Genomic DNA, 911687 nt, shown 5'->3' with positions numbered 1-911687 from the left:
CGCTGTGCGGCGGCCCGCGCTCGCAGAACGACTACCTGGAATTGGCTTCGCAGTTCCATACGGTGATCCTGTCCGACGTGCCGCGCATGACGCCGCGGATGTCCTCCGAGGCACGCCGCTTTACCTGGCTGATCGACGTCTTCTACGACCACAAGGTCAAGCTGCTGATGTCGGCGGAAGTGCCGGCCGACGAGCTCTATACCGAAGGCCAGATGGCCAACGAATTCCATCGCACCGTGTCGCGCATCATCGAGATGCAGTCGCGCGAATACCTGGAGTCCGAGCGACGCACCATGGACACGACGCTGACCTGAGCGGTGTTTCCGGCCCGGCGCGACGTACCCGGGCCGCCTTGATCTATATCAAGTTCAAATCGGGGGGCGCCCTATATCCTCGACTGGGTAAAAAAAGCTTCCCATGTCGCCGCCCCCAGCCACCAGTCCTTCCGCCAGCTTGCTGGCGCCACGACCTCTCCAGCCGCCGCCGCCCATCGGGCGCGATGGCGCCGACACGGTCGCGCGCGGCGTTGGCGCACCGCTGGCCTGCTTCCATTGCGGTTTGCCGGTCACCGATGCCGAACCGCTCGCCGCCGACCTGGACGGCAGCCGCCGCGTATTTTGCTGCGGCGGTTGCCAGGCCCTGGCGCAGACCCTCCATGCGGCCGGCTTTGCCCACCTGTACGGCGACGAAGCCCGCTTCGCCCGGCCCATCGACGACGATGCCCGGCGCCAGGCCGAGCCGATCTGGGCTGCCTACGATGCCCCGGAACTGCGCGTGCAATTCGTCCGCCCGCTCGACGGCGGCCGCGCCGAGATCACGCTGGCTCCCGAGAATATCCGCTGCGCCGCCTGCGCCTGGCTGATCGAACAGCATCTGTCCCGCCAGCCGGGCGTGGAATCGGCGGTGGCCAACGTCGCCACGCGCCGCGTGGTGGTGCGCTGGCGCGACGGCGCCCAGACGGTGTCGGGGCTGCTGGCCGCGCTGGCCGGCATCGGCTACATGGCCTGGCCCTTCGAGATCTCGCGCACCGACCAGCAGGACCGCCGCGCGCGCCGCGGCCTGCTGATGCGCATGGCGGTGGCCATGCTCGGCATGATGCAGGTGATGATGTACGCGTGGCCAATCTACACCCACGAGGCCACCATCGATCCCGGCCAGCTACAACTGATGCGCTGGGCCAGCTTCGCGCTGACCTTGCCGGTGGTGTGCTATGCCGCCTCGCCGATCTTCGCCGGCGCCTGGCGCAGCCTGCGCCAGCGCCATATGGGCATGGACGTGCCGGTGGCGATCGGCGTCGCCGCGGGCTTTGCCGCCAGCGCGCTGGCCACGGTGCGCGGCGTGGGCGAGGTCTATTTCGATTCGGTGACGATGTTCGTCGCGTTCCTGCTGCTGGCCCGCTACCTGGAACTGCGCGTGCGCCAGGCCTCGCGCAGCGGTGCCGAAATGCTGGCGCGCCAGTTGCCCGCCACGTGCGAGCGGCTGTTCACGGCCGGCGCGGCGGGCGAACGTATCCCGGTCGCGCGGCTGCGCGCGGGTGACCTGATCCGCGTCAAGGCAGGCGAGATCGTCCCGGCCGACGGCGCGGTCACTTCGGGCACCAGCGAACTCGATGAATCCATGCTCACCGGCGAGAGCCGCCCGGTGCGCCGCTGCGCCGGCGACACCGTGCTGGCCGGCAGCTTTAATACCGCCAGCCCGCTGGAACTGCGCGTGACCCGCGTCGGCGCCGGCACCCGCCTGGCCGAGATCGTCGCGGTGCTGGACCGCGCGCTGGCGGAGAAGCCACGCCTGGCGACGCTGGCCGACCGCGTGGCGGGCTGGTTCGTGGCGACGCTGCTGGTACTGGCGGCACTGACCGGCGTGGTCTGGGGCCTCTGGATCGATCCGTCGCGGGCCTTGCTGGTGACGATCGCGGTGCTGGTGGTCAGCTGTCCGTGCGCCTTGTCGCTGGCTACGCCCGCGGCACTGGCCGCGGCCGGCGCGGCGCTGTCGCGGCGCGGCGTGCTGCTGGCGCGCGGCCATGCGCTGGAAGCACTCGCCCGTGTCACCGACGTGGTGCTGGACAAGACCGGCACCCTGACCGAGGGCCGCTTTGCCGTGGCGGCGGTCGAGCCGCTGGGAGAAGCCGATTCTGCCCGATGCCTGTCCCTGGCCGCGGCGCTGGAGCGCGGCGGCGAGCATCCGATCGCGCGCGCGCTAGTAGCGGCGGCGCCGGCTCCCGTCGGCCAGCCGCTGCAGGTCAGCGACATGCGCAACGTGCCCGGGAACGGACTCGAGGCAGTGGTCGCGGGCCGCCGCCTGCGTCTAGGCCGCGCCGATTTTGTCTTTGCGCTGGGCGGCGATGCCCGACCTGCGCCGGCTGCTGCCGACAGCCTGCTGCATCCGGGTGCCACGGTGGTCTGGCTCGGCGCCGAGACCGGCCCGCTGGCGCGCTTTGTCCTGGCCGACGTCGAGCGCGAGGAAACCCCGGCGCTGCTGGAGCGCCTGAGTGAACTCGGCGTGCGCTGCCACCTGGTCTCGGGCGACAACATGGCGGCGGTGCACTGGTGGGCCGCGCACTTCGGCATCGAGCGCATGGCCGGCGAAGTCACGCCCGAAGGCAAGCGCGACTACGTGGCGCGGCTGCAGCAGGGCGGGGCCGTGGTGCTGGCGGTGGGCGACGGCATCAACGACGCGCCGGTGCTGGCGCAGGCTCAGGTGTCGATTGCGATCGGCAGCGGCGCGCCGCTGGCCCAGGCCGGCGCCGACGCGGTGCTGACGCACGGCGGCGTGGCCGAGATCGCGACGGCGCTGGCCGTGTCGCGCCAGACGCGCCGGGTGGTGCGGCAGAACCTGGGCTGGGCTTTTTTCTACAACGTGGTCGCCATTCCGCTGGCGGCGACGGGGCTGGTGACAGCCTGGATGGCGGGCATCGGCATGTCGCTGTCGTCGCTGCTGGTGGTCGCCAATGCGTGGCGTCTGCTGGGCGCCGGCAAGTCGCGGCCTGCATCGCGGCATAACGGAGCCTGACGATGGAAACGCTTTACCTGCTGGTGCCGATGAGCCTGGTGCTCGTGGTCGTCATCGCGGGCGCGCTGTGGTGGGCGCTTCATGCCGGGCAGTACGACGACCTGGACCGGCCTGCCGAATCGATCCTGCTTGACAACGACAAGCCGTGAGCCCGCTGCGCGTGCCTCGGACCGGAGCCACCCGCGCAGGTTCAAGACGTGCCCGGAGCGGCTTGATAAAGATCAACGCACCCGTGGCATGGTTTTTCTAAAGTCACACTGTCAGTAGGTTTTTTATTTTCTCTAAGCATTGGGGGTCTGAATGGATGTCACTGCCGCGTCTTCACGCGTCGACACCTTCAATTACGGCGTCGTAAGACAGTTCGCTGTCATGACGGTAGTCTGGGGGATCGTCGGCATGGCCGTCGGCGTGCTGCTGGCAGCACAGCTGATCTGGCCCGAACTCAATTTCAATACACCGTGGCTGTCGTTTGGCCGGCTGCGTCCGTTGCATACCAATGCGGTGATCTTCGCCTTCGGCGGCAGCGCGCTGTTTGCCACCTCCTACTACGTGGTCCAGCGCACCTGCCAGGCGCGCCTGTTCTGCGGCCCGCTGGCCGCGTTCACGTTCTGGGGCTGGCAACTGGTCATCGTCGCGGCCGCCATCACGCTGCCGCTGGGCATCACCAGCTCCAAGGAATATGCCGAGCTCGAATGGCCCATCGACCTGCTGATCACCGCGGTCTGGGTGGCCTACGCCATCGTGTTCTTCGGCACCATCGTCAAGCGCAAGACCCGGCATATCTACGTCGCCAACTGGTTCTTCGGCGCCTACATCCTGACCATCGCGCTGCTGCATATCGTCAACAACATCGAGATGCCGGTGTCGCTGTGGAAGTCCTACTCCGCCTATGCCGGCGTGCAGGACGCGATGATCCAGTGGTGGTACGGCCATAACGCGGTCGGCTTCTTCCTGACCACCAGCTTCCTGGGCATGATGTACTACTTCATTCCCAAGCAGGCCGAGCGCCCGATCTTTTCCTACCGCCTGTCCATCGTCCACTTCTGGGCGCTGAACTTCACCTACATGTGGGCCGGCCCGCACCACCTGCAGTACACCGCGCTGCCCGATTGGGCGCAGTCGCTGGGCATGGTGTTCTCGCTGATCCTGCTGGCGCCTTCCTGGGGCGGCATGATCAACGGCATCATGACCCTGTCGGGTGCCTGGCACAAGCTGCGCACCGACCCGATCCTGAAGTTCCTGGTGGTGGCGCTGTCGTTCTACGGCATGTCCACGTTCGAAGGCTCGATGATGTCGATCAAGACCGTCAACGCGCTGTCGCACTACACCGACTGGACCATCGGCCACGTGCACTCCGGCGCGCTGGGCTGGGTTGCGATGATCTCGATCGGCTCGCTGTACTACCTGATCCCGCGGCTGTTCGGCGAGAAGCAGATGTACAGCGTGCGCCTGATCGAATGGCACTTCTGGATCGCGACCATCGGCGTGGTGCTGTATATCGCCTCGATGTGGATCGCGGGTGTGATGGAGGGCCTGATGTGGCGTGCCACCCAGCCTGACGGCACGCTGACCTATGCCTTCGTCGAAGCGGTCAAGGCCAAGTACCCGTTCTATCTGATTCGCCTGCTGGGTGGCATGTGCTTCCTGTCCGGCATGCTGCTGATGGCCTACAACATTGCCAAGACCATCGTCGGCAAGCCTGCCGTGGATGCGCCGATTCCGGCCAGCATCGCCGCCTCTGCCCACTGATCAATCCAGGATAGAAAGATGTCCGATAAACAACGCTTCTTTTCCCACGAAACGCTGGAGAAGAACATCGGCTGGCTGATCATCTGCACGATCCTCGTGGTCAGCATCGCAGGTCTGGTCCAGATCGTGCCGCTGTTCTTCCAGCACTCCACCACCGAGCCGGATCCGGGCATCACGCCGTATTCGCCGCTGCGGCTGATGGGGCGCGATATCTATATCCGCGAAGGCTGCGTCGGCTGCCACTCGCAGCAGGTGCGCACGCTGCAGGCCGAGACCGAGCGCTACGGCCATTACTCCACCGCCGGTGAATCGGTCTACGACCATCCGTTCCTGTGGGGCTCCAAGCGTACCGGCCCCGATCTGGCGCGCGTGGGCGGACGCTACTCCGACGACTGGCAGCGCATCCACCTGCGCAACCCGCGCGACGTGGTGCCGGAATCCGTGATGCCGTCGTACCCGTGGCTGGAAAAGGCCGAGCTGCCCACCAACGATATCCAGGCGCGCATGCGCGCGCTGGTCAAGCTGGGCGTGCCGTACACCGACGCCGACATCGCCAAGGCGCCGCAAGAGCTGAAAGGCAAGACCGAGGAAGACGCGCTGGTTGCCTATCTGCAGGGCCTCGGCACCAACCGCCGCAACGTGCGCGTCGATGCCGCCGCAGCGGCACCGAAGGAGTAAGCCATGGCCATGATCACCGCCATCGCGACCGTCGTGTCCATGGTCGTCTTCCTCGGCATCTGCTGGTGGGCCTGGTCCGCCGGCCGCCAGGTCGCCAACCGCGAATCCGCCATGCTGCCGTTCGCGCTGCCTGACGAAACTACGACAACATCGAGCCGGAACACCTAGCCATGAGCGATTTCATTTCCGATTTCTGGAGTTACTACATTGCCGCCATCGCGCTCATCGGCATCGTCTGGTGCGTATGGCTGCTGTTCTCCCAACGCAAGATCACCAAGACCCCTGCTGGTACGGAAGATACCGGCCACGTCTGGGACGGCGACCTGCGTGAACTGAACAACCCGCTGCCGCGCTGGTGGATGTGGATGTTCCTCTTGGCCTGCATTTTCGGTCTTGCCTACCTTGTGCTGTATCCGGGCCTGGGCTCGTACGCCGGCGTACTGAAGTTCTCCACGCAGGGCGAACTGGCGGCGCATCGCGCGGCGCAGGAACGCATGCAGAACGAGATCTACGGCAAGTACCTGAAGATGGACGTCAAGCAGGTGGCGGCGGACCCGCAGGCGCGCGAGATCGGCCAGCGCCTGTTCCTGAACTACTGTGCGCAGTGCCATGGCTCGGACGCGCGCGGCAGCAGGGGCTTCCCCAACCTGACCGATAACGACTGGCTGTACGGCGGCGAGCCCGAGACCATCAGCCAGACCATCGCCAAGGGCCGCAATGGCGTGATGCCGCCGTTTGGCGCGGTCATCGATGCCAAGCAGGCGGGCGACGTGGCGCAGTATGTGCGTTCGCTGTCCGGGCTGTCGTCGGATCCGATCCGCGTGTCGCGCGGCGAGGGCGCGTTCAAGACCACCTGCGTGGCCTGCCACGGCGCCGGCGGCAAGGGCAATCAGGCGCTCGGTGCGCCGAACCTGTCGGACAATGTCTGGCTCTATGGCAGCTCGGAAGCCAGCATCGTCGAGGCCATCCTGAAGGGCCACAACAACCATATGCCGGCACACGAGGAAATCCTGACGCCGGAACGCATCCGCATGCTGACGGCCTATGTGTGGGGGTTGTCCAATACGGGAGGCGGAGCTGGGCAATGATCGACGACTCATGTGAGCGAGCGCTCGAGGCTCGCGGGAGAACTCGCCCATGAATGCGCCCGGGACCGAAGAAGTGGCCCGGGCGGCCGACCTGCAACGGTCGGCCGCTGCGCCGGGCGAGACCTCGGAAGAAACCCTTTACGAGGTCCGCCGCAAAATCTATCCGCGCTCGGTGAAGGGCGCGTTCTCCAGCTGGCGGGTCTGGCTGGTGATCCTGACCCAGCTGATCTACTACGGCACGCCCTGGCTCCAATGGAACGGACGCCAGGCCGTGCTGTTTGACCTTGGCGAGCGCAAGTTCTATATCTTCGGCCTGGTGCTGTGGCCGCAGGACGTCATCTACCTGGCGGTGCTGCTGGTTATCTCTGCACTGGCGCTGTTCCTGTTCACCGCGATCGCGGGGCGTTTGTTCTGCGGCTACGCCTGTCCGCAAACGGTCTACACCGAGATCTTCATGTGGATCGAGCGGCGGGTCGAAGGCGACCGCATCGCCCGCATCCGCCTCGACGGCGATCCGTGGAGCCTGCGCAAATTCCGCATCAAGGCAACCAAGCATTTCCTGTGGGTGCTGATCGCACTGTGGACCGGCTTCACGTTCATCGGCTACTTTGCGCCGATCCGCGAGCTGGGCGGCGAGGTGCTGGCGCTGACGCTGGGCCCCTGGCAGGCGTTCTGGATGCTGTTCTATGCGTTCGCCACGTGGGGCAACGCAGGCTTCATGCGCGAGCAGGTGTGCAAGTACATGTGCCCCTACGCGCGTTTCCAGAGCGTGATGGTGGACCGCGACACTTTTGTCGTAACCTATGACGTCGGCCGCGGCGAGCCGCGCGGCAGCCGCTCGCGCAAGACCGACCATCACCAGGCCGGGCTTGGCGATTGCGTCAACTGCAGCATCTGCGTGCAGGTGTGTCCGACCGGCATCGACATCCGCGATGGCCTGCAGTACGAGTGTATCGGCTGCGGCGCCTGCATCGATGCCTGCAACCAGGTCATGGACAAGATGGAATACCCGCGCGGGCTGATCCGGTACACCTCGGAGAACGCGATGCGCAAGGGCCTGTCCGCTGCGGCATCGCGCAAGCGCCTGCTGCGTCCGCGCGTCATCATCTATTCGGTAATCTGGGTGGCGTTGCTGGCCGGGTTCATGGCGTCGATCATGCTGCGCACGCCGCTGAAGGTCGACATCATCCGCGATCGCGGTGCACTGGGCCGGGAAGTGGAAGGGCGCTGGATCGAGAACGTCTATCGGCTGCAGCTGATCAACACCACCGAAGCGCCGATGCAGATCCGCGTGCGCGCCGACAGCGATGAACTGAAGGACCTGACGGTCGAATACGACAAGCAGGCCGAATCGCTGGCGCCAACCTCAAACCGCTTGCTGCCGATCCGCATCCGCGTGCCGATCGAGGCCGCCAGGCAGGGCACCCACAAGATCAACGTAACGGTAACGAGCGAAGGCACGGAGCAGGGGCATGCCGAAATCCGGCAATCCACCAGCTTTATCGTGCCGCGCGATTTGTGAAGCTGGGCGACTCTGACGTAGTCGCCAGGACAAAGGGGGCAAGATGAGTCAGCAAGGCAATCCGTGGTGGAAGGAACCGTGGCCATGGCTGCTGATGGCCGGTCCGCTGGTGGCCATGGTGGCGTGCGGCGTGACGATCTGGCTGGCGTCGGCGCACCCCGACCTGCCGGTGCAGGGCGCGGCGCGGCATGGCCTGGTGGTCGAGAAGGTGGAAGCGGTGGCGCCCAGGGCCGCGGCAGCGAGGCAGCCATGAGGTTGCGCTGGCTGATGTGGGTGCTGTGGCCGGGCTTCCTGATGGCGGGCCTGGCGACGGCGACGGTTTTCTCCGTTGTCGATCCGGGCGACCTGAAATTCTTCGGCCATCCGATCGAATCGTCGCGCGAGTCGGTCTATACCGTCGGCTTCCTGCTGGCGTGGGTGTTCTGTGCGTTGTCCAGCGGGCTGACGCTGTACACCATGCCGACGCGGCTGGCGGATACGGACGAACTGGAATAGGGAAGGACCACCGCGTTGCCGGGGCCGCAGGCGGCGCGGCAACGCCGCTGTGGCTCAGCAGCTACGGCTGTAGAGTTGCTTGATGCCGTCGATGTCGATCAGCTTGACATGCCGCTGGCGGATCTGGATCAGCCCGGCCTCGGCAAAGCGCGAGAACAGGCGGCTGACGGTCTCGAGCTTCAGCCCGAGGTAGCTGCCGATCTCTTCTCGGCTCATGCGCATCACGAACTCGGACGCCGAATACCCGCGCGCCGACAGCCGTTCCGACAGGTTGATCAGGAAGGCGGCGAGGCGTTCCTCGGCGCGCATCGAGCCGAGCGTGACCAGCATCAGCTGGTCGTGGGTGATTTCCTTGCCCATCAGGCGCAGGAACTGCTGCTGCAGCGAAGGCAGGTCGGCCGACAGCGTCTGCAGATCGTTCATGCGGACCACGCATACCTCGGTATCTTCGAGCGCGGTCGCATCGGATGCATGCTGCATCTCGCCCAGGCCGTCGAGTCCGACGATTTCACCGGGCAGGTGGAACCCGGTAATCTGCGAGCGTCCGTCTTCGGTGGTGACATGCGTCTTGAGCGTTCCGAAGCGGATGGCGTAGACCGCGGTGAGCGGGTCACCCATGCGGTAGAGGGTTTCCCCCTTGTGCACGCGGATGCGTTCCTGCACCAGCGTGTCGATCTTGGCAAGGTCTTGCTGCGACATGCCAACCGGAAGGCACAGCTGTCCCATCGCACAGGTGGAGCAGCGGGGCGACATCTCGGTAATGGGGATGGAGGTGAGCAATTGGAACCTGCTAGAAATGGCAGCGGGGCACGATATGGTCATTTTACCGTGCGATGTGATCCGGCAGGGAGACAGAATTGACATTTGGAGTATTGATCAGCGTTTTCCTGCTCGCTCTGCTGGGCGGCGTGCACTGCGCCGCCATGTGCGGCGGGGTGGCGCTGGCCGTGGAGCAGCGGCGCGGCAAGGCAGCGCCGGTCAGCCTGGTACGCAGCCGCACTGCATGGCTTGGCGAGTTATTGGTGATGCACTTCGGCAGGATCAGCACCTATATGCTGCTCGGTGCCGCGTTGGGCGCCGCCGGCGCCACGGCGTGGAAGCAGGACTATCTGCCAGTGCAGCGCTGGCTGTTCGGTGCCGGCAGCCTGATGCTGCTGTGGTCGGGCTGGCGCCTGCTGCGCGGCAGTACCTTTACCGTGAACTGGCTGGAGCGGATGGCGGCGCGTGCCGGCACTGCGGTGGCCGGCCGGCTCGGCGGCCTCGCCGGCGCGATGCCGGCCTTCGTGCGGGGGCGCGGCGGGCTGGCCCGGCGTTATGGCGTGGGTCTCGCCTGGGGGCTGGTACCGTGCGGCATGGTCTACGGCGCGCTGACGCTGGCGCTGCTGGCAGGCAATGCCGGCTCGGGCGCGCTGGTGATGGGTGTGTTCGGGCTTGGCACGCTGCCGAACCTGCTGGTGCTGTCCGGGCTGTCCGGCTATCTGAGGCTTTGGTCGCGACGACCGGGTGTGCGCCTGGGCGCGGGTCTTGCCGTGATGGCGTTCGGCGGTCTTGGCATTGCTCGAGCGGTGCTGCTGCCACATTCGCTGGCGGAACAGGGCTTTTGCCTGGTGTTTTGATGCCGCACGCGGCATCCTGCGGCGTTGGCACCCCGCGCAAGCAGGATGATGGTTGCAGGCGGAGGCGGGAATGCCATACAATCGCCAGCATTGCGGTATCGCGCGGAGTCAGACAGGCTGCGGTAAGCAGCGGCGAACAGCGCCAGGCGGTCTTCCTATCCGAAGGCGCGCTCGGGACGCGGGAAGCGGAAGGCTTTCGATGAGCGCCAGTCCCCGCGGTCCATCCGGTTCAAAAGATCTGGTTCAAAAGTCCGGTTGGCGCTGCGGCGTGGTAGATGCCGGCCTTGCTCCCGATACCCGTATTTTCTTGCGTCCGAGGCGTTCAGTTCGCCGACCGCGATGTCCGTTTGTGCGGATGAGCGACGCAAGGGGTTCGCTGGCCGGTCCATGACGGCATGCGAACGATCTCCTGCCGGAAGCACCCGGCAACTCGATGCAAAGAAAGGGAAGTGCACGGCGGGGTACAACAGGTATCCGGCTCGCTGCGCAATGAGATGGCGGTGGCTCTGGCACCGCTGTATCCAAAATCTCCGGTGCCCCGGATCCGTCCGGGAGCAGGTGCAAAGACAGGCTGCACACCATCAACATGAATACCCAAGAGGCGAAGATCGTCCTCGAGACGGCGCTGATCTGCGCGCAGGAACCGTTGCGCGTCAACGATCTGCGCCGCCTGTTCGACGATGACGTCGGCGCAGACACCATCCGCGTGCTGCTGGACGAACTGCGCCAGGACTGGCGCCCGCGCGGCGTGGAACTGGTGGCGCTGGCCAGCGGCTGGCGGTTCCAGAGCCGGCCCGAAATGCGGGAATACCTCGACCGCCTGAATCCGGAAAAACCGCCAAAATACTCGCGTGCGGTGATGGAGACCCTGGCGATCATCGCCTACCGCCAGCCGGTGACCCGCGGCGATATCGAGGAAATCCGCGGCGTGACGGTCAGCACGGAAGTGATTAAGAAGCTCGAAGACCGCAGCTGGATCGAGGTCATCGGCCATCGCGACGTGCCGGGCCGTCCGGCGCTGTATGCCACCACCAAGGCCTTCCTGGACGACCTCGGGCTGCGCACGCTGGACGAGCTGCCGCCGCTGGAAGACGCCCAGGCGCAGGCGCAGGCCGCCTTGCTGGAGCAGCAGGCGATCAACTTCGAGGACCTGGCGGCGAACAAGCCGGCCAGCGCCGACGAGGAAGCCTTTGCCGATCCGGCGCCCGCGCGCGCAGGCGAAGCCGCTGCGCCCGAAGACGGCGCCGATGGCTTTGACGCACAGCCGGCCGCCGAGACGGTGGTTGAGGCGGGTGCGGACGATGCCACCGAACCGGCCGCAACTTCTGCGGACGGGGCGCGGGAACAGCTGCCGGACGACGGCACCCCGCCGCACCCGAGCGAGCACGACGAGCGCGTGCCGAACTGAACAACATGCAACATCCGATAGTGAATATCTTGTCTGATTCCGTTGAGCAAGACGCCCGCCATGCGGGCGCATCCGCCGATACCGGCGCCGCAGAACCCGGAACGGGCAGCGACGCCGCGCCCCGCCGCAAGGGGCTGCGCCGCGGTCTGAGGAACCTGGTGGCATCCCGCCGCCAGGCGGCGCAGGACCGCGCGGAGGGCGCCGAAGGCGCCGGCGCGGCCGGCCAGGTCGATGCCGCAGAGGCGGGTGCCGCCGCAAGCGCGGGCCCGGCTGGCGCCGGGCGTGGCGGCCAGCGCGGCCGCGGCAAGCGCAAGACGGGCCAGGGCGAAGCCGGGCAGGGCAGCCAGGGCGGCAGCAAGGCAGACAAGATCGACCGCGCGGCCCGCGCCGAAGGCGCCGACAAGCCGGAGCAGCCTGGCCGCAAGCGCAAGCAGGCCCCGCGCGGCGGCAAGCCCGCGACGTCCGGGGATACCCCGGGCGCCGGCGCGCGCCAGCAGGGCCGGCGCAAGGATGGCGGCAAGCCGCAGGCACCGCGCAAGGGCCAGGCCGGCGCCGACAAGTCCGCGGCCGGCAGCGAAGACCTGTTCCGCTTCGTCATTTCCGAGCAGTACGACAGTGAAGACACCGTCATCCCGCGCACCAAGGCCAAGCCCGTGCGCGAGCTGTCCGCCGATGACGACGCGCCCAAGCTGCACAAGGTGCTGGCCGAAGGCGGCCTCGGCTCGCGCCGCGAGATGGAAGAGCTGATCCTGCAGGGCCGCGTCTCGGTCAACGGGCTGCCGGCCCATATCGGCCAGCGCATCCTGCCGGCCGACCAGGTCCGCGTGAACGGCAAGCTGATCCACCGCAAGGTGTCGACCAAGCCGCCGCGCGTGCTGCTGTATCACAAGCCTGCCGGCGAAATCGTCAGCCAATCGGATCCGGAAGGCCGTCCGACCGTGTTCGACAACCTGCCGCGCATCAAGACCGGCAAGTGGGTCGCGGTGGGCCGCCTGGATTTCAACACCGAAGGCCTGCTGATCTTCACCACCTCGGGTGACATTGCCAACCGCTTCATGCATCCGCGCTACGGCGTCGAGCGCGAATACGCGGTGCGCACGCTGGGCGAGCTGGCCGAAGCCGACCGCCAGCGCCTGCTGCATGGCATCAAGCTGGATGACGGCGAGGCCAACTTCCTGCGTATTGCCGATGGTGGTGGCGAAGGCGTCAACCATTGGTACCACGTGGCCCTGACCGAAGGCCGCAACCGCGAAGTGCGCCGTATGTTCGAGGCGGTCGGCCTGACCGTGTCGCGCCTGATCCGCACCCGCTACGGCCAGTTCCTGCTGCCGCGCGGCCTCAAGCGCGGCCGTTGGCAGGAAGTGGAGCCGAACGACGTCAAGACGCTGATGACCAGCGTCGGCCTGAAGGTGCCCGGCAAGGGCGAACAGGCGCCCAAGGGCGCCACCAAGGTGGGCGGGCGCAAGCAGCGCACCGAGGCGGCGATTGCCGGCATGCCGATGCATACCGGCATGGACGGCCTGCCGCGCTTCGAACAGGGCGGTCCTCGTGGCGGTGGCGGTGGTGGCAGCCGCAGCAGCCAGCCGGATCCGATGAAGACGTCGATGGGCTATATCAGCCACGGGCCGACGCTGCTGACTTCGCACGCCGCCAACCTCGGCGGTGGCCGCGGCGCCGGTGCGCGCCAGGGACGTGGCGGCGGCGCTGGCATGGGAGGCATGGGCGGCGCAAGGGGCCAGGCCGGCCAGGGGCAGGGCAAGGCCCGTCGCAGTGGTGGCGAGGCCAATGGCAACGTGATGCCGAAGGCGGCAAAGGCCGGCGGCAACCGTTCGCCGCGTGGCGGCGGTGGCAATCGCGGTGGCAACCGCGGCGGCAATCGTTAAGCGCTGTATGCGGCGCACGGCGGGCGGAACGCCTGCCGGCGCTGCGTGCGGTCCGCGGTAATGTCTGGCTTTTGCCTTTTCGACATAATCCGCGTATAATTCAAGTCTATTCAAAAAGCCATCCTCGTCCGAGGATGGGCGAATGATGGGCATTGCGCCCATTTTTTTTTGGTTCGCCCGTTTTTCGGTGCTTCCGCATAGGCGGAAGGGGTGGCGGACAGGCAGCGCTGCAGCAGGGTCGTCCCGGACGGCACCGGCGGGTTTGCCTGCCACGGTGTTGATGGCCATTACTCGGGATAACAGTGCATCTGGCAGATTTGATCGAAACCACCCTAAGCGGCATGGGATATGAGCTGGTCGAGCTCGAGCGGGCCCCGGCCGGATTGCTGCGTGTCTATATCGATCAGCCTGAAACCGGCATTGCCATCGAGGATTGCGAAAAGGTGAGCCGCCAGCTCACCCACGTGTTTACGGTCGAGAACGTCGACTATGAACGCCTCGAGGTCTCGTCGCCCGGACTGGACCGGCCGCTGAAGAAGCTGGCCGACTTCATCCGCTTTGCCGGCGCCGAGGCGCGCGTGACGCTGCGCCTGCCCGTCAACGGACAGAAGAACTTCACAGGCATCCTGCGCGAGCCCACCGGCGCCGCGGGCGAAGAGAAGATCGGCCTGGAGTTCGAGGGCAAGGATGGCCCCGCGCTGCTGGAATTTGCCGTATCCGATGTCGACAAGGCACGCCTGGTGCCGGTGATCGACTTCAAAGGAAATCAAAGAAAAGGGAACAAGCAATGAGCCGCGAAGTTCTGTTGCTCGTCGATGCGCTTGCGCGTGAGAAGAACGTCGACAAGGATGTGGTATTCGGTGCCCTGGAGGCGGCGCTCGCCTCGGCCACCAAGAAGCGTTTCGAGGAAGACGTGGATATCCGTGTCGCGATCGATCGCGAATCGGGCGAGCATGAAACCTTCCGCCGCTGGCTGGTCGTTCCCGACGAGCTGGGCCTGCAGGAGCCGGACAAGCAGATCCTGCTGTTCGAGGCCCGCGAGGAAAACCCGAGCATCGAGCTGGGTGACTATATCGAGCAGCAGATCGAGTCGGTCGAGTTCGGCCGCATCGGCGCGCAGGCTGCCAAGCAGGTGATCCTGCAGCGCATCCGGGATGCGGAGCGCGAGCAGATCCTGAACGACTACCTCGACCGCGGCGAAAAGATCATGACCGGCACGGTCAAGCGCGCCGACAAGAAGGGCCTGATCGTCGAGTCCGGCCGCGTCGAAGCGCTGCTGGCCCGCGACCAGATCATCCCCAAGGAAAACCTGCGCACCGGCGACCGCGTGCGCGCGTATATCCTCAATGTGGACCGCGCTGCGCGCGGCCCGCAGATCGAGCTGTCGCGCACCGCGCCCGACTTCCTGATCAAGCTCTTCGAGAACGAAGTGCCTGAAATGGAACAGGGCCTGCTGGAGATCAAGGCGGCTGCCCGCGACCCGGGCGTGCGTGCCAAGATCGCGGTGGTCGCGCATGACAAGCGCATCGACCCGATCGGCACCTGCGTGGGCGTGCGCGGCACGCGCGTCACCGCGGTGCGTAACGAGATCGGCGGCGAGGCGGTGGACATCGTGCTGTGGTCGGAAGACCCGGCGCAATTTGTGATCGGCGCGCTGGCGCCGGCGCAGGTGCAGTCGATCGTGGTCGATGAAGAGAAGCACAGCATGGACGTGGTGGTCGACGAGGAAAACCTCGCCGTCGCCATCGGCCGCAGCGGTCAGAACGTGCGCCTGGCGTCCGAGCTGACCGGCTGGCAGATCAACATCATGACGCAGGAAGAATCGGCGCAGAAGCAGGCCGAAGAGAGCGATGTCGTGCGCAAGCTGTTCATGTCCAAGCTGGACGTGGATGAGGAAGTCGCCGACATCCTGATCGAGGAAGGCTTCTCCACGCTGGAAGAAGTGGCTTATGTCCCCATCAGTGAAATGATGGAGATCGAGGCCTTTGACGAAGACACCGTCAACGAGCTGCGCAATCGCGCGCGTGATGCGCTCCTGACGATGGAACTGGCCCGGGAAGAAAAGGTGGAAGAGGTGTCGCAGGACCTGCGCTCGCTCGACGGCCTCAACCCGGAACTGATCGGCAAGCTGGCCGAAGGCGATATCCATACGCGTGACGACCTGGCCGAACTGGCCGTGGACGAGCTGGTCGAGATGACCGGTGTCAGCGAGGAAGAAGCCAAGTCGCTGATCATGAAAGCACGGGAACATTGGTTCAACTGAGGGACACGCCCTGGCCGCTGAAACCGGGCAGGGCGCGCTTTCCGCAACAATTTGTCCCGACGTAGAAACCAAGCATTGAAAGGGTTTGAATGGCAAGCACAACAGTTGCCCAACTGGCCGCAGAACTGAGTCGCAGCGCAGCTGCCCTGCTGGAACAATTGCAGGCGGCTGGGGTGGGCAAAGCGACGCCAGAAGACATCATCACGGAATCGGATAAGACCAGGCTGCTGGATTATCTGAAGCGCTCGCACGGCCAGGCCGACGACAGCGCCCGCAAGAAGATCACACTGACCAAGCGCGAAACCTCCGAGATCCGCCAGTCGGATGCCACCGGCAAGACCCGCACGGTCCAGGTCGAAGTGCGCAAGAAGCGCGTGCTGATCAAGCGCGACGACGCTGCGCCGGAAGCGCAGGCCGATGGCGCCGAGGCCCAGGCCCAGGTTGTCGACGCTGCCGAGGAGGCGCGCCGCGAAGCGGAAGAGCGCCGCCAGGCCGAACAGCTGGCGCGTCAGGAAGCCGAGGCCAAGGCCGCCCGCGAGGCCGCCGAGCGCGAGGAAGCCGAGCGCCGCGCGCGCCAGGAAGCGCTCGAGGCCGAACAGCGCCGCCAGGCCGAACTCGCTGCCCGCAAGGCCGAGGAAGAGGCTGCCGCATCCCGCGCCGTGACCGAAGCCAACGAGGACACCTCGCGCAAGAAGGCCGAAGACGAAAAGGCCCGCGTCGCCGCCGAACGCGCCGAGGCGCAGAAGGCTGCCGACGAGGCCAAGGCTGCCGCCGACAAGGCCCGCGCCGAGCAGGAAATCGCCGCGCGCAAGCGCCGCGAGGCTGCCGAAGCCGAAGCCCGTGCGATCCAGCAGATGCTGAACGCGCCGGCACGCGTGCTGAAGGCGCCGTCCGAGCGCAAGGCCGAGGAAAAGAAGGCCGAGCAGACCGGTACGCTGCACAAGCCGGTCAAGCCGGCCGGCACCGAAGCCAAGCCGGGCGAGAAAAAGCCGGTGACCGCCACCGCCACCACCACCACCGACAAGAAGGGCAAGGTCGTCAAGACCGGCACCTCGTCGACGTGGCAGGACGAAGGCAGCCGCAAGAAGGGCAGCGGCCTGAAGACGCGCGGCGATTCGTCGGGCGGCGTGGGCGGCTGGCGCGGTGGCCCGCGCGGCCGTGGCGGCCGTCAGCAGCAGCATGACGACGGTCGCAGCAACTTCCAGGCGCCGACCGAACCGGTGGTGCGCGAAGTGCACGTGCCGGAAACCATCTCCGTTGCCGACCTGGCCCACAAGATGGCAGTGAAGGCGTCCGAGGTCATCAAGCAGATGATGAAGCTCGGCCAGATGGTGACGATCAACCAGGTGCTGGACCAGGAAACCGCCATGATCGTGGTGGAAGAAATGGGCCACAAGGCGTACGCCGCCAAGCTGGACGATCCGGAAGCGCTGCTGGTGGTCGACGGCGAAGAGCACGAGGACGCCGAGCTGCTGCCGCGTCCGCCGGTGGTGACCGTGATGGGTCACGTCGACCACGGCAAGACCTCGCTGCTGGACTACATCCGCCGCACCAAGGTGGCCGCGGGCGAAGCCGGCGGCATTACGCAGCATATCGGTGCCTACCATGTGGAAACCGACCGCGGCGTGATCACCTTCCTGGATACCCCGGGTCACGAGGCCTTCACGGCCATGCGTGCCCGCGGTGCCAAGGCCACCGACATCGTGATCCTGGTGGTCGCGGCCGACGACGGCGTGATGCCGCAGACCAAGGAAGCGATCGCGCACGCCAAGGCTGCCGGCGTGCCGATCGTGGTGGCGATCAACAAGGTCGACAAGCCCGAAGCCAACCCGGACCGCGTCAAGCAGGAACTGGTGGCCGAGCAGGTGGTGCCGGAAGAATACGGCGGCGATTCGCCGTTCGTGCCGGTGTCCGCCAAGACCGGCGCCGGCATCGAAGACCTGCTGGAGCAGGTGTCGCTGCAGGCCGAAGTGCTGGAACTGAAGGCACCGGTGGACGCCCCGGCCAAGGGCCTGGTGGTGGAAGCCCAGCTCGACAAGGGCAAGGGCCCGATCGCCACCATCCTGGTCAGCAGCGGCACGCTCAAGCGTGGCGATGTGGTGCTGGCCGGCAGCGCCTACGGCCGCGTGCGCGCCATGCTGGACGAGAACGGCAAGGCGACCAAGGAAGCCGGCCCGTCGATCCCGGTGGAAATCCAGGGTCTGTCCGAAGTGCCCGCCGCCGGCGAAGAAGTGCTGGTGCTGCCGGACGAGCGCAAGGCGCGCGAAATCGCGCTGTTCCGCCAGGGCAAGTTCCGCGACGTGAAGCTGGCCAAGCAACAGGCCGCCAAGCTCGAGAACATGCTGGAGCAGATGGCCGAAGGCGAAGTCCAGACGCTGCCGCTGATCGTCAAGGCCGATGTGCAGGGTTCGCAGGAAGCGCTGGTGCAGTCGCTGCAGAAGCTGTCGACCGCCGAGGTGCGGGTGCAGATCGTGCACGGCGGCGTGGGTGGCATCTCCGAGTCCGACGTCAACCTGGCGACGGCCTCGAAGGCGGTCATCATCGGCTTCAACGTGCGTGCCGATGCGGGCGCGCGCAAGCTGGCCGAGCACAACGGCATCGATATCCGCTACTACAACATCATTTACGATGCGGTAGACGAGATCAAGGCGGCGATGTCGGGCATGCTGGCGCCGGAGAAGCGCGAAACCACCACGGGTACGGTCGAGGTGCGCCAGGTGTTCCGCGTGCCGAAGGTCGGCGCGGTGGCCGGCTGTATGGTCACCGACGGCGTGGTCAAGCGCAATTCGCTGGTGCGCGTGCTGCGCAACAACGTGGTCATCCACGACGGCGAGCTGGATTCGCTCAAGCGCTTCAAGGACGACGTCAAGGAAGTCAAGCAAGGCTTCGAGTGCGGTCTGTCGATCAAGAACTTCAACGATGTTCAGGAAGGCGACCAGCTCGAGGTGTACGAAATCACAGAGGTGGCGCGCACGCTGTAAGGCGTCGCAAGCAACGGCAGGCTTCGGCCTGCCGTTGTCATCTCGACCAGACTGTATTGAATGGCCAAGAAAGGCAACATCTCCTCCCGCAATCTCCGCATCTCCGACCAGATCCAGAAGGACCTGGCCGAGATGATCCAGCGCGAACTGCGCGATCCGCGCCTCGGCCTGGTCACGCTGCAATCCGTCACGCTGACCCCTGACTACGCGCACGCCAAGGTGTACTTCACCGTGCTGGGCGCCGAGGCGGCCGAAGCCGAAGCCATCCTGAACGAGAAGGCCGGCTACCTGCACTCGCTGCTGTTCAAGCGCCTGCACATCCATACCGTGCCGACGCTGCATTTCCATCACGATACCTCGGTCGAACACGCGATCGAGATGTCGAGGCTGATCAACGAAGCGAACGCCACGCGTTCGAAAGACGAAGACTGACGCCGGCGCCCATGCCAGCCGGCATGGGCTTTCCTGGCGCGGTCGCCGCGCGTTGTGCACCCGCCTTCCGCTTGTTTCCCGATGACCGATTCCAACGCCAACCGTCCGCCGCGCCTGCCGCGCCGCGAGGTCCATGGTGTGCTGCTGCTCGACAAGCCGCTCGGGCTGTCGTCCAACGACGCGCTGGTGCGCGCCAAGCGCCTGTTGCGCGCGGCCAAGGCCGGCCATACCGGCACGCTCGATCCGCTCGCCACCGGGCTGCTGCCGCTTTGCTTCGGCGAAGCCACCAAGTTCTCGCAGGACTTGCTGGAAGCGGACAAGACCTATGACGCCGAAGTGCGGCTCGGCGCGCGTTCCAGCACGGGCGATGCCGAAGGCGAGTTGCTCGACGTGCGTGCGGTCACCTGCGACCGCGCCGCGGTGGAGGGTATGCTGGCAAGTTTTGTCGGCGAGATCGAGCAAGTGCCGCCGATGCATTCGGCGCTGAAGAAGGACGGCCGTCCGCTGTACGAATACGCGCGCGCCGGCCAGACCGTAGAGCGCGCGGCGCGCCGCGTCACGATCCGTTCGATTGCTTTGCTGGACTGCGCCTTGCCCGAGGCACCGTCGTTCACGATGCGGGTGACGTGCAGCAAGGGCACCTATATCCGCACGCTGGCCGAGGACATCGGCGAAGCGCTGGGTTGCGGTGCGCACCTGACCGGACTGCGCCGCATCGCCGTGGGCGACCTGACCCTCGACGGCGCGGTGACGCTGGCCCAGATCGAAGCACAGGATGATGGGCAGCGCCCGGCCATGCTGGCGCCGGTCGATGCCCTGCTGCAGAAATGCGTGCCGGTGCAGCTGGATGCGGCAGCGGCGGGGCGCTTCCTGCAGGGCCAGCGCATTGCCCAGCGCGACCTGCCGGCCGGCACCGTGCTGGCCGAGGAAAGCCTGGCCCGGGTCTATGCCGGCGAGCCGGCGCGGCTGCTGGGCGTGGCACGCATGCGCGAAGGCGCGTTGCGGCCGGAACGGCTGGTCAAGCTGTAAGGCGGCGGGCGGCGACCTAGCCGCCGCACCGACCGACAGCCCTTATTCCAAGGTGACCTTGGCCGTCTTGATCACGTCGGCCCACATCTTGCGGTCCTGCGCGAGGAACCCGGCAAAGTGCTCGGGCGTATCGCCCACGGGCTCGGAGCCGAACTCGGCCATCTTCTTCCTGACTTCCGGGTTTGCCAGCGCCTTGACCAGCGCCTGGTTGTAGCGGGCCACGATCGCCTTCGGCAGGTCCTTCGGCCCGAAGATGCCTTGCCAGGTCGGCATGTTGAAGTCCTTCAGCCCGCTCTCGGCCAGCGTCGGCACTTCCGGCAGCAACGGCGAGCGCTTGCTGCCGGTGACGGCCAGCGCCTTGACCTTGCCGCTCTTGGCGAGCGCCGCGGCGGTGGTGATGTTATCGACCGTCATCGCGATATGGCCGCCCATCAGGTCGGTGATCACCGGCGTTGCGCCCTTGTACGGCGCATGGACCATGTCGATGCCGAGCCGGTGCAGCATGGTTTCGGCGATCAGGTGGTTAGAGGTGCCGACCCCCGCGGTGCCATAGGTGACCTGCGGCGTCTTCTTGACGTACGCGGCGAAGTCGGCCATGGTCTTGACCGGCAGGGCCGGGTTGACGATCACGACATTGGGCTGCGTCGCCAGCATGGCGATGGGGGTGAAGTCATCCGCCTTGTACGGCGTGCCCTTGGGATTGAGCACGTGGGTCACCGCCATCGCGCCGGCGGCGCCCATGCCGATGGTGTAGCCGTCGGCCGGTGCCTTGGCCAGCTTGTCCGCGGCGATATTGCCGCCTGCGCCGGGCACGTTTTCCACCACCACCGGCACGCCCAGGCTTTCCGACAGCGGCGCCTGCACCAGCCGCGCCAGCAGGTCGGCCGAACCGCCCGGGGCAAAGCCCACCAGCAGGCGCACCGGCTTTGCCGGCTTCCATTCCTGCGCCTGCGCGGCCGGGACCATCGCAGCACCCAGGCTGATCCACATCATGCCGCGTGCCAGCGGCTTTCTCCACTTTCCTACCTTTTCCATGCCTTCCAGCTCCAGCAGTGTCATGGGCAATTTGTCAGCGGGCTTGCCCTTACCCGGAATGCGTTTGCTGCGTGCGCGAATTCTGTGAGCGGCATCAGGCCGCCGCGCCGCCGAGCACCTGTCCCAGCAGCCGTGCCACCATGCGGTTCGACAACAGCACCGGCGCCTGCGCATGACGTGCCACCGTGGCCCGCATGGCTTCGGTGTAGCCCATGCAGTGCATCACCACCAGGTCGCAGCCGCGCAGCGCCGCGCCCGCCTGCGCGAAGCGGCCGGTATCGCTGTCGGCGCTGTCTGTATAGGGCGATGCGTGCGTGACGCGCAGCTCGCAGGGCACCGGCTGGATCAGGTGAAAGCCGCTCACCTGCGCCTGCAGTGGCAGCACGATGCCGAGCCGCTTGCAGCCCTGCGCCAGCGCCACCGTCAGGTGATCCACCACTTGCTGCGGTTCGAGCACCAGGGTCTGCATCGGCGGCAGCGCGGTGCCGGTGCACAGCGGCACCAGCGCGTCGAAGCGGCCATCGTCGAGCGACGTCATCAGCCGCGCCAGCATGGCCTCGGCCACCGGCTTGCCCATCACCGCCTGCGTGCCGTCGCGCAGGCGGCTGGCGAAGCGGTACTCGCCGGCGGCAGGCGCCAGCGCGGCGATCTCGTCGGGGCCCAGCGCATCGAGGATGCCGAACTCTTCGACCTCCGCCGGCAGGCCCAGGTCGGCCATCATCTGCGGCACCACGTCGGTCCGCGGCGACTGCCCGATGGTGACGAAGGCCACGCGCGGCGGGCGTGGGGCGGCCGTGGTCATGCTTCGGTCCCGACGGTCTGCAGGTGAGCAAGCGAGCCGTAGCGCCGCTGCAGCTCGGCCCATTCCCCGGCATCGTAGAAGGCGCACTGGCCCTCGCCGAAGTGCTTGGCGACCTCGATGCAGAAGCGCGTCGCCACATCGATGTCGAAGGCGTTGGTGACGCCGGTGGCGCAGCCGGGCACGGTGGTCTGCGCGGTCAGCGCCACGCCCACCACCGGCGCCGCGGTGACGATGGCCGGCTGCATGATCGAATTGACATGCCACAGGCCATTCTCATACGGGGTGATGTCCTGGGTGGTCAGCGGCAGCACCATCGGCAGTTCGCCGCTGACCCAGCTCATCAGGTCCAGCATCCGCTCCGGCAGGCGCAGCAGCCAGCCTTGCCTGGCCACCGGCGTCAGTGCCACCCCGCGACGGTTGACGAAGCGGTTGCCGCGCGTGGTGTCGACCGACAGGATCGCTGCCATGTCCGGATGGACTTCGTGCGCCATCATCGTGCGCATCGCAAACGGCGATTTCATCATCGGGACCGGCTGGTGCGGCCGCGTGGCCGCGTGCGGGCAGATGTGGGTATGGATCCGCACCGGGCCGGCCAGCACATCGCCGCTGGCGGCCATGTCGGCCAGCTTGAGCGCGGTGGCGACGGCAACGATGGCGCCGTCGGCATCCGACACCAGGCCGGTCACGGCAGGGCGCGCGCCCACGCCGCCGAGGCGGCCGACCACGCCCAGCGCGGGCGCATCGGGGTTGCGGCCGGGCAGGGTGCAGGCGAGGAAGTCGGTGTAGAGGCCGTTCTCTTCCACGCGCGTCACCGTGACGTCGCGGATGCCGCGGGCGCGCAGCAAAGCAGCAACGGCTGCGCCGTCGACATTGGCTGCGGACAGCAGCTCGATCGATTCAATCACCTGCTTGATGGACATCTTGCTTGGGGTTCCTTGCTTGCGTTACGGAATGGCGATGACTCAGCTGGCAGCGGTGCAGGCCGGCACGGACAGGGCGCCGGGGGCGACGTCCACGATCTGCCGGCCAAGGAACCAGCGCGCGCGATGCGCGCCGCCCATCTCCATGCGATCGCCCGAGACGCGCACCCAGTTGCCTTCGGGCAAGCCCAGCACCGGTGTCTGCGGCTGCAGCACCGTGAATTCGGCCAGCCGCTGGTCGCGCGTTTCGCCGCGGAAGCCAGGCACCACCAGGTTGAAGTAGTGCGGGTTGATCTGGAACGGCACCAGCCCGAGCGCGTCGAGGCCGCCAGGGTCGGCGACCGGCATGTCGTTGGTGGTGCGGATAGTGGGGCAGGCGACATTGGTGCCGGCGCTCCAGGCGATATAGCGTGCGGCGCCCGCAGCCACCTGGCGCGCGATCACGGGCAGCAGGCCGCGCTCGCGCAGGCATTGCAGCAGACGGAAGGTGTTGCCGCCGCCGATGACGATCAGTTCGGCCGCTGCCACCGCCCGCACGCAGTCGGCATCGGAGAGCCGGTGCGGCGATTGCGCTGCGATGCCGGCCGGAGCCAGTGCGTCGCGCACCAGCGCTTCGTAGCTGTCCCAGTCGCGCGTGACGCCGGCGAACGGCAGGAAGCAGGCGCGGGTGCGCCCGCCGGCCAGTTCGCGGATCGCGTCGTGGGCATGGACGAGGTAGCCCGCGTCGCTGGAGGAGTTGCTGAGTAACAGGAGTTCCATGGGATTGAACTGCCGGGATGGCTAGTTGGCGGCGGTCTCGCCGGGATGGAGCCAGAGTGGATCGCCGAGGCGCTCCCCGAGCGGCGCCACCGCCTGCACCAGGGTTTCGCGCAGCGCGCGCGCCTGGGCCTGGCTGACCTGCATCGCGGTGAAGGACAGGCACAGCCCGCGCACGTCGCCGGAGAGTGGATCGGCCAGCGTGGTGGCAACAGCGCCGATGCCCGGCATGCCTTCGTTGACGGCGATGGCGCTGCGCTCGGCGCGGGCGGTGGCGACGCGCTCGCGCAGCTCGGCGACGGTGGCGGGGCATCCGGCCGGTGCGTCGGGAAGCTTGCGGGCGCCGCTTGCGCCATAGCGCGCGCTGAATTCGGTATCAGGCAGGCGCGACAGCAGCACGCGGCCCATGGCGGTGGTGAAGGCCGGCCGGCGCGCGCCCGGCGGCGACAGCACCTGCACCGGGTTGCTGCCGTTCAGGCGCTGCAGCACCACGGTGTCGGTGCCATCGAGCATCGACAGGTAGGCCGTGAAGCCGGTCGAATCCGACAAGGCGGCAAGGATCTCGCGGCACTGGTCGTCAAAGGGGTGCGCCTGCGTGGCCGCCTGCGCCGCGCGGATCACCAGTGCGCCGGGGCGATAGCGGCGCGTCGACGGCTGCAGCTCCAGCAGCCGGTAGCGCACCATCTGGGCGAGCAGGCGCGATGCCGAGCTCTTGGCCAGCCCCAGTTCATGCAGCACATCGTTGAACGTGATCTCGTGGCGGCCGTGACCGAACAGGTCCAGCACGCTTTCCACGCCTTCAAGAATGCTCACTTCGCCTCTCCATCCACGTTCATCGCCTTGGTTCCGTTTTGTGGAACTAAGGTTCCGTAATTCGGTTGGCAAATCATAGGGCGATGGATGGCGGAACACAAGGGGAAATTTCCCTTGCCGGATCGGGGCAAAAAAAATGGCCCCGAACCGGGGCCATTCCATGCATCACTGAAGCGGGCGCTCAATGCGCCGCCATCGCGTCCGCCGAGCCGCCACCGCCACCCCTGGCCGGCCGCGTCAGCCAGACAAAGCCGATCAGCACGAAGAACAGCATGCCCGAGATCCAGAAGATGTCGTTGGCGCCGAGCATGGCTGCCTGCTGGGTGATATTGCGCTCGATCACGCCGACCGCCTGCGCCTGGCTCATGCCCATCTGCATCAGGTGATTGAGCTGGTCGTGGTAGACCGGGTTATACGGGTTGACCTGCTCGACCAGCTGCGCGTGGTGCAGCGCCGAGCGGTTCTCCCAGACGGTGGTCGAGACCGACGCGCCGATGCCGCCGAAGGTGATCCGAACGAAGTTCGACAGGCCCGAGGCTGCGGGGATCTTCTCCGACGGCTGGCCCGACAGGATGATCGAGGTCAGCGGGATGAAGAACATCGCCATGGCCGCACCCTGGATCAGCGTCGGCACCATCAGGGTCCAGGTATCGACCTGCGTGGTGAAGCCCGCGCGCATCAGGCTGACGATGCCGAAGGTGATGAAGGCCGCGGTGGCCACCCAGCGCGCATCCATCTTCGGCAGGTTGCGACCGATCACCGGCGACAGCAGGATCGCGAAGATGCCGACCGGCGCCATCACGATGCCCGCGTCGGTCGCGGTATAGCCGACGATGGTCTGCAGCCACAGCGGCAGGATCACCAGGTTGCCGAAGAACAGCCCGTACGCCACCGAGATCGCGACCACGCCGGAACTGAAATTGCGGCCCTTGAACAGGCTGATGTCGACAATGGGATGCTTCTCATAGGTTTCCCACGCCAGGAAGAACAGGAAGCCGACGATCGTCACCAGCGTCAGCACCACGATCTCGGTCGAGTGGAACCAGTCCAGCTCCTTGCCCTTGTCCAGCATCAGCTGCATCGAGCCCACCCAGATCACCAGCAGCGCCAGGCCGATGCGGTCGATCGGCAGCACCTTGGTGGGCGTCTCGCGATCCTTGTAGATGGCCCAGGTGGCGTAGGCGGTGACGATGCCCACCGGCACGTTGATGTAGAAGATCCACGGCCAGGTCATGTTGTCCGAAATCCAGCCGCCCAGCAGCGGCCCCATGATCGGCGCCACCAGCGTGGTCATGCCCCACAGCGCCAGCGCCATGGTGCTCCTCGCGGGCGGATAGCTCGCCAGCAGCAGCGACTGCGACAGCGGGATCATCGGCCCGGCCACCGCCCCCTGCAGCACGCGTGCGGCCAGCAGCGTCTCCAGGTTGGGCGCGACGCCGCACAACCACGACGCCAGCACGAACAGCAGGATCGAGGTGATGAACAGCCGCACCGCGCCGAAGCGCGTGGTCAGCCAGCCGGTCAGCGGCACCGAGATCGCATTGGCCACCGCGAACGAGGTGATGACCCAGGTGCCCTGGTTCGGCGCCACGCCCAGGTCGCCGGAGATCGCCGGGATCGACACGTTCGCGATCGACGAGTCGAGCACGTTCATGAACGTGGCCAGCGACAGCGCGATGGTGCCGAGCACCAGCTTGCCGCCGGTCAGCGGCTGCGGCTGCTGGGGCAGGGCCCGCGCCGGCGCGGGGCCGGCGCCGGGCGCGGCCGGTGCAGCGGAGGGGGAGGTTGCCATGATCAGGTGTTGGCCGGCTTGGCGTTGGCGGCGCTGGCCGAGGACAGGCCGGTGCCGCGGCCGCCGTTGTTGGCGGCGATGATGCGCGCGATCAGCTGGTCCGCATCCTGCGCCACCTTGTCATAGACGTCGGTCTGCATCGGCCTGGCCGGCGCGGCGGCGGCCATGGCGGCACCTTCCTCGCGGCGCACGTCGACCTTGACCGTCATCGACAGGCCCACGCGCAGCGGATGGTCCTTGAGCTGCTGCGGGTCCAGCGCGATGCGCACCGGCAGGCGCTGCACCACCTTGATCCAGTTGCCGGTGGCGTTCTGCGCCGGCAGCAGCGAAAACGCCGAGCCGGTGCCGGCCGAGAAGCCGGCGACCTTGCCGCGGTATTCGACCTTGGAGCCATAGACGTCGGCTTCCAGCGTCACGGGCTGGCCGATGCGCATATGCGTGATCTGCACTTCCTTGAAGTTGGCGTCGACCCAGACCTGGTCCAGCGGCACCACTGCCATCAGCGGCGCGCCGGCGGCCACGCGCTGGCCGACCTGCACCGAACGCTTGGCGACGTAGCCGGTCACCGGCGCCGGTAGCGCCGAGCGCGCGAACGACAGGTAGGCCGACCGCAGGTTCGCGGCGGCGCGCTGCACGTTGGGGTGGTTTTCGACCGTGGTCTGGTCGGTCAGCACCTTGTTCGATGCCAGCTGCTCGCGCGCGGCCAGCAGCGCCGACTCGGCGCCCTTGAGCGCAGCCTGGGCATGCGAAATCTCTTCATTCGACACCGCGCCCGAGCCGGCGATGGCCTGGCGCCGGCGCAGGTCATCGCGGGCCTTGGCCACGTCGGCTTCGCGCAGTGCCACGTTGGCGGCGAGCGAGCCGTTGTTGACGTACAGCGTGCGCACTTCGCGCACGGCCTGGGCCAGCTGGGCCTCGGCCTGTTCCAGCGCCACCTGCGTGTCGGCGCGGTCGAGCTGGATCAGTGGCTGGCCGGCGGTGACCAGTTGCGTGTCGTCGGCGGCGATCGATACCACCGTGCCGGCCACCAGCGGCGTGACCTGGACCACGTTGCCGGCGACGTAGGCGTCGTCGGTGCTTTCGAAATGGCGGGCATACATCCCCCAGTACACGCCGTAGCCGATGCCGGCGACCACGATCGCCGCGCTCAGCGACAGCAGCATGCGCTTGCGCTTGCCGTTGGGAGGGGTGGCCGTGGCTTGCTGGGAAGCGTTGGTGCCGGCCGCTTGCTGATTGTTGCTCATGATGTCTTCTGGATAATCTTGTCTGCGATCACCGGGTGCGCGGATCAGCCGCGGGCGCCCGACTGGGTGTGGTCCTGGGTGTGGTCCGGCTGCCGTGCCTGGCCATGCGCCACGCTCTCGTGGCCTTCGGCCGGCTCCTGGTAGCCGCCGCCGAGCGCCTTCATCAGGCCCATCTGCAGGTCGAGCCGCCGCGCCTGCAGGTCGGTCGCCAGGCGGCGCTGCTGCAGCACGTTGCTTTCCGCGTTGAGCACGGTCAGCTGCGTGCCCAGCCCGGCCTTGTAGCGCGTGGTGGCCAGCACGTAGGCGTGCTCGGCCAGGTCCAGCGCTTCGCGCTGGGTCTGGATCTGCTGGTCGACGCTGCGGATGCTGGTCATGGTGTCGGCGGTCTCGCGCAGTGCATCGACCAGCGCCTGGTTGTAGTTGGCCACGGCGATGTCGTAGCCGGCGTACTTGCCCTTCAGGTTGGCGCGCAGCTTGCCGCCTTCGAAGATCGGCAGCCGGATGGTCGGGCCGATGCCGAAGGTGCGGCTGATGCCCATCAGCAGCTTGGACGGGTCCAGCGCGGCCAGGCCGGCGAACGCGCTCAGGCTGACGTCAGGCAGGAATTCCTTCTTTGCGACGTTGATGTCCTTCGACGCGGCCTCGACGCGCCAGCGCGCCGCCACCAGGTCCGGGCGGCGGCCCAGCAGGCCGATGGTCAGGTTGTCGGGCAGCGTCGGCGTGGCCTGCGCCAGCAGCACCGGGCGCTGGATCTGCAGGCCGCGGTCCGGGCCCTTGCCGAGCAGCGCCGCGAGCTGGTTGCGGGCCAGCGCGATTTCTTCATCGACGCGCTGCAGGTCTGTCTGCGAGGCCGCCACCGTGCCGCGCGCCTGGGTGGTTTCCACCTGGGTGTCCAGGCCGGCGGCCAGGCGCTGGCGCGACAGCTCGGTCAGGTCGCGGCGCTGGGCGATGGCGCGCTCGGCCACGTCGCGCTGCGCATACAGGGCGGCCAGGCGCGCGTAGTTGCGCGAGATAGACGTTGCCAGGATCAGGCGCGCGGCCTGGCTTTCGGCCTCGGCGGCGCGGTCGTCGGACAGCGCGGCTTCGAGCGCATCGCGGTTCTTGCCCCAGAAGTCGAAGTCATAGGACAGGCCCACCTGCAGGCGCGACTGGTTCTGCCACGAGCCCGCCAGCGGCGTGCCCTCGAACAGGTCGTTGTTGGAAAAGCGCTGGCGCAGCAGGCTGCCTTCGAACTCCAGGTGCGGGTACAGCGCGCTGCGGGTGGCCTCGGCCATCGCGCGCGACGCCTCGACGCGGGCAAACGCGGCCTGCAGGTTGGGGCTGTCGTGGATTGCCTCGTCGACCAGGGCATTCAACTGCGGGTCCTGGAACTGGCTGACCCAGTCCTGCGACGGCCACTGGCCGTGTTCGCCGGGCAGGGTTTGCGAAGTCGCCATCGCGGCCGGATCGGCCATGGTCTGGGTGCTGTGCGAATTGCCAAGCGCCGCGCACCCGGCCAGCGCCGCGGCCGCGATCGCGGTGAGCGCCAGCGTGCCGGCACGGCGGGCCAGCTTGCGGGAACTGGCAGGCCGGGTAAATCGGAAGGAAAGAACTGGTTTCATGGTGTTGCTCCATGGCGGAGCCATACGGTGTCTACGGGCTGCTGACGGTGTCCGGCCGGGCTGGCCGACGCGGACGATCTGGCGTGCCGGAAGTCCGGCGCGCAGCCTGCTACCCGCTGTTGTCGATGACCCGCCGCAGCATGCTGCGCAGCAACTGGATCTCGTCCTCGGAAAAACCGCGAAAGTGGTGCGCCAGCACCTTGCAGAAGATGGCCGGCAGTTGCTGCACCAGCTCCTGGCCCTGCGGCGTCACCGACAGGTCGACCACGCGGCGGTCGGCATCGCGGCGGCGGCGCTCGATCAGGCCGCGCTTTTCCATGCGGCTGAGCAGCCGCGTGACCGAGCCCATGTCGGTGTTCAGTTCGCGGCCCAGGTCGGTGACGGTCGAGGCACGCCCGGTGGCCAGCATCATCAGGCAGCTGGCCTGGGCCTGCGTGATGTCCAGGTTGCTGACCTCCTGCTCGACGCCGTGCGCCAGCATGTTCTTGGCCCGCTGCATCAGGTAGCCGACGCTGTCGCACATCTGGTACTCGGCGGGATCGAACGGGCCGGCCGTGGCAGGGGGTGGAGCGGAAGAAGGTGCTTGTGACATCTTTGCCTTTGCAATCTTTGCTGAGGCAAATATATGTTCACGTTCAACGATCCGCAAGAAAGGAAATTCGTCATTGCGAAATCAGCAAATATTTTCCCTATGCCAGGGGCGGTCCCGGTCAACGCTTCTTGCGCCGCAACATGCTAGAATGTTGGGTTACCTCAGATTCTCCGGCCCTCCTTGCGAGGGCCCCGTTCTTAGCGAGACGCAGCAATGACCCGCGCCATCCGAAATATCGCCATCATCGCCCACGTCGATCATGGCAAGACCACCCTGGTCGACCAGCTCCTGCGCCAGGCAGGCACCTTCCGCGACAACCAGCAAGTCGCCGAGCGGGTGATGGACTCGAACGACCTGGAAAAGGAACGCGGGATCACGATTCTCGCGAAGAACTGTGCCGTCGAGTACAACGGCACCCATATCAACATTGTCGACACCCCGGGCCACGCCGACTTCGGCGGTGAAGTGGAGCGCGTGCTGTCGATGGTCGACGGCGTGCTGCTGCTGGTCGACGCGGTCGAAGGCCCGATGCCGCAGACCCGCTTCGTCACGCGCAAGGCGCTGGCGCTGGGCCTGAAGCCGATCGTCGTGATCAACAAGATCGACCGCCCGGGCGCGCGCCCGGACTGGGTCATCAACCAGACCTTCGACCTGTTCGACAAGCTGGGCGCGACCGACGAGCAGCTCGACTTCCCGGTGATCTACGCCTCGGGCCTGAACGGCTACGCCGGCCTGACCGAAGACGTGCGCGACGGCGACATGAAGCCGCTGTTCGAGACCGTGCTCGACAAGGTGCCGGTGCGTGACGACGACCGCGACGGCCCGCTGCAGCTGCAGATCATCTCGCTGGACTACTCCAGCTACGTCGGCAAGATCGGCGTGGGCCGCATCTCGCGCGGCCGTGCCCGTCCGCTGCAGGACGTGGTGGTCAAGTTCGGTCCGGAAGGCAACCCGATCAAGGGCCGCATCAACCAGGTGCTTAAGTTCCAGGGCCTGGAGCGCGAAATCGTGCCGGAAGCCGAAGCCGGTGACATCGTGCTGATCAACGGCATCGAAGAGCTGGGCATCGGCTGCACCGTGTGCGCGCCGGAGGCCCCGGACGCGCTGCCGATGCTGAAGGTGGACGAGCCGACGCTGACCATGAACTTCTGCGTCAACACCTCGCCGCTGGCCGGCCGCGAAGGCAAGTTCGTCACCAGCCGCCAGCTGCGCGAGCGCCTGGACCGCGAACTGAAGTCCAACGTGGCGCTGCGCGTGGCCGATACCGGCGACGACACCATCTTCGAAGTGTCGGGCCGCGGCGAACTGCACCTGACCATCCTGCTGGAAAACATGCGCCGCGAAGGCTACGAGCTGGCGGTGTCGCGTCCGCGCGTGGTGTTCAAGGAAATCGACGGCGTCAAGTGCGAGCCGTATGAACTGCTGACCGTCGACGTCGAAGACAGCCACCAGGGCGGCATCATGGAAGAGCTGGGCCGCCGCAAGGGCGAACTGCTCGACATGGCGTCGGACGGCAAGGGCCGCACCCGCCTCGAGTACCGCATCCCGGCTCGCGGCCTGATCGGCTTCCAGGGCGAGTTCCTGACGCTGACGCGCGGCACCGGCCTGATCAGCCATATCTTCGACGACTACGCGCCGGTGCGCGAAGGCGGCCTGGGCGAGCGCCACAACGGCGTGCTGATCTCGCAGGACGACGGCGACGCCGTGGCCTACGCGCTGTGGAAGCTGCAGGACCGCGGCCGCATGTTCGTCAAGCCGGGCGATGCGCTGTATGAAGGCATGATCATCGGCATCCACAGCCGCGACAACGACCTGGTCGTGAACCCGATCAAGGGCAAGCAGCTGACCAACGTGCGCGCCTCGGGTACCGACGAAGCCGTGCGCCTGGTGCCGCCGATCCAGATGTCGCTGGAATACGCAGTGGAATTCATCGCCGACGACGAACTGGTCGAGCTGACGCCCAAGAGCATCCGCCTGCGCAAGCGCCACCTGAAGGAGCACGAGCGCAAGCGTGCCGCCCGCGAAGGCGCATAAGCGCCCAGGCACTGACGCTGCCCACAAAAAACCGCGCCTGCAGGCGCGGTTTTTTATTGCGTGCCCGGCAGCGTCGCCGGCACCGCGGCACGCGGGCTGCGCCATTCCGGCGGCTTCCACAGGTAGCGCAGGTCGCGGTCGCGCCAGGCATCGGCGAACATGTCGCGCCATTCGTGGAAGGTCAGCGTCAGCGGGTCATGGCTGCGCACCTGGCGCGTAATGCCGTAGACCGGCGCCTCGCGCTCGGGGACGAAGGTGCCGAACAGGCGGTCCCATAGCGTCAGCACGCCGGCATAGTTGCGGTCGATGTACTGCGGGTTCTTCGCGTGGTGCACGCGATGGACCGAAGGCGTGTTCAGCAGCCGCTCGACCATCGGCCAGCGTTGCCCCAGGCGCGTATGGACGAAGAACTGGAAGCCCAGGTTCAGGCCCACGGCGAGGATCACCCAGTCCGGCGTGAAGCCGATATACGCCAGCGGAATCCAGAACAGCCACATGCCGGACAACGGATACGTCAGGCTCTGCCGGAACGCGGTCGAGAAATTCATGCCCTCCGACGAATGATGCGTCACGTGCGAGGCCCACAGCCAGCGCACGCGATGGCTGGCGCGATGGAACCAGTAGTAGAGCAAGTCCTGCAGCAACAGCAGCAGCAAGAACGACCACAACGTCTGCGGCATGGCCTGCAGGCCGTGCTGGTAGCACCACGTGTAGACGGTGCGGACCATCAGCCAGAGGAAGAACGCGTCCGAGGCCTGGTGCATCAACGCCAGCGCGGCGTTGGAGAGCGTGTCGCGCAGGCTGTAGACGGCGGGGTCGCGGCGCGCCCAGTACCACGCTTCGGCGCCGATGGTCAGCACGAAGACCGGCGCGAAGGCCAGCAGCACGAGTCCGGGATCGAGCGATGCGGTGTTCATCCCGGCAGTGTGCCTGTTCGCCATGAAATTGCCACGAGGGCTTCCTCCAAACGGTGGTGTGCGCGCTGCATCCGCCACTTGATGGCGATGATGTACTGCCACGCAATTCTGTCGCGCGTGTGAAGGCGAGCAATACGGGTAAAGGATGCGGCACCGGCGCCGTAGTTGGACAGGGCAGCGGCGCGGCGCGCCGCCTTCATTCAGTTTCCTCATTCCTCCCGGAGCCTCATCCATGTTCAGGAACACGACCATCGGCGCCAGATTGTGGTTTCTCACTATCGTCATTAATTTGTTGTTGCTGATTGTCGGTGCCGTCGGCTGGCTTGGCATGTCGCGCAGCAACGAGGCCACGCACCAGATCTACGAGCAGCAGCTGTCGGCCGCGGTCCATCTGGCCGAGGCGCGTTCGAACCAGTTGCTGGTGCGCGTGCTGCTGGACCAGGCCACCTTTGCCGCCGATCCGGCCGACGCCAAGGCACGCGCCGCGACCGCGGAAGGCTTTGCGCGCGAATCTGAGAAGGCCTGGAAGGCCTATCTCGCGCTGCCGCGTTCGGTCGACGAAGCCAAGGTGGTCGAAGACGTCACCGCCAGGCGCGATGCGCTGTTCAGGCTGGGTGTCGCGCCCATGATCGCCGCGCTGCATGCCGGCGATCGCGACGGCGTGATGAAGGCGGTGCTGGAAACCATTCCGCAGCTCGATATTGCCTTCACCGCCGTCAACAACGAGCTGAACAAGCTGCAGGTGGCCAGCGCGAAGCAGGTCTACGAGGCCTCGCAGCAACGCTACCGTAACCTGTTCACGCTGTCGGTGTGCGTGCTGGCCGCGGGACTGGTGTTCAGCACCGTGGTGGCGTGGCGCCTGCGCCGTTCCATCGTGCAGCCGCTGGACACAGCGATTGCGCGCTTCGAAAAGATTGCCGGTGGCGACCTGAGCGTTGCCGCGTCTGGCGATGAAGTAGGGGGCGGCCAAGCGCTGGCCGACGAAGCGGCGCGCAACGAGACCGCGCGCATGCTCGGCATGCTGGGCCGGATGCAGGCCAGCCTGGTGGCAATGGTGGGCGATGTGCGCGGCGGCGCCGACTCGATCGCCGCGGCCAGCAAGCAGATTGCCAGCGGCAATGCCGACCTGTCGCAGCGCACCGAGCAGCAGGCGGCGTCGCTGGAGGAAACCGCTTCGAGCATGGAGGAACTGACCAGCACCGTGCGCCAGAATGCCGACAGCGCGCGCGAGGCGCGCGCGCTCGCCAGCGATGCCGCGACCCTGGCCGGACGCGGCAGCGATGCGGTGCTGCGTGTGGTCAATACCATGCAGTCGATCGACGCCAGCTCGGGCAAGATCGTCGACATCATCGACGTGATCGAGAAGATCGCGTTCCAGACCAATATCCTGGCGCTGAACGCAGCGGTGGAAGCGGCGCGTGCCGGCGAGCATGGCCGCGGCTTTGCCGTGGTGGCCGGCGACGTGCGCGACCTGGCGCAGCGCTGCGCCGGCGCATCCAAGGAGATCCGCGCGCTGATCGGCGCATCGGTGGCCAATGTGCGCGAGGGCTCGGGGCTGGTCGATGAAGCCGGGCGCGCGATGCAGGACATCGTCGACGCGGTGCAGCGCGTCAGCGCCATCATCGGCGATATCAGCGCGGCGTCGGACGAGCAGTCCAACGGCATCGAGCAGGTCAACGTGGCGGTGTCGCAGATGGACAGCATGACGCAGCAGAACGCGGCGCTGGTGGAGCAGGCCGCGGCCGCCGCGGCATCGCTGGAAGAGCAGGCGCAGCGGCTCACCTCGCTGGTGGCGACGTTCCGGCTGGCCTGAACGGGCAGGGCGCATGCGTGTCGGCATGCGCCGCAAGCTGCCCACGTGGGTGCGCGGGCCAAGGTGACTGGCGTAAAATTGCCAGTTGCATTGGAGGAGTACGACATGACTGAATTCGTCACGACCGAGGTCCGCGGTGGCATCGGATACCTGACGCTGAACCGCCCGCAGGCGCTCAATGCGCTGTCGCTGGACATGATCCGCGCCATCACGCAGGCGCTGCAGGACTGGGCCGCCGCGCCCGAGGTCGCCGCCGTGGTGGTGGCCGGTGCCGGCGGCAAGGCGTTCTGCGCCGGCGGCGATATCCGCTATTTCCACCAGGCCGCGCATGCGGGCGATCCGCTGCTCGACCAGTTCTTCGTCGAGGAATACGCGCTCAATTTCCTGATCCACCGCTACGCCAAGCCCTATATCGCGCTGATGGATGGCGTGGTGATGGGCGGCGGCATGGGCATCTCGCAGGGGGCGCGCCTGCGGCTGGTCACCGACCGCACAAAGATGGCCATGCCGGAGACCAATATCGGCCTGTTCCCGGATGTGGGCGGCGGCTGGTTCCTGGCGCGCACACCCGGACGCATCGGCGAATACCTGGGCCTGACCGGCACCGTGATCCACGCCGCCGACGCCTTGTATGCCGGCCTGGCCGACGCCTACCTGCCCGGCAACCGCCTCGCGGAACTGGTCGATTCGCTGCGCGCGCAGCAGTTCGCCAGCGGCGATGCGGTGCTGGCGCATATCGCAACCTTCACCGCACCGCACCGCGCGGATTGCGTGCCGGCGCAGAGCACGCTGGCCGGTCTGTCGGCGCAGATCGACCAGCTGTTCGCCGGCAATACCGCGCAGGACATTCTTGCCGCCGTCAGCGATGCCCCCGGCGACTGGGCCGCGCAGACCGCCGCCATGCTGCGCAGCCGTTCGCCACTGATGCTGTGCGTGACGCTGGAGCAGATCCGCCGCGCGCGCAGCATGTCGCTGGAAGACGAACTGCGCATGGAGCTGGACATGATGTACTACGTGTTCCGCAAGGGCGACGGCGTCGAAGGCATCCGCGCGCTGGCGGTCGACAAGGACCACAAGCCGCGCTGGCAATACGCGCGGCTCGATGAAGTCAGCCGCGAGAAGGCGCTGTCGTTCTTCGACAGCCCGTGGCGCCAGCAGGAGCACCCGCTGGCGGCACTGGGCAAGCCTGCCTGACATCGTTGCAGGGGACGCGCCGGCGCCGACTCGGGTAGAGTGGCGGGCAGGGCCTGGCGCCCGCGCACGACGATGCCGCGCGCGGACGCCGCCCGTGCCAATCCGTCCACACCGTCAAAGGAGCCGCAATGAGTGATCCTCGTGATGTCGTTGTACTGGTGGGAAGCCTGCGCAAGGAGTCATACAACCGCAAGCTGGCCAAGGCGCTGATTGCGCTGGCGCCGGCGCAGCTCAGGCTGGAAATCGTCGAGATCGGCAGCCTGGAGCTGTACAACCAGGACCTCGACGACAAGCCGACCCAGGCCTGGACCGCCTTCCGCGACCGCATTCGCCGCGCCGACGCCGTGCTGTTCGTCACGCCGGAATACAACCGCTCGGTGCCCGCGCCGTTGAAGAACGCCATCGATGTGGGTTCGCGCCCGTATGGCAGCAGCGTCTGGGACGGCAAGCCCGGCGCCATCATCAGCGCATCGCCGGGCGCCATCGGCGGCTTCGGCGCCAATCACCACCTGCGCCAGTCGCTGGTGTTCCTGAATATCCCCATCCTGCAGCAACCCGAGGCGTATATCAGCGGTGTCGACAAGCTGTTCGACGAGCAGGGCGGGATTGCCAACGAATCGACCAAGGGCTTCCTTGGCAAATTCATGACCACGTTTGGCGCCTGGATCGAGCGGAACGCGCCGCGCTGAGGAGGCGTGCAGCGTCAGCTTTCGAAAGCCTTGATCGAAAAACGGCGAAAAGCAAAACGGCGCCTGAATCAGGCGCCGTTTTGCAGGGAATTTTGGGGTGGCTGATGGGACTCGAACCCACGACGACAGGAATCACAATCCTGGACTCTACCAACTGAGCTACAGCCACCGTAGAGGTCATCAGCGAAGCGCTGATCGACGAAAAACAAGATTATACAAACAGATTTTCGAGATGGCTAGTATCCCGCACAAAAAATTTTGAGGGCATCGCTCAGGAACGGGACGGGCTCCACTTGGCCTCGAGCAGCACCGCCTGCTTGATCGCGGCGATGGTTTCGGCTTCAGTATCGAACTGGCCCAGCAGCCGGCGCGACTTGCCGTTCAGCACGGCTTCCTGCAACGCCTTGCCGGCCGCTTCCGAGGTGCCGGGGTGCCAGCAGTAGCGCGCGGTCCATTTGCCATCCTGGAGTTGCTCGGCCACCCAGATCACCCTGAAGTCTTCATAGACCACGCCGAACGGCGCTTCTTTTTCCACGTTGTCTTTGTCCATGCTGCCTCCCCTGCCGGCACGGTCCGCATACCGTGCCTGATTTCGCCTGGGGAGCGTGCGGAAATCGTATCACGGGTCCTCGATGACTTCCGACCACGCCCGCCAGCCAAATATGCTGGACACAGCCCCTACCTCTGCAGGGTTCATGCGGCACGTGCCCGAAGCGATACTCGAGTCCGAGGGACATTGACCCCCCTCGACCTTCCCGTCAGGCGGCCCGCCCCATGGGCCGCCTGCCTCTTTTTCCTTCCCTGCTTTCCTTCGCCCCGCGGCCGGCGTTTCCATGCCGCACCATGCCTGCAATGGAACCTCTTGGCCACGCGCGAGCCCAACCGAGGTTATCGACGCAGGGAACAGGCCATGCAGAACAAGTGTAGATGGACGGCGAGGATTCTTGCGGTGGCGGCACTGGCGGCCATGCTGGGCGGATGCGCCTCGGGCGGCAGTGCCGAGGGCAGGGAATCGAGCATCACGACTTACGGCACGCTGGACATCGGCATCAGCCATACGCGATAGGCCGGCGATGCGCCGTCAGCGGAAGCTATATTGCGTGACCGACGGAACGCTTGTCCGGAAGGCTGGTCAAATCGGTTCTTCGAGGTGGTGCCGGGCGAGCGCGCAAAAAAAGAGTCCGCAGCGCGGACTCTTAACTTTAGCGATCTCAAATGCCCTGAAGGCCGTTGCACTGTAACTGCCACGCGGGCAAAGCACCATTCGGGTAAACGAAGAGCGATGCCGCAAGCGCGAGATCGCCGACGAAAAAAAGCCCGCCGGAGCGGGCCAATAATCAGTTGAAGAAAGCCCTGTATTCGAGGGCAGGCACAGTGTAAGAAAGTGCCCTGCCTCAGCGAATTAGGGGAATCCCTTTCCGGACGCCGGTTTCCGGGCGATCTGGCATCTCATGTGCGGCGCGCGGAACCCGCGCGCCGCCATGCATATTTTCACGATTCGAAGTTAGAGCGAGGACTCGGCACGGCACCAGACGGTGCGCGCTTACGCGGCCAGCGGCTCGTGCGCGTGCGGGTGCAGATGCGTGCGGGCTTCTTCGAACAGCGCCTCGACATCCGCCCGCGTGCGCGCCGCATGCATGCGTTTCGCATCGGACAGCACGCGGCGCCAGCCCCGTCCCCCGGCGATGCCGCGATGCAGGCCGAGCATGTGCCGGGTCACGGCACCCATATATCCGCCTTGCTCGACGAAGTCGCCGATATAACGCTGCATCGCCAGTTCGACTTCGAGCCGCGACGGCACTGGCGCACTGGTGTCGCCATAGAAGCGCGCGTCCATTTCCGCGAGGATATACGGCTGGTGATACGCCTCACGTCCGATCATGACGCCATCGACATGCTCCAGATGAGCGGCGATTTCGTCATGGCTGACGACGCCGCCGTTGATCAGGATCTCGAGCTCCGGAAATTCGCGCTTGAGCTGGTACGCCACCTCATAGCGCAGCGGCGGAATCTCCCGGTTTTCCTTCGGGCTCAGGCCCTTCAGGATGGCATTGCGCGCGTGCACGATAAACGTGCCGCAACCCGCATGCGCCACCTTGCCGACAAAATCGCGGACGAAATCGTAGTGCTCGACCTTGTCGATGCCGATGCGATGCTTCACGGTTACCGGAATCTCCACCGCATCGCGCATGGCCTTCACGCAGTCCGCCACCAGGTCCGGCTCCGCCATCAGGCAGGCACCGAAGGCGCCGCGCTGCACGCGCTCGGACGGGCAACCGCAGTTCAGGTTGATTTCCGCATAGCCCCACTGCTGGCCAAGCTTCGCCGCCATGGCAAGATCCGCCGGCTCGCTGCCGCCCAACTGCAGCGCGACCGGATGCTCGGCCGCATCGAAGTCGAGGTGGCGCGGCACGTCGCCATGCAGCAGCGCACCGGTGGTCACCATCTCGGTATACAGCCAGGTGTGGCGGCTAAGCTGGCGATGGAACATGCGGCAATGACGGTCGGTCCAGTCCATCATCGGCGCAACCGAAATGCGGCGGGGATTTACGTTCATGAAATACGGCAATTGGGTACGGGCCGGGCGCGGCAGCGTCGGCTGGCCGCTGAGACTGACGCGGCGGCATATGCAGGTCACTGCACCCCGGCTGGAGCCAAGCGCGGGGCGGGCCAGCGAGAAAGCGTGAGTATAGGCTACCGCGACAAGGTCTGCTGCGGCACGATTCCGCAGCCCCAAGCCGCAAGCTAGCTGCGGCAGGGGATGCTATCCCGGTGCGCAGCGGCGTAACGCTTTGATACAGCGGCCAGCGATTCCGGTTGCTATGCTGGCCGCAATTTCGCTCCTGCTTTTTCTCTCATGTTCCGGACGCCCGCTACCGCTGTCTCCTTGCTACTGTGTTTGATGGCGCCACCGCTGGCGCAGGCCGACGATCGCGATTATCCCGGTGGCTATCGCCATGGCAGCGGCGAATACAAGGAGAAGTTCCGTAGCGGCGGCTGCGAGGTGGAACGCGAGCAGAAGCGCGATGGCGAATACAAGGAAGAGCGCAAGTGCAAGGGTGGGCCGCGCGGTTACGAGCGGAAGCAGAAATACCGCGAAGGCCATTGCCTGATCGAGCGCGAGTGGAAGAGCGACGGGGAATTCGAAGAGAAGATCGAGTGCAAGCGCTGGTAACCGGTAAGCGTCTTGCCATGCCAGACGCCGTTGCTGGCTAATGGCGAAGCTCGAGATGGCGCGTGGCCCGCGCGGGGGTTAAAATCCGCACCCGGCGCCCACAATACCTGCACTCCAAGGGCGCCGTTTTCATTCCCCGGGGGCGGTATGTTGGTTCGAACGGCACTGATTGGCGCAGCGATGGCAACCATGGTGGCAGGGTGTGCCACTGGCACTTCGGAGAAGGACGTGCGCGCTCGCCCGCCGATGCGCCTGAATACGCAGGCCAAGATGGCCGACGTTGCAAAATGCCTGCGCAACAATCTGGGCGATGAGGCTACGCTGGTCCAGTTGCCGGCGAAAAACCAGATCGAAATCCGTATCGGCCAGAGCGCCGCAAGCGGTGAATATCTATACGCCTACCTGATCTCGATGACGGCACAGGCCGACGGCACGGCGCTGGAATTGCGCAAGACCGATACCTGGTTTCCCCAGCTGACGCCGGCGGAACTGGAGGCCGAAGTCAAGGCCTGCGCGCGCAGCTAAGCGGGGCAGGGCCCGGCGACGCCAGGCGTCTGCGAGTATCCGTCACGCGGCCAGCTTTTCGGTAGTTTCAAGTTCCAGCATGCGGCAGATGGCCGCCATGCTGCCGACCATGGTACGGCGCTGCGTCCCCTGGTAGACGCGTACGCCCTTGCTCTGGCGAAACGGCACGGGCTTGACCGGACGGCGGGCGGCGACGTGGTGGATTTGCGGCATGGTGGCACCTCTTTTTAGGCAAAGCGGGGTCAACACCCGGCAAGCCGGGCGGCGTCTGCAAAGCAATGGAAGCGGGTGGGCCCGCGCAGGACGAATGCCTGCGATGGTGCCCGGCTAGAAGCCGGAAGAGCGGATCAGCCCGACGGCGATGCCTTCCAGCGAGAACTCTTCACCGGGCTCGACGATGATGTTGGTGAAGTCCGGGTTCTCGGCAATCAGTTCGATATGGCCGCCGCGCCGCTGCAGGCGCTTGACGGTGACATCGTCGCCCAGTCGCGCCACCACAATCTTGCCGTTGGCAGCCTCGCTGGCGCGGCGCACGGCGAGCAGGTCACCATCGAGGATGCCGGCGTCGCGCATGCTCAGCCCGCGCACGCGCAGCAGGTAATCCGGACGCTCATCGAAGACCGAGGCATCGACCTGGTACTGGCGATCGATATGCTCGGCGGCCAGGATGGGGCTGCCGGCTGCGACGCGGCCCACCAGCGGCAGCGTCAGCTGCAATACGCCGGCCATTGGCAACGAGAACTGGTCCGGCAGCTCCGAATCGCTGCGCGACACCTTCAGGCGGATGCCACGCGACGCGCCCGGCGTCAGTTCGATCACGCCTTTGCGGGCCAGCGCCCGCAGATGTTCTTCGGCGGCATTGGGCGAGGAGAAACCGAACTCCGCTGCGATCTCGGCGCGGGTAGGGGGAAAGCCGGTACGGCGGATCGTGTTGCGGATCAGATCGAAAATCTGCTGCTGCCGGGGTGTCAGGGTCGCCATGGGATCGCCGTTCCGTGCAGGGCCGCTGGCCTGGATGACGGAAGCTCTGGTCCGTTATCCAGCATCCGGCGGGCCGGGCACTGTATGTTTAAACAGTATGCTGTGATTTTATACAGTATCGGCGTCAGTGCAAGCAGAATTTTGAGGCGTGTCGCATGGACGCCGGCCAGGGCGCCTGATCCCGGCTGCGGCCGGGGCGTGTGCGCCCGCTACAATTGCCTTTCCTTTATCCAGAACAAAATCCTTGCGCGCTCCCATGACCCAATTGCCTCGCATCGTCGTATTGGCCACTGGCGGCACCATCGCCGGCGCCGCCGGCAGCGCCGCCAGCAGTGCCCGTTACCAGGCGGCGACCGTGCCGGTGTCCTCATTGCTGGCGGCGGTGCCGCCGTTGCAGTCGCTGGCCCGCATCGAGGCCGAGCAGGTGGCGCAGGTCGACAGCAAGGACATGACCTTCGCGCTGTGGCAAACACTGGCGGCGCGGGTCGGGCACTGGTCGGCGCAGCCTGACGTGGCGGGCATCGTGATCACGCACGGCACCGACACGCTCGAAGAAACCGCGATGGCGCTGCACCTGACGCAATCGTGTCCGGTGCCAGTGGTCCTGACAGCCGCGATGCGTCCGTCGACGTCGCTGTCGGCCGACGGGCCGCTGAACCTGCTGGATGCGGTGCGCGTCGCCGCCCATCCGGATGCGCGCGGCAAGGGTGTGCTGGTAGTACTGAACCAGCAGATCCACGCGGCACGGGACGTGGCCAAGGCGCATACGTCGGCGGTCGATGCCTTTGTCTCGCCGTGCGGGCCGCTGGGGTTCGTGCAGGACGACTACGTGCGCTTTGCCCGGACGCCCCGGGCACTTGCGCCCATCGGGCCGATGCCGGCGGCGTGGCCGATGGTGGAGATCGTGGCGAGCTACGCGCAGCCGGGCAGGGCGATGGTGGATGCGCTGGTGCAGGCCGGCGTCGCCGGCCTGGTTGTGGCCGCGACCGGCAATGGCTCGGTCCATGAGGTGCTGGCGGCGGCCCTTGCCGACGCGGCCGCGGCCGGGGTGGCGGTGGTGCGCAGTTCCCGCACTGGTACCGGGCATGTGGCGATCCCGCCGCTGCCCAGTCCTGCCGACGGTGTGTTCGTGGCGGCTGCGGACCTCAATCCCTACAAGGCGCGCGTGTTGCTGGCGCTGGCCCTCGCGGCGGATGCCGGGCTCGCGCGCGACCCGGCGCGGCTGCAGGCGGTCTTTGCCAGCGCCTGATTTGCCCGTGAAATCAGCAGCTTGCGTTGCTGGCGCGCGGCGGGCTATAATTTAAGGCTATTCAACCTTGCCACACCGGACTCGTGACGCCCGGGTGGCTAATCCCAAAAGGAGCGTCAATGCGTCATTACGAAATCGTCTTCATCGTCCACCCGGACCAGAGCGAACAAGTGCCGGCCATGATCGAGCGCTACAAGCAGCTCGTGACCTCGCAGAACGGCAACGTTCACCGCGTGGAAGACTGGGGCCGTCGCCAGATGGCTTACATGATCCAGAAGCTGGCCAAGGCTCACTACGTTTGCCTCAACATCGAATGCGGCAAGGAAACCCTGGCTGAACTGGAACACGCGTTCAAGTTCAACGACGCCGTCCTGCGCCACCTGATCGTGCAGACCAAGAAGGCCGAGACCGCACCTTCGCCGATGATGAAGGAAGTGCAGCGCGAAGAAGCCCGCAAGGCCGCGCAAACGACCACCGAAGGCCAGGCCGCCTGAGTGCGGACTGCGGTGCGCGCCGTGGCTGACAGCGTTGGCCGGGGCGCGAGCGGAAACCGCAACGATTGCAACCAGCAAGAGGCCCCGCGTTGAACCAGCTTCGGCTTGCCGCCACCCTGGCGGAACGCGATGCCCTGCGCTATACCCCGGCCGGGGTCCCCGTCGTGAACTGCATCCTGCAGTACAGCGGCGAGGCCGTCGAGGCGCAGACGCCGCGACAGGTCGAGTTTGCAATCGCTGCGATGGGGATCGGCCAGGTTGGCCAGCGTCTGGAGCGGCTGCCGCTCGGCACGCTGCTCGACTGCGAAGGATTCCTGGCCCGCAAGCACCGCAACAGCAAGGCTCTCGTCTTTCACATCACTGGATGTAAAGCATTCGAAAAGGATTGAATCATGGCATTCGTCAAACGTGACAACAAGAACAAGAAGCGCTTCCAGCAACAGAACCCGCTGTTCAAGCGCAAGCGCTTCTGCCGCTTCACCGTGGCTGGCGTCGAACAGATCGACTACAAGGATCTGGACACCCTGAAGGACTTCATCGGCGACAACGGCAAGATCACGCCGGCCCGCCTGACCGGTACCAAGGCTCACTATCAGCGTCAGCTGGATACGGCCATCAAGCGCGCGCGTTTCCTCGCGCTGATGCCGTACACCGACCTGCACAAGAACTGATCAGGCCCTAGGTCCGTCAAGGAGAGAACACGATGCAAATCATTCTGCTGGAAAAAGTCGTCAACCTGGGCAACCTGGGTGACATCGTCAAGGTGAAGGACGGTTACGCCCGTAACTTCCTGATCCCGGGCAAGAAGGCCCGCCGCGCCACGCAAAGCGCGATCGCCGAATTCGAAGTCAAGCGCGCCGAGCTGGAAAAGGCCGCTGCCGAGAAGCTGGCCGCCGCGCAAGCCGAAGGCGAGAAGCTGAACGGCCTGACCGTCCAGATCTCCCAGAAGTCGGGTGTGGACGGCCGCCTGTTCGGTTCGGTGACCAACGCCGACATCGCTGAAGCCCTGGCTGGCCAAGGCTACAAGCTGGAAAAGGCGCAGGTTCGCCTGCCGAACGGTCCGCTGAAGACGGTTGGCGACCACCCGGTCAGCGTTGCGCTGCACACGGACGTCGTGGTCGACGTGACCGTGTCGGTGGTGGGCGAGAGCGTCTAAGGACGCGACGCCCCGGCCGGCGCACGGCGCCGGCCAAAGCCCCGCAAGCATTGCAAAAAGGCAGGAGCCCCGGCTCCTGCCTTTTTTGTTGCCCGGTTGCCCTGGACGGCGCTGTCGCCAAATGTCCGGCGAAGTGTGTCCACCCGCCGTTATAATCCCTCCCCATGAACGCGCCCGTCGCCGACCCCCAACTCGATAACCTCAAGGTCCCGCCGCACTCCATCGAAGCCGAGCAATCGGTGCTCGGTGGCCTGCTGCTGGACAATGCCGCCTGGGACCGCATCGCGGACTTCCTGTCCGAGGCGGATTTCTACCGTTTCGACCACCGGATGATCTTCCAGAGCATCGCCCGGTTGATCTCGGCCACCAAGCCGGCCGACGTGATCACGGTCTACGAGATGCTGCAGGTGGCCGGCAAGGCCGAAGAGGTGGGCGGGCTGGCGTACCTCAATTCGCTGGCGCAGAACACGCCCAGCGCGGCCAATATCCGCCGCTACGCGGAGATCGTGCGCGAGCGCTCGGTGCTGCGCAAGCTGGTGACGGTGGCCGACGATATCGCCTCGGCCGCATTCGCGCCCAAGGGGCGCGAGGTGCGCGAGCTGCTCGACGAGGCCGAGTCCAAGGTCTTTGCGATTGCCGAAGAGGGCTCGCGCGGGCAGAAGGGTTTCCAGGAAATCCAGCCGCTGCTGACCCAGGTGGTGGAGCGCATCGACGAGCTGTATCACCGCGATTCGACCACCGACGTCACCGGCGTGCCGACCGGTTTCATCGACCTGGACAAGATGACCAGCGGCATGCAGCCAGGCGACCTGATCATCGTCGCCGGCCGCCCGTCGATGGGCAAGACCGCGTTCTCGCTGAACATCGGCGAGCACGTGGCGGTGGAGCAGGGGCTGCCGGTGGCGGTGTTCTCGATGGAAATGGCGGGCACGCAGCTGGCCATGCGTATGCTGGGCTCGGTCGGGCGGCTCGACCAGCACCGGCTGCGTACCGGGCGCCTGCTGGACGAGGATTGGCCGCGGCTGACGCATGCGATCCAGCGCATGAACGACACCCAGCTGTTTATCGACGAAACCCCGGCGCTGAACCCGATGGAACTGCGCGCCCGGTCGCGGCGCCTGGCGCGCCAGTGCGGGCAGCTGGGGCTGATCATCATCGACTACCTGCAGCTGATGTCGGGCTCCGGCGGCGGCGAGAACCGCGCCACGGAAATTTCAGAAATCTCCCGTTCCCTGAAGGGCCTGGCGAAGGAGCTGAATTGCCCGGTGATCGCGCTGTCGCAGCTGAACCGCAGCCTGGAACAGCGTCCCAACAAGCGCCCGGTGATGTCCGACCTGCGCGAATCGGGCGCTATCGAACAGGATGCCGACGTGATCCTGTTCATCTACCGCGACGAAGTCTATAACGCCGACTCGCAGGACAAGGGCACCGCCGAAATCATCATCGGCAAGCAGCGTAACGGCCCGATCGGCACCGTGCGACTGACTTTCCTCGGCCAGTTCACGAAGTTCGACAACTTCAGCGGCGGCCCGGCCTTCTTCGACAACGACACCTGACGAAGTCAAGCGGGTCGGCCCTCCGGCGTGCCTGCCCGTCTCGTTTGTGCCAAATACGCGGGCAATGTCCCGGTAACCCTGTAAAATATTGCGCTTTGATGACAGCCGCCATCCGCGGCGGTCATGCTCGCGTCCGCTTAATCCCGCAACACCATCCGCAGCGATACCACGCTGCCACAAGGAACATTCCATGTTCGGCCGATTCATGCCCACCGAGGGCAAGTTCTTCGAATATTTCAACCAGCACGCCGACTGCGCGGTGACCGCCGCCCATGAACTGCAGGCCCTGGTCAACGACCTGCCCAACGCCGAGGCCCATGCCCGGCGCGTCCAGGCCACCGAAAAGAAGGCCGACCGGATCACGCACGACACCATCGACCTGCTGCACAAGACCTTCATCACGCCGCTGGACCGCGACGAGATCCACAAGCTCATCACGACCATGGACGACATCCTGGACCTGATGGAAGACGTGGCCGAGACCATCTCGCTGTATGACGTGACCAACCTGACCGACGAGGCGCTGCGCCTGGCCGCGATCTGCGTGCAGTGCTGCGACCAGGTCAAGATTGCCGTGGGCCTGCTCGAGGACATGGGCAACGCCAGCACCATCCTGAAGACCGCGCAGCAGATCGACCAGCTGGAATCCGAGGCCGACCGCGTGATGCGCTCGGCGATGTCCAAGCTGTTCCGCGACGAGACCGACGTCAAGCGCCTGATCAAGCTGAAGGCCATCTACGAGCAGCTCGAGACGATCACCGACAAGTGCGAGGACGTCGCCAACATCATCGAAGGCATCGTCCTGGAAAACGCCTGAGGCGGCAATCGGCATGCAGACCATACAAATGAGCCTGTGGGTGATCGCCTTGCTGGTGGCGCTGGCACTGCTGTTCGACTTCATGAACGGCTTCCACGACGCGGCCAACTCGATCGCGACGGTGGTGTCCACGGGCGTGCTCAAGCCGCACCATGCGGTGGCGATGGCGGCGATGTGCAACGTCGTCGCGATCTTCGTGTTCCACCTGAAGGTGGCGGCCACGGTCGGCACCGGGACCATCCAGGGCGGTGTCGTCGACCACTATGTCATCTTCGGCGCGCTGGTCGGGGCGATCGCGTGGAACGTCATCACCTGGTACTACGGCATTCCGTCGTCGTCGTCGCATGCGCTGATCGGCGGGCTGGTCGGTGCCGCGGTAGCCAAGGCCGGCACCGGTGCGCTGGTGGCCAGCGGGCTGCTGAAGACGGTGGCGTTCATCCTGGTGTCGCCTTTCCTCGGCTTTCTGTTGGGTTCGCTGATGATGGTCATCGTCGGCTGGACCTTCTTCCGCACGCCGCCATCGCGCGTGGACCGCTGGTTCCGGCGGCTGCAGCTGGTCTCGGCTTCGCTGTACAGCCTTGGCCATGGCGGCAATGATGCGCAGAAGACCATCGGCATCATCTGGATGTTGCTGATCGCCAGCGGCCACGTGCTCGCCGGCGATCCGCCGCCGACCTGGGTGATCGTCAGCTGCTATGTGGCCATCGGCATGGGCACGCTGTTCGGCGGCTGGCGCATCGTGCGCACCATGGGCCAGAAGATCACCAAGCTCAAGCCGGTGGGCGGCTTCTGCGCCGAGACCGGCGGTGCGTTGACGCTGTTCTTCGCCTCGGCGCTGGGGGTGCCGGTGTCGACCACGCATACCATCACCGGCGCCATCGTCGGGGTCGGCTCGTCGCAGAAGATGTCGGCGGTGCGCTGGGGCGTGGCCGGCAATATCGTCTGGGCCTGGGTACTGACGATTCCGGCCTCGGCCTTCATGGCGGCGATCGCATGGTGGATCGGGCGCCATATCCTGTAACGCGGCACTAGCCGCTGATGCAAAAAGCCAGGCAAATGCCTGGCTTTTTTGTTTGCCGCGTGGCGGGTTAGCGGTTGGCGAAGGCGGCGATGGGATCGTCGTCGTCCGGCAGCGGGGCGGGTTCCGGCACCAGGGGCGCCGGGGCGGGCACGGGGACCGGCGCCGGTGTCGGTGCCGCCGGCGGCAGGTTGACCGCACCGGCCACCACGCGCCGGGCGCCGTTGTAGCGCGAGGCCCAGTAGGGCTTGCCCATGTCCTCCAGCCTTACGGTGCCGCCGGACGATGGCGCATGGACAAAGCGGTTCTGGCCTACGTAGATGCCGACGTGCGAGTTGGCGCGGCCGGTGGTGTTGAAGAACACCAGGTCGCCGGAAGCGACTTCGCTGCGGTCGAGCGAGCTGCCGCGCGTGCCCATGGCCTCGGTGGTGCGCGGCAAGCTGACATTGGCCGCGCGCGCGACCACATAGCGCACCAGGCCGCTGCAATCGAAGCCGGCATCGGGCGTATTGCCACCGTAGCGGTACGGGGTGCCGACCAGCGACATCGCCTGGATCGAGATTTCCTCCAGCCCGGCGCTGGGATCGGTCATGGGCTTGCCGGGCGTGCGCGGCAAGCTGCCATGGCGAGAGGGTGGGGAGCTGGCGCACGCTGCCAGCAGCAGTGCGGCGGCGCACAGCAGCGGCAGGCCGGCCCGGGCAAGCGGGCCGGGCAGTGCGGAAGGACTGGAAGAACTACGGGTACGGCGCAATGGCATCGCTGGATTCCGGTCGCCGGCCTGCCGGCGCACCGGAAGCCTTGCCGCTACCAGCGTAGCTGGGCGTTGCGCGTACCGGTGCTGACCTTGATCGACTTGGCCTGGCCCTTGTAACTGGCCTCGATATTGTAGCTGCCTTCCGGCGCACGTATCAGGCAGCGGGGCCCGGCGGCACGAAAGGTTGCGACTTCCTGCTCGTCGCGCACCAGCTTGACCGCGACATCGGACAGGAACTCGCCCGCGGCGCCCTGCGTGAACAGGATGCCGATATTGAAATCCTTCTCGCGCGTGGCCAGCGCCTGGCGCTCGTCTTCGGCGACGCCGCCGCAGACATAGCTGACCGGGCCCATGGTGCGGATCACCAGTTCGTCAGCCGCGGCGCGCGCCTGAAGCGGTCCGGCCAGGACCACGGCGACGCCGATCAGCGCGGCCCGGCGGAGATGCTGTGGGTTCATCGACGCCTCCAGTTGGGGGTGCGGGACAACAAGCGGACGTGCGGACATCATAGCCGCATTGCGCTTGCCGCTCACGGCAGCGGGCCCGGGCCCCTTCCGCATGGAAGGGTGCCCGGGCCCGCTGTCAGCGTCAGAGCACGTCGCCGGCGTGGTCGGCCAGGCGCGAGCGCTCGCCGCGCGCCAGCGTGATGTGGCCGCTGTGGCTCCAGCCCTTGAAGCGGTCGACCACGTAGGTCAGGCCCGACGAGCCCTCGGTCAGGTAGGGCGTGTCGATCTGCGCGATATTGCCCAGGCAGATGATCTTGGTGCCCGGGCCGGCGCGCGTCACCAGCGTCTTCATCTGCTTGGGCGTCAGGTTCTGCGCCTCGTCGATGATGACGAACTTGTTGACGAAGGTGCGGCCGCGCATGAAGTTCATGCTCTTGACCTTGATGCGCGAGCGGATCAGCTCCTGCGTCGCGGCGCGGCCCCAGTCGCCGGCGCTGTCGTCGCTCTTCTGCAGCACTTCGAGGTTGTCGTCGAACGCGCCCATCCACGGCTGCATCTTCTCTTCCTCGGTGCCGGGCAGGAAGCCGATGTCCTCGCCCACCGGCACGGTGGCGCGGGTGACGATGATCTCGTTGTAGAGCTTCTGGTCCAGCACCTGCTCCAGGCCTGCCGCCAGCGCCAGCAGCGTCTTGCCGGTACCGGCCTGGCCCAGCAGCGTGACGAAGTCGATGTCCGGGTTCATCAGCAGGTTGAGCGCGAAGTTCTGCTCGCGGTTGCGCGCGGTCACGCTCCACACGTTGTTCTTGTGGTGCGTGTAATCCTTCAGTGTCTGCAGCAGCGCGGTCTTGCCATTGATCTCCTTGACCTGCGCATACAGCGGCAGGCTGCCGTCCACGGGCTCGAGGTAGACGAACTGGTTGACCAGGAACGACGGCACCAGCGGACCGGTGAGCCGGTAGAACATGGCGCCGGACTTGGGATCCTGCCAGCTTTCTACGCCCTTGCCGTGCCTGGCCCAGAAGTCGCCGGGCAGCTGCATCACGCCCGCGTAGAGCAGGTCCTTGTCCTCGAGGACCTGGTCGTTGAAGTAGTCCTCGGCCGGCAGGCCCAGTGCGCGCGCCTTGATGCGCATGTTGATGTCTTTCGACACCAGCACTACCTGGCGCTCGGGATACTGCTGCTGCAGCGCGCTGACGACGCCCAGGATCTGGTTGTCGGCCTTGCCCTGCGGCAGGCCTTCGGGCAGCTTGATATCGTTCAGGCGCGTCTGGAAGAACAGCTTGCCCTGCGCGTCGCGGTTGCCCAAGCTGGCCAGCGACAGGCCTTCGTCGAGCACGCCGTCGGTGCCGCCCACCAGCGAGTCGAGTGTGCGGCTGACCATGCGCGCGTTGCGCGCGACTTCGCTCATGCCCTTCTTGTGGTTGTCCAGCTCTTCGAGCGTCATCATCGGCAGATAGATGTCGTGCTCTTCGAAACGGAACAGCGAGGCCGGGTCGTGCATCAGCACGTTGGTGTCGAGCACGAACAGCTTGCTCGGGCCTTCGGCCTTGCGCGCGCGGCGCGTGGTGCCGGTCGACGGCTTGACCAGGCTCACCGGCGCGGCGCTGACGGCCGGCGTCGATACAGCGGGCGTTTCGGTGCTGCGGGCGCGGGTGCCGCCGGCGGCGCGGGCCTTGACTTCAGGCACCTGCGTGTCGCCGGTTTCCAGCAATGCCACGCGCTCGAGCGCCGGCACAGGTTTCTTGCCCTGTGTGGCGGCTTTGGCCTTAGGCACCGCGGAAACCGGAGCAAACTCGCTCGGGTCCAGCAATTGGGCAGGCTTGGCGGGCATGGTAGGCAGCGGCATGCTTGGCTTTCCTTTCAGGGGGACAAGAAGGGGGCGGGGATGTCCGGTCCGCGGCGCCGCGCAAACTCGTCAGCGTGCGACGGCTTCGGGGCGGCGTGGCGGACCCGGGTCGGGGCATGCATGCGCGAGGCGCCCGGCGCGGACAACCATGAGGACAGACGTGGCTGCAAACAAAAAAGCCGCCATGCCTGCGGAACAGGGTTGGCGGCTCTTGGGCGGACTGCCGACATGGCAGGTCCGCTACCGGCCTGTGGCAGGAAGCGCCTGGGCCGGGGAGTCGAAACAGCGTGGCATCCGGAATCTGAACTCATTACGGGCCAATGTATCCGAAGGCTTTGGGTTTGGCAATTGGGTTTCCAACGTTTGCCACGGCGCGTCCGGATCGAAGCCTTTACGGGCAACGGCGGGGCAACGGCGCGCGGGCGATGCGTCAGAGGCCGCCCACGATCTCCAGCACTTCGTCGACGTGGTTGGGCACCTTGATGCCGCGCAGCTCGTGTCGCAGGATGCCCTTGCCGTCGATGACAAAGGTGCTGCGCTCGATGCCGCGGTGCTCCTTGCCATACAGCTTTTTCATCTTGATGACATCGAACAATGTGCACACATTTTCGTCGGCATCGGAGATCAGTTCGAACGGCAGTTCCAGCTTGGCCTTGAAATTTTCATGCGAGCGCAGGCTGTCGCGCGAGATGCCGAACACATGCACGCCGGCCTTCTCGAAATCCTCGTACTGGTCGCGGAAGTTCATCGCCTCCGTGGTGCAGCCCGGCGTGTTGTCCTTCGGGTAGAAGTACAGCACCACCGTCTTGCCGCGGTAGTCGGCCAGGCGGAAGGTGGCGTCGCCGGTCATCGGCGCGCTGAAGTCGGGGATGGCCTTGTTGAGACTGACGGTCATGCTTGTGGCTCCTTGGGGGAGGGGCAGGGGATCGGTGAGATCGTTGGAATCGGGAGAGGGGCTGCCGCCTCAGCGCGAGCAGATTGGGGCGCCTCGCCCGGACTTCAAGCGTGGCGACTGCTCAACTTTCGCCTGGGCCGCGTCAGCTGGCCTGGGGCTCGAGCAGCAGCACCGCCGCCACCTTGCGGCCCTCGGCCATCAGGATGTTGTAGGTGCGGCAGGCGGCCTGCATGTCCATGGCATCGACGCCGACGTGGCGGCGCGCCAGCGATGCGGTCAGGCGCGGGTGCGGAAAGCGCAGCCGCGAGCCAGTGCCGAGCAGCACGACTTCGGGTCCCAGTTGGGACAGCTGCTCGAAATGCGCGGGCTCCAGGTCTTCGAAGCGGTCGACCGGCCAGGGCCGCACTTCGCCCTCCGGCATGACCAGCACCGAGCTGGTGTGGCGCACGAGGTTGATTTCGATATACCCAGGCCCGTAGGCCGTGACGGTGTTGAGCGACTGGGGCTGGTCGGCGTGGAGTTTCACTTGGGGATCTCGGCGGTGGCCGGCGCGGGCTGGCGCGCGGGTCCGCGGAGCGGAGGGCCGGCGGGCCGGGCGGGCCGTGGATGGACGACAGCGGGCAGGCGGCCGCGGTGCGCGCGGACAGCGCACGCTGCAATGCAAGAATCCCTGCCGAAGTCTGTCATAATCCGATAAATTATAGCTTTTGCCTCCCTGTCTGCCACGTTTGCGTTGCATCGCAGCGGACGGCGCCTCCGCATTCTTTCAGATTCTGTCAGATCGCCTCGATTCCCTGTCCGGTGCCGCCGACGCGGCACGCCACGCTTGCCCGACATCGCCGTGAAACCCATCCAGAAATCCAACAAACTCAATAACGTTTGCTACGACATCCGCGGGCCGGTGCTGGAAAAGGCCAAGCAGATGGAGGAAGAAGGGCACAAGATCATCAAGCTGAATATCGGCAACCTGGCCGTGTTCGGCTTCGATGCGCCGGAGGAAATTCAGCAGGACATGATGCGAAACCTGCCAAATTCGGCAGGTTATTCCGATTCCAAGGGCATTTTCGCCGCGCGCAAGGCGATCATGCACTATACCCAGCAAAAAAATATCGAAGGCGTCGGCCTGGACGATATCTATGTAGGCAACGGCGCCTCCGAACTGATCGTGATGGCGGTCAACGCGCTGCTCAATACCGGCGACGAAGTGCTGGTGCCGGCGCCGGACTATCCGTTGTGGACCGCAGCGGTGAGCCTGTCGGGCGGCACGCCGGTGCACTACATCTGCGACGAGTCCAACGAGTGGATGCCCGACCCGGCCGATATCCGGGCGCGCATCACGCCGCATACCAAGGCCATCGTCATCATCAACCCGAACAACCCCACCGGGGCGCTATATTCGGATGAGCTGCTGCGCGAGATCGTCGCAATCGCGCGCGAGCATGGGCTGATCATCTTTGCCGACGAGATCTACGACAAGGTCCTGTACGACGGCAACACCCATACCTCGATCGCCTCGCTGTCGACCGACGTGCTGACGGTGACCTTCAACGGCCTGTCGAAGAACTACCGCTCGTGCGGCTACCGCGCCGGATGGATGGTGGTGTCGGGCGACAAGCGCCCGGCCATCGACTACATCGAAGGCCTGAACATGCTGTCGTCGATGCGCCTGTGCGCCAACGTGCCGGGCCAGTGGGCGATCCAGACCGCGCTGGGCGGCTACCAGAGCATCAACGACCTGGTCGCCGAAGGCGGGCGCCTGCGCCGCCAGCGCGACCTGGCCTACGAACTGATCACCGCGATTCCGGGCGTGACCTGCATCAAGCCCAAGGCGGCGCTGTACCTGTTCCCGAAGCTGGACCTGTCGATGTACCCGGTGCAGGACGACCAGGAGTTCATCTATGAACTGCTGCAGGAGTCCAAGGTGCTGCTGGTGCAGGGCTCCGGTTTCAACTGGGCCCGGCCCGACCATTTCCGCATCGTGTTCCTGCCGCACGAGGAAGACCTGCGCGAGGCCATCGGCCGCATCGCGCGCTTCCTCGAGGCCTACCGAAAACGCCACGGCAAGGCAGCGGCCTGATCCGGCCGGCCGCGCCGCAACCCATCCTTAGCAACTCAGAAGATTTGTCCATGAACCCCATCAAAGTTGGCCTGCTCGGCATCGGTACCGTCGGTAGCGGCACGTTCAACGTGCTCAAGCGCAACCAGGAAGAAATTCGTCGCCGCGCCGGCCGCGGCATCGAGATTGCCGTGGTGGCCGATCTCAACACCGAACGCGCGCGCGAACTGACCAATGGGGAAGTGGAGATCGTCAGCGATGCCAACGCGGTGGTCAACCGCCCCGACGTCGACATCGTCATCGAACTGATCGGCGGCTACGGCATTGCGCGCGAGCTGGTGCTCAAGGCGATCGAGAACGGCAAGCACGTGGTCACCGCCAACAAGGCGCTGCTGGCCGTGCATGGCAACGAGATCTTCGAAGCCGCGCGCAAGAAGGGCGTGATCGTCGCGTTCGAGGCCGCGGTGGCCGGCGGCATCCCCATCATCAAGGCGCTGCGCGAAGGCCTGACCGCCAATCGCATCCAGTGGATCGCCGGCATCATCAACGGCACCACCAACTTCATCCTGTCCGAGATGCGCGACAAGGGCCTCGATTTCGACGCGGTCCTGAAGGAAGCGCAGCAGCTGGGCTACGCCGAGGCCGACCCGACCTTCGACATTGAAGGCGTCGACGCCGCGCACAAGGTCACGCTGATGAGCGCGATCGCCTTCGGCATGCCGGTGCAGTTCGACAAGGCCCACGTCGAAGGCATCACCAGGCTGTCGGCCACCGACATCAAGTACGCCGAAGAGCTGGGCTACCGCATCAAGCTGCTGGGCATCACCCGCCGCCGCGACGACGGCGTCGAGCTGCGCGTGCATCCTACGCTGGTGCCGGCCACCCGCCTGATCGCCAATGTGGAAGGCGCGATGAACGCGGTGCTGGTGCAGGGCGACGCCGTGGGCGCCACGCTCTACTACGGCAAGGGCGCCGGCGCCGAGCCGACCGCCTCGGCGGTGATCGCCGACCTGGTCGACGTGACCCGCCTGCACACCGCCGATCCCGAGCACCGCGTGCCGCACCTGGCGTTCCAGCCCGACGAGCTGTCGAGCGTGCCGGTGCTGCCGATCGAAGAGATCAACAGCTCGTACTACCTGCGCATGCGCGTGTCCGACGAGACCGGCGTGCTGGCCGAGATCACGCGCATCCTGGCCGAGGGCGGGATCTCGATCGACGCCATGCTGCAGAAGGAATCGCGCGAAGGCGAGCCGCAGACCGACATCATCATCCTGACCCACATCACGCGCGAGAAGCACGTCAACGCAGCCATCGCGAAGATCGAGGCACTGCCCACGGTGCTGTCCGCGGTGACGCGCCTGCGCATGGAAGAACTGAACTAAGGGCCGGACCGGACCATTGTCATGAAATACCAGTCGACCCGCGGCCACGAGATGCCGCAATCGTTTTCCGAGATCCTGCTGGGCGGCCTGGCGCCGGACGGCGGTCTGTACCTGCCCGCGCAGTATCCGCAGGTCACGGCCGATGAGCTGGAAGCGTGGCGCAAGCTGCCGTACGCCGACCTGGCCTACGAGATCCTGCGCAAGTTCTGCGACGACATTCCCGCCGAAGACGTGCGCGCGCTGACGCGCAAGACCTATACCGCCGAGGTGTACTGCAACGCGCGCGAAGGCGACAACACCGCAGACATCACGCCGCTGCGCACGCTGGGCGAGGAAGGCGGCACCAGGCTGCAGCTGCTGGGCCTGTCCAACGGCCCGACGCTGGCGTTCAAGGACATGGCGATGCAGCTGCTCGGCAACCTGTTCGAGTACGCGCTGGCGCGCGCCGGGCAGGAGCTGAACATCCTGGGCGCTACCTCCGGCGATACCGGCAGCGCGGCCGAATACGCGATGCGGGGCAAGCGCGGCATCCGCGTCTTCATGCTGAGCCCGCACCGCAAGATGAGCGCGTTCCAGACCGCGCAGATGTTCAGCCTGCAGGATCCGAACATCTTCAACATCGCTATCGATGGCGTGTTCGACGACGCCCAGGACATCGTCAAGGCGGTCTCGAACGACCACGCCTTCAAGGCACGCCAGAAGATCGGCACGGTCAACTCGATCAACTGGGCGCGCGTGGTGGCCCAGGTGGTGTACTACTTCAAGGGCTGGCTGCTGGCGACCGACGGTCCCGGCCAGAAGGTCTCGTTCTGCGTGCCCTCGGGCAACTTCGGCAATGTCTGCGCCGGCCATATCGCGCGCATGATGGGCCTGCCGATCGACAAGCTGGTGGTCGCCACCAACGAGAACGACGTGCTCGACGAGTTCTTCCGCACCGGCGCCTACCGCGTGCGCAAGTCGGCCGAGACCTACCACACCTCCAGCCCGAGCATGGACATCTCCAAGGCCTCGAACTTCGAGCGCTTCGTGTTCGACCTGCTGGGCCAGGACGCCGGCAAGCTTGCAGCGCTGTTCCGCGACGTGGAAGAGCAGGGCGGCTTCGACCTGTCGGGCACGCCGGAATTCGACCGCATCCGCCAGTTCGGCTTTGTCTCCGGACGCAGCACGCACCAGGACCGGCTGGCGACCATCCGCGACCTGTCGTCGCGCTATGGCATCACCATCGATACCCATACCGCCGACGGCATCAAGGTGGCGCGCGAGCATCTCAGCGCCGGCGTGCCGATGGTGGTGCTGGAAACCGCGCTGCCGGCCAAGTTTGCCGACACTATCCGCGAAGCGCTCGGCCACGAGCCGGAGCGCCCGGCGAAGTTCGAGGGCATCGAGAGCCTGCCGCAGCGCTTCGAGGTAATGCCCGCCGACGCCGCACAGGTGAAGGCCTATATCGCCCGCCACACCGGCCTGTAAGCGCGCAGGTGCGGACCTCGGACGTGGCTGCGGCGCCGCCGCGTGCCGGGTCCGGTCCAACTCGCTACAATCAGGCTGCGGGCCCGATCCACGGTCCCCGGATTGCCAGCCCCGCGCGCGGGTGCCGGCAATGCGCGGGCCGTTTTTCGTGGGCCAACCCTTTCCCACATCGCACCATGACTCAAGCCGCAGCACCTTCCCGTCCCCCGATGCTGACCATGGCCCAGGCGCTCGACGCGCTGCTTGGCGCCGCCCGGCCGCTGGCGCAGGCCGAGTCGATCGACACGCTGGCCGCCAACGGCCGTGTGCTGGCCGCGCCGGTGACGAGCACGCTGCGCGTGCCGCCGGCCGACAATACCTCGATGGACGGCTACGCCGTGCGCGCCGCCGAGGTGCCGGCCGCGGGCACGCGTCTGCGGGTGTCGCAACGGATTCCCGCCGGCCATGTCGGCACCGCGCTGGAGCCCGGCACCGCGGCGCGCATCTTCACCGGCGGGCTGATTCCGCCCGGCGCCGATGCCGTGGTGATGCAGGAGCAATGCACGGCCGAGGGCGACGACGTGATCGTCAACCACGTGCCGCAGTCCGGCGAATGGGTGCGGCGCGCCGGCGAGGACATCGAAGCCGGCAGCGTGATCCTGCCGGCGGGCACGCGGCTGACGCCGCAGGCGCTTGGCCTGGCCGCGTCGGTCGGCCAGGCGCGGCTCGAGGTGGTGCGCCGCGTGCGCGTCGCGGTGTTCTTCACCGGCGACGAACTGGCCATGCCTGGCGAGCCGCTCAAGCCAGGCGCGATCTACAACTCCAACCGCTTCACGCTGCGCGGCCTGCTGGAAAACCTGGGCTGCGAGGTCAGCGACTTCGGCATCGTGCCCGATACGCTGGCGGCGACGCGCGAGACGCTGCGCCGCGCGGCGCAGGGCCATGACCTGATCATTACCTCGGGCGGCGTCTCGGTCGGCGAGGAAGACCATATCAAGCCCGCGGTCGAGGCCGAGGGGCGGCTCGATATGTGGCAGATCGCGATCAAGCCGGGCAAGCCGCTGGCGTTCGGGCAGGTCGGCAACGGTAGCGAGCCAGCGTTTTTCCTCGGGCTGCCGGGCAACCCGGTGTCCAGCTTCGTGACCTTCCTGCTGTTCGTGCGCCCGTTCATCCTGCGCCTGCAGGGCGTGGCCGAGGTGACGCCGCGGCGCCTGCCGCTGCGCGCCGATTTCGAGCTGAAGAAGGGGGACCGCCGCAACGAATTCCTGCGCGCGCGAGTCAACGCCGAGGGTGGTCTGGACCTGTTCCCGAACCAGAGCTCGGGGGTGCTGACCTCCACCGTGTGGGGCGATGGCCTGATCGACAATCCGCCCAACCAGGCGATCGCGCGCGGCGACACCGTGCAGTTCATTCCGTTTGACGGCCTGCTCGCGTAGCGGCCGGCATGACCAGGATGCAGAAGGCAGCGATGATCATCGAACTCCGATTCTTTGCCAGCGTGCGCGAGCAACTCGGCGTGTCCGCCGAGCGCGCCGAGGTGCCGCCCGAGGTGTGCACCGTCGGCGCGCTGCGCCAGTGGCTGCGCCAGCGCGGCGGCGCCTGGGCCGAGACCCTGGCCGAGGGCCGCGCCCTGCGCATGGCCGTCGACCATGCCGTGGCGCGCGCCGATACCGCGCTTGCCGACGGCTGCGAAGTCGCGTTTTTCCCGCCCGTGACCGGAGGCTGAGATGAGCGTCAGGGTGCAGCGTGAGGATTTCGATCTCGGCGCGGAAGTCGCGGCACTGCGCGCCGATAACCCGCAGGTCGGCGCCGTGGCCAGTTTTATCGGCACCGTGCGCGACGTCAGCGAGGGCAGCGCCGTCAGCGCGATGGAGCTGGAGCATTACCCGGGCATGACCGAGAAGGCGCTGGCGCAGATCGAGGCGGCGGCGCGCGCGCGCTGGGAACTGCTGGGCGTCACCGTCATCCATCGCGTCGGCCCGCTGCTGCCGCTGGACCAGATCGTGCTGGTCGCGGTCGCATCGAAGCACCGCGGCAATGCCTTTGCCGCCTGCGAATTCATCATGGACTACCTCAAGTCCGAAGCGCCGTTCTGGAAGAAGGAAGAAACGCCCGAGGGCGCGCGCTGGGTCGATGCACGGGTGACCGATGAAGACGCGCTGAAGCGCTGGGGCATCCAGTCGATCAACGCCAGCGGCGAGGACCAGCCCTGATGGGGCCATTGGGGTTTGTCGCCGTCGGTGTCGGCGCCGCGGCGGGGGCATGGCTGCGCTGGGGATTCTCGGTGCTGTGGAATGCCGTCAATCCGGCGATGCCTTATGGCACGCTCGCTGCCAACCTGCTGGGCGGCTACCTGATCGGCCTGGCGGTCGGCTTCTTCGATACCCATGCAGGCCTGCCGCCGGAATGGCGCCTGCTGGCCATCACCGGGTTCCTCGGCGGGCTCACTACGTTCTCGACGTTCTCGAGCGAGGTCGTGGCCAACCTGATCGCCGGCGACTACGGCTGGGCGGCGATGCACTTGCTGCTGCATCTCGGCGGCTCCTTGCTGCTGACCGCGCTGGGGCTCTGGACCTATCGCATGCTGGCCTGATCGGCGTCCCGGATCAGGGCCAGCAGCGCGGCGTTGAAGGCGGACGCCTGCTCCATATGCGGGCTATGGCCCGCCCCGGCCACCACGCTGAAACCCGCCGCGGGCTGCAAGGCGCGCGTGGCAATGCCCACTGCCGGCGCATACAGCCGGCTGGACTCTCCGTACAAATGGAACAATGGCAGCCGCGCCGCGCGCAGCGTGTTGCGAAAGTCCTGCCGCGCCATGTCTTCCCACAAGCTGGCCAGCGCCGCGGCATCGCACTGCTGCGCCATGTGCGCGACGCGCTGCGTCGCCGCTGCCTCCGGACGCCGGCCTGCGGCCCACAAGCCTGATGCCACCGACGGCGCCAGCCGGGGCCAGTCGGCGCGGACGCGCTCCGCCATCTGACAGGCATGAGCCCGGTCGTAATGGCCGTGCAGCCCATGCGGCCAGCCCTGATCAGTGACCATGCGGGGCGTCATGTCGATGCTGCCCACCGCCGCGAGCGGCAGTTGCGGCTGGTCGCGCAGCAGGGCCCAGGCCACCATCGCGCCCATCGACCAGCCCGCCACCACCACGTCAGCCAGCCCGAGGTGCGAGACCAGCGCGGCGACGTCGCGCGCGAGCGCCGCGATGGTCGCGCCGGCGCGCTGGCGCGACAGGCCGTGGCCGGCATGGTCGGGCGCGATCACGCGGAAGCCATCCAGCGCCAGCGCGCGCTGTCCGTCAAAGGCCGCGCCGCTGACCGACCAGCCGTGCAACAGCAGCAAGGGCCGTCCCTGGCCAGCCTCGCGCCAGCCGGGCAGGGCGCCGCGCGCCGGATGGAGCGCATAGGGCGGCGCGGCGGGGCTGGCGGGTACCGGATCGGAAGCGTCCAACGGCGTGTCTCGGCTGGCTGGAGGGGTAAAAGATGTCCCGGATGCCGCCCGGGGTGAGGGTGCCCCTCTATTGACATCCACGCTGCGCAATTTATACGATGAAACATGAATCAGATATCAGGTTTTGCCTGAATGTCGGTTCCGGGCGACGGCAAGTGGAAGGCAAATGGGCGGCAGGGGCGAGGAGGCGCCTGCCGACAATCTGCCGGCGCCGGCAGTACAGGTAGCGGTCGGCATTTCCATGACAAGGCGCGCAGCGCCACCGGAGACAAGATGTCCACCACCCAGACTGGCGACACCGGCATAGCCGACGTCGACGCCACCGGCCCCGCCGGCGGCATGGGCCCGCCCAAGACCGCGCGCGGGCAGAAGACACGCGAGGCGCTGCTGCGCGCCGCCGAGAAGGTGTTCGGCGAGAAAGGCTACTACGCCGCGTCGATTTCCGAGATCACGCAGGAAGCCAAGGTGGCGATGGGCACCTTCTACCTGTACTTCAAAGACAAGGAAGACATCTTCCGCGCGCTGGTCGCGCATATGCTGGAACTGGTGCGCGCGCACCTGCGCAAGCACGTGGCCGCCGCCGAAACCCAGATGGAGGCCGAGCGCCTGGGCCTGAAGGCGTTCCTGTCCTTCGTTTCGCGCCACAAGAACCTGTACCGGATCGTGCTGGATTCTTACTCGGTCGACGAGACCATCTACAGCAGCTATTTCCAGGTGTTCGCCGAGCTCTACAGCCGGCGCCTGACCCGCGCCGAAGAGCAGGGCGAAATCGTGCCGGGCGATGCCGAGGTGCGCGCCTGGTGCCTGATCGGCATCAGCAATTTCCTCGGCATGCGCTATGCGCGCTGGAAGCGTCCGCCGTCGATGGAGAAGGTGGTCGATACCGCCTTCGACCTGATCGCGCACGGCCTGCAGCCGCGCCAGACGCGATAGGTCCGATTGCGCCGTACCGGCCCGCATGCGCCGCCAGCCGGCATGCCACGCAGTTGCAGCAGGTTTCATCCCTACAAACACAAACGAGACCGAACCCAGGAGACCGCAATGCATCGCAACCCCCACGCCCTACGCGCCCTGGCCCTGGCCGCCGCGCTGCTCGGCACCGGCGCCGCGCTGGCCAAGGACATCCGCATCGCCCACGTCTACGACAAGACCGGCGCGCTCGAGGCCTATGCCAAGCAGACCCAGACCGGCCTGATGATGGGCCTGGAATACGCCACCAACGGCACCATGACCGTCAACGGCAACAAGCTGGTGGTGATCGAGAAGGACACCCAGGGCAAGCCGGACGTGGCCAAGGCCCAGCTGGCCGCGGCCTACAGCGACGACCGCGCCGACATCGCGGTGGGCCCGACGTCCTCCGGCACGGCGCTGGCGATGCTGCCGGTGGCCGAGGAATACAAGAAGGTGCTGCTGGTCGAGCCCGCCGTGGCGGACTCCATCACCGGCGACAAGTGGAACCGCTATATCTTCCGCACCGGCCGCAATTCATCGCAGGACGCGATTTCCAACGCGGTGGCGCTGGACAAGCCGGGCGTGCAGATCGCCACGCTGGCGCAGGACTATGCCTTCGGCCGCGACGGCGTCAAGGCCTTCAAGGGCGCGCTCAAGCACGCGAAGATCGTGCATGAGGAATACCTGCCGACCAATACCACGGACTTCACCGCCGGCGCGCAGCGGCTGTTCGATTCGCTCAAGGACAAGCCCGGCCGCAAGGTGATCTTCATCATCTGGGCGGGCGCCGGCAACCCGTTCAAGATCGCCGACCTGGACCCGAAACGCTACGGCATCGAGATCGCCACCGGCGGCAACATCCTGCCCGCGATGGCCAGCTACAAGAACTTCCCGGGCATGGAAGGGGCCACGTACTACTACTTCGGCATTCCCAAGAACAAGGCCAACGAGTGGCTGGTGTCCAACCACTACAGCAAGTTCAAGGCGCCGCCCGATTTCTTCACCGCGGGCGGCATGAGCGCGGGCATCGCGCTGGTCGAAGCCCTGAAGAAGACGCATGGCGAAACCGGCACCGAGAAGCTCATCGCGGCGATGGAAGGCATGTCGTTCGACACGCCCAAGGGCCGGATGACCTTCCGCAAGGAAGACCACCAGGCGATGCAGTCGATGTACCACTTCAAGATCAAGGTGGACCCGGCCTTTGCCTGGGGCGTGCCGGAGCTCGTGCGAGAGATCAAGCCCGAGGAAATGAACGTGCCCGTGCGCAACCACCGCTGATGGACGCGCCAGCCTCCTACGCCAGGACCGCGCCGGCGCCGTCGCAGCCGGCGGGCCAGCCCGCGGGCGCGGCGCCTTCCGCGGCGCGGCCGCTGCTGGAAACGCGCGGGCTCACCATCCGCTTTGGCGGCCACGTCGCCGTCAATGCGGTGTCGTGCGCGTTCCGGCCCGGCGAGCTGACCTGCATCGTCGGCCCCAACGGCGCCGGCAAGACCACGTATTTCAACCTGGTCTCGGGGCAACTGCCGCCCACTGCCGGGCAGATCCTGCTCGATGGCGAGGACGTGACGCGCCTGCCGGTGTCGCAGAAGACCCGGCGCGGCATCGGCCGCGCGTTCCAGCTGACCAGCCTGTTCCCGCAGCTGTCGGTGCTGGAGAACGTGCGGCTGGCGGTGCAGGCGCGGCAGCAGCGCGGCATCGACCTGTTTTCGATGTGGTCGCGCCACCGCGACCTGCAGGCGCAGGCCATGGCCATCCTTGAGCGCGTGGCGCTGGCCGGCAAGCGCCACCTGACCGTGGCGTCACTGCCGCACGGCGACCAGCGCAAGCTGGAGGTCGGCATCTTGCTGGCGCTGCAGCCGCGCGTGTTCATGTTCGACGAACCCACCGCGGGCATGAGCGTCGACGAAGTGCCGGTGATCCTGGACCTGATCCGCGAGATCCGCCAGGACCGCAGCAAGACCGTGCTGCTGGTCGAGCACAAGATGGACGTGGTGCGCTCGCTGGCCGACCGCATCATCGTGCTGCACAACGGCACGCTGGTGGCGGATGGCGATCCGGCCGAGGTGATCGCATCGCCGGTGGTGCAGCAGGCCTACCTGGGCCTGCCGGAAGAGGAGGGCAGCCATGGCTGAGGCGACCACGGCGCAGCCGATCCTGCAATTGCAGGACGTGCAGACCCATATCGGCCCGTACCACATCTTGCATGGCGTCAGCTTCACCGTGCCGCGCGGCGGCGTGACCATGCTGCTGGGGCGCAACGGCGCCGGCAAGACCACCACGCTGCGCACCATCATGGGCCTGTGGCAGGCCAGCGCCGGCACCGTCAGCTTCAACGGCGCCGATATCACGCGGCGCAGCACGCCGGCGATCGCGCAGGCCGGCATTGCCTACGTGCCCGAGAACATGAGCGTGTTCTCCGACCTGACCGTGGCCGAGAACATGCGCCTGGCGGCCCGCACCGGCGCCATCGATGAACGCCGGCTGGACTGGGTATTCCGCATGTTTCCGGCGCTGAAGACCTTCTGGCACCAGCGCGCCGGCGTGCTGTCGGGCGGGCAGAAGCAGATGCTGTCAGTGGCGCGCGCCATCATCGAGCCGCGCCAGCTGCTGATCGTCGACGAGCCGACCAAGGGTCTGGCGCCGGCGATCATCCAGAACATGATCCATGTGTTCCGCGAGCTGAAGCAGACCGAGGTGTCGATCCTGCTGGTGGAGCAGAACTTCCATATGGCGAAGTCGGTGGGCGATACGGTGGCGGTGATGGACGATGGCCGCACGGTGCATACCGGCGCGATGGCGGCGCTGGCGGAGGATGAGGCCTTGCAGCAGCAACTGCTGGGGTTGTCGCTGGCGGCGCACCAGTAGCGAAAGCGATCAGCGAGACCGATGGTTTGCTCCCCTCTCCCGCTTGCGGGAGAGGGGCAGGGGGTGAGGGCAGGTACTGGCATACCGACACGCATCACTGCGTCGACACGCCCGCCCTCACCCCAACCCTCTCCCGCAAGCGGGAGAGGGAGTACCCAGCGCGCGGAACGATATGCCCAAGGCAGGACGTAACCCATGACAACTTCAACGACCCTATCAAGCACCGCGCCGGCAGCCTTGCCCAAGGTCCGCCTCGACTGGACCCCGCTGGCACTCGCGCCCTTGCTGATGCTGCTGGCCTTTCCGCTGGTCGGCAGCCCGTCGACCTGGCTTACGCTGACCATTGCCGGCCTGGCGATGGGGATGATCATCTTCGTGGTGTCGTCCGGGCTGACGCTGGTGTTCGGACTGATGGACGTGCTCAACTTCGGCCATGGCGCGTTCATCGCACTGGGCGCGTATGTCGCGGCCTCGGTGTTGCTGCCGCTGGCGGGCTGGGTCGAGGCCGACAGTCTGGCGCTGAACCTGTCGGTGTTTGCGCTGGCGATCGCCGCGGCGATGGTGGCCGCCGGCGCGGTCGGGCTGTTCTTCGAGCGCGTGGTGGTGCGTCCGGTCTACGGCCAGCACCTCAAGCAGATCCTGATCACGATGGGCGGCATGATCGTGGCCGAGCAGCTGATCAAGGCGATCTGGGGCCCCGAGACCATCGCGCTGCAGGTGCCCACCACCTTCCGCGGCGCGGTGCTGCTGGGCGACGCGGCGATCGAGAAATACCGGCTGATCGCGATGGCACTGGGGCTGGCGATCTTCATCGCCATGCTGCTGCTGCTCAACCGCACCCGCATCGGCCTGCTGATCCGCGCCGGGGTGGAGAACCGCGAGATGGTCGAGGCGCTGGGCTACCGCATCCGGCGCCTGTTCATCGGCGTGTTCGTCGCGGGCGCAGGGCTGGCCGGGCTGGGCGGCGTGCTGTGGGGCCTGTACCAGCAGAACATCACGGCGGCGATCGGGGCGCAGGTCAATGTGCTGATCTTCATCGTGATCATCATCGGCGGGCTGGGCTCAACCACCGGCTGCTTTGTCGGGGCACTGCTGGTAGGGCTGATGGCCAACTACACCGGTTTCCTGTTCCCCAAGGTTGCTCTGTTCTCCAACATCCTGCTGATGATGCTGATCCTGCTGTGGCGCCCGCAAGGGCTGTTTCCGGTGGCGCGGCGCTGAGGGCACGACCATGATCCGACTTCTCTCCGGCGACCTGCCGCGCAGCCGCGTGCTGGCGGCGCTGCTGCTGCTGATCCTGGTGGCGCTGGCATGCGCCCCGTTTGCGTTCCCCGGCGCGCGCGCGCTCAACATGGCGGCCAAGATCTGCATCTTCGTGGTGCTGGTGGCCAGCTACGATTTGCTGCTGGGCTATACCGGCATCGTCTCGTTTGCCCACACCATGTTCTTCGGCATCGGCGGCTATGGCGTGGCCATCGCCATGTCTCGCATGGAGCCGGGCTGGGGCGCATTGCTGGCCGGCACGGCCGGGGCGCTGGCGGTGTCGGCGTTGCTGGCCTTCCTGATCGGACTGTTCTCGCTGCGGGTGAGGGCGATCTTCTTCGCCATGATCACGCTGGCGGTGGCCACCGCCTTCGCCACGCTGGTCTCGCAGCTGTCGGAGTGGACCGGCGGCGAGGACGGGCTGACCTTCAAGGTGCCCGAGGTGCTGCGCCCCGGCTTTACGCTGGGCGATGCCGAATGGCTGGGCGTGCCGCTGAGCGGCAAGCTGCTCAGCTACTACCTGGTATTCGCCGGCGCGCTGGTGCTGTTCCTGGCGCTGCTGCGCATCGTCAACTCGCCGTTCGGCCGGGTGCTGCAGGCGATCCGCGAGAACGATTTCCGCGCCGAGGCGATCGGCTACCGCACCGTGGTCTACCGCACGGTGTCGACAGTGCTGTCGGCCATGTTCGCGACACTGGCGGGCGTGCTGATGGCAATCTGGTTGCGCTACAACGGCCCCGACACCTCACTGTCGTTCGAGATCATGGTCGACATCCTGCTGATCGTGGTGATCGGCGGCATGGGCACGCTCTACGGCGCGGTGATCGGCACCGTGCTGTTCCTGCTGGCGCAGACCTACCTGCAGGACGTGATGAAGCTGGCCAGCGACGGCACCGCCGCGCTGCCGCTGCTGTCGGCGCTGCTGCATCCGGACCGCTGGCTGCTGTGGCTGGGTCTGCTGTTCGTGCTGAGCGTCTATTATTTCCCGCAGGGCGTGGTGGGGCGGCTGCGCGGCAGCAGGCCGGTCCAGGACATCGCCAGCTGAGCGGAGGCTAGCCCATGTACGTGACCGACTGGCTGCACCGGAACGCGCAGCATTTCCCCGACAAGGTCGCGCTGGTGGACGTGGAGAGCGGCCGCCACGTGACCTATCGCCACGTCGACGAGCGCGCCAGCCGTTTTGCCGAATTCCTGCGCGACCATCTGCGGCTGGCACCGGGCACGCGCGTGGCCGTGCTGGCGCACAACAGCTCGGACTATCTCGAGATGCTGTATGGCTGCGCCAAGGCCGGCATGGTGATGGTGTGCCTGAACTGGCGCCTGCCCGCGGCCGAACTGTTGCCGATCCTGCATGACTGCACGCCGCAAGTGCTGGTGGCGGGCGATGGCTTCCTGGGCGTGGCGGCGGAACTGGCCAGTGCGGTGCCGCTGCGCGCGGTGCTGCACCTGGCCGATGATGAAGCCGCCGACGTGCCCGGCGGCTGGACCGAATACGAGGCCGTGCTCGATGCCGCGTCCGGCCGCATCATCGAGATGCCGTGCCGCGACGAGAGCGAGATCTGGCACCTGCTCTACACCTCCGGCACCACCGGCAAGCCCAAGGGCGTGATCCAGACCTACGGCATGGTGTTCTTCAACGCCGTCAACGCGATGCTGGCCAACCAGATCACGCGCGACGACGTCTTGCTCAACGTGCTGCCGTTCTTTCATACCGGCGGCCTGAACCTGTACGCCAACCCGGTGCTGCACGCCGGCGGCACGGTGCACATCATGCGGCAATTCGAGCCGCAGGCCGTGCTGGCCCGGCTCGACCGCCGCAGCGGCGCGGGCATCACCATGTTCTTCGCGGTGCCGGCGGTGTACCTGTTCCTGAGCCAGCATCCCCGCTTCGCACAGACGGACTTGTCGGGCGTGCGCAATATGGCGGCGGGTGGCTCGCCGGTGCCACGGCCCTTGCTGGAAGCCTACCTGGCCAAGGGCGTGACCATCCGCTTCGGCTTCGGCATGACCGAGACCGGCCCCACGGTCTTCGTTTGCGACGAGGATACCGCGCGCCGCAAGCTCGGCAGCATCGGCAAGCCGGTGGGATCGATGCTGACCCGCATCGTCGATCCGCTCGGCGTGGACGTCGGCCCCGGCGAGCGCGGCGAACTGCTGATCAAGGGGCCGGGCGTGACGCCGGGCTACTGGAACCTGCCCGAGGCCACCGCGCAGTCGCTGCGCGACGGCTGGCTGCATTCCGGCGACATCGCCTATTGCGATGAGGACGGCGACTACTACATCGTCGACCGCGCCAAGGACATGTTTATCTCGGGCGGCGAGAACGTCTATCCGGCCGAGGTCGAGAGCGTGCTGTTCCAGTTGCCGGGCGTGGCCGAGGCCGCGGTGATCGGCACGCCGGACCCGCGCTGGGGCGAAGTCGGCATGGCGCTGGTGGTGCCGAGCCCCGGTGCCGCGCTCGACGCCGATGCCGTCCTCGCCCATTGCAAGGCGCACCTGGCCGGCTACAAGGTGCCGCGCGAGGTGCGCTTCCTCGACGCGCTGCCGCGCACGCCGTCCGGCAAGGTGGAAAAGCACAAGCTGCGTGCGGGCCTGGCCGGCAACAGCGGCTGAAGCGCGCACCAGTTGCCGTGGTTTGACGTTGTTCCCGTTGTTCGCGGTCGCGGTCTTTCGCAGTCTTCCATCGACGTATGTCTTGACGGCCCCGGGGCGGGGCCACAGAAGGAGGTTGACATGCAATCCACGCAGCATTCGCCGCGGCGTTACCGCGGCCTCAGGCTCACGGCGCTGGCGGCGGCCGCATCGATGCTGTCCGCATGCGGATCCAGCGACGACAACGGCAACGGCAACGGCGGCAACCCCAATACCAAGCCGGCCTATATCGGCGCGGTCACCATCAACAGCTACGACGGCGCCACCGACGATCTGCTGACCGCAGGGCTGGGCAAGGACGGCCTTGCGAGCAGCACCGCACCACTGCCGCTGAACCCGGCGGCGCCCACCGCGGCGGAATTGCGGCGCTATGCGATCTATACCAACTATCGCGCCATTGTCGACACCAGTGCCGGCGGCGGCTATGGCTCGCTCTATGGGCCCAATGTCGATGCGCAGGGCAATGTCACCGCGTCGGAGGGCAAGGTCGCGGGCGTCGAGTACGTGGCCTACTCCGACGACGGCTCCGGCCAGCAGAACGTGACCATGATGGTGCAGATCCCCAGCACCTTCAACACCGCGAAACCCTGCGTGATCACCGCGACCTCATCGGGCTCGCGCGGCGTGTATGGCGCCATCGGCACCGGCGAATGGGGCCTGAAGCGCGGCTGCGCGGTGGCCTACACCGACAAGGGCACCGGCTCGGCACCGCATGACCTGGACACGGACACAGTGCCGCTGATCGACGGCACCCGCACCACACGCGCGGCCGCCGGCAAGAACGCGCACTTCGCCGCGCCGGCCGGCGCCACCTCGCTGGCGGAATTCACCGCCGCCAACCCGCACCGGCTCGCGTTCAAGCACGCGCATTCGCAACGCAACCCGGAGAAGGACTGGGGCAAGTTCACGCTGCAGGCCGTGGAGTTTGCGCTGTGGGCCATCAATGACCGCTTCGGCGCCGTGTCGGCCAACGGCACGCGCCAGCGCACGCTGGACCAGGACAAGGTGCTGGTGATCGCCTCGAGCGTGTCCAATGGCGGCGGTGCCGCGGTGGCCGCCGCGGAGCAGGATGCCGGCGGCCTGATCGACGGGGTGGCGGTGGCCGAGCCCAACCTGAACATGCCGCCCAACACCGGCATCGTGGTGCGCCGCGGCGCGGCACAGGTGGCGGCCTCGGGCCTGACGCTGTACGACTACACCACCACGGCCAACCTGTTGCAGCACTGCGCCGGGCGCGCCACCGCGCTGACGCAGGCGCCGTTCTACACCAACCCCACCATGGCGCCGTTCTTCGCCGCGCGCTGCCAGACGCTGGCCGAGAAGGGTCTGGTCACCGGCGCGAACACGGACCAGCAGAGCGCCAGCGCGCTGCAGGCGCTGCGTGCCGCCGGCTGGGAAGCGGAATCGGATGACCTGCACCCGTCGCTCGCGGCATTCGACGTGGCCGCCGCGATCGCCGTCACTTATGCCAACGCCTACGCGCGGGCCAGCGTGACCGACCGGCTGTGCGGCTACAGCTTTGCCGCCACGCTGGCCGACTTCAAGCCCGCTGCGATTGCGCCGGCCGCGCTGGCGTCGATGTACGCGACCGGCAACGGCATTCCGCCGCAGGCGCCGGTCCAGCTGATCAACGACCGCGATCCGCAGCACGGGCCCTACCTGAACCTGCCGTCCGTCTCCGCCTCGACCCAGCGCGCCGACCTCAACTACGACGGCGCCAGCTGCCTGCGCGGCTTGCTGACCGGCTCGGATGCCGCGGCGCTTGCATTGCAGGACGGCCAGGCGCTGACGCTGCGCAACGGCAACCTGCGCGGCAAGCCGGCGCTGATCGTGCATGGGCGCAGCGACGCGCTGCTGCCGGTCAACCATACCTCGCGCCCCTACCTGGGCCTGAACCGCCAGCAGGAGGGCGTGACCAGCAAGCTGTCCTACGTGGAGGTCGAGAACGCGCAGCATTTCGATGCCTTCATCGGCGTGGTGCCGGGCTACAGCAACCGCTATGTGCCGCTGCATGTCTACCTGAACCGGGCTTTGGACGCGGTCTACGACAACCTGACCAGCGGCAAGGCGCTGCCGCCGTCGCAGGTCTTGCGGACCACGCCGCGCGGCGGCACCCTCAACACCCCGGCGCCGGCGCTGCTGCCGTCCAACGTACCTCCGTTCGCCGCCACGCCGGCGCCCGGCAACGCCATCACCGTCACCGCCAATACCGTACAGGTGCCCGACTGATGCACGACGACCCGCCGCGCGTGCTGTCGCAGCGCGATTTCGACCGCTTCGCCGCGCTGTCGCGCGACGATAACCCGATCCACTGCGATCCGGCCTTTGCCCGTGGCACGCATTTCGGTGCCACGGTGGCGCACGGCATGTTGCTGTTCTCGCTGCTGTGCGCGCATGGCGCGCGGCAACTGCCGCGGCCGGCCTTGCCGGTCGCGCAGACGCTGATGTTCCCGGCGCCGGCGTTCGTTGGCGATGCGGTGCAGTTTGCGCTGTCTGCGCAGCCGGCGCCCGTCGGGCTTGCCGCCTACGCCACCACGGTGAGCTGCGCGGACGGGCCCGGCCAGGCGCCGCGGGTGACGGCCGTGGGCGAGTCGCGCTGGCTGGCGGACGCGAGTCCCGCCGCACTGGCCGGCCAGCCAGCCGGAGCGGACCCGGTTGCGCAGGATGACGACACGGCCCTGTACGGCTTGCGTCCGGGCCAGCAGGCGGCCGCGGTGCGGGCCTTCACCGCGGCGGACCTGGACGAGTACATCGCGCTGACCGAAGACGCCAACCCGTTCCACGCCGATGCGGGTTTCGCCCGTGCGCGGGGCTTCGCGGGGCCGGTGGTGCCGCTGCCGTTGCTGGCAGGCATGTTCTCGGACCTGCTCGGCACCCGGCTGCCGGGACGCGGCACCGGGTGGATGAAGCAGTCGCTGCGGCTGGCGGCGCCGGCGTGGCTGGACGAGCCGCTGACGGCGCGGGTGCGCATCGTGCGGCTGCGCGCTGACAAGGATCTCGTCAACCTGGCCAGCGTGGTGACCGGCGCGGACGGCCGGGTGGTGGTGCAGGGCGAGTCGCTGGTGCTGGTGCGCAACCTGGCGGACAAGGGCGCCGACCGCGCCGCGTAGCGCACGCGTATCGCTGGCATCACATGCCGCCGCGGCAGTGCGCCCGCGCAGCGCAACGCCGGAGGGCGCGATCCCGTGCGGAATGCGGCCTTGAAATGTCACGGCAAAGCCTTATCTTTCGGTATGACATGAGTGTCCGGCAGGGCATACGGGCGCGGCGGCAAGCTTCGCCGGCGCCCCCGCCCCCCGCATCAGGACACGACCTATCCGAGAGAGGGAATCCTTATGCGTCTTGACAAGCTGACTACCCGGTTCCAGGAAGCGCTGGCTGATGCGCAAAGCCTGGCGCTGGCCAACGACAACCAGTACATCGATCCGCAGCACGTGCTGCGCGCCCTGCTGGCGCAGGATGACGGCGCCGCCAAGGCGCTGCTGGCACGCGCCGGCGCCAACGTGCAGGGCCTGCAGACCGCGCTGGACGCGGCCATCAAGCGCCTGCCGCAAGTGCAGGGCACCAGCGAGGTCCAGATCGGCCGCGACCTGGTGAACCTGCTCAATGCCACCGAGAAGGAAGCGATCAAGCGCGGCGATCAGTTCATCGCCAGCGAACTGTTTCTGCTGGCCGTCGCCGACGACAAGGGCGACGCCGGCCGGCTCGCGCGCGAGCACGGGCTCAACCGCAAGTCGCTGGAGTCGGCGATCCAGGCCGTGCGCGGCGGCGACTCGGTCAACAGCGCCGAGGCCGAAGGCCAGCGCGAAGCCCTGAAAAAGTACACCATCGACCTGACCGAGCGCGCGCGCATCGGCAAGCTCGATCCCGTGATCGGCCGCGACGACGAGATCCGCCGCGCGATCCAGATCCTGCAGCGCCGCACCAAGAACAACCCGGTGCTGATCGGCGAGCCGGGCGTGGGCAAGACCGCCATCGTCGAAGGCCTGGCGCAGCGCATCGTCAATGGCGAGGTGCCGGAAAGCCTGAAGAACAAGCGCGTGCTGGTGCTGGACATGGCCGGCCTGCTGGCCGGCGCCAAGTACCGCGGCGAGTTCGAGGAACGGCTCAAGGCCGTGCTGAACGACGTCGCCAAGGACGAAGGCCAGACCATCGTCTTCATCGACGAGATCCACACCATGGTCGGCGCCGGCAAGGCCGAGGGCGCGATCGACGCGGGCAACATGCTCAAGCCGGCGCTGGCGCGCGGCGAACTGCACTGCATCGGCGCGACCACGCTGGACGAATACCGCAAGTACATCGAGAAGGATGCCGCGCTCGAGCGCCGCTTCCAGAAGGTGCTGGTGGACGAGCCTAGCGTCGAGGCCACCATCGCCATCCTGCGCGGCCTGCAGGAAAAGTATGAGCTGCACCACGGCGTCGAGATCACCGACCCGGCCATCGTCGCCGCGGCGGAGCTGTCGCATCGCTATATCACCGACCGCTTCCTGCCCGACAAGGCCATCGACCTGATCGACGAAGCCGCCGCGCGCATCAAGATGGAAATCGATTCCAAGCCGGAGTCGATGGACAAGCTCGAGCGCCGCACCATCCAGCTGAAGATCGAGCGCGAGGCGGTCAAGAAAGAGACCGACGAAGCCTCGCTCAAGCGCCTGGAGCTGATCGAGCAGGAGATCGCACGCCTGGAGAAGGAATACGCGGACCTGGATGAAATCTGGAAGGCCGAGAAGGGCGCCGCGCAGGGCACGGCCGCGCTGAAGGAGGAGATCGAGAAGGTCAAGCTCGAGATCTCCAGGCTGCAGCGCGAAGGCAAGCTCGACAAGGTGGCCGAGCTGCAGTACGGCAAGCTGCCGGGCCTGGAAGGCAAGCTCAAGGCCGCGACCGATGCCGAGGCCCGCGAGCAGAAGCAGCCCAACAAGCTGCTGCGCACGCAGGTGGGCGCCGAGGAAATCGCCGAGGTGGTGAGCCGCGCCACCGGCATCCCGGTCTCGAAGATGATGCAGGGCGAGCGCGAGAAGCTGCTGAAGATGGAAGACCGCCTGCATGCGCGCGTGGTCGGCCAGGACGAGGCCGTGCGGCTGGTGTCCGACGCCATCCGCCGTTCGCGTGCCGGGCTGGCGGACGAGAACAAGCCTTATGGCTCGTTCCTGTTCCTGGGCCCGACTGGCGTCGGCAAGACCGAGCTGTGCAAGGCGCTGGCCGAGTTCATGTTCGACTCGGAAGAGCACCTGATCCGCATCGACATGAGCGAATTCATGGAGAAGCACAGCGTCAGCCGCCTGATCGGCGCGCCGCCGGGATACGTCGGTTATGAAGAAGGCGGCTACCTGACCGAGGCCGTGCGCCGCAAGCCTTACAGCGTGGTGCTGCTCGACGAAGTCGAGAAGGCCCACCCGGACGTCTTCAACGTGCTGCTGCAGGTGCTGGACGACGGCCGCCTGACCGACGGCCAGGGCCGTACCGTGGACTTCAAGAACACGGTGATCGTGATGACCTCCAACCTCGGTTCGCAGATCATCCAGTCGATGGCCGGCGAGCCGCAGGAAGCGATCAAGGGCGCGGTCTGGCAGGAAGTGCGCACGCATTTCCGGCCGGAGTTCCTCAACCGGATCGATGAAGTCGTGGTGTTCCACGCGCTCGACCAGAAGAACATCGAGTCGATCGCGCGCATCCAGCTGCAGCGCCTGCAGGCTCGCCTGGCCCGCATGGACATGACGCTGGAGGTCAGCGACATGGCGCTGGAGAAAATCGCCAGCGCGGGCTACGACCCGGTGTTCGGGGCGCGGCCGCTCAAGCGCGCGATCCAGCAGCAGATCGAGAACCCGGTGGCACGGGCCATCCTCGAAGGCAAGTTCGCCGCCAAGGATGTGGTGCCGGTGGATTACACCGACGGGGAGTTCACGTTCGGGCGGAAGCTGGACTGAGGCTGAGCGTCGCCTCCCCGCACACGGGGAGGCGTGGACAAGCGTTGCCATGCACAATCCCTGCGCGCGAGCGCAGGGATTTTTTCTTTTTGGTCCCCGTGTAATGCGGTCCGCACCCGTGCAAATATTTCACGCGGCATTTGAGACGGCGCTACGGCTGCCAAGGGATTGCAGGGTGATGCCAAGTGGCACGTTTTTCGCGTTGCAAAAGGGTTGAGTTTCCTTACAAGGCGCTGCGCCCACGCAGCCCCATCCCCCAGGAGCCCTTTATGAACGACAAGCCTTTCCTCACAGACGTCAAGACCCTGCGCGAGCGTGCCCGTCAGCACATCGACGAAGGGGCGGTGACCGCAGGCTACGCTGCCGACCGCGACACCGTGCTGAAGCTGCTGAACGACGCGCTGGCGACCGAACTGGTCTGCGTGCTGCGCTACCGTCGCCACTACTACATGGCCAAGGGGCCGAACTCGAAGAGCGTGGCCGATGAATTCCTGGCGCATTCGAACGAAGAGCAGGGCCATGCCGACCAGATTGCCGAGCGCATCGTGCAGCTGGGCGGCGAGCCTGACTTTGCCCCGGACGGGCTGACCAGCCGCTCGCATGCGGAGTATGTGGCCGGCACCTCGCTGACCGACATGATCAAGGAAGACCTGGTGGCCGAGCGCATTGCCATCGACAGCTACCGGGAGATCATCCAGTTTTTGGGCGAGCGCGACCCGACATCGCGCCGGCTGATGGAGTCGATCCTCGCCGTGGAAGAGGAGCATGCCGACGAGATGGCAGACCTGCTGAGCCGGCAGGGCGGCGGCTGATGCGATTGCCGCGCACTTGATATGGGTCAAGCCGCGGTCGCGGCCGGCCCGATAAGATCTGCCCGGTCATGGAGATGCGGGGGCGCTCTTCATGACTTGTCTACCCGTTTCCAGAATGGAAACTTCGCCCGCACCGGTTTGCCGGTGCGGGCGTTTTCTTTTTTGTACGTGCCGTTTGCGCCACCTGCTGCGCCACCTGCTGCGCCACCTGCTGCGCCACCTGCCCGCTGAACCATCGAGCCGGTAAGTGCGCCGCACCGGTATGCCCATATTTCCGCCGGATCTTATGCAGAAAACGGCGAAGGATCGGCGAAACCCTTCGTTCCGTTCGGATAGCCCCGTCGGTAGTCTTGCTCCTGACAACCAGCCCGCCCCACCGGCGGGCCACGCAAACAGGCGCAAGGCGCCATTCACGACACTGACGGGAGCAACACAAGATGATCCGCAAACTGGCCATCGGACTGGCCGTCCTGGCAGCAATTGGCGCGGCGCAGACCGCGGGCGCTGCCAACCTGCTGAACGTTTCCTACGATCCGACGCGCGAGCTGTATGTCGATGTCAACGCCGCCTTTGCCAAGGCCTGGAAGGCCCAGGGCGGCGATGCCGTGAACGTGCGCCAGTCGCACGGCGGCTCGGGCAAGCAGGCGCGCTCGGTGATCGACGGGCTCGACGCCGACGTGGTCACGCTGGCGCTGGGCTACGACATCGACGCCATCGCCGAGAAGGGCCTGATCAAGCCGGACTGGCAGAAGCGCCTGCCGCACAACGCCTCGCCGTACACCTCGACCATCGTGTTCCTGGTGCGCAAGGGCAATCCCAAGGGCATCAAGGACTGGGGCGACCTGGTCAAGCCCGGCGTGCAGGTGATCACGCCCAACCCCAAGACCTCGGGCGGCGCGCGCTGGAACTACCTGGCGGCGTGGGGCTATGCGCTGCGCCAGCCGGGCGGCAACGACGCCAAGGCGCGCGACTTCGTCGGCGAACTGCTCAAGCATGTGCCGGTGCTGGATTCAGGCGCGCGCGGCGCGACCACCACCTTTGTCGAACGCGGCCTGGGCGATGTGCTGATCGCGTGGGAGAACGAAGCCATCCTGGCGATCAAGGAACTGGGCCCGGACAAGTTCGACATCGTCGCGCCGTCGGTGTCGATCCTGGCCGAGCCGCCGGTGGCGGTGGTCGACAAGGTGGTCGACAAGAAGGGCACGCGCAAGGCGGCCGAGGCGTACCTGCAGTTCCTGTACACCGACGAAGGGCAGGAGATCGCGGCGAAGAACTACTACCGCCCGATCTCGCAGAAGGTCGCGGCCAAGTACGCCGCCAATTTCCCGAAAGTGAAGCTGTTCACCATCGACGAGGTGTTCGGCGGCTGGCAGAAGGCGCAGAAGACTCACTTTGCCGACGGCGGCTCGTTCGACCAGATCTACCAGCCCGGCAAGAAATAAGACCCCCAGGCCGGCGCGCCGGGCCGCGTGGGGCGGCTGCGGCGTCGACCGGTCCATCCAGACAAGGAAGCCCGATGTCCATCCTGACGCTCTCCGGCAGCCCGTCGGCCCAGTCCCGCTCCGGTCTCGTGCTGGCGCACCTGCGCACGGCGCTCGAGGCTGCCGGCGAACGCACCCGCCATCTCGACCTGCGCGACCTTCCGGCCGGCCCGCTGCTGGCCGCGCGCGCCGACGACCCGGCCATCGATGCTGCCACGCGTGCCGTGGCCGAGGCGCAGGTGGTGGTACTGGCCACGCCGGTCTACAAGGCCGCCTACAGCGGCTTGCTCAAGGCCTTCCTGGACCTGCTGCCGCAGACCGGGCTGCGCGACAAGATCGTGCTGCCGATCGCCACGGGTGGCAGCCTGGCGCACGCGCTGGCGATCGACTACGCGTTGCGGCCGGTGCTGGCTGCGCTCGGTTCGCGCCAGATCCTGCCCGGCATCTTTGCCGTGGACCAGCAGATCGAAGCGGTCGATGCCGCCGGCGCGCGCCAGGCGCGCTTCGATGCCGCGCTGACGGCGCGGCTGGACGAAGGCGTGCTGCGCGTGCGCGATGCGCTGGCGCATGCCCGCATCGAGGTGCCCCTCGACGTGGTGCCCGGCGCCTATGTCCGCCGCGCCGCCGCGATCGCGGTGGCCGAGCGATGTTCCGCCTGAACTGATGGCTTGACTGTAGTGGCGCCGGCGAGCCCGGCGCAACGGCAGCGACGCGATGCCACCCGCCACGCGGGGGCAGGGCGGTGTGCTGCCGCAACCATCCCGGACATCGATCTGGCCCGCAGCACATCGTCGCGGGCCATGGAGGACTTCACATGACAACGACCAACCCGCTGCGCACCGCAAGCCAGCGCCGCCGACTCATAACCGCAGCGCTGGTGCTTGCCACGGGCCTGGCCTACGGGCTGCTGCCCGGCCGTGCCCAGGCGCAGTCGAACAACATCGACCCCAAGGTGCTGCGCATCGGCTACCAGAAGTACGGCACGCTGACGCTGCTGAAGGCGCGCGGCACGCTGGAGAAGCGGCTGGCGCCGCAAGGCATCAGCGTCAGGTGGACCGAGTTCCCGGCCGGGCCGCAACTGCTCGAGGGACTCAATGTCGGCGCCATCGACTTCGGCACCGTCGGCGAGGCGCCGCCGATCTTCGCGCAGGCCGCGGGAGCGCAGCTGGCCTATGTCGGCAACGAGCCGCCGGCGCCGGTGGCCGAGGCCATCGTCGTGCCCAGGGGCTCGGCGCTGCGCTCGGTGGCCGACCTGCGCGGCAAGCGCGTGGCGCTGAACAAGGGCTCCAACGTGCATTACCTGCTGGTGCGCCAGCTGGAGCAGGCCGGCATCGCCTACAGCGAGATCCAGCCGGTCTACCTGCCGCCGGCCGATGCGCGCGCCGCCTTCGAGCGCGGCGCGGTCGACGCGTGGGTGATCTGGGACCCGTTCCTCGCCGCCGCCGAGAAGCAGTTGGGCGCGCGCGTGCTGGCCGATGGCCGCGGCGCGGATGGCAAGAACGTGGTCAGCAACCACCAGTTCTACCTGGCCTCACGCCCCTATGCCCAGGCCCGGCCGGAAATCGTCGGCCTGATCCTGGAGGAACTGGCGACGCTCGGCACCTGGGCGCAACAGCACCCCAAGGACGCCACCACGGTGCTGACCGGCGAAACCGGGCTGCCGGCCGATGTGCTCGCGCTTGCGGTGTCGCGCTTCTCGTACGGCGCGCGCCCGGTCAGTGCCGAGGTACTGGCCGAGCAGCAACGCATTGCCGATGCGTTTCACGCGCTGAAGCTGATTCCGAGACCGGTCAGGGTCGCCGATGCGCGCTGGGCCGCGCCGCAGCAGCAGGCCAGGCGCTAACCCGCCAGCCAAGAAGAACAGGAGCACGACATGCAAGTATTCTGGTTCATCCCTACCCACGGCGACAGCCGCTATCTGGGCACCTCCGAAGGCGCGCGCGCGGTCGGTTTCGATTATCTCAGGCAGGTCGCCGTGGCCACCGACACGCTCGGCTATGAAGGGGTGCTGATTCCGACGGGCCGCTCCTGCGAAGACCCGTGGGTAGTCGCATCGGCGCTGGCCGCGGTCACGCAGCGCCTGAAATTCCTGGTCGCGGTGCGCCCGGGCCTGATCGCACCGACGCTGGCCGCGCGCATGGCCGCGACCTTCGACCGCATCTCCAACGGTCGCCTGCTGATCAACCTCGTCACCGGTGGCGATCGCGCCGAGCTCGAGGGCGACGGCCTGTTCCTCGATCACACCGAACGCTACGAGGCCTCGGCGGAATTCCTGCGCATCTGGCGCCAGGTGCTGGCCGCCAGCCATGACGGCGACAAGGTCGACTACGAGGGCAGGCACCTGAGCGTGAAGGGCGCGACCGTGCTGTACCCGCCGCTGCAGCGGCCGCATCCGCCCGTGTACTTCGGCGGCTCGTCGGCGCCGGCGCATGCGCTGGCGGGCGAGCAGGTCGATACCTACCTGACCTGGGGCGAGCCGCCCGCGGCGGTGGCGCAGAAGCTGGACGACGTGCGCCGCCACGCCGCGCGCCACGGCCGCACGGTGAAGTTCGGCATCCGCCTGCATGTGATCGTGCGCGAGACCGATGCCGCGGCGTGGGCCGCGGCCGAGGACCTGATCAGCCGGCTCGACGACGACACCGTGGCGCGCGCGCAAGCGGTGTTCGCCAATATGGATTCCGAGGGCCAGCGCCGCATGGCCGCGCTGCATGCGGGCGGCACGCGCCGCACGCGCGAGGCGCTGGAGATCAGCCCCAACCTGTGGGCCGGTGTCGGCCTGGTGCGCGGCGGCGCCGGCACCGCGCTGGTGGGCGATCCGCATACCGTGGCCGAGCGCCTGCGCGAATACGCCGCGCTGGGCATCGACACCTTCGTGCTGTCCGGCTATCCGCACCTGGAAGAAGCCTACCGATTTGCCGAACTGGTGTTCCCGCTGCTGCCGCGCGCGGTGCGGGCGAAGTTCGACACGCTGCCGGGCAAGGTGCTGTCCGGCCCGTTCGGTGAAGTCATGGCGACGGGCATCGTGCCGCGCGCCGCGCAAAGCTGAGGAGGCCACCATGACCGCTGCGCTGATACCGTCGCCGAGCCAGGCGCCGCAGGCCTTGTGGCGCGCCGCCGCGCCGTGGATCGTGCCGGTGCTGCTGATCGTTGCGTGGCAGCTGGCGTCGCAGCACGGCTGGTTGTCCAGCCGCGTGCTGCCGGCCCCGCTGGCCGTGGTGCAGGCCGCGTGGGAACTCGCGCGCTCGGGCGAGCTGTGGCGGCACGTCGGGGTCAGCACCTGGCGCGCGCTGCTGGGGTTTGCCATCGGCGGCGGGCTGGGCCTGCTGCTGGGCCTGCTGACCGGCACCTTCCGCACCGCCGCCACGCTGCTCGACAGCACGCTGCAGATGGTGCGCAACATCCCGGCGCTGGCGCTGATCCCGCTGGTGATCCTGTGGTTCGGCATCGACGAGAGCGCCAAGCTGTTCCTGGTCTCGCTGGGCGTGTTCTTCCCGGTGTACCTGAACACCTACCACGGCATCCGTTCGGTCGATGCGGGTCTGGTGGAGATGGCGCGCAGCTACGGCTTGTCGGGCTGGCAGCTGTATCGCGAGGTGATCCTGCCCGGCGCGCTGCCGGGCATCCTGGTCGGCGTGCGCTTTGCGCTGGGGCTGATGTGGGTGGTGCTGATCGTCGCGGAAACCATCTCCGCGCAATCGGGCATCGGCTACATGACCATGAATGCGCGCGAATTCCTGCAAACCGACGTGGTGCTGGTCGGCATCCTGCTCTATGCCCTGCTGGGCAAGCTGGCCGACTGGCTGTCGCGCGGGCTGGAGCGCTACTGGCTGCGCTGGCACCCGGGCTACGCCGCGGCCTGAGCGGCGCGGCAACCAATCAAGGCAAGGAGAGCGAGATGCAGATGTATCCGGTGGAACGGGCGGCCCTGGCCGAGCTGGAAGCGGGCCTGGCGCGGCGCGAGGCGGCCGCTGCGGCGGTGGTGCCCGAGGTGCGCGGCAAGGACGCGGCGGGCGGTGTGGCAGTGCGCGTGAATCAGGTGGTCAAGCGCTACGACGGCCGCACGGTGCTGCACGAGGTGGCGCTGGAGGTCGCGCCGGGCGAGTTCCTCGCCATCGTCGGGCGCAGCGGCTGCGGCAAGAGCACCTTGCTGCGGCTGGTGGCGGGGCTGGAAGCGGCCGACGGCGGCAGCATCGCCATCGATGGCGAAGCCGCTGCCACGGGCTCCACGAGCCGCGCAAGGCCGGCCGACGTGCGCGTGATGTTCCAGGACGCGCGGCTGCTGCCGTGGAAGCGGGTGCTGGACAACGTGGCGCTGGGCCTGCCGCGCGCACGCCACGCCGAGGCGGCGCAGGTGCTGGCGCAGGTGGGGCTGGCCGACCGCGCGCAGGCGTGGCCGGCGCGGCTGTCCGGCGGCCAGCGCCAGCGCGTGGCGCTGGCGCGCGCGCTGGTGCATCACCCGCAATTGTTGCTGCTCGACGAGCCGCTGGGCGCGCTCGACGCGCTGACGCGCATCGAAATGCAGGCGCTGATCGAATCGCTGTGGCGCCGGCTGGGCTTCACCGCGCTGCTGGTCACGCACGATGTCTCCGAAGCGGTGGCGCTGGCCGACCGCATCGTGCTGATCGAGGACGGCCGCATCGCCATGGACACGCGCGTGGCGCTGGCACGGCCGCGCGAACGCGGTGCCGCGGGCTTTGCGCAACTGGAAGCCGAGGTGCTGCAGCGGGTGATGCGGCCGTCGCAGGCCGCTGCAGCGGCCGGCGCGCAGGCTGCCGTGCCCGCCGCACCGCCGCTGGATGTGAGCTGGGCTGCCTGACGGCGCATATCGACAGTTCTAAATCTTCATACGCCCGCGCCTGCCAGGCTTCTATCATGAGCAGGCAGGCCGCCACTGGCGCCGCGCTTGCCCTTATCAATCAGACCGCCGGCCCAGAATCTCCCGAATGGCCGGTCAACCCAAGGATCACCATGCCAGGCGTGCATGAACCCACGGGCGCAGCGTCTGCGCTCCAACGCTATCTCGAATCGCTGCCGCGCCAGCCGCTGGCAGACCGGCAGCTGTGGCGCGATGCGCGCGGCCAGGTGCAGGGCCAGTTCTTCAACTGCTCGCTGACCAGCGCGTTCGAGCCGCTGGTGACGCTGGCGGACCGGCAGGTGGTGGCGCATGAAGGCGCGATCCATACCTATGCCGAGGACGGCGTTGGCCTGGCGGCGTGGAAGCTGTTCGCGATGGCGGCAGACGATCACACGCTGGTGTCGCTGGACCGGCTCTCGCGCCTGCTGCATGCCATCAACTACTTTGCCGCCGACGGCGAGCACAAGCTGGTGCTGAACGTGCACAACCGCTTGCTGGCCGCGGTGGCAGACGACCACGGCGCGGCCTTCCGGCGCGCGCTGCAGTCGCTGGGGTTGCCGCTGGAGCGCTTTGTGATCCAGGTGCCGGCCAGCGCCAATGATGATCTCGGGCTGCTGCTGCATGTGGTCGGCAATTACCGTCGCAATGGTTTCGCAGTGAGCCTGCAGGCGTCGGATCCGGCCGAGGCGGGCGCGCTGATGGCGCATGCGCTGCCGGACTGGCTCAAGCTGGACATGCGCCGCACCTGGACCGACCGCCAGCTGTCCGGCCTGCGCGCCAGCGCCGCCAGCGCCGGCGTCACGCTGATCGGTAGGCGCCTGCAGGACGCCGAGAGCATCGAGCGCCTGCAGGCTGCCGGCATCGGCCTGGGGCAGGGCGCCTTTGCCGGCGGGCTGGTGAGCGCGGCCGGGCTGCGCGCGGTGGAGAGTACGGCTGGGCACGCCGCGCGACCACAGGCACTGAGCGGGGAGCCGGTATGACGCAAGCGGACAGGACCTTGCCGGGCCGCGCCATGCGGCTGGAAATTCCCCGCCACCTGCAGGTGCTGACGGTGCCTGGCTTGCACGGCAGCGGCCCGGGGCACTGGCAGAGCCGCTGGGAGCAGCAGTTTCCCGACTGGCAGCGGGTGGAGCAGCATGACTGGTCGCGGCCGAGCCTGCCGCTGTGGGCCGAGCGCGTTTCCGAAGGCGTGATGCGGGCCCGGCGCGTGGCCGCGCGCGGCGCCGTGCTGGTGGCGCACAGCTTCGGCTGCCTGGCGACGCTGCGCCAGGCGGCGCTGGACCCGGTCGGCATCGCCGGCGCCTTGCTGGTGGCACCGGCGGATCCGGACAAGTTCGGCGTGGCAGCGTTGCTGCCCGCCTACCGGCTGCCGTTCCCGACCATCCTTGCGGCCAGCCGCAACGACCCGTGGATGCCGCAGCGCACCGCATTCTCCTGGGGCACGCTGTGGGGCAGCGAGCTGGTCGACGTGGGCCATCTCGGCCATATCAATGCCGACTCTGGACTCGGCGAGTGGTCCGAAGGCCTCGCGCTGCTCGATACGCTGGTGCAACGGATCGCCCAGGCCGGCGACACCGGCCCACAAAGTGCCTCAAGCACCCCTTGGGAGGCAGGGGTAGAAGTCGCCTCTACGGTCCCTTATATCTAAACCGTCTAAGAAAATTCATAAAGATTCGTTCTTTTTATAAGGACGGCTCTGCAGAATCTGTCTCGTAGGCCGGCGATATGCGCCGGCGTCATAAAGAACGGCGTGCCGGACCCGGGCCATCGGCCTGATAGGGCACCGCTCAAAGACGAGACGACATGCCTCCATCCATCTCCCTGGCGGACACGCCGCCAGCCGCCCAGCGCACGCCCGGATCCGGCGCCGCGCCTGCGCCGCGCCAGCCGTCCACGCAGCGCTTCACCGTGCTGCCGGGCTTCGGCTTGTCGCTCGGGTTCACGCTGTTCTACCTGACGCTGATCGTGCTGGTGCCGCTGTCGGCCACGTTCCTGAAGACGTTCACGATGACGTGGGACGCATTCTGGACGTCGATCACGGCGCCGCGCGTGGTGGCATCGCTGCAGCTGAGCTTCGGCGCGTCGCTCATCGCCGCCATCGTCAATACGGTGTTCGGGCTGGTCGTGGCGTGGGTGCTGGTGCGCTACCGCTTTGTCGGCAAGCGCCTGATCGATGCGCTGGTCGATCTGCCGTTCGCGTTGCCGACCGCGGTGGCCGGCATCGCGCTGACCGCGCTGTTCGCCGGCAATGGCTGGATCGGCCGCTACCTGGAGCCGCTTGGCATCAAGGTCGCGTTCACGCCGCTGGGCGTGGTGGTGGCGCTGACCTTTATCGGCCTGCCGTTCGTGGTGCGCACGGTGCAGCCGGTGCTCGAAGACGTCGAGCAGGAACTGGAAGAAGCCGCGGCCAGCCTCGGCGCCAACCGGCTGCAGACCTTCCGCCGCGTGATCCTGCCGGCGATCCTGCCGGCGCTGCTGACCGGGTTTGCGCTGTCGTTCGCGCGCGCCACCGGCGAGTACGGCTCGGTGGTATTCATCTCGGGCAACATGCCGATGGTGTCGGAGATCGCGCCGCTGATGATCTATTCCAAGCTGGAGCAGTACGACTACGCAGGTGCCACCGCGGTGGCGGTGGTGATGCTGGTGATCTCGTTCGCGCTGCTGCTGCTGATCAACCTGCTGCAGGCCTGGACGCGCCGCCACCAGTCGGGTGCGCGCGCCGCGCTGGCCACGGAAGCGCCCGCCACGGGCAAGGAGTTCTGAGATGGCCGGAGCAATCTCGGGACGCTTGGGCGGGCACGGCAGCGCCAGGGGGCATCACCGCTTCGACGCCACCGGCGAGGCGCCATGGGTGCGCTACACGCTGATCGCGGTGGCGGTGCTGTTCCTGACGCTGTTCCTGTTCGTGCCGCTGGCGTCGGTGTTCTATGAAGCCTTGCGCAAGGGCGTGCAGACCTACTGGGAAGCGCTGATCGAGCCCGACGCGCTGGCCGCGATCCAGCTCACGCTGACGGTGGCGGCGATCGCGGTGCCGCTGAACGTGGTGTTCGGCGTCGCGGCGGCGTGGGCCATCGCCAAGTTCGACTTCCGCGGCAAGAACTTGCTGATCACGCTGATCGACCTGCCGTTCTCGGTGTCGCCGGTGATCTCGGGCCTGGTCTATGTGCTGCTGTTCGGCGCGCAGGGATGGCTGGGTCCGTGGCTGGAAGCACACGACATCAAGATCATGTTCGCGGTGCCGGGCATCGTGCTGGCCACCATCTTTGTGACCTTCCCCTTCGTCGCGCGCGAGCTGATCCCGCTGATGCAGGCGCAGGGCAGCGAAGAGGAAGAGGCCGCGATCGTGCTGGGCGCGTCGGGCTGGCAGACCTTCCGCCATATCACGCTGCCCAATATCCGCTGGGGCCTGCTGTACGGCGTGATCCTGTGCAATGCGCGAGCGATGGGCGAGTTCGGCGCGGTGTCGGTGGTGTCGGGCCATATCCGCGGGCTGACCAACACCATGCCGCTGCACGTCGAGATCCTCTACAACGAGTACAACTTCGCAGCCGCGTTCGCGGTGGCGTCGCTGCTGACCCTGCTGGCGCTGGTCACGCTGGGTATCAAGACCCTGGTGGAATGGCGCGCCCGCAAGGAAACCGAAGAGGCCGCACCGGAGCGGCCGCTGGCAAGCCTGCCGGCTTCAGTGCAAGGACAAGCATCATGAGCATCCAGGTCAAGAACGTAGAGAAGCGCTTTGGCGACTTTGTCGCGCTGGACAATGTCTCGCTCGATTTCGACGAAGGCGAGCTGACCGCGCTGCTGGGGCCGTCCGGCTGCGGCAAGACCACGCTGCTGCGCATCATCGCCGGCCTGGAGCGCGCCGACGCCGGCCAGATCGTGCTGGCCGGGCGCGATGCATCGGACCAGCATGTGCGCCAGCGCCAGGTGGGCTTCGTGTTCCAGCATTACGCGCTGTTCAAGCATATGAGCGTGTTCGAGAACGTGGCCTTCGGCCTGCGCGTGAAGCCGCGCGCCGAACGCCCGAGCGAAGCGCAGATCCGCGAGAAGGTGCATGCGCTGCTCGACCTGGTCCAGCTCGACTGGCTCGCCGACCGCTACCCGGCGCAGCTGTCGGGTGGCCAGCGCCAGCGCATCGCCCTGGCGCGTGCGCTGGCGGTGGAGCCGCGCGTGCTGCTGCTCGACGAGCCGTTCGGTGCGCTCGATGCCAAGGTGCGCAAGGAACTGCGCCGCTGGCTGCGGCGCCTGCACGACGAGCTGCATGTGACCAGCGTGTTCGTCACGCACGACCAGGAAGAAGCGCTGGAAGTGGCTGACCAGGTGGTGCTGATGAACCGCGGCCGCGTCGAGCAGTACGGCTCGCCCGAGGCGGTCTACAACCATCCCGCCACGCCGTTCGTGTTCGGCTTCCTCGGCAACGTCAACCTGTTCCACGGCCGGCTCGAAGTGGGCGAGAGCGGCGGCCTCCTGCACACCGGCGAGGCGGTGCTGCCGGTGGTCGGCAGCGGCCATGAGACTGCCGGCGATGCGGTCGCCTACGTCCGTCCGCACGACCTGGACCTGGAACGCTATGCACCCGGCGCCGACGGCATTGCCGTGACGCTGCGCCGCGCGCTGACGCTGGGCCCGGTGGCGCAGCTCGAGCTCGAGCGCGAAGACAACCAGGACGTGATCGAGGTGGCGCTGCCGCTCGAGCGCTTCCGCCACGCGGGCTTCCGCGAGGGCGAGCTGCTCGCCGTGCGCCCGCGCCAGCTGCGCGTTTTCACGCAAGCCAACGGCACCGCCCCCATCCAAAAACAAGAGGCCGCACGATGAACTTCCAGCAACTCCGTTCGATCCGCGAGGCGGTGCGCCGCCAGTTCAACCTGACCGAGGTCGCCAACGCGCTCTATACCTCGCAGCCCGGCGTGTCGCGCCAGATCCGCGAGCTGGAGGAGGAGCTGGGGGTGGAGATCTTCGAGCGCTACGGCAAGCGCCTGACCGGGCTGACCGAGCCCGGCCGCGAGATCGTGCGCATCGTCGAGCGCCTGCTTCTTGAAGCCGAGAACCTGCGCCAGGCCGGCGACGAATACGCCGGCCGCCACACCGGCCGGCTCACCGTCGCCACCACCCACACCCAGGCGCGCTATGCCCTGCCGCGCGTGGTGCAGGCGTTCCGCCGCGAATACCCGCATGTGACGCTGGCACTGCAGGAAGCGTCGCCCACGCATATCGTCGAGCTGCTGCTGACCGGGCAGGCCGATATCGGCATCGCCACCGAGGCGCTGGCGACCGAGGCCGGGCTGACCTCGTTCGAGGCCTACAGCTGGCAGCACGTGCTGGTGGTGTCGCCGGACCATCCGCTCACGCGCCTGCCGGAACCGACGCTCGAAGACGTCGCGAACTTCCAGCTGATCACCTACGACGCCGGCTTCACCGGCCGCCGCAAGATCGACAGCGCCTTTGCCGAGGCGGGGCTGCAGCCCGAGATCGTGCTGACGGCGCTGGATGCCGACGTGATCAAGACTTATGCGGAACTGGACCTGGGCGTCGGCATCATTGCGTCGATGGCGTATGACGAACGCAAGGATTCGGGCCTGGTGCGGATTTCGGCAGACCACCTGTTCGCGCCCAACACCACCAGCGTGGCGGTGCGCCGCGGCGCCTACCTGCGCGGCTATGCGCACGCCTTCATCAACATGTTCGCGCCGCACCTGTCGCGCGACACCGTGACCAGCGCGCTGTCCGAGCAGGACCGCCAGGCCCTGGCTGCCTGATCCGGCGCGCGGCGTCCGCAGCACCCCGCGCGGCCGGCGGGTGCGCCGTCCGCACCGGCCCGGTGCCGTTCGCACCCCGTGCCCGCCGTTCGTCGCAACAGACTTTCTTCCACCCCCGCCTCGGGGTACATTCCCTGCACGTGCCCGCGCTGCCATTCCGGCAAGCGCCGCACGTGTACCGCAGCGCAACAAAGTTTGCGCACGGCCGCCGGTCGGCAAGGACCGGGCAAGGGAGAGAGAGACGATCATGCGCGACGACGAACCGCTGCTGCGCTGGCAGTGGCGCGGCTATGCCCGCAACCACCAGCATCCCCGCAACCTGCTGCTGCATATCGTGGCGGTGCCGATGTTCATGGCCGGCACCGTGCTGGGCCTCTATGGCCTGCTGCGCCTGAACCTGCCGGCGATCGCGCTGGGGCTGGTGTGCATGGGCATGTCGATGGCGCTGCAGGGGCGGGGCCACCGGCTCGAGGCCCATGCGCCGGAGCCGTTTGCCGGACCGGCCGACATCGCCGGACGCATCCTGGCCGAGCAGTGGATCACCTTTCCGCGCTATGTGCTGTCCGGGCAATGGTGGCGCGCGCTGGCGGGCCGCGGCGCGGCGCCAACGGCTGCGCCCGCGCGGTCTGGCGACGCAACCGGGCAGGGTGGGTGATGCAGCCCATGTCGCCGTCCCATCACCCGCTGTATTGCGCATGGCGAAAGCCGCGCTAACATGAACGCCATGGACCGCTGCTTTACACACGCCTGCACCGCCATCCCGTCCCGCCTGAATATCCTGGGGCGCGACCTGCTGTTCGTGCTGTGCATGAACTCGGTGATCGCCATCAGCCTGAACTACGGCTTCCAGACCGGCGGCACGCTCTGGCACAACTTCGTCTACAGCCAGCTGATCGGGCTGTCGATCTGGGTGCTGATCGACATCCCGCGCGTGGTGATCTGGTGGAACGACCGCCCGCGCCGCTGGCCCTTCCTGCTGCTCGCCGCGGCGGCCGTGCCCGCCGGCGTGGTGTTCGGCAGCTGGGCCACGCGCGTGGTGCTGGACCTGCCGCCAAAGTCGGCCGACGAGGCCGGCGGCATGCTGCGCATGTGCCTGGTGGTGGGCATGCTGGCGGCCGCGTCGATGATCTACTTCTACTGGTCGCGTGAGAAGCTGGCGTCGCTGGAGCGGCAGGCGGCGCTGGACGCGCTGCAGCGCGAAGAGGCTGAAAAGCAGCTGGTGCGCGCGCAGCTGATGGCGCTGCAGGCGCAGATCGAGCCGCACTTCCTGTTCAACTCGCTGGCCAACCTCGACGGGCTGATCGCCACCGATCCGCCGGCGGCGCGGCAGCTGCTGCAGCGGCTGATCGGCTTCCTGCGCATGTCGCTGGCGCATACCCGCGCCGAGCAATGCACGCTGCGGCAGGAATTCGAACTGCTGCGCAGCTACCTCGAGATCCAGGCCATGCGCTTCGGCCAGCGGCTCTCGTACGACATCGACCTGCCGCGCGAACTGGCGAAGGTCGAGATTCCGCCGATGCTGATCCAGCCGCTGGTGGAAAACGCGGTCACGCATGGCATCGAACCCTGCATGATCGGCGGCCATATCCGGCTGTCGGCGCGCGCGGCCGGCGACAACGCGGTGCAGGTGGTGATCGCCGATACCGGGGTCGGTTTCGGCCATGCCTCGGGCAAGGGCTCGGGGCTGGGCATCACCCATGTGCGCGAGCGCCTGGCGCGTATCTTCGGCGCGGCGGCGACCATGCAGATGGAAGAGAATTCGCCGCGCGGCGTGGTGGTGCGGCTGACCTTGCCGCTGGAGCGCCCGACCGAGGCGCCCACCGTGACCCAGACCGTCACCGCGGTGCCGGAAGGCATGCCGGTATCCGCCCCGGCCATGCCACGGCTCTGACGCGCGCTCGCTGCGGGCTCGCCTGACAACAATATGCGCTGCAGGTTTGGCACCAGCCGGTGCGCCTGCAGTGCCAAGAATCCGCTTTCGCACACGCCCCCACGCCCCCCATGACCCCGACCCTGCTGATTGCCGACGACGAAGCGCTGCTTGCCCGCGTGCTGGAATCCGAACTGGCGGCCCTGTGGCCCGAGGCGCGGGTCGTGTCCGTGGTCCACGACGGCGTGGCCGCGCTGGCGGCGGCGCGCGAACACCAGCCGCGCGTGGCCTTCCTCGATATCCGCATGCCTGGCATGAGCGGCATGGACGTGGCGCGCGAGCTGATCGAATTCGATGCCCCGCCGCTGGTGGTGTTCGTCACCGCCTACGACCAGTTTGCGCTGGAGGCCTTCGAGCGCGCCGCGGTCGACTACGTGCTCAAGCCGGTGCAGCGCGAACGGCTGGAAGCGACCGTGCAGCGCCTGAAGGACCGGCTGGCCGCCTCCGCGGAAGCGGAAGACGGCGACGACGAAGCCGCGGTGGCCGAGACCGACCGGCTCGGCCAGCTGCTGGCGCGCCTGGAATCGCTGGAGCATGCCACGCCGGGCGCGGCCGGTGCGCCGCAGCGCCAGTACCTGCGCTTTATCAAGGCGCTGGTGGGGCAGGAGGTGCGCATCATCCCGGTCGATGAGGTGATCTACCTGGAAGCCACCGACAAGTACGTCAACGTGGTCTCGGGCGCCGGCGAGGCGCTGATCCGCACCAGCCTGCGCGAGCTGACCCAGCAGCTCGATCCCGAGCGCTTCTGGCAGGTGCACCGCGGCACCGTGGTCAACATCAGCTGTGTCGCCAGCGCGGTCAACCAGTCGCTGGGCCGGCTGTCGCTGCGGCTGCGCGACCGGCCGGAGCTGCTGCCGGTGGCGCGCCAGTACGCGCACCTGTTCAAGCAGATGTGACGGCGGGGGTGGGGCAAGATCGGCCGGCGCGGAGGCGGCGTGGCCGCCACCTGCCAGCAGCGGACAGGGGTTTTCCTCTATGATGCGGGCTTCGGCCCGTATTTTTTTGCCCGCCGCCCAGCCCACCGCATTGCCCCTCCGACCGCCCGCGCCATGTCCATCGCCGCCCTCGAGCCCACGCCCAATTCTCTTCGCCACGACGCCCAGGTGATCGGGCTGGTGGGGCTGGCGCATGGGGTCTCGCACTTCTACCATTTGCTGCTGGCGCCGCTGTTCCCATGGATCAAGGCCGAGTTCGGGCTGAGCTATGCCGAGCTGGGCCTGCTGATGACAGTGTTCTTCGCGGTGTCGGCGGTGGTCCAGACCGCGTCGGGCTTCGTGGTCGACCGCTTCGGCGCTCGGCCGGTGCTGTTTGGCGGGCTGGCCTGCCTGGGCGGCGCGGCCTTGCTGCTGTCGGCCAGCGGCGGCTATGCCGGGCTGCTATTGGGCGCGGCGGTGGCGGGGCTGGGCAATGGCGTGTTCCATCCGGCCGACTTCACGCTGCTGAACAAGCATGTGTCGCAGCCGCGGCTGGGCCACGCATTCTCGGTGCACGGCATTTCCGGCAACCTGGGCTGGGCCGCGGCGCCGCTGTTCCTGGTGGCGATCGCCAACCTGGCCAGCTGGCGCGTAGCGCTGGCGGCAGCCTCCGCGGTGGCCTGGATCGTGCTGGCGGTGCTGGTGGCGCTGCGCCACGTGCTGGACCCGCGCGAAGTGCAGGGCGCCGTGGGCCGGCCCGCCGCCCGGGCAACGACAGCTGGCGGCAGCGTGCTGGGCTTCCTGCGCCTGCCGCAGGTGTGGGTGTGCTGGGGCTTTTTCCTGCTGACCACCTTCTCCGCCGCCGGCATCCAGAGCTTTGCCCCCACCGCGCTGACCTACCTGTACGGCATGCCGTTCACGCTGGCGACGGCGTCGTACACCGTCTACATGCTGTGCAGCGCGGGCGGCATGATCGTCGGCGGCTTTGCCGCCAGCCGCACCAGCAACCATGACCGGCTGATCGCGGTCAGCTTCACCGTGTCGGGGCTGATGGCGGTGCTGGTGGGGCTGAACCTGGTGCCGGCACTGCTGGTGCCGGTGCTGATGGGGGTGATCGGCTTTGGCGCCGGCACCGCCGGGCCCTCGCGCGACCTGCTGGTGCGCGCGGCAGCGCCGGCCGGCGCCACCGGGCGCGTCTACGGCGTGGTCTACTCGGGGCTGGATATCGGCCTGGCCTGCGGCCCGCTGTTCTTCGGCGCGCTGATGGATGCCAGGCTGCCGGCCTGGGTCTTTTTCATGATCGGCGGCTTCCAGCTGCTGTCGATCTTCACCGCGGTCACCGTGGGCAACGGCAACCGCTCGCGCAGCCAGGCCGCGGCACGGGCGGAGGCCGCCTAGCCGAGCCCGCCAGTCCGCCCGCCCGCCGCTATCCGAATCCGCTTGCCTGAGGAACGTTTCCATGCCAATGACGCCGGCCAACGCCATCCAGCCTGAAGATACCGATCGCGGCGCGCCGCTGCCGGGCGGCCATATCCTGGTCGATGCGCTGCTGGCGCACGGCGCCGAACTGGCCTTCGGCGTGCCGGGCGAGAGCTACCTGGCGGTGCTCGACGGCTTCCACCGCCGCCGCGACCGGCTGCGCTTCATCGTCTGCCGGCAGGAGGGCGGCGCTGCGGTGATGGCCGAAGCCTACGGCAAGCTGACCGGCCGCCCGGGGCTGGCGTTCTGCACGCGCGGGCCGGGCGCCACCAATGCCAGCATCGGCGTGCATACCGCGTTCCAGGACTCGACCCCGATGATCCTGTTTATCGGCCAGGTCGGCACCGACTTCATGGACCGCGAGGCCTTCCAGGAAATCGACTACCGCCGCATGTTCGGCCAGATGGCCAAGTGGGTGGCGCAGATCGACCGGGTCGAGCGCATCCCCGAATACATCGCGCGCGCCTACCAGACCGCCACCTCGGGCCGTCCCGGCCCGGTGGTGCTGGCGCTGCCCGAAGACATGCTGGCGCAAACCGCCGCGGTGCCGCAGCTGCAGGCCTACCAGCGCGTCATGGCCTGGCCCGGCGAGGCCGAGCTGGCGCGGCTGGCCGACATGCTCGAGGCCGCCGAGCGCCCGTTCGTGCTGGCTGGCGGCAGCGGCTGGACCCCGCAGGCCTGCGCCGACCTGCAGGCCTTTGCCGAGCGCTTCGCACTGCCGGTAGGCTGTGCCTTCCGTGGCCAGGACCTGTTCGACAACCGCCATCCCAACTACGCCGGCGATGTCGGCATCGGCATCAATCCCGCGCTGGCCGAGCGCATCCGCGATGCCGACCTGGTGCTCGCGATCGGCCCGCGGCTGGGCGAGATGACCACCGGCGGCTACGCGCTGATCGCGGCGCCGCGGCCGGCCCAGAAACTGATCCATGTGCATGCCGGCGCCGAAGAGCTGGGCAGCGTGTACCAGGCCGACCTGATGATCCAGGCCGCGATGCCTGCCATTGCCGCGCGCCTGGCCGGCCTGCAGCCGCCGGCCGCGCCACGCTGGCAGGCCTGGACCGAAGCCGCGCACGCCGACTACGAACGCTACCTGCAGCCGCCGCCGTTCACGGGGCAGGGCGTCGACATGGCCGAAGTCATCCGCACGCTGGACCAGCTGCTGCCGGACGACGCGGTGGTGACCAACGGCGCCGGCAACTATGCCGGCTGGCTGCACCGCTATTTCCACTATCGCCCGTTCACCAGCGGCGGCCGCGGCCAGCTGGCGCCGACCAGCGGCGCGATGGGCTACGGCGTGCCGGCGGCAGTGGGTGCCAAGATCGCCTTCCCGCAGCGTACCGTGGTGGCGCTGGCGGGCGACGGCTGTTTCCTGATGAATGGCCAGGAACTTGCTACGTCAATGCAATACCAGGCGCCGGTGGTCATCATCGTCGTCAACAACGGCATGTACGGCACCATCCGCATGCACCAGGAACGCGAATACCCGACGCATGTGTCCGGCACCGAGCTGTGCAATCCCGACTTTGCCGCGTTGGCGCGCGCCTATGGGGCACGCGGGGCCACCGTGACCACGACCGAGGCCTTTGCGGCGGCCTTGCGCGAGGCGCTGGCGGCGCCGGTGTCGACGCTGATCGAGATCCAGGTGGACCCGGACGTGATCACGCCGCGCACCACGCTGAGCGCGATCCGGGCGCAGGCGCTGGCCACCCAGAAGTCGTAAAGCCGGACCGCGGGAATACAACCATTCTTTTCTGTCAGGAGACCGTAGATGAAGCCCGTCACCACCGACCTGTGCGACGCGTATGAAGACCGCCTTGCCGACGGCACGCTGCGCGTGATGGCGCCGGTGTTCCGCGCCTTCGGCAAGCAGCCGGCGTTTGCCGGTCCGGCCGCGACGCTCAAGGTCTTCGAAGACAACTCGCTGGTGCGCGCCACGCTGGAGTCGCCGGGCCGCGGGCGGGTGCTGGTGATCGACGGCGGCGGCTCGCTGCGCTGCGCGCTGGTGGGTGGCAACCTGGGCCTGCTGGCGGAGAAAAACGGCTGGGTCGGCATCGTCGTCAACGGCTGTATCCGCGATACCGCCGAGCTGGACGTGTGCGACATCGGCATCCGCGCGCTGGCCGCGCATCCGCAGAAGAGCCAGAAGCGCAACGTGGGCGAGAGCGAGGTCACGGTGCAGATGCCGGGCGCGGTGGTGCGCCCGGGCAACTGGATCTATGTCGATGTCGACGGGATCCTGGTCGCCGACGAAGCGCTGGAGCGCTGAACATGCCGCGCGTCTTCGTCTATGGCACGCTGCGCGCCGGCGAGGTCAACGACCTGAACGCAGCTGCGCTGCGCCACGGCATTGCCGCGCCCACGCTGCTGGGCAGGGGTACGGTGGCCGGCAGGCTCTATGACTTCGGCACCTATCCCGGTCTGGTGCCGGATGCCGGCGGCGGACCGGTGGTCGGCGATATCTACGAGATTGCCGACGCCCTGCTGCCGGTGCTGGATGAGATCGAGGAGGTCTATCCGGGCCAGGCCACGCTGTTCGTGCGCGAGGAACAGGCGGTGCAGCACAACGGCCAGCCCGTCGCCTGCCTGCTGTACCCGGTGGCCGACGCTGCGGCCGCCGCGCTGCCGCGCATCGACAGCGGTGACTGGGTGGCCTATCGCCGCGCCCGCGATACGGCCGCGGCCTGAATCCGGCACGCGTTTCAAACAGACGGCGCCCATTCGCGGCGCCGTTTGCTTTTGCGTACCATGGCCGACCATGACATCGAGCGATGGAACCGACGGCCATGCATGCTCCGCAAGTCCCCCAGCAAATCCCGCAGCAAATCCCGCCGCAAACGTGCTGCATCGATGCTGACGACGTGCGCCTGGCCGTTACCCGCTGGGGCGAAGCTGGACCAACGCAGCCGACCATTGTGCTGGTCCATGGCTATCCGGATAACAGCGAAGTCTGGCACGCCGTGGCGGCGCAACTGGCCGGGCGCTTCGACGTGGTGGCCTACGACGTGCGCGGCGCCGGGCGCTCGACCGCCCCGCACGCGACCCAGGCCTACCGGCTGCAAAAGCTGGCCGACGACTTCATCGCCGTGATCGACGCAGTGTCGCCGCGGCGCGCGGTGCACCTGGTCGGCCACGACTGGGGTTCGATCCAGGGCTGGGAATTCGTCACGGACCCCCGCCTGCAGGGGCGCATTGCCTCGTTCACCTCCTGCTCGGGCCCGTGCCTGGACCACGCGGCCATCGCGATGCGCGAACTGCGCGGGCAGCGCTCACCGGCGGCGCTCGGCCAGGCGCTGCGCCAGCTGATGGCATCGTGGTACATCGGCATCTTCCACCTGCCGTGGCTGCCCGAACTGACCTGGCGGCTCTGGCTGGGCCGGGCCTGGCCGCGCTACCTGCGCCTGACCGAGGGCGTGCGCGCCAGGCCGAACCCGACCCAGACCGCCGACGGCTGCCACGGCGTGCGCCTGTACCGCGCCAATATCCTGCCGGTGTTGCGCGCGCCACGCCGCCGTGTCGCGCATGCGCCGGTGCAGCTGATCGTGCCGCTGCACGACCGGTACGTAAAGCCCGCGGTGACAGAAAGCATGCACCGCTGGACCTCGCGACTGTGGCGCCGCACCGTGCCGGCGCAGCATTGGCTGCCGCTGGCGGACCCGCCGGGGTTTGCCGCCATGGTCGGCGAATTTGTCGACCATATCGAAGGCGCGCCCGCCTCCGCGGCGCTGAAGGCGAGTCGCCTCCACTAGCCGCTTGCGCCACGTCCGCTGATTTTCCACAATGTGGAAAAAGGTTTTGGACCGCAAAAATACCGGGTTTGCAAAGCACAACGCCATTTCTCATGATGAAAGACTATGTCCCGCATCATGAAAGCTGTTCTGCAAATATATGATTTTGAACAGAAATAAATCTTGGTCTGGTACGGAGTGCGGGGTTGTTGCAACGCGGTAGCGTTCCCTACACTCTTATATAAGACACAGGACACCGGGCACGAAAACAGCGATCGACACAGCGGCGATGCGACACAGCCCGGGTCAGGCGAGCACGAGATTCTCAGCCATCCCCAATCACGTTCAGGAGAGCGACCATGAACCGCCAAGAGCAGATCCAGGCCCTGCAAAAAGACTGGGACACCAATCCGCGCTGGAAGGGCATCAAGCGTAATTTCACGGCTGAAGACGTGGTGCGCCTGCGCGGGTCGGTTCAGGTCGAGCACACCCTGGCGCGCCGTGGTGCCGAAAAGCTGTGGCACCTGCTGCATACCGAGCCGTTCGTCAACTCGCTCGGCGCGCTGACCGGCAACCAGGCCATGCAGCAGGTCAAGGCGGGCCTGAAGGCGATCTACCTGTCGGGCTGGCAGGTCGCCGGCGATGCCAACCTGGCTGGCGAGATGTACCCCGACCAGTCGCTGTACCCGGCCAACTCGGTGCCGCAGGTGGTCAAGCGCATCAACAACACCTTCCAGCGCGCCGACCAGATCCAGTGGAGCGAAGGCTCGGGCGATACCGACTTCTTCGCCCCCATCGTCGCTGACGCGGAAGCGGGCTTCGGCGGCGTGCTGAATGCCTTCGAACTGATGAAGGCAATGATCGAGGCCGGCGCCGCCGGCGTGCACTTCGAAGACCAGCTCGCTTCGGTGAAGAAGTGCGGCCACATGGGCGGCAAGGTGTTGGTGCCGACCCGCGAAGCCGTCGCCAAGCTGACCGCCGCGCGCCTCGCTGCCGACGTGTCCGGCGTGCCGACCCTGGTGATCGCCCGCACCGACGCCGAGGCCGCCGACCTGCTGACCTCCGACATCGACGACAACGACAAGCCGTTCTGCACGGGCGAGCGCACCGTGGAAGGCTTCTACCGCGTCCGCAATGGACTGGAGCAGTCGATCTCGCGCGCGCTGGCCTACGCCGAGGTGGCCGACCTGGTGTGGTGCGAGACCGGCAAGCCGGACCTCGAATTCGCCAAGAAGTTTGCCGAAGCCGTGCATGCCCGCTTCCCGGGCAAGATGCTGGCCTACAACTGCTCGCCCTCGTTCAACTGGAAGAAGAATCTCGACGACGCCACCATCGCACGGTTCCAGCGCGAACTGGGCGCGATGGGCTACAAGTTCCAGTTCATCACGCTGGCCGGCTTCCACTCGCTCAACTACTCGATGTTCAACCTGGCCTACGGCTACGCCCGCAACCAGATGAGCGCGTTCGTGGAGCTGCAGGAAGCGGAGTTCAAGGCCGCCGAGAAGGGCTTCACCGCGGTCAAGCACCAGCGCGAAGTCGGCACCGGTTACTTCGACGCCGTAACCCAGACCATCGAAGGCGGCCAGTCGTCGACGACTGCGCTGAAGGGTTCGACCGAAGACGAGCAGTTCTTCGAAGACAAGAAAGTGGCCTGACTCTCCTGGTCACTCCCGCCGGCTCGTGGGTCCGGCGGGATCGGGAGGGCGTGCGACCATCACGCTCTCTCTTTTAGGCGACGCGCCGTTCTCTCTCAGGGACGGCGCGATTTTTTTATTCCGAATCCGACTGTCGTACAGGCGCCGGATACAGGAGCGCGTACCGGTGCTTCACTCGAAGGTGCCAGCCGCCTTGGAGAGCGTCCACCCCACGCCGAGACACAGACCCACCCATCCAAGCGCGATCAGCGCGACGTCGTGCCAGTTCATCGTGCGCCGCCCAGGTCGTCGCAATTTGAAAGTGTCCCGTGACGAAGGCATGGCCGTCTCCCTCGAAAGCATGGGAACAGGCTAGGGCACGGATCTGGGATTTCACGGACGGATTTGTAAAGGTTTGTTGCGGTGCGGATGGACCACCCAGCTTGAGCGAGCTTCTGCGGCCGGGGCCTCGCCTTCTCGCTGGGAGATCGCCGCAAACGCGCCCGGGGGGCTGCCGAATTTTTGCGCCTTTCGAACTGGAAGATTGTCCAAATGCAACAAATTGTCATTTTTGGCGGCTTGCAGCATTTGGGTGATTCCCTCACGCGGGCGGATGGCTTAAAGTGCCGGGGCCTTTATCGGCACCTCCGAGCCACTCCACCCAGAACAACATCATGAAAGCAACTCTCTCGCTCGCTGCCTGCGCCGTCGCGGCGGCACTGCTGGCCGGCTGTTCCGGCGGCATGCCCACCAATGTCGACGGCATGCTGAGCGCCGGCACCTCGCTGGCCAAGGCTGCCACGCTGTCGGACGCCGACGTCAAGAACCTGTCGGACCAGGCTTGCGCGGAATCGGACAAGACCAACAAGATCGCCGCTGCCAACAGCACCTACGGCAAGCGCCTGGTCAAGATCATGAGCGGGCTGAAGAACAGCGACGTGCCCAACGTCAATGCCAAGGTCTACATGACCAAGGACGTCAACGCCTGGGCCATGGCCAACGGCTGTGTGCGCGTCTACAGCGGCCTGATGGACATGATGACCGACGACGAAGTGCGCGGCGTGCTGGGCCACGAACTGGGCCACGTGGCGCTGGGCCACACCAAGAAGGCCATGCAGGTGGCCTACACCGCCACCGCAGCGCGCGGCGCGGCGGCATCGGCCGGCAATGGCGCGGTGGCGGCGCTGTCGCAATCGCAACTGGGCGAGCTGGGCGAGAAGCTGATCAACGCGCAGTTCTCGCAGTCGCAGGAAACCGCGGCCGACGACTATTCGTTCGACCTGCTGACCAAGAACAAGGCCAGCACCAAGGGCCTGGTCACGGCGTTCCAGAAGCTGGCCAAGCTCGACGGCGGCAAGTCCAGCATGTTCTCGTCGCACCCGGGTTCGGACGACCGCGCCAAGCATATCGAGCAGCGCATGAGCAAGGCTTCGTAAGCTGCCTGCGCCAGCAAAAAAGCGCCCGCACCGGTCATGCCGGTGCGGGCGCTTTTGCTTTGGCGCGCGCTGCGCCGGGGTTCAGCGGTAGACGATCACCGGAATGTCGGTATGCGTCAGCACCTTCTGCGTCTCGCTGCCGAGCAGCAGGCCGGACAGCCCGCGCCGGCCGTGCGAGGCCATGAAGATCACGTCACAGCCATGACGCTCGGCGGCGTCGATGATGCCAAGGTAGGGCACGGCAAAGGTCGACATGTCGGCATCGAAGGTCACGCCGGCCGCCGTGGCCAGGTTCTCGACCTCTTTCAGATACAGCTTGGCCTGGTTTTCGATGCGGTCTTTGAATGCCTGTGGGGCCTCGACGACGATCTCGCTGAACGGCGTGTACGGGTATTCCTCCAGGCAGACATAGGCCGTGACGCGCGCGCCGATGGCCTTGGCGAGCTCCAGTCCGCCGTTGATGGCTTTCTTGGAGAGTTCCGAGCCGTCGGTGGGAAGCAGGATATGTTGGAACATGCGGGGCTCCTTTGCTGACTAGGGGTCGGGGCAGGGCGGCGGCCCGCCGGTTCGCGGCATCGCCGCGGCGCGGGGCAGCGCCTGTCTTGAATGCATTGTAGTCAGTGTGCAGAGAAGGTCATTGCGTAATGTCAATGGCATCCGGCTGCCAGGCACGCCCGCGTTGGCGCCGCGTCTAGTCCGCCAGCACTTCCGCCGCAGGCAGCACGCAAGCCTGCTCGGCGCGCCGCCAGTAGGACGGGTTGCCGTAGGTGTTCTTCAGGTGGTCGATAAACAGCCGCACTCGCAGCGGCAAGTGCTTGCGCTGCGGGAACACCGCATGGATGCCAATCGGCGGCGCCTGAAACTCGTCCAGCACCGTCACCAGCCGTCCGCTGGCAATCTCGCTGCCGACTTCCCACCACGAGCGCCAGGCCAGCCCGTTGCCCTGCAGGCACCACTCGTGCAGCACCGCGCCGTCGCTGCATTCCATGGTGCCGCCCACCTTCACGGTTACCGCCCGGCCTTCTTCCTGGAACACCCAGCCGCGCTGCATGTTGGCGCTGGCGCCGAAGGCAAGGCAGTTATGGCGTTGCAGGTCCTCGGGCGTCACCGGGCGCCCGGCGCGCGCCAGGTATTCCGGCGCGGCCACCACCACGCGGCGGGTTTCGGCCAGCCGGATCGAGACCAGGCTGGAATCGGGCAGGTCGCCCAGGCGGATGGCGCAGTCGAAGCCTTCGTTGACCAGGTCGACCACGCGGTCGGACAGGTCCAGCGTGATCGATACGTCCGGGTGAGACTCGATGAACAGGGGCACCAGCGGCGCCACGTGCTTGCGCCCGTAGCCGGCCGGTGCGGTCACGCGCAGGTGGCCGCTGGCCTTGACGCCGCCGGCCGAGACGCTGGCCTCGGCGTTGTGCAGGTCGTTCAGGATGCGCTGGCAATCCTCCAGGAACGCCGAGCCCTCGAAGGTCAGGCTGATCTTGCGCGTGGTCCGCACCAGCAGCTTGACGCCCAGCCGCTCTTCCAGTGCATCGATGCGCCGGCCGATGATCGCGGGCGCCACGCCTTCGGCCGCAGCGGCGGCGGACAGGCTGCCGCGCGAGGCGACGGATACAAAGGTCTCCAGTTGTTTGAAATGGTCCACGAATGTTTCGCCTGAGTTGCACGGGAGGTCCCGCGGGGTGCCGCGCTGGCCACGCAAAGGGCGCCAAGGCGGGCCTTTGGTCCCCAGTGAAGAGGATTTGGTGCGGAGTTTTGTTTTAGTCAGCCAAGATTAGTTGTGTAAAAGTAAAAGATCAAGTGACCGACGGCCACTTTGCCGCACTGCAGCGTCTCCCTACAATTCGATGCATTCAATGGTGTACAGAGCCACGCAGCTGTGGTCTGGCCGCCGCCCACTCAGTCGCCCCGTACCGTTGCAGGTTGCCCAGGCTCCCATGAACAAGATCCGCGCCGTCGTCTTCGATGCCTATGGCACGCTGTTCGACGTGTATTCAGTCACCGCGCGCGCGGAACAGCTGTTCCCGGGCCGAGGCGAGGCGCTGGCGCTGCTGTGGCGCGAGCGCCAGATCGACTACACGCGCATCCGCACCATGGCCGCGCCCGACGGCGCGCACTACAAGCCGTTCTGGGCCATCACCGTGGATGCGCTGCGCTACGCCGCCGAGCGCCTGGGGTTGCCGCTGGACGAGGCCGCCGAGGCGCAGCTGCTGAAGGAATACGCGTGCCTGTCGGCGTTCCCGGAAAACCTGGGTGCACTGAAGCGCCTGCGCAAGGCGGGGCTGCCGCTTGGCATCCTGTCGAACGGCAATGCGGAGATGCTTGACATCTCGGTCAAGAGCGCCGGCATGCACGGGCTGTTCGACCATGTGCTGTCGGTCGATGCGGTGCGCCAGTACAAGACCGCGCCGGCCGCCTATGCGCTGGGGCCGCTGGCCTTCGGCCTGGACGCGCAGGAGATGCTGTTCGTCTCGTCGAACGGCTGGGACGCCTGCGGCGCCACCTGGTATGGCTACACCACTTTCTGGATCAACCGTGCCGGCCATCCGGCGGAGCGGCTCGACGTAGCCCCCGCCGGCACCGGGCACGACATGAACGACCTGCTCGAATTCGTCCGCGCCCATGGCGTGGCGGCATAGCAGGGCGCCCAACAACCAAAGCTATCGCTATCGTTTAACAGGAGAACACTGATGGCTATCACGCTGCCCGCGGGCATGAAGATTACCGGCGAAATCCTGCCGGCCTATGAAGATATCCTCACGCCGGAAGCCCTGGCCCTGGTAGACAAGCTGCACCGCGCCTTCGAGCCGCGCCGTCAGGAACTGCTGGCCGCGCGCGTCGAGCGTGCCAAGCGCCTCGACGCCGGCGAAGTCCCCGATTTCCTGCCGGAAACCAAGAGCATCCGCGAAGGCGACTGGAAGGTTGCGCCGGTGCCCAAGGCGCTGGAATGCCGCCGCGTGGAAATCACCGGCCCGGTCGAAGCCAAGATGGTGATCAACGCCTTCAACTCCGGCGCTGACAGCTACATGACCGACTTCGAGGATTCCAACACCCCCAACTGGCATAACCAGCTGCAGGGCCAGGTCAACCTGAAGGCCGCGGTGCGCCGCACGCTGACGCTGGAATCCAAGGGCAAGCAATACAAGCTGAACGACAAGATCGCCACGCTGCAGGTGCGTCCGCGCGGCTGGCACCTGGACGAAAAGCACGTCACCATCGACGGCAAGCGCGTCTCGGGCGGCATCTTCGACTTCGCGCTGTTCCTGTTCCACAACGCCAAGGAGCAGATCGCCCGCGGCGCCGGCCCGTTCTTCTACCTGCCGAAGATGGAAAGCCATCTGGAAGCGCGCCTGTGGAACGACATTTTCGTGATGGCGCAGAACGAAATCGGCCTGCCGCAAGGCACCATCAAGGCCACCGTGCTGATCGAGACCATCCTCGCCGCGTTCGAGATGGATGAAATCCTGTATGAGCTGCGCGAGCACAGCGCCGGCCTGAACGCCGGCCGCTGGGACTACATCTTCTCGTGCATCAAGAAGTTCAAGAACGACAAGGACTTCTGCCTGGCCGACCGCGCCAAGGTCACCATGACCGCGCCGTTCATGCGTTCGTACGCGCTGCTGCTGCTCAAGACCTGCCACCACCGCGGCGCGCCCGCGATCGGCGGCATGAGCGCGCTGATCCCGATCAAGAACGATCCGGAGAAGAACGCCATCGCCATGGAGGGCATCATCAGCGACAAGCGCCGCGATGCCACCGATGGCTACGACGGCGGCTGGGTGGCGCACCCGGGCCTGGTCGAGCCGGCCATGAAGGAATTCGTCGCGGTGCTGGGCGACAAGCCGAACCAGTTCGAGAAGCAGCGTCCGGACGTGCAGGTGAAGGGCGCCGACCTGCTGAACTTCCAGCCGGAAACGCCGATCACCGAGCACGGCCTGCGCATGAACATCAATGTCGGCATCCACTACCTGGGTGCCTGGCTGGCCGGCAACGGCTGCGTGCCGATCCACAACCTGATGGAAGATGCCGCCACTGCGGAGATCTCGCGCTCGCAGGTGTGGCAGTGGATCCGCTCGCCCAAGGGCAAGCTGGAAGACGGCACCAAGGTCACGGCCGAGCTGGTGCGCAAGCTGATCCCGGAAGAGCTGGCCAAGGTCAAGGAACTGGTTGGTGGCGACACCAGCACCTATGATCGCGCCGCGGAGATTTTCGAGCAGATGTCGACGTCGGAGGACTTTGCCGAGTTCCTGACGCTGCCGCTGTACGAAGAAGTCTGAGCAGGCCGGCACTTGCAGTCAGAAACCGCAGCTTCGGCTGCGGTTTTTTTTTGCTTTCCACGCGCCGGCGGCCGCGTTAAGCCCGCCTTACACCTGTCATGCAGTGCAGCAATACAGCGTAAGTACTTGTAACTTAGGCGCCGAAGGCTGCACCTTTCTTGTCCTGTCTTCAATACTTTTTGGGTTTATCCCTAGGGCCTGAATTGGAGAAAACACTCTAGGATGCGGGTTCGATGGTGCGCTGCAAGATTGGTGGCGCGGCACGCTGGGAACGCGTTGTCGTGACTAAGTGCCAGCGCCGGCGCGCCATTCCGTCCGATCCACCCACAGGAGATCTGCATGTCACCTTTTACGCCCGAACAATTTGCTGCGGCGCAGAAGTCCAACGTGAGCCATTTGTTCGCGCTGACGAACACGGCGTTTGAAGGTTTCCAGAAGCTGACCGAGCTGAACCTGCAGACCCTCAGGGCCACGCTCGCCGAAGGTCAGGAAAACGTCGAAGCGGTGCTGTCCGGCAAGGACGTGCGCGAAGTGTTCGCGGCCCAGGGCAACCAGGCCCAGCCGGCTGCCGAGAAGGCGGTGGCGTATGCCCGCCACGTCTATGAAATCGCCTCGAATACCCAGGCCCAGCTGAGCAAGGCCGTCGAAGCCCAGTACGAGCAGCACAACCGCAACGTCCAGGCCTTCGTCGACACCTTCGTGAAGAACGCGCCGGCCGGTTCGGAGGCGCTGACCGCGCTGCTGCAGTCGGGCGTTGCCGCGGCCAACACCACTTACCAGTCGTTCCAGGACGCCGCCAAGCAGACCGCAGAAGTCGCCAAGGCCAACTTTGCCAAGTCCGCCGCAGCCGCGTCGGCCACGGCCGCGAACGCTACGCCGCGCGCCGCGAAGGCGTAACAGCACGGCGCTGGCCCGGCAACACCGGCCAGCGCGCTACACACAGATCGCAGGCATGCAGGCCGGGAACCCCGCGTTCCCGTGCCCGCGGCACCGCGACACCATATCTTCCCGCCTCATCGATGCGCACCGGGACCGGCACGGTCCGTCCCGGCATGGCCGCGCTTTGCCTGCGCGACGGTAGCGGGAACTTGCTCGGGGACTACCGGGGGAATGTCCCTTCCTGCAAGGCAGGGGTCTTTCAACTCACGACAACGACGCAATCAGCATGACGAAGAGAATCGCATTGGTAACAGGTGGCATGGGTGGACTCGGCGAGGCTATCAGCATCCGGCTGCACGACGCCGGCCATGCCGTGGTGGTGACGCACTCGCCCGGCAACGCCAACGCCGGGGACTGGCTGGCCACGATGGCGGCCAGCGGCCGCGAGATGCGCGCCTATGAGGTCGACGTATCCGACTATGACGCCTGCCAGGCCTGCGCCACGCGCATCCTGGCCGACGTCGGCCACGTCGACATCCTGGTGAACAATGCCGGCATTACGCGCGACATGGCGTTCAAGAAGATGGACAAGCCGAACTGGGATGCGGTGATGCGGACGAATCTCGACTCGGTGTTCAACCTGACCAAGCCGCTGTGCGAAGGCATGGTCGAGCGCGGCTGGGGCCGCATCATCAATATCTCGTCGGTGAACGGCTCCAAGGGCGCGTTCGGCCAGACCAACTATGCCGCGGCCAAGGCCGGCATGCACGGCTTCACCAAGTCGCTGGCGCTGGAAGTGGCGCGCAAGGGCGTGACCGTCAACACGGTCTCGCCGGGCTACCTGGCCACCAAGATGGTCAATGCCGTGCCCCAGGAGATCATGGAGAGCAAGATCCTGCCGCAGATCCCGGTGGGCCGCCTCGGCAAGCCGGAGGAAGTGGCCGCGCTGGTTGCCTACCTGTGCTCCGAGGAGGCGGCCTATGTGACCGGCTCCAATATCGCCATCAACGGCGGGCAGCACATGCAGTAAGGAGGACGGGGCCGGGATCCCCGCATGGATCCTGGCCCGCTTCCGTTCACGCTTCCGCAAAGTCCACGCCGAAAGCGCCGGCCAGGCGCCGGCCGCTGGCCATCGTTGCGTTCCGCCGCAAGCCGGATTCTTGTCCATACTGAAGCTTGACCGGCGGAGCGCCTCACCTTCGCCGCGAACCAACGCTACCGCTGAAGGCGCGGGCGCGGGCGTGGGCGCGCAGGCCCGCGAAGCGGCCTGCCGTCGGACTCCATTGCACGGGAGGTGCTGCCATGGCGGACATCGAACAGGACAAGGTTGTCGGCGTCCTCAACCGGATCCTCGAGGCCGAGCTCGCCGGCGTGGTGCGCTACACGCACTATTCGCTCCTGATCTTCGGCTTCGGGCGCATCCCGATCGTGTCGTGGCTGCGCGAGCAGGCCAACGAGTCGCTGCTGCATGCGCAGCAGGCCGGCGAGTGGATCACCACCCTCGGCGCCTATCCTTCGCTCGGCATCGGCGAGCTGCTGGACGCCCACACTCAGGATATCGGCGCGATCCTGCGCGAGTCGCTGGCCACGGAGCGGGAGGCGCTGGCGTTGTACCGTGAACTGCTCGGCCTGGTCGAGGGCCGCTCCGTTGCGCTGGAGGAGTATGCGCGGCAGTTGATCCAGCTCGAGGAGCTGCATGCAGGCGAGGTCGAGAAGATGCTGCGCAAGCCCGGCGCGCCCATGATCCCCGATCCTGCCGGACGCGCCGACCCAGGATAAGGCTGGCATGGCATGACGGCCTGTTGCCGGCACGCTCACTTGCTGCCGTCGCGCGCATCCCCGCCGATCGCGTCGACGATGATCATGGTGCGGTCCAGCACGCCGCGCTCGTCGAAGTACGCGCTGAAGTGCGCCGGCTGGTACGCGCCGGCGTAGAGCCGGTACGACCAGGCCTCGCGTTTCATCATCGGGTAATACTCGACCGGCTCGCGCGGCAGGCCGAAGTGCTCGGCCACATCCTGCTTGGTCCACACGCCCGGGCGCGCGGCGTAGATTTCCTTCTCGGTCAGCATCTGGCGGAAGCTGGTCAGCTTGCCGCCGGCGTCGAAGTCGGCGGCATACACCTCGAAGCCGAGCGGCTGCTTGGAATAGATCCAGCGGCTGGTGCCGTTTGCGAGCGGATAAGTTTCGGAAGGCGCGCCGAAGGTATCGCGCACGGCGCTCTGCGGGCTGCCGATCATGTTCTGCGCGGTCTGCATGGGCTGCAGCGTTGCGCAGGCACTCAGCAGGGTTGCCGCGGTGGCGGCCAGCCAGACGGACAGGCGATGGCGCATGGTGGGTCTCCGGTAAGCAGTGCGGACGGGAATCCGTTCAGCATAGCGCAACGCATCCGGGCACGTGCTGCCGCTGCGGCTGTGCCGCGCGTTACCAGCCGAAGCGGTAATCCTTTGCCGGATGCAGCCGCCAGGTGCCGTCGCCCGGCAGTTCCAGCACCTGGTGGTGATACTTCAGCAGCGTGGGCCGGTGGCTGACGCTGACCAGCGTCGCTTGCAAGCCCGCCAGCAACTGGTACAGGGCGTCTTCGTTGCTGATGTCGAGGGCGCTGGTGGCCTCGTCCAGCATCACATAGCGCGGCCTGGCCAGCAGCACGCGCGCGATGGTCAGCCGCTGCTGCTCACCCAGCGACAGCACCTTGCTCCAGTCCACTTCGGTGTCGAGCCCGCCGAAGCGGCCCGCGATGTCGCGCAGGTTGACGGTATCCAGCAATTGCAGCAGCTCGTCGTCTGCGACCTGCCGGCCGACATGATTGGGATAGAGCAGTTGGCTGCGCAGGCTGCCGACCACCATGTACGGATGCTGCGGCAGGAACAGCATGTCCTGCGGCGCGGGCCGAACGATGCGGCCCGCGCCGCTGTTCCACAGGCCCGCGATCGCGCGCATCAGCGAACTCTTGCCGCCGCCGCTGGCGCCGACGATCAGCAGTCCCTCACCGGGGTGGATCGACACGCTCAGGTCGGTGACCAGCGTGCGCTCCTGGTTGGGCGTCTGCAGCGTGACATGTTCCAGCGCGAGCCGTGCATCCTGCCGGGATTCGATGGTGCTGGCCGCCCGCTGCGTGCTGGCCTTCTTGCCGGTCAGGGTGCTGGAGAACGTGTCCAGGCGGTCGAGCCCGGCCACGAACCGGCTCAGGTCTTCAAAGTTGTCGACGATCACCGTCAGCGCGTTCAGCACGGCGGCGAAGGCGCCCGCGGCGCGGATCGCGCTGCCGACCTCGAGCTCGCCGTCCAGCACACGCGCGGCCACGATGGCGCTGGGCAGCAGGATAGTCAGGAAGCCATAGCCGTACTGGAACATGTTCAACCAGAGCTGCCACCTGATAAGCCGCTCGAAATTCTGGAACGCCTTGCCGAAGCGCCCGCGGACATGGGAAGACTCCTGCGGCTCGCCGCGATAGAACGCAATCGACTCGGCGTTCTCGCGCACGCGGATCAGGCTGAAGCGGAAGTCGGCCTCGCGCTTGAGCTGGTAGAAGTTCAGGCCGATCAGCACCCGCCCGAAACAGGCGATCGAGACAAAGGTGCCGGCGATGGCGTACACCACCAGGAAATAGACCAGCTCCCTGGAGATCATCCACAGCACCGCGCTGAACGCGATCAGCTGCAGCAGCGCGCCGATACCGATCGACAGGAAGAACAGCGACTGCCGCGTAAACGTGTTGATGTCCTCGGAGATGCGCTGGTCGGGATTGTCGATGCCGGCATCCGCATTGAGCTTGTAGAAAATGCGGTTCTTGAAATATCCGTCCAGGTAATGGTGGGTCATCCAGCGCCGCCAGTGCAGGCCCAGCATGTTGCGGATGTAGTAATAGACCGCGTAGACGGGGATGGCGACGATCAGGATATACAGGCAAGTGCGGATCGAGGCCCAGAAGCGCTCGGCGTCGCGCGCTGCCAGCGCCGAGGTGAATTCGCCGGTCTGCTCGTTGATCAGCACCTCGGCCTGGGTCTGGCCCAGCAGCAGCAGGATCAGCACCAGCAGCAGTCCGGCGGCCTTCCATCGCTCCTGCGAGACCCAATAGGGTTTGGCGATCACCCAATAGCGGGTCCAGACGTGCCGCGTCGACGTGGCGGGGCGTTTGCCGGGGGGCGTAGTGCTGTCGGCCACCTGCGGCTCGGGCACGGCGCTCATAATCCACCTCCGGGGTGCTGAGCGGATTTCATTATCGTCACATGGCGGCACGGCTGCGGGCGCGGACCGCGGCGCGGCGGAAAATGACTATTGAAATATAGGCCAGCAAAATCGATGCCTGGCGCTTTTGCGCGAGCCCGGCCCGCGCGGGCGCCAGGCGCCACTGGCGTGGCTTGACGCGGGCGGCGAAGCTGATTCCAATCCCGGGTGACCGTTTCCCTATCACAGGCCGCCCCCGCATGGACCGCTTCGACGCGCTGCAACTCTTCACCCGGATCGTGGAACTGGGTTCTTTCACCCGCGCCGCCAGCGCCTTGGACATGCCGCGCGCCACCGCGACCCACGCGATCAAGGAACTCGAGGCGCGCGTCGGCGCCCGGCTGCTGGAGCGCACCACGCGGCAGGTGCGCCCGACGCTGGACGGGCAGGCCTTCTACGAGCGCGGCAAGCGCGTGCTGCAGGCGCTGGAAGACGCCGAGACCTCGCTCAGCACCCAGGTGGCCGACCCGCGCGGCACGCTGCGGCTGGACCTGCACGGTACCCATGCCACGCTGATCATCCTGCCGCGCATCGGCGAGTTCCGCGCGCGCTACCCGCATATCGACCTGGTCATCAGCAGCGGCGACCGCCTGGTCGATCTGATCGGGGAGGGCATCGATTGCGTGGTGCGCGCCGGCCGGCCGCGCGATTCGTCGCTGGTGGCGCGGCGCCTGGCGGAGATGCCCGAGGTGCTGTGCGCCAGCCCCGCCTACCTGGCGGAGCACGGCACGCCCCAGCATCCGTCGGAGCTGGCCGGACACGTCGGCGTGGGCTTCTTTTCCCGCAACCATGACAACCGCTACCCGTTCACGCTGACCGTCGATGGCGAGGTGCGCGCATTCAGGTCCAGCGGCTGGATCTCGGTCAGCGATGCCGAGTGCTATACCAGCGCGGCGCTGGCCGGCTGCGGCCTGATCCAGGTGCCGCGCTTCCGCATTGAAGACCATTTGCGCGCCGGGCGGCTGGTGCCGGTGCTGGAAGCCTGGCCATGCCCGGATTTGCCGGTGTCGGCGCTGTACCCGTTCCACCGCCAGCTGGCGCCGCGCGTGCGGGTGTTTGTCGACTGGGTGGCGAGCATCTATGCGGAACGGTTCGGGGCGCCGCGGGGCACAGCCGGCGCTGCGCATGGTGGAAACCCGGGCGTGTCCCCGGCCTGAACACTCACTAAGATGAAAGACCCGCCGCCGCTGCGGCGCACAACGACAATGCGGAGACTTCATCTATGGATCGTCGACAGTTCCTGAGCACCGCGGCACTCGCGGTGGCGGCCGGCGTGGCGCCGCACGCCCTGGCCCAGCAGTGGCCCACGCGCGCCATCCGGCTGGTGGTGGCCTATCCGCCGGGCGGCGGCACCGACGTGGTGGCGCGCCTGTTCGCCGACTACCTCGCGCGCGTGGTCGGGCAGTCGGTGGTGGTGGAGAACAAGCCCGGCGGCGCCACCATTCCCGCCACGCAGGACGTGATCCGCGCGAAGAACGACGGCCAGACCCTGCTGGTGACGCTGGGCTCTTCGGCCACCTCGGGCGCGCATATCAACCGTGTGCCCTACGATCCCTTGACCGACCTGACCGCGCTCGCCGAACTCGGCCGCGCGCCGGTGCTGCTGGCCGCCAACAAGGACGCGCCGTATAACACGCTGAAGGAACTGGTCGCCTACGCCAAGGCGAATCCGGGCAAGCCGATCCACTCGGCCTCGTACGGTCCGGGCACGTCGTCGCACTTCGGCCCGCTGCTGTTCAACCGGCTCGCCGGCACCCATCTCGAGCCGGTGCTGTACAAGGGCTCGGCACCGGCCACGCAGGACCTGGTGGGCGGCGTGGTGCCGCTGATGATCGACGGCCTGACCACCGGCGTGCCGCTGTACCAGGCCGGCAAGACCAAGGTGCTGGCCACTACCATCCCGGAGCGCTCGGAACTCGCGCCCGGCGCGCCCACGTTCCGCGAACTGGGGTACCCCGAGATGGAGCAGCTCAGCGGCTATTTCGCGCTGTTTGGCCCCAAGGCCATGCCCCGCGAGACGGTGGAGGCAGTCTCCGCCGCGGTGCGCAAGGTGCTGGCCGATCCCGCCTACCACAAGCGGCTGGCGGGCGTGGGCGTGCTGCCGCCGCAGGCGGTCACGCCGGACGCGTTCGCCGCGCAGATTCGCGCCGACCACGCGCGGTGGGGCCAGTTCATCAAGGACATCGGCTTCAAGATCGAGGGAAGCTGATGCCCCGGCGCTTCACGCGTCGTCTTGCTGGCCGGCCTGTGCCCGGGTGCGCACCGCCGCTTTTTTCTTCGCCTTGCCCTGGTTGAACGCGATCGCGGCGCGGACCAGGGCCTTGAGCGCGCGTGCGTCGATCTTGTCGCCCTCTGCGAGGTCGATCGCGCGCCATTTGTTGCCGCCCAGGCCGGCGTTGAAGAGGTGATCCGGGTCGGGCAGGCTGGCGCCGTTGGTAAAGGTAATCTTCACCTTGGCCTTGTGGGCATTGGCGACGGCGATCATGCCGTCGCGCGACCATACCGGGCTGCCCATCCATTTCCATTCCTCGACGATGCCGCTGTCGGCGGCGAGGATGGCCTTGCGCAGGCTGGCCATAGTCTGGCCGCGCCAGTCGGCCAAGCCCGCGATCAGCTGGTCGATCTGTTCAGACGGAGTCATCGATGCTCGTTCCTCAAGGTTCTGGCTGACCGGCTTATCATAGCCGCTCAGTGCGGTCTCGCCGACCAACGTCAACCAGGGGAGTTCGGCCATGGCCAACAGCACGTCCCGGACCCCGGCAGGGGGTGCGCGCAAGCCCGCGCGAAAAGCCAGCGGCGGGCCCGCCACCGGCAAGCCGGTGCTGCTGGCAGGCGGCAATCCGCAGATTCCGAAAGGCGATGGCGATGCGCCGGTGCAAGCCTATCTCGCGGCGATGCCGGGCTGGAAGCAGGATGCAGGCCGGCGTCTGGACGCACTGGTCGAGCGCAACGTACCCGATGTGAACAAGGCGGTGCGCTGGAATTCGCCGTTCTATGGCAGGGCGGGGCAGGGCTGGTTTCTCAGCTTCCATTGCATGACCCGCTACATCAAGGTGGCGTTTTTCCGCGGCATGTCGCTGGACCCGGTGCCGCCGGTTGAATCGAAGGACAAGGACACGCGCTATTTCCATATCCACGAAGGCGAGAACTTCGACGAGGCGATGCTGGCGCACTGGATCCGGCAGGCCGCGGCGCTGCCGGGGTGGAAGCCCTAGCCAGGCGCCGCGCGACCATCGCGTGCCAAAGCGCTTCCCCCGAACGGGGCGTTCCACGGCGGCGAAATTCGCCTACCCTCGCAAGCTTCATCGGCCGGCGGCCAGTTGCCGCAAGGCTGCGTCTTCACGATCGTGCCCGCGACGAGCGCGCATCCTGTCGGAGATTGCATGAAGGTAGACCCCCTCCGTGACTGGCAATACGCCGAGACCGTGCTGAACGCGCGCACGCCGCAGGAAGTGGCACAAGTGGCGCTGCGCGCGGCCCGCGCCATGGGCTTCAACCACCATGCCTATGTCATGAAGCAGCCCGTACTCGGCCCGCAGGACGACAACGACTTCGTCTGCTTCCACGATTTTTCGGCGGACTGGGCGCGGGCGCGCTATGAGCCGCTGCGCGCGAAGCGGCACGAGCATGGCGACGCGCGCGTGGCGCATGTGCGCGCGGGCATGCCGGCGACGTCGTGGAATGCGCTGGGCGAGGTCGACCACACGCGCCGCGATATCGGGCAGAGCGCGCGCAAGCTGCTGCGCAGCGCGGGCGAGCACGGGCTCAACGCGGGCCTGACCATTCCGCTATGGACGCCGGGGATCGACTGGGCCTTCATGACGCTGACCACCGATGCCACCTCCGACCTGCGCGCGCTGCGCACCACGCTGGCGCCGATGAGCTACTTCGCGCACTGCCTGCATTCCGCATTGCGGCGGCTGCAAGGCGAGGCCGCGCGCCCGGCGCTGAGCCGGCGCCAGCGCGAGATCCTGCAGTGGGCGGCGATCGGCAAGACCACCTGGGAGATCTCCACCATCCTCGGCATCAGCGAGAGCACCGTCTACTTCCACCTCAACGTTGCCGCCGACAAGCTCAATACGCGCGGGCGCCAGGCCACCTGCGCGCGCGCGGTGGCGCTGGGGCTGCTGTCGATCTGACACCGATGGCTTTAACCGGGCGGCCGGCCGTAAGCGCGGAGAAGCCCCCGGGGCAGCACCTTCCCCGGGGGCTTGCAGTCAGCGTGCGGTCAGCGCGACAACCGCGCGTCAGTTGGCCGGCGTGTAATAGCGGCCCGCGATACGGGTGCCGGCGTCGCTCCACTGGTTCCAGACCAGCGCCGCATTGCCGTTCTCGTTCACCGCCAGCGCGGGAATCGCGGCGGTGTCGCCGTAGCTCTCGCCCAGCGCGGCGGTGCCCCAGCCGGTGCCGGCGACATAGCGGTTGGTCCACAGGTCGGCCACGCTGCTGCCCTCGGGCTCCTGGGTCCAGGCGACAAAGCCGTTGCCGGCGCCGTCCAGGCCCACCGTCGGCAGGCTGGGCGTGCGCGTGCTGGCGCCGAGCAGCACGGTCGCGGTGCCCCAGGCGCCATTGGCCGGGGCCACGCTGGCCACCAGCGTATTGTCGTTGCGGCCCCAGGCCACCATGGCGTCGCCGCGCGCATTGACCGACAGCCGCGCCTTGCTGATAAAGGCCTCGGCCACCGGCGCCGCCACCGCTACCGGGTTCTGCCAGGCCGAGGTAAAGCGCCTGGCGTACAGTGTGCTGGCCACGCTGCCGTTGGCGACATCGGACTGGCCCCATACCAGCGTGGCGTTGCCGCTGCCGTCCATGGCGATGGCCGGATAGCCGAGCGAGCGGTCGATACTGTCGTCGCGCACCAGCTCGCTGGGCGCGTCCCAGCTGCCGCCGCTGAAGCGGCTGGTCCAGATGCCGTTGCTGGCGAGGTCGGTCAGTTCCCACACGGCAATCGCCTCGCCCGAGGGCGCCACGGCAACCTGCGGGCGCAGGTTCTGGATGCCGGCGTCATTGGGTGTCGCGAACATCGATTCCGTGCCCCAGCCGCTGGCGGCGGTGTAGCGGTTCGCGACGATCTTGAACGGGCCGAACTGGCCGTCGCGCTGGCTCCACACCGCGATCGCGTTGCCGCTGGCGTCCATGCCAACCTGCGGCTGCCCGGCCAGTCCGGCGCCGGTCTCGATGCGCGCCAGCGTGCCCCAGCCGGCGGCCGGGTCGAAGGGCCTGGCCCAGATGTCGTAGGCGCCCGCGCTGGTCAGCTGCGCCCACACCACCATGGCGCGGCCGCTGGCGCGATCCATCGCGATCTGCGGGCCGTCGGTGGCGCCGGCGGCGTCGTTTTCCAGCGCAACCGGCGCGCTCCAGCCGGAACCCGGCACGTAGCGGCTTGCCAGCACGCTTTCGTTCGCAGTGCCCGCATCGAGCTGCATCCAGACCGCGATGGCGTTGCCCGCGGCATCGATGGCGACGTTGACAGTGCCCGCGCCGGCCTCGGTGAAGGGCGCCGGATCGGTCCAGCCTGCCGGCGTGGGCGTGCCGGGGTTGCCGGGGTTGCCGGGGCCAGGGTTGCCGGGGTTGCCGGGGTTGCCAGGTGTTCCCGGGGTGCCAGGGTCGCCGGGATTGCCGGGGTTGGAGTGCGGTGTCGTGCTGTTATCGTCCCCGCCGCACGCGGACAGCGCCGCGCAAATCGCCATCAGCAAAATCGTCTTACGCATTGAGTCTTCCCTTTCGGATCTTGTTCTTCAACGATCAATTCGCGGCCGGGCCGGCATGGCGGCGCTGTGGAGGCCGCAGCGGGCGCGGCGCCTGGGCCTGGCGCGAATTGCCACTGGCGAGAATAGGGAAAGGCGGGCAGGGTGGCGCGCCGACCCTGTGGGATTCCACAGGGTGGCCGCAACGCGCGGCGGCGGCTCAGCGGCGCTGGCCGATGCCGTCGTGCCGCGCGATGGCAGGGGCCTCGACCCGGACTCGGAAGTGATCCGGCGCTACCGCGTCTGCTGGCGCCGGCGCTCAGAAGTCGACCTTCTCTCCCGGCTGCGGCACGATCACGGTTGCCGCGGCACCAGTACCCAGCGCCGCCTTGAATTGCTCCGGCGTGCCGCTGGCTTGCGGCGAGGTCTGGTAGTGGATCGGTATTGCAAAACGCGGCCGGATCAGGTCGCGCACGGCGATCGCGGCATCCTGCGGTCCCATGGTGGAATACCCGCCGATCGGGATCAGCACCAGATCCGGCTTGTAGATCTCGCTGATCAGGCGCATGTCGCCGAACAGCCCGGTATCGCCCATGTGCCAGATGCGGAAACCGTTCTCCAGTTCGATGATGTAGCCCACCGGCTCGCCGCCGTAGTGGGTTTCGTCCTTGCCGGTGGCCGGGTTCTTCAGCGCCAGTTCCGACGAGTGTTCCGCATGCACCGCCGTGATCTTCGGCCCCGCTGGGCCAAACGGCATCACCGTGCCGCTCTTGCCGAAGCGCTGCACCTGCGCCTCCGGCACCAGGCCGAGACTGACCAGCGCCCGGCCCAGGCCGCCGCCGTTGTACACCGGCGCGTTGGTCAGCCGGGCCAGCGCGGGGGTATCGCCCAGATGGTCATTGTGGGCATGCGTGACCAGGATCAGGTCGACCTTGCCGAGCGCGGGCAGCTGCCTGAAACCGGGCGGGGTTTTCGGATTGTTGGTCAGCCACGGGTCGATCACGATGACCTTGCCGCCCGGCGTGGTGATGCGCGTGGCGGCCTGGCCCAGCCACAGCACTTCGGCCTTGCCCGCGGTGGGCTGGCCGGGTGCTACCGGGCGCGGCGCGTCCGCCGGCGGCGTCGGCGCGGCACAGGCGCCGAGCAGGGCGGACAGGGTGATGAGGGCGGCGAGCATCCTCGCAGGGGGCGTGAGCATGTCCTTCCTCCGTGAGTGGGTCGATGCCGGATCGGTACCGGATCAAGACGTAAGGCAGCCTGGACCGCTACCGCACAAACATGCCCAGGCCTTCGTGGTCGTAGAACTCCAGCCACACGCGGTCGCTGGAAAACGCGGCCTGCGAGATCGTGCCCGGCATGGCGTTTTCATTGTCGAGCGTGAAGGTGAAGATATCGCCGTCCCAGTGGCTCAGCGGCAGCACCAGCGGCGTCGCGCCCAGCGTCATCACCAGCGTGCCGCCCTGGTCGGCAACCTGCAGCGGACCGTAGTAGTCGTTGCGGTAGGTGCCGGTGTAGGCCGACAGCGCGCGCGCCGGCAGCGGATTGGCCGGGCGCGGCTGCCCGACCAGCCGGCCTTCCGGCTCCAGCAGCGGTGCCAGCGCGTCGCCGTAGAGCTTGCCCCAGTCGCGGCGGATGGCGCCGTATTGCGCCAGGTCGAAGAACTGGGCGCTCAGGGTTTCCGGCACGCCGATGGGCTGCGCGTTGGTCAGCGTCACGATCGCCAGGTTGAGTTCCGGCACCGCCATGAAGCTGGTCGCGGCGCCCAGGGCGAAGGCGCCGGAGTGGTTGAGCGAGGTCAGGCCCAGTTCGGTCGTTCCGACATTGAAGCCATAGCCATAGTAGCCTGCAGGGCGGCCGCCGGCGGGCGGGTTGCTCTGCATTTGCGGACTCAGCGCCGGTGCCAGCGCTGCGGCGTCGACCACCCGCTGCCCGCCGGACTCGCCTTTGGCGAGCAGCATCGCCAGCCATTTGGCCATGTCGTTGACCGACGCACTGACGCCGCCCGCTGCCGATTGCGCATCGGGCATCCGCACCGCGCCCTGCACCCAGTTGCCGTTGACCCGCACGTGGCCGAGCGCGCGGTTGTCGCGCGCGGCATAGTCGGCAAAGCGCGAGCTGGTGCGCGTCATGCCCAGCGGCTGGTACAGCGCCTGTTCCGACAGCGTGGCCCAGTCGGTGCCGGCGGCGACGGCTACCGCTTCGGCGGCGGCGGTCATGCCGAAGTTGGTGTACGCGTAGACCGCGCGGAACGGATGCAGCGGCAGGAAGCGCAGGCGCGTCAGCACTTGCTGGCGGTCGTAGCCCATGTCCTCGAGACGGTCGCCGGCGTGGTCCGGCAGGCCGGAACGGTGGGCGTAGAGGTCGCCGATGGTCACGTCCGCCGACACCTCGGCATCGGCCAGCGTGAACCAGGGCAGGTGCGTATGCACCGGCGTATCCCAGCTGATGCCGCCGCGCCCGACCTGGCGCGCCACCACCGTGGCGCCGATGGACTTCGACACCGAGGCCAGCTGGAACACGGTGTCGGCATCGACCGGCGCGGGATCGGTCACCAGCCGGCGACCGAAGCCCTTGGCGTAAACGGTCTGGTTGCCGCGCACCACCGCGACCGCCATGCCGGGCACGCGTGAGCTGGCCATCAGGTCCGCGACCAGCTTGTCCAGTTGCGCGATGGCCTGGGTGATCTGTGCCGCGGGGACAGGCTCCGGCGGCGTAGGTGTGGGCGGCGGCTCGTCGTCGTCGCCGCCGCAAGCCGGCAGCGCAGGGACAAGCAGGCCGCCCAGCGCGGCTCCCAGGAAACGGCGACGCTCTTGCAGTTTGCCCACGGTAGTTCTCCGTTGTGAGGCGGAACAGGCTGAGGCGCGGCCGCGGCCTGTGGATGGAACTACTGTATGCGATCGATAGCGCGGCGGCGAAGGAGAGAGAGGTATCGATGCTGCAAAAGCAAAAGGCCCGCACTTCCGTGCGGGCCTTCGCCTGAATCGTGGTGCCCAGGAGAGGACTCGGTCACGCATGCGCGACCCCGGCTGCGCTGGCAAGCGCAGCCCTTCTCGTCCTCGCGAAAAGCGCTCAAGCGCTTTTCTTCCTGGGCGGAAAAGAAAAAAGGTCTGCATGCGCAGACCTTTTTTTTGAATCGTGGTGCCCAGGAGAGGACTCGAACCTCCACAGTGTTGCCACCGCTAGGACCTGAACCTAGTGCGTCTACCAATTCCGCCACCTGGGCAGGTGGTGAGCCGCGAATTCTACCGAAGGCGGCGGAATTTGCAAGCCCTTGCGCGGGCGCCGTGCAAAAAAACTTTGGCGATCGCGCTCAGCAGCAGGGGCGCCCGCCGGCAATCAGAACGAAGGCACCATCGCGCCCTTGTACTGCGCCTTCATGAACTGGCGCACGTCTTCCGACTGGTACGCGGCCACCAGCTTCTTGACCCACGGCTTGTCCTTGTCCTGGGTGCGCACCACGATGATGTTGGCGTACGGGCTGTGGATGTCTTCCAGCGCGATCGCGTCCCGGGTGGGCTGCAGGCCGGCGGCGAGCGCGTAGTTGGTGTTGATCACGGCAGCGCCGACATCGGGCAGCGCGCGCGCCAGCTGGGCCGCGTCCAGTTCCACGATCTTCAGCTTCTTGGGGTTCTCGGCCACGTCCAGGGGCGTGGCGTTGGACCCGTTGGCGCCGGCGCCGGCCTTCAGCTTGATCACGCCTTGCGCCTGCAGCAACAGGAGCGCGCGGTTTTCATTGGAAGGGTCGTTGGGCACCGCCACCTTGGCGCCCTGCGGCAGGTCCTTGGGCGACTTCAGGTTCTTCGAGTAGATGCCCAGCGGCGAGATATACGTGTAGCCCACGCTCTGCATCTTGTAGCCGCGCTGCTTCACCTGGCTGTCCAGGTACGGCTGGTGCTGGAAGCTGTTGGCGTCCAGGTCGCCGGCGTCGAGCGCGGCGTTGGGCTGCACGTAGTCGTTGAACTCGACCACCTTCACGTTCAGGCCGTTGCGCTTGGCCACCTTCTGAACCACTTGCCAGACTTCGGCGTCCGGTCCGCTGACCGTGCCGACACGGATGGTCTGTTCCTGGGCCGAGGCACTGCCGGCGGCGATAAAACCCACGGCGGACACAGCTGCCGCCAGACGCTTGATGAAAGACGTGCGCATAGGAGTGGTGAAGATCTTGTTGTGATGTGGCGAGTGAGAGGCAATCGCAGGGGCAGGGATCGCCTGTCCGGAGCGAGGGCACAGATTAACGCAATTGCGTACGGATGGCGTGGTGCGGACGATTCTGGCGTCTATTTCTTTTTCATAAGCTTATGAAGCCAGGCGGCGCCCGCCTGCCGGCATTTAATGCCCCGGTGCCGCGACTCAGTCCGCGAACACTTCGCGCAAGGTTCGCAAGGTGTCTGCCACGGTCCGGTCGCTCAGGCCGCCCGCGCGCTTCACCAGCCGGGACTTGTCGACGGTGCGCAGCTGGTCCAGCAGGATCAGGCCGGTCTTGCGCTGGAACGTCACCGGGATGCGAAACGGTGCCGGCCGGCTGCCGGTGGTCATCGGCGCCACGGTCACCGTGCGCAGGTAGTCGTGCATCTCGGGCGGCGACAGGATGACGCAGGGGCGCGTCTTCTCGATCTCGCTGCCGACGGTGGGATCGAGCGCAACCAGCCAGACGTCGCCGCGCGCTACCATTTCAACTCCGCGTCGTCGGCGTTGGACAGCTCGCCCAGCACCAGGGTGTCGTCGCCGTCCGCGGCGATTTGCCGGCTGGCTTCGGCCCAGCCTTGCCGGGGTGCCTGCCGGGGCCGGCGCAGCACCAGCGTGTCATTCACGATTTCCATTTCCACTTCATTCTCCAGACCCAGCTGTGCCAGGATTGTCTTGGGGATCAGGACACCTTGCGAGTTGCCCATCTTGCGGATCGTTGCCTTCATGTCTTGTCGCTCATGGTGTGGCCAGTATTGGCGGCAGCACAATGTTATTACACCGCGGGCATCAAGGAAACAGGCGGGCACGACCCTGCATGGAAATGTGACATCGCGGCGCAGCCGGCAACAGACGAATAGTCCGAAAACGCCCACCCCGCGCGCAGCGGCTGGCTCAGTCGACGACCGTCCCGTAGCCCTGGCCCTTCCATTCGATAAAACACAGCCCGTGCCCGAACGGGTCCGACAGCGTGGCCTGCCGGCCCCAGGCGAATTCCTGCGGCCAGTCCTCGATCTCGGCGCCGGCCTCGAGCGCGCGTTCGATGGCCTGCTCGAGGTCGGCGACGACGAAATCGAGGTGAACCGGGGTCCAGTGGCGGCGATAGTCGCGCCGGGTCGCGGCGCGCGTGGTCGGGCGCGTGCCCGCCGGCTTGGCGAGCAGGTAGATCGGGGCATTGCCGCCCAGCATTTCGGCGACGGAGCCGTCGAACAGCTTGCGGCCCAGCCGCAGTCCCAGCCCTTGCGCGTAGAAATCGATGCCGCGCGCCAGGTCGTCGACATCGATATTGATCAGCAACTCCATCACAGCCTCCTGCAGCGTTCCGTGTGAAAGCGGCCGCATTGTGCGCCGGGTCTCCTGACAGCTGCTGTCAGGAGTGATGTTTCCGCCGGGCGCGGCGTTCATACGAGGGGCTCCAGCCGGTGCGAGTCTGACCGATATCTGAACAAAGCGGGTCGGCACGATGTTGCAGTGCGCAGACAAAAAGGTCTCGCGAATACGCGGAGACTTCATAATATCGACTTATTGCAAATGGGAGATTGAAGTTGCGTTTCGAGCACTTGGTTGAGATCAATGATCCGGGCAACCCGCAGCTGGAACCGCTGACGGCCGAGCAGGTGTGGCAGGGCCTGGTGCTGCGCGCCGAATCTCCCGAGCTTTTCGTGCTGGGCCTGGACCGCGCCGAAGTGGTGGGCCGCGGCGACAACTGGATCGACCGCGTGCTGCATTTCGGCCAGGCTTCGATCGAAGATCGCGTGGTCTACGAGCCGCGCCGGCTGGTGCGCTATGAGACCGCGGCCACGGCCGAGCATGCCGGCGGCACGCTCACCATGGCGATCGAGACCCCGGGTCCGGGCGCGCTGCTGCTGCGCTTTATCTACGACACCACCATGCCGGCCGTCGACGCCAGCGGCGACGACCGCTACGCCGAGATCGTCAAGTCCGCCTACCACGCGGCCGACATCGACACCGTCCGCAAGATCCGCGAGATCGCCGACACCGGGCGGCTGGGGTGAGCGAGGGCCCCGCCACGCCGGAGGGTTCCGGCCAGCGGCCGGCTCTGCCGACCCGGCAGGCGCTGCGCGAGCGCTATGGCGAACGGCTGCGCTGGCTGGTGCTGGCGACGCTGATGCTGGGCACGATCTCGTCGATCGTCTCGTCCACCATCGTCAATGTGGCCATTCCCGACCTGAGCCGGCATTTCGTGCTGGGGCAGGAGCGCGCGCAATGGGTCGCGGCCAGCTTCATGATCGCGATGACGCTGTCGATGCTGCTGACCCCCTGGCTGCTGAACCGCTACGGGCTGCGGCGCACCTTCTTGGGCGCATCGCTGCTGCTGGGCGTGGGCGGGCTGGTGGGCGGTTTCTCTCCGACCTACGGCGTGATGATCGCGATGCGCGTGGCCGAGGGCATCGCCGCGGGCATCATGCAGCCGCTGCCCAATATCCTGATCCTGCGCGTCTTTGAAGAGCGCGAGCAGGGCAAGGCCATCAGCATGTTCGGCTTCGGCGTGGTGCTGGCGCCGGCGCTGGGGCCCAGCCTGGGCGGCTTCCTGGTCGAGGCCTTCGGCTGGCGCTCGATCTTCTTCGTGGTGGTGCCGCTGACGCTGCTGGCGGTGCTGATGGCGCGCCGCTTCATGGCGGTGGACTCGATCATGATGGGCGAGCGCCAGCCGCTCGACTGGCGCGGGCTGGGCCTGGCCGGCATCGCCACCGTCAGCCTGCTCAACGGCGTGGTCGAGATGCGCGAGAGCGTCACCGCGGGCCTGGCGCTGTCGGGCTTCGGCGTGCTGATGCTGGCGGCCTTCGTGATGTGGCAGCTGCGCGCGGCGTACCCGCTGATGAATATGCGGCTCTACAGCTACCGGCAGTTCGCGGCCGGGGCGGTGGTGGCCTTCATCTATGGCGCGGGCCTGTTCGGCTCGACCTACCTGTTGCCGGTCTACATGCAGATGGCGCTGGAATACACGCCCTCGCGCGCGGGCCTGGTGCTGTTCCCGGCGGGCGTGATGCTGGCGCTGACGATTGCGGTGGCGGGGCGCTTCACGCACCGGATCCCGCCGCATGTGCAGGTATCGTTCGGGCTGGCGCTGCTGTCGTTGTCGTTCCTGCTGATGGCGCTGGGCTCGCGCGCGACGCCGTACCTGGTGCTGGTGGCGCTGGCGGTGCTGGGCCGGATCGGCCTGGGCTGCATCCTGCCGTCGCTGACACTGGGCGCGATGCGCGGCGTGGACTTCACGCTGATCGCGCAGGGGTCCAGCTGCATCAACTTCCTGCGCCAGCTGGGCGGGGCCATCGGCGTGAGCCTGGCGGGCGTCGGGCTGCAGTGGCGCCTGGCCGAGCATGGCGCGTTGCTGGGCCAGGCCGGCGACAGCGCGCTCCAGGCGGCGCGCATCCGCGCCTTCGACGAGACCTTCCTCGCGGTCGGCGTGGTGATCGCCAGCGCGATGCTGGCGGCCTGGCGCATCCGGCCGCGTCCGGCGCCGGCGGCCTGAAGCCGCCGCGCCGGAATCATTCAGCTGGCGGCGCCGCTGCGCAATTCTTCCACCAGCGCGATGTACTGCTCCATCGCCTGCTCGCGCGCGGTGCCGCGCAGCGCTTCCCACGCCTCGAACTTGTAGCGCCCGACGAAATCGGTCATGCCGGGCTTGTCGCCGTGCGCATCGCCCTCGCTGCCTTGCTTGAACAGCGCGTACAGGCGCAGCAGGGACATATTGCTGGGGCGCTCGCTCAGTTGCTTGACGTCGATCTGGGCCTGTTCGAAGCGTGCCTGCAGGTCGCTCATGGGGTTCCTCCGGGTGGACTGTCTTGGATTGCGAAAATGCAGCCCGATGATAGCCGCCCCGCGCGGGCGCGCCGTCCGTATAAAACCGAAGAAGCCCTCGATTCCGGGCCCAACGGCTACAATCGCGCCATGTCCTGGATTCTTGCTGTTGAAACTTCTACGGAGTGGTGCTCGGTCGCGCTCGGACGCGCGGCAGGCGCCGGCCTCGAGTGCCTGGTGCGCCATGAGCACACCGGCGCACGCTCGTCGGCGCGCGTGCTGCCGGCCGCCGGCGAATTGCTGGCCGAAGCCGGCATCGCGCTGGCCGATTGCGCGGCCATCGCCTTTGGCGCCGGCCCAGGCTCGTTCACCGGCCTGCGCACCGCCTGCGGCGTGGCACAGGGGCTGGCGTTCGGCGCCGGCGTGCCGGTGGTGCCGGTCAATACGCTGATGGCCTGCGCCGAACGCGCCCGCGCCGCCACGCCGGCGCTGCCGGACGGCACCGCGGTGCTGGTGGCGCTGGATGCGCGCATGGACGAGGCCTATGCGGCAGCCTTCGGCTGGAACGCGGCCGCGCAGGAGTGGGCGGAACTGACGCCGATGCAGGTCGGCGCGCCCGAAACCGTGGCCTTGCCCGCCGGCGAATTCTGGCTTGCCGGCAACGCGTCCACGGTGTTTGGCGAGCGCCTGGCGGGCCTGGCCCGCGCCGCGCGCGTGCTGCCCGAGGCGATGCCCCATGCGCAGCCGATGGTTGCCCTCGCGCTGCGCGCGCTGGCGCGCGGCGAGGCCATCGACGCCGACCAGGCCATGCCGGTCTACCTGCGCGACAAGGTCGCCCAGACCATCGCCGAGCGCGAGGCCGTTGCGGCGGCGCGCGCGGCGGCCCAGCCGGGGAGCGCATCGTGAGCGCCGCGTATCCCCTTGCGGACCGCCACGACTGGCCCGAGGTGCCTCCCATGCCGGCGCTGCCGGACGGCTGGTCGCTGGGCCGCATGAGCGCGCTGGACCTGCAGGCGGTGGCGGGCATCGAGGCGCGCGCCTACAGCCATCCATGGACGCGCGGCAACTTCGAGAACTCGGTCAAGTCCGGGCATCTCGGGCTGACGCTGCGCGATCCGGCGGGCACGCTGGTGGCCTACGCCGTGCTGATGCCGGTGGTCGATGAAATGCACCTGCTCAACATCACGGTCGAGCCGCAGCGCCAGCGCCAGGGACTCGGACGCCTGATGCTCGCGGTGGTGCTGGCGACCTCGCACGCGCACCGCATCCACACCATGCTGCTGGAGGTGAGGCCCTCCAATACCGGCGCGATCGCGCTGTACCAGGCCGCCGGGTTTGCCGAGATCGGCCGCCGCAAGGGCTATTACCCGGCGCCCGGCGGCAAGCGCGAAGACGCGCTGGTGCTGCGCCGCGCCTGGCCGGCGCAGGCAGCCGCCAACGAAGGCACGGAGGGCCAGGCATGAGCCGCCGTGCGCAGTTCCTCGAGGTGCTGGGCATTCCGACCGAATGGGTGCCGCGCACGCCCGCGGCGGCGCCGGCAGAGGCGCCGCCGGACGTAGCGGTGCAGGCGGCCGCGATGCCAGTGGCCGAGCTGCCCGCGGCTGTGACGGCTGCTCCGGTGGTTGCAGCGGTTGCGCTTCCCGAGGCGCCGCTGGCTGCCCCGCTGGCACCGCCCACCCCCGAGCGCGCTGCGCCGGCGCTGGTTCCCGCCGGGCCGGCACCTGGCGCTGCGCAGGCGGAGCGTGAAGCGGCCATCGCCGCGATGGACTGGCCGGCGCTCGATGCCGCGGTGGCGGGCTGCACCGCCTGCGGCCTTTGCCAGACGCGCACCAACACGGTGTTCGGGGTGGGCGCGCGCCAGGCCGAATGGATGCTGGTGGGCGAGGCCCCCGGCGAGAACGAAGACCTGCAGGGCGAGCCCTTCGTCGGCCAGGCCGGCAAGCTGCTCGACAACATGCTCGGCGCGCTCGGGCTGGCGCGCGGGCGCAACGTGTTCATCGCCAACGTGCTCAAATGCCGCCCGCCCGGCAACCGCAATCCGGAACCGGAAGAGGTGGCGCAATGCGAGCCCTTCCTGCGCCGGCAGATTGCGCTGGTCCGGCCCCGCGTGATCGTGGTGCTGGGCCGTTTCGCCGCGCAGTCGCTGCTGCGCACCACCACGCCGATCGGCAAGCTGCGCGGCACCGTGCATGCGTACGAAGGCATCCCCGTGGTGGTGACCTACCATCCCGCCTACCTGCTGCGCACGCTGACCGACAAGGCGCGCGCCTGGGAAGACCTGTGCCTGGCCCGTGAGGTCCACGACCGTGCGGGAGCTGGGGCCTGACCTCTCGCTGACCCGCGGCGGCGACGGCCATGGGCCGTCGCACGCGCCGCTGTGGCGCCGCGCCGCGTCGGCACGCGCGCGCGACCTGGCCTGGACCACGCTGTCGCCTCCGCTGCTGGACGCCGTACCCGGGGCCGCGCTGGCGCGCTGGCCGGCCGGCACCCTGGAGGCCTGGCAGCGCTGGCTCGAAGGCGCGGATCCCGCCACGCTGCCCGCCACCATCGACGAACTGGCCGACGGCCACGCCGCGCTTGCCGCCGATGCCGACCACGACCCCGCCAACCGCAGCCTGCGCCTGGGCCGGCATGCCGAGCGGCTGCTGCTTTTTGCGCTGCGCCATATGCAGGGACTGTCTCTGCTGGCGGCCAACGTGCCGGTGCGGCGCGCCGGCCGCCACGGCGTGCGCACGCTGGGCGAGCTGGATTTCGTCTGGCGCGAGCTGGACTCGGGCGCGGTGGTCCACTGGGAGATGGCTGCCAAGTTCTACCTGATGGCCGCGGGCGGCGACCAGCCGCCGCGGGCGCAGGATTTCGTCGGCCCGAACCTGGTCGACCGCCTTGGCGACAAGCTCGGCCATATCGTGCACCGCCAGTTGCCGTTGGGGCATACGCCAGAGGCGCAGGCCGCGCTGGGCCACACCGTGGACCGTAGCGAGGTCTATCTGCTGGGCTGGCTGTTCTATCGAGATGGCCAGGTGCCGGCCGGGCTGGAGGCGCTGGGCATTGCGCCGGACCACTTGCATGGCTGGTGGTCGACGCTCGATGCCTGGGCCGCGCGGGCCAGTACGCGCCCGGGCCTGCGCTGGTGCCGCCTGCCCCGTACCGGGTGGCTGTCGGGCGCACTGGTGCCGGAGGCCGACACCGACGACGCCGGCACGCTGCACGCGCTGCTGGCGCAGCGCTTTGCCGATCCGCGCCATGACCACGGCTGGCGCCGCGAGTCGCCGGTGATGCTGTGCGAGCTGGAACCGGCCGGGCCGCAGGCGCCAGGCTGGTGGCGCGAATGCTCGCGCGGGTTCGTGGTACCGCCGGGATGGCAGGAGCGGGCGCTGGCCCGCACCGAAGCGCCGCCACGGGGCGCGCCAGCGGGGCAGGACGACGCCTGATGCGCGCTGGCCGGCCGCGGGCGGCAGGGCCGTGATGGTTCTAGTGGTGCTTGTCCTCGCCGATCATCGCCAGCGAGTTGAAGGTGCGCACGTTGTACTTGTGCAGCTTGAGCACCAGCGCCATGGTCACGCAGATAAACAGGCCGAGCGCGATGATGACCACGCCGATCGGCACGTTGAGCTTGATCAGCAGCGCGTACAGGCACAGCATCAGCAGCACCGAGACGTTCTCATTGAAGTTCTGCACCGCGATCGAGTGCCCGGCCGACAGCAGCACGTGGCCGCGGTGCTGCAGCAGCGCGTTCATCGGCACCACGAAATAGCCCGACATCGCGCCCACCAGCATCAGGAATACGTAGGCGATGGCCATGTACAGCGGCATGTGCAGGCCCATCACGTCGAGCGTGACCTGCGGCATCGCGTCCTTGGTGTAGAACGCCATCACCATCACCGTGGCGCCCATCGCCACGCCGAACGGCAGCACCGACAGCGATTTGCGCAGCGGGATGCGCGCCGCCGCCAGGATCGCGCCGACGGCCACGCCCACGGCCACCACGGCCTGCAGCAGCGCGCCCTGTGACAGGTTCAGGCCCAGCGATTTCTCGGCCCATTTCAGCACGATGAACTGCAGCGTCGCGCCAACGCCCCAGAACAGCGTGGTCACCGCCAGGGAGATCTGTCCCAGCTTGTCGCGCCACAGCGCCAGAAAGCAGTCGCCGAATTCGGCGATCAGCTTGATCGGGTTCTTTTCCTGCGCCGGATAGCGCGCGCCGGTGTCGGGGATGAACAGGTTGAAGACCGAGGCGATCACATAGAACAGCATGATCACCACCATCGCAGCCTCGGCCGGAGTGTCGATGCCGGTATTGACGAAGGGCAGGTCCAGGCGCAGCAGCATGCCCGAGACATGCACGGAGATCAGCGCACCGCCCACCACCGTGCCGAGGATGATCGAGCCTACCGTCAGGCCCTCGATCCAGCCGTTGGCCAGCACCAGTTTTTCGGGGGGCAGCAGCTCGGTCAGGATGCCGTACTTGGCCGGCGAATACGCCGCCGCGCCGAAGCCGACTACGCCATAGGCCAGCAGCGGATGCAGCCCGAACATCATGATGGCGCAGCCGACCACCTTGATAGCGTTGGTGATGAGCATCACCCGCCCCTTGGGCATCGAGTCGGCGAAGGCGCCGACGAAGGCGGCAAGAATGACGTAGGAGAGAACGAAGAACAGCTTGAGCAGCGGGGTCATCCACTGCGGGGAGTGCAATTCGGTGAGAAGGGCGATGGCGGCGATCAGTAAGGCATTGTCGGCCAGCGAGGAAAAAAACTGCGCGGCCATGATGGTGTAAAAACCCTTCTTCATGCTGTCGACTTTCTCTCCATCGCGCGCTCCATTCAGGGTGGCCAGGCCGGTGCCGGCCGCAGAGGCCATGGTTTGCAGGGAACCTTGTGCCGCGGCCGTGTCGAATTGTGTCGCAGGTGCTGCGCTGCGGCGCCGTGAGGCCTGCCTGACAGTCATTGACATAATGCTTCGCTTTTAGAACATGGCCGGAGCGTCCGGCTTTATATCACGAAAACATGACATTCCCGAACCCCGGCAACGGCTCTTTTTGACAGCAAATTGCCTTGCCGATTCCCTGATGACCCCCGGCAACAGCATCCGAATGTGTTCAAATAACGGCTGCCACCGCGGCCCGCCGGACCGGTCTTTCCCTGATCTGGTGTGCGCCCGGCGAGATATGGTGACTGGGATACCTGGACGTGCCAATTGCGGGCATCCCGCATATCCGTCACCACAACCGTCGCCGCTGCCGTCGCCCACATTGGTCGCCGGTCCGTGCTGCGGCACACCGACAGGTGACGTTTGCGCCATCGATACTGAGACAGAGCCGTCCCTCCAGCCCGCCGCGCGCATGAGCCGCCCGCGCCGCTGCCGGCTTTGTCCGCTACCCTGATGTGACTTCCAATGCCAAGACCGATCCAAGCCGTCATCCACCAACCCGCCCTGGCCAACAATCTCGACGTGATCCGCCGCAAGGCGCCCGATGCGCGCGTCTGGGCGGTGGTCAAGGCCAATGCCTATGGCCATGGCATCCGCCGCGTCTTTGCTGCACTGCGCGGAGCCGACGGCTTCGGCCTGCTGGACCTGAATGAGGCCGTGCTGCTGCGCGACCTCGGCTGGCAGGGCCCGATCCTGCTGCTGGAGGGCTTCTTCCAGCCGCAGGACATCGCCCTGATCGAGCAATACCGGCTCACCACTGCGATCCACTGCGACGAGCAGCTGCGCATGCTGGAAAGCGCGCGCCCCAAGGGCCCACTGGCGATCCAGCTCAAGCTCAACACCGGCATGAACCGGCTCGGCTTCCATCCGGCGCAATACCGTGCCGCCTGGGAGCGCGCGCGAGCCATGCCGTGCGTGGGCAGCATCGTCCATATGACGCATTTCTCCGATGCCGACGGCCCGCGCGGCATCGCCCACCAGGTCGAAGCCTTCGACGCTGCCACCGCCAACCTGCCGGGCGAGGCCAGCCTGTCGAATTCCGCCGCGGTGCTGTGGCACCCGCAGGCGCACCGCGCCTGGGTGCGACCGGGCATCATCCTGTACGGCGCCTCGCCCACCGGCCGCGATGCCGATATCGCCGGCACCGGGCTGCAGCCGGCGATGTCGCTGCACAGCGAACTGATCGCGGTGCAGGACCTGCAGCCGGGCGCTACCGTCGGCTACGGCTCGCTCTTCACCGCGGAGCGGCCAATGCGCATCGGCGTGGTCGCCTGCGGCTATGCCGATGGCTACCCGCGCCACGCATCGGGATGGGGCGAGCAGCGCGCGCCGGTGCTGGTCGACGGCGTGCGCACCGAGCTGGTCGGGCGCGTGTCGATGGACATGCTGTGCGTCGACCTGACGCCGTGCCCGAAGGCGCGCGTCGGCAGCCCGGTCACGCTGTGGGGCCAGGGCCTGCCGATCGACGAAGTGGCGCAGGCCAGCGGCACGGTCGGCTACGAGCTGATGTGCGCGCTGGCGCCGCGCGTGCCGACCACGGTGGCGACCATCACGGCATCAGATAGCGCCGCGCCTGCGATCGCCTGATGTAGCCTGACATGCGCGCGCGGGCAGCGGGGTGCGGGCGCAGCGCCGCACGGTTACGCTGGGCAAGCATGCGCCGCCTCGGGCCGCTTCGCACACTTCGCCACCTCCGCGGGCCGGGTCGCTTCAGGCCCGGCTCGATTCTTTCTGCAAGGACCTCCGTTGGCCAAGAGCAAGACTGTCTATACCTGTACCGAATGCGGCGGCACCACGCCGCGCTGGGCCGGCCAGTGCCCGCATTGCCAGCAGTGGAACACGCTGGTGGAGACCGTGGCGGAATCCGCCTCGAACAAGCGATTCCAGCCACTCGCGGCATCGGCCACGGTGCGCAAGCTGGCCGAGATCGAGGCCGCCGACGTGCCGCGCTTTTCCAGCGGCATCGACGAGTTCGACCGGGTGCTCGGCGGCGGCCTGGTGTCGGGCGGGGTGGTGCTGATCGGCGGCGATCCCGGTATCGGCAAGTCCACGCTGCTGCTGCAGGCGCTGGCCAACCTGGCCGGGCAGCGCCGCGTGCTCTATGTCAGCGGCGAAGAATCGGGCGCGCAGATCGCGCTGCGCGCACAGCGCCTGGGCGTCGAAAGCCCATCGCTGGGACTGCTCGCCGAAATCCAGCTGGAGAAGATCCAGGCCACGCTGGAGGTGGAAAAGCCCGAGGTTGCGGTGATCGATTCGATCCAGACGCTGTATTCCGAGGCGCTGACCTCGGCGCCGGGGTCGGTGGCGCAGGTGCGCGAATGCGCGGCGCAGCTCACGCGCATCGCCAAGAGCAGCGGCACCACCATCATCCTGGTCGGCCACGTGACCAAGGAGGGCAGCCTGGCGGGGCCGCGCGTGCTCGAGCATATCGTCGATACGGTGCTGTATTTCGAGGGCGATACCCATTCGTCGCACCGGCTGATCCGCGCCTTCAAGAACCGCTTCGGCGCGGTCAACGAGCTGGGCGTGTTCGCGATGACCGAGCGCGGCCTGCGCGGCATCAGCAATCCGTCGGCGCTGTTCCTGTCGCAGCATGAAGAGACCGTGCCGGGCTCGTGCGTGCTGGTGACGCAGGAAGGCACGCGGCCGCTGCTGGTGGAAATCCAGGCGCTGGTCGATACCGCGCACGTGCCCAACCCGCGCCGCCTGGCGGTGGGGCTGGAGCAGAACCGGCTGGCGTTGCTGCTGGCGGTGCTGCACCGGCATGCGGGCATCGCCTGCTTCGACCAGGACGTGTTCCTGAACGCGGTGGGCGGGGTCAAGATCACCGAACCCGCGGCGGACCTGGCGGTGCTGCTGTCGATCCACTCGTCGATGCGCAACAAGCCGCTGCCGCGCGGCCTGGTGGTGTTCGGCGAAGTGGGGCTGGCCGGCGAGATCCGCCCCAGCCCGCGCGGGCAGGAGCGCCTGAAGGAAGCGGCCAAGCTGGGCTTTACGCTGGCCGTCATTCCCAAGGCCAATGCGCCCAAGCAGAAGATTGACGGGCTCGACGTGATCGCGGTCGAGCGCATCGAGCAGGCCATCGACCGCGTGCGCCACCTGGACTGAGCCATGGACGACGGCATCGCCTTCGAGACCGGCCGCTTGCGGCTGCGCCAGTGGCGCGATCAAGACTACGCGCCGTTTGCCGCGCTCAATGCCGATGCGCAGGTGATGCGCTATTTCCCGGCACCGCTGACGCGCGCCGAAAGCGATGCGATGGCCGCGCGCTGCCGCAGCCTGATCGCGCAGATTGGGTGGGGCGTCTGGGTCGTCGAACGCAGCGCGGACGATACCTTCCTCGGCTTTGTCGGACTGCACGAGCCTGCCGCCACACTGCCGTTCGCGCCGTGCGTGGAAATCGCCTGGCGGCTGGCGCGGCATGCCTGGGGCCAGGGCTACGCCACCGAGGCGGCGCGTGGCGCGCTCGCCTACGGTTTCGGCCGCCTGGGGCTGGAGGAAATCGTCGCCTTCACCACGCTTGCCAATGCCCGCTCGCGCGCGGTGATGGAGCGGCTTGGCATGCGCGAGGATGCGGTGGGTTTCGACCATCCCGCCTTGCCGCCGCAGCACCCGTTGCGGCCGCATTGCCTGTACCGCCTGCCGCGCGCGGCGTGGCAGGCAGCGGGCGCATGATGCCGATGCGTCGATCCGCCGCGGGGCCGGCGCCGCATGTGGCGGCGGATGTGGCGCCGACGGCAGGCGCGGCAAAATGGGTAATAATGCGCAGCACAGCCGCGCCTTCCGACTGACGGCAACGATTTACCGGATCACCTGAGTTCCAATGATGCAAGCCAATTCCCGCGCCTATTTCCTGCTGATTGCCATCGTCTCCTTCGCCCTGGTCGGCGTCGCGCTCTACCTGCAGTTCGAAAAGGGCTACCAGCCTTGTCCGCTCTGCGTGATGCAGCGCTTCGCCTTTGTCGGCATCGGCGTGTTCTCGCTGCTGGCCGCGGTGGCGCAGAACACGCGCTCGCTGTGGCAGGGCCTGGGCATGCTGTCCGGCATCGCCGGCATTGCGGTGGCGGTCTATCACGTGTCGCTGCTGCTCAATCCCAAGGCTTCGTGCGGCATCGATCCGCTCGAGAACTGGGTCAATGCGCTGCCCACCGCCAAGGTGCTGCCGCAGCTGTTCTACTCCGACGGCCTGTGCACCGCGCCGCTGCCGCCGGTGCTGGGGCTGTCGGTGCCGGCATGGTCGCTGATCTGGCTGTTCGTGCTGACGTTGACGCTGGCGGTGGGGCTGATCCGCAGGGAGAAGAATTTCCGCTGAGCTCGGGATAAGCGAACGATATAAGCAGAAACGGCGCCATCGGCGCCGTTTCTGTTTTGCGGTGGTGCAAGGGAGGGGACTCGAACCCCAAACCGATCAGGCAATCTGCTCGATCTGCTCCTGCAGCTCCAGCCACTTTTCTTCCAGCGTCTCGAGCTCGCCGTTAACCTCGCCCTGGCGCTTGAGCATTTCCATCAGCTTCATCTTGTTGGCCTCGGCATAGCTGCCTTCATCGGCCATGAACTGGTCGATCTCCTCCCTGGCAGTCTGCAGCACCGCCATCCGCTTCTCGACCTTTTCCAACTCCCTGGTCAGCGGCTTGCGCAGCGCCGACAGGCGCTGGCGCTCGTCGGCCTCGGCGCGGCGCTGGTCCTTGCGGTTGATCGTGGTGGCGTCTCCACCGTTCTCCGCCAGGTGCGCGGCGGTGGCGGCGTTGCGCTTGGCCGCCGCCTGCTGCAGCAGCCAGTCGCGGTAGTCGTCGAGGTCGCCGTCGAAAGGCCGGATGGTGCCGTCGGCCACCAGCATGAACTGGTCGGCGGTGGCGCGCAGCAGGTGCCGGTCGTGCGAGACCAGGATCAGCGTGCCTTCGAACTGCGCCAGCGCCATGGTCAGCGCCTCGCACGTATCGAGGTCGAGGTGGTTGGTCGGTTCGTCGAGCAGCAGCAGGTTGGGCTTCTGCCAGACGATCAGCGCCAGCGCCAGCCGGGCCTTTTCGCCGCCGGAGAAGGGCTCGATCGGCGTGGTCGCCATGTCGCCGCGGAAGTTGAAGCTGCCGAGGAAGTCGCGCAGCTCCTGCTCGCGCACGTCGGGCGCCAGGCGCGCGAGGTGCTGCAGCGCGGAGTCGTGGTCGCGCAGCGTTTCCAGCTGGTGCTGGGCGAAGTAGCCGATCTGCAGGCCCTTGCCCAGGCGCAGGTTGCCCTTGAGCGGATCCTGCGTGCCGGCCAGCGTCTTGACCAGCGTCGACTTGCCCTGGCCGTTCGCGCCCAGCAGGCCGATGCGCTGGCCGTTCTGGATCGAAAGCGCCAGGTTGTGCAGGATGGTGACGGGCGGATCGGCTTCGGCGTAGCCGCAATCCACGCCGTCGAGCACCATCATCGGGTTGGGCGCGGCGTCGGGCTCGCGGAACTCGAAGGCAAAGCCGGCGGCGACGTGCACCGGCGCCAGCCGCTCCATCTTCTCCAGTGCCTTGACCCGGCTCTGCGCCTGGCGCGCCTTGGTCGCCTTGGCCTTGAAGCGGGTGATGAACGATTCCAGGTGCGCGATTTCCTTCTGCTGGCGCACGTAGGCGGCCTGCTGCTGCGCCATCTGCTGCAGCCGCAGGGTCTCGAACAGCGTGTAGTTGCCGCCGTAGCGGCGCAGCTGCTGGTTCTCGATATGCACCGTGACATTGCAGATCGCGTCGAGGAATTCGCGGTCGTGCGAAATCATCACCAGCGTGCCGGGATAGCGCGCCAGCCAGTCTTCCAGCCAGACGATGGCGTCGAGGTCCAGGTGGTTGGTCGGTTCGTCGAGTAGCAACAGGTCCGACGGGCACATCAGCGCCTGCGCCAGGTTCAGGCGCATGCGCCAGCCGCCCGAGAACGACGCCACCGGCTGCGACACCTGCGCCAGCGTGAAGCCCAGGCCCAGCAGCAGGGCCTCGGCCCGCGCCGGCGCGGTGTAGCCGTCGGCGTCGGCATAGGCGGCATGGGCTTCGCCTTCGGCGCTGCCGTCGCCGCTGGCCTGGGCCGCGGCAATGGCGGCCTCGATCTCGCGCACGCGGGTGTCGCCGTCGATCACGTAGTCGACCGCTGTGCGGCTGACCGCCGGCGTTTCCTGCGCCACGTGGGCGACGCGCCACTGCGCCGGGACGCTGACATCGCCGCCGTCCGGATGCAGCTCGCCGCGCAGCAGCGCGAACAGCGTCGACTTGCCGCTGCCGTTGGCGCCGACGAGGCCCACGCGCTCGCCCGGGTTGAGCGTCACGCTGGTGTGGTCGAACAGCACCTTGGTGCCGCGCTGAAGGACTAGCTGGTCGATTCGGATCACGGGAGGGGAAATGCCTGAGTGAAAAACAGAAAAAGCGCCGCAAAAGGCGGGCCGCCGCCGGCGCTGTGACGCTGGCCCGCATTGTAGCGTTTCCGGTGCGCGGCACGCCGTGCCGGTGCAAGGGGCGCGCCAAAGCGGGTCGAAGCGCGTCGATGCATGCACCGTGAACGTGCCGCTAAAGCCGGCGAATCTAGGGATTACCCTTGGTCTCGCAAAACTCTATTTTCTTGGAAGTCGGTTGCGTGTAAATTCATTTTCACAACGACGCGCCCCCTGATGCGTAGTCGCTCAACCGCTTCCACCATGCCCATTGGCCATTCGATCTCGGACCGCATTGCACGCAGCCTGCCGGCGCTGACGCCGGCGCACCGCCGCATGGCGGAATACGTGCTGGCCAACCTGTTTCGCGCAGCGACCATGCGCATCGATGAATTCGCCGCGGCGGTGGAGGTATCGGTGGCGACGGCCAACCGCTTTGCGCGCGCACTCGGCTTCGATGGCTATCCGCAGTTCCGGGCCGAGCTGGTGCGCGGTTTCGAAGCCACGCTGGCGCCGGTGGAGCGGCTGCGCAGCGAGCTCGAGCGGCCTGCCACCGCCGCCGAAGTGTTCGCGGCCTCGCTCGAAGACGCCGCCGCCAATGCGGAAGCCACGCGGCGCGGCATCGACCCGGCCTCGTGCGAGCGCGCGGTGGCGGCGATCCTCGCCGCGCAGCGCGTCTACGTGGCGGGCTTCGGCGCCAGCGGTTTCCTCGCCGGGCTGCTGCAGCACGGACTGGAAATGCATTGCCGCATGGTCACGTCGGTGGCAGGCGCGGGCGGTGCCTCGCATGCGGCGCGCCAGCTGTTCAAGCTGCAGCCAAGCGACCTGCTGATCGTGATCGCCTTCCCGCGCTACGTCACCGACACCATCGAGCTGGCCCAGCGCGTCAAGGCGCACGGCGGCCAGGTGCTGGCGCTGACCGACGGCCCGACCTCGCCGCTGGCGCCGCTGGCCGATATCGCGCTGTATGCGCAGGCCGGCAACCGGCTCTCGGCCAACTCCGATGCCACCGTGCTGGCGCTGATCGAGGCGCTGTGCGGCGCGGTGGCGCACCGGGCCGAACGCCCGGTCAAGGCCGCCGCCGAAATGACCGAATTCCTGCTGCCGTGGCTGTATGGCACGCCCGATGCCGAGCCCGCGCGCCGGTCCGCGCCGATACCAGTGCAACCCACCGAATCCAAGACCGGCGCGCGCCGCGCGCGGTCATCCAACACCCGCAAGTCCTGAGTCTCTGAGTCTCCTTATGCAAGCAGCTGTCATTGCCATCCACGGCGGCGCCGGCACCATCACCCGCGCGGCGATGGATGCGGCCCGCGAACGCGAATACATCGAAGCGCTGCAACACGTGCTGCAAGCCGGCCAGCGCATCCTGGCCGACGGCGGCAGCGCGCTCGATGCGGTCACCGAGGCGGTGCGCCTGCTCGAAGAGTGCCCGCTGTTCAACGCCGGCAAGGGCGCGGTGCTGACCCATGCCGGCACCTATGAACTGGATGCGGCGGTAATGGATGGTGCCACCCTCAATGCCGGCGCGGTGGCCTGCGTCACGCGCCTGCGCAACCCGGTGCTGGCGGCGCGCGCGGTGCTGGAGCACAGCGAGCACGTGCTGTTTGCCGGCGCCGGCGCCGAGGCCTTCGCGCAGGCGCAAGGGCTGGAGCTGGTCGCGCCGGAGTACTACTTCACCCAGGCCCGCCACGACCAATGGCAGCGTGCGCGCGGCAATTCCGGCATGGCGCTGCTCGACCACGACGCCGCCACGCTGGCCGCGCAGCAGGCGCGCGGAACGGAACCGATCGATCCCGACAGCAAGTTCGGCACCGTCGGCGCGGTCGCCTGCGACAGCCGCGGCAATCTGGCGGCAGCGACGTCCACCGGCGGCGTCACCAACAAGCAGGTGGGCCGCGTCGGCGATACCCCGCTGATCGGCGCGGGCTGCTATGCCGACGACGTCGCGGCGGTGTCCGCCACCGGCACCGGCGAGATGTTTATCCGTACCGTGGCCGCGCACGATGTTGCGGCGCAGATGCGCTATGCCGGCGTGTCGCTCGACGAGTCGGCGCGGCGCGTGGTGATGGAGAAGCTGCCCGCGATCCAGGGTCGCGGCGGCCTGATCGCGGTCGACCGCGCCGGCAACGTCACGCTGCCGTTCAATACCGAAGGCATGTACCGCGGTGTCGCCCGGGTGGGCGAGGCCGTCGACGTGTCGATCTACGGCTGACGCGCCGCGCGCCAGCCAGTCCCGCATCCCGCCATACAAGGAGTACCCGTGGTCACTACCGCAGCCCCCGCGCGCGTTCCCGTATCCGGCCTGGTCCTGCCGCCCGAGCGCGTGGTCCAGGTGGACGGGCTCACCGTGCGCTTCGCCACCTCGGAGCGCACCGTCGAGGCCGTGCGCAACCTGTCCTTCCATGTCGACCGCGGCGAGACGCTCGCGGTGGTGGGCGAGTCGGGCTCGGGCAAGTCGGTGACCTCGCTGGCGCTGATGCGGCTGGTCGAGCATGGCGGCGGCAAGATCGCGTCAGGCAGCATGGCGCTGCGCCGGCGCGGCGGCGAGGTGATCGACCTCGCGCGCACCGACAACGCGACGCTGCGCAGCGTGCGCGGCGCCGACGTGGCGATGATCTTCCAGGAGCCGATGACCTCGCTCAACCCGGTGTTCCCGGTGGGCGAACAGATCGCGGAATCGATCCGATTGCACCAGGGCAAGAGCCGCGCCGCGGCGCGCGCCGAGGCGCTGCGCATGCTGGAACTGGTGCGCATCCCGGAAGCGCGCCGCGTGCTCGAGCGCTATCCGCACCAGCTTTCGGGCGGCATGCGGCAGCGCGTGATGATCGCGATGGCGCTGTCGTGCAAGCCGGCGCTGCTGATTGCCGACGAGCCCACCACGGCGCTGGACGTGACCATCCAGGCCGAGATCCTGCAGCTGATCCGCGGCCTGCAGGCCGAGATGCAGATGGGCGTGGTCTTCATCACCCACGACATGGGCGTGGTCGCCGAGGTGGCCGACCGCGTGCTGGTGATGTACCGCGGCGAGAAGGTAGAAGAGGGCACCTCCGACGACGTGTTCCGTGCGCCGGCGCATCCTTATACGCGCGCGCTGCTGTCGGCGGTGCCGCGCCTGGGCGCCATGCAGGGCACCGACCTGCCGGCCAAGTTCCCGCTGCTGCGGCTGGACAGCGCCAGCCCCGAGCAGGCTGCGCCGCAGGATACCGTGCGCCCCGGCGTGGCGCCGATCCTGCGCGTGCAGGACCTGGTCACGCGCTTCGACGTGCCCGGCGGCCTGTTCGGCCGCGTCACGCGGCGCGTGCATGCGGTGGAGCAGGTCAGCTTCGATCTCTATCCCGGCGAGACGCTGGCGCTGGTGGGGGAGTCCGGCTGCGGCAAGTCCACTACCGGCCGCTCGCTGCTGCGCCTGGTGGAAAGCCAGAGCGGCACCATCGAATTCAACGGGCAGAACATCAGCCAGCTCGAAGGCGCGGCGCTGCAGACCCTGCGCCGCAATATCCAGTTCATCTTCCAGGACCCGTTCGCGTCGCTCGATCCGCGCGTGCCGGTCGGCTATTCGATCATGGAACCGCTGCTGGTGCACAAGGTCGCCAGCGGCAAGGAGGCCGAGCAGCGCGTGGCGTGGCTGCTCGACAAGGTGGGGCTGGACCCGTCGCACGCGGCGCGCTATCCGCACGAGTTCTCCGGCGGCCAGCGCCAGCGCATCTGCATTGCGCGCGCGCTGGCGCTGAATCCAAAGGTAGTGGTGGCGGATGAATCGGTGTCGGCGCTGGACGTGTCGATCCAGGCGCAGATCGTCAACCTGATGCTGGACCTGCAGCGCGAGCTGGGCATCGCCTTCCTGTTTATCTCGCACGACATGGCGGTGGTGGAGCGCGTCAGCCATCGCGTGGCGGTGATGTACCTGGGCCAGATCGTCGAAATCGGCCCGCGCCGCGCGATCTTCGAAAACCCGCAGCACCCGTACACCAAGAAGCTGATGTCGGCGGTGCCGATCGCCGACCCGGCGCGGCGCCACCTGCGGCGCGAGCCGCTGAACGACGAGATCCCCAGCCCGATCCGCGCGGTCGGCGACGAGCCGGTGGTGCAGCCGCTGGTGCCGGTCGCGGGCAGCGGGGCGCTCGGCCATTTTGTTGCGCGGCACGCCGTTGGCGGCGCCTACTGAAACGGAAGTCAATCCAAGGAGAATCGAGATGTCTGCACGTATGGTTTCGCCCCGATGGATGGCCGGCGCCTTTGCCGCCGGCGCCCTCGGCATGCTGGCCGCCGCACCGGCCTTCGCCGCCAAGGACGCCGTGATGGCGGTGTATTCGACTTTCACCACGCTCGACCCGTACGACTCGAACGACACGCTGTCGCAAGCCGCGAGCAAGTCGTTCTACCAGGGCCTGTTCGGGCTGGACAAGGACATGAAGCTGGTCAACGTGCTGGCCGACAGCTACGAGGCCAGCAAGGACGGCCTGACCTACACCATCAAGCTGAAGAAGGGCATCAAGTTCCACGACGGTACTACGTTTGATGCCGCCGCCGTCAAGGCCAACCTGGACCGCGTCACCAACCCGGCCAACAAGCTCAAGCGCTACACGCTGTTCAACCGCGTCGCCAAGACCGACGTGGTCGACGCGAACACCGTCAAGGTCACGCTGAAGGAGCCGTTCTCGCCGTTCATCAACGTGCTGGCGCATCCGTCGGCGGTGATGATCTCGCCGGCGGCGCTGCAGAAGTACGGCAAGGACATCGCCTTCCACCCGGTGGGCACCGGCCCGTTCGAGTTTGTCGAATGGAAGCAGCCCGACCACCTCAAGGGCAAGAAGTTTGCCGGCTACTGGAAGACCGGCTATCCGAAGATCGACACCATCACCTGGAAGCCGGTGGTCGACAACAACACCCGCGCCGCCATCATGCAGACCGGCGAGGCGGACTTTGCCTTCAGCATCCCGTTCGAGCAGGCCGCGGTGCTGAAGAACAGCGCCAAGGTCGACCTGATCGCCGCGCCGTCGATCATCCAGCGCTACCTGACCATGAACACCATGGTCAAGCCGTTCAACGACCCCAAGGTGCGGCAGGCCATCAACTACGCCATCAACAAGGAGGCGCTGGCCAAGGTCGCCTTTGCCGGCTATGCGGTGCCTGCCGAGGGCGTGGTGCCGCACGGCGTCGACTATGCCGAGAAGCTGGGCCCCTGGCCGTATGACCCGGCCAAGGCGCGCGCGCTGCTGAAGGAAGCCGGCTACCCCAACGGTTTCGAAACCACGCTGTGGTCGGCCTACAACCACACCACCGCGCAGAAGGTGATCCAGTTCGTGCAGCAGCAGCTGCAGCAGGTCGGCATCAAGGCGCAGGTGCAGGCGCTGGAAGCCGGGCAGCGCGTGGAGAAGGTCGAGAGCGTGCCGAAGCCCGAGGACGCTGGTGTGCGCATCTACTACGTGGGCTGGTCGTCGTCGACCGGTGAATCGGACTGGGCGCTGCGTCCGCTGCTGGCTTCGGAGTCGATGCCGCCCAAGCTGCTGAACACCGCCTACTACAAGAACGAGCAGGTCGACGCCGATATCGCCGGCGCGCTGCGCACCACCGACCGCGGCGAGAAGGCACGGCTGTACAAGGATGCGCAGGAACGCATCTGGAAGGATGCGCCGTGGGCCTTCCTGGTGACGGAGAAGGTGCTGTTCGCACGCAGCAAGCGCATGAGCGGGGCGTATGTGATGCCGGACGGGTCGTTCAATTTTGACGAGATCGACATCAAGCAGTAAATCGATGCGACGGCTCCAGGATGACCGTCATCCCCGCGAAGGCGGGGATCCAGTGTCTTTTTTGGTGGTTCACAAGCGAAAGACGCTGGGTTCCCGCCTGCGCGGGAACGACGAACAAGTCCACGGGTATCGCAGTACCTGGCAGCAAGCAGTAGAGCAGTAAGCCGACAGACGGCCGCCTGCCTCGCGACGCGGGGTTCGCAGGCGGGCGGCCCGCGGCCTTTCTTCATGGTGTGTGATGCTGAATTACTTCCTCAAACGTGTGCTGGGCGTGATCCCCACGCTGCTGATCGTGGCGGTGCTGGTGTTCCTGTTCGTCCATCTGCTGCCGGGCGATCCGGCGCGCCTGGCGGCGGGTCCGGAGGCTGACTCGGCCACGGTCGAACTGGTGCGCAAGGACCTGGGCCTGGACCGGCCCATGCACGAGCAGTTCGTCAATTTCTTCTCGAACGCGCTGCGCGGCGAGTTCGGCCATTCGCTGCGCACCAAGCGCCCGGTCAGCGAGGAGATCGGCGACCGCTTCATGCCGACGCTGCTGCTGACGGTGGCGTCGATGGCGTGGGCGGTGGTGTTCGGCATGGCCATCGGCATCGGCTCGGCGGTGTGGCGCAACCGCTGGCCGGACCGCTTCGGCATGACGCTGGCGGTTTCCGGGATTTCCTTCCCGGCCTTCGCGCTGGGCATGCTGCTGATGGAGGTGTTCTCGGTGCAGCTCGGCTGGCTGCCGTCGATCGGCGCCGATTCCTGGAAGCACTACGTGTTGCCGTCGGTCACGCTGGGCGCCGCGGTGGCGGCGGTGATGGCGCGCTTTACCCGGGCCTCGTTCGTCGAGGTGCTGCAGGAAGATTTTATCCGCACCGCCCGCGCCAAGGGCGTGCGCGAGACCCTGGTGGTCGCCAAGCACGGCCTGCGCAACGCCATGATCCCGGTGGTGACCATGATGGGCCTGCAGTTCGGCTTTTTGCTGGGCGGCTCGATCGTGGTCGAGAAGGTGTTCAACTGGCCGGGCCTGGGGCGCCTGCTGGTCGACGCCGTCGAGATGCGCGACTACCCGGTGATCCAGGCCGAGGTGCTGCTGTTCTCGCTCGAATTCATCCTGATCAACCTGGTGGTGGACATGCTCTACACCGTGATCAATCCCACCATCCGCTACAAGTGAGGCCGGCATGACTGAGCTTTCCACGCCCGCCGCAACGCAAGCGGCATCCGCCACCGCGGCCGCACCCGAGGCCGTGCGCACGCCCTGGACCGAGTTCTGGCGCAAATTCCGCAAGCAGCACCTGGCGCTCGGCGCTGGCGCCTTCGTGCTGCTGCTGGTGCTGGTCGCGATCCTGGCGCCGCATCTCGTGCCGTACGACCCCGAGAACTATTTCGACTACGACGCGCTCAACGCCGGCCCGTCGGCCGCGCACTGGATGGGCGTCGATTCGCTCGGGCGCGATATCTTCAGCCGCATCCTGGCCGGCACGCGCATCTCGCTGGCGGCGGGCTTCCTGTCGGTCATCATCGGCGCGGTGATCGGCACCGTGCTGGGGCTGCTGGCCGGCTACTACGAAGGCTGGTGGGACCGCATCGTGATGCGGATCTCCGACGTGCTGTTCGCCTTCCCCGGCATCCTGCTGGCGATCGGCATCGTCGCCATCCTCGGCAACGGCATGACCAACGTGATCTTCGCCGTCGCCATCTTCAGCATCCCGGCGTTCGCGCGGCTGGTGCGCGGCAATACGCTGATGCTGAAGCGGCTGACTTATGTCGAAGCGGCGCGCAGCATCGGCGCGTCGGACTGGACCATCCTGATGCGCCATATCCTGCCCGGCACGGTGTCGTCGATCGTGGTGTATTTCTCGATGCGGATCGGCACCTCGATCATCACCGCCGCCAGCCTGTCGTTCCTGGGCCTGGGCGCGCAGCCGCCCACGCCGGAATGGGGCGCGATGCTCAACGAGGCGCGCGCCGACATGGTCACCGCGCCGCACGTGGCGATCTTCCCCAGCCTGGCAATCTTCCTGACCGTGCTGGCTTTCAACCTGCTGGGCGACGGGCTGCGCGACGCGCTCGACCCCAAGATCGACCGGCGCTGAAGATGAATGTCTCCACCTCGGGCGCGCCGCACGTCGGCAGCCTTCCCGCGGGGCCGCTGGACAGCATTGCCGACGTCGCCGGCGTCACCGTCGGCCACTGCACGCTGGCCGAAGGCGGCGTGCAGACCGGCGTGACCGTGATCCGCCCGCATGGCGGCGATCCGTACCGCGACAAGGTGCCCGCCGCGGCCACCGTGCTCAATGGCTTCGGCAAGAGCGTCGGGCTGGTGCAGGTGGACGAGCTGGGCGTGCTGGAAACCCCGGTGGCGCTGACCAATACCTTTGCGGTCGGTGCCGTGGCGCAGGCGCAGATCCGCGCGGCGGTGGCGGCCAATCCGGAAATCGGCCGCGCGCTGCCGACGGTCAATCCGCTGGTGTTCGAATGCAATGACGGCTACCTGAACGATATCCAGCGCATGGCGGTCGCCGGGCAGCACTACGATGCAGCGCTGGCCGACGCGGCAGCCGGGGTCGCGCAGGGTGCGGTGGGCGCTGGCCGCGGCATGTCGGCGTTCGGCGTCAAGGGCGGCATCGGCTCGGCTTCGCGCGTGGCGGGCGGCCATCGGATCGGTGCGCTGGTGCTGGCCAATTTCGGCACGCCGGAATCGCTGACCGTGGCGGGCCGGCTGGTTGGCCCCGAACTGGTACGCCGGCTGGCGCTGCCTGATGGCACGCCGGAACCGGAGAAGGGCTCGATCATCATGATCGTGGCCACCGATGCGCCGCTGGACGCGCGCCAGTTGCGCCGGCTGTCGCTGCGCGCCGGCGCCGGGCTGGCGCGCACCGGTTCGGTGTTCGGGCATGGCTCGGGCGATATCGCGCTGGCGTTCTCGACGGCGTACACCGTGCCCGACGACGCGGCGCGGCCGATGCCGGCAGTCGCGCTGCTGCATGAAACCCTGCTTGACCCGCTGTTCCGGGCCGCGGCCGACAGCGTCGAGCAGGCCATCCTGCATGCCCTGTGGCATGCCGTGACGGTGCAGGGCCGCGACGGCCACGGCCGCGCCGCGCTGCTTGACCTGATGCCCGAACTGCGCCAGAGCTGCTGATGAAGATCCTTGTTTCCACCGATATCGAAGGCGTCGCCGGCGTGTTCCACCCCGAACAGACCCGTCCGGGCAACGGCGAATACGAACGCGCCCGCGCCTGGATGACGGGCGAGGCCAATGCGGCCATCGAGGGCGCCTTTGCCGGCGGCGCGGCCGAAGTGCTGGTCAACGATTCGCACGGCGGCTTCCGCAACCTGCTGCCCGACCAGCTCGACCCGCGCGCGCGGGTGGTGCTAGGCAAGCCGCGCTACCTGGGCATGATGGCGGGGGTCGAGGCCGGCGTCGACGGCGTGCTGATGATCGGCTACCACGGCCGCGCCCAAAGCCGCGGCGTGCTGGCGCACACCATCAACAGCGGCGCCTTTGCGCGGGTCTGGCTCAACGGCAAGGAACTGGGCGAGGCCGGGCTGTACGCCGCGCTCGCGGCCGAGTTCGGCGCGCCGGTGCTGATGGCCAGCGGCGACGACGTGTTCGTGCAGGAAACCCACGCGCTGATGCCGTGGGTGCGCTATGTCGAGACCAAGACCGCGGGCGGCTTTGGCAGCGGCGCGTCGCTGTCGCCGGCGGCCGCGCGCGCGGCCATTGCCGCGGCGGCAGCGGCCGCGGTGCGCGAGCGCGCGCAGGCGCAATGCCTGCGCATCGCCGCGCCGGTGGCGTGCACGCTGCAGACGCAGACCCCGGCGCATGCCGACCTGTTCTGCCAGTGGCCGACGCTGGAGCGGCGCGACGGCGTGACGCTGTCGTTCCAGGCCGATTCGGTGCAGGCCGCGGTGCGCATGCTGAACTGCCTGTCGGCGATGTCGTTCATGCTGAAGTAGGCTGGCGCAGCGTGGCGGTCCGGCCCCGTCCCGCAGATCGGCGACAATGGCGGGTCTAGCCATTTCCACGCATTACCGCAACGCATGACCCAGGCACACGACGACGGCTGGATCCCCGTCCGCAAGGACTTCGTCGATCCCGCCACACGCTGCCACGCGCGCGGCGCCAGCCGTCGCCATCACGGCTTTCCGGAAGGCCAGGCTTATATCCTGCGCGACGCCGCCGGGCACGAATACCCGTTCGGCGAGGACTGTGCGCGCGCCGCGCTGGCGCAGCCGGCGCTGCTGCGGCAGGTGCCCGACTACACCGAACGCGATGTGTTGCCGCGCACGGCCTTGCCGGAGCTGCCGTCCGGCACGCGCCGGCGCGATCCCGCGCAGGTACGTGCGGCCGAGCGCGCCGCGGCGATCCGCTACCTGGTGCTGCGCATGGAGAAGGTGGCGGCGGTGCCGCGCGTGCAGCCGACCGTGCGCTTCCCGGCGCTGGAGGACGTCTATACGCAATACCATCGCAGCGGCGACATCGCCCCGGCGCAGGTGCGCCGCATCCTGGCGATCGAGCGCAGCCCGTCCACGCCGCCGCGGCTGCGCGCGACCAACCTGCTCGACGTCTATACCGCGCATGTGAAGCTGGAACGGCTGATCGCGGCGTCGACCAGCGTCGACAACATCCGCTTCCTGCGCAGCCTGCATGACTGGCTGGCGCGGCACCTGGTGCTGACCGCGGGGCAACTGGCCGCGGCGGGGATCGCGATGCATCCGCAGGCGTTCACCTCGTCCGGCATCTGGGGGCCCGAGGCCGAGCCGCCCCCCGCGACGGGCAGATTCCAGTCCGGTTCGCTGTTCTAGCCGCGACTGGCGAGACCCGCCGAATTGGCGTCTAATGCCTGCATCGCATCCGCGGGTGACGCCATGAGCCATTTTTCTCGCAGCTACGCCGAAGCGCGCCAGACCTTCCTCGACGCCGCCCGCGCCGCGGGCGCCGCGCTGGCGCAATTTCCGCATCCCACCAAGCGCGGCAGCGCCGGCGAAGACCTGGCGATCGACGTCGCGCTGGCCGGCGCGCCCGAGGCCCGGCGCTGCATCATGGTGACCTCCGGCACGCACGGTGCCGAAGGCTTTGCCGGCTCCGGGGCGCAAACGGCGCTGCTGCACGACGCCGCGCTGCTTGCCGATTGCGCCGCCGCCGATGCCTGCCTGCTGCTGGTGCACGCGGTCAATCCCTACGGCTTCTCGCACCTGCGCCGGGTCAACGAGGACAACGTCGACCTGAACCGCAACTTCATGGATTTCTCGCAGCCGCTGCCGCATAACGCCGCCTATGCCGAAATCGCGCCGCTGCTGCTGCCGGCGCAATGGCCGCCGTCGGAGGCCGACCAGGCGCGGCTGATGAAGACGGTCGCCGAGCGCGGCATGGCGTGGTACCAGGCCGCGGTCAGCAGCGGCCAGTACCAGGATCCGGACGGCATGTTCTACGGCGGCGACAAGGCCACCTGGAGCAACTACACGCTGTGCCGCATTCTGGCGCGCTTCGGCGCCGGCCGCGCGGCGCTGCGCTGGATCGACATCCATACCGGCCTGGGCCCGTGGGGCTACGGCGAGCCCATCCACATGGGCCCGGACACGCCCGAGTCGATCACGCGCACGCGCGCGATCTGGGGCGAGCGCGTGACCTCGATCTACGATGGCTCGTCGACCTCGGCCAACCTGACCGGGCTGGCCTGGCACGCCGTGCCGCAGACGCTGCCGGCGCTGGACTACGCCGGCATCGCGCTCGAGTTCGGCACGCTGCCGGTGGGCGAGGTGCTCGACGCCCTGCGCGGCGACCACTGGCTGCACCGGCATCCCGAGGCCGACGAGAACCAGCGCGCGCTGGTGCGCCAGGCGATGTGGCGCGCCTTCTACGGCGATGCCGACGACTGGCGCGACGGCGTGGTGGCGCAGGTGAGCGACGCCGTGCGCAGCACCATCGCATCGGCCTAGCGAGCGGGGTTCAGGCCGCAGGCGTCATCTGGTATTGTCCGGGCTTGGCGGTAGAGTGCCGAGCCAGGCACTGCCGCCATGCCCGGGCCGGGGTGCCGCGGCCGGGCCAGAGCCAGACCAACACCAAGAACAAGACGGAAGCGGCCGCCGCGCGCGCTTCCGGCATCAGCTCGGCAGGGAGGCCGGCGCGATGACGCTCTACGAACTGAAACCCAGGTTCCAGGCCTGGCTGCGCCCCGTGGTGCAAGACCTGGCGCAGCGCGGCGTGACCGCCAACCAGGTCACGCTGGCCGCGGCCGCCGGATCGCTCGCGGTCGGCGTGCTGGCCACGCTGGGCATGCAGGTGGCCGAGACCCCGGCGCTGTTCCTGCTGTTTCCGCTGTGGTTGTTCGCGCGCATGGCGCTCAATGCCATCGACGGCATGCTGGCGCGCGAGCATGGCCAGCAGAGCGTGCTGGGCGCCTACCTGAACGAGCTCGGCGACATGGTGTCGGACCTGGCGCTGATCCTGCCGCTGGCCGCGCTGCCCGATTTCAGCCTGGGGCAGGTCGGTACCTTTGCGCTGCTGGCGCTGCTGGTCGAGGCGGCCGGACTGATCGGGCCGCTGGCCGGTGCCAGCCGGCGCTACGACGGCCCGCTGGGCAAGAGCGACCGCGCCTTCGCGGTCGGCGCGATCGCGCTGTGGGCCGGCCTGGGGCTGGGCTTCGGCGCGGCCGCCAGCTGGCTGTGGCTGCTGCTGTCGCTGTTGTCGCTGTTCACGATGGCCAACCGGGTGCGCCGCGGCATTGCCGAGGCCCAGTCCCGCCTTGCGGAGTAGCGCGATGGACCGACCGTCTTCCCGCCAGCCGCTGCAGCGGCAATTCGAGACCCACGACGGCCAGGCGCTGTTCTACCGCCACTGGCCCGCGGTGGAAGGGCCGGCGCGCGGCGCCGTGGTGCTGTTCCACCGCGGCCACGAGCATTCCGGCCGGGTCGCCCACCTCGCCGACGAGCTCAACCTGCCTGGCTACGACATCTTCGCCTGGGATGCGCGCGGCCATGGCAACTCGCCCGGCGAGCGCGGCTACAGCCCCAGCCTGGCCGATTCGGTGCGCGACATCCAGACCTTCACCGACCATATCGCCGAAGTCCACGGCATCCCGCTGGAACGCACCGCGGTGGTCGCGCAGAGCGTGGGCGCGGTGCTGGCCGCGACCTGGGTGCATGACTACGCGCCGCCGATCCGCGCGCTGGTGCTGGCGTCGCCGGCATTCAAGGTCAAGCTTTACGTGCCGCTCGCGCGGCCGGGGCTGAAGCTGATGCAGCGCTTGCGCGGCAAGTTCTTCGTCAACAGCTACGTCAAGGCAAAATTCCTGACCCACGATCCCGAGCGCATTGCCAGCTACGACAGCGATCCGCTGATCACGCGCCCGATCGCGGTCAATATCCTGCTCGACCTGTACCAGACCGCCGAGCGCATCGTCGCCGATGCCGCCGCGATCACGGTGCCGACGCAGCTGCTGATCTCCGGCGCCGACTGGGTCGTGCACCGCGGACCGCAGGACCGCTTCTACGAACGCCTGGGCGCGCGCACCAAGGAGCGCATCGTGCTGGACGGCTTCTACCACGATACCCTCGGCGAGCGCGACCGCAAGCCGGCGGTCGATGCCGCGCGCCGCTTTATCCTGCGCGAATTCGACACGCCGTCGGCGCCGCGCTCGCTGCTCGACGCCGACCAGGTCGGCCCGTTCCGCGAGGAGGCGGACCGGCTGGCGTCGGCGCCGGGCCCGCTGGCCGCCTGGTACTGGCGCGCGGCGCGGGCCAACCTGCAGCTGGGCGGGATGCTGTCGGACGGGGTGCGGCTGGGCCATCAGACCGGCTTCGACTCGGGTTCGACCCTCGACTACGTTTACCGCAACACGCCGTCCGGGCGCGGCGCGCTGGGCCGGCTGGCCGACCGGCAATACCTGGACGCGATCGGCTGGCGCGGCATCCGCCAGCGCAAGGTCAATGCCGAGGCGCTGATTGCCGAGGCAGTGCGGCGCCTGCGCGCGGCCGGCATGCCGGTGCGCATGGTCGATATCGCCGCCGGCCATGGCCGCTACGTGCTGGAAGCGCTGGACGGCGGTGCGGCCGCGGTCGAGTCGGTCCTGCTGCGCGACTACAGCGCGCTGAACGTGGAGCAGGGCCGCGCGCTGATCGCCGCCAAGGGCCTGCAGGGCGTGGCCCGCTTCGAGCAGGGCGATGCCTTCGACGGCGACAGCCTGGCCGCGCTGGCACCGGCGCCGACGCTGGCGGTGGTGTCCGGCCTGTACGAGCTGTTCCCCGACAACGCCATGGTGCGGCGCTCGCTCGACGGCCTGGCGCGCGCGGTGCCGCCGGGCGGCTATCTGGTCTACACCGGCCAGCCCTGGCATCCGCAGCTGGAGTTCATCGCACGCGCGCTGACCAGCCATCGCGCCGGCGCTGCCTGGGTGATGCGGCGCCGCTCGCAGGCGGAGATGGATGAACTGGTGCGGGCCGCCGGCTTCGACAAGGTCACGCAGCGCATCGACCCGTGGGGCATCTTCACCGTCAGCCTGGCGCGCAGGCGCGGCGCATGAGCACGGTGCCGACGCAGGCCGGCGCTGGTGTTCACTCGCGGCGGCCGTGGGGACTGGCGTGCCTGCTGCTGGCGCTGGCCGGCGCGTTTTTCTTTTCCAGCTATGGCTTCGCCAACTGGCTGGCGAGCCAGCGCGCCGACGTGCCCTCGTTCCACTACGAATGGGAGCGGGGCATTCCGTTTTTGCCCTGGACCATCGTGCCGTACTGGTCGATCGACCTGCTGTACGGCCTCTCGTTCTTCCTGTGGCGCACCCGCGCGGCGCTGCTGACGCACGTCAAGCGGCTGGTGCTGGCCCAGCTGGTGTCGGTGGCGTGCTTTATCGCCTTCCCGCTGCGCTTCAGCTTTGCGCGGCCCGCTGCCGACGGCCTGCCGGGCCAGCTGTTCACGCTGCTGGGTGGCTTCGACCTGCCGTTCAACCAGGCGCCGTCGCTGCATATCAGCCTGCTGGTGATCCTGTGGATTGCCTTCGCGGCGCATCTGCGCGGCGGCTGGCGCTGGCTGCTGCATGGGTGGTTTGCGCTGATCGGGGTCTCGGTGCTGACCACCTGGCAGCATCACCTGATCGACGTGCCCACCGGCGCGCTGGTGGGCTGGCTGTGCGTCTACCTGTTGCCGATGCAGTTGCCCGCCGCCGCCGCCGGCGTGCCTGATGCGCGCACGCGGCAGCTGTCGCGCCGCTACGGCGTGGGCGCGCTGGTGGCGCTGCTGTGCGCGGTGCTGGCGGTGGGCGCTTCGGTGGCGCTGGCGTTCCTGCTGCTGTGGGCCGCGCTGGCGCTGGCCTGCGTGGCGCGCATCTACGCGCTGGCGGCGCCGGCGTGGTTCCAGAAGGACGGCGACGGCACCATGGCGCCGGCCGCGCGCTGGGTGCTGGCGCCTTACCTGCTGGGCGCCTTCCTCAATTCACGCTGGTGGACGCGGCGCACGCCGCAGGCCAGCGCGATCGCGGCGGGTGTCTGGGTGGGGCGTTACCCGACAACGTCCGAACTGCGCGCGCTCGGCGCGGATGCGGTGCTTGACCTCAGCGCCGAGCTGCCGCGCGCGGCCAGCGGGCCGGGCCTCGCTTATCGCTGCGTACCGTTGCTGGACTTGACCGTGCCGACGCCGCAGCAGCTCGCGCAGGCAGTGGCGCAGCTCGACGCCTGGCAGCGGCAGGGACAGCGCGTGCTGGTCAGCTGCGCGCTCGGCTATTCGCGCAGCGCGCTGGTGGCCGCGGCCTGGCTGGCGCGGCAGCAGGGGCTGCGCGACGCCGGTGCCGCGCAGGCAGCGCTGCGCCAGCATCGGCCCGCGGTGGTGCTCGGGCCCGAACATGCCGAAGCGCTGCAGCGTTGGCTGGATGGTGCCGCTACCCGGGAGCCTGGCGATGGCCGCTGACCGGGACGCTGATGTCGTGCAAGGCACCGATGCCTGGATCGCGCATGCGGTGACGGGCGCGCTGGCGGGTGCCGCATGGATCGGCGCGGCCGGCCTGGCGTTCGCCATGCTGGCGGCCTGGCTGGGCGCGGGCACCGCGATGTCGCGCTGGCCGGCGGCGCTGGCGTTGCTGCTGGCGCTGCCCCAGCTGTGGTTGCTGCTGCGCGTCGCGATCGACCAGCGCCTGTTCGGTGCGCTTGCGGCCTGCGCGCCGGAGCAGCCAGAGCTGGCCAGGCTCGATGCGGCGCTGCTCGAACTGGGCTGGATGCCCGCCGCGGGCGCCCCACGCCCGTTGCCGGAGCGCGCCCGCGGCGCGCTGCGCCTGGTGCGCGCCAGCGCGGTGCTGACCGTGTGCCAGCTGCTGCTGGCCTTGCTATCGCTGATCCTGAGGTAACCAACCATGTGGCTTGCCCGCGCCACCGCGCGCGCCATTATCGTCTTCGCCCGGCTGCTGACCGGCATGCGCGCCAACTGGCAGGGGTGCATCCCGGCCGCGGTGCAGCGCGTCTACTTTGCCAACCACAGCAGCCACGGCGATTTCGTGCTGATCTGGGGCTGCCTGCCGCCCGACCTGCGCACGGTGACGCGGCCGGTGGCGGGCGCCGACTACTGGCAGAAATCGCCGCTGCGCCGCTTTATCGGCCGCGACGTGTTCCGCGCGCTGCTGATCGACCGCACCCGCAGCGAGCCCGGCAGCGACCCGGTAGCGCTGATGCAGGCCGGGCTGGCGGCGGGCGATTCGCTGATCCTGTTTCCCGAAGGCACGCGCAACACCACCGACGCGCGCCTGCTGCCGTTCAAGAGCGGCATCTACCACCTGGCGCGGACCTGTCCCGCGGTCGAGTTCGTGCCGGTGTGGATCGACAACCTGAACCGCGTGATGCCCAAGGGCGAAGTCGTGCCGGTGCCGCTGCTGTGCACCGTGACCTTCGGCCAGCCGGTGCTGCTTGCTGACGACGAAAGCAAGGAAGCCTTCCTCGCGCGCTGCCGCGAGGGCCTGCTCGCACTTGCCCCGGAACTGGAATGAACGCCATGCCCACCCTGCATTGGAGCCGCGAGACCTGGCTGCTGTTCGGCGGCCTGTTTGGCGTGCTGCTGCTCGCTTCCACCGTGACCGCGCTGCTGCGCTGGCGCGTCGCGGGCGGCGGCCAGCACGCGGTGATCGACAACCTGGGGCAGCGTGTGTCGGCCTGGTGGTGGATGATCGGCATCATGGGCGTGGCCTTTGCGCTGGGGCGCACCGCGGTGATCGTGCTGTTCTACCTGCTGTCGTTCTTCGCGCTGCGCGAGTTCGTCACCATCACCACCACGCGGCGCGGCGACCATCGCGCCATCGTCGCCGCGTTCTTCGTGTTCCTGCCGCTGCAGTACGTGCTGGTTTATATCGGCTGGTACGGCATGTTCTCGATCCTGATCCCGGTCTATGCCTTCCTGGTGCTGCCGATCCTGGCGGCACTGTCGTCCGAGACCACGCGCTTCCTGGAGCGCTGCGCCGGGGTGCAGTGGGCGGTGATGGTGTGCGTGTTCTGCATTTCGCACGTGCCGGCGCTGCTGACGCTGCCGATCCCGGGCTTCGACGGGCGCAACCTGCTGCTGATCGCCTTCCTGGTGATCGTGGTGCAGGGCAGCGACGTGCTGCAGTATGTGTGGGGCAAGCTGTGCGGCAAGCGCAAGATCGCGCCGCTGCTGTCGCCGTCGAAGACCGTCGAGGGCTTTGTCGGCGGGGTTGCCAGCGCCACCGCGCTGGGCGCGGCGCTGTGGTGGATCACGCCGTTCTCGCCATGGCAGGCCGGCGCGATCGCGCTGGTGATCGCGCTGATGGGCTTCCTCGGCGGCCTGGTGATGTCGGCGATCAAGCGCGACCGCGGCATCAAGGACTGGGGCCACATGATCCAGGGCCACGGCGGCATGCTCGACCGGCTCGACTCGGTGGTGTTCGCCGCGCCGGTGTTCTTCCACATCACGCGCTACTGGTGGGTGCCCTGAGCCGCATGGGGCCTCACAACGCCATCTCCGCGCACCACGCCACCACCGCATCGCGGAAGTCCTGGCAGATCGGTGACAGGTAGCCGTCGGCGCGCCACAACACCGCCAGCTCGTGCTGCCACGACGTGCCGGGGGCCTCGATCGCGGCCAGCCCCTGGCCTTCGGCCTGGCGCAGCATGCGCGGCGGCATGATGCCGAGCAGGTCGGAATGCCGCAGCAGTTCGCCGAACGCGACCGGCGACGCCGTGCTTTCCACCGCCACGCGCGGCGGTGGCAGCCCGACCGCGGTGAACCGTTCCTCCAGCCACTGGCGCAGGTACAGCGAACTGGCCGGCACCACCCAGCGTTCGCCGGCGAGGTCGGCCAGCGTGCGAAAGCCGTCGCGGCGCGGATGGGCGCTGCGGCACACGATCTGCATGCTGAGCGGGCCGAGCGGCAGCCAGGCAACGTCCGCCGGCACGCTGGCGGGGCGCGCAGCGAGGATCAGGTCGGCTTCGCCGTTCTGCAGCATCGCCATCAGGCGCGCGCTCAGGTGGGTCTCGATCGAGAACGTGGCCAGCGGCCGGCTCAGGAAGAAGCGCGCCAGCAGCGGCGACAGCAGCGACGGCAGCAGGTAGGGGATCGCGCCCAGGCGCACCGTGCCCGCGCGCGCCGCGCGCTGCTCGGCCAGTTCGCTGCGCATGTCGCCGGCGGCCAGCGAGATCCGGCGCGCATGGGCGGCGAGGGTGCGGCCCGCGCCGGTCGGCACCAGGCCGCGCGGGGTGCGCTCGAACAACGGCATGCCGGCTTCGCCTTCCAGCCGCGCCAGGGTCTTGGACAAGCCCGACTGGGTCATGCCCAGGGTCTCGGCGGCGCGGTGCAGGTTGCCCTGGTCGATCACGACCAGGAAAGCTTCTAGATCCTCGAATCGCATGGGGCGGGATGGCGCTGGGGGTGCGGGCCATTGTAGCGCCATGCCTGCCAGGACTTGGCTCGCGCCGCGCGGGAATCACGCCGGCCCGGACGCTGGCCTAGACTGCGTGGCATCCCTCGCGCACCGCATGGCAGTGGACACTGCGGCGGGCCCTACAGAAGGGAGCCAGACAGGAGACCCATCGATGCCATACCGTTCCGCATGGCTGCGCGCAGCCATGGCCGCCATATTGCTGGCCGCCGTTCCCACCGTGATGCCGGCCGCAGCCGCGGCCGCCGATCCCGCCTCTGCCGAACCCTATCCGTCGCGTCCGCTGACCATCGTGGTGCCGTCGGTGGCGGGCAATGTCAACGACGCCGTGGCGCGGCTGATCGGGCAGGAACTGACCAAAAGCTGGGGCCAGCCCGTGATCGTCGACAACAAGCCCGGCGCGGGCACCACCACCGGCACAAAGTATGTCGCCAGGGCGCCCAGGGACGGCTACACCGCGCTGCTGACCTTTACCGCGCACGTGCAGAACCCTTCCCTGTACCGCGGCATCGGCTATGACCCGATCGCGGATTTCACGCCGGTCAGCGAGGTCGCGATCTCGTCCACCATGCTGGCGGTGTCGCCGGACTTTCCCGCGCGCACGCTGCCGGAGCTGGTGGCGCTGCTCAAGGCCAATCCCGGCAAGTACGCGTATGGCTCCTACGGCGCCGGCACCACCGGGCATATCCTGGGCGAGCTGCTCAAGCGCGAGGCCGGCCTGCAAATGGAGCACGTTGCCTACAAGGGCGGCGCGCCGCTCGCCACCGACCTGGCGGCGGGGCATGTGAAGCTGGGCTTTATTGCCGTGGGCACGGCGATGCCGCTGCTGCAAGGCGGCAAGCTGGTGCCGGTGGCGCTTGCCGGCGCCGAGCGCTCGGCGCTGCTGCCCAAGGTGCCGACCTTCCGCGAAGCTGGCTACCAGGGCTTCGAGCCCGATGCGTGGATGGGCCTGCTGTTCCCGGCCGGGGTGCCGAGGGCGCGGGTCGACGCGCTGTCGCGCGAGGTCGCACGCATCGTGCGCCTGCCGGAGATCGCGAAGAAGATGCAGGACCTGAACCTGGTGCCGGTGGGCAGCACGCCGGAAGCCTTTGCCACGGTGATGAAGAACGACCGCGACAAATGGAGCCGCATCATCCGCGATGTCGGCATCACGCTGGAGTAAGGGATCGACCATGGAAGACAACGACTATCTGGGACTGGTCTGCTCGCGCTGGTGCCACTGGAGCGAACTGGAACTGCAGCGCCTGTCACGCAAGCCGCTCGGGCCGGGGCAGGTGCGCATCCGCGTGCGGCATGCGGGCGTCGGCTTTGCGCTCAGCCTGTTCGTGTCGGGCAAGTACCAGCGCAAGCCGCCTTTGCCATTCACGCCGGGCACCGAAGCGGCCGGCGAGATCCTGGAGGTCGCGCCGGATGTGACGCGGCTGCACGTGGGGCAGCGCGTGGCGGCGGCGCTGGACTGGGGCGGCTTTGCCGAAGAAGTCGTGACGACCGCGGACACGGTCTATCCGGTGCCGGACGGGCTCGCCCTCGCGCACGCCGCTGCGCTGCCCATCACCTGCGGCACGGTGTGGGCCGCGCTGGCGTGGCGCGCGGCGCTGCAGCCGGGCGACACCATGCTGGTCCACGGCGCCAGCGGCGCGCTCGGCACGGCGGCGGTACAGGTGGGCAAGCTGATGGGCGCGCGCGTGATCGCCACCGCCAGCACCGCAGCCAAGCGCGAAGCCGCGCTCGCCAACGGCGCTGCGCATGCGCTGCCAGCCGATGCCGAGACGCTGGCGGCATCGGTCAAGGCGCTGTGCCCGGCCGGTGGCGCCGACGTGGTGTTCGACCCGGTCGGCGGCGATCTCTTCGATGCCTCGCTGCGCTGCGCGGCGCCGGGCGCGCGGCTGCTGTCGATCGGCTATGCCGGCGGCCGCATCCCGTCGGTGCCGGCCAACCTGCTGCTGGTGAAGAACCTGACGCTGGTCGGCTTCAATTACGGCTACTACATCGGCTGGGGCCTGACCGACGAGCGCCGGCGCTTTGCGCCGCGGGTGCAGGCCATGGTCGCCGAGATCATGCAGGCGGCCGCCAGCGGCCGGCTGGCGCCGCCGGTGCTGCAGCACTTTGCGCTGGGCGACTGGCTCAACGCGGTCGACACCACCATGTCGCGCCGTGCCATCGGCAAGGTCATGCTGGATATCTGAACGGAGCCAACTTATGCACGATGCAACCACGGCGCGCGAGGACGATGCCATGTTCGACGGCCTGACCGTGCTCGACCTGAGCCAGGGCATCGCCGGCCCGTACTGCGGGCTGATGCTGCGCCAGCAGGGCGCGCGCGTGATCAAGGTCGAGCCGCCCGGCGGCGACTGGTCACGGCAGATGGGGCGCATCCGCGCCGGCCAGACCGCGATCGCGGTCGCGTGCAACGCGGGCAAGGAAAGCGTGGTGCTGGATGCGCGCAGCGCCGACGGCCGGGCCGCCATCGGCCGGCTGGCGCAGCGCGCCGACGTGGTGATCCAGAACTTCCGCCCGGGCGTGGCCGAGCGCATGGGCGTCGGCTACGAAGCCCTGGCCGCGCATAACCCGGCGCTGGTCTATGTCTCGATCTCGGGCTACGGCCATGCCGGGCCGCTGGCGCACCGGCCCGCGGTGGATACCACCATGCAGGCCTACAGCGGGCTGATGCACCTGAACCGCGATGCCGCCGGCCAGCCGCGCCGCATCGCCTTCTTCATGGTCGACCTGGCCACCGGGCTGTATGCGTCGCAGCAGGCGTCGGCGGCGTTGTACAAGGCCGCGCGCAGCGGCCGCGGCCGCCATGTGCGACTGTCGCTGCTCGAGACCAGCGCCGCGCTGCAGTCCTACCTGATGGTGGACGACGCCATGTTCCCCGACGCCGAACTGGCGGCGGCCAACGCGCCGACCGGGCTGTTCGAGGCGGCCGATGGCGCGCTGTACCTGAGCATGCTCAACGACGCGATGTTCCTGCGGCTCGCGGCGCTGCTGGGATTCAATGACTGGCTTGCCGATACCACGCTGCACAGCAGTGCAGGGCGGCTGCCGCGCGCGGCGGAACTCGGCTGGCGCGTGGCGCAGGCGCTGGCCGCGCAGCCGCTGGCGCACTGGGAGGCGCTGCTGACCGAGCACGATGTGCTGTTCGCGCGCGTCGGCGATGCGCGCGATCTGCTGCAAAGCGAGCAGTGCGCGCAGGCGGGGGTGTTTGGCCGGTTGCCGCTGGCGGGGATAGGCGAGGTACCGTGGGCCAACCTGCCCGGCATGGCGGGACGAGACCGGCCGGCAGGGACTGCGCCGACGCTTGGCCAGCATACCAAGGCAGTGCTGGCCGAGTTCGGCATCGGCGCCTGAAGCGGAGCCGCAAAAGAAAAACGGACGGTGCGCGATTGCGTACCGTCCGTGTTCCGTTGTGCGTTGGTAGGCTCGATTGGACTCGAACCAACGACCCCCACCATGTCAAGGTGGTGCTCTAACCAGCTGAGCTACGAGCCTAGCGAAGGCGCGAATTATAGAGAGCCCTTTACGATTGCGCAAGCACCCCGCGCGACATTTTGCGCAGGTGCCTGCCAGGGCGCGTCAGGCCGCTGCGATACGGTCGCGCAGTTCGCGCTTCAGCACCTTGCCGATGGCGCTGCGCGGCAGGCTCTCCACCTCGTGGATCGCGGCCAGCCGCTGGGTCTTGCCCAGCCGCTCGTTGGCCCATGCCAGCACCTGCTGCGCGCTGGCGCCGCCGTCTGCACGCAGCGCGACAAAGGCCACCGGCGTCTCGCCCCAGCGCTCCGACGGCACGCCGACCACCGAGACTTCGGACACCGCCGGGTGCTCGCCCACCACCGCCTCGAGGTCGCTCGGGTAGATGTTGAAGCCGCCCGAGATGATCATGTCCTTCTTGCGGTCCAGCAGCACCAGGAAACCGTCTTCGTCGAAGCGGCCGATATCGCCGGTGCGGATAAAGCGCTGGCCCTGCGCGTCATGCCATTCGGTCTCGGCGGTCTTCTCGGGCTGGTTGTGGTAGCCGTTCATCATCGCCGCCGAGCGGCCCACCACTTCGCCGGTGCTGCCAGGTGGCAGCTCGCGGCCATCCTCGTCGATGATGCGCACCTCGGCACCGGTGGCGGGGCGGCCGACGGTGTGCAGCTTGTGCGGGAACTGGTCGGCGAACAGCAGGCAGCCGCCGCCGCCTTCGGTCATGCCGTAGAGCTCGGTCAGCGCGCCGGGCCAGCGCCGCAGGACCTCGGCCTTCAGCGCCGGGCTGAAGGGTGCGCTGGTGCAGAACTTGTGCTGGAACGACGACAGGTCATGGCGCCCGAACTCCGGATGCGCCAGCAGGCGCTGGTACTGCACCGGCACCAGCATGGTGTGCGTGACGCGATGCCGCTGCGCCAGCGCAAGGTACTGACCCGCATCGAACTTCGCCATCAGGATGGCCGTGCCGCCCAGCCCGATAGTGGGAAAGAAGCTGGCCAGCGTGGTGTTGGAGTACAGCGGTGTCGACAGCAGCGTGACCGCATGGGGCCCATAGCCTGTCGCGGCGCCGCGCGACACATGGGCCCAGCGCATGCCGTGCGATTGCACGATGCCCTTGGGCGTGCCGGTGGTGCCGGATGAATAGATGATGTTGAGCGGCAGCTCAGGGCGGATGTCCGGTTCCGTCACCGGCGTGCCGGCGGGCGCCAGCCAGTCCGCGTACGGCACGCCCGCGTCGCTGCCGTCCAGCGCAACCATAGGCGTGTCGGCCAGTTTGGCGCGCACCGGCTCGATCACGTCGGCGACGCTGGCGTCGGTGAACAGGACGCGCGCGCCCGCGTCGGCAATCATGCCCGCCAGGCTGTCCGGCGTGGACGACGGCGCCAGCGGCGCCACCACCACGCCGGCGCGCACCGCGCCCAGGTAGACCGCGGCGTATTCGATCGACGACGCGGCGCAGATGGCGATGGCTTCGCCGGGCCGCACGCCGTCGCGCGCCAGCGCCGCGGCAATGCGGTCCATCGCGGCGTCGAGCCCGGCGTAGTCGAGCACGCGCTCGCCGTGCATCAGCGCGCGTTGCGCCGGGCGCTGCGCGGCGTGCTCGCGCACGAGCACGGACATGGTGGTGAAGGGGCGTTGGAGCGGAGTCGGTGTCGGTTGGGTCATGTCGGACAGTGTTGGTGGGTGCGGCAAGCCTTATTGGATCTGCGCGCCGGAGTCCTTCACCACCTTGCTCCAGCGGTTGATCTCGGCGTCGATATGGGTGCGCAGCGCGGCGGGCGTCGAGCCCACCGGTTCATAGCCGTTGGCCGCCAGCGTCGCCTTCAGCTCCGGCTGGCGCAGCACGGTGGCAATCTCGGTGCTGAGCCGCTCGATCACGGGCTGCGGCGTGCCGGCCGGCGCCAGCATCGCGTACCAGCCGGTAATGCTGATGCCGGGCACGCCGGCCTCGGCCAGCGTCGGCACTTCGGGGGCGACGGCGGCGCGCTGGCTGCCGGTGACCGCGAGCGCGCGCAGCTTGCCGCTCTTCACGTGCGGCAACGTGGTCGAGATGCTGTCGAAGGTCAGCTGGACTTCGCCGGACAGCATCGCTGTCACCACCTGGGCGCTGCCCTTGTACGGCACATGGGTCATCTTGATGCCCGCCACCGAATCGAACAACTCGCCGGCCAGGTGGCCGGTATTGCCATTGCCCGCCGAGGCAAAGGTCAGCTTGCCGGGCGCGGCCTTGGCCTCGGCGATCAGCTCCTTCACGTTGGTGGCCTGCAGCGACGGGCTGCCCGCGAGGATCATCGGCAGGTTGGCCACCAGCGAAACCGGCGCGAAATCCTTGCGGGTGTCGTAGGGCAGCCGGGGATACAGGCTGGTGTTGATGGCATGCGCGGCCAGCACCATGATCAGCGTGTAGCCGTCGGGTTTGGCGCGGGCCAGCGCCTGGCTGGCGATGGTGCCACCGGCGCCCGGGCGGTACTCGAGCACCACCGGCTGGCCCAGGCGCTCCTGCAGCTTCGCGGCGACGGGGCGCGCCAGCAGGTCGGCGCTGCCCCCGGGCGGGTAGGGGATCAGCAGCTGGATCGGACGCGCCGGCCAGGTCTCGGCGACGGCGCCGGCCGGCAGGGTGGCTGCGGCTGCGGTGGCCAGCATGGCCGCCAGCCATGCGCGGCGGCCCCGGACGGGGCGCGGAGTGGATGCCATCGGTTGTCTCCTTGTTTTGCGGCAGCGGGTGCGGCCGGGGGTCCTTCAGCCGGACGCGGCTGGGACGCAGTGTCACAAACGGTAAAGGCGCGAACCCGGCAGCGGAATTCTTAAATCGATAAGTCAGGCTTTTTGGCCGCGAAGCGATAGGGGCTCTCCACAAAAATCTTTACGCTCGGGGAGAATTCTTTGCCGGTTGGCGTCACGGGCTCAAAATCTTTGCGATTGGGGAGATTCCTTGATTTTCACGCCCTTGACGCCTAGAGTCTTTGCAATCAAGGAGATTTTTTCATGATTCTTACCCGACCCGGCGATATCGGCGCGGCCGTGCGCGCGGCGCGCAAGGCAGACGGCATGCGCCAGGACGACGCCGCCGGGGCCATCGGTGTCAGCGAAAACTTTATGGTCCGGGTCGAGAACGGTGCCGAAGGCATCCAGTGGGGCAAGCTGTTCCAGGTGCTGCAAGGCCTTGGCCTGCGCGTGACCGTCGACCTGCCGGAGGCCGCGGCACCGCTGGTGGAAGCCGAACTCGCCAAGCTCAGGCAGCGCCAGGCTCGCAGCCGCAACCGGCGCAATGCCAGGGGTGCCGACCAGCATGGCTGAGCGCGTGCTGGTGGCCAGCATCAACGGCACGCCCGTGGGCGAGCTGCAGGAAGCCGCCGACCTCTGGTCATTCCGCTATGACGCGGCCTGGCTCGCCAATCCGCACGCTTTCGCGCTGAGCCCGGCGCTGGCGTTGCGTACTGAGGCACTGGCCGATGGCAGCACGCTGCGGCCAGTGCAATGGTATTTCGACAACCTGCTGCCCGAAGACGGCCAGCGCGCACTGATGGCGCGCGATGCCAGCATCCGCAACGAAGCCGATGCCTTTGCCTTGCTGGAGCACTACGGGGCCGAGTCGGCCGGCTCGCTGACGCTGCTGCCTCCCGGGCGCGCGCCGGCCGGCGCGCCGGCCCTGCGGCCCCTGAGCGATGCCGCGCTCGATGCCCGCATCCGCAGCTTGCCCGGCATGCCGCTTACGCATGGCGCGCTCAAGCGCATGTCGCTCGCCGGCGCGCAGCACAAGCTGGCTGTTGTGCTGCAGGACGGCGCGCTGTTCGAGCCCGGCGCGGACACGCCGTCGACGCATATCCTGAAGCCGACCCATCAGATCCGGGAGACCTATCCGCATTCAGTCATCAACGAGTGGTTCGTGATGTCGCTCGCCGCGCGGCTGAAGCTTGACGTGCCGCCGGTACACCGGCGCTATGTGCCGGCCCCGGTGTACCTGGTCGACCGTTTCGACCGCCGCCTGGCGTCGCCAGGCCAGTGGCAGCGGTTGCATGCGATCGACGCCTGCCAGTTGCTGAACCTGCCGCGCACCTTCAAGTACGACCAGGGCAGCGTCGGCCGGCTGGCCGAACTGGCAACGCTGTGCCGCGCGCCCGCGGTGGCACGGGCGCGGCTGTTCGACTGGCTGGTGTTCAATATCCTGGTGGGCAACTCCGACGCGCACCTGAAGAACCTGAGCTTCCTGGTATCCAATGCCGGCATCGCGCTGGCGCCGTTCTATGACCTTGTCAGCGAGGCAGCCTACGCCACCCGTACCTATGACAAGACCGGCTGGCCGCAGGCACACCGCTTTGCGTGGCCGGTGCTGGGGGTCGAGTTCTACAGCGATTTCTCGCGCGCGCTGGTATTGGAAGCGGGGAGCGTGCTGGGCCTGAACCGAGCTACCGCCGAACGCCGGCTGGATGCGATGCTGCGCGGCATCGTGCCGGCGGCACAGGCGCTGTATGAACTGGCTGCGAAGCAGAACGGCGCGCTGGCGCGCGAGCAGCCGGCGGAGGCCGGCGGGTTTGCCGGGGAACTGGCCTGCCTGCGCGTGATTCGCTTCACCATCATTGCCGACATGGTGCGCACGCTGTCCCGCGGCTGAATCCGCCTACTGGCTGGCCGGGTGCGCCGGGCTGAACCAGTACGGCACCAGCGCGACGGCGATCAGCAGCGCTGCCGACAGGAAGATGGCCGCATAGGTGGACGGCAGCGGCCAGCCGCGCACATGGCCGGCATTGGCGATCAGACCGAAGGCCCATGAGGTCAGTGCCGAACCCAGGAACACGAAGGTATTGAGCAGCCCCAGCCCGCGCCCGCGCTGCGACGGCGGGATCAGCCCGCGGCCCTGCGCCATCACCAGCGGATGCAGCATGCCGATGGTCGACAGCAGCGCCATCATCGCCACCCCATAGCCGATGCCGCGGTCCGGCCACAGCGACAGCAGCACGCCCCCGGCCATGGCAAAGCACGACCAGCCGGCGATGGTCGCCTTGAGTGTGCCGCGCCGCACCAGCACCGGCAGCACAAAGGCGGTCAGGAAGCCGGCCAGGCTCAGCAGCGTCAGCGCCACGCCGCGCGGCGCCGAGCCCAGGCTGAATACGTCGGCCAGGTAGGGCCCGCTCCACGCATTGCGGAAGGCGGTGCCGGCGGCCATCGCCACGCACAGCGGGATCAGCGTCCACAGCGGTGCCAGCTTCAGCAGCTGCAGGCTTCCCGACAGCATCGCCGGCCACGACGCGCTGCGGGCCTCGGCATGGCCCTGGTCGCGCACGCAGCGCCACACGCCATAGCAGGCCGCCACCATGCCCAGCGCCGACACCGCCATCGACGGCCGCCAACCCACCAGCGAAATGGCCCAGCCCAGCGGCGCGGTCGCGCACAGCGAGCCGACCATGCCGGTCGCGTTGGAGCGGCTGACCACGCGGGTGTAGTCGCGCTCGGACAGCTGCTCCGAGGCGAAATGCAGCAGCCCCATGAACACCGGCGCGCACGCCAGCCCCAGGCCCACCTGCGCCAGCGTGGCCGCGGCGCCGTTGGGCGCCAGCACGAACAGGATCGACGACAGCGCGCCCACCGCCAGCAGCAGCGCGGTCGGACGACCCACGCCATAGCGGTCGAAGGCGATGCCCACCGGGATCTGCGCCACGGCAAAGGCCAGGAAGAACGAAGACGACAGCGCGCCGAAGCCCGCCGGCGACAGGCCGAAGTCGTGCTGCAGCTCGGGCGCCATCACCGCCAGGCACGAGCGGAAGAACTGGCTGAGCGCGAAGGCAAAGGTCAGGATGGCGATGCCGCGCACGGCATATGTGGCGGAGCTGGGCGCAGGGAGGGCGCGCGCGCCGGGAGGCGATCCGGGAGGGGGGATATTGCTGGGGGTCACGGCGTCAGTGGCGCTGTCTCTGCAGCGAGTGTAGGGCCTGCGCGCGTTGCCGGATCCACGGTTGGCCGGTGTTCGCCCAGATTGCGATTGGGTACTCCCTCTCCCGCTTGCGGGAGAGGGCGGGAGCTTTCACGGAGTGAAGGCCATCGCTATGCGCAAGCGCCGGCCCTATCCCCCGGCCCCTCTCCCGCAAGCGCGCGAGGGGAGCAAACAAGCGGTTCGCTGATCCGTTCAGCCCGGCAGCGCGTCGTACGTCAGCAGGAACACCTGCTCATCCCCGGCGTTGACCGGCAGCCACACGATCTCCAGTTCCGGGAAGGCCGCCTCCACATTGGCATGCTCGTTGCCGATCTCCACCACCAGCACGCCGCCCGGGTTCAGCCGCGCCTTGGCTCCGGCGATGATCCGCCGCACCACGTCCATGCCGTCCTCGCCGCCGGCCAGCGCGATGCGCGGCTCGGCCAGGTATTCGGGCGGCAGCGCCTGCATCGAGCTTTCGTTGACGTAGGGCGGGTTGGTCAGGATCACGTCGTAGGTGGCGCCGTGCGGCAGCGGCGCGTACAGGTCGCCCTGGTACAGCCGGATGCGGTCTTCCATCTTGTAGTCGGCCACATTGCGGTGCGCCACGGCGAGCGCGTCGGGCGAGATGTCGACCGCGTCGATCTTCGCATTCGGCCACACATGGGCAGCCACGATCGGCAGGCAGCCGGAGCCGGTGCACAGCTCCAGCACCGGGCCGATGCTGTCGCTCTCGCCGACCCAGGGCTCCAGCCCTTCCTGCAGCAGTTCGCCGATAAAGCTGCGCGGCACGATCACGCGCGAATCGACGTAGAAGCGCAGCCCGTGCATATAGGCCTCGTGCGTGATGTAGGCGGCCGGCACGCGCTCGTTGACGCGGCGGTCGATCACTTTCAGCACGGCCTCGACCTCCTCGGGCAGCAGCCGCGCATCGAGGAAGGGGTCGAGCGTATCGAGCGGCAGGTTGAGCGTATGCAGCACCAGGTAGGCCGCCTCGTCATAGGCGTTGGCGCTGCCGTGGCCGAAGGACAGGCGCGCGGCGGTAAAGCGCGACACGGCCAGGCGCAGCAGGTCGCGCACGGTGCGCAGGGGAGAGGGCGTTGCCATGGATTGGTTGTCTTTGCGAAAAAAAATCAGGCGATCAGGCGTTCCAGCACGCCGCGGTACACGTTCTTCAGCGGCTCGATGAAGCGCACTTCGACGTGCTCGTCGATCTTGTGGATGCTGGCGTTGGGCGGGCCGAACTCGATCACCTGCGGGCAGATCTTCGCGATGAAGCGGCCGTCGGAGGTGCCGCCGGTGGTCGACAGCTCGGTGTCGAAGCCGGTCTCGGCCTTGATCGCCGACGACAGCGCCTCGGACAGCTCGCCGCGCGGCGTCAGGAAAGGCTCGCCGCCCAGGGTCCAGTCGAGCGTGTAGTCGAGGCTGTGGCGGTCCAGGATGGCATGCACGCGCGCCTTCAGTCCCTCGGGCGTGCTCGCCGTCGAGAAGCGGAAGTTGAAATCGATGGTGACGTGGCCCGGGATCACGTTGGTAGCGCCGGTGCCGCCGTGGATGTTCGACATCTGCCAGCTGGTGGGCGGGAAGTACTCGTTGCCCTGGTCCCAGACTTCGGTGGCCAGTTCGGCCAGCGCCGGCGCGGCGTCATGGATCGGGTTGCGGCCCAGGTGCGGGTAGGCGATATGGCACTGGATGCCCTTCACCGTGAGCTTGCCCGAGAGCGAGCCGCGGCGGCCGTTCTTGACCATGTCGCCGAGCGCGTTGACCGAGGTCGGCTCGCCGATCACGCAGTAGTCCAGGCGCTCGCCGCGCGCGGACAGCGCCTCGACCACCTTGACGGTGCCGTCGTGCGCCGGGCCTTCCTCGTCGCTGGTGATCAGGAAGCCGATCGAGCCGGCATGCGCGGGATGCGCCTTGACGAACTCTTCCACCGCCACCACGAAGCCGGCGATCGAGGTCTTCATGTCGGCGGCGCCGCGGCCGTACAGCTTGCCGTCGCGGTGGGTCGGCGCGAACGGGTCCGAGTGCCACTGCTCCAGCGGGCCGGTCGGCACCACGTCGGTATGGCCGGCGAACACCAGCAGCTTGCCGTCCTTGCCCTGCGTGCCGCGCCTGACCGCCCACAGGTTGGTCACGCGGAAATCGTCGGGTCCGCTGACCAGCGCTTCGCAGTCGAAGCCGATTGCCTTGAGGCGGGTTTCCAGGATGGCCTGGCAGCCTTCGTCGGCGGGCGTGACGGAGCGGCGGCGGATCAGGTCTTCGGTAAGGGCGAGGGTGGGGTTCATCGGACAGCGGAATCGGAAATCAGAACTGGCTGGCGTACTGGTCGGCGGAGAAGCCGACCGTCACCTTGCCATCGTGGGCCAGCACCGGGCGCTTGATCAGCGACGGGCTTTGCTGCATCAGCGCGATCGCGCCGGCTTCTTCGTCGGCGCGGGCCTTGTCGGCATCGGACAGCGCGCGCCAGGTAGTGCCCTTGCGGTTGAGCAGCGTGGCCAGCGGCACGTGCCGCAGCCAGCCGCGCAGCATGGCTTCATCCACGCCCTGCTTCTTGAAGTCGTGGAAGGTGTAGGCCACGCCGTTGGCATCCAGCCAGGTGCGGGCCTTCTTGACGGTATCGCAGTTGGGAATGCCGTAGAGCAGGACGGTCATGGTAGTTCTCGTTACTTTCACTGTCATTCCCGCGCAGGCGGGAATCCAGCGTCTTTTGAAGCCACTGGGTTCCCGCCTGCGCGGGAACGACGAACTGGTCAGCGGAACAGCAGGTTCAGCGCGATCACCAGGCCGCCCAGGCCCAGCGCCACGCCGCCCATCGCCACCGCTGTCATCAGGCGCAGGCGCCGGTCCAGCCGGGCGGCTTCCTTGCGCAGCGCGTCGATGGTGATGGCATGCTGCTCGGCCAGCAGCTTGACCGCCTCGGCCTGCTGCACCACCACGGCTTCCAGCTCGGCGATGCGCGCCGCGGGATCGCGCGCGTCGGCCACCGCGCCTTCGGGCGAGCCGTCCTTGCGCTTGTTCTTCTTCAGTTTCTCGAGGGTCTTGTTGGCCTGCTCGAGAATGGTGGGCAGCAGGGAAAGCACGGTGCTGACGGTGGTGGGATCCAGGGCCATGAGTCGCTTGCGGAGGGAGGGCATGTTCAGCCAGGCCAGGCGGGTGACGACGGTAAAGCTGCCCCGGAGCCCGGCCCCGGGGCTGCGCGGCCCATGGGGGCCGCGACGCGCGCGATCAGTCGCCGCGCAGCAGGTCGTTCAGGCTGGTCTTGGCGCGGGTCTGCGCGTCGACCTTCTTCACGATCACGGCGCAGTACAGGCTGTACTTGCCGTCCTTGGACGGCAGGTTGCCCGCCACCACCACCGAGCCGGCCGGCACGCGGCCATAGTGGATCTCGCCGGTTTCGCGGTCGTAGATCTTGGTCGACTGGCCCAGGTACACGCCCATCGAGATCACCGAGTTCTCCTCGACGATCACGCCTTCGACCACTTCCGAACGCGCGCCGATAAAGCAGTTGTCTTCGATGATCACCGGGTTGGCCTGCAGCGGCTCCAGCACGCCGCCGATGCCCACGCCGCCCGACAGGTGCACGTTCTTGCCGATCTGCGCGCACGAACCGACCGTGGCCCAGGTGTCGACCATGGTGCCTTCATCGACATAGGCGCCGATGTTGACGTACGACGGCATCAGCACCGCATTCTTCGCAATGAACGAACCGCGGCGCGCCACGGCGGGCGGCACCACGCGGAAGCCCGCCTTGGCGAAGTCGTCGCCGCTCCAGTTGGCGAACTTGGTCGGCACCTTGTCGTAGAACTGGGCAAAGCCGCCGGCGCTCATCGGCGCGTTGTCTTCCAGGCGGAACGACAGCAGCACGGCCTTCTTGACCCACTGGTTGACGATCCAGTCCTTGCCTTGCTTCTCGGCCACGCGCAGCGTGCCGGCATCGAGCTGGCCGATGACGTTGGCGACGGCCTCGCGGATGTCGTTGGGGGCGGACTTCGGCGACAGGCTGGTGCGATCTTCCCAGGCCTGGTCGATCAGGGCTTGCAGAGCTTGCGTCATGGTTGGATTCTCAGGGTTGATGTTGATGTTCGGTCGTCGAGTCTCAGCCTCGACCTCTTGTTTGCTCCCCTCTCCCGCTTGCGGGAGAGGGGCAGGGGGTGAGGGTGGGCGGTTCTACTGGCGTGTTGCCTTGCTAAACCACCCCTCACCCCGACCCTCTCCCCTTGAGGGGAGAGGGAGAACACAAAGGGACAATCAGGCCTCAGCCCAGCGATTTGCAGAATTCCACGATCCGCCGCGCCCCCTCCAGGCATTCTTCCGGCGTTGCCACCAGCGCCATGCGCACGCGGTTCGCCCCGGGGTTGATGCCGTCGGCCTCGCGCGCCAGGTAGCTGCCGGGCAGCACGGTCACGTTCTGCTCGGCCAGCAGCCGCGCGGCGAATTCGGTATCGGAGAGTCCGGTGCGCGAGACGTCGGCCCACAGGTAGAAGCCGGCATCGGGCAGCGCCACGTCGACGACTTCCGCCAGCATCGGCGTGACTTCGCTGAACTTGCGCACGTAGGCGGCGCGGTTCTCGCGCACATGCGACTCATCGTTCCACGCGGCGATGCTGGCGCTCTGCACCGCCGGGTTCATGGCGCCGCCGTGGTAGGTGCGGTACAGCAGGAACTGCTTCAGCAGCGCGGCGTCGCCGGCGACGAAGCCGGAGCGCAGGCCCGGCACGTTGGAGCGCTTGGACAGGCTCGAGAACACTACCAGGCGCTCGAAGCCACGGCCCAGTTTGTGCGCCGCTTCAAGCGCGCCCAGCGGCGCGCGGCCCTCGTCGAAATAGATCTCGGAATAGCACTCGTCGGAGGCGATCACGAAGCCGTAGCGGTCGGACAGCGCGAACAGCTGCCGCCAGTCTTCCAGCGACAGCACCGCACCGGTCGGGTTGCCGGGGGTGCAGACAAAGAGCAGCTGCACCTTCTGCCAGACCTCGTCGGCAATGCGGTCGAAGGCCGGGGCGAAATTGCGCGCCGGGTCGCTGTTGGCGAACACCGGGGTGGCGCCGGCCAGCAGCGCCGCGCCTTCGTAGATCTGGTAGAACGGGTTGGGGCACAGCACCAGCGCGCCCGGGCGGGTGCCGTCGACCACGGTCTGGGCAAAGGCGAACAGCGCCTCGCGCGAGCCGGTTACCGGCAGCACCTCGGTGGCGGCATTGACCTTGGGCAGGCCGTAGCGGCGCTCCAGCCAGCCCGCGATGCACTGCCGTAGTGCATCGGAACCGGCCGTTGTGGGATAATTCGCCAGCCCCGCAAGCGACTCTGCCAGCGCTTGCTTGATGAACGCAGGCGTCGGATGCTTGGGTTCACCGATGCCGAAGCTGATGGCCGGCTTGTCGGCAGCCTTTACTTGCGCAAAGAGCACCCGCAGTTTCTCGAACGGGTAGGGCTGGAGCAGGTCGAGGCGCGGATTCACAGTGTCAGTCGGGGCCGGTTAAAACGACGCATTATAGAGGAACGGCGCGGGTTTCCGTGCGCCGGCCCGGCCCGCCAGGCAGTCTTTGGCGAGGGCTGGGCCGCCACGGATGGCGGGCATCACGCCACGGTGATGCCGCCGGCGCCGTCCGGACGCTGCCCGCCGCGCATGGCGGGCGCTCCGGCTCGCCTCGCACCGATTCCCTTTATGAGCACAAATTCAGTTGCGGCGCCGCTGGCGCCGGCCGACCGCCATGCGGTCAAGGCATCGCTTTCCATCCTGATCGGCGCCTCGGTGTGGGGCATCGCGTGGTTCCCGTACCGGGTGCTGGCCGGCTGGGGCCTGGGCGGCATGCATGCCGCGGCGCTGGTCAGCGCGGTCGCGGCGGTGCTGTCGCTGCTGGCGTTCCGTCGCCACCTGGGCGGGCTCCGGCCACACTGGCTGTTCCTGGCGATCGGCCTGGCGGCGGGCGTGACCAACGCAGGCTTCGTCTGGGGCAGCGTCAACGGGCACGTGATGCGCGTTCTGCTGCTGTTCTACCTGACGCCGGTCTGGACCGCGCTGTTCGCGCGGCTGTTCCTGGGCGAGCGGCTGTCGGCGGCCGGGCTGGCGCTGGTGGGGCTGGCGCTGTTCGGCGCTGGACTGATGCTGTGGACGCCCGCGGTCGGGGTGCCGCTGCCGGGCTCCGCCGCGGAATGGTCCGGGCTGATCGGCGGCATGGGCTTTGCCGTCAACAACGTGCTGTCGCGCCGCGCCGGGCAGCGCTTTCCGGACACCGACGCACGCGTACGCACGGTGGTGGTCTACCTGGGCTGCACCATGGTCGGCGTGCCGGCCGCGCTGCTGCTCGACGGCCCCGCGGTGGCGGTCGTGCCGGGCGCGCAGGTCAGCGCGGCGATGCTGGTACTGGGGCTGGCGGCGGTACTGGTGGTCAGCAACTCGGTGGTGCAGTACGGGCTGCAGCGGCTGCCGGCCAACCGCGTGTCGCTGCTGATGCTGTTCGAGATCGTGATCGCCGCGGTGTCGTCGTGGTGGCTGGCGACCGAGGTGCTGAGCTGGAAGGAAGCCGCGGGCGGGCTGTGCATCATCGCCGCCGGCGCCTTGTCCGGGCTGGTGCACCGCAGCCGCGCCGCGCCCGCGCCGGCCACGGGCGCCGAGGCGGTGGCCTGCCAGTAGCCCTCGGGCCTGGCCTTGGCACCGGCGCGGCTCAGTGCAGGATCACCCGCGACACCATCGCCACCAGCGGGGCGCGCACCGCGCGTTCCACGCCGCGGTGCAGGTGCAGCGGCCGTAGCAGCATCTTGACCGTCATCTCGATCGGGATGTTGCGGCGGATCACGCCTGACACCCGCGTATTGAGCGCGCGCACCTCCGCCTCGGGCACCGACTCGACGCCGCGTTCCATGCGCAGCACGTTGCGCAGCGCGATCGCCGCGTCCTCGTTCTTGATCTCCAGCAGCCGGCGCGCCAGCGCGCCCAGCACGCGCAGCCGGCCCAGGCGCTCGGCCTCGGCGAAGCGGTTGAAGAAGTGGAAAAAGTGCTTGTAGTGCCGCACCTCGTCATTGGAGATGCGCCGCGTCAGGTCGCGCAGCACCGGTTCGTCGCTGGCCTGCTCGAGCGCCCGGTAGTAGGCCGCCGTGCCGGTTTCGACCACGCAGCGGGCCGCCATCTCGAGCGCCTCGGTGGGCTCGAACTGGTCGATCGAGCAGGTCTGGCTGTACTCGTCGAAGAAGCGCGCATAGCCGCGCTCCCAGTCGAATTCCGGCCAGACATGCTCGACATAGCGCCGCAGCGCCAGGCCATGCTGCAGCTCCTCGGCCTCCCAGTGCTCGGACAGCCAGCCGGCGGCTTCGGGCACGCGGGCGTAATAGGTGGCCAGGTTGCCGGCATAGGTGTCGGAGCCGCTCTCGATGAACGAGGCCGACACCAGCAGGTAGAACAGGTCGCGGTCGCCGCGCACGCGCGCGACGTCGATCGCCTCGTATCGGATGTCGCTGACAGACCACGGCCGGGCGGCCGCTGACGATTCACTCATGCTCTGTCCTCCTGGCTCGCCCAAAGGCGGGCGAACGGCTGCGAAAAGGCTGCGGGGGCGTTCATGGTGCGTGGGACCGGAGCGCATCCGGCATCACGCCGACAGAGCAGAGACTAGCATTTACCCTGATTAGTTTCCGGTGCGTCACGCGGCAAGGGTGGCTGGCTGCCCGCGCCCGGCTTGCCAAAGTGCTTGCGAAACCTCTTGTAAGGGTCGGAAAGGCAAAGGAATTCCGCCACCGGGCGCCGCCCCCGGAAGGACCCCAAACGGGCCGGCGAAGGCATCTGCGATGGTATGATTAGCCCCAATTCTCGGGCTGGAGGGGTGTTTTGAGGTGCTGGCGTCACGCCGCGCCGGTCCCCGCGCAGCCCGGCATTTCCGAACCGTGCAATAGCCCCGATACCCGATACCAGGCCGCCCCCGCTTTGCTGCCGGAGTGGCCGATACCACACGAGAAACCGTGCGACTATCCTCGATCAAACTGGCGGGCTTCAAGTCATTCGTCGATCCCACCAATTTCCAGGTGCCGGGCCAACTGGTCGGCATCGTCGGTCCCAACGGCTGCGGCAAATCCAACATCATCGATGCGGTGCGCTGGGTGCTGGGTGAATCACGCGCGTCCGAGCTGCGTGGCGAGTCGATGCAGGACGTCATCTTCAACGGCTCGACCGCGCGCAAGCAGGCCGGCCGCGCCAGCGTCGAACTGGTGTTCGACAACGCCGAAGGCCGCGCCGCGGGCCAGTGGAGCCAGTACGCCGAAGTGGCGGTCAAGCGCGTGCTGACCCGCGACGGCACCTCGTCCTACTACATCAACAACCAGCCGGTGCGCCGGCGCGACATCCAGGACATCTTCCTGGGCACGGGCCTGGGCCCGCGCGCCTACGCCATCATCGGCCAGGGCATGATCTCGCGCATCATCGAGGCCAAGCCCGATGACATGCGCATCTTCCTAGAAGAGGCGGCGGGCGTATCCAAGTACAAGGAGCGCCGCCGCGAGACCGAGAACCGCCTGTCCGACACCCGCGAAAACCTGACCCGGGTCGAGGACATCCTGCGCGAACTCGGCAGCAACCTGGAAAAACTCGAGGGCCAGGCCGAGGTGGCGCAGCGCTTCAAGACGCTGCAGGCAGACGGCGAAGAGAAGCAGCACCTGCTGTGGCTGCTGCGCAAGCGCGAGGCCCAGCAGGAGCAGGAACGTCACCAACGTGCGATCGAGCAGGCCCAGATCGACCTGGAAGCGCAGACCGCGCAGCTGCGCCATGTCGAGGCCGAGCTGGAGACCATGCGCGCCGCGCACTATGCCGCATCGGATGGCATGCACGCGGCCCAGGGTGCGCTGTACGAAGCCAATGCCGAGGTCAGCAAGCTCGAGGCCGAGATCCGCTACGTGGTGGAATCGCGCAACCGCGTGCAGGCCCAGATCGCCGCGCTGACCGCGCAGCGCGAGCAGTGGCAGGCCAAGGCCGAACAGGCCACCGACGAACTGGCGCAGGCCGAGGAAAACCTGGCCGTTGCCGAAGGCCGCACGGTCGAGGCGCAGGAGGCCGTAGCGCAGCAGAACGACGAGCTGCCGACGCTGGAAGCGCAGTGGCGCGACGCCCAGCAACTGCTCAACGAGCAGCGCGCCGGCATCATGCAGGCCGAGCAGGCGCTGAAGCTTGAGGCCGCTCAGCAGCGCAGCGCCGACCAGATGCTGCAGCAGCTGGAGCAGCGGCGCGAACGGCTGTCGGCCGAAGACAAGGGCCTGGACCGTCCCGACGAGACCCGCCTGGAGCAGGCCCGCGCCGAGCTGGCCGAGCAGGAGGCGCTGGTCGAGGAAGCCCAGGCGGTGCTCGCCGACGCCGAAGAGAACGTGCCGCGCCTGGACGAAGCGCGCCGCGCCGCGCAGGCGCGCGTGCACAGCGAAGCCGCCGCCATCGCCACGCTCGAGGCGCGCCTGTCGGCGCTGCGCCAGCTGCAGGAAAACGTGCAGACCGACGGCAAGGTGCAGCCCTGGCTGGCCAAACATGAACTGGCCGAGCTGCCGCGGCTATGGAAGAAGGTGCATATCGAGCCGGGCTGGGAAAACGCGCTCGAATCCGTGCTGCGCGAGAAGCTGGCCGCGCTGGAAGTGTCGAACCTGGACTGGGTCAAGGCCTTCCTGTCCGACGCGCCGCCGGCCAAGCTGGCGTTCTACTCGCCGCCTGCCGCGGCCCGTCCGCTGGAAACGCCCGCCGGCCTGCGCCCGCTGATGGCGCTGGTGCAGATCACCGAGCCCGGCATCCGCGCGGTGATGCAGGACTGGCTCGCCGACGTCTATGTCGCTACCGACATGGCGCAGGCGCTGGCCGCGCGCAACACGCTGCCCGACGGCGCCTCGTTCGTGGTCGCCGAAGGCCACCTGGTGGGCCGCAACGCCATCCAGATCTACGCCGCCGATTCCGAGCAGGCCGGCATGCTCGCGCGCGAGCAGGAAATCGAGAACCTGCAGAAGCAGGCGCGCGCGCAATTGCTGCTGTCCGACGAAGCCAAGACCGAAGCGGTGCGCGCCGAAGCGGCCTACACCCAGGCCAGCCAGGCGCTGGGCGACGCCCGTGCCCGCGCCGAGCAGGCCACCCGCCGCGTGCATGCGCTGCAGATGGACGTGCTCAAGCTGTCGCAGGCGATGGAGCGCTATGCCGCCCGCAGCGGCCAGATCCGCGAGGAACTGGCAGAAATCCACGCGCAGATCGAAGAGCAGCGCGCCATCCGCGCCGAATCCGAAGCCAGCTTCGAGCAGCACGACGCCGCGCTGGCCGAGATGCAGGCCACCCACGAAGACCAGCAGATGGCCTTCGAGGCGCTGGACAGCAAGCTCTCCGGCGCGCGCCACCAGCTGCGCGACCTCGAGCGCGCCGCGCAGGAAGCATTGTTTGCCGAGCGCAACCTGGCCAGCCGCATCGACGAGCTGCGCCGCAATATCCAGGTGGCGGCGGACCAGGCCGAGCGCATCGCCGAATCGCTCGAGAACGCCCGCGCCGAACTCGAGACCATCAACGAGCAGACCGCGCACACCGGCTTGCAGGAAGCGCTCGAGCGCCGTGCCGAGAAGGAAGAGAAGCTGACCATCGCGCGCACCGAGCTCGATGCGCTGTCGGCGCAGCTGCGCCAGCACGACGAGCAGCGCCTGGCCGCCGAGCGCAGCCTGCAGCCGCTGCGCGACCGCATCACCGAACTGCAGCTCAAGGAACAGGCGGCGCGCCTGAACCAGGAACAGTTCAGCGAGCAGCTGGCCACCGCCGAGGTGGACGAGGCCGCGCTGGCCGACAAGCTGACCGGCGACCTGAAGCCGTCCTACCTGCAGGGCGAAGTCACGCGCATCAACAACGCCATCAACGCTCTGGGCCCGGTCAACATGGCCGCGCTCGACGAACTGGCCGCGGCGCGCGAGCGCAAGACCTTCCTCGACGCGCAGTCGGCCGACCTGAACGACGCCATCGGCACGCTCGAGGACGCGATCGCCAAGATCGACCAGGAAACCCGCGCGCTGCTGCAGGGCACCTTCGACCAGGTCAACCACCATTTCGGCGAGCTGTTCCCGTCGCTGTTCGGCGGCGGCCAGGCGCGCCTGATCATGACCGGCGAGGAAATCCTCGATGCCGGCGTGCAGGTGATGGCGCAGCCGCCGGGCAAGAAGAACTCGACCATCCACCTGCTGTCGGGCGGCGAGAAGGCGCTGACCGCGATCGCGCTGGTGTTTGCAATGTTCCAGCTGAACCCGGCGCCGTTCTGCCTGCTGGACGAGGTGGATGCGCCGCTGGACGACGCCAATACCGAGCGCTACGCCAATATGGTGGCGCGGATGTCGGACAAGACCCAATTCGTTTTCATCTCACATAACAAGATCGCCATGGAAATGGCTCATCAACTCATTGGCGTGACCATGCAGGAGCAGGGCGTTTCCCGGATCGTGGCGGTGGATATGGATGCTGCGGTGTCGATGGCGGAGGCAGCATGAAACTCAACATGGACCTGCAGACCGCGCTGATCGTCGCGGGCCTGGTTTTCGTGGTGCTGGTGTTCGGCTACAACCAGTGGCAGATCCGCAAGGCGCGCCGCCCGCGCGAGCTGCGGCCCGAAGACGACTTGCCGCCGATGCGCGAGCCGGTGGTCGGCCAGAGCACCGCGCCGGAAACCGCCGCGCGCCTGCACGAAGCCGCCGCCGAGCAGCCGCCGCGGCGCGAGCCCACCTTGTCGCAGGCACAGGGCAGCGCGGGTGCCGCCGTGGCCGACAACAACCACGCCGCTGCGGCCGCGGCCGCGGCAGCGAGCAGCGCCGATGCCGACGAAGCCGTCGCCGAGGAAGTCGCGGTCGGGGCCGCGGCGTCGCGCGCGTCGGAGGATGAGGCGGATGCCGCTATCGCGGTGGCGCCGGCGCCGGTGCCAGCTGCCGCACCCACGCCAGCGCCTGCGCCGGCGCCTGCACCGGCTCCGGTCGCTGCGGTACCGGACGGCCAGCCCGCGCCCGCAGTCGTCGATCCGCTGATCGACTGCATCGTGCCGCTGCACCTGGAACGCAAGGCCTCCGGCGACCGCATCCTGCCGTTGACTGGCCGGCTGCGCCGCGCCGGCACCAAGCCGGTCCACATCGAAGGCCTGCGTGCCGAAGCCAACGCATGGGAGCCGGTCACCGCGGGCCATCAGTACGAAGACCTGCAGGTCGGCGTGCAGCTGGCCAACCGCGGCGGCCCGCTCAACGCGCTGGAGTTCTCCGAATTCATCACCGCGGTCGAGTCGCTGGCCGAGTCGCTCGACGCCTCGGCCGACCTGCCGGACATGGGCGAGACCGTCGCCAACGCGCGCGAGCTCGACGCCTTTGCCGCCGCCTGCGACGTGCAGCTGGGCGTCAACGTGATCTCCGACGGCGCGCCGTGGTCGGCCGCCTACGTGCAGAACGTGGCGACACAGGACGGCCTGGTGCTGTCGCGTGACGGCACCCGCTTTATCCGCTACCAGGCCAATGCCGAGGGCGTGCAGCGCCCGCTGTTCACGCTGCAGTTCGGCGACACCAACTTCCTGCGCGACGACCTCACCGTCAAGGCCGGCCGCCAGATCACCCTGCTGCTCGACGTGCCGGTGGCCGACCAGGGCGCCAAGCCGTTCAAGACCGTGTGCGAGTACGGCCATACGCTGGCGCAGCGCATGGGCGCGCAACTGGTCGACGACAATATGCGGCCGCTGACCGAAGCCTCGTTCGTCGCCATCTTCAACCAGCTCGAGGCGCTGTACCAGAAGCTGGAAGCGCGCGGCATGCCGGCCGGTTCGCCGGTGGCGCTGCGCCTGTTCAGCAACTAGCCGGAGCCTGCCATGACCGCAAAACACCGCGGCGCGCAGGCAGATGCCTCCGCGCCCGCCGGCGCCTTGCCGGCCGACGCCGCAGCCAGCCGCGTGGCCTGGCTGCGCGAAGAGCTGGACCGCCACAACTACCAGTATTACGTGCTGGACGCGCCCACCGTTCCCGATGCGGAATACGACGCGCTGTTCAGCGAACTGATGGCGCTGGAGCTCGAGCATCCCGAGCTGCAGACGCCGGACTCGCCCACGCAGCGCGTGGGCGGCGAGCCGCTGGCGGCGTTCGACTCGGTGCGGCACCGCGTGCCGATGCTGTCGCTCAACAACGCCTTCGCCGACGATGACGTGCTGAACTTCGACCGCCGCTGCGCGCAGGGGCTGGGACGCAGCGCGCCCGCGGCAGGCGAGGCCGACCTGTTCAGCGCCGCCGACGCGGTCGAATACGCGTGCGAGCTGAAGTTCGACGGCCTGGCCATGTCGCTGCGCTATGAAGACGGCCGCCTGGTGCAGGCCGCCACGCGCGGCGATGGCGAGACCGGCGAGGACGTCACCGTCAACGTGCGCACCATCAAGGCGATTCCGCTGAAGCTGCGCGGCCAGGCGCCCGCGGTGCTGGAGGTGCGCGGCGAGGTCTTCATGTTCCGCCGCGACTTCGACCAGCTCAACGCACGCCAGGCCGAGGCCGGCGAGAAGACCTTCGTCAACCCGCGCAATGCCGCCGCCGGCAGCCTGCGCCAGCTCGATCCGCGCATCACCGCGCGGCGTCCGCTGTCGTTCTTCGCCTACGGGCTGGGCGAGCTGCAGGGCGTGGAGCGGCCGCCGACCCACAGCGCCATGCTCGACGGCTTTGCCGCGCTGGGTTTGCCGGTGTGCAAGGACCGTGCGGTGGTGAAGGGCGCGCAGGGGCTGCTCGATTTCTACCGCGATATCGGCAAGCGCCGCGACGCGCTGCCTTACGACATCGACGGCGTGGTCTACAAGGTCAACGCGCTGGCCGAGCAGGAGCGCCTGGGCTTTGTCTCGCGCGCGCCGCGCTTTGCGCTGGCGCACAAGTTCCCGGCTCAGGAAATGACCACCATCATCGAGGACATCGAGGTGCAGGTCGGCCGCACCGGCGCGATCACGCCGGTGGCGCGGCTCAGGCCGGTGTTCGTCGGCGGCGTCACCGTGACCAATGCCACGCTGCACAACGAGGACGAGATCCGGCGCAAGGACGTGCATGTCGGCGACACCGTGATCGTGCGCCGCGCCGGCGACGTGATCCCGGAAGTGGTCGCGGTGGTGACCGAGCGGCGACCGGCCGATGCCCGCGCCTTCGTGATGCCGACCGCCTGCCCGGTGTGCGGCTCGCATATCGAGAAGCTCGAGGACGAGGCCATTGCCCGCTGCACCGGTGGCCTGATCTGCGCGGCGCAGCGCAAGCAGTCGCTGCTGCATTTCGCGCAGCGGCGCGCCATGGATATCGAGGGCCTGGGCGACAAGCTGGTCGAGCAACTCGTCGACCAGGGCATCGTGCGCACGCCGGCCGACCTGTACAAGCTCGGCGTGGCCAAGCTGGCCGCGCTCGAGCGCATGGCGGACAAGTCGGCCGCCAACCTGGTGACGGCAATCGACAAGTCGCGCGCGACCACCATGAACCGCTTTATCTTCGCGCTCGGCATCCGCCACGTCGGCGAAGCCACCGCCAAGGACCTGGCCCGTCACTTCGGCAAGCTCGACGCGCTGATGGCGGCCGACGAGGCCGCGCTGCTCGAGGTCAACGACGTCGGCCCGGTGGTGGCGCAGTCGATCGCCAACTTCCTCGCCGAGCCGCACAACGTCGAGGTCATCGAGCAACTGCGCGCCGCGGGCGTACACTGGCCGGAAAGCGAGCCGATGGCGAAGGCGCCGGCGCCGCTGTCGGGCAAGACCTTTGTCCTGACCGGCACGCTGCCGACGCTGTCGCGCGAAGACGCCAAGGAACTGCTGGAAGCCGCCGGCGCCAAGGTGGCCGGGTCGGTGTCGAAGAAGACCGACTACGTGGTCGCCGGCGCCGAGGCCGGCAGCAAGCTCGACAAGGCCGAGGCGCTGGGCGTGCCGGTGCTGGACGAGGCCGGCATGCTGGCGCTTTTGGCGCAAGCCGGCGCCGCGCCGGCCGAGGAATAACCGGGGGAACGGAACCATGATCCGCGAGATTCTCAAGATGGGCGATCCGCGCCTGCTACAGGTGGCGCGGCCGGTGGAGCGCTTCAACACGCCGGAGCTGCGCACGCTGATCGAAGACATGTTCGACACCATGGACCACGCCAACGGCGCGGGCCTGGCCGCGCCGCAGATCGGCGTGGACCTGCAGGTGGTGATCTTCGGCTTCGACCGCAATCCGCGCTACCCGGATGCGCCAACCGTGCCCAAGACGGTGCTGATCAACCCGGTGCTGGAAATGCAGTCCGACGAGATGGAGGACGGCTGGGAAGGCTGCCTGTCCGTGCCAGGCCTGCGCGGCGTGGTGCCGCGGCACCTGCGGCTGAAGTACAGCGGCTACGACCTGATGGGCAACCGCATCGAACGCGTGGCCGAAGGCTTCCATGCGCGCGTGGTGCAGCATGAGTGCGACCACCTGCAGGGAATCCTTTATCCGATGCGGATCAAGGATTTTTCGAACTTCGGGTTTACCGAGGTGCTGTTTCCGGATTTGCCGGCGAACAGCGACGACTAATCAGACCCCTCAAAGAAAAAGCGGCCATCACGGCCGCTTTTTTTATCAGAACTTCTCGAACTGCCCCAGGAAGCGCCACTTGCCCGGCGGCAGGTCGCCCAGCACCACGCGTCCCATGCGCACGCGCTTGAGGCCCACCACCTGCAGCCCCACCTGTTCGCACATACGGCGGATCTGGCGCTTGCGGCCCTCGCGCAGCACGAAGCGCAGCTGCTCTTCATTCTGCCAGCTGACCTTGGCCGGCCTGAGCGGCACGCCGTCCAGCGACAGGCCGTGGCGCAGCAGTTCCAGGTCGTCGGCCGGGAATTCGGCGCTGATGTTGCGCTCGACCGGCCCGTGCGGCGAATGCCAGACCACGCGCACCAGGTATTCCTTCTCGACGGTCGAATCCTCGCCGATCAGCGCGCGCGCGACGCGGCCGTCCTGCGTCAGCACCAGCAGGCCGGTGGAGTCGATATCGAGGCGGCCGGCCGGCGCCAGGTTCTTGCGCTGCCACGGCGCGAAGCGCTTGCGCGTGGGGTCGCCTTCCCACTGGTTCTCGGGGACAAACAGCGCCGCGGCGGGCTCGTAGCCGTCCTCGGCCTGGCCCGAAACGTAGCCTACCGGCTTGTTCAGCAGCACCGTGACGCGCTCGCCTTGTTCGGAACGCGCTTCCTGCAGGATCTCGATCTCGGCGTCGGGTCGGATGCGGCTGCCGAGTTCGGTCACGGGCTTGCCGTCGACCAGCACCCAGCCGCGCGGGATCCATTCGTCCGCTTCGCGGCGCGAGCACAGGCCAAGCTCGGACATGCGCTTGGACAGTCGTACCAGGCCGTCGTCGTGGGTGGACTCCTCGCGGACCGGGGCAGGCTTGTCCTGGCGCGCGGCCGGCGCGTGCTGGCGTGCCGGACCGGCGGTGCGGATACGGTCGGCCGCGTCGCTGAAGCGGCGTGCCGGCGCCGTGCCTTCGCGGCGGCGCTCGCCCGACGGCGCGGGGCGCGGGCGCTTGTCGTCATCGCCATAGCGGCGCGGACGGGAGTCGGCGTTCTCGAAGCGGCGAGGGCGGTTGTCATCGTCGACAAAGCGGCGCGGGCGGGTGTCAGCGCCTTCGAAGCGGCGCGGTCGCGCTTCACCGCGATCGTCGCCAGTGCGGCGCGGACGGTTGTCGTCGTCGCCGAAGCGCCGCGGCGGGCGCGATTCGCTGCCTTCGAAGCGTCGCGGCCGCGCTTCGCCGCGGTCATCGCCAGTGCGGCGCGGACGGTTGTCGTCGTCGCCGAAGCGTCGCGGCGGACGCGATTCGCTGCCTTCGAAGCGTCGCGGCCGCGCTTCGCCGCGGTCATCGCCAGTGCGGCGCGGACGGTTGTCATCGTCGCCGAAGCGTCGCGGCGGACGCGACTCGCTGCCTTCGAAGCGTCGCGGCCGCGCTTCGCCGCGGTCATCGCCAGTGCGGCGCGGACGGTTGTCATCGTCGCCGAAGCGTCGCGGCGGACGCGATTCGCTGCCTTCGAAGCGACGCGGGCGCGCTTCGCCGCGATCATCGCCAGTGCGGCGCGGACGGTTGTCATCGTCGCCGAAGCGTCGCGGCGGACGCGATTCGCTGCCTTCGAAGCGACGCGGGCGCGCTTCGCCGCGATCATCGCCATGGCGGCGCGAACGGGTTTCGTCGTCGCCGTAGCGGCGCGGAGGCGCTTCGCCAGCATCCGCACGGCGCGGTCGCGCCTGGCGGGGCTGCGCTGGCGCTTCGCCCTGGCCACCACTGGCACCGGTCTTGCCGCCGGCACGCTGCTGGGCGCGCTTGATGCCCTCGGAAACGGACTGCACGCGCTTGCGGTTCAGGTCGGACACGCGCACGGGGCGGGTGCCGCCCTTGCGCGCGGGCGTGCCGGTATCGCTGGCGGCCTTGATGCCTAGCGTCTTGCGCTTCGGCGAATTGCTGTCGGTCATATGTTGATGCTGCCCGCCCGCCTCAGATGGCGAGAGCGGCGAGCAAGTCCTGTTCAAGCTGAATCTGCAATCGGTTGTCGGCGGCCAGGCGGCTGCCGTCTACCAGGAACACGTCTTCGACGCGTTCGCCCAAGGTGTTGATGCGTGCCGTGTGCACGGACACGCGATGCCGTGCCAGTACGCGGGCGATGGCGTACAGCAGGCCGGTGCGGTCGTTGGCGGACAGCGACAGCAGGTAATACTGGCCGCGCTCGTCCGGGCGCAGGTCGACGCGCGGCTTGATCGGGAAGCTGCGCGACTGGCGCGACAGCCGCCCCTGCGTGGGCTCGGGCAGCGCGCCCTGCAGGCGCAGCCGCTCGCACAGCTCGTGCTCGACCAGCGCGATGATGTCGCGGTAATTGCCGCCATCGCCGGCCATGCCGGGGTCGGTGACCTGGAAGGTATCGAGCGCGTAGCCGTGGCGCGTGGTGTGGATCTTGGCGTCCTGGATCGAGAACGCCTTGCGCTCGAAATAGCCGCAGATGCGCGCGAACAGGTCGGGCTGGTCCTTGATGTAGACCGCCACCTGCAGCCCTTCGCCGGCCGGCGACACGCGCGCCTTGACCACCGGCACCGGGCTGTCGACCTTGTTGTACAGGTGGCGCGTCAGCCAGGCGATATCGTGCGAATCGTGGCGCAGGAAGAAGGCCACGTCCAGCTGTGCCCACAGCGACTTGCCCAGCGCCGGATCGAACGCCTTCAGGCGCAGTTCCGAGATGGTGTCTTGCTTGCGCTGCGACCACAGCGAATGCGAGTCCACGCGCGCTCCGCCCAGCACGCGCAGCGTGATGTTGTAGAGGTCCTCCAGCAGCTTGCCCTTCCAGGCATTCCACACCTTGGGGCTGGTGCCGCGGATATCGGCCACGGTCAACAGGTAGAGCGCGGTCAGGTAGCGCTCGCTGCCGACCACTTCGGCGAAGGCGTGGACCACGTCCGGATCGGTCAGGTCCTGCTTCTGCGCGACGTGGCTCATGGTGAGGTGGTGCTCGACCAGCCAGCAGATCAGGTCGGCGTCCTCGCGCGCAATGCCGTGCTGCCGGCAGAAGCGGCGCGCATCGACCGTGCCGAGCCGCGAATGGTCGCCGCCGCGGCCCTTGGCGATATCGTGGAACAGCGCCGCCACCCACAGCACCCAGGGCTTGTCGAAGCTGGCCATCAGCTGGCTGCAGAACGGAAACTCGTGGGTGTGCTCGACGATGGCGAAGCGGCGCATGTTGCGCACCACCATCAGGATGTGCTGGTCCACGGTGTAGACGTGGAACAGGTCGTGCTGCATCTGCCCGACGATGCGCCGGAAGTTGATCAGGTAGCGGCCCAGCACGCTGGTCTGGTTCATCAGCCGCAGCGCGTGGGTGATGCCCTGCGGTTCCTGCACGATGGCCAGGAACAGCCGGCGGTTCTCGGGATCGTTGCGCCAGCGCGCGTCCATCACCGTGCGCGCGTTGTACAGGCCGCGCAGCGTGCGCGGCGCCAGCCCCTTCACGCCGGGCGTGCGCTCGTACAGCAGGAAGGTTTCCAGGATGGCGTGCGGGTCGCGCTCGTAGACGTCGTCGCTGGTGATTTCGAGCATGCCCTGACGCTCAACGAAGCGTTCGTTGAGCACGCGCGTCACCTGCGACTCGCTCGGGAACAGCATCGCCTCGATATTGAGCAGCAGCACGCTGTTGAGCTGGGTCACCGCCTTGGCGGCCCAGTAGTAGCGGCGCATCAGCTGCTCGCTGGCGCGCTTGTGGGCGTTTTGGCGGTAGCCGAAGGCCTCGGCCAGCGCGGTCTGCAGGTCGAACACCAGCACGTCCTGGCGGCGCCCGGCGACCAGGTGCAGGCGCGCGCGGATGGTCTTCAGCAGGCGCTCGTTGCGGGCCAGTTCCTGTGCTTCGCGCTGCGTCAGCAGGCCCTTCTCGAACAATTCCTTCCAGCTGTCGCCCAGGCCCGCGGCCTTGGTCATCCACAGGATCACCTGCAGGTCGCGCAGCCCGCCCGGGCTTTCCTTGCAGTTGGGCTCGAGCGCGTAGGGCGTGTCCTGGTACTTGGCGTGGCGCTGGCGCATTTCCAGCAGCTTGGCCTGGAAGAACGCCGCCGGGTCCAGGTCGGCCTGGTAGCGGCTGCGCAGCGCCTCGAACAGCTTGCGGTTGCCGGTCAGCAGGCGCGCCTCGAGCAGCGAGGTCTGGATGGTGACGTCCTGGCGCGATTCACGGATGCAGTCGTCGACCGTGCGCACCGCCGAGCCGATCTCGAGCCCCAGGTCCCAGCACAGGCCGATAAAGCGTTCCAGCTTGCCCGCGGTATCCCGGTCGGGCTCGGCCGGCAGCAACAGCAGCACGTCGACGTCGGAGTACGGGAACAGTTCGCCGCGGCCGTAGCCGCCCACCGCCACCAGCGCCGCGTCCGCGGGCATTGCCAGCCCGCGCCAGGCCTCTGCCAGCGCGGCATCGACGGCGCGGCGCAGCCGCGTGGTCAGCGTGCCGGCATTGGCGCTGGCGTTGAAGTCCGCAAACAGCGCCTGCTTGTCGGCTTTGAGCTGGTCGCGCACGCGCGCGGCCAGCAGCAGTTCCGGCGTGGTGTCCATGGAGAGGGCGGAAGGGTTCGTCGGCACGGCTGGAAAAAGAAGGGCGCCGGTCAGGCGCCCCTGGCTTCTGCGCGGCGTCAGGCCGCCACGGAATCGGTGATGAAGGCCGGCGGGGCCGGGGTGCCGGCGGACACCGTCAGCACCTCGTAGCCGGTCTCGGTAACCAGCACCGTGTGCTCCCACTGCGCCGACAGGCTGCGGTCGCGGGTCTTCACGGTCCACTGGTCGGGCATGGTGCGGATATCGCGCTTGCCGGCGTTGATCATCGGCTCCACCGTGAAGATCATGCCGGCCTTGATCTCGGCGCCGGTGCCAGGGCGGCCGTAGTGCAGGATCTGCGGGTCTTCGTGGAAGTTCTTGCCGATGCCGTGGCCGCAGTACTCGCGCACCACGCTGTAGCCGGCGGCTTCGGCGTGCACCTGGATGGCGTGGCCGATATCGCCCAGGCGCGCGCCATGGCGCACCTGCGCGATGCCTTTCCACATGCACTCGTAGGTCACTTGCGCCAGCCGCTTGGCCAGGATCGAGCCCTCGCCGACGATGAACATGCGGCTGGTGTCGCCGTAGTAACCGTCCTTGGTGATGACAGTGATGTCGAGGTTGACGGCGTCGCCGCTCTTGAGCACGCGCTCGCCGGGAATGCCGTGGCAGATCACGTCGTTGACCGAGGTGCAGATCGCGCCGGGGAAGGGCGGATACCCCGGCGGCGCATAATTCAGCGGCGCCGGCACGGTGCCCTGCACGTCGCGCATGTAGGCGTGGCACAGGCGGTCCAGTTCGCCGGTGGTGACGCCGGGCTGCACGAAGGGCGTGATGTAGTCGAGGACTTCGGAGGCAAGGCGGCAAGCCACGCGCATGTGGGCGATGTCTTCGGCGGTGTTCAGGTAAATGCTCATGCTGCGTCGCCAGAAAAAGTGATGGCGGGGCCACTGGCCACGCCGGAATCGTTGGGTCAATGTGGGATTATCGCACCATCGGGGCCGGCTCGCAGCCTGTTCCGGGCCGCCCGGAGCGGGGTGCCAGAGGCGGAACAGGGCGGGCCGGCTTGAGCGAGCGTTAGTTTTGTTGCTAGAATAGCGGGCTGATCTGGTTGCGCCGCAGCAATTGCGCCGGCCAGGTCGGTTATTTTGGCAGGATCCTTTCCTGTCGCTTGAAATCGCTGGCCCGCCTATCCGGGGTGTTCCTTTTCAGGAATGTCGGGGCGGGCTTCAGACCTAACCCTTTGGAGATTTACATGTCCGTGACCATGCGCGAAATGCTGGAAGCCGGTTGCCACTTCGGCCACCAGACCCGCTTCTGGAACCCGAAGATGGCCCCCTTCATCTTCGGTCATCGCAACAAGATCCACATCATCAACCTCGAAAAGACGCTGCCGATGTTCCAGGACGCCATGAAGTACGTGCGTCAACTGGCGGCCAATCGCGGCACCATCCTTTTCGTGGGCACCAAGCGCCAGTCGCGCGAAATCCTGGCTGAAGAAGCTGGCCGTGCCGGCATGCCCTACGTCGACGCCCGCTGGCTCGGCGGCATGCTGACCAACTTCAAGACGGTCAAGACCTCGATCAAGCGCCTGAAGGACATGGAAGCCGCCAAGGAAGCCGGCGCGCTGGAAACCATGAGCAAGAAGGAAGCGCTGATGTTCGAGCGCGAGATGATCAAGCTGGAAAAGTCGATCGGCGGCATCAAGGAAATGGGCGGCGTGCCTGACGCGATCTTCGTGGTCGACGTCGGCTACCACAAGATCGCCGTGACCGAAGCCAACAAGCTGGGCATCCCCGTGATCGGCGTGGTCGATACCAACCACTCGCCGGAAGGCATCGATTACGTGATCCCGGGCAACGACGACTCGAGCAAGGCCGTGGCCCTGTACGTGCGCGGCGTGGCCGACGCCATCCTGGAAGGCCGTGCCAATGCCGTGCAGGAAGTCGTTGAAGCCGCCCGCGGCGACGACGAATTCGTCGAAGTGCAGGAAGGCTGATAGCCTCCCGGCCCGCTGCTGAAAGGAACCCGATAGCGCGCACGTCAACACACGACAAGGCAGGCATCGCCTGCCGCCCGGCACGCCGGGCAGCGCGCAGGGCGCAAGCCGGGGTACTTCGGCGGCAGGGCAAAAAAAAGGGGGCACATCTGGCGCCCCCTTTTTTCGAATTTGAATTGTTGTCATCCGCCGCAGGCAAGATCTGCCGCGGGTGCGCTGAAGACCCACCGACCGGATGCCGCGGGCGACTGCCGGCAGCCGGCGCGAACCATTCAAGGAGTGACAAATGGCGGCAATTACCGCAAGCATGGTTGCAGAACTGCGCGCGAAGACCGACGCGCCGATGATGGAATGCAAGAAGGCCCTGACCGAGGCCGACGGCGACCTGAACAAGGCCGAAGAGCTGCTGCGCGTCAAGCTGGGCAACAAGGCCAGCAAGGCCGCCTCGCGCGTGACCGCCGAAGGCGTGGTCGCATCGTTCATCGACGGCACCACCGGCGTGCTGGTCGAACTGAACTGCGAGACCGATTTCGTCTCCAAGAACGACGACTTCCTGGCCTTCTCGGCCAAGGTGGCCGAACTGATCGCCAAGCAGAACCCGGCCGACGTGGCCGCGCTGTCGGCGCTGGAAATCGACGGCGTCAGCGTTGAGGCCACCCGTACCGCCCTGATCGGCAAGATCGGCGAGAACCTGACGATCCGCCGCTTCGTGCGCTATGCCAATGGCGGCAAGCTGGTCTCGTACCTGCACGGCACCCGCATCGGCGTGATGGTCGAGTTCGACGGCGACGAAGCCGCCGCCAAGGACGTCGCCATGCACGTGGCCGCGATGAAGCCGGTGTCGCTGTCGGCCGAGCAGGTCCCCGCCGACCTGATCGCCAAGGAGCGCAGCATCGCCGAGCAGAAGGCTGCCGAGTCGGGCAAGCCGGCCGAGATCGTCGCCAAGATGGTCGAGGGTTCGGTGCAGAAGTACCTGAAGGAAGTCTCGCTGTTCAACCAGCCGTTCGTGAAGAACGACAAGCAGACCGTCGAGCAGATGCTGAAGGCCGCCAACACGACCGTGAAGGGCTTCACCCTGTACGTCGTGGGCGAAGGCATCGAGAAGAAGCAGGACGACTTCGCCGCTGAAGTGGCCGCCCAGGTGGCCGCTGCCCAGAAGGGCTGATGTCCGGGGCGCCAGGGACTGGCCGTCGTGGCCGGCCCGGGCGCCTATAATGCCGCAGGGGCGCCGCAAGGTGCCCCTCTGCATAAGTAGTGCAGCACGGCGCGGCCGGCGTTGCACTGCAGCAGTCCGTTTCCGCGGTGGTCCGGTCCCGGCCGGGGCACCCCGAAAACCGGCTTTCCTCCTGCCGGCGGCACGATGACCCGTGCCGCCGGTGCCAAAACATACGTCCCAGTGTGTCTCAACCGAGTCGTCTCGACCGAGACGTCTCAACCGAGCGAACTGTTCCTTCCGAGGGTGAACATGCCAGCCTACAAGCGCGTCCTTCTGAAACTGTCCGGTGAAGCCCTGATGGGCGACGATGCCTTCGGCATCAACCGCTCCACCATCGAGGCGATGGTGAACGACATTGCCGAGATCGTGAAGCTCGGCGTGCAGGTGGCGGTGGTGATCGGCGGCGGCAATATCTTCCGCGGCGTCGCCGGCGGCGCTGCCGGTATGGACCGCGCCACCGCCGACTACATGGGCATGCTGGCCACCATGATGAACGCGCTGGCGCTGCAGGACGCGATGCGCCACGCCAATATCGAAGGCCGCGTGCAGTCGGCACTGCGCATGGACCAGGTGGTCGAGCCCTATATCCGCCCGCGCGCGATCCGCCAGCTGGAAGAGGGCAAGGTGGTGATCTTCGCCGCCGGCACCGGCAACCCGTTCTTCACCACCGACACCGCGGCCGCGCTGCGCGGCTCCGAGATCGGCGCCGAGATCGTGCTGAAGGCGACCAAGGTCGACGGCGTCTACACCGCCGACCCGAAGAAGGATCCGAGCGCCACGCGCTACACCACCATCAGCTTCGACGAGGCCATCTCGCGCAACCTGCAGGTGATGGACGCCACCGCGTTCGCGCTGTGCCGCGACCAGAAGCTGCCGATCAAGGTGTTCTCGATCGTGAAGCCGGGCGCGCTCAAGCGCGTCATCCTGGGCGAGGATGAGGGTACGCTGGTGCACGTGTGAACCTCGTCTGCGAGCCCGGTAACGGATGCCGCATCGCGGTGCTGGTATCCATCCGGGCAAAGAGTAGAATGATTCATTTTCGATCCCCACCAGAGGGGATCTTGGTTGGCTGATTTCCGGAGGTAAAAATGAGCGTCGCCGACACAAAGAAGAGCGTCGAGCAGAAAATGCAGAAGTCGATCGAAGCCTTCAAGGCCGATCTGGCTAAGATCCGCACCGGCCGTGCCCACACCGGCCTGCTCGACCACGTTCAGGTGGATTACTACGGTTCGATGGTGCCGATCAGCCAGGTGGCGGCGATCGGCCTGGCCGATGCCCGTACCATTACGGTGCAGCCGTGGGAAAAGAAAATGGTGGGCGCGGTCGAGAAGGCGATCCGCGATTGCGACCTGGGCCTGAACCCGGCCACCATGGGCGAAGTGATCCGTGTGCCGATGCCTGCACTGACCGAGGAACGCCGCAAGGAGCTGACCAAGGTCGTGAAGGGCGAGGCCGAGGGTGCCAAGGTGGCGGTGCGCAACCTGCGCCGCGATGCCAACGAGCAGTTCAAGAAACTGGTCAAGGACAAGACCATTTCCGAGGACGAAGAGCGCCGCGGCCAGGACGAGGTGCAGAAGCTGACCGACAAGTACGTGGCCGAGATCGACAAGATGGTCGCCGAAAAAGAGAAGGAGATCATGACGGTCTGACGCCCGTCCCGGCCTTGCCGGGTCTGTCAGCGACCGTCTCACGCCCATGCAGCACATCAGCTCGACGCTTGCCGTACCCGATACTTCCTACGTGCCCAGGCATGTTGCCATCATCATGGACGGCAACGGCCGCTGGGCGACCCAGCGGCACCTGCCGCGCGTGGCGGGGCACAGCCGCGGGCTGGACGCTGTGCGCGCGGTGGTGGAAGCCTGCGCCGCCCGGGGCGTGCAGTACCTGACGCTGTTCGCGTTCAGCTCCGAGAACTGGCGCCGTCCGGCCGACGAGGTCTCGTTCCTGATGCGGCTGTTCATGATGTCGCTGCGGCGCGAAGTGGTGAAGATGCACGCCAACAACATCCGGCTGCGGGTGGTGGGCGACCTGAGCCGCTTCAGCCCGCGCATCCAGCGGCTGATCAAGGATGCCGAGGCACGCACCGCCGGCAATACCGGCCTGACCGTCACCATCGCCGCCAACTACGGCGGACGCTGGGACCTGCTGCAGGCCATGCGCAAGATGCTGGCGCGCTCGCCCATGCTCGATCCCGAAACCATCGACGAATCGCTGCTGGCCCCGCACCTGGCGATGGCCTATGCGCCGGAGCCGGACCTGTTTATCCGCACCGGCGGCGAACAGCGCATCAGCAATTTCCTGCTGTGGCAGCTCGCCTATTCCGAGCTGTACTTCACCGACGTCTACTGGCCGGATTTCGACGCCGCGGAACTCGACAAGGCCTTTGCCTCGTACCGCCAGCGCGAACGCCGCTTCGGCCGCACCAGCGCGCAGCTGGTCGCGCCCGGACTTTCCGGTACGGCCTGAGCCAGGCCACTCCAACTTTTCACGGGACTGCAGCGCATGCTCCTCACCCGCGTCATCACCGCCCTGTGCCTGTTGCTGCTGATCCTGCCGATCCTGTTCCTGGCGCCGCCGGCGGGCCTGGCGGGACTGCTCGGCGTGATCGTCCTGCTGGCCGGCTGGGAATTCGGCCGCCTGATCGGACTGCGCGGGCCGTGGCCCTATGTCTATGCGCTGGCCTGCCTGATCGCCACCATCACCTGGCATGACCTGCCGCAGCGCCACGCCACCACCTGGCTGCTCGAGGCCGCGGTGGTGTGCTGGGGCGTGGCCGTGGTGCTGCTGGCGCGCGGCGTGCGCGCCGCCACCCCGGGCTTCACCGCGCTGGGCGCGGTGCTGGGGCTGGTGATGCTGCCCGCGTTTGCCCATGCCACCATGATCCTGCGCGGCGCCGGCATCGGCGTGCTGCTGACCGCCGCGGTGCTGGTATGGGCCGCCGATATCGGCGCGTATTTCACCGGCAAGGCAATCGGCCGGCGCAAGCTGGCGCCCGGCATCAGCCCGGGCAAGTCGTGGGAAGGCGCCATCGGCGGCTGGGTGCTGGCGCTGGCGATCGGCCTCGCGCTGGCCGCCACCCACGCCTTTGCCCCGACCTGGTTCTCGGCGATGGGCGACCGCGTCGGGCTGGGCTTCGTCGCCGCGCTGACCACGCTGCTGGTCGCGGCGAGCGTGGTGGGCGACCTGTTCGAATCCCTGCTCAAGCGCCAGGTCGGCAAGAAGGACAGCAGCCGGCTGCTGCCCGGCCATGGCGGCGTGCTGGACCGCATCGACGCTTTGCTGCCGGTATTCCCGCTGGCCGCCCTGATGCTGATTTTTCTCTGAAGCCGTCTGCTATGCATCGCATCACCATCCTGGGCGCCACCGGCTCCATCGGAGAAAGCACGCTCGACGTGATCCGGCGCCATCCCGGCCGATACGCGGCGCATGCGCTCAGCGCCCATCGGCAGGTGCGCAAGCTGGCCGACCAGTGCATCGAATTCCGCCCGGCACGCGCCGTGGTCGGAACGGCCGAGGCGGCGGGGGAGCTGGAAACGCTGCTGCGCGCTGCCGGCGTGCCGACCGAAGTCAGCTATGGCGAAGCTGCGCTGGAATCCATTGCCGCCGATGCGCAGACCGATGCGGTGATGGCCGCCATCGTCGGCGCGGCCGGCCTGCGCCCGACGCTGGCGGCGGCGCGCGCGGGCAAGCGCGTGCTGCTGGCCAACAAGGAAGCCCTGGTGATGTCGGGGCGCATCTTCATGGACGCGGTGCGCGAGCACGGCGCCACGCTGCTGCCGATCGACAGCGAGCACAACGCCATCTTCCAGTGCCTGCCCGCCGACGACCCGCGCTACGGCCGCGGCGTGGCCAGGGTGCTGCTGACCGCGTCGGGCGGGCCGTTCCGCACGCGCGACCCGGCCACGCTGCACGATATCTCGCCCGACCAGGCCTGCGCCCATCCCAACTGGGTCATGGGCCGCAAGATCTCGGTCGATTCGGCCACCATGATGAACAAGGGCCTCGAGGTGATCGAGGCGCACTGGCTGTTCGGCGCCCCGCCAGAACGCATCGAGGTGCTGATCCACCCGCAGAGCATCGTGCATTCGATGGTCGCCTACGCCGATGGCTCGGTGCTGGCGCAACTGGGCAACCCCGACATGCGCACCCCGATCGCCTATGGCCTGGCCTACCCGGAGCGGATCGACGCGGGCGTGACCCCGCTCGACCTGACCGTCGCGGGCGGCCTGCATTTCGAGAAGCCGGACCTGGTGCGGTTCCCGTGCCTGGGGCTGGCCTTCGACGCGCTGCGCGCGGCGGGGGTGGCGCCGGCGGTGCTCAATGCCGCCAATGAAGTGGCGGTGGAGGCATTCCTGGCCGGGCGCGTGCGCTTTACCGATATCGCCGGCATCGTGCGCCAGGTGCTCGAGGCCGCACCGAACGGCCCCGCCGATACGCTCGAGGCCGTGCTCGGTGCCGACGCGCTGGCGCGCGAGGCGGCCAGCGCCAGCGTCACCGTGCGCGCCGCGGCCCGCTGATCCGGCGGGGCGGTCTGCCGCATCTGCGACAATAGCGGCTGCGTCGGCCGGTCCCCCGGGGCCGCGCAGGCCGGCCCAGCGATCTTACCGACCTCCCGCACCATGCAAACCGTACTCGCTTTCATCGTTGCCCTGTGTGTGCTGATCTACGTGCACGAAATGGGCCACTACCTGGCCGCGCGCGCCTGCGGCGTGAAGGTGCTGCGTTTTTCGATCGGCTTCGGGCGGCCGCTGCTGCGCTGGATCTCGAAAAGCCGCGACCGCACCGAATGGACGGTGGCGGCGATCCCGCTGGGCGGCTACGTCAAGATGCTCGACGAGCGCGAGCTCGATCCCGCGCGCGACACTCCCATCGATCCGGCCGACCTGCCGCGTGCCTTCAACCGCCAGCCGGTGGGCAAGCGCTTCGCCATCGTCGCGGCCGGCCCGCTGGCCAATTTCGCGCTGGCGATCGTGCTGTATTTCGCGCTGTTCGCCGGCGGCATGCGCGAGCCCGTGCCGGTGGTGGCGGCGCCCGCGGCCGGCACCATGGCAGCGCAGGCCGGCGTGCGCGAGGGCGACCGGGTGCTGTCGCTGACCGCCAACGGCCACACCGAGCCGGTCCGCTCCTGGAACGACCTGCGCATGGCGGTGTTTGCCGAAGGCTTCGGCGATGCGCGCGCGGTGCTGCGCGTGCGCGGCGCCGACGGCGCCGAGCGCGACGTCACGCTGCCGCGCCTGCCCAATACCGGCGGCAATCCCGAGCAGGATCCGCTGGCCACGCTTGGCCTGAACCTGAAGGGCGGGCCGGTGACGATCACCGAGGTACTGCCCGATTCGGCCGCCGAACGTGCCGGGCTGCGCAAGGGCGACCGCATCGTGTCCTGGCAGGGCAGCCCGCTGACGCAGGCCAGCGCGCTGATCAAGGCGGTGCGCAGCCAGCCGGGCCAGGCCGTGACGCTGGGCATCGAACGCGACGGCCAGCGCCTGGACGTGCCGGTGACGCTCGACACCGCCGCTGCGCGCGACGGCGCCACGGACGCCAGCGCCAGCGCGCCGGCGCCCACTGGCAAGCTGGGCGCGGCGCTGACCCAGGCGGTGCAGATGGAGACCGTGCGCTACCGGCCGGACCAGGCGCTGGCGCGCGCCGCGGGGCAGGTCTGGGATACCAGCGCGCTGTCGCTCAAGCTGCTGGGCAAGATGCTGGTGGGGCAGGCATCGCTGCAGAACCTGAGCGGTCCGCTGACCGTCGCGGACTACGCCGGACGTGCAGCAAACCTCGGTGTACAAGCCTTTGTCAGCTTCCTGGCGCTGGTCAGCGTTAGTCTTGGCGTACTCAATTTGTTACCCATTCCGGTTCTGGATGGGGGGCATTTGCTGTATTATTGCGTGGAATTTTTGACTGGCCGGCCCGTCCCAGACCACTGGCAGGCAATGCTGCAGAAGGTTGGCATCGCCTGCATCTTGCTCCTGACTTCGCTCGCTTTGTTCAATGACGTCAGCCGAATGTTTCTGGCGAACGGCTAGAAACGTGTGTCGGCAAGGGGTGGTGGTGTCGTCGGACACCGTCGCCAGGGACGCCATTTGCCAGGCGCAGTCCAATGAGGCATCGGAGCGCAATCCTGGATGGAATCAAAGAGGGGATCAACATTGATCAGACATAAGCGCATTTCGCTGGGCTTGCTGGCGAGTGCCGTTATTGCAGCCTGGAGCCCGGCGGGCTGGGCTGCCGATCCGTTCGTCGTCAGGGACATCCGCGTTGAGGGACTGCAACGCGTCGAACCGGGTACCGTGTTTGGCTACCTGCCGGTGCGCGTCGGCGAAACCTTCACCGATGACAAGGGCGCCGATGCCATCCGTGCCCTCTACAATACCGGCTTCTTCAAGGACGTGCAGATCCGCGCCGAGGAAGGCGTGCTGGTGGTGCAGGTCGAGGAACGCCCTGCGATCTCGCAGCTCGAGTTCGTTGGCATCAAGGAATTCGACAAGGACACGCTGCGACGCTCGCTGCGCGCGGTCGGCGTGGCCGAGGCCCGCTATTACGACAAGGCGCTGATCGACAAGGCCGAGCAGGAGCTCAAGCGCCAGTACGTCGCCCGCGGCTACTATGCCGCCGACGTGCAGACCACGATCACGCCGGTGGACCGCAACCGCGTCTCGGTGGTGTTCAACGTCGACGAAGGTCCGGTCGCCAAGATCCGCCAGATCAATATCGTCGGCAACAAGGCCTTCAAGGAAAGCACGCTGCGCGACGAGATGCAGCTGTCCACGCCCAACTGGCTGTCGTGGTACACCAAGAACGACCTGTACTCGAAGCAGAAGCTCACCGCCGACCTGGAAGCGCTGCGCTCGTACTACCTGAACCGCGGCTACCTGGAATTCGCCATCGAATCGACCCAGGTCTCGATCACGCCCGACAAGAAAGACATCTTCCTGACGCTGAACATCAAGGAAGGCGAGCAGTACAAGGTGTCCGACGTGCGCCTGGCCGGCGAGCTGCTGGGCAAGCAGGACGAAATGGAAAAGCTGCTGCAGCTGAAGAAGGGCGATATTTTCTCGTCCGAGAAGCTGACGCAGAGCACCAAGGCCATTACCGACCTGCTCGGCACCTATGGCTACGCGTTCACCACCATCAACCCGCAGCCGCAGATCGACAAGGAAAAGCGTGAAGTCGCGCTGACCCTGATGGTCGATCCGGGCCGCCGTGTCTACGTGCGCCGCGTCAACGTGGTCGGCAACAGCAAGACCCGCGACGAAGTGGTGCGGCGCGAGATGCGCCAGATGGAAAGCTCGTGGTTCGACAGCGAAAAGCTGCAGCAGTCGCAGGCGCGCATCAACCGTACCGGCTACTTCACCGACACCAACATCACCACCGAGGACGTGCCCGGCGCGCCCGACCAGGTCGATGTGAACGTCAACGTGACCGAAAAGCCGACCGGCCAGATCAGCCTGGGCGTGGGCTTCTCGTCCACCGACAAGCTGGTGCTGCAGGCCGGCCTGCGCCAGGACAACGTGTTCGGCTCGGGCACCAGCCTGGGCCTGGACGTGAACACCGCCAAGTCGTTCCGCACCATCGCGCTGACGCAGTACGACCCGTACTTCACGGTGGACGGCATCAGCCGCTCGACCGATATCTACTACCGTACCTCGCGCCCGCTGTACTACACCGGCGACCAGGACTACAAGATCGTCTCGGCCGGCGGCGGCTTCAAGTTCGGCGTGCCGTTCTCGGAAGTCGATACCGTGTTCTTCGGCATCGGCTACGAACGCACCCAGGTGTACACCTCGGTCAACACGCCGAATCAGTACAAGAACTGGCTGAACCAGATCGGCAAGAACTCTGGCGACGGCATCAACAACTTCCCGTTCACGATCGGCTGGGCGCGCGACCGCCGCGACAGCGCGCTGGTTCCGACCAAGGGCCCGTACACCCAGGCCAACCTGGAAGTCGGCCTGCCGGGCGGCGATACCCAGTACTACCGCGCCAGCGTGCAGCAGCAGTACTTCTACCCGATCTCGAAGGCGTTTACGCTGGCACTGAACGGCGAGATCGCCTACGGCCACGGCTACGGCAACACGCCGTTCCCGGTGTTCAAGTACTTCTACGCCGGCGGTATCGGCTCGGTGCGCGGCTACCAGACCAGCACGCTGGGCCCGAAGGACCAGAACGGCAACCCGGTGGGCGGCGCTTCCAAGATGATCGGCAACGTCGAGTTCATCTTCCCGCTGCCGGGCTCGGGCGTGGACCGCACGCTGCGCCTGTTCACCTTCTTCGACTTCGGTAACGTCTATCAGGAAGGCCAGCCGCTAAGCTTCAGCGAGCTGAAGTACTCGACCGGCTTCGGCATGTCGTGGCTGTCGCCGATCGGGCCGCTGAAGCTCAGCATGGGCTTCCCGCTGCGGCGCGACACCAACGACAAGGTCCAGCGCTTCCAGTTCCAGATCGGCACGGCATTCTGATTCTGAAAAAGGATCTGTTTTCATGACTACAACATCCAAACTGGTCAAGTCCCTGGGCGCCGCCGCGCTCGCCACCGCGGCGCTGTGTGCCGCGCTGCCGGCCTCGGCCCAGGAAGCGCGCATCGCCGCGGTCAATTCCGAGCGCATCCTGCGCGATTCGCAGCCGGCCAAGGCGGCCCAGGTCAAGCTTGAGCAGGAGTTCTCCAAGCGCGACCGCGAGTTGCAGGACATGGCCCAGAAGATCAAGGGCATGGCCGACAAGCTGGACAAGGACACGGCCGTGCTGGCCGATTCCGACCGCCAGCGCCGCCAGCGCGAAGTGGCTGACCTGGACCGCGAGTTCCAGCGCAAGCAGCGCGAGTTCCGCGAGGACCTGAACCAGCGCCGCAACGAGGAACTGGCCCAGGTGCTGGAGCGCGCCAACCGCGTGATCCGCCAGCTCGCCGAACAGCGCAAGTACGACCTGATCGTGCAGGAAGCGGTGTACGTGAATCCGCGCATCGATATCACCGACGACGTGATGAAGGTGCTGAACGCCGGCAGCAAGTAAGCCGCCGCCGCTTCGTCGTTCGTTCCTTCGTTCGCTCATTCATCAGGAAGTACCGCCATGCAGACACCCACACTGGGTCAGCTCGCCACCGAGAACGGCGCGCAGGTTGTGGGTGACCCCGACCTGGCGATCACCGGCCTGGCCCCTCTGGACCAGGCCGGACCGGGCGAGCTCTCGTTCCTGTCCAATCCGCTCTACCTGCAGCAGGCGCTGGATGCCAAGGCCGGCGCCGTGATCGTCTCGGCCGCCGACCTCGAGCGCGTGCGCGCCGAGGGCAAGGCCGACGGCCGCAACTGGCTGGTGGCGCGCAATCCCTACGTATGCTTTGCCCGCGTGGCGCAGCGTTTCGACCGCGCCGCCAATACCGATGCGCGCACCGGCATCGACGCGCGCGCCACCGTGGCGCCCGACGCGGTGGTGCCGGCCTCGTGCTACATCGGCCCCAACGTGGTCATCGAAGCCGGCGCGCGCCTGGGCGAGCGCGTGCGCATCATGGCCAACGGCTATGTCGGCGCGCACGCCGAGATCGGCGACGATGCGTTGCTCTACGCCAATGTCTCGGTCTACCACCACTGCGTGGTCGGCGCCCGCGCCATCCTGCACAGCGGCGTGGTGATCGGTGCCGACGGCTTCGGCTTCGCGCCGGACATCAGCGCGACCGGCGTCGAATACGTGAAGATCCCGCAGACCGGACGCGCGGTGCTGGGCCAGGATGTCGAGGTCGGCGCGAATACCGCGATCGACCGCGGCGCCATGGCCGACACCGTGATCGAGGACGGCTGCAAGATCGACAACCAGGTCCAGATCGCGCACAACGTGCGGGTCGGCGCGCACACGGTCATCGCCGGCTGCGCCGCGGTGTCGGGCAGCACGCGCATCGGACGCTTCTGCGTGATCGGCGGCGCGGCCAACTTTGCCGGCCACCTGACCATTGCCGACCGCACCACGGTGTCGGGCGGCACCTCGATCACCAAATCCATTACCAAGCCCGGCGGCCATTTCACCAGCGTGTTCCCGTTCCTGCCGCATGGCGAGTGGGAACGCAACGCAGCCATCGTGCGCGGCCTCAGCAAGCTGCGCGAACGGGTGGTGGCGCTGGAACGCCGCCTGCGCGGCCAGGCCGCCGGGTCCCAACCCTCACAAGACTAAAAGAGAAATCATCATGAGCGCGGCCGAAATCGATATCCGCAAGATCCTCAAGCTGTTGCCGCACCGGTACCCGTTCCTGCTGGTCGACCGCGTGCTGGAGTTCGAGGCGCAGAAGCGGATCAAGACCCTGAAGAACGTCACCATCAACGAGCCGTACTTCCAGGGCCATTTCCCCGAGCAACCGGTGATGCCGGGCGTGATGATCCTGGAAGCGCTGGCGCAGTCGGCCGGCCTGCTGACCTTCGGCGCCGACATGGAGCGCAAGGAAGGCGCGCTGTACTACTTCGTCGGCATCGACGGCGCCCGCTTCAAGCAGGTGGTGTATCCGGGCGACCAGTTGCACATGAACGTGACGGTCGAGCGCTATATCCGCGGCATCTGGAAGTTCAAGGCGTTCGCCACGGTCGACGACAAGGTGGCCTGCGAGGCGGAGCTGATGTGCACCGTGAAGCAGGCCGAGTGAGGCCGCCCGCGGCCCGCGGCGCTGCCGCGGGCTGACTGCCGCATCCCCCGCGCCCCTTCGCGCCGCGGGGGCGCACGGCCCGGACGGGAACCTTTGCCCGGCGCATTGGCCCATCCTTCACCAGACCCATCACAGGACAGTACGCATGACGCAAATCCACCCCACCGCACTGGTCGACCCGAAGGCAGAGCTGGCCGCCGACGTCAGCGTCGGCCCGTTCTCGATCGTCGGTCCCAATGTGCGGATCGGCAGCGGCACCCGGATCGGCTCGCATACGACGGTCGAGGGCCATACCACGATCGGCGCGGGCAACACCATCGGCCCCTATGCCTCGGTCGGCGGCGTGCCGCAGGACATGAAGTACCGCAACGAGCCGACCCGGCTCGAGATCGGCGACCGCAACACCATCCGCGAATTCACCACGATCCACACCGGCACGGTGCAGGACCGCGGCCTGACCAGCATCGGCAACGACAACTGGATCATGGCCTATGTCCATATCGCCCATGACTGCATGGTCGGCAACCACACCGTGTTCTCCAGCAACGCGCAGATCGCCGGCCACGTCGAGGTCGGCGACTGGGCCATCCTGGGCGGCATGAGCGGCGTGCACCAGTTCGTGCGCATCGGCGCCCATGCGATGCTGGGCGGTGCCTCGGCGCTGGTGCAGGACGTGCCCCCGTTCGTGATCGCGGCCAGCGACAAGAGCGGCAACAAGGCCACGCCGCACGGCATCAATGTCGAAGGGCTGCGCCGCCGCGGCTTCGACGCCGGGCAGATCGCCGCGCTGCGCCAGGCCTACAAGCTGCTTTACAAGTCCGACCTCAGCTTCGACGAGGCGCGCAACGAGATTTCCGCATTGCTGGCGCAGGTGGATGCCGGCACCGCGGCGCCGCTGCAGGCCTTTGTCGACTTCCTTGCCGCGACCCAGCGCGGCATCGTGCGCTGAGCCGGACCCACATGGCTGACGCCGCGATTCGGAAGGACCTGCCCGCGGGCAACGGCAGCGCCGCGGGCAAGCGCGGCACCATCGCCATGGTGGCCGGCGAGGCCTCGGGCGACCTTCTGGCCTCGCTGATGATGGGCGGGCTGCAGGCCCGCCTGGCCGAGACCGGCGAGGCGGTCGACTACGCCGGCATCGGCGGCAAGCGCATGATGGCGCAGGGTTTCACCTCGCGCTGGCCAATGGAAACGCTGTCGGTCAACGGCTATGTCGAGGTGCTGGGCTCGCTGCGCGAGATCCTCGCCACGCGTCGCGCGGTGCGCGAGTGGCTGCTGGCCGAGCCGCCGCTGTGCTTTATCGGGGTCGATGCCCCGGACTTCAATTTCGGCCTGGAAGTGCCGCTGCGCCGCGCCGGCATCCCGGTGGTGCATTTCGTCAGCCCGTCGATCTGGGCCTGGCGCGGCGGGCGTATCCGCACCATCGCGCGCGCGGTCGACCACATCCTGTGCCTGTTCCCGTTCGAGCCCGAGATCTACGCCAGGGCCGGCATTCCGGCCACCTACGTGGGTCATCCGCTCGCCGACGTGATCCCGATGGTGCCCGACGTGGCCGGCGCGCGCGCGGCGCTGAAGCTGCCGCCCGGGCATCGCGTGGTGGCGGTGCTGCCGGGCAGCCGCCAGTCCGAGGTGCGCAACCTCGGCGCCACCTTTTTCGCGGCGATGGCTCGCATGCAGCGCATGGACCCGAAGCTGGCGTTCGTGCTGCCGGCGGCCAGCGCGCCGCTGCGCGCCATCGTCGAAGACCTGCACCACCAGCATCCGGAACTGTGCCTCACCATTGTCGACGGCAAGTCGCACCAGGCCATGGAAGCCGCCGACGTGGTGCTGCTGGCGAGCGGCACCGCCACGCTCGAGGCGGCGCTGTACAAGAAGCCGATGGTGATCTCGTACAAGGTACCCTGGCTGACCGCGCAGATCATGAAGCGCCAGGGTTATCTGCCCTACGTGGGATTGCCTAATATCCTTTCAGGGCGCTTTGTCGTGCCCGAGCTGCTGCAGGACGACGCCACGCCCGAGGCGCTGGCGCGCGAGACCCTGCTGCAGCTCAACGACGAAGGCAATACCGCCTTCCTCTACGAGCATTTCACCCGCATGCACGAGACGCTCAAGTGCAACACCGCGCAACTGGCGGCCGATGTCGTGGTCGACCTGATGCGCAGCCGGGGGACCGTCTGATGGCACGCCGCAATGCAGCCCGCAGTGCAACCTCTGCGCAGCTGGGACTGGACCTGGCGCCGGCCGCCGGCGCCATCCAGCGCCTGTGCGGCGTCGACGAGGCGGGCCGCGGCCCGCTGGCGGGGCCGGTCTATGCCGCCGCGGTGGTGCTCGATCCGAAACGCCCGATCCGCGGCCTGGCCGATTCCAAGATCCTGACCGCCGCCAGGCGCGAGGCGCTGTACGAGAAGATCTGCGAACGCGCGCTGGGCTGGCATATCGCCTTCGCCACGGTCGAGGAAATCGACACCATCAACATCCTGCACGCCAGCATGCTGGCGATGCAGCGTGCCGTGCAGGGCCTGGCCGCCAGCGGCGTGGTACCGGACCTGGTGCAGGTCGACGGCAACCGTTGCCCGCAGGTCGCGTACCCGGTCGAAGCCATCGTCAAGGGCGATGCGCTGGTCAAGGCGATCTCGGCGGCGTCGATCCTGGCCAAGGTGGCGCGCGACCGCGCCCTGATGGAGTTGCACGCAGCCTATCCGCAGTACGGCTTCGATTCGCATGTGGGCTACGGCACGCCGCAGCATATGGCGGCGCTGGCCGAATTCGGCGCGACCCCGCACCATCGCCGCTCCTTCGCGCCCGTGCGCGAGGCGCTGGCGCAACGGCCGCTGTTTACCGCCATGGTCGCCGCCGCGCCGGTGGCCCAAGACATGGCGGTCGCCGACGCCGGCATCTTCACCGGTGCCGCGCCCGGGGCCGCCACCCAGCTCGGCACCTTCCTGCCCCCCGAAGCATCGTGAAGCACGTCACCTCGCGCGACAACGCGCTGTTCAAGCACCTGAAGGCGCTTGCCGGTTCCACGCACCAGCGCCGCAAGGCCGGCCAGTCGCTGCTCGACGGCGTGCACCTGGCGCAGGCCTACGTGGCCGCGCGCGGCCAGCCCGTGACCTGCCTGGTGTCGGAGCGCCACTACGACCACGCCGAAGTGGCGCCGCTGCTGGCCCAGGTGGACAGCGAGCGCGTGGTGGTGCTGGCCGATGCGCTGTTCACGCAGATCAGCGGCGTGGTCAACGGCATCGACCTGATGCTGGTGATCGAGACCCCGGCGGGCCACCTGCCAGCACGTATCGAGCAGGACTGCATCATCCTGGACGGGGTGCAGGACGCCGGCAATGTCGGCTCGATCCTGCGCAGCGCGGCCGCGGCGGGCATCCGCGACGCCTTCCTCGCCACCGGCTGTGCCTTCGCGTGGTCGGTCAAGACCCTGCGCGCCGGCATGGGCGCCAACTTCCACCTGAATATCGTCGAGCATTGCACGCTTGAGGCCCTGGCGCCGCGGCTGGCGATCCCGCTGCTGGCGACCTCGTCGCACGCCGAGGCCGCGGTGTTCGATACCGACCTGCGCGGACCGGTGGCGTGGGTGGTCGGCAACGAAGGGGCAGGGGTCAGCGAGGGCTGGATGGCCCATGTCACGCGCAAGGTCGGCATTCCGCAACCCGGCGGGATGGAGTCGCTGAACGTGGCCGCGGCGACGGCAATCTGCCTGTTCGAGGCGGTGCGCCAGCGGCGCGCCGGCTGAACTCACCGGCTGACCGCGCGCCGGCGCGGCCAACAAAAGAAAGCGGCCCGTGCGGCCGCATTCTTTTTTCCTGCTTCAGTAGTTGTCGCGATCGACCTTGATCTCCTGCAGGATCGTGGTCGCGATCTCCTCGATCGACTTGTGCGTCGACGACAGCCACTTGATGCCTTCGCGGCGCATCATCGCCTCGGCCTCGTTGACCTCGTAGCGGCAGTTTTCCAGCGCGGCGTACTTGCTGCCGGGGCGGCGCTCGTTGCGGATCTCGGTCAGGCGCTGCGGGTCGATCGACAGGCCGAAGATCTTCGGCTTGAACGCATACAGCGCCGACGGCAGCCGGCCGCGCTCGAAGTCGTCCGGAATCAGCGGATAGTTGGCCGCCTTCAGCCCGTACTGCATCGCCAGGTAGAGGCTGGTCGGGGTCTTGCCGCTGCGCGACACGCCCACCAGGATCACATCGGCTTCTTCCAGGTTCTTGTGTGACTGGCCGTCATCATGCGCCAGCGAGAAGTTGATCGCCTCGATCCGGTTCTTGTAGGCCTCGGTGTCCGCATTCTGGTGGAAGCGGCCGATGGCGTGGGTGGACTTCAGGCCCAGCTCCTTCTCGAGCGGCTCGATAAAGGTCTGGAACATGTCCAGGATCATCGCCTTGGCGCGGCGCAGTGCCTTGTTCGCTTCCTGGTTGACCAGCGTGGTGAATACGATCGGCGGCACGCCTTCGTTGTGGAACGCCTCGTTGATCTTGCCGACGGCAATATGTGCCTTTTCCGGCGTATCGACGAAGGGCATGCGCACCTTGCGGAAGCGCATCTCGAACTGGGCCAGGATGGAATGGCTGAAGGTCTCGGCGGTGATGCCGGTGCCATCCGAGACGATAAACACGGTGCGCACCGCGGGGCGCTCGGCCGCCTGGGGCGCCGGCGCCGCAGGGGTTTCGGCTTGCGTTCCGGGCTGGGACCCGGGTGTCGCCGTTCCGGGCGCTTCTGGCTGGGACATGGGGAGGGTGGAATAAATAGATTGAATCTTCCGCAGAAAAGTGCGGCGCAGCACGGTAGAATAGCGGCGATCTTTTCGCTAAGCAATTCCATAGGGTGGCCCGCTCCGCAACAGGCCCGCGCCACAAACCGCGCCCGGAATTGTCGACAATGCGCGCTACGCGATGAGAGCCGTAGCGCCAGGTCCGCAGCGCCAGTTCGGGGTTGCTTAGCCAAGCGATCCGCCCGGGGACAGAACATCAACAACATACCGGGCATGCGCAACCAGTTTTCTACTTTGTTTTGAGGCTCTCATGACTAACCAGGCAGATAACGGCGCCTATGTGCTGCCGTTCGAGCAGTTGCGCATGGCTGACGTGGAAATCGTCGGCGGCAAGAATTCGTCGCTGGGCGAGATGATCTCCCAGCTGGCGGAAGCCGGCGTCCGGGTTCCGGGCGGCTTTGCCACCACCGCGCTCGCCTTCCGCGACTTCCTTGCCCACAACAACCTGACCGAGCGCATCTCGCAGCGCCTGAAGACCCTGAACGTCGACGACGTCAAGGCGCTGGCCGAGGCCGGCGCCGAGATCCGCAACTGGGTCGCCACGGCGCCGTTCCAGCCGCGCCTGGAACAGGAAATCCGCGAGTTCTATGCCCGCGTGGCCGAGCGCGAAGGCGCCGAGGCCTCGTTCGCGGTGCGTTCGTCGGCCACCGCCGAAGACCTGCCCGACGCCTCCTTCGCCGGCCAGCAGGAGTCCTACCTGAACGTCAGCGGCATCGACGACGTACTCGACAAGATCAAGCACGTGTTCGCCTCGCTGTACAACGACCGCGCCATCTCCTACCGCGTGCACAAGGGCTTTGCCCATGACGTGGTGGCGCTGTCCGCCGGCATCCAGCGCATGGTGCGCTCGGACCTGGCCGCTTCCGGCGTGATGTTCACCATCGACACCGAATCGGGCTTCCCCGACGTGGTCTTCATCACCTCCAGCTACGGCCTGGGCGAAACGGTGGTGCAGGGCGCGGTCAACCCGGATGAGTTCTACGTCTTCAAGCCGACGCTGCAAGCCGGCAAGTACCCGATCATCCGCCGCTCGATCGGCTCCAAGCTGATCAAGATGGAGTTCACCAAGCCGGGCGAAGCCGGCCGCGTGAAGACCGTCGACGTGCCGGGCGAGCTGCGCAACCGCTACTCGATCACCGATGACGACGTGACTGAGCTGGCGCGCTACGCAATGATCATCGAGAAGCACTATGGCCGCCCGATGGACATCGAATGGGGCAAGGACGGCAAGGACGGCAAGATCTACATCCTGCAGGCCCGCCCGGAAACCGTGAAGAGCCAGTCGGCCGGCAAGGCCGAGCAGCGCTTCAAGCTCAAGGGCACGGCCCCGGTGCTGACCAGCGGCCGCGCCATCGGCCAGAAGATCGGTACCGGCCCGGTGCGCGTGATCAACGACCCGTCCGAGATGGAGCGCGTGCAGCCCGGCGACGTGCTGGTGGCCGACATGACCGACCCCAACTGGGAGCCGGTGATGAAGCGCGCCTCGGCCATCGTCACCAACCGTGGCGGCCGTACCTGCCACGCCGCCATCATCGCGCGTGAACTGGGCGTGCCGGCGGTGGTCGGCTGCGGCGATGCCACCGACGTGCTCAAGGACGGCACGCTGGTGACGGTGTCGTGCGCCGAGGGCGACGAAGGCCGCATCTACGACGGCCTGCTGGAAACCGAAGTGACCGAGGTCCAGCGCGGCGAGATGCCGGAGATCGACGTCAAGCTGATGATGAACGTCGGCAACCCGCAGCTGGCATTCGACTTCGCGCAGATCCCGAACAACGGCGTCGGCCTGGCCCGCCTCGAATTCATCATCAACAACAATATCGGCGTCCACCCGAAGGCCATCCTCGACTACCCGCAAGTCGACGCCGACCTGAAGAAGGCCGTCGAAAGCGTGGCCCGCGGCCATGCCAGCCCGCGCGCGTTCTATGTCGACAAGCTGGCCGAGGGCATCGCCACCATCGGCGCGGCCTTCTACCCGAAGCCCGTGATCGTGCGCCTGTCGGACTTCAAGTCCAACGAGTACAAGAAGCTGATCGGCGGCTCGCGCTACGAGCCGGATGAAGAAAACCCGATGCTGGGCTTCCGCGGCGCCTCGCGCTATATCGCCGAAGACTTCGCCGAAGCCTTCGAGATGGAATGCAAGGCCATGAAGCGCGTGCGCGACGAAATGGGCCTGACCAACGTCGAGATCATGGTGCCGTTCGTGCGCACGCTCGGCCAGGCCGAGAAGGTGATCGAGCTGCTGGCCAGGCACGGCCTGAAGCGCGGCGAGAACGGCCTGCGCATCATCATGATGTGCGAAGTGCCGTCCAACGCGATCCTGGCCGAAGAGTTCCTGCAATTCTTCGACGGCTTCTCGATCGGCTCGAACGACCTGACCCAGCTGACGCTGGGCCTGGACCGCGACTCGGGCATGGAGCTGCTGGCCAAGGACTTCGACGAGCGCGATCCGGCGGTGTGCTTCATGCTGTCGCGCGCGATCTCGGCGTGCATCCGCCTGGACAAGTACGTCGGCATCTGCGGCCAGGGTCCTTCGGACCATCCGGACTTTGCCGCCTGGCTGGCAAAGGAAGGCATCAAGTCGATCTCGCTGAACCCGGACTCGGTGGTCGAGACCTGGCAACAGCTGGCTTCCTGAGGCATTTGACGTCACAATAACGATTGCCGGCGCCCTCGGGCAGCCGGCGTAGGCACCGGCCCTGCGTCAGGTGTTGCAAAGCCCCGCAGACGCTGTATGGCGCTGCGGGGTTTTTTACTTTTTCGGGAAATCCGTGGTCGAACGGGAGCTTGGATGGCGTACTACATCTGGTTCGTGGCGGCGGTGCTGCTGGTGATCGTCGAACTGAACACCGGCACCTTCTATCTGCTGATGGTGGCGGTGGGCCTGGCCGCCGCCGGGGTGGCGGCCTTGCTGGGCGCATCGCCCGCGGCGCAAACCCTGACCGGGGCGCTGGTCGCGGCGGTGCTGATCGCCGGGCTGCGCCGCACCCGCCTGGGCAAGCTGCGGCGCGGCAATGCCGCGGCCGATCCCAACGTCAATCTCGATATCGGCCAGGAGCTCGACGTGCCGGCCTGGGACGCCAACCGGCGCGCGCGCGTGCCGTACCGCGGCGCCGACTGGACCGTCGAACTGGCGCCCGATTGTCCCCCCGAGCGCGCGCTGGCGCCGGGGCGCTACCGCATCGTCGCGGTGCGCGGCAGCACGCTGGTGGTGTCGCCCCGCTGAAACCCTGTCTTCCGAATCCTTTGCGCATCGCGGCCGCGGCCGCGGTGTGTTCCGCCTGCCGCCGACCGGCGGCGCCGTACCGATGTGTTCTGCCTGGAGGGTCGTTACATGCTTGCTTTTCAGCTTGGTTTGCTGCCGCTGATCATCCTTATCGCCGTTATCGTGCTGATTGCCAAGGGCATCAAGATCGTGCCGCAGCAGCACGCCTGGGTGCTGGAGCGCCTGGGCCGCTATCACGCGACCCTGACGCCGGGGCTGTCGATCGTGGTGCCGTTCGTCGACCGCGTCGCCTACAAGCATGTGCTCAAGGAAATCCCGCTGGATGTGCCCAGCCAGGTCTGCATCACCAAGGACAACACGCAGCTGCAGGTCGACGGCGTGCTGTACTTCCAGGTCACCGACCCGATGAAGGCCTCGTACGGCTCCAGCAACTTCGTGGTCGCGATCACGCAGCTGTCGCAGACCACGCTGCGCTCGGTGATCGGCAAGCTGGAACTGGACAAGACCTTCGAGGAGCGCGAGTTCATCAACCACAGCGTGGTCAATGCCCTGGACGAGGCCGCCTCCAACTGGGGCGTGAAGGTGCTGCGCTACGAGATCAAGGACCTGACCCCGCCCAAGGAGATCCTGCATGCGATGCAGGCGCAGATCACCGCCGAGCGCGAGAAGCGCGCGCTGATCGCGGCCTCCGAAGGCAAGCGCCAGGAACAGATCAACCTGGCCACCGGCGCGCGCGAGGCGGCGATCCAGAAGTCGGAGGGCGAGCGCCAGGCGGCGATCAACAAGGCCCAGGGCGAGGCCAGCGCCATCCTGGCGGTGGCCGAGGCCAATGCGCAGGCGATCCAGAAAATCGGCAATGCGATCCGCACCGAGGGCGGCATGGACGCGGTCAACCTGAAGGTGGCCGAAGAATACGTGGCCGCGTTCGGCAACCTGGCCAAGCAGGGCAATACGCTGATCGTGCCGGGCAATATGGGCGAGATGAGCAGCATGATCGCCACGGCGCTGCAGATCGTGAAGGGGCAGCAGAAGGCGGCTTGAAGTAGGGCTGAATGAAGGGGGGGCTGAACGAGGGGCGCGCGGCGCGGCGGTTCAGTCCTTGTTGTCGCCCTTCATGATGCGGGCCTTCTCGCGTTGCCAGTCGCGCTGCTTTTCGGTCTCGCGCTTGTCGAACTGCTTCTTGCCCTTGGCCAGGCCGATCTCGCATTTCACGCGGCCGCGCGTGTAATGCAGGTTCAGCGGCACCAGCGTGTAGCCGCGCTGCTCGACCTTGCCGATCAGCTTCTTGATTTCGTCGGCCTTGAGCAGCAGCTTGCGCGTGCGCACCGGATCGGGCTTGACGTGGGTGGAGGCGCTTTGCAGCGGGCTGATATGGGCACCGATCAGGAACATCTCGGCGTCGCGCACGACCACGTAGCCTTCCTTGATCTGCACCCGCCCGGCGCGGATTGCCTTGACCTCCCAGCCTTCCAGCACGATCCCGGCCTCGTATCGTTCCTCGATGAAATAGTCGAAGAAGGCCTTCTTGTTGTCTGCAATGGTCATGCGTGCGGGTAGGGTGCGGTAGGGTGGATTCTGGCCGGTTCGCTGCAGCGCCGCATGGCGGGATGCCGCGGGGCGCGCGGGTCGGCTAAAATCGAGATTCTAGCAAACCAGCCCCCGGCACAGGCGCATGCCTGCCGCGCACAGCGCGCGGCAGGGCCGCAAGCCAGATTTCCCCTTACATGGCAGACGTCCATAAATCCGTCCTGCTCGGTTACTCCGCCGCGCAGATGTATGACCTGGTCACCCGCGTGGAGGACTATCCCAAGTTCCTGCCATGGTGCGGCGGCGTGGAGGTGTTCGAGCAGACCGAGACCAAGCTCGACGCCAAGATCCATATCCACTTCAAGGGCATCCAGCAGTTCTTCCATACGCGCAATACCCAGGAACGCCCCACGCGTATCGACATGAGCTTTGCCGATGGGCCGTTCAAGACCTTCAACGGGTCATGGCGCTTTACGCCGCTGCGCGAAGACGCCTGCAAGATCGAGTTCCACCTGCACTACGAGTTTTCCAGCCTGCTGCTGGAGAAGCTGATCGGCCCGGTCTTCAGCATGATCGCGAATACCTTTGTCGATGCCTTCGTCAAGCGCGCCGAGGTGGTCTATGGCACTAACTGAAGCACCAACTGAACGCAGCGCCGGCACGGTGCATATCGCGGTCTGCTACGCGCGTCCGGATGCCGTGTTCCTGAAGGCCATCGACGTGCCCGCCGGCACCACGATCGCCGCCGCGATCGTCGGCTCCGGCCTCCAGCAGGCTTGCCCGGAAGTCGATCCGGCCACCATGCGCGTGGGCATCTTCGGCAAGCTCAAGACCCCGGAGACGGTGGTGCGCGACGGCGATCGCATCGAGGTGTACCGGCCGCTGACGGCGGATCCGAAGCAGGCGCGCCGCAAGCGGGTACAGAAGCAGCGCGCCAGCGGCACGCGCGAGGGCCAGAAATGGTTGCGCGGCAACAGCTGAGCCGCGCATTGCCGCCAAAGCAAACGGGGCCCGTGCGGCCCCGTTATCGTTGCTTCAGTTGCAGTGCTTTTCCAGGTTGGCGCTGGTCTTGAGAATTTCCGCCTGGCGCTGCTCGCTGTTCAGGTGCTGCAGCGAACCATCCGGTCCGGCGACCGCGGCGCGCATGCCCTGCTGCAGTCCGGTGGCGTAGTTGCGCAACTGCGCGCAGCGCACGGCGCGCTCGGCCGCCTCGGTTTCCTTGCGGGCTTCTTCGGCGGCGGCCTTGAGGCTGGCTACGCGGCGCTTCTGGAACGCTTCCTCGGGCGTCGGCGCGGCAGGCTTGGCCGCTGCCTTGGCCGGAGCCGGTGCAGGTGTGGCGGCGTCGGCAGGCTGGGTTGCCTGGACTGGCTGGAAGTCGCCGGCCTGGCGGCCCGGTGCGCGCAGGACCCTTGCCGCGGCCGTGGACGGCGGCACGTCGCTGTAGACCATGTGGCCGTTGGCGTCGCGCCACTGCCAGTAGGCAAGGGCCGGCGCAGGCAGCACCAGGACGGCGGCAAGGGCAGCGGCAAGCAGGCACGGCGCGGACGATCGTAGCATGGCGGGACGTCTCAAAGTGGCTCTGGAAGCACGGGCCGCCGGCTGCCTGCGTGGCGATGCTGCGGCATGACCGCCGCGGCGATAGCTTGGGCGCCCCGCCTGCAAGGCAATGGGTCGCGCCGGTTTGACCCTGGGAAATGCGTTGTATTTTTAGGTGGCGGGGTGACCCCTGCGCCATGGTTCGCTAGTCTACGCAGACTTGTCGGTGGCGTGCAAGCGCACCGACCAGGCCACGCCGACCATCAGCAACACGATCGCCGCGATTTCCAGCGGGCGGGGCCAGCGCTGGTCGAAGACAAAGCCATAGGCCAGCGCGAACAGCGTTTCGAACACGATCATCTGGCCCGACAGCGTCAGCGGCAGGCGCCGGCTGGCGATATTCCAAAGGTTGTTGCCGATCAGCGAGGCCCCCAGCGCCACCGCGGCATTGACCATCCAGAACCATTGCCAGTCGCGGCCGCTGTCGGCGGAGGTCAGGGTGTCGCCGGCGATGACCCAGCCGACCAGCGCGAGCACCGCCGACACCGCGCCGGTCGACAGCCCGTACAAGGCCGACCATTCATTGCCGCTGTAATGCGGGTTGCGCTGCAGGTAGCGCGCGTTGTCGACCGCGTAGAGGGTCCAGCAGACCAGCGCACCGGCAGCGCAGCCGACCCCGGCCAGCTTCTGCCACACCGGCCGCGCCACGGCGCCGGCCGCCGCCGCATGGGCGCCCTGGCCGCCGCCGAACAGGTCGATGTTGATGCAGGCAATGCCCGCGGCCACCACCAGCAGCGGCCACAGCAGCCGCGCCAGCGGCACCGCGCCGTGGTCGCGCCGGCCCATGATGGTGACCGAGATCGGCAGGATGCCGATGATCAGCGAGGTCGGGCCGACCCCGGCCAGCTGCACGCCGAAGGCCAGCAGCACGTAGTAGAGCAGGTTGCCGGTAAACGCCTGGCGCAGCAGCGCCACGCAGTCGGCGCGGGTCAGCTTGCGGGCGATGCGCCGCAGCAGCGGCAGCGCCGCCACGCAGGCCACCAGCCCGTAGGCAAGGTAGCGGCCGATGGCCAGTTCCCATGGCGAAAACGCGGGCAGCAGCTTGGGCGCGATGAACACCATGCCCCAGAACGCGCCAGCCAGCAGCCCGCACAATACGCCGATTCCCATACTTCGCCGTGCCCGAATAAAAAGACGACGAGCATAGCAGACGGCACCTGGGAAAGCCCGTAGCCGGGCATCAGCAAATCGCGCATTCCTGTATAATTCGGTTTTGCGCCTAGAGGAATTGCTATGCGTCTTGTCCAGAAAGCACTCACATTCGATGACGTGCTGCTCGTCCCGGCCTATTCGGCCGTCCTTCCACGGGATGTTTCCCTCCGCACCAGCCTGACCCGCTCCATCGAACTGAACATCCCGCTGGTATCCGCGGCGATGGACACCGTGACGGAAGCGCGCCTGGCGATCTCCATGGCGCAGGCCGGCGGCATCGGCATCATCCACAAGAACCTGAAGCCCGCCGACCAGGCCCGCGAAGTCGCGCGCGTCAAGCGCTACGAGTCGGGCGTGCTGCGTGACCCGATCACCATTTCGCCGGACATGAAGATCCGCGATGTGATCGCGCTGTCGCAGCAGCATGGCATTTCCGGGTTCCCGGTGGTCGAGGGCAAGGCCGTGGTCGGCATCATCACCAACCGCGACCTGCGCTTCGAGGAAGAACTCGACGCCCCGGTGCGCGCCAAGATGACGCCGCGTGAAAAGCTGGTGACGGTGGCCGAGGGCGCGCCGCTGGAAGAAGCCAAGCGGCTGATGAACCGCCACCGCCTGGAGCGCGTGGTGGTGGTGAACCAGGCCTTCGAGCTGCGCGGCCTGATCACGGTGAAGGACATCCAGAAGGCGGTGGACAACCCGCTCGCCAGCAAGGACGACCATGGCCAGCTGCGCGTCGGCGCCGCGGTCGGCGTGGGCCCGGACAACGACGAGCGCGTCGAACTGCTGGTCAAGGCCGGCGTCGACGTGATTGTGGTGGATACGGCGCACGGCCATAGCCAGGGCGTGCTGGACCGTGTGCGCTGGGTCAAGCAGAACTTCCCGCAGGTGCAGGTGGTCGGCGGCAACATCGCCACCGGCGACGCCGCGCGCGCGCTGGTCGAGCATGGCGCCGACGGCGTCAAGGTCGGCATCGGCCCCGGCTCGATTTGCACCACGCGTATCGTTGCCGGCGTCGGCGTGCCCCAGATCACTGCTGTCTCCAACGTGGCCGAGGCGCTCAAGGGCACCGGCGTGCCGCTGATCGCGGACGGCGGCGTGCGTTACTCGGGCGATGTGGCCAAGGCCCTGGCGGCCGGCGCGCACACCGTGATGATGGGCGGCATGTTCTCGGGCACCGAGGAAGCGCCGGGCGAAACCTTCCTGTTCCAGGGCCGCTCGTTCAAGAGCTACCGCGGCATGGGTTCGGTGGGCGCGATGAAGGACGGCGCGGCCGACCGCTACTTCCAGGAAGACAACACCGCCAACGTCGACAAGCTGGTGCCCGAAGGCATCGAAGGGCGCGTGCCGTACAAGGGCTCGGTGATGGCGATCATCCACCAGCTGACCGGCGGCGTGCGGGCCTCGATGGGCTATTGCGGCAGCAAGTCGATTGCCGACTGGCACGACAGCGCCCAGTTCGTCCAGATCACGGCAGCCGGCATGCGTGAATCGCACGTGCACGACGTGCAGATCACCAAGGAAGCCCCGAACTACCATATCGACTGATGCCCCAGCGGCCGCGCACCGTCCCTGCAGGCGGTGCGCGGCCGCGGGCATCGGGGCGAGGGCGCGCCGGCGCGTGCCCGCGCCCGACCCGCCATCCCATCCGAACCTGGCCGCGCGCCATGCAGGCGTTGTCCTGATGCCCGCCGCACCACCGGCCGGGGCCAAGACGAGGAGCGCCAATGAAGGTGTTGCTGCGAGCCGTGCTGTTTTTCGATGCCCTGGTGGACCTGCTGCTGGGCATCTTGCTGCTGATGTCCCCGTTCACCACGCTGTACGCGGCGCTGCAACTGCCGCAGCCGCAGCCTGCACTGTTCGGGCAGCTGCTGGGCGTGGCGCTGGTGGGGCTGTCGGTGCTGCTGTGGCAGGCCGCCTTCAATGGCCAGCTGACGGTGCCGGTGGCGCGCACGGCAGGCTACGTGAACCTGGCCAGCGCGGTGCTAATCATCGCCTGGATGGTGTTCCTGGAGCTGCCGCTGGAAGGCGCCGGCAAGCTCTGGCTGCCGACCATGGCGGTGGTGCTGCTGTTCTTTGCCGTGGTGCAGATCCCGGCGGCCAAGCGCGTGCGCGTGCGCGAACAGCAACGGAAGATGGAACGCGCGCTGCAGGAACAGGAAAGCAGGAAGGAACCCGGCGTTGCCCCCGCGGCGCGCCCCATGAATACCCCAGAATACCGGCGCGAGCCGGTCATCACGCCGCCGCCGGGCTATGGCCCCGGCACGGAAGTCGTGACCGAGCCCATCCCGGAAGACACGCCATCGGCCCATCATGCACGACAAAATCCTCATCCTTGATTTCGGCTCGCAGGTCACGCAGCTGATCGCTCGCCGCGTCCGCGAGGCGCACGTCTATTGCGAAATCCACCCGAACGACGTCAGCGACGCGTTCGTGCGCGAGTTCGCCCCCAAGGCGATCATCCTGTCAGGCAGCCACGCCAGCACCTATGAAGACCACCAGCTGCGCGCGCCGCAGGCGGTGTGGGACCTGGGCGTGCCGGTGCTGGGCATCTGCTACGGCATGCAGACCATGGCGGTCCAGTTGGGCGGCAAGGTCGAGTGGAGCGACCATCGTGAATTCGGCTACGCCGAGATGCGCGCCCATGGCCATACCGAGCTGCTCAAGGACATCGAGGATTTCCGCACGCCGGAAGGCCACGGCATGCTCAAGGTGTGGATGAGCCATGGCGACAAGGTCACCGGCCTGCCGCCCGGCTTCAAGCTGATGGCGTCGACGCCGAGCTGCCCGATCGCCGGCATGGCCGACGAGACGCGCCACTATTACGCCGTGCAGTTCCACCCCGAGGTCACGCACACGGTCAAGGGCCGCCAGATGCTGGAGCGCTTCGTGCTGCAGATCGCCGGCTGCAAGCCCGACTGGGTCATGCGCGACCATATCGAGGAAGCGGTCGCCAAGATCCGCGAGCAGGTCGGCGATGAGGAAGTCATCCTGGGCCTGTCCGGCGGCGTCGACTCGTCGGTGGCCGCGGCCCTGATCCATCGCGCCATCGGCGACCAGCTGACCTGCGTGTTCGTCGACCACGGCCTGCTGCGCCAGGACGAAGGCAAGCTGGTGATGGAGATGTTCGTCGGCCGCCTGCACGCCAAGGTGGTCCATGTCGACGCCTCCGGTCAGTTCCTCGGCCACCTGGCTGGCGTCACCGACCCCGAGCAGAAGCGCAAGATCATCGGCCGCGAGTTCGTCGAGGTGTTCCAGGCCGAGGCCCGCAAGCTGACCAACGCCAAGTGGCTGGCGCAGGGCACGATCTACCCGGACGTGGTGGAATCGGGCGGCACCAAGACCAAGAAGGCCACCACCATCAAGAGCCACCACAACGTTGGCGGCCTGCCCGAAACACTGGGCCTGAAGCTGCTCGAGCCGCTGCGCGACCTGTTCAAGGACGAAGTGCGCGAACTCGGCGTGGAGCTGGGCCTGCCGCCCGAAATGGTCTACCGCCACCCGTTCCCGGGCCCGGGCCTGGGCGTGCGCATCCTCGGTGAAGTCAAGCGCGACTACGCCGACCTGCTGCGCCGCGCCGATGCCATCTTCATCGAAGAACTGCGCAAGACCATCGCCACCGAACACGACGCCGCCGCCGGCCTGTGCGAGCCCGATCAGGTCGGCAAGAGCTGGTACGACCTGACCAGCCAGGCTTTCGCCGTGTTCCTGCCGGTCAAGTCCGTCGGCGTGATGGGCGACGGCCGCACCTACGATTACGTCGTCGCACTGCGCGCCGTGCAGACCACCGACTTCATGACCGCGCACTGGGCGCACCTGCCGTATGCGCTGCTGGGCCGCTGCTCGAACCGGATCATCAATGAAGTGCGGGGTTTGAACCGGGTGGTGTATGACGTGTCGGGGAAGCCGCCGGCTACGATCGAGTGGGAGTGAATGCGCGGCCGGACTAACCCGGCGCCAAGGCGCACAAGACCGCCTTAAGGCCCGCGTCACCGCGGGCCTTTTTCAATTTCGGCACCGCTGAGCAGATGCGAGCCCGCGGCCCACTCAAGCCGACCACCCCAGACTCCCCACCCCAATCACCACCCCCAACCCGATCCGGTACCAGGCAAACACCCGCAGCGAATGCCGCGCCACCAGCCGCACCAGCGCGTTGACGACAAAGAGTGCGGAGAGGAACGCCGCGGTGAAGCCGGCGGCAATGGACCAGATGTCCTGCAGGCTGAGCAGGTGGTAGTGCCGCATGGCGTCGTAGGTGGCGGCGCCCAGCATGGTGGGGATGGCGAGGAAGAAGGAGAACTCGGTCGCTGCCTGCCGCGACACGCCTGACAACATGCCGCCGATGATGGTGGCGCCGGAGCGAGACGTGCCGGGGATCATCGCCACGCACTGCGCGAAGCCGATGCCGATGGCCTGTTTCCAGCCGAAGTCTTCGATGGCGTGGATGCGCGGCACGGCGCTGCGGCGCTCGACCCAGAGGATGACCAGGCCGCCCGCGATCAGTGCGGCTGCGACCACGGCCGGATCGAACAGATGGTGCTTGATGGGGCCGATGAGCAGCGCGCCGATGATGGCGGCGGGCAGGAAGGCGACCAGCACCGCGGTGGCGAAGCGCAGTGCGTCGGGGTCGCGCCGCACTACGCCTTCGCACAGGTCGGTGATCTTGGCGCGGTACAGCCAGCACACGGCCAGGATCGCACCCAGCTGGATCACCACGTCGAACACGCGCGCCTCGTGCGAGGTGAAGTCGATCCAGTCGCCGACCAGGATCAGGTGCCCGGTGCTCGAAATGGGCAGGAATTCCGTCAGGCCTTCGAGCAGGCCCAGAAAGAATGCCTTGCCCAGGTGGATCCAGTCGATCATGTGGCGGCTGCCTCGTGGTTGCTTTGTGGTTGCCCTGCGGTTCGGCGAAGCGTGGAGCAGGGGACCGTCAGGCCGCCAGGCTGTGGAGCAGCTGGGGCTCGCGCTCCTCCAGGTAGCGGCGGAACTGCGCGCCGGTTTCCTGGTGCTTGAGCGCGTATTCGACCGTCGCCTTCAGGTATCCGAGCTTGCTGCCGCAGTCATAGCGCGTGCCCTGGTAGCGATAGGCGAGCACCTGCTCCTGGCTCAGCAGCGACTGGATCGCGTCGGTGAGCTGGAATTCGCCGCCGGCACCGGGCTTCAGTGCGCGCAGGTGGTCGAAGATGCGCGGCGTCAGGATGTAGCGGCCGACCACGCCGAGGTTGGACGGGGCCTCTTCCGGCGCGGGTTTTTCGACGATGCCCGAGACCTTGATCACGCCCTCGGCCCACTCGCGACCCTCGACCACGCCGTAAGAGCGGCTCTGTTCCGGCAGGATCTCTTCGACGCCCAGCACCGAGCAGTTGTAGTGGTCGTACGCATCCACCATCTGCTTCATTACCGGCGGGTCGCCGTCGATCAGGTCGTCGGCCAGCATCACCGCGAACGGGGCGTCGCCCACCAGCTTGGCCGCGCACAGCACTGCGTGGCCCAGGCCCAGCGCTTCGGACTGGCGCACGTAGAAGCATTCGACGTTGGCCGGCTTGATCGAGCGCACCACGTCCAGCAGGGCGCGCTTGTTCTTGGCCTCGAGCTCCACCTCCAGTTCGAAGGCCTTGTCGAAATGGTCCTCGATGGCGCGCTTGGAACGGCCGGTGACGAAGATCATCTCGGTGATGCCGGCGGCGATGGCTTCTTCCACGGCGTACTGGATCAGCGGCTTGTCCACCACCGGCAGCATTTCCTTGGGGCTGGCCTTGGTGGCCGGCAGGAAGCGGGTGCCCAGGCCTGCGACCGGAAAGACGGCCTTGCTAACGCGACTTGTCATTTCAGTGGTTCCCTTCAAAGGTTCGGCAACGCTCGGTGCGATGGCGGCGACGTCTGCTTCATCCGCCGCCAAAGAAAGAGGGTGTAGGCGCAACAGGGAATCAATCGCCTACACCCTTAAGTCGGCACGGGGTGCCACCCGCGATTGTGCTGCGTCGCACCACCCGCGGTACCCCTCAGGGGTTGGGACGGAATTCGTTTCCACTCCGATGGGGGGATCGGAAACTTGGTAAAAACGCCGGCCGCGCCTTGAAGATGTAGTCCCGCGAGCCATAAACTTCGCCGGTCATTTACGGATGACGCAGTGCAGAAAAGAGCGCGCCCAGCGCGCCGGGCACAACCAGTCAACGCCGCCAGGTTCAGTTCCGCAGCCGTGCAGACAAGCGGACAGGCACCCCCGGTGCCATGCCGAACCAGCGGAGTCACCGCTGTGCGTTACGACAGGGGTGGCGGCGGGCCATGCGGGTCTTCTTGCAAACAAGGGAATCATCGAGAGTGCTAAAGCTTTCAAGCAGCTTGAGGTTTGGCAGGGCCGTCATGTGCCTGGGGATCGTTCCGTTGCTGGCATCGTGCGCGCTGGCGCCCGGCATGCGCTTCGACCCGCAGCGCCCGCTGGATCCGGAGGACCCGCAGTCGGTGCCCAAGGTCACGCAGATCACGCCGGCGCTGGTGCGCACGCTGAACGCCGCCACGCCGCCCGCGAACGCGGGGGTGGAAGCCTTGTTCGGCGAGCCCGGGCCCTATACCGTAGGGGTCGGTGACATTCTCTCGATCGTGGTGTGGGACCACCCGGAGCTGGTGTTCCCGACGCAGACCTACTCGATCGGCGCCGCCTACGAGATTCCCAGCTACAGCGGTGCGGCCAACATTCCGGGCTACGTGGTGAGCCCGGCGGGCACCATCCAGTTTCCCTATGCCGGCGTGGTCAAGGTGCTAGGCCAGACCGCTGACCAGATCCGCGGGCAGCTGAGCACCCAGCTCAAGCCGGTGGTGACGATGCCGCAGGTCACTGTGCGCGTGCTGGCGTTTCGCAGCAAGCGCGTCTACCTCGACGGTGAAGTGAAGACGCCGGGTCCGCAGAATATCGACGACGTGCCGATGACGCTGGTCGAGGCGCTCAACCGCGCCGGCGGCATCAATGTGCTGACCGGCGACAACAGCCGCATCCGCATCTCGCGCGAGGGCAAGACCTATTACGTCAGCCTGCCGGCGCTGCTGCAGCAAGGCATCGACCCGGCGCGCATCCTGCTGCGCAACGGCGACATCGTGCGCGTCGAGCAGCGCGAGGACAGCAAGGTCTTCGTCACCGGCGAAGTGGTCAGGCCGACGCCGGTGATGCCGCGCAACGGCCGGCTCACGCTCAGCGAAGCGATCGGTGAAGCCGGCGGCCTGAACCCCAATTCGGCCAACGCCAAGGAACTCTACGTGATTCGCAAGGCCGCCGACGGGCAGGCCGAGGTGTTCCACCTCGACGGCAAGTCGCCGGTGTCGTTTGCCCTGGCCGAGGCCTTCGAGCTGAAGCCGCGCGACGTGGTCTATGTCGATGCCGCAGGCGTGGTGCGCTGGAGCCGCGTGATCAACCAGCTGGTGCCGAGCGGCAACTTCTTCACGTCCACCGCGAACGCAGTCAAATGATCAAGACCGTACTCGTGGTCTGCATCGGCAATATCTGCCGCAGCCCGATGGCGCAGGGCCTGCTCCGGCAGGCGCTGCCCGAGGGCGAGGTGGTCTCCGCCGGCCTGGGCGCGCTGTCGGGGCACGCGGCGGATCCGCATGCGGTGGACCTGTTGAGCCGCCAGGGCGTGGACATTTCCGGGCACCGGGCGCAGCAACTCAATCACGTGCTGGTCCGGCGCGCGGACCTGATCCTCGTGATGGACGCCGCGCAGCGGCAGGAGATCCAGCGCCTGCACCCGGCCACCACCGGACGGGTGTTCCGCCTGGGCGAGCTGGAGAAGTTCGATGTGCCCGACCCTTACCGCCAGCCCCGTGCGGCATTCGAGAACGCGCTGCAGCTGATCCAGCGCGGCGTGGAGTCCTGGGTGCCGCGCATCCGGGCCCTGGGTTAAACCGATACTGTCCTGCCCGCCATGAAACAGTCCACTTATCTTCCCGTCGCGGCGCCGGCCCAGTCGGACGAGATCGCCGTCGTCCGCTACCTCGATGTGCTGGTGGCCAACCGCTGGCTGATTGCGGCCATCGCATTTGCCGTCCTGGCGCTCGGGGTCGCCTATGCGTTCCTGGCGCGGCCGGTGTACGAGGCCAACATCCTGGTGCAGGTCGAGGACAGCCAGAACAGTCCCAACGGCCTGCTGGGCGATGTCTCGTCGCTGTTCGACGTCAAGACCCAGGCGACCGCGGAAATCGAGATCCTGCGCTCGCGCATGGTGGTCGGCAAGGCGGTCGACAACCTGAGGCTCTATATCGATGCCAAGCCCAAGTATTTTCCGCTGGTCGGGCCGTGGCTCGCCAGCCAGTCGAAGGGCCTGTCCGAACCCGGCCTGTTCGGCATGGGCGGCTATGCCTGGGGCGGGGAATCGATCGAGGTGCCGACCTTCGACGTGCCCGAGGCGCTGCAAGGCGAGAATTTCGTGCTGGTGAGCCTGGGCGATGGCCGCTACCGGCTCGAGCAGGGCAGCCTGGACAAGCCCATCGTCGGCCGTGTCGGGGAAGCGGTCGAGGCCAGCCATGCGGTCGGCGAGATCCGGCTGCTGGTGACCGCGCTGAAGGCCAAGCCCGGCATTGCCTTCAACCTGGTGCGCCAGTCGCGGCTGAAGACGCTCGAGCAGCTGCAGCAGCAGCTGAACATCGCCGAGAAGGGCAAGCAGAGCGGCGTGATCGGGGCCTCGCTGGAAGGCAATGACGCCAGGCTGACGGCGGCGATCCTGAACGAGATCGGCGACGAATACGTGGCGCAGAACATCAACCGGAAGGCTGCGGAAGCGGAAAAATCGCTGCTGTTCCTCAACAACCTGCTGCCGCAACTGAAGGGCGAGCTCGAGCGGGCGGAAGTGAAGTACAACGCCATGCGCAACGAGCGCGGCACCTTCAACCTGAGCGAAGAGGGCAAGGCCTTCCTGCAGGAGAGCGTGACCGCCGAAACCTCGCTGCTGGAACTCAAGCAGAAGCGCGCCGAGCTGGTGACGCGCTTCGCGCCCGGCCACCCGTCGATGCAGGCGATCGACAAGCAGATTGCCGCGCTGGCCGCCAAGGCGGGGACGGTCGCCGGCCGGGTCAAGACCCTGCCGAACCTGGAGCAGGACACCGTGCGGCTGATGCGCGACGTGCAGGTCAACAACGACCTCTATGTCGGCATGCTGAACAATATGCAGCAGCTCAAGCTGGTCAAGGCGGGCAAGGTCGGCAGCGTGCGCCTGGTCGACACCTCGCCGGTGCCCGAGGAGCCGGTCAAGCCGAAGAAGGCGCTGGTGATCGTGCTGGCGGCAGTGCTTGGCGTGCTGGCCGGGGCGGTGGTGGCCTTTGTGCGCAATGCCCTGTACGGCGGCATCACCGACCCCAAGGACATCGAGGAGCACACCGGGCTCAACGTTTATGCGACGGTGCCCCAGTCCGAACACCAGCTCACCATCAGCAAGGACATCCAGGCGCGCAAGCGCGGCCACTACCTGTTGGCCGACCGCTTCCCCAACGAGCCCTCGGTGGAAAGCCTGCGCAGCCTGCGCACGTCGCTGCAGTTCGCCATGCTGGATGCGCCCAACAACCGCGTGCTGCTGACCGGTGCCACCGCCGGCGTGGGCAAGTCCTTCGTCTCGGTCAACCTGGCCGCGTTGTTGGCCTCGGGCGGCAAGCGCGTGCTGCTGGTCGACGCCGACATGCGCAAGGGCTACCTGAACCAGTATTTCGGCAAGGACCGCGAGCCGGGCTTGTCCGACGTGCTGGCCGGCAAGCTGGCGCTGGAAGACGTGATCCACCGCGACGTGGTGCAGGGACTGGACTTCATCGGCACCGGGACGATCCCGCCGAATCCAGCCGAGCTGATGCTGAAGGAACGCATGGTCAGGCTGCTGGAAGAGCTCAGCGCGCGCTACGACATGCTGATGATCGACACCCCGCCGGTGCTGGCCGTCGCCGATGCCGCGATCCTGGCCGAGCGTTGCGGCACGGTGTTCCTGGTGACGCGCTTCGGCAAGAGCTCGATCGGCGAGATCTCGGAATGCGCCAAGCAGCTGGCGCAGGTCAACGTAAGCGTGAAGGGGGTGATCTTCAACGGCCTCGACCCCAACGCCTTCCGCTACGGCTATGGCTCCAAGTACGGGCGCTATCGCTATGCCTACTACGGCTACTCGCAGAGCGAGAAGGCGTAAGCCATGCATGCCGCGCGACTGGACCGCGACTGGGTGCTGGCCGAGCGCGGGCTGGCCACGGTGGCGAGCCTGGTGCTGAGCCTGCTCTACCTGGTGATTTATTTCTTCGGGCGCGATGCGCTGCCGGAAAAATGGGTCACCGATTCCAACAAGATGCTGGAATTCCTGGTCAGCGGCTCGACCGACCTCGACGATTCGTTCGCCGCCACCGCCAAAGTGTTCTCGGTGTTCGGGGCGGAGTATGTGAATGTCGTCACCGCCACGGTCGGCGTGGCCTATCTTGCGCTGGCGTCGAGCCGGGTGGTGAGCCTGCGCGACCTGGCCACGCGCTGGCTGTTCGTGCTGCCGTGCATGCTGCTGAACCTGCTGTCGCCGGGCAAGGAGACCGTGGTGATCGCGATGTCGATCGTGCTGGTCATGGGCGGGATGTCGCGCGGCGTGTCGTTCCGCGCGCTGGTGGTCATGACCATGGTGCTGTACGGCTGCTACGCACTCTTCATCCGCAACTACTACGCGATGATCCTGGTGCTGGCGCTCGGCATCCGCGCAACGGCGCGGCTGAGCCCGGCATGGAAGGCGATCGTGCTGGCCGGCGTGGTGGGCGCGATCCTGGTGGCGCCGTCCGAGATCCTGTACATCCTGCAGTCACCGCGGGATATCTCGAACAACTATGCGCTGAGCATCGGCAGCGACAACCGCACCATGATCTGGAACCTGTATCCGCCCACGTCCGGTGTGAATTTTATCGTCAACTACCTGTACGCGGCGGTCATGTTCGTGCTGCCGGTGATCAGCTTCCGCGCGCCCGTCGACCTGGCCATGATGCTGATGCATGCGGCGATCCTGCGCGTGGCGCTGCGCGGCTTGTCCGGGACGCCGGCGGTGACGGGAGCCGAGCGCAAGCGCCGCTGGTTCGCCACGCTGGTGGTGGCGCATATCCTGGTGCAGTTTATCTTCGAGCCTGACCTGGGCAGCTATGTTCGCCATCTCACCTCGGTCAGCCTGTTCCTCATCCCTTTGCTAACTGCCTTCCCGGCCAGACAAGATGAAGCACGTCGTCATATGCGCGGTGCCATACAGTGACAACCTCGGCGACGCGGTAATCGCCGAAACGCTGGGCTACCTGATCCGCCAGGCCGTGCCGGATTGCCGGGTCAGCTTCCTGGATATCGCCGGTCGTACCCGGCTCGGAGAAAACTCGCTGAAGAAGGGTCGCCTGATGCGGATCTTCTCGCGGCTGCCGGGCTGGGCCCGGGTGCCGGTGCTGACCGCGGCCATCTGGCTGAAATACCGGCGGCAGTGGCGCGTACGGTGGCAGCAGCAACTGGCCGATGCCGACATGGTGGTGGTCGGCGGCGGCCAGCTGCTGTGCGACGTGGACCTGAACTTCCCGCTCAAGCTCTACCTGCTGGCCAGCTGCCTCGGCAAGGACGCGCAGGTCGCGCTGGTGTCGGTGGGCGTGGCCGCCGGCTGGTCGCGCCTGGGGCGCTACCTGGTGTCGCGCTTCTTCGCGCTGGCGGCGCCGCAATTCGTCTCGGTGCGGGATGAAAGCTCGCGGCGCAATATCGTCGGCCTGGGCGCGGGCGAGCCTTGCGATGTCGCCATCATTCCCGATCCCGCCATCCTCAGTTCGTCGCTGTACGCGGAGCACGGGCTGCAGAAGCGCTGGGACGTCGGCATCTGTGTCTCGGATGTCGAATCGCTGCACTACAACGCGGACCTCGTCGCGGTATCGGAGCAGGGCGCGGGGCTGGGCATGTTCGTCGAGCTGGTGCAAAAGCTGCGGCAGGGCGGGCAGCGCGTGGTGCTGTTCACCAACGGCGCGGAGGAAGACAATCTCGCGGCGGCGGTGGTCAGGAGTCGGCTCGGCGCCGATGTTGCGGAGGAGGTGGACTACATGCTGCCGAAGTCGCCGGCGGAGCTGGCCTCGATCATCGCCGGCTGCCACAGCATGGTCGGGCACCGCATGCACGCCAACATCATCGCCTTCAGCTTCGGCGTGCCTTCCGTCGGCATCGTCTGGGACACCAAGGTCGCGTCGTTCTTCAAGCTGAGCGGACGCGGCGATTTCGCGGTGCGGCAGAGCGCCGGCGCCGACGACGTGATGGAAAGGCTAACCTACGCGCGCTCGCTGGGCGCGGCGCAGTTCAAGCGCTCGGCGCGGCTGGGCCGCGATATCAGGCAGGGGCTGGCGCTGCTGTTCGACCAGAAGCTGGCCGTGCCGGCCGCGCCGGCGCCGCCGCTGCGGACGGCGCCATCGCTCGAGGGCACGCCATGATGCGACGCATGCTGCCGGCGCTGGGCGCGGTGTTCGAGCAGGCCGCGTATACGGCGGTGCAGTTCGGAATCAACGTGGCGCTGGCCCGATCGATGGACGTCGCCGGCTATGGGCTGGTGGCGGTGGTGCTGTCGCTGGTGGTGTTCATCAACATCTTCTACGTCTCGTTCCTGCACGAGCCGGCGCTGATCGAGGGGATCAAGCTGCGCGTGCGCTTTACGGCCGAGGTCGCGGTGCTGACGGTAGTGCCGGTCGCGGCCGGGTCCATCCTGTACCTGTACGGGCATGGCCTGAGCACGTCGGCCTGTGCGGCGGCGGCGGTGCTGTTCGCCAGCTACACCGCGTACTGGGTGCTCAGGACCGTGGGCGCGAAGACGCGCGGCTATGTCGGGCTGCTGGTGTGCCACACGCTGATCGGCGGCGGCGTGGCCATGATCGGCCTGGCCTCCGGCACGCAGCCGGCGCCGGCGGCGATGCTGATGCTCGCGGCCGCGATCCTGCTGCCGACCATGGTCGCGGCTGCCACGCTGCGCCGCCGCGGCCGCCTCGAACTGATCCCGGGCCGGCCGGAGTCGCCGCGCCAGTGGCTGGGGTTCGGCGCCAGCTCGGCCAGCGCTCAGCTGATGAGCTGGCTGGTCGGGCCGGGGCTGGTGGTGCTGCTGGGTTCGCTGGGACACTTTGCCGACTCGGCCAAGTTCCGCATCCTGCTGACGGTGCTGCTGCCGGCCCAATATGTCCTGATGGCGCTGGGCTACCACCTGATGCCGAGGTTTGCGGCGTCGTTCCGGCAGGACGACACGCGGACGCTGGCACGCAACGCGGCCGGGTTCGTGCTGGGCGGCGTGGTGCTGTCCGGCGCGCTGAGCGTGCTGCTGCTACTGTTCGGCGACCAGCTCGTGGTCATGCTGTTCGGCGCTGCCTATGGAGATCTCGACGTGCGCTTCTTTTCGCTGTTTCCGATCGTGTTTGCAGTGGTGATGTGCCTGCGCACCTTGCTGAAGTCGTTCGGCATGGCGCGGGCGATCTTCCTGGCAGCGGGCATCGGCCTGCTGGCGGGCATCGCGCTGGGGGCATGGCGTTATCCGCAGCTCGACTACCTCGTGGCGGCGCAGATCATGCTGGTGTCGTTCCTCGTCATCGCACTGTTCCAGACCGGTGCGCTCGCCATGGGCGTACTGCGCAGGCATGTTGCCGCATAGCGCCGCATCGCCGCGCCGCGGGGTGCAGACGCGCGCGCTGGCGCTGGCAGCGCTGATCGCGGTCTCGGGCTGGTGGCCGGTCCGGCAGGCGCATGCCGAGAACGGCGAGGCCTCCGGCCGGATTGCGTCGATGCCGGCCTTTGCCGTGCAGATCGATCCGGCCACGGTGTCGGCCCGCGACTTCGCCGAGATCCGGCGCCTGGGCTTTTCGCACGTGCGCTTCGGCGTGCGGCCCGAGGTGGTGCGCGGACACCTGGCGCCGCAGCGCTACGCACAGGTCATTGCGCAGGCCCGCCAGGCCGGCCTGCAGATGCTGGTCACGCTGTATGGCGGGCGCTATATCTGGGGCGACGAGGGCGAGGACGGCGGCAGCGATGCCAGCGAGGCCAGCTTCGCCGGGTTTGCCAGCCAGTTCATGCAGCGCAACGCGGGGCCGGACCTGTCGTACGAGATCTGGAACGAGCCCGACAACAAGACCTTCCTGCATCCGTCGGTACCCATCTCCCGGCTGCTCTCCACCGCCGGCAAGATCTGCGACGCGCTGGCGCAGGCCGGCACGGCGCCGCTGCCATCGGTTTACCTGTTCGGCCTGGCCCGGATGCCCGGGCCGGCAAATCCCGTGGCGGAGCAGTCCTTGTCGCGCCTGCTGACCGATCCGCGCCTGGGCTGCATCAAGGGGCTCAGCATCCATCCGTACCGCGCCACGCCCGAGACGCTGCTGCGCGACTATCGGCAGCTGGGCGGCCGCATCCGCAATTCGCCGCGACCGGGGGCACAGCTGATCATCAGCGAATGGGGCTATGCCTCGTACCTGCCGGTGCGCAGCGAAGCCACGCAGGCGACGCTGGTCGCCAGGCAGGTGCTCGCCGGCGTCATGGCGCAAGCGCCCATGCTCGGCATCTACGCGTGGCGCGACCGCGGCCAGGCGAGATGGGACCGCGAGGCGAACTTCGGCTTGCTCAGGAACGATGGCTCGGAGAAGCCGGTCATCGCCATGCTGCGCGACCTGCTGGGCCTGTTGTCCGGGGCGAAGGACGCGCAATGGCGCCAGCGCCAGGACAGCTTCGTGCTGTCGCTGCGCAAGGACGGCGCGGTGCATCGCATCTATTGGGGGCCGCAAGGCCGGGCGCTGTTGCGCGAGGCGCTGGGGCAGGCGGGGGCCGGGGCGGGGCCGGACGGCTGCAAGGTGAGGGCGCTGGGCACCGCCGCAGGCGCGCGCCCGTGCGCGGCGCTGCTGCAGGACGGCACCGCGCTTGCCGACGCGGAGATGCTGCTGGCCAGCTGGCCGGGCGGCCACGCGCCGCCCTGACCGCCGCCCTGACCAGCGCCGTCGGTGCGGTGCTAGGCGAGCACCGCGCGCGAGTAGAAGGACTCGAACTTCCTGGCCTGGGTCACGATGTTGAACTCGGACTCGGCGCGGGTCACGGCGTGCTCGGACATGGCCTGCCACAGCGTGGCGTCGCCGACGATGGCTTCGATCGAACTGGCCATGGAAGGGGCGTCGTCCACCGGCACGATAAAGCCGTTGTTGCCATCGACGATGATGTCCTTGATGCCGTCGACGTCGGTGCCGACCACCGGGATCGCCAGCGCATTGGCTTCCGCCAGCACGTAGCCGAAACTCTCGTAGTGCGAGGTCAGCACTACCACCGCGGCATGCGCCAGCAGTTCCAGCAGTTCGGAGCGGCTCATCCACGCGATCGCGGTGATGTCCTTGCCCTCGACCAGCCCGCGTTCCTGCAGCATGGCATCGAGCGTCGCGCGGTCGTTCTCGTAGTGGCCGTAGCCGACCAGCATGAACTCGATGTCGGCACGGCCCTGGAGCAGCTTTGCCACGTCCAGGAACATGGGGATGTTCTTCTGCGGGCTGATCCGCGCCACCATGATCACGCGCTTGACGCCGGCGCCCAACTGCCGTTCCGCCGGCACGGAGCGCGGTTCGACGGCGTTCAGGATGGAGTGCGCGCGCTCGCGCGGCAGCCCTACCTCATGGATGGCGCGGTCGCGCTCCGACGGCGAGGTCGCCAGCACCGCATCGGTAAGCCGGTGCAGGAAGCGCTCCGCCATCAGGAACACGCGCCGCTTGATGCCGCGCAGGCCCAGGTAATAGTAGGCATGCGGGGTGTAGACCACGCGCACGTTTAGCCCGATGCATGCCAGCCGTCCTACCAGGCCCGCCTTGGAGCTGTGCAGGTGGACGATCTGCGGCCCCACGCGCTTCACCAGCGCGCGCAGTTTCAGTGCCGCCTTCAGGTCGTTGAGCGGATCGAGCTTGCGCGGAATTGGCAGGTAACTGACGCCGAAATTGCGCGCATCGGCAACCGCCGACACCGAGCATTGCTTCGGCAGCGCGAAATGGAAGCTGATGCGCTCGTCGTTGATATGGGAGGCCAGCAGGTGCAGGTAGGTCTCGACACCTCCCAGGCACTCGGTGACATGCAGGACTTTGATCATTGGCTTGCGGTTCGATGGCGTCACGGGAAGCGGATGGCTGTGGCTCAGTAGGCGTTGCTGCCCATCCAGCCGCGGAACGCGGTCCAGAAAATGATGCGCAGGTCGAGCCAGAACGACCAGTTGCGGATATAGAAGATGTCGTGCTCGACCCGCTTGGCCATCTTGTCGAGGGTGTCGGTCTCGCCGCGATAGCCGTTGATCTGCGCCCACCCGGTGATGCCCGGCTTGACGCGGTGGCGCAGCATGTAGAAGTCGAGCTGCTCCTTGTACATGTTGTTGTGCGCCATCGCGTGCGGACGCGGGCCCACCACGCTCATCTCGCCCTTCAGCACGTTGATGAACTGCGGCAGCTCGTCGAGGCTGGTGCGGCGCAGGAAGGCGCCGATCGGCGTGATGCGGCTGTCGCCCTTGGTGGCCTGCGTAACCACGCCGTGTTCGGCATGCACCTTCATGCTGCGGAACTTGTAGACATGGATCACGCGTCCGTCCAGGCCGAGACGTTCCTGCTTGAAGAACACCGGGCCGGGGGAGTCGCGCTTGATCAGCACCGCGATCAGCAGGAACAGCGGCGACAGCGCCACCAGCACGAGCGCGGCGAAGGTGCGGTCGAAGATGGCCTTGATGGTGCCGCGCACACCCAGCGAAGGCGGCTTGTTCATCTCCACCGCGGGCATGCCGAGGAAGTTGCCGACGTTGTGGTTGAGCAGGTCGAAGTCGAGCACGCTCGGCATCCACTTGATGTCGATGAAGTCATTGCGCAGCGAGAAGGCGATCTCCTGCATCAGCCGGTGCTCGCTCATCGGCAGCGTCAGCCAGATCTCGGCAATGCCGTGCTCGCGCGCAAACGTGGCGATGTCGGCGCTGTCGTTGATGCGGCGGCGTCCTTCCGGCGTGGGCTCGCCTGCGGCGGCATAGATGCCGCTGATCTTGTAGCCGGTGGTGTGGCTGGCGGTGGCGCGGCGGTACATCTCCTGGCCGGTGCGGCCGAAGCCGACGATGACGACGCGCTTGTTGTTGGCGCCGGCCACGCGCAGCAGGTTGAGCACGGCCCGGCTGACCACGCGCAGCGCCACCAGCCCCGCCAGCGCGAACAGGTACCAGTACACCATCCACAGGCGCGACAGCGAGTCGGTCTGGTGCAGCAGGTAGGTCAGCAGCAGGCTCACCAGCCAGACCAGGCTCCACGCCGACAGCAGCCGCGCGGCGAGAGAGAACAGGCTGCGTCCGCGCCACGACGTGTATACATCGAAGCCTGGCAGCACGATGAAGGCAATGGCACAGGCAAAGTACTGGATGAACTGGTGGATTGGCGCCTGCGCGGTGTCGAACCGCACTTCACTGGCCAGGATTGCCGCCACCCAGATGGCGCCGGCGTCGAGCAGGCGAGCCATCAGCGCGAGCTGATCGTGGTGCCTGGCAAACATATCGCGATAGATACCCAATTGCTTCTCCCAGAAGCGTTGAGTAATGGGCGCTCATGCGAGTGCCCACGCCCTTGTTGTCTCCTCCGAACTCCCGGTCCGCGCGAAGTGGCGCCCAGGCTCGTCGCATGGCATGCATCTGCCTGTGCATGCTCATGGCGTGATCAAGCAGAGTCGTGCGGGGCCGCCTTGCGGCAGCGGTTCCATGGTGTGGCGACGGTCAGCGCATGACCTGCCACGGGCCGCATCGGTGACGGCCGTCCATGCAACTGCAACGCTCTCGTTCTGCCGGTGCGCTGAAGGCTCCGGCGTGCTCCGTGTTTTCAGGAGCGAATAGTGCGATGCGGCCAAAAGCGTCGGTACCCTGCATCGGAAGGGAAACTCCGGACGCGTGTGAAGCGGCCTCGCGCCGGTGCATGCAGCGCAAATCGTGGGGGACGTGATCGACTTTCGCGCGTTTTTTCGCGCGCGAAAATGCCGCCATTCGCGCTTCGGCGTTACCCCGCGCAAGGAGGGAAACGACAGGGCAGCGCACCCCTCGCTGCGGGGGTGAGAATAAAAAGCGATGACGAGCAGGTCCGGAACCGCCGCCCTGGTGCGAGGCACCGGCACGGCGGATGCGGTGCAGCGTCCGGGCATCCTTCACTCCACCGCGGTAGAGGAATGAGAAAGAACACAGAGCCACTGACGGTCTTCACGCGCGAACAGCTGGATTCGTATTTCGCGTCGTACGTAGGGATGGAAGGCGGCAATCCAGGCGCTGCGGTCTGGTTCTGCGACAGCTCTCCGCTTCCCGGCGTGGCGCCGCTGGCGGGTCCGCTGGTTCCGCATGCGCGGCCCACCGCCTGGGATGCCGCCTACCGCTACAAGTACCGGCACCACATGGAGCGCTGGCAATCGCACCAGAGGATCGCGCGCATCATGGCCGCCGCGCGCGCCAGGGTGTTCAAGACCACCATGGGCGAGCAGGACTGGAAGCATTACTTCGACCATCACCTGTACGGCCCGCAGGGCGCCGAGTTCAAGCTCAGCCTGTTTCCGCTGCCGGCGCGGGTGACCGAAGAAATCCCGTGGTCGAAGGCGTTTCGCGGCCAGCCGGAATTGTTTCCCCGGCAGCGCTATCTCGACCTGTGCCGCGAAGGCCGACGCTTTGCCTTCATCGACGGGATTCGCCGGTTGTGGAAGCCCAAGGTGGTGATATGCCTGGGCGAGCGCCATGCCGACGATTTCGCGCTGGCCTTCGGGCTGGCGCAGGCGCACGCCACCGACCACGTGCTGCAGCCGGCCGACCAGCCCAAGACGCTGCGCGTGCTGGAACGCGACGGCACCACGTGGCTGATCTGTCCGCCGCTGGCCGGTGCCGGGGGAATGATGTCCGACGTGCTGCTCGACGCGATGGGGCAGTACCTGTCGCGCTGGTTGCGCCCGGACGATTTTGCCGGTCACGTCATCGGCATGGCGCAGGAGCCGGTGAGCCAGCCATGAACCATCGCCAGCGAGCGTCATGGACGCCCTCACCATGTTTCGTCGTAGCGAAGTATTGATCTCAGGAGAGCAGCGTGCAAACCAAAACCCGGAACATCTTCATCCTTGGCATCATGGCAGGCGCGGCGGCAACGCTCGTGGCTTGCGGCGGCGGTGGCGACGATGCGCCAGCGCCCGGCCAGCCGTCCCAGCCGTCGGCCACGGTCAGCGGCAAGGCGGTGGACTTTTACCTGTCGGGCTCGACCGTCACCTTCCTCGACTGCGAGAACAAGACCGCGGTCACCAATGCCACGGGCGACTTCACGTTCCCGGCGGGCTGCAGCAAGAGCGCGCTGAGACTGACCGGCGGCACCGACGTCGGCACCAACCTGCCGTTCGCCGGAGTGCTGCAGGCGCCGGCAATCGATTTCCGCGAGGGCGTGACGCAGGTGGTCTCGCCGCTGACCACGCTGGCGGTGCAGCTTGGCGCGGGCCAGATCGCGCCGCTGGCAACGGGCCTGGGCCTGGCAGGCAAGGACCTGGCCACGCTTGATCCGATGCAGGATGCGGCCGCGCTGCGCGCGGCGGTGGTGGTGCAGCAGCTGGTCGATCATGTGTCCAAGACGCTGACCGGCCTGGGCGAGGGCGGCACGCTGACGCCGGCGGATTCGGCGGCGGCGGCGTCGAAGGCGGTCGCCACCGCGGTGGCGGGCGCACCGGGCACGGCGGACCTGGCCAGCGGCGCGCTGGTCGCGGGCGTGGTCTCGAGCGCCGTTCAGAACGCGCAAGCCGGGCTGCCGGCCACCCTGCAGTCGAACGTCGGCGCCGTTGCCGCCAACGTGGCCGCGCTGGCTGCGCCGGTGATCGCCAGCGAAGTCGCCAGCGTCAACACCGCGCTGGAAGCCATCGATATCAGCAGCAGCCCGGCCGAGACCCTGTCGGCGCTGATCGAAGGCGGCTCGATCAACGTGGTCACGCAGAGCGCGCAGGCCACTACGACCACGGCGCTGGTGCAGGCGGTCACGGCGGCCGCACTGACCAATGCCGCGAATGCGTCGGGGCTGGCGCAACTCGGCGACGCCGTATCGAGCGGCAGTGCCGCCGAGATCCAGCAGGTCGCCGCGAACCTCGGCGCCGTGGTGGACGCGGGCGCCATCAACAGCGTGGCCGACGCGGTCCGGCTGAAGAACTCGCTGGTGCTGTCGAACCTGACCATCAACGGCGTGACCCAGCCGATCACCGACACCATCACCGCCACCGGCGGCGCGCTCGATGCGATCCAGGTGGGCCTGGCGCAGAACGGCGATGCCTTCAACGGCGGGCCGACGCAGGTGCGCGCGGGTCTGAGCTACACCTATAACGGCAACCAGGTCGATGTCATCATCGAGAACGTCACGCTGACCTTCAACGGTTCGCAACTGGTCGATGCGGTGGTGCCGGCCAACACCGCGTATTCGTTCCGTGTCAGCGGCAACCTGTCGGTCGCGGCAAGCCTGACCAACGCCGCCGCCGACAGCCTGTTCTCCAGCGCCAACGGCGGCTCGCTCAACCTGCCGTTCACCACCTTCCTGGGCAAGCTGCGCTCCTCCGGCGCACTCAGCCAGGCGCAGGTCGACGCGCTCACGCCGAGGGCGACCAGCACCTTCCCGGTGACCTTCGCCACCACCACCGGCCGCCCCGGCAGGGATGTGCGCGTGGGCATGCTGGTCAACAACGACGTCGCCTTCGCCAAGACCGCTCTGGTCAAGACCGACGCCGAGATGGTGGTCGGCGACGGCCTCAAGACCACGGTCACGCTCAACCCGTGACCGGCGCGTAGCGCCGTAGCAAAGGCCTTCCGCCCACACGGGGAAGGCCACCGCCCCCGGTCATCCGGGCGCGTGGCGGGTGTTGCCTGCCGCGCGCCGGCGATGACCGGGTCATGTTGTGTCTGCGTCGGGCGCTTCCGTGGAGCGCCCCGCGCATGAGGCTCGCCCAGTGGCCTCGGAGTTTCCTATGCAGCTGCTTCGAAAGCGCCGGCTGGACCAGGCCTGCGCCCTGATGCTGGGGCTGTGTGCCGTCGGTACGGCCAGGGCCGCCCCGGACGATGTGTTCATGCAAGCCGAGCCCGCCACCGGCGAGTTCAGCTCGGTGCGGGTGGAGGCCAGCTACGACATGGTCAACCGCAGCGTCGATGTGTTCAACCTGCGCGGGCGCCAGGGCCCGGTGTCGGACAACGCGGGCGACTACCGCGGCGGCAAGCTGATGCTCGGCTACAAGTTCTCGCCGCACTGGTCGGGATCGGCCACCTACTGGCGCCGCGGGATCGACTACGGGCAGGACCGCAACCACATCGATACCTGGATGCTGGCGATGCACTACGACCCGCTGGCCGAGGCCGGCGCTCGCGATCGCATCATGCTGCGCTTCTCGCTGTGGGGCGACCACGCCGGCAGCCTGAACCGCTCGTCGCCGGTGATGGTCCGCAACACCACGTTCAACAGCCTCACCGTCAACAACGCCAATGATGTCCAGGCTCAGGCCGACGTGATCTTCTCCGGCGAGCTGAGCGAGCGCAACCAGCTTACCGGCTTTGTCGGGCTCGGCATCAGCCGCGTCACGGTCGGCAGCCTCAATACCCGGGTGCAGCGCGGCAACTGCAATTTCAATGTGGCCATCGGCTCCGACAATCTCGCCAACGGCCAGCTCGCGGCGCCGTGCAACGTCGGCAACGTCACGCTGCAGTCGGCTTCGTTTTCGGTCAATGCCAGCCAGTTCGGGCTGGATTTCAACGACGATTTCAACTACACCGCCGGCTACCTGAACCTGGGCGGGTCGTGGCGCTGGAAATACGAGCGCTTCGCCGCGCGCCTGGGCTACCAGTTCCAGTACTTGCTGCGCAGCAACGTCGACAGCCGCGCCGAAACCTATGGCAACGCGCCGATCCGCTCCAACCATACGCTGGGGCTGGAGTTGTCGTATGGGGTGGCCAAGAACGTGGAGGTGTTCCTGCGCGGGCAGGCCTCGCTGTACAACTTCGTCGGCACCATCCCGTTCCTCTACAACGCGACCACCGCCGGCAAGCTGGATCGGTATTACGGCTACGGCTCGATCGGCATCCGCTTTTCAGGATTCTGAGCCAGCAGCGCTGTAAAGCGCGATTCCGGTAATTCGTTCGCTGTTTTTTATCCCCTCCGTCGAGGGGATGGAAAATCGCACCCTGAATATATTGCATCGCAGCAGACCGCTTATTTCAGACCTAAGAAGATTGAAATTCCTATATCCGAAAGCTTTGGATAAAATCATCCCAATCAAGAAAGGGCGATAGACCCTATATCAGTCGGGCCGGCACCGGCATGGTGCGTTTGGTGAAAGGCGTGCTTGTTTATCGTGCATACGCTTTATTGTCGGTTCGAAATATCTGTAAATATCTGTAACTCTTTGATCTCTCTGGGGGAAGTAAAATAATGAATAAGATCGAGCCGTTTAAATAAGTCCGGGCGCACCGCGTCTAATCGAAGCCGGCCATGGCTTTCGATAATCCCACGACCGGTTGGCCTGGCAGGCGCCGCGTGCCGCGGCACGCCTGTCCCTATCATTCCAGTCAGCAGTTCAGGGCAATATAAAAACCGACGGAGTCATGTCGCTCGGGGGAGGGGCATGCCGCGTCCGTCGATATTCTGTCCTGCATAAAAAAAGAATATGCATATGACCACGGCAGTACGTACGCCTGTTGCGGCGGCGGCATGCTGCGGCATTAAATATTGGGGGTCCCACTAAGCAGCAAGGGATAAAATGCAGCATTCACGGATGTTCACGCGCGAGGAACTGGACCGCTATTTTGCCTCCTACGTCGGCATGGAAGGAGGCAATCCCAGGGCCGCCGTCTGGATATGCGACCGCAGCCCGGCGTGGTCCGAGCCCATCGTCGCACCGCTTCATCCACACCTGGCACCACCGGCATGGGATGCCGTGTTCCGCCAGCAGCATCGACAAGACATGGCCAGGTGGTTCGGCCACCAGTGCGTGGCGCGCATCATGGCGGCCGCGCGGGCCGAGGCGCTTGGGGTGCGGCTTGGCGACAACGACTGGGAACATTACTACTGGAGCCATCTGTATTCGCCGGCGGGCGCGGAATTCAGGCTCAGCCTGTTTCCGCTGCCCGCGCATGTCGACGGGCGGACCACGTGGTCCAAGGCGTTCCGGGGCCAGCCGGAACTGATTCCACAGAAGCGCTATGTCGCGTTGTGCCGGGAGGGCGAGCGCTTCCGCTTTATCGCCAGGACCTGCGAACGCTGGCGCCCGAAGGTGGTCATCTGCCTGAGCCACCGCCATACCGACGAATATATCGAAGCCTTTTCGCTGGACGGCATCGCCGGCGAAGAGCATGCGCTGCGGCCGGCGGACCAGGCCAGGCGACTGCACCTGTTCACCCGGGGCGACACGACGTGGATCATCTGCCCGGCGATCGGCGGCAGCGCCGGCATGACCTCGCAGGTCCAGCTCGATGCGTTTGGCAAGTTCATCGGCATGCGCCTCGCGGCCAGCGACTTCAAGCACTGCCTCGAGCTGGCAGCGCACGAGGCACCGGCGCGGCCGGAGCACGTGCCCGAGCCGTATGCCGCGAGCGTGGTGCCTGTCGCGGCCGCTGGACGCGATCCGGGCCATCGCCTCCCACCCGGTTTTGGCTGGGGTGAGCCCGTGCGGGCCGGCAATTGCGAATCCTTCGCCTAGGCATTTCGCCGGTTCCGGGAAGGCGCCCTTAGCGGCGCCTTTTTTTATTGGCCGGCGCGCGGGCAGCGCGTGCGTGGCCGCTGCCGACGTGCGCCTGCATGCAGGCCACCAGCGCATCGAACACGACCCTGCAACGGCGGCTGCCGCGCAGGTCGCCATGCATCGTGACCCACGTGTCGAGCGAAAAGGAGAACGCGTCGGGCAGCACGCGCAGCAAGTGCGGATCGCGTGCGGCCAGCGCCGCCTGGCAGATGCCGATGCCGCAGCCTGCGCGCAGCATCGCCAACTGGGCCAGGTCGCTGTCGCTGCGCAGTGCGAAGGCCTCGCGGCGCCAGGCCGGAAACTTTGCGGCGGCGGCGCGCAGGAACGGGGTTTCCTCATCAAAGCCGATCAGCGCATGCGCGGCCAGGCCGGCGACGGTGGCCGGCATGCCTTGCTCGGCGACGTAGTCGGCATGGGCGAACAAGCCCAGCTCGACGGCGCCGATCCGTCGTGCCACCAGCGCCTCTTGCCGCGGCGGCGACATGCGGATGGCGAGGTCGGCTTCGCGCTGGAGCAGATCCTGCACGCGGTTGGTTGCCACCAGCTCCACGCGCAGCAAAGGATGCTCGCGCCGCAGCCGCGCCAGCACCGGCGGCAACACTTCGATGCCGACGACCTCGCTGGCCGAGACCCGCACCGTGCCCTGGACGCCCTGGCCCTGGCTGAACGCCTCGCGCTCCAGCGCGGCCGCGGTGCTGTGCATGGCCTGCGCGTACCCCTGCAGCGCCGTGGCGGCGTCGGTGGGCACCAGCCCGGTCGGAGTCCGGGTGAACAGCGCCTGCGCGAATGCCGCCTCCAGCGCGCACACATGCCGCCCCACCGTGGGTTGGGTCAGGCCCAGCTTGCGCGCAGCGCCGGACAGCGACCCCTCCGTCAGCACGGCGAGGAAGCTGCGGTAGTACTCCCATCCGATGTTGTGTCCCATACAAAAACGTATAGCAGATAGTCTGCGATCGATAATTCCAGTTTAGCCCGGCGCGCGCGACCATGTCTCCAATTTCATGGAGAGGCCCGATGCCCGAACACAATGACGAAGCGATGCAGGCACTGGTGCTGGGCGCCAGCGGCGGCATCGGCGGCGAAGTCGCTCGCCAGCTGCGCGACGCCGGCTGGCAGGTGCGGACACTCAAGCGCGACCTGGCCGCCGGCACCGAATACCGCGACGGCATCAGCTGGCGGCACGGCGATGCCATGAACCGGCAGGACGTGCTAGAGGTGGCGCGGGGATGCCAGGTCATCGTCCATGCGGTCAACCCGCCCGGCTATCGCCACTGGGCCCAGCGCGTGCTGCCGATGGCGGACAACACCATCGCCGCGGCCATCGCGGAGGGTGCCACCATCGTGTTGCCGGGCACGGTCTACAACTACGGGCCCGATGCATTCCCGGAGCCGAACGAAGATGCGCCACAACAGCCGCAAACCCGCAAGGGCCGCATCCGGGTCTTGCTCGAGCAGCGCTTGCGCGAGGCCACCGCGCTCGGCGCCCGCGTGATCGTGGTGCGTGCCGGCGATTTCTTTGGCCCGCGCGCCGGCAACAACTGGTTTTCGCAGGGCCTGGTCCGGCCCGGCCGACCGTTGCGCAAGATCCTGCAGCCGGGCAAGCCTGGCGTGGGGCACCAGTGGGCCTATCTGCCTGACGTCGCGCGCACCATGGTGCGCCTGATCGAGCAGCGTGCCGGGCTCGCGCCGTTCGCAAGCTTCCACCTGGCAGGGCATTGGGATGCCGATGGCACCGCGATGACCGGCGCGATCCGCCGCGTGGCGCGACGGCATGGGCTCGATCCCGCGATCGCGGCCTTTCCCTGGTGGCTGACGGCACTGGCGGCGCCGTTCGTGCCCACGCTGCGCGAACTGCGCGAAATGCGCTACCTGTGGACCCGGCCGGTACGCATGGACGCCTCGCGCCTGGCGCAGTTTCTCGGCGAAGAACCGCACACGCCGCTGGACCAGGCGGTGGAAGCGACGCTGGCCGGACTGGGTTGCCTGTAGCCGGAACGTCCGCGCCAATGAAGGCGACGAGCGGGTTCAGCGCGGCCGCTTGGTGGTGCGCCGCCTCCGTGGGGCCGCGGTGCGGGTCGAGGGCGGTACCTTCCGCTCCATCCTCTGACCCAAGAGGCGGCGCGCCAATTTTGTATCGTCGTATGGGACCGTGCCGGCCGGATACACGGCGATACAGATGGCGCGATTTCAGACACATGCCGCTTGCGCCGGCCTCCTAGACTTGCGTTCGGGTTCTACCACGCAAACAGGAGAAAAACATGTCGAACGCCATCAATCTGCCCCGTCGGGGCTTTCTCGGTGCCGCCGCGGTGACGCTGGCGGCCGGTTCGCTGGGCCTGGCACGCGCGGCGCGCGCGCAGGCGGGTGTGTCGCCGGCGGACGCGCTGCCGACCCTCGCGCCGGGCACGCATACCAGCTTTGCCTCGATCCGGCAGGTCGATGCCGGCGTGCTCAACGTCGGCTACGCGGAGGCCGGCCCGGCCGACGGGCCGGTGGCACTGCTGCTGCACGGCTGGCCCTATGACATCCACAGCTTTGCCGACGTCGCGCCGCTGCTGGCGGCGCGCGGCTATCGCGTGATCGTGCCTTACCTGCGCGGCTATGGCTCGACCACCTTCCTGTCGGCCGACACGCTGCGCAACGGCCAGCCTTCGGCGATTGCCGCCGACATGATCGCGCTGATGGACGCGCTCAAGATTCAGCATGCCGTGGTCGCGGGCTTCGACTGGGGCGCGCGTACCGCCGACATCATGGCGGCGCTGTGGCCCGAGCGCGTGCGCGCGCTGGTGTCGGTCAGCGGCTACCTGATCGGCAGCCAGGCCGCCGGCCGCCAGCCGCTGGCGCCGGAGGCCGAGCTGCAGTGGTGGTACCAGTTCTATTTCGCCACCGACCGCGGCCGCGCCGGCTATCAGCAATACACGCACCAGTTCGCCAGGCTGATCTGGAAACTGGCCTCGCCGCAGTGGAACTTCGACGACGCCACCTTCGCGCGCAGCGCCGCGGCGCTCGACAACCCCGACCATGTCGCCATCACCATCCACAACTACCGCTGGCGCCAGGGGCTGGCCGCCGGCGAGGCCAGGTTCGACGCGATCGAGCAGCGGCTTGCCACGGCGCCCACCATCGGCGTGCCCACCATCACCATCGAGGGCGATGCCAATGGCGCGCCGCATCCGAAGCCGAGTGCCTATGCCAGCAAGTTCACCGGCTGGTACGAGCATCGAACCCTGAGCGGAGGGGTGGGCCACAATCCGCCGCAGGAGGCGCCCACCGCGTTTGCGCAGGCCGTGATCGACGTCGACCGGCATGCGCCGGCACGTGGCGTGCGCGGCGCGGCGTGACCGCAGGCCCTGAACGCAACGCTGCATGAGCTTGCAAAACAGGGCTTTCAATTCCGCGCAATCATGTTGTAGAATTCGCGCTTCGCTGAACGGCGATATGTTCCCTGATAGCTCAGTCGGTAGAGCGACGGACTGTTAATCCGCAGGTCCCTGGTTCGAGCCCAGGTCGGGGAGCCAGCATGCGGGAGTAGCTCAGTTGGTAGAGCGCAACCTTGCCAAGGTTGAGGTCGCGAGTTCGAGACTCGTCTCCCGCTCCATTTGATTCCGCGTGGTTCCACGCCGGAACACCCGCCCATGTGGCTCAGTGGCAGAGCACTCCCTTGGTAAGGGAGAGGTCGGCAGTTCGATCCTGCCCATGGGCACCATTCCCTCCCGTTTTATCTCGCTTCGGTTGATCGATGCCTGCGCTGGCCTCCGCCCGCGTTCACAGGTCCGCCTCGGCCCGCGCCGCCAGCCTGCGGTTGTGCCGACGCATGCCGTCGAAGATCGCGTCGGCCACATCCAGCGGAAAGTCCGCCGGCAATCCCGACGCAACCTTGTCGATGACCTGTGCGGTCTGCCCGGTCACGCGGTCCAGGATGGCCTCCACCTCGGCGGGAGCAAAGCCGATGCGCTGGCCCTGTGCAAACCAGTGGCGCGCGCGGATCTCATGGATCGCGTAGTGGGTGTTCCGGCCATGCAGCGCCATCGCCAGCCGCGCCTTCTGCGGCGCCAGCTGGTTGCGGCCGCGGCCGATCACCGGATGCGCCGACAGCACGTCGTACAGCGGCGTCGCCTCATACTGGCTGCCCGGCAGGTGGCTGATGCTGAAGTTCTTGGCATGGCCGTCGGTGGCGGCCAGCAGCCAGAACACCACCTGCGCCATGAAGAAATGCCGGCGGTCGGTCGCCGCCGCGCGCGAGCCGGACAGGATTTCGGCAATCTGCCGGATGCCGGGTCCGCCGTCGGACTCATATTTCTGCAGGGCCGAGGTGCCGGTGGCCTGGCACATGTCTTCCTGCGGCAGGCGCAGCAGCCAGGTGCCGCGGCTCGACGGCCTGCGGTCGAAGCGTTCGACCACCAGCGCCTTGGTGCCGGCAAAGCGGGCGATCTCGCACGGCGCCACCGGCAGGCCATAGGCGGCGACGATCTGCGCGCACAGCCATTCGTTTTCGACCGAGGTGCGCATGTCGGCGCGCATATTGCCCACCAGCCCGAGCGGCAGCTTGAAGATGTGCGTGGTCGGCGTGCTGCCCTGGGGTAGCTGCCATTGTCCGCGCCAGCGCAGCAGCGCGGTTTTTTCCTGCGCGCCCGCGATCGACAGCCGCAGGTCGTCGATGGGCTCGCGATGACCGAGCACGGGCGCCGACGTGGTTTCTTGCAGCAGCGTCGCAATGTCTTCGTCGCTTAGCGCGCGGCCGCTGACCGTCTGCAGCGCCTCGGGCGATTCGCCGGGCGGCAGCATCTGGATGGCGCCGACGCAATCGCGTCCCACCCTGGCCAGCAGCGCGAAGGCGTCGGTGCCGCCGGCCCGATAGCGCGCCGCGATGCGGCGGCGGATGACATCGCTGTCGGGCAGCAGGTTGTCGAAATAGTTGGCCACCGCCGGGCCGCGATGCGGCTGGTTGCCGGGCGTGAACGGCAGCGACAGCGACAGCGGCCGTCCCTGCGGGTCGGCGATCCAGTCTTCGCGATAGACCAGCCGGTCACCGCCGGCGCCGGTTTCCCAATGGCCGACCGGGATGCCGTTCATCCACAGGTCGAGGCGGTTGCCTTGCCGCGCGCGCACCATGGTCACCAGTCCTCGCGCGGGCGTCGGCCGGTCGCGGGGCGGGCCGGCCCGGTCTTGCCTGCCGGTGCCTCGGGCTTGGCCCGCGGGCGGGCAGGCACGGGCTGCGCGGCGGCGCCAGCCTCCGCCTGCGACAGCACGAGTTCGACGCCGAGCACGCGCAGCACCCGCAGCAGGCGTTCGACGCTGACGGCCGCGGGGTTGGCTTCCAGTTCGGCATAGGTCTGCTGCGTGACCCCGAGGTGCTCGGCCATCACGGCCTGGGTCATGCCGCGCGACTTGCGGAATCCCTGCAGAATCGGACGCAACTGGTGGACGGTCTTGATGGCGTAGTGCATGGCGCGGTCCCGGACCCGGCCGGCGGCCGGACAGATACAGGATATTGCCTGTTACGCGAATTTACAAGCTATGGCCTGTTATTTATGAAAACAGGCTATTGCCTGTATTGTTGGATTATCGGGTGAAACCTGTGAGATGTCAGGGCGCAGCCAGGCGGCCGCAATGGCGCCAACGCCACGCATGCCAGCCGTGTCAGCGTTGCGGCAGGCGGCGCGAGCGGTGCTTGCGCGCACGCAGCGCCAGGCCAGCTGCCACCGCTACTATCGCGAGGACACCCACGGCGACCAGGAAGTGCAGGGGCTGGTCGATGGCCAGGCTATCGCCCGCGACGACGATGCCGACCGCATAGCCCGCTTCGGCGAGGGCCATGGCCGCGAGGAATTTCAGGAAGGGGTAGTGCATGGTGCCGAACAGGTAACCGGGGATTTCCGAAGGCACCGCGATGCAGAACAGCAGCACCGCCCAGAACTTCATCCGCTTCGACACATAGCCCCGGTATTTCTCCAGCTTGTCCGCGTAGCCGACACGGCTGAGCAGCGGACCCGCCAGGCGGCCGATGCCGAAGGCCGCGCACGCGCCCACCAGCCAGCCGCCCCACAGCAGCAGCACCGTCAGTGGCTTGCCCCATACTTCGCTGGCCACCGGCACCAGCACCACGCTCGAGGCAAAGGCCAGCATCGCCGAAACGGCCGAGAACACGAAGAACACCAGCGCCCCGGCGACGGGGTGCTGTGCCATGATCTCGCGCGCCCAGTCGACCGCCTGTTCGACCAGGTCCTTGAAGGCGGGCGACATCGCGACCGCTACCACCAGCACGGCCACGGTGCCTACCGCCAGCCAGAACCAGATCGTGTGCCGGAGGGTGTGCCGCTTTCCAGACAATGTGGCAGACAATTTGCTCAGCATATGAAATTTAGAACGCGCGGCCGGAAGCAAAGTTTCGGCACCGGTGCAGTCGCTGCGGGTGGTCGCCGCGGGTGGCCGCGTCGCGGCGCAATCGCGTGGCGCCACTGCATTTCGCCTCCGGGTGCGGCGCGCTACAATCCGACGGTCTGGCATTTTCATCATTCTTGTCGTTACCCTTGTGCCGCCGCAGGCGAAAGGCAAGCATGCGCCCCTCACCGACCGCCCTGACGTCAGAGGACAAGAAGCTGCAGGCGTTCCGGGATGAAGTGATCTCCCTGTACGAGCAAGAGCCCGACCTGCTGGCGCTGCCGGACGTGCTGTTCCCCAGCGTGGCCAGGCTTACCGACGGCGACGTCGTCAGCTACGCCGAATTCCACCATCGCAGCCGGGAATTCCGCGAACTGGTCTCGGTGGACGAGCCCGCCGCGCGGGCGCACGGCAGGCAGGCCTTTGCCAGGCACCGCCACAGCCATCCGTTCTGGCAGTACGACCCCGCGTTCTATGGCGAACGCGCCTTGCGCGAATCGGATTTCTTCAACGACGACGAGTTCATGGCGCTGCCGATGGCGCGGGAAGCCTTGCTGCCGTCGAATGCGCGGCGGCTGCTGGCGATCGTGTTCCAGCACGAAGGCTATGCGGTCACCGTGACGAGCTTTCGTGTCAGCGGCAGCCCGCCGTTCAGCGATGGCGACCGCGACCGCCTGCAGGCGCTGCGCCCGCACTTGCTGCGCTGCTATCGCCAGGCGCAGCAGCGCACCGTCGCCAGGCTGGGGCCGGCCGAGCGCCTGCGGCTGGCATTCCCGACGTTGACGCCGCGCCAGCTCGAGGTGTGCGGCTGGCTGGCGCAAGGCAAGTCGAACGAGGACATCGCGACCATCCTCGGCGTCAGCGTCGACACCGTGAAGGTGCATGCGCGCGTGATCTACGACAAGGTCGGCACGGGCGGCCGGCACGGCGTGGTGGCGCTTGCCCATACCGTGCCGCCGTTCGCGCAATGGCCACCGCTGTGGACGCTGCGTACGGCCGCCCCCGCGCAAGGGACCCGCGCCTGACCGGCGCATGGCCGTACCCGCCCGGACCGCTACAGCCTGAGCGAAGGCCGCGACGTGCTCGCCTTGCCCGCCGGCGCGCTAGCCACGGTTTTCAGCGCGCGCTGGCTTTGCGGCGGATAGACCGTGGCGGCGATTTCCGGCAGCGGGTCCTGCACGCAGGCGCCTACGGTGTTCATGTTGTCGATCACCTGGAACGTCGTGATGGTCGGCAGGCCTTGCCACCAGACGCCGGTAGTCGTCACGTCCGGCTTGTCGATTTCAAACTTCTTCGCGATCGTGGTGGCCTCGCTGATCGACAACTCCTCGGTGTACGAGACCGAATAGGACAGCGTCAGGTTGATCTTGGCGCTGAACACGCCGATGTCGAACCCCGACTCCAGCCCCAGGCTGACCCCCAGGGTTTGCGTTTCGCTGTCGGTGATGCTGACCCCGGTGGTGACATCGACCTCATAGCCCGTGTCCAGGCCGGGCTGTCCGGTCAGTTCCACCAGTTGCTGCCAATCCTGGCTGATGCTGAGGATGGTGTAGGTGCTGCTGTCCGTGCCCGGCACCAGCATCGTGAACGGTGTGTTGGCAGCCACGGTGGCCGGCATTTGCTCGCCGACGTAGGTTGGCGCGGGCGGCTGCATCGGGGCGCCGTAGGGCGTCGCCGGCGGCGTGTCGAGCGTCACGGTGCTGGCGCCGCCGATGAATATCGGGCCGCTCGGTCCCCAGTTGCTGATCGCACCGGAGGGTTGCAGCGCAAAGCCCTGCGTGGCGGTCTGGTCGGCGCCGTTGGTCAGCAGCACCGACTGCACCATGCCGCAGAACGGATACGAGTATTTGTCCCAGAACGCGCCCACATAGCTGGTGCCGTCGGCAGCCGGCGGCTGCAGCGGATTGCCCGACACCGGCACCGATTGCACCTGCACCCCGTTGACCAGTCCCACCAGGCTCTGGCCCTGGGTCCAGATCATTTCCACCAGGCTCCACTGGTCGGTCGGGATCTGCCCGGCCTGGAAGGTGTAGCGGTTGCCGGCGTTGTCCCACACCTCCGGATAGAGCATCGGCACGTCGCCGCCGCGGGTGCCCACGCCCAGGATCAGCGATTGGCTCAGCGAAAACACTTTCTGGTCGGCGGGCAGTCCTGCGCTGTCCACGTAGATCCAGGCCAGCACATGCACGGTGCTTGCTTCCAGGATGATGGCTGGCGCGCCGGCATTGAACTGCACGGCGCCGGGCGATGAAAAGTCGAATGCACTGACGGTTGGAGCGTTCATGGTGTTACCCCTCGGATCTTGAATCGGTCATGAAGCAACGGGAACGGCATTCACCCCTGCAACAATGTGCCGCCTTATTGATCGGGATGCGGGACGGAAGCCCGGTTGGCGGCTGAGTAGTTGCTGTGGCCCGCGCTCCGTGCAGCGATGTCGCGTGGCGCGTTGCGCCGGACATGCATGCTGCTGGGGCAATATAGGATCAGGCCATGCCGGTCGCCATTACTCATCGGGATTAGGGCGACGGGGCAGGGCAAGTGCCGGTGCATGGCAGTAAGCGGTGTTTAATTCAGGCCTGCGCAACCCGCCATGGATGGCTCATCTCGCGGGCATCGGCGGCCTATGGACGCGGGGGAAATTCGCCGGTCAGCGCGATGCAGTACATCAGCGCAGTGTAAGGCTGCATGTTTTCGTGCGGCTGGCTGGCGCCGGCCGTGCCTACGGCCTGCGGCGACAACGTGGTCATGACCGGTGCCGGCGAGGCGTTGACGGGGATGCAGCTCTGGTTGTTGGGTAGCATGAAGCGGGCGGGCAGCCTGGCGCTGGCCTCGGTGGACACCGCGCGCGCGGTATCGCCGTAGACCAGGTGGTTGTGCGCGGGCATTTCCGCCGCGGTGAGCGTGACCGTGGCCGTGCCCTGCGGATTGCCCGGCTGGTTGTCGACCGGCCCGGTCACCGCGCGGCCGCGCAGGTCGGGCAGGGCGAAGTTGGTGGTGCCGTTGCCGCCGTACTGGGTGCCGAGCAGCGAGAACAGCGCCGGGTTCTGCTGGATCGCCAGCAGCTGGCCGTCGCACGCGGCCCAGCCGGCTGGCGGGTAGGCGCAGCCGAAGATGCGGATTTCTCCCAGGTACTGGTCTGACATATGGCCTCCGTTGTCCAGGTTGGCTTGCGCCCGGGTGCTCAGCTTTGCGACGGATAGATGCCATCCGTGGCGATGATGTAGTTCAGCGACAGCGTCGGCATCTGGTTGCTGTGTGGCTGGGTGCCGCCGCTCATGCCGACGGTGCCGGCCGCAAAGGCGTTCTTGCCGGGCGGGTTGGCGGTGCCGGCGTCGTAGAACGCGTTGGGCGACGGCGTGGTGCCGGGCAGTACGCCCGGCCCTGGCGTCACCGTCGAGGCCATGGTGTTGGTCGCCTGGATCGGATGGGTGTGCCCGGGGATCTGGCCCGGCAGCAGGGTCACGTTGGGGCTGCCGAAGGCCTGGCCGATGGTGCGTTCGCTCAGTCCCGGTCCCGCGCCCTGGCCCAGCGGCAGGTTGCCGCGCAGGTCGGGCAGCCTGAAGGTGGTGGTGCCGTCGCCGCCGTAGATGGTGCCCAGCAGCGAGAACAGCATCTCGTACTGGGCAATGCTGAGCGTCTGGCCAGCGCAGAACTGCCATCCCGCCGGTGCAAAGTTGCCGGCAAACATGCGGATCTCACCCACGAACGGTTGCGCCATGGTGTCTCCTCAACCCCGGCTCGGGTAGATGCCGGCCAGCGAAATGATGTAGTTCAGCACCAGCGACGGCTGCATGTTGTCGTGCGGCTGCCCGCCGCCGGTGCTGCCGCAGGCCTCGTCCAGCCACGGCGTGAGCGAGTCGGGCGTGCCGTACAACAGCTCGCCGGGGCCGGACACCGACGGATCGTGGGGGTTGTACAGGTTGCTGGCCGCCAGCATGCGGTCCTGCGATACGCCGACATTCAGCGCCGTCGCCGGGCTGGAAGAGACGTTGAACGGATGGATGTGGGCTGGCACCTGCGCGGTGGTCAGCGTGACCGCCTCGACCCCGCCGATCTGGCCCTGTGCGATGCCATCGGGATCGCGGTGCAGCGGTGTGCGGCCGCGCAGGTCGGGCAAGGCGAAATTGGTGATGCCGTCGCCGCCGTATTGCGTGCCGAGCAGGCTGAACAACGCCTGGTTCTGCGCGATGGGCAACAGGGCGCCGTTGCAAAGCGCCCATTCCTTTGGCGCAAACGCGAACGCGCACAGCCGGATTTCCCCCAGATACTGGTCCAAGATCTGCCTCCCCGGTTGAACAACACCCAAAAGACACGGCGCCTCCCTGCCAACGGCGTCGCATCGATACTGATTTAATTAAATTTGATATCTGGTATCAAATTTGATCAATTACGTATTGATAGATTTGACGTATTTTCTGCACCGGGCCGCGTCACTATTGCGGCCCGTTCCGCAGCCCATCCCGCGCGATTCACAGACAGACCGAAGTGTTGGCGATGCCAGCGGAAAGTCAACAAAAATAACAACGCCCGTCCCGAGCCGCGCCCGGCCACGCATCGGCGCGCCGCGCTCGACGACGGCAATGGCAACCCGCCGCAAGCCGCGGGTGTCGGGAGAAATCGGGTGTCAAGACAAGCCAGGGGTTGCGCCGGCGCTGAGCGCGCGGGGCGGACGGTGGGGGCCGTCGCACAAGTCCATCGGTGGTGGCGGGGCTGTCGTTGCGGGTTCGGATCGGTGCTGGTGGCACTGTGTCTGGGTTTGCTGCTGGGGTCGCCGGCGCCGGCATTTGCCGTCTCGTGCACGCTGAACATCGTCGCCACGTCCAACCAGCAGAAGGTCTATGCCTTCACCGCCGCGGATTACACCGCCTGCGATCCGAACCAGTTCGGCATCGCCTACGACGCCATCGGCAACGGCAACTTCGGCGCATCGACGCAGCTGACGCCCACTGCCCAGGGTGGCACGCTCTATGTCTACAACGGCAACCTGCCGAACGGACAGAACGAGAACGGCTTTGTCTACACGCCGCCCGCCGGTTTCATCGGCACCGACAGCGCTGTCTTCTATACCAGCGACAATGGCGCTACCTGGTCGCCCGCTGGCACGGTGTACTTCAATGTCGCGGCCGGCCCGCCGACCGTGACCGGCGTGACGCCTTCGTCCGGCCCGGCCAGCGGCGGCACCGCCGTGACCGTTACCGGCACAAACTTTGCCGGCGTGACCGCGGTCAGGTTCGGCGCCGCGGCCGCATCGTTCGTGGTCAACAGCCCGACCTCGCTGAGCGCCACCGCGCCGGCGGGTGCCGCTGGCACCGTCGACGTGACCGTGACCACCGCCGGCGGCACCAGCGCCATCAGCGCCGCCGACCGGTTCACCTATGTCTCGGCGCCCCCGGTGGCCAACAACGTCAGCGCCACGGTGGCGTATGGCAGCGCGGGCAACCCCATCACGCTGAACCTCACCGGCGGCGCGGCCGCCAGCGTCAACGTGGCGTCGCCGCCTGGCCACGGCACGGCGATCGCCAGCGGTACGTCGATCACCTATACGCCGATCTCGTCCTACGCGGGACCGGACAGCTTCACCTATACGGCCACCAACGCTTCCGGCACGTCCGCCCCCGCCACCGTGACGATTACGGTGACGAACCCGAATCTCATCTACGCGCCGGCATCTCCGCCGCCGGGCTCGGTGGGCGGCGCCTACAGCCACTCGCTGGCGGCAGCCACGGGCGGAACCGGGCCGTACACCTATGCGGTGGCGTCGGGCGCGCTGCCGACCGGCATGGCGCTGTCTGCTGCGGGTTTGCTGGTGGGTACGCCAACGGCGGGCGGCACCTTCAACTTCACCGTGCGAGCCACGGACAGCAGCACGGGAACCGGGCCGTTCAGCGTCACCAGCGGCACGCTGTCGCTGGTGCTGGGCGGGGCCGCGATGAGCCTGTCGCCGGCGCCCGGCGTGCTGAGCGCGGCGGCGGGCACGCCCTTCAGCCAGGCCTTCACCGCGAGCGGCGGCACCGGTCCGTATTCCTACTCGATGACCGTCAATGGCGGCACCATGCCGTCCGGGCTGGCGTTCAACAGCGCGACCGGCGTGCTGGCTGGCACGCCGGGAACGGCGGGCACCGTGTCGTTCACCATCCAGGCCAACGACAGCAGCACGGGAACGGGGCCGTACAGCGTGGCCGGCGCCTATACGCTGACCATCGCCGCCCCAACGATCACGCTGGCACCAGCGACGCTGGCCAATCCCGCGCTGGGCGTCGCGTACAGCCAGAGCGTGACGGCCAGCGGCGGCACCGCGCCCTACACCTACAGCCTGGCCGCGGGCGCCTTGCCGCCCGGACTGACGCTGAACAGCAGTACCGGCGCTATTGCCGGCACGACGGTGGCCGGCGGCAGCTACAACTTCACCGTACAGGCGACCGACAACCAGGGCTTTACGGGAAGCCGCGCGTACAGCCTTGCGATCGGTGCGCCGACCATCGTCATCAATCCGGCCACGCTGCCGCAGGCGACCGTCGCCACGGCCTACAGCCAGGCCCTTACGGCCGCCAGCGGCACGGCGCCGTACACGTTTGCGATCACGGCGGGCGCCTTGCCCGCCGGCATGTCGCTGTCGGCAGTCGGCGTGCTGTCGGGCACGCCGACTGGCGGCGGCACGCACAACTTCACCGTGAGCGCCACTGACAGCAGCACCGGCACCGGCCCCTATACCGGCAGCCAGGCCTACACGCTGACCGTCAGCGCGCCGGCGCTGAGCCTGTCGCCCGCGTCGCTGCAGGCGCCGGTGGCAGGGGTTGCGTACAGCCAGGCGTTTGCGGCGGGCGGCGGCACCGCGCCTTACACCTTTGCCGTGGCGGCCGGAACGCTGCCGGCAGGACTGTCGTTGAACCCGGCCACCGGTGTGCTCAGCGGCACGCCGCCGACGGCCGGCACGCATACCTTCACGGTGCGCGTGACCGACAGCAGCACCGGCACCGGCGCTCCGTACAGCATCAGCCGTGTCTATACGCTGGCGACGGGGCAGGGCATGCCTTCGGCCCCGCCGGTGGCGGTGACCACGCTGTCGAATGCGCCGGTGACGATCCATGCCGCCGCCAACGCCGCCAACGGGCCCTTCTCCGGTGTCAGCATCGTCACGCCACCGGGCAGCGGCAGCGCCGTGGTGAACGGACTGGACATCGTCTATACGCCGGTGCCGACCGCGTCGGGCCCGATCACGTTCACGTATGCGCTGGTCAACAGCGCCGGGACTTCGGCGCCGGTGCCGGTGACGGTCACGGTCAATGCGGTGCCGGTGCCGGTGGCGCAGAAGCAGGTGTCGACGCTGGCGGGCCGGCCGGTCGACGTGGACGTGACCGAGGGCGCCAGCGGCGGGCCGTTTACCGGCGCCGCAATCGTCTCGGTGGTGCCCGCCGATGCCGGCACCGCCACCGTCGCCAGCGCCGCGCCGAAGACGCCGGCCGCCGGCGGCAAGGAGCTCGCCGCCACCGCCTACACCGTCAACTTCGTGCCGGCCGCCGCCTTCGCCGGCACCGCGGTGGTGACCTATACGCTCAGCAATGCCGTGGCGACGTCGTCGCCGGCGCTGATCCAGGTGGCCGTGGCGGCGCGCCGGGACCCGTCCACCGACCCTGACGTGGTGGGACTGGTCAATGCCCAGATCCAGGCGGCCCGGCGCTTTGCCACCGCGCAGATCGCCAACTACAACCAGCGCCTGGAGGCGCTGCACGGCAAGGGCAGGGCGCCGTCAGGCAACCAGATCTCGGTGGTAATGCCGCGCGCCCAGGCCGATCCGGAGCGCTGCCAGGCGGTCGAAGGCTTCGCCGCGCGCGATGCCTGCCTGCGCGGCACGGCCTCGACAGCCCAGCGCGGACGCGCATCCGATCCCACGACCGGCTCCCGTGCCGCACGCGCGACGGCCGGGGCCAGCGCTGTCGCCGGCAACGTCCCGGACCTGCCCGGGGGCGCCGATCCCGGCAGCGGCGCCGACGCGGCTGGCGCGAACGACACCGACGACGCGCGCCTGGCATTCTGGACCGCGGGCACCGTCGATTTCGGCTTCGCCAACGCGGGGACGCAGCGCTCGGGCTTCCGCTTCACCACGGGTGGCGTGACCGCCGGCGCCGACTATCGCTTTTCCGACCAGCTCACGCTCGGCATCGGCTTCGGCTATGGCCGCGACAGCACCGACGTCGGTTCGGCCGGCACGCGCAGCACGGCGGACAGTTTCAGCGCCGCGCTGTACGGCAGCTACCGGCCGCAGCCGTCGCTGTTTATCGACGGCGTCGCCGGCTACGGCTCGCTCAGTTTCGATTCGCGCCGCTGGGTGGGCGACGAAAGCGCGTTCGCCTACGGCAAGCGCGACGGCCACCAGGTCTTTGCCTCGCTGTCGGCGGGATACGAGTATCGGCGCGAGGCCTGGCTGGTCTCGCCGTACGGACGGCTGTCGGTCTCCGACAGTACGCTCGACCCGTTCACCGAGACCGGCGCCGGCTTCAGCGCGCTGAAGTATTTCGGCCAGACCGTGACCACGGTGTCAGGTACGCTCGGGCTGCGCACGGAATACGCCACGTCGACGCGATGGGGCCTGTTCCTGCCGTTCGCGCGGCTGGAGTACCAGCATGATTTCAGCGGCCAGAGCGCGGCCGGGCTGGCGTACGCTGACCTTGCCGGCACCGGCCCTGCTTACACGGTGGTCAGCGCGCCATACGGGCGCGACCGCCTGCAGCTGGGACTGGGCGGCAAGCTGCGCACGCGCTCGATGACGTTCGGGCTCGACTACAACGTGATGGTCGGCATGGGCGGACGGCAGCAAGGCTTGCGGCTGACGTTCGCGGCGCCGTTCTAGCCGGAAGCGCCGTGCCCGTGCTGCTGTCCGCTCAGCTAGCGCGCTCAGCGCCCCATGCCGGTTCCGGGCGCGCCGCCCGAAGGTCCGGTGGTGCCGGTGCCGCCGGTGCCCGTGCTGGGCGCATCGAGTCCGCCGCCACGCGTGGTTCCCGACCCGGTGACCGACGGCGAACCGGTCGAGCCGGAGGGCGCGGCCACGCCTGACGCGCCCGCCGCGCGGCCCGCGCCGGCATCGGTGCCATGCCGCTTGCCGGCCGACGAGCGCGAACTGCCGTGCGTGTCGCCGCTGGCGGCCTTGCCGCCGCCGTCAGTCATGCTCGTGCCGGTGCCGGGCGTGCCCGGGCTGCCCGGCGTGCCGGTCGTTCCCGACGGGCCCGTGCCGGCGCTGCCGCCGCCCGAGCTGCCGCCCGAGCCACCGCCGGCACCACCGCCACCGGCGCCGCCGGCACCCTGTGCCAGTGCCGCACCGCTTGCCAGTGCCGTGCACGCCAACCATGCCATCATCCATGTCCGAGCTTTCATGGTCGTCTCCTTGCATTGGAAGCACGGTAGCCGCAAGGGACGTTCCAGCCCGGCGCGCATGCTCGCGCGCACACCGTTGCAAGGTTTGCCGGTGTGAGGTGGCAATAGTTACCTGAGGCCACATCGGCCGGTGTGCGCGGCAGGAGGCAGCGGCATAACGCTGCGCATGGCGCACCCCGGGCGACCGGCATGCGGATTGCTTATGAGAGATAGAAGTCATCTCCGCAGCGGCGGTATCTCGGGAGCACGCGATGGACGCGCCGGCAACCACTTTCAAGAAATTCGGCGGACTGGACGGCCGCATGCTGATCGTCGGTTTCGGCAGCATCGCGCGTTCCGTGTTGCCGGTGTTGCTGCGCCATCTCGACATCACGCCGGGGCAGATCACCGTGGTCTGTCCGGCCGGCAACGATCTCTCGGTTGCGCAGGCTTATGGCATTCGCGTGGTGACCAAGGCGCTGACCGAGGAAAACCACAAGCAGGTCCTGCAGGACCTCATTGGCGAGGGCGACTTCCTGCTGAACCTGTCGGTCAATGTCTCGAGCGAGGCGCTGGTGCGCTATTGCTGGGAGCACGGCGCGCTGTACCTGGATACCTCGATCGAACCGTGGGCGGGCGCGGCCACGGACCCGGCCGCGCCGCTGTCACGCCGCAGCAACTATGCTCTGCGCGAAGGCGTGCTGGCGTTCCGGCTCGACAAGCGCGATGGGCCCACCGCGATCCTGACGCAGGGCGCCAACCCCGGCCTGGTGTCGGCACTGGTCAAGCAGGCGCTGGTCAATATCGCGGCGGACAATGACGTCGACCATGAAGCGCCGGCCAGCTTCGAGGACTGGGCGGCACTGGCGCGTCAGCTGAATATCCGCGCCATCCATATCGCCGAGCAGGACACGCAGGTGGGCGACCGGCGCAAGGTTGCCAACGAGTTCATCAATACGTGGTCGGTCGACGCCTTCATCGAGGAGGGAATGCAGCCGGCCGAGCTGGGCTGGGGCACGCACGAGCGGCACTGGCCCGCGGATGCGAAGCGGCACGGGTTCGGCTCGGATGCGGCGGTGTACCTGACGCGGCCGGGATTCGGTACGCGCGTGCGCAGCTGGACGCCGCTGGGCGGCCCGTACCACGGCTTCCTGATCACGCACGGCGAATCGATCTCGATTGCCGACCACCTGACCCTGCGCGACAGCGGCGAAGTCGTCTACCGGCCGACCGTGCACTATGCCTACCGTCCCTGCGACGATGCGCTGCTGTCGATCGACGAGCTGATGGGCAACGGCGGGCGCAAGCAGGACCACCAGCGCATCCTGCGCGACGACATCGTCGCCGGCATGGACGAGCTCGGGGTGTTGCTGATGGGCAATGCGCGCGGCGTCTACTGGTACGGCTCAAGGCTGACCACGGAGCAGGCCCGGCAACTGGTGGAGCACAACACCGCCACCAGCCTGCAGGTGGCCGCCGGCATCCTGGGCGGCGTGGTCTGGGCGCTGGAGCATCCGCGCGCGGGCGTGGTAGAGCCCGACGACCTCGATTACGAATCCGTGCTTCGAATCGCGCGGCCCTACCTGGGCGAGCTGGTCGGCGTCTATGGCGAATGGACGCCGCTGGCGCAGCACTCGCAGCTGTATCCGGAAGCGGGCGATGAAGATCCCTGGCAGTTCGTCAACGTGCGCGTGCCATAGACGCGAGCCACGCGGAACCGGAGCCGAAGGCGATGTCGGGGCTGCTGCAAAAAGAACTGGGCGTCATCGAAAACTCGTACTACGAGGCGAGCGTCGCGCGGCCGGCGCCGAGCCCGCCGCTGCTGGGACGCACGGAGGCCGAGGTGTGCGTGGTGGGCGGCGGCTATGCCGGCCTGTCGTGCGCGCTGGAGCTGGCCGCGCGCGGTTTTCATGTGGCGCTGCTGGAGGCGCACCGGATCGGCTGGGGCGCTTCCGGGCGCAATGGCGGCCAGGCCATCGTCGGCTTCGGCGCCGAGGGGGAGGGCGCGATCGAGCGCCAGTGCCCGGCCGAGGTCGCGCAGGCCGCCTGGAATGCATCGGTCGAGGGCATGCGCCTGCTGGAGCAGCGCATCGCCACCTACGGCATCGAATGTGACCACGTGCGCGGCTACATGACACTGGCGCCGAGGGCGCACAAGGTCGACGGCCTGCGGCGCTGGGTGCGCCATATGCGCGAGCGCTATGACTATCCGCTCGAATGGATCGAACGTCCGCACCTTGGACGCCATGTCGCCAGCGACCGCTTTGTCGCCGGGGCGTATGACCCGCACTCGGGCCACCTGCATCCGCTCAAGTACTGCCTCGGGCTCGGCGATGCGGCGCGCCGGCAGGGTGTCGAGGTGTTCGAGAATTCGGCAGCCTATCGCGTCGAGCGCGACCAGGCGCCGGTGGTGAAGACCGCCGAGGGCGAAGTGCGGTGCCGGCAGGTGGTGCTGGCGGGCAACGTCTACCTGGGCGAGTTCGGCGACCATCTGGCGCCGGAAATCGCGGCGCGCATCATGCCGGTGGGAACGTACATGATCGCAACCGAGCCGATGGAGGCGCAACGTGCCGCCGCGCTGATGCCGAGCCGGGTGGCGGTATCCGACAACAACCTGATCGTCGACTATTTCCGTCTCAGCGCCGACAACCGCCTGCTGTTCGGCGCCGGCGAGACCTTCAGCGCGCGCCCGCCCGGCAACCTGGTGCAGCGCATCCGCGCGCGCATGCTGCAGGTGTTTCCGCAGACCGCGGATCTGAATATCGATTATTCCTGGGGCGGCTTCGTCGACATCACCATGAACCGGGCGCCCGACCTGGGCCGCATCGGCACCAATCTCTACTATGCGCAGGGGTTCTCCGGCCACGGGCTGTCGTTTGCGGGCATGGCCGGCAAGCTGATCGCCGAGGCGATGAGCGGCGATGCGTCGAGATTCGATGTCTTTACCCGCATCCGGCATCACCGCTTCCCGGGCGGCGCGCTGTTCAGGACCCCCGCGCTGGTGCTGGGCATGTGGTACTACAAGCTGCGCGACCTGCTGTAGGGTGCTGTAAGGGCCAGCGTTGTCACGGCAGCGGTGCCGGCGGCGTCTGCACGCCCACGCCATGGACATGCACCATCTTGCCGCCGAGCCAGCCGGACACCACCAGCAGGCCGATGGCGATCGCTGACAGCACGATGGCACCGACACCGGCGCCGCGCATGCGCCACCAGGCGTTGATCACATAGAGCGCGACCACCGTCAGGTTGATGCCCATGTGCAGCAGCGCAATGCGGCGGATGCCGCTGGGCAGCCACAGCAGGTCGATCAGGCCGGGCAGCGCCGCGATCAGCGCGCCAATGATGCCGCCGACCATGGCATAGAGCGCCACCACCGGCCAGTTGGGACTGTCGCCACCGAAATAGCGGATCAGGTCGCAGGCAAAGGAAAAGATCCACAAGCCGATGGGGATGGTGATCAGCATCGGATGGATCGGGTGCTTGGCAATGCTGGCGGGAGTGAGCATGGCGACTCCTTTGACGTTCAGGGCGCATTCATGGCGCGCAAGGGCCCCTGGGTTCGCCGCGCCGGCGCGGCGTGCCTCCCCGTTCAATGATGGCGCTGGTCGTCCCGTGTCACGTCGACGGGTTCCAGGCCACCTTTCGCCGGACCATGCAGCACCGAGCCATCGACGCCGAAGCGCGAGCCATGGCAAGGGCAATCGAAGGATTGCTCGAGGCTGTTCCACTGGACCAGGCATTTCAGATGCGGGCAGGTCGCGTCGAAGGTGTGCAGGCCGCCATCCGCATCGCGGAACGCGGCCACGTGGCGGCCGCCGGCCTTGACCACATGCCCGGTGCCCGGGGCGATGGCATCGAGCGTGACGCCGTCGTCCTTGCCGAGCCAGTCGGCGTACTGGGCCACCACATTCGCGTTCTCGCGCGCGTACTCGACCACGGCCGTCACCGACTTGCGCGACGGATCGTAAAGGTCGGCCCAGTCATTGGTGCGGTCGGTGATCTGGTCGCGGATCAGCATGCCGGCAATCGCGCCGTGGGTCATGCCATTGCCGGAATCGCCGGTCACGACATAGACGTTGGTATCGCCCGGGTTGCGCCCGATAAAGGCGACCCCGTCGACCGGCTCCATCACCTGGCCCGACCACGCGAACACGGGTTCGTCGACCACCGGGAAGCGCTGGCGGGTCCAGTCGACCAGCCTGGCGAAGCGCTGCCCGGCATCGTCGGCCTGGCCGACCTTGTGGTCTTCGCCGCCGCTGATCAGCAGCTGGTGGCCGTCGTCGAGGTCGCCGGCGATGCGCACGTAATGGTAGGGATCGAGGGTGTCCCAGAACTGGCACAGCGGCATGCTGCCGCGCGGCACCTTCATGCCCACCACGAAGGTCCGGTACGCGGCCTGCTTGGTATGGATGGCAAAGCGGTCGATAAACGGCGTATTGGTGGCGACGATGACGCTGCCGGCCTCGATGCGCACGCCGCTGTCGGTGCGCACGGTGGCTGGGCGGCCGTCTTCGACCTCCATGGCGCGGGTCTTGCCATACACCTTCCCGCCGCGGCGCTGGATCGCGTCGACCAGGCCGCCCAGGTACTTCAGCGGATGGAGCTGCCCTTGCCGCGGGAACCGCAGCGCCGAGCGCAGCGCCACCTTGCCGGTGGGCACGTCGCTGGCCCGCTCGACGTCGTCCAGGCCGGCCCGGTGCGCGGCGTCCAGTTCCTTCGACAGCAGCTCCTCGCCATCAGACGATTCGGCAAAGAGAAAGCCGTCGACGCGCCGGAAGTCGCAATCGATGGACTCGGCTGCGCAGATCGACTCGATCCGCGAGACCGCCGCCGCGTGGCTCTGGGCCACCTGCCGTGCCGCCTGATGCCCGAGGTGGCGTTCGATGTAGAAAAAATAATCATCGAAGGCCGTCATCAGGTGCGCGGTGGTCCGGCCGGTCTCGCCCGCGCCAGGCCCGTCCGCATCGATCACGATCACGGCCTGTCCGGCCGCAGCCAGTTCATAGGCGACCGACAGGCCTGCGATGCCCGCGCCGATCACGCAGGCGTCGCAGGTCGCGTCGCCGTCCAGGGGCGGGCTGGAAAGGGTTGTCCCGGCTGCCCAGTATGAAATCGTCATGCCGCCCCGCCTCTTTTGTTCTGCCTATGACTCAGTGATAGGTCAGAGGTGCCGTTGCAGGTATCGGACGCGGTCCTACACCCGATGGCGGGGAGCGACATAAATTACCCGGGTAATATTGACTTCTTATTTTATCCGGGTAATATTTGGCCGATATTCCTGTTTCTCTTTCGGACCTGCCATGATCATGCCGATGCCGCATCACTTCACCACCTTCGACGGCCACCGCCGCATTGCCTCGGGTCCGCTGCCGGACAACGCGCTGGCGTTAAGACGGGCCCTGGACCGCGGCGCGACCGGGCCGGTGCTGGTATTCGACGACAGCACCGGCCGCTCGATCGACCTGGATACCAGCGGCACCGAAGACGAGATTGTTGAGCGGTCGGCAGCGCGCGCGGCGCAGCTGGCTGCGCCGCAGCCAGCGGCCGGCGAGGGCGGCGATGTTGCCGATACGGCCGAGCCGCGCGGCCGGGGCCGGCCAAAGCTGGGCGTGGTGTCGCGCGAGGTGACGCTGCTGCCGCGCCACTGGGAATGGCTGGCCGCGCAGCCCGGCGGCGCCTCGGTGGCGCTGCGCAAGCTGGTCGAGCAGGCGCGCCGCGAACACGCCGGCAAGGACCGCAGCCGCGCCGCCAGCGAGCGCGCCTATCACTTCATGGTGGCGATTGCCGGTGACCTGGCCGGCTTCGAGGAGGCCAGCCGGGCGCTGTTCGCCAACGACCTGGAAGGGTTCGCCCGCCAGATCGCGGACTGGCCGGTGGATGTGCGCGAACACGCGCTGCGGCTGGCGGACAGCAAGTCCTGAGCGGCGCGCTCAGGCTCCGCCCAGCAGGTCGTGCGCATCGACGATCGCGTAGGCGATCTCGGGATGCGCCTCCATGCTGCGCCGGATCGCGGACGGAATCGACTGGCGGATCTTGCGGCACAGGCCGGGTTGCTCCAGCACCTGGATGCTGATGCCGCGCACGGTGCGCACGCCGCGGGCGCTGGGCGTGATGCTGAGCACGATGCCGAGCTGGGCCTGCATCAGGCCCTCGATCCGTTGCAGCTCGGCCAGGCTGGTCAGATTCTCGAGCCGTTCGACCAGCCGCTTTTCCTCGGCGCGCGTCAGGCGCAGCACGCGCAGGTCGGCATCGGGGTCGCTCAGCAGCGCTTCGCGCCCGCAGATGCAGGCACCGGGCGGGCATTCCGTGCGGAGAGGGAACGGCGCGTTCATGTCGGGCGCGGGGCTGGGCAGCAGGATTGCAGGATTGCGGGGGCGGTGGCTGGCTATGTTAAATCAGGTTGCCGGCCAGCGGGCGCATGGTCCGGCAGCGCAGGCCGATCCGGTCTATGCTCGCGGCTGCGGTCCGCATGCCCGAGGGGCCGCAACACAAGAAACCCGCCCCTGCACAGGAGACTCTCCATGGCACTTTCGATGTACGACGTTTCGATCCCTCCGTTTATCCGCGCGCTGGGCCACCTCGACGCGATCCTCGCCAAAGGCGCGGCGCACGCCCAGGCGCAGGGGATGGACCCGGCCGACCTGATCCAGACCCGCCTGATCGCCGACATGGATCCGCTGCCGGCGCAGGTGCAGCGCGCCAGCGATGCCGCCAAGGGCTGCGCCGCGCGGCTGGCCGGGATCGAAGTCCCGTCCTTCGCCGATATCGAAACCACCTTTGCGGAACTGCAGGACCGCATCGGCCGCACCATCGTGTTCCTGGAGCAGATCACGCCGGCGCAGCTGGAAGGCAGCGAACAGCGCGTGGTCGAACTGAAGCTGCCGCAGGGCCCGCTGCGCTTCGACGGCAAGTCCTATTTGCTCGGCTTTGCCTTGCCCAATTTCTATTTCCACGTGACCACTGCCTACGACATCCTGCGCCACAAGGGCGTGCAGATCGGCAAGCGCGACTACCTCGGGCTGAAGTAGGCCGCAGCGGGCCGGGCCGGCGCGAGCACTGCGCTTCACCTTTAGCGCCCCGCCGGGCCGCGGCGCCCAAGCGAAAACCCAGGGGCCTCTGGTATACTTGCCGCACGTCCGGCCAATGCCGGGCGCAGCCTGCGACAGGCCAGGACAGCCCCACCCGGCAGCACCCGCGCTGCCAGCACAGCCGCCCCGATCGATACGTTTCGGTCCACATCGAGGGCGCGACCACGCGCCAGTGCGACCATGCGGCGCGAGGTCCGGCTCCGGCCCTGCCCATCCTTTATTGAACCCCGGCCAGCAAGCGCTGCCGAATCGCTGCGAACCGCTGTTTACGGTCCGAGAGAGACCCCACGCATGACTTACGCCGTCAAGGAAATCTTCTATACGCTGCAGGGCGAAGGCGCCAACGCCGGCCGCGCCGCGGTGTTCTGCCGCTTTGCCGGCTGCAACCTGTGGAGCGGCCGCGAGCAGGACCGCGCCAGCGCGGTGTGCCAGTTCTGCGATACGGATTTCGTCGGCACCGATGGCACGCGCGGCGGCAAGTACCGCAGCGCCGAGGAACTGGCCGCGGTGGTCGCGTCGGAGTGGCCTCAGGGCGCCGGCGGCAAGCCGCTGGTGGTCTGCACCGGGGGCGAGCCGCTGCTACAGCTCGATGCGCCGCTGATCGACGCGCTGCATGCGCAGGGCTTCGAGATCGCGATCGAGACCAACGGCACCATCGCCGTGCCGCCCGGCATCGATTGGGTCTGCGTCAGCCCCAAGATGGGCTCGGAGCTGGTGGTCACGCACGGCGACGAGCTGAAGGTGGTGATCCCGCAGGAAGGGCAGGACTTCGCCGCATACGAGAAGCTTGATTTCCGCCATTTCCTGGTGCAGGCCATGGATGGTCCGCTGGCGCGCGAAAATACCGCCGCCGCCGTGGCCTTCTGCCAGCGCCACCCGCGCTGGCGGCTGTCGCTGCAGACCCACAAGCTGCTGGGCATCCGCTGAGCGGTCGGGCCGGTGGCTCGTCTCCGGGCAGCACGGGGCGCACAAGGCCATCACCACCCAGGCAATTCAGTCCACAATAGAGGCTTCGGACGCACGCGCGGCGTCCGCTTCAACGCAGGCGGCCGGCACCGGCGCCGGTACACATGAGCAAACAAGTTTCCATCACCCGCCGGCTGGAGTTCGACTCCGGCCACCGCATTCCGAACCACTGCGGACAGTGCCGCAATATCCACGGCCACCGCTATCGGCTGGACCTGACGCTGTCGGGCGAGGTGCTGCACCGCGAGGGCGCGTCGGATGACGGCATGATCCTGGATTTCGGCGACATCAAGGCGCTCGCCAACGAACACCTGGTCAGCAAGTGGGACCACGCCTTCCTGATCTATCGCGGCGACACCGCGCTGCTGAACTTCCTGCAATCGATGGAAGGGCACAAGACCGTGGTGCTGGATGCGATCCCGACGGTCGAGAACCTGGCCCAGGTGGCCTTCGACATCCTGGCGCCGGTGTTCAAGGATTGCTTCGGCCACCAGCTGCAGCTGACCAGGCTGGTGCTGTTCGAAACGCCCAACTGCTGGGCCGAGGTCAGCGCGCCGGCGCAGCTGCCCGCGCAGGACTGAGCGGGCGACGATGACGCAGCCGCCGCTGCCGCCTACGCCGCCACTGCTGCCGCTGCGTGCGCTGCCGGACGATCCGGCGCAAGCCGCCGAGCGCGACGCGCGCTACATGCGCGCCGCGCTCGAAGAGGCCCGCCTGGCTGAAGCCGCGGGCGAGGTGCCGGTGGGCGCGGTGGTGGTCTGGAACGACACCATCATCGCGCGCGGCCACAACCTGCCGATCCGCTCGGTCGATCCGTCGGCGCACGCCGAAATGCAGGCCCTGCGCGCCGCCGCCCAGGTCATCGGCAACTACCGCATGCCCGAGTGCGAGCTGTACGTGACGCTGGAGCCGTGCGCCATGTGCAGCGGCGCGATCCTGCATGCGCGGCTGCGCCATGTGGTGTTCGGCGCCAGCGACCCCAAGACCGGCGCCGCCGGCAGCGTCGTCAACCTGTTCGAACAGGCCCAGCTCAACCACCAGACCAGCATTACCGGCGGGGTGCTGGCCGATCACTGTGGGCAGATGCTGAAGGATTTCTTCGGCGCCCGCCGCCGCGCGCAGAAGGCTGCCCAGAAGGCGGCGCGCCAGCCGGCCGCCGGACCCGACCAGAACCACGACACTGAAGCATGAGCACGCCGAACAGCAGGCCGCATACCGAAGTCCGACTGATCGCCTCGTCCGGGTATCCGCACGATGTCGCCACTGCCGCGCGCGGCTGTGCCTGGCTCAAGCACCATGGCTACCACATGACCAACCCGGACGTGCTGGCGCGACGCTACCTGCGCTTCGGCGGCACCGACGCGGAGCGGCTGGCCGACCTGCACGCGATCGGCACCGGTGTGCCGCACGAACTGACGCTGGCGGTGCGCGGCGGCTATGGCATCGCGCGCTTGCTGGCGCAGGTCGACTTTGCCCGCATCGCCGGACAGGCGCGCGCCAGCGGCACGCCTATCGTGGGCCACAGCGATTTCACCGCGTTCCAGCTGGCCTACCTGGCGGCCACCGGCGGCGTCACCTTTGCCGGGCCGATGCTGCTGGCCGACTTTGGCGCCGAGGGCGTCGACGCCTACATGTGGGAGCACTTCGAGGGCATCCTGCGCAACCCGGCCTACCAGGTCGACATCGCCGCACCGCAGTCCGGCGGCCAGCCGTTCTCCGGCAGCGTCGAGGGCACGCTGTGGGGCGGCAACCTGGCGATGCTGTGCAGCCTGCTGGGCACGCCGTTCATGCCTCAGGTGCAGGGCGGGGTGCTGTTTCTGGAAGACATCAACGAGCCCCCTTACCGGGTCGAGCGCATGCTGGTCCAGCTGCAGCAGGCCGGTGTGCTGGGCGCGCAGCGCGCCATCGTGCTGGGCGATTTCTCAAATTACCGCGTCACCGACTACGACAACGGCTACGACATGGACGCCGTAGTGGCCTACCTGCGCGAGCAGCTGCCGGTGCCGGTGCTGACCGGCCTGCCGTTCGGGCATTGCGCACGCAAGCTGACGCTGCCGGTCGGTGCGCAGGTGCGGCTGTCGGCACGCGCCGACGGCTTCAGCATGGCGTTCTCGGGCTACCCGGTGCTGCCGCCGCTGGCCTGAGCCAGCGGCTCGCCGCCGCGCTGCGCCGGTCGCAAGGAATGCGTCCGGATGATAGAATGCGCGGTTATTTCCTGATTTCCTGCCGGGTTCTCGCATGAACCGGGCGTGGCCCGTGCCGCAGCGCCAGCCATGGCCGCCGGAATCCTTCCGGCCCGCGCCGCGGCGCCACACTCTCCAGACAAGGTTCAAGACGTGCTTTCTACCGCAAACATCACCATGCAGTTCGGCCCCAAGCCGTTGTTCGAGAATATCTCGGTCAAGTTCGGCGAGGGCAACCGCTACGGCCTGATCGGCGCGAACGGCTGCGGCAAGTCCACCTTCATGAAGATCCTGGGCGGCGACCTCGAGCCGTCGTCGGGCAACGTCATGCTGGAGCCTGGCATCCGCCTGGGCAAGCTGCGCCAGGACCAGTTCGCCTATGAAGACATGCGCGTGCTGGATGTGGTGATGATGGGCCACACCGAGATGTGGGCCGCCGCGCAGGAGCGCGACGCCATCTACGCCAACCCGGAAGCGACCGACGAAGACTACATGAAGGCCGCCGAGCTCGAGGCCAGGTACGCCGAATACGACGGCTACACCGCCGAGTCGCGCGCCGGCGAACTGCTGCTGGGCGTGGGTATCCCCACCGCGCAGCACCAGGGCCCGATGAGCGACGTGGCGCCGGGCTGGAAGCTGCGCGTGCTGCTGGCGCAGGCACTGTTCTCGAACCCGGACGTGCTGCTGCTGGACGAGCCCACCAACAACCTCGACATCAACACCATCCGCTGGCTGGAGACCGTGCTCAACGAGCGCAACTCCACCATGATCATCATCTCGCACGATCGCCACTTCCTGAACTCGGTCTGCACCCACATGGCCGACATGGACTACGGCACGCTCAAGGTCTACCCGGGCAACTACGACGACTACATGGAAGCGTCGATGCAGGCCCGCGAGCGCCAGATGGCCGCCAACGCGCGCGCCAAGGAACGCATCAGCGAACTGCAGGACTTCGTGCGCCGCTTCTCGGCCAACAAGTCCAAGGCCCGCCAGGCGACCTCGCGCGCCAAGCAGATCGAGAAGATCAAGGTCGAGGACATCAAGCCGTCGTCGCGCCAGAACCCGTTCATCCGCTTCGAGTTCGAGAAGAAGCTGCACAACCTGGCGGTCGAGGTGGAAGGCATCACCAAGACCTACGACCGCAAGATCATCGACAACCTGTCGCTGGCAATCCAGGCCGGCGAGCGCGTCGCCATCATCGGCGAGAACGGCGCGGGCAAGACCACGCTGCTGCGCAGCCTGCTCAACGGTGCGGTGCAGACCGGCGTGCAGCGCGGCGTCGAGGTTGACCGCGGCACGGTCAAGTGGGCCGAGAACGCCAACGTCGGCTACATGCCGCAGGACACGTACGAAGAGTTCCCGGAAGACCGCGACGTGATGGACTGGATGAGCCAGTGGACGCAGGCCGGCGACGACGAGACCTCGCTGCGCGGCACGCTGGGCCGCCTGCTGTTTTCGGCCGACGACATCAAGAAGAACGTCAAGGTGCTGTCCGGTGGCGAGAAGGGCCGCATGATCTGGGGCAAGCTGATGCTGGGCCGCCACAACGTGCTGGCGCTGGACGAGCCGACCAACCACATGGACATGGAATCGATCGAGTCGATGCAGATCGCGCTCGACAAGTTCCAGGGCACGCTGATCTTCGTCTCGCACGACCGCGAGTTCGTCAGCGGCCTGGCCACGCGCATCATCGAGGTCCGCACCGACGGCACGCTGACCGACTACCTGGGTACGTACGACGAGTACCTGCAGTCGCAGGGCATCGACGGCTGAGCGCCGCGTCCCTATGCTTGCTGAAGGCCGCCTCCGGGCGGCCTTTTTGCTGTCTGGCGTGGCATGTCAGGCGGCGCTGCCGTCGCGGACCTGGTCCAGCTGCGCCATGATGGCGCGGGCGGTGAGGTCGCCCCGCGCCTTGAGCAGCGCCGCGTGCAGCGGCTCGCGCAGCGCCATCAGCGCGGGCAGGTCGGCGGCCTTCTCCACCTTCACCTGCAGCATGTAGCCGCGCAGTCCGAGATGCTGCCCGATCACGTCGGTATAGAAGTGGTAGAGGCGCTGGTATGCCTGGATCTCGGCGGGCGAGTGGGCGGCAGCTGCACTGGTGTGCGGCGGCGCCGCTACCTCGGCCGGCGGCGCATGGCGCATCGCGTAGACCGAGAACAGGTTGGTGTCGGCAGCCGGTGGCGCGACCGGTGACGCGACATGCGCGGGTTCTTGCGGCGCGGCGACGGGCGGCTGTGCCGGTTCGGCGACGGCTTCGACCAGCCCCTGAGCCAGCAGCGTTGCCATGGCGTCCGGGCCGATTCCCATGCCCGCCACCTGCGCCAGCAATGCCTGCTCGCGGCGCTCGCCGTTGACCATCAGCAGCAGCGCGCGCAGCTTGTGGTCCAGCTTGCGCGCGCGGCTGCGGATTTCGTCCTGCCCCGCTTCCGTCTTGCGGTAGATCGGATCGACCATGCCTCGCCCCCTTTGTCTTGTTATGTGCGTGCGCCGTGGCGAGTCTGTGCTCGTCCACGCGTCGCGTGTCTCCCGTCTGCCACCCGCGGCCGATTATCGCCGTGTTCTTGTGCGGCGCGGCAGGCGCGGCCGGCGCCTGATCCCACGGCGCCATAACAGAGGCCGGAATCCGCTCTACAATGTGCCTGCACCATAAAAGTAACAAAAAATTGCAATCGCCAATTCACCAAACCGAGAACTGTGGCCATGCAACAACGAGACAAACTCTTCATTAACGGCAAGTGGGTTGCGCCCCACGGCACCGGCAAGATCGATGTTATCCATTCCGCCACCGAAGCGGTGATGGGGACCATTCCGGAAGGCTCGGCCCGCGACGCCGAAGACGCCATCCAGGCCGCGCGCGCGGCCTTCGACGGCTGGTCGGCAACGCCGCCGGCAGTGCGGGCCGGCTATATCGCCAAGATCGCCGAAGGGCTGAAGGCACGCAGCGAAGAACTGGCGCAACTGATCGCCGGCGAAGTCGGCATGCCGATCAAGCTGGCGCGCGCGATCCAGGTGGGCGGTCCGGTCTACAACTGGGGCCAGGCCGGCAGGCTGCTGGAAGGCTTCCACTTCGAGGAAGAAGTCGGCAACTCGCTGGTGGTGCGCGAGCCGGTTGGCGTGGTCGGCGCGATCACGCCGTGGAACTATCCGCTCAACCAGATCACGCTGAAGGTGGCGCCGGCGCTGGCCGCGGGCTGCACCGTGGTGCTCAAGCCGTCCGAGGTGGCGCCGCTCAATGCCTTCGTGCTGGCCGAGGTGATCGAGGCCGCGGGGCTGCCGCCCGGCGTGTTCAACCTGGTGACCGGTTACGGCCCGGTGGTGGGCGAGGTGCTGGCCAGCCATCCGGAAGTCGACATGGTGTCGTTCACCGGCTCGACCCGTGCCGGCAAGCGCGTGTCCGAGCTGGCCGCGCAGACCGTCAAGCGCGTCGCACTGGAGCTGGGCGGCAAGTCGGCCTCGGTGATCCTGGACGATGCCGACCTGCCGGCGGCGGTCAAGGGCACCATCAACGCCTGTTTCCTCAACTCCGGCCAGACCTGCTCGGCGCACACGCGCATGCTGGTGCCGCGCGCCCGCTACGACGAAGTCAAGGCGATCGCGCAGAAGGTGGTGGCCGGCTTTACGGTGGGCGATCCGCTGCAGGAAACCAGCAAGCTGGGCCCGCTGATCTCCGCGGTGCAGAAGGACCGCGTGACCGGCTATATCCGCCGCGGGCTGGAGGAGGGCGCCGAGCTGGTGGCCGGCGGCCCCGAGACCCCGGAAGGGCTGGACCAGGGTTTCTACGTCAAGCCGACCGTGCTCGGCAACGTCGAGCCGCGCGCGACGGTGGCGCAGGAAGAGATCTTCGGGCCGGTGCTGTCGATCATCTGCTATGACACCGAGGAAGACGCGGTGCGCATCGCCAACGACAGCATCTATGGCCTGGGCGGCGGCGTCTGGTCCGGTGACGAGGCGCGCGCGATCCGCGTGGCGCGCCGCATCCGCACCGGGCAGGTCGATATCAACGGCGGGCCGTTCAACATGCAGGCGCCGTTCGGCGGCTTCAAGCAGTCCGGCAATGGGCGCGAAGCCGGCAAGTACGGGCTCGAGGAATTCCTCGAGTACAAGTCGCTGCAGCTGAAAAAGTCCGCCGCCTGACGGGCGCGCGGACAAGCAAGCCATCAGCGAGGAAATGCCCGGCTGGTCCGGGCATTTTTTCGTGCGGAAAATGCGCGGATAATGCGCGAACAATATGACAAGGACAAAAGGGGAGCAACGATGCGCGGGATCGGTCGGCTAGCCAGGTGGCTGGTAGTGCTGCTGGGGCTGGCGGTGGCCGGCGCCGCGGGCGCGCTGGCCTGGTATCGCCACGCGGCGCAGCCGCCGGTGTCGGGCAACGAGGTGCTGGCGGGATTGCGCGAAGCGGTCACGGTGGTGCGCGACAGCCATGGCGTGCCGCATATCCGCGCCGCCAGCAAGGCCGATGCGTGGTTCGCGCTGGGCTACGTGCACGCGCAGGACCGGCTGTGGCAGATGCAGATGAACAAGCGCATCGTCGCCGGCCGGCTCGCAGAGATTCTGGGCCCGTCCGCCGTCGATAACGACAAGTTCCTGCGCACGCTGGGCGTGCGGCGCAATGCCGAGGCCATCTTCGCGCAGGCCTCGCCCGAGGCGCGCGCGGCGCTGCAGGCGTATGCCGACGGCGTCAATGCATGGATCGACCAGCGCAAGGGCCCGCTGCCGCCGGAGTTCCTGCTGCTGCGCACCCGGCCCGAGCGCTGGGAGCCGGCCGACACGCTGGGCTGGCAGACTATGATGGCATGGGACCTGGGCGGCAACTGGATCCAGGAGACGCTGCGCATGCGGCTGGCGCAGGTGCTGCCGGTGGCCCGCATCAGCGAACTGCTGGCGCCGTATCCGGGCGAGCAGCCGGTACGCACCATGGATTACGGCCATCTGTACCGGCAGCTGGCGCCGCTGGCGAGCGCGATGGCCAGCGTCGGCGACAAGGCCCCGCCGGGCTATGTCGAGGGCATGGGCTCCAACAACTGGGTGGTGTCGGGCGCGCACACGCAATCGGGCAAGCCGATGCTGGCCAACGACCCGCACCTGGGGCTGCAGGCGCCGGCGCTGTGGTACTTCGCGCGCCTGAGCGCGCCCGGGCTGGAAGTGGCCGGCGCCACGCTGCCTGGCATGCCGCTGGTGGTGCTGGGGCACAACGACCGCATCGCCTGGGGGCTGACCAATACCGCGCCTGACGTGCAGGACCTGTATATCGAACGCGTGCGTCCGGGCAATGACACCCAGTACCAGACGCCGCAGGGATGGGCCGCGTTCGAGACCCGCACCGAGACCATCCGCGTCAAGGGCGCCGCCGACGTGACGCTGAAAGTCCGCAGCACGCGCCACGGGCCGGTGATTTCCGACGTGGCGGAGTCGCTCGCCAGCGCCGCCGCGCCGCTGGGCGCGCAATACGTGGTGGCGTTCCAGTGGACCGCGCTGCGCCCGGACGACCGCACCTTCCTGGCGGGACTGCGGCTGAACCAGGCGCGCGACTGGAACAGCTTCACCGACGCGCTGCGCGACTTCCACTCGCCGCAGCAGAACATCGTCTATGCCGACGTCGACGGCAATATCGGCTTCTACGCGCCGGGCCGCGTGCCGCTGCGCCGCGCCGACAACGACCTCAAGGGCCTGGCGCCCGCCCCGGGCTGGGACGCGCGCTACGACTGGACCGGCTTTATCCCGTTCGAGGCGCTGCCGCACCAGTACAACCCCGCCGGGGGCGTGATCGTGACGGCCAACCAGCGCATCGTCGCGCCCGACTATCCGTACTTCATCACCAGCGAATGGACGGTGCCGTATCGCTTCGACCGCATCCGCACGCTGCTGGCGGCCACGCCGAAGCACAGCTTCGACAGCTTCGCCGCGATCCAGAAGGACGTGGTCTCGCTGGCGGTGCGCGATGTTCTGCCGCTGCTGCTGGCCGCGCCGGTCAGCAACGACGCCGCGCGCCCGGCGCGCGAACGCGCGCTGCTGCAGGCATTGCGCCAGTGGGACGGCACCATGGACCCCGCGCGCGCCGAGCCGCTGGTTGTCACCGCATGGTTGCGCGAGCTGTCGCGCCGGCTGTTCGAGGAGAAGACCGGCGAGGCGATCTTCGTGCGCCTGTGGGACCAGCGCAACGTGCAGCAACCCATGCTCAACATCCTGCGCGATCCGCGCAAGCTGGGCGCATTCTGGTGCGACCGGCCTCATACCGGCCCCGCCGAGAGCTGCGACGATGCCATGGCCGACGCCTGGACCCAGGCCATGGCGGACCTGTCGCGCCGCTATGGCGACGATCCCGCGCGCTGGCGCTGGGGCGAGGCCCACGCGGCGCGGCTGGAACACCGGCCGTTCGGCAAGGTCGGCTACCTGGCGCCGCTGTTCAACCTGCGCGTGCCGACCGGCGGCGATACCTACACCGTCAACGTCGGCCGGCACAACCTGCGCGACGACAAGGCGCCGTTCGAAAACACGCATGCGGCCAGCGTGCGCGCGCTCTATGACCTGTCCGACCTGGCGGCGTCGCGCTTCATGGACTCCACCGGGCAGTCCGGCAATGCGCTGCTGCCGCGCTACCGCGACTGGATCGGCAAGTGGGCGGCGGTGCAGTACATCACCATGCCGCCGGCGGCGGCCCACGGGCAGCGCGCGGCGGACGCCCTGGTGCTGGCGCCTGCGGCAAAATAGCGCGGGCCGCGGCATGCCTCGCCGGGAAGGTTCTCAAACCGGCGAGATCATGCCTGGGTGGTCCGCCGGGAATTGGCGACAGGCGCTAACATGAGGGCCTTTCTCTCCCTCAGTCCCGGCAGGAGCCCCTGATGACAACGCGTACCACCCATGTGATCCAGCACGTCGCCTTCGAGCACGCGGGCGTGATCGGCAACGCCTTGCGTGCGCGCGGGCACACGCTGCGGGTGTTCCAGGCCGGCGTCGACGACCTTGGCCCCATCGCCAGCGAGCCGGCCGACCTGCTGCTGGTGCTCGGTGGCCCCATCGGCGTCTACGAGACCGACGCCTATCCCTGGCTGGAGGCGGAAATCGCGCTGATCCGCGCGCGCCTGGCCGCCGGCGGCAAGCTCATCGGCGTCTGCCTGGGCGCGCAGCTGATCGCGCGCGCCGCCGGCGCCAGGGTCTACCCCGGCCCGCGCGAAATCGGATGGGCGCCGATCACGCCGACCCCGGCCGGACAAGATTCGGCGCTGGCCGAACTGGCCGCGGCGCAATGGGAAGTCCTGCACTGGCACGGCGACACCTTCGACCTGCCCGCCGGCGCGCAGTTGCTGGCGTCGACCGCGGCGGTGCCGAACCAGGCCTATGCCATCGGCAACCAGGTATTGGCGCTGCAGTTCCATCCCGAGGTCATGCCGCGCGATATCGAGGCCTGGCTGATCGGCCATACCGTCGAACTCGGCAAGGCCGGCATCGATCCGCGCACCATCCGCGCGCGCACCGCGCAAGTCGGCGCCACCGTGGCGGCAGCAGGAGAGCGCATGTTCGCGCGCTGGCTGGAGCAGGCCGGACTATGAGCCAGCACGTATCCCCCCTGCGCGTGCCGCTCGCTGCGGTGCTGACCGGCGCCGTGCGCCCGTTCGGACCCAAGGGCGTACCCAGCGGCATTACCAAGGCCGCAACGCACGCGCGGCTGCGCGTGACCGCGACCGGACTCGAGGGCGACGGGCAGGGCGATCCGCGCCACCACGGCGGCCCGGAAAAGGCGCTGCACCACTATGCCTTCGACCACTACCCGGCGTGGCGCCTGACGCTGCGGGAACACGGCGCGTCAGCCGATGGCGTCCTCGACACGCCTGGCGCCTTCGGCGAGAACCTGAGCACCACCGGCCTGACCGAGGCGGAGGTCTGCATCGGCGACCGCTTCCGGCTGGGCACGGCGCTGGTCGAGGTATCGCAGGCGCGCCAGCCGTGCTGGAAGCTCAATCACCGCTTTGGCTATGCGGGCATGTCGCGCGCCGTGCAGCAGAGCCTGCGCACGGGCTGGTACTACCGGGTGCTGGAAACCGGCGACGTGGCCGCGGGCGATATGCTGGAACTGGTGGCTCGGCCGTGTCCCGGATGGTCGCTGCACCGTCTGCTGCAGGTGCTGTATGTCGAGCGGCTCGACTACGCCGCGCTGGAGGAAATGGCCGCGCTGGCGCCGCTGGCCGAAAGCTGGCGCAAGCTGGCTCGGCAGCGGCTGGAACGGCGCGAAGTCGAAGCGATGGAGCGGCGCCTGTCCGGAGAGTGACTGGTATGCGCCAGGGCGCCTCAGCCCTGGCGGAAACGCTTGCCGGTGCCTTCGCGCGTGATGCGCTCCCACACCTGCTGCTTTTCCTCGTCGCTGAAAAATACCCAGTTGCTGACCTCGGCCGCGGTGCGGCCGCAGCCCTGGCACACCTCGTCGAACAAGGTCGAGCAGATGCCGATGCAGGGGCTGTCCGGGCGTTCGGACAGCGTGGAATCCGTGGTGCCGTGGTCCGGTTCGGGGCGCAGCGGGGCGGATTCGAAAGGTGACGGCATGGTGGCGGGAAGGCGGAGCGTGAAACGGCCGCCCATTATATCGGGTGCGCAAGGGCGGCTCGTCGAAGGCCGTGCCGCGGGGCCGGGATTACCTCGGAGGTCATTGAGCCGCAAGGCCCCCGCCGTTACGCTGCCTCAAGCCTCGAACCTTCAGCGGAGTTCAGCCATGCCTCATACCATCGCCGCCGTGCCCCTTTCCCAGGACTGCCGCCCAGCCGGCATCGACCCGCGCATGCGCGCCATGGTCGACAACGTGCTGCTGGGTTCTCCCGTGGCGCGCGCCCTCGGCGTGCGGCTGGCAAGCCTGGCGCCGGACCATGTCGAACTGGAGATGCCGTTCCTGCCGACCAACGTGACCCACGGCAGCATCGTGCACGGCGGTGTCATTGCCACGCTGATCGACATCGCCGGCGCGGCCGCGGCGGCGTCTGGCGCCAATGCCGACGAGGTGAAAGGCGGAGCGACCGGTTCCCTGTCGATCCAGTACCTGGCGCCGGCACAAGGCGCCGCGCTGCGGGCGGTGGCGTCGGTGGCCCGGCGCGGCCGCCGGCAGGTGGTGACGGATGTCTCGGTGTACGCCGAAGCGCCCGACGAGGGCGTGCTGGTCGCCAGGGCCTTGATGAGCAGCGCCATGTTCTGAGCCGGCCGGGATGGCAGCCCGCGCTGCTCGCGTTTATTAACGCAATTAACCGCCAGAAATTCCCCTCACACCCACGCGCGCCAGTTGTACTGGCGCGATGTGCTCGCAGTTGCCGAGCCGGTCTAACCCGGCCACAAGGCACGCAGATGCCACGCATCACGTCTGTGCGGTGGGCCACATACGTACGCGACCATATGTGTATCGGCCAGGCATCGGCGGGCCGATGCGCTGCCTAAACTGATTTTATGCTCACCACCGGATTTGCAAAAAAAGGGCGGTGCAATGCTGCACGCCGACAACATTTATGCATTTAAAGAAAAGCCAAAACAATTGAAAAAATCCGGGTCTTTGGGGCAATGGTCTCGAAGGAGGTGTGGCATGAAGACCGTGCAAAAAACTTTCGCGGCGGCAGTGGCGGGCACGTGCTCGTTATGGCTGTTGGTCGTGCCGGCAGGCCCCGCGCGGGCAGCCGTTGAGTGTCCCGAAGCCGGTCCGGCGGTATGTGGAGAAAAGAGCGGCCTGGTTCCGGCTCACAAGGATTTTATCCATGCAACGCTGATATGGAACAAGAAATATTCGGCTTGCCCCAACATGCTGGTCTGGATGCGGCCGTCGGAATATAAGCCAAAACACTATCTCAATCCGCCAGTTCCCGGCAGCAATGTATTTCCGGGATTCAATCAGAAATACATCGACCTGGTACAGGGCGGTTTCGGCCTTGGCCAGCTCGACGAGAGCGGCTGGTCGCGCTACGGCCCTGACCTCGAGCGCGAAAACGCGCAGATTCTCGATGTGTGCGGACTGCAGTCGATGATCGATACCGGCGTGTTCACCAAGCATGCGATCGCCGACCTGACCAGCGCGGAGATCAGCAGCACCGACCGGTTCTTCACGGATGCCGGCTTTTCAAGGGGCCTGGGCTATAACCTGTTCTGCAATGGGCATGTGTCCGGCGTGGATGGCCGCATCTACGTGGTGGGGCTGCATGACAAGGGCGGCAACAACGGCGGCAGGAAGGTCAATATATTCGACCCGAAAACCGAGGCATGGGTACCAAGGCCGATGCCCTGCGTCAGGATCGGCTATGAAATGGATCCGACCGGCGTGCTGTCTCACTGCGATCCGCTCAACGAAAACAATACCGATCCGCCGACGCCGTCAGACCTGAAATACCAGCGCTGGTACCCGACCGCGGTGACCTTGCCGGACGGCAGGATCCTGGTCCTGTCCGGCTCCGACCAGGACACCAGCGTGGGACCGGCCAATGCCGGCAGCACCAAGGTGCGCCAGGGCGTGCCGGAAGTCTACGACCCGAAGACCGACACGACGGTCGCGCTGGAAAACGCGTGGAAGCAGTTGCCGATGTATCCGCGCGCGTTTGTCGTCCAGACCGGCCCGAACGAGAAGGACTGGAAGGTCGCGGTCACGGCCGAGGTGGTGCCGCCGCTGCCGGGCCAGCCGGGCGGCCTCAATATCGGTGGATACGATCCGTTCTTCTACAGCGGCAATACCTACGTGCTCGACGTCCAGGGCGCGCTTGCCGATCCGCTGATCGCCACGCGCGCGCAGAATCACTGGACCTTCGTCGACACCGCCCAGAATGGCCACGACAGCGGCGCCGGCGTGCTGATGGTGACGATTCGCGCGGACGGCAGCTGGGCCCAGGAGGTCTTCCTGTTCGGCGGCTCCAGTGGGGGCAACACGCCAGACTCGGCGGTCGCGGAAACGATCGATTTTTCCAGCGCCACGCCGAAATGGAAGCCGCTCGCCAGTCTCGTCCAGCCGGCCACGCAGAACAATGTGGTGGCCTTGCCGGACGGGAAATTGCTGGTGGTTGGTGGCGCGAGCGGAAGCACGAACAGCCTGCGCTACCAGATGTTCAATCCGGCGGATGGCAGCCGGACCGATCTCGTGTCGTCTCCCGTACCAAGGCACGATCACTCCACCGCGCTGTTGATGCCCAATGGGGCGGTGTGGGTCATGGGCGGCAACCGCGTCAACCTGATTCCGGGTTCGCCGCAGACGCAGGCGCAGCGGGATGCCGCCGTCCCGGTGATCGAGCAGTACAAGCCGCCTTACTTCTTCAAGGGGGCGAAGCCGGTCATCGACAATGCGCCGCCCAGCATCCGCCACGGCAACAAGTTCAAGCTGGAGGTCTCCGGCACGGAGGTGGCATCGGTCACGATGATCCGCACCGGCCCGGTCACGCACAACTGGACCTGGGGCAACCGGTACGTGAAGCTGCCGTTCGCGCAGCAGGGCGGCAAGCTCGAAGTCACCGCGCCGCCGCTGCCGGGACTGGCGATTGCCGGCGATTACCTGCTTTACGTGGTCGGCACGAACGGTGCGGTCAGCGACGGCCGGCATGTGGTGCTCAAGCTCATGAGCGACCCTGAGCAGGATTGATGGCGCCGCTCGGCTTCCCGGCCCGGCCGCATCGCTTCCGGTTCAGGACAGCGACGCGGCCGCGGGGCGGCAAGCGGCTGCGTGCCGGGATCGGCCAGGCGATGGCGCTGGACGACCCCGGTGCTGCCCCTGGATCAGTACTTCCAGAATACCTGCTGCAGCGCCTTGCTGTCGTTGGTCTGCGTCAGCGCCAGCGCCATCAGGATGCGCGCCTTCTGCGGCAGCTGGTCGTCGGTGACGATCCAGTCGTACTTGTCGTCCGGCTGCTCGGCGTTGCGCACCACCACGCCGCTGCCGGTGCGCGACGCGCGCACAATCTGCACGCCCTTGGCGCGCGCGGCCTTTAGCGGCTCGACCATGTAGTCGCCGACGCTGCCGTTGCCGGTGGCGGCGTAGATGATGGCCTTGGCGCCGCTCTTCACCGCCGCCTCGACCGCGGCCGGGTTGGCGTTGCCGTAGGCATAGACCACCGCCACCTCGGGCAGCTTGTCGATCTTGTCGATGTCCCACTGCGTCTGCAGCGTGTGCGGACGCGCCGGCAGGCGGTAGAACAGCGTGCGGCCTTCGACCACGTAACCCAGCGGGCCGAACGGCGAGCGGAAGGTCTCGGTCTTGAAGGTGTTGGTCTTGGAGACGTCGCGGCCGGTGTGGATCTCGTCGTTCAGCACCGCCAGCGTGCCCTTGCCCCTGGAAGCCGGGTTGGAGGCAACCAGCACGGCGTCGTAGAGGTTCAGCGCGCCGTCGGCACCGAGCGCGGTGCCCGGGCGCATCGAGCCGACCACCACCACCGGCTTGTCGCTCTTCAGCGTCAGATTGAGGAAATACGCGGTTTCCTCGATGGTGTCGGTGCCGTGCGTGATCACGATGCCGTCGACGTCAGGCTGCTTGAGCAGCTCCGACACGCGCTTGGCCAGCTTGAGCAGGCGTTCGTTGTTGAAGCTTTCCGAGCCAATCTGGAAGATCTGCTCGCCCTTGACGTTGGCGACCTTGGAGATCTCCGGCACCGAGGCGATGATCTTGTCGACCGGGACCACGGCGGACTGGTAGGCGGCGGTGTTGGTCGCCGCCGCGCCGGCGCCGGCAATGGTGCCGCCGGTGCCGATGATGACGATGTTGGCCTTGCGCGCTTCGGCCGGGGCCGTGGCAGCGGCGGCGGCAGGCTGGGCCGCGGGCGCGAGCTGCGCGTGCGCGGCGCCGGTGATCAGGCTCGCCGACAGCAGGGCAGCGGCCAGCGTGGTGACGCGGGCGGAATATTTCATGGTTCTCCTCGGTATCTATACGAACGTGTGGCCCGTACTGGAAGCGGCACGACATACCTTATGGGTGGAATGGTGCCGTCCGTGTTCAGTCGGTGGCTGCCCGCGGCCGGCCCTGTTGTGCAGGGTCCGGTTCAGGCAGCGGCAGAGACTATACGTGAGGAGAAATTCGCGGTGGAAGGGCGGCGCAAGGGTTATGCCGATTCGGCATAAAAACTACGTCGCCATAACCTCCGGCGCATACTTCGCCGGACCGGCCGAGCGGCGCCGGCACTAGCCTTTGGCTTGCAGCCGACTCAGAACGCGTCGCCCGGCACGCGCACCCAGCCTTCCATCAGCACGCGTGCGCTGCGGCTCATGATGGCTTTTTTGACCACCCATTCCCCATCGACCCGTTGCGCCTCGGCACCGACGCGCAGCGTGCCGGACGGATGCCCGAACCGGACCGCATTGCGTTCGCCACCGCCGGCCGCCAGGTTGACCAGCGTGCCGGGGATCGCCGCCGCGGTGCCGATGGCCACCGCCGCCGTGCCCATCATGGCGTGGTGCAGCTTGCCCATCGACAGCGCGCGCACCAGCAGGTCCACGTCGGCCGCGGCCACCTGCTTGCCGCTGGAGGCGGTGTAGTCCGCCGGCCTGGCCACGAAGGCGACCTTGGGCGTGTGCTGGCGCTTGGCCGCCTCGTCGACGTTCTTGATCAGTCCCATGCGCAGCGCGCCGTAGGCACGGATGGTTTCGAACATCGCCAGCGCCTTGGTGTCGCTGTTGATGGCGTCCTGCAGTTCGGTGCCGGTGTAGCCGATGCTGTCGGCATTGACGAAGATGGTCGGGATGCCGGCGTTGATCATGGTCGCCTTGAGCGTGCCGACACCCGGCACCTCGAGGTCATCGACGACATTGCCGGTCGGGAACATCGCACCGCCTGCGCCTTCTTCCTCGGCGGCAGGGTCCATGAACTCGAGCTGGACTTCGGCGGCGGGGAAGGTCACGCCGTCGAGCTCGAAGTCGCCGGTTTCCTGCACTTCGCCGTTGATGATGGGCACATGGCCAATAATGGTCTTGCCGATATTGGCCTGCCAGATGCGCACCACGGCCACGCCGTTTTGCGGGATGCGGCCCGGGTCAACCAGGCCGGCGCTAATGGCGAACGGGCCGACCGCGGCCGACAGGTTGCCGCAGTTGCCGCTCCAGTCGACAAAGGGCTGGTCGATCGAGACCTGGCCGAACAGGTAGTCGACGTCGTGGTCCGGACGCGTGCTCTTCGACAGGATCACGGTCTTGCTGGTGCTGGACGTGGCCGCGCCCATGCCGTCGATCTGCTTGCCATAGGGATCGGGGCTGCCGATCACGCGCAGCAGCAGCGCATCGCGCGCGGGGCCTGGCACCCGGGCGCGCTCGGGCAGGTCTTGCAGGCGGAAGAACACGCCCTTGCTGGTGCCGCCACGGATGTAAGTGGCGGGGATCTTGATCTGGGGTACGTGGGCCATGGGAAATGGTTGTCCTGATTAAGCTTGTGGGCCTGGTGGCCTGGTGGCCTGGAGTCAAAGCACGGTGTGGATTTTCGCCCCTCTCCCGCAAGCGGGAGAGGGGAGCACACCACCGGCTTCGGTAGCAGCTCGAGCTTACGCCGCCGCCTTGTTCGACTCCAGGAAGTCCTGCGCAAACCGCTGCAGCACGCCGCCAGCCTCGTAGATTGACACTTCCTCGTCGCTGTCGAGACGGCACGTCACCGGCACTTCCACGCGCTCGCCATTCTTGCGATGCACCACCAGCGTCAGCGTCGCGCGCGGCTGGCGTTCGCCGATTACGTCGTAGGTCTCGGTGCCGTCCAGCCCCAGCGTCAGGCGGTTCACGCCCGGCTTGAACTCCAGCGGCAGCACGCCCATGCCGATCAGGTTGGTGCGGTGGATGCGCTCGAAGCCTTCGGCGACGATGGCTTCCACGCCGGCCAGGCGCACGCCCTTGGCAGCCCAGTCGCGCGACGAACCCTGGCCATAGTCCGCGCCGGCGATGATGATCAGCGGCTGCTTGCGGTCCATATAGGTCTCGATCGCTTCCCACATGCGCACGACCTTGCCTTCCGGCTCGATGCGCGCCAGCGAACCCTTCTTGACCTGACCGTCGACCACCGCCATTTCATTGATCAGCGTCGGGTTGGCGAAGGTGGCGCGCTGCGCGGTCAGGTGGTCGCCGCGGTGCGTGGCATACGAGTTGAAGTCCTCTTCCGGCAGGCCCATCTTGGCCAGGTACTCGCCCGCCGCGCTGTTCAGCAGGATTGCGTTGGACGGCGACAGGTGGTCGGTGGTGATGTTGTCGCCCAGCACCGCCAGCGGCCGCAGGCCCTGCAGCGTGCGCGCGCCGGCCAGCGCGCCTTCCCAGTACGGCGGGCGGCGGATATAGGTGCTCTGCGGGCGCCAGTCGTACAGCGGCGCGGCGCTCTCGCCGGTTTCCGCGGTCAGCGCGAACATCGGCTCGTAGACCTTGCGGAACTGCTCGGGCTTGACGCTCTGTCTGACGATGGCGTCGATCTCGTCATCGCTCGGCCAGATGTCCTTCAGGTAGACCGGCTTGCCGTCCTGGTCGGTGCCCAGCACGTCCTTCTCGATATCGAAGCGGATGGTGCCGGCAATGGCGTAGGCCACCACCAGCGGCGGCGATGCCAGGAAGGCCTGCTTGGCATACGGATGGATGCGGCCGTCGAAGTTGCGGTTGCCGGACAGCACCGCGGTGGCGTACAGGTCGCGGTCGATGATTTCCTGCTGGATTTTCGGATCGAGCGCGCCCGACATGCCGTTGCAGGTGGTGCAGGCAAAGGCGACGATGCCGAAGCCGAGCTTTTCCAGGTCGGGCAGCAGCTTGGCTTCTTCCAGGTACAGCTCGACCGCCTTGGAGCCGGGCGCCAGCGACGACTTGACCCACGGCTTGCGCGTCAGCCCGCGCGCGTTGGCGTTGCGTGCCAGCAGCGCGGCGGCAATCACGTTGCGCGGGTTGCTGGTGTTGGTGCAGCTGGTGATGGCGGCGATGATCACGGCGCCGTCGGGCATCAGGCCTTCCGCTTCCTGCGCGCGGGCCTTGTCCAGGTCCACGGCGATGCCGCGCTCGGCCAGCGCCGAGGTCGGCAAGCGTTTGTGCGGGTTGGACGGGCCGGCCATGTTGCGCACCACGGTCGACAGGTCGAACCTCAGCACGCGCTCGTATTCGGCGTGCCGCAGCGAATCCGCCCACAGCCCCGCGGTTTTCGCGTAGGTCTCGACCAGCTTGAGCTGCTCGTCGGTGCGGCCGGTCAGGCGCAGGTATTCGATGGTCTGCTCGTCGATAAAGAACATCGCCGCGGTGGCGCCGTATTCGGGCGCCATGTTGGAGATGGTGGCGCGGTCGCCCAGCGTCAGGCTCGACGCGCCTTCGCCGCGGAATTCGAGGTAGGCGCCGACGACTTTTTCCTTGCGCAGGAATTCGGTCAGGGCCAGCACGATGTCGGTGGCGGTGATGCCGGGCTGGCGCTTGCCGGTCAGCTCGACGCCGACGATATCCGGCAACCGCATCCACGAGGCGCGGCCGAGCATCACGTTCTCGGCCTCCAGGCCGCCCACGCCGATGGCGATCACGCCCAGCGCATCGACGTGCGGGGTGTGGCTGTCTGTGCCGACGCAGGTGTCGGGGTAGGCCACGCCGTTGTCAGCGTGGATCACCGGCGACATCTTCTCCAGGTTGATCTGGTGCATGATGCCGTTGCCCGGCGGGATCACGTCGACGTTCTTGAACGCCTTCTTGGTCCAGTCGATAAAGTGGAATCGGTCTTCGTTGCGGCGGTCCTCGATGGCGCGGTTCTTGGCGAAGGCATCGGGATCGAAGCCGCCGCACTCCACCGCCAGCGAGTGGTCGACGATCAGCTGCACCGGCACCACCGGGTTGACCTTGGCGGGGTCGCCGCCCTGGTCGGCAATAGCGTCGCGCAGGCCGGCCAGGTCCACCAGCGCGGTCTGGCCCAGGATGTCGTGGCACACCACGCGCGCGGGGAACCACGGGAAGTCGAGGTCGCGCTTGCGCTCGATCAGCTGCTTCAGCGAATCCGTCAGCGTGGCGGGGTCGCAGCGGCGCACCAGGTTTTCTGCCAGCACGCGCGACGTGTACGGCAGCTTGTCGTAGGCACCCGGCTGGATCGCCTCGACGGCGGCGCGCGCGTCGAAGTAATCCAGCTTGGTGCCCGGTAGCGGTTTGCGGTTTGCAGAATTCATGGTGTAGGGAAATCGATATAGGTATGAAAAAGGGGTAGTGGCCCAGTGTCAGCGACCAACTACCCCTTTGCCCGCAGGCTCGGATTCAATGCAACCCGACGCGGGGCAATCCGGCAGCCGGTCTTACTTGCGATCCTTGATCGGCACGAACTTCAGGTTCTCCGGCCCGGTGTAGTTGGCGCTGGGGCGGATGATCTTGTTGTCGATGCGCTGCTCGATGATGTGCGCGGCCCAGCCCGAGGTGCGCGAGATCACGAACAGCGGCGTGAACATCGCGGTGGGCACGCCCATCATGTGATAGCTGACCGCGCTGAACCAGTCCAGGTTGGGGAACATCTTCTTGATATCCCACATCACGGTTTCCAGGCGCTCGGCGATGTCGAACATCTTCATCGAGCCGGCGTCCTTCGACAGCTTCTTCGCCACTTCCTTGATCACCTGGTTGCGCGGGTCGCCGGTGGTGTACACCGGGTGGCCAAAGCCGATCACGACTTCCTTGTTCTCGACGCGGCGGGTGATGTCGGCCTGGGCCTCGTCCGGGTTGTCGTAGCGCTTCTGGATCTCGAACGCGACCTCGTTGGCGCCGCCGTGCTTGGGGCCGCGCAGTGCGCCGATCGCGCCGGCGATCGACGAGTACATGTCGGAGCCGGTGCCGGCGATCACGCGCGCGGTGAAGGTCGACGCGTTGAACTCGTGCTCGGCATACAGGTTGAGCGAGGTGTTCATGGCGCGCTCCCACAGCGCCGACGGCTTCTCGCCGTGCAGCAGGTGCAGGAAGTGGCCGCCGATCGAATCGTCGTCGGTTTCCACCTCGATGCGGCGGCCGTTGTGGCTGTAGTGGTACCAGTACAGCAGCATCGAGCCGAGGCTGGCCATCAGCCGGTCGGCGATGTCGCGCGCGCCCGGGGTGTTGTGGTCTTCCTTCTCCGGCAGCACCGTGCCCAGCACCGACACGCCGGTGCGCATCACGTCCATCGGGTGCGCGCTGGCCGGCACCCATTCCAGCGCCGCCTTGACATTGGCGGGCAGGCCGCGCAGCGACTTCAGCTTGGCCTTGTAGGCGGCCAGCTCGGACTTCGTCGGCAACTTGCCGTGCACCAGCAGGTGGGCGATTTCCTCGAACTCGCAGGTCTCGGCGATATCGAGGATGTCGTAGCCGCGGTAGTGCAGGTCGTTGCCGGTGCGGCCAACGGTACACAGCGCGGTGTTGCCGGCGGTCACGCCCGACAGCGCGACGGATTTCTTGGGCTTGGGAGTGACGAGCGGTTGCGCTTCGGACATCTGGGTCTCCTTGGTGTGATGCCTGGTGTTGCTGTCTGTTGTCGTGCGAGCGGCCGGGAGGGGACATCCCCGGCCCGGCCGCGCCTGAGTCTGGTCGCTTACTTGCCCTTGCCTTGCGCGAACAGGGCGTCGAGCTTCTGCTCGAAGTCATGGTAGCCGATGCTCTCGTAGAGTTCGGCGCGGGTCTGCATGGTATCGACTACGTTCTTCTGCGTGCCGTCGCGGCGGATCGCCGCGTAGACGTTTTCCGCGGCCTTGTTCATGGCGCGGAATGCCGACAGCGGGTACAGCACCATCGACACGCCGGCACCGCCCAGTTCCTCGGTGGTGAACAGCGGCGTGGCGCCGAACTCGGTGATGTTGGCCAGCACCGGGACCTTCACCGCGTCGACGAACTTGCGGTACATGCCAAGGTCGGTCATTGCCTCCGGGAAGATCGCGTCGGCGCCGGCTTCCACGCACGCGACCGCGCGCTCGATCGCCTTGTCCAGGCCTTCGACGGCGAGCGCGTCGGTGCGCGCCATGATGACGAAGTTGTCGTCGGTGCGGGCGTCGACGGCGGCCTTGATGCGGTCGACCATTTCGCCCTGGGTGACGATTTCCTTGTTGGGACGGTGGCCGCAGCGCTTGGCGCCGACCTGGTCCTCGATATGCATGGCCGCGGCGCCGAACTTGATCAGCGATTTGGTGGTGCGGGCCACGTTGAAGGCCGAGGCGCCGAAGCCGGTGTCGACGTCGACCAGCAGCGGCGTGTCGCACACGTCGGTGATGCGGCGGATGTCGGTCAGCACGTCGTCCAGGTTCGAGATGCCCAGGTCCGGCAACCCCAGCGAGCCGGCCGCCACGCCGCCGCCCGACAGGTAGATGGCGCGGTAGCCGGCGCGCTTGGCCAGCAGCGCATGGTTGGCGTTGATGGTGCCGACCACCTGCAGCGGATGTTCGTCGGCCAGCGCCTGGCGGAAGCGGGCGCCAGCGGAGCGCGCGAGGTCGGATGCGGAGTAGGTCATGGCGTATGCGTTGGTGAACAGGACAAGCCGGATACTGCAAGGGGTGTGCCAGGCCTGACGAAAGCGGCCGGGAAACCCGGAATCCGTTGTCCTTATTAGGCTGGCGGGCAGGGGGGTCGGGTTTCGCCGTGGGATCCATGCCGGTATTTCCGCACATTTGAAATTCAAACGCAGTGTTTTGGAATTCAAAGTTGAAATCCCGGGCCGCGTATCGGACAATGTGACAGCACTGTACGCCTGTTCCTGCCGCCTTTCATCCCACTTTCCTTCCGCACCGCATCATGGCTCCGCCCGTTTCCACGCAAGGCCGTCCGCGCATCTGGGCGATCGGCATCAGCCGCCTCGCGCGCGCCTTTGCCGACCTGATCCCGGCCTACGCCGACCGCGCCGAATTCCGCATCGTCGGCAAGGGTTTCGAGGCTGCAGCCAGCGCGGTGTCGCGCGAGGTGCGCGAGGGCCGGCTCGATGTGGTCGTCGCCGGCGGCTCCAATGGCGCCTACCTGCGCCAGCACGTGGACGTGCCGGTGGTGCTGGTCAAGGTCACGGGCTTCGACGTGATGAGCGCGCTGGCCACGGCGCGGCGGATCTCGCCGCGCGTGGCGCTGGTCACGCACGCGGCCACCTATGCCGAGGTCGACGAATTCGTGCGCGCGTTCTCGCTGTCGGTCCCGGCCTACACCTACCTGACCGAGGACGACGCCGTGGCGCGCGTGAAGGCGCTCAAGCAGGAGGGCATCCAGGTGGTGGTGGGCCCTGGCCTGGTGACTGACCTGGCCGACCGCTATGGCCTGACCGGCGTGTTCCTGTACTCCGGCAACTCGGTGCGCATGGCGCTGGAAGACGCGATCGAGGCCGCGCGCCTGCGCCGCATCGAGGCCACCCGGCGCGACTACGTCAACACCATCCTGGCGCACCTGAACGAGGGCGTGGCGGCGGTCGATGCGCAGGGGCGGATCCAGTCCTTCAACCCGGCGATGGAGCGCTTCCTCGGCACCTCGGCCGCGGCCGCGGTGGGGCGCAAGCTGCAGACGCTGGCGCCCAGCCTGGCGCTGGAAGGCGTGATGCAGACCGGCGACAAGGAACTCGAGGCGATCCACAAGCTGGGCGACAAGATGGTGGTGGTCAACCGCATCCCGATCCTGGGCGAGGCCGGCACCACCGGGGCGGTGCTGACCATCCAGGACGCCAGCGCGATCCAGCGCGTCGACCGCAACCTGCGCTCGCGCAGCCGTGCGCGGCCGGCGGCGGTGCGCTACAGCCTCGACGACCTGGCCGGGACCTCGGCCGCGATGACGGCGCTGCGCGAACTGGCGCGGCGCTACGCCGCGGTGGACTCGACCGTGCTGATCGGCGGCGAGAGCGGCACCGGCAAGGAGGTGCTGGCGCAGGGCATGCACGACGCCAGCCCGCGCCGCGCGTTCCCGTTCGTCGCGGTCAACTGCGCGGCCTTCCCCGAGGCGCTGCTGGAAAGCGAGCTGTTCGGCTACGAAGAGGGCGCCTTCACCGGCGCGCGCCGAGGCGGCAAGGCCGGCCTGTTCGAGTCGGCCCACAACGGCACGCTGTTTCTCGACGAGGTCGGCGACATGCCGCCCGCGCTGCAGACGCGCCTGCTGCGCGTGCTGCAGGAAAAGCAGGTGCTGCCGATCGGCGGGCTCGACGCGGTGCCGGTCAACGTGCGCGTGATCGCCGCGACCCATCGCGACCTGGCCGCGATGGTGCGCGACGGCAGCTTCCGCCAGGACCTGTATTACCGCCTCAACATCCTGCGCATCGCCATGCCGCCGCTGCGCGAGCGCGCCGAAGACCTGCCGGAGCTGGCCGAACTGCTGTACCGCCGCGCGCAGGACCGGCTGGGACTGGAACGCCCGCAGCGCCTGCCGGCGGCCGCGCGCGCGCGGCTGGCGCGCTACCGCTGGCCCGGCAATATCCGCGAGCTGGAAAACGTGACCGAGCGCATCGCGGTGCTGGTCGCCGGCCGCCGGCTCGAGGGCGAGGCCCTGCAGCGGGAACTGCAGGCCGCCGCGCCCGAGCTGTTCGGCGAGGCCGCGCTGGCCACGGCGCCCGCGCCCGCAGCCGAAGCCGCACCGGCGGCGCCGGCCGCGCGGGCGCGCCGCTCGCTGGCGCGCGTCAAGCAATCGAGCGAGGTCGACCATATCCGGCGCGTGCTGGAAGAGTGCGGCGGCGACCGGACCGCCGCCTGCCATATCCTCGGCATCAGCCCGACCACGCTGTGGCGGCGGCTGAAGGCGGCCTAAGGGCGCTAATGCCGGCTAATGCCGTTCAGTTAACCACTGTCGTTCCCGCGTAGGCGGGAACCCAGCGACTTTATCCCCGGAGGGGACGTGAAAGACGCTGGATTCCCGCCTGCGCGGGAATGACAGTAGTGTTCGGGCGCCGGTTTATCGGGCTAGCCGGCGGGGCTGGCCCGGCGGAACGGAATCGGCTGCAGCCCCTTGCCCTGCAGCCACGCGTCATTGAACAGCCGCCCCATATACAGGTCGCCACGATCGCACAGCAGCGTCACGATGGTGTGCCCCGGCCCCATCTCGCGCGCCAGCGCCACCGCGGCGCCGACGTTGATGCCGGATGAGCCGCCCACGAACAGCCCTTCCTCGCGCAGCAGCCGGTAGACCATGTCGACGCAGGTCTGGTCGTCGATGCGCACGGCATCGTCGATCGGCGTGTCCTGCAGGTTGGCGGTGACGCGGCTGGAGCCGATGCCTTCGGTGATCGAGCTGCCTTCGGCCTTGACCTCGCGGTGCTTGACGAAGTGGTACAGGCCGCTGCCGTGCGGGTCGGCCAGCACGATGCGCACGCCCGGCTTGTGTTCCTTCAGGCAGCGTGCGATGCCCGCCAGCGAGCCGCCGGTCCCGGTGGCGCAGGTGAAGGCGTCGATATGGCCCGCGGTGGCCTGCCAGATCTCGGGGCCGGTGGTCTCGTAATGGGCCTGGCGGTTGGCGAGGTTGTCGAACTGGTTGGCCCAGATCGCGTTATCGGTTTCGTCGGCGAGCCGGCCGGCAATCTTCTGGTAGTTGTCGGGATCGGCATAGGGCTTGGCCGGTACCGCCCGCACCTCGGCGCCCAGCATGCGCAGCCGCTCCATCTTTTCCGGGGATTGCGTGTCGGGAATCACCACGATGCAGCGGTAGCCGCGCGCCGCGCACAGGTGCGCGAGTCCGATGCCGGTATTGCCCGCGGTGCCTTCGATCACCGTGCCGCCCGGCTTCAGCAGCCCGCGCCGCTCGGCGTCGCGGATGATGTAAAGCGCCGCGCGGTCCTTGACCGAGCCGCCGGGATTGAGAAATTCCGCCTTGCCGTAGATGTCGCAGCCGGTGTCGGCGCTCAGGCCGGCCAGCCGGATCAGCGGTGTGTGGCCGATGGTGCCGGCAAATCCATCCCTGACTTCCATGGTGCACTCCTGCCGCGCCCGTGGCGGGCGTCACCTTGAGTGATAGATCGGTGTGGCGGCAATGACAAGCGGGAGGGCGGGAAGTGACCGGGATGGCGCCTTGCGCCGGGCCGCCAATGGACCGGCAATGGGCCGGCGGGCTCAGGCGGCGTTGAGCCAGCGGAAGCTGAAGTCGCCCTCGACGAAGTCGGCGCGCGCGGCGTGGAAATCGCGCATATACGGCCGGTTCAGGTGCGATTCGAGCGCGCGCTTGGAGTCCCAGACCATGTAGATGACGAACACCCGGGCGTCCTCGGCATCCTGCCCGACGTGGTAGTCCAGGCAGCCGGGCTCGGTCAGCCCGCGCGAGCGCAGCGCGGTGAGCTGGGAGACCAGCGCGTCGCGGCGGTGGGTCTTGGCACGGGCGATGCCGACTAGCGTGTACGTTCCGGACATGGTGAACGGGGGCGACTGGCTGGCGTCTGTGAGCACTGGGCCAGCCATTGTAGCGGCGGCCATGGCTGCGCCGGCAATGCCCGACGGCGCCGTCCGGGCATTCGGGCGACGCTTGACAAGGGTGCGCGGCGCGGTTCCTGCCGCCGTGGCCGGGGCTCAAGTTATGCCCGCCAGTGCCGATAGCGGGAACGACAACAAGAAAACCATCATCCGAGAGGTTGGCGCATGCTGAGACGCATCGGGTCGGAGCAATTGCAGGTCGGGATGTTCGTCGCCAGGCTGGGCGGCCCCTGGATCAACCATCCGTTCTGGCGCGCGCGCTTCCTGGTCGCCAGCGAGGAGCAGGTACGGCAGATCCAGTCGGCGGGCGTGCGCGAAGTCTGGATCGATATCCTGAAGGGCCGCAATCTGCCGGCGCCGGAGGAGGCGGCCGACGCAGCCTCTGCCATTGCGTCGGCCCAGCCTGGGCCCAGTGCCGGTGGCCAGGCTGACGCGCCGCCAGCGACCACGCTCGAAGCCGAGATCGTGCATGCGCGCGAACTGCTGCAGTCCGGCAAGGCCGTGATCGGCTCGATGTTTGCCGACGTGCGCATGGGGCGGGCGCTGGAGGTCAGCGGCGCGCTGCTGCTGGTCGACGCGGCCTCGCGCTCGCTGTCGCGCCATGGGCAGGCGCTGCTGGCGCTGGCGCGGCTCAAGGCGCGCGGCGACGACAACTACCTGCATGCCTTCGCGGTCTGCGCCCTGATGATCGCGGTCGGCCGCACCCTGGGCCTGCCCGACGACGAGGTGCGCGAGCTGGGCCTGGCCGGCCTGGTGCATGACATCGGCAAGCTGACCGTGCCCGGCGCCGCCGCCCTCCGCGCCGGCGAGCGCACGCCCGAGCAGGAAGAGGCCTACCGCCGCCATCCCTCCGCCGGCTACCGCATCCTCAACGAAGCCCGGCTCTATTCCAATATCCCGCTCGATGTCTGCGTCCACCACCATGAGCGCGTCGACGGGCGCGGCTTCCCATTTGGCCTGGTCGGGCACGAACTGAGCATGCACGCCCGGATCGGCGCGATCTGCGATACCTACGATACGCTCACCGCCAGCCACCCCGGGCACCAGCCATGGTCGCCGGCCCGCGCGATGGAATACATGGCGGTGCGCGTGGACACGCTGTTCGACCGGCGCGTGTTCAAGGCCTTCTCGCGCACCGTCGGCATCTACCCGCTCGGCACCGTGCTGCGGCTGCGCTCCAACCGGCTGGCGGTGGTGTGCGCGCAGCATGAGGCCGACCCGCTGCGGCCCAAGGTGATGGCGTTCTATTCGGTGTCGCAGTCGCGGCCGGTGCCGACCGAGCTGATCGACCTGCGCCACGGCGACGAGATCGTGGTGGCGTTCGAGAACGCGGCGGAGTGGGGCTTTACCGATGAGCAACTGCTGGAGATGTACGCGCCAGCGGCGTGAGCCCGTCCCGCCGTTGCGCGGGTGAGGTGCTATCCCGCCAGCCATCGCCCTTGCCTGAGCCGCTCATGCAGGAAATCCCCCAGCACCCGCACGCGCGCGCTGTGCCGCAGGTCGGGGTGGGTCAGCACCCACAGGTCGGTGTCCATGGCCGCATCGGCGGGCGCCAGCCGCACCAGCGCCGGATCGTCGTCGGCCAGCAGGCACAGCAGCATGCCGGCACCCATGCCATGCCGGACCGCGTCCGCCATCGCCACCAGGCTGTCGGCACTGACCACGCGGCGCGGTTCCGGCACGTGCTCGCGGATCCAGCGCGCCTGGGCCAGGTGCGACAGCGCTTCGTCCGGCACGACCCAGTCATAGGCCGGCCAGTCCGCCAGCGCGGGGCTGTCCGCGGCGGCCGGCAGGCCGAGTTGCCGCAGATAGCTGCGCGCGGCGTACGGCGCCGTCTGCAGCCGGCCGATGCGGCGGCCCACCAGGTATTCCGGCGGCGCGTTGGCCGGGCGGATCGCCACGTCGGCCTCGCGCCGGCTCAGGCTGAGGAAGCTGTTATTGACGACCAGCTGCAGCTGGATGCGCGGATGCAGCGCGCGGAATTCGGCAAACAGCGGCATCAGCAGCGCGCCGAGCAGCGTGTCGGTGGTGGTGACGCGCAACGGGCCGCTCAGTTGGCGGTCGAGGCCGGACAACTGGCGCTGCGCCGCATCGATCTGTTCGCCGACCCCGGCCAGCCGCTGCGCCAGCGCTTCGCCGGCCGGGGTCATGGCGTAGCCGGTGGCATGGCGCTCGAACAGCAGTGTGCCGAGGGCGTCTTCCAGCCGCGCCAGCCGGCGCAGCACGGTCGAATGGTTGACATGCAAGGCGCGCGCGGCGCCGGCCAGCGAGCCGGACTGGCCCACGGCGAGGAAGTACTTCAGGTCGTCCCAGTCTGCTTCCTGCATGTTTGCATAATCCTTTTGCAAGATCGGCCAGTTCCCGTGCGGATCCGCACAGCCTACAGTGGCTGGGCGTTGCCGGCAATGGGTGCCGGCGCGCCGAGCAAAGGGAGGAAAACATGGCGATGGCGTGGACGCTGCTGTTGCTGGCCGGGCTGATCGAGATCGTGATGGCGCTGGCGTTGAAACATACCGACGGCTGGACCCGCCTGGGCCCGACGGCGCTGGGTATCGGCGCCGCGCTGGCCAGCATCTACCTGCTTAGTGCGGCGCTGCGGCACCTGCCGGTGGGGACGGCCTATGCGATATGGACGGGGATCGGCGCGATCGGCGTGACGCTGATCGGCATCCTGTTCCTGGGCGAGAGCGCATCGCCGCTGCGGCTGGTGTTGATCGGGCTGATCTTCGTCGGCATCGGCGGACTGAAGCTGCTGCCGGCGTAGGCGCCATCCGCGCTACGGGCAAGTGAGGCGGGAGCGTTCGGTACACTATCTGACCAAGACAAAGGCCAGAGCCGCCCCGCCATGAATTTCGATGCCCTGCTGGAGCTGTTCCAGCAACGTATCCCTGCCCACCCATGGGCGCAGATCGCGCTGTACCTGGTGGCGCTGGTGCTGATCGCCGCACTGGCGCAATGGTTGTTCGGCCATGTGATGTCGCGCATCGCCCACCGGCTGCTGAAGGTTTGGGGCAAGACCCCGTGGAGCACGGCGCTGACGCGCCATCGCGCCTACCGGCGCTTCGGCTATGCGGTGGGCTTTGCCGTGATCACTGTCGGCATTGGCGAAGTCCCGCACATGGGCCGCTACGCGCTGGCGATCGAGCGCCTCGCGCATGCCAGCCTATGGGTGTGCTTCTTCCTGATGCTCGGCGGCGTGCTGGGCGCCTGGCAGGACGTCTATGCTGCCAGCCGGCGGGCGCAGACGCGCTCCATCAAGGGCTATATCCAGGTGGGCCGGCTCGGGCTGGGGCTGGTGTGCGCGGTGCTGGTGCTGTCGATCCTGATCAACCGCTCGCCGCTGTGGATGCTGTCCGGCCTGGGCGCGTTGTCGGCGGTGCTGCTGCTGGTGTTCAAGGACACGCTGCTGTCGCTGGTGGCGAGCACGCAGCTGACCTCCAACGACATGCTGCGCATCGGCGACTGGATCGAAATGCCTCAGTGCAACGCCGACGGCTACGTCAAGGACATCGCGCTGCATACGGTCAAGGTGCAGAACTGGGACAACACCGTGACCACAGTGCCGACCTACAAGCTGTTCTCGGAGAGCTATCGCAACTACCGCCAGATGTTCGAGTCCGGCGCGCGCCGGATCAAGCGCACCTTGCGGCTCGATGCGGGCAGCGTGCGCTTCCTCGAGGACCGCGAAGTCCACGCGCTGATGCGCTTCCGCCTGCTGCACGATTACCTCGAGGAAAAGCAGCGCGAGGTCGACGAGGCCAACCGGCTGCTGATCGCCGCCGGCAACGACCCGGTCAACCGGCGCCGGCTGACCAATATCGGCACCTTCCGCGCCTATGGCATTGCCTACCTGAAGGCGCACCCCGAGATCCACCACGACCTGCTGCTGAACGTGCGCATGATGGAGCCCGATTCGCAGGGCATCCCGGTCGAGATCTACTGCTTCACTGCGCTCACCGCGTGGATGGACTACGAGCGCATCCAGGGCGATGTGTTCGACCACCTGCTGGCGATCCTGCCGGAACTGGGGCTGCGGCTGTACCAGGCGCCGTCAGGCGCCGACCTGAACGGCGTGCGCATCGCGCCGGTGCTGGCCGCGGCGCAGGTGGCAGCCGCGCAGGCGGTCCAGCATGCCCCGGCCCACGGTGTGGCCGCGGGCAGCCATCCGATGTAGCGGGCTAATGCCGTTCAGAGAAGGTATCAAGGACCCCCTGTCATTCCCGCGCAGGCGGGAATCCAGCGTCTTTCACATCCCCTTCGGGGATGAAGTCACTGGGTTCCCGCCTGCGACGGAACGACAGTGGCTAAGGGCTCAACCCACCGCGCGCGGGCGCACGCGGCTGGCGGCTTCCTTGGCGCGCGTGCGCGCGGTGTCGACGTCGTCGGCATAGGCCAGCGCCACGCCCATACGGCGGCGGGCGAAGCTCTCAGGCTTGCCGAACAGCCGCACCTCGGTCTGCGGCACGCGCAGGGCCTGGTCGACGCCGTCGAAGACTACGCCCTGCGCCTCGACGCCGCCGTAGATCACGGCGCTGGCGCCGGGGCTGCGCAGTGTGGTGTCGACCGGCAGGCCGAGGATGGCGCGCGCATGCAGCTCGAACTCGTTCTGCCATTGCGTGGCCATGGTGACCATGCCGGTGTCGTGCGGGCGCGGGCTGACCTCGCTGAACCAGACCTGCTCGCCCTTGACGAACAGCTCGACGCCGAACAGGCCCATGCCGCCCAGGTCGGCGGTGACCGCCTGCGCGATGCGCTGCGCGCTGGCGAGCGCGGCGGGGTGCATCGGCTGCGGCTGCCAGCTCTCGACATAATCCCCACTGACCTGCACGTGGCCGATCGGTGCGCAGAATTGCGTCTCCACCTGGCCGCTGGCGCCCACTGCGCGCACCGTCAGCAGCGTGATTTCGTAGTCGAAATCGATAAAGCCTTCGACGATCACGCGGCCGTGGCTGACGCGGCCGCCGGCCATGGCGTAGTCCCACGCCGCCTGCACGCCCTCAGGGCCGTCGATCTTGCTCTGGCCCTTGCCTGAGCTGCTCATCACCGGCTTGACCACGCAAGGGTAGCCGATGCCGCCGTCGATCGCGGCCTGCAGCTCCTCGAGCGAATCGCAGAACTTGTAGGGACTGGTGGGCAGGCCGAGCGACTCGGCGGCGAGCCGGCGGATGCCTTCGCGGTCCATGGTCAGGCGCGCGGCGCGGGCGGTCGGAATCACGCGCACGGTGCCGGCGGCTTCCAGCGTTTCCAGCATCGGCGTGGCGATGGCCTCGATCTCGGGCACCACCAGGTGCGGCTTCTCGGCTTCGATCAGCGCCTTGAGCTGGTCCGGGTCGCTCATGGCGATGGTGCGCGCGTGGTGCGCGACCTGCTGGCCCGGCGCGTTGTCATAACGGTCGACGGCGATGGTCTCCACGCCCAGGCGCTGCAGCGCGATCACAACCTCCTTGCCGAGCTCGCCGGAGCCGAGCAGCATCACTTTGGTGGCGGAGGGGGAAAGGGGCGTTCCGAGGGTGGTCATGGCGGCAGAGCGGCGAGGCGCAGGGAAAAAACGCGATTGTACGTGCTGCCGCGCCCGCTGGCGCCGCCGGGCCTAGTCTTCGGCGTCGCGCGAGCTGGCGGGGCGCCGCGCCGCCTGGTCCTTGCGGTCGGCTGCCTCGGCCTCGGCCGGGCTGGAGGCGACGCCGTACATGCCGTGGCGCGGCGTGCCCGGGGGCAGGTTGCCGAGTTCGGTGGGCTGGTAGGGGTGCGGCCCCGGCGGCGGCTGCGAGGTATCGCTGGACGGATGCGCGCGGCCGGTCAGCTTCTCGTCCTGCGTGACGCTGTGGCCGCCGTAGTGGTAGTCGGTCAGCGAGCCCTCATGCGCGGGCGCCGACGGAGCCGGCGCGCCGGAGATATCGGTCACGCGTACCGGGATTGACGGATAGACCTGCTGCGCGCCGGCGATCGCCATCTCGGGCGAGTCGAACTCGCCGTCGAGCCGCTCCGGCGCGCCGTTGCCGGTGCGCATTTCCAGATGCCAGCGGCCGTCTTCCGGGCCGCAGACGAGGATTTCCTGTTCGGTCGAGGTCATGGGGCCTCCTGGGGTCTGAGCGTGCGTCTCTGCCCAGACAGGCACGAACCGTTCCAGCCGCGCGGCCCGCGCGCACGCATGGCGCCCGCGCCGCCGCGTGACGCCAGATTTACAATCGCAGTCCGTTCTTACCGCCGCTGCCTCAGGACGTCGCCATCAGCGGCGGCCGCGTCCGGGTGACCACTGCGAAAGCAATCTGCGCGAGTCCCGCCGCCAGCCCCAGCGCCACGCCGACCTGCCAGGCCACGGTATAAGAGCCCAGCGCGTCATAGACCAGCCCGCCGCCGAAAGCGCCGACAAAGCTGCCGATCTGGTGGCTGAAGAAGGCCACGCCGCCCAGCATCGCCTGCCAGCGCAGGCCGAAGGTCTCGGCGATCCAGCCCGACACCAGCGGCGCCACGCCCAGCCACAGGAAGCCCATCACCGCGGCGAACACCAGCGTGCTCTGCGGCGTCGGCGCCGACGAGAAGTACCAGGTCAGGGCCAGCGAACGCAGCGTGTAGATGCCGCCCAGCAGCATCAGCTTGTTGTAGCGGCCGCCGGCCCAGCCGAAGAAGATGCTTCCCAGCACGTTGAAGCCGCCGATCACGCCCAGCGCCTCGGCGCTCAGCATCGGATCCATGCCGCACACGTCCAGATACGATGGCAGGTGCGTGGTCAGGAACACCAGCTGCATGCCGCAGACAAAGTACGCCAGCGCCATCACCACGAACGGCGCGTGGCGCAGCGCGGTGCCCAGCGCCTGGCGCGCGTTGTCCTGGCCGATACCCGCCGGCGTTGCCAGCGGCAGCCGGTCGACGCGCCCGGCCGACCACGCCGCCGGTAGCATCACCAGCGCCAGCAGCACGAAGGCCGCCAGCCCGGTGCGCCAGCCATAGGCCTGCGTCACCATCTGCCCGATCGGCGCCGCCAGCAGCGCGCCCAGCGAACCCGCGCCCGATACCAGCCCCAGCACCGTACTGCGCAGCGCCGCCGGCACCGGCCGCGCCGCCACCGCCATCGCCAGCGCGCTGCCGGTGCAGGCCATCGACGCGCCAATGGCCACGCCCGCGCCCAGCGTAACGCCGACCATGCTGTGCGCGGTCGCCAGCAGCACCAGCCCGATGACGTAGAGCAGCGAGCCCGCCATCATCAGCGGCCGGAAGCCGATACGCGTGGCCCAGGCGCCGGCGAGCGGCTGCAGCAAGCCCCACGCCAGGTTCTGCACGGCGATGGCGACGGTGAAATCCGACACCGAGATGCCGATGTCGCGCGTCAGCGGCGGCATGAAGATGCCCAGGCTCTGGCGCAGGCCCATGGCCAGGCTCAGCATCACGGAAGCGCCGAGCAGGATCGGCAGCGCCGGGCGCAGGCCTTCGAAGCGGGAGGGGGCAGGGGAGATGGGCACGGCAGGTCTCGTCGCGGGGACTATCGTTATCGTTGTGGGCCCCGGGCGCCTTCCATGTCTGCAATGTCTGGAATTTAAGCGGGCACTGAATATACCGCAGGGTAAGGCGAGGGTATGCCGCGACAGCCGGACGTGTCAATTTGGCTTTGGGGCGGGGCGCCTTTTGGTTTGGCGAAGCCGGCCCCGTGTCTGACCGGAATGACTTAGTATCACCTCGTCATATCTGGCGGGCTGAGTTACGCTTCTTTGCCTGGTAGACCAACCCCCGTCAACTTGAATTTCATCGGCTAGGCCTATGTGGCTTGCCCTTACGACAACGCTCGTAGGTCGCTGAAATGGCCTGGACGTATGCCAAGCCATATCGAGGCGACTTCATGCGAGCGACGATTTTTCTCATAATCTCTGAATTCTTCGTCAAGACTACTGTGTCTTCCGCCGAAAGATCCAAGTCTGACCGACTGACGCTTTCGCCTTTTCGCTGCGCCGCTCGGAGTTGCTTCATGACTCGCGCCGCCGTGTCGGTTCGCATGAAAGACAGGCCATCCGTAAGCTCCTTGGGCGTGAGATCGTCCTCAAGCAGAACTGCCACCTCATTTGAAAGAACTGTACCGTCTATCTCCTGCATGCACCGGAGCATTCGATCATTCCAACCGTCCGCTTCGCGCCACACCGTCAACGACTTCCTGTACTCCTCTGTCGCCGACTCAAAAAAAAGCAGTGAGGCCAATTCTCGCGCGGCGGCTCTTGGCGATATATCGAATGGCTCGGTGTCAACTGAGATATCAGGCCTTGCTGCATGAACCATTTCTGAGGTAACACTACCTTGCAGTGAGCATCCAACGCGCACGACGCCAGGAAACTCCGGAGGGCCGCCATTTTCGATGAGGAAAACCCGCTCGATAGTTCCATGTGCGGGGGCGACGCCCCCCGCGAGGTTATCATCTGGCAGCCAGGCTCCGTCTTTCCACAGCTCCGATCGCACGTACACATCCCCATCGCGCCGCAGATGGGTACCTTCACGAAGTGCAGGCGCGATCTGTCGCTTCACTTCCTCAATGGTTCCCTGAACAAAGAATCCCCACGAATAGTAGCGACCGCCAACTGCTAGATCCAAAATGTCATCAAAGTAGCCAACAAGGCTTAGACTTCCGTCAGGATAGGGCGCGGAGAACGGTACCGTGTTGCCTAGTTCGCCAGAACGATCTGGCACTTTGATATATGTACGATTCCCACGGCCGTCCCTTATCGGGACGATTTTCCCTAATACCTCACGCTTTGCGTGAAGCGCCGAGAAAAACTCTTGTCCACAGGACGAAAGTGCGGGTAAGAGTGTTGGACGCTCCTCAGCCGCCCCGACTTCCCTCATTGCAATAGCGAAGAAAATTGCGGTTAGTATGTTTCTTATTAGCATAAAAATAATTCACCTTTCTGCGGGATGCGGGTCTCCCCGACAGCCATTGCCATGCTCTGCTAGGCTTGATTCTATTCAAGTCAATGGCAATTGGTGCGACGAGCGTTGAAAATCCTCACATGTCAAGCGCGCCCGCTATGGTAATCAGAAGGAGAGATGGCTTCCTTAGCGGAGGTTTCGCTTAGTAGCTGCCGCCGAAGAATTGACATGACTATTAATGTTGTTTACATGTTTCTATATACGGGCAACGCTTCGATTTTTTCAACAGCACAAAAAAAAGGAGTCTGCGCGAGGACATCGATTGCCTGCGCTGGATTTGTTTTTCTCGCCTTTCTAGCGATCACCTACAGGTTCCCGTACAGGTGCAAACCATCTTCATCACGGATCGCATACACCTCTTCGTATTGGAATGAAAGCACAAAGTGCGCCGCACTCCGACGTTCCAACTCCTGTAAGAGACGGATAATCTCGTCGCGGCACTCGTCGAATTTTGATGAAATAGCGTCTAGTGAAACACGACTGCCGACGCGCCAATGCAGAGGAGAAGGTACTAGTTCCGCCAGCACTTGAGATGGAGATAAATCCGTCCTGTCTCGATATAAGAAGAACATATTTGAGCCTAGAAAATTTCCGCTGAAGCCAGCCTCATCTTCTGAAAAAATCGATGCTCCGCAAGCTAGAAGAGCTGACTTCATTACCCCCCTCGACAAGCCACCTTCAACTTCCAGCATATAGGTAAGTGACATGATTATTTTCCAAGGATTGTTACGGATCCATTCTTAATAATGAATAAACTGTTCATACCCGGAATGGGGTTCTTTTGAAAGTGTTGTGCAACTTCGGTCGGCGTTAAAGAAGAATCCGCTAAATTCACCACGACGTTAGTTGCTTGCTTATCCACCTTTCCTACCACAGTATCACGAATGCTCCACAAATTACCGGTTCTTGGAGAATAGATATCTGCTATCTCGCCGTTAATCCTTATATCTGGATTCGGACCTCGCTTACCGGTGTTTGGAAGATTCTCCACGTTCAGTCCGTGGTCGGCAAGCGTCGCCGCGGCTTCATTTTGCCTTGCAATCGATCGTACTTGCTCAGCCGACGCGTTACGAGGAGGAGCCTCCGGCGGACCAATTAGTGAGCCAGGAGCCTTCGACAGTTGCTTTTCACCGAGGAAGAATGTCGAATCGTCGGGTGCTCCAGCGCCGCCAGGAGTTTTTTCCGATGCGCCACCGCCGCTCAGGGACGTTTGCCTGCCGTAGCGCCCCATTCCGCCTTCAGCATAATCAAGCGAAGCTGCAAGAGCGGTCGCATTTCTCATTACGACTGCCGCTTCCTTGCTCTGCTGCTGAATGAAGCTGTAACAGCGCCCGTCTCCGGGAGGGCAATAGTCGGCAGGATTCGCGCTCATCGCGGCTGCTGCCCATCCGATTTGCTTGCCCCATTCCGCTGCTCCTGCGTCCCGGTCGCTGCTCATCGCTTCGAACTGGTTCCTTCGGGACTCTGTGGACCACTTGGCGTAGATATCATCCGTATTGCATCCCGAGTCCGCCTTGCAGATCATCAAATCGCGCTTGAATTCCTCAAGTTGTGAGGCCTTAGGATCCGTTGTGTGCTTGAGGTAGTTGTACTGCGTGCCAAGCCCACCAGCCGCCCCAGCCGCTGCTGCGTCCTGCGTGGAACCGCCCGCGGCACCGGCACCTGCCGCCACGATCGTGCCCGCAATCTGCACCAGCGCCTTGCGGTCCTGTTCCGACAGCTTCTGCAAGTCCGGATTGTTCAGGATCTGCTGGCCGACCAACTCTGCTGCCAACGTAGCGGCCGCGTCCCCGGCGGCGCCGGCCGCAAAGCTGCCACCCATCGCTTGCGCCATCAGACCGCCAATGACAGCGTGCACCGCCACCTTTACTTCGGGCGATCGGTCCCGCGTTAGCGTGCCGACCTGGTCGTAGATCATCGGCGCCAACTGTTGCGCCACCTGGCTCCGCAACTGGTTCAGCTCCCGCTGATCCTTCACCTTCTGCGCATCGAAAATCTTGTCGATGCTCTGGTTGGCGTTCGCCGTGTCGCGGTTCAGGCCGGCAATGGTCTCGTCAGCCGATTGGCCAGCCTTCGCCCGCTGGCCGGCTTCGTCGGTAATGATGACGGTGCCCGGCGCAATCGCACTCTTGGTGATGCCCGCGGCACTGCCATCAATCGACTTCTGCGCGTTACCCGCGGCAGTGGCCGCCAGGCTGCTGGCGCCGCTTTGCAGCAGGTTCGTATTGCCCGCCCAGTCCACGTGCGCAGGCTGCACCGGTCCCAGGTTCGGATTGCTCGCCGGCACGCTCTTGCCGCCGCTGTAGCTCGCCACGATGGTGGTCGAATCGCTGCTGTACTCGGCCTTGTTCTCGATGTCGCTGGTGGTCAGCGTGCCGGTGGTTAGGCTGTTCTTGTTCGCATCTGCCGTGCTGGCCAGGATGCCCCCCTTCAGGTCGGTATGGCCCTTGACGTCGACATTGAACCCGCCCTGGCCGGCGTAGATGCCGCTCTGTTCCTGCACCGAGCTGTAGGTGCTGTCGGTATTGCCCTGGGTGAGGCTCGCGTTGGCATGCACGGTGGTGCCGTAGCAGAAGGGCGGCACGCAAATGCTGGCCTGCATGCCCGACGACGATTCCTTGCTGTGATAGGTCTCGGTGTCCGGGCGGCTCTCGATATTCAGGTCCCGGCCAACCGTGCCCGCGACGGTGTCGCCGATCAGTTGCGCGCCCTTGAGGTTGGTGTCGCGTCCGCTCACCACCGTGACCTTGTCGGTGGCCACCACGTGTGAATTGTGGTTCGTCACCGCCTCGCCATTGGCCTTGGCCTTGTTCTGGCTGGCGGCTAGTTCCAGCGTAAAGCCGTTCTGATCACCGCCCAGGCCGAATCCGACACCAACGCTGGCATTGCTGCCGGAACTGCGGTTGTCCAGGGTAGAGCGGTCCTGCGCGCTTTCCAGGTTCACATCGCGCGCCGCGGAAAGGGTGACCGTCTTGCCCTCGATCTGCGCCCCGCGCCCGCTGATGTCGCCATCGGTGGCAAAGCCCTCGGCATCCTGCTGGCCGGAGCCGGTCGCGACGATTGTCACCGCATTGCCCGCCTTGACGGTCGTACCCTGGTTGGTGCTCGACGTGCTGTGCGCTTCGCTGCTCTGGCTGCCACCGCCGATGCTCGCGGTCACCTTGATCGCCGCCGTCTGGCTCACGCCACCGCTGGTCACGGTCTGGATGCCCTGGATGCCGTTGGCGATCGCCAGGCCTGCCTGCACCCCATAGAGCGTTGCCACCCGGCCGTCCTTTTTGTCCTCGACGGCACGCGCGGCATTCTCGACGGCCTGTGCCGCCGTGACGGTATAGCCCGATAGCGCCAGCGTCGTCCCGTACTGACTGGTGCGATGGCGCTCGTTCTGGCTTGCCGAGTCCGTGCCGGGATCGAGGATTACGTTCTTGCCGATCATCGTCACGTCGTTGCCGGCTTCGATGTCGGCGCCGCGGGCGGTGATGGTCTCGCCAGCGGCCATGGTCACGTTGCCGGACTTGCTGACCACCTGGCTGCGTATCGTGTTCTGGGTGGCCTGGCTGGCGTCCGCGTGGTGCGACTCGCTGCGTACCCCAACCGTGCCTGAGTAGCCCGTGCCGCCCAGATCGCCGATCTGCCGGCTGGTGCTGTCCGAGCGCTGCGACAGCGTGTCCTGGCCGGACAGGATGTCGATCTTGCCCTTGGCTGCCGACAGCGCCACATCGCCATCGGCGGCGATCCCGCTGCCGGCGATGGTGATGTCGCCCGTGCGGGCCTTCACGCCGACGGTGTTGCCGGTTATCAGGCTGGCATTCTGCTTGCTGCTGGCAGTGGCGCCGGTCGCTTGGCTGGCCTGGGTGCCGAACGGCACCATGCCCACGCCGCTGTTGTTCGGGCCGCCACCAAGATGGCGTGCCATGTCTCCAGGGCTGGGCAACGCGCTGCTGACGGTCCAGCCACTGCTGCTGGCGCTGTTGGCAGCCTGATAGGTGTCGGTGGAAGCGCGCACCGTCACATCGCGCGCGGCGTCCAGGATGGCCGCATCGCCCGCGCTGATCGTGCTGCCAGAAACCAGGATGTTGCCGTCCAGCGCCTTGCCATTGGCATCGGTTTCGCCGTTGCCGGTGGCGCGCACGCGCACGTTGCCGGCCCCGTTCACGCTGCTGCCACTGCTGGTGGTGGTGACGCTCGTGCCCTGGGCGTTGCTCTTCTGGTTGCCGATGCGTACATCGACTTGGGGCAGGGTAAGCGCCGACGCGCCCAGCTCCTTCACCGTACCGGTCACGCGCGAGACGGTGCTGGGATCCTTCTGCACCGCTTGCAGGTTCTTGACGGTGTCATACGGTGTCCCGACCAGGGCGACCGACAGGCCGCTGGAACGGTTGCTCTGGCTGGCGTCCTGATACACGCGGTCCACGCCCTCGGCAATGGTCACGTTCTGCGCGAGGATATCGATGTTTCCTGCGCTCGCTGCTTCCTTGTTGCCTCGGCTGCCGGCAATCAGGTCGCTGCCGATGATGGTGGCGTCCTTGCCGGCGGAGATAATGACGTTGCCGTTGCTGGCGCCAACCACGCTGCGCGCGTCGCTCTGGGTCATTGCCAGCGTGTGGCTAGCGCCCGATGCCTCGCTCTTGCCCACCGAGATGCCGACGCCGCCCTTGCCGGCAAATCCGGAGACGCCGGACTTCTTGACCTGCAGGGCGTCGCTGTCCTCGCGGATATTCTGGCCAGCGGTGATCAGGACGTCGCCGCGCGTGGCCGTGAGGGGCGACGCCATCCGTCGCGGCAATGGCGCTCTGGCGCACCGTCACGTCGTTGCCGCCCTTGACGTGGACGGTATCGCCAGACAGTGTGCTGCCTACACCAATGTCGCTGTGGCGGCTTGACTGCTCGCTGGTCGAGGTACGGGATACGAAGCTGCCGCTCTTGCGCTGGATATCGATGCTGCTGTCGTCCAGTTCGCGTGCCTCGGTCACCGTCACATTGCGGTCGGCCACCACCGTGAGGGTGCCGCCGCCCTGGCCATCGGCGCCCGCCTTCACGTTAGTGCCGACCAGCGTTACGTTGCCCTTGCCATCAGTACGATCCAGCCCGCCGCCCTGACTCGTCGGCTTGACGGCGGCCAGCGTGGCATTGCCGCCGGCCTCAAGACTTACACCGACGGTGCTTTGGGCGCGGCTATGTTCTTCCAGTTGGCGCTGCTTGCTCTGGCGCGCCACATTGTCATGCGTGGTTTCGTTGGTGACGGCGCTGGCCTTCAGGTCACCCCCAGCCACCATGGTCAGGTCCGTGCCGGTCCTGACCTGGGTGCCTTTGAGGGTGGTGTCGCCGCCGCTGCTGGTGGTCAGGCTTCCGCCGGTCTTGACAGAGCTGATCGCATGCTCGGTCCGGCTGTCCTCGCTGTGGAGCTTGGCGCTGTTGTGGATCGATTGATTGGTCTTGCCTTCCAGCGTATCGAAGGTGAGGTTGCGTCCAGCGAGCAGGGCGGCGTCGCCACCCGCCTCGATGGTCGCGCCGGTGGCGCTGATATCCCTGCCCGCCGAGAGCAGCATGTCGCCCTGCGAGGCGATCCCCGCCTGCTCGCCGTAGAGGCTGCTCGAAGCCTTCGAGTTGCCCGCCGCCGACTGTACGCCCAGTTGGTTGAAAAGGGTGATGTTCTGGATGTCGCGCCGGGCTACCAGCCCCACCTTGTCGCCGCTGATCTGCCCGGACTGGTTCAGGATGTCGCGGCCGGCGGAGATGGCCGTGATGCCCTGGCTGCGAATGGCACCGCCGCGGTTCACCACATCGTCCCTGGCGGCGATCGAGAGGCGGCTCTTGGCGTCGACGATGCCGCTGTTCTCCATCGTGCCGGCACTGTGCAGTTCCAGGTCGTCGGCCGCGATCAGCGCGCCGTTGGCCTGCAGGTCGGCGGCCTGCGCACGCGCCAGATAGATGCGCGGCACCAGTACGCTCTGGGTGCTGCTGTCCGGCAGTGTGACCGTCTCCGACACCAGCCAGACGATGTCCGAGGTGAGCGCATCCATCTGCGCCGCAGTGAGTGCCATGCCCGGCAGGATGTTGAACTGCTGCGCGGCATGCACGCCGGAGGCCATCAGTGCCTTGTACTGCTCTTCGGCACTGTCATAGCCGGCAAGGGTGACGTGCCCGGTCAGGCGGGTCACCTGGTCGCGAATCAGCTTCTGTTCGTAGAAGCCGTCGCCCAGGCGCTTCTGCGTCATGGCCGGGTCTATGCCGAGCAACCCCAGCATGTAGTCCGACGACAGGAACTTGCCATATTGGGTAAAACGAGGGTCTGTCTCGATCAGGTAGGTGTAGCCAGGCTCGGTGTGGTATTGGTACAGACCATTGGTCGGAAGGCTGATCGGCGCGTTGGCCAGCGTAGTGACTGCGATCGATTGCGCATCAACACTGTGACCGGTCACGCCGGTGCTGCCGCCGTGACCGGCATTACTGCCCTGAATGGGCGACACGCCGGCGACGGTCACACCGGATACGCCCGTGCTACCGGTTCCTGCCAGCGGATCGCTCTTGCCGACATCCTCGTTGCGGACGTCGCCACCGAAGATGGCAAGTCGCTGGCCAGCGGTAATGTTGCCGCTTATCCTGCCGACCGCGACGGGCGCCAGCACTACGCCAGGCTGGGCGACCGGCCCCACATCTTGGGTGGTGTCCTTGCTCCACGCATAAGTGGAAACAATGTCCTGCGTCGTGCGCCGGTAGAGCGTCTGGCCGACATTGGTGACAGTGGTAGTGCCGAACTGGCCGGATTCCAGCGCGCCGGAAGCGGCGCTCTGGTCGCCAATCTGCATGCTGTCACCCGCCGCAATGGTGCTGTAGCGGTTGGTCAGGCTGGCGACATTGGCCAGGATCATGGCGCCGCCCGACACCAGGTTTGCTGCCGGTTGGTTGGGGTTGGCGTCGCGGTCAGTGATCGTCGTGGTGGTCGTGTCCCGCGCGATCTCGACGCGTTGCCAGCCGCGCTGCGCATCGCTGAGAGTGGCATATTCGGTACCGGGGTCGTAGTGGACATCACGGTCGTAGCCGTCCCAGTAGTTGACCTGCAGTACGCCGTTACTCTCGGTGAGCGTGTTGTAGTCGATCTGGCTGGCGACGCCATTGATATCGACCACCAGCCGTTGCCTGGCATCGTCGCGAGACAGGATCTGTGCGGCGGTGAAGGTGCGGTCTACGGGAGTCTTGTAGGGGCCTTCCCAAAGTTCCTGCGTGCAACCCATTTGCGGGTATGCATTGGTCGTGGCGCAGTGAATGTACTTCTCGCGCTTGAGCTGGTGTTTGGTATCGACGGTGGTGTCGCTGATAATCAACGGGTCGGGGCGCTGGTTGATCAGCTCCTGCGCCGCGATCTCGACCACACTGTAGTCACTACCGCCCTCGATGGTGCTGCTGTCGTTGAGTACCCGGCCGGTGCGGTTCTTGAGGTAGCCCCGTTCGTCGCGCTCGCGGTTGGCAGCGATGTTCAAATCGCCCAGGCTGTAGAGCGTCGCGCCTTCCGTGTTGCTGACCAGTTCGCGGCCATACACATTCAGGGTGTCGGTGGCCGCCATGATGGCCGCCGCCCCCGTGTTGTGAATCTCCCGGTGACTGCCGGTGACCTCGCGGCCAATCACCGTGCCGGTATTGATCAGCACATCACTATTGGTGACGACGGTATCGCCCTCGATGCGTCCCGCGTTGGCGATATCCGCCGTGGCGTTCAGGGTCGTCGCCGCCGAATTGATGGTCGCGCCGGCCTCGTTGACGATGCGGCTACTGTTGATCGTGAGGGCGTTGACAGCCTCCAGTTTCCCCTGGTTGGTGAAGGCGCCGGTGGTGCCGAACAACAGATTGCGCTCGGCCTTGAGCAGGTTGCCAGCGACATTGGCGTAGTCACCTTGCATGGCGAGACGCAGGTCCTGGCCGCTGTGGACGGTGCCGACCCCGGTGAGGGCGTGCGTATCGATGCCGATATCGCCATCGGCGATGACCTTGCCGCCCTGGTTACTGAGCGATGCGACCTGCACAACGCTGTCGCCGCCCGAGGCGAGGCTGCCGCCGTCATTATTCAGGGCTGCTGCGCCACCGTTGACCGTCAGGCCAGTACCGCCATAGACCTGGCCGCCGGCATTGTTGAACGACTGTCCCACCTCGAGGAGCTGGGCGCCACCCGAGACAATCTGGGCCCTCGCGGTGTTCGCGAGCTGCCGCGCTTGCACCTGTACGTCGCCGTTGCCCCCCACCATGGCGCCATTCGTACTGATCAGGCTGCTGGCAACCACGCGCGTCTGGCCGGTGCCCGTGTTGACGATCTGGCCCGCATCATTGGTGAGCGTGCCACCGGCCGAAACGTCCAGCGTGGTGCCGCCCTGCAAGGCGCCGCCGGTGTTGTCCACGTTGCCACCGAGGGAGCCAGTCAGCTCCTCGTCAGCCAGCATGGTGCCCTGGCGGTTTGACAGCGAAGCGCCCGCAAACCGGACCGACTTGCCGGAGATGGTGCCGCCGTCATTGCGCCAGGCAACCTGGCTGCCATCCACCGTAAGGCGCTGACCGGCATAGATTTTCCCGCCGGTATTGTCCGCCGACTGGACGAGGTGCAGGCCGAGGTCGGTGCCGGCGACCAATTGGGCGCCGCCGGTGTTGACCAGCTGGTCGGTGGTAACCGATGCGGCGCCATTGCCGCCAAGCAGTCCGCCATTGGTATTGGCAACCACCGCGGCGCGCACCGTGGCGTCGGCTGCGCTGGTCCCGACAACCCGCCCTGCGGCATTACGAAGCGCGCCGGTGGCTTCGATGGCCAACGTATCCCCGGCCTGGATGGTGCCGGACGCGTTATCGATATCGCCACCGATGGCGGCCGAGAGTGCCCCATCCGAGACGATGGCGCCTTGCCGGTTCGATAGTGACCCGCCGGCCAGCCGCAACGCACCGGCGGTGATCGTGCCGCCGTCGTTGGTCCAGGCGGCACCGGTGCCGTCCATGGTCAGGGCCTGCGCGGCGCGAATCTGCCCGCCCGAGTTGTCGCCCGCATCGCTGACGTGCAGCGCAAGGTCGGCCCCAGCCACCAGTTGCGCACCGTTGGTATTGGCCAGCCTGTCCGCCGTGAGCGACAGCGAGCCGTTTCCGCCGACGATACCGCCGTTGGTGTTCGTGACAGTTGTCCCATTGACCACTGCAGAGCTATTGGCATCGACACTGAGCACCTGGCCGCCGTCATTGATGATGCTGCCAGCGGCGCGTATGCCGAGGTACTGGCCGCCCTGTAGTATGCCGCCAGAGTTGTCAATGTCCCCGGTGATTCCGAGATCCAGGCTATCCTTGGCCAGCACCGTACCTTGTCGACTCGACAACGAGCTGCCGGCGAGCTGGACCGACGTGCCGGAGATGGTGCCGCCGTCGTTGCGCCAGATAACCTGGCTGCCATCGATGGTCAGGCGTTGTCCGGCGTGGATTTGCCCGCCGGCATTGTCTGCCGACCGCGTGAGATGCAGCCCGAGATTTGTGCCGGCGATGAGTTGGGCGCCGCCGGTGTTGACCAGTTGGTCGGCGGCGATGGCTGCGACGCCATTGCCACCGATCGCACCGTTGCCGGTGTTCTCGATGCGCCGGGCGCGGATGGTCGTTCCGCCGGTTCCGGCATTCGTGATGCGGCCCCCGGCGTTAGTCAGCAGGCCGTCAGCGGACAGCGACAGGTCGCCCGCATCGGCCAGGACCTGGCCGCCGGAGTTATCGGCATCGCCCCGGATCAACAGGGCCGTGCCATGTTGCGCATAGAGCGTGCCGCCTTTGTTGGAGAGCTGCTGCGCGCTGACGTCGATGCGCGCGCCACTCACTTTGGCGCCGTCGCTACGCAGGAGGCTGGTGGTACTTGCCGTCAGTTGCTGGCCTGCCGTAACGGTGGCGCCGGCGAGATCCAGTATGCCCGCCTGCGCGGTGAGCGCGACATTGCTTGCGGCACGTGTCTGGCTGCCCGCGAGGCTGATGTGGGCGCCGGTAACCGACATGTTGCTGCCGGCGAGATTCTGGCCCGTCATGCCCACACCCAGTGCGCCGGTGACGGCAAGGTCGCCCCCTTGGGTCATGTTGCCGTTGGCGTCGATGCCGGCGGCCAAGGTACCGGTGGACTGGACTGACTGGCCAGCGACGCGCACGTCCCGTCCGGCGATCAGGGCGCCTGAGTTGCGGATGTCGCCTTCGCCCGTCGCCGAAAGGCTGGCGCCTGCCGCCGTGGAGCCGCTGTTGTCGATACCTTGCGCACCGTGGAGCGCAAGCGCGCCTGTCGACGAGGTGGTGCCGGACAGCGACACACGGCCAGCGCCGTCGATGCTGAAATCACCCGCCTGGGCAGCCAGCGTGCCGGCATTGCGCACTCCGACGCCGGCCTCCGTGCCAATCAGGCGAATGCGATTCGCGTACATCCCGCCAAGGTTCGCCACATCGATGCCGACCGTCGGGGCCGCGCCTTCGCCCTGAATCAACCGCACGCCGAGGTTGGCGTAGTCCACTTCGTTGGCACCCGCGATCACATTGGCAGTGTTAGCCCAAAGTTGGCCGTTGACCTCGACAGACCGTGCGATCAGGTCCACTTGATCGAGGCTGGTCCCGTTGAAGCCGGCACCTTCGACCTGGATGCCACCGCGCGTGACACGAAAGGCGGCGAGAGTGCCATCCCCGCCGAACACGGGAGCACCTGTTGTCAGCGTGGCGCGGTTGGCATTGATGAAGCCGCCGCCATTCACTGAGATGCCATTGCCGTTCGAGATGATCACGTCGGCTCTTTGGCCAGCGACCTCGATATAGCCATTCAATTGCGATGGGTTGGCACCTGTCACTTCATTCAGGATCACGCGAGCGGGGCCGCTGGTACCCAGATTTGCATTGCCGGGCACGTAGCCGCCCAGTTGCGTCTGAGTAATGACCGTGGCGTTGTTTAGGATCGCGCCGCGCCCATCCACGGAGAACTGCTGGTACTGGTTGCGCGAAACGCCGGCCGCTGATGGCGTAGTTACCCCAACCAGCGGCGTGCCGTTGGCCGTCGCTGTGACGTTCGGACCGTGCCCGGCGCGCGGGTCGGACACGATCTGCGCAGCAGCAAAATGCACACATCCCAGTGAGAGCAGCACCGCCCAGGCCATGGGGCGCAACTTTGCCGCCCGGCAAGAGCTACATGAGCTATTCGTTCTCGCGGTACGTCCGGCGCGTTCCCCGGACGCCACCTTGCGGGCGCCGATGGCACACTCGGCCACCGCCATCAGCATGTTTCGGTGCTTGTTGAAGATTAGTCGAAAGCGCTTGTCATTCATGCTATTAGGACGTCAAACATCAAACAACGCCTCGCCGGGGAAGCGCTCAAGGAGCAGGTGCCGGCAGGCCAGGTGTCTACGTGCTGAATTGAGTTGGTTGGCGAGGGAGATGCCGGTTGTTTCCGCCGTTACCGTGTCGATGCCAACCAGCGGCGCGCCGGAGAGTCTTCATTTCTGTTTTTCCTAATATTGGTAGGACACCGAAAACCCGCCTGCCGGCGAGCGCGTGGGAAAATTGGCGGGCTTCACCAGCCCCCAACCCAGAAAAGCGTCGTAGTACAGCCCCTTCATAGGGCTGCCGCGTACACCGATCGCCGTGCCTGCCAGAGTGCGGCCGGCCAGGTAGCTGGCGCTGCGCCCCCCAACGGTGCCTGCGTCGAGTCCAAGGTAAAAATTCTGGCCGGTCGACCCGAGAGGGATCTCCAGATCGTTGCGCCAGTAGGCACCGCGCTCGGCGGCGAGCGTCACTTCGCCATCGAAGCCGCGCACGGTCCAACGGTTGCCGATGGAGATGAACTCGCTGGCGAACAGTGCCTGGCCGGTGTACTGGCCGTGGAAGGTGGTGATGTAGCGCAATGGCAACCGGCTGCCGCCGGCTCCGGCAGGCACTGAGAAGGGCACCACCAAGTTGGCGTCGAGCGTGGCGACGCGATAGAGAAACTTGCTACGCTGGCTAGCGAAGTTGGGTTCGATCGTTCGGATCTCCGTCTGGCCGCCGAACCACGGCACGCCGAAGCGGTAAGCGAGTGAGAGATCAAGTTGCGATGCGCCGAAGTAGCGGCGATGTAGCCATCCGACTTCCGCAAAAGTGGTGCTGCGCTGCTGGTTGAGGATTTCGGTGTCCTCAATGAACGCGTGGCTCCAACGGTGGCCAAGGCGAAACTGCAAGGAGTTTTTCTGGAACTGGTCGCGTTGGAACAAGTACTGTGCCTTGAACTCAGCGGTTTTTGAATTGCCGCTGGATTCGAACGCCTGGTTTGCGCCGGCGATGCGCTGAAAGTAGCTGTAGGTGCTACCCGCGGCGCCGAACGTCCAATTTCCCCGAGGCATGGAATACGAGGCATTGGCGCCACGTGTGCCACGTCCGCCCTGATTGACATTGGCATCGTGGCCGACGCCAAGGTTGAAGAGGTCGTTCAGGCCCAGCGGGTTGTCGATGCCTAGCGACAGGTTGCCCTGCAGGCGTCCCGTCCCTTTGCTGCCGCTGTCGTCAAGCGATGCCACCACCCTCCAAGCCTTGGCCCGCTTCACCGAAATGACGACATCGGACTCGCCAGGCATCTCGCCGGGGACGATCTGCATCTCGACATCCTGGCTGGGGACGCGCTTCATCTGCTCCAGCCCCTGTTCGAGGTCCCGGATATTGAGCAGATCGCCGGGGCGGGATGGAAATGCGCTCTGCCACCTCCCACGAAGCGATTCGTCGGCAAAGCGGATCTGACGGATGACGCCAGGAATCAGCGACAGCCGCAGCGTGCCGGACGACAGATCTTGCTCCGGCACTGCCACGCGGGTAGTGGTGTAGCCCCGGCCAAGGATTTGCGCGCCCAGACGGCGAACAATCATGTTCACGCCTTCGCGGCCAATGCAAATGCCTGCGTACTGGTCCAGGTAGGCCTGTGCGAAGTGGAAAGTGTCCATTGGCAATGCGCTCGCGCCTTGGGCGCGAATTCCGGCAGACAGCGCCTCTGGTACTGACAGCTGCAGGTGCTCAATGGCAAAGCATGGAGCTTCGCGTGGAAGCTGGGTTGATTGGGCTTCCTGCTCCGCAGCGCTGCCGTCCAGCGAGACATTGGGCGACTGCACCTGGCGGGCGCGGTCATCGGCCTGCTCGATATTTCGCTCTCGCTGCAATTGCTGGTTTTGCTCCTGCCGGGAGCGGCGCAGCGCGTCCTCAGTATTTGGCGAGCCCTGCGCGAGAGCTGTCCCAGCCAACAGCAAGCAGGCGGCCGGTATGGCGCGGAACATGTACAAGGTAGAACATTGACCCATGCGGTTACTTCTAGGGTTATTTTTGTTGGCGCGACCAAGAATGCCCTGGGTGCAGGACGACAGACCGAGGTGCGGGAAGCCAGACGTGCGCAATCAACCGTTCGTCCTGGTTGATCGAAAACGAATTAACCGACAATTCGATTAATGCGTCGATAGGACGTGTCTGAAAATCGATGAAACAATGGAAACGTTTGCGAAAACGAGGGTGTCAGGCCGGGTATTTGTTGAATACCTTTGCCGCGTGCCACGAAAGCTGACAGAAAAAAGTCGGCGCCTTCATAAGAGTCATGTTGAAAATTCTGATCTATGGATTCTCAGGATGAGAACCGACGCGTAGCAGCGGCAATGAAAGCGACTGGTACGTGTACGAAGAATGCTTGTCGGCCCTCTAAGTCCCCTGAACGCAAGTGTCCGCGCCATCGACCCGGCGATACGGACCAGCGGCACTTGTCCAGGGAACGCCCGCGCGGGAGCGCACCAGGGGGTTAGGGATGAACCGGGCGACGGGGCGGTTCTTTGGATAACGGCACGAAGTTCTCTAAGTTGAGAGCCCACTGTGCGTCGCAAAGCAAGGTGGCGGCTTGCCGGCACGGATTTGCGGCAGCGCCTGCGTCAGGTTGTCGAACACCAAAGTGGTTTCGCCCGCCAGCACCGACGTGGTGGCGGGCGTGGAGCCCGTATACGGCGCGTGGATGACCTAGGTGCCGGCGCGCAGGCGGAACAGTTCCGCGGTCAGCCTTAGGATGCTGCTTGGCGCGTGCCAGACAGCTTAGCTCCCGGTTGATAGGCCTTAGGACGTCTGGGTCTTGGGCCCGGGCAGGGGCAGCCCCTTCAGTCCAGGCTAACCTTCGACGCCCGGATGGTCTCGCCCCAGCGCTGGATCTCGCCGCGCACCAGCGCGGCGAACTTTGGCTGGGGCTCGCCGCCCGGGATGCCGCCCATGTCGCGGAAGCGCGCCACCACCTCGGGATCGCGCATGGCCTTGCCCAGCGCCTCTTGCAGCGCCGTAGCCACCGCCGGCGGGGTTTTGGCCGGGGCAAAGAAGCCCAGCCAGCCCATCACCACGAAATCCTTGACGCCGGCTTGCGCCATGGTGGGCACGTCGGGCAGCGCTGGCAGGCGCTCGGCGCTGGTCACTGCCAGCGCGCGCAGCTTGCCAGCGCGGATCTGCGGCAGCGCCTGCGTCAGGTTGTCGAACATGAAGGTGGTTTCGCCCGCCAGCACCGAGGTGGTGGCCGGTGTCGAGCCCTTGTACGGCACGTGGATGACCTCGGTGCCGGTGCGCAGCCGGAACAGTTCCGCGGTCAGGTGGGTGGTCTGGCCGATGCCGGCCGAGGCATAGGAATACTTGCCCGGCGACTGCTTGAGCTGCGCCACCAGCTCGGCCACGCTGCGCACCGGGGCCTGCGCGCCGACCACCAGCACGTTGGCGAACGAGATCAGGTCGGTCAGTGGCAGGAAATCCTGCGGCTGGTAGGACAGCTGCTTGTAGGCGCTGTAGTTGATGGCATGCGAGCCGGTATTGCCGACCAGCAGCGTGTAGCCGTCCGGCGCCGCACGCATGAAGGCCTGCGTGCCGATGATGCCGCCGCTGCCGGGCTTGTTGTCGACCACCACCGGCTGGCCGATGATGGCCGACAGCTTCTGCGCCACCAGCCGCGTCGGGATATCGGTGGTGCCGCCGGGCGCGCCTGGCACGATGATGGTGATGGGCCGCTCGGGCCAGGCGGCGGCATGCGCGGCCGCGGGGGCCATGCAGGGCAGCGCCGCGGCAGTGGCCAGCAGCAGTGCTGCGCTGCTATGGGCCAGCGCTGGGGTCAGCGACGGGGACAGCGATGCGGGCAGCTTGGGTGTCATGGGTCTCCTCCACGTATGTTTATGGGCTGCTTGGCAATGCAAGAACGGCCGGCTTGCGGCCGGCCGTTCTCAGGTCAGGTGCGGGCGTTTTACTTGCCCGTCCACACCGGCTTGCGCTTCTCGGCGAAGGCGGCGGCACCCTCGCGCGCGTCGGCGGAAGTAAAGACCGGGTCGATCAGCGGCTTCTGCTTGACGAACATTTCCTCGCGGGTCCAGTCGCCGGACTGCGCCACCACCTGCTTGCTGGCGGCGATGGCCAGCGGCCCGTTGGCGCCGACCGCGCCGGCCAGCTGCAGCGCGGCGTCGAGCGCGCCGCCGGCATCGGTCAGGCGGTTGACCAGGCCGAGCTCGTAGGCGCGCTCGGCCGGCAGCATGTCGCCGGTCAGCGCGTATTCCATCGCCACGTGGTAGGGCACGCGGCGCGGCAGGCGGATCAGGCCGCCGGCGGCGGCGGCCAGGCCGCGCTTGACTTCGGGCAGGCCGAACTTGGCGGCGCGCGAGGCCACCACCAGGTCGCACGCCAGCACCAGCTCGAAGCCGCCGGCGAGCGCATAGCCCTCGACCGCGGCGATCAGCACCTTGCGCGGCGGCTGCTCGGTGACGCCGCCGAAGCCGCGGCCCGGAACGCTCGGGCGCTTGCCGGCCAGGAAGCCCTTCAGGTCCATGCCTGAGCAGAAGGTGCCGCCGGCACCGGTCAGCACCGCCAGGCTCAGGTCGTCGCGCGCATCGAGTTCATCCAGCGCCGCGGCAATCGCCGTGGCGGTCTCGAAGTCCATCGCATTGCGGGCCTCCGGGCGGTTGATGGTCAGCACCATCACGTTGCCGCGGATTTCCTTCAACAGCGTATCGCTCATCAATGTCTCCTGTCTGGTCGGCCGGTTCAGCGCGGTGCCATGCGGATGGCGCCATCCAGGCGGATGGTTTCGCCGTTGAGCATCGGGTTCTCGAGGATGTGCAGCGCGGTCGAGGCGTATTCATCGGGCGCGCCCAGGCGCGCCGGGTGCGGCACCATGGCGCCGAGCGAGGCCCGCACGTTCTCCGGCAGCTTGGCCAGCAGCGGCGTGTCGAACAGCCCCGGGGCGATGGTGCAGACGCGGATCGCACGCTGTGCCAGGTCGCGCGCGGCCACCAGCGTCATGCCGACGATGCCGGCCTTGGCCGAGGCATAGGGAATCTGGCCGATCTGGCCCTCGTAGGCGGCCACCGACGCGGTCAGCACGCAGGCGCCGCGTTCGCCGTCGACCAGCTCGTTCTTCGCCATGCGCGCGGCGCCCAGGCGCAGCGCGTTGAAGGTGCCGATCAGGTTGATGCGCACGATCGACTCGTACTTCTCCAGCGAGCCCGGCGAGCCGTCCTTCTCGACCACGCGCACCGGGCCGCCCAGGCCGGCGCAATGGATCAGCGCGCGCAGCGGGGCGATGGCCTCGGCGGCGTCGTAGACCGCGTTCATCTGCTCGGTGTCGGTCACGTCGGCCTTGACGAAGCGGACCTTGCCGCCGAACTCGTCGACCACGGCGTTGCCGCGCTCTTCCGACAGGTCCGCAATGACCACGTCGACGCCGCGGTCCACCAGGCGCCGCACGCAGGCCAGGCCCAGGCCGGAAGCGCCGCCGGTGACGACGGCGGACATATGCTCGAGTTTCATGGATGTCTCCTAGTAGGGTGCGATTGCTGAATGGGGCAGGAATGCTCTGCCTGTCATTCCCGCGCAGGCGGGACAATGCGCTTCCGCGCATTGGACGTCCGTAGGACGGCCCGTAGGGCGAGCAATGCGAGCAATCCAGCGTTTTATGAAGTCACTGGGTTCCCGCCTTCGCGGGAACGACGGAAGGGTTGCTTACACGCGCTCGATGATGGTGGCGTTGGCCATGCCGCCGGCTTCGCACATCGACTGCAGGCCATAGCGCTGGCCGCTGTCTTCCAGCGCATGCAGCATGGTGGTCATCAGCCGCACGCCCGAGGCGCCCAGCGGATGGCCCAGCGCGATCGCGCCGCCACGCGGGTTCAGCCTCGCCGGGTCGGCGCCGAGCGCGCGCTGCCAGGCCAGCGGCACGCAGGCAAAGGCTTCGTTGATTTCGTAATGGTCGATCTGCTCCAGCGTCAGGCCGCTCTTCTTGAGCGCGCGCTGGCTGGCGGGGATGGGGGCGGTCAGCATGGCGATCGGATCGTCGCCGCAGACGTCGAACGCGACGAAGCGCGCGCGCGGCTTCAAACCCAGGCGCTGCGCCATCGCTTCGCTCATCAGCAGCATCGCGGCGGCGCCGTCGCTGATCTGCGAGGCATTGCCCGCGGTCACATTCCAGCCGATCTGCGGGAAGCGCGCGCTCAGCTCGTCGTTGCGGAACGACGCCTGCAACGTGCCCAGCTTCTCCACCGAGGTGCCGGGGCGGATGGTCTCGTCGTGCTCGACCACGCCGTTGGGGGTGCTGATGCCGACGATCTCGCGGCGGAACGCGCCGCTTTCGCGCGCGGCGGCGGCCAGTTCGTGCGAGCGGGCCGAATAGCTGTCCATCTGCTCGCGCGACAGCTCGTACTTCGCCGCGACCAGTTCGGCCGCCACGCCCTGCGACACTAGGCCCGGCGCGTAGCGCGCCTCCATCGACGGGCCATACGGGTTCTGGCCGATGCGCGCCGAGCCCATCGGCACCCGGCTCATCGACTCGATGCCGCAGGCGATGACGATGTCATAGGCGCCGGCCATGATGCCCTGCGCGGCAAAGTGCACCGCCTGCTGGCTGGAGCCGCACTTGCGGTCGATGGTGGTGGCCGGCACGTGCTCGGGGAACCCGGCCGCCAGCCACGCCACCCGGCCGGGGCCGGCGGATTGCTCGCCCGCCTGCGTCACGCAGCCGGTGATGACGTCGTCGACCAGCCCCGGGTCGAGCTGGTTGCGCTCGACCAGCGCCTTGAGCACCTGCGCCAGCAGTTCGGTGGCATGGAGTTCAGTAAAGGCCGAGCCCGGCTTGGAGCGGCCCATCGGGCTGCGGATGGCGTCGACGATGACGGCTTGTTGCATGCGGAGTCTCCTGAGAAAGCTGAGCGTTGCGAGTCGTGCGGGGATATTGAGACGTCCGTATCGAAAAGTGATCGTCGGATACGATGAATTGGGATTGTGGCGTCGAAAAATCGCCACGTAAACGTAAAAAGCCCGGTTTGACTTTCGAAATAGCGAAGGGCAACATCCGGCTTTTGAGACACGCGTATCAAAAAACTTCAGAATCAGACCTGCCGATGACTAATGCTCCACATGCCTCCGCAGCCCCGCCAGCCGCCGATGCCGATGGCGAGGCGCGCCTTGTCAGCGCGCTGGCGCGCGGCGTCTCGATCCTCAACTGCTTCTCTCCGACGGTGCAGGAACTGAGCAGCCGGGAACTGATGGAGCGCACCGGCCTGGCCAGGCCGACCCTGTTCCGGCTGCTCGACACGCTGTGCGAACTGGGCCTGCTGCATTACTCGGAACGGCTGTCGCGCTATGTGCCGGGGGTAGGGCTGATCAACCTGGCTGCCCCGGCGCTGGCACGCATGACGATCCGCCAGCTGGCGCGGCAGGCGATGCAGGAACTGGCCGACCATATCGCCGGGCAGGTCGAGCTGATCGTCGGCAGCGGCCATGCGCTGACCTATGTCGAGATCGCGCAGGGCGTCGGCAGCCACGTGTTCCGGCCCGAGGTCGGCACGCGCGTGTCGGTCTCCCGCACCGGCTCGGGCCGCGCGTACCTGCTGCGGCTGGAGCAGGCCGAGCGCGACGCCTACCTGGCCCAGTTGCGCGCCACCGACCCGCCGCGCGCCGACTGGCTGCAGGCGCGCCTGGACGATGCCGCGCGCGACCTGCAGGAGCACGGCTTCTGCCGCGGCCATCGCGATCTGCACCGCGAGGTGGAATCGGTGGCCGTGCCGCTGCGCACGTGCCGCGACGGCGAGGCCTGGATCTTCGCCGCGTCGGTGCCGGTGTTCAGCCAGCAGAGCAAGCAGCTGGAGACGGATATCGGCCCGCGGCTGGTCAGCCTGGTGCGCAATGTCGAAGGCGCGCTGGGCGTGGCGGGATAGGGCCACGCCAGCGAGATTGCGGCGGAGAGATTGCGGCGGCCGCTTCAGTTGCCGGTAAAGACCGGGGTGCGCTTGTCCAGGAAGGCCTGCACCGCTTCGCGGTGGTCGGCGGTCTGGTGCGACAGCGCCTGGAAGCCGGCCGACAGTTCCAGCAGCGTATCCAGCCGGGTATGCATCGCTTCGCGCATCAGGCGCTTGGCCAGCCGTACCGCGTGCGGCGGATTGGCGGCGATGCGGCCGGCCAGTTCATACGCGGTGGGCAGCAGCGCGTCGGGCGCCACCACGCGCGACACCAGGTTCCATTCGAGCGCCTGCCTGGCGTCGATCGGCTGGCCGGTGAAGGTCATCTCGGCCGCGCGCGACAGGCCGATCACGCGCGGCAGCAGCCACGCGCCACCGTCGCCCGGGATGATGCCCAGCTTGACGAAGGACTCGGCGAACTGCGCGCGTTCCGACGCAATGCGGATATCGCACATGCAGGCCAGGTCCAGCCCCGCGCCCATGGCGGCGCCGTTGACCGCGGCGATCACCGGCACCTCCAGGTTGAACAGCGCCAGCGGCAGCCGCTGGATGCCGCAGCGGTAGTCCTGGCGAATCTCCATGCCCGGCACCGTGCCGGAGGCCTGGCGCTCCATGTCCTTGATATTGCCGCCCGACGAAAACGCCGTGCCGGCACCGGTGATCACCACCGCGCGCACGCTGCGGTCGGCATGGATGCGGTCGATCGCGGCCAGGAACTCCGCCACCGCGGTATTGCCGGTAAGCGGGTTGCGCCGCTCGGGCTCGTTCATGGTCAGGGTGACGATGTGGTCTTGTTGTTCGTAGAGAAGGAACTGGCTCATGTCGGGGGCTCCGGGTAGCAATGCGGGGGTCTGTCCTGGCGCCAAGGCTAAGCGACGGTGACCGGCAGCGTCCAATATTCATTTCTTGCAGGGCGATATCCGCTGGATATTGGTGGCGTGTCCCGGCCGTGCCAGCGGCTTCGGGTTATCCCTGTACCCATAACGCAAGGGCTCGCCGATGATCGATGGGCCCCGGCTATCGCCCGGCGTCGCGCAGTACCGTAATCCTGCAGTCCCGAATTCCAACAAGAACGCCCTTCAGGAGACGATATGAGCCATGCGTTGAAGCCGGCAACGGATTCCGTTGCCGAAGTTGCGATCGAAGGTGCCACGACCAGGCGCCGTAGCAGGCCCCGCGCCGTCGCGTGGCTGGCCGCCTCCCTGGCCCTGACCATGCAGCTGCTGCCCGCCAGCGCCGCGGCGCCGCGCAACGCGGCGGCCAGGGTCGACGGCGCCTTCATCAGCGCCAATGCCAGCACCACGCGCGACTGGCCAAGCCACGGCCTGGACTACGCCGAGACCCGCTTCAGCCGGCTGCGCCAGATCGATACCGCCAATGTGGGCAAGCTGGGGCTGGTGTGGAGCTATAACCTGGAGTCGACCCGCGGCGTCGAAGCCACGCCGCTGGTGGTCGACGGCGTGATGTACGTGACCGCGTCGTGGAGCGTGGTGCATGCGGTCGATGCGCGCACCGGCAAGCGGCTCTGGACGTTCGACCCCAAGGTCGACCGCTCGCTCGGCTATCGCGGCTGCTGCGACGTGGTCAACCGCGGCGTGGCGCTGTACCAGGGCAAAGTATTCGTCGCCGCCTACGATGGCCGCCTGATCGCGCTCGATGCCGCCAGCGGCCGCAAGCTGTGGGAGCAGGACACCATCATCGACCGCCGCTACTCGTACACCATCACCGGCGCGCCGCGCGTGTTCAAGGGCAAGGTCATCATCGGCAACAGCGGCGCCGAGTTCGGCGTGCGCGGCTACATCACTGCCTACGACGCCGCCACCGGCGCGCAGCAGTGGCGCTGGTTCACCGTGCCCGGCGATCCGTCCAAACCGTTCGAGGACGAGTCGATGGCCGCGGCCGCCAAGACCTGGGATCCGAGCGGAAAATACTGGGAGGCGGGCGGCGGCGGCACCGCCTGGGACACGCTCGCCTTCGACCCCGAACTGAACCTGATGTACGTCGGCACCGGCAACGGCGCGCCCTGGTCGCGCAGCAAGCGCAGCCCGGCCGGCGGCGACAACCTGTACCTGGCCTCGATCGTCGCGCTCGACCCCGATACCGGCAAGTACGTCTGGCATTACCAGGAGACTCCGGGCGACAACTGGGACTACACCTCGACCCAGCCGATGATCCTGGCCGACCTGAAGCTGGACGGGCAGCTGCGCAAGGTCATCCTGCACGCGCCCAAGAACGGCTTCTTCTTCGTCATCGACCGCACCAACGGCAAGTTCATCTCGGCGAAGAATTTCGTCGACGTCAACTGGGCCACCGGGTATGACGCCAACGGCCGCCCGATCGAGCGGCCCGAGGCCCGCGCCGTGGACAAGTCCTATGACTCGATCCCCGGTCCGTACGGGGCGCACAACTGGCATCCGATGTCGTTCAACCCGCAGACCGGCCTGGTCTACCTGCCGGCGCAGCACGTGCCGCTCAACCTGATGGACGACAAGACCTGGCAGTTCAATGAAGGCAAGCCAGGCACGCCGCATGGCAATGTAGGCTGGAACACCGCCAAGTTCCTCAACGCCGAGCCGCCCACCAGCAAGCCGTTCGGCCGCCTGATTGCCTGGGACCCGGTGCGGCAGAAGGCGGCGTGGACGCAGGAGCATGTCTCGCCGTGGAATGGCGGCACGCTGACCACCGCCGGCAACCTGGTGTTCCAGGGCACCGCCGACGGTCGCTTCGTCGCCTATGACGCGCGCAATGGCGACAAGCTGTGGGAATCGCCGACCGGCACCGGGGTGGTGGCCGCGCCGGTCAGCTTCGAGCTCGACGGCAGGCAGTATGTCTCGGTCGCGGTGGGCTGGGGCGGGGTCTACGGGCAGGCGCAGCGCGCCACCAACCGGCAAGGGCCGGGCACGGTCTACACCTTCGCGCTCGGCGGCAAGGCGCCGCTGCCGGCCTTCGCCGAATACCGTGCCGGCAAGCTGCTGCAGGGCGTGAAGTACGACCCGGCGCTGGTCAGGGACGGCACCGCGCTATACGTCAGCAACTGCGTGCTGTGCCACGGCGTGCCCGGCGTGGACCGTGGCGGCAATATACCCAACCTGGGCTATATCGACGCCGCCTTCATCGAGAACCTGGACAAGGTGGTGTTCAAGGGCCCGGCGATGGCGCGCGGCATGCCGGACTTCACCGGCAAGCTGACGCCGCAGGACGTCGAGAAGATCAAGGCCTTTATCCAGGGCACCGCGGACGCGGTGCGGCCCAAGCCCTGAGCGCAGGGCAGGGGCGGGGTTCGGTCCCCGGCGTGGAAGCCGGTCACCTCGACGACCGGCTTCCACGCGGCGCGCCGGCCGACCGCTGCGCCCGGCATGCGCATGGGGGCACGCTTTCGGATTCTTGCGCGATGCGATGATTTTTTTCGCGAATCGCGCCAATTGACTGGCACAGCCGGCGCAATGCCGGCAGAATCCGGACAGTAGCGGCCGGTATCGTCCGCAGAAAGCTTCCAGACCATGACCACCGCCCCGACCGTCCAGCTCCGACCCTGCTCCCTACCTCAGACCCGGCCCGCGTCGTGCCGCCAGGCCGCCCGGCACCTGCCGGCCGCAAGCCCGGGCAACGGTTGAGGGGGCGGGCATGGCGCTGCCGCTGCTGATTGCGCTGCCGCTGCTGGCCGCGGCGCTGACGTGGTTGATTGGCATGCGTGCCCCGCGGCTGCTGGCACCGGCCATCATCGGCCTGCCGCTGGCCGCGCTGATGCTGCTGCTGAGCCTGCGCGGCGAGGTCTTCGCGCAGCCGGGGCACGCACTGGGCTGGCGCGTGGCGTGGCTGCCCGCGCTCGGGCTGGACCTGTCGCTGCGCCTCGACGGCCTGGCCTTCCTGTTCGCGCTGCTGGTGCTGGGCGTGGGCCTGCTGGTGATCCTGTATGCGCGCTACTACCTGGCGCGCAATGAATCGGCGGTGCGCTTTTTCTGCCTGCTGCTGCTGTTCATGGCGGCGATGCTCGGGGTGGTGCTGGCCGGCAACCTGCTGCTGCTGGTGGTGTTCTGGGAGCTGACCAGCATCCTGTCGTTCCTGCTGATCGGCTTCTGGTCGTGGCGCGCCGATGCGCGCCAGGGCGCGCGCATGGCGCTGGCGGTGACCGGCGGCGGCGGGCTGGCGCTGCTGGCCGGGGTGCTGCTGCTGGGCCATATCTGCGGCAGCTTCGAGCTGTCAGTGGTGCTGGCGCAGGCCGGCAAGGTGCAGCACCACCCGCTGTACCTGCCGATGCTGGTGCTGGTGCTGCTGGCGGTGTTCACCAAGTCGGCGCAGTTCCCGTTCAGCTTCTGGCTGCCGCACGCGATGGCCGCGCCCACGCCGGTCTCGGCCTACCTGCACTCGGCCACCATGGTCAAGGCCGGCGTGTTCCTGCTGGCGCGGCTGTATCCGGTGCTGGACGGCACCAACAGCTGGTTCTACCTGGTCAGCATGACCGGGCTGGCCACGCTGATCGTCGGCGCCGGGCTGGCGCTGCTGCAGCGCGACCTGAAGGGCCTGCTGGCGTATTCCACCATCAGCCACCTGGGGCTGATCACGCTGCTGTTCGGCCTCGACACCCAGCTCAGCACGGTGGCGGCGATCTTCCACATCATCAACCATGCGGTGTTCAAGGCGTCATTGTTCATGGCCGCCGGCATCATCGACCATGAAACCGGCACGCGCGACCTGGACCGCCTGCGCGGCCTGGCCCGCTATATGCCGCATACCGCGGTGCTGGCGATCGTGGCATCGCTGTCGATGGCGGGCGTGCCGCTATTCAACGGCTTCCTCAGCAAGGAGATGTTCTTCGGCGAGACCCTGGCGCAGGGACTGCTGGGCGAGTTCAACTGGGTGATCCCGGCCGCGGCCACCATGGCCGGCGCGCTCACCATGGCGTACTCGCTGCGCTTTATCTATGGCGTGTTCTTCGGCGGAGGCCGGCCCGACCTGCCCAACTACCCGCCGCACGAGCCGCCGCGCTTCATGAAGGTGCCGGTGGAATTCCTGGTGGTGATCTGCCTGGTGGTGGGGCTGGTGCCGGCCTACACCGTCGGCGACTTGCTCGCGGCGGCATCGCTGGCGACGCTGCGCGCGCCGCTGCCCGACTACAGCCTGAACCTGTGGCACGGGGTCAACCTGCCGCTGGTGATGAGCCTGGTGTCGATGGCGGGCGGCGCGACCCTGTTCTTCCTGCGCCGCGACGCGCTGCGGCGCTGGCAGCAGGCGATTGAGCACCTGAGCGCGCGGCGCTCGTTCGAACACGGCATGCGGGCGCTGGAACGCTTTGCCGCGGCGGCCACGCGCTGGCTCGAAAACGGCTCGCTGCCGACCTATATCGCCTGGATGCTGCTGGCGATGCTGGCCGTGCCGGCCTATTTCCTGGCCGACCTGCCCGCGCTGGCCGGTAGCGTGCCCGTCGGCGCCATCGATCCGATCGGCGCGGCCACGCTGGCATTGCTGGCGCTGTGCGCGATCGCCGTGGTGGCGACGCACCGGCAGCGGCTGCTGGCGCTGGTGCTGCTGAGCGGCTGCGGGCTGATGGTGTCGCTGGCGTTCCTGCGCTTTTCGGCACCCGACCTGGCGCTGACCCAGATCTCGGTCGAGGTGGTGACCATCCTGCTGCTGGTGCTGGCGATGTTCTACCTGCCGCGCGAGACCCATGACCGCCCAAGGGCCGGCCGCCGTGTCCGCGACGCCGTGCTGGGGCTGGGCGGCGGCACGCTGCTGGCGGTGGCGGCCTACGCGGTGATGACGCGGCCGTATGACCCGGTGTCGACGTTCTACGTCGAGCAGGCGGTGCCGGGCGGCGGCGGACACAACGTGGTCAACGTGCTGCTGGTGGACTTCCGCGGCTTCGACACGCTCGGCGAGATCTGCGTGCTGCTGGTCGCCGGGCTGGCGGTGCAGGCGCTGCTCAAGGGCATGCGCCTGCCGACGCCGTCGGCGGCGCCTGACGGCCTGCCGTGGACCAGCCAGGCGCATCCGCTGCTGCTGGCGATGCTGGCGCGGCTGATGCTGCCGCTGACGCTGCTGGTGGCGGCCTTTATCCTGCTGCGCGGGCACAACCAGCCGGGCGGGGGCTTTATCGCGGCGCTGATCACCTCGGTGGCGCTGCTGCTGCAATACGTTGCCAACGGCGTGCGCTGGACCGAAGCGCGCATCGCGCCGGACTACCGCGCCATTGCCGGCGCCGGCATCCTGGTTGCGGGGCTGACCGGGCTGGGCAGCCTGGCCTTCGGCTATCCGTTCCTGACCACCGCCTTCGGCCACTTCCACCTGCCCGGCATCGGCGAGGTGGAACTGGCCACCGCCATGATCTTCGACCTGGGAGTGTTCTGCACCGTGACCGGAACCACGCTGGTGATCGTGTCTCACCTGGGCGTCCGCAACCTGCCGCCGGCACAAGCCGCGGAGGAGGACTGATGGCCGCGCTCTACGCCATCGCCATCGGCATCCTGACCGCGGCCGGCATCTACCTGCTGCTGCGCGAACGCGTGTTCACGGTGGTGCTGGGGCTGACCCTTTTGTCGTATGCGGTCAGCCTGTTCCTGCTCGGCATGGGGCGACTGTCGATCGGCCGGCCGCCGGTGATCGCGCCGGGGGCCAGCTATGCCGATCCGCTGCCGCAGGCGCTGGTGCTGACCGCCATCGTCATTGCCTTCGGCATGACAGCGTTCGCGGTGGTGCTGGCGCTGCGCTCGCTGGGGCTGACCGGGAGCGACCATGTCGACGCCGCCGGCAAGCCCGAGGCGCGCGACGGCCATACCGCCGCGGGCGGCAACGCTGGGGACAAAATCGGTGACAAGGAGGCGCGGCCATGAACCATGCCGTGCTGCTGCCCATCCTGATCCCGATGTTCGCCGGCGCGCTGCTGACGGCGATGCCGGCCCAGCGGCTGTACGCGCAGCGCCTGGCCAGCGCGGTGGCGACGCTGCTGCTGGTGCCGGTGGCGGTGCTGCTGCTGCGCCATGCGGCCGGCGGCGACATCGCAGTCTATGCCATGGGCAACTGGAGCGCGCCGTTCGGCATCGTGCTGCAGCTGGACCGCACCGGCGCGATGATGCTGGCGCTGACCGCGCTGCTGGCGGTGGCCGCGCTGGCCGCGGCGGGCGATGGCACGGCGCGCCAGGGCCGGCATTTCCACGCGCTGTTCCAGTTCCAGCTGATGGGCCTGAACGGCGCGTTCCTGGCGGGGGACCTGTTCAACCTGTTCGTCTTCTTCGAGATCCTGCTGATCGCTTCCTACGCGCTGCTGGTGCATGGGGCGGGGCGCGCGCGCGTCGGCGCCGGCCTGCACTACGTGATCCTGAACCTGGTGGCGTCGTCGTTCTTCCTGGTGGCGATCGGCGTGCTGTACGGGCTCTCGGGCACGCTCAACATGGCGCACCTGGGCCTGCGGCTGGCCGGGCTGCCGGCCCAGGACCTGCCGCTTGCAGTGGCCGCGGGCGCGATGCTGATGCTGGTGTTCGCGCTCAAGGCGGCGCTGTTCCCGCTGTACTTCTGGCTGCCGCGCGCCTATGCCAGCGCGGCGGGGCCGGTGGCGGCGCTGTTCGCAATCATGACCAAGGTCGGCATCTACGCCATGCTGCGTTGCGACGCGCTGATCTTCGGCGGCGCGCACGGGCTGCTGGGACCGTTCCTGCACGACTGGGTGTTCGCGCTGGCGCTGGCCACGCTGGTGGTGGGGGCGCTGGGCGCGCTGGCCGCGACGGCGCTGCGCGCCACGACCAGCTACCTGGTGGTGGCGTCGGTCGGGTTGCTGGCGGCGTGCGTGTCGATGCAAAGCCAGGCCGGCTGGGCCGCGGCACTTTACTACCTGCTCAGCACCACGCTGTGCACCGCCGCGCTGTTCCTGCTGGCGGATGCGCTCGAGCCCGAAGCCGCGCGCACCGACGGCGCGCCGGTCATTGCCTCGCGCCTGGCCGGGCTGCTGTACCTGGTGGGCGTGGTCGCGGCGGTGGGCCTGCCGCCGCTGTCGGGCTTCCTCGGCAAGGCCATGATCCTGCGCGCCACGCCGGCGTCGTGGATGCCGGTGCTGTGGCCGGCGGTGCTGGGCTCGAGCCTGCTGCTGCTGATCGCCGTCTCGCGCACCGGCACGCGGCTGCTGTGGCGCCTGCCGCATGAGGCGCAGCGTGTCGCCGAAGGCGCCGAATACCTGGACGAAGACCATCCCGGCGCGGCGCGCCTGCGGGTGCGGCCGGACGCGCGCAAGCTGGCCTGCTGCATGCTGCTGCTGGCGGGCAACCTGGCGCTGACGGTGGGCGCGCGTCCGGTCAGCGATTACGTGGCGGATGCCGCCGCGCAACTGCTGGACCGCGCCGCCTACCTGCGGGCGGTGCTGCCCGGCGAGCGGGGGTAGGCCATGTTGCGTCGACTGCTGCCCCATCCCTGGCTGAGCCTGATCCTGATGCTGATGTGGCTAACGCTGGTCCAGAGCATCAGCCCGGGCCACTGGCTGCTGGGCGCGGCGCTGGGCTGGGCCATCGGCCGGCTGGCCGACCGCTGGCTGGTGCTGGGGGCTTTCCGCCTGTCGCGTCCGGACCTGATCCTGCGCCTGAGCTGCCATGTGCTGATCGACATCGTCAAGGCCAACCTGGAGGTGGCGGTGATGGTGCTGGGGCGCACCGCGCGGCTGCGCCCGGCGTTTATCGTGGTGCCGCTCGATGTCGAGCATGAACTGGCCACCACCGCGCTGATCAGCATCGTCTCGCTCAGCCCCGGCACGCTGTGCGCCGAACTGAGCGACGACCGCCGCGCCTTGCTGGTCCATGTGCTGGACCTCGAGGAAGAGGCTGCGCTGGTCGCGCTGATCAAGTCGCGCTATGAAACCCCGCTCAAGGAGATCTTCCAATGCTTGCCATCGTGATTCCGGTCTGCCTGGCGATCCTGGGCCTGGCCTTCCTGCTGACGCTGGGCCGGCTGCTGCGCGGGCCCAGCCTGCCCGACCGCATCGTGGCGCTCGACACGCTCAACATCAACGCCATCGCGCTGATCGTGGTGCTGGGCATCAGCCTGGACTCGGCGGTGTTCTTCGAGGCCGCGCTGCTGATCGCGGTAATGGGCTTCGTTGCCACCGTGGCGCTGTCGAAGTACCTGCAGCGCGGCGATATCATCGAATACTAGGAGGCCGGCTCATGCTGCATCCCGTTGCCGAATTCATGGTCTGCGCGCTGCTGCTGGTGGGCAGCGTGTTCATGCTGGTGGGGGCCATCGGCCTGTTCCGGCTGCCGGATTTCTTCATGCGCCTGCATGGGCCGACCAAGTCGACCACGCTGGGCGTGGGCGGCGTGGTGCTGGCTTCGGTAGCGTATTTCAGCTTCCGCGGCGAGGCCACCCTGCATGAGCTGCTGGTGACCGCCTTCCTGTTCCTGACGGCGCCGATCAGCGCCCATATGCTGGCCAAGGCCGCGCTGCAGCGGCAATTGCCGGTAGACCCGCGCACGCGCGGCAGCGGCTGGATGCCGCGCATCCGCGATTGAACAGCGCGGGCGCCAGCGCGGTCCTGCTCGCTATTTCTCCTCGATGCGCGCACGCAGCCGTTGCGCATCGAACGGGGCCTTCACCTTCTTGTCGTTATCGAAGTAGCAGTAGATGTCCCGATGCTCGGCGGCGCGGGGCCGTTTCGGCGAGATCCGCTGCGCGTCGGCGGGCTCGCCGCCATTGGCCCACTTGACAAGCCGCGCGGCCCAGCGGTCCAGCGCCGCGTCGGAATAGGCGCCGCCATACAGCGTCTCGGTGCCATGCAGGCGCAGGTACAGGAAGTTGCTGGTGACGTCTTCCGCATAGGGCCAGTCGGCGACGGCATCCGAGATGACCAGCGCAACCCGGTGCCGGCGCAGCAGGGCCGGGAACTCGGGCGTGCAGAAGCTGGCGTGGCGGATTTCCACCGCATGCCGGATCGGGCGCCGGCGCCGGGTCTCGCACCACGGCTCCCTGACATTGCGGTTGTGCTGCCGCGCCAGCTCGCGCGCGCTGTTCGTATCGTGCGGAATCAGCGACAGGAAGCGTTCCATGCGCTCCGGGTCGAAGCCGAAGTTGGGCGGAAACTGCCACAGCACCGGCCCCAGCTTTTCCTCCAGCGCCAGCACGCCGGAGGCAAAGAAGTTGGCCATCGCCGGCCGCGCCGAGTCGTCGCGAAAGCGCAGCATGTGGGTCAGGTAGCGCGGGCCCTTGACGCTGAACACAAACCCTGGCGGCGTGGCCTCATGCCAGGTGCGATAGCTTTTCGGCGTCTGCAGCGCATAGTGCGAGCCGTTGATCTCGATGGTCTCGACCGCGCGCGACGCGTATTCGAGCTCGCGCCGCTGCGCCAGCCCCTCGGGATAGAACACGCCGCGCCAGCCGGCATAGCGCCAGCCTGAAATGCCGATCCGGATCATCGCGATGCCCTGGTCTGTACTTTTTGCAATCGACGGCGCCACGGTTCATGCGATTGACGCCGAAGTTCCGTCGCGGAAGCCTGTCGAGGCGATTCTCGCAAGATTCGCGCCTTGCGCAGACATGCGCATTTACCGCATTTCAATACGGTCACGGCGTCTCTTGACGCCGTTTTTATGTCGAAGTCCCTATCGTGGCGGGGCGTTCCGATGCGGACGCGCTCCTCAATCCGCCACCTTCGACCATGACCTTGCCTCGCCTCTCCGCCACCCGACAAGCCGCAACTGCCGCGGTGGCCGCCGCCCTATGGCTGGCCAGCGCCAAGCCCGTACTGGCGCAAGCCACCGCCGACGCCGCTGACGCCGCGGTCCACAGCTTCAGCGCCAACCTTGCGCTCGCCAGCGACTACCGCTATCGCGGCCTGACCCAAAGCAACGGCCGCCCGGCCATCCAGGGCGGCTTCGACTACAGCCATGCCAGCGGCTTCTACCTGGGCAACTGGAACTCCAGCATCAGCTGGCTGGGCGACAGCCACCCGGAGGTGTCCGCGCCGATCGAGATGGACTTCTACGGCGGCTACCGCCATGCCTTTGGCGACAGCGGCTGGAGCACCGACGTGGGCGTGCTGCAGTACTACTATCCGGGCAGCTATCCCGACCGCTACACCAGCCCCGACACCACCGAGCTGTACGCCGGCATCGGCTACGGCCCCGTGACGCTGAAATACTCCTACGCGCCGACCAACCTGTTCGGGCTGGCCGACAGCCGCCACAGCTGGTATGCCGACCTGTCGGCCAACGTTCCGCTCGGGTTCTGGGGGCTGACGCTCAACGCGCACGTGGGCTACCAGAAAGTGCAGGTGGCCGACGCCTCCTACGCCGACTGGAAGCTCGGCCTGACCAAAGAGCTTGGCCATGGCTTCGCGCTGGCGCTGGCATACCTCGATACCAATGCCGAGCGCGCCGTGTACACCAGCGCGAAGGGGCGCTACCTTGGCCGCGCCACCGTGTGGGGCTCGGTGAGCAAGACGTTCTAGCGGGCCGGTTTACATTCGCCACGATGTGTCCTACACCCAGTCAGGCGAACCCGGCGACTTCGCGCCGGGCAGGCAAGGGGAGGACGGCGCCATGGGCATGCAGCAGCAGGACAAGGTCTTTGCCGGGGCGATTGCCGAGGTCTACGAGGCCCCGATGGTGCCGATGATCTTTGCGCCCTATGCCGCCGACCTGGCGCGGCGCATCGCCGCGCTGCGGCCGCGCCGGGTGCTGGAGCTTGCCGCCGGCACCGGGGCGCTGACGCGGGAGCTGGCCGAGCGCCTGCCGGCGGACACCCTGGTGGTCGCCACCGACCTCAATGCACCGATGCTGGCGCGCGCGCAAGCCGCGGGCACCGCGCGCCCGGTGCAATGGCGCGAGGCCGACGCGATGCGGCTGCCGTTCGACGACGCCAGCTTCGACCTGGTCGCATGCCAGTTCGGCGCGATGTTCTTCCCGGACAAGGGCAGGGCTTTCGCCGAAGCCCGCCGCGTGCTGGTGCCGGGCGGCACGCTGGTGTTCAACGTGTGGGACCGGATCGCGTTCAACGCCTTTGCCCGCGATATCACCGCGGCCTTGGCCACGCTGTTCCCCGAGGCGCCGCCCGATTTCATGGTCCGCGTCCCGCACGGTTACCACAGCCAGGCCGCCATCGAGCAGGACCTGCGCAGCGGCGGGTTCACGGCGGGCGCGGTATTCGAGACCGTCACCGAAACCAGCCACGCAGCCGCCGCGCGCATCGCCGCCACGGCGTTCTGCCAGGGCACGCCGCTGCGCACCGAGCTGGAAGCGCGCGGGCCGGACGCCCTCGCGCGCGCGACCGGTCACTGCGAGCAGGCGCTGATCCAGGCCTACGGGGCCGGGCCGCTGGCCGGCCCGATGCAGGCGCACGTGGTCATGGTCGCCGCGCCCTGAAGCCACGTCCGGGCCCTTACGGCCCGACCGGGGGGTGCGCAAATCGCCGCCTGCACCGATACTGTGGTCCCAGGCATCCGCCAGGCTTCACGGCGACCGCAACCTCGGGCACATGGCATGGACCCCTTGATCATTTCCGCATCGGTGGCATTGGGCATCGGACTGGCGATCGGGCTGGAGCGCGAGCGCAGCCAGGCGGCCGACGGCGGCATCGAAGCGCCGGCCGGGCTGCGCACCTTCGCGCTGCCCAGCCTGGCGGGCATGGCCAGCGCGGTGCTGTCGGCGGCGCTGGTGCTGCCGGTGATGCTGCTGGGCGCGGCGCTGCTGACTGCGGTGAGCTACCACCGCTCGGCCGGCCGCGACAGCGGCCTGACCACGGAATTCGCGCTGCTGCTGACCTTGCTGCTGGGCGCGCTGGCGGCGAGCCATCCGGCGCTGGCGGCGGCGCTGGCCACGGTGGTGGTGCTGTTGCTGCACGGCAAGTCCTTCCTGCACCACCTTGCGCGGCGCGAGGTCACGCGCGAGGAAATGAGCCAGGCCCTGATCCTGGCCACCGCCGCGCTGATCATCTGGCCGCTGCTGCCGGACCGCTACATGGGCCCGCTCGACGCCTGGAACCCGCACGCGATCTGGCCGGTGGTGCTGCTGGTGCTGCTGGCCGGCGCGGTCGGGCACATCTGCGCGCGCGTGTTCGGTGACCGCCTGGGCCTGCCGATCTCGGGCCTGTTCGGCGGCTTCGTTTCCAGCACCGCCACCATTGCCGCGATGGCGGTGCTGTCGCGCCAGAGCGAGGCGCGCGTCCACGGTCCGGTGGCGGCGGCCTTGCTGTCGAGTGTCGCCACCTACGTGCAGATGCTGGTGCTGCTGGGCGCCACCAGCCTGTCCGCGCTGGCGGCGCTGGCGCTGCCGCTGGCCGCGGGGCTGGCGGTGATCGCGGCGTTTGGCGGCATCTGGCTGTGGCGCTCGTGGCACGAGGCCCGCGGCGGCACCGGGGGCGTGCCCGGCGGCGGCATCTTCGACTGGCGCGGCGCGGCGGTGTTCGCGCTGCTGTTTGCGGTGCTGCAACTGGTGGGCGCCGCCACGCAGGCATGGGCCGGCAACGAAGGGCTGCTGGCGCTTTCCGTGGGCGCCGGCTTTGCCGACGCGCATGCCGCGGCCACCTCGATCGGCGCCATGGTCGGCGCCGGCAAGCTGGCGCCGCCGGACGCGGTGTGGCCGGTGCTGGGCGCATTGACGGCCAATACCGTCAGCAAGATCGTCGCGTCGACGGCGGGCGGCGCGCGCTTTGCCGTGCCGGTGGCGCTTGGGCTGGTGCTGTCGACCGGCGCGGCCTGGGCGGCGGCGTGGCTGTTGCGGCTGGGCTGACAAATCGGCCAGCGCAAGGCGGGCGGCGCCGACCTGCAAATTCTGCAACGCTGCGCCGCAGCTTGCTTGATACGACTGCCGTACAGGCCATCATCGGCGCCAGCGTGGGGCCCTGCATCGTGGAACGAAAGTTGCGTGGTTCTCGCTTCCCGGTGCCAGCGGCCAGTTCCAGAAGAGCGGAGCCCGCCGGCACGTGGGACAAGTCCTCAGACCGACCGATGTGTCATGACAAGGAGTTGGCAATGAAACCAGGTTCGAGCGGGAAGACCGCAGGCAAGACCTCAGGCAAGACCGCTGGCAAGGCCGGCGCCGGCAAGAAGAACCCGGGCGCGCGCATGGACCGCGAGGCCAGCGAGATCAAGAGCCGCAGCGCCGATCCGGGGCAAAGCAGCTATGGCGGCTTCCGCAACGAGGATCCGCGCCGCCAGCACCAGGCCGAAGCCGGCAAGCCGAAAAAGCCCGCGCGCTAGTGCCGCGTGAAGCCGGAGATGGCTTCGGCATAGCGGCGCACCACGGTCTGGCGCTGGTGGTCGGCCAGGAACACGCGCAGGCCTGGCTCGCTGCGGCGCGACTCGCCGGCGCAAACGGCCAGCATCGTTTCGCACAGCGGGTCCACACCGGGCTCCACCACCCAGCCGAAGCCATCGACGGCCTCGGGCAGCCCGCCGCGACGCGTGACGATGACCTCGCAGCCGGCTGCCAGGCCTTCGAGGGCGACGATGCCGAAAGGCTCGTAGCCGGTCGACGGCACCACCAGGCAGGCATGCTGCGCCAGCATCGTCGCCACCACCGACTGCCGTTTTGCGCCGGCGAAGGTCACGGCCTCGGCGCACTCCAGTGTTGCCGCCAGGGCCACCAGCACCGCGTACTGCGGCCCGTCGCCGATCACCGTCAGGCGGACCTCGGGCCGCATCGCGCGCAACCTGGCGAAGCTGCGTAGCAGCAAATCGACCCCTTTCTCCGTCACCAGCCGCCCGACAAAGGCGAAGCTGCCCGCCGGGCGCGGCGCGGCAGCGGGCTTGAACAGGTCCTCGCGATAACCGTTGTGAATCACCAGCGGCTGGCCTGGCAGCCACCCGGCCAGGTAGCGGCTGACGCAGATGTTGTGGTAGAAGCGCGACATCCAGCGCTTGACGTTGCCCGCCGTGAAACGCCGCGTCTCGCCATAGTGGCTGTACGGGCCATGATGCGTCAGCACGATGCGGCGCCGTAGCACGGTGGCCAGCAACACGTCGTAGAAAGTCAGGCCGACAAACACCACCAGCGGGTGTCGCAGCATGGCGCGCGCCAGTTCGACCATGCCTGCCACGCGCGTGACCGGATAGGGAAACGCCGGCGCGTCGTCCTCGGCCGCCGGCGTGCGCGTTGCCAGCTCGATCCGGTAGCCGAGCTCGGTCAGCCCCAGCGCGAGGTCTTCGGCAAAGCGCTCCATGCCGCCCACCGAGGGATGGAACGGGGCGCTGAATATCAGCAGATCGGGCAGCGGCGGCGCGATGTCCGGGGGCTCGGGCTGGCTCATCCTCGTTGCGCTCCATGGCTTGCACAGCACAGGCCCCCGCGAAGGGGACGGCGGCGTTCCAGCATGCCGGCAGGCCGTGCGGCGTTCTGTGCGCTGACGCACGGAGGGCGGTCAGGCGCTGGAGCAGACCCGTGCCGCTAGTCGGCGCCCCGGCCGATTTCGCCGGTGGCCAATGCCAGCATGGCCGCCGCGGTCAACGCCGCGCTGTACGCGTCGGCCGACGCATTGCGCGCCAGCAGCAACTGGTTCTGCGCAAGGTTGGCCTCGGTAACCGTGCCCACGCCCTGGCGATAGGCGTGGTACGTCGCATCGTATGTCACCTGCGCGGCGTCGGCCAGCGCCCTGGCGGCGTCATAGGCGGCCAGGCTCGATTCCAGCGCGCTCTGGCTGGCCACCACCTGGCGCACCGATTCTTCCTTGGCGCGGGTCAGCTTTGCCGAGGCGCTGTCCGCATCGTTGCGTGCCTGGGCCAGCACGGCCGAGCGCATGCCGCCGTCATAGAGCGGCAGCGTCACACCCAGGAACACGCTGCTGCCGTAGCGATAGCCGCTGAGGTTCACCGTCGGCGGCTGCTGGCCCACGGGCGGAATGGCCGTGATGGCGGAGCCGCCCGAGGCATACGAGGCCGCCGCCGACATGAACACCTTGGGCAGGAACGCCGCCTCGGCCGCCTTCACGCGGGCCTGGTTGGCGCGCTCGAGCGCGTAGGCACCCAGCACATCGGGCCGTTGCGCGATCGCCCGTTCCACGATCTGCGCGATCGAGCTGCGCAGTGCCGGCGACAGCGGCCGCACCGGCATCTCGGCGATGCGCGGCTGCGACAGCGGGGAGATGCCGATGGCGTGGATAAGCCCCAGGTAGGCATCGGTCTCGGCGCCTTGTGCCTGCACCTTCGCCAGCCGGGTCTGGGCCTGGTTCTGCGTGGCCTGCGCCACTTCCACCACCGTGCCGATGCCGCGCTGGTAGCGTGACCTGGCCGCCGTCAGCACCGCATCGGCGTTGGCCGTGGCCTGGTCCACCGTGGCCATGCGCGAGCGCGCCGCCTGGTAGCGGTAGAACGCGACGCTGACCTCGTGGATGATGCGCTGGTGCAGCGCGGTGAAGGCGATGTTTGCCGCCACCGTGGCCTGCTCGGCGGCCTCGACCACGCCCGCGCGCTCGCCGAAATCGAACAGCAACCACTGCAGCGACAGGACCGAGATCGCGCCGTGGCGCGAGGTGTCCGTGCCGGCCTGGCCCAGCACGGTGGCGCCGGTCAGGCGGCCGTTCTGCCAGCCGCCCATGGCCGCCACCGACAGCTGCGGCAGATAGCTGCTGCGCGCGATGCCGGTCGCCAGCGCGGCATTGCGCGCGTCGTTCCAGGCCACCCGGGTCAGCGGGTTGTGCGATTGCGCCAGGTCGATCAGTTCGGGCAGCGTATAGGCGTGCGCCGGATCGAGTGCTGCGGGCGGAGCGATCGTCGCCAGCGCGGTATTGGCAGGCAGCACGTAGTTCGATCGCGAGTCCTGCGGTGCGGAACCGGCGGGCGCACCGGCGACGATTGCGCCGGTTGCGCTGACGGGCGGCTGCCATGGCCGGTCGGATCGCGGTGGCGCAAGGTCGAGCGACGAGGTGGCACAGCCGGCCAGGGCCATTGCCGCAACCAGCGGCAGCAGCGCGAGCGGATCAGGTTTGCGCATGGGATGAGGGGGCTGAGGCCGGGCGCGTTCCGGACAATTGTTGATCGACCAGCGCCAGCAAGGTGTCGCGGGTCCGGTCGCCATTGGCGGGCGATGACCGGCGTTCTGCGTGGGCAGGCGCTGCCTGGTCGGTTCGCACCGCATGCAGCCGCGCGGCGATCGCAGGATCGCCGGGGTACCGCTCCGCGAGCAGGAACAGCAGGCCCGCCACCGCGTCGAGCGCCCCCAGGCGCCGCCGCTGCTGCTCTAGCCACGCTGGCGAGGGGCCGACCGAGGCCGGCTCGTAGCGCGCCAGCGCCAGGTCCTGTGCGATGTCTTGCTGCAGGGCCATGGCGTCGGCGGCGTGCCGGCGGCGCGAGTCGGGCCGGTGCGCATCGACCAGCTGCTGCCACTGGCTTGCCAATGCCGCCAGAGCCGCGTCGATGCGGCCGGCGATGCTGACCGGCCAGATCCTGGTGAACACCAGGTAGACCACCAGGTTGCCGATCAGGATGCCGATGACGCGGTCGCGGGCGATGCTCAGGTCGAATCCGGGCCCTGGCCCCTGGATCACGCAGAGATAGAACGCAAACGCAATCTGGAAACCGGCGTACGCAATGCGCGGCGAGCCCGACGCCACCCAGGCCGACAGCCACGTCCCGGCAAACACCAGCGCCAGCAGTCCGGTCACGCCATCGAGCGCGGGCACGATAAAGATAAGGGCCGCGGCGCCCGCCGCTGCGCCAACCAGGCATCCCGCCAGCCGCAGCGTGAGCTTTTCAACGGATTCCGCCGTCGTGCCGAGTGCAACCAGGTAGCAGGTGATAAAGCAGGTATGGATGCCGGGCCAGTTCAACTGCTGGTAGAGCAGGTAGCAGAACATGGCCGCGCCGGTGGTCTTCAGCGCGTAGTGGACGTGGGCACGGTTGGTGAAGGCGTCGGGCTCGAAGAAACCGCCGGGCTTGCCGGGGGGGCCACTGGGCAACGCATCCGGTGCCGCCGGCGCGTGGGGCTCGGCATAGTGTTCGATGGCATCGCGCAGCGCCTGCGCCACCGCTTGCTGCAGCGGCGGCAGTACCCCGGCATCGGGCAGCGCCAGTTCGATCTCGACGGGATAGCCGCCCGCGGCGAGCATCTGCGCCATGGCCTCGAGCGTATCGGCGATCGTTGCCGCGCACGCGCGGGGCAGCCGGGCCCCGGGCTGCCGCGAGGCGACATCGGCAGCCATCAGGATGGCCATGGTCGATGTCATCGCCTGCCGCAGCGCCAGCACGTCGGCCGCATTGGCGCTGCCCTCGAACGTGGCCAGCCTGAGCCAGCCGGGCAGGGGCTGGACACCATCGCGCAACGCCGTGGCAAGCGCGGCGCCTTCCATTGCCGGATCGCGCAGGCTGCGCGCCGCCACGCGCAGGCAGTGCGCCAGCCGCGCGCCGGTCAGCCGGCGGGGCGACGGCCCCATCAGCAGGTTGACCAACACGTTGGCGCCGACCGCGATCGCCACCATCAGCCAGGCATAGAGCAGGGCGCGGGTGGCCAGCTCGCCGGCGGGCACCAGTCCCAGCTCGTCCAGCCCGAAACCGACGACCATCGCCACGATCGCGCCCACCGGCCGCAGCTTGCTGGCCGAAGTCAGGAACAGCAGTCCGGCCGATAACAACGCCATGAACGCCACGCGCAGCACGGTGTGGTCGAGCGTCAGGTCAGCCAGCACGATCACCAGCCCCACGATCAGGCTGACCAGGACCAGCATGCCTAAACTCAGCACGATGCTGCTGGTGCGGTCGGCGCGGTTGATGAAGAAGATGACGTACGCGGAGATCGCGGCCTCCGGCGTGCCGTACATCGCGGCGATCAGCACCGTCAACGTGCTCGCCAACGCGATGCGCGTGGTGGCCTCGGCGCGACCCGGAAACGGCGCCAGCAGCGCGCCGATATCGGCAAGGGCAACGCGCGGCCGGTCAGCGGCAGGCCGCGCCATGCCGCACCTCGACGATTGCACTCGCACCGACGCGAGCCAGGGCCTCCGGCGGCTCCTCCAGCTTGATGCGCACCGGGAACCGGTGGGCCACGCGTACCCAGTTCACCGACGGCTGCACATAGGGCAGCGAGCGCGGCAGGTTGATACGATCGGTATCGCCGATGCCGACACCGATGCCTGCCACGGTGCCGCGCAGGGCAGTGCGCCGGTCGATCATCGAATAGACGGTGGCGCAGTCGCCGACACGAATACCCGCCAGCTGGGTCTCGCGGAAATTCGCCATGGCAAACCACTCGCCGGTATGCACCAGCAGGAACAGGGACTGGTTCGGCAGCACCACTTCGCCCGCCAGCACGCGCAAGCCGCTGACACGGCCGGCGAACGGCGCGCGCACCACGGTATCGTCCAGCGCGCGCTGGGCGAGGGCCAGCGCCGCCTCGCGCGCGCGCACCGTGGCCAGGGCATCATCCTCGCTGCCCACCGCCTGCGCCGTGGTGGCCTGCTGCAGCCGCGCCTGCCTCAGCGTCACCGCCGCGTCGCGCCTGGCAACCTCGGCCTGGTCCAGCTGCTGCTTCGGCACATAGCCATCGGCGGCCAGGGGCCGCAGACGCTCGACAGTCCGTTGTGTCAGCGCGTAGTTCTGCTCGGCACGGGCGATCTGCTCGGCGGCGACGGAGGCGGTGCCGCGCTCCGTGCCGATGGTCCGGCGCCGCGTGCCCAGCATGGCTTTGGCCAGTTCCAGGTCGGCCCGGGCCTGGGCCAGGGTGAGCTGGTACGGCACCGGGTCGATCTCGAACAGCACCTCGCCCTTGGCCACGCGCTGGTTTTCCGCGACCGCGATCCGGGCAATGCGGCCACCGACAGGCGCGGCGACGTGGATCAGGTCCGCGTCCAGCGTGGCATCGTCGGTCGAGGGATAGCGCACCGTCCGCTCGTACGCATAGACGGAAAGCCCCACGGCCAGCGCCACGATCACCAGCGCCACCACTTTCCCGCGCCACGGGCCGCGGCGCATGCCTGCCATTTTCATAGATGCCCCGTACCGGTCAGCCAGACGATCTCGGCAATGATGAGGCCGATCGCCGCGTTGACGAGCAGCTGGAAGCGGACCGTCTCCGCCCAGCCGGTTGCAATGAAGACCCGCCAGGCGACCACGGCGCCGAGGATGCCGACCAGCGCGCTCAACAGCCAGAGCGGGAAATAGGCGCCGAACAGCGCAAAGGAGGGTGCGCCGGCGCAGCCATGCAGGAAGACAGCCAGCACCGCGGGCGTAAGCAAGCGAGCCATGGGTCGGAGTGGTCAGTGAGGCACACTTGAAGTATCAGGAATATAGCAGCGCCGGATGCGGATTGTCCAAGAGGCGCGAGTCGAACTGTTTGACCTGCGCCCTCGCGACCGTTGAGCGCCGCTGGCCGCCTGGCGCAGGCGTCCTATGCGCATGCCGCCTTTGTTCTATCCGGTGGCCAGGCGATCTGATGTACTGGCACGCAACGTCGCCGCTGCCGCAAGCCGATGCGCGCAACCCGGTAGCGTGGTGCGACGGACAAGGCCGATGGCCGTGCCCCCGATTGCCCAATTGCCTGATTGCCCACCAAGCCCAACGCGATGACGAAAAGTCCCCCGCCGTGGCCCTCCACGCCACTGTATGCGCAGCACCTGCTGCTGCGCGCCCGCATGGGCGACGTCGATGGCTGGAAGCTCCCGGTTGCCTACGGATCCCAGATCGAAGAGCACCACGCCGTGCGCAGGGACGCAGGCATGTTCGACCTGTCGCACCTCTGCGTAGCGGACCTGCAGGGCCCGGATGCGCGAATGCTGCTTGGCCGGCTCCTGTCCAATGATGTCGGCAAGCTCAAGACGCCAGGCAAAGCCCTGTATAGCTGCATGCTCGACACCTTGGGTGGAGTGATCGACGACGTGGTGGTCTACTACCTCGGGCCGCAGCATTACCGCGCCGTCCTGAACGCGCGCACGGCCGTTGGCGATCTCGCGTGGATCCGCGCAAGGATCCATGAGGCCAGGGCCGAAGTGACGGTGGTGCCGCGACGGCCGGATTGCGTCTCGGCAGGGATCGAGCCGCTGGCGGTCATCGCCGTGCAAGGCCCGCGCGCCCGCGAAAAAGTCATCCGGGCCATACCGGCCGCTCGCCACGCCGAAACACTGAAGCCGTTCAATTCCACCTTCGTGCAGGAGCCGGAAGCCGGCGAGCTGATGGTGGCGAGGACCGGCAAGACCGGCGAGGACGGTTTCGAACTGATGGTGCCAGCCAGGCATGCCGGCCGCATCTGGGACCGGCTGCACGCGGCAGGCATCGTTGCCGCGGGCCACGACGCCTGGGATACGCTGCGGCTAGAGGCGGGCGTGCATCGACACGGGCACGACCTCGACGTCCACACCTCGCCGCTCGATGCCGGCCTGGGCTGGAGCGTGGATCTCGATTCCGGCCGGGATTTCGTCGGCAGGGCTGCCGTGCACGCCCGTGGCCAGACGCAGCAGTTCGTCGGACTTGCGCTGGAAGGCAGCGGCGCGGTCCCGCCGGCGCACAGCACGGTGACCAGCGAGGAGGGCACAGTGATTGGCAAGGTCACCAGCGCCACCTATAGTCCGACGCTGGAGTTCGCCATCGCGCTGGCGCGGGTAGCGCCCGGGGTCAGGATCGGCGCGCACGTGGCAGTGGAGGTCTACCGGAACCGGATCGCGGCGAAAGTCGTGCGCACGCCGTTCGTGCGGAGCGCAAGCTGATTGCGCGCTGAGCCGGGTGAGGTTCGCGGATTGGATAGAATCGGCGTTCGACCCACGCCGCAAGGCGCTTCTGCTGCCCCTTGCCGCGACGCTGCGCGCCATGAAGATCAAGACTACCGTAGACATCGTTATCTATCCCGGATTCAAGGCCGTCGAAGCGGTCGGCGCCATCAATGTCTTCGACTACGCCAACACCAGGCTGCGGCAGCTCGGCTGCGAGCCGAAGTACGAGTTGCGCCTGGTCGCGCCGCGCCCCGGCGCGATCCGCTCAGACACGCTGGTATCGCTCGAGGCCACGCACGCGCTCGCTGGCCTGGCGCCCGCCGATGTGGTGGTGGTCGTGGGCGCACGCGACATCCTCAACGTGCTGGGTGCGTGCGGTGACATCGTCAGCTGGTGCCGGACCCAGGCCGGCCGGCTCCGGAGCATCGTGGGCCTGTGTTCGGGCAGCTTCTTCCTCGCCGAGGCCGGCCTGCTCGCTGGCAGGCGCGCGGCCACGCACTGGAGCGTGGCGGAGCTGATGCGGCAGCGGTATCCCGGGATCCGGGTGGATGCCGATGCCATCTTCGTGCGCGATGCGCATATCTGGACCTCGGCCGGCGTGACCGCGGTGTTCGACCTGGTGCTGGCCATGGTGGAGGAAGACCTCGGGCGCGACATCGCGCTGTCGGTGGCGCGGGACCTGGTGGTCTACCTGAAGCGGCCGGGCGGCCAATCGCAGTTCAGTGAACACCTGCTCAGCCAGATGACGGGGCATCCGCGCGTGCGCGATATCCAGGACTATATCCATCGCACGCCCAAGGCGGACCTCTCGGTGCAGGCGCTGGCGCAGCGCTTTGCGATGAGCGAGCGCAATTTTTCCCGGGTATTCCTGAAGGAGACCGGGCATACGCCGTCGGCCTATGTGGAGCAGACCCGGCTGGATGCGGCGCGGCGGCTGCTGGAAGACAGCAGCCAGCCGCTGAAGTGGATCGCCGTGGAGAGCGGCTTCGGCTCGGAGGCCAAGCTCAGGCAGGCGTTCCAGCGCCGGCTCCATGTCACGCCGGGCGCCTATCGCGAGCGTTTTGCCAGCACCGGCGTCGATGGCGCCGCCGGCGCAGGCTGAGGCGGAGCGTCGCAGCTCCGCGTTGCCGTCAGGCCGTCCTCAGTACAACACCACCGAGCGGATCGACTCGCCGCGCTTCATCAGGTCAAAGCCCTCGTTGATGCGCTCCAGCGGCAGCGTGTGCGTGATCAGGTCGTCGATATTGAGCTTGCCTTCCATGTACCAGTCGACGATCTTCGGCACGTCGGTGCGGCCGCGCGCGCCGCCGAAGGCAGAGCCCTTCCACTCGCGTCCGGTCACCAGCTGGAACGGACGCGTCGAGATCTCCGCGCCGGCCTCGGCCACGCCAATGATGATCGACTTGCCCCAGCCCTTGTGGCAGCACTCCAGCGCCTGGCGCATGACCTGCGTATTGCCGATGCATTCGAACGAGTAGTCCGCGCCGCCGTCGGTCAGCTGGATGATGTGGTCAACCACGTTGTCGACGTCCTTCGGGTTGATGAAGTGGGTCATGCCGAACTGGCGCGCCATCGCCTCGCGCGCCGGGTTCAGGTCGACGCCGATGATCTTGTCCGCACCCACCATCTTCGCCGCCTGGATCACGTTCAGGCCGATGCCGCCCAGGCCGAACACCACCACATTGGCGCCGGCCTCGACCTTGGCCGTGAACAGCACCGCGCCCACGCCGGTGGTGACGCCGCAGCCGATGTAGCAGACCTTGTCGAACGGCGCATCCGGGCGGATCTTCGCCAGCGCGATCTCCGGCACCACGATGTGGTTGGCAAAGGTCGAGGTGCCCATGTAGTGGAAGATGGGCTTGCCGTCGATCGAAAAGCGCGCGGTGCCGTCCGGCATCAGGCCCTTGCCTTGCGTGGCGCGGATGGCCTGGCACAGGTTGGTCTTGCGCGACAGGCAGAACTTGCACTGGCGGCATTCCGGCGTGTACAGCGGGATCACGTGGTCGCCCGGCTTGAGCGAGGTCACGCCCGGGCCGACGTCGGTGACGATGCCCGCGCCCTCATGGCCCAGGATCGCCGGGAAGATGCCTTCCGGGTCGGCGCCGGACAGCGTGTAGTAGTCGGTGTGGCAGATGCCGGTGGCCTTCACTTCCACCAGCACTTCGCCGGCGCGCGGGCCGTCGAGATCGACGTCTTCGATGGTCAGCGGCTTTCCCGCACCCCAGGCAACGGCTGCACGTGTTTTCATTGGTCGGTCCTGTCGATTGGTTCGTAGCGCGAGACTATAAGGCGAGCGGCGAGGGCAGTGGATCTGGCCGGCATGGATTTGTCCGAAATCCGACCCAAGTTGGCCGATGGCCGGGATCAGGCGTGGCTTGCGTCCGGCTCTTCGCCCTCAGGCACGACCAGCGCGCAAGCCGCGTCGCCATCGTCGTCCGCGGCGAATGCGGATTCGGCGGGCGGCGCACCCTTGTCGCGGTAGGTCGCGGGCGGCACGCCGTACTGCTTGCGGAATTCGCGTCCCAGGTGCGAGGCGTCGGCAAAGCCACAGCTCAGCGCAATGTCGGCAACGCTGCGGTCGGAACTGGTCAGCAGCCAGGCGGCGGTGCGCAGCCGCACCTGCCTCGCGAATACCTGGGGGCTCTTGCCGGTCTCGGCCTTGAACAGGCGCTCGAGCTGCCGGGCCGACAGGTCGAGCTTGCAGGCAAGTTCGTCCAGCGGCAGTGCGCGCCCGACGTGCTGCTCCATCAGCAGGATGGCGCGCTTGACCTTCGGGTGCGTGGCCGGCTCCAGGCCGGGGGGGTGCGGCTGCGGCGCGTTGCCCTTCTGCATCTCGCCGACCAGCAGGATCCGCAGCGCCTTCTGCACGGTGGCATGGTCGAAGTGGCGCAGCAGGATCGCCGCGGCGACGTCGATCGACGCGCGCCCGCCCGAGCAGGTGATGCGCCGGCGGTCGATCACGAACAGGCGGTCGGCGATCAGCAGGTCGGGATCGGCCGAGGGAAAGCGCTCGATGAAATCCCAGTAGTGGAACCAGCTGACGCAGGCCCGGTGGCCGTCGAGCACGCCGGCGCGCATCAGCGAGAAGACCCCGGTGCAGATGCCGACCAGGGTCGCGCCGCCGCCCGCGGCGCGGCGGATAAAGTCGAGCGTCTCGGGCCCGGCCTGTGGGCCTGAGTGGAGCAGCCCGCCAACCACCACCACGTAGTCGAACGGCTCGGCTTCATCGAAGGTCTCCCACGGCGCGACCTGGATCCCGCAGCTCGCGCGCACCGGCGCAAGGGTGCTGCCGATCACGCTCCAGACGCAGCGCACCGGCTTGCTGTAGTCGCCATCGTCCGCCGACAGCCGCAGCATGTCGACGAAGCCGGAAAACGCGGTCAGCGTGAAATTCGGCAGCAGCACGATGCCGAAGCGGATGCGCCGCGGCGTCGGCGCCGAGGCGGGAACGGCGGGAGCAATGGGAACGTCTGGGGTCATGGCGGCATTCATCTTGCAGGCTCGCGCGGGACGGCGCATCCGGGTTAGCCCGGAGTCGACGGGCAGGGCAGGGCGTCCCGGTCGCCGGAAACGTGGCATGCGAACGACGCATTCCGTCCCCGCCGGAGTTGCCAGAGTCGCCAGAGTCGCCGATCGGCCCGCCGCTGACTTGCACAATTCCGACGCGAATCATCGCCAAAGCGAAATCCCGGCCGGTACGGCCAGGCCGCTGGCGCCGGCGTCCCACGCCGATGCCGGTTTTGTTCTATCTGCAAATCCCGCGCTCTGCTGTACTGGCTCCCAACGACAGCAACCCAGCACCCCGGCACCCCGCAGAGAGGCAGTCAGATGAATGTGAGCGTATTTGATTTGTTCAAGATCGGCATCGGACCCTCAAGTTCGCATACGGTCGGCCCGATGATCGCCGCGTGCCGCTTCGCATCGCACCTCGAGGATGCCAACCTGCTCGGCTTCGTGCGCCGCGTGCGGGCCGAATTGTATGGCTCGCTCGGCGCGACCGGCAAGGGCCATGGCAGCGACAAGGCGGTGCTGCTGGGCCTGGAGGGCAGCCTGCCCGACCGCATCGACCCCGATTCGATCGAGCCGCGCCTGGCGCAGATCCGCAAGGACAAGCGCATGCGGCTGCTCGGCAAGCACGAGATCGGCTTCGACGAAAAGGAGCACCTCGGTTTCTACCGCCGCCTGATGAACGGCACCGGCAGCGTGGTGCATCCCAACGGCATGCGCTTCCAGGCGTTCGACGAGCAGGGGCAGTTGCTGGTCGAGAAGGAGTATTACTCGGTTGGCGGCGGCTTCGTCGTCAACCGCGACGGCGACCGCGTCAACGGCGTGCGCGCGGCGGCGCAGGTGCCATACCCGTTCCGCACCGGCGCCGAGCTGATGCAGGCCTGCCGCGACAGCGGGCTGTCCATCGCCGGGCTGGTGTTCCGCAATGAATGCGCGTTGCGCCCGGCCGAGGACGTGCGCGCCGGGCTGCTGGCGATCTGGCACGCCATGGCGGCCTGCGTGGAGCGCGGCTGCAAGGTCGAGGGCGAGCTGCCCGGGCCGATGCGCGTCAAGCGCCGCGCGGCGGAGCTCAACCACCGGCTGCGCACGCGCTCCGAGGAATCGCTGCGCGATCCGCTGTCGATGCTCGACTGGGTCAACCTGTACGCGATGGCGGTCAACGAAGAGAACGCCGCGGGCGGGCGCGTCGTCACCGCGCCGACCAACGGCGCGGCCGGCGTGATTCCGGCGGTGCTCCACTACTACGTCAAGTTCGTGCCCGGCTCGAACGACGACGGCGTCGTCGACTTCCTGCTGACCGCGGCCGCGATCGGCATGATCTACAAGGAGACCGCGTCGATCTCCGGCGCCGAGGTCGGCTGCCAGGGCGAGGTCGGCGTGGCGTGCTCGATGGCCGCGGCCGCGCTCGCGGCGGTGATGGGCGGCACCCCCGACCAGGTCGAGAACGCCGCCGAGATCGGCATGGAGCACAACCTCGGCATGACCTGCGACCCGGTCGGCGGGCTGGTGCAGATCCCGTGCATCGAGCGCAACGCGATGGGCGCGATCAAGGCGCTCAACGCCTCGCGCATGGCGCTCAAGGGCGACGGCCAGCACTACGTGTCGCTCGACTCGGTGATCAAGACCATGCGCGAGACCGGCGCCGACATGAAGACGAAATACAAGGAGACGTCGCGCGGCGGCCTGGCCGTGAACGTCATTGAATGCTAAGGGAGTGTGGGAAATGAGCCGCTATTCGATCTTCAGCCTGTTCCGCAACGGGCTGTCGTACCACGAAAACTGGGAGAAGCAGTGGAGAAGCCCCGAGCCCAGGCGCGAGTATGACGTGGTCATCGTGGGCGGCGGCGGGCATGGCCTGGCGACCGCCTACTACCTGGCCAAGGAGCACGGCATCACCAACGTGGCGGTGCTGGAGAAAGGGTGGATCGGCGGCGGCAATACCGCGCGCAATACCACCATCGTGCGCTCCAACTACCTGTGGGACGAGTCCGCGGCGCTCTACGAAAAGGCGATGAAGCTGTGGGAGGGCCTGTCGCAGGACCTGAACTACAACGTCATGTTCAGCCAGCGCGGCGTGATGAACCTGGCGCACACGCTGCAGGATGTGCGCGACACCGAGCGGCGCGTGAACGCCAACCGCCTCAACGGCGTCGACGCCGAGTTCCTGACGCCGGCACAGGTCAAGGAGATCGAGCCCACCATCAACCTGAACAGCCGCTACCCGGTGCTGGGCGCATCGATCCAGCGCCGCGCCGGGGTGGCCCGGCACGATGCCGTGGCCTGGGGCTTTGCCCGCGGCGCCGACCGCGCCGGCGTCGACATCATCCAGAACTGCCAGGTCACCGGCATCCGCCGCGACGGCGGCGCGGTGGTCGGCGTCGACACGGTCAAGGGCTTCATCAAGGCAAAGAAGGTCGCGGTGGTCGCCGCTGGCAATACCACCACGCTGGCCGACATGGCGGGCATCCGCCTGCCGCTGGAAAGCCACCCGCTGCAGGCGCTGGTGTCCGAGCCGATCAAGCCGGTGGTCAACTCGGTGATCATGTCCAACGCGGTGCACGCCTATATCAGCCAGTCCGACAAGGGCGACCTGGTGATCGGCGCGGGCATCGACCAGTACACCGGATTCGGCCAGCGCGGCAGCTTCCAGGTCATCGAAGGCACGCTGCAGGCCATTGTCGAGATGTTCCCGGTGTTCTCGCGGGTGCGCATGAACCGCCAGTGGGGCGGCATTGTCGACACCTCGCCGGACGCATGCCCGATCATCAGCAAGACCGACGTGAAAGGGCTGTATTTCAACTGCGGCTGGGGCACCGGCGGCTTCAAGGCGACGCCGGGCTCGGGCTGGGCCTACGCGCACACCATCGCGCGCGACCAGCCGCATGCGCTGAACGCGCCGTTTTCGCTGGACCGCTTCTATACCGGCCACCTGATCGACGAGCACGGCGCTGCCGCCGTCGCGCACTGAACCCAAGCAGGAGAACCACATGCTGCTGATCCAATGTCCATGGTGCGGCCCGCGCGCCGAATCCGAATTCTCGTGCGGCGGCGAGGCCGACATCGCGCGCCCGCTCGACACCGACAAGCTGTCCGACCGTGAATGGGGCGACTACCTGTTCATGCGCACCAATACCCGCGGCATGCACCGCGAGCAGTGGCTGCACGCACAGGGATGCCGGCGCTGGTTCAAGGCCGAGCGCGACACCGTCACCTACGACATCAAGGGCTACGAGACCTTCGGCCAGCCCGCCGCCAACGCACCGCAGGGAAGGGGCAAGCAATGAGCCAGAAACACCGTCTCGGCACCGGCGGCCGCATCAATCGCGGCAAGCCGCTGTCCTTTACCTTCAACGGGCGCGTGTACCAGGGCTTCCAGGGCGACACGCTGGCCTCGGCGCTGCTTGCCAACGGCGTGCGCTTCGTCGCGCGCAGCTTCAAATACCATCGCCCGCGCGGCATCATGACCGCCGACGTGGCCGAGCCGAATGCGGTGGTGCAGCTGGAGGGCGGCGCCTACACCGTGCCGAACGCGCGCGCGACCGAGATCGAGCTGTACCAGGGACTGGTCGCGACCAGCGTGAACGCCGAGCCCGACCTCGAGCGCGACCGCATGGCGGTCAACCAGAAGTTCGCCCGCTTCATGCCCGCCGGCTTCTACTACAAGACCTTCATGTGGCCGCGCAAGATGTGGCCGCGCTATGAGGAGAAGATCCGCGCGGCGGCCGGCCTGGGCAAGGCCCCGACGACCCTGGACGCCGACCGCTACGACAAGTGCTACGCGCACTGCGACGTGCTGGTGGTCGGCGGCGGCCCGACCGGGCTGGCCGCTGCGCATGCGGCGGCGGTAACGGGCGCGCGCGTGATCCTGGTCGATGACCAGTGCGAACTCGGTGGCAGCCTGCTGTCCACGCGCGCCGACATCAACGGCAAACCCGCGCTGCAGTGGGTCGCCGAGATCGAGGGCAAGCTGCGCAAGCTGCCGGACGTGACGATCCTGTCGCGCAGCAACGCCTTCGGCTACCAGGACCATAACCTGGTCACCGTCACGCAGCGCCTGACCGACCACCTGTCGGTCTCGATGCGCCACGGCTCGCGCGAGCTGCTGTGGAAGATCCGCGCCAAACGCGTGATCCTGGCGACCGGCGCGCACGAGCGTCCCATCGTCTTCGGCAACAACGACCTGCCGGGCGTGATGATGGCCTCGGCGGTGTCGGCCTACATCCATCGCTACGGCGTGCTGCCGGGACGCGAGGCAGTGGTGTTCACCAACAACGACCGTGGCTACCAGGCGGCGCTGGACCTGAAGGCGTGCGGTGCGAAGGTGACGGTGGTCGATCCGCGCGCCACCACCACCGGCGCACTGCCCGCGGCGGCGAAGCGGCAGGGCGTGGCGGTGCTGAACGGCGCGGTGGTGGTAGCCGCCGCCGGCAAGACGCACGTGAGCTCGGTCAGCGTCGCGTCCTATGCCAACGGCAAGGTCGACGGCAAGGTGTCGAAGCTCGCCTGCGACCTGGTGGCGATGTCAGGCGGCCTGAGCCCGGTGCTGCACCTGTTCGCGCAATCGGGCGGCAAGGCGCAGTGGAGCGACGACAAGACCTGCTTCGTGCCGGGCAAGTCGATGCAGGCCGAGTGCAGCATCGGCGCAGCCGCGGGCGAATTCAACCTGGCGCTGGCACTGCCGCTGGCGCTGGAGGCCGGCACCGAGGCGGCCAGGGCGGCCGGCTTCATCACCGCGAAGCGGCCGGCGGCGCCGAAGGTCAGCGCCGTTGCCGAAGGCCCCTTGCTGCCGCTGTGGCTGGTCGGCAGCCGCGAGGCCGCCGCGCGCGGGCCCAAGCAGTTCGTCGACTTCCAGAACGACGTCGCGGCCGCCGACATCCTGCTGGCGGCACGCGAAGGCTTCGAGTCGGTCGAGCACGTCAAGCGCTACACCGCGATGGGCTTCGGCACCGACCAGGGCAAGCTCGGCAACATCAACGGCATGGCGATCCTGGCACAGGCGCTGGGCAAGTCGATTCCCGAGACCGGCACCACCACGTTCCGGCCCAACTACACGCCGGTCACGTTTGGTACCTTCGCGGGGCGCGAGGTCGGCGACTTCCTCGACCCGGTGCGCAAGACCTGCGTGCACGAATGGCACGTCGCCAACGGCGCCCTGTTCGAGGACGTCGGCAACTGGAAGCGCCCCTGGTATTTCCCGAAGCGCGGCGAGGACCTGCACGCCGCGGTCAAGCGCGAATGCCTGGCGGTGCGCAACAGCGTCGGCATCCTAGATGCGTCGACGCTGGGCAAGATCGACATCCAGGGCCCGGACGCGGTCACGCTGCTGAACTGGATGTACACCAACCCCTGGGGCAAGCTCGAGGTCGGCAAGTGCCGCTACGGGCTGATGCTGGACGAGAACGGCATGGTCTTCGACGACGGCGTGACCGTGCGCCTGGGCGAGCAGCATTTCATGATGACCACCACCACCGGCGGCGCCGCGCGCGTGCTGACCTGGATGGAGCGCTGGCTGCAGACCGAGTGGCCGGATATGAAGGTGCGCCTGTCGTCGGTGACCGACCACTGGGCGACGTTCGCGGTGGTCGGCCCCAAGAGCCGCAAGGTGCTGCAGAAGGTCTGCGGCGATATCGACTTTGCCAACGCGGCGTTCCCGTTCATGAGCTACCGCAACGGCACCGTGGCCGGCGCCAGGGCGCGCGTGATGCGCATCAGCTTCTCGGGCGAACTGGCCTACGAGGTCAACGTGCCGGCCAATGCCGGGCGCGCCGTGTGGGAGGCGCTGATGGCCGCCGGCGCCGAGTTCGACATCACTCCGTACGGCACCGAGACCATGCACGTGCTGCGCGCCGAGAAGGGCTACATCATCGTCGGCCAGGACACCGACGGCTCGGTCACGCCGTATGACCTCGGCATGGGCGGGCTGGTGGCGAAGTCGAAGGACTTTCTCGGCAAGCGTTCGCTGACGCGCTCGGATACGGCCAAGGAGGGCCGCAAGCAGTTCATCGGCCTGCTGACCGACGACGCGCAATTCGTGCTGCCCGAGGGCGCGCAGATCATTGCGCCGCAGACGCGCGTGTCGACCACCGAGCCGACGCCGATGATCGGCCACGTGACGTCGAGCTACTACAGCCCGATCCTGCAGCGCTCGATCGCGCTGGCCGTGGTCAAGGGTGGGCTGGGCAAGATGGGCGAGAGCGTCGCGATCCCGCTGGCCGACGGCCGCCGCGTGAGCGCGAAGATTTCCAGCCCCGTTTTCTACGATAGCGAAGGAGTGCGCCAGAATGTGGAATGAACAAGGCATTGCTACCGCACTGGCCGATGCGCCGGTGCCGAACGCCCGCACGCGCGACGTGCGCCTGGAGTCGCCGCTGGTCGGCGCCGCCGGCCTGCTCGAAGCGCCGCACCTGCGCGGCTCGATGTACTTCACGGTGCGCGAGCGGCAGTTCCTTGACCTGGTGATGGTGCGCGGCGAGCTGGCCGATGCCGCCTTCGTCGACGCGTTCGAGGGCGTGGTGGGCTGCTGTCCGCCGGCCGCGCCCAATACGGTCACGCGCGGCGCCGGCTACGACGTGCTGTGGCTGGGCCCGGACGAATGGCTGGTGCGCTCCGATGCGCCGGTGACGGCCGGCGTGCTGGAGGGCAAGCTGGCGCCGGCCATCGCCGGCTCGTACTCCGCCGCCGTCGATGTCGGCAGTGGCTATACGGTGGTCGAGATCAGCGGCGACCGCGTGCGCGACGTGCTGGCACGGGGCTGCCCGCTCGACCTGCATCCACGCGTGTTCGGCGCCGGGCAATGCGCGCAGAGCCATTACTTCAAGGCGCCCGTCATCCTGCTGCAGACCGGCGACAACCGCTTCGAGATCGTGGTGCGGCGCAGCTTCGCCGACTACTTCTGCCGCATCCTGCTCGACGCGGCGACGCCGCTGCTGTCATGAAGCCGGTCGAGAAGGTGTTCAGCGAGCGACAGCCGGGACTCGATGGCCTCGACGCGCCGCTACTGCCGGGGCGGGGCTGGAGCGTCTTTGTCGATGCCATGACGGTGCCGGTGCGCATCGGCATCCATGCGCACGAACACGACGCGCCGCAGCCGGTCGTGATCGACGCGCGCCTTGGCTACCGGCGCGAGCCCAGCGAAACGTCCGAGTGGATCGACTACGAGGGCTATTGCGCGCGTGTCGCCACGTTCCTGGCGAACAAGCCGCATACACGGCTGCTCGAGACGCTGGTGGCCGACATCGCGGAGCTGTCGTTCCGCGAATGGCCGGCGCTCGACACGCTGACCCTGGCAGCGCACAAGCCGAAGATCCGGCCCAGCACGCAGCGTGTCGGCGTCGAGCTGGAGTGGACGCGCGCGGACTACCTGCGCCGCACCGGCAAGCCTGCCTGAGCCGCACCGGTACGATGGCGGCGCCAGCCAAGCGCGCGTCGGTTTTGGCATGCAGCCGGTGCGGGCATGGAGACTACTCTCGTAGGCGCGTCGCTGCCGTGCCAGTCGGCGTGGCGGCGGCGCGCCACGACACAAGGAGGAAATCCAATGAAAAGAGCCACGTCCGGACTGACCATCGCGCTGCTGTCTGCCACGCCCGCCTTTGCCCAAAGCAGCGTAACGCTGTACGGCATCATCGATGAAGGCATCAACTACACCAACAATGTCGGCGGCGACCGGCTGGTGGAGATGCAGAGCGGCTTCGCCCAGGGCAGCCGCTGGGGGCTGAAGGGGTCGGAAGACCTGGGCGGCGGCGTCAAGGCGCTGTTCCAGCTGGAGAACGGCTTCAGTGCCAGCACCGGCAGGGCCGCGCAGGGTGGGGTGATGTTTGGCCGGCAGGCCTATGTCGGGCTGTCCGACGACCGGCTCGGCACCGTCACGCTGGGGCGCCAGTACGATTCCGTGATCGACTACCTGGCACAGACTACCGTGGTCGGCAACTGGGGCGGCTACCTGTTCGGCCACCCTTACGACAACGACAACATGGTCTACTCGTTCCGTGTCAACAACACGGTCAAGTACACCAGCCCCACGCTTGGCGGCTTCCAGTTCGGCGGCACGTACAGCTTCAGCAACGACACCAACTTTGCCAACAACCGCCAGGTCGGCGCAGGCATGCAGTACGCGAACGGCGGCTGGCTGCTGGCGGCGGCCTACCTGCAGGCCGATAACCCGTCGGCAACGACCAACGGCGCCATCAGCGCGGGCGGCGACCAGAACTTCCTGGCCCGGCGCCTGCGCATCTTCGGCGCCGGCGTCAACTACACCTTCGGGGCCGCGACGGCGGGCTTTGCCTACTCGAACACCAACCTGACGCAGCCGCTGTCGACCTCGTACATCTCCGGGTCGATCCTGCCCGCCACCGGCACGCTGGACGCGCTCAAGTTCCAGAACTTCGAATTCAACCTCAAGTACCAGTTCACGCCGGCGTTCTATGCCGGCGCGGTGTACACGCTGACCACGGAGAAGTTCCAGGCGTCGTCGGGTGAGGCGAAGCCCAGGGTGCACAGTATCGGCCTGATGGCCGACTACAACTTCTCGAAGCGGACCGACGTCTACCTGCAGGGTGTTTACCAGCGCGTCAGCGGCGACCGGACCGGCACGGCACTGGACCGGGCCTATATCCCCGGTGCGGCCGACGCGTCGTCGACCTCGCGCCAGGTGCTGGTGCGCGCCGCGATCCGCCACAAGTTCTGAGCCGGCAGTCCGGGCCAACCGCGATGTCGGGCCTGCGCAAGCGGGCGTCGGATTTTGCACAGGGCGCCGCGGCACAGCGCACTACTCTCGAACACGCATGCCGTGGATGCCGCGCCGACGGGCGCGGGCACGGCAGGCGCTAACGAGACATGGAGACGAAGCGATGAGCAACAACCGGGGTGTCGTTTATCTTGGACCGGGCAAGGTCGCGGTGCAGAACATCGACTATCCGAAGATGGTCGATCCCAGCGGTCGCGCGATCGGCCACGGCGTGATCCTCAAGGTGGTGACGACGAATATCTGCGGCTCGGACCAGCACATGGTGCGCGGCCGCACCACCGCGGAAGTGGGCCTCGTGCTCGGCCATGAAATCACCGGCGAGGTGATCGAGATCGGCCGCGACGTCGAGACCCTGAAGATCGGCGACCTGGTCTCGGTACCGTTCAACGTCGCCTGCGGCCGCTGCGCGATGTGCAAGGAGCAGCATACCGGTGTCTGCCTGAGCGTCAATCCGTCGCGCGCCGGCGGTGCCTACGGCTACGTCGACATGGGCGGCTGGATCGGCGGGCAGTCCGAGTACGTGATGGTGCCGTACGCCGACTTCAACCTGCTCAAGTTCCCCGACCGGGACCAGGCGATGGCAAAGATCCGCGACCTGACCTGCCTGTCCGACATCCTGCCGACCGGCTACCACGGCGCCGTCACCGCCGGCGTAAAGCCGGGCTCGACCGTCTACATTGCCGGCGCGGGGCCGGTCGGCATGGCGGCCGCGGCGTCGGCGCGCCTGCTGGGCGCGGCCTGCACCATCGTCGGCGACATGAACCCGGCGCGCCTGGCCCACGCCCGGGCGATGGGATTCGAGGTGGTCGACCTGTCGCAGGACGCGACGCTGGGCGAGCAGATCGCCGCCATCCTCGGCACGCCGGAAATAGACTGCGCGGTCGATTGCGTGGGCTTCGAGGCGCACGGCCACGGCGCTTCGGGCCATGTGGAGGAGGCGCCCGCGACGGTGCTGAACTCGCTGATGGAAATCACACGGCCCGCGGGCGCGATCGGCATCCCTGGGCTCTACGTGACCGACGATCCGGGGGCGAAGGACGCTGCGGCGCAACGCGGCAGCCTGAGCCTGCGCTTCGGCCTCGGCTGGGCCAAGTCGCATTCGTTCCATACCGGGCGGACGCCGGTGGTGAAGTACAACCGCAACCTGATGCAGGCCATCCTGCACAACCGCCTGCCGATTGCCGAGATCGTCAACGTGTCGGTGATTTCGCTGGACCAGGCGCCGGAAGGCTACCAGCAGTTCGACGGCGGCGCGCCACGCAAATTCGTCATCGATCCGCATGGGATGCTGGCGGCGTGACTTCGGTAGTGCCCTGAGGGCGAAAATCCGCTGAAGGTTCGCTCCCTCTCCCGCAAGCGGGAGAGGGGGAAAGCCTCACGCATGCATCACCGGCGCAAACCTCTGCCCCTGCCCATGCAAAGGAGCCTTCGCCAGCGGCGCCGCCTGCGCCCTGCGCTCGCGCGTGGGCGCCACGCCGAACGCCTCGCGATAGCTCTTGCTGAAATGGCAGGCCGACTGGAATCCGCACGCCATCGTGATATGCATGATCGACATGTCGGTCTGCAGCAGCAGCTCGCGCGCACGCCGTAGCCGCAGCGTCAGGTAATAGTGCGTCGGCGTCATGCCGAGGTGATCCCGGAACAGCCGCTGCAGCTGCCGTTGCGACATCATCGCCAGGCGCGCCAGTTCCTCGCGCGACAACGGTTCCTCGATGTTGTTCTCCATCAGCGCGATCACCTCGAACAGCGACTTGTTCGCGGAACCCAGCCGCGCCACCAGCGGCATCTTCTGCTGCGCGCTGGTGTCGCGCACATGCTCGACGATGAACTGCTCGGCGATCTGCGTGACGCGGCCCGTGCCGACGCGCGCGGCGATCAGGTGCAGCATCATGTCGAGCGGCGCGACGCCGCCGGTGCAGGTCACGCGGTCGCGGTCGATCACGAACAGTTCCTTCAGGAAACGCGTGCCGGGAAACTCTTCCTTCAGCGCCGACATGTTCTCCCAGTGGATGGCGCAGGCATAGCCCGACAGCAGCCCCGCCTTGGCGAGCGCGTACGTGCCGGTGCACAGGCTGCCGAGCATCAGCCCCTCGCGCGCGGCGCGGCGCAGCGTCGACAGGTGGCCGGCGCCGGTGGCGCGCTGCACGTCGATGCCGCCGCATACGAACATGATGTCTGGCCGCGCGATGCTGTCGGCCGCAAGGGTGTCGATGGTCAGGCCGTTGCTTGCCGTCACCGGGCCGCCTTCGGGGCTGATGACTGACCAGCGGTAGAGCTCCTGTCCGCTCAGGTAGTTGGCCATGCGCAGCACTTCGATGGCGTTGGTGAACGCAATCATCGTGAAGTTGGGCAGTGGCATGAACGCAAAGTGGGACAGCGACGCGGTTCGGTCGGTGGACATTGGGGGCGTTCCTTGGTTTCTGGCGGGCTTTATGGCCTTGGGGAAAGGCGCGGTGCCGTCTATCGATATTCATAATGCGCGCGCAACAAACGTGCCATACGGCGAAACCCTAGCCATCCTCGCGGTGACCCGCCGCAAGCGCCGCAATGCCGCGGATGCGTGACGCACGCACCGCGCCGCAGCGGTGCGAGGCACCGGTGCGGTGCATTGAAATTGGGCCCCGGGGCATGGGTTGGCAGCGGTCCTGGCGTCGCGCTGGCGGCCGCATCCAGCACAAGGCGCCGATGCGCGGCGTGACCCACTTGTCCAAAACGGACGCGAATGGCGGAAATGGAAAAGAACGCGTCTGAATTCACCAACCGCCCAAAAACGCGAACGACAAGAATAGATCCGTCGGCAACGCTGCGCCGAACCGGGCAAGTCCCCCGGGCGCAGCGGGCGCCTCGCCCCGTCAGCAGCCCATTCAATCAGCCACGGATACCCTATGTCGAACACCAAGTCTTTCTTTTCGCAGCCCCTGGCCGAGCGCGACTCGCGGGTGCGCAGCGCACTCGTGAAGGAACTCGAGCGGCAGCAGTCGCAGGTCGAACTGATCGCTTCGGAAAACATCGTGTCGCGTGCCGTGCTGGAGGCACAGGGTTCGGTGCTGACCAACAAGTACGCCGAGGGTTATCCGGGCAAGCGCTACTACGGCGGCTGCGAATTCGCGGATGAAGTCGAGGCGCTCGCCATCGATCGCGTCAAGCAGCTGTTCAATGCCGGCTTCGCCAACGTGCAGCCGCATTCCGGCGCGCAGGCCAACGGCTCGGTGATGCTGGCCCTGACCCGGCCGGGCGACACCGTGCTGGGCATGTCGCTCGATGCCGGCGGCCACCTGACCCACGGCGCCAAGCCCGCGCTGTCGGGCAAGTGGTTCAACGCGGTGCAGTACGGCGTGAACCGCGACACCATGCTGATCGACTACGACCAGGTCGAAGCGCTCGCGCATGAGCACAAGCCGAGCCTGATCATCGCCGGTTTCTCGGCCTACCCGCGCCAGCTGGATTTCGCCCGCTTCCGCGCCATCGCCGACAGCGTCGGTGCCAGGCTGATGGTCGACATGGCGCATATCGCCGGCGTGATCGCCGCGGGCCGCCATGCCAACCCGGTCGAGCATGCGCACGTCGTCACCTCGACCACGCACAAGACCCTGCGCGGCCCGCGCGGCGGCTTCGTGCTGACCAACGACGAGGAGATCGCCAAGAAGATCAACTCGGCCGTGTTCCCAGGCCTGCAGGGCGGCCCGCTGATGCATGTGATCGCCGCCAAGGCGGTCGCGTTCGGCGAGGCGCTGGAGCCGGAGTTCAAGACCTATATCGACAACGTGCTGGCGAACGCTCAGGCGCTCGGCGAAGTGCTGAAGGAGGGCGGCGTCGACCTGGTCACGGGCGGCACCGACAACCACCTGCTGCTGGTCGACCTGCGGCCCAAGGGCCTGAAGGGCACGCAGGTCGAGCAGGCGCTCGAGCGCGCCGGCATCACCTGCAACAAGAATGGCATTCCGTTCGACACCGAGAAGCCGACCATCACGTCGGGCATCCGGCTCGGCGCCCCCGCCGCGACCACGCGCGGCTTCGGCGTCGCCGAGTTCCGCCAGGTCGGCCGGCTGATCCTGGAGGTGTTCGAGGCGCTGCGCGCGAACCCGGAAGGCGATCCGGCCACCGAGCAGCGCGTGCGGCGCGAGATCTTCGCGCTGTGCGACCGCTTCCCGATCTACTGAACCCCGACAAGACCCGAGCCAAGGAGTGGAGCAACCCATGAGCCCGCTGCACGAAGACAGCATCATCATCGACGGCCTGAACATCTCGAAGTTCGAGCGCTCGGTGTTCGAAGACATGCGCAAGGGCGGCGTCACCGCCGCCAACTGCACCGTCTCGGTCTGGGAGAATTTCACCAAGACCGTCGACAACATCGCGCAGATGAAACAGCAGATCCGCGAGTACGGCGAGCTGCTGACGCTGGTGCGCAGCACCGACGACATCCTGCGCGCCAAGCGCGAAGGCAAGACCGGCGTGATCCTCGGCTTCCAGAACGCGCATGCGTTCGAGGACAACCTCGGTTACATCGAGGCGTTCGCCGACATGGGCGTGCGCGTGGTGCAGCTCTGCTACAACACGCAGAACCTGGTCGGCACCGGCTGCTACGAGCGCGACGGCGGACTGTCCGACTTCGGCCGCGAAGTCATCACCGAGATGAACCGCGTCGGCATCATGGTCGACCTGTCGCACGTCGGCGGCAACACCTCGTCCGAAGCCATTGCCTTCTCGAAGAAGCCGGTCTGCTACTCGCACTGCCTGCCGTCGGGGCTGAAGGAGCATCCGCGCAACAAGAGCGATGCGCAGCTCAGGGAGATCGCCGATGCCGGCGGTTTTGTCGGCGTGACCATGTTCGCGCCGTTCCTGAAGCGCGGCATCGACGCGACCGTCGACGACTACATCGAGGCGATCGACTACGTGGTCAACCTGGTCGGCGAGGATGCGGTCGGCATTGGCACCGACTTCACGCAGGGCTACAGCACCGATTTCTTCGACATGCTGACGCACGACAAGGGCCGCTATCGCCGCCTGACCAACTTCGGCAAGGTGGTCAATCCGGAAGGCATCCGCACCATCGGCGAATTCCCGAACCTGACCGCGGCGATGGAGCGCGCCGGCTGGAAGGCGTCGCGCATCCGCAAGATCATGGGCGAGAACTGGGTGCGGGTGTTCAGGGAAGTCTGGGGCGCCTGAGTCGCTCCACGCCAGTCACAGCTTTTTTTTCGAGCCATTCACGACAAACGGGACGTGCCCACGCACCGCGCGGGCACGCGGGCAATGCCGCGCCTGCGCCACGACGCAAGCGGCGAATACATCCTCACGGAGCCACCACGATGCAACCGCAACTGCCGATCGACGTCAATCCCGACACCGGCGTCTGGACCACCGACGCGCTGCCGATGCTGTATGTCCCGCGCCATTTCTTCACCAATAACCACGTCGCCGTGGAGGAGACGCTCGGTGTCGACGCGTACGCGGAGATCCTCTACAAGGCCGGCTACAAGTCCGCCTACCACTGGTGCGACAAGGAGGCGCAGCTGCACGGCCTGGCCGGCATGGCAGTGTACGAGCACTACCTGAAGCGGCTGTCGCAGCGCGGCTGGGGCCTGTTCTCGCTGCTCGAAGCCGATCCGGCGACGGCGCACGCCCGCATCGCGCTGCACCACTCGTCGTTCGTGCTGGCGCAGCCCGGCAAGGAAGGCAAGCTCTGCTACATGTTCGCCGGCTGGTTCGCCGGCGCGATGGACTGGGTCAACGACACGGCGCCGGCCGGCATGGGCGGGCCACGCGCGCAATCGAAGGAAGCGCAGTGCGCGGCCGAGGGCCACGAGCATTGCGTGTTCGAGGTGTCGGCGATCGCGCACTGAGCGCGCGCCAGGACCGCTTTCCGCCGCAACACCAAAGACGCAACACCCAGACATACGAACGCCAGAGGTCGCCTGCGATGCGCTATCCCCACCTGTTCAAACCCCTGCAGCTCAACCAGCTGACGCTGCGCAACCGGATCGTCAGCACCGCGCACGCCGAGGTCTATGCCGAACCGGACGGCCTGCCGGGCGACCGCTACCTGCGCTACTACGAAGAAAAGGCCAAGGGCGGCGTCGGCCTGGCGATCTGCGGCGGCTCCAGCCCGGTATCGATCGACAGCCCCCAGGGCTGGTGGAAGTCGGTGAACCTGGCCACGGACCGCATCGTCGAGCCCCTGTCCCGGCTGGCGGAGACGATGCACCGGCACGGCGCGAAGATCATGATCCAGGCCACCCACATGGGCCGCCGCTCGGCGTTCCACGGCGAGCACTGGCCGCACCTGATGTCACCGTCGGGCGTGCGCGAGCCCGTGCACCGCGGCAACGCCAAGATCATCGAGGTGGAAGAGATCCGCCGCATCATCGCCGATTTCGCTACTGCGGCGAAGCGGGTGAAGGATGCCGGCATGGACGGGATCGAGATCTCGGCCGCGCACCAGCACCTGATCGACCAGTTCTGGAGCCCGCGCACCAACTTCCGCACCGACGAGTGGGGCGGCAGCCTGCAGAACCGCCTGCGCTTCGGCGTCGAGGTGTTGCAGGCGGTGCGCGACGCGGTCGGCAAGGACTTCTGCGTCGGCCTGCGCATGTGCGGCGACGAGTTCCACGAGGACGGGCTCGACCACCAGCAGCTCAAGGAGATCGCGCAGGCGATGTCCGAGTCGGGCCTGATCGACTACCTCGGCGTGATCGGCTCGGGCGCCGACACGCACAACACGCTGGCCAACTGCATGCCGCCGATGGCGCTGCCGCCGGAACCGTTCGTGCACCTGGCCGCGGGCATCAAGTCGGTGGTGAAGATCCCGGTGATGCACGCGCAGAGCATCCGCGACGCGGGGCAGGCCGAGCGGCTGCTGGCCAGCGGCATGGTCGACCTGGTCGGCATGACGCGCGCGCAGATGGCCGATCCGCACATGGTCATCAAGATCCGCGACGGCCGCGAGGACGAGATCAAGCAATGCGTCGGCGCGAACTACTGCATCGACCGCCAATACAACGGTCTTGACGTGCTGTGCGTGCAGAATGCCGCCACCTCGCGCGAGGCGACCATGCCCCACGTGATCGAAAAATCGCGCGGGCCGAAGCGCAAGGTGGTGGTGGTCGGCGCGGGCCCGGCGGGCCTGGAGGCGGCGCGCGTGGCGCGCTCGCGCGGCCATGACGTGGTGCTGTTCGAAAAGAACACCGAGGTCGGCGGGCAGATCATGCTGGCGTCGAAGGCGCCGCAGCGCGAGCAGATGGCCGGCATCGTACGCTGGTTCGACATGGAGACCAAGAGACTCGGCGTCGACCGCCGGCTCGGCGTGGAGGCCGACGCGAAGATGATCATGGCCGAAAAGCCGGACATCATCGTGCTGGCCACCGGCGGCCGTGCCTTTTCGGACCAGGTGCCCGCGTGGGGCGTCGCCGAAGGGCTGGCGGTCAGCTCGTGGGAGGTGCTGTCCGGGCGCGTCGAGGCGAAGCAGAACGTGCTGGTCTACGACGGCGTCAGCACGCACGCAGGTGCCGGCGTCGCCGACTACCTGGCCAGCCGCGGTGCAAAGGTCGAGATCGTCACGCCCGACGTAAAGGTCGCCGACGACTGCGGCGGCACCACCTTCCCGATCTTCTACCGCCGCCTGTATGCGCAGGGCGTGATCCATACGCCCAACTACTGGCTCGACCGCGTCTACGAGGAAGACGGCAAGAAGATCGCGGTGCTGCGCAACGAGTATACGGAAGAGCTCGAGGAGCGCGCGGTCGACCAGGTCGTGATCGAGAACGGCTCGACGCCGAACGACGCGCTCTACTGGAAGCTCAAGCCGGAATCGCTCAATCGCGGGCAGGTCGATGTGCACAAGCTGTTTGCCGCCGAGCCGCAGCCGTGCCTGTCGGAAACGCTGGGCAACGGCCGCTTCCTGCTGTTCCGCGTGGGCGACTGCATCTCGATGCACAACATCCACGGCGCGATCTACGACGCGCTGCGCCTCGTCAAGGACTTCTGACCATGCATCCATCCTTGCTGATTACCGTCCTGCTGTGGCTGTCGGTGGCGGGGCTGGCCTTTGCGCTGCTGCGGCGCGCGTCGTACTGGCGGGTGGGGCGGGCGGCCGCGCCCGGCTCGGCCGGCCTCGCCAACCTGTTCGCGATCCCCAAGCGCTATTTCGTCGACCTGCACCACGTGGTGGCGCGCGATCCGTATATCGCCAGGACGCACGTGGCCACGGCGGGCGGGGCGATCGCTGCGCTGGCGCTGGTGTTCGTCAATTACGGGCTGGCCATCTATTCGCCATGGCTGGACAAGCTCATCCTGGTCGCGGCGCTGGCGATGCTGGTCGGCGCGGTCTTTGTCTGGCGCCGGCGCAAGGCGAAGGATGTGCCGGCGCGCCTGTCGAAGGGGCCATGGAATACGCTCCCCTGGCTGCTCGGCGCGTTCGCGCTCGGCCTGGCACTGTACACGGTGGTTCCCGCCGAAATCATGTCGGGCGCGTTCGCAGTGCTGTGCGCGGTGCTGATCGGCATCGGCGCGTTCGCGATGACGGTCGGCGCCGCCACGGGCGGACCGATGAAGCATGCCATGGCGGGCCTGCTGCACCTGGCCTTCCATCCGCGCCAGGAGCGCTTCGCCGCGACGCCGGACTCGTATACCGGCAGCGGCACCGCCACGCCGCCGACGGCGCTGAAGCTGCCCGACATCGAGCACAAGGAATACGGCGTCGCCAAACCGGTCGAGTTCCGCTGGAACCAGCTGCTCAGCTTCGACGCCTGCGTGCAGTGTGGCAAGTGCGAGGCAGCGTGCCCCGCCTTCGCCTCCGGCCAGCCGCTGAACCCGAAGAAGCTGATCCAGGACCTGGTGGTGGGCATGGCGGGCGGCACGGATGCCGCCTACGCGGGCAGCCCGACGCCGGGAATTCCGGTCGGCCAGCACCGCGGCGAACCCAACGGGACGATCGTGTCCGGCCTGATCGAGGCGCAGACGCTGTGGTCGTGCACCACCTGCCGCGCCTGCGTGCAGGAATGCCCGATGCTGATCGAGCACGTCGACGCGATCGTCGACATGCGACGCAACCAGACGCTGGTGCACGGCACCGTGCCGGGCAAGGGCGCCGAAGTGCTGGCGAACCTGCGCGAGACCGGCACCATGGGCGGCTACGACAAGGCGGCGCGCTACGACTGGTCGGTGGACCTGAACGCACCGGTGGCGCGTCCGGACAAGGCGGTCGACGTGCTGGTGGTGGCCGGCGAGGGCGGTTTTGATATGCGCTACCAGCGCACCCTGCGTGCGCTGGTCAAGGTGCTGAACAAGGCCGGCGTCGACTACGCGGTGCTCGGCGAAGTCGAGACCGACACCGGCGATGTCGCGCGCCGTCTCGGCGACGAGGCCACCTTCCAGCAGTTGGCCAGACACCTGATCGGAACGCTCGGCACCCTGTCGTTCAAGCAGATCGTGACCGCCGACCCGCACGTGATGCACAGCCTGCGCAACGAATACCGCGCGCTGGGGCTGCGGGTCACGGTCAAGCATCACACCACCTATATGGCCGAGCTCGCGGCGAGCGGACTGATCGCTCCCAAGGCAGTGGAAGCCCTGAGCGACAAGCGCACCACGTATCACGATCCGTGCTACCTGGGCCGCTACAACGGCGAGACCGAGGCGCCGCGCAAGCTGCTCAAGACCATCGGCATCCAGGTGGTAGAGATGGAACGCCACGGCATGCGCGGGCGCTGCTGCGGCGGTGGCGGCGGCGCGCCGCTGACCGACGTCCCGGGCAAGCAGCGCATTCCCGATATCCGCATCGCCGACGCGCGCGCGGTGGGCGCGGAAGTGGTCGCGGTCGGATGTCCCAATTGCACCGCGATGCTCGAGGGCGTGGTCGGTCCGCGGCCCGACGTGCTCGACGTGGCGGAACTGGTTGCGGCCTCCCTGGAGTAAATCGATGGACACGATCAAACGAATCGATCCGCGCCGGCCGTTCATCATCACGGCGCCCGGGCTCAGGCGCATCACGCTGGGCGAGGCCGGCAGCGCGGACGCCGGCGCGGCGCACTGGCCCGCGCATGGCCATGGCGCGGCGGCAAAGCCGCGGCGCGCGGTGAGCGACGCGCGCTATGTGATGCTGGTGGCCGCGCACAGCGAACGCGGCGCGCTCGACGAGCATGCGCGCCAGGCGGTGGCCGCCGCGGCATTGCTGGCCGATGCGCAGACCGAGGTCGCGCTGCTGGTGTTCGGCGAGATGAAGGACGATGCCGCGGAGCTGGGCGCCGACAAGCTGATCGCGCTGCCCGAGTTCGACCGCCGCAGCTTCGCCCCCGAGGCGGAACTGCGCGCGCTGCAGGCCTGCGCCACCGCCCTGTCGGCCAGGCATGTCTTCATTCCCGACAACGCGGCCGGGGACGGCGACCTCGGCCGGCGCTATGCCGCGGCCGCGACGGAGGCCGGCGCCAGCGTCGCGACGCATGTGGTCGAGATCGATGCGCGCCATGTGGGGACGTATGCGCACGCCAGGCGTTCGTTCGCGACCCGGGCGCTGCCGGACGTGATCCTGCTGGCGCCCGGCGCGGTCGACGCGAAGCTGCCGTTCACCGGCGCCGGCGAGCGGCTCTCGCCCGACTTCCTGTTCGCAAAGGGAAGCAGCACGCACCTGTACCGCGACCTGGGCATCGAGGAGATCGATGCCGCCCGGGTCGCGCTGGAGGAGGCCGACTTCATCGTCGCGGCGGGCAACGGCGTGGCGGACATCGGTGCCTTCGAGCAGCTTGCAGGCGCGTTCGGTGCTGCCATCGCCGCCAGCCGGGTCGCCGTGGACAACGGGCATTTCAGCCGCGACAAGCAGGTGGGTGCCACCGGCAAGACGGTCGAGGCAAGCGTCTATATCGCTTTCGGCATCTCGGGCGCGGTGCAGCACCTGCAGGGCATTAAGGACTGCCGCCACGTGATCGCCGTCAACCTCGACGGCAGCGCGCCGATCGCCAAGCGCGCCAACCTGACCATCGTCGGCGACGCGCGCGAAACCATCGCCGAACTGATCGCGCTGGTGCAGGCGGCACGCCCCGCGCGCGGCCAGCCGGCCCCGGCGCGCCCCAGGGAACTCGCAGGAGTCGCAGCATGAACGCCCCCCGACAAGTGAAGCGCATCGCGGTGCTGGTCTCGATCGGCCGTCATCCGGTCAGCGGCGCGCCGCGCTACAGCCGCAACGACGCCGCCGCGCTGGAGCTGGCGCGCGGCCTGGCCGCCAGGCACGGCGCGCAACTGGCCGTGCTGCACGCGGGCGATGCCGCCGATACCGCCCTGGCCGACTACCTGGCGCTGGGCGCCGGCGAGATCGAGGTACTGGCGTGCGGCACCGGCGACGACGCGGCCCGCGTGCTGGCCGCGCACGTGAAGCACTACGACCTGGTGCTGACCGGCACCCGCGCCGAGGGCGCCTACGACACCGGCATGCTGCCGTACCGGCTTGCCGCGGTGCTCGGCCGCCCGCTGGTCGGCGCCGCGGTCGATATCGAGATCGAGGGCGGACGCGTCGCCGTGCGGCAGTTCCTGCCCAAGGGCCTGCGCCGGCGCGTCGATGCGGCGTTGCCCGCGGTGGTGGCGGTGCATCCGCTGGCGAACGCGCAACCGCGCTATGCCTACGCACGCCTGCGCGACGGCACCGTTCGCACCGCGCCGGCGGCGCGCTGCGCGGATCCCGACGCCGCCGCCTGGACGCTGGGTGCCGTCGAGCGCAAGCCGGTCAGGCTGGCGGCGGCCGAGAAGCGCTCCGGCCACGCCCGCATGCTGTCCGCGACCACTACCGAAAGCCGCGGCGGCAACGTCGTAAATGGTGGGACTTCGGTCGAAAAAGCACAAGTCATCCTCGCGTATTTACGCGAGCATCAACTCATCGACTACTGACATTGCCGGTCTGTCGGCAAACAACAGGGACGCAGGGAATCCGGAGCAAACGATGAACGTATCGGCAGACATTCGCGCGCTGGTGCAGCGGCGCAAGGCGGGCCACAGCCTCGAGGCGCCTTTCTACCTGAGCGACGAGATCTTCGCGCTCGACATGGAAGCCATCTTCCGCCAGCACTGGATCCAGGTGGCGGTCGAGCCCGACGTGCCCGAGCCGGGCGACTACGTCACCGTCGAGCTCGGCCAGGACTCGATCCTGATCGTGCGCGACGACGACATGCAGGTGCGCGCCTACCACAACGTGTGCCGCCATCGCGGCGCACGCCTGTGCAACGAGGACAAGGGCACGGTGGGCAATATCGTGTGCCCGTACCACAGCTGGACCTACAACCTGAGCGGCGAGCTGATGTTCGCCGAGCACATGGGCGAGAAGTTCGACCGCTGCAAGCACAGCCTGAAATCGGTCCACGTCGAGAACCTTGCCGGGCTGATCTTCATCTGCCTGGCCAAGGAGCCGCCCGACTTCGCGGCGATGCGCGCCGCCATGGAGCCGTACCTGCTGCCGCACGACCTGCCCAATACCAAGGTCGCGGCGCAGGTCGACATCATCGAGCAGGGCAACTGGAAGCTGACGATGGAGAACAACCGCGAGTGCTACCACTGCGTCGCCAACCATCCGGAGCTGACCATTTCGCTGTACGAGTACGGCTTCGGCTACCAGCGCTCGCCCGCCAACGCCGAGGGCATGGAGGCGTTCGAGCAGACCTGCCGCACGCGCGCCGAGGAATGGGAGGCGATGAAGCTGCCGTCGGCAGAGATCGAGCGGCTGCTGGAGACCACCGGCTTCCGTACCCAGCGCCTGCCGCTGGACCGCAGCGGCGAATCGCAGACGCTGGACGCGAAGGTGGCGTCGAAGAAGCTGCTGGGCCGGTTCGAGCAGGCCGACCTGGGCGGACTGTCGTTCTGGACCCAGCCGAATTCCTGGCATCACTTCATGAGCGACCACATCGTCACGTTCTCGGTGATCCCACTGTCGGCCGGCAAGACCCTGGTGCGCACCAAATGGCTGGTGCACAAGGACGCGCGCGAGGGCGTCGACTACGACGTGAAAAACCTCACCGCGGTCTGGAACGCGACCAACGATCAGGACCGCGCGCTGGTCGAGTACTCGCAGCGCGGCGCTGCCAGCAGCGCCTACGAGCCCGGCCCGTACTCGCCGTTCACGGAAGGCCTGGTGGAGAAGTTCTCGGCCTGGTACGTGCGCCGGCTCGCCGAACAGATCGGGGCCTGAGCGCCAGGAGGGGAGGTCGACATGATGCGCGATGCGGTGCAGTTTGAATCGGCAGACAGCCGGGTGACACGCCCGTCGTTCTGGAGCGCGCTTCCGGAGCGCTGGACCAGCGATGTGGAAGAAACGCTGGTGTGCTGCCACGTGCGGCAGGAAACGCACGATGTGAAGAGCTTTTTCTTCCGCTCGCCGCTGGGGCGCGCCTTCGTATTCGAACCCGGGCAGTTCGTCACGCTGGAGCTCGACATCGACGGCGAGACGATCAACCGCTGCTACACGATCTCGTCGTCGCCGGCGCGGCCGCACACGGTCTCGATCACGGTCAAGCGCGTGCCGGGCGGCAAGGTGTCGAACTGGCTGCACGACACCATGAAGCCGGGCACGCCGGTGCGCATGCTGGGGCCGGCCGGCGAGTTCACCTGTGCCCGGCATCCGGCGCACAAGTACCTGTTCCTGTCCGCCGGTTCGGGCATCACGCCGCTGATGTCGATGAGCCGCGCGCACCATGACCTGGCCGAGGACCGCGATATCGTCTTCGTGCACAGCGCGCGCACGCCCGACGACATCATCTTCGCGCGCGAGCTGGACCTGATCGCGTCGAACCACAGCAACTTCCGCACCGCGTTCGTGTGCGAGCGGGTCGGCACGCGCACCAACTGGCCGGGCGTCACCGGTTTCCTGTCGCTGCCGCTGCTGAAGCTGGTCGCGCCGGACTTCATGGAACGCGAGATCTTCACCTGCGGGCCCGCCCCGTACATGCAGGCGGTGCGCGCGCTGCTCGACGAAGCCGGCTTCGATCGCAGGCGCTACCACGAGGAGAGCTTCTCGTTCGAGACCCTGAACGCGGAGCCCGACGCCGGCGCAGCGGTGGAGGGTGGCGCGCCGGTGCCCGGCGGCCAGCCGGACACGGCGCAGTTCAACATCAGTTTCGCCAGAAGCGCCCGGGAGATCGCCTGCGGCGCGGCGCAGAACGTGCTCGACGCGGCGCGCCAGCAGGGCGTGCGGCTGGCGGCGTCGTGCACCCAGGGCATGTGCGGCACCTGCAAGGTGAAGCTGCTCAGCGGCCAGGTCGAGATGAAGCACAACGGCGGCATCCGCCAGCGCGAGATCGACCAGGGCATGGTGCTGCTGTGCTGCAGCAAGCCGCTATCGGACCTTGTGATCGACAAGTGAGGCAAGGGTTGTGCGGGACCCGGCGCCCACGGCGGCCGGCGCTTCGCATTCGGAAAGGGAGCGCCTCGGCGCCGATGACAGGAGCGTAGACATGAAACTTCTCACCAAATTATTCTTCACCAGTGCCGCGTCGGTGATGCTGACATGGAGCGCGCTCGCGCTCGGAGATACCAGGCCCACGCTGAAGATAGGCTACGTCGAGGGCTGGGACGACAGCGTTGCCACCACCAACGTGGCCGCCCGCATCATCGAGAAAAAGCTGGGCTATCCGGTGCAGCTGGTGCCGGTCGCTGCGGGCGTGATGTGGCAGGGCGTGGCGCGCGGTGACCTCGACGCGACCTTGTCGGCCTGGCTGCCGGTGACGCAGGGCGCCTACTGGGAGCAATTCAAGGGCAAGGTCGTCAACCTGGGCCCCAACTTCACCGAGGCCAGGATCGGCCTGATCGTGCCGGCATCGGTCAGCGCGAAGAGCATCGACGAACTGAACGCACAGAAGGCCTCGTTTGAAGGCCGCATCGTCGGCATCGATGCCGGCGCCGGCGTCATGCGCAAGGCATCGGAGGCGATCAAGAGCTATGGCCTCAGCTATACGCTGATGCCGAGCTCGGGCAGCGCGATGACGGTGGAACTGGCGCGCTCGATGAACACCAACAAGCCGGTGGTGGTGACCGGCTGGGCGCCGCACTGGATGTTCGCCAAGTGGAAGCTGCGCTTCCTCGACGATCCCAAGAAGGTGTTCGGGGATGCCGAGCATGTCGATAACGTCGTCAATCCCGGCCTCGAGACCAAGGCGAAGCCGGTGGTGGCCTTCCTGAAGAAATTCCAGTGGAAGCCGGGCGAGATCGACAGCGTGATGCTGGCAATCCAGAACGGCACCAAGCCGGAAGCGGCGGCCGACGCCTGGATCGCCGCGCATGGGGACCGCGTCAGCGCCTGGCTCGAGAACACGCAGTAATTCTGCCTGCCCCACGGTGGTGACGAGAACGCGGGCCACGATCGTGATGCGATCGTGGCCCGCTTCTTTGCGCTTACTGGAATACGACCGTGCGGTCGCCGTTCAGGAATACGCGCCGCTCGATAAACGCCTTCACCGCGCGCGCCAGCGTGATGCATTCCACGTCGCGGCCGACCGCGAGCAGCTGTTCCGGCCGGTACGAATGATCGACGCGCTCGACCACCTGCTCGATGATCGGGCCTTCGTCGAGGTCATCGGTGACGAAGTGCGCGGTCGCGCCGATCAGCTTGACGCCGCGCGCATGCGCCTGGTGATAGGGCCTGGCGCCCTTGAAGCCGGGCAGGAATGAATGGTGGATATTGATCGCGCGGTTGGCCAGCCTGGCGCTGGTTGCGGCCGAGAGCACCTGCATGTAGCGGGCCAGGATCACCAGCTCGGCGCCGCTCGATTCGAACACGTCGAGCCAGCGCGCTTCCTGCTCGGCCTTGGTCTCGGGCGTGATCGGGAAGTGCCGGAACGGCAGGCCGTGCTGGCGCGCCAGCGGCTCCAGGTCGGCATGGTTGGAGGCGATGCCGACAATATCCATCTTCAGCTCACCCATGCGCCAGCGGAACAGCAGGTCCGCCAGGCAATGCTCGAGCTTCGACACCATGATCAGCACGCGGGGACGGGCATGCGCATCGTGGATGGCCCATTGCATGCCGTAGCCCTGCGCGATCGGCGTGAATTCCTGCCGCAGCCGGCCGATATCCAGCGCCTGCGCATCGGTGGGATGGAACACGCAACGCAGGAAGAAGCGGTGACTAAGGTCGTCGTCGAAGACGGTCAGGGCGTCGATATAGCAGCGATGGCGCTCGAGCAGGCCGACGGTGGCGGCCACCTGGCCGGGAGCGCTAGGGCACGACAGCGTCAGGATGTGCTGTGGTGAAGGAGACTGCGCGTTCATGCGATTCCTCTGTGGGTTGACTGGCCGCGCACGCGGCGTGCGCGCACATGCCATGCGCCAAGTAGATCAGCCCATGCGGGCACCGGCTAGAACCGAAGCGCCGCGTGGCTGGTATCGGTGCGCCAAGCCGCGCGCCACGCTCGCTGGACGGGTGGCGCGGTTTGTGGATAGTCGCCGCCAAATTTGCCTTGCCGGATTGCCGTTGTCGCATTTGCGCAAGCGCTTGTCGGAATTCGTCGGCAGGGGAGGGCGTTTCTTGGCAACCATGTAGGGAATCGCGCAACGCAGATCGCGATGCGACGCCAAGGTTTGCCCAGGCATTCCACGGAGGAGGGCAGTAACGCGCCGCCAGCGCTTTCCCGGGATTGAAGGAAAGGTTGGCATGCCATATGACGAGTGAGTCCCGCAGGACCAGGAGAGGTTTCGATGGATAGTCCCAAGGTCGTGGTCGAAGGTCTGTGCAAGGTGTTTGGCAGCAATCCCAGGCAGGCCCTCGACATGCTCGCCGCCGGTGCGACGAAGGATGAGGTGTTCCGGCGCACCGGCCACGTGGTCGGCGTGCACAACGTGTCGTTCGACGTGAAGGAAGGCGAAATTTTCGTGCTGATGGGCCTGTCGGGCTCGGGCAAGTCGACGTTGATCCGTCTGGTCAACCGGCTGGTCGACCCGACCGCCGGCAAGGTGCTGATCGGCGGGCGCGATGTCGCCGCGGTCAGCCGCGGCGAGCTGATCGCGCTGCGCCGCAAGGACATGAGCATGGTGTTCCAGTCGTTCGCGCTGATGCCGCAGCGCAGCGTGCTATCCAATGCCGCATTCGGCCTCGAGGTCGCGGGCGTCGGCAAGAAAGAGCGGGAGCGCCGCGCCATGGAGGTGCTGGAGCAGGTCGGCCTGGCGACATTCGCGCAGAAGCTGCCGCGCGAACTGTCCGGCGGCATGCAACAGCGCGTCGGGCTGGCGCGCGCGCTGGCGGTCAATCCGTCGCTGATGATCATGGACGAGGCCTTCTCGGCCCTCGACCCGCTCAAGCGCAAGGAAATGCAGAACGTGCTGCTGCAGCTGCAGAAGGAGCACCGCCGCACCATCATGTTCGTCTCGCACGACCTGGAGGAGGCGCTGCGCATCGGCAGCCGGATCGCGATCATGGAAGGCGGCCGGCTGGTACAGGTGGGCACGCCGCACGAGATCATCGCCAACCCGGCCGACAACTACGTCCGCACCTTCTTCGACGGCATCGACACCAGCCGCTACCTGACGGCCGGCGACCTGATGCAGACCAACGCCGTGCCGACGCTGTCCAAGCTCGATGCGGCCAACATCGCCGCAACGCTGGACGGCAGCGAAGACTATGCCTTCGTGCTGGATGCGCAGCGCAAGCTGCGTGGCTTCGTCACGCGCGACGCCAACCAGAGCGTGCATCCCGTGGAAAGCATCCGGCTCAGCGCGTCGCTCGACCACGTCGTCGAGCGCGTGGTCGCGAACCCGAATGCGCTGCCGGTCGTCGACGACGACGGCTGCTACTGCGGCTCGGTCAGCCGCGCCGTCATCCTGAAAGCCATCACGCGCTCGCGAGGTAACCATGTCTGAACTCCTGCCCCTCGGCCGCTGGGTCGACCAATCCGTCCATTACCTGCTCGATCACGACGCCGCCACCTTCGACGCCATCGGCCGCGCCATCGGTGGCCTCGCGGAGCTGATCGAGCGCGGCCTGCAAGCCGTGCCGATGTGGCTGATGATGGCGATCTTCATCGGCATCGGGCTCTGGCGCGTGGGCTGGCGCTTCGCGCTCTTCACCGCGGCGTCGCTGTTCGTGATCTTCGCGACCGGCTTCTGGGACCAGACCATCATCACGCTGGGCCTGACGCTGTCGTCGACCATCATCAGCCTGCTGCTCGGCGTTCCGCTCGGCATCTGGGCGGCGAGAAGCAGGGTGGTTGCGGCCACCGTGCGTCCGGTGCTGGACCTGATGCAGACCATGCCCGCGTTCGTCTACCTGATCCCGGCCGCGATGCTGTTCGGCCTCGGCCGCGTGCCCGGCATCCTGGCAACGGTGATCTTTGCCATGCCGCCCGCGGTCCGGCTCACCTGCCTGGGCATCCGGCAGGTCAACATGGAAATCGTCGAAGCCGGCCACGCCTTCGGCTGCACGCCGTGGCAGCTGCTGTACAAGGTGCAGTTCCCGAATGCGCTGCCGTCGATCATGCAGGGCGTCAACCAGACCATCATGATGGCCTTGTCGATGGTGATCATCGCCTCGATGGTCGGCGCCGGCGGCCTGGGCAACGAGGTGCTTGCCAGCATCCAGCGGCTCGATATCGGCCTGGGCTTCGAAAGCGGTCTCTCGGTGGTGCTGCTGGCGATCATGCTCGATCGCATCACCGAAAGCTTTGGCCGCGCGCCGGGCGAGGCGAGGGCGCCGCTGTTCTCGGGGCTCAGGCAGTTGTTCGGCGCCAGGGCCACCACGGCGCAAGCGTGATTCGGCACTAGCCGCCAGCCGCCGGGACCTCGACCTCAGGGACGTTGCAGCCGTGCCAACCGACAGCATTTCCGCGCCAATGCCGTCCCACGAGTCCGCCGCGCCCGCCGCAGCGCTGGCGCCGCTCTCGCATTTCGGCTTCCTGACCCTGCCGGACTTCTCGATGATCGCGTTTTCCAGTGCGGTCGAAGTGCTGCGCATGGCCAACTACCTGGGGCGTGCCGAGCATTACACGTGGTCGATCTATTCGCCCGACGGCGAACCGGTGCAGGCGAGCAACGGCATCGTGGTCCGGCCCACCGGCACCCTCGACGCCGCCGCGCTGCCGGACGTCATCATCGTCTGCGGAGGCATCCGCATCCGCGATGCCGTTGACGAGCGCCTTCGTGCCATGCTGGCGAAGCTGGCCGCGCTGGCGATGCCGCTGGGCGCCATCTGCACCGGCGCCTACGCGCTGATGTCGAGCGGGCTGCTGGACGGCTACCGCTGCGCTGTGCATTGGGAGAGCCGGGCGTCGCTGCATGAAGAGTTTCCGCTGGTGCGTTTCGCCGACGAGCTCTTTGTCATCGACCGCGACCGGCTCACGTGCACGGGCGGCACGGCGCCCATCGACATGATGCTGCACCTCGTCGGCCTTCGCTTCGGCCGGCAGCTGGCCGCGCAGGTTTCGGAGCAGTTCATACTCGAGCGCATACGCGGCGCCACCGATGCGCAGCCGGTCCCGGTCAATGCGCGCGTCGGCCTGTCGCGGGCAGAGCTGGTCGAGGTAGTGCGGCTGATGGAGGCGAATATCGAGGAACCGCTGTCGCTCGACGAACTGGCGCGGCTGGTGCGGCTGTCGCAGCGGCACCTGCAGCGCATGTTCAAGTTCTATCTGAACGTGTCGCCGACGCATTACTACCTGACCCTGCGCCTGAAGCGCGCGCGCGACATGCTGCGCACCACCAATGCGTCGATCGCGCAGGTGACGGCAGTCTGCGGCTTTCAGTCGCCATGCCATTTCAGCAAGGCATACCGGGCGCAGTTCGGGCATGCGCCCAGCCACGAGCGCCGGCAGACGGGATGATTTCACCGTTAGAATCGGGCAGGGCGCATGCACCGGCCGCAGTCGCCATGCGCCGACGCACTCTGCCGCGGAAAGGAACCAATGACCGACTTTGCCAGAAGACTGCTGGTAGCGGGCCTCAACGCCATGCTGCTGGCCCTGGCATGCACCCATGCGCTTGGGCAGCAGGTGGTCAGGATCGGCGTGTCGGCGCCGCTTACCGGGCTCAACGCCGCCAACGGCAAGGACATCGAGAACGGTGTCCGCCTTGCTGTGGAGGAAGCCAATGCGCAGGCTATCCGGCTCGACGGACATGCCGTGCGCTTCGAACTTGCCACCGCCGATGACCAGAGCGACCCGCGCATCGGCGTCCAGCTGGCGCAGAAACTGGTGGACGATGGCGTGGCCGCCGTGATCGGGTATTACAACTCGGGCGTCGCACTACCGGCCGGGCCGGTTTTCGCCCGGGCCGGGATCCCGGTGATTCATCCAGCGGCGACCAATCCGGCCATCACGCGGCAGGGCCTGGGAACGGTCTTCCGCGTCATTCCAACCGACGCGCAAAACTCCGGCAACGCGGGCAAGTACGTGGTCAAGGCGATGCAGGCCCACCGCATTGCCGTGATGGACGACCGCACCGCGTTCGGCCACGGTGCGGTGGACGAGTTCAGGAAGGCCGTCGTCGCCGCGGGCGGGAAGATCGCGATCGCGGAATATGCCAACGACAAGACCGTCGAGTTCAGTGCCCAGCTCACCAACATCCGCGCCGCAAACGCCGACGTGCTCTTCTTCGCCGGACTGGACAACCAGGCGGCATTGATCACGAAGCGCATGCGCGAACTCGGCATGCGCACCCAGTTCGTCGGCAGCGGCGGCATCGCCGACAGCATCTTCCTGAAGATCGCCGGGCCCGCCGCGGAAGGCGCCATGGCATGGGAGTATGGACGTCCGCTCGACAGCCTGCCGCAAGGCAGGGCCTTCCTACAGAAGTTCAGGAAACGCTTCGGCAGCGACGCCCTGAGCTATGCGCCGTTTGCCTACGATGCCACCTGGGTGGCCATCCTCGCAATGAAAGACGCCGGCTCCGCGAAACCTGCCAAGTACGTGCCGACGGTGCGCGCCACGCAGTACGAGGGCGTCACCGGAAAAATCGCCTTCGATGCCAACGGCGACCTGAAGCATCCGGCATCAACGCTGTACCAGGTCAAAGGCGGCCGCTGGACCGTGGTCACGACGATCGCGGGCGAGTGACGCGCGCCAGACCGCCAGGCCATGGTCGACCACGGCCTGAATCACCTTGAGCCGATCGAGTTCGCGCATCGTCATCGTGATGGTCTCGGGCTTGCGCATCGCGGCCTCCAGTCTCGGATGGACGGAAAGGCGCCAGCATGCCAGCCTTGGCAACGGGGTACGACATTTCTATTTGGCTCAAGTACGACATTAGAAAAAACGGCCAACAGCTGTTGTTCGCATAATGTATATTATGTTAAATCACATATAGCCAGCACCTGCCGATCCACCCAGCGCCCCCAACGCTGCTTGAGCAAAATGCAAGCCCCCAATCGCATGCCTTCCGTGCGCCAGCCCACATTGCCTCGCTGCTTGCCACCCTAAGCTAGAAAAGTCCGGTGGGAATGCCTTTGCGGCATTCCACCGTGAGCTTCGCCGCGCGGAACTCCCGCATTCCAGGCAACGCTGTCACCGCAGGAGGTGATGCAAATGCGTCAACGCATGATTTTCCGGAAAACCGTGTGGGCGTCAGTGGTTGGCTTTTTCCTGCTGGCCCTGTCGGTTCACGCAGCTCCCCCCGTCAGTTTCGACAATGACGCCTGCAACAACCCTTCCGCGGAAGCCAGGCTGAGGCAGCGAGAAAATGCCGTGCTCGGTCCGGCCCATGCCGAGTCGCATGCCAGGGCGCGTGCCAAACAATGTCGCGTGGCAGCCGGGCTGGACCGGGTTGCCACGCCGGATGATCAGGTGCTGGCAGCAGCCAGAGCCCAGGCCACCAATACGGCTGGCCAATGGAGCGAGCCATTCGTCATCCCGGTAGTCGGCATCACTGCGGTATTGCTGCATACAGGCAAGGTGCTGTTCTGGTCGTACGAGCCGACCCAATACCATAATCCTGCAGCATCGAACACCGGTGTCGCCTATGTCTGGGATCCTGTGACACGCACGGGCCATCCCATTACGCCTCCCGAGAACATCTGGTGTGCCGGCCAGACGATATTGAGCGACGGCAGGGTTTTCATTGCCGGTGGCAATCTGCGCTACCCGGATCCGAATGCGCCAGAGGGACAGCAGAACTTCCAGGGGGCCCTGAGCAGCTATACCTTCAATCCGCTCAGCGAGACCTGGACCACACAACCGAATATGTCGGTCGGCCGCTGGTATCCGACGGTGACCAAGCTGGCAGACAACCGGGTGGTGATTACCAGCGGTCTCGATGAAACGGGATCCGGAAATACCACGTCGGTGGTCGAGTTGTTCACCCCTGCCGCGGGCATGGACAGCGTTGGCACGATGAGCACGATTTCGCTCCACCACCCCTCCGGCATGTACCCGTTCCAATATCTGCTGGGTTCGGGCCAGATGATGCAGGCCGGGCCGGCCTTCTACAATACCGTGCTGCTGACGCCCGGCACCTGGTCATGGAGCAGCATTCCGAACATGCTGAGTTCGCACTATGAGTACGCCAGCGGCGTTCTCTATACCGATGCCTCGGTCACGCCCGCCAAGCAGGTCGTGATGATCGCGGGCGGTGCCGAAGGTGACAGCGCCTTCCGCAACAACGAATGGTTCGATGTCGGCAACCCCAACGCCGGGTGGAGACAGTTTCCGCAATGGCTGCAGCCTCGCCATAACGCCAATACCGTGATCCTGCCGGATGGCACGCTGTTTACGGTAGGCGGAAATGCGGCCAGCAATGGTTATGACAACCCGCATTTCGACAGCGAGCTTTACAACAAGCCGGCCGGCGATCCGACCGGGACCTGGATTTCGATGAGTCCGAACACCATCCAGGCGGGCTACCACTCCAGTGCCATTCTGTTGCCTGACGCCACCGTCCTGCTGTCCCAGGACGATATGAATCCCCTCGCCGCCAGCACGCACCAGGCCCAGGTGTATTCGCCACCGTACCTGTTCAAGGGCGCGCGCCCCAATATCACCAGCGCACCCGGTACATTGAGCCTGGGACAAACCTTTACCGTTGGCTCCAGCACCCCCAATGTTTCCAGCGTTGCCCTGGTGGCGCCGGGGGCTGTGACCCACGCCAACGACATGCACCAGCGCTATATCAAATTGCGCCATACCAAACAGGGCGCGAAGAACCTGCGCGTCACCCTGCCCGCCTCCAGTTCGCTGGTGCCGCCCGGCTACTACATGCTGTTTATCATCGACTCGCAGGGGGTGCCTTCGGTCGCCAAATTTGTCCGGGTCTCCTGAGGCCGGATATTGCACGGCATGGCGGCATGATTGTTGCAAGGCCGGGTATGGTTGCCCGTTCAGGAGACAGTCATGCCATTCGATGCACGCCAGCCCGGCCGCCCTGGGCGCCATGCCAAATACGCGCTTGCGGCGATATTGCTTTGCCTGACAACCGGCCTGTACGCCGCGCCGCCCGCCGGCGACGTGGATTTCATGAACAAGGCTGCGCAGGCGGGCCAGATGGAAATCGATGCCAGCAAGCTGGCCGAGACCAAGGCCACCAGCGGCACGGTCAAGCGTTTTGCCGGGCAGATGCTGCAGGACCACCGCGCCGCGGCGGAAGACCTGAAGCGGTTGGCCAACGCCAAGGGTGTGCAATTGCCGACCACCCCGAGTCCCGCTGATCAGAAGAAGCTGGAAGCCATGGGCGCACTGCAGGGTGCAAGCTTCGACAAGCAATACGCTGACGAAGTCGGCGTCAAGGCGCACAACGACGCGGTGGCGCTGTTCCGCAAGGCCGCAAGCGACGCGCGCGACAACGATGTACGGGATTTTGCAAAGAAGACCTTGCCGACGCTCGAGCACCATCTGGAATCGGCCAGGAAAATGGCGTCGGAGGTATCGCGATAGCTGCTAGCAATGCTGGTCAGCCGGAGAGACGCCTACCCTTCCCTTCGCACCGCCACTCGGACAGGTGTAGCGAATAACGGCTGACCGTGCCTGCGACACGGCATCTGACGTCAGGGGAGGCAATATCGTGTGTACCAATTTCACCGCAGTGACCGGCCCGGTGCTGCGCGATGTTTTCGGGGTCGAGCCACCGCCAGGAACATGGAAGCCGGAAATATGGCCCGGCGATGCTGCGCCGATCGTGCGTGTGGATGCCCGTGGCCGCCGCGAATGTTTGCTGGCTACTTTTGGCCTCGTGCCGCGCTCGCGCCACGTCCACGGCGCCCGGGATTTTGAAACCATGAATGTCCGCGCCGAGTGCGTCGGCGACAAGCGCGGTTCGTGCAGCGCGTGGCACCGTACCCAGTTGTGCCTGGTGCCGGCGATGGCCATTTACGAACCCTGCTACGTCGCCGGCCAGGGCTGGATCCGGTACCGGATCTGGCTACCGGACGAGCCGGCGCTCGGCATTGCCGGGCTGTGGAAGCAATGGCCGGACGGAAGCTATTCCTTCGCCATGTTCACGGTGGGCGCGCCGGGCCATGCAGTGATGAAGCTGATGCACGCCCCCGGCAAGGAAAAACGGGCGGTCGTGATGATTCCGCACCTGCAGTGGGGTGCATGGCTCGCATGCCGGGATCCTGAACTGGCGCGAAGCTTCATGGCGCTCTACCCGGCCGATAAGATGATGGCGGTTCCTGCCCCGCTTACACCCCAACCCGCCGAGGAATCCGGCACGGCCGGCGTGGGCGCGCCAGGCCAGTAGGCGGCTCAGGCAAAACGGTCATGCAGGATGGAAGCGCTCAGCTGGCGCTTCTTCCAGTACATATGGTCGATGCGCTGCTGAAGCTTGCCGAGCACCGCCGGATCCAGCGTTTCATAAGTCAGCAGCACGGCCGGGTGCGAGCCGTCGCCGTCCTCATGCTCCAGGCTGTCGAATGGCGGGAAACCGTATTTTTCCAGGAACGCCTGGATCTCCTCGTCAGAGGTGTCGGGTGCGATATTGCTGAGCAGCAGGCGGCTCATTTTCTCTCCCTTGCGAGGGTGAAGGCGGTCGAGTGCCTTATTTGAGGTTAGCACCTAGGCACCATCCCTGCAGGCCCCAATCCATGCCTCACCGCAGGCCCGCTGCCAGCCTCGCATATTGCACCGACCACGATTTGCACGAATTCCTGTACCGGGACCGGCAGAGCTTGCAAATACTCCATGCCGACACGGCAGCGCGTGCGTTCTCCCCTCGCTGGGCGGCGCCGGCAGCATCCTCTGGAATGCCGCGCTGCCCCCCGGCTTCGCCGCGCCAAAGCAAAAACCCCTCGCAGCACACGCTGTCGAGGGGTTTTGCAGTATAAGAGCCTGGCGATGACCTACTTTCACACGGGAATCCGCACTATCATCGGCGCGGAGCTGTTTCACGGTCCTGTTCGGGATGGGAAGGGGTGGTTCCAGCTCGCTATGGTCACCAGGCATGAGGGGTTGTGGCGCTGTCTGTGGACAGCGTCACGAATCGGGATGTAGTGTTGGTTGTGCGTGTATCGAGGCACAAGGCGATCGCTCTACCCGTGTGAAACACACTGGTTATAGGATCAAGCCTTACGGGCAATTAGTACTGGTTAGCTTAACGCATTACTGCGCTTCCACACCCAGCCTATCAACGTCCTGGTCTCGAACGACCCTTCAAGGAGGTCAAGCCTCCAGGGAATCCTCATCTTCAGGCGAGTTTCCCGCTTAGATGCTTTCAGCGGTTATCTCTTCCGTACATAGCTACCCTGCGATGCCTCTGGCGAGACAACAGGTACACCAGCGGTACGTCCACTCCGGTCCTCTCGTACTAGGAGCAGCCCCCGTCAAGATTCCAACGCCCACGGCAGATAGGGACCAAACTGTCTCACGACGTTTTAAACCCAGCTCACGTACCTCTTTAAATGGCGAACAGCCATACCCTTGGGACCGGCTACAGCCCCAGGATGAGATGAGCCGACATCGAGGTGCCAAACACCGCCGTCGATATGAACTCTTGGGCGGTATCAGCCTGTTATCCCCAGAGTACCTTTTATCCGTTGAGCGATGGCCCTTCCATTCAGAACCACCGGATCACTATGTCCTGCTTTCGCACCTGCTCGACTTGTCGGTCTCGCAGTTAAGCACGCTTTTGCCATTGCACTTTAGGTACGATGTCCGACCGTACCAAGCGTACCTTCGAACTCCTCCGTTACACTTTGGGAGGAGACCGCCCCAGTCAAACTGCCTACCATGCACTGTCCCCGACCCGGATTCACGGGCCAAGGTTAGAACCTCAAACAAACCAGGGTGGTATTTCAAGGACGGCTCCACGTGAACTGGCGTCCACGCTTCAAAGCCTCCCACCTATCCTACACAGATCGGTTCAAAGTCCAATGCAAAGCTACAGTAAAGGTTCATGGGGTCTTTCCGTCTAGCCGCGGGGAGATTGCATCATCACAAACACTTCAACTTCGCTGAGTCTCGGGAGGAGACAGTGTGGCCATCGTTACGCCATTCGTGCAGGTCGGAACTTACCCGACAAGGAATTTCGCTACCTTAGGACCGTTATAGTTACGGCCGCCGTTTACCGGGACTTCAATCAAGAGCTTGCACCCCATCATTTAATCTTCCGGCACCGGGCAGGCGTCACACCCTATACGTCCACTTTCGTGTTTGCAGAGTGCTGTGTTTTTATTAAACAGTCGCAGCCACCATTTTATTGCAACCCCTTCACCCTTCTGGCGCAGGCCAGTCAAGCTACCAGGGCGTACCTTATCCCGAAGTTACGGTACCAATTTGCCGAGTTCCTTCTCCCGAGTTCTCTCAAGCGCCTTAGAATACTCATCTCGCCCACCTGTGTCGGTTTGCGGTACGGTCTCGTATGACTGAAGCTTAGAGGCTTTTCTTGGAACCACTTCCAATTGCTTCGCAGCACTAGGCCGCTCGCCCCATAGCCTTGAATTACGCGCCCGGATTTGCCTAAGCGCCTTCTCCACTACAGGGACCGGGACTTCCAACACCCGGACAACCTTCCGCGATCCGTCCCCCCATCGCATCATACGACGGTGCAGGAATATTAACCTGCTTCCCATCAGCTACGCATCTCTGCCTCGCCTTAGGGGCCGACTCACCCTACGCCGATGAACGTTGCGTAGGAAACCTTGGGCTTACGGCGAGGGGGCCTTTCACCCCCTTTATCGCTACTCATGTCAGCATTCGCACTTCTGATACCTCCAGCATCCTTTACAAGACACCTTCACAGGCTTACAGAACGCTCTCCTACCACGCGTGCGCTCCTTTAAATCCACTAGCACGACCACCATCGATCATTGTTGGTGGCTTTGTCGATGCTGCGCATCGACAAGCTTGGTGCACTTAAAGGAACGCACGCGTCCGCAGCTTCGGTATATAGCTTAGCCCCGTTACATCTTCCGCGCAGGACGACTCGATCAGTGAGCTATTACGCTTTCTTTAAAGGGTGGCTGCTTCTAAGCCAACCTCCTGACTGTTTTAGCCTTCCCACTTCGTTTCCCACTTAGCTATATTTGGGGACCTTAGCTGGCGGTCTGGGTTGTTTCCCTCTTGACACCGGACGTTAGCACCCGATGTCTGTCTCCCGTGATTGCACTCTTCGGTATTCGGAGTTTGCTATGGCGGGGTAATCAGCAATAGACCCCCCAACCATGACAGTGCTCTACCCCCGAAGGTGAGACACGAGGCACTACCTAAATAGTTTTCGGAGAGAACCAGCTATTTCCAGATTTGTTTAGCCTTTCACCCCTATCCACAGCTCATCCCCTAACTTTTCAACGTTAGTGGGTTCGGTCCTCCAGTACGTGTTACCGCACCTTCAACCTGGCCATGGATAGATCATCTGGTTTCGGGTCTACACCCAGCGACTCAACGCCCTGTTCGGACTCGCTTTCGCTACGCCTTCCCTAATCGGTTAAGCTTGCCACTGAATGTAAGTCGCTGACCCATTATACAAAAGGTACGCCGTCACCCCCGAAAGGGCTCCGACTGTTTGTATGCATGCGGTTTCAGGATCTATTTCACTCCCCTCCCGGGGTTCTTTTCGCCTTTCCCTCACGGTACTGGTTCACTATCGGTCGATCACGAGTATTTAGCCTTGGAGGATGGTCCCCCCATCTTCAGACAGGATTTCACGTGTCCCGCCCTACTTGTCGTACACCTAGTTCCACAATCGTGTTTTCGCATACAGGGCTATCACCTGCTATGGCCGGGCTTTCCATCCCGTTCTGCTAACACCACTGCTAAAGAGTACAAGGCTCTTCCCATTTCGTTCGCCACTACTTTGGGAATCTCGGTTGATTTCTGTTCCTGCAGCTACTTAGATGTTTCAGTTCGCCGCGTTCGCTTCCCACACCTATGAATTCAGTGTGGGATGACCCATTCGGGCCGGGTTTCCCCATTCGGACATCTCCGGATCAAAGCTCGTTTGCCAGCTCCCCGAAGCTTTTCGCAGGCTACCGCGTCCTTCATCGCCTGTGATCGCCAAGGCATCCACCACATGCACTTGTTCGCTTGACCCTATAACGAGTGTGTCTCGATCGCTCGAAACAGTCGCTACAGGTTGAGTTCTCGCATTTGTGCCGTATTCCAAGTCATCTTTCGATCACTTTAAAATACATTTGGTTGATACAATCACAACCCGGTATCGCGTTTGTACTGCAGCGTCTCATCAACGCTCGCGACACCTTTACTACATCCCATATTTTTAAAGAGCAGACGATCCATCGGATCGCTTGGCAATGCCAAATGGAAACACTCAGACAAGTGCTTTCATTTGGCCACCAGGCCTTAACCAACAAGCTACCGATAAGTGTGGACGCTCAACGTTGGCTGCACGCTCTGAAAGGAGGTGATCCAGCCGCACCTTCCGATACGGCTACCTTGTTACGACTTCACCCCAGTCATGAACCCTGCCGTGGTAATCGCCCTCCTTGCGGTTAGGCTAACTACTTCTGGCAAAACCCACTCCCATGGTGTGACGGGCGGTGTGTACAAGACCCGGGAACGTATTCACCGCGGCATGCTGATCCGCGATTACTAGCGATTCCAGCTTCACGTAGTCGAGTTGCAGACTACGATCCGGACTACGATGCGTTTTCTGGGATTAGCTCCCCCTCGCGGGTTGGCAACCCTCTGTACGCACCATTGTATGACGTGTGAAGCCCTACCCATAAGGGCCATGAGGACTTGACGTCATCCCCACCTTCCTCCGGTTTGTCACCGGCAGTCTCTCTAGAGTGCCCTTTCGTAGCAACTAGAGACAAGGGTTGCGCTCGTTGCGGGACTTAACCCAACATCTCACGACACGAGCTGACGACAGCCATGCAGCACCTGTGTCCACTTTCCCTTTCGGGCACCTAATGCATCTCTGCTTCGTTAGTGGCATGTCAAGGGTAGGTAAGGTTTTTCGCGTTGCATCGAATTAATCCACATCATCCACCGCTTGTGCGGGTCCCCGTCAATTCCTTTGAGTTTTAATCTTGCGACCGTACTCCCCAGGCGGTCAACTTCACGCGTTAGCTACGTTACTGAAGAAATGAATCCCCAACAACTAGTTGACATCGTTTAGGGCGTGGACTACCAGGGTATCTAATCCTGTTTGCTCCCCACGCTTTCGTGCATGAGCGTCAGTGACGTCCCAGGGGGCTGCCTTCGCCATCGGTATTCCTCCACATCTCTACGCATTTCACTGCTACACGTGGAATTCTACCCCCCTCTGACATACTCTAGCCTGACAGTCACAAGCGCCATTCCCAAGTTGAGCTCGGGGATTTCACGCCTGTCTTATCAAACCGCCTGCGCACGCTTTACGCCCAGTAATTCCGATTAACGCTCGCACCCTACGTATTACCGCGGCTGCTGGCACGTAGTTAGCCGGTGCTTATTCTTCCGGTACCGTCATCGACCCAGGGTATTAGCCCAGGCCATTTCTTTCCGGACAAAAGTGCTTTACAACCCGAAGGCCTTCTTCACACACGCGGCATTGCTGGATCAGGGTTGCCCCCATTGTCCAAAATTCCCCACTGCTGCCTCCCGTAGGAGTCTGGGCCGTGTCTCAGTCCCAGTGTGGCTGATCGTCCTCTCAGACCAGCTACTGATCGTCGCCTTGGTAGGCCTTTACCCCACCAACTAGCTAATCAGACATCGGCCGCTCCTATCGCGCGAGGCCTTGCGGTCCCCCGCTTTCACCCTCAGGTCGTATGCGGTATTAGCTAATCTTTCGACTAGTTATCCCCCACGACAGGGCACGTTCCGATGTATTACTCACCCGTTCGCCACTCGCCGCCAGGCCGAAGCCCGCGCTGCCGTTCGACTTGCATGTGTAAGGCATGCCGCCAGCGTTCAATCTGAGCCAGGATCAAACTCTTCAGTTCAATCTCTGTATGGGTCCGAAGACCCTCGCTCTTTCGAGCGGTCGCTCACTCTCAGAAAACTGACTGACCAGATCCGAAGATCCAGTCACGTTTTGCTGTGCGAGCACTGTATAACTTTTAAGCTAAAAGACCGAAGTCTTTCGCATCCGCTATCAAGCGCCCACACTTATCGGTTGTTTGTTTGTTAAAGAACTTCGCCGCCCGGCTTTGCCGTTCAGCGCGCTGCGTTGTCAGCAGCGAAGGAACGAGACTTTAAAGAAATTTTTTCGATTAAGCAACTGATTTCGAAAAATTCTTTATTGCGCTGGACGCCCTCTTTCGAGTCAATACTTGCGCGCCGTTCCGCCCCGTTGCACCTTGCCGTGCGAACGAGGGGGCGAATCTTAATGCCTCGGGCGTCGGCCTGGCAAGCCTTTTTCCTAGGATTATCGAAAGCGCTGGCAACGGCACTTTTCCGCCCCTACGGAAACAGCGCCATCTGCCCCGACAACAGCGTCTCGAAGTCATCGTCCAGAAACGGCAGGATTGCGTCTGCAATCGGCTGCAGCTGCCGGGTCACGTAGTGGCCATAGTCGATCGGCGCGGTCCGCACTTCCAGCGGTTCAGCCCCTGCCACCGTCATCACATAGCTGATCCAGCCGCCATGCTGATACTGGCGCGGACGCCCATGGCGCTCGTTATAGTCGTCGGCAAGGCGCGCGGCGCGCACATGCGGCGGCACGTTGCGCCGGTACTCCTCGAGCCGGCGCCGCAACCGCTTGCGGTAGACCAGTTCCTCGTCCAGTTCCCCGGCCAGCGTGCGGCGCACGATGTCGCGCACATACTCCGCATACGGCTCGCGGTTGAACACTTTTTCGTAGAGCGTCTGCTGGAAACGCTGGGCCAGCGGCGACCAGTCCGTGCGCACGGTCTCCAGCCCCTTGAAAACCATCTCGCGCCTGCCGTCCGGCCGCTCCACCTGGCCGGCATAGCGCTTCTTGCTGCCCATATCGGCGCCGCGGATCGTCGGCATCAGGAAGCGCCGGAAATGGGTCTCGAACTGCAGCTCGAGCGCGCTCTCCAGCCCGTAGGTCTGCCACAGGTGGTCGCGCCACCAGTCGTTGACGTAGGCCACCAGGCTGCGCCCGATCTGCGCGGCGTCGGCTTCCGTGCGCGCGCGGCGCAGCCAGACGAAGGTGGAGTCGGTGTCGCCGTAGATCACCTCGTAGCCGCGCGCCTCGATCAGCGCCCGGGTCTGCCGCATGATCTCGTGCCCGCGCATGGTGATCGACGACGCCAGCCGCGCATCGAAGAAGCGGCAGCCGCTGGAGCCGAGCACGCCGTAGAACGCGTTCATGATGATCTTGAGCGCCTGCGCCAGCGGCTTGTTGCCGTCGCGCTTGGCGGCCTCGCGCCCCTGCCACACCCGTGCCACGATGGCCGGCAGGCAATGTTTGGTCCGCGAAAACCGCGCGCCGCGGAAGCCCGGCACCGCATCGGCATCGTCCGGATGCGCCAGCCCTTCGACCAGGCCGACCGGATCGATCAGAAAGGTGCGGATGATCGACGGATACAGGCTCTTGTAGTCCAGCACCAGTACGGACTCATACAATCCGGGGCGCGAGTCCATCACGAATCCGCCCGGGCTGGCCTCGGGCGCCTTCTCGCCGAGGTTGGGCGCGACGAAGCCCTGGCGATGCATCAGCGGCATGTAGAGGTGCGTGAATGCCGCCACCGAGCCGCCGCTGCGGTCGGCCGGCAAGCCCGTGACCGTGGCGCGCTCGAGCAGGAACGGCAGCAGTTCGGTCTTCCCGAAGATGCGCGTCACCAGCTCGCAGTCGCGCAGGTTGTAGCGCGCCAGCGCCGGCTTGTCATGGGCAAACATGCGGTCGATGGCATCCATGCGGTCGTACGGATTGTCGATCGCCTTGCCCTCTCCCAGCAGCGCTTGCGCCACCGCTTCGAGGCTGAACGATGGAAAGCTCCATGTCGCGGAGCGCAGCGCCTCGATGCCGTCGATGATCAGGCGCGCCGGCGCGCTGGCGAAGAAGTGCTGCTGCGCGTTGTGCTCGCGCCATTCCATTTCCGTGCCGCCGCGCCCCAGCCGCAGCGGCACCTGGAACCGGCGCGCCTGCTCCTGCAACACGCGCAGGTCGAACTGCACCAGGTTCCAGCCAATGATCGCATCGGGATCGTGGTCGGCCAGCCACTGGTTAAGCCGCTGCAGCAATTCGGGCCGGGTGGCGCAGTAGGTCAGCGAGAAATCGACCTCGACCGGCGTTTGCGGCGCCGGCCCCAGCACGTAAACCTGGCGCTGGCCGCAGCCTTCGAGCGCGATCGAATAGAGCTCGCCCGCCGCACTGGTTTCGATATCGAGCGACACCAGGCGCAGCGCCGGCCGGTAGTCGGCCGACGGCTTCATCTGCGCGTTGCGCAGCACGCCGGCGCCATCCGGCTCGCCGTCGAACCACACCGGCGCGGTGATGAAGCGCTCCATCAGGTAGCGCTCCGGCGGCCGGATATCGGCTTCATACACGTCGACGCCGGCATCGCGCAGCGTTCTGGCCAACTGGATCAGCTGCCGTTGCTGGGCGCAGTACAGCCCCAGCACCGGCCTGCGCTGGAAATCGCACAGCGCCAGCGGGCGCAGCTCGACCCCGCGCTCGCGCGACAGCAGTGCCTCCGCACGCTCGCGCTGCACCTGCGGCACAAAGGCGACCGATGGCTGCGGCGCCAGCCGCAGCAGGCGTGGCCCGTCATCCGTCGCCAGCCAGAATTCGACTTCGGTTCCACCTGGCGTATCGCGCCAGTGCCGGGTCAGGATGAAGCCTTGCTGAAGTGCCACGTTGCAGAAACAGGAATGGAAATTCGCGCGATGCTGGCGCACGCAAGCCGACCGCTACGCCGCGCACCGCCGGGTCAGCCGCGCGCTGCCTCAACCCGGCGCTGTGCCCCGCCTTGCCGCCTCGATGGTGGCGATGTCGATCTTGCGCATCGTCATCATCGCGTCGAAGGCGCGCTTGGCCGCGGCGCGGTCCGGGTCGGTGATCGCCGCCAGCAGCGCGCGCGGCGTGATCTGCCACGACAGGCCCCAGCGGTCCTTGCACCAGCCGCAGTCGCTTTCCTGGCCGCCGTTGCTGACGATGGCGTCCCATAGCCGGTCGGTCTCGGCCTGGTCGTCGGTCGCGATCTGGAACGAGAAGGCCTCGCTGTGCTTGAAGTGCGGCCCTCCGTTCAACCCGACACACGGGATCCCGGCGACGGTGAACTCGACCGTCAGCACATCGCCCTCCTTGCCATCCGGATAGTCGCCCGGTGCGCGCATCACGGCGCCGACTGCGCTGTCGGGAATGGTCTTGGCATAGAAGTTCGCCGCGTCCAGCGCATCGCGGTCGTACCACAAGCAGATGGTGTTCTTGCCAGGCATGTTGCGTCTCCTTGAAGGCACGGCGCCGGAGACCGGCGCCAGGTGGACCAGCGTGCCATTGCGACCGGCGCCGCTGGCCGGGACTCCAATGTCTCACACTCCGGGGGGCAATGCAGGCCGTGGCGGCGTCACACCGACGGGACGCCCGCCGGCATGCAGCGCCCGAAGCACGCCGGTATCGCTAGCCTTTGGCCGCGCGCACGAAGGCGTCGCGCGCGGTGATGCGCCCGACGTAGTCCTGGATGGAGCGGCTTTCGCGGACGCGCGGCGCACCGAACTGCCCGGCCCACGCCAGCGACGCGCCCAGATAGACGTCGGCGGCGCTGAAGCTTTCGCCGAGCACGAAGGGTCCCGGGGACAGGGCTTTTTCGATGGCGTCGATGACTTCGTCATAGTCGCCCCAGCCGACGGTTTGCTTCGGCAGCGGCGCCTGGGCACGCATCATGCGGTCGGTCAGCGCCGGCTCGAAGCAGCTGCCGCAGAAGAACAGCCACCGCAGCACCGTGCCGCGCGCGGACGAGCCCGGCGGCGGCATCAGCCCGGCTTTCGGATAGGCATCGGCGAGCCAGGCGATGATCGCGCCGTTCTCGGTCAGCACGGTGCCGTCGTCCAGCACCAGCGTGGGGATCTTGCCCATCGGATTGATCGCCAGGAAAGCCGGCGCCCGGCTTTCCCCCTTGGCGATATCGATGTGCTGCAACGCGTAGTCCGCGCCAACCTCCTCCAGCATCCAGCGCGCCACCGACGCGCGGCTCTGGGGGTTGTAGTAAAGCGTCATGGTCATACCGTCCTCCCGGCCTCGGCCCAATGGATTCGAGGCAGCAGGATAGCACCGACCCGGCGCCGTGAGTCGCCGCCGTCAGTCGCTGAACGCGAGCAGTTGCGCGCCTTCGGCAACCTGCTCGCCGATACCGTAGAGCACTTCGCTGACGACACCGTCGGCGGGGGCGCAGATGGTGTGCTCCATCTTCATCGCCTCCATCACCAGCAGCGGCGCGCCGCGCGCAACCGTGCTGCCGGCCTCGACCATCACGGCGATGACCTTGCCCGGCATCGGCGCGGTCAGCTTGCCGCCCTCGCCTTCGGCCTCGCCGGCATGCGCGAGCGGATCGAGCCACGCCAGCGTGGCGTGGCGGCCGCCATGGAACACGTGAAACTCGTCGCCATCCAGGTGGACCTGCCCGTGCGCACGCCGCGTGCCGAGGTTGACGCGGATATCGTCGGCCTGGCAGGTATAGGCAAAGGGCGCGGCCTGGTCGGCGTAGCTCAGCGTGCTGCCGCGCTCGTTGCTGTCCAGCTTCACGTCGAGCACCTGCTCGCCGTAGCCGAAGCGCAGCCTGCGCGACGCGCCGCCGTTCAGCCGCCAGGCCCCGGCTTGGGTCCACGGCGAGTGCTGGTCGGCGGCATCGATGCGGCGCTGTTGGCTCTCACGCGCCAGCAGCGCAGCCACCGCCAGCGCGATCACTTCCATGCCGACCGGCGCGGGCGGCGGGAACAGGACCGCCTCGTTGCGCTCGATCAGGCCGGTGTCGAGATCGGCGGTACGGAACGCCTCCGACTTCACCAGCCGCTGCAGGAACGCCACGTTGGTCGACAGCCCCACTACGTGGTAGGCCGCGAGCGCCTGGCGCATGCGCGCCAGCGCCTCGTCGCGGTCCTTGCCCCAGACGATCAGCTTGGCGATCATCGGGTCATAGAACGGGCTGATGGTGTCGCCCTCGCGCACGCCGGCGTCGATGCGCACGCCGGCCGGGCCGTGGGCATCCTCGCCGCGCATGAACTGCACCGCCGGCGGCGTGCGCAGGAAGCGCAGCGTGCCGGTGGACGGCAGGAACTGCTTGTCGGGGTTCTCCGCGTAGATGCGCGCCTCCAGCGCATGGCCGTCGATGCGCAGCTGGTCCTGCGTCAGCGGCAGCGCTTCGCCGGCGGCAACGCGCAGCTGCCATTCGACCAGGTCCTGACCGGTGATCATCTCGGTGACCGGATGCTCGACCTGCAGGCGCGTGTTCATCTCCATGAAGTAGAACGAGCCGTCCTGGTTGGCGATGAACTCGACCGTACCGGCGCCCACGTACCCGACGGCTTTTGCCGCGGCCACCGCTGCCTCGCCCATGGCGCGGCGACGCTCCTCGGTCATGCCGGGCGCCGGCGCTTCCTCCAGCACCTTCTGGTGGCGCCGCTGCACCGAGCAGTCGCGCTCGAACAGGTAGACGCAATTGCCGTGGGTGTCGGCGAACACCTGGATCTCGATATGGCGCGGGCGCGTCAGGTACTTCTCGACCAGCACCTTGTCGTCGCCGAAGCTGGCGCTGGCCTCGCGCTTGACCGACGCCAGCGCGGCCTCGAAGCCGTCGCCGGACTCGACCACGCGCATGCCCTTGCCGCCGCCGCCAGCGCTGGCCTTGAGCAGCACCGGATAGCCGATGCGGTCGGCCTCGCGCCGCAGCAGCGCCGGGTCCTGGTCCTCGCCGTGGTAGCCCGGCACCAGCGGCACCGACGCCTTTTCCATCAGCTGCTTGGCCGCGCTCTTGCTGCCCATCGCGTGGATGGCGGACGCCGGCGGGCCGATAAAGACCAGCCCCGCCGCGGCGCAGGCCTCGGCGAAGGCTTCGTTCTCGGACAGGAAGCCGTAGCCCGGGTGGATAGCCTGGGCGCCGGTCTCCTTGGCCATCTCGATGATGTGGTCGGCGCGCAGGTAGCTGTCGCGCGCGGCGGCGCCGCCGATATGCACGGCCTCGTCGCAGAAGGCGACGTGGCGCGCCTCGGCGTCGGCATCGGAATACACCGCGACGGTGCGGATGCCCAGCCGGCGGCAGGTGGCGGCCACGCGGCAGGCGATTTCACCGCGGTTGGCGATCAGGATCTTGTTGAACATTGAGCTTCCTAGTCGTTGTGACATGCCACGATTACATGCGGAACACGCCGAACTTCATCTCGTCGATCGGCGCATTGAGGCTGGCCGACAGGCCCAGCCCCAGCACCGTGCGCGTCTGCGCGGGATCGATCACGCCGTCGTCCCACAGCCGCGCGCTGGCGTAGTACGGGTGGCCCTGGTGCTCGTACTGGTCGCGGATAGGCTGCTTGAAGGCGTCCTCTTCCTCCGCGCTCCACTTTCCGCCCTTTGCTTCGATGCCATCGCGGCGCACCGTCGCCAGCACGCTCGCGGCCTGCTCGCCGCCCATCACCGAGATGCGCGCGTTCGGCCACATCCACAGGAAGCGCGGCGAATACGCGCGCCCGCACATGCCGTAGTTGCCGGCGCCGAACGAGCCGCCGATGATCACCGTGAACTTGGGCACCTGCGCGGTCGCCACCGCCGTCACCATCTTGGCGCCGTTGCGCGCGATGCCCTCGTTCTCGTACTTGCGCCCGACCATGAAGCCGGTGATGTTCTGCAGGAACACCAGCGGGATCTTGCGCTGGCAGCACAGCTCGATAAAGTGCGCGCCCTTGAGCGCCGACTCCGAAAACAGGATGCCGTTGTTGGCGACGATGCCGACCGGATAGCCCCAGATGCGCGCGAAGCCGCAGACCAGCGTGGTGCCGTAGCGTGCCTTGAACTCGTCGAACTCGGAGCCGTCGACCAGGCGCGCGATCACCTCGCGCACATCGTACGGCTTGCGCGTATCGGTCGGGATCACGCCATACAGCTCTTCCACCGGATACAGCGGCTCGACCGGCTCGTGCAGCCGGATCTGGTCCGGCTTGCGCCGGTTCAGGTGCTGCACGATATTGCGCGCCAGGCTCAGCGCATGGTGGTCGTTCTGCGCGAAGTAGTCGGCCACGCCGGACAGGCGCGTATGCACGTCGGCGCCGCCCAGGTCTTCCGCGCTGACTTCCTCGCCGGTGGCGGCCTTCACCAGCGGCGGGCCGCCCAGGAAGATGGTGCCCTGGTTCTTGACGATAATCGACTCGTCGCTCATCGCCGGCACGTAGGCGCCGCCCGCGGTGCACGAGCCCATCACCACCGCGATCTGCGGGATGCCGCGCTTGGACAGGTTGGCCTGGTTGTAGAAGATGCGGCCGAAGTGGTCCCGGTCGGGGAACACTTCGTCCTGGTTGGGCAGGTTGGCGCCGCCGGAATCGACCAGGTAGATGCACGGCAGGTGGTTCTCTTCGGCGATCTCCTGCGCGCGCACATGCTTCTTGACCGTCATCGGGTAATACGTGCCGCCCTTGACGGTGGCGTCGTTGCAGACGATCACGCATTCCTGCCCGGCGACGCGGCCGATGCCGGTGATGATGCCGGCGCCGGGCGCGGCATCGTCGTACATGTCGTACGCCGCCAGCTGCGACAGCTCCAGGAACGGCGTGCCCGGGTCGAGCAGCTGCTGCACGCGCTCGCGCGGCAGCAGCTTGCCGCGCGCCAGGTGCTTGTCGCGCGCGGCCGCGCCGCCGCCTTCGGCCAGCTTGGCGATCTTTGCCTGCAGGTCGGCAACCAGATCCTGCATTGCCTGCGCATTGGTCCTGAACGACTCGGAGCGGGCGTTCAGCTTGGTTTCAATTACCGCCATAGGGGCCTCGGGCAGTCGGTTATCGGTTGTGTAGGGTTATCTCTCGGGCGCTGCGTTCAAGCCGTCCTGGATTCATCGAGGTTCAGCTCGCGCACCATCTGGTCGCGCATCACGAACTTCTGCACCTTGCCGGTCACGGTCAGCGGCATCTCGTCGACAAAGCGGATGTAGCGCGGAATCTTGTAGTGCGCGATCTGGTCGCGGCAGAACGCGCGGATCTCGTCTTCGGTGGCGCTCTCGCCCGGCTTCAGCACGATCCACGCGCACACCTCCTCGCCGTACTTGGCATCGGGCACGCCGAACACCTGTACCGCCTGGACCTTGGGATGGCGGAACAGGAATTCCTCGATCTCGCGCGGGTAGATGTTCTCGCCGCCGCGAATCAGCATGTCCTTGACGCGGCCGACGATATTGCAGTAGCCCTCTTCGTCAATGGTGGCCAGGTCGCCGGTGTGCATCCAGCCGTCGCGGATGGCTTCGGCGGTGCGGGCCTCGTCGTCCCAGTAGCCCAGCATCACCGAATAGCCGCGCGTGCATAGCTCGCCTTTCTCGCCCACCGGCACGGTGGCGCCGCTGGCATCGACGATCTTGACCTCCAGGTGCGGCTGGACCCGGCCCACCGTGGTGGTGCGCTTGTCGAGCGGATCGGTGGTGCTGCTCTGGAACGACACCGGGCTGGTCTCGGTCATGCCATAGGCGATGGTCACCTCGGACATATGCATCTGCGCCACCACCCGCTTCATGGTTTCGATCGGGCATGGCGAGCCGGCCATGATGCCGGTGCGCAGCGAGGAGAAGTCGTAGTCGGCGAAACGCGGATGGTCCAGCTGCGCGATAAACATCGTCGGCACGCCGTGCAGCGCGGTGCAGCGCTCTTCGCTGACCGCGCGCATGGTGGCCTCGGGGTCGAAGGCCTCGCCCGGGAACACCATCGCCGCGCCAGTCGACACACACGCCAGCACCGACAGCACCATGCCGAAGCAGTGGTAGAACGGCACCGGGATGCACAGCTTGTCCTGCTCGGAGAAGCGCATCGCCATGGCGATAAAGCGCGCGTTGTTGACGATATTGCGATGCGTCAGCGTGGCGCCCTTGGGTGCGCCGGTGGTGCCGCTGGTGAACTGCACGTTGATCGCATCATGGCGGTCGAGTTGCGCCGTGATGCGGTCGAGTTCCTCTCGCGCCACGCCGGCGCCCCGCGCCAGCACCTCCGCATAGCGGATCATGCCGGGCGTGTCGCCCTCGCCCATGCGGATCACCCAGCGCAGCGACGGCAGCCGCGCGGCCTGCAGCGCGCCCGGTGCACTGGTGGCCAGTTCCGGCGCCAGCGCCTGCAGCATGTCGAGGTAGCGCGAGGTCTTGAAGGCCTCGGCGGCAACGACCGCCTTGACGCCGACCTTGTTCAGCGCGTACTCCAGCTCCGCCAGCCGGTACGCCGGATTGATGTTGACCAGTACCAGACCCAGCCGGGCCGTGGCGAACTGCGTCACCAGCCACTCCACCCGGTTGGGCGCCCAGATGCCGACGCGATCGCCCCGGACCAGCCCAAGCGCATGCAGCCCGGCCGCCAGCGCATCGATGGCTTCGGCAAACTCGCGCCAGTTCCAGCGCACGCCCTGCTCGCGAAAGACCACGGCCTCGCGTTCCGGGAATGCTGCCACGGTCTGCGCCAGCAGCGCCGGCACGGTCTGCTCGGATAGCGCAATGCTGGTGTCGCCACGGACGTGCGACAGCCCGCCGATCGGCAGAATGGTGGGAAGCGGCTCTCCCTGCATCTTCATTGTTGTCTCCAAAGCGCTCGGTTTCGACTTGAGTTGAGCGTAACTCAAGATCGCGAATATCGCCGGGGTGATTGGCCCAGTCCGGGTTAACCCCGTGAAGCTGCTGTGAGTGCTGCCGGATGGTCCATCGACTTCGGTCTCATCACATCGGAATGACGAAAAGGTATACGGGCTGCCGGGAAAATTCAACATTAATTTGAGGCTTACTCAACTTCGCGCCAGAATGGGGTACGATGTGACGGCAGTGCGCGGCCACCGCCGGTCCGCGCTGCCGCAGTTCCGCGCCCTGCCGGGGATGCGGCCTATCATTCGTGCCTTCGCCTGCCGGAAACCGCCACCATGGAAGACAACGCCGCCACCCGCCGGATCCCGTCCGGGGCCAGGGCGGAACAACGCATCCGCGACATCCTGCGCGTCAGCCGCGAGGTGTTCGCCGAACTGGGCTACGACAAGACCACCACCACCGAGATTGCCCAGCGCCTGGGCGTGTCCGAGGCCACGGTGTTCACGTACTTCCAGAGCAAGCGCAAGCTGTGCGTGCGGGTCATCGAGGACTGGTACGACGAAATCATCGACGCGGTCGAGCGCGGCATGCCGCGCGACCAGAGCACCAGGGCGCAGCTGGCGTTCTACGTGAAGACGCACCTGCGCCTGTTCCTGATCCAGGGGACCGGGCTGTGCGCGCTGGTGCTGTCGGAGGGACGGGCCAAGGGGCCGGAGCTGGGGCAGGAGTTCGTGCCGCTGCAGCGCCGCTATACGGCGCCGCTGATGGAGCTGCTGGCGCGCGGCCGCGAACATGGCGAGATTCGCGCCGACCTGCCGCTGAGCCTGTTGCGCTCCGCCATCCTGGGGCCGATGGAGCATATCCTCTGGGATGCCATCGCGCGCGAGCGCGAGGTCGATATCGACAAGACCGCCGCGGGCATGGTGGCCCTGCTGTGGCCCGCGCTGCAGCCGGCGAATCTGGAGCTGGAGGCGCTGCGCGCCTTTCATGGCGAAGTCGGCGCGGCGCTGAGGAAGCTGGACGGCAGCTGACCGGTGCGCCGGGCGGGGCGCGCAAAATCCTTGTACGCTGGGAGGAGGCGTTCATCCCCAGCACGGAGATTGCGACATGGCCATCCAGCTCAACCACACCATCGTCTTCTCTCACGACAAGCAGGTCTCGGCCGACTTCCTGTGCGAGGTGCTGGGCCGCCCGCCGGCCGAGCCGTTCGGGCCCTTCCTCGGCGTGGCGCTCGACAACGGCGTGACCCTTGACTTCATGGACGCGGAAGGCGAGATCGCCATGCAGCACTATGCCTTCCTGGTCAGCGATGCCGAGTTCGACCACGGTTTTGCCCGGGTCCGCGCGCACCAGCTCACCTACTGGGCCGACCCGTACCGGCGCCGCCCCGGCGAGGTCAGTACCGATGACGGTGGCCGGCGCATCTATTTCGAGGATCCCAGCAAGCACTTCCTCGAAATCTTCACCAGGGGCTGAAGCCGACGCGGCCTTGCCGGCCTTTGGCGAGACACGGACAGGCGCCGCCTGTGCCGCCCTGCACTTGGTTGATGCGGTTGCGCCTCATAGAATGAAAAGGCCTGGTTTCCGCCGCATCCAAGGACCATGCAGACCGCCGCCTCTCCCTACCAGCCCGTGCGCGAGCGGCGCACGCTGACCTGTTTCCTGCTGGCCCTGCTCATGCACCTGCTGCTGGGGGCCCTGCTGTACTACGGCGTGCGCTGGCGCAATGCCGTGCCCACCGGGGTCGCGGCGGAACTGTGGGAGCCCGTGCCCGAGGCCACCGCGCCCGAGCCCGTCGTCAAGCCGGCGCCGACGCCGCAGCCGGTCGAAGAAGAAGACGCCGATATCTCGCTGCAGCAGAAGCAGCGCAAGGCCAGGGAGGCCGAACGCGAGGTCGAACAGCAGCGGCAGCGCGAAAGCCAGGCCCGCGCCGAAGCGGCGCGCAAGGAGGCGCAACGCAAGGCCGCGGAAGCGCAGCGCCAGGCCAGCAATGCCGAGCGCCAGGCCGAACTGGCGCGCCTGCGCGCGCAGGCGGGCGGCGCCGGCGCCACGGCCAACACCGGGGCCGGCTCCGGATCGTCGGCGAGGCCGTCGTCGGGCTATGCCGAGCGCGTGCGCCAGCGGGTCAAGCCCAACATCATCTTCAACGACGACGTCGCCGGCAATCCGGCGGCGGTGGTCGCCGTGCACATGGCCCCCGACGGCTCGCTGCTGTCGACGCGGCTTGCCAAATCCAGCGGCAATGCCGGCTGGGACAACGCGGTGCTGCGCGCGGTGCAGCGCTCGGACCCGCTGCCGCGCGACAGCAACGGCGTGGCGCCGTCCAACATCCTGATCACGTTCTGGCCCAAGGACGAGGGCGGCTAGGCCCTCGCCGCGACCGGGCCGCAACCCTCATCCCGTCGCGTGCGCTATCGCACCAACGGCGACCCGTTAGAACAAAATTCCAATAATTCGCTCTATACCGGAATAGCATTACAATTCCAGCCTGCCTGGAAGGACAACTCGCATGCCTGTGCTACCGCCGGTCCCTATCATGAATAGACAAGAACAAGCCGACGAAGCCTGCCATGACGACCGCCTCCCCCGTTACTGCTTCCCCTGTTACCGCCGCGCGACCGGCCGGTGCCCCGCTCGACCGGCTGGCGCTCGATCTCGCCGACATCTTCAGCAACAGCGCGCGCCTGGTTGCCAGCCACATTGCGCAGCACCTGCCCGACACCGACACGCTGCTGGCGGCGTTGCCGCCGGGGGCCTTGCTGGGCTCGGCCGACACCTATACCCGGCACCTGGTCTACGGCGATCCGCTGGAGCGCTTCTCCGCCATGGTGCTGGTCTGGCGCCCGGGCCAGGCCAGCCCGGTGCATGGCCACCGCACCTGGTGCGCCTACCGGGTGCTGCGCGGCACGCTGACCGAGCAGCACTACCGGTGGGATCCCGCCAGCCGGCACGCGCACCACGCCAACACCGTCACGCGCAGCGCGGGCGATACCTTCAGCGTGCCGGGCGGCCTGCAGCATATCCACGCGCTCGGCAACGCCAGCGACGAGATCGCGGTTTCCCTGCATCTCTACGGGGTCAGCCGCGACCATATTGCGACCGGCGTGAACCTGCTGGTGCCCGCCGACGCCTGACCGCCCCGCTCCGCGCCTGGTGCGGGCGCGCCCTCTTCACCTGACCGCCACGCGCCATGGACCGCTACGACAAACAGATCCTCGCCCTGCTGCAGGAAGACGCCACCTTGCCGGTGGCGGAAATCGGCGAACGGGTCGGCCTGAGCTCGACGCCGTGCTGGCGCCGCATCCAGAAGCTGGAGGAAGCCGGCCTGATCCGCAAGCGCGTGGCGCTGCTCGACGCCGCCAAGCTCAATGCCGGCGTCACCGTGTTCGTCTCCGTCCGCACCAGCCAGCACAACGTGAAATGGCTCAAGCAGTTCCACGGACTGGTGTCGTCGATCCCGGAAGTGACCGAGTTCTATCGCATGGCCGGTGACACCGACTACCTGCTGCGCGTGGTGGTGCCCGATATCGCCGCCTACGACCGCGTCTACAAGAAGCTGATCCAGGGCGCCGAACTGGCCGATGTCAGCTCCAGCTTCGCGATGGAGCAGATCAAGTACACCACCGCGCTGCCGCTGGACTATGCCTGAGGCGGCACTTGGCGGCCGTAACGCAGCGGCCGGTCCGCCCGGACCTCGCAATTCCCGCCACGGCAGCGGCTTCTGCCGCGCATTTCAGCGCATCCTGTTGCAAATACCCCGCATTCCGGCAGACTAGCCGCCACGCATTCCGGGCCCGTAACCTGCTGCGACGCAACAATGGCTGTAGAATATGCGGCCCCTATTCAAACGGCCGCGGCGTACGGTTATCCGCCCCGCCCCCGCCGAACCCCACGCGAGCCTTGACAGCAGGTTGGAATCACGCGCGCCCTCGTGCGCACTGCCGTCGAAACGCGATGCACGAAGGAAACAGCAGTCAATGACAAGTGGCGCACAACGAACGGCAGCCAAAACACGAGCAGCAGTCAAGGACACCGGCCAGGCCAGCCCGGCCGCGGCACACACTGATCCGACGGCCGAAGCCGCCGCGCGCAGCCAGCAGCTGCGCGCGCTGATCCAGCTGGGCAGGCAGCGCGGCTACCTGACGCACGCGGACATCAGCGACCACCTGCCCGAGAACTTCACGGATACGGCCGCGATGGAAAGCATCGTCGGCACCTTCGCCGAGATGGGCGTGAAGATCTACGAGCAGACCCCGGACGCCGAGACCCTGCTGCTCAGCGACGGCCCGGTGGTGGCCTCCGACGAGCAGGCCGAAGAGGAAGCCGAGGTCGCGCTGGCCACGGTCGATTCCGAGTTCGGCCGCACCACCGACCCGGTGCGCATGTACATGCGCGAAATGAGCTCGGCCACGCTGCTGACGCGCAAGCAGGAAGTCGAGATCGCCAAGCGCATCGAGGAAGGCCTGAACAACATGGTCCACGCGATCTCGGCGTGCCCGTTCACCGTCGCCACCATCCTCGAGCTGTCGGCCAAGGTCGCCGCCAGCGAGATCGGCATCGACGACGTGGTCGACGGCCTCAGCGACGAGACCATCGCCGAGCCGGCCGCCGCCGCCGCGGATGACGCCGACGACAGCAGCCTCGAGAGCACCGACGAGTCCGACGAAGACGACGACGACAGCGCCGATGAAGGCAGCAGCGGCCAGCAAAGCGCCGAAGCCGACCTGGCCCGGCTGCGCGACGAGTGCATGAAGCGCTTTGCGCGCGTCGCCGAGCAGTTCGAGCGCATGCGCGCCGAAAGCGAAGCCGGCCGCGCCGCCGCACCGGCCTTTGCCGCCGCGCGCGACGCGGTGCGCGAAGAGCTGCGCACGATCCGCTTTACCGCCCGCACCATCGAGCGCCTGTGCGCCAACGTCCAGTCCATGGTCGACGAGGTGCGCGCGATCGAGCGCCAGGTGGTGCAGCTGCTGGTCGATCGCTGCGGCATGGAGCGCGAGGACGTGATCGCGCGCTTCCCCGGCAACGAAACCAACCTGGCCTGGGGCCAGGGGCTGGCCGCCGAAGGACGTCCCTACAGCGCCGCGGTCGCGCGCGCGCTGCCGGACCTGGAAGCCCACCAGCAGAAGCTGATCGACATCCAGGCGCGCGCGGCGCTGCCGCTCGCCGAGCTGAAGACCGTCAACCGCAAGATGCTGGCCGCCGAGCGCCAGATGCGCCAGGCCAAGCATGAAATGACGCAGGCCAACCTGCGCCTGGTGATCTCGATCGCCAAGAAATACACCAACCGCGGCATGCAGTTCCTGGACCTGATCCAGGAAGGCAACATCGGCCTGATGAAGGCGGTCGACAAGTTCGAATACCGCCGCGGCTGGAAATTCTCGACCTACGCCACGTGGTGGGTGCGCCAGGCGGTCACGCGTGCCATCGCCGACCAGGCCCGCACCATCCGCGTGCCGGTGCACATGATCGAGCAGATCAACAAGCTCAACCGCCTGTCGCGCGAGATCATGCAGCAGACCGGCAAGGAGCCCGATCCGGCGGTGCTGGCCGAGCGCCTGGACATGACCGAGGACAAGGTGCGCTCGATCATGAAGATCGCCAAGGAGCCGGTGTCGATGGAGACCCCGGTGGGCGAGGACGGCGACACCAGCCTGGGCGACATGATCGCCGACTCGGACACCGCCACGCCCGCCGACGCCGCCCTGCAGGCCGGCCTGCGCGCGGTGGTGCGCGAGATGCTCGACGAGCTGTCGCCGCGCGAAGCCAAGGTGCTGCGCATGCGCTTCGGCATCGACATGTCGACCGACTACACGCTGGAAGAAGTCGGCAAGCAGTTCGACGTCACGCGCGAGCGCATCCGCCAGATCGAAAGCAAGGCGATGAAGAAGCTGCGGCATCCCAGCCGCGCGGACCAGTTGATCACCTATCTGCGCGACGCCTGAGCGGTCCCCCCGCCTCCGCGCACAGAGGAGTGTTATCCATGCCTGACTCGAACCTCTCTTTCTTTGGCAGGCTCTCGCTTGCCATGGGCACGTTCTTCGCAATCCTTGGCAACCGCGAGCTGGCCGCCAGCATCAAGCGCCTGCGCGCGGGCGAGCCCGCCGCTGCGGCGGCGCCGGCCCCGGTGACGGCACCCGCGCCGGCGCCGGTTGCTGAGCCCGCGCCCGCGCTGAAGGAAGCCAGCCCGGTGGCCGCGCTGCAATTGCTCGGACTGCTGCAGCGCGACGCCCGCTTCATCGATTTCGTCGAGGAAGACATCGCGCGCTATGCCGACGCCGAGATCGGCGCCGCCGCGCGCCTGGTGCACGATGGCTGCCGTGCGGTGCTGCGCGAGCATTTCACCATCCGCCCGGTGCGCGAGGAAGCCGAGGGCAGCCGCGTGACCCTGGCCGACGGCTTCGACGCCAGCGCGATCCGCCTGACCGGCAACGTGGTCGGCAGCGCGCCGTTCCATGGCGCCATCAGCCATCGCGGCTGGAAGGTCGAGGAAGTGCGCCTGCCGCGCCTGGCCGAGCGCCACGACGCGAGCGTGATCGCCCCGGCCGAGGTGGAGCTATGAGCGGGGCCCGCTACGCCATCGGCATCGACCTGGGCACGACCCACAGCGCGGTCTCCTATGTCGACCTTGCCGCCAGCGATGGCGAGAACACCAGCCAGCGCGTGCTGCCGATCGCGCAGCTGACCGCGCCCGGCGCGGTCGAGGACCTCGACCTGCTGCCCTCGTTCCTGTACCTGCCGCACGAAAGCGAACTGGCCCCGGGCGACCTGAACCTGCCGTGGAGCGCCGCGCGCGACTTCGCGGTCGGCGAGATGGCGCGCAGCCGCGGCGCGGGCACGCCGATCCGGCTGGTGTCCAGCGCCAAGAGCTGGCTGTGCCATCCCGGCGTCGACCGCCGCGCGGCAATCCTGCCTGCCGACGCGCCGCCGGAGGTGCCGCGCGTATCGCCGCTGGAGGCTTCGGTGCGCTACCTGACGCACCTGCGTGAAGCGTGGGACCAGGCCCATCCCGACGCACCGTTCGGCGAGCAGGACGTCACCGTGACGATCCCAGCGTCGTTCGATCCTGCCGCGCGCGAGCTGACCGCCGAGGCCGCCGCGGCGGCCGGCTATGCCCGCATGACCCTGCTCGAGGAGCCGCAGGCCGCGCTCTACAGCTGGATCCAGAAGAGCGCCGGCCAGTGGCGCAAGCAGGTCAAGGTCGGCGACATCATCCTGGTGGTCGATGTCGGCGGCGGCACCACCGACCTGTCGCTGATCGCCGTGATCGAGCGCGACGGCAACCTGGAGCTGCATCGCATCGCGGTCGGCGACCACATCCTGCTGGGCGGCGACAACATGGACCTGGCGCTGGCGCACGTGGTGGCGCGCAAGCTGGCGGCGCAGGGCACGCAGGCCGATCCGTGGCAGCTGCGCGCGCTGACCTACGCCTGCCGCGCCGCCAAGGAAACGCTGCTGACCGACCCCGCCGCCGATGCCGTGCCGCTGGTCGTGCCCAGCCGCGGTTCGAAGCTGATCGGTGGCTCGATCCGCACCGAGCTGACCCGCGCCGAACTGACCCAGACCATCCTCGAAGGGTTCTTCCCGCAAGTCGACGCCGCGGCGCGCCCAGTCACCCGGGCCCGCGCCGGCCTGACGCAGCTGGGCCTGCCGTACGCGCAGGACGCGGCCATCACGCGCCACCTGGCGGCGTTCCTGGGCCGGCAAGCGGGCGCGCTGGCCGAGATCGAAGGCCTGCAGGCCACGCAGCCGGAAGGCGCCAGCTTCCTGCGCCCCACCGCCGTGCTGTTCAACGGCGGCGTGTTCAAGTCCGGCCTGCTGGTCGAGCGCATCCTGCAGACGCTCAACGGCTGGCTCGCCGCCGAGGGCGCGGCGCCGGCGCGCCTGCTCGACGGCGCCGAGCTGGACCTGGCGGTGGCGCGCGGCGCCGCCTATTACGGCTATGTGCGGCGCGGCAAGGGCGTGCGCATCCGCGGCGGCACCGCGCGCGCCTACTACGTCGCGGTGGAATCGTCGATGCCCGCGGTGCCGGGCTTCGAGCCGCCGATCCAGGCGCTGTGCGTGGCCCCGTTCGGCATGGAAGAAGGCACCGAGGCCGAGCTGCCGCCGCAGGAATTCGGCCTGGTAGTCGGTGAACCGGTGCACTTTCGCTTCTTCGGCTCCTCGGTGCGCCGGCAGGACCAGGTCGGCACGCTGCTGGATTACTGGGGGCCGGAGGAACTGCAGGAACTGGAGGAAATCCAGGCCACGCTGCCCGCCGAAGGCCGCACCGCCGGCGAAGTGGTGCCGGTCAGGCTGCATGCGCGCGTGACCGAGGCCGGCACGCTCGAACTCGAGGCCGTGCCGCGCGCCAGCGGCGAACGCTGGAAGGTGCAATTCGACGTGCGCGGCAACGCCGATGCCTGAAGCCGCGGCAGCGGCGCTGAAACAGTCGATGAAGCAGTCGATGAAACAGTACATCGTCGGCATCGACCTTGGCACCAGCAACACGGTGGTGGCCTACGCCCGGGCCGGCTCCGACGATATCCGCGTGTTCGACATCGACCAGCTGGTCGCGCCGGGCGAGGTCGCGGCCCGGCCGCTGCTGCCGTCGGTGCGCTACCACGCGGCGCCGGGCGAGCTCAATGGTGATGACCTGCAGCTGCCCTGGCAATCGGCCGCCAGCGCGGCCGCGCGCCGCACCGTATTCGGCCGCCTGGCGGCGACGCTGGGCGCGCAGGTGCCGGGCCGCCTGGTGGCCAGCGCCAAGAGCTGGCTGTCGCATGCCTCGGTCGACCGCACCGCGCCGATCCTGCCCTGGGGCGGCGAGGAGGATCTCGACAAGATCTCGCCGGTGGTCGCCAGCGCGAGCTATCTCGGCTACGTCTGCGCGGCCTGGAACCACCGCTTCCCCGACGCGCCGCTCGAACAGCAGGACGTGGTGCTGACCGTGCCGGCGTCGTTCGACGAGGGCGCGCGCGCGCTGACGCTCGAAGCCGCGCGCCTCGCGGGCCTGCCCGCGCTGCGCCTGCTGGAAGAGCCGCAGGCCGCGCTCTACGACTGGCTGTTCCACCATCGCCAGACCCTGGATCAGGACCTTGCGCAAACCCGGCTGGTGCTGATCTGCGACGTCGGCGGCGGCACCACCGACCTGACGCTGATCCGCGTGGCGATGCAGGACGGGCAGCCGCAGCTGACACGCATCGGTGTAGGCAACCACCTGATGCTCGGCGGCGACAACATGGACCTGGGGCTGGCGCACCAGGTCGAGGCGCGCCTGGGGCGCCTGGGCGACAGCGCGCCGGCGCAGCCGCGCCTGTCGGCGGCAAGCCTGTCGCAGCTGGTGGCGCGCTGCCGCGCTGCCAAGGAACAGCTGCTGGGCGCGGATGCGCCCGATGCCGTCAACGTGACGCTGCTCGGCGCAGGCTCCCGGCTGGTCGGCGGCGCGCGCTCGGTGCAGGTGACGCGGCAGGAAGTCGAGCAGCTGGTGGTCGACGGCTTCTTCCCCAGGGTGCCGGCCAGCGAACGGCCGCGGCGCGCGCGCGGCGCCATCGTCGAGTTCGGCCTGCCCTATGCCGCCGATCCCGCCGTGACCCGCCACATCGCCGCCTTCCTGGGCCAGCACGCGGCGCAGGCCCGTGCCGCGCTCGGCATGGACGACGCGCCGGACGATGCCCTGCCGGTGCCCGACACCCTGCTGCTCAACGGCGGCGTGTTCCGCGCGCAGGCGCTGGCGGACCGCATCGCCGACACGCTGGGCGGCTGGCGCGGCGCGCCGCTGCAGGTCCTGCACAACGCCGATCCCGACATTGCCGTGGCCCGCGGCGCGGTCGCGTATGCGCGCGCTCGCGCCGGCCAGGCACCGCGCATCGGCGGCGGCTCGGCGCGCAGCTATTTCCTGGTGCTCGACGACGGCGCCGCGGGCCAGCAAGGCATCTGCCTGCTGCCGCGCGGCACCGAGGAAGGCCACGAGATCCACCTCAGCGACCGCACCTTCGCCTTGCGGCTGGGCCACCCGGTGCAGTTCCACTTGGTGTCGTCGGTGGCCGAGACGCCCTACCAGCCCGGCGCGCTGACCGACCTGTCCGGCGGCGACTTCGTGCGCCTGCCGCCGATCGCCACCGTGGTGCCGACGCGCGGCGCCGGCGGCCCGCGCGAAACGCCGGTGCAGATCACCACGTCGCTGACCGAGGTCGGCACGCTCGAAGTCCATTGCATCAATACCGACGATGCCGCGCAGCGCTGGCGCCTGGAGTTCCAGCTGCGCGGCAACGACGCCGCGGCGGCGCCGCCGGCGCCAACGGCCCACCCATCGCTGCCGCAGGCCCTGGAGTTGATCGACCGCACCTTCGGCGCGCGTTCGCAGGAGGTCGGGCCGAAAGAGGTCAAGCGCCTGCGCGCCCAGCTGGAGCAGATCCTGGGCGCGCGCGAGCAGTGGGACAGCGCGCTGCTGCGCGAGCTGTTCGGCGCCTTGTGGGAGCGCGCCAGGCGCCGCCGCCGCACCGCGGACCATGAGCGCCTGTGGCTGAACCTGGCAGGCTATTGCGTGCGCCCCGGCTTTGGCTACCCGCTCGACGAATGGCGCGTCGCGCAGCTGTGGTCGCAGTACGACCAGGGCATCCAGTACGTCAACGAAAGCCAGAACTGGTCGGAGTGGTGGACGCTGTGGCGGCGCGCCGCCGGCGGGCTGGACGAAAGCGCGCAGCTGCGCCTGCTGGAAGACATGGCCTTCTACCTGCAGCCACCGGGCAGCGTGCACTTCAAGAAGCCGGCCGGGCCCACCCGGGGCGGCTATGCCGACATGGTGCGGCTGGCCGGCTCGCTCGAGCGCCTGCCCGTCGACGCCAAGACCGAGCTGGCCGGCTGGCTGCTGACCCGGCTGCGCAAGCCGTCCGAGAACAACCAGGGCTGGTGGGCGGTGGGCCGTATCGGCGCGCGCATGCCGTTCTACGGCAGCGCGCACAGCGTGGTGCCGGCCGACACCGCCGGCCAGTGGCTGGACGCCATCCTGGCGCTCGACTGGAAAAAGGTCGAGCCCGCCGCGTTCGCCGCGGTGCAGATCGCGCGCATGACCGGCGACCGCACCCGCGACCTGCCCGACGAGCTGCGCGCGAACGTGGTGCGCCGGCTGGAAGCCGCCAGCGCGCCGCCCGGCTGGATCGCGATGGTGCGCGAGGTGGTCGAACTCGACGCCGCGGACGAAGGACGGGTATTCGGCGAGGCGCTGCCGGCCGGCCTCAAGCTGATCGGGGGCTAGCCCGCCCCGGGACCGGCGAGGCCCGGCAAGCGCCTCGTTTGCCACTTGCCGGCGCCTGCGCAGCCGATGGCCTACGATGACGGTAGGCTCCCTGGGGTCCCATCGTGCAGCCGTCCGCCCGTTATCCCTCTATCGTCTTTCTCGCCTTGCTCGCCGTTGCCGCCATGGCATCGGCCGGGCTGTGCCGCGCGGCCGACGATGCACGGCTGAAGCAGCGCGCGGAGATGGTCAGCGAGATTGCCGCGATCCACGCCGGCGCCGGCGCGTCGAACCGCAGCCACGGCATCGCCCCCGGGGTGATGGCCGTGATGGGCCAGGTGCCCCGCCACGAGTTCGTGCCGGACCCGCAAAAGCCGCACGCCTACGAGAACCGGCCGCTGCCGATCGGCCATGGCCAGACCATTTCGCAGCCGTATATCGTGGCGCTGATGACCGACCTGCTGCGGGTCCAGCCGGGCGACAGCGTGCTCGAGATCGGCACCGGCTCCGGCTACCAGGCCGCGGTGCTGAGCCAGCTGGCGCGCGCGGTCTACACCATCGAGATCATCGAGCCGCTCGGGCGCCAGGCGTGCGAGCGCCTGAAGCGGCTGGCCTACCGGCAGGTGGCGTGCAAGGTGGGCGACGGCTACTACGGCTGGGACGAGCATGCGCCCTATGACGCCATCGTCGTCACCGCCGCGGCCAGCCACGTGCCGCCGCCGCTGATCCGCCAGCTCAAGCCGGGCGGGCGCATGGTGATCCCGGTGGGCGCGCAGTTCCTGACGCAGTACCTGCTGCTGGTCGAAAAATCCGCGGACGGCAGCGTCAGCACCCGGCAGATCCTGCCGGTGCGCTTCGTGCCGCTGGTGGGCAAGCACTGAGGCGCGGCAGCGGCTGGCCGCCTCATGCGATGAGCGCGATGAACGCGATGCCACGCCCGCCGCTGTTCGCCCTGGCCTTGCTCTCTGCCGCCGCGCTGGGCTATGAAATCCTGCTGATGCGGCTGCTTTCGATCATCCTGTGGCATCACTTCGCCTACATGATGATCAGCGTGGCCCTGCTGGGATACGGCGCCGCGGGGGCGCTGGTGGCGCTGGCACAGCCGGTGCTGGTGCGGCATTTCGTGCCGGTGTTTGCCGGCGGCGCGCTGCTGTTCGGCATCAGCGCCTTGGTCTGCTTCGAACTCGCGCAGCGGGTCGGCTTCAACCCGCTGGAAATCCTGTGGGAGCCCACGCAGCCGCTGCGCCTGGTGGCGATCTACCTGCTGCTGTTCGTGCCCTTCCTGTGCGCGGCCACCAGCGTGTGCCTGAGCTTTGCCCGCTTCCCGCTGCAGGTGCCACGGCTCTACAGCTTCGATATCCTCGGCGCCGGGCTCGGCAGCCTGGGCATCATCGCCGCGCTGTTCGTGCTGGATCCGGTCGATGCCCTGCGGCTGGTCAGCATGGCGGGCATGGCCGCCGCGGCGCTGGCCTGCGTCGAATGCCGCGGCGACCGCTTCTATCGCCCCTGGCTGCCGGCGCTGCTGCTGACGGCGGCGGCCGTGCCGGCGGCCATCCCGGACGGCTGGATGGCATTGCGGCCGTCGGAGTACAAGGAGCTGAGCCAGGCGCTGCGCATCGGCGACGCGCGCGTGGTGGCGCAGCGCTCCAGTCCGCTGGGGCTGGTCACGGTGGTCGAGAGTCCGTCGATCCCGCTGCGGCATGCGCCGGGGCTGAGCCTGAACGCCACCAAGGAACCGCCGCCGCAGCTTGCGGTGTTTACCGACGGCGACGGCCTGAGCGCGCTCAACCGCTATGACGGCCGACGCGAGCCGCTGGCCTACCTGGGCGACCTGACCTCGGCGCTGCCGTATCACCTGCTGCAGGCGCCGCGCGTGCTGGTGCTGGGCAGCGGTGCCGGCGCCGACGTGCTGCAGGCGCTCTACCACGGCGCCAGCGCGGTCGATGCCGTCGAGCTGAACCCGCAGGTGATCGCGCTGGTGCAGGAGCGCTTCGGCGCGTTCTCGGGCAAGCCATACAGCGCGACCGGCGTCCAGGTACACGTCGGCGAGGCGCGCGGCTTCCTGGCCGCCAGCCGGCAGCGCTACGACCTGATCCAGGTGGCGCTGCTGGATTCCTTCAGCACCTCGTCGGCGGGCCTGTATGCGCTGTCCGAAAGCTACCTCTATACCGTGGAAGCGTTCGAGGCCTACCTGCGCCACCTGCGGCCCGGCGGCCTGCTGGCGATCACGCGCTGGGTCTCGCTGCCGCCGCGCGATATCCCGAAGCTGTTCGCCACCGCCGTGGCGGCGATGGCACGCGCAGGCGTGCCCGACCCGTCGCGCCGGCTGGTGCTGCTGCGCGGCTGGAAGACGGCCACGCTGATGGTCAAGCACGGCGACTTCCAGCCCGCGGAAATCGGCGCGCTGCTCGACTTCAGCCGGGCGCGCTCGTTCGACGTCGAATACCATCCCGGCATCGGGCCCGGCGCGGCCAACCGCTACAACGTGCTCGACCAGCCGGACTTCTTCGCTGCCGCACAGGCCTTGCTCGGCCCCGAGCGCGAACAGTTCCTGTCGCGCTACAAGTTCGACGTGCGGCCCGCCACCGACGACCGGCCGTACTTCTTCCATTTCTTCAAATGGCGCACCTTGCCGGAGTTGATCTCGCTGAAGGCGCAGGGCGGGATGCCCTTGCTGGATTGGGGCTATCCGGTGCTGGTGGCGACGCTGCTGCAGGCCACCGCCGCGGCGCTGCTGCTGATCGGCGTGCCGCTGCGCGTGCTGCGGCGGCGCGCGCCAGCGTCAGTGGTGCCGCTGGTGCCGCTGGTGCCAGTAACGCGCACTGGCTTCTACTTCGTCGCGGTCGGCCTTGGCTTCATGTTTGTCGAGATCGCCTTTATCCAGAAATTCATCCTGTTCCTGAGCCATCCGCTCTATGCCGTGGCGGTGGTGCTGTGCGCGTTCCTGTGCTTTGCCGGGCTGGGCAGCCGCTTTGCCCCGCGCCTGCCAGCGCGCGCCGGCCCCGGGCGCGGCCGGCGCCAGGTGGCGCTGGCGATCGGCGGCGTGTGCGCCGTGGCGCTGCTCTACCTGGTGGCGCTGCCCAAGGTGTTCCCGCTGCTGATTGCGTGGCCGGATCCCGCCCGGATCGCCATCGCGGTGGCTCTGGTCGCACCGCTGGCCTTCCTGATGGGGATGCCGTTCCCGCTCGGTCTGTCCGGGCTCGCCGCGCGCGACGACAAGCTGGTGCCGTGGGCCTGGGGCATCAACGCCTGTGCCTCGGTGGTGGCGGCGGTGCTGGCCACGCTGCTGGCGATCCACGCCGGCTTTACCGTGGTGGTGCTGGTGGCACTGCTGCTGTATGCCGCCGCCGCGCTGGCGTGCCCCTGAGGCTTGCGTGGTGCCGCCGGGCCTGCGCCCCTCAGCCCGCGGCCGCGTTGCTCTGCGCCGCGTGCAATACCGGCTGGCTTGGCAGGCGCGGCACGAAGCGGTGGCGGTCGATCTCGCCGCCGCGCGCCACCAGGATGGTGCCCTCGGGAATCTCCTCCCACACGCCCTGCACGTCGATCAGCGGCTCCGACAGCACCAGGAAGGCGTCGTCGCCCGCGGCGGCGATGCGCGGGTCATCCGGATAGAGTTCGCGCAGCTGCCGGAACGAAGTGCTGTGGAACAGCGAGCGCGAGTTGGTCTCGCTCGAATAGCGCACCGCCACGATCTGCCGGCCGTCGGTCACGCACACCGTCATGTTGAGCGGGAACTGCACGTCGTGGCGATGGCCGACGTCCTCGATCAGCCCGGCCATCTGCTCGAGCGCGCCGACCGGATCGCGTTCCAGCCCGAAGGTCAGCGCCAGGAAGAACATCACCTCGGAATCGGTCGAGCCCTCGATCCAGCGGAACAGGTGCGGCGCCACCGCCATCATCAGGTCGCGCCGCACCAGCGGATAGTCGCGGATCAGGCCGTTGTGGACGAACAGCCAGCGGCCGAAGCGGAACGGATGGCAGTTGGTTTCCTGCGTCGGCGTGCCGGTGGCGGCGCGCACGTGCGCGACGAACATCGGCGCGCGCACCGCCCTGGCGGTCTCGCGCAAGTTGGTGTCGCTCCACGCCGGGTGCAGGCAGCGGTAGCGGAACGGCACCTCGGCATGGCGCCCGTACCAGCCCACCCCGAAGCCGTCGCCATTGGTGGTGGTATGGCCGAGCCGGGAATTCAGGCTCTGGTCGATCAGCGAGTGTTCCGGCTGGAACAGCACCGTTTCCAATGCAACGGATCTGCCCGAATAAGCCAGCCAGCGGCACATAGTGCTCCTCCTTGTCCTTGGCAGGTGCGGCGCGGTGCCCTCCGCCCCACACTCCAGTTGTAGGACGGCGCGGCGCGAACGGCAAAGAAATGGACCGTCAGGCACCCCACGCACCCGGCCACTCAGGCGAAACGGTAGGCCAGCGAGATGATGATCGGCCCCAGCACCGGCAGCAGCACGTTGGCGATGGCATAGGTAATGGTGTAGCCCAGCAGCGGCACCGAGCTCTGGCTGGCGGCAAGGATCGCGCTGATCGCCGGGGTGCTGACATGCTGCCCGGCGATCGCGCCGACCAGCAGCGGGCCTTCGATCCTGAGCAGCTTGTGCCCGATCCACAAGGACAGGCAAGCCGGTCCCAGCGACACCGCCAGCCCGATCAGCGGCAGCACTGCGCCGTGCTCGCGGATCAGCGCGATCGCATCCGGCCCGGCCGACAGCCCGACGCAGGCGACGAACACCGCCAGCCCGAGGTCCTTCAGGATCTGCACCGCCGATGCGGGAAAGGTGCCGAGCGACGGCTTGCGCGACTGGGCCCAGCCGAACACCAGCCCGCTCAGCAGCGCCCCGCCGCCGCTGCCCAGCGAGATGTGCATGCCGCCCAGGCTCACGCTCAGCGTGCCCACCAGCAGGCCGGCCAGGATGCCGACGCACAGGAACACCAGGTCGGTGACCTCGGAGGCCTTGGCCTCCACGCCGATGCCCGCGATAGCCTCGGAAAGCGATGGCTCCAGCCCGACCACGGTGATCACGTCGCCCAGCTGCAGCGGCGTCGAACGCGTGATCGGCAGCGACAGCCCCGAGCGCCGCACTTCCAGCACCCAGACCTCGCGCAGCCGCCGCGGGCCGGCCAGGCGCGCCAGCTCGCCGAGGGTCTTGCCGTTGACGCGGCGCTTGTTCACCACCACCCGCTTTTCCACCAGCTGGATGGCATCGGTGTGCGCCTCGGGCAGCAGCACTTCCGGGCCGATCAGCGCCGCGCCCTTGAGCAGGTTGCTGCGGATGCCGACCATGGCGAGGATATCGCCGGCCTGCACGGCGTCGTCGTCGGCCAGCTCGATGCTGGCCCCGCCGCGCAGCACCTTGACCACCGAGGCCCGGCCGCCGACCTGGTGCTGCAGCTGGCTGACCGTCATGCCGGCGGCCTGCTGCACCGAGTAGGCGCGCCCGATCAGCCGCGGCAGCGCCGGCTGGGTGGCGACGTCATCGTCGGAGGCGGCCTCCATGCGCGCCGCGACCTCGCGCGCGGCCTGGCGCAGGTCGATGCCGAGCAGTGCCGGCGCGATCTGGCTGGTGAAGAACACGATGCTGATCAGCCCGACCAGGTAGGTCAGCGTATACGCGGTGGCGATATTGGCCTCGTAGCGGCCCACGGTGGCGGCATCCAGGCCCAGGTGCTTGAGCGCTTCGGCGGCGGTGCCCACCACCGCCGACTCGGTCGCGGCGCCGGCGGCCAGCCCCGCGGCGGTGCCCGGATCGAAGCCCAGCCAGGCCGCCGCAGCGAGCGCGATCGCCAGCACCACCACCGCCTCCACCACCGGCAGCACCATATAGCGCAGGCTCGAGCGGTTCAGGTTGGCAAAGAACTGCGGCCCGCCTGAATAGCCCATGGCGAAGATGAACAGCGCGAAGGCCAGGTCCTTCAGTTCGCCATGCATCTGGCAGCCGGTCTGCCCCATGAACAGCGCCACGATCAGCGTGCCGCACACGCCCCCCAGCTGGATCGGTCCGACCCGCGCCTTGCCGACGAAGTAGCCGAGTCCGACGGTGATGAACAGCACCAGCAACGGGTTGGCGGCAAGGAAATCAACGGTACAGGTCATGGGGTCGCGGGCTGGGTTCGTGAGAGCGGCTGGATCAGGGGGATCAGGGATTGAGCGGTGGCAGCGCCGGCGCGGCCCGGCGCGGGCGCTGCGGGGCGGGCCCGGCGTGGCGGCCCAGCGCCTGTGCCAGCGGGTTGCCGTCCCAGGCGGACGGGACCGGCACCGCCCCGTAGAGATGGCGCTGCAGGCCGGTGACGGCGTCGGCCAGCGCGGCATCGCCGGCGGCTTCGGCCCAGGCCGCGGGCGTGGTGCCGTGGGCTGCGCGGGTCCAGCCGCCCAGCGCCTGGCTGGCGGCGGCCGCATCCCCCGCGCGGCAGGCCCGCAGCGTGGCCGCCAGCCGGGCATCGGCGCCCTCGGCGCGGGCGCGGCGGCGCTCGGCGCGGCGTTGCCGCAAGCGCGTCAGGCGCGGCCGCAGCTGCCGCCACAGCGGCGCCAGCACGGCAGCGCCGAGCAGCGCGCCCGCGGCCCATAGCAGCATGCGCCACGGCAGCCCGCCCTCGCCCCGCAGCGCGCCGGCCGGCGGCCCGCCCGGCGCCAGCGCGCCGGCGTCGCGCGCGGCGGCCACCTCGACCTTCACCGCTGGCGCTGCGGAGCTGGCGGGCCGGCGCGTGGCGGGATCGACCCAGTCCACGGTGACCGCGGGCAGCGTATAGGTGCCGGGCCGCTCGAACACATAGGTCAGCGTATCGACGCGCGTGCCGCCCGGGCCCGGCGCTTCTTGAGCCTGGTCGCCTTGGGCCTGATCGGACAGCCGCGCATCCGCGCGAAACATGCGCACGCCGCGCGGCGACGCGGCATGCGGCGGCACGATCATCATCGCCTGGGTCTGCGGCGCAAAGGTGGTGACGGTGCGCACCAGCGCATCGCCCGCATGCAGCCGGACCACGCCGTGGTCGGGATTGTGGTCCAGCGCCTGCGTCACGCTGAGCCGCGCCACCGGCAACAAGCGCCGGCCGGCTGTGGCACCCGCCGCCGCGGTGCCGGTGCCGCCCGTGCCGGCCAGGATCGTGGTGAGCGGCAAGGTGACGCTGCCCTCGCGCGGCGCGCCGTCGTCGCCGGCGTAGGTCACGCGGATGGTCGCGGCCGGCAGCCGGAACTCGCCATCCTGCTCGGCAGTGAAGGCGTAGGTCTTGCGAATGCCCGCATAGGCCACGCCGTCGATGGTCTCGGTGGAATTCACGGCGCGCGCGTCGGGCAAGGTGACCACCGCGCCCGGCACCGCGAGTGGCGGGAACTCGGGTGCCGACAGGAAATAGTTGGGCGCGAGGATGGTGACGTCGATGCCGACCTGCTGGCCCACCAGCACCGGCTGGCGCGCGCCCACGTCGACACGGACGATGGGCCCGGCGGCCGCCTGCGCCAGCCAGGGGCAAAGGCACGCCGCCAGCAGCACTAGCGGCACGGCGCGCCGCAGCCACGCGCGAGATGGCATGGCGTGGCGCCTCATCGCGCGCCCTGCGCCGGCGCCGCCTGCCCGTGCTGCAGCGCGAACTTGCGCTGCAGCAGGTCGGTCGGCGTGGTCTGGATCGCGCGCATCCACATCTCGGCGTCCTGCGCCAGCACCACCTGCAGCGACTTGCCGCCCGGCGCCGACGGCTTCGCGGCGTCGTACTTGACCTGGTCCGGCGGCAGGTCGGGCGGCTCTTCGCCGTCGTCGGGATCCGGCTTTTCCTTGGGCAACTGCTGCGCCAGCAGCTTTTCCATCAGCGCCAGGTTGGCGCTTGCCTCTGGCCACTGCGGCTGTCGCTTCAGCGCCTGGCGGTAGCGCGCGGCGGCCTGCTGGTACTGGCCCTGCCGCGCCAGCGCATTGCCCTGGTTGTAGTCGGCCTGCGCGGAATCGACCCACGCGAAGCTCTGCACCGCTTGCGCGTACTGGCCGGCGCGATACTGGGCGATGCCGCGCCACATCGGGTCGTCGAACAGCGTCGCTGCGCGCGCAAAATCGCCCTGCTCGAAGGCGCGCCGGCCTTGCTGGTCGTGGGTCAGCCACAGGTCGACGAAGCGCCATGGGCGTACCGCGTCAGCTTGCGTGGCTGGCGCGGATGACTGCGCCTGCGCCTCGGGCGGTGCGGCAAGCGCCAGCGCCAGCAGCAGGCCCGCGCTCCAGCGCACGGTCCAGCCCTTGCGGAACCACAGCATCGCCAGCAGCGCGAGCGGCGGCACCAGCCACCAGCCCTCGTCCTTCCAGCGGGTGCGGTCGCCGGCCTGCATCTGCTCGAGATGCGACTGCACGTGGCGCTGCACCCAGGCCACGTCGTCGTCGCTGTCCGGCGTGAAGGTCGCCACCGGCACGCCGCTGTCATCGCCGAAGCGCTCCAGCGCTTTCACATCGAGCCGCGCAAACACGCGCGCGCCGTCCTGCTCGACGAAGCCGCCCGCGGCATCGCGTAGTGGCCCGCCCTGCTCGGTGCCCAGCGCCAGCACCACCGGCTGGCTGCGGCCGCTGCCGGCCTGGGCGCGGAACGCCGGCGCGGCGGCGGGGTCGACGCCGTCGGTCAGGAACAGGATGGTGCCCGGCACCGGCTCGCGCTTCAGGTCGGCGTCGATCACGCGCAGCGCCTGCGCCATGTCGCGCCCGGGCACCGGCATGATGCGGGTCTGCAGCGCATCGGCGAAGGTCTGCAGCAGGCTGGCGTCATCGGTCAGCGGCAGCACCAGGTGGGTCGAGCCGGCATAGGCGTAGAGGGCGGTGCGGCCGCCGTCGCGGCGCGCCAGCAGCGCCTTGATCTTGAGCTTGGCCCGCTCCAGCCGCGTGGGCGTGACGTCGACCGCGTCCATGCTCGGCGACAGGTCCACGGCAATCGCCAGCGGCGCCTTGTCGTCGAGGAACGGCGGGCGTTCCTGGCGCCAGCTCGGGCCCGCCAGCGCCACCGTGCCCAGCGCCAGCAGCAGCGCGGTCAGGTGCACCGGGCGCAGCGCCATGCGCCGGCGTTCGCCTAGCATCAGCGCGTCGAGCAGGTGCGGCGCGATGGTGTCGCGCCAGCGCCGCCGCACGTCGCCGCGGCGCCGCACCGCCCACACCAGCAGCGCGGCCGGCAGCAGCCCCAGCAGCCACCACGGACGCAGGAAATGGAAGTGGGCGAGCGGGTCGAGCCAGGCCGGCATCAGCGCCTGCTCCCGGCGGCATCCGCCATCGCGCCCGGCGGGTCCGCTGCGTCCGTCGCCTCCGTCGCTTCCACCACGTCGGCACGAGGTGGCCTGGGCCGCGCGACCCACGCCGAATAGCCGAACATCAGCAGCTGGTACGCCAGCACCAGCGCCAGCGCCGCGCCCAGCGGCCACATGAACAGCTCGCGCCGCGGCCGCCACGACAGCGTCTTCTGGTCATGCGGCGTGATCCGGTCAAGGGTCGCGTAGATGCGCTCCAGGCTGGCCTGGTCGGCGCCGAAGAAATAGCGCCCGCCGGTCTGCGCCGCCAGCCGCTGCAGCACGTCGAGGTCGAGTTTCGCTTCGCCCGCGGCGTTGGGATCGCCGATGCCGATGGTATGCACCACCACCTTGCGTTCGCGCGCGATGCCGCCGGCGCGCTCGGGCGGCATCCGGCTGGCGGTGTCGTTGCCGTCGGTCAGCACGATCATCACGCGCTGCGGCGCTTCGCTGTGCCCGAACAGCTTGATGCCGAGGCCGATAGCATCGCCCAGCGCCGTGCTCGGTCCGGCCATGCCGGGCAGCAGGTCGGCCAGCAGCGCCTGCACCAGCTGGTGGTCCAGCGTAAACGGCGCCAGCGGGTACGGCGCATCGCCGAACACCACCAGGCCGATGCGGTCGCCCGGGCGCCGCGCCACGAAGTTGCTGACCACCTGCCGCACCGCCTGCACGCGCGGGATCAGCGCGCCGGACGGATCGCGGAAGTCGCGCGTGTCCATCGACTGCGACAGGTCCAGCGCCAGCAGCAGGTCGCGCGCCGGCTGCACCTTCTGCACCGGCGCCTCCAGGAACTGCGGCCGCGCCAGCGCGGTCACCACCAGCACCCACGCCAGCGGCGCCAGCACCCATTGCAGCCGGTTGCGGCGTGGCACCACGGCGCCGGCCGCCGGCGTCAGTCCGGCGGCACTGGCGACCTCGCCAAAGAACGGCAGCCGCACCGACGGGCTTTCCTCGCGGTACGGCGGCAGCCACCACCACAGCAGCAAGGGCAGCGGCAGCAGCGCGAACAGCCACGGATATTCAAACTGGTACATGGTGCTCCGCGATCCAGCGCCGGCATGCCGCGGCCACGGCGCGCACCTGGGTATCCGGCCATTGCGCCAGCGCGGCGTCGTCGCGGTACTCGGCGTCCTGTACCAGCGCGCCCAGCTGAGGCGCGACATCCTGGGCCCGCCCCGCGTGCGCCCGCAGGAAATCGGCCCAGCCGGCGCCGGCCAGGCTGGCTACCTGCGCGCGCGGCCACGCCGCCAGCGCGGTGCGCTTGAGCAGCGCCGCCATCGCGCGCAAGGCCGCGGCGCGCTGTGCGGGGTCCGGGTCCTGCGGCAGCGCCGCCAGTTGCGCCAGCGCCTCGCGCCGGTAGCGGTTGGCGCGATAGCGCCGCCACGCGCGCCAGCCGGCCCAGGCCAGCGCCAGCAGCAGCACGCCGCCGGCGATCGGCCAGCCGATGGTCTGCGGCATCCACGACGGCGGCGGCGGCATGGCGAGGTCGGCCAGCGTTGCTAAGGTCGCCGGGGCGGCGCTGTGGGTCAGGCTCATCGCGCCGCCCCCGCGCGTTGCCGCACCGGTGCCTGCTGCAGCGGCCGGCCCAGCAGCCGGCGCAACTGTGGCGCGGTCTCCTCGGCGGCGGACAGCGGCAGCAGCGGCACGCCCATGGCGTGGTGCCAGTCCAGTAGCGCCCGGGCGCGGGCATCGGCAAACTCGGCGATGCCGCGCCGCGTGGCGGCATGGCCGAAACCCAGCTCGACCTGCAGCTCGCCGTCGCTGACCACCAGCTGCCCCGAGCCCGGCAGCGCGCCGAGGAACGGGTCGTGGACCAGGACGGTCAGCACGTCGTTGTGCGTCGCCAGCGCCAGCATCAGGTCGCGGGTGCGGATGTCATGGCCGTCAAAATCGCTGACGACGATCACCAGGCAGTCATGGCGCGCCATGCGCGCGGTGCGCTCCAGCGCCGCGTTGAGCTGGCCCGCGGCGCGGCGCGCCGGCGCGTCGGCGCGCAGGGCCTGGTTGAAGCGCGCGATGCCGCCCAGCAGTTGCTGCACGGCGTCGCGGCTGCGGCGCGGCGCAAACGCCTCGATGCGGTCGTCGCCCAGCACCATGCCGCCGACGCGGTCGCCTTCGGCAAGCACGCGCCACGCGGCCAGCGCCGCCGCCTCGGCCGCGCTGACCGATTTCATCGCGCGGCGGCTGCCGAAGAACATGTTGATGCGCTGGTCCACCACCAGCAGCACCGGGCGGTCCTTTTCCTCGGTGTAGACGCGCACATGGGGCCGGCCGGTGCGCGCGGTCACGCGCCAGTCCATGCTGCGGATATCGTCGCCGGGCAGGTACAAGCGCAACTCCTCGAAGGTCAGCCCGCGCCCGCGCACGCGCGAGGCATGGCGCCCGGCCAGCACGCTGTGCACCGGCTGGCGCGGCAGGAAATGGAAGTCGCGCGCGGCCACCTCCAGCCGGGCCAGCGCCGCGGCATCCACGCTGACACCGGCCGCCGCCTGCGAAGACGGCGCGTGCGCCGCCGCCGGAGCGGCGCGGGCGATGGCGCGGAATGGCAGGCGCATGGGAGGCCCTCGCGATTTTGAGGCTGGTTCAGGCCACCGCCACCTGCTGCACCAGGCGCTCGATCACGGCATCGGCGCCGACGCCGGCGGCATGCGCCTCGTACGACAGGATCAGCCGATGCCGGAACACATCGCCGACCACGGCCTGCACGTCTTCGGGCGTGACGAAGTCGCGCCCGTGCAGCCATGCATGCGCGCGCGCCACCTTGTCCAGCCCGATCGAGCCGCGCGGGCTCACGCCAACCTGGATCCACTTGTCGAGGTCGTCGTCGACAAGCTTGGGCGCGCGCGTGGCCTGCACCAGCGCGACGATGTAGCGCTCGACCGCCTCGCTGACATGGATGCCATGGATGGCTGCGCGCGCGGCGAAGATGGCCTCGGGGGCGAGCCGCACCGGAGCGCTGGCGCCAGCCGCCGCGCCGCCCGCCTCTTCCGCGCGCGCCAGCCTGACGATGTCGGCCTCGGCCTGCGCTTCCGGATAGCCCACGCTGACATGCATCAGGAAGCGGTCCATCTGCGCCTCGGGCAGCGGATAGGTGCCCTCCTGCTCGATCGGGTTCTGCGTCGCCATCACCAGGAACAGCGGCTCGAGCTTGTGGGTGGTGCCGCCGACGGTGACCTGGCGCTCTTCCATCGCCTCCAGCAGCGCCGCCTGGACCTTGGCCGGCGAACGGTTGACCTCGTCGGCCAGCACCAGGTTGGCGAACACCGGGCCAGGCTGGAAGCGGAACTCGCCCTTGCCGCCTTCGCTGAAGTAGATCTCCGAGCCGGTGATGTCCGCCGGCAGCAGGTCCGGCGTGAACTGGATCCGCGACAGCCGCGCATCGAGGTTGCGCGCCAGCATCTTGATGGCGCGGGTCTTGGCCAGCCCCGGCAGGCCTTCGACCAGCAGGTGGCCGTCCGCCAGCAGACCCAGCAGCAGGCGCTCGATCATGCGCTGCTGGCCCACGATCGATTCGCCCATGCGCTGCTGCAGGGCGAGGACCTCGTCGCGTGTGCTCATGGGGCGTTCCTTGGGGTGTTGCCCGGGGTGTTCTCTGATGCCGCCGGGGTGCGGCGGGCCTGGCCGCCGACGAACCACGCATAGTAGGGATTGTCAGGGTCGGCGCGCATGGCCTGCGTGATATGGCTGGCCCACGCCTCGCGGTCGCCGCGATAGGCGTCGAGGCCGGCGCGGTAGAACGTATGCAGGATCTCGCGCTCGTGGCGCAGCTCGCGCCAGAAGGCATCGTCGGCGCCCGCCAGCGGCGGTTCGCTTTGCAGCGACAGCAGCCTCGACAACGATTCCGGGAAGGCATCGGGGCGGACCCAGCCGGCGTACTCGATGCGGGGGCGGTCGTCGGTCACGGGCGGGGCGTCGGCCGCATACCAGTCCAGCCCGGCGCGGTCGGTTACCCAGGTGGCCAGCAGCGCCGCCGCCGAGCGCACGCCGACCGCCTGCAGCGCGGCGGCGACCTCGGGCTGGGCAAAGCGCGCGCGGACCTGCGCCAGATCCAGCGCCAGCGGCGACATCGAACCGACCAGCAGCATCTCGTGCAGCTCGGTGGTCCACAGCGTGGCGTGCGGGAACACGTCGAGGAAGCTGCGCACCAGCATGCGCGTATCGGCGTCGTTCTGCGTCGACAGCGGCAGCCACTGCGCCACCAAGCCGCCGGGCTGCAGCCGCGCCGCCGCGAGCCGGTAGAAATCGGTCGAATACAGGTTGGCCACGCCGGCGGCGGATGGCGGCGGCGGCTCCAGCGTGACCAGGTCGTACTGCTGCGGGCTCTGCAGCAGCTCGCGCCGGCCGTCGCGCAGGCGGATCTTCACGCGCGGGTCGGTGGCGACGCCGAAATTCCCCTTGAAGCTGGGCACCGCGCGCGCGACCGGCGGCAGCAGCTCCGCCACCACGCGCTGCTCCAGCCCCGGCCACGCCAGTGTCGCGCCCGCCGTGATGCCGGTGCCCAGCCCGATCACCAGCGCCGACTTCGGCGCGCCGTTGTGCACGATCAACGGCAGCAGCGCCTGCAGCCGCATATAGCGCTGCGAAGTCATGGCATCGCCGGAATTGGACACGCCCTGGATATAGAGGCGCCTGAACCGGTTGGTGGCGGAACTTTGCTCGACCACCGCCACGGTAGCGCCGCGCCCTTCCTCGTAGAACACCAGTTCGCCGCCGCGCGCCCGCGCCAGCAGCGTGGCAAGGCGGTCCGGCGGCGCCAGCGCGGCGGCGATCACCGCCAGCACGCCCAGCATCGGCACCGCCCAGCGCGCCGCCGGCCGCACCCCGCTGCCAAGCGCCACCGCCACCACGCCGACCACCGCCGCGGCGACCGCCAGCAGCGACAGCGTACGCACCAGTCCCAGGTACGGCACCAGCACGAAGCCGGCCAGTGCCGTGCCGGCGATGCCGCCGAGCGTGTTGAGCGCGATCACGCTGCCCACGCCCGCGCCGATGCGCCGGCTGTCGACACTGACGCGCAGCACGAACGGGAACGCCGCACCCAGCAGCAGGGTCGGCACGAACACCACCGTCAGCGCCGCCAGCGCAAAGCGCGCGCACGCCGCCAGCAGCGGGCTCGCGGTCAGGCCCTGCACCCACGCCGACAGGCTGCCCTGCGCGTGCAGCAACCATTCGCCCAGCAGCACGAATTCGAGCAAGGCCACCAGCCCGGCCGCCGCCACCAGCAGGCCGAAGGCGCCCCACGGGTCGCGCACGCGGTCGGCATGGCGCGCGGCCAGCGCGCTGCCGATGGCGAGCCCGGCCAGATAGGTGGCCAGCACTACGGTGAAGGCGAAGGTGCGCGTGCTGAGGAACTGCACGATGGCCTGCGACCAGACCACCTCGTAGCCCAGCGCGATGCCGCCGGCGGCGGCATACAGCAGCAGCGCGAGCCGGCCGTTGGCGACATCGCCGGCGGCTGCGGCATCGTGCGATGCGTGGGCGCTGGCGGGAGCGGACGGGCGCGGTGCCCGCCGCGCCAGCAGCCACGCTGCCAGCGCCGCGACGCCGTTGAGCAGGCCCGCCGCGATGGCGCTGCCGAGGACGCCAAGCCCGGGCACCAGCACAAAGCCCGCCAGCAGCGTGCCGGCGATCGCGCCGGCAGTGTTGGCGGCGTACAGCCGGCCACCGTGGGTGCCAACGCGGCCCGGGCGCGAGCCCAGCACGCGCATCAGCACCGGCAGCGTGCCGCCCATCGCGGCCGCCGGCAGGATCACCAGCACGAACGGCAACGCCCACGCCAGCAGGCCCACCCTGTCTTCCAGCCAGGCAAACGGCGCGGCGGCGCGCGCCAGTGCCAGCGTCGCGCCGATGGCCAGCACCAGCACCGCGATTTCAAGCCACGCATACAGCCGGAGCGGCTCACCTTGGCGGTCGGCGATGCGGCCGAAGACCCAGCCGCCCAGTGCCAGGCCACCGAAGAATGCGCTTACGGCGGTGGTGACGGCGTGTACCTCGACGCCCACCACCAGCGCGAGCTGCCGGATCCACAGCACCTGGAACACCAGCCCGGCGGTGCCCGAGGCAAAAAGCAGCAGGGCAGGCACCAGCGCGGCGTCATGCCACGCCAGCTTGTCCTGCCCCGCCGGTGCGGCGGCCCGGGCGCCCTGCCCATTCGTGGCCGCCGCATGCCGCACCTTATCCTTGCCGGAACCTGCGCCGGCGCGCGCTTCTACCATGGTGCGATTCCTGTGGAATGGGCCAGCCGGCCCCTGCAGCGCAAGCCGGCTGGCCGGTCACGCCGGAGGCTATTTGCCGCCGGCCGCGCCCCTGTCGAGCGACGACATCACCGCCTCGGTCATCTGGTCGATGGTGAAGCTCGCCGGACGCTGGCTGGGCGGATAGTCCTTGAACGACTGGAGGAACGGTGCCACCCGCGAGGACGCATAACTGATCATGTAGGCGTTCTTCGCGGTCCAGTCGTAGTACTGGTCGGACACCGTATCGGCCCGTTCATAGGGGTCCATGCGCAGGTTGAATGCCTTGGGCACCCGCAGGCAGGTGAACGGGTTGGCCCAGACCTGGAAGCCACCCGGCTGGCGCTGTTCGCAGAACACGAACTTCCAGTCGTTGTGGCGCATCGCCACCAGCTGGCCGTCATCGTTGAAGTAGAAGAAGTCCTGGCGCGGCCCGGTGTTGGTCTGCCCCGTCAGGTAGGGCAGGAAGTTGTAGCCGTCCAGATGCACCTTGAACGATTTGCCGCCGATGCTGGTGCCCTTGAGCAGGCGCTCCTTGATATCGGTATCGCCGGCCGCGGCCAGCAGCGTCGGGAACCAGTCGAGCCCGGAGATCATCGTGGTGGACACCGTGTTGGGCTTGATCCGGCCCGGCCAGCGGATGATCGCCGGCACCCGGAACGCGCCTTCCCAGTTGGTGTCCTTCTCGCTGCGGAACGGCGTGGTCGCGGCATCCGGCCAGCTGAACTGGTTGGGGCCATTGTCGGTGCTGTAGATAACGATGGTGTTGTCGGCGATCTTCAGGTCGTCGAGCGCCTTGAGCAGCTTGCCGACGTGGCCGTCGTGCTCGATCATGCCGTCGGCATACTCGTTGCCGGGCATGCCGCTCTGCCCCCGCATCGACTCGCGCACATGGGTGAACACGTGCATGCGAGTGGTATTCATCCACACGAAGAAGGGCTTGTCGGCCTTCACCTGCTTGTCCATGAAGCCGATCGCCGCCGTCGTGGTCTCGTCGTCGATGGTCTCCATGCGCTTGCGGTTCAGCGGCCCGGTGTCCTGGACCTTGCCATCGGCAAAGGAGTGGATCACGCCGCGCGGCGCGTTGGCCTTGACCCAGGCCTCGTCGTTCTTCGGGTAGTACGGGCGCTCCGGCTCCTCTTCCGCGTTCAGGTGATAGAGGTTGCCGAAGAACTCGTCGAAACCGTGCGCGGTGGGCAGGTACTCGTTGCGGTCGCCCAGGTGGTTCTTGCCGAACTGGCCGGTGGCATAGCCCAGCGGCTTGAGCGCCTGGGCAATGGTCACGTTCTGCGCCTGCAGGCCGACCGGCGCGCCCGGGATGCCGACCTTCAGCAAGCCCGTGCGCAGCCCGACTTCACCGGTGATGAAGGTGGAGCGGCCGGCGGTGCAGCTGTTCTCGCCGTAGTAGTCGGTAAACAGCATGCCCTCCTGGGCAATGCGGTCGATGTTAGGGGTGCGGTAACCCACCACGCCATGGCTGTAGGCGCTGATGTTGGTCTGGCCGATGTCATCGCCAAAGATCACCAGGATGTTCGGCTTCTTGCCGGAGGCGGCCGGTGCCGCCAGCGCGGGTGCGGAGGCCGCGGCAACCGGGGCGCTGGTCGCCACCGGCGGATTCTCGCGGGCCGGCACCGGGGCGGCCGCGCTCGGTGCCGGCGTCGCGGCAGGCGCCTGCGCCGCCGGCTGCTGCGCCTTGGGCGGGGTTTCCTTCTTGTCGCAGCCTGCCACCGCGACCACCATGGCGGCCACGGCCAGCATCGCCAGCCTGGAACTCCGCCCCCTGACTATGCGTTCTTCAACTCTGTGCATGTCCCGCCTCCGTTCATTGACCCGTTACGGTCGGTTTGCTGCTGGTTTGCTGCTGATACGTGTGGTCATGGCTTGCCGGCCGGATATACCTGCTGCCAGTCCCGCTTCATGCTGACCACCGTCCAGCCCCTGACTCGGGCCGCGTCAAGCGCCTTGTCGAGCTTGCCCACCTTGGACTGGCGGTCATAGGCGAACTCGCGCTCGGCATCGTCGTGATGCACCAGCACGGCCAGGCGCGGGCCCTCGCCGCCCGTGGTGTACTCCAGCATCTGCAGGTCGCCGTCGGAGTTGCCCACGGCGAGGATCGGCCGGCGGCCGATATGGCGGTAGATGCCGACCGGCTTGCCCGGCCCGTCATCGATGAAATCCAGCTTGGGGTCGCGCACCAGCACCGGCTTGCCGTCGCGCACCTGGTAGCGCACCGCCTGCGAGGAGCCGATCACCTGTTCGGGCGGGATGCCGTAGATGGCCTGGCTCCACGGCCGCATGAAGTCGATGGTGCCGCCCGAGACGATGTAGGTCTTGAAGCCGTTGGCGCGCAGGTAGGACAGCAGCTCCAGCTGCGGCTGGTACACCAGTTCGGTGTAAGGCCGGTTGAATTTGGGATGCCGGGACTTTGCCAGCCAGTCCCGAATGGTGCGGTCGTAGTCGTCGACGGTCATGCCGCTGTTGGCCCTGGCGATCAGCGCCGCCAACTGCTTCTCGTTGCGCATCAGGCCCTGCATGTCGTTGGCCATCAGCGCCTTGAAGGCCGGGTTGCTGCGCCACTCCGGATGCTGCGGCGCCGCGGCGCGGATCTGGTCGAGCAGGAAGAAGAACTGGAAGTACAGCGGCTGCTCGCTCCACAGCGTGCCGTCGTTGTCGAACACGGCCACGCGCTCCTCGGGCGGCACGAAGCTTGGCGAGCCCGGCCGCGTCACGTCGGCGACGAATTTCAGCAGCGCCTGCCGGGCCGCGCCGTCGCGCCACGACGGCAGCGCCGACTGTGCCGACTGTGCCGTCAGCACCGACTGCGCGGCCGCATCCTGCGCCGCCGGCGCGGTCGCGGAGGTCGAGCAGCCGGCCAGCACCAGGCCGGCCAGCGCCAGCGCGGCGATGGCATTGCGCGTGCGGCTGGCAAGGATTGCGGGGGGCGCTGCCATGGTCATATTGCTCGCTCCTGACGCGGGTTGTGCTGCTGGAAAGAATCGTGCTCCGCGCGCCTCGTCAGCGCGCGGCAGGGTGGGCGGGCCCGGCCATCGCCACCGGCGGCCGCCGCTGCATTTCCGCCCAGCGGCTTTCGTCCATCACCAGGCGGAAGCCGAGGTGCGACATGCTGTTGAAGGGATCGGTGCCGCGCCGTGCGCTGGGGCGGTAGCTCAGGCAGAAATCCTCGTTGCACAGGAACGAGCCGCCGCGGGTGACGCGCTTGGGCGCGTTGACCGGCACCCCCGGTTCGGATGGGTCCCACGATGCCAGCGGGCCCGCCGGGTTCTCGATCGGCTGTGCCTTGCCAGCCTCGCGCCGGAACTGGTCGGCGCGGTACCAGTCCGCGACCCACTGCCAGGCATTGCCGGTCATGTCGGCGAGGCCGTAGCCGTTGGGCGGGAAGGTGCCGACCGGGCTGGTGCCCAGCGCGCCGCCGGCCTTGGGGCTGACCACGGGGAACGGCTGGTTCTGCTGGCCTTGCCAGACATTGGCCATCTGCCTGCCGTCGGGGGCGAACTGCTCGCCCCAGGCATAGGTTGCCTGCTCGAGCCCGCCACGCGCGGCGAACTCCCATTCCGCTTCGGTCGGCAGCCGCTTGCCGGCCCACTTGGCATAGGCCTGTGCGTCTTCGTATGAGACCTGCACCACCGGGTGGTTGTCCTTGCCCTCGATCGAGCTGCCGGGGCCGGTCGGATGGCGCCAGTCGGCGCCGGGCACATAGCGCCACCAGCGCGAGTAATCCTGCAGCGGCACCGGCCGCGGCGTGCCGACGAAGACCATGGCGCCCGCGACCATGGCGCTGTCGGGCGGGCGCGGGGTGCCGGGCGGCAGCTGCACGCGCAGCGTTTCCCAGTCTGGCGCGCGCTCGGCGGTGGTGACATAGCCGGTGGCTTCGACAAACTTGCGGAATTCCGCGTTGGTGACGTGGTGCTGGTCCATCCAGAACGCATGCACGCGCACCTTGTGCGCCGGCTTTTCGTTGGGCTGCGCCATCTTGCTGTCGCTGCCCATCAGGAATTCGCCGCCCGGCACGCGCACCATGCCGGCGGGGCCATTCTTGCCATCGCCGATGACAATCGCGGGCGCGGCCGGGGTCCGTCCCTCCAGATACCAGTAGCTGCCGCCAAGGCCGGCCGCGAGCCCGACACCGAGCAGGCTTGCCAGCAGCCAGGCCCGCCTGCCACGCCGTCCGGCCGCCAGGGCCGCGGGGCCTGCACCGGGATTGCCGCTATCACGTGGTCCGCTCATTCCATTGTCTCTGTATGCAAAACACTGCGCAGATCAGCGAAAACAATGATCTCAGATGGGTACGGCAATCAGAAGTCAGCTTTTTATGATTTCCGCGGACAGAGAATTTAGTTTTTCTTCGTATCGGACCGCCTCAGCGCCAGGCGCTGCCCACCTGGATATAGAAAGCGTTCTGGTCCTTGCTATGGGCCACATCCGGGCCGATCGCGCGGCAAGGCGTCTGTTCATGGCGGGACGGATCAGCGGCTTGCGCCGGCCTTTGCGTCGCCGCTCGTGCTAAATCGGGAATTGGATATTCAGCCCCATGAATACCTGGAATTTGGGTACGCCGTTGCCATCATGCTTCAGCGTCCATTGGGGTTCGGCGAACAGGTTGTAGGTGTCCTTGCCGATTTTCCAGATCTTGCCGGCGCCGATACCGACCGGAATGTAATAGTTACCGCGCTTGAGATCGAAATTCCAGGTCGCGCTGCTGCGCAGGTACCAGCCCTGCGGCAGGTTATAGATAATGAACGGCTGCGCGGTCAGGGTGTCCTGCGTGGGCCGGTCCCCTTCTCCGGCAAAGGAATGCTGCCAGGTCACCAACCCGCCAAGCATGCCCCATTTCTGCGGTGCTATACCCACTCCGGCAAACCCCGCCTGCCACTTCCCGGTGCCGGTCTGGTCGCGCGAGGCGGTGGGAATGGTCAACTGGGGGCCGATGCCCCATTCCATGCCCAGGCCCTTTACCAGCACAAGGTTGAACAGGTTCAGGTCGCCCAGCCCGGTCTTGCTGCCATCCGGTGCAATGTTGGGCGTGCTGACGACCGGCAGGGTGAAGCGCAGGATCTGTGGCAGTCCGAACAGCTTGTGCGGAACGGTGCCGCGCAGCAGCACACTGTTGCCGTCTTCGTCGCCCAGCCCGTAGTAGCGGCCCACGTACTGATCCTGAAGGTTCAGGGTAATCGTGGGGCTCAGCGGATTGTTTGACGCATTCATGTCAGCCGTCGACGGGCCGGCGGCAGAGGCAAATGTCGGCACGATGGAAGCCACGCAGACCGCAGCAAGCCTGGTTTTCTGCATGAATAAAATCATTCCCGGACACCGCCCTGAATCAAATCGTTACCATCGCCGTTCAAATATGGCGTCAGCATCATCGCAGAGCGGTTTCAGGCTTGTGAAGTAAATATTTGCGAGGCCGTGATGAAAATTTTCGTGTGTTGGCGCGCTGGCAGTGACGGGGGGGTTTGCTGCTAGTATGCAAACTCGATAAACAGGCGGTTACATGTCTTCACCGCGACATTGCCTGAGGCGGGGCCGAGACCACGCGCCCTGCCCGCTCTGCCCTTCCCGTTGATGCCTATGCCAAAGACCATCGCACACCGGCTTGCCATGACAGCCCCCCTGCTCCTTGCCTGCGCCGCCGCCCACGCGACCGAAGGCGCGCTGGGGCGCCCCGTGACCGGCACCAGCGTGATCCCCAATGCGGGGATCGTGTCGCCGGAGCCAGCGCTGATCGTCAACGTCGGCGAGATCTACCTCGACGGCTCGATCGGCGGCAGCCGCACCGTGCCGGTCGCGGGCAAGGCCTCGGCCGGCGTGGACGGCAAGATCGCCTTTACCCTGGCGACCATCATGAAGGTGTGGGACACCGATACCGGCGCCTGGAATTTTGCCTCGAGTTTCACGCTGCCCTACGTGTGGACCAAGGTCACGGCCAATCTTGCCGTTGGCGGCCGCGGCCTCAGCACCCAGGACACCGCCTCGAACCTGTTCGACATCTCGTTTGCGCCGGTCATCGCTGGGTACCATTTTTCCAAGACCGAACACGTGGCGCTGAGCCTGAACGTGTGGGCGCCGACCGGCAAGTACGACGCCAACGCCCTGGCCAACCCCAGCCTGAACAACTGGACCTTCATTCCGCAGGTGGCCTACACCAAGCTGTTCCCCGAACACGGGCTCGAGTTCGATGCCGTCGCCGGCATCCAGTTCTACACTCGCAACCACGCCACCGACTATCAAAACGCGCCGCTGTTCACGCTCGACACGATGCTGCTCAAGCGCTTTGCCAACGGCGCCGGCGTGGGGCTGATCGCCGGCACCACGCAGCAGCTGGGCGACGACAGCGGCCCGCTGGCGGACCGCCTGAACGGTTTCCGCGGCCACGACTGGGCGGTGGGCCCGATCGTCACCTACGACACCAAGGTCGGCGCCAAAAGCCTGCTGTCACTGGGCCTGCGCTGGGTGCCGTCGGTGGCGAGCAAGAACCGGCTGAAGAGCACCAACACCTTCATGGGCACGGCGACGCTGGTGTTCTGAAGGCATCACCGTCGACTTGAGATACCCTCGCGCCAGCGTCCGCGTTGATCAAGCGCAAGCTCCAATTCCTTTCCTGCCTGCAAACTGGCGGCCATGACGACGTTGCCCTCTTCTTCCTCCGCATCCCCCGCTTCCCCCGACGCCAGCCAGCCCACCTCCGCCACCCCCGCCACGCCCGCCGTGCCGCTACGCCGCCGGGCGCTGGTGCCGCGCGGCCGCTTCGCCTTTGTCACCGGCATTCTCAGCTGGACCCTGCTGATCGCCAGCACGCTGTTCTGGTGCGCGCTGCTGTTTCCGCTGGCGCTGCTGAAGCTGGCGCTGCCGTTCGCCGCGGCCAGGCGGCGCATCGACCCGCTGCTCAACGGCATCGCCACCGCCTGGATCTCCTGCAACACCGGCTGGTTCGCGTGGATCCAGCGCGAACCGTGGGACATCCGGGGCCACGAGGGCCTGCGCTATGCCGACTGGTACCTGGTCAACTGCAACCACCAGTCGTGGGCCGATATCTTCGTGCTGCAGCGGGCGCTGAACCGGCGCATCCCGCTGCTGAAGTTCTTCCTGAAGCAGCAGCTGATCTATGTGCCGGTGATCGGCCTGGCCTGGTGGGCGCTGGACTTCCCGTTCATGAAGCGCCACGGCAAGGCCGAGCTGCGCCGCAATCCGGCGTTGCGGCGCCAGGACCAGGAAACCGCGCGGCGCGCCTGCGCCAAGTTTTCGCTGGTGCCGACCAGCGTGATGGTGTTTGCCGAAGGCACGCGCTTTACGGCGGCCAAGCACGCCGCGCAGGATTCCCCCTACCGCCACCTGCTCAAGCCCAAGGCCGGCGGGCTTGCGGTGGCGCTGAACGCGATGGGCGACAAGTTCCGCTCGCTGATCGATGTCACCATCGTCTACCCGCAAGGCGCTCCGGGCTTCTGGGACCTTGCCTGCGGGCGTGCAGGGCCGGTGCTGGTGCGGATGCGCCAGTTGCCGGTGCCGCCGTCCTTCTGCAACGCCGACTACGGCAGTGACAAGGCCTTCCGCACCGAATTCCACAATTGGCTGGCACGCCAGTGGGAGGCCAAGGACGCGGAGATCGACGCGCTGACGCCGCCGCGCCAGGGTTGAGCCGCCGCTAGCCGGGCAGCCGCTCGATGGCGCGCTTGCCCTGCGCCACCGCCGCCGTCAGCGAAGGACTGCCGGCGTTGTCGCTGTTGGCGATGCTGATGTTGCCGACGCCGGCCAGCCCCGGCCACGCCGCGTCGGGCGCCACGATCTCGCCGGCCAGGCTGTCGGGCATGTAGCTGTAGCCATGCGCCCAGCGGTTGACGGTGATGCCGCGGATCACGTCCTTCGCGGCAAAGCCCTGGTGTCCGAGCATGCGGTCGAGCTGCGCGCGGATGTCGCGCTCCATCGCATCGAACGGCGTGCCCAGCAGCAAGGCACGGCCGGCGCGGAAGCGGTCGCGCGCGGGCATGCCGCTGTCGGGCACGGTCGGCACATAGAGCATGTGCAGCACCGCCGGATCGGAGGGCTCCCGGCCCGCGGGCGGCTCCAGCCAGAGATCGGTATAGGGCATGGCGGGCGCATGGATGCGGCGCGTGCGCAGCGCGGCAAACGCCTGCCAGTGGTCCAGCGCCACCTTGGTATAGACCAGCGGCGCCTTGGCCTCGTTGTGCAGCGTGGCCTTCTGCTGCGCCGGCAGCGACGGCAGCAGGTACGGGATCATCATGTTGTAGCCGGCCAGCACCACGTGGCGCGCCTCGACCCGATGCAGGTTGCCGCTGAAGCCATAGGTGACGCGCGTGATCGGCCCATCGGGCTCGACCGCGATCGCGGTGCTGTTCAGGCGCAGGCGCACCGGGTCGCCTTCGCGATCCAGGCGGCTGTAGTCGAACGCGGCCGATACCACTTGCGCCGGCGCGGCCACGCGCGCCACGCCCGGGATCAGGCTCTGCACCAGCAGCCGCGCCAGCGAGGCATTGCCATCGGCAAACCACAGCCGCGAAGCGGGCGACTTGCCCAGCCGCGCATTGCCCGCCGGCGCCGGCATGTTGGCGCCGGCGGGCAAGCCGATGGCGATGGCGTCGGCCACCGAAATGCCGTCGGCATCGAGCGCGTAGGCATCGACGCTGCGGCTGCGCAGGAAGCGCTGGCCGGCCAGGCCGATGCCGGCCTTGTCGCGCAGGAAGGCGGCGTAGCGCAGGGTGCGCAGCGCCGCGCTGCGGTCGGCACCCGCCAGCGCCGGCAGGTAATCGGTAGTGCCGGCGGCCAGCCGCGCCAGCGCGGCGCGGTCCGCCGCGGGCAATGGCGCGCTGTCGAGGAAGCGCGACAAGGCCGCAGGATCGGGGCCGCCCGCGCGCGCGCCGCCGCGCGCGTCGATCGCTTCGCCGAAGGGGTCGCCCGCCACCCACTGGTCGCGCCCGAAGTGCTCGGCGTCGAAGAACACCGCGCGGCCCATGCCGAGTTCGGCATAAGGGTCAGCGGCCACGGCGGCGGGCGGCTGCGCGGCATCGAGCCCGAGCCCGGCCAGCAGCTCGCGCACCGCGGCGTCGCCGGCGGCGCTTGCCGGCATCTCGGCGCTGCCGCCATAGGTCACCAGCCGCTTGCCGCGCACCGTGAACTCGTTGCGCTTGGCGTGGCCGCCGAAATCGTCGTGGTTGTCGAGGATCAGGATGCGGCGGTTGGCACCGAAGCGGCGCCGGTAGAACCATGCCGCCGCCAGGCCGCTGAGGCCGCCGCCCACCACCACCAGGTCGTAGGCTTCCCGCGCCAGCACCGCGGGATACTTCGCGCCTTCGCGCGCCAGGCTGTGGGCCAGCGTGTAGGTGCCGGCATGGTTGCCGCGCAGCCCGGTCAGCGCCGGCGGATAGGCTGCGGACGGCGTGGCAGCGGACGGCGCGCCCGCGCGCGGCTGCGCGTGCAGCAGCTGCGCCGGCGCCAGTCCCGCGGCAATGGTCAGCGCAGCGCCATTGAGGAAGTCTCTTCGCGTGATCGTCATCGGCAGCTCATGGTTCGGCATTGGCGCGGCGCTGCGCCGCAAGGGCCTTGCGGCGGCCGGCCACGTCGGCCTCCGGCACCGGCGCGGCCCGGTTGCCCCAGCTGCCGCGGATAAAGGTCAGCACGTTAGCCAGTTCCTGGTCGTCCAGCGTCCAGCCATAGCCGGGCATGTGGTAGTCCGACGGCGCGGTCGCCACCCGTGCGGTCACGGCGCCGTCGAGCAGCAGGTTGACCAGCGATGCCGGATCCGGATCTGCCACGGTCGGGTTGCCGGCCAACGGCGGAAAGACCCGGGCGAAGCCTTTGCCGTCGGCGCCATGGCAAGGCATGCAGAACACTGCGTACTGGCGCGCGCCGGGCAGGTCGAAGCGGCCCTGCCGCAGCTGCTGCGCGGTGGCGGGATCGTGCCGGAACGGCTTGTCTTCGCCGCGCGCGCCGGGCAGGGACTTGAGGTAGGCGGCGACCGCGTCCAGGTCGGCCGGACTCATGTACTGGGTCGCGGTGGAAACCACCGTCGACATCGGGCCGAACGAGGTCGCGTGCGCATTGCGCCCGGTGCGCAGGAACTCGGCGATGTCCGCGCGCGACCAGGCACCCAGCCCGGTGACCTGGTCGCCGGTCAGGTTGGTGGCCGACCACCCTTCCACGCTGGCCCCGGCCAGGAAATGCCGGCTGCGCTCGTCCAGGCCCTTCTCGGCGAACAGCGTGCCGCGCGGCGTATGGCAGGCGCCGCAATGCGCCACCGCCTGCACCAGGTAGGCGCCGCGGTTCCAGGCGGCATCGCGCGACGGATCGTTGCGGACCGGGTCGTCATCGAGAAACAGCAGATTCCACACCGCCAGCAGGCCGCGCATGCCGAACGGCCAGCGCATCTGCGGCGCGGGATTGCGCTGCGCCACCGGCGCCACCTCGGCGCGCAGGTAGGCGTACAGCGCCGCCACGTCGTCCTTCTGCATGCGCGCATACGACGGGTACGGCATGGCCGGATACAGGCGCTTGCCGTCGCGCGCGACGCCGTGGCGCACGGCGCGGTCGAACTCGGCCAGCGTGTAGGCGCCGATGCCGCTGCCGGCATCGGGCGTGATGTTGGTCGAATAGAGCGTGCCGACCGCGGTGCGGATCGGCAGCCCGCCGGCAAAGGGCTTGCCGCCCGCGCTGGTATGGCAGGCGGCGCAGTTGGCGATGCGGGCCAGGTAGCGGCCGCGCTCGACCTGCTGCGCGTCGCCGGCGGCCTGCGCCAGCCCCGCGGGCAGCAGCAGCGCCAGCGCCAGGCCGGCCAGGTTGCGCAACGCGTTGGACACGGCGAGGCCAGCCCCGTGAAAAGGAAAGCGCATGGATACAGTCAGCTCATGCCGCCGACACGGCCCAGTTGGCCGCCAGCACCAGGCAGGCCACCAGCCCGGCGGCGACGGCCACGCCGGTCACGATCAGCGGCACCGGGCGCAGGTTGTCCAGGTCGCGCTGGTGCTCGCTGCCCTGGCGCAGGCCGAAGAAGCCCCACAGCACGGTCCGCAACAGCCTCAACGGGTTCATGGCATCTCCTGGCACATCGGCAACGGGTATCGGGACGGGAGCCCGATTATGGTCCGTCGCCGCCTGCCATACCAGCATCAGATAACTGGAAAAAATACGTATCAGTTCGAAGCGCCCGGGCGATAATCCCCTCAACGCCGCCGCCCCACTGCCCCCACGATGAAACGGTACGAAGCCCTGGCCGAAACCCTGGCCGCCGATATCCGCAACGGCAGCCTGCCCCCGGGCACGCGCCTGCCGTCGATCCGCAAGACCGTGGCCCAGTACGGCGTCAGCCCGTCGACGGCGTTCCAGGCCTATTACCGGCTGGAAGAGCGCGGGCTGGTGCGGGCGCGCGAGCGCTCGGGGTACTACGTGGCGGGACCCGCCCGGCGCGAGCTCCCGCAGCCGCAGGCGCGCCCGTCGCGGCAGCTGTCGACGCAGGTGGACATTTCCAAGCTGGTGTTCGCCGTACTCGAAGGCGCGCGCGACCGCGACCTGGTGCAGTTCGGCTCGGCCTTTCCGTCGCCCGAACTGTTCCCGTGGGAGCGGCTGGGCAAGTCGCTGGCGCGCGCCGGCCGCGCGCTCGACCCGTGGTACTCGGTCAACGACCTGCCGCCCGGCAATGCCGCGCTGCGCCGCCAGATCGCGCTGCGTTACCTGGGCGCGGGCGCACCGCAGCCGGCCGAAGACCTGGTCGTCACCAACGGCGCGCTCGAGGCGCTGAACCTGTGCCTGATGGCGGTGACGCAGCCGGGCGACGTGGTCGCGATCGAATCGCCCGGCTTCTATGCCTCGCTGCAGGCGCTGGAGCGGCTGCGCCTCAAGGCCGTCGAGATCCCCGTCGATCCCGCCGAAGGCATCGACCTGGGCGCGCTCGACACGGCGCTGTCGCGCCACCCGGTCAAGGCGTGCTGGTTCATGACGCAGTTCCAGAATCCGCTCGGCGCCAGCATGTCGGAGGACAAGAAGAAGGCGCTGGTGGCCCTGCTCGCGCGCCACCAGGTGCCGCTGATCGAGGACGACGTCTATGGCGAGCTCTACTTCGGCAACCGCTGCCCGCTGCCGGCCAAGGCCTTCGATACGCACGGGCTGGTGATGCATTGCAGCTCGTTCTCGAAGACCCTGGCGCCGGGCTTCCGCATCGGCTGGGTCGCGCCGGGCCGCTTTGGCGAGGCGATCCAGCGGCTCAAGCTGATGACCACGCTGTCGGCCGGCGTGCCCGCGCAGGTGGCGCTGGCCGAATACCTTCAGCATGGCGGCTACGACAAGCACCTGCGCAAGCTGCGCCACGTGCTGGAGATGCAGCAGGGCCGCATGATCGATGCGATCGGCCGGCATTTCCCGGACGAGGTGCGGGTGTCGCGGCCGGACGGCGGGTATTTCCTGTGGGTGGAGTTTGGCGCGGGGTTCGATGCGCTGGCCTTGCACCATGCCGCGCTGGAAGCCGGCATCGGCATCGCGCCTGGACCGATCTTCTCGGCGCGACAGGGCTACCGCAACTGCATCCGGCTCAACTACGGCCACCTGTGGAACGACGAGGCCGAGGCCGCGGTCGCCACGCTCGGGCGGCTCATCGCGCAGCAAGCCGGCTAGCGCGCGTCGCGACGGCGGCGCAGCGCCCACTCCAGCGCCTCGAACGCGGCCTGCACCGCCAGCGCCAGCACCGCCGCCGGGATCGCGCCGGCGAGCAGCAGCGTGGTGTCGTTCAGCGCCAGCCCGGTGGCGATGCGCTCGCCGAAACCGCCGGCGCCGACGAAGGCCGCGATGGTGGCCGTGCCCACGCTGATGATGGCCGCGGTCTTGACGCCGGCCAGCAGCACCGGCAACGCCAGCGGCAGCTCCACGTAGCGCAGCACCTGCGCGCCGCGCAGTCCCAGCGCGCGCGCCGCATCGCGCATGCCCTGCGGCACTTGCTCCAGCCCGGTGGCGGTATTGCGCACGATCGGCAGCAGTGCATAGAGAAACAGCGCCACCATCGCCGGCCATACGCCGATGCGGCCCAGCAGCGGGATCAGCATCGCCAGCAAGGCCAGCGATGGCACTGTCTGCAGCACGCTGACGGCGCCCAGCACCGCCTGGCCGGTGCGGCGCCGCCGCGCCGCCAGCATCCCCAGCGGCACGCCCACCAGCGTCGCGGCGCCGACCGCGCCCGCCACCAGCCCGACATGGCGCCGCGCCAGGCGCGCGGTGTCGGGGCCGAACAGCGCGGCCAGCAGCCGGCTGCGCTTTGCGTCGGCGACATGCGTTGCCTGCGATCCGCGACCGTCCAGGAAGGCGCGCGCGATTGCCGCGAACGGCTGGCCGTCAAGTTCCGCCGCAGCGTTCATCGCGATCATGTCGTCGGCGCTGACGCGCCCGGCCAGCCGTTGCAGCGCCTGCCAGGCCTGCGGGAAGCGCTGCGGCACGTCGAGGCGGTACACCACCACGGCGTCGTAGCGCGGGAAGTAATGCCGGTCGTCTGCCAGCACGCGCAGCCGGTATTTGCGTATCTTGGCGTCGGTGGAATAGATGTCGATGGCATCGACCTGCCCTGCCGCCAGGGCCTCGTAGGCGACGCCGTGGTCGAGGCCGAGCGGGCGCTGCGGCAAGCCGTAGCGGCTGGCCAGCCCCGGCCAGCCATCGGCGCGGCCCAGGAATTCATGCGACAGCCCGAGCCTGAGCCCTGGCTGCGCGGCGAGGTCGCTCAACTGCGTCAACGCACCGGCGCGGGCGTCGGACACGGCCAGCGCATAGGTGTTCTCGAATCCCAGCGGAATCGCCGCGCCCAGCCCCAGCGGCGCCAGCGCGCGCCGGATCTGGTCTAGCCCGGCGCCGGGCGGCAGCTTGAGGATTTCGGCGGCCAGCGTGCCGGTGTAGTCGGCGTAGAGATCGATGCTGCCGGCCTTCAGCGCCGCGAACACGATCGCGGTATTGCCCAGGCCCGGCTGGTGCTGCGCGGTGCCGGGCGGCCCCGCGGCCTGGCTCAGCAGCTCGCCCAGGATGTACGACTCGGTGAAGCGCTTGGAACCGACGCGCAGCGGGTCCGCCGCGCGCGCCGGCAGGCTCGCCACCAGTGCCGCAGCCAGCACCCAGGCCACGGCGAAGCCGAGCCGGTGCCACGCCCTCCCCCTTGCCTGACTTCCACGAATCCCGGCCAACACGTCCGTCCCGATCTGGCGCCGGTGTGCGCCCGGCATCGCTACATCATAGGCGGCGCATGAACTTATCCCGAAATAGTATTTGCATTCCGCATGTTGAAGGCGCCAGAATCCAGTTTAAACATACAACACGCTAGCGCGCCCCGATCCTCCCAAGCTCATGGAAATTCGGCAACTGGAAGCCTTCGCCGCAGTCGTCACCACCGGTAGCGTTACCGCCGCCGGGCGGCTGCTCGGCCGCTCGCAGCCGGCGATCACGCGGCTGATCCAGGAACTGGAGGCCGAACTCGGTTTCGCCCTGTTCACCCGCAGCGGCCCGCGCGTCAGCCCGACCGAGCAGGGATTTTTGCTCTACGACGAGGTCGAGCAGACGCTGGCGGGCATGCAGCAAATCCGCACGCGCGCCGCGGCGCTGGCGCGCGGCGATGGCCGGCCGCTGCGCATTGCCGCCACCCCGGCGCTGGCAGCGGGCCTGCTGCCGCCGGCGCTGGCGCTGGCGTTCGCGCGCGGGCTGTGCGCGCCGGAGCGCGTGGCGGTACAAAGCCAGTCGCCGGAACAGGTGGTGCACGCGGTGCTGACCGGCGCCGCAGACATCGGCCTGAACAGCCTGCCGCTGGAGCACCGCGGCGTGACCGTGCACTGGATCGGCCAGTCCGCCTGCGTGGCGGCGCTGCGCGCCGACGACCCGCTTGCGGCGCAGCCCGCCCTCAGCTTGCAGGACTGCCGCGGCCGTCGCCTGATCACCATGCACAACCCCTACCGGCTGCGCCGCCGCGTCGACCGCGCGCTGGCCGCCGCCAACGTTTCGGCGGCCGGCGTGATCGACACCAACACCTCGATCAGCGCCCTGACCCTGGTGCGCGCGGGGCTCGGCATCGCCTTGCTGGAGCCGGTGACCGCGCGCGGGCTGCCGCTGACCGATATCGCGGTGCGGCCCATCGATGCCGATATTCCGTTCTTTTTCGGGGTGATCACGCCGCAGGCGCGCCCGGCCAGCACCGCTGTGCAGGGGCTGGTGCAGGCGGTGGCCGACGCCGCTGCCGCGCTGCTGCCCGACCTGGTGCGGCGCGAGCCCGCCGAACACGGCGCGCTGCTGCAATCGCTCTATGGCGATGCCAGCGAAGACGCTGACACGCTCTCACACGATGCCGGACTTCCAAGCCATGACTGAACTATCCGCCCCCACCCCCACAGGCCTGGCCGCCCTCGAAGCCCGGCTGCGCCAGGACCTGTCCTGGCTGGAGCTGCCCGCCAAGGCCTGGACCATGCCGCGCAGCGTCGACGGGCAGGAGGTGCTCGACGTCGCCGTGATCGGCGGCGGCATGGCCGGCCTCGCGGCAAGCGCCACGCTGACCCACCTGGGCGTGCGCGTGCGCGCCTTCGACCGCGCCCCGGCGGGCTATGAAGGCCCGTGGGCCACCACCGCGCGCATGGAGACGCTGCGCTCGCCCAAGCAACTGACCGGCCCCGCGCTGGGCCTGCCGGCACTGACCTTCCGCGCCTGGTTCGAGGCCCAGTTCGGCGAGGCCGCCTGGCAGGCGCTGGACAAGATCCCGCGCCTGCAATGGATGGATTACCTGCGCTGGTACCGCCAGGTGCTGGCGCTGGATATCCGCAACGAACACCAGGTCGAGCGGATCGTGCCGCGCCCCGACGGGCTGGTGGCGCTGACAATGCAGACTCCGGCCGGGCCGCAAACGGTGCTGGCACGCCGCGTGGTGCTGGCCACCGGCCGCGACGGCCTCGGCGGCGCCTATGTGCCGCCGGTGGCCGCCACGCTGCCGCGCCACCTGTGGGCGCATTCGTCGGACCAGATGGATTACGCCGCGCTGCGAGGCAAGCGCGTGGGCGTGGTCGGGGCCGGCGCCTCGGCCATGGACAGCGCCGCGACCGCGCTCGAAGCCGGCGCCGCCAGCGTCGAGATGCTGATCCGCCGCGCCGACATTCCGCGCGTCAACAAGAGCAAGGGCGCCGGCAACCCGGGCCTGACCTTCGGCCACTACGGCCTGCCCGACGCCTGGAAATGGCGCCTGCGCCATTACATCAACAGCCAGCAGGTGCCGCCGCCGCGCGGCAGCACGCTGCGGGTGTCGCGCCATGCCAATGCGTACTTCAACCTGGGCGCCGCGCTGGAAGCGATCGAGGCGCACGGCGACGTGCTGCAGGTGCGCACCCCGCAGGGCGAGTACGAGCTGGACTTCCTGATCTTCTCCACCGGCTTCCGCATCGCGCTGGAAACGCGCCCGGAGTTCGCCGCCTTCGCCCCGCATATCCGCTTCTGGCGCGACCGCCATGCGCCGCCCGCTGGCCAGGAAGACCGCGAGCTGTCCGATTCGCCCGACCTCGGCGAAGCCTTCGAATTCCAGGAAAAGACGCCCGGCGCCTGCCCCGGCCTGACGCGCATCCACTGCTTCTGCTATCCGGCGGCGCTGTCGCACGGCACCGTGTCCGGCGATATCCCGGCGATCAGCGACGGCGCGCGCCGGCTTGGCCAGGGCATTGCCGCGCGTCTGTACCAGGAAGACATCGAGCTGCACTACGCCGCGCTGCAGGCCTATGCCGAGCCCGAGGTCTTCGGCGACGAATGGGTGCCGGCGCCGCCGCCGTCCCTGCGCACCGCCAAGGCCTGAATCCCCGAACCCACTCCCGACCCAACCCAGACAAGAGCGTCCGATGACCCAGCCCCCGACTTCCGCGGTCGACCTGATCGACCAGCTCACCGGCCTCGCGCCGGGCAGCGCCACCCACACCCTGCGGCACCAGCGCGACAAGGTCGTGGCCGCCACCCAGGGCAGCTACGATGCCCTGTTCGACCCCGACCTGCCCGGCCTGTCGCTGGCGGAACGTCTGCTGGTGGCGCTGTACGCCGCCCGGCTGACGCCGTCGCCGGCACTGGCGGCGCACTACCGCGGCCGGCTCGAGCAGCTTGGCACCGATGCCGGCCAGGTCCGCGCCGTAGCCGAGGGCACGCCGGCGGACATCGCCGAGCCGCGCCTGCGCGCCATGCTGAAATTCACCCGCAAGCTGATCGAAAAACCGGTCGAGGGCGACCGTGCCGCGCTGCTGGCGCTGCCCGCCGCCGGCCTGAGCACCCCGGCGGTGGTCACGCTGGCGCAGCTGGTCGCCTTCCTGTCGTACCAGGTGCGGCTGGTGGCCGGCCTGGACGCCCTGAAAGCCTTGCAAGCCCTCAACGACAACGGAGCCCTGGCATGAGCGAAATCATCAAATCCCACGGCTTCACCAACGAAGTGCTCGACTGGAAGGCATGGCTGGATGTGGTCGAGATCGACCAGGCCACGCCCGAGCAGATCGCCGTGCTCGAAGAGAGCCACCCCAAGGCCAAGGTGCAGGACTACTACCGCTTCCTGGTGCACCAGCCCGAGATCCTGCGCCAGCGCTCGACCGCCTTCAACGCCATCATGTACGCGCCCGGCGGCATGCCGCGCGCCGAGCGCGAGCTGTCGACCACGGTGGTGTCGCGCATCAACGGCTGCGTCTACTGCGCCTCGGTCCACGCCCAGCGCTTCGAACAGCTGGCCAAGCGCAACGATGTGATCCGGCAGGTCTTCGACGATCCCTACAGCGCCGGCACCACCGAGCGCGAGCGCGCCATCGCTAAGTTCTCGGCGGAGCTGACCGAGCGGCCGGCCGAAGTCACCGCGGAACAGCTCAAGCCGCTGCGCGAGGCGGGCGTGACGGACGCGGAGATTCTGGACCTGATCCACTCGATCGCGATCTTCGCGTGGGCGAACCGGCTGATGCTGAATCTTGGCGAGCCGGTGTTTCCCGAGCAGACCGGCGCATAACTTCAGGCGGAGTGGTGCACGGCCAGCCAGACGGTAGGCTGGCCGGCATCGGTCCATGCGACGCGGTGCCGGCAATGCGCCGGCAGGTGCAGCCAGTCGCCCGGCGCCATGCGATGCTCGCCGGGCTGCCCTTCGATCTCGAGCGCGGCGCTGCCGCTGAGCAACAGCACCCACTCCGCCTCCGCGCTGTCGTACCAGAAGCCCTCCGCGCTGGCCTGGCCGTTGGAGACGATGCGCTCGATGCGCAGGCCCGGGCGCTGCAGCAGCGGCTCGAAGATTTCCTGCACCGCGCCGGCCGGGACGCCGGCGAGCAGGTTTCCGTGTTCAGGCTGCATGCTGCCTCCTTGAGCCCCTGCTTGCGGCACGCTTAGTCGCCCGGTCCGGGCGCGAGTACGTCGCGCGCCCCGTTGCGGCCCATCGGCGAGACCAGTCCGGCGACTTCCATCTGCTCGATCAGGCGCGCCGCGCGGTTGTAGCCGATGCGCAGCTGCCGCTGCACCGCCGAGATCGAGGCGCGGCGGCTGGTCAGTACGAAGCTGGCGGCTTCGTCGTAGAGCGGGTCGGCCTCGCCGTCGCCGCCGCCATCGCCGAACAGGTCCGCGCCGCCAGCCTCGGCCGGATCGCCGGCGAGGATGGCCTCATCGTAGTCCGGCTCGCCGAACTGCTTCCAGTGCTCGACCACGCGATGCACTTCGTCGTCGGCGACAAATGCGCCATGCACGCGCTGCGGATAGCCGGTGCCCGGCGGCAGGAACAGCATGTCGCCCTGGCCGAGCAGGCTCTCGGCGCCCATCTGGTCCAGGATGGTGCGCGAATCGATCTTGGACGAGACCTGGAACGCCACGCGCGTGGGGATATTGGCCTTGATCAGGCCCGTGATCACATCGACCGAGGGGCGCTGCGTGGCCAGGATCAGGTGGATGCCGGCGGCGCGCGCCTTCTGCGCCAGGCGCGCGATCAGCTCCTCGATCTTCTTGCCGGCGACCATCATCAGGTCGGCCAGCTCGTCGATCACCACCACGATCATCGGCAGGCGCGACAGCGGCTCGGGCGCATCCGGCGTCAGCGAGAACGGGTTGGGCACCTTCTGTCCCGCAGCCTCGGCGGTGCGGATCTTCTGGTTGTAGCCGGCCAGGTTGCGCACGCCCAGCGCCGACATCAGCTTGTAGCGCTTTTCCATTTCGCCGACGCACCAGTTGAGCGCGTGCGCGGCCTGCTTCATGTCGGTGACCACCGGCGCCAGCAGGTGCGGGATGCCCTCGTAGACCGACAGCTCCAGCATCTTGGGGTCGATCATGATCAGGCGCACGTCTTCCGGCGTGGCCTTGTACAGCATCGACAGGATCATGGCATTGACCGCCACCGACTTGCCCGAGCCGGTGGTGCCGGCCACCAGCAGGTGCGGCGCGCGCGCCAGGTCGGTCACCACCGGGTTGCCGGTGATGTCCTTGCCCATCGCCAGCACCAGCCGCGAATGATGCGCCTGGAACGAGGCGGCGTTGACGATCTCGGACAGCCGGATCATCTGCCGGCGCGCGTTGGGCAGCTCCAGCCCCATGCAGGTCTTGCCGGGGATGGTCTCGACCACGCGGATCGAGGTCACGCCCAGCGCGCGCGCGAGGTCCTTCATCAGCCCGACCACCTGCGCCCCGCGCACGCCCATGGCGGGCTCGACCTCGAAGCGGGTGATCACCGGGCCAGCGCCGGCGCCAACCACCGCGACCGGCACCTTGAACTCGGCCAGCCGCTGTTCGATCAGTTCGCCGGTTTCGCGCAGGCGTTCTTCCGACACCTGCTCGGCGCTGTCGACTTCGCGCTCCAGCAAGTCCGCCGGCGGCAGGCGGTAGTCGACCACGGGACGCGGCTGCGGAGGCGCCACCGGTGCCGGTGTGGGCGCGGGCGGCGTCGCGGCTGCCAGCGGCACGGTGCGGCCGACCACGGCGGGCAGCACGATGCGGGGCTTGGCGGCGGGCGGGCGGGCTGGCGCGACTTCGACGGGTGCCTGAGCTTCAGCGGCTGTAGCAGGTTCGACGGCCGCGGCGGCTTCCACTGCATCGGTTGCATCGGCTACATCGGCCAGGTCCACGGCCGGCAAGTGCTCCGGCTCCACGGCTTCGCCGACCAGATCGTTGCCGTCCATCAGGGCGCTTTCCGTGCGGGCGTCTTCGGCCGGGACCAGCGCCGCGGCCTCGGGCTCGGGCTCGCTGCCCTCCTCCATCGCGGAACTTGCCACGGCGTGGGCTACGGCGTCGGCGTCGTGATCAGGCGCGCTTGCTTCGCGTTCCGGAGCGGTATCGCCGGTGTTTTCCGGCACGTCGGCCAACGGAGTTTCAACTTCCGCTTCGATAGGGGCTTCCGGCGCGGCGTCGGCCAGCGGTTGTGTCGCAACCAGGTTGGACTCCGATGCATTCGCGTCGATGGCCAGATCGGCGGCCGCTTCTGGCATGGCCGCGGGCAACTGGTCCGGTGCCCCATCTGCAGACGGCGCTACCACGGACTTGCCCGCCAGCGCCTGCAACTCGGCGAGCAGGTCGAGCGCTTCCTGCCGGAGCGCGGCTAGCGATGGGGCCTCGCCATCCAGCGCAAGAGCAAGAGGTTCGGCCGGGACGGCAGTGACAGCGTCGTCGACCGGAACGGAAGGATCGGCCGGCGGCGCCGGCACGACTTCCGGCGCTGGTGTGGGCTCGGTCTCGGGTGCGGCGATTGCCGGCGCTGGGGCGACGGCATCCCGTTCGACATTGGCGGCCGCCTGCGTGGCGACAGCGATCTCGGCCGCGGCGGCGGCCGGCACTGCCACAGCGGCGGCGGGCTTGGCGGAAGCTTCCGGCAGCGTGGTGATCGCCGAACGGACCAGCGGCTGCGGCTGGCGGAACGGACTGCTGACCACGGTGCCGCGCAGCGGCTGTGCCGGCCGCGGCGCGGGGGCCGGTGCGGGCGTGGCAGCGGCGGCCGGCTTGCGTGCCGCCGGCTGGGCGGGGCGCGTTGCCGGCGCGGCTGCAGCCGGCGCTGGCTGCGGGGCACGCACCGGCCTGGTCGCGCCCGGCGCGTCGGCATGATGCAGCCAGAGCTCGCCAGGCTGCGGCGGCGATTCACGAGTGCGGCGAGGCGGCTGCCAGGCCGGCTGGCGGCGCGCGGACACGGCTTCAAAACTGCGATGGCGCGGCGCGGGCGCGGTCCAGCCGGCGTTGCCCGGGGCCGGCACGTCACGGCGCTCGGCCTCGCGCAGCGGCTGCGTGGCAGCGAATGACATCGGCGGCTCTTCCGGCGCCGCGGCGGGCGCCTCGGCGCGGCGCGGCTTGCGTGCGAACAGGCTGCGCCAGGTTTCGCCGAACACCATCGGCGCGGCCAGTGCCAGCACGCCCAGCATCAGCAGCAAGGCGCCGGTCCAGCCGAACAGGTTGCCGAAGCCGCCGGCCAGCGCGCGTCCGACGCCGCCGCCGGCGGTCGATTCGGGATCCGCGCCGCTGGTCAGTGCCTCCAGGCAGGCGCTCGCGCACAGCACCGCCAGCGTGCCCAGCCACACGCGCAGCGAGCCGGGCCCGGCCAGGCGCCGCTCGCCGGCCAGCCAGCGCGTCACCAGCCGCCACAGCAGCGGTACTATCCAGAAAGTCGAAAACCCGAACCAGCCCAAACCCATTATCGACATGCCATGTTCAAAACACCGGGCAGCGATTGTAGCGGTTATGACAGTCGGCGATTGAATCGGAAAGCGCAAATATTCGTAACGCGGCGCTTTTTCAGCGCCATGACGCAACAATGCCAGGGCGATCGCGGGCCCCTGGTCTCGCCGGCCATTGGCGTAGCCGCGCCGCGCTACCATTGGACAAACCCGGTTGCATCGCATCGCGGCGCGCCGCCCTCCCCTTCTGCTCACGCTCCATGCCAATCCCTTACGCCAGGCTGCGCATCCTCGTCGTTGAAGACCATCCGTTCCAGCGCGCCGCCGCCGAGGGCCTGCTGCGCCATGTCGGCGTGCAGGCCCTGACCAGCGCGCACAACGGCACGCAGGCGGCCGAGCTGCTGGCGCGCGAGCCGTTCGACGTGGTGCTGTGCGATATCGAGATGCCGGGCTGCAATGGCCCCGAGCTGATCGCAGAGCTGCACCGGCGCGGCCCGAGCGCCTTCGCCGGCGCGCCGCCGGTGTGGGTGTGGGTCACGGCGCTGGCCGAAGACATCCTCGATTCCAACCGCGGCCTGGCGTATGCCGCAGGCATCCCGCGTGTGCACGCGCTGCGCAAGCCGCTGTCGCCTGATGCGCTCGAAGTGATCCTGGCCGATGCCCTGGTGCGCCAGGATGCCGCGGCGGGCGTGCCCGCCTGGACCCCGGACGCCGAGGAACTGCTCGCCGTGACCCGCGCCGGCACGGACCTGCTGGTCATGCTGCAGCCCCAGCACGATATCGCCAGCGGCCGCCTGGTCGGGGCCGAAGCGCTGGTGCGCTGGCGCCATCCCGAGCATGGCCTGGTACCGCCCGACCAGTTCATCCCGCAGCTCGAGGCGCTGGACGCGGCCGACCCGGTGTTCTTCCTGGTCGCGCGCCAGTGCCTGGCGGCGCAGCAGCGCCTGCGCGCCGCCGGCGTGGAAATTGCGATGGGCCTGAACGCATCGGCGCAGACGCTGTGCCGGCCCGGCGTGCTGGAATCGTTCGAGGCGCTGGTGGCCGCCAGCGGCGTGCCGCGGCAGGCGCTGACGGTGGAGTTGACCGAGGGTTACCCGGTGCCCGACACGCTGGCGCTGTCGGTGGCGCTGAACCGGCTGCGGCTGCTCGGCTATGGCGTGGCGATCGACGATTTCGGCGTGGGCATCGCCACGCTCAAGCTGCTGGCGGACCTGCCGTTCACGCAGCTGAAAGTGGACCGGTCGTTCGTCGCCGAAGTCGACGGGCACGGCCAGCGCGCCACGATCTGCCGCAGCATGATCGGCCTGGCCCGGGAACTGGGGCTGGAGTGCGTGGCCGAGGGCATCGAGACCGACGCCCAGCGCGCCGCGCTGGTGGCGCTGGGCTGTCCGCTGGGCCAGGGCTACCTGTGGTCGGCGCCCAGGCCGGCCGAGGCCTTCGTCGCGGACGCGATCGAGCGGGCCACGGCAACGCCGCCGGCCTGAACGGCAGCGGTGCCGGCGCTACTGCCCGACCCGGAACGGGTACTTGGCGAAGATCTGCGCCACGGTCTTGTCGATGCGCTGCTGGGCGCTGGCCTTGTCGCTGGTGTCGACGCTGCCGACCGCCACGCCTTCCCACACCAGCTTCATCTGGCGCCGATCGACCAGGTCGATGTTCACGGTGCCCTCGGTGTATCGGTAGACGTCGTTATAGAAGCCGTAGCCCGGCCATGGCGCATACAGCCCGCCGCGATAGCCGTAGTAGCCCATCATCGGCGCGGGTGCCGGGCTGACCTCCACCTTTTCCTGCAGCCTGGCATTGAAGTTGACCAGCAGGTCCGGCGACTGCGCCGCGTAGCGGTAGCCGCGCGCGCCCAGTTCGCGCTGGACCGCGGTCTTGAAGTACTGGGTGGTCAGGCTTTCATAACCCGCGCGGTCGGTGCCGGGACGCTCGACAAAGCCGAAGGTGCGGTAGACGCTGAAGTCGGTGGCGCGGTTGTAGTCGGTCTTGATGTCGGGCACGCTGGCGCAGCCCGCCAGCAGCAGCGCCGCGACCGGGAAGAGTTGCCGGAACGCATTCACGATACATCTCCAGGATTGGACGCGGGCGCGGGTCGCGCTAGTTGAGCTTGCCGTTGAGGCCGCCCACGCTGAGCCGGCCCGCGCCCAGCAGCAGCACCGCCAGCGCCGCCCCCAGGTACATGCCCTGCAGCTCCAGGGCCCAGCCGCCGGTATTGGACAGCAGGCCAAGCTCCTTGGTATGCACCAGCCCGATGGCAAACAGCATGTTGAGGGCCACCACCAGCGCCGCCAGCCGGCTCCACAGCCCGATGATCAGCAGGATCGGAGCGACGATCTCGCCCAGGTAGACGCCGTAGGCAACCCAGGCCGGCAAGCCGGCGTCGGCGACCACCTTCGACACGAAACCGATGCCGGACGCGCCCGTGACCTTGGCGATGCCATGCATCAGGATCAACACGCCAAGCACGATGCGCAGCAGCGCCTTGCCCAAGTCCTGGGAACCCTGAGAGCCACCCATGGCCATTCTCCTTGCCGTTGTCTGTGAGAGGTGATCGAGCCATGCGCCTTAGCCCTCACGCGCACGGTTCGCCCCTGTACCTTAGTGCGAGCCGGCGTGAACGTAAAGCCGCAAATGCGCGACGCGGGCCGGCACCGACGCGGCCGTCCCCAGCCCTTGCACATGGCGCCGGCACGCGCCGCGGGCAGCGCTATACCAGGCGGTGCATCGACGGCGTGCGCGGCTGTTGCATGCCGACCTTGTGCGCGCACTCGGGCAATACCTCGCCCAGGAAGTCGAGGAAGCGCCGGGTGGCCGGCGTCACGCCCTTGCGCGACGGGAACACCGCGTGCAGCGTGCCGACCGGCATGTCGTACTGCGGCAGCACCAGTTCCAGCTCGCCGTTCTCCAGCGCTTCGCGGCAGAACATGCGCGGCAGCATGGCCACGCCGACCCCGGCAATGGCGGCCTCGCGCAGCAATGCGAATTCGTCCGTGACCAGGCGCGGGTCGTAGGCGATCTGGATCGAATCGCCACTCTTGCAGCGCAAGGTCCAGGCGTGCTTGCCGTCGTGCGGCTGCTGGCCCACGCCCGGCATGCCATCCAGTGCCTGCGGCGTGCGCGGCCGGCCGATGCTGTCGAGCAGCGCCGGGCTGGCCACCAGCATCAGCTCGCTTTCGCCAAAGGTGCGTACCGCCAGGCTGGAGTCTTCCATGACCTCGCGCACGCGCAGCGCCAGGTCGAAGCCCTCGCCGATCACGTCGACGCGCCGGTTGGTGGTTTCCAGCTCGATCCGCACCGCCGGGTTGGCGCGCATGAAATGGCCGATCGCCGGCGCCAGAAGGATCTGGGCGATGGCGATCGGGCAGCTGACCCGCAGCGTGCCGCCGGGCTGCTCGCGCGCCTGCTCGATGACCTCGCGCGCGGCCTCGGCCTCGTTGAGCATGGCGCGGCAGCGTTCGTAGAAGGATTCCCCCAGCGGGGTCACGCGCACCTGGCGCGTGGTCCGGCGCAACAGCTGCACGCCCAGGTCGCGCTCGAGCTGGGCGATGCGCCGGCTCAGGCGCGACTTCGGCACGCCGGTGGCGCGGCTGGCTGCGGAAAAACTGCCGTGTTCGACCACCTGGGCGAACAGCGACAGGTCGTTGAGGTCTTGCATGGATGACTCCGGAGTCACGCGGGCGGCCCGCAATCCAGCCGGGATGTGCGGGATGGCGCCCGGCATGGCGTTGCATCGGTAGAACAATCCTTTGCATTTTGCCTCACTACCGATACCAATGACCAGCCGCTATCTTTCTTCCATCGCAACCGCATCCTTGTGGAGAAAGACATGAACATCCTGCAGATCGATTCCAGCGTCCTCGGCGACAACTCCGTTTCGCGCAGCCTGACCGCCAGCGTGGTGGCCGACCTGGTCGCCGCCAACCCCGCCGCCACCGTGACCGTGCGCGACCTCGACCAGGACGCCCCGGCGCACCTGTCCGGCAACCTGCTGCCCGTGCTGGGCGGCCCCAAGGACGGCCTGGACGCCGTGCAGCAGGCCGAGCTGGAGCGCACCGAGCAGTGGCTGGCCGAGTTCCTAGCCGCCGACGTGCTGGTGGTGGGCGTGCCGCAGTACAACTTCAGCATCCCCAGCCAGCTCAAGGCCTGGATCGACCGCATCGCGCAGGCCGGCCGCACCTTCAAGTACACCGAGAACGGCCCGGTGGGCCTGGCCGGCGGCAAGCGCGTGATCGTGGTGTCGTCGCGCGGCGGCGTACGCCAGGATGCCAACGAGCTGGACCTGCACGAAAAGACCGTCGACATCGTGTTCCGCTTCCTGGGCATCACCGACATCACCTACGTGCGCGCCCACGGCCTGGCGATGGGGCCGGAGTTCCGCGAAGCCGGCCTGGCCAGCGCCCGCACCGAGATCGCGGCGCTGAACGACGCCAGCCGCCTGGCGGCCTGAAGCCGACCGGGGCCGCGGGGCCGGCGCTGTAGGACGGCGCCGGCTCGCCCCGGGACCGGATCGGGTCTATGATGGTTCGGGGCGCTACGGCGCCCCGCGTGCCATGGGCGGCGCGCGGCCGCTGGCCCCTTGGCCGCGGCGGCGCACCGCCTGCAGTCATCGACCGATCCAACCCGGGAGCCCGCATGACTTCAGCCCTGTTGCCAGGAGCCGCCCTCCATCCGCCGCACGAACCCGCCCTGCTTTCGCAGTACCGGCATGTCCGCGCCGCCACCGAAACCCTGGTGGCCGACCTGTCCGATGCCGATGCCACCGTGCAGTCCATGGACGACGCCAGCCCGGCAAAATGGCACCTGGCGCACACCACGTGGTTCTTCGAGGAATTCGTGCTGGCCGCACGCATCCCGGACTACGAGCCGGTGGACCCGGCCTATCGCTATCTCTTCAACTCCTACTATGAAGCGGTCGGCGCGCGCCATCCGCGGCCGCAGCGCGGGCTGCTGACACGCCCGTCGCTGGATGAGGTGCTGGCGTACCGCGAGGCCGTCGACGAGGCGATGCTGGCGCTGCTGGGCAGCGCCCAGACCGACGACGAGGCGGCGCTGATCACGCTTGGCCTGCAGCATGAACAGCAGCACCAGGAACTGCTGCTGACCGACGTGCTGCACCTGTTCGCGCAGAACCCGCTGCGCCCCGCCTTTGCCCCGGAACTGCCCGCCCCCGTGATTGCCGACCCGCGCCCCGCGCCGGACTGGATCGGCTTCGATGGCGGGCTGGTCGAGATCGGCCACCGCGGCGAGACCTTCGCCTTCGATTGCGAAACGCCGCGCCACAAGACCTACCTGGCCCCTTTCACGCTGTGCTCGCACCCGGTCAGCAACCGGCAATGGTTCGAGTTCATCGAGGATGGCGGCTACCAGAGCGCCGGGCTGTGGCTGTCCGACGGCTGGCGCTGGGTGGCGGAGCAAGGCATCCAGGCGCCGCTCTACTGGGAAGAGCGCGAAGGCACCTGGTGGCAGATGACGCTGCGCGGCATGCATCCAGTCGATCCGGACAGCCCGGTGACCCACCTCAGCTTCTACGAGGCCGACGCGTTCGCGCGCTGGGCCGGGCGCCGGCTGCCGACCGAGGCGGAATGGGAGCACGCCGCCAGTCGCCTGCCGGCCACCGGGAATTTTGTCGAGGGGCGCGTGCTGCGGCCGCTGCCCGACCGGCAGAACACCGCCGGCGTGCTGCGCCAGATGTTCGGCGACGTCTGGGAATGGACCGCCAGCGCCTTCCTGCCCTATCCGGGCTTCCGCCCCAACGCGGGCGCGGTGGGCGAGTACAACGGCAAGTTCATGAGCGGCCAGATGGTGCTGCGCGGCGGGTCGTGCGTCACCCCCGAATCGCATATCCGCGCAACCTACCGCAACTTCTTCTATCCGCACCAGCGCTGGCAGTTCACCGGGGTGCGGCTGGCCGACGACGTCTAGGGCCGGGTCCAGTATGGTGCGAGCCAGCGCCAGGCCAGCCAGGCCAGCGCTACCCACACCAGCACGATCACCACGGCGGCCGCGCGATTGCGCGGCCGTTGCGCATGGCTGGCCTGCCAGGCCTCGGCGCGGCCGCGGCATTCGTCCTTGACCGCGGCGGGGATCATCCGCAGCGTGAGCCAGATGCCCAGCGGCACCAGCAGCACGTCATCCAGATAGCCCAGCACCGGGATGAAGTCCGGGATCAGGTCGATCGGGCTGAAGGCGTAGGCCACCACCAGCGCGCCCAGCAGCCGTGCCGCCCACGGCGTGCCCGGATGGCGGCTGCAGAACCACAGCGTCAGCAGGCTGCCCTTGAGCCCGCGCGCCCACTGGCGCAGGCGCGAGCCGTTCGCCATCGGCGCCGGTCCGGCTTACCAGCCCTTGCTCTGCGGCGCCGCGGGGCGCTGGCCGCCTGGCTCGGCGACGGGCGGCTTCAGCGGCGGCGCCGGCACGATCGGGGTCTGCGGATACAGCTTCTGCCAGCGCGCCTTCAGCCCGCTGGCGATCTCGGCCTGGTTGTAGCGCTCGGCAAAGTCGATCACGGTCATGCCCTGCTGGTTCTTCAGGCGCATGTCGGCGCCTTCGTCCAGCAGCAGCTTGACGGTCTCGATATGGCCGCCGCGCGCGGCCATCATCAGCGGGGTGGTGCCGTTGGGGCTTTCGGCGTCGATATACGCGGCATGGTCGACCAGGTACTTGACCACGTCGTTGTGGCCGTTGGTCGCGGCATAGTGCAGCGGCGCCCAGCCGGTCTTGTTGATCTCGGCCTCCATGTCGTCGACCATCAGCTTGACCATGTCGAGCTGGCCCTGCAGCGCGGCCATCATCAGCGGAGTCTCGCCGGCCGGGTTGGCCTTGTCGAAATCAATGTCCTTGGCACGGATCAGCACCGTGGCGGCCTTGAGCGACTTCTCGCGCAGCGCCAGCACCAGCGCCGGGTTGCCGCGGTTGTCGACCACGTTGGGGTCGACGCCCTTGGCGAGCAGCTTCTTGACGGTATTGGCGTCGTCGAATTCCACCGCCTTGCGCATGTCGTCGGCCGGCGCGGCCTGGGCGAGCGTGGCGGCGGCCAGTGCGAGGGCGCCGGCGGCACGTCGGACAAATTTCATGTCAAACATGAGCATTCCTGTCAATGTGCTTGAATAGGTTGAAGAAATTTTCCGTCGTCTGTTCCGCGACCTGTTCCACCGGCACCCCGCGCAGCTGCGCGATGAACTCGCCGACATGGCGCACCCACGCTGGCTCGTTGGTCTTCCCGCGGTACGGCACGGGGGCCAGGTAGGGAGAATCGGTCTCGATCAGCATGCGCTCGAGCGGCACCTTGCGCGCGGTTTCCTGCAGCTCCGCCGCGCTCTTGAAGGTAACGATGCCGGAAAACGAGATATGGAAGCCCTGGTCCATCGCCTGGCGGGCGACGTCCCAGGTTTCGGTAAAGCAGTGCATCACGCCGCCGGCCTCGCCCGCGTTTTCCTCGCGCATCAGGCGCAGGGTGTCGTCAGCGGACGAGCGGGTATGGATGATCAGCGGCTTGCCGGTCTGGCGCGCCGCGCGGATATGGGTGCGGAAGCGTTCGCGCTGCCATTCCATCTCGGCAATGCTGCGGCCGTTGAGCCGGTAGTAGTCCAGCCCGGTCTCGCCGGTGCCGACCACGCGCGGGTGCGCGGACAGCGCTACCAGCCGCTCCAGGGTCGGGTCCTCGCCCTCTTCGTAGTCAGGATGCACGCCGACCGACGCATACAGGTTGGGATGCTGCTCCGCCAGCGCCAGCACGCGCGGGAAATCTTCCAGCGTGACCGAGATGCACAACGCATGCGTGACCTGGTTGGCGCGCATGTTGTCCAGCAGCTCAGGCAGGCGCGCGGCCAGTTCGGGGAAATCGATATGGCAGTGGGAATCGACAAACATGGGAAATCTCAGGTACGGCGTTCAGGCGGCGCTCAGGCCGCGTCCACGCGGCGGCCAACGATGATCAGGTCGCGCTCGACGCCGTCGAGCACGGCCACGCGCGGCAGGTCGCCCCAGCGCGTGAAGCCCAGCGCCGCGAACAGGCCCAGGCTGGGCGCGTTGTGGCCGAAGATAAAGCCGAGCAGCGTGTTCACGCCGACCGTGGGCGCGTGGTCGATGGCCTGCTGCAGCAGGTAGCGCCCCAGCCCCTGGCCGCGGCGCTGCGCATCCAGGTAGATCGACACCTCGGCGGTGGCGCCATAGGCCGGGCGCCCGTAGAAATCCGAAAAGCTCATCCAGCCGGCCATGCTGCCGTCGGCATCCTCGCATACCCAGAGCGGACGGCGCCCGGGCTGGTGGGCGTCGAACCACGCCTGGCGCGAGGCCACGGTGACCGGCTCGGTGTCGGCGGTGACCATGCGCGAAGCCACGGTGCTGTTGTAGATGGCGACGATGCCCGGCAGGTCGCGGGGCTCGGCAATTCGTAGCGAAAAGTTCATCGAAAATCAAAAGGTTGCGAGCGATATCTCACAACGTTCATAAAGTCTGGGTGGGGCGCCCGGACTCCAGCATCTTGCCCAGGATTTCCTCCACCGCGCGGCGCAGGTTGCGCCCGTTGTCGTCATCGGGCAGGTGCACGCCGACGCCCGGCGTCTTCATCGGCGTGCCCGCGGGGGTGATCCAGGCCACGTGGCCCGCGATCTGGTACTTCTGCGGCCGGTCCAGCAGCGACAATACCAGGAACACCTGTTCGCCCAGCCGGAACGGCCGGTTCGACGGCACGAAGATGCCGCCGCGCGCCAGGAACGGCATATAGGCCGCGTACAGTCCGGCCTGGTCCTTGATCGACAGCGACAGCACATTGGGACGCGAGGCCGCCCCGCCTCCGCTTCCTGTGACGCTACCGAAGCCCGCCTCGGCCGGCCCGGTGCCGGCGACTGCCGTGTTCATGGTTGACCCCCTGATGACGTTGCTGCTTGTTGTTATCGCTTGTTGTTATGCACCGCGCCCCGGACGCATGCCGCGCTAGCGGAACAGCTGCCGGTACTCCAGGAATACTGCTTCCATCACCAGCCGGGCCGCAAGCGGATGGTTCTCGCTGCGGCGGTGCGCGTTAAGGCGCGCGGCAAAGCGCTGCAGGCTGTAGGCATCGGTAGCACCAGCGCAGCGCACCAGCACGGCGCGCTCCCTGGGAAAGTATCGCGGCGTGGCTCCGCCATCCAGCCCCAGTGCCAGCAGATCGTACGTCCAGCGCTGCAGGATGCCAAGCACGGCCGGCACCGGCAGCTTCTGCAGTTGCTCGGCCGCGGCGGCGGCGTCGAACGCGGCAGCGGCGCCGAGCTGGCCCACCAGCCAGCGCTGCAGCGGCTGCTCCTCCGCCTCGGCCGCATGCAGCGCGGTCAGCGGCGAGCCGCCGGCCAGCGCCAGCTGGGCCTCGGCATCCGCCACACCCTGCCCGCGCAGCCACGCCAGCGCCGCCTCGGGGGTCGGGCGCTGGGCCGAAAACTGGCGGCAGCGCGACAGGATGGTCGGCAGGATGCGGTCCAGGCGGTCGGTCACCAGCAGGAACACCGTCGACGGCGGCGGTTCTTCCAGCGTCTTCAGCAAGGCGTTGGCGCCCTCGACCTGCAGCGCGTCGAGCGGATAGACCACCACCACGCGCAGGCCGGCGCGGTGCGTGCCCACGCCGACGGCCTCGATCAGCGCGCGCACCTGCTCCATGCGGATGATCTTGCTGGGCGCCTTCTTCTTGCCGCCTTCGTCGGTTTCCGCCTCGGCCGAGGCGTCCAGCGCCTCGGGCCGCACCACGGTGAAGTCCGGGTGGTTGCCCTGGCTGAACCAGTGGCAGGCGGCACACTGTCCGCACGGCTGCCCGTCCGCCAGCGGCGCCTCGCACAGCAGCCCCTGGGCGAAATGCAGGGCCAGGTCGCGCTTGCCGATGCCTTGCTGGCCATGGATCAGCAACGCATGCGGCAGCCGCTCGCGCAGCGCGCCCAGCCTTTGCCAGTCTTCTTTCTGCCAGGGATATAGCATGTAAATCAATAAGTTAGCGGTCCAACTTCGAGTACTGGCTGAATATTGCCGACAGGCTGGACAAAAACACCTGCGAATCAGATAGTTGCGAGGATCTTCTCAAGTTCATCGCGAATATCGGCAATGCTGCGCGTGGCGTCGATGACGCGGAAGCGCTGCGGCGACTGCGCCGCGCGGCGCAGGTATTCGTCGCGGGTGCGCTGGAAGAAGGCACGCGACTCGGCCTCGAACTTGTCCGGCGTGCGCGCCGCGGCCAGGCGCGCGCTGGCAGTTTCCAGCGGCACGTCGAACAGCAGCGTCAGGTCCGGCTGCAGGCCGCCCTGGACCCAGTCCTCCAGTGCTTCCAGCCGGCCCGTGGCCAGGCCCCGGCCTCCGCCCTGGTAGGCAAAGGTGGCATCGGTGAAGCGGTCGGAAATGACCCACTTGCCGCGCTCCAGCGCCGGGGCAATGACTTCGGCGATATGCTCGCGCCGCGCCGCGAACATCAGCAGCGCCTCGGTTTCCAGGTGCATCTTGCGGTGCAGCAGGATCTGGCGCAGGTCTTCGCCCAGCGACGTGCCGCCGGGCTCGCGCGTGGTGACGACACCGGCGATATCGGCGCGGGCGCGCAGCCGGTCGGCAACCCAGTCGATATGGGTGCTCTTGCCGGCGCCGTCGATGCCCTCGAAGGTAATGAATTTTCCGCGCATGGAATGCCTATTTGCCGCGCTGGTACTTGTCGACCGCGCGGTTGTGTTCGGGTAGCGAGTTGGAGAAATGGCTGCTGCCGTCGCCGCGGGCGACGAAGTACAGCGCGTCGGACGGCGCCGGCGTGGTCGCCGCCGCCAGCGAGGCCAGGCCCGGTAGCGCGATCGGCGTGGGCGGCAGGCCGGTGCGGGTGTAGGTATTGTACGGGGTGTCGGCCTGCAGGTCGCGCTTGCGCAGGTCGCCGTCGAAGGCCTCGCCCAGGCCGTAGATCACGGTCGGGTCGGTCTGCAGCAGCATGTTCTTGCGCAGCCGGTTGATGAACACCGCGGCGATCATCGGGCGCTCGGCGGCCTGGCCGGTTTCTTTCTCGACGATCGACGCCATCACCAGCGCCTCGTATGGGGTCTTGTACGGCAGGTCGGGCGAGCGCGCGTTCCAGGCCTCGTTCAGGCGGCGCTGCATGGCACGGTAGGCGTGCTTGTAGAGCTCGATGTCGCTGCTGCCGCGCGCGAACAGGTAGGTATCGGGAAAGAACAGCCCCTCGGGCGAAGACTCGGGCGCGCCGATGGCTTTCATCAGTTCGGCGTCGGTCATGCCGCGGGTGTCATGGCGCAGCGCCGGACTGGCATCGACCGCGGCGCGCATCTTGCGGAATTCCCAGCCCTCGATCACCGTGACCACGTAGTGCGTGACCTCGCCGCGCGCCAGCTTGCCGAGGATCGACAGCGGCGTGGCACCGGTTTCGAATTCATAGCCGCCTGCCTTCAGGTCGGCGCCGTGCCCGGTCAGGCGCGCCAGCAGCACGAACAGCCGCGGGTCCATGCCCACACCGCCACGCTGGATCTGCCGGCCGACGCTGGCCACGCCGGAATTGGGCTTGATTACCACTTCCACCGGCGACTTGCTCAGCGACACCGGGTGATTGGCCCACCACGCAAAGCCGCCCACGGCCGCCAGCGCGAACACCAGCACGGCAAGCCCAAGGCTGAGGAGTAAACGTTTCATGTATCTGTTGTAGGGACCGACCCGTCGGCGCCATCGGCGCAAGCGCGCACCGCGGCGGACCACCGGCGCCGGCCGAAAATCTCGTAGCCCCATATAATAACCGGCAGCCTGCCACCGACCGTAAGCCGTGGCGCCGGCGCCTCCCGCGCGTCCGGCACTGCGCAACGTCGGTGGCCCGTTTCCTTCCCTTCCCGAATTGCCTCGACGATTGCCTCGCAATGCCAGCATTGAATCCCCAAGCTCAGCAACTCGCCGCCAACTTTGACGCGCTGCAGGCCGGCGGCGTGGTCTGCACCCCGGCCGGGCTCGGCCTTATCCGGGTTGCGGGCGACGATGCCGCCAGCTTCCTGCACACCCAGCTGACCAACGCGGTCGACGACCTGGCGCCGGGCACGGCGCGCCTGGCCGGCTACTGCTCGCCCAAGGGCCGGCTGCTGGCCACCTTCCTGATGTGGCGCGACGCCGACGGCATCGTGCTGCAGCTGTCGGCCGAGATCCAGGCCGCGGTGCAGAAGCGGCTGTCGATGTTCGTGCTGCGCGCCAAGGCCAAGCTGTCCGATATCACCCCGACCCACGCCATCCTCGGCGTTGCGGGCGCCGGCGCCGCCCAAGCGCTGGCCGCGGCGGGGCTGCCCGCGCCAGAGGCCGCCTTTGCCGTGGCCGGGGCCGATGGCGCCACCGTGATCCGGCTGCCGGACGGCGCCGGCCAGCCGCGCTGGCAGCTGGTGCTGCCGGCCGAGCGCGCCGACGCGGTGCGCGTGGCGCTGTCCGCCACGCTGACCGGCGCCGCGCCGGCGTTGTGGGACTGGCTCGAAGTCCAGTCGGGCCTGCCCCGCATCGTCGCGGCGACGCAGGAGCAGTTCGTGCCGCAGATGATCAATTTCGAGCTGGTCGGCGGCGTCAATTTCCGCAAGGGCTGCTATCCGGGCCAGGAAGTGGTGGCGCGCAGCCAGTACCGCGGCACGCTCAAGCGCCGCATGTGGCTGGTGCAGGGTCAAGGCGAGGTGCCGGCACCCGCGGCCGAGATCTATCGTCCGGAAGACCCGGGCCAGCCCTGCGGCATGATCGTCAATGCCGCGCCCGCGCCCGATGGCGGCTGGACCGGGCTGGCCGAACTGAAGATCGATGCCGCCGGCAGCGCGCTGCGGCTGGGCAGCGCCGAGGGCGCGGCGCTGGCCACCGCCAGCCTGCCCTACACGGTGCCGCTTGGCGAGGCCGCCCAGGCCGCCGGCTGATTGCCACAGGACCTGCCATGAGCGATCACCTCTACGTCTATTTCCGCGTGCCGGAGGCCGTCGCCGCCGAGGCGCTGCCGCACTGGCACCGCTGGATGGAAACGGTCGCCGAAGCCACCGGAATTGGTGGTACGCTGATGCGCAGGCCGGAAACCCGCGCCGGCGTGCAGACCTGGATGGAGTGCTACGCCGACGTGCCGCCCGCGTTCGATGCCACGCTGGAAGGGCTGTGGCGCCAGAGCGGGCTGGACCAGTGGGTGGAGGGCGAGCGGCGCGCCGAACACTTTATCGACCTTGACGTGCTGTAGGCGCCCCTGGGTGGCGTGTCGGCGCCGTCGGACTGAAGTACGCGGGGACCGCTGGCGCGGCAATCCCGCGGCAAAGGAAGCAAAACGATGTGTCTGATCCTGGTTGCCTGGCAATCGCACCCGGACTATGCCCTGGTCGTGGCCGGCAACCGCGATGAATTCTATGCCCGCCCCGCGGCGGCCGCGCACTGGTGGCAGGATGCGCCCCAGGTGCTGGCCGGCCGCGACCTCGCCGAGGTCATCGGCGAGCCCGGCACCTGGATGGGCGTCAACGCCGACGGCCGCTTCGCCGCGCTGACCAACTACCGCGCCCCGTCCGAAAAGCGCACCGACGCGCGTTCGCGCGGCGAGCTGGTGGCGGGCTTCCTGCGCGGCCACGCCGCGCCGTTCGACTACCTCGACGGCCTCGCCGGCGAAGACGGCGCTTATAACGGCTTCAACCTGCTGGCGAGCGACCTGCGCGAACTATGGTGGTACAGCAACCGCTCGGCATCGCGCCAGCCGCAGCGACTGCGTCCGGGCCTGTACGGCCTGTCCAACGCGCTGCTCGATACGCCCTGGCCCAAGGTGCGCAGCCGCGTCGGCGCGCTGGCCGAAGTACTGGCCGCCGACAGCGGCCAGGCCACCGCCAGCGCCGAGCCCTACCTGCAGATGCTGGCCGACCAGCGCCAGGCCGCGGATTTCGAGCTGCCCGCCACCGGCGTGGCGCCGGAGTGGGAAAAGCTGCTGTCGTCCGCCTTTATCCGCTCGCCGATGTATGGCACGCGCGCCAGCACGGTACTGCGCATCCGCCACGACGGACGCTTCGACCTGAACGAGCGCAGCTTCGACGCCGACGGCCGCATCGGCGACGTGGCCTACCACGGCACGCTGAACCTGTCGCGCGACACCGGCATCGTGCAGGCTCCGCGCTGAGCGCCGCGCCGGCGCCTTATCGCTGCAAGCGCTTGCGCATCTCCACGTGCGGGATGCCCGCCTCCTCGAATTCCGGCCCCACCTGCTCGAAGCCCACGCGCGCATAGAACGGCGCCGCGTGAGTCTGCGCGTTGAGCACCAGTTCCGCATAACCCAGCTGTTCCGCCTTGTGCATCAGCGCCTCCAGCACCAGCGCGCCGACGCCGCTGCCGCGCGCGGACTTCAGCACGGCCATGCGGCCGATATGGCCGTCGGGCAGCAGCCGGCCGGTGGCCAGCGGCGTGCCGTCGTCGGCCAGTGCCAGCGCATGCCAGCTGGGCTCGTCCCATTCGTCCCATTCCAGTTCCACCGGCACGCCCTGCTCTTCGACAAAGACGGTGTAACGGATGGCGCGCGCGCGTTCGCGGGCTTCGGACCAGGGGCAGATCAGGACGGTGGCAGGCATGGCGGGAGAAAAACTGGCAAGTGGCAATGCGGGCGCCAATGATACGCCAGCGGCGAGCCCACCGCAGCAGCACCAATGTGGAGCCGTGTACGCACGGAACCCTGGTGACTTGCACCACATCAGGGTTTACCTGGGGTCGGCAGCCGTATAGCAAATTTGTATGATGACCTGATTACCGAATGACCGGGAAGCTGCCGTGTTCCAGAAAGTCCCTGCCCGCGCCCTGACCGACAACGTTGCCGAACAGCTGCTGGACAAGATCCAGAGCGGCGCCTTTGCCCGTGGCGACAAGCTGCCCACCGAGGCGGTGCTGTCCGAGGAGTTCGGCGTCAGCCGCACCGTGGTGCGCGAGGCCATCTCCCGGCTCAAGTACGAAGGCGTGGTCGAGTCGCGCCAGGGCAGCGGCGTGTTCGTGACGCTGCAGGCCGGCATCCGGCCGCTGCGTATCGACTACACCGACACCGGCACGCTCGAAGCGGTGCTGCAGATCGTCGAGCTGCGCCGCGCGATCGAGGCCGAGGTGGCCGCGCAGGCGGCCCGGCGCCGCACCGATGCCTCGATGGCGGCGATCGACGCCGCGCTGGCCCGCCTCGACGAGGTGGTGGCGCAGGGCGGCGACGGTGTCGCCGAGGACGTGGGCTTCCACCGCGCCATCGCCGAGGCCACCGGCAACCCTTATTTCCTCAAGACGCTCGAGTTCCTGAGCCAGTACCTGGAAGCCGCCACGCGCGTGACCCGCACCAACGAGGCGCGGCGCGCGGACTTTTCGCGCCAGGTGCGGGAGGAACACCAGGCCATCGTCGCCGCGATCCGCGCCGGCGACCCGCTGGCCGCGCGCAATGCCGCGCAGAACCATATGTACAACGCTGCGCACCGGCTGGCCCAGCTGGGCGCCGACGAGAGCGGCGCCGCGCACGGCGCCACCAACTGACGCGCTGTCGCAAGCATCGAATCATCCGTATCTGTTTCAGGGAGTCCCTATGTCCAGGAATATCGGCGTCATCGGCCTTGGTGCCATGGGCTTTGGTGTCGCGCAGTCGCTGCTGCGGGCCGGTTTCAACGTGCACGCCTGCGACCTGCGTGCCGAAGTGCTGCAGCGCTTTGCCGATGCCGGCGGCGTGCCGTGCGCCTCGCCCGCCGCGCTGGGCAGCCACTGCGACGTGGTACTGACGCTGGTGGTCAACGCGCAGCAAACCGAGGCCGTGCTGTTCGGCGCCGACGGTGCCGTGGCGGGGATGCAGCCGGGCAAGCTGGTGATCGCCAGCGCCACGGTGCCGCCGGGCTTTGCCGAGACCCTGGGACAGCGCCTCGCTGAAAAAGGCCTGCTGATGCTCGACGCACCGGTCTCGGGCGGCGCCGCTCGCGCCGCCAGCGGCGAGATGACCATGATGACCTCCGGCCCCGCCGAGGCCTATGCGCTGGCCGAGGACGTGCTGGCCGCCATCGCCGGCAAGGTGTACCGCCTGGGTGCCGCGCACGGTGCCGGCTCCAAGGTCAAGATCATCAACCAGCTGCTGGCCGGCGTGCATATCGCCGCCGCTGCCGAGGCGATGGCGCTGGGCCTGCGCGAGGGCGTGGACCCGGATGCGCTCTATGACGTGATCACCCACAGCGCCGGCAACTCGTGGATGTTCGAGAACCGCGTGCCGCATATCCTGAAGGGGGACTACACGCCGCTGTCCGCGGTCGACATCTTCGTCAAGGACCTGGGCATGGTGCTCGACACCGCGCGCACCAGCAAATTCCCGCTGCCGCTGTCGGCGGCCGCCCACCAGATGTTCATGATGGCCTCGACCGCCGGCCACGGCGGCGAGGACGATGCGGCTGTGATCAAGATCTTCCCGGGCATCGAGCTGCCGGGCCAGGCCGGCCAGGTCAAATAAGGAGCACTGACCATGACCGCGCTCCTTGGCTGCATTGCCGACGACTTCACCGGCGCCACCGACCTCGCCAACACGCTGGTGCGCAATGGCATGCGCACCGTGCAGACCATTGGCGTGCCCGTATCCACGGCGGATATCGGCAGCGCCGACGCCGTGGTGGTTGCGCTCAAGTCGCGCACCGTGCCCGCGGCCCAGGCCGTGGCGGAGTCGCTGGCCGCGCTGCAGTGGCTGCGCGCGCAGGGCTGCCGCCAGTTCGTGTTCAAGTACTGCTCCACCTTCGATTCGACCGACGCCGGCAATATCGGCCCGGTGGCCGAGGCCCTGCTGGCGGCGCTGGACAGCGACTTCACCATCGCCTGCCCGGCCTTCCCCGAGAACGGCCGCACCATCTTCCGCGGCCACCTGTTCGTCGGCGATGCGCTGCTGAACGAATCGGGCATGGAGCACCATCCGCTGACGCCGATGACCGATGCCAACCTGGTGCGCGTGCTGCAGCGCCAGAGCAAGCACAAGGTGGGGCTGCTGCGCTACGACACGGTCGCGCGCGGGGCGCAGGCGACGGCCGAGCGCATCGCCGCGCTGCGCGGCGACGGCGTGCGCATGGCGATTGCCGATGCGGTCTCCGATGCGGACCTGCTTACGCTCGGCGAGGCGTGCGCCGGCCTGCCGCTGGTGACCGGCGGCTCCGGCATCGCGCTGGGCCTGCCCGAGAACTTCCGCCGCGCCGGCCTGCTGCCGCAGCGCGCCGACGCCGACGCGGTGCCGGTTATCGACGGCCCGGGTGTGGTGCTCGCCGGCAGCGCCTCGCGCGCGACCAACGGCCAGGTGGCACGCTGGCTCGAGCAAGGCCGCCCGGCGCTGCGCATCGACCCGCTCGCGCTGGCGCGCGGCGAGGCCGTGGCCGACGCGGCGCTGGACTTCGCCGCGTCCCGTGACGAGCCGGTCCTGGTCTACGCCACTTCCAGCCCCGACGAGGTCAAGGCCGTGCAGGCCGAACTGGGCGTCGAGCGCGCCGGCCACCTGGTTGAGCAATGCCTGGCCACGGTCGCCGCCGGGCTGAAGGCACGCGGCACGCGCCGCTTCGTGGTGGCGGGCGGCGAGACCTCGGGCGCGGTGGTGCAGGCGCTGGGCGTGCGTGCGCTGCGCATCGGCGCGCAGATCGCGCCGGGCGTGCCGGCCACCGTCACGCTGGATGTCACGCCGCTGGCGCTCGCGCTCAAGTCGGGCAACTTCGGCGGGCCGGACTTTTTCGACGAAGCGCTGCGCCAGCTGGGAGGCGAGTGATGAGCACCGAAAGCAAGCTGCGCGAAGAGATCTGCCGCATCGGCGCCAGCCTCTACCAGCGCGGCTACACCGTCGGCTCGGCCGGCAATATCAGCGCGCGGCTCGACGATGGCTGGCTGATCACGCCGACCGATGCCTGCCTGGGCATGATGGATCCCGCGGCGGTGGCCAAGGTGGCCAGCGACGGCAGCTGGGTCTCGGGCGACAAGCCGTCGAAGACGCTGACGCTGCATCGCGCCATCTATGACAACAACCCCGGGGCGCACGCCGTGGTGCATACGCACTCGACGCACCTCGTGGCCCTGACGCTCGCCGGTGTCTGGCAACCGGACGACGTACTGCCGCCGCTCACGCCGTACTACGTGATGAAGGTCGGCCATGTCCCACTGATTCCCTACCATCGGCCCGGCGATCCCGCGGTGGCCGCGCGCGTGGCCACGCTGGCCGCGCAGGTGCGCGGCGTGCTGCTGGAGCGCCTGGGACCGGTGGTGTGGGAGTCCAGCGTATCGCGCGCCGCGTTCGCGCTGGAAGAACTGGAGGAGACCGCCAAGCTATGGATGACCATGAAAGACGTGCCCGGCTTTGCCGCCCGCGCGGCGCTGCCCGACCGCGCCCTGGCTGAGCTGCGCGACGCCTTCCAGGCGCGCTGGTAGCACCAGCCCCGCTGCTTCCCTGACCACCCCGGCCTGATCCCGGCGCGGCGGCCCCGGCCACCGCGCGGGGGACGCGCACGCCTGCGCTCCGCGCGTGGCCGCAACCACAAGACCAGACCCACCACCATACCCGGAGACCACCGATGCCTTCCAATCAACCGGCGGCCAGCGTGCCCGCCTTCGACAGCCTGGGCGGCAACGCCCGGCTCGACACCGACACGCAGATCGAGAAACGCGCCTACAGCAAGGTGTTCTGGCGCATCATGCCGTTCCTGATGCTGTGCTACGTGGTCGCCTACCTCGACCGCGTCAACGTCGGCTTCGCCAAGCTGCAGATGGGCCAGGACCTGGCCTTCTCCGAGACCGTGTTCGGCCTGGGCGCCGGCCTGTTCTTCATCGGCTATTTCCTGTTCGAGCTGCCCAGCAACCTGCTGATGCACAAGATCGGCGCCCGCATCTGGATCGCGCGCATCATGATCACGTGGGGCATCATCTCGGCGCTGTTCATGTTCGTGCAGACGCCGACGCAGTTCTACGTGATGCGCTTCCTGCTGGGCCTGGCCGAAGCCGGCTTCTATCCCGGCGTGATCCTGTACCTGACCTACTGGTTCCCGGCCAACCGCCGCGCGAAGATGATCGCGCTGTTCATGTCCGGCATCCCCATCGCCGGCATGTTCGGCAACCCGCTGTCGGGCTGGATCATGGATGCGTTCAACGGCACCCACGGCATGCGTGGCTGGCAGTGGATGTTCCTGCTCGAGGCGCTGCCCGCATTCGTGATCGGCTTGCTGACGATCTTCGTGCTGCGCGACGGCATCGACAAGGCGCCGTGGCTCGATGCCGACGAAAAGCGCGTGCTCAAGCGCAATATCGAGGAGGACCAGCGCAATGCCGGCGCCGCCGCCGGCAAGGGGCATGGCCACTCGCTGGGCGCGGTGTTCGCCGACCGCCGCGTGTGGTGGATGTGCCTGATCTACTTCTGCTTCGTCACCGGCCAGTACGCGCTGACCTTCTGGATGCCCACGCTGGTGAAGTCCAGCGGCGTGACCGGCAACTTCAATATCGGCCTGCTGTCCGCGATTCCGTTCCTGTGCGCGGTGGTGGTGATGAACATCCTTGGCCACAGCGCCGACGCGCGCCGCGAGCGCCGCTGGCACCTGATCGTGCCGGCGCTGATGGGGGCCGCGGGCTTTGCCATCGCCGCCTCGTTCACCAACAATACGACCGTGGCGATTGCCGCGCTGTCGCTGGCCGCCGCCGGCGTGCTGACCTGCGCACCGCTGTTCTGGTCGCTGCCGACGTCGTTCCTGTCGGGCATTGCCGCGGCCTCGGGCATTGCAGTGGTCAACTCGGTGGGCAACCTGGCCGGCTTCGTGTCGCCGTACATGGTGGGCGCGCTCAAGGACCTGACCCACAGCACCCAGCTGCCGATGTACGTGCTGTCGGCCATCCTGGTGGTCGGCGCCGTGCTGGTGTGGCTGACGCCAGCTAAACTGGTCAACCGCTGAACCCGCTTTCGCTTCCGGAGTTTCCCATGCCGCGCTTTGCCGCCAACCTGTCGATGATGTACCAAGAGCACGCCTTCCTGGACCGCTTTGCCGCTGCCGCGGCCGACGGCTTCCAGGCGGTCGAGTACCTGTTCCCGTACGAGCATCCCGCCGCCGAGCTGCGCGCGCGCCTCGACGCGAACGGCCTCGCGCAGGCGCTGTTCAATGCCCCGCCGGGCGACTGGGCCGGTGGCGAGCGCGGCCTGGCGGCACTGCCGGGGCGCGAGGCGGAATTCCGCGGCACCATCGGCCGCGCGCTCGAATACGCCGGCGTGATCGGCAACGACCGCATCCATGTGATGGCCGGCCTGGTACCGGCCGATGCCGATCCCGCGCGCTGCCGCGCCGCCTACCTGGAAAACCTGGCCTTCGCCGCCAACGCAGCGGCCGCACAGGGCGTGACCGTGCTGATCGAGCCGATCAACACGCGCGACATGCCGGGCTATTTCCTCAACCGCCAGGACGACGGCCAGGCGATCTGCAAAGAGGTCGGCGCGGCCAACCTGAAGGTACAGTTCGACTGCTACCACTGCCAGATCGTCGAGGGCGATGTCGCGATGAAGCTCAGGCGCGACTTCGCCGGCATCGGCCATATCCAGATTGCCGGCGTGCCCGAGCGCCATGAGCCGGACCTGGGCGAGCTGCACTACCCCTACCTGTTCGACGTCATCGACGCGCTCGGCTATGCCGGCTGGATCGGCTGCGAATACCGCCCGCGCGCCGGTACGTCGGCAGGCCTGGGCTGGCTCAAGCCCTACCTCGGCCGCTGATCTACAACGAAACCAGAGCTCTCTTGCCATGAACGTACTGATTACCGGCGGTGCCGGCTTCCTCGGCCTGAAACTTGCCCGCCTGCTGCTGCAGCGCGGCGCCCTGAACCTGGACGGCAAGGCCGTTGCCCTCGAACGCCTGACGCTGCTCGACGTGGTGGCGCCGCAGGGACTGGACGATGCGCGCGTGCGCGTGGTCACCGGCGACCTGTCCGATCCGGCGGTGCTGCGCCAGGCGCTCGACACCGACACCGGTGCTGTGTTCCACCTCGCCGCCGTGGTCAGCGGCCAGGCCGAGGCCGATTTCAACCTCGGCATGCGGGTCAACCTGGACGCGTCGCGCGCGCTGCTGGAAACCTGCCGCGCGCTGGGCCACAAGCCGCGCGTGCTGTTCACCAGCTCGGTCGCGGTCTACGGCGGCGAGCTGCCGCCGGTAGTGCAGGACGACACCGCGCTCAATCCGCAATCGTCGTACGGCGTGCAGAAGGCCATCGGCGAACTGCTGCTGTCGGACTACAGCCGCCGCGGCTTCGTCGACGGCCGCGTGCTGCGGCTGCCCACCATCAGCGTGCGCCCGGGCAAGCCCAATGCCGCGGCGTCGTCGTTCGCCAGCGGCATCATTCGCGAGCCGCTTGCTGGCATCGCGGCCAACTGCCCGGTGGCACCTGAAACGCCCCTGTGGCTGCTATCGCCGCGCGCCGCGGTGGCGGCGCTGGTCAACGGCATTGAGCTGGCGGGCGAGCGCCTGGGCAACCGCCGCGTGGTCAACCTGCCGGGCCTGTCGGTCACCGCCGCGGGCATGGTCGACGCGCTGCGCCGCGTCGCGGGCGACGCGGTGGCGGACCTGGTGACGTGGCAACGCGACGAGCGTGTCGAGAACATCGTCGGCACGTGGCCGGCGGCATGGAATGCGGAGCGCGCCTTGTCGCTGGGGTTCGAGAGCGACGCGAGCTTCGATGCGGTGATCCGGGCTTATATGGAGGATGCGGGGGTGGGGAAGTAAGGCCACTGCCCTTCGCATTGGGGCACCGCCTTTTCATTGACTGAGCGCCAGTCCCCTCTCCCGCTTGCGGGAGAGGGGCGCAACCCAGCGGGAGTCGAGGCGTCTTCGCCATCATCCCGCCGGCTTCACCACCTCATACCCTTCGATCACCTCCCGCACCACGCCCGGGATCGGCGCCGATTTCTGCGTCGCCGGATCCGCGCACACATAGACGATTTCACCGGTGATCAGGTGTTCGTCGCCGCGATACATCTCCACCCGGAACAGCATGCTGGACCGCCCCAGCCGTGCCATGCGGCCGCGGATGTCGAGCTGATCGTCGAAGCGCGCCGACGCGTGGTACTCCAGCGTCGACTTGACCACGAAGATGTCCACGCCGTGCGCGTGCAGCACGTCTTCGGGATAGTGGATGCCCAGCGCGCGCCAGTACTCGGTCACGCAGATATCGCAATACGTCAGGTAGTGCGCATTGAAGACGATCGATTGCGGATCGACTTCGGACCAGCGCACGCGCAGCGGGATGGTGTGGCGGAACTCCTCTTTGGCCATTGACGTGGTCTCCTCGGTGGATCAGCGCGGGCTTACTGCGGCTTGGCCAGCCCCAGCTTCTCGATGATCGCCTTTTCCTTCTTGACGGTGTCGGCCGCGAACTGCGCGTACTGCTGGGTGTTCATGTAGAACGGCTCCATGTCGAACTTGGCCAGCGACTCGCGGTAATTGGGCATCTCCATGGCCTTCTTGAAGGCGTCATGCAGCTTCTGCACGATCTTCGGGTCGGTGCCCTTGGGCGCGACCAGGCCGAACGGCGAGGTCTGCACGATGCCCATGCCCAGCTCCTTCAGCGTCGGCACGTTGGGGAAGCGCGCCGAGCGCTTCTCGCCCCAGGTCGACAGCAGGCGCAGCTTGCCCTGCTCCACGTACGGCGCCCAGGCCGGCGTGTCGGCCACCGACATCACGTGGCCGCCCAGCAGCGCCTGCATCGATTCCGAATTGCCCTTGTAGGGGATGTGCGAGAACTGCACGCCCTGCTTCATCGCCAGTTCTTCCATGGTCAGGTGCAGCGTGGTCATGGAGCCGGGCGAGCCGTAGGTGAGCTTGCCCGGGTTGGCCTTGGCGTAGGCGATGTAGTCCTGCATGGTCTTGATCGGCGAATCCGCCGGCACCACCAGGCCGAACGAATAGCCGGCAAGGTTGATGATGTAGCTCAGGTCCTTGACCGGGTCCCAGTTGATCTTGGTGGTGTACGGCAGGCGGTAGACCGGCATGGCGACCTGCGCCAGCGTGTAGCCGTCCGGCGCGGTGCTCTGCATCAGCTGCGCCGGCAGCACGCCGCCGGCACCGGGCTTGTTCTCGACGATCACGGGCTGGCCCAGGATCTTCGAGGCGTTGTCGGCCAGCACGCGGAACGGGATGTCCGTGGAGCCGCCGGCGGTGTAGCCGATCACCAGACGGATCGGACGCTGCGGAAACTTGTCGGCCTGGGCCTGGGCGGGCATGGCGGCAAGACCGAGGGCCGCGGTGGCGGCGGCGATGCCCGCGCGGGCGAGGAAGTGGCGGCGTTGCATTTGACGATGTCTCCTAGTGCTGCAAATCACTGCTTGAAAATGCGTGGACCGGCGCGACCGCAAGGCGGGGCCTAGTCCTGCGAGGTGCCGAACGCGGTGCGCAGCGCGGCGACGGCATCGGCATGCGCCTGCGCCACCGCGGGCACGAACCGGCCCAGCTTGAAGAAGTCATGGATCATGCCGGGGTAATCGGCCAGCGTGGCGGCAACGCCGGTGGCGCGCAGCTTTTCTGCGTAGGCCACGCCCTCGTCATGCAGCGGGTCGTAGCCGGCCACGGCGATCCATGCCGGGCATACGCCGCTGACCTCGGCGCCGGTGCCGCCGCCGTCGAGCGGGGCAAAGCGCCAGTCGTCGCGGCTGGCATCCTGGTCCAGGTACTGCGCGAAGAACCAGCGGATCATGTCGGCCGTCAGCAGGTAGCCGTCGGCCAGCGCGCGGTGCGACGGCGTATCCTGGCGCGCGCAGGTGCCCGGATAGATCAGCAGCTGCAGCACCGGCGCCAGGCCGGCATCGCGCGCCTCGACCGCGCAGGCGGCCGCGAGCGTGCCGCCGGCACTGTCGCCGCCCAGGCCGATACGCGCCGGGTCGGCGCCGAGCTTGTCGGCTTCGGCGAAGACCCAGTGCAGCACATCGAAGGCGTCGTTGACCGCGGTCGGGAAGCGCCACTCGGGCCCGAGCCGGTAATCCACCGACAGCACCATGCAGTCGGCCTGCCCGCACAGCAGGCGGCACAGCGAATCGTGCGAATCGACGCTGCCGACCGTGAAGCCGCCGCCATGGAAGTACACCAGCAGCGGCAGCGGCTCGATCCAGCTGGCCTCGCGCGGCGTATACAGCCGGACCGGGATGGCGTGGCCGTCGCGGGCCGGCACCAGCAGGTCTTCCGCGGTATGCACCGGCGGCGGGTTGATATCGAGGATCGGCGCGCTTTTCTCGTAGGCGATCTTGGCGTCTTCCGGCGCCATGGCGTGGATCGGCGGCCGCTTGGCGCGCGCGATCAAGGCCAGCAACGCGGCCATCTGCGGGTCCAGCGGACTTTGCGGCAGGCCTGGCGGAGCGGGTTGGGAAGACGGGACGACAGACATAGGGCGTGATGCGGCACAAACCCGGCGCCGGCCCCCGCGCAGCAGCGCTGGCGCTGGGTCGGCATCAGGAGAAGTTCGAATAGTGAACGATCGTTCGATTTTAGTATGATGCCAGATGTTTCCGACCCCGGGCAGCCCGAGATAACCCGGAAAAGTCCTGTCCGCCCTGCCACGCCAGCAGTTTTTGCGCGATCATCGGCTGCAGCGGCGCCGGGGCCTGCGGAAACGAAGCGACAGTGCCATTGAAACCCAACCCGGCGCGCGGTGCCAGCGGCGGGCCAGGCCCATGACAACGACGAATTCCAGCGCGAATTCCACTATTTCGCGGCAGATCCCAGCAGGAGACAAGCAAACATGGCGTTCATCTACTATCTGACCCACATTCACCTGGACTTCGGCGCGGTCAGCGTGCTGAAGTCGGAATGCGAGCGCATCGGCATCCGCCGGCCGCTGCTGGTCACGGACCAGGGCGTGGTCGCGGCCGGCGTGGCGCAGCGCGCCATCGACGCGATGCCGGGCCTGGCGGTGGCGGTGTTCGACGAGACCCCGTCGAACCCGACCGAGGCCATGGTGCGCAAGGCCGCCGCGCAGTACCGCGAGCAAGGCTGCGACGGGCTGGTGGCGGTGGGCGGCGGGTCGTCGATCGACCTGGCCAAGGGCATTGCCATCCTGGCCACGCACGAGGGCGTGCTGACTACCTATGCCACCATCGAAGGCGGCAGCGGCAGGATCACCGACAAAGCCGCGCCGCTGATCGCGGTGCCCACCACGTCGGGCACCGGCAGCGAGGTCGCGCGCGGCGCCATCATCATCCTGGACGACGGCCGCAAGCTGGGCTTCCATTCGTGGCACCTGCTGCCCAAGTCAGCGGTATGCGATCCCGAGCTGACGCTGGGCCTGCCCGCCGGCCTGACCGCCGCCACCGGCATGGATGCCATCGCCCACTGCATCGAGACCTTCCTGGCACCCGCCTTCAACCCGCCCGCGGACGGCATCGCGCTCGACGGCCTGGAGCGCGGCTGGACCCATATCGAACGCGCCACCCGCGACGGCAACGACCGCGATGCGCGCCTGAACATGATGAGCGCGTCGATGCAGGGCGCGATGGCATTCCAGAAGGGGCTGGGCTGCGTGCATTCGCTGTCGCACCCGCTCGGCGGGCTGAAGATCGATGGCCGCACCGGCCTGCACCACGGCACGCTCAACGCGGTGGTGATGCCGGCGGTGCTGCGCTTCAATGCCGACGCTCCCACGGTGGTGCGCGATCACCGCTACGCGCGCCTGCGCCGCGCCATGCACCTGCCCGACGGCGCCGACCTGGCGCAGGCGGTGCACGACATGACCGCCCGCCTGGGCCTGCCCACCGGGCTGCGCCAGATGGGCGTCACCGAGGACATGTTCGACAAGGTGATCGCGGGCGCGCTGCTCGACCACTGTCACAAGACCAACCCGAAAGAAGCCAGCGCCGCGGATTATCGGCGTATGCTTGAGCAGTCCATGTAGCACACCGCGTAGCACCCAGCGGCTTCCCGCCGGTCGGACCGACCAAGCGGCTGTCCGGCGGCCCTCCCTCCACAGCGCAGGAGACAACATGAGCGGCGAGCACTTGCAGGTAGTCCATGGCGACATTACAAGGATGGAAGTCGATGCCATCGTCAATGCGGCCAACAGCGGCCTGCTGGGCGGCGGCGGTGTCGACGGGGCCATCCACGGGGCCGGCGGCCCCGCCATCATGGAGGCCTGCCGCGCGATCCGCGACGCGCAGGGCGGCTGCCCCACTGGCGAGGCGGTGCTCACCACCGGGGGCCGCCTGCCGGCGCCCTACGTGATCCACGCGGTCGGGCCGGTGTGGCAAGGCGGCGGCCAGGGCGAGGAGGAGCAGCTCGCCAATGCCTACCGCAACAGCATCCGGCTGGCGGGGCAGCATCACCTGCGCACGCTGGCCTTCCCCAACATCAGCACCGGCATCTATGGCTTCCCGCGCGAGCGCGCGGCGGATATCGCCATCGCCGCGGTGCGCGAGGCGCTGGCGGGGGCGCCAGAGATCGAGCAGGTCACCTTCGTCTGCTTCGATGACGAGAACTACCGGCTTTACCGCGAGCGGCTGAGCTGAAACCTGCATGCGGCGTAATGCCGTTCAGATAAAGCATCAAACACTACTGTCATTCCCGCGCAGGCGGGAATCCAGCGTCTTTAAAAGTCACTGGGTTCCCGCCTGCGCGGGAACGACAGGGTAACTGAACGGCACTACCGCATGTGGGCGCGCGGTCAGGCCGGCAGCGCGCTGCGGATCAGCTGGTTGATCCGTTCCGGCTGTTCGTGGATCACCCAGTGCGTGCCCTCGGGGATGCGCTCCAGCCGCAGGTCGGACACGAAATCGGCCAGCCCATCCACCAGCGACTTCGGCAGCGCGCGGTCGCGCTCGCCCCACACCACCAGCGTCGGCACCCGGACCACGAACGCCGCCGGGTCCAGTCGCGAAATATCGGGCGGTGGCTCGCCCTCGCCCGGCGGATGCATCGGCGAGGCCCGGTAGAAATTGACGCCGCCGGTCAGCGGATGCACCCCGGCGTCCTTGCCTTCGCCCGGCTGCGACCACGCCGCGTGGTACCTGGCGCGCGTCTCGGCGGTGTACCAGGCCGCCGGCTTGCCGTCGTCGTCGGACAGCATCCGGTCCAGCAGCGCGAAGTCGTTGGCGGCCAGCGCCTGTTCCGAGCCCGGCTTGCGCAGCCAGTTCATATAGGCCGACGCGGCCTGCTGCGCCGGATCGGTGGCGAGCGCGCGCGCGAACAGGTACGGGTGCGGCGAATTGACGATGACCAGCTGGCGCACCAGCTGCGGGAACTGGATCGCCAGGTTCCAGCAGATCGCGCCGCCCCAGTCGTGCGCCACCACGATCGCCTGGTCATAGCCCAGCGCGCCGATGAACTGCACCAGGTCTTCGACGATATGGCGCGGCCGGTAGGCCTCTACCTCGCCGGGCTTGCTCGACAGGTTGAAGCCGCGCAGGTCGGGCGCGACGGCGAAATGCGTGCGCCCGAACTCGGCCAGCTGCGCTTCCCATTCGAACCAGAATTCCGGAAAGCCATGCACGAACAGCATCAGCGGCTTGCCGCGCTCGCCCGCGCTGGCGTAGTGCAGCCGGGTTTCATTGGGCAGCGTGGCGTACTGCAGGTGGCGGATCACGGCGGCGGGGGCTGCCATGTTGTTCTCCATATGCGGTCCTCCTCGTTGTGGCGTTGTACGGGCCTGTGATCAGCCGCGCAACGCGGCAACGAGGCCCGCGCGGACCTCGGGCTTGTCGGCAAACGGATCGCCGGGGTTGCGCTGCCCGACGATATCCTCGAAGCGCTGGCGCACGGGGGCGAGCGCCTGGGGGTGGGAATAAATATAGAAGCTTTCGTCGCGGATGGCATCGAAGGTGATCTGCGCCACCTCCGCCGCGGTCACCTTGCCCGAGCCGACGGCCTTGTCCGACAAGGCCTGCGACACCATTTGCGAACGCGTCGGCGGCGCCTGGTTGGCCAGGTCGGCGGGCCGGTTGCGCTGCGACTGGCTGATGCCGGTCGGCACGAAGTACGGGCACAGCACCGAGCAGCGCACCTGCTGCGTCACCAGCCCGAGGTCCTGGTACAGCGTTTCGGTCAGCGCCACCACCGCGTGCTTGGACACGTTATAGACGCCCATCGCCGGCGGATTCAGCAAGCCCGCCATCGATGCGGTGTTGACGATATGCCCCTCGAACGCCGGGTCCTTCTCCGCGGCGGCCAGCATCAGCGGCGTGAAGATGCGCACGCCATGCACCACGCCGTACAGGTTGACGCCCATCACCCATTCCCAGTCCCGCTCCGAGTTTTCCCAGATCAGGCCGCCCGCGCCGACGCCGGCATTGTTGAACAGCAGATTGACCTGGCCGAAGGCCTCGATCGCCGCATCGGCCAGCGCCTGCACCTGCTCAGCGCGCGAGACGTCGGTGCGCAAGCCGATCACCGGCACGTTGCGCGCCTGGAATTCGGCGACGGTCGCGTCCAGCGCGTCTTCCTGCACGTCGGCCAGCACCAGCTTCATGCCGAGGTCAGCGGCGATGCGCGCAAATTCCTTGCCGAAGCCCGAGGCGCCGCCGGTAATGACGGCCACCTTGTTGGAGAAATCCTTCATGTCGTCTGTCCTGTCGCGTGAGTCGATTGGGGCTGCCCGCCGCAGGGCGGGCATGCGGGTTCAGTCCAGCAGGTCGGGCTGTTCCTTGACGATGCGGGCATAGAGCGGCTGGAACTGGAACCAGCCCGCCTGCGCCGTGCCGACGATCGAATACGCCGGCCTTGCGGCGGCGTCGGCAATCACCTTCAGCGGCGCCTGCGTGCGCGCGGCGGCGGCTTCGGCCAGCAGCTGCACCTGGCAGGACCGCTCCATGGTGATGAACCACCACGCCGCTTCGTCGACGGTCTTGCCGACGGTGAGCAGGCCATGGTTCTGCAGGATCGCGGCCTTGTTCTGGCCCAGCGCGTTGGCAATGCGCTGGCCCTCATCCAGCTCTACCACCACGCCGCCAAAGTCGTCATAGACCGCGTGGTCGTTGTAGAAGGCGCACACGTCCTGCGTCAGCGCATCGAGCGGGCGCCCCAGCGTGGACCACGCGCGGCCATAGGTGCTGTGCGAATGCGCGGCCGCAACCGCGTCGGGGCGGGTCTGGTGCACGCGCGAGTGGATGGCGAAAGCTGCGGCATTGACCGGGTAGTCGCCCTCGACCACGTCGCCGTGGTGGTCGCAGCGGATCAGGTTGGAGACCCGGACCTGGCTGAAATGCACGCCGAACGGATTGACCCAGAAGGTGTCGGGAAACTCCGGATCGCGCGCGGTGATATGGCCGGCCACGCCTTCGTCGAAGCCGAATTTCGAGAACAGCCGGAAGGCGGCGGCCAGGCGCTGCTTGCGATGCAGGCGCTCTTCCCCCATGGTGGCGAACTGCGGCGGCCGCGGCAGGTTGCGGTAGCGCGCCTTGACCTCTTCGGGCAGGCCGGCGCCGATCTCGTCGGCGCTCTGGATTTGCGGGGCTTGCGGGGCATTCATCGGTGTCTCCTGTGGCGGGTCCAGTGATATCCGTTGCCCGCGGCGCGCCGTGCAGACGCGCCGCGGCCCTGCATGCGCGGGTCAGACCAGCTTGACCAGCTGCTTGCCGAAGTTCTTGCCCTTGAGCAGGCCCATGAAGGCTTCCGGCGCGCTGGCCAGGCCTTCGGCGATGCTCTCGCGGAACTTGAGCTTGCCCTGCGCGACCGCCGTGCCCAGTTCCTTCAGCGCCTGCGGCCACACTTCCATGTGCTCGGAGACGATAAAGCCCTCGATGGTCAGGCGCGACACCAGGATCAGCTGCGGGTTCTTCAGCGGCAGCGGCTGGCCGTCATAGCCGGCGATCATGCCGCACATGGCGATGCGGCCGAAGGCGTTCATGCGCGACAGCACTGCGTCGAAGATGTCGCCGCCGACGTTCTCGAAGTAGCCGTCGATGCCGTCGGGCGTGGCCTCCTTGAGCATGGTGTAGAGCTCCTTCGGGTCTTTGGCGGCCTTGTAGTCGATACAGGCGTCGAAACCCAGCTCGTTGACCACGTAGTCGCACTTGTCCTTGCCGCCGGCAAAGCCCACCGCGCGGCAGCCCGCCAGCTTGGCCAGCTGGCCCACCACGCTGCCGACCGCGCCAGATGCCGCGCTGACCGCAATGGTCTTGCCCGGCTTCGGCTGGATGATCTTGTTCAGGCCATACCATGCAGTCACGCCCGGCATGCCGACCGCGCCGAGGTAGGCCGACAGCGGGATATGCGTGGTATCGACCGTCTGCAGGCCGGTGCCGTCGCTGACACCCATCTCCTGCCAGCCGAACATGCCGACCACCTTGTCGCCCGGCTTGAACTTGCTGTTCCTGCTTTCCACCACTTCACCGACGGTGCCGCCGATCATCACCTCGTCGAGCGGCTGCGGCGCGGCGTAGGACTTGCTGTCGTTCATGCGCCCGCGCATATACGGGTCCAGCGACAGGTAGTGGTTGCGCACCAGCACCTGGCCGTCGGCAATCTGAGGCACGGGCACTTCTTCCAGGCGGAAATTGGCCGGCGTCACTGCGCCTTCGGGACGCGAGGCCAGGACGATGCGCTTGAACGTGTTGGACATGGTGGGTTCCTTCCAATGGGAGATGGAAACTGCATGGAAACTGCTGATGCGGGGCAATGCGGCACATGGAGCGCCCCGCCTTGTGCTGCGCCGGCGCTCAGCCGTCGGCGCCGGTATCGGTGTCGCCCGGGCGCTGCGGCGGCATGCGCCGGATGTACTTGAACGTGCCCGATCCGCGTGCCACGGTCTTGCCATCGGCATCGACGATCTCCGCCTCGCAGAACACCATGGTGGTGGTGCGGTGCACGGTGGTGCCGCGCGCGGTCAGGTGGCCGCGGCCCGGCGCCATGAAGCTGCTCTTCATCTCGATGGTGACCACGCCGCGGCCATCGGCATCGCTACTGCGGCCGGCCACCGCCATGGCCACGTCGAGCAGCGTCATGATCACGCCGCCGTGGGCCATGTCCCAGCTGTTCTGGTGGCGCTTTTCGGTCGGCAGCGAGATCTCGCTGCGCCCGCCCTCGGCCAGGCTGCAGGTCACGCCGAGCTCGGCGAGAAACGGGATATGGCTCAGGGAGCCGGTGTACTGGTTCATGGCAATGCGAGTGGAAGTGGGGGGTCGGAGAGGCACCGGCAGTTTGCCCGCCGGCGCCGCCCCCGCATTATTGCCGCAAACGATGGCCGTCGCTCAGACCGCGCTGACGCCGCCGTCCACCGCCAGGATCTGCCCGGTGATGTGCTTGCCGGCATCGCTGGCAAACAGCAGCGCCGCGCCCTTCAGGTCTTCGTCGTCGCCCAGGCGGTGCAGCGGCACGCCCGCGCACATGGCCTCGACGCCCATGCGCTCGAGCGAGCCCTTGGTCATCTTTGACGGGAAGAAGCCCGGCGCCAGTGCGTTGACGGTGATGTTGTGCTCGCCCCACTCCGCCGCCAGCGTGCGCGTGAAGTTGACCACCGCGCCCTTGGAGGTGTTGTAGGCGATGGTCTCCATGGTGCCCGGCGGATTGCCGGCCAGGCCCGCGATCGACGCCACGTTGATGATGCGGCCATGGCGGCGCGGGATCATCGACAGCTTGCCGATGCGCTGGCTCAGCAGGAACAGGCCGCGGATATTCAGGTTCATCACCTTGTCCCACGCTTCCACCGGATGGTCTTCCGCGGGCGCGCCCCAGGTGGCGCCGGCGTTGTTGACCAGGATGTCGACGTGGCCGAGCTTGGCGATGGCCTCATCGGCCAGCCGGGCGATTTCGGCCTCCTGCGAGCCGTCGGCGGCGATCCAGTCGGCCTCGATGCCCAGGCCCTTCAGATGCTCCTGCGCGGCGCGCAGTTCGTCGGCCTTGCGCGCCGACAGCACGATGCGCGCGCCCTGCTCGCCCAGCGCCTCGGCAATCTGCAGGCCAAGCCCGCGCGAGCCGCCGGTGATCAGCGCGGTCTTGCCCTTCAGGTCAAACAGTTGCTGGATGGTGCGCATGTTGTCTCTTCCTTGGTAGTCTTTGAATGAGGCAGTAAGCAGTCAGAACCGGCGCTCAGAACCAGGCGTCCTGCATGTCCAGCGTGGTGCGGTCGAGCGACGCGAGCAGGTCGAACTGCGGACCGACCCTGGGCAGCTCGAAGCGGAAGAAGTACGCCGCCGCGGCCAGCTTGCCGCGATAGAAGTCCTGGTCTTCCTGGCCGCTCGCCTGCGCCAGCGCGGCCTGCGCCAGCAGTGCCTGCTCCAGCCAGATCCAAGCGACTACGACGTGGCCGAAGGCTTCGAGATAGACCGATGCGTTGGCCAGCGTCACGTTGGCATCGCCGGCGCTCCACAGTGTCTGCGTGACTTCGGCCAGGCGCTTGGTGGCGGCGCCGAGCGCGCGCGCCTGCTGCGCCAGCTCGGCATCGTCCGCGGCCAGCGCGCGGCCGATGGTGGCCTGCACGCGCTCGCCCAGCAGCCGGAACGCGGCGCCATCCTTCATCACCACCTTGCGGCCCAGCAGGTCCAGGCCCTGGATGCCGTGCGTGCCTTCGTGGATCGGGTTCAGGCGGTTGTCGCGGTAGAACTGCTCGACGTTGTATTCGCGGGTATAGCCGTAGCCGCCATGGACCTGGATCGCCAGGTTGTTGGCCTCCAGGCACCATTGCGACGGCCAGCTCTTGGCGATCGGGGTCAGGATGTCGAGCAGCAGCGCCAGGCGCGCATGCGCTTCCTGGTCGCCGGCGGCGGCAGCGGCCTCTTCCTCGTCGACCAGCCGCGCGCAGTACAGGTTCAGCGCCAGGCCGCCCTCGACATAGCTCTTCTGCGCCAGCAGCATGCGGCGGATATCGGCGTGCTCGACCAGCTTCACCTGCGGGCTGGCGGCGTCCTTGCCGCCGGGGCCGACCGGGCGGCCTTGCGGACGGTTGCGCGCGTAGTCCAGCGCATGAAGGTAGCCGGTGTAGCCGAGCATCACCGCACCCAGGCCCACGCCGATGCGCGCCTCATTCATCATGTGGAACATGCAGGCCAGGCCCTTGTGCGGCTCGCCCACCAGGTAGCCGATCGCCCCGGCCTTGCCGCCTGGCCGGTACTTCATGCCCTCGCCGAAGTTCAGCAGGCAGTTGGTGGTGCCGCGGTAGCCCATCTTGTGGTTCAGGCCGGCCAGTACCACGTCGTTGTGCTCGCCCAGCGAGCCATCTTCGTTGACCAGGTACTTGGGCACGATGAACAGCGAGATGCCCTTCACGCCCGGGATCAGCTTGCCGTCCGGGCCCGGGATCTTGGCCAGCACCAGGTGGACGATGTTGTCGCTCAGCTCGTGCTCGCCCGCGGAGATCCACATCTTGTTGCCGCGCAGCCGGTACTGCGCGCCCAGCGGCGATTCGCCCTCATACTCTGCGCGCGTCGTGATATCCGACAGCGACGAGCCGGCCTGCGGTTCCGACAGGCACATGGTGCCGAAGAAGCGCCCTTCCATTTCCGGCTTGACGAAGGTCTCGACCTGCGCCGGCGTGCCGTGCGTCAGCAGCAGGTTGGCGTTGCCGATGGTCAGGAAGGGGTAGGAGCTGGTGCCGACGTTGGCGCCCTTGAAGTAGGCGAAGCCGGCCTTCTCGACCACCACTGGCAGCTGCATGCCGCCCAGCTCGTAGTCCTGCCCGGCGGCCATCAGCCCGGCGTCGCAGAAGGCCTTCAGCGCGGTGCTGACCTCGGGGATGATCTTGACGGTCTCGCCGTCGAATTCGGGTTCGTGCTGGTCGTTCTTCTTGTTGTGCGGCGCGAACAGGTCGGTGGCGATCTTCTCGCAGGTATCCAGCGCGGCATCGAAGGTCTCGCGCGAGTGATCGGCGTAGCGCGGGATGCGGGTCAGCTCGTCGACCTTGAGCCACTCATACAGGATGAAGTTCAGGTCGCGGCGGGAAAGGATCATCGACATGGTGTCTCCAGGCGGCGCACTGCGTGGGGCGCTCGCGAATTCTTGTTGCCTGCGTGTCCGGACCGCCGAGACCCTTCAATACACCGCGTGGGTGCTCCCTCTCCCGCGTGCGGGAGAGGGTGGGGGTGAGGGCCGGGCGGTACTACGAAGTCCGGGCCGGCGGTATGCCACCGCCTGCCCTCACCCCCTGCCCCTCTCCCGCAGGCGGGAGAGGGGAGCAAACCGGCAGTGCCGGGGTTGCTGGCGCTTACAGGACCTCGAACAGCCCAGCCGCCCCCTGTCCGCCGCCAATGCACATCGTCACCACCACATACTTGACCCCACGGCGCTTGCCCTCGATCAGCGCATGGCCGACCAGGCGCGCGCCCGACACACCATACGGATGCCCCACCGCGATCGCGCCGCCGTTAACGTTGAGGCGATCCATCGGGATGCCCAGCGTGTCGGCGCAGTACAGCACCTGCACCGCGAAGGCTTCGTTCAGCTCCCACAGGCCGATGTCGTCGACCTTCAGGCCGGCCTTCTTCAGCAGCTTGGGCACGGCAAAGACCGGGCCGATGCCCATCTCGTCGGGCTCGCAGCCGGCCACGGCAAAGCCGCGGAACACGCCCAGCGGCTGCAGGCCCCTGGCCGCCGCCACGCGCGCGTTCATCACCACCGCCGCCGAGGCGCCGTCCGAGAACTGCGAGGCATTGCCGGCGGTGATCACGCCGCCCGGCACCGCGCTGCGGATCTTGGCCACGCCTTCCAGCGTGGTATCCGGACGGATGCCCTCGTCGCGGTCGATCGTGACTTCCCTGGTCACCAGCTGGCCGGTGGACTTGTCGGCGACGCCGGCGAGCACCGTCATCGGTACGATCTCGTCGTTAAACTTGCCGGCTTCCTGCGCGGCCGCGGCGCGCTGCTGGCTGCGCACGCCGTACTCGTCCTGGCGCTCCTTCGAGATGTTGTAGCGCTTGGCCACGTTCTCGGCGGTCTGCAGCATGTTCCAGTAGATTTCCGGCTTGTTCTTGGTCAGCCAGCTTTCCTGGACCATGTGGCGGTTCATCTCCTGCTGCACGCACGAGATGGACTCCACGCCGCCGGCGACGAAGATGTCGCCCTCGTCGGCGATCACGCGCTGCGCGGCCATGGCGATAGTCTGCAGGCCCGACGAGCAGAAGCGGTTGACGGTCGCGCCGGGCACGGTGACCGGGCAGCCGGCGCGCAGCGCGATCTGGCGCGCGATATTGGCGCCGGTGGCGCCTTCCGGGTTGGCGCAGCCCATCAGCACGTCCTCGACCTCGGCGGCCTCGATCTTGGCGCGCGCGATGGCGTGCTGGACCGCATGGCCGCCCAGCGTGGCGCCGTGGGTCATGTTGAAGGCGCCCTTCCAGCTCTTGGCCAGGCCGGTCCGTGCGGTGGATACGATGACTGCTTCGTTCATGTGTTGCTCCTCGGAATCTCTTGTGTCGTTCAGTTCGGTGTTTCGGTTCAGCCCTGGTCCCTGAGCAGGTCGGCGGACATCACGCGCGCGACGCCGGCGGCGCCGAGGTCCTGCCATGCCCTGGCCAGTGACCCTTGCAGGTCGATGGCCCGGCACGCATCCTCGATCAGCGCGGCCTCGAAGCCTGCAGCGCGCGCGTCGAGCGCGCTCCAGGCCACGCAGTAGTCCGTCGCCAGCCCGGCGCAGAACACGCGCCTGACGCCATGCTCGCGCAGGTAGCCGGCCAGTCCGGTGCGCGTGGTGCGGTCCGCTTCCATGAAGGCGGAGTAGCTGTCCACGCCGGCATGGTGGCCCTTGCGGATCACCAGCCGTGCGTGCGGCACGTGCAGGCCCGCATGCAGCGCGGCGCCGTGCGTGTCCTGCACGCAGTGCACCGGCCACAGCACCTGCTCGCCATACGGCAGCGCCAGCGTCTGGAACGGCTGCGCGCCGGCATGGTTGGCCGCGAACGAGACGTGCGCGGCCGGATGCCAGTCCTGCGTCAGCACCACATGCCCGAACGCGCGCGCCAGCCGGTTGATGACGGGCACCACTTCATCGCCGTTGGGCACGGCAAGCGCGCCGCCCGGCATGAAGTCGTTCTGCACGTCGATCACCAGCAGGCAATCGTCAGGTCGTAGGGTGGTGTCCATGTCAGTGCCAGGGGGAACCGTTTGGCGTCTTAGCCGTTGAAGCCCTTGCCTTCGTCGGCCAGCTTCTGCAGCAGCGGCGCGACCTGCCAGGCTTCGCCGTGGTAGCCCTTGGCGTAGCGCTTCATTGCCAGCGCCACGTTGTACAGGCCGACCTGGTCCGCATACAGCATCGGGCCGCCGCGGAACAGCGGGAAGCCGTAGCCGGTCAGGTACACCATGTCGATATCCGAGGCCTTGGAAGCAATGCCCTCTTCCAGGATCTTGGCGCCTTCGTTGACCAGCGCGAACACCAGGCGCTCGACGATCTCCTCGTCCGAGATCTTGCGGCGCGTCAGCCCCAAGTCCTTCGAATGCTGCACGATCATGTCGTTGACCTGCTGGTTCGGATACGGCTTGCGGTCGCCCGCCTTGTAGTCGTACCAGCCCGCGCCGGTCTTCTGGCCGAAGCGGCCCATCTCGCACAGCAGGTCGGCGGTCTTCGAATACTGGATGTCCGGCTTGTCCACGGCGCGGCGCTTGCGGATGGCCCAGCCGATGTCGTTGCCGGCCAGGTCGCCCATGCGGAACGGGCCCATGGCAAAGCCGAACTTCTCGATGGCCTTGTCGACCTGCTCCGGCAGCGCGCCTTCGTCCAGCAGGTAGCCGGCCTGGCGGCTGTACTGCTCGATCATGCGGTTGCCGATAAAGCCGTCGCACACGCCCGACACCACCGCGGTCTTCTTGATCTTCTTGGCGACCTGCATCACCGTGGCCAGCACGTCCTTGCCGGTCTGGTCGCCGCGCACCACTTCCAGCAGCTTCATCACGTTGGCCGGGCTGAAGAAGTGCATGCCGACCACGTCCTGCGGACGCTTGGTGAACGAGGCGATCTTGTTGACGTCCAGCGTCGAGGTGTTCGACGCCAGGATCGCGCCCGGCTTCATCACTTCGTCCAGCTTCTTGAAGACGATTTCCTTGACGCCCATCTCTTCGAACACGGCCTCGATCACCATGTCCGCGTCCTTGATGTCGTCATACGACAGCGTGGTGCTCAGCAGCCCCATGCGCTGCTCGACCTTCTCCTGCGTCAGCTTGCCCTTCTTGGCGCTGTTCTCGTAGTTCTTGCGGATGATGCCGACGCCGCGGTCGAGCGCTTCCTGCTTGGTTTCCAGGATCGTGACCGGGATGCCCGCGTTGAGGAAGTTCATGCTGATGCCGCCGCCCATGGTGCCGGCGCCGATCACGGCGACCTTCTCGATCTTGCGCACCGGGGTGCCTTCGGGCACGTCGGGGATCTTGCTGGCGGCACGCTCGCCAAAGAAGGCATGGCGCAGCGCGCGCGATTCCGGCGTGGTCACCAGGAACAGGAAGCCCTCGCGCTCCTGCTTCAGGCCCTGCTCGAACGGCTTGAGCGAGCCGGCCACGGCTTCCAGGCACTTCAGCGGCGCCGGGAAGTTCTTGGCCATCGCGGCAACGGTGTTGCGGGCGAAGCCGAGGTAGCCTTCGGCGTTTTCGTGACGCACCTTCAGGTCGCGCACCTTCGGGTGCGGGCCGCTGGCGGCGCCGACGTTCTGTGCGAACTTGACCGCCGCGGGCAGCACGTCGCCCTCGACGATTTCATCGAACAGCTTGGTGCCGGCGAACTTCTCGGACGGCACCGCGGTGCCCGACACGATCATGTTGGCGGCGGCCTCCAGGCCGATCACGCGCGGCAGGCGCTGCGTGCCGCCCGCGCCGGGCAGCAGGCCCAGCTTCACTTCCGGCAGCGCGATCTGCGCGCCCTTGGCGGCGACGCGGTAGTTGCAGCCCAGCGCCAGTTCCAGGCCGCCGCCCATCGCGACCGAATGCACCGCCGCCACCACCGGCTTGGACGAGGCTTCCAGCACGCGGATCACCGAATGCAGGGTCGGCTCCTGCATGGCCTTGGGCGTATTGAATTCGCGGATGTCGGCGCCGCCCGAGAAAGCCTTGCCAGCGCCGGTGATGACGATCGCCTTGACGGCGGCATCGTCCAGCGCACGGGTCATGCCTTCGACGATGCCAAGCCGGGTGCTGTGACCCAGGCCGTTGACAGGGGGATTGTCGAGCGTGATGACGGCTACGCCGTCCTGAACCTGATACTGCGCTGTCATGCTGGTTCCTTTGGTGTCAGAAGTTGTCTCGGGATTCGAATTCTCGAATGAATGTTCTCTGCTGCGCTGGGCGTGCCGGCCGGTGCCGGCGCCTCCCCGGGTCGCGGCGGTCATGGGCGGGGTTAACCCTTGACCCGATCGGCCGCTTTCCCGCGCCTCACAACGCCTTCCGGCGCTTGGGCGAAACAAGCATACACAAAATAGCACGGTCGTTCAATTTCAATTTCCGAACATTTCGGGGCCATGCGCAACGCGAATGCCGCCCCTGATCGCCCTGCATGGAGCCAGCGCTTAACGATCAGCAGGCAGACGCCCTCGATGCCGGTTAAGGCACTTGCCTGCTGCTGCGAGCACCGTCCCCAGACCAGTATCGGACTTTATTTGACCGATACGGGAAAATCGCCGGCGCAGACGCGGTAGACTCGCGGCTTTTCGTTTTTTGCCCCCTGGCCTTCACGAGACGCCGGGCGGCGGAAGGTCCAGCGACCCTGATGTCTTCCCCAAGCCAATCTTCGTCCCCGCGCGCTGCCACGGCGCACGGGCACCAGCACCCGCTGGTCGAGCACGACGACCTCCAGCGCAAGCTCAAGGCCCGCCACCTGACCATGATCGCCGTCGGCGGCGCGGTCGGCACCGGCCTGTTCGTTGCCTCGGGCGCTTCGATCGCGCAGGCCGGCCCGGGCGGCGCGCTGCTGATGTATATGCTGCTCGGCCTGATGGTGTATTGCCTGATGACCAGCCTGGGCGAACTGGCGGTGCACATGCCGGTGGCCGGCTCCTTTGTCACCTACAGCGCGCTCTATGTCGACGAAGGCTTCGGCTTTGCGCTGGGGTGGAACTACTGGTTCAGCCTTGCCGTAACCATCGCCGTCGAGCTGACCGCGGCGCAGCTGGTGATGCAGTACTGGTTTCCCGACGTGCCCGGGGTGCTGTGGAGCGCAGGCTTCCTGCTGCTGATGTTCGGGCTCAACGCGTTCTCGGTGCGCGGCTTCGGCGAGGCCGAATACTGGTTCGCGCTGGTCAAGGTGGTGACCGTGGTGGTGTTTCTGGGCGTGGGCCTGCTGATGATCATCGGCATCATGCAGGGCGGCCCGCAGTCCGGCTGGCATAACTTCACCGCCGGCGACGCGCCCTTCGTCGGCGGCATCCCGGCCATGTTCGGCGTGGCCATGATCGCGGGCTTCTCCTTCCTCGGCACCGAAACCGTCGGCGTCGCCGCCGGCGAGGCCGAACGCCCCGCCGTCACCATTCCGCGCGCGATCCGCCAGACCTTCTGGCGCATCCTGCTGTTCTACGTGCTGGCGATCCTGATCATCGGTGTGCTCATCCCTTATACCGACCCCAACCTGCTGCGCAATGACGTCACCGACGTAGGCGTGAGCCCGTTCGCGCTGGTGTTCCGCCACGCCGGCCTGGCCTTCGCCGCCGGCCTGATGAACGCGGTGGTGCTGACCGCGCTGCTGTCGGCGGGTACTTCCAGCATGTACGTGTCGACGCGGATCCTGTACGGCCTCGCCGTCAGCCGCCGCGCGCCGCGCGTGTTCGCCAGGCTGACGCGCAACGGCGTGCCGTTCTACGCGCTGCTGGCGACCACCGGCATCGGCGCGCTGTGCTTCCTCAGCTCTCTGCTCGGCAACAAGACCGCCTACCTGTGGCTGCTCAACACCTCGGCCATGACCGGCTTCATCGCCTGGCTCGGCATCGCCGTCAGCCACTACCGTTTTCGCCGCGGCATGGCGCGTCAGGGCCATGACGTCAGCCAGCTCGCCTACCGCTCGCCGCTGTATCCGTTCGGGCCGATTTTTTCGGCGGTGCTGTGCCTGGTGATCATCGGTGGGCAGAATTACCAGGCCTTCGCGGACATCCCGAACCGGTGGCCGGAAATCATCGCGACTTATATTGGCGTGCCGGTGTTTCTGGTGCTGTGGCTGGGATATCGTCTGGTCACCGGGTCGCGGCTGATTGCGTATGAGGATATGCCGTTTGAGTTTCCGCAGCGGAAGGCGGAGGACACGCGAAAGGTCGGGTAAGAACCCGGGGCCAGGCATGGCGATGCGCTGGACTTCGTTGAGACTTCGGCCATCTCCCCCGCCCCTCTCCCGCGAGCGGGAGAGGGAAGAAAACAGGCGGGAATCGCAGGCTGGGAGCTATACCTCCAGCCACTCCTTCCTGACCTGCCCGTTCGCCTTCAGTTCGCCCGGCGTCCCTTCGAACACGATATGCCCGTGGCCCATGACGTAGACGCGCTGCGAGATATCCAGCGCAATCGCCAGCTTCTGCTCGATCAGCAGCACCGAGACGCCACGTTCCTTCAAGGTCTTCAGGTAATCCCCCACCAGCGCCACGATCATCGGCGCCAGCCCTTCAGTCGGCTCGTCGATCAGGACCAGGTCAGGATCGCCCATCAGTGTGCGGCACAGCGTCAGCATCTGCTGCTCGCCGCCCGACAGCACGCCGGCCGAGGTGTTCTCGCGCTCCTTCAGGCGCGGGAACATGTTGAACATGTCCTCCACGCTCCAGCGTGGCCTGGCCTGGCGCGGGTTGCGCTTCTCACCAAGCAGCAGATTCTGGCGCACCGTCAGCGTAGGGAAAATATCCCGGTTCTCCGGCACGTAGCCGATGCCGAGATGCGCAATCTCGAAGGTGCGCCGCCCGAGGATCTCTTCGCCCCGGAACTTCACCGACCCTTCCGCCTTGACCATGCCCAGGATGGCCTTGGCCATGGTCGAGCGCCCCACCCCGTTGCGCCCCAGCAGCGCCACGATCTCGCCCTCGTCGATATGCGCGTCGACGCCGTGCAGGATATGGCTCTTGCCGTAATAGGCGTGCAGGCCCGTGACTTCCAGCATGCGCTTGCCCATCAGTGCGCTCCTTCGGTGGTGGCTTCGTCGAGCGTGGTGCCCAGGTAGGCCTCCTTGACCTTGCGGTTGTTGCGGATTGCCTGCGGGGTATCGGTGGCGATGACTTCGCCGTAGACCAGCACCGAGATGCGGTCGGCCAGCCCGAACACCACGCTCATGTCGTGCTCGACCATCACCAGCGTCTTGCCCACCGTGACCTTGCGGATCAGCTCGACCGCGTGGTCCGATTCCGAGCGGCTCATGCCGGCGGTGGGTTCGTCCAGCAGGATCACCTCGGCGCCGCCGGCAATGGTGATGCCGATCTCCAGCGCGCGCTGCTCGGCATAGGTCAGCAGGCCGGCCTGGGTATCGCGGCGATGCTGCATGCCGATCAGCTCGAGCACGTCCTCGGCGCGCTCGCGCGCATCGCGCAGGCCGGTAAGCCGGTGCCAGAACGAATACTTGTAGCCGAGCGACCACAGCACCGCGCAGCGCAGGTTCTCGAACACCGACAGCCGGTGGAAGATGTTGGTGATCTGGAAGCTGCGCGACAGCCCCATGCGGTTGATGACGAAGGGCTGCAGCCCGCCGATCTCCTCGCCGTTCAGCCGCACCGTGCCGCTGCTCGGCGCAAAGCGGCCCGAGATCAAATTGAAGGTAGTCGACTTGCCGGCGCCGTTGGGGCCGATCAGCGCATGGCGCTCACCCTTGGGGATGCTCAGGTTCACGCCGCGGATGATCTCCGTCTGGCCGAACTTCTTGCGTACATCGGTCAGTTCCAGTGCCGCCGCGCTCATGCCCTACCTCCTGCGATTTCTGCCTGCACCTTGTCCCATTGCGCGCGCGACGCGCGCACCGCCAGCCGCCACGCGCCCAGCCCCACTGCCCACAGCGCCGCCGCCGCCAGCCATGGCATCCAGGTCGCGGCATCGAAGCCGATGCCGAACAGCTTCATCGCGGTGCCGTTGGCGCTGTCGACCTGCACCTTGTAGACCAGTTCGACGGTCACGATCATCGCCACCAGCAGCACCACGCCGGCCGCGCCGGCCTTGGCATAGGACGGCAGCATGCGGCGCAGCTTGCCCTTCGCGGCCAGCGGCAGCTGCATCAGCAGCAGGCTGGCCAGGCCGCCCGGCACGAACATCACCATCAGCACGAAGAACAGGCCCAGGTAGAGCAGCCAGGCCTTGGTCAGGTCCGACAGCGCCACCGCGAACAGCACGAACACCACCGCGCCGATGACCGGCCCGAAGAACACCCCGGCGCCGCCGATGAACACCGCCAGCAGCACGCCGCCAGAACGCACCGCGCTGACGTTCTCGGCCGAGACGATCTCGAAGTTGATCGCCGCCAGCGCGCCGGAGATGCCGGCGAAGAACGCCGACAGGATCAGCACCAGGTAGCGCACGCGCTGGGTGTTGTAGCCGATGAACTCGACCCGCTCGGGGTTGTCGCGCACCGCGTTGGCAATGCGGCCCAGCGGGGTCTGGGTCCAGGCGTACATCGCCACCATCGACACCAGGCACCACGCCGCGATCAGGTAGTAAACCTGGCGCCCGGGCCCGAAGCTGATGCCCAGGAACGGGTCGCCGACCACGCGGTTGGTGGAGATGCCGCCCTCGCCGCCGAAGAACTCGGGGAACATCAGCGAACTGGCAAAGACCATCTCGCCGATGCCCATGGTGATCATGGCGAAGGTGGTGCCGGCCTTCTTGGTGGTGACGTAGCCGAAGATGACGCCGAAGAACGCGCCGGCCAGCCCACCTACCAGCGGCAGCATCGACACCGGCAGCCACACCTTGCCGGCGCCGACCATGTTCAGCACGTGCACGGCGATAAAGGCGCCCAGACCGGAATACACCGCATGGCCGAACGACAGCATGCCGGTCTGGCCCAGCAGCATGTTGTACGACAGCGCGAAGATGATCATGATGCCCATCTGCGACATCAGCGTGATGGCGAAGCCCCCGGTGAAGAACAGCGGCAGCACCAGCATGACCAGCACGGTCAGGCTCCAGATGATCCAGCGCGCCAGGTTCAGCGGGCGGTAGCGCAGGGTGCGGCCGGTTGCCACCGGCTCGCGGGGTTGTTGCATCGCTTGCTCCATGGCCTCAGCTCTCCCGGGTTCCCATCAGTCCACGCGGGCGGAAGATCAGCATCACCACCAGCAGCAGGTACGGCAGCACCGGCGCCACCTGGGCCACCGTCAGCTTCCACAGCGAATAGAACGGCGTGGCCTCGCTGACCGCCAGCCCCAGGCTGGTCATCAGGCCCGCCAGCGAGGCGTCGATGGTGACCGCAAAGGTCTGCAGCACGCCGATCAGGATCGACGCGATGAACGCGCCCACCAGCGACCCCATGCCGCCCACCACCGCCACCACGAACACGATCGAGCCCACCGCCGCGGCCATCGACGGCTCGGTGACGAAGGCATTGCCGCCGATCACCCCGGCCAGCCCCGCCAGCGCGGCGCCGCCGCCGAACACCATCATGAAGACGCGCGGCACGTTGTGGCCCAGCGCCTCGACCATCTCGGGATGGGTCAGCGCGGCCTGGATCACCAGCCCGATGCGGGTGCGCGTCAGCACCAGGTAGATCGCCACCAGCATGCCCAGCGACACCAGCATCATGAAGGCGCGGTACTTCGGGAACGACGAGGTGAACACCGTGAACAGCGGCCCGTCGAGTTCGGCGGGAATCCGGTACGGCACCGCCGCCAGGCCCCACACCAGCTTGACGCCCTCCTCGATCAGGTAGGCCAGGCCGAAGGTGAACAGCAGCTCGGCCACGTGGCCGTACTTGTGCACCGTGCGCAGGCCGAAGCGCTCCACCAGCGCGCCCGCGCCGGCTACCAGCAGCGGCGCGAAGATCAGCGCCGGCCAGAAGCCGATCTTGCTGGCGATGGTGTAGGCAAAGTATGCGCCCAGCATGTAGAAGCTGGCATGGGCAAAGTTGAGCACGCCCATCATGCTGAAGATCAGCGTGAGGCCCGACGACAGCATGAACAGCAGCAGCCCGTAGCTGATGCCGTTCAGCAGTGAGATGACGAAGAATTCCACAGCATGTCCTTCAAGCTGGTGCCGCCATGCGCGCGCACGGCGGCAGCCGTCCGGGTCGATCGAGGGTGAGCGCCTCCGCCGGGGGCGGACATCGCCCCCGGACACTCCCCGTTATGGTCTGGAAAAAGACCGGAATGTCGGCCGGAAAGACCGGAAGTATGCAGGCCGCGCGGCCACTTTGTCAGCGTGTCCGCGCGGTCGCCAGATCAGCCCGGCCGCTTCATCTGGCACGAGGTCGGCTGGGCCGACACGTACTGGTCCATCAGCGCGTTGGTCTTCCAGCCGTAGCCGGTGTTTTCCTGGTCGTACTTGACTTCCTTGCCGTCGACCTTGGTCCAGGTGGCCACCACCAGCGGCTGCTGCGCCTGGTGGTCGGTGTTGCGCATCTCGACCGTGCCGTTCATGCTGTCGACCTTGATGCCTTCCAGCGCCTTGGCCACCTTGACCGGGTCGGTCGAGTTGGCGTCCTTCATCGCCTTGCTGAGCATGGCAATGCCGGTGTACGAGGCCATCACGTAGAAGTCGTCGTTGTACTTCTTCTTGTAGCCCTCGATGATGTCGGCGCCGCGGAAGCCCTTGTTGTTGGGGTTGTAGTAGCCCACGTACTTGACGTGCTCGGCGCCGGCCGCGCCCATCGCCGTCGGCACGCCGGTGGTGCCGGCGTAGTAGGTGTAGTAGTTGGTGGTCAGGCCGGCGTCCTTGCCGGCCTTGATCAGCAGCGCGAGGTCGCTGCCCCAGTTGCCGGTGATCACGGTATCGGCGCCGGAGGCCTTGATCTTGGCCGCGTACGGCGCGAAGTCCTTGACCTGCGCCAGCGGATGCAGGTCTTCGCCGACGATCTGGATGTCCGGACGCTTGCGCTTAAGGTAGTCCTTGGCGGCGCGCGCCACCTGGTGGCCGAACGAGTAGTTCTGGTTGATCAGGTAGACCTTCTTGACGTTCGGGTCCTTGGCCAGGAAGGTGGTCAGCGCCTCCATCTTCATGTCCGAGTTGGCATCCAGGCGGAAATGCCAGTAGTTGCACTTGGCATTGGTCATGTCCGGATCGACCGCGGCGTAGTTCAGGTAGACGATCTCCTTGCCGGGGTTGCGCTCGTTGTGCTTGGCCACCGCATCCTGCAGCGCCAGGCCGACCGACGAGCCGTTGCCCTGCACGATGTAGCGAATGCCCTGGTCGATCGCCTGCTTGAGGATGGTCAGGCTTTCCTGCGGCGACAGCTTGTTGTCGAAGCCCACCACCTCGAACTTGTGCGGACCGGCCCAGCCCTTCTGGTTGGCGACATCGGCCACGTACTGCCAGCTCTTGAGCTGGTTCTGGCCAACCGGGGCCATCAGGCCCGAGAGCGGATCGATAAAGGCGATCTTCACCGTATCCGCGAGCGCGGATCCCGAAACCAGCGCAGAACCCAGTGCGGCAAACATGGCCACACCGGCCACCAGCGGACGCATTTTCGTCATACCTGTCTCCTTCACTCTTGTCGTGGCTTGTCGTTCGATGTCGTCGATGCGGCCAGCCGCGTGGCGCCCTCCTGTTCGCGCCGCGCGGCCGGCCCCGGCAACGCCGTGCCGCAAGCTGGCCGGCGCACCGGATGCTGGCCTGCCGGCCTCAGGCAGTCGGCAGCTTGTAGTCCTTGAACTGCTCGCGCAGCCGCAGCTTCTGCATCTTGCCGGTGGCCGTCAGCGGAATCTCGTTGACAAAGGCCACGTCGTCCGGAATCCACCACTTGGCGACCTTGCCTTCGAAGAACTGCAGCAACTCCTCGCGGGTGACTTCGGCGCCGGGCTTCTTCACCACCACCAGCAGCGGGCGCTCGTCCCACTTTGGGTGGTAGGCGGAGATGCAGGCCGCCATGTGCACCGCCGGATGCGCGGCGGCGACGTTCTCGATATCGATCGACGAAATCCATTCGCCGCCGGACTTGATCACGTCCTTGCTACGGTCGGTGATCTGCATGAAGCCGTCGGCATCGATGGTGGCGACATCGCCGGTGGGGAACCAGCCGTCGACCAGCGGGCTGACGTCATTGCGGAAATAGCGGTCGATGATCCACGGCCCGCGCACCAGCAGGTCGCCGAAGGCCTTGCCGTCCCACGGCAGTTCCTTGCCCTCGCCGTCGATGATCTTCATGTCGACGCCGTAGATCACGCGGCCCTGCTTCTCCTGGATCTTGTGGCGCTCGGCATCGGGCAGGTCGTGGTGCTTGGCCAGCAGCTTGCTTGCGGTACCCAGCGGCGACATCTCGGTCATGCCCCAGGCGTGGATCACCTCAACGTCCAGCGCCTCGAGCGCGCGGATCATCGCCGGCGGCGCGGCCGAGCCGCCGATCACGGTGCGGCGGAAGGTGGAGAACTTCAGCTGGTTGGCCTGCACGTGCTGCAGCAGGCCAAGCCACACCGTCGGCACGCCGGCGGAGAAGGTCACCTTTTCCTGCTCGAACAGCTCATAGAGCGAGGCGCCGTCGAGCTTGGGCCCCGGCAGCACCAGCTTGGCGCCGACCAGCGGCACCGAATACGGCAGGCCCCAGGCATTGACGTGGAACATCGGCACCACCGGCAGGATCACGTCGCTGGCCGAGCAGCCCAGCGCATCCGGCATGGCCGACGCGTAGGAGTGCAGCACCGTGGAGCGGTGCGAATACAGCGCGCCCTTCGGATTGCCGGTGGTGCCCGAGGTGTAGCACAGGCTCGATGCAAGGTTCTCGTCGAACTGCGGCCATTCGTAGTTGCCGTCCTGGGCGTCGAGCAATTCCTCGTAGCACAGCAGCGGCACCTTGGCTTCGGCCGGCATGTGCGCGCGGTCGGTCATCGCCACCCAGCCTTTGACGTTGGGGCAATGCGGCGCCACGCCTTCCACCAGCGGCAGGAAGGTCAGGTCGAAAAAGATATAGCCGTCTTCCGCGTGGTTGACGATATAGGCAATCTGCTCGGGGAACAGGCGCGGATTGACGGTATGGCAGACGGCGCCCATGCCGGACACGCCGTAGTAGACCTCCAGGTGGCGGTAGCCGTTCCAGGCCAGCGTGCCGACACGCTCGCCCTGCTTCACGCCGAGCGCGCCGAGCGCCTGCGCCAGCTTGCGCGCACGCAGCTCGCAATCGCGGTACGTATAGCGATGCAGGTCGCCCTCCGTGCGCCGCGAGACGATCTCGGTGCTGCCGTAATAACGCGCGGCGTGTTTGATGATGGAGGAAATGAGCAGCGGTGCGCTCATCATTTGACCCATCAATGCCATGAACCTGCCTCCTGAATACTGTTCTGTTCCACCGAAAAACGAACAACCGTACTATTTTTGGACGGTCGTTCGCATGTATGGCATCGGCAAGGAGCCGATCCGGTCGTGCACTGCCGTACTGTCGTCGCCTGCTGTCGTCGGGGCCGCAATTCTGCGGAAGTCCATGCACCGGATTCATGGGCTAATTGAAGGCAGGAAATAACCTTGCGGTGCATGGCGGCATGTCCAGGCCGGGCGCAGTCTGGTGCCGCGGTCTGGTACCGTTGAGGACGTACAATACTGCGTGGCATGTTGCACCTCAACATGTCGTTTTCCCTAGCCACCATCGCATTTTCGTGCCTTGCGCATGCCGCGCCGCACCGCCTCAGACGCGTGCCGCGGCGCCGCGCCGAGCGCACCGAAAGCGCACTGCCACATGGCGCCCGAGCGCCTCTACGCGATGCCAGACACGCCCCCGCCGCACGCTCCGCAAGCCGTTGCCGATACCGCCACGCCGGCGACGCTGCCACTGCCATTCCCGACCGCGCCCGGCTTTGCCGAACTGGGCCCGCAGTTCTTCACGCGCCTACGTCCGACGCCGCTGCCGTCGCCATACCTGGTCAGCGTGGCGCCGGCGGCCGCAGCGCTATTGGGCTGGGATGCCAGCGTCGGCAGCCGGCAAGACTTCATCGACACCTTCATCGGCAACCAGGTGCCGGACTGGGCCGATCCGCTGGCGACGGTCTATTCCGGGCACCAGTTCGGGGTCTGGGCCGGCCAGCTCGGCGACGGCCGCGCCATCCGCCTGGCGCAGGCGCAGACCGACACCGGCCCCTGGGAAATCCAGCTCAAGGGCGCGGGCCTGACGCCCTATTCGCGCATGGCCGACGGGCGCGCGGTGCTGCGCTCGTCGATCCGCGAGTACCTGTGCTCGGAGGCAATGGCCGCGCTGGGCGTGCCGACCACGCGCGCACTGTCGATCATGGGCTCCGACGCGCCGGTGCGGCGCGAGACTATCGAGACCGCCGCGGTCGTGACCCGGCTGTCGCCCACCTTCATACGCTTCGGGCATTTCGAGCATTTCGCCGCGCACGACGACGTGGCCGCGCTGCGCAAGCTGGCGGATTTCGTCATCGACAACTTCATGCCCGCCTGCCGCGACGACAGCCAGCCGTACCAGGCATTGCTGCGCGAGGTCTCGCTGCGCACCGCCGACCTGATCGCGCACTGGCAGGCGGTGGGTTTCTGCCACGGCGTGATGAACACCGACAATATGTCGATCCTGGGCCTGACCATCGATTACGGTCCGTTCGGCTTCCTCGACGCGTTCGACGCCAACCATATCTGCAACCACTCCGACACCCAGGGCCGCTACGCCTACAGCCAGCAACCGCAGGTGGCGTTCTGGAACCTGCACTGCCTGGCGCAGGCGCTGCTGCCGCTGTGGCTGCCGCCAGAGAGCGCCGACCAGGAAGGCGCGCGCGACGCAGCGGTGGAAGCCGCGCGCGCCGCGCTGGATCCGTTCCGCGACCGCTACGCCGCGGCGTTCTTCCGCCACTACCGCGCCAAGCTGGGCCTGCGGCCGCCCGCCGGCGGCGATGACAAGGCCGACGAGCCGCTGCTGACCAGCCTGTTCCAGCTGCTGCACGGCCAGCGCGTCGACTACACGCTGTTCTGGCGCAAGTTGTGCGGCATTTCGTCCACCGATGCCTCGCGCGACGCGCCGGTGCGCGACCTGTTCCTCGACCGCGCCGCCTTCGACGCATGGGTGGCCGACTACCGCGTGCGCCTGCGCGCCGAGCAATCGCACGATGCCGCCCGCGAACTGGAAATGCTGGCGGTCAACCCCAAATACGTGCTGCGCAACCACCTGGCCGAGACCGCCATCCGCCGTGCGCGCGAGGACAAGGACTTCAGCGAGGTGGACCGGCTGCTGGCAGTGCTGTCGCGCCCGTTCGACGAACAGCCCGAGGCCGGGCACTACGCGGCGCTGCCGCCGGACTGGGCCGCGGGGCTGGAAGTCAGCTGCTCCTCTTGACCACTGCGCCTGACCGGCCATCCACTCCAGGGAACACCGCGAGGACAACCATGACCACCACCAAGACCGACGCCGAGTGGCGTGCACAACTCTCCGACATTGAATACCGCGTAACCCGCGAGGCCGCCACCGAGCGCCCCTTCACCGGCCGCTACTGGGACCACTGGGACCAGGGCATCTACCACTGCGTGGGGTGCGGCACGCCGCTGTTCGAATCGGCCACCAAGTTCGATGCGGGCTGCGGCTGGCCCAGCTATTTCCGCCCGATCAACGGCGAGGTAATCGCCGAGCATGTCGACCATAGCCACGGCATGACGCGCATCGAAGTCCGCTGCAAGGAATGCGGCAGCCACCTGGGCCACGTGTTCGAGGATGGGCCCGCCCCGACCGGCCTGCGCTATTGCATCAACTCGGCTGCGCTAAAATTCGACGATCGCGACCCGGCTCAACGTGCGGCGGATGATGCCCACGCTGGCGACGCGCCCAAACGCGACCCGCAGCCCTGACGCCTGAACTGCCCGGCCAAGACGCCGGGCATCCAACCTGGACCCGCATGAAATTCCTGTTCGACCTGTTCCCGGTCATCCTTTTCTTTGCCGCATTCAAGCTGGCCGACATCTACACCGCCACCGCGGTGGCCATCGCCGCTACGGTGGTGCAGATCGGCTGGGTCTGGTTCCGCCACCGCAAGGTCGAGCCGATGCAGTGGGTCAGCCTGCTGATCATCGCGGTCTTCGGCGGCGCCACGCTGGTGCTGCACAACGAGACCTTCATCAAGTGGAAGCCGACCGTGCTGTACTGGCTGTTCGCGGCCGCGCTGCTGGGTTCGGTGCTGGTGTGGCGCAAGAACCTGATCCGCGCCATGATGGAAAAGCAGATGTCGCTGCCGGACCCCGTGTGGGCGCGGCTGAATCTCGCGTGGGCCGGCTTCTTCGCCGCCATGGGCGTGCTCAACCTGTACGTCGCCTACCAGTTCTCGACCGAGGCCTGGGTCAACTTCAAGCTGTTCGGCAGCATGGGGCTGATGCTGGTCTTCATCGTCGCGCAAAGCGTCTGGCTGTCGCGCCACATGCCGGAAAACACCCGGGACTGAAAGCGGCGCCCCGCCCCGTTCCGTCCCCACCAACCGAAGGACACCATTGATGGCAGCCGATCCCGCTACGATCGAGGCAATGCTGCGCGCAGCGCTCGCCCCCAGCCACCTGGCCGTGCGCGACGACAGCGCGCTGCATGCCGGACACGCCGGCGCCGCGTCCGGCGGCGGACATTACGACGTGACAATCGTCAGCGAGCGCTTTGCGGGTCACAACCGGGTTGCCCGACACCGCATGGTGTATGATGCGCTGCGCGGTCTGTTCCCCACGCAGATCCACGCCCTCGCCGTGACTGCGTTCACCGACCAAGAGTACCAATCACGCGCACAATCCCTCGCACTCTCACGCGATTCTTCCAGCAACTCTCAGACCTGATTCCATGAAGACCACCGTCCTCTCGTTCAGCCTGGCGGCTGTGCTTGCTGCCGGCAGCCTGCCGGCCATCGCCCAGAATGCCGCCGTCGTGAATGGCAAGGCCATTCCGTCGGCAAAGCTGGACAAGTTGATCGCCGGCACCGGCCAGCCCGACAGCCCGGAGCTGCGCACGCGCGCCCGCAACATGCTGATCGACCGCGAACTGCTCGTGCAGGAAGCCAACAAGCGCGGCCTGACCCAGCGCGACGACGTGCAGGAGCAACTGGAACAGGCCCGCCTGAACGTGCTGGCCGGCGCGGTGTTCGAAGACTACGTCAAGACCCACGGCGCCAGCGACGCCGAGCTGCGCAAGCAATACGACAAGATCAAGTCGCAGTTCGGCAACGGCAAGGAATACCATGCCCGCCATATCCTGGTGGAAAAGGAAGCCGACGCCAAGGCCATCATCGCCAAGATCAAGGGCGGCGCCAAGTTCGAGGACCAGGCCAAGGCCGCGTCGAAGGACCCGGGCTCGGCCGCCAACGGCGGCGACCTGGACTGGGCCAACAGCAGCAGCTACGTGCCCGAGTTCTCGGCGGCGATGACCGGCCTGAAGAAGGGCCAGATGACCGACACCCCGGTCAAGACCCAGTTCGGCTGGCACATCATCGAACTGGTCGACGTGCGCGACGCCAAGATCCCGTCGTTCGAAGAAGTGAAGCCGCAGCTGACGCAGATGCTGATGGGCGACCAGAACTGGCAGCGCGAGCAGTTCCAGGCCATGATGAAGGCCCTGAAGGACAAGGCCAAGATCCAGTAAGCCGCGGGCCGGTCGCCCCGCCGGCCCTGCAGCCCTTCAGGATGCAGCGCGTGCAGACGACCGGCCGCTACTGGCAGCTCTGGCATCTCTCGTCCCGCGGCCTGTGCTATTGCGCACTGGCCTGGACCACCCTGGACGGCGCCGCCCCCGGCTGGCGCCGGCTCCATCCCCACCTTCCCTTGCGGGATCGGTATTCCCCGGAAAAGACCTTGCATGCGGTCGTGGCCTATCGACTGGCCAGCGGCGCGCTGGTGCCTGCGCGCGGATATGAGGGCGCGCGGATGCTGACGTTTGCGTATGTGGCCTGGAGTTCGAGGCCGCGAGGCGCGGCCGCAGCCTGACGCCGGTTTCGTGGCTCAAGTGGGGACTTGCTGCCGCGCTACGCAGGCGCAAAGCGCAGGCCCGGAAGCAAAAAAGCCACCGGCGCTGCCGGTGGCTTCTGGCTGGACTGTTCTACATCAGCCGCCGGAGCCTTACCCCACCCACTTCCTCGCATTGCGGAACATCCGCATCCACGGGCTGCCACCGTCTGCGACCTGCTTCCACGCATCCGGCGCCCAGCTCATGGTCGCGGCACGGAACACGCGCTCGGGGTGCGGCATCAGCACGGTGAAGCGGCCGTCGACGGTGGTCACCGAGGTGATGCCGTCCGGCGAGCCGTTCGGGTTGAGCGGATAGGTCTGCGTGACCGCGCCGTAGTTGTCGACAAAGCGCAGCGCCACATGGGCCTGGTCGATATTGCCCTGCTGCGAGAAGTCGGCAAACCCTTCGCCGTGAGCGACCACGATGGGGATGCGGCTGCCTTCCATGCCGGCGAAGAAGATCGACGGCGACGACTGCACCTCGACCGTGACATAGCGCGCCTCGTACTGCTCCGACTGGTTGCGCGTGAACTTGGGCCAGGCGCCCGCGCCCGGGATGATCGGGGCCAGGTTGCTCATCATCTGGCAGCCGTTGCACACGCCCAGCGCGAAGGTGTCCTGGCGGTTGAAGAAGGCGGCGAACTGCTCGGCCATCTGCGCGTTGAACAGGATGGTCTTGGCCCAGCCCTCGCCCGCGCCCAGCACGTCGCCGTAGCTGAAGCCGCCGCACGCGACGAAGCCCTGGAAGTCGGCCAGGTTGGCGCGGCCGGCGATCAGGTCGCTCATGTGGACGTCGTGGGTGTCGAAGCCGGCGCGGTCCATGCTGTACGCCATCTCGATCTGCGAGTTGACGCCCTGCTCGCGCAGGATCGCCACGCGCGGACGCGCGCCCGTGGCGACGAACGGCGCGGCGATGTCTTCGGCCGGATCAAAGGTCAGCACCGGGCTGATGCCGGGGTCGGCGGCGTCGAGCAGGCGGTCGTATTCGCTGTCGGCGCAGGCCGGGTTGTCGCGCAGGCGCGCGATGCGCCAGCTGACTTCGCTCCAGTTGCGCTGCAGGTCGGTGCGCGAGGCGCCGAACACCTTCTTCGCGTCACGGTAGATCTCGACCTGGTCGGAGGTGTTGGGCTTGCCCACCACGTGGCTGCATGCCGACAGGCCGGCTTCGCGCAGCACCGCGAACACGGCGTCGCGGTCTTCCATGCGCACCTGCACCACCGCGCCCAATTCTTCGGAGAACAGCGCGCGCAGGGTCTGGTCGTTGCGGCGCTCGGCGATCTGCTGGGCCCAGTTCTTGGCATCGCCGTAGTCCTGCTCCTGCTGCGGATCGAGCGCCAGCATGTCGACGTTGAGCGAGATGCCGCAATGGCCTGCAAAGGCCATCTCGGCCAGCGCCGCCATGAAGCCGCCGTCGGAACGGTCGTGGTAGGCCAGCAGCTTGCCGTCCCGGTTCAGGCGCTGGATCACGTTGAAGAAGTTTTTCAGGTCTTCGGCGTTGTCGACGTCGGGGGCGCTGTCGCCAACCTGCTGCGTCACCTGCGCCAGGATGCTGCCGGCCATGCGGTTCTTGCCGCGGCCCAGGTCGATGGCGATCAGCACGGTGTCGCCAGCGTCGGTGCGCAGCTGCGGCGTCAGCGTGCGGTTCACGTCGTCCACCGCGGCAAAGGCCGAGATGATCAGCGATACCGGCGCCACCACTTCCTTGTCGACGCCCTGGTCCTGCCACTTGGTGCGCATCGACAGCGAATCCTTGCCGACCGGGATGCTGATGCCCAGCGCCGGGCACAGCTCCATGCCGACGGCATGCACGGTGTCGTACAGCTTCGCGTCCTCGCCTTCGACGCCGCAGGCCGCCATCCAGTTGGCCGACAGCTTGACCTTGCCCAGGTCCTTGACCGGTGCCGCGGCCAGGTTGGTGAGCGCCTCACCAATGGCCATGCGGCCCGATGCGGGCGCGTCGATCACGGCCAGCGGGGTGCGCTCGCCCATGGTCATCGCCTCGCCGGCGCTGCCCTTGTAGTCCAGCGTGGTCACGGCCACGTCGGCCACCGGCACCTGCCACGGGCCGACCATCTGGTCGCGCGCGTTCATGCCGCCCACGGTGCGGTCGCCGATGCTGATCAGGAACGACTTGCTGGCCACGGTCGGGTGGCGCAGCACGTCGCGCACCGCCTGCTCCAGGCTGATGCCGGTCACGTCGACGGCCGGCAGCGGCTGCTCGACGCGCTTGACGTCGCGGTGCATGCGCGGCGGCTTGCCCAGCAGCACGTCCATCGGCATGTTGACGGCGTAGTGTTCCTTGAGCGCGGCATCGACGCTGGCGTCGACCAGCTGCAGCTGCTTCTCTTCGGTGGCGATGCCGACCACGGCGAACGGCGAACGCTCGCGCTCGCACATGGCCTGGAACTGCGGGAAGCTGTCTGGCGCGATCGCCAGCACATAGCGCTCCTGCGACTCGTTGCACCAGATTTCCGCCGGCGACAGGCCGGACTCTTCCAGGTGTACCTGGCGCAGGTCGAAGCGCGCGCCGCGGCCGGCGCCGTCGACCAGTTCCGGGAAGGCGTTGGAGATGCCGCCCGCGCCGACGTCGTGGATCGACAGGATCGGGTTGGCGTCGCCGAGCTGCCAGCAGGCGTTGATCACTTCCTGCGCGCGGCGCTCCATCTCGGGGTTGCCGCGCTGGACCGAGTCGAAGTCCAGGTCGGCGGTGTTGGTGCCGGTCGCCATCGAGCTGGCGGCGCCGCCGCCCATGCCGATGCGCATGCCCGGGCCGCCCAGCTGGATCAGCAGCGTGCCGGCCGGCAGCGGGTTCTTGTGCGTGTGCGAGGCGTCGATATTGCCGATGCCGCCCGCGATCATGATCGGCTTGTGGTAGCCGCGCACGGTGCCGCCGACGTTCTGCTCGTAGACGCGGAAGTAGCCGCCCAGGTTGGCGCGGCCGAATTCATTGTTGAAGGCGGCGCCGCCGAGCGGGCCGTCGATCATGATCTGCAGCGGCGAGGCGATGCGGTCCGGCTTGCCGGTCACGCCGGGCTTGTGGTCGGGGTTGCGGTGCGCCACCGGCTGGGCCGCGTCGCGGTCGTTTTCCCAGGATTCGACGGCGTCGGGCAGCATCAGGTTGGACACCGTGAAGCCGGTCAGGCCGGCCTTGGGCTTGGCGCCGCGGCCGGTCGCGCCCTCGTCGCGGATTTCGCCGCCGGCGCCGGTGGAGGCGCCCGGGAACGGCGAGATCGCAGTCGGGTGGTTGTGCGTCTCGACCTTCATCAGCGTGTGCGTCAGCGCCTCGTGGCGGCCGTACTTGTGGTCGTCGCCGCGCGGGAACCAGCGCTCGGCCACGTCGCCTTCCATCACCGCCGAGTTGTCCGAGTAGGCCACGATCGAGCCCTGCGGATTGAGCTGGTGCGTGTTGCGGATCATCGCGAACAGCGACTTGTCCTGCTGCACGCCGTCGATGGTCCAGGTGGCGTTGAAGATCTTGTGGCGGCAGTGTTCGCTGTTGGCCTGCGCGAACATCATCAGCTCGACGTCGGTCGGATTGCGCTCCAGCTTCGCGTAGGCGTCGACCAGGTAGTCGATCTCGTCCTCGGACAGCGCCAGGCCCATCTCGACGTTGGCCGCGGCCAGCGCGCTGCGGCCGGCGGAGATGTCGATAAAGCGCAGCGGCTTGGCCGGCAGTTCCTGGAACAAGCCGGCGGCATCGTCACGCGACGCGACCACGGTCTCGGTCATGCGGTCGAACAGGTGCGCGGCGACGGCGGCGCGGGTGTCGGCATCCAGCGACTTGCGCCCGCGCAGCAGGCCCTTCTTGCAAACGACGGTGATCTCGATGCCGCGCTCGATGCGGTGGATATGCGTCAGGCCGCAGTTGTGGGCGATATCGGTGGCCTTGCTGGCCCACGGCGAGATCGTGCCGAAGCGTGGGATCACCACGAAGCGGTCGCCCTCCGGCTGCTCGGCGAACGGTGCGCCATAGGTCAGCAGCGCCGCCACGCGCGACTGGTCGTCGGCCGACAGCGGCGTCTGCGCATCGACGAAATGCAGGAACTGGCCGTGCACCGACTCGATATCGGCGTCGATTTGCCGGAGAGCGGTGAGCAGGCGTTGCTGACGGAAGGCGGAGAGCGCCAAAGCGCCGGGGAAGCATGAGAAATGCGCCATGATCGTAGCGGTCGGGAGGCGTAGAGGTAGGGGCTGCAGCTTGGCCGGCACCGCTGCATGGGGTGCCGGCTGGCGGGAAACCGCTATTGTACCTTGCCGGGCCCCGCTTTTTGCACTGCGACATCACGGCCGCGCTGTGTCAGCACGGATCGTGATAATGCTTATGCATCACTTGCGCGCAATGAACGGGTCAGAGTGACGTCGCCGACCGCGCCGCCTGCTCGTACAGCCCGGTCAATACCCGCATCAGCCGGGCCAGTTCGCCGATCTCGGCATTCTCTTCGCTGCCCGCGGTGAAATTGCTGGTCAGGCATTGCTCGCGGATCTCGCGGTAGCGCGAACACGCCTCGGCGCCAGCCTCGGTGGTCGAGTACGTCGCCTCCTTGCCCACCCGCTCCCCGCTCACCAGCCCCAGCCCCTGCAGCTTCTTCAGCGCATAGGTGACCAGGTGCGTGTCTTCCACGTTGAGCACGAAGCAGATATCGGCCAGCCGCTTGGGACGGCCACGGTGGTTGACGTGGTGCAGCACCAGCACGTCCAGAAAGGTCAGGTCGCGCACGCCGGCGGCACCCATGCAGCGCACCACCCAGCGGCTGTAGGCGTTGTAGGCGGTGTTCAGGCCGAACTCGAATTCCGACAGCTCAGGACTGCGCACCGACACCAGGTGCGACGACGACACGATATTCGCGCCGGCGGCGCGCGACAGTGCGGTGGCTGGCCTGCCGGCAGGGGTATCGGCGACCGCGGCGGCTGCGGCGACTGCGGCGGCGGGCGCGCTTTCGGCTGGCTTGCGTGACATGGGGAACGATTCCTTTCGATGGAGGGCGGCGTTGACGGCGTTCGGGGTACCAGCTTTCGCCGGATCGACCCGGCGCGCGCGCCTCTGGCCTGACAGTTTATCGGTGAATTACCACGAATAAAACGACATTTCGGGCGGCGCCACCGGGGCTGGGTAGCGGGACAGGCGTCACCGCGTTTCGGACTCTTCCCATACCAGCCGAAGACGCTATACTGTATATCCATACAGTATCGATCCGAGCCCCCCATGTCGCCCGAACCTGCAAACTGCCCCCTTTGCGGCGCTGCTGCCGAGCGCACGCGCGCCGCGCCACGCGGCTATCTCTACCTCTGCCCCGGCTGCGGCGCCTTCCACATCAGCCGCGGCGCGCTGGCCTGCCGCCAGGACATTCCGGCTTCCGCCAGGAGCGATGTGCGGCTGCTGCGCGCCTATGGCCACCAGCCCCAGATCGAAGTCTGCCGGGACGGCGTGCGCATCGTGCCCGGGCGGAGGTAGGCATGGGCAACAGCAAACGGGCGGCAAGCTGCCACCTTCCGGCCGCAACGCCCGCGTATCCGGTGCCGGGGGCGAACGGCATACTGGCGCAGGTGCAAGGCCACCATGTCGCCGGCGCGCTGCAGACGCTGCCGCGCGCGACGGCGGACGCGCCCAACCACCATGAGGTGCTGGTCGAAGCCGGCCATCTCGGCACGGTCCGGCTCTTTATCGTGAAGAAGCTCGCGCGCCATAACCGGCACAGCCACTACTACTGGTCGGCCTACCGTGCGGAACCGGCCTGAAATATCAAGGCGTGATGCATTTGCGCCACGCTACCGCTTGAGTAGGGCTATGCTATGGCGAACATGGCGCGGCAATATCGCACTGTCGAATGCGTTCACCCATTCGGCTTTTTCGACCGCCCGCAGATGTAGCGGGCGTTTTTTTGCCCCTGTTTTTTGCCCCTGACCTGGGAGGCAATATGCAAGCGCGAATCATTCGCGTTAAGCCGGTCGACTCTGGCTGGGCGCTGGACTCCGAGAGCTTTTCCCGGCCGCTGCGGTTTGCGACGCTCGAGGCGGCGATCTCGGCGGGATGGGCACAGGCCAGGCACGAGAACGGCGAGTTGCATATCCATCGCCACGACGGTGGCGTACGCCTGCGCGTGGCCGTCGGCAGCCCCGGGGAACCTCCGGGCTGAGCCGCCTTTCACGGGACGCCCCGGCAATCAGCGTAAGATGGCATCCACCCGCGTGCATTGATGGGCTCGCCCGATCCCGCCGGAGCAGACATGCGACTTGCTGATTTCATCTTGCGCGACATGACGCGCATCCTGACGGAATGGGAGGCGTTTGCCGGCACCCTGGTGCCTGCCGCACGACGCCTGGATTCACTTGCCTTGCGCGATCACGCGCTGCAGATCCTGCAGGCCGTGGCCAGGGATCTGTCGACACCGCAAACCCGCCACGCCCAGCGCGAAAAGTCGATGGGGCGCGCTCCGCGCCTGGCCGATGCGCCGGAGACCGCAGCCCAGACCCACGCCCTGCTGCGGGCACGCCATGGCTTCAACATCAACCAGATGGTCGGCGAATACCGGGCCCTGCGCGCCAGCGTGCTGCGCCTGTGGATCGACGCCTGCCATCCGGACCTGCCCGACCTGGACGACATGATGCGTTTCAACGAGGCCATCGACCAGGCCGTCGCGGAATCGGTAGGCCTCTTCGATGCGCAGGTCGAACAGGCGCGCAACCTGCTGCTGGGCATGCTCGGGCACGACATGCGCAGCCCGCTGCAGACCATCCAGGCCACGGCTCGCTTCCTGGCGGCGCTGAATGCGGGGGAGAAGGTCTCGGAAGCCGCGGCGCGGCTCATCCGCAGTGGCGCCCGCATGAATTCGCTGCTGGATGACCTGTGCGATTTCAACCGGACCAAGCTCGGCCTCGGCATCAACATCACGCCCACCCGCATCGACCTGGCGCAGGTATTTGGCGATGCCGTGGACCAGTTGCGCGCCGCCCACCCGGCCCACCGCATCGAGTTTGCTGCCCATGGCGACTTGCTTGGCGTCTGGGACGGCCTGCGGCTGCAGCAACTGCTTTCCAACCTGGTGACCAATGCGGTCACGTACGGCGCCGCGGACGCGCCGGTCCGCGTTGCCGTCACCGGACACGATGCGGAAGTCCGGGTCGCGGTCTGGAACAGCGGTCCGCCCATCGATCCGCAGACCCTGGGGCAGATCTTCGACCCGCTCAGGCGAGGCCAGGATCCGCACAACAAGAACGCCCCCGGGCTGGGCCTTGGCCTGTATATCGCGAGCGAAATCGCCAAGGCCCACCACGGCTCGATCGCGGCCCGCTCGGATGCGGCCGGCACCGAGTTCGAGCTATGTTTGCCGCGCGCCGCGTAGCCCGGGATACCAGCGGCCTGCGCGCCGTCCCATAGAGGCCATCCCTATCTGTCGCCTGGCGGACCTTCTTGCTACCCTTGAGGTTCCCGGGCTGCGCGCCGGCGGCGCTGCAGGCCGGGTCCATGGCGTTGCCCGCCCCCACCCGCGCGCGCCCAACGCTTATCGCAACACCTTAGCAGACCCCATGCCATCGATGCTTCCCGACCTCGATACCCTCAACGCCGGCCTGCGGGACGGCGCCACCAGCCGCGCGCAGATCGTCGAGCAGGCCGCGGCCCGGGCGGCCACGCCGGCGGCCGAGGCCGTGTTCCTGCACAGCACCTTCGAGGCCGCCGCGCAGGTGGCGCGCGCCGCCGACGCCGCCAGCCGCGCCGGCAAGGCGCTGCATCCGCTGGCGGGCCTGCCGGTCTCGGTCAAGGACCTGTATGACGTGGCCGGCGAAGTCACCCGCGCCGCCTCGCTGGTGCGCGCCGATGCCGCGCCGGCCGCCGCCGACGCCGCCGTGGTGGCGCGGCTGCGCGCTGCCGGGGCGGCGCTGGTCGGGCGCACCAACATGACCGAGTTCGCGTTCTCGGGCGTGGGCATCAATCCCCATTACGGCACGCCCGCCAATCCGGCCGGCACCGATGGCGCCGCGCGCATCCCGGGCGGATCGTCGTCGGGCGCCGCGGTGTCGGTGGCGCTGGGGCTGGCGGTGGCCGCGCTCGGCAGCGATACCGGCGGCTCGATCCGCATCCCGGCGGCGCTGTGCGGCATCACCGGCTTCAAGCCCACCGCGCGGCGCGTGCCGCTGGCCGGGGCCTTTCCGCTGTCGTATACGCTGGACACCGCCTGCGCCATGGCGCGCACGGTCAGCGACTGCATCGCGGTGGACAGCGTGATCGCCGACAGCGCGGTGCTGCCGCGCGTGACCGACCCCGCCGCCACGCGGCTGGCGATCCCGCGCCAGCTGCTGCTGGACGATCTCGACCCGGTGGTGGCGCGCGCCTTCGATCGCGCGCTGGGCCGGCTGTCGGCCGCCGGCGTGCGGCTTGAGCATGTCGACCTGCCAGAACTCGGCGAACTCGCCGCGCTGAACGCGCACGGCGGCTTCAGCGCGGCCGAGGCCTATGCCATCCACCGCCACCTGCTGGCGGCCCGCCGCGACCGCTACGATGCACGCGTGGCGTCGCGCATCGACCGCGGCGCCGGCATCAGCGCCGCCGACTATATCGACCTGGGCCGCGCGCGGCTGGACTGGATCGCACGCATGGAAGCCCGGCTGGCCGGCTTCGACGCGGTGGTCTGCCCCACCGTGCCGATGGTGGCGCCCGAGATCGGGCCGCTGCGCACCGATGACGCGCACTTCTTCCGCGTCAATGCCCTGCTGTTGCGCAATACCTCCGCCTTCAATTTCTTCGACGGCTGCTCGCTGTCCATGCCCTGCCACGCGCCGGACGAGCTGCCGGTGGGGCTGATGCTGTCGCACGGGCCGATGCGCGACGCCGCCCTGCTCGGCACGGCGCTTGCATTGGAACGCATCGTGCAGCCCTCACCGCGCGACGACTGAGCCCGCCGCCGCGCCGTTGATCTTGCGCCCCGCGCCCGGCCGGAGCCAGGCCTGCGCGTGGCACCAGGTAGTACGCAACCCGCTGTACAACCGCGCCCCCGCGCGCACACCAGGAGAGATCGAGATGCGAGTCAAGGCAATGATCGCGGCCACGCTGATGCTGGCCGCCGTGGCGGCACAGGCGGACACCAAGTGGGACCTGCCCACCGGCTACCCCGTCGCCAACCTGCACACCGAGAATCTGCAGCAGATGGCCAGCGATGTCGACAAGGCCACCGGCGGCAAGCTCAAGATCGTGCTGCATCCGAACGGGTCGCTGCTCAAGGCCAACGAGATCAAGCGCGGCGTGCAGACCGGCCAGGTGCAGATGGGCGAAATCCTGATGTCGCTGCTGGCCAACGAGAACCCGGTATTCGGCGTCGACGCGGTGCCGTTCCTGGCCACCAGCTATGCCGATGCCTACAAGCTGTGGCAGGCCTCGCGTCCGGTCACCGAGAAGGTGCTGGACAAGCAGGGACTGAAACTGCTGTACGCGGTGGCCTGGCCGCCGCAGGGCATCTACGCCAACAAGCCGATCAACTCGGCCGCCGACATGAAAGGCCTGAAGTGGCGCGCCTACAATCCCGCCACCTCGCGCATCGCCGAACTGGTCGGGGCGCAGCCGGTCACGATCCAGGCCGCCGACCTGGCGCAGGCGCTGGCAACCGGCACCGTCAACTCCTTCATGTCGTCAGGCGCGACCGGCGTCGACACCAAGGTGTGGGAGAGCGTGAAGTACTTCTATGCGGTCGATGCCTGGCTGCCCAAGAACATGCTGGTGGTCAGCAAGAAGGCCTTCGCCGCGCTCGACAAACCCACCCAGGACGCGCTGCTCAAGGCCGTCGCCGACGCCGAGAAGCGCGGCTGGCAGGTGTCGGAGCAGAAGACCAAGGAATACCTGGCCACGCTCGCCAGGAACGGCATGACGGTGCAGCAGCCGTCGCCGCAGCTCAAGGCCGACATGCAGAAGCTTGGCCAGACCATGGTCGACGACTGGGCCAAGAGCGCGGGCGCCGACGGCAAGGCCATCCTCGACGCCTACCGCAAGTAAGCCCGCGGGCCCACCGACTCCAGCGCCCTGCATCGCGGCCGCGCCGGCTGCGTTGCAGGAAGTCCATCCTTTCCCTGCGCCGCCCACCATGCCCACTGCCCCCTCCTCCAAGCGCTGGCTAGACCGCGTGCTGGACCTGTTCGCCGCGCTCGGCGCGCTGTGCATTCTCGCCGTCTGCGTGATCATGATCCTGATGTCGCTGTCGCGCGAAACCTCGGTGATCTTCAAGGGCGGCGACGATATCGTGGCCTGGCTGTGCGCCGCCTCCGCCTTCCTGGTGCTCGGCCAGACCTTCCAGCATGGCGGCATCGTGCGCGTGGAGATGCTGCTGTCGGCGCTCGGCCCGCGCCGGCGCTGGCTGCTGGAGCTGGTCTCGCTGACCGTCTGCCTGGTGTTCGCCGCCTATGCAACCTGGGCGCTGGGCTCCTTTGCCTGGCAGAGCTGGGAGATCGGCGATGTCTCGCAGGGCCAGATCGTGATTCCGTTGTGGATACCGCAGAGTTTCGCGGTGCTGGGCTGCGCGGGGTTCCTGCTGGCGGTCGCGGATGAATGGCTGCGCGTGGTGCGGCGGCAGAAGCCGCGCTACCAGCTGGCCCAGGAAGCCAAGCTGGCCGCCGGCGACTTCGGGGAGACGGTCTGATGAGCACGGTCGTGGTTGCACTGATCCTGCTGCTGGTGCTGATCGTCTTCCTCGCCCTGGGCGCGTGGATTCCCGTGGCCATCGCGGTCACGTCGTGGGTGGGGCTGGTGGTGTTCTCTGACCGCGAGGCGCTGGTCAGCCTGGCCAACGCGTGGTGGTCGTCGAGCGCCTCGTACACGCTGGCGTCGCTGCCGCTGTTCGTCTGGATGGGCGAGATCCTGTTCCGCACCCGGCTGTCGGAGCAGATGTTCAGCGGGTTGTCGCCATGGCTGAGCTGGCTGCCCGGGCGGCTGATGCACGTCAACATCCTGGGCTGCGGCATCTTCGGCTCGGTGTCGGGTTCGTCGGCGGCCACCTGCGCCACCATCGCCAAGTCGGCGCTGCCCGAACTCACGCGGCGCGGCTACGACGAGCGCATCACGCTGGGCTCGCTGTCGTGCGCCGGCACGCTCGGCATCCTGATCCCGCCGTCGATCACGATGGTGGTGTACGCGGTGTCGGCAGATGTGTCGATCATCCGCGTGTTCCTGGCCGGCTTTATCCCGGGGCTGCTGCTGATGCTGCTGTTCTCGGGCTATATCGTGGTCTGGGCGCTGGCCAACCCGGACAAGACCCCGGCCTCGGAGCACTTCAACTGGCGCGCGCGGCTGGCGTCGATCCGGCAGCTGCTGCCGTGCATCGTGCTGATCGCCTTCATCACCGCGATCATGGTCACCGGCTACTCCACCGCGACCGAAGCCGCCGCCTATGGCGTGGTCGCGTCGCTGGCGCTGGCGTGGGCGGGCGGCTCGCTCACGCGCGCGGCGTTCTGGGACAGCCTGATGTCGGCCACGCGCCTGACCGCGATGATCATGTTCGTGCTGGGCGCGACCTCGTTCCTGTCGGTCACCATGAGCTTTACCGGCATCCCGCGCGCGCTGGCCGAGTGGGTGGCCGCGCTGCAGCTGTCGCCGTGGGCGCTGATCGCGGTGCTGACGGTGATCTACATCGTGCTGGGCACGGCGCTGGACGGCATCTCGATGATCGCGCTGACCACCGCCACGGTGCTGCCGATGGTGCAGGCGGCGGGTTTCGACCTGGTCTGGTTCGGCATCTTCATCGTGCTGCTGGTGGAGATTGCCGAGGTCACGCCGCCGGTCGGCTTCAACCTGTTCGTCTTGCAGAGCATGACCGGCAAGGACAGCAACTACATCGCGCGGGTCTCGCTGCCGTTCTTCATGATGATGGTGGTGGCGATTGCCATCGTCACGATCTGGCCCGGCGTGGTCACCTGGCTGCCCGATCTGGTCATGCAGCAGGAGGTCAGGTAGACCGATGCATGTGATCGTGATCGGCGCCGGCGCGATCGGCGTCTGTTCCGCGTGGTACCTGCGCCAGGCCGGTTTCGACGTGACCGTGCTCGAGCGCCGCGGCGCGCCGGCGCAGGAAGCCAGCTTCGGCAATGCCGGCGTGATCGCGCCCGGCTACGTCACGCCCTGGGCCGCGCCGGGCATGCCCGGCAAGATCCTGCGCACGCTGTTCGCGCGCGAGGCGCCGGTGCTGTTCCGCCCCGCCGCCGATCCGGCCATGTGGCGCTGGATCGCGCGCTGGCTGGGCGAATGCAGGCTTGAGCGCTACCGCGCCAACAAGCTGCGCATGCAGCGGCTGGCCTTCTACAGCCGCGCCTGCCTGCACCGGCTGCGCAGCGAGCTGGAGATCGACTACGAGCAGTCTCAGGGCTACCTGCAGCTGTTCCGCACCGCGCGCGACCTGGACCTGGCCGGGCCCGCCATCGCCCTGCTGCGCGAGAACAACGTGCCCCACCGGCTGGTCAGCGCCGCCGAATGCCGCCAGATCGAACCGGGCCTGGCCGCCGGCACGCCGCTGGCCGGCGGGCTGCACCTGCCCGAGGATGAATCCGGCAACTGCCCGATGTTCGTGCGCGCGCTGCAGCGGCATGCGCAGGCCGCCGGCGTGTCGTTCCGCTTCGACACGCAGGTGACGCGCATCCGGCCCGGCCCGGCCGGCAAGCTCGAGATCGAGCTGCCAGGACCCGGTACCCAGGGCGCGGCGGAAGTGCTCGGTGCCGAGCGCGTGCTGGTCGCCGCCGGCGCCGACAGCGCCGCGCTGCTGCGCCCGCTGGGCCTGCGCGTGCCGCTGTATCCGGTCAAGGGCTATTCGGTGACGGTGATGATCCGCGACGAGCTGCAGGCCCCGCTGGGCGCGCTGATGGACGAGTCGTACAAGGTCGCGATGACGCGCATGGGCAACCGGTTGCGCGTGGCCGGCACGGCGGAGCTGGGCTCGCGCCGGCTCGACCTGCGCCCCGCCGCGCTGAACACGCTGATCAAGGTCGCGCGCGACTGGTTCCCGGTCGCCGGCAACTACCAGGAGGCCACGCAATGGGCCGGCGCCCGGCCGATGTTGCCCGACGGCCCGCCGCTGATCGGCCCCACCGCGGTGCCCGGCCTGTTCCTGAACCTGGGCCATGGTTCGACGGGCTGGGCGATGAGCTGCGGATCAGGCAAGATTGCGGCTGACCAGATCGCCGCCAGCACTGGCGCTTCCGCCGGCCGCGGCGGTCCGGACATCGACATGGAAGGCCTGCTGCCCGACCGCTACGGGCTGGGGCCGGCCAATTAAGCCCGACATGACCCGCCCTGCCGCCACCGTCATCACACCCACCGACCACGAACCCGGCTGGCTTGCCCTCGATGCGGCCGCGCCGGCCCCCGTGCCGCTCTACGACGTCGCCGCGATCCGCCGCCTCGAGCATGCCGCGCTGGCGCAGCTGCCGGCTTTCACGCTGATGTCGCGCGCCGGCACGGCGGCGGCGCGCTGGCTTGCCTGCCATGCGCCCGACGGCCCGCTGCTGTTCCTGGCGGGGCCCGGCAATAACGGCGGCGATGCGCTGGTCGCCGCCACGCAGCTGCACCGCGCCGGCCGCGCGGTGCAGGTCTGGCTCGCCGCCGATCCGCAGCGCCTGCCGGCCGATGCCGCCGCCGCGTGGCAGCAGGCGCAGGCCGCGGGCGTGCCCTCGAGCGTGATGGCGGACGTCGATGCCGCGCAGGATGCGCACTGGCCCGCCGGCACCGCCGCGATCGTCGACGGGCTGCTGGGCATCGGCCTGAACCGCCCCGCCGACGGCCGCATGGGGTGGTGGATCGCCCAGCTCAACCGCGCCGCGCTGCCGGTGTTTGCGCTGGACATTCCCAGCGGCCTGTCCGCCGACACCGGCGCGGGCGCGCCGGCCGTGCGCGCTCAACGCACGCTGACCTTCATTGCCGCCAAGCCCGGCCTGCTGACGCTGGACGGGCGCGACTGCGCCGGCGCGGTCGAGATCGCGCCGATCGGCCTGGACTCCCCCCCCAACGAACCGCCGCAGGGCCTGGTGAACGGCCCTGCGCTGTTCGGTGCCGCGCTGCCGCGCCGCCGCCACGCCAGCCACAAGGGCACGCACGGCGCGCTGGCCGTGATCGGCGGCAGCCTCGGCATGACCGGCGCGCCGCTGCTCGGCGCACGGGCGGCGCAATGGCTCGGCGCGGGCAAGGTGCATATCGGCTTCCTGGCGCAGCCGGCACCGCTGCTCGATCCGCTGCATCCGGAACTGATGCTGCATGCGCTCGACGCACTGGCGCTGGCGACGATGTCGGCGCTGGTGATCGGCCCGGGCATGGGCACCGATGCCAACGCCCGCCAGCACTTCGCGCGGCTGCTGCAGGCCGCGACGCAGCCGCTGGTGCTGGATGCCGATGCGCTCAACCTGCTGGCCGCCGATCCCGCCCTGGCGGGTGCGCTGGCCACGCGTGGCGCAGCCACCGTGATGACGCCGCACCCGCTCGAAGCCGCGCGGCTGATGGGCGTGCCGGTGGCCGAGATCCAGCGCAACCGCCCCGCGGCCGCCGCGGCGCTGGCCGCGCAATGGCAGGCGGTGGTGGTGCTGAAGGGATCGGGCAGCGTGATCGCCGCGCCCGACGGCAGCCCGTGGACGCTGAACCCGACCGGCAACGCAGCGCTGGCCAGCGCCGGCACCGGCGACGTGCTGGCCGGCATGCTGGGCGCGCTGCTGGCGCAGGGCATGGCGCCGCTGGCCGCAGCGCAGGCGGCAGTATGGATCCACGGCCGTGCCGCCGATGTGCTGGTCGAACAGGGCACGGGGCCGGCAGGCGTCACGGCGAGCGAACTGTATGCGCCGGCGCGTGCCGTATTCAACCAGTTGCTGACCACCGCGGGACCGTAAATCGCGGCGCTGGCCACACATTCCGTCAGACAACGACCGATAGCCGCGCGGCGCCACCGCTGCTATGTTGCAAGTGGTAACGATATGACGCCGCCGCGAGCCGCGCTGCTGCAAACGGCGACGATATACTTACCGCTCCGTCTTGCAAGCCGGCAATGCCACGCGGCTCGCGCCCCGCAACCCCGCTAGTCCTGCACGCTAGTCCTGCATGCCCACTGACCTTCACGCCTGGAACGCCCTGCTGCGGCACCATGACACCCTTCGCGACGCCCAGATGCGCGACTGGTTCGATCGCGAAGGCGCACAGCGCGTCGCGCAATGCTCGCTCAAGGCCGCCGGCCTCTATCTCGATTACTCGAAGAACCGCATCACCGCGCAGACCATGAGCCTGCTGATGCAGCTCGCGGCCGAGGCCGGCGTTACCCGCCGTCGCGACGCGATGTTCGCGGGCGAGCATATCAACACCACCGAAGACCGCGCGGCCCTGCACGTGGCCCTGCGCGCCACCGCCGGCGCCGGCTACAAGGTCGACGGCGAAGCCGTGGTGCCGGCCATCCAGCAGGTGCTGGCGCGCATGCGCGACTTCTCCGGGCGCGTGCGCAGCGGCGCCTGGAAGGGCGCGACTGGCGAGCGCATCACCGATGTCATCAACATCGGCATCGGCGGCTCCGACCTGGGGCCGCGCATGGTGTGCCGGGCACTGTCGCATCTCGCCGATGCGGATGGCAACACCGCGCCGCGCATGCACTTCGTCTCCAACGTCGACGGCACCGACCTGGCCGAGACCCTGGTGCGGCTGGATCCGCAGCGCACGCTGGTGATCGTCTGCTCCAAGACTTTCACCACGCTCGAGACCATGGCCAACGCGCGCAGCGCGCGCGCGTGGTTTGTCGCGAACGGGGTGGCCGAGCAGGACCTGGCCAAGCATTTCGTCGCAGTCTCGACCAATACCGAGGCGGTGCGTGAATTCGGCATCGACCCGGCCAATATGTTCGAGTTCTGGGACTGGATCGGCGGTCGCTTTTCGCTGTGGTCGTCGGTCGGTTTGTCGATCACGCTGGCGGTGGGCTTCGATGCCTTTGCCGACCTGCTCGCCGGCGGACGCGCGATGGACGAGCATTTCCGCAGCGCGCCGCTGGAGCGCAACATGCCGGTGATCCTCGGCATGCTGGGCATCTGGTACCGCAACTTCTGGAACCTGCCCACCAGCTGCATGGCGCCTTACTCCACCTCGCTGGAGCTGTTCCCCGCCTTCCTGCAGCAGCTGGAGATGGAGAGCAATGGCAAGTCCGTGCAGCTCGACGGGCAGCCCGTCCGTACGCATACCTCGCCGGTGGTGTGGGGCACGGCCGGCACCAACGGCCAGCACGCCTATTTCCAGCAGATCCACCAGGGTTCGCAGGTAGTGCCGGTCGATTTCGTCGCGCCGCTGGTGCCGCCGCGCCGGCTGCCGGGCCATCATGCCAAGCTGCTGGCCAACTGCTTTGCGCAGGCCGAGGCGCTGATGCGCGGGCGCAGCGCCGACGAACTGCGCGCCGCCGGGCTCAAGGATGAAGTGCGCATCGCGCATATGGTGTTCGACGGCAACCGCCCCAGCAACACGCTGCTGATGGAAGACCTGACGCCCAATGTGCTGGGCGCGCTGATTGCGCTGTACGAGCACCGCACCTTCGTGCAGGGCGTGGTGTGGCGCATCAACTCGTTCGACCAGTGGGGCGTGGAGCTGGGCAAGATCCTGGCGCGGCCGATCGAGGCCGAACTGGCCGGCACCGCCACCGGCGCGCACGATGCCTCCACCGCCGCGCTGATCGCGCGCGCCCGCGCGGTGCTGCAGGCGGGCGCGGCCAGCTAGCCGCCAGACCCGGATCTAGACCTCGGCGCCGATCCATTCGTCGCTGGCCACGCGGCCGGCGTCGATGGTCAGCACGCGCCCGCAGCGCGATGCCACCGAGCGGTCGTGCGTGACTAGCACCAGCGTCGAACCGGCGTCGCGGTTCAGCTCGAACATCAGCGCGATCACCGCTTCACCGGTGGCCGTATCGAGGCTGCCGGTCGGCTCGTCGGCGAACAGGATATCAGGGCGCGCGACGAAGGCGCGCGCCAGCGCCACACGCTGCTGCTCGCCGCCCGATAGCGTGCGCGGGTAGTGGCCCAGGCGCGCGCCCAGGCCCACGCGCTGCAGCATGTCGACCGCGCGCTCGCGCACCTGCGCGGTTTCACCGCGCAGCTCCAGCGGCAGCATCACGTTTTCCAGCGCGGTCAGGTGGCCCACCAGCTGGAACGACTGGAACACGAAGCCGACATGCCGGCCGCGCACCGCGGCGCGCTGGTCCTCGTCCAGCGCATACAGGTCCTGGCCCTGCAGCCGCACCGTGCCGGTGCTGGGCAGGTCCAGCCCGGCCAGCAGCCCCAGCAGCGTAGACTTGCCGGATCCGGACGCGCCCACGATGGCGAGCGTTTCCCCCGGCGTGACGGAAAACGTCACGTCGTGCAAAATCGTCAGCGAACCGGTCGTGTCGGCTACGGTCTTTCCAAGGGATTCGACTGCAAGAATGGAAGAAGACATGGATATAGGGATCCGAGGGAAAAAGCGCAGGCTGCTGCTGGCAGCGGGCACGGCGCTGGCGATGTCGGCGGCTGGACCAACGCAGGCACAGGCCCCGGCCACCGCCCCCGCGCTGCTGGTATTGGGCGACAGCCTGTCGGCCGAATACGGCATCGCGCGCGGCGCGGGCTGGGTCACGCTGCTGCAGGACCGGCTGCGGCAAGAGCGCTTCGATTATAGCGTCGTCAACGCGAGCATCAGCGGCGAGACCACCATCGGCGGCAAGACCCGCCTGCCCGAGCTGCTGTCGCGGCACCGCCCCGCCATCGTGGTGATCGAGCTCGGCGCCAACGATGCGCTGCGCGGCCTGCCGTTGCAGTCCACCGAGGCCAACCTGCGCAACCTGGTCACCACGGCACAGCAGGCCGGCGCCAGCGTATTGCTGATCGGCATGCGCATCCCGCCCAACTATGGCCAGGACTACACCGAAAAGTTCGTCTCGCTCTATCCCCGGCTGGCGGGCGAATACAAGGTGCGGCTGGTGCCCTTCTTCCTCGACCGGGTGATCGCGCGGCAGGACTGGTTCCAGCCCGACCGCATCCACCCGACCGCCGCGGCGCAGCCCGCCTTGCTCGATACGGTGTGGCCGCAGCTCAAGCCACTGCTCAAGCGCAGCGGCGCGAAGTGACTATAAAAAACCCCTGCCGCGCGGCAGGGGTTCTTGATTCTGGCGTGGCGGCGTGGCGCCGGCCTGGCGCGGATCACTCGGCGCCCTGCTCCTGCGTCGCGCCCGCCGGCGTCAGCAGCTTGACCTTGGAGCGGGCCTTCAGGCTTTCATAGAAGGCCTGCAGGTCGGTCTGGCCGGCCAGCTGCGCCAGCTGCTGCGCCTCGGCCTGGCGCTGGGCCGGGTTGGCCTGCGCCGGCTGGCTGACCTTCGTGATGCGATAGACCGCATAGCCCTGCGCGCCCAGGTCGACACCGACCAGCGCCGGCAGCTTGGCGGCATCGGCGCGCATCACGGCTTCCACGGCCTGCGGCGTCATGCCCTCGGCCTTGGTGCGCGACACCGTCTGCGCCGCGCCAAAGCCCTCGGCACTGTCGGCCTGCTTCAGCGCGGCCAGTCGCGCCTCGCCATCCTTGCGCGCCAGCGCCGCCGCCTGCTGAGCGACATAGCCTTCGCGCACTTGGGCTTCGACTTCCTCGAACTTGCGCACGGTCGCCGGGCGGTACGCGACGATGCGCGCGGCCACCAGCGTGTTGGGGGCGACCTGCACCGCTTCGGTGTTGCGCTTGTTCTTGATCGCGTCGTCGCTGAACAGTGCCTTGAGCAGCTTCTCGTTGTTCAGCGGGCTCTGCGCGCCCAGCGCCGGATTCGGCTGGCGCGTGACGTTGTCGGCGGTCTGGATGGTCAGCTTGAACTTGTCGGCGGCGGGCTTGAGGCTGTCGGCCTGCTCGTAGACGGTGTTGCCGAAGGCATCGGCCTGCTCGGCAAACTTCTTGTCGGCGAACTGCTTGCGCAGCTCGGCTTCCAGCTCGGTGCGCACGGCCTCGAGCGGCCTGGTTTCGGCGGGCTTGGTGCCGGTCAGCTTGATGATGTGGTAGCCGAAGTCGGTCTCGACCACGTCGCTGATCTGGCCTTCCTTGAGCGCGTACATGGCGTCCTCGAACGGCTTGACCAGCGCGCCGCGGCCCATGAAGCCGAGGTCGCCGCCCTTCTCGGCCGAACCCGGGTCCTGCGAGTTCTTGCGCGCGACGTCGGCGAAGCTGTCCGGCTGCTTGCGCACTTCTTCCAGCAGCTTGGTCGCCTTGTCCTTGGCGGCCTGGCGCTGCGCCGCCGGCGCATCCTTCGGCGCGCTGATCAGGATATGGCTGGCGCGGCGCTGCTCGTCGACACGGAAGCGCGCAATATTGCTTTCGTAGTACGACTTCAGCTCTTCCGGCGTCACCGCCTGCGACGCGGCCAGGGCTTCTCCCGACAGCACCAGGTATTCGACCTTGGCCTGCTCCGGCACCGAGAAGTCCTGCTGGTGGCTGTCATAGTAGGCCTTCAGCGCGGCGGCGTCGGGCTGCACCTTGGCGGTGTAGCCGGCCGGCTTGAACAGCAGCGCCTGCACCTCGCGCTGCTGGTCGCGCACCGCCATCAGGCGCTCGATCAGCGACTTCGGCACGAACGCGGTCGCGGCAATCGACGCGCCCAGCTGCTGCGTGGCCAGCTCGAAGCGCATGCGCGCATCGAACTGCTCGGGCGTCATGCCCTGTGACTGCAGCAGCTGCAGGTAGGCCTTGTCGTCGATCTTGCCGTCCTTGCCGCGCGGCAGCTGCGCAATCGCCGGCAGGCTGTTGATCTCTTCGAGCAGCTTGGCGTCAGACACCGTCAGGTGCTCGTTGGCCACTGCATTGGCCATCACGCGCTGCTGGATCAGCTGATCCAGCACGGCCTTGCGTGCCTCCGGGCCCTCGAACTGGCGCGGGTCATAGTTGGCGCCCAGGATCTGGCGCGCGCGCTCGCTCTGGTCGCGCACCACATTGTCGACCTCCTGCACGCTGATGGCCCGGCCGTCGACCTTGGCGGCATCGTGCGAGCTGTCCATGAAGCGCGAATAGCTTTCCACGCCGAAGAACACGAACGACGGGAAAACAAGCACCAGCAGCAGCAAGAGCATCAGGCGCCGGTTGTTGCGTACGAAATCAAGCATGCGGATTCGGGTAGTGGATGGGCACGAAAGACAAACTCCGCGATTCTATCAGGAGCCGGTGGGCAAGCGCCCTTTGTGCTGGGTGGCGAACATGAGCCACAAATGAAAAACGCCCGCTGACGCGGGCGCTTCCTTGATGCTGGCGGAGTGGACGGGACTCGAACCCGCGACCCCCGGCGTGACAGGCCGGTATTCTAACCGACTGAACTACCACTCCTGTGTCGGTGCCTGCTGCAGACTACTTTTGTACCAGCGCTGCAGCAGAGAGGCCGAACTATAGCGTATGTTGCCGGACCAGCGCAATACGGGGACACGTTTAAATTTGGCCCCCGGTGCGGTCCCCAATCATGTCAGTCGCAACCACTGAAGCGAAGGGTCCGTGGCGGGTCCCTCCCCACCAGTGTCATGCCGCTGTCACTTGCGCCCCGCACAATCGCCCTTATTCGGCCTTCCAGGCCAATCGCGTGGCCCCGCCTGCAGTCCTGCGGCGCACCGCACCAACGGTTGTCCTTGACACCCGTTTTTTTGCGGCTTGAATGAAAACGTTTTCATTTTCTTCTGCACCGACTCCTGCACTGATTCCGATTCCTGCCGAATGCGCCGCAACGCCACCTCCCTCGCCGCTCCGCCCGCGTCATTCAATGGCGCGACCCTGGTCAATGTCGCCAGGGCCGCGGGCGTGTCGCTGGCGACCGCCTCGCGCGTGTTCAGTAATCCGGAGCTGGTCCGCCAGGACACCGCCGAGCGCGTATTGCAGGCGGCGGGCGAGCTGGGCTTCCGCCCCAACCTGCTGGGCGCCAAGCTGCGGGCCCAGCGCTCGCGCATCGTCGGGGTCATGCTGCCCACGCTCGAGAATGCCGTGTTTGCCGAATGCTGGCACGGCATCGAGGAAGCAGCGCTGGCGCAAGGCTATTCGCTGATGCTCGTGACCAGCCGCTACGATCCGGCGCGCGAACGCGAGCGGATCGAATATCTGCTGCGCCACCGCGTCGACGGCATGGTGCTGACGGTGGCCGATGCCGCCCGCAGCGCGGTGCTGGAACAGCTGGATGCCGAAGGCGTGCCTTACGTCCTGGCGTACAACCAGGGAGCGCGCCGCGGCAAACGCTATTCGGTATCGGTGGACAACCGCGTCAGCGCGCGCGCCGGCGTCGAGACGCTGATCGCTGCCGGGCATCGGCGCATCTCGGTGGTGTCGGGCGCCTTCGTCGCGTCGGACCGCGCCAGGCAGCGCCACATGGGTTACCAGGACGCCATGCGCGCGCATGGCCTGCAACCGTTGCCGCCGCTGTCCCTGCCAGCCCATACGCCCACGCACACGCCGGCGGAGGTCGAGCGCATCCGGCAATTGGTCACGGCGCCATCCGCGCCGACCGCGCTGTTTTGTACCAACGACATGCTGGCGATCGGTGTGATTTCCATCCTGAAGCGCCTGGGGCTGTCCGTGCCCGGCGATGTATCCGTGCTCGGCTACGACGGCATCGAACTCGGCCAGTTGCTGGAACCGCCGCTGTCCACTGTGGCGCAGCCCAACAACGAGATCGGTGCCCGCGCGCTGGGCTGCCTGCTGGCTCGGCTGGAGCCGGCCAGCGCCGGGGCCGCACCTGACCGCCGTTTGCCGCGCGCGACGCTGCTGCCGCACGCGCTGCGCGAAGGCGCTACCGTCGGGCCGCCGGCTTAGCGGCGCTGCAACCGAACCAGCGCCGACATTGGCCTCGTCCCACGCCGTTTTCCCCCACCGCCGTATCTAGAAAAGGAGTGCATCATGCAATCGACTTCGTCCTGGCTGCGCCGCTTGCGCTGGCTGCTGCCCACGGTTGGCGCGGTTGTGTTCAGCCACGCCGCGGCCGCGCAAACCGCAATCTGCTACAACTGCCCGCCGGAATGGGCGGACTGGGCAGCGCAGATCCGCGCGATCAAGGAAAAGACCGGCGTCACGGTGCCGCACGACAACAAGAACTCGGGCCAGTCGCTGGCGCAGATCGTCGCGGAAAGGGCCAATCCGGTGGCCGACGTGGTGTATTACGGCGTGACGTTCGGCATCCAGGCGCAGAAGGAAGGCGTGACGGCACCCTACAAGCCTGCCAACTGGAATGAGATTCCCGACGGCCTGAAGGATCCGCAGGGCCACTGGTTTGCCATCCATTCGGGCACGCTGGGCCTGATGGTCAATGTCGACGCGTTGCGCGGCAAGCCGGTGCCGCAGTCATGGGCCGACCTGCAGAAGCCCGAGTACAAGGGCATGGTCGGCTATCTCGACCCGGCCAGCGCCTTTGTCGGCTATGTGGGCGCGGTGGCGATCAACCAGGCCCTGGGCGGCTCGCTGGACAACTTCGGCCCGGCCCTCAAGTTCTTCAAGGACCTGCAGAAGAACCAGCCCATCGTGCCGAAGCAGACGGCGTATGCGCGCGTGCTTTCCGGTGAAATCCCGATCCTGCTGGACTACGACTTCAACGCCTATCGCGCGCGCTACAAGGATCGCGCCAACGTTGCCTTCGTCATTCCGAGGGAGGGCTCGCTGGTGGTGCCCTACGTCATGAGCATGGTCAACAAGGCGCCGCACCCGGCGGAAGCCCGCAAGGTGCTGGACTTCGTGCTGTCCGACGCCGGGCAGTCGCTGTGGGCCAATGCCTACCTGCGCCCGGTACGGGCCAAGGCCGTGTCCAGGGAAGTGGAAGCCCGCTTCCTGCCGGCCGCGGACTATGCGCGCGCGAAGACCATCGACTACGGCAAGATGGCCGAAGTGCAAAAGGCCTTCAGCGACCAGTACCTGAAGGAAGTGCGCTGACGTCGCGCCGGGGCGCGCGTCGGCCCCGGTCAGTCCCCCTCACGATGGAGAAACCCATGCGCCGTCGCCCCGCTGCGCCAACCGCCCGCACGCTGATCGTCTTCGCGCTGCCGGCACTGATCGTTTTCCTGGCGTTCTTCTGCCTGCCGATGGCCAAATTGCTGGCGGTCAGCGTCGCGGGGGAAAACGGCGCGGGAGTCTACTGGACCGTGCTGTCCAGCCCGCGCTACCTGCACAGCCTGCTGTCCACGGTGCTGTTGTCGGCCTCGGTGACGCTGGCCACGCTGGCGATCGCCGGCGTGGCGGGCACCTTCCTGCAGCGGCATCCGGTGCCGGGCAAGCCGGTGCTGGTGGCGATGCTGACCTTTCCGCTGGCCTTTCCCGGCGTGGTGATCGGGTTCATGGTCATCATGCTGGGCGGCCGCAACGGCCTGCTGGCATCGGTGGGCGACCTGCTCGCCGGCGAGCGCTGGACCTTTGCCTATGGCATGGCCGGGTTGTTTGTCGGCTACCTGTACTTCTCCATTCCACGCGTGATCCTGACCGTGATGGCGGCGGTCGAAAAACTCGACGCCTCGCTGGAGGAGGCGGCCCGCTCACTCGGCGCCGGCCGCTGGCGCGTGGTGCGCGACGTGATGCTGCCGGCGCTGATGCCCGCGCTGATCTCCAGCGGCGCTATTTGCTTCGCCACCAGCATGGGGGCGTTCGGCACCGCCTTCACCCTTGCCACGCAGCTCGACGTGCTGCCGCTCACCATCTACAACGAGTTCACCAACTACGCCAACTTCGGCATGGCCGCCGCACTATCCATCCTGCTCGGCGTCGTGACCTGGGCCCTGCTGGCGGTGGCGCGTCATCTTTCCGGCAACGCGGTTGCCGCCACCGCGTAGGAGCAAGCATGAAGACCAACCGTCGCGGCTCCGCCTATTGGGCGCAACTCGCACTGACGCTCGCCGTTTGCGCGTTCATGACCGTCCCGGTGGCGCTGTCGGTGCTGGCTGGCCTGACCAACAATATCTTCGTCGGGCTGCAGAGCGGCCTGACCACGCGGTGGGTCGAGGAAGTGTGGGGCCTGTACCGCAACACCATCTTCCTGTCGCTATGGATCGCGCTGGCGTGCCTGGCCTGCACGCTGGTGCTCGGCGTGCCGGCCGCCTATTACATGGCGCTGCGCCGCAGCCGCGTGACCCGGCTGATCGAGGAATTGCTGATGTTGCCGGTGGCGATCCCCGGACTTGCGACAGCACTCGGCCTGATCCTGTTGTATGGGGGCCTGCCATGGCTGCGCACCAGCTGGGTCTTCATCCTGATCGGGCATGTGCTGTTCACCCTGCCCTTCATGGTGCGCTCGGTGCTGGCCATCATGTCCGCCATCGATATCCGCACGCTCGAGGACGCCGCCGCCAGCCTCGGCGCGACACGCATGCAGCGTTTTTTCACCGTGGTGCTGCCGAATTGCCGGCAAGGGATCCTCGCCGGCGCGCTGATGGTGGTGACGCTGTCGGTCGGCGAATTCAACCTGACATGGATGCTCCATACGCCCACCACGCAGACGCTTCCCGTCGGACTCGCCGACAGCTATGCCTCGATGCGCCTGGAGATCGGCTCCGCCTACACCATCGTGTTCTTCCTGATGATCATTCCGCTGCTGGTGATCATGCAACTGGTGTCCGCGCTGGGTGCGCGGGCCCAACGACATCCGGTGCAGGACACGCCCATGCCGTTCGCCGGCACCGTCACTACTTCACTGAACCCACCTGGCGGCCTGGACAACGCGCCGCAGTCCCAGCCACAGACGGAGGCCCCCCGCCATGCATGAGCCCACCACCATCGCCCTGCGCCACTGCGGCAAGACGTTCCCCGACGGCACGCGCGCGCTCGAACCGCTGGACCTGGACATCGGTGCCGGCGAAACGGTCGTGCTGCTCGGTCCGTCTGGGTGCGGCAAGACCACCACGCTGCGGATGATCGCGGGGCTGGAATTTCCCGATACCGGCGGAGAGGTGCTGTTCGGCGGCGCGGCCGTCACGCATCTGCCGATCGAGCAGCGCGGCGTCGGCATGGTGTTCCAGAACTATGCCCTGTTCCCCAATATGACCGTGGCCGAGAATATCGGCTATGGCCTGCGCGTGCGCAAGGTTGACGCGCAGACCCGCCGGCGCCGGGTCGACGACATGCTCGCCATGATGCAGCTGGGCGCCTTCGCCAACCGGCGCGTCGACCAGCTGTCGGGTGGCCAGCGCCAGCGCGTGGCGCTGGCGCGCGCCATCGCCGTGCAGCCGCGCGTGCTGCTGCTGGACGAACCGCTGACGGCACTCGATGCCAAGCTGCGCGATGCGCTGCGCGCCGACATCAACCAGCTGCTGCGCAGCCTGCGCATCACCGCCGTGTATGTCACGCACGATCAGGCCGAGGCGATGGCACTTGGCGACCGCATCATCGTGATGGACAAGGGTCGCATCGCGCAAAGCGGCACGCCACAGGACATCTACCGGCATCCGGCCAATGCCTTCGTCGCCGACTTCATCGGCACGATGAATCGCTTGCCGGCGGCTGCGGACCAACAGGTATGGCGCGTGCCGGGTGGCGCATTGCCGCGTGAGCCGCGGCACCTCGAGGTGGCGCAGGTCGAGCTGATGTTCCGGCCCGAGGACGTAGCGCTGGCCGACGCGCCGAATGCGCCCGATGTCCACGTGACCGGCAGTGTCGTCACGGCCCTGTTCCTTGGCCATGCGACGCGGCTGCTGGTCGACGTTGGCGCACCGGCCCCCATCGTGCTCGATACCGCGCGGCGCGACCGCTGGGTAGCCGGCGACCGCGTTGGCCTGCGCATCGATACCGGCCATCTGCTGGCGGTGCCCGCTGCGCCCTCGGTGTCAGTAGGGAGCGCGGCATGATGCAGAGCCCCCCCCAGGCCACTCCCTACCTGGTCGCCCACATTACCGACCTGCATATCAAGGCGGGCGGCAAGCTCTCCTACCGGCGCGTGGATACCGCCGGCGCCCTGCGCGAGTGCATCGACACGCTGCTGGCGTTGCCGCAGCGCCCCGACATTGCGGTGGTGACCGGCGACCTGGTCGACTTCGGCAGCGACGATGAATATCGTTTCCTGCGAGCGATCCTTGAATCCTTGCCGATGCCGGTACGGCTGATGCCGGGGAATCACGACAGCCGCGCCGCATTGCGCCGCGCCTTCGCCGATCACGCCGATCACGCCTATCTGTTCGCCGCGGGCGATGGCGATGCGCCCGTGCATTACCGCATCGACGCGGGGCCTTTGACGCTGGTCGCCTTCGACTGCACCGTCCCTGGCCATAGCGGCGGGCGCGTGCACCCGGACGCGCTGCCATGGCTGGAAGCGGCGCTCGCCGCCGCCCCGCAGCGCCCCACCCTGCTGATGCTGCACCACCCGCCTTTCCACACCGGCATCGGCCATATGGACCAGCAGGGCCTGGAGAACGCCGCGCTGCTAGAGGTCGTGGTGCGGCGCCATCCGCAGGTGGAACGCGTGCTGTGCGGCCATCTGCATCGGCATATCACCCGGCGCTTCGGCGGCACCATCGCCATGACCGCGCCCGGCCCGGCGCACCAGGTCGCACTGGACCTCGACCCGCAAGCGGCTTCGCGCTTCCGGATGGAGCCGCCAGGCATGCTGCTGCACTGGTGGCATCCCGTGCACGGACTGGTGACCCATGCCGTTGCAATCGGGGACCATGGACCTGCGTATCCGTTCTTCGATGCACAGGGGAAGCTGATCGACTGAGGCTATCCCTTCAGCTCGCCAGCCGCCAGGCAAACTACTTGCGGCACTGCTCGGTAGTGGCCCTTCACAAGGCCAGCCGCTCCGCCGCCGCCATCCCCGCCAGCACCTTGTCCAGCGTCACCGGCAACTCCCGCACCCGCACTCCGGTGGCGTTGTAGACCGCGTTGGCCACCGCCGCTCCCGCGCCGCACACGCCCAGCTCGCCCAGCCCCTTGATGCCCAACGGGTTGGCATTCGGGTCGGGCTGGTCCAGGAACACCACCTCCATCTGCGCCACATCGCCGTTGACCGGCACCAGGTACTCGGCAAGATCGTGGTTGATAAAGTTGCCGTAGCGCGTGTCCAGGAGCGTCTGCTCCATCAGCGCGGAACCGATGCCCCAGGTCATGCCGCCCAGGATCTGCGAGCGCGCGGTCTTTGGGTTGAGGATGCGGCCGGCGCCGATCACGGCCAGCATGCGCCGCATGCGGATCTCGCCGGTATCGGCGTCGACCGCGACTTCGGCGAAGTGCGCGCCATAGGCATGGTGCGAATGCGCCTTGTACGCTTCGCCCATGCCGGCCACCTGCCCTAGTGCCTGCAGCCCGCCGGGCGCGACGCTGGCCATCAGATCATCCAGCCGTTGCGTCTGCGCACCGAGGGTAACGGCGCCATCGGCGAAGCGCACCGCCGCGGGCGCGGCCTCGGCCGGTCCCCTTGCGGCGGCCACGATGCGGGCCTTCAGTTGGGCGCAGGCGTCGGCCACCGCGGAACCGGCGCTGGCCGCGCCCCAGGATCCGCCGGAGCCGGCCGTGCGCGGGAAGCGGCTGTCACCCAGTTCGACCCGCACCCAGCTCAGCGGCACGCCCAGGCTCTCGGCGGCGATCTGCGTCAGGATGGTGTAGGTGCCGGTGCCGATGTCGGTCATGTCGAGCCGCACCGTGACGCGTCCGCGGCTGTCCATGGCCACCTGTGCCGCCGCGGCGCCGAGGTAGTTCGGCCGTATCGCCGCGGCCATGCCCATGCCAACCAGCCAGCGCCCTTCGCGCACGCTTCGGGGCGCGGCGCGGCGGTGCTGCCAGCCGAAGCGCGCCGCGCCGGTGCGCATGCAATCCACCAGGTTGCGGGTGGAATATGGCAAGCCGGTCTCGGGCTCGCGTTCGGGCTCGTTGCGCACGCGCAGTTCGATCGGGTCGAGCCCGAGGCGCTCGGCCAGCTCATCCATGGCGCACTCGAAGGCCTGCATGCCCGGCGCCTCGCCGGGCGAACGCATCCATTCGCCGCGGTTCAGGTCGACCGGCACCAGCCGGTGCCGCGTCGCGCGGTGGGGCGCGGCGTACAGCGCGCGCGCAAACACTGCGGTCTGCTCGCAATATTCCTCGAACCGGCAGGTGGCCGACCAGACCTCATACCCGATCGCCGACAGCCGCCCGTCCCGGTCCGCGCCCAGGCGCACGCGATGCGACATGGCCGCGCGATGGCCGGCGTTGGCAACCATCTGCTGGCGCGTCAGCGCGACCTTGACCGGGCGCCGCAGTTCGCGCGCCGCCAGCGCGGCCAGTACGGTGTCGGCATGGATGATCAGCTTGGCCCCGAAACCGCCGCCGGTAAACGGGCTGACGATGCGCACCCGCTCCGGCGGGATGCGCAGTGTGGCGGCCAGTCCCGCCTGGAAATTGCTCAGCGTCTGCGACCCGGTGTAGACCGTCAGGCCCGCATCCGACCATACCGCCATGGTGGCGTGCGGCTCCATCGGATGGTGGTTCTGGTACGGCGTGGCGTAGGTCAGGTCCAGCGCAACCGCGGCCTGGGAAAACGCGCTGGCAAAATCGCCAGTCTCGCTGTCGGGCGGGAATCCGGCGTTGGTGCGCGGGGGCTTGTAGGCCTGCGCCAGCCGCGGCGCCAGCTCGAATTCGCCCCGCTCGGCCTGGTAGCGCACCTGCACCAGCGCGGCGGCGGCGCGCGCCGCCTCGAAACTCTCAGCCACCACCAGTGCCACTGGCTCGTCGTAATAGCGCACGCGGTCCGACGCCAGGTACGGCCGCGCGCGCGTGAACACGTCGCGCGGCGTGGGCGGCACCGAGGGGCCGAAGGCCGGCTGCGCCGGCGCGTTCCGATGCGTCATCACATGGATCACCCCCGGCGCCTGCCGCGCCTGCCGGGTATCGATGGCAACGATGCGGCCGCGCGCGATGGTGGCGCCCACGATATAGCCGTAGGCCGGCGGCGCCGCGCCCGGCACTTGATGTTCATAGGCATAGGTGGCGCGGCCCGTCACTTTCAACCTGCCGTCGACCCGATCGATGGGCAGTCCCACGGGAGCGCCCGGCTCCCGGCCCGCATTACCCTGCATCTTTGTCGTCATGGTTCGTGTCCGTCGCCATGTGCCCGTGGCGGCAAGCCGGTCGGCAGCCGCGCACCGGAGCACCGGTTCGTGTCAGGTCCGCTGCGGAACGGGCTGCGCCGCGGCGGCCAATGCCTGCCGCACCGTGCGTAGCGCCAGTGGAATCTTGAAATCGTTGCCGCCATGGCCGCGCGCGCCCGCCAGCGCCGCGTCGGCGGCCGCCTGCCAGCTGGCGGCATCCGCCGCCCTGCCGCGCAATGCCTGCTCGGCGCCGTCCGCCCGCCACGGGCGCGGCGCCACGCCGCCCAGCGCGATGCGGGCGCCGCGTACCTGGCCGCCGGCCACGTCGAGCACCAGCGCCACCGACACCAGCGCGAACGCATACGAGGCGCGGTCGCGCACCTTGCGGTAAAGCTGGCGGCCCGCCGGCGGCGGCGGCAGCGAGACCGCGGCAATCATCTCGCCATGCGCGAGCTGGGTCTCGAGGTGCGGCGTTGCGCCCGGCAGCCGGTGCAGCTCGCGCACCGCGATGACGCGCCCGCCGCCCTGCGGCAACACGGTATGCACGCGCGCGTCCAGCGCCGCCATCGCCACCGCCATGTCGGACGGATGCACGGCGATGCAGGCTTCGCTGCCGCCCAGGATGGCGTTCATGCGGTTGTGGCCCTGCATCGCCCCGCAGCCGCTGCCGGGCGTGCGCTTGTTGCAGGGCATGTGCGGATCATAGAAATAGGCGCAGCGTGTCCGCTGGAGCAGGTTGCCCGCGGTCGACGCCTTGTTGCGGATCTGCCCGGATGCGCCCGCCAGCAGCGCCTGCGACAGCAGCGGATAGCGCGCACGCACGCGCGGGTCCGCCGCCAGGTCGCTGTTGGGCACCTGCGCGCCGATGCGCAGCCCGCCGTCCGCGGTATCCTCGATCGCGGCGAGCGGCAGCCGGCTGATGTCGACCAGGTGGCGCGGCTGTTCGATGCCCAGCTTCATCAGGTCGAGCAGGTTGGTGCCGCCGCCGATAAAGCGGGCGCCGTCCCGGCTGGCGACGGCCTGCGCCGCCTCTGCTGCGTTGCCGGCGCGCTCGTAGCTGAAGCTCATCATGCCTGGCCTCCGTCGGCTGCATCGCGGATCGCGGCGACGATGTTCGGATAGGCCGCGCAGCGGCACAGGTTGCCGCTCATGCGCTCGCGGATCTCGGCCTCGTCGAGCGCGAACGTGCGCGCGGCGACATCGCGGCTGGCATGGCTGGGCCAGCCGGCGCGCACCTCGGCCAGCATGCCGACGGCCGAGCAGATCTGGCCGGGCGTGCAGTAGCCGCACTGGAACGCGTCACGCGCGATAAATGCGGATTGCAGCGGATGCAGCGCATCGCCGTCGGCGAGGCCCTCGATGGTGGTGATGGCGTCGCCGTCGTGCATCACCGCCAGCGTCAGGCAGGCATTGATGCGGCGGCCGTTCACCAGCACCGTGCAGGCGCCGCACTGGCCGTGGTCGCAGCCCTTCTTGGTGCCGGTCAGGCCGGGCTGGTTGCGCAGCGCGTCCAGAAGTGTCGTGCGCACATCCAGTTGCACCGCATGTTCCGCGCCGTTGATGCGCAAGGTCAGCGGCCGCAGCGGCACGGCGGCGGGCGCTGCATTCGAGACTGACGATGGGCCCGCTGCGCCCTGCGCCGGCGCGGGGCCGACTGCGAACAGCATGCCGCTCGCCGCACTGGCGCGCAGCACGGCGCGGCGACCGGGGTTTTGCGGAAGGTCCGCCTGATCCATGGTCTGCTCCTGGTGAGGACGGCAGGACGTGGCCCTGCCGCGCGGCGCGACCGACTTCCCCAGTGGAAGCCGCCACAGCCGGCACCGGCAGTATGTCGGGGCCAACTGGGCGTTTCTTTCACATATCAGGCGGAACTATCAGGATCCCGGCACAAGTGCTGCCGATAGCTGCGCGGCGTCGTGCCGGTCAGGCGCTGGAAGGTGGAGGTGAAATGGCTCTGGCTCGAAAAGCCCAGTTCCAGCGCCACGGCGCTGATCGGCAGCGCGCTGCCGCGCAGCAGGGCTTGCGCGCGCCGCACGCGCCGGTCGATGACGTAGGCATACGGGGCCATGCCGGTCTCCGTCTTGAAGCGCCGCGCGAAGGTGTCCACCGGCATGCCCGCGACGCCGGCCAGGTCACTCAGCGACAGCGACGCGTCCAGCCGCGCATCGATATAGTCGGTCAGGCGCGCCAGCAGCCGCTGGCCCAGCCCTTGCGCGCGGCGCGCGGGCGGCGCCGGGACCGTGCCTGCGATGCGCAGCGCCACCAGCGACACCAGGTGCTCGAGGTAGACCGGTTCGGGCACGCGTCCGGCGGCCAAGTCCGCGCTGAGCGAGGTCAGCAGTGCCTGCACCACCGCGTCGGCGGTGCCGTTGATGCGCATCGGCAATTGCGCCAGCCGGTCGCAACCCGGCAGCGCGAGCGCCGGATCGAGCCACAGCGCCGTGTAGACCAGGTCGGCGTCGTGGAAATGCCCGCTGCGTTCCGCGTGGGCAGGCACGAAACTGAGCGTGCCTGGCCGGTCGCGCCCGTCGTGCATCAGGCGCCCTTCGCTGTAGACGCAAGTGCGGCCGGTGGAGCCGCGCTCGGTCAGCACGATCAGGTGGCGCGGCGCCTTCCAGCGAAACTCCGCCTCGCCGCAGGCCCAGTGGCGATGGTCGAACACCAGGCCGCCGCCGAGCATCGACGTCGTGTACGCGGCAGCGGTCCTGGCCTGGCGTGCCTTGAGGCGGCCTTGACCGATGGCTGGGGTCAGGGTCATGGTCGTTCCTTTTGCAGGGGGCTGGGGGCGATACGTGGCATGGCGCACTCAGGTCAGCGCAGCCAGCAGCCTGCGCTGCGCCGCCTCGCCGTCCTGCTCAGGCTGGCGCACATAGTTGCCTTCAGGCGTCATCATCCACGCTTCGCGCCGGTCGGACAGATACGGCTCCAGGCCCTCGGAGAGGACCCGCTCCTTCAAGCGGGGATCGAGCACGGGAAAACATATTTCGATGCGACGCGACAGGCTGCGCTCCATCCAATCCCCGCTCGACAGCATGACCTTGTCGGCGCCGCCGTCGTGGAAGAAGAAGATGCGCGAGTGCTCGAGGAACCGGCCCATCACCGATTTCACCGTGATGTGCTCGGACAGTCCGGCGACACCCGGACGCAGTGCGCACGCGCCCCGCACGATCAGGTCGATGCGCACCCCCTGGCCTGACGCGTCGTACAGCGCCTGGATCAGCTCGGGCTCCAGCAGCGCATTCATCTTGGCGATGATGCGCCCCTGGCGCCCGGCCCTGGCATGCTCGGCTTCGCCGCGGATCGCTGCCAGCAGCTGCTGCTTCAGCGTAAACGGCGATTGCCAGACATGGGTCATGCTTTGCGTCTGGCCGCGGCCGGTCAGCTGGCTGAAGACCTGGGCCACCTCCTGGGTCAGCGCTTCATCGCAAGTCAGCAAGCCGAAATCCGTATAGCTGCGCGAGGTCTCGTGATGATAGTTGCCGGTGCCGAGATGCACATAGCGCCTGAGCCGTCCGTCCTCGCGCCGCACCACCATCAGGATCTTGGCGTGCGCCTTGAAGCCGACCACGCCATAGACCACATGGGCGCCCGCGTCCTCGAGTTGGCCCGCCCAGCCGATGTTGGCCTCTTCGTCGAAGCGCGCCATCAGCTCCACCACGGCGGTGACCTCCTTGCCGTTGCGCGCCGCCTCGATCAGCGACGACAGCAGCGCCGAGTCGTGCCCGGCCCGATACACCGTCTGGCTGATCGCCACCACGTCCGGATCCTGCGCCGCCTGCCTGACGAAATCGACCACCGGCGCAAACGACTGGAACGGATGGTGCAGCAGGATGTCGCCATCGCGCATGGCGCGGAAGACATCGGGCTGGTCCCGCAGCGCCTTCGGCAAGCCCGGCCGGATCGGCGGGTATTTCAGGTCCGGCCGGTCGACCTGGTCCGGCACCTGCATCAGGCGGACCAGGTTGACCGGGCCATTGACCGCGAACACCTCGGCGGGCGCGAGGCCAAACTGTTCCTGCAGGAACGCGGTCATGGCGCGCGGGCAGTTGTCGGCCACCTCGAGCCGCACCGCATCGCCAAGGTGCCGGTGCGGCAGTTCGCCCTGCAGCGCCTCGCGCAGGTTCTTGACCTCTTCCTCGTCGACAAACAGCTCGCTGTTGCGCGTGACCCGGAACTGGTAGCAGCCGCGAACCGTCATGCCGCTGAACAGCTCGCCGACGTGGGCATGCAGGATCGAAGACAGGAACACGAAGCCGTGTTCGCATCCGGCAATCTCCGCTGGCAGTGCGATCACGCGCGGCAACGCCCTGGGCGCCTGCACGATGGCATTGCCGGAGCTGCGGCCGAACGCGTCCTTGCCCTCCAGCTCCACGGCGAAGTTCAGGCTCTTGTTCAGCACCCGCGGGAATGGATGCGCCGGGTCCAGCCTGATCGGCGTCAGGACCGGCATCAGCTCGGCAAAGAAGAACTCGCGAATCCAGTCTTGCTGCGCGGCGTTCCACGATGGCCGCCGCAGGAAGCAAATCTGCTCCTGGGCCATGGCGGGAATCAGCACGTCATTGAACAGCCGGTACTGTTGACCCACCAGTTCACGCACCCGCTGGTTGACCGCGGCATAAACCGCCTGCGGCGTCAGCCCGTCCGGCCCGACCACCGGCGACGACAGCACGCACTGTTCCTTCAACCCCGCCACGCGGATCTCATAGAACTCGTCCAGGTTGCTGCTGAAGGTGCACAGCGCACGCAGGCGCTCGAGCAGCGGCATGGCAGGATCGGCCGCCTGCTGCAGGACCCGCTCAAAGAACGCCAGCTGGCTGAGTTCGCGGTTGATATAGCGCGTATTGCCGTTGGGCACGGTGGCCGCATCCGCCAGGTTGCCCGGCTGGCCCTCCCCGCGCGGGCCCGGCGGCTCGTCATGCATAACGCTGGATTCGTGTTTCATGATGCCGTGCTAAGAGAAACTGTTTTCAGATTCTAGCTGGCGTATTGCGCATACCGGCGCGATTCCGCTTCCGGCGTTCGCGAAAGACGCCCTGCCTCGGAACACCCATATCCAGCCAATGTGACGGCTACACCAACTAAGCCGTCTGCAAGGCGCCGCCGCGCGCCAGGCGGCGGATCGCCTGCGGGGGTTGCCCGAATGCCCGCAGGAAGGCCCGCCGCATGCGCTCGGGATCGCCAAAGCCGGTATCGCGGGCCACCACGTCGATCGGGTGGCGGCCGCTTTCCATCATCAGCCGCGCCGCCTCGACGCGCAGGCGCTCCACGGCTTTGGCCGGGCTCTGGCCGGTTTCGTCGCGGAAGGCGCGCGAGAACTGGCGGGCGCTGAGGTGCGCGGCATTCGCGAGCTGCTCCACCGACAGGTCCTGTTGCAAGTTCTGCCGGGCGAAATCCAGCGCGCCGCGAATGCGGTCGGAGCGCGGCTCCAGGTCCAGCAGCGCCGAAAATTGTGACTGGCCGCCGGCGCGGCGATGGTACACAACCAGGCTCTTGGCCACGCCGCGCGCGACGGCGGCGCCCGCGTCCTTCTCCACCAGTGCCAGCGCCAGGTCGATGCAGGCCGACATCCCGGCCGATGTCCACACCGGCCCGTCGATGATGAAGATGCGGTCCTCCTCCACGCTGACGTCCGGGAAGCGGCGCCGCAGCTCCTCGGCGTAATACCAGTGCGTGGTGGCACGGCGGCCGGCCAGCAAGCCGGCCTCCGCCAGGGTGAAGGCACCGGTACACGTGGCGCCGATGCGCCGCGAAGTGCGCGCCGCGCGCTGCAGGAACTTCAACAGGGCCGGCGGCGCAGGCAGGACGTCATTGTCGCCCACCACCAGCACGGTATCGAAGCGACGCCGGCCGAAGGGAGCGGTGCTGACGGCAAAGCCGCCGGAACTCGCCACGGGGCCGCCATGTTCGGACAGCAAGTGCACCCGATACAGCGGCTCGCCAAGCGCGCGGTTGGCGAACTCGAGCACCGTTGACACCGCAAGGTTCAGCGCCTGGAAGCCGGGATAGAGGGCCAGGGCTACATGGTGCATGGTGAACTCCTGATGGCGGTGGAAGGGACCTTTCCCGCCATGGCATAAAAGGTGGGATCTACGACATTGTTGCCATCACCATTGTGCACCTAATCTTCGATGCACGCAGCGGCGATACGCACGGCCGGCTGCCACGGAACTCTCACTCCCTTCCCACTGTTATGGAGCTTCAACGTGACAACTCATACCTACGCTGGCACCGCCCTGATCACCGGGGCTTCTTCGGGTATCGGGGCCATCTACGCGGATCGGCTCGCGCGCCGCGGCCATGACCTGATCCTGGTGGCGCGCAACCGCAGCCGGCTCGAGGCGCTGGCGCGGCGCATCACCGACCAGACCGGCCGCTCCGTCGAGATCGTCACGGCCGACCTGGGCCAGGCGGCCGGGGTACGCCATGTCGAGAACATCCTGAGGACCGACGCCAGCATCACCACGCTGGTCAACAACGCGGGCTTCGGTGGCGCGTCGCCTTTGCTGGCGTCGGATGCGGACACCATGCAGGCGATGATCGAGCTCAACGTCACGGCGCTGACCCGCCTCACCTACGCTGCCGCCCCGGCCTTCGTGGCGCGAGGCCAGGGCACGATCATCAATATTGCCTCGATCGTCGCGATCGCGCCCGAGGTGCTGAACGGCGTGTACGGCGGCTCCAAGGCCTTTGTGCTGGCCTTTACCCAGTCGCTGCAACATGAGCTTGCCAGCCAGGGCGTGCGCGTCCAGGCGGTGCTGCCGGGGGCGACCCGCACGGCGTTCTGGGACATCGCCGGGCACCCTGTCGAAAACCTGCCGGAAACGCTGGTGATGGACGGCGACGACCTGGTCGATGCTGCACTGGCAGGACTGGACCAGGGGGAGGTGATCACGCTGCCGTCGTTGCCGGACGCCGCGGACTGGCAGGCCTTCGAGGCGGCACGCGCCGCGCTCGGCCCCAATCTTTCGCATGCGCAGCCGGCCGCGCGGTACGGCATTGCGCGCTAATCGTCCGGGAAATTCGCCATGAACGTAGAACTGAAACGGAAAATCGCCTTCGCTCTGTCGATGGGCGTGGTGACTACGGGGATCATCTCGTTCGCCCTGCTCGCCCTCAATATCGGCTTCACCGAGGTCTTTGTGCTGACCTGGCTGCGCTCGTGGGGCGTCGGCTATGTGATCGTCATCCCCGCCATCCTGCTGGTGGGGCCGCGCTTGCAGGCGCGGGTCGAGCGCTGGGTCCGCTAGACGATCGTGATGGGATGCTGCCGGGGCCCGCGCTCCAGCAGCGCCGCCAGCCTGCGCAGCGCGTGCGCCAGCTGGGCCCGGTCGTCCACGCCGCCCAGCGAAATCCGGATGGCATTGGGCGCGCCTGCGCCGTCCCAGAACACATCGGAAGGCGTGACGCGCAGGTCTTCCGCCAGCGCGGCGCTGGCCAGCTGCTGCGCCGACCAGTGGGACGGAAGACGGTGCCACACGTGGATGCCGCTGGGCGGCAGCTGGCCCATCCCGCTCAGCCAGCGGCTGGCCAGGGCACAGCGCGCCAGCGCTTCGGCGCGGATGCCTTCGAGCAATTGCATGGCCGAGCCGTCATGGATCCATTGCGTCGCCAGCGCCGCGGTCATGGGCGCTGGCATCAGCGCGAAGGCGCGTAGCGGCGCCAGCAGGTCGTCGCCGCCGCGGCCTTCGGGCAACAGCACATAAGCGGTGCGCAGTCCCGGACTCAGCGCCTTGGACAGCGTCGCGACGTAGTAGGTGCGGGCGGGCGCAAAGCTTGCCAGCGGAGGCGGCGCGGACGGCGTCAGCAGCCAGTAGGGGTCGTCCTCGAGCAGCGCGATATCGCAGCGCTCGGCCGCGCTGGCCAGCTCGGCACGGCGCGAGGCCGGCATGGTGTGGGTGGTGGGGTTCTGCGCGGTCGGGTTGAGGTAGGCCAGCGTGGCGCCGTCGGCGCGGGCGGCGGCGAGCGCGTCGGGCAGCATCCCCTCCGCGTCGCAGGGCGCGACTACCACGCGCCGGCCCAGTTGCGCCGCCGCGGCACGGATTCCCGGGTAGGCCAGCGGCTCGGTCACGATCGCCTCGCCGGGCCGGGTGCGGCTCAGGATCACCGCAGCCAGCGCGGCCTGCGCGCCGGGGCACACCACCAGCCGCGCCGTGTCGACCGGCCCGAACATCGGCGACAGCCAGAGCGCCCCGGCCGCGCGGTCCGACGCACTGCCGCCGCCAAGCTGGTAGGTCATCAGCAGCTGCGGGTCGCTGCGCAGCAGCACCTGGTTCAGGCCGCGCCGCAACAGGTCGTGGAAATCCACGCCGGCCGGTGGCGGCGGCACGTTCATGCTCATGTCGACCACCCGCGCCAGTTCCGCGCGCGGCGCGGCGATAAAGGTGCCGAGCGCGCCCCGGGCCTCGATCAGCTGGCGCCGCCGGGCCTCGTTATAGGCCCGCGTGACCGTGGTCAGGTCGACGCCGAGCGCTTGCGCCAGGCTGCGCTGCGGCGGTACGCGGTCGCCGGCCACGAGCCGGCCCTCGCCGATGGCGCGCTCGATGTATTCGACGATTTGCAAGTATCGGGCAACGCCGGAGGTGGCGATCCGCAGCTCCCATCTGGCTGCGATTTCGCTGTCTTGTATGGATTCTGCAGCCAAAATTTTCCTCGATGTATGGCCTTTGTCTTCGAATAGCATGCCAGACATTGCCGAAGGAATCCATACAAGCCACGCCCGCGCGGGGCTGACGCAGCACTTGAATCGGAGCGCGTGGCCGGATGCCTTCGGTAATCCGTAACCAAGGTGTCCGACATGCTCAAACCTATCGCCGGGCCGGCAAGCCAGAACCGACAAGGCCCGCTGCCCCGCCCGCCCTCCCGCCACAGTCCATCGCCAACGTGGCCGCCCCGTATCGGCGTGTTGCTGCTAGCCGCCGGCCTGAGCGCCCTGCTCAGCGGCTGCAACCTCGAACTGCTCAATCCCAAGGGCAGCATCGGCGAGCAGGAGAAATCGCTGATCCTGATATCGCTGTTCGTGATGCTGATGGTCGTGATCCCGGTGATCTTCCTGACGCTGTGGTTTGCGTGGCGCTACCGCGAAAGCAACACGCGCGCGACCTACGCGCCCACATGGTCGCACTCGACCAGGATCGAGATCGTGGTGTGGGGCATCCCGTGCGTGATCGTGGCCTGCCTGGCCGTGCTGATCTGGGACTCGACGCACAAGCTCGACCCGTACCGGCCGCTGGAATCGGAGGTCAAGCCGCTGCAGGTCGACGTCATCGCGCTGAACTGGAAATGGCTGTTCGTCTATCCGGAGTACGGCGTCGCCTCGGTGAACCAGCTGGCCATCCCGGTCGGCACGCCCGTCAGCTTCCGGCTGACCTCGGAATCGATGATGAACGCGTTCTTCATTCCGCAGCTCGGCAGCATGGTCTACACCATGGCCGGCATGCAGACCCGCCTGCACCTGATCGCCGACACGCCAGGCGTCTATCTCGGCCAGTCGGCAGCCTACAGCGGCGCCGGCTTCTCGGACATGCATTTCAAGACCCTGGCGACCTCGCGCGAGGAATTCGACGCGTGGATCGGCAAGGCCCGCGCTTCGGCCCAGGCGCTCGATGCCAACACCTACCGCGCGCTGGAGCAGCCCAGCAGCAAGGATCCGGTCGCGCTGTACGCCTCGGTGACGCCGAAGCTGTTCGACCAGGTGGTCGACAAGTACATGCAGGCCTACGGCGCCGTGTGCCGCGCGGACACCCCCGAATCTCTGCAGGCCTTGCAGCGCGTTCCCCCGGCGCAGCCCGGCCGCATGGAGCAATGACATGCTAGGAAAACTGAACCTCGAGGCCATCCCCTACCACGAGCCGATCATCATGGGGACGCTGGCCGTGGTGATCGTGCTGGGCGCCGCGCTGCTCGGCGCCATCACCTACTACCGCAAGTGGAAATACCTGTGGACCGAGTGGATCTGCTCGGTCGACCACAAGAAGGTCGGGGTGATGTACATCATCCTGGCCCTGGTGATGCTGCTGCGCGGCTTCGCCGACGCGATCCTGATGCGCACGCAGCAGGCCATCGCCTACGGCGATGCGGCGGGCTACCTGCCGCCGCACCACTACGACCAGATCTTCACGGCGCACGGCGTGATCATGATCTTCTACGTCGCCACGCCGCTGGTGGTGGGGCTGATGAACGTGATCGTGCCGCTGCAGATCGGCGCGCGCGACGTGGCGTTCCCGTTCGTCAACTCGCTCAGCTTCTGGCTGTCGGCGATGGGCGCGGTGCTGGTGATGTTGTCGATGTTCGTCGGCGACTTCGCCGCGACCGGCTGGGTGGCCTACCCGCCGTTGTCCGAGCTCGGCTACAGCCCCACCGTCGGCGTCGACTACTACATCTGGTCGTTGCAGATATCGGGGCTGGGCACCACGCTGACGGGCATCAACTTCATCGTCACCATCCTGCGCATGCGCGCGCCGGGCCTGACGCTGATGAAGATGCCGGTGTTCACCTGGACCGCGCTGGTCACCAACATCCTGATCGTCGCCATCTTCCCGGTGCTGACCGCCACGCTGGCCCTGCTCACCGCCGACCGCTACCTCGGCATGCATTTCTTCACCAACGAGCTGGGCGGCAACGCCATGATGTACGTGAACCTGATCTGGATCTGGGGCCACCCCGAGGTCTATGTGCTGATCCTGCCCGCGTTCGGCGCGTTCTCGGAAATCATCGCCACGTTCTCGCGCAAGCCGCTGTTCGGCTACAAGTCGATGGTCTATGCGACCTCGTCGATCGGCGTGCTGTCGTTCTTCGTCTGGCTGCACCACTTCTTCACCATGGGCTCGGGCGCCAACGTCAATGCCTTCTTCGGCATCATGACGTCGATCATCTCGATCCCGACCGGCGTCAAGCTGTTCAACTGGCTGTTCACCATGTACCGGGGCCGAATCCGCTTCCATACCTCGACCATGTGGACCATCGGCTTCATGGTGACGTTCGCGATCGGCGGCATGACCGGCGTGCTGCTGGCGGTGCCGGGCGCCGACTTCGTGCTGCACAACAGCCTTTTCCTGGTGGCCCACTTCCATAACGTGATCATCGGCGGCGTGCTGTTCGGCTGCCTGGCCGCGATCAGCTTCTGGTTCCCCAAGGTGTTCGGCTTCAAGCTCAACGAGTTCTGGGGCAAGGTGTCGTTCTGGTGCTGGCTGGCCGGCTTCTTCCTGGCCTTCATGCCGCTCTACGTGCTGGGCTTCAAGGGCATGACGCGGCGGATGAACCACTACGCCAACGTCGACTGGCATCCCTACCTGGTGGTGGCGATGATCGGCGCCTTCGTCATCGGCGCCGGCATCCTGGCGATGATGGTGCAGCTGGCCGTCAGCATCCGCGACCGCAAGCACAACCGGGACCTGACCGGCGACCCGTGGGACGGCCGCAGCCTGGAATGGTCGACCGCATCGCCGGCGCCGTTCTACAACTTCGCGACGGTGCCGCACATCACCTCGCTGGAGCAGCACTGGGAAGACAAGGAGGCCGGGCGCGCATGGCGCCAGCCCGCCCACTACGAGGACATCCACATGCCGCGCCCCACCGCGGCCGGCTTCCTGGTGTCGGTGTTCGGGCTGGTGTCCTGCTTTGCGCTGGTCTGGCACATGTGGCTGGTCGCCATTGCCGGGCTGGTCGGCGCGATCGCGACCTTCGTGCTGCGCAGCTACGACCGCGACGTGGACTACTACGTGCCGGCCGCCGAGGTCGAGCGCATCGAGCGCGCCCGCTACGCCCAACTGCAGCAAGCTGCCTGAACCATGAACCCGACGCTATCCCCAAGCCTGCACCATCCGGGCAACGACGCCACGCACGCAACCACGCACGCCACGGACCACGGCCATCACGATGCCGCCGCCCATACCACGCTGGGCTTCTGGCTCTACCTGATGAGCGACTGCCTGATCTTCGCTGTGCTGTTCGCCACCTTCGGCGTGCTGTCCGGCAACACCGCGGGCGGCCCTGGCGGGCAGCAGCTGTTCGAGCTGCCGTTCGTGTTCGCCGAGACCATGGTGCTGCTGCTCAGCAGCTACACCTTCGGCCTGGCGATGCTGCGGCAGGACGCCAATGCCGCACCGCGCATGATCCGCTGGCTGGCGGCCACCTTCGTGCTGGGCGCGGTGTTCGTCGCCATGGAGGTCTACGAGTTCGCCCACCTGCTGCACCAGGGCGCTGGTCCCGGCGTCAGCGCCTACCTGTCTGCGTTCTTCACGCTGGTCGGCACCCACGGCCTGCACGTGACCGCGGGCCTGTGCTGGCTGGCGGTGATGATCCACCAGATCCGGCGCTTCGGCCTCGACGACATCGTGCGGCGCCGGCTGGCGTGCCTGAGCCTGTTCTGGCACTTCCTGGACCTGGTGTGGATCTGCGTGTTTACCTTCGTCTACCTGCGGGAGTTTGCATGAAGCCGTCCCATCTGCATTCCGTCCATGCGGGCGAGCACGCCGTCCACGGCAGCGTGCGGCGCTACACCATCGGCCTGCTGCTGTCGGTGGCGCTGACCGTGGCATCGTTTGCCACGGTGATGACCCGCGCCTTGCCGAGCCACGCCGCGATCGCGCTGGTGGTCGGCCTCTGCGTCGCACAGCTGCTGGTGCAGCTGGTGTACTTCCTGCACCTCGGCACCGGCCCGGGCCAGCGCGGCAACACCGTCATCTTCGCCTGCACCGGCTTCCTGATCGTGATCGTCGTGGCCGGCTCGCTGTGGGTGATGCACAACGCCGATCTCAACATGATGCCGACCGACATGTCGATCGAACGGGCACGGGCCAAAGACTAGCGCTGCGCGCGAGGAGACCTTCACCATGTATGTCTATGACGAGATCGACCAGCGGCTGGTCGACGAGCGGGTCGTGCAGTTCACCGACCAGACCCGCCGCTTCCTCGACGGCGAGCTCGACGAGGAAGAGTTCCGCGTGCTGCGGCTGCAGAACGGCCTGTATATCCAGCGCCATGCGCCGATGCTGCGCGTGGCCATCCCCTACGGCATGCTATCGTCGACGCAACTGCGCAAGCTGGCCGACATCGCGCGCCGCTGGGACCGCGGCTACGGGCACTTCAGCACGCGGCAGAACCTGCAGTTCAACTGGCCGCGCCTCGAAGACGCGCCCGCCATCCTGGCGGAGCTCGCCACCGTGCAGATGCACGCCATCCAGACTAGCGGCAACTGCATCCGCAACACCACCACCGACCACTTCGCCGGCATCGCGCCCGACGAGCTGGTGAACCCGCTGGTATGGTGCGAGATCGTGCGGCAATGGTCGATGCTGCACCCCGAGTTCGCCTACCTGCCGCGCAAGTTCAAGATCGCGATCAGCGGCGCCACCACCGACCGCGCCGCGGTCGGCGTGCACGACATCGGGCTGCAGGCGGTCGAGCAGGACGGGCAGGTCGGCTTCCGCGTGTGGGTCGGCGGCGGCATGGGGCGCACGCCCATGGTCGGCAAGCTGATCAATCCCTTTGTCGCATGGCAGGACCTGCTGACCTACCTGCAGGCGACGTTGCGCGTCTACAACCTGCATGGCAGGCGCGACAACAAGTACAAGGCGCGCATCAAGATCCTGGTGAAGGATCTCACGCCGGAGGTGTTCCGGGAGCAGGTCGCGGAGCAATGGCAGCGCATCCGCGGCGGCCCGGATACCGTCACCGAAGACTTTGTCGCGTCGGTGGCGGCGCGCTTCACGGTGCCGCCTTATGATCCCGCCGCGGCGGACGATGCCGATGAAGTCGACGATGAAGGCGCCGATGAAAGCGCCGAACTCGCCCGCACCGACCGCGCATTCCGGCTCTGGCTGCGCAGCAACGTCCATCCGCACCGCGTTGCCGGATATGCCGCGGTGACGGCATCGCTCAAGGCCACCGGCCGCGCGCCGGGCGACATTACCGCCGACCAGATGGAGTTGATGGCCGACCTCGCCGAGCGCCACGGCTTTGGCGAACTGCGGGTCTCGCACGAGCAGAACCTGATCCTGGCCGACGTGCGTCGCAGCGGCCTGCCCGCGCTGTGGCGCGCGCTCGATGCCGCCGGCCTGGCGACGCCCAATGTCGGCCGGATCACCAACATCATCGCCTGCCCCGGCGGCGACTTCTGCTCGCTCGCCAATGCGGTGTCGATCCCGCTGGCGCAGGCGATCCAGGAACGCTTCGAGGATCTCGACCACGTGCACGACATCGGCGAGCTCGACCTCAACATCTCGGGCTGCATCAACTCGTGCGGGCACCACCATGTCGGCCATATCGGCATCCTCGGCGTCGACAAGGCCGGCGAAGCCTGGTACCAGGTCACCCTCGGCGGCCGGCAGAACGGCGCCGACAGCCAGGACGGCGGCGGCGGCGCGGCGATCGGCCGCATCATCGGCCCCTCGTTCGCGCAGGAGCAGGTGCCGGACGTGATCGAGAAGCTGATCGGCACCTACCTCGCGCATCGCGACAGCGATGCCGAGCGCTTCGTCGACGTGGTCGCGCGGATCGGCCTGGCACCGTTCCAGGCGGCCGTGTACCCGGACGGCAACAAGGGCGCGACGGCGCCGCACCAGCCTTCATGATCCGCGTGGAGTCGACCAATGCTTGCCATGCCTGGTGTCGCCCAGCCGCTGTCCAGCCCCGAAGACCTGTGGCGTGCCATCGCCGCGCTTTCTGCCGGGCAGCTGCGTACCATCCTCGATATCGACCGTGCGTTGCCGGGCCCCACGGCTGACCTCGATGCGTTCAGGCGCCGCATAGCCCGGGTGTTCGGCAATGTCGCCGGTTTCGCGTCGTCGGCGCCGCCGGAACCGATCGTGCGGGAGATGTGGGAAAAATACCGCGGCTGAACCGGAACCGCGCAGATGGCCGCGCTCTGGCTATACTTGCCCAGGTATCCGTCCTGCCCGGTTTTCCCCCGCCCTTCCACGAAGTTCCTCCGGAGCCACGATATGCGAGCCGGGCATTGCGCCAGCCGACCACGGCATGCTTCGCCACAGACCCGGCCGCGCAAGCGCTGGCGCACTCTCCCGGCCATTGCCGCGGCCTTCGCAACCACCTGCGCAGCGCAGGATTTCGATGCCATCGAACGGCCGTTGTGGGAGGCCGGGCTTGGGGTCGGCGGCATCACCCTGCCACACTACCGCGGCTCGGATTCGCGCGCCAACCTGCTGTTCCCGGTGCCCTACTTCGTCTACCGCGGCGAGCATCTGCGCGCGGACCGCAACGGCGTGCGCGGCAAGCTGTTCGACAGCGACCGGATCGAGCTCAATGTCAGCCTCGGCCTGTCGCTACCGGTCAAGAGCAGCCAGGATGAAGTCCGCCGCGGCATGCCGGATCTCAAGACCGCGGTGGAAATCGGGCCCTCGCTGGCGGTGACGCTGTGGCATTCCGCCGAGGACCGTACCAGGCTCGATCTGCGGCTGCCCATACGGCTGGCCGTGACCGTCGAATCGTCGCCCAGGGCGATCGGCTGGATCTTCTCGCCCAACCTGAACCTCGACGTTGCCAACGTCGGTGGCCTGCCCGGTTGGAACCTCGGCCTGATGGCGGGTCCGCTGTTCTCGACCGCGCGCTACAACCAGTATTTTTATTCCGTCGACGAGCAATTCGCCACCGCGGCGCGACCGGCCTACCGCGCACAGGGCGGATACTCCGGCAGCATGGCGCTGGCTTCGCTGTCCAAGCGCTTTCGCCATGTCTGGTTCGGCGCCTTCGTCCGCTACGACCGGCTCGATGGCGCCAGCTTCGAGAACAGCCCGCTGGTGCGCCAGAAGGACGCCCTGGCCGCCGGACTGGCACTGAGCTGGATCTTCGGTCAGTCGTCGACTTACGTGCCGAGCCGGGAATAAGGCCGCGGGACGGCGGATTGCGCATCGCGCCGATGACATGCGCCCGGGCAGGCGCATGCGATATATTTCCGCATGCCGCCCTGGCTACATTCCCGAATCCCACCCAGAGAAAAACGAAAATGCCAATGACAAGGACGATCGTCAGCGCCGTTGCCCTGCTCTGCGCCGCCCCGGTGTTCTCGCAGCCGGCCACGCCGGCCGCCGGGCTGTCACCCACCATGACCCGCATCGCACAGTCGGGCGTGCTGCGCGTCTGCACGCCGGGCGACTACAAGCCCTTCAGTTTTATGAAGTCGGAAGGCCAGTACGAAGGGCTCGACGTGGACCTGATGACGTCGCTGGCCAGCTCGCTCGGCGCCAGACCGCAATTCGTCAAGACCAGCTGGGCCACGCTGATGCCGGACTTCCTCGGCGGCAAGTGCGATATCGGCGCCGGCGGCATCTCGGTGTCGCTGGAACGCCAGAAGCAGGCCTATTTCAGCGCGCCCTATATGGTCAATGGCAAGACGCCCCTCACGCGCTGCGAGAATGTGCAGCGCTTCCAGACCGTGGAAGCCATCAACCAGCCCGGCGTGCGCGTGATCGCCAATCCCGGCGGCAGCAACGAGCGCTTCGCCCGCACGCGCCTGTCCCAGGCCAGGCTGACCATGCACAAGGACAACCTGACGATTTTCGACGAGGTGATCCGGGGCAACGCCGACGTCTTCGTCACTGAGGCCGCCGAAGCCATCGTCCAGAGCAAGGCCCATCCCGAGCTATGCGCAGTCAATCCCGACAAGCCGCTGCAGTACGCAGAGATGGGCTATCTGCTGCCGAACGGCGACGAGGTGTTCAAGCGGTATGTTGACCAGTGGCTGCACCTGGCCAGGGCCGGTGGGGAATTCGATGCGCGCCGCGCGGCCTGGCTGGGGAAGTAGCGTTGCGGATGCGATCAACGCAGATTCCCCATGGCCCGGGCAACGGCTGCGCTAATTCACCGGCGTAAAAACCGGCGCCCCCTGCTTCTTGAGCAGGAACACGACAAACTTCGCGGGCCTGGTCTTGCTGGCATTGCGACCGACGGTATGAAGATCGTCCGGGCCTTCGTAGAAGGTTTCGCCCGCCTTCAGCGTAACTTCCTTGCCGCCCTTCACGCCCATGACAATGCTGCCTTCGAGCACATAGACGAACGCATGCGCGTCATGGCGGTGCACCGGGTCGAAGCCGCCGGGCGGGTACTCCACCGTGATCATCTGCACTTCCTTGCCCGCATAGTCGGGCAGCGCCTTGGTGGTCAGCGACTGGACCACCACCTCGGGCGGCGCGGCGCTGGCCAGCGGCGCCGTCAGCAGCAGCACCAGGCTCGCCGCCATGGCAATCGACCGTTTCATGGCATTACTCCAGGTTGGCCTTGTCCAGCCCGAAGGCCTTGTCGGAGGAACCCGGCACCATGCGGAAGGCGACGTTCAGCCGGTTCCAGGTGTTGATGGCGCCCACCAGGAAAGTCAGGTCGGACAGCTCCTTCTCGGAATACTGCGTGCGCACGCGCTCGTAGACATCGTCCGGCACCCCTTGCGCGGGCAGCTGGGTCAGCGCCTCGGTCCAGGCCAGCGCGGCGCGCTCGCGCGGCGAGAACAGCGTCGATTCGCGCCAGATCGCCACGTGATGCAACCGCAGCTCGCGCTCGCCGTGGATCTTCGCCATCTTGATGTGCATGTCGACGCAGAACGCGCAGCCGTTGAGCTGCGACGCGCGAATCTCGACAAGCTCGCGAATGTGCTGCTCGACCGTCGTTTTCGCGAACAGGCTGTTGAGCTCCATGAGCTTCTTTGACAGCTCCGGGGATTGCTGGAAGTAATTGAGGCGTTGCGTCATGATCTCTCCTGCTGAGATGGCGGGGGTTTCCGGCGGACCCGCGCCGGATGGCAGGCAGGAACCGCTTGGAACGAAGCGTAGCCGTGCGCCAGCCGCACCGGTAGTGCCGCAGCGGTACACGCACTGTTACCGCGCCGGCACCAATCGCCGGGCGCGAGGCGGCTGCGCTGGATCTGCCGGCAGCGGAACTACCGGACCGCGTTGGCTTCGCGCTCGAACTCGCGGATCACCGGGTTGCCCAGGATGGCGTCCCGGCCAGCTTCGATCAGGCGATCGACATCCTTTTCGGGCAACCGGAGCCTGGTCGGCAACTCGTTCAGGCTTGCGGCGCGCGCCTTGTCGAGGGCGTCGAAGGCGATCCGCGTGACGAAGAACTCGACGTCGTCGCAGCGCCAGCCCGGACGGCTTGCGGCGATAGCCTGCTGCCGCGCAAACGGCATGGCGCAGCGATAGGCGACCAGGTCGTTGCGCCACTGGCGCATCATGGGCACGAAGGCGTCATAGCTCATGCGCACGTTGGTGGCCATGGCCGCGTCGATGGACGCGTTTGCCACTTCGATTCCCGACGGGCCAACCTGGCTTTGGTTCCAGTCGCCGCGCGGGCCCTGGCCGGCATCGACCACGACAAACAGCAGCCGGCGCACCTTGATGGCGTCGTTCTCGCTCATGGGCCCGTAGGCCGTGCCCAGCAGCAGGCGCGACTGGAAAATGGTGGCCAGCCCGTAGTTGTCCGTCACGCCGCCGTCGACCAGCTTGATGTACTTGCCCTTGGACAGATCCCGGTGGCCGCGAACGGCAACCGCCAACGCCCCGATCAGCAGCGATTGCCCCGGCGCCTCGGCGTGATCCAGGTTGGGCAGCGGCGCACGGCAGGCCTGGGGATGCTTTTCCAGCACGATGGGCGCGAAGAACAGCGGCACCGCCATCGAAGCCGCAACCGCCTCGGAGACGGGAAAGCTGGCGAGATCGCTGCAAAGCGCATCGAAGGCCAGCTGGCTGAACGGAAATGCGACCCGATAGTAGACGTTGGTGGCATTGATCCACACCAGCGGCTTGCCGCGCCGGAACATGTCGGCGTAGGTGGCCCCCTTGAACACGTCTTCGTCCAGCCAGGTCCGGAGGTCTTCCCGATTATTGAGTCCCCCGCCAAAGAGCCGCGCAAGGTTGAAAGGGTTAAGGAGGCTGAAGCGCAGCCGCGCCTCGCCGTCCTTCAGAAGCACCGACCGGAACGTTGCCAGGCTGTCCTTGCCGTGCAGGCCGAAGTAGGCGGCGGTGAGCGAGCCTCCGGACACGCTGCTGATGAAGGCCACGTCGTCGAGCAAGGAAGCGCCGCCGGAACCCCGCATGGCGTCAAGCCCCTGCAGCGCGCCGAAGGCGAACGCCGCGGCGCGCGTGCCGCCGCCGGAGAACGCCATGGCGATGGTAGTCGGCCCGGCGACATCGGCGGGTTCACGCAGCGGTACGGTGGCGCTGGCCGCCGTCGCCTGGGGCAGATTGCGGGGGACATTATGAGAAAGCGAGCCGCAGGCGCCGACTCCCGCAAGCAGGAACACCATCAGGGCGCGGCCGGCCTTGCCACAGGTGCCGCGCCCGCTTCCTGGCCGGCCCGGTGGCTGGGGCACGCAGTTATTCCGGCGAAGAGAGGGATCGGGACGAGACATGCTGGCGTGGCGCAGGCTAGGACGGGATGGTGGGAGATGCGTTGCCGCAAGCATCCGGTGGCGGATGCCTCAACATGATATGGCATCACGTCGGGCACGGCACCTACCTCGCCACCGATGGGATCGCCGTCACGATCGCTGACCTGAAGACCTCGGGTCGACAGCGCCTCATGAACCATCGCCCGCTATGCGTTTTGCAGATACCAGATGTCGGAATTCTTCAATTTACTGCGTGGCGACCGCTTCATACACTGCTCCGAACAAAAAGAAGCATCCGGAGACAGACGTCATGAGTGCTACCCCACGCGCCAGCCCGCACCAGGCCGCGGCCGGTTGCCCGAAGCCGCGCCTTTGCCCGATACTCCCTTGCAGCGCACCCGCCCCGGCAACGCTACCGCGGCGGCCAGGCCGTACGGCCCAACACTTCCCTCCGAGCACTGAAGCATGAGCACCGAGAATCCACTGCAGTTCGTTCTGGAGCCCCATCCCGGCCCCACCCCCGCCGAGCAGATCGCTGCCAGGCTGGAGAACCCCGTCTTCGGTCGCGTGTTCACCGACCACATGGTCACAATCCGTTGGACCGACGGTCGCGGCTGGCATGACGCCAGGGTGGAAGCACGCCGTCCTTTCCAGATCGACCCCGCCTGCGCAGTGCTGCACTATGCGCAGGAGATCTTCGAAGGCATGAAGGCATACCGTGGCGAAGGCGGCAGGATTTCGCTGTTCCGGCCGCAGGAGAACGCCAGGCGTTTTCGCGCCTCCGCCGCCCGCATGTCGATGGCGGAACTGCCCGAAGCCACCTTCCTGCAAGCCGTGGAAGCGCTCGTCGATATTGACCGCGCCTGGATTCCCGGCAGCCAGGGAAGCCTGTACCTGCGCCCGTTCATGTTTGCCTCGGAGAGTTTTCTCGGGGTGCGCGCCTCGGCCGAATACGTATTTTGCGTGATCGCCTGTCCGGTCGGCCCGTATTTCAAGCCCGGCAAGTCCGCGGTGACCGTCTGGGTGTCGGATCAATACACCCGCGCAGCTTCCGGCGGCACCGGCGCCGCCAAGTGCGGCGGCAATTACGCAGCCAGCCTGATCGCGCAGACCGAGGCCGCGGCCAAGGGCTGCGACCAGGTGGTGTTCCTGGACGCTGCGGAGCACCGCTGGATCGAGGAACTCGGCGGCATGAACGTGTTTTTCGTGATGGATGACGGCTCGCTGCGCACGCCGCCCCTGAAAGGAACCATCCTGCCGGGCATTACCCGTGCTTCGATCATCGAACTGGCGCGGCACGAGGGCATTCCGGTCGACGAAACGCCCTACGACTTCGAGTCGTGGCGCGCCGACGCGGCCAGTGGCCGGGTCAAGGAAACCTTCGCCTGCGGTACGGCCGCGGTCGTCACCGCCATCGGGCAGGTGCGCCACGCCGGCGGCGAATTCACCATCGGCAACGGCGGCGAAGGTGAAGTCACGCAACGGCTCCGGTCGTTGCTGACCGGCATCCAGCGCGGCAGCATCGCCGACCCGTTTGGATGGGTGCACCACGTCGATTAAGACCGGCGCGATTGACCTCGGCGGCGAGCAAGGCATCGCAGCGCAACGCTTGCCGCATTGATTTGGCTTGACGTCTGTCCCACCGCCTGGGCGGTCTGGGCCATTCCCCAATAAAACTACCGGGACCGGCACGCAACCTGCGTGCCGGCGAGCGGTGTCGTCTACCCGTCGGCACGCTGCCCGGATGCCGGCGCACCGCGTGCCGCGTCGCCATCTCCGGCGCGCAGTCGTGCGAGCGCGCGGCAAGACCCATCTAGGAGATCCCTATATGAGCTTGTTCCGAACCAAGGACATCGATGCGATGCTGGCGGAGAGGCACGTCGCCGCCCTCAGGAAGGTGCTGGGTCCGGTCGACCTGGTGCTGATGGGCATCGGCGCCATCATCGGCACCGGCATCTTCGTGCTGACCGGCACCGGCGCGCTGACCGCCGGGCCGGCGCTGACGGTGTCGTTCGTGATCGCCGCGCTGGCGTGCGGCTTTGCCGCGCTGTGCTACGCCGAGTTCGCCTCGGCGATCCCGGTGTCGGGCTCGATCTATACCTACAGCTACGCCACGCTGGGTGAGATCGTCGCGTGGATGATCGGCTGGGACCTGCTGCTGGAATACGGACTGGCGACGTCGGCCGTGTCGGTGGGCTGGTCGGGCTATTTCCAGTCGCTGATGGCGGGCTTCGGCATGAAGCTGCCGGCGGCGCTGAGCGCGGCACCAGGGTCGGTGCCGGGCGTGCAGACCGTGCTGAACCTGCCGGCATGCCTGATCATGCTGGCCATCACCTGGGTGGTGTCGTACGGCGTGCGCGAGTCCGCGCGCGTCAACAACCTGATGGTGGCGGTGAAGATCGGCGTGGTGCTGCTGTTTATCGCGGTGGGCGTATGGCACGTGCAGCCGGCCAACTGGCAGCCGTTCGCGCCATTCGGATTCACCGGCATCTTCAATGCGGCGGCGCTGGTGTTCTTCGCCTTTATCGGCTTCGATGCCGTGACCTCGGCCGCGGAAGAAGTGCGCAACCCGCGCCGCGACCTGCCGATCGGCATTATCGGCTCGCTGGCGGTCTGCACCGTGCTGTACGTGGTGGTGGCGGCGATCATGACCGGCATCGTGCCGTTCGCGAAGTTTGCGGGCGTGGACCATCCGGTCTCGCTGGCGCTGCAATTTGCCGGGCAGAACTGGGTGGCGGGCTTCGTCGACCTGGGCGCGATCCTGGGCATGACCACGGTGATCCTGGTGATGACCTACGGCCAGACCCGCGTGATCTTCGCCATGTCGCGCGACGGGCTGCTGCCCGAGCGGCTGTCATCGGTGCATCCGGTGCATGCCACGCCGTATTTCGCCACCTGGACCGTCGGCGTGGTGTTTGCCGCGATTGCCGCCTTCGTGCCGCTGAACGTGCTGGCCGAGCTGATCAATATCGGCACGCTGGCCGCCTTCACGCTGATCTCGGTGGCGGTGCTGGTGCTGCGCAAGACCCGGCCCGAACTGCCGCGCGCGTTCCGCTGCCCGGGCGTGCCAGTGGTGCCGCTGCTGTCGATCGGCTTCTGCCTGTTTCTGATGGCCCACCTGCAGGCGCTGACCTGGGCCGCCTTCCTGGTGTGGCTGGCGCTGGGGCTGGTGATCTACTTCGCCTATGCGCGGCGCAATGCCGTGCTGCACAGCGCCGCCAGGTAGACTCCAATATGGGGGGAATCATAAGTCTTCCCCCTCCCGGTCAGCGGCCGGGAACCTCTATTTCACGGGCACAACCAGCGGCGAACCCTTCGTGACGATATAGGTTGCCAGTTCCGATGCCAGGCCGCTGCCAACATTCCGTGCCGAATGCGGCGTGCCTGCCGGGATGAACAGCGATTCCCCTGCCTTCAGCGTCACCGGCCGCTGATCGCCAAGCTGGTACTCAAGGCTGCCCTGCAACACATGGGCGATCTCTTCACCCGGGTGCGCGTGCCTGGGCGCGAACGCGCCCGGTTCAAAGTCCACGCGCACCTGAATGCCTTCCTTGCCCGCGACGCTGAGTTCATGGCTGACCAGGTCGGCCCGGTGGATCCCCGGTGCTTGTGCGTGGGCGTTGTGGAACGTTGCGGCAAGGCAGGCGACGGTCATGGCGGCGCTTGCAAACTTGGCGAGATTCATTTTGGATGGTCCTCCTGTTCGGATTAAGATATTTGCGAAATCGCATGGTCTAGCGCGCGTCGAACGCGGCTTGTACTTCTGAAACCGTCGCTGCCTTGTCCTGAAGATGGGGATAATGGCCAAGGCCAGGCAAGACCTTCAGCTCCAGGCCGACACGACCCGCCAGTTCCTCGCCCATCTCCTTGCGGATATAGATATCCTGCTCGCCCCAGATCACGCTGACAGGCGTCCTCAGCTTGCCCAGGTTCGCCTCGAAATAGTCCTGGTCACGCGTGAAATGAGAGTAGTAGTGATAGAACGCATCGGCAGACGTCAGCGCCCCGTTTTGCCATCCGCGGGCGATGTCGGCCCTGAATTCCGGTGTCAACGCAAAGTGAGAGGACTCGGGAAGTCCGCGGGTAAATGCGTTCTGCAGGATTTCGTCGCGTGTGCGGTTGAACGCGGCATGAATCGCGGCGGCGGAGCCGGGCTCCTTGAGCCCTTGCAGGCGCTCCTGCATGAACTGCGGGCGGTTGAATGGCGCAAAGTCACCGACAACGATGCGCCTGGCGATGGCCGGGTCGTCGAGGGCCGCCAGCAGGGCCGGCAAGGCGCCAATGTCGGTCGCGTAGATCACCAGGTTCTTCTTGTCGATGCCTGCCGTGGCGATGTAGTCCTTGAGCACCTTTGCATAGTCCCTGGGTGCGTAGGCAAACCTGTCGGCCGCGGGACGGGAGGAGTCGCCATAGCCCGGCCAGTCGAACGCGTGGGCCTCGTAGTCGTGGCCAAGTTGCACGGCAATGTCCTTCCACGCGTACAGCGTCTCGGGGAATCCATGCAGGAACAGCACCGAGCCCTTGCCCCCGGCATTGCGTACGATCAGGCGCCTCAACTTGATATCGGGGCTGACCTGGATGAAGCCGATTTCCGGCACGGGCGGTTGCGGCGCCGCTGCGCGGGCGCCGCCAATGAGCAGCGTGGCGGCCAACGCTACAGCGCCGGCGGCCGTAAGTCTTAGTGCACTGCGAACTGTGGATGTCCTGGTCATGTCATGTCCCTCCTGCCTGGTCGTTTGCAGCCAACCCGACCGCCGCGGCGGATATACGTTTGCATAGCCAGCATTGAACGATGCGGATGTATCCCTGCTGTAGCGAACGGTGGCACTTAATGTATTAGTTCGTATCTGGAGGTTGCGCCGCTACGTTGTCATACAAAACGCCCGACAGCCCGCCGCGGCGGCGTGCTCAGATGCAAGGCCTATCCTGAAATCGCACGTCGCATCCGACCCGGATGTGCGTGTAGAGGCAACCCTGCACAAAAGGAAAACGCCATGCACCCTGTCCTCAAGTCCCTTTCCGCCGCCGGCATTGCAGCCGCGTTCTGTGCGAGCGTCTCGGCGCAACCCGCACAAGACGCCATCCGCCCGCCTGCCATCCTTCCCCTCGACAGCGAGCCCGCACCAAAGCTGGTCCCCTACGCGGCTCTGCCTGAGCCGCTCGCGCGCGGCGTCGTCATCGTCCAGTTTCGCACCGAGAATTTCCGCGTCATGCCGGTATTCGGCAATGCCGCCGCCGGGATCTCGCCTCGCATCGGGCACTTGCACGTGACGGTCGACGATACTCCTGGCACCTGGGCCCATACGAGCGAGGATCCGATCATCGTGGTCGGGCTCACGCCGGGGCCGCACAGGCTGCGCCTGGAGCTGGCCGATCCCGGCCACAAGATCCTCGCCACCGAGGTGGTCGCCGTCACGGTGCCTGACGTGAAGGCCTCGGGATCGTCGCAGGCATCGCCGTCCGGATCCCACCGACATTGAAGCACCCGCACAACGTTTTCATTTGCAGGACAAGGAAGGTAAGATTTTGGCAACAAGCCCAACATTGGAACTACCGTGGATCTGGCCGCCCTGGCTGACTTCAATCTCGTTGCTACGCAAGGAGGCTTCGGCAAGGCCAGCCGGTACAGCGGCCGCCCCAAGGCGACGCTGTCCCGGCGCGTGATGGATCTGGAGGATAGCCTCGGTGTACGGCTGTTCGAGCGCGGCACCCGATCGCTCAGACTCACCGAGGCAGGCCGCGCGCTATACGAACGCACGCATCCGCTCGTGGCGGAGATCCTGGAAGCCGGGGACCTTGCCGCAACCGGCTTGTCGACACCCAGAGGACGCCTGCGCATCAGCGCGCCAGTGCTGTTTTCCCATACCCTGATCGGCAAGCTTGCTGCTGGCTTCGTCAGGGCCTACCCCGATGTGGTGCTGGAGATCAACGCCGAGGACCGCAATGTCGAGTTGGTCGAGGAGAACTACGACGCCGCCATTCGGGTGAATCCCCGGCCCAACGAAATGCTGGTGGGGCGCTGCTTTGCGCGTGACGAGATGCTGGTGGTCGCGCCCGCCTCCATGCCCGTTCCGGAGGGTCAGGACGGCGATGTCTTCGACGTGCCGGCGGTGGTGCTCGCCAGTGGCTTCGACAGCGGGCATTGGATCTTCACGCATGAAGGCCGCCAGATCACGCTGAACCCGCGGGAACGCCTGCGCATGTCGTCGCTTATTCCGGTTCGCGATGCGGTGCTGGCTGGTGCCGGTGTTGGCCTGCTGCCGCGCTCGTTGCTCAGCTTGCCGTGCGTAGACAAGGCCGCATTGAACATATGGGGTCCTGTCCCGGACCGCCCCATTGAGTTGTGGGTATTGCATTCATCCCGACGGCTCTCGAGTTCAAAAGTCAACGCCTTCGTCGACTATCTGAGCAACGCGTTTCCTGAACGCAAGCTGTTTGCGGCGGAATGATTCCGTCAATCCGTCGCGGCGACGGATCGAACCCGCCGTGTCACGTGGCCACGCGGATTGGCGAAGAAAAAAAAGAGCCATCCCGCAGGATGGCTCAACGCTCCATAGGGAGCACCATTCTTGCGCCCGTATCCGGAACGGACGGCTCTCCGCCCTCTCGGCAACCGAATCGCCCGCGATCAGGCGACCCTGGCCGCAAGGTTCGACGTGGGTAGCCTGGCATAGTCGGTGTAACCCTCGGCCCCACCGCCGTAGAACGTCTCCTGGTCGGCCTTATTCATCGGTTCGCCGGCGCGAAGCCGGTCCACGGCGTCAGGATTGGCGAGCGCCCATCGGCCAATCGGGGCCATATCCGCCAGTCCCGCTTCAATATCCCTTCCGACGGCATCGATCGGCCGGTTGATTCGATTGACAAGCAGTATTCCGCGCCAGATGGCGCGAATGTCCTTCAGCAATGACTCGTCGCCGCCGTGCGCGAGATGCAGGTAGGCAAGGTCGAGCTTCGCCAGTTCGCCAACCAGATGGCGATACACGTCGCCGTATTCCTCGCCCTCGTCGATGCCGCCCAGGCGCGAGCCGGGCGACAGGCGGATGGCGGTGCGATCGGCACCGATCTCGGCCGATACCGCGGCCGCGACTTCCATCGCGAACCGGATCCGATTCGGGATCGAACCGCCATAGCTGTCCATGCGCGTGTTGGCGTTGGGAGCGAGGAATTGCTGGATCAGGTAGCCATTGGCACCGTGGATTTCCACGCCGTCGGCCCCCGCTTCCACCGCCATGGCGGCAGCACGTCGAAAGTCCGAAACGGTGGCCAGCAGCTCCACTTGCGTCAAGGCACGCGGCACCGGAACCGGCAGCATGCCCGAGGGGGTGTAGAGCTCGACGTTCGGCGCGATTGCCGATGGCGCAACGGCCCGCCGGCCGTGCGGTGTATTGGCCGGGTGCGACATGCGGCCCGCATGCATAAGCTGGATGAACAGGTGACCGCCTTTTGCGTGCACGGCATCGGCCACCTTGCGCCAGCCGGCGACATGCGCCTCGGTATGGATGCCAGGGGAATTCGGAAACCCTTGCCCGTCCTCCGATGGCTGCGTGCCTTCGGTAATCAGCAGTCCAAGCGAGGCCCGTTGCGCATAGTATTCGGCAGCCAGCGGTCCCGGCGTGCCATCGGCTAGCGCGCGACTGCGCGTAAGCGGAGACATCGCCAGTCGGTGCTTCAGGGTCATGCGCCCGACGCGGACCGGATCCCAGATGGTGGTCATTGATTGCTCCAGAAGGATGGATGGAATAGCGCCTGACGCGTGGTGTGAACGTTAGACCGTTCCGCATACGGGCGGTAGACCACAAAAATCAGACACCTCATCCCATATCTGGATCACTCTCCTTCGACAGCCGGATATCCGGCGCAGCAAATCCGATGGCATTTTTGCGCGTTGAAAATGCACAAATGCCCCGCATCGGATTGCCCCGCAATGCTAGTCTGGGTGCTGGATCGTCTCTCCATGACGGTCCTTCGCCCAAGGAGCAGATCATGGTTGGCAATGCACGTTCCATTGAAAAGAAGGCGACCTACTGGGGTGTCCCGTGGGAAGAGGCATACGGCTATGCGCAGGCGGTGCAGGTCGGCAACGATATCTATGTTTCCGGCCAGCTCAGCCACGACAGCAGCGGCAACCTGGTGGCACCGGCGTCCCTCGATGCAAGCGGCCGGCCGCGCGATTTTTCCATGATGGAAGCCCAGATGCGGGTCACCTACGAAAACCTGTCGACCATTCTTGCGCGCTTCGGCGCCACACTCGACAACGTGGTGGAGGAAACCCTGTATGTGCTGGACGTGGATGCGGCATTCGCTGCCGCCGGCACGGTGCGCAAGGAGGCCTACGGTACCGAACGGCCGCAATGCGCAAGCAATCTGATCGGCGTTTCCAGGCTGGCCATGGCACCGCAATTGATCGAGATCGCCTGCAAGGCGGTGCTGAGGCCGGCGGCGGCAGCCTGACCGCGGCGGCCGGGCCTCGGTCTACGCGCCGCCGACAGGCTCCCGGCCTTCGATCAATGCCTTGCGTTCGGCGACAGCGGCTGCGCAGAAGCTCATGAATGCCTGAACGCGCCGGGACCTTCGGATATCCGGATGGGTGAGCAGCCAGAGTTCATCCCGCAATTCGGGCACGACGGGACCGACGCGCACCAGCCCGGGCATGATGTCTCCCAGCATGCACGGCAGAAAGCCCAGGCCGAGCCCGGCTGCGATGGCCGCGCTGACCGCTGCGACCGAGTCGGAACGGTATGAAATACTGCCGGAGGCGACCCGGCGCTCGACGTACTGAGATGCCTCGAGACCGGACAATTGGCCTGCATAGGACACCCACGCGCGATCGTAGAGGCCATCGGCCGCGGGCACCTTGCGGCCGAACTGCGTCGCACAGCCGTAAGGCGCCCACGCGATGGTCGCGAGCTTGCGCCCGACCAGGCTTTCCGACGGGCGTCGGGTCGCCCTGAATGCAATATCGGATTCGTCGCGGGCAAGGTTCAGGGCGCCGTTGCCGACCAGCACCTCGACCGCCACCGCGGCATTGCGCGCCTTGAAGTCCGCGATGATGGGGGTGAGGAAGTACAGCAACAGGGAGTCGCTGGTCGTGATCCGCAATGTCCCCAGCGGTCCGTGCAGGCCGCGCGAGACACGCCTGGCGACGCTGACGACGTCGAGCTCGACGCGCTCGCACAGGGCCCGCAACTCCAATCCTTCGGCCGTGAGCCGGTAGCCGGCACGCCGCCGGTCGAACAGCGTGACGCCCAGCGCCGCTTCGGCCTGCGCCACCCGGCGCGACACCGTGGAGACGTTGATGCCCAGCTTGCTGGCGGCGATCGCACGACTGCCGCTTTCGCTGAGGGTCTTGATGATGCGCAGGTCGTCCCAGGACAGGCGCCGGGCGGCGTCGCCCGACGCCTGCCCCGCGCGCTCGTGCGCGTCATGGCCCGGCACGTGATCTGGGGATGTCGATTGCACGTTGGTGGCTCCCGCGATGGCATCGAGATCCGCCCGGTGTTCGAGACCCAGCCGCTTCAGGCTGCGGCAGCGAGGGCGGACTCGGGGGCACGGCGGAAGCTGATGGCGAGCCGATTATAGGCATTCATCAGCCCGATGGCCATGGTGAGGTCGGCGAGTTCCTTTTCGCTGAACACCGCCGCGGCCCATCGAAACTCTTCGTCGGGCACATGGGTGTCGGCGACGCGCGTGACGGATTCCGTCCACGCCAGCGCCGCCTGCTCGCGCTCGCTGAACAACGGCCCCGCTTCCTGCCAGGCCTGCACCAGCGCGAGCTTTGCTGGCGTGACGCCCTTCTTGATCAGGTCGCGGGTATGCATGTCGAGGCAATACGCGCAGCCATTGATCTGGCTTACGCGCAGATAGACCAGTTCAACCAGCACGTCTTCCAGTCCTGATTGCATGACATAGCCGTATACGCCGCCAAATGCCTTGACGCCGCCCGCCGATACCTTGGTGTAGTCCAGTCTCATTTCACGCTCCTAGTTGTCGTTGATGGTCAGTTCCTGGTCGGCCGTATCGACCACGAACACGGCCAGCAGCTTGGCCGGTCGGGTCTTGCTCGCATTGCGGCTCACCGGATGGCGGGAGCCCGGATTCTCGAAGAAACTCTCCCCGGCCTTGTAGACACGTTCCGGCTCATCGTTCACCTTGCTGGCGATGCTGCCCGAAACGACGTAGGCATAGATGAACGACGACTTGGCATGGGTATGCGGCAGCGATGCACCACCGGGCGGATAGAACACCTCGACGGCGATGAGCGACTTGCCCGGGATATTGGGAATCTCCTTCGAGAAATTGGGCTTCACCGTGTCGCCGGCGCCGTGCGCCGCTGCGACACCGCTAAAGGCGATGCCTGTTGCCGCCAGCAGGGATAGAAGAATGCGTTGCAGTTTCATGTTTGGCTCCTTGGAGGCTAGAATCATGCACCTCACCTGGTTCACAAAAAAGAACCAAAAACGCGATTTTTGAATGCACCAGAGGTAATGACCAGCATCCTCGACCTGAAGCTGGACCGTGCGTCCAGAACCTCACTGGCGGAACAGATACGGCTCGGTATCACCGGTGCGATCGAGAGTGGCGTACTGGTTCCAGGTGCCAGGTTGCCGTCGTGGATCGACCTCGCTGCTCAGCTTGGCGTGGCGCGAGGCACTGTCAGGACCGCCTACGAGCGGCTGTCCGATGCGCAACTGGTGGTCTCATCGCGGGCCGGCGGCACCCGGGTTTCCGACCATGCCGCTGCGGCACGGCCCCGCGCGGAACAGGCGCGTTCGGTCGAGACCGATCTGCGCTCGGAGCTGTACCAGCATTTCCTGCCGGGTCCCGCCGTGTTCCAGATGGGCGTGCCGGCATCGGACTGCTTCCCTGCCCCCTTGTTCGCACGGCTGCGATCGCGGGCGGCACGTGACGAGGTGGAGGCACCGGCGACCTACCCGGATCCGCGCGGCGAGCATGAACTCCGCAGAGAGATCGCGGCGCACCTGGCATTGTCCCGGGGAATTGAATGCCAGCCTTCGCAGGTCTTCATCACCGCGGGCTTTACCGGCGCGCTCGGTGTCACGCTGCGGGTGATCCAGGCCGAGGGCCGGCAAGCCTGGGTCGAGAACCCGGGATTTCTTCCCAGTCGCAGAGCCATGGCGCTGTCCCGGCTCACGACCGTTCCCATCCCGGTCGATGAAGACGGCATCGACGTCGGCTACGGCGAGGCGCATGCACCGGATGCCGCGGTGGCGCTGGTCACTGCGGGTCAGCAGGCGCCACTGGGCCCGACCCTGTCACTCGGTCGCCGCGTGCAACTGCTCGAGTGGGCCAGCCGCGCGGATGCATGGATCATCGAGGACGACTACCTTGGCGAACTCCAGCTCAGGCGCCGGGCGGCTCCCGCACTGGCATCGCAGGATCGGGCCGGGCGGGTCATCCATATCGGGTCGTTCAGCAAGACGCTCAGCCCAACGCTGCGGCTCGGCTTCGTGGTCGTGCCGCCTGGCCTGGTATCGCGCTTCGAAGAAGTCGTCGCCTGCCTCGCTTCCGCGCCAGGGCCGGCGGTGCAAATGGCGACCGCCGAGTTTATGCGCGATGGACACTATCTGCGCCACCTGCGCCGCATGAAGCGCATTTACGCAGCCCGCAGCGATGCGCTGCTGGCTGCGCTCAACGCCCGGGACTTCCAAGCCTATGCGGCAGGCCTCGCCGTAGTGGTGAGACTGCCGGACGGCGCCGACGACCAGAGGATCGCCCGGGAAGCCTATGCCTACGGGCTGGCACCCGCACCGTTATCGGCCTGGTTCTGCTCTGCGTCCACGCAACGGTCCGGCCTGCTGCTTGGTGTCGCGACGGCGATTGAACACCAGGTTCCGGCTGCCTGCGACCGCTTGCAGCAACTGATCCGCAAGTTCTCGTAGTGCACCGGCAGGTGCGCAATCGGGATAGTTGGTACAGCGTTTCTCTGGGTTCTTGGTGCTTTCCTGGCGCACAGTGGACCAGCACAATATCCGCACGGAATCCGCGCGGAGCGTCACCCCGGCTTCGCTGCGTCGTTGACTCATCGCTGCACCGCCTGGCTGTGCAGTTTCAAGGAGAAAGTCCATGAAGATCTTTGTCGCCGGCGCCACTGGCGCAATCGGCTTGCCGCTGGTGCGCGTACTGCGCGCGCTGGGCCATGACGTTACCGGGATGACTCGCGCCAGCAAAGGTGCCGACAGGCTGCGCGAGCTCGGGGCCAGAGTCTCCTTTGCCGATGCCTTTGACTCGCAAGCGGTCCGGGACGCGATCCGGGAAGCCTCCCCCGATGTCGTGATCGACCAGCTTACCTGGCTTCCCGCCAATCCGGCCGACATCATCAAATCAATGCCCGACGATACGCGCCTTCACCGGGAGGGCGGCGGCAATCTGCTGGCCGCCGCCGAGGCGCTGGGCGTGCAGCGCTATATCGCGCAGTCGCGGGGCTTTTACCTCGCCGCCCCGCCGGGACAGCTCGCCGACGAAGCGGCCGCGCTTCGTTGTGACGCGCCCGGCGAGATCGGCGACAGCGCGCGGACGATGGCCGCGTACGAGAACGCCGTCATGGGCGCGGCCTCGCTGGAAGGCGTGGTCCTGCGCTATGGCTTCTTCTATGGTCCCGGCACCTGGTACCGGCCGGACGGTGCCATTGCGGAGCAGGCACGGAAACGAGAAATGTCGACCATCGGCGACGGTAATGCGGTCTGGTCGTTCGTCCATATCGATGATGCCGTCGCGGCAACCATCGCATCGCTGACGGCCGAGCCGGGCGTGTACAACGTGGTCGACGACGACCCGATTGCCGTAGCCCAATGGATGCCGGCGTTTGCTCGCTGGGTCGACGCCCCCGAGCCGGCCCGCATAAGCGTGGAGGACGCACGGAAGGCTGCCGGGGAGGAAGCGGTCTACTACCATACCCGCCTGACCGGCGCCTCGAACTGCGCGGCAAAGGCGAAACTCGGCTTCGCCCCGCGGCCGCTGCTGTGGAAAGACGCTTAGCGGGACTGCCGCTTATTTCCGGGCACCCATTGCCTCGCCGTGCTCGCACAAGGCGTGGACTCGCTCGGCCGCGTCCGGAACGCCTCGCTTGCCGCTTACCAGAAAGGCATCGTCAGCCTGATAGAAGTCCCGGCGCAACGCATTCCGCCAGGGCTGCGGGTCACAGCGACTTCAGATACTCCGTCAGGTCGGCAATATCCTGGCTGCTCAGCCCCAGTCCACGTTTTGTGTTGTAGGTCGTCACGACATCCGACAAAGTCGCCGCAGAGCCGTCGTGGAAATAGGGAGGGTGTTGCCATGCCCCCTTCAGCGGCGTGGTCCGGTATTGCTTTGTTGCGGAGCGCGAGGCGTAGCTTGGGCTCTCCGGTTCCGCCATCGAGTCGCCGGGCGGGTGAAGCAGCGAGTTGGCATCGGTAAATGCCGGGCCACTATGGCACGTGGCGCATCGGCCCGCGCCTTCGAAGAGAGCCCTGCCGCGCAGTGCCGCCGCGGGGTCGAAGCTTCCCGCCGGCGGCGGCGGAGCGCCCAGGGATAGCTGATACGCTTGCAGGGCCGCAAGCTTGCCGGTGACAAGGTCCACCGAGCCGTTGGTGATGGAGATATTCAGGCGCGGCTCGGATACGGAGCCAAGGCCTCCCATCTGGGACACGGCGACATACCGGTTCCAGTACATGACGTCTTCGCCATCGCCGGTAAAGGTGATGCGATGAATGCCGGCCAGCCCGAAGGCCGGCGGTATCACGACCGGCTTGCTGAGGCCGTCGATATTGTGGCGGGGGTCGTACTTGCCCGCACCCCAGGCGTTGAGGACCTTCTTCATGGCCTCGTCAATGGCCGGTGACAGCGCGATGATGGCGCCGGGATTGAGATCCCGGTTGGGCCATCCGTCCAGCCGCTTGCCGATGCCCGGCGCGAACGAGTTGTCCACGGTCGAATGACAGAGCGCGCAGGTAGTGCCGACGCGGGTCAGCTTGTCGACCCCATTGACGGTCTCGACGGTCCCCTGGAGGCCGACGACCGCGTTCAGTTTCAGCAGCGCCACCGTTGTAGCCGGGCTCTTGAGGTCGATCGTGCCATTGCGGATGCCATTTACGACAGCCTCGGGCAAGGCCTCGGCGTCCACCTTGAGGCCGACGGATAATGCGGTCAAGGGATCCACCGAGCTGGCGATGACCTCGTGCATCCTCAGGTTATCGGTCCACTTCGCTTCGTCGCCAAAGGTGTCGAAGCGAAATATCTGCTTGCCCTGCTCGACCAGGGCCTTCTGCGCCGCTTCCGTACTGGCCGCATCGGTCCCTCCCCCTCCAGAACTGCCGCCGCACGCCGCGGCGGCCCCCACCGCGGCTGCCGTGATGAGTGCATTGGCCAGCCTCCGTCGAGCCATCCGCTGCATCGCCGGCTGCCGCAGCGATACCGGCTGCACTTCGGTTTCGGGTGTCAGTGCGGAAGGTTGCCTTTTCATGATCGACGTCCTTGTCAGGATGAGATGCAGCAACTGAAATAAAACAACCGGCATGCCCGCAACGGCAGTCGTCCGAACTTGCCCGTTGCATATGTCGTTAGACGCTGACAGACGCTGGAAGGTGACACGAGGCTCGGGCCACATGGCGAGGGTTGTGGCCGGGTGTAGTTCGCCTGGGATTGCCGACGCGTGGTTCGGTACCGGACAAGCGATGGCAGCGGGGTATTCGCCGTGGCCGACTGCCACCTTTTTGGCAGCAGTGCCGTCTAATGAGCGGGAACGGGAAAGGAGCGAGATCTCCCCTATGGACAAGAACCGGGCTCCCAGGCTCCCCATGCCGTCTGGCGCCGATGCCACCACAGATGCCGAACTGGTTGCCAGCGCCCGCGCCGGCACCGCGTCCGCCTTCGAGGTCATCATGCGGCGTAACAACCGTCTGTTGTTCCGCACGGCCCGTGGCGTGGTTGCGGATGATGCCGAAGCCCAGGATGTCGTGCAGGAAACCTATCTGCGCGCCTTTACCAGCCTGGATTCGTTTCGGGGCGAGGCCGCGCTGAGCACCTGGCTGGCGCGCATTGCCATCAATGTCGCCCTGACAGCGCAGCGAAAGAAGCGCCGGCTGGTCCAGATGGGAGCCCGGGGTGAAGAAGAAGATTTTCCTGGCGACTCTTTACAGGAGAACATGATGTCCTTCCGCGCCGCTGACGACGAATCCCCTGAAGCCATGGCCGAACGCGGTCAGGTGCGAGAACTGCTGCAGCTTGCGGTCGAAAAGTTGCCGCCGATCTACCGCTGCGTGTTCATCCTGCGGGCCGTCGAAGACATGAGCGTGGAGGAAACGGCTTATTGCCTTGGCGTTAGCGGTGACGTGGTCAAGACGCGCTTCCTGCGGGCCCGCATGATGCTGCGCGAATCCTTGGCCAAGGAGGTCACGCCCTATCTGCGGAGCACGTTCAGTTTTGCCGGTACACGCTGCGACGCGGTGGTCAATCACGTGTTCGACGCCCTCAGCGAGCGCGGGCTGGTTCGCTCGCAATGACGACGAGGAGACAGACCCGCGACTTGGGGACATGCCCTATTCCCATACCTTGGCACGGATGCTATCGTCCATCGCCTGCCGGTGCCACCGCACGCCACGCCGGCAAGGCGCCTAAAGGATTGCGTACCACCGCTATGTCGAGACAGATTCCCCCGCTCAACCCACTCAGGGCGTTCGAAGTGGCTGCCCGGCATCTGAGCTTCACGCGCGCCGCGGAGGAACTGTTCGTCACGCCGTCGGCGGTCAGCCACCAGATCAAGGCACTGGAAGAAAGCCTTGGCGTGCAGTTGTTTATCCGCGAGGCCAAGGCCCTGGTGCTGACACCGGCCGGCAACGCCTACCTGCCCAGCGTGCAACTGGCCTTCAAGCAGCTCGCCGATGCCACGCACCGCCTGCACAGCAAGGACCGCCCGGCGCTGAAGGTCAACATGCCGCCCACCTTCGCGGTCAAATGGCTGATCCCGCGCATGGACCGCTTCATGAAGGCGCATCCGGATATCGACCTGAAGGTGTCCACTTCGAACCATCGCATCGACTTCGAGCGCGACGATTTCGACATGGCGATCCGCTATGGCCGCGGCGATTACCCCGGCCTGCACTGCGAGCTGTGCATGGCGGTCGAGGTCATTCCCGTGTGCAGCCCGGCGCTGCTGCAGGAGGGCTCGCAGCCGCTCGAAACACCGTCCGACCTGAAGCACCATACGCTGCTGCACGACGACAGCACGTATACGGACGTGAGCAACCCCGACTGGGCGATGTGGCTGGAGCACGCCGGCGTGACCGATGTCGACGCCAGCCGCGGGCCGTCGTTCTGGCCGAGCCACCTGGTCATCAACGCCGCCCTCAATGGCCTGGGCGTGGCGCTGGTCAAGAAGAACTGGATCGAGCAGGACCTGGCCGAAGGCCGGCTGGTGCGCCTGTTCGAAGCGATCCGGCTGCCGGTCGAATTCTCTTACTTCGTGGTGTTCCCGAAGGAGCGGCTGGAGGATCGCCGCATCCGCTGCTTCACTGACTGGATCCGCGCGGAAGTGTCGGCGGACCAGCAGCAGCCTGCCCCCGTCTGAGCGCAGCTTGCGGGGGCGCGTCCCGCAAGCGGCATGTGCCTGCCGCACCGGACAGGCATGTAGCGCGGTTTCAGGCCGCGGCGGCCATCGATGCCGTCTTCTTCTGCACGCGTGCGCGCAAGCGCTCGACATCGACCACGAAGCGCCGATGCGTGCCGCTGCAAACCCGCTCCACCGCATCATCGGCGGTCACGCTGAACGTGACACTGCGTCCATCGATGGCCGTGATCTCGGCATGGATCCGCACCTCGCCGCCCAGCGGCGTGGCCCCGGTGTGCTGCACCGAAACTTCCGCACCCACCGAGCTTTCGCCGTCATCCAGAAAGCCTTGCAGGAAGTCGAGGCACGTCTGTTCGATATCGCGTACCAGCTCGGGCGTGGCGTAGATGCGCAGGCTTTCGCCGAGAAAATCGATGGTGCGCTGGCGGTCGACCGTCAGCGTGCGCGCGCAGGCCGCGCCGGGTTGCAATCCGTTCTTCATCATGGGTTCCTTTCAAGTCTGGGGGCGAAGCCGCCCTTCCCGCCCCCGGCGCGAACCGGGCGGGTGGCGGATCGTTGGCTATGCGTTGCTACAGGCGATAGAAGCGCGCGGCGTTGTCGTGCCACAGCGCGCGCTGCTGTTCGGGCGGATAAACGGCGATGGCGGCGCGGAAGCCCGCCACGATGGTGTCGTAGCCGGCCACCAGGCTGTCCACCGGGTAGTTGCTGGCGAACATGCAGCGCTCCGCGCCGAAGATGGCGATGGCGTCGCGGATCACGGGCACGTTGTCGGCCTGCGTCCACGGCTTGCCGGGCAATCCCAGGCCCGATATCTTCACGGCGACATTGGGTTGCGCGGCCAGCCCGGCCATCGCGGCGCGCCAGCCGGCCAGGCCGGCTTCGCTGCGGTCGGCGGGCAGCCCGGTATGGTTCAGGATCAGCTGCGTGCCCGGGAAATCCCGCGCCAGTGCAGCCGCCTGGTCCAGGTTCCACCACGGCGCCTGCAGGTCGAAGGACATGCCATGGCGGGCCAGCAAGGCGTAGCCGCGCCGCCAGCGTTCGTCGTCCATCGAGCCCGGCACGCCGCGCCGTGCGTCCTCGCGCCGTGCGGCGGTCACCGGCTTGTTGCGGATGCCGCGCATCATGGCGTAGGCGGCATGGCCCGCCAGCACTTGCTCGACATCGCCGCGGTCTAGCTGGGCATGACCGACGATCGCCGTGGGCCGCCCCGTCCGCGTGGCGAGCTGCGTCAGCCATGCGGTCTCGTCGACCGGATTGGCGCGCGCCCATTCGGCTTCGACATGCACCGTCTTCACCGGCGCGCAGCCTTCCGTGTCGCGTGCCAGGTCCTCCGGAAGGTAATTCCGGCGCAGCGCCGAGTAATCGCCATAGCGGAAGTGCGGCACCGTGTCGTCCTGCAGCCACGGGTACGGGTTGTTCGCCAGGTCCCAGAAATGCTGGTGCGCATCGATAAAGGGCTCGACGGACGCCGCGTTTTCGGCGGGTGGGTCATCGCGCATGGACCTACTCCTTGACGCTGATGCGGCTGGCCAGCTGCTTGAACTGCGCCGACTCCTTCACCATGGCGGCCTGCAGCGTCACGTCGTCGGCATAGGTATCGGTGCTGAAGTGCAGCTTCTCCAGCGTCTGGCGCATCACCGGCTCCTGCACGGAATTCGCGATCGCTGTCTTCAGTACCGCGATCACCTCGGGCGGCGTGCCCTTGGGCGCCGAGATGCCGCGCCAGATCCCCATCGACAGGTCGATCTTGCGCTCCTTCAGCGTTGGCACGTTGTCGAAGCCGCTGACCCGCTTGTCGGCCATCACCGCCAGCACCTTGAGCTTGCCCGCCGCGACATGCGTGAAGACCTCCGCCGTGCTGACCGTAACCGCATCGATATGCCCGCCCAGCAGCGCGAGCGTGGCAGGAGCGCCACCGGCATAAGGGATATGGTTGAATTTCGCGCCGGTCTTGTCGGCTAGGGCGGCGGCCGCCATGTGCCACGCGGAGCCCTGCCCCGCGTTGCCGACGCGGATATTGGCGTCCGGCTTGCGCGCATCGGCGACAAACTGCTCGATCGTGGTCCACGGCGCATCGGCCCGTACCGCCACGGCGGCCGGGTCGGCGTTCAGGCGTGCAATGGGGATCAGGTCCTGGTAGGTAAACTTGGCCAGCCCGAGGTAGTTCAGGAAGGTCAGCTCGCTGGACGACAGCACCAGCTTGTAGCCGTCAGGCTTAGCGTTGACCACTTCGCCCAGGCCTACCGAGCCGCTGGCGCCCGGCTTGTTGATCACGACGATCGGTTGCGGCAGGTGTCTGGCGGCCGCGGTGGACAGCGCGCGCGCCACCACGTCGGCCCCGCCGCCTGCCTGCCACGGCACGATCAGTTCGATGCGCCGGCTGGGGTAGGTTTCCGCACTCGCCGAGGCCGCGCCGCCCAGCAGGGCCGGCAGCCCCAGCACCACGGCCACCGGCATCACCCAGCGCCGCATCAGCGAACGTGAAATCGTCATGGTTGTCTCCTGTCTTTTATCGGTATAGATGATGAACGCGGCGCGCTCAGGCGGCGCCGCGTTCCAGTTCCTGTGCGCGGGCCGGTGCGCCGAACGCCCCCTGCGCGCGCAGCCGCGTGACGGTGGCCGCGTCCAGGCCGAACTCGCCCAGCACCTCGTCGGTATGCTGCCCCAGCAACGGCGCCGGATAGCGCACCTGCTGCGGCGTGCCGCTCAGCTTGACCGGGAAGCCCAGCGCCTTGACCCGCCCTTCGACCGGGTGATCGATCTCCAGCACCATGTCCCGCGCCACCGCCTGTTCGCTGGCCAGCGCTTCGTCGTAGGTGAAGATCGGGGCCGCCGGCACACCGGCCGCCAGCAGCGCGTCGACCCACTCCGCCGCCGGCTTGCGCGCGAATTCTGCCTCAATTTCCGGAATCAGGGCGGCGCGGTTGCGGATGCGGGCGGCGTTGTCGGTAAAGCGCGCATCGGCAAGCAGGTCGGGCCGCCCGATCACCTCGCACAGCGCCGCCCACAGCTTGGGGTTGGCCGCGCCAATGACAAAGTGCCGGTCGGCGGCCCGCACCGCCTGGTACGGCGCGCTCATGCGGTTGGCGCTGCCGATCGGCACCGGCACCTCGCCGGTGCCCCAGAACTCGGCCGACTCCCATACCGACAGTCCCAGCGCCGTCTCGAACAGCGACGCATCCACGTATTGCCCCTGCCCGGTATGCTCGCGCCCCATCAGCGCGCTGAGCACGCCATAGGCGGTAAACAGCCCGGCCCCCAGGTCGGCGATCGGCACGCTGGCCTTGACCGGCGGCGCGTCCGGATGGCCCATCACGCTCATCACGCCCGACATGGCCTGCGCGATCAGGTCCAGCCCCGGGCGCCGCGACCACGGCCCGGTCTGGCCAAAGCCAGAGATGCTGGCGTAGACCAGGCGCGGATTGATCTCGCGCAGCACCGCATAGTCGATCTTCAGGCGCGCGGCCACGCCCGGACGGTTGTTTTCCACCAGCACGTCGGCGCCGTGCACCAGTTCATAGAAGGCTTCCAGCCCGGCGGGGTTCTTCAAGTCGATCTCGACACTGCGCTTGTTGCGGTTCAGCGCCAGGAAGCCGCCGCTGTCATCGCCCTTGAGCCGGAAGCCCATCGACTTGCGGGTCTGGTCGCCGGCACCCGGCGCCTCGACCTTGATGACGTCGGCGCCCATGTCGCCCAGCAGCATGCAGCAGAACGGACCGGCCATGATCTGGCTGACGTCGAGGACCTTGATTTTCGATAACGGCAAATTCATCGATACCACCTGAGGTTGGGCAGCCGCATGGCATCGCGGCGCCGCGGTAATTGGAAAGAAGGTGCTTTCAACGGCCCACGAATTGCGGCCGGGCCTTGTCGATAAAGGCGCGGTGCCCGATACGGAAATCCTCGGTATCGAAGCAGGCATAGGACTCGGCATGCTCTTCCGGACGCAGCGGCGTCGGATCGAGCAGCCTGCGCACGAACTGCTTGTGCCAGCGCGCCACCAGCGGCGCGCCGGCGGCAATGCGCCGTGCCGCCGCGTAGGCTTCGTCCGCCACGGCCTCGTCCGCCACCACGCGATTGACCAGGCCCTTGTGCAGGGCCTCGTCGGCGTCGAACACGCGGCCTTCCAGCACGATCTCGAGTGCGGTCGCCGGCCCCGCCAGCGCGACCAGCCCGCCCAGTTCGCCATACGACATCACCAGCCCGAGCCGGTTGACCGGCACGCCGAAGCGGCTCGACTTGCCGCAGATGCGCAGGTCGCACATCGACGCGATTTCCAGCCCGCCGCCGACGCACGCACCCTGGATCAGCGCGATGGTCGGATGCCGGCATTCGGCGATGGCGCGCATGGTGGCGTTGGTGATCTCGCCATACTGCTGCGCCTGCGCGGCGTTGGCGCGCATGGTGTCGAACTCGGCGATGTCGGCGCCGGCGGCGAAGGCCTTGTCGCCGGCGCCGCGCAGCACCACGCAGCGCAGCGTGTCGTCGGCCGACAGGCTCTGGATGGCTTCGGTCAGGCCCTGCCACATGGACAGATCCATGGCATTGAGCTTGTCCGGATTGTTCAGCGTGATGGTGGCGACCTGGGCGTCGCGCTCGATCAGGATTGGTTGTCTCATGGTTGTCGTTGGTGTGGAGGAGGCCCGGCAGCGGGCGGTGGTCCGGAATCCGGCTGGTCTGCGCCAGTCTAGGGCCCGCGCCGCGCGCCGCAAAACGAGAAAATCTCAGCACCGCTTCAAGAAAAACTAGGCGTTCGCTGCTGTGAGTTTTTCTTGGGCTGACTTCAAGTAATTCCACGTTGTGACCCGCGGGCCTTGTTCCTAGACTTCGTCACCAATGCAGCCGGCCTGCCCCGCATATCCCGCGGCACCCGGCACACCCCCACACAGCATGGAGACAAGATGGCCCTGATCAACTACATCACCCAGATCCAGATCGACTTCGGCGCGATCGGGCTGCTGGCCCAGGAATGCGAGCGCATCGGCATCACGCGCCCGCTGGTGGTCACCGACGCCGGCGTCAAGGCCGCCGGCATCGTGCAGCGCGTACTGGAGCAGCTGCGCCCCGGCTGCGAGGCGGTGATCTTCGACGGCACGCCGTCCAACCCGACCGAGGCCGCCATGCGCGAGGCCACGCGCCTCTATGGCGAGTACCGTTGCGACGGCATCATCGCGGTGGGCGGCGGCTCGCCGATCGACCTGGCCAAGGGGGTCGCGGTCTGCGCCACCCACGACGGGCCGCTGCGCCAGTTCGCCGCGATCGAGGGCGGCGTGACGCGGATCACGGCGGCCACCGCACCGGTGATCGCGATCCCCACCACCGCCGGCACCGGCAGCGAGGTCGGCCGCGGCGCGGTGCTGATCCTCGACGACGGCCGCAAGGTCGGCGTGTTGTCGCCCTACCTGGTGCCGCGCGTGGCGATCTGCGATCCTGAGCTGACGCTGGGCCTGCCGCCGATGCTGACCGCGGCCACCGGCATGGATGCCATCGCCCATTGCCTGGAAACCTTCATGGCGCCGGCCTTCAACCCGCCCGCCGACGGCATCGCGCTCGACGGCCTGCGCCGCGCCTGGCTGCACATCGAGCGCGCACGCCGGGAGCCGCAGGACCGTGCCGCGCGCCTGGCGATGATGAGCGCATCGATGCAGGGCGCGCTCGCGTTCCAGAAGGGGCTGGGCTGCGTGCACAGCCTGAGCCATGCGCTCGGCGGGCTGATGCCGACGCTGCACCACGGCACGCTGAACGCCGTGCTGCTGCCCGCGGTGATCCGCTTCAACGCCGAGGCGCCGTCGATGCGCACCGACGACAAGCTGGCCCGCATCGCTCAGGCGATGGGACTGGCCGATGCGGACGCTGTCGCTCCGGCCATCACCGGCATGAACCGGCGCCTGGGCCTGCCCGCGTGCCTGCGCGAGATGGGCGTCGATCCGGACCTGTTCCCGCGGGTTGTCGACTACGCCCTGGCCGATCACTGCCACAAGACCAACCCGCGCGAAGCCAGCGCCGAGGACTACCTCGGGCTGCTCCAGGCCTCGCTGTAAGACCGACGCATCCCCAACAACAACATCAGGAGACAACGCATGCGACGTCGCACCTTCCTGTGCGCGGGCGCGGCCACATTGGCCACGCCGCTGGCAGCCAGGTCCCAGGCATTGCCGACCGGCCCGATCCGCATCATCGTGGGTTTCCCCCCGGGCGGCGGCACCGATGTGATGGCGCGCGTGCTCGCGCAGCAGCTGTCGGCGCTGTGGCGGGTCTCGGTCATCGTCGAGAACCGGCCCGGCGCCGCCGGCGTGGTCGCCGCCGAGTACACCGCGCGCCAGGCGCCGGACGGCGCCACGCTGCTGATGACCAACATCAGCAACCATGCCATCGCGCCCAGCCTGTACCCGAAACTGGGCTACTCGGTGGAAAAGGACTTCACGCCGGTCATGCTGGTCGGCGTCACGCCCAACCTGCTGATCTGCCATACCGGCGGACGGGCACGCTCGGTGGCCGACGTGGTCGCCCTGTGCCGCAGCCAGCCGGGCAAGATCACCTTCGGCTCGTCCGGCGCCGGCGCGGCGCAGCACCTGGCGCTGGAGATGTTCAAGCTGCGCGCCGGCGTGGATGCGCTGCACGTGCCGTACCGCGGCTCGGCGCCGATGCTGACCGACCTGATCGGCGGCCAGATCGACTTCAGCTTCGAGACCATGACCTCGGCCACGCCGCAGATCCAGGGCGGCAAGGTGATGGCGATCGCGCAGACGCGCACGCGCCGCGCAGCCAGCTATCCCAATGTACCGACGCTGGCGGAATCAGGCTTTCCCGGCTTCGATGCCGGCACCTGGTACGGGCTGGTCGGCCCCGCCGGGCTGCCTGCGCCGATGGTCCAGCGCATGAATGCGGACCTGAACAAGGTGCTGGCGCTGCCCGACGTGGCGGGCAAGCTGGCCGGCTTCGGTGCCGAGGATGGCGGCGGCAGCGCTGCTCGCTTCGCGCAGTTCATCGCCACGGAGCGCGCCAAGTGGGCGCGCGTGGTCAAGGACGCCAACGTCAAGGTGTGACATGACACGACGCATCTCGGTTGAAGAAACCCTGCCGCGCGACGCCGAGCGCGCCTTGCTGGTGGGCCGCGCGTGGCTGCCCGGCCCGCACGGCGGCCCCGTGACGGTGGTGGTGCGTGGCGCGGAACTGTTCGATATCACGGCGACCGCGCCCACCATTGCCGGCCTGCTCGCGCTGCGCGACTGCGCCGATCGCGTGCGGCAGGCCACCGGGCCGTCGCTGGGGCCGCTGCAGGACTGGCTCGACGCGACCTGCGCGCATGGGCCGGACCCGGAACACCGCCACCTGCTGGCGCCGAACGACCTGCAGGTGGTCAAGGCCGCCGGCGTGACCTTTGCGGCCAGCCTGGTCGAGCGCGTGATCGAGGAGCGCGCGCGCGGCGACGCGGCCAGTGCCGCCGCCGTGCGCGAGAGTGTCGGCGCCATCGTCGGCACGGGCTTCGCCTCGATCCGCCCGGGCTCGCCCGAGGCCATGCGCATCAAGGAAGTGCTGGTCGCGCAGGGGTTGTGGTCGCAATACCTGGAAGTCGGCATCGGCCCGGACGCGGAGATTTTCACCAAAGCCGCGCCGCTGTCGTCGGTGGGCACCGGAGTGGATGTCGGCCTGCATCCGGCCTCGACCTGGAACAACCCCGAGCCGGAGGTGGTGCTGGCGGTATCGCCACGCGGCGAGATCGTCGGCGCAGCGCTGGGCAACGATGTCAACCTGCGCGACTTCGAAGGCCGCAGCGCGCTGCTGCTGGGCAAGGCCAAGGACAACAACGCGTCCTGCGGCATCGGCCCGTGGATACGGCTGTGCGATGCGCATTTCGGCATCGACGAGATCGCGCGTACCGAGATCGACCTGACCATCGAAGGCGAGGATGGCTTCGTGCTGCATGGCGCCAGCGCGATGACGCAGATCAGCCGTGCGCCGCAGGAACTGGTGGCGCATGCGATGGGCGCGCACCACCAGTATCCCGACGGCATGATGCTGTTCTGCGGCACGCTGTTCGCGCCGGTGCAGGACCGCGATGCGCCCGGCGCCGGCTTTACCCATCACCTCGGCGACCGCGTCAGCATCTCCGCGCCGCGCCTCGGCGGCCTGGTGAACTGGGTCGGCACCAGCGACGCGCTGCCGCCGTGGACCTTCGGCATCGGCGCGCTGATGGCCAGCCTGGCCCGGCGCGGGCTGCTGCATCCGCCGCCCTGATATCCGCCCCCGCACGGGGCACCCCAGAGCCCGGCACACATCGACCGGGCCGCATGACAAACCCAGGAGACACCATGAAACACGTTATCCCGCATATCGTGCTGGCAGCGCTATTGTCCGTTGCCGGCGTGGCACAGGCACAGGCACCGGTGAAGCTGCGCTTCGCCCACACCGTTCCGGAAACCGATTCGCAGCACCAGGCCGCGCTCGCCTTCAGCAAGAAGGTCAAGGAGCGCACCCAGGGCGGCGTCGAGATCCAGGTCTTCGCCAACAGCCAGCTCGGCAACGACACCACGCTGGTCACCGGCGTGCGCAGCGGCACCATCGATATCGGCGCCACCGGCAATCCCTTTGTCACAGGCCTGGCGCCGCGCCTGAACGTGCTCGACCTGCCCTACCAGTTCGAGGACGGCCCCTCGGCCTACAAGGTGCTGGACGGCGCCGTCGGCCGCTCGCTGCTGGATGAACTGGGCGCCCACCGCATCAAGGGCCTGGCGTTCTGGGAGATCGGCTTCCGCAGCCTGGGCAATAACAAGCGCCCGGTCAACAAGGCCGAGGACATCCGCGGCCTGAAGATCCGCACCACGCCCAACCCGTCGCATATCAAGGCTTTCCAGTTGCTGGGCGCGAGCCCGCAGCCGATGCCGTTCGCGGAGGTCTTCGGCGCGCTGGAATCCGGTGCGGTCGATGGGCAGGAGAATCCGCCCACGCTGATGGTGTCGGCCAAGATGTACGAGGTGCAGAAGTACGTGTCGATGACGCGCCACGCCTATACCGCGCTGGTGGTGCTGATGAACAAGGCGAAGTTCGACGCGCTCAGGCCCGAGCACCAGAAGGTGCTGCTGGAAGAGGCCGCCGCCGCCGCCACCTACCAGCGCAAACTCAACGCCGACAACGAGGCCGCGGCCATCGCCACGCTGCGCGCCCGGGGCGTGCAGGTCAACGAGCATCCCGACAACGCCGGCATCCGCAAGGTGGTGCGCGAGGAAACGCGCCAGCTGTTCGTGCAGAAGAACGGCGACGCCGTGCTGCGCGCCATGGACGCCCAGCGCTAGGAGCACGCGATGCCTGCCATCCCCGCCGCCATCGTCGATGCCCACCACCACCTGTGGCGGCTCGGCTCCGCGCGCCACCCGTGGCTGCAGGAGGGGTACGACCCTGCCGCCTTCTTCCTTGGCGACTACACCGCGTTGCGGCAGGACTTCGATCCCACCGACTACCTGCGCCAGTGGGACGGCCTGCCGCTCGCCGCCAGCGTCCACGTGGAAGCCGAACGTCATGCGGACGAGTCGGTGGCGGAGACCGCGTGGCTGCACCAGGTCCACGCGCGCCACGGTTTTCCCAACGCGGTGGTGGCGCATGCCGATTTCAACAGCGACACGCTGGCGGCACAGCTGCGCGCGCACCAGGCCTTCCCGCTGGTGCGGGGCTTGCGGTGCAAGCCGCGCACCAGCCGGACGGCGGATGGCAGCGTGCGCGGCCAGCCCGGCACGCTGCAGGATCCGCGCTGGCGGTCCGGCCTGCAGCGGCTGGCCGAGCAAGGCCTGGCGTGGGACCTGCGGGTGCCATGGTGGCACCTGGAGGAAGCCGCCGAGGCGATCGCGGCGGTGCCCGGCCTGGCCGTGGTGGTGGAACACGCCGGCCTGCCGTGGGACCGCACCGAGGCCGGCCTGTCCGGCTGGCGCCGCGGCCTGGCGGCATTGGCCAGCCTGCCAGGCGTGCACCTGAAGCTGTCCGAGTTCGGCCTGCCGCATGCGGCGTGGGACCGCGCCGGCAATGTCGGCGTGATCCGCCAGGCGCTGGAGATCTTCGGCTGGCAGCGCTGCATGTTCGCCAGCAACCTGCCCGTGTCGGGGCTGCGCGCGTCGCTGCATGAAATCGTCAATACCGTCGCCGCCGCGCTGGAAGACCTGCCCGGCGCCGCCGCGCAGGCGGTGTGGCACGACAACGCCATGCGCTTTTACCGGATCGCGGCCGCCGCGCCACGCCTGCGCTGACGCCCGATCCATCCAGGAGTTCCGAATCATGAATCGAATTACGCTGCGCCTGATCCAGGGCGCGATGGTCGCCATGATGGCCACCATGATCGTGCTGGTCTTTGGCAACGTGGTCCTGCGCTACGTCTTCAATTCCGGCATTGCCTTCTCCGAGGAAGCCTCGCGCTTCGTCTTCATGTGGCTGACGCTGACCGGCGCCCTGCTGGTCATGCATGACAAGGCCCACCTGGGCATGTCCACCGTGGTATCGCGGCTGGGCGAGAACGGCCAGCGTGCCTGCCGCCTGCTCGCCGACGCAGGCGCCCTGGGCTGCTGCCTGCTGCTGGCCCACGGCGCGTGGCAACTGGTAGCAATCGGCATGGACGACCGCGCCCCCGTTACCGGCGTGCCGCTCGGCGTGGTCTATGCCTGCCTGCTGGTGTGCAGCGTCGGCATGGCGGCGATGCTGCTGCACGGCCTGTGGCGCCTGGCCAGCGGCCGCATGGCGCAGCATGAACTGGTGCCTCAGTCCGGCACCTCCGGCGAATAAGCGCAGGGAGCCCGTCATGACCATCTTTGTCTTTGTCGGCTCGCTGCTGGGCGCGATGTCGCTCGGCATGCCCATCGCCTTCGCGCTGCTCGCGTCCGGGGTCGCGCTGATGCTGCACCTGGGCAATTTCGATACGCAGATCCTCGCGCAGAACATGCTCGAGGGCGTCAACAACTATCCGCTGATGGCGGTGCCGTTCTTCATGCTGGCGGGCGAACTGATGAACGCCGGCGGGCTGTCGCGGCGCATCGTCCGCGTCGCCGACGCAGCGGTCGGGCACGTCCGTGGCGGACTGGGCTATGTGGCGATCATCGCCGCGACGGTGGTGGCCAGCATCTCCGGCTCCGCGGTGGCCGATACCGCCGCGGTCGCCGCGCTGCTGATCCCGATGATGCGCAATGCGGGCTATAACGTGCCGCGCGCGGCGGGCCTGATCGCGGCGGGCGGCATCATCGCGCCGGTGATCCCGCCGTCGATCGCCATCGTGGTGTTCGGCGTGGTGGCGCAGGTGTCGATCACCAAGCTGTTCCTCGCCGGCATCGCGCCCGGCGCGATGATGGCGCTGACGCTCGCCGTCACCTGGCACTTCTGCGCGCGCAAGGAAAAGCTCGCGCCCCCCGAGCCGTTCAACGCGCGTCGCCTGGTCAAGGCCGCCTTAGATGGCATCTGGGCCCTGGTGCTGCCGGTGGTGATTATCGGCGGCATGAAGATCGGCGCGTTCACGCCGACCGAGGCGGCGGTGGTGGCGGTGGTCTACGCCATGGTGGTGGGCCGCTTCGTCTACGGCGAACTGAAGCTGCGCGCGCTGCCGGAGCTGATCGTCACCGCGGCCAAGACTTCCAGCACGGTGCTGTTCCTGGTGGCCTGCGCACTGGTGTCGGCATGGTTGATCACCATCGCCAATATCCCGGCGCAGGTGACCGACCTGCTCGAACCCTTCATCGACAACAAGATCCTGCTGATGCTGGTCATCATGATCCTGGTGATCGTGGTCGGCACCGCGCTCGACCTGATGCCGACGGTGCTGATCATGACGCCGATCCTGATGCCGGTGATCACCAAGGCGGGCATCGACCCGGTGTATTTCGGCGTGATGTTCGTGCTCAACAACGCCATCGGCCTGCTGACGCCGCCGGTGGGCACGGTGCTCAACGTCGTGGCGGGCACTTCCCGCTGCAGCCTCGACAGCGTGATCGGCGGGGTCTGGCCGTTCCTGCTGAGCCTGACCGCGTTGATGTTCCTGTTCGTGCTGTTCCCGCAACTGATCCTCGTGCCGGCCGCATGGCTGCATTGAGCCCACCATCGTTCCGCTTCTTCTCCTTGCAGGACACAGGATGTCATCCATCAACGAGATCGAGGACCTGCGCCGGCTCGCCCGGCAGCGGGTACCGCGCATGTTCTACGAGTACGCCGACTCCGGTTCGTGGACCGAATCCACCTACCGCGCCAACCAGCGCGAGTTCGGCCGCATCCTGCTGCGCCAGCGCGTGGCCGTGGATATCGGCGAGCGCCGCATCGCCACGCGGATGCTGGGCCAGGACGTGGCCATGCCGGTGGCGATCGCCCCGACCGGGCTGGCCGGCATGCAGCACGCCGACGGCGAGATCCTGGCCGCCCGCGCCGCGCGCGCTTTCGGCGTGCCGTTCACGCTGTCCACGGTCAGCATCTGCTCGATCGAGGACGTGGCCGAGGCCACCGGCGGCCATCCGTTCTGGTTCCAGCTCTATGTGATGCGCGACCGCGCCTTCGTCGAACGCCTGATGGATCGCGCCCGCGCCGCGGGCTGCCCGGCGCTGGTGTTGACGCTGGACCTGCCGGTCAGCGCGCAACGCCACAAGGACCTGCGCAACGGCCTGTCCGCGCCGCCGCGCCTGACACCCTGGAACCTGCTCAACATGATGGGCAAGCCGCGCTGGTGCCTGGGCATGCTGGGCACGCGCCGCCGCAGCTTCGGCAACATCATCGGCCATGTGCAGGGCGTCGACGACATGACCTCGCTGGCCGACTGGTCGAGCCGCCAGTACGACCCGACGCTGGACTGGGACGACGTGGCCTGGATCCGCCGCCGCTGGCCCGGCAAACTGGTGCTCAAGGGCATCCAGGACGTCGAGGATGCGCGCCTGGCCTGCCAGTCGGGCGCGGATGCGCTGATCGTGTCCAACCACGGCGGCCGCCAGCTCGACGGCGCGCCGGCGTCGATCCGCGCCTTGCCTGCCATCGCCGAGGCCGTGGGCGACCGCATCGAAGTCCATATGGACGGCGGCATCCGTTCCGGGCAGGACGTGCTCAAGGCGGTCGCCCTTGGCGCCAAAGGCGTCTATATCGGCCGGCCCATGCTGTATGGATTGGGCGCCATGGGACAGGCCGGCGTGACGCGCGCGCTGGAGATCATCCGCAAGGAACTCGACCTGACCATGGCCTTCTGCGGCCACACCGACATCCGAACAGTGGGCAAGGACATCCTGCTGCCGCCGCATCCGCCTGCTTCGTAAATTTTCTTGCCGTAGCCACAAACCCAACCGCAAACAAACCAGACAGGAGACAACCGATGATCCTTCGCAAAACACTGCGCGCCCGCCAGGCGCTCGCCATCCTCGCATCTGCCAGCGCCGTCGGCGCAGCCGCCCTGCTGCCCGCGCCAGCCGTGGCGCAGCCGGCTTCATCCGCCCAATGCAAGGCGGCACTGGACGCCCGGGCCCAGAACCCCAACTACCCGCGTGACAGCGTGCCGCGCTACATCAAGACCCCCACCGGCTACCTGCTGGTGCTGCGCATGGGCGACAACGTGTTCGAGCAGATCGAAGCCTTTGCCATCTGCGAGAAGGTGCCCAGCGCGAGCCTGTCGGCGATCGGCTTCGCCAACGTCACGTTCGGCTTCTGGGATGCCGGGAAAAAGCAGTTCAACCCGCGCACCTTCCGCAATGTGGAGATGGCCAGCATCGTCGGCAGCCTGGCGTGGAAGGAAGGCAAGCCGTCGATCCATGCGCACGGCGTGGCCGGAGACAGCAGTTTCGACACCTATGGCGGCCATATCCTGTCGATGGAAGTCGGCACCGGATCGCTGGAGGTAACCATCATCGCGCATCCACAGCTACTTGAACGTGGCACCGATCCGCGTATCGGTGCCAATGTGCTCGGGCTGCGCGATACGCACTAAGTACTCTTCTATGCGGCTTGGCAGATGCAAATTGCACATCTGCCAAGCTCGAGTCCTGCTAATCGGCGCCAAATCACGCAGTCCCCCGCAAGCCAACGTCCGCCTTCCACCGAAGGAGGTGCAGCGAGGCTTCAGGTTTCGGCTGGCGAAAACGGCTTGCGCGAGCCGTATTCGTATTCGTATTCATCGGATGGCCACAGGATTGACGTTGACTTGTGTGGAACCCACGTACAGCGGCTGGCCGAGCACAAAGAGAAACTCCCATGCCTTGTCCCGCACGAGGGCGCGGCTGTCGACTAGTTCCAAGTTGTAGATACCGCGCTTGGCCAGCATGTACTGGTTGACCGGGAATTCCTCATTGCCGCGTGGATTCGGATAGACCTCGGAGGCCCACGTGTCGCCGCCAAATGCGACGATGCCCTGGTCTGCCAGCCACTGTGCGGCTTCCATGCCGATGCCGGGTTCCACCTCGAGAAACTGCTTGCTGTCCTTGCCGATCAGCTCCAGCCACCCCGTGTTGAAGAGCACCACATCCCCCTTGCGCAGGGTCAGGCCCTCTTTCCTGAGCACGGCCTGGATGTCGGCGACCGTGAACTCTGTACCGCCGGGGACGATCGCCTTGCCATAGTGCGCGGTCATGTCTAGCACCACGCCCCGGGTGACGATCGGCGGCACCTTCTCGACACCGAGCTTCTTCACGCCGTCGACGGTGACAAAGTCGGCCACCTTGTTGCCGTTGTAGTAGACGTTGTCGATGCCGATGTGTCCGATGCCATTGAGCTGGGTGCCGACACCCGTCCAGGCGTTCACGAGTTCGTCGTTAAAGGTGAACTTGTTGGGCCCCAGCGACTTGCCTGCCTGCTGGCCCACCTGCACGTTGTAGAGCCGGAAGCTGCGGTGGCGGAACGCGGGCAGGTCCTTACCCACCGGTACGGCCAGCGGATAGGTCTTGCCCGTCTTCACCAGCGTGACGGCCTGCCTGACCACATTCGGGGTCAGCAGGTTCGCCGCACCGATTTCGTCGTCCGGGCCGTAGGCGGACTGCTGCCAGTCCGCCGCGGAGGCAGCGTGCATGGCAAGCGGCAGGATGACGGTCAGCGCAAGTTTTGCGAAAGTGTTCTTCATCATCGAATTGGATCTCAAATCAAATAGGGACGGCCGCCAGGAACTGGCATCGAACAGGCTTCGAACCGCGCTCAGAGCGCGCGCAAGCTGCCCTCGAGCCGATAGAAGTCCAGCGACGGCGCAGTGAAGTACGAACGCGAAGTGCCGGCGGCAAAGTCGTCCAGGTGGACAACAGTGGCCCGGTCAGCCTCCTGCCATGAGATCGCATAGATCTCGCCGGCGACGTGCTGCCACGTGTAGGCGACTTCGCCGATGGCACCGGCGAAGTCGCCTTCGGTGATCTCGTAGCGCATATGGACGCCGTCTTCGGCATAGGCGTTGATCGCGGTGAGCCCGGCGTAGCGGACTTTAAACGTCTTGCCGGCAAATGGCGGGCGATGGGTCGATGCGTTCATGGCTGGTCGCCTGCGAAGGCGTGAAAGAGGAAACGAATGGAACGCAGTGTGCCCGTTTTACTTTTGCGCAGAAAGTGGCCTATTGACCAAACTGTCTTGATTTGGGATCAACAATTAATATCACGCTCGATGAGCTCCTGGGCCGGTATTTGGCACGGACGGCGAGCCGTAGACGGATCACTCCGGAGGTGGCCGTCAAGCGCAGTGGCGGGTAGCTCGACCACGCAGCCTGCCCACGTGGCCCCAACCACGATGAAATCGCGAGGACGCGTCGCCAAACCGGCCGGGGTAAAGCCGCGCGCGCAAGGTGCCTCATTGGTCCCTCGGAGCGCCAGCACTCCTCCATGTGCACAAAAACCCATATCCTGAAACTTTGGTTTCATGCTTTCTTTTGATTGACACCAAAATTTCATACACCTATATTTATGAAACCGAAGTTTCACTCGGACTTGATTATGACCTCATCGTTGCAAGACAAGATCCTCGCCCTGAACGAACAGCTCACCGAAAGCGAACGCCGCCTGGCAGCCGTCACCCTGGAGTGCATCGGCAACCTCGCCGCTTATTCGGCCACGGAACTTGCGCATAAGGCCGGCGTTTCGAAGGCGACGGCCGGGCGCTTCTTCCGCCGACTTGGCTATGAGAACTTCAACGAGGTCCGGGCGTTGGTGCGCGATGAAGCTGACCGGGGCTCGCCGCTGTATGAACTGGCTGGCGTGCAGGCCCCGTCGGAAGACCAGACGCCGCTGGCGCGTCATCTCTCCAACGACCTACAGAATCTGGCGCAGACCTTCGACAGGCTGAACGTGGCCGACGTCGAACGTGCCGTTGCGCTGTTCGCCGAATCGAAGCGCGTCTTCATTGCGGGGTTTCGCAACGGCCGCGTACTGGCGCAATACGCGTGGGCGCTGCTCACGCAGTTGCGTCCGGGCGTGACGCTGGCCCCGGGCGCCGGGCTGAACCTTGCCGAAGACCTAGCCGACCTCGGCGCGGGAGACGTGCTGCTGGTGATGGACTTCCGCCGCCGCGTGACGCTGCTGTGGCCGATGGTCGCGCACGCCAACCGCGTCGGCGCCAAGGTCGTGATACTGACCGACCCGAGTGCCACTGACCTGCCCGCGCGTTCCGACGTGGTGCTTCGCTGCGTCAATCATGGCGCGGCGGTATTCGACTCCTATGTCGCTGCCGTCAGCCTGATCAACCATCTTTGCACGAATCTCGCGCTCGTCCTCGGCGACGCGGCGCGCGAGCGGCTCGAAGAGATCGAGTCGCTGCATGACCACTACGGCGACCTCCATCGCTAGCTGAACCAACCCGAACCAAGGAGACTGTCTTGAACCACCCGCTCCCCAACCTGAAGCTGCAATGCGCGCTGAACCCGGGCGCCCGCCCCGGCACACCGTACGGCGCGCGCCAGCAGGCAGTGCTCGGTGGCGACGCCTTTGCCCGCGCCGCCACGCAGATCCGCCGCTGGCCGGGCTACGCGCCGACGCCGCTGGTCTCACTCGATGGCCTCGCCCGCGCGGCCGGTATCGCGCAAATCCTCTACAAGGATGAAGGTGGTCGCTTCGGGCTGGGCAGCTTCAAGGCACTGGGCGGCGCGTATGCGGTCAGCCGGTTGCTGGTGCGCGAGATCGGCAGCCGGCTCGGCGTCGCCGACGTATCGTTCGACGACCTGCTCGCCGGCCGCTATGCCGACGTGGTGCGCGACATCACCGTGACCTGCGCGACCGATGGCAACCACGGTCGCTCGGTGGCCTGGGGCGCCCAGCGCTTCGGCTGCCAGTGCGTGATCTATATCCACGCCACCGTCAGCGAAGGCCGCAAGGAAGCCATCGAGCAATACGGTGCGCAAGTGGTCCGCACCGCCGGCAACTATGACGACTCCGTGCGCCAGGCCGCGGAAGACGCGGCTCGGCTGGGCCGCTTCGTGGTGTCCGACACCTCGTACGAAGGCTATATGGAAGTGCCAAAGGACGTGATGCAGGGGTACGCCGTGATGGCCGATGAAGCGCTGCAGCAGATGCCGGCGGGCCAGCTTCCGACCCACGTGTTTCTGCAAGGCGGCGTGGGTGGCTTGGCCGCTGCCGTGTGCGCGCACTTCTGGGAAGTGCTGGGCGACGCGCGCCCGCGCTTTATCGTGGTGGAACCGGACAAGGCCGCGTGCCTGTACGAAAGCGCGCGCGCCGGCAAGCCCGTGGCGGTGCATGGCGATCTCGATACCGTGATGGCGGGCCTGGCCTGCGGCGAAGTGTCGCTGCTGGCCTGGGAGATCCTGCATCCGGGCGCGCATGCGTTCCTGACTATCGACGATGCATCGGCACTCGACAGCGTGCGCCTCCTCGCCGACAGCCCCTATGGGGACGCACCGGTCGTCGCTGGCGAATCGGCCGTCGCCGGCCTGGCGGGCTGTCTCGGCGCGCTCGCCGATCCCGCCACGCGCGACGCGCTCGGCCTCAACGCAGACAGCCGCGTGCTTGTGTTCGGCAGCGAAGGCGCCACCGATGTCGCGCTGTATGAGCGCATCGTCGGCCGCCTGCCCGAAGACGTAAGGATATCGGCATGAACTCGAACCACGACCTCCAGCGGGTGGCGCGGATCGACCTGCCCCGTCTGCTGCGCCGGATCGCCGCGCTAGGCGAAGTCGGCGCCATCGACGGCGGTGGCGTCTGCCGGCTTGCGCTGACCGACGAGGACCGCGCCGGGCGCGACCTTGTGGTGTCGTGGATGCGCGAACTGGGTCTCTCGGTCAGCATCGACGGCATCGGCAACGTGGTCGGTGTACGCGCCGGACAGGAAGACCTGCCTCCGGTCATGACTGGCTCGCACATCGACACCGTGCGTACTGGCGGGCGCTATGACGGCAACCTCGGCGTGCTCGCCGGCCTGGAAGTGATGGCCGCGCTCGACGATGCTGGCATCGTCACGCGCCGTCCGCTCGCGGTCGCGTTCTTCACCAACGAAGAAGGCGCGCGCTTTGCCCCCGACATGATGGGCAGCCTTGTCTACCAGGGCGATCTGCCGCTGCAGCAGGCCTTGAATACGCGCGGCATCGACGGCACCACGGTTGGCGAGAACCTCGCCCGCATCGGCTACGCCGGTCCTGCGCCAGTGGGCTGCAACCAGGTCCATGCCTTTGTCGAGCTGCATGTGGAACAGGGCCCTGTGCAAGAGCATGAGGACGTCACCATTGGCGCCGTGACCGGTGTACAAGGCATCCACTGGACCGAGTTCACCATCGAAGGCACGTCGAACCATGCCGGCACGACCCCGATGCGGTTGCGCCATGATGCCGGGCTAGTCGCCGCGCGCGTGGCCTGCTTCGTACGCGACCTGTCGCGGGAACTAGGCGGGGCGCAACTCGCGACGGTCGGCCAGGTGCAGTTCTTCCCGAACCTCGTCAACGTGATTCCCAACCGCGCGGTGTTCACGGTGGACCTGCGCAATACCGACGGCGCCGTGCTCGCCGACGCGATCGCGCGCACCCACGCCTTCGCCGGCGAAGTGGCGAAGGCCGAGGGCGTACGGCTGTCCCAGCGCACGCTCGCTGACTTCGCGCCGGTAGCCTTCGACGAGGGCATGGTCGCCCGCGTCGAGGCCATCGCGCGCCGCCACGGCCACAGTGTGCGGCGCATGCCCAGCGGCGCCGGGCATGATGCGCAGATCCTCGCCCGCCAGTGCCCCGCCGGCATGATATTCGTGCCAAGCGTGGCCGGCCTCTCGCACAACGTTGCCGAACTGACCCATGACCACGATATCGGGGCCGGCGCCGGCGTGCTGCTCGACCTGATGCTCGAACTGGCCGCCTGACGGCCTGAGCGCCTGACATTTACCGCATAACAGGAGACTCCCCATCATGTCCCGCCTTGTCCACGTCGCCGCAGCCCAGCTCGGCCCGATCCAGCGAAGCGATTCGCGCCGCGACGTCGTCGCACGCCTGCTGGCCCACCTTCACCACGCCCATGAAATGGGCTGCCACCTCGTGGTGTTCCCGGAACTCGCCTTGACCACGTTCTTCCCGCGGTGGTTCATGGAAGACCCCGAGGAACTGAATTCCTTCTACGAACGTGAAATGCCCGGACCAGAAACCCGCATCCTGTTCGAAACAGCGGCGCGGCTCGGCATCGGCTTCTATCTCGGCTACGCGGAACTGGCGCTCGAGCAAGGCGTAGAGCGCCGCTACAACACTGCGATCCTGGTCGGACGCGACGGCAAGATCATTGGCAAGTACCGCAAGGTCCACCTGCCCGGCCACGACCAGCACGAACCGTGGCGCGCGTTCCAGCATCTGGAAAAGCGCTACTTCGAACCGGGCGACGACTTCGGCGTCTGGCAGGGGTTCGGGGGCGTCATGGGCATGGCGCTGTGCAACGACCGCCGCTGGTCGGAAACCTATCGCGTCATGGGCCTGCAGGGCGCCGAGATGATCCTGCTTGGCTACAACACGCCCGTGCACAATCCGCCCGCGCCCGAGCATGACGACCTGTCGATGTTCCACAACCATCTGGTCATGCAGGCCGGCGCCTACCAGAACGGCACTTGGGTGGTCGGCGTGGCGAAGGGCGGCAAGGAAGAAGGCTGCGAGATGATCGGCGGCACGTGCATCATCGCGCCGTCCGGCGAGATCGTCGCGGCATGTTCGACCAAGGGCGACGAGTTGGCAATTGCTCGCTGCGACCTGGACCTGTGCCAGTCATACAAGAGCACGACCTTCAATTTTGAACGGCACCGCCGCCCCGAGGCCTACGGCCGCATCACGAGCCAGCGTGGCGCCACGCCGCCGCAAGCCATGGCTGCCTGACTAAAGCGCTAGCCGCCCCCTCTTCCAGACCCATAAAAAAACCACGATGCAGGCGCTCCCGGGCGCCCGCAGGGGGGCGTTTTTGTCTCACCAAATCCAAAGGAGGAACACAGTGAGCGATTCTTTACACTCCGCGCAGACCCTGCGCAACGCGGCCACGACTGCGGCGACGACGGACACCATGGATGCGTATGACAACGCGCTCTACCGCAAGGTAGCCTGGAGATTGCTGCCGTTCCTGATGGCCTGCTACATCGCGGCCTTCCTGGACCGCGTCAACGTCGGCTTTGCGAAGCTCCAGATGCTGGACCAATTGAAGTTCAGCGATACGGTGTATGGCCTTGGCGCCGGCATCTTCTTCATCGGATACTTCCTGTTCGAGGTGCCGAGCAATGTGCTGATGCACCGCATCGGCGCCAGGAAGACGCTGGCGCGCATCATGATCCTGTGGGCCTGCATCTCGGCCGCCATGGCGCTGACCAAGACGCCGACGCAGTTCTACATCCTGCGCTTCCTGCTCGGTGCCGCCGAGGCCGGCTTCTACCCCGGCATCATCCTGTACCTGACCTACTGGTTCCCGTCGCACCGCCGCGGACAGGTCATCGCCGTGTTCATGACGGCGGTGCCGTTCGCCGGCATCCCCGGCGGCCCCCTGTCGGGCTGGATCATGGAAGCAATGCACACCTACCATGGCCTCTCCGGCTGGCAGTGGATGTTCGTGCTCGAAGCAATTCCATCGATCGTGCTGGGCCTGGCGGTACTCTGGTTCCTCGACGACCGCATCACCGACGCCCGCTGGCTGAGCGCCGCCGAGAAGGACCGGCTTGCGCGCAACATCGCTGTGGAGAAGACCACCAAGGTCGAGCACGTCTCGCTTCTGAAGCTGTTCCGCGACCGCCGCGTGATCCACATGGCGCTAATCTGCTACTGCACGGTTTCCAGCCTGTCGGGCCTGGCCTTCTGGATTCCGTCGGTGATCCGCTCGACCGGCGTGGTTTCACTGCTGGACGTCGGCCTGCTGACGGCCATTCCGAATGCCTGCGCCGTCGTGTCGATGATCCTCGTATGCCGTCATTCGGACCGCACCCGCGAGCGCCGCTGGCATATGGTCATCCCGTTCCTGGTCGGCGGCACAGGCCTTGCGCTCAGTACGATGTTCAGCCACAACCCAACGCTTGCCGTGGCCATGCTGTCGGTTGCGGCCGCCGGCTGCATGGTGTGTTCGCCGCTGTTCTGGAGCCTGCCGACGGCGTTCCTGGAAGGCCGCAGTGCTGCAGCCGGCATCGCCGCGATCAACTCGTTCGCCGGACTTGCCGCCTTCGCTAGCCCTTATGCGATCGGCTGGATCAAGGACCTGACCGGGTCGACCGACTGGGGTATGTACTTCCTGGCCTCGTTCACCGTGATTGGCGCATTGCTAGTGCTGCGCGTGCCAGCCACGCTGGTCAACCGCTAGACGCTAACCCACAGGACTTCCGATCATGATCGATCAGACGATAAGCAAGCCCGGCAATCCTGCCACTTACATGGATCCCAGCGAACTCGGGGAATTCAGCGACGTCATCGCGCTGACGCGCGAGATGGTGCGCGTCCCCAGCCTCTCCGGCTGGGAAGGCGACGTGGCCGCGCTGCTGGCGCGCCGCATGACCGAAGCCGGCTTCACGTCGGTGACCACCGACCGCAATGGCAGCGTGCTCGGCTGCATTGGCCCCGAAGAAGCAGGGATCGCCCTGCTCTTCGACGGCCATATGGATGTCGTGCCTGTCACCGGCCAGTGGCGCTTCGACCCGTTCGGCGGCACCATCCATGATGGCCGGCTGTACGGGCGCGGCAGCACCGACATGAAGGGCGGCATCGCCGCGGCCATCTGCGGCGTCGCCGCGGCCGCGCGCGAAAGGCCGCTGCGCCGGCGCATTGCCGTATCCGCCAGCGTTCTCGAGGAAGTCATCGAGGGGCACGCCCTGGCGACGGTGCTGGACCGCTGCCAGCCCGCGGCGGTCGTGATCTGCGAACCCTCGAAGCTGCAGGTCAAGCGCGGCCAGAAAGGCAGGCTCGAAATCCTGCTGACCTTCCACGGCAGACCTGCGCACGCGGCCACGCCGCATCTTGGCGTGAACCCGTTGCACGCGGCCGCGCGTGCACTGACTGCGCTGGAAAGCCTGCACCTGCCGACCGATCCGGTGCTCGGGCCGGCACTGCTGGTGCCGACGGATATCGTATCGTCCCCCTACCCGTCGATTTCGATGATCCCGACATCGGCCACGATCCGCTTCGACCGTCGCACACTGGACGGCGAAACGCGCGAAAGTGTACTGGGCGAGATCGACGCCTGCCTGCGCACCGCTGGCCTGGGTGATTTCACGCTGGCCGTGTCGGACGATGAAATCCGCACCTTCACCGGTGAATCGGCCCGGCCGATGCGGTGGCTGCCGGCCTGGCACCAGCCGGACAACTCACCGCTGGTGCAGGCCGCCGTGCGGGCTATCGCGCAAGCCGGCCGCGCACCGCAGGTAGGGACGTGGGCCTTCTGCACCAATGGCTCCGAGTCTGCGGGCCGGCGCCGGATCCCGACCATCGGGCTGGGGCCGGGCTGCGAGGAGGACGCCCACACCATCGATGAATCGATCGCGCTGGAGCAGCTGGAAGGTGCGCGCGAGATCTACCGTAATCTGGTGCTGGCAGTGGCGTGACGGGCCGGTGTCCGGAGTCCGAATGAGAACGATTCCATGCTCGAGCAACCCTTCGAGCTTGCGAGCATAGATGTCCCCCCTCTTCCTCGCTGTCGAACGTCAAATAGATCGGCTTCTCCGGACACCCGCACGCTTGAACGTGTACTGCCATTTCCCGTTTCCAACCTCTTTTTTGCCTGCCATAGACTCGCCTCCTTACCGCCGAGCGACGCCTTTTCGGGTGTTAGAGCGGGTGGTAGAGGGCCCTTGTTGGGTGGTAGAGAATCTTTCTGGCCCGGATACGGGGTGGTGAAACCGGCATAAAAAAAGGACCCAGATCGCTCTAAGTCCTTGATTCTTGCTGGTGGAGCGGTGGTGGGTGCTGAGGGGTTCGAACCCCCGACCTACGCCTTGTAAGGGCGCCGCTCTACCAACTGAGCTAAGCACCCGCTCGACCATCGCAGGCTGTCTGCCTGCAACTTGCTGAACGCTCCGCACCTCGCGGCGGATACCGTGGTTTGCGTTGCGAGGGCGCAAGTTTAATACATGTGATTTCGGTTTGCCAAGGCCCGCGCGGACAAAAAAAAACGCCGCCGGGCATCGCTGCCCTGCGGCGTTTTGTTCATGCGGCGGAGGCGTCGTCAGTGGTGCAGGCGCTCGACCTTGGCCGTGGCCTTGTCCGCCACCTCGGCGGGCTTGGCATCCTCTTCCGGCAGGGCCTCGGGCTTGCGCTCGAGCGCCAGTTCCAGCACCTTGTCGATCCAGCGCACCGGCACGATCTCGATGGCGTTCTTGACGTTGTCCGGGATCTCGGCCAGGTCCTTGACGTTTTCCTCGGGGATCAGCACCAGCTTGATGCCGCCGCGGTGGGCTGCCAGCAGCTTCTCCTTGAGGCCGCCGATCGGCAGCACCTCGCCGCGCAGCGTGATCTCGCCGGTCATGGCGACATCCGCGCGCACCGGGATGCCGGTCAGTACCGACACCAGCGCCGTGGTCATGGCACCGCCCGCAGACGGGCCGTCCTTGGGCGTGGCGCCTTCGGGCACGTGGATGTGGATGTCGCGCTTCTCGAACATCTCATCCGTGATGCCCAGGCGGCGTGCCCGCGAACGCACCACCGAACGCGCGGCCTCGACCGACTCCTTCATCACATCGCCCAGCGAACCGGTGCGGGTGATGTTGCCCTTGCCCGGCATGATCGCGGCTTCGATGGTCAGCAGGTCGCCGCCCACCTCGGTCCACGCCAGCCCGGTCACCTGGCCCACCTGGTTTTCCTTGCCGGCCAGGCCGAAGTCGTACTTGCGCACGCCCAGGAACTTGTCGAGGTTGTCCGAATCGACCTTGATCGTGCCCGACTCCTTCTTCAGCAGCAGCAGCTTGACCGCCTTGCGGGCGATCTTGGACACCTCGCGCTCGAGCGAACGCACACCGGCTTCGCGCGTGTAGTAGCGGATGATGTCGCGGATCGCCGCATCGGTGACCTCGATCTCGCCCGCCTTCAGACCATTGTTCTTGATCTGCTTCGGCAGCAGGTAACGCGTGGCGATGTTGAGCTTCTCTTCCTCGGTGTAACCCGACAGGCGGATCACTTCCATACGGTCGAGCAGCGGCGGCGGAATGTTCAGCGAGTTCGACGTCGCCACGAACATCACGTCGGACAGGTCGAAGTCGACCTCGATGTAGTGGTCCTGGAACGTGTGGTTCTGTTCCGGATCCAGCACCTCGAGCAGCGCCGACGACGGATCGCCGCGGAAATCCTGGCCCATCTTGTCGATCTCATCGAGCAGGAAGAGCGGATTGCGCACGCCGACCTTGGACAGGCTCTGCAGGATCTTGCCCGGCATCGACCCGATGTAGGTCCGGCGGTGGCCGCGGATCTCGGCCTCGTCGCGCACGCCACCCAGTGCCATGCGCACGAACTTGCGGTTCGTCGCGCGCGCCACCGACTGGCCGAGCGAGGTCTTGCCCACGCCGGGAGGCCCGACCAGGCAGAGGATGGGTGCCTTCACCTTGTCCACGCGCTGTTGCACCGCGAGGTACTCGAGAATGCGTTCCTTGACCTTCTCCAGGCCGTAGTGGTCTTCATCCAGCACGCGCTCGGCGTTGGCGAGGTCGTTGTTGACCTTGCTCTTCTTGCGCCACGGCAGGTTCACCAGCGTGTCGATGTAGTTGCGCACGACGGTGGCCTCGGCCGACATCGGCGACATCAGCTTGAGCTTCTTGAATTCGGCGTCGGCCTTCTTCTTGGCTTCCTTCGGCATGCGCGCAGCCTTGATGCGCTTGTCGAGTTCTTCCAGGTCGGCGCCTTCTTCGCCCTCGCCCAGTTCCTTCTGGATGGCCTTGACCTGCTCGTTCAGGTAGTACTCGCGCTGGCTCTTCTCCATCTGGCGCTTGACGCGGCCACGGATGCGCTTTTCGACCTGCAGGATGTCGATCTCGCCCTCGAGCTGCGACAGCAGGCTTTCCAGGCGCTCGGTCACGTTGACCATCTCCAGGATCTTCTGCTTCTGCTCGAGCTTGATCGGCAGGTGCGCGGCGATGGTGTCCGCCAGGCGCCCGGCCTCGTCGATGCCCGACAGCGAGGTCAGGATCTCCGGCGGGATCTTCTTGTTGAGCTTCACGTACTGGTCGAACTGCGACACGATCGCGCGGCGCAGGGCCTCGGTCTCGGCGCTTTCGCCAGGTGCGGGCGGCACCGGCACGGCTTCGCACATGAAGTGCGAATCGTCCTCGCTCACCTCGCGGATGTTTGCGCGCTGGGTGCCCTCGACCAGCACCTTCACGGTACCGTCGGGCAGCTTCAGCATTTGCAGGATATTGGCGATGCAGCCGACCTCGTACAGGTCGTCGGCGGTCGGCTCGTCCTTGGCCGCCGTCTTCTGGGCCACGAGCATGATGCTCTTGCCCGCCTCCATCGCAGTCTCAAGCGCCTTGATGGACTTTGGGCGTCCCACGAACAGCGGGATCACCATGTGCGGAAACACCACCACGTCGCGCAGCGGCAACAGTGGGAGGCGAATCGGCTCGGCCGGGAGGAGTTGTGTTCCGGACATCATTTTCCCCAAGTCAGTCATTTAAGGCGTAAATTGGGCCGCCCGAATCGATTACAAGATACGTGCCAATCGATTCATCAAGGCAGGCAGATGCCGCTACCTGCACTTGGTGGCCCCTCTGAAACAGCATACCCGCGTTTCCTCCCTCTCGTCGGTAGAAATAAACAAAAAAAGCCGCTCGCTTCTACGCGAACGGCCTTTTCCGCCCTGCTGCCCGTGTGGTGCCGACCTCTGACCACTCTGGCAGCCCTCGCGTCAGTTAGACCCTGCCACCTTGGGCTGCTGCTCCTCATACATCAGCAGCGGCGGTGCATCGCCGTTGATCGTATTTTCATCGATCACCACCTTTTGCACGCCCTTGTAATTAGGCAAGTCATACATGACGTCCATCAGCGACTGCTCCAGGATCGAGCGCAGCCCGCGGGCACCGGTCTTGCGGCGGATCGCCTTGCGCGCGATGGCGCTCAGCGCACCCGGGCGGATTTCGAGCTCGACGCCTTCCATCGCCAGCAGCTTCTGGTATTGCTTGACCAGCGCATTCTTGGGCTCGACCAGGATCTGCATCAGCGCGGCCTCGTCCAGCTTCGCCAGTGTTGCCACCACCGGCAGGCGGCCGATCAGTTCCGGGATCAGGCCGAACTTGATCAGGTCTTCCGGCTCGGTCTGCGGCAGCACTTCGCTGACGTCGCGCTCTTCCTTGCTCTTGACCTGCGCGGCAAAGCCGATGCCGGTCTTGTCCGAGCGCTGCATGATGACCTTCTCCAGGCCATCGAAGGCGCCGCCGCAAATGAACAGGATGTTGGTCGTGTCCACCTGCAGGAAGTCCTGGTTCGGATGCTTGCGGCCGCCCTGCGGCGGCACCGATGCCATGGTGCCTTCGATCAGCTTGAGCAGGGCCTGCTGCACGCCTTCGCCGGACACGTCGCGGGTAATCGACGGGTTGTCCGACTTGCGCGAGATCTTGTCGATCTCGTCGATGTAGACAATGCCGCGCTGCGCCTTCTCGACTTCGTAATTGCAGTTCTGCAGCAGCTTCTGGATGATGTTCTCGACGTCCTCGCCGACGTAGCCGGCTTCGGTCAGCGTGGTCGCGTCGGCGATCACGAACGGGACGTTGAGCAGGCGCGCCAGCGTCTGCGCGAGCAGCGTCTTGCCCGAGCCGGTGGGCCCGATCAGCAGGATGTTGCTCTTGGACAGCTCGACGTCATCCTTCTTGCCGAGGTGCTTGAGGCGCTTGTAATGGTTGTAGACCGCCACGGCCAGGATCTTCTTGGCCTGTTCCTGGCCAATCACATACTGGTCCAGGCTTTCGCGGATCTCGTGGGGCGTGGGCAGGTCGGAGCGCGCGGCCGCGGCGGCGTCTTTCTCGGATGCCGTGGCCTCGTCGCGAATGATCTCGTTGCACAGGTCGATGCATTCGTCGCAAATGAACACCGACGGGCCGGCAATCAGCTTCTTGACCTCATGCTGGCTCTTGCCGCAGAAGGAGCAGTACAGAAGCTTTTCGCTGGATGAACCTTTTTTGTCCGCCATAGGAATCAGTCACTTTTGCAGGGCGCACACCGCGGGGCGACAGGCTCCTCGGCGATACGCTTCAAACGCATCATACGCCAAAACAATTGGCACCACCGGCGGTTCCCCCCGGCTGTGGGGCCAAGGCCCCGTTTCACAGGTTCCGATGCAAAAAACGAGGCACGGGGCCTCGTTCCGGTGTAGCCTTCGCCATTTGAGCCCAGCCAGTGTGGCTGGCCGCCGTCGCATCAGAGGCCACGGCGGCGCGCCGCATCAGCCGCGGCGGGCGAGCACCTTGTCGATCAGGCCGTAGTCGACCGCCTGGTCGCCGCTCATGAAGTTGTCGCGATCGGTGTCGCGCGCAATCTTCTCGACCGGCTGGCCGGTCACTTCCGACAGGATGGTGTTGAGCCGCTCGCGCAGGTACAGGATCTCGCGCGCCTGGATTTCGATGTCCGAGGCCTGGCCGCGCGCGCCGCCCAGCGGCTGGTGGATCATGATGCGCGAGTTGGGCAGCGCCGAACGCTTGCCCTTGGCGCCTGCCGCCAGCAGGAAGGCGCCCATGCTGGCCGCCATGCCCATGCACAGCGTCGAGACGTCGGGCTTGATGAACTGCATGGTGTCGTAGATGGCCAGCCCCGCCGACACCGAACCACCCGGCGAATTGATGTACAGGGACACGTCCTTGTCGGGGTTCTCGCTTTCCAGGAACAGCAGCTGTGCCACCACCAGGTTGGCGGTCTGGTCGTTGACCTCGCCCACCATGAACACCACGCGCTCCTTCAGCAGGCGCGAGTAGATGTCATAGGCGCGCTCGCCCCGGCCGGACTGCTCGACGACCATCGGCACCAGCCCCAGGCCCTGGGTTTCCAGTGCCGAAGCCTGCGTGGTGGCGAGACGGTCAAGCAAATCATTGCGGGTCATGCATGTTCTCCATGGATTCGTCGGATCGCAAGGCAATCCGGGTAACTCGGGAAGTCCCGGCCCCGCACCGTGGCGCGGGGCTGCCGGCTACTTCCGGCCTCAGGCTTGCTGCTGGTTGCCTTCGGCGGTGAGTTCCTCGAAGGACACCTTCTTGTCGGTGACCTTGGCCTTGCCGCACACGAAATTTACCACGTTGTTTTCGAGCACGTAGGCTTCCATTTCGGCCAGGCGCTGCTGGTCGCCGTAGTACCAGCGCATGACTTCCTTCGGGTCCTCGTAGCTCTTGGCGAAGTCCTCGATCTCGGCCTTGATCTGGTCGGCCTTGGCTTCCAGGCCGTTGGCCTTGACGATCTCGGCCAGGATCAGGCCCAGCTTGACGCGGCGCTCGGCCTGCTGGGCGAACATCTCGGCCGGGATCGGCATGTCCTTGGCGTTGGGCATGCCACGCTGCTCCAGGTCGCGGCGGGCCATTTCCACCAGGCGCTCCTGGTCCTGCTCGATCAGGGCCTTGGGCACGTCCAGCTCGCTCGCCTTCAGCAGCGCTTCCATGACCTGGTCCTTCAGCATGGCGTGCGTGCGGCGCTTCACTTCGCGCTCGAGGTTCTCGCGGATGTCGGCGCGCATCTTGTCGACGCTGCCGTCGGCGATGCCCAGCGACTTGGCGAAGGCTTCATTCACTTCCGGCAGGTGGGCCCATTCGATCTTCTTCAGGGTCACGGTGAACTCGGCGGTCTTGCCGGCCACTTCCTTGCCGTGGTAGTCGGCCGGGAAGGCCAGCGGGAAGGTCTTGCTTTCGCCGACCTTCAGGCCCAGCGCGGCCTGCTCGAACTCGGGCAGCATGCGGCCTTCGCCCAGCACGAACGGGAAGTCCTCGGCCTTGCCGCCGGCGAACTCTTCGCCGTCGATCTTGCCGACGAAGTCCAGCGTCACGCGGTCGCCGTTCTGGGCGGTGACGTCGGCACCGCCGTCGCCATGCTCGCCGGCTTCGCCGCGGGCGTGGTAGTGCACGCGCTGCTTGCGCAGGATGTCGATGGTCTTGTCGACTTCGGCGTCGGTGATCTCGGTGCTGGTGCGGGTGACTTCGGCCGCCGACAGGTCGCCGATGGTCACTTCGGGGTACACCTCGAAGGTGGCGTCGAACGCCACTTCATCTTCGCCCACGCCTTCGTTCTTGATCTCGAACTTGGGCTGGCCGGCAACCTTGACGTCCTGTTCCTTGGTGATGTCGAAGAACTTGCGCGCGGCCTTGTCGAAGCGGACTTCGAACTCGACCTGTTGGCCGTACTGCTTCTCGACCATCTTCATCGGCACCTTGCCCGGACGGAAGCCCGACATCTTCACGGTCTTCGACAGGCGAACCAGGCGCTCCTGCTTTTCCTTTTCCACTTCGGCCTTGGGGATGGCCAGGGTCACCTTGCGGTCCAGCTTGCCGAGGTTCTCAATCACGTTCGACATGGTCGTAGATCCAATCCAGAAATGTAGTTGTGTTCGTAGGTGCTGCCGTCTTGTACGCGTACCGTCCGCTTTACCGCCACGGCGCCGTCGCGACAGGACGGCCAGGGCAGCGCACCGGCGAACGGAAAGCTCCGCGCAAACGGAAAACGGGGATTATCGCACGGTTTTGATTCGCTTCCGGCAGATTTTGCCCGGCACGCGCCGCAACCATGCAGCGTCGCTGCGCCGCGCTACGCTGCCTGCCCATGGCGCAGCGCGCGCAGCAGCAGGCGTGCCGGATCCATCGCATCGGCCAGGTCCGACTCCAGCGGCAGCGGCTCGCCTTCGATCTGGCTGGCGATCAGTTCCGCGCCCAGCGCGGCCCAGGTGAGCCCGCGCGAGGCATAGGCCAGCGCCGCATAGAGCCCGGGCAGGCGCGGCAGGTCGCGCAGGTGCGCACCGCGCAGCGACGCCGCCTGAGCCACCGCGGCGGCCTCGTCGGGCACTTGCCCGATCAGCGGCAGCCGGTTGTGCGTGACGGTACGCACGCCGACATAGCCCGACAACGTGACGGGATCGAGCGAGGCTACCGCGCCGGCCTGGTCCGGCAGCAGGCCGGCCAGCCGGGCCAGGTTGGCCGCGTGGACCGCCGGCTGCTCTACCAGCGGGCCGGTGTCTTCGTCATAGCTGGAGCCGACGCGGCCGCTGCCGTCGGCGGCACGCGGCAGCAGGTAGCCGGCACCCGTCACCACGCAGTCGGGCCAGCCGCCGAGCGCGTCGACCTGTGCGGCGGCCAGCGTGGTCAGTTGCCCGCGCACTCGGCGCAGGGTCCAGTGTCGCTGCGGCAGCAGTTGCTGCGCTTCATGTGCGTTGGCCAACACCAGCACCGGTGCCGACGCCAGCACGGCGCCGTCTTGCGCAAGTGCCTGCCATTGCCCGTCGACAGGCGCGATCGCGGCGACCCGGCAGCCGAAGCGCGCCGTGACAGCGTCCCCTGCACGCGCCAGCTGCGCCGTGCAGATGTCCGGCGGCGCGACCCATCCACCCTGCGGGAACCACAGGCCGCCGCGCGGCACGCCGGCGCGATGCGCCGAGGCCGCCTCGGCGGCGCTCATCCAACGCACGAACTCCGGCGGCAAGCCCATCGCCGCCAGGGCGGCGCGCTGGGCCTCGCCTTCGGCCTCGTCCTCGCCGATCTGCAGCACGCCGCAGCCGTGCCAGCCGACCGGATGCCCGGCCTCCGCCAGCGCCGCCCAGGCGCGCAGCGCGTACTGGTTGCCGGCGCGCGACAGCCGCGACAGCAGGCTGTCATCGGCCGACACATGCGCATGCATGGCCGCGGCGCGATGCGCCGAGGTCTGCCGCGCCGGCCCGTCGTGGGCGTCGAACAGGGTCACACGCCAGCCGCGCGCGGCGAGGCGCTCGGTCACGGCGCAGCCGGCCAGTCCGGCACCGACCACGATGGCATGGCGTTCCGGCCATTGCGCCGGCAGCGGCGGAGCGTGGCGGCGCGATTTCCATTGCGGGCGAAAGCGCGCGACGGTCATGTCGCGCTTGCCGCCAAAGCCGGGGGCCTTGCCGACCTCGAAGCCAACCTCCTTCAGCCCGCGCCGCACAAAGCCCGCGGCGGTATACGTCGCAAGCGTGGCACCGGGACGCGCCAGCCGCGCCAGGCCGCGGAACACCGGCGCCGACCACATCTCGGCATTGCGCGCCGGCGAGAAGCCGTCAAGGTAGAAGGCGTCGGCGCCGGCGGCCAGCCGCGGCAGCATCGCTTCGGCATCGCCCAGCGCCAGCGTCAGCACCACGCGGCCCTGGTCGAACGCGAGCCGGTGCAGGCCCGGCAGCGCCAGCGGCCATTGCGCCTGCAGCGCCCGCGCCAGCGGCTGCAGCCCGTCCAGGCTGGCATGCAGCTGCGCCAGCCCCTCACGCGTGAACGGATGCTTTTCGAGCGAGACGAAATGCAGCGTGCCGCAGCGCTGCGGATCGTCGCGCCACGCCTGCCAGGTCGCCAGGAAATTCAGCCCCTGGCCGAAGCCGGTCTCGACGATGACGAACTGCCGCTTGCCGCCCCATGCCCCGGGCAAGCCATTGCCGCCGAGGAAGACGTGGGCCGCCTGCGCCAGGCCGCCTTCGGTGCTGTGGTAGACGTCGTCGTAGCGGGGCGAATACGGAGTGCCCTCGGCCGACAGGATCGGCTCGGCGGGCTCGAGTGCGCGCGGCATGGATGGAAAACTCTGTGGAAGCGAATTGCCCCGGCCGGAGTACCACGGGCGTGGGAGAGGCCAGGAAGAGCAACTGGCGCCGGATGGTAGCATAGCGGCCTTGCCGCGGACCGCCTCGCCGTCCGCCTCCGATCTTGCGCCGCCAGGCGCCCTGCTCCACATGCTCAGCTATCGTCACGCCTTCCATGCCGGCAATCACGCCGATGTCCTCAAGCACGCCGTCGTGGTGCAACTGCTGGAGCACCTGGCGCAGAAGGACAAGGCATTCTGGTACATCGACACCCATGCCGGCGCCGGCCTCTATGCGCTGGACCACGCCTACGCACAGAAGAAGGCCGAATTCGAGACCGGCATCGCGCCGCTGTGGCGCGCCGCCGCAAGCGGCGCCCAGCTGCCGCAGATGCTGGACGAATACCTGGACCAGGTGCGCGCGCTCAACCCGGACGGCAACCTGCGCCACTACCCCGGCTCCCCCTGGCTGGCCTGGCAGATGCTGCGCGAGCACGACCGCTTGCGGCTGTTCGAATTGCACAGCACCGAGATCCAGGTCCTGCGCGACAACTTCCGCGGCGCCGGACGCCGCGTGATGCTGTACGACGGCGACGGCTTTGGCGGTATCAAGGCGATCCTGCCGCCGCCGCCGCGGCGCGCGCTGGTGCTGGTCGATCCGTCGTACGAAGACAAGCAGGACTACGCGCGCACCGTGCAGACCGTGCGCGACGGGCTGGAGCGTTTTGCCACCGGCGTCTATGCGGTCTGGTATCCGCAGGTGCAGCGGCGCGAAGCGCTGCAGTTGCCGGCGCAGCTGAAGGGCCTGCCGCTCAAGAGCTGGCTGCATGTGACCCTGACGGTCAAGCGCCCGGTCGAAGGCGGCCTGGGCCTGCACGGCAGCGGCATGTTCATCGTCAACCCGCCGTGGCGGCTGCAGGAATCGCTGCAGCAGGCCATGCCGGTGCTGGTCGACCTGCTCGGCCAGGACGACGGCGCCGGCTTCACGCTCGAAGCCGAGGAGCGCTGAGCCGGCGCACCAGCCAGTCCAGCGCCAGGGCCGCGGCCACGCCGACCGTGTCGGCGAGCAGGTCGAGCCAGTCGGCCTCGCGGTAGCCGGTCTGCCCCTGCAGCAGCTCTATCACGCCGCCATACACGACCAGGCCCAGCCACAGCGGCCAGCCGCGCGCGGCATAGGCGCGTGCGCCCAGCAGGCCCAGCAGCGCAAACCCCAGCGCATGGTTGGCCTTGTCCCAGCCGGTGGTCGGCAGCGGCTGCGTCGGCGGCATCAGCGACAGCGCCAGCACGGCGGCGGCGCTGGCCCAGAACAGCAGGCGCCAGCGCAGCGGGGTCAGGGTCGGAACGGCAATCACGGGCAGGGACGAAGGTCGGGAAAGCCGACAATATAGCCGCACGGGCCTGCCGGGGCGCGCAGTCGCCACGGGGCTGGATTCCCCCCGCGCCTTGCGCTACAATCCGCAACCTCGTTGCACTGCGGGCTGCCGGCGGCAGATCCGGCAAGAAGACGGCAAAGGCGGGCACTTCCAGCCGCCTTTTTTGCTTTCGTCTCCGGCAACGAGCATCGCGGCCGCCCGCCCGGGCAGCGCCGCAAGGACCGCGAGGGTGGCGAAATTGGTAGACGCACCAGGTTTAGGTCCTGACGCCAGCAATGGTGTAGGGGTTCGAGTCCCCTCCCTCGCACCACCCGCCTTCCAAGTGGCGGGCTGACAACCTTCCCCCATCTCGGATTTCGATCGGCCATGCGGCAACCGCTCCGTGCCGAAGCGATGACGCGCGCGTTTGCACCGATGCGAGGCGCTTGCCGCAGGTGGTAGAACACCTGAGTGGCACCGCCTTTCGCGGACCCGTGCGGCGATCTATGCTGAAGATGTCGGGCTGCCGTGCGCGCTGCTCAGGCAGTGCCCGGCATGATCACCTCAGCCCTGATCGGAGGGCATATGAAATTCCCTGCCTTGCTGTTGGCAGCGTCGATGGCCGCTGGCTGGACATCGCTCGCACACGCCGCCGGATGCCAGTACGACATGCAGTGCAAAGGTGAGCGGATCTGCCACCACGGGCAATGCGTCTATCCTGAAGTGGACGAGTCCGCCGAGGCAGGCGGACCGCCAAAGGCCGGTGCTGCCGCAGCGGCTGCCACGCCGGCGGCGGAGGTGACTCCGGTTCCGACCACTTCGGTAACCCCGAGCGCCCCAGCCACGATAACCGGCACCACTATCAAACGCAGCCCCAACCCGCCACCGCCGCGCGGCTGCTGCACCGTGGCCGGCAAGCTGAAGCTGTCGCCGGCGTCGGCGTCAGACACCAGCCTGGCCAGCGGCGATGCCTGCCAGGGGCTGACCGCCTCCGGCAAGCCAGTTCCCGGCACGATCTGCAACTAGGCGCACCCTGCTGCAGTGGCGCAGGACCCTGGCGCCGGCCGTCACACGGCCACGGCGCCCGGTCCGTCTTCGGGCCGCCGCACGCGGAACCATGCCGCGTACAGCGCGGGCAGGAACAGCAGCGTCAGCACCGTGGCGATGATCAGCCCGCCCATGATGGCCACCGCCATCGGTCCCCAGAACATCGAGCGCGACAGCGGGATCATCGCCAGCACGGCCGCGGCGGCCGTCAGGATGATCGGGCGGAAGCGGCGCACCGCGGCCTCGACGATGGCGGTCCATTGCGGCACGCCGGCGCGGATGTCCTGTTCGATCTGGTCGACCAGGATCACCGAGTTGCGGATGATCATGCCCAGCAGCGCGGTGATGCCCAGCTGCGCGACGAAGCCCATCGGCGCACGCAGCAGCAACAGCGTGGCGGCGGCACCGATCAGCCCGAGCGGGCCGGTCAGGAACACCATGGCCGCGCGCGAGAAGCTGTGGAGCTGCAGCATCAGCAGCGTGAAGATGATGAAGATGCACAGCGGCAGCTGCGCCGCGATCGAGGCCCCGGCCTTGCCGCTTTCCTCCTCCGCGCCCGCCACGGTGATGCGGTAGCCCGGCGGCAACTGCGCGCGCAGCGTGTCCAGCTTGGGGTTGATCTGCGCGGTGACGGTCGGGCCCTGGATGCCGTCGACCACGTCGGCCTGCACGGTCACGCCGAAGTCGCGGTTCTCGCGCCAGACCACGCCGGGCTCGGAGCGCAGCGTCACGCGCGCCACCTGCGTCAGCGGCACCACGCGTCCGGTGTTGGTCGGCACCAGCATGTTGTTCAGGTCCGAGATCGCGTCGCGCTCATTGCGCGGCGTGCGCATCAGGATGTCGATCAGCTTGTCGCCGTCGCGGTACTGGCCCACCGGCACGCCGCTCAGCACCGTCTGCGTGACGCGCGCGATGGCCTGGGTGGTCACGCCGAGCGCGCGCGCCTTGTCCTGGTCGATCTCCAGGCGCAGCATCTTGACGTTCTCGTTCCAGTTGTCGTTGACGCCGACGGTGTTGGGGTTGGCGCGCATCTCGGCCTTGACCTGGTCGGCCAGGCGGCGCACGGCGGCGGCGTCCGGGCCGATCACGCGGAACTGCACCGGATAGGCCACCGGCGGCCCGTTGGGCAGCAGCTTGACGCGCCCGCGCAGGTACGGGAACTCGGCGTCGAGCAGCTGGATGATGCGGCGGCGCAGCGCGTCGCGCACTTCAGTGCTGGCCGGCATCACGATCACCTGCGCCACGTTGGTCTGCGGGAAGATCTGGTCCAGCGGCAGGTAGAAGCGCGGCGCGCCGGTGCCGACGAAGGTGGTCAGGCTGGCGACCTCGCGGTCCTTGCCGATCCGTTGCTCGAAGCGCTTCGCTTCGGTTTCCATTTGCGCAAAGCTGGTGCCCTCGGGCATCCACAGTTCCACCATCAGCTCCGGGCGGCTGGAATCCGGGAAGAACTGCTTCTCGACGAACTTGAAGGCGTAGATGCCCAGCGCGAACGCCACCAGCGTGATCGCGATCACCAGCTTGCGCCAGGTGACGCACCAGTCCACCAGCCGGCGGAAGCGCGCGTAGAACGGCGTGTCGAAGACCTCGTGGGCCTCGCCCGCGCCCGGGCCGCGGGTCTTGAGCAGCAGGTAGCCCAGGTACGGCGTGAAGTAGACCGCCGCCAGCCACGACAGCACCAGCGCCAGCGCCGTCACCGCGAAGATGGCGAAGGTGTACTCGCCTACGGTCGAACGCGCCAGCCCCACCGGCAGGAAGCCCGCCGCGGTGATCAGCGTGCCGGTCAGCATCGGCATCGCGGTCGAGGTATAGGCGAAGGTGGCGGCCTCCATCTTGGAGAAGCCCTCTTCCAGCTTGCGCACCATCATCTCGACCGCGATGATGGCGTCATCGACCAGCAGCCCCAGCGCCACGATCAGCGCGCCCAGCGAGATCTTGTGCAGGCCGATGCCGAAGATGTTCATGAACAGGAACGTCACCGCCAGCACCAGCGGGATGGTCAGCGCCACCACCAGGCCCGGGCGCACATCGAGCCGCAGCGGCCGCGTGTGCAGCCCAAGCGAGACGAAGCTCACCGCCAGCACGATCACCACCGCCTCGATCAGCACCCGCACGAACTCGCCCACCGAGCGCTGCACCGCCTCGGGCTGGTCCTGCACCTGGTCCATCTCGATACCCACCGGCAGCTGGCCGCGCAGCCGGTCGAAAGCGCTGCGCAGGTTCTTGCCGAGCTCGATGATGTCGCCGCCCTTCTGCATCGAGATGCCCAGCCCGATCACGTCCTTGCCATTGAAGCGCATGCGCTGCTGGGTAGGGTCGACATAGCCGCGGTAGACGTGCGCGATGTCGCCCAGGCGGATATTGGCGATGCCGTTGGGCCCGCGCAGCACCAGGTTCTCCAGGTCCGCCACGCTGGCGAACTGGCCCGACAGGCGCACCTGCAGGTTGTCGCTCGGGGTCACCAGCACGCCGCTGCCGGTCAGGTTGTTCTGCTGCGAGATCTGGTCGGCGATGGCGTTGATGTCCAGCCCCAGCTGGGCAAAGCGCGCCTGGTTGAATTCGATGTAGACCTTCTCGTCCTGCAGCCCGATCAGCGAGACCTTGGCCACCGACGGTACGCGCAGCAACTCCTGGCGCACCAGGTCGGCATATTCGCGCAGCTCCTTGTAATTGAAGCCATCGGCCGAGAGCGCGTAGATGGTGCCGTAGACGTCGCCGAACTCGTCGTTGAAGAACGGCCCGCGCACGCCGGCCGGCAGGGTCTGCTGGATGTCGCCGATCTTCTTGCGCACGGTGTACCAGACCTGCGCTGTCTCTTTCGCGGGCGAGGTGTCCTTGAGCTGGAAGATCACCGTGGTCTCGCCGGGCTTGGAAAAGCTGCGGATCTTGTCTGCATAGGGCACTTCCTGCAGCTGGCGCTCGATCTTGTCGGTGACCTGGACCGCGATCTGCTCGGCGGTGGCGCCGGGCCAGAAGGCCTGCACCACCATCACTCGGAAGGTGAACGGCGGGTCCTCGTCCTGACCGAGCTGGAAGAACGCCAGCAGGCCGCCAAGCAGCAGCACTACCAGCAGGTAGCGGGTCAGCGGCTGGTGTTCGAGCGCCCAGCGCGACAGGTTGAAGCGGGAATGGTCCATCCGCTCACCCCTGCTTCGGGGTGGCGGCTGCGGCCGACGCCGGCGCGACCATCTGCAGCGGTCGCACCTTCTGCCCCGGGCGCAGCAGGTGCACGCCCGCGGTGACGATGGTCTGGCCCGGCGCCAGGCCCTGGCGCACCTCGATCTCGTTGCCGAAGGCCTCGCCCAGCGACACCGCCACCGGCTTGACCGTGCCGGAGGGGGCATCGTAGACCCAGACCACGTCGCGGCCCTGCTCCTGCAGCAGCGCGGTCAGCGGCACGCGCAGCGCCGGGGCGGCGCCGTTGCGAACGAAGGTCACCACCGCGGTCATGCCCAGCTTGAGGTCGGCGGGCGGGTTGGGCACGCTCACGCGGGTGGCGTAGGTGCGCGTGACCGGGTCGGCCGCCGCGGCGATCTCGCGCACGCGGCCGGGCAGCGCGCGCTGCGGCTCGGCCCAGGTATGGACGGTCACGTCGGTCAGGCCGCGCAGCAGGCCGACCTGGTCCTCGGGCAGGCCGATGGCGACTTCCTTCTCGGCCGTCTGCGCCACCCGCACCACCGGCTGGCCGGGGGTGACCACCTGGCCCACCTCGGCGTCGATCGCGGTGACCACGCCGTCGGCGTCGGCATGCAGCACGGCATAGGCGGTCTGGTTGGACTGGCTGCGCAGCCCGGCCTGGGCCTGGCGCAGCCGCGCTTCGGCGGCATCGAAACTGGCCTGGCGCCGGTGCTGCTCGGCGGCGCTGATAAAGCCCTTGGCGAACAGGTCGTTGTAGCGCTTCAGGTCGGCCGCGGCGAGGTCGCGGTCGGTGCGAGCTGCCTCGAACTGCGCTCGCGAGCCGGCTTCGGCCAGCGACAGGTCGGACGGGTCCAGCCGGGCCAGCGGCTGGCCCTTGCTGACCACGGCGCCGACATCCACCAGCCGCGCGGCGATCTTGCCGCCGACGCGAAAACCCAGCCGCGACTCTACGCGCGGGCGTACGTCGCCGGAGAACTCGAAGATGGTCTTGCCGCTGTGCGGGCTGAGCTGCATCATGCGCACCGGGCGGATCTCCGGCGCAGGCTCGGGCGCCTTGCCGCAGCCCGCCAGGACCAGCGCGCCGGCCAGCGACAGCGCTGCCACGGCCGTGCCGCGGCCGCGGCGCCTGGCCTGCCGGTGCGGCACGGTGACGACGGGGGTGACTGGGGTATCTGCAGCCGCAACTTCCGGCACTTGGCAAAGCACTGGCATCGGTAGGCAACGAGTCGGAATGGGTACAACTGCTGGGCGGGCCGCGCTCCACCATGGTTCACGCCGCCCGATCGGGCCGGCAGGGGTGGCAGCCTGACGGTGGCCGGCGGATGGCCGGCGGGTGTCCGGACGGCGGCACGGGGGCTAAATAACTTGCCGGTCAGTAATATAACGACCGCCCCGGGGTGCGTCAAACGGCAGGCGACGAAACGCCTGGAAGGAAGCTTCAGCGGCGCTACAGCGCGGCGAACTGCGCCGTACGCGTCCGGTCCAGCCGGGCCGCGGTGCTACAATCCGCCGCGCCGCCGGCGCACCGCGACTCGGCTGACTCCCATCGGCCTGGAATCCCCGCTCATCCGGCGATTTGCTGCGATTTGCCGCGATTCACCAGCGGTTTCCACATTTCTTCGACCCGAGACCGGCGTGACGCCCGATCAGTATTGCCAAGAGAAAGTCGCCCAGAGCGGCTCGAGCTTCTATTACAGCTTCCTGTTCCTGCCGGCCGAGCGCCGCCGCGCGATCACCGCGCTGTACGCGTGGTGCCGCGAAGTCGACGACGTGGTCGACGACACCCATGACGCCGGCCTGGCACACCAGCAGCTCGACTGGTGGCGTGCCGAGCTGCGCCGCCTGTTCGACGGCGCGCCGACCCACCCCACCACCCAGGCCCTGCAGCCGCATGTCGCCAGCGCCGGCCTGAGCCAGGCCGAAATGGCCGAGGTGCTGGAAGGCATGGAAATGGACCTGACCCAGACCCGCTACCTCGACGAAGCCGGCCTGGCGCGCTACTGCCACTGCGTGGCCGGCGTGGTCGGCACCCTCAGCGCGCGCCTGTTCGGCTACACCGATCCGCAGACGCTGGTATTTGCCGAAAAACTGGGCCAGTCGCTGCAACTGGTGAATATCCTGCGCGATGTCGGCGAGGACGCGCGGCGCGGGCGCATCTACCTGCCGGTCAATACGCTGCAGCAATTCCAGGTGCCGGCTTCCGAGATCCTCAAGGGTGAGCATTCCGATCGCTTTGTCGCGCTGATGCAATACCACGCCGGCCGGGCCCGCGCGCTGTACCATGAGGCGCTGGCGCTGCTGCCGCGGCAGGATCGCCGCGCCCAGCGCGCCGGCCTGCTGATGGGCGCGATCTACCATGCGCTGCTCGACGAACTCGAAGCCAGCCAGTTCCAGGTGCTGAACCAGCGCATCGCGCTGACGCCGCTGCGCAAGCTGTGGATCGCCTGGAAGACCTGGGTGCGCAACAGCTAGCGCGCCGAACGCTCCGCCTTTCCAGCCTGTTCCGACCACCTGTCCCAAGTCGTACCGCCATGACGCAGACCTCCGCCTCCCTCGGCGACACCATCCTCGCCCATGCCGACGAACTCGCCCGTTTCTCCGACATGGAGGGCGGCCTGACCTGCGCCTACCTGACGCCCGCCCACCGTTCTGCGCAGGCCCTGCTGGCGCAGTGGATGGAAGCCGCCGGCATGCAGGTGCGCATCGATGCCATCGGCAATGTGATCGGCCGCTATGCCGCCGATCCCGCCGTCGGCGACGCGCGCGTGCTGCTGACCGGCTCGCATTTCGACACCGTGCGCAATGGCGGACGCTATGACGGCCGGCTTGGCATCCTGCTGCCGATCGCCGTGATCGGCGCGCTCAAGCAGGCCGGCATTCGCCTGCCGTATCACGTCGACGTGGTGGCCTTCGCCGAGGAAGAAGGGCTGCGCTTCAAGACCAGCTTCCTGGCCAGCAGCGTGCTGGCAGGCCGCTTCGACGCCGCGCTGCTCGAACGCCAGGACGCCGACGGCATCACCCTGCGCGAAGCGCTGGCCGGGTCCGGCCTGCCCGGCGCCGGCGAATTGCAGGCGCTGCGCGACGCGGCGCTCGATCCGGCCTCGCTGCTGGGCTTTGTCGAAGTGCATATCGAACAGGGTCCGGTACTGCTGCACCATGAGCTGCCGCTGGGCGTGGTCACGCAGATCGCCGGCAGCAGCCGTTTCTCTGTGCGCGTCGAAGGCCTGGCCAGCCACGCCGGCACCACGCCGATGGGCATGCGCCGCGACGCCGCGGCCGGCGCGGCCGAGATGATCCTGCTGGTGGAGCAGCGCTGTGCGGCGGCGCCGACGCTGGTCGGCACCGTGGGCCAGCTGCAGGTGCCGAACGGGTCGAGCAATGTCATTCCCGCGGCCTGCACCTTCTCGATGGACATCCGCGCCGGCGAGGATGGCATCCGCGAGGCCGCCATCGCCGATATCGTGGCCGGCATCGCGCAGATTGCCCAGCGCCGCGGGCTGACCGCGCAGGTGGAGCGCGTGCCGCCGGTCAACAACGCGCCGTGCGCGCGCTGGCTGATGGACCAGTTCGGGGCGGTGCTGAAGAAGCGCGGGCTGCGGGCGTTCGAGCTGCCGTCCGGGGCCGGCCATGACGCCATGATGATGCAGCGTGTCACCGACGTGGCGATGCTGTTCGTGCGCTGCGGCAACGGCGGCATCAGCCACAACCCGCTCGAGACCATCACCGCCGAAGATGCGCAGCTGGCCGCGGAGGTCTTCGTGGATTTCCTGCGCCACTTCCAGCCGCGCGGCTAGCCGCCCTGGTAGATGTCGCGTCCGAAGTCGTAGAGGTTCTTGCGCAGCCGGCGGCGTTCGTCCGGCGACAGGCGCGAGCCGCCGCGTTCCTCGCCGCGCCGGCGCTCGGCCTCGCGCTGCTCGGCACGGTGGCGCTCGGCACGGGCGCGCGCTTCGCGCTGGCTGTTGCCCGGATCGCTCGCCTGCGCCGACGGGTACCGCTTGAGCAAGTTGGCCATACCCGCCGATTGCGCCAGCGCCGTCCCGCCCGGCATGCACAGCGCCAGCACGGCCAGCGCCAGCGCAAGGCATGCGCCGGCGATACCATGCTGCGGATGCCCGTGCCGGGTTCGGTTCACTTTCATTGATAATGGCGGTCTTGGCTTCGCGAGAAGGCAGTGGTTGGACTGCCCTGAAGCCGGGAATTCCGGTACCCCATCCGGCACCGCGTCCTCTGCAAGCATTGCGCCAGCCGGCGCTGGACGGGCTGGCGGAAGCCGTGGATCGTCCGGCGAAAATGCGTGGAAAACTACCGCGCAGGGCGCCGAAAAGGACGGATTGCGCAGTGTAATCGCACGATTGGTGCACACTGCCATACCACGGGGTAAAGTATGTAACGTTTTGTTAAGCCATTTTGAGCGAAAGCGATAGTCGCTAAGATACCGCCATGGAAAATACCAGCCACAAGATTCTTGTCGTCGACGATGACCCGCGTCTGCGCGATCTGCTGCGCCGCTATCTGGGCGAACAGGGTTTCACCGTGCTGGTGGCGGAGAACGCCACCGCGATGAACAAGCTCTGGCTGCGCGAGCGTTTCGACCTGCTGGTGCTGGACCTGATGATGCCCGGCGAAGACGGCCTGTCGATCTGCCGCCGGCTGCGCGGCGCCAATGACCAGACCCCGATCATCATGCTCACCGCCAAGGGCGAGGACGTGGACCGCATCGTCGGCCTGGAGATGGGCGCCGACGACTACCTGCCCAAGCCGTTCAATCCGCGCGAGCTGATCGCGCGCATCCACGCGGTGCTGCGCCGCAAGGGCCCGGCCGAAGTGCCCGGTGCCCCGTCGGAAACGCCCGAGACCTTCGCCTTCGGCGACTTCGTGCTGAACCTGGCCACGCGCACGCTCACCAAGAACGACGAGGAAATCACGCTGACCACCGGCGAGTTCTCGGTACTGAAGGTGTTCGCGCGCCATCCGCGCCAGCCGCTGTCACGCGAGAAGCTGATGGAAATGGCGCGCGGACGCGAGTACGAAGTGTTCGACCGCAGCCTGGACGTGCAGATCTCGCGCCTGCGCAAGCTGATCGAGCCGGACCCCAGCAACCCCCGTTTCATCCAGACGGTGTGGGGCCTGGGCTACGTCTTCATTCCCGATGGCGTGAAATAACCGATTGCGGCCGCTGTTCCTATCGTGGCGACCGTAATCGGCCGTACCGCAACGCGGTTCTTTGGTTCGCTGTTCTGGCGGACCTTCATGCTGATCGCCCTGCTGCTGGCCATCTCGCTGGGCATCTGGTTCCAGAGCTACCGGCTGTTCGAACGCGCCCCGCGCGCGCAGCAGATCGCCATGCAGGTGGTCAGCGTGGTCAAGCTGACGCGCGCCGCACTGCTCTATTCCGATCCCGCGCGGCGCCGCTTCCTGCTGCTGGACCTGGTGCAGAACGAAGGCATCAAGGTCTATCCGCGCGAGAAGGACGACGACTTCGCCGCGCCTACCGCCAACCCGTTCCTGACCTCGCTGGTGCAGCAGGAGATTCGCAGCCGCCTGGGCGAGGACACCGTGCTGGCCACCACCGTCAACGACATCCCCGGCGTGTGGGTCAGCTTCGAGATCGAGGGCGACGACTACTGGGTGGCGATCAGCCCGGAGCGCTTCGAGCGCGTGCCCGGCATCCAGTGGCTGTGGTGGAGTATCGCCGCGCTGCTGCTGTCGATCATCGGCGCGGCCTTTATCACCGCGCGCGTCAACTACCCGCTCAAGCGGCTGGCCAATGCCGCGCGCGCCATCGGCGCCGGCGGCGACCCGCCGCCGCTGCCCGAGCACGGCGCCAGCGAAGTGGCACTGGCCAACCACAGCTTCAACCAGATGGTGCGCGACCTGCGCCAGCTCGACGACGACCGCGTGGTGATGCTGGCCGGCATCTCGCATGACCTGCGCACGCCGCTGACGCGGCTGCGGCTGGAAACCGAGATGTCGCCGATGGACGGCACCACGCGCGACGCGATGATCGCCGACATCGAGCAGATGGACGCGATCATCGGCCAGTTCCTCAACTACGCGCGCCCGCCGCTCGAGACGGTCGAGCCGGTCGACCTGTCGGCGCTGGTGCACGATGCCGTCGGCGTCTATGCCGCGCACGACGACGTGCGCGTGCATGTGCGCGCCAACGAGCCGGTAATGGCCGTGGCCAACCGCATGGAGGTGCAGCGCATCCTCGACAACCTGGTCGAGAACGCGCGCCGCTATGCCAAGGACGAGCAGACCGGCATGGCCGTGGTGGAAATCTCCACGCGCGTCGACGACAAGGAAGCGGTGCTGACCGTGGCCGACCACGGCAACGGCGTGCCCGAGGGCCAGCTGTCGCTGCTGACGCGGCCGTTCTACCGGCTCGACGCCGCGCGCAGCGAGGCCAAGGGCGCCGGGCTGGGCATGTCGATCGTCAACCGCATCATGCAGCGCAACGGCGGCCGGCTGCTGCTGGCCAACCGCGCCGCGCCGGCCACCGGCCTGGTGGTCAGCGCGTGCTTCCGGCGCGCCTGAGCGGTGTGCCGCTCAGGCGTACTGACAGGTTTTCGACAGCCGCTGATAGCTTCCTGAAAGGCATTTGACAGGGCAATGACAGCAGCGCGGCGCACACTGGCGCCCGTCATCAGGCCCGCGGCAACTCCCCTCCCACATGGCGCGGCCCGCGCGCCTGGCTGATACCTCCCGACAATCATGCCGCCGGATCGCACCGGCGGTGCCTGAGAGACAGCCATGTCAGAGACCACCGCAGCGTCCGCCGGCTCGCAGCACGGGTTCCGCACCGTGTTCCGCGTCGTCAGCGGCAACTTCCTGGAAATGTACGACTTCATGGTGTACGGCTTCTACGCCGCCGCCATCGCCAGGACGTTCTTCCCGAGCGGCAACGAGTTTGCCTCGCTGATGCTTTCGCTCGCCACCTTTGGCGCCGGCTTCCTGATGCGACCGCTGGGCGCGATCGTGCTGGGCGCGTATATCGACCACCACGGCCGCCGCAAGGGCCTGATCCTGACGCTGGTGCTGATGGCCATGGGCACGCTGCTGATCGCCTGCGTGCCCGGCTATGCCAGCATCGGCGTGGCCGCGCCGCTGCTGGTGCTGGCCGGCCGGCTGCTGCAGGGCTTTTCCGCGGGCGTGGAGCTGGGCGGGGTCTCGGTCTACCTGTCCGAGATCGCCAAACCCGGGCGCAAGGGCTTCTATGTCGCCTGGCAGTCCGGCAGCCAGCAAGTGGCGGTGATCTTTGCCGGCCTGCTCGGCGTGATCCTGCACGCCACGCTGGCGCCGGCGCAGATGGACGCATGGGGCTGGCGCATTCCCTTCCTGGTCGGCTGCCTGATCGTGCCGTTCCTGTTCCTGATCCGCCGTTCGCTCGAAGAGACCGAGGCCTTCAAGGCGCGCAAGCACCGCCCGGCGATCGGCGAGATCTACCGCTCGATGCTGGACAACTGGCGCATCATCCTGGCCGGCTGCATGATGGTGGTGATGACCACGGTGTCGTTCTACATGATCACCGCGTACACGCCGACCTTCGGCAAGACCGTGCTCAGGCTCGACGACACCGACAACCTGATCGTCACCATGTGCGTGGGCCTGTCCAACTTCATCTGGCTGCCGCTGATGGGTGCGCTGTCGGACCGGGTCGGGCGCAAGCCGCTGCTGCTGGGCTTCACGGTGGCGACGCTGCTGACCGCGTATCCGGCGGTGTCGTGGCTGGTGGCCGAGCCGTCGTTCGCGCGGCTGCTGATGGTGGAGCTGTGGCTGTCGTTCCTGTACGGCAGCTATAACGGCGCGATGGTGGTGGCGCTGACCGAAATCATGCCGGCCGCGGTGCGCACCACCGGCTTCTCGCTGGCCTACAGCCTCGCGACCGCGCTGTTCGGCGGCTTCACGCCGGCGATCTCGACCTACCTGATCCACGCCACCGGCAACAAGGCCGCGCCCGGGCTGTGGCTGATGTTCGCCGCGCTGTGCGGGCTGGTCGCGACGCTGGTGATCTTCCGCGCGCGCCACGGCAGCGAGGCGGCAATGCAGGCGGCTTGATTTCTCCACGGTCGTCACCAAGTTGCCATGTGTGGTGTCATCGCGCGTGGCATACTGGCCCATCGCATCGGCGGCGCTGGCGCTACAACGCGCCACATACTTTGCCTATCGGGCTGTTTGAGAATATCAATTAGCCCGGGCCCGGATGATGACGCATAATCACGTTTTGTCGCGGTACGCCGCCGCAGCAGCCGTATCACCGGTCCCACGCCGGGGCGCGCGGCAGCGGCACCGCTCTCATTGCAACCGTATCAGGAGAAGTCTATGAAGACCGTTGGTGACAAGCTCGAAGCCTTCCACGTCGTCGGTGTCAAGCCGGGTTTCAACAATCACGAAGAGAACGGCCAGTCGGCTTTCGAAGACATCACTGAGAAGTCGTTCGAAGGCAAGTGGAAGATCATCTACTTCTACCCGAAGGACTTCACCTTCGTGTGCCCGACCGAAATCGTGGCCTTCGCCAAGCTGAACGGCGACTTCGCCGACCGCGATGCGATCGTGCTGGGCGGCTCGACCGACAACGAGTTCGTCAAGCTGGCATGGCGCCGCGAACACAAGGACCTGAACAAGCTGAACCAGTGGCAATTCGCCGACGTGACCGGTTCGCTGATCGACCAGCTGGGCGTGCGTGACCACGCTGCCGGCGTGGCCCTGCGCGCGACCTTCATCGTCGACCCGGAAAACACCATCCAGCACGTTTCGGTGAACAACCTGAACGTCGGCCGCAACCCGGACGAAGTCCTGCGTATCCTGGACGGCCTGCAGACCGACGAGCTGTGCCCGTGCAACCGTGCCGTTGGTGGCGCCACGCTGTAATTTCTGACCGTCGCCAGACGCCGTGGCGATCCGCGGAGGGCCCCGCCCTCCGCATCGAAACCCGCTTGCGCGGGTTTTTTGAGCCCTGATCGATAGGAGAAATAAATGGAATTCCTCAGCACGATTAAGAACCTCATCCCCGACTACGCCAAGGACATCCGCCTGAACGTGGACGGCACCATCGCCCGTTCCTCCCTGGAAGGCAACGATGCGGTCGGCGTGGCGCTGGCGGCTGCCTTCGCGGCACAGAGCAAGGTGCTGGTGGATGCCATCCGCAATGCCGGCGTGCTGTCGCCCGAGGAAACCAACGGCGCGCTGACCGCGGCCGCGCTGATGGGCATGAACAACACCTGGTACCCGTATGTCGAGATGGCCGACGATCCGGACCTGGCCAGCCAGCCGGCCGGGCTGCGCATGAACGCCTACGCCAACCACGGCGGCGTGGACAAGCGCCGCTTCGAGATGTACGCGCTGGCCGCATCGATCGTGGGCAAGTGCCACTTCTGCGTGAAGTCGCACTACCAGCTGCTGAAGAACGAACAGGGCATGACCGCGCAGCAGCTGCGCGACGTCGGCCGCATTGCCGCGGTGATCGTGGCCGCGGCCAACGTGATCGCGGCGCAGTAAGGTATCCGCGCGGCCCGGCAACGGTCGCCGTAGCACAACAGCCGGCAGCTTCCCATCGGAAGTTGCCGGCTGTTCCCATCCTGCAACCGTCATGGCCGCATCCTGCGCGGGCGCGGCGATCCGCCTACAATCCAGGCAGGAACCGCACTTTCAGCCCGCCATGACCCTGCCTTCGCCCAATTCCCCACGCTTCCACTACCGCCTGGCGGCGGTGCATGACTGGGGCGATATCGCCGCCGTCACGCAACAGGCCTACGGGCAATATGAGCTGGCCATCATGGAAGATTGCCGCGCCTCGTTCCAGCGCGGCATGCAGGCCGTGCTGGCGACCAGCCACCCGGACATGGAATGGTGGGTGGCGGAGACCGATCACGGCATCATGGGCGCGGTGCTGTTCTGCCACCCGGGCGCGACACTGCCGGCACTGGACGGCAGCACCATCACGCTGACCCAGCCCGAAGCACGGCTGCTGTCGGTCAGCCCGCAGGCACGCGGCCTGGGGCTGGGGCGCACACTGATGCAGATCTGCATCCAGCGCGCGCGCGACATCGGCGCGTCGACGCTGGTGGTGCGCACCATGCCCGAAATGGCGTCGGCCAACCGGCTGTGCCAGCAGATGGGATTCACCAAGCGCACCGAGGCGGGCGCGCGCAGCGGCGCGATGGCGCGGCTGATCGACTACACCTACGCCATCCCGCCCGAAGACCCGGCGCCCGACGCGCCGCGCCCCTGAGCTCAGTCCTGCGCGTCCGCCACCGAGGCGCGCCAGAGCAACACCGCGGCCTGCGCCACGATGCCTTCCTGGCGTCCCTCGAAGCCGAGCTTTTCGTTGGTCTTGGCCTTGACGTTGCAGCGCCCGCGCGCGATCGCCAGGTCTTCGGCCAGGTTGGCCACCATGGCGCCGATATGCGGCGCCAGCTTGGGCGCCTGCGCGATCACCGTGGCATCGACATTGCCGATCTCATACCCGGCCTCGCGCACGCGGCGCGCCGCCTCGCGCAGCAGCGCGCGGCTGTCGGCGCCGGCGAACTGCGCGTCGGTGTCGGGGAAATGGCGGCCGATATCGCCCAGCGCGGCCGCACCGAAGAGCGCGTCGGTGACCGCGTGCAGCAGCGCATCGGCATCGGAATGGCCCAGCAGGCCGCGGTCGTGCGGGATCTCGACCCCGCCCAGGACCAGCTTGCGGCCGGGCACCAGTGCGTGGACGTCGTAGCCCTGCCCCACCCGGATATCGAAAGGCATCATGCGGTCATGCTCCTTTGGCGTGGTTGCCCAGCAGCACTTCGGCCAGCGCGAAGTCCTCCGGGTAAGTCACCTTGAAATTGCGCAGCGAGCCGTTGACCAGCCGCGGATGCAGGCCCAGGCGCTCGATCGCGCTGGCCTCGTCGGTCACCACCGCGCCGGCCGCCATGGCGTCCTGCAACGCTTGGCGCAGCACGCCCAGGCGGAACATCTGCGGCGTCTGCGCCTGCCACAGCCCTTCGCGCGGCACCGTGGCGCCGATGCGGGCATCGTCCTGGGCGCGCTTCAGCGTATCGGGCACCGGCACCGCCAGGATGCCGCCGATGGCGGCGTCCGGATCGTCGTCGCCGTCGCTTTCCACAGCGCGCACCAGCGCGTGGACCATCGCCGGGGTCAGGCCCGGGCGCGCGGCATCGTGCACCAGCACCCAGTCGGCGTCGGTCGCACCCAGCTGCGCCAGGTGATGCAGGCCGGCCAGCACCGACGCATGGCGGCTGTCGCCGCCGACAAAGGCGGTATCGAAGCGCAGCCCGGCAAACGCGGCCGCGCCGAAGCGCGATTCCAGCGGCATGTCGTCGGGTGCCAGCACCAGCGCGGTGGCGTTGATGGCGTCGCACGCCGAGAACGCCGCCAGCGCGTACCAGATCATCGGCCGGCCGGCCACGGTCTGGTATTGCTTGGGCACGGTGCCGCCGGCGCGGCTGCCGGTACCGGCACAGGGAATCAGGGCAAAGCGGCGAGCGGACACAGGATCGGCGTGGAGTGGAAAAGAAGCGCGGACTGCCCGCAGGCCCGGCCGATGGTGCGGCACCAAGGGGCGGCAGCGGGACAACCGGTGCGCATTCTATAATACGGCCCTTGCCCGTCGCCATGCCGTGCCACCATGCCTGGCAGGCGCCGCCGGCACCTGAAGTCCCTGTTCCGACCCCCGCCCGCAATGCCGGCGGGGCGTCGTCGTTTTGAACGCCCCCTGCCGACATGCCTGACGCCACGCCTGCCTTTCCCTTTGTCAACCTGCCGCTGGTCAAGCCGGGGCTGCGCCACAGCGTGGCCGGCCTGCGCGGCTCGGCCGATGCGCTGGCGGTGGCCGCGTACGCGCGCCAGCACCGCGAGCGCGCGCCGATGCTGGCCGTGGTGTGCTCGCATGCCGTCGATGCGCAGCGCCTGGCCGAGGAAATCCCGTGGTTCGCGCCGGAGCTGCGCGTGCGCCTGCTGCCCGACTGGGAAACCCTGCCCTACGACAGCTTCTCGCCGCACCAGGACCTGGTCTCGGAGCGCCTGGCGACGCTGCATGACATCCAGACCGGCCAGTGCGACGTGATGCTGGTGCCCGCCACCACCGCGCTGTACCGGCTGGCGCCGCCGGCCTTCCTGGCCGCCTACACCTTCTTCTTCAAGCAGGGCGAGCGGCTCGACGAGGCCGCGCTCAAGGCGCAGTTCACGCTGGCGGGCTACGAGCATGTCAGCGCGGTGATGCGGCCGGGCGAATACAGCGTGCGTGGCGGCCTGATCGACCTGTACCCGATGGGCTCGGCGCTGCCATACCGCATCGACCTGTTCGGCGACGAGATCGAGACCATCCGCGCCTTCGACCCGGACACGCAGCGCAGCCTGTATCCGGTCAAGGAAGTGCGGCTGCTGCCCGGGCGCGAGTTCCCGCTCGACGAAGCGGCGCGCACCGCCTTCCGCGGCCGCTGGCGCGAAGTCTTCGAAGGCGACCCGACCAAGTCGCCGATCTACAAGGACATCGGCAACGGCGTGCCGTCGGCCGGCATCGAGTATTACCTGCCGCTGTTCTTCGAGCACAGCGCCACCGTGTTCGACTACCTGCCCGCCGACACCCAGCTGGTGTTCGCCGGCAACATCGACGAGGCCATCCGCCGCTTCTGGGCCGACACCACCCAGCGCTACAACTTCATGCGCCACGACCGCGAGCGGCCGCTGCTGCCGCCCGCGGACCTGTTCCTGTCCGAGGAGCAGTTCTTCGTCGCCGCCAAGCCGATGGCGCGGCTGGTGCTGCAGGTCGAGGCCGGCACGGACCAGCCGGCGTTCTCGGGCATCCTCCCCGACGTCGCGGTCAACCGCCGCGCCGAAGACCCGCTGGTCAACCTGGAGTCGCTGCTGCTCGACAAGCAGACCCGTGTGCTGATGTGTGCCGATTCCGCCGGCCGGCGCGAGACGCTGCTGCAGCTCTTTGCCGAAAGCGGCCTGCGTCCGCATCCGGTCGAAGACTTTGCCGCGTTCCTGGCCGGCGACGCGCATTTCTCGATCGCAGTGGCGCCGCTGCAGAGCGGCTTCGCGCTGCCGCAGGCACGGCTGGCCTTCGTCACCGAAGCCGAGCTGTACGCCGGCACCGCGCGCCGCACTGGCCGCCGCAAGCAGGAGCAGGCCTCCGCCGTTGACTCGATGGTGCGCGACCTGGCCGAACTGAAGATCGGCGACCCGGTGGTGCACAGCGAGCACGGCATCGGCCGCTACCAGGGCCTGGTGACGCTCGACATGGGCCAGGGCGACGAGGAATTCCTGCACCTGGACTACGACAAGGGCAGCAAGCTCTACGTGCCGGTGCACCAATTGCACGTGATCTCGCGCTACTCGGGCGCCGATCCCGATACCGCCCCGCTGCACCACCTCGGCTCCGGCCAATGGGACAAGGCCAAGCGCAAGGCCGCGCAGCAGATCCGCGACACCGCCGCCGAACTGCTCAACCTGTACGCGCGCCGCGCCTTGCGCGAGGGCTTCGCCTTCCCGCTGTCGCCGAAGGACTACGAGACCTTCGCCGAGAGCTTCGGCTTCGAGGAGACCCCCGACCAGGCCGCCGCGATCGCCGCGGTGATCGCCGACATGACCTCGGGCAAGCCGATGGACCGGCTGGTCTGCGGCGACGTCGGCTTCGGCAAGACCGAGGTGGCGCTGCGCGCCGCCTTCGTCGCGGTGCTGGGCGGCAAGCAGGTGGCGATGCTGGCGCCGACCACGCTGCTGGCCGAGCAGCATTTCCAGACGCTGTCCGACCGCTTCGCCGAATGGCCGGTGCGCATCGTGGAACTGTCGCGCTTCAAGACCAAGAAGGAGATCGACGCGGCGATCAAGCAGATCAACGAGGGCAGCGTCGATATCGTCATCGGCACCCACAAGATCCTGTCCGACCAGGTCAAGTTCCAGCGCCTGGGCCTGGTCATCATCGACGAGGAACACCGCTTCGGCGTGCGCCAGAAGGAAGCGCTGAAGTCGCTGCGCGCCGAAGTCGACGTGCTTACGCTGACCGCCACGCCGATCCCGCGCACGCTGGGCATGGCGCTGGAAGGCCTGCGCGATTTCTCGGTCATCGCCACCGCGCCGCAGAAGCGGCTGGCGATCAAGACCTTCGTGCGGCGCGAGGAAGACGGCGTGATCCGCGAGGCCATCCTGCGCGAGCTCAAGCGCGGCGGGCAGGTGTACTTCCTGCACAACGAGGTCGAGACCATCGAGAACAAGCGCGCCAGGCTTGCCGAGCTGGTGCCCGAGGCGCGCATCGCGGTGGCGCACGGCCAGATGCACGAGCGTGAGCTGGAACGCGTGATGCGAGACTTCGTCTCGCGCCGCGACAACATCCTGCTGTGCACCACCATCATCGAGACCGGCATCGACGTGCCGACCGCCAACACCATCCTGATCCACCGCGCCGACAAGTTCGGGCTGGCGCAGCTGCATCAGCTGCGCGGCCGCGTCGGGCGCTCGCACCACCAGGCCTACGCCTACCTGCTGGTGCATGACGTCGACGGCCTGACCAAGCAGGCGCAGCGCCGGCTCGAGGCGATCCAGCAGATGGAGGAACTGGGCTCGGGCTTCTACCTGGCCATGCACGACCTGGAAATCCGCGGCGCCGGCGAGGTGCTGGGCGACAAGCAGTCCGGCGAGATCCACGAGATCGGCTTCCAGCTCTACACCGACATGCTCAACCACGCGGTCAAGGCACTGAAGGCCGGCAAGGAGCCCGACCTGATGGCGCCGCTGGCCGCCACCACCGAGATCAACCTGGGCACGCCGGCGCTGCTGCCGAACGACTACTGCGCCGACGTGCACGAGCGCCTGTCGCTGTACAAGCGGCTGGCCAACTGCGAGACCCCGGAGCGCGTCGACGACATCCAGGAAGAGCTGGTCGACCGCTTCGGCCGGCTGCCGGCGCAGGCGCAGGCGCTGGTCGAGACCCACCGGTTGCGCATCGCCGCGGCACCGCTGGGCGTGCGCAAGATCGACGCCGGCGAGGCCACCATCAGCGTGCAGTTCGTGCCCAACCCGCCGATCGATGCGATGCGTATCATCGACCTGGTGCAGAAGAACCGCCATATCAAGCTGGCGGGCCAGGACAAGCTGCGCATCGAGGCCAAGATGCCGGACGTGGCGGTGCGCGCGCAGACCATCAAGCATACGCTGCGGCAACTGGCGTAGCGTCCATGCCGAACCTGCATGGACGCGGCGCGCGGTCGGGTGTAGCATCGATTCCTTAACAAGTTAGCGATACCGCCCCATGCCGACCCAAGCCGCCCCCGCTCCAGCCCATTCCCGCCAGCCCGTCCCTGAAACCGCTGCGCGCGGCAGCGCGCTGGAATGGACCCAGCGGCTGGTGGCCTACGACACCACCAGCCGCAATTCCAACCTGGGCCTGATCGAGTCGGTGCGCGACCATTTCCTGGCCAAGGGGCTGAAGCCGCATCTGAGCTACAACCCGCAACGTGACAAGGCCAACCTGTTCGTCACCGTGCCCGCGGCCAACGGCGCCACCAACGGCGGCATCGTGCTGTCGGGCCACACCGACGTGGTGCCGGTGGACGGCCAGGCCTGGACCACCGACCCGTTCAAGCCGGTGGTGCGCGACGGCAAGCTGTACGGCCGCGGCACCTGCGACATGAAAGGCTTTATCGGCACCAGCCTGTCGCTGCTGCCGGCCATCCTCGAGGCCCGCCTGCGCGAGCCGGTGCACTACGCGCTGTCGTTCGACGAAGAGATCGGCTGCATGGGCGCGCCCTACCTGCTGGCCGAACTGCGCGAGCGCGGCGTGACTCCCGGCGGCTGCATCGTCGGCGAACCCACCAGCATGCGCGTGATCGTCGCGCACAAGGGCATCAACGCCTACCGCTGCTGCGTGCGCGGCCAGGCCGCGCATTCTTCGCTGACGCCGCGCGGCGTCAATGCCATCGAATACGCGGCGCGGCTGATCTGCTTCATCCGCGACCTCGCCGACGAGTTCAAGGCCAACGGCCCCTACGACCAGGCCTTCGACGTGCCCTACACCACCGCGCAGACCGGCACCATCCAGGGCGGCATTGCGCTGAACACGATCCCGGCGCTGTGCGAGTTCGTCTTCGAGTTCCGCAACCTCCCGGGCGTCGATCCGGAAGCGATCTACGCGCGCATCCAGGCCTATGCCAACGACGTGCTGCTGCCGAAGATGCGCGCCGAACATGCCGATGCCGACCTGACGCTGAGCAAGATCGCCGCGGCGCCGTCGCTCGACGTGGCCGAGCAGGAAGCCATCACGCAGCTGGTGCGCGCGCTGACCGCGGACCGCGACACCAACAAGGTGGCCTATGGCACCGAGGCCGGGCTGTTCCAGCGCGCGGGCATTCCGGCGGTGGTGTGCGGGCCCGGCGATATCCAGCAGGCGCACAAGCCGGACGAGTTTGTTGCGCTGGAGCAGCTGGCTGCGTGCGAGGCTTTCCTGCATAAGGTGGTGGACAGCTTGCGCGTGAGCTGACTGCCGGCGTCTCGAAGCCTTACTCCCCTCGCCCGCTTGCGGGAGAGGGGAGAAACCACTCTGCATTCCTCGGCGCATTCATTTTGCAGCGCGCCAACCACACCGCCAGCATCAAACCAACAACAACGAAGGAGATCCCGCATGGCTGCACGTCGCACCGCATCCCGTTCCACCACCCGCTTCGCCCTCGCCAGCCTGACCCTTGCCGCGGGGCTGCTCTGTAACACCGCGCAGGCGCAAGCACCGGCCGCACCCGCCGGCGCCGATGCCCTGCATGCCCAGATCGAAACCCGCGCCAGGGCGGTGGAAAAGCAGCTGATCGCCTGGCGCCGCGATATCCACCAGCATCCGGAGCTCGGCAACTACGAGACCCGCACGGCAAAGCTGGTGGCGGACCACCTGCGCAAGCTCGGCATGGAGGTGAAGACCGGCGTGGCCAAGACCGGCGTGGTCGGCGTGCTTAAGGGTGGCAAGCCCGGGCCGGTGGTGGCGCTGCGCGCCGACATGGACGCGTTGCCGGTGAAGGAGCGCGTCGACGTGCCGTTCGCATCGAAGGCCAAGGGCCAGTACCTGGGCAAGGAAGTCGACGTGATGCACGCGTGCGGCCATGACACGCACGTGGCAATTCTCATGGCTACGGCCGAGGTGCTGGCCGGCATGAAGGACCAGCTGCCCGGCTCGGTCAAGTTCATCTTCCAGCCGGCCGAGGAAAGCCCGGCCGACTTCGAGCCCAATGGCTCGAACATGTGGGGCGCCAAGCAGATGGTGGCCGAGGGCGTGCTGGACCATCCCAAGGTCGACGCGATCTTCGGCCTGCACGTCACCAGCGGCATCGAGTCGGGCAAGCTGGGCTGGCGCAGCGGCGCGTCGATGGCCGCGGCCGACCAGTTCTGGATCGACGTCAAGGGCCGCCAGACGCACGGCGCGCGGCCCTGGGGCGGGATCGACCCGATCGTGGTGGCGTCGCAGATCGTGATGGGCCTGCAGACCATCCAGAGCCGCCAGGTCAATGCCATGCTGGAGCCGTCGGTGATCACCGTCGGTACCTTCCACGGCGGCAACCGCATGAACATCGTGCCGGAGAAGGTCGAGATGATGGGCACCATCCGCACCTATGACGAAGGCATGAAGAAGGACATCCATGCCCGCATGAAGCGCACCACCGAGGCCATTGCCTCCAGCGCCGGGGCCGAGGCGAATTTCCGCGTGGTCGAGCTGTACAACGCCACCATCAACCAGCCGGCGCTGACCGAGAAGATGGCGCCCACGCTGCAGCGCGTGGCCGGCGAAGGCAACTGGATGATCACGCCCAAGGCCACCGCCTCCGAGGACTTCTCGTTCTACCAGGAGAAAGTGCCGGGCCTGTTCTTCAATCTCGGCGTGACGCCCAAGGGGCAGGACGTGACCAAGGCGCCGTCGAATCACTCGCCGGAGTTCTATGTGGACGAGCCGGCGCTGATCAACGGCGTGCGCGCGCTGTCCAGCCTGACCGTGGACTACATGGTGATGGCGCAGCGCTGAGCGCTTCGCCCGCGGGCGCCGCGGGGGCTACAATAGCGCTTTTGCCGCCTTGCATCCCCCGCCTTGCCGCAACCGCGGCAAGCGCCCGATTCCCGTCCGTCATGCCCCTGATCCTGCAGAGCCTCGCCCCGCTTGCCCCCGCCGACCTCGACACCGCCCGCACCCTGGCCCGCGCTTCCGCGCTGGTGCCGCGCAGCGACACCGTGGCCGTGGCCGAGGACTGCGCGCCGCTGACGCCGGCGCTGCGCGACGCGCTCGACGACTTCTGCGGCCCGCGCGCGATCGACTGGGCAGTGGTGCCGGCCGGGCGCAAGCTGTCCGACTTCCGCCTGGTGGCGATGGACATGGACTCGACCCTGATCACGATCGAGTGCATCGACGAGATCGCCGACTTCTGCGGCCTCAAGGCCGAGGTCTCCGCCATCACCGAAGCCGCCATGCGCGGCGAGATCACCGATTTCAACGAAAGCCTGCGCCGCCGCGTGGCGCTGCTCAAGGGGCTGGACGCCGCCGTGCTGGAGCGCGTCTATGCCGAGCGCCTGCGGCTGTCGCCGGGCGCCGAGCGCATGCTGGAGACGGTGCGCGCGCTGGGCCTGAAGACGCTGCTGGTGTCCGGCGGCTTCGTTCACTTTACCGACCAGCTCAAGCCGCGCCTGCAGCTCGATTTCACCCGCGCCAACACGCTCGAGATCGTCGACGGCAAGCTGACCGGCAACGTCGTCGGCGAGATCGTCAACGCCGACGTCAAGGCCCGCACCGTGCAGGAAGTCTGCGCGCAGATCGGCGCCACGCCGGACCAGGCCATCGTCATGGGCGATGGCTCGAACGACCTGAAGATGATGGCCGTGGCCGGACTGTCGGTGGCGTTCCGCGCCAAGCCGGTGGTGCGCGCGCAGGCCAGCGTCGCGTTCAACCACGTCGGGCTGGACGGCCTGCTGGCGCTGTTCCCGCACTGATCTCCGCCAGGCCGCGCCCCCCTCCGAGCGCAGAGTCATTCAGACAAGGTATCAAGTATTGCCGTCATTCCCGCGCAGGCGGGAATCCAGCGTCTTTTGAAGTCACTGGGTTCCCGCCTGCGCGGGAACGACAGTGGCCAACTAAACGGCATTACCCCCGACCTGGCGCTTGCGCATACAAATGCGAATCATTATTATTAATGTTTCGTTGATCTGACATTGCCCCATGCAAGTTCTGGCCGTCCTTCTTGGCCTGGCTGCGGCCGCGTGCCTGTACCTGGCCGCGCCCAACCAGGTGTTGCTGCCGCCTGGCATCCTGACCCGCCCGCGGCTGGCCGGCTGGCTGGGACTGGCGCTGACCTGCGCCAGCACCTGGCTATGGAGCCTGACCGACGGCTGGCCGGTCGCGATCGCCGCCAGCCTGGTGACGGTGCCGTGCGCGCTGTCGGTGTGGCCGTTCATCGGTACCTATGCTGCGCGCAGGCGCCACGGCGAACGGGAGCAGCGGGCATGAGCGCGGACGCATCCGGAATCGGCACCAAATGGCTGGCGGGCACGCTGCTCGGCCTGCCGCTGGCGCTGGTGCTGTGCACGCTGGCGATCCTGGCCCTGCCGGGCGGCTGGCAAACTGGCATCGTCGCGGCGGTGACGGCCTGCCTGCCGGTATGGGTCGCCATCATCAGCGCCAGCCTGCTGTTCCGTTCCAGCCGCAGCGCGTGGCTGTGGCTGGGCGGCGCCAACCTGCTCGGCTTCGGCGCGCTGTGGGCGCTGCGCCTGGCCGGCCTGGCGCCGGCCGCACTGGCCGCCGTGCCCACTCCGTGAGACAGCCATCATGAAAACCGCAACCCTGCGCCTGTACCAGACGCTGCACACCTGGGTCGGCCTGATGGCCGGCTGGGCCCTGTTTATCGCCTTCTTTGCCGGGGCGATCACCGTGTTCCACCACGAGCTGCATGTGTGGCAGTCGCCCGCGCGGCTCAAGGGCAGCGCGCCGGTCGAGGCCAAGGCTGACCCGGCTGCGGTCGACCGCTTCATGCAGAAGCTGGTCGCGATCCACCCTGAAGCCGCGGCCAGTGCCTACGTGATCATGCCGTCGGAGGGCGAGCCCAATATCTCGGCCTACTGGCAGGACAAGGCCGGCGAGTGGCAGATGACCACCGATGAGCGCCTGGCCGGCAACGCCGCGATGCAGCGCGACACCTCGCGCGACCACGTCATGGGCGAGCTGTCGGCGTTCCTGAACAGCCTGCATTATTCGCTGGGCATCCCCGTCGGCGGCATCTATTTCATGGGCGCGATCTCGGTGCTGTACGGGCTGGCGCTGGTGTCCGGCGTGCTGCTGCACCTGCCACGGCTGAAGAAAGACCTGTTCGCGGTACGCCCCGGGCGCAACCTCAAGCGCTTCTGGATGGACACGCACAACGTGCTGGGCCTGTTCAGCCTGCCCTTCCACCTGGTCTTCGCCATCACAGGCGCGCTGTTCTGCCTGTCGCTGGTGCTGATGATGGTGTTCAACACGCTGACCTTCAACGGCCGCCTGTTCGAGGCGGTGCCTACGGCCACCACCGCGGTGCCGGAAGTCGCCGCAGCGGGCCGCGCGGCGCCGACGCTGCCCACCGCGACGCTGATCCAGATCGCGCGCGAACACGGCGGCGAGCGCTTCACGCCGGAGTCGTTCCGCTTCCAGCGCTACGGCGACGCCAACGCCGTGGTCGAAGTACGCGGCACCAGCACGCGGGCACTCGGCAACCTGGGCTCGGTCGGCATCCACGCCGCCAGCGGCGAAGCCAATGCCGGCCAGCTGACGGCCAACCAGACCGCCGGCGCGCGCGACAGCAACCACGGGCTCTACAGCGCGCTGTACGCGCTGCATTTCGGCACCTTCGGCGAGCTGCCGGTGCGGCTGGTCTACCTGCTGGCCGGGCTGGCCGGCGCCTTCCTGTTCTATTCGGGCAACCTGCTGTGGATCGAATCGCGGCGCAAGCTGCGCCAGGCCGAGCAGCCGCGCGTGCATCGCCTGCTGGCGCAGGCGACCGTGGGCGTGTGCATCGGCTGCTGCATCGGCGTGGCGCTGTGCTTCCCGGCGGCGCTGCTGTGGCCCGAGCGCGCCGTCAGCCAGACCTATTTCATCGCGTTCGGCCTGGCCTGCGCCTGGGCGCTACTGCGCCCGCCGGTGCGCGCCGCGGTGGAGCTGCTCTACGCCGCCGCGCTGGCGTCGCTGACGGTGCCGCTGTCGAATGCGATCCTGACGGGCGACCACCTGCTGCACAGCATCCCCAGCGGGCACTGGATCATCGCGGGCTTCGACCTCGGCGCGATCGCGCTGGCCGCGGGCTTTGTCGCCCTCGCCCGCGCCACCGCCCGGCGCGCCCGCAGCGGGCCGGCGGAGTCGGTCTGGGCCACGCCGCGGGCAGCTCGGGCGGCACAGGCCCCCAGGCCCGCCACCGCGGCCAAGGCGATGTCCGGCACCGAGACGCGCTGACGCGCAGCGCCGGCACAAAAAAACGGACGCCGCGGCGTCCGTTCTTGTTTTCGTGGCTGCCCTACACTACCTGAGGTCAACCACCGCGAGCCCGACCATCATGGAACCGACCTTCCACCAATTTTCAGAACTGTTCGACCAGCTCGGCCTGGCGTCGGACGAAGCCAGCATCCGCGCCTTCATCGGCAAGCACGCGCCGCTGCCCGAGACCCTCGAACTGGCCGAAGCCCCGTTCTGGACCCCCGCCCAGGCCGCCCTGCTGCGCGACGAGCTGCTCGACGACGCCGACTGGGCCGAAGTCGTCGACCAGCTCAACCTGGCGCTGAGGCAGCCCGCCTGACATTGCCGCGCACTTATGCGGCCAGCGTGGCCTCGATCGCCTGGCGCAGGTCGGCGATCAGGTCGCGCGTGTCTTCCAGGCCGATATAGAGCCGCACCAGCTCGCCGGTATCGTGCCAGCCGGCCGGTGGCCAGGTGCCCGCCGGGCGCATGCCCTGCACGTGGTACGGCACCGCCAGGCTGTGCGCGCCGCCCCACGACCAGCCGATGGCGAACAGCTGCAGGGCCTCGACGAAGGCATCGACCTGCTGGCGCGTATAGCGCTCGCGCAGCACGATGGCGAACAGCCCGCTGGCGCCGGTGAATTCGCGCCGCCAGTTGGCATGCCCCGGGCAGTCCGGCAGCGCGGGATGCAGCACGCGTGCCACCTCCGGCCGCTGGCGCAGCCATTCGGCCACCTCGCGCGCGGCGCGGTCATGGGCGGCCAGGCGCACCGGCAGGCTCGGCAGCGCGCGCAGCACCAGATGGCAGTCGTCGGCGGACACGCCCCAGCCCATCAGCATGCGGGCGCGCTTGAGCCGGCCGTGCAGGCCGTCGTCGCAGGTCAGCACCGCGCCCATCAGCACATCGCTGCCGCCGGACTGGTACTTGGTCAGCGCCTGCACCGAAATGTCGATACCAAGCTCGAACGGGCGGAAGTAGACGCCGGCCGACCAGGTATTGTCGATCGCGGTCAGCACGCCGCGCGCGCGCGCCGCGGCGACGATGGCGCCGCAGTCGGGCACCTCCATCGTCACCGAGCCGGGCGATTCCATCCAGATCAGGCGCGTGTTGGGCTGGATCAGCGCGGGCACCGCGGCGGCGTCCATGGGGTCGTAGTAGCGCACGGTCACGCCGAAATCGCGCGCCAGCCACTCACCGTGGTCGCGGTTGGGGCCGTAGACGTTATGCGGCACCAGCACGTCGTCGCCGCTCTTGAGCAGCGCGAAATACACCAGCGAGATCGCCGCCAGGCCCGACGGCTGCAGCAGCGTGTGGCGGGCGCCCTCGAGCAGCGCAAGGTGCTGGCACAGCGCCTCGCTGGTCGGCGTGGCATGCAGGCCGTAGCGCCAGTAGGTGGTGGCACCGTCGCCATGCGCGCGCAGTTCGGCGAGGTTGCGGAACACCACGGTGGAACCGCGGTGCGTGGCCGGGGAGAATGAGGCAAAGCCGGGGGCGATGTCCAGCTCGGGCTGGACCGCGACGGTCTGCAGGTAATGGGATGCGGGCTTGTCGGATGGGGAATCGGACACGGCGGTTTCCTTGCTGGCTGCTGGCCGGCCGCAGCGCGCGGCACGGTCAGGCATGAGACGCGATGAGCCTCCGAGCTTACCAGCAAATGCCGCCCGCGCCACCGGGAGGCTTCAGCGCGTGGCGCCGGAAAAGGCCTACCAGCCGGAAATCGACGACTTCGGCGGCGGCGGCGCGTAGGTGACGCCGCTGTTGGGCGTCATGTCGAACGGGGGAATCACCAGCATGCCGAGCGGGCGGATGAAGAACGGCAGCACGATGGCGGGATTGAAGGCATCGGTCCAGGTGCCGCGCACGGCGCCGCTGGCGTCGATGGTGCCTTCCCAGTTGCCGGACACGCGTGTGCCGTCGTCGGACTCCTCCATCAGGAAGGCGCCCTCCTCCCACTCGCCGGCCAGCAGGCGCACGCCGGCGCCGCGGCCGCTGTACTCGCCGCGCACGCTGTCGCGCTCGTCGGGCTTGGGGCCCAGGCGCAGGCGCACCGGCTGGTCGCCGACCTTGCCGACATAGACCGGCAGCGACGCATACTCCGGCCGCGGTGCCAGCGGCCGCGCGGTGCCGGTCGACAGCGCCGCGCCACGGCGGGCCTCGCCGTCGCGGATGGCCTGGTTCAGGCCCAGCGCTTCACCGCCAGCGGCGGCGCCGTTCACCGGACCGGTCGACAGCTCGGTGGCCGGCGCCGCCTGCGCCGCGCCCGCCAGGGCGAGCACGGCAGCGGCACCAAGGGTCGTGCAAAGGTCAGTCAACCAGGCCACGCGCAAGGCAATCCTCAGATCCGCTCGAAGATGGCGGCAATGCCCTGCCCGCCGCCGATGCACATCGTCACCAGTGCGTAGCGGCCCTGGACGCGATTCAGCTCATGCAGCGCCTTCACCGTGATCAGCGCGCCGGTGGCGCCGATCGGATGGCCGAGCGAGATGCCCGAGCCGTTCGGGTTGACCTTGGCCGGGTCCAGGCCAAGCGCCTTGCTGACCGCGCAGGCCTGCGCGGCAAAGGCCTCGTTGGCTTCGATCACGTCCAGGTCCGACACCTGCAGGCCGGCACGCTCGAGCGCGATCTTCGTCGCCGGCACCGGGCCGATGCCCATGGTCTTGGGATCGACGCCGGCATGGCCGTAGGACACCAGGCGCGCCAGCGGCTTCAGGCCGCGGCGCTCGGCCTCGGCGCGCTCCATCATCACCACCGCGGCGGCGGCGTCGTTCAGGCCCGAGGCATTGCCGGCGGTGACGGTGCCGTTTTCCTTGACGAAGACCGGCTTGAGCTTGGTCATGTCGTCCATGGTGGCGTCATGGCGCACATGCTCGTCGGTGTCGAAGGTGACCTCGCCCTTGCGGCCCTTGGTCACCACCGGGACGATCTGGTCCTTGAAGTAGCCGGCCTTGATCGCGGCCGAGGCGCGGCGGTGCGATTCCAGCGCGGCCTCGTCCTGCTGCGTGCGCGAGATCTCGTATTCCCTGGCGACGTTCTCGGCGGTCACGCCCATGTGGATGCGGTGGAACGGGTCGTGCAGCGCGCCCAGCATCATGTCGACCAGGCCGGCATCACCCATGCGAGCGCCCCAGCGTGCCGCCGGGGCCAGGTACGGGGCGCGGCTCATGCTTTCGGCACCGCCGCCGATGGCGACGTCGGCATCGCCCAGCAGGATGGTCTGCGCAGCGCTGACGATGGCCTGCAGGCCCGAGCCGCACAGCCGGTTGACGGTCAGCGCGGGGGCGTTGATCGACACGCCACCGTTGACGGCCGCGACGCGGCCCAGGTACATGTCGCGCGGCTCGGTCTGGATCACGTTGCCGAACACCACATGGCCGACGTCGTCGCCCGACACCTGCGCGCGGGCCAGCGCCTCGCGCACCACCAGCGCGCCCAGCTCGGCCGGCGCCACGTCCTTCAGGCTGCCGCCAAAGGTTCCGATCGCGGTGCGGACACCGCTCACTACTACGACTTCACGCGTCATGACTGTCTCCATCCAGGTTATGTTGCACCGCACAGTATAGCCGCAGCGCAGCCGAAGCGAACGGTCGTACTTTTACCTAACGGCAGCCCTGCAGGCATCGTCCGCCGGGACTAGCTCACACCTCACCCCACAGGTCGTGGCCGTCGGCGCCGGTGATCTTCACGTCGACGAACTCGCCCGCCCGGTAGCGTTGCGAAGTCCGTTGCGGCGGCGAGATATAGACCAGGCCGTCGATTTCCGGCGCATCCGCCGACGAACGGCCGATGCCGCCATCCTGGTTGACCTCGTCGACCAGCACGCGCAGGGTCCGGCCGATCTTGCGCTGCAGGCGGCGCGCCGACACCGCTTCGGCCACTTCCATGAAGCGGGCGCGGCGTTCTTCGCGCACTTCGTCGGGCAGCGCACCCGGCAGGTCGTTGGCCGTGGCGCCCTCCACCGGCGAATACGCGAAGCAGCCGACGCGGTCCAGCTCGGCCTCGGCAATGAAGTCCAGCAGCGTCTGGAACTCGGCCTCGGTCTCGCCCGGGAAGCCGGCGATAAAGGTGCTGCGGATGGTCAGCTCCGGACAGATCTCGCGCCAGGCGCGGATGCGGTCCATGGTTTTTTCCGCATTGGCCGGGCGCTTCATGCGCTTGAGCACGTCCGGGTGGGCGTGCTGCAGTGGCACGTCCAGGTACGGCAGCACGTGGCCGTTGTTCATCAGCGGGATGATCTCGTCGACGTGCGGGTACGGGTACACGTAGTGCAGGCGCACCCAGGCGCCGTACTGCGCGGCCAGCTCGCCCAGCGCCGCCACCAGCTCGGTCATGCGGGTCTTGAGCGGACGGCCGTTCCAGAAGCCGGTGCGGTACTTCACGTCGACGCCGTAGGCGCTGGTGTCCTGCGAGATCACCAGTAGTTCCTTGACCCCGGCCTTGAACAGGTTCTCGGCCTCCAGCATGACCTCGGCCACCGGGCGCGAGACCAGGTCGCCGCGCATCGACGGGATGATGCAGAACGAGCAGCGGTGGTTGCAGCCCTCGGAGATCTTCAGGTAGGCATAGTGCTTGGGCGTGAGCTTGATGCCGGCGGCCGGCACCAGGTCGGTGAACGGGTCGTGCGGCTTGGGCAGGTGCGTGTGCACCGCCTGCATCACCTCGCCCAGCGCGTGCGGGCCGGTCACGGCCAGCACCTTGGGATGCACCGACGACACGATGTCGTGGCCAGCGGCATCCTTTTTCGCGCCCAGGCAACCGGTGACGATGACCTTGCCGTTCTCGGTCAGCGCTTCGCCGATCGCGTCCAGGCTTTCCTGCACCGCTTCGTCGATAAAGCCGCAGGTGTTGACCACGACCAGGTCGGCGCCGTCATAGGTGCCGCTGATGGCGTAGCCCTCGGCGCGCAGCTGGGTGATGATCTGCTCGGAGTCGACCAGCGCTTTCGGGCAGCCAAGGGAAACAAATCCCACACGCGGACTATGGTCTTTCTGGTTCGTTGCTTCTGAGGGGTTTTTCACGTTGGAATCCGAATGTGGGGCAAGGCGCGGGCGGCCGGACCGTCGGTCACAGACAAGGCCGCCGGGCGCGAAACAGGCAATCGCGCATTTTAACCGTTTGCCGCAATTTGCCGGCGCCTGACGCACGACATGCTGCCCGGCTACGGTTACGCCGACGTCACTCCGCGGGCTGCAGGCCTTGCAGGACCTGCGCGATCCGCAGCGAGTCCTGCATGCGCCGGATCGCGTCATGCAGTTCGCCTGCCTGCGGCCAGGTCCGCTTCAGGTAGCTGAGCCAGAGCTTGACGCGTCCGTGCTCGTGGCACGAGGCGATGCGGGCATGCAGCTTGTTCAGGTACGTCGCGATCTGGCGCAGCACCAGCGGCCACTCTTCGGCGGACGGCGTGCCGGGCATCAGCCCGCGAATGCGCAAGGCCAGGAACGGGTCCGAGACCGCGCCGCGGCCGATCATGACGTCATCGCAACCGCTGACCTCGCGGCAGCGGGTCCAGTCCGCGACGGTCCAGACATCGCCATTCGCAATCACGGGTATGTCCACGGCCGCCGCAATGCGCGCGATCCAGTCCCAGTGGGCCGGCGGCCGGTAGCCGTGGTCGCGCGTGCGAGCATGCACCACCAGCGAGGCCGCGCCGCCTTCGGCCAGCGCGGTGGCGCAATCGATGGCCAGCGCGGTATCCGAGACGCCCAGCCGCATCTTGGCAGTCACAGGAATATTGGCCGGCACCGCGGCGCGCACCGACGCGACGATCCGGTTCAGCAACGAGGGGTTGGTCAGCAGCATCGCGCCGCCACCGTGCCGGTTGACGACCTTGGCGGGGCAGCCGAAGTTCAGGTCGATGCCATGCGGCGACAAGGTCGCGGCATAGGCCGCATTGCGCGCCAGCCATTCGGGATCGCTGCCGAGCAGCTGGATCACCATCGGCGTGCCACTGCGGGTAAAGCCGCCGGACAGGATCTCCGGCGTGTCGCGCTCATAGACCCGCGCCGGCAGCAGCGACCCCGTCACCCGCACGAACTCCGATACGCAGCCGTCGTAGCCGGCGGTATCGGTCAGCACATCGCGCAGCACATAGTCGGCAAGCCCTTCCATCGGGGCCAGGAACAGCCGGCTCATGGCAGGCACCGCGCCGCGGGCACCGGCGCTGGAGAGAAAGGTTGGAGAAGGCAGGACATGGGACGCCGTGCAAACAAGGCGAGTCCCAAACTGAGCCGCCGCTGAAAGATGCGATACAGGGGCCCCGGAGGGGGCAAAGCGCGCATTCTACCTGCTTTGCGATGGGGCGGTTTTTCGGGAATCGGTGATTCCACGCCTGTAGCCCAAAGGCTACGGTGTGGTATGCTCAGTATCCGCACAACCCAAACGTTCGACCGCTGGTATTCCGCCCTGCGCGACAACGCTGCCAGGATTCGCATCCAGGTCCGAATCGACCGCATGCTGAACGGAAATCCAGGCGACGTGAAAGCCCTTGGCGGCGGCCTCTTTGAAATGCGGGTGGATCATGGTCCCGGCTACCGCATCTATTTTCAGCGACGCGGCGAAGTTCTCGTCGTACTTCTCTGCGGCGGCAACAAGTCGACCCAGCACGCTGATATCGACCGGGCACGCCACCTCGCGGCGAATCTTGACCTGGAGTGAGCCATGAAAGAACCAACCCGCCCCTGGGACTCGGCCGCACAACTGCGCAACGAAAAAGAAATCGCCGCCTACCTGGACGCCTGCCTGGCCGAGGCCGGTGACGACGATCGCTTCATCGCTTACGCGCTCGGCGTGGTCGCACGCGCCCGCGGCATGACGCGGCTGGCCCGCGAAACCGGCCTGTCGCGCGAAAGCCTCTACCGTTCGCTGTCGGGCGAAGGCAATCCGGAATTCGGGACGATCTGGAAGGTGATGCGGGCGCTGGGGATTCGCCTGCATGCAAGCGCCGGCTGAGCGCCGGCCCTGGTGCGGATGCGCCGCGGGCGACCGGCCCGCCGCCGCTTGATGCTCGCTTGTTGCTCGCTTGTTGCTACTTCTTGTCCGGCTGGTTGAACGGGAACGTGCCGAACATGTTCTTGGCCTGGTTTTGCATCTGCTCCTGCATCTGCACGAACAGGTTCTTGCTCTGCTCGATGTAGTTGCTCATCATGCCCTGCATCATCGGACCCTGCATGTTCATGAACTGCGACCACATGTCGGAGCTGAACGCTTCGCCGGAATACAGGCCCTTGGAGTTCTCGGCCAGCTTGTTCTGGATGTCGATGAAGGCCTGGATATTCTTTTCCAGGTAGGTGCCCATCATGCCCTGCATGGCATGTCCGTAGAAGCGGATGATCTGCGACAGCATCGCACTGGAGAACATCGGCACGCCGCCGGTCTCTTCTTCCAGGATGATCTGCAGCAGGATGCTGCGCGTCAGTTCGTCACCGGACTTGGCGTCGACGACCTTGAAGTCCTCGGAGTCCATCACCAGTTGCTTGACGTCGGCCAGGGTGATGTAGGTGCTGGTCTGGGTATCGTAGAGCCTGCGGTTGGGATACTTTTTGATCAGTCGCTCTGCGCCTTTTTTGGTCGTGGCCATCGGTGCTCTGTCCTTGTGTCGTCGCTGTTTGCGCGCTGCTGCACCGCATGGGGTGCAGTGCGCAAATCGGTACCGCCCGCGCCATCTGCTGTTATCGTGCCGGCCGTCTTGCGGCTGTTCGCGCATGGCTGCGCGCCGCGGCTCGCCGTCTCGCCCCCGCGAGGGCCATGCTGCACGACTATGGTGCCGGGTGCGCCGCTGCCCTGATTCTATGCCCAACAAAGCACTAAGAAAAGCGACCGGGCTTAAGGAAAACCCGGTAGACCGGCGCGCCGCGGAGCCGATCGCGCACGTCCGAAAATGATTCGCGGGCCATCACGGCCCGCGAAAGCGGCGGCGGAACCAGCCTCCGCCACCTTGTGCGCCGCGCTGGCTGCACCGCAAAACGCGGCCGCCGGCGCGGGCTGGCTGAGTGCCGGGGTCAGCCCATGTGCAGGCCGCCGTTGAGCGAGAAGTCGGCGCCGGTCGAGAAGCCGGACTCCTCCGACGCCAGCCAGGCGCAGATCGAGGCGATCTCTTCCGGCTCGCCCAGTCGCTTCACCGGGATCGTGCCGACGATCTTGTCGAGCACGTCCTGGCGGATGGCCTTGACCATGTCGGTGGCGATATAGCCCGGCGAAACCGTGTTCACCGTCACGCCCTTGGTCGCCACTTCCTGCGCCAGCGCCATGGTGAAGCCGTGCAGGCCGGCCTTGGCGGTGGAGTAGTTGGTCTGGCCGAACTGGCCCTTCTGCCCGTTCACCGACGAGATATTGACGATGCGGCCCCAGCCGCGGTCGGCCATGCCGTCGATCACCTGCTTGGTGACGTTGAACAGCGAGGTCAGGTTGGTGTCGATCACCGCATCCCAGTCGGCGCGGGTCATCTTGCGGAACACCACGTCGCGCGTGATGCCGGCATTGTTGATCAGCACATCGACTTCACCGACCTCGGCCTTGACCTTGTCGAAGGCCGCCTTGGTCGAGTCCCAGTCCGCCACGTTGCCTTCGGAGGCGACGAAGTCGAAGCCCAGGGCCTTCTGCTGCTCCAGCCACTTTTCGCGGCGCGGCGAATTGGGGCCGCAGCCGGCCACCACGCGAAAGCCATCCCTGGCCAACCGCTGGCAGATGGCGGTCCCGATACCACCCATGCCGCCGGTCACATACGCAATGCGCTGAGTCATGTCCACTCCTTGATTGGCTTTTCGTTATTTGCCGCCGGGCCGCGCCATGCGCGCCCCCGGCGCGCCCCTTCTTAATTGCGCTCGACCGCCAGCGCCACGCCCATGCCGCCGCCGATGCACAGCGACGCCAGGCCCTTCCTGGCATCACGGCGCTTCATTTCGTGCAGCAGCGTCACCAGGATACGGCAGCCCGACGCGCCGATCGGGTGGCCGATGGCGATGGCGCCACCGTTGACGTTGACCTTGGAGGTATCCCAGCCCATCTGCTGGTGCACCGCCAGCGCCTGCGCGGCGAAGGCCTCGTTGATTTCCATCAGGTCCAGGTCCTGCGGGGTCCAGCCGGCGCGCGACAGCGCGCGCTTGGACGCCGGCACCGGGCCCATGCCCATTACCTTCGGGTCCACGCCGGCGTTGGCGTAGCTCTTGATGGTGGCGAGCGGGGTCAGGCCCAGTTCCTTGGCCTTGGCGGCCGACATCACCACCACCGCGGCGGCGCCGTCGTTCAGGCCCGAAGCGTTGGCCGCGGTCACGGAGCCGGCCTTGTCGAAGGCGGGCTTGAGGCCGGCCATGCTGTCGAGCGTGGCGCCGTGGCGCACGAACTCGTCGGTCTTGAACGCCACCGGGTCGCCCTTGCGCTGCGGGATCAGCACCGGCACGATTTCTTCGTCGAACTTGCCGGCCTTCTGCGCGGCTTCGGCCTTGTTCTGCGAGCCCACCGCGAATTCATCCTGCGCTTCGCGCGTGATGCCGTACTCTTTGGCCACGTTCTCGGCGGTGATGCCCATGTGGTACTGGTTGTACACGTCCCACAGGCCGTCGACGATCATGGTGTCGACCAGCTTGGTGTCGCCCATGCGGAAGCCGTCGCGCGACCCCGGCAGCACGTGCGGCGCGGCGCTCATGTTCTCCTGGCCGCCGGCGACCACGATCTCGGCTTCGCCCGCCATGATGGCGTTGGCAGCGAGCATCACTGCCTTCAGGCCCGAGCCGCACACCTTGTTGATGGTCATGGCCGGCACCATCGCCGGCAGGCCGGCCTTGATCGACGCCTGGCGCGCGGGGTTCTGGCCCGAGCCGGCGGTCAGCACCTGGCCCATGATCACTTCGCTGACCTGGTCCGGCTGGATGCCGGCGCGCTCGAGCGCGGCCTTGATCACCACGGCACCCAGTTCCGGCGCCGGGATCTTCGCCAGCGAGCCGCCAAATTTGCCAACCGCGGTACGGGCCGCGGATACGATGACAACGTCAGTCATGGTGTAGTCCTCTCAATGGAAACAGGGACCCGCAGTCCGCCGGCGCCTACGCGGGGCGCACGCCGGCGGACGCGCGGGCATCAAGCCTTGGCTTTGACGTATCGCCCAGGCGCGGGTTCGATTGCAGGGTAGCGCGCGTTACCGTACTGCGCAGGCGCGGCGCGCTTGGCGCCGGCATGGCTCGCCAGCCATGCCGACCAGTCCGGCCACCAGCTGCCGGGATGCTCCGTGGCGCCGGCCAGCCACTGCTGCGGCGACGCCGGCAAGGCGTCGTTGGTCCAGTGGCTGCGCTTTTTCTTTGCCGGCGGATTGATCACGCCGGCGATATGGCCGGACGCGCCCAGCACGAAGCGCAGCTTGTTCTTCAGCAGCGCGGTCGAGGCATAGGCCGCGGTCCACGGCACGATATGGTCCTCGCGCGAGCCGTAGAGGTAGGTCGGCACGTCGATGCTGCCCAGGTCCACCGGCGCATTGCATACGGTCAGCTTGCCGGGCACCTTCAGCTCGTTCTGCAGGTAGGTGTGGCGCAGGTACCAGCAGTACCACGGCCCCGGCAGGTTGGTCGCGTCGCCGTTCCAGAACAGCAGGTCGAACGGCACCGGGGTATTGCCCTTCAGGTAGTTGTCGACCACGTAGTTCCACACCAGGTCGTTCGGGCGCAGGAACGAGAAGGTGTTGGCCAGCTCCAGCCCGCGCAGCAGCGCGCACGGCGCGCCGGCACCGCCGCCCAGCGTGGCTTCGCGCAACTGCACGTGGCCCTCGTCGACGAAGACATCGAGGATGCCGGTGTCGGCAAAGTCCAGCAGCGTGGTCAGCAGCGTCAGGCTGGCCGCGGGATGCTCGCCACGCGCAGCCATCACGGCAAGTGCGGTCGAAATGATGGTGCCGCCGACGCAGAAGCCCAGCACGTTGATCTGGTCCTCGCCGCTGATGTCGCGCGCGACTTCGATGGCGCGGATGGCGGCGTGCTCGATGTAGTCGTCCCAGGTGCGCGACGCCATGCTGGCATCGGGATTGCGCCATGACACCAGAAACACCGTATGGCCCTGCTCCACCGTATGCCGCACCAGCGAGCTTTCGGGCTGCAGGTCAAGGATGTAGTACTTGTTGATGCAAGGCGGCACCATCAGCAGCGGGCGCGCATGAACCTTGGCGGTGAGCGGCTTGTACTGCAGCAGCTGGAAGTATTCGTTCTCGTAGACCACCGCGCCATCGGTCACCGCGACATTGCGGCCCACTTCGAAGGCGGTCTCGTCGGTCTGCGAGATCTTGCCGCGCGTCAGGTCTTCCATCATGTTGCGCACGCCGGCGCGCAGCGATTCGCCACCCGATTCGATCAGCAGGCGCTGCGCTTCGGGATTGGTGGCGAGGAAGTTGGCGGGCGACATCGCGTCGACCCACTGCGAGATCGCGAAGCGGATGCGCTGGCGCGTCTTGGCATCGGCCTCGACCGCGTCGGCGAGCTCGGTCAGCGCGCGGGCGTTGAGCAGGTAGAAGGCGGCGGCGTAACGGTACGGCACGTTGTTGCGCCAGGCGTCGCCGGCAAAGCGGCGGTCGTGCAGCGGGCCGGTGCCGTCGGGCTTGCCCTCGGCCAGCGCCTGCCACAGCGCGGCGAAGTCCTTCATGTAGCGCTGCTGGATGTCGGCCAGCTGGGCCGGCGCGATCTTGACGCCTGCCAGCGAATCGAGGCCCGGGATGCCGGCCATCATGCCGGATGCGGCCGCGTGGCCGTTGCCTTCAGTGCCCTGCCACTGGCGGGACCATTCCAGCCAGGTGGCTGGATCGAATGGCCCCGGCGTGAACCTGGATGGTTGGGACTTGCCTTCCTGCGTGGAAGCTGCCGCACCTTTGCCGGTCGCCATGATCAGTTTTGTCTCTCTGCCGTCACTATTCGAACCGGCTCCGGGCATTGCCCTGGCCGGCACTCTGCATGGGGAGATGCTATCCGAATGGACCCGGCTCCAGCCCTTCCCAAGCGGGAGGGTCAGCCGGCACATCTGCCCTGGAACTGGCCTGAAACCCCGGGTCGCACAACCTGCGGCCAGGGCTTGCATCCATTCCGATAGCGGCTCCCTTTTATCCGGCGGGCGCGGCTCCTTGGTTGCGAGCGCCATGCGTTATGCTTGCCGGAAAACCCGGGAATCGTCAGCGATTCCGAGACATTCGAGGCCATTGTTGCCTTGCAACGCGCGCGCTGTCAATGCGGAAATCCGCGCCGGCGCCGAGCTCTGCCCGACCTACCGGACGGTAATGCAGCGCACGCGCCTGCCGAGGCCATCGAGCATAGTCGAGAAGGATGAAATTCTGATGTACATCGTGGCCATTGGCTGGCTCTACGTGGCGCTGATGATGGCGATCACCGAGCACAACGTGGTGGCGGGGGTCGCCACCTTCCTGATGTATGGGGTCGCGCCGGTCGCGCTGGTGCTCTACATCATGGGCACGCCCGGCCGGCGCCGGCGCAAGGCCGAGGCCGAACGCGCGCTGGAGCAAGGCGCCCCGGCGAGCGAAGCGGCGAAACGCGCGGACGAGTAAGGCAGCCCGCGCTCAGTCGGCCAGCCAGACCAGGCTGGCCATGCGCCCGGTCACACCATCGCGCCGGTAGGAGTAGAAGCGTTCGGCATCGGCAACGGTGCAGGCATCGCCGCCGTGGATGTCGACGCAGCCGGCGCGGGCCAGGCGCGTGCGCGCCAGCGCATAGATGTCGGCGAAGTACTTGCCCGGAGCGCCGGCCCGGAACGCCCCGGCCACCGCGGCCTGTTCGCCCGGGCGTGCCTGCGCGAGGAAGGCCTCGCGCACCTCGGCGCCCACCTCGAAGGCCTCGGGACCGATCGCCGGACCCAGCCATGCCAGCCAGCGCGTGGCAGCGCCGCCGGCGGCCGCCTGCATCCGCGCCAGCGTGGCCTCGATCACGCCATTGCACAGGCCGCGCCAGCCCGCATGCGCGGCGCCCACCACCGTCCCCTGCGCATCGCACAGCAGCACCGGCAGGCAGTCAGCCGTCATCACGGCGCAGACGTGGCCCGGCGTGACCGCCAGGCTCGCATCGGCCTGCGGCACGGCATCCGTCGATGCGGGCACATGGTCGACCGTCGCGACCGCGCACCCATGCACCTGTTCCAGCCATTGCGGCATCGAGGGCAGGCACGCGGCCAGCCGCGCGCGGTTGCGCGCCACGTCGGCCGGATCGTCGCCAACGTGGGTGCCCAGGTTCAGGCCGCCGGGCATGCCGCCGGCCAGCCCGTACGGACCCTGGCTGACCCCGCCCTGGCGCGTGGTCGACAGCGCGCGCACGCGCGCCGGTGCGGGCCAGTCCGGCACCAGCCAGGCGGAATCAGGCGTCGCGCTCATCGCCGTCACTGTCGTCGTCTTCGTCATCATCGCCGGCATATTCCCAGTGGGCCTCGCCGCCCTCCCACACTTCGTCCCAGGCCTCGTCTTCGTCGTCGGCCTGCGCGCTCTCGAAGTCGAGCGCATCGATCAGCGCCTGCAGGTCCTCGGGCGGCTGCGCAGTCCACGACATGTGCTTGCCGGTGGCCGGATGCACCAGGCCGAGCTTGTACGCATGCAGCGCCTGGCGTTCGTACGGCACCGGCAGCGGCACGCGGATCGCCGGACGCTGGCCGCGCTGAGTGGCGCGGAAATAGACCGGGTCACCCACCAGCGGGTGCCCGATCGATTCGAAATGCACGCGGATCTGGTGGGTGCGGCCGGTCTCGAGCTTGCACATCACCATCGACACGAACCCCCGCCCCAGCGGCACCGTGGCCAGCGTGCGGAAATGCGTGCGCGACGGCTTGCCGCTGGCGGTCTGCACGATCGCCATGCGGGTGCGCTCGCGCGGGTCGCGGCCGATGGGCGCGTCGATGGTGCCTTCGTCATAGGTACGTCCCCACACCAGCGCGATATAGGTGCGCTTGACCGTGCGCGCCTGCAGCTGGCGCACCAGGTCGGTCTGCGCGGTCAGCGTGCGCGCCACCACCATCAGCCCCGAGGTCTCCTTGTCGAGCCGGTGCACGATGCCCGCGCGCGGCAGCGACGCGGCGCCCGGGTCGCGATGCAGCAGGCCATTGAGCACGGTGCCGCTCCAGTTGCCGGCGGCGGGATGCACCACCAGTCCGGCGGGCTTGTTGATCACCAGCAGGGTGTCGTCCTCGAAGACCACGTCGAGCGGCACGTCTTCGGGCGCGAAGGCCGACGATTCCGGCGCGGCCTGCGGCTGCACCTCGATCCGGTTGCCCATCTGCACCGCGTCGCGCGGACGGCGCACCTGCCCGTCGACGCGCACCGCGCCGCTCTCGATCCATTGCTGCAGGCGGCTGCGCGAAAACTCGCTGAAGTGACGCGCCAGCAATTTGTCGAGACGCTCGCCATGCGAGGCACTGTCCACCTCCAGCGACAGGGTCATGGCGGCGTCGGCAGCGGAGCCGGGCGCGTCGACAGCATCGTCTGATTCTTCCGCGCTGGCCTCGAAATCGGCCACCACCGCCGCGGCGCGCACCCGTTCGGGTGGCAGTCCTCCCACGCCATCTCCGGCTTGCGGGTTGGGCTGGGGGCTTGGGCTATAATGCTTGACGCTATTTTTTTTCATCCGGGATACGATTGCCCATGCAATTGCAGAGCATGAAACGCGCGCGCTGGCGCACGACAATAGGAGCGGTTCTGCTCGCAGGCGGCTGCGTCATGCTGTCGGCATGCGGCCTGCTCGCGGACCAGCCCGACGAGACCGCCGGCTGGTCGGCCAACAAATTATATTCGGAAGCCAAGGATGCCCTGGATGGCGGCGACTACACCCGCGCCGTCAAGCTGTATGAAAAGCTCGAGGGCCGCTATCCGTTCGGGCGCTATGCGCAGCAGGCGCAGATCGACACCGCCTACGCCAACTACAAGGACGGCGAGACCGCGGCCGCGCTGGCGGCGGTGGACCGCTTCATCCAGCTGCACCCGAACCACCCCACCATCGATTACGCCTACTACCTGAAGGGGCTGATCAACTTCAACGACAACCTCGGCTGGCTGGGCCGCTTCTCGGGACAGGACCTGAGCGAGCGCGATCCCAAGGCCGCGCGCGCCGCCTACGATGCCTTCCATACGCTGATCACGCGCTACCCGGAAAGCAAGTACACGCCGGACGCCACGCTGCGCATGCAGTACATCGTCAACTCGCTGGCCCAGCATGAAGTGCACGCCGCGCGCTACTACTACCGGCGCGGTGCCTACCTGGCCGCGGTCAACCGCGCCCAGCAGTCGCTGAAGGACTACGACGGGGCGCCGGCCAACGAAGAGGCGCTGTACATCATGATCCGCTCGTACGACGCGATGGGCATGAAGGACCTGCGCGACGACACCGCGCGCGTGATGGAGAAGAACTTCCCGGAGAGCGACTTCATCAAGTACGGCGCACGCCGCAAGGACAAGTCCTGGTGGGAAGTGTTCTGACGCCGCCGCGCCGGCAGCGATAAAAAACGGGACGTGTCGGATGACCGTCCCGTTTTTCTTTTGCCTGCGGCCCGTCGTGATCAGTTGGCGGCGGCATCCCCGTCGCCGGCTTCGTCCTGCTGCCCGGCGGGCGAGCCGCGCAGCGACTCGAGGAAGCGCACCACCGTGGCCGCCTCGCGCGTGCGCGTGAACGGCGGCAGGCTCTGCCAGATCTGGCGCCCGTAGGGCTTCTCGACCAGGCGCGTGTCGAAGATGGCGAGCACGCCGCGGTCCGATTCGGAACGGATCAGCCGCCCCGCCCCCTGCTTGAGCGTGATCACCGCATGCGGCAGCTGGTGCACGGCAAACGGGCTCAGGCCCTTCTTCTGCAGCACTTCCATGCGCGCGGCCAGTACCGGATCGTCGGGCGGCGCGAACGGCAGCTTGTCGATGATCACCAGCGACAGCGCCTCGCCGCGCACGTCCACGCCTTCCCAGAAGCTCTGGCTGCCCACCAGCACCGCATTGCCCAGTTCGCGGAAGCGGTCCAGCAGCTCGGTGCGGCTGGCCTGGCCCTGCACCAGCAGCGGCAGGTTCAGGCCGCGCTCGGCAAAGGCATCGTAGAGCAGGTCCGAGGCGCGCTGCACCGCGCGCAGCGTGGTGCACAGCAGGAAGGTGCGCCCGCCGGCCGCCTCGATCAGCGGCAGCGCGGCCTGCACCACCGCATCGGTGAACTGCGGCGACTGCGGCGCAGGCATGTCGCGCGGCACGTACAGCAGGCCCTGCTTCGCGTAATCGAACGGGCTCGGCAGCGTCAGCGAGCGCTCCTTGTCGAGCCCCAGCTGCGCGGCGTAATGGGTGAAATTGCCCTTCACCGACAGCGTCGCCGAGGTGAAGACCCACGCGCGCGGCTGGCCGCCGCGCTGCCGCGTGAAGATCGGCGCGATCGACAGCGGTGTGCGGTGCAGCTGCACGGTGTGCGAGAACACTTCGACCCAGCGCACAGTCTCCGGGCCGGTCGCCGCTGCGGCCTCCCCCTGCTCCTCGCCCTCCTGTGGCTGCGGCGCCGGTGCAGCGGCGGCATCGGTGCGCCAGGCAGCCAGCTTGTTGGCCATCTCGAGCGCGCGGCGGTGGCATTGCTGCAGCGATTCGGCGCGCTCGGCCTGGCTTTCGAGCATCTCGACGAAGTCCGACAGCGCCGCGTCGAGCGCATCGAGGGTCTCGTTGAAGGGTTCGGCGATGCGGCGGTCGGCCTCGATCTGGCCCAACGCCAGGCGCGCGTTGTCCTTGCCGAAGGCCAGGCGCAGGTCGCGCGCGGCGCGTTCCAGCGGCGCGCCCAGCGCGACCCAGTCGACCGCATCGCGCGCATGCGACAGGCCCTCGGCCACGGTGTCGCGCGCGATCTCCAGCAGCTGGCTGGTCGACAGGGTCTCGCCGAAGAACAGCGTCGCGGTCTCGGGCAGCTGGTGCGCCTCGTCGAAGATCACGGTGTTGGCCGCGGGCAGCAGCTCGGCCATGCCGGTGTCGCGCAGCACCACATCGGCAAAGAACAGGTGGTGGTTGACCACCACCACGTCGGCCTGCTGCGCTTCCTTGCGCGCGCGCATCACGAAGCAGTCCTTGTAATACGGACATTCCGAGCCGAGGCAGTTGTCGCGCGTGGAGGTCACCATCTGCCACACCGGGGCGTTCTCCGGCACCGACGCCAGCTCGGCCTTGTCGCCGGTGGCGGTTTCCTTGATAAAGCGCCCGATCTCGCGCAGCCACGCCGCATCCTGGCGCGACGCCAGGCGCCCGCCAGCCTGCGCGCGTTCCAGGTGGTAGTGGCAGACGTAGTTGGCGCGCCCCTTGAGCAGCGCCACCGAGACCGGCACGTTGAGCGCGTGGCGCACGGTCGGGATGTCGCGCAGGAACAGCTGGTCCTGCAGGTTCTTGGTGCCGGTGGAGAGGATCACCTTGCCGCCCCACAGCATCGCGGGCACCAGGTAGGCGTAGGTCTTGCCGGTGCCGGTGCCGGCCTCGACGATCACGGAATCGTTCTGCGCGATTGCACCGGCGACGGCCTCGGCCATCTTGTGCTGCGACGCACGCGGGCGATAGCCGGGAATGGCCTGGGCCAGCGTGCCGGTATCGGCGAAGATGGTGGCAAGCTCGGCGCCGCGGCTGGCAGCGGCATCGGGCTGCGCGGCATGGGCGGGCGCCGCGGCATCGCTGGGGTCGCTGTCCAGAGACAACTGGCTGGAATCGGGAAGATCGGACAAGGTGGGGAATGTTGTATGGGCTGCGGGCAAACCGGCAACGATTGCCGGCAATCGCCGCGCCCGGGGCGCGACGGCGCTCAGGCCGGCACGTCGGGTTCGAGCTGAAGCTGCAGCAGCGTGATGGCGTCCTTCAGCTTGAGCCGGCGCTTCTTCAGCCGGCGCAGCTGCAATTCGTCGTGGATCACATCGCCGGCCAGCCGGTCGATCAGGAAGTCGAGGTCGCGGTGCTCGATCTGCAACTCCATGATGCGCCGTTCCAGGGTATTGAGGTTGCTGTCCATCTATGCCTCCGCTGCCATCACCGTGCCGGGGCTCAGAAGCCGAACGGACGCGGCGCCGACGCCGGGCCCTGTTGCTGCTCCCGGGCCTTGGCGCGCCGCTCTTCGAGCGCCTTCTGGCGCTGTTCGAGGTCGCGCTGCTTGGCTTCGTATGCCTTCACGTTCTCCTCGCGCTGGCGGGCCTGTTCCGCGCCCTTCTGCTGCGCCTCGCGCATGCGGGCGTCGAAGTCGGACTGCTTCTGCTCGTAGGCCTGCGCGTTGGCGGCACGCTGCGGGGCCTCGGCCTGGCGCTGTGCATCGCGCAGCTGCTGTTCCTGCTGCTTCTTCTCGAACGCCTCGCGGCTGGACTGCTCGCTGGCGGCGCGCTGCGGCTGGCTGGCCTCGAACTCGGCGCGGCGCAGCGCCTGTTCGCGGTCGCGCTCGGCGGCGCGGTGGGCGCGCTCGGCCTCGCCTACTTCCAGCTCGCGCTTGCGCAGCACCTGCAGCTCCTCGCGCTGGATTTCCTTGGCGTTGTCGATGCAGCGGGTGACGAAGAACTTGCTGTAGCACTCGCGCTCGGCGGCGGCGAAACGGTAGTTGGTCCACGCTCGCGAATCGCCGATGGCCTTGCGCTCGGCGGCAAAGTCGCGCGCGGCAGCAGGTGCGGGCGCCGCTGCGGGCGCCGAAGCCTGCGCCTGTGCCGCGCGCAGCGGCAGCAGCGCGGCGCAGGCCGCCACGGCTACGGCAGCCAGGGCGCCGCGGCGGAACAAGGTGAATTCGGGCACGTTGGCGGTGGTTGGCATGGCCAGATGGGTGGCCGGGCGGGACTTGACGATCATGTCCGGATTCTAGCATCCGGGCCGCTCAGCGGCCTGCCTGCCGGCACCCGCGCACGTGCGCGCAACGCCTCCCGCAAGCGCCACGACGCCGCCCCGGTCGGCGGCCCGCGCGCTTGTGGCAAAATGCCCCGCTTTCGACTGACTGCGTCTTACGCTGCGTTCCACGATGTCCAACCTGCCCGCATCCGTCTCGCAAAAGATCGTCGCGCTCATCGCGGCCGAACTGTCCGTGCAGCCCCGCCAGGTGGCCGCGGCCGTGGCGCTGCTCGATGAAGGCGCGACCGTCCCCTTCATTGCCCGCTACCGCAAGGAAGTGACCGGCAACCTCGACGACACGCAGCTGCGCAACCTCGAAGAGCGCCTGCTGTACCTGCGCGACATGGAAGACCGCCGCGCCGCGATCCTGGCGTCGATCGAGGAGCAGGGCAAGCTCACGCCGGAGCTGCAGGCCGCGATCGAAGCCGCGCAGACCAAGCAGGCGCTGGAAGACCTCTACCTGCCCTACAAGCCCAAGCGCCGCACCCGCGCCCAGATCGCGCGCGAATGCGGGCTGGAGCCGCTGGCGCTGGCGCTGCTGGCCGATCCCACGCTCGACCCGCAGGCCGAGGCGGCGAAGTACGTCAACGGCAACCCCACCGCCGACGGCGGCGTGCCCGACGTCAAGGCGGCGCTGGACGGCGCGCGCGACATCCTGTCGGAGCAGTTCGGCGAAACCGCCGAACTGCTGGGCAAGCTGCGCGAGCACCTGTGGAACCACGGCGTGGTGGCCTCCACCGTGATGGAAGGCAAGGAAACCGCGGAAGAAGAGAAATTCCGCGACTACTACAACTACAGCGAGACCCTGCGCACGGTGCCGTCGCATCGCGCGCTGGCGCTGTTCCGCGGCCGCAATGCCGGCGTGCTGATGGTCAAGCTGGGGCTGGGCGAAGAGCAGGACGCGCTGGTGCCGCATCCGTGCGAAGGCATGATCGCGCGCCATGTCGGCATCCAGCAGCTTGGCCGCCCCGCTGACAAGTGGCTGGGCGACGTGTGCCGCTGGTGCTGGCGCGTCAAAGTGCAGCCGCACCTGGAGACCGAGCTGCTGACGCAGCTGCGCGAGACGGCCGAGAGCGAGGCCATCAAGGTATTCGGCCGCAACCTGCATGAGCTGCTGCTGGCGGCGCCGGCCGGTCCCAAGGCGGTGATGGGCATCGACCCGGGCATCCGCACCGGCTGCAAGGTGGCGGTGGTCGACAGCACCGGCAAGCTGCTCGAGACCGCCACCATCTATCCGCACGAGCCGCGCCGCGACTGGAACGGCTCGCTGGCCGTGCTGGCGCGCCTGGCAAGGCAGCATGGCGTGGCGCTGGTCTCGATCGGCAATGGCACCGCCAGCCGCGAGACCGACAAGCTGGTGCAGGACCTGATGAAGCAGATGCCCGAGCTCAAGCTGACCAAGATCGTGGTCAGCGAAGCCGGCGCCTCGGTCTACTCGGCGTCGGAGCTGGCCGCCAAGGAGTTTCCGGACCTGGACGTGTCGCTGCGCGGGGCGGTGTCGATCGCGCGCCGGCTGCAGGATCCGCTGGCCGAGCTGGTCAAGATCGATCCCAAGTCGATCGGCGTGGGCCAGTACCAGCACGACGTCAACCAGCGCGAACTGGCGCGCGCGCTCGACGCGGTGGTCGAGGACTGCGTCAACGCCGTCGGCGTCGACGTCAACACCGCGTCGGCACCGCTGCTGGCGCGCGTGTCGGGCCTGAATTCGGTGCTGGCGCGCAATATCGTCGAGTTCCGCGACGCCAACGGGGCCTTCCCCAACCGCAACGCGCTGAAGCAGGTGCCGCGCCTGGGCGACAAGACCTTCGAGCAGGCCGCGGGCTTCCTGCGCATCAACGACGGCGACAACCCGCTCGACCGCTCGTCGGTGCACCCGGAAGCGTATCCAGTGGTGCAACGCATCCTGGACCATGTCAAGAAGGGCCTGCGCGACGTGATGGGCAACCGCGAGGCGCTGCGCGGCCTGGCGCCGGAAAAGTTCACCGACGATGCGTTCGGCCTGCCCACCGTGCGCGACATCCTGTCCGAACTGGAAAAGCCGGGCCGCGATCCGCGCCCCGAATTCAAGACCGCGACCTTCCAGGAAGGCGTCGAGGACGTCAAGGACCTGCAGCCGGGCATGGTGCTCGAAGGCGTGGTCACCAACGTGGCCGCGTTCGGCGCGTTTGTCGATATCGGCGTGCACCAGGACGGCCTGGTCCATATCTCCGCGCTGTCGAACAAGTTCGTCAAGGATGCGCACGAAGTGGTCAAGGCCGGCCAGATCGTCAAGGTCAAGGTGATGGAGGTCGACGTCAAGCGCAACCGCATCGGCCTGTCGATGCGGCTCGACGACGAGCCCGGCCAGGCGGCGGCGCGCGCGGGTGGTGGTGACCGCGGCGGCGACCGTGGCGGCCAGCGCAATGGCGGCGGCAAGGGCTTCGGCGGTGGCCGCCGCGAGCCGGAGCCGGCCGGCGCCATGGCCGCCGCCTTCGCCAAGCTCAAGCGCTGAGCGCGCCTGCTTCGGCCACAACGCCCCGCACGGGAAGCCGTGCGGGGCGTTGTCTTTTTCAGCCGCCGTGGACGATGCGCACGGCCAGGCCTTTGCCGGACCCGTCGTCGGCGTCGGCGCCGTTGGCAAACGCCATCTCCAGCCCGTGCAGTCGCGCCACCCGCCGCGCGATGGATATGCCCAGGCCGTGGCCCTGCTCGCGCTGCCCGGCGCCACGGAAGAAGCGGTCGCCCAGGCGCGCCAGCAGCTCCGGGGCGACGCCTGGGCCCCGGTCGCGCACGGTGATGCAGTCGGGCCGGAACTCGACCAGCACCAGCGCGCCCGGCGGGCTGTAGCGGATGGCGTTGTCGAGCAGGTTGCGCAGCAGCAGCGACAGCAGCGCGGGGTCGCCCGCGACGGGCAACGGCGACTGGCCTTGCGGCGGCCAGGCCAGTTCCACGTCGACCTGCTTGTGCTGCGCCAGCGCCAGGCAGTCGGACAGCGCCTGCTGTGCCACCGGCACCCAGTTGACCGGCTGGCGCGACGGCAGCCCGGCGGCGTCCTCGAGCCGGCTCAGCGTCAGCAGCTGCGACACCAGCCGGCCGATGCGGTCGATGCCGGCGGCGACATTGGCCCGCGCCAGCGCGCGTTCGTCGCGGTCGGGCGAGCGCTCGGCGATTTCCCACTGCGCCTTGAGCGCGGCCAGCGGCGTGCGCATCTCGTGCGCGGCATCGGCGGTCAGGCGCCGCTCATGCTCGATCGAATCGGAAACGCGCGCCAGCAGCCGGTTCATCGCACGCACCAGCGGCACCAGTTCGCCGGGCACGGCAGCGAGGCTGAGCGGACGGCGATCGTCCGCGGCGCGCGCCTCGATATCCGCGGACAGCGTGCGCACCGGCGCCATCGCGCGCCGCATAAAGCCGATCAGCAGGCCGATCAGCAGCGGCAGGCCCACCGCCCACGGCAGCACCTGCGCGGCGATGTAGGACAGGATCAGCTCATTGCGCTCGCCCAGCTGCTGGCCCACGCATACGCGCCAGCCGGTGTCGGGATCGTCGAGGTAATAGAGCCGCCAGCGCTGCCGCTCGAGCGTGACGTCGGTAAAGCCCTTGACGCCCTCGGCGCGCGGCAGCTTGTCGCCGTCGGGATCGATATGCAGCGGCTTGCCGTCGGGCAGCCACGCGGCGATGGCGAGGTCGCCCAGGCCGGCATCGCCCAAGTCGCCTTCATCCAGGCGCGGCACGCGCGCGCGCGACATGCCGGCGGTGATGTCCACCAGCGGCACCACCGACTGCATCTGCAGCGCCATGCGCACCATGTCGGTGTCATAAAGCTCGTTGATCTCGTGGCGGGCGCGCACATAGGTCATGCCCAGCGTCAACAGCCATACCACCGGCGCGGCCACCAGCACCGCCAGCACCAGCCTGCGCTGCAGCGTCATGCGCAGTCCTCGGCCGCGCCCAGCGTGTAGCCGGCGCCGCGGAAGGTGCGCACGATCTTCGGATGGATCTTGCGGCGCAGGTGGTGGATATGGACTTCGAGCGCATTGCTCTCGATGCCGCCCTGCCAGTCATAGAGCTTGTCACGCAGCACCTCGCGCGTCAGCAACCGGTTGGGATGCGCCAGCAGCAGCTCCAGCAGCATGGCCTCGCGGCTGGTCAGCTCGACCGGCTCGCCCTGCCAGTACGCCTGGCGCGCGGCCGGGTGGAAGGTCAGCCCCCCGTGCTGCCAAACCGGCGCCGACATCCCCGCCGCGCGGCGCGTGACCGCGCGCAGCCGCGCCGCGAGCTCGTCGAGCGCGACCGGCTTGACCAGGTAGTCGTCGGCACCGGCATCGAGCCCGCCGATGCGGCTGTCGACGGCATCGCGCGCCGTCAGCACGATCACCGGGATGCGGCTGCCGCGCCCGCGCCAGCGCGCCAGCAGCGTCATGCCGTCGTCGCCGGGCAGGCCCAGGTCGAGCACCACGGCATCGTAGTGGGCCAGCGCGAGGGCGTGGTCGGCATCGGTGCCGTTGCGGAACCAGTCGACCGCGTAGTCGAGCAACTGCAGGCCGCGGCGCAGCCCGTCGCCCAGCATCGGGTCGTCTTCAACGATAAGGAGTCTCATGCTCTGGAGTGGCCTGGAGGTATCACGGCAGCGAATGGGCAAAAAGCGCAGCGGCTTAATGTGCCATTAAGGTTGGCGAATTATGCTCGGCACACCTTTCAGGCGCCTGTCCGTACAACGCGGCGCGCCGCGCCGGCGTGGACATGCTCCGCTCGCGCCGGCCTGCCCTCGCCTGCCGCGCCCGATTTTCCGTCCATCCCAAGCCGCCCCGCATGCCGCACCGTCCCGATCGCCTTGCCGCCGAGCCCGGACTTATCGCCACCCGGGGTGCCACGCGCGTGGACGGCATGCCGGCGCTGGCACCGGCGCTGGTGGTGCTGGCCTTTGCGCTGCTGTGGTTCGGCACGCTCGGCATGCGCCACCTGCTCGGCCCTGACGAAGGCCGCTATGCCGAGATTGCGCGCGAGATGCTGAGCAGCGGCGACTGGGTCACGATCCGCTACGACGGCCTGAAGTACTTCGAGAAACCGCCGTTCCACATGTGGATGACGGCGGGGTCGTACGCGCTGTTCGGCATCGGCGACTGGCAGGCGCGGCTGTGCGTGGCGCTTTCCGGGGCCGTGGGGATGGCGGTGTCGATGCTGGCGGCCGCACGCTGGTTCGGCGCGCGCGCCGGGCTGATGGCGGGCCTGGTGCTGGCCGGCGCGCCGATGTGGAATATCGCGGCGCATTTCAACACGCTCGACATGACGTTGTCGGGTGCCATGGCATGCGTACTGGCCAGCCTGCTGCTGGCGGAGCACCCGTCGGCGACGCCGGCCGCGCGCCGCGGCTGGATGCTGGCGTGCTGGGCGGCCATGGGCGTGGCGGTGCTGACCAAGGGGCTGGTCGGCGTGGCGCTGCCCGGGCTGGTGCTGGTGCTCTACACCGCCGTGACGCGCGACCTGGCCCTGTGGCGGCGGCTGCATGCGCCGGCGGGGATCGCGCTGATGCTGCTGGTGGTGCTGCCGTGGTACGGGCTGGTGGCGCGGCGCAACCCGGAATTCCTGCGCTTCTTCTTTATCCATGAGCACTGGCAGCGCTATACCTCGACCGTGCACGCGCGCACGGGCGCGCCGTGGTACTTCGTGCCGCTGCTGGCCGGCGGCTTCCTGCCATGGCTGGGCCTGCTGCCGGGCATGGTGCGCGCGGTCACGCGGCGCGCCGGCGTGGCGCCCGCAGCCGGCCTCAACGCGCCGTTCCAGCCCGCGCTGATGGCGGCCGTGTGGGCGCTGGCCATCTTTGTGTTCTTCAGCCTGTCGGGTTCGAAGCTGCCGGGCTACATCGTACCGATGTTCCCGGCGCTCGGCATCCTCGGCGGCGTGGCGCTGGCGCACGCCGGCGAGCGTACGTGGACCTGGCAAGTGCGTGCCATGCTGGGACTCGGCGTCATCGGCTTGCTGGCGAGCCCGGTGGTGGCCACCCTCGATGCCAACAACACGCCCAATGCGCTGTACCGCCACTACGCGATCTGGGCCGGCCTGGCTTGCGCGCTGGTGATGGCCAGTGCCGCCGCGGCCTTGTGGCTGCTTCGGCGCCACGGCCGCATGGCCAGTGTCACGGGCTATGCGTTCGGCATGCTGCTGGCATTTTCCACCGCGCTGCTCGGCCACGAAGCGATCGGCCGGTCCGCCTCCGGCATCGACCTGGTCGCGCCGATCGAGCGCGTGCTTCGACCGGGCATGCCGCTGTACGGCGTCGGCATGCTCGACCACACGCTGCCGTTCTACCTGCGCCATCCGCTGACCATGGTGGCGCAGGCCGACGAGCTGGCCTTCGGCGCCGCGCAGGAGCCGCTCAAATGGCTGCCCACCGTCGATGCCTTCGTCGACGCCTGGCAGCATGGCCCGCGCGCCGTCGCGCTGCTGTCGTCGCAAGCGTTTGCCGAGCTGAGCGCGCGCGTGCCGATGCATGTCATCGCGCGCGACTGGCGCCGCGTCGCGGTGTCCAACTTTGCCTTCGCCGGCGAGCGCCAGGCGCGCCGGCCTGCTTCCGATTCCCCTGCCACCCTTTAACGCATGCAAGTCAAGAAAGTACTGATTCTCGGCGTCAACGGCTTCATCGGCCACCACCTGACGCGCCGCATCCTCGAAACCACGCCGTGGGAGGTCTACGGCATGGACATGAACACGGACCGCCTGGGCGACCTCGTCGACCACCCGCGCATGCACTTCTTCGAGGGCGACATCACCATCAATCGCGAGTGGATCGAGTACAACATCCGCAAGTGCGATGTGGTGCTGCCGCTGGTCGCCATTGCCACCCCCGCCACCTACGTGCGCCAGCCGCTGCGCGTGTTCGAGCTGGACTTCGAGGCCAACCTTCCGATCGTGCGGGCGGCGGTCAAGTACCGCAAGCACCTGGTGTTCCCGTCGACCTCCGAGGTCTACGGCATGTGCGGCGACGAGGAATTCGACCCCGACGCCTCGCCGCTGGTCTACGGCCCGATCAACAAGCCGCGCTGGATCTACGCCTGCTCCAAGCAGTTGATGGACCGCGTGCTCCACGCCTATGGCATGGAGCAGGGGCTCAACTACACGCTGTTCCGCCCCTTCAACTGGATCGGCGCGGGGCTGGATTCGATCTTCGAATCGAAGGAAGGCTCGTCGCGGGTGGTGACGCAGTTCCTGGGCCATATCGTGCGCGGCGAACCGATCAGGCTGGTCGACGGCGGCGCGCAGCAACGCGCCTTCGCCGACATCGCCGACGGCATCAGCGCGCTGATGCGCATCATCGAGAATCCCGGCGGCGTGGCCAGCGGCAAGATCTACAACATCGGCAATCCGGACAATATCCACTCGGTGCGCGAGCTCGCCGAGATGATGCTGAAGATGGCCGCCGACTACCCGGAATACGCGCAGGAGGCGCAGCACACGCAGATCGTCGAGACCTCGTCGGGCGACTTCTACGGCAAGGGCTACCAGGACGTGCAGCACCGCGTGCCGAAGATCGACAACACCATCGAGGAGCTGGGGTGGGAGCCGAGGATAGGGATGGAGGCGTCGCTGCGACGGATCTTCGAGGCGTACCGCGGGCACGTGAGCGATGCCCGCGTACTGGTCAACCAGGGCTGAGCCCGCGGCAAGTGCAAAGCAAGACGGCGGGGCCATGGCACCGCCGTCTTGCATCGGGCACGCTTAGCCCACCGAGACCTCGATCCGGCGCGGCCGCGCTTCGTCGCGGCGCGGGATGGTCAGCTTCAGCACGCCATCCTGCAGGTTGGCCTCGATCCCCGACGCGTCGAGGTCGGGGCTGAGCGTAAAGGTGCGCGCATAGCGCGGCTGCCGTACCTCGGCATGCTGCACGCGCAGGCCGGCCGGCATCGGCAGCACCGCCTCACCTTCGATGCGCAGGCTGCTGTCGTGCACGTTGACCTCGAGCTTCTCGCGCGGCACCCCCGGCAGGTCCGCCCACAGCGTGACGCCTGCGGCGGTCTCGAAGATGTCGACGGCGGGGATCAGCGTCATGGCGGGGGCCTCGTCGCGGCGCTGCGCCACGGCACCGCCCTGCCCGGCCGCATCGGCCTGGTCGCGCTGGACGACTTGATTCGAATCAGTCATGGCTACCTCCTCACATTAGCTGACGGTGATGGCACGCGGGCGCGAGGCCTCGCGCTTGCCGACGCTGATCGACAGGCAGCCGTTGGCGTAGCGTGCCTGCACCTTGTCGGGATCAGCCGCCTGCGGCAGCTCGATCACACGGCGGAAGCTGCCGGAAAAACGCTCCTGCGCATAGGGGCGCGCCTCGGCATCGCCTTCGGGCTGCACCGCGGCGCGCTCGCCGCTGATGGTCAGCAGGCCCTTGTCGACCGATACGTCGAACTGTTCCGCCTTCAGCCCCGGGGCAAACACCACGATCTCGATGGAGTCGTCGGTGGTGCCGATATTGAGCGGCGGAAACGCACCGAAACGCCCGGAGCGCAGGCTGGACGGAAAGCCGCCGAACAGGCTCGCCATCTGCCGTTGCATCCGGTCGAATTCACTGAACAGATCAGTCCCGAAAATGAAGTCACTCATGGTTGGATCCTCCTTCTGTGCAGCGGGGAGGCGCACGGACGCCTTGTATCCCGGCCGCCGGTGCGCCGGCTGGCGGGGAAGCCACAGCGCGTTGCTGCAGCGGCTGGGCAATCCTTAATTAGTGTCCGGGCCGGAGGATTTCAAGAGGGGTTGGTGCAGGCTGCCCGGCGCCTCAGGCACCGGCGCGATCGAAGCCGGCCTTGCGCGCCAGCACGATGGCCTGCCCGCGGTTTTCCACTTCCAGCTTGGCGAAAATACTGGTGATATGGTTGCGCACGGTCTTCTCGCACAGGTCCAGGTGGGCAGCGATCTGGGCGTTGTCGCGCCCCTGCGCGATCAGCTCGACGATATCGCGCTCGCGGCGCGTAAGCGTCGGGAACGCGGTGAACGCAGGGGAGCTCGCCGGCTGCGCCGACGGCAGGAATGCGCGCACCTCGTCGAGCCAGCGGCGCCACGCCGGCTCGTCCTCCAGCAGCAGGTGGTTGCCGCTTTCCAGCGGCACGAAGCGCGCGCCGGGAATCTCGCTGGCGATCAGGCGGCCCTCGTCGAACGGCACGCGCGCATCGCGCACCGCGTGCAGCACCAGCGTCGGGCACGACACGCGCGGCAGCAGCGCCACCACGTCGATGTCATTGAACACGCGCATGAAGCGCGCGGCATTCAGCGGCGAGGTCGACACCCGCTCCAGTTCGTTGAACCAGGCATGCTGCTCGGCGGTGCCGCCGGGAATGAACTGGGTGGTGAAGAACTGGCGGAAGGCCGGGTTCTCCTGGCCCCAGCCGAGCTCGGCCAGCTTGTTCATCAGCTCGGCCTCTTCCAGCAGGCGCTGGCTCAGGTGGTCGCGCTTCAGGCGCCCGCGCGCGTAGCCGCCGTGCAGCACTAGGTGGCTGACCCGCTGCGGGTGCGCGACCGCGTAGGCCACGGCGATCGATGCGCCCTGCGAGATACCCAGCAGCGGAAAATGGTCCACGCCGGTGGCGTCGACGATGGTTTCGAGATCGCGCAGCCAGGCATCGAAGGACAGGTCCGCGATGTCGCGGTCGGACAGGCCGCAGCCGCGCTCGTCATAGCGGATCAGCGTATGCGTGTCGGACAGCGCCGTGATCATGTGGCTCCACACCGGGCTGCCGACGTCGAACTCGAGATGGCTCATCCAGTTGGCCGCCTTGACCAGCGGCGCGCCACTGCCGGTGACGGCATAGGCCAGCCGCACGCCATCGCGGCTGGTGCACAGGCGGATCTGCTGCTTGAACATCGGCATGTCGGGGCCGCGCGGGCAGGAGCTGCCGGCCGGCGGCCGCTGGCCGCGGCCGCCATGCGGGCGCGCCGCGTGACTTCCCTAGCTTAGGCAAAGGACGGGCGGCGCAAAAGCGCCGCCGCGGGTTCAGGACAGGCATTCCCCGCTGCCGCGCGCATCGCTGCGTGCGCCGTCGACATAGGGATCGCGTGTGCCGGCGCGCGCGCCCTCGGTGAAGACGTCGAAGCGGCCCATGCGTGCGCCATCCGTATAAGGGTCCGGCTTGCGCTTTCCGTCCTGGCTCGCGTCGAAGCCGCGCACCCGGCACACGGAAAGGTTGCCGCGCGCCACCACGGGCAGCAGCGCGGTCACTGCGCCCGGACTGTGCGCGCCCTCGGCAAACGCATCGCGCTGGGCGGCGTGGCGCGGCATGGCAGCGGCCAGCGCTTCGCCATAGGCACCGGCGCGGGCCGGCTGGCTCAGGCCGGCGGCGAGTGCGGCAGCGGCAACGAGGGTGTGGGCAAGATTCCTGTGCATTGCAATCTCCAACTGCGGTGGCCGGCGGCAGGGTCTGCCCCGGCAGGTCCGTCATTCAGGCGATCGAAGACGAAACGGCGCGGCTGCACGGGATCGCCCGTGCCGTGCAAGCCATGGCCTGGCGCCGGCCGGCTGCCATCCCATCAGGGCAGCGGCGTGGCGCCGGACTCCGGGTTTCCGGGGGGTACTGGGGCAGTCTGGAGGCCGCCGTGCCGATGAGGGAACTGCCGCAAGGCGCGGGGCTGAGACAAGCTGAGGGACGCATTGTCGGACGCGGGCCGGCCGGCCGCATGAGGCCACGGTCCCGGTTCGGGCTGCCAGGGCGGGCGCTTTCCGGGACCTGTGCCCCGCCGCCGGGGCGGTGGTGCGAAAGAGCGGCCAGAGCGCGGCCAAAAGAAAAGCCCCCGGGGCACCTGGCGGTGCAGGCACGGGGGCTGGCGGAGCGGGCGGCGGGCGCGGCCCGCGCGCGCTCAGATCTCGACCTTGGTGCCCAGTTCGACGACCCGGTTGGTCGGGATCTGGAAGAAGTCCGACGGCTTGGCGCCGTTCTGGTGCATCCACGCGAACAGGCTTTCGCGCCACATCGGCATGCCCGGCAGCTTGGACGGGATCACCGATTCGCGGGCGATGAAGAACGAGGTCTCCATCAGCTCGAAATGCATGTCCAGCTTGCGGTCGGCCAGGTCCAGCACCTTCTGCACGTCCGGCGTTTCCTTGAAGCCGTACTCGGACTTCAGGATGAACACGCCACCTCCCAGGTCCTTGCAGCTCAGGCGTTGGTCGTCATCCACGTACGGGACGTCGCGCGTGATGAAGTTCAGGAACACCACGCGCTCATGCAGCACGCGGTTGTGCTTGAGGTTGTGCAGCAGCGAGACCGGCACCGAGTCGGTGTTGCCGGTCAGGAACACCGCGGTGCCCTCGACCCGGTGCGGCGGGTGCGCCAGCAGGCCGGCGATGAAGGGCTCGAGCGGGATGCCGTCTTCCAGGCTGCGCGCGCGCAGCAGCTTGCGCCCGCTGTACCACGTCATCAGCAGGAAGAAGGCGCTGCTGCCCAGCAGCAGCGGGAACCAGCCGCCCTCGGCGACCTTGAGCAGGTTGGCCGCGAAGAACGACAGGTCCACCACCAGGAAGGCCGCGCCCAGCACTGCGACCAGCGCCGGGTTCCATTTCCAGACGTTGCGCATGCACACCGTCGCCAGGATGGTGGTGATGACCATGGTGGTGGTCACCGCGATGCCATAGGCCGCCGCCAGGTTCTCGGACTTCTTGAACGAGATCACCACGCCGAACACCAGCGCCAGCAGCATCCAGTTGACCACCGGCAGGTAGATCTGGCCGATCTCGGCCGCCGAGGTATAGCGCACCCGCATGCGCGGCAGGAAGCCCAGCTGGATCGCCTGGCTGGTCAGCGAGTACGCGCCCGAGATGACCGCCTGCGAGGCGATCACGGTGGCGCAGGTGGCCAGCAGCACCATCGGGATCAGCAGCAGCTCCGGCACCATCAGGTAGAACGGGTTCTCGGCGCCGGCCGGGTTGTTCAGCAGCATCGCGCCCTGGCCGAAGTAGTTCAGCATCAGGCACGGCATCACCAGGATGAACCAGCCGATGCGGATCGGACGCGCGCCGAAGTGCCCCATGTCGACGTACAGGGCCTCGGCGCCGGTCAGCACCAGGAACACCGAGCCGAGCACGATGAACGCCTGCAGCGAGTGCTCGACAAGGAAGGTGATGCCGTAGTAGGGATTCACAGCCTTCAGGATTTCCGGCGCCTGCACCAGGTTGTAGATGCCCAGTGCGCCCAGCGCCAGGAACCACGCCAACATGACCGGCCCGAACAGCTTGCCCACCGCCGCGGTGCCGTGGCGCTGGATCAGAAACAGCGCCGCGAGGATCGCCAGCGTGATCGGTATCACGAATTGCGACAGCTGCGGCGCGGCGATCTCCAGCCCCTCCACCGCAGAGAGCACCGAGATCGCCGGCGTGATCACCGCATCGCCGTAAAACATGCAGGCGCCGAAGATGCCCAGCATCATCAGCACTTTCGCCTTGCCGGAGCGCGGCGCCACGGTGCGCAGCACCAGCGCCATCAACGCCAGCACGCCGCCCTCGCCGTCGTTGTCGGCCCGCATCACGAACACCACGTACTTGATCGAGACCACGATGATCATGGCCCAGAACAGCATGGAGATCACGCCCAGCACGGCATCAGGGCTGAAGGCGATGCCGTGCTCCTTGCTGAAGCATTCCTTGAGGGCGTAGAGCGGGCTGGTGCCGATGTCGCCGAAGACGACGCCTACCGCGCCGAGCACCAGCGCGCGCGTGCTGGGGCTCTCGACAAAATAGTGGCTGGTTGTGGATTGGGTCATGAAGTTGGGTCTGCCCGACCGGAGCGCCGGCAGGTTTGTTGGCTCTGCCGCGGACCGGTCCGATTCGGCGCAACAGCTTGCTGCGCCCGGGGCCGGTGCTGGCTGCGGTTCTTATTGCATTGCACAAACGGGCGCAATTCTAGTGGAACTGTCGACTATCGACCACTGCGGCAAAAGGGGATGCCGCTTTCGTGACTTCGCAAGAATGGGAGGGAAGTGGCGGATGGTCAAGCCCTGCCGAAGCAAAACAGCGACACCTTGCGCCCGCAAGTGCCGTTGCGGCAGGGCAACAATAGTGCCCTATAGGACACTTCAACCAGATCAGACGCCGAGGTAGCGGTCCAGCGCTTCCGGCTTGCCGGCGAGGTCCGAGGCGGGTCCGGACAGCACCACCCGGCCCTTTTCCAGCACCACGGCACGGTCGGCGTGCGCCAGCACCGAACGGAAGTTGCGGTCGACCACCACCGACGCGATGCCGGTGGCCCGTACCGTGGCGATGACGGCCCAGATCTCGCGCACGATGCGCGGCGCCAGCCCCTCGGTGGCCTCGTCCAGCACCAGGCAATCGGGGTTGGTCATCAGCGCGCGGCCGATCGACAGCATCTGCTGCTCGCCGCCGGACAGCTGCTGGCCGCCATGGGACAGGCGTTCCTTCAGGCGCGGGAACAGGTCGAGCACGCGCGCCTCGTCCCAGTCGCTGCGGCCATGGCAGCCCTTGCGCGCGGCCATCAGCAGGTTCTCGCGCACCGACAGGCTGGGAAAGATGCCACGCCCCTCCGGCACGTAGGCTACGCCGAGGCGCGCCACCTCGAACGGCTGCGCGCGCGAGACGTCGCGGCCGGCCACCAGGATGCGGCCCTGGCGCTGGCGCACGTGGCCCAGCAGCGTGCGCAACAGCGTGCTCTTGCCCATGCCGTTGCGCCCCAGCAGCCCGACCGTCTCGCCCGCGCCGACGGTGAAGTCGATGTCGCGCAGCACATGGCTGGAGCCATACCAGGCGTTGATGCCGGTGGCCTCGATCATCGGCGTCGGCTGTGCCGCAGCGGTGTTGGGCAGGTTCATGCGGCCTCGTCCTCTTCCTCGCCCAGGTAGGCGACCTGGACTTCGTGGTTGGTGCGGATCGCCTCGGGGCTGCCGGTGGCGATCACGGCGCCGTTGACCATCACGGTGATGCGGTCGGCGACCGAGAACACCGCGTCCATGTCGTGCTCCACCAGCAGGATGGCATGGCCTTCGCGCAGGCCGCGCAGCAGCGCCAGCATCCGCGCCGACTCTTCCGCGCCCATGCCCGCCAGCGGCTCGTCCAGCAGCAGCGCGACCGGCTGCGTGGCCAGGCACATCGCCACCTCGAGCTGGCGCTTCTGCCCGTGCGCGAGGTCGCTGGCGCGCCGGTCCGCCAGGTGCTCCAGCCCGGCGCGCTCCATGGCCTCGTCGGCCAGCGTCGCGGCGGTGCGGCAGCCCTGGGCGCTTTCCCACAGCCGCCAGGCGCGCTGCGCGCGCGATTGCGCCGCCAGCCGGCAGTTCTCGCGCACCGTCAGCGGCAGGAAGATGTTGTTGCGCTGGTAGCTGCGTCCTACTCCATGGCGCGCCAGCCGCGGCTGCGACCAGCCGGTCACGTCCTCGCCCTTCAGGCGCAGGCGGCCGGACGACGCCGGCAATTCGCCGGACAGCATATTGATCAGGGTCGACTTGCCCGCGCCGTTGGTGCCGATCACGGCGTGGATCTCATGCAGCGCCAGCGTCAGGTCGACCCCGGCCACGGCGGTCAGGCCGCCGAAGCGGCGGGTCAGCTGCTGCGCCTCGAGGATGGGGGTGGCGGGCGCGTTCATGCGGCCTCCGTATGGCTGCGCGGCTCGGCGGCGGCTTCGTCGGTGCCGGAGCCGGCATCGCCATTGCGGCGGCGCCGGCGTCCGTGCCGCAGCACCGACGGCAGGCTCACCAGCCCGCGCGGCAGCAGCGCTACCGCGACAATGATGAAGCCGCCCATCAGCAACTGCCAGTGCTTGGTCAGCGTACTGAACCACTCGGCCAGCAGCACGAACGAGAACGCACCCAGCACCGCGCCGGCCAGGCTACCGACGCCGCCCAGGATCACCATCAGCATGGCGTTGCCCGACTGGTGCCACGACGCGATCTCCGGATTGACGAAGCCGAACTGGATCGCATAGAGAAACCCGGCCAGCCCCGCCAGCAGCCCGCCCGCGACAAAGGCGCCAAGCTGGTAGCGGTAAGTGGCATAGCCGGCCGCGCGCATGCGCTGCTCGTTGTGGCGGATGCCGACCAGCGCGTGGCCGAAGCGTGAGCGCAGCACCAGCATCAGCACCGCAACGGTCGCCACCAGCCCGAGCCACACCAGCCAGTAGAAGTGCATCGGGTCGTTCACCGTCAGCAGGTGCTCGCCGGGCACGGGGAATTCCGGCCGGAAGTAGATATAGGTGCCGTCGCTGCCGCCCGCGACCTTGGTGTCGTGGAACACGAAATACACCATCTGCGCGAACGCCAGCGTCACCATGATGAAATACACGCCGCGCGTGCGCAGCACCAGCGCACCCACCACCAGCGCCAGCGCGGCCGATGCCGCCAGCGCGCCGGCCAGCAGCACCCAGCCGTTGCCGGGTCCGCTCTGCGGCGCCAGCATGGCGGTGGCATAGGCGGCCATGGCGAAGTAGGCGGCGTGGCCCAGGCTGACCAGCCCGGTGTAGCCGATCAGCAGCTGCAGCGACAGCGCGAAGATCGCCATGATCATCACCTTGCTGACCAGCTCGATATAGAACTTGTGGCTGTCCGCGGTCAGCAGCAGCGGCAGCCCGGCCAGCACGGCAAAGGCCACCACCCAGCCCAACGCGGTGGCCAGCGTGGCGTTGCGCGCAGCGTGCCGGCGCGCCGGCAATGTCGTCGGATTCATGTCATCCCGCCTTGAACAGCCCCTGCGGCTTCCACAGCAGGATCACCGCCATCAGCAGGTAGATCAGCACGCCGGCTGCCTCCTGCCAGAACACCTTGCCGAAGGTATCGACAAAGCCCAGCAACAGCGACGCCACCAGTGCGCCCTTGACCGAGCCAATGCCGCCGATCACCACCACCACGAAACAGACGATCAGCACCTGCGCGCCCATGCCCGGATAGACCGACGACACCGGCGCGGCAATCATGCCGGCCAGCACCGCCAGCGCCACGCCGAGCGCAAACACGAAGCGGTACAGCAGCGTGATATTGATGCCGAGCGACTGCACCATCTCGCGATTGGTCGCGCCGGCGCGGATCATCATGCCCAGGCGCGTGCGGCGGATCACGTAGTACATCGCCAGCGCCACCACCAGGCACACGGCGGAGATAAACAGGCGGTACACCGGATAGGTCATGTCGTTGCCGATCGGCAGCGCGCCATCGAGCAGCGCCGGCACCTGCACGCCGTGCACGTCATCGCCGACCAGGATGCTGCGCAGCTCCTCGAACACCAGGATCAGGCCGTAGGTCATCAGCACCTGCTGCAGGTGGTCGCGCTCGTACAGGTAACTGAAGAAGGCCCACTCCAGCACATAGCCGAACACCACCGCCAGCACGATGCCCAGCGGAATGGCGATGAACAGGTTGCCGGTCAGGCCGGCCAGCGTGAAGGCCAGGTAGGCGCCCAGCATGTAGAAGCTGCCGTGCGCCAGGTTGATCACGCCCATGATGCCGAAGATCAGCGTCAGGCCGCTGGCGACCAGGAACAGCAGCAGGCCGTACTGGACGCTGTTCAGGCACTGGATGAGGAAAGAGACGATGTCCATGCGGGGCAATACATCAAGGAACCGATAGCGCCACGCATGCTGGTGGCAAGCTCCCCTCTCCCGCGCGCGGGAGAGGGGAGAAAACACGCGGGTGTTAAAGCGCTTACAGCCGGCAGCCGCGCGCCGGATCGGCCAGCGCCTTCACCGCCACGGAACTGACTTTGTTCTCGCGCCCGTCGACCTTGCGCAGGTAGAAGTCCTGCACCGGGTTGTGCGCCTTGGACAGCGTGAAGGTGCCTCGCGGGCTGTCGATCCTTGCGCCGCCCATGGCCTTGTACAGGTCGGCCTTGCGCGTCATGTCGCCCTTCACGGCGGTCGCGCCGGCCGCCAGCAGCTGCGCGGCATCGTAGCCCTGCACCGCGTACACGTCAGGCTGCAGCTTGTAGGTCTTGGCGTAGTCCAGGCGGAAGTTCTTGTCGCGCGGGTTGCTCAGCCCGTCAGCGTAATGAAGCGTGGTTTCCAGCCCCTGCGCGGCGTTGCCCTGCGCCTCGAGCGTGCCGTCGGTCAGGAAGCCCGAGCCATACAGCGGGATCTTGTCCTTCAGCCCGGCCGCGGCCCAGTCCTTGACGAACTTGACCGCGCCGCCGCCGGCAAAGAACACGAACACGGCATCGGGCTTGAGCGACGCCACTTCAGTGATCAACGCCTGGAACTCGACATTGGGGAACGGCAGGCTCAGCTCCTTCACCACCTTGCCGCCCTTGGCCTCGAATGCCTCCTTGAAGCCCTTGACCGACTGCTCGCCGGCGGCATATTTCCAGGTCAGCGTCACCACCTTCTTCAGGCCGCGCTCGCCCAGCACCTGGCCCATCGCATAGCCCGGCTGCCAGTTCGAGAACGAGGTGCGGAAGATGTTGGGCCCGCACAGCGGCCCAGTGGCCTCGTCGACGCCGGCGTTGGGAATGATCAGCAGCGTGTTGTTTTCCTTGGCCACCTTGACGATGCCCATCTGCACGCCGGAATGCACCGTGCCGACCACCACGTCGACCTGGTCGCGCTTGACCAGCTTGGTGGCATTCTCCGGCGCCTTGGCCGGATCGGACTCGTCGTCGACCTTGAAGTACTCGATCTCGCGCCCGCCCAGCTTGCCGCCCTGCTGCTGCACGTACATGCGGAAGCCGTTCTCGATGGCGTTGCCCAGCGCGGCGTAGGTGCCGGTGTACGGCAGCATGAAGCCGACCTTGATCTTGCCGCCGGCGGGGGCGCCGGCCGCGGGCGCCGCGGTCTGCGCGGAAGCGCCGGCCATGGCAAAGACGGTGGCGACGGCAAGGCAGGCAGGCGCAAGCCTGCGCGATGGGAAGCGACGCATGGTGTCTCCTGGTGGTCAAGCCGGTTGGCTCGCTGGACCGTTGCCGGTCACCCCTGCCCTTGCCACGGGCCGCGGCGCACCTGGCACCGGGAACCCCTGCGCAATCGGCGGGAAGCCGAATTATTTTAGGTTTGAAGTATATGCGTTTATATGCCGAACCGCGGCCAGCGTCAACGGATCTTTTTGGTCGCGATGGGGCGAATGTCCGCATCGCGCGAGTTTAAGCAAGGTGGTCTGGGGGGCATATCGATGGATACCCTCGATCTGTGCCATGGTGCCGTACTCGTCGTCCTCGCCCTGCACCGCCAGCACCGGGCACTGGATGCCCGACAGCAGCGGCCGCAGGTCCCAGCCGCGGAATTCCGGGTCGAGCCAGATATCGTTCCAGCCCCAGAACGCGGAATCGACATCCGCGTGGTGGCGCGCCAGCCGCTCGTGCAGGTCGGTCTCCAGGTAGGCCTGGCGCGTCGCCGCGATGCTGCGCACCGACAGGTCTTCGACCACGATATGCGGCGCCAGCACGGTGATGCCCGCCACTGCCCGTGGAAAGCTGGCGGCGTGGATCAGTGCGATCGAACCGCCGTCGCTGTGGCCAAGCAGCCAGGGCGTGCCGTGCGCGCGGCCGGGTCCGATCTCCAGGGCATCGAACAGCGCGGGCAGCGCCTCGCGTGCCTGCCGGTGCATGAAATCGGGGCGCCACTTCTCGTCGTGCGGCCGCGGCGTGGAGCGACCGTAGCCATAGCGCGAAAACACCAGCCCGCGGTAATCGCCGGCTTCGCAGAAGTCCAGCGGAAAGTCGCGCCACATGCTGACCGAGCCGAGGCCCTCGTGCAGGAACACCACCAGCGGGCGCTGCGCGCGCTCCGGGCGCAGCCACTGGTACTCGATCTGGATACGGCGGTTGTCGAACGGAATCTCTACCAGGCTGCCGGGCATGGACACCTTGTCTGTTGCATCGGTTAAAACAGTTCAGCCGCGCCCGGCCTGCTCGCGCTGGCGCAGGCGGAAGCGCTGGATCTTGCCGGTCGCGGTCTTGGGCAGTTCCGGCACGCATTCGATCTGGCGCGGATACTTGTACGGCGCCAGGCGCGACTTGATAAACGCCTGCAGTTCCGCCGCCATGCCGTCGTGCCATTGCTGGCCGGGGCGCAGCACCACGAAGGCCTTGGGCTTGACCAGTTGGTCGGCATCGGTCACGCCGATCACCGCCGCTTCCAGCACAGCCGGATGCTGTGCCAGCGCGGCCTCGACCTCGAACGGCGAGACGTAGATGCCACCGACCTTGAGCATGTCGTCGCTGCGGCCGGCGTAGGTGTAGTAGCCGTCCGCATCGCATAGGTACTTGTCGCCGCTGCGGGTCCAGGCGCCGACAAAGGTTTCGCGGCTCTTGTCGCGGTTGCACCAGTACATCAGCGCAGCGCTCGGACCCTTGATGTAGAGCTCGCCGATCTCGCCCGCGGCGCAGGGCTGGCCCTGCTCGTCGAGCAGCCTGATTTCATAGCCGGGGACCGGCACGCCGGTGGTGCCGTAGCGCACCGCGCCCGGCCGGTTCGACAGAAAGATATGCAGCATCTCGGTGGAGCCGATGCCGTCGAGGATGTCGCAGCCGAAATGCGCCAGGAAGCGTTCGCCGATATCGCGCGGCAGCGCCTCGCCGGCCGAGGTGCACACGCGCAGCGCCACCTGCGCGCGCGGCGGCAGCTCGGGCGCGGCCAGCATGCCGGCGAACAGTGTCGGCACGCCGCAGAACACCGTCGGCTTGTGCTCGCACAGCCGTTTGAACACGGCCGCGGGCGTGGGGCGCTCGGCCATCAGCACGGTGGTGGCGCCGACCGACATCGGGAAGGTCAGCGCATTGCCCAGCCCGTAGGCAAAGAACAGCTTGGCGGCGGAGAACACCACGTCGTCCTCGCGGATGCCCAGCACCTGCCGCGCATAGAGATCGGCGGTATGGAACAGGTTGGCGTGGGTATGCACGGTCCCTTTGGGCCTGCCGGTGGAGCCGGACGAGTACAGCCAGAACGCCATGTCGTCGGGCCCCGTGCTGGCGGCCGGCGCGGGTGTGCGCGTGCGCGCCAGCATTGCGCCGACGCTGCACGACGGCGCGGCGCCGGCGTGCGGGGCAGCCTGGATCACCGTCGGCGACAACCCGCTCTTGTCGATCGCGGCCTGCATCACCGGCAGCAGCGGCTCGGACACCACCACCGCGCGCGCGCCGCTGTGTTCAAGCATGTAGGCGTAGTCGTCGGCGGTCAGCAGAGTGTTGACCGCCACCGGCACTACGCCTGCCAGCAGGCAGCCGAGGAACACGACCGGAAAATCAACCGTATCCAGCGCGCACAGCAACAAGCGCTCTTCCTGGCGCAAACCAGCCGCCCGCAGCGCGCCGGCAAAGCGGCGGGCCCGGTCGTCGAGTTCGGCATAGGTCAGCGCGGTGGTGTCGTCGCGATAAGCGGTCTTGGCCCCACGGCCTGCCGCGAGGTTGCGCGACAGCAGGTCCTCCGCCGCGTTATAGCGTGACGGCAGCGCCGCAATGGCACCAGCGGTGCCGGCCGCGGCCGCGGCAAGAGTGGGGGGCGTCATGTCTGCACTCCTCGGTGTCGCGCGCCGCGGCCCGCTAGGGTCCGGCGGGCGCGCGCCGGCGCCAGGCCAGTCGCGGTTATGGGGACCGGCCGGAATGCAGCCGGGATCCGCTTGTTGATGCATTTTATTTCACATCAACTATTATGCAACCAAGGGAATGCACTATAGGACAGCGTTTGCGGTCGCAGCCGCCTCCGGCACCACTTGGCACAACACGGCTGAACGTATAATGCGCCCCTGCTTTTGCCCGTGCCTTCTTTGGCCGCATCCAACCCGACCGACACCATGCGCCGCGATTCCGCACCGCTGCCCGCCCCCAGCGCCGCCGAGGCCGACACCCCGCCCGCCGCCAACGCCGAACGCGACCCCTACCTGACCCGGCTGGGCGAGCGCATCCGTTCGCTGCGCGCCTCGCGCGGCATGTCGCGCAAGGACCTGGCACGCGGCGCGGCCGTGTCCGAACGCTATCTGGCCAACCTCGAAACCGGCACCGGCAATGCGTCGGTGCTGCTGCTGCGGCAGGTGGCACGCGCGCTGGATGTGCCATTGCCGGTGGTGCTGGCCGAGGTGGACACCCTCAACGGCCAGCAGGCGTCCGAGTTCGCGCAGATGGTGCAGTGGCTGGCGCAACTGCCCGCCGGCGACCTCGCGCGCGTGCGCGAAGCCTGCCGCCATGCGCTGGCGCCGGAGCAGTCCGGCGATGCGCGCCACCGCCGCATCGCGCTGATCGGCCTGCGCGGCGCCGGCAAGTCGACGCTCGGGCGCGCGCTCGCGGCCGTGCGCGACGTGCCCTTCGTCGAACTGAATACCGTGATCGAGCAGGAAGCGGGCGCCAGCCTGTCCGAGATCCACTCGCTGTACGGCCAGGCCGCCTATCGCCGCTACGAAATGCGCGCGCTGGAACGGACCCTGCGCGAACACGACCGCATGGTGCTGGCCACCCCCGGCAGCCTGGTGTCGGAGCCGGCCACCTTCAACCTGCTGCTGGCGCAGTGCTACACCATCTGGGTCCGCACCTCGCCCGAAGAGCACATGGCGCGCGTGGTGGCCCAGGGCGACATGCGGCCGATGGAAGGCAACCGCGAGGCCATGGCCGACCTGCGCCGCATTCTCGAGGCGCGCGCGCCGCTGTATGACCGCGCCGACCTGTCGATCGACACCAGCGGCCAGGATGCCGCAACCTCGCTGCAGCAACTGCGCGCCCGGCTGGAGGCCGCGGGCGCCTGAGCTGCCCCGGCGCAGGCTGACAAAGACGTTGCGCCGCCTGTCTCCATGCACTATATTTCATCAAAAGCCGCAAGGCACGATAGTGCACTCAGGAGACAGCCATGTCCACGCCGGCCATCGCCCCGCAACCACCCGGCCACGCAGACGCGCCCGCGCCGGTCACGTTCGAGCGCCACCCCGACCAGTACCGCCACTGGAAGCTGAGCTTCAACGGCCCCATCGCCACGCTGGCGATGGATGTCGATGAGGAAGGCGGCCTGCGTCCGGGCTATGCGCTCAAGCTCAACTCCTACGACCTCGGTGTCGACATCGAACTGCACGACGCGCTGCAGCGCATTCGCTTCGAGCATCCCGAGGTGCGCACCGTGGTGCTCACCAGCGCACGCGAGCGCATCTTCTGCTCGGGCGCCAATATCTTCATGCTGGGGCAGTCGTCGCACGCATGGAAGGTCAACTTCTGCAAGTTCACCAACGAGACCCGCAATGCCATCGAGGACGCCAGCCGGCACTCGGGGCTGAAGTTCATCGCTGCCTGCAACGGCACAACCGCTGGCGGTGGCTATGAGCTCGCGTTGGCGTGCGACGAGATCGTGCTGGTCGATGACCGCTCGTCGGCGGTGAGCCTGCCCGAAGTGCCGCTGCTGGGAGTGCTGCCCGGCACCGGCGGCCTGACGCGCGTGACCGACAAGCGCCATGTGCGCCGCGACCACGCCGACATCTTCTGCACCACCACCGAAGGCGTGCGCGGCCAGCGCGCTAAAGACTGGAAGCTGGTCGACGAGGTGGTCAAGCCGGCGCGCTTCGCCGAATACGTGGCCGAGCGCGCCGCGGCGCTGGCGGCAAGCAGCGACCGTCCGCAAGGCCACCATGGCATCACGCTGACGCCGCTGTCGCGCAGCGTCGAGCCGGACGGCTATCGCTACGAGACCGTGCGCGTGCATGTCGATGCCGCCGCGCGCAAGGCCACGCTGACCGTGTTCGGCCCCGACAAGCACCAGCCCGCCGACCTGGCCGGCGTGGTCGCGGCGGGCGCGCAATGGTGGCCGCTGAAAATGGCGCGCGAACTCGACGACGCCATCCTCACGCTGCGCACCAACCATCTCGACATCGGCATCTGGGTGCTGAAGACCGATGGCGACCCGGCCGCGGTGATGGCGGCCGATGCCCTGCTGCAGGCGCACGCCGGCCACTGGTTCGTGCGCGAGACCCTGGGCATGCTGCGCCGCACGCTGGCGCGGCTGGACGTCTCGTCGCGCAGCCTGATCGCGCTGATCGAGCCCGATTCCTGCTTTGCCGGCACGCTGCTGGAACTGGCGCTGGCCGCCGACCGCAGCTACATGCTGCACCTGCCCGACGCGCCCGACGACGCGCCGCGCGTGTTTGTCTCGCCGCTCAATTTCGGCCACTACCCCATGCCCAACGGCCAGACCCGGCTGGCCGCGCGCTTTTACGGCGACGAGGCCGCGCTGGGCCCGGTACGCGACCACATCGGCGCGCCGCTGGATGCGCTCAGCGCCGATTCGCTCGGCCTGATCACCGCGGCGCCGGACGATATCGACTGGGAAGACGAGATCCGCATCGCGCTGGAAGAACGCGCCAGCCTGTCGCCGGATGCGCTGACCGGGATGGAAGCCAACCTGCGCTTCGGCGGCGCCGAGACCATGGAGACCCGCATCTTTGGCCGGCTCACCGCCTGGCAGAACTGGATCTTCCAGCGCCCCAATGCCGTCGGCGAGAACGGCGCGCTGAAGGTCTTCGGCAGCGGCAACAAGGCCCGCTTCGACTGGGACCGCGTCTAGCGCGCCCGCCAGAACACACAGGAGACCAGGACGTGAGCATCGATTACAGCCAGAAGATCCCCAACAACGTCAACCTGTCCGACGACCGCGCGCTGCAGCGCGCGCTGGAGCACTGGCAACCAGCCTTCCTCGACTGGTGGCGCGACATGGGGCCCGACGGATCCCACGACTTCCAGGTGTACCTGCGCACCGCGGTGTCGGTCGATCCCTCCGGCTGGGCGCATTTCGACCACGTCAGGATGCCGGACTACCGCTGGGGCATCTTCCTGCAGCCGGCCGACCCCGACCGCCGCATCCACTTCGGCGAACACAAGGGCGAAGCCGCGTGGCAGGAGGTGCCGGGCGAGCATCGCGCCAACCTGCGGCGCATCATCGTGACCCAGGGCGACACCGAGCCCGCCTCGGTCGAGCAGCAGCGCCACCTGGGGCTGACCGCGCCCAGCCTGTACGACCTGCGCAACCTGTTCCAGGTCAACGTCGAAGAAGGCCGCCACCTGTGGGCGATGGTGTACCTGCTGCACCGCTATTTCGGCCGCGACGGCCGCGAGGAGGCCGAGGCGCTGCTGGAGCGCCGCTCGGGCGACCAGGACAACCCGCGCATCCTCGGCGCCTTCAACGAACGCACGCCGGACTGGCTGTCGTTCTTCATGTTCACCTACTTCACCGACCGCGACGGCAAGTTCCAGCTGTGCGCGCTGGCCGAGTCCGGCTTCGATCCACTGGCGCGCACCACGCGCTTTATGCTGACCGAGGAAGCGCACCACATGTTCGTCGGCGAATCGGGCGTGTCGCGCGTGATCCAGCGCACCTGCGAGGTCATGCGCGAGCGCGGCATCGAAGACCCGGCCGAGGTGCGCGCCGCCGGCGTGATCGACCTGCCGACCCTCCAGCGCTACCTGAACTTCCACTACAGCGTCACCATCGACCTGTTCGGCGCCGACCAGTCGTCCAACGCCGCCACGTTCTACAGCGCGGGCCTGAAGGGACGCTTCGAGGAAGGCAAGCGCGCCGACGACCATCTGCTCAAGGGCGAGGTCTACCGCGTGCTCGAAGTGCGCGACGGCCGCCTGGGCGAGCGCGAGGTGCCGATGCTCAACGCGCTCAACGAAGTGCTGCGCGACGATTACATCAAGGACAGCATGGGCGGCGTGGCGCGCTGGAACAAGGTCATCGAGAAGGCCGGCATTGCGTTCCGCCTGAGCGTGCCGCACAAGGCCTTCAACCGCAAGATCGGCACGCTGGCCAACGTCCATGTCTCGCCCGACGGCAGGCTGATATCGGCAGCCGAATGGAAGGCCCACGAGCGCGACTGGCTGGCGACCGACGAAGACCGCGCCTTCGTCGCCTCGCTGATGGGCCGCGTCACCGAGCCCGGCAAGTATGCCAACTGGATTGCCCCGCCGGCGGTGGGCATCAACCGCCAGCCGATGGATTTCGAATACGTGCGCTTCAACTGAAACCGAACCGCCATGGGCGCCCCCGACATCATCAAGCAGCACCTGATCGATCCGGAAATCTGCATTCGCTGCAACACCTGCGAAGACACCTGCCCGATCGACGCCATCACCCATGACGACCGCAATTACGTGGTCCGGGCCGACGTTTGCAACGGCTGCAACGCCTGCCTGTCGCCGTGCCCGACCGGCGCCATCGACAACTGGCGCACCATGCTGCGCGGCCAGGCCTATTCGATCGAGGCGCAGCTGCTGTGGGACGAGCTGCCGGCCGAACTGCCGCTGCCGGAGCTGGACAGCACGGACCAGGCCGCGCCGGCCACCGCCGGCAGCGGCACCACCGCAGCCGACGACGCCGCGATCCAGTCGGTCGAAACCAGCCGCCATACCTCGCCGCGGGCGCCGTGGTCGGCCGCCCATCCCTATGTGAACCTGCACGGCGTGCGCGCCGCCGTGACCGCCACCGTGGCCGGCAACTACCGGCTCACCGCCGCGGACGCGTCCAGCGATATCCACCATATCGTGCTGGATCTCGGCACCCACTTCTTCCCGATCCTGGAAGGCCAGTCGATCGGCATCGTGCCACCCGGCACCGATGCCGCCGGCAAGCCGCACTACATCCGCATGTATTCGGTCGCCAGCCCGCGCGACGGCGAGCGCCCGGGCTATAACAACCTGGCGCTGACGGTGAAGCGGGTCGAGCAGGACCACGACGGCAAGCCGGTGCGCGGCGTCGCGTCCAACTACTTGTGCGACCTGGCCAAGGGCGACACGGTGCAGGTGGTGGGCCCGTTCGGCTCGACCTTCCTGATGCCCAACCACAGCGAGGCCAGCGTGATGATGATCTGCACCGGCACCGGGTCGGCACCGATGCGCGCCATGACCGAGCGCATGCGCCGCAACCTGGCGCAATTCAGCGGGCGCCGGCTGCTGTTCTTCGGCGCGCGCAATGCGGCCGAACTGCCCTACTTCGGCCCGCTGCTGAAGCTGCCCAGGGACTTCCTCGACATCCACTTCGCCTTCTCGCGCGACCCGGCCACGCCGCGCCGCTATGTCCAGGACGCGATCCGCGAGGCGGCGGACAGCGTTGCCGCGCTGCTTGGCGACGCCAACGGCCATGTCTATATCTGCGGCCTGAAAGGCATGGAGGAAGGCGTGCTGGCCGCATTTGAAACGGTCTGCGCCGGCGCGGGTCTTAACTGGAAGGCGCTGGAAACCACCATGAAGGCCGAAGGACGGCTGCATATCGAAACCTACTAGCCGCGTCCACGCGAAACCGGCGCGCCGCGTCATAGGCTCGAATCGTTGAGCAGCCCCTTCCCTTCCGAAATTCATCGCCTATAATCTTTCTGAAGAAACAGGAGCAAAGGCGATGCAATCGAGGCGGATTCCGGAAACCGATCCCGCCGGCGGCCCCGACCCCGGCACCACGCTGACCAAGGCGGTCATGCGCGCCGCCGGCTTCCTGGGCATCAGCCAGGCCATGGTGGCAAGCGTGCTGGGCATCAGCACGGCCTCGGTCTCGCGCATGGCGTCCGGCGGCTATGTGCTCGACGCGCATCGCAAGGAGTGGGAGTTCGGCGTCTTGTTCGTGCGCCTGTTCCGCTCGCTCGACGCCATCCTGGGCCATGGCGACCAGGCCCGGCTTTGGCTTACCCATGACAACCTCGCGCTGGGCGGCAAGCCGCTCGAGCTGATCCGCACCACCGAAGGTCTGGTCCGTGTCGTTCACTACCTGGACGCCACCCGCGGTCGCATCTGAGCGCCGGCAGTTCGCGCTCACGCTGTGGCGGGCGGTGGAAGCCCAGCATGTGGTCTCGACCATGCCGCTGGTCGACAGCCTGGAGGAACAGGCGGTCCTCGAAGCCGTGCTGGATGCCGGCAAGCCCGCCGTGCCGGTCGAGGCACGCCACCTGCACTATCTGCTGTTCACCCCGTTCCGCTATCCGCCTTCGCCCTGGGGCTCGCGCTTCCGCGCGAGCCAGGATCCGGGCGTGTTCTATGGCGCTAACGAGATCCGCACCGCCTGTGCCGAGCTCGGCTACTGGCGCTGGCGCTTCCTCAACGACAGCCCCGCGCTGCCCCGCATCGACGCGCGCGCGCAGACGCTGTTCGAAGTGCGTGTCGAGACCTCCGGCGTGGCGCTGGACCAGCCGCCGTTCGACCGGGACCGCGCCGCCTGGACCGACCCGGACAACCACGAACCCTGCCAGGCCTTCGGCCGCATCGCCCGCGAAGCCGGCCTCGGCATGATCCGCTATACCTCGGTGCGCGATCCGCTGCATGGTCCGTGCGGCGCGGTGCTGACGCCGCGCGCGTTCTCGCACCCGACGCCTCTGGCCACCACCACCTGGATGCTGACCGTGCGCCGCGACCGCGTGATGTGGCAGCGCGACGACCTGCAGCAGCGCGACAGCTTCGAGTTCGAGGCGGCGCTGTGGCAGCGCACAAGCGAAACCCCCGAGGCCGGCTGAACCTCTGCCCCGCCGCGGCGATCTAATCGTTATGGCACGGGGCAATACGCGTCGCTGACAGGTTTTGTTAAACAGGTGTTGCATTGCGCAACCGGATGCCATATAATCTTTTCTTCGACGGACGCGGGGTGGAGCAGTTGGCAGCTCGTCGGGCTCATAACCCGAAGGTCGCAGGTTCAAGTCCTGCCCCCGCAACCAACCGCACAGATGCATGTCTGTGACGCCGTCAAAGCAGACAAACCCGCCATCGGCGGGTTTTTTGTTTTTGTGCCGCCGCGCGGGGTCTCGGCACTGGCCGTGACGGTATCCGGCCCATGGTGCACCACCGCTCCTACGGCCCGCCGGCGCCCTTCGCGAGGGTGATACACTTTCGCCATTCTCCCGGACGCCCCTCATGAAATTCTGCTCGAACTGTGGTCATGCGGTCGTGTTGCGCGTGCCTGACGGCGACAACCGCCCGCGCAGTGTTTGCGACAACTGCGGCACCATCCACTACGTCAATCCCCGCAACGTTGTCGGCACGATCCCGGTCTGGGAAGACAAGATCCTGCTGTGCAAGCGCGCGATCGAGCCCCGCTACGGCTTCTGGACCCTGCCGGCGGGCTTCATGGAGATCGGCGAGACCACCGCCCAGGCGGCCTCGCGCGAAACGCTGGAAGAAGCCGGCGCGCGCGTGCAGGTGGGCGAGCTGTTCTCGATCCTGAACGTGCCGCATGTGCACCAGGTGCATCTGTTCTACCTCGCCACGCTGGACGACCTCGACATCGCGCCCGGCGAGGAAAGCCTGGAAGTGAAGCTGGTGGCAGAGGCCGATGTGCCCTGGGATGAACTGGCCTTCCCCACCGTGATCCACACCCTGCGCTGCTTCTTTGCCGACCGCGCCGCCGGCCGGCTGCAGGACGGCAGCTTCCGGCTGCACAGCCTGGACATCGACAAGCCCATGCGCCCGCTGACCAGCCGGGCCACGGTCACCCCCTGAGCGGCGGGCCCGCCGCGCACCGCCTTCCGGCGCAGCCCGCATGATCGCCTGGCTGGACCCGCAAGATCCGTTTCCCCCGGTCGAGCACGCGCTCGGGCCCGATTCCGAGGCCCCCGGCCTGCTTGCGGCCAGCCGTGAGCTGTCGCCGCAACGGCTGCTGCTGGCGTATCGCCAGGGCATCTTCCCGTGGTATTCGAGCGGCCAGCCGGTGCTGTGGTGGAGCACCGATCCGCGCATGGTGCTGCCGCCGCCGGCGCTGCGGGTGTCGGCCAACCTGCGCAAGACGCTGCGGCGCGTGCTGCGCGATACCGACTGGGAAGTCCGCGTCGACCACGATTTCCTGGCCGTGATGCGCGCCTGCGCGACCACGCCGCGCGAGGGCCAGGACGGCACCTGGATCACCGACGCCATCATCGCGGCGTACGGCACCCTGCACCGCAATGGCCTGGCCCACTCGGTCGAGAGCTGGTACCGCGGCCAGCGCGTCGGCGGCCTCTACGGCGTGGCGCTGGGGCGGATGTTCTTTGGCGAATCCATGTTTGCGCACCGCACCGACGCGTCCAAGATCGCGCTGGCGGCCCTGTGCGCGTTCCTCGGCAACCACGGCGTGGCGATGATAGACTGCCAGCAGGAAACCGACCACCTGGCCTCGCTGGGTGCGCGCCCCATCCCCCGCGCCGAATTCGTGGCCCATGTGCGCGCGGCAACGGCACAGCCGGCGATCAGTCCGTGGCGGTTCGACAAATCGGTGCTGGAGCGCTGGGCCGGGACACCCGCCGCGCCGGCAGGCTGAATCCCGGCACGGTTGCCGACGCTGACATTGCGGACCACCGTGCAAACCGCGCCGTCCCGCCCGGAGCCCCCTGAGTCATGAGCAAGCTGAAGGAACTACCGCTGTCCGCGCTGCAGTTCTATGCCACGGCGCCCTACGCTTGCAGCTATCTCGACGGCCGCATGGCGCGCTCACAGGTGGCCACGCCGGCGCACCTGATCAATGCCGACGTCTATTCGCGCCTGGTGCGCGCGGGCTTCCGCCGCAGCGGCATCTTTACCTACCGGCCGTATTGCGACGATTGCCACGCCTGCACGCCATGCCGCGTGCTGGTCGACCAGTTCACGCCGGACCGCTCGCAGCGCCGCGCGTGGAACCGCCACCAGCACCTGCAGGCGCTGGTGGCGCCGCTGACCTACGTCGAAGAACACTATTCCCTTTACCTGCTGTACCAGTCGCTGCGCCATGCCGGCGGCGGCATGGACCAGGACAGCCGCGACCAGTACGAGCAGTTCCTGCTGCAGAGCCGCGTCAACTCGCGCCTGGTTGAATTCCGCGACCCACCCGGCTCGCCCGAGGCCGGCCGGCTGCGCATGGTCAGCATGATCGACGTGCTCGACGACGGGCTGTCGTCGGTCTACACCTTCTACGACCCGCTCGAGCACAACGCCAGCTACGGCACCTACAACATCCTGTGGCAGATCCGCCAGACCCATGCGCTGGGCCTGCCGCACCTCTACCTTGGCTACTGGATCGCCGACAGCCGCAAGATGGCGTACAAGGCGCGCTTCCGGCCGCTGCAGGTGCTGACCGGCAACCACTGGCATGCGTTCGAGGACGTCGCCGCCGAGGCCGAGAAAGCCGCGGCGCCGGTTCCGCCCCCGACGCAGCCTTAGCCCGGCCAGCCCGCGGGCCGCCGCCGCGGCCGCCCTCGCGGGCGGGCCAGCCGCTACAATGCCGCCCTGGTCCCGACTTCCGCGCCGCCCCGCCGGCCGCCTGCCCACGTGCTCAACGCGCTCTACCCCCTGTTTCGCCCCGCCCTGTTCTCGATGGATGCCGAGGACGCCCACCATTTCACGCTGAAGAACCTGCTGCGCGCCCATCGCATGGGCCTGGGAGGCTGCATCGGCAACCGCATCGCCGACGATCCGCGCACGGTCATGGGGGTGCGCTTTCCCAACCCGGTCGGGCTGGCCGCGGGGCTGGACAAGGACGGCGCCTATATCGACGGCCTCGCCGCGCTCGGTTTCGGCTTTATCGAGGTGGGCACGGTCACGCCGCGCGCGCAGCCGGGCAACCCGCGCCCGCGCATGTTCCGGCTGCCGCAGGCGGATGCGCTGATCAACCGCATGGGCTTCAACAACGGCGGCGTCGATGCCTTCGTCGCCAATGTGCAGGCGTCGCGCTGGAAGGCCGAGGGCGGCGTGCTGGGGCTGAATATCGGCAAGAACGCCGATACCCCGATCGAGCGCGCCAACGACGACTACCTGTACTGCCTGGAGCGCGTCTATCCGCACGCCAGCTATGTGACGGTCAATATCTCGTCGCCCAACACCAAGAACCTGCGCCAGCTGCAGGGCGCGAGCGAGCTCGACAGCCTGCTGTCGACGCTGAAGGCCGCGCAGCAGCGCCTGGCCGACCAGCACAAGCGCTATGTACCGCTGGCGCTGAAAATCGCGCCGGATCTCGACGCCGACCAGATCGGCAATATCGGTGACGCGCTGGTGCGCCACAAGATCGATGGCGTGATCGCCACCAACACCACCATCTCGCGCGAGGCGGTCAAGGGCCTCCCGCATGCCGACGAAGCCGGCGGGCTGTCGGGGCGTCCGGTGTTCGAAGCCTCGACCCGCGTGGTGCGTGCGCTGCACGGCGTGGTCGGCGACGCGGTGCCAATCATCGGCGTGGGCGGCATCTTTGGCGGCGCCGACGCGCGCGCCAAGACCGACGCCGGCGCCAGCCTGGTGCAGGTCTACAGCGGCCTGATCTATCGCGGCCCGGCGCTGGTGCGCGAGTGCGCCGCGGCGCTGCGCGGCTGAGCCCGGCGGGGCCGGCCAAAGGCCCCCAGCCCACCCGCCGATGCGCCACCGCACCGCCCGGGTCGAGGAAAACCTCCACGCCCTGGCGGTGCGCAATTGCATGAAGATGAGGCCGCCGCAATCAGGGTAATCCACAAGCAAACCCCGGTTCCCGCGCAATTAAATGCGCCTCGATGGCGGATAGCGGGCGTCTGACAGCATCGGATGCCCCACTTCCGCATGATGACTGTCCATTTCGTGCGCGGGAAGTGGTATCCTCGCAGGCTTATCGCTGTCGCATCCGCCGCGTCCGCGCACGCTCCCTCCCGCCGCAGGAAGCCGCCGCGCCCGCCCGGACCGGCATCGTGCGCCAGCCGGTGCACGGTCCAGGACGGCGGACCGAACCATCCGCGGCCGTATCCAATCCAGAACCGAGTTTCGGGGGAGCACACATAATGAAGTCCACCAAGGGTCTCGCAGCATCCAAAACCATCCTGGGCGGCGCCGTGGCGCTGGCACTGCTGTACGGCGGCGCCGTGCAGGCCCAGACCGTCAAGGTGCTGTCGATCGTCGACCATCCCGCGCTGGACGCCATCCGCGACGGCGTGCGCGCAGAGCTGAAGGCGGCCGGCTATGACGCCGACAAGAGCCTGAAGTGGGAATACCAGAGCGCCCAGGGCAACACCGGCACCGCCGCGCAGATCGCCCGCAAGTTCGTCGGCGACAACCCCAACGCCATCGTCGCCATCGCCACGCCGTCGGCGCAGGCCGTGGTCGCCGCCACCAAGACCGTGCCGGTGGTGTACTCGGGCGTGACCGATCCGGTCGCCGCGCAGCTGGTCAAGAGCTGGTCGGCGTCGGGCACCAACGTCACCGGCGTGTCGGACAAGCTGCCGCTGGACAAGCAGGTGGCCCTGATCAAGCGCGTGGTGCCCAAGGCCAAGACCGTGGGCATGGTCTACAACCCGGGTGAAGCCAACTCGGTGGTAGTCGTCAAGGAACTGAGCGCGCTGCTGGCCAAGGAAGGCCTGACGCTGAAGGAAGCCGCCGCGCCGCGCACCGTCGACATCGGCCCGGCCGCCAAGAGCCTGATCGGCAAGGTCGACGTGATCTACACCAACACCGACAACAACGTGGTGTCGGCCTACGAGGCGCTGGTCAAGGTCGCCAACGAGTCGAAGATCCCGCTGGTCGCGGCCGATACCGACAGCGTCAAGCGCGGCGCCGTGGCGGCATTGGGCGTCAACTACGGCGACCTGGGCCACCAGACCGGCAAGGTGGTGGTGCGCATCCTGAAGGGCGAGAAGCCGGGCGCGATCGCCTCGCAGACCAGCGACAACCTGGAACTGTTCGTCAACACCGGCGCGGCCGCCAAGCAAGGCGTGACGCTGTCGCCGGAGCTGGTCAAGGAAGCCAAGACGGTCATCAAGTAAGCACAGCCACGCCCTGCCATGCCGCCGCCGCAAGGCGGCGGATGCGCCGGCCAGGCCTACCCGGCCGGCCGGACATAACAGGGCGAGGCGGCTGGCGGCCCCATCCGGGCAGGCCGGCCGACCCGCCCCGAAACCGGCGCCGGGCAGACGCCGGACCCCGCAACAGGATTCCCCCATGTCCCTCTTTTCCCTTCTGGGCGCCCTGGAGATCGGCCTGATCTTCAGCCTGGTGGCGCTCGGGGTGCTGATTTCCTTCCGCATCCTCAACTTTCCCGACCTGACCGTTGACGGCAGCTTCCCGCTGGGCGGCGCCGTGGCCGCGACGCTGATCGCCGCTGGCCAGGACCCGTTCCTGGCGACCGTGGTGGCCATCGCCGCCGGCGCGCTGGCCGGCTGGATCACCGGCTGGCTCAATGTGCGCCTCAAGATCATGGACCTGCTCGCCAGTATCCTGATGATGATCGCGCTGTACTCGATCAACCTGCGCATCATGGGCCGCCCCAACGTGCCGCTGATCACCGAGCCCACGCTGTTCACCGTGCTGCAGCCGGAGTGGCTGCCCGACTACGTGCTGCGCCCGCTGGTGTTGTTCGTGGTGGTGGTGGTGGCCAAGGTCGGCCTGGACTGGTTCTTCAGCTCGCAGCTGGGCCTGGCGATGCGCGCCACCGGCGCCAACCCGCGCATGGCGCGCGCGCAGGGCATCGCCACCGGCCGCGCCACGCTGGCCGGCATGGCGCTGTCCAATGCACTGGTGGCGCTGGCCGGCGCGCTGTTCGCGCAAACCCAGGGCGGCTCGGATATCTCGATGGGCATCGGCACCATCGTGATCGGCCTGGCCGCGGTGATCATCGGCGAGACCATCCTGCCGGCACGCCGGCTGATCTGGACCACGCTGGCGGTGGTGCTGGGCGCCATCCTGTACCGTTTCTTCATCGCGCTGGCGCTGAACAGCGACTTCATCGGCCTCAAGGCGCAGGATCTGAACCTTGTCACCGCCGCGCTGGTGACGATCGCGCTGGTGCTGCCGGCGACGCGCAAGAAGCTGTTTGCCCGCAAGAACGGAGGTGCCTGAGATGCTGCGCGCACAAGACCTGAAGCTCACCTTCAACCCGGGCACCCCGATCGAGACCCGCGCGCTGCGCGGCCTCAGCCTGGAAATCCCGAGCGGCCAGTTCGTGGCCGTGATCGGTTCCAACGGCGCCGGCAAGTCGACCTTCCTGAATGCGATCAGCGGCGACCAGATGGTCGACGCCGGGCGCATTACCATCGATGACACCGACGTCACGCGCAAGCCCGCCTGGGACCGCGCCCACCTGGTGGCACGCGTATTCCAGGACCCCATGGCCGGCACCTGCGAAGCACTGACGATCGAGGAGAACATGGCGCTGGCGATGGCCCGTGGCAGCCGCCGCGGCTTCCGCCCGGCGCTGAACCGCGCCTCGCGCGAGCTGTTCCGCGAAAAGCTGCGCCTGCTCAACCTGGGCCTGGAAAACCGCCTGACCGACCGCATCGGCCTGCTCTCCGGCGGCCAGCGCCAGGCGGTCAGCCTGCTGATGGCCTCGCTGCAGCCGTCGCGCATCCTGCTGCTGGACGAGCACACCGCCGCGCTCGACCCCAAGACCGCCGCGTTCGTGCTGGAACTGACCGCGCGCATCGTCGAGGAAAGCAAGCTGACGACGATGATGGTGACGCACAGCATGCGCCAGGCGCTCGACTACGGCCAGCGCACGGTGATGCTGCACCAGGGCCAGGTGGTGCTGGATGTCTCGGGCGACAAGCGCAAGGGGCTCGATGTGCCGGACCTGCTCAAGATGTTCGAGCAGACGCGGCATGAGCAGCTGGATGACGATGCGCTGTTGCTGGGGTGACAGCGCTGGCAAGAAAAACGGGGAGCTTCGGCTCCCTGTTTTTTTGCACGTTGGCGCTTGCGCGTCCGGATGTTGGCGATGATCAGTCGATCGTGATACGCCGCTGCTTGATCACCCCCGCCCACCGCGTGCTTTCCTTCTGGATGGCTGCCGCCAGCTGCTGCGGCGTGCCGCCCGCCGCTTCCATCCCCAGCGTCGCCAGCTTCTCCTTCAGCGCGGCATCGGCCAGCACCGCGTCGGCATGCTGGCTTAGCTTGCGCACGATATCGGGCGGCGTACCCGCCGGCACCATCAACGCATACCACGACACCGCCTCGAACTTCGGGAAGCCCTGCTCGGCGATCGTCGGCACCTCGGGCAGCACCGTCGAGCGTTTGGCGCTGGCCATGCCCAAGGCGCGCAGCTTGCCCGCCTTGATATAGGGCAGCGCCGCCGACAGCTGCGCAAACATCATGGTCACCTGCCCGCCGACCACATCGGTCATGGCCGGGCTCACGCCCTTGTACGGCACATGGTTCAGCCTGACGCCGGCATCGAGCTGCAGCAGCTCGCCGGCCAGATGCGCCTGGCTGCCGGCGCCCGGCGAGGCGAAGCTCAGCTCGCCCGGCTTCTGCGCGGCCAGCTTGAGCAGTTCCGCCAGCGATCGCGCAGGCGTGGCCGCGTTGACCACCAGCACATTCTCGGCGGTGGCGAGCATCGCCACCGGCGCCAGGTCGGACGGCTTGTAGGGCAGGTTGGGCATCAGCGTGGGATTCACCGCGATATTGCCGACCGGCACCAGCGCGACGGTGTAGCCGTCCGGCGCGGCCTTGGCCACCATATCGACACCGATGGTGCCGGCCGCGCCGGCCTTGTTCTCGACCAGCACGCTCTGGCCGGTGGCCTTGGACAGGCCTTCCCCGACCGCACGCGCCAGCACGTCGGCCGGGCCGCCCGCGGCAAACGGCACAATCAGGCGCACCGGCTTTGCCGGATAGGCTGGCGGCTGGGCATGGGCCGGGCCCGCACCGAGCCATGTTGCGCAGGCCGCCGCGCCGGCGAGCAAGCCATGCACGGCAAGGCGCCGGATATCACGATGCACGAAAGGCTTTACAGCGGCGAATACAGCAACATTCACAGCGGATTTCATGACAGTTCCCCCAATTGGCAGTGACCAGGCGATGGTTCCCCGGCCGCGGCATCGGTCAGTGCAAAGCCCGCGCGGTCGGCTTCATCCGCCATCGCGGGCAGGCAGGCATAGTCGGCGGGCTGCACCGCGATGAAGCGCGCCAGCTCCAGCGACGCCAGCAGCGCGGTGCCGGCGGCATCCTCATGCATGCCCAGCAAGGCCGCGCGCACACGAGCACACTGCCGCGGATCGGCATCCGCCGATGCGACCAGCACCGGGATCGGTGCCGGCAGCGTCAGCGCCAGCGTCTTCAGTTGCGCGGCAAGCGCCGGGTCGTAGCGGCGCAGCAGGTCCATCACATAGCTGTCGACGACACCAACCTCGGCATCGCCGGCAAGCACCGCTTCGATGACCTCGCGCGGCGTTGGCGTCGCCATGGCCGCGGGCCGGTACAGCGCCTGCGTACCCGCCGGGGCCAGCCGCATCAGGTAATGGCGCGGCGCGTTATAGCCCGAGTTCGACTCAGGCAACATGCATGCCAGTCGCCCGCCGAAGGTCTGCGCCAGCGACTGCGCCGGCGCATCGGCGCGCACGATGAACTCGGTGAAATAGACCGGCCTGCCGTCGTAGCGCGCCTGCGCCGGAATCGGCGCGGCCAGCAACTGCGGCGTGACCGGCGCGCTCGCATACGGATAGCCGCACATGAACACGCAGCCGCAGTCGGGCCGCGCCCACAGCGCGCTGACCGGCGCGGGCGCGGCATGCTCGACATACGGCAACGCCACGCCGGCGCGCTCGGACACGCGTGCCAGCAGCGTGCGCCAGGCTGCTTCGGCCGGCGGCGTCACCGCGTACATGCGGGCATTGGCGATCATGCGTACACCAGCTTGTGGCCCAGCCCGCGCTCGCCGGCCTTCTTCAGGATCGCATGTCCCAGTGCGATATCGCTCAGCGACAGGCCGCGGTGCCAGAACAGGTTGGTCTCTTCGTCGCTCTGTCGGCCTGGCTTGCGCCCGGCGGCGATCTCGCCGAGTTCGCCGTAGAGCGTCCGTTCCGACAGCTTGCCCGCTTCGACATGCGCGCGCAGCGCGCCGAACATGCCGCCCTTGCACTGCCCCCAGTCGTCCACCACCATCCGCGTCATGATGTCGGTCAGCGACAGCTCGACCGCGCTCATGGTGCCGTAGGGCACGACGAAGGCCCCGGGCTTGATCCATTCGGTCTTGAGCATCGGCGTCGGACGCTCCAGCCGCGAGGCCTCGACCACGATATCGGCGCCGCGCACGCACGACTCCCAGTCCTCCGTCACCACGATCTTCTTGCCGAGATCGCGCTCCAGCCGCGCGGCAAAGGCATTGCGGCTTTCCGGTCGGCGCGAGTGCACGCGGATCTCGTCGAAGTCATAGAGGCTGTTTAGCAGGCGCACGTTCCAGTACGAGGTGCCGCGCGCGCCGATATGGCCCAGCACCTTGCTGTCGCGGCGCGCCAGGTGCCTGGCGCCGAGCGCGGTCAGCGCGCCGGTGCGGGCATCGGTGATAAAGGTCGCGTCGATCATTGCCACCGGCATGCCGGTGCGGGGATCGAACAGGTTCAGCATGGCCATTTCCGACGGCAGGCCGAGCTTGTAGTTGTCGACGAAATCGCCGACCACCTTGACCCCGGCCAGCCCCAGCGGCGCCACGTAGCCGCGCAGCACGTTGAAGTGGCCGTTGAAGGCAGGGTCCGGCATCAGGTGCACGCGCGGCTCGATCACGGTCTGGCCGTTGCCTTGTGCGACCAGTGCCTGTTCCACCGCGGCGATAATTTCGGCATCGGTCATTTCCAGCCGCGCGATGTCCCGGCCGTTGAGGTAGGTGAGATGAATATCAGCCATACGGTCCCCGCTCTCCAGATCAGTGTGTGTGAAATCTCGATGGGTCCAGTGTAGGTATGGCGCCATTGACTGTCATATGCTTATATGTCCGCCTGCCTTAACATCAAGTTAATGCCATGAAAATGAATCTGCGCCAGATCGAAGTGTTCCGCGCGGTGATGCTGACCGGCTCGATCAGCGGCGCGTCGAAGCTGCTTTATGTGTCGCAACCGGCGATCAGCCGGCTGATGTCGCACACCGAACAGCGGCTCGGCCTCGAGCTGTTTCGCCGCACCAAGGGGCGGCTCTTCCCCACGCCGGAGGCGCGGCGGCTGCTGGGCGAAGTCAATGCGGTCTATGAAGGGATCGAGCGCGTCAACGAGATCGCCGAGGACCTCGCCGCCAACCGCACCGGCAGCCTGCGCATCACCTGCAGCCCCAACCTGGGGCAGACCGTGCTGCCGCGCGCGATCGCCAGCTTCCGCGCCGCTCACCCGGCGGTGCGCGTGGTGGTGCGCACGCAGATTCCGGGCAACATGCTGCGCGCGCTGCTATCGGGACAGGTCGACCTGGCGGTATCGAACATGCCGCTGGTGCATCCCAACCTCGAGGCGCGGCTGCTGGTGAAGAACGAGATCGTTGCGCTGGTGCCGGTGGGACACCGGTTGGCGACGCGCAAATGGGTGCGTCCCGCCGACCTGATCGGCGAAGACCTGATCGGCTATGGCCCGGAAGTGCCGTTCGCGCTGCTGGTGCACGAGATGTTCGGCAACGATGGCGACCAGCCCGACATGCGGGTGCAGGTAGAGCAGGCCCACGTGGCGCGTGCGTTGGCGCAGGCCGGCGCCGGCATCGCGCTGGTCGACGCCATGACGGTATTCGGCGCGAACTGGCCCAATATCGTCGCCGTGCCGATCCGCACCAAAGTCAATGCCCCGGTGCAGATCTTCCATGTGCAGACCGAGCCGCTGTCGCGGCTGTCGCTGGAATTCGTCGAAACGCTGACGGGGATGATGAAGCGCTAGGCCACGGCGGCGATGGAAAAAAGGGCCGCGGCCAAGCGTGAAGGACTCAGGCCATCGCCGCCTTGTCCAGCCACCGCGCCAGCTGGTCGGTGACCGCCGTGCTGGAAAACGAGCAGCTGTCCTGCGCGAACACCGCCGCCATCTCCAGCCGGCGCAGCAGTTCTTCCATGGCCTGGCCGTAGACCGGCGGCAAGGCCAGCGCGCTGCCGGCGTCGCGCCATTCGCGCACCAGGTCTTGCGCGGGCTTTGCGCCGGCCACGTGCTGGTCCAGCGCGGCGCGCATGCGCGCCAGCGCTTCCGAATTCTCAGCGCTCATGAACGCGCCCTCCTTTCCTTGTAGAGTTCGCGGAACGTGCGGCCCGAGGGCGCCGGCATGTCGCGTGTTTCGGTCCAGCCCTTGCCCGCCAGCGGCAGGCTGGCAATGAGTCCGTTGCTGCCGCCCATGCGGCCCAGCAGCCAGGCGCCGATGCGTGCAGTCAGCGCATAGAGTTCGGGCCGCTTCGCCACGTAGCCCCAGGCCTTCAGCGCAAAGCGCTCCTGCCACGGCCGCAGGCCACGTTCCATCTGCTTTTCGCGCAGCTTGCGCAGCAGGTCGGACAACGGGATCGACGCCGGGCAGACGCGATTGCATTCGCCGCACATGGTGGCCGCCTGCGGCAGGTCGACGGTGTTGGCCAGCCCGACGTAGCTGGGCGTCAGCACGCTGCCCATCGGGCCGGGATAGACCCAGCCATAAGCATGGCCGCCGATCTTCTGGTACACCGGGCAGTGGTTCATGCAGGCGCCGCAGCGAATGCAGCGCAGCATCTCCTGGAAGTCGCCGCCGATCAGTCCGCTGCGGCCTCCGTCGACCAGTACGAAATACATATGCTCGGGACCGTCGCGCTCGCCCTCGGCGCGCGGCCCGGTCAGCAGCGAAAAGTAGTTGGAAATCGCCTGGCCGGTGGCCGAGCGCGGCAGCAGCCGCATCACCGTGGCCAGGTCTTCCAGCGTCGGCAGCACCTTTTCGATGCCGGTCACCGCCACGTGCACGCGCGGCATCACCGTGCACATGCCTTCATTGCCCTCGTTGGTGACCACTGCCACCGAGCCGGTCTCCGCGATGATGAAGTTGCCGCCGGTGACGCCCATGTCGGCGCTGAGGAATTCCGGGCGCAGCACTTCGCGCGCTTCGCGCGTCATTTCCGGGATCTCGGTCAGGCGCGGCTTGTGGTGGACCTTCGCAAACAGGTCGGCGATCTCGTCCTTGTCCTTGTGCACCACCGGCGCAATGATGTGCGACGGCGGCTCCGAGTCGTTGATCTGCAGGATGTACTCGCCCAGGTCGGTCTCGATGCTCTGTACGCCCATCTCGCCCAGCACCTGGTTCAGGCGCATTTCCTCGGTCACCATCGACTTGCTCTTGATGACCTTCTTGACGCCGTGCTTCTGCGCGATCTCCGCGACCAGTCGCGCGGCATCGGCGGTGGTTTCGGCAAACAGCACGGTGGCGCCGCGGCGAGTGGCGTTCTCTTCGAACGTGGCCAGCCAGACGTCGAGGTTTTCCAGCGCGCGGTTGCGGCGCTCTTTCAGGGCCTCGCGCGTGGCATCGAAATCGATATCGCGGATCGCATCGGCGCGCGCCGTGACGAACTTGGTCGAAAGCTTCTTCAGGTTCTGCTGCAGGCGCTGGTCGGCCAGCTTCTGCCCGGCGCGCGCCTTGAATTCCATGCTGTGGACTTGCATCGTGGCGAATTCCTGATGGTGTCGTCGCGGTCAGGCGTCGCCTGCCAGCACCTGAGCGATATGCAGCACGCGGGTGCGGCTGTCGCCGGTGCGGCGCAGGCGGCCTTCGATATTGAGCATGCAGCCCAGGTCGCCCAGCACCACGGCATCGGCGCCGGTGGCCTGGATGTTGGCGCACTTCTCGTCGACGATGGCCGTGGAGATATTGCCGTACTTGACCGAGAAGGTGCCGCCGAAACCGCAGCAGGCCTCGCAGTCCTTCATCTCGGTCAGCTGCACGCCGGGCAGGCGCGACAGCAAGGCGCGCGGCTGCTGCTTGACTCCGAGTTCACGCAGACCGGAACAGGAATCGTGGTAGGTGACCTGGCCCGAGAAGGTCGACGGCAGGGTCTCGATCCGGGCCACGTTGGCGAGGAAGTCGGTCAGCTCGAACACGCGTTCGCGCAGGCGCTCGTAGCGGCCATTCAGTTCCGGATCGTCGCGCAACAGATCGGCGTAGTGGTGGCGGATCATGCCGCCGCAACTCCCCGACGGCACCACGATGTAGTCGAACATCTCGAACTCGCGCAGGAATTTCTCGGCCAGGTCGCGCGACACCGCACGCTCCCCCGAGTTGTAGGCCGGCTGGCCGCAGCAGGTCTGCGCCTCGGGCACCATGACCTCGTAGCCAGCGGCTTCCAGCAGCTTGAGCACCGAAAAACCGATCTCCGGGCGCATCAGGTCCACCAGGCAGGTGTGGAACAGACCGACTCGCATTGTTGACTTCTCCCAGACCCTGAAACCCCGCAATTATGCGCGTTCGGCGCCGCGGGTGGCGCACAAAGCGTTCATCGGCGCGATGAATGCGGTGCCATGCACGACACCCAGGGCAACGACATCACGGCCGCTTTCTTACCGTAATGTCATTTCACCTATTGAAATTTTCACGATGCGAGATAGAATCAGGCAGACGCTTAAAAATGCCGCAAGGCAACATTTCTACTTTTCCAACCATGTCCGACGCAGACAAGTCACCCGGCAAGACGTCCATCCAGGTCATCGAGCGCATGATGACCCTGCTGGACGCCCTCGCCCAGCACGCCGATCCGGTCAGCCTGAAAGAGCTGTCGCTCGCCACCGGCCTGCATCCTTCCACCGCGCACCGCATCCTCAACGACATGGTCGCCTGCCGCTTCGTCGACCGCTCCGATCCCGGCAGCTACCGGCTCGGCATGCGGCTGCTGGAGCTGGGCAACCTGGTCAAGGCGCGCCTGTCGGTGCGCGACGCGGCGCTGGCGCCGATGCGCGCACTGCACCGTGTCACCGGCCAGACCGTCAACCTGTCGGTGCGCCAGGGCGACGAGATCGTCTATATCGAGCGCGCGTACAGCGAGCGCTCCGGCATGCAGGTGGTGCGCGCCATCGGCGGCCGCGCCCCGCTGCACCTGACCTCGGTGGGCAAGCTGTTCCTGGCGGCCGACGAGTCGGCGCGCGTGCGCAACTACGCCACCCGCACCGGGCTGGCCGGTCATACCCGCACCTCGATCACCGACCTGGCCAAGCTGGAACGCGAACTCAACTGGGTCCGCACCAACGGCTACGCCCGCGACAACGAAGAGCTGGAACTGGGGGTGCGCTGCATCGCCGCCGGCATCTATGACGACTCGCGCCGGCTGGTGGCCGGCCTGTCGCTGTCGGCGCCGGCAGACCGGCTGCAGGACAGCTGGCTGCAGAACCTGAAGGACACCGCCCTGCAGATCTCGCGCGGCATGGGCTACGTGACCGAAGCCGCCGCCTGAGGCCCATCCGGCCCTTCACCGCCTACGCGCGGGCTGCCAGCAAGGCAGTCCGCGCGTTTTGCTTTGGAGGAACGGCGGATCTTGATCAAAGGGTTTACCCTTTGTTTTCAGATAACCAGCAAACCTTATAATCGACGGTCATGCGAACCCGCACCGTCACCCTTACCGAACAGGTCACGCGCCAGCTGCGCGCCGAAATAGAAAGCGGCGCCTACCCGGTTGGCAGCCGCCTGCCGACCGGCCGGCAACTCGCCGAGCAATACGGCGTCAGCGCCGCCGTGATCCGTGAAGTCACCGAGCACCTGCGTTCGCAGGGCTTTGTCGAGTCGCGCCAGGGCGTCGGCTGCACGGTGCGCTCGCGCACCGGCGCAGCCGGTTTTCAGCTGCCACGCGATCCCGAACTCGACGCCGGCGAGCTGGCCGACCTGTACGACCTGCGCATCGACCTGGAAGGCGCCGCCGCGGCGCTGGCCGCGGTGCGCCGCACCGACGACGACGTGGCCGCTCTGACCGCGCTGCTGCAGCGCTTGCAGGCCCGGCTCTATGACCCGCAGCCGGCTGCCGATCTCGACGCGGCTTTCCATATCGGCATCGCCGCCGCTACGCACAACCCGTACTACCGCCAGCTGCTGCAGTACCTGAACCTGCAGCTGCACCAGGCCGTCGCCACCGCGCGCGCCAATACGCTGCGCCAGCCCGGCCTGTCCGAGACCGTGCATGCCGAACACGAGGCCATCGTCGCGGCCATCCGCCGCGGCGATGCCGGCGCGGCGCGCGCGGCCGCGGTGGCGCACCTGCAAAGCGCCGCGCGCCGCCTGGGGCTGTCGCTACGCGCGCGCGACGACGCAGCGATGGCGCCTGGCGCCCCCAGCCCCGCATCCCTTTCCTGAGACGACACCACCATCATGCAAAACGGATCCTTTGCCCAGCGGCTCACCGAAGCCCTCGGCCCCGACACCGCGCTGACCCACCCCGACGACATCGCGCCGTGGCTGTCGGACTGGCGCGGCATCTACCGCGGCCAGGCCCAGGCCGTGCTGCGGCCCCGTACCGTCGACGAAGTGTCGCGCGCGCTGGCGCTGTGCCAGCAAGCCGCGGTGCCGGTGGTGCCGCGCGGCGGCAATACCGGCCTGTGCGGCGGCGCCACGCCCGACGCGCGCGCGCAGAACGTGGTGCTGAGCCTGGACCGCATGAACGCGGTGCGCTCGCTCGACACCATCGCCAATACCATGGTGGCCGAGGCCGGCTGCATCCTGGGCAACCTGCGCCGCGCGGCCCAGGACGCCAACCGCTTGCTGCCACTGTCGCTGGCCGCCGAGGACTCGTGCCAGATCGGCGGCAACCTGGCTACCAATGCCGGCGGCGTCAACGTGGTGCGCTACGGCATGACGCGCGAACTGGTGCTGGGGGTCGAGGCCGTGCTGCCCAACGGCGAGGTCTTCCACGGGCTGCGCACGCTGCGCAAGGACAATACCGGCTACGACCTGAAGCAACTGCTGATTGGCTCCGAAGGCACGCTCGGCGTGATCACCGCGGCGGCGCTGCGCCTGTTCCCGCGCACCGATACGCGCAGCGTGGTGCTGGCGGCGGTGGCATCGCCCGCGCAGTCGCTGGCGCTCTATGAACTGCTGTTCGAGCAATGCGGCGCACGCCTGCAGGCCTTCGAGTTCTTTACCGGCGCTTGCCTGGACCTGGTGCTCGCGCATGCGGAAGGCGTGCAGGAACCGTTCGCGCAGCGCTACCCCGCCTACGTGCTGGTGGAACTGGCCGATACTACCGATGAAGCCGCGCTGAACGCGCTGCTGGAACGCGTCATCGGCGAGGCGCTGGAGCGCGAGCTGTGCCTCGATGCCGCGGTCTCCTCTTCCCTGGCGCAACTGCAGGCACTGTGGAAGCTGCGCGAGGAAATCTCCGAAGCGCAGCGCGCCGACGGCCCGCACCTCAAGCACGACGTATCGCTGCCGATCGAGCAGATCCCCGCCTTCATGGCATCGATGGAGGCACGGCTGCACGCACTCGATGCCGCGATCCGGCCCTTCGTGTTCGGACACTTCGGCGACGGCAACCTGCACTACAACCTGTCGCGTCCGGCCGGCGCCGCCAAAGACTGGGCGGCCACGCAAGGCGATGCCGTGACCGATGCGGTGCTGGACGAGGTGATGCGCTACGGCGGCAGCATCAGCGCCGAGCATGGCATCGGCCAGCTCAAGCGCCATGCCTTCCTGGCGGTGAAGGATCCGCTGGAATTGCGGCTGATGCGAGAGATTAAGTCGGTGTTCGACCCGGCCGGGATCATGAACCCCGGCAAGCTGCTCTGACCGCTGACGCACCAAAGCAAAACGCGCCGCAATGCGGCGCGTTTTTTCCGGTCAGGCGTGCGGGCTCAGATACCGCGCGATTGCTGCGAGGCCAGCACCGCGTGGGCGCTGCCCGGACCCTGCGTCAGGTTCGGCGACGACGGGAAGCCGCGTTGCGGCGACGACGGCGAATGCTCGAGCCAGTCCTTGACCCGGTTGGCATCGGCAAAGCGCGACAGCTTGCCGGCCGAATCCAGGAACACCATCACCACGTTGCGCCCGTGCACACGGGCCTGCATCACCAGGCACTGGCCGGCCTCGGAGATAAAGCCGGTCTTCTGCAGGCCGATCTCCCAGTTGCCGCCGCGCACCAGGCGGTTGGTGCTGACGTAATGCTGGGTGCGGCCCAGCACGTTGACTTCATGCTCGGTCTGGGTCGAGTACTCGCGGATGGTCGGGTTGCGGTAGGCGGCATTGACCATGCGCACGAGGTCGGTCGCGCTCGACACGTTGCTGCTCGACAGGCCGCTGGAATCGACGAAATGGCTGTCGTTCATGCCGAGCTCGCGCGCCTTGCGGTTCATCGCCTGCACAAAGGCCGGCAGGCCGCCCGGGTAGTGGCGGCCCAGCGCCGAAGCAGCGCGGTTCTCGGACGACATCAGCGCCAGCAGCAGCAGTTCCTGGCGCGTCAGCTGCGTGCCAAAGCGCAGGCGCGAGCTGCTGTGCTTCTCGGTGTCGCGGTCTTCCTCGGTGATGGTCAGCACCTCGTCCATCGGCAGGCGCGAGTCCATCACCACCAGCGCGGTCATCAGCTTGGTGATCGATGCAATCGGCAGCACGGCGCCGGCGTTTTTCTGGAACAGCACTTCGTTGGTGTTCTGGTCCATCACCAGAGCGACGCTCGAGCGCAAGGCCAGGGCATCGTCGGTGTCGCGCAGGCCCATGGCTTCGCCCAGCGAGGGCTTGGACGGCGTAAACGCCGCCCGCACCGGGGCGGCCCGCTGCGCCACCACGACGTGGCGCTTGCCCTTCTTCAACACCACCACCTTGCGCGAGGATCCCTCATCGCCCTTGGCAGCCTTGGCGACCTTGGTGACCTTGGCATTGCGAGCGCTTTTGGCAACTGGCTTGGCAGCACTCTTTTTGTCGGTTTTAGCGGAAGTAGCCTGCTTTTTGCTTGTTTTTTGCGTAGATGAGGCCTTGGTGGCCGCTTCGGCCACGGGCACCGCGACCATCGACACCGACACCAGTACCGCGGCGGCGACGGCGGACAAGGGTGTGGAGCCGAAGAATCTGGAAAAAATGGAATCAGACCGGAACATGATTCGTTCAGCGCATAGGAATGGCGCTAGTGTAGGAAAGAAAGAAATTGTTAGCAAGATTAAAGACTTACAGACGCTCCTTAAAGTTCGATTCACATACATTTCCACATAGTGGAAAAAGTACGTAATGCGTCACGTCCGCTATCGAACTTCTGCGCGCTCGACCCAAGCGCAGTCCGGCTCACCCTTGCTACCCCTTTGCAGCGACGAAGCCAATACGAAAAGTCTCTTGTAATATCGGCGCCCATCGTTACATGTTGAAACAAATTTCACTATGAAAGAAAACGCGCAAACCCACTGACCGGCTCCCGTTCCGTGGTGAGGCGGTTTGCGACGGCCTCCGGATCGGCAAAACCCAGCGACATGCCGCACACCACCATTTCTTCCGGCGGCAGCCGCAGGTGGCTGGCGATGATCTTGTGGAACTGCGTAAACGCCGCCTGCGGGCAGGTATCGAGCCCGCGTGCGCGGGCGGCGACCATGACGCTTTGCAGGAACATGCCGTAGTCCAGCCAACTGCCCTGCTCCATGATGCGGTCGATGGTAAAGATGATGCCCACCGGCGCATCGAAGAAACGGAAGTTGCGCGCATGCTGTTCGTGCATGCGCGCCTTGTCCTCGCGGCTGATCTCGAGCAGCCCGTACAGGTCCCAGCCGACCTTGCGCCGCCGCGACAGATACGGATCGGCCCATTCGCGCGGATAGTAGGGGTACTCCTCGCGGTACTTGCTGTCGCGCTCGGGATCTTCATAGGCGGCCAGCACGTCGGCGCACAGCTTCGCCTTGGCCTCGCCCGACAGCACATAGACGCGCCACGGCTGCGTATTGGTGCCGGACGGCGCGCGGCTGGCCACCGCCAGGATTTCTTCCACGGTGCTGCGCGGCACGGGCGTATCGAGAAAGGCCCGCACCGAACGCCGCGTCAGGATTGCGCGATCCACGCAGTCCACGGCTTCCTGCGAGCCCAGTTGCTTCTCGTGGGACATCTTGTTCATCTCCTGTTGCCCCGCCCTATTCCCGTGCGCCCGTCACCGCGCCCGCCGCCACCAACGGCAGCAGCGCTTCGCGCAACGCGCCCGGCAACGGTACCGGCCGGCGCGTAGCGCGATCGACATAGACGTGGATGAAATGCCCTTGCGCGGCAGCGACCTCGTTGTCGCCGCTGAACAGGCCGACCTCATAGCGCACGCTCGACGTGCCCAGCCTGGCTACGCGTAAACCCGCTACCACGGTCTCGGGAAAGCTCAGCGACGAGAAGTAGTTGCACTGCGTCTCGATCACCAGCCCGATGGTGTCGCCCGACGTGACATCGAGCACGCCCTGCCGGATCAGGTAGGTATTCACCACGGTGTCAAAATAACTGTAGTAGACAACGTTGTTAACGTGGCCATAGACATCGTTGTCCATCCAACGCGTGGTGATCGGCTGGAAGTACGGATAGGCACTGCGCGATTCGGCTTGCGGTTTCATGGGGCGAGAGAGGGACAGGACGCGAGGCAGTACGAAATGCGAATATTTTGAACCAGCGGCCCACGCGATACGAACGCGCAGCCGCTAGCGACGGATGACAAGCGCGACACCCAGCGCGGCCAGCACCATGCCGGCGGCAGCCAGCGGCGGGAAGCGCTCGCCGAACAGCAGCCAGGCCATCACCGCCGTGGTAGGCGGGGTCAGGTACATCAGGCTGGACACCTTGGTGGCCGCACCCTGGCGGATCAGCAGGAACAGCAGCGAGATCGCGCCGATCGACAAGGCCACCACCGACCATGCCAGCGCGCCGAGCATCGCGGCGGTCCACTGCACCTCCCGCGTCTCGAACAGGAACATGAACGGCACGCACGCAAGCGCCGCCGCGGCGAACTGGATCACCGAACCCATGCGCAGGTCGAACACCGGGCAGAAATGCCGCTGGTAGACCGTGCCCACGGTGATGCTGAACAAGGCGCCGGCGGCCAGCGCGAGGCTGGCCGGCGTCAAGCCGCTGGTACCCAGCTTGTTCGCCACCACCAGCGCCACGCCCGCAAGGCCCAGCAGCAGGCCCAGCCACTGGCGTGTGCCGATGCGCTCGCCCATGCGCGTGGCAATCAGCGCGGTCAGGATCGGCTGCATGCCGACGATCAACGCCGACACGCCCGCCGGCATGCCGAGCTTGATCGCCGCCCAGACGCCGCCGAGGTATCCCGCCTGCAGCAGCAGGCCGGCCACGGCGATATGCCCTACCGCGCGCCAGTCGATCGCGGTCGACCCCGCCACGCGCGGCAGCGGCACGCGGGCCAGCAATACGAACGGCACCATCAACACCAGCACGCCGGCAAAGCGCAGGAACAGGAACGTCATCGGCTCCGCATACGGCATGCCGTATTTGGCGACGATAAAGCCGGTGCTCCAGATCAGCACGAACAGCCACGGCATCGATGCCACCCACAGCGTGGCGCGCGGGCTGGCCGCGCCGCCGCGGCCCGACTCGATCATCTCGCTCATGATGCAAGCCGCGCGGCAAGTTGCGCGTACCGGGCGTGATACTGCGCGGCAAGCCGCACCGTCTGCGCATGGACCGCGACGGTGTCCTCGATCTGGTTGCCATAGCCGCCGGCCATGGTCACCGCCACCGGCAGGCGGCGGGCGTGCGCGGCGTCGAACACGAGGCGGTCGCGCCGTGCCAGGCCAGCCATGGTCAGTTTCAACCGCCCGAGCCGGTCGCCCTCGTGCGGGTCCGCGCCGGCCAGGTAAATCAGCAGGTCCGGCTCGAAGCGCCGGAACAGCGTGTCCAGCGCGGCCTGCAGCGCCTGCGCGTAAGCCTCGTCGTCGCAGCCATCCGGCAGGCCGACGTCGAGATCGCTGGCTTCCTTGCGGAACGGGTAGTTCTTCTCGCCGTGCAGCGACAGCGTGAATACCGACGGGTCGCCGTGCAGGATCGATGCGGTGCCGTTGCCCTGATGCACGTCGAGGTCGACCACCGCCACGCGGCGCACCGCGCCGTCGCGCTGCAGCACGCGCGCGGCGATCGCGGCATCGTTGAAGACGCAGAAGCCGCCGCCCTTGTCGGCGTACGCGTGGTGCGTGCCGCCCGCCAGGTTCACGGCTATGCCTTCACGCAGCGCACTGCGGCAGGCCTCGATGGTCGCGCCCGCCGAACGGCGCGAGCGCTCCACCATCGCTTCGGACCAGGGAAAGCCGATCTCGCGCTGGCGCGCCGCGTCGAGCGTGCCGGCCGAGGCCGCCACTACATATTCCGTCGTGTGGGCCAGCAGCAGCGCATCGTCTCCGGCACGCGGCGCCTCGGACAGGCGCAGCCCCGGCACCTGCACCGACACCGCGTCGCGCAGCATGCTGTACTTGCGCATGGGGAAGCGATGTCCGGGCGGCAATGGCAGCACGAAGTGGTCGGCGTAGAAAGCGAGCATGGCAAGAGGCCTGGGCGATCCTGATTTTGTTGGTGTTCCGGCCTCGGCCGGCCGTACCGGCGCGGGCAGCCTGGCATGGTAGCACCCCTGTCCGGGCAGTGCCCGCGGGGGCAGGAATGGCTATGACGCCACTTACAGCAAGCCATGTCGAACCCGATTTTTGTGCAACGCACAAAATTTCCTTGACATTGATTTGGTCGCCCCTAAAATACGGCTTGTTGCGGCGCACAAACAAACGCACAAGCGGATTGGCGCCCTGACCCACCCACACGCCTGGGCTGGCCGAAACGGGCAAAACACCGTCACGGCCCTGACATCTAGGCGGCTTAATTTGCTTGACCTTGAAGTTCACCACTGGAGACCAGCAATGATCCTCACCCCGGAACAAGTCGCAGCAGCACAAAAGGCTAACCTCGAAACGCTGTTCGGCCTGACCACCAAGGCGTTTGAAGGCGTCGAAAAGCTCGTCGAACTGAACCTGCAGGTCGTCAAGACCACCTTCGCCGAAAACGTCGACAACGCCAAGAAGGCGCTGTCGGCCAAGGACGCCCAGGAACTGCTGGCGATCCAGGCCGCAGCCGTGCAACCGGTCGCCGAAAAGACCCTGGCCTACACCCGTCACCTGTACGAGATCGCTTCGGAAACCCAGAGCGAATTCGCCAAGGTGGCCGAGGCCCAGCTGGCCGAAGGCTCGAAGAACGTCCAGGCCCTGGTCGAGAACTTCGCCAAGAACGCCCCGGCCGGTTCGGAATCGACCGTGGCCATCGTGAAGTCGGCGATCTCCGCTGCCAACAACGCCTACGAGTCGGTGCAGAAGGCGACCAAGCAAGCGGTCGAAATCGCTGAAACCAACTTCCAGGCCGCCGCCTCGGCTGCCACCAAGGCTGCCCAGCAAGCCAGCGCCACGGCCCGCACGGCCACGGCGAAGAAGGCTACTGCTGCCTGATAGCCAGTGTTGAAGATGGACCGGCTGCGGCCGGTCCGTTGGCAAAGCCCATCGCCATGCGATGCCGTGGGCTTTGCCAACGATGAAGGAAGTGCCCCGACCGACCGGCCCCGGCGCTGCCTTGTCTGCCGATGTCTCCTCGGTACCGCGGTCTCCTTGTCCAAAGGTATCGTTAAACCCGACCTCTACAGGTCGGGTTTTTTTTGGCTCTCGCCTCAGCCGGGCTTTCGCGCTGCGCTTTCCCCCTCTCGCTGCAAGCCGCCAAATATTGGCGCTGATAAGTGAAGGCGGTTAATTGCGAAATCATGCAAAACAAAGCCCGCCATCATGGCGGGCTTTGTCATCGCAGCGGACAGCGACTCAACGCTTGCGCGGCGGCGGCACGTCGGTACACGTGCCTTCGTAGATCTCGGCCGCCATGCCGATCGACTCGCCCAGCGTCGGGTGCGGATGGATGGTCTTGCCGATATCGACCGCGTCGGCGCCCATCTCGATCGCCAGGCACACTTCGCTGATCAGGTCGCCGGCATGCGTGCCGACGATGCCGCCGCCGATCACGCGATGCGTTTCCTCGTCGAAGATCAGCTTGGTGAAGCCCTCGTCGCGGCCGTTGGCGATGGCGCGGCCCGAAGCGGCCCACGGGAACACGCCCTTGCTGTAGTTGATGCCCTGCGCCTTGCACTCGTCCTCGGTCAGGCCGGCCCAGGCCACTTCCGGATCGGTAAAGGCCACCGACGGGATCTGCTTGGCATCGAAGAAGGCCTTTTCGCCGTGCGCGGCCTCGGCGGCCACGTGGGCTTCGTGCACCGCCTTGTGTGCCAGCATCGGCTGGCCGACGATATCGCCGATCGCATAGATGTGCGGCACGTTGGTGCGCATCTGCTTGTCGACGTCGATAAAGCCGCGCTCGGTCACGGCAACGCCGGCCTTTTCGGCGCTGATGCGCTTGCCGTTGGGCGAGCGGCCCACCGACACCAGCACCAGGTCATAGCGCTGCGCCTCGGCCGGCGCCTGCTCGCCCTCGAACTTGACATAGATTCCGTCCGGCTTGGCTTCTACCGCGACCGTCTTGGTGTTCAGCATCACCTTGCCGAAGCGGTCCTTGTTCTTCTTTTCCCAGACCTTGACCAGGTCGCGGTCGGCGCCGTTCATCAGGCCCGGCAGCATTTCGACGATATCGATGTCGGCACCCAGCGTGCTGTACACCGTCGCCATTTCCAGGCCGATGATGCCGCCGCCGATGACCAGCATCTTGTTGGGCACTTCCGGCAGCTCCAGCGCGCCGGTCGAGTCGACGATGCGCGGGTCTTCCGGGATGAAGGGCAGCTTAACCGCCTGGCTTCCGGCGGCGATGATGGCCTTGTCGAAGCGGATCACGGTCTTCTTGCCGGTGGTCTGCTTGCCTTCGCCTTCGGTCAGTTCCACTTCCAGGTGATGCGGGTCGAGGAAATTGCCGACGCCGCGCACCACCTGCACCTTGCGCGCCTTGGCCATGCCGGCCAGGCCGCCGGTCAGCTTGCCGACCACCTGGTTCTTGTAGTGGCGCAGGCCGTCCAGGTCGATCTTGGCTTCGCCGAACAGGATGCCGTGGGCGGCCAGCGCCTTGGCCTCGTCGATCACCGCGGCGTTGTGCAGCAGCGCCTTGGACGGGATGCAGCCCACGTTCAGGCAGACCCCGCCGAGCGTGCCGTAGCGCTCCACCAGCACGGTATTCATGCCCAGGTCGGCGGCGCGGAAGGCGGCCGAGTAGCCGCCGGGGCCGGCGCCCAGCACCAGCACCTCGCACTGGATATCGGCACCGCCGGCATGGCTGGCGGCCGCCGGCGCGGGCGCTGCTGCGGGGGCGGGCGCAGGGGCCTGCGCGGGTGCCGGGGCCGGTGCCTGCGCAGGCGCGGCGGCTGCTCCAGCCTGGGCCTCGATGGTGCAGATCACCGCGCCCTGGCCCACCTTGTCGCCGACCTTGACCTTGACGTCGACCACCTTGCCGGCGGCCGACGAGGGCACATCCATGCTGGCCTTGTCGGATTCCAGCACGATCAGCGACTGCTCCACCTCGACCGTGTCGCCGGCCTTGACCAGCACCTCGATCACTTCCACCGCATCGAAATCGCCGATATCCGGCACCTTGACTTCGATCACACTCATATTTGCTCCTCTATGCGCGCCCGCCTCTCGGCTTCAGGGCGCGCCGTCGTTGTTGGTTGCTGCGTTGCCGCCCGCCGGACTGCCGTCCGCGCCATCGTCCTGGTCCGCGGACGCCGTGGCATCCTGCTCGCGCAGCCGCACGGTATGCACCTCGATCGGTCCGGCCGAGCTCTTGTCGAACTCCACGCCGGCATCGACGCCGATGCGCGCGATCTCGCCCGCGCCGAGGTCCGGCCGGTCATAGACCGCGTGCATCGCGCCCAGCGCATAGTTGCGGCCCGAGCCGATGCCCCAGAAGCGGTCGAACGAAAACACCTCGCGATACGAGTAGACGCCGAAGATGCCCGCCGGATTGGCGATCAGGCATACGATCTGCGACGACTCGTAGGGATCGTCATCGTCTTCCTTGGTATTGACGAAGTAGTCCGACTTCAGCTTCTCGTGCACCTTCAGGAAGGTGCGGAACACGTCGTCGCGCGAGCCCAGCCGGCACTCGTCGCCCAACCCCGCCAGCAGCGTGCGCATCACCGGGAAGTGCGCCGTGGTCCCGGCCAGCGCGATAAAGCCGTCGCCCACCGGAAACACCTTCTGGTTGCGCTCGTACGCGCGGGACAGGCGCGTATCGCCGAAGGTCACGAGCGCGTCGGCCGCGATCGCCACCTCGGCGCCCTTCCTGACGACAACACAGGTAGTCATGGCTTGCTCCCGGTTGCGCGTGGCGCGCCGCGCGGCCCGGGACTTCGCCCTGCCCGCGCGGCGCCACCCCGCTTAGAGCAGGATGCGGCGGAAGTCCGCCAGCAATTGCGCGAAGTAGGTGTTGAAGCGCGCGGCCTCGGCACCGTCGATGACGCGGTGGTCCCACGACAGCGACAGCGGCAGCGTCAGGCGCGGCGCGAACTGCTTGCCGTCCCACACCGGCTTCATGTACGACTTGCATACGCCCATGATGGCCACTTCGGGCGCATTGATGATCGGCGTAAAGTACGTGCCACCGAGGCCGCCCAGCGACGAGATCGAGAAGCAGCCGCCCTGCATCTGGTCGGGCTTGAGCTTGCCGTCGCGCGCCAGCTTGGCCAGCTCGCTCATTTCCTGGCTGATCTCGAGCACGCCCTTCTTGTCGGCGTCCTTGATCACCGGCACGACCAGGCCGTTCGGGGTGTCGGCGGCGAAGCCGATGTTGAAGTATTTCTTCAGCACCAGATTGTCGCCGTCCAGGGACGCATTGAAGTTCGGGAACTTCTTCAGCGCCGCGACCGTGGCCTTGATCATGAACGCCAGCATGGTCACCTTGATGCCGGCCTTCTCGTTCTCCTTGTTCAGCTGCACGCGGAAGGCCTCGAGCTCGGTGATGTCCGCTTCGTCATGGTTGGTGACGTGCGGGATCATGACCCAGTTGCGGTGCAGGTTGGCACCCGAGATCTTCTTGATGCGCGACAGGGCTTTGCTTTCGACCTCGCCGAAGCGGGTGAAATCGACCTTCGGCCACGGCAGCAGGCCGAGCTCGCCACCACCGGCGCCGGCTGCGGCAGCCTGGGCCGGCGCGGCGGCCTGGCCGGTCATCACGCCCTTGACGTAGTTCTGCACGTCTTCCTGGGTGATGCGGCCCTTGGGACCGGTGCCCGGCACGCGCGAGACATCGACGCCCAGCTCGCGCGCGAACTTGCGCACCGAGGGGCTGGCATGGGCGGCCTTGCCGGTTGCGCCGGCAGCGGCGGCCGCGGCAGCCGGTGCGGCCGGCGCGGGCGCGGGCGCAGCAGCCGGCGCCGGGGCGGGGGCGCTGGCGGCGGGAGCCGGTGCCGCGGCGGCAGCGGCCGGTGCGGCAGCAGCGGCGGTGGCCGCGCCTTCCAGGATCAGCAGCAGCGTGCCTTCCGACACGTTGTCGCCGACCTTGACCTTGACTTCCTTGACCACGCCGCCCTGCGGCGAGGGCACGTCCATGGTGGCCTTGTCCGATTCCAGCGTCACCACCGCGTCTTCCGCGCTGATGGTATCGCCCGGCTTGACGTGGACTTCGATCACGGGCACCGCGTCGTAGTCGCCGATATCGGGCACCTTGACTTCGATGGTGCCACCGGCGCCGGCCGGGGCCGCGGCGGGAGCCGGCGCGGGTGCAGGGGCCGGAGCCGCCGCGGCAGGTGCCGGCGCGGGAGCGGGCGCAGCGGCCGGGGCCGGTGCGGGTGCGGCAGCGGCCTGGCCGGCCGGCTCCAGCATCACCAGCACCGAGCCTTCGGCCACGTTGTCGCCGACCTTGATCTTGACGTCCTTGACCACGCCGGCCTGCGGCGAGGGCACGTCCATGGTGGCCTTGTCCGACTCCAGCGTCACCAGCGCGTCTTCCGCGTCGATGCTGTCGCCGGGTTTCACATGCACTTCAATGACGGGAACGGCGTCATAGTCGCCGATATCCGGCACCTTGATTTCAATCGCTTGACTCATTCAGTGTCTCCTGAGCAGGCCGGCACGCGCGACGTCCGCAAGCGGCGAGATTACCTTCGCCGCCCGCTTCTGTCACGCCGCCGTGCCGCAAGGCGCCATCGGGACGATGCCCGGGGCGCCCGCGGCACGGCGCTGCCGTACTGCGGGGGGTGGGTGCAGGCTGCCGGATCAGACCGACATCGGGTTGGGCTTGTTCGGGTCGAGGTTGTACTTCTTGATGGCCTCGGCGACCTTGTCGCGGCCGATCGCACCCTCGTCGGCCAGCGCCTTGAGCGCGGCCAGCGTAACCCAGTAGCGGTCCACTTCGAAGAAGTGGCGCAGCTTCTCGCGCGTGTCCGAGCGGCCGAAGCCGTCGGTGCCCAGCACCACGTAGCGGCGCGGCACGTACGGACGGATCTGCTCGGCGAAGGCGCGCACATAGTCGGTCGAGGCGATCACCGGGCCGCGGGCCGACTTCAGCTTCTGCGTAACAAAGGCTTCGCGCTGGGTCTCGGCCGGATGCAGCAGGTTGTAGCGCTCGGCAGCCTGGCCGTCGCGCGCCAGCTCGGTGAAGCTGGGGCAGCCCCACAGGTCGGACTCGACGCCCCAGTCCTTCTTCAGCAGCTCGGCGGCGGCGATCACCTCGCGGAAGATCGTGCCCGAGCCCAGCAGCTGCACGCGCGGCGCGTTGCTGTTCTCGACGCCCTTGCGGAACTGGTACATGCCCTTGACGATGTCCTGCTCTACGCCAGCCGGCATTTCCGGATGCTCGTAGTTTTCGTTCATCACCGTCAGGTAGTAGTAGACGTCTTCCTGCTCGGCGTACATGCGGCGCAGGCCGTCCTGCATGATCACCGCCAGTTCGTACTGGAAGGTCGGATCGTACGAGATGCAGTTGGGGATGACGGCGTGGAACACGTGCGAATGGCCATCTTCATGCTGCAGGCCTTCGCCGTTCAGCGTGGTGCGGCCGGCGGTGCCGCCCAGCAGGAAGCCGCGCGAGCGCATGTCGGCGGCGGCCCAGCACAGGTCGCCGATACGCTGGATGCCGAACATCGAGTAGTAGATGTAGAACGGGATCATCTGCACGCCGTGGGTCGAGTACGACGTCGCGGCAGCGATCCAGTCGCACATGGCGCCGGCTTCGTTGATGCCTTCCTGCAGCACCTGGCCAGTCTGCGATTCCTTGTAGAACATCAGCTGGTCATGGTCTTCCGGCACGTACTTCTGGCCTTCCTGGTTCCAGATGCCGACCTGGCGGAACAGGCCTTCCATGCCGAAGGTGCGCGACTCGTCCGGGACGATAGGCACCACGTGCTTGCCGATCTGCTTGTCCTTCAGCAGCGTGTTCAGGATCCGCACGAAAGCCATGGTGGTGGACACTTCGCGGCCTTCGCCGGTGGCCTTGAGCAGCGCTTCGAACGCCTTCAGCTCCGGCACCGGCAGCGCTTCGGCCTTCTGCCGGCGCGCCGGCAGGTAGCCACCCAGGTTCATGCGCGCCTGGCGCATGTATTCCAGTTCCTTCGAGCCTTCCTCGAAGGTGATGTACGGCACGTCTTCCAGCTGCTCGTCGGCGACCGGGATGTTGAACTGGTCGCGGAACTTGCGGATCGCGTCGACCGGCATCTTCTTCTGCTGGTGCGCGACGTTCATGGCCTGGCCGGCGTCGCCCATGCCATAGCCCTTGATGGTCTTGGCCAGGATCAGCGTGGGCTGGCCCTTGTGCTCGCTGGCGGCCTTGTAGGCGGCGTAGATCTTGTGCGGGTCGTGGCCGCCGCGGTTCAGGCGCCAGATGTCCTCGTCGGACCAGTCGGCGACCATCGCCTTCAGCTCGGGCGTGTTGAAGAAGTGCTCGCGCACGTAGGCGCCGTCCTTGGCCTTCATGGTCTGGTACTCGCCGTCCACGCATTCCATCATGCGCTTCATCAGCAGGCCCTTGGTGTCGCGCGCCAGCAGCGCGTCCCACTTGCTGCCCCACACCACCTTGATCACGTTCCAGCCGGCGCCGCGGAACTCGGACTCCAGTTCCTGGATGATCTTGCCGTTGCCGCGCACCGGGCCGTCCAGGCGCTGCAGGTTGCAGTTGATGACGAACACCAGGTTGTCGAGCTTCTCGCGGCCGGCCATGCCGATCGCGCCCAGCGATTCCGGCTCGTCGGTCTCGCCATCGCCCAGGAAGGCCCAGACCTTGCGGTCGCCGGCCTTGGCCAGGCCGCGGCTGTCCAGGTACTTCATGAAGCGGGCCTGGTAGATGGCCATGATCGGGCCCAGGCCCATCGACACCGTCGGGAACTGCCAGAAGTCCGGCATCAGCCACGGGTGCGGATACGACGAGATGCCCTTGCCGTCGACTTCCTGGCGGAAGTTATCGAGCTGGTCGGGCGTCAGGCGGCCCAGCAGGAAGGCGCGCGAGTACACGCCCGGCGCCGAGTGGCCCTGCACGAAGACCAGGTCGCCGCCGCTCTGCTCCGACGGGGCGCGCCAGAAGTGGTTGTAGCCGACGTCGTACAGCGTGGCCGCCGACGCGAACGACGAGATATGGCCGCCGACGTTGGTGTGCTTGTTGGCGCGCAGCACCATCGCCATGGCGTTCCAGCGGGTGTACGAGCGGATCCGGTGCTCGATGTCCTGGTCGCCGGGGATGCGGGCCTGCTGCTCGACCGGGATGGTGTTGATGTACTGGGTCTCAGCGTGGAACGGCTGGGTCACGCCGTTCACGCGGGCGTATTCGATCTGCTTGTCGATCAGGAAGGCGGCGCGCGCCGGGCCTTCGGCGGCCAGCACGCCCTGCAGGGCGTCGAGCCATTCATGGGTTTCCTGGGGATCGGCGTCGTTGGCGCTCGAGGCGCCGAGGATCTGCTCTGGTACGGCGGACATGACTGTCTCCTGGGTGAATTCTTGGCTTCCGCGTCCGCGCTGGCAGCGCCGGACACGACTCAACGTATGACTCGCACCGACTTGCGGAGGATCGGCGCCATTGCCGCCTTGCATCGGGGCCGCCGCCGGGAAACCTGTTCCGGTTTCTCCGCGCGGCAGGCGCATGGCTACCGCCCGCATTCTTGGGTCGGACCGATTCTATGGAAGCCCAATGTCGAGCACAAGGGAAATTTTCAAATTGCGATATCGTTTTTTATAATGTGGAATTATGCGGCAGCGCACCAAGAATCACTGCAGAAGCCGCATGCCCCGTGCCTTCATCCGGCTAGCGCCGGCACGCGGCGCCGGGATTTCATTGGCGCTTTCCCCAAGCGACGCACCGCAATAATCTCGGTACACTGGTCGGTCAGCCGTCAATCCCTCTCATGCCGTTTTTCAACCGCCTCGACCGTCTTTTCCGCAGCCTGCGTGCCGCCATGCTTCCCTCCGATGCGTCGGGTACAGCCAAGGCCGCCGGCGGCGAGTCCGCGCATGTCCCGCATGCGCCTTCCCCGGCGGCCGGCCTGGGACCGATCGAAGCGCTGGGACCGGACGATGGCGTGCCGGTGGCGCCGCCGCGCGGCCTGTGGTGGCTGCGCTGGCGCAACCTGGTCGCCACCAGCTGGTTCATGTTCATCCCGCTGGTGGCCATTGTGCTCTTCACCGTGGCCATGGGCGTGATCCTGTGGTCGCTGCACGAGACCGAGCGCCAGCAGCAGCGTGACGCGCTGTACCGCGACGCGGCCTGGGCGCAGCAGCGCGTGCGCCTGTCGCTGCTGAGCAACCAGGACCAGCTGGCCTCGCTCGCGCGCGACATCGCCGCCGCGCAGCTGGAGCAAGGCGCCTACCGCACCGCGGCGCAGGAAATCCTGCGCGAGAATCCCGAGATCGTCTTCATCAACTGGCTCGACGCCACCAAGCGCGGCCGCTGGTCGCTGCCGTCGACCTCCGAATTCGCCAGCCGCCTGCGCGAGAACCAGGACCAGCCGCTCGAACCCGAAGTGCTCGACACCTTCGACGCCGCGCGCGAGACCCAGCGTGTGGTCTACTCGCGCCCGCTGGTCAACGAGCGCGGCGACAGCTTCATGCTGATGGAAGTGCCGATCGTGCGCGACAACGAGTTCCTCGGCACGCTCGGCGCGCTCTATTCGATCAACGGCATCCTGACCCACCTGCTGCCGCCCGAGCTGACCGAGCGCTACCGCTTCTCGCTGATCGACAAGAACAACCAGACCCGCGCCAGTACCTCGCTGCGGCCGGTGCCGGGCAACGCGCTGTCGTACGAGGTGCTGCTCGACCCGCCCGGCCATTCGCTGTCGCTGCGCGCCGATGCCTACCCGCCGGCCTCCAACCTGCCCAACAACATGCTGCTGTGGCTGGTGGTGGGGCTATCGTGCTTCCTGCTGTGGAGCCTGTGGAGCATGTGGCGGCATACCAGCCGCCGCTCCGAGGCGCAGCGCGCGCTGCTGGCCGAGACCTCGTTCCGGCGCGCGATGGAAAACTCGATGCTGATCGGCCTGCGCGCGCTCGACCTGAACGGCCGCATCACCTACGTCAACCCGGCCTTCTGCCGCATGACCGGCTGGCAGGAGAACGACCTGGTCGGGCGCCTGCCGCCCTTCCCCTACTGGCCGCCCAACGACCAGCAGGAGATGCAGAAGCAGATCGACCTGACGCTGCAGGGCAAGTCGCCCGCCGGCGGCTACGAGATGCGCGTGATGCGCCGCGACGGCAGTAGCTTCTATGCCCGCATGTACGTGTCGCCGCTGGTCGACAGCCGCGGCCGCCATACCGGCTGGATGAGCTCGATGACGGATATCACCGAACCCAAGCGCGCGCGCGAGGAACTGGCCGCCGCGCACGACCGCTTCACCACCGTGCTGGAAAGCCTGGACGCCGCGGTGTCGGTGCTGGCCACCGACAAGGCCGAGCTGCTGTTCGCCAACCGCTACTACCGCCAGCTGTTCGGCTGGGAGGCCGAGGGCCACGTCAAGCTGGCCGGCGACGAGCTCGACAAGGACCAGGTCTCCAGCGACAACACCGACTATGTCGATGCCTATGCCGGCCTGCCGGCATCCGAGCTGATGCCGTATGCGTCGGATGCGCGCGAGGTGTTCGTGCCCGACATGCAGAAATGGTTCGAAGTGCGCCGCCGCTATATCCAGTGGGTCGACGGCCACCTGGCGCAGATGCAGATCGCCACCGACATCACCGTGCGCAAGGCCGCCGAGGAAATGGCGCGCCAGCATGAAGAACGCCTGCAGTTCACCAGCCGCCTGACCACCATGGGCGAGATGGCGTCGTCGCTGGCACACGAGCTGAACCAGCCGCTGGCCGCGATCAACAACTACTGCATGGGCGCGGTGGCGCGGCTGCATTCGGGGCGCAGCACGCCCGAGGACCTGATCCCGGTGCTGGAGAAGACTTCGGCGCAGGCGGTGCGGGCCGGCACCATCATCAGCCGCATCCGCGGCTTCGTGAAGCGCAGCCAGCCGCAGCGGCGCGAGGCCGCGCTGCACGACATCGTCGCCGACGCGGTAGGCCTGGCCGACCTCGAGGCCACGCGTCGCCGCGTCACCATCCTGACCCGGCTGCCGGCGCCGCCGCTGACGGTCTATGTCGATCCGGTGCTGATCGAGCAGGTGCTGGTGAACCTGCTCAAGAACGCGGTCGAGGCCATGGCCGGGCTGCCGGCGATACGCGCCGGCGGCGTAGTGCGGCTGCACGCGCGGGTCGAGTCCGGCGAGATCGGCGACAACGTCCATATCGACGTGATCGACCAGGGCCCGGGTGTCGACGAGACCACCAAGGAGCGGCTGTTCGAGCCCTTCTTCAGCACCAAGTCCGACGGCATGGGCATGGGGCTGAACATCTGCCGCTCGATCATCGAGTCGCACCAGGGCCGGCTGTGGGTCGAGAACAATGTCGACGGCATCGGTTGTACATTCAAGATCATGCTGCCGCTGCAGGCGGCGCCGGCCGAAGCCGTGGCCGAATAAGCAGAGCCCGCGCGCGCGGGCCACGCAAAACCTTGCGCATCACCGGATGCCTGGCGCCGGCCGCGCCGCTTCCCCTCCGACGTGGGGGGCCTGTCTCGCCACAGAGGGCCGCTGCCGGTTACACTTCGCAGCAATGAATTGTTGTCCCGAGGAGACTACATGACCGCAACGCCAAACCCCACGCCCCACCGCGGCGAGACCGTGTTCATCGTCGACGACGATGAAGCCATGCGCGACTCGCTGACCTGGCTGCTGGAGGGCAATGGCTATCAGGTGCGCAGCTTCACCAGCGCCGAGCAGTTCCTCGCCGCCTACGACGCCAGCCAGGTGTCCTGCCTGATCCTGGACGTGCGCATGCCCGGCATGAGCGGGCCCGAGCTGCAGGAGCGCATGCTGGCCGAGCAGATCGACATCCCGATCGTCTTCATCACCGGCCACGGCGACGTGCCCATGGCCGTATCGACGATGAAGCGCGGCGCGATCGACTTTATCGAAAAGCCCTTCGACGAGTCCGAGCTGCGCGCGCTGGTCGAGCGCATGCTGCAGAAGGCCCGCACCGACCACTCCACCGCGCGCGAGCAGCGCGCCGCCAAGGACCTGCTGGGCAAGCTGACCACGCGCGAGCAGCAGGTGCTGGAGCGCATCGTGGCCGGCCGCCTGAACAAGCAGATTGCCGACGACCTGGGCATTTCCATCAAGACCGTGGAGGCGCACCGCGCCAACATCATGGAAAAGCTCAACGTCAACACCGTCGCCGACCTGCTGCGCCTGGCGCTGTCGCGCAACAGCTGAGCGGCCGGCGCCCGCCCTTGCCTGGTGCGGCCCGCGCCGCACCTGCGCCCCGCTGCGCCCCTTCCCCACACCCCGCCGCATCTCCGGCCGCACACCGCTCAGCGGCCGAGGTAATCCTCGTCGCGAAAAGTCACCACCCACTGTGGCCGATAGACGACAAACACAGCGAGCAGCATGCCGGTGAGGAAGGCCTCGCCGAAGGCCAGGATCACGGCACCGAGCAGGGTGTCGGCAAGGCTCAGCGGCTGTCCCGGCATGGTCAGGTGGCGCCAGGCCGCCTGCGCCGCCCCGGCCCCCAGCGCGGCCAGTCCGGCGGTGAAATATCCGTGCCCCAGGATGAAGACGAACAGGTGGCGCGGCAGCAGGCGCCGCATCGCCGCCTGCAGGCCCGCCGAGAGCAGCGCCGGCAGCAGCGCCAGCCAGGCATAGCGCACCCATAGCGCGGCCCAGTCGAACTGGCTCCAGCCGTGCCCGGCCAGGTATTCCAGCCCCAGCAGCGAGACCACGTCGGCGGCGAACAGCGACAGAAGCGCCAGCGGCAACCCGAACAGCGTCACCAGCAGCGTGGCGCCGAGCAGCTGGATCACCATGCCGCCGGCCAGCGTCGCGCGCACCGTCCACAGCAGCGCCACCAGCAGCATCGCGCCCAGCCAGGCATTCTGCAGCGCATCGCGGCGCAGCAGCCGCCAGGGGCGGCGCGTCAGCGCCCACAGCATTCCGCACACGGACAGCAGCACCAGCAGCGGATCGGACAGTGTCGAGGCAAGCGCGGTAGGCATGCAGCCCATGCTACCAGTGCCGGGGCGGGGTGATCGCTGCCGGCGGTCAAGCTCAGTGCGACAGGCCTCGCGCAACCTTTATAATTCCGCCTTTGGCCCCGCCGCGCGCGGGCGCCGCCACCTTCTCGCCATCATCCCCGCCCTGCCTCCATGCCTGCCCAACTGATCGACGGCAACGCCCTTGCCAAGCAAATCCGCTCCGAAGCCGCCCAGCGCGCCGCCCGCCTGACCGAACGCGGCCACCAGCCCGGCCTGGCCGTGGTCCTGGTGGGCGAAGACCCGGCCAGCCAGGTCTACGTGCGCAACAAGGTCAAGGCCTGCGAGGACAACGGCTTCCATTCGTCGCTGGACCGCTATCCGGCCGACCTGTCCGAGGGCGACCTGCTGGCCCGCATCGACGCCCTCAACCGCGATCCCCGCATCCACGGCATCCTGGTGCAGTTGCCGCTGCCGAAGCACATCGACAGCCACAAGGTGCTCGAAGCGATCGCCCCGGAAAAGGACGTCGACGGCTTCCACGTGGCCAACGCCGGCGCGCTGATGACCGGCGCGCCGCTGTTCCGCCCGTGCACGCCCTACGGCTGCATGAAGATGCTGGAATCGATCCAGTATCCGCTGCGCGGCGCGCGCGCGGTGGTGGTGGGCGCCTCCAATATCGTCGGCAAGCCGATGGCGATGCTGCTGCTGCAGGCCGGCGCCACCGTTACCATCTGCAACAGCAAGACCCGCGATATCGGCGCCCACACCCGTGACGCCGACGTGGTGGTGGCCGCGGTCGGTAAGCGCAACCTGATCACCGCCGACATGGTCAAGCCCGGCGCGGTGGTGATCGATGTCGGCATGAACCGCGATGACCACGGCAAGCTATGCGGCGATGTCGACTTCGCCGGCGTGCGCGAAGTCGCCGGCTACATCACGCCGGTGCCTGGCGGCGTGGGGCCGATGACCATCACCATGCTGCTGGTCAATACGCTGGAAGCGGCCGAGCGCGCCGCGGGCTGAGCGCCGCGATTTGCCGCCGGCGCCCGATGCGCCACCCGGGGCACTGGAAAATCCACCGCCCCGGCCCCATCTGCGGGAATATTGCCTGACCAAGACCAGCCAACCGAGAACACGCCATGGACCACGCCGCCAACGCTACCAATCCGCTGCTGGACTTTTCCGACCTGCCCCGCTTTGCCGAGATCCGGCCGGAGCACATCAGCCCCGCGCTCGACGTGCTGCTGGAACGCGCGCAACAGGCCGTCGCCCGCGCCGAGGACCCCGCCACGCCGGCTGACTGGGCCAACGCCGTGCAGGCGCTGGAAGCCGCCACCGAGCCGCTGGGCCGCGCCTGGGGCGTGGTCAGCCACCTCAGCGCCGTCGCCGATACGCCCGAGCTGCGCCAGGCGCATGCCGAGAACCTGCCGCGCATGACCGAGTTCTGGTCGTCGCTCGGCCAGAGCCTGGCGCTGTATGAGAAATACAAGGCGCTGGCGGCCAGCCCCGAGTTTGCCGGCATGAGCGCGGCGCGCCACCAGCTGATCGAGAACGAGCTGCGCGGCTTCCGCCTGGGCGGCGCCGAACTGCCCGAGGACAAGAAGCCCCGCTTTGCCGAGATCCAGGAGCAGCAGGCCCAGCTGTCCAAGGCCTTCTCCGACCACGTGCTCGACGCCACCAACGCGTATGCGCTGGTCATCGAGGACGAGGCGCGCCTCGCCGGCCTGCCCGACGATGCCCGTGAAGCCGCCCGCCACGCCGCCGAGAAAGATGGCAAGGCCGGCTGGAAGTTCACGCTGCACTTCCCCTCCTACTTCCCGGTGCTGCAGTACGCCGACGACCGCGCGCTGCGCCAGACCCTGTACGAGGCCAACGTCACGCGCGCGTCCGAGCTCGGGCCGCAGCACGGCCAGGGCCAGGCCGACTGGGACAACACCGCCAACATGCGCGAGCAGCTGGCGCTGCGCCGCGAAGAGGCGCAGATGCTGGGTTACCAGTGCTATGGCGAAGTCTCGCTGGTGCCGAAGATGGCCGAGTCGCCCGCCGAGGTGCTCAAGTTCCTCGACGAACTGGCGGTCAAGGCGCGCCCCTATGCCGAACAGGACTGGGCCGAGCTGAGGGCCTTCGCCGCGGCCGAGCTGGGCCTGCCGGAACTGGCGCCATGGGACGTGGCCTATGCCTCGGAGAAGCTGCGCCAGCAGCGCTATGCGTTCTCCGAACACGAGGTCAAGCAGTACTTCCCGGAAGCCAAGGTGCTCGAGGGCCTGTTCGGCGTGGTGCAGAAGCTGTTCTCGGTGCGCATCGAGCCCGAGCAGGCGCAGACCTGGCACCCGGACGCGCGCTTCTTCCGCGTCAGCACCGCCGATGGCACGCTGCTGGCCCAGTTCTACATCGACCTGTATGCGCGCGAAGGCAAGCGCGGCGGCGCGTGGATGGACGATGCGCGCGGGCGCAAGGTGCTCGAACACGGCGGCGTGCAGACGCCGGTGGCCTACCTGACCTGCAATTTCTCCGCACCGGTCAGCGGCAAGCCCGCGCTGTTCACGCACGATGAGGTCATCACGCTGTTCCACGAGTTCGGCCACGGCCTGCACCACATGCTGACGCAGGTGGGCGAGCTGGGCGTGTCGGGCATCAACGGCGTGGAGTGGGATGCGGTGGAGCTGCCGTCGCAGTTCATGGAGAACTTCTGCTGGGAGTACGAAGTGCTGACCGGCATGACGCAGCATGTCGACACCGGCGAGCCGCTGCCGCGCGCGCTGTTCGACCGCATGCTGGCGGCCAAGAACTTCCAGAACGGCATGATGACGCTGCGCCAGATCGTGTTCTCGTCGTTCGACATGCACCTGCACACCGACTTCGACCCGGCCGGCGCCACCTCGGTGCTGGAGCTGTCGCGCCAGATCAACGACCGCGTGCACGTGGTGCCGCAGCATCCGCTGTCGCGCTGGCCGAACACCTTCAGCCATATCTTCGCCGGCGGCTATGCGGCGGGCTATTACAGCTACAAGTGGGCCGAAGTGCTGTCGGCCGATGTCTACGCGGCGTTCGAAGAGGCCGCGCAGCTGTCGGGCACGGTGCTCGACAGCGAAACCGGCGCGCGCTACCAGCGCGAGATCCTGTCGGTGGGCGGCAGCCGCCCGGCGATGGACTCGTTCGTGGCGTTCCGCGGCCGCGCGCCGCAGATCGACGCGCTGCTGCGCCACGGCGGGATGGCGGCATGAGCGCGCGGGGACTGCCGGGCCAGGGCCCGCTGCGCATCGCCAGCTGGAACGTCAATTCGCTCAAGGTGCGCCTGCCGCAGGTGCTGCAGTGGCTGGCCGAGCAGGACCAGGCCGGCGCGCCGATCGACGCGCTGTGCCTGCAGGAACTGAAGCTGCCGGACGACAAGTACCCGCTGGCCGAACTGGAAAACGCCGGTTTCCACAGCATCTACACCGGCCAGAAGACCTACAACGGCGTCGCCATCCTGGCGCGCGACGCGAGCATGCCCGGCCCCGTCGACGTGGTGCGCAACATCCCCGGCTTCGAGGACGCGCAGCAGCGCGTGATCGCCGCCACCTATGGCGACCTGCGCCTGGTCTGCGCCTACTTCCCCAACGGACAGTCGCCCGACTCGGAGAAGTTCGCCTACAAGCTGCAATGGCTGGAAGCGATGACCGCGTGGCTGCGCGATGAAATGGCGCGGCACCCGCGGCTGGCGCTGCTGGGCGATTTCAATATCGCGCCGGAGGACCGCGACGTGCACGACCCGGCCAAGTGGGAAGGCCAGAACCTGGTCTCGCCGCCGGAGCGCGCCGCCTTTGCCGCGCTGCTCGAACTGGGCCTGGCCGATGCGTTCCGCAAGTTCGAGCAGCCGGAGAAGGCATTCTCGTGGTGGGACTACCGCATGCTGGCGTTCCGGCGCAATGCCGGGCTGCGCATCGACCATATCCTGCTGTCGCCGGCGCTGACCGAGCAATGCACCGCGTGCGTGATCGACCGGGTGCCGCGCACCTGGGAGCAGCCGTCCGACCACACCCCGGTGGTGGCGACGCTGCATTGCGGCTGACGCCGCGCGGCGTGCGCGCCTGCCGGCCGCACTGGGGCATGGCGCGGGTTCAGGCAAGCCCGGGCAAGCCCCGCTCGCCGCGCCCGGGCGGGCCCGCTACACTGCGGGCATGAGCCCTCCCGCCCAGGCCATGTTTCGCCATCGCAATCTCCCCCACCTGCTGCTGCAAGCGCGCGAAGCGTTGCTGGCCGGCTTCCGGCCGATCCTGCGGCAGTTCGGCGTGACCGAGCAGCAATGGCGCGTGCTGCGTACGCTTAACGAGCGCGGGCCGATGGAGCCCAACCAGCTCGCCGAGGCCTGCCTGATCCTGAGCCCCAGCCTGACGCGCATGCTGGCGGGCATGGAAGACGCCGGGCTGGTGGCGCGTACGCGCTCGGCCACCGACCAGCGCCGCCAGCTGGTCAACCTGACCAGTGCCGCCCGCGACCTCATCGCGCAGATGGAGCCGCTGATCGATGCGCGCTACCAGCAACTCGCGCAGCAGCTGGGTGCCGAGCGGCTGGCCGAGGTCTATCGCGCGCTCGACGCCATGCTGGCCAGCCTGGGGCCGCAGGCCGCCCCTCAAACCACTGCGCCCGCCGCTGCCTTGCCGCCCTCCGGACGCGGCGGCGAAGCCGGCTAGCCCGCCCCGTTTCCCGCCGATGCCTTCGACCACCACCGCATCCCTGCTACCGCGCCTGTTCCCCTGGAGCCAGCGAGTCGACCCGAGCACGCTGCGCGCCGACCTGGTGGCGGGACTGCTCGGCGCCGTGCTGGTGTTGCCGCAAGGGGTCGCGTTCGCCACGCTGGCCGGCCTGCCGCCGCAATACGGCATCTACAGCGCGGTGGTGCCATGCATCGTGGCGGCGCTGTTCGGTTCGAGCTGGCACGTCATGTCGGGGCCGACCAACGCCAACTCGCTGGCATTGTTCGCGATGCTGAGCCCGCTCGCGTTCGCGGGCAGCCCGGCCTATATCGGCCTGGCGCTGGCGGTGACCATCGTGGTCGGCGTGATGCAGCTGGCGGTGGGCACGCTGCGGCTGGGCTCGCTGGCCAACTTTATTTCGCCGTCGGTGCTGCTCGGCTTTACCTGCGGCGCGGCGACGCTGATCGGGCTGTACGCACTGAAGGACCTGTTCGGGCTGTCCGTGCCGACCGGTACCAGCGCCTTCGGCGTGCTGCGCCACCTGTTCGAGCATGCCGATGCCATCAACTGGGACGCGGCCATGGTGGGCGCGGTCACCCTGGCGGTGACGCTGCTGTGCAAGCGGCTGTGGCGGCGCCTGCCGTTCATGCTGCTGGGGCTGCTGGCCGGCTATGGCGTGGCGCTGCTGCTGAACCAGGCCGGCGGCCACCACGTCGACGTGGTCGGGCCGATTCCGTCGGCGCTGCCGCACTTCCAGGTGCCGGACGTCGACTGGCGCAAGTTGCCCGACCTGCTCGGCATCGCCGCGGCGCTGACCATCGTCGCGCTGGGCCAGTCGATCTCGATCGCCAAGGCGGTGGCGTTGCGTTCCGGCCAGCATATCGATGCCAACCGCGAGTTCATCGGCCAGGGCCTGTCGAATATCGCCGGCGGCTTCTTCTCCGGCTATATCTCGTGCGGCTCGCTCAACCGCTCGATGCCTAACTTCGAGGCCGGTGCGCGCACACCGCTGGCGAGCGTGTTCTCGGCGCTGTGGCTGGTGGCGCTGGTCGCGGTCAGCGCCCCGCTGCTGGCGCAGATCCCGATGGCTGCGATCGCGGCGATGCTGCTGCTGGTGGCGTGGGGCCTGCTCGACATCGCGCGGCTGCGTCGCATCTTCACGCTCAGCCGCACCGAGTTCGCAATCGCCATCGGCACCTTTGCCGCCACGCTGGTGATCCGGCTGGAAATGGCGGTGCTGCTCGGCACCGTGCTGTCGCTGGTGGCCTACCTGTACCGCACCTCGCGGCCCGCGGTGCGCAGCCTGGTGCCGGATGCCGACGACCCCGGCCGGCGCTTCACGCCGCTGGACGAGCTGCGCCGTCCGCAACCCGAATGCCCGCAACTCAAGCTGCTGCGCATGGAGGGTGCGATCTACTTCGGCGCGGTGCAATTCGTGACCGACCGCCTGCACTGGCTGCGCACCGTCAATGCCGGCCAGACCCACCTGCTGGCGATGACCAAGAGCATGAATTTCATCGACCTCGCCGGCGCGGAAATGTGGGAGTACGAGCTGAGCGAGCGCCGCGCGCTCGGCGGCGACCTGTACTTCCACCGTCCGCGCACGCAGGTGCTGCAGACCTGGGCGCAGACCGGCTTCACCGACAAGCTCGGCGCCGACCATGTGTTCCCGACCAAGCGGCAGGCGCTGCACACCATCATCGGTCAGCTGTCGCCGGAAGTCTGCGCCCGCTGCACCGTGCGCATCTTCGAGGAATGCGCGTCGCGGCCGGGCGCCACGGCAACGCCGGCGGGTTCTGCGCAGCCATGAACGGAGCGCCCGCGCAGGCGCGCTTCGCCACGGTCACGGCGGCAAAAAAAAGGAAGAAACTGGGGATTGCCTGCGCCGGCAGCACCGGCTGGCAAGCAAGGCCGGACGGCCTATGCTCTGAAATCTGATTCCAGATGGGCGCCCGCGGCTTGCCTGGGGCGGGCCGGGGCATCCATCTGCATCAGATCGGCGCCACGTGGGCGCGCTTGACGACGATAGGCTGCGGCGCGCCCTGCTCGATCAGCACCACGGCGGCGCGTTCGATGGTTTCGCGGCCGGCGCGGAATGCTTCTTCAAGTGACAGCACCTGGTCGGCGCTGAAACCTTCCCACAGTGCTTCGCGTGTCACCACGCAAGTCACCTTCTCGCCATTGACAAGTGCCTGGAACAACAAGCCTTCGTTATTGATGTCGTAGCGCTCTTGCTCTTGGAATTTGATATCCATCGGTGCAGCCCTCCATATGCAAGTGGAGAAACATCCTAACATGGCTCCGGCAAAATCGTATGGGTAGAACCCTATGCGACAGGGTTCATTCGGAAGACCACCGCGACCGCCGTTCGGTTCCATCGGCCAACCCCTGCGTACGCGGGGCACGTTCGCGCAGCTTGCCATGGCACGCGTCAGGCAATTGACAGCGCCGGAAATCATGCTAAAATCTCGTTCTTCGTTGGGGCGTTAGCTCAGTTGGTAGAGCAGCGGACTCTTAATCCGTAGGTCGAGTGTTCGAGTCACTCACGCCCCACCAGCGAATACAAGAAAGGCCGGAAGCAGAAATGCTTCCGGCCTTTTGCTTTGGGCGGCGCGGATGCGCCGCGGCACCTCGTCACGCGCCGACGCTGGCCCGTTCGAACAGCGTGTGCGCCAGCGTGCGATGGCGCAGCAGCACGGCAGGCAGGTCGGCGGTGAGCAACTCGCCGTCGCGCACGACTTCCCTGCCATTGATCACGCTGGCCGCGACATTGGCCGGCGTGCAGAACACGAGCGCCGCCACCGGGTCATGGCCGGCGCCGGCAAAGCCGACCGACGACAGGTCGAAGGCGACGAAGTCCGCCGACATGCCCGGCGCCAGCGCGCCGATATCGTCGCGGTTGAGCACGCGCGCGCCACCCAGCGTGGCGATTTCGAGCGCCTCTCGCGCGCTCATCGCGGCCGGGCCGTAACCGACCCGCTGCAGCAGCATCGCCTGCCGCGCCTCGCCCAGCATATGCGCACCGTCGTTCGACGCGCTGCCGTCCACGCCCAGCCCCACCGGCACGCCCGCATCGCGCATCGCACGCACCGGCGCGATGCCCGATGCCAGCCGCATGTTCGAGCACGGGCAATGCGCCACCCCCGTGCCGGTCCGCGCGAACAGCGCGATGCCCTCGTCGTCCAGCTTGACGCAGTGCGCGTGCCACACATCGTGGCCGACCCAGCCGAGGTCTTCAGCATACTGCGCCGGCGTCAGGCCGAACTTCTCGCGCGAATAGGCGATGTCGTTGTCGTTCTCGGCCAGGTGCGTATGCAGCGACACGCCGTAGTGCCGCGCCATCACCGCCGATTCGCGCATCAGGTCGCGCGATACCGAGAACGGCGAGCACGGCGCCAGCACCACGCGCAGCATCGCGTGGCGCGCGCTGTCGTGGTACTGCTCCACCAGCCGCTGGCTGTCGCGCAGGATCGCAGCCTCTTCTTCGACCACCACGTCCGGCGGCAGGCCGCCCTTGCTGCGGCCCACGCTCATCGAGCCCCGCGCGGCATGGAAGCGCATGCCCATCTCCTGCGCCGCGGCGATCGAATCGTCAAGCCGCGAGCCGTTGGGAAACAGGTAGAGGTGGTCGCTGGTGGTGGTGCAGCCCGACAGCATCAGTTCGGCCATCGCGGTCTTGGTCGACACCGCGATCATTTCCGGCGTCAGGTGCGACCACAGCATGTACAGGTTGGTCAACCACGAGAACAGCTCGGCATCCTGCGCCGCCGGCACCGCGCGCGTCAGGCTCTGGTACATGTGGTGGTGCGTGTTGACCAGCCCGGGCGTGACCACGCGGCCGCGCATGTCGAGCACCTGCGCGCTGCCGTCGTCGACCATGCGCCGGTATTGCGGCGGCAGCTCGGCGGTGGGGCCGACCCATTGCACCGCGGGACCTTCGGCGACCAGCGCACCGTCGCGAATCTCGCGGCGCTGGGCGTCCATGGTCACGAGGACGTCGGCATTGAGGGCGATCAGGGTCATGGCGGAATTCCTTCTGTGAAGCGGATGGGATTGAGGACAGAGACGGTCGCCGCCAGTCTACGGCGGCGCGATGCCGCGTCCCAAGCATAGAATTCCGCGCAGTCTGTCCACAAAAAGTGGACACCCACCAGAAGTCCGCCTCAGCGGGCCTGCGCGAACAGCGTCGCCAGTGCGTCGCCGATGCGCTCGGCCATCAGCCCGGCCGCGGCGCTGAGATGGCCGCCAGCGCGCGCCACCAGCGTCAGCGTCTGGCCCTGCAGGTGGCGGTCGCGCAAGGGCACGTACACCAGCGCCTGGCGCGCGCGCTCCTCCATCACGTCCAGCGGGTTCAGCAGCGCGATGCCGGTCCCCAGCAGCACCAGTTGCCGGATCAGCACGGTGGAGGTCGACTCCGCCACCGGCGACACCTCGATCGCATTGCGCGCAAAGGCCGCATCGAGGATGGCGCGGATCGACAGCGACGGCGCCGGCAGGATCAGCGGATAGCCGACGCATTCGCTCAGCAGCACCGATGGCCGCGCCGCCAGCGCATGGTCGGGCAGCACTACGGCGCCGATCTGCCAGTCGCTGCTGGCGAGCGCGCGGAAGGCCGGCAGTTCGGGCAGGTCATAGCCCAGGCCGAGGTCGGCATCGCCCTGCTCCACCGCCGCCACGATGTCGGCCACCGGCAGGTCGTTGACGCGTACCACGATGCCCGGATAGCGCTGGCGGAAGTCATGCACCAGCGACGGCATCAGCGAGCCCGCCAGGCCCGCCGTCACCGCCACCGTGACCTCGCCCCGGCGCGCGCCCTTGAAGTCCTCGATACGCTCGCGCAATGCGTCGTGCTCGCGCAGCGTCTGGCGGACGTGGGCCAGCACCATCTCGCCGAGCGGCGTCAGCCGCAGGCGCTTGTTGATGCGCTCGAACAGCGGTGCGCCCAGTTCGGCCTCCAGGTCCAGGATCTGCCGGTTGACCGCGGTCGGCGCCACGTGCAGGTGTTCGGCCGCCTTGCGAATGGAACCGCGGCGGACGACCTCGTCGAGATAGCGTAGGACTCTGGCGTGCATGGATCTGGCAAACAGGTGGGTTCGGGTGGCGGGCCGAGGCACATGACGGCAGCCTGGCATTGTAGCGGCCAGGCATCGTAAAAAACGCCGCAAAGGCTATTGCGCCGCATCCGATACCTTGCTACAATCTTTTTCTTCGTTGGGGCGTTAGCTCAGTTGGTAGAGCAGCGGACTCTTAATCCGTAGGTCGAGTGTTCGAGTCACTCACGCCCCACCAGCGAATTCAAAAAAGCCGGAAGCCTTGCTTCCGGCTTTTTGCTTTTGCGCTTGCCCCGCCTCCCAACCCCGCGCGCGGTCGGCAGCGCAGCCCGATTCTTGATACGCGGGTTCTCACCAATTCCCCCAAAGGCGCTTTCCCGGTTGAATCGCTCCCGCGCCGTTGTGGAACACAGTTCCGTATCGCGGAACTATCGCAACGCGCCGGCCGTACCGCATCCCGGCACGGCCCGGTCATGCCAGCCAGGAAGAACCTGACAGCGCGGGCGCCGGATTCCGGAAGCCGATCCGCGGACACGCCTGCAGCCTGGCTGGCCAATCAGTGAAAGAAGAATGGAGGCCCTCCTTGAAAGCAGTCCTTAACGCCGGCGCAGCCGCATGCATCGCGGCCCTCGGCCTGGCCCACGCCGGCCTGGCGCACGCCCAGTCCTACCCTGCCAAGCCGATCCGCCTGATCGTGCCGTTCGCGGCCGGCGGCACCACCGATATCGTGGCGCGCGCGGTGTCCGACGGCCTGGGCCGTGAACTGGGCCAGCCGGTGGTGGTGGAAAACCGCGGCGGCGGCGGCGGCGCCATCGGTGCCGACGCGCTTGCCAAGTCCGCGCCGGACGGCTACACGCTGGGCATCGCCACGGTCAGCACCATGGCGACCAACCCGGCCACCAACCCCAAGAACCCGTACGATCCGCTCAAGGACTTCGCGCCGATCACCAACCTGGTCAACGTGCCCAACGTGCTGACGGTGAATCCGAAGGTTCCGGCCAAGACCCTGAAGGAATTCGTGGCGATGCTGAAGGCCAACCCGGGCAAGTACAGCTACGCCTCGGCCGGCAAGGGCAGCATCTCGCACCTGGACGGGGAATTGTTCAAGGACATCACCCAGACCGACATGGTCCATATCCCCTACCGCGGATCGGGCCCGGCGCTGAACGACACGCTGGCCGGCCAGGTCAACGCGCAGTTCGACAACCTGCCGTCGTCGATGCCGCATATCCAGGCCGGCAAGCTGCGCGCGCTGGCAGTGGCAGCGCCCAAGCGTGTCGAAGGCCTGCCCGACGTGCCGACCTTTGCCGAAGCCGGCATGAAGGACATGAACAACATGGCCTGGTACGGGCTGGTGGCTCCGGCCGGCACGCCGGCGGCAATCATCACGCGTGTGCACGACGCCGCGGTCAAGGCGCTGCAGGATCCCAACGTCAAGCGCCGCCTGGCCGACAGCGGGGCCTACACCGACGGCAACACGCCGCAGCAATACGCCGCGCAGATCAAACGCGAGCTGGACCTGCGCAAGAAGATCGCGCGCGACCAGAACATCACGCTGGAATAAGCCGGCGAGGCGGCGCGAGCCGACTCCCGACCTCGAAACCGGCTGCCACGGCAGCCGGTTTTTTTTATGCGCGGTATCGGAAAATGCCCACCGCACCACTCAGATTCTTCCTATTGCAGGCGCGTTTGATCCCGCGCAGCACGCCTGCCGTGCCGGTAACGTTCAATACGACTAGAAGAAACTTTCACTTTGCGGACATGCGCCGACTCGGTACATTTACCGGGTGCTCCGCAACACGCGCCGGCAGTCACCGGCCAACGTCCGGCCCCAAACCGGTTTCGCGCAGGCGCTGCGCGACCGTCATTCGCGAGGATAACAAGATGCTGAAGAAGTCCGTTCCGACCCTGATCGTTGCAGCACTGGCCGCTCTGGGTGCGACCCAGGTGTATGCGCAGAAGAACTACACCGACGGCGGCGATCTCTACGGCGGCAGCCACACCAAGAAAGCCGGCCCGAACCAGGGCGCGGCCAAGTCCGGCAAGTTCGACCCGTACACCGACGGCGCCAAGCAATCGACCAAGGCGGAGCTGACCAACTCGGGCAAGAAGTTCGATCCGAACACAGATGGCGCCAAGGCCGGCAAGTTCGATCCGTACACCGATGGCGCCAAGGCCGGCAAGGCCGATCCCTACACCGATGGCGCCAAGGCCCCCGCCAGCCAGGGCGCCAAGGCGCAGTAAGGCCACCTCGCCCGGTCACACAGCCCGCCTGCGCGGGCTGTTTTGTTTTCAGGATCGCCCGCGCCTCAGGCGGCCAGCGCCGGTGCCGGCCGCGCCGGCTGCATGGTGCCGCGGTCGCGGAAGGCGGCATGCCAGGACAGCGCCTCTTCCACCAGGTGCGGGGTCTGCCCGCCATGCGCGCAGGCGCGGCGGTAGTAATCGCCCAGCAGGTCGCGGTACTGCGGGTCGGCGCAGTTGGCGATGACGGTGCGCGCGCGCTCGCGCGGCGCCAGGCCGCGCAGGTCGGCCAGGCCGTGCTCGGTAACGATGATGTCGACGTCGTGCTCGGTATGGTCGACGTGCGCCACCATCGGCACGATGCTGGAGATATCGCCACCCTTGGCCACTGACTTGGTCACGAACACCGACAGGTGCGCATTGCGGGCAAAGTCACCGGAGCCGCCGATGCCGTTCATCATGTGCGTGCCGCCCACATGGGTCGAGTTGACGTTGCCGTAGATATCGCACTCCAGCGCCGTGTTGATGGTGATCAGTCCCAGCCGGCGCAGGATCTCCGGATGGTTGCTGATTTCCTGCGGCCGCAGCAGCAGGCGCGAGCGATAGCGCTCCAGGTTCGACAGGAAGCGCTGGTACACCTCGCGCGTCAGCGTCACCGAAGAGGCTGAGGCGAAGGCCAGGCGCCCCGCATCCAGCAGCTCGATGGTGCTGTCCTGCAGCACCTCGGAATACATCTGCAGGTCGCGGAACGGCGACTCGACCATCCCGTGCAGCACCGCGTTGGCGATGGTGCCGATGCCGGCCTGCAGCGGCTGCAGCGACGGCGACAGCCGCCCGGCGCGCACCTCGCGCAGCAGGAATTCATTGAGATGGCCGGCGATCTGGCTGGTGTCTGCATCCGGCGGCAGCGCATTGGAGGGGCTGTCATCCTTGGCGGTGATGACGATGGCCGCGATCTTCTCGGGATCGATCGGGATATACGGCAGGCCGATGCGCTGCGCGGGGGCGATCAGCGGGATCGGCTGGCGGTACGGACGCTGCACCGGGAAATAGATGTCGTGCAGCCCTTCCAGCTCCAGCGGCATGTTCAGGTTGATCTCGACGATCACCTTGCGCGCCAGCATGGCGAAGCTGGCCGAGTTGCCCACCGAGGTGCTGGGGATGATGCCGCCCTGCTCGGTGATCGCCACCGCTTCCACCACCGCGACATCCACCGGCGCGATCTGGCCCGAGCGGAGCTGCTCGACGGTCTCGGAGAGGTGCTGGTCGATGAACATGACTTCGCCCGCATTGATCTTCCGGCGCAGCGTGGCATCGGACTGGAACGGCAGTCGGCGCGCGATCACGTCGGCCTCCGCCAGCACCCGGTCGATGTCGTTGCCGAGCGAGGCGCCGGTCATCAGCGTGATGCGCAGCGGCTCGGTGGCGGCGCGGCGCGCCAGCGCGAACGGCACTTCCTTGCAGTCGCCCGCGCGGGTGAATCCGCTCATGCCTACCGTCATGCCGTCGCGAATCAGCGCGGCGGCTTCGTCGGCCGAGACTACCTTGTCATGCAGCCTGGGCAGGCGAATGCGTTCCTTGTACATCTTGATCTCCGGTCTGACGGCCGGCCCGTGCCTGCGCCGTTCGCCCCGTGCTGGCCTGGCGGCTGGTGGCGGGGTCTCCGGCAGCCAGTGTAGCCAGCCGCGTCTATTCCAGCGATGATTTAAAGTCATCCATCCCAGTCGCTTTTTTCATAAGCTGGCGGAAGGTGCGCGCAGCAGCCGCCACTCGCGCGCGGTACCGGCTCAGGACATTCCCGCAGTTGTCACAAATCCGGCAAAGGTTTCTGTTAGTCTCGCCGTTCGGTCGACCCAGCCCGCCCCAGAGGCTGCGGCGGCCGTGCCGCCCGGGCCGGCCATGCTCCGGCCCCATGCACCCCTTGCGGGTGCCTGTGCATTGCGGTGGCGGCAAACCACAACAGGAGACGCCATTCATGCAGCCAAGACCCCTCGAACCCAGCGAGCCGGTTGTCCTTGCCCTGATTGACGCAGTCACCGCCTGGCAAGGTGCGTTGGACCAGACCCTGCGCGCCTCGGGCCTTAACTATTCCCAGTGGCTGCTGCTGCGGGCCATCCGCCAGGGGGCCTTCAAGCGCGGCTTGCCGCTGGCTGGTCCGATGCCGCTCGACGCGGCGCAATCGGAGACCATGCTCGACGAACTGCGCCGCGACGGCTGGATCGAGTACACCGCGACGCTGGCGCCCCGCATCGCGGAACACGCCACCGCGCGGGTGCAACGTACCGCGCAGGCGCTGAGCGCGCTGCACAGCGTCTCGGTCGCTGCCTTCAATTCGCAGGAACGTGCCGCGCTGGGCAGCCTGCTGGATCGGATGAAAGCCACGCTGGACGGCCACACCTCGCGCCAGGTCAGGGCCGTCTCCGAAGCCCGCCGGCAGGAACGGCACAGCCAGCAGCATGGCCAGCCGCTGCCCTGCCCCGGCCTGCCGCCGGTCGCGCACCGTCCGTCTTCCTGCCCCAGCCTCGCCACGCGCTTCTGAGCGCTGCCCGGGTCCCGCGGCTCGCCGTCGGGACCCGTCCTTGCCCCTCCCTCGCCATCGCCGGTACCCGCCACTTTGTTGCGCCGGGCACTCGGATTTTTCCTAAAGTATGAGCATGCCCCGGCACATGCCCCGGCGGCCCATCGAACCGCGAGGAGGGGAACATGCCGCAGGAGAACGAAGACAAGGTCGCGCACCTGCTGGACGAACTGGCCAACTTCGCGCGCGGGCGGCTGCCGGCGGCGATGTTCAGCGTGGTCGAGCCCTTCCTGCTGCATTACTACGACCAGGCCGACGCCGAAGACCTGCTGCGCCGCGAAGTGGCCGACCTGTACGGCGCCGTGATGGCGCACTGGCAGACGGCGCAGAAGTTCACCCCCGGCAGCGCCCGCATCCGCGTCTACAACCCCAACCTGGAAGAGCACGGCTGGCACTCCGACCACACCGTGGTCGAGATCGTCAACGACGACATGCCGTTCCTGGTGGACTCCGTGACGATGGAGATCAATCGCCAGGGCCTGGCGCTGCATTCGGCCATCCATCCGGTGTTCCGGGTCTGGCGCGGCGGCACCGGCATCGAACGGATTGCCCCTGCCGGCGCCGGCGAGGCCGGCGACAGCTCGCGCCTGGAGTCCTTTATCCATTTCGAGATCGACCGCACCGGCGAATCGTCGCGCCTCGAGGCCCTGCGCAACGGCATCTCGCAGGTACTGGTCGATGTGCGCGCCGCGGTGGAAGACTGGCCGAAGATGTGCGACATCACGCGCGCCACCATCGGCGCGATGGCGCAGGCGCCGGAAGCGGCCTCGGCGGAAAGCGTCGAGGCGCGCGCCTTCCTGGAATGGATGATGGACGACCATTTCTCGTTCCTGGGGCAGCGCGACTACCAGCTGGTGGCGCGCGACGGGCGCTACTTCCTGCGCGGCGTGGCGGGCTCCGGCGCCGGCATCCTGCGCGAGAGCCTGCGCGAGCCCGATGCCGAAGACCTGACCCTGCTGCCGGCGGCGGCGACCGCGATCATCGAAGGCAGCTCGCCGATCTTCCTGACCAAGGCCAATTCGCGCGCCACCGTGCACCGGCCGGGCTATCTCGACTACGTCGGCGTCAAGCTGCTCGACGAGAACGGCCAGCTGTTCGGCGAGCGGCGCTTTGTCGGCCTGTACACGTCGACCGCCTACATGGCGCCGATTGCCGACATCCCGCTGGTGCGGCGCAAGTGCGCCAACATCCTGGCGCGCGCAGGGTTCCTCGCCAAGGGCCACCTGTACAAGTCGCTGGTCACGATCCTGGAGCAATATCCGCGCGACGAACTGTTCCAGGCGACCGAGGACGAGCTGTTCGACATCACCACCGGCATCCTGCGGCTGCAGGAACACCAGCGCACGCGGCTGTTCGTGCGGCGCGACCGCTTCGACCGCTTTGTCTCGTGCCTGGTGTTCGTCCCGCGCGACAAGTACAACACCGACCTGCGCCAGAAGATCCAGAAGCTTCTGACCGCGGCCTTCCACGGCACCAGCTGCGAGTTCACGCCGCTGCTGTCGGAATCGCCGCTGGCGCGCATCCAGCTGACCGTGCGCGGCGAACCCGGCACCATGCCCAAGGTCGACACGCAGGAGCTCGAAGCGCGCATCGTGCATGCCAGCCGCCGCTGGCAGGACGATCTCGCCGAGGCGCTGCACGAAAGCCACGGCGAAGAGCACGGCAACCGGCTGCTGCAGCGCTATGGCGGCTCGTTCCCCGCCGGCTATCGCGAAGACTATCCGGCGCGCACCGCGGTGCGTGATATCGAGCTGATGGAGCACGCGGTGCGCGGCAACGGCATGGCGATGAACCTGTACCGCCCGATCGAAGCCGCGCCGGGTGCGTTCCGCTTCAAGGTGTACCGCGCCGGCGAGCCGATCGCGCTGTCGCTGAGCCTGCCGATGCTGGAGCACCTGGGCGTGCGTGTCGATGAAGAGCGCCCCTACCTGATCGAGCCCGACAGCGGCGCACCGCTATGGGTGCACGACTTCGGACTCGAAATCGCCGATGGCAGCAGCGCCGCGGAGTTCGACATCGCGCGCGTCAAGGCGCTGTTCGAGGATGCCTTCGCGCGCGCATGGCACGGCGAGATCGAGAACGACGACCTCAACCGCCTGGTGCTGCGCGCCGAACTCGCCGCGCGCGACGTGACCATCCTGCGCGCCTATGCGCGCTACCTGCGGCAGGTGGGCTCGACCTTCAGCGACGCCTATATCGAACGCGCGCTGACCGGCAACGCCGGCATTGCCGCGATGCTGGTGGCGCTGTTCGTGGCGCGCTTCGACACCTTCAGCCAGGTCGCCGCCGACACCGCGCGCCAGGCGCGCTGCGACAAGCTGCTGGCCGACATCGGCACGGCGCTGGACAAGGTCCCCAACCTCGACGAAGACCGCATCCTGCGGCTCTTCCTTGGCGTGATCAACGCCACCGTGCGCACCAATTACTTCCACCGCGGCGAGGACGGCCAGCCGCGTCCGTACCTGTCGTTCAAGTTCAATCCGGCCCTGGTCCCGGGCTTGCCGGAGCCGCGCCCGATGTTCGAGATCTGGGTCTATTCGCCGCGCGTGGAGGGGGGGTGCACCTGCGCGGCGGACGCGTGGCGCGCGGCGGGCTGCGCTGGTCGGACCGGCGCGAGGACTTCCGCACCGAAGTGCTGGGCCTGATGAAGGCGCAGATGGTCAAGAACACGGTGATCGTGCCGGTCGGCTCCAAGGGTGGCTTCGTGGTCAAGCGCCCGCCGCCGCCCGGCGACCGCGACGCCTTCCTGCGCGAAGGCATCGCCTGCTACCAGACCTTCCTGCGCGGGCTGCTGGACCTGACCGACAACCTCGTCGGCGGCGAGCTGGTGCCGCCCCCCGACGTGGTGCGTCACGACGACAACGACCCCTACCTGGTGGTGCCGCGGACAAGGGCACGGCCACGTTCTCGGACTTCGCCAATGCGATCTCGGCTGAGTACGGATTCTGGCTGGACGATGCCTTCGCCTCCGGCGGCTCGGTCGGCTATGACCACAAGAAGATGGGCATCACCGCGCGCGGCGCGTGGGAATCGGTCAAGCGGCATTTCCGCGAGATGGGCGTCGACATCCAGTCCACCGACTTCACCGTGGCCGGCATCGGCGACATGTCGGGCGACGTGTTCGGCAACGGCATGCTGCTGTCGCCGCATATCCGGCTGGTGGCCGCGTTCGACCACCGGCACATCTTCCTCGACCCCGATCCGGACCCCGCACGCAGCCTGCAGGAACGCGCGCGGCTGTTCGGGCTGCCGCGCTCGAGCTGGGCCGACTACGACGCCACGCTGATTTCCGCCGGCGGCGGCATCTATCCGCGCACCGCCAAGACCATCCCGCTGTCGGCGCAGGTGCAGGCGGTGCTCGGCATCACGGCAAGCGCGCTGTCGCCGGCCGAGCTGATCCACGCCATCCTGATGGCGCCGGTGGACCTGCTCTACAACGGCGGCATCGGCACCTACGTCAAGTCCAGCCAGGAGACGCACCTGCAGGCCGGCGACCGCACCAACGACGCGGTCCGGGTCAACGGCAACGAGCTGCGCTGCAAGGTGGTCGGCGAAGGCGGCAACCTCGGCTTTACCCAGCTCGGCCGCATCGAGTTCGCGCGCAAGGGCGGCCGCATCAACACCGATGCCATCGACAACTCGGCCGGCGTCGACTGCTCTGACCACGAGGTCAATATCAAGATTCTGCTGGGACTGGTGGTCGCCGACGGCGAGATGACCGAAAAGCAGCGCAACAAGCTGCTGGCCGAGATGACCGACGAAGTCGGCCTGCTGGTGCTGCAGGACAACTACTACCAGACCCAGGCGCTGTCGGTGGCCGGCCGCAGCAGCGGCGCGCTGCTCGACGGCGAGGCGCGCCTGGTGCGCTGGCTGGAACGCGCCGGGCGGCTGAACCGCGCGCTGGAATTCCTGCCGTCGGACGAGGACATCGCCGAGCGCAAGCTGGCCGGCGAAGGCCTGACCTCGCCCGAGCGCGCGGTGCTGCTGGCCTACAGCAAGATGTGGCTGTACGACGAACTGCTCGGCTCTGACGTGCCGGAAGACGCGCTGGTGGCAGGGCTGCTTGCCGATTACTTCCCGGTGCCGCTGCGCCAGCGCTACGGCGAGGCCATGCAGCGCCATCCGCTGCGGCGCGAGATCCTGTCGACGCACCTGACCAATATGCTGGTCAACCGCATCGGCGCGACCTTCGTGCACCGGATCATGGAAGAAACCGATGCGCGTCCCGCCGATATCGTGCGCGCCTGCCTGATCGCGCGCGACGTGTTCGGGCTGACCGCGCTGTGGCAAGAGATCGACGCGCTTGACAATCGCGTCGCCGACGCCGAGCAGGCGCGCATGTTCGGCTCGGTGGCGCTGCTGCTGGAGCGCGCGTGCCTGTGGTTCATCCGCTATCTGCGCAGCGGCAGCAGCGCCACCGAAGACCTGGCGCGCTTCGCGCAGGCGGCACAGTGGCTCGGGCCCCGCTTGCCGCAACTATTGCCGCAAGCGGATGCCGCGGCGTTGAGCGAGCATACGCGTGCGCTGGTCGAGGCGGGAGTGGGCGAGACCCTGGCCGCGCGTGTGGCCGGCAGCGAGATTTCTGCCGCGGCGCTCGACATCGCCGAAGTGGCCACGGCGTGCGAGCGCAGCCTGGATCTGGTGGCCGGGGTCTACTTCGCGCTGGACAGCCACCTGAGCTTCAGCTGGCTGCGCGAACGCGCGCTGGCGCTGCCCTCGGACACCCATTGGGACCTGCTGGCGCGCACCACCACGCTGGAAGACCTGGGACGGCTCAAGCGCGCGCTGACGGTCAGCGTGCTGTCGCAGGCGGGCGACCAGGCCTCACCGGAAGCGATGATCGACGCCTGGCGCGCCAGCCGCCACGGCGCGCTCGAACGCTTCACCCGCATGCTGGCGGACCAGCGCGCGTCGGGGGCGGCGGGGCTGTCAATGCTGTCGGTCGCAGTGCGCGAGATCGGCATGCTGGAGCGGAGCTAGCCGCGCCGGCTGCCTGGCGGCTTACTCGTCGGTGTCAGTGCCCGGGTCAGCGCCGAAGTCCTCATCGGTATCGGCGCTACGCGCACGCAACTCCAGGCCGAGCAGAATCAGCAGCTCGAAGGCATCGGACAGCAGGTGCTTCTGTCTCGGCAACAGGCTGGCGTACGGCATGTCGTAGATCGACTGGTGCGCCGCGCGCTCGCCCTTCAGGCCGCGGTCGCGCGCGATGTCCGACAGCAGCGCGGCAAACCCGGAGAGGTCCTGCGCCGCCAGCGCCGAGTTCAACACCTTCGCGATAACTTCGGGCGAAGCGTTGGCCCAGCCCATGCGCTCGGCATTGGAAGCGGGGTCGTTGGGAAGGTCGGCAAAGTCCATGTTGTGTTTAACGGTCCTGCCTAAACTAGCTTAAGCCGCCAACGATGTGAATTTGACCCCACACAGGTGGGGTAACATGGCCTGCCGCCAATGCCGGTCAGCGCGATGCGGGCTTGGCGCGGCCCTGGGCCGGTGCCTTCCGCGGTACCTTCGCCGGCGCCTTTTGCGCTGCGCCGGCGGGTACCTGGCGATAGCTCGTGCTGCCGTCCTTGGCCGTGCGCGCCACGACATGGTTGCGCGCGCCACACTGCGGGCAGCGGAACACCAGCCCCTGCCCTTCATCGCGGATCTGCACCTCGTCCGGCTCCCAGCTGGCGCCGCAAGCCTGGTTCCCACAAACAAACATGAATTCTCCTGGAGGATCGTGCCGATCAACCATCGGCACGGACGCGATTATCAGGCCTGTCGCGCGCGAGCGGGTCGATTTGCCGCCGATTGTGTCGACTGCACCCATCGGCGGCATGGCGCCACGCTTCAACCATTGCGCTGCACCCATTGCTGCGCCCACGCAATCGCCGCGGCGCGCCTCGTCCGGCGTGGCATGGGTGGTCGGCGGCGCGCCACCTTCCAGCACCACGGCGCCCGATTCCCAGATATCGCACAGCGCCTTGAAGCGCCCCATGCCCAGCGCATGGCAGAACACGTGGATGACGAAGCCGCGGTACTCGAGCACGTCGGTGGCGGCATCGGTCAGCACCTGGTCCGCGGTGACGTCGGCAGGCAGCAGTGGCGCATCGGACTGACGCGGTTCGCGCTGGCCGGCGGCCGTGCGCGCCGACCGCGCCCACGCGCCACCGACCGCCGCGCCCAGCAGCACGCCCAGGCCGAACCAGCAGGCTTTGCTTCCGCTCCCAGCCATGGCATCTCCTGTAGCGACCCGGCGGTCGCGGCAAGACAGCGTCGTGAAGACTGTCACCGGTTTCAGGTTATACCAGGCAGCGACCACGTACCGGCGCGCCGCGGCCCGAAATTGAGAATCGGGAGGATGACCGAACGGCATGCCGAGGCTATACTGTACATTCATACAGTATCAGGACGCTGCCATGCCCTTGTACCAGTCCGATTCCATCCTGCTCGAAGCCCATTACTTCGGCGACGACACCGAATCCGTGCGCCTGCGCTGCGGCAGCGTTTGCGTCAACGCCGGCGCCATCCTGGTCGACGGCATCGAGCCGCGCCAGCTGCAGTCGCTGCGCTGGACCCCGGACTTCCTGTCGTTCGAGGCGCAAGGCATGCGCCACCGCTATCCGGTCAGCCGCCCGGCGCTGGTTGGCCCCGCACAGGCGCGCTTCGCGCTGCTTTAAGCTACGCCTTCCGATTCCGCCAATGCGCCGCGCGCCATGCCCCCATGCCAGACCTGAGCCCGACCGCCCGCCTGCTGATCCACGCACTCGACCTGCGGCCACATCCGGAAGGCGGCTACTACCGCGAAACCTATCGCAGCGAGGAACGCGTCGCATGCCAGGACGGACGCACGCGCGAAGCCTGCACCGCCATCCACTACATGCTTTGCGGCAACGACTATTCGGCCTGGCATCGCATCCGCTCCGACGAACTGTGGCACTACCACGCCGGCTCCCCGTTGGACGTGCACCGCATCGTCGACGGCACCATCGTCACCCAGCGCCTGGGCGACCCGCTGCGGCATCCCGGCGCGGCGTTCCAGGCGCTGGTGCCGGGTGGCCAGTGGTTTGCCGCCGAACGCGTGGACGCTGGCAGCCCCGAGGACTTTGCGCTGGTCGGCTGCACCGTCGCGCCGGCCTTCCAGTTCAGCGAGTTCGAACTGGCCAGCGCGGCGACGCTTGCCGGACTCGTGCGCGGACATGACATGCGGTGGCAGCGGCTGCTCCGATAGCGCCGCACAAAAAAACAGCCCGCCGCGGCGGGGTGCGGGCGGGCTGGTGAGTACAGCCAGCGCAGTCTACGTGCACCCGCGTTGTCGCCATGCCCGGAGCACCCCGGTATCCGGGCGCTTTTTCTGATTTCCGGCCGGAGGGGCCACATGGCCACTGCCGTTACAGGCAAGCTGCGCCGCAAAAAGCACCGGCGCTGTCAGACGGTCACCGATACCGGCCGCGGGAAGCAGCGTGGAGACTAGGGCATCTTCCACCACGGAGGTGCGCCATGCCGGCCAAGAACATCCACGTCGTACCGCTCGACAACGGCTGGGCCATTGAATCCGAAGACGGCGCGGGCGGGCGCCAACTTTACGCGACGCAAGAAGACGCGATCGCCGCGGGCACCGAGAAAGCCCGACAGCTCCAGGCAGAACTGCTCGTCCACGGCCGCGACGGCCGCATCCGGATGCGCAACAGCTTTGGCAACGATCCTCGCGATATCCAAGGCTGAACCGTCCGCAGCGCGTCAGCCGCCGCTGGCGCGCTGCCCTTCCACACGCGCGCGCGTCGCGTAATAAGCAAGCACCAGCGATGCAGTCAGTGCCAGGCCGGCTACTGCCAGGGCGATGCATGTGGTGCCAACGATCCCCTTGCCCTTGTCGCTCATGACAGCCTCCGTCGCGATGAAGTCCACTGTGCCACCACTATAGGTGCAACGGGCGGAATCGAACAACGGCCATGGCTGCGCTTACGCCGAAGCCACGCTGGTTCCAGGCGCGAATTAGCACGCGTTTGCCACCGGGACACGGAAATAAAAAAACCCGCTTGGCGATTTACCAAGCGGGTTTTTTGTCTGGTCGGGGCGAGAGGATTTGAACCTCATCAGACCCACAGTGGAATAAGGCTTTCCGGGCGATGTGTCTGTCAAAACCGCCATGCCGATTGACACAGTGCGAGCCAGTGTAGCACACGCCGGGCAAGCAAAAAAAGCTCGCCTCACGGCGAGCCCTTATGGTTCCCCGAGTCTACGGGCTTACGTCGTGTGCCACTCGACCATCGCATCGACCATAATGGATTTGAAGGTCTGTCCATGTTCCGGCGCAGGATGACGACCACCTGCTTCCACAGCCTGCAGCTTCGCAAACGCGATTCCCTCTACCCGCAGGGTCGCGCTACCAATCTGTATCCCCTCATCGTGCTTCAAGCGACGCGAGGCGATCCCTGCGGCCTGAGTGATGGCGGCGATGACGTGCTCCGGCAAGTGATTCATAGTGGCTTCTTGCATTGCCTTCATGACGATCCTCTTTGAGTTATTTATTACTTGCGTCGTTTGAATTGAGTGCGCGGGAGATCGTGGCGACCCCTACGCCAAAATGTTCAGCCAAGACTCGTACAGAGCCCCCGTGTTCAGCGTGATAGGCCCGGACCTCTGCATAATTCACGGTGGGTTTCCGCCCCCTGTACTTTCCGGCCAGCCTAGCAGCGGCGATACCCTGAGCCTGATTTTCGCGGCGATACCGGTAGTCGGCCTCACCTTGAGCCGCCATGAACGCAAGGATGGCGTCCCGGACAGCCTTGCGTGTGGGGTCGGCTTCTTGCCCGTCGAGCACCATGCCGTTAAGCGTGCATTCCACGCGCACGCCCTTCTCCATCAACCGCCGCATCGTTTCGTGGAGTTCGTCATAGCGGCGTGAGATGCGATCTAGCCAGCGGATCACTAGAACGTTCCCTTTGCGCAGGCTTCGCTCTACGTTTTGCCATTGCGGCCGCTCGGACGGCGGAACGTGATACCCACCTCCCCCCTCATCGATGAATACTTCGCTGTGTTTGATGCCTTGTTCGTCGGCGTCGGCGTATTGGCTCGCGGCGGTCTGCCTGTCAAGAGTAGATACGCGTCCGTAGTAGATGCGTCTCATTCGGTGTCACACTCCGTTCCGTTGAATTAGTGTTCCGAATTATAGATCGTTCCGAGTCTATGTCAACCCTAATGGAACACACAATCCAGGGGGCGATGCCCATCAACCCTACGGCCACACAGTAAGAGGCGATCTCCCTAGAGCAGGGGTATTGCTCGGCATGCGCGACTCCGCCCTTCAACTTCCCCCTCCACGCCCCTGCGGCACGTCACGAATAAATCAGCACAAGGTAAGAGCGCTGGGCTGCTCTAGGTCTATAAGAGAGCGGCTAAGCCCTCAACGTGTCCCACGGTGACACCCGAAGACCGTCATAGGGCCACCGTGCTTGTACGTCCTTCCCTTGATTGATTTTCTCTGTTCACCATCCCAATCCAAACCTTGAGTCCCTTCCACTGTTGCCGCACGCCCCCGGGACGCTGCATTTCGTACAGAGGCCCTTGAGGCTGGTTCAAGTCCGACGAACGCTTCATGCCTGAGACCGGCAAGACGAAGCTGGTGTTCGGGATGACCGACCCCGCGCTGGCCCTGACGAGCCAACTGGGAGCGCAGTGCGAACTGCAACGCCCCTTCATGGCCCCGATGATTTGTGAACCCCAAGAGTATGAGGATCTGGACCCTCATCCTTCTCCTGCTGCCTGAAAGTTAAGCGAATCGCTGACAAGGAACCGACTCCATCACCCACGTACAGACTTTTGAATTCACCCCGGGCCTGCGCCTTCGTGCCGTAGAGATCGACGGGATTCCATAGTTCGCCGCCAAGGACGTGGCCGACGCACTGTGTTACAGGAACCCGTCCGAGCCCGTACGTGAGAACGTTGACCTGGAAGATAAACAGAGCAATTCGCTCGGTTTGCCCGGTCGAGACCCGGTGCCGGTAAGCGAAGCAGGGCTGCATTCGCCGGTACTGATCTCGAAGAAGACCGAAGCCATGGCGTTCAAACGCTGGGTCACCTCGGAAGTCCTCTCGCCCATCCGCAAGCGAGGTGCCCACTTCACCGACGCCAAGACCCAGGAGGTCCTCGCGGGCCCCGGAGCCGACGCAGCGCAACTCTTGACCAACGCACGCGCACAATTGGCTGAGAAGGACGCAAAGATCGCCCGCCTCCCCGAGGACTTCCAATAGGCGGCGTGGATCGTCGCTTTGACGTTCCGCATACCGCGTACGCCCGTCTGAATAAATCAACACAGGGTGACCGCCCTACAGTACCGACAGGTCCAACGCGACACCATCGAATAAATCAGCACAAGGTAGTTCTCTGGGTCCCTATATACCTCTAAGAGGTAGATGGCCCCTTCCTCTACGAACCACGGTGGCGATCACAGCGTTTAAGGGAGTCCCTTTGGTTCCGTGCTGCCGAGAGCCGTCGCTATGCAGGTAGCGAAAAGGCGTCACTCTCATTTCCCTTCCAACCCACTTCGACAGGACGGCAAGGTCCACACCTACACAATGTCAGGACAACAAGAACGGTCCTTTCGGACCACCCCCGGCTGGGAGTCGCCCCAAGCGTCCCCCGCAGCCTCTGAGCGCACCGGGGGCTACACGCCGACCGCTGCGACAGTGCGGGGAGAAGGCAGCGCCATCGCCGCGCTCGGCAACGTGTTCGGCAACTTCTTCGGGACCGCCGCTCAAGCGGTCGAGCAGGTCGGGGACGTGCTCCACAAGGAGCAGATGGTCCAAATCGACCGGGAGAACAAGGCGCTCACCGAGCAGGCCGCCGTTGACCAGAAGATCGGCAAGGCGATGAACCCGGCCTTCCAAGACCGGCAAGCCTACTACGGCGCCTACCAGGCATCCGCCGCCGACGCCCATGCGTTCGAGATGGGGCAGAAGCTGGAAGCACACTTCCGCGAGATGCCACTGGACGGCTCCGTGGACCCCAAGGAATACGCCGAACGCTTCTTCAAGGAAGAGATCGGCAGCGGCTCCGGCGACCGCGACTTCGACAGCCGGATGCTGTACAGCTACGCCCGCATCGCTGACGCCCATGTGGCGCAGATGAACGAGCGCGTGGCGCAGACTGTCGAGCAGAACACCACACAGCAGATTCTCGACAACGCCTCGACCATCATGAACTCCAAGGAGGGCATGACCGCTGGCGCCTTCGCGGACCTCATGACCCGCGTGAACCTCGTGACCCGAGGGGATCAGGTCAAGACCGACAAGATCATCGAGACGATGCTGTCGAACCCGCGCAACGACACGCAGGCGCTGGCGACCCTCAACGCCCTCGAAGAGACCGGGTGGGCCGAGCGAAACCCGACGGCCTACGCACGCATCTCGCAGCAGGCGCTGGTGAACACCAACCGCGTCAAGTCGTGGCAGGCGGGCAAGGAGGTCGAGGACTGGCGCCTGAAGGCGATGGGACTCCACGCGAACCCCAACGCCACCGCTGACGACTGGGCCGCCCTCGCAGTGGAGGCCGAGCGTATCGATTCGCGCCACGGCACCGGCATGGAGCCCTTCGGCGTCCTGTTCTCCGGCATGGAGAAGGCGGCGAAGCAGCAGGCCAACACCAACCTGTTCCTATCCGCCGTGCGCGGGGAGATCGGCGGCTCCGGTGACCTGGCGATCTACGCGAACCGCGTGGGCCGCTCGGTTCCCGACGTCATCGACAAGGATATGGACGTGGCGCTGTCCGCCCTCGTGCAGCAGCCCGGGACTCCCTATGAGGCCCTGCGGGAATCGTCCGCCTCCACCGGCTACGTGAATCCGCTGGCGTCCGATCAGGCGGCCTCGGAACTCGCCAAGATGCTGGCGTCGCCCCGTATCCGCGACGTGTCCCATGCGCAGATGCCCGAGCGGCTGAAGCAGAACATGGGCGCCGCCCTGACCGGAACGGACCCCGCGTCCGGCTCCCGGGCCTACCGGTTCTACAACGAACTGCGTGGCCTGGTGGGCGATCAGGACTTCGGGCGCTACTTCCCCAACCAAGAGGCCCAAGCGGTCTACTGGGGCATGAAGGCTGTGGCGCCTGCCAACGGCGACATGACGCAGGTGTTTGCGTTCATCCGGGACAACCGGCTGGACGCGAAGACCCTGGCGCAGGCCAGCGAGAACGGTGAGGTCAACCTAGGCCGCATCTTCGGCAAGGAGATGAAGCCCGACGAACTCAACGCCAAGGTGAACAAGGCGCTGACCAAGGGCCTCCTGAAGGATGTCAACCGCACGGGCTGGTTCTCCAATCCGAATGTCGGCCTGTCGTCCGAGGACCGCGCGACGCTGTACTCCATGGTCGCCTATCAGGGTCTCCTGCTCCGCAAGGCCGGGAACCTCGACCTCGACACGGCGCTGGACAACGCGGTGAAGACCTTCGCCAACACGAAGCTGGCCCTGCCGGGGCAGCACGGCGGCATCAAGATCATTGACGATCCATGGGCCGGTCGTGGCCGCTCGGCGGACGCTCCGCTGAACGGTGACCCCGACAGCCCGATCTCGACGCTCAAGGGGTTCGCCCCGGTCTACTCGGGCTTCCGCATGACCAACAAGCTCGGGGAGGTCGAGGACCCGCTGGAGACGTTCGCCAACGACGCCAAGACCCTGAGCAAGCAGATGCCTAGGATCGTGCCCGACGTCGGCGCCCTGTCTCTCGGTGCGCCCCGCAGGGACGGTCTCATGCCGCTGCTGGATGGCACGAGTCAGCCCATCCAACTCCGGCCCGGTCAGACCGTCGCCATCCGTGGTCGCGGCGCTGTCCCGCTGTGGAAGTTCTGGACGCCCGACATCACGACGAACGATGCGCTGGTCACCGGCAAGGTCCCCGAGGACCCCAAGGAGGCCACCGAGTTCTTCAAGTCCCGGATGCCTCCCGGTGTCTTCCCCGTCTACAACCCGAGCACCAACGCCTACACCTTGCACTACGGTTTCCGTATGCGCGGCACCGCCGAAGCACGCGACGCCAAGATCAAGGAGCGGGCCGAAGCCTACGTGAGTCCCTCCGCGCAGCGGGAGGATGAACTGCGCCTCGCTCGGGAACGCCAGTCCGGCATCAACCTTCAACCCTTCGGAGCACAGTGATTGCTACCTGACAATGTGTACCCGGAGAACGTCATGAGCACCGCGCTGCAAACGCAGGCTGTCCGTCCCGGTTTCTCATCTACTGTTGAAAGTGGTAATGCCGTATGTGTGACAACTTGCCAATTTCGTTGACACGCCGGGCCAACGTCGAGAGATCACAAAATAAATCAGCACAAGGTAGAGGACCCAATGTACTACCACGGTCCCTTTAGACCGCTGAAGTTAATGCATAAGGTTTGCCCCTCGCATGATGCGGGGGGAATAACGCCTGTCCAATCCTTCGCCTTTGCGTGGGCATCGAAGAATGGACAGTCAATGCACTACGGACATGGTGCATATCCGGGGCCGCCGTCGGGAGACGTCGCCCGTTCATCTTTCCGCTGATTCGCGCTTGCGTGCGCGTCAGCCGCCCTACCCGGTCGGGACACCGGGTGTTTCGGTTGTTGTTCCGCTGCCCTGTCAGCTTGGCCCCCGGCATTCGCTGGGGGCTCTTTCCAACCGAGACCCGTCCGTCCCTATACCTACAAGACACCGCGCGTCTCAGCGCGGCAACCGCGACCACGGGCGCCTTCCCGTGGAACTCCGAAACCCCCATTGATCCCATGTACCAACTGAAAATTCCCGGTCGGCATCACTTCAATCCCGGCCTGGCGCTAGTCGCCGCGACCAATAGTCCTCAGGGCATCCGGGCCGCGCTTGAGATGCACAGCCAAGACGGCGGAAGCCTCGCCCACCTGAACCTGGCAGGCTTGGACCTGAGTGGCGCCAACTTTGCCGACAACACTAACTTCGAGGGCTCATCGTTCCACTCTTCCCGCTTGGAAGGTGTGCAGGCCCGGGGCGGCTACTTCGCGCACTGCGATCTCTCTTATGCCTGCATGAGCGCATCGGACCTCCGAGGCGCTTGCTTCGTTTCGGCCCAGGCCGATGGTCTCGTGGCTGACAGCATTCTCGCAAAGAAAGCCAGCTTCAGCGGCGCCAAGATTCGCCGGGCGGTCTTTAATGGCGCTGATCTGCGATCCGCCGATTTCAGCCACGCGGACGCCCAGCAGGCATCCTTTAAGGGTGCTGACTTGTTGCTGGCAAGCTGCGGTCGAATGGCCTTTGACTCTGACTGCATGGCAGGCTGCAAGACGCCGCTTGATGTCATTCAGCGATACGCCAATATGCGCACCATCACATCGGACCTGCTGGAGAAGTACCCACATCTCCGCGATGAACTGGAGGATGCCAAGTGAGCACGAAGAACAACAATGCCGTAAGCGCCCCCAATTCTCTCCGGGACAAGGAGAGTTATAAACGCATCCAGGCGTTCCTAATTCCGTTTAAGGCCGTACTCAATGACTCATCGAGAAACCCTAACGAGCGGGTCGAGAAGCTGATAGCTCTGGCAGAGGCGTTTTGGCCGGGTGACCGGACCTTGGGTACACAGGGTGGCTCAGTCCATTGGGCTGCCAATACCATCCGTGATCCGGCTTCGCCTCATTTCGGAAGGGCGTGGGATACGCTACGCCGCGTGTATCAGGACGTAGAAGCAAGCCTCCCGTCAGCGCATGAAAACCTGCCGGGCGATCCAAACACCGTGATGCCGAAGCTTTCCCCTGTGGATCGCAGCTTTTGGGTCAACTACGAGGGATGAACATGGATACGCTGCTAGTCCGCGACGCGGCAACAGGCTTCTACCGTGAAGTCTACGCGCACAACGGTCATCCCGTACCGGGCTCCCGTAGCTACAAGTTCGTGGGCGCACCTCCTGATCGGGACGCGCTCGGTGACGTCCACGTGAGCACTGGCGGTAGTGCCTCCATTCAGTTCGACCTATCCAAGAAGGACGAACGGGACGGCACCTACACGACTGCCTACGCCGACCTGGTTGCGAGCAATATGGAGCAAGTGTCCGTGCTGGATAACGGTCGCTTCACGGACGCCGGCAAGGACTTCGAGTTCCGTGACTAGGCGCTATGGCAACCTACACGCTACTGACTGACTCCTGCAATCGAGTGACTTCGGTGATCTTCGAGGGTTACACATCGCCCGCCATGTTCCGCTATGCCTGCCGCAAGTTTGAATCGGAGGCGTTCGTGTGGCCCGGCCATTTGGTACCGGCAGCGCTGAAGTGTCTCAGCGACAGCATCACGTCAGACAATGTCGGTAAGCCAGCGGGAACTATCGACGGACGGATGGTATAGATATGCCCGCAGGCCTTCAGGTATTTGATGCAACAGGCAATCTGAAGCTATCCCTTGGTGACCGCGTTGGGCGGTTCACCGGTGCAGTGGTGACCAATGGAGCAGACGGGGCTATCACGGTAGCCGGTACGGACACGGGCGAACCGTTCTTCGTTCTCACATCGCTGGAAAATCCTATAGGGTGGTTCTCCCCTCCGCTGGTAGCCGTCAGCGGCTCCACGATCTCGTGGGTCTATCTGCCAACTCCGGGAAATCCTCAGCGCATCAACTGCTTGATCCGCTATGGAGTCCACTGAATGACAGCCGGAATAGCCGTCTACAACGATTGGGGAACAGTTCAGATTGATGAGAACTGGGCCGCAATGTCGCTGCGTCAGAAGACACAGATTGCCGTGCAGACACCCGCGACTGGGGCACAGGCGTACAACGGAAACCTTACATTCGCCGCTGTGTCTCCAGTGGTCTTCTGGAAGGCAGACGCCCCAATCTACGTTCTAACGTCAACGAACAACGGAAACGGAACGTGGACTTATACCTTTCGCGCTACGGACCCAACGTTCGCCACCGTTTATGTATTCGACACACCAGAGTGGGCAACGCAGAACTACGGCCTTGAAGTCTTCAATGCCTCCGGCGTGAAAGTCTTTGGGGATCAGTTGTCTTCGCTGAAGCTAGCGAAGGTCCTCCCGATTGGGGGGACGGTCCCTCTGGTGTGGGGCGGTCTACCGCCAGGCGAGTATGCGGTCACCACGAGCGACCCTGGATTTAAGAGCGAGACCTACGCCGCTGACATCGAGCGGACCGCTGTGTTTTCCTGCGGTGCGCGACATCTTGCCAATGGCGCGAGCTGCGACTGGGTGCTTGCGCGTGACGGTATCCCGTTCGCAGTCAACTCGCAATCCTTTACCCCGCAGTTCCTACTTGTAGCCGATGTCGCAGGGCTGTGACTTAGGGAGGATCTCAATGGCAGACAAACCTACAGAACCAGGGAGCACGAAGTACCCTTCTCGCCAACTGAGCGCCCAGGCAAAACGCCTTCCGGTCACCGGTCAACTGCGGGGCCGCATAGCGAACCTTCAGGACCGCCTTCGCTCGGCTGACCCATGGCAAAGGCGGTTCGACCTTGCTGCCCAAGTTGTGGAGATTCCCGACGGGAACGATGCGTGCCGGGCCATCCGCATGAGGCTGACGGACTACCGATATGTTTGCGGGAAGCTCCCGAAGGTCACGAAGACTCGCTGGGTCATAGATGCATCAGGCGATGTCTTTGCGCCCGTAGCGAATACGGATGATGCGGTGTCAGTAGGCGCCATACTAAGCGACGCCAAGGACGGCGATTTGATCGACGTAACTGACGCGGAAACACTGTTCACCGCGCGTATTCGTCGGGCAGCGTGAGCGGCTTGGAGACCCACATGGACCTCCGTGTTACTAGGTAGCACTGAGCCCATGCGGTCTTCGGTAGTGCGCCGTAAAAAAATCCCCAGAAAATGCGTGACATGGTGTGCCGGGCCGCGCGAAGCGAATCCCCCCGTGCCGCCCCCAGGCGCTTATGGGCGGACTAAGGGGCTTCCCCTGCCTGGAGTACCCGGCGAGTCCTGCGAGTCCCTTGGCACCTTGGGGTCAACCGCGCACTGCCGCTGCGTACCGCTTGACCGTCGCGTCGCTGAGTCCGAAGTGCTTCGCCGTGGCGCTGATGGATGCCTGATTGTCCTTCCGCCACTGAACCACGATTGCTGCGTCAGCCTTCGGGGATTGGCCCAACGAGAGCTTCCCGCGATGGGTGCGGCCCGTGGCGGCCAGCGCCTTCCGTGCGGCATCGCGGCCAGCTTCGGCCCGCTCATTGATCCGCTGACGCTCAAGGTCAGCTACCTGAGCCAGGACGGCGACGATAATCTCTCCGACCCCCTTGGCAATCTGGCCGATCCCGTGGACGTCCAGTGTTACCCCACGGGTGATGAGATTCCGCACGACCTTTTGAACGTCCAAGGCATCGCGCCCGAGGCGGTCTAGCGAGTAGACACGGATCACATCGCCCTCACGGACAAAGGACAGCAGCTTGGCGAACCCGGGCCGCTGTTCAGCCGGTACGCCCCCGCTCACACCTTCGTCAGAGAACTCGTGGTCCGCTACCCCGAGGCGCTGGCGCTGCGCCTCAATGGACTGATCCTTGGTCGATACTCGGTAGTAGTTGATCGTTGACACAGGCAACCCCAGCTAGCTCAGAAGATAGGGGCTTAGTATGCCTAGCTCAAATGATAGCGTCAACTGCGAAGTGAGCCACAGTGATGAGCCATAGCGCACAGGTAGTGACCATTGAGCTATCTGAGTCCACCTGGCTCAGGCCCATCTGTCAAAGGTGCCCGTAGCCCGACAGCGAAGTCCTAGGGCAGCGTGCCGCCCGTGTGCCTGCGGTATCCGGGCAGCGGCGCATCCTAGCCCCTAGCGCACTGAGATTCGCTTAACTGTCGCGCCGCCCCACATGGGCCAATAACGTTTGTGTTTCAGTCGCGCGCATTTGCCCGCATCTGTCTTGTGGTGCAAGAGACAAAAGATCCCTTGGGTCGCCCCAGGTTTCGCCTTCGCGGTCCCGCGCTTGCCCATGACCGCCGCCAGGACCTCCCTGAGACGGTCATTGCGTTCCCTATTCTTTTTTACAAGAGACAACACATGGTTTTGAAGAAATGCGGTGGTCCGTGTGGCCGCCTACTGCCAGCAGACGACAACCACTTCTACCGGTCCCCGAGTGACAACAGGAACTTCAGGGGAACCTGCAAGAAATGCTGCCGTGCCGCTGCTGCCGCGAACTACCGAAAGAATCCGCAAAGACACAACAAGAGGACTAGCGCCGCCCGCGCTATTCGCATCGCCAATGGAGGTAAGGCATGAGCCCCGCTGAGGCATTTAGGGTATGTGGGGGATGCAATCTTCCGAAGCCTGTCTCCGACTACTACGTTCGAAACAAGCGGCAATGTAAGGCCTGCATCAGCGCCAGGAACAAGCATCTCTACCAAGAGAGATACCGGAAGCGCTACCAAGAAAAGCGGGACACGCTGGTCGCCTACACCGAGCAATGGCGGGACCACCAGCCACCCGAGTACACCGCTTGGGTCGATATGATCCAGCGATGCACGAACCCGAAACAGAAGTCTTATGCGGACTATGGCGGCCGAGGGATCACCGTGTGTCCCGAGTGGCGCGGGGACTTTCAGCGATTCTTGGCAGACCTAGGGCCGCGTCCGAGTCTCAAGCATTCGTTGGAACGACGAGACATCAACGGCCCCTATTGCGCCATCAATTGTCGGTGGGCCACCAATATCGAGCAGCAGAACAACAGGCGGAACAACGTCATAAGTCTAGCGGACGGCCCGGATGGACCCACGTTTACAGCGGCGGAGCTTGGGCGGTTCATGGGTATGGACCCGCAGTTCCTGCGCACGCTTGACTTGAACTGGCATAAGGGCGGGCAGCCGGTTCCCCCTTTGCCATATCGAAGCCCGCGGCGCCCAAAGCCCTCTGGCAACCGATAATCCCCTCATAAATCCGTCGCAGATTATGTATCATGACCTCATCTTCTACGACGGGGAACACGAATGACTGAAATCTACGACAGCGCTGTAAAGTCCATTACCAGAATGCAGCAATTCGAGGCGTCGAGCCTAGTACGCCGTGAGGACCTTGGGGCGTTGAATTTTCAAGATGCCGTTAAACCGGCGCAAAAGCTTATCGAGTTGTATAGGCGAGTAACCCTATCGACCTTAGAGGACCTGCCCGACTCCATGTTGCAGCAGATTACGAACATTGCCAATGCGGACTTCAATACGTTCGAGGCCATCCTAAAGTTCAGCATGGACGACAGCAATCCAAGGGCAAATCGAGATAGTTTAGTAGAGCGTGTGAAAGCGAGCTACCAGAACACATTTACAACTCTGTGGCAGTACATCTCATATGGCGTGAGTAAGGCTACAGATGTGCAGCTGCTTGAATCGGAAGCCAGAGGCGTGATTCAAGGCATCAAGGACAAGGCATCAGAGATTACTGAAGACCTCGATAAGGCAAGGGTAGACGCAGGGGGTATTCTGGCCGAGGTGCGTCGAGTGGCCGCCGAGCAAGGTGTGTCCCAGCAGGCATTGTACTTTCACGATGAAGCGCAAATGCACAAGGAGGAAGCTGGAAACTGGCGCAAGTGGGTGTATGGGACGGCAATAGCAGTGGGAATCTTCGCCCTTTTGACAATTTTCGCCGCGTACATCCCGGCTCTTGAGCCCCGCTCCAGCTTTCAGGCTATCCAATTGGTCGCAGGTAAGGTCATGGTTTTCGCAACCCTGGCCTATCTGCTTGGCGTTTGCGTAAAGAACTTCCAGGCTCATCGCCACAACGAAATCATCAACAGGCACCGAGAGAACGCCCTGAAGACATTCAAGGCGCTGGCCGATGGCTCAAGGAACCCGGACAACAAGGATATCGTTCTCACTCATGCATCGCAGTGCATCTTTTCTGCTCAAGACACGGGATACACAAAGTCTGCGGCGAACGAGTCGGGGAGTAGCGTCAAGTCAGTCATTGAACTACTTCCCAAAGCGCTCGGAAAAGCTGAATGAGCATGACGTGACGCAGCAGACAGTTCTTACCGGTTTTCGACACGGGGCGAATCGAGTGCTTCACTGTAGGTCGCCCCTCACAGAGACATCCCACGCGGACCGACAGCCCGGTATGCGCAACCTCAGCGGCCGGTTGCCAGCAGCGGGCGACGTCCCAGTCGCCCTTCATAGGCCTTCGGGATATCGCGTACGGAAGTCGTCTCTGGGAATTCGGCCCGCTTTAACAAGTTCTTCGTATCGTTTCGCTCTGGCGAATGCGTGGATGACGTGGTCGCCCGTATGGTCCATCACGAAGTGCTCGTATGCAGTCGTTCCGCCTGTGTATTTAAGTTCTACGCAATTCATCACGGCTCGGAGAGCGGAAAGAATGGTTTCAATTTCGCGCCGCGACGGCCCATATAGCGGCTCTTCACGCGCCCCGAGTAGCGTCTTGAGGTCACTGTGGGCTAGCCACTTGTTGCGCCGGTTTCTGACGCCCATGCTTGCGGCTTCAAATGTCTCAAGCAGCGGCTCTATTAGATCGGCCACATCGGTCTCTCCCGCGTTCCGCAGTTCGATCTGTAGCCGTCGTAAGGTCAGGTTACTGTTCTGTCCAGATGCGGCGCGATCTCCTAATTTGCTAACCGCTATTTGCACGTCGCGCAACAGCACGTCTTGCAAGATAGACGCGACGGTCCCTGCTGTCTCGTTTAATAGATCAACGCGGTCTTTGCTGGTACCAAAAAGTTGGCGATAGATGATCCAGCGGCCATGTAGCCAAACGACGTCTGCTGAAATGGTCGCCCACATTTCTCGGATGGGCTCAGGAAAGCGATGGTCAACCGGTTGGGGCATGTCAAATCAGGGATTAGGCTGGTTTTTTTGTATTAGTTGCGCAACCTCACGCAAAAGCTCCACGCCACGCTGCATGTTCTTCGAGGCTTCCAGTATAAGGTCCGCTACTCGCGCCATATCTGGGAGATTGTCGGCGCCTGGCTGTCCTAGCGAGCCAACAACCGCAGATCGCTGCGGGGTCTCCGCTGGCGGACCCTTATGCACTACTACGCCAGCATGATTTGGAGTGCTTGTGGCGATTGGAGATGCCTTGGCACGCTTGTAGGCCCATTGCCTGATGGTTCCGGGGCTCGCTAAGCCCTCTGGTAACTCCCCAAGACTTGTCATGTTTGACGCAAACCATATCGCGTCTTGGCGTGCCGATCTTGGAACATCTTCAAAGCCGTTGGCCGTCAGCCAAGCGTAGTAAGCGTGGTCCGTCTTAGCCATCCGCTTTCCTACTAGTAACGCCTGTCCGACCTGTAGCCACCACAGCCGATGATCGTTCTGGGAGCGTTCACGTCGTTCCTTTGCCTTAGCGCCCGACCCTCGTGACAGGGCACGCCTTCTGGGGGCGTCTTCCTTTAGTCGGCCCCATGCAATCCTCCCACGTGCCACCAATGCGTCAGATTCGCTTTGGAGGGTCGCTGCCGCCACTGCATCGTTCTTGTCTTTGTAACCCATTGCGCATCAGGATAAATTGAGCCTCCCCAACCTTACTTGGCGATCTTGGGCCAGCTAATGCGGTCCAGCGCATCGAGCATAGTTCGGATCGATGCTTCTTTGGTGTACGTCTTGCGGCCAGCCGACCCCTGAGCACTATGACCGGTAATGGAATCCATGGTCGCCTCTCCGACATGCTTCTCCGCCAGTGCAGACCGAAGCCAATGGCGGAACTTGTGCGACCCTTCCAGTTTGCCCTGAGGAAGCGCGGCGTCGGCGCGGAATTGTCGAAACCATTGACCAAGCGTGTCTCCGGGGCCTCGGACTCGCCCGCAGACTGACGGGAAGGCTGGCCCGGTGCTCCCCATGGTCCGCTGTAACCACTGAGCGAACCATGGGTCTTCCCGAAGATGCCCAGCCAGCGGCACGATTCGCTCGGACTCCTGCGTCTTTACGGTGCCAGCATCGGCAGAGATCCGTATGACAACGACCCCGTTTCGAGTCTGGAAGTCTTCCTTCCGCAACTGCGCAATCTCCCCGATACGGGCACCGGTATGCAGTAGCAGAAGCAACGCTGCGCGGCCATCGGCCTGGGCCACGCCCTGCCACTGCGGGGTTTCGCCCATCCGGTCTGAGAACAATGCATGGGCAAGCATGCGTTTTAGCTCATCGTCGGTCCATGGCTCTCTGGTTTTGGCCCCGGTCGTCTTGTCGAAAGAGAGGTCGAGGGGGTTCCGATCCAGTAGATCGACTTTCACCGCTACGTTAGCCAACGCTGTGATACAGGCGGCGTGATTACTCGCAGTCTTACGGGTCCAACCCCGCTCTGGCGCGAGTAGAAAGTCCACAAAACGGGCACCCACCGTCTTCGTAAGCCCGGTAAGAGGAACAATGCCCACCGCTTGCTCAAATAGCGCCAGCGCCTTCTCAGTGCGGCCTACTGCGTTTTCCTTGGGTGCATTGCGGGCAACCCACGCGGGCACCACGTCCCTGAGTGTCTTTGGCGTCGCCTCTGGCGCTTCGGGCTTCGCCACAATTGGCACAGGCGGGGATTGGGGCGTCTCAACGGGTTCCCCGCAATCTCGCTTCTCTACGTTCTGCCATGCCCGGACCATAGCCCCGAGTATCTGTTGCAGAGCCATCCGGGCCTGGGGCTTTGTCCAGTCCACGCGGATCGAAAGCGCGGTACACGCGGCCTCGGCTACTCGTCGTGCTGCATCGAGCCTCCCCACCATCAAATCAGTTCTTAGCAGACGGACGATGGCCCTATGGATGTCGCTGGCATTCTCGTATTGCTCGGGGTCGAGATACTCACCTACGACGTCCCACGCCTCATTGAAGACCTGTCGGCCCGTGAAGATGCCTCCGGGAGCCGTGGAGCGAGCCATATCGGCAAAGTAGCGGGGATTGCTGCGTAGAAGATCGTCTAGAGCAAGGACATCTCGCTCAGCCTTCTGCACGATGTAGGTAATCAAATCGCCCGTGATCGGCGTAGCGACTGCAGGACGGGAATCCGCCCGCATCTCTTCGAACTTTCGCCGGTATTCAGCAATGATCGCGTGAGCCCGCGCGGCGGCTTCATTGCGATCCGCAGTCCCAAGACTTGCCCGGTAGGCGTCCGTGGCGGGCTTGCCGTTCGACTGCGACGGCCAGAGATGACGGATGTCCTTGGGGACGCCGATGCGAAGGTGAAAGATGGAGCCTCTGAGACGGACTCCGGCAGGAAGGGCGACTGGCATGGCTTGTGGCATCTCCGCATTTTTGCACAGCGGATTGACACACTCCATAGACACACCCAGAAACGGAAAAGCCCGGGAACCCTTGCGTGTACTGGCTTTACCAATACTGGCTTGGATTCCCGGGCCTTATATCCTGGTCGGGGCGAGAGGATTTGAACCTCCGACCACCTGCACCCCATGCAGGGTGAAAAATTGCCCGTCAGGCCAAGCGAATCAAGGCATCGCAGCAAATCCATCCAAGAACCTGCCTAACTAATAGGCACGGCAGCATGCGGGTTGCAGGGCGATGAATGCCGGCTTATTGGATGCGCATGCCCCCTCTCGTGCTCTTACCAGTCCTGCTACGGCGGATGCCATTTCTTCTACGTGGATGCCTGCCGCTTACCGATTCGTCTACGCTCAGTCCACCCCAGGCTCACGGCTGAAGTCGGGACACGAGTGCAGCAGCGGCGCGTAGCGGTTCACCGGGCAGTCGAAGTGCAGGTAGTCCCAGCTATAGGCCTGCTCCACGTAGATTCGCGGCCTCGAGCACCGATAGCAGATGAACTCGGTAGAGATTTCGTAGGTGGGGCGTTGGGGCCCGGTAGGCGTGAAGGACATGGCAAATACTGTATGTCCATACAGTATAGCGATGCCACCGGGTGTCGGACGGCGTCCGATAGCGGCCACCGCGCGCCAAGCAGAGACTGGCTGCATCAACAGCCAGGAGACAGCCATGCCAGGCAAGAACATCCACGTCGTCCCCAGGGAAAACGGCTGGGCTATCGAACTTGAGGGAAGCGCTGGTAGCTTCCAGATGTACACCTCGCAGGATGAAGCGATCGCGGCCGGAACAGAGAAGGCGAAGCAGGACAAGGTCGAGCTGCTGATCCATGGGCGCGACGGCCAGATCCGCGAGCGAAACTCATTCGGGCGCGATCCCCGCGACATCAAGGGATGACCCGCTCGTGCCAAGCAGGAGAACGACGATGGACGATCCTTTCGACCTCTACGCCCCAGCTCGCGTGGAAGATCTGATCAAGCGCCTGAAGGCCAGCGTCGGAAACGCTGAGCCTTACGAAGAGTGCCGCGTGTACGCCGCAAATATCCATGCGGCAGTCCTAGTCTTGGAAAAGCACCTCGCGGCCATCAAGAAGGGCCGGCAGTAGGCGCCCCACGCCGAACGCATGCTGAGGCGATACCGTGTCCAGCAGCAAGCCTGCGGCGCCAACGCTGGCCGAACTGCGGCCCATGCTCCTGTGCGAGCGCAAGACCATCCCGCGCGGGCCCGGCTGGCACTTCGAAATCAAGTACGACGGCTACCGGCTGCTGGCCACCACCGGCGACGCGCCGCGGCTGAAGTCCCGCAACGGCGCGAACGCCACCACCTGGTTCCCCGAGCTCGTAGAAGCCCTGGCCGCCCTGCCCGCCGGCTACATCCTGGACGGAGAGGTCTGCGTGCTGGACGACATCGGCCGGAGCGACTTCGAGCGGCTCCACGCGCGCGCCCGGCGCAAGGGCTGGTACCGCGGCGCCGACGCGGTGGCGTACTGCGTCTTTGACCTGCTGGTCGGCAAGGGAAGGGATCTGAGAGCGCAGCCGCTCGAGCGGCGCAAGGCCGCGCTCCAGAGGCTGCTGGGCGAGCCGCCGCCGGGGCTGCTCTATGTGGCCAGCGTAGAGGACGGCGCCTGGCTATACGGCCATGCGCTGACGCTGGGATTGGAAGGGGTGGTGGGAAAGCGCGCCGGCTCGACGTATCAGGCCGGCGAGCGATCGCGCGACTGGGTCAAGGTGAAGCGCCCCGGGGCGGTGCCGCCAGAGCGGTTCAGGCGATAATAAGCTCTCGCTAAGCCGCCAACAGGCCCAGCCACGATGACGACGCTGACCAAAATAGATGTAGCACGCCGGCAACTGGTTACTGCCATCCGCCTTCTCTTCAACGGTGAAGATTCGGTGTCGGTCTTCAGCCTCGCTGCCAACTCCTGGGAAATCGTGGACGTGTTATGCACACGCGACGACGTGGAGAGCCTCTCGAAACAGGTCCGCGGCAACCTTCCATCGGGCAAGGACCTGAAGTATGACTATATCAACGCCCCCTACCGCAACTTTTTCAAGCACGCAGATCGGGATCCGGACGCAGTGGTTGACTTCGACGAGAACGTAGCCGAAAGCATGGTGTTTCTGGCCGTTGAAGATTACTTACGCTTGAACCGCCGCATGCCGATCGAAATGCAGGTGTATCAGCTGTGGTATCTGGCCATCAACCCAGAAAAGCTTAGCGGAGAAGCGATGGCGGATCTCAAGCGACCGATCGCCCAAGCGTTCCCCGGTATTGCTGACCTCTATCGTTCCGAGCAGCTTGCAATGGGGCACCGCGTGCTGATGGGCGCCCGAAACGATGCTGAGCTTATTGCGGACCCGGCTACCGAAGCTTCTCATTAGCACGAATCATCGCCTACGTGCTCTCACCTCGTTCTCCAGCTCCGCCAGCCGTTTTCCCTGCTCCGCTACTCGCTCATCCCGCCAGGCAAAGTCCCGCCGGGCATCGGCGCCGGTGTAGCGGTCCCCCTCCATGCGCTCGATGGTCTTCTTCATGGCCACCATCTCGGTCTTGATCTCGATCAGGGCCGAGTTCGTGGCCTCGCGCTGACCGAAGTAGGCCGATAGCGCCGCGACCAGCGCCACCAGCAGCCCCCAGAACGGGAGCGTCGGCCGCTCCATCCTCACCGCGACGTGGCTATCGCTCTGCTGCATAGCAGCCCTCCCTGGCTTCGATTGCGGCATCCAGCGCGATCGCGTCGCGCCGGGCCTTATGGTATTGCTCCGCAGCGCCGAGGTAGGCTCGGACCAGGGCGCCCATGCTGTCATCGACCGGTGCCGGCAGCTTTGCCGGCGGAATCGTCCGAAGGCTTCGGGGGATCGGCTGGCACTCCGCCCTCAGCGGCGGCGACGAGGCTGCGCAGGACGCCAGGGCCAACGCGGCAATCGCGATACACGGGCTTTTCAACAATTTCTGGCTCCACTGATTCCCGGATGGTCCGGTAGATGGTGACGATGCGCTCGCGGTCCTCCTGCTTGGCCACGAGCACGTCTTGGTCCTTGGCGACCACCTGCTTGTTCAGACGCGCAATCTCCTTGTCGCGCTTGTCGATCGCGTCCTTCAGCGCCTGCTGCCCCGCGCGGAAGCCGGCGGCATGCACGCTGGCCCGCCAAGCCGCGGCGCCGGCGGCGAGGGCCAGCAGCATGCCGATGACGACGGCGGCCTTGGTGAGGGGGTTCATGGCTCCTCCACGTCCGGTAATTCGACCGTCTGGCCGGCAAGCGCGTGCGTGCAGTCACCGAGGAACGTGATCTGGCCAGGTGCAGCGCCATTGCACCCGACGAACGAGTGGCAGCGATGCAGCGGCATGTCGGTTCCATCACCACCCCACCACGACAGCACGCTCGGGCCGAACACCGGGCGCTCGAAGTCACCGTTGAACGACCAGTGCGGTTTCGCGGCGAGGGGCGGAGATTCCTGCGTCTCGCCCGGGGGCAGCCAGTTGACGGGCAGAATATGCACGTCCGGGCGACCGTCAGGCCACAGACACCCAGGGCACAGGAACTTGATGCCATAGAACAGCCCATCGCTGTCTCGGACGATCTTTGCTTTGCTCATGACAACCTCCCCTCGCACATGGCGCGCTCGGCGGCCCGCCGTTTGACCAGGCCCGGCAGCTCGCGGCCGCCGGCGTACGTCCAGCGCGAGAACTCGGCGCACGCGCCGGCGTAATCTCCGGCGTTGAACTTGCGCGCCATGGTCGAGCGGCAGTAGGCAGACACGCCTACGTTGAACGCGAAGCTGGTGGCGGCCGCCAGGCGGTAGGTCTGCCCCTTCAGGGCAGGTGTGCAGGCCAGGACGCCGTCGGCGTGCTCGACCAGGTCGGCGTCAAGCAGCGCCGTGCACTCGGCGGGCGAGTACGGCCGCCCCAGCACCGCGGTCTTCGTGTGGCCCGCGCAGGCCGTCACGATGCCGATCGGATCCTTGTAGCCGCGCAGGACCACGCCCTCGAACTTCGGCACCGCGGTGAGCAGCAGCGCCGCCGCGCCGGCGCCGACCGTCGCCTGCAGGGTCCGCTTCGACCCGGCCCTCATTCGGTGGCCTCCTTTTCCGCGTCGATCATGTCCTTCAGCGCGGGCTGTGCCACGATGCGCGAGAACGCAGCAGCGAAGGCCACCAGCGCCGCGGCGACGGCCGCCGGCGCTGGCTTGCCCGTCAAGTACATCTCGGCGCCAGCCTCCAGGCTCGACAACAGACCGGCCAGCAGCGACAGGCGCACGCTCCACAGCCGCGGGAACTGCTTCTTGGCTTCCTCGATGAATTCCATATGGACCTCCGGAAATGAAAATGCCGCCCGGAGGCGGCTGTTTGCGAAGCGATGAAACGGTCAGGTGGTCAAGGCCTGCAGCTCGGCATTGGACAGCTTGCGAGGGTAGTAGCGAATGGACCGGAGCCATCCGTTTATCTGGCCGGTCGTCGTCACCGCTCCCACCCGCATCTGGTTCACTACCGGAACCCCGGAAGCGATGGACAAGACGGCCCCACCGTTCATGCATGCGGTGTGGGTGCCCTGCCCGTAAGTTAGGGCAACCCTGGCCTGCTCACCGGCATAACTGCTCGATAGACCGAGACTGGCGACCGCACCTCCGATGGTGACTCGCGACTGCAAAATGCCGCCCGACTGCCGCGACAAGCCGATCATGTTGTTCGCCGTCCCGTCCGTCACTCCGAACGAGTACTTTGCGCCGGGCTCATAGCCTTCAGCATCGACGAAGAACGTGCCTTCGCTGCTGTTGAATCCGAGGTCGCTCAAGTCGCTGATGAGCCCGAGGTCGACTGACCGTGCCGTTGCTGCCGTTGTGGTGAGAATCGGGCTGGTAAGGAATGCACCTTCCTCATGCGAGACGAAGTCGACATCGATGGCGTCGCCGCTGGTGACGATCTGCAGCCCAATGCTCGGGTTCGCAGCTGTGGCAGCCGGTACGCTTACCAGCGTGAAGGCACCGGTCGCGGTCACCGGCGTCCAGGTCGTGCCACCGTTCTGCGTCATGTTGATGACGCCGGTGCCCGTGCGACGCTTGATGTAGAGGCCTGTGATGCGTTGCGCCGAGGCGCGCGTAATCGACTGAAGGCATGTTGCGTTGGCGGCAGTGGCGGTAAGCGTCGTCGCGGCGTTGCTGGCGCCGTCCACTCCTACCGCCGTCTTCACAGAGGTGCAGCCGGTCTTGACCCACGCGGCATTGGTCAGATCCCGGCACCAAAGCGCGTAATTGGTGCGCGCCTCCTCCACCAGCATCCCACGCGGCTGCAGCGTCGCCGGGTCGTAGTCGAAGCGCGGGACGTTGTTCCCGTCCTGCACCAGGATGCCCGACGCGTTGAAGCGCCACGCCGGGCTGGCGCGCGTGAAGGTGATCAGCTCGGCGAAGGGGACGTTTCCGAGCATGCGTTACTCCGGTTTCACGGGCCAGGTGATGGTGCGCGGGAATCCCGGCTGGGTGGTGATGGCGCGCAGGGCCTTGCGGTACTGGCTCAGCGCCTTCAGGCGCGCCTCCTCCTCGAGGGTCAACTCGCCGAGCACGTAGCCGTCCATCAGCGGCGCGATCAGCTTGTCGGCTTCGGCCAGCAGCACATCGCGCTGCGCGCGCGCTGTGGCTGCAAGCAGCTCGGTTTCCAGAGCCTCGTCGAGCACCCATTCATCGGCAGTCCATACATGTGCGGCTGACGGTCGCGGCTCGTCGGTAAGGAAGGCCGGCAGATCGCCGATGCCGGAGTACTCCTCGCCCAGCACGAAAAGGGACCCATCGGCCGTGCGGTAGAGCAGCACGTCGCGGTAGTCCGGGACAAGTGCCCAGGCGCCTTCGGGCCAGTTTTGCGGAGCAAAACCGTCCGGGCGCCGATAGACGCGCACGCGCCCTACTTCATCGGCGGGCGGCGTGGTCGGCGTGGCATAGCCGGGGACAATCGGGTTTTCCGGTTCCAGCGGATTCTCGTCGGCAAGGCCAAGGCCAAGGTATTCGCCGGTGATCGGGTGATAGTTGAAGATTTCCATGCCGGCTCCTTAGTATTTGATGATGGCCATCAGGGCCATGTTGCGCGGGCGCGTCTCGGCGCCGCCCGTGGACGTGGTCGACATGAAACCCTGGCTAATACCGTTGGTCGCGATCTGCAGGCCGGTCACAGCACCGCCGCCGGCGACTACCGATTGCGTGCTGTGCAGGTGAGCCTTCAGATCGTCCGCCTGACCGATGCCGATCACTCGACCAGCATCCACACCGCGGCCGTCGTCCCAGCCCCGGATGAATTCGCCACGGAGGTCAGGCACGTTGAACGTGGTGGATCCGTCGCCGGCGCCATACCCGATACCCAGCGCCGCAAACAGGTCGCTATAGGTATTACGCGACACCGCGCCGCCGTTGGCCTTCAGGTAGCCAGCAGGCACTGAGCTCACGGCGTGGTACACAACAGTCCCGGGCAGAATGTGGCCGAAGTTCGGCACTCCGAGCAGCCCGATCGTCACCCAGGCGGTGTTGGCGCCGTTGCGCATCTTCAGGAGGCCGGCGTTCGTGTCGGCCCAGAACATGTAGGCAAAGGTCGTCGTCGGCGCCGCAGCACCCGAACTGTTCGTGACGAGTGCATTCAGCGCCAGGTTCAGGTCTGCGCGGAATGCCGCGCCTGCCTGATTGGCGATGTCCATGTCGTGTTGGGACATGCTTTCCTCTCTGGTTTAGTAGCTGATCGCATCCCAGTCGAACCGGCGGGAAACCGGCACGCTGGCGCTGTTGTAGAAGGTGACGGCGAAGCCGGACACGGTCTTGCCGGTGACGACGAAGTAGTCGCCCTGTGCCATGTTCTGCGCGGTGATCCCGAGCACCGGCACCGCCCGGAATGGCTTGGAGAAGTTGATCGCTGTCGCGCCTGCGGCCGACACGATGTCCCTGCCTGACTCGCGCCGATCCGGCATGTCGACATTCACGGCCAGGCCTGTCACGACGACGTTGTGCGTGGCGGAACCACTCTCCATCACCACCTTCCACTGGAAGGCGCGCGCCTCGTAATCGCCCATCGAGAAGCGCTGCCACGACGACCAGGTCGGCGAGCCGGCCGGATCGTCCTGCGTGGTGCGCACGTACAGGGCGACGACGGTGTCGTTGATCCGGTCACCGTCGATTGACGCCCAGTTGTCGATCAGGTCATACCGGAAATCGATCATGTCCCCGGTGTCGAAGGACACCGCATCAATGGTCGCCGTCAGGCGCGACTTCTCGACCGTGCCGAGATCCAGTGACCCGGCGAACACGTACTCACCGCTGCTGACAATGCCCCCCAGAGAATCGATCAGACCCCACCCGCCGGAGCCCACCACGCTGTCGATCAGCCCGAGCGTGTTGATGGCCGGCTGGGCATCCCACAGACCACTGGCGTCGCTCAGTCCCTGGTCGTCGATCAGGCCAGCGCCAACCAGCTTGATGCCGTTCAGCGCCGGGTCGCGGATGACGTTCGTCTTGGCGCCGGCGAACGTCGGGTGCTCCTGTACGGTGGCTACCACGTTCAGCGCAAGCAACGACGGCGCTGTCGTGACCACCATCGCCGCGGCCGGCGACTCGTGCCCGGTGGAGTCGATCCACTTGGCCAGGTACACACCTTCCAGCAGTGGCAGCTGCGCCGAATTGGCCGCTCCCGAGATGTAGCCGCCGATGTCGATGGCGCTGCCCCAGGTCGGTTGCACCAGGTCGGTCGTGTGCCGGATCCGCGCCTGCCCGCCGTTCCTTACGTCCAGATCGGTCGCTGCATCCCACGTCAGGTTCGCAAAGCCGTTCAGTACCGTCATGGATAGGCCAGTCAGGTTCGACGGTGGAGCGAGCTTTCCGCTCACGACGTGCAGCGGAGAATAGGTCCACGATGCGCTACGCACGCCGATTGCTGATACGAAGCGACCGCGCACCTGATACGCGGCGCCGTCCTCGACCGGCGACAGATAGCGACTTGTCGTATCGGCCGTGAGCGATGGCATCGATGACCACGTCGCGCTGTCGGCCAGCTTGTACTCCATCTCGATGCGTCCGGTCTGGGACAGCGCCTGCTCCTGGGCCGCCGGCCAGCTGACCAGCATCTGGGACGTGACCACACCGCTGGAACTGAGGATCAGGTGCTCCTCCCCCGAAGCCAAGGAGATTTGCCCCAGCTGCTCCACCACAAACGGGTTCGGCAGGTTCGTATCAGGGGCTGGGTCGATGACTGTGGCATTGCCCAAGTTCCAGTCGTAGACGGTTGCGGCCTCCTCGTTCAGGATCAGGTCTACGCCGCCGTCGGCGCTCATGCGCCAGTCCATCACCCTGAAGACCTTGTTGGCCCACCCGAACTTCGCCAGCGAAATCTTGACGGTGCTGTATGCCGTCAGCTGCAGCGCAGTCAGCTTCGCCGGGAACTCGACGACGATGCTCTGCCGCGACCGCTCCAGGATGATCTTGGCGATACGCTGCGCCATGATCGTGTTGGTCGTGAAGGGCAGCTCGATGTCGCGTTCGATCACCTCGCCATCGTTGGCGGCATAGGTCGCGTTACGCACCGCCGGGAAGTCTCCGGGCTGCCAGAACCTCGCCGGATCGACGTAGGTGCCCTTCACCACGTTGAACAGGTCTTTGCGCGACGTGCGCGGCTGAACCTTCACCGGCCCGCGCAAGTCCGACTCCGTCAGCGTGACCGTGGGGACATCGAAGGCGCCGGCGAACACACGGAACACGCCGCCAGCAATCACCGCCACACCAGCACCTGCTGTGACCAGCTCGGCCAGGTTGTCGCGCGGCGACTTGTCCGACATCACGATGCCGTCGCATAGGTAGCGCTCCTGCCACACCGTGGTGTCGGTCTGCACCGGCTCGTCGCTGATGTTGGCCGCGGCGATCACGGATGCGACGTCGATGTCAGCGTCGGTACAGCCGAAGCCGCGCTCGTCCCGCAGGTAGTCGTAGACGCAAAGGGCCCAGTTGTGCGACCAGTAGGTTCCGCCGGTGCGCGGGTCGTACAGCCGCTTTCCGCGCACCACGGCTTTCACATTTGGCAGGCCGTTCGGGAAGACGTCCGCGTCGTACTCCAGCCGCAGATAGACGTAGCAGACACCACTCAGCCGGTGATCCCAGGTCCAGCCTGGCACCTCCGCGACCAGATCGCCGTCGGCAGCCTGATCCGGTGCTCCCAGGTGCTTCTTCACCCGGACCAGCGCTTTCGTTCGCAGGGCCTCGTAGGTGATGACGACGACCTGCGTAGCCGGATCGATACCACGGACCGTGACAGTCTTGGAACCCTGATACCAGTCAACCGTGTAGGCGAACTCCTGGACATAGCCCATGAGGTCGTTGTATCCGGCAGCGGAGATCACCCGGTAGACCGCCTCGTCCAGGTCATAGGTGATTTCAGACTGGCCGCCGGGGATGGTTTTCGAGTGCGTACGGGAATCTCCCGATGCCTTCAGGAACTTGCCTCCGGTGACGAAACCGCCAGCGTCGAGACCGCCTACAGGGTCCTCCCCCAGATACACCTCCTCGATCGCATCGCACTCGTGGTCGGCCAGCGCGACGACCAGGTGCATGAACTGGTTTTTCTTGCCGTTCCCATCGGTGCTGGCCGCAAAAACCAGCGGCCCGGATGTCATCGCGCGGCCGTAGATCATATTGCGCGGCTGGACGTTGGAACGCACGATCTGCGTCCGGCCCTGAGCCTCGGCCGAGAAGCCATTGGCTGTACGCGGCTTGAAGATTGCGCCCATCAGGCTGCCAACGGCGAACGACACGGCCAAGGAAACCACCGCGTACGTAACACCGTATGCAATCGTTGCCGCAACGACGGCTGCCGTGCCTGCTGCCACGCCGCCTGCCGCGCTGAAGGCTGCCGCCGCCACAGCCGCTGCGGGAATTGCAGGCATAGGCTTCTCCTAAGTCTTCCATGCGGCCTTCGCCGCGGTCATCGGATAGAACTCGATACCCTCCGAACCCTGTCCAGCAATCAATGCGCCGAGACAGAGCGCCAAGGCCTCGCCCTGCGGCGTGTCGATCAGCACCACGTCGCCGCGTCTGGTCAGCGCCGGCGGCACTGCCGCGCCCAGCACCAGCGTCGCAATGCCAGCCACGCCGCCGTTGTCGCGCAGCACGCGGCGCGCGCCTTTCTCGCTGGCGTACAGGCCGCGCCAGCGCGCGCCCGGATCTGCACCGGTCATCTCCTCGATTGCATCGCACACGAACAGGCAGCAGTCGCTGTCGCCCCATGAAAAAGCCCGCTCGCGGCGGGCTTCGATGAACTCGGCAAGCCGAGTCGGCCAGTCTTCCAAACGATGCATCAGCGCCCCCACATCAGCTGCTTCTCGACCATCTGCGGCACGAATTCGAACCCCCGGTCACCCGGGTATCGGCTCTGCTGGTCCTCGTTGTTGTAGCGCCGCACCTTCGCCCGGTCCCATGCGACCATCCGCGACTCGGCAGACACCGTGATGGACGCCGTCTCGCCGACGTCGATCGTGGGAACGTCCATGCGCCCCGTGAACAACGGGATGGGCGCGTAGCCTAGCTGCAAGTCCCATCGCAGCGGTGCAAACCATATGCGGCATGCCTTGCCCTGGTACTGCTCGGCCAGCATGATCGACACGTACTCGGTCGGCACACCACTGAGGGTCAGGCGCACCCCGGTTGCCTCCAGGCTCGCCTGCTCCTGGATCGGCTCGATGGTCCCCAGCGCGCCAAGGCCCAGCCACGTCGCGCCGTTCCAGTCCATGTTGTAGCCAGCGCTACAGACCCGCAGCGGCTGTGAGAATTCAAGCTGGACGAAGAAAACGTATGGCACGTGGCCCGCGGTTATCAGCGAGACATTGCCACTATCGAGTGCACGCGTCATGTCGGCACCTCGATGAAGTCCACCGAAAAGGACTCATGCCGGAATGCTGGCGTGCTCACGAACTCCCACACGTCGCTGGCCAACCGCATGAACGCTTTCGGCTTGTCGATGTTGATGGCGGAGAGGTCAGCCGGCGCCTTGCGGAAAGACGGCGCAATCGGCACCAGCGCAGTACCGCTCGCGTCGCTGACAACGTCTGCCGTCACCATCTTCAGCTCCCCACCTGCTTCCAGATACTCGCCGGCGCGCAGCACAAGCGTGCTGGCCGGCCAGTACTTCGACGGGAGGTAGTTGAAATCGATCAGGGAGCCGTTGACCACCGGAGACACGTTGACCTGGTACGACTGCGACATGAAGTTCAGCACCATCGTCGCGTCGACCGGCAACGCGGCGATGTCCGCAATCGGTGCCCCATGCGGCCACAGGTACACGCGCCCGGCCATGCCGTTCAGCGCGGCCAGGAAGCCCTGCAGCTTGCGCTGCTGCTGTAGGCTCATGGTGGTGAAGCTCAGGCGCGCCTTCCACAGGGCGCCTGGCCGCTCCACGGTCTGCGTGGCCCTGTTCAGCGGTGAGACGAAGCTCTCGGTGTTGGACTGCAGGCCGAACATGGCACTCGCCGGCAGGATGTCGTCAGGGAACGTCAGAGTCGTCATGGCTTACCGTTTCGGCGAGAACGCGCCGCCGCGATTCATGCTGTCCAAGATCTCCGCTTTCGTCTGCCGCGACTTCTGGTCGATGAAGGCGATGATTTCGGAGCGGTCTGTGCGGCTGTCGATGTGGTAGGTGTTATGGACCTCGACCGACATTGGCGCGGACTGGCCCGAACCTTGCCGAGCCAGCACGTTGTCCGGGATGATCCGGCCAGGTACTTCCGGCACGAATAGCTCGGGCCTGCCGCGCTCTCCCACCAGCAGAGGCATACCAGCCTGCACATCGCCGCCCGAGGCACGCGTGCTGACACTGGCGACCAGGCTGTCCAGGCCCGCCTGCGTCTGGGGCCCGTAGACGCCGCCCACGGAGGTGCCAGTCGCGTCCCCGTAAGCGCCAAGCGCGACATTCGAGATCGACGACAGCCCCATCTGCAGGATGCCCGACATTGCCGCGCGCGTCTGAATGCGGATCAGGTCGGAGATCACCGAGCGTGCGAAGTCGCTGAAGTTGAGCTTCCCGGTCATGGCGAAGTCAACCAGCGCATCCTCCATGTTCGCGAACGCGCGACTGACCATATCCTCAGTCTGGCCAGCGACGTTGGCTGCGGCGTCGCGGTAGTTCTCCAGCGCACGGGATGCGCCCAACTGCCATTCAGCCTGCAAGTCAAGTCGCTGCTGGAAGTACCCCCGTTCGCGGCCCAACTGGGCCTGCATTGCGGCGTCCAGTTCGGCCAGCGAATCCCGATACTGCTTCGTGTCGAGCAGGCCAGACTTCGCTGCACGCTTGGTCAGCGTCTCGCGCTGGCGCCGGAACTCTTCCTCGGTACGCGACAGGATGTCGTTGAGCTCGCGGGCGTTATCACCCATGCCGAAGCTAGCCAGGTCGCGGGACGACTCGCGCTGGCGCGACGCAGCATAGGCGTCGACATTGAGCATTACCTCCTTGCGCGCGTCGTCGAGCTTTTTGAAGACCTCGCTCAGCGCGCGGGCACGCTCCTTTTCGCTGTTGGCAAGGCGCGCCTCAATCTCCTCGACCTTGGCGGCGTACCGCTCGCGCTCCGCCAGCTGCTTTCGGCCGGCTGCGACGTCCGCCTGCATCTCGGCGATTACCTGCTCGTCGATCAGCGCCTTCTGCTTGGCGTCAAAGCTCTTTTCGATGTACTGGCGCTCGTCCAGTAGCCCTTGGTTACGCAAGGTCTCGAGGTCAGCCAGCTCCCCCTTGAGGATGGCTTCGCGCTGGCGCGCCATGCCTTCAAGTTGGGCGATCTCGCCACCGAGCTCGTTCTGCCGCGCTGCCGCGGCTCCGGTAGACGACTTGCCCGCCTTGTTGAATTTGTCCAACACCTCCTGCTTTCGCGCTGCGGCCACGGCGACAGCCTTGTTGTATAGGTCGCTGCCCTTCTCGATGCCAGCCGTGGCCGTCTTGAACTCGTCGTCGATCTGCTTGAGATCCTTGTCCCGGTTCTCGGCCTTCGTGAGGTTCTTTCCGTCGGTCAGGAACTTGCGCGCCCGGGCTTCCGCTGCGCTCTCACGGGCCGCCTCGACGCCAAGCCCCATGACATCGGAGAGGTTTGGAGTGTTGCGCTGCTGATCGTCTGCCGTTTGGCGCCGCGCCTCCGCGAGGCGCTTCTCCAACTGCATCAGGTCGTAGCCCTTCTGACCACGCTGAAACCGGTCGAGCGACGGATCCTGCAGCTCGGACTGCAACTGGGCCCTCTGCTGCTCCATACCCTTCAGGGACTGCGCTCGATAGTTGACCGCATTCGACGGATTGAGGAACGACAGCGCCGAGCCAGCGCCCGCGCCGAACTGCCCCCAGAAGCCGGCGCCTTCGGCCTTCGCCCGACGGATCGACGAGGAGACGTCGTTCATGGCGTCCGTTAGGATGCTGAGCTGGCCAGCTGCCGCCTGCCCGAGCCCGGAGTCCGCCACCGTGCGCTTCAGGTCGGCCCAGGCGCTGTCGATGCGGCCCAGCGCTGCCTGCGTGCTGTTTGCGGCCTCCTCGACAGATCCGGCCAGTTCCTTGCGAAGCTGAGCGGCGAACTTCGGCAGGAAGTCATCGGACAGTACTTGGCCTTGCTCGAGCATCTTGCCCAGCTCGGCAGTGGTGACGCCCATGGCGCGCGCGGCGATCTGGAAGGCGCCGGGCAAGCGTTCGCCGAGCTGGCCGCGCAGTTCTTCTGCCTGAACGGTGCCCTTGCTGATCATTTGACCGACAGCCATCAGCGCGCCCTCGGCTTCCGCCGACGACAGGTGCATGACGGTTGCGGCTTCACTGACCGCCAGGAAGATTTCCCGTGCGCCCTTCCCTTCAAGCGTCGTCTCTCGCGCGGCAGCCGCCAGTTTCACGAACGATGCCGATGCGACGCTCAGGTCCAGTCCCAGACGGTTTGCCTCTTCGCGAAGAAACCCGAGGTCGCGTGCACCGGCCGACGCTTCCCCACCGTTGGCGAACTTCAGGCCGACGGTGATCTTGTCGACCTGTGCCTGCAGCTCGGCGAAGCCGCGCACGCTGGAGAAAACCGACGTGGGGATCTCCATCAGGCCGTCCACCAGGCCGCGCACCGACTGCGCAACAGCATTGACCGCAGTCGCACCGATCGCGAGATCTTTCAGGGAGTCCCCAAAGGAACGCGACTGACGCTCCAGATCGCCCATGGCCTTTCCGGCCTGCTGCGCCGACTGCTCGTACCGGTTCAGCGACGTGCTGGCGCCTGCCGCCGCCGCGCCGGTGCCGCCGATCCCAGCCGACGCCTTGTCACCGCTCGCGCCGACTTTGTCCATGGCATCGGCGGTTCGGTTGGCCGACTGGGTCGTCCGGTTGAGCGCAGCTTCCCCCCGCGTCAGCCCGGAGGTGTCCATGGCGATGCCGAGGGATGCGATGTCCATGCTATGCCTTGCGTTTGTTGGCGGCCCTCAGCACCACGCAATCGAGCCGCCGGATGGCGTCAAGCTGCCAGCGCGCGGGCCGCTCGCCGATCATGGTGAAGAAGGCGTGAATGTCGGTGTAGGTGATGGGCGACATGCCCATGCCAGCCGGCCTGGTGTTGTTCAGCTCCATGAACCACTCCCAGAGCTGGAAGCCGGCCGGGGGCAACTCCGGTCCATCGAGCCCTTCCGGTCGTCGCCCGCTCTGGCGCGCGACCGATTCGAGGTTCTGCCTGACGGTCGAGCCATCAGGAAGGCGCTCGTCCAGCGCTACCTGATGCTCTGCATACGCAACGATGTCGGCCGTCAGACCTTCAAAAAATTTGCGGACTCGGCCGCGGCGGCGTAGACCTGAGCGCGCACTTCCGGGTTGACCGTGTACAGCAGGCGCGCGTTGTCCGGCGAGCAGGGTTCATCGAGCCCGCGCCAAGATACCGTGCGCAGCACAGCGCCGGCGATGGCCCGCGCTTCGTCGTCCTCGACCGCTTCCGGCCCGAGGCTTTCGCCCTTCTTGGCTGCCACGTAAGCACGTTCCCTGCGCTCGTTGATCTGCTTGCGGTTGGCGGCCTTGACCGTGTCCGAGTGGTCGCCTCGTACGGTGATGAAGACGCCCAGGCCGATGCCGTCCGAGTTCTTGACCTCGAACTCGTAGCCAATCTCGCTGGCTTGCACCAGGTTCAGGGATGCGATCGAGCGCGTCGTCGCCGCGGTGTTCTGTTCCATCGTCTGCTCCAAAAAGATGCGGGCCAGCACATGCCGGCCCGCGAATTTCCCATGGGTGGGAGCTCTGTCCCGCGGATGCCCGTCTTACGCGAGCGAGTCCTGCACCGAAATGGTGGTCTTCTCGTTGGCGGTGCCCGCGCCACCGGCGCCGTTGAGCAGCGCTTGGAACGGGAAGGTCTGGATCAGACCCTTCTCGCCGTCGTCCTTCGCCGCGCCGCCCAGCTTCACGCGCGACATGGTCAGCGCCAGGAAGTCGGCAGCGGCCGTGTTGCCGGTGGTCAGCGCCGCGGTGATGCCGATCTCCGTCTCGTTGACGAAGGCGTCGCGCAGCACCGCGTCCTGGAAGTAGGCGGTGAACTGGCCCGTGACCACGACGCGACCCGGGTACAGGTCAGGGAGCGTGTTCTGGCCGACCACAGGGTCGCCCGTCAGGTTGGCATTGATCGACGCGCTCATTCCCGTCACCAGGCCGACCGGCGCGCCGCCGGCGAGCAGCACGCCGTTGACAGCCGCCACCACGCCGGAAGTGGTCTCCGCCGCAGGCGCGGCGAAGTACGCCGCGGCGGCCGATACCATGTCCAGGCCCTGCACCTGCGCCGCCAGCGTGGCCATGCCGGTCGCCGGCAGGTTCAGGTCCATCTGGGCCAGCTTGCAGTCGGTGAAGCGCTCGGACTGGCTGATGTCCGAGAACCAGTGCTCGAAGGTGATGTACTTGTCGGTGTGCCCGGTGGTCGGGACGAACGTCTTCTTGCCCGGCACCGACACGGTGGCCGACGCGATCGGGCCCTCTGCGACCAGGGCGACACCGTTCAGCGGGATCACCGTCAGCGCGGTGGCCGTCAGGGACAGCACAAGCAGGTTCTTGTTTAGGTTCGCGGCGTTGAAGGTGCCGGCCGTCAGCCGCACGACATCCCCCGCCTTGATGCCGTCGGTCAGGTACGAGCCAGCGGCGCGCGTCACGGTGTAGGTCTGCACGCTGCCCAGCAAGGAGCCCAGGGCGATGGTGATGCTGGCGCCGGTGATGGCAGCCACCGCGGCGAAGTCGCGGCGCAGGATGGCGGCGATCAGGTCGGCATACGTACCCGGCGAGATTTCACCGTTGACCGTGCCGGCCACGCGGCGCACGCCGTGGCGGAAGTCGGCGATCTGCTGGTCGGAGCGGATCTCCTCGGACTGGTAGGTGTCCTTGTTCAGCGAGATGTCGGACGTGACGCGGCGCAGGATCTGGCCGCCGGTGGTTCCGGCCGCAATCCCCTGCCCCGTCTGCAGCTTGTACCGCAGCTGCTTGAACAACCCCTTGGCGATGGGCATTTTCTTGCTCCAAAAAGAAAAGCCCCGCGCAAGGCGAGGCGTTGAAGAGTCGGGCCGGCGTCAGGCGCTGGCGAAGTACTGGATGCTGATGGGCACCCGCCAGCGGTCGCCGTCGGCGTACCCGGCGGCAATGGCCGGCGTGCGCTGGATCACCACCTCGATGCCATCGGCAACCAGCGTGGTGCCGCGGCTGAACCATTCGCGGACGGCCTTGGCACGCGCGTCCGCCGCGCCCGGCCCGGCGCCCTGCGGGTACATCAGCGACACCTGGAACACGCCCACCTCGCGGTAGTAGTCGCCGAAGGCCGGGTTCTCGGGCGCACCGGGCAGCAGGTCCGCGCGCTGGTATGGGACGCCGAGGGCCGGGGTGAACTGGACGTTCTGCCAGGCGGTGGCCAGCGCCGGCGCCATGGCATTCAGGCGGGTCTCCAGCGCCTTGCGGACAGCGTCGTTGCTCATTTCTTCAGCGCTCCTACTGCGCGGGTCAGGTACTGGTCGAACTCGCCCAGCGTTATACGCACCATGCCGCCCGGCGCTTGGCTGGAATGCCCGTATTCGAGCGGGATGGCGTACGGCAGATGGTTGACCAGGTATGCCGTCTCGCCGATGTTCAGGCCCTGCAGGCCCGCGCGCGCCGCAGAGATGGCCGCGGCGCCGGACTTGTCCAGAAGCTCGCGCGTGCTCGGCGTCAGGGTGTACTGCACCTGCCAGTTCCCGCGGAAGCGGCCGGTGTCGACGGGCGACTTCATCACCAGGCTGGTCATCAGGTCCAGCGAGACCTTGCGCACGACCAGCTCCTGGTTGCCTTTGGCGCGCTCAACGAACGCGGCGAACTTGCGACGGAATTCGTCGTTGGTGGCCATCAATGTGCCCCTTTCACAACAAATCGACGACGGGTGCCGTTTGGAATAGTGGCAAGATTCGTCATTGCATCAACTTCAACAAGGAGAATCAGGTGGCGACCGCTTTCAAGATCAAGGGCAGAGTGGGCACGCTCAGCGTGCGGAATTCATCCGGCATTGGAGTCGAGGAGTTTCTTGATGTCGCTGAAGGGGCCAGCATTGACAACGCGACCTTCGACAACATCATCCACGTTGCCCCGCTAGCCCAGTTCAACACCGAATTGACGCAGCGCTTCAAGCTTTCCGCACCTCTGCCGGAAGATGCATTGAGAGATGCTCTCAATGCGCTTGCAAACACGCCAGCACGAGGTTCGGAGGAGCGCGTCGAAATCGTGAAGCGCTCTCGCCTCTGGAAGCACATTCAGGGCTTTGAGACCGGACTCTCCATTGCCAGTTCGCTGGCCGGGCTTGCACAGCCGCTTCTTGCATCGCTCTCTGCTTAAAGCCACCTATTTGCGAAGCTGCAGCTCGTACAGCACCGGCGTGCCGGCCGGATTGACCGCCTTAACGTTCTGCACCTGCCAGACCTCGGCGCCATCCACGAGCTGGTCGCCAGTGGCCGGCAGCGGCATGGCCGCCGGCGACAGCAGACACTGCTTGTCGCCCCCCTCGATCAGCGTGCTGGGAATCCAGGTCTGCCCGGCTCCCAGCGTCTCGTAGTCGAACAGCGCGCCGGTGCCTGGGTAATCGGTGACCGTCTCTGTCGCAGTGCCGCTGCCCGGGTCGTAGGCACCCTGCACCACGCGGCGCAGCGTCAGCGCCTTGCCGAACTCGCGCAGCAGCTCATCGGCCAGCGCGGCCATCTCGTCATAGAAGCTCATGCGTCCCACCATTCCGCTTTGCGCATGCGCTTCGACATGCCGTGCTCGAAGATCAGGCTGGTGCCATAGTCATGGCAGACCAGGCGGCCATCATAGAGGCCGTAGTTCGTGCGCTTGAAGTCGCACAGGAAGACCGGCATTTTCTCTGGGAAGTCGACTGCTGGAGTGGTCCGCGCCATCACCAGGACGCACCCGTTCGGGCTGATCCACCGGCACGGCGCGAACCACTTCTCGAAGTCGGTACCCTGCACGCGCTGCCAGGTCTCCCACTCGACGACGTTCTGGAAGCGGCCGGCGTCTTCCTCGACCTTGACCACACAATCTGGTAGCAGCCGGCTGGAGAAGACCGAACGGCTCATGCCGTATCCGATGCGGTCGCCGCACAGCAGGTTGAAGGCATCGCGGTGGATGAAGGTGTTGTCGCTCAAAGGTCGACCTCCAGCGCCACAGGCGGCATGCTCTGTCCGATTACCCACAGGGCAACCGAGGCACCAGCGTTCAGGGCCGCAAGCTCTTCGGCTGTCGGTTTCCAGTACGAAACCACAGCCGGCTGGCCAGCAACATCCCTGCGCGTAATCGGTAGCGCCGAGACGGGCAGTTCTCTCTGATTCCAGCCGGCGGGCGCGCCGAGTACGTCATTGTTGGACGGGTGCTGGATCTTGTTCATGCGCGGGTCAGCCTGATTTGACCGCTGCCGCCTGACACAAGGCCTCGCAGCAGGGAATCAACGTAGGGGTACTGCTTCTGCCCGCCGTTGCGCTCGTTCGGCGCGAACTTGCGGGTGATTGGCCCGACGGTCTGCTCGACCACCTGCTGCGGCGAGACGTCGGCGGAGATGTCACCGGCCAGCGCCTTCAGCGCCATCTCGCAGACGGCGTCCTTCACCCGGGCCGGGATCGTGGTGCCATCCAGCGGGTAGCCGTCCAACACGACGTCATAGCGGGGCCAGTCCAGCGCCTGCACCGCGGTTGCGCGCGTTCCGCGCCAGTCATAAGTCGCGTCGACGTAGCCCGTCGCGCGGACCAGCGCGCCTTCGCGCGCGGCTTCGGCGGCAGCGCCCCAGGCACTGCCAGGCCGCTTCGACCAGTAGGCGTCGGCTTCGGCCACCGACACGTAGCTGTCGGCCGTCGGGCTGCCAGGATTGGTGTCGATGGTCATGTGCCGTTACTCGGTTGGTTGGGTCGTGCCATCCAGCAGCGCCTGCAGGTCAGCCTTCAGCGCGGTGCTCTGGAACTGGATGCCTTTCTCGGTCAGGGCAGCTTTCAGCTCGTCGACGGTCAGGCCGTCCGACGGCTTCTTGTCCGCCGGCTTGACCAGTTCGCGCACGCGCGCCTTGTCGGCATCGGTGAACACGTCGCCGAAGTGCCGACGCATACCGTTCACCACGAAATCTGGATCGTTGTAGTCGTCGGGCAGCCGGCTCAGGGCTTCTTCGAGATCGGCACGCGTGGGCGATGGTTGCTCAACCTCGCGCTTTTCGCATTTGCGCCAACCCAGCGCCTCGTGGGCGGCAAAGGTGGTCGGATGCACTTCGAGGTACTCGCCGGCCAGTTCGACCGGAATCAGTTCGGACATGTGGATTCTCCAGTTCAGGAGCCAGGACCCGAAGGCCCCGGCTTTGCATCAGCCCAGCAGCAGGGCGATGTGCTCCGACTTGATCGCTTGCGTGCCCCAGGCCATGCAGATCTCGAACTTGACCTGGCGGTACTGGCGGTACACGCGCACCTCGAAGCTGAGGCCAGTCACCGGATCCGTGATCATCATGGCGTCGTCGGCCGAGTCACCACCCTCCGGCACAGCCGGCGCGCGGCAAGCCAGCACCAGAGCGTTGCGGCTGAAGGCGAAGTTGCCGGTGTAGCTGTTGCCGACGGTGAGGGCGTTGCCGGTCGGGATGACGATCTGCGCGCCAGGACGGTTAAGGCTGATGGTGCCCGGTGCAGCAACGCCGGTGCCGACGACGTACTTGTTGTTCGCGTCGGCCGCGAAAGTGACCACATCGCCCGCCAGCACCGTGCCGGTACCGGTCACCAGGGCGATGTCGCGCACGCCAACGGCAGTCGCGCCAGACGTCACGTAGCTCGCGCCGGTACCCTTGACGTGCTGCGCAATGCCGGCCGAGTAGCGCACGGCCATGTTCTGCAGCAGATCCGTCATGCCGTTGCGCAGCATGTCGCTCGAACCGGCCTCGTTCACCTTGAACAGCACCGACTGCTTGCCACGCAGGTTCGCGATCGACGCCGAGTTGAAGACGATCTGGCGACCGACGACGGGCGCGCCGTTGTCGTCCAGGATCCGCGCAACGCCGGCCAGGTCGGACAGGTCGCCAGCGGTGCCGAGCGGCGTGGTGCCGGCGGTACCGTAGGCGCGCGACGCGCCAAGCTTCGCGGCGATGGCAAGATCCACTTCCATCGCGTTGACGATCTTGCGCATGCCGTCGGCGAACTGGTCGGCGAGGATCTTGTTGTAGGTTCCGGTCGAGCCCACAGCTTTCTGCTCTTCGCCGTTCCAGCGGATCGGCGCGGCCTTGGACTTCGAGATCACGATGTCCGCGTAGCCAGGCGTGGTGTCACCGCTGTTCGCAGGCGTCGCACCCGGGGTGATGTCCTCGAGCGCACCGGCTTCTGCCAGCGGCACGCGCACGGTCTGGCCCACCGCGGCACGTTCGGCATTGCTGTCGCGGCTCACGGCGGGGATGAAACCCACCATTTCACGCGACACCACATTCAGCGCCTCGTACAGCGTCGGGATCAGCGGCGTCAGAACGTTGGCGCCGGCGATCATGCCACGCTGCGGCGGCCGCGTTACCGCGTCTTCCATCAGCTCGAACAGGCGGGACGCGACCTTGGCCACGGTCGCCACCGGGTACAGGGCGACGACGAACGACACCACCGCCAGCGCCATCAGGCGCAGCTTGGAGAAAGTGCTCTTCATGATTTGACCCTCAAAAAGGAAAAGGCCGCGATGTGCGGCCCGAGGATTGCTTGGCAGATTGCCTAGTCGGTGATCACCGTGTTTGCGTCCCGAGCAGCGGCAGCCTGATCCGACGGGCTGAGCTGCGTGAACTGCGCACGCGTGATCGTCTTCTTGCCACCGGTGCCACCACCGCCGCCTTGCGCACCGCCACCGGAAGCGCCCGATCCCTTCAGGATGTGCGCCTTGTGCGGATACGCGTCGACCATGATCTCGATCGCTTCCTCGGCATCGGCCAGTTCGCCGTGTCGCGTGCGCGAGTAGATCTTGCCGCCTGCTGCGTCGTAGGCCACGACCTTGCCATCCTCGACCTTGAACCGGTTGTGGAAGAGCGCTTGCGCGATCTCCACGCCGGCCGGGCCTTCAGCGGCAAATTTCTCGGCGATGAACTTGGAGCGCGAGAACGCGCCACCGACCAGGTGGGAGTTCAGCTGCGCCTCAAGGTCTTCGGCCTTCTTCACGACAGGGGCGTACTTCTCCTCCACCGACTTGATCGCCTCGGCCTTCACCTTTTCGACTTCGCCGGCATCCACCAGCTTCTTGTCGTCCAGGTTCTTCACCGTCGTCAGCGCCTTGATGGCCGCTGCCGGGTCGGTGATGCCTTCGAAGGTCTTCAGGGTAGCCTCGGCACTCTCTGCCCGCTCGCGGTGGCTCTTGGCCTCGCCGTTGAGACGGGAGATGGTCGCAACTGTGCTGTCGCCATCGAACGGCGCTTCTTTGCCGTCGGCGCCGATGAACACGGGCAGTTTCTTGCCGCTGACTTCCTGGAGAACGATGTTGCCGGCTTCGTCGTACTTGAATGGCATGGTGACTTTCCTTGGGGCATCCGCCCGCATGCTGGTGCGGCATCCGCCGCGATGCGCCCGGCGGCATCCACCGCGCTGGGCAAGAAAAAAGGCCTCGGGTTCAACCGAGGCCTCAAATGAAGCGGGCGCTTTTGCCAGCGCCCGGGTAGTTGGTCCTAGTAGAGAGGCACGACGCCTTCAGTGCACATGCAATTTGTAGCCCACCACGAGGGTGTAGCCACCTTCCAGTGGAAGCTCCTGCTTACCACCATCCACCACGTTAAAAAGCACTTGCTTCCGGATCTGCTTGACTATCGGACCGGTTGCCGTGCAGCCATCCATGGGATACGTTCCCTCGCCGGTGATCTCACCAATCGCTACATCCGCCAGTAATTTGGCGCTTCCTCGGTCGAAGGAAACCAGCTTCAGCGTTACGGTACGCCCGGCGAACAGTTGGACCGAGGACAAGCTCTCGCCACATGCCTTCGCAACACCCACTCGATCCGTGGAGCCGGCAGTCGAAGTTTGACCGACTCTGGGAACCATGGCCCAGCTGTAACCAGAAATGGGCGTGCCGTTCTTCCGAATCTCATAACCGCCCAGGAGATTCCGTACTTCGTCAGCTCTAGCAGTGTTGGCAGAGGCCAGCGCAGCCAAAGTCGCAATTGCAAGCTTTCCAACCGTGGATTTCATAGTGGCATGGCTCCTATTCAAGAAGCCACTATCGGCGCTATTGCTTAGAACCTTGAGCTACTCCCTACTTTGGTCGTACTTCGCTCGTAGCTGATCGAGCGTCAGCGGGTTGCCGCGCTGGTCCAGCAGCTGCTGCAGCGTGATCTTTCCCTCGCGCCACAGCGCCGCCCTGCCCTTGCCCAGCACCTCGTTCTGGAAGGCGGTGCTCTTGTCGGACAGGAAGTCAGCGAACGTCAGGTCAGCCGCGACCTGGCCGTCCATACTGGCGCGCGTGGTGGGCGTGAACTCGTCGGCATCCAGCCCCAATTCCCGGTACGTCTTCAGAATCGGGATCTCGGTGCTCCGGCAGCCCCAATGCCGGGGCACGCCGCCGTTGTAGGGCAGCTTCGTGCCGTTGATCGGCTTGTTCTCCAGGTTCCACGACGCGCCGGCGTAGGCGATGCAGGTATCGGTCGTGCGGCCGTCCAGCGTGCTGACCTGCTGTTTGCCCTTGACGATGTCGTCATTGGCCTGCCACGTCAGGTTGCGCGCCCGGGTGCTGACTGTCTGCACCGCGGTGCGCACCAGGGCATCCGCATTGCGGCGGCTCGTCTCGATCACGCCGGTCAGGCCCTTGCGCGTCGAGCCGCCGATGCGCTGCACGATGTTGGCGTTGGTCTCGCCAGCCGCCACGCCCAGCCGGATCTCGTTGGCGAACCGGAACGCGGTATCAGCGGCCTGCCGGTCCAGCCAGTCGCCCAGCGGCGCGCCTTGGAACAGGCCTGTGTCGACCAACGCTTTCAGCGTCGAGGTCGGCGCCAGCGCGCGCATCAGATCGACGCCGACGGTGCCGTTGGTGCTCGACAGCACCCACCTAGCTTCCTGCTGCGCCAGATCCTTCAGGTCGTCGAACAGGTTGCCCTGCAGCGACTCGTACCGGTCGATCACCAGATCGCGGACGTCGGACAGCAGCTGATTCAGCCGCGCCTTCTGATACTCGGTCAGCGGCCGCGCACCGATCTTCGCCTCGACGTCGTCGAGCAGCGATTCCATGACCGTCAGCACTAGGTTGGCCTCGTGCCCGAGCACCCGGTTCAGGTCCAGCTGACGCTCGACGGCGAGCGCGGCAAGGATGTCCGACAGGTTCTTCATGGCTTACGCGGTCATGGGCGCCCGGCCCGGGGTAGGCGTGCCAAGCCGGATCTGCTCGTCCTCCCACTTCAAGTCCGGACGGATCATTCCGCGGCGCTGCATTTCCTCGAACAGCGTCTCGTCGGACAGCGTGCCGGCCACGTTCATTTTCTGCAGCAGGTCGGCGGAGGCCTCGGCCAGCGTGGCGGCGCCGAAGTCCTTGAACACGGTGACGTGGCCGCCCTCGGCCTCGCCCACCCACTCGGCGGTGAACTGCAGCGCGGCGTCGATCGCGTCCTCGAGGTCACCGGCAATCCGCTGCAGCGCGCAGGCGCCCTGCTCGTTGTCGGCCAGCGTCTGCGACTCGGTGATGTTGCCCGGCTTGATGACCAGCAGCTCGGCGCCGGCCTGGCGCATCTGGTCTTCCAGATCCAGCAGCGACTTGCGGCCGGCCTCGATGGCCTGGCCGCCGTGCTCGACGAACTTCATGTCCGCGTCGCGGTCCTCGGCCTTCACCGCCGAGTTGGCGCCCACTGTGATCTCGACCTCGTTGCCCAGCAACTTGGCGAACAGGATCGGCACCCGAGCGACGTGCAGGATGGTCTGCTGGTCGCTCTTCGACTGCCAGTGCTCGACGTTCATGTGCGCCAGGTCCAGCAGCGGCGGCACGCCGATCATGAAGGCCTTGCGCTTGCCATAGACCGGGACGAACGGGATCACCTTCAGCGTGGTGGTGCCTTGCAGGTGCAGGATCCAATCGTCCTTGTCGGTGCTGCCCTCGTCCTTCCGGTACGTTGCCCAGGCGCCCGGCGTGAGCACCCGGACCTGCTCGACGTGCTTCTCGCCGAACTCGCCGTCATCCTCGGTGACCGTCTCCAGCAGACGAAGCTGCGTGAGCATGTCCACGCCGTTGACGCGCTTCGATCGCCAGCCGAGCAGATTGTCCAGCTTGACCTCGATCCAGTACGGGCGGACGCCGGCCGCCTGCTCGGCAGCTTGGGTGCGCAGCCCTTGGCCCTCGGTAGTCGGGAAGTCGACCAGGATGCCGCACAGCCCCGGGCCGAGCGCCTCCTCGCACAGGTTGGCGGCGAACGAATGCAGGTTCCGGCCCTGCAGGTCGATGTCCTCGCACCACTCCTGAATCCGGGTCGGCACGTCGTCACCCAGCGTCAGCGGCTTGGAGAACGGCTTGCCGGCGAGCACTTCCACTGTCCGGCTGTACGCCGGGAACAGCGTGGCGACGGCCAGGCGCGCCTCGTAGCTCTTCTGCTCCTCGTTCGGCCACTGCGGCAGATAATCCTTGCCGGCAGCCCGCATGGCACCCGTGCCGCCCAGCAGCGCCCGGATCAGCGGCAGCGACATCTTCATCGCCGCGACGGCCGTGGACTCCTTTCGAACTTCTTTTGCCATGGTGTGGTCGGGTTATGCGCGCAGGGAGGTCACCTTCGCCGTGCGCTTGACGATCGGCCAGAGCTTGACCAACGGGTAGCCGCCGGCGTCGTTCACGTGGTCGTGGCCGGTCGACTTGTCCGGCTCGCCGTTCTTGTCGTAGGGCTGCTGCTCCAGCGCCTCCGTGTAGACCGGGCACAGGCGCGTATTCACCTTGAACCGGCGCTCGCCCTGGTCATTCAGGATCAGGGCATTCACCGAGTTGAGCCTGTCCTTGACGGCCGGGTTGGTCGGGTTGACCTCGATCTGGAAGCCCGCGCCCTTCAGAATCGACAGATCTGACTCGGAAGCATTCTTGCTGCTCGTGTTCTGGCCGCTGGCGTCCGGGTAGACCTTCACATGGTGGCCCTTGTCCTTGAACCGCTCTTTCAGCAGCTTCGCCATGGCGGGCGTGTCCCGCACGTCGGTCAGTTCACCCACCGCGCGCGGCTCGCCCTTCCGTACCACGTAGACCACGGCCGCCATCTTCAACACGTTGAAGTCCATGCCGACGTGCAGAGGCTCGCCTGGCTCCATCGCCTCGTCGGTGTGGTTCAACCGGCGGTCGAAGTTCGGATAGACCGAGCCGCTGGTCAGGTTCACGAACAGGCCGCGCAGGTACGCCGCGATCAGCTGAGGCGGGTAGCTCGCGCGCAGCGAGTCGATGTAGTCATCCGGGAGGTTCTTGGCGTTCTGGTACGTGCTGGCCTGCACCAGGCCGTATAAGCTGGCCAGCTCCGGCTTCTCCCGCACCGCCTTGACGAACTGCTCGTAGACGAACTTGAAGCCCTCCGGCGTCGTCGTGACGTCGATGCCGTTCAGCAGGCCGGGCGCCACCTGGCGCATCCGCGCGATGATCTTGCGCCAAGCCGTCTGCGCCTCGATCTTGCGCATGACGTCGAGCTCGTCGACCAGCGCTTTGCCGATCTTGAAGCCGACGATCTTGCCCGGGTCGTCCATCGACCGGCAGATGATGGTCGTGCGGTACTGGCGGCCGCTGTAAATGTGCACCTCGCGGTTGGAGGTGTTCACCTTTGCGATCAGGCCCCAGTCGGAAGCCACTTCCTCGATCGTCGGGTAGAAGATGTCCCGAATCTGGCCATAGGTCGGCGCGAAGTAGCCGGCATTGATGCGCGGGAACTCCCAGGCGTGCTGACACAGGCCAGACGAGCCCACCCAGGTCTTGCCAGAGCCAAAGCCGGCGACGAACGCCTTGAACTTGTGCGGCAGGGCCAGGAACTGCGCCTGGGGCGTATTCAGGGACGGCATCAGGTCTCCTCGCCTGGCTCCGGGCGACTGGCATCCTTCACCTCCACCACCACCCGCACCGGCTGCGGCGCCTCGTCGGCGTCCTTCGGATCGGGATCGCGGCGCCACAGCGCCGGCTGGCGGTTGCGCAGCCAGACTTCGCCGGCGCGCACGTCCGGCGGGTAGATCTTCTCGACCTTCACCTTCCGGACTTTCCCGCCCACCACCAGGACCTGCACGTCAGGATGGCGGAAGCCACGGGCCCGCTCGTACATCCCGGCGGCAACCTCGGCGTCGGCCATGACCTTCCCGCGTGTAAGAGACTGACAAAACTCGGGGTAGTCGATCTTCCACCGGTTGATCGTCCGCTCCGTGACCTCGAAGAACTTGGCCAGATCCTTGTCCGTCCAGCCCATCAGGCAGAGCTTGCGGGCCTGCTCGGCGAACTCAGGTTTGTAGGTGGATGGCCGTGCCATAGGGAAAGTCCGCAGGAGGCGGCGCCAAGGCATCGACTCCGGTGCATGAATGTTGGGGTGCTGCTGCCCACCGCCTAAAAAGACCTGCGTTGCCGCGCCGCAGGAAGGAGACCGGCTTGTCACCGCGTCAGCAGCTGCCGGTGTTTTGCCCCACCGCCGGCCGGGGGTGGCTCGACTGCTCGAGACCGAAAAGAAAAAAGCCCGCGAGGCGTTTGCCAAGCGGGCTTCTGTTGACGATCTAGATTTCAACCCAGATCCATAAATCCTATCGCCTGATCAGAGAGAGGCTGCTGTTTCAAGCGTTCCAATACCCGCCCGGCAAGCTCCTGAAAGATAGCAGCGCGCATCGCGGCAGCGAAACTCTGATTGGTCGGAATAGTGCGATGGACCTCGCCCACCTTCCGCCAACCGCAACCGCCCTGATCGTCGACGTACACCCTCAGCAGAGGGTCTTTTTCCAGCTCACCACTAATGCCCTGTACACGGAACTCGATGGCGCCAATAAGGTGCTGGGAGCCAAATTGATCCTTGTAGAAGACATGCCGTGTGTTGCCTACAAGCCGGACATGATGGGCATCGACGGTCAGTGAATATTGCTCGCCGTCGATTGCTTCAGCAGATACGGTCGATGAGCGGCCCTCTGCGTCGCTCTTGAATATGCCGCGTTCCAGCAGGCAGTCGATGAGCATGGAAGCGCAATTGTCGATCTGCCGACCAATCTCCATGTAGCTTGTGATTGCCTGACTTTCCATTGAAATCTCCTTGGCTGTAATGGCGGATAAATCATGCCAAGGATCGCGGAAATGACAAGGCCCCCTGTAGAGGGGGCCTTGGGCGCTATTGCTGCGAGTCTGGGAGAAATCTATACCGCTTGTTTCAAAAACGCAAGTCCTTTTCTACCGCCATCCCTTACGCTGCAACGGATTCCGCCGAATCGCACGCTGTACGGTCCGGCACCAACCCGTGGGCCACGAACGACGGCTCCAACCGCTCCAGCGCCAGGTTCTCCAGCGCGCGGAAATTCGCCTCCATCCACTTCGCCGCGCGGAACACCCGCGTCTGGTCGGCCTTGTGCTTGTCGGCCAGCGCCCGGAACGTCAGATCCCTGCGCAGCTGCTTCGGCAGGTAGTGCCGGGCCGTCAGGTCCAGCAGCAGCGTGCCGGCGGTGATGCCGCACGACCGGCGCGCATACAGCGCCAGGCGCTTGCAGCCGGCCAGCTTCTCCTGCCCGTGACCGTAGCGCGCCAGCACCGCGGCGTACTCTGGGCTCGGCAGCCTGGTCTTGGCCGCGTCGGTGATCATGGCGTACTGGGCCCGGTATTCGTCCATGGTCAGCCGGTCGGGATCGAACTCCCCCGCCGGCCCGCGCAGCTCGGCCAGCCACTTCTCCTGCGCGGCCGTCGGCTCGTCGATCGCCTCCAGCAGCTGGATCAGCATGTTGCGGAACGGCGCCTTCTGCCGCGGCGGCAGCGACAGCACCAGGTAGGACACGTGCAGGGCGTGCGAGACGTCTGCGAACATCGGCTTATCCATGGGCCACCTCCGGGACTTCTTCGCCGTAGTGGCTCGCCACCTTCGCGCGCATGGCAGCGACCAGTACCGTCGCGCCAGCACCGCGCCCGACCGGTCGAACGTTGAGCGCTTCCTGAATTTCGTTCCGCGGCGGCAGCGTGCGAGTGGATGCCGAGACCGTGGCGCGCCAGTGTCCGTAGACCTTCCAGCCGTTGTTCGGGCCACCGTTGTAGTGGACCGCACCGGGCGGATTCAGGAAGATTTCATCGCGCTCGATGATCGGCCCGCCCGCTGCCCAGTCGCTCGAGTAGCGCGGGCATTCCTTCACGCTGCCATAGCTGCCCTGCTGCATCCAGTAGCGGCCGGTGTCAGGATCCGGTGCCAGATGCTCTGGGGCTTGCCGTTCGCCCTCCGCAATCGCCACCCAGAGATCCAGCAATGCGCCTTCCAATTCAGATACCTTCATTTCACTTCTCCCCGTCATTGAAACTTTGGCAGCGCCGGCCGTGCTGGCGCCGCTTGCCGCCCGGCAGCAGCTTGGTGCAGACAGTGTGCGTGGTGCCCATCAGGCGGGCCGACTTCTCCCAGCGGCAGCCCTTGCAGCTGCGGGCCTCGGTCTGCTCATAGACCACCGCCGGGTCGCGGAACATGTAGGCTGGGAGCGTCATGCGGCCTCCCAGCGTAGCTTTCCCTGCAGCGGATGGGTGTCGACGCGGGGCCGGCTCGGACAATCCCAACTGCCGCCGGCCGACTCTCCGACCACGCGCCACCCTGCAGCTCGGAGCGAAGCCCCACCCTCCTCCTGCAGCGTGTAGGTGATCAGCTTTCGGAAGCCCAGCGCCCGCGCCGCTCGCCATGCTGCGGCGTAAAGCATCGAGCATGCATTTCGGTGTCCGTCGGTGCAAAGCCTGTTCACCTCCAGCGTCCACCCGTCATCCAGGGCTCGGGCTACTGGCCGGCCCACTTGCGCCACTCCCACCACGAGCCCGCCAGCCGCCACCGCGACGCAGAACTTGCAGCCGACGGGCGGCCGATGGTGGCGGTGGTGCTGGCGCACGAATGCATTGGCCTCCGCGAAGCTGATCGGTACGATTCGCAGCGTCATACCGGAAACCCATCGTGCTGCATGCCGTCGAGCAGACGGCCGGCGGCCCTCTTGCCGGCCCGGTGAACCATGGCCCATCCGTCTGAAGCGGCAGCGCCTGCCGGGTATGCACCAGCATCGAAACCGCCCGCAGCGACGCGGCCGTCGTGCGCCACCGCAGCCGTCTCAAAGCGGCCGGCGCCGAAGTCGCCCGCACCGGGCGCCCACTCCCCGTGCTGCTTAAACAAGAACGGCACGCCGGCCGCGGCGCACTGGTCGCGCAGGCTGCGGGCCCAGTCCGGGTGCATCGGCCGCGCGCCTGGGCCGCTCTCGCCGCCGACGATCACCCAGTCGATTCCGCCGAGCGCGCGCTGGCCCATCACCCTTACCGCGTCCGAGCGTCGGCTGACATTCGAGAATTCCACCGGCCCGAGCAGCGGCTCCATGCTCAGGAACCGCACGCGCGCCGGCACCGCCAGCAGCTTCGGAATGTCGCGGTCGGCCTCGGCCTGGTTGACGATAGTCGCGCCGATCCAGACGTTGGGCAGGTAGTTGTCCGCCCATCCCTCGCGCTGGATCGTGAGCGCGCGCATTGCCTGCTCCAGCATCCCAGCGGCATTGCCGATCCGCTTGGTCAGCAGAAGCCAGTCCAGATTGGGCGTGTCCATGATCAAGCGCAGCAGGTCGTATCGCCATTGGACGCTGACCGCGTTGTCGAACACGTCCGCCAGCGACGCGCAGAACACGCGTTGCCTGCGGCCATGCTCTGCAAAGAAGGCGTCATGGTTTGAGTTCCAGGCCAGCGGCTTGCGCCAGTTGGCAGCGCTTGTCCGGCGCCGCGGCGCGCCCGGGCCCCAGTTGACGGCCACGCCGCCACCGAAGCGGGCATTCCGCGTCTCGGCGTAGCAGTGGTCGCAGCCGGGCCCGACCTTCTGGCAGCCCTCCCACGGATTGAAGGTGTGGTCCGTCCACTCGATCTTGCTGTTCGCGCTCATGCGTGCACCCCGTCAAATGAAACTCCGAACTCGTTGGCCGCGTGCGCCTGGACCTTGGCCAGGTACTCGCTGAACTCCCCCACCGTGAACTCCGACGTCGACTTGCGCCGGCTGTGCAGCTTCCCGTCGGGCAGCCGCATTTCCTCGCGCGGGGCGAACAGCTCGGCCAGGTGCTCGTGCCAGGCCGCCGGGCTGAACTGCTGGCCGTCGACCCACGCCTGCTCGCCGATGTCGCGCAGCACCACGCCGAAGTAGAAGGCGTTCTGCTCACGCGTGCGCCGGCGCTCGTCGGCCGTGACGATGATGCGCAGCGGCTGGCCCTTGTCGGCGCACGCCTTGGCGTTGGCCTTGACGAACGAGACGATGAAGGGCCAGATGCCCGGGCTCTTCAGCGTGAACTCCTTGTAGAGCGCTGCCATGCTCAGTCCTCCCTCGCCTCGTCCGGGTCGCCCCAGCCGGACATCACTTTCGCCTGGTAGCGCGTGTACCCCTCCTCGATCATGTCGCGGTACCGCTGATATGTGTCGTCTATGCCGGGGTAGTAGCAGTGCTTGCACCAGCGCGAGCCAAACACCTGGACATCGCGCCGGCACTTCAAGCAAGTGCCGTGGCCGTTGCTCATAGTGGCCTCGCCAGTCGTACGCCGCGATTCCAGCGGCAGTTGTCCGCGCGGTGCCCGAAGGCGCCGCAATAGCAGCAGTAGCCGTTCCAGTTCATAGCGATACCTCCGGGTCTTGAATGAAATGCCGTGTCGTCGGCAGCGGGATGTCGGCGGGGTGAATGCCCCAGACATCCAGCAAGGCGCTGAAGTCCTGCGCCATGCGGGCGAACTGCGCCATGGGGTTGAACTGGGGCTTCACCACCTTGCGCGCTGCCATGCCGGCACGGTTGACGCAGCTGTAGACCACGATGGGGCTGCCGCCGCGCTCGATGTGCTCGCTGTGCACCAGCCCGTGCTTTTCCATCGTGCGCAATGCGCTGGCGACGCCCTGGCGGGTAAAGCCGTGGCGGCTTGCAAACCGCCCGGCCACGACCTGCTCGCCCGCAAGGAATGCGGCCTGCAGAGCTTCGCCCAGCGTCGGCTTCTCCTGGGTCGGGTTCATGCTGCCTCCTTCACGCACGCATGCTCCAGCAGCGCCAGCGCGTCCGCGTGGTTGTCGTCGACCACCCGATAGCCGCGCGCGCGCATGGCGGCCATCATGGCGTTCTTGTCAGCGTTGCCCTTCCCCGTCGCGGCCTTCTTGATGACCGGCACGGGCACGCCGACCAGGCGGATACGGTTGCGGTCAGCCCAGGCCTGCAGGTGCGCCTCGAAGCCGCCGTAGACGTGGGCTGCCTGCACCGCGGTGTGGCGCAGCACCAGCTCGTAGTAGACGGCGTGGATCTCGCCGGCCTGCCGCGAGCGCTCGCCCAGCCAGGCGGCGAACTTCAGCCAGCGCTGGCCGGGCCCATCATTGCGGCGCGGCGCGAACGATTCGCTGCCGCTGTGCACCGCGCCATCGCGCATGCCGAGCGCCCAGCCGGTGGTGGTCCCGATGTCGATGGCCAGGATGTTCAGGTTGCAGGCCGGCGTACCCAACGCTGCGGGGCCTTTCCCTTGCGAATCAGGCTCTTCCGTCGCAGTCACGGTTTCGAAGAAGTCGGTCATCGGTTCCTCACAGATCCGCGGCGATGCCGCGCTTGCGCACTGCCGGGCCGGTCGACAGCATCGGCAGCGGGCCCGTCCATTCGTCGAACTTCGTCACCGCGCCGCGGTACAGCAGCGGCACGTCGCTGAGCGCGCCATTGCGCTGCTTGCGGATCAGCACCTCGGCGTAGCCCTTCAGGTCGGCGTTATTCGGGTCGTACATCTCCGGGCGGTGCACGAACATGACGACGTCGGCGTCCTGCTCGATGTCGCCCGAGTCGCGCAGGTCGGAGAGGATCGGCTTCTTGTCCGGGCGGTCCTCGTTCTTGCGGCTGAGCTGGGCCAGCGCCACCACCGGGACGTTCAGCTCCTTGGCCAGCGCCTTCAGCCCCCGCGAGTACGCGCCGATCTGCTGCGTGCGCATCTTTTCCTCGCCGCCAGTCATCAGCCCGAGGTAGTCGACGATCAGGACGTCCAGGCCGAACTTGCGCTGGTGGGCTTTGGCCTTCATGCGCACCTCGAGCAGCGTCAGGGCCGGCGAGTCGTCCACCGCAAACGAGAGATCGGCGACCTGCTGCACGGCGTACGTGAGGCGCGGCCAGTCGGTGTCCTCCATCCGGTTCAACAGCGACGACAGCCGGATGCTCCCGCGGCTCGCCGCCGCGCGCGCGACGATCTCCTGGTCCGACATCTCCATCGACAGCAGCAACACGCCGTAGGTGGTGGCCATGTTCAGGCCGATGTCGGTCGTCAGCGCCGTCTTGCCCATCGACGGACGTCCGGCCACGATCACCAGGTTGCCTCGACGCAGCCCACCGTTCAGCGCCTTGTCCAGCGACGCAATGCCGGTCGGGATGGCTGTCTCGGTGGTGCCGTGGTAGCGCTGGTCGACCGTTTCGACGAACTCGGTCATCAGCTCAGCGAGGAACTTCGGCTCGCGGCGAACGCCGAGCTGCGCCAGCCCGGCCAGCAGCGCCTGGGCACGGTCCAGGATATCGGTGCCCTTCATCGGGCTCGGCGTCTCGACAAGCTCGAGCACCTTGCGCGCCGCGGCCGCGGTCTCGCGCAGCATGGCGCGGTCGCGCACGATCTCGGCGTAGCGGGCGATGTTCGCAGCGCTGGGCGTTCGGTGCGCCAGCTCGGTCAGGTAGCCCAGCCCGCCGCAGCGCTCGGCCTTGCCCTGCGACTGCAGCACCTCAAACACGGTCACAACGTCGGCCGGACGGTTGGCCACTACCAGGCGGTAGATCGCGCTGTAGACCTCGCGATGGTCGTCCCGGTAGAAGTGCGCCGGCTCCAGGCCGTTGATGCGGTCCACGGCGTTGTTGTCGAGCAGCAGGCCGCCCAGCACTGCCTGCTCTGCCTCGACGCTGAACAGCGCGCGGGCCTGCGGGAAATCGTCAGGGGCGTTCATGCCGTGGCCTCCTCGTGGTACTTGCCTTCACGGATCTTCGTGAAGTTCGCGAGCTTGCAAATCCATTCGAGATCGGCGCAGAAGGCTTTGCGGCCATCACGGGACGGCACGCGCCCGGTCAGGAATGCCGACTGGCCGACATAGGCGAAGAACCGGCGCCAATAGTCCAGGTTCTGGCGCTTCGGGTCTTCGTTCCATCGGGTGCGCAGCTGTTGGGCACGTGCTGCGGTCCATTCCCCCACGGTCGGGCACGTAGGCAGAAGCTCGTGGTAGAGCGCGATGATCTGCTGATGCGGGCAGGCAGCCTTGGGCTGCTTGTTGCCCCCGGCGGCGCCGAGAAGGTCGTCAGCGGAGTCGCTGTCGACGACTACCCCGTTAGGGGTAGTAGTAGTTAACTCTTCTCTCCTCTTCTCTTCTCTGGTCCCGTTTTTGTCCGCATCGGAAGCGGACAAACGTCCGGCTCGTTTGCGGTCACTGTCTTGGGCTCGGCGCTTGGCAGATTGGCCGTTGTGCTTGTCAAACTCAGGCAGGGCAAGGCCTTCCGGGTTTTCGTCCAGCCAGCCGACGGTTTTCATGGCTGCCGAGAATCCCTGCCAGCCAATCAGTTCGTCCACCGTCCCGAGGTCGTAGCCTTCGAGATGTCCGTCAGTTGAGTGAGCGTCGAACAGACACCAGACGGACATGAGTCCGCCGACCGTCCGAAGTCTGTCCGCTTTCAATGCGGACGCAATGCGGACGACTTTCGGATGAGTGAAGAGGTCCGTCCGCATCTTGATCCAGTCACCGGCCATTACTACCTTCCCCCGGTCGTGCCCTGCATCTCGGCAAGCAACCGCTTAATTTGTGAGCACAGGGCCATGCGGACCTCGCGGGTCTCGGCTACGGTGATCCTGTGCAGCAATTCGTTGATCTGCTCCAGCTGGCTCATGCCACCTTCCCGAGCAGCTTCGCGCGCAGCGCCGCGGCCTTCTGCTCCGCCTCATGCAGCTCGCGCAGGTCGTCGCAGTACATGAGATCCCGCTGATAGGTGATCCACTGCGTGAGCAAGGTATGGCCGACCAGGCATTCGAAGCGCGCGATGGCGGTCAGGGGCAGATGCCAGACCTTGCCGGCGCCATCGCGTCCGTGCTTGATCTTGGAGAACTGGGACGCCGACAGGCCCAGGTAGCCCGCATAGGTCTTCTCCAGGAACTTGAACCTGCTGAGTTCGATGGCTTTGCAGATCAGCCCGGGCACGTCGGCAATGGAAGCAACGACGTCGTGCTCAATGGCCCGGGGCTTCTCCATCAGGCACATCAGCGGCAGTTCTGTCTGAGTGGCAACACTTGACACTGGAGTTGACACTTGGGTCTCCCGTAAAAAAGAAGGCATCAGAGCGATGCCGCTAAACTGCCCACCACGCGACCATGGACCGAGAACACCATGCCCAAAGCCGAAAAGATCGAGATTCCGCACTGCGCCACCTGCGGCAACCAGACGGACGTCGCCGCCGATGCCAAAACGTGCCGCTTGTGCGGCGGGCCCGTTATCCTCGGGGACCCCTGGCTGACCGAATTCCGAAAGAAGCTGCGCGGGACGCGGGCCATGGTCCAGGTCGCCAAGGAAGAACCCGAGAACTAGGCCGCCTTTCGGCGGGACGATCGACCGGTCGGCGGCTGTACGTCGTCGGTGGCCTTCAACTGTTCGTTGTCAGCCTCGAGCTCTGGCCAGATCAGTTGCCAGTCATCCGGCCGGAGCTCTTTCCGGGTCACAGCGCCCTTTGTGGCCCGCTCGATGGCAACGCATCGCTCGATTGGCACAGAGCGGGCACCCGTCGCCCATTGCTGAACCGTGGGAGGCTTGACGCCGACCAGGCGAGCGAGAGCAGCCTTACCGCCGACTGCTTCGCTGGCCCGCTGGATGGAGGTGGTGGGTTTCGTGCTCATGAGGGTCATTATATGGCATTGCCTCATTATTGCAAGGCATTGCCGCATGTGGCCTATAGCGGGTCAAATTAGGCAATGCTTACTGGTGACAAACTCGGCGCTGCCATAGAGCAGGCCAGGCTAAAGAAAGGCGTCTCGAAGAAGGCGCTGGCGGATGCCATGGGCGTGAAGCCCGCATCTGTGCAGGATTGGGTCAAGTACGGGCGCATCGCGAAGGAGCGCATCAACGACCTGGTCGCCTACTTCTCCGACGTGGTCGGCCCCGAGCACTGGGGCCTAGATTTCCCCGGAGCAGTCAAGAGCTCAACGTCGCCCTCTTCGCCTCGCCAACAAAGCATGCCGCCCTCTTCGGCAGGTGCTTACAATCCTTCCCTCGGCCCTGCCGACCAGGATTTACCGCACCCCTCAGAAGAAGAGTTCGCATTGGTACCGCAGCTTGATGTAATGGCCGCCTGTGGAGACGGGCGCTTTCAGGATCATGTAGTCGTCAAAGGCGGCTTGGCGTTCAAGCGCTCGAGCCTTCGAGAGTTCGGAGTACCCGAGCATGCCGCCCGGGTAATCTACGCAGACGGCGGCAGCATGCGCCCCACCATCCAGGATGGACGCGTGGTGCTCATAAACACCGCTGACACCGAGCCGAAGGACGGCAAGGTCTACGCGATCTGCATGCCCGACGGCGGCCTGCTTCTGAAGCGCCTGGTGCTGGACTATCACCCCGGTACGGGCGGCATGGCATGGATCATCCGCAGCGACAACCCGGACCGCGTGGCTTTCCCGGACAAGTTGTTGCCGCCGGACGACCGGACGATGATCGCCGGCCGCGCCGTCTGGACCGACAGCCTTCTTTGACACGACTGCTCCAAGAGGGGAGACATGCGCAAAGCTATCGTTGCAGCTGGCCTGGGCCTACTGACTTTGCAGGGATGTGCCACGAAGAACTACGGCACACAGCCACCCCTAACGGATTTCGAGCGGCAGACGCTCACATGCCGCGAGATCGAGCTCGAGAAGGCGAGGGTGCAGGGTTTCCGTGCACAGATCGACGGGAAATGGGCACGCATGGATGCCCGCGACCTCTTGGCATTCGATTTCGGCATCGGCAATCACATCGCCTTTTCCGAAGCGGTCGACAGCGCAGAGAAGCGGACACAGCAGCTTGAGGCTGTGGCCACCGAAAAGGGCTGCACAGTGAAGTCCTCCGAAGGGGAAAGCACTGCAGCATCAGCCGCCTCCAAGAAGTAAGGCCCCACCAGAACCCCCAAAGCCCGCCACCCCGGCGGGCTTTTTGTTGCCCGCCCACAACAGCAAGCGCGGCAACGGCGGGTTAAGCACTTTGACGCACACCATAAGGCATCGCCTGTTAAGAAATATGGCATTGCCTCTTGACACGTAGATATGGCATTGCCTAATATTCCTCCATCAGCACCGAGCCCGGTGCCTCACCGATGGAGCGAGCGATGCCCACCCCCGCCACCTACGCCACGGTCTTCCGCCGCCCTCCGCCGCGGAAGGACCAGCAGCGAGCAGTAGTCCACACCGCCGGCCTCTTCTGGTCGATCACCGGCGAATTCACCACCCCCACGCCTGGCCGCGCTTCGGCGTTCATCGCCAGCGACATCCGCCTGGTGAACGACGACGGCAGCGAGACGGCCGACATGCTGGACCTGCTCGCGGACGCCTTCGTGTCGCAGATCGAAGAGCAGGCCGCCGAGTCCCTGATGGAAGACCGGAGGGCCGCGGCATGAATGAGCCCGTCGAACTCTCCTACGGCACGCATGCCGAGCGCGCGTTCCTCGACCAACTGGCCACCAGCGCCAAGGCCGCTGACCTACTGAGCAACTACATCGCCGCGGCCGAGAAGCGCCTGGTGTGGGGCTCGATCGACAAGACCGAGGTGCTTCTGTACGCCCAGATGCTGCTGGGCAACGCCCAAGCCAAGGCCCACGCCGACCAGCGGATCCGGAGGGCTGCGTGATGACCACCGATCAAGCCGTGGCGCGCCAAGCTGCGCACGACAACCTGGTGCACGAGCTGATGAGCGCTTTGCAGGCCATCGTCGAACTGCCGGCCCATCCGATGCGCAAGAAAGCAGCCGAGATCGCCGCTGCCGCCCTGGCGCGCGCCAAGGAGCAGCAATGAGACTCCTCCGCGCCCTGCTCTTCTGGTTCGGCATCGCCATCGCCGCGATCGCACTGCTCGGCGCGTACACCGTGCTGACCATCGACGCGCCGCTGTCCATCCCGCTGAGGACCGTATGACCTACGACCCCGCATCCAACGCCCTGCTCGCATGTGCGAAGTGCACGCGCGGCCGGCAGTGGGCCGGCGCCGTCGGCTTCGGCCTGGCCGCTGGCGTGATCTGGTACCTGACCGTCGCCATCCGCGCCGGCTTCTGACCCTCAACTCTCCGGAGACCACCATGGAAACCACCGCACCCGTGATCGCCCTGCAGGCTGTCGAGTCCTCGAAGATCCACGCCATCGGCCACGATCGCGACACCAACACGCTGGCCGTGCGCTTCAAGAACTACAAGGGCGAGGCCACTAGCCTCTACCACTACAGCAACTTCACGGCCGAGGAATTTGTCGCGTTCCGCGACGCGGAATCGATCGGCTCGCACTTCCACAAGCACATCAAGCCGCACGACAAGAAGTACCCGTACGTGAAGGTCGAGGGCGCGCCGGCCCAATCCGAAGCCTGATTCCCCCCGTCTAGGAGAACCTCACCATGTCTACCGCTGTCGCCGAAGACGTCATCCACGTCGACACACTGGCTAATCCGCGCGCCGCGGCATTGCCGGCCAATCGCCACACCGGCGCGTTGACCAATACCGGCCCGGTCACGCCCGACACCCTGCTGCTGATCGCTGTGGAGAAAGGCGCCGACCTGGAATATCTCGGCAAGCTGATGGACCTGCAGGAGCGTTGGCAAGCTGGCGAGGCACGCAAGGGCTACGTCAAGGCCATGGCCGGCTTCAAGGCCGAGCCGATCACGATTCGCCGAAGCAAGGAAGTTGGCTACAAGACGCGCGAGGGCGACTTCGTTGGCTACACGCACGCTGAACTGTCGGACGTTACCGACGCGGTGGGCCCGGCCATGGCCAAGCACGGCCTGAGCTTCGCCTGGAACATCCTGCAGGGCAACGGGCTGATCACCGTGGAATGCGTGATCACGCACGAGCTCGGCCACTCCGAGAAGGTCGTGATGTCCGGCCCGCCCGACAACTCGGGCAAGAAGAACGTCATCCAGCAAACCGCGTCGACGATCACCTACCTGCAGCGATACACCCTGCTGGCCGTCACCGGCATGTCGACGAAGGGCATGGACGATGACGGCGCCGGCGGTAGCGACGATGCCACCGGAGGCCAGCCGCCCGTCTCCGGGCGACGCGACGAGCCGCCCGCCACCTACCCGCAGGAGCGCTTCGACGCCAACAAGGCCGCCTGGCGTGACCTGGTCAAGTCGAAGAAGAAGACGCCGGCCCAGATGATCGCCTTCATCGAGTCCAAGGGCGTACCGCTGACGGACAACCAGAAGAACACCATCGATTCGTGGAGCCACGAGAATGACTGATTACACCGCTCACAACCTTGTGCAAGGCTCGCCCGAGTGGCAAGCCTTCCGCTTCAACTACCACGGCGCCAGCGAGGCGGCGGCCATGCTCGGCCTGTCGCCGAACATGAAGCGCAACGAGCTGCTGCACATCAAGAAGACCGGCATGCCGAAGGAGTTCAGCGACTTCGTGCAGGAGCGGATTCTGGACCGTGGCCACGAACTGGAAGCGATGGCCCGGCCGCTGGTCGAGGAAGACCTGGGCGAGGAGCTCTATCCGGTCACGTGTTCGCTCGGCAAGGAATCGGCGTCGTGCGACGGCCTGACCATGGCCGGCGACATCGCATTCGAGCACAAGCAGTGGAACGAGGATCTGGCGCTGGCGGTGGAGAACGGCAACGTGCCGGACAGTCACATGCCGCAGTGCCAGCAGATTCTGATGGTGACCGGCGCCGAGCGCGTGCGCTTCGTGGTGTCCGACGGTACACGCGATCGCTTCGTCTGGACCGACGTCGAACCGGATCAGGACTGGTTCAACCGCATCATGGCCGGCTGGAAGCAGTTCGACCGCGACGTGGAAGACTACGAGCCGCGCGAGATCGAGACCAAGCCGGAAGGCCGCACGCCCGAGACGCTGCCCGCCCTGTTCGTCGAGGTGACCGGCCAGGTCACGGCCAGCAACCTGCGAGAGTACCGCGAGCACGCGCTGGCCGTGTTCGGCGGCATCAACAAGGACCTCCAAACGGATCAGGACTTCGCCGACGCCGAGAAGACAGTGAAGTGGTGCGGCATGGTCGAGGAACGTCTGGCCGCCGCAAAACAGCACGCGCTGTCGCAGACGGCCAGCATCGACGAACTGTTCCGCACGATCGACGACATCAGTGCGGAGGCCCGCCGCGTGCGTCTGGACCTCGACAAACTGGTGACGCGGCGCAAGGTCGAGGTGAAGGAAGCCATCATCGTGGGCGGCCGCAATGCCTTTACCGCCCACGTCCAAGCGCTGAAGGAAGAGACCGGCGGCGTCTGGGTGGAACTTGGCATGCCGGACTTCGCTGGCGCGGCCAAGGGCAAGCGCTCGGTGGCGAGCATCCAAGACGCAGTGGACACGATGTTGGCTAACGCCAAGATCGACGCCGACGCATCGGCCAAGCGCCTGCGCGCCAACGTCGTCTATCTGGACGATTCCATCAAGGGCTACGAGTTCCTGTTCTCCGATCGACACGCCTTGGCTACCAAGCAGCTCGACGACATCAAGATGGTGGTGTCGAACCGCATCGAGAAGCACAAGCTCGACGAACAGCGCAAGGAAGAGGAGCAGCGCGAGCGCATCCGATGCGAAGAGCAGGCCAAGCTGGAGCGCGAGGCAGCAGACAAGCGCGCTGCCGAAGAGAAGGCTGCCCGCGAAGCCGAGCCGGCAGCACGAGCTGATGAACCTGCACCGGCGCCCACCCCTGCCGCGGCACCTGCCGCACGTCCGGCACCGGTCGCCCGCCAAGCACCCGCACGCCGCGCGGCCCCGCCCACCCGTCCGACCGACGCGCAGATCATCGCCGCGCTGGTCAGCCACTTCGAAGCCACCGAGAAGCAGGTGATCAGCTGGCTCTGTGAGATGGACTTCTCCGTCGCTTGAACCTTCCCCTCACCACTGGAGCCACACCCATGCTCGAACTCGAAACCCAACTGGTCAAGATCCTCCACATCAACACCCGCAACGAGAAGCACGGCGACGACAACGTGCTTGGCATCGACCTGAAGCTGCAGGCGCGCCTGTCTAACGACGTGCTGTCGCAGTTCTCGCCGACGCTGAAGTCGAGCTTCTACCACAAGGACGAGTCGGTGCAGGGCGACCTGGTGACCGATGCCGGCTACCTGCCGAACCTGAAGAACCCGAAGCTCGGCACGGTGAAGTGGGCCGGCGACTGGGAGCACCAGGTGCTGGTGATCCACAACGGTGTCACCGAGGCATTCGACATCGCCCTGGACGAGTCGAAGGTCAACAAGCTGGCCTTTGATTTTCAGGAGGGCGGCACCGTCTTCGTCAACTTCCGCGTGCAGGCGCACCCGGACGAGACCACCACCGCGAAGCTGCTGTCGCTGCTCGGCCAGGAGGTGCACATGAGCCTGCACTTCGACGAGCCGGCTGAGCTGCAGGAAGCTGCGTAACCAATGCACCCCGAGAGGGCCGCGCAGCTGAGCACCGCTGCAATCCGACTGCCGGCCGAGCGCTGGTCGTCAGAAGGTAGGCCCGCCATGAGATGACAGAAGCCGAGCCTCCGGCAACTGGCTGGAACCTGCACCGCTGCAGGTCACCCGTCGCAAGATGTCTCCGCCGCAGGGGAATGACACGACGCCGGACGAGGGTAACCGGCACCGATCAACGGGGCAAAGCGGATTCCGCGTAGCGCGCACGCACCTGGGGAGTATCAGGGACGCGGTGCAGCGAGTACCCCACCCCTTTCAACGGGCGGGCCATCGGCGGGACAACGCCGAGTCCCGATAAACAGCGCGCGACACCCTTTCTCCTTTGGTTGGAAGTCGCCGGCCCGCCCACCCCATATAGCGAGACCACAATGAACTTCGACCTTCAATCTCTCGGCTTCACCAAGGACGAACTGCAGGATCGCATTGTCGAGCGCATTTGCGAGCAGCTGCTCACGACCATCGACTACGACCCGCACAGCGAGACCGAGCAGCCCGTGGCGAGCCGCTTCCAGCAAGCCATCAAGGACATGGTCAAGAAGCGGATCGACGAAACGATCAGCGCGCTGGCGGAGCAATATGTCCTGCCCAACGTGGCGCAGTACATCGAGCAATTGACGCTACAGCAGACCAACCAATGGGGCGAGAAACAAGGCGCCCCGGTGACCTTCATCGAGTACTTGGTGAAGCGCGCCCAGAGCTACATGCAGGAGGAGGTCAACCACGACGGCAAGTCGAAGGCCGAAAGCGATCACTACTCCTGGCACGGCGCCAAGCAGTCCCGGATCACGTTCCTGATTGAGCGCCACCTGCACCACAGCATCGAAACCGCGATGAAGGACTCGCTGAAGATCGCCACGGGAGAGATTGCTCGCGGCCTCCACGAGACCACGCGCATCAAGCTCAACGAGATCGCGGCCGGCATGAAGGTCGCTGTTTCCACCAAGTAGGCGCGACCATGGCCTGGCCCCTCGGAACCACTGTCGACATGGCGACGCGCCGGCTGAGCGACGACATCGTCGACCTGGCGCGCGACTCCACTGCGCTGAAACGCGAGAACGCCGAACTGCGCCGGCGACTGATGACCGCCCAGCGCGCCGCCGAGCACGCTGAGGAAGCGCTGGCCATCAGCCGCCAGGCGCATGCCGTCATGACGCTGCAGATTGCGCAACTGGAGAGGCTGGCGCGCGAGCTGAAGCGCGCCGCGGTGACGCAGCCGCACTGGCCGCTCGCCCGCTGGGTGAAGTTCGGGCCGATGGCAACTCTCCTCGCAACGATCAAGGACCAATGAGATGAGCGAATCGACGACGCCGGCGCAGTGCCGGGACGAAGACTGGAACCTGGCCCGAGACTGCGGACTGATGGGCGCAACGCCGGGCACGAACGAATGGGATGCAGCACTGGGGCGCTTTGCTGATGGCGTACGCGCAACCCTCGGGCAACAGCCGCAACTGCGCGCGGCATCGATCATGATGTCTCGCCACTCACGCGCGATGCTGCTCAATATCCTGTGGCATCACCAAGGTGGAAGCTCTCCAGTCGGGCAGCCGATCCGTGCATTGCTTGGCATTGGCCAGCACGACCACCTGAACAACGATCAACTTGCAGAGGCAAAGTGGATCGATGCCCTGCTCGCCGCGCCGGCCGCACAGCCTGCGGAGAATGGCGAGCGCGCACAGATCATCGCCCGGGCAGTCGCCGTACACGGCCGGAAGTGGCCGGAGCAGCTGACATCCGGTGTCATGTTCTACGAGGGAGAGCGCATCACACGTGCCGAGTTCAACACGGAGGTGCGCGCATGATCGTCCGCGAATACAAGACTTTCGGCTTCTGCTGCGGCCTCGGCGGCGGCGCCAAGGGGTTCAAGAAGGCAGCGTCCCGCGTCGGCAACATGGTCGCGAAATGGCGCTGCATCGGCGGCATCGACGTCGACCCCGCCGCCGCGCGCGATTTCGAGACGCTGGTGGGCGTGCCGTGCACGGTCATGGACCTGTTCACGCGCCAGCAATACACGGCCTTCCACGGCAAAGAGCCGCCGGCAGGCTGGCGCGAGGCCCTGCCAGTCGACATCCGACGCGCTGCTGGCAATGAACGTCCGAACTGCGTCTTCATCTCGTCGCCGTGCAAGGGCGCCAGCGGTTTGCTGTCCGAGGCGCTGAGCCGCACGCCGAAGTACCAGGCTCTGAACGAGCTCACCTTGCGCTGCGTCTGGCTGATGTGCGAGGCCTGGAAGGATGACCCCGTCGAGCTGATCGTGTTCGAGAACGTGCCGCGGCTGGCCACGCGCGGCCGGCACCTGCTGGACCAGATCAACCAGATCCTGCGCCACTACGGCTACGCCGTGAACGAGACCACGCACGACTGCGGCGAGCTGGGCGGCCTGGCCCAGAGCCGCAAGCGCTTCCTGCTGGTGGCGCGCCACATGGAAAAGGTGCCGGCGTTCCTCTACGAGCCGGAGCTGAAGCGCCTGCAGGGCGTCGGCACCGTGCTGGGCCGCATGCCACAGCCTGGCGACGCCGCCGGCGGCCCGATGCACCGCGTGCCGTCGCTCCAGTGGAAGACTTGGGTCCGGCTGGCCTTCGTTGAGGCGGGCAGCGACTGGCGCAGTCTGAACCGCCTGGAGGTGGTCGACGGCCACCTGCGCGACTACCTGATCGTGCCGGAATACCGTGACGGCTACATGGGTGTGAACCGCTGGGATCAGCCGGCCGGAACCATCGCAGGGCGAAGCGGGCCGACCAATGGTGCGTTCTCCGTGGCGGACGTGCGCGCGCCGGCCAACGCCGCGCAGTATCAGCAGTATGGCGTGCTGCGCTGGGGCGAAACCTCGGGGACCATCACCGCAGGCACGAACCCTGGCCAGGGCACGTTCAGCGTGGCCGACCCGCGCCACGCCGGCCCCGCCAAGCACAACAACGAGTTCCGGATCGTGCCGTGGCAGCAGTCCGCCGGCGCCGTCACCAGCGCGCATGGCACCGGCCAGTGCGTGCAGGATCCACGCGCGTCAACTGGCTTCGAGGGCGCCGGCAAGTACCGCATCACCGGCTACGACGAGCCGGCCGGCACGGTGATTGCCCGCAGCGACACGGGCCAAGGTGCGTACGCCGTGGCAGACCCGCGCCCGGGCATGCGGCGCGAGCGTGGCGACAACTACCTGACCGGCGGCCACTACGGCGTGGTGAGCTGGGATCAGCCCAGCGGCGCGGTCTCAGCAGCTGCCGGCCACGACAACGGCCGCTGGTCGGTCGCCGATCCCCGCCTGCCGGCGGCGAACGACAAGCTGGTGGCCATCATCCGCGCGCTCGACGGCACCTGGCACCGGCCCTTCACCACGCTGGAGCTGGCGGCCATCCAGTCGCTGATCGAGCCCGAGGAATACCTGGAGCTGGACGGCCTGAGCGATCAGGCTTGGCGCGAGCGCATCGGCAACGCCGTGCCGCCGGACGCCGCGCAGGCGATTGCCGAGGTGATGGGCACCACCCTGCTGCTGGCCGAGACCGGTGAGACCTTCATGCTGTCGGCAACGCCGGTCTGGGTGCTGCCGGTGGCCGTGGCACTGTCGGTAGCCCAACATGCGGAGGCAGCATGACCATGGACCGCTACGACGAATTCCTGCGCGCCAAGATCAAGATGGCCCGCTTCGACGGCTTCGACGTTGAGCCGGGCGAGGTGAACCCACTGCTGTTCGGCCACCAGCGGGACATCGTCCGCTGGGCTGTCCAGGGCGGCAACCGCGGCATCTTCGCCTCGTTCGGCCTTGGCAAGTCGGTGATGCAGTGCGAGTGGGGCCGGCTCATGGTGGCGCGCGCCGGCGGAATGCTTCTGCTGGTCGCACCGCTTGGCGTGCGCCAGGAGCTGATCCGAGACGCGCGCATGCTGGGCGTCGACCTGCGCTTCATCCGCACCGATGCCGAGGTCGATGCTGGCCACCGCTACTACCTGACCAACTACGAGTCCGTGCGCGACGGCAAGCTGGATCCGCGCCGCTTCACTGCGGTGAGCCTGGATGAAGCATCGGTGCTGCGTTCCTTCGGCAGCAAGACATATCAGGAATTCCTGCCACTCTTTGAGGGCGTGCCATTCAAGCTAGTCAACACGGCCACGCCGAGTCCGAATCGCTTCAAGGAGCTGATCCACTACGCAGGCTTCCTCGGCCAGATGGATACCGGGCAGGCACTGACACGCTTCTTCCAGCGCGACAGCGAGAAGGCGGGCAACCTGACGCTCTACCCGCACAAGGAGCAGGAATTTTGGCTGTGGGTGAGCAGTTGGGCGGTTTTCATCCAGAAGCCATCCGATCTCGGCTACAGCGACGAAGGCTATGAGTTGCCGCCGCTCGATGTCCGTTACCACGAAGTGCCCACCGACTACAGCACGGCCGGTACCGACAAGATTGGCCAGGCGCTGATGTTCAACGACCCGGCGCTGGGCGTGCAGGCGGCGTCCTCCGAGAAGCGCAATAGCCTCGCCGCGCGCGTCGCGACGGCTGCCGGCCTGGTAGCCGAAGCGCCTGCTGACCACTTCGTAATCTGGCATGACCTCGAAATGGAGCGGCACGCCATTCAGCAGGCCTTGCCGGAGGCGGTGAGCGTCTGGGGTGCGCAGGACTTGGACGAGCGCGAGCAGCGAATCATCGACTTCGGTGAGGGGCGGTACCGCGTGCTGTCCACCAAGCCGGTCATCGCCGGCAGCGGCTGCAACTTTCAGCGGCACTGCCACCGCGCGATCTTCGCGGGCATCGGCTTCAAGTTCAACGACTTCATTCAGGCGATCCACCGCATCCAGCGCTTCCAGCAGCCGCATCCTTGCCGGGTGGACATCATCCACTCCGAGGCCGAGCGGGAGATCCTGCGGACGCTGCAGGAGAAGTGGCGCCAGCACGACGAAATGGTGCAGAAGATGACCGACATCATCAAGCAATACGGCCTGAGCCAGTTGGCCATGCAGGAAACGCTGGCACGCTCGATCGGCGTCAAGCGCATCGAGGCGGAAGGCCAATACTTCCGCGTGGCGAACAACGACTGCGTCGATGAGGCGCGCCGGCAGCCGGAGGCTTCGGTCGACCTGATCGTCACCTCGATTCCGTTCGCAAACCACTACGAGTACAGCCCCAGCTACAACGACTTCGGCCACACCGAGGACAACGCGCACTTCTGGCAGCAGATGGACTTCCTGACGCCCGAGCTGCTGCGGATCCTGAAGCCCGGCCGCATCTACTGCTGCCACGTGAAGGACCGGATCCTGTTCGGCAACGTGACTGGCGCCGGCGCGCCGACGGTCAGCCCGTTCCACGCTGAGGCTCTGTTCCATGGCCAGAAGCATGGCTTCGACTACATGGGCATGATTACCGTGGTCACGGACGTGGTTCGGGAGAACAACCAGACCTACCGCCTGGGCTGGTCGGAGCAGTGCAAGGACGGCACGAAGATGGGCGTCGGCAGCCCCGAGTACATCCTGATCTTCCGCCGGCCGCAGAGCGACCGCAGCAAGGGCTACGCTGACGCGCCGGTGCGCAAGGAAAAGGCCACCTACACCCGCGCGCGCTGGCAGGTGGACGCGCACGCCTTCTGGCGCTCGAGCGGCAATCGCCAACTCACTGCGGAGGAACTGGGCAAGCTGGGCCCGGACAAGCTGGCCAGGTTGTTCACCGAGCAGAGTCTGGCCAGCGTCTACGACTACGAGACACACGTCCGGATCGGCGAGGAACTGGAAGCCCGCGGAGCCCTGCCCTCCACCTTCATGAGCCTCGCGCCGGGCAGCCACCACCCCGAGGTCTGGCACGACATCAACCGCATGCGCACGCTCAACGGTGACCAGGTGCGCCGGAACGTCGAGCAGCACGTATGCCCGCTGCAGTTCGACATCGTCGACCGCCTGATCGAGCGATACAGCAATCCCGGCGAGCTGGTCTATGACCCGTTCGGCGGGCTGATGACCGTGCCCTACCGGGCGATCCTGAAGGGCCGGCGCGGCGGCGCGAGCGAGCTCAACCCGGCGTACTTCCTCGACGGTGTGCATTACCTGAAGGCTGCGGAACGTGAGGTATCAATGCCGACCCTGTTCGACTTCGAAGACATGGAGCGCGCAGCATGAGCACGACCACCCTGAAACGCTTAACCGCCTCCGAGGCACGCGAGATCGCCGGCCCGACACCCGCCGAGCGCGTCGATGCCGCACTGGACCAGATCCGCGCGGCCGCCGAGAACAAGAAGCGCTCGGTGGCGCTGCGCGACGACTTCTGGGTCAACGGTGGCTACGGCAGCGACCGCAGCACCCTGATGGCCAAACAGTACGACGAGGCCGTGAAGCAGCTCAAGGAGCTCGGCTACAAGGTGCGGTTCTTCTACGAAGAGCGGCAGTTCGTGGACATGTACACCATCGTGGAGTGGTAGCCGTGAAAGAACGCCCCATCCTCTTCAGCGGTGCCATGGTGCGCGCCATCCTCGACGGCCGGAAGACGCAGACGCGACGCGTGGCCAAAGAGTTCGATGGCCTGGACGTCGACAAGGTGCTGGCCAGGTTCCCGCATCAACGCGGCTGCCCCTATGGCGAGCCAGGCGACCGCCTGTGGGTGCGCGAGACGTTTTCCAGGCTCGAAGCATTCGACTTCTTCCACGCCGATGTACCAGAGGACGTACCTGGCTTCTGGTACTGGGCCGATGGCAACCCAACGTGGGGCGACTGGAGCCGACCGAAGCCCAGCATCCACATGCCGCGCGAGGCCTGCCGCATCCAGTTGGAAGTCACCGACGTGCGCGTCGAGCGGCTGAACGACTGCAGTGAGGCCGACGCGATCGCCGAGGGCATCGCGCCAGAGCTTGACGGCTGGACGGACTACAGCAACCCGAGCTGCCAGATGTTCATCAGCCCGGTGGACTCGTATCGCACCCTGTGGGACAGCATCAACGGGGCCGGCGCATGGGATGCCAACCCGTGGGTATGGGTGGTCGAATTTCGGAGGATCCACGCATGACGAACTACCCTCTCGCTTGGCCCGGCGGCTGGCCGCGCAAAACCGACAGCCAACGCGCCGACGCGCGATTCGGCCGCCAGGACAAGCGCACCGTCAACTACACCAACGGCACCAGCACGTCATGGCGAACGAAGAAGGCGCTGACCGTGTCCGACGGCGTGAACCGCGTTCTCGACGAGCTCGGCCGCCTCGGTGCGCGGCCCGGCTATACCGTCATCAGCACAAACGTGGCGGTGCGCCTGGACGGGCTGCCGCGCTCCGGCCAGCGCGAGCCAGCTGACCCCGGCGCCGCGGTCTACTGGCAGGACCGCGCCGGCGCGCCGCGCGTGATGGCCATCGACCAGTACCGCAGCGTCGCCGACAACCTGGCCGCCATCGCGGCTACGCTGGAAGCAATGCGCGCGATCGAGCGCCACGGCGGCGCCCAGATCCTCGAGCGGGCCTTCACCGGCTTCACCGCCCTGCCGTCCCCGGGCGCGGCTCGCGGCTGGCGCGAGATCATCGGCGTGCCGGCGGGCGAGCAGGATCTGGATGCCGTCCGTGCAGCGTTCCGCCGGCGCGCGCAAGCCGCTCACCCAGACCGGCCTGGAGGCTCGCACGACGACATGGCAGCACTCAACGCAGCGATGCGGCAGGCCGAGGAGGAGCTGTCATGACCGAATTCATCGTCGTGGCGGTTTGCCACACGACCCGCGACCACAGCTACATCACGCTCTGCCGGCCTGATGACCGCGGTTACACGCCGGTGGTGCCGCGCGCCGGCCGGTACAGCGGCGAGCAGGTCGCCCAGCACCTCGACTACTACAACACCGGCTACCACGTCGCGGTACCCGCTGCACTGATCGAAGAGATGGGCACCGAGCCGCCGGCCGGCTTCTTCGACTATGGAGGCCCGGCCGTGCTCAACACGCGCGCCAACTGGAAGCTGATTCTGGCCGCGGCGCCATGGGCGACTAAGTATCCGCCCGAGCCAGAGCCGTTCCGGAAGCAGAGGAAATCACATGATTGAGCACATCATCAAACCGAAGCGCCCCGCCGGCTCAGGCTGGGAGCAGATCAACGATGCCCCCACGCTCGCCCTCCTGCGGAAGAACGTGGGCGCGTTTGCCACCGAAATCTGGTACCACGCAGAGACCCGCGTTCAGGTTTTCAGCGCCGTCGAGGTGGCGCGCGATCAGGGCCAGCCTGATCTCGGCCCGGAATACCACCTCAGCATGAGCAAGTACCAGAACAGCATGTCGGCGCCGGGCCGCACCACGACGGCCGAGGCCTTGTGGGTGCTGGCGCAGTTCGACCTGATCGACGCCACCGAGGACAACCACGTGCCGAACGGCAAGGTGCGCAACTTTTGGCGGCCGGTGGCAGATCACCTGTCCGGATACGAGTGTCCCTGCCAGGACGACGAGCCTGCAATCCGTGAGGACAAGGGCGACTATGTATGGCGCGGCGTGACGAAATGACGGAGCGAGGATGAAACGACTGATCGAAACCACCTTCGACGGCGAAGCCGGCTGCATCCTCTCCGACTGTGAGCAATACCGGTACCGGCTCTGGCGAGATTGGGACCGCAGCCGGCCGGGGCTGGGCTTCATCATGCTGAACCCGTCTACGGCCGACCACCAGGTCAACGACCCGACGATTACGCGCTGCCTGCAGCGCGCGCTGGCCGGCAAGTATGGCCGGCTGGAGGTGGTGAACCTGTATCCCCTGCGCTCTACCGATCCCGACGGACTGCTGACGTATTCGGCGCCGCTGGGCGACCGGCCCGACCGCAACGAGTGCGCCATCATGGATGCGCTCGACCGGTGCTCGCTGGTTATCTGCGCCTGGGGCGCGCACAAGGCGGCGCCGGCGCGCGCGGCGGAAGTGTTGCGAATCGTCCGCATGTGCGGCCGTGGCAACCTGCTCTACCACTTGGGATTGAACCAGGACGGCAGCCCGAAGCATCCCCTCTACATCGCGGCGAACCCGGCCCGAGCGGTTCACAGCCGATAGCCTGTAATCCAAAAATACAACGTATAGCCTGTAAATGCAGCAGCAAGCAGAACGCATCATTGCGACAACCCGGCAACACTGGGAGCGGCCGATGGACAACAGACTCATGAGCGAGCAGGACCTGCAGGACGTCACCGGCCTGAAACGCCGAAGCCTGCAGGTGCAGTGGTTCCAGCGGCACTTTGGCGTCACGCCCGTGCAGCGCGCGGACGGCCGGGTCATCATGACCTGGTCGGCTTTCGAAGGGCTGCAAGCCAAGCGCGCCGGCGTCCTGCCCGGTGCAACAGCGCCGGCCCGCACTCCCCTTATCCCGATCCGGAAGGCAGCATGAACGCACGGCGCCGCACGAAAGCCGACGGGCTACCCAGCCGGGTCTACATTCGGTACGGCAGCTTTTTCTGGGTCCGGAACACCGACGAGAAGTGGATCAAGCTATGCCGGGTCGACGAAGGCGAGACGCGCATGTTCGAGCGCTTGGCCGAGGAAAAGCGCAAGACCGAGGTCGACGGGGACGAAGGCAGCATGTCGCGGCTGGTTGCCGTCTACATGGAGCAGCACGCCAGGCACTACGCGGAATCGTTCCGGGAGGAATGGCGCCGCCGCGGCGAGGACGTCCGGAAGGCGTTCAAGCACCACGGCATCGAGGAGGTCGACCCGGGCGCCGTCCAGGATTTCCTGCTCGACAATTGGCCGGACAAGCTGCCGACCCAGACCGCCATGAAGGGCTGGCTGTCGAAGTTCTTCGCCTGGGCGGTGTTGCGCCGGCACATCACCCTCAATCCGTGCCGCGAGGTGGCTCTGAAGAAGCCGAAGACACGCAAGGTCTACATTCCGCACAACCACTTCCTTGCGATCCGGGCCGCCCTGGCCACCTACACGTACAGGAAAGCGGTCGGCGGGAAGGTGCAGGAGGTCACGGCGAAGGTGCCGACGGGCCCGGAGATGCAGGTGTTCGTCGACCTGTGCTACCTCACCTGCCAGCGGTCGACCGACATCCGGGAGCTCCGCTGGCTGCAGGTTGACCGCCTCGCCGGGGTCATCCACTTCATCCCCAGCAAGACGGCCGACAGCAGCGGCGAGGCGGTGGACTGGCCGATCACGCCGGAAATCGACGAGGTGCTGCGCCGCGCCAAGGAGCTCCAGCGCGACCTCAAGGTGCAGTCACTGACCGGTCACGTCGTGACGGACCGCAATGGGAAACCCAAGACCGCGGCGGCGTGCCGGGACGCCTGGCGCGATGCGCTGGTGCGGGCAAAGCTAGACGGCAAAGACTACACGGTGAAGGACATCCGGGCCAAGGCGCTCACGGACGCGAAGAAGGCGGGGTACGACATCGAGGCCCTGCAGGTTGCGGGCGCGCACACGGATCGCGCCACCACCGAAGGCTACATCAAGCAGCGGGAGGTACCGGTCTCGACGGTGCGTCTGCACCTTCCGGCTGCCTGAATATTGGATGTCATCCAAAAAGAAGGCCCACAGCGCTACCCAGCGCGGGCAATAAAAAACCCGCTTGGCCTTATACCAAGCGGGTTCTGTCTGGTCGGGGCGAGAGGATTTGAACCTCCGACCACCTGCACCCCATGCAGGTACGCTACCAGGCTGCGCTACGCCCCGAAGCAAAAGATTATAACAGAAGCATTTCTCGTATGACTAGGTCCCGACGTGGAAATTATCCGTGCTTCGCGATCTCGCGCAGTTGCGCCAGCAGGTGCTGCACGTCGACCAGCGCATTGCGCAGGCCGGCGATGTCGACCGACAATGCCGGCGCTTGCTCCACGCCGGCTTCCATCGATTCCTGCGTTGCCGCGGCCGCGCTGTGATGACGGCCTTCGTCGAGGCGATTGCGCGCGCCGTTGATGGTGAAGCCCTGCTCGTAGAGCAGCTCGCGGATGCGGCGGATCAGCAGGACTTCATGGTGCTGGTAGTAGCGGCGATTGCCGCGGCGCTTGACCGGCTTGAGCTGCGTGAACTCCTGCTCCCAGTAGCGCAGCACGTGCGGCTTGACGGCGCAAAGCTCGCTCACCTCACCGATGGTGAAGTAGCGCTTGGCCGGGATCGGCGGCAACGCGATGCGGTCGCTGGGTTTGTCCGACATGCAGTGTGTAGACGAGCGTCAGGCCATGCCGGCCAGGAGGTTGGCGCGCGCCACGCGCGCGCCCAGAAGGATACCGATGCCGGCCTCGGGAAGCAATCCGCCGTTCGGGTGACGGGTCAGCCGGCGATGCCGGCGCGTTCTTCGACCAGGCCCTTGAGCTTCTGGCTGGCGTGGAACGTCACCACGCGGCGCGCGGTGATGGGGATGACTTCGCCGGTCTTCGGATTGCGGCCGGGCCGCTGCGGCTTGTCGCGCAACTGGAAGTTGCCGAAGCCGGAAAGCTTGACGCTGTCGCCCTGCTCCAGCGCTTCGCGGATGACATCGAAGAAGGCCTCGACCATGTCCTTCGATTCACGCTTGTTCAGGCCCACCTGGTCGAACAGCATCTCGGCAAGCTCGGCCTTGGTCAGCGTGGGAACTTCGGTCGCGCGGGCGTCCGGCATTGCATCGTCAAGGGAGGATGCCTGCCGGTCGCTCATCTCACCCAGTGCTGCAGCGGTCATGGAATTCGCGTCTCGATCATTCATGTCGATCGCTCGAGTGTCTGTCTGGCGATCCGCCCGGGGCGAGCCCGGGCGCCCTTTTTTATGGTGCTCCGTCGGTGCTGGCGACGGATCAGCCGCGCAGCCGCGCCTGGAAGGCTTCGGCCAGCGCGTCGACCATGCAGCGCACCGCGCTGTCGACGGTTTCGTCCTGGAGGGTCGACCCAGTATCTTGCAAGGTCACCCGGAACGCAAGGCTTTTCTCGTCCGCGCCGATGGCCGTGGAAGCCCCCTTGGGACGGAACTCGTCGAACAGCACCAGGCCCTGGCAGAAGCGGCCGTAACCCTGTTTTTCCAGGGCCGCGCGCATAGTGTCGAGCAGGTCCTGCACGCGTACGGATTGCTTCACGACCACGGCCAGGTCACGCACGGCGGCGGGGAACTTGGAGATCTCGGTGTACGCCGGCAGGCCGGTGCCGCGCAGCGCGTCGAGCCGCAGCTCGAACAGCACCGGCGCATGCGCCAGCTCATATTCCTGCAGCCAGCGCGGATGCAGTTCGCCAACCACGCCCACCGGCTGGCCGTCGAGCAGCACGCGCGCGGCGCGGCCCGGATGCAGCGCCGGGTGCGAGACCGGCTCGAAGCGCGGCACGCGCGGATGGAACAGCGCCTCGACATCGCCCTTGATATCGAAGAAGTCGACATTGCGCGTGGCAACGCCCCACTGCTCTTCGAACGCCGGGCCGTAGGCGATGCCCGCGGCCATCATCGGCTGGTCATAGCCGGCCACGGTGAGCCCGCCGTCGCTGACTTCGGCGTCGCGATGGAACACGCGTCCCACCTCGAACAGGCGCACGCGCGCGGCCTTGCGGTTGAGGTTGTAGCGCACCTTGTCGACCAGCCCGCCGATCAGCGTCGAGCGCATCACCGCCAGCTGGCTGGCGATCGGGTTGAGCAGGCGGATCGGCTTGTCGTTGGCGGCGAAGTCGCGCTCCCACTTCTCTTCGACGAAGGCGAAGTTGATCACTTCCTGGTAGTCGCGCGCGGCCACAGCATGGCGCACCACGTGGGTCGAGCGGCTGGCTTCGTTGGTCGGGCGCATTTCGCTTTCGGCAACCGGCGGGCGCGCCGGGATGCGCTCGAAACCGTAGATGCGCGCGACTTCCTCGATCAGGTCTTCCTCGATCTCGATGTCGAAGCGGTAGCTCGGCGGCGTGACTTCGAACACCTCGCCTTCGGCGCCCTGCGCACGCGTGAACGGCAGCTGCAGGCGCTGGAACACGTCGGCGATGGCCGCCGGCGACAGTTCGATGCCGAGCACGCGCTCGGCGCGCGCGACGCGCAGGCTGACCGGCTTGCGCACCGGCAGGTTGACCACGTGGTCGTCGACCGGGCCGGCCTGGCCGCCGCAGATGTCGAGGATCAGCGCAGTGATGCGCTCGATATGCTCGACCGTGGTGGCGTAGTCCACGCCGCGCTCGAAACGATGCCCGGCGTCGGTCGAGAAGTTGTAGCGGCGGCTGCGGCCCTGGATCGCGGCCGGCCACCAGAACGCGGCTTCAAGATAGATGTCGGTGGTGTCCAGCGTGACCGCGGTGCTGTCGCCGCCCATGATGCCGGCCAGGCTCTCGATTTCCTTGTCGTCGGCGATAACGCCGACCTGCTCGTCGACCTCGATGGTGTTGCCGTTCAGCAGCTTGATCTGCTCGCCCTTGCGGCCCCAGCGCACATCCAGGCCGCCGTGGATCTTGTGCAGGTCGAACACGTGCGACGGGCGGCCCAGCTCCAGCATCACGTAGTTCGAGATATCGACCAGCGCCGACACGCTGCGCTGGCCCGAGCGCTCCAGCCGCTGCACCATCCACAGCGGGGTGGCGGCACGCGCGTTGACGCCGCGGATAATGCGCCCGGAGAAACGTCCGCACAGGTCCGGCGCCGACACCTTGACCGGCAGCTTGTCCTGGATCGTCACCGGCACCGGCTTCATGTCGGGCAGGTTCAGCGCGGCACCGGTCAGCGCCGACACTTCGCGCGCCACGCCGTGGATCGACAGGCAGTCGGCCTTGTTCGGCGTCAGCTTGATGACGAAGACCTGGTCGTCGAGGTCCAGGTACTGGCGGATGCTCTGGCCGACGGGCGCGTCTTCCGGCAGCACCATCAGGCCGCCGTGGTCTTCCGACAGCTTCAGCTCGCGCGCCGAGCACAGCATGCCGTAGCTGTCGACGCCACGCAGCTTGCCGACCTTGATCTCGAACGGCTTGCCGCCTTCCTCTGCCGGCGGCAGCACCGCGCCGACCAGCGCGCACGGCACCTTGATGCCGGGCTTGACGTTGGGCGCGCCGCAGACGATCTGCAGGGTTTCGCCGGTGCCGGCATCGACCTGGCACACGTTGAGGCGGTCGGCATTGGGATGGCGCTCGGTCGACAGCACGTGCGCGACCACCACCTTGTCGAACGGCGGCGCGACCGGGCCCACCTCTTCCACTTCGAGGCCGGCCATGGTCAGGCTGTGCGACAGCGCGTCGGTGGAGATCTTTTCAGGGTTGGCGAAGGTGCGAAGCCAGGATTCCGAGAATTGCATGGCGCTTCTGATCCGGTGAGTATTCTGTGTAGTCGGTGACGAGTTTGACGTTGCGCCGTTCAGGCGAACTGGCGCAGGAAGCGCACGTCGCCCTCGAAGAACAGGCGCAGGTCGTTGATGCCATAGCGCAGCATGGTCAGGCGCTCGAGGCCGGAGCCGAACGCGAAACCGATATAGCGCTCGGGATCGAGGCCCATGTTGCGCAGCACGTTCGGATGCACCTGGCCCGAACCGGAGATTTCCAGCCATTTCCCATTGCCGAAGGCCATGTCGATCTCCGCCGACGGCTCGGTGAACGGGAAGTACGACGGACGGAAGCGCACCTGGATGTCGTCGCGCTCGAAGAACTTGCGCAGGAAATCGGTGTACACGCCCTTCAGATCGGCGAAGCTGACGTCCTCGCCGATCCACAGGCCTTCGACCTGGTTGAACATCGGCGAGTGGGTCGCGTCGCTGTCGACGCGATAGGTGCGGCCCGGGCAGATCACCTTGATCGGCGGCATCGCCTTGCCGGCGTACTTCTCCACGTGCATCCTGGCGTAGCGCACCTGCATCGGGCTGGTATGCGTGCGCAACAGCAGCAGCTTGTCTTCGCTGTCGCGGCCATCCACGTAGAAGGTGTCCTGCATCGAACGCGCCGGATGGTTGTCCGGGTTGTTCAGCGCGGTGAAGTTCATCCAGTCGGTTTCGATCTCGGGGCCGTCGGCCACGTCGAAGCCGATCGAGCCGAAGATCTGCTCGACGCGCTCCCAGGTGCGCATCACCGGATGCAGGCTGCCGCGCGCCACCGCGCGGCCCGGCAGCGTGACGTCGATGGCCTCGGCGGCCAGGCGTGCGTTCATCAGCGCGTCGGCCAGCGCCTGGCGGCGCGCCTGCAGCGCGGCTTCCACCTGCTGCTTGACCTGGTTGATGCGCGCGCCCTCGCTCTTGCGGGTCTCCGGGTCGAGCTTGCCGAGGCCCTTGAGCAGTTCGGTCAGCGCGCCGGTCTTGCCGAGGAAGCGAGCCTTCTCGTTTTCCAGCGTGGCGTTGTCATTGGCGGCGGCGAAAGCGGCCTGGGCGTCGGCGACGATTTGGTCCAGATCCTGAGACATGGCGGCGGTCGTGGAGTGTTCTGGCGTCGGCGCAACCCTGTCAAACGACAAGGCCGGCCCGACGTGGGTTGGCACTTCGTGCGGTATGCGTTTCCGGATGCGGTCTCGTCAACAATCGCAAAACGGCATCCGGAAACGCAAAGAAAAACGGGGCTCGGTGAGGAGCCCCGTTTCAGCAGACCTTGCGGTCAGCGGTCGACCTTGCGGTCGGTGCTTGCCCGGCTACGCTTGCGCGCGGCCGGAGCCGGCATCAGGCAACGGTGGCTTTCACCTGGTTGACGATGGCGGCAAAGGCAGGCTTGTCGTGGATAGCCATGTCCGACAGCACCTTGCGGTCCAGTTCAATCGAGGCCTTCTTCAGGCCGTTCATGAACACGCTGTAGGTCATGCCATGCTCACGCGTCGCGGCATTGATACGCGCAATCCACAGTGCGCGGAACACGCGCTTCTTGTTGCGGCGATCGCGGTACGCGTACTGGCCGGCACGCATGACCGCCTGCTTGGCGATGCGATAGACATTATTGCGACGGCCGCGGTAACCCTTGGCAGCGTCGATAACCTTCTTGTGACGGGCCCGTGCAGTGACCCCACGCTTTACTCGAGGCATGTAATTCTCCTTTCGTTGTCGTCAGGGGTTATGCGTAAGGCATCATCGCGCGCACCGACTTCAGGTTCGTCTCATGGACGTCCTGAGTACCGCGCAGTTGACGCTTGTTCTTGGTGGTCTTCTTGGTCAGGATGTGACGCTTGAAGGCCTGGCCACGCTTGAACGAACCGTTCGGACGGGCAGTAAAGCGCTTGGAGGCGCTTTTCTTCGTCTTCATCTTCGGCATGAAAAACTCCAGCTCATATGACATGCATGCAGGTGGACGGCTCACGCCGACGCTTGCAAGACCCGCATCCACTTGTTGTTGCACGATGGCCCTTGCGGACCCCGCGCGACTTCCGCACGAAGCAACGCCGGGATGACTGGCATCCCGGCCGCCGCACCGCGCAGGAATTACTTCTTCTTCTTGGGGGCGAGCACCATCACCATCTGGCGCCCTTCCATCTTCGGCATCTGCTCGACCTGGCCGATCTCTTCCAGGTCCGCCTTCAGGCGTTCGAGCATGCGCGCGCCGATTTCCTGGTGCGCCATCTCGCGACCACGGAACCGCAGCGTGATCTTGGTCTTGTCGCCATCTTCCAGGAAGCGCTTCAGGTTGCGCAGCTTGACGTTGTAGTCGCCATCATCCGTACCCGGCCGGAACTTGACTTCCTTGACCTGGATGATCTTCTGCTTCAGCTTGGCCTCGTGGGCGCGCTTGGCTTCCTCGTACTTGAACTTCCCGTAATCCATGATCCGGGCGACGGGCGGAGTCGCGTTGGGGGCGATCTCCACCAGGTCCAAGTCCTTGTCCTCAGCCAGCCGCAGAGCGTCCATGAACTTGACGATGCCGAGCTGCTCGTTATCAACCCCTACCAGGCGCAGTTCAGGCGCGCTGATTTCACGGTTGATGCGATGACCTTTGTCCGTAGCGATGTTGCGTTACCTCAAGAAGACAAAAAAACAAGCCGTGCTCACCACCCTCAGGCTTTGCTGGCGACGTCGTGTTGCAGACGCTCAACAAACGCGGAGACGGGCATCACACCCAGATCCACGTTGCCACGGGCACGCACGGCCACTTGATTGGCATCCCGCTCCTTGTCGCCCACTACCAGCAGGTAGGGAACCTTTTGAAGCGAATGCTCGCGGATTTTATACGTAATTTTCTCGTTGCGCAAATCGGCCTTGGCCCTAAACCCTTGTTTTTGCAGCAATTGCACGACGCTTTCGGCGTATTCTGCCTGCGAATCCGCAATATTCATCACCACCACCTGCTCCGGGGCCAGCCAGGCGGGCAGCGCGCCGGCATGGTTTTCCAGCAGGATGCCCAGGAAGCGCTCGAACGAGCCCAGGATGGCGCGATGGAGCATCACCGGGCGCTTGCGCGAATTATCCTCGGAGACGTACTCGGCATCCAGGCGCTCGGGCAGCACCAGGTCCAGCTGCAGCGTGCCGCACTGCCACGAACGGCCGATGGCGTCCTTGATGTGGTATTCGACCTTGGGGCCATAGAAGGCGCCCTCGCCCGGCAGCTCTTCCCAGTCCACGCCGCAGGCGCGCAGCGCCAGGCGCAGGCCTTCTTCGGCGTGGTCCCAGATCTCGTCCGAGCCGGCGCGCTGGTCCGGACGCAGCGACAGCTTGACCTTTACGTCCTTGAAGCCAAAGTCGTCGTAAACGGAGAAAGCCAGTTCGTTGAAGGCCTTGGCCTCGGCAACGATCTGCTCTTCCGTGCAGAAGATATGCGCATCGTCCTGCACAAAGCCGCGCACGCGCATCAACCCGTGCAGCGCGCCGGACGGCTCGTTGCGATGGCAGGCGCCGAACTCGGCCAGGCGCAGCGGCAGGTCACGGTAGGAGCGCAGGCCGTGGTTGAAGATCTGGACATGTCCCGGGCAGTTCATCGGCTTGATCGCGTAGTCGCGCTTTTCCGACTCCGTAACGAACATGTTCTCCTTGTAGTTCTCCCAGTGGCCCGACTTCTCCCACAGCGAACGGTCCATCACCTGCGGCGTGCGCACCTCGTCGTAGCCGGCATCCGTCAGGCGGCCGCGCATGTACTGCTCGACGGCCTGCCACACCTGCCAGCCCTTCGGGTGCCAGAACACCATGCCGGGCGCCTCTTCCTGAAGGTGGAACAGGTCCAGCGTCTTGCCCAGCTTGCGGTGGTCGCGCTTCTCGGCCTCTTCCAGCATGTGCAGGTAGGCTTCCTGGTCTTCCTTCTTCGCCCATGCCGTGCCGTAGATGCGCTGGAGCATCTCGTTGTTGGCATCGCCGCGCCAGTAGGCGCCGGCCACCTTCATCAGCTTGAAGACCTTGAGCTTGCCCGTCGACGGCACGTGCGGCCCGCGGCACAGGTCGACGAAATTGCCTTCGCGGTACAGGCCGATTTCCTGGTCGGCCGGAATCGAGCCGATGATCTCGGCCTTGTACTTCTCGCCCATCGACTCGAACAGCGCCACCGCTTCGTCGCGGTTCCACACTTCGCGCGTGACTTTTTCGTCCTTGCGCGCCAGCTCCGCCATCTTTTTCTCGATGGCGGCGAGGTCTTCCGGCGTGAAGGGGCGCTTGTAGGCGAAGTCGTAGTAGAAGCCGTTCTCGATCACCGGCCCGATCGTCACCTGCGCCTCCGGATACAGCTCCTTGACGGCATAGGCCAGCAAGTGCGCCGTGGAGTGGCGGATCACGTCGACGCCGTCGGCATCCTTGTCCGTGACGATGGCCAGTTCCGCATCGCGCTCGATCCTGTAGCTGGTGTCGACCAGCTGCCCGTCCACCTTGCCGGCCAGCGCGGCCTTGGCCAGGCCGACGCCGATGCTCTGCGCCACTTCGGCAACCGTCACCGGGCCGGGAAACTCGCGGCGGGACCCGTCCGGCAGCGTGATTGCGATCATTTCGACTCTCCAGGTTCCGCCGGCGGCGCGTTGCGCGTCGCCTGAGCGGATCAAACTGCATCTTGTGGCACCGGCCCGCATGCCTGCGCGCTGGCGATCTGTTCTGGGCTGCCCCGCCCTGCCGCACGGGAAGGCGGCAGCTTATCAGGGCTACTGGCAAGCGATGGACGAAAAAAAACGCGGCCAAGGCCGCGTTTCTCTTTGTCAAACCCGATCCAACCGGGTCGAAGGCGCACCTCGACTACTGTCGCTTGCCAGCGGTAGTAGTTCGCGGTGTCATAACCATGATGCCCTTCCGTTCCGTATGGGGTTGAATCGGACTTGCCGCACTGCTTTGTACTGCTTTACTGCAATTCGTTGGTAGGCTCGATTGGACTCGAACCAACGACCCCCACCATGTCAAGGTGGTGCTCTAACCAGCTGAGCTACGAGCCTAGCGAAGCCGCAAGTATAGCATCACTTTCTTTTCGCCTGCAACACCCCCTGGACTTCCTCGATCAGCAGCAGCGCGCGCTGCAGCTGCGTGGCCTCGGACACCTCGGCGGTGAACTGCATGCGCGCCACGCCCTTGCTCGACAGCGTCTTGACCCCGGTGACGTTGATCTTCTCGCGCGACAGCACTTCGGAGATGTCGCGCAGCAGGCCCTGCCGGTCGATCGCCTCGACCTGGATATCGACCGGATAGACCGCGGCGTGGCTCTTCTGCCCCCACTCGGTCTGGATCACGCGCTCCGGCGCACGCGCAGACAGCTGCTGGAAGGTATGGCAGTTGCGGCGATGGATCGACACGCCGCGCCCGCGCGTGACGAAGCCGACGATCTCGTCCGGTGGCGCCGGCTTGCAGCAGCGCGACATCTGCGTCATCAGCGAATCGACGCCCACCACCAGCACGCCGCTCTTGGCGCCGCGCGCCACGCTGGTGGCGCGGCTCTTCTTGGTGACGGCGTCTTCCTCGCTCAGCGGCGCCTGGACTTCGCCTTCCGGGTGGCGCAGCGCGTGCTCGACATGGCGCAGGCTGAACTCGTCCTTGGCCACCGCGGCGAACAGCTCGTCGGGGGTCTTGAAGCCCAGCCGCGTCGCCAGGTCTTCCAGTTTGACCGCGGTCTTGCCTTCGCGCTGCAGGGTCTTGTCGATCAGCGCGCGGCCCTGCGCGATGGTTTCCTGCGAATCCATTGCGTTGAACCACGCCCGCACCTTGGCACGGGCGCGGCTGCTGGCGAGGTAGCCGAGGTCGGCATTGAGCCAGTCGCGTGACGGCCCGCCCTGCTTGACCGCGATGATCTCGACGGTCTGGCCGTTCTTGAGCGGCGTGTTCAGCGGCACCATGGTGCCGTCCACGCGCGCGCCGCGGCAGCGGTGGCCAAGGTCGCTGTGCAGGTAGTAGGCGAAGTCCACCGCGGTCGCGCCCTGCGGCAGCGCCACCACGCGCGCCTGCGGCGTCAGCACGTAGATGTGGTCGTCGATCGCGGCGTGCTTGATCTGCTCCCACGATTCGTCGTGCGCCACGCTGTGGTCGGCATCGTCCTTCCACGCCAGCAGCTGGCGCAGCCAGGCGATCTTTTCATCGTAGCGCTCGCTGGCGGAGAACTGCCCGGCATAGCCGCGGCTGCCCGCCTCCTTGTAGCGCCAGTGCGCGGCCACGCCGTATTCGGCGAAGTGGTGCATCTCGTGGGTGCGGATCTGCACCTCGAAGGGGCGCCCGTCGTCGCCGATCACCACCGTGTGCAGCGACTTGTAGCCGTTGGCCTTGGGCCGCGAGATGTAGTCGTCGAACTCGCGCGGGATCGGCTGCCAGATATGGTGGACGATGCCGAGCACCGTATAGCAGTCCTTGATATCGTCGACGATCACGCGGAACGCGCGCACATCGTACAGGTCGGCAAAATCCAGCTCCTTGCCGCGCATCTTCTTCCAGATGCTGTAGATGTGCTTGGGCCGGCCGCTCACCTCGGCGCGGATGCCGGCGGCGGTCAGTTCGGACTGCAGCCGCGCGATCGCGCCGGCGATATAGCCTTCGCGCTCGATGCGCTTTTCATCCAGCAGGCGGGCGATGCGCTTGTAGGTATCGGGCTGCTCGAAGCGGAAGGCCAGGTCTTCCAGCTCCCACTTCATCTGCCAGATGCCCAGGCGGTTGGCCAGCGGCGCGTAGATGTCGAGCGTTTCGCGCGCCACGCCGGGCAGCGGCGCCTGCTTGGTCTCGGCCAGCCAGCGCAGCGTCTGCAGCCGCGACGCCAGCCGCACCAGCACCACGCGGATGTCCTGCGCGAATGCCAGCAGCATCTTGCGCAGCGCCTCGACCTGCTCGTGGCGCGCCTGGGCTTCGTTCTTCGACGGCGCGGGTGACTCCACCTCAGGGCGATTGCCGGCGATGGCGCCGATGCGCAGCAGTTGCCGCACGCCATTGACCAGCCGCGCCACTTCCTCGCCGAAGCGCGGCTCGATCTCGGCTTCGGTCTCGGGCACGAATGCCGCCAGGCCGAACAGGCACGCGGCCGCGCGCGCGGAATCGTCCACGCGCAGGCCGTCGAGGATACGCAGCATCCCCTCCGCGTGCGACTGCACGGTCTCGCCGGTGGGCAGCGCAACGCCGGCGCCGTGCTCGCGCACGTAGGCCAGTGCGCGCTCGACCAGCTCGGTATCCGGAATGCCCGCGACCCGGCCAGCCAGGTCGGTCGACGTCACCATGTCACAGCGCCTGCATCAGTTGAGCGCAGCGGTCACCACCACTTCGATCAGGTAATCGGGATTGGCCAGGCGGGCCTCGACGGTGGCTCGCGGCGGCGTGTTGCCTTGCGGCACCCAGGCATCCCAGACCTCGTTCATCTCGCCGATCAGGTCGATGTTGGTCAGGAAGATCTGGCACGACAGGATGCGGGTCTTGTCGCTGCCGGCCTCGGCCAGCAGGCGGTCGATATGGCCCAGCACCTCGCGCGTCTGGCCGCGGATATCGGCCTTGGGATCGACCTCGGGCACCTGGCCGGCCAGATACACTACACCGTTGAAGACCGCGTATTCGGACAGGCGCTTGCCCACGTGGGCACGCTTCAGTTCAGGAAGACTCATGGCAATGCGTAACTCATAAAAACAGCCGGATCACAATCGGGCCGGCAACTCGGGACGGCAACCTGCCGGCCGCGGGAGCGCTCAGGCGCCGGTAAAGAACTGGCGCACGATCGCGATCTGCGCCGGATCGACAAAGGTCGGGGCATGGCCCACATCGGGCACTTCCACCGAGCTCACATGCTGGCCGCGCGCCACCATCTCGGCCACGGTCTCGCGCAGCAGCAGGTCGGACTGCGCGCCGCGCACCACCAGCACCGGCGCCTCGATGGCTTCGAAGCTGCGCCACAGCGCGGCTTCGCCGGCGGCGATGGCCTCGGGCGTCGACTTGCGGAACGGCACCGCCAGCTGCGGATCGTAATGCAAGCCCCATTCCAGGCCGTCGGCGCCCTGCATCGGCTTCAGGATGGCGGCGTTGAGCTCGCGCCACTGCTCGGCGCTGTGGCGCCCGAACGAGGCGCTGATGGTCTGCAGGTACGCCAGCCCTTCCTCGAAGGTCTTGAAGCGCACCGGCAGGCCAAGGTAGGCGCCAATGCGCTCGACCGCCGAGGGCGCGATGCGTGGGCCGACGTCATTGAGCAGCAGCCTGCGTACCGGCGACTTCGGCAGCCCGGCCAGGCCCATGCCGATCAGGCCGCCCATCGAGGTGCCGAACCAGTCCACCTTCTCCACATTGAGCCGCGCGATCAGCGTGACCATGTCGGAGACATACTGCGGCACCACGTAGCCGTTGGCATCGGCCAGCCACTCGGAACGGCCGCGGCCGGCCACGTCGGGGCACACCACGCGGTAGTCGCCGCACAGCGCGCGCGCCACGGCGTCGAAGTCGCGCCCGGTGCGCGTCAGGCCGTGCGCACACACCAGCACGCGCGGATTGGCGGGGTCGCCCCACTCGTGATAGGCCATGCGGTGCAGGCCCGCCGGACTGATGCACTGGACGAAACCGAGACGCGGACTGGCAGACATCTGGACTCCCTGACAAACCGGACCGCACAGCGCCAGGAGGCGCCGCCGCCGGAAGTTGAGCAAAGCTGGATTGTACGCCGCAGCGGGTACAATGCCACAGCACAGTGTCCGCGCCCCCGCGCGCGGGGCGCGCACCGCCACGGCGCGCGCCGCCCATCCGGCGGCTGTCCTGCCGTGGCATCCCTTTTCTCTCGACGGAGGCTTACATGCTCAACGGCAAGACCGCACTGGTGACTGGCTCGACCAGTGGCATCGGGCTCGGCATCGCAAAGGCGCTGGCGGCGCAGGGCGCCCACATCATCGTCAACGGCTTCGGTGACGCGGACGCCGCAAAGAACGAGATCGCGCAGGCCGGCCAGGGGATCCGCGTCGGCTACCACGGCGCCGACATGAGCAAGGCGGCCGAGATCGAAGACATGATGCGCTACGCGCAGGCCGACTTCGGCGGCGCCGACATCCTGGTCAACAACGCCGGCATCCAGCACGTCGCCACCATCGAGGATTTCCCGCCCGAGCGCTGGGACGCGATCATCGCCATCAACCTGACCTCGGCCTTCCATACCACGCGCCTGGCGCTGCCCGGCATGAAGCAGAAGAACTGGGGCCGCATCATCAACGTCGCGTCCACCCACGGGCTGGTTGCGTCGGCGCAGAAATCCGCCTACGTGGCGGCCAAGCACGGCATCGTCGGTTTCACCAAGGTGACCGCGCTGGAAACCGCGCAGACCGGCGTCACCGCCAACGCGATCTGCCCGGGCTGGGTGCTGACGCCGCTGGTGCAGAAGCAGGTCGAAGCCCGCGCGCAGAAGGAAGGCATTCCGGTCGAACAGGCCAAGCGCGAGCTGGTGCTGGAGAAGCAGCCTTCGGGCCAGTTCGTCACGCCCGATGAACTGGGCGCGCTGGCGGTGTTCCTGTCGTCCGAAGCGGCGCGCCAGGTGCGCGGCGCGATCTGGAACATGGATGGCGGCTGGGTGGCGCAGTAAGGTGCCGCATCAGGGCACCACAGCAAGGAGCAACAAGCAATGATGCAACGACGACGTTTTCTCGGGACCCTGGGCGCGCTCGCGCTCGGCACGCTCGCCGTGGGCGTGCTGGGGCCCGCGGCCGATGCCTTCGCGCAGGCGAAGGCGCTGGCCATCGACGTCTACAAGAGCCCGCTGTGCGGCTGCTGCGAGGAATGGGTCAAGCACCTGCGCGCCAACGGCTTTACCGTCACGGTGCACGACGTCGAGGATACCGGCGAATACCGCAAGCGCTTCGGCATGCCCGAGCGCTTCGGCTCCTGCCATACCGGCCATATCGCCGGCTATGCGATCGAGGGCCACGTGCCCGCCGCCGATATCCGCAAGCTGCTGGCGGCCAAGCCCAAGGCAGTCGGGCTGGCGGTGCCGGGCATGCCGGTCGGCTCGCCGGGCATGGAACAGGGACCGCGCAAGGATCCGTTCGACGTGCTGCTGGTCAAGGCCGACGGCGCCGCGTCGGTGTTCAGCCGCCACAACAAGCCGGCGGCCTGACGTGCCGCCGCGCCGGATGCGCCGCGGCGCATCCGGCAATGCCTACCCCGCTGCGAGGCGCTGCAGCGCCGCCTCGACCTCCCGCCACACCGCCTCAGTCTCGCCCTCGGTGCATTCGCCGTGCTGGCGCTTGACCGCGCCCAGCCGGTTCAGCACCAGGTGCTGGTCCGGCACCACGCCCGCGTTGGCCAGGCAGGCCTGCACGCAAGCCAGCGGGCACCCGTCCAGCGCCAGGATCGGCCGGCCCGACCGCGCCACCCGCGTCAGCGCCGGCACGCCGCCGCCCACGCCGCTGATGCACGACATTTCCGCGCGGCCTGTGCGGTCCAGCCGCACTGCGCAGGCATTGGCCAGTTGCGCCACGCTGGAGCAGCCGGAGCAGGCGTAGACCAGGGGCAGGGATCGGGTGGGGCAAGCAGGCATCGCGCACCTTCCGTAAAGCATTGATTTGGCAGGCACTCGCCTGCCCGAAAGCGGCCAGCATAGCGACCCGTGCGGGGACAGGCCATTCGCCGATATAGCTAGCTGGCCCAGCCGACCGACCTAGTCCCGGACGCCCAAAGAAAAAAGCCCTGTGGCGCAATGCGCCACAGGGCTCGTCAGGCCATGGCCGAAGGCTGGCTTACAGCAGCGGCGCCCCCGTCTTCGCCTGGATTTCCTCGCGGCTGATGCCCGGGGCGGTTTCCACCAGCTTGAGGCCGTCCGCGGTCACGTCGATCACGCCCAGGTCGGTGATGATGCGGTTGACCACGCCCACGCCCGTCAGCGGCAGGTTGCACTGCTTCAGGATCTTGAGGTCCTCGGTGCCGTCCTTCTTCTTGGCGGTGTGTTCCATCAGCACCACCACGCGGCCGACGCCGGCGACCAGGTCCATCGCGCCGCCCATGCCCTTGACCATCTTGCCCGGAATCATCCAGTTGGCCAGGTCGCCCTTCTCGCTGACCTGCATCGCGCCCAGGATGGCCAGGTTGATGTGGCCGCCGCGGATCATCGCGAACGAGTCGGCCGACGAGAAGATCGACGAGCCCGGCAACGTGGTCACGGTCTGCTTGCCGGCGTTGATCATGTCGGCGTCGACCTCGGCCTCGGTCGGGAACGGGCCGATGCCGAGCAGGCCGTTCTCGGATTGCAGCCAGACTTCCATGCCTTCCGGCACCCAATTGGCCACCAGCGTCGGCAGCCCGATGCCCAGGTTGACGTAGAAACCGTCCTGCAGCTCGGCCGCGGCGCGCGCGGCCATTTCGTCACGTGTCCATGCCATGATGGGTCTCCTTAGCTGGCCGCGCGCACGGTGCGCTGCTCGATGCGTTTCTCGGGGTTGGCGTTGAGTACCAGGCGCTGCACGAAGATGCCGGCGAGGTGGATCTCGTCGGGATCGAGCTCGCCGGTCTCGACGATCTGCTCGACCTCGGCCACGGTGACCTTGCCCGCCATCGCGCACATCGGGTTGAAGTTGCGCGCGGTGCGGCGAAACACCAGGTTGCCGGCCTTGTCGGCCTTCCAGGCCTTGACCAGCGCCACGTCGGCGGTCAGCGAACGTTCCATCACGTACTTTTCGCCGTCGAATTCGCGGATTTCCTTGCCTTCGGCGACGATGGTGCCGACCCCGGTCTTGGTGAAAAAGGCCGGGATGCCCGAGCCGCCGGCGCGCAGCTTTTCGGCCAGCGTGCCCTGCGGCGTGAATTCCAGTTCCAGTTCGCCGGCCAGGTACTGGCGCTCGAACTCCTTGTTCTCGCCCACGTAGGACGAGATCATCTTCTTGATCTGGCGCGTGGCCAGCAGCAGGCCCAGGCCGAAGCCGTCGACGCCGGCGTTGTTGGAGATGCAGGTCAGCTGCTTGGCGCCGCTGTCGCGCAGCGCGCCGATCAGCGCCTCGGGGATGCCGCACAGGCCGAAACCGCCCACAGCGATCGTCTGGCCGTCGCGGACGACGCCTGCAAGCGCTTCTGCGGCGCTGGCGTAGACCTTGTTCATGCTTCGCTCCTTCCTCGGTAGTCCCTGTCGATCTCCCCGCCGGCGGGTAGTGCGGCGGGCGACGCAGGGAAATTGTAACGGTACAATCGGCGGCAGGCGGGCCCGTCGCCGTAACGCGTCCGACCGACAGCATACGCAAGCACAGCCGGCTACGCCATTACGTAAAAATACATAAGCAGATGCCCGCCATCGACTACCAGACCGCCTTCCAGCTCGCCCCCGTGGGGCTGGTGCTGTCACGCGAGCGCGTGATCGAGGACTGCAACGAAGAGGTCTGCCGCATCTTCGGCACCACGCGCGAGGCCCTGCTGGGCCAGTCGTTCCAGGTGCTCTACCCCACCGCCGACGAGTTCGAGCGCACCGGCGCCCGCATCGCGCCGATCATGAACAAGCACGGCATGTATTCGGACGAGCGCATCATGAAACGCGCCGGCGGGGAGCTGTTCTGGTGCCACGTCACCGGCCGCGCGCTGGACCGCAGCCAGCCGCTCGGCGCAGGGATCTGGACCTTCGAGGACTTGTCGCAGAAGCGCCAGGTCACCGCCGAACTGACCGCGCGCGAACGCGAGATCGCCGCGCAGCTGGTGGAAGGCAAGACCAGCAAGCAGATCGGCAAGCTGCTGGCGATCAGCCCGCGCACGGTCGATATCTATCGGGCGCGGCTGATGAAGAAGTATGGAGCGAGTACGTCGGTGGATCTGGTGCAGCGCCTGGTGGCGCACTGACACCGAAAACCATCATCCTTCGATGATCGCCCGGATCTCCGCCGGCACCGGCACCGATTTCTCCTGCGCATAATCGCACCACACCACCTTGGCCCCACCCTCGGCCCACACCACGTCAGGCAGGTCGGTGCGCCGGATTTCCATGCGCGTCTCGAAACTGGTGCGCCCGAGCTGTCCCGCATAGACCCGGCATTCGATCTGGCCCGGATAGCGCAGCTGCTTCAGGAAGGTCATATGCGCATTGATGATGACTGGCCCCTGCCCGTTCGCATCCTTGCCGCCGCGCCCCAGCGACGCGAACCATTCGATGCGCGCCTGCTCCAGGTACTGGAAGTAGACGGTGTTGTTGACATGGCCCATGGCGTCCATGTCGCCCCAGCGGATCGGCATGACCACGGTATAGACGTGCTTCATCTCAGCCTCCAATGCAACAGGCCCGCCGATGCCGGCGGGCCTGCTTCATGACTTAGCGCTTGGCGATCGCGCCTTCGGCCTTGGTGACAAGGTCGGCGCCGATCTGCTTCTTCCACTTGTCGTAGACCTTGGCGGTAGCCTTGCGGAAGGCGTCATGCTCGGCCGGGGTCAGGTGCGTGACCTTGACGCCGTGGGCTTCCATGTCCTTCCACGCCGGCGCGCCGGCCTCGGCCAGGCCCTTGCGGGCCAGCGCGATTTCCTGCTTGCCGGCATCGATCGCGGCCTGCCTGACGATCTCGCGGTCGGCCGGAGTCCAGCTTTCCCAGATCTGCTTGTTGACCACGAAGATCAGCGGGTCGGCCACGTAACCCCAGGTGGTCACGAACTTCTGGCCGACCGTGTACAGCTTGGCGGCGGAGAACACCGACTGCGGGTTCTCCTGGCCGTCGACCGCGCCCGAGGCCATCGCCGGCTGGGCGTCGGCCCAGCTCATCTGGGTCGGGTTGGCGCCGAGCGCGTTGAAGGTCTCGATGTACAGCGGCGAGCCCACCACGCGCAGCTTCAGGCCCTTCAGGTCTTCCGGCTTGCGGATCTCGCGCTTGGAGTTCGACACTTCGCGGAAACCGTTCTCGCCCCACGCCAGCGGCACCACGCCGGCCTTCTCCAGCGTGGCGAAGATCGACTTGCCGACCTCGCCCTGCGTCAGCGCGTCGAGCGCCTTGTAGTCGGGCATCAGGAACGGCAGCGAGAACAGGTTCAGTTCCTTGACCTGCGGCGACCAGTTGATGGTAGAGCCCACCGCCATGTCGATCACGCCCTGGCGGATCGCGGAGAACTCGCGGGTCTGGTCGCCGGCCACCAGCGAGGTACCCGGGTACAGCTTGATGTTGATGCGGCCGTTGGTGCGCTGCCTGACCAGGTCGGCCCAGATCTCGCCGCCCTTGCCCCACGGGAAGGCCGGGCCGAGCACCAGCGACATCTTGTACTCGGACTTGTAGGTCTGGGCCATCGCACCGGCGGGGGCGAAGGCGGAAGCGGCCAGGGCGGCGGCCGTGGCGAGCATCAGGGCACGACGTTTCATTTCATCTCCTCAGGGGAAAAGCGTCAGGTTCTTGTTGGTGAATGCAAAATCAAGGCAACAGCGATCAATAGCCGAGGTACTCCGGCAGCCACGTCGCCAGCGGCGGATAAGCCAGCACCATCAGCATGGCAATAAACATCGCCAGCAGCATCCAGATCACCCACGGCACGGTTTCTTCCATGCGCACGCGCGCGATCCGGCACGACACCATCAGGTTCACGGCCAGCGGCGGCGTGAACTGGCCCAGCGCCACCTTCAGCGTCAGCACCACGCCGAACCACACCGGGTTCCACTGGAAGGCATTGGCGATCGGCAGCAGCAGCGGCACGAAGATCAGGAAGATCGAGATGCCGTCGAGGAACATGCCCACCGTCATCAGCAGCAGCACGATCAGCGCCAGCACGCCGTACTCGCCCAGGCCCGAAGTAGCGATCGCCTGCGCCAGCGGGTCGATCACGCCCAGCGTCGACAGCGCATAGGCAAAGATGCCGGCCAGCGCCACCACCAGCAGGATCACCGCCGAGGTCTCGGCCGCTTCCTGGAAGATGGTGAACAAATCGCGCATGCCGATGCTGCGGTACACCACCATGCCGACGAACAGGCCATAGACCACCGCCACCACGGCGGCCTCGGTCGGCGTGAACCAGCCGGCGCGCATGCCGCCGAGGATCAGGAACGGCGCCACCAGCCCCCACGCGGCTTCGCGCAGGCTCTTCCAGAATGGCGGGCGCGGCAGCGCGGCTTCGGCGGCGCCCATATTGTGCTTGCGCGCCAGCCACACCGCCGGCACGATCAGCGCGATGCCGGCGAGTACGCCCGGGATCATGCCGGCCGCGAACAGCGCCGGCACCGATGCGCCCGGCACCAGCACGCTGTAGATGATGAACGCCACCGACGGCGGGATCAGGATGTCGGTCGCTGCCGCCGCGCCGACCACCGCCGCGCTGTACGAGCCGGGATAGCCCGCGCGCGACATCGCCGCGATCATCACGCCGCCGACCGCGGCCGCGTTGGCCGGGCCCGAACCCGAAATGCCGCCGAGGAACATCGCCACCAGGATCGCCACCAGCGGCAGCATGCCCGGGCCGCGGCCGACCACGGCGATGGCAAAGGTCACCAGCCGCTGCGCCACGCCGGAACGGTCGAAGATCGAGCCCACCAGCACGAACATCGGGATCGCCAGCAGCGGATACTTGGCCAGGCCCGCGTAGAAGTTCTGCGGCACCGCCAGCAAGCCGAACATCTGCGTATCGAGATTGGACAGGCCGATCGCGACCAGGCCGCCAAGCCCCAGCGACACACCGATCGGCACGCCCAGCAGCATCAGGCCGATAAAGACCACGAACAGGATGATGGCAACCAGCGTCATTGCGCACGCTCCGTCGCCGACCGGCTCTGGTCATGCAGCGCCTTGAGCGCGCGCACGTTGCGCACCATCAGCGCCAGCGCGCGCAGCGCGATGCCCGCCGACAGCACCGGCAGCCACACCGAGTACCACCAGCTCGGCACGCCGATGCCGGGCGAGGTCTCGCCGAAGGTGTATTCGTCCCAGGTGATGCGCGCCCCCAGCACCGCCAGCGCGATAAACATCACCGCCACCGCCAGCGCCGACAGGATCGCCAGCCTGCGCTGCCGTGCCGCGCTGCCACGCTCGAAGAAGAACTCGATCCGGATATTGCGGTCGCGCGCCACCGCGGCGCTGCCGGCCACCAGTGCCAGCACGATCATCAGGAACACCGAGAATTCCTCGGTCCAGGCAAACGACTCGTCGGTGAAATAGCGGACCACTACGTTGGCGAAGGTGATGCCGACCAGCAGCACCATCACGATCACGCCAATCCAGTCCTCGAGGCGGGGCGATACCCGGAATTCAGCGTCCTGCGCTTCGTCGGCGGCCTGCGGGATCACCGCGGAATCGACGACGTGTTGCGGCACGGCGTTGCGCCGTGCCTCTTGTTGTTGCTCCATCTCCCCGGCCTCCGGTCCCGGGCCGCTCGGGCCATGCGGCCACCGCGGCGTTCTCGCTTTGTATGTAAAGACTTAATCTGCAGACATGGGCGGATTATGCCAAGACTGGCCTGCCGCGCACGAAATTTCTGAAGTTTGACGCGTACTGACGACGGCGCGCCCAAGGGGACCGGATAAGCCCAGGGTTGGCGCTCGGGCATCTCGCGGCGCTTTTGGCGCATGGGCGGGATGCGGGGGGACTTGCGCCCCCGGTGTCAGCGCGCAGCGCTCAGACCATGCCGTCGTCGGCGGTGATGACGGCGCCGTTGATGAACTGCGACTGGTCCGAGGCCAGCAGCAGCAACAGGCCGTCGAGGTCTTCCGGCTTGCCCAGGCGCTTGCGCGGCAGCATCTGGATCAGCTTCTGCCCGGCGTCGGAATCCCAGTGGTGGTGGTTGATATCGGTGTCGATATAGCCGGGGCAGATGGCGTTGGAATTGATGCCATGGCGCGCCCATTCCAGCGCCATGGCCTTGGTCATGTGCACCACCGCCGCCTTGCTCATGCAATAGACGCCGATCTGCGACAGCACCTTCAACCCCGCCACCGACGCGATATTGACGATGCGCGCCTGCGGCAGCGGGCTGCCGTTGCGCTCGGCGCCCTTGGCGCGCGCGATCATGCGCTTGGCGACTTCCTGCGCGACGAAAAACGCGCCGCGGGTATTGGTGTCGAAGACGAAGTCGAAGTCTTCGGGGGCCACCTCGGTCAGCTTCTGCGTGGTCGACACGCCCGAGTTGTTGACCAGGATATCGATGGCGCCGGCTTCGGTCTCGGCGTGCGCCACCGCGGCGCGGATGCTGTCCGGGTCGGTCACGTCCAGGCGCACCACGTGCGCGCTTCCGCCCTCGGCCTCGATCGCGGCGCGCAGCTCCTTGAGCCGCTCGGTGCGACGCGAGGCCAGCACCACCTTGGCGCCGGCGGCGGCGAGCACCGTGGCGAAACGCGAGCCCAGCCCGCTCGAGGCGCCTGTTACCAGCGCCACCTTGCCTTCCAGATTGATCGACAAACCCATGATTACCTCTTGTGCGGGAGCCCCTCAGCCCTCATCAGGAGCAGAAGGCAGCATATCAAAAAAAAGAACGACCGTTCCAAAAAAATCCTTGCCTGTGGGTGGCGAGTCCCGGACAATGCCGGAGATTCTAAGAACTTGGCCCGCAAAGGGAAAGAGGGAAAACGCGCGATCCGGCCGTCTTCGGATGCCGTTCCAGCGCTGTTCGATCGCCAAACGGCGCCGATTCATCGCCGCGCCCGCGTGGCTCCCCCCGCAGCCCCAGCGCCACGCCCCGGGTCCGGTTCTCAGCACAACGATCACCGCATTTCCCACAATTGCCAGCTAGCAGCAAAGAAACAGAGGGTTAGAGACAAATGGATCAGCAACAGCTCCTGGAGCAGTTCGGCCCGCGCGAAGCCATGGAATACGACGTGGTCATCGTCGGCGGCGGCCCCGCCGGCCTGGCCACGGCCATCCGCCTGAAGCAACTCGCGCAGGAGAAAGGCGCCGACGTCAACGTTTGCGTGCTGGAAAAGGGCTCCGAGCCCGGCGCCCACATCCTGTCGGGCGCCATCATGGACCCGCGCGCCCTGAACGAGCTGATCCCGAACTGGAAGGAGCTGGGCGCACCGCTGAATCAGGCCGTGACCGAGGACAAGTTCCTGTTCCTGAACGAGACCGGCTCCAAGGGCACGCCCCCGGCCCTGCTGCCCGAGTGCTTCCACAACGAAGGCAACTACATCGTCAGCCTGTCCAACTTCGTGCGCTGGCTGGGCCAGCAGGCCGAGGCGCTGGGCGTCGAGATCTTCCCGGGTTTCCCCGCCGCCGAGGTGCTGTACAACGAAGACGGCTCGGTCAAGGGCGTGGCCACCGGCAACATGGGCATCAACAAGGAAGGCGAGCCCACCGACAACTTCCAGCTTGGCATGGAACTGCATGCCAAGTACACGATCTTCGCCGAAGGCGCGCGCGGCCACCTGGGCAAGCAGCTGATCGAAAAATTCGGGCTGGACGCCGGCAAGGATCCGCAGAGCTACGGCATCGGCCTGAAGGAGCTGTGGGAGATCGACCCGGCCAAGCACAAGCCCGGCCTGGTGGTGCACACCGCCGGCTGGCCGCTGGACCCGGCCACCTACGGCGGTTCGTTCCTGTACCACATGGAAGACAACAAGGTCGCGGTCGGCTTCGTGGTCGGCCTGGACTACACCAACCCGTGGCTGTCGCCGTTCGAGGAATTCCAGCGCTTCAAGACCCATCCTGAAATCCGCCAGTACTTCGAAGGCGGCAAGCGCCTGTCTTACGGCGCGCGCGCCATCACCGCCGGCGGCCTGCTGTCGCTGCCCAAGACCGTGTTCCCGGGCGGCGCGCTGGTCGGCTGCGATGCTGGCTACCTGAACGCCTCGCGCATCAAGGGCAGCCACGCCGCGATCAAGACCGGCATGCTCGCTGCCGAGGCCGCCTACGACGCGCTGCAGGCCGGCCGCCAGCACGACGAGCTGAGCGCCTACCCGGCCGCGTTCGAGCAGAGCTGGCTGTACAAGGAACTGCTGCAGGCCAAGAACTTCAAGCAGTGGTTCAAGAAGGGCCGCACCACCGCCACGCTGATGACCGGCATCGAGCAATGGCTGCTGCCCAAGCTGGGCGTGCGCAACCCGCCCTGGACCCTGCATCGCGAAAAGCCGGACCATGTCTATCTGAAGCCGGCCGCCGAGTGCCAGAAGATCGACTACCCCAAGCCGGACGGCAAGCTGACCTTCGACCGCCTCAGCTCGGTCTTCATCAGCAACACCAACCATGAAGAAAACCAGCCGGCGCACCTGACGCTGAAGGATGCCAGCGTGCCGGTCGACATCAACCTGGACAAGTACGCCGGCCCCGAGTCGCGCTACTGCCCGGCGGGCGTGTACGAGTTCGTGCAGGACGAGACCTCGGGCAAGCAGCGCCTGCAGATCAACGCGCAGAATTGCGTGCACTGCAAGACCTGCGATATCAAGGACCCGACCCAGAACATCGTCTGGGTGACGCCAGAGGGTGGCGGCGGGCCGAATTACGTCGGCATGTAAGCCGGCCGCGCAAGCGCACTGCAAGTGAAAACGGCACCGGATTCTCCGGTGCCGTTTTCCTTTTATGCGACCGCGGCGTGCGTTAGCGTGCCTGCCGCCGGACTGCCAGCGCCTGGTCGACCACCTCCGCCTGCAGCGCCTCGCTGGGATTGTCGAAAGCCTGGTTGCGCAGCATGTCCAGTTGCTGGCGCCGATCCTGCTCCGACAAGCCCGCGAATGCCTCGATCTGCGCGCGGCGCGCGGCGTAGTCGCGGTAGCGCTGCTGCCATGACTGCTCGGCCTGCGCCTGCTGCTGGTAGCGCTGCGCCACCTCGGGGCCGTAGGCCTGTGCCAGCGCGGCGCCGATATCCTGCGTAGTGCGTCCGGCCGCCTGCAGGTCTGAGATGGTCTGGCTGATGGCCTGCGGGCGCGCGCTGGCTGCGCGCGCGGCGCGAAAGGATTCAGGCAGCGTGGCGTCGAGCTCGGCCAGCCGCTGGCGCCGCTGCGCGCCGTCCAGGCCGGCCTGCGCCGCGATCTCCAGCCGCGCCAGCATGGCCTCGTCATAGGCCTGCTCGTCGCCGAACCAGGCCTGTGCCACCTCGGGCAGCCAGCGCTGGCGCGCCGCATGGCGCTGCGCCAGCAGCGCGCGCAGCTGCTGCACCTGCTGCGCATCCAGCGTGCCGTTTGCATCCGCGAGCGGCTTGCGCGCGGCCTCGGGCTGGATCTCGGCCAGGCAGGCCACGTAGCGGCGCCACAGCTGCCACGCCTGCCCGGCCGCGGGTTGCGGCACTTGGCGGCGGATATCGTCATGCACCACCGCGTCAAGCGCGTCGATGCCGCCGGCGTCATGGCGCGCGCTCAGGAAATAATCGAAATAGGTGCGCAGCGCGCGCGTCAGCCGCAGGTTGCCCGCGGCATCGGCCTCAGGCCCTGCGGGCATCTCCACGCCGGCGAGCGATGGCCAGGCGGCGACGCCAGCGGGCGCCGGAGCCGCCGATTGCGCAAGCGGACCCGCGGCGATCGCCGCTGCCGCCTGCTGCGGCATGGGTGACGGAGCCGGTGGCATGGTCAGCCAGTACACCGCCGCCGCCGCGGCAGCGGCCGGCAGCACGGCCAGCCATAGCCGCGGCGCACGCTCAGAGCTGGTCATTGCGCAGCCGGTTGGCGTGGTTCAGGATCACCGTGCGCGGATCGGCATCCTGGTACAGCCCCGCCATCTGGTTGACCTCGTCCAGATGGTTCCAGTAATAGCCGGTGGCCAGCACCCGGCCCCACTTGCTGCTGCACACCGAGACCAGCCCGTCATTGGCGCCGGCGCCCTTCAGTGCCATCAGCCCCGCCGAGGTCGACATCATCACCGTGGACGGATCCAGCAGGTTGGAGCGCAGCAGGCTGAGCGGACCGCCCTGCCCGGTCCACGAATACGCGGCCTGCGTATGGGTGACGAGATTGCCCGTGGTGTCGCGCGCCTGGCGCTGCTCGGACACGGCGCCGGCGCTGTCGCAGTCCGCGCCCAGCGCCGACTTCGTGCCCGGCACCAGCGTTGCGTCGAGCCGCGCATTTTGTTCCGCGGCGCCGCGCGTGGTCAGGCTCTCGAGCGAGGCCAGCGCATCCTGGTCCAGCGCCTGCCCGTTGCTGATGCCGTTGAACCAGCCGACCGTATCGAACACGCCCTGGATCAGGCTGACCAGCACCGGGCCGGCGATCGGGATGGTGCCGATGCCGTGGATCAGGTCGAGCACGGTGTCGGCCACTTCGCTGCCGCGGTGCGGGCTGCCAATGGTGGTGACCGAGGCCACGTCCTGCGGCGACATCGCCGCCAGCACGCGCGAGGTGGGCCCGCCCTGGCTGTGGCCGATCAGGTTGACCTTGTCGGCGCCGCTTTCCAGCTTGACCGCGCGCACATAGGCCTGCAGCGCCAGCGCGCGCTCGGCATCGCTGTTGAACGACGGCACCGTGGCGACATAGACCTGCGCGCCATGGGCCCGCAGCACTTCGGGAATGCCATACCAGTAGTCGAGCACGCCGGCCATCTTCGCCGCGCCGGTCAGGCCGTGGACCAGCACGATCGGGTAGCGTGTCTTCGCGTAGTCGCCATTGGCGGTGACCGCGGCGGCGGGTGCCGGCTGCGCCAGCATGGCTGCGGCGGCCAGCGCCGCGGCGGGGCCTGCCAGCCTGCGCCGGGAATGGCGGGATTGCTGCCGGGTCCGCGCTACGGGCGTGCGTTGTCCGCACGCGTTGGGTTCGCCGTGCTCCATCTGGTCTCCTCGGTGGTGGGTCTTTTTATGTTGGAAGCAGTAAAGACGGCCCGCCACGGGGAGACAATCAAAACATTAGCGGATTTCCTCTAAACGGCTGCTACAGCCGCCGGTTGCACGGGCATGCGAGTGCTGGAAAGCAGCTGTTCGTAGATGTAGCACTGCAGCAGCGTCAGTTCGCGCTCGGCCAGCACATCGAAGGCCACGCCGAACGCGGGGAAATCGGCATCGTCGCCGGCGGCCCCGGCGGGCGCCATGCGGACCCAGCCTTCGATCACCACCTCGCTGTCGAGCGACGCGGTACGCAGCTTGAAGCGCAGCCGCACGCGGCTGCCCGGCGCGGGGGCCGGCGAGGTGGTCTGTACCAGCGCGCCGCCGGTGCTGAGGTCAGACAGCAGCGACAGGCGCGCGGCGCTGCCGCCGCTGCCCTCATCGTCGCCGGGTTCGGTCAGGTAAGCGGCCAGCCGGGTCGGCACACGCGCCGCCTTGCGCACCGGCGTCGCGTGCCGCTGCACCGGCGCCGACAGCACCAGGTAGCGGAACGGACTGCGGCACACGGCGGTAATGGTCGAGGTGAAGCTGTGGATGGCCTGCCCCGAGAACCCGCGCAGCACCACGCCATCGCCGGCCTGCAGCGGCAGGTCGCGCCCGTCCAGTTGCGGCCAGGTGACAAAGAGGCCCTGCTCGATAAAACCGATCAGGCGGCTCGCGGCCGGGCGCGCGGCCTCGCCGTCCAGCTTGATATGCAGCAGCGTGCCGACCTGCAGGCCGAGCGGCCCGCTGGCCGGGCGCAAGACCTCGGCGGCCTCGCCGCCGGCATCCTCGCAGGCCTCATCGCGGCACACCGTGCCGTGGCGGAACACCAGCGCCAGGTCGCGCGCATCGGGGATGATGTTGCCGCTGCCGAGCACCAGGTTGCCCTCGCCATCGAGCAATGACCAGGGCAGCGGGTGGCCGACGGGAAGATCGTTAGGGGTGAGCTGGATCATGGCTGTTTGCAGTTGGCCCCGGCGTGGGCGTGCTGGGACGCGGCGAGCCCTTGGGTGGAACTGACGTACGGACTCCGCCGCCTGTATTGGGCTTCTATCGGCGTCGGCGCGGTGAAATTTAGTGCCGGACAATGGATACCGACGCCGCATGTGTAGCATCGGATACCTGCCGCAGGCTTGACGCGCCGCAAAGTTGAGGCCAGAATCGCGAAAAGCTGTCAGACAGCCTGACACATCGAGCGCCATGAACACTCTCCTGCCCCGCCCGGCTTCGCTTGCCACCCGTATCGCGCAAACCCTGCATGACGACATCCTTGCCGGCCGCTACGGCGCGGGCGCGCGCCTGCCGGCCGAGTCCGCGCTTGCCGACAGCTTCGGCGTCAGCCGCCCGATCGTGCGCGAAGCCATTGCCCAGCTGAAGGCCGACGGCGTGCTGGTCACGCGCAAGGGCTCCGGCGCCTATGTGTCCGACACTCCGGGCGGCCAGGCCTGGCGCGTGGCCAGTACGCCCGATGGCGGCCCGACGCTGGCCCAGCTGTTCGAGCTGCGCCGCGTGGTGGAAACCGCCTGCGCCGAAATGGCGGCGCGGCGGCGCACCGCGGCCGACGTTGACGCCATCCGCGCAGCGCTGGCGGCAATGCAGGCGCAGGCCGACGGCAACGGCGACATGGCCAGCGCCGCCGCGGCCGACATGGCGTTCCACCATGCCATTGCCGAAGCCGCGCACAACCCCTGCTTTACCGGGCTGACCGATTTCGTCAGCCAGCAGATGCTGGCCGCGCGCCAGCGCGCGTGGGAGAACACCGCGCGGCTGGGCAGCGCCACCGGCACGCCACGCGCAGCCGACCAGGAGCACGCGGCCCTGGCCGAAGCCATTGCCGCCGGCGACGCCGCGGCCGCGCGCAACGCCGCGCAGCAGCACCTGGCGGCCGCCGCCGCGCGCCTGGGCCTGCCCGCCTGAATCCGATACATCGAGACCCTGAAGCAAGGAACAACCATGGAAACAGTGGATTGCGTCGTGATCGGCGCCGGCGTGGTGGGACTGGCGGTGGCACGCGCGCTGGCGCTGCAAGGCCGCGAAGTGATCATCCTGGAGGCCGAGAACGCCTTCGGCACCATCACCAGCGCACGCAACAGCGAGGTCATCCATGCCGGCATCTACTATCCGGCCGGCTCGCTCAAGGCCCAGCTGTGCGTGCGCGGCAAGGCCATGCTGTACGACTACTGCGCCAGCCGCCACGTGGCGCACCAGCGCTGCGGCAAGCTGATCGTCGCCACCAGCGCGGCGCAGGTGGCCACGCTCGAAGGCATCCGCGCCAAGGCCGCCGCCAATGGCGTGGACGACCTGCGCCTGATCGACCGCGCCGAAGCGCAGGCGCTGGAACCGCAGCTGCAGTGCCATGCGGCGCTGCTGTCGCCGTCGACCGGCATCGTCGACAGCCATGGCCTGATGACGGCGCTGCTGGGCGATGCGGAAAACGCCGGCGCGATGCTGGCAGTGCAGTCGCCGGTGCTGGGCGGCGCGGTCACGGCGAACGGCATCCGGCTGGAGATCGGCGCGGAAGACGGCACCACCACCACGCTGCTGGCGCGCACGGTGGTCAATTCGGCCGGGCTCACGGCACCGGAGCTGGCGCGCCGCATCGACGGCATGCCGGAAGCCCATATCCCGCCGCAGTACTACGCCAAGGGCTGCTATTTCACACTGGCCGGCCGCGCGCCGTTCTCGCGGCTGATCTATCCGGTGCCAGAGGCTGCAGGACTTGGCGTGCACCTGACCATCGACCTGGGCGGCCAGGCGCGCTTCGGCCCCAATGTGCGCTGGATCGACGATATCGAATACAGCGTCGATGCGGCCGACGCCGACGCCTTCTATGACGAGGTGCGCCGCTACTGGCCGGGACTGGCCGACGGCGCGCTGCAGCCCGGCTACGCCGGCATCCGCCCCAAGATCAGCGGCCCGCACGAAGCCGCGGCCGACTTCCGCATCGACGGCCCCGCCGTGCACGGCGTGCCGGGGCTGGTTCACCTGTTCGGCATCGAATCGCCGGGGCTGACCTCGTCGCTGGCGATTGCCGAGCGGGTCTGCGCGGCGCTGGGCTGAAGCGCGCCGTCGCCCTCCGCACGAAAGCTCATCACGGCGCAGAAGGCCCCCGCCGCCGCGGCCACGGCGGCGAGGCCGAAGACATGCGCCGGCGCCAGCGCGTTCCAGGTCCAGCCCATCGCCAGGCCGCCGAGCGTGCCGCCGACGCCGTAGGAGATGCCGGTGTACAGCGCCTGCCCGCGCCCCTGCAGCGGCCCGGCGAACCATGCCTGCAGGCGCTTCAGGCTGGCGCTGTGGTGCGCGGCGAAGGTCGCCGCGTGCAGCACCTGCACCAGCGCCATCAGCCACGCCAGTTGCGCGAAGTAGCCGGTCAGCCCGAAGCGCAGGGCCGCCAGCACGAAGGTGCCGGCCAGGATGGTGCGCAGCGCCAGGCGCGCGAACAGCAGGCCCTGGTAGTAGAAGAAGACGATCTCGGCGACCACGCCGATGGTCCACATCATGCCGATGGCGAACTTGCTGTAGCCCAGCGTCTCCAGCCACAGCGAGTAGAACACGTAGAGCGCGGCGTGCGCGAACATCATCAGGAAGGCCGACGCCAGGAACCAGGCCACGTCCGGGCGGCGCAGCAGCGGCAAGGCGCGCGGCGGCGTCGTGCGCGGGCCCTTGTCGGCGGCGTCGCGCATGGTCAGGACAACCCCGGCCAGGATTGCCAGCACCGCGCTTGCCACCCACGGGAACGCACGCATGCCGACCGCCTCGAACAGCGCCCCGCCGGCCAGCACCGCGCCGATAAAGCCGAGCGAGCCGAACATGCGGATGCGGCCGTAGCTATGGTCGAAGGCGCCGTACCGGCGCAGCGTGGAAATGGTCAGGGCATCGCCCAGCGGCGACATCGCGCTGGTCAACAGGCTCAGCGTCAGCATCATCGCCATCATGCCGCCGTAGCTGCCGACGCCCGGCAGCACCAGGAACGCCAGCAGCGAGGTGAACGCGCTCACGCGCAGGATGCGCACGCGTGTGTGCATCACGTCGGAGAGCCAGCCCCACAGGTAGGGCCCGGCGATGCGGCTGACCTGGAAGCTGGCCATCAGCACGCCGATCTGCACCGGGTCGAAGCCGCGGTCGGCAAAGTAAAGGCTGACGTAGGGCGAGATCAGGCCGACGTAGCCGTAATAGCCCAGGTAAAAGAGCCCGAAGCGGGCATGGTCGGGGCCGCCGGCCCCGCCTTGGCCACCCGCGCGCTGCGGCGTCAAGTCAGCGGGTCTGGCCTGCCTGCGCGGGGATGCGCGGCGTTTCGACGCGGACGTCGCCGCACTGGGCGCGGTGGCGCAGCGCGTGGTCGACCAGCACCAGTGCCAGCATGGCCTCGGCGATCGGCGTGGCGCGGATGCCCACGCACGGATCGTGGCGGCCGAAGGTCTCGACGGTGGCGGCGTTGCCGGCCTTGTCGATCGATTCGCGCGGGGTGCGGATCGACGAGGTCGGCTTGATCGCCAGCGACACGGTGATGTCCTGGCCGGTGGAGATGCCGCCCAGCACGCCGCCGGCGTTGTTGGTGCGGAAACCCGCGGCGGTCAGCTCGTCGCCATGGACGCTGCCGCGCTGCGCGACGCTGTCGAAGCCGGCGCCGATCTCGACGCCCTTGACCGCGTTGATGCCCATCATTGCGTGCGCGATATCGGCATCGAGCTTGTCGAACAGCGGCTCGCCCAGGCCCACGGGCACGCTGCTGGCCACCACCTCGATGCGCGCGCCGACCGAGTCGCCGTCACGGCGCAGCGCGTCCATATAGGTCTCGAGCTCGGGAATGATGTCGGCATTGGCGGCGAAGAACGGGTTCTCCGGCACGTGCGACCAGTCGGTGAACGGCACCGCGATTTCGCCCAGCTGCGACATATAGCCCCGGATCTCGGTGCCGTACTGCTCGCGCAGCCATTTCTTGGCCACCGCACCGGCCGCCACCACCGGCGCGGTCAGGCGCGCCGACGAGCGACCGCCGCCGCGATGGTCGCGGATGCCGTACTTCTGCCAGTAGGTGTAGTCGGCATGGCCGGGACGGAAGGTCTCGACGATATTGCCGTAGTCCTTGCTGCGCTGGTCGGTGTTGCGGATCAGCAGGCAGATCGGGGTGCCGGTGGTCTTGCCCTCGAACACGCCGGACAGGATCTCGACCTGGTCCGGCTCCTTGCGCTGAGTGACGTGGCGCGAGGTGCCGGGCTTGCGGCGGTCCAGGTCGCCCTGGATATCGGCCTCGGTCAGCGCCAGGCCCGGCGGGCACCCGTCGACCACCGCGCCGATGGCGGGCCCGTGCGATTCGCCGAAGGTGGTGACAGTGAAAAGCAGGCCAAGGGTGTTGCCGGACATGATGGAAACCGCACAGGAATTGGGGACGGCCTCCATTGTAAGGCCAATGGCCGGGCTCGGGCGGGCCCCGGCGGCGTCGGCAGGTCAGGCGGCGACGCCCTGCGCCACCGGCGCGGCGGCCAGCTCCGGGTAGAACTCGGCGCGCATCCGGTCCATATAGGCCACGAGGTTGGCATGCCCCTCGGCCGCGGTGCGGATCGGGGTGTCGAATACGGGGCACAGCAGGCTGCCCGCAAAGGCGAACAGCGTGGCATCGGCCCCGCACGGCTGGTCGCCCATCAGGTAGCGCTTGTCGCCCAGGATGTCGGCAATCGAAGTCACGCCCTTGCTCGCCAGCGCCACCAGCTCTTCCTCGCTATGCCGGCCCAGGCCCTGCCCCCACAGCGTCTTGCGCACCTTGTAGCGCACCAGCCGCTCGGCCAGCCCGCGCACCGGCGCCGGCACGCTGCGGAAGAACTGGGCCGGGCCCTTGTCGAAATTGGCCGGGTCGAGCCAGCGCACCCGCGCCACCGCCCAGTAGAGATGGTCCTCCATCAGCTTCTCGGCGGCCCAGGCGATGCCGCGCTCGGCGGGGCTCAGGCCAGCGTCGAAATCGATGTGGTAGGTCTTCTCGATATGCCAGCGGATCACGGTGGAGTCGGCCACGATCCGGCCCATGTCGTCCAGGTACGGCAGCTTGCCCTTGGGCGCGCGTCGCAGGCTGCCGGGGCGCGCCGTGTACGGCAGGCCGGCCAGCTTGAGCAGCATCTCGGCCTTGGTGACGAAGGGGCTGGCATCGGGCAGCCCGAAGGCGGGGCCGAAGGTGTAGAGGGTAATCATCGGGGATCGCCTTTGCGTCAGCTAGCGCCAGTCGCCGCGCAGGGCCTGAACCATCTGCTGCAGGCCTTCCGGCGTGGCCGACTCGGGCGGCACCGGCTCGCCCACCACCAGCTCGAGCCGGTTCAGGATGCCGCGCCGGAACGGCCGCGACATCGCCGGCGCGCCCTTGCGCGAAAAGAAGCTGCCCCACAGCCCGCGCAGCGCCATCGGCACCACCGGCACCGGGGTGCGGCGGATGATCTGCTGCACGCCCTGCTTGAACGGATTGATGTCGCCGGTGGCGGTGATCTTGCCTTCGGGGAAGATGCAGACCAGGTCGCCCTCGTCCAGCGCCTGGGCCACGCTGTCGTAGGCGCGCCTGAGCATCTCGGGGTCCTGGTGCGCCGGCGCGATCGGGATCGCGCGCGCCTGGCGGAAGAACCACGACAGCAGCGGCACCTTGAAGATGCTGTGGTCCATCACGAAGCGCACCGGGCGCGGGCTGCACGCCATCAGCACCACCGCATCGGCAAAGCTGACGTGGTTGCACACCAGCACCGCCGGCCCCTCGGCGGGGATGCGCTCGGCATTGATGCGACGCAGGCGATAGAGGGTATGGACCAGGATCCACGCGATAAAGCGCAGCAGGAATTCCGGCACCAGCGAATAGATATAGACCGCCACCACCGCATTGAGCAGCCCCACCACCAGGAACAGCTGCGGGATGCTGTAGCCCGCCTGGGTCAGCGCCACGCCCAGCAGCGAGGCCGCGATCATGAAGAAGCTGTTCAGGATGTTGTTGGCGGCGATGATGCGGGCGCGGTGCGTGGGCGCGCTGCGGCTCTGGATCAGCGCGTACAGCGGCACGCTGTAGAAGCCGCCGAACATCGCCAGCAGGAACAGGTCGGCCAGCACGCGCCAGTGGTGCGGCGCGCCCAGGAAGGCGCCGATGCCGCTCAACGCGGCCGGCGCCTGCCCCTGGCTGGCAAAGTACAGGTCGACCGCGAACACGGTCATGCCGATCGAGCCGAACGGCACCAGGCCGATCTCGACATGGCGCCCGGACAGGCGCTCGCACAGCAGCGAACCGGTGCCGATGCCCAGCGAGAACACCGCCAGCAGCAGCGTCACCACGTTCTGGTCGCCGCCCAGCACATCCTTGGCATAGCTGAAGAACGAGGTCAGGAAGGTGGCGCCAAGGAACCACAGCCACGAGATGCCGAGCAGGCTCAGGAACACGGTGCGGTTACCGCGCGCCAGCACCAGGTTGCGCCAGGTTTCGGAAAACGGGTTCCAGTTGATGCGCAGGTCCGGCTGCGGCGCCGGCGACGCCGGGATGCGGCCCGCCACCAGCCGCCCGGCCACGGCGATGATCACGCAGGCCGCGCCAACGTACAGGGGCCCGACGATGGCGCCGCCCTGCTGCAGCCCGGCCAGCTCGCCGCCGATCAGCGTGCCGATCAGGATCGCGACGAAGGTGCCCATTTCGACCAGCCCGTTGCCGCCGACCAGTTCGCTCTCGTCCAGGTGCTGCGGCAGGTAGGCAAACTTGACCGGCCCGAACAGCGTCGAATGCAACCCCATCAGGAAGGTGCCGGCGTACAGCAGCGGCGCGCTGTGCCAGGCAAAGCCGGCCAGGCCCAGCACCATGATGGCGATCTCCAGCGACTTGACCAGCCGGATCAGCCGCGACTTCTCCAGCTTGTCGGCGATCTGCCCGCTGGTGGCCGAGAACAGCACGAACGGCGCGATAAAGATGGCCGAGATCAGGAACGCCGCGCTGCGCGCGTCGACGCCCTCGAACAGCGCCGTGTGGTAGGTCACCAGCGAGGTAAAGGCGACCTTGAACACGTTGTCGTTCATCGCCCCCAGGAACTGGGTCCAGAAGAACGGCGCGAAACGGCGCAGGCCGAGCAGTCGGAACTGGCTGTGTTGGCTCATGGAAGGGCCGGTCGGGAGCGACCGCCAACGGGAATGGAAACGCCGGCTAGTGTGCCGCAGCCGCGGCCTTGCCGCCACCTTGCCGCGGCCAGGTGGCGCCAGCCGAGGGTATGTCCGCAGGCGGCTTCAGCAGGCTTGGGGTGACTTCCGGCGGACTCAGCCGGCGCGGCCCGGCGCCCTTACTCGGCGCGCTCTTCCGGCCAGTCGCGGATATAGGCCTTGAGCATCTTGTTTTCGAAGCTCTGGGCCTCGACCACGGCCTTGGCGACGTCGTAGAACGAGATCACGCCCATCAGCGTGCGGTTGTCCAGCACGGGCAGGTAGCGGGTGTGACGCTCCAGCATCATGCGACGGACCTCGTTGACGTCGGTTCCCATGGTGCAGGTCAGCGGCGCATCGTCCATCACCTTGCGGATGCTGCTGGTGCCGACGTTGCCGTTGTTGCGGGCCAGGGTCTCGATGATCTCGCGGAAGGTCAGCATGCCGACCAGGTCGCCGTACTCCATCACCACCAGCGAGCCGATATCGTGCTCGGCCATGGTATGCACGGCAACCAGCAAGGAGGTGTCAGGCGTCACGGTATAGAGCGTATTGCCCTTGATCTGGAGGATGTCGCTGACTTTCATGTTGGTCTCCGCTGCCTGCGCTCACACTGAGCTGAAACTGAGGGTATCGCGCCGGCCGTGGCACCGGGGGCGATACCGGTCACATTGTTATCTGTCTATGGGTGTGCGGGCACCGTGTGCCCGTTGGCCGATGCTAGCCCAAACACGCCGCCAAAGTAAAGCGGGAGGCCGGTTTGCGGGCAGGCAGGCGGGTGAGCGCGCGTGGGCGGGCGCACGATGCTACGATGCTGGCCGGAGACAACTCAAGGCCGACCGACCATGTCCGGAACCCGCTTCGACACGCTGGCGCTGCACGCCGGCGCCGCGCCCGACCCCGCCACCGGGGCCCGCGCCACCCCCATCCACCTGACCACGTCCTTCGTGTTCCGTGACAGCGAGCACGCCGCGTCGCTGTTCAACATGGAGCGCGCGGGGCACGTCTACTCGCGCATTTCCAACCCCACCGTGGCCGTGCTCGAGGAGCGCGTCGCCGCGCTCGAGAACGGCGCCGGCGCCATTGCCACGGCCTCGGGCCAGGCCGCGCTGCACCTGGCGGTGGCCACGCTGATGGGCGCGGGCTCGCATATCGTGGCGTCGTCGGCGCTGTACGGCGGCTCGCACAACCTGCTGCACTACACGCTGCGCCGCTTCGGCATCGAGACTACCTTCGTCAAGGCGCGCGACCTCGACGCCTGGCGCGCCGCCATCCGCCCCGATACCCGGCTGCTGTTCGGCGAGACGCTGGGCAACCCCGGGCTGGACGTGCTCGACATCCCCACCCTGGCGCAGCTGGGCCACGACCATGGCATCCCGCTGCTGGTCGATTCCACCTTCACCACGCCCTACCTGCTGCGCCCGTTCGACCATGGTGCCGGCCTGCTGTACCACTCGGCCACCAAGTTCCTGGGCGGCCACGGCACCACCATCGGCGGCGTGCTGGTCGAGGGCGGCACCTTCGATTTCGAGGCCTCGGGGCGCTTCCCGGAGCTGTCCGAACCGTACGAGGGCTTCCACAACATGGTGTTCACCGAGGAAAGCACGGTAGCGCCGTTCCTGCTGCGCGCGCGCCGCGAGGGCCTGCGCGATTTCGGCGCCTGCATGAACCCGATGGCGGCGTGGCAGCTGCTGCAGGGCGTGGAGACGCTGCCGCTGCGCATGAGCCGCCATGTCGACAACACCCGCAAGGTGGTGCAGTTCCTGGTGTCGCACCCGATGGTGGAGTCGGTATCGTATCCGGAACTGGAATCGCACCCCGATTACGAACTGGCCAAGCGCCTGCTGCCGCGCGGCTGCGGCGCGGTGTTCAGCTTCAACCTGAAGGGCAACCGGCTGGCCGGCCAGCGCTTTATCGAAAGCCTGTCGCTGTTCTCGCACCTGGCCAATGTCGGCGATGCGCGCTCGCTGGTGATCCATCCCGCGTCGACCACGCACTTCCGCATGGACGCGGCCGCGCTGCAGTCGGCGGGCATCACCGAAGGCACGATCCGGCTGTCGGTCGGCCTGGAAGATCCTGACGACCTGATCGACGATCTCAAGCGCGGCCTGAAGGCGGCCGAGAAGGCGATGAGTGGCAAGGGAGGGCAAGCCTGATGGAACTGAACCTTGCCGGCCAGCCGGCCTACGCCTATACCGGCGGCAAACCCTTCGATCCCGCCCTGCCCTGCGCGGTCTTCGTCCACGGCGCGCAGAACGATCACAGCGTCTGGGCGCTGCAGACGCGCTGGTTCGCCAACCACGGCTTCTCGGTGCTGGCGGTGGACCTGCCCGGCCACAACCGCAGCCAGGGCGCGCCGCTGGCCACGGTCGAGGCCATGGCCGACTGGGTCATGGCGCTGGTGGCCGCCGCCGGCGTCACCGCGCCGGCCTTCGTGTTCGGCCACAGCATGGGATCGCTGATCGCGCTGGAATGCGCGGCGCGGCATCCGCAGGCAGTGCGCGGCATCGGCCTGCTGGCCACGGCTTATCCGATGAAGGTCTCGGACGCGCTGCTGGACGCCTCGCTCAACCGCGAGGGCGACGCCATCGCCATGGTCAACACCTGGTCGCATTCCAGCCTCGCCAACAAGCCGTCGTCGCCGGGCCCCGGCGCGTGGATGCACGGCGGCAGCCAGCGGCTGATGGAGCGCGTGTCGCGCAACAACCCGCAGGCGCATGTGTTCCACAATGACTTCTCGGCCTGCAACGCCTATGCCCACGGCGAAGAAGCCGCCGCGGCGGCGGCGTGCCCGGCGCTGTTCATCACCGGCAGCAAGGACATGATGACCTCGCCCAAGGCAGCGCAGGCACTGGCCGGCAAGATGCGCAGCGCGAGCGTGGTGACCGTGCCGTGCGGCCATGCGCTGATGGGCGAGCGCCCGGATGAAGTGCTGGATGCGCTGGCGGCGTTTGCGCGCAAGGTGGTAGCGGCGGGCTGATCCAGGCCCCGGACGGCCAGCCACGCCGGCGGCCGTCCCCGCTACATCCCGGCACAGACGGTCTACACTGCAGCAAACAAGACCTGCCGGAGACAGCCATGGCCCACGCCCGCGCACGCGAGTTCGAGAGTTTCGCGGCCTTTTATCCCTACTACCTGAGCGAGCACCAGAACCGGACTTGCCGGCGGCTGCATTTCGTCGGCTCGACGGTGGCGCTGCTATGCCTGGTGGCGCTGGTCGTGACCGGCAATTTATGGTGGCTGCTGGCTGCGGTGGTGGCGGGCTATGCGTTTGCCTGGGTCGGGCACTTCGGGTTCGAGAAGAACCGGCCGGCTACGTTCCGGCATCCGGTCTATAGCCTGATGGGGGATTGGGTGATGTATGCCGATATCTGGCGGGGGAGGATTCCGTTTTGAGGGAGAACGGGTCTCTTATTTGGGGTGGTCGTTGCTGGTGACATGCTGTCGGCTGTTGAACCGCCTGGTTCCGCCCTCCTGGGCGGGTCACTTTTTGGCCGAGCGCCAAAAAGTAACCAAAAAACGCGTTTACTGCCCTGCGGGCAGCATGCTTATCGTAGTGTGCCCGGGGGTTTTCGTACGGGGCTTGGCTTCCTCACATAGCGGGGCTGCCTGCCGCGGGGGTGCACCACGGTGGGAGGGGCGTTGGAATGATGGTTGAACGAGCCCAGAGCGCGGAGTGGTCCCTGCTGCGGGCCTTACCGTAGGAACGCCTACGGCTGCGCTGCGCGCCGGCCCTATCGCGGGGCGTGGGCCCTGGCACGGAGCGCATCGCTGCGCTCGCTTAGCGCTGCCGGCCGGTGAGCCGGGCTCGCGAAATCGCGCAGAGGCCAAATGCCCGCCAACGCAATCGGGCCTGCGCAGCAGCCGCAGGCGTCCCCGCGATATGGCCGGCAGCAGGCTGCCTACACCCTCATTGGGATTGTCCAATAGTGGGTGATCGCAGGCACCGTCCCTGACTCACATAGCGTAGCAGGGTCGAACGGGCACCCACGCCCAAACGGAAATCACCACCGCCCGAACCACCAACGCCGTGAAATTGATTGCCAGCCGCACAGGCGACGCGTTTTTTGGTTACTTTTTGGCGCTCGGCCAAAAAGTAACCCGCCCAGCAGGGCGGAACCCGACGGTTCAACAGCCGACAGCATGTCACCAACAACGACCACCCCAGATATCCAGCTAACCAAAAATCAAACCTGCCCATGCCACCCCGGCGGCACCACCTCCAGCGCACGCCGCGGGCGCTGCCCGTCGCCAGCCGTCGGCGGCAAATCCACCGGCTGCTGCCGGAACACCGCCTCCAGCGTCTGATCCAGCTGCGGATTATCCAGGATCGACTTGAGCGCATCGGCGCCGCGCAGATGCTGCGCCAGCGCCGTGCGCGGCAGCCGCGGCAGGTTCAGCACCAGCCGGTCGTGCAGCGTGCGCAGCGTTACCTGCGACGGGTCGCACAGCAGCGCCCAGTGGGCCTGGCCGCGCTCCTGCTGCAGGCGGCCGACCAGGTGCATGGCCTTGAGCTTGTCCAGCAGGCTCGACAGGTAGTCGGCCTCGACCCGCAGCTTGCGGCTCAGGTCCAGTTCGCCGACGCTGCGCGGCACTTCGTCGCGGGCGCGGTAGAGCAGCAGCAGCACGCCCAGCGCGTCGAAGAACTCGCTGCCGGCAAAGCTGCGGCGGCGCCAGTAGCCCTGCCGGATCACCGGCAGGTTGGCGGCGATGGTCGCTCCCAGCAGCGTCACCAGCCAGCTCAGGTAGATCCACAGCAGGAACAGCGGCAGCGCGGCGAAGGTGCCGTAGACCGCGGTGTAGGCCGGGATCTCGGTGATGAAATAGCCGAAGCCGCGCTTGGCGAATTCGAACGCCACGGCGGCGACCAGCCCGGCCACGATGGCATCGCGCCACTCGACATAGGCGTTCGGCACCGCCGTGTACAGGAAGGCAAAGGCCAGCGCCGACAGCAGCACCGGCGCCGCGCCCACCAGCAGGCCCAGACCCACCGGCATGGTGCCGACATAGCCGGCGGAGATCGAGATCAGGTACGAACTGATCGACAGGCTCGCGCCGATCAGCACCGGGCCAAAGGTCAGCACCGCCCAGAACACCAGCACCCGCTGCGCCAGCGGGCGGCGCTGCTTGACGCGCCAGATCGCGTTGAGCGCGTCTTCCACGGTCAGCATGGTCAGCACCGAGGTCACCATCAGCCCGGCCAGGCCCATCGCGGTCAGCCCGCGCGCGCTCTTGGCGAACATGCCGAGGTAGCGCTGGATCGATTCGCTGACGTTGCCAGGAATCAGGTTCTGGAACAGGAACGCCTCGATGGCGTTGCGGAAGTCGCGGAACACCGGGAACGCGGCCAGCAACGCGAAGGCCACGGTCAGCACCGGCACCACCGCCAGCACGGTGGTGAAGGTCAGGCTGGCCGAGACCTGCGGCAGCCGGTCTTCGGCGGCGCGGCGCAGCGCATAGCGCGCCAGGGCGCGCACCTTTTGCAGGTTCCATTCCCGGCGCAGGCGGGCGACGCGGGCTCCAATCATGCGCAAGCAAGCTCCTGGATCTGGTTGGTCGGATCGTCTGTCGAATTCAAGGATGGCCCCGTTGCGCTTGCAGCGCGCGGCCATCGGGAGATGGCGCGGGGGGCGCATCTATAATACGCGCATTGTTGCCGGCATCCTCCGCGCACCGCCCTTCTCACCATCCTCTCAGCGCCGGCCGTCCCGCTCCATGACCGAGATCCTCGTCCTGTACTACAGCCGCCACGGCAGCACCCGCAAGCTCGCCGAACTGATCGCCACCGGCATCGACAGCGTCCCCGGCGCGCAAGCCCGCCTGCGTACGGTGCCGCCGGTTTCCACCGTATGCGAGGCCACCGCGCCGGACATCCCGGCCGATGGCCCACCCTATGCCGAGTTGCGCGACCTGGAGGAATGCGCCGGGTTGGCGCTGGGCAGTCCCACCCGCTTCGGCAACATGGCCGCGCCGGTGAAATACTTCCTCGACGGCACCGTGGCCCAGTGGCTGTCGGGCGCGCTCGCCGGCAAGCCGGCCTGCGTGTTCACCGCCACCGGCAGCCTGCACGGCGGGCAGGAGACCACGCTGCTGTCGATGATGCTGCCGCTGCTGCACCACGGCATGCTGATCCTGGGCCTGCCCTACTCCGAGAAGGGCCTGATGACGACGGCCTCCGGCGGCACGCCCTACGGCCCCAGCCACCATGCCCACGGCGACAACCGCGGCCCCGTCACCGAAGACGAATCGGCGCTGGCCATGGCCATGGGCCGCCGGCTGGCGCAGACCGCGCTGCGCCTGGCCGGAGCGCCGGCATGAAGCCCGCCGCGGACAGCGACCGGGCCCTGCACAGCCCCTGGCTGTACCGGCTCAGCGTCGGCAGCCTGCTGGCGCTGCTGGTGCTGTGCATCGCCTGGGAATGGTTCCTGGCGCCGCTGCGCCCGGGCGGTTCCTGGCTGATCATCAAGTTCCTGCCGCTGCTGCTGCCGCTGCGCGGCGTGCTCACGCGCAACCGCTACACCATGCAGTGGTCGTCGATGCTGATCCTGCTGTTCTTCACCGAAGGCATCGTGCGCGCCACCAGCGACCGCGCCCCCTCGTCCACGCTGGCGTGGATCGAGGTGGCGCTGACGCTGGTGTTCTTCACCAGCACCATCCTCTACCTGCGCCCGTACAAGCGCCGCGCCCGCGCCGCCGCCAAGGGCGCCGCGCCTAAGTCCTGAATCGCGTCCATCCATCGCCATGACCTCGCCTCAAGACTCTTTCCTTGCACTGTGCCGCGCCGCGCTGGGCCCGCAGTACGTGCTGACCGACGCGGCCGACCAGGCGCCGTATCTGACCGACTGGCGCAAGCGCTATCGCGGCGTGGCGCTGGCGGTGCTGCGCCCTGGCACCACCGCGGAAGTCGCCGAAGTGGTCCATGCCTGCCACGCGCACCGGATCGCCGTGGTGCCGCAGGGCGGCAACACCGGGCTGTGCGGCGGTGCCACGCCGGTGGCGGGCGCGTCGCAGGTGGTGATCTCGCTGCAGCGGCTGAACCGCATCCGCCAGGTCGATCCGCTCAACAACACCATCACGGTCGAGGCCGGCGTGGTGCTGCAACAGCTGCAGGAGGTTGCGCGCGAGCACGGCCGGCTGTTTCCGCTGAGCCTGGCGGCCGAGGGCAGTTGCACCATCGGCGGCAACCTGTCGACCAATGCCGGCGGCACCGCGGTGCTGCGCTACGGCAACACGCGCGAGCTGTGCCTGGGGCTGGAAGTGGTGACGCCTTCCGGCGAAACCTGGCACGGGCTGCGCGGCCTGCGCAAGGACAACACCGGCTATGACCTGCGCGACCTGTTTATCGGCGCCGAAGGCACGCTGGGCATCATCACCGCCGCGGTGATGAAGCTGTTCCCGCTGCCGCGCGCGTCGGTCACGGCGCTGGCCGCGGTGCAGAGCCCGCGCGCCGCGCTGGCGCTGCTCGCCATCGCCCAGTCACACGCCGGCCCCATGCTGACCGGCTTCGAGCTGATGTCGGCGCTCAGCATGACGCTGGTGACGCGGCACTTCCCGCAGCTGCGCTATCCGTTCGCGGACATGCATCCGCAGCTGGTGCTGCTGGAGCTGTCCGACAGCGAAAGCGAAGCCCATGCGCGCGGCATCTTCGAGACCATGATGTCGGCCGCGTTCGATGCCGGCGTGGTCGCCGACGCGGTGGTGGCCGAATCGGTGCAGCAGTCGCGCGACTTCTGGAATCTGCGCGAGCATATTCCGCTGGCGCAGGTGGAAGACGGCAAGAACATCAAGCACGATATTGCCGTGCCGGTCTCGCGCGTCGCAGACTTTATCGAGTGCACCGACGCGCTGCTGCAGAACGCCTTTCCCGGCGCGCGCATGGTCACCTTCGGCCATCTCGGCGACGGCAACCTGCACTACAACGTGGCGCCGCCCGAAGGCGTCGACCATGACGCCTTCCTGGCGCACCAGGACCAGGTCAACCGCATCGTGCACGACAGCGTACGCTCGCATAACGGCTCGATCTCGGCCGAGCACGGCCTGGGCCAGCTCAAGCGCGAGGAAAACCGGCACTACAAGAGCGAGGTCGAGCTCGCCATGATGCGGGCGATCAAGGGCGCGCTCGATCCGCTCGGGCTGATGAATCCGGGCAAGGTGGTGTGAGCGCGCCTGCGCTCAGCGGCGCAGTTCGGTCTGGCGCAGTTCGGTCAGGATATAGGCCGCGACGTGCTCGAGCAGTTCGTCGAGATGTCCCCGCAGCACGGCAAAGCCCGCATGCTGCGCCAGCGTGGCCTCGTCCATGTACAGCGCCCGGTTGATCTCGATCTGCAGGCTGTGGCGCCGCTGCGCCGGATCGGCGTAGGCGCGGATCAGCTGCGCGCCCTTGTACGGCCAGTTGATGGCCACCTTGTAGCCCAGGCTGCGCAGGCACTCCGCCACCAGTTCGAGGAACGCCGCCGAGCAAGTGGAGCCATCGCCGTTGCTGACGACGAAATCGGGTCTGGCCGCGCCATTGTCGACGTTCATCGCATTGCCGCGCGACTTCATCGAATGGCAGTCGAGATGCCACACCGCGCCGTAGCGCGCATGGTGCTGCGCCAGCAGCCCGGACAACGCGGCGTGGTACGGGTCGTAGTAGGTCTTCAGCAAGTATTCCGCCATGTGCGGCGACAGGGTCGCGGCATAGACCGGCACGCCCGGCAGCGCCAGCCGGCGCAGCACGCCCATGCCGCGGCCTGATTTGTCGCTGGGGCGCACGTCATAAGGCATGGCGCCATCGATCAGGTCGGGATCGATGTCGTCGCGGGCGCGGTTGACGTCGACCAGCCAGCGCGGGAAGTCCGCGCACAGCAAGGTGCCGCCCACCCGCGGCGCATGCGCGAAGAGCTGGTCGACATAGGCGTCCCAGCCCGACAGCAGGGCCTCGGGCGGTGCCGCCAGCGGCAGTGTCTCGGCATGCAGCAGGCCGCTGTGCGGCGAATCTACCACCAGCGGCAGCACCGCGCCGGCCGGTTCAGTCAGCGAATACGGAAGCGTCATGGTCAGAATTTGTGCTGGATGCCGACGCCCACCGTGGTCACGGTGTCGCCGGACTTGTGCGAGTTGGGATCCTCGCGGTCAAAGAAGACGTAGGGCATGGTGCGCTTGCTCAGGCTGTAGCCATAGCCGGCCTGCACCTTGCTGAGGCGGCCCTGCGGGTCGCGCTGCACCGCGCGCTGCATGTAGTTGACGGTGAGCTTGTGCGCGCCGTACGGCACGGAAAAGCCCACCAGCCAGTACGGCACGTCGGTGCGCGTGGTCGCGGTGCCGGCGTAGCGGTCGCGCCCGACGATGCCGTAGAGGTTGACCACGGTGAAGTCGTACGAAGCCACCGCCTGCACCTTGTCACGGAAGTCATTGGCCACCAGGCCGCCGCTCTTGGCATCGCGCGAATAGCCCAGGCCTGCCGCGAACTTGCCGGCGGCATAGTTCAGTCCCAGGTCGAACTGGCGGAAATCGTCCTCCGCCTGCAGCGGCGGCCGGGTATTGGGCGTGGCCGAATCCGGCCCCGCCAGGTTCATGCGCGCCCGCATCGAGAAGCCGCCGAAGCTCGGCGTCATGTAGCCCAGCGCATTCGACACGCGGTTGCGCGCGTTCAGCACCCGGGTACCGATCGCGGTGGCGCCCGCATCATGGATGGCGAAGTCGATATTCTGCGTCACCTGCGAATAGATCGGCGAACCCACGATCGTCGCTGAGTCCAGCCGGCCCAGCGCGATCGCGCCGAAGCCGCCCTGCAGGCCGACGAAGGCATGGCGGAACTGCGGGTTGGTGGCGACGCCGTTGTCGGCGCCGAAGCCCTGCTCCAGGCCGAATGCCGCGCGCAGGCCGCCGCCCAGCTCTTCGCTGCCGCGCAGGCCCCAGCGCGAGGCGTTGTCAGTCATCTGCGTGGCCCGCCCATCTGGCCCCTTCTGGTATTCGATGTCGGTGTCGATGCGGCCGTACAGCGTCACCGTTGCGTCGGCCGCGGCCGACAGCAGTGCCAGCGCGCTGCCGAGGCAGGCGCGTGCGAGTGCGCGCCGGGTGTGGATACCGTTCATGCTGCTGCTCCCCCTGTCGTGGTCTGTCATGCAAGAAATCCCCCTCTGTGGTCCAACTGCCGCGTGTTGCGCCGGCGCAGCGCGCACGCACCCGCCCATCCCGCGCGGGCGGGATGGAACCGTTCGATCGGGAGCGTGAGCGGGCCGCGCCGGGCGGCGGCTATCTAGTCATTCAGGTGGCACGCGGACAGGCGTCCGCCGATATCGCGCAGCAGCGGCACTTGTGTCTTGCAGCGCGCGCTCGCGTGCGGGCAGCGCGGATGGAAGGCACAGCCGCTGGGCGGCGCCAGCGGGCTGGGCAGTTCGCCGCGGATGGGCTGGTGCGCGGGCGGACTGGCGCCCAGGCGCGGCGCGTCGGCCAGCAACGCGCGGGTATAGGGATGGTTGGGCGCGGCGAACGCCTCGCGCGCGGGGCCGCTTTCGACGATGCGGCCCAGGTACATGATCACCACGCGGTCCGACATATGCTCCACCACCGCCAGGTTGTGGCTGATGAAGACATAGGTCAGCGCGTGCTCGCGCCGCAGGTGCATGAACAGGTTGATGATCTGCGCCTGCACCGAGACATCGAGCGCCGACACGGCCTCGTCGCAGATCAGCAGGCGCGGGCGCAGCGCCAGCGCGCGCGCGATCGCCACGCGCTGGCGCTGGCCGCCGGAGAACTCGTGCGGATAGCGCTCGGCATAGCCGCGATCAAGCCCCACCTGCTGCAGCAGCTCGCCGGCGGCCGCGGCGGCGCGCGAGCGCTTGATCAGGCCGTGGTAGACCGCGCCTTCGGTGATGGCCTGGCCGATGCGCAGGCGTGGATTCAGCGACGCATAGGGATTCTGGAACACCATCTGCACCGCGCGGTGATAGGCGGCGGAAGCAATGTCGGCGCGCTGGCCTTGCCACACGATATCGCCGCCCGTTTGCGGCAGCAGGCCGGCCAGCATGCGTCCCAGCGTGGACTTGCCGCAGCCGGACTCGCCCACCACGCCCAGCACCTCGCCCTGGCGCACCTGCAGCGAGACATCATTGACGGCATGCACCGCCTGCGCCGGCTTGCCGGCCATGCGCGCGAGCAGGCCAGGCTTGAGCAGAAAGCGTTTCTGCAGGTTGTGCGCTTCGAGCATGACCGTCATGCCGCCTCCAGGGGATAAAAGCAGCGCAGCGTGCGGCCGCGCACAGTGGTTTCGACGGGGACCTGCGCGCACGCGGGGCGTGCGCGCGGGCAGCGAGGCGCGAAGGCACAGCCTGGCGGCAGCGCGGCCAGCGCCGGCGCCGCGCCCGGAATCGCGCGCAGCGTGGCGCCGCGCATCGCGGGCGTCGGCAGCGAATCGAGCAGGCCGCGCGTGTACGGATGCAGCGGCCGCCTGATCAGTTCGGCGACGGGACCCTGCTCCACCACCCGGCCCGCGTACATCACGCAGACGCGATCAACCAGGTCCTGGACCACGGCAAGGTCGTGGCTGATCCAGATCGCGGCGGCGCCGGTCTCGCGCACCAGCTGCTTCATCTCGTAGAGGATCTGCGCCTGGATGGTGACGTCGAGCGCGGTGGTGGGCTCGTCGGCGATGATCAGGTCGGGCCGGTTGATCAGCGCGTTGGCGATCGCCACGCGCTGGCGCATGCCGCCGGACAGCTCGTGCGGATAGGCCCGCATGCGCTCCTGCGGCGCCGGGATGCCGACCCGCGCCAGCGCATCGACCGCCTGCGCATGGGCCTGCGCGCGGGTGCGGCGGTGGTGCACCAGCACGGTCTCGGCGAGCTGGTCGCCCACGCGCATCACCGGGTTGAGCGACATCATCGGGTCCTGGAACACCATCGCGATGCGGTCGCCGCGCAGCGCCTGCCACTGGCGCGGCGAGCATGCCAGCAGCTCCTGCCCCTTGAAGCGCACCGAGCCGCCGGTGACGCGCCCGGGCGGGTCCAGCAGGTTCATCAGCGAGAACGCCGTCACCGACTTGCCCGAGCCGGATTCGCCGACGATTCCCAGGATCTCGCCCGGCTCCAGCGTGAAGGACACGCCGTCGACCGCCTTCACCGCCCCGTGCGCGAACGCGAAGCTGGTGCTCAGGCCGGAAACTTCCAGTAGTGCCATGCCGGGCTCCTTACGCTTCCAGCCGCGGGTTGAGCACGCGGCGCAGGCGGTCGCCCACCAGGTTGATCGAGCCGATCAGCAGCACCAGGGCCACGCCCGGGAACACGCTGATCCAGTACTTGTTCGACAGCATGTACTCGAAGCCGTTGGCGATCAGCATGCCCAGCGACGGCTGCGTGCGGGGCAGGCCGATTCCGAGGAAGCTCATGGTGGCCTCGAGCGTGATCGCATGCGCGATCTGCAGCGTGCCGGTCACCACCAGCGGCGCCATGCAGTTGGGCAGGATATGGCGGAACATCACGCGCAGCGCCGGCAGCCCCTGGCCCAGCGCGGCCTCGACATACTCCTTGCGCCGCTCCACCTGCGCCGCGCCGCGCACGGTGCGGGCAAAGTAGGCCCATTGCACGATCACCAGCGCCAGCAGGGTCTTGTCGACGCCCTGCCCCAGCACCGCCAGCAGGATCAGCGCCACCAGCACCGCCGGCAGGCTCAGCTGCAGGTCGACCACGCGCATGATGGCGGCATCGGCCACGCCGCCGAAGTAGGCCGCGGCCAACCCCACCGCGCTGCCCACCATCAGCGCCACCACCGCGCTGATCACACCCACGCCCACGCTGATGCGGATGCCGTAGAAGATGGCGCTGAGCAGGTCGCGCCCGGCGCCGTCGGTGCCGAGCCAGTAGTGCGCCTGGCCTTCATAGCCGGTGCTGCCGGGCGGCAGCTCGGAATCGATCACCGACACCGTGGCGAGGTCATAGGGGTTCTGCGGGCTGAGCGCATGGGCCAGCACGGCCACCAGCAGCAGCACCAGCAGCAAGGCCAGCGCGGCGGCAGAGACGCGGTTGGCGCAGAAGCGCCGCAGCAGCGAAGGCCGTGCCGGCGGCGCGGCGGCTGGCGCCGGCGCGAGCGTGGGGAGCGCGGGAACGGCTTCATCATTTTCGGATAGAGGCAGGGACATCGGTGCGGTCTCGGTCTTCGGTATTCAGTCTTCGATAGCGGGGAATGGATGCGGCAGGCGGCGGGGACTAGGCCGCCTTGTGCCGCAGGCGCGGGTCGAGCACGACGTACAGCAGGTCGACCACCAGGTTCAGCACCACGAACAGCAGCAGCGTGACCAGCAGGTAAGCCACCACCACCGGGCGATCCAGCGCCAGCACGGAATCGATGATCAGCTTGCCCATGCCGGGCCACGAGAACACCGACTCGGTCACCACGGAGAAGGCGATCAGGTGGCCGAACTCCAGCCCGACCACGGTCACGATCGGGATCAGCACATTGGGCACCACGTGGCGCAGCACCAGCCGCGCGCCGCCCACGCCCTTGGCGCGGGCAAACTTGATGTACTCCTGCCCCGCCACCTCGCGCGTGCCGGCCTCGGTCAGCCGCGCCACCAGCGAGATCTTGAACAGCGACAGCGTCAGCGCCGGCAGCAGCAGGAAGCGGATGCCCTCCCAGCTGGTCACCGACAGCGGCACGCCCAGCACCGTGCTGACCGGCCCGCGACCGCCCGACGGCAGCCAGCCCAGGTTCACCGAGAACACCAGGATGCCGATCATGCCGATCCAGAAGGTCGGCATGATCACGCCGCCGAGCGAGGCCGCCATCAGCATTCGCGCCAGCCGGCTGTGCGGCTTCAGGCCGGCGTAGACGCCCATCGGGATGCCGATGCCGAGCGACAGCAACAGCGCCGTCACCGCCAGTTCCAGCGTGGCCGGCACGCGGCTGACGATCAGCTCGATCGCGGGCCGGTTGTAGACGAAGGAGTCGCCGAGGTCGCCGTGCAGCGCGCCCTCGAGAAAGCGCAGGTACTGCTGCGGCACGGGCAGGTCCAGGCCGAGCGCATGGCGTGCCTCGGTGATCTCCTGCTCGGTGGCGGTGGGGCTGACCAGCAGGTGCACCGGGTCGCCGATCAGGTTGACCGCGCAGAACGTCAGCACCGACATGATCCAGAGCACCGCGATGCTCTGCAGCAGCCGTTTGAGTAAGGTTTCAAGCATGGTAGGAGGCCGGTGGGATGCGGATACGTAGTGGCGTGATCAACGTTGCGGCAGCGCCGGCGGCGCCGGGCGGATATTGCCGGCATAGGTGAAGCCGTCGCTGCGAGGCTGCACCGCAAGCCCGTCGCGATAAGCCCAGGCGGCGCGCAGGTGATGCAGCGGGACGATGCCGGCGTCGGCCGCCAGCCGCTCCGCCGCGCCCTGCTGCGCCAGCTCGCGCGCGGCCGGAGTCATGGTGCGCATGGCCTGCCCGATCAGCTCGTCGACGGCCGCGTTGGCATAGCCGCTGCGGTTGTTGGCCCCCAGGCCGGCGGCCTTGTCCTGTGCATGCGCCACCGCCACCAGCGGCTCCAGCGAATCGCCGCTGACCGCGCCGATGCCGAGCAGGAAGGCGCTGAACTCCGGCTTGCCGCCGGCGCCGCCCGAGGTGGCGCGGGTGATATAGACCGAATACGGCAGCGTGCGCACCTCGGTGCGGATGCCGGCGCGGGTCAGCATCTGGCCGACCGCCTCGCAGGTCTTGGCGTCGTTCAGGTAGCGGTCGTTGGGGCAATGCAGCGTCAGGCGGAAGCCCTGCGGATAGCCGGCCTGCGCCAGCAGCCAGCGCGCCCGCTCCACGTCGGCGCGCGGCGCCGGCACCGCCGGGGCGAAGCCGAAGAAGCCCTGCGGCACCATCTGCCCGGCCGGCACGGAATCGCCCTTGGTCACGCGCGCCGCGATCAGGTCGCGGTCGATCGCCAGGCTGATCGCCTGCCGCACCCGCACGTCGCGCAACGGGTTGGCCGCCAGCGCCTGGCCTGCGTGGTCCTGCACATAGGGCGAGACCGTGCGGGCCTGGTCCAGCTGCAGGTAGTTCAGCATGTAGGAGGTGGCGGAGACGATGCGGATGCGGCCGTTGGTGCGCGCAAAGGCCTCGGCAATGCTGGCCGACGAGGCGTCGATCACGTCGACCAGTCCGGACAGCAGCGCAGAGGCCCGCGCCGGCTCCTTCGGGATGAACTGGAACACCACCCGCTGCCACGGCTGCGGCCCGCCCCAGTAGCCCGGATTGCGCGACAGCGTCAGCTGCTGGCCATGCTCCCACGCCACCAGCCGGTACGGGCCGGTGCCGATGGCGGCGCTGCCATGGGCGAAATCGGCCTCGCGCACGCCCGCGCCCAGCGAGCGCGGCAGCATCGCCACCATGCCCACGTTCTGCGGCAGCACCGGGTTGGGCGAGCGCGTGCGCACGCGCAACGTCAGCGGCCCGGTGACCTCGACCGCCGCCACCGACTTCAGGTAGGTGCGGAAGGTGCGCGCGCCCGGCAGCTTCAGCGCGCGCTCGATCGAGTAGCGCGCATCCTCGGCGGTAAACGGCTCGCCATTGCTGAAGCGCACGCCGGCACGCAGCTGGAACTCCCAGGTGCGATCGTCCAGCTGGCGCCAGGCGGTGGCCAGCAGCGGCACCGGGCGCAGCGCATTGTCCAGGCCGACCAGGGTTTCGTAGACATGGCCCCAAAGGTTGCGCCCGGCGGCGTCGAGCACATGGGGATCGGCGGCGCTGATCTCGGCCTTGTAGCCGATGCGCAGGTCGGCGGCGCTGGCGGGGTTCACCGCGCTCGCGCCGGCGAGCAGCGCCGCGGCAGCGAGGGTGGCCACGACGGCGGCGGCAAGGCGCGACGCGAGGTTGACGGCGGGTCTGGGCATGGTGGGGTGGTTCGCTTCCCGATACATTGTTTCATTCAGTGATACCGTGTATCGAAGGATAAGACATGAGACCGGTCCCGATAAGGAGGGTTTACCCCGGAGACGCCCATCAGGCAAAAAAAAACGGCGCCGAAGCGCCGTTTTGGATGGGAAGTGCGCGGGACGTGCCGCGCCGGTCCGCTCAGCCGCCCGCGTAGCCCAGTGCCCGCGACAGGTTGGCGGCCTCCGCCACCACCATCGCCACATGGCTGTCCAGCGCCTGCGGCGTGGTGCGGCTGGCCGGGCTGGCGATGCTCAGCGACGCCACCGCCGCGCCGCTGTGGTCGCGCAGCGGTGCGGCGGCGGAGACGGCGTCGGCATCGCGCTCGCCCACCGAGACCGCATAGCCGGCGGCACGGATCGCCGCCAGTTCCTCGCGCAGCGCCTGCGGCTCGATGATGGTTTTGGCGGTGAAGCGTTCCAGCTGCTGCGCCAGCACCGCATCCACCACCTCGGGTGCGGCGAAGGCCAGCAGCAGCTTGCCGGAGGCCCCCACATGCAGCGGCCGGCGGTTGCCGATCTCGGTATGCACCCGCACCGACTGCGTCGACTCGTGCCGCGCCACGCAGACCGACTCGAGCCCGTCGCGCACGCGCACGATCACGTTCTCGCCGCAGGCCGCGCCGATCGCCGCCAGCCGCGGACCCACCAGCTTGACCAGGTCGAACTGTTCGCGCGCGGCATTGCCCACCAGCAGCGCGTTGTAGCTGAGCTTGTAGACCGCCGACGACGACTCGCGCGCGATCAGGCCGCGGTGCTCGAGCGTGGTCAGCAGCCGGAACGCGCGCGCCTTGGTCAGTCCGGCGCGCCGTGCCAGCTCGGTCACGCCCAGCGATGGGTGCTCGGCCACCAGCATCAGCAGGCCCAGGGCCTCGTCCACCGCTTCAACGATGTAGGTCATCGATCCTTTTCGTCCAGACTCGGGAATATCCAGCGCAGATTGTAGCGGTCGCCGCAATCGTTCGCGCTGCAAGTGCCTTGCGCCAGGCCTGGATCGCAGCATCCCCGCCTGGACCGAATACACCCTTCGGCACTTCCGAATACAACGCAGCGGGCAAGCTACGCAATACTCTCGGGATCGCCGTGCCAGCATCGCCCCGCCCTGACCCCCCCCTCGCTGGCACCACCTGACGCACAGAAGGAGAACAGATGAGCATCAACGGCAAGGCCTACATCGTCGGGGCCTACGAGCACCCGACCCGCAAGGCACCTGACAAGACCGTGGCACAACTGCACGCCGAGAGCGCCAAGGGCGCGCTGCAGGACGCCGGCCTGACCCTGGCCGACGTCGACGGCTACTTCTGCGCCGGCGACGCGCCAGGGCTGGGTGCGGTCAACATGGTCGATTACCTGGGCCTGAAGGTGCGCCATGTCGATTCCACCGATACCGGCGGTTCGGCCTACCTGGTCCACGTCTCGCACGCCGCCCAGGCGATCGCCGCCGGCAAGTGCAACGTCGCGCTGATCACGCTGGCGGGCCGCCCGCGTTCGGAAGGCTCCACCGGCACGCAGGCGCGCAACTGGGGCGCCAACCTTCCCGACCTGCCGTTCGAAAGCCCGTTCAGCCCGGTCACGGTCAACCTGTACGCGATGGCGGCGATGCGCCATATGCATGAGTACGGCGCCACCGCCGAGCAGCTCGCCTGGGTCAAGGTGGCGGCGTCGCACCACGCCCAGCACAACCCGCACGCCATGCTGCGCGACGTGGTCACGGTCGAAGACGTGCTGAACTCGCCGATGATCTCAGATCCGCTGCACAAGCTGGATTGCTGCGTGGTCTCGGATGGCGGCGGCGCCCTGATTGTGGCGCGCCCCGAAATCGCTGCCACGCTGCAGCGGCCCAAGGTAAAGATCCGCGGTGCCGGCGAATACATCAAGGGCCAGCTCGGCGGCGAAGTCGACCTGAGCTGGTCCGGCGCGCGCTTCTCGGGCGCGACCGCGTTTGCCGAAGCGGGCGTAACCCCGGCCGACATCAAGTACGCGTCGATCTACGACAGCTTCACCATCACCGTGCTGATGCAGCTGGAAGACCTGGGCTTCTGCAAGAAGGGCGAAGGTGGCAAGTTCGTCGCGGACGGCAACCTGATTTCGGGCGTCGGCAAGCTGCCGTTCAATACCGATGGCGGCGGCCTGTGCAACAACCACCCGGCCAACCGCGGCGGCATCACCAAGGTCATCGAAGCCGTGCGCCAGCTGCGCGGCGAGGCCCACCCCGCGGTGCAGGTCGCCAACTGCGACCTCGCGCTGGCGCAGGGCACCGGCGGCTACCTGGGCTCGCGCCACGGCAGCGCCACCCTGATCCTTGAACGTGAATAAAGCGCGGGAGCACTGACATGACGACCCCACACATCCCCGCCGTCTACAAGGCGCCCGACGAACAGCCCGACAACCTGCCGTTCTGGCAGGCCGCGCGCGAGGGCAAGCTGCTGGTCAAGGTCTGCGACGACTGCGGCAAGCCGCACTGGTATCCGCGCGTGCTGTGCCCGTTCTGCATGGGCACCACTTCGTGGAAGCAGGCCAGCGGCCGCGGCACCATCTACACCTACAGCGTGACGCGCCGTGCCGGCCCCACCCCGTTCTGCATCGCCTACGTCAAGCTGGAAGAAGGCGTGACCATGATGACCCATATCGTCGACTGCGATCTCGACACGGTGCGGATCGGCCAGAAGGTGCAGGTCAAGTTCTCGCCCAGCGATGGCGGGGCGCCGGTGCCGACCTTCACGCTCGCCTGAGGCGGCGCGGCAGTCAGCCGGCGACGCGCCGGCTGACTGCGGGCCGCGGCCTACTGCCGGCCCGCGGCCATGCTGCCGAAGCGGCCGCTGCTGAAGTCGCGGAAGGCCTCGGCAATCTCGGCCTCGGTGTTCATCACGAACGGGCCGTGGCCGACGATGGGCTCGTCGATCGGCTCGCCGCTGAGCAGCAGCACCACCGCATCGGTGCCGGCCTCGATGCTGACCGCATCGCCGGCACCATCCAGCACCACCATCTCGGCATCGCGGACGGTGGCCTCGGCGTTGACCGTGACCTTGCCGCGCAGCACCACCAGTGCGGTATGCCAGCCTTCAGGCAGTGCCAGCCGCGTGGTGGCGCCCTGGTTCAGGCGCATGTCCCACACATGCATCGGCGTAAAGGTGCGTGCCGGGCCGCGCTTGCCTTCGTATTCGCCGGCGATCACGCGCACCGTGCCGGCGTCGCCGGGCATCGGCACCGCCGGGATATCGCGGTCGACGATGGCCTGGTAGCCCGGCGCGGCCATCTTGTCGCGCGCCGGCAGGTTGACCCACAGCTGCACCATTTCCAGCGCGCCGCCGCTTTGCGTAAACGCGGGCGAGTGGAACTCTTCATGCAGGATGCCGGCGCCTGCCGTCATCCATTGCACGTCGCCCGGACCGATGACCCCGCCCTGCCCGGTCGAGTCGCGATGCGCGACCTCGCCCTTGTAGACGATGGTCACGGTCTCGAAACCGCGGTGCGGATGCTGGCCCACGCCGCGCGGACGCTGCGTCGGTGTGAAGTCCGCCGGGCCGGCGTAGTCCAAAAGCAGAAACGGGCTCAGCTGCTTGCCGTGGCTGGTGTACGAGAACATCGAGCGCACCGGGAAACCATCTCCGACCCAGTGCGGACGCGGTGCGCTGTAGACACCCAGAATGCGCTTCATGTCGATCTCCGAGAATGCCGGCCACGCAGGGCCGGCAATGATCCATGAAGCGATGATAGGTGCCGCGGCCGGTGCGCGGTAGGCGGCGGGATTGCGATGCAGCGTCCTGCGGCTGGAACGATGTCGCCAGCGGTCAGAAGCGGTAGCGCACGTATCCCATGCTGAAGTTGGTGCCGGGATTCGGGTCCTGGATCCCGGCGTTGGACAGGTGCTGGAAGCGGTAGCCGATGGTCAGCCGCTGCGCCTTGCCGAAGGCGAGGCCCACGCCGATCATGTCGGAAAACTGGAAGGCCGAGCCCATGCGATGGCCGCCGGCAATCTCGGTGTGGCTCAGCACCCGCAGGCCCACCGAGGCCTCGACGAACGGCGTGATATGGTCACCCGCATAGCTGAGCCGGAAGATCGGCGACACGCCGAACTCGGTCAGCTGGCTCGACGGCCGCGACGACAGCGCGCGCCAGTTGGCAACATTGACCTCGCCGTCCAGCGCCAGCGCCAGCCGGCTCGACAGCTGCCACTGCACGATCTCGTCCCAGCGCGCCGACACTTCGTATTTCTCCACGCCGTGCCGGTTGTCGCGCCCATAGCCCGCCTGCATGGAGAATCCCGCCGCGCCGGCGGCGGACGGCAGCGCCAGCAGGCCAGCCGCAATCGACACCAGAGCCGCACGCGGCAGCCCCCCTGACAATGTGTTTTTCTTCACTGACATCCGTTTCTGTCGGGCGGCGCCTGCGAGATTGGCATGCCACCACTTTGTTTTGATCACGGCTCGACACGATAGCAGCGCCTCGTCATTGCAGAAGCCCGTTTCAGGCAAACACAGTGTTCCAAAGCCGGAACAATGTTGCCGATGCGCGCCACGACGGCGAGGCATGGCCGCCTGTCTGCAGCGTCATCCAGACAAAAAACCCCGGCAAGACCGATGTCTTCCGGGGTTCCATGGATGGCCCGCACAAGCAACGGCGGGCCACGCCAGATGTCAGTCCTTCAGTTCCACCAGCAGGTCCTTCGCCGCCACCCGATCGCCCGCCCTCACATGCACCGCGGCAACCTCGCAGTCCCGGTCCGCGGCGATATGAGTCTCCATCTTCATCGCCTCCAGCGCCAGCAGCGTGGTGCCCGCGGCCACGCGCTGGCCGGGCTGCACCGCCACCGTCACGATCGAGCCCGGCATCGGCGCGGCGACATGCTGCGAGGTCAGCCCGCTCATGGCGTCGAGCGCGCTCGTCGACCGCGTCGCAGCTGGCCTCGATCGCGGCCAGCGCCGAGGCGGCCGAGATGCCGCTGGTGTCATGGGTGTGGAAATGCAGCTCTTGTTGATTTGCAAGAGGATTTTCGAAGCGGCAACGGCCTGTTTGAATTCAAAACTGAAATTCCGCTGCCATTTCATGCGCATTCCAGCTATCGCCCCGCACCGGTCTTGTCCACCTGCAGGGCAAATTCGATGCACTCCGCGCTCGGCCCCATCCACTGGCCAAACCCGATCCAGCCGTGCCCCCTCAGCGTGACCTCATCGCGGCGCAAAATGAATGGCTCGGCGCCGTCCATGCAGACATGGGTGCCGTTCGAGCTGCGGTCGATCAATACATAGCGGCCGGCGCGCGGCTCGGCCATGGCCTGGAACCGGGACGCCAGGCGGTCCGACACCACGATGGTCATGCCGGCGTCACGCCCGATGGTGACCGGCGCCGAGACCGCGTTCATCTCGACCACGGTGTCGCGGTAGCGCAAGGTGAGGAAGGCGGCATGCGACAGCGGCTCCTTGAATCCCGCGATCAGGGTCAGGTCGGTGGCCTGCTGCCAGACCGCCTCGTACAACTCCACCGGCTGCGCCCTGCCGCGCACGTGGATCGGGTACAGGTAGCGCGTCATCTGGCGCAGCGGCGCGGGCAGGTCCGCCACCGCGTCCTTGCTGGTGATGATCTGTCCGCGCGCGGCCAGCCCGGCCAGCCGCGCGGCAAGGTTCACGGCATCGCCGAAGACATCGCCGGACGCGTCGGACAGGATCGGGCCATGGTGGAAGCCGATGTGGGACGACATGGTGAAGCCGGCCACGGGCGGCAGCTCGGCAACCGCCCGCTGGATGTCCAAGGCCGCCTGCAAGGCCTGCTCGGCGCAAGGAAACAGCACCATCACCTCGTCGCCGATGGTCTTGACCAGCCGGCCTTGCGAGGCCTCGGAACAGGCTTTCATCGCACCGATGCAACGGCCGACCGCGGCAAGCGCGGCGGCGTTGCCCGCGCGCTCATAGAGCCGCGTACTGCCGCTGACATCCGCGAACAGTACCGAGCCCTCCGACGCCTGGTGCAGTAGTTCCCGGTCCATGTGCATCCCGATCCGTCCCGCCATCGCCGCGCGGCGATCCGGCCGGATGCCGGCGCCACGCCCCCCCCGCATGCAGGGAATTCTGGCACCGGCAAAGCCGATGCTCAATATGAATCTGGAGCGTGCCGGACGAGGAAGGAAACGGACGAGGAAGTAAAGGAGATGGGCGCACGCATCAGGGGAGCGGCGCAAGGCAACGCGAACGGATTGCCGACGGTGCGGGATGCGCCCTGCGGGGCGCCCAAAAAAACAAAACCCCGGAAGACCGCGATCTTCCGGGGTTCCGCCGCCAAGGACGGTTGTCATTGGCGGAGACGGAGGGATTCGAACCCTCGATCCAGGTTTTGGCCCGGATGCTCCCTTAGCAGGGGAGTGCCTTCGACCTCTCGGCCACGTCTCCCAAACTTGCGTTGTGTGAGGGAGCCACACAACGAAGCGCGTATTCTAGCGATGCCGCCGTGGTTGGTCAATGAAAAATCGATGACTCAACACAAATTTTGCGGCCTCGCCAGAAGAGCTTGCGAACGGATCACGCCTGTTCCAGTTCGAAGGCCTTGTGCAGCGCGCGCACGGCCAGTTCCATGTACTTCTCGTCGATCAGCACCGAGATCTTGATTTCCGAGGTGGAGATCATCTGGATGTTGATGCCCTCTTCCGACAGCGTGCGGAACATCTTGCTGGCAATGCCGACGTGCGAGCGCATGCCCACGCCGACCACCGATACCTTCGACACCTTGGGGTCGCCCGACACGCTGCCGGCGCCGATGTGCGCCTTCACGCCATCGTTCAGGATGGCCAGCGCGCGCTGGTACTCGCCGCGCGGCACGGTGAAGGTGAAGTCGGTCTTGCCGTCGACGGACTGGTTCTGGATGATCATGTCGACGTCGATATTGGCGTCGGCGACCGGGCCCAGGATCTGGTAGGCGATGCCGGGCTTGTCGGGCACGCCCAGGACGGTGATCTTGGCTTCGTCGCGGGCAAAGGCGATGCCGGAGATGACAGCGGCTTCCATGGTGGAGTCTTCTTCCTCAAAAGTGATCAGCGTGCCCGAGTGCATTTCCTGCTCGAGCGGCATAAGCGGGTCGGTCAGCGACGACAGCACGCGGGTCTTGACGCGGTACTTGCCGGCGAACTCCACCGAGCGGATCTGCAGCACCTTGGAACCCAGGCTGGCCATTTCCAGCATTTCCTCGAAGGTGATCTGGTCCAGGCGGCGGGCGTCCTCGACCACGCGCGGGTCGGTGGTGTAGACGCCGTCGACGTCGGTGTAGATCAGGCACTCGTCGGCCTCGATCGCGGCGGCAATGGCCACGGCCGAGGTGTCCGAGCCGCCGCGGCCCAGCGTGGTGATGTTGCCGTCGTCGTCGATGCCCTGGAAGCCCGTGATCACCACCACGCGGCCGGCGTCGAGGTCGGCCAGGATGCGCTCGTCGTCGATCGACTCGATGCGGGCCTTGGTGTAGGACGAATCGGTCTTCACCGGAACCTGCCAGCCGGTGTAGCTGACGGCGTCGATGTCCTCGCCATGCAGCGCGATCGCCAGCAGCGCCACGCTGGCCTGTTCGCCGGTGGAGGCGAGCATGTCCAGTTCACGCGGATTGGGCTGGGGCGAAATTTCCTTGGCAAGTCCCAGCAGGCGATTGGTCTCGCCCGACATGGCCGAAGGCACCACGACTACGCGGTGACCGGCGCGGTGCCACTTGGCCACGCGCTTGGCGACATTCTTGATGCGTTCCGTGGAACCCATCGAAGTGCCGCCGTATTTGTGAACGATGAGAGCCATCTTCTTGTCGACGCCAGCGATTGTGCAAAGCCCTTGAAAATACACGAAGCAGCCCGGTCAGGCAAGGCGCACGGGGACTATCTGGGGCAGATCGGATGTGATGCCGGCGGCTGGCCGACGCCATCGAACCGCGCTTTGGCAAGGTCAGCGCGGCGGCGCTGCCGACGCCGGCACCTGTGCATGCCACGCCACGCACCACCGCGGCGCCGGCGCGGCATCGGGCCAGCGGCGATGCATGCCCAGCCCGGCGGCCAGCACCAGCGTGTCGCCGGCCCACAGCAGCGGCAGCCAGGCCCGGCGCCAGGCCGGGATGCCGGCCTCCTGGCAGGCCTGCTTCAGCGCCCGCGCGGGGCCGCCGGGGCGCAGCACGATGCGCTCGCCGCCGCTGCGCGCGGCCAGGCGCAAGGGCTGGCGCAGCACCGCTTCGGGCACGCCGAAGGTGTCGTCGCGGAAGAAATGGAGTTCGCCGCGCCAGGCGGGCACGACGATGCGGGCTTCGCCGCGCCAGTCCAGCAGTACGGGCGCGGGCGCCTGCATCGGCGGCGGCACGCAGGCCAGCACGCGCTCGCGGAAGCGGCGCAGCACCAGGCCCTCGTGCGCGATGGCCGGCTCGCCGCGCGCGTGCGCAATCAATTGCTCGCGCATCGCCGCCAGCCGCGCGGTGGACGGGGCGCGCACGCCGAGGTCGCGCAGCCACAGCCGCAGCACCGCATCGGCCTGCGCCGCCGGCAGCGCGCGCAAGCCAGGCAGGTCGAGTTCGGACAGCGTGTCGGCGTCGCGGCCGGCACGCGCCAGCGTCGCCAGCGTGTTGGCGGCGAGCTGGTCGATCAGCGCGCCGGCCTGGGCAAAATGCGCGGCAGCCTGCACCACATTGACCGCCAGCGCGGGAAATGCCGCCTGCAGGGCCGGCAGTTGCGCACGCAGGGCGTTGCGCGCATAGCGGCCGTCGGCATTGGACGGGTCGTCGACCCACTGCAGCGCATTGGCGGCGCAGTAGGCATCGATGCCGGCGCGCGGGACATCGAGCCACGGGCGCAGCAGCATCACGCCGCTGTGCGGATCCAGCGGGCGCATTGCCGGCATTCCGGCCATGCCGGCCACGCCGGCGCCGCGGAACAGCCGCAGCAGCACGGTCTCGACCTGGTCGTCCTGGTGATGGGCAAACAGCAGCAGGCGCGCGCCGCTGTCGGCGCACATCGCGGCCAGCGCGGCATAGCGCGCGCGGCGCGCGGCCGCCTCGACGCCCTCGCCCGCCGCCGGCTGCACCGACACGCGCCGCACGAAATAGCCGACCTGCCACTGCGCGCACAGCGCGGCGCAGAAGCGGTCCCAGTCGTCGGCCTCGGCCTGCAGGCCGTGATGGACATGCAGCGCCACCACGCGCGCGCCATCGCCCGCCTGCGCCAGCGCCGCGCGCGCGGCGTGCAGCAGCGCGACCGAGTCGCGCCCGCCCGACAGCGCCACCGCGACCGTCGGCGCAGCCGCCGTGGCTGCGCCAGAAACAACAAAGGCCGCACCGGCCTGCAGGGCCTGTGCGACCTTGTCGGTCAGCCGGGCGGACGGGTCAGTCCTGGGCGCCGGTTTCCTTGAACTTGCCATAGGCCAGCAGGCGCTCGTAGCGGCGCGCCTGCAACTCCTTCACGCTCATGCCCTGGAACTGCCGCAGCGACTCGGCCAGCGAGCGCTTGAGCATCGCCGCCATGCCCTTGTAGTCGCGGTGCGCACCGCCCAGCGGCTCGCTCACGATCTTGTCGATCAGGCCCAGCGCCTTCAGCCGGTGCGCGGTCAGGCCCAGCGCCTCGGCGGCTTCCGGCGCCTTCTCGGCGGTCTTCCACAGGATCGAGGCGCAGCCTTCCGGCGAGATCACCGCGTAGGTGGCGAACTGCAGCATCTGCACCACGTCGCCCACGGCAATCGCCAGCGCGCCGCCCGAACCGCCCTCGCCGATGATGGTGGCGATCAGCGGCACCCTCAGGCCGGCCATCACATACAGGTTGTGGCCGATGGCCTCGGACTGGCCGCGCTCTTCGGCGTCGATGCCGGGGAACGCGCCCGGGGTGTCGACGAAGGTGAAGATCGGCAGCCCGAACTTGTCGGCCAGCTCCATCAGGCGCTTGGCCTTGCGGTAGCCCTCGGGCTTGGGCATGCCGAAATTGCGCATGGCGCGCTCTTTCGTGTCACGGCCCTTCTGGTGCCCGATCACCATGCACGACTGGCCATTGAAGCGCGCCAGACCGCCGATGATCGACAGGTCGTCGGCAAAGGTTCGGTCGCCGTGCAGTTCGTGGAAATCGGTAAAGATCTCGCGCACGTAGTCCAGCGTATAGGGGCGCTGGGGGTGGCGCGCGATTTGCGCAACCTGCCACGGGGTCAGGTTGGCATAGATGTCCTTGGTCAGCTGCTGGCTCTTGCCGGCCAGCCGCGAAATCTCTTCGGAAATATCGACAGCCGAATCGTCCTGCACGAAGCGCAGTTCTTCGATCTTTGCCTCGAGTTCGGCAATGGGCTGCTCAAAATCCAGGAAGGTGGTTTTCATAAAATCACACGTACCTGTCTGTGAAGGGGCGCATTCTACCGGAAATTGGCCGCTATCTTAGCGCCTGCCAGATAGCCCGGACTGCACCCGTCGTTAAATTTTGTTGTTGCGATGCTTAATACGTCACAGGCAACGGGTCGAGGCTGCGCCACATATACCAGGTGGCCACGGTGCGCCACGGTTCCCAGTTGGCCGCCACCTCGCGCGCCTCGCTGCGGGTGACCGGTTCGCCGCTGAAATAGTTGGCGGAGATGGCGTTGATCAGGCCGATGTCGTCGAGCGGCAGCACATTGGGCCGCATCAGGTTGAACATCAGGAACATCTCGGCGGTCCAGCGGCCGATGCCGCGGATCTGCGTCAGCTCGGCGATAACGGCCTCGTCGTCCATCTGCGCCCACTGCGCGACATGCACGGTGCCGGCCTTGAAGTGCCCGGCCAGGTCGATCAGGTATTCCGCCTTTCGCTTGGACACGCCGCAGCCCGCCAGCTTCTCAGGGCCGGCACGCAGGAACTGCGCCGGCGCCAGCCGCGGGCAGACCGCGTGCAGGCGTTCCCACACCGACTGCGCCGCCTTGACCGAAATCTGCTGGCCCACCACCGCGCGCGCCAGCGTGACGAACGGGTCGCCGCGCGAGACCAGGTGCGCCGGGCCGTAGGTCGGGATCATCTTGCGCAGGATGCGGTCGCGCTTCATCAGGTCCGCGCAGGCCTCGTCCCAGTACGCGGGCCGCACCGCGTCGGGCACCGTCTCGACCGGCAGCGGCACCGCCTGCGCCTCGGGCAAAGCGGCCTTGGCGTTGCGCGTAGCCTTGGCCGCGGGCCGTTCGTCCTTGCTGGTGTCCTTGCCGTCGGGCAGCGGCGCCTCCCTGGCGCCGGCCTTGGCCGGGCGCGGGCCGGCCGCCTTCGCCCGGCCCGCGGCGGCGGGCGGCGTGGCGGTGGCGGGCTTGCGCGCGGCAGCGTTCAAGCACGCCTCCACTCGGTGGCACCGCCCGGCTTGTCTTCCAGCACGATGCCCGCTTCCAGCAGCTGGGCGCGGATGCGGTCCGCCTCGGGGAAGTTGCGCTCGGCCTTGGCGGCCTTGCGCGCCGCGATCAGCTTCTCGATCTCGTCCGGCGACGGGCCGTCGTCGGACTTGCCACCCTGCAGGAAGGTATGCGGGTCTCGCTCGAGCAGGCCCAGCGTGCCGGCCAGGCCCTTGAGCTGGCGCGCGGCCGCGGTCGAGCCGGTGCGGTTGATCTCGCTGGCCAGGTCGAACAGCACCGACATCGCGATCGGCGTGTTGAAGTCGTCGCCCATGGCCTCGGCAAAGCGCTTCGCGTGCGGCTCGTCCCAGTCCACCGCGCAGCCGCCCGGCTGGCTGTCCTTGAGCGCCGTGTACAGGCGCGTCAGCGCGTGGCGCGCATCGTCCAGGTGCGCGTCGCTGTAGTTCAGCGGGCTGCGGTAGTGCGCGCGCAGGATGAAGAAGCGCACGACCTCGGCATCGTACGCCTTCAGCACCTCGCGGATGGTGAAAAAATTGCCAAGCGACTTGGACATTTTCTCGTCGTTGATGCGCACGAAGCCGTTGTGCATCCACAGGTTGACGAAGGGCTTGCCGCTGGCGCCTTCGGACTGCGCGATCTCGTTCTCGTGGTGCGGGAACTGCAGGTCGGCCCCGCCACCATGGATGTCGAAATGCTCGCCCAGCAGCGCGCAGCTCATCGCAGAGCATTCAATGTGCCAGCCCGGTCGGCCGGCGCCCCATTTCGACTCCCACTTGCTCTCGGGCGGCTCGCTGGCCTTGGCGGATTTCCACAGCACGAAGTCGAGCGGGTCCTGCTTGGCATCGTTGGCGCTGACGCGCTCGCCGGCGCGCAGGTCTTCCAGCGACTTGCCGGAGAGCTTGCCGTAGCCGTCGAACTTGCGCACCGAGTAATTCACGTCGCCGTCGCTGGCCTGGTAGGCCAGGCCCCTGGCCTCGAGCTTGCCGATCATGTCGAGCATCTGCGGCACGTAGTCGGTGGCGCGCGGCTCGTAGTCGGGACGGATCACGCCCAGCGCGGCGGCATCCTCGTGCATGTACTGGATGAAGCGCGTGGTGAGCTCGCCGATGGTCTCGCCGTTCTCGACCGCGCGGCGGATGATCTTGTCATCGATATCAGTGATGTTCTGCACATACGTCACCTCGTAGCCGGCGGCGCGCAGCCACCGGTGCACCATGTCGAACACCACCATCACGCGCGCGTGGCCGACGTGACAATAGTCGTACACGGTCATGCCGCACACATACATGCGGACCTTGCCGGGTTCGATTGGCACGAATGGCTGCTTCTCACGCGCGAGCGTGTTGTAGATGTTGAGGGGCTGCATGAAACGAAGTGAGTGGTGAGAGGAGTCTGCCGGTTCCACACGGCAGGCAGCGCGAACGCCGCTGCTGGCGCAATGCCGTCGCGCCCCATATCTTACCGGAAGGCGGTGCGCGAGTCGGACCCGCGGCCCGGCCGGCCGACGCGCATGCACGCGCGCACGCACGTCATGCATAAACACCGCACGCCTGGCCGCCGCGGCACCGCTTTCGTGCCGCACTTGCCGCTTTGCTAGAATGCCGCGGAGTATAACGGACCCGTCCTCAATGAGCCTGCCGCTGCCCTCCCCGTTTTCTGCTGTCTCCGCTACGCGCACGCGCCGGCGCGGATCCCGCACCGCCCTGCCGCTGCTGGCCCTGGCCGCGGCGCTGGCAGGCCCTGCATCCGCGCAGAATGGCCCGTTGTCGCTGGCGGTGCCGACCTCGCCGGTCGGCGGCATCCAGTCGACCGACCCTGGCATGGGCGAGGCCCAGCAAGCCGCCAACGCGCGCCGCTACGAGGACGCCATCAAGGGCTTCGACCGCGTGCTCGCCGCCAACCCGCGCAATGCGCAGGCCCGCTTCCAGCGCGCCTGGGCGCTGGCCCAGGCGGGCCGCGAGGACGAAGCGATCCAGGCCTTCAGCGAGATGGCGCAGGACTTTCCCGAGCTGCCCGAGCCGCACAACAACCTGGCGCTGCTCTATGCCAAGCGCGGTGACCTGAAGCGTGCCGAAGCCGAATTGCTGCTGGCCACCGAGGTCAAGCCCGCGTTCGCGGTCGGCTACACCAACCTGGGCGACGTTTACCGCCGCCTGGCCGAGCAGGCCTACACTGAAGCGCTGCGCCGCAATCCCGGCGATGCGCGTGCCAGTGCCGGCCTGCGCCAGCTGGCCCCGGCTTCCGCCGTGGCAGCGCCACCGAAGCCGGCCGCCCCCGCGGCCACCGGCCGCAAGGCGGCGCCGGGCGGGCGCCAGCCGCCGGCCAGCGCGCCCGCGGCCAACTGACCGCCTCCATCCGACAGCATCCATCCGCAGGCCCGGCGCGACACGCCCGGGCCGTGTCCATCCCGACTTACCGGAGTTCCCTTCATGATCCGTTCCCGTCGCATCGTCATTGCCGGCCTGGCCGCAGGCGCCCTCGCGCTGTCTTCGTTCAGCGCGCTGGCCCAGCAGAAGGCCGCCGAGCGCGTCCAGTTCGTCACCAGCGCCGGCAAGTTCACGGTCGAGCTCTACCCGGAGGCCGCGCCCAAGACCGTCGCAAACTTCCTGGAATATGTGAAGAGCGGCTTCTACAGTGGCACCATCTTCCACCGCGTGATCAACGGCTTCATGGTGCAGGGCGGCGGCTTCGACCGCGACATGAAGGAAAAGCCCACGCGCGCGCCGATCCCGCTGGAAGCCCGCAACGGCTTGAAGAACAAGGCCGGCACGGTTGCCATGGCGCGCACCAGCAACCCGGATTCGGCCACCGCGCAGTTCTTCGTCAATGTGGTGGATAATCCGAATCTCGACTACCCGCAGCCGGACGGCAATGGCTATGCCGTCTTCGGCAAGGTGGTGGAAGGCATGGACACGATCGACAAGATCAAGACCGTGCCGACCACGGCCTACGGCCCGATGCGCAATGTGCCGGCCGCGCCGATCGTGATCGAGTCGGCCACCGTCGTCAAATAATTACCGAACAGAGGAAACCGCCATGTCCAAGGTACAGCTGCAGACCAACAAGGGTGTGATCACCCTGGAACTCGACGCCGAAAAGGCCCCGAAGACGGTTGAGAACTTCCTGTCGTATGTCCGCAAGGGCCACTACGACAACACCATCTTCCACCGCGTGATCAAGAACTTCATGATCCAGGGCGGCGGCTTCGAGCCCGGCATGAAGCAGAAGGACACCGACGCGCCGATCGAGAACGAAGCCGGCAACGGCCTGAAGAACGACCGCTACACCGTGGCCATGGCGCGCACCAATGCGCCGCACTCGGCCACCGCGCAGTTCTTCATCAACGTGGTCGACAACGACTTCCTCAATTTCTCGTCGCCGACCCCGCAGGGCTTCGGCTATGCCGTGTTCGGCAAGGTGGTCGACGGCACCGACGTGGTCGAGCAGATCAAGGGCGTGCGCACCGGCAGCTCGGGCTTCCACCAGGACGTGCCGCTGGAAGACGTCGTGATCGAGAAGGCCGTCGTCGTCGAGTAAGCCGATGCCTGCCGATTGCGGTACCGTGCGCGCCCGCGTGCCGGCCTTTCCCTCCCGACACCACGCATGACCGCAATCTCCCACACGCCGGTGGCCGGTCCCCTCGAGGTACAGGCGCCGGCGTGGTTCATTTCAGACCTGCATCTGACGCCCGGCATGCCGCGCACGCTGGCGGCCTTCGTGCGCACGCTCGAGCGCGCCGCCGCGCACGCGCGCACGCTGTTTATCCTGGGCGACTTCTTTGAATTCTGGGTCGGCGACGAAGAAACCGAGGCGCCGTTCGCGCAACGCGTGGCGCTGGCGCTGCGCGCACTGGCCGCGCGCGGCGTGGCGGTGTACCTGATGCACGGCAACCGCGACTTCCTGCTGGGCCGCCGCTTTGCCGACGCGGCCGGCGCCACGCTGCTGCCCGACCCCACCGTAATCGATTGCGCCGGCCAGCGCGTGGTGCTGAGCCACGGCGACATGCTGTGCATCGACGACGAACGCTACAACCGCTTTCGCCGCTGGACCCGCAAGCGCTGGGTGCAGCGCGTATTCCTGGCGCTGCCGCTGCGCGCGCGCCTGGCCGTCGCCCGCAAGCTGCGCGCGGACAGCGAAGGCAACCGCGCCCGGCAACGCAGTGCCGGCGCGGCGGTTCCGGTAGTCTATGGCGATGTGGCCCCCGCGGCGGCGGCCGAGTTGCTCGGCGCCGCCGGCGCATCACTGCTGGTCCATGGCCATACCCATCGCCCTGCCCGCCACGAGGAAGGCGCGGGCGTGCGCTGGGTGCTGACCGACTGGGACCTGGACGGCGCGCATCCGCGCGCCGCGGTGCTGCAGCTGGACCAGGACGGCTTCCGACTGCTGCCGCAGACCGACTGAACGACGCCAGCCGTCGGTCTCGCCGTTACTTCATCAGCTTGCGCAGCTCGCTGGCATCGAACGGGTCGTTCGGCGTGTTTTCCAGGTGTTCGCCAAGCCGGTCGAGCGCAGCCAGCACCGCCTCGATGCGGTCATGCTGGAGCGCGGCATTGTCGATCAGGCTCTTGAGCGCCAGCGATACCGGGTCGTCGGCATTCGGCGTGATGCCGTAGGCCGAGAACTCCTGCTTCGCCCCCTGCTGCACCGACGGCGCATCCGGCAGGATGATGCGGGCCGGAATGCCGACCGCGGTCGCGCCCGGCGGCACCGGCTTGAGCACCACCGCGTTGGAACCCACGCGCGCGCCGTCGCCCACCACGAACCCGCCCAGCACCTTGGCGCCCGCGCTGACCACCACGCCGACACCGAGGGTCGGATGCCGCTTCTGGCCCTTGTACAGCGACGTGCCGCCCAGCGTCACGCCCTGGTAGATGGTGCAGTCGTCGCCGATCTGCGCGGTCTCGCCGATGACCACGCCCATGCCGTGGTCGATGAACACGCGCCGGCCCAGCGTCGCCGCCGGATGGATCTCGATGCCGGTAAAGAAGCGCGACCAGTGCGAGATCCAGCGGCCAAGCCAGTGCCAGCCGGCGCGCCAGCACGCGTGCGCCAGCCGGTGCAGCAGCACCGCGTGCAGGCCCGGATAGCAGGTCAGGACTTCCAGGCGGCTGCGCGCGGCGGGATCGCGCAGCATGATGGTGTCGATATCTTCCTTCAGGCGAGAGAACATCTTGGTCGTGTCGTGGTGCCGCGCCGTGCGCCGCGCCACGCGGGCCAGGGCCCGGGGCAGGGTCGCCGGCGCGGTCGGGGGCCGGTGAAGAGGATCAGGAGTGTAAGGGATTTGCCGTCCCGCCTTGCGGCGCCGGCGTTTGGCCCCTGATCCGCCAGGGACATTGCTGCGATGCTGCGATCAACATCGACCGGGCATGCGCCCACCCGCGGCGGCAGGACACTCGGCCACGCCGCCTCGGCATGCACCGCTCCGGTCCCACATCGCATCGCTACGGGTTGCTGCCACAGTCCTTTGCTCCTGTCACCGGTCGGCCTGCGGGCCTGACGGGTTCTGCGCGGCAATCAGCATGTGCTTGGCGATGCCGCGCAGGATGTTCACTTCCTCGCGCTCGAGGCCGCTGCGCGCCAGCAGACGGCGCAGCCGGGTCATCAGCTTGCGCGGATTGGACGGATCGAGAAAGCCGATCGCCTCGAGGCCGGCCTGCAGGTGGCCGAACATGGCCTCGACCTGTTCGGCCGTGGCTGGCTCGCCAGCATAGCCGATATTGGCGCCCGCGTCCGGGGCGGCCTCCAGCAGCGTCAGCCGCATCTCGTAGGCAACCAGCTGCACCGCCTGCGCCAGGTTCAGCGACGCATAGGCGGGATTGGCCGGGATATGGGTCAGCGCGTTGCAGCGCTCCACCACCTCGTTGGGCAGGCCATAGCGCTCATTGCCGAACACGAACGCCACGTCGCCGCTGCCGGACAGGGTCTGGCGCGCACGCGCGGCGGCGGCGCGCGGCAGCAGCCGCGGCGGCCCGAACTCGCGCTGGCGCGCGGTCATGGCCACGGTCAGCGCGGCCCCGGCCAGGGCCGCATCGACGTGGTCGACGATCACGGCGGCGGCCAGCACGTCGTCGGCGCCGCTGGCCATGGCCACGGCATCGGGATGCCGCAGCACCTCGGGCTCGCGCGGCGAAACCAGCACCAGGCTGCCGAAGCCCATGGTCTTGATCGCCCGCGCCACCGAGCCGACGTTGCCGGGATGGCTGGTTTCCACCAGCACGAAGCGCACGCGGCCGAAGGCATCCCCGTCTGACGTGGGGGGGGCGGGCTGGCTCGTATCAATTGCCGGGTTCATATACAATTCGGGGTTCTTCTTTGGCGCGGCGCCAGGTTTATGCATGCCCGCGAGACGTTCGCGACACATTTGCGAAGCGTCCTGCAACAAGGCCGGCGACGCCCCACGTTCTTCTACAATCCGTTGTGTTGTCAGCTGCCCATGAGCGGGCGAGCGGCGCTTTGGTGCCCCGCCGCGCGGTCGTGGCCGGCCTGGAGAGATTCATGCATCCGATGCTCAATATCGCCATCAAGGCGGCCCGCAAGGCGGGATCCATCATCAACCGCGCGTCGCTCGACGTCGATCTGGTGCGCGTCTCGCGCAAGCAACACAACGATTTCGTTACCGAGGTCGACCGCGCCGCCGAAGCCGCGATCATCGAGATCCTGCGCACGGCCTACCCGGAACACGGCATTCTAGCGGAAGAGTCCGGCCAGTCCTGGACCGAAGAAGAAGCCAGCCACGAATACACCTGGGTCATCGACCCGCTCGACGGCACCACCAACTTCATCCACGGCTTCCCGCAGTACGCGGTCTCGATCGCCCAGCTGCACCGCGGCACGCCGGTGCAGGCCGTGGTCTACGACCCCACCCGCGACGAGCTGTTCACCGCCACCAAGGGCGCCGGCGCCTTCCTCAACAACCGCCGCATCCGCGTCACCCGCCGCGACAAGCTGGCCGACTGCCTGATCGGCACGGGCTTCCCCTTCCGCGACCTGGAAGGTGTGGAAGAGTACCTCGAGATCTTCGCGCTGATGACCCGCAGCTGCGCCGGCCTGCGCCGGCCGGGCGCCGCCGCGCTGGACCTGGCCTATGTGGCCTGCGGCCGCCTCGACGGCTTCTTCGAGCGCGGCCTGCAGCCGTGGGACATGGCCGCCGGCATGCTGCTGATCACCGAGTCGGGCGGCCTGGTCGGCAACTACGCCGGCGAGCCGCGCCAGATGGAACAAGGCGAAGTGCTGGCGGGCAACCCCAAGGCGTTCGCCCAGATGGTGCGCCTGCTGTCGCCGTACTCGCTGGACAACACCAAACCCAGCGCCAAGCCTAGCGCCGCCTGACGCCGGCAGATGGCCTGAGCGGCCATGCAGGCCAGCACGCCCGCCGCAACCCGGCGGGCGTTTGTTTTTCCGGGGCCGCATGCCCGTGCGTCCCGCCTTGCGGCCTCATCTCATTCCCCGGCGAGCCATGATCCTGGTCAAGGCCGCGCCGCCCTGCGCTCACCAGAATGAATCCATGCGCCACGCCATGTGCGCGCGGATCCAGCCACAGGAGAGCCAGCATGTTTCCCGAATACCGCGACCAGATCACCGCCCTCAAGACGCAGGACGCCCGCTTTGCGCGGCTGTTCCACCGCCACAATTCGCTCGACCAGGAAATCCACAACATGGAAGCGGGCCTGGTGCCGGCTTCCACCTTCGAGATCGAGCGGCTGAAAAAGGAGAAGCTGCTGCTCAAGGACCAGCTCTACCAGATCCTGCGCCGCACCGCCGCCTGATCGGAGGCGCGCAGATGACCGATCGCGACACCCTCCCCACCCGTAGTCCCACCCCCACCACCACACGGCCCCGTGCCACCGCCAGGGGCGATGTGCTGCCCACCCGCTCGGCGCTGTCGGCGCAGCGCAATGAAGTCGACAGTGCCGTCGACGCCGCGGTGCAACTCGCGGCAAGCGGCATGCAGGACATCCTCGCCAGCCAGGCCGGCGATGGCAGCGGCATGCTGGGCGCCATCCGCACGCTGCTCGACGGCATGGCGCCGGACGAGGCCGCGCAACTGCGCAGCCTGATCCTCGAGGGCGACCCGGCCGCCTGGCAGGCCGGCCGCCAGCGCCACCCGGACGATGAGCTGTCCGTCGGCTGGCGCGAAGGCGCGTACCCGTACCAGAACCTGATGTCACGGCGCAATTACGAGAAGCAGAAGTACCGCCTGCAGGTGGAACTGCTCAAGTTCCAGGCCTGGGTGCGCGAGACCGGCCAGCGCGTGGTGATCCTGTTCGAAGGCCGCGACGCCGCCGGCAAGGGCGGCACCATCAAACGCTTCATGGAACACATGAACCCGCGCGGCGCCCGCGTGGTGGCACTGGAAAAGCCCACCGAAGCCGAGCGCGGGCAATGGTACTTCCAGCGCTACGTGCAGCACCTGCCCTCGGCCGGGGAAATCGTGCTGTTTGACCGCTCCTGGTACAACCGCGCCGGCGTCGAGCACGTGATGGGCTTCTGCTCGACCCGCGAATACCAGGACTTCCTGCAACAGGCGCCGGATTTCGAGCGGCACCTGGTGCGCAGCGGCATCCACCTGTTCAAGTTCTGGTTCTCGGTCAGCCAGAAGGAGCAGCGCCGGCGCTTCCGCGAGCGCGAGATCCATCCGCTCAAGCAATGGAAGCTCAGCCCGGTCGACGTGGCCTCGCTCGACAAATGGGACGAGTACACCCGCGCCAAGGAAGCGATGTTCGCGCATACCGATACCGCCGATGCGCCCTGGACCGTGATCCGCTCCGATTGCAAGAAGCGTGCGCGGCTCAATGCGCTGCGCTACATCCTGTCGCGCTTTCCCTATGCCAACCGCGACACCACCGCCATCGGCCAGCCGGATCCGCTGATCGTCGGGCGCGCGCTGGCCAACTGAGCGCGGCGCCGAAGCGCAGGACGCCGCCCGCTTTCGTCCGCTTCGCGCCATTTCCTCCCACAACAGAAAAGGACCCCATGTTCAAGCACATCCTGCTCCCCGTCGACGGCTCGGAGCTTTCGCACCAGGCCGTCTCCGCCGGCATCCAGTTCGCCCGCACCGCCGGGGCACGGCTCACGCCGTACATGTGCGTGGAGAGCTATCCCTATGTGCTGACCAGCGACAGCTCGCACGAAAAGCGCGACGCCTACCAGCAGCGCGTCGAAGCCGAGGCGCGCCAGGAACTGTCCAAGGTCGAGTCCGCGGCCGCGCTGGCCGGCGTGCCATGCAGTGGCCACGTCTCCAGCGCTTCGGCGCCGTACCAGGGCATCATCCACGCCGCCCGGGACCTGGGCTGCGATGTCATCTTCATGGCCTCGCACGGCCGCCGCGGACTCAGCGGCCTGCTGCTCGGCAGCGAAACGCAGAAAGTGCTGACCCATAGCGACATCCCGGTGCTGGTGTTCCGCTGATCCGGGACCTGCGCAGCGCGCCTGCGCCACTTCGGCGGCAGCACCGTGCTGTACCATATCGCCCATATTCGAAAACGCCCCTTCGTGCCGCGGCCACAGGCCGCCGGAGCAGCGCCCGGCCCGCCCCCGCGGGGGCGCTTTTCCGCGGCATGCAAGGTGCGCTCGGCGCGGATCGGGCGGCACGACGCAGGCCCACCGCCAGACAGGCTAAAGGCAATGGGATTGCAGAAGAAAACCGACCCTGAACAGGCACAGGCAGACGCCGCAGGCAGCCGCCACACGCCCATGATGCAGCAATACCTACGCATCAAGGCAGACCACCCCGACACCCTGCTGTTCTACCGCATGGGTGACTTCTACGAACTCTTTCATGACGATGCCGAAAAGGCCGCGCGCCTGCTCGACATCACGCTGACCGCGCGCGGCGCGTCGAATGGCGTGCCGATCCGCATGGCCGGCATCCCCTTCCATTCGGCGGACCAGTACCTGGCGCGGCTGGTAAAGCTGGGGGAGTCGGTGGCGATCTGCGAGCAGATCGGCGATCCCGCCACCAGCAAGGGGCCGGTGGAGCGCAAGGTGGTGCGCATCGTCACCCCCGGCACGCTGACCGACGCCGCGCTGCTGCCTGACAAGGCCGATACCTTCCTGATGGCGGTGCACCAGCAGACCACGCGCCGCGGCGTCAGCAAGACCGGGCTGGCGTGGCTGAACCTGGCCAGCGGCGAGCTGCGCCTGATGGAATGCGAAGCGACGTTGCTGGGCCGCGAGCTGGAGCGCATCCGCCCGGCCGAGCTGCTGTATGCGGATGGCATCGAACTGCCGGCGCTGGCGTGCGCACGCACGCGCCTGCCGGAATGGCACTTCGACCAGGACGCCGGCACGCGCCGGCTGCGCGAGCAGCTGGGTGTGGCCAGCCTGGACCCGTTCGGCTGTGCCGGGCTGGGTGCCGCGCTGGGCGCGGCGGGCGCGCTGCTGAACTACGCCGCCACCACGCAGGGCCAGTCGCTGCGCCATGTGCAGGGCGTGAAGGTCGAGCGCGAATCGGAATATGTCGGACTGGACTCCGCCACGCGGCGCAACCTGGAACTGACCGAAACCCTGCGCGGCGGCGAGTCGCCGACGCTGTTCTCGCTGCTGGACACCTGCTGCACCGCCATGGGCAGCCGCGCGCTGCGCCACTGGCTGCACCACCCGCTGCGCGACCCGGCGGTGCCGCAGGCGCGCCAGCAGGCCATCGGCGTGCTGATCGACCAGGGCACCGACGCGCTGCGCGGGGCGCTGCGCCGGCTCGCCGACGTGGAGCGCATCACCTCGCGGCTGGCGCTGCTCAACGCGCGCCCGCGCGACCTGTCGTCGCTGCGCGACACGCTGCGCGCGCTGCCCGAGGTGCAGGCCTGCCTGCAGGACGACCAGGGCAGCCTGCTGCTGGCGCAGACCCTGCAGGACCTGGCCGTGCCGCAGGACTGCCTGGACCTGCTGGTGCGCGCCGTCGCCGAAGAACCCGCCAACGTGGTGCGCGACGGCGGCGTGATCGCCCGCGGCTTCGATGCCGAACTCGACGAACTGCGCGATATCTCCGAGAACTGCGGCCAGTTCCTGATCGACCTGGAAGCGCGCGAGCGCACGCGCACCGGCATTGCCAACCTGCGCGTCGAGTTCAACCGCGTGCACGGCTTCTATATCGAGGTCACCAACGGCCAGGCCGACAAGGTGCCCGACGACTACCGCCGCCGCCAGACCCTGAAGAACGCCGAGCGCTACATCACGCCCGAGCTCAAGGCCTTCGAGGACAAGGCGCTGTCGGCGCAGGACCGGGCGCTGGCGCGCGAGAAGCAGCTCTACGATGGCCTGCTGCAGGCACTGCTGCCGCATATCGGCGAGCTGCAGCGCGTCGCCGCCGCGCTGGCGCGGCTGGACGTGCTGGCGGCACTGGCCGAACGCGCGCAGACGCTGGACTGGTCGGCGCCCGAGCGCGTCGCCGAAAACGTGGTCGATATCGTGCAGGGCCGCCATCCGGTGGTCGAGGGCCAGCTTGCGGCGGAGTCGGTGGCGTTCATCGCCAACGACTGCCAGCTCAACGAGGCGCGCAAGCTGCTGCTGATCACCGGCCCGAACATGGGCGGTAAATCGACCTTCATGCGCCAGACCGCGCTGATCGTGCTGCTGGCCTGCGTTGGCGCCTATGTGCCGGCGCGGCGGGCGGTGATCGGGCCGATCGACCGCATCTTCACCCGCATCGGCGCCGCCGATGATCTGGCCGGCGGGCGTTCGACCTTCATGGTCGAGATGACCGAGGCCGCCGGCATCCTGCATCACGCCACGCCGGCATCGCTGGTGCTGATGGACGAGATCGGCCGCGGCACCTCGACCTTCGACGGCCTGGCACTGGCGTGGGCAATCGCGCGCCACCTGCTGTCGCACAACCGCAGCCATACCCTGTTCGCCACGCATTACTTCGAACTGACGCAGCTGCCGCAAGAGTTCCCGCAGGCGGCCAACGTGCACCTGTCGGCGGTCGAGCATGGCGACGGCATCGTGTTCCTGCACGCGGTGCAGGACGGCCCGGCCAGCCAGAGCTATGGCCTGCAGGTGGCGCAACTGGCCGGCGTGCCGCAACCGGTGATCCGCGCCGCACGCAAGCACCTGGCCTGGCTGGAGCAGCAATCCGCCGATGCCACGCCCACGCCGCAGCTCGACCTGTTCGCCGCGCCGCCGACGCCGGACGATGACGATGCCTGGAACGACGACGATGCCGACACGGATGCCGCCGTCCCCGCAATGGCGCCCGAGCAGGCCGCCGTGATCGACGCGCTGGCCGACCTGGATCCGGACACGCTGACGCCGCGCGCGGCGCTGGAGGCGCTGTACCGGCTCAAGGCGCTGGCGGGCGAGGCGGTCGATACGGCATGAAGCCGCTGCGCCGGGCCCTGCCGACCTTGCTGCTGCCATGGCTGTGGCTGGCGGCCATGGCGGCTGCCGCGCCGCCCGCGCTGGCAGCGCGGGCACCAGCCAAGCCGCAGGTGGTACGCGTCGCGCTGATCGCAGACCTGCCGCAATGGCCCGCCGCGGAGGCCAATCTGACGACGCTGCTCGACCACTTCGCCGAGCGCAAGCTGAACCTGGTGATCCATGCCGGCGGTATGAAGGGCGATACGGAGTCATGCAGCGACGCGGTACTAAGCAGCCGCCAGCAACTGCTGAACCAGTCGCCGCTGCCGCTGATCTATGTGCCGGGTGAAACCGACTGGTCCGAATGCAGGCTGCCGGTCAACGGCAGCTTCGACCCGGTCGAGCGGCTGAGCCGGCTGCGCGAACTGTTCTTTCCTGAAGACGCCACGCTCGGGCGGCAGACGCGGCGGCTGGTGCGGCAATCGGACCAGGCGCTGTTCCGCAGCTTCCGCGAGAACATGCGCATCAGTGTCGGCGACGTGCTGATCGTCGGCCTCAACGTGCCGGGCGACAACAACCACTACCGCGACGAAGGCGGGCGCAACAGCGAGTTCGAGGACCGGCGCGAAGCCAACCGGCAGTGGCTGGCCCGGGCGTTCTCGCTGGCGCGCCAGCATGACCTCAACGGCATCGTCGTGGTGTCCCACGCCGATCCGCATTTCGCCAACGGCTGGGAGAAGAAGGGACGTCCCACGCTGCTCGACGGCTTCATGCGCCATCGCACGCGCGACGGCTACCTGGAATTCAAGCGTCAGCTGCGCGACCTGAGCGCGCGCTTCAACGGCCAGGTGTTGCTGGTGCACGCCGCCGGCAGCGGTCCCGACAGCGGCTTCGGCATCGACAAGCCGCTGCGCGACGCGGCCGGCAAGGTGCTGCAGAACTTCACGCGCGTGTCGCTGCCGACCAGCTCGATCTCGCAATGGGCCGAGCTGGTGATCACGCCCGCCGCGACGTCGCCGTTCGCGGTGGTACTGAAGGACGCCCCGGCCCCGCACTGACGCGCGCGCCAAAGCAAAGAAGCCGGCAACGGCCGGCTTCCTGAAGACAACACTGCAAGCGAAGGCTCAGTGCAGCGTCCGGGGGGTATCGTCGTCCTCGTCTTCGTCCACCACTTCAACGCCCGAGGCGCCGTGGGCGTGGCCATGCTCGACTTCCTCGGCGGTGGCTTCGCGCACTTCCGAAACCTTCAGCCAGAAGCGCAGCGCCATGCCGGCCAGCGGATGGTTGCCGTCCAGCACGACCTTGTCCTCGGCCACGTCGGTCACGGTGTAGATGACGGAGTCTTCTTCGTCGCCGTCCTCGGGCATGCCTTCGAACTGCATGCCGACTTCGAGCGGCTCGGGAAAGCGGTTGCGCGGCTCGACCTTCACCAGGTCGGCATCGTAGTCGCCGAACGCGTCTTCCGGTTCCAGCTGCAGCTGGGTCTCGAAGCCGGTGTCATGGCCGTCGAGCGCTTCCTCGATCTTGGGGAACGTGCCATCATAGCCGCCGTGCAAATAGACCATGGCTTCATCTGACTCTTCGATCAGATTGCCTTGCGCGTCCGATAGCTTGTACATCACGGACACCACCGTGTTCTTAGCGATTTTCAATTCTTGACTCCATGAACGATTCCGCATTATACGCGCAGGCCCTGCCCCCTGGCCCCGTCGATCCAGACACTCCGCTCGACCTGCTTGGTGGCATGACGCCTGCTGCATTCATGCGGGATGTCTGGCATCGCAAGCCCTTGCTCATTCGACAGGCGGTGCCGGGAATTGTGCCGCCGGTGTCGCGCGATGCGCTTTTCGATCTCGCCGATCGCGACGATGTCGAATCGCGCCTGGTGACGCACTTCCGTAACCGCTGGAAGCTCGCGCATGGTCCATTTGCGCGCGAAAACCTGCCCGGCGTCAAGACCCGCCAGTGGACGTTGCTGGTGCAGGGCGTCAACCTGCACGATGCCGCCGCGGCGGAACTGATGGGCCGCTTCCGCTTCGTGCCCGACGCGCGCCTCGACGACGTGATGATCAGCTACGCCACCGACGGCGGCGGCGTGGGTCCGCACTTCGACTCGTATGACGTGTTCCTGCTGCAAGTCTCGGGCCGGCGCCGCTGGCGCATTTCGTCACAGACCAGCCTCGAGCTGGTCCCCGACATGCCGCTGAAGATTCTTGCCGACTTCAGCGCGGAACAGGAATGGGTGCTGGAACCCGGCGACATGCTGTACCTGCCGCCGCAATATGCGCACGACGGTATTGCCGAGGGCGAATGCATGACCTGCTCGATCGGTTTCCGTGCGCCCGCCTATCGCGAATTGGCCGGCCACTTCCTGGCCTGGTTGTCGGAAACGGTGGAAGACAACGAGGATCTCGGCGGCCGTTATACCGATGCCGGCGAGCGCGCCGCGACGCGTCCCGCGCAATTGCCCGCCGGCATGGCCAAGGCGGTGGCGGAACGGCTCAAGTCACTGCAATGGAACAGCGAGATGGTGTCGGAATTCCTCGGCAGCCATCTGTCCGAGCCCAAGCCTCGCGTTGAATTTGCAGAGATTGCTGACATGCCGTTGCGCCGTTATGCGACACTGGCGTCCCGGCATGGAGTGGTGCTGGCGCCGGCATCGATTGCGCTTTACGACCGGGCCAATTTCTTCCTGAATGGAGAAGCCTACGAGCCGCCGGCCGAATTGATGCCGTGGCTGAAGAAGTTGGCCGATAATCGGCAGCTTAGCGCGCAGGAGGTTGGAAACTGTGCCGAACTGCCCGATCTGATGGAAACATTCCATCACTGGACGCTGGAAGGATGGTTGCAATTGGGGCCGCGGCTGTAATAATGCGTAACATTGCGAATCAGCAAATTTCGGCGCTACACAAGCCGGGAAAACGCGGATATAATCGTTGGCTGGCTAGTACTGTGGACCACTGCATATGTCGGCACCCGGGAGGGCCTAATTTTGCAGTTCAAGAGCGATAATTACCGGTAATTATTCATCGCCTGTTTTTCGTTATTACAAGTTAAAGGACGAACAATGAAGAAGTCTCTCCTGATCGCATCGCTGCTGGCCGCTGTTGCTCTCGCTGCTTGCGGCAAGAAGGAAGAAGCTGCCGCTCCGGCCGCTGACACGGCTGCTCCGGCTGCTACCGCTCCGGCTGCTGAAGCTTCGGCTCCGGCTGCTGAAGCCCCGGTCGCTCCGGCTGCTGACGCTTCGGCCCCGGCTGCTGACGCCTCGGCTCCGGCTGCTGACGCTTCGGCTCCGGCCGCCAAGCAGTAATCGGTTTCTGACCGATAAAAAAAACCGGCCTTCGGGCCGGTTTTTTGTTTTTGGGGCGCGCCCTCGCGCGGCCCCGGACCCCCGTTGCGCCGGGCCTCAGGCCCGCACCCCCTGCCACGCCAGGCCTTCTTCCTGATCCGCCACCAGCACTTCGCTCGGTCTCGCGCCCAGCGCCGCCGCCAGCGCACCGGTGGCCAGTTCACGCGTGTTGTTCTGCTTGCTCAGGTGCGCCGCCACCACGCGGTTCAGCCCGTCATGGGCCACCTGCGCCAGGATGCTGGCCGCCACTTCATTGGCAAGGTGGCCGAAGTCGCCGCCGATGCGCCGCTTGAGCGAGGCCGGATAGACGGAATTGCGCAGCATCTCGCGGTCATGGTTGCATTCGAGCACCAGCGCATCGACGCCCGCCAGGCGCGCAGTCACGTATGGCGTTTCCATGCCCGCATCGGTCAGCACGCCCAGCCGTGCCTGCCCGTCCGACAGCACGAACTGCACCGGCTCGCGCGCGTCGTGTGGCACGGTGTAAGGCAGCACCTGCAGGCCGCCGATGGCGAAGCCATGGTCGGCACAGCAAACCCTCACATCGGCCACGTCGGCGCCGCGCAGGTGCGAGGTAGCCAGCCAGGTGCCGTGGCTGGTATAGACCGTCAGGCGATGGCGCGCGGCAAAGGCATAGGCCGAACCGACATGGTCGCCATGCTCGTGCGTGACCAGCACGGCGTCGAGCTGGTCCGGCGTGACGCCCAGGCGCTCCAGGCGCCGGGCGGTCTCGCGGATGCCAAAGCCGCAGTCCAGCAGCACGCGAGTGGTGGTGGTGTCTTCGCGGGATTCGATCAGCAGCGAGTTGCCCTCGCTGCCGCTGCCGAGGAAGGCGAAGCGCATCATGGCCTCGCCCTCCCCGCCAGGCACCGGCCAGGACGGCCGGCTGGCAAGCCAGCACTCATGCGCCGGCTCAGTGCAGTTGCTCGTCGAGCAGCGACAGGATGCGCTTGCCGACTTCGCCGTTCTCGGGCTGGCCGGCGTCGTTGAGCACCGTCACCAGCGTGCCGCTGCCCGTGCCCTTGAGCGAGACGCGGTACTTCTTGGCGGTCTTGGGATCGTCCGGCTTGGTGAACAGCTTGGAGAAGAAGCCACGGTTGTCGACCGTGTTGCGCGGGTCGACATAGCGCACGTAGTACAGCCCTTGCGCGCGATCGCGGTCTTCGACGGTAAAGTTGACGCGGTCCAGCGACAGCCCCACCGAACGCCAGGCGCGGTCGAACGGCTCGGGCAGCTGCAGCGCAGGTGCGCCGTTGACCTGGGCCAGGTACGACTTGTTCGGCGCGGCGCCTTCGGCGCCGGCAGCGGCACCTGCGGCGGCCGCGGTGCCGGCGGCAGCTCCCGCCGCCGCGGCGGTATTGCCGGCCGGCGTCGGGTTCTGGGCCATGCGGTCGGCCTGCTCCTTCTGCACGCCCAGGCGCTGGGCCAGGCGCGACAGGAATTCGGCTTCCAGTTCAGGATCGGCCGGGCGCGGGGTCCAGACCGTGCTGGACTTGTCGATGCCGGTCAGCTGTTCCTGCGCGCCGCGGTGGCTGATAAAAACTTCCAGCGTGCCGTTCTGCGCGCGCTCGACGCGGGTGCGGAACTTGTCGCGCTCCGAGGTCGAGTACAGGCCGTCGAACACCTTGCCGATGGTGTTGCGGATGATGTCCTGCGGGATCTTGGCGCGGTTCTCGGCCCAGTCGGTTTCCATGATGCCGGTCTCGGGCGAGTCCTGCACCAGCAGGAAACCGCTTTCCTGCCAGAAGCCGCGCAGTTGCTGCCACAGCTGGTCGCCGCGCATGCCGTTGCTGATCACCAGCCAGCGCTGGTTGCCATCGCGCTCCATGCGGATGCCCTGCGCCGACGGCAGCACGTTCTCGGTCGGCGATTGCTCGCGCACCTTGGTGGCCTGGCTGTAGGTCGACAGCGTCGAGGTGCCGTTGGCATCGGGCACCGAATAGCGGCGGTCGCCTTCCAGCTTGGTCAGGTCGGGCGGCACGTCCAGCGTGGGCGTGCGCTTCGAGGCCGACGACTTGTAGTCGATCTTGTCGGGCTGCATGGCCTCGTTGAGGCTGCTGCAGCCGGTCAACACACCGGCAGCAAGCACGGGCACAACCAGGGCGGCGCGGCGGACTTGCGTCGCGCCGCGGCGGTTAAGCTTCAGTTTCATTGACACGCAATCCTAGTAGATAAGGCAGACAGCAGGACGCCGCGAAGAATCAGGCCAGCAGGCCAGCGGCGGCCAGTGCCTTGCGTACGTAGTCGTGGTTGCCCTCGGACAGCGGGGTCAGCGGCAGGCGGATACCGCCTGCCATCTTGCCCATCTGCTGGAGCGCCCACTTGACCGGGATCGGATTGGCTTCGATGAACATGGCCTGGTTCAGCCCGATCAGTTCCATATGCAGGCGGCGCGCGGTCACGACGTCGCCCTTCAGTGCCGCCGCGCACATCTCGTGCATCTTGCGCGGGGCCACGTTAGCGGTCACCGAGATATTGCCGTGGCCGCCCAGCAGGATCAGCGCCACCGCGGTGGGGTCGTCGCCGCTGTAGATGGCGAAGCCTTCCGGCGCGCCCTTGATCAGCTGCGCGGCACGGTCGATGTTGCCGGTCGCTTCCTTGACGCCGACGATGCCCGGCACCTGCGCCAAGCGCAGGATGGTCTCGTTGTTCATGTCCGCGACCGTGCGGCCGGGGACGTTGTACAGCAGCACCGGCAGGTCCACCGCCTCGGCGATGGTGCGGAAATGCCGGTACATGCCTTCCTGGGTGGGCTTGTTGTAATACGGCACGACCTGCAGCGAGGCATCGGCGCCGACCTTCTTGGCGAAGGCGGTCAGCTCGATCGCTTCCTTGGTGGAATTGCCGCCGGTCCCCGCGATGATCGGGATGCGCTTGCCGGCCTGTTCGACGGCAACGCGGATCAGTTCGCAGTGCTCCTCGACGGTCACCGTCGGGGACTCGCCGGTGGTGCCCACGATCACGATGGCGTCGGTGCCTTCGGCAACGTGCCAGTCGACCAGTGCGCGCAGGGCCGGGAAGTCCAGGCTGCCGTCCTCTTGCATCGGGGTGACGATGGCAACGATGCTGCCGGTAATCTGTGTCATAACGTTAGGGAATTCGGGATGCGAATAACGGGATTGTACCGGAACCGCAGGCCGCTTCGACCGCTGCCCGGACAGGGGTTGATACCAACTGTTTCAACGCATGCAGCGCCGTTTGCGCCGACAGCTCGGCGCGCCGCTCAGGGATCGAGCCGGTAGCGTGGCGGCACGGCCGCACCGTCCGCCGGCGCCGCCTCGCGCACCGCACATAGGCGCTGCACGAAGGCTGTTTTCGGCACTTCGACCACGCCATCCTCGTAGGCCACCACGCGCAATCCATGGGCGCGCGCGACCTCGAGCAGCTCGCCCGGGCGCAGCAGAAAATCCGGCCGCGACGGCTTGCCCACGGTCTCGTTGCCGGCGGCGAAGGTTTCGAAGATCCAGCACCCGCCCGGCGCCAGCGCGGCCGCCAGATGCGGCCACAGCGGCCGGTGCAGGTAGTTGGTGACGACGATGGCGTCGAACGGCGCCTCGCCGGCCAGCGGCCAGTCGCCCTGCTCCAGGTCGGCCACGCGCCCGGCGATGCCGGCGGGCAGGCCGGCGATGGCGTCGGCGTCGCGGTCGACGGCCAGCACCTGGTGGCCGCGCGCGGCCAGCCAGGCGGCATGGCGGCCGCCGCCGCAGGCCAGGTCCAGCACCCGCGCGCCCGGGCGCAGCAGATGGGCCCAGCGCGTGACCCAGGCCGAGGGGGCGGCGATGCCGGCATGCGACAGTGTCATGGCAGCCCCGGTCAATTGAGCAGCAGCACGATCGGGCGCAGCAGCAGCTCGATCAGGGACATCAGCACATTGACCACCGGCGTCATCCAGATGGTGGTGATCACCCCCGCTGCCACCAGCGCCAGCACCACGAAAATGCCGTACGGCTCGATGCGCGACACCGCGCGCGCGATGCCCTGCGGCAGCAGCGCGGTCAGCACGCGCCCGCCGTCGAGCGGCGGCACCGGGAACAGGTTAAAGGCCGCCACCACCAGGTTGACGCGCACGCCGGCCAGCGCCATCTCGCCGAAAAACGGCTCGCGCACGCCGCCCCAGGTCAGGCCGATCGCCAGCAGCACCCACACGAAGGCCTGCACCACGTTGCTGGCCGGGCCCGCCAGCGCCACCCACATGCCGTGCCAGCGCGGGTTGCGCAGGCGCTCGAACACCACCGGCACCGGCTTGGCGTAGCCGAACACGAACTGGCCGCTGGTCATGATGTACAGCAGCAGCGGCACGGCGATGGTGCCGATCGGGTCGATATGGCGGATGGGGTTCAGGCTGACGCGCCCGAGGGCATAGGCGGTGCTGTCGCCGAACAGCTTGGCCACGTAGCCGTGCGAGGCCTCGTGCAGCGTGATGGCGAACAGCACCGGCAGGGCATAGACCGCGAAGGTCTGGATAAGGGAGGAATCCATGAGCGCTATTGTAGCGGCCCGCCGGCGCCCGGGCGCACGCTGATGCACCCGACTAAAGCCCCGGCGGCGCCGCGAGTCAGAGGCCGAAGCGGGCGATGTCGCCGCGGCCGGCGCGCACCAGTTCGGGCTCGCCGCCGGTCAGGTCGATCACCGTGGTCGGCTGCGCGGGGGCCGGCCCGCCGTCCACTACCAGGTCGAGCTGTTTCTCCAGCCGCGCCCGGATCTGCGCCGGATCGTTGAGCGGTTCGTGGTCGCCCGGCAGCTGCAGCGTCGCCGAGATCAGCGGCTCGCCGGTCTCGCCCAGCAGCGCCAGCGGGATGGCATGCTCGGGCACGCGCACGCCGATGGTCTTGCGCGCCGGGTGCGACAGCCGCCGCGGCACTTCCTTGGTCGCTTCCAGGATGAACACGTACGGGCCCGGCGTGGCACCCTTGAGCCAGCGGTATTGGCGGTTGTCGACGCGGGCAAAGTTGCCGAGCTCCGACAGGTCGCGGCACATCAGCGTCAGGTGGTGGCGGTCGTCGATGCCGCGCAGCCGGCGCAGGCGCTCGACCGCCGCCTTGTCGTCGAGCCGGCACGCGAGCGCATAGCTGGAGTCGGTCGGCAGCGCGACCAGCCCGCCCTTCTGCAGGATCTGGGCCGCCTGCTTGAGCAGGCGCGACTGCGGGTTGAGCGGATGGATCTCGAAGTACTGGGACATGGGCCAGGGAGCGGAGTCGGATGGAACGGCGAGGCATCCGGGGGCTGGCCCCGGCCAGGCGGGGTGCCTACCAATCGTGCCAGACCGGCGTGACCGTGGGCGGCAGCGGCGGCAGCGTGCCGAGTTCCACCCGGCCCTCGCCGGGCCCGTGGAAATCCGTGCCGCGCGAAGCGAGCAAGCCGTAGTGCCGCGCCACCTCGGCGTAGCGGCGGTACTGGTCGGGGGTATGGCTGCCGGTCACCACCTCGACCGCGCCGCCGCCCAGCGCCGTGAATTCATCGAACAGCGCGTCGTGCTGGGTGTCGGTGTAGTGGTAGCGGCCCGGGTGCGCCATCACCGCGATGCCGCCGGCGGTGCGGATCCAGCCCACCGCTTCGGCCAGGCTGGCCCAGCGGTGGCCGACATAGCCCGGGCGGCCCTCCGACAGGTACTCGCTGAAGACATCGCCGACGCTGGCGCAGCGGCCCTGGTCGACCAGCCAGCGCGCGAAATGCGTGCGCGAGATCAGGTCCGGGTTGCCCACGTACTGCAGCGCCCCTTCATAGGCACCGTCAATGCCCACCCTGGCCAGCGCTTCGGCGATATCGCGCGCGCGTCGCGCGCGGCCCGAGCGGGTCTCGGTCAGGCCATCGATCAGTTCCGGGCAGAACGGGTCGATCTGCAGCCCCACGATATGCACGGTCTGCCCGGCCCAGGTCACCGAGATCTCGACGCCGGGCACATAGCGCATGCCGAATTCCTCTGCGGCGGCGCGTGCCTCGGCCTGCCCGCCCAGCTCGTCGTGGTCGGTCAGCGCCCAGAACGCAACCCCCGCGTCGCGGGCGATCTGCGCCACGGCGCGCGGCGCGAGCGTGCCGTCGGAAACGGTGGAATGGCAATGCAGGTCGGCATTGATGGCGTGGGCGTTTTGCATGGTGGCAATTCTACTCCCGTCGCCCCTGGCCTGCGCGGCGCCGCCGCCCCTGGCCTGTCAGGCAAAGCCATGCCGGCAACGCTGGCGTCGGCGGAAAGCCGCCGGCTGCGGGGTATAGTCGGGCTTTGCATCGTCGATTCGCGGGCACCTGGCGTGCCTGCCATGCCCCATGTCCACCGCTACCCCAGCCACCGCTCCCGCCACCGCCCCCGTCACCACCACCGATGTCCTGATCGTCGGTGCCGGCCCGGTCGGCCTGTTCGCCGCGTTCCAGGCCGGCGTGCTCGGCCTGAAATGTGAACTGATCGATGTGCTCGACCGCGCCGGCGGCCAGTGCACCGAGCTGTATCCGGAAAAACCGATCTACGACATTCCCGCCGTGCCAGGATGCCTGGCGCAGGACCTGGTGGACCGGCTGCTGGAGCAATGCGCCCCGTTCGACTTCCCGATGCACTTCGGCCAGCGCGCCGAAAGCGTCGCCGAAATCCCGGCCCCGGCAGCGCCGGAAGGCCATGCCGGGCACGAACGCCTGCTGGTGACAACCGACGGCGGCAAGCGCTTCGATGTTGCCGCGGTGCTGATCTGCGCCGGCGCGGGAGCGTTCGCGCCGCAACGTGTGTCGCTTCCCGAGGCGCCGGCGCTGGAAGGCCGCCACGTGCACTACGCGGTGCGCGATGTCTCGCACTTCGCCGGCAAGCGCGTGGTCGTCGCCGGTGGCGGCGACTCGGCGCTGGACTGGGCGCTGGCGCTGCGCAAGGTCGCCGCGCGCGTGACGCTGCTGCACCGGCGCGAGGGCTTCCGCGCCGCCGACGGCACCGTCGCCGAGATGCGCCGCGCGGTGGCCGCGGGCGAGATGGATTTCGTGGTCGGCATGCTGGGCGCACTGCGCACCGAAGGCGCGGACGGCGGGCTCAGCGAAGTCGAGGTGCGGACCCGCGACGGCAGCACCGTGCTGCCCGCCGAGGAACTGGTGGCGCTGTACGGCCTGGTGTCCGAGCCCGGCCCGATCGCGCAGTGGGATATGGACATGCGCGCTGGCCGCATCCTGGTCGATACCACCACCTACGAAAGCTCGCGCCGCGGCATCTTCGCCGCCGGCGATATCGCGTTCTACCCCAACAAGCAGAAGCTGATCCTGTCAGGCTTCCACGAGGCCGCGCTGGCATTGCGCCGCGCCTACCACTATGCCTTCCCGGAAAAGGCGCTGGTGCACGTGCACACCAGCAACAACGCCGCGCTGAAGGAAAAGCTCACCCACGCCTGAAGCCTGAACTGCCGCAGGCGCCGGCGTCAGCTGCCGGCGCAGAACGATTCCACCAGCTCCGCCACGGCCGCGGGCTGGTCATGGTGCAGCATGTGGCCAGCGTCCTCCACCACCGCCTCGCGGAAGTCGCGGAAGGCGCGGAAGCGCTGCCTGAATTCGTCGATGGCCTGCTTGTGGGCGATATGGCGCAGCGTCTCGGAATCGCGCGCTTCCACATGCAGCACCGGCGCGGTGACCTGCTCCCACACCGCCATCACCTCATCGAGCCGGTACAGCATCGGGTTGACCAGCTTGTGCGCGGGATCGCCCAGGATCTCCCAACGGCCCTCGGCATTGCGGCGCGACCAGTGCGCGGCCAGGAACGCGGCGCGCTCGTCCGGCAGGCGCGGGTTGGTCTTCTGCAAGCGCGCGGCCACGCCGTCGAGGCTGTCATAGGTCTTCAGCTCGGCGCCCGCGCGCACTTCGTCGAGCCAGCGCGCATAGCGCCGGGGCGCATGCTCCGGCCGCGTCGCCGTCATGCCGAAGCCTTCCAGGTCCACCACGCGGCGCACGCGCTGCGGGCGGATGCCGGCATACAGGCAGATCACGTTGGCGCCCATGCTGTGGCCGACCAGGTCGACCTGCCCCTCGGCCGCATAGTGGTCGAGCAGGGCCTCGAGATCGGCGAGGTAGTCGGCGAACCAGTACGACTGCGTGCCGGGGTAGCGCGTGGGCCAATCGGTTGCGCCGAAGCCGCGCCAGTCGGGCGCGATCACATGCCAGTCGCCGCGCAGGTGGTCGACCAGGAACTGGAACGACGCCCCCACGTCCATCCACCCGTGCAGCATGAACAGCTTGCGCGCGCCGGGGGTGCCCCAGTGGCGCACGTGGTAGCGCAGCCCGCGCACCGTGATAAATTCAGACCGCGAGGTTTCCTTGATTGTCATTGTCTCCACCCTTGCGTCGGGATCTTGCCCGCCGCGGGGGTTGGCGGGGAAGCCACGAAAAAATAGAACGATCGTTCGCTTGTGCGCATTATAGCGGCAGCGGCCGCCAGCGCCGCTGGCCGCTCGCCATTTGCCTCGAGGCGGACCCCAACGGAGACCCTGAATGGCTGCAGCTGCCTTGCCGGCAAGCCGGCGCGACGACTATCGCACCCTGTACGAATCGTTCCGCTGGGAGATTCCGGCGCAGTTCAACATCGCCGAAGCCTGCTGCGGCCGCTGGGCCCGCGACCCGGCCACCATGGACCACATCGCGGTCTATACCGAGCACGAGGGCGGCCGCCGCAACGCGCACAGCTTTGCCTTTATCCAGGCCGAGGCCAACCGCTTGTCGGGGGCGCTGCGCGCGCTGGGCGTGGCGCGCGGCGACCGCGTCGCGATCGTGATGCCGCAGCGCATCGAGACCGTGATCGCGCATATGGCGATCTACCAGCTGGGCGCCATCGCCATGCCGCTGTCGATGCTGTTCGGGCCAGAGGCGCTGGCCTACCGCATTGCGCACAGCGAAGCCGGCGTGGCCATCGCCGACGAGACCTCGATCGACAACCTGCTGGCGGCGCGCCCCGAATGCCCAACGCTGGCCACCGTGATCGCCGCCGGCGATGCCCGCGGCCGCGGCGACCATGACTGGGACCTGCTGCTCGCGGCGCAGCTGCCGACCTTCGTCGCCGAGCAGACCAAGGCCGACGAGGCCGCGGTGCTGATCTATACCAGCGGCACCACCGGCCCGCCCAAGGGCGCGCTGATCCCGCACCGCGCGCTGATCGGCAACCTGACCGGCTTCGTCTGCTCGCAGAACTGGTATCCGCAGCACGACGACGTGTTCTGGAGTCCGGCCGACTGGGCCTGGACCGGCGGCCTGTGGGACGCGCTGATGCCGGCGCTGTATTTCGGCAAGCCGATCGTCGGCTACCAGGGCCGCTTTTCCGCCGAGCGTGCCTTCGAGCTGCTGGAGCGCTATGCCGTCACCAACACCTTCCTGTTCCCGACTGCGCTCAAGCAGATGATGAAGGCCTGCCCCGAGCCGCGGCGGCACTACGACATCCGCCTGCGCGCGCTGATGAGCGCCGGCGAGGCCGTGGGCGAGACCGTGTTCGGCTGGTGCCGCGACGCGCTCGGCGTGCTGGTCAACGAGATGTTCGGCCAGACCGAGATCAACTACATCGTCGGCAACTGCACCGCGCAGAACGACGACGCACGGCTGGGCTGGCCGGCCCGGCCGGGTTCGATGGGACGCCCCTACCCCGGCCACCGCGTGCAGGTGATCGACGACGAAGGCCGCGCCTGCGCGCCGGGCGAGGACGGCGAAGTGGCGGTGTGCGCCACCGACAGCGCCGGGCATCCGGACCCGGTGTTCTTTCTCGGCTACTGGAAGAACGACGCCGCCACCGCGGGCAAGTACACCGAGCGCGACGGCCTGCGCTGGTGCCGCACCGGCGACCTAGCGCGCGTCGATGCCGACGGCTACCTGTGGTACCAGGGGCGCGCCGACGACGTGTTCAAGTCCTCGGGCTACCGCATCGGGCCGAGCGAGATCGAGAACTGCCTGCTCAAGCATCCGGCGGTCTCCAACTGCGCCGTGGTGCCGTCGCCCGATCCCGAGCGCGGCGCGGTGGTCAAGGCCTTCGTGGTGCTGACACCGTCGGTGGCGCGTTCGTTCGACGGCGACGCGGCGCTGGTCGCGGAACTGCAGGCGCATGTGCGCGGCCAGCTCGCGCCTTACGAATACCCGAAGGCGATCGAATTCATCGACCAGCTGCCGATGACCACGACGGGCAAGATCCAGCGGCGGGTATTGCGGCTGCTGGAGGAGGAGCGCGCAGGCAAGCGCGCCTAGCCGCTAGGCGCGGGCCTGGTCGGCAGGAAAAAGCCGCGCGCTTAGAAAATCGACCAGCGCCCGCACCTTGGGCGAGGGATGCCTGCTCGCCGGCCAGAGCACATGAAAGGCCTTGGCCGGACCCACGTGGCCGGCCAGTACCTGGCACAGGCTGCCATCGGCCAGTTGCTCCTGGATGGCGAAATCGGGCAGGCACGCAATGCCCAGGCCACGCAGCGCAAAACACAGGCGCGTCTCGATGTTGTTGCAGATCATCGATGTCGGCAGCGCCAGCTCCGGCTCGCCTGGCGCGCGCCGCAGCGGCCATGGCTCGAGCTTGCCGGTGTGGGGAAAGCGGTAATGCAGGCAAGCATGCCCGGCCAGGTCGGCAGGCACCTTCGGCGTGCCACGCTGCGCCAGGTACTCGGGCGATGCCACCAGCATCGCCTGGAACGCTCCCAGCCTGCGCGCCGACAGGCGCGAGTCGGCGGGATCGCCGGTCCGGACCACGGCATCGAAGCCCTCCTCGATCACGTCCACCAGTTGGTCGGTGAAATCCAGGTCCAGCGCGATATCCGGATAGGCGCGCATAAAGTCGCCGAGCACGGGCAACACCAGTGAACTGACCAGCGGCAGGCTCACCCGCAGACGGCCGCGCGGCGCTGCGGTGGCCTCGGCCAGTTCCAGCTCCGCCGCTTCGATCTCGGCAAGCACGCGGCGGCTGCGCTCCAGGAACAGCGCCCCTTCGGCGGTCAGCGCGACGCTGCGCGTGCTGCGGTGGAACAGCCGTACCCCAAGCCGTTGTTCCAGCCGCGCGACGCTCTTGCCGACAGCGGAGGCCGACACTCCCAGCAGGCGCCCCGCCGCGACAAAACTGCGGGTCTCGGCCACCTGCACAAACACCGCGAAGCCACTGAGGCTGTCCATGATGCCCCCGATTACGGACACAAAGTTCCGGAGAAAAAGGAACTGTAGCCCACTTTTTCTTTAATGACGGCTTCCTTATCGTGGGCGGGTCGGTACGAGCGCACGGCAGGCCAATTTGCCGCCGACCTGCGTGACGCCGTCCATGGCCTCTCCCGGCTGCGTCGCAGCCATTGACCCGTTCATAACCTTCCGCCAGGGCGCCAACATGACCACAGCCACCAACCCGCTTGCCGGCGATGCACACCAGGGCGCGCAGCCTGCGCCGCTACCGCTTCCGGCCCTGCTTGCGCTTGCCGTCGCAGGCTTCATCACCGTCCTGACCGAGGCCTTGCCGGCGGGACTGCTGCCCCAGATCGGCAAGGGCCTCGCCATCTCAGAGCCGCTTGCCGGCCAGCTCGTCACGATCTACGCCTTCGGCTCGCTGGTGGCCGCCATGCCGCTGATGGCGGCCACGCAAGGGCTGCGGCGACGGCCGCTGCTGCTGCTTGCCATCGCCGGCTTTGCCGTCGCCAATGCCGTGACGGCCTGGTCCGCCAACTATGTCCTGACGATGGCTGCACGCTTTGTTGCAGGGGTCTCGGCCGGCCTGCTGTGGGCGCTGCTGGCCGGCTATGCCGCGCGCATGGTCCCCGATCACATGAAGGGCCGCGCCATAGCCGTCGCCATGGTTGGCATCCCCCTGGCGCTGTCGCTGGGTGTGCCATCCGGGACCTTCCTCGGTGCCATCATGGGCTGGCGGGCATGCTTCGGCATCATCAGCGCGATGACGTTGGGCCTGATTGCCTGGGTGCTGGCCAGCGTGCCGGATTTTGCCGGCCAGCCTGCCGGCCAGCGGCTGCCGCTCGCGCGCGTGTTCACGCTGCCGGGGGTACGTCCCGTGCTGTTCGTGACGCTCGCCTTCGTGCTGGCGCACAACGTCCTCTACACCTATATCGCGCCGTTCCTGCGCGCGGCAAACGCCGGGGCACGGCTGGATCTTGTCCTGTTCGTGTTCGGCGTGGCCTCGCTCGGGGGCATCTGGATCACCGGCGCGCTGATCGACAAGTGGCTGCGGCTGCTGACGCTGGCCAGCACGCTGCTGTTCGGGCTGTCAGTGCTGGCGCTTGCGGCCGCGGGCGCGCACCCTGCGGTGGTCTATGCCGCGGCGGCTAGCTGGGGCCTGAGCTTCGGCGGAGTCGCCACACTGTTCCAGACGGCGCTGGCGGCGACCGCCGGCAAATCCGCGGACGTGGCGCAGTCGATGCTGGTCACGGCCTGGAACATTGCCATCGCCGGCGGCGGTGTCATCGGGGGGCTGCTGCTCGATGGCTTCGGCATCGGCGCATTCCCGCCCGTGCTGGTGGCGCTGCTCGCGGCAGCATGGCTGGCGGTTTGGTCGGCGCGCAAGCATGGTTTCCCGTCGCACCGCTGAATTGTTAGACGGCAGGCCTAGCCGGCCGATGCCTCGAGCCACGCCAGCTCGTCCTCATCGAAGCCTGCCGCGCGACGCGCCTCGAGGTTGAACGGCCCGCGCAGCTTCGGCGCGCGGTACTGCTCGGCCAATTGCGCATAGGTGGCGACGGGATCGAGCCCGCGCTGCGCGCACAGCCAGCGGTACCAATGGTTGCCGATGGCGACGTGGCCGACCTCGTCGCGCAGGATGATGTCGATGATGGCCGCGGCGGCATGGTCGCCGGCGCCGGCCAGCTTCGCGCGCACCGGCGGCGAGGCATCGAGCCCGCGCGCTTCGAGCGTGCGCGGCACCAGCGCCATGCGCGCGAGCACGTCGCCGGCGGTCTTGTCGGTCATCTCCCACAGGCTGTTGTGGGCCGGGAAATCGCCGTAGGCGGCGCCGAGGGTGGCAAGGTGGTCGGCCAGCAGCGTGAAGTGGTAGGCCTCTTCATCGGCCACGCGCAGCCAGTCGCGGTAATACGCGGGCGGCATGCCGGCAAAGCGCCAGGCCGCGTCCAGCGCCAGGTTGATGGCATTGAACTCGATATGGCATAGCGCGTGGATCATCGCCGCGCGCCCGGCGGGAGTCTGCAGCGAGCGGCGCCGCTCGACGTGCTGGGGCGCCACCAGCAGCGGCCGTGCCGGCCGGCCGGGGATGGCGTGGGCGGCGTCGGCATGGATTGCCTCACCTGCGCCGAGCGAGGCATCGGGCAGCGTCATCACGTGCCGATAAAGTGCGCGTGCCGCCACGGCCTTGTCGCGCGGATCCGTCAGGCACAGCACCGCCAGCGCCTGCCGGCGTGGCGAAGGAGACGGGTCAGGCGGCGCGGCGGCGGGTGTTTTTTCTGGCATGGGCGTAAAATCCGGGTCTGCCGCCATTGTAGGGTCTGGCCGGTGCCCGGCTGCTCAAGCCGCCCCGGGGCGCCAGCCTTCCCACCCCAACCCTTTAAAGTCCGGCGGCAACCCCCACTTCAACAAAAGCCATTCGTGCAGGAGACCTCATGGCGCTTTACCAGCTCGGCGACGTCAAGCCCAGTATCGACAGCGAAGCCTACGTGGCCCCCGAAGCCACCATCATCGGCAACGTGACCCTCAAGTCCCGCGCCAGCGCCTGGCCCGGTGTCGTGATCCGCGGCGACAACGAGCCGATCGTGGTCGGCGCGGACACCAATATCCAGGAGGGTTCGGTGCTGCATACCGACCCCGGCTGCCCGCTGACCCTGGGCGACAAGGTCTCGATCGGCCATCAGGCCATGCTGCACGGCTGCACCGTGGGCGAAGGCTCGCTGATCGGGATCCAGGCCGTGGTGCTGAACCGCGCCGTGATCGGCAAGGAATGCCTGGTGGGCGCCGGCGCCGTGGTGACCGAGGGCAAGGTGTTCCCGGATCGCTCGCTGATCCTGGGCGCGCCCGCCAAGGTGGTGCGCCAGCTGACCGATGCGGATGTCGCCAACCTTTACCGCAACGCCGAAACTTACGCCACCCGGCAGGCCCTGTACAAGCAACAGCTCAAGCGGATCGGCTGACGACCGCCGAGCCTCTACCGAAACCCGACCGATAATTGTGACCGATACCACCACCCCCGACACCCTGCAGAAGTTCCTGTTCGACGCGGCCCCCGTGCGCGGCGAGCTGGTGCGCATGGAAGCCACCTGGCAAGAAGTGCTCGGCCGCCACAGCTACCCTGCCCCGGTGCGCCGGCTGCTGGGCGAGATGATGGCCGCCGCGGCGCTGCTGTCGGCCAACCTGAAGTTCAACGGGGCGCTGGTGATGCAGCTGCACGGCGACGGCCCGGTGCGCATGCTGGTGGTGGAATGCCTGTCCGACCTGTCGATGCGCGCCACCGCCAAGCTGGCCGAGGGCGCGCAGCTGGCCGACGATGCCACGCTGGCGCAGATGGTCAATGTCCACGGCCACGGCCGCTTTGCCATCACGCTGGACCAGAAGGACAAGCTGCCGGGCCAGCAGCCGTACCAGGGCATCGTGCCGCTGGCCGACGCGCACGGCCCGCTGGGCTCGATCAGCGCCGTGCTGGAGCACTACATGCAGGCCTCCGAGCAGCTCGACACGCGCCTGTGGCTGGCCGCCGACGACCATGTCGCCGCCGGCATGCTGCTGCAGAAGCTGCCGGCCTACGGCGGCACCGCCGAAGTCGGCGAGACCGGCGCGCCGCTGGCCAGCCACGCCAAGGCACAGGACCTCGACACCTGGGACCGCGCGGTGCAGCTCGGCACCACGCTGAAGGCCGAGGAACTGCTGGGCGAGACGCCCGACACGCTGCTGCGCCGCCTGTTCTGGGAAGACCTGCAGGACGCCGGCCTGCGCGTGTTTGAGCCGCTGACGCCGCATTTCTACTGCAGCTGCTCGCGGCCCAAGGTGGCCGGCATGCTGCAGTCGCTGGGCCAGGCCGAGATCGAAAGCATCATCGCCGAGCGCGGCCATGTCGAGATCCACTGCGACTTCTGCGGCCAGCGCTATGAGTTCGACCCGGTCGACTGCGCGCAGCTGTTCTCGGCCACGCCGGTCGCCACCGGCGCCGGCGCGGGCGCCAGCCAGCACCACTGATCCGCCTTTGGCAGCGCCTGCGTGCGCTGCCGCACCGGCGCGGGCGATGCGGGACGGCCGGCGGGAGGTGCGCTGGAAACATCGGTGTTGCCGCCCGGTCCAACGGCTGTACGATGGCAGCATCCAGCTGCCGGTCAGCGAGCCTGAGAACCGCCATGTCCGCCCGAGCCAACCCTCCCCTGCCTTACTTTGCTTCCCGTGCCCGGCTGTCGCGGCGCGGCGCCGCGTACTGCGCCGCGCTCGGCGCGCTGCTGCTGGCCGCAGGCTGCGCGCAGATCCCGCGCGACGCCAATGGCTCGCCGCCCACCGCGCGGCTGGCGCCCAACGCTGTGCCGCCAGCACCGCTGAGCGCAGATGACAAGCAGAAGCTCGACGCGCTCAACCAGCAGGTGCTGCGCGACCAGGCCGCGGCGATCGCGCTGGACCAGCAGGCCGCAGCCGCGCGCGCGGCCTATGCCTATCCCAACACCAGCTGGAACCTGTATTACGGCGGATGGGGTGGCGGCCGCTGGGGCGGCGGCGTCAGCGTCGGCATGCCCGGCTGGGGCTGGGGCGGCTATCCGTACGGCTGGTGGTGAGGGAGCTGCGGCTGGCTTGAAGCAAGTTGAAGCAAGTTGAAGCAAGCCGCCGGCAGTCATGGTGGAGGCTTAGTGGCCGCCCCGGCCGGCAACCGAATTCGGCGGCGGCGGCAGCGGCGGCGTGGCGCTGACCTTGGGTGCCGGCGCGACGAACTGCACGAAGACCTCGCCTTCGCGCACCATGCCCAGCTCATAGCGGGCGCGTTCCTCGATGGCGCCAGTGCCGTCCTGCAGGTCGGCCACTTCGCCTTCCAGCTTGGCGTTGCGCAGCTTGAGCGTCTGGTTGCGGGCGCCCTGCTCGGTCAGCTGGCGGTTCAGGTCCCACACGCGCAGCCAGCCGCCCTTGCCGAGCCAGAGCGGGTACTGGATGGCAAACAGCAGCACGAACAACAGCAGCGAAATCAGGCGCATGAAAGGTGGCGGACAGGAATTTCCGCACAATGATCTGCGAACTCCGCCTGGAAGGCAATTGCCAGGCAGATTTCGATACAAAAACGGCGGCGGCCGGACGTTATCCGTGCCACCGCCATTCTCGAACCCACGACGTCATTCCCGCGAAGGCGGGAATCCAGCGTCTTTCACGCCCCCTTCGGGGATAAAGACACTGGGTCCCCGCCTTCGCGGGGACGACAACCGTTGGCCTTAGCGCAGGTTGTAGAACGCGCCCTTGCCCGGGTAGCTGGCGATATCGCCCAGGTCTTCCTCGATGCGCAGCAGCTGGTTGTACTTGGCCATGCGGTCCGAGCGCGACAGCGAGCCGGTCTTGATCTGGCCGGCGTTGGTGCCGACGGCGATGTCGGCGATGGTGCTGTCCTCGGTTTCGCCCGAGCGGTGCGAGATCACGGCGGTGTAGCCGGCACGCTTGGCCATCTCGATGGCGGCAAAGGTCTCGGTCAGGGTGCCGATCTGGTTGATCTTGATCAGGATCGAGTTGCCGATGCCCTTCTCGATGCCTTCCTTCAGGATCTTGGTGTTGGTGACGAACAGGTCGTCGCCGACCAGCTGCACGCGCTTGCCGAGCTTGTCGGTCAGGGTCTTCCAGCCGTCCCAGTCTCCTTCGGCCATGCCATCCTCGATCGACACGATCGGGAACTTGTCGCACAGGTTGGCCAGGTAGTCGGCGAACTGCGTCGAGCTCAGCTTCAGGCCTTCGCCTTCCAGCTGGTACACGCCTTCGGCCTCGTGGTAGAACTCGCTGGCGGCGCAGTCCAGCGCCAGCAGCACGTCCTCGCCGGCACGATAGCCGGCCTTCTCGATGGCCTGCACGATGGTGTTCAGGCATTCCTCGTTGGACGAGAAGTTCGGGGCGAAGCCGCCTTCGTCGCCCACCGCGGTGGACATGCCCTTGTCGGCCAGGATCTTCTTCAGCGCGTGGAAGATCTCGGCGCCGCAGCGCAGCGCTTCGCGGAAGCTGGTCTGCGACACCGGCATGACCATGAATTCCTGGATGTCCAGGCTGTTGTTGGCATGCGCGCCGCCGTTGACGATGTTCATCATCGGCACCGGCAGTTGCATTGCGCCCGAACCGCCGAAGTAGCGGTACAGCGGCAGGCCGGCTTCTTCAGCGGCTGCCTTGGCGACAGCCATCGACACCGCCAGCATGGCGTTGGCGCCCAGGCGGCCCTTGTTCTCGGTGCCGTCGAGGTCGATCAGGGTGCGGTCCAGGAAGGCCTGCTCGGAGGCGTCCAGGCCCATGATGGCTTCGGAGATCTCGGTGTTGATATGCTCGACCGCCTTCAGCACGCCCTTGCCCAGGTAGCGGCCCTTGTCGCCGTCGCGCAGCTCGATGGCTTCGCGCGAACCGGTCGACGCGCCCGACGGCACCGCGGCGCGGCCCATCACGCCGGATTCCAGCAGCACGTCGCACTCGACCGTGGGATTGCCGCGCGAGTCGAGAACCTCGCGACCGATGATATCTACGATTGCACTCATGAATTCCTCTCTGACTGTTGATTCTTGCTGCTGCTGATCACTTCAACCTGCGCGCGTGTCAGGCGCATGTCATGGGCGCAAGCGCTGCGCGCATGACCGGCTGCCTGGCGCCTGCCGGCTCAGGCGGCGCCTTCGACCACGATCATATTCATCTTCGCCGCATGCTCGCGCGACTTGCGCGCGGCGCGGTAGGCCTCGCCGTCGTGGAAGGCCTTGGCGGCGTCATAGCTGGGGAATTTCAGCACCACCACGCGCGTCGGCGCCCAGTCGCCCTCGAGCGGCTCGGTCTTGCCGCCGCGCACCAGCACCTCGGCGCCATGGATCTGCATGGCCTTGCTCGAAAGCACCTTGTATTGCTCGTACTGCTGGGGGTCGGTCACGTCGACGTAGGCGATGATAAAGCCCGCGGCCATGGAGAATCTCCCGATTTTTTGTATTGTCTTTCGATATGGTTTGTCACCGCCGGCGTCCGCGCGGGGCGCGGCGGCGACAAGCCGGGCCGGCTCAGGCGCAGGCCGGCCAGCCGAAGTTGTCTTCCAGGAAGCCGGCGCGCTTGACCAGCGTGTCCAGGTCCTTGAGCACGGACAGCAGTTCCTTCATGCGCGACAGCGGCACCGCGTTGGGGCCGTCGGACATGGCCTTGCTCGGGTCGGGATGCGTCTCCATGAACAGGCCCGCGACGCCGGTGGCGACCGCGGCACGCGACAGCACCGGCACGAACTCGCGCTGGCCGCCAGAGCTGGTGCCCTGCCCGCCGGGCAACTGCACCGAGTGGGTGGCGTCGAACACCACCGGGGCGCCGGTCTCGCGCATGATCGCCAGCGAGCGCATGTCCGACACCAGATTGTTGTAGCCGAACGAAACGCCGCGCTCGCAGGCCATGAAGACATCGTCGGGCAGACCGGCCTCGCGCGCGGCATCGCGCGCCTTGTCGATCACGTTCTTCATGTCGTGCGGCGCCAGGAACTGGCCCTTCTTGATATTCACCGGCTTGCCGCTCTGCGCGCAGGCACGGATGAAATCGGTCTGGCGGCACAGGAACGCCGGCGTCTGCAGCACGTCGACCACGGCGGCGACGGGCTTGATCTCGTCGATCTCGTGGATGTCGGTCAGCACCGGCACACCGATTTCGCGCTTGACGTGGGCCAGGATCTCCAGGCCCTTCTCCATGCCGAGGCCGCGGAACGACTTGCCCGACGAGCGGTTGGCCTTGTCGAACGACGACTTGTAGATGAACGGGATGCCGAGCTCGGTGGTGATGGCCTTGAGCTCGCCCGCGGTATCCAGCGCCATCTGCTCGGACTCGATCACGCACGGACCGGCGATCAGGAAGAATGGCTGGTCGAGGCCGGCCTCGAATCCACAGAGTTTCATGACTGTCTCTCCTGCTTGCGCCGGGCCTTACGCGCCCTTGCGCTGCTGGCTGGCCAGCGCGGCTTCGACGTAGGCCTTGAACAGCGGATGGCCGTCGCGCGGGGTCGAGGTGAATTCCGGGTGGAACTGCACGCCGACGAACCACGGGTGCATCGACTCGGGCAGCTCCATCATCTCCGGCAGGTTCTCGGTCGGGGTGCGCGCCGAGATCACCATGCCCGCCTTTTCCAGCGTCGGCACGTAGTGGTTGTTGACCTCGTAGCGGTGGCGGTGGCGCTCGTTGACCTCGGCGCCATAGATGGCGTGGGCCTTGGTGCCTTCCTTGACCGGCACGCGCTGCGCGCCCAGGCGCATGGTGCCTCCGAGATCGGAATCGGCCGAGCGCTGCTCGACCTTGCCTTCGCGGTCGACCCACTCGGTGATCAGCGCGACCACCGGGTGCTCGGTTTCCAGGTTGAACTCGGTCGAGTTGGCGTCGGCCATGCCGGCCAGGTGGCGGGCAAACTCGATCACCGCCAGCTGCATGCCCAGGCAGATGCCCAGGTAGGGAATCTTGTTCTCGCGCGCGTACTGGATCGCGCGGATCTTGCCTTCGGTGCCGCGCTTGCCGAAGCCGCCCGGCACCAGGATCGCGTCCAGCGGTGCCAGCACCTCGAGGTGGCCCGATTCCAGTTCCTCGGAATCGATGTACTCGATGTTGACGCGCGTGGCGGTGTGCATGCCAGCGTGACGCAGGGCCTCGATCAGCGACTTGTACGACTCGGTCAGGTCAACATACTTGCCAACCATGCCGATGGTGATTTCATGCTCGGGATTTTCCTGGGCGTTGACCAGCTTCTGCCACATCGACAGGTCGGCCGGCTTCGGATCCAGGCGCAGCTCCTCGCAGATCAGGCGGTCCAGGCCCTGCTCGTTGAGCATCTGCGGGATCTTGTAGATGCTGTCCGCATCCCACACCGAGATCACGGCGTCTTGCGGGATATTGGCGAACAGCGAGATCTTGGCGCGCTCGTCGTCGGGGATCGGGCGGTCGGCGCGGCACAGCAGCGCGGTCGGCGAGATGCCGATTTCGCGCAGCTTCTGCACCGAGTGCTGGGTCGGCTTGGTCTTCAGCTCGCCGGCGCTGGCAATGAACGGCACCAGCGTCAGGTGCACGAAGGCGCAGTGGTTGCGGCCCATGCGCAGGCTCATCTGGCGCGCGGCTTCCAGGAACGGCAGCGATTCGATGTCACCCACGGTGCCGCCGATTTCCACCAGCGCCACGTCGGCCTTGCCGTCGTGCGACGCGGCCGCGCCCTTCTCGACGAAAGCCTGGATCTCGTTGGTGATATGCGGGATCACCTGCACGGTCTTGCCCAGGTATTCGCCGCGGCGCTCCTTGCGGATCACCGATTCGTAGATCTGGCCGGTGGTGAAGTTGTTCGACTTGCGCATCTTGGCCGAGACGAAACGCTCGTAATGGCCGAGATCGAGGTCGGTTTCCGCACCGTCTTCCGTGACAAACACCTCGCCATGCTGGAAAGGGCTCATCGTGCCGGGATCGACGTTGATGTAGGGATCGAGCTTGAGGAGGGTGACTTTGAGGCCGCGCGACTCAAGAATGGCCGCGAGCGAGGCAGCAGCGATGCCCTTGCCGAGAGAAGAGACGACGCCACCGGTGACGAAGACGAATTTGGTCATAAACCGAGCTTGCCGGGGAAATCGGGATTATACATGAGAGCCCGTTCCCCGCCGACCCGGAAATTGTGACAGCAGGCCCGTCTGCGGCGGGCCGCACCGCGGGTTGAAGCCGTGCTGCGGCGCATGCGCCGCACGCCGGCTCAGCGCCCCTGCTGGCGCATCGCGCCGATCAGTTCGCGCACCAGTTGCGCGGTCTGCCGGGGCCGTTCCATGGGGTACAGGTGGCCGCCTTCGATAAAGCGCAGGTTCGGCCCGACCAGCTTGCGCGTCGCCCCCAGGCCGCACTGCCGCACCTCGCGCGAGCGCGTGCCGGCGACGAAGCCAACCGGCACCGGCGCGCCGCGCGCGACCTTGCGCCCGAGGCTGGTCGGCAGCGTGCGGTAGATCCAGTATTCGACCTCGCGGTCGAAGCGCAACCGGCGCTCGCTGTCCTTGCCGGTGGGCTCGGTGCCGTGGATGGCATAGTCGCGCAGCACTTCCTGGTCCCACACCGCGAAATTGGGCTTGGCGCGGAAGTGCTCCCACACCGCTTCGGCATCCGGCCAGTGCGTGCGCCGGTTCTTCGTCACCGCCGCCGGGCCGGGCTTTTCATCGATGCCCAGCATCTGCGCGGTCTTCAGCAGCGACGCGCGCCAGCCGGCGATGATCGGGGAGTCCAGCATGACCACACCGCGCACCCGGTCCGGGCGGCGCAGCGCCGCCATCAGCGACAGAAAGCCGCCCAGCGAATGGCCCACCAGCCACACCGGCTGGCGGTACTGGCGGTCGATATCGCCCAGCAGCTCTTCCACCAGGTGGGGCCAGCCGCGTGTCACCGGGAATTCCGGCTTGTGTCCGTAGCGGTCCACCGCACGGAACTCGAACTCGCCGTCCAGTTCGCCGAACAGCTTGCGGTAGGTCGTTACCGGGAAGCCGTTGGCGTGGGAAAAATGGATGATCTCGCGCATGGCTGCCGTCCCTCAGTCCGGCTTGCGCGGATGCACGCGCCTGGCCCGCACCGGCTGGGCCCAGCGGTCGGCCTCGCCGGAGCGCGCCAGCGAGAATTCCGCGGGCGCGGCCGGATCCCATTCCGGGTTATGGATCTCGCCGAAGACCTGGCGCAGGCGCTGGCCCCAGGTGTCGCGGATCATCCGGAAGTAGGCGTTGCGCTCGTCGATATTGACAAAATGGTTCACCTGCAGCGAATCCGCTTCATAGACCAGCAGGTCCAGCGGCAGGCCCACCGAGATATTCGACTTCAGCGTCGAGTCCATCGAGATCAGCGCGCACTTCGCTCCTTCGGCCAGCGGCAGCGACGGATGCACGACGCGATCGACGATGGGCTTGCCGTACTTGGCCTCGCCGATCTGGAAGTAGCAGTTCTCGGGCGTGGCCTCGACGAAATTGCCGGCCGCGTAGATATTGAACAGCCGCACCCGCTCGCCGCGCACCTGGCCGCCGAAGACCAGGCTGACATTGAATTCGATGCCGGCGTCGCGCAGCGCGTGGGCGTCGCGCCGGTGCACCTGGCGCACCGCCTCGCCAACGATCGAGGCGGCCTCGAACATGTCGCGCGCGGTCCACAGCGAGCGCTTCTCGTCATGGTCCTCGATCAGGATCTGGCGCACCGACTGGCTGATGGCCAGGTTGCCGGCGGTCATCAACACCATCACGCGGTCGCCGGGCTCCTCGAACACCGTCATCTTGCGCGCGGTGGAGATGGCGTCTACCCCGGCATTGGTGCGGGAGTCGGACAGGAATACCAGGCCGGCATCCAGCCGCATGGCTACACAATACGTCATGGTTTGTCTTGGTGTTCTTGGTGGCGGCCGGCATGGGCGCCGGCAGTGGCCTGCATCACTCTGGATTCTAGCGCCCATGCACCGGCACCGCGCCGCGTCTGGAAGCAAGCACCTAATCAGGTAAAAAGTGGCGTAATGGTTACATTGACTTCCAGCGTTTCGCCGGCGCCGCCATCAAGGATGCCCCGCACTGGTGCCGCCGAAGCGTAATCGCGTCCCACCGCCAGCCGGATATGGCGCTCGTCGGTCAGGCAGCCGTGCGTAATGTCGATGCTGCACCAGATTTCGCCGGCCGGGTCCAGGCACACGTCGGCCCAGGCATGGCTGGCCAGTTCGGTGGCGGCCGGGTCGTAGAAATATCCACTGACATAGCGCGCGGGAATGCCCAGCGCCCGGCACGCCGCCACCATCACCTGCGCCTGGTCCTGGCACACGCCGCTGCCCAAGGCGAAGGCCTCCGCCGCCGAAGTGCCGACATCGGTGGTGTTGGGCTTGTAGCGCACGCGCTCGCCGATGCCGCGCGCCAGCGCCAGCAGCGCATCGATGTCATGCCCCGCCGCCAGGAATGGCGCGGCAAACGCCCGCATCGGCGCGGGCGCCGTGGTCAACGGCGTGCTGCCAAGGAAATACAGCGGCGACACCCGCGCCTCGCCGTCCGGCGGCGCATCGCAGAACGCATGGTGGCCGTCGCGGTCGAGCTCGCCATGCGGCGGCAGCACTTCGACCTCGCCGCTGGCTTCGATGGCGATGGTGCTGGCGGGCCCGACCACCGTGAAGTTGTGCACGATGTTGCCGAAGCCGTCGCGCGCCGCCGACGGGTTGCCGGGCGTCGACAGCTGCCAGAAGTCCACGGTCTGCAGCGGACCCGAGCGCGGCTGCAGACGCACTTCGTGCACGCTGCGCCGCACCGGTTCGGTGTAGCGGTAGACGGTATGGTGATGGATCTTGTATTTCACGGTATCAGGGCGCGGCGGCGGCACGGGGGACTGCCGGCGGCCCGGGTCAGGCTGCCTGCAGCGGCACCAGGAAGTCCCGGCTGATGCCGTTGCCGAGGTCGCCGATGCGCTCCAGGAAGCTGGTCAGGTACGCATGCAGGCCGACGGCAAAGATATCGTCGATGCGCGCGTACTTCAGGTCGGCGTGGAGTTTACCAGCCTGCCGCTCGGTTTCCGCAGAATGCTGGTTGCGCACCGTATGCAGGATCGCCACCACCTCGTCCATGCTCGACACCAGCGAACGCGGCATGTCGGGGCGCAGGATCAGCAGCTCGGCCACGCGCTGCGGCGTGATCACCGCGCGATAGACCTTGCGGTAGACCTCGAAGCCCGACACCGAGCGCAGGATCGCCGCCCAGTGGTAGAAATCGTTGTGGGCACCCTGGTCGGGCCTGGCCTCGAGCTCCTCGACCTCCCGGCCGTTAGACGCCTGGAACTTGACGTCGAGAATGCGCGCGGTATTGTCGGCGCGCTCCAGGAAGGTGCCCAGCCGCATGAAATGAAAGGCATCGTCCTTGAGCATGGTGCCGAATTGCACCCCGCGCGCCAGGTGCGAACGGAACTTGACCCATTCGAAGAAGCGCGCCGGATCTTCCTTCAGCACGCCGTCGGCGATCAGGCGCTGCACCTCCAGCCAGGTGGTGTTGACGGTTTCCCAGACCTCGGTGGTGAGCGAGCCGCGCACCGCGCGCGCGTTCTCGCGCGCCGCGCGCAGGCAGCTCATGATCGACGAGGCGTTGGTCATGTCGCGCACCATGAAGTCGATCACGTCGTCGCGCGACAGCAGGCCGTACTTGTGGTCGAAGACGTCGGTCAGCTCCGAGATATCGAGCATGGCCCACCAGCCCTGCTCGGCCACTTCGGCCGATTGCGGCAGCAGCGAGGTCTGGTAGTTGACGTCGAGCATGCGCGCGGTGTTTTCCGCGCGCTCGGTGTAGCGGGCCATCCAGAACAGGTGGTCGGCGGTGCGGCTCAGCATGCGGGCTCTCCCGAATCGGCGTTCATCGTTCCAGCACCCAGGTGTCCTTGGTGCCGCCACCCTGCGAGGAATTCACCACCAGCGAGCCCTCGCGCAGCGCCACGCGCGTCAGCCCGCCCGGCACCATGCGCACCTCCTTGCCCGACAGCACGAACGGGCGCAGGTCGATATGGCGCGGCGCGATGCCGGCCTCGACATAGGTCGGGCAGGTCGACAGCGCCAGCGTGGGCTGCGCGATGTACTGCTCGGGCCTGGCGCGGACCACCTCGCGGAAGGCATCGATCTCGGCGCGCGTCGCCGCCGGCCCGACCAGCATGCCGTAGCCGCCGGCGCCATGGGTTTCCTTGACCACCAGTTCGGCCATATGGTCCAGCACGTACTGCAGGTCCTCGGCGCGCCGGCACATGTAGGTCGGCACGTTGCTCAGGATGGCTTCTTCGCCCAGGTAGAAGCGGATCATGTCCGGCACATAGGGGTAGATCGACTTGTCGTCGGCCACGCCGGTGCCGATCGCATTGCAGATGGTCACGTTGCCGGCGCGGTAGACCGACAGCAGCCCCGCGGCGCCTAGCGCGGAATCGGGGCGGAACGCGAGCGGATCGAGGAAGTCGTCGTCGACGCGCCGGTAGATCACGTCGATGCGTTGCGGCCCCTGCGTGGTGCGCATGAACAGGTGGTTATCCTCGACGAAGAGGTCGCTGCCTTCGACCAGTTCCACCCCCATCTGCTGCGCCAGGAAGGCGTGCTCGAAGTACGCCGAGTTGTACATGCCGGGCGTCAGCACCACCACGGTGGGATCGGCGATGGCCTGCGGCGAAACCCCGCGCAGCATGTCGAGCAGCAGGTCGGGATAGTGCGCCACCGGCGCCACGCGGTTGCGCGCGAACAGGTCCGGGAACAGGCGCATCATCATCTTGCGGTTCTCGAGCATGTACGACACGCCCGACGGCACGCGCAGGTTGTCTTCCAGCACGTAGAACTCGCCCTCGCCGGCACGCACCACGTCGATGCCGGCGACATGCGCATAGACGTCGTGCGGCACGCTGACGCCGAGCATCTCAGGCCGGTACTGGGCATTGTTGTAGATCTGGTCGGGCGGGATCACGCCGGCGCGGATGATGTCCTGGCCGTGGTAGATATCGTGGATGAAGCGGTTCAGCGCGGCCACGCGCTGGCGCAGGCCTTTTTCCAGCAGTGCCCATTCGCTCGCGGGGAAAATGCGCGGCACCACGTCGAACGGAATGGTGCGCTCGGTGCCGCTGTTGGCTTCATCCTTGTCGCCGTAGACGGCGAAGGTGATGCCCACGCGCCGGAACACCAGGTCGGCCTCGGCGCGCTTGTTGGCCATGGTGCTTTCGGTCTGGCGCGCCAGCCATTCGGCGAAATGCCGGTAGTGCGGGCGTACCGCCCCTTCAGGCAAGGTCTGCCCTGCGTGGATCAGCGCCGGCGCATTGTCCTCGCGCCAGTCCAGCATCTCGTCGAAGTACCGCGCCGCCATGATGGCCGCTCCTCCATGTCGCGGGCGCCGCTGCCGGCCGCCCTGGTTACCCTGGCATTCTTGCCCCGCCGCGCCCCCTCGCCGGTTGGCGCAAGCCGCGGTGATGCCGTCGAGTCACTGGCCCTTCCAGCATACCCGTGTCGGCGAAAGCCGCAAGGTGGCGCGGCGGGCCGCCCGTGCCGCCGCTCCCGCGCCGCAGCGGCACCGAAACCAGGCTAGCAAGATGCCTGCCAGCGCACGCAAAAACGGCCGCCAGCGAGGCCGGCGGCCGTGGTTGCGATCCATGGAAAAAGCCGGAGCTCGCGCCGAACCATGCCCCTTCGTGGGCACGCTGGCGGAAGGTCAGCGCGCCGCGCCGGCCCCCTGCCGCACGGTGGCCTGCAGGATGGTGTCCACCAGCGCTTCAGGTGACTGGCGGATATCGAGCGCCAGCGCGTCGCCGGGTTCTTCGAGCGTATTGAACTGGCTTTGCAGCAGTTCCGGGTTGAAGAAATGCTCGGTGCGCGCGGACAGGCGCTGGCCGATCAGTGCGGCATCCCCCTTCATGAACACGAAGGTCACCCCGCCATCGGGCGGGGTCAGGCGGTCGCGGTAAGCCTGGCGCAGCGCCGAGCAGGTGAACACATGGGTGCGGCCTTCGGCGCGGGCGGTGTCGATGGCCGCGCGCATCGCGGCCAGCCACGGCCAGCGGTCTTCGTCGGTCAGCGGAATGCCGGCGTGCATCTTGGCCTTGTTGGCATCGCTGTGGAAGTCGTCGGCGTCATGGAAGCCGCAGCCCAGCCGCTGCGCCAGCAACTGGCCGACCGTGGTCTTGCCGCTGCCGGAAACGCCCATCAGGATATAGATCATGTCTGCTCCGTCGGTCTTGGTATCGGATGGTGGTGCCATCCTTGTCGGTTGCCTGTCCTGGTCCGTTTATTGTGCGACGGATCGCAACTCGGCGGTACGGCCGTCGGCGCCAGCCGCTGCGGCATCCAGCTCGGACAGATCGAGTGCGCTGCCGCCCTCTTCGGCGATCCGCGCGTGGCGCCGGAACAGGCCGAACAAGCCGCGTCCCAGGCTGAACTGCGCGAACGGATCGGCCGGCGCGCGTGCCGGCGCCCGCGCCGCGAATTCGGCCTCGTCGCCCAGCCATTGCAGCGTGCCGGCGACGGCGTCGACCCGGATGCGGTCGCCGTCACGCACGCGCGCCAGCGCGCCGCCCGCCAGCGCCTCGGGACCGACGTGGATCACCGCCGGCACCTTGCCCGAGGCGCCGGACATGCGCCCGTCGGTCACCAGCGCCACCTTGTGGCCGGCGTCCTGCAGCGCGCCCAGCACCGGCGTCAGCCGGTGCAGTTCCGGCATGCCGTTGGCATTCGGCCCCTGGAAACGCACCACCGCGACCACGTCGCCGCCCAGTTCGCCAGCGTCGAACGCCGCCTGCAGCGCCTCCTGCGAATCGAACACCCGCACCGGGGCTTCGACCACGCGGTGCTCGGGCGCGACCGCCGAGACCTTGATCACGCCGCGCCCCAGGTTGCCCTGCATCAGCCGCAGGCCGCCCTCGGCGGAGAACGGTGCGGCGGCCGTCGCCAGCACCTGCGGGTCGCCGCTCTGTGCGGCGCCGTCGCGCCAGTGCAGCACGCCGTCCGTCATCACCGGTTCCTGCGCATAACGAGCCAGGCCCGGGCCGGCCACGGTCTGCACGTCCTCGTGCAGCAGGCCGGCCTGCAGCAGCTCGCGAATCACGAAGCCGGCGCCGCCGGCGGCATGGAAATGGTTCACATCGGCCGAGCCGTTGGGATAGACGCGCGCCAGCAGCGGCGTGATGCGCGACAGCAGGTCGAAATCGTTCCAGTCGATAACGATGCCGGCGGCGCGCGCCATCGCCACCAGGTGGATGGTGTGGTTGGTCGAGCCGCCGGTAGCCAGCAGGCCGACCATGGCATTGGCGATGGCACGCTCGTCGACGATGCGCGCCAGCGGCAGATAGTCGTCGCTGCGTGCGCGCAGCGCAATCGCTCGCTGTGCCGCCGCGGCCGTCAGCGCATCGCGCAGGCCGCTGTCCGGATGGACGAAGGCCGCGCCAGGCAGGTGCAGGCCCATGATTTCCATCAGGAACTGGTTGCTGTTGGCGGTGCCGTAGAAGGTGCAGGTGCCGGCGCCGTGATACGCCTGGCATTCGGCTTCCAGCAGCGCGTCGCGCCCGACCTGGCCGGTGGCGTAGAGCTGGCGCACACGTGCCTTTTCCTTGTTGGGCAGCCCGCTGGCCATCGGGCCCGCGGGGACGAACACCATCGGCAGGTGGCCGAACTGCAGCGCGCCCATCAGCAGCCCCGGCACGATCTTGTCGCACACCCCCAGCATCAGCGCGGCATCGAAGGTGTTGTGCGACAGCGCCACCGCCGTGCCCATGGCAATCGCATCACGCGAGAACAGCGACAGCTCCATGCCGGCGTTGCCCTGCGTGATGCCGTCGCACATCGCCGGCACTCCGCCCGCCACCTGCGCCACTGCGCCGATTGCGCGCGCGGCCTCGCGAATCACGGCGGGATAGCGCTCGTAGGGCTGGTGCGCCGACAGCATGTCGTTGTACGCGGTGACAATGCCCAGGTTGGGCGCATGCTCGACGCGCAGCTTCAGCTTGTCGCTGGCGGGCAGCGCGGCAAAGCCGTGCGCCAGGTTGGCGCACGACATGCCGCGCAACGGCGCCAGTTCCGCCTGCGCACGCTCGCAGCGAGCAAGGTAGGCGGCACGGCTGGCGCGGCTGCGTGCAACGATGCGGTCGGTAACGGCCTGAAGCTCGGCATGGACGACGGAAGGCATAGCGATGACGGTCCTTGTGGGCAGAATGAGGCGGGCGACGGGCGCCGCAGCGGCGCTATCGCCTGTAGATTTTCTACAGATCGGGCGCCATTATACCCAGCACCTGCCGTCCGTCGACACGCCCTCGCAGGAAAATCAGGGCGAATATGCACTTATCAGGACAAACCCGAAGAGCCAACAAGTCCTCATCTCAGGCAATATTCCGCGCCAATCAATGTAGAATCTCTACATACACTTTCCACACCGATACCGCCGCCTGCCGCCATGCGCGACCGCATCCTTGCCGTCTACGACACCCTTCGCCCCTCAGAACGCCGCCTGGCGGACTATGTCGCCCGCCACGGCGCCGCCGTGATCCGGCTGTCGATGCCGGAGCTGGCGGAACGCGCCGGCGTGTCGCAGCCCACCATCGCGCGCTTCTGCGCGGCGCTGGGCTACGACGGCTTCCGTGAATTCAAGCTGCAGTTCGCGCAGAACGTCGGCGGCGGCACGCCCTTCGTGCACCAGGATGTCGCCGCCGACGACCGCCCGGCGGACATCGCCGGCAAGGTGTTCGACCGCACCATTGCCACGCTGATGAGCGTGCGCAACGCCCTGTCGGCCGACCAGATCGAACATGGCATCCAACTGCTCGCCGGCGCGCGCCGCATCGAGTTCTATGGCTGCGGCAACTCCGGCATCGTCGCGCTGGACCTGCAGCACAAGTTCTTCCGCCTGGGCATGCCGACCGTCGCCTATGCCGACCCGCACGTGTTCAGCATGTCGGCGGCGCTGCTGGCGCCGGGCGACGTGGCCGTGCTGGTTTCCAACAGCGGCCGCACCTGGGACATGCTGACCGCCGCCACGCTGGCGCGCAGCAGCGGCGCCAGCGTGCTGGCGCTGACCCACAGCGGCTCGCCGCTGGCCCGGCTGGCCGATGTCTGCGTGTTCTCGGACGTCGAGGAAGACAGCGAGGTCTACACGCCGATGACCTCGCGCATCAGCCACCTGGTGCTGGGCGACGTGCTCGCCGCCGGCGTCGCGCTGGCGCGCGCGGACACCGTCGCGCCGCGCCTGCAGCGCGCCAAGGCGCATCTGCGCGAGCGTCGCATCGCCGGCGCCGAGCCGGCCCCGGCACGAAGCCGGAACCGCACCGCGGCGGCCGGGCCGGCCACGCCTGCCAGGCCGGTACCCCCCGCGGCGCGCCCCAGCCGCCGCAAGGCCGGTTGACTGCCGGCGGCGCCGGCGCGCCCTAGCGCGGCGCCGCCGGCCGTTCCCGCCAGTAGCGCGGCTCCGCCTGCCGGAACATCGACAGCGTGTAACCCGCGCGGGCCGTGTCCATGGTCACGGCGCCGGTTTCGTCGGTGCGATAGCGCGGGATGCCCGCGCGGCCAAAGCGCTCCCAGACTTCGGCGTTCGGGTGGCGATAGCGGTTGCCATAGCCCAGCTGGAACACCGCGGCCGCGGGCCCGACCGCCTCGATCCAGTCCGCGCCGGACGACGTCGCGCTGCCGTGATGCGCCACCACCAGCACGTCGGCGCGCAAGGCTTCGGCCGGCATGCGCCCGATCAACGCACGCTCCTGCGCCAGGCCGATATCGCCGGTCAGCAGCAGGCTGTGCGCGGCAGTGTCCACGCGCAGCACGCAACTGCGCGCATTGCTGGCGATGGCGGCCTGCTGCGACTGCTCAGGCAACGGGTGCAGCACGGCAAAGCGCACGCCGTCCCACTCCCATCCCTGCCCCGCCGCGCATGGGCTCCATTCGGCTGGACCAGCTCCGGGATAGGGTGCTCCCAGCAGCGGATGGCCGGCAGGCGCACCGGTGCTGCGTGCCACCACGTCGACCGTTCCCGCAATGTCCGCCACGCCGCCGGCATGATCGATGTCTTCATGGCTGACCATCAGGTGGTCGAGCCGCGTCACCCCCTCGGCGCGCAATAGCGGTACCACCACCTGCGCGCCCGCGCTGGAACCGCTGGCATAGCCCGGCCCCGTGTCGTACAGCAGCGCGTGTGAGCGGGTACGCACCAGCACCGCCGTGCCCTGCCCGACGTCGAACATCACCGCGCGGAACTGGCCTTCGGCCACCGGCGGGCCACGCGCCACCAGCATCGGCAGCATCAGCAGCCCGCCATGCCGGCGCAGGCGTGCCGAAGCCACCGGCGCCACCAGCAGCGCCACGCCAAGCGCGGCCAGCAGCAGCGCCACCGGCCCGGCGCTGGCGGCCTCCCACATCGCCCCGGGCAGCATGGCGAACCATTGCAGCACGGCAGCCAGCCACTGCATGGCAAAGTGGGCAAACGTCATCACCGGCGCGGCCAGCCACAGCGGCAGCGCGGCGCCCAGCAGCGCCAGCGGCGTCACCAGCAGGCTGACCACCGGGATTGCTACGGCGTTGGCAAACGGCGACACCACCGAGACCTGGCCGAACAGCAGCAGCGTCAGTGGCACCAGCCCGATAGTCACGGCCCACTGAGTGCGCGCTCCCGCGGCAAGCGTGGCCCGCAGCCGTTGCCAGCGCCCCGCCATCGCGGCGTCCCGTCCCGGCCGCGCAGCGAAGAAGATCACCGCGACGGCACCGAAGGACAGCCAGAAACCCGGCAGCATCACCGCCCACGGGTCCACCAGCAGTGCCACCAGCGCGGCGCAGGCGAGCACCACCGATGCCGGCGGCGCGCGTGCCCCCCACACCGCGACCGCCGCGACGCAGAGCATGGCGACGGTGCGCAGGGCCGGGATCTGCATGCCGGCCAGCATGCCGTAACCCAGCGCGGTGGCCACTGCCATCACCAGCGCGGCTTGCCGGGCCGGCAGCCACAGGGGCAACGGCCGGCGCAGGCAGCGGCCTAAGCCGAGCGAATGGCGCCACAGCAGTCCGGTGAGCGACGCCGCCATGCCGGCCACCATGGTGATATGGAGCCCCGAAATGGCCACCAGGTGGCTCACCCCGGTGCGCCGGAACAACTGCCAGTCTTCCGCCTCGATGCCGCGCTGGTCGCCGATCACCAGCGCGACCAGCACCGCGCCATAGCGCGCCCCGGCCGGCAGCGCGGCGCGCAGGTGGTCGCGCACGGCGGCGCGCCAGGCTTCGATGCGCCAGGCCAGCCGCTCCGACGCTGCATCCTGCGGCGGACCGTGGGCGCGGCGCACGTATCCGGTCGCGCCATAGCCTTGCGCCAGCAGCCAGTAGGCGTAATCGAAGCCGAACGGATTGGCGAGGCCGCGCGGGCGCCGCAGGCGCAGCGTCAGCGTGAAGCGTTGCCCTGGGCTCAAGGCTGGCGGCGCGTCGCGCCAGTTGAGGATGACCCGACCCGGCAACCACGCGTCTGAACCGGCTGACTGCTCGACAGTGAAAGCGAAGCGTGTGCCGGTGACGGTTTGGGTGGGCAGCCCTGAGACCACCCCGCGCACGTCGAGGTCGCGCGCTTCCAGCGCCACGGGCAGCCATTCGCGCAGGCGCAGCTCGGCGCGCCAGCCGGCCCAGCAGAACGCCATGGCAAAGGCCAGCACTGCCAGCACCAGGCCTTGCAGCATGGCAGGCAGGCGCCTGCCCCACAGGGCCACGCCAATGCCACACAACGCCAGCAGCGCGGCGCCCAGGCGCAGGCCGTGCGCCTGCGGCAGCGTCGATTGCTGCTGCAGGGTCCAGCACCCTGCCACGAATGCCACCACGAAGCGACGCACGGCACCTCCTCCGATGATCTTGCATGACCGGAGTTGTACCCGCGCGCAGGCGCGGCAAGCGTGTCAACCTGTCAAGAAGGCGTGGAAGTTGTGTAACCGCCAGCGAGCGGAGGCGCCATGGTGTCGGCGAACGCCGCCAGCCGCGGCAGCGCCGCCACGGCATTGCGCCAGGTCGCCTGCGCCAGCGTCAGGGCATCGATGCCGCGCAGTTCCGCCATCACGCGCGCCACGCCGGCCACCTCGGCGGGCGTGTTGCGCGCCTTGTGCTGTTCGCCGAACTGGTCGTCCGACAGCCACGCCGGCGCAATGTCCGGCGCATCGGTTTCCAGCACCAAGGCTTCCAGCGGCAGCTCGGTCGCCAGCCGGCGGATCTGGCGCGCGCGGCTGAAGGTGACGTTGCCGCCGAAGCCCAGCTTCAGGCCCTGCTCGACGAAGCGCCGCGCCTGTTCGTTGCTGCCGTTGAAGGCGTGGGCGATGCCGCGTTTGACGCCGAGCTTGCGCAGCTGCGCGCCGACCTGGTCCTGCGACTTGCGCACGTGCAGCAGCACGGGCAGGTCGAACTCGCGCGCGATCTTCAGTTGTTCGACGTAAAGCCAGGTCTGGTGGTCCGCATCCAGCCCCGCGACGAAGAAGTCGAGCCCGATCTCGCCGATGCCGACGAAGCGCGAGTCGTCCATGCTGGCAGCCACTTCGCGGCGCAGCGTGTCGAGATCGGCCTGGCCCGCGCCGGGCGAGCACAGCGGATGGATGCCCAGCGCATAGACGCAGCGCGCATCGCGCTGCGCCAGCGCGCGCACGGTGTCGAAGTTCCACGCGGCCACCGCCGGCACCACGATGCCGCGCACGCCGGCGGCCTCGGCCGCGTCGGTGACCTGCTCGCGGTCCGCGTCGAACTCGCCGGCGTCGAGGTGGCAATGGGTGTCGATCCACATGGCCGCGGCCGCTTCAGCGTTCCTGGTGCAGGTGGCCGTCGCGCAGCCGCAGCACGCGGTCACAGCGGCCGGCCAGGTCGAGGTCGTGGGTAACGATGACGAAGCTGGTGCCGAGCGTGCGCGACAGTTCCAGCATCAGGTCATAGACGCCGCCGGCGGTGTGATCGTCGAGATTGCCGGTAGGCTCGTCGGCCAGCACACAGGCCGGCTGCCCCACCAGCGCGCGCGCAATGGCGACGCGCTGGCGCTCGCCGCCGGACAGCTCGCCCGGCCGGTGGCGCGAGCGCCCGCCCAGCCCGACGCGCTCCAGCATCGCCTGCGCAACCTCGCGCGCGGCGGATTGGGTCAGGCCGCGGATGCGCAGCGGCATCGCGACGTTGTCGAGCGCGGTGAATTCCGGCAGCAGGTGGTGGAACTGGTAGACAAAGCCCAGCGAGCGGTTGCGCACCACGTTGCGCTCGCGCTCGCGCAGCGCGGTAAAGGGCTTGCCGAGCAGCGCGACGCGGCCGGAATCAGGTTCGTCGAGCCCGCCCAGCACATGCAGCAGCGTGCTTTTGCCCGAGCCCGAGGCGCCGACGATGGCTACCTTCTCGCCGGCATTGACGCGCACGTCGACGCCGCGCAGCACGTCGACGTCGAGCTCGCCCTGGCGGAAGCGCTTGGTCAGGCCTTCGGCCACCAGCACCGGCGCACCGGTGCGCGGCAGGCCCGGAGCGGGCGCGGAAGTATCGGCTTGCAGCACGGCTTCACTCATAGCGCAGCGCCTCCGCCGGATTGACGCGGGCGGCGCGCCAGCTGGGGTAGAGCGTGGCCAGCGTGGCCAGCACGAAAGAGATGATGCCGATGGTGGCGATGTCGTTCACGCGGGGATCGGAAGGCAATTGGCTGATGAAATAGATGTCGCGCGGCAGGAACTGCACGTGCAGCACCCGCTCGATGAAGGGCACGATCACGTCGATATTGGTGGCGATCAGCGTGCCGCCGGCCACGCCCAGCAGCGTGCCGATAAAGCCGATGGCCACGCCCTGCACGATGAAGATCTTCATGATCGAGCCCGGCTGCGCGCCCATGGTGCGCAGGATGGCGATGTCGGCCTGCTTGTCGGTGACGGTCATCACCAGCGTCGACACCAGGTTGAACGCGGCCACCGCGATGATCAGCGTCAGGATGATGAACATCATCCGCTTCTCGGTCTGCACCGCGGCAAACCAGTTGCGGTTCTGCTTCGACCAGTCGCGCAGGTAAAGCTCGCCCGACATGGTGCCGGCCAGTTCCTGCGCCACCAGCGGCGCGCGCTGCATGTCCTGCAGCTTCAGGCGCACGCCGGTGGGGCCGCTCAGGCGGAATAGGGTTTCGGCGTCCTGCAGGTTGACCAGCGCCAGCGCGCTGTCGAACTCGAAGTGGCCGGATGAAAACACGCCCACCACGGTGAACTGCTTGAGCCGCGGCAGCACGCCCGCGGGCGTGATGGTGCCCTGCGGCGCCAGCAGCGTGATCTTGTCGCCGACCTGAACGCCCATGGCATTGGCCAGCTCGTTGCCAAGCGCGATGCCGAAGCTGCCCGGCACCAGCGCCGCCATGCTGCCGGCGCGGAACTGGCTGCCGATCTCCGACACCTTGGGCTCCTGCGACGGCTCCACGCCGCGCAGCAGCACGCCGCGCACGGCATCGTCGCGGGTCAGCATGGCCTGCGCCGCCACGTAGGGCGCGGCACCGACCACCTCCTTGTTCTGCAGCGCCTCGGCCGCGGTCTTCTGCCAGTCCGGCAGCGCCGACGGGCCGATCACCTCGATATGCGCCAGCACCGACAGCATGCGGTCGCGCACTTCCTTCTGGAATCCGTTCATCACCGACAGCACCACGATCAGCGCGGCCACGCCGAGCGCGATGCCCAGCATCGAGATCATCGAGATAAACGAAATGAAGGTGTTGCGGCTGGCGCGCTTGCTTGCGCGGGTATATCGCCAGCCGATCTGCCACTCGTAGGGAAATTTCAAGAGGATTCCTGTTGTTTCGGAAAAGCGCCTGTGCCCGTCGGGGCGCCGCCGGCGCCACGCAGGGCGGCCATGGCGGGCGTCGCCACGGTCACGCCGCGGCCATGTTGCCGTCACGTCGCGGCCGGGTCCGGGACTGGCGCGAGCCAGCCGGGAGTTTACAATCTCGCCACCATGATGACGCACCTGACCCTGATTGTGCCCTTTTCCGTCCCGCCCGGCGCCGGCGACGACGGCCGCGACGACGTCGTTCCCGGCGCGCTGCTGCGGCAATTGGAGCTGCCGGCGCTCGGAAAGTTGCTGACCCGGGCCGCGCCCGGCCCGCGCGAGCGGCACGACGACCCGTTCCTGCGCAGCCTGCCGCAAGAGCGCTGGCTGGCCGGCAAGGCCGGACTGGACACGGTGCGGGTGCCGCTGGCGTCCTATATGCGGCTGGCCGACAGCGCCGGCGCGGCCGCGGACACCCCGGCCGCCGCCGACGCCCAGTCCTGGGCCTGCCTGCAGCCGGTGCACATTCATGCCGCGCGCGATCACCTGGTGCTGATGCCGCCGGGGCAGCTCGGCCTGCGGCCGCAGGAAGCCGCCGCGCTGCGCGAGGCCATCGACGCGCTGCTGCAGGAATCCGGCATCGCGCTGGAAACGCCCTGCCCGCAGCGCTGGTACCTGCCCGAGGCCGTGTTCGGCCCGCTCGAAGCGACCACGCCGCTGCGCGCGGCGGGCCGCAATATCGACATCTGGATGCAGGCGGGCGAGCGCGCGCGCGACTGGCGCCGGCTGCAGAACGAAATCCAGATGACCTGGTTCGACCACCGCGTCAACCAGGCCCGCGAGGCCGCCGGCGAGGTGCCGGTCAACTCGGTCTGGCTGTACGGCGGCGGCGCGCTGCAGCCGGTGCCGCGGCTGGCCGACACGGTGCTGAGCAACGACCCCTTCCTGAGCGGCCTGGCGCTGGCCGCCGACAGCCGCGTGCTGCCGGTGCCGGCGGGCCTGGCCGGTGCGGCCGGGCTCGAGGGCCCGGTGCTGGCCATGCTCGACAGCGCCATCGAGGCGCATGTCGCCGAAGACTGGGGGCTGTGGCTGGACCGCATGCACGCGCTCGATGCCGACTGGTTCGCTCCGGCGCTGGAAGCGCTGGCGGCCGGCCGGATCGGCGCCATCACGCTGGTGCTGGGGGGCGAGAACCACTTTGCCGAGTTCACCGTGCGGCGCGCCGACCTGCGCAAGTTCTGGCGCGGCATGGGCCAGCGCGGCGACTGGCGCGCGCTGCTGTCCGACCTCGCCCTTGCCGCGTGAAGCCTGAAGCCTGAAGCCATCGCCCCCCGACACCCACTGCCGCCCCGCCCATGACCCGGATCGCCATCCGCCAATATTCCCCCGAACACGCCAGCGCGCTGGCCGCCACCGGCCTGCACCCGACCCTGGCGCGGATACTGGCCGCGCGCGGCGTGGCCCGCGCCACGGAACTGGCCACCGACCTGCCCGAACTGGTGCCGCCCGCGGCCATGAAAGGGATCGGCCACGCCGCGGCCTACCTGGCCGACGCCATCGCCGCCGGCAAGCGCCTGCTGATCGTGGCCGACTATGACTGCGACGGCGCCACCGCCTGCGCGGTGGGCGTGCGCGGGCTGCGCATGCTGGGCGCGCGGGTCGAGTACATCGTGCCCAACCGCTTCGAGTACGGCTATGGCCTGACGCCGGAAATCGTCGCGCTGGCGGCGAAGCAGAATCCGGACGTGATCGTCACGGTCGACAACGGCATCGCCAGCGTCGACGGCGTGGCAGCGGCCAATGCCCTGGGCATCGACGTGGTGGTGACCGACCACCACCTGCCGGGCGCGGAGCTGCCGCAGGCCGCGGTGATCGTCAACCCGAACCAGCCGGGCTGCGAATTCCCCAGCAAGAACCTGGCGGGCGTGGGCGTGATGTTCTACGTGCTGCTGGCGCTGCGCGCCGAGCTGCGCCGCCGCGGCGTCTACACCCAGCAGACCCAGCCGCCGCTGCAGACGCTGCTGGACCTGGTGGCGCTAGGCACCGTGGCCGACGTGGTCAAGCTCGACACCAACAACCGCATCCTGGTGGCGCAGGGCCTGCGCCGCATGCGCGCCGGGCGCATGCAGCCCGGAGTCGCCGCGCTGTTCCGCGCCGCCGGCCGCGAGGCCGCGCGCGCCAACACCTTCGATCTGGGCTTCGGCCTCGGTCCGCGCCTGAATGCGGCCGGACGACTGGCCGACATGTCGCTGGGCATCGAATGCCTGCTGACCGACGACGCCAACCGCGCCTGGGAAATCGCCCAGGAGCTGGACAGCATGAACCGCGAGCGGCGCGACATCGAGGCCGGCATGCAGCAGGAAGCGCTGCAGATCCTGGAGCAGCCCATGGCCGGCGTGGGCGGCCCGGACCCGTCGCGCTTCACTGTCAGCGTGTTCAACGATACCTGGCACCAGGGCGTGATCGGCATCGTCGCGTCGCGGCTGAAGGACAAGTTCCACCGCCCCACCATCACTTTTGCGCCGGGCGACGACACCACGGTCAAGGGCTCGGGCCGCTCGATCCCGGGCTTCCACCTGCGCGATGCGCTCGACCTGGTGTCCAAGCGCCATCCCGGCATGCTGCTCAAGTTCGGCGGCCACGCCATGGCGGCGGGGCTGACCGTGCGCGCCGAGCGCTTTGCCGAATTCCAGGAAGCGTTCGAGGCGGTCGGGCGCGAATGGCTGACCGATGACCAGCTGGCGCGCGTGATCGAGACCGACGGCGATATCGAGGACCAGTGCTTCAGCCCGGAGTTCGTCACCCTGCTGGAGCAGCAGGTGTGGGGCCAGGGCTTCCCTGCGCCGACCTTCTGCGGCGAGTTCGACGTGCTGCGCCAGAGCGTGCTGAAGGGCAAGCACCTGAAGCTGCAGCTCGGGCGCGGCAGCCAGCGCTTCGACGCGATCTGGTTCAACCATGCCGACTCGCTCGGCGCCAGCGCGCAGGTGGCCTACCGGCTCGACAACAACACCTTCAACGGCGTCACACGCGTGCAGCTGGTGATCGAGCACGCGCAGTAGCGCACCCCGGCTCAGCCGCGCGACGGCAGGTAGCTGGCCGGGTTCACCGGCTTGCCGTTGCCGCGCACCTCGAAGTGCAGCTCGCTCGGGCTCGCGCCCATGCGGCCCACGTCCTGCCCCGCCGACACCTGCGTTCCTTCGCTGACCAGCGGCTGGTCCAGGTTGCCGTAGACCGTGAGCCAGTCGTCGTTGTGCTTGACGATCACCAGCATGCCGTAGCCGCGCAGGTTGCCGACGTGGATGGCGCGGCCGGCGGCGGCGGCGCGCACCGTGCCGTTGGCCGGCACGGCGATGCTCAGGCCCTTGCTGGCGGGCGGGGAGAAGCCGGCCGTGACGCGGCCGTCGGCCGGCCATTGCAGGCGGATGCTGCTGGCCGGCGGGCGGGATGCCGCGGCACTGTCGACGCGCGGCGTATCGGTCACGGCCTGGCCGGTGCCGGTCGACGCGGTCGCGCTGCCGGTCGCGGCGCCGGGCGGCCGCACCCGGATCAGTTGCCCCACCTCGATCTGGCTGGGGCTGGTGATGTCGCTGTTCCAGCGGGTCAGGTCGCGCACGCTGCGACGGTGCTTGCGCGCGATCGAATACAGCGTGTCGCCGCGCTCGACGCGGTAGTAGCCGTCCGGCACGGGCCCGCCGGTGGTGCCGCAGGCGGCCGTAAGCGCCGCCGCGGCGGCCGCCAGCAGCAGGCCCAGCGTACGGCGCCGGCCTGCCTCGATGTCATGTCTGGTTTTCGTCATGCGTCCCTGTCGTTGGTCTGTGCCGGGGGCGGCTTGCGACCCGTATTATCGCCGCGTGCGCCGCCCGGCACCGGCGGATAGACCGCGCGTCCGCCAATCGGTTCGGTCCGCGGCCCGCCCGAGGCGGCCCGGAAGCCCCGGGTTGCCGCGCCGATCCGCTATAATTCGAGGTTTTCGAAGCGCAGGAACATCATGGAAGCAGAACGCCTCAACGCCATCTCCGGTGCCATCTCCGATCTCCGTTCCCGGACGGAAGATCTACGGGGGTATCTTTGACTACGATGTCAAAGTAGGAAGGCTGGACGAAGTCAACGGCCTGCTGGAAGACCCCGACGTCTGGAACAACCCCAAGCGGGCCCAGGACCTCGGCAAAGAAAAGAAGATGCTCGAGGGCGTGGTCGGCGTCCTGGGCAAGCTCACCGATGACCTCGTCGGTGCCGAAGAGCTGTTCGAGCTCGCCAAAGAAGAAGGCGACGACGAGACCCTCGAGTCGATCGAGGCCGACGTCAAGGGCTTCGAGGCGGTGGTGGCCGACATGGAATTCCGCCGCATGTTCGCCGGCGAGATGGACCAGGCCAACGCCTTTATCGACATCCAGGCCGGCGCCGGCGGCACCGAAGCGTGCGACTGGGCCTCGATGCTGCTGCGCCAGTACCTGAAGTACTGCGAACGCAAGGGCTTCAAGGCCGAGGTGCTGGAAGAGTCCGAAGGCGACGTCGCCGGCATCAAGAGCGCGACCATCAAGATCGAGGGCGAATACGCCTTCGGCTACCTGCGCACCGAAACCGGCGTGCACCGGCTGGTGCGCAAGTCGCCGTTCGACTCGTCGGGCGGGCGCCATACCTCGTTCTCGTCGGTGTTCGTCTACCCCGAGGTGGACGATTCGTTCGAGGTCGAGATCAACCCGGCGGACCTGCGCGTGGATACCTACCGCGCCTCGGGCGCCGGCGGCCAGCACATCAACAAGACCGATTCGGCCGTGCGTATCACGCACATCCCGACCGGGATCGTGGTGCAGTGCCAGAACGACCGCTCGCAGCACCGCAACCGCGCCGAAGCCATGTCGATGCTGAAGTCGCGCCTGTACGAGCACGAGATGCGCAAGCGCCAGGCCGAGGCCGACAAGCTCGAGGCCGGCAAGACCGACGTGGGCTGGGGTCACCAGATCCGCTCCTACGTGCTGGACCAGAGCCGCATCAAGGACCTGCGCACCAACGTGGAAATGTCCAACACCCAGAAGGTGCTGGACGGCGACCTGGACCCGTTCATCGAAGCCAGCCTCAAGCAGGGACTCTGAGACCGTACCCGCCGCCGGCCGGCGGCGGCACAGCAACCCATCCATCGCTGTACCGCCGCCCGCGCCATGCCGGCACGACGGCCTTTCCGACCGGGGCACCATGAGCGAAGCCAATCACCTGTACATCATCACCGGCGCCTCGCGCGGGCTGGGCGCGGCACTGACCAACGCCCTGCTGGTGCCGGGCAACCGCCTGATCTGCGTCGCGCGCAGCCGCAACACCGAGCTCGAACGCATCGCCACGCTCAGCGGCGTGCCGGTGGCCTGGCACCTGCAGGACCTGGCGCAGGCCGGTCCCGCGGCGACCTGGCTGGCCAGCGTGCTCGACACGCTCGACCTGCCGCCGACCAGCGCCACGCTGATCCTGAACGCCGGCGTGGTCGAGCCGATCGGGCCGGTCGCGGCGCTGCAGGAAAAATCGCTGGTGCCGCACCTGCTGACCAACCTGGCGGCGCCGATGACCATGACCGCGGCGTTCCTGGAGCGCACCGAGAAGTTCGGCTGCCCGCGCAAGGTGCTGGCGATTTCCTCCGGCGCGGCACGGCGCCCGATCGAAGGCTGGAGCGCCTACTGCGCCGGCAAGGCCGGGCTCGACATGTTCATGCGCTCGGTCAACGCCGAGTACGCCCACGCCGAGGCGCCGCGCACTGTGCGCGCGGTGGCGCTGGCGCCGGGCGTGATCGATACCGGCATGCAGGCCACCATCCGCAATGCCGATTTTGCCCAGGTGCAACGCTTCCGCGAGCTCAAGGCCAACCAGCAGCTCGCCTCGGCCGAGGAAACCGCCGGCCGCATCGTCGCCTACCTGCACCGCCCGGATTTCGGCAGCACCGAGCTGGACGATCTCCGCAACTACTGAAGCCGCAACACTGAAGCCATACTGAACCCGCGCGCTGCCGGCGCGCGACCGACACGACATCATGACCGAACCGAACCGCGCCCAGGCCCAGGCGCAGAACAAGGCCGCCGCCGACACGCCCGCCGTCGACGAGAACAAGATCATCGCGGAGCGGCGCGAGAAACTGGCCGCGCTGCGCCAGCAAGGCGTGGCCTTCCCCAACGATTTCCGCCCCTCTCACCAGGCCGCCGCGCTGCAGGCGCAGTACGCCGACACCGAGCAGGCCACGCTCGAGGCTGCGCCGGTCGAGGTCGCCATCGCCGGGCGCATGATGCTCAAGCGCGTGATGGGCAAGGCCAGCTTCGCCACGGTGCAGGACGGCAGCGGCCAGATCCAGTTCTACATCACCCGCGACAAGGTCGGCGAAGAGGTCTACGCTGCCTTCAAGCACTGGGACTTGGGCGACATCATCAGCGCGCGCGGCGAGCTGTTCCGCACCAACAAGGGCGAGCTGTCGGTGCAGGTGCGCGAGCTGCGCCTGCTGTCCAAGTCGCTGCGCCCGCTGCCGGACAAGTTCCACGGGCTGGCCGACCAGGAAATGAAGTACCGCCAGCGCTATGTCGACCTGATCGTGTCGCCGGAAACGCGCAACACCTTCCGCGCACGCACCGACGCGATCTCGTCGCTGCGCCGCCATATGGCCGATGCCGGCTTCATGGAAGTGGAAACGCCGATGCTGCACCCGATCCCGGGCGGCGCCGCGGCCAAGCCCTTCATCACGCACCACAACGCGCTGGACATGCAGATGTTCCTGCGCATCGCCCCTGAGCTGTACCTGAAGCGCCTGATCGTCGGCGGCTTCGAGCGCGTGTTCGAGATCAACCGCAACTTCCGCAACGAGGGGGTGAGCCCGCGCCACAACCCCGAGTTCACCATGATGGAGTTCTACGCGGCGTACACCGACTACCGCTGGCTGATGGACTTCACCGAGGACCTGATCCGCAAGGCGGCGATCGACGCGCGCGGCAGCGCGGTGCTGACGTACCAAGAGCGCGAGCTGGACCTGTCCAGGCCGTTCCACCGCCTGACCATCTGCCAGGCGATCCAGAAGTTCGCGCCGCAGTACACCGACGCGCAACTGGCCGATGCCGAGTTCCTGCGCACCGAACTGAAGAAATTCGGCGTCAACACCAACGCGCCGCAGTTCCTCAACGCCGGGCTGGGCACGCTGCAGCTGGTGCTGTTCGAGGAAACCGCCGAGAGCCAACTGTGGGAGCCGACCTTTATCGTCGACTATCCGGTCGAGGTCTCGCCGCTGGCGCGCGCGTCGGACACGGTGCCGGGCATCACCGAGCGCTTCGAACTGTTCATCACCGGGCGGGAGATTGCCAACGGCTTCTCCGAGCTGAACGACGCCGAGGACCAGGCCGACCGCTTCCGCAAGCAGGTCGAGCAGAAGGACGCCGGCGACGAGGAAGCGATGTACTTCGACGCCGACTATATCCGCGCGCTGGAATATGGCATGCCGCCGACGGGCGGCTGCGGCATCGGCATTGACCGGCTGGTGATGCTGCTGACGGATAGCCCGAATATTCGTGACGTGATTTTGTTCCCGCATCTGCGCAAGGAAGACTGATGGTTTGCTCCCCTCTCCCGCGTGCGGGAGAGGGGCCGGGGGTGAGGGCAAGCGCTTGCGTATCGCGACGGCCTTCACTCCGTGGAAGCTCCCGCCCTCACCCCAACCCTCTCCCGCAAGCGGGAGAGGGAGTAAACCGAGCGGTCGATCAGATCGCGTCGCCCAGCACGAAAGCAAAAGGCCGGCATCACGCCGGCCTTTTGCTTTTCCCTAGTATCAGGACTTCATTCCGCTTCCTCGATCCACGCCTGCTGGATCGCCTCCAGGATCTTCTCGCCCGAGCGCGCGGGATCGTCGGCAAAGCCGTCGAGTTCGAGCACCCACCGGCGCAGGTCGGTAAAGCGCACGCCGGCCGGATCGACATCCGGGAACTTGTCGTACAGGGCTTCGGCGATGGCGTAGGTATCGGTCCACTTCATGGGCTTGTTCTCCGCAGGGATCGGTGCCGTCGGCTCAGTGGCCTTCCTTGGCGTGGTTGATGGTGTACTTGGGAATCTCGACGGTCAGGTCTTCCTCGTCGACGATGGCCTGGCACGACAGGCGCGAATTCGGCTCCAGGCCCCAGGCCTTGTCGAGCAAATCCTCTTCCTTCTCCTCGGCCTCGTTGAGCGAGTCGAAGCCCTCGCGCACGATCACATGGCACGTGGTGCAGGCACAGGACTTCTCGCACGCGTGCTCTAGATCGATACCGTGGGAGAGCAGCGAATCCAGCACGCTGACGCCCTTCTCGGCCTCGATCACCTTCCCTTCCGGGCAGTATTCGACGTGGGGCAAAACAATGATCTGTGGCATGTCGTTTCCTGGGTTCTGTAGTGCGGTGCAGAGGTGGTGATCAGCCCAGCTCCTGCACCTTGCGCCCCGCCAGTGCGCTTTTGATCGAGCGGTCCATGCGGCGCGCCGCAAATTCGTCGGTACCGTGCGAGAGCTGCTCCACCGCGGCGCGGATGGCGAGATGGTCTTCGCCGGTGGCGATCTCGCGCACCGTCGCCATCAGCGCTTCCACCGCGGCGCGCTCGTCGGCGGACAGCAGGTCGCCGTCGGTTTCCAGCGCGCGTTGCGTGGCCTCGACCAGGCGGTCCGCTTCCACGCGTTCCTCGGCCAGCGCGCGGCTCTTCATGTCGTGCTCGGCCTCGCGGAAGCTGTCCTGCAGCATGCGCGCGATATCGTCGTCGGCCAGCCCGTACGACGGCTTGACCGTGACCGAGGCTTCCACGCCCGAATGCGTCTCGCGCGCGGTCACCGACAGCAGCCCGTCGGCATCGACCTGGTAGGTCACGCGGATGCGCGCCGCGCCCGCCACCATCGGCGGGATGCCGCGCAGCTCGAAGCGCGCCAGCGAACGGCAGTCGCTGGCCAGCTCGCGCTCGCCCTGCAGCACGTGGATCGCCATCGCGGTCTGGCCGTCCTTGAAGGTGGTGAATTCCTGCGCGCGCGCCACCGGGATGGTGCTGTTGCGCGGAATGATCTTCTCGACCAGGCCGCCCATGGTCTCGACGCCCAGCGACAGCGGGATCACGTCGAGCAACAGCCAGTCCTCGCCCGGGGCATGGTTGCCGGCCAGCAGGTTGGCCTGCATCGCCGCGCCCAGCGCCACCACGCGGTCCGGATCGAGGTTGGTCAGCGGGGTCTGGCCGAAGAAGTCGCCCACCGCCTTGCGGATCGACGGCATGCGCGTGGCGCCGCCGACCAGCACCACGCCCTTGACGTCTTCGGGCGTCACGCCGGCGTCGCGCAGCGCCTTGCGCACCGGCGCCAGCGTCTTCTGCACCAGGTGGGCGGTGATCTGCTCGAAGGTCTCGTCGGTCAGCGTCAGGTGCACGATTTCGCCGGACTCCAGCACCGCGTCGATCACGGTGCTGTCCGCTTCCGACAGTGCCTCCTTGGCGGCGCGCGCGCGCACCATCAGCAGGCGCATGTCCTGCGCCGACAGCGGCTGCAGGCCCGCCTGCTCGACGATCCAGCACAGCAGGCGCTGGTCGAAGTCATCGCCGCCCAGCGCAGAGTCGCCGCCGGTGGCCATCACCTCGAACACGCCCTGGGTCAGCTTGAGCACCGAGATATCGAAGGTGCCGCCGCCGAGGTCATACACGGCATAGATGCCTTCCGCGGCGTTGTCGAGTCCGTAGGCAATGGCCGCGGCGGTGGGCTCGTTGAGCAGGCGCAGCACTTCCAGCCCGGCCAGGCGCGCGGCGTCCTTGGTCGCCTGGCGCTGAGCCTCGTCGAAATACGCCGGCACCGTGATGACGGCGCCGACCAGGTCGTCGCCGAGGCTGTCTTCGGCGCGCTGGCGCAGCGTGGCCAGAATCTCGGCCGAGATCTCGACCGGGCTCTTCACGCCCGCCGCGGTCTTGATCTGCACCATGCCGGGCGCATCGACGAAGTCGTACGGGCTGTGCTCGATATTGGCGACGTCGCGCAGGCCGCGGCCCATGAAGCGCTTGACCGACACGATGGTGTTCTTGGGGTCGCGCACCGCTTCGTCCTGGGCCCGGTAGCCGATATGCGCGGTACGGTCAGGCAGGTAACGCACCACCGACGGCAGCAGCGCGCGGCCGCGCTCGTCGGCCAGCACTTCGGGAATGCTGCTGCGCACCGCGGCCACCAGCGAGTTGGTGGTGCCGAGGTCGATGCCGACGGCGAGGCGGCGTTGGTGGGGCGCCGGCGACATGCCGGGTTCGGAAATCTGGAGCAGTGCCATGGTAATTCTTCGCTGTCTTGTACGGCAGGGGAAACCGCCATGCGGGGCGGCATGCGTGCGGTTTTCAGGCCGGGCGCCATTGTGTCATGGCCCCGGCGATCTTGCCGGTCAGTCTTCCAGCCGGTCGATGGCCTCGCTGGTATCGTGCTCGATCTTCTCGATAAACATCAGTTGCCGCACCGCGCCGCCGGCCGCGTCGTTGTCGCCGGCATCCAGCAGCGCACCCAGCGCCGCGTGGCGTTCGCGCTTTTCCTCGCGCAGCTCGCGCAACAGCGCATCGAGGCGGTCCACGGCGCGTGCTTCCACCGCGTCCTGCAGCGCCTCGCGCCATTCCATCTGCTGCATCAGGAACGCGGGCGACATGGCGGTGTTGTTCTCCGCCTGCACGTCGACGCCGCGCAGCTTGAGCAGGTAGGTCGCGCGCCGCAGCGGCTGGCGCAGCGTGCGGTAGGCTTCGTTGGCATGCGCGGCCCACTGCATCGCCACGCGGCGCTCAGCGTCGCCGGCCTTGGCAAAGCGGTCCGGATGCGCCTGCGACTGTACGGTCCGGTACGCCGCGTCCAGCGCGGCCTCATCGACGCCGTACTGCACCGGCAGCCCGAACAGTGCAAAAAAATCGTCTTTCAACTGCTTCCCCAAGAAAAAAGAGCGGCCGCGCCGCCCTTCGTCCATGCTGCCACCGCTACCGCGCGGGCTGGCTGGCCCACGCGGCCGGCGGCTCGTTGCGGTCGCACTTCAGGCAATTGACCCGCGTGCCGATCATGGCGGCGCGGCCCGCGTCGCTCTGCGTCCACGGCCGCGACTGCCACGGCGGATCGTGCCGCACATGCTGGCCATGGCCACAGTCGAGCTCAGCCACCCAGTGGCCTTCCTCGTCCCGGCGGAAGCCGACGATGCTGCGCTCCACCGGACCTGCCCGCGTCAGCCTGCGCTGTCGCGCGTCAGACCGTGAACGACTCGCCGCAGCCGCACTCGTCCTTGACGTTGGGGTTGTTGAAGCGGAACCCTTCGTTCAACCCTTCGCGCGCGTAGTCGAGTTCGGTGCCGTCGATATACGGCAGGCTCTTGGCGTCGACGATGACCTTGATCCCGTGCGATTCGAACACGTTGTCTTCCGGCAGCAGTTCGTCGACGTATTCCAGCTTGTAGGCCAGGCCCGAGCAGCCGGTGGTCTTCACGCCCAGGCGCAGGCCCACGCCCTTGCCGCGGCGTTCCAGGTAGCGCGCCACATGCTTGGCGGCCTTCTCGGTCATGGTGATCATCGTTGCGTTCCTTCGTCGGTGCCGTGCTCAGTGCGACTGGATCAGGCGGCCTTCTGCTCGGCGCCGTGCTTCTTCTTGTAGTCTTCGACGGCAGCCTTGATTGCGTCTTCGGCCAGGATCGAGCAGTGGATCTTCACCGGCGGCAGCGCCAGTTCCTCGGCGATCTGGGTGTTCTTGATCTCCAGCGCCTGGTCCACGGTCTTGCCCTTGACCCATTCGGTCACCAGCGACGACGAAGCGATGGCCGAGCCGCAGCCGTAGGTCTTGAACTTGGCGTCTTCGATCACGCCTGCCTCGTTGACCTTGATCTGCAGCTTCATCACGTCGCCGCAAGCCGGGGCGCCGACCATGCCGGTGCCGACCGCATCGTCGTTCTTGTCGAACGAGCCGACGTTGCGGGGGTTTTCATAGTGGTCGAGAACCTTCGTGCTGTATGACATTTGGCTTACCTCTTGCGTATCTTTTACGGGGGTCTTGCTGTTATCTCTCGCGATCCGGTGGGCGCTCAGTGCGCGGCCCACTGGATCGAATTCAGGTCGACGCCGTCCTTGAACATTTCCCACAGCGGCGACAGGTCGCGCAGCTTGCCGATCTTGCTCTTGAGCAGCTCGACGGTGTAGTCGATCTCCTGCTCGGTGGTGAAGCGGCCGACCGTGAAGCGGATCGAGCTGTGCGCCAGCTCGTCGTTGCGGCCCAGCGCGCGCAGCACATACGACGGCTCCAGCGAGGCCGAGGTGCAGGCCGAGCCCGACGACACCGCCACGTCCTTGATCGCCATGATCAGCGACTCGCCTTCGACGAAGTTGAAGCTGACGTTCAGGTTGTGCGGCACGCGGTGCTCCAGGTCGCCGTTCAGGTAGACCTCTTCCATGTCAGACAGGCCGTTCCAAAGGCGGTCGCGCAGCATGCGGATGCGCTCGTTTTCGGTCGCCATCTCTTCGCGGGCGATGCGGAAGGCTTCGCCCATGCCGACGATCTGGTGCGTGGCCAGCGTGCCCGAGCGCATGCCGCGCTCATGGCCGCCGCCGTGCATCTGCGCCTCGATGCGCACGCGCGGCTTGCGGCGCACGTACAGCGCGCCGATGCCCTTGGGGCCGTAGGTCTTGTGGGCCGAGAACGACATCAGGTCGCACTTCAGCTTGCCCAGGTCGATCGCCACCTTGCCGGTCGCCTGCGCGGCGTCGCAATGGAAAATGATGCCCTTCTCGCGGCAGATCTCGCCGATCTGCTCGACGTCCTGGATCACGCCGATCTCGTTGTTGACCAGCATCACCGACACCAGGATGGTGTCCGGGCGCAGCGCCTGCTTGAACACGTCCATGTCGAGCAGGCCGTTTTCCTTCACGTCCAGGTAGGTCACTTCAAAGCCCTGGCGTTCCAGCTCGCGCGTGGTGTCGAGCACGGCCTTGTGCTCGGTCTTCACGGTGATGATGTGCTTGCCCTTGCCCGAATAGAAGTTCGCGGCGCCCTTGATCGCCAGGTTGTCCGACTCGGTCGCCCCCGAGGTCCACACGATCTCGCGCGGGTCGGCGCCGACCAGTGCGGCCACCTGCTCGCGCGCCTCTTCCACCGCGCGCTCCGCTTCCCAGCCGTACGCATGGCTGCGCGACGCGGGATTGCCGAACTGCTCGCGCAAGTACGGAATCATCTTGTCCGCCACGCGCGGGTCCACCGGCGTGGTGGCCGAGTAATCCATGTAGATGGGGAAATGTGGGGTGCTCATCGTTATGACTGCCTTGTAAGGGACCGCTGATCGCTGTGTTGCTGCGCTGTGTTGCTGTCTTGCCGGCGCGCTCAGGACTGCGCCAGGCTGAAAACTGAATTCACCATTCTGGCCCGGACCGGTTTTTCCTGCTTGTCGGCCTTGCCGCGCGCGGCGGCGGCGACCGGCTGCGCGGCGTCTTCGCGCATGTCGTGCAGCACGGCGGGCTGGCGCTCGCGCTGCTGGTCCACCAGGTTCTTGAGGGAAACGGAATCGAGGTACTCGACCATCTTCTGGTTCAGCGTGGCCCACAGTTCGTGGGTCATGCAGCGCCCCGAGCCGTCATCTCCGTTACAATTGCCCTTGCCGCCGCATTGGGTGGCATCCAGGGGCTCGTCCACGGCGATGATGATGTCCGCCACGGTGACGTCCTCGGCCTTGCGCGCAAGGCTGTAGCCGCCGCCCGGGCCGCGCACGCTTTCGACGATCTCGTGCCGGCGCAGCTTGCCGAACAGCTGCTCCAGGTACGACAGCGAGATTTTCTGCCGCTGGCTGATGCCGGCGAGCGTGACCGGTCCCTGGTCCTGGCGCATGGCCAGGTCGATCATCGCAGTGACCGCGAAGCGGCCTTTGGTGGTCAGTCTCATGGTGCAGGGCTCTGGGGTGAAGCGTGGGGGTGAAGCTAATACTTGATCGTTTCCGTCAAGTATAAAGGTACCCGACTAATTCAGTCAACTACCCCTGCCGCACCGCACCACTTCCATCCTCAGGCCTGGCGCCCGCCTGCAGCCGCATGCGCGGGGGCCGCGCGCGGCGGCACCAGCAGCGACAGCGGGTGTTTCAGGATGCGGCGCCGCACGGCCGCGCTCAGCTCGGCGCGATCGATGCGCCGCAAATTGCGTGACCGCAGCGCCATATTGAACGCCAGCGCAAAGCTGACCGCCACATTCAGCATGCCCATCAGCGCAATGCCCGCCACCGCCAGCCACAGCGCCGGCATGCGCAGCGCATCCCACCCGAGCACGCCGATCGCGGCGCCCACCGAGCCGGTCGACAGCGTCACATGGCGCACTTCCATATGCGGGCCGAAAAAGCTCAGGATCTCCGGCCCCAGCCCCAGCAGCAGCCCCAGCGACACGTTGGCGACGATGCCCGACAGGTTGCGCTTCCAGAAATCCGCCACCCGCGTGGCGCCGTGCGGGCCCAGCACGTATTGCAGGCGCCGGTGGTACGCCATCACGTCGTGCACGCGGTGCAGCGCGAACCAGTTGTCGGCCCAGCCCGCGAACAGGCTCGACAGCCACAGCAGCACGCCGGTGAAGGCGGCGTAGAGCGGCGTCGGCCCCAGGATCGAGAAGGACTCGATGGTGGCGATCGCCTTGGCCGGCGTGATCAGGTTGGTACCCAGCAGCCGGTGCGCCAGCCACTGCACGCCCAACGCCACCGGGAACACCACCGCCAGGTTGCCGGCAATGGCCGCCGCGTTGGAGCGGATCATGGCGACGGTGTCGTCGACGAAGATCTCGCGCCCCTCCGGCCGCCCCGCGTTATCGAGCCGGTGCGCCAGCGCGGGCCCGGTCATGGCCGGCTGCTTGGTCGCCAGCGTGAAGTGCGCGAAATGGATCGCGAGGAAGCTGCCGGCATAGTTGAGCGAGGCCAGCACGCCCTCGCTGAACTTGTCCAGGTGCAGCCCGTAGATCAGGAACTTCAGGTACACCGTGGCCACCGAGACCAGGCCGCCGCCCGCCGCGGCGCGCACCAGTTCGGCGTATTCGCGGCGGTCGCGCGTGATGTAGTGCTCGCCGGTCTCGGCCGAGCGCTCCACCACCTTGCGCGCCAGCTGCGCGAACGAAGTGCCGGCCAGATGCGCAATGCTGCGCCGCGCCTGGGTCGAGCGGATCAGCTCGGCCACCAGGTGCGCCGGCATGCCGGGGCGGCCCGGCTCGACCCACGCCGCCAGCAGCAGCTCGATGCGGCCGAGCTGCACCTTCATGCGCTCGATCTGGAACACCACCTCGACCGACACGCCGTTTTCCTCCAGGTCTTCGTACACCTGGCGGGCGGCGGCGTGGCAGCCGTCGAGCAGCGCGCGGAAGTAGTTCAGGCGATGGCCGAAGCTGTTGTCGTCGCGGCGCAGGCCGTCCTCGCGCAAGGCCTGGATGGCTTCGTCCAGGCGGAAGAACGGGGTGTCCTCGACCCGTCCCGCCAGCCGCGAGCGGATCGCCTGGCTCAGCCCGGTGGCGCGCACCTGGCTGACCAGCACCGCGATGCTGGTGGCCAGGGTCTGGCCCAGCGCCTCGCGATAGCGCGCCAGTCCCGCTGCCTCGCCGTCGGCGCGGCCGGTTTCCAGCACGCGGGCCAGCCGCGCCATCAGCGCATCGTCGATGGCCTCGACCCAGTCGGCATCCTCGTCGCCGACGAACACCAGCGCAAACAGCGCGGCCATGTCGCTGCGGTTCGGCGGCGGCGGCAAAAAGCGGCTCTGCAGCCGGCTCACCATCTCGCTGACGAAGCCGGGATGCTGCGCCACGCCGGTATCGCAGAACAGGCCGGTAGGATCGTTCTCGCGCAGCAGGCTGCGCACCGTCTGCGCAAAGCGCCCGCCCCAGTCCGGATGCCGCTCCAGCACCTGCAGCAGGTAGCGCAGGCGCACGTGCTCCGGATGGCGGCGCGGCGCGCCGTCCTCCTGGCTGTCGGCATCGGCGCCGAGGCCGCCGTCGCGGCGGATCCAGAAGGCCAGTTCGATCAGCCAGCCGTTGCGCTCGGCCAGTGGCGCCTCCGGATCGGCCGCGGCCAGGATGGCGTCGAGCTGCAGGCTGGCATTGCGCGACTCGCGCCATTTGCGGAACAGTTTGCGAAGCATGGATTCTCGTCAGGATCGGGCCACCGGCCGCGGGCGCAGGACGCCGCGGCGGGGTCGGGTAGGCTGGGAGCGGACCGGTTCAGCCGGCCGGATGCTGCAGGCGCTGGCGCAGTTCGGCCACCAGGCCGTCGCAGGCATCTTCGATGTAGTCGAGCACGCGCTCGAAGCCATCGCCTTCGCCGTAATACGGGTCCGGCACCTCGTCGGCGTCGTGGCGGGTAGCGAAGCTCATCAGCAGCCGCACCTTGTCGCCCGCATCCGGGCGCAGCCTCAGCAGGCCGGCAAGGTTCTCGCGGTCCATCGCCAGGATCAGGTCGAAGCGGTCGAAGTCCGGCACGCCGACCTTGCGCGCGCGCAGCGCCGACAGGTCATAGCCGCGCCGCAACGCATGGCGCTGGGTGCGGGCATCGGGGGCGCGGCCGAGATGGTATTCATGCGTGCCGGCCGAATCCAGCTCCACCAGCGCCGCCAGTCCGGCGTCATCTAGCTTGGCGCGCAGCACGCCCTCCGCCGTGGGGGAACGGCAGATATTCCCCATGCAACACATCAGGATGGCGTATGGCTTCATCGAATCAAGGCTTGGCTGGGTGGCATGGAGGCGCGATTCTACCTTCCGCCCTTTCCGCCGGCCCGGCTTGCCACGGCTCGGGCGGCTCGCGGCGCTAGGCGAGCTGCTTTGCCAACCGCTCGCCGTGCGCAAACCCGGCCACCTGCGCGGCCTCGGCCGACTTGTAGTGGTCGGTGATGCGCGAGCTGTCGGTCAGCGTGCCGGCGGCCCGGATGTTGGTGCCGGGGCGGCACACGCGCACCGTGTACGACCATTCGCTTTGTGAACGCTGCCTGACCTGTACTTGCACTTCGTGGGTCTCATAGACCTTCTTCTTCCATTCGCCGATGTCGGTCATTTGTGGTTTCTCCGCGGAAAATGGGGTACCGGCCGGCGGGCTAGCTGACCTCGCCCGCGTCGATCGCGCGCATCGCGCCCGCCTCCGCCAGCGCGATCGCTGCCTCAGGCGTTGGCGCGTCGCCGGCGATGGCCTCGAAGCTCGGGCCGGTCGGTTCGCCGAACGCGTCGGCGATGCGCATCTGCGCGGCAAAGCCGCCGGCGGCATTCGGGACCGCGGTGACGACCACCGCGTAGCCGCCGTATTCAAACTGGCGTTCCATCGTGCCTCCTTTGCAGCGGTCTGTGCCCTGCTCCGCGCTGGCGCCGCCGAGGATTTCACTATAGGCGAAGCGCGCCCGGCGTTGCGGCGTATCAGGCAGGCGGCAGCGCGCCTTCGCCGCTGGCGCCGAACACCTGCGCCTTGAGCTTGGCCAGCTGGTCGCGCACCTGCGCCGCCTGTTCGAACTCCAGGTTGCGCGCATGGTCGAGCATGAGCTTCTCCAGCCGCTTGATCTCCTTGGAGACCTGCTTTTCGCTCATCTCCTCGTAGCGGGCCTGCTCCTGCGCCGCCTGCAGCTCGGCCCGCGCGTCGCTGACGTTGTAGACGCCGTCGATGATGTCCTTGATGCGCTTGACCACTCCGCGCGGCGTGATGCCGTTGGCTTCGTTGAAGGCGATCTGCTTGGCGCGGCGGCGCTCGGTTTCGTCGATGGCCTTCTTCATCGAGTCGGTCATGCGGTCCGCGTACAGGATCGCGGTGCCGTTGACGTTGCGCGCGGCGCGGCCGATGGTCTGGATCAGCGAGCGCTCGGCGCGCAGGAAGCCTTCCTTGTCCGCGTCGAGGATCGCCACCAGCGAGACCTCGGGGATGTCCAGCCCCTCCCGCAGCAGGTTGATGCCGACCAGCACGTCGAAGGTGCCCAGGCGCAGGTCGCGGATGATCTCGACGCGCTCGACGGTATCGATATCCGAGTGCAGGTAGCGCACCTTGACACCATTCTCGGTCAGGAACTCGGTCAGTTGCTCGGCCATGCGCTTGGTCAGCGTGGTCACCAGCACGCGCTCGCCGGCCTCGACCCGCACATGGATCTCGGACAACAGGTCATCCACCTGCGTGGTCGCCGGGCGCACCATGATGATCGGGTCGACCAGGCCGGTCGGCCGCACCACCTGCTCCACCACCTGGCCAGCGTGCTCCTGTTCAAACTGCGCCGGCGTCGCGGAGACGAACATCACCTGGCGCATCTTGCGTTCGAACTCGTCGAACTTGAGCGGCCGGTTGTCCAGCGCCGACGGCAGCCGGAAGCCATATTCGACCAGCGTGGTCTTGCGCGCGCGGTCGCCGTTGTACATGCCGTTGAGCTGGCCGATCAGCACATGCGACTCGTCCAGGAACATCAGCGCGTCGGGCGGCAGGTAGTCGACCAGCGTCGGCGGCGGGTCGCCGGGGCGTGCGCCGGACAGGTGCCGCGAATAGTTCTCGATGCCCTTGCAGAAGCCCAGCTCGGACAGCATCTCGAGATCGAAGCGGGTGCGCTGCTCCAGCCGCTGCGCTTCCACCAGACGGTTTTCCTTGTGGAAGAACTCGAGCCGCTCGCGCAGTTCGGCCTTGATTGCCTCGATCGCGCGCAGCACGGTCTCGCGCGGGGTCACGTAGTGGCTCGACGGGTAGACCGTGAAGCGCGGGATCTTCTGCCGCACCCGCCCCGTCAGCGGATCGAAGAAATGCAGCGACTCGACTTCGTCGTCGAACATCTCCAGCCGCACCGCCATCTCGGCGTGCTCGGCCGGGAAGATGTCGATGGTGTCGCCGCGCACGCGGAAGGTGCCGCGCTGGAAGTCGGTCTCGTTGCGGGTGTACTGCATCGCAATCAGGCGCGCGATCACATCGCGCTGGCTGATCTTGTCGCCGGCCCGCAGCGTAAGAATCATCTGGTGGTATTCGGTCGGGTTGCCGATACCGTAGATCGCCGACACGGTCGCGACGATGACGGTGTCGCGGCGCTCCAGCAGGCTCTTGGTCGCCGACAGCCGCATCTGCTCGATATGCTCGTTGATCGACGAGTCCTTCTCGATAAACAAGTCGCGCTGCGGGACGTAGGCCTCGGGCTGGTAGTAGTCGTAGTAGCTGACGAAGTACTCGACGGCATTGCGCGGGAAGAACTCGCGGAATTCCGCGTAGAGCTGCGCCGCCAGCGTCTTGTTGGGCGCGAACACGATGGCCGGCCGCCCCATGCGGGCGATCACATTGGCCATGGTGAAGGTCTTGCCCGAGCCGGTGACGCCCAGCAGGGTCTGGAACGACAGGCCGTCCTCCACCCCCTCCACCAGCTGCCGGATTGCCTCGGGCTGGTCGCCGGCGGGCGGGAACGGCTGGTACAACTGGAACGGGGAGCCGGGAAATGTGACGAATTTGTCTTCGTCCAGGGCCGGCGCGGCTTCGGCAAGGTTCGTCATAGGGGCGTGACTAGGGAAATACCTGAGGAAAACGGGCGGATTACGCTAGAATCTTGGGGTTGTCAGCCCCCGCTTCAAGCCAAGAAGAGCGCGGCCGGGCCTGCCAGCCTCCAGCGCAGTACGGAGCATTCTACGCCTTCCGTTTTTCACATAGCCGACCACGAGATTCCAAATGAGTTTGTTTTCTGCCGTCGAGATGGCCCCGCGCGACCCGATCCTGGGCCTCAACGAAGCCTTCAATGCCGACACCCGCGCGACCAAGGTCAACCTGGGCGTTGGCGTGTACTTCACCGACGAAGGGAAAATCCCGCTGCTGCGCGCCGTCCAGGAGGCAGAAAAAGCCCGTCTGACCACCGCCACCCCGCGCGGCTACCTGCCGATCGAAGGCATCGCGGCCTATGACCAGGCGGTGCAGACGCTGCTGTTCGGCAAGGAATCGCCGCTGATCACGGAAGGCCGCGTGGTGACGGCCCAGGCACTTGGCGGCACCGGCGCGCTGAAGATCGGCGCCGACTTCCTGAAGCGCCTGTACCCGGACGCCAAGGTCGCCATCAGCGACCCGAGCTGGGAAAACCACCGCGCGCTGTTCGAATCCGCCGGCTTCCCGGTGGTCAACTACGCCTACTACGACGCCCCTAGCCACGGCCTGAACTTCGCCGGCATGGTGGAATCGCTGAAGTCGTTCCCGGCCAACACCATCGTCGTGCTGCACGCCTGCTGCCACAACCCGACCGGCGTCGACCTGTCGCCCGAGCAATGGAAGCAGGTGGTGGAACTGGTCAAGGAACGCAACCTGATCCCGTTCCTCGACATGGCCTACCAGGGCTTTGCCGACGGCATCGACGCCGATGGCGCCGCGGTACGCCTGTTCGCGGACTCGGGCCTGCCGTTCTTCGTGTCGAGCTCGTTCTCCAAGAGCTTCTCGCTGTACGGCGAGCGCGTCGGCGCGCTGTCGATCGTCACCACCAGCAAGGAAGAAGCCCAGCGCGTGATGTCGCAGGTCAAGCGCGTGATCCGCACCAACTATTCGAACCCGCCGACCCACGGCGGCACCGTGGTCGCGACCGTGCTGAACAGCCCGGAACTGCGCGCCATGTGGGAAGAAGAACTGGCCGAAATGCGCGACCGCATCAAGCTGATGCGCCACGCGCTGGTCGACAAGCTGGCCGCCAAGGGCGTGCCGGGCGACTTCTCCTTCGTCAAGGCCCAGCGCGGCATGTTCTCGTACTCGGGCCTGACCTCGGCCCAGGTCGACCGCCTGCGCAACGAGCACGGCATCTACGCCGTCGGCACCGGCCGCATTTGCGTAGCGGCGTTGAACAGCCGCAACATCGATGCGGTGGTCGACGCCATCGCGGCGGTGATGTAACACCGGCAACAGTTGCCGCACCGCAACGGGCGGCAACTGGCGTGCACGTCACAATGCAATAGCAAAAAAGCGGCTTCGGCCGCTTTTTGCATTTGTTTGCGATGTTGTAGGACGTTGTCACGGAAAAATCAGGCCTATGCCTTATTGTGTTCCGCGCATAGGGAAGTACTTTAAGGTATATGCTGCAAAGCAAGATCGTTAGCACGGTCGTTCGATTCAGGCATAATCGGCGCCACACGATCCAAGGTGTATTGTCAGTACATTGTTACTTGGTGGTACGCATCCTCAGTAAGACCAGGCAGAAACGGCATGCTCTATCAACTGCATGAGTTCCAGCGCTCGATCCTGCACCCGCTCACCGCGTGGGCCCAGGCGACCGCCAAGACCTTCACCAACCCCCTCAGCCCGATGTCGCTGGTACCTGGCGCGCCGCGCCTGGCCGCCGGCTACGAACTGCTGTACCGGCTCGGCAAGGAATACGAAAAACCGGCGTTCGATATCAAGTCGGTGCGCTCCAACGGGCGCGACATCCCCATCGTCGAGCAGACCGTGCTGGAGAAGCCCTTCTGCAAGCTGCTGCGCTTCAAGCGCTATGCCGACGACCCCGAGACCATCAAGCTGCTCAAGGACGAGCCGGTGGTGCTGGTGGCCGCGCCGCTGTCGGGCCACCATGCCACGCTGCTGCGCGACACCGTGCGCACGCTGCTGCAGGACCACAAGGTCTACGTCACCGACTGGATCGACGCGCGCATGGTGCCGGTCGAGGAAGGCGCCTTCCACCTGTCGGACTACATCTACTACATCCAGGAATTCATCCGCCATATCGGCGCCGAGAACCTGCACGTGATCTCGGTGTGCCAGCCCACGGTACCGGTGCTGGCCGCGATTTCCCTGATGGCGTCGGCCGGCGAGAAGACGCCGCGCACCATGACCATGATGGGCGGCCCGATCGACGCGCGCAAAAGCCCGACCGCGGTCAACTCGCTGGCGACGAACAAGTCCTACGAGTGGTTCGAGAACAACGTCATCTACACCGTGCCGGCCAACTACCCCGGCCACGGCCGTCGCGTCTACCCGGGCTTCCTGCAGCATGCCGGCTTCGTCGCGATGAACCCGGACCGGCACCTGTCGTCGCACTATGACTACTACCTGAGCCTGGTCGAGGGCGATGCCGACGACGCCGAGGCCCACGTGCGCTTCTACGACGAATACAACGCGGTGCTCGACATGGCCGCCGAGTACTACCTCGATACCATCCGCGAGGTATTCCAGGAATTCCGCCTGGCCAACGGCACCTGGGCCATCGACGGCAAGCCGGTGCGCCCGCAGGATATCAAGGGCACCGCGCTGATGACGATCGAGGGCGAACTGGACGATATCTCCGGCGCGGGCCAGACCGCCGCCGCGCACGACCTGTGCGCCGGCATCCCGAAAAACCGCAAGCAGCACCTGAACGCAGAGCGTTGCGGCCACTACGGTATCTTCTCGGGCCGGCGCTGGCGCGACGACATCTACCCGCAGTTGCGCGACTTTATCCGCAAGTACCACCAGGCCCCGGTGGCCGTGGCCAGCAAGTAAAAAGAACGCCCGCGCAAGCGGGCGTTTCCGTATGGCAGCGCTGGCGGCGGCTCAGGGCTTCTTCAGATAGCTCAGCAGCATGTCGGTGTGCAGTTCGGCAAAGCGCTCGTGCTCCTGCTGCGAAGCCACGTCGCGGCCTATCACGGCGCTGATGGTGTAGCGGTTCGACAGCACGTAGTAGCCCAGCGCGGAAATCGTCAGGTAGAACTGCGGCACGTCGATATGGTCGCGGAACAGCCCCTGCTGCTGGCCGCGCCGGATCACGTCGGCAAGCACGTCGACCACCGGGTTGATCAGTTGCTGCAGCTGCGACGATTTCTTCAGGTGCCGCGCCTCGTGCAGGTTCTCGCTGTTGACCAGGCGGATGAACTCGGGGTGCTCGTAGTACCAGTCCCAGACAAAGCGGGCCAGCGTGCGCACGCCCTCGACCGGGTCCTCGTCGACCAGGTGCAGTTGCTCTTCGGCGGCGCGGAAGTTGGCGTATTGCTTCTCCAGCACCGCCAGGAACAGGCCCTCCTTGCTGCCGTAGTAGTAATACAGCATGCGCTCGTTGGTTTCCGCGCGCCGGGCAATCTGGTCGACGCGGGCGCCGGCCAGACCACCCTTGGCGAATTCCTCGGTGGCCGCAGCGAGGATGCGTCGGCGCGTCCCTTCCGGGTCGCGTTTGGTCTTGGGCTCTGTTGACATGAGGTGTGGTCGATCGTTGCGCGGATTATGGCACAGGCCGGAATGCGGCAATCCGGCCGCGCGACGCGCATCATCGCCGTTTCTGTCCGCCGGCGAAATCGGGGATAATCCTTGCGGCGCGAAAACCGCAGGGTCCGCAGAGACCCCGGTGCCGCAGGGGCCGCCAGCACATTGTCCGCCCCGTAAGGGCCGCCGTTATGTCGCCAACCGCTCACAGCATCGCGCAAATTTCGTGCTTTGCCCGTTGCCGTGCTGCGCCGTGATGCGCTGGCGCTGGTTTTGACCCCGCTCTTGTCCCCTGAATTGCTGTCCGTTGTCGTGAATCCCGCCGTCAAATCCCTCGCCGATCGTCTCGAGGCGCTGCTGCCGCAGACCCAGTGCACCAAGTGCGGCTTCAACGGCTGCCGCCCTTATGCCGAGGCCATGGCCAGCGGCGAAGCCGCCTGCAACCGCTGCCCGCCCGGCGGCGCGCAGGGGATCGCACGCCTGGCCGCGCTGCTCGGCACCGAACCCCTGCCGCTCGATCCGGAACGCGGCACCGAGCAGCCGCGCGCGGTCGCCCGCATCGACGAGAGCCTGTGCATCGGCTGCACGCTCTGCATCCAGGCCTGCCCGGTCGACGCCATCGCCGGCGCCGCCAAGCAGATGCATACCGTGATCCCCGAGCTGTGCACCGGCTGCGACCTGTGCGTGCCGCCCTGCCCGGTCGACTGCATCGACATGGTCCCCGTCACCGGCACGCGCACCGGCTGGGACGCGTGGTCGCAGGCGCAGGCCGATGCCGCGCACGAGCGCTACCTGGCGCGCAACGCGCGGCTGGTGCGCGAGCGCGAGGAGAACGATGCGCGCCTGGCCGCCAAGGCCGCCGCCAAGCTCGCTGCGGTCCAGGCCGAAGCGCCGGAGAACGATGCCGAGCGCGCCGCGCAGGAACGCAAGCGCGCCATCATCCAGGCCGCGATCGAACGCGCGCGGCAGAAGCAGCAGGCCGCGCGGCCGCGCAATACCGACAACGTGTCGGCCGGGGTGCAGGCGCAGATCGATGCCGCCGAAGCGCGGCGCGCGCGCGCCGGGCTGACGCCGCGGCAGGACGATCCCCATCCCGCGCACGACCCGGCCAACGACCCGAAAAAAGCATCATGAACGCTGCCAAGTGCCGTGCCATCTTCGAGACGCTGCGCGAAGTCAATCCGGCCCCGACCACGGAACTGGAGTACAGCTCGCCGTTCGAGCTGCTGATCGCCGTACTGCTGTCGGCGCAGGCCACCGATGTGGGCGTGAACAAGGCCACGCGCCGGCTGTTCCCGGTCGCGCATACCCCGCGGCAGATGCTGGAGCTGGGCGAAGCCGGCCTGAGCGAATACATCAAGACCATCGGCCTCTACAAGACCAAGGCCAAGCATGTGATCGAGACCTGCCGCATCCTGGTCGAGCGCCATGGCGGCAAGGTGCCGGCGGAGCGCGAAGCGCTGGAGGCGCTGCCGGGCGTGGGCCGCAAGACCGCCAACGTGGTGCTCAACACCGCGTTCGGCCAGCCCACCATCGCCGTCGACACGCATATCTTTCGCGTCTCCAACCGCACCGGCCTGGCGCCGGGCAAGAACGTCGACATTGTCGAGCAGAAGCTGCTCAAATGCGTGCCGCATGAATTCCTGCACGACGCCCATCACTGGCTGATCCTGCACGGCCGCTACGTGTGCAAGGCGCGCAAGCCGGAGTGCTGGCACTGCGCGATCGAAACGCTGTGCGAGTTCAGGGAGAAAACCCCGGCGCCGCAGCTGTAGCCGCGGCCGGCTCGGGCGCCGGGTCGGGCGAGTGCGCCAGCACCAGCGCCAGCTGCAGCGCGGTGCGCGCGACCACGTCGACATCAGGACTGTAGCCGTGGCGGATCCAGCGCACGGCAAGATGGACCACGCCGCCCGCCACGCCCGCCGTCAGCAGCGGGTCACGCTCGCGTCCGGGCGGCAGCAGCGCCTGCGCCAGCAGCCCGCCAAATTCATCCAGTGAATCGGCCAGCGCGCCGTCGACCAGTTTGCTGACGCCGCGGATCTCCACCAGGAATACCCGCGCCGAGCGCGGTTCGCGCTGCAGCGCCCCGAAATAGGCGCGCAGCATCGCCAGGGCCCGTTGCGCGCCGTCGTTGCCGGCCGCCTCGCCCGCCTGCACCAGGGTGTGCAGCAGGCGGTGCGTCACCGTTTGAAACGATGCCAGCAGCAAGGCCTCGCTGTTGGCGAATGACTCGTAGAAATAGCGCTCGGTCAGGCCCGCGGCTTCGCACACGGCCTTGACGGTGGCGTTCTGGTAACCGCGCTCGCCGTAGACCTGCACGGCCGCGGCAATTAGTTGTGCGCGGCGCTGGGCACGGCGCTCTTCGGCTTCGGCGCCGCGATAGCGGCGCGCGGGAGTCAGCTCGGG

The 911687-nt window shown here is 67.4% G+C and carries 833 protein-coding genes, 15 tRNA genes, 3 rRNA genes and 5 pseudogenes (2 of these 856 running past the window's edge); 451 read left to right on the top strand and 405 right to left on the bottom strand.

Going from position 1 to position 911687, the window contains the following annotated elements; genetic code table 11:
* From zapE to ACEI37_RS20540, 10 genes are all read left to right on the top strand, one after another.
* Positions 1-314: the 3' portion of a cell division protein ZapE gene (gene zapE, locus ACEI37_RS20585; protein WP_111517742.1), read on the top strand. The gene continues 784 nt to the left of window position 1, outside the view; the window shows 314 of its 1098 coding nt (coding positions 785-1098); the start codon falls outside the window, past its left edge; the stop codon is at positions 312-314.
* 103 nt (positions 315-417) lie between these two features.
* The gene (locus ACEI37_RS20580; RefSeq protein WP_373377961.1) at positions 418-3009 is read left to right on the top strand and encodes a heavy metal translocating P-type ATPase; all 2592 of its coding nucleotides are present in this window, start codon (positions 418-420) and stop codon (positions 3007-3009) included.
* 2 nt (positions 3010-3011) lie between these two features.
* On the top strand, positions 3012-3158 hold the full coding sequence (ccoS, locus tag ACEI37_RS20575) for a cbb3-type cytochrome oxidase assembly protein CcoS (RefSeq protein WP_010809469.1): 147 nt from the start codon (positions 3012-3014) through the stop codon (positions 3156-3158).
* Positions 3159-3309: 151 nt separating this feature from the next.
* On the top strand, positions 3310-4758 hold the full coding sequence (ccoN, locus tag ACEI37_RS20570) for a cytochrome-c oxidase, cbb3-type subunit I (protein ID WP_115709943.1): 1449 nt from the start codon (positions 3310-3312) through the stop codon (positions 4756-4758).
* Between the two features lie 18 nt (positions 4759-4776).
* The gene (ccoO, locus tag ACEI37_RS20565; RefSeq protein WP_373377960.1) at positions 4777-5436 is read left to right on the top strand and encodes a cytochrome-c oxidase, cbb3-type subunit II; all 660 of its coding nucleotides are present in this window, start codon (positions 4777-4779) and stop codon (positions 5434-5436) included.
* Between the two features lie 3 nt (positions 5437-5439).
* The gene (locus ACEI37_RS20560) at positions 5440-5604 is read left to right on the top strand and encodes a cbb3-type cytochrome oxidase subunit 3 (protein ID WP_373377959.1); all 165 of its coding nucleotides are present in this window, start codon (positions 5440-5442) and stop codon (positions 5602-5604) included.
* Between the two features lie 2 nt (positions 5605-5606).
* Positions 5607-6524, top strand: coding sequence for a cytochrome-c oxidase, cbb3-type subunit III (gene ccoP, locus ACEI37_RS20555; protein ID WP_373377958.1), 918 nt, complete (start codon positions 5607-5609; stop codon positions 6522-6524).
* Positions 6525-6573: 49 nt separating this feature from the next.
* The gene (gene ccoG, locus ACEI37_RS20550; protein WP_373377957.1) at positions 6574-8046 is read left to right on the top strand and encodes a cytochrome c oxidase accessory protein CcoG; all 1473 of its coding nucleotides are present in this window, start codon (positions 6574-6576) and stop codon (positions 8044-8046) included.
* Between the two features lie 43 nt (positions 8047-8089).
* On the top strand, positions 8090-8299 hold the full coding sequence (locus ACEI37_RS20545) for a hypothetical protein (protein WP_373377956.1): 210 nt from the start codon (positions 8090-8092) through the stop codon (positions 8297-8299).
* A complete protein-coding gene (locus ACEI37_RS20540; protein ID WP_012353116.1) occupies positions 8296-8541 on the top strand; it encodes a hypothetical protein in 246 nt (81 codons plus the stop codon). Before ACEI37_RS20545 ends, ACEI37_RS20540 begins: the two co-directional genes overlap by 4 nt.
* A gap of 54 nt (positions 8542-8595) precedes the next feature.
* On the opposite strand, the gene fnr is transcribed toward ACEI37_RS20540, so the two are convergent.
* The gene (fnr, locus tag ACEI37_RS20535) at positions 8596-9321 is read right to left on the bottom strand and encodes a fumarate/nitrate reduction transcriptional regulator Fnr (protein WP_018007730.1); all 726 of its coding nucleotides are present in this window, start codon (positions 9319-9321) and stop codon (positions 8596-8598) included.
* Positions 9322-9398: 77 nt separating this feature from the next.
* Here fnr and ACEI37_RS20530 point away from each other — a divergent pair, with 77 nt between their 5' ends.
* From ACEI37_RS20530 to truB, 8 genes are all read left to right on the top strand, one after another.
* A complete protein-coding gene (locus ACEI37_RS20530) occupies positions 9399-10157 on the top strand; it encodes a sulfite exporter TauE/SafE family protein (RefSeq protein ID WP_373377955.1) in 759 nt (252 codons plus the stop codon).
* Positions 10158-10743: 586 nt separating this feature from the next.
* Complete coding sequence (scpB, locus tag ACEI37_RS20525) at positions 10744-11565, top strand: SMC-Scp complex subunit ScpB (RefSeq protein WP_373377954.1); 822 nt, start codon at positions 10744-10746, stop codon at positions 11563-11565.
* A gap of 5 nt (positions 11566-11570) precedes the next feature.
* Positions 11571-13448, top strand: coding sequence for a 23S rRNA pseudouridine(2605) synthase RluB (gene rluB, locus ACEI37_RS20520; protein WP_373377953.1), 1878 nt, complete (start codon positions 11571-11573; stop codon positions 13446-13448).
* Positions 13449-13750: 302 nt separating this feature from the next.
* Entirely contained in the window at positions 13751-14239 is a 489-nt protein-coding gene (gene rimP / locus ACEI37_RS20515; protein WP_018007726.1) for a ribosome maturation factor RimP, read from the top strand.
* The gene (gene nusA, locus ACEI37_RS20510) at positions 14236-15711 is read left to right on the top strand and encodes a transcription termination factor NusA (protein ID WP_012353109.1); all 1476 of its coding nucleotides are present in this window, start codon (positions 14236-14238) and stop codon (positions 15709-15711) included. Before rimP ends, nusA begins: the two co-directional genes overlap by 4 nt.
* An 89-nt stretch (positions 15712-15800) precedes the next feature.
* Complete coding sequence (gene infB, locus ACEI37_RS20505) at positions 15801-18692, top strand: translation initiation factor IF-2 (RefSeq protein ID WP_373377952.1); 2892 nt, start codon at positions 15801-15803, stop codon at positions 18690-18692.
* A 60-nt stretch (positions 18693-18752) separates the two neighbouring features.
* Positions 18753-19124 (top strand): 30S ribosome-binding factor RbfA, encoded by a 372-nt coding sequence (gene rbfA / locus ACEI37_RS20500; RefSeq protein WP_092309110.1) that lies wholly within the window; start codon positions 18753-18755, stop codon positions 19122-19124.
* An 81-nt stretch (positions 19125-19205) separates the two neighbouring features.
* Positions 19206-20153 carry a tRNA pseudouridine(55) synthase TruB gene (gene truB, locus ACEI37_RS20495; protein WP_373377951.1) on the top strand — a complete coding sequence of 316 codons (948 nt, stop codon included), beginning with the start codon at positions 19206-19208 and terminating at the stop codon, positions 20151-20153.
* Between the two features lie 42 nt (positions 20154-20195).
* Here the strand turns inward: truB and ACEI37_RS20490 are convergent, their stop codons facing one another.
* The 9 genes from ACEI37_RS20490 to ACEI37_RS20450 form a co-directional block, all read right to left on the bottom strand.
* Positions 20196-21188: a Bug family tripartite tricarboxylate transporter substrate binding protein gene (locus ACEI37_RS20490; RefSeq protein ID WP_373380290.1), complete on the bottom strand. Its 993-nt coding sequence runs from the start codon at positions 21186-21188 to the stop codon at positions 20196-20198.
* 94 nt (positions 21189-21282) lie between these two features.
* Positions 21283-21990 (bottom strand): AroM family protein, encoded by a 708-nt coding sequence (locus ACEI37_RS20485; RefSeq protein ID WP_373377950.1) that lies wholly within the window; start codon positions 21988-21990, stop codon positions 21283-21285.
* On the bottom strand, positions 21987-22910 hold the full coding sequence (locus ACEI37_RS20480; RefSeq protein WP_373377949.1) for a DUF1177 domain-containing protein: 924 nt from the start codon (positions 22908-22910) through the stop codon (positions 21987-21989). Before ACEI37_RS20480 ends, ACEI37_RS20485 begins: the two co-directional genes overlap by 4 nt.
* 42 nt (positions 22911-22952) lie before the next feature.
* The gene (gene pepE / locus ACEI37_RS20475) at positions 22953-23669 is read right to left on the bottom strand and encodes a dipeptidase PepE (protein ID WP_373377948.1); all 717 of its coding nucleotides are present in this window, start codon (positions 23667-23669) and stop codon (positions 22953-22955) included.
* Positions 23670-23690: 21 nt separating this feature from the next.
* The gene (locus ACEI37_RS20470; protein WP_373377947.1) at positions 23691-24479 is read right to left on the bottom strand and encodes an IclR family transcriptional regulator; all 789 of its coding nucleotides are present in this window, start codon (positions 24477-24479) and stop codon (positions 23691-23693) included.
* 181 nt (positions 24480-24660) lie between these two features.
* On the bottom strand, positions 24661-26271 hold the full coding sequence (locus ACEI37_RS20465) for a DHA2 family efflux MFS transporter permease subunit (RefSeq protein WP_373377946.1): 1611 nt from the start codon (positions 26269-26271) through the stop codon (positions 24661-24663).
* Positions 26272-26273: 2 nt separating this feature from the next.
* Entirely contained in the window at positions 26274-27515 is a 1242-nt protein-coding gene (locus ACEI37_RS20460) for an HlyD family efflux transporter periplasmic adaptor subunit (RefSeq protein WP_373377945.1), read from the bottom strand.
* Between the two features lie 44 nt (positions 27516-27559).
* Positions 27560-29116, bottom strand: coding sequence for an AdeC/AdeK/OprM family multidrug efflux complex outer membrane factor (locus tag ACEI37_RS20455; protein WP_373377944.1), 1557 nt, complete (start codon positions 29114-29116; stop codon positions 27560-27562).
* 109 nt (positions 29117-29225) lie between these two features.
* Positions 29226-29708, bottom strand: a complete 483-nt coding sequence (locus tag ACEI37_RS20450; RefSeq protein WP_373377943.1) for a MarR family winged helix-turn-helix transcriptional regulator — start codon at positions 29706-29708, stop codon at positions 29226-29228.
* A gap of 213 nt (positions 29709-29921) precedes the next feature.
* Here ACEI37_RS20450 and typA point away from each other — a divergent pair, with 213 nt between their 5' ends.
* The gene (gene typA / locus ACEI37_RS20445; protein WP_373377942.1) at positions 29922-31742 is read left to right on the top strand and encodes a translational GTPase TypA; all 1821 of its coding nucleotides are present in this window, start codon (positions 29922-29924) and stop codon (positions 31740-31742) included.
* Between the two features lie 53 nt (positions 31743-31795).
* Here the strand turns inward: typA and ACEI37_RS20440 are convergent, their stop codons facing one another.
* Both ACEI37_RS20440 and ACEI37_RS20435 read right to left on the bottom strand, forming a co-directional pair.
* On the bottom strand, positions 31796-32659 hold the full coding sequence (locus tag ACEI37_RS20440; protein WP_373377941.1) for a sterol desaturase family protein: 864 nt from the start codon (positions 32657-32659) through the stop codon (positions 31796-31798).
* Positions 32656-32859: a hypothetical protein gene (locus tag ACEI37_RS20435; protein WP_373377940.1), complete on the bottom strand. Its 204-nt coding sequence runs from the start codon at positions 32857-32859 to the stop codon at positions 32656-32658. The genes ACEI37_RS20440 and ACEI37_RS20435 overlap by 4 nt, the downstream gene beginning before the upstream one ends.
* 32 nt (positions 32860-32891) lie before the next feature.
* On the opposite strand from ACEI37_RS20435, the gene ACEI37_RS20430 reads away from it, so the two are divergent.
* The 3 genes from ACEI37_RS20430 to ACEI37_RS20420 all read left to right on the top strand — a co-directional run bounded on the left by ACEI37_RS20430 (position 32892) and on the right by ACEI37_RS20420 (position 36355).
* Positions 32892-34472, top strand: coding sequence for a methyl-accepting chemotaxis protein (locus ACEI37_RS20430; protein WP_373377939.1), 1581 nt, complete (start codon positions 32892-32894; stop codon positions 34470-34472).
* 105 nt (positions 34473-34577) lie between these two features.
* Positions 34578-35666: an enoyl-CoA hydratase/isomerase family protein gene (locus ACEI37_RS20425; protein WP_373377938.1), complete on the top strand. Its 1089-nt coding sequence runs from the start codon at positions 34578-34580 to the stop codon at positions 35664-35666.
* A 128-nt stretch (positions 35667-35794) separates the two neighbouring features.
* Positions 35795-36355, top strand: a complete 561-nt coding sequence (locus ACEI37_RS20420; protein WP_373377937.1) for an NADPH-dependent FMN reductase — start codon at positions 35795-35797, stop codon at positions 36353-36355.
* 93 nt (positions 36356-36448) lie between these two features.
* Here the strand turns inward: ACEI37_RS20420 and ACEI37_RS20415 are convergent.
* Positions 36449-36524: transfer RNA gene (locus tag ACEI37_RS20415), tRNA-His, on the bottom strand.
* 102 nt (positions 36525-36626) lie between these two features.
* The gene (locus ACEI37_RS20410) at positions 36627-36905 is read right to left on the bottom strand and encodes a hypothetical protein (protein WP_026164422.1); all 279 of its coding nucleotides are present in this window, start codon (positions 36903-36905) and stop codon (positions 36627-36629) included.
* A 360-nt stretch (positions 36906-37265) separates the two neighbouring features.
* Between ACEI37_RS20410 and ACEI37_RS20405 the strand changes: the two genes are divergently transcribed.
* Positions 37266-37421, top strand: coding sequence for a hypothetical protein (locus tag ACEI37_RS20405; RefSeq protein ID WP_373377936.1), 156 nt, complete (start codon positions 37266-37268; stop codon positions 37419-37421).
* A 477-nt stretch (positions 37422-37898) separates the two neighbouring features.
* Here ACEI37_RS20405 and dusA read toward each other — a convergent pair whose 3' ends face one another.
* Positions 37899-38912: a tRNA dihydrouridine(20/20a) synthase DusA gene (gene dusA, locus ACEI37_RS20400; RefSeq protein WP_373377935.1), complete on the bottom strand. Its 1014-nt coding sequence runs from the start codon at positions 38910-38912 to the stop codon at positions 37899-37901.
* Positions 38913-39257: 345 nt separating this feature from the next.
* On the opposite strand from dusA, the gene ACEI37_RS20395 reads away from it, so the two are divergent.
* Both ACEI37_RS20395 and ACEI37_RS20390 read left to right on the top strand, forming a co-directional pair.
* Positions 39258-39530: a hypothetical protein gene (locus ACEI37_RS20395; protein WP_373377934.1), complete on the top strand. Its 273-nt coding sequence runs from the start codon at positions 39258-39260 to the stop codon at positions 39528-39530.
* Positions 39531-39758: 228 nt separating this feature from the next.
* Complete coding sequence (locus ACEI37_RS20390) at positions 39759-40055, top strand: hypothetical protein (RefSeq protein ID WP_373377933.1); 297 nt, start codon at positions 39759-39761, stop codon at positions 40053-40055.
* Positions 40056-40097: 42 nt separating this feature from the next.
* On the opposite strand, the gene ACEI37_RS20385 is transcribed toward ACEI37_RS20390, so the two are convergent.
* Both ACEI37_RS20385 and lexA read right to left on the bottom strand, forming a co-directional pair.
* On the bottom strand, positions 40098-40268 hold the full coding sequence (locus ACEI37_RS20385) for a hypothetical protein (RefSeq protein ID WP_012353085.1): 171 nt from the start codon (positions 40266-40268) through the stop codon (positions 40098-40100).
* Positions 40269-40382: 114 nt separating this feature from the next.
* A complete protein-coding gene (lexA, locus tag ACEI37_RS20380) occupies positions 40383-41036 on the bottom strand; it encodes a transcriptional repressor LexA (RefSeq protein WP_012353084.1) in 654 nt (217 codons plus the stop codon).
* A gap of 256 nt (positions 41037-41292) precedes the next feature.
* Here lexA and ACEI37_RS20375 point away from each other — a divergent pair, with 256 nt between their 5' ends.
* The 8 genes from ACEI37_RS20375 to ACEI37_RS20340 all read left to right on the top strand — a co-directional run bounded on the left by ACEI37_RS20375 (position 41293) and on the right by ACEI37_RS20340 (position 47329).
* Entirely contained in the window at positions 41293-42285 is a 993-nt protein-coding gene (locus tag ACEI37_RS20375; protein WP_373377932.1) for an asparaginase, read from the top strand.
* 119 nt (positions 42286-42404) lie between these two features.
* Positions 42405-42779: a 30S ribosomal protein S6 gene (gene rpsF / locus ACEI37_RS20370; protein WP_010809513.1), complete on the top strand. Its 375-nt coding sequence runs from the start codon at positions 42405-42407 to the stop codon at positions 42777-42779.
* An 89-nt stretch (positions 42780-42868) separates the two neighbouring features.
* On the top strand, positions 42869-43168 hold the full coding sequence (priB, locus tag ACEI37_RS20365) for a primosomal replication protein N (RefSeq protein ID WP_012353082.1): 300 nt from the start codon (positions 42869-42871) through the stop codon (positions 43166-43168).
* Between the two features lie 3 nt (positions 43169-43171).
* Positions 43172-43450, top strand: coding sequence for a 30S ribosomal protein S18 (gene rpsR, locus ACEI37_RS20360; RefSeq protein WP_006163606.1), 279 nt, complete (start codon positions 43172-43174; stop codon positions 43448-43450).
* 32 nt (positions 43451-43482) lie between these two features.
* Complete coding sequence (gene rplI, locus ACEI37_RS20355; protein WP_373377931.1) at positions 43483-43935, top strand: 50S ribosomal protein L9; 453 nt, start codon at positions 43483-43485, stop codon at positions 43933-43935.
* Between the two features lie 164 nt (positions 43936-44099).
* Positions 44100-45491 (top strand): replicative DNA helicase, encoded by a 1392-nt coding sequence (locus tag ACEI37_RS20350; protein WP_018007703.1) that lies wholly within the window; start codon positions 44100-44102, stop codon positions 45489-45491.
* A 190-nt stretch (positions 45492-45681) separates the two neighbouring features.
* Entirely contained in the window at positions 45682-46308 is a 627-nt protein-coding gene (locus ACEI37_RS20345) for a DUF47 domain-containing protein (protein WP_010809517.1), read from the top strand.
* 13 nt (positions 46309-46321) lie between these two features.
* Positions 46322-47329 carry an inorganic phosphate transporter gene (locus ACEI37_RS20340; protein WP_012353079.1) on the top strand — a complete coding sequence of 336 codons (1008 nt, stop codon included), beginning with the start codon at positions 46322-46324 and terminating at the stop codon, positions 47327-47329.
* Positions 47330-47396: 67 nt separating this feature from the next.
* Here the strand turns inward: ACEI37_RS20340 and ACEI37_RS20335 are convergent, their stop codons facing one another.
* The 5 genes from ACEI37_RS20335 to ACEI37_RS20315 all read right to left on the bottom strand — a co-directional run bounded on the left by ACEI37_RS20335 (position 47397) and on the right by ACEI37_RS20315 (position 51793).
* The gene (locus tag ACEI37_RS20335; RefSeq protein ID WP_373377930.1) at positions 47397-48083 is read right to left on the bottom strand and encodes a C40 family peptidase; all 687 of its coding nucleotides are present in this window, start codon (positions 48081-48083) and stop codon (positions 47397-47399) included.
* A gap of 47 nt (positions 48084-48130) precedes the next feature.
* Positions 48131-48538 carry a hypothetical protein gene (locus tag ACEI37_RS20330; protein WP_373377929.1) on the bottom strand — a complete coding sequence of 136 codons (408 nt, stop codon included), beginning with the start codon at positions 48536-48538 and terminating at the stop codon, positions 48131-48133.
* 130 nt (positions 48539-48668) lie between these two features.
* Positions 48669-50372, bottom strand: coding sequence for a PhoH family protein (locus tag ACEI37_RS20325; RefSeq protein WP_062800463.1), 1704 nt, complete (start codon positions 50370-50372; stop codon positions 48669-48671).
* Between the two features lie 430 nt (positions 50373-50802).
* On the bottom strand, positions 50803-51267 hold the full coding sequence (locus ACEI37_RS20320; RefSeq protein WP_373377928.1) for a peroxiredoxin: 465 nt from the start codon (positions 51265-51267) through the stop codon (positions 50803-50805).
* Between the two features lie 142 nt (positions 51268-51409).
* The gene (locus tag ACEI37_RS20315; protein WP_373377927.1) at positions 51410-51793 is read right to left on the bottom strand and encodes an Mth938-like domain-containing protein; all 384 of its coding nucleotides are present in this window, start codon (positions 51791-51793) and stop codon (positions 51410-51412) included.
* Between the two features lie 315 nt (positions 51794-52108).
* On the opposite strand from ACEI37_RS20315, the gene ACEI37_RS20310 reads away from it, so the two are divergent.
* The 7 genes from ACEI37_RS20310 (at position 52109) to crcB (ending at position 58744) form a co-directional block, all read left to right on the top strand.
* Entirely contained in the window at positions 52109-53344 is a 1236-nt protein-coding gene (locus ACEI37_RS20310) for a pyridoxal phosphate-dependent aminotransferase (protein ID WP_373377926.1), read from the top strand.
* A gap of 50 nt (positions 53345-53394) precedes the next feature.
* A complete protein-coding gene (locus ACEI37_RS20305) occupies positions 53395-54705 on the top strand; it encodes a homoserine dehydrogenase (RefSeq protein ID WP_373377925.1) in 1311 nt (436 codons plus the stop codon).
* Positions 54706-54726: 21 nt separating this feature from the next.
* Positions 54727-56172 (top strand): threonine synthase, encoded by a 1446-nt coding sequence (gene thrC, locus ACEI37_RS20300; protein WP_373377924.1) that lies wholly within the window; start codon positions 54727-54729, stop codon positions 56170-56172.
* Between the two features lie 176 nt (positions 56173-56348).
* Positions 56349-57587 carry a gephyrin-like molybdotransferase Glp gene (gene glp, locus ACEI37_RS20295; RefSeq protein ID WP_373377923.1) on the top strand — a complete coding sequence of 413 codons (1239 nt, stop codon included), beginning with the start codon at positions 56349-56351 and terminating at the stop codon, positions 57585-57587.
* A gap of 32 nt (positions 57588-57619) precedes the next feature.
* A complete protein-coding gene (gene moaD / locus ACEI37_RS20290) occupies positions 57620-57877 on the top strand; it encodes a molybdopterin converting factor subunit 1 (protein ID WP_373380289.1) in 258 nt (85 codons plus the stop codon).
* A gap of 1 nt (position 57878) precedes the next feature.
* The gene (gene moaE, locus ACEI37_RS20285) at positions 57879-58364 is read left to right on the top strand and encodes a molybdopterin synthase catalytic subunit MoaE (protein WP_373377922.1); all 486 of its coding nucleotides are present in this window, start codon (positions 57879-57881) and stop codon (positions 58362-58364) included.
* Positions 58364-58744 carry a fluoride efflux transporter CrcB gene (gene crcB, locus ACEI37_RS20280; RefSeq protein WP_373377921.1) on the top strand — a complete coding sequence of 127 codons (381 nt, stop codon included), beginning with the start codon at positions 58364-58366 and terminating at the stop codon, positions 58742-58744. Before moaE ends, crcB begins: the two co-directional genes overlap by 1 nt.
* Here crcB and ACEI37_RS20275 read toward each other — a convergent pair.
* Positions 58726-59601 carry an alpha/beta fold hydrolase gene (locus tag ACEI37_RS20275; protein WP_373377920.1) on the bottom strand — a complete coding sequence of 292 codons (876 nt, stop codon included), beginning with the start codon at positions 59599-59601 and terminating at the stop codon, positions 58726-58728. The two genes, crcB and ACEI37_RS20275, sit on opposite strands and share 19 nt — an antisense overlap.
* 273 nt (positions 59602-59874) lie before the next feature.
* On the opposite strand from ACEI37_RS20275, the gene ACEI37_RS20270 reads away from it, so the two are divergent.
* From ACEI37_RS20270 to aceA, 32 genes are all read left to right on the top strand, one after another.
* Positions 59875-60534 carry a TetR/AcrR family transcriptional regulator gene (locus ACEI37_RS20270; RefSeq protein ID WP_115680462.1) on the top strand — a complete coding sequence of 220 codons (660 nt, stop codon included), beginning with the start codon at positions 59875-59877 and terminating at the stop codon, positions 60532-60534.
* Positions 60535-60642: 108 nt separating this feature from the next.
* The gene (locus ACEI37_RS20265) at positions 60643-61830 is read left to right on the top strand and encodes a substrate-binding domain-containing protein (protein WP_373377919.1); all 1188 of its coding nucleotides are present in this window, start codon (positions 60643-60645) and stop codon (positions 61828-61830) included.
* 92 nt (positions 61831-61922) lie between these two features.
* Complete coding sequence (locus ACEI37_RS20260) at positions 61923-62684, top strand: ABC transporter ATP-binding protein (protein ID WP_116309954.1); 762 nt, start codon at positions 61923-61925, stop codon at positions 62682-62684.
* Complete coding sequence (locus tag ACEI37_RS20255; RefSeq protein ID WP_373377918.1) at positions 62677-63417, top strand: ABC transporter ATP-binding protein; 741 nt, start codon at positions 62677-62679, stop codon at positions 63415-63417. The genes ACEI37_RS20260 and ACEI37_RS20255 overlap by 8 nt, the downstream gene beginning before the upstream one ends.
* 195 nt (positions 63418-63612) lie before the next feature.
* On the top strand, positions 63613-64638 hold the full coding sequence (locus ACEI37_RS20250; protein WP_373377917.1) for a branched-chain amino acid ABC transporter permease: 1026 nt from the start codon (positions 63613-63615) through the stop codon (positions 64636-64638).
* 10 nt (positions 64639-64648) lie between these two features.
* Positions 64649-65725: a branched-chain amino acid ABC transporter permease gene (locus tag ACEI37_RS20245; protein WP_373377916.1), complete on the top strand. Its 1077-nt coding sequence runs from the start codon at positions 64649-64651 to the stop codon at positions 65723-65725.
* A 14-nt stretch (positions 65726-65739) separates the two neighbouring features.
* Positions 65740-67293 (top strand): long-chain fatty acid--CoA ligase, encoded by a 1554-nt coding sequence (locus ACEI37_RS20240; protein WP_373377915.1) that lies wholly within the window; start codon positions 65740-65742, stop codon positions 67291-67293.
* 120 nt (positions 67294-67413) lie between these two features.
* Positions 67414-69561, top strand: coding sequence for a D-(-)-3-hydroxybutyrate oligomer hydrolase (locus ACEI37_RS20235; protein ID WP_373377914.1), 2148 nt, complete (start codon positions 67414-67416; stop codon positions 69559-69561).
* A complete protein-coding gene (locus tag ACEI37_RS20230; protein WP_373377913.1) occupies positions 69561-70442 on the top strand; it encodes a MaoC/PaaZ C-terminal domain-containing protein in 882 nt (293 codons plus the stop codon). The genes ACEI37_RS20235 and ACEI37_RS20230 overlap by 1 nt, the downstream gene beginning before the upstream one ends.
* Before the next feature lie 225 nt (positions 70443-70667).
* On the top strand, positions 70668-73256 hold the full coding sequence (clpB, locus tag ACEI37_RS20225) for an ATP-dependent chaperone ClpB (RefSeq protein ID WP_373377912.1): 2589 nt from the start codon (positions 70668-70670) through the stop codon (positions 73254-73256).
* Between the two features lie 269 nt (positions 73257-73525).
* Complete coding sequence (locus ACEI37_RS20220; RefSeq protein ID WP_116295464.1) at positions 73526-74068, top strand: bacterioferritin; 543 nt, start codon at positions 73526-73528, stop codon at positions 74066-74068.
* 437 nt (positions 74069-74505) lie between these two features.
* On the top strand, positions 74506-75510 hold the full coding sequence (locus ACEI37_RS20215; protein ID WP_373377911.1) for a sulfate ABC transporter substrate-binding protein: 1005 nt from the start codon (positions 74506-74508) through the stop codon (positions 75508-75510).
* Between the two features lie 74 nt (positions 75511-75584).
* The gene (gene ssuE, locus ACEI37_RS20210; RefSeq protein ID WP_373377910.1) at positions 75585-76208 is read left to right on the top strand and encodes an NADPH-dependent FMN reductase; all 624 of its coding nucleotides are present in this window, start codon (positions 75585-75587) and stop codon (positions 76206-76208) included.
* A gap of 155 nt (positions 76209-76363) precedes the next feature.
* On the top strand, positions 76364-77392 hold the full coding sequence (locus tag ACEI37_RS20205) for a sulfonate ABC transporter substrate-binding protein (RefSeq protein WP_373377909.1): 1029 nt from the start codon (positions 76364-76366) through the stop codon (positions 77390-77392).
* A 30-nt stretch (positions 77393-77422) separates the two neighbouring features.
* Positions 77423-78595, top strand: coding sequence for an FMNH2-dependent alkanesulfonate monooxygenase (ssuD, locus tag ACEI37_RS20200; RefSeq protein WP_373377908.1), 1173 nt, complete (start codon positions 77423-77425; stop codon positions 78593-78595).
* A gap of 10 nt (positions 78596-78605) precedes the next feature.
* Positions 78606-79409, top strand: a complete 804-nt coding sequence (ssuC, locus tag ACEI37_RS20195) for an aliphatic sulfonate ABC transporter permease SsuC (protein ID WP_373377907.1) — start codon at positions 78606-78608, stop codon at positions 79407-79409.
* 35 nt (positions 79410-79444) lie between these two features.
* Positions 79445-80365 carry an ATP-binding cassette domain-containing protein gene (locus ACEI37_RS20190; RefSeq protein ID WP_373377906.1) on the top strand — a complete coding sequence of 307 codons (921 nt, stop codon included), beginning with the start codon at positions 79445-79447 and terminating at the stop codon, positions 80363-80365.
* Positions 80366-80517: 152 nt separating this feature from the next.
* A complete protein-coding gene (locus tag ACEI37_RS20185; protein WP_373377905.1) occupies positions 80518-81384 on the top strand; it encodes an EAL domain-containing protein in 867 nt (288 codons plus the stop codon).
* Positions 81381-82052 (top strand): RBBP9/YdeN family alpha/beta hydrolase, encoded by a 672-nt coding sequence (locus ACEI37_RS20180; protein WP_373377904.1) that lies wholly within the window; start codon positions 81381-81383, stop codon positions 82050-82052. Before ACEI37_RS20185 ends, ACEI37_RS20180 begins: the two co-directional genes overlap by 4 nt.
* 155 nt (positions 82053-82207) lie before the next feature.
* A complete protein-coding gene (gene cysT / locus ACEI37_RS20175; protein WP_373377903.1) occupies positions 82208-83167 on the top strand; it encodes a sulfate ABC transporter permease subunit CysT in 960 nt (319 codons plus the stop codon).
* Position 83168: 1 nt separating this feature from the next.
* The gene (gene cysW / locus ACEI37_RS20170) at positions 83169-84110 is read left to right on the top strand and encodes a sulfate ABC transporter permease subunit CysW (RefSeq protein ID WP_373377902.1); all 942 of its coding nucleotides are present in this window, start codon (positions 83169-83171) and stop codon (positions 84108-84110) included.
* A complete protein-coding gene (locus ACEI37_RS20165) occupies positions 84107-85219 on the top strand; it encodes a sulfate/molybdate ABC transporter ATP-binding protein (RefSeq protein ID WP_373377901.1) in 1113 nt (370 codons plus the stop codon). Before cysW ends, ACEI37_RS20165 begins: the two co-directional genes overlap by 4 nt.
* The gene (locus ACEI37_RS20160; RefSeq protein WP_373377900.1) at positions 85216-86160 is read left to right on the top strand and encodes a CysB family HTH-type transcriptional regulator; all 945 of its coding nucleotides are present in this window, start codon (positions 85216-85218) and stop codon (positions 86158-86160) included. The genes ACEI37_RS20165 and ACEI37_RS20160 overlap by 4 nt, the downstream gene beginning before the upstream one ends.
* A 247-nt stretch (positions 86161-86407) precedes the next feature.
* Positions 86408-86815, top strand: a complete 408-nt coding sequence (locus ACEI37_RS20155) for a terminase (RefSeq protein ID WP_373377899.1) — start codon at positions 86408-86410, stop codon at positions 86813-86815.
* A 60-nt stretch (positions 86816-86875) separates the two neighbouring features.
* Positions 86876-88051 carry a sensor histidine kinase gene (locus ACEI37_RS20150; protein ID WP_373377898.1) on the top strand — a complete coding sequence of 392 codons (1176 nt, stop codon included), beginning with the start codon at positions 86876-86878 and terminating at the stop codon, positions 88049-88051.
* Positions 88052-88161: 110 nt separating this feature from the next.
* Positions 88162-88986: a LytR/AlgR family response regulator transcription factor gene (locus ACEI37_RS20145; RefSeq protein ID WP_373377897.1), complete on the top strand. Its 825-nt coding sequence runs from the start codon at positions 88162-88164 to the stop codon at positions 88984-88986.
* 153 nt (positions 88987-89139) lie between these two features.
* Positions 89140-90402, top strand: a complete 1263-nt coding sequence (locus ACEI37_RS20140; protein WP_373377896.1) for an MFS transporter — start codon at positions 89140-89142, stop codon at positions 90400-90402.
* 61 nt (positions 90403-90463) lie between these two features.
* A complete protein-coding gene (locus ACEI37_RS20135) occupies positions 90464-92203 on the top strand; it encodes a thiamine pyrophosphate-binding protein (protein WP_373377895.1) in 1740 nt (579 codons plus the stop codon).
* 48 nt (positions 92204-92251) lie between these two features.
* Positions 92252-92749, top strand: coding sequence for a ribonuclease E activity regulator RraA (rraA, locus tag ACEI37_RS20130; RefSeq protein WP_373377894.1), 498 nt, complete (start codon positions 92252-92254; stop codon positions 92747-92749).
* A gap of 2 nt (positions 92750-92751) precedes the next feature.
* Positions 92752-93168 (top strand): gamma-glutamylcyclotransferase, encoded by a 417-nt coding sequence (locus ACEI37_RS20125; RefSeq protein ID WP_373377893.1) that lies wholly within the window; start codon positions 92752-92754, stop codon positions 93166-93168.
* Positions 93169-93251: 83 nt separating this feature from the next.
* Complete coding sequence (locus ACEI37_RS20120; protein WP_373377892.1) at positions 93252-94229, top strand: alpha/beta fold hydrolase; 978 nt, start codon at positions 93252-93254, stop codon at positions 94227-94229.
* Positions 94230-94567: 338 nt separating this feature from the next.
* Positions 94568-95863: an isocitrate lyase gene (aceA, locus tag ACEI37_RS20115; protein WP_252676996.1), complete on the top strand. Its 1296-nt coding sequence runs from the start codon at positions 94568-94570 to the stop codon at positions 95861-95863.
* A 372-nt stretch (positions 95864-96235) separates the two neighbouring features.
* Here aceA and ACEI37_RS20110 read toward each other — a convergent pair whose 3' ends face one another.
* Positions 96236-96430 carry a hypothetical protein gene (locus tag ACEI37_RS20110; protein ID WP_373377891.1) on the bottom strand — a complete coding sequence of 65 codons (195 nt, stop codon included), beginning with the start codon at positions 96428-96430 and terminating at the stop codon, positions 96236-96238.
* A gap of 86 nt (positions 96431-96516) precedes the next feature.
* On the opposite strand from ACEI37_RS20110, the gene ACEI37_RS20105 reads away from it, so the two are divergent.
* The gene (locus ACEI37_RS20105; RefSeq protein ID WP_373377890.1) at positions 96517-97278 is read left to right on the top strand and encodes a M48 family metalloprotease; all 762 of its coding nucleotides are present in this window, start codon (positions 96517-96519) and stop codon (positions 97276-97278) included.
* A gap of 81 nt (positions 97279-97359) precedes the next feature.
* On the opposite strand, the gene ACEI37_RS20100 is transcribed toward ACEI37_RS20105, so the two are convergent.
* Positions 97360-97794 (bottom strand): universal stress protein, encoded by a 435-nt coding sequence (locus tag ACEI37_RS20100; protein ID WP_012353026.1) that lies wholly within the window; start codon positions 97792-97794, stop codon positions 97360-97362.
* Between the two features lie 175 nt (positions 97795-97969).
* Complete coding sequence (locus ACEI37_RS20095) at positions 97970-98920, bottom strand: LysR family transcriptional regulator (RefSeq protein ID WP_373377889.1); 951 nt, start codon at positions 98918-98920, stop codon at positions 97970-97972.
* Between the two features lie 292 nt (positions 98921-99212).
* Between ACEI37_RS20095 and ACEI37_RS20090 the strand changes: the two genes are divergently transcribed.
* The 5 genes from ACEI37_RS20090 to ACEI37_RS20070 all read left to right on the top strand — a co-directional run bounded on the left by ACEI37_RS20090 (position 99213) and on the right by ACEI37_RS20070 (position 104210).
* Complete coding sequence (locus tag ACEI37_RS20090; RefSeq protein WP_373377888.1) at positions 99213-99914, top strand: haloacid dehalogenase type II; 702 nt, start codon at positions 99213-99215, stop codon at positions 99912-99914.
* Positions 99915-99965: 51 nt separating this feature from the next.
* Positions 99966-101552 carry a malate synthase A gene (gene aceB, locus ACEI37_RS20085; RefSeq protein ID WP_373377887.1) on the top strand — a complete coding sequence of 529 codons (1587 nt, stop codon included), beginning with the start codon at positions 99966-99968 and terminating at the stop codon, positions 101550-101552.
* Between the two features lie 339 nt (positions 101553-101891).
* Positions 101892-102449 carry a TIGR01841 family phasin PhaP3 gene (gene phaP3, locus ACEI37_RS20080; protein ID WP_373377886.1) on the top strand — a complete coding sequence of 186 codons (558 nt, stop codon included), beginning with the start codon at positions 101892-101894 and terminating at the stop codon, positions 102447-102449.
* Between the two features lie 268 nt (positions 102450-102717).
* The gene (gene phbB / locus ACEI37_RS20075; protein WP_373377885.1) at positions 102718-103461 is read left to right on the top strand and encodes an acetoacetyl-CoA reductase; all 744 of its coding nucleotides are present in this window, start codon (positions 102718-102720) and stop codon (positions 103459-103461) included.
* Positions 103462-103733: 272 nt separating this feature from the next.
* Positions 103734-104210, top strand: coding sequence for a bacterioferritin (locus ACEI37_RS20070; protein WP_373377884.1), 477 nt, complete (start codon positions 103734-103736; stop codon positions 104208-104210).
* A 35-nt stretch (positions 104211-104245) separates the two neighbouring features.
* On the opposite strand, the gene ACEI37_RS20065 is transcribed toward ACEI37_RS20070, so the two are convergent.
* Together ACEI37_RS20065 and ACEI37_RS20060 are read right to left on the bottom strand one after the other, a co-directional pair.
* The gene (locus ACEI37_RS20065) at positions 104246-104764 is read right to left on the bottom strand and encodes a hypothetical protein (RefSeq protein ID WP_373377883.1); all 519 of its coding nucleotides are present in this window, start codon (positions 104762-104764) and stop codon (positions 104246-104248) included.
* Between the two features lie 91 nt (positions 104765-104855).
* Positions 104856-106619 carry an ABC transporter ATP-binding protein/permease gene (locus ACEI37_RS20060; RefSeq protein ID WP_373377882.1) on the bottom strand — a complete coding sequence of 588 codons (1764 nt, stop codon included), beginning with the start codon at positions 106617-106619 and terminating at the stop codon, positions 104856-104858.
* 239 nt (positions 106620-106858) lie between these two features.
* Here ACEI37_RS20060 and ACEI37_RS20055 point away from each other — a divergent pair, with 239 nt between their 5' ends.
* Positions 106859-107815: a LysR family transcriptional regulator gene (locus ACEI37_RS20055; RefSeq protein ID WP_373377881.1), complete on the top strand. Its 957-nt coding sequence runs from the start codon at positions 106859-106861 to the stop codon at positions 107813-107815.
* A 65-nt stretch (positions 107816-107880) separates the two neighbouring features.
* Positions 107881-108867, top strand: a complete 987-nt coding sequence (locus ACEI37_RS20050) for a Bug family tripartite tricarboxylate transporter substrate binding protein (RefSeq protein ID WP_373377880.1) — start codon at positions 107881-107883, stop codon at positions 108865-108867.
* 12 nt (positions 108868-108879) lie between these two features.
* Here ACEI37_RS20050 and ACEI37_RS20045 read toward each other — a convergent pair whose 3' ends face one another.
* Positions 108880-109299 (bottom strand): DUF1801 domain-containing protein, encoded by a 420-nt coding sequence (locus tag ACEI37_RS20045; RefSeq protein ID WP_373380288.1) that lies wholly within the window; start codon positions 109297-109299, stop codon positions 108880-108882.
* Positions 109300-109390: 91 nt separating this feature from the next.
* Here ACEI37_RS20045 and ACEI37_RS20040 point away from each other — a divergent pair, with 91 nt between their 5' ends.
* On the top strand, positions 109391-109873 hold the full coding sequence (locus tag ACEI37_RS20040) for a DUF1801 domain-containing protein (protein WP_373377879.1): 483 nt from the start codon (positions 109391-109393) through the stop codon (positions 109871-109873).
* Positions 109874-110041: 168 nt separating this feature from the next.
* Entirely contained in the window at positions 110042-110797 is a 756-nt protein-coding gene (locus ACEI37_RS20035) for a LuxR C-terminal-related transcriptional regulator (RefSeq protein WP_373377878.1), read from the top strand.
* A gap of 108 nt (positions 110798-110905) precedes the next feature.
* Here the strand turns inward: ACEI37_RS20035 and ACEI37_RS20030 are convergent, their stop codons facing one another.
* From ACEI37_RS20030 to ACEI37_RS19995, 8 genes are all read right to left on the bottom strand, one after another.
* Positions 110906-112369, bottom strand: a complete 1464-nt coding sequence (locus tag ACEI37_RS20030; RefSeq protein WP_373377877.1) for a hypothetical protein — start codon at positions 112367-112369, stop codon at positions 110906-110908.
* Positions 112370-112664: 295 nt separating this feature from the next.
* Entirely contained in the window at positions 112665-113543 is an 879-nt protein-coding gene (locus tag ACEI37_RS20025; protein WP_373377876.1) for a metal-dependent hydrolase, read from the bottom strand.
* A 67-nt stretch (positions 113544-113610) separates the two neighbouring features.
* A complete protein-coding gene (locus ACEI37_RS20020; protein ID WP_373377875.1) occupies positions 113611-115170 on the bottom strand; it encodes a serine hydrolase in 1560 nt (519 codons plus the stop codon).
* Between the two features lie 311 nt (positions 115171-115481).
* Positions 115482-115568: transfer RNA gene (locus ACEI37_RS20015), tRNA-Leu, on the bottom strand.
* A 113-nt stretch (positions 115569-115681) separates the two neighbouring features.
* A complete protein-coding gene (locus ACEI37_RS20010) occupies positions 115682-116491 on the bottom strand; it encodes a MetQ/NlpA family ABC transporter substrate-binding protein (RefSeq protein WP_373377874.1) in 810 nt (269 codons plus the stop codon).
* Between the two features lie 204 nt (positions 116492-116695).
* Entirely contained in the window at positions 116696-117016 is a 321-nt protein-coding gene (locus tag ACEI37_RS20005; RefSeq protein WP_111517828.1) for a type II toxin-antitoxin system PemK/MazF family toxin, read from the bottom strand.
* Complete coding sequence (locus ACEI37_RS20000; RefSeq protein ID WP_373377873.1) at positions 117010-117258, bottom strand: AbrB/MazE/SpoVT family DNA-binding domain-containing protein; 249 nt, start codon at positions 117256-117258, stop codon at positions 117010-117012. Before ACEI37_RS20000 ends, ACEI37_RS20005 begins: the two co-directional genes overlap by 7 nt.
* 166 nt (positions 117259-117424) lie before the next feature.
* Positions 117425-117832: a VOC family protein gene (locus ACEI37_RS19995; protein ID WP_373377872.1), complete on the bottom strand. Its 408-nt coding sequence runs from the start codon at positions 117830-117832 to the stop codon at positions 117425-117427.
* Positions 117833-118074: 242 nt separating this feature from the next.
* Between ACEI37_RS19995 and ACEI37_RS19990 the strand changes: the two genes are divergently transcribed.
* Together ACEI37_RS19990 and ACEI37_RS19985 are read left to right on the top strand one after the other, a co-directional pair.
* Complete coding sequence (locus ACEI37_RS19990; RefSeq protein ID WP_373377871.1) at positions 118075-118545, top strand: SRPBCC family protein; 471 nt, start codon at positions 118075-118077, stop codon at positions 118543-118545.
* Complete coding sequence (locus ACEI37_RS19985; RefSeq protein ID WP_373377870.1) at positions 118542-120023, top strand: DHA2 family efflux MFS transporter permease subunit; 1482 nt, start codon at positions 118542-118544, stop codon at positions 120021-120023. Before ACEI37_RS19990 ends, ACEI37_RS19985 begins: the two co-directional genes overlap by 4 nt.
* 20 nt (positions 120024-120043) lie before the next feature.
* Here ACEI37_RS19985 and ACEI37_RS19980 read toward each other — a convergent pair whose 3' ends face one another.
* The gene (locus tag ACEI37_RS19980; protein ID WP_012353003.1) at positions 120044-120313 is read right to left on the bottom strand and encodes an acyl-CoA-binding protein; all 270 of its coding nucleotides are present in this window, start codon (positions 120311-120313) and stop codon (positions 120044-120046) included.
* 129 nt (positions 120314-120442) lie between these two features.
* Between ACEI37_RS19980 and tsaB the strand changes: the two genes are divergently transcribed.
* From tsaB to ACEI37_RS19960, 4 genes are read left to right on the top strand one after another with little or no spacing between them, the layout of a single operon-like run.
* Positions 120443-121198, top strand: a complete 756-nt coding sequence (gene tsaB, locus ACEI37_RS19975; RefSeq protein WP_373377869.1) for a tRNA (adenosine(37)-N6)-threonylcarbamoyltransferase complex dimerization subunit type 1 TsaB — start codon at positions 120443-120445, stop codon at positions 121196-121198.
* Entirely contained in the window at positions 121195-121755 is a 561-nt protein-coding gene (gene rimI / locus ACEI37_RS19970; RefSeq protein ID WP_373377868.1) for a ribosomal protein S18-alanine N-acetyltransferase, read from the top strand. The genes tsaB and rimI overlap by 4 nt, the downstream gene beginning before the upstream one ends.
* Entirely contained in the window at positions 121752-122618 is an 867-nt protein-coding gene (locus ACEI37_RS19965) for a uracil-DNA glycosylase family protein (protein ID WP_373377867.1), read from the top strand. Before rimI ends, ACEI37_RS19965 begins: the two co-directional genes overlap by 4 nt.
* Complete coding sequence (locus tag ACEI37_RS19960) at positions 122584-123723, top strand: DUF1853 family protein (RefSeq protein ID WP_373377866.1); 1140 nt, start codon at positions 122584-122586, stop codon at positions 123721-123723. Before ACEI37_RS19965 ends, ACEI37_RS19960 begins: the two co-directional genes overlap by 35 nt.
* 40 nt (positions 123724-123763) lie before the next feature.
* Here ACEI37_RS19960 and lplT read toward each other — a convergent pair whose 3' ends face one another.
* On the bottom strand, positions 123764-125083 hold the full coding sequence (gene lplT, locus ACEI37_RS19955; RefSeq protein WP_373377865.1) for a lysophospholipid transporter LplT: 1320 nt from the start codon (positions 125081-125083) through the stop codon (positions 123764-123766).
* 603 nt (positions 125084-125686) lie between these two features.
* Here lplT and alr point away from each other — a divergent pair.
* From alr to ACEI37_RS19935, 4 genes are all read left to right on the top strand, one after another.
* On the top strand, positions 125687-126808 hold the full coding sequence (gene alr, locus ACEI37_RS19950) for an alanine racemase (protein WP_373377864.1): 1122 nt from the start codon (positions 125687-125689) through the stop codon (positions 126806-126808).
* Between the two features lie 159 nt (positions 126809-126967).
* On the top strand, positions 126968-128329 hold the full coding sequence (gene radA, locus ACEI37_RS19945; protein WP_373377863.1) for a DNA repair protein RadA: 1362 nt from the start codon (positions 126968-126970) through the stop codon (positions 128327-128329).
* 3 nt (positions 128330-128332) lie between these two features.
* A complete protein-coding gene (locus ACEI37_RS19940) occupies positions 128333-128896 on the top strand; it encodes a GNAT family N-acetyltransferase (RefSeq protein WP_373377862.1) in 564 nt (187 codons plus the stop codon).
* Positions 128897-129047: 151 nt separating this feature from the next.
* The gene (locus ACEI37_RS19935; protein WP_373377861.1) at positions 129048-129533 is read left to right on the top strand and encodes a disulfide bond formation protein B; all 486 of its coding nucleotides are present in this window, start codon (positions 129048-129050) and stop codon (positions 129531-129533) included.
* A gap of 96 nt (positions 129534-129629) precedes the next feature.
* Here the strand turns inward: ACEI37_RS19935 and ACEI37_RS19930 are convergent, their stop codons facing one another.
* A complete protein-coding gene (locus ACEI37_RS19930; protein WP_373377860.1) occupies positions 129630-131561 on the bottom strand; it encodes an ATP-binding cassette domain-containing protein in 1932 nt (643 codons plus the stop codon).
* A gap of 303 nt (positions 131562-131864) precedes the next feature.
* On the opposite strand from ACEI37_RS19930, the gene ACEI37_RS19925 reads away from it, so the two are divergent.
* The 16 genes from ACEI37_RS19925 (at position 131865) to ACEI37_RS19850 (ending at position 149264) form a co-directional block, all read left to right on the top strand.
* A complete protein-coding gene (locus tag ACEI37_RS19925; RefSeq protein WP_373380287.1) occupies positions 131865-132827 on the top strand; it encodes a MurR/RpiR family transcriptional regulator in 963 nt (320 codons plus the stop codon).
* A 16-nt stretch (positions 132828-132843) separates the two neighbouring features.
* Positions 132844-133815 (top strand): isoaspartyl peptidase/L-asparaginase family protein, encoded by a 972-nt coding sequence (locus tag ACEI37_RS19920; RefSeq protein ID WP_373377859.1) that lies wholly within the window; start codon positions 132844-132846, stop codon positions 133813-133815.
* Between the two features lie 48 nt (positions 133816-133863).
* Positions 133864-135768: a dipeptide ABC transporter ATP-binding protein gene (locus tag ACEI37_RS19915; RefSeq protein WP_373377858.1), complete on the top strand. Its 1905-nt coding sequence runs from the start codon at positions 133864-133866 to the stop codon at positions 135766-135768.
* A 28-nt stretch (positions 135769-135796) separates the two neighbouring features.
* Complete coding sequence (gsiB, locus tag ACEI37_RS19910; protein ID WP_062800205.1) at positions 135797-137353, top strand: glutathione ABC transporter substrate-binding protein GsiB; 1557 nt, start codon at positions 135797-135799, stop codon at positions 137351-137353.
* A 238-nt stretch (positions 137354-137591) separates the two neighbouring features.
* The gene (gsiC, locus tag ACEI37_RS19905) at positions 137592-138512 is read left to right on the top strand and encodes a glutathione ABC transporter permease GsiC (protein WP_373377857.1); all 921 of its coding nucleotides are present in this window, start codon (positions 137592-137594) and stop codon (positions 138510-138512) included.
* Between the two features lie 7 nt (positions 138513-138519).
* Complete coding sequence (gene gsiD / locus ACEI37_RS19900; protein WP_373377856.1) at positions 138520-139434, top strand: glutathione ABC transporter permease GsiD; 915 nt, start codon at positions 138520-138522, stop codon at positions 139432-139434.
* A 2-nt stretch (positions 139435-139436) separates the two neighbouring features.
* Complete coding sequence (locus tag ACEI37_RS19895; protein WP_373377855.1) at positions 139437-140483, top strand: P1 family peptidase; 1047 nt, start codon at positions 139437-139439, stop codon at positions 140481-140483.
* The gene (locus tag ACEI37_RS19890; protein ID WP_373377854.1) at positions 140483-141301 is read left to right on the top strand and encodes a M55 family metallopeptidase; all 819 of its coding nucleotides are present in this window, start codon (positions 140483-140485) and stop codon (positions 141299-141301) included. Before ACEI37_RS19895 ends, ACEI37_RS19890 begins: the two co-directional genes overlap by 1 nt.
* Before the next feature lie 84 nt (positions 141302-141385).
* Positions 141386-142150, top strand: a complete 765-nt coding sequence (locus ACEI37_RS19885; protein ID WP_373377853.1) for a hypothetical protein — start codon at positions 141386-141388, stop codon at positions 142148-142150.
* Positions 142151-142213: 63 nt separating this feature from the next.
* Positions 142214-143284, top strand: a complete 1071-nt coding sequence (locus tag ACEI37_RS19880; RefSeq protein WP_373377852.1) for a M14 family metallopeptidase — start codon at positions 142214-142216, stop codon at positions 143282-143284.
* A 190-nt stretch (positions 143285-143474) separates the two neighbouring features.
* Entirely contained in the window at positions 143475-144101 is a 627-nt protein-coding gene (locus tag ACEI37_RS19875; RefSeq protein WP_373377851.1) for a CDP-alcohol phosphatidyltransferase family protein, read from the top strand.
* A 4-nt stretch (positions 144102-144105) separates the two neighbouring features.
* Positions 144106-145866, top strand: coding sequence for a bifunctional alpha/beta hydrolase/class I SAM-dependent methyltransferase (locus ACEI37_RS19870; RefSeq protein WP_373377850.1), 1761 nt, complete (start codon positions 144106-144108; stop codon positions 145864-145866).
* A complete protein-coding gene (locus ACEI37_RS19865; RefSeq protein ID WP_373377849.1) occupies positions 145863-147239 on the top strand; it encodes a phosphatase PAP2/dual specificity phosphatase family protein in 1377 nt (458 codons plus the stop codon). The genes ACEI37_RS19870 and ACEI37_RS19865 overlap by 4 nt, the downstream gene beginning before the upstream one ends.
* Positions 147229-147672 carry a hypothetical protein gene (locus ACEI37_RS19860; protein ID WP_373377848.1) on the top strand — a complete coding sequence of 148 codons (444 nt, stop codon included), beginning with the start codon at positions 147229-147231 and terminating at the stop codon, positions 147670-147672. Before ACEI37_RS19865 ends, ACEI37_RS19860 begins: the two co-directional genes overlap by 11 nt.
* 6 nt (positions 147673-147678) lie before the next feature.
* Complete coding sequence (locus ACEI37_RS19855) at positions 147679-148305, top strand: lysophospholipid acyltransferase family protein (protein ID WP_373377847.1); 627 nt, start codon at positions 147679-147681, stop codon at positions 148303-148305.
* A complete protein-coding gene (locus tag ACEI37_RS19850; protein WP_373377846.1) occupies positions 148302-149264 on the top strand; it encodes a phosphatidate cytidylyltransferase in 963 nt (320 codons plus the stop codon). Before ACEI37_RS19855 ends, ACEI37_RS19850 begins: the two co-directional genes overlap by 4 nt.
* A 13-nt stretch (positions 149265-149277) precedes the next feature.
* Here ACEI37_RS19850 and ACEI37_RS19845 read toward each other — a convergent pair whose 3' ends face one another.
* Positions 149278-150177 (bottom strand): LysR family transcriptional regulator, encoded by a 900-nt coding sequence (locus ACEI37_RS19845; protein ID WP_373377845.1) that lies wholly within the window; start codon positions 150175-150177, stop codon positions 149278-149280.
* Positions 150178-150361: 184 nt separating this feature from the next.
* On the opposite strand from ACEI37_RS19845, the gene ACEI37_RS19840 reads away from it, so the two are divergent.
* Genes ACEI37_RS19840 through ACEI37_RS19830 form a run of 3 tightly spaced genes read left to right on the top strand, consistent with a single transcriptional unit; the run spans position 150362 to position 153558 of the window.
* On the top strand, positions 150362-151369 hold the full coding sequence (locus ACEI37_RS19840) for a tripartite tricarboxylate transporter substrate binding protein (protein WP_373377844.1): 1008 nt from the start codon (positions 150362-150364) through the stop codon (positions 151367-151369).
* Positions 151370-151379: 10 nt separating this feature from the next.
* On the top strand, positions 151380-152393 hold the full coding sequence (locus ACEI37_RS19835) for an NADPH:quinone oxidoreductase family protein (protein WP_373377843.1): 1014 nt from the start codon (positions 151380-151382) through the stop codon (positions 152391-152393).
* A 13-nt stretch (positions 152394-152406) separates the two neighbouring features.
* Positions 152407-153558 (top strand): CaiB/BaiF CoA transferase family protein, encoded by a 1152-nt coding sequence (locus ACEI37_RS19830; protein ID WP_373377842.1) that lies wholly within the window; start codon positions 152407-152409, stop codon positions 153556-153558.
* Between the two features lie 64 nt (positions 153559-153622).
* Here ACEI37_RS19830 and ACEI37_RS19825 read toward each other — a convergent pair.
* The 3 genes from ACEI37_RS19825 to ACEI37_RS19815 form a co-directional block, all read right to left on the bottom strand.
* Positions 153623-153699 (bottom strand) — tRNA-Val (locus ACEI37_RS19825).
* Between the two features lie 84 nt (positions 153700-153783).
* Entirely contained in the window at positions 153784-155340 is a 1557-nt protein-coding gene (locus ACEI37_RS19820) for a class I adenylate-forming enzyme family protein (protein WP_373377841.1), read from the bottom strand.
* 30 nt (positions 155341-155370) lie between these two features.
* Positions 155371-156369 carry a tripartite tricarboxylate transporter substrate binding protein gene (locus ACEI37_RS19815; protein ID WP_373377840.1) on the bottom strand — a complete coding sequence of 333 codons (999 nt, stop codon included), beginning with the start codon at positions 156367-156369 and terminating at the stop codon, positions 155371-155373.
* A gap of 291 nt (positions 156370-156660) precedes the next feature.
* On the opposite strand from ACEI37_RS19815, the gene ACEI37_RS19810 reads away from it, so the two are divergent.
* Together ACEI37_RS19810 and ACEI37_RS19805 are read left to right on the top strand one after the other, a co-directional pair.
* Entirely contained in the window at positions 156661-156972 is a 312-nt protein-coding gene (locus ACEI37_RS19810) for a helix-turn-helix domain-containing protein (protein WP_373377839.1), read from the top strand.
* Entirely contained in the window at positions 156965-158287 is a 1323-nt protein-coding gene (locus tag ACEI37_RS19805) for a HipA domain-containing protein (protein WP_373377838.1), read from the top strand. The genes ACEI37_RS19810 and ACEI37_RS19805 overlap by 8 nt, the downstream gene beginning before the upstream one ends.
* Before the next feature lie 6 nt (positions 158288-158293).
* Here ACEI37_RS19805 and ACEI37_RS19800 read toward each other — a convergent pair whose 3' ends face one another.
* The 7 genes from ACEI37_RS19800 to dapC form a co-directional block, all read right to left on the bottom strand.
* Positions 158294-159565 (bottom strand): MFS transporter, encoded by a 1272-nt coding sequence (locus ACEI37_RS19800; protein WP_373377837.1) that lies wholly within the window; start codon positions 159563-159565, stop codon positions 158294-158296.
* 231 nt (positions 159566-159796) lie between these two features.
* Entirely contained in the window at positions 159797-160690 is an 894-nt protein-coding gene (gene prmB / locus ACEI37_RS19795) for a 50S ribosomal protein L3 N(5)-glutamine methyltransferase (RefSeq protein WP_373377836.1), read from the bottom strand.
* A 26-nt stretch (positions 160691-160716) separates the two neighbouring features.
* The gene (gene dapE / locus ACEI37_RS19790; RefSeq protein ID WP_373377835.1) at positions 160717-161868 is read right to left on the bottom strand and encodes a succinyl-diaminopimelate desuccinylase; all 1152 of its coding nucleotides are present in this window, start codon (positions 161866-161868) and stop codon (positions 160717-160719) included.
* A gap of 19 nt (positions 161869-161887) precedes the next feature.
* The gene (locus ACEI37_RS19785) at positions 161888-162235 is read right to left on the bottom strand and encodes an ArsC family reductase (RefSeq protein ID WP_373377834.1); all 348 of its coding nucleotides are present in this window, start codon (positions 162233-162235) and stop codon (positions 161888-161890) included.
* Positions 162236-162333: 98 nt separating this feature from the next.
* Entirely contained in the window at positions 162334-162717 is a 384-nt protein-coding gene (locus tag ACEI37_RS19780; RefSeq protein ID WP_373377833.1) for a hypothetical protein, read from the bottom strand.
* Positions 162718-162808: 91 nt separating this feature from the next.
* Positions 162809-163636 (bottom strand): 2,3,4,5-tetrahydropyridine-2,6-dicarboxylate N-succinyltransferase, encoded by an 828-nt coding sequence (gene dapD / locus ACEI37_RS19775; protein ID WP_012352965.1) that lies wholly within the window; start codon positions 163634-163636, stop codon positions 162809-162811.
* 202 nt (positions 163637-163838) lie between these two features.
* On the bottom strand, positions 163839-165038 hold the full coding sequence (gene dapC, locus ACEI37_RS19770; protein WP_373377832.1) for a succinyldiaminopimelate transaminase: 1200 nt from the start codon (positions 165036-165038) through the stop codon (positions 163839-163841).
* Positions 165039-165245: 207 nt separating this feature from the next.
* On the opposite strand from dapC, the gene ACEI37_RS19765 reads away from it, so the two are divergent.
* Positions 165246-166214, top strand: a complete 969-nt coding sequence (locus ACEI37_RS19765; RefSeq protein WP_373377831.1) for a DMT family transporter — start codon at positions 165246-165248, stop codon at positions 166212-166214.
* 31 nt (positions 166215-166245) lie between these two features.
* On the opposite strand, the gene ACEI37_RS19760 is transcribed toward ACEI37_RS19765, so the two are convergent.
* Positions 166246-167073 carry a ferritin-like domain-containing protein gene (locus ACEI37_RS19760; protein ID WP_373377830.1) on the bottom strand — a complete coding sequence of 276 codons (828 nt, stop codon included), beginning with the start codon at positions 167071-167073 and terminating at the stop codon, positions 166246-166248.
* Positions 167074-167533: 460 nt separating this feature from the next.
* Here ACEI37_RS19760 and smc point away from each other — a divergent pair, with 460 nt between their 5' ends.
* Genes smc through def form a run of 4 tightly spaced genes read left to right on the top strand, consistent with a single transcriptional unit; the run spans position 167534 to position 175078 of the window.
* Positions 167534-171049: a chromosome segregation protein SMC gene (gene smc, locus ACEI37_RS19755; protein ID WP_373377829.1), complete on the top strand. Its 3516-nt coding sequence runs from the start codon at positions 167534-167536 to the stop codon at positions 171047-171049.
* Positions 171046-172386 (top strand): cell division protein ZipA C-terminal FtsZ-binding domain-containing protein, encoded by a 1341-nt coding sequence (locus ACEI37_RS19750; RefSeq protein ID WP_373377828.1) that lies wholly within the window; start codon positions 171046-171048, stop codon positions 172384-172386. The genes smc and ACEI37_RS19750 overlap by 4 nt, the downstream gene beginning before the upstream one ends.
* A gap of 12 nt (positions 172387-172398) precedes the next feature.
* A complete protein-coding gene (ligA, locus tag ACEI37_RS19745) occupies positions 172399-174528 on the top strand; it encodes an NAD-dependent DNA ligase LigA (RefSeq protein WP_373377827.1) in 2130 nt (709 codons plus the stop codon).
* Positions 174529-174544: 16 nt separating this feature from the next.
* Positions 174545-175078: a peptide deformylase gene (gene def, locus ACEI37_RS19740; RefSeq protein ID WP_012352958.1), complete on the top strand. Its 534-nt coding sequence runs from the start codon at positions 174545-174547 to the stop codon at positions 175076-175078.
* 45 nt (positions 175079-175123) lie between these two features.
* Here def and ACEI37_RS19735 read toward each other — a convergent pair whose 3' ends face one another.
* The 3 genes from ACEI37_RS19735 to map form a co-directional block, all read right to left on the bottom strand.
* Entirely contained in the window at positions 175124-177001 is a 1878-nt protein-coding gene (locus ACEI37_RS19735; RefSeq protein ID WP_373377826.1) for a pseudouridine synthase, read from the bottom strand.
* Between the two features lie 22 nt (positions 177002-177023).
* The gene (locus ACEI37_RS19730; protein WP_373377825.1) at positions 177024-179606 is read right to left on the bottom strand and encodes a [protein-PII] uridylyltransferase; all 2583 of its coding nucleotides are present in this window, start codon (positions 179604-179606) and stop codon (positions 177024-177026) included.
* A 77-nt stretch (positions 179607-179683) separates the two neighbouring features.
* Positions 179684-180502 carry a type I methionyl aminopeptidase gene (map, locus tag ACEI37_RS19725; protein WP_111517873.1) on the bottom strand — a complete coding sequence of 273 codons (819 nt, stop codon included), beginning with the start codon at positions 180500-180502 and terminating at the stop codon, positions 179684-179686.
* Positions 180503-180840: 338 nt separating this feature from the next.
* Here map and rpsB point away from each other — a divergent pair, with 338 nt between their 5' ends.
* The 16 genes from rpsB to ACEI37_RS19645 all read left to right on the top strand — a co-directional run bounded on the left by rpsB (position 180841) and on the right by ACEI37_RS19645 (position 197160).
* Positions 180841-181584, top strand: coding sequence for a 30S ribosomal protein S2 (gene rpsB / locus ACEI37_RS19720; protein ID WP_012352954.1), 744 nt, complete (start codon positions 180841-180843; stop codon positions 181582-181584).
* Between the two features lie 286 nt (positions 181585-181870).
* Positions 181871-182749 (top strand): translation elongation factor Ts, encoded by an 879-nt coding sequence (tsf, locus tag ACEI37_RS19715; RefSeq protein ID WP_171517172.1) that lies wholly within the window; start codon positions 181871-181873, stop codon positions 182747-182749.
* Positions 182750-183049: 300 nt separating this feature from the next.
* On the top strand, positions 183050-183760 hold the full coding sequence (gene pyrH, locus ACEI37_RS19710; protein ID WP_012352952.1) for a UMP kinase: 711 nt from the start codon (positions 183050-183052) through the stop codon (positions 183758-183760).
* A gap of 128 nt (positions 183761-183888) precedes the next feature.
* Positions 183889-184449, top strand: a complete 561-nt coding sequence (frr, locus tag ACEI37_RS19705) for a ribosome recycling factor (RefSeq protein WP_018005692.1) — start codon at positions 183889-183891, stop codon at positions 184447-184449.
* A 46-nt stretch (positions 184450-184495) separates the two neighbouring features.
* Positions 184496-185266 carry an isoprenyl transferase gene (locus ACEI37_RS19700; protein WP_012352950.1) on the top strand — a complete coding sequence of 257 codons (771 nt, stop codon included), beginning with the start codon at positions 184496-184498 and terminating at the stop codon, positions 185264-185266.
* A gap of 36 nt (positions 185267-185302) precedes the next feature.
* Positions 185303-186124: a phosphatidate cytidylyltransferase gene (locus ACEI37_RS19695; protein WP_373377824.1), complete on the top strand. Its 822-nt coding sequence runs from the start codon at positions 185303-185305 to the stop codon at positions 186122-186124.
* Positions 186125-186135: 11 nt separating this feature from the next.
* Positions 186136-187317: a 1-deoxy-D-xylulose-5-phosphate reductoisomerase gene (ispC, locus tag ACEI37_RS19690; RefSeq protein WP_373377823.1), complete on the top strand. Its 1182-nt coding sequence runs from the start codon at positions 186136-186138 to the stop codon at positions 187315-187317.
* Positions 187318-187419: 102 nt separating this feature from the next.
* Positions 187420-188823, top strand: coding sequence for an RIP metalloprotease RseP (rseP, locus tag ACEI37_RS19685; protein ID WP_373377822.1), 1404 nt, complete (start codon positions 187420-187422; stop codon positions 188821-188823).
* Positions 188824-188922: 99 nt separating this feature from the next.
* Positions 188923-191256, top strand: a complete 2334-nt coding sequence (gene bamA / locus ACEI37_RS19680) for an outer membrane protein assembly factor BamA (protein WP_373377821.1) — start codon at positions 188923-188925, stop codon at positions 191254-191256.
* 22 nt (positions 191257-191278) lie between these two features.
* On the top strand, positions 191279-191806 hold the full coding sequence (locus ACEI37_RS19675; RefSeq protein WP_062800121.1) for an OmpH family outer membrane protein: 528 nt from the start codon (positions 191279-191281) through the stop codon (positions 191804-191806).
* Positions 191807-191863: 57 nt separating this feature from the next.
* A complete protein-coding gene (lpxD, locus tag ACEI37_RS19670; RefSeq protein ID WP_373377820.1) occupies positions 191864-192955 on the top strand; it encodes a UDP-3-O-(3-hydroxymyristoyl)glucosamine N-acyltransferase in 1092 nt (363 codons plus the stop codon).
* A 13-nt stretch (positions 192956-192968) separates the two neighbouring features.
* A complete protein-coding gene (gene fabZ / locus ACEI37_RS19665; RefSeq protein ID WP_010809590.1) occupies positions 192969-193418 on the top strand; it encodes a 3-hydroxyacyl-ACP dehydratase FabZ in 450 nt (149 codons plus the stop codon).
* Between the two features lie 145 nt (positions 193419-193563).
* Positions 193564-194367 carry an acyl-ACP--UDP-N-acetylglucosamine O-acyltransferase gene (gene lpxA, locus ACEI37_RS19660; protein ID WP_111517880.1) on the top strand — a complete coding sequence of 268 codons (804 nt, stop codon included), beginning with the start codon at positions 193564-193566 and terminating at the stop codon, positions 194365-194367.
* A gap of 86 nt (positions 194368-194453) precedes the next feature.
* Positions 194454-195596, top strand: a complete 1143-nt coding sequence (gene lpxB, locus ACEI37_RS19655) for a lipid-A-disaccharide synthase (RefSeq protein ID WP_232348157.1) — start codon at positions 194454-194456, stop codon at positions 195594-195596.
* The gene (gene rnhB, locus ACEI37_RS19650) at positions 195596-196381 is read left to right on the top strand and encodes a ribonuclease HII (protein WP_373377819.1); all 786 of its coding nucleotides are present in this window, start codon (positions 195596-195598) and stop codon (positions 196379-196381) included. Before lpxB ends, rnhB begins: the two co-directional genes overlap by 1 nt.
* Positions 196378-197160, top strand: a complete 783-nt coding sequence (locus ACEI37_RS19645) for a TrmH family RNA methyltransferase (protein WP_373377818.1) — start codon at positions 196378-196380, stop codon at positions 197158-197160. The genes rnhB and ACEI37_RS19645 overlap by 4 nt, the downstream gene beginning before the upstream one ends.
* 75 nt (positions 197161-197235) lie before the next feature.
* Here ACEI37_RS19645 and ACEI37_RS19640 read toward each other — a convergent pair whose 3' ends face one another.
* Positions 197236-198039: a pyruvate, water dikinase regulatory protein gene (locus ACEI37_RS19640; RefSeq protein ID WP_010809585.1), complete on the bottom strand. Its 804-nt coding sequence runs from the start codon at positions 198037-198039 to the stop codon at positions 197236-197238.
* Positions 198040-198445: 406 nt separating this feature from the next.
* On the opposite strand from ACEI37_RS19640, the gene ppsA reads away from it, so the two are divergent.
* From ppsA to ACEI37_RS19625, 3 genes are all read left to right on the top strand, one after another.
* The gene (ppsA, locus tag ACEI37_RS19635; RefSeq protein WP_373377817.1) at positions 198446-200830 is read left to right on the top strand and encodes a phosphoenolpyruvate synthase; all 2385 of its coding nucleotides are present in this window, start codon (positions 198446-198448) and stop codon (positions 200828-200830) included.
* A 153-nt stretch (positions 200831-200983) separates the two neighbouring features.
* Entirely contained in the window at positions 200984-201418 is a 435-nt protein-coding gene (locus ACEI37_RS19630; protein WP_373377816.1) for an NfeD family protein, read from the top strand.
* A 108-nt stretch (positions 201419-201526) separates the two neighbouring features.
* Entirely contained in the window at positions 201527-202459 is a 933-nt protein-coding gene (locus ACEI37_RS19625) for an SPFH domain-containing protein (RefSeq protein ID WP_111517886.1), read from the top strand.
* Positions 202460-202510: 51 nt separating this feature from the next.
* On the opposite strand, the gene smpB is transcribed toward ACEI37_RS19625, so the two are convergent.
* Positions 202511-202963: an SsrA-binding protein SmpB gene (gene smpB, locus ACEI37_RS19620; RefSeq protein ID WP_062800102.1), complete on the bottom strand. Its 453-nt coding sequence runs from the start codon at positions 202961-202963 to the stop codon at positions 202511-202513.
* Between the two features lie 179 nt (positions 202964-203142).
* On the opposite strand from smpB, the gene ACEI37_RS19615 reads away from it, so the two are divergent.
* Together ACEI37_RS19615 and ACEI37_RS19610 are read left to right on the top strand one after the other, a co-directional pair.
* Positions 203143-203580 carry a type II toxin-antitoxin system RatA family toxin gene (locus ACEI37_RS19615; RefSeq protein ID WP_373377815.1) on the top strand — a complete coding sequence of 146 codons (438 nt, stop codon included), beginning with the start codon at positions 203143-203145 and terminating at the stop codon, positions 203578-203580.
* On the top strand, positions 203567-203926 hold the full coding sequence (locus tag ACEI37_RS19610) for an RnfH family protein (RefSeq protein ID WP_373377814.1): 360 nt from the start codon (positions 203567-203569) through the stop codon (positions 203924-203926). Before ACEI37_RS19615 ends, ACEI37_RS19610 begins: the two co-directional genes overlap by 14 nt.
* Before the next feature lie 54 nt (positions 203927-203980).
* Here ACEI37_RS19610 and ACEI37_RS19605 read toward each other — a convergent pair whose 3' ends face one another.
* Both ACEI37_RS19605 and ACEI37_RS19600 read right to left on the bottom strand, forming a co-directional pair.
* Positions 203981-204502, bottom strand: coding sequence for a DUF4124 domain-containing protein (locus ACEI37_RS19605; protein ID WP_373377813.1), 522 nt, complete (start codon positions 204500-204502; stop codon positions 203981-203983).
* A 189-nt stretch (positions 204503-204691) separates the two neighbouring features.
* The gene (locus tag ACEI37_RS19600) at positions 204692-205651 is read right to left on the bottom strand and encodes a DMT family transporter (RefSeq protein WP_373377812.1); all 960 of its coding nucleotides are present in this window, start codon (positions 205649-205651) and stop codon (positions 204692-204694) included.
* A gap of 123 nt (positions 205652-205774) precedes the next feature.
* On the opposite strand from ACEI37_RS19600, the gene guaB reads away from it, so the two are divergent.
* The 3 genes from guaB to guaA all read left to right on the top strand — a co-directional run bounded on the left by guaB (position 205775) and on the right by guaA (position 209623).
* Positions 205775-207238, top strand: a complete 1464-nt coding sequence (gene guaB, locus ACEI37_RS19595) for an IMP dehydrogenase (RefSeq protein WP_373377811.1) — start codon at positions 205775-205777, stop codon at positions 207236-207238.
* A gap of 179 nt (positions 207239-207417) precedes the next feature.
* On the top strand, positions 207418-208029 hold the full coding sequence (locus tag ACEI37_RS19590) for a hypothetical protein (RefSeq protein ID WP_373377810.1): 612 nt from the start codon (positions 207418-207420) through the stop codon (positions 208027-208029).
* Entirely contained in the window at positions 208004-209623 is a 1620-nt protein-coding gene (gene guaA / locus ACEI37_RS19585) for a glutamine-hydrolyzing GMP synthase (RefSeq protein ID WP_373377809.1), read from the top strand. The genes ACEI37_RS19590 and guaA overlap by 26 nt, the downstream gene beginning before the upstream one ends.
* Positions 209624-209737: 114 nt before the next feature.
* On the opposite strand, the gene ACEI37_RS19580 is transcribed toward guaA, so the two are convergent.
* Both ACEI37_RS19580 and galU read right to left on the bottom strand, forming a co-directional pair.
* Positions 209738-210553, bottom strand: a complete 816-nt coding sequence (locus ACEI37_RS19580) for an undecaprenyl-diphosphate phosphatase (RefSeq protein ID WP_373377808.1) — start codon at positions 210551-210553, stop codon at positions 209738-209740.
* Positions 210554-210620: 67 nt separating this feature from the next.
* On the bottom strand, positions 210621-211517 hold the full coding sequence (gene galU / locus ACEI37_RS19575; RefSeq protein WP_373377807.1) for a UTP--glucose-1-phosphate uridylyltransferase GalU: 897 nt from the start codon (positions 211515-211517) through the stop codon (positions 210621-210623).
* Between the two features lie 494 nt (positions 211518-212011).
* Here galU and ACEI37_RS19570 point away from each other — a divergent pair, with 494 nt between their 5' ends.
* Genes ACEI37_RS19570 through ACEI37_RS19540 form a run of 7 tightly spaced genes read left to right on the top strand, consistent with a single transcriptional unit; the run spans position 212012 to position 220627 of the window.
* Entirely contained in the window at positions 212012-213151 is a 1140-nt protein-coding gene (locus tag ACEI37_RS19570) for a polysaccharide biosynthesis/export family protein (RefSeq protein WP_373377806.1), read from the top strand.
* Positions 213148-213585 carry a low molecular weight protein-tyrosine-phosphatase gene (locus ACEI37_RS19565; RefSeq protein ID WP_373377805.1) on the top strand — a complete coding sequence of 146 codons (438 nt, stop codon included), beginning with the start codon at positions 213148-213150 and terminating at the stop codon, positions 213583-213585. The genes ACEI37_RS19570 and ACEI37_RS19565 overlap by 4 nt, the downstream gene beginning before the upstream one ends.
* Positions 213586-213606: 21 nt before the next feature.
* Complete coding sequence (locus tag ACEI37_RS19560) at positions 213607-215841, top strand: polysaccharide biosynthesis tyrosine autokinase (protein ID WP_373377804.1); 2235 nt, start codon at positions 213607-213609, stop codon at positions 215839-215841.
* A 3-nt stretch (positions 215842-215844) separates the two neighbouring features.
* On the top strand, positions 215845-216924 hold the full coding sequence (locus tag ACEI37_RS19555; RefSeq protein ID WP_373377803.1) for a hypothetical protein: 1080 nt from the start codon (positions 215845-215847) through the stop codon (positions 216922-216924).
* The gene (locus ACEI37_RS19550) at positions 216887-218119 is read left to right on the top strand and encodes a polysaccharide pyruvyl transferase family protein (protein WP_373377802.1); all 1233 of its coding nucleotides are present in this window, start codon (positions 216887-216889) and stop codon (positions 218117-218119) included. Before ACEI37_RS19555 ends, ACEI37_RS19550 begins: the two co-directional genes overlap by 38 nt.
* Positions 218116-219318: a lipopolysaccharide biosynthesis protein gene (locus ACEI37_RS19545; protein ID WP_373377801.1), complete on the top strand. Its 1203-nt coding sequence runs from the start codon at positions 218116-218118 to the stop codon at positions 219316-219318. Before ACEI37_RS19550 ends, ACEI37_RS19545 begins: the two co-directional genes overlap by 4 nt.
* Complete coding sequence (locus ACEI37_RS19540) at positions 219305-220627, top strand: hypothetical protein (RefSeq protein ID WP_373377800.1); 1323 nt, start codon at positions 219305-219307, stop codon at positions 220625-220627. The genes ACEI37_RS19545 and ACEI37_RS19540 overlap by 14 nt, the downstream gene beginning before the upstream one ends.
* 32 nt (positions 220628-220659) lie before the next feature.
* On the opposite strand, the gene ACEI37_RS19535 is transcribed toward ACEI37_RS19540, so the two are convergent.
* Entirely contained in the window at positions 220660-221772 is a 1113-nt protein-coding gene (locus ACEI37_RS19535; RefSeq protein ID WP_373377799.1) for a glycosyltransferase, read from the bottom strand.
* 44 nt (positions 221773-221816) lie between these two features.
* Positions 221817-223196 carry an undecaprenyl-phosphate glucose phosphotransferase gene (locus ACEI37_RS19530; protein WP_373380286.1) on the bottom strand — a complete coding sequence of 460 codons (1380 nt, stop codon included), beginning with the start codon at positions 223194-223196 and terminating at the stop codon, positions 221817-221819.
* 660 nt (positions 223197-223856) lie between these two features.
* On the opposite strand from ACEI37_RS19530, the gene ACEI37_RS19525 reads away from it, so the two are divergent.
* From ACEI37_RS19525 to ACEI37_RS19510, 4 genes are all read left to right on the top strand, one after another.
* Entirely contained in the window at positions 223857-224678 is an 822-nt protein-coding gene (locus ACEI37_RS19525; RefSeq protein WP_373377798.1) for a transcriptional regulator, read from the top strand.
* Positions 224679-224752: 74 nt separating this feature from the next.
* The gene (locus ACEI37_RS19520) at positions 224753-226465 is read left to right on the top strand and encodes a hypothetical protein (protein WP_373377797.1); all 1713 of its coding nucleotides are present in this window, start codon (positions 224753-224755) and stop codon (positions 226463-226465) included.
* A gap of 187 nt (positions 226466-226652) precedes the next feature.
* Positions 226653-227774 carry a hypothetical protein gene (locus tag ACEI37_RS19515; protein ID WP_373377796.1) on the top strand — a complete coding sequence of 374 codons (1122 nt, stop codon included), beginning with the start codon at positions 226653-226655 and terminating at the stop codon, positions 227772-227774.
* 657 nt (positions 227775-228431) lie between these two features.
* The gene (locus ACEI37_RS19510) at positions 228432-229370 is read left to right on the top strand and encodes a transcriptional regulator (protein WP_373377795.1); all 939 of its coding nucleotides are present in this window, start codon (positions 228432-228434) and stop codon (positions 229368-229370) included.
* Between the two features lie 28 nt (positions 229371-229398).
* Here ACEI37_RS19510 and ACEI37_RS19505 read toward each other — a convergent pair whose 3' ends face one another.
* Entirely contained in the window at positions 229399-230337 is a 939-nt protein-coding gene (locus ACEI37_RS19505) for a LysR family transcriptional regulator (protein ID WP_373377794.1), read from the bottom strand.
* Positions 230338-230426: 89 nt separating this feature from the next.
* Here ACEI37_RS19505 and ACEI37_RS19500 point away from each other — a divergent pair, with 89 nt between their 5' ends.
* From ACEI37_RS19500 to ACEI37_RS19480, 5 genes are all read left to right on the top strand, one after another.
* Positions 230427-231401 carry an NAD-dependent epimerase/dehydratase family protein gene (locus ACEI37_RS19500; RefSeq protein WP_373377793.1) on the top strand — a complete coding sequence of 325 codons (975 nt, stop codon included), beginning with the start codon at positions 230427-230429 and terminating at the stop codon, positions 231399-231401.
* A 269-nt stretch (positions 231402-231670) separates the two neighbouring features.
* On the top strand, positions 231671-232753 hold the full coding sequence (locus ACEI37_RS19495) for an alpha/beta fold hydrolase (RefSeq protein ID WP_373377792.1): 1083 nt from the start codon (positions 231671-231673) through the stop codon (positions 232751-232753).
* A gap of 101 nt (positions 232754-232854) precedes the next feature.
* Positions 232855-232930 (top strand) — tRNA-Asn (locus tag ACEI37_RS19490).
* A gap of 4 nt (positions 232931-232934) precedes the next feature.
* A tRNA-Gly gene (locus ACEI37_RS19485) sits at positions 232935-233010 on the top strand.
* A 33-nt stretch (positions 233011-233043) separates the two neighbouring features.
* Positions 233044-233118 (top strand) — tRNA-Thr (locus ACEI37_RS19480).
* 59 nt (positions 233119-233177) lie between these two features.
* Here ACEI37_RS19480 and ACEI37_RS19475 read toward each other — a convergent pair.
* From ACEI37_RS19475 to ACEI37_RS19465, 3 genes are all read right to left on the bottom strand, one after another.
* Positions 233178-234524, bottom strand: a complete 1347-nt coding sequence (locus tag ACEI37_RS19475) for a type II toxin-antitoxin system HipA family toxin (RefSeq protein WP_373380285.1) — start codon at positions 234522-234524, stop codon at positions 233178-233180.
* 2 nt (positions 234525-234526) lie between these two features.
* Positions 234527-234859, bottom strand: a complete 333-nt coding sequence (locus tag ACEI37_RS19470) for a helix-turn-helix transcriptional regulator (protein WP_373377791.1) — start codon at positions 234857-234859, stop codon at positions 234527-234529.
* Positions 234860-235052: 193 nt separating this feature from the next.
* A complete protein-coding gene (locus ACEI37_RS19465) occupies positions 235053-235742 on the bottom strand; it encodes a TVP38/TMEM64 family protein (protein ID WP_373377790.1) in 690 nt (229 codons plus the stop codon).
* Positions 235743-235969: 227 nt separating this feature from the next.
* Here ACEI37_RS19465 and ACEI37_RS19460 point away from each other — a divergent pair, with 227 nt between their 5' ends.
* On the top strand, positions 235970-236818 hold the full coding sequence (locus ACEI37_RS19460) for a LuxR C-terminal-related transcriptional regulator (protein WP_373377789.1): 849 nt from the start codon (positions 235970-235972) through the stop codon (positions 236816-236818).
* Between the two features lie 29 nt (positions 236819-236847).
* Here the strand turns inward: ACEI37_RS19460 and ACEI37_RS19455 are convergent, their stop codons facing one another.
* From ACEI37_RS19455 to ACEI37_RS19440, 4 genes are all read right to left on the bottom strand, one after another.
* On the bottom strand, positions 236848-238077 hold the full coding sequence (locus ACEI37_RS19455) for a hypothetical protein (protein ID WP_373377788.1): 1230 nt from the start codon (positions 238075-238077) through the stop codon (positions 236848-236850).
* A gap of 337 nt (positions 238078-238414) precedes the next feature.
* On the bottom strand, positions 238415-238936 hold the full coding sequence (locus ACEI37_RS19450) for a phage tail protein (protein WP_373377787.1): 522 nt from the start codon (positions 238934-238936) through the stop codon (positions 238415-238417).
* 38 nt (positions 238937-238974) lie between these two features.
* Positions 238975-239511 carry a phage tail protein gene (locus ACEI37_RS19445; protein WP_373377786.1) on the bottom strand — a complete coding sequence of 179 codons (537 nt, stop codon included), beginning with the start codon at positions 239509-239511 and terminating at the stop codon, positions 238975-238977.
* A 9-nt stretch (positions 239512-239520) separates the two neighbouring features.
* A complete protein-coding gene (locus ACEI37_RS19440; RefSeq protein WP_373377785.1) occupies positions 239521-240069 on the bottom strand; it encodes a phage tail protein in 549 nt (182 codons plus the stop codon).
* A gap of 456 nt (positions 240070-240525) precedes the next feature.
* Here ACEI37_RS19440 and ACEI37_RS19435 point away from each other — a divergent pair, with 456 nt between their 5' ends.
* The gene (locus tag ACEI37_RS19435; protein ID WP_373377784.1) at positions 240526-244641 is read left to right on the top strand and encodes a putative Ig domain-containing protein; all 4116 of its coding nucleotides are present in this window, start codon (positions 240526-240528) and stop codon (positions 244639-244641) included.
* 44 nt (positions 244642-244685) lie between these two features.
* Here the strand turns inward: ACEI37_RS19435 and ACEI37_RS19430 are convergent, their stop codons facing one another.
* Positions 244686-245162 (bottom strand): hypothetical protein, encoded by a 477-nt coding sequence (locus ACEI37_RS19430; protein WP_373377783.1) that lies wholly within the window; start codon positions 245160-245162, stop codon positions 244686-244688.
* A 251-nt stretch (positions 245163-245413) separates the two neighbouring features.
* On the opposite strand from ACEI37_RS19430, the gene ACEI37_RS19425 reads away from it, so the two are divergent.
* Positions 245414-246841, top strand: coding sequence for a homospermidine synthase (locus ACEI37_RS19425; RefSeq protein WP_373377782.1), 1428 nt, complete (start codon positions 245414-245416; stop codon positions 246839-246841).
* 32 nt (positions 246842-246873) lie between these two features.
* Positions 246874-248184 (top strand): NAD(P)/FAD-dependent oxidoreductase, encoded by a 1311-nt coding sequence (locus ACEI37_RS19420; protein WP_373377781.1) that lies wholly within the window; start codon positions 246874-246876, stop codon positions 248182-248184.
* 22 nt (positions 248185-248206) lie between these two features.
* On the opposite strand, the gene ACEI37_RS19415 is transcribed toward ACEI37_RS19420, so the two are convergent.
* Together ACEI37_RS19415 and ACEI37_RS19410 are read right to left on the bottom strand one after the other, a co-directional pair.
* Positions 248207-248647 carry a DUF2231 domain-containing protein gene (locus tag ACEI37_RS19415; protein ID WP_373377780.1) on the bottom strand — a complete coding sequence of 147 codons (441 nt, stop codon included), beginning with the start codon at positions 248645-248647 and terminating at the stop codon, positions 248207-248209.
* Between the two features lie 83 nt (positions 248648-248730).
* Complete coding sequence (locus tag ACEI37_RS19410; protein WP_373377779.1) at positions 248731-250260, bottom strand: FAD-dependent oxidoreductase; 1530 nt, start codon at positions 250258-250260, stop codon at positions 248731-248733.
* Between the two features lie 181 nt (positions 250261-250441).
* Here ACEI37_RS19410 and ACEI37_RS19405 point away from each other — a divergent pair, with 181 nt between their 5' ends.
* The gene (locus ACEI37_RS19405) at positions 250442-251062 is read left to right on the top strand and encodes a DUF2239 family protein (protein ID WP_373377778.1); all 621 of its coding nucleotides are present in this window, start codon (positions 250442-250444) and stop codon (positions 251060-251062) included.
* A gap of 9 nt (positions 251063-251071) precedes the next feature.
* On the opposite strand, the gene ACEI37_RS19400 is transcribed toward ACEI37_RS19405, so the two are convergent.
* Positions 251072-251473: a hypothetical protein gene (locus ACEI37_RS19400; RefSeq protein WP_373377777.1), complete on the bottom strand. Its 402-nt coding sequence runs from the start codon at positions 251471-251473 to the stop codon at positions 251072-251074.
* A 189-nt stretch (positions 251474-251662) separates the two neighbouring features.
* Here ACEI37_RS19400 and ACEI37_RS19395 point away from each other — a divergent pair, with 189 nt between their 5' ends.
* The 6 genes from ACEI37_RS19395 (at position 251663) to ACEI37_RS19370 (ending at position 257154) form a co-directional block, all read left to right on the top strand.
* A complete protein-coding gene (locus ACEI37_RS19395; RefSeq protein WP_373377776.1) occupies positions 251663-252169 on the top strand; it encodes a DUF1993 family protein in 507 nt (168 codons plus the stop codon).
* Positions 252170-252520: 351 nt separating this feature from the next.
* Positions 252521-253156 carry a 7-carboxy-7-deazaguanine synthase gene (gene queE / locus ACEI37_RS19390; RefSeq protein ID WP_373377775.1) on the top strand — a complete coding sequence of 212 codons (636 nt, stop codon included), beginning with the start codon at positions 252521-252523 and terminating at the stop codon, positions 253154-253156.
* Positions 253157-253299: 143 nt separating this feature from the next.
* On the top strand, positions 253300-253776 hold the full coding sequence (locus ACEI37_RS19385) for a 6-carboxytetrahydropterin synthase (RefSeq protein WP_018005632.1): 477 nt from the start codon (positions 253300-253302) through the stop codon (positions 253774-253776).
* A 10-nt stretch (positions 253777-253786) separates the two neighbouring features.
* Positions 253787-254386 (top strand): tRNA adenosine(34) deaminase TadA, encoded by a 600-nt coding sequence (gene tadA / locus ACEI37_RS19380; RefSeq protein WP_373377774.1) that lies wholly within the window; start codon positions 253787-253789, stop codon positions 254384-254386.
* Positions 254383-255339: a muramoyltetrapeptide carboxypeptidase gene (gene ldcA / locus ACEI37_RS19375; RefSeq protein WP_373377773.1), complete on the top strand. Its 957-nt coding sequence runs from the start codon at positions 254383-254385 to the stop codon at positions 255337-255339. The genes tadA and ldcA overlap by 4 nt, the downstream gene beginning before the upstream one ends.
* A gap of 192 nt (positions 255340-255531) precedes the next feature.
* A complete protein-coding gene (locus ACEI37_RS19370) occupies positions 255532-257154 on the top strand; it encodes an ABC-F family ATPase (RefSeq protein ID WP_373377772.1) in 1623 nt (540 codons plus the stop codon).
* A gap of 66 nt (positions 257155-257220) precedes the next feature.
* On the opposite strand, the gene ACEI37_RS19365 is transcribed toward ACEI37_RS19370, so the two are convergent.
* Positions 257221-257835, bottom strand: a complete 615-nt coding sequence (locus ACEI37_RS19365) for a hypothetical protein (RefSeq protein ID WP_373377771.1) — start codon at positions 257833-257835, stop codon at positions 257221-257223.
* Positions 257836-258081: 246 nt separating this feature from the next.
* Here ACEI37_RS19365 and ACEI37_RS19360 point away from each other — a divergent pair, with 246 nt between their 5' ends.
* The 4 genes from ACEI37_RS19360 to ACEI37_RS19345 all read left to right on the top strand — a co-directional run bounded on the left by ACEI37_RS19360 (position 258082) and on the right by ACEI37_RS19345 (position 263647).
* On the top strand, positions 258082-259515 hold the full coding sequence (locus ACEI37_RS19360) for an aldehyde dehydrogenase family protein (protein WP_373377770.1): 1434 nt from the start codon (positions 258082-258084) through the stop codon (positions 259513-259515).
* Positions 259516-259635: 120 nt separating this feature from the next.
* Positions 259636-262092 (top strand): penicillin acylase family protein, encoded by a 2457-nt coding sequence (locus tag ACEI37_RS19355; protein ID WP_373377769.1) that lies wholly within the window; start codon positions 259636-259638, stop codon positions 262090-262092.
* 131 nt (positions 262093-262223) lie between these two features.
* The gene (locus ACEI37_RS19350) at positions 262224-262931 is read left to right on the top strand and encodes a glutamine amidotransferase (protein ID WP_373377768.1); all 708 of its coding nucleotides are present in this window, start codon (positions 262224-262226) and stop codon (positions 262929-262931) included.
* Positions 262928-263647 (top strand): MOSC domain-containing protein, encoded by a 720-nt coding sequence (locus ACEI37_RS19345; protein WP_373377767.1) that lies wholly within the window; start codon positions 262928-262930, stop codon positions 263645-263647. Before ACEI37_RS19350 ends, ACEI37_RS19345 begins: the two co-directional genes overlap by 4 nt.
* 20 nt (positions 263648-263667) lie before the next feature.
* Here the strand turns inward: ACEI37_RS19345 and ACEI37_RS19340 are convergent, their stop codons facing one another.
* Positions 263668-263919, bottom strand: coding sequence for a DUF1289 domain-containing protein (locus ACEI37_RS19340; RefSeq protein ID WP_373377766.1), 252 nt, complete (start codon positions 263917-263919; stop codon positions 263668-263670).
* Between the two features lie 166 nt (positions 263920-264085).
* Between ACEI37_RS19340 and ACEI37_RS19335 the strand changes: the two genes are divergently transcribed.
* Together ACEI37_RS19335 and ACEI37_RS19330 are read left to right on the top strand one after the other, a co-directional pair.
* Positions 264086-264559, top strand: a complete 474-nt coding sequence (locus ACEI37_RS19335) for a PaaI family thioesterase (RefSeq protein WP_373377765.1) — start codon at positions 264086-264088, stop codon at positions 264557-264559.
* 378 nt (positions 264560-264937) lie between these two features.
* Positions 264938-266965, top strand: coding sequence for a galactose oxidase-like domain-containing protein (locus tag ACEI37_RS19330; protein ID WP_373377764.1), 2028 nt, complete (start codon positions 264938-264940; stop codon positions 266963-266965).
* Between the two features lie 134 nt (positions 266966-267099).
* Here ACEI37_RS19330 and ACEI37_RS19325 read toward each other — a convergent pair whose 3' ends face one another.
* From ACEI37_RS19325 to prpB, 5 genes are all read right to left on the bottom strand, one after another.
* On the bottom strand, positions 267100-268224 hold the full coding sequence (locus ACEI37_RS19325) for an asparaginase (protein WP_373377763.1): 1125 nt from the start codon (positions 268222-268224) through the stop codon (positions 267100-267102).
* Positions 268225-268517: 293 nt separating this feature from the next.
* Positions 268518-269708, bottom strand: coding sequence for a 2-methylaconitate cis-trans isomerase PrpF (gene prpF, locus ACEI37_RS19320; protein WP_373377762.1), 1191 nt, complete (start codon positions 269706-269708; stop codon positions 268518-268520).
* Positions 269709-269843: 135 nt separating this feature from the next.
* Positions 269844-272456: a Fe/S-dependent 2-methylisocitrate dehydratase AcnD gene (gene acnD / locus ACEI37_RS19315; protein ID WP_373380249.1), complete on the bottom strand. Its 2613-nt coding sequence runs from the start codon at positions 272454-272456 to the stop codon at positions 269844-269846.
* Positions 272457-272579: 123 nt separating this feature from the next.
* Positions 272580-273737, bottom strand: a complete 1158-nt coding sequence (gene prpC, locus ACEI37_RS19310; RefSeq protein ID WP_115671092.1) for a 2-methylcitrate synthase — start codon at positions 273735-273737, stop codon at positions 272580-272582.
* 98 nt (positions 273738-273835) lie between these two features.
* The gene (gene prpB / locus ACEI37_RS19305) at positions 273836-274744 is read right to left on the bottom strand and encodes a methylisocitrate lyase (protein ID WP_116356517.1); all 909 of its coding nucleotides are present in this window, start codon (positions 274742-274744) and stop codon (positions 273836-273838) included.
* A gap of 281 nt (positions 274745-275025) precedes the next feature.
* Here prpB and prpR point away from each other — a divergent pair, with 281 nt between their 5' ends.
* Positions 275026-276999: a propionate catabolism operon regulatory protein PrpR gene (gene prpR, locus ACEI37_RS19300; RefSeq protein WP_373380248.1), complete on the top strand. Its 1974-nt coding sequence runs from the start codon at positions 275026-275028 to the stop codon at positions 276997-276999.
* A gap of 152 nt (positions 277000-277151) precedes the next feature.
* Here prpR and ACEI37_RS19295 read toward each other — a convergent pair whose 3' ends face one another.
* Entirely contained in the window at positions 277152-278153 is a 1002-nt protein-coding gene (locus tag ACEI37_RS19295; RefSeq protein WP_373380247.1) for a cysteine synthase A, read from the bottom strand.
* 141 nt (positions 278154-278294) lie between these two features.
* Positions 278295-278588, bottom strand: a complete 294-nt coding sequence (locus ACEI37_RS19290) for a putative quinol monooxygenase (protein WP_092318219.1) — start codon at positions 278586-278588, stop codon at positions 278295-278297.
* 225 nt (positions 278589-278813) lie between these two features.
* On the opposite strand from ACEI37_RS19290, the gene ACEI37_RS19285 reads away from it, so the two are divergent.
* A complete protein-coding gene (locus ACEI37_RS19285; RefSeq protein ID WP_373380246.1) occupies positions 278814-280037 on the top strand; it encodes an HD-GYP domain-containing protein in 1224 nt (407 codons plus the stop codon).
* 29 nt (positions 280038-280066) lie between these two features.
* Here ACEI37_RS19285 and ACEI37_RS19280 read toward each other — a convergent pair whose 3' ends face one another.
* Positions 280067-280975 carry a LysR family transcriptional regulator gene (locus tag ACEI37_RS19280; RefSeq protein WP_373380245.1) on the bottom strand — a complete coding sequence of 303 codons (909 nt, stop codon included), beginning with the start codon at positions 280973-280975 and terminating at the stop codon, positions 280067-280069.
* Between the two features lie 119 nt (positions 280976-281094).
* Between ACEI37_RS19280 and ACEI37_RS19275 the strand changes: the two genes are divergently transcribed.
* Complete coding sequence (locus tag ACEI37_RS19275) at positions 281095-281412, top strand: multidrug efflux SMR transporter (RefSeq protein WP_373380284.1); 318 nt, start codon at positions 281095-281097, stop codon at positions 281410-281412.
* 81 nt (positions 281413-281493) lie between these two features.
* The gene (locus ACEI37_RS19270) at positions 281494-282822 is read left to right on the top strand and encodes a mechanosensitive ion channel family protein (protein ID WP_373380244.1); all 1329 of its coding nucleotides are present in this window, start codon (positions 281494-281496) and stop codon (positions 282820-282822) included.
* Between the two features lie 138 nt (positions 282823-282960).
* Here the strand turns inward: ACEI37_RS19270 and purT are convergent, their stop codons facing one another.
* The 13 genes and pseudogenes from purT to ACEI37_RS19205 all read right to left on the bottom strand — a co-directional run bounded on the left by purT (position 282961) and on the right by ACEI37_RS19205 (position 305717).
* Complete coding sequence (gene purT / locus ACEI37_RS19265) at positions 282961-284166, bottom strand: formate-dependent phosphoribosylglycinamide formyltransferase (RefSeq protein ID WP_373380243.1); 1206 nt, start codon at positions 284164-284166, stop codon at positions 282961-282963.
* Positions 284167-284238: 72 nt separating this feature from the next.
* Positions 284239-284718 (bottom strand): hypothetical protein, encoded by a 480-nt coding sequence (locus ACEI37_RS19260; protein WP_373380242.1) that lies wholly within the window; start codon positions 284716-284718, stop codon positions 284239-284241.
* 142 nt (positions 284719-284860) lie between these two features.
* Complete coding sequence (locus tag ACEI37_RS19255) at positions 284861-286105, bottom strand: MFS transporter (protein ID WP_373380241.1); 1245 nt, start codon at positions 286103-286105, stop codon at positions 284861-284863.
* A 280-nt stretch (positions 286106-286385) separates the two neighbouring features.
* On the bottom strand, positions 286386-287516 hold the full coding sequence (locus tag ACEI37_RS19250) for a hypothetical protein (protein WP_373380240.1): 1131 nt from the start codon (positions 287514-287516) through the stop codon (positions 286386-286388).
* 344 nt (positions 287517-287860) lie between these two features.
* Complete coding sequence (locus ACEI37_RS19245) at positions 287861-288262, bottom strand: hypothetical protein (protein WP_373380239.1); 402 nt, start codon at positions 288260-288262, stop codon at positions 287861-287863.
* Positions 288263-288264: 2 nt separating this feature from the next.
* On the bottom strand, positions 288265-292149 hold the full coding sequence (locus ACEI37_RS19240) for a hemagglutinin repeat-containing protein (protein ID WP_373380283.1): 3885 nt from the start codon (positions 292147-292149) through the stop codon (positions 288265-288267).
* A 13-nt stretch (positions 292150-292162) separates the two neighbouring features.
* The gene (locus ACEI37_RS19235) at positions 292163-298852 is read right to left on the bottom strand and encodes a filamentous hemagglutinin N-terminal domain-containing protein (protein ID WP_373380238.1); all 6690 of its coding nucleotides are present in this window, start codon (positions 298850-298852) and stop codon (positions 292163-292165) included.
* A gap of 183 nt (positions 298853-299035) precedes the next feature.
* Positions 299036-300820 carry a ShlB/FhaC/HecB family hemolysin secretion/activation protein gene (locus ACEI37_RS19230; protein ID WP_373380282.1) on the bottom strand — a complete coding sequence of 595 codons (1785 nt, stop codon included), beginning with the start codon at positions 300818-300820 and terminating at the stop codon, positions 299036-299038.
* A gap of 604 nt (positions 300821-301424) precedes the next feature.
* Positions 301425-301580 (bottom strand): annotated as a pseudogene (locus ACEI37_RS19225) (tripartite tricarboxylate transporter substrate-binding protein); the annotation flags it as partial.
* A 95-nt stretch (positions 301581-301675) separates the two neighbouring features.
* The gene (locus ACEI37_RS19220) at positions 301676-302701 is read right to left on the bottom strand and encodes a Bug family tripartite tricarboxylate transporter substrate binding protein (RefSeq protein WP_373380237.1); all 1026 of its coding nucleotides are present in this window, start codon (positions 302699-302701) and stop codon (positions 301676-301678) included.
* Positions 302702-302790: 89 nt separating this feature from the next.
* Entirely contained in the window at positions 302791-303555 is a 765-nt protein-coding gene (locus tag ACEI37_RS19215) for a crotonase/enoyl-CoA hydratase family protein (RefSeq protein WP_373380236.1), read from the bottom strand.
* A 26-nt stretch (positions 303556-303581) separates the two neighbouring features.
* The gene (locus ACEI37_RS19210; protein WP_373380235.1) at positions 303582-304346 is read right to left on the bottom strand and encodes an SDR family NAD(P)-dependent oxidoreductase; all 765 of its coding nucleotides are present in this window, start codon (positions 304344-304346) and stop codon (positions 303582-303584) included.
* A 192-nt stretch (positions 304347-304538) separates the two neighbouring features.
* Entirely contained in the window at positions 304539-305717 is a 1179-nt protein-coding gene (locus ACEI37_RS19205; protein WP_373380234.1) for an acetyl-CoA C-acyltransferase, read from the bottom strand.
* A 215-nt stretch (positions 305718-305932) separates the two neighbouring features.
* Between ACEI37_RS19205 and ACEI37_RS19200 the strand changes: the two genes are divergently transcribed.
* Positions 305933-306748, top strand: a complete 816-nt coding sequence (locus ACEI37_RS19200) for an IclR family transcriptional regulator (RefSeq protein ID WP_373380233.1) — start codon at positions 305933-305935, stop codon at positions 306746-306748.
* Between the two features lie 44 nt (positions 306749-306792).
* On the opposite strand, the gene ACEI37_RS19195 is transcribed toward ACEI37_RS19200, so the two are convergent.
* A complete protein-coding gene (locus tag ACEI37_RS19195) occupies positions 306793-307590 on the bottom strand; it encodes a crotonase/enoyl-CoA hydratase family protein (RefSeq protein WP_373380232.1) in 798 nt (265 codons plus the stop codon).
* 270 nt (positions 307591-307860) lie between these two features.
* Between ACEI37_RS19195 and ACEI37_RS19190 the strand changes: the two genes are divergently transcribed.
* The 7 genes from ACEI37_RS19190 to ACEI37_RS19160 all read left to right on the top strand — a co-directional run bounded on the left by ACEI37_RS19190 (position 307861) and on the right by ACEI37_RS19160 (position 316254).
* Positions 307861-310029, top strand: a complete 2169-nt coding sequence (locus tag ACEI37_RS19190) for a PQQ-dependent dehydrogenase, methanol/ethanol family (protein WP_373380231.1) — start codon at positions 307861-307863, stop codon at positions 310027-310029.
* Positions 310030-310393: 364 nt separating this feature from the next.
* On the top strand, positions 310394-313198 hold the full coding sequence (locus ACEI37_RS19185) for a monovalent cation/H+ antiporter subunit A (protein WP_373380230.1): 2805 nt from the start codon (positions 310394-310396) through the stop codon (positions 313196-313198).
* The gene (locus ACEI37_RS19180; protein ID WP_373380229.1) at positions 313198-313596 is read left to right on the top strand and encodes a Na+/H+ antiporter subunit C; all 399 of its coding nucleotides are present in this window, start codon (positions 313198-313200) and stop codon (positions 313594-313596) included. The genes ACEI37_RS19185 and ACEI37_RS19180 overlap by 1 nt, the downstream gene beginning before the upstream one ends.
* Positions 313593-315134, top strand: a complete 1542-nt coding sequence (locus ACEI37_RS19175; protein WP_373380228.1) for a monovalent cation/H+ antiporter subunit D — start codon at positions 313593-313595, stop codon at positions 315132-315134. Before ACEI37_RS19180 ends, ACEI37_RS19175 begins: the two co-directional genes overlap by 4 nt.
* Before the next feature lie 3 nt (positions 315135-315137).
* A complete protein-coding gene (locus ACEI37_RS19170; protein ID WP_373380226.1) occupies positions 315138-315641 on the top strand; it encodes a Na+/H+ antiporter subunit E in 504 nt (167 codons plus the stop codon).
* On the top strand, positions 315626-315898 hold the full coding sequence (locus ACEI37_RS19165; protein WP_025586311.1) for a K+/H+ antiporter subunit F: 273 nt from the start codon (positions 315626-315628) through the stop codon (positions 315896-315898). The genes ACEI37_RS19170 and ACEI37_RS19165 overlap by 16 nt, the downstream gene beginning before the upstream one ends.
* Positions 315899-315909: 11 nt before the next feature.
* On the top strand, positions 315910-316254 hold the full coding sequence (locus ACEI37_RS19160; protein ID WP_373380225.1) for a Na+/H+ antiporter subunit G: 345 nt from the start codon (positions 315910-315912) through the stop codon (positions 316252-316254).
* A 30-nt stretch (positions 316255-316284) separates the two neighbouring features.
* Here the strand turns inward: ACEI37_RS19160 and ACEI37_RS19155 are convergent, their stop codons facing one another.
* Entirely contained in the window at positions 316285-317154 is an 870-nt protein-coding gene (locus tag ACEI37_RS19155; protein WP_373380224.1) for a DUF72 domain-containing protein, read from the bottom strand.
* Between the two features lie 242 nt (positions 317155-317396).
* On the opposite strand from ACEI37_RS19155, the gene ACEI37_RS19150 reads away from it, so the two are divergent.
* The 4 genes from ACEI37_RS19150 to ACEI37_RS19135 all read left to right on the top strand — a co-directional run bounded on the left by ACEI37_RS19150 (position 317397) and on the right by ACEI37_RS19135 (position 320936).
* Entirely contained in the window at positions 317397-318188 is a 792-nt protein-coding gene (locus tag ACEI37_RS19150; RefSeq protein ID WP_373380223.1) for a TorF family putative porin, read from the top strand.
* Between the two features lie 91 nt (positions 318189-318279).
* On the top strand, positions 318280-319101 hold the full coding sequence (locus tag ACEI37_RS19145) for a class I SAM-dependent methyltransferase (protein WP_373380281.1): 822 nt from the start codon (positions 318280-318282) through the stop codon (positions 319099-319101).
* Between the two features lie 117 nt (positions 319102-319218).
* Positions 319219-320466, top strand: a complete 1248-nt coding sequence (locus tag ACEI37_RS19140) for an MgtC/SapB family protein (protein ID WP_373380222.1) — start codon at positions 319219-319221, stop codon at positions 320464-320466.
* 242 nt (positions 320467-320708) lie between these two features.
* Positions 320709-320936: a hypothetical protein gene (locus tag ACEI37_RS19135; RefSeq protein WP_373380221.1), complete on the top strand. Its 228-nt coding sequence runs from the start codon at positions 320709-320711 to the stop codon at positions 320934-320936.
* On the opposite strand, the gene ACEI37_RS19130 is transcribed toward ACEI37_RS19135, so the two are convergent.
* The 5 genes from ACEI37_RS19130 to ACEI37_RS19110 all read right to left on the bottom strand — a co-directional run bounded on the left by ACEI37_RS19130 (position 320933) and on the right by ACEI37_RS19110 (position 326908).
* Complete coding sequence (locus ACEI37_RS19130; protein ID WP_373380220.1) at positions 320933-321985, bottom strand: glycosyltransferase family 4 protein; 1053 nt, start codon at positions 321983-321985, stop codon at positions 320933-320935. The genes ACEI37_RS19135 and ACEI37_RS19130 overlap by 4 nt on opposite strands.
* A 137-nt stretch (positions 321986-322122) precedes the next feature.
* Positions 322123-323664, bottom strand: a complete 1542-nt coding sequence (locus ACEI37_RS19125; protein WP_373380219.1) for a TolC family protein — start codon at positions 323662-323664, stop codon at positions 322123-322125.
* On the bottom strand, positions 323651-325621 hold the full coding sequence (locus ACEI37_RS19120) for an FUSC family protein (RefSeq protein WP_373380218.1): 1971 nt from the start codon (positions 325619-325621) through the stop codon (positions 323651-323653). The genes ACEI37_RS19125 and ACEI37_RS19120 overlap by 14 nt, the downstream gene beginning before the upstream one ends.
* On the bottom strand, positions 325602-326651 hold the full coding sequence (gene mdtN, locus ACEI37_RS19115; RefSeq protein WP_373380217.1) for a multidrug transporter subunit MdtN: 1050 nt from the start codon (positions 326649-326651) through the stop codon (positions 325602-325604). The genes ACEI37_RS19120 and mdtN overlap by 20 nt, the downstream gene beginning before the upstream one ends.
* Positions 326648-326908, bottom strand: a complete 261-nt coding sequence (locus ACEI37_RS19110; protein ID WP_373380216.1) for a hypothetical protein — start codon at positions 326906-326908, stop codon at positions 326648-326650. Before ACEI37_RS19110 ends, mdtN begins: the two co-directional genes overlap by 4 nt.
* A gap of 318 nt (positions 326909-327226) precedes the next feature.
* On the opposite strand from ACEI37_RS19110, the gene gcvT reads away from it, so the two are divergent.
* Entirely contained in the window at positions 327227-328363 is a 1137-nt protein-coding gene (gcvT, locus tag ACEI37_RS19105; protein WP_373380280.1) for a glycine cleavage system aminomethyltransferase GcvT, read from the top strand.
* A 100-nt stretch (positions 328364-328463) separates the two neighbouring features.
* Positions 328464-329468 carry a GlxA family transcriptional regulator gene (locus ACEI37_RS19100; protein ID WP_373380215.1) on the top strand — a complete coding sequence of 335 codons (1005 nt, stop codon included), beginning with the start codon at positions 328464-328466 and terminating at the stop codon, positions 329466-329468.
* A gap of 39 nt (positions 329469-329507) precedes the next feature.
* On the opposite strand, the gene ACEI37_RS19095 is transcribed toward ACEI37_RS19100, so the two are convergent.
* Positions 329508-330614 carry an S-(hydroxymethyl)glutathione dehydrogenase/class III alcohol dehydrogenase gene (locus ACEI37_RS19095; RefSeq protein WP_373380214.1) on the bottom strand — a complete coding sequence of 369 codons (1107 nt, stop codon included), beginning with the start codon at positions 330612-330614 and terminating at the stop codon, positions 329508-329510.
* Between the two features lie 116 nt (positions 330615-330730).
* Positions 330731-331846: a GlxA family transcriptional regulator gene (locus ACEI37_RS19090; protein ID WP_373380213.1), complete on the bottom strand. Its 1116-nt coding sequence runs from the start codon at positions 331844-331846 to the stop codon at positions 330731-330733.
* A 348-nt stretch (positions 331847-332194) separates the two neighbouring features.
* Here ACEI37_RS19090 and ACEI37_RS19085 point away from each other — a divergent pair, with 348 nt between their 5' ends.
* The 8 genes from ACEI37_RS19085 (at position 332195) to fdhA (ending at position 341916) form a co-directional block, all read left to right on the top strand.
* On the top strand, positions 332195-333583 hold the full coding sequence (locus ACEI37_RS19085; protein WP_373380212.1) for an L-serine ammonia-lyase: 1389 nt from the start codon (positions 332195-332197) through the stop codon (positions 333581-333583).
* 13 nt (positions 333584-333596) lie between these two features.
* Positions 333597-334841, top strand: coding sequence for a sarcosine oxidase subunit beta family protein (locus ACEI37_RS19080; protein WP_092318251.1), 1245 nt, complete (start codon positions 333597-333599; stop codon positions 334839-334841).
* 19 nt (positions 334842-334860) lie between these two features.
* Complete coding sequence (locus ACEI37_RS19075) at positions 334861-335157, top strand: sarcosine oxidase subunit delta (protein WP_373380211.1); 297 nt, start codon at positions 334861-334863, stop codon at positions 335155-335157.
* Positions 335154-338165, top strand: coding sequence for a sarcosine oxidase subunit alpha family protein (locus ACEI37_RS19070; protein WP_373380210.1), 3012 nt, complete (start codon positions 335154-335156; stop codon positions 338163-338165). Before ACEI37_RS19075 ends, ACEI37_RS19070 begins: the two co-directional genes overlap by 4 nt.
* Positions 338155-338808 (top strand): sarcosine oxidase subunit gamma, encoded by a 654-nt coding sequence (locus tag ACEI37_RS19065; protein ID WP_373380209.1) that lies wholly within the window; start codon positions 338155-338157, stop codon positions 338806-338808. Before ACEI37_RS19070 ends, ACEI37_RS19065 begins: the two co-directional genes overlap by 11 nt.
* Positions 338805-339260, top strand: a complete 456-nt coding sequence (locus ACEI37_RS19060) for a dihydroneopterin aldolase (protein WP_373380208.1) — start codon at positions 338805-338807, stop codon at positions 339258-339260. The genes ACEI37_RS19065 and ACEI37_RS19060 overlap by 4 nt, the downstream gene beginning before the upstream one ends.
* A gap of 147 nt (positions 339261-339407) precedes the next feature.
* On the top strand, positions 339408-340556 hold the full coding sequence (locus tag ACEI37_RS19055; protein WP_373380207.1) for a porin: 1149 nt from the start codon (positions 339408-339410) through the stop codon (positions 340554-340556).
* A 163-nt stretch (positions 340557-340719) separates the two neighbouring features.
* Positions 340720-341916, top strand: coding sequence for a formaldehyde dehydrogenase, glutathione-independent (gene fdhA, locus ACEI37_RS19050; protein ID WP_373380206.1), 1197 nt, complete (start codon positions 340720-340722; stop codon positions 341914-341916).
* 75 nt (positions 341917-341991) lie between these two features.
* On the opposite strand, the gene ACEI37_RS19045 is transcribed toward fdhA, so the two are convergent.
* Complete coding sequence (locus ACEI37_RS19045; protein WP_373380205.1) at positions 341992-343017, bottom strand: GlxA family transcriptional regulator; 1026 nt, start codon at positions 343015-343017, stop codon at positions 341992-341994.
* A 484-nt stretch (positions 343018-343501) separates the two neighbouring features.
* On the opposite strand from ACEI37_RS19045, the gene ACEI37_RS19040 reads away from it, so the two are divergent.
* From ACEI37_RS19040 to ACEI37_RS18995, 10 genes are all read left to right on the top strand, one after another.
* Positions 343502-344776 carry a serine hydroxymethyltransferase gene (locus ACEI37_RS19040; protein ID WP_373380204.1) on the top strand — a complete coding sequence of 425 codons (1275 nt, stop codon included), beginning with the start codon at positions 343502-343504 and terminating at the stop codon, positions 344774-344776.
* A gap of 37 nt (positions 344777-344813) precedes the next feature.
* Complete coding sequence (locus ACEI37_RS19035; RefSeq protein ID WP_373380203.1) at positions 344814-345785, top strand: dipeptidase; 972 nt, start codon at positions 344814-344816, stop codon at positions 345783-345785.
* Positions 345786-345925: 140 nt separating this feature from the next.
* Entirely contained in the window at positions 345926-346459 is a 534-nt protein-coding gene (locus ACEI37_RS19030) for a DUF5943 domain-containing protein (protein WP_373380202.1), read from the top strand.
* A 77-nt stretch (positions 346460-346536) separates the two neighbouring features.
* Positions 346537-348600: an FAD-dependent oxidoreductase gene (locus tag ACEI37_RS19025; RefSeq protein ID WP_373380201.1), complete on the top strand. Its 2064-nt coding sequence runs from the start codon at positions 346537-346539 to the stop codon at positions 348598-348600.
* 2 nt (positions 348601-348602) lie between these two features.
* Positions 348603-350528 carry a (Fe-S)-binding protein gene (locus ACEI37_RS19020; RefSeq protein WP_373380200.1) on the top strand — a complete coding sequence of 642 codons (1926 nt, stop codon included), beginning with the start codon at positions 348603-348605 and terminating at the stop codon, positions 350526-350528.
* Positions 350529-350532: 4 nt separating this feature from the next.
* Entirely contained in the window at positions 350533-351705 is a 1173-nt protein-coding gene (locus tag ACEI37_RS19015; protein ID WP_373380199.1) for an electron transfer flavoprotein subunit alpha/FixB family protein, read from the top strand.
* The gene (locus ACEI37_RS19010) at positions 351702-352487 is read left to right on the top strand and encodes an electron transfer flavoprotein subunit beta/FixA family protein (RefSeq protein ID WP_373380198.1); all 786 of its coding nucleotides are present in this window, start codon (positions 351702-351704) and stop codon (positions 352485-352487) included. The genes ACEI37_RS19015 and ACEI37_RS19010 overlap by 4 nt, the downstream gene beginning before the upstream one ends.
* Positions 352488-352539: 52 nt before the next feature.
* Positions 352540-353778 carry an SRPBCC family protein gene (locus ACEI37_RS19005; protein WP_373380197.1) on the top strand — a complete coding sequence of 413 codons (1239 nt, stop codon included), beginning with the start codon at positions 352540-352542 and terminating at the stop codon, positions 353776-353778.
* 21 nt (positions 353779-353799) lie between these two features.
* Positions 353800-354948 carry an FAD-binding oxidoreductase gene (locus ACEI37_RS19000; RefSeq protein WP_373380196.1) on the top strand — a complete coding sequence of 383 codons (1149 nt, stop codon included), beginning with the start codon at positions 353800-353802 and terminating at the stop codon, positions 354946-354948.
* Between the two features lie 91 nt (positions 354949-355039).
* Positions 355040-355903 carry a glycine betaine ABC transporter substrate-binding protein gene (locus tag ACEI37_RS18995; RefSeq protein ID WP_373380195.1) on the top strand — a complete coding sequence of 288 codons (864 nt, stop codon included), beginning with the start codon at positions 355040-355042 and terminating at the stop codon, positions 355901-355903.
* A gap of 73 nt (positions 355904-355976) precedes the next feature.
* Here the strand turns inward: ACEI37_RS18995 and purU are convergent, their stop codons facing one another.
* The gene (gene purU / locus ACEI37_RS18990) at positions 355977-356849 is read right to left on the bottom strand and encodes a formyltetrahydrofolate deformylase (protein WP_373380194.1); all 873 of its coding nucleotides are present in this window, start codon (positions 356847-356849) and stop codon (positions 355977-355979) included.
* A gap of 389 nt (positions 356850-357238) precedes the next feature.
* Between purU and ACEI37_RS18985 the strand changes: the two are divergent.
* From ACEI37_RS18985 to ACEI37_RS18955, 7 genes and pseudogenes are all read left to right on the top strand, one after another.
* A pseudogene (locus ACEI37_RS18985) lies at positions 357239-358433 on the top strand (glycine betaine/L-proline ABC transporter ATP-binding protein); the annotation flags it as partial.
* Positions 358426-359322, top strand: coding sequence for a choline ABC transporter permease subunit (gene choW / locus ACEI37_RS18980; RefSeq protein ID WP_373380193.1), 897 nt, complete (start codon positions 358426-358428; stop codon positions 359320-359322). The pseudogene ACEI37_RS18985 and the gene choW, both read left to right, overlap by 8 nt.
* Positions 359323-359401: 79 nt before the next feature.
* Positions 359402-360388, top strand: coding sequence for a GlxA family transcriptional regulator (locus ACEI37_RS18975; RefSeq protein ID WP_373380192.1), 987 nt, complete (start codon positions 359402-359404; stop codon positions 360386-360388).
* A gap of 81 nt (positions 360389-360469) precedes the next feature.
* Positions 360470-361618: a branched-chain amino acid ABC transporter substrate-binding protein gene (locus ACEI37_RS18970; RefSeq protein ID WP_373380191.1), complete on the top strand. Its 1149-nt coding sequence runs from the start codon at positions 360470-360472 to the stop codon at positions 361616-361618.
* 468 nt (positions 361619-362086) lie between these two features.
* Positions 362087-363814 (top strand): galactose oxidase-like domain-containing protein, encoded by a 1728-nt coding sequence (locus ACEI37_RS18965; RefSeq protein WP_373380190.1) that lies wholly within the window; start codon positions 362087-362089, stop codon positions 363812-363814.
* A 72-nt stretch (positions 363815-363886) separates the two neighbouring features.
* Complete coding sequence (locus ACEI37_RS18960; RefSeq protein WP_373380189.1) at positions 363887-364426, top strand: DUF4142 domain-containing protein; 540 nt, start codon at positions 363887-363889, stop codon at positions 364424-364426.
* 127 nt (positions 364427-364553) lie between these two features.
* Positions 364554-365231, top strand: a complete 678-nt coding sequence (locus ACEI37_RS18955; RefSeq protein WP_373380188.1) for an SOS response-associated peptidase family protein — start codon at positions 364554-364556, stop codon at positions 365229-365231.
* 5 nt (positions 365232-365236) lie between these two features.
* On the opposite strand, the gene ACEI37_RS18950 is transcribed toward ACEI37_RS18955, so the two are convergent.
* The 10 genes from ACEI37_RS18950 to ACEI37_RS18905 form a co-directional block, all read right to left on the bottom strand.
* The gene (locus ACEI37_RS18950; RefSeq protein ID WP_373380187.1) at positions 365237-365491 is read right to left on the bottom strand and encodes an RNA-binding protein; all 255 of its coding nucleotides are present in this window, start codon (positions 365489-365491) and stop codon (positions 365237-365239) included.
* A 325-nt stretch (positions 365492-365816) separates the two neighbouring features.
* Positions 365817-365929: ribosomal RNA gene (gene rrf, locus ACEI37_RS18945) — 5S ribosomal RNA — on the bottom strand.
* A gap of 115 nt (positions 365930-366044) precedes the next feature.
* Positions 366045-369016: ribosomal RNA gene (locus ACEI37_RS18940) — 23S ribosomal RNA — on the bottom strand.
* Between the two features lie 324 nt (positions 369017-369340).
* Positions 369341-370872: ribosomal RNA gene (locus ACEI37_RS18935) — 16S ribosomal RNA — on the bottom strand.
* The 16S, 23S and 5S rRNA genes sit together here, the layout of an rRNA operon.
* Positions 370873-371332: 460 nt before the next feature.
* A complete protein-coding gene (locus tag ACEI37_RS18930; protein WP_373380186.1) occupies positions 371333-373696 on the bottom strand; it encodes a DNA polymerase II in 2364 nt (787 codons plus the stop codon).
* Between the two features lie 90 nt (positions 373697-373786).
* On the bottom strand, positions 373787-374278 hold the full coding sequence (locus ACEI37_RS18925) for a VOC family protein (RefSeq protein WP_373380185.1): 492 nt from the start codon (positions 374276-374278) through the stop codon (positions 373787-373789).
* Between the two features lie 181 nt (positions 374279-374459).
* On the bottom strand, positions 374460-375062 hold the full coding sequence (locus ACEI37_RS18920; RefSeq protein ID WP_373380183.1) for a glutathione S-transferase family protein: 603 nt from the start codon (positions 375060-375062) through the stop codon (positions 374460-374462).
* A gap of 75 nt (positions 375063-375137) precedes the next feature.
* Positions 375138-377153, bottom strand: a complete 2016-nt coding sequence (locus tag ACEI37_RS18915) for an acetyl-CoA carboxylase biotin carboxylase subunit (protein ID WP_373380182.1) — start codon at positions 377151-377153, stop codon at positions 375138-375140.
* A gap of 31 nt (positions 377154-377184) precedes the next feature.
* On the bottom strand, positions 377185-378792 hold the full coding sequence (locus ACEI37_RS18910; protein ID WP_373380181.1) for a carboxyl transferase domain-containing protein: 1608 nt from the start codon (positions 378790-378792) through the stop codon (positions 377185-377187).
* A 56-nt stretch (positions 378793-378848) separates the two neighbouring features.
* Positions 378849-380573: an AMP-binding protein gene (locus tag ACEI37_RS18905; RefSeq protein ID WP_373380180.1), complete on the bottom strand. Its 1725-nt coding sequence runs from the start codon at positions 380571-380573 to the stop codon at positions 378849-378851.
* A gap of 339 nt (positions 380574-380912) precedes the next feature.
* Between ACEI37_RS18905 and ACEI37_RS18900 the strand changes: the two genes are divergently transcribed.
* The 11 genes from ACEI37_RS18900 to ACEI37_RS18850 all read left to right on the top strand — a co-directional run bounded on the left by ACEI37_RS18900 (position 380913) and on the right by ACEI37_RS18850 (position 395156).
* A complete protein-coding gene (locus tag ACEI37_RS18900) occupies positions 380913-381608 on the top strand; it encodes a TetR/AcrR family transcriptional regulator (RefSeq protein ID WP_373380179.1) in 696 nt (231 codons plus the stop codon).
* Between the two features lie 76 nt (positions 381609-381684).
* Positions 381685-382053: a VOC family protein gene (locus ACEI37_RS18895; protein ID WP_373380178.1), complete on the top strand. Its 369-nt coding sequence runs from the start codon at positions 381685-381687 to the stop codon at positions 382051-382053.
* A gap of 126 nt (positions 382054-382179) precedes the next feature.
* Complete coding sequence (gene tolA, locus ACEI37_RS18890) at positions 382180-382944, top strand: cell envelope integrity protein TolA (RefSeq protein WP_373380177.1); 765 nt, start codon at positions 382180-382182, stop codon at positions 382942-382944.
* 203 nt (positions 382945-383147) lie between these two features.
* On the top strand, positions 383148-383711 hold the full coding sequence (locus ACEI37_RS18885) for a cysteine dioxygenase (protein ID WP_373380176.1): 564 nt from the start codon (positions 383148-383150) through the stop codon (positions 383709-383711).
* 56 nt (positions 383712-383767) lie between these two features.
* Complete coding sequence (locus tag ACEI37_RS18880) at positions 383768-384226, top strand: Lrp/AsnC family transcriptional regulator (RefSeq protein ID WP_062799292.1); 459 nt, start codon at positions 383768-383770, stop codon at positions 384224-384226.
* Positions 384227-384554: 328 nt separating this feature from the next.
* Positions 384555-386519 (top strand): RNA polymerase sigma factor RpoD, encoded by a 1965-nt coding sequence (rpoD, locus tag ACEI37_RS18875; RefSeq protein ID WP_373380175.1) that lies wholly within the window; start codon positions 384555-384557, stop codon positions 386517-386519.
* A 38-nt stretch (positions 386520-386557) separates the two neighbouring features.
* Positions 386558-387136 carry a DUF2760 domain-containing protein gene (locus ACEI37_RS18870; RefSeq protein ID WP_373380174.1) on the top strand — a complete coding sequence of 193 codons (579 nt, stop codon included), beginning with the start codon at positions 386558-386560 and terminating at the stop codon, positions 387134-387136.
* The gene (locus ACEI37_RS18865) at positions 387133-388980 is read left to right on the top strand and encodes an Hsp70 family protein (RefSeq protein ID WP_373380173.1); all 1848 of its coding nucleotides are present in this window, start codon (positions 387133-387135) and stop codon (positions 388978-388980) included. Before ACEI37_RS18870 ends, ACEI37_RS18865 begins: the two co-directional genes overlap by 4 nt.
* Entirely contained in the window at positions 388973-391810 is a 2838-nt protein-coding gene (locus tag ACEI37_RS18860; protein ID WP_373380172.1) for an Hsp70 family protein, read from the top strand. The genes ACEI37_RS18865 and ACEI37_RS18860 overlap by 8 nt, the downstream gene beginning before the upstream one ends.
* A gap of 104 nt (positions 391811-391914) precedes the next feature.
* On the top strand, positions 391915-392670 hold the full coding sequence (locus tag ACEI37_RS18855) for a protein-L-isoaspartate(D-aspartate) O-methyltransferase (RefSeq protein ID WP_373380171.1): 756 nt from the start codon (positions 391915-391917) through the stop codon (positions 392668-392670).
* A gap of 47 nt (positions 392671-392717) precedes the next feature.
* Complete coding sequence (locus ACEI37_RS18850; protein WP_373380279.1) at positions 392718-395156, top strand: spermidine synthase; 2439 nt, start codon at positions 392718-392720, stop codon at positions 395154-395156.
* Between the two features lie 31 nt (positions 395157-395187).
* Here ACEI37_RS18850 and ACEI37_RS18845 read toward each other — a convergent pair whose 3' ends face one another.
* From ACEI37_RS18845 to ACEI37_RS18785, 13 genes are all read right to left on the bottom strand, one after another.
* Positions 395188-396066 (bottom strand): class II glutamine amidotransferase, encoded by an 879-nt coding sequence (locus tag ACEI37_RS18845; RefSeq protein ID WP_373380170.1) that lies wholly within the window; start codon positions 396064-396066, stop codon positions 395188-395190.
* 122 nt (positions 396067-396188) lie between these two features.
* Positions 396189-397886 carry an aspartate-alanine antiporter gene (aspT, locus tag ACEI37_RS18840; RefSeq protein ID WP_373380169.1) on the bottom strand — a complete coding sequence of 566 codons (1698 nt, stop codon included), beginning with the start codon at positions 397884-397886 and terminating at the stop codon, positions 396189-396191.
* 43 nt (positions 397887-397929) lie between these two features.
* Positions 397930-399318: a BatD family protein gene (locus ACEI37_RS18835; RefSeq protein WP_373380168.1), complete on the bottom strand. Its 1389-nt coding sequence runs from the start codon at positions 399316-399318 to the stop codon at positions 397930-397932.
* Between the two features lie 11 nt (positions 399319-399329).
* The gene (locus ACEI37_RS18830; protein WP_373380167.1) at positions 399330-400991 is read right to left on the bottom strand and encodes a VWA domain-containing protein; all 1662 of its coding nucleotides are present in this window, start codon (positions 400989-400991) and stop codon (positions 399330-399332) included.
* Positions 400991-402067, bottom strand: a complete 1077-nt coding sequence (locus ACEI37_RS18825) for a VWA domain-containing protein (protein ID WP_373380166.1) — start codon at positions 402065-402067, stop codon at positions 400991-400993. Before ACEI37_RS18825 ends, ACEI37_RS18830 begins: the two co-directional genes overlap by 1 nt.
* Positions 402054-402569 carry a DUF4381 domain-containing protein gene (locus ACEI37_RS18820; protein ID WP_373380165.1) on the bottom strand — a complete coding sequence of 172 codons (516 nt, stop codon included), beginning with the start codon at positions 402567-402569 and terminating at the stop codon, positions 402054-402056. Before ACEI37_RS18820 ends, ACEI37_RS18825 begins: the two co-directional genes overlap by 14 nt.
* Entirely contained in the window at positions 402566-403588 is a 1023-nt protein-coding gene (locus tag ACEI37_RS18815; RefSeq protein ID WP_373380164.1) for a DUF58 domain-containing protein, read from the bottom strand. Before ACEI37_RS18815 ends, ACEI37_RS18820 begins: the two co-directional genes overlap by 4 nt.
* Before the next feature lie 28 nt (positions 403589-403616).
* Entirely contained in the window at positions 403617-404591 is a 975-nt protein-coding gene (locus ACEI37_RS18810) for an AAA family ATPase (RefSeq protein WP_373380163.1), read from the bottom strand.
* Positions 404588-407248: a fused MFS/spermidine synthase gene (locus tag ACEI37_RS18805; protein ID WP_373380162.1), complete on the bottom strand. Its 2661-nt coding sequence runs from the start codon at positions 407246-407248 to the stop codon at positions 404588-404590. Before ACEI37_RS18805 ends, ACEI37_RS18810 begins: the two co-directional genes overlap by 4 nt.
* Before the next feature lie 69 nt (positions 407249-407317).
* Positions 407318-409075, bottom strand: coding sequence for an arylsulfatase (locus ACEI37_RS18800; protein ID WP_373380161.1), 1758 nt, complete (start codon positions 409073-409075; stop codon positions 407318-407320).
* 65 nt (positions 409076-409140) lie between these two features.
* Positions 409141-410223, bottom strand: a complete 1083-nt coding sequence (locus ACEI37_RS18795; RefSeq protein WP_373380160.1) for an HAD family hydrolase — start codon at positions 410221-410223, stop codon at positions 409141-409143.
* A 58-nt stretch (positions 410224-410281) separates the two neighbouring features.
* Entirely contained in the window at positions 410282-411511 is a 1230-nt protein-coding gene (locus tag ACEI37_RS18790) for a formylglycine-generating enzyme family protein (RefSeq protein WP_373380159.1), read from the bottom strand.
* Between the two features lie 276 nt (positions 411512-411787).
* Entirely contained in the window at positions 411788-412573 is a 786-nt protein-coding gene (locus tag ACEI37_RS18785; RefSeq protein ID WP_373380158.1) for a hypothetical protein, read from the bottom strand.
* Positions 412574-412852: 279 nt separating this feature from the next.
* Here ACEI37_RS18785 and ACEI37_RS18780 point away from each other — a divergent pair, with 279 nt between their 5' ends.
* The gene (locus ACEI37_RS18780) at positions 412853-413809 is read left to right on the top strand and encodes a transporter (RefSeq protein ID WP_373380157.1); all 957 of its coding nucleotides are present in this window, start codon (positions 412853-412855) and stop codon (positions 413807-413809) included.
* A gap of 204 nt (positions 413810-414013) precedes the next feature.
* Complete coding sequence (locus ACEI37_RS18775; protein WP_373380278.1) at positions 414014-414916, top strand: acyltransferase; 903 nt, start codon at positions 414014-414016, stop codon at positions 414914-414916.
* A 7-nt stretch (positions 414917-414923) separates the two neighbouring features.
* On the opposite strand, the gene ACEI37_RS18770 is transcribed toward ACEI37_RS18775, so the two are convergent.
* From ACEI37_RS18770 to ACEI37_RS18760, 3 genes are read right to left on the bottom strand one after another with little or no spacing between them, the layout of a single operon-like run.
* Positions 414924-416789: an NAD(P)-binding protein gene (locus tag ACEI37_RS18770; protein ID WP_373380156.1), complete on the bottom strand. Its 1866-nt coding sequence runs from the start codon at positions 416787-416789 to the stop codon at positions 414924-414926.
* Positions 416790-416796: 7 nt separating this feature from the next.
* Positions 416797-418122, bottom strand: coding sequence for a c-type cytochrome (locus ACEI37_RS18765; RefSeq protein ID WP_373380155.1), 1326 nt, complete (start codon positions 418120-418122; stop codon positions 416797-416799).
* A 13-nt stretch (positions 418123-418135) separates the two neighbouring features.
* A complete protein-coding gene (locus ACEI37_RS18760; RefSeq protein ID WP_012352788.1) occupies positions 418136-418321 on the bottom strand; it encodes a DUF2970 domain-containing protein in 186 nt (61 codons plus the stop codon).
* Between the two features lie 159 nt (positions 418322-418480).
* Between ACEI37_RS18760 and ACEI37_RS18755 the strand changes: the two genes are divergently transcribed.
* Positions 418481-419896: a PLP-dependent aminotransferase family protein gene (locus tag ACEI37_RS18755; RefSeq protein ID WP_373380154.1), complete on the top strand. Its 1416-nt coding sequence runs from the start codon at positions 418481-418483 to the stop codon at positions 419894-419896.
* Here the strand turns inward: ACEI37_RS18755 and ACEI37_RS18750 are convergent.
* Positions 419893-421371: a glycine betaine ABC transporter substrate-binding protein gene (locus ACEI37_RS18750; protein ID WP_373380277.1), complete on the bottom strand. Its 1479-nt coding sequence runs from the start codon at positions 421369-421371 to the stop codon at positions 419893-419895. The two genes, ACEI37_RS18755 and ACEI37_RS18750, sit on opposite strands and share 4 nt — an antisense overlap.
* A 229-nt stretch (positions 421372-421600) precedes the next feature.
* On the opposite strand from ACEI37_RS18750, the gene ACEI37_RS18745 reads away from it, so the two are divergent.
* The 4 genes from ACEI37_RS18745 to ACEI37_RS18730 are packed head-to-tail and all read left to right on the top strand — an operon-like array spanning position 421601 to position 425246.
* Positions 421601-422611: a LysR family transcriptional regulator gene (locus ACEI37_RS18745; RefSeq protein ID WP_373380153.1), complete on the top strand. Its 1011-nt coding sequence runs from the start codon at positions 421601-421603 to the stop codon at positions 422609-422611.
* Entirely contained in the window at positions 422604-424070 is a 1467-nt protein-coding gene (locus ACEI37_RS18740) for an FAD-dependent oxidoreductase (protein ID WP_373380152.1), read from the top strand. The genes ACEI37_RS18745 and ACEI37_RS18740 overlap by 8 nt, the downstream gene beginning before the upstream one ends.
* A gap of 43 nt (positions 424071-424113) precedes the next feature.
* Complete coding sequence (locus ACEI37_RS18735; protein ID WP_373380151.1) at positions 424114-424653, top strand: CMD domain protein; 540 nt, start codon at positions 424114-424116, stop codon at positions 424651-424653.
* The gene (locus ACEI37_RS18730; protein ID WP_373380150.1) at positions 424650-425246 is read left to right on the top strand and encodes a peroxidase-related enzyme; all 597 of its coding nucleotides are present in this window, start codon (positions 424650-424652) and stop codon (positions 425244-425246) included. Before ACEI37_RS18735 ends, ACEI37_RS18730 begins: the two co-directional genes overlap by 4 nt.
* A gap of 2 nt (positions 425247-425248) precedes the next feature.
* Here ACEI37_RS18730 and ACEI37_RS18725 read toward each other — a convergent pair whose 3' ends face one another.
* Positions 425249-425581: a cupin domain-containing protein gene (locus tag ACEI37_RS18725; RefSeq protein WP_373380149.1), complete on the bottom strand. Its 333-nt coding sequence runs from the start codon at positions 425579-425581 to the stop codon at positions 425249-425251.
* Positions 425582-425613: 32 nt separating this feature from the next.
* On the bottom strand, positions 425614-428883 hold the full coding sequence (locus tag ACEI37_RS18720) for a DNA translocase FtsK 4TM domain-containing protein (protein ID WP_373380276.1): 3270 nt from the start codon (positions 428881-428883) through the stop codon (positions 425614-425616).
* A gap of 242 nt (positions 428884-429125) precedes the next feature.
* Between ACEI37_RS18720 and ACEI37_RS18715 the strand changes: the two genes are divergently transcribed.
* Positions 429126-430349 carry an EAL domain-containing protein gene (locus ACEI37_RS18715; RefSeq protein ID WP_373380148.1) on the top strand — a complete coding sequence of 408 codons (1224 nt, stop codon included), beginning with the start codon at positions 429126-429128 and terminating at the stop codon, positions 430347-430349.
* An 18-nt stretch (positions 430350-430367) separates the two neighbouring features.
* Here ACEI37_RS18715 and ACEI37_RS18710 read toward each other — a convergent pair whose 3' ends face one another.
* The 3 genes from ACEI37_RS18710 to ACEI37_RS18700 all read right to left on the bottom strand — a co-directional run bounded on the left by ACEI37_RS18710 (position 430368) and on the right by ACEI37_RS18700 (position 432523).
* Positions 430368-430928: a DUF4136 domain-containing protein gene (locus ACEI37_RS18710; protein ID WP_373380147.1), complete on the bottom strand. Its 561-nt coding sequence runs from the start codon at positions 430926-430928 to the stop codon at positions 430368-430370.
* A 37-nt stretch (positions 430929-430965) separates the two neighbouring features.
* The gene (locus ACEI37_RS18705; RefSeq protein ID WP_373380146.1) at positions 430966-431385 is read right to left on the bottom strand and encodes a DoxX family protein; all 420 of its coding nucleotides are present in this window, start codon (positions 431383-431385) and stop codon (positions 430966-430968) included.
* A 190-nt stretch (positions 431386-431575) separates the two neighbouring features.
* Entirely contained in the window at positions 431576-432523 is a 948-nt protein-coding gene (locus ACEI37_RS18700; RefSeq protein ID WP_373380145.1) for a LysR family transcriptional regulator, read from the bottom strand.
* A gap of 171 nt (positions 432524-432694) precedes the next feature.
* Here ACEI37_RS18700 and ACEI37_RS18695 point away from each other — a divergent pair, with 171 nt between their 5' ends.
* Together ACEI37_RS18695 and egtB are read left to right on the top strand one after the other, a co-directional pair.
* Positions 432695-433315, top strand: coding sequence for an FMN-dependent NADH-azoreductase (locus ACEI37_RS18695; RefSeq protein ID WP_373380144.1), 621 nt, complete (start codon positions 432695-432697; stop codon positions 433313-433315).
* A 185-nt stretch (positions 433316-433500) separates the two neighbouring features.
* The gene (gene egtB, locus ACEI37_RS18690; RefSeq protein WP_373380143.1) at positions 433501-434790 is read left to right on the top strand and encodes an ergothioneine biosynthesis protein EgtB; all 1290 of its coding nucleotides are present in this window, start codon (positions 433501-433503) and stop codon (positions 434788-434790) included.
* On the opposite strand, the gene ACEI37_RS18685 is transcribed toward egtB, so the two are convergent.
* The 8 genes from ACEI37_RS18685 to mltG all read right to left on the bottom strand — a co-directional run bounded on the left by ACEI37_RS18685 (position 434787) and on the right by mltG (position 440502).
* Positions 434787-435188 (bottom strand): YkvA family protein, encoded by a 402-nt coding sequence (locus ACEI37_RS18685; RefSeq protein ID WP_373380142.1) that lies wholly within the window; start codon positions 435186-435188, stop codon positions 434787-434789. The two genes, egtB and ACEI37_RS18685, sit on opposite strands and share 4 nt — an antisense overlap.
* Positions 435189-435203: 15 nt before the next feature.
* A complete protein-coding gene (locus ACEI37_RS18680) occupies positions 435204-435950 on the bottom strand; it encodes an ankyrin repeat domain-containing protein (RefSeq protein ID WP_373380141.1) in 747 nt (248 codons plus the stop codon).
* Positions 435943-436737, bottom strand: coding sequence for a TatD family hydrolase (locus ACEI37_RS18675; protein WP_373380140.1), 795 nt, complete (start codon positions 436735-436737; stop codon positions 435943-435945). The genes ACEI37_RS18680 and ACEI37_RS18675 overlap by 8 nt, the downstream gene beginning before the upstream one ends.
* A gap of 32 nt (positions 436738-436769) precedes the next feature.
* Positions 436770-437276 (bottom strand): N-acetyltransferase family protein, encoded by a 507-nt coding sequence (locus ACEI37_RS18670; protein WP_373380139.1) that lies wholly within the window; start codon positions 437274-437276, stop codon positions 436770-436772.
* Positions 437277-437313: 37 nt separating this feature from the next.
* Positions 437314-437727 carry a PilZ domain-containing protein gene (locus tag ACEI37_RS18665; protein ID WP_183294029.1) on the bottom strand — a complete coding sequence of 138 codons (414 nt, stop codon included), beginning with the start codon at positions 437725-437727 and terminating at the stop codon, positions 437314-437316.
* A gap of 75 nt (positions 437728-437802) precedes the next feature.
* On the bottom strand, positions 437803-438810 hold the full coding sequence (locus ACEI37_RS18660) for a DNA polymerase III subunit delta' (protein ID WP_373380138.1): 1008 nt from the start codon (positions 438808-438810) through the stop codon (positions 437803-437805).
* A gap of 77 nt (positions 438811-438887) precedes the next feature.
* Entirely contained in the window at positions 438888-439499 is a 612-nt protein-coding gene (gene tmk, locus ACEI37_RS18655; RefSeq protein ID WP_373380137.1) for a dTMP kinase, read from the bottom strand.
* A 7-nt stretch (positions 439500-439506) separates the two neighbouring features.
* A complete protein-coding gene (gene mltG / locus ACEI37_RS18650; RefSeq protein WP_373380136.1) occupies positions 439507-440502 on the bottom strand; it encodes an endolytic transglycosylase MltG in 996 nt (331 codons plus the stop codon).
* A 218-nt stretch (positions 440503-440720) separates the two neighbouring features.
* On the opposite strand from mltG, the gene ACEI37_RS18645 reads away from it, so the two are divergent.
* The 3 genes from ACEI37_RS18645 (at position 440721) to ACEI37_RS18635 (ending at position 442960) form a co-directional block, all read left to right on the top strand.
* The gene (locus ACEI37_RS18645; protein ID WP_373380135.1) at positions 440721-441737 is read left to right on the top strand and encodes a folate-binding protein YgfZ; all 1017 of its coding nucleotides are present in this window, start codon (positions 440721-440723) and stop codon (positions 441735-441737) included.
* A gap of 17 nt (positions 441738-441754) precedes the next feature.
* On the top strand, positions 441755-442045 hold the full coding sequence (locus ACEI37_RS18640) for a DUF4936 family protein (protein ID WP_012352764.1): 291 nt from the start codon (positions 441755-441757) through the stop codon (positions 442043-442045).
* An 87-nt stretch (positions 442046-442132) separates the two neighbouring features.
* Positions 442133-442960 (top strand): NRDE family protein, encoded by an 828-nt coding sequence (locus ACEI37_RS18635; protein WP_373380134.1) that lies wholly within the window; start codon positions 442133-442135, stop codon positions 442958-442960.
* Positions 442961-442976: 16 nt separating this feature from the next.
* On the opposite strand, the gene ACEI37_RS18630 is transcribed toward ACEI37_RS18635, so the two are convergent.
* A complete protein-coding gene (locus ACEI37_RS18630) occupies positions 442977-443405 on the bottom strand; it encodes a GNAT family N-acetyltransferase (protein WP_373380133.1) in 429 nt (142 codons plus the stop codon).
* 196 nt (positions 443406-443601) lie between these two features.
* Between ACEI37_RS18630 and ACEI37_RS18625 the strand changes: the two genes are divergently transcribed.
* From ACEI37_RS18625 to denD, 7 genes are all read left to right on the top strand, one after another.
* Entirely contained in the window at positions 443602-444336 is a 735-nt protein-coding gene (locus tag ACEI37_RS18625; RefSeq protein WP_111521026.1) for a FadR/GntR family transcriptional regulator, read from the top strand.
* A 49-nt stretch (positions 444337-444385) separates the two neighbouring features.
* Positions 444386-445288 carry an L-threonate dehydrogenase gene (gene ltnD, locus ACEI37_RS18620; RefSeq protein ID WP_373380132.1) on the top strand — a complete coding sequence of 301 codons (903 nt, stop codon included), beginning with the start codon at positions 444386-444388 and terminating at the stop codon, positions 445286-445288.
* Positions 445289-445300: 12 nt separating this feature from the next.
* Positions 445301-446572: a 3-oxo-tetronate kinase gene (gene otnK, locus ACEI37_RS18615; RefSeq protein WP_373380131.1), complete on the top strand. Its 1272-nt coding sequence runs from the start codon at positions 445301-445303 to the stop codon at positions 446570-446572.
* Positions 446572-447225, top strand: a complete 654-nt coding sequence (locus ACEI37_RS18610; protein ID WP_373380130.1) for an aldolase — start codon at positions 446572-446574, stop codon at positions 447223-447225. The genes otnK and ACEI37_RS18610 overlap by 1 nt, the downstream gene beginning before the upstream one ends.
* A gap of 143 nt (positions 447226-447368) precedes the next feature.
* A complete protein-coding gene (locus tag ACEI37_RS18605) occupies positions 447369-448733 on the top strand; it encodes an MFS transporter (protein ID WP_373380129.1) in 1365 nt (454 codons plus the stop codon).
* A gap of 26 nt (positions 448734-448759) precedes the next feature.
* Positions 448760-449542 carry a 2-oxo-tetronate isomerase gene (gene otnI, locus ACEI37_RS18600; protein ID WP_373380128.1) on the top strand — a complete coding sequence of 261 codons (783 nt, stop codon included), beginning with the start codon at positions 448760-448762 and terminating at the stop codon, positions 449540-449542.
* Positions 449543-449570: 28 nt separating this feature from the next.
* Positions 449571-450545, top strand: coding sequence for a D-erythronate dehydrogenase (gene denD, locus ACEI37_RS18595; RefSeq protein WP_373380127.1), 975 nt, complete (start codon positions 449571-449573; stop codon positions 450543-450545).
* Positions 450546-450656: 111 nt separating this feature from the next.
* On the opposite strand, the gene ACEI37_RS18590 is transcribed toward denD, so the two are convergent.
* The 3 genes from ACEI37_RS18590 to ACEI37_RS18580 form a co-directional block, all read right to left on the bottom strand.
* Positions 450657-451094, bottom strand: a complete 438-nt coding sequence (locus tag ACEI37_RS18590) for a YbgC/FadM family acyl-CoA thioesterase (protein ID WP_373380126.1) — start codon at positions 451092-451094, stop codon at positions 450657-450659.
* 32 nt (positions 451095-451126) lie between these two features.
* Complete coding sequence (locus ACEI37_RS18585; protein WP_111521018.1) at positions 451127-452110, bottom strand: tripartite tricarboxylate transporter substrate binding protein; 984 nt, start codon at positions 452108-452110, stop codon at positions 451127-451129.
* 71 nt (positions 452111-452181) lie between these two features.
* Positions 452182-453195, bottom strand: coding sequence for an alpha/beta hydrolase (locus ACEI37_RS18580; protein WP_373380125.1), 1014 nt, complete (start codon positions 453193-453195; stop codon positions 452182-452184).
* A 354-nt stretch (positions 453196-453549) separates the two neighbouring features.
* Here ACEI37_RS18580 and ACEI37_RS18575 point away from each other — a divergent pair, with 354 nt between their 5' ends.
* Both ACEI37_RS18575 and ACEI37_RS18570 read left to right on the top strand, forming a co-directional pair.
* Complete coding sequence (locus tag ACEI37_RS18575; protein ID WP_373380124.1) at positions 453550-454698, top strand: iron-containing alcohol dehydrogenase; 1149 nt, start codon at positions 453550-453552, stop codon at positions 454696-454698.
* A gap of 88 nt (positions 454699-454786) precedes the next feature.
* Entirely contained in the window at positions 454787-455308 is a 522-nt protein-coding gene (locus ACEI37_RS18570; RefSeq protein ID WP_373380123.1) for an O-acetyl-ADP-ribose deacetylase, read from the top strand.
* Between the two features lie 155 nt (positions 455309-455463).
* On the opposite strand, the gene ACEI37_RS18565 is transcribed toward ACEI37_RS18570, so the two are convergent.
* The 10 genes from ACEI37_RS18565 to ACEI37_RS18520 all read right to left on the bottom strand — a co-directional run bounded on the left by ACEI37_RS18565 (position 455464) and on the right by ACEI37_RS18520 (position 466912).
* The gene (locus ACEI37_RS18565; protein WP_373380122.1) at positions 455464-456411 is read right to left on the bottom strand and encodes an alpha/beta fold hydrolase; all 948 of its coding nucleotides are present in this window, start codon (positions 456409-456411) and stop codon (positions 455464-455466) included.
* Positions 456412-456450: 39 nt separating this feature from the next.
* Positions 456451-457353 (bottom strand): SDR family oxidoreductase, encoded by a 903-nt coding sequence (locus ACEI37_RS18560; protein WP_373380121.1) that lies wholly within the window; start codon positions 457351-457353, stop codon positions 456451-456453.
* Between the two features lie 60 nt (positions 457354-457413).
* Positions 457414-458262, bottom strand: coding sequence for a class II aldolase/adducin family protein (locus tag ACEI37_RS18555; RefSeq protein ID WP_373380120.1), 849 nt, complete (start codon positions 458260-458262; stop codon positions 457414-457416).
* A gap of 81 nt (positions 458263-458343) precedes the next feature.
* Entirely contained in the window at positions 458344-459354 is a 1011-nt protein-coding gene (locus ACEI37_RS18550) for an NADP-dependent oxidoreductase (protein ID WP_373380119.1), read from the bottom strand.
* A gap of 97 nt (positions 459355-459451) precedes the next feature.
* Positions 459452-459889, bottom strand: a complete 438-nt coding sequence (locus ACEI37_RS18545; protein ID WP_092316422.1) for a PaaI family thioesterase — start codon at positions 459887-459889, stop codon at positions 459452-459454.
* Positions 459890-459982: 93 nt separating this feature from the next.
* Positions 459983-460765, bottom strand: coding sequence for an SDR family oxidoreductase (locus tag ACEI37_RS18540; protein ID WP_373380118.1), 783 nt, complete (start codon positions 460763-460765; stop codon positions 459983-459985).
* Between the two features lie 55 nt (positions 460766-460820).
* A complete protein-coding gene (locus ACEI37_RS18535; RefSeq protein WP_373380117.1) occupies positions 460821-462683 on the bottom strand; it encodes an acyl-CoA dehydrogenase in 1863 nt (620 codons plus the stop codon).
* A gap of 247 nt (positions 462684-462930) precedes the next feature.
* Positions 462931-464109 (bottom strand): acetyl-CoA C-acyltransferase, encoded by a 1179-nt coding sequence (locus ACEI37_RS18530; protein ID WP_373380116.1) that lies wholly within the window; start codon positions 464107-464109, stop codon positions 462931-462933.
* Between the two features lie 47 nt (positions 464110-464156).
* Positions 464157-464801 (bottom strand): bifunctional nicotinamidase/pyrazinamidase, encoded by a 645-nt coding sequence (gene pncA, locus ACEI37_RS18525; RefSeq protein ID WP_373380115.1) that lies wholly within the window; start codon positions 464799-464801, stop codon positions 464157-464159.
* Between the two features lie 29 nt (positions 464802-464830).
* A complete protein-coding gene (locus ACEI37_RS18520; RefSeq protein ID WP_373380114.1) occupies positions 464831-466912 on the bottom strand; it encodes a 3-hydroxyacyl-CoA dehydrogenase NAD-binding domain-containing protein in 2082 nt (693 codons plus the stop codon).
* 491 nt (positions 466913-467403) lie between these two features.
* On the opposite strand from ACEI37_RS18520, the gene ACEI37_RS18515 reads away from it, so the two are divergent.
* Positions 467404-468942, top strand: a complete 1539-nt coding sequence (locus ACEI37_RS18515) for an amino acid permease (RefSeq protein ID WP_373380113.1) — start codon at positions 467404-467406, stop codon at positions 468940-468942.
* A gap of 117 nt (positions 468943-469059) precedes the next feature.
* On the opposite strand, the gene ACEI37_RS18510 is transcribed toward ACEI37_RS18515, so the two are convergent.
* From ACEI37_RS18510 to ACEI37_RS18485, 6 genes are all read right to left on the bottom strand, one after another.
* The gene (locus ACEI37_RS18510; RefSeq protein WP_373380112.1) at positions 469060-469773 is read right to left on the bottom strand and encodes an ABC transporter ATP-binding protein; all 714 of its coding nucleotides are present in this window, start codon (positions 469771-469773) and stop codon (positions 469060-469062) included.
* Positions 469773-470549, bottom strand: coding sequence for an ABC transporter ATP-binding protein (locus ACEI37_RS18505; protein ID WP_062799147.1), 777 nt, complete (start codon positions 470547-470549; stop codon positions 469773-469775). Before ACEI37_RS18505 ends, ACEI37_RS18510 begins: the two co-directional genes overlap by 1 nt.
* Positions 470546-471859 (bottom strand): branched-chain amino acid ABC transporter permease, encoded by a 1314-nt coding sequence (locus ACEI37_RS18500; protein ID WP_183283744.1) that lies wholly within the window; start codon positions 471857-471859, stop codon positions 470546-470548. The genes ACEI37_RS18505 and ACEI37_RS18500 overlap by 4 nt, the downstream gene beginning before the upstream one ends.
* Positions 471860-471863: 4 nt before the next feature.
* Positions 471864-472811 (bottom strand): branched-chain amino acid ABC transporter permease, encoded by a 948-nt coding sequence (locus tag ACEI37_RS18495; protein WP_062799143.1) that lies wholly within the window; start codon positions 472809-472811, stop codon positions 471864-471866.
* Positions 472812-473017: 206 nt separating this feature from the next.
* Positions 473018-474268 (bottom strand): branched-chain amino acid ABC transporter substrate-binding protein, encoded by a 1251-nt coding sequence (locus tag ACEI37_RS18490; protein ID WP_373380111.1) that lies wholly within the window; start codon positions 474266-474268, stop codon positions 473018-473020.
* 148 nt (positions 474269-474416) lie between these two features.
* Positions 474417-476042, bottom strand: coding sequence for a 3-(methylthio)propionyl-CoA ligase (locus ACEI37_RS18485; RefSeq protein ID WP_373380110.1), 1626 nt, complete (start codon positions 476040-476042; stop codon positions 474417-474419).
* A gap of 439 nt (positions 476043-476481) precedes the next feature.
* Here ACEI37_RS18485 and ACEI37_RS18480 point away from each other — a divergent pair, with 439 nt between their 5' ends.
* From ACEI37_RS18480 to ACEI37_RS18455, 6 genes are read left to right on the top strand one after another with little or no spacing between them, the layout of a single operon-like run.
* Entirely contained in the window at positions 476482-478059 is a 1578-nt protein-coding gene (locus ACEI37_RS18480; protein WP_373380109.1) for a YdiU family protein, read from the top strand.
* 50 nt (positions 478060-478109) lie between these two features.
* Positions 478110-478565, top strand: a complete 456-nt coding sequence (gene msrB, locus ACEI37_RS18475; protein ID WP_227312063.1) for a peptide-methionine (R)-S-oxide reductase MsrB — start codon at positions 478110-478112, stop codon at positions 478563-478565.
* Between the two features lie 47 nt (positions 478566-478612).
* Complete coding sequence (locus ACEI37_RS18470; RefSeq protein ID WP_373380108.1) at positions 478613-479152, top strand: septation protein A; 540 nt, start codon at positions 478613-478615, stop codon at positions 479150-479152.
* Positions 479153-479201: 49 nt separating this feature from the next.
* A complete protein-coding gene (locus ACEI37_RS18465) occupies positions 479202-479528 on the top strand; it encodes a BolA family transcriptional regulator (protein WP_092316451.1) in 327 nt (108 codons plus the stop codon).
* A gap of 4 nt (positions 479529-479532) precedes the next feature.
* A complete protein-coding gene (locus tag ACEI37_RS18460; RefSeq protein WP_062799127.1) occupies positions 479533-480327 on the top strand; it encodes a peptidylprolyl isomerase in 795 nt (264 codons plus the stop codon).
* 41 nt (positions 480328-480368) lie between these two features.
* Entirely contained in the window at positions 480369-480668 is a 300-nt protein-coding gene (locus tag ACEI37_RS18455) for a hypothetical protein (RefSeq protein WP_373380107.1), read from the top strand.
* Between the two features lie 132 nt (positions 480669-480800).
* On the opposite strand, the gene purL is transcribed toward ACEI37_RS18455, so the two are convergent.
* Both purL and ACEI37_RS18445 read right to left on the bottom strand, forming a co-directional pair.
* Complete coding sequence (gene purL / locus ACEI37_RS18450) at positions 480801-484847, bottom strand: phosphoribosylformylglycinamidine synthase (RefSeq protein WP_373380106.1); 4047 nt, start codon at positions 484845-484847, stop codon at positions 480801-480803.
* Between the two features lie 190 nt (positions 484848-485037).
* On the bottom strand, positions 485038-485646 hold the full coding sequence (locus ACEI37_RS18445) for a winged helix DNA-binding protein (protein WP_373380105.1): 609 nt from the start codon (positions 485644-485646) through the stop codon (positions 485038-485040).
* Between the two features lie 246 nt (positions 485647-485892).
* Between ACEI37_RS18445 and ACEI37_RS18440 the strand changes: the two genes are divergently transcribed.
* The 11 genes from ACEI37_RS18440 (at position 485893) to pgi (ending at position 497379) form a co-directional block, all read left to right on the top strand.
* Entirely contained in the window at positions 485893-486141 is a 249-nt protein-coding gene (locus ACEI37_RS18440) for a hypothetical protein (RefSeq protein ID WP_373380104.1), read from the top strand.
* Positions 486142-486143: 2 nt separating this feature from the next.
* Entirely contained in the window at positions 486144-486425 is a 282-nt protein-coding gene (locus ACEI37_RS18435; protein ID WP_373380103.1) for a hypothetical protein, read from the top strand.
* Positions 486426-486604: 179 nt separating this feature from the next.
* Positions 486605-486823: a DUF2188 domain-containing protein gene (locus ACEI37_RS18430; protein WP_373380102.1), complete on the top strand. Its 219-nt coding sequence runs from the start codon at positions 486605-486607 to the stop codon at positions 486821-486823.
* A gap of 90 nt (positions 486824-486913) precedes the next feature.
* A complete protein-coding gene (locus ACEI37_RS18425) occupies positions 486914-488029 on the top strand; it encodes an ATP-binding protein (RefSeq protein WP_373380101.1) in 1116 nt (371 codons plus the stop codon).
* 184 nt (positions 488030-488213) lie between these two features.
* Positions 488214-489578, top strand: coding sequence for an amidase (locus ACEI37_RS18420; RefSeq protein ID WP_373380100.1), 1365 nt, complete (start codon positions 488214-488216; stop codon positions 489576-489578).
* A gap of 124 nt (positions 489579-489702) precedes the next feature.
* Positions 489703-490668: a TRAP transporter substrate-binding protein gene (locus ACEI37_RS18415; protein ID WP_373380099.1), complete on the top strand. Its 966-nt coding sequence runs from the start codon at positions 489703-489705 to the stop codon at positions 490666-490668.
* Between the two features lie 88 nt (positions 490669-490756).
* Entirely contained in the window at positions 490757-491308 is a 552-nt protein-coding gene (locus ACEI37_RS18410; protein WP_373380098.1) for a TRAP transporter small permease subunit, read from the top strand.
* Entirely contained in the window at positions 491308-492618 is a 1311-nt protein-coding gene (locus ACEI37_RS18405; protein ID WP_373380097.1) for a TRAP transporter large permease, read from the top strand. The genes ACEI37_RS18410 and ACEI37_RS18405 overlap by 1 nt, the downstream gene beginning before the upstream one ends.
* A 4-nt stretch (positions 492619-492622) precedes the next feature.
* Positions 492623-493930: a D-amino acid dehydrogenase gene (locus ACEI37_RS18400; protein ID WP_373380096.1), complete on the top strand. Its 1308-nt coding sequence runs from the start codon at positions 492623-492625 to the stop codon at positions 493928-493930.
* Positions 493931-493937: 7 nt separating this feature from the next.
* The gene (locus ACEI37_RS18395; RefSeq protein WP_373380095.1) at positions 493938-495527 is read left to right on the top strand and encodes an NAD(P)H-hydrate dehydratase; all 1590 of its coding nucleotides are present in this window, start codon (positions 493938-493940) and stop codon (positions 495525-495527) included.
* A 208-nt stretch (positions 495528-495735) separates the two neighbouring features.
* The gene (gene pgi, locus ACEI37_RS18390) at positions 495736-497379 is read left to right on the top strand and encodes a glucose-6-phosphate isomerase (RefSeq protein ID WP_373380094.1); all 1644 of its coding nucleotides are present in this window, start codon (positions 495736-495738) and stop codon (positions 497377-497379) included.
* A gap of 15 nt (positions 497380-497394) precedes the next feature.
* Here pgi and ACEI37_RS18385 read toward each other — a convergent pair whose 3' ends face one another.
* On the bottom strand, positions 497395-498093 hold the full coding sequence (locus ACEI37_RS18385) for an ABC transporter ATP-binding protein (RefSeq protein WP_062799100.1): 699 nt from the start codon (positions 498091-498093) through the stop codon (positions 497395-497397).
* Here ACEI37_RS18385 and ACEI37_RS18380 point away from each other — a divergent pair.
* The gene (locus tag ACEI37_RS18380; RefSeq protein ID WP_373380093.1) at positions 498092-498760 is read left to right on the top strand and encodes an arylesterase; all 669 of its coding nucleotides are present in this window, start codon (positions 498092-498094) and stop codon (positions 498758-498760) included. The two genes, ACEI37_RS18385 and ACEI37_RS18380, sit on opposite strands and share 2 nt — an antisense overlap.
* A 73-nt stretch (positions 498761-498833) precedes the next feature.
* Here the strand turns inward: ACEI37_RS18380 and ACEI37_RS18375 are convergent, their stop codons facing one another.
* A complete protein-coding gene (locus tag ACEI37_RS18375) occupies positions 498834-500768 on the bottom strand; it encodes a SurA N-terminal domain-containing protein (protein WP_373380092.1) in 1935 nt (644 codons plus the stop codon).
* 140 nt (positions 500769-500908) lie between these two features.
* Positions 500909-500985: transfer RNA gene (locus tag ACEI37_RS18370), tRNA-Asp, on the bottom strand.
* 378 nt (positions 500986-501363) lie between these two features.
* On the opposite strand from ACEI37_RS18370, the gene ACEI37_RS18365 reads away from it, so the two are divergent.
* The 6 genes from ACEI37_RS18365 (at position 501364) to ACEI37_RS18340 (ending at position 507319) form a co-directional block, all read left to right on the top strand.
* Entirely contained in the window at positions 501364-502449 is a 1086-nt protein-coding gene (locus ACEI37_RS18365) for a LacI family DNA-binding transcriptional regulator (protein WP_373380091.1), read from the top strand.
* Positions 502450-502533: 84 nt separating this feature from the next.
* Entirely contained in the window at positions 502534-503556 is a 1023-nt protein-coding gene (locus ACEI37_RS18360; RefSeq protein WP_373380090.1) for an ABC transporter substrate-binding protein, read from the top strand.
* Positions 503557-503612: 56 nt separating this feature from the next.
* Entirely contained in the window at positions 503613-504446 is an 834-nt protein-coding gene (locus ACEI37_RS18355; protein ID WP_373380089.1) for an ABC transporter permease, read from the top strand.
* An 8-nt stretch (positions 504447-504454) separates the two neighbouring features.
* The gene (locus ACEI37_RS18350; protein ID WP_373380088.1) at positions 504455-505375 is read left to right on the top strand and encodes an ABC transporter permease; all 921 of its coding nucleotides are present in this window, start codon (positions 504455-504457) and stop codon (positions 505373-505375) included.
* A complete protein-coding gene (locus tag ACEI37_RS18345) occupies positions 505368-506453 on the top strand; it encodes an ABC transporter ATP-binding protein (protein ID WP_373380087.1) in 1086 nt (361 codons plus the stop codon). The genes ACEI37_RS18350 and ACEI37_RS18345 overlap by 8 nt, the downstream gene beginning before the upstream one ends.
* Positions 506450-507319 (top strand): phosphodiesterase, encoded by an 870-nt coding sequence (locus tag ACEI37_RS18340; RefSeq protein ID WP_373380086.1) that lies wholly within the window; start codon positions 506450-506452, stop codon positions 507317-507319. The genes ACEI37_RS18345 and ACEI37_RS18340 overlap by 4 nt, the downstream gene beginning before the upstream one ends.
* A 64-nt stretch (positions 507320-507383) precedes the next feature.
* Here ACEI37_RS18340 and ACEI37_RS18335 read toward each other — a convergent pair whose 3' ends face one another.
* From ACEI37_RS18335 to ACEI37_RS18310, 6 genes are all read right to left on the bottom strand, one after another.
* Positions 507384-509663 (bottom strand): molybdopterin cofactor-binding domain-containing protein, encoded by a 2280-nt coding sequence (locus ACEI37_RS18335; protein WP_373380085.1) that lies wholly within the window; start codon positions 509661-509663, stop codon positions 507384-507386.
* A gap of 72 nt (positions 509664-509735) precedes the next feature.
* Complete coding sequence (locus ACEI37_RS18330) at positions 509736-510734, bottom strand: xanthine dehydrogenase family protein subunit M (RefSeq protein WP_373380084.1); 999 nt, start codon at positions 510732-510734, stop codon at positions 509736-509738.
* Positions 510731-511399: a 2Fe-2S iron-sulfur cluster-binding protein gene (locus tag ACEI37_RS18325; protein WP_373380083.1), complete on the bottom strand. Its 669-nt coding sequence runs from the start codon at positions 511397-511399 to the stop codon at positions 510731-510733. Before ACEI37_RS18325 ends, ACEI37_RS18330 begins: the two co-directional genes overlap by 4 nt.
* A gap of 125 nt (positions 511400-511524) precedes the next feature.
* Positions 511525-512421 carry a helix-turn-helix domain-containing protein gene (locus ACEI37_RS18320; protein WP_373380082.1) on the bottom strand — a complete coding sequence of 299 codons (897 nt, stop codon included), beginning with the start codon at positions 512419-512421 and terminating at the stop codon, positions 511525-511527.
* Positions 512422-512469: 48 nt separating this feature from the next.
* Entirely contained in the window at positions 512470-514605 is a 2136-nt protein-coding gene (ppk1, locus tag ACEI37_RS18315; protein WP_373380081.1) for a polyphosphate kinase 1, read from the bottom strand.
* A gap of 136 nt (positions 514606-514741) precedes the next feature.
* Positions 514742-515692 (bottom strand): GlxA family transcriptional regulator, encoded by a 951-nt coding sequence (locus tag ACEI37_RS18310; RefSeq protein ID WP_373380080.1) that lies wholly within the window; start codon positions 515690-515692, stop codon positions 514742-514744.
* A gap of 174 nt (positions 515693-515866) precedes the next feature.
* On the opposite strand from ACEI37_RS18310, the gene ACEI37_RS18305 reads away from it, so the two are divergent.
* On the top strand, positions 515867-516670 hold the full coding sequence (locus ACEI37_RS18305) for an SDR family NAD(P)-dependent oxidoreductase (RefSeq protein ID WP_373380079.1): 804 nt from the start codon (positions 515867-515869) through the stop codon (positions 516668-516670).
* An 18-nt stretch (positions 516671-516688) separates the two neighbouring features.
* The gene (locus ACEI37_RS18300; protein WP_373380078.1) at positions 516689-516910 is read left to right on the top strand and encodes a DUF2798 domain-containing protein; all 222 of its coding nucleotides are present in this window, start codon (positions 516689-516691) and stop codon (positions 516908-516910) included.
* Here ACEI37_RS18300 and ACEI37_RS18295 read toward each other — a convergent pair.
* A complete protein-coding gene (locus ACEI37_RS18295) occupies positions 516907-518223 on the bottom strand; it encodes a PLP-dependent aminotransferase family protein (RefSeq protein ID WP_373380077.1) in 1317 nt (438 codons plus the stop codon). The two genes, ACEI37_RS18300 and ACEI37_RS18295, sit on opposite strands and share 4 nt — an antisense overlap.
* A 234-nt stretch (positions 518224-518457) precedes the next feature.
* Here ACEI37_RS18295 and cyoA point away from each other — a divergent pair, with 234 nt between their 5' ends.
* The 8 genes from cyoA to ACEI37_RS18255 all read left to right on the top strand — a co-directional run bounded on the left by cyoA (position 518458) and on the right by ACEI37_RS18255 (position 526419).
* Entirely contained in the window at positions 518458-519468 is a 1011-nt protein-coding gene (cyoA, locus tag ACEI37_RS18290) for a ubiquinol oxidase subunit II (RefSeq protein ID WP_373380076.1), read from the top strand.
* 1 nt (position 519469) lies between these two features.
* Entirely contained in the window at positions 519470-521446 is a 1977-nt protein-coding gene (gene cyoB, locus ACEI37_RS18285) for a cytochrome o ubiquinol oxidase subunit I (RefSeq protein ID WP_373380075.1), read from the top strand.
* A 3-nt stretch (positions 521447-521449) separates the two neighbouring features.
* Positions 521450-522094 (top strand): cytochrome o ubiquinol oxidase subunit III, encoded by a 645-nt coding sequence (gene cyoC, locus ACEI37_RS18280; RefSeq protein ID WP_373380074.1) that lies wholly within the window; start codon positions 521450-521452, stop codon positions 522092-522094.
* On the top strand, positions 522091-522468 hold the full coding sequence (gene cyoD, locus ACEI37_RS18275) for a cytochrome o ubiquinol oxidase subunit IV (protein WP_373380073.1): 378 nt from the start codon (positions 522091-522093) through the stop codon (positions 522466-522468). Before cyoC ends, cyoD begins: the two co-directional genes overlap by 4 nt.
* A 25-nt stretch (positions 522469-522493) precedes the next feature.
* Positions 522494-524233, top strand: a complete 1740-nt coding sequence (locus ACEI37_RS18270) for a nitrite/sulfite reductase (protein WP_373380072.1) — start codon at positions 522494-522496, stop codon at positions 524231-524233.
* Positions 524234-524251: 18 nt separating this feature from the next.
* On the top strand, positions 524252-524500 hold the full coding sequence (locus ACEI37_RS18265) for a hypothetical protein (protein WP_373380071.1): 249 nt from the start codon (positions 524252-524254) through the stop codon (positions 524498-524500).
* 102 nt (positions 524501-524602) lie between these two features.
* Positions 524603-525502 (top strand): MipA/OmpV family protein, encoded by a 900-nt coding sequence (locus ACEI37_RS18260; RefSeq protein WP_373380070.1) that lies wholly within the window; start codon positions 524603-524605, stop codon positions 525500-525502.
* Between the two features lie 125 nt (positions 525503-525627).
* A complete protein-coding gene (locus tag ACEI37_RS18255) occupies positions 525628-526419 on the top strand; it encodes a transporter substrate-binding domain-containing protein (RefSeq protein WP_373380069.1) in 792 nt (263 codons plus the stop codon).
* 51 nt (positions 526420-526470) lie between these two features.
* On the opposite strand, the gene ACEI37_RS18250 is transcribed toward ACEI37_RS18255, so the two are convergent.
* The 3 genes from ACEI37_RS18250 to ACEI37_RS18240 form a co-directional block, all read right to left on the bottom strand.
* Positions 526471-526872: a cupin domain-containing protein gene (locus ACEI37_RS18250; protein ID WP_373380068.1), complete on the bottom strand. Its 402-nt coding sequence runs from the start codon at positions 526870-526872 to the stop codon at positions 526471-526473.
* A gap of 4 nt (positions 526873-526876) precedes the next feature.
* Positions 526877-527356, bottom strand: coding sequence for a carboxymuconolactone decarboxylase family protein (locus ACEI37_RS18245; protein WP_111520952.1), 480 nt, complete (start codon positions 527354-527356; stop codon positions 526877-526879).
* A gap of 188 nt (positions 527357-527544) precedes the next feature.
* Positions 527545-528978 carry a patatin-like phospholipase family protein gene (locus ACEI37_RS18240; protein WP_373380067.1) on the bottom strand — a complete coding sequence of 478 codons (1434 nt, stop codon included), beginning with the start codon at positions 528976-528978 and terminating at the stop codon, positions 527545-527547.
* Positions 528979-529461: 483 nt separating this feature from the next.
* Between ACEI37_RS18240 and ACEI37_RS18235 the strand changes: the two genes are divergently transcribed.
* The gene (locus ACEI37_RS18235; protein WP_373380066.1) at positions 529462-530556 is read left to right on the top strand and encodes a branched-chain amino acid aminotransferase; all 1095 of its coding nucleotides are present in this window, start codon (positions 529462-529464) and stop codon (positions 530554-530556) included.
* A 268-nt stretch (positions 530557-530824) separates the two neighbouring features.
* Positions 530825-532222, top strand: a complete 1398-nt coding sequence (locus tag ACEI37_RS18230; RefSeq protein WP_373380065.1) for an amino acid permease — start codon at positions 530825-530827, stop codon at positions 532220-532222.
* Positions 532223-532279: 57 nt separating this feature from the next.
* Here the strand turns inward: ACEI37_RS18230 and ACEI37_RS18225 are convergent, their stop codons facing one another.
* Both ACEI37_RS18225 and ACEI37_RS18220 read right to left on the bottom strand, forming a co-directional pair.
* Complete coding sequence (locus tag ACEI37_RS18225) at positions 532280-532681, bottom strand: cupin domain-containing protein (protein ID WP_373380064.1); 402 nt, start codon at positions 532679-532681, stop codon at positions 532280-532282.
* Positions 532682-532730: 49 nt separating this feature from the next.
* Complete coding sequence (locus ACEI37_RS18220) at positions 532731-533708, bottom strand: alpha/beta fold hydrolase (protein ID WP_373380063.1); 978 nt, start codon at positions 533706-533708, stop codon at positions 532731-532733.
* A 282-nt stretch (positions 533709-533990) separates the two neighbouring features.
* Between ACEI37_RS18220 and ACEI37_RS18215 the strand changes: the two genes are divergently transcribed.
* Both ACEI37_RS18215 and ACEI37_RS18210 read left to right on the top strand, forming a co-directional pair.
* Positions 533991-534476, top strand: coding sequence for a DUF6130 family protein (locus ACEI37_RS18215; RefSeq protein ID WP_373380062.1), 486 nt, complete (start codon positions 533991-533993; stop codon positions 534474-534476).
* A gap of 75 nt (positions 534477-534551) precedes the next feature.
* Positions 534552-535445, top strand: a complete 894-nt coding sequence (locus ACEI37_RS18210) for a LysR family transcriptional regulator (RefSeq protein WP_373380061.1) — start codon at positions 534552-534554, stop codon at positions 535443-535445.
* A 179-nt stretch (positions 535446-535624) separates the two neighbouring features.
* On the opposite strand, the gene ACEI37_RS18205 is transcribed toward ACEI37_RS18210, so the two are convergent.
* Positions 535625-536710 (bottom strand): alkene reductase, encoded by a 1086-nt coding sequence (locus ACEI37_RS18205; protein WP_373380060.1) that lies wholly within the window; start codon positions 536708-536710, stop codon positions 535625-535627.
* Positions 536711-536865: 155 nt separating this feature from the next.
* Between ACEI37_RS18205 and ACEI37_RS18200 the strand changes: the two genes are divergently transcribed.
* Entirely contained in the window at positions 536866-537447 is a 582-nt protein-coding gene (locus ACEI37_RS18200; protein WP_373380059.1) for a Rid family hydrolase, read from the top strand.
* A gap of 21 nt (positions 537448-537468) precedes the next feature.
* Here ACEI37_RS18200 and ACEI37_RS18195 read toward each other — a convergent pair whose 3' ends face one another.
* The 3 genes from ACEI37_RS18195 to ACEI37_RS18185 are packed head-to-tail and all read right to left on the bottom strand — an operon-like array spanning position 537469 to position 539393.
* On the bottom strand, positions 537469-538455 hold the full coding sequence (locus ACEI37_RS18195) for a LysR family transcriptional regulator (RefSeq protein ID WP_373380058.1): 987 nt from the start codon (positions 538453-538455) through the stop codon (positions 537469-537471).
* A 56-nt stretch (positions 538456-538511) separates the two neighbouring features.
* Positions 538512-538967 carry a carboxymuconolactone decarboxylase family protein gene (locus ACEI37_RS18190; protein WP_373380057.1) on the bottom strand — a complete coding sequence of 152 codons (456 nt, stop codon included), beginning with the start codon at positions 538965-538967 and terminating at the stop codon, positions 538512-538514.
* Between the two features lie 9 nt (positions 538968-538976).
* Positions 538977-539393, bottom strand: coding sequence for a cupin domain-containing protein (locus ACEI37_RS18185; RefSeq protein WP_265918796.1), 417 nt, complete (start codon positions 539391-539393; stop codon positions 538977-538979).
* Between the two features lie 87 nt (positions 539394-539480).
* On the opposite strand from ACEI37_RS18185, the gene ACEI37_RS18180 reads away from it, so the two are divergent.
* Together ACEI37_RS18180 and ACEI37_RS18175 are read left to right on the top strand one after the other, a co-directional pair.
* On the top strand, positions 539481-540896 hold the full coding sequence (locus ACEI37_RS18180; RefSeq protein WP_373380056.1) for a PLP-dependent aminotransferase family protein: 1416 nt from the start codon (positions 539481-539483) through the stop codon (positions 540894-540896).
* A gap of 184 nt (positions 540897-541080) precedes the next feature.
* Complete coding sequence (locus ACEI37_RS18175) at positions 541081-541992, top strand: NAD-dependent epimerase/dehydratase family protein (protein WP_373380055.1); 912 nt, start codon at positions 541081-541083, stop codon at positions 541990-541992.
* Between the two features lie 160 nt (positions 541993-542152).
* Here ACEI37_RS18175 and ACEI37_RS18170 read toward each other — a convergent pair whose 3' ends face one another.
* Positions 542153-543508, bottom strand: a complete 1356-nt coding sequence (locus ACEI37_RS18170) for a hypothetical protein (protein ID WP_373380054.1) — start codon at positions 543506-543508, stop codon at positions 542153-542155.
* Positions 543509-543758: 250 nt separating this feature from the next.
* Here ACEI37_RS18170 and ACEI37_RS18165 point away from each other — a divergent pair, with 250 nt between their 5' ends.
* Positions 543759-544493, top strand: a complete 735-nt coding sequence (locus ACEI37_RS18165) for an RNA polymerase sigma factor (RefSeq protein WP_373380053.1) — start codon at positions 543759-543761, stop codon at positions 544491-544493.
* A gap of 134 nt (positions 544494-544627) precedes the next feature.
* Positions 544628-545557, top strand: a complete 930-nt coding sequence (locus ACEI37_RS18160) for a transcriptional regulator GcvA (protein ID WP_373380052.1) — start codon at positions 544628-544630, stop codon at positions 545555-545557.
* A 70-nt stretch (positions 545558-545627) separates the two neighbouring features.
* Here the strand turns inward: ACEI37_RS18160 and ACEI37_RS18155 are convergent, their stop codons facing one another.
* From ACEI37_RS18155 to ACEI37_RS18135, 5 genes are all read right to left on the bottom strand, one after another.
* On the bottom strand, positions 545628-546038 hold the full coding sequence (locus ACEI37_RS18155; RefSeq protein ID WP_373380051.1) for a thioesterase family protein: 411 nt from the start codon (positions 546036-546038) through the stop codon (positions 545628-545630).
* 88 nt (positions 546039-546126) lie between these two features.
* Positions 546127-547056: an amidohydrolase gene (locus ACEI37_RS18150; RefSeq protein WP_373380050.1), complete on the bottom strand. Its 930-nt coding sequence runs from the start codon at positions 547054-547056 to the stop codon at positions 546127-546129.
* 4 nt (positions 547057-547060) lie between these two features.
* Positions 547061-548050, bottom strand: coding sequence for a Bug family tripartite tricarboxylate transporter substrate binding protein (locus tag ACEI37_RS18145; RefSeq protein ID WP_373380049.1), 990 nt, complete (start codon positions 548048-548050; stop codon positions 547061-547063).
* Positions 548051-548096: 46 nt separating this feature from the next.
* Positions 548097-549329, bottom strand: a complete 1233-nt coding sequence (locus ACEI37_RS18140; protein ID WP_373380048.1) for a CaiB/BaiF CoA transferase family protein — start codon at positions 549327-549329, stop codon at positions 548097-548099.
* 67 nt (positions 549330-549396) lie between these two features.
* Entirely contained in the window at positions 549397-550176 is a 780-nt protein-coding gene (locus tag ACEI37_RS18135; protein ID WP_373380047.1) for an enoyl-CoA hydratase-related protein, read from the bottom strand.
* Between the two features lie 282 nt (positions 550177-550458).
* Between ACEI37_RS18135 and ACEI37_RS18130 the strand changes: the two genes are divergently transcribed.
* The 9 genes from ACEI37_RS18130 (at position 550459) to ACEI37_RS18090 (ending at position 559478) form a co-directional block, all read left to right on the top strand.
* The gene (locus ACEI37_RS18130; protein WP_373380046.1) at positions 550459-551598 is read left to right on the top strand and encodes an iron-containing alcohol dehydrogenase; all 1140 of its coding nucleotides are present in this window, start codon (positions 550459-550461) and stop codon (positions 551596-551598) included.
* Positions 551599-551637: 39 nt separating this feature from the next.
* A complete protein-coding gene (locus ACEI37_RS18125) occupies positions 551638-552603 on the top strand; it encodes a Bug family tripartite tricarboxylate transporter substrate binding protein (protein ID WP_373380045.1) in 966 nt (321 codons plus the stop codon).
* A gap of 1 nt (position 552604) precedes the next feature.
* On the top strand, positions 552605-553795 hold the full coding sequence (locus ACEI37_RS18120) for a fumarylacetoacetate hydrolase family protein (RefSeq protein ID WP_373380044.1): 1191 nt from the start codon (positions 552605-552607) through the stop codon (positions 553793-553795).
* Positions 553796-553869: 74 nt separating this feature from the next.
* Positions 553870-554850: a DctP family TRAP transporter solute-binding subunit gene (locus tag ACEI37_RS18115; protein WP_373380043.1), complete on the top strand. Its 981-nt coding sequence runs from the start codon at positions 553870-553872 to the stop codon at positions 554848-554850.
* A 9-nt stretch (positions 554851-554859) separates the two neighbouring features.
* Complete coding sequence (locus ACEI37_RS18110; RefSeq protein ID WP_373380042.1) at positions 554860-555792, top strand: amidohydrolase; 933 nt, start codon at positions 554860-554862, stop codon at positions 555790-555792.
* A gap of 28 nt (positions 555793-555820) precedes the next feature.
* Positions 555821-556321 carry a TRAP transporter small permease gene (locus ACEI37_RS18105; protein ID WP_373380041.1) on the top strand — a complete coding sequence of 167 codons (501 nt, stop codon included), beginning with the start codon at positions 555821-555823 and terminating at the stop codon, positions 556319-556321.
* A gap of 16 nt (positions 556322-556337) precedes the next feature.
* Positions 556338-557615 (top strand): TRAP transporter large permease, encoded by a 1278-nt coding sequence (locus ACEI37_RS18100; RefSeq protein WP_373380040.1) that lies wholly within the window; start codon positions 556338-556340, stop codon positions 557613-557615.
* A gap of 40 nt (positions 557616-557655) precedes the next feature.
* A complete protein-coding gene (locus ACEI37_RS18095) occupies positions 557656-558813 on the top strand; it encodes an L-lactate dehydrogenase (RefSeq protein ID WP_373380039.1) in 1158 nt (385 codons plus the stop codon).
* Positions 558814-558869: 56 nt separating this feature from the next.
* Complete coding sequence (locus tag ACEI37_RS18090; protein WP_373380038.1) at positions 558870-559478, top strand: PPC domain-containing DNA-binding protein; 609 nt, start codon at positions 558870-558872, stop codon at positions 559476-559478.
* Positions 559479-559661: 183 nt separating this feature from the next.
* On the opposite strand, the gene ACEI37_RS18085 is transcribed toward ACEI37_RS18090, so the two are convergent.
* Both ACEI37_RS18085 and ACEI37_RS18080 read right to left on the bottom strand, forming a co-directional pair.
* On the bottom strand, positions 559662-560603 hold the full coding sequence (locus tag ACEI37_RS18085) for a cyclase family protein (RefSeq protein WP_373380275.1): 942 nt from the start codon (positions 560601-560603) through the stop codon (positions 559662-559664).
* Positions 560604-560674: 71 nt separating this feature from the next.
* Entirely contained in the window at positions 560675-560998 is a 324-nt protein-coding gene (locus tag ACEI37_RS18080; protein WP_373380037.1) for an adenylate cyclase, read from the bottom strand.
* Positions 560999-561453: 455 nt separating this feature from the next.
* Between ACEI37_RS18080 and ACEI37_RS18075 the strand changes: the two genes are divergently transcribed.
* From ACEI37_RS18075 to ACEI37_RS18050, 6 genes are all read left to right on the top strand, one after another.
* The gene (locus tag ACEI37_RS18075; protein ID WP_373380036.1) at positions 561454-562302 is read left to right on the top strand and encodes a MurR/RpiR family transcriptional regulator; all 849 of its coding nucleotides are present in this window, start codon (positions 561454-561456) and stop codon (positions 562300-562302) included.
* 29 nt (positions 562303-562331) lie between these two features.
* Positions 562332-563564, top strand: coding sequence for a diaminopropionate ammonia-lyase (locus tag ACEI37_RS18070; RefSeq protein ID WP_373380035.1), 1233 nt, complete (start codon positions 562332-562334; stop codon positions 563562-563564).
* Positions 563561-564808: a M20 family metallo-hydrolase gene (locus ACEI37_RS18065; protein ID WP_373380034.1), complete on the top strand. Its 1248-nt coding sequence runs from the start codon at positions 563561-563563 to the stop codon at positions 564806-564808. Before ACEI37_RS18070 ends, ACEI37_RS18065 begins: the two co-directional genes overlap by 4 nt.
* 46 nt (positions 564809-564854) lie before the next feature.
* Complete coding sequence (locus tag ACEI37_RS18060; protein WP_373380033.1) at positions 564855-565799, top strand: N-carbamoyl-D-amino-acid hydrolase; 945 nt, start codon at positions 564855-564857, stop codon at positions 565797-565799.
* A gap of 181 nt (positions 565800-565980) precedes the next feature.
* Complete coding sequence (locus ACEI37_RS18055; RefSeq protein WP_373380274.1) at positions 565981-567255, top strand: MFS transporter; 1275 nt, start codon at positions 565981-565983, stop codon at positions 567253-567255.
* A 25-nt stretch (positions 567256-567280) separates the two neighbouring features.
* Positions 567281-568489 (top strand): YgeY family selenium metabolism-linked hydrolase, encoded by a 1209-nt coding sequence (locus ACEI37_RS18050; protein ID WP_373380032.1) that lies wholly within the window; start codon positions 567281-567283, stop codon positions 568487-568489.
* Positions 568490-568841: 352 nt separating this feature from the next.
* Here the strand turns inward: ACEI37_RS18050 and ACEI37_RS18045 are convergent.
* The 6 genes from ACEI37_RS18045 to mnmC form a co-directional block, all read right to left on the bottom strand.
* Positions 568842-568917, bottom strand: a tRNA-Val gene (locus tag ACEI37_RS18045).
* 192 nt (positions 568918-569109) lie between these two features.
* Positions 569110-571521, bottom strand: a complete 2412-nt coding sequence (lon, locus tag ACEI37_RS18040; RefSeq protein WP_115681436.1) for an endopeptidase La — start codon at positions 571519-571521, stop codon at positions 569110-569112.
* 255 nt (positions 571522-571776) lie between these two features.
* The gene (gene clpX, locus ACEI37_RS18035) at positions 571777-573054 is read right to left on the bottom strand and encodes an ATP-dependent Clp protease ATP-binding subunit ClpX (RefSeq protein WP_012352668.1); all 1278 of its coding nucleotides are present in this window, start codon (positions 573052-573054) and stop codon (positions 571777-571779) included.
* A 252-nt stretch (positions 573055-573306) separates the two neighbouring features.
* On the bottom strand, positions 573307-573957 hold the full coding sequence (gene clpP / locus ACEI37_RS18030; protein WP_011615108.1) for an ATP-dependent Clp endopeptidase proteolytic subunit ClpP: 651 nt from the start codon (positions 573955-573957) through the stop codon (positions 573307-573309).
* 99 nt (positions 573958-574056) lie between these two features.
* A complete protein-coding gene (gene tig / locus ACEI37_RS18025; protein WP_116294952.1) occupies positions 574057-575412 on the bottom strand; it encodes a trigger factor in 1356 nt (451 codons plus the stop codon).
* Positions 575413-575642: 230 nt separating this feature from the next.
* A complete protein-coding gene (mnmC, locus tag ACEI37_RS18020) occupies positions 575643-577616 on the bottom strand; it encodes a bifunctional tRNA (5-methylaminomethyl-2-thiouridine)(34)-methyltransferase MnmD/FAD-dependent 5-carboxymethylaminomethyl-2-thiouridine(34) oxidoreductase MnmC (protein ID WP_373380031.1) in 1974 nt (657 codons plus the stop codon).
* 160 nt (positions 577617-577776) lie between these two features.
* Between mnmC and ACEI37_RS18015 the strand changes: the two genes are divergently transcribed.
* Positions 577777-578634, top strand: coding sequence for a 23S rRNA (adenine(2030)-N(6))-methyltransferase RlmJ (locus ACEI37_RS18015; RefSeq protein WP_373380030.1), 858 nt, complete (start codon positions 577777-577779; stop codon positions 578632-578634).
* Here the strand turns inward: ACEI37_RS18015 and ACEI37_RS18010 are convergent.
* Positions 578609-578983: a VanZ family protein gene (locus tag ACEI37_RS18010; RefSeq protein ID WP_373380273.1), complete on the bottom strand. Its 375-nt coding sequence runs from the start codon at positions 578981-578983 to the stop codon at positions 578609-578611. The genes ACEI37_RS18015 and ACEI37_RS18010 overlap by 26 nt on opposite strands.
* A gap of 238 nt (positions 578984-579221) precedes the next feature.
* On the opposite strand from ACEI37_RS18010, the gene ACEI37_RS18005 reads away from it, so the two are divergent.
* Both ACEI37_RS18005 and ACEI37_RS18000 read left to right on the top strand, forming a co-directional pair.
* Positions 579222-579308 (top strand) — tRNA-Leu (locus ACEI37_RS18005).
* A gap of 254 nt (positions 579309-579562) precedes the next feature.
* The gene (locus tag ACEI37_RS18000; RefSeq protein ID WP_373380272.1) at positions 579563-580003 is read left to right on the top strand and encodes a hypothetical protein; all 441 of its coding nucleotides are present in this window, start codon (positions 579563-579565) and stop codon (positions 580001-580003) included.
* A 41-nt stretch (positions 580004-580044) separates the two neighbouring features.
* On the opposite strand, the gene ACEI37_RS17995 is transcribed toward ACEI37_RS18000, so the two are convergent.
* Positions 580045-583158, bottom strand: coding sequence for an efflux RND transporter permease subunit (locus ACEI37_RS17995; RefSeq protein ID WP_373380029.1), 3114 nt, complete (start codon positions 583156-583158; stop codon positions 580045-580047).
* A gap of 4 nt (positions 583159-583162) precedes the next feature.
* On the bottom strand, positions 583163-584371 hold the full coding sequence (locus ACEI37_RS17990; RefSeq protein ID WP_373380028.1) for an efflux RND transporter periplasmic adaptor subunit: 1209 nt from the start codon (positions 584369-584371) through the stop codon (positions 583163-583165).
* A gap of 423 nt (positions 584372-584794) precedes the next feature.
* On the opposite strand from ACEI37_RS17990, the gene hpnD reads away from it, so the two are divergent.
* Both hpnD and ACEI37_RS17980 read left to right on the top strand, forming a co-directional pair.
* Positions 584795-585631, top strand: a complete 837-nt coding sequence (gene hpnD / locus ACEI37_RS17985; RefSeq protein ID WP_373380027.1) for a presqualene diphosphate synthase HpnD — start codon at positions 584795-584797, stop codon at positions 585629-585631.
* A gap of 59 nt (positions 585632-585690) precedes the next feature.
* Complete coding sequence (locus ACEI37_RS17980) at positions 585691-586953, top strand: Zn-dependent hydrolase (protein ID WP_373380026.1); 1263 nt, start codon at positions 585691-585693, stop codon at positions 586951-586953.
* Here the strand turns inward: ACEI37_RS17980 and ACEI37_RS17975 are convergent.
* Positions 586950-587297 carry a hypothetical protein gene (locus ACEI37_RS17975; RefSeq protein ID WP_092317244.1) on the bottom strand — a complete coding sequence of 116 codons (348 nt, stop codon included), beginning with the start codon at positions 587295-587297 and terminating at the stop codon, positions 586950-586952. The two genes, ACEI37_RS17980 and ACEI37_RS17975, sit on opposite strands and share 4 nt — an antisense overlap.
* 302 nt (positions 587298-587599) lie before the next feature.
* Between ACEI37_RS17975 and ompR the strand changes: the two genes are divergently transcribed.
* From ompR to ACEI37_RS17945, 6 genes are all read left to right on the top strand, one after another.
* The gene (ompR, locus tag ACEI37_RS17970) at positions 587600-588322 is read left to right on the top strand and encodes a two-component system response regulator OmpR (protein ID WP_010810107.1); all 723 of its coding nucleotides are present in this window, start codon (positions 587600-587602) and stop codon (positions 588320-588322) included.
* Positions 588323-588346: 24 nt separating this feature from the next.
* A complete protein-coding gene (locus ACEI37_RS17965) occupies positions 588347-589696 on the top strand; it encodes an ATP-binding protein (RefSeq protein ID WP_373380025.1) in 1350 nt (449 codons plus the stop codon).
* Positions 589697-589912: 216 nt separating this feature from the next.
* Positions 589913-591217, top strand: a complete 1305-nt coding sequence (locus tag ACEI37_RS17960) for an MFS transporter (protein ID WP_373380024.1) — start codon at positions 589913-589915, stop codon at positions 591215-591217.
* Between the two features lie 264 nt (positions 591218-591481).
* Positions 591482-592030 (top strand): peroxiredoxin, encoded by a 549-nt coding sequence (locus ACEI37_RS17955; RefSeq protein ID WP_092317241.1) that lies wholly within the window; start codon positions 591482-591484, stop codon positions 592028-592030.
* 105 nt (positions 592031-592135) lie between these two features.
* Positions 592136-592657, top strand: coding sequence for a carboxymuconolactone decarboxylase family protein (locus tag ACEI37_RS17950; RefSeq protein WP_373380023.1), 522 nt, complete (start codon positions 592136-592138; stop codon positions 592655-592657).
* A gap of 160 nt (positions 592658-592817) precedes the next feature.
* Complete coding sequence (locus tag ACEI37_RS17945) at positions 592818-593390, top strand: GNAT family N-acetyltransferase (RefSeq protein WP_373380022.1); 573 nt, start codon at positions 592818-592820, stop codon at positions 593388-593390.
* A gap of 2 nt (positions 593391-593392) precedes the next feature.
* Here the strand turns inward: ACEI37_RS17945 and ispF are convergent, their stop codons facing one another.
* Positions 593393-593902 carry a 2-C-methyl-D-erythritol 2,4-cyclodiphosphate synthase gene (gene ispF, locus ACEI37_RS17940; RefSeq protein ID WP_373380021.1) on the bottom strand — a complete coding sequence of 170 codons (510 nt, stop codon included), beginning with the start codon at positions 593900-593902 and terminating at the stop codon, positions 593393-593395.
* A gap of 4 nt (positions 593903-593906) precedes the next feature.
* Positions 593907-594647 (bottom strand): 2-C-methyl-D-erythritol 4-phosphate cytidylyltransferase, encoded by a 741-nt coding sequence (gene ispD, locus ACEI37_RS17935; protein ID WP_062799006.1) that lies wholly within the window; start codon positions 594645-594647, stop codon positions 593907-593909.
* Positions 594648-594877: 230 nt separating this feature from the next.
* Here ispD and mfd point away from each other — a divergent pair, with 230 nt between their 5' ends.
* The 8 genes from mfd to ACEI37_RS17895 all read left to right on the top strand — a co-directional run bounded on the left by mfd (position 594878) and on the right by ACEI37_RS17895 (position 604932).
* On the top strand, positions 594878-598327 hold the full coding sequence (mfd, locus tag ACEI37_RS17930; protein WP_373380020.1) for a transcription-repair coupling factor: 3450 nt from the start codon (positions 594878-594880) through the stop codon (positions 598325-598327).
* Between the two features lie 79 nt (positions 598328-598406).
* Entirely contained in the window at positions 598407-599633 is a 1227-nt protein-coding gene (argE, locus tag ACEI37_RS17925) for an acetylornithine deacetylase (protein ID WP_373380019.1), read from the top strand.
* A 141-nt stretch (positions 599634-599774) separates the two neighbouring features.
* On the top strand, positions 599775-601154 hold the full coding sequence (locus ACEI37_RS17920; protein ID WP_373380018.1) for an amidohydrolase: 1380 nt from the start codon (positions 599775-599777) through the stop codon (positions 601152-601154).
* 101 nt (positions 601155-601255) lie between these two features.
* A complete protein-coding gene (gene serB, locus ACEI37_RS17915; protein WP_373380017.1) occupies positions 601256-602110 on the top strand; it encodes a phosphoserine phosphatase SerB in 855 nt (284 codons plus the stop codon).
* Positions 602111-602336: 226 nt separating this feature from the next.
* Positions 602337-602624 carry a hypothetical protein gene (locus ACEI37_RS17910; protein WP_373380016.1) on the top strand — a complete coding sequence of 96 codons (288 nt, stop codon included), beginning with the start codon at positions 602337-602339 and terminating at the stop codon, positions 602622-602624.
* A complete protein-coding gene (locus ACEI37_RS17905; RefSeq protein WP_373380015.1) occupies positions 602621-602932 on the top strand; it encodes a hypothetical protein in 312 nt (103 codons plus the stop codon). The genes ACEI37_RS17910 and ACEI37_RS17905 overlap by 4 nt, the downstream gene beginning before the upstream one ends.
* Before the next feature lie 10 nt (positions 602933-602942).
* Positions 602943-604592 carry a PepSY-associated TM helix domain-containing protein gene (locus ACEI37_RS17900; protein WP_373380014.1) on the top strand — a complete coding sequence of 550 codons (1650 nt, stop codon included), beginning with the start codon at positions 602943-602945 and terminating at the stop codon, positions 604590-604592.
* Between the two features lie 100 nt (positions 604593-604692).
* On the top strand, positions 604693-604932 hold the full coding sequence (locus ACEI37_RS17895) for a DUF2789 domain-containing protein (RefSeq protein WP_116294932.1): 240 nt from the start codon (positions 604693-604695) through the stop codon (positions 604930-604932).
* A gap of 13 nt (positions 604933-604945) precedes the next feature.
* Here ACEI37_RS17895 and ACEI37_RS17890 read toward each other — a convergent pair whose 3' ends face one another.
* The 5 genes from ACEI37_RS17890 to ACEI37_RS17870 all read right to left on the bottom strand — a co-directional run bounded on the left by ACEI37_RS17890 (position 604946) and on the right by ACEI37_RS17870 (position 610724).
* Positions 604946-606163: a cystathionine beta-lyase gene (locus ACEI37_RS17890; protein ID WP_373380013.1), complete on the bottom strand. Its 1218-nt coding sequence runs from the start codon at positions 606161-606163 to the stop codon at positions 604946-604948.
* A 135-nt stretch (positions 606164-606298) separates the two neighbouring features.
* Positions 606299-606922, bottom strand: a complete 624-nt coding sequence (locus tag ACEI37_RS17885; protein ID WP_373380012.1) for a hypothetical protein — start codon at positions 606920-606922, stop codon at positions 606299-606301.
* An 8-nt stretch (positions 606923-606930) separates the two neighbouring features.
* Positions 606931-608115, bottom strand: coding sequence for a beta-ketothiolase BktB (bktB, locus tag ACEI37_RS17880; protein ID WP_373380011.1), 1185 nt, complete (start codon positions 608113-608115; stop codon positions 606931-606933).
* Between the two features lie 115 nt (positions 608116-608230).
* Positions 608231-609610: a 30S ribosomal protein S12 methylthiotransferase RimO gene (gene rimO, locus ACEI37_RS17875; protein ID WP_373380010.1), complete on the bottom strand. Its 1380-nt coding sequence runs from the start codon at positions 609608-609610 to the stop codon at positions 608231-608233.
* 157 nt (positions 609611-609767) lie between these two features.
* The gene (locus ACEI37_RS17870; protein ID WP_373380009.1) at positions 609768-610724 is read right to left on the bottom strand and encodes a tRNA dihydrouridine synthase; all 957 of its coding nucleotides are present in this window, start codon (positions 610722-610724) and stop codon (positions 609768-609770) included.
* Positions 610725-610946: 222 nt separating this feature from the next.
* On the opposite strand from ACEI37_RS17870, the gene ACEI37_RS17865 reads away from it, so the two are divergent.
* Positions 610947-611246 (top strand): type II toxin-antitoxin system RelE/ParE family toxin, encoded by a 300-nt coding sequence (locus ACEI37_RS17865; protein ID WP_373380008.1) that lies wholly within the window; start codon positions 610947-610949, stop codon positions 611244-611246.
* 3 nt (positions 611247-611249) lie between these two features.
* Positions 611250-611540, top strand: a complete 291-nt coding sequence (locus tag ACEI37_RS17860) for an addiction module antidote protein (RefSeq protein ID WP_326348294.1) — start codon at positions 611250-611252, stop codon at positions 611538-611540.
* A gap of 76 nt (positions 611541-611616) precedes the next feature.
* Here the strand turns inward: ACEI37_RS17860 and phaR are convergent, their stop codons facing one another.
* The 4 genes from phaR to phaC all read right to left on the bottom strand — a co-directional run bounded on the left by phaR (position 611617) and on the right by phaC (position 616445).
* Positions 611617-612168: a polyhydroxyalkanoate synthesis repressor PhaR gene (phaR, locus tag ACEI37_RS17855; protein WP_373380007.1), complete on the bottom strand. Its 552-nt coding sequence runs from the start codon at positions 612166-612168 to the stop codon at positions 611617-611619.
* Between the two features lie 421 nt (positions 612169-612589).
* Positions 612590-613330 (bottom strand): 3-ketoacyl-ACP reductase, encoded by a 741-nt coding sequence (locus ACEI37_RS17850; RefSeq protein ID WP_012352634.1) that lies wholly within the window; start codon positions 613328-613330, stop codon positions 612590-612592.
* 71 nt (positions 613331-613401) lie between these two features.
* Positions 613402-614583: an acetyl-CoA C-acetyltransferase gene (locus tag ACEI37_RS17845; RefSeq protein WP_373380006.1), complete on the bottom strand. Its 1182-nt coding sequence runs from the start codon at positions 614581-614583 to the stop codon at positions 613402-613404.
* 80 nt (positions 614584-614663) lie between these two features.
* Positions 614664-616445 carry a class I poly(R)-hydroxyalkanoic acid synthase gene (phaC, locus tag ACEI37_RS17840; protein WP_373380005.1) on the bottom strand — a complete coding sequence of 594 codons (1782 nt, stop codon included), beginning with the start codon at positions 616443-616445 and terminating at the stop codon, positions 614664-614666.
* A 445-nt stretch (positions 616446-616890) separates the two neighbouring features.
* Here phaC and ACEI37_RS17835 point away from each other — a divergent pair, with 445 nt between their 5' ends.
* Complete coding sequence (locus tag ACEI37_RS17835) at positions 616891-617118, top strand: hypothetical protein (protein WP_373380004.1); 228 nt, start codon at positions 616891-616893, stop codon at positions 617116-617118.
* A gap of 12 nt (positions 617119-617130) precedes the next feature.
* Here ACEI37_RS17835 and pgeF read toward each other — a convergent pair whose 3' ends face one another.
* Both pgeF and ACEI37_RS17825 read right to left on the bottom strand, forming a co-directional pair.
* Positions 617131-617934 (bottom strand): peptidoglycan editing factor PgeF, encoded by an 804-nt coding sequence (gene pgeF, locus ACEI37_RS17830; RefSeq protein WP_373380003.1) that lies wholly within the window; start codon positions 617932-617934, stop codon positions 617131-617133.
* The gene (locus ACEI37_RS17825) at positions 617918-619174 is read right to left on the bottom strand and encodes an RluA family pseudouridine synthase (RefSeq protein WP_373380002.1); all 1257 of its coding nucleotides are present in this window, start codon (positions 619172-619174) and stop codon (positions 617918-617920) included. Before ACEI37_RS17825 ends, pgeF begins: the two co-directional genes overlap by 17 nt.
* Positions 619175-619191: 17 nt before the next feature.
* Here ACEI37_RS17825 and ACEI37_RS17820 point away from each other — a divergent pair, with 17 nt between their 5' ends.
* A complete protein-coding gene (locus ACEI37_RS17820; RefSeq protein WP_115680050.1) occupies positions 619192-620022 on the top strand; it encodes an outer membrane protein assembly factor BamD in 831 nt (276 codons plus the stop codon).
* An 80-nt stretch (positions 620023-620102) separates the two neighbouring features.
* Here ACEI37_RS17820 and ACEI37_RS17815 read toward each other — a convergent pair whose 3' ends face one another.
* The 3 genes from ACEI37_RS17815 to ACEI37_RS17805 form a co-directional block, all read right to left on the bottom strand.
* On the bottom strand, positions 620103-622262 hold the full coding sequence (locus ACEI37_RS17815; protein ID WP_373380001.1) for an ATP-dependent DNA helicase: 2160 nt from the start codon (positions 622260-622262) through the stop codon (positions 620103-620105).
* A 77-nt stretch (positions 622263-622339) separates the two neighbouring features.
* Positions 622340-622543, bottom strand: a complete 204-nt coding sequence (locus ACEI37_RS17810; RefSeq protein WP_373380000.1) for a DUF465 domain-containing protein — start codon at positions 622541-622543, stop codon at positions 622340-622342.
* Between the two features lie 32 nt (positions 622544-622575).
* Positions 622576-623358, bottom strand: a complete 783-nt coding sequence (locus ACEI37_RS17805; RefSeq protein ID WP_373379999.1) for a hypothetical protein — start codon at positions 623356-623358, stop codon at positions 622576-622578.
* A gap of 166 nt (positions 623359-623524) precedes the next feature.
* Between ACEI37_RS17805 and ACEI37_RS17800 the strand changes: the two genes are divergently transcribed.
* The gene (locus ACEI37_RS17800) at positions 623525-625885 is read left to right on the top strand and encodes a Tex family protein (protein ID WP_373379998.1); all 2361 of its coding nucleotides are present in this window, start codon (positions 623525-623527) and stop codon (positions 625883-625885) included.
* Between the two features lie 58 nt (positions 625886-625943).
* On the opposite strand, the gene ACEI37_RS17795 is transcribed toward ACEI37_RS17800, so the two are convergent.
* Together ACEI37_RS17795 and ACEI37_RS17790 are read right to left on the bottom strand one after the other, a co-directional pair.
* Positions 625944-627305 carry an ATP-binding protein gene (locus ACEI37_RS17795; protein WP_373379997.1) on the bottom strand — a complete coding sequence of 454 codons (1362 nt, stop codon included), beginning with the start codon at positions 627303-627305 and terminating at the stop codon, positions 625944-625946.
* Positions 627302-627973 carry a response regulator gene (locus ACEI37_RS17790; RefSeq protein WP_373379996.1) on the bottom strand — a complete coding sequence of 224 codons (672 nt, stop codon included), beginning with the start codon at positions 627971-627973 and terminating at the stop codon, positions 627302-627304. Before ACEI37_RS17790 ends, ACEI37_RS17795 begins: the two co-directional genes overlap by 4 nt.
* A 212-nt stretch (positions 627974-628185) precedes the next feature.
* On the opposite strand from ACEI37_RS17790, the gene ACEI37_RS17785 reads away from it, so the two are divergent.
* Together ACEI37_RS17785 and ACEI37_RS17780 are read left to right on the top strand one after the other, a co-directional pair.
* A complete protein-coding gene (locus tag ACEI37_RS17785; protein ID WP_373379995.1) occupies positions 628186-629967 on the top strand; it encodes a glycosyltransferase family 39 protein in 1782 nt (593 codons plus the stop codon).
* Between the two features lie 3 nt (positions 629968-629970).
* Complete coding sequence (locus ACEI37_RS17780) at positions 629971-631026, top strand: bifunctional UDP-4-keto-pentose/UDP-xylose synthase (protein ID WP_373379994.1); 1056 nt, start codon at positions 629971-629973, stop codon at positions 631024-631026.
* Positions 631027-631089: 63 nt separating this feature from the next.
* On the opposite strand, the gene ACEI37_RS17775 is transcribed toward ACEI37_RS17780, so the two are convergent.
* The 12 genes from ACEI37_RS17775 to ACEI37_RS17720 all read right to left on the bottom strand — a co-directional run bounded on the left by ACEI37_RS17775 (position 631090) and on the right by ACEI37_RS17720 (position 643776).
* Positions 631090-631512 (bottom strand): Hsp20/alpha crystallin family protein, encoded by a 423-nt coding sequence (locus tag ACEI37_RS17775; protein WP_373379993.1) that lies wholly within the window; start codon positions 631510-631512, stop codon positions 631090-631092.
* Between the two features lie 15 nt (positions 631513-631527).
* Complete coding sequence (locus ACEI37_RS17770) at positions 631528-631968, bottom strand: Hsp20/alpha crystallin family protein (protein ID WP_373379992.1); 441 nt, start codon at positions 631966-631968, stop codon at positions 631528-631530.
* Positions 631969-632140: 172 nt separating this feature from the next.
* On the bottom strand, positions 632141-633229 hold the full coding sequence (locus ACEI37_RS17765; RefSeq protein WP_373379991.1) for an alpha/beta fold hydrolase: 1089 nt from the start codon (positions 633227-633229) through the stop codon (positions 632141-632143).
* Positions 633230-633352: 123 nt separating this feature from the next.
* The gene (locus ACEI37_RS17760) at positions 633353-633742 is read right to left on the bottom strand and encodes a hypothetical protein (protein WP_373379990.1); all 390 of its coding nucleotides are present in this window, start codon (positions 633740-633742) and stop codon (positions 633353-633355) included.
* Positions 633743-634212: 470 nt separating this feature from the next.
* Positions 634213-636111 (bottom strand): potassium transporter Kup, encoded by a 1899-nt coding sequence (locus ACEI37_RS17755; protein WP_373379989.1) that lies wholly within the window; start codon positions 636109-636111, stop codon positions 634213-634215.
* 321 nt (positions 636112-636432) lie between these two features.
* The gene (locus ACEI37_RS17750; RefSeq protein WP_373379988.1) at positions 636433-637173 is read right to left on the bottom strand and encodes an ABC transporter ATP-binding protein; all 741 of its coding nucleotides are present in this window, start codon (positions 637171-637173) and stop codon (positions 636433-636435) included.
* Positions 637170-637940 (bottom strand): ABC transporter ATP-binding protein, encoded by a 771-nt coding sequence (locus tag ACEI37_RS17745; protein WP_373379987.1) that lies wholly within the window; start codon positions 637938-637940, stop codon positions 637170-637172. Before ACEI37_RS17745 ends, ACEI37_RS17750 begins: the two co-directional genes overlap by 4 nt.
* Complete coding sequence (locus ACEI37_RS17740; RefSeq protein WP_373379986.1) at positions 637937-639016, bottom strand: branched-chain amino acid ABC transporter permease; 1080 nt, start codon at positions 639014-639016, stop codon at positions 637937-637939. The genes ACEI37_RS17745 and ACEI37_RS17740 overlap by 4 nt, the downstream gene beginning before the upstream one ends.
* Before the next feature lies 1 nt (position 639017).
* Positions 639018-639884 carry a branched-chain amino acid ABC transporter permease gene (locus ACEI37_RS17735; RefSeq protein WP_373379985.1) on the bottom strand — a complete coding sequence of 289 codons (867 nt, stop codon included), beginning with the start codon at positions 639882-639884 and terminating at the stop codon, positions 639018-639020.
* 103 nt (positions 639885-639987) lie between these two features.
* Positions 639988-641193: an ABC transporter substrate-binding protein gene (locus tag ACEI37_RS17730; RefSeq protein ID WP_373379984.1), complete on the bottom strand. Its 1206-nt coding sequence runs from the start codon at positions 641191-641193 to the stop codon at positions 639988-639990.
* A 120-nt stretch (positions 641194-641313) separates the two neighbouring features.
* Complete coding sequence (locus tag ACEI37_RS17725) at positions 641314-642129, bottom strand: alpha/beta fold hydrolase (RefSeq protein ID WP_373379983.1); 816 nt, start codon at positions 642127-642129, stop codon at positions 641314-641316.
* A 33-nt stretch (positions 642130-642162) separates the two neighbouring features.
* The gene (locus tag ACEI37_RS17720; protein WP_373379982.1) at positions 642163-643776 is read right to left on the bottom strand and encodes a benzoate-CoA ligase family protein; all 1614 of its coding nucleotides are present in this window, start codon (positions 643774-643776) and stop codon (positions 642163-642165) included.
* A gap of 285 nt (positions 643777-644061) precedes the next feature.
* On the opposite strand from ACEI37_RS17720, the gene ACEI37_RS17715 reads away from it, so the two are divergent.
* From ACEI37_RS17715 to ACEI37_RS17650, 14 genes are all read left to right on the top strand, one after another.
* Positions 644062-645003, top strand: a complete 942-nt coding sequence (locus tag ACEI37_RS17715) for a helix-turn-helix transcriptional regulator (protein ID WP_373379981.1) — start codon at positions 644062-644064, stop codon at positions 645001-645003.
* A gap of 101 nt (positions 645004-645104) precedes the next feature.
* The gene (gene boxC / locus ACEI37_RS17710) at positions 645105-646802 is read left to right on the top strand and encodes a 2,3-epoxybenzoyl-CoA dihydrolase (RefSeq protein WP_373379980.1); all 1698 of its coding nucleotides are present in this window, start codon (positions 645105-645107) and stop codon (positions 646800-646802) included.
* 32 nt (positions 646803-646834) lie between these two features.
* Positions 646835-648259: a benzoyl-CoA 2,3-epoxidase subunit BoxB gene (boxB, locus tag ACEI37_RS17705; RefSeq protein WP_373379979.1), complete on the top strand. Its 1425-nt coding sequence runs from the start codon at positions 646835-646837 to the stop codon at positions 648257-648259.
* A gap of 12 nt (positions 648260-648271) precedes the next feature.
* The gene (boxA, locus tag ACEI37_RS17700) at positions 648272-649516 is read left to right on the top strand and encodes a benzoyl-CoA 2,3-epoxidase subunit BoxA (RefSeq protein ID WP_373379978.1); all 1245 of its coding nucleotides are present in this window, start codon (positions 648272-648274) and stop codon (positions 649514-649516) included.
* A gap of 112 nt (positions 649517-649628) precedes the next feature.
* Positions 649629-650018, top strand: coding sequence for an MbcA/ParS/Xre antitoxin family protein (locus tag ACEI37_RS17695; RefSeq protein ID WP_018004354.1), 390 nt, complete (start codon positions 649629-649631; stop codon positions 650016-650018).
* A complete protein-coding gene (locus tag ACEI37_RS17690; RefSeq protein WP_373379977.1) occupies positions 649978-650730 on the top strand; it encodes an RES family NAD+ phosphorylase in 753 nt (250 codons plus the stop codon). The genes ACEI37_RS17695 and ACEI37_RS17690 overlap by 41 nt, the downstream gene beginning before the upstream one ends.
* Before the next feature lie 122 nt (positions 650731-650852).
* Positions 650853-650928: transfer RNA gene (locus ACEI37_RS17685), tRNA-Met, on the top strand.
* Positions 650929-651124: 196 nt separating this feature from the next.
* Positions 651125-651709 (top strand): NUDIX hydrolase, encoded by a 585-nt coding sequence (locus ACEI37_RS17680; protein ID WP_062798246.1) that lies wholly within the window; start codon positions 651125-651127, stop codon positions 651707-651709.
* A gap of 40 nt (positions 651710-651749) precedes the next feature.
* Complete coding sequence (gene aat / locus ACEI37_RS17675) at positions 651750-652502, top strand: leucyl/phenylalanyl-tRNA--protein transferase (RefSeq protein WP_373379976.1); 753 nt, start codon at positions 651750-651752, stop codon at positions 652500-652502.
* 77 nt (positions 652503-652579) lie between these two features.
* Complete coding sequence (locus ACEI37_RS17670) at positions 652580-653377, top strand: arginyltransferase (protein ID WP_373379975.1); 798 nt, start codon at positions 652580-652582, stop codon at positions 653375-653377.
* Between the two features lie 108 nt (positions 653378-653485).
* Positions 653486-654520 carry a quinone-dependent dihydroorotate dehydrogenase gene (locus tag ACEI37_RS17665; RefSeq protein WP_373379974.1) on the top strand — a complete coding sequence of 345 codons (1035 nt, stop codon included), beginning with the start codon at positions 653486-653488 and terminating at the stop codon, positions 654518-654520.
* Between the two features lie 434 nt (positions 654521-654954).
* Positions 654955-655932, top strand: coding sequence for an ABC transporter substrate-binding protein (locus ACEI37_RS17660; protein WP_373379973.1), 978 nt, complete (start codon positions 654955-654957; stop codon positions 655930-655932).
* A 175-nt stretch (positions 655933-656107) separates the two neighbouring features.
* Positions 656108-657004 (top strand): ABC transporter permease, encoded by an 897-nt coding sequence (locus ACEI37_RS17655; protein WP_115706673.1) that lies wholly within the window; start codon positions 656108-656110, stop codon positions 657002-657004.
* A 1-nt stretch (position 657005) separates the two neighbouring features.
* Complete coding sequence (locus ACEI37_RS17650) at positions 657006-657800, top strand: ABC transporter ATP-binding protein (RefSeq protein WP_062798235.1); 795 nt, start codon at positions 657006-657008, stop codon at positions 657798-657800.
* 82 nt (positions 657801-657882) lie between these two features.
* On the opposite strand, the gene ACEI37_RS17645 is transcribed toward ACEI37_RS17650, so the two are convergent.
* From ACEI37_RS17645 to ACEI37_RS17635, 3 genes are read right to left on the bottom strand one after another with little or no spacing between them, the layout of a single operon-like run.
* Positions 657883-658929 (bottom strand): tripartite tricarboxylate transporter substrate binding protein, encoded by a 1047-nt coding sequence (locus ACEI37_RS17645; protein ID WP_373379972.1) that lies wholly within the window; start codon positions 658927-658929, stop codon positions 657883-657885.
* The gene (locus ACEI37_RS17640) at positions 658926-659783 is read right to left on the bottom strand and encodes a phosphate/phosphite/phosphonate ABC transporter substrate-binding protein (protein ID WP_373379971.1); all 858 of its coding nucleotides are present in this window, start codon (positions 659781-659783) and stop codon (positions 658926-658928) included. Before ACEI37_RS17640 ends, ACEI37_RS17645 begins: the two co-directional genes overlap by 4 nt.
* Entirely contained in the window at positions 659780-660781 is a 1002-nt protein-coding gene (locus ACEI37_RS17635) for an ornithine cyclodeaminase family protein (protein ID WP_373379970.1), read from the bottom strand. The genes ACEI37_RS17640 and ACEI37_RS17635 overlap by 4 nt, the downstream gene beginning before the upstream one ends.
* A 116-nt stretch (positions 660782-660897) precedes the next feature.
* Here ACEI37_RS17635 and ACEI37_RS17630 point away from each other — a divergent pair, with 116 nt between their 5' ends.
* A complete protein-coding gene (locus tag ACEI37_RS17630) occupies positions 660898-661785 on the top strand; it encodes a LysR substrate-binding domain-containing protein (protein WP_373379969.1) in 888 nt (295 codons plus the stop codon).
* A gap of 46 nt (positions 661786-661831) precedes the next feature.
* Here ACEI37_RS17630 and ACEI37_RS17625 read toward each other — a convergent pair whose 3' ends face one another.
* From ACEI37_RS17625 to ACEI37_RS17615, 3 genes are read right to left on the bottom strand one after another with little or no spacing between them, the layout of a single operon-like run.
* On the bottom strand, positions 661832-662101 hold the full coding sequence (locus ACEI37_RS17625) for a hypothetical protein (RefSeq protein WP_373379968.1): 270 nt from the start codon (positions 662099-662101) through the stop codon (positions 661832-661834).
* On the bottom strand, positions 662098-663510 hold the full coding sequence (locus ACEI37_RS17620) for a LutB/LldF family L-lactate oxidation iron-sulfur protein (RefSeq protein ID WP_373379967.1): 1413 nt from the start codon (positions 663508-663510) through the stop codon (positions 662098-662100). Before ACEI37_RS17620 ends, ACEI37_RS17625 begins: the two co-directional genes overlap by 4 nt.
* 30 nt (positions 663511-663540) lie before the next feature.
* A complete protein-coding gene (locus tag ACEI37_RS17615) occupies positions 663541-664266 on the bottom strand; it encodes a (Fe-S)-binding protein (protein WP_373379966.1) in 726 nt (241 codons plus the stop codon).
* A gap of 236 nt (positions 664267-664502) precedes the next feature.
* Between ACEI37_RS17615 and ACEI37_RS17610 the strand changes: the two genes are divergently transcribed.
* The 3 genes from ACEI37_RS17610 to ACEI37_RS17600 all read left to right on the top strand — a co-directional run bounded on the left by ACEI37_RS17610 (position 664503) and on the right by ACEI37_RS17600 (position 667606).
* Positions 664503-665288: an IclR family transcriptional regulator gene (locus tag ACEI37_RS17610; RefSeq protein WP_012352591.1), complete on the top strand. Its 786-nt coding sequence runs from the start codon at positions 664503-664505 to the stop codon at positions 665286-665288.
* A 140-nt stretch (positions 665289-665428) separates the two neighbouring features.
* Positions 665429-666178, top strand: a complete 750-nt coding sequence (locus ACEI37_RS17605; protein ID WP_373379965.1) for a FadR/GntR family transcriptional regulator — start codon at positions 665429-665431, stop codon at positions 666176-666178.
* A 15-nt stretch (positions 666179-666193) separates the two neighbouring features.
* Positions 666194-667606, top strand: coding sequence for an FAD-binding oxidoreductase (locus ACEI37_RS17600; RefSeq protein ID WP_373379964.1), 1413 nt, complete (start codon positions 666194-666196; stop codon positions 667604-667606).
* Positions 667607-667671: 65 nt separating this feature from the next.
* On the opposite strand, the gene pbpG is transcribed toward ACEI37_RS17600, so the two are convergent.
* From pbpG to ACEI37_RS17575, 5 genes are all read right to left on the bottom strand, one after another.
* Positions 667672-668907, bottom strand: coding sequence for a D-alanyl-D-alanine endopeptidase (gene pbpG / locus ACEI37_RS17595; protein WP_373379963.1), 1236 nt, complete (start codon positions 668905-668907; stop codon positions 667672-667674).
* A gap of 272 nt (positions 668908-669179) precedes the next feature.
* Entirely contained in the window at positions 669180-669902 is a 723-nt protein-coding gene (locus ACEI37_RS17590) for a nitroreductase (protein WP_373379962.1), read from the bottom strand.
* A gap of 16 nt (positions 669903-669918) precedes the next feature.
* A complete protein-coding gene (locus ACEI37_RS17585; protein ID WP_373379961.1) occupies positions 669919-670377 on the bottom strand; it encodes an acyl-CoA thioesterase in 459 nt (152 codons plus the stop codon).
* Between the two features lie 84 nt (positions 670378-670461).
* The gene (locus ACEI37_RS17580) at positions 670462-671388 is read right to left on the bottom strand and encodes a DMT family transporter (RefSeq protein ID WP_373379960.1); all 927 of its coding nucleotides are present in this window, start codon (positions 671386-671388) and stop codon (positions 670462-670464) included.
* A complete protein-coding gene (locus ACEI37_RS17575; protein WP_373379959.1) occupies positions 671385-672311 on the bottom strand; it encodes a histone deacetylase in 927 nt (308 codons plus the stop codon). The genes ACEI37_RS17580 and ACEI37_RS17575 overlap by 4 nt, the downstream gene beginning before the upstream one ends.
* Positions 672312-672678: 367 nt before the next feature.
* Here ACEI37_RS17575 and phaP1 point away from each other — a divergent pair, with 367 nt between their 5' ends.
* Entirely contained in the window at positions 672679-673257 is a 579-nt protein-coding gene (gene phaP1, locus ACEI37_RS17570; RefSeq protein ID WP_115706660.1) for a TIGR01841 family phasin PhaP1, read from the top strand.
* Between the two features lie 360 nt (positions 673258-673617).
* Here the strand turns inward: phaP1 and lpdA are convergent, their stop codons facing one another.
* The 4 genes from lpdA to aceE all read right to left on the bottom strand — a co-directional run bounded on the left by lpdA (position 673618) and on the right by aceE (position 680694).
* The gene (gene lpdA, locus ACEI37_RS17565; RefSeq protein ID WP_373379958.1) at positions 673618-675402 is read right to left on the bottom strand and encodes a dihydrolipoyl dehydrogenase; all 1785 of its coding nucleotides are present in this window, start codon (positions 675400-675402) and stop codon (positions 673618-673620) included.
* A 33-nt stretch (positions 675403-675435) separates the two neighbouring features.
* A complete protein-coding gene (locus ACEI37_RS17560; RefSeq protein ID WP_373379957.1) occupies positions 675436-676098 on the bottom strand; it encodes an MFS transporter in 663 nt (220 codons plus the stop codon).
* A gap of 72 nt (positions 676099-676170) precedes the next feature.
* Positions 676171-677838 carry a dihydrolipoyllysine-residue acetyltransferase gene (aceF, locus tag ACEI37_RS17555; protein ID WP_373379956.1) on the bottom strand — a complete coding sequence of 556 codons (1668 nt, stop codon included), beginning with the start codon at positions 677836-677838 and terminating at the stop codon, positions 676171-676173.
* A 168-nt stretch (positions 677839-678006) separates the two neighbouring features.
* Positions 678007-680694, bottom strand: coding sequence for a pyruvate dehydrogenase (acetyl-transferring), homodimeric type (aceE, locus tag ACEI37_RS17550; protein WP_373379955.1), 2688 nt, complete (start codon positions 680692-680694; stop codon positions 678007-678009).
* Between the two features lie 425 nt (positions 680695-681119).
* On the opposite strand from aceE, the gene ACEI37_RS17545 reads away from it, so the two are divergent.
* Both ACEI37_RS17545 and ACEI37_RS17540 read left to right on the top strand, forming a co-directional pair.
* Positions 681120-683732, top strand: coding sequence for a PAS domain S-box protein (locus ACEI37_RS17545; protein ID WP_373379954.1), 2613 nt, complete (start codon positions 681120-681122; stop codon positions 683730-683732).
* 159 nt (positions 683733-683891) lie between these two features.
* Positions 683892-684524: a response regulator transcription factor gene (locus tag ACEI37_RS17540; protein ID WP_012352577.1), complete on the top strand. Its 633-nt coding sequence runs from the start codon at positions 683892-683894 to the stop codon at positions 684522-684524.
* A 98-nt stretch (positions 684525-684622) separates the two neighbouring features.
* Here the strand turns inward: ACEI37_RS17540 and ACEI37_RS17535 are convergent, their stop codons facing one another.
* Entirely contained in the window at positions 684623-685303 is a 681-nt protein-coding gene (locus ACEI37_RS17535; protein ID WP_373379953.1) for a hypothetical protein, read from the bottom strand.
* A 150-nt stretch (positions 685304-685453) separates the two neighbouring features.
* On the opposite strand from ACEI37_RS17535, the gene folD reads away from it, so the two are divergent.
* The 5 genes from folD to ACEI37_RS17510 all read left to right on the top strand — a co-directional run bounded on the left by folD (position 685454) and on the right by ACEI37_RS17510 (position 691768).
* Positions 685454-686305 carry a bifunctional methylenetetrahydrofolate dehydrogenase/methenyltetrahydrofolate cyclohydrolase FolD gene (gene folD / locus ACEI37_RS17530; protein ID WP_373379952.1) on the top strand — a complete coding sequence of 284 codons (852 nt, stop codon included), beginning with the start codon at positions 685454-685456 and terminating at the stop codon, positions 686303-686305.
* A 116-nt stretch (positions 686306-686421) separates the two neighbouring features.
* Complete coding sequence (locus ACEI37_RS17525) at positions 686422-688506, top strand: M3 family metallopeptidase (protein ID WP_373379951.1); 2085 nt, start codon at positions 686422-686424, stop codon at positions 688504-688506.
* A complete protein-coding gene (gene xth / locus ACEI37_RS17520) occupies positions 688503-689333 on the top strand; it encodes an exodeoxyribonuclease III (RefSeq protein WP_373379950.1) in 831 nt (276 codons plus the stop codon). Before ACEI37_RS17525 ends, xth begins: the two co-directional genes overlap by 4 nt.
* Before the next feature lie 109 nt (positions 689334-689442).
* Entirely contained in the window at positions 689443-689955 is a 513-nt protein-coding gene (gene hpaR, locus ACEI37_RS17515; RefSeq protein ID WP_373379949.1) for a homoprotocatechuate degradation operon regulator HpaR, read from the top strand.
* Positions 689956-689974: 19 nt separating this feature from the next.
* Entirely contained in the window at positions 689975-691768 is a 1794-nt protein-coding gene (locus ACEI37_RS17510) for a SulP family inorganic anion transporter (protein ID WP_373379948.1), read from the top strand.
* A gap of 181 nt (positions 691769-691949) precedes the next feature.
* On the opposite strand, the gene ACEI37_RS17505 is transcribed toward ACEI37_RS17510, so the two are convergent.
* On the bottom strand, positions 691950-692213 hold the full coding sequence (locus tag ACEI37_RS17505; RefSeq protein WP_018006788.1) for a DUF1488 domain-containing protein: 264 nt from the start codon (positions 692211-692213) through the stop codon (positions 691950-691952).
* Positions 692214-692438: 225 nt separating this feature from the next.
* Between ACEI37_RS17505 and ACEI37_RS17500 the strand changes: the two genes are divergently transcribed.
* A tRNA-Lys gene (locus ACEI37_RS17500) sits at positions 692439-692514 on the top strand.
* Positions 692515-692592: 78 nt separating this feature from the next.
* Here ACEI37_RS17500 and ACEI37_RS17495 read toward each other — a convergent pair.
* Positions 692593-693981, bottom strand: a complete 1389-nt coding sequence (locus ACEI37_RS17495) for an 8-oxoguanine deaminase (protein ID WP_373379947.1) — start codon at positions 693979-693981, stop codon at positions 692593-692595.
* 140 nt (positions 693982-694121) lie between these two features.
* Entirely contained in the window at positions 694122-695030 is a 909-nt protein-coding gene (locus ACEI37_RS17490) for a LysR substrate-binding domain-containing protein (RefSeq protein ID WP_373379946.1), read from the bottom strand.
* A 141-nt stretch (positions 695031-695171) separates the two neighbouring features.
* On the opposite strand from ACEI37_RS17490, the gene ACEI37_RS17485 reads away from it, so the two are divergent.
* The 3 genes from ACEI37_RS17485 to ACEI37_RS17475 all read left to right on the top strand — a co-directional run bounded on the left by ACEI37_RS17485 (position 695172) and on the right by ACEI37_RS17475 (position 697253).
* Positions 695172-695247, top strand: a tRNA-Lys gene (locus ACEI37_RS17485).
* Positions 695248-695592: 345 nt separating this feature from the next.
* A complete protein-coding gene (locus ACEI37_RS17480; protein ID WP_111519754.1) occupies positions 695593-696573 on the top strand; it encodes a tripartite tricarboxylate transporter substrate binding protein BugE in 981 nt (326 codons plus the stop codon).
* A gap of 320 nt (positions 696574-696893) precedes the next feature.
* Positions 696894-697253, top strand: a complete 360-nt coding sequence (locus ACEI37_RS17475; RefSeq protein WP_373379945.1) for a hypothetical protein — start codon at positions 696894-696896, stop codon at positions 697251-697253.
* A 65-nt stretch (positions 697254-697318) separates the two neighbouring features.
* Here ACEI37_RS17475 and ACEI37_RS17470 read toward each other — a convergent pair whose 3' ends face one another.
* Positions 697319-698836 carry an acetyl-CoA hydrolase/transferase family protein gene (locus ACEI37_RS17470; protein WP_373379944.1) on the bottom strand — a complete coding sequence of 506 codons (1518 nt, stop codon included), beginning with the start codon at positions 698834-698836 and terminating at the stop codon, positions 697319-697321.
* Positions 698837-699225: 389 nt separating this feature from the next.
* Here ACEI37_RS17470 and ACEI37_RS17465 point away from each other — a divergent pair, with 389 nt between their 5' ends.
* Together ACEI37_RS17465 and ACEI37_RS17460 are read left to right on the top strand one after the other, a co-directional pair.
* Entirely contained in the window at positions 699226-699789 is a 564-nt protein-coding gene (locus ACEI37_RS17465) for a MarR family transcriptional regulator (RefSeq protein WP_373379943.1), read from the top strand.
* Positions 699790-699953: 164 nt separating this feature from the next.
* Positions 699954-704808 (top strand): annotated as a pseudogene (locus tag ACEI37_RS17460) (NAD-glutamate dehydrogenase).
* Positions 704809-704829: 21 nt separating this feature from the next.
* Here the strand turns inward: ACEI37_RS17460 and ACEI37_RS17455 are convergent.
* Positions 704830-705183 (bottom strand): hypothetical protein, encoded by a 354-nt coding sequence (locus ACEI37_RS17455; protein ID WP_373379942.1) that lies wholly within the window; start codon positions 705181-705183, stop codon positions 704830-704832.
* A gap of 97 nt (positions 705184-705280) precedes the next feature.
* Positions 705281-706183: a hypothetical protein gene (locus ACEI37_RS17450; RefSeq protein ID WP_373379941.1), complete on the bottom strand. Its 903-nt coding sequence runs from the start codon at positions 706181-706183 to the stop codon at positions 705281-705283.
* Positions 706184-706226: 43 nt separating this feature from the next.
* Here ACEI37_RS17450 and ACEI37_RS17445 point away from each other — a divergent pair, with 43 nt between their 5' ends.
* The 3 genes from ACEI37_RS17445 (at position 706227) to ACEI37_RS17435 (ending at position 707532) form a co-directional block, all read left to right on the top strand.
* Positions 706227-706487, top strand: a complete 261-nt coding sequence (locus ACEI37_RS17445) for a hypothetical protein (protein ID WP_112775428.1) — start codon at positions 706227-706229, stop codon at positions 706485-706487.
* A gap of 44 nt (positions 706488-706531) precedes the next feature.
* Positions 706532-707038 (top strand): cupin domain-containing protein, encoded by a 507-nt coding sequence (locus tag ACEI37_RS17440; protein WP_373379940.1) that lies wholly within the window; start codon positions 706532-706534, stop codon positions 707036-707038.
* Between the two features lie 269 nt (positions 707039-707307).
* Positions 707308-707532 (top strand): DUF2188 domain-containing protein, encoded by a 225-nt coding sequence (locus ACEI37_RS17435; protein WP_062798162.1) that lies wholly within the window; start codon positions 707308-707310, stop codon positions 707530-707532.
* Positions 707533-707547: 15 nt separating this feature from the next.
* On the opposite strand, the gene ACEI37_RS17430 is transcribed toward ACEI37_RS17435, so the two are convergent.
* The 3 genes from ACEI37_RS17430 to ACEI37_RS17420 form a co-directional block, all read right to left on the bottom strand.
* The gene (locus ACEI37_RS17430; protein ID WP_373379939.1) at positions 707548-707688 is read right to left on the bottom strand and encodes a hypothetical protein; all 141 of its coding nucleotides are present in this window, start codon (positions 707686-707688) and stop codon (positions 707548-707550) included.
* Between the two features lie 366 nt (positions 707689-708054).
* Positions 708055-708315, bottom strand: a complete 261-nt coding sequence (locus ACEI37_RS17425) for a hypothetical protein (RefSeq protein WP_373379938.1) — start codon at positions 708313-708315, stop codon at positions 708055-708057.
* A gap of 16 nt (positions 708316-708331) precedes the next feature.
* Positions 708332-708937 carry a recombinase family protein gene (locus ACEI37_RS17420; RefSeq protein ID WP_373379937.1) on the bottom strand — a complete coding sequence of 202 codons (606 nt, stop codon included), beginning with the start codon at positions 708935-708937 and terminating at the stop codon, positions 708332-708334.
* Positions 708938-709405: 468 nt separating this feature from the next.
* Between ACEI37_RS17420 and ACEI37_RS17415 the strand changes: the two genes are divergently transcribed.
* The 7 genes and pseudogenes from ACEI37_RS17415 to ACEI37_RS17385 all read left to right on the top strand — a co-directional run bounded on the left by ACEI37_RS17415 (position 709406) and on the right by ACEI37_RS17385 (position 716088).
* A complete protein-coding gene (locus ACEI37_RS17415; RefSeq protein WP_373379936.1) occupies positions 709406-709576 on the top strand; it encodes a hypothetical protein in 171 nt (56 codons plus the stop codon).
* A 121-nt stretch (positions 709577-709697) separates the two neighbouring features.
* Positions 709698-710060: pseudogene (locus tag ACEI37_RS17410) on the top strand (Bro-N domain-containing protein); the annotation flags it as partial.
* A gap of 474 nt (positions 710061-710534) precedes the next feature.
* Complete coding sequence (locus ACEI37_RS17405; RefSeq protein ID WP_373379935.1) at positions 710535-712952, top strand: hypothetical protein; 2418 nt, start codon at positions 710535-710537, stop codon at positions 712950-712952.
* Between the two features lie 602 nt (positions 712953-713554).
* Positions 713555-714190: a pentapeptide repeat-containing protein gene (locus ACEI37_RS17400; RefSeq protein WP_373379934.1), complete on the top strand. Its 636-nt coding sequence runs from the start codon at positions 713555-713557 to the stop codon at positions 714188-714190.
* Positions 714187-714591, top strand: coding sequence for a hypothetical protein (locus ACEI37_RS17395; RefSeq protein WP_373379933.1), 405 nt, complete (start codon positions 714187-714189; stop codon positions 714589-714591). The genes ACEI37_RS17400 and ACEI37_RS17395 overlap by 4 nt, the downstream gene beginning before the upstream one ends.
* Positions 714592-714593: 2 nt before the next feature.
* Entirely contained in the window at positions 714594-714908 is a 315-nt protein-coding gene (locus ACEI37_RS17390) for a hypothetical protein (protein WP_373379932.1), read from the top strand.
* Positions 714909-715437: 529 nt separating this feature from the next.
* On the top strand, positions 715438-716088 hold the full coding sequence (locus ACEI37_RS17385) for a hypothetical protein (protein ID WP_373379931.1): 651 nt from the start codon (positions 715438-715440) through the stop codon (positions 716086-716088).
* A gap of 676 nt (positions 716089-716764) precedes the next feature.
* Here the strand turns inward: ACEI37_RS17385 and ACEI37_RS17380 are convergent.
* Positions 716765-717346, bottom strand: coding sequence for a recombinase family protein (locus ACEI37_RS17380; RefSeq protein WP_373379930.1), 582 nt, complete (start codon positions 717344-717346; stop codon positions 716765-716767).
* 1388 nt (positions 717347-718734) lie between these two features.
* On the opposite strand from ACEI37_RS17380, the gene ACEI37_RS17375 reads away from it, so the two are divergent.
* Positions 718735-719742 carry a hypothetical protein gene (locus tag ACEI37_RS17375; RefSeq protein WP_373379929.1) on the top strand — a complete coding sequence of 336 codons (1008 nt, stop codon included), beginning with the start codon at positions 718735-718737 and terminating at the stop codon, positions 719740-719742.
* Between the two features lie 165 nt (positions 719743-719907).
* Here the strand turns inward: ACEI37_RS17375 and ACEI37_RS17370 are convergent, their stop codons facing one another.
* Complete coding sequence (locus ACEI37_RS17370; protein WP_373379928.1) at positions 719908-720576, bottom strand: hypothetical protein; 669 nt, start codon at positions 720574-720576, stop codon at positions 719908-719910.
* 695 nt (positions 720577-721271) lie between these two features.
* On the bottom strand, positions 721272-722957 hold the full coding sequence (locus ACEI37_RS17365) for a tyrosine-type recombinase/integrase (RefSeq protein ID WP_373379927.1): 1686 nt from the start codon (positions 722955-722957) through the stop codon (positions 721272-721274).
* A 715-nt stretch (positions 722958-723672) separates the two neighbouring features.
* On the opposite strand from ACEI37_RS17365, the gene ACEI37_RS17360 reads away from it, so the two are divergent.
* The 4 genes from ACEI37_RS17360 to ACEI37_RS17345 are packed head-to-tail and all read left to right on the top strand — an operon-like array spanning position 723673 to position 725378.
* Entirely contained in the window at positions 723673-723897 is a 225-nt protein-coding gene (locus tag ACEI37_RS17360; protein ID WP_373379926.1) for a DUF2188 domain-containing protein, read from the top strand.
* A 28-nt stretch (positions 723898-723925) separates the two neighbouring features.
* A complete protein-coding gene (locus ACEI37_RS17355) occupies positions 723926-724105 on the top strand; it encodes a hypothetical protein (RefSeq protein ID WP_373379925.1) in 180 nt (59 codons plus the stop codon).
* Between the two features lie 34 nt (positions 724106-724139).
* Positions 724140-724772, top strand: a complete 633-nt coding sequence (locus tag ACEI37_RS17350; protein WP_373379924.1) for a hypothetical protein — start codon at positions 724140-724142, stop codon at positions 724770-724772.
* A gap of 36 nt (positions 724773-724808) precedes the next feature.
* Positions 724809-725378 carry a hypothetical protein gene (locus ACEI37_RS17345; protein WP_373379923.1) on the top strand — a complete coding sequence of 190 codons (570 nt, stop codon included), beginning with the start codon at positions 724809-724811 and terminating at the stop codon, positions 725376-725378.
* A gap of 6 nt (positions 725379-725384) precedes the next feature.
* On the opposite strand, the gene ACEI37_RS17340 is transcribed toward ACEI37_RS17345, so the two are convergent.
* From ACEI37_RS17340 to ACEI37_RS17255, 18 genes are all read right to left on the bottom strand, one after another.
* Positions 725385-725690 carry a hypothetical protein gene (locus tag ACEI37_RS17340; protein ID WP_373379922.1) on the bottom strand — a complete coding sequence of 102 codons (306 nt, stop codon included), beginning with the start codon at positions 725688-725690 and terminating at the stop codon, positions 725385-725387.
* A 110-nt stretch (positions 725691-725800) separates the two neighbouring features.
* On the bottom strand, positions 725801-726217 hold the full coding sequence (locus tag ACEI37_RS17335) for a hypothetical protein (protein WP_373379921.1): 417 nt from the start codon (positions 726215-726217) through the stop codon (positions 725801-725803).
* The gene (locus ACEI37_RS17330; RefSeq protein WP_373379920.1) at positions 726214-726594 is read right to left on the bottom strand and encodes a hypothetical protein; all 381 of its coding nucleotides are present in this window, start codon (positions 726592-726594) and stop codon (positions 726214-726216) included. Before ACEI37_RS17330 ends, ACEI37_RS17335 begins: the two co-directional genes overlap by 4 nt.
* Positions 726591-727070, bottom strand: a complete 480-nt coding sequence (locus ACEI37_RS17325; RefSeq protein WP_373379919.1) for a lysozyme — start codon at positions 727068-727070, stop codon at positions 726591-726593. The genes ACEI37_RS17330 and ACEI37_RS17325 overlap by 4 nt, the downstream gene beginning before the upstream one ends.
* The gene (locus ACEI37_RS17320) at positions 727067-727303 is read right to left on the bottom strand and encodes a hypothetical protein (RefSeq protein ID WP_373379918.1); all 237 of its coding nucleotides are present in this window, start codon (positions 727301-727303) and stop codon (positions 727067-727069) included. The genes ACEI37_RS17325 and ACEI37_RS17320 overlap by 4 nt, the downstream gene beginning before the upstream one ends.
* 60 nt (positions 727304-727363) lie before the next feature.
* On the bottom strand, positions 727364-728419 hold the full coding sequence (locus tag ACEI37_RS17315) for a hypothetical protein (protein WP_373379917.1): 1056 nt from the start codon (positions 728417-728419) through the stop codon (positions 727364-727366).
* Between the two features lie 3 nt (positions 728420-728422).
* A complete protein-coding gene (locus tag ACEI37_RS17310; RefSeq protein ID WP_373379916.1) occupies positions 728423-729025 on the bottom strand; it encodes a phage tail assembly chaperone in 603 nt (200 codons plus the stop codon).
* A 9-nt stretch (positions 729026-729034) separates the two neighbouring features.
* Complete coding sequence (locus ACEI37_RS17305; protein ID WP_373379915.1) at positions 729035-729685, bottom strand: phage tail protein; 651 nt, start codon at positions 729683-729685, stop codon at positions 729035-729037.
* Between the two features lie 15 nt (positions 729686-729700).
* Positions 729701-732895, bottom strand: a complete 3195-nt coding sequence (locus ACEI37_RS17300; protein ID WP_373379914.1) for a phage tail protein — start codon at positions 732893-732895, stop codon at positions 729701-729703.
* A 9-nt stretch (positions 732896-732904) separates the two neighbouring features.
* Positions 732905-733318, bottom strand: a complete 414-nt coding sequence (locus ACEI37_RS17295; RefSeq protein ID WP_373379913.1) for a hypothetical protein — start codon at positions 733316-733318, stop codon at positions 732905-732907.
* Positions 733306-733857 (bottom strand): hypothetical protein, encoded by a 552-nt coding sequence (locus ACEI37_RS17290; protein ID WP_373379912.1) that lies wholly within the window; start codon positions 733855-733857, stop codon positions 733306-733308. Before ACEI37_RS17290 ends, ACEI37_RS17295 begins: the two co-directional genes overlap by 13 nt.
* Positions 733854-734510 carry a hypothetical protein gene (locus ACEI37_RS17285; RefSeq protein WP_373379911.1) on the bottom strand — a complete coding sequence of 219 codons (657 nt, stop codon included), beginning with the start codon at positions 734508-734510 and terminating at the stop codon, positions 733854-733856. The genes ACEI37_RS17290 and ACEI37_RS17285 overlap by 4 nt, the downstream gene beginning before the upstream one ends.
* A gap of 3 nt (positions 734511-734513) precedes the next feature.
* The gene (locus tag ACEI37_RS17280) at positions 734514-737396 is read right to left on the bottom strand and encodes a phage tail tape measure protein (protein ID WP_373379910.1); all 2883 of its coding nucleotides are present in this window, start codon (positions 737394-737396) and stop codon (positions 734514-734516) included.
* Between the two features lies 1 nt (position 737397).
* Positions 737398-737568 (bottom strand): hypothetical protein, encoded by a 171-nt coding sequence (locus ACEI37_RS17275; protein ID WP_373379909.1) that lies wholly within the window; start codon positions 737566-737568, stop codon positions 737398-737400.
* Between the two features lie 173 nt (positions 737569-737741).
* Complete coding sequence (locus tag ACEI37_RS17270; protein ID WP_373379908.1) at positions 737742-738158, bottom strand: hypothetical protein; 417 nt, start codon at positions 738156-738158, stop codon at positions 737742-737744.
* An 84-nt stretch (positions 738159-738242) separates the two neighbouring features.
* Entirely contained in the window at positions 738243-739469 is a 1227-nt protein-coding gene (locus ACEI37_RS17265; RefSeq protein WP_373379907.1) for a phage tail tube protein, read from the bottom strand.
* A gap of 60 nt (positions 739470-739529) precedes the next feature.
* Positions 739530-739928, bottom strand: a complete 399-nt coding sequence (locus tag ACEI37_RS17260) for a DUF4128 domain-containing protein (protein WP_373379906.1) — start codon at positions 739926-739928, stop codon at positions 739530-739532.
* Positions 739925-740332, bottom strand: a complete 408-nt coding sequence (locus tag ACEI37_RS17255) for an HK97 gp10 family phage protein (protein WP_373379905.1) — start codon at positions 740330-740332, stop codon at positions 739925-739927. The genes ACEI37_RS17260 and ACEI37_RS17255 overlap by 4 nt, the downstream gene beginning before the upstream one ends.
* Positions 740333-740424: 92 nt before the next feature.
* Between ACEI37_RS17255 and ACEI37_RS17250 the strand changes: the two genes are divergently transcribed.
* On the top strand, positions 740425-740814 hold the full coding sequence (locus ACEI37_RS17250) for a hypothetical protein (RefSeq protein ID WP_373379904.1): 390 nt from the start codon (positions 740425-740427) through the stop codon (positions 740812-740814).
* Positions 740815-740820: 6 nt separating this feature from the next.
* Here ACEI37_RS17250 and ACEI37_RS17245 read toward each other — a convergent pair whose 3' ends face one another.
* From ACEI37_RS17245 to ACEI37_RS17120, 26 genes are all read right to left on the bottom strand, one after another.
* The gene (locus tag ACEI37_RS17245; RefSeq protein WP_373379903.1) at positions 740821-741192 is read right to left on the bottom strand and encodes a hypothetical protein; all 372 of its coding nucleotides are present in this window, start codon (positions 741190-741192) and stop codon (positions 740821-740823) included.
* Positions 741189-741620 carry a hypothetical protein gene (locus ACEI37_RS17240; RefSeq protein ID WP_373379902.1) on the bottom strand — a complete coding sequence of 144 codons (432 nt, stop codon included), beginning with the start codon at positions 741618-741620 and terminating at the stop codon, positions 741189-741191. The genes ACEI37_RS17245 and ACEI37_RS17240 overlap by 4 nt, the downstream gene beginning before the upstream one ends.
* On the bottom strand, positions 741617-741859 hold the full coding sequence (locus ACEI37_RS17235; protein WP_373379901.1) for a hypothetical protein: 243 nt from the start codon (positions 741857-741859) through the stop codon (positions 741617-741619). The genes ACEI37_RS17240 and ACEI37_RS17235 overlap by 4 nt, the downstream gene beginning before the upstream one ends.
* On the bottom strand, positions 741856-742350 hold the full coding sequence (locus tag ACEI37_RS17230; RefSeq protein WP_373379900.1) for a DnaT-like ssDNA-binding protein: 495 nt from the start codon (positions 742348-742350) through the stop codon (positions 741856-741858). The genes ACEI37_RS17235 and ACEI37_RS17230 overlap by 4 nt, the downstream gene beginning before the upstream one ends.
* A gap of 6 nt (positions 742351-742356) precedes the next feature.
* The gene (locus ACEI37_RS17225) at positions 742357-742767 is read right to left on the bottom strand and encodes a HeH/LEM domain-containing protein (protein ID WP_373379899.1); all 411 of its coding nucleotides are present in this window, start codon (positions 742765-742767) and stop codon (positions 742357-742359) included.
* 48 nt (positions 742768-742815) lie between these two features.
* Positions 742816-744123 carry a P22 coat - protein 5 family protein gene (locus ACEI37_RS17220; protein WP_373379898.1) on the bottom strand — a complete coding sequence of 436 codons (1308 nt, stop codon included), beginning with the start codon at positions 744121-744123 and terminating at the stop codon, positions 742816-742818.
* A gap of 62 nt (positions 744124-744185) precedes the next feature.
* Positions 744186-744968 carry a DUF6651 domain-containing protein gene (locus ACEI37_RS17215; protein WP_373379897.1) on the bottom strand — a complete coding sequence of 261 codons (783 nt, stop codon included), beginning with the start codon at positions 744966-744968 and terminating at the stop codon, positions 744186-744188.
* 177 nt (positions 744969-745145) lie between these two features.
* A complete protein-coding gene (locus tag ACEI37_RS17210; protein WP_373379896.1) occupies positions 745146-745640 on the bottom strand; it encodes a hypothetical protein in 495 nt (164 codons plus the stop codon).
* 57 nt (positions 745641-745697) lie between these two features.
* Positions 745698-746771 (bottom strand): hypothetical protein, encoded by a 1074-nt coding sequence (locus ACEI37_RS17205; protein WP_373379895.1) that lies wholly within the window; start codon positions 746769-746771, stop codon positions 745698-745700.
* Between the two features lie 3 nt (positions 746772-746774).
* Positions 746775-748160, bottom strand: a complete 1386-nt coding sequence (locus ACEI37_RS17200; RefSeq protein ID WP_373379894.1) for a DUF4055 domain-containing protein — start codon at positions 748158-748160, stop codon at positions 746775-746777.
* Positions 748161-748172: 12 nt separating this feature from the next.
* The gene (locus tag ACEI37_RS17195; protein ID WP_373379893.1) at positions 748173-749447 is read right to left on the bottom strand and encodes a terminase large subunit domain-containing protein; all 1275 of its coding nucleotides are present in this window, start codon (positions 749445-749447) and stop codon (positions 748173-748175) included.
* The gene (locus ACEI37_RS17190) at positions 749447-749902 is read right to left on the bottom strand and encodes a terminase (RefSeq protein ID WP_373379892.1); all 456 of its coding nucleotides are present in this window, start codon (positions 749900-749902) and stop codon (positions 749447-749449) included. Before ACEI37_RS17190 ends, ACEI37_RS17195 begins: the two co-directional genes overlap by 1 nt.
* 245 nt (positions 749903-750147) lie before the next feature.
* The gene (locus ACEI37_RS17185; protein ID WP_373379891.1) at positions 750148-750654 is read right to left on the bottom strand and encodes a hypothetical protein; all 507 of its coding nucleotides are present in this window, start codon (positions 750652-750654) and stop codon (positions 750148-750150) included.
* 157 nt (positions 750655-750811) lie between these two features.
* A complete protein-coding gene (locus ACEI37_RS17180) occupies positions 750812-751423 on the bottom strand; it encodes a hypothetical protein (protein WP_373379890.1) in 612 nt (203 codons plus the stop codon).
* A gap of 4 nt (positions 751424-751427) precedes the next feature.
* The gene (locus tag ACEI37_RS17175) at positions 751428-751880 is read right to left on the bottom strand and encodes a phage protein NinX family protein (RefSeq protein ID WP_373379889.1); all 453 of its coding nucleotides are present in this window, start codon (positions 751878-751880) and stop codon (positions 751428-751430) included.
* 1 nt (position 751881) lies between these two features.
* Complete coding sequence (locus tag ACEI37_RS17170) at positions 751882-752082, bottom strand: hypothetical protein (RefSeq protein ID WP_373379888.1); 201 nt, start codon at positions 752080-752082, stop codon at positions 751882-751884.
* Complete coding sequence (locus ACEI37_RS17165; RefSeq protein WP_373379887.1) at positions 752079-752519, bottom strand: XF1762 family protein; 441 nt, start codon at positions 752517-752519, stop codon at positions 752079-752081. Before ACEI37_RS17165 ends, ACEI37_RS17170 begins: the two co-directional genes overlap by 4 nt.
* Positions 752516-753493: a phage Gp37/Gp68 family protein gene (locus ACEI37_RS17160; protein ID WP_373379886.1), complete on the bottom strand. Its 978-nt coding sequence runs from the start codon at positions 753491-753493 to the stop codon at positions 752516-752518. The genes ACEI37_RS17165 and ACEI37_RS17160 overlap by 4 nt, the downstream gene beginning before the upstream one ends.
* The gene (locus ACEI37_RS17155) at positions 753490-753912 is read right to left on the bottom strand and encodes a recombination protein NinB (protein WP_373379885.1); all 423 of its coding nucleotides are present in this window, start codon (positions 753910-753912) and stop codon (positions 753490-753492) included. Before ACEI37_RS17155 ends, ACEI37_RS17160 begins: the two co-directional genes overlap by 4 nt.
* Positions 753913-753914: 2 nt before the next feature.
* On the bottom strand, positions 753915-754115 hold the full coding sequence (locus tag ACEI37_RS17150; protein ID WP_373379884.1) for a hypothetical protein: 201 nt from the start codon (positions 754113-754115) through the stop codon (positions 753915-753917).
* A gap of 91 nt (positions 754116-754206) precedes the next feature.
* Positions 754207-754596 (bottom strand): hypothetical protein, encoded by a 390-nt coding sequence (locus tag ACEI37_RS17145; protein ID WP_373379883.1) that lies wholly within the window; start codon positions 754594-754596, stop codon positions 754207-754209.
* Positions 754593-755141, bottom strand: coding sequence for a hypothetical protein (locus ACEI37_RS17140; protein ID WP_373379882.1), 549 nt, complete (start codon positions 755139-755141; stop codon positions 754593-754595). The genes ACEI37_RS17145 and ACEI37_RS17140 overlap by 4 nt, the downstream gene beginning before the upstream one ends.
* 7 nt (positions 755142-755148) lie before the next feature.
* Entirely contained in the window at positions 755149-756534 is a 1386-nt protein-coding gene (gene dnaB / locus ACEI37_RS17135; RefSeq protein ID WP_373379881.1) for a replicative DNA helicase, read from the bottom strand.
* A complete protein-coding gene (locus tag ACEI37_RS17130; RefSeq protein ID WP_373379880.1) occupies positions 756531-757325 on the bottom strand; it encodes a hypothetical protein in 795 nt (264 codons plus the stop codon). The genes dnaB and ACEI37_RS17130 overlap by 4 nt, the downstream gene beginning before the upstream one ends.
* Positions 757326-757327: 2 nt before the next feature.
* The gene (locus ACEI37_RS17125; protein ID WP_373379879.1) at positions 757328-757462 is read right to left on the bottom strand and encodes a hypothetical protein; all 135 of its coding nucleotides are present in this window, start codon (positions 757460-757462) and stop codon (positions 757328-757330) included.
* Positions 757459-757878, bottom strand: a complete 420-nt coding sequence (locus ACEI37_RS17120) for a hypothetical protein (RefSeq protein WP_373379878.1) — start codon at positions 757876-757878, stop codon at positions 757459-757461. Before ACEI37_RS17120 ends, ACEI37_RS17125 begins: the two co-directional genes overlap by 4 nt.
* Before the next feature lie 78 nt (positions 757879-757956).
* Between ACEI37_RS17120 and ACEI37_RS17115 the strand changes: the two genes are divergently transcribed.
* Complete coding sequence (locus tag ACEI37_RS17115; protein WP_373379877.1) at positions 757957-758154, top strand: hypothetical protein; 198 nt, start codon at positions 757957-757959, stop codon at positions 758152-758154.
* Here ACEI37_RS17115 and ACEI37_RS17110 read toward each other — a convergent pair.
* Positions 758151-758459, bottom strand: coding sequence for a transcriptional regulator (locus ACEI37_RS17110; RefSeq protein ID WP_373379876.1), 309 nt, complete (start codon positions 758457-758459; stop codon positions 758151-758153). The genes ACEI37_RS17115 and ACEI37_RS17110 overlap by 4 nt on opposite strands.
* Positions 758460-758534: 75 nt before the next feature.
* On the opposite strand from ACEI37_RS17110, the gene ACEI37_RS17105 reads away from it, so the two are divergent.
* From ACEI37_RS17105 to ACEI37_RS16990, 24 genes are all read left to right on the top strand, one after another.
* Positions 758535-759308, top strand: a complete 774-nt coding sequence (locus ACEI37_RS17105) for a helix-turn-helix transcriptional regulator (protein ID WP_373379875.1) — start codon at positions 758535-758537, stop codon at positions 759306-759308.
* 24 nt (positions 759309-759332) lie between these two features.
* The gene (locus ACEI37_RS17100; RefSeq protein WP_373379874.1) at positions 759333-759701 is read left to right on the top strand and encodes a hypothetical protein; all 369 of its coding nucleotides are present in this window, start codon (positions 759333-759335) and stop codon (positions 759699-759701) included.
* 215 nt (positions 759702-759916) lie between these two features.
* The gene (locus ACEI37_RS17095) at positions 759917-760204 is read left to right on the top strand and encodes a hypothetical protein (protein WP_373379873.1); all 288 of its coding nucleotides are present in this window, start codon (positions 759917-759919) and stop codon (positions 760202-760204) included.
* Positions 760201-760434 carry a hypothetical protein gene (locus ACEI37_RS17090; RefSeq protein WP_373379872.1) on the top strand — a complete coding sequence of 78 codons (234 nt, stop codon included), beginning with the start codon at positions 760201-760203 and terminating at the stop codon, positions 760432-760434. The genes ACEI37_RS17095 and ACEI37_RS17090 overlap by 4 nt, the downstream gene beginning before the upstream one ends.
* A complete protein-coding gene (locus tag ACEI37_RS17085) occupies positions 760431-760598 on the top strand; it encodes a hypothetical protein (RefSeq protein ID WP_373379871.1) in 168 nt (55 codons plus the stop codon). The genes ACEI37_RS17090 and ACEI37_RS17085 overlap by 4 nt, the downstream gene beginning before the upstream one ends.
* Complete coding sequence (locus ACEI37_RS17080) at positions 760595-760717, top strand: hypothetical protein (protein ID WP_373379870.1); 123 nt, start codon at positions 760595-760597, stop codon at positions 760715-760717. Before ACEI37_RS17085 ends, ACEI37_RS17080 begins: the two co-directional genes overlap by 4 nt.
* The gene (locus tag ACEI37_RS17075) at positions 760714-760854 is read left to right on the top strand and encodes a hypothetical protein (protein ID WP_373379869.1); all 141 of its coding nucleotides are present in this window, start codon (positions 760714-760716) and stop codon (positions 760852-760854) included. The genes ACEI37_RS17080 and ACEI37_RS17075 overlap by 4 nt, the downstream gene beginning before the upstream one ends.
* Before the next feature lie 23 nt (positions 760855-760877).
* Positions 760878-761159 (top strand): KTSC domain-containing protein, encoded by a 282-nt coding sequence (locus tag ACEI37_RS17070; RefSeq protein WP_373379868.1) that lies wholly within the window; start codon positions 760878-760880, stop codon positions 761157-761159.
* A gap of 26 nt (positions 761160-761185) precedes the next feature.
* Positions 761186-762031 carry an ERF family protein gene (locus ACEI37_RS17065; protein WP_373379867.1) on the top strand — a complete coding sequence of 282 codons (846 nt, stop codon included), beginning with the start codon at positions 761186-761188 and terminating at the stop codon, positions 762029-762031.
* A complete protein-coding gene (locus ACEI37_RS17060; RefSeq protein ID WP_373379866.1) occupies positions 762024-763640 on the top strand; it encodes a YqaJ viral recombinase family protein in 1617 nt (538 codons plus the stop codon). The genes ACEI37_RS17065 and ACEI37_RS17060 overlap by 8 nt, the downstream gene beginning before the upstream one ends.
* Positions 763641-763669: 29 nt before the next feature.
* Positions 763670-764173, top strand: coding sequence for a hypothetical protein (locus ACEI37_RS17055; RefSeq protein ID WP_373379865.1), 504 nt, complete (start codon positions 763670-763672; stop codon positions 764171-764173).
* 407 nt (positions 764174-764580) lie between these two features.
* Complete coding sequence (locus ACEI37_RS17050) at positions 764581-765159, top strand: hypothetical protein (protein ID WP_373379864.1); 579 nt, start codon at positions 764581-764583, stop codon at positions 765157-765159.
* An 8-nt stretch (positions 765160-765167) separates the two neighbouring features.
* Entirely contained in the window at positions 765168-765500 is a 333-nt protein-coding gene (locus tag ACEI37_RS17045; RefSeq protein ID WP_373379863.1) for a hypothetical protein, read from the top strand.
* Between the two features lies 1 nt (position 765501).
* Entirely contained in the window at positions 765502-766011 is a 510-nt protein-coding gene (locus ACEI37_RS17040; RefSeq protein ID WP_373379862.1) for a hypothetical protein, read from the top strand.
* Positions 766008-767798 (top strand): DNA cytosine methyltransferase, encoded by a 1791-nt coding sequence (locus tag ACEI37_RS17035; RefSeq protein WP_373379861.1) that lies wholly within the window; start codon positions 766008-766010, stop codon positions 767796-767798. Before ACEI37_RS17040 ends, ACEI37_RS17035 begins: the two co-directional genes overlap by 4 nt.
* Positions 767799-767800: 2 nt before the next feature.
* Entirely contained in the window at positions 767801-770302 is a 2502-nt protein-coding gene (locus ACEI37_RS17030) for a DNA methyltransferase (RefSeq protein WP_373379860.1), read from the top strand.
* On the top strand, positions 770299-770601 hold the full coding sequence (locus tag ACEI37_RS17025) for a hypothetical protein (RefSeq protein ID WP_373379859.1): 303 nt from the start codon (positions 770299-770301) through the stop codon (positions 770599-770601). Before ACEI37_RS17030 ends, ACEI37_RS17025 begins: the two co-directional genes overlap by 4 nt.
* 2 nt (positions 770602-770603) lie before the next feature.
* Positions 770604-771182: a hypothetical protein gene (locus tag ACEI37_RS17020; protein ID WP_373379858.1), complete on the top strand. Its 579-nt coding sequence runs from the start codon at positions 770604-770606 to the stop codon at positions 771180-771182.
* Entirely contained in the window at positions 771179-771838 is a 660-nt protein-coding gene (locus tag ACEI37_RS17015) for a hypothetical protein (protein WP_373379857.1), read from the top strand. The genes ACEI37_RS17020 and ACEI37_RS17015 overlap by 4 nt, the downstream gene beginning before the upstream one ends.
* Positions 771835-772191 carry a hypothetical protein gene (locus ACEI37_RS17010; RefSeq protein WP_373379856.1) on the top strand — a complete coding sequence of 119 codons (357 nt, stop codon included), beginning with the start codon at positions 771835-771837 and terminating at the stop codon, positions 772189-772191. Before ACEI37_RS17015 ends, ACEI37_RS17010 begins: the two co-directional genes overlap by 4 nt.
* A complete protein-coding gene (locus ACEI37_RS17005) occupies positions 772184-772642 on the top strand; it encodes a hypothetical protein (RefSeq protein WP_373379855.1) in 459 nt (152 codons plus the stop codon). The genes ACEI37_RS17010 and ACEI37_RS17005 overlap by 8 nt, the downstream gene beginning before the upstream one ends.
* A gap of 10 nt (positions 772643-772652) precedes the next feature.
* Positions 772653-773177 carry a DUF1643 domain-containing protein gene (locus tag ACEI37_RS17000; RefSeq protein WP_373379854.1) on the top strand — a complete coding sequence of 175 codons (525 nt, stop codon included), beginning with the start codon at positions 772653-772655 and terminating at the stop codon, positions 773175-773177.
* Positions 773178-773283: 106 nt separating this feature from the next.
* Positions 773284-773508, top strand: a complete 225-nt coding sequence (locus ACEI37_RS16995) for a DUF4224 domain-containing protein (protein ID WP_373379853.1) — start codon at positions 773284-773286, stop codon at positions 773506-773508.
* Complete coding sequence (locus tag ACEI37_RS16990; RefSeq protein ID WP_373379852.1) at positions 773505-774623, top strand: tyrosine-type recombinase/integrase; 1119 nt, start codon at positions 773505-773507, stop codon at positions 774621-774623. The genes ACEI37_RS16995 and ACEI37_RS16990 overlap by 4 nt, the downstream gene beginning before the upstream one ends.
* Before the next feature lie 91 nt (positions 774624-774714).
* Here ACEI37_RS16990 and ACEI37_RS16985 read toward each other — a convergent pair.
* The 13 genes from ACEI37_RS16985 to ACEI37_RS16925 all read right to left on the bottom strand — a co-directional run bounded on the left by ACEI37_RS16985 (position 774715) and on the right by ACEI37_RS16925 (position 786929).
* A tRNA-Pro gene (locus ACEI37_RS16985) sits at positions 774715-774791 on the bottom strand.
* Between the two features lie 55 nt (positions 774792-774846).
* On the bottom strand, positions 774847-775272 hold the full coding sequence (locus tag ACEI37_RS16980) for a MerR family transcriptional regulator (protein WP_373379851.1): 426 nt from the start codon (positions 775270-775272) through the stop codon (positions 774847-774849).
* A 116-nt stretch (positions 775273-775388) separates the two neighbouring features.
* Complete coding sequence (locus ACEI37_RS16975; protein ID WP_026200608.1) at positions 775389-775799, bottom strand: integration host factor subunit alpha; 411 nt, start codon at positions 775797-775799, stop codon at positions 775389-775391.
* Positions 775800-775887: 88 nt separating this feature from the next.
* Complete coding sequence (gene pheT, locus ACEI37_RS16970; RefSeq protein ID WP_373379850.1) at positions 775888-778335, bottom strand: phenylalanine--tRNA ligase subunit beta; 2448 nt, start codon at positions 778333-778335, stop codon at positions 775888-775890.
* Positions 778336-778394: 59 nt separating this feature from the next.
* Positions 778395-779426, bottom strand: coding sequence for a phenylalanine--tRNA ligase subunit alpha (pheS, locus tag ACEI37_RS16965; RefSeq protein ID WP_012352553.1), 1032 nt, complete (start codon positions 779424-779426; stop codon positions 778395-778397).
* Positions 779427-779676: 250 nt separating this feature from the next.
* Positions 779677-780033 carry a 50S ribosomal protein L20 gene (gene rplT, locus ACEI37_RS16960; protein ID WP_008650487.1) on the bottom strand — a complete coding sequence of 119 codons (357 nt, stop codon included), beginning with the start codon at positions 780031-780033 and terminating at the stop codon, positions 779677-779679.
* Positions 780034-780061: 28 nt separating this feature from the next.
* Positions 780062-780259: a 50S ribosomal protein L35 gene (rpmI, locus tag ACEI37_RS16955; RefSeq protein WP_006575466.1), complete on the bottom strand. Its 198-nt coding sequence runs from the start codon at positions 780257-780259 to the stop codon at positions 780062-780064.
* Positions 780260-780426: 167 nt separating this feature from the next.
* On the bottom strand, positions 780427-780948 hold the full coding sequence (gene infC, locus ACEI37_RS16950; RefSeq protein ID WP_081479471.1) for a translation initiation factor IF-3: 522 nt from the start codon (positions 780946-780948) through the stop codon (positions 780427-780429).
* Between the two features lie 47 nt (positions 780949-780995).
* On the bottom strand, positions 780996-782903 hold the full coding sequence (gene thrS / locus ACEI37_RS16945) for a threonine--tRNA ligase (RefSeq protein WP_373379849.1): 1908 nt from the start codon (positions 782901-782903) through the stop codon (positions 780996-780998).
* Positions 782904-783261: 358 nt separating this feature from the next.
* Positions 783262-783338 (bottom strand) — tRNA-Val (locus tag ACEI37_RS16940).
* 21 nt (positions 783339-783359) lie between these two features.
* The gene (locus tag ACEI37_RS16935; protein WP_373379848.1) at positions 783360-785588 is read right to left on the bottom strand and encodes a bifunctional (p)ppGpp synthetase/guanosine-3',5'-bis(diphosphate) 3'-pyrophosphohydrolase; all 2229 of its coding nucleotides are present in this window, start codon (positions 785586-785588) and stop codon (positions 783360-783362) included.
* A 15-nt stretch (positions 785589-785603) separates the two neighbouring features.
* Positions 785604-785966 carry a RidA family protein gene (locus tag ACEI37_RS16930; protein ID WP_373379847.1) on the bottom strand — a complete coding sequence of 121 codons (363 nt, stop codon included), beginning with the start codon at positions 785964-785966 and terminating at the stop codon, positions 785604-785606.
* Positions 785967-786047: 81 nt separating this feature from the next.
* The gene (locus ACEI37_RS16925; protein ID WP_373379846.1) at positions 786048-786929 is read right to left on the bottom strand and encodes an alpha/beta fold hydrolase; all 882 of its coding nucleotides are present in this window, start codon (positions 786927-786929) and stop codon (positions 786048-786050) included.
* A 206-nt stretch (positions 786930-787135) separates the two neighbouring features.
* On the opposite strand from ACEI37_RS16925, the gene ACEI37_RS16920 reads away from it, so the two are divergent.
* Positions 787136-787912, top strand: a complete 777-nt coding sequence (locus ACEI37_RS16920; RefSeq protein ID WP_373379845.1) for a 3-hydroxybutyrate dehydrogenase — start codon at positions 787136-787138, stop codon at positions 787910-787912.
* A 39-nt stretch (positions 787913-787951) separates the two neighbouring features.
* Positions 787952-788443, top strand: coding sequence for a DUF411 domain-containing protein (locus ACEI37_RS16915; RefSeq protein WP_373379844.1), 492 nt, complete (start codon positions 787952-787954; stop codon positions 788441-788443).
* 42 nt (positions 788444-788485) lie between these two features.
* On the opposite strand, the gene ACEI37_RS16910 is transcribed toward ACEI37_RS16915, so the two are convergent.
* The 3 genes from ACEI37_RS16910 to ACEI37_RS16900 all read right to left on the bottom strand — a co-directional run bounded on the left by ACEI37_RS16910 (position 788486) and on the right by ACEI37_RS16900 (position 790417).
* Positions 788486-788866 (bottom strand): putative zinc-binding protein, encoded by a 381-nt coding sequence (locus ACEI37_RS16910; protein ID WP_373379843.1) that lies wholly within the window; start codon positions 788864-788866, stop codon positions 788486-788488.
* A 199-nt stretch (positions 788867-789065) separates the two neighbouring features.
* The gene (locus ACEI37_RS16905; RefSeq protein WP_373379842.1) at positions 789066-789704 is read right to left on the bottom strand and encodes a CoA transferase subunit B; all 639 of its coding nucleotides are present in this window, start codon (positions 789702-789704) and stop codon (positions 789066-789068) included.
* Between the two features lie 11 nt (positions 789705-789715).
* Positions 789716-790417, bottom strand: coding sequence for a CoA transferase subunit A (locus tag ACEI37_RS16900; RefSeq protein WP_012352543.1), 702 nt, complete (start codon positions 790415-790417; stop codon positions 789716-789718).
* A gap of 179 nt (positions 790418-790596) precedes the next feature.
* On the opposite strand from ACEI37_RS16900, the gene ACEI37_RS16895 reads away from it, so the two are divergent.
* Positions 790597-791142: a LuxR C-terminal-related transcriptional regulator gene (locus ACEI37_RS16895; RefSeq protein ID WP_373379841.1), complete on the top strand. Its 546-nt coding sequence runs from the start codon at positions 790597-790599 to the stop codon at positions 791140-791142.
* 12 nt (positions 791143-791154) lie between these two features.
* Here ACEI37_RS16895 and ACEI37_RS16890 read toward each other — a convergent pair whose 3' ends face one another.
* The 5 genes from ACEI37_RS16890 to ACEI37_RS16870 all read right to left on the bottom strand — a co-directional run bounded on the left by ACEI37_RS16890 (position 791155) and on the right by ACEI37_RS16870 (position 795659).
* Positions 791155-791556, bottom strand: a complete 402-nt coding sequence (locus tag ACEI37_RS16890; protein WP_018006819.1) for a thioesterase family protein — start codon at positions 791554-791556, stop codon at positions 791155-791157.
* Positions 791557-791608: 52 nt separating this feature from the next.
* Positions 791609-792637, bottom strand: coding sequence for a DctP family TRAP transporter solute-binding subunit (locus ACEI37_RS16885; protein ID WP_373379840.1), 1029 nt, complete (start codon positions 792635-792637; stop codon positions 791609-791611).
* Positions 792638-792701: 64 nt separating this feature from the next.
* Complete coding sequence (locus tag ACEI37_RS16880; protein WP_174549297.1) at positions 792702-794006, bottom strand: TRAP transporter large permease; 1305 nt, start codon at positions 794004-794006, stop codon at positions 792702-792704.
* Positions 794003-794605 (bottom strand): TRAP transporter small permease, encoded by a 603-nt coding sequence (locus tag ACEI37_RS16875; protein WP_373379839.1) that lies wholly within the window; start codon positions 794603-794605, stop codon positions 794003-794005. The genes ACEI37_RS16880 and ACEI37_RS16875 overlap by 4 nt, the downstream gene beginning before the upstream one ends.
* Before the next feature lie 268 nt (positions 794606-794873).
* The gene (locus tag ACEI37_RS16870) at positions 794874-795659 is read right to left on the bottom strand and encodes an SDR family oxidoreductase (protein WP_018006823.1); all 786 of its coding nucleotides are present in this window, start codon (positions 795657-795659) and stop codon (positions 794874-794876) included.
* 353 nt (positions 795660-796012) lie between these two features.
* Here ACEI37_RS16870 and ACEI37_RS16865 point away from each other — a divergent pair, with 353 nt between their 5' ends.
* Positions 796013-797701 (top strand): 4Fe-4S dicluster domain-containing protein, encoded by a 1689-nt coding sequence (locus ACEI37_RS16865; RefSeq protein ID WP_373379838.1) that lies wholly within the window; start codon positions 796013-796015, stop codon positions 797699-797701.
* 82 nt (positions 797702-797783) lie between these two features.
* On the opposite strand, the gene ACEI37_RS16860 is transcribed toward ACEI37_RS16865, so the two are convergent.
* The 3 genes from ACEI37_RS16860 to ACEI37_RS16850 form a co-directional block, all read right to left on the bottom strand.
* Complete coding sequence (locus tag ACEI37_RS16860; RefSeq protein WP_373379837.1) at positions 797784-798830, bottom strand: lipase secretion chaperone; 1047 nt, start codon at positions 798828-798830, stop codon at positions 797784-797786.
* The gene (locus tag ACEI37_RS16855; protein ID WP_373379836.1) at positions 798817-799938 is read right to left on the bottom strand and encodes an esterase/lipase family protein; all 1122 of its coding nucleotides are present in this window, start codon (positions 799936-799938) and stop codon (positions 798817-798819) included. The genes ACEI37_RS16860 and ACEI37_RS16855 overlap by 14 nt, the downstream gene beginning before the upstream one ends.
* An 89-nt stretch (positions 799939-800027) precedes the next feature.
* On the bottom strand, positions 800028-800927 hold the full coding sequence (locus ACEI37_RS16850; RefSeq protein ID WP_373379835.1) for a flagellar brake protein: 900 nt from the start codon (positions 800925-800927) through the stop codon (positions 800028-800030).
* Between the two features lie 244 nt (positions 800928-801171).
* On the opposite strand from ACEI37_RS16850, the gene ACEI37_RS16845 reads away from it, so the two are divergent.
* The gene (locus ACEI37_RS16845; protein WP_373379834.1) at positions 801172-801888 is read left to right on the top strand and encodes a FadR/GntR family transcriptional regulator; all 717 of its coding nucleotides are present in this window, start codon (positions 801172-801174) and stop codon (positions 801886-801888) included.
* A gap of 36 nt (positions 801889-801924) precedes the next feature.
* Positions 801925-803031, top strand: coding sequence for an NAD(P)/FAD-dependent oxidoreductase (locus tag ACEI37_RS16840; protein WP_373379833.1), 1107 nt, complete (start codon positions 801925-801927; stop codon positions 803029-803031).
* On the opposite strand, the gene ACEI37_RS16835 is transcribed toward ACEI37_RS16840, so the two are convergent.
* The 5 genes from ACEI37_RS16835 to ACEI37_RS16815 all read right to left on the bottom strand — a co-directional run bounded on the left by ACEI37_RS16835 (position 802953) and on the right by ACEI37_RS16815 (position 808700).
* A complete protein-coding gene (locus ACEI37_RS16835; RefSeq protein WP_373379832.1) occupies positions 802953-804224 on the bottom strand; it encodes an MFS transporter in 1272 nt (423 codons plus the stop codon). The genes ACEI37_RS16840 and ACEI37_RS16835 overlap by 79 nt on opposite strands.
* A 1-nt stretch (position 804225) precedes the next feature.
* A complete protein-coding gene (gene aroC, locus ACEI37_RS16830) occupies positions 804226-805335 on the bottom strand; it encodes a chorismate synthase (protein WP_373379831.1) in 1110 nt (369 codons plus the stop codon).
* 84 nt (positions 805336-805419) lie between these two features.
* The gene (locus tag ACEI37_RS16825) at positions 805420-806154 is read right to left on the bottom strand and encodes a glutathione S-transferase family protein (RefSeq protein ID WP_373379830.1); all 735 of its coding nucleotides are present in this window, start codon (positions 806152-806154) and stop codon (positions 805420-805422) included.
* Positions 806155-806175: 21 nt separating this feature from the next.
* A complete protein-coding gene (locus ACEI37_RS16820) occupies positions 806176-808074 on the bottom strand; it encodes an MFS transporter (RefSeq protein ID WP_373379829.1) in 1899 nt (632 codons plus the stop codon).
* A gap of 179 nt (positions 808075-808253) precedes the next feature.
* Positions 808254-808700: a CBS domain-containing protein gene (locus tag ACEI37_RS16815; RefSeq protein WP_373379828.1), complete on the bottom strand. Its 447-nt coding sequence runs from the start codon at positions 808698-808700 to the stop codon at positions 808254-808256.
* Positions 808701-808958: 258 nt separating this feature from the next.
* Here ACEI37_RS16815 and ACEI37_RS16810 point away from each other — a divergent pair, with 258 nt between their 5' ends.
* The 3 genes from ACEI37_RS16810 to ACEI37_RS16800 all read left to right on the top strand — a co-directional run bounded on the left by ACEI37_RS16810 (position 808959) and on the right by ACEI37_RS16800 (position 811509).
* Positions 808959-810269 (top strand): O-acetylhomoserine aminocarboxypropyltransferase, encoded by a 1311-nt coding sequence (locus tag ACEI37_RS16810; RefSeq protein WP_373379827.1) that lies wholly within the window; start codon positions 808959-808961, stop codon positions 810267-810269.
* The gene (locus ACEI37_RS16805; protein ID WP_252674206.1) at positions 810269-811093 is read left to right on the top strand and encodes an alpha/beta fold hydrolase; all 825 of its coding nucleotides are present in this window, start codon (positions 810269-810271) and stop codon (positions 811091-811093) included. Before ACEI37_RS16810 ends, ACEI37_RS16805 begins: the two co-directional genes overlap by 1 nt.
* Before the next feature lie 98 nt (positions 811094-811191).
* On the top strand, positions 811192-811509 hold the full coding sequence (locus ACEI37_RS16800; RefSeq protein ID WP_373379826.1) for an Mpo1-like protein: 318 nt from the start codon (positions 811192-811194) through the stop codon (positions 811507-811509).
* Between the two features lie 791 nt (positions 811510-812300).
* Here ACEI37_RS16800 and ACEI37_RS16795 read toward each other — a convergent pair.
* Entirely contained in the window at positions 812301-813641 is a 1341-nt protein-coding gene (locus ACEI37_RS16795) for a YihY family inner membrane protein (RefSeq protein ID WP_373379825.1), read from the bottom strand.
* Positions 813642-813828: 187 nt separating this feature from the next.
* On the opposite strand from ACEI37_RS16795, the gene wrbA reads away from it, so the two are divergent.
* From wrbA to ACEI37_RS16780, 3 genes are read left to right on the top strand one after another with little or no spacing between them, the layout of a single operon-like run.
* The gene (wrbA, locus tag ACEI37_RS16790; RefSeq protein ID WP_373379824.1) at positions 813829-814431 is read left to right on the top strand and encodes an NAD(P)H:quinone oxidoreductase; all 603 of its coding nucleotides are present in this window, start codon (positions 813829-813831) and stop codon (positions 814429-814431) included.
* A complete protein-coding gene (locus ACEI37_RS16785) occupies positions 814428-814835 on the top strand; it encodes a DUF2069 domain-containing protein (RefSeq protein ID WP_373379823.1) in 408 nt (135 codons plus the stop codon). Before wrbA ends, ACEI37_RS16785 begins: the two co-directional genes overlap by 4 nt.
* A 19-nt stretch (positions 814836-814854) precedes the next feature.
* Positions 814855-816273, top strand: a complete 1419-nt coding sequence (locus ACEI37_RS16780; protein ID WP_373379822.1) for an FAD-binding oxidoreductase — start codon at positions 814855-814857, stop codon at positions 816271-816273.
* A gap of 12 nt (positions 816274-816285) precedes the next feature.
* Here the strand turns inward: ACEI37_RS16780 and ACEI37_RS16775 are convergent, their stop codons facing one another.
* The 8 genes from ACEI37_RS16775 to ACEI37_RS16740 all read right to left on the bottom strand — a co-directional run bounded on the left by ACEI37_RS16775 (position 816286) and on the right by ACEI37_RS16740 (position 824895).
* Positions 816286-817149, bottom strand: coding sequence for an N-formylglutamate amidohydrolase (locus ACEI37_RS16775; protein ID WP_373379821.1), 864 nt, complete (start codon positions 817147-817149; stop codon positions 816286-816288).
* 2 nt (positions 817150-817151) lie between these two features.
* Entirely contained in the window at positions 817152-818189 is a 1038-nt protein-coding gene (locus ACEI37_RS16770; protein ID WP_373379820.1) for a porin, read from the bottom strand.
* A 164-nt stretch (positions 818190-818353) separates the two neighbouring features.
* Entirely contained in the window at positions 818354-819313 is a 960-nt protein-coding gene (locus ACEI37_RS16765; RefSeq protein ID WP_373379819.1) for an ABC transporter ATP-binding protein, read from the bottom strand.
* Entirely contained in the window at positions 819310-820272 is a 963-nt protein-coding gene (locus ACEI37_RS16760; RefSeq protein ID WP_373379818.1) for an ABC transporter ATP-binding protein, read from the bottom strand. Before ACEI37_RS16760 ends, ACEI37_RS16765 begins: the two co-directional genes overlap by 4 nt.
* 10 nt (positions 820273-820282) lie before the next feature.
* Positions 820283-821230: an ABC transporter permease gene (locus ACEI37_RS16755; RefSeq protein WP_373379817.1), complete on the bottom strand. Its 948-nt coding sequence runs from the start codon at positions 821228-821230 to the stop codon at positions 820283-820285.
* A 67-nt stretch (positions 821231-821297) separates the two neighbouring features.
* Entirely contained in the window at positions 821298-822269 is a 972-nt protein-coding gene (locus tag ACEI37_RS16750) for an ABC transporter permease (RefSeq protein ID WP_012352504.1), read from the bottom strand.
* A gap of 39 nt (positions 822270-822308) precedes the next feature.
* Positions 822309-823955, bottom strand: a complete 1647-nt coding sequence (locus tag ACEI37_RS16745; protein WP_373379816.1) for an ABC transporter substrate-binding protein — start codon at positions 823953-823955, stop codon at positions 822309-822311.
* Positions 823956-824136: 181 nt separating this feature from the next.
* On the bottom strand, positions 824137-824895 hold the full coding sequence (locus ACEI37_RS16740) for an IclR family transcriptional regulator (RefSeq protein ID WP_373379815.1): 759 nt from the start codon (positions 824893-824895) through the stop codon (positions 824137-824139).
* 248 nt (positions 824896-825143) lie between these two features.
* Between ACEI37_RS16740 and ACEI37_RS16735 the strand changes: the two genes are divergently transcribed.
* Positions 825144-826310, top strand: a complete 1167-nt coding sequence (locus tag ACEI37_RS16735) for a thiolase domain-containing protein (protein ID WP_373379814.1) — start codon at positions 825144-825146, stop codon at positions 826308-826310.
* Between the two features lie 17 nt (positions 826311-826327).
* Entirely contained in the window at positions 826328-826726 is a 399-nt protein-coding gene (locus ACEI37_RS16730; protein ID WP_373379813.1) for a Zn-ribbon domain-containing OB-fold protein, read from the top strand.
* Between the two features lie 50 nt (positions 826727-826776).
* Here the strand turns inward: ACEI37_RS16730 and ACEI37_RS16725 are convergent, their stop codons facing one another.
* The 10 genes and pseudogenes from ACEI37_RS16725 to cysS all read right to left on the bottom strand — a co-directional run bounded on the left by ACEI37_RS16725 (position 826777) and on the right by cysS (position 836645).
* On the bottom strand, positions 826777-827652 hold the full coding sequence (locus ACEI37_RS16725; protein ID WP_373379812.1) for a pirin family protein: 876 nt from the start codon (positions 827650-827652) through the stop codon (positions 826777-826779).
* A 133-nt stretch (positions 827653-827785) separates the two neighbouring features.
* Positions 827786-828361, bottom strand: a complete 576-nt coding sequence (locus ACEI37_RS16720; protein ID WP_373379811.1) for an acyloxyacyl hydrolase — start codon at positions 828359-828361, stop codon at positions 827786-827788.
* 270 nt (positions 828362-828631) lie between these two features.
* Positions 828632-828841, bottom strand: a pseudogene (locus tag ACEI37_RS16715) (biotin/lipoyl-containing protein); the annotation flags it as partial.
* A 212-nt stretch (positions 828842-829053) separates the two neighbouring features.
* Positions 829054-829983 (bottom strand): adenylate/guanylate cyclase domain-containing protein, encoded by a 930-nt coding sequence (locus ACEI37_RS16710; protein WP_373379810.1) that lies wholly within the window; start codon positions 829981-829983, stop codon positions 829054-829056.
* Positions 829984-830283: 300 nt separating this feature from the next.
* A tRNA-Ser gene (locus ACEI37_RS16705) sits at positions 830284-830377 on the bottom strand.
* Positions 830378-830506: 129 nt separating this feature from the next.
* Entirely contained in the window at positions 830507-831760 is a 1254-nt protein-coding gene (locus ACEI37_RS16700; protein ID WP_092313717.1) for an aspartate kinase, read from the bottom strand.
* 144 nt (positions 831761-831904) lie between these two features.
* The gene (tilS, locus tag ACEI37_RS16695; RefSeq protein ID WP_373379809.1) at positions 831905-833359 is read right to left on the bottom strand and encodes a tRNA lysidine(34) synthetase TilS; all 1455 of its coding nucleotides are present in this window, start codon (positions 833357-833359) and stop codon (positions 831905-831907) included.
* On the bottom strand, positions 833325-834296 hold the full coding sequence (locus ACEI37_RS16690) for an acetyl-CoA carboxylase carboxyltransferase subunit alpha (protein WP_373379808.1): 972 nt from the start codon (positions 834294-834296) through the stop codon (positions 833325-833327). The genes tilS and ACEI37_RS16690 overlap by 35 nt, the downstream gene beginning before the upstream one ends.
* Before the next feature lie 115 nt (positions 834297-834411).
* The gene (locus ACEI37_RS16685) at positions 834412-835260 is read right to left on the bottom strand and encodes a DNA-3-methyladenine glycosylase (RefSeq protein ID WP_373379807.1); all 849 of its coding nucleotides are present in this window, start codon (positions 835258-835260) and stop codon (positions 834412-834414) included.
* Positions 835257-836645, bottom strand: a complete 1389-nt coding sequence (gene cysS, locus ACEI37_RS16680; protein WP_373379806.1) for a cysteine--tRNA ligase — start codon at positions 836643-836645, stop codon at positions 835257-835259. Before cysS ends, ACEI37_RS16685 begins: the two co-directional genes overlap by 4 nt.
* Positions 836646-836907: 262 nt before the next feature.
* Between cysS and ACEI37_RS16675 the strand changes: the two genes are divergently transcribed.
* From ACEI37_RS16675 to ACEI37_RS16660, 4 genes are all read left to right on the top strand, one after another.
* Positions 836908-837624 carry a tetratricopeptide repeat protein gene (locus ACEI37_RS16675; RefSeq protein WP_373379805.1) on the top strand — a complete coding sequence of 239 codons (717 nt, stop codon included), beginning with the start codon at positions 836908-836910 and terminating at the stop codon, positions 837622-837624.
* An 84-nt stretch (positions 837625-837708) separates the two neighbouring features.
* Positions 837709-838293, top strand: a complete 585-nt coding sequence (locus ACEI37_RS16670; protein ID WP_252674227.1) for a peptidylprolyl isomerase — start codon at positions 837709-837711, stop codon at positions 838291-838293.
* A 22-nt stretch (positions 838294-838315) separates the two neighbouring features.
* A complete protein-coding gene (locus ACEI37_RS16665; protein ID WP_012352488.1) occupies positions 838316-838816 on the top strand; it encodes a peptidylprolyl isomerase in 501 nt (166 codons plus the stop codon).
* A gap of 66 nt (positions 838817-838882) precedes the next feature.
* Positions 838883-839680: a UDP-2,3-diacylglucosamine diphosphatase gene (locus ACEI37_RS16660; protein WP_373379804.1), complete on the top strand. Its 798-nt coding sequence runs from the start codon at positions 838883-838885 to the stop codon at positions 839678-839680.
* A 25-nt stretch (positions 839681-839705) separates the two neighbouring features.
* Here ACEI37_RS16660 and cysE read toward each other — a convergent pair whose 3' ends face one another.
* A complete protein-coding gene (gene cysE / locus ACEI37_RS16655) occupies positions 839706-840449 on the bottom strand; it encodes a serine O-acetyltransferase (RefSeq protein WP_373379803.1) in 744 nt (247 codons plus the stop codon).
* A gap of 303 nt (positions 840450-840752) precedes the next feature.
* Entirely contained in the window at positions 840753-841571 is an 819-nt protein-coding gene (locus ACEI37_RS16650) for an RNA methyltransferase (RefSeq protein ID WP_373379802.1), read from the bottom strand.
* A gap of 203 nt (positions 841572-841774) precedes the next feature.
* Here ACEI37_RS16650 and ACEI37_RS16645 point away from each other — a divergent pair, with 203 nt between their 5' ends.
* The 6 genes from ACEI37_RS16645 to ACEI37_RS16620 all read left to right on the top strand — a co-directional run bounded on the left by ACEI37_RS16645 (position 841775) and on the right by ACEI37_RS16620 (position 848634).
* Complete coding sequence (locus ACEI37_RS16645; protein WP_373379801.1) at positions 841775-842608, top strand: inositol monophosphatase family protein; 834 nt, start codon at positions 841775-841777, stop codon at positions 842606-842608.
* A 221-nt stretch (positions 842609-842829) separates the two neighbouring features.
* Positions 842830-843045, top strand: a complete 216-nt coding sequence (locus ACEI37_RS16640; protein ID WP_252674232.1) for a YdcH family protein — start codon at positions 842830-842832, stop codon at positions 843043-843045.
* A 14-nt stretch (positions 843046-843059) separates the two neighbouring features.
* Positions 843060-844175, top strand: coding sequence for a polyphosphate kinase 2 (gene ppk2 / locus ACEI37_RS16635; protein ID WP_373379800.1), 1116 nt, complete (start codon positions 843060-843062; stop codon positions 844173-844175).
* A 77-nt stretch (positions 844176-844252) separates the two neighbouring features.
* Positions 844253-844687, top strand: coding sequence for a universal stress protein (locus ACEI37_RS16630; RefSeq protein ID WP_092313746.1), 435 nt, complete (start codon positions 844253-844255; stop codon positions 844685-844687).
* 216 nt (positions 844688-844903) lie between these two features.
* Complete coding sequence (gene mutS, locus ACEI37_RS16625; protein ID WP_373379799.1) at positions 844904-847597, top strand: DNA mismatch repair protein MutS; 2694 nt, start codon at positions 844904-844906, stop codon at positions 847595-847597.
* The gene (locus tag ACEI37_RS16620) at positions 847594-848634 is read left to right on the top strand and encodes a hypothetical protein (RefSeq protein ID WP_373379798.1); all 1041 of its coding nucleotides are present in this window, start codon (positions 847594-847596) and stop codon (positions 848632-848634) included. The genes mutS and ACEI37_RS16620 overlap by 4 nt, the downstream gene beginning before the upstream one ends.
* Positions 848635-848700: 66 nt before the next feature.
* Here the strand turns inward: ACEI37_RS16620 and ACEI37_RS16615 are convergent, their stop codons facing one another.
* Positions 848701-849228 (bottom strand): peptidylprolyl isomerase, encoded by a 528-nt coding sequence (locus ACEI37_RS16615; protein ID WP_025582242.1) that lies wholly within the window; start codon positions 849226-849228, stop codon positions 848701-848703.
* 11 nt (positions 849229-849239) lie between these two features.
* On the opposite strand from ACEI37_RS16615, the gene ACEI37_RS16610 reads away from it, so the two are divergent.
* Complete coding sequence (locus tag ACEI37_RS16610) at positions 849240-850445, top strand: JmjC domain-containing protein (protein WP_373379797.1); 1206 nt, start codon at positions 849240-849242, stop codon at positions 850443-850445.
* A 198-nt stretch (positions 850446-850643) separates the two neighbouring features.
* Entirely contained in the window at positions 850644-850886 is a 243-nt protein-coding gene (locus ACEI37_RS16605) for a hypothetical protein (RefSeq protein ID WP_092313758.1), read from the top strand.
* A 96-nt stretch (positions 850887-850982) separates the two neighbouring features.
* Here the strand turns inward: ACEI37_RS16605 and ACEI37_RS16600 are convergent, their stop codons facing one another.
* From ACEI37_RS16600 to ACEI37_RS16570, 7 genes are all read right to left on the bottom strand, one after another.
* The gene (locus ACEI37_RS16600) at positions 850983-851771 is read right to left on the bottom strand and encodes an MBL fold metallo-hydrolase (protein WP_373379796.1); all 789 of its coding nucleotides are present in this window, start codon (positions 851769-851771) and stop codon (positions 850983-850985) included.
* Positions 851772-851838: 67 nt separating this feature from the next.
* On the bottom strand, positions 851839-853077 hold the full coding sequence (gene bamC, locus ACEI37_RS16595) for an outer membrane protein assembly factor BamC (protein ID WP_373379795.1): 1239 nt from the start codon (positions 853075-853077) through the stop codon (positions 851839-851841).
* A gap of 49 nt (positions 853078-853126) precedes the next feature.
* Positions 853127-854011 (bottom strand): 4-hydroxy-tetrahydrodipicolinate synthase, encoded by an 885-nt coding sequence (gene dapA, locus ACEI37_RS16590; protein WP_092313767.1) that lies wholly within the window; start codon positions 854009-854011, stop codon positions 853127-853129.
* A gap of 137 nt (positions 854012-854148) precedes the next feature.
* Entirely contained in the window at positions 854149-854727 is a 579-nt protein-coding gene (locus ACEI37_RS16585) for a class I SAM-dependent methyltransferase (RefSeq protein WP_373379794.1), read from the bottom strand.
* 11 nt (positions 854728-854738) lie between these two features.
* Positions 854739-855404, bottom strand: a complete 666-nt coding sequence (locus ACEI37_RS16580; RefSeq protein WP_012352471.1) for a site-2 protease family protein — start codon at positions 855402-855404, stop codon at positions 854739-854741.
* A gap of 76 nt (positions 855405-855480) precedes the next feature.
* A complete protein-coding gene (locus ACEI37_RS16575) occupies positions 855481-856104 on the bottom strand; it encodes an L-threonylcarbamoyladenylate synthase (protein WP_373379793.1) in 624 nt (207 codons plus the stop codon).
* A 67-nt stretch (positions 856105-856171) separates the two neighbouring features.
* Positions 856172-857017, bottom strand: coding sequence for a 3',5'-nucleoside bisphosphate phosphatase (locus ACEI37_RS16570; RefSeq protein WP_373379792.1), 846 nt, complete (start codon positions 857015-857017; stop codon positions 856172-856174).
* Between the two features lie 169 nt (positions 857018-857186).
* Here ACEI37_RS16570 and ACEI37_RS16565 point away from each other — a divergent pair, with 169 nt between their 5' ends.
* Positions 857187-858281, top strand: a complete 1095-nt coding sequence (locus tag ACEI37_RS16565; RefSeq protein ID WP_373379791.1) for an NAD(P)/FAD-dependent oxidoreductase — start codon at positions 857187-857189, stop codon at positions 858279-858281.
* 26 nt (positions 858282-858307) lie between these two features.
* On the opposite strand, the gene ACEI37_RS16560 is transcribed toward ACEI37_RS16565, so the two are convergent.
* Complete coding sequence (locus tag ACEI37_RS16560) at positions 858308-859207, bottom strand: alpha/beta fold hydrolase (protein ID WP_373379790.1); 900 nt, start codon at positions 859205-859207, stop codon at positions 858308-858310.
* Between the two features lie 163 nt (positions 859208-859370).
* Here ACEI37_RS16560 and ACEI37_RS16555 point away from each other — a divergent pair, with 163 nt between their 5' ends.
* A complete protein-coding gene (locus tag ACEI37_RS16555) occupies positions 859371-861101 on the top strand; it encodes an acyl-CoA synthetase (protein ID WP_373379789.1) in 1731 nt (576 codons plus the stop codon).
* Positions 861102-861104: 3 nt separating this feature from the next.
* Here the strand turns inward: ACEI37_RS16555 and ACEI37_RS16550 are convergent, their stop codons facing one another.
* Positions 861105-862007 (bottom strand): LysR family transcriptional regulator, encoded by a 903-nt coding sequence (locus ACEI37_RS16550; protein ID WP_373379788.1) that lies wholly within the window; start codon positions 862005-862007, stop codon positions 861105-861107.
* Positions 862008-862212: 205 nt separating this feature from the next.
* Between ACEI37_RS16550 and ACEI37_RS16545 the strand changes: the two genes are divergently transcribed.
* On the top strand, positions 862213-863418 hold the full coding sequence (locus tag ACEI37_RS16545; protein ID WP_373379787.1) for an MFS transporter: 1206 nt from the start codon (positions 862213-862215) through the stop codon (positions 863416-863418).
* 17 nt (positions 863419-863435) lie between these two features.
* Here ACEI37_RS16545 and ACEI37_RS16540 read toward each other — a convergent pair whose 3' ends face one another.
* Positions 863436-864317 carry a ferritin-like domain-containing protein gene (locus ACEI37_RS16540; protein ID WP_373379786.1) on the bottom strand — a complete coding sequence of 294 codons (882 nt, stop codon included), beginning with the start codon at positions 864315-864317 and terminating at the stop codon, positions 863436-863438.
* A 122-nt stretch (positions 864318-864439) separates the two neighbouring features.
* Between ACEI37_RS16540 and ACEI37_RS16535 the strand changes: the two genes are divergently transcribed.
* From ACEI37_RS16535 to ACEI37_RS16525, 3 genes are all read left to right on the top strand, one after another.
* Positions 864440-864964 carry a gamma carbonic anhydrase family protein gene (locus tag ACEI37_RS16535; RefSeq protein WP_018006882.1) on the top strand — a complete coding sequence of 175 codons (525 nt, stop codon included), beginning with the start codon at positions 864440-864442 and terminating at the stop codon, positions 864962-864964.
* Positions 864965-865001: 37 nt separating this feature from the next.
* Positions 865002-866003, top strand: coding sequence for an Hsp33 family molecular chaperone HslO (locus ACEI37_RS16530; RefSeq protein ID WP_373379785.1), 1002 nt, complete (start codon positions 865002-865004; stop codon positions 866001-866003).
* Positions 866004-866158: 155 nt separating this feature from the next.
* On the top strand, positions 866159-866581 hold the full coding sequence (locus tag ACEI37_RS16525; RefSeq protein ID WP_373379784.1) for a hypothetical protein: 423 nt from the start codon (positions 866159-866161) through the stop codon (positions 866579-866581).
* Positions 866582-866650: 69 nt separating this feature from the next.
* Here the strand turns inward: ACEI37_RS16525 and ftsB are convergent, their stop codons facing one another.
* The 12 genes from ftsB to edd all read right to left on the bottom strand — a co-directional run bounded on the left by ftsB (position 866651) and on the right by edd (position 879628).
* A complete protein-coding gene (ftsB, locus tag ACEI37_RS16520; protein ID WP_373379783.1) occupies positions 866651-866992 on the bottom strand; it encodes a cell division protein FtsB in 342 nt (113 codons plus the stop codon).
* A gap of 231 nt (positions 866993-867223) precedes the next feature.
* Positions 867224-868513: a phosphopyruvate hydratase gene (gene eno / locus ACEI37_RS16515; protein ID WP_012352460.1), complete on the bottom strand. Its 1290-nt coding sequence runs from the start codon at positions 868511-868513 to the stop codon at positions 867224-867226.
* Between the two features lie 119 nt (positions 868514-868632).
* Entirely contained in the window at positions 868633-868926 is a 294-nt protein-coding gene (locus ACEI37_RS16510) for a DUF1330 domain-containing protein (RefSeq protein ID WP_111519669.1), read from the bottom strand.
* A gap of 91 nt (positions 868927-869017) precedes the next feature.
* Positions 869018-869887, bottom strand: coding sequence for a 3-deoxy-8-phosphooctulonate synthase (gene kdsA / locus ACEI37_RS16505; RefSeq protein WP_373379782.1), 870 nt, complete (start codon positions 869885-869887; stop codon positions 869018-869020).
* 27 nt (positions 869888-869914) lie between these two features.
* Positions 869915-871567, bottom strand: coding sequence for a CTP synthase (locus ACEI37_RS16500; RefSeq protein ID WP_373379781.1), 1653 nt, complete (start codon positions 871565-871567; stop codon positions 869915-869917).
* Between the two features lie 140 nt (positions 871568-871707).
* Positions 871708-872514 (bottom strand): alpha/beta fold hydrolase, encoded by an 807-nt coding sequence (locus ACEI37_RS16495; RefSeq protein WP_373379780.1) that lies wholly within the window; start codon positions 872512-872514, stop codon positions 871708-871710.
* Positions 872515-872526: 12 nt separating this feature from the next.
* Positions 872527-873348 (bottom strand): peptidase, encoded by an 822-nt coding sequence (locus ACEI37_RS16490; protein WP_373379779.1) that lies wholly within the window; start codon positions 873346-873348, stop codon positions 872527-872529.
* A 116-nt stretch (positions 873349-873464) separates the two neighbouring features.
* Positions 873465-874304 (bottom strand): transglutaminase N-terminal domain-containing protein, encoded by an 840-nt coding sequence (locus tag ACEI37_RS16485; RefSeq protein ID WP_373379778.1) that lies wholly within the window; start codon positions 874302-874304, stop codon positions 873465-873467.
* A gap of 46 nt (positions 874305-874350) precedes the next feature.
* Positions 874351-875322 carry an alpha-E domain-containing protein gene (locus ACEI37_RS16480; RefSeq protein WP_373379777.1) on the bottom strand — a complete coding sequence of 324 codons (972 nt, stop codon included), beginning with the start codon at positions 875320-875322 and terminating at the stop codon, positions 874351-874353.
* A gap of 22 nt (positions 875323-875344) precedes the next feature.
* Positions 875345-876820: a circularly permuted type 2 ATP-grasp protein gene (locus tag ACEI37_RS16475; protein ID WP_373379776.1), complete on the bottom strand. Its 1476-nt coding sequence runs from the start codon at positions 876818-876820 to the stop codon at positions 875345-875347.
* Positions 876821-877162: 342 nt separating this feature from the next.
* Positions 877163-877669, bottom strand: coding sequence for a gluconokinase (locus tag ACEI37_RS16470; RefSeq protein ID WP_116294777.1), 507 nt, complete (start codon positions 877667-877669; stop codon positions 877163-877165).
* 66 nt (positions 877670-877735) lie between these two features.
* Entirely contained in the window at positions 877736-879628 is a 1893-nt protein-coding gene (gene edd / locus ACEI37_RS16465; RefSeq protein ID WP_373379775.1) for a phosphogluconate dehydratase, read from the bottom strand.
* 264 nt (positions 879629-879892) lie between these two features.
* Here edd and ACEI37_RS16460 point away from each other — a divergent pair, with 264 nt between their 5' ends.
* Positions 879893-880837 (top strand): MurR/RpiR family transcriptional regulator, encoded by a 945-nt coding sequence (locus ACEI37_RS16460; protein ID WP_373379774.1) that lies wholly within the window; start codon positions 879893-879895, stop codon positions 880835-880837.
* Between the two features lie 22 nt (positions 880838-880859).
* Here the strand turns inward: ACEI37_RS16460 and ACEI37_RS16455 are convergent, their stop codons facing one another.
* From ACEI37_RS16455 to ACEI37_RS16440, 4 genes are all read right to left on the bottom strand, one after another.
* Positions 880860-883292: a DNA internalization-related competence protein ComEC/Rec2 gene (locus ACEI37_RS16455; RefSeq protein ID WP_373379773.1), complete on the bottom strand. Its 2433-nt coding sequence runs from the start codon at positions 883290-883292 to the stop codon at positions 880860-880862.
* A 71-nt stretch (positions 883293-883363) separates the two neighbouring features.
* On the bottom strand, positions 883364-884224 hold the full coding sequence (locus ACEI37_RS16450) for a TatD family hydrolase (RefSeq protein ID WP_373379772.1): 861 nt from the start codon (positions 884222-884224) through the stop codon (positions 883364-883366).
* A 13-nt stretch (positions 884225-884237) separates the two neighbouring features.
* Positions 884238-884978, bottom strand: a complete 741-nt coding sequence (gene lolD, locus ACEI37_RS16445) for a lipoprotein-releasing ABC transporter ATP-binding protein LolD (protein WP_373379771.1) — start codon at positions 884976-884978, stop codon at positions 884238-884240.
* The gene (locus ACEI37_RS16440; RefSeq protein ID WP_373379770.1) at positions 884971-886221 is read right to left on the bottom strand and encodes a lipoprotein-releasing ABC transporter permease subunit; all 1251 of its coding nucleotides are present in this window, start codon (positions 886219-886221) and stop codon (positions 884971-884973) included. The genes lolD and ACEI37_RS16440 overlap by 8 nt, the downstream gene beginning before the upstream one ends.
* 171 nt (positions 886222-886392) lie before the next feature.
* Between ACEI37_RS16440 and ACEI37_RS16435 the strand changes: the two genes are divergently transcribed.
* Both ACEI37_RS16435 and recJ read left to right on the top strand, forming a co-directional pair.
* Entirely contained in the window at positions 886393-887511 is a 1119-nt protein-coding gene (locus ACEI37_RS16435; protein ID WP_373379769.1) for a hypothetical protein, read from the top strand.
* 50 nt (positions 887512-887561) lie between these two features.
* Positions 887562-889265 (top strand): single-stranded-DNA-specific exonuclease RecJ, encoded by a 1704-nt coding sequence (recJ, locus tag ACEI37_RS16430; protein WP_373379768.1) that lies wholly within the window; start codon positions 887562-887564, stop codon positions 889263-889265.
* Positions 889266-889276: 11 nt separating this feature from the next.
* Here recJ and ACEI37_RS16425 read toward each other — a convergent pair whose 3' ends face one another.
* Complete coding sequence (locus ACEI37_RS16425) at positions 889277-890002, bottom strand: peptidoglycan DD-metalloendopeptidase family protein (RefSeq protein WP_373379767.1); 726 nt, start codon at positions 890000-890002, stop codon at positions 889277-889279.
* 192 nt (positions 890003-890194) lie between these two features.
* Here ACEI37_RS16425 and prfB point away from each other — a divergent pair.
* The 3 genes from prfB (at position 890195) to lysS (ending at position 893773) form a co-directional block, all read left to right on the top strand.
* A protein-coding gene (prfB, locus tag ACEI37_RS16420; protein WP_373379766.1) for a peptide chain release factor 2 occupies positions 890195-891299 on the top strand; the annotation gives its coding sequence in 2 pieces (ribosomal slippage) (positions 890195-890275 and positions 890277-891299; 1104 coding nt in all).
* Positions 891300-891399: 100 nt separating this feature from the next.
* On the top strand, positions 891400-892158 hold the full coding sequence (locus ACEI37_RS16415) for an SDR family oxidoreductase (protein WP_373379765.1): 759 nt from the start codon (positions 891400-891402) through the stop codon (positions 892156-892158).
* A gap of 61 nt (positions 892159-892219) precedes the next feature.
* The gene (gene lysS, locus ACEI37_RS16410; protein ID WP_373379764.1) at positions 892220-893773 is read left to right on the top strand and encodes a lysine--tRNA ligase; all 1554 of its coding nucleotides are present in this window, start codon (positions 892220-892222) and stop codon (positions 893771-893773) included.
* Between the two features lie 224 nt (positions 893774-893997).
* Here the strand turns inward: lysS and iscX are convergent, their stop codons facing one another.
* From iscX to uvrB, 14 genes are all read right to left on the bottom strand, one after another.
* Positions 893998-894192, bottom strand: coding sequence for a Fe-S cluster assembly protein IscX (gene iscX, locus ACEI37_RS16405; RefSeq protein WP_018006908.1), 195 nt, complete (start codon positions 894190-894192; stop codon positions 893998-894000).
* Between the two features lie 34 nt (positions 894193-894226).
* On the bottom strand, positions 894227-894565 hold the full coding sequence (gene fdx, locus ACEI37_RS16400; protein WP_025582290.1) for an ISC system 2Fe-2S type ferredoxin: 339 nt from the start codon (positions 894563-894565) through the stop codon (positions 894227-894229).
* A gap of 40 nt (positions 894566-894605) precedes the next feature.
* Positions 894606-896471, bottom strand: coding sequence for a Fe-S protein assembly chaperone HscA (gene hscA / locus ACEI37_RS16395; protein ID WP_373379763.1), 1866 nt, complete (start codon positions 896469-896471; stop codon positions 894606-894608).
* 108 nt (positions 896472-896579) lie between these two features.
* Positions 896580-897098: a Fe-S protein assembly co-chaperone HscB gene (hscB, locus tag ACEI37_RS16390; protein ID WP_373379762.1), complete on the bottom strand. Its 519-nt coding sequence runs from the start codon at positions 897096-897098 to the stop codon at positions 896580-896582.
* Between the two features lie 55 nt (positions 897099-897153).
* The gene (locus ACEI37_RS16385) at positions 897154-897378 is read right to left on the bottom strand and encodes a DUF3565 domain-containing protein (protein ID WP_373379761.1); all 225 of its coding nucleotides are present in this window, start codon (positions 897376-897378) and stop codon (positions 897154-897156) included.
* 34 nt (positions 897379-897412) lie between these two features.
* On the bottom strand, positions 897413-897733 hold the full coding sequence (iscA, locus tag ACEI37_RS16380; protein ID WP_012352433.1) for an iron-sulfur cluster assembly protein IscA: 321 nt from the start codon (positions 897731-897733) through the stop codon (positions 897413-897415).
* A gap of 41 nt (positions 897734-897774) precedes the next feature.
* Positions 897775-898173, bottom strand: a complete 399-nt coding sequence (gene iscU, locus ACEI37_RS16375) for a Fe-S cluster assembly scaffold IscU (protein WP_010809025.1) — start codon at positions 898171-898173, stop codon at positions 897775-897777.
* A 65-nt stretch (positions 898174-898238) separates the two neighbouring features.
* Positions 898239-899462, bottom strand: a complete 1224-nt coding sequence (locus tag ACEI37_RS16370) for an IscS subfamily cysteine desulfurase (RefSeq protein ID WP_373380271.1) — start codon at positions 899460-899462, stop codon at positions 898239-898241.
* A gap of 65 nt (positions 899463-899527) precedes the next feature.
* A complete protein-coding gene (gene iscR, locus ACEI37_RS16365; RefSeq protein WP_011614910.1) occupies positions 899528-900082 on the bottom strand; it encodes a Fe-S cluster assembly transcriptional regulator IscR in 555 nt (184 codons plus the stop codon).
* A 119-nt stretch (positions 900083-900201) separates the two neighbouring features.
* Positions 900202-902298 (bottom strand): site-specific recombinase, encoded by a 2097-nt coding sequence (locus ACEI37_RS16360; protein ID WP_373379760.1) that lies wholly within the window; start codon positions 902296-902298, stop codon positions 900202-900204.
* A gap of 79 nt (positions 902299-902377) precedes the next feature.
* Complete coding sequence (locus ACEI37_RS16355) at positions 902378-902866, bottom strand: low molecular weight protein-tyrosine-phosphatase (RefSeq protein WP_373379759.1); 489 nt, start codon at positions 902864-902866, stop codon at positions 902378-902380.
* Between the two features lie 94 nt (positions 902867-902960).
* Positions 902961-903203: a hypothetical protein gene (locus ACEI37_RS16350; protein ID WP_062797958.1), complete on the bottom strand. Its 243-nt coding sequence runs from the start codon at positions 903201-903203 to the stop codon at positions 902961-902963.
* 40 nt (positions 903204-903243) lie between these two features.
* Positions 903244-903465 (bottom strand): hypothetical protein, encoded by a 222-nt coding sequence (locus ACEI37_RS16345; protein ID WP_111519641.1) that lies wholly within the window; start codon positions 903463-903465, stop codon positions 903244-903246.
* Between the two features lie 91 nt (positions 903466-903556).
* Entirely contained in the window at positions 903557-905641 is a 2085-nt protein-coding gene (uvrB, locus tag ACEI37_RS16340; protein WP_373379758.1) for an excinuclease ABC subunit UvrB, read from the bottom strand.
* A gap of 172 nt (positions 905642-905813) precedes the next feature.
* Here uvrB and ACEI37_RS16335 point away from each other — a divergent pair, with 172 nt between their 5' ends.
* Both ACEI37_RS16335 and ACEI37_RS16330 read left to right on the top strand, forming a co-directional pair.
* The gene (locus ACEI37_RS16335) at positions 905814-907010 is read left to right on the top strand and encodes an amino acid aminotransferase (protein WP_373379757.1); all 1197 of its coding nucleotides are present in this window, start codon (positions 905814-905816) and stop codon (positions 907008-907010) included.
* A gap of 309 nt (positions 907011-907319) precedes the next feature.
* On the top strand, positions 907320-908588 hold the full coding sequence (locus ACEI37_RS16330) for a polyhydroxyalkanoate depolymerase (protein ID WP_373379756.1): 1269 nt from the start codon (positions 907320-907322) through the stop codon (positions 908586-908588).
* 51 nt (positions 908589-908639) lie between these two features.
* On the opposite strand, the gene ACEI37_RS16325 is transcribed toward ACEI37_RS16330, so the two are convergent.
* Positions 908640-909275, bottom strand: a complete 636-nt coding sequence (locus ACEI37_RS16325) for a TetR family transcriptional regulator (RefSeq protein ID WP_092313893.1) — start codon at positions 909273-909275, stop codon at positions 908640-908642.
* Between the two features lie 237 nt (positions 909276-909512).
* Between ACEI37_RS16325 and rsxB the strand changes: the two genes are divergently transcribed.
* On the top strand, positions 909513-910415 hold the full coding sequence (rsxB, locus tag ACEI37_RS16320) for an electron transport complex subunit RsxB (protein ID WP_373379755.1): 903 nt from the start codon (positions 909513-909515) through the stop codon (positions 910413-910415).
* Positions 910412-911056: an endonuclease III gene (gene nth / locus ACEI37_RS16315; RefSeq protein ID WP_373379754.1), complete on the top strand. Its 645-nt coding sequence runs from the start codon at positions 910412-910414 to the stop codon at positions 911054-911056. The genes rsxB and nth overlap by 4 nt, the downstream gene beginning before the upstream one ends.
* On the opposite strand, the gene ACEI37_RS16310 is transcribed toward nth, so the two are convergent.
* Positions 911025-911687, bottom strand: partial view of a TetR/AcrR family transcriptional regulator gene (locus ACEI37_RS16310; protein WP_373379753.1) — the 3' portion only. Its footprint extends 15 nt past the window's final position; only the last 663 of its 678 coding nucleotides appear in the window; its start codon lies beyond the right edge, outside the window — the gene reads right to left on this strand; the stop codon is at positions 911025-911027. The two genes, nth and ACEI37_RS16310, sit on opposite strands and share 32 nt — an antisense overlap.

The organism is Cupriavidus nantongensis (assembly GCF_041726985.1).
GTDB lineage: Bacteria > Pseudomonadota > Gammaproteobacteria > Burkholderiales > Burkholderiaceae > Cupriavidus > Cupriavidus nantongensis_A.
This window is presented reverse-complemented; position numbering and strand designations above follow the sequence as displayed.

Coding starts and splice junctions, on each gene's coding strand:
- edd (WP_373379775.1), bottom strand. CDS start 879,628: ATGCCTTCCGTCGTCCATGCCGAGCTTCAGGCCGTTACCGACCGCATC.
- kdsA (WP_373379782.1), bottom strand. CDS start 869,887: ATGAAACTCTGTGGATTCGAGGCCGGCCTCGACCAGCCATTCTTCCTG.
- ACEI37_RS20580 (WP_373377961.1), top strand. CDS start 418: ATGTCGCCGCCCCCAGCCACCAGTCCTTCCGCCAGCTTGCTGGCGCCA.
- rpmI (WP_006575466.1), bottom strand. CDS start 780,259: ATGCCGAAGATGAAGACGAAGAAAAGCGCCTCCAAGCGCTTTACTGCC.
- ACEI37_RS20435 (WP_373377940.1), bottom strand. CDS start 32,859: ATGAAGGCGGCGCGCCGCGCCGCTGCCCTGTCCAACTACGGCGCCGGT.
- ACEI37_RS19055 (WP_373380207.1), top strand. CDS start 339,408: ATGAAAAGAGCCACGTCCGGACTGACCATCGCGCTGCTGTCTGCCACG.
- nth (WP_373379754.1), top strand. CDS start 910,412: ATGAACGCTGCCAAGTGCCGTGCCATCTTCGAGACGCTGCGCGAAGTC.
- ACEI37_RS20385 (WP_012353085.1), bottom strand. CDS start 40,268: ATGCCGCAAATCCACCACGTCGCCGCCCGCCGTCCGGTCAAGCCCGTG.
- ACEI37_RS18000 (WP_373380272.1), top strand. CDS start 579,563: ATGAAATTCCCTGCCTTGCTGTTGGCAGCGTCGATGGCCGCTGGCTGG.
- ACEI37_RS19235 (WP_373380238.1), bottom strand. CDS start 298,852: ATGAATGACAAGCGCTTTCGACTAATCTTCAACAAGCACCGAAACATG.
- ACEI37_RS20155 (WP_373377899.1), top strand. CDS start 86,408: ATGCGCGACGACGAACCGCTGCTGCGCTGGCAGTGGCGCGGCTATGCC.
- ACEI37_RS16875 (WP_373379839.1), bottom strand. CDS start 794,605: ATGGAGCAACAACAAGAGGCACGGCGCAACGCCGTGCCGCAACACGTC.
- ACEI37_RS18415 (WP_373380099.1), top strand. CDS start 489,703: ATGCGAGTCAAGGCAATGATCGCGGCCACGCTGATGCTGGCCGCCGTG.
- ACEI37_RS17285 (WP_373379911.1), bottom strand. CDS start 734,510: ATGACGACTCTGACGTTCCCTGACGACATCCTGCCGGCGAGTGCCATG.
- ACEI37_RS18360 (WP_373380090.1), top strand. CDS start 502,534: ATGCAATCGACTTCGTCCTGGCTGCGCCGCTTGCGCTGGCTGCTGCCC.
- ACEI37_RS18675 (WP_373380140.1), bottom strand. CDS start 436,737: ATGTTTGTCGATTCCCACTGCCATATCGATTTCCCCGAACTGGCCGCG.
- ACEI37_RS19040 (WP_373380204.1), top strand. CDS start 343,502: ATGTCGAACACCAAGTCTTTCTTTTCGCAGCCCCTGGCCGAGCGCGAC.
- ACEI37_RS17900 (WP_373380014.1), top strand. CDS start 602,943: ATGAAAACCGCAACCCTGCGCCTGTACCAGACGCTGCACACCTGGGTC.
- ACEI37_RS17785 (WP_373379995.1), top strand. CDS start 628,186: ATGCCGCACCGTCCCGATCGCCTTGCCGCCGAGCCCGGACTTATCGCC.
- phbB (WP_373377885.1), top strand. CDS start 102,718: ATGACGAAGAGAATCGCATTGGTAACAGGTGGCATGGGTGGACTCGGC.
- ACEI37_RS20480 (WP_373377949.1), bottom strand. CDS start 22,910: ATGTCCATCAAGCAGGTGATTGAATCGATCGAGCTGCTGTCCGCAGCC.
- ACEI37_RS18445 (WP_373380105.1), bottom strand. CDS start 485,646: ATGTCACGCAAGCCAGCCGAAAGCGCGCCCGCCGCCGCAGTCGCCGCA.
- ACEI37_RS17770 (WP_373379992.1), bottom strand. CDS start 631,968: ATGAGTGACTTCATTTTCGGGACTGATCTGTTCAGTGAATTCGACCGG.
- ACEI37_RS19095 (WP_373380214.1), bottom strand. CDS start 330,614: ATGAAAACACGTGCAGCCGTTGCCTGGGGTGCGGGAAAGCCGCTGACC.
- ACEI37_RS17290 (WP_373379912.1), bottom strand. CDS start 733,857: ATGACGCGTGCACTCGATAGTGGCAATGTCTCGCTGATAACCGCGGGC.
- ACEI37_RS18805 (WP_373380162.1), bottom strand. CDS start 407,248: ATGGTAGAAGCGCGCGCCGGCGCAGGTTCCGGCAAGGATAAGGTGCGG.
- ACEI37_RS18330 (WP_373380084.1), bottom strand. CDS start 510,734: ATGATGAGCTTCAGCTACGAGCGCGCCGGCAACGCAGCAGAGGCGGCG.
- ACEI37_RS17325 (WP_373379919.1), bottom strand. CDS start 727,070: ATGAGGGCCGGGTCGAAGCGGACCCTGCAGGCGACGGTCGGCGCCGGC.
- ACEI37_RS19020 (WP_373380200.1), top strand. CDS start 348,603: ATGCATCCATCCTTGCTGATTACCGTCCTGCTGTGGCTGTCGGTGGCG.
- ACEI37_RS18740 (WP_373380152.1), top strand. CDS start 422,604: ATGACTGAACTATCCGCCCCCACCCCCACAGGCCTGGCCGCCCTCGAA.
- ACEI37_RS19890 (WP_373377854.1), top strand. CDS start 140,483: ATGAAGATCCTTGTTTCCACCGATATCGAAGGCGTCGCCGGCGTGTTC.
- ACEI37_RS16995 (WP_373379853.1), top strand. CDS start 773,284: ATGAGCGAGCAGGACCTGCAGGACGTCACCGGCCTGAAACGCCGAAGC.
- ACEI37_RS19850 (WP_373377846.1), top strand. CDS start 148,302: ATGAACGCCATGCCCACCCTGCATTGGAGCCGCGAGACCTGGCTGCTG.
- ACEI37_RS20005 (WP_111517828.1), bottom strand. CDS start 117,016: ATGGTAGCGCGCGGCGACGTCTGGCTGGTTGCGCTCGATCCCACCGTC.
- ACEI37_RS16740 (WP_373379815.1), bottom strand. CDS start 824,895: ATGACCTACATCGTTGAAGCGGTGGACGAGGCCCTGGGCCTGCTGATG.
- ACEI37_RS18435 (WP_373380103.1), top strand. CDS start 486,144: ATGGGCAACAGCAAACGGGCGGCAAGCTGCCACCTTCCGGCCGCAACG.
- ACEI37_RS16335 (WP_373379757.1), top strand. CDS start 905,814: ATGAGTTTGTTTTCTGCCGTCGAGATGGCCCCGCGCGACCCGATCCTG.
- ACEI37_RS19135 (WP_373380221.1), top strand. CDS start 320,709: ATGAAACCAGGTTCGAGCGGGAAGACCGCAGGCAAGACCTCAGGCAAG.
- ACEI37_RS20405 (WP_373377936.1), top strand. CDS start 37,266: ATGCAGAACAAGTGTAGATGGACGGCGAGGATTCTTGCGGTGGCGGCA.
- ACEI37_RS18185 (WP_265918796.1), bottom strand. CDS start 539,393: ATGAAACTGCAACGCATTCTTCTATCCCTGCTGGCGGCAACAGGCATC.
- ACEI37_RS17990 (WP_373380028.1), bottom strand. CDS start 584,371: ATGCCAGTGCTTTGCCAAGTGCCGGAAGTTGCGGCTGCAGATACCCCA.
- ACEI37_RS18590 (WP_373380126.1), bottom strand. CDS start 451,094: ATGGCCAAAGAGGAGTTCCGCCACACCATCCCGCTGCGCGTGCGCTGG.
- prmB (WP_373377836.1), bottom strand. CDS start 160,690: ATGGCAACGCCCTCTCCCCTGCGCACCGTGCGCGACCTGCTGCGCCTG.
- rpsR (WP_006163606.1), top strand. CDS start 43,172: ATGGCATTCGTCAAACGTGACAACAAGAACAAGAAGCGCTTCCAGCAA.
- ACEI37_RS19510 (WP_373377795.1), top strand. CDS start 228,432: ATGCAGCATTCACGGATGTTCACGCGCGAGGAACTGGACCGCTATTTT.
- ACEI37_RS18910 (WP_373380181.1), bottom strand. CDS start 378,792: ATGGCGGTAATTGAAACCAAGCTGAACGCCCGCTCCGAGTCGTTCAGG.
- ACEI37_RS19610 (WP_373377814.1), top strand. CDS start 203,567: ATGGCACTAACTGAAGCACCAACTGAACGCAGCGCCGGCACGGTGCAT.
- ssuE (WP_373377910.1), top strand. CDS start 75,585: ATGTCCATCCTGACGCTCTCCGGCAGCCCGTCGGCCCAGTCCCGCTCC.
- aspT (WP_373380169.1), bottom strand. CDS start 397,886: ATGACCTGTACCGTTGATTTCCTTGCCGCCAACCCGTTGCTGGTGCTG.
- prpR (WP_373380248.1), top strand. CDS start 275,026: ATGGCTCCGCCCGTTTCCACGCAAGGCCGTCCGCGCATCTGGGCGATC.
- ACEI37_RS17215 (WP_373379897.1), bottom strand. CDS start 744,968: ATGCCATTCAAGTACGACGAAGCCGGCAACATCGTTCTCCAGGAAGTC.
- ACEI37_RS19750 (WP_373377828.1), top strand. CDS start 171,046: ATGAAACTCAACATGGACCTGCAGACCGCGCTGATCGTCGCGGGCCTG.
- ACEI37_RS17895 (WP_116294932.1), top strand. CDS start 604,693: ATGGAACCGACCTTCCACCAATTTTCAGAACTGTTCGACCAGCTCGGC.
- ispF (WP_373380021.1), bottom strand. CDS start 593,902: ATGATGCCTTTCGATATCCGGGTGGGGCAGGGCTACGACGTCCACGCA.
- ACEI37_RS18050 (WP_373380032.1), top strand. CDS start 567,281: ATGATCGATCAGACGATAAGCAAGCCCGGCAATCCTGCCACTTACATG.
- xth (WP_373379950.1), top strand. CDS start 688,503: ATGAGCGCGCGGGGACTGCCGGGCCAGGGCCCGCTGCGCATCGCCAGC.
- ACEI37_RS17040 (WP_373379862.1), top strand. CDS start 765,502: ATGAGCGAATCGACGACGCCGGCGCAGTGCCGGGACGAAGACTGGAAC.
- ACEI37_RS19780 (WP_373377833.1), bottom strand. CDS start 162,717: ATGCCCTCCCTCCGCAAGCGACTCATGGCCCTGGATCCCACCACCGTC.
- ACEI37_RS17790 (WP_373379996.1), bottom strand. CDS start 627,973: ATGAGACTCCTTATCGTTGAAGACGACCCGATGCTGGGCGACGGGCTG.
- ACEI37_RS16425 (WP_373379767.1), bottom strand. CDS start 890,002: ATGACGAAAACCAGACATGACATCGAGGCAGGCCGGCGCCGTACGCTG.
- ACEI37_RS17030 (WP_373379860.1), top strand. CDS start 767,801: ATGGACCGCTACGACGAATTCCTGCGCGCCAAGATCAAGATGGCCCGC.
- ACEI37_RS17795 (WP_373379997.1), bottom strand. CDS start 627,305: ATGACGCTGCAGCGCAGGCTGGTGCTGGCGGTGCTGGTGGCCGCGCCG.
- mnmC (WP_373380031.1), bottom strand. CDS start 577,616: ATGCCGCGCGCACTCGAGCCCGCCGAGCCGATCCTGTCGGCCGAGGGC.
- otnI (WP_373380128.1), top strand. CDS start 448,760: ATGCCGCGCTTTGCCGCCAACCTGTCGATGATGTACCAAGAGCACGCC.
- ACEI37_RS18125 (WP_373380045.1), top strand. CDS start 551,638: ATGCGACGTCGCACCTTCCTGTGCGCGGGCGCGGCCACATTGGCCACG.
- tsaB (WP_373377869.1), top strand. CDS start 120,443: ATGTCCTGGATTCTTGCTGTTGAAACTTCTACGGAGTGGTGCTCGGTC.
- ACEI37_RS19615 (WP_373377815.1), top strand. CDS start 203,143: ATGGCAGACGTCCATAAATCCGTCCTGCTCGGTTACTCCGCCGCGCAG.
- lexA (WP_012353084.1), bottom strand. CDS start 41,036: ATGGCGACCCTGACACCCCGGCAGCAGCAGATTTTCGATCTGATCCGC.
- tsf (WP_171517172.1), top strand. CDS start 181,871: ATGGCGGCAATTACCGCAAGCATGGTTGCAGAACTGCGCGCGAAGACC.
- ACEI37_RS17385 (WP_373379931.1), top strand. CDS start 715,438: ATGACAGCCGGAATAGCCGTCTACAACGATTGGGGAACAGTTCAGATT.
- ACEI37_RS19240 (WP_373380283.1), bottom strand. CDS start 292,149: ATGACCCAGAGCGACGCGCGCAGCGTGGTTGGCGCCAGCAACGGCAAC.
- ACEI37_RS20560 (WP_373377959.1), top strand. CDS start 5,440: ATGGCCATGATCACCGCCATCGCGACCGTCGTGTCCATGGTCGTCTTC.
- ACEI37_RS20045 (WP_373380288.1), bottom strand. CDS start 109,299: ATGACTCCGTCTGAACAGATCGACCAGCTGATCGCGGGCTTGGCCGAC.
- ACEI37_RS16850 (WP_373379835.1), bottom strand. CDS start 800,927: ATGATCCAGCTCACCCCTAACGATCTTCCCGTCGGCCACCCGCTGCCC.
- ACEI37_RS19085 (WP_373380212.1), top strand. CDS start 332,195: ATGAATGTGAGCGTATTTGATTTGTTCAAGATCGGCATCGGACCCTCA.
- ACEI37_RS17545 (WP_373379954.1), top strand. CDS start 681,120: ATGCCGTTTTTCAACCGCCTCGACCGTCTTTTCCGCAGCCTGCGTGCC.
- ACEI37_RS18970 (WP_373380191.1), top strand. CDS start 360,470: ATGACCGACTTTGCCAGAAGACTGCTGGTAGCGGGCCTCAACGCCATG.
- ACEI37_RS19525 (WP_373377798.1), top strand. CDS start 223,857: ATGAGAAAGAACACAGAGCCACTGACGGTCTTCACGCGCGAACAGCTG.
- ACEI37_RS17630 (WP_373379969.1), top strand. CDS start 660,898: ATGAAAATGAATCTGCGCCAGATCGAAGTGTTCCGCGCGGTGATGCTG.
- gsiB (WP_062800205.1), top strand. CDS start 135,797: ATGTCTGCACGTATGGTTTCGCCCCGATGGATGGCCGGCGCCTTTGCC.
- ACEI37_RS16605 (WP_092313758.1), top strand. CDS start 850,644: ATGAAGAAGTCTCTCCTGATCGCATCGCTGCTGGCCGCTGTTGCTCTC.
- ACEI37_RS17425 (WP_373379938.1), bottom strand. CDS start 708,315: ATGAAGGCAATGCAAGAAGCCACTATGAATCACTTGCCGGAGCACGTC.
- ACEI37_RS17960 (WP_373380024.1), top strand. CDS start 589,913: ATGTCAGAGACCACCGCAGCGTCCGCCGGCTCGCAGCACGGGTTCCGC.
- ACEI37_RS18845 (WP_373380170.1), bottom strand. CDS start 396,066: ATGTGCCGCTGGCTGGCTTATTCGGGCAGATCCGTTGCATTGGAAACG.
- ACEI37_RS19805 (WP_373377838.1), top strand. CDS start 156,965: ATGGCTGAGCGCGTGCTGGTGGCCAGCATCAACGGCACGCCCGTGGGC.
- ACEI37_RS17745 (WP_373379987.1), bottom strand. CDS start 637,940: ATGAACGCGCCCGCCACCCCCATCCTCGAGGCGCAGCAGCTGACCCGC.
- acnD (WP_373380249.1), bottom strand. CDS start 272,456: ATGAATTCTGCAAACCGCAAACCGCTACCGGGCACCAAGCTGGATTAC.
- ACEI37_RS19200 (WP_373380233.1), top strand. CDS start 305,933: ATGACTAATGCTCCACATGCCTCCGCAGCCCCGCCAGCCGCCGATGCC.
- ACEI37_RS20070 (WP_373377884.1), top strand. CDS start 103,734: ATGGCGGACATCGAACAGGACAAGGTTGTCGGCGTCCTCAACCGGATC.
- ACEI37_RS19420 (WP_373377781.1), top strand. CDS start 246,874: ATGTCGGGGCTGCTGCAAAAAGAACTGGGCGTCATCGAAAACTCGTAC.
- ACEI37_RS18965 (WP_373380190.1), top strand. CDS start 362,087: ATGCGTCAACGCATGATTTTCCGGAAAACCGTGTGGGCGTCAGTGGTT.
- ACEI37_RS17590 (WP_373379962.1), bottom strand. CDS start 669,902: ATGAACAAGATGTCCCACGAGAAGCAACTGGGCTCGCAGGAAGCCGTG.
- ACEI37_RS20270 (WP_115680462.1), top strand. CDS start 59,875: ATGTCCACCACCCAGACTGGCGACACCGGCATAGCCGACGTCGACGCC.
- ACEI37_RS20105 (WP_373377890.1), top strand. CDS start 96,517: ATGAAAGCAACTCTCTCGCTCGCTGCCTGCGCCGTCGCGGCGGCACTG.
- ACEI37_RS20090 (WP_373377888.1), top strand. CDS start 99,213: ATGAACAAGATCCGCGCCGTCGTCTTCGATGCCTATGGCACGCTGTTC.
- ACEI37_RS19185 (WP_373380230.1), top strand. CDS start 310,394: ATGGCGCTGCCGCTGCTGATTGCGCTGCCGCTGCTGGCCGCGGCGCTG.
- ACEI37_RS17615 (WP_373379966.1), bottom strand. CDS start 664,266: ATGCGAGTCGGTCTGTTCCACACCTGCCTGGTGGACCTGATGCGCCCG.
- pgeF (WP_373380003.1), bottom strand. CDS start 617,934: ATGAGCGCGACGCCTGATTCCGCCTGGCTGGTGCCGGACTGGCCCGCA.
- ACEI37_RS19840 (WP_373377844.1), top strand. CDS start 150,362: ATGCCATACCGTTCCGCATGGCTGCGCGCAGCCATGGCCGCCATATTG.
- dapA (WP_092313767.1), bottom strand. CDS start 854,011: ATGACACAGATTACCGGCAGCATCGTTGCCATCGTCACCCCGATGCAA.
- typA (WP_373377942.1), top strand. CDS start 29,922: ATGACCCGCGCCATCCGAAATATCGCCATCATCGCCCACGTCGATCAT.
- ACEI37_RS19965 (WP_373377867.1), top strand. CDS start 121,752: ATGAGCCGCCGTGCGCAGTTCCTCGAGGTGCTGGGCATTCCGACCGAA.
- cysT (WP_373377903.1), top strand. CDS start 82,208: ATGCCTCCATCCATCTCCCTGGCGGACACGCCGCCAGCCGCCCAGCGC.
- ACEI37_RS20485 (WP_373377950.1), bottom strand. CDS start 21,990: ATGACCACGGCCGCCCCACGCCCGCCGCGCGTGGCCTTCGTCACCATC.
- ACEI37_RS19535 (WP_373377799.1), bottom strand. CDS start 221,772: ATGATCAAAGTCCTGCATGTCACCGAGTGCCTGGGAGGTGTCGAGACC.
- ACEI37_RS20345 (WP_010809517.1), top strand. CDS start 45,682: ATGTTCGGCCGATTCATGCCCACCGAGGGCAAGTTCTTCGAATATTTC.
- ACEI37_RS16975 (WP_026200608.1), bottom strand. CDS start 775,799: ATGAATGATCGAGACGCGAATTCCATGACCGCTGCAGCACTGGGTGAG.
- ccoO (WP_373377960.1), top strand. CDS start 4,777: ATGTCCGATAAACAACGCTTCTTTTCCCACGAAACGCTGGAGAAGAAC.
- lpxD (WP_373377820.1), top strand. CDS start 191,864: ATGCAGACACCCACACTGGGTCAGCTCGCCACCGAGAACGGCGCGCAG.
- ACEI37_RS20160 (WP_373377900.1), top strand. CDS start 85,216: ATGAACTTCCAGCAACTCCGTTCGATCCGCGAGGCGGTGCGCCGCCAG.
- ACEI37_RS17645 (WP_373379972.1), bottom strand. CDS start 658,929: ATGAAATCCGCTGTGAATGTTGCTGTATTCGCCGCTGTAAAGCCTTTC.
- ACEI37_RS16865 (WP_373379838.1), top strand. CDS start 796,013: ATGGATCAGCAACAGCTCCTGGAGCAGTTCGGCCCGCGCGAAGCCATG.
- ACEI37_RS16795 (WP_373379825.1), bottom strand. CDS start 813,641: ATGATTGGAGCCCGCGTCGCCCGCCTGCGCCGGGAATGGAACCTGCAA.
- ACEI37_RS18130 (WP_373380046.1), top strand. CDS start 550,459: ATGGCCCTGATCAACTACATCACCCAGATCCAGATCGACTTCGGCGCG.
- ACEI37_RS20035 (WP_373377878.1), top strand. CDS start 110,042: ATGAAGGTAGACCCCCTCCGTGACTGGCAATACGCCGAGACCGTGCTG.
- ACEI37_RS19180 (WP_373380229.1), top strand. CDS start 313,198: ATGGCCGCGCTCTACGCCATCGCCATCGGCATCCTGACCGCGGCCGGC.
- ACEI37_RS19470 (WP_373377791.1), bottom strand. CDS start 234,859: ATGCACTACGCCATCAAGACCGTCCACCAGTTGCGTCCGATTCTGCAG.
- ACEI37_RS18085 (WP_373380275.1), bottom strand. CDS start 560,603: ATGAAGAACACTTTCGCAAAACTTGCGCTGACCGTCATCCTGCCGCTT.
- ACEI37_RS19030 (WP_373380202.1), top strand. CDS start 345,926: ATGCAACCGCAACTGCCGATCGACGTCAATCCCGACACCGGCGTCTGG.
- ACEI37_RS16620 (WP_373379798.1), top strand. CDS start 847,594: ATGAAGCCGCTGCGCCGGGCCCTGCCGACCTTGCTGCTGCCATGGCTG.
- ACEI37_RS20460 (WP_373377945.1), bottom strand. CDS start 27,515: ATGAGCAACAATCAGCAAGCGGCCGGCACCAACGCTTCCCAGCAAGCC.
- ACEI37_RS19215 (WP_373380236.1), bottom strand. CDS start 303,555: ATGAGCGATACGCTGTTGAAGGAAATCCGCGGCAACGTGATGGTGCTG.
- ACEI37_RS19980 (WP_012353003.1), bottom strand. CDS start 120,313: ATGAGCGACCTGCAGGCACGCTTCGAACAGGCCCAGATCGACGTCAAG.
- ACEI37_RS18485 (WP_373380110.1), bottom strand. CDS start 476,042: ATGGCATTGATGGGTCAAATGATGAGCGCACCGCTGCTCATTTCCTCC.
- ACEI37_RS20325 (WP_062800463.1), bottom strand. CDS start 50,372: ATGCCGCTGCCTACCATGCCCGCCAAGCCTGCCCAATTGCTGGACCCG.
- ACEI37_RS17145 (WP_373379883.1), bottom strand. CDS start 754,596: ATGAACCCGACCCAGGAGAAGCCGACGCTGGGCGAAGCTCTGCAGGCC.
- ACEI37_RS16580 (WP_012352471.1), bottom strand. CDS start 855,404: ATGGATTCCTCCCTTATCCAGACCTTCGCGGTCTATGCCCTGCCGGTG.
- ACEI37_RS20050 (WP_373377880.1), top strand. CDS start 107,881: ATGGATCGTCGACAGTTCCTGAGCACCGCGGCACTCGCGGTGGCGGCC.
- ACEI37_RS19550 (WP_373377802.1), top strand. CDS start 216,887: ATGAAGCACGTCGTCATATGCGCGGTGCCATACAGTGACAACCTCGGC.
- ACEI37_RS17560 (WP_373379957.1), bottom strand. CDS start 676,098: ATGACTACCTGTGTTGTCGTCAGGAAGGGCGCCGAGGTGGCGATCGCG.
- ACEI37_RS20060 (WP_373377882.1), bottom strand. CDS start 106,619: ATGAGCGCCGTGCCCGAGCCGCAGGTGGCCGACAGCACTACGCCCCCC.
- ACEI37_RS18250 (WP_373380068.1), bottom strand. CDS start 526,872: ATGAAACGGTCGATTGCCATGGCGGCGAGCCTGGTGCTGCTGCTGACG.
- ACEI37_RS18760 (WP_012352788.1), bottom strand. CDS start 418,321: ATGAACCCGTTGAGGCTGTTGCGGACCGTGCTGTGGGGCTTCTTCGGC.
- ACEI37_RS19270 (WP_373380244.1), top strand. CDS start 281,494: ATGAATTTCGATGCCCTGCTGGAGCTGTTCCAGCAACGTATCCCTGCC.
- fdx (WP_025582290.1), bottom strand. CDS start 894,565: ATGCCACAGATCATTGTTTTGCCCCACGTCGAATACTGCCCGGAAGGG.
- ACEI37_RS17430 (WP_373379939.1), bottom strand. CDS start 707,688: ATGAGCGACAAGGGCAAGGGGATCGTTGGCACCACATGCATCGCCCTG.
- ACEI37_RS17800 (WP_373379998.1), top strand. CDS start 623,525: ATGTCCAACCTGCCCGCATCCGTCTCGCAAAAGATCGTCGCGCTCATC.
- truB (WP_373377951.1), top strand. CDS start 19,206: ATGACCGATTCCAACGCCAACCGTCCGCCGCGCCTGCCGCGCCGCGAG.
- ACEI37_RS19495 (WP_373377792.1), top strand. CDS start 231,671: ATGTCGAACGCCATCAATCTGCCCCGTCGGGGCTTTCTCGGTGCCGCC.
- iscA (WP_012352433.1), bottom strand. CDS start 897,733: ATGATCACCATGACCGAGAAGGCCGCCAAGCATGTGGCGCGCTACCTG.
- ACEI37_RS20335 (WP_373377930.1), bottom strand. CDS start 48,083: ATGCCATTGCGCCGTACCCGTAGTTCTTCCAGTCCTTCCGCACTGCCC.
- ACEI37_RS16890 (WP_018006819.1), bottom strand. CDS start 791,556: ATGAAGCACGTCTATACCGTGGTCATGCCGATCCGCTGGGGCGACATG.
- ACEI37_RS17805 (WP_373379999.1), bottom strand. CDS start 623,358: ATGATCGTCAAGTCCCGCCCGGCCACCCATCTGGCCATGCCAACCACC.
- ACEI37_RS18455 (WP_373380107.1), top strand. CDS start 480,369: ATGCAGCGCGTGCAGACGACCGGCCGCTACTGGCAGCTCTGGCATCTC.
- ACEI37_RS17670 (WP_373379975.1), top strand. CDS start 652,580: ATGAGCAAGCTGAAGGAACTACCGCTGTCCGCGCTGCAGTTCTATGCC.
- ACEI37_RS18705 (WP_373380146.1), bottom strand. CDS start 431,385: ATGGGTGGCTCTCAGGGTTCCCAGGACTTGGGCAAGGCGCTGCTGCGC.
- bamC (WP_373379795.1), bottom strand. CDS start 853,077: ATGAAACTGAAGCTTAACCGCCGCGGCGCGACGCAAGTCCGCCGCGCC.
- ACEI37_RS19345 (WP_373377767.1), top strand. CDS start 262,928: ATGAGCCAGCACGTATCCCCCCTGCGCGTGCCGCTCGCTGCGGTGCTG.
- ACEI37_RS17975 (WP_092317244.1), bottom strand. CDS start 587,297: ATGAAAGTGAACCGAACCCGGCACGGGCATCCGCAGCATGGTATCGCC.
- ACEI37_RS18175 (WP_373380055.1), top strand. CDS start 541,081: ATGAAGATCTTTGTCGCCGGCGCCACTGGCGCAATCGGCTTGCCGCTG.
- ACEI37_RS19500 (WP_373377793.1), top strand. CDS start 230,427: ATGCCCGAACACAATGACGAAGCGATGCAGGCACTGGTGCTGGGCGCC.
- ACEI37_RS18300 (WP_373380078.1), top strand. CDS start 516,689: ATGAACGTAGAACTGAAACGGAAAATCGCCTTCGCTCTGTCGATGGGC.
- ACEI37_RS19505 (WP_373377794.1), bottom strand. CDS start 230,337: ATGGGACACAACATCGGATGGGAGTACTACCGCAGCTTCCTCGCCGTG.
- rnhB (WP_373377819.1), top strand. CDS start 195,596: ATGGCACGCCGCAATGCAGCCCGCAGTGCAACCTCTGCGCAGCTGGGA.
- ACEI37_RS19425 (WP_373377782.1), top strand. CDS start 245,414: ATGGACGCGCCGGCAACCACTTTCAAGAAATTCGGCGGACTGGACGGC.
- ACEI37_RS19875 (WP_373377851.1), top strand. CDS start 143,475: ATGACGCTCTACGAACTGAAACCCAGGTTCCAGGCCTGGCTGCGCCCC.
- mfd (WP_373380020.1), top strand. CDS start 594,878: ATGCCTGACGCCACGCCTGCCTTTCCCTTTGTCAACCTGCCGCTGGTC.
- ACEI37_RS16800 (WP_373379826.1), top strand. CDS start 811,192: ATGGCCCACGCCCGCGCACGCGAGTTCGAGAGTTTCGCGGCCTTTTAT.
- ACEI37_RS19000 (WP_373380196.1), top strand. CDS start 353,800: ATGATGCGCGATGCGGTGCAGTTTGAATCGGCAGACAGCCGGGTGACA.
- ACEI37_RS18265 (WP_373380071.1), top strand. CDS start 524,252: ATGCTTGCCATGCCTGGTGTCGCCCAGCCGCTGTCCAGCCCCGAAGAC.
- ACEI37_RS17845 (WP_373380006.1), bottom strand. CDS start 614,583: ATGACTGACGTTGTCATCGTATCCGCGGCCCGTACCGCGGTTGGCAAA.
- ACEI37_RS18145 (WP_373380049.1), bottom strand. CDS start 548,050: ATGACGATTTCACGTTCGCTGATGCGGCGCTGGGTGATGCCGGTGGCC.
- rluB (WP_373377953.1), top strand. CDS start 11,571: ATGCAACATCCGATAGTGAATATCTTGTCTGATTCCGTTGAGCAAGAC.
- ACEI37_RS18180 (WP_373380056.1), top strand. CDS start 539,481: ATGACCAGCATCCTCGACCTGAAGCTGGACCGTGCGTCCAGAACCTCA.
- ACEI37_RS19070 (WP_373380210.1), top strand. CDS start 335,154: ATGAGCCAGAAACACCGTCTCGGCACCGGCGGCCGCATCAATCGCGGC.
- aceA (WP_252676996.1), top strand. CDS start 94,568: ATGAACCGCCAAGAGCAGATCCAGGCCCTGCAAAAAGACTGGGACACC.
- prpB (WP_116356517.1), bottom strand. CDS start 274,744: ATGACCTACTCCGCATCCGACCTCGCGCGCTCCGCTGGCGCCCGCTTC.
- ACEI37_RS16805 (WP_252674206.1), top strand. CDS start 810,269: ATGGAACTGAACCTTGCCGGCCAGCCGGCCTACGCCTATACCGGCGGC.
- ACEI37_RS20140 (WP_373377896.1), top strand. CDS start 89,140: ATGTCCATCGCCGCCCTCGAGCCCACGCCCAATTCTCTTCGCCACGAC.
- ACEI37_RS19190 (WP_373380231.1), top strand. CDS start 307,861: ATGAGCCATGCGTTGAAGCCGGCAACGGATTCCGTTGCCGAAGTTGCG.
- ACEI37_RS16840 (WP_373379833.1), top strand. CDS start 801,925: ATGGAAACAGTGGATTGCGTCGTGATCGGCGCCGGCGTGGTGGGACTG.
- ACEI37_RS18905 (WP_373380180.1), bottom strand. CDS start 380,573: ATGAAGATGCAGGGAGAGCCGCTTCCCACCATTCTGCCGATCGGCGGG.
- ACEI37_RS16910 (WP_373379843.1), bottom strand. CDS start 788,866: ATGCCTGCTTGCCCCACCCGATCCCTGCCCCTGGTCTACGCCTGCTCC.
- ACEI37_RS16640 (WP_252674232.1), top strand. CDS start 842,830: ATGTTTCCCGAATACCGCGACCAGATCACCGCCCTCAAGACGCAGGAC.
- aceF (WP_373379956.1), bottom strand. CDS start 677,838: ATGAGTCAAGCGATTGAAATCAAGGTGCCGGATATCGGCGACTATGAC.
- ACEI37_RS17270 (WP_373379908.1), bottom strand. CDS start 738,158: ATGGAACAGAACACCGCGGCGACGACGCGCTCGATCGCATCCCTGAAC.
- ACEI37_RS20455 (WP_373377944.1), bottom strand. CDS start 29,116: ATGAAACCAGTTCTTTCCTTCCGATTTACCCGGCCTGCCAGTTCCCGC.
- bktB (WP_373380011.1), bottom strand. CDS start 608,115: ATGACGCGTGAAGTCGTAGTAGTGAGCGGTGTCCGCACCGCGATCGGA.
- ACEI37_RS18095 (WP_373380039.1), top strand. CDS start 557,656: ATGTCATCCATCAACGAGATCGAGGACCTGCGCCGGCTCGCCCGGCAG.
- lpdA (WP_373379958.1), bottom strand. CDS start 675,402: ATGAGTGTGATCGAAGTCAAGGTGCCGGATATCGGCGATTTCGATGCG.
- recJ (WP_373379768.1), top strand. CDS start 887,562: ATGACCCGGATCGCCATCCGCCAATATTCCCCCGAACACGCCAGCGCG.
- ACEI37_RS20220 (WP_116295464.1), top strand. CDS start 73,526: ATGAACGACAAGCCTTTCCTCACAGACGTCAAGACCCTGCGCGAGCGT.
- ACEI37_RS20185 (WP_373377905.1), top strand. CDS start 80,518: ATGCCAGGCGTGCATGAACCCACGGGCGCAGCGTCTGCGCTCCAACGC.
- ACEI37_RS16675 (WP_373379805.1), top strand. CDS start 836,908: ATGAGCCTGCCGCTGCCCTCCCCGTTTTCTGCTGTCTCCGCTACGCGC.
- ACEI37_RS16360 (WP_373379760.1), bottom strand. CDS start 902,298: ATGCTTCGCAAACTGTTCCGCAAATGGCGCGAGTCGCGCAATGCCAGC.
- ACEI37_RS18755 (WP_373380154.1), top strand. CDS start 418,481: ATGAAACGGTACGAAGCCCTGGCCGAAACCCTGGCCGCCGATATCCGC.
- ACEI37_RS17955 (WP_092317241.1), top strand. CDS start 591,482: ATGAAGACCGTTGGTGACAAGCTCGAAGCCTTCCACGTCGTCGGTGTC.
- ACEI37_RS18540 (WP_373380118.1), bottom strand. CDS start 460,765: ATGCGCACCATCCAGCAACTGTTTGACCTGAAGGGCAAGACCGCGCTG.
- ACEI37_RS17205 (WP_373379895.1), bottom strand. CDS start 746,771: ATGAAGAACCTGTCGGACATCCTTGCCGCGCTCGCCGTCGAGCGTCAG.
- ACEI37_RS19415 (WP_373377780.1), bottom strand. CDS start 248,647: ATGCTCACTCCCGCCAGCATTGCCAAGCACCCGATCCATCCGATGCTG.
- ACEI37_RS18405 (WP_373380097.1), top strand. CDS start 491,308: ATGAGCACGGTCGTGGTTGCACTGATCCTGCTGCTGGTGCTGATCGTC.
- ACEI37_RS18230 (WP_373380065.1), top strand. CDS start 530,825: ATGAGCTTGTTCCGAACCAAGGACATCGATGCGATGCTGGCGGAGAGG.
- ACEI37_RS20545 (WP_373377956.1), top strand. CDS start 8,090: ATGAGTCAGCAAGGCAATCCGTGGTGGAAGGAACCGTGGCCATGGCTG.
- ACEI37_RS17015 (WP_373379857.1), top strand. CDS start 771,179: ATGACGAACTACCCTCTCGCTTGGCCCGGCGGCTGGCCGCGCAAAACC.
- ACEI37_RS17525 (WP_373379951.1), top strand. CDS start 686,422: ATGGACCACGCCGCCAACGCTACCAATCCGCTGCTGGACTTTTCCGAC.
- bamA (WP_373377821.1), top strand. CDS start 188,923: ATGGAATCAAAGAGGGGATCAACATTGATCAGACATAAGCGCATTTCG.
- ACEI37_RS16475 (WP_373379776.1), bottom strand. CDS start 876,820: ATGGCGGCGCGGTACTTCGACGAGATGCTGGACTGGCGCGAGGACAAT.
- ACEI37_RS19580 (WP_373377808.1), bottom strand. CDS start 210,553: ATGATCGACTGGATCCACCTGGGCAAGGCATTCTTTCTGGGCCTGCTC.
- ACEI37_RS20190 (WP_373377906.1), top strand. CDS start 79,445: ATGCAGATGTATCCGGTGGAACGGGCGGCCCTGGCCGAGCTGGAAGCG.
- ACEI37_RS19155 (WP_373380224.1), bottom strand. CDS start 317,154: ATGATCCGGATCGGCATTTCAGGCTGGCGCTATGCCGGCTGGCGCGGC.
- ACEI37_RS16330 (WP_373379756.1), top strand. CDS start 907,320: ATGCTCTATCAACTGCATGAGTTCCAGCGCTCGATCCTGCACCCGCTC.
- gsiC (WP_373377857.1), top strand. CDS start 137,592: ATGCTGAATTACTTCCTCAAACGTGTGCTGGGCGTGATCCCCACGCTG.
- ACEI37_RS16690 (WP_373379808.1), bottom strand. CDS start 834,296: ATGAAAACCACCTTCCTGGATTTTGAGCAGCCCATTGCCGAACTCGAG.
- ACEI37_RS16870 (WP_018006823.1), bottom strand. CDS start 795,659: ATGGGTTTGTCGATCAATCTGGAAGGCAAGGTGGCGCTGGTAACAGGC.
- ACEI37_RS18830 (WP_373380167.1), bottom strand. CDS start 400,991: ATGCCGGCCTGGCTCGACCCGCTCGCCCACTTCCATTTCCTGCGTCCG.
- ACEI37_RS16775 (WP_373379821.1), bottom strand. CDS start 817,149: ATGACGCTTCCGTATTCGCTGACTGAACCGGCCGGCGCGGTGCTGCCG.
- ACEI37_RS18335 (WP_373380085.1), bottom strand. CDS start 509,663: ATGACGACAAAGATGCAGGGTAATGCGGGCCGGGAGCCGGGCGCTCCC.
- ACEI37_RS17340 (WP_373379922.1), bottom strand. CDS start 725,690: ATGCAGCAGAGCGATAGCCACGTCGCGGTGAGGATGGAGCGGCCGACG.
- ACEI37_RS19110 (WP_373380216.1), bottom strand. CDS start 326,908: ATGGCTCGCTTGCTTACGCCCGCGGTGCTGGCTGTCTTCCTGCATGGC.
- ACEI37_RS18680 (WP_373380141.1), bottom strand. CDS start 435,950: ATGTTTGACATGAAATTTGTCCGACGTGCCGCCGGCGCCCTCGCACTG.
- ACEI37_RS17620 (WP_373379967.1), bottom strand. CDS start 663,510: ATGCAAGTCCACAGCATGGAATTCAAGGCGCGCGCCGGGCAGAAGCTG.
- ACEI37_RS19325 (WP_373377763.1), bottom strand. CDS start 268,224: ATGAAATATTCCGCCCGCGTCACCACGCTGGCCGCTGCCCTGCTGTCG.
- ACEI37_RS18660 (WP_373380138.1), bottom strand. CDS start 438,810: ATGCTATATCCCTGGCAGAAAGAAGACTGGCAAAGGCTGGGCGCGCTG.
- ACEI37_RS16350 (WP_062797958.1), bottom strand. CDS start 903,203: ATGACCGACATCGGCGAATGGAAGAAGAAGGTCTATGAGACCCACGAA.
- ACEI37_RS17305 (WP_373379915.1), bottom strand. CDS start 729,685: ATGTCCCAACACGACATGGACATCGCCAATCAGGCAGGCGCGGCATTC.
- ACEI37_RS19735 (WP_373377826.1), bottom strand. CDS start 177,001: ATGACCGACAGCAATTCGCCGAAGCGCAAGACGCTAGGCATCAAGGCC.
- ACEI37_RS17330 (WP_373379920.1), bottom strand. CDS start 726,594: ATGAGCAAAGCAAAGATCGTCCGAGACAGCGATGGGCTGTTCTATGGC.
- ACEI37_RS16345 (WP_111519641.1), bottom strand. CDS start 903,465: ATGGAACGCCAGTTTGAATACGGCGGCTACGCGGTGGTCGTCACCGCG.
- nusA (WP_012353109.1), top strand. CDS start 14,236: ATGAGCCGCGAAGTTCTGTTGCTCGTCGATGCGCTTGCGCGTGAGAAG.
- ACEI37_RS19820 (WP_373377841.1), bottom strand. CDS start 155,340: ATGACCCAACCGACACCGACTCCGCTCCAACGCCCCTTCACCACCATG.
- ACEI37_RS18900 (WP_373380179.1), top strand. CDS start 380,913: ATGGAAGACAACGCCGCCACCCGCCGGATCCCGTCCGGGGCCAGGGCG.
- ACEI37_RS19090 (WP_373380213.1), bottom strand. CDS start 331,846: ATGACCCCAGACGTTCCCATTGCTCCCGCCGTTCCCGCCTCGGCGCCG.
- ACEI37_RS20375 (WP_373377932.1), top strand. CDS start 41,293: ATGACCCAATTGCCTCGCATCGTCGTATTGGCCACTGGCGGCACCATC.
- ACEI37_RS18340 (WP_373380086.1), top strand. CDS start 506,450: ATGATGCAGAGCCCCCCCCAGGCCACTCCCTACCTGGTCGCCCACATT.
- phaR (WP_373380007.1), bottom strand. CDS start 612,168: ATGGCCACGACCAAAAAAGGCGCAGAGCGACTGATCAAAAAGTATCCC.
- dapE (WP_373377835.1), bottom strand. CDS start 161,868: ATGAACCCCACCCTCGCCCTTACCGAAGACCTGATCCGCCGCCGCTCC.
- ACEI37_RS17825 (WP_373380002.1), bottom strand. CDS start 619,174: ATGAAAAAAAATAGCGTCAAGCATTATAGCCCAAGCCCCCAGCCCAAC.
- ACEI37_RS19475 (WP_373380285.1), bottom strand. CDS start 234,524: ATGGTGCGCGCGCGGCAAGGCAACCGCCTCGACCTGTGGATGAACGGC.
- ppk2 (WP_373379800.1), top strand. CDS start 843,060: ATGACCGATCGCGACACCCTCCCCACCCGTAGTCCCACCCCCACCACC.
- ACEI37_RS16770 (WP_373379820.1), bottom strand. CDS start 818,189: ATGAACGGTATCCACACCCGGCGCGCACTCGCACGCGCCTGCCTCGGC.
- ACEI37_RS19925 (WP_373380287.1), top strand. CDS start 131,865: ATGCCCATTGGCCATTCGATCTCGGACCGCATTGCACGCAGCCTGCCG.
- ACEI37_RS19450 (WP_373377787.1), bottom strand. CDS start 238,936: ATGTCAGACCAGTACCTGGGAGAAATCCGCATCTTCGGCTGCGCCTAC.
- ACEI37_RS16815 (WP_373379828.1), bottom strand. CDS start 808,700: ATGAAAGTCAGCGACATCCTCCAGATCAAGGGCAATACGCTCTATACC.
- ACEI37_RS17090 (WP_373379872.1), top strand. CDS start 760,201: ATGAATGAGCCCGTCGAACTCTCCTACGGCACGCATGCCGAGCGCGCG.
- ACEI37_RS18395 (WP_373380095.1), top strand. CDS start 493,938: ATGACCCGCCCTGCCGCCACCGTCATCACACCCACCGACCACGAACCC.
- cyoB (WP_373380075.1), top strand. CDS start 519,470: ATGCTAGGAAAACTGAACCTCGAGGCCATCCCCTACCACGAGCCGATC.
- ACEI37_RS18245 (WP_111520952.1), bottom strand. CDS start 527,356: ATGACGCAACGCCTCAATTACTTCCAGCAATCCCCGGAGCTGTCAAAG.
- ACEI37_RS17470 (WP_373379944.1), bottom strand. CDS start 698,836: ATGTACAAGGAACGCATTCGCCTGCCCAGGCTGCATGACAAGGTAGTC.
- ACEI37_RS18075 (WP_373380036.1), top strand. CDS start 561,454: ATGACCTCATCGTTGCAAGACAAGATCCTCGCCCTGAACGAACAGCTC.
- ACEI37_RS19195 (WP_373380232.1), bottom strand. CDS start 307,590: ATGAGCCAGTTCCTTCTCTACGAACAACAAGACCACATCGTCACCCTG.
- ACEI37_RS19395 (WP_373377776.1), top strand. CDS start 251,663: ATGGCACTTTCGATGTACGACGTTTCGATCCCTCCGTTTATCCGCGCG.
- ACEI37_RS17420 (WP_373379937.1), bottom strand. CDS start 708,937: ATGAGACGCATCTACTACGGACGCGTATCTACTCTTGACAGGCAGACC.
- boxC (WP_373379980.1), top strand. CDS start 645,105: ATGTCCACGCCGGCCATCGCCCCGCAACCACCCGGCCACGCAGACGCG.
- ACEI37_RS16555 (WP_373379789.1), top strand. CDS start 859,371: ATGGCTGCAGCTGCCTTGCCGGCAAGCCGGCGCGACGACTATCGCACC.
- ACEI37_RS17725 (WP_373379983.1), bottom strand. CDS start 642,129: ATGCCCGGCAGCCTGGTAGAGATTCCGTTCGACAACCGCCGTATCCAG.
- ACEI37_RS18155 (WP_373380051.1), bottom strand. CDS start 546,038: ATGAAGAACGGATTGCAACCCGGCGCGGCCTGCGCGCGCACGCTGACG.
- cyoC (WP_373380074.1), top strand. CDS start 521,450: ATGAACCCGACGCTATCCCCAAGCCTGCACCATCCGGGCAACGACGCC.
- ACEI37_RS18350 (WP_373380088.1), top strand. CDS start 504,455: ATGAAGACCAACCGTCGCGGCTCCGCCTATTGGGCGCAACTCGCACTG.
- scpB (WP_373377954.1), top strand. CDS start 10,744: ATGAATACCCAAGAGGCGAAGATCGTCCTCGAGACGGCGCTGATCTGC.
- ACEI37_RS20000 (WP_373377873.1), bottom strand. CDS start 117,258: ATGAAGGCAACGATCCGCAAGATGGGCAACTCGCAAGGTGTCCTGATC.
- lon (WP_115681436.1), bottom strand. CDS start 571,521: ATGTCCGGAACACAACTCCTCCCGGCCGAGCCGATTCGCCTCCCACTG.
- ACEI37_RS18170 (WP_373380054.1), bottom strand. CDS start 543,508: ATGCCGGTTGTTTTATTTCAGTTGCTGCATCTCATCCTGACAAGGACG.
- ACEI37_RS17535 (WP_373379953.1), bottom strand. CDS start 685,303: ATGCCTACCGCGCTTGCCTCGACACTGTCCGATCCGCTGCTGGTGCTG.
- ACEI37_RS17870 (WP_373380009.1), bottom strand. CDS start 610,724: ATGAGCCGGCTGTTCCTGGCCCCGATGGAAGGGCTTGCCGACTATGTG.
- ACEI37_RS16930 (WP_373379847.1), bottom strand. CDS start 785,966: ATGAGTCTTCCTGAACTGAAGCGTGCCCACGTGGGCAAGCGCCTGTCC.
- ACEI37_RS17055 (WP_373379865.1), top strand. CDS start 763,670: ATGCTCGAACTCGAAACCCAACTGGTCAAGATCCTCCACATCAACACC.
- ACEI37_RS18530 (WP_373380116.1), bottom strand. CDS start 464,109: ATGAACGAAGCAGTCATCGTATCCACCGCACGGACCGGCCTGGCCAAG.
- rbfA (WP_092309110.1), top strand. CDS start 18,753: ATGGCCAAGAAAGGCAACATCTCCTCCCGCAATCTCCGCATCTCCGAC.
- ACEI37_RS16825 (WP_373379830.1), bottom strand. CDS start 806,154: ATGATTACCCTCTACACCTTCGGCCCCGCCTTCGGGCTGCCCGATGCC.
- ACEI37_RS17765 (WP_373379991.1), bottom strand. CDS start 633,229: ATGCCGATGTTCAAGCAGCAGATCCGCCTGTGCACCAGCCGCGATGGC.
- ACEI37_RS18835 (WP_373380168.1), bottom strand. CDS start 399,318: ATGCCATCTCGCGCGTGGCTGCGGCGCGCCGTGCCGCTAGTGCTGCTG.
- dusA (WP_373377935.1), bottom strand. CDS start 38,912: ATGAACGTAAATCCCCGCCGCATTTCGGTTGCGCCGATGATGGACTGG.
- msrB (WP_227312063.1), top strand. CDS start 478,110: ATGACCACCACCAAGACCGACGCCGAGTGGCGTGCACAACTCTCCGAC.
- ACEI37_RS17195 (WP_373379893.1), bottom strand. CDS start 749,447: ATGCCGTCCCTGAATACGCCCCAGGCGCAGTTCCTGGCCCTGCCGCAC.
- ACEI37_RS16925 (WP_373379846.1), bottom strand. CDS start 786,929: ATGTCTGCCAGTCCGCGTCTCGGTTTCGTCCAGTGCATCAGTCCGGCG.
- ACEI37_RS19830 (WP_373377842.1), top strand. CDS start 152,407: ATGCACGATGCAACCACGGCGCGCGAGGACGATGCCATGTTCGACGGC.
- clpP (WP_011615108.1), bottom strand. CDS start 573,957: ATGACCCGCAATGATTTGCTTGACCGTCTCGCCACCACGCAGGCTTCG.
- ACEI37_RS18865 (WP_373380173.1), top strand. CDS start 387,133: ATGAGCGGGGCCCGCTACGCCATCGGCATCGACCTGGGCACGACCCAC.
- ACEI37_RS19335 (WP_373377765.1), top strand. CDS start 264,086: ATGCCTCATACCATCGCCGCCGTGCCCCTTTCCCAGGACTGCCGCCCA.
- ACEI37_RS16630 (WP_092313746.1), top strand. CDS start 844,253: ATGTTCAAGCACATCCTGCTCCCCGTCGACGGCTCGGAGCTTTCGCAC.
- ACEI37_RS17265 (WP_373379907.1), bottom strand. CDS start 739,469: ATGCCCATCGCCAAGGGGTTGTTCAAGCAGCTGCGGTACAAGCTGCAG.
- ACEI37_RS16525 (WP_373379784.1), top strand. CDS start 866,159: ATGTCCGCCCGAGCCAACCCTCCCCTGCCTTACTTTGCTTCCCGTGCC.
- ACEI37_RS18060 (WP_373380033.1), top strand. CDS start 564,855: ATGTCCCGCCTTGTCCACGTCGCCGCAGCCCAGCTCGGCCCGATCCAG.
- ACEI37_RS18765 (WP_373380155.1), bottom strand. CDS start 418,122: ATGCGCTTTCCTTTTCACGGGGCTGGCCTCGCCGTGTCCAACGCGTTG.
- ACEI37_RS18140 (WP_373380048.1), bottom strand. CDS start 549,329: ATGAATTTGCCGTTATCGAAAATCAAGGTCCTCGACGTCAGCCAGATC.
- ACEI37_RS20010 (WP_373377874.1), bottom strand. CDS start 116,491: ATGCGCACGTCTTTCATCAAGCGTCTGGCGGCAGCTGTGTCCGCCGTG.
- ACEI37_RS18735 (WP_373380151.1), top strand. CDS start 424,114: ATGACCCAGCCCCCGACTTCCGCGGTCGACCTGATCGACCAGCTCACC.
- ACEI37_RS19290 (WP_092318219.1), bottom strand. CDS start 278,588: ATGTCCGGAACGTACACGCTAGTCGGCATCGCCCGTGCCAAGACCCAC.
- cysS (WP_373379806.1), bottom strand. CDS start 836,645: ATGCAGCCCCTCAACATCTACAACACGCTCGCGCGTGAGAAGCAGCCA.
- ACEI37_RS19125 (WP_373380219.1), bottom strand. CDS start 323,664: ATGCGCAAACCTGATCCGCTCGCGCTGCTGCCGCTGGTTGCGGCAATG.
- ACEI37_RS18730 (WP_373380150.1), top strand. CDS start 424,650: ATGAGCGAAATCATCAAATCCCACGGCTTCACCAACGAAGTGCTCGAC.
- ACEI37_RS19010 (WP_373380198.1), top strand. CDS start 351,702: ATGAACGCCCCCCGACAAGTGAAGCGCATCGCGGTGCTGGTCTCGATC.
- ACEI37_RS17275 (WP_373379909.1), bottom strand. CDS start 737,568: ATGGAGCTGAACAACACCAGGCCGGCTGGCATGGGCATGTCGCCCATC.
- ACEI37_RS17680 (WP_062798246.1), top strand. CDS start 651,125: ATGAAATTCTGCTCGAACTGTGGTCATGCGGTCGTGTTGCGCGTGCCT.
- ACEI37_RS19275 (WP_373380284.1), top strand. CDS start 281,095: ATGGCGTGGACGCTGCTGTTGCTGGCCGGGCTGATCGAGATCGTGATG.
- ACEI37_RS18200 (WP_373380059.1), top strand. CDS start 536,866: ATGGCATTTTTGCGCGTTGAAAATGCACAAATGCCCCGCATCGGATTG.
- hscA (WP_373379763.1), bottom strand. CDS start 896,471: ATGGCACTGCTCCAGATTTCCGAACCCGGCATGTCGCCGGCGCCCCAC.
- ACEI37_RS19350 (WP_373377768.1), top strand. CDS start 262,224: ATGACAACGCGTACCACCCATGTGATCCAGCACGTCGCCTTCGAGCAC.
- ACEI37_RS16700 (WP_092313717.1), bottom strand. CDS start 831,760: ATGGCTCTCATCGTTCACAAATACGGCGGCACTTCGATGGGTTCCACG.
- ACEI37_RS16785 (WP_373379823.1), top strand. CDS start 814,428: ATGAAGCCCGCCGCGGACAGCGACCGGGCCCTGCACAGCCCCTGGCTG.
- ACEI37_RS16550 (WP_373379788.1), bottom strand. CDS start 862,007: ATGGACAGCCTCAGTGGCTTCGCGGTGTTTGTGCAGGTGGCCGAGACC.
- ACEI37_RS19815 (WP_373377840.1), bottom strand. CDS start 156,369: ATGGCATCCACTCCGCGCCCCGTCCGGGGCCGCCGCGCATGGCTGGCG.
- ACEI37_RS17575 (WP_373379959.1), bottom strand. CDS start 672,311: ATGCTCGCTTTCTACGCCGACCACTTCGTGCTGCCATTGCCGCCCGGA.
- ACEI37_RS18465 (WP_092316451.1), top strand. CDS start 479,202: ATGGCAGCCGATCCCGCTACGATCGAGGCAATGCTGCGCGCAGCGCTC.
- ACEI37_RS17715 (WP_373379981.1), top strand. CDS start 644,062: ATGCGCCGCGATTCCGCACCGCTGCCCGCCCCCAGCGCCGCCGAGGCC.
- ACEI37_RS17075 (WP_373379869.1), top strand. CDS start 760,714: ATGACCTACGACCCCGCATCCAACGCCCTGCTCGCATGTGCGAAGTGC.
- ACEI37_RS18810 (WP_373380163.1), bottom strand. CDS start 404,591: ATGAGCACACGCGACGAGGTCCTCGCCCTGCAGCAGCGCATGGGCGAA.
- ACEI37_RS19035 (WP_373380203.1), top strand. CDS start 344,814: ATGAGCCCGCTGCACGAAGACAGCATCATCATCGACGGCCTGAACATC.
- ACEI37_RS17510 (WP_373379948.1), top strand. CDS start 689,975: ATGCCTTCGACCACCACCGCATCCCTGCTACCGCGCCTGTTCCCCTGG.
- ACEI37_RS19765 (WP_373377831.1), top strand. CDS start 165,246: ATGAGCACAAATTCAGTTGCGGCGCCGCTGGCGCCGGCCGACCGCCAT.
- ACEI37_RS17995 (WP_373380029.1), bottom strand. CDS start 583,158: ATGGACCATTCCCGCTTCAACCTGTCGCGCTGGGCGCTCGAACACCAG.
- ACEI37_RS20330 (WP_373377929.1), bottom strand. CDS start 48,538: ATGAACCCACAGCATCTCCGCCGGGCCGCGCTGATCGGCGTCGCCGTG.
- ACEI37_RS16670 (WP_252674227.1), top strand. CDS start 837,709: ATGATCCGTTCCCGTCGCATCGTCATTGCCGGCCTGGCCGCAGGCGCC.
- ACEI37_RS19760 (WP_373377830.1), bottom strand. CDS start 167,073: ATGAGTGAATCGTCAGCGGCCGCCCGGCCGTGGTCTGTCAGCGACATC.
- ACEI37_RS19150 (WP_373380223.1), top strand. CDS start 317,397: ATGACCTTGCCTCGCCTCTCCGCCACCCGACAAGCCGCAACTGCCGCG.
- ACEI37_RS16920 (WP_373379845.1), top strand. CDS start 787,136: ATGCTCAACGGCAAGACCGCACTGGTGACTGGCTCGACCAGTGGCATC.
- ACEI37_RS17920 (WP_373380018.1), top strand. CDS start 599,775: ATGGCTGCACGTCGCACCGCATCCCGTTCCACCACCCGCTTCGCCCTC.
- ACEI37_RS16570 (WP_373379792.1), bottom strand. CDS start 857,017: ATGCAAAACGCCCACGCCATCAATGCCGACCTGCATTGCCATTCCACC.
- ccoP (WP_373377958.1), top strand. CDS start 5,607: ATGAGCGATTTCATTTCCGATTTCTGGAGTTACTACATTGCCGCCATC.
- ACEI37_RS20145 (WP_373377897.1), top strand. CDS start 88,162: ATGACCCCGACCCTGCTGATTGCCGACGACGAAGCGCTGCTTGCCCGC.
- ACEI37_RS17945 (WP_373380022.1), top strand. CDS start 592,818: ATGACCCTGCCTTCGCCCAATTCCCCACGCTTCCACTACCGCCTGGCG.
- rpoD (WP_373380175.1), top strand. CDS start 384,555: ATGACAAGTGGCGCACAACGAACGGCAGCCAAAACACGAGCAGCAGTC.
- ACEI37_RS19545 (WP_373377801.1), top strand. CDS start 218,116: ATGATGCGACGCATGCTGCCGGCGCTGGGCGCGGTGTTCGAGCAGGCC.
- ACEI37_RS18825 (WP_373380166.1), bottom strand. CDS start 402,067: ATGTACCAGTTTGAATATCCGTGGCTGTTCGCGCTGCTGCCGCTGCCC.
- ACEI37_RS19365 (WP_373377771.1), bottom strand. CDS start 257,835: ATGGTCGATCCGATCTACCGCAAGACGGAAGCGGGGCAGGACGAAATC.
- ACEI37_RS17200 (WP_373379894.1), bottom strand. CDS start 748,160: ATGGCAAAAGAAGTTCGAAAGGAGTCCACGGCCGTCGCGGCGATGAAG.
- ACEI37_RS17450 (WP_373379941.1), bottom strand. CDS start 706,183: ATGCCGTTCGGTCATCCTCCCGATTCTCAATTTCGGGCCGCGGCGCGC.
- ACEI37_RS16750 (WP_012352504.1), bottom strand. CDS start 822,269: ATGCTTGAAACCTTACTCAAACGGCTGCTGCAGAGCATCGCGGTGCTC.
- rpsF (WP_010809513.1), top strand. CDS start 42,405: ATGCGTCATTACGAAATCGTCTTCATCGTCCACCCGGACCAGAGCGAA.
- ACEI37_RS17605 (WP_373379965.1), top strand. CDS start 665,429: ATGCGAACCCGCACCGTCACCCTTACCGAACAGGTCACGCGCCAGCTG.
- ACEI37_RS17400 (WP_373379934.1), top strand. CDS start 713,555: ATGTACCAACTGAAAATTCCCGGTCGGCATCACTTCAATCCCGGCCTG.
- ACEI37_RS16450 (WP_373379772.1), bottom strand. CDS start 884,224: ATGTGGATCGACACCCATTGCCACCTCGACGCCGGCGAGTTCGACGCG.
- ACEI37_RS18310 (WP_373380080.1), bottom strand. CDS start 515,692: ATGCACCATGTAGCCCTGGCCCTCTATCCCGGCTTCCAGGCGCTGAAC.
- pheS (WP_012352553.1), bottom strand. CDS start 779,426: ATGTCTCAGGATCTGGACCAAATCGTCGCCGACGCCCAGGCCGCTTTC.
- ACEI37_RS17730 (WP_373379984.1), bottom strand. CDS start 641,193: ATGCGTCGCTTCCCATCGCGCAGGCTTGCGCCTGCCTGCCTTGCCGTC.
- smpB (WP_062800102.1), bottom strand. CDS start 202,963: ATGACCATTGCAGACAACAAGAAGGCCTTCTTCGACTATTTCATCGAG.
- ACEI37_RS18065 (WP_373380034.1), top strand. CDS start 563,561: ATGAACTCGAACCACGACCTCCAGCGGGTGGCGCGGATCGACCTGCCC.
- otnK (WP_373380131.1), top strand. CDS start 445,301: ATGACCGCGCTCCTTGGCTGCATTGCCGACGACTTCACCGGCGCCACC.
- ACEI37_RS19855 (WP_373377847.1), top strand. CDS start 147,679: ATGTGGCTTGCCCGCGCCACCGCGCGCGCCATTATCGTCTTCGCCCGG.
- ACEI37_RS18880 (WP_062799292.1), top strand. CDS start 383,768: ATGGACCGCTACGACAAACAGATCCTCGCCCTGCTGCAGGAAGACGCC.
- ACEI37_RS20205 (WP_373377909.1), top strand. CDS start 76,364: ATGACAACGACCAACCCGCTGCGCACCGCAAGCCAGCGCCGCCGACTC.
- ACEI37_RS16600 (WP_373379796.1), bottom strand. CDS start 851,771: ATGATGCGCTTCGCCTTCCTCGGCAGCGGCAGCGAGGGCAACTCGCTG.
- hpaR (WP_373379949.1), top strand. CDS start 689,443: ATGAGCCCTCCCGCCCAGGCCATGTTTCGCCATCGCAATCTCCCCCAC.
- tadA (WP_373377774.1), top strand. CDS start 253,787: ATGACGCAGCCGCCGCTGCCGCCTACGCCGCCACTGCTGCCGCTGCGT.
- ACEI37_RS19285 (WP_373380246.1), top strand. CDS start 278,814: ATGCTGAGACGCATCGGGTCGGAGCAATTGCAGGTCGGGATGTTCGTC.
- ACEI37_RS17185 (WP_373379891.1), bottom strand. CDS start 750,654: ATGGAAAGTCAGGCAATCACAAGCTACATGGAGATTGGTCGGCAGATC.
- moaD (WP_373380289.1), top strand. CDS start 57,620: ATGATCATCGAACTCCGATTCTTTGCCAGCGTGCGCGAGCAACTCGGC.
- ACEI37_RS17655 (WP_115706673.1), top strand. CDS start 656,108: ATGTCCCTCTTTTCCCTTCTGGGCGCCCTGGAGATCGGCCTGATCTTC.
- ACEI37_RS16900 (WP_012352543.1), bottom strand. CDS start 790,417: ATGAACAAGGTCTACGCCAGCGCCGCAGAAGCGCTTGCAGGCGTCGTC.
- ACEI37_RS19160 (WP_373380225.1), top strand. CDS start 315,910: ATGCTGCATCCCGTTGCCGAATTCATGGTCTGCGCGCTGCTGCTGGTG.
- ACEI37_RS16980 (WP_373379851.1), bottom strand. CDS start 775,272: ATGTCGGACAAACCCAGCGACCGCATCGCGTTGCCGCCGATCCCGGCC.
- lpxB (WP_232348157.1), top strand. CDS start 194,454: ATGGTGGCCGGCGAGGCCTCGGGCGACCTTCTGGCCTCGCTGATGATG.
- ACEI37_RS17950 (WP_373380023.1), top strand. CDS start 592,136: ATGGAATTCCTCAGCACGATTAAGAACCTCATCCCCGACTACGCCAAG.
- ACEI37_RS19175 (WP_373380228.1), top strand. CDS start 313,593: ATGAACCATGCCGTGCTGCTGCCCATCCTGATCCCGATGTTCGCCGGC.
- tig (WP_116294952.1), bottom strand. CDS start 575,412: ATGTCGAACGTGATTGAGAACCTCGGCAAGCTGGACCGCAAGGTGACC.
- boxA (WP_373379978.1), top strand. CDS start 648,272: ATGGGCGCCCCCGACATCATCAAGCAGCACCTGATCGATCCGGAAATC.
- ACEI37_RS17315 (WP_373379917.1), bottom strand. CDS start 728,419: ATGCTCGGAAACGTCCCCTTCGCCGAGCTGATCACCTTCACGCGCGCC.
- rplT (WP_008650487.1), bottom strand. CDS start 780,033: ATGCCTCGAGTAAAGCGTGGGGTCACTGCACGGGCCCGTCACAAGAAG.
- ACEI37_RS20450 (WP_373377943.1), bottom strand. CDS start 29,708: ATGTCACAAGCACCTTCTTCCGCTCCACCCCCTGCCACGGCCGGCCCG.
- ACEI37_RS18375 (WP_373380092.1), bottom strand. CDS start 500,768: ATGCTTGATTTCGTACGCAACAACCGGCGCCTGATGCTCTTGCTGCTG.
- ACEI37_RS18470 (WP_373380108.1), top strand. CDS start 478,613: ATGAAATTCCTGTTCGACCTGTTCCCGGTCATCCTTTTCTTTGCCGCA.
- ACEI37_RS17255 (WP_373379905.1), bottom strand. CDS start 740,332: ATGGCCACCAACGACGAATTCCGTCGCAAGTTCGCCGCGTTCGTTGAG.
- ACEI37_RS20065 (WP_373377883.1), bottom strand. CDS start 104,764: ATGCGCCATCGCCTGTCCGTCTGGCTGGCCGCCACCGCGGCAACCCTG.
- ACEI37_RS19360 (WP_373377770.1), top strand. CDS start 258,082: ATGCAACAACGAGACAAACTCTTCATTAACGGCAAGTGGGTTGCGCCC.
- ACEI37_RS17625 (WP_373379968.1), bottom strand. CDS start 662,101: ATGAGCGCTGAGAATTCGGAAGCGCTGGCGCGCATGCGCGCCGCGCTG.
- ACEI37_RS17650 (WP_062798235.1), top strand. CDS start 657,006: ATGCTGCGCGCACAAGACCTGAAGCTCACCTTCAACCCGGGCACCCCG.
- ACEI37_RS19730 (WP_373377825.1), bottom strand. CDS start 179,606: ATGGACACCACGCCGGAACTGCTGCTGGCCGCGCGCGTGCGCGACCAG.
- glp (WP_373377923.1), top strand. CDS start 56,349: ATGACTCAAGCCGCAGCACCTTCCCGTCCCCCGATGCTGACCATGGCC.
- ACEI37_RS20030 (WP_373377877.1), bottom strand. CDS start 112,369: ATGCGTAAGACGATTTTGCTGATGGCGATTTGCGCGGCGCTGTCCGCG.
- ACEI37_RS18850 (WP_373380279.1), top strand. CDS start 392,718: ATGCCACGCCCGCCGCTGTTCGCCCTGGCCTTGCTCTCTGCCGCCGCG.
- ACEI37_RS17370 (WP_373379928.1), bottom strand. CDS start 720,576: ATGCCCCAACCGGTTGACCATCGCTTTCCTGAGCCCATCCGAGAAATG.
- ACEI37_RS17610 (WP_012352591.1), top strand. CDS start 664,503: ATGTCCGACGCAGACAAGTCACCCGGCAAGACGTCCATCCAGGTCATC.
- ACEI37_RS16650 (WP_373379802.1), bottom strand. CDS start 841,571: ATGAACCCGGCAATTGATACGAGCCAGCCCGCCCCCCCCACGTCAGAC.
- ACEI37_RS17035 (WP_373379861.1), top strand. CDS start 766,008: ATGATCGTCCGCGAATACAAGACTTTCGGCTTCTGCTGCGGCCTCGGC.
- phaC (WP_373380005.1), bottom strand. CDS start 616,445: ATGGCGACCGGCAAAGGTGCGGCAGCTTCCACGCAGGAAGGCAAGTCC.
- ACEI37_RS18995 (WP_373380195.1), top strand. CDS start 355,040: ATGAAACTTCTCACCAAATTATTCTTCACCAGTGCCGCGTCGGTGATG.
- ACEI37_RS18670 (WP_373380139.1), bottom strand. CDS start 437,276: ATGAACTTTTCGCTACGAATTGCCGAGCCCCGCGACCTGCCGGGCATC.
- ACEI37_RS20305 (WP_373377925.1), top strand. CDS start 53,395: ATGAACCCCATCAAAGTTGGCCTGCTCGGCATCGGTACCGTCGGTAGC.
- ACEI37_RS18585 (WP_111521018.1), bottom strand. CDS start 452,110: ATGCAACGCCGCCACTTCCTCGCCCGCGCGGGCATCGCCGCCGCCACC.
- pgi (WP_373380094.1), top strand. CDS start 495,736: ATGCCCACTGACCTTCACGCCTGGAACGCCCTGCTGCGGCACCATGAC.
- ACEI37_RS17440 (WP_373379940.1), top strand. CDS start 706,532: ATGCCAGACCTGAGCCCGACCGCCCGCCTGCTGATCCACGCACTCGAC.
- ACEI37_RS17175 (WP_373379889.1), bottom strand. CDS start 751,880: ATGAAGGTATCTGAATTGGAAGGCGCATTGCTGGATCTCTGGGTGGCG.
- ACEI37_RS18885 (WP_373380176.1), top strand. CDS start 383,148: ATGACGACCGCCTCCCCCGTTACTGCTTCCCCTGTTACCGCCGCGCGA.
- ACEI37_RS16765 (WP_373379819.1), bottom strand. CDS start 819,313: ATGACGGTCATGCTCGAAGCGCACAACCTGCAGAAACGCTTTCTGCTC.
- ACEI37_RS17140 (WP_373379882.1), bottom strand. CDS start 755,141: ATGACCGACTTCTTCGAAACCGTGACTGCGACGGAAGAGCCTGATTCG.
- ACEI37_RS17490 (WP_373379946.1), bottom strand. CDS start 695,030: ATGCACGCCAGAGTCCTACGCTATCTCGACGAGGTCGTCCGCCGCGGT.
- ACEI37_RS17115 (WP_373379877.1), top strand. CDS start 757,957: ATGCCCAAAGCCGAAAAGATCGAGATTCCGCACTGCGCCACCTGCGGC.
- ACEI37_RS16535 (WP_018006882.1), top strand. CDS start 864,440: ATGGCGCTTTACCAGCTCGGCGACGTCAAGCCCAGTATCGACAGCGAA.
- ACEI37_RS17100 (WP_373379874.1), top strand. CDS start 759,333: ATGCGCAAAGCTATCGTTGCAGCTGGCCTGGGCCTACTGACTTTGCAG.
- ACEI37_RS17445 (WP_112775428.1), top strand. CDS start 706,227: ATGCCCTTGTACCAGTCCGATTCCATCCTGCTCGAAGCCCATTACTTC.
- rplI (WP_373377931.1), top strand. CDS start 43,483: ATGCAAATCATTCTGCTGGAAAAAGTCGTCAACCTGGGCAACCTGGGT.
- ACEI37_RS19400 (WP_373377777.1), bottom strand. CDS start 251,473: ATGAACGCGCCGTTCCCTCTCCGCACGGAATGCCCGCCCGGTGCCTGC.
- ACEI37_RS20250 (WP_373377917.1), top strand. CDS start 63,613: ATGACAACTTCAACGACCCTATCAAGCACCGCGCCGGCAGCCTTGCCC.
- aceB (WP_373377887.1), top strand. CDS start 99,966: ATGGCTATCACGCTGCCCGCGGGCATGAAGATTACCGGCGAAATCCTG.
- alr (WP_373377864.1), top strand. CDS start 125,687: ATGCCAAGACCGATCCAAGCCGTCATCCACCAACCCGCCCTGGCCAAC.
- ACEI37_RS18120 (WP_373380044.1), top strand. CDS start 552,605: ATGACACGACGCATCTCGGTTGAAGAAACCCTGCCGCGCGACGCCGAG.
- ACEI37_RS16500 (WP_373379781.1), bottom strand. CDS start 871,567: ATGACCAAATTCGTCTTCGTCACCGGTGGCGTCGTCTCTTCTCTCGGC.
- ACEI37_RS17170 (WP_373379888.1), bottom strand. CDS start 752,082: ATGACGCTCCCAGCCTACATGTTCCGCGACCCGGCGGTGGTCTATGAG.
- ACEI37_RS18785 (WP_373380158.1), bottom strand. CDS start 412,573: ATGCAGAAAACCAGGCTTGCTGCGGTCTGCGTGGCTTCCATCGTGCCG.
- prpC (WP_115671092.1), bottom strand. CDS start 273,737: ATGTCCGAAGCGCAACCGCTCGTCACTCCCAAGCCCAAGAAATCCGTC.
- ACEI37_RS18550 (WP_373380119.1), bottom strand. CDS start 459,354: ATGTCCAACACGTTCAAGCGCATCGTCCTGGCCTCGCGTCCCGAAGGC.
- ACEI37_RS19445 (WP_373377786.1), bottom strand. CDS start 239,511: ATGGCGCAACCGTTCGTGGGTGAGATCCGCATGTTTGCCGGCAACTTT.
- ACEI37_RS19060 (WP_373380208.1), top strand. CDS start 338,805: ATGAAGCCGGTCGAGAAGGTGTTCAGCGAGCGACAGCCGGGACTCGAT.
- ACEI37_RS16495 (WP_373379780.1), bottom strand. CDS start 872,514: ATGCGCGAGATCATCCATTTTTCCCACGCCAACGGCTTCCCGGTAACG.
- ACEI37_RS16860 (WP_373379837.1), bottom strand. CDS start 798,830: ATGACCAGCTCTGAGCGTGCGCCGCGGCTATGGCTGGCCGTGCTGCCG.
- ACEI37_RS17050 (WP_373379864.1), top strand. CDS start 764,581: ATGAACTTCGACCTTCAATCTCTCGGCTTCACCAAGGACGAACTGCAG.
- ACEI37_RS19995 (WP_373377872.1), bottom strand. CDS start 117,832: ATGGAGTTGCTGATCAATATCGATGTCGACGACCTGGCGCGCGGCATC.
- ACEI37_RS19920 (WP_373377859.1), top strand. CDS start 132,844: ATGCAAGCAGCTGTCATTGCCATCCACGGCGGCGCCGGCACCATCACC.
- ACEI37_RS20120 (WP_373377892.1), top strand. CDS start 93,252: ATGGAACCGACGGCCATGCATGCTCCGCAAGTCCCCCAGCAAATCCCG.
- ACEI37_RS20150 (WP_373377898.1), top strand. CDS start 86,876: ATGAACGCCATGGACCGCTGCTTTACACACGCCTGCACCGCCATCCCG.
- ACEI37_RS18520 (WP_373380114.1), bottom strand. CDS start 466,912: ATGACAGCGCAGTATCAGGTTCAGGACGGCGTAGCCGTCATCACGCTC.
- ACEI37_RS16915 (WP_373379844.1), top strand. CDS start 787,952: ATGATGCAACGACGACGTTTTCTCGGGACCCTGGGCGCGCTCGCGCTC.
- ACEI37_RS17355 (WP_373379925.1), top strand. CDS start 723,926: ATGGACGATCCTTTCGACCTCTACGCCCCAGCTCGCGTGGAAGATCTG.
- cysE (WP_373379803.1), bottom strand. CDS start 840,449: ATGTTCTCTCGCCTGAAGGAAGATATCGACACCATCATGCTGCGCGAT.
- ACEI37_RS20040 (WP_373377879.1), top strand. CDS start 109,391: ATGGCCAACAGCACGTCCCGGACCCCGGCAGGGGGTGCGCGCAAGCCC.
- ACEI37_RS19605 (WP_373377813.1), bottom strand. CDS start 204,502: ATGCTACGATCGTCCGCGCCGTGCCTGCTTGCCGCTGCCCTTGCCGCC.
- ACEI37_RS16645 (WP_373379801.1), top strand. CDS start 841,775: ATGCATCCGATGCTCAATATCGCCATCAAGGCGGCCCGCAAGGCGGGA.
- ACEI37_RS19205 (WP_373380234.1), bottom strand. CDS start 305,717: ATGCAACAAGCCGTCATCGTCGACGCCATCCGCAGCCCGATGGGCCGC.
- ACEI37_RS16990 (WP_373379852.1), top strand. CDS start 773,505: ATGAACGCACGGCGCCGCACGAAAGCCGACGGGCTACCCAGCCGGGTC.
- ACEI37_RS18190 (WP_373380057.1), bottom strand. CDS start 538,967: ATGAGACTGGACTACACCAAGGTATCGGCGGGCGGCGTCAAGGCATTT.
- ACEI37_RS18695 (WP_373380144.1), top strand. CDS start 432,695: ATGAACATCCTGCAGATCGATTCCAGCGTCCTCGGCGACAACTCCGTT.
- uvrB (WP_373379758.1), bottom strand. CDS start 905,641: ATGACGAACCTTGCCGAAGCCGCGCCGGCCCTGGACGAAGACAAATTC.
- wrbA (WP_373379824.1), top strand. CDS start 813,829: ATGACCGAGATCCTCGTCCTGTACTACAGCCGCCACGGCAGCACCCGC.
- ppsA (WP_373377817.1), top strand. CDS start 198,446: ATGACTAACCAGGCAGATAACGGCGCCTATGTGCTGCCGTTCGAGCAG.
- ACEI37_RS18515 (WP_373380113.1), top strand. CDS start 467,404: ATGTCTTCCCCAAGCCAATCTTCGTCCCCGCGCGCTGCCACGGCGCAC.
- ACEI37_RS20465 (WP_373377946.1), bottom strand. CDS start 26,271: ATGGCAACCTCCCCCTCCGCTGCACCGGCCGCGCCCGGCGCCGGCCCC.
- ACEI37_RS20350 (WP_018007703.1), top strand. CDS start 44,100: ATGAACGCGCCCGTCGCCGACCCCCAACTCGATAACCTCAAGGTCCCG.
- ACEI37_RS18555 (WP_373380120.1), bottom strand. CDS start 458,262: ATGAATGCCCCGCAAGCCCCGCAAATCCAGAGCGCCGACGAGATCGGC.
- ACEI37_RS18630 (WP_373380133.1), bottom strand. CDS start 443,405: ATGCCTGCCACCGTCCTGATCTGCCCCTGGTCCGAAGCCCGCGAACGC.
- ACEI37_RS17310 (WP_373379916.1), bottom strand. CDS start 729,025: ATGGAAATCTTCAACTATCACCCGATCACCGGCGAATACCTTGGCCTT.
- ACEI37_RS18950 (WP_373380187.1), bottom strand. CDS start 365,491: ATGAGCCGCCTGCTGCTCAGCAATATCGCACCCGACACCTCTGACGAG.
- ACEI37_RS20230 (WP_373377913.1), top strand. CDS start 69,561: ATGCACGACGACCCGCCGCGCGTGCTGTCGCAGCGCGATTTCGACCGC.
- ACEI37_RS17080 (WP_373379870.1), top strand. CDS start 760,595: ATGAGACTCCTCCGCGCCCTGCTCTTCTGGTTCGGCATCGCCATCGCC.
- ACEI37_RS19045 (WP_373380205.1), bottom strand. CDS start 343,017: ATGTCCACCGACCGAACCGCGTCGCTGTCCCACTTTGCGTTCATGCCA.
- serB (WP_373380017.1), top strand. CDS start 601,256: ATGCCCCTGATCCTGCAGAGCCTCGCCCCGCTTGCCCCCGCCGACCTC.
- dapD (WP_012352965.1), bottom strand. CDS start 163,636: ATGACGCAAGCTCTGCAAGCCCTGATCGACCAGGCCTGGGAAGATCGC.
- ACEI37_RS18345 (WP_373380087.1), top strand. CDS start 505,368: ATGCATGAGCCCACCACCATCGCCCTGCGCCACTGCGGCAAGACGTTC.
- ACEI37_RS16490 (WP_373379779.1), bottom strand. CDS start 873,348: ATGACGTATTGTGTAGCCATGCGGCTGGATGCCGGCCTGGTATTCCTG.
- ACEI37_RS17580 (WP_373379960.1), bottom strand. CDS start 671,388: ATGAGCGAGATGATCGAGTCGGGCCGCGGCGGCGCGGCCAGCCCGCGC.
- ACEI37_RS17160 (WP_373379886.1), bottom strand. CDS start 753,493: ATGAGCGCGAACAGCAAGATCGAGTGGACGGACCACACCTTCAATCCG.
- ACEI37_RS19695 (WP_373377824.1), top strand. CDS start 185,303: ATGCTCCTCACCCGCGTCATCACCGCCCTGTGCCTGTTGCTGCTGATC.
- ACEI37_RS19860 (WP_373377848.1), top strand. CDS start 147,229: ATGGCCGCTGACCGGGACGCTGATGTCGTGCAAGGCACCGATGCCTGG.
- ACEI37_RS17320 (WP_373379918.1), bottom strand. CDS start 727,303: ATGGAATTCATCGAGGAAGCCAAGAAGCAGTTCCCGCGGCTGTGGAGC.
- ACEI37_RS18565 (WP_373380122.1), bottom strand. CDS start 456,411: ATGGAGAACAACATGGCAGCCCCCGCCGCCGTGATCCGCCACCTGCAG.
- ACEI37_RS17110 (WP_373379876.1), bottom strand. CDS start 758,459: ATGAGCACGAAACCCACCACCTCCATCCAGCGGGCCAGCGAAGCAGTC.
- tilS (WP_373379809.1), bottom strand. CDS start 833,359: ATGGCAAGTTCAAGGAAACCGGCGCCCAGGACTGACCCGTCCGCCCGG.
- ACEI37_RS16585 (WP_373379794.1), bottom strand. CDS start 854,727: ATGACACTGTCGCATGCCGGCATCGCCGCCCCCTCGGCCTGGGTCACG.
- ACEI37_RS19410 (WP_373377779.1), bottom strand. CDS start 250,260: ATGACGATTTCATACTGGGCAGCCGGGACAACCCTTTCCAGCCCGCCC.
- ACEI37_RS18270 (WP_373380072.1), top strand. CDS start 522,494: ATGTATGTCTATGACGAGATCGACCAGCGGCTGGTCGACGAGCGGGTC.
- ACEI37_RS18205 (WP_373380060.1), bottom strand. CDS start 536,710: ATGACCACCATCTGGGATCCGGTCCGCGTCGGGCGCATGACCCTGAAG.
- ACEI37_RS17640 (WP_373379971.1), bottom strand. CDS start 659,783: ATGATCGCCAATGCCCGCATGTACGCGGTGACGCCGCCGGCCGAAGCA.
- ACEI37_RS19455 (WP_373377788.1), bottom strand. CDS start 238,077: ATGAACGCTCCAACCGTCAGTGCATTCGACTTTTCATCGCCCGGCGCC.
- ACEI37_RS16880 (WP_174549297.1), bottom strand. CDS start 794,006: ATGACGCTGGTTGCCATCATCCTGTTCGTGGTCTTTATCGGCCTGATG.
- guaA (WP_373377809.1), top strand. CDS start 208,004: ATGCACGACAAAATCCTCATCCTTGATTTCGGCTCGCAGGTCACGCAG.
- ACEI37_RS17505 (WP_018006788.1), bottom strand. CDS start 692,213: ATGGATATCAAATTCCAAGAGCAAGAGCGCTACGACATCAATAACGAA.
- ACEI37_RS17190 (WP_373379892.1), bottom strand. CDS start 749,902: ATGGCACGGCCATCCACCTACAAACCTGAGTTCGCCGAGCAGGCCCGC.
- ACEI37_RS17820 (WP_115680050.1), top strand. CDS start 619,192: ATGCAATTGCAGAGCATGAAACGCGCGCGCTGGCGCACGACAATAGGA.
- ACEI37_RS18055 (WP_373380274.1), top strand. CDS start 565,981: ATGGATGCGTATGACAACGCGCTCTACCGCAAGGTAGCCTGGAGATTG.
- ACEI37_RS20135 (WP_373377895.1), top strand. CDS start 90,464: ATGCCAATGACGCCGGCCAACGCCATCCAGCCTGAAGATACCGATCGC.
- ACEI37_RS17010 (WP_373379856.1), top strand. CDS start 771,835: ATGACCGAATTCATCGTCGTGGCGGTTTGCCACACGACCCGCGACCAC.
- moaE (WP_373377922.1), top strand. CDS start 57,879: ATGAGCGTCAGGGTGCAGCGTGAGGATTTCGATCTCGGCGCGGAAGTC.
- ACEI37_RS20215 (WP_373377911.1), top strand. CDS start 74,506: ATGATCCGCAAACTGGCCATCGGACTGGCCGTCCTGGCAGCAATTGGC.
- ACEI37_RS18420 (WP_373380100.1), top strand. CDS start 488,214: ATGCCATCGATGCTTCCCGACCTCGATACCCTCAACGCCGGCCTGCGG.
- ACEI37_RS16510 (WP_111519669.1), bottom strand. CDS start 868,926: ATGGCCGCGGGCTTTATCATCGCCTACGTCGACGTGACCGACCCCCAG.
- ACEI37_RS18440 (WP_373380104.1), top strand. CDS start 485,893: ATGTCGCCCGAACCTGCAAACTGCCCCCTTTGCGGCGCTGCTGCCGAG.
- folD (WP_373379952.1), top strand. CDS start 685,454: ATGCCTGCCCAACTGATCGACGGCAACGCCCTTGCCAAGCAAATCCGC.
- ACEI37_RS19065 (WP_373380209.1), top strand. CDS start 338,155: ATGTGGAATGAACAAGGCATTGCTACCGCACTGGCCGATGCGCCGGTG.
- ACEI37_RS18790 (WP_373380159.1), bottom strand. CDS start 411,511: ATGAGCGGACCACGTGATAGCGGCAATCCCGGTGCAGGCCCCGCGGCC.
- rraA (WP_373377894.1), top strand. CDS start 92,252: ATGAAGCCCGTCACCACCGACCTGTGCGACGCGTATGAAGACCGCCTT.
- ACEI37_RS17865 (WP_373380008.1), top strand. CDS start 610,947: ATGCTCAGTATCCGCACAACCCAAACGTTCGACCGCTGGTATTCCGCC.
- ACEI37_RS19530 (WP_373380286.1), bottom strand. CDS start 223,196: ATGTTTGCCAGGCACCACGATCAGCTCGCGCTGATGGCTCGCCTGCTC.
- mutS (WP_373379799.1), top strand. CDS start 844,904: ATGGGATTGCAGAAGAAAACCGACCCTGAACAGGCACAGGCAGACGCC.
- ACEI37_RS19245 (WP_373380239.1), bottom strand. CDS start 288,262: ATGTCACTTACCTATATGCTGGAAGTTGAAGGTGGCTTGTCGAGGGGG.
- ACEI37_RS18570 (WP_373380123.1), top strand. CDS start 454,787: ATGAGCGGCGAGCACTTGCAGGTAGTCCATGGCGACATTACAAGGATG.
- ACEI37_RS18115 (WP_373380043.1), top strand. CDS start 553,870: ATGAAACACGTTATCCCGCATATCGTGCTGGCAGCGCTATTGTCCGTT.
- ACEI37_RS18320 (WP_373380082.1), bottom strand. CDS start 512,421: ATGACCCTGACCCCAGCCATCGGTCAAGGCCGCCTCAAGGCACGCCAG.
- guaB (WP_373377811.1), top strand. CDS start 205,775: ATGCGTCTTGTCCAGAAAGCACTCACATTCGATGACGTGCTGCTCGTC.
- ACEI37_RS16810 (WP_373379827.1), top strand. CDS start 808,959: ATGTCCGGAACCCGCTTCGACACGCTGGCGCTGCACGCCGGCGCCGCG.
- ACEI37_RS19280 (WP_373380245.1), bottom strand. CDS start 280,975: ATGCAGGAAGCAGACTGGGACGACCTGAAGTACTTCCTCGCCGTGGGC.
- ACEI37_RS18355 (WP_373380089.1), top strand. CDS start 503,613: ATGCGCCGTCGCCCCGCTGCGCCAACCGCCCGCACGCTGATCGTCTTC.
- ACEI37_RS20240 (WP_373377915.1), top strand. CDS start 65,740: ATGTACGTGACCGACTGGCTGCACCGGAACGCGCAGCATTTCCCCGAC.
- ACEI37_RS18110 (WP_373380042.1), top strand. CDS start 554,860: ATGCCTGCCATCCCCGCCGCCATCGTCGATGCCCACCACCACCTGTGG.
- phaP3 (WP_373377886.1), top strand. CDS start 101,892: ATGTCACCTTTTACGCCCGAACAATTTGCTGCGGCGCAGAAGTCCAAC.
- ccoN (WP_115709943.1), top strand. CDS start 3,310: ATGGATGTCACTGCCGCGTCTTCACGCGTCGACACCTTCAATTACGGC.
- ACEI37_RS19600 (WP_373377812.1), bottom strand. CDS start 205,651: ATGGGAATCGGCGTATTGTGCGGGCTGCTGGCTGGCGCGTTCTGGGGC.
- ACEI37_RS18510 (WP_373380112.1), bottom strand. CDS start 469,773: ATGGGCAAGCGCATGCTGGAAGTCACGGGCCTGCACGCCTATTACGGC.
- gcvT (WP_373380280.1), top strand. CDS start 327,227: ATGACGAAAAGTCCCCCGCCGTGGCCCTCCACGCCACTGTATGCGCAG.
- ACEI37_RS16905 (WP_373379842.1), bottom strand. CDS start 789,704: ATGGCATGGACACGTGACGAAATGGCCGCGCGCGCCGCGGCCGAGCTG.
- ACEI37_RS17155 (WP_373379885.1), bottom strand. CDS start 753,912: ATGGCAGCGCTCTACAAGGAGTTCACGCTGAAGAGCCCGGGCATCTGG.
- ligA (WP_373377827.1), top strand. CDS start 172,399: ATGACCGCAAAACACCGCGGCGCGCAGGCAGATGCCTCCGCGCCCGCC.
- ACEI37_RS16480 (WP_373379777.1), bottom strand. CDS start 875,322: ATGCTGAGCCGCACCGCCGACCACCTGTTCTGGATGGCCCGCTACACC.
- ACEI37_RS18560 (WP_373380121.1), bottom strand. CDS start 457,353: ATGAAGGATTTCTCCAACAAGGTGGCCGTCATTACCGGCGGCGCCTCG.
- ACEI37_RS19140 (WP_373380222.1), top strand. CDS start 319,219: ATGGACCCCTTGATCATTTCCGCATCGGTGGCATTGGGCATCGGACTG.
- aat (WP_373379976.1), top strand. CDS start 651,750: ATGATCGCCTGGCTGGACCCGCAAGATCCGTTTCCCCCGGTCGAGCAC.
- ACEI37_RS18925 (WP_373380185.1), bottom strand. CDS start 374,278: ATGCCTGGCAAGAACACCATCTGCTTGTGGTACGACCGCGATGCGCTG.
- ACEI37_RS16325 (WP_092313893.1), bottom strand. CDS start 909,275: ATGTCAACAGAGCCCAAGACCAAACGCGACCCGGAAGGGACGCGCCGA.
- ACEI37_RS19540 (WP_373377800.1), top strand. CDS start 219,305: ATGTTGCCGCATAGCGCCGCATCGCCGCGCCGCGGGGTGCAGACGCGC.
- ACEI37_RS18860 (WP_373380172.1), top strand. CDS start 388,973: ATGCCTGAAGCCGCGGCAGCGGCGCTGAAACAGTCGATGAAGCAGTCG.
- queE (WP_373377775.1), top strand. CDS start 252,521: ATGACTTACGCCGTCAAGGAAATCTTCTATACGCTGCAGGGCGAAGGC.
- mdtN (WP_373380217.1), bottom strand. CDS start 326,651: ATGAAAATGGCAGGCATGCGCCGCGGCCCGTGGCGCGGGAAAGTGGTG.
- denD (WP_373380127.1), top strand. CDS start 449,571: ATGAACGTACTGATTACCGGCGGTGCCGGCTTCCTCGGCCTGAAACTT.
- ACEI37_RS19130 (WP_373380220.1), bottom strand. CDS start 321,985: ATGAGCCAGCCCGAGCCCCCGGACATCGCGCCGCCGCTGCCCGATCTG.
- ACEI37_RS18460 (WP_062799127.1), top strand. CDS start 479,533: ATGAAGACCACCGTCCTCTCGTTCAGCCTGGCGGCTGTGCTTGCTGCC.
- ACEI37_RS19625 (WP_111517886.1), top strand. CDS start 201,527: ATGCTTGCTTTTCAGCTTGGTTTGCTGCCGCTGATCATCCTTATCGCC.
- ACEI37_RS19515 (WP_373377796.1), top strand. CDS start 226,653: ATGCAGCTGCTTCGAAAGCGCCGGCTGGACCAGGCCTGCGCCCTGATG.
- ACEI37_RS19145 (WP_373380281.1), top strand. CDS start 318,280: ATGGGCATGCAGCAGCAGGACAAGGTCTTTGCCGGGGCGATTGCCGAG.
- ACEI37_RS17740 (WP_373379986.1), bottom strand. CDS start 639,016: ATGAATCCGACGACATTGCCGGCGCGCCGGCACGCTGCGCGCAACGCC.
- ACEI37_RS16820 (WP_373379829.1), bottom strand. CDS start 808,074: ATGAGCCAACACAGCCAGTTCCGACTGCTCGGCCTGCGCCGTTTCGCG.
- eno (WP_012352460.1), bottom strand. CDS start 868,513: ATGAGTGCAATCGTAGATATCATCGGTCGCGAGGTTCTCGACTCGCGC.
- ACEI37_RS17335 (WP_373379921.1), bottom strand. CDS start 726,217: ATGAACCCCCTCACCAAGGCCGCCGTCGTCATCGGCATGCTGCTGGCC.
- ACEI37_RS17225 (WP_373379899.1), bottom strand. CDS start 742,767: ATGTCCGAACTGATTCCGGTCGAACTGGCCGGCGAGTACCTCGAAGTG.
- ACEI37_RS16735 (WP_373379814.1), top strand. CDS start 825,144: ATGAGCATCAACGGCAAGGCCTACATCGTCGGGGCCTACGAGCACCCG.
- ACEI37_RS16660 (WP_373379804.1), top strand. CDS start 838,883: ATGACCGCAATCTCCCACACGCCGGTGGCCGGTCCCCTCGAGGTACAG.
- frr (WP_018005692.1), top strand. CDS start 183,889: ATGAGCGTCGCCGACACAAAGAAGAGCGTCGAGCAGAAAATGCAGAAG.
- ACEI37_RS19940 (WP_373377862.1), top strand. CDS start 128,333: ATGGACGACGGCATCGCCTTCGAGACCGGCCGCTTGCGGCTGCGCCAG.
- ACEI37_RS18105 (WP_373380041.1), top strand. CDS start 555,821: ATGAATCGAATTACGCTGCGCCTGATCCAGGGCGCGATGGTCGCCATG.
- ACEI37_RS18580 (WP_373380125.1), bottom strand. CDS start 453,195: ATGTCTGTCGTCCCGTCTTCCCAACCCGCTCCGCCAGGCCTGCCGCAA.
- ACEI37_RS18325 (WP_373380083.1), bottom strand. CDS start 511,399: ATGGATCAGGCGGACCTTCCGCAAAACCCCGGTCGCCGCGCCGTGCTG.
- ACEI37_RS17810 (WP_373380000.1), bottom strand. CDS start 622,543: ATGGACAGCAACCTCAATACCCTGGAACGGCGCATCATGGAGTTGCAG.
- ACEI37_RS18895 (WP_373380178.1), top strand. CDS start 381,685: ATGGCCATCCAGCTCAACCACACCATCGTCTTCTCTCACGACAAGCAG.
- ACEI37_RS16610 (WP_373379797.1), top strand. CDS start 849,240: ATGAACGATTCCGCATTATACGCGCAGGCCCTGCCCCCTGGCCCCGTC.
- ACEI37_RS17435 (WP_062798162.1), top strand. CDS start 707,308: ATGCCGGCCAAGAACATCCACGTCGTACCGCTCGACAACGGCTGGGCC.
- ACEI37_RS17760 (WP_373379990.1), bottom strand. CDS start 633,742: ATGCACAGGAATCTTGCCCACACCCTCGTTGCCGCTGCCGCACTCGCC.
- ACEI37_RS16415 (WP_373379765.1), top strand. CDS start 891,400: ATGAGCGAAGCCAATCACCTGTACATCATCACCGGCGCCTCGCGCGGG.
- ACEI37_RS18410 (WP_373380098.1), top strand. CDS start 490,757: ATGCCCACTGCCCCCTCCTCCAAGCGCTGGCTAGACCGCGTGCTGGAC.
- ACEI37_RS18385 (WP_062799100.1), bottom strand. CDS start 498,093: ATGTCTTCTTCCATTCTTGCAGTCGAATCCCTTGGAAAGACCGTAGCC.
- ACEI37_RS19210 (WP_373380235.1), bottom strand. CDS start 304,346: ATGAAACTCGAGCATATGTCCGCCGTCGTCACCGGCGGCGCTTCCGGC.
- ACEI37_RS18235 (WP_373380066.1), top strand. CDS start 529,462: ATGAGCACCGAGAATCCACTGCAGTTCGTTCTGGAGCCCCATCCCGGC.
- ACEI37_RS20100 (WP_012353026.1), bottom strand. CDS start 97,794: ATGTTCCAACATATCCTGCTTCCCACCGACGGCTCGGAACTCTCCAAG.
- ACEI37_RS19005 (WP_373380197.1), top strand. CDS start 352,540: ATGAACGTATCGGCAGACATTCGCGCGCTGGTGCAGCGGCGCAAGGCG.
- ACEI37_RS20420 (WP_373377937.1), top strand. CDS start 35,795: ATGAGTGATCCTCGTGATGTCGTTGTACTGGTGGGAAGCCTGCGCAAG.
- ldcA (WP_373377773.1), top strand. CDS start 254,383: ATGAGCACGCCGAACAGCAGGCCGCATACCGAAGTCCGACTGATCGCC.
- ACEI37_RS18575 (WP_373380124.1), top strand. CDS start 453,550: ATGGCGTTCATCTACTATCTGACCCACATTCACCTGGACTTCGGCGCG.
- ispC (WP_373377823.1), top strand. CDS start 186,136: ATGCATCGCATCACCATCCTGGGCGCCACCGGCTCCATCGGAGAAAGC.
- aroC (WP_373379831.1), bottom strand. CDS start 805,335: ATGTCCGGCAACACCCTTGGCCTGCTTTTCACTGTCACCACCTTCGGC.
- thrC (WP_373377924.1), top strand. CDS start 54,727: ATGAAATACCAGTCGACCCGCGGCCACGAGATGCCGCAATCGTTTTCC.
- ACEI37_RS17070 (WP_373379868.1), top strand. CDS start 760,878: ATGGAAACCACCGCACCCGTGATCGCCCTGCAGGCTGTCGAGTCCTCG.
- ACEI37_RS19100 (WP_373380215.1), top strand. CDS start 328,464: ATGAAGATCAAGACTACCGTAGACATCGTTATCTATCCCGGATTCAAG.
- ACEI37_RS20025 (WP_373377876.1), bottom strand. CDS start 113,543: ATGCTCACGCCCCCTGCGAGGATGCTCGCCGCCCTCATCACCCTGTCC.
- pncA (WP_373380115.1), bottom strand. CDS start 464,801: ATGGACACCACCCTACGACCTGACGATTGCCTGCTGGTGATCGACGTG.
- ACEI37_RS16720 (WP_373379811.1), bottom strand. CDS start 828,361: ATGTCAGTGAAGAAAAACACATTGTCAGGGGGGCTGCCGCGTGCGGCT.
- ACEI37_RS19230 (WP_373380282.1), bottom strand. CDS start 300,820: ATGTTCCGCGCCATACCGGCCGCCTGCTTGCTGTTGGCTGGGACAGCT.
- map (WP_111517873.1), bottom strand. CDS start 180,502: ATGAGCATTTACCTGAACACCGCCGAAGACATCGCCCACATGCGCGTG.
- ACEI37_RS19330 (WP_373377764.1), top strand. CDS start 264,938: ATGAAGACCGTGCAAAAAACTTTCGCGGCGGCAGTGGCGGGCACGTGC.
- ACEI37_RS17540 (WP_012352577.1), top strand. CDS start 683,892: ATGACCGCAACGCCAAACCCCACGCCCCACCGCGGCGAGACCGTGTTC.
- argE (WP_373380019.1), top strand. CDS start 598,407: ATGCCGACCCAAGCCGCCCCCGCTCCAGCCCATTCCCGCCAGCCCGTC.
- ACEI37_RS19785 (WP_373377834.1), bottom strand. CDS start 162,235: ATGACCGTCCTGCTCTACGGCATTCCCAACTGCGATACCGTCAAGAAG.
- ACEI37_RS18745 (WP_373380153.1), top strand. CDS start 421,601: ATGGAAATTCGGCAACTGGAAGCCTTCGCCGCAGTCGTCACCACCGGT.
- ACEI37_RS17910 (WP_373380016.1), top strand. CDS start 602,337: ATGCAAGTTCTGGCCGTCCTTCTTGGCCTGGCTGCGGCCGCGTGCCTG.
- ACEI37_RS16435 (WP_373379769.1), top strand. CDS start 886,393: ATGATGACGCACCTGACCCTGATTGTGCCCTTTTCCGTCCCGCCCGGC.
- ACEI37_RS20255 (WP_373377918.1), top strand. CDS start 62,677: ATGGCTGAGGCGACCACGGCGCAGCCGATCCTGCAATTGCAGGACGTG.
- iscU (WP_010809025.1), bottom strand. CDS start 898,173: ATGTCATACAGCACGAAGGTTCTCGACCACTATGAAAACCCCCGCAAC.
- ACEI37_RS18770 (WP_373380156.1), bottom strand. CDS start 416,789: ATGACGATCACGCGAAGAGACTTCCTCAATGGCGCTGCGCTGACCATT.
- ACEI37_RS20055 (WP_373377881.1), top strand. CDS start 106,859: ATGGACCGCTTCGACGCGCTGCAACTCTTCACCCGGATCGTGGAACTG.
- ACEI37_RS20110 (WP_373377891.1), bottom strand. CDS start 96,430: ATGCTGCAAGCCGCCAAAAATGACAATTTGTTGCATTTGGACAATCTT.
- ACEI37_RS16560 (WP_373379790.1), bottom strand. CDS start 859,207: ATGACAATCAAGGAAACCTCGCGGTCTGAATTTATCACGGTGCGCGGG.
- ACEI37_RS16460 (WP_373379774.1), top strand. CDS start 879,893: ATGCGCGACCGCATCCTTGCCGTCTACGACACCCTTCGCCCCTCAGAA.
- ACEI37_RS17475 (WP_373379945.1), top strand. CDS start 696,894: ATGCTGAAGAAGTCCGTTCCGACCCTGATCGTTGCAGCACTGGCCGCT.
- ACEI37_RS17000 (WP_373379854.1), top strand. CDS start 772,653: ATGAAACGACTGATCGAAACCACCTTCGACGGCGAAGCCGGCTGCATC.
- ACEI37_RS17455 (WP_373379942.1), bottom strand. CDS start 705,183: ATGGACTTTGCCGACCTTCCCAACGACCCCGCTTCCAATGCCGAGCGC.
- ACEI37_RS18080 (WP_373380037.1), bottom strand. CDS start 560,998: ATGAACGCATCGACCCATCGCCCGCCATTTGCCGGCAAGACGTTTAAA.
- ACEI37_RS18365 (WP_373380091.1), top strand. CDS start 501,364: ATGCGCCGCAACGCCACCTCCCTCGCCGCTCCGCCCGCGTCATTCAAT.
- ACEI37_RS19885 (WP_373377853.1), top strand. CDS start 141,386: ATGACCCAGGCACACGACGACGGCTGGATCCCCGTCCGCAAGGACTTC.
- galU (WP_373377807.1), bottom strand. CDS start 211,517: ATGACAAGTCGCGTTAGCAAGGCCGTCTTTCCGGTCGCAGGCCTGGGC.
- ACEI37_RS18535 (WP_373380117.1), bottom strand. CDS start 462,683: ATGTCGATGATCCTTTCCCGCCGCGACCTGAACTTCATCCTGTATGAG.
- ACEI37_RS18225 (WP_373380064.1), bottom strand. CDS start 532,681: ATGAATCTCGCCAAGTTTGCAAGCGCCGCCATGACCGTCGCCTGCCTT.
- ACEI37_RS18645 (WP_373380135.1), top strand. CDS start 440,721: ATGCCAGCATTGAATCCCCAAGCTCAGCAACTCGCCGCCAACTTTGAC.
- ACEI37_RS19700 (WP_012352950.1), top strand. CDS start 184,496: ATGCAGCACATCAGCTCGACGCTTGCCGTACCCGATACTTCCTACGTG.
- ACEI37_RS17130 (WP_373379880.1), bottom strand. CDS start 757,325: ATGGCCGGTGACTGGATCAAGATGCGGACGGACCTCTTCACTCATCCG.
- ACEI37_RS18915 (WP_373380182.1), bottom strand. CDS start 377,153: ATGTTCAACAAGATCCTGATCGCCAACCGCGGTGAAATCGCCTGCCGC.
- ACEI37_RS19385 (WP_018005632.1), top strand. CDS start 253,300: ATGAGCAAACAAGTTTCCATCACCCGCCGGCTGGAGTTCGACTCCGGC.
- prpF (WP_373377762.1), bottom strand. CDS start 269,708: ATGGCCCACGTACCCCAGATCAAGATCCCCGCCACTTACATCCGTGGC.
- ACEI37_RS20265 (WP_373377919.1), top strand. CDS start 60,643: ATGCATCGCAACCCCCACGCCCTACGCGCCCTGGCCCTGGCCGCCGCG.
- ACEI37_RS20430 (WP_373377939.1), top strand. CDS start 32,892: ATGTTCAGGAACACGACCATCGGCGCCAGATTGTGGTTTCTCACTATC.
- ACEI37_RS17230 (WP_373379900.1), bottom strand. CDS start 742,350: ATGACCATCGACACCAATCCTGGCAGCCCGACGGCCGACAGCTACGTG.
- ACEI37_RS19565 (WP_373377805.1), top strand. CDS start 213,148: ATGATCAAGACCGTACTCGTGGTCTGCATCGGCAATATCTGCCGCAGC.
- ACEI37_RS19170 (WP_373380226.1), top strand. CDS start 315,138: ATGTTGCGTCGACTGCTGCCCCATCCCTGGCTGAGCCTGATCCTGATG.
- ACEI37_RS18610 (WP_373380130.1), top strand. CDS start 446,572: ATGAGCACCGAAAGCAAGCTGCGCGAAGAGATCTGCCGCATCGGCGCC.
- ACEI37_RS18090 (WP_373380038.1), top strand. CDS start 558,870: ATGATCCTTCGCAAAACACTGCGCGCCCGCCAGGCGCTCGCCATCCTC.
- ACEI37_RS18400 (WP_373380096.1), top strand. CDS start 492,623: ATGCATGTGATCGTGATCGGCGCCGGCGCGATCGGCGTCTGTTCCGCG.
- ACEI37_RS17280 (WP_373379910.1), bottom strand. CDS start 737,396: ATGGACATCGCATCCCTCGGCATCGCCATGGACACCTCCGGGCTGACG.
- ACEI37_RS17235 (WP_373379901.1), bottom strand. CDS start 741,859: ATGAACAAGATCCAGCACCCGTCCAACAATGACGTACTCGGCGCGCCC.
- ACEI37_RS17065 (WP_373379867.1), top strand. CDS start 761,186: ATGTCTACCGCTGTCGCCGAAGACGTCATCCACGTCGACACACTGGCT.
- egtB (WP_373380143.1), top strand. CDS start 433,501: ATGACTTCAGCCCTGTTGCCAGGAGCCGCCCTCCATCCGCCGCACGAA.
- ACEI37_RS17220 (WP_373379898.1), bottom strand. CDS start 744,123: ATGAAGAGCACTTTCTCCAAGCTGCGCCTGATGGCGCTGGCGGTGGTG.
- clpB (WP_373377912.1), top strand. CDS start 70,668: ATGCGTCTTGACAAGCTGACTACCCGGTTCCAGGAAGCGCTGGCTGAT.
- ACEI37_RS20340 (WP_012353079.1), top strand. CDS start 46,322: ATGCAGACCATACAAATGAGCCTGTGGGTGATCGCCTTGCTGGTGGCG.
- ACEI37_RS20440 (WP_373377941.1), bottom strand. CDS start 32,659: ATGAACACCGCATCGCTCGATCCCGGACTCGTGCTGCTGGCCTTCGCG.
- ACEI37_RS20410 (WP_026164422.1), bottom strand. CDS start 36,905: ATGGACAAAGACAACGTGGAAAAAGAAGCGCCGTTCGGCGTGGTCTAT.
- ACEI37_RS18150 (WP_373380050.1), bottom strand. CDS start 547,056: ATGCGCGATGACCCACCCGCCGAAAACGCGGCGTCCGTCGAGCCCTTT.
- ssuC (WP_373377907.1), top strand. CDS start 78,606: ATGACCGCTGCGCTGATACCGTCGCCGAGCCAGGCGCCGCAGGCCTTG.
- ACEI37_RS16935 (WP_373379848.1), bottom strand. CDS start 785,588: ATGGTGACGTCGACCGACCTGGCTGGCCGGGTCGCGGGCATTCCGGAT.
- tmk (WP_373380137.1), bottom strand. CDS start 439,499: ATGCGCGGAAAATTCATTACCTTCGAGGGCATCGACGGCGCCGGCAAG.
- ACEI37_RS19260 (WP_373380242.1), bottom strand. CDS start 284,718: ATGACCTCGACCGAACAGGAAATCCTCGTCTGCGGCCCGGAAGACGGC.
- ACEI37_RS16665 (WP_012352488.1), top strand. CDS start 838,316: ATGTCCAAGGTACAGCTGCAGACCAACAAGGGTGTGATCACCCTGGAA.
- ACEI37_RS18160 (WP_373380052.1), top strand. CDS start 544,628: ATGTCGAGACAGATTCCCCCGCTCAACCCACTCAGGGCGTTCGAAGTG.
- ACEI37_RS17860 (WP_326348294.1), top strand. CDS start 611,250: ATGAAAGAACCAACCCGCCCCTGGGACTCGGCCGCACAACTGCGCAAC.
- ACEI37_RS18720 (WP_373380276.1), bottom strand. CDS start 428,883: ATGGGTTTGGGCTGGTTCGGGTTTTCGACTTTCTGGATAGTACCGCTG.
- ACEI37_RS18505 (WP_062799147.1), bottom strand. CDS start 470,549: ATGAGCGCGGCGGCACTGGAACTGACCGATGTACGCAAGAAGTTCGGC.
- ACEI37_RS19080 (WP_092318251.1), top strand. CDS start 333,597: ATGAGCCGCTATTCGATCTTCAGCCTGTTCCGCAACGGGCTGTCGTAC.
- ACEI37_RS17365 (WP_373379927.1), bottom strand. CDS start 722,957: ATGCCAGTCGCCCTTCCTGCCGGAGTCCGTCTCAGAGGCTCCATCTTT.
- ACEI37_RS17415 (WP_373379936.1), top strand. CDS start 709,406: ATGCCTGAGACCGGCAAGACGAAGCTGGTGTTCGGGATGACCGACCCC.
- ACEI37_RS19250 (WP_373380240.1), bottom strand. CDS start 287,516: ATGCTAATAAGAAACATACTAACCGCAATTTTCTTCGCTATTGCAATG.
- ACEI37_RS16565 (WP_373379791.1), top strand. CDS start 857,187: ATGTCCACCGCTACCCCAGCCACCGCTCCCGCCACCGCCCCCGTCACC.
- ACEI37_RS19405 (WP_373377778.1), top strand. CDS start 250,442: ATGATCATGCCGATGCCGCATCACTTCACCACCTTCGACGGCCACCGC.
- ftsB (WP_373379783.1), bottom strand. CDS start 866,992: ATGCGCCTGATTTCGCTGCTGTTGTTCGTGCTGCTGTTTGCCATCCAG.
- ACEI37_RS16355 (WP_373379759.1), bottom strand. CDS start 902,866: ATGAAGCCATACGCCATCCTGATGTGTTGCATGGGGAATATCTGCCGT.
- ACEI37_RS19165 (WP_025586311.1), top strand. CDS start 315,626: ATGCTTGCCATCGTGATTCCGGTCTGCCTGGCGATCCTGGGCCTGGCC.
- ACEI37_RS19355 (WP_373377769.1), top strand. CDS start 259,636: ATGCGCGGGATCGGTCGGCTAGCCAGGTGGCTGGTAGTGCTGCTGGGG.
- ACEI37_RS16470 (WP_116294777.1), bottom strand. CDS start 877,669: ATGATCTATATCCTGATGGGCGTTTCCGGCAGCGGCAAGACCACGGTC.
- ltnD (WP_373380132.1), top strand. CDS start 444,386: ATGTCCAGGAATATCGGCGTCATCGGCCTTGGTGCCATGGGCTTTGGT.
- ACEI37_RS16885 (WP_373379840.1), bottom strand. CDS start 792,637: ATGAAACGTCGTGCCCTGATGCTCGCCACGGCCGCCGCCCTGGCCGCT.
- ACEI37_RS20320 (WP_373377928.1), bottom strand. CDS start 51,267: ATGACCGTCAGTCTCAACAAGGCCATCCCCGACTTCAGCGCGCCGATG.
- rpsB (WP_012352954.1), top strand. CDS start 180,841: ATGTCCGTGACCATGCGCGAAATGCTGGAAGCCGGTTGCCACTTCGGC.
- def (WP_012352958.1), top strand. CDS start 174,545: ATGATCCGCGAGATTCTCAAGATGGGCGATCCGCGCCTGCTACAGGTG.
- ACEI37_RS18480 (WP_373380109.1), top strand. CDS start 476,482: ATGCCAGACACGCCCCCGCCGCACGCTCCGCAAGCCGTTGCCGATACC.
- ACEI37_RS18975 (WP_373380192.1), top strand. CDS start 359,402: ATGCCGTCCCACGAGTCCGCCGCGCCCGCCGCAGCGCTGGCGCCGCTC.
- ACEI37_RS19675 (WP_062800121.1), top strand. CDS start 191,279: ATGACTACAACATCCAAACTGGTCAAGTCCCTGGGCGCCGCCGCGCTC.
- ACEI37_RS19220 (WP_373380237.1), bottom strand. CDS start 302,701: ATGACACCCAAGCTGCCCGCATCGCTGTCCCCGTCGCTGACCCCAGCG.
- ccoS (WP_010809469.1), top strand. CDS start 3,012: ATGGAAACGCTTTACCTGCTGGTGCCGATGAGCCTGGTGCTCGTGGTC.
- ACEI37_RS17780 (WP_373379994.1), top strand. CDS start 629,971: ATGCAAGTCAAGAAAGTACTGATTCTCGGCGTCAACGGCTTCATCGGC.
- ACEI37_RS18640 (WP_012352764.1), top strand. CDS start 441,755: ATGAGCGATCACCTCTACGTCTATTTCCGCGTGCCGGAGGCCGTCGCC.
- pyrH (WP_012352952.1), top strand. CDS start 183,050: ATGCCAGCCTACAAGCGCGTCCTTCTGAAACTGTCCGGTGAAGCCCTG.
- ppk1 (WP_373380081.1), bottom strand. CDS start 514,605: ATGAAACACGAATCCAGCGTTATGCATGACGAGCCGCCGGGCCCGCGC.
- ACEI37_RS18425 (WP_373380101.1), top strand. CDS start 486,914: ATGCGACTTGCTGATTTCATCTTGCGCGACATGACGCGCATCCTGACG.
- ACEI37_RS18665 (WP_183294029.1), bottom strand. CDS start 437,727: ATGAACACGGCAGTCGCCGGCACCGGGCCGGCCGAGGCGGGCTTCGGT.
- ACEI37_RS19630 (WP_373377816.1), top strand. CDS start 200,984: ATGGCGTACTACATCTGGTTCGTGGCGGCGGTGCTGCTGGTGATCGTC.
- ACEI37_RS17025 (WP_373379859.1), top strand. CDS start 770,299: ATGAGCACGACCACCCTGAAACGCTTAACCGCCTCCGAGGCACGCGAG.
- purL (WP_373380106.1), bottom strand. CDS start 484,847: ATGGCGCATTTCTCATGCTTCCCCGGCGCTTTGGCGCTCTCCGCCTTC.
- ACEI37_RS17980 (WP_373380026.1), top strand. CDS start 585,691: ATGACGCAGACCTCCGCCTCCCTCGGCGACACCATCCTCGCCCATGCC.
- phaP1 (WP_115706660.1), top strand. CDS start 672,679: ATGATCCTCACCCCGGAACAAGTCGCAGCAGCACAAAAGGCTAACCTC.
- ACEI37_RS18545 (WP_092316422.1), bottom strand. CDS start 459,889: ATGAACCAGTACACCGGCTCCCTGAGCCATATCCCGTTTCTCGCCGAG.
- pbpG (WP_373379963.1), bottom strand. CDS start 668,907: ATGTTCCGGTCTGATTCCATTTTTTCCAGATTCTTCGGCTCCACACCC.
- ACEI37_RS17695 (WP_018004354.1), top strand. CDS start 649,629: ATGCAATCGAGGCGGATTCCGGAAACCGATCCCGCCGGCGGCCCCGAC.
- ACEI37_RS17005 (WP_373379855.1), top strand. CDS start 772,184: ATGATTGAGCACATCATCAAACCGAAGCGCCCCGCCGGCTCAGGCTGG.
- crcB (WP_373377921.1), top strand. CDS start 58,364: ATGGGGCCATTGGGGTTTGTCGCCGTCGGTGTCGGCGCCGCGGCGGGG.
- ACEI37_RS18815 (WP_373380164.1), bottom strand. CDS start 403,588: ATGCGCCTGCCATTCCGCGCCATCGCCCGCGCCGCTCCGGCGGCGGCG.
- ACEI37_RS17105 (WP_373379875.1), top strand. CDS start 758,535: ATGCTTACTGGTGACAAACTCGGCGCTGCCATAGAGCAGGCCAGGCTA.
- ACEI37_RS19120 (WP_373380218.1), bottom strand. CDS start 325,621: ATGGCGCGGCCTGCCGCTGACCGGCCGCGCGTTGCCCTTGCCGATATC.
- ACEI37_RS17060 (WP_373379866.1), top strand. CDS start 762,024: ATGACTGATTACACCGCTCACAACCTTGTGCAAGGCTCGCCCGAGTGG.
- ACEI37_RS18380 (WP_373380093.1), top strand. CDS start 498,092: ATGGATATAGGGATCCGAGGGAAAAAGCGCAGGCTGCTGCTGGCAGCG.
- ACEI37_RS19340 (WP_373377766.1), bottom strand. CDS start 263,919: ATGCCGTCACCTTTCGAATCCGCCCCGCTGCGCCCCGAACCGGACCAC.
- ACEI37_RS17635 (WP_373379970.1), bottom strand. CDS start 660,781: ATGGCTGATATTCATCTCACCTACCTCAACGGCCGGGACATCGCGCGG.
- ACEI37_RS20395 (WP_373377934.1), top strand. CDS start 39,258: ATGGCGCCACCGCTGGCGCAGGCCGACGATCGCGATTATCCCGGTGGC.
- ACEI37_RS17300 (WP_373379914.1), bottom strand. CDS start 732,895: ATGCCTGCAATTCCCGCAGCGGCTGTGGCGGCGGCAGCCTTCAGCGCG.
- ACEI37_RS16540 (WP_373379786.1), bottom strand. CDS start 864,317: ATGGCGGCAGACCCGGATTTTACGCCCATGCCAGAAAAAACACCCGCC.
- ACEI37_RS17390 (WP_373379932.1), top strand. CDS start 714,594: ATGGATACGCTGCTAGTCCGCGACGCGGCAACAGGCTTCTACCGTGAA.
- ACEI37_RS17360 (WP_373379926.1), top strand. CDS start 723,673: ATGCCAGGCAAGAACATCCACGTCGTCCCCAGGGAAAACGGCTGGGCT.
- choW (WP_373380193.1), top strand. CDS start 358,426: ATGTCTGAACTCCTGCCCCTCGGCCGCTGGGTCGACCAATCCGTCCAT.
- ACEI37_RS18960 (WP_373380189.1), top strand. CDS start 363,887: ATGCCATTCGATGCACGCCAGCCCGGCCGCCCTGGGCGCCATGCCAAA.
- ACEI37_RS18635 (WP_373380134.1), top strand. CDS start 442,133: ATGTGTCTGATCCTGGTTGCCTGGCAATCGCACCCGGACTATGCCCTG.
- ACEI37_RS17750 (WP_373379988.1), bottom strand. CDS start 637,173: ATGAACCTGCCCAACACCGCTGCGGCACAGCCGACGCCGATGATCGAG.
- ACEI37_RS16545 (WP_373379787.1), top strand. CDS start 862,213: ATGACCACAGCCACCAACCCGCTTGCCGGCGATGCACACCAGGGCGCG.
- ACEI37_RS20245 (WP_373377916.1), top strand. CDS start 64,649: ATGATCCGACTTCTCTCCGGCGACCTGCCGCGCAGCCGCGTGCTGGCG.
- ACEI37_RS17180 (WP_373379890.1), bottom strand. CDS start 751,423: ATGTTCGCAGACGTCTCGCACGCCCTGCACGTGTCCTACCTGGTGCTG.
- ACEI37_RS16755 (WP_373379817.1), bottom strand. CDS start 821,230: ATGTCCCTGCCTCTATCCGAAAATGATGAAGCCGTTCCCGCGCTCCCC.
- ACEI37_RS19460 (WP_373377789.1), top strand. CDS start 235,970: ATGCGCCCCTCACCGACCGCCCTGACGTCAGAGGACAAGAAGCTGCAG.
- ompR (WP_010810107.1), top strand. CDS start 587,600: ATGGAAAATACCAGCCACAAGATTCTTGTCGTCGACGATGACCCGCGT.
- clpX (WP_012352668.1), bottom strand. CDS start 573,054: ATGGCGGACAAAAAAGGTTCATCCAGCGAAAAGCTTCTGTACTGCTCC.
- ACEI37_RS19430 (WP_373377783.1), bottom strand. CDS start 245,162: ATGAAAGCTCGGACATGGATGATGGCATGGTTGGCGTGCACGGCACTG.
- infB (WP_373377952.1), top strand. CDS start 15,801: ATGGCAAGCACAACAGTTGCCCAACTGGCCGCAGAACTGAGTCGCAGC.
- ACEI37_RS17850 (WP_012352634.1), bottom strand. CDS start 613,330: ATGACTCAGCGCATTGCGTATGTGACCGGCGGCATGGGTGGTATCGGG.
- tolA (WP_373380177.1), top strand. CDS start 382,180: ATGCAGACCGCCGCCTCTCCCTACCAGCCCGTGCGCGAGCGGCGCACG.
- iscX (WP_018006908.1), bottom strand. CDS start 894,192: ATGAAGTGGACCGATACCTACGCCATCGCCGAAGCCCTGTACGACAAG.
- ACEI37_RS18700 (WP_373380145.1), bottom strand. CDS start 432,523: ATGCAAGACCTCAACGACCTGTCGCTGTTCGCCCAGGTGGTCGAACAC.
- ACEI37_RS17775 (WP_373379993.1), bottom strand. CDS start 631,512: ATGACTGATTCGAATCAAGTCGTCCAGCGCGACCAGGCCGATGCGGCC.
- fabZ (WP_010809590.1), top strand. CDS start 192,969: ATGAGCGCGGCCGAAATCGATATCCGCAAGATCCTCAAGCTGTTGCCG.
- ACEI37_RS18920 (WP_373380183.1), bottom strand. CDS start 375,062: ATGACCATGACGCTTTACTACAACCCCCAGAGCCGCGCGTCGGTGGCG.
- ACEI37_RS20425 (WP_373377938.1), top strand. CDS start 34,578: ATGACTGAATTCGTCACGACCGAGGTCCGCGGTGGCATCGGATACCTG.
- ACEI37_RS20180 (WP_373377904.1), top strand. CDS start 81,381: ATGACGCAAGCGGACAGGACCTTGCCGGGCCGCGCCATGCGGCTGGAA.
- ACEI37_RS20490 (WP_373380290.1), bottom strand. CDS start 21,188: ATGGAAAAGGTAGGAAAGTGGAGAAAGCCGCTGGCACGCGGCATGATG.
- ACEI37_RS17165 (WP_373379887.1), bottom strand. CDS start 752,519: ATGACGCTGCGAATCGTACCGATCAGCTTCGCGGAGGCCAATGCATTC.
- ACEI37_RS18780 (WP_373380157.1), top strand. CDS start 412,853: ATGCCAAAGACCATCGCACACCGGCTTGCCATGACAGCCCCCCTGCTC.
- ACEI37_RS18135 (WP_373380047.1), bottom strand. CDS start 550,176: ATGAGACAACCAATCCTGATCGAGCGCGACGCCCAGGTCGCCACCATC.
- ACEI37_RS18220 (WP_373380063.1), bottom strand. CDS start 533,708: ATGACCAGGACATCCACAGTTCGCAGTGCACTAAGACTTACGGCCGCC.
- ACEI37_RS17375 (WP_373379929.1), top strand. CDS start 718,735: ATGACTGAAATCTACGACAGCGCTGTAAAGTCCATTACCAGAATGCAG.
- ACEI37_RS17495 (WP_373379947.1), bottom strand. CDS start 693,981: ATGACCCTGATCGCCCTCAATGCCGACGTCCTCGTGACCATGGACGCC.
- ACEI37_RS19295 (WP_373380247.1), bottom strand. CDS start 278,153: ATGGAAGTCAGGGATGGATTTGCCGGCACCATCGGCCACACACCGCTG.
- ACEI37_RS19075 (WP_373380211.1), top strand. CDS start 334,861: ATGCTGCTGATCCAATGTCCATGGTGCGGCCCGCGCGCCGAATCCGAA.
- ACEI37_RS17585 (WP_373379961.1), bottom strand. CDS start 670,377: ATGAAACCGCAAGCCGAATCGCGCAGTGCCTATCCGTACTTCCAGCCG.
- cyoA (WP_373380076.1), top strand. CDS start 518,458: ATGCTCAAACCTATCGCCGGGCCGGCAAGCCAGAACCGACAAGGCCCG.
- mltG (WP_373380136.1), bottom strand. CDS start 440,502: ATGAAACGTTTACTCCTCAGCCTTGGGCTTGCCGTGCTGGTGTTCGCG.
- ACEI37_RS16855 (WP_373379836.1), bottom strand. CDS start 799,938: ATGGAGCACGGCGAACCCAACGCGTGCGGACAACGCACGCCCGTAGCG.
- ACEI37_RS19880 (WP_373377852.1), top strand. CDS start 142,214: ATGAGCCATTTTTCTCGCAGCTACGCCGAAGCGCGCCAGACCTTCCTC.
- ssuD (WP_373377908.1), top strand. CDS start 77,423: ATGCAAGTATTCTGGTTCATCCCTACCCACGGCGACAGCCGCTATCTG.
- ACEI37_RS17260 (WP_373379906.1), bottom strand. CDS start 739,928: ATGAGCAACGACGCTGTCCGCAAGGCGCTGGAGACCCGCCTGAATGCC.
- ACEI37_RS17905 (WP_373380015.1), top strand. CDS start 602,621: ATGAGCGCGGACGCATCCGGAATCGGCACCAAATGGCTGGCGGGCACG.
- ACEI37_RS16780 (WP_373379822.1), top strand. CDS start 814,855: ATGACCTCGCCTCAAGACTCTTTCCTTGCACTGTGCCGCGCCGCGCTG.
- ACEI37_RS19935 (WP_373377861.1), top strand. CDS start 129,048: ATGCAAGCCAATTCCCGCGCCTATTTCCTGCTGATTGCCATCGTCTCC.
- ACEI37_RS17045 (WP_373379863.1), top strand. CDS start 765,168: ATGGCCTGGCCCCTCGGAACCACTGTCGACATGGCGACGCGCCGGCTG.
- ACEI37_RS17735 (WP_373379985.1), bottom strand. CDS start 639,884: ATGGACATCGTCTCTTTCCTCATCCAGTGCCTGAACAGCGTCCAGTAC.
- pheT (WP_373379850.1), bottom strand. CDS start 778,335: ATGCAATTCTCGGAATCCTGGCTTCGCACCTTCGCCAACCCTGAAAAG.
- iscR (WP_011614910.1), bottom strand. CDS start 900,082: ATGAGACTGACCACCAAAGGCCGCTTCGCGGTCACTGCGATGATCGAC.
- ACEI37_RS17210 (WP_373379896.1), bottom strand. CDS start 745,640: ATGAAATCCACGGTTGGAAAGCTTGCAATTGCGACTTTGGCTGCGCTG.
- ACEI37_RS19015 (WP_373380199.1), top strand. CDS start 350,533: ATGGACACGATCAAACGAATCGATCCGCGCCGGCCGTTCATCATCACG.
- ACEI37_RS17835 (WP_373380004.1), top strand. CDS start 616,891: ATGTACATCGTGGCCATTGGCTGGCTCTACGTGGCGCTGATGATGGCG.
- ACEI37_RS17095 (WP_373379873.1), top strand. CDS start 759,917: ATGCCCACCCCCGCCACCTACGCCACGGTCTTCCGCCGCCCTCCGCCG.
- thrS (WP_373379849.1), bottom strand. CDS start 782,903: ATGATCGCAATCACGCTGCCGGACGGGTCCCGCCGCGAGTTTCCCGGC.
- ccoG (WP_373377957.1), top strand. CDS start 6,574: ATGAATGCGCCCGGGACCGAAGAAGTGGCCCGGGCGGCCGACCTGCAA.
- ACEI37_RS19555 (WP_373377803.1), top strand. CDS start 215,845: ATGCATGCCGCGCGACTGGACCGCGACTGGGTGCTGGCCGAGCGCGGG.
- purU (WP_373380194.1), bottom strand. CDS start 356,849: ATGAACGCGCAGTCTCCTTCACCACAGCACATCCTGACGCTGTCGTGC.
- ACEI37_RS17465 (WP_373379943.1), top strand. CDS start 699,226: ATGCAGCCAAGACCCCTCGAACCCAGCGAGCCGGTTGTCCTTGCCCTG.
- rseP (WP_373377822.1), top strand. CDS start 187,420: ATGCAAACCGTACTCGCTTTCATCGTTGCCCTGTGTGTGCTGATCTAC.
- gsiD (WP_373377856.1), top strand. CDS start 138,520: ATGACTGAGCTTTCCACGCCCGCCGCAACGCAAGCGGCATCCGCCACC.
- ACEI37_RS17755 (WP_373379989.1), bottom strand. CDS start 636,111: ATGACCCAATCCACAACCAGCCACTATTTTGTCGAGAGCCCCAGCACG.
- ACEI37_RS16895 (WP_373379841.1), top strand. CDS start 790,597: ATGCCCGCCATCGACTACCAGACCGCCTTCCAGCTCGCCCCCGTGGGG.
- ACEI37_RS18715 (WP_373380148.1), top strand. CDS start 429,126: ATGCCAATCCCTTACGCCAGGCTGCGCATCCTCGTCGTTGAAGACCAT.
- ACEI37_RS18015 (WP_373380030.1), top strand. CDS start 577,777: ATGCTCAGCTATCGTCACGCCTTCCATGCCGGCAATCACGCCGATGTC.
- ACEI37_RS18255 (WP_373380069.1), top strand. CDS start 525,628: ATGACAAGGACGATCGTCAGCGCCGTTGCCCTGCTCTGCGCCGCCCCG.
- ACEI37_RS16745 (WP_373379816.1), bottom strand. CDS start 823,955: ATGCCCAGACCCGCCGTCAACCTCGCGTCGCGCCTTGCCGCCGCCGTC.
- ACEI37_RS20235 (WP_373377914.1), top strand. CDS start 67,414: ATGCAATCCACGCAGCATTCGCCGCGGCGTTACCGCGGCCTCAGGCTC.
- ACEI37_RS19835 (WP_373377843.1), top strand. CDS start 151,380: ATGGAAGACAACGACTATCTGGGACTGGTCTGCTCGCGCTGGTGCCAC.
- ACEI37_RS17245 (WP_373379903.1), bottom strand. CDS start 741,192: ATGAGCTTCTATGACGAGATGGCCGCGCTGGCCGATGAGCTGCTGCGC.
- ACEI37_RS19895 (WP_373377855.1), top strand. CDS start 139,437: ATGAATGTCTCCACCTCGGGCGCGCCGCACGTCGGCAGCCTTCCCGCG.
- ACEI37_RS16730 (WP_373379813.1), top strand. CDS start 826,328: ATGACGACCCCACACATCCCCGCCGTCTACAAGGCGCCCGACGAACAG.
- ACEI37_RS18820 (WP_373380165.1), bottom strand. CDS start 402,569: ATGAGCCTGACCCACAGCGCCGCCCCGGCGACCTTAGCAACGCTGGCC.
- ACEI37_RS17720 (WP_373379982.1), bottom strand. CDS start 643,776: ATGACGCCCCCCACTCTTGCCGCGGCCGCGGCCGGCACCGCTGGTGCC.
- ACEI37_RS19845 (WP_373377845.1), bottom strand. CDS start 150,177: ATGCGATTCGAGGATCTAGAAGCTTTCCTGGTCGTGATCGACCAGGGC.
- ACEI37_RS16725 (WP_373379812.1), bottom strand. CDS start 827,652: ATGAAGCGCATTCTGGGTGTCTACAGCGCACCGCGTCCGCACTGGGTC.
- ACEI37_RS16575 (WP_373379793.1), bottom strand. CDS start 856,104: ATGTCCCAGTACTTCGAGATCCATCCGCTCAACCCGCAGTCGCGCCTG.
- ACEI37_RS20540 (WP_012353116.1), top strand. CDS start 8,296: ATGAGGTTGCGCTGGCTGATGTGGGTGCTGTGGCCGGGCTTCCTGATG.
- purT (WP_373380243.1), bottom strand. CDS start 284,166: ATGACCACCCTCGGAACGCCCCTTTCCCCCTCCGCCACCAAAGTGATG.
- ACEI37_RS18215 (WP_373380062.1), top strand. CDS start 533,991: ATGCACCCTGTCCTCAAGTCCCTTTCCGCCGCCGGCATTGCAGCCGCG.
- ACEI37_RS17345 (WP_373379923.1), top strand. CDS start 724,809: ATGACGACGCTGACCAAAATAGATGTAGCACGCCGGCAACTGGTTACT.
- ACEI37_RS18725 (WP_373380149.1), bottom strand. CDS start 425,581: ATGCAGCCTGAACACGGAAACCTGCTCGCCGGCGTCCCGGCCGGCGCG.
- ACEI37_RS19810 (WP_373377839.1), top strand. CDS start 156,661: ATGATTCTTACCCGACCCGGCGATATCGGCGCGGCCGTGCGCGCGGCG.
- ACEI37_RS17660 (WP_373379973.1), top strand. CDS start 654,955: ATGAAGTCCACCAAGGGTCTCGCAGCATCCAAAACCATCCTGGGCGGC.
- fdhA (WP_373380206.1), top strand. CDS start 340,720: ATGAGCAACAACCGGGGTGTCGTTTATCTTGGACCGGGCAAGGTCGCG.
- ACEI37_RS17150 (WP_373379884.1), bottom strand. CDS start 754,115: ATGAGCAACGGCCACGGCACTTGCTTGAAGTGCCGGCGCGATGTCCAG.
- ACEI37_RS19865 (WP_373377849.1), top strand. CDS start 145,863: ATGAGCACGGTGCCGACGCAGGCCGGCGCTGGTGTTCACTCGCGGCGG.
- ACEI37_RS16760 (WP_373379818.1), bottom strand. CDS start 820,272: ATGGCACTACTGGAAGTTTCCGGCCTGAGCACCAGCTTCGCGTTCGCG.
- lysS (WP_373379764.1), top strand. CDS start 892,220: ATGACCGAACCGAACCGCGCCCAGGCCCAGGCGCAGAACAAGGCCGCC.
- lplT (WP_373377865.1), bottom strand. CDS start 125,083: ATGAAGAAGGGTTTTTACACCATCATGGCCGCGCAGTTTTTTTCCTCG.
- ACEI37_RS20125 (WP_373377893.1), top strand. CDS start 92,752: ATGCCGCGCGTCTTCGTCTATGGCACGCTGCGCGCCGGCGAGGTCAAC.
- ACEI37_RS18605 (WP_373380129.1), top strand. CDS start 447,369: ATGCCTTCCAATCAACCGGCGGCCAGCGTGCCCGCCTTCGACAGCCTG.
- ACEI37_RS18260 (WP_373380070.1), top strand. CDS start 524,603: ATGCGAGCCGGGCATTGCGCCAGCCGACCACGGCATGCTTCGCCACAG.
- ACEI37_RS18800 (WP_373380161.1), bottom strand. CDS start 409,075: ATGCACAGAGTTGAAGAACGCATAGTCAGGGGGCGGAGTTCCAGGCTG.
- cyoD (WP_373380073.1), top strand. CDS start 522,091: ATGAAGCCGTCCCATCTGCATTCCGTCCATGCGGGCGAGCACGCCGTC.
- ACEI37_RS18795 (WP_373380160.1), bottom strand. CDS start 410,223: ATGACCATGGCAGCGCCCCCCGCAATCCTTGCCAGCCGCACGCGCAAT.
- ACEI37_RS18100 (WP_373380040.1), top strand. CDS start 556,338: ATGACCATCTTTGTCTTTGTCGGCTCGCTGCTGGGCGCGATGTCGCTC.
- ACEI37_RS18500 (WP_183283744.1), bottom strand. CDS start 471,859: ATGGAGCAAGCGATGCAACAACCCCGCGAGCCGGTGGCAACCGGCCGC.
- pepE (WP_373377948.1), bottom strand. CDS start 23,669: ATGGAACTCCTGTTACTCAGCAACTCCTCCAGCGACGCGGGCTACCTC.
- ACEI37_RS18165 (WP_373380053.1), top strand. CDS start 543,759: ATGGACAAGAACCGGGCTCCCAGGCTCCCCATGCCGTCTGGCGCCGAT.
- ACEI37_RS18685 (WP_373380142.1), bottom strand. CDS start 435,188: ATGGCGAACGGCTCGCGCCTGCGCCAGTGGGCGCGCGGGCTCAAGGGC.
- ACEI37_RS18870 (WP_373380174.1), top strand. CDS start 386,558: ATGCCTGACTCGAACCTCTCTTTCTTTGGCAGGCTCTCGCTTGCCATG.
- ACEI37_RS17600 (WP_373379964.1), top strand. CDS start 666,194: ATGCAAAACGGATCCTTTGCCCAGCGGCTCACCGAAGCCCTCGGCCCC.
- dnaB (WP_373379881.1), bottom strand. CDS start 756,534: ATGAACGCCCCTGACGATTTCCCGCAGGCCCGCGCGCTGTTCAGCGTC.
- ACEI37_RS18430 (WP_373380102.1), top strand. CDS start 486,605: ATGCAAGCGCGAATCATTCGCGTTAAGCCGGTCGACTCTGGCTGGGCG.
- lpxA (WP_111517880.1), top strand. CDS start 193,564: ATGACGCAAATCCACCCCACCGCACTGGTCGACCCGAAGGCAGAGCTG.
- ACEI37_RS20165 (WP_373377901.1), top strand. CDS start 84,107: ATGAGCATCCAGGTCAAGAACGTAGAGAAGCGCTTTGGCGACTTTGTC.
- ACEI37_RS17125 (WP_373379879.1), bottom strand. CDS start 757,462: ATGAGCCAGCTGGAGCAGATCAACGAATTGCTGCACAGGATCACCGTA.
- ACEI37_RS16845 (WP_373379834.1), top strand. CDS start 801,172: ATGAACACTCTCCTGCCCCGCCCGGCTTCGCTTGCCACCCGTATCGCG.
- ACEI37_RS19870 (WP_373377850.1), top strand. CDS start 144,106: ATGGACCGACCGTCTTCCCGCCAGCCGCTGCAGCGGCAATTCGAGACC.
- ACEI37_RS19590 (WP_373377810.1), top strand. CDS start 207,418: ATGAAGGTGTTGCTGCGAGCCGTGCTGTTTTTCGATGCCCTGGTGGAC.
- ACEI37_RS19560 (WP_373377804.1), top strand. CDS start 213,607: ATGAAACAGTCCACTTATCTTCCCGTCGCGGCGCCGGCCCAGTCGGAC.
- ACEI37_RS18490 (WP_373380111.1), bottom strand. CDS start 474,268: ATGACGAAAATGCGTCCGCTGGTGGCCGGTGTGGCCATGTTTGCCGCA.
- ACEI37_RS16710 (WP_373379810.1), bottom strand. CDS start 829,983: ATGCACATGGACCGGGAACTACTGCACCAGGCGTCGGAGGGCTCGGTA.
- ACEI37_RS19025 (WP_373380201.1), top strand. CDS start 346,537: ATGCGCTATCCCCACCTGTTCAAACCCCTGCAGCTCAACCAGCTGACG.
- aceE (WP_373379955.1), bottom strand. CDS start 680,694: ATGTCCGCCGTACCAGAGCAGATCCTCGGCGCCTCGAGCGCCAACGAC.
- lolD (WP_373379771.1), bottom strand. CDS start 884,978: ATGAGTGAAGCCGTGCTGCAAGCCGATACTTCCGCGCCCGCTCCGGGC.
- cysW (WP_373377902.1), top strand. CDS start 83,169: ATGGCCGGAGCAATCTCGGGACGCTTGGGCGGGCACGGCAGCGCCAGG.